This window comes from Microbacterium sp. AB (genome assembly GCF_032878875.1).
GTDB lineage: Bacteria > Actinomycetota > Actinomycetes > Actinomycetales > Microbacteriaceae > Microbacterium > Microbacterium betulae.
This window is the reverse complement of sequence record NZ_CP118157.1, coordinates 901,447-1,809,494: the sequence shown is the minus strand read 5'-3', so window position 1 is coordinate 1,809,494 and position 908,048 is coordinate 901,447. Positions and strand designations below refer to the sequence as shown.

The 908,048-nt window shown below is 71.5% G+C and carries 798 protein-coding genes, 17 tRNA genes, 3 rRNA genes, 1 other RNA gene, 12 pseudogenes and 2 riboswitches (2 of these 833 only partly in view); of the genes and pseudogenes, 351 read left to right on the top strand and 480 right to left on the bottom strand.

The genetic code is table 11. The features are described from left to right. The 15 genes from N8K70_RS08485 to lepA form a co-directional block, all read right to left on the bottom strand. On the bottom strand, positions 1-701 hold the 5' portion of the coding sequence (locus N8K70_RS08485; RefSeq protein WP_317141148.1) for an isoprenyl transferase. The gene continues 103 nt to the left of window position 1, outside the view; 701 of the gene's 804 nt are visible here — the first part of the coding sequence; the start codon lies at positions 699-701; its stop codon lies off the left edge, out of view. Between the two features lie 22 nt (positions 702-723). Continuing rightward, positions 724-1,452 carry a DNA repair protein RecO gene (gene recO / locus N8K70_RS08480; protein ID WP_317141147.1) on the bottom strand — a complete coding sequence of 243 codons (729 nt, stop codon included), beginning with the start codon at positions 1,450-1,452 and terminating at the stop codon, positions 724-726. Between the two features lie 94 nt (positions 1,453-1,546). Then, the gene (gene leuA / locus N8K70_RS08475; RefSeq protein ID WP_317141146.1) at positions 1,547-3,301 is read right to left on the bottom strand and encodes a 2-isopropylmalate synthase; all 1,755 of its coding nucleotides are present in this window, start codon (positions 3,299-3,301) and stop codon (positions 1,547-1,549) included. Between the two features lie 236 nt (positions 3,302-3,537). Continuing rightward, positions 3,538-4,407, bottom strand: a complete 870-nt coding sequence (locus tag N8K70_RS08470; RefSeq protein WP_317141145.1) for a serine hydrolase domain-containing protein — start codon at positions 4,405-4,407, stop codon at positions 3,538-3,540. A 22-nt stretch (positions 4,408-4,429) separates the two neighbouring features. Continuing rightward, a complete protein-coding gene (era, locus tag N8K70_RS08465) occupies positions 4,430-5,341 on the bottom strand; it encodes a GTPase Era (RefSeq protein ID WP_317141144.1) in 912 nt (303 codons plus the stop codon). Next, on the bottom strand, positions 5,334-6,773 hold the full coding sequence (locus N8K70_RS08460) for a hemolysin family protein (RefSeq protein WP_317141143.1): 1,440 nt from the start codon (positions 6,771-6,773) through the stop codon (positions 5,334-5,336). Before N8K70_RS08460 ends, era begins: the two co-directional genes overlap by 8 nt. Further along, positions 6,770-7,237, bottom strand: coding sequence for an rRNA maturation RNase YbeY (ybeY, locus tag N8K70_RS08455; protein ID WP_317141142.1), 468 nt, complete (start codon positions 7,235-7,237; stop codon positions 6,770-6,772). The genes N8K70_RS08460 and ybeY overlap by 4 nt, the downstream gene beginning before the upstream one ends. Further along, positions 7,234-8,256 carry a PhoH family protein gene (locus N8K70_RS08450; protein WP_317141202.1) on the bottom strand — a complete coding sequence of 341 codons (1,023 nt, stop codon included), beginning with the start codon at positions 8,254-8,256 and terminating at the stop codon, positions 7,234-7,236. The genes ybeY and N8K70_RS08450 overlap by 4 nt, the downstream gene beginning before the upstream one ends. A 73-nt stretch (positions 8,257-8,329) precedes the next feature. Continuing rightward, a complete protein-coding gene (locus N8K70_RS08445; RefSeq protein ID WP_317141141.1) occupies positions 8,330-8,680 on the bottom strand; it encodes an HIT domain-containing protein in 351 nt (116 codons plus the stop codon). Between the two features lie 23 nt (positions 8,681-8,703). Then, positions 8,704-9,435: a 16S rRNA (uracil(1498)-N(3))-methyltransferase gene (locus tag N8K70_RS08440; RefSeq protein WP_317141140.1), complete on the bottom strand. Its 732-nt coding sequence runs from the start codon at positions 9,433-9,435 to the stop codon at positions 8,704-8,706. A gap of 10 nt (positions 9,436-9,445) precedes the next feature. Further along, on the bottom strand, positions 9,446-10,558 hold the full coding sequence (dnaJ, locus tag N8K70_RS08435) for a molecular chaperone DnaJ (RefSeq protein WP_317141139.1): 1,113 nt from the start codon (positions 10,556-10,558) through the stop codon (positions 9,446-9,448). A gap of 55 nt (positions 10,559-10,613) precedes the next feature. Beyond that, a complete protein-coding gene (gene hrcA, locus N8K70_RS08430) occupies positions 10,614-11,654 on the bottom strand; it encodes a heat-inducible transcriptional repressor HrcA (RefSeq protein ID WP_317141138.1) in 1,041 nt (346 codons plus the stop codon). Between the two features lie 83 nt (positions 11,655-11,737). After that, entirely contained in the window at positions 11,738-12,955 is a 1,218-nt protein-coding gene (hemW, locus tag N8K70_RS08425) for a radical SAM family heme chaperone HemW (protein ID WP_317141137.1), read from the bottom strand. Continuing rightward, complete coding sequence (locus tag N8K70_RS08420) at positions 12,955-13,605, bottom strand: DUF1990 family protein (RefSeq protein ID WP_317141136.1); 651 nt, start codon at positions 13,603-13,605, stop codon at positions 12,955-12,957. Before N8K70_RS08420 ends, hemW begins: the two co-directional genes overlap by 1 nt. A 27-nt stretch (positions 13,606-13,632) precedes the next feature. Beyond that, complete coding sequence (gene lepA / locus N8K70_RS08415; RefSeq protein ID WP_317141135.1) at positions 13,633-15,483, bottom strand: translation elongation factor 4; 1,851 nt, start codon at positions 15,481-15,483, stop codon at positions 13,633-13,635. Between the two features lie 172 nt (positions 15,484-15,655). On the opposite strand from lepA, the gene N8K70_RS08410 reads away from it, so the two are divergent. From N8K70_RS08410 to rpsT, 4 genes are all read left to right on the top strand, one after another. Continuing rightward, entirely contained in the window at positions 15,656-18,475 is a 2,820-nt protein-coding gene (locus N8K70_RS08410) for an ExeM/NucH family extracellular endonuclease (RefSeq protein WP_317141134.1), read from the top strand. 176 nt (positions 18,476-18,651) lie between these two features. Next, positions 18,652-18,795 (top strand): hypothetical protein, encoded by a 144-nt coding sequence (locus N8K70_RS08405; RefSeq protein ID WP_317141133.1) that lies wholly within the window; start codon positions 18,652-18,654, stop codon positions 18,793-18,795. Between the two features lie 79 nt (positions 18,796-18,874). After that, positions 18,875-19,609: an alpha/beta fold hydrolase gene (locus N8K70_RS08400; protein WP_317141132.1), complete on the top strand. Its 735-nt coding sequence runs from the start codon at positions 18,875-18,877 to the stop codon at positions 19,607-19,609. A gap of 131 nt (positions 19,610-19,740) precedes the next feature. Continuing rightward, the gene (gene rpsT, locus N8K70_RS08395) at positions 19,741-20,001 is read left to right on the top strand and encodes a 30S ribosomal protein S20 (protein ID WP_317141131.1); all 261 of its coding nucleotides are present in this window, start codon (positions 19,741-19,743) and stop codon (positions 19,999-20,001) included. A gap of 48 nt (positions 20,002-20,049) precedes the next feature. Here the strand turns inward: rpsT and holA are convergent, their stop codons facing one another. The 5 genes from holA to N8K70_RS08370 form a co-directional block, all read right to left on the bottom strand. Continuing rightward, a complete protein-coding gene (gene holA / locus N8K70_RS08390; RefSeq protein WP_317141130.1) occupies positions 20,050-21,090 on the bottom strand; it encodes a DNA polymerase III subunit delta in 1,041 nt (346 codons plus the stop codon). A 61-nt stretch (positions 21,091-21,151) separates the two neighbouring features. Next, on the bottom strand, positions 21,152-21,760 hold the full coding sequence (locus N8K70_RS08385) for a hypothetical protein (RefSeq protein ID WP_317141129.1): 609 nt from the start codon (positions 21,758-21,760) through the stop codon (positions 21,152-21,154). Continuing rightward, on the bottom strand, positions 21,757-22,209 hold the full coding sequence (locus N8K70_RS08380) for a peptidase inhibitor family I36 protein (protein ID WP_317141128.1): 453 nt from the start codon (positions 22,207-22,209) through the stop codon (positions 21,757-21,759). The genes N8K70_RS08385 and N8K70_RS08380 overlap by 4 nt, the downstream gene beginning before the upstream one ends. A gap of 112 nt (positions 22,210-22,321) precedes the next feature. Continuing rightward, positions 22,322-23,317, bottom strand: a complete 996-nt coding sequence (locus tag N8K70_RS08375; RefSeq protein ID WP_317141127.1) for a hypothetical protein — start codon at positions 23,315-23,317, stop codon at positions 22,322-22,324. After that, positions 23,301-23,822, bottom strand: coding sequence for an RNA polymerase sigma factor (locus tag N8K70_RS08370; protein WP_317141126.1), 522 nt, complete (start codon positions 23,820-23,822; stop codon positions 23,301-23,303). The genes N8K70_RS08375 and N8K70_RS08370 overlap by 17 nt, the downstream gene beginning before the upstream one ends. Before the next feature lie 163 nt (positions 23,823-23,985). On the opposite strand from N8K70_RS08370, the gene N8K70_RS17165 reads away from it, so the two are divergent. Beyond that, complete coding sequence (locus N8K70_RS17165) at positions 23,986-24,672, top strand: DJ-1/PfpI family protein (RefSeq protein ID WP_449406847.1); 687 nt, start codon at positions 23,986-23,988, stop codon at positions 24,670-24,672. Positions 24,673-24,922: 250 nt separating this feature from the next. Here N8K70_RS17165 and N8K70_RS17160 read toward each other — a convergent pair. From N8K70_RS17160 to leuS, 3 genes and pseudogenes are all read right to left on the bottom strand, one after another. Further along, positions 24,923-26,437, bottom strand: a pseudogene (locus tag N8K70_RS17160) (ComEC/Rec2 family competence protein); the annotation flags it as partial. Positions 26,438-27,012: 575 nt separating this feature from the next. Continuing rightward, positions 27,013-27,636, bottom strand: a complete 624-nt coding sequence (locus N8K70_RS08355; RefSeq protein WP_317141124.1) for a ComEA family DNA-binding protein — start codon at positions 27,634-27,636, stop codon at positions 27,013-27,015. A gap of 138 nt (positions 27,637-27,774) precedes the next feature. Then, a complete protein-coding gene (leuS, locus tag N8K70_RS08350) occupies positions 27,775-30,327 on the bottom strand; it encodes a leucine--tRNA ligase (RefSeq protein WP_317141123.1) in 2,553 nt (850 codons plus the stop codon). A gap of 106 nt (positions 30,328-30,433) precedes the next feature. Between leuS and N8K70_RS08345 the strand changes: the two genes are divergently transcribed. Genes N8K70_RS08345 through N8K70_RS08325 form a run of 5 tightly spaced genes read left to right on the top strand, consistent with a single transcriptional unit; the run spans position 30,434 to position 35,151 of the window. Beyond that, a complete protein-coding gene (locus tag N8K70_RS08345) occupies positions 30,434-31,144 on the top strand; it encodes a DedA family protein (protein WP_317141122.1) in 711 nt (236 codons plus the stop codon). A gap of 5 nt (positions 31,145-31,149) precedes the next feature. Further along, a complete protein-coding gene (locus N8K70_RS08340; protein ID WP_317141121.1) occupies positions 31,150-32,181 on the top strand; it encodes an App1 family protein in 1,032 nt (343 codons plus the stop codon). 9 nt (positions 32,182-32,190) lie between these two features. Next, a complete protein-coding gene (locus N8K70_RS08335; protein WP_317141120.1) occupies positions 32,191-32,928 on the top strand; it encodes an SOS response-associated peptidase in 738 nt (245 codons plus the stop codon). 13 nt (positions 32,929-32,941) lie between these two features. Beyond that, the gene (locus N8K70_RS08330) at positions 32,942-34,222 is read left to right on the top strand and encodes a M18 family aminopeptidase (RefSeq protein ID WP_317141119.1); all 1,281 of its coding nucleotides are present in this window, start codon (positions 32,942-32,944) and stop codon (positions 34,220-34,222) included. Between the two features lie 2 nt (positions 34,223-34,224). Then, positions 34,225-35,151, top strand: a complete 927-nt coding sequence (locus N8K70_RS08325) for a 3-methyladenine DNA glycosylase (protein ID WP_317141118.1) — start codon at positions 34,225-34,227, stop codon at positions 35,149-35,151. Here the strand turns inward: N8K70_RS08325 and N8K70_RS08320 are convergent. Beyond that, entirely contained in the window at positions 35,107-36,318 is a 1,212-nt protein-coding gene (locus N8K70_RS08320; RefSeq protein ID WP_317141117.1) for a glycoside hydrolase family 3 N-terminal domain-containing protein, read from the bottom strand. The genes N8K70_RS08325 and N8K70_RS08320 overlap by 45 nt on opposite strands. Before the next feature lie 201 nt (positions 36,319-36,519). Between N8K70_RS08320 and N8K70_RS08315 the strand changes: the two genes are divergently transcribed. The 4 genes from N8K70_RS08315 (at position 36,520) to N8K70_RS08300 (ending at position 41,922) form a co-directional block, all read left to right on the top strand. Beyond that, entirely contained in the window at positions 36,520-38,154 is a 1,635-nt protein-coding gene (locus N8K70_RS08315; RefSeq protein WP_317141116.1) for an ABC transporter substrate-binding protein, read from the top strand. Between the two features lie 63 nt (positions 38,155-38,217). After that, a complete protein-coding gene (locus N8K70_RS08310; protein ID WP_317141115.1) occupies positions 38,218-39,303 on the top strand; it encodes an ABC transporter permease in 1,086 nt (361 codons plus the stop codon). A 1-nt stretch (position 39,304) separates the two neighbouring features. Beyond that, positions 39,305-40,273, top strand: a complete 969-nt coding sequence (locus N8K70_RS08305) for an ABC transporter permease (protein WP_317141114.1) — start codon at positions 39,305-39,307, stop codon at positions 40,271-40,273. Then, positions 40,270-41,922, top strand: coding sequence for an ABC transporter ATP-binding protein (locus tag N8K70_RS08300; protein ID WP_317141113.1), 1,653 nt, complete (start codon positions 40,270-40,272; stop codon positions 41,920-41,922). Before N8K70_RS08305 ends, N8K70_RS08300 begins: the two co-directional genes overlap by 4 nt. 21 nt (positions 41,923-41,943) lie before the next feature. On the opposite strand, the gene moaA is transcribed toward N8K70_RS08300, so the two are convergent. Continuing rightward, positions 41,944-42,960, bottom strand: coding sequence for a GTP 3',8-cyclase MoaA (gene moaA / locus N8K70_RS08295; protein WP_317141112.1), 1,017 nt, complete (start codon positions 42,958-42,960; stop codon positions 41,944-41,946). Between the two features lie 76 nt (positions 42,961-43,036). On the opposite strand from moaA, the gene N8K70_RS08290 reads away from it, so the two are divergent. The 4 genes from N8K70_RS08290 to N8K70_RS08275 are packed head-to-tail and all read left to right on the top strand — an operon-like array spanning position 43,037 to position 46,111. Beyond that, complete coding sequence (locus N8K70_RS08290; RefSeq protein ID WP_317141111.1) at positions 43,037-44,149, top strand: HesA/MoeB/ThiF family protein; 1,113 nt, start codon at positions 43,037-43,039, stop codon at positions 44,147-44,149. Beyond that, positions 44,146-45,387 (top strand): molybdopterin molybdotransferase MoeA, encoded by a 1,242-nt coding sequence (locus tag N8K70_RS08285; RefSeq protein ID WP_317141110.1) that lies wholly within the window; start codon positions 44,146-44,148, stop codon positions 45,385-45,387. The genes N8K70_RS08290 and N8K70_RS08285 overlap by 4 nt, the downstream gene beginning before the upstream one ends. Beyond that, positions 45,384-45,881 (top strand): cyclic pyranopterin monophosphate synthase MoaC, encoded by a 498-nt coding sequence (gene moaC / locus N8K70_RS08280; protein WP_317141109.1) that lies wholly within the window; start codon positions 45,384-45,386, stop codon positions 45,879-45,881. Before N8K70_RS08285 ends, moaC begins: the two co-directional genes overlap by 4 nt. Next, a complete protein-coding gene (locus N8K70_RS08275; protein ID WP_317141108.1) occupies positions 45,878-46,111 on the top strand; it encodes a MoaD/ThiS family protein in 234 nt (77 codons plus the stop codon). Before moaC ends, N8K70_RS08275 begins: the two co-directional genes overlap by 4 nt. A 15-nt stretch (positions 46,112-46,126) precedes the next feature. Here the strand turns inward: N8K70_RS08275 and N8K70_RS08270 are convergent, their stop codons facing one another. Next, positions 46,127-46,564 (bottom strand): molybdenum cofactor biosynthesis protein MoaE, encoded by a 438-nt coding sequence (locus N8K70_RS08270; RefSeq protein WP_317141107.1) that lies wholly within the window; start codon positions 46,562-46,564, stop codon positions 46,127-46,129. Continuing rightward, a complete protein-coding gene (locus N8K70_RS08265; RefSeq protein WP_317141106.1) occupies positions 46,561-47,043 on the bottom strand; it encodes a MogA/MoaB family molybdenum cofactor biosynthesis protein in 483 nt (160 codons plus the stop codon). Before N8K70_RS08265 ends, N8K70_RS08270 begins: the two co-directional genes overlap by 4 nt. A 55-nt stretch (positions 47,044-47,098) precedes the next feature. Between N8K70_RS08265 and N8K70_RS08260 the strand changes: the two genes are divergently transcribed. Genes N8K70_RS08260 through N8K70_RS08250 form a run of 3 tightly spaced genes read left to right on the top strand, consistent with a single transcriptional unit; the run spans position 47,099 to position 50,156 of the window. Then, complete coding sequence (locus N8K70_RS08260; protein ID WP_317141105.1) at positions 47,099-47,938, top strand: hypothetical protein; 840 nt, start codon at positions 47,099-47,101, stop codon at positions 47,936-47,938. A gap of 42 nt (positions 47,939-47,980) precedes the next feature. Next, positions 47,981-48,586, top strand: coding sequence for a DnaJ family domain-containing protein (locus N8K70_RS08255; protein WP_317141104.1), 606 nt, complete (start codon positions 47,981-47,983; stop codon positions 48,584-48,586). Positions 48,587-48,596: 10 nt separating this feature from the next. After that, entirely contained in the window at positions 48,597-50,156 is a 1,560-nt protein-coding gene (locus N8K70_RS08250; protein WP_317141103.1) for a deoxyguanosinetriphosphate triphosphohydrolase family protein, read from the top strand. A 28-nt stretch (positions 50,157-50,184) separates the two neighbouring features. On the opposite strand, the gene N8K70_RS08245 is transcribed toward N8K70_RS08250, so the two are convergent. Beyond that, positions 50,185-50,832: an NAD(P)H-binding protein gene (locus N8K70_RS08245; protein WP_317141102.1), complete on the bottom strand. Its 648-nt coding sequence runs from the start codon at positions 50,830-50,832 to the stop codon at positions 50,185-50,187. A gap of 124 nt (positions 50,833-50,956) precedes the next feature. Further along, entirely contained in the window at positions 50,957-51,400 is a 444-nt protein-coding gene (locus N8K70_RS08240; RefSeq protein ID WP_317141101.1) for a hypothetical protein, read from the bottom strand. Between the two features lie 218 nt (positions 51,401-51,618). On the opposite strand from N8K70_RS08240, the gene N8K70_RS08235 reads away from it, so the two are divergent. Beyond that, a complete protein-coding gene (locus N8K70_RS08235; RefSeq protein ID WP_317141100.1) occupies positions 51,619-51,963 on the top strand; it encodes a hypothetical protein in 345 nt (114 codons plus the stop codon). A 49-nt stretch (positions 51,964-52,012) separates the two neighbouring features. Here N8K70_RS08235 and N8K70_RS08230 read toward each other — a convergent pair whose 3' ends face one another. Next, entirely contained in the window at positions 52,013-52,432 is a 420-nt protein-coding gene (locus N8K70_RS08230; RefSeq protein WP_317141099.1) for a hypothetical protein, read from the bottom strand. 262 nt (positions 52,433-52,694) lie between these two features. On the opposite strand from N8K70_RS08230, the gene N8K70_RS08225 reads away from it, so the two are divergent. Together N8K70_RS08225 and N8K70_RS08220 are read left to right on the top strand one after the other, a co-directional pair. After that, complete coding sequence (locus N8K70_RS08225; protein ID WP_317141098.1) at positions 52,695-53,216, top strand: MarR family winged helix-turn-helix transcriptional regulator; 522 nt, start codon at positions 52,695-52,697, stop codon at positions 53,214-53,216. Positions 53,217-53,361: 145 nt separating this feature from the next. Then, on the top strand, positions 53,362-53,979 hold the full coding sequence (locus N8K70_RS08220) for a hypothetical protein (RefSeq protein WP_317141097.1): 618 nt from the start codon (positions 53,362-53,364) through the stop codon (positions 53,977-53,979). Positions 53,980-53,993: 14 nt separating this feature from the next. Here the strand turns inward: N8K70_RS08220 and N8K70_RS08215 are convergent, their stop codons facing one another. Next, complete coding sequence (locus N8K70_RS08215; RefSeq protein ID WP_317141096.1) at positions 53,994-55,085, bottom strand: fatty acid desaturase family protein; 1,092 nt, start codon at positions 55,083-55,085, stop codon at positions 53,994-53,996. Positions 55,086-55,115: 30 nt separating this feature from the next. After that, positions 55,116-55,292, bottom strand: coding sequence for a hypothetical protein (locus N8K70_RS08210; protein WP_317141095.1), 177 nt, complete (start codon positions 55,290-55,292; stop codon positions 55,116-55,118). 164 nt (positions 55,293-55,456) lie between these two features. Between N8K70_RS08210 and N8K70_RS08205 the strand changes: the two genes are divergently transcribed. Then, positions 55,457-56,302: a PhzF family phenazine biosynthesis protein gene (locus tag N8K70_RS08205; protein ID WP_317141094.1), complete on the top strand. Its 846-nt coding sequence runs from the start codon at positions 55,457-55,459 to the stop codon at positions 56,300-56,302. Between the two features lie 42 nt (positions 56,303-56,344). Here N8K70_RS08205 and N8K70_RS08200 read toward each other — a convergent pair whose 3' ends face one another. Next, a complete protein-coding gene (locus tag N8K70_RS08200) occupies positions 56,345-57,526 on the bottom strand; it encodes an MFS transporter (protein ID WP_317141093.1) in 1,182 nt (393 codons plus the stop codon). A 138-nt stretch (positions 57,527-57,664) separates the two neighbouring features. Between N8K70_RS08200 and N8K70_RS08195 the strand changes: the two genes are divergently transcribed. Further along, positions 57,665-58,315 (top strand): TetR/AcrR family transcriptional regulator, encoded by a 651-nt coding sequence (locus N8K70_RS08195; protein WP_317141092.1) that lies wholly within the window; start codon positions 57,665-57,667, stop codon positions 58,313-58,315. A 261-nt stretch (positions 58,316-58,576) separates the two neighbouring features. Here N8K70_RS08195 and N8K70_RS08190 read toward each other — a convergent pair whose 3' ends face one another. Then, the gene (locus N8K70_RS08190; RefSeq protein ID WP_317141091.1) at positions 58,577-59,497 is read right to left on the bottom strand and encodes an EamA family transporter; all 921 of its coding nucleotides are present in this window, start codon (positions 59,495-59,497) and stop codon (positions 58,577-58,579) included. Between the two features lie 78 nt (positions 59,498-59,575). Between N8K70_RS08190 and N8K70_RS08185 the strand changes: the two genes are divergently transcribed. Beyond that, on the top strand, positions 59,576-60,481 hold the full coding sequence (locus N8K70_RS08185) for a LysR family transcriptional regulator (RefSeq protein ID WP_317141090.1): 906 nt from the start codon (positions 59,576-59,578) through the stop codon (positions 60,479-60,481). Here the strand turns inward: N8K70_RS08185 and N8K70_RS08180 are convergent. The 10 genes from N8K70_RS08180 to N8K70_RS08135 form a co-directional block, all read right to left on the bottom strand. Then, positions 60,393-60,779 (bottom strand): LLM class oxidoreductase, encoded by a 387-nt coding sequence (locus N8K70_RS08180; protein WP_317141089.1) that lies wholly within the window; start codon positions 60,777-60,779, stop codon positions 60,393-60,395. The two genes, N8K70_RS08185 and N8K70_RS08180, sit on opposite strands and share 89 nt — an antisense overlap. Positions 60,780-61,896: 1,117 nt before the next feature. Continuing rightward, the gene (locus N8K70_RS08175; RefSeq protein WP_317141088.1) at positions 61,897-63,963 is read right to left on the bottom strand and encodes a S8 family serine peptidase; all 2,067 of its coding nucleotides are present in this window, start codon (positions 63,961-63,963) and stop codon (positions 61,897-61,899) included. A gap of 282 nt (positions 63,964-64,245) precedes the next feature. Continuing rightward, complete coding sequence (locus tag N8K70_RS08170) at positions 64,246-65,220, bottom strand: AAA family ATPase (protein WP_317141087.1); 975 nt, start codon at positions 65,218-65,220, stop codon at positions 64,246-64,248. Between the two features lie 170 nt (positions 65,221-65,390). Further along, complete coding sequence (locus tag N8K70_RS08165) at positions 65,391-66,392, bottom strand: C-terminal helicase domain-containing protein (RefSeq protein WP_317141086.1); 1,002 nt, start codon at positions 66,390-66,392, stop codon at positions 65,391-65,393. 173 nt (positions 66,393-66,565) lie between these two features. After that, on the bottom strand, positions 66,566-66,775 hold the full coding sequence (locus N8K70_RS08160) for a YdeI/OmpD-associated family protein (protein ID WP_317141085.1): 210 nt from the start codon (positions 66,773-66,775) through the stop codon (positions 66,566-66,568). A gap of 23 nt (positions 66,776-66,798) precedes the next feature. Further along, complete coding sequence (locus N8K70_RS08155; RefSeq protein ID WP_317141084.1) at positions 66,799-67,197, bottom strand: RidA family protein; 399 nt, start codon at positions 67,195-67,197, stop codon at positions 66,799-66,801. Next, complete coding sequence (locus tag N8K70_RS08150) at positions 67,194-67,808, bottom strand: CGNR zinc finger domain-containing protein (RefSeq protein ID WP_317141083.1); 615 nt, start codon at positions 67,806-67,808, stop codon at positions 67,194-67,196. The genes N8K70_RS08155 and N8K70_RS08150 overlap by 4 nt, the downstream gene beginning before the upstream one ends. Positions 67,809-68,052: 244 nt before the next feature. After that, positions 68,053-70,896 carry an ATP-dependent DNA helicase gene (locus tag N8K70_RS08145; RefSeq protein ID WP_317141082.1) on the bottom strand — a complete coding sequence of 948 codons (2,844 nt, stop codon included), beginning with the start codon at positions 70,894-70,896 and terminating at the stop codon, positions 68,053-68,055. Between the two features lie 18 nt (positions 70,897-70,914). Next, a complete protein-coding gene (locus N8K70_RS08140; RefSeq protein WP_317141081.1) occupies positions 70,915-71,520 on the bottom strand; it encodes a relaxase domain-containing protein in 606 nt (201 codons plus the stop codon). Positions 71,521-71,627: 107 nt separating this feature from the next. Continuing rightward, a complete protein-coding gene (locus N8K70_RS08135; RefSeq protein ID WP_317141080.1) occupies positions 71,628-72,593 on the bottom strand; it encodes a helix-turn-helix transcriptional regulator in 966 nt (321 codons plus the stop codon). Between the two features lie 88 nt (positions 72,594-72,681). Between N8K70_RS08135 and N8K70_RS08130 the strand changes: the two genes are divergently transcribed. Further along, on the top strand, positions 72,682-73,047 hold the full coding sequence (locus N8K70_RS08130; RefSeq protein ID WP_317141079.1) for a VOC family protein: 366 nt from the start codon (positions 72,682-72,684) through the stop codon (positions 73,045-73,047). Positions 73,048-73,219: 172 nt separating this feature from the next. Next, positions 73,220-73,735: a hypothetical protein gene (locus tag N8K70_RS08125; protein WP_317141078.1), complete on the top strand. Its 516-nt coding sequence runs from the start codon at positions 73,220-73,222 to the stop codon at positions 73,733-73,735. On the opposite strand, the pseudogene N8K70_RS08120 reads toward N8K70_RS08125, so the two are convergent. Further along, a pseudogene (locus N8K70_RS08120) lies at positions 73,660-74,858 on the bottom strand (IS3 family transposase). The gene N8K70_RS08125 and the pseudogene N8K70_RS08120 sit on opposite strands and share 76 nt — an antisense overlap. Here N8K70_RS08120 and N8K70_RS08115 point away from each other — a divergent pair. The 5 genes and pseudogenes from N8K70_RS08115 to N8K70_RS17140 form a co-directional block, all read left to right on the top strand. Next, positions 74,857-75,963 (top strand): type IV secretory system conjugative DNA transfer family protein, encoded by a 1,107-nt coding sequence (locus N8K70_RS08115; protein ID WP_317141077.1) that lies wholly within the window; start codon positions 74,857-74,859, stop codon positions 75,961-75,963. The pseudogene N8K70_RS08120 and the gene N8K70_RS08115 overlap by 2 nt on opposite strands. A gap of 103 nt (positions 75,964-76,066) precedes the next feature. Next, the gene (locus N8K70_RS08110) at positions 76,067-76,570 is read left to right on the top strand and encodes a single-stranded DNA-binding protein (RefSeq protein WP_317141076.1); all 504 of its coding nucleotides are present in this window, start codon (positions 76,067-76,069) and stop codon (positions 76,568-76,570) included. 154 nt (positions 76,571-76,724) lie between these two features. Further along, positions 76,725-77,372, top strand: a complete 648-nt coding sequence (locus tag N8K70_RS08105) for a hypothetical protein (RefSeq protein WP_317141075.1) — start codon at positions 76,725-76,727, stop codon at positions 77,370-77,372. After that, complete coding sequence (locus tag N8K70_RS08100) at positions 77,369-77,602, top strand: hypothetical protein (protein WP_317141074.1); 234 nt, start codon at positions 77,369-77,371, stop codon at positions 77,600-77,602. The genes N8K70_RS08105 and N8K70_RS08100 overlap by 4 nt, the downstream gene beginning before the upstream one ends. A 121-nt stretch (positions 77,603-77,723) precedes the next feature. After that, positions 77,724-78,776: pseudogene (locus tag N8K70_RS17140) on the top strand (recombinase family protein); the annotation flags it as partial. A 360-nt stretch (positions 78,777-79,136) separates the two neighbouring features. On the opposite strand, the gene N8K70_RS08090 reads toward N8K70_RS17140, so the two are convergent. The 11 genes from N8K70_RS08090 to rplU form a co-directional block, all read right to left on the bottom strand. Further along, positions 79,137-79,343 (bottom strand): hypothetical protein, encoded by a 207-nt coding sequence (locus N8K70_RS08090; RefSeq protein ID WP_317141072.1) that lies wholly within the window; start codon positions 79,341-79,343, stop codon positions 79,137-79,139. A 49-nt stretch (positions 79,344-79,392) separates the two neighbouring features. After that, positions 79,393-79,465: transfer RNA gene (locus tag N8K70_RS08085), tRNA-Ala, on the bottom strand. 70 nt (positions 79,466-79,535) lie between these two features. Then, a complete protein-coding gene (gene rsfS / locus N8K70_RS08080; RefSeq protein ID WP_394357821.1) occupies positions 79,536-79,910 on the bottom strand; it encodes a ribosome silencing factor in 375 nt (124 codons plus the stop codon). Beyond that, a complete protein-coding gene (locus N8K70_RS08075) occupies positions 79,910-81,073 on the bottom strand; it encodes an ICP22 family protein (RefSeq protein ID WP_317141071.1) in 1,164 nt (387 codons plus the stop codon). The genes rsfS and N8K70_RS08075 overlap by 1 nt, the downstream gene beginning before the upstream one ends. After that, on the bottom strand, positions 81,070-81,669 hold the full coding sequence (gene nadD / locus N8K70_RS08070) for a nicotinate-nucleotide adenylyltransferase (protein ID WP_394357820.1): 600 nt from the start codon (positions 81,667-81,669) through the stop codon (positions 81,070-81,072). The genes N8K70_RS08075 and nadD overlap by 4 nt, the downstream gene beginning before the upstream one ends. A gap of 10 nt (positions 81,670-81,679) precedes the next feature. Then, positions 81,680-81,886 carry a hypothetical protein gene (locus tag N8K70_RS08065; protein WP_317141070.1) on the bottom strand — a complete coding sequence of 69 codons (207 nt, stop codon included), beginning with the start codon at positions 81,884-81,886 and terminating at the stop codon, positions 81,680-81,682. A 47-nt stretch (positions 81,887-81,933) separates the two neighbouring features. After that, positions 81,934-83,220 carry a glutamate-5-semialdehyde dehydrogenase gene (locus N8K70_RS08060; RefSeq protein ID WP_317141069.1) on the bottom strand — a complete coding sequence of 429 codons (1,287 nt, stop codon included), beginning with the start codon at positions 83,218-83,220 and terminating at the stop codon, positions 81,934-81,936. Next, the gene (gene proB / locus N8K70_RS08055) at positions 83,217-84,041 is read right to left on the bottom strand and encodes a glutamate 5-kinase (protein ID WP_317141068.1); all 825 of its coding nucleotides are present in this window, start codon (positions 84,039-84,041) and stop codon (positions 83,217-83,219) included. Before proB ends, N8K70_RS08060 begins: the two co-directional genes overlap by 4 nt. Next, complete coding sequence (obgE, locus tag N8K70_RS08050) at positions 84,038-85,540, bottom strand: GTPase ObgE (protein ID WP_317141067.1); 1,503 nt, start codon at positions 85,538-85,540, stop codon at positions 84,038-84,040. The genes proB and obgE overlap by 4 nt, the downstream gene beginning before the upstream one ends. Before the next feature lie 107 nt (positions 85,541-85,647). Beyond that, positions 85,648-85,902, bottom strand: a complete 255-nt coding sequence (gene rpmA, locus N8K70_RS08045; RefSeq protein WP_317141066.1) for a 50S ribosomal protein L27 — start codon at positions 85,900-85,902, stop codon at positions 85,648-85,650. An 18-nt stretch (positions 85,903-85,920) separates the two neighbouring features. Beyond that, the gene (rplU, locus tag N8K70_RS08040; protein ID WP_317141199.1) at positions 85,921-86,229 is read right to left on the bottom strand and encodes a 50S ribosomal protein L21; all 309 of its coding nucleotides are present in this window, start codon (positions 86,227-86,229) and stop codon (positions 85,921-85,923) included. Positions 86,230-86,464: 235 nt separating this feature from the next. On the opposite strand from rplU, the gene N8K70_RS08035 reads away from it, so the two are divergent. Further along, a complete protein-coding gene (locus tag N8K70_RS08035; RefSeq protein WP_317141065.1) occupies positions 86,465-86,731 on the top strand; it encodes a DUF4031 domain-containing protein in 267 nt (88 codons plus the stop codon). A 21-nt stretch (positions 86,732-86,752) separates the two neighbouring features. Here N8K70_RS08035 and N8K70_RS08030 read toward each other — a convergent pair whose 3' ends face one another. Then, positions 86,753-89,089, bottom strand: a complete 2,337-nt coding sequence (locus N8K70_RS08030; RefSeq protein ID WP_317141064.1) for an Rne/Rng family ribonuclease — start codon at positions 89,087-89,089, stop codon at positions 86,753-86,755. 306 nt (positions 89,090-89,395) lie between these two features. On the opposite strand from N8K70_RS08030, the gene N8K70_RS08025 reads away from it, so the two are divergent. Continuing rightward, on the top strand, positions 89,396-89,992 hold the full coding sequence (locus N8K70_RS08025) for a vitamin K epoxide reductase family protein (RefSeq protein WP_317141063.1): 597 nt from the start codon (positions 89,396-89,398) through the stop codon (positions 89,990-89,992). A 60-nt stretch (positions 89,993-90,052) separates the two neighbouring features. Here the strand turns inward: N8K70_RS08025 and ndk are convergent, their stop codons facing one another. The 4 genes from ndk to ileS are packed head-to-tail and all read right to left on the bottom strand — an operon-like array spanning position 90,053 to position 95,652. Further along, positions 90,053-90,469, bottom strand: coding sequence for a nucleoside-diphosphate kinase (gene ndk, locus N8K70_RS08020; RefSeq protein WP_317141062.1), 417 nt, complete (start codon positions 90,467-90,469; stop codon positions 90,053-90,055). Between the two features lie 46 nt (positions 90,470-90,515). Next, positions 90,516-90,920, bottom strand: coding sequence for a DUF4233 domain-containing protein (locus N8K70_RS08015; RefSeq protein ID WP_317141061.1), 405 nt, complete (start codon positions 90,918-90,920; stop codon positions 90,516-90,518). After that, positions 90,917-92,275: a bifunctional folylpolyglutamate synthase/dihydrofolate synthase gene (locus tag N8K70_RS08010; RefSeq protein ID WP_317141060.1), complete on the bottom strand. Its 1,359-nt coding sequence runs from the start codon at positions 92,273-92,275 to the stop codon at positions 90,917-90,919. Before N8K70_RS08010 ends, N8K70_RS08015 begins: the two co-directional genes overlap by 4 nt. After that, complete coding sequence (gene ileS / locus N8K70_RS08005; RefSeq protein ID WP_317141059.1) at positions 92,272-95,652, bottom strand: isoleucine--tRNA ligase; 3,381 nt, start codon at positions 95,650-95,652, stop codon at positions 92,272-92,274. The genes N8K70_RS08010 and ileS overlap by 4 nt, the downstream gene beginning before the upstream one ends. Positions 95,653-96,037: 385 nt before the next feature. On the opposite strand from ileS, the gene N8K70_RS08000 reads away from it, so the two are divergent. Beyond that, positions 96,038-96,694: a pentapeptide repeat-containing protein gene (locus tag N8K70_RS08000; RefSeq protein ID WP_317141058.1), complete on the top strand. Its 657-nt coding sequence runs from the start codon at positions 96,038-96,040 to the stop codon at positions 96,692-96,694. A gap of 168 nt (positions 96,695-96,862) precedes the next feature. Here N8K70_RS08000 and N8K70_RS07995 read toward each other — a convergent pair whose 3' ends face one another. Continuing rightward, positions 96,863-97,621, bottom strand: a complete 759-nt coding sequence (locus N8K70_RS07995) for an endonuclease domain-containing protein (protein WP_317141057.1) — start codon at positions 97,619-97,621, stop codon at positions 96,863-96,865. Between the two features lie 424 nt (positions 97,622-98,045). Here N8K70_RS07995 and valS point away from each other — a divergent pair, with 424 nt between their 5' ends. Genes valS through N8K70_RS07980 form a run of 3 tightly spaced genes read left to right on the top strand, consistent with a single transcriptional unit; the run spans position 98,046 to position 102,939 of the window. Next, the gene (gene valS, locus N8K70_RS07990) at positions 98,046-100,616 is read left to right on the top strand and encodes a valine--tRNA ligase (protein ID WP_317141056.1); all 2,571 of its coding nucleotides are present in this window, start codon (positions 98,046-98,048) and stop codon (positions 100,614-100,616) included. Beyond that, positions 100,616-100,843 (top strand): hypothetical protein, encoded by a 228-nt coding sequence (locus N8K70_RS07985; RefSeq protein WP_317141055.1) that lies wholly within the window; start codon positions 100,616-100,618, stop codon positions 100,841-100,843. The genes valS and N8K70_RS07985 overlap by 1 nt, the downstream gene beginning before the upstream one ends. Positions 100,844-100,875: 32 nt before the next feature. Next, complete coding sequence (locus N8K70_RS07980) at positions 100,876-102,939, top strand: M3 family metallopeptidase (RefSeq protein ID WP_317141054.1); 2,064 nt, start codon at positions 100,876-100,878, stop codon at positions 102,937-102,939. A gap of 28 nt (positions 102,940-102,967) precedes the next feature. Here the strand turns inward: N8K70_RS07980 and N8K70_RS07975 are convergent, their stop codons facing one another. Both N8K70_RS07975 and N8K70_RS07970 read right to left on the bottom strand, forming a co-directional pair. Further along, a complete protein-coding gene (locus N8K70_RS07975) occupies positions 102,968-103,642 on the bottom strand; it encodes a response regulator (protein ID WP_317141053.1) in 675 nt (224 codons plus the stop codon). Beyond that, positions 103,639-104,775, bottom strand: coding sequence for a sensor histidine kinase (locus N8K70_RS07970; protein WP_317141052.1), 1,137 nt, complete (start codon positions 104,773-104,775; stop codon positions 103,639-103,641). Before N8K70_RS07970 ends, N8K70_RS07975 begins: the two co-directional genes overlap by 4 nt. A 148-nt stretch (positions 104,776-104,923) precedes the next feature. On the opposite strand from N8K70_RS07970, the gene N8K70_RS07965 reads away from it, so the two are divergent. Beyond that, the gene (locus N8K70_RS07965) at positions 104,924-106,834 is read left to right on the top strand and encodes an APC family permease (protein ID WP_394357819.1); all 1,911 of its coding nucleotides are present in this window, start codon (positions 104,924-104,926) and stop codon (positions 106,832-106,834) included. A 34-nt stretch (positions 106,835-106,868) separates the two neighbouring features. Here N8K70_RS07965 and clpX read toward each other — a convergent pair whose 3' ends face one another. The 7 genes from clpX to N8K70_RS07930 form a co-directional block, all read right to left on the bottom strand. Continuing rightward, positions 106,869-108,140 (bottom strand): ATP-dependent Clp protease ATP-binding subunit ClpX, encoded by a 1,272-nt coding sequence (gene clpX / locus N8K70_RS07960; RefSeq protein WP_317141051.1) that lies wholly within the window; start codon positions 108,138-108,140, stop codon positions 106,869-106,871. 135 nt (positions 108,141-108,275) lie between these two features. Beyond that, on the bottom strand, positions 108,276-108,941 hold the full coding sequence (locus N8K70_RS07955) for an ATP-dependent Clp protease proteolytic subunit (protein WP_317141050.1): 666 nt from the start codon (positions 108,939-108,941) through the stop codon (positions 108,276-108,278). Between the two features lie 25 nt (positions 108,942-108,966). After that, positions 108,967-109,560: an ATP-dependent Clp protease proteolytic subunit gene (locus N8K70_RS07950; RefSeq protein WP_317141049.1), complete on the bottom strand. Its 594-nt coding sequence runs from the start codon at positions 109,558-109,560 to the stop codon at positions 108,967-108,969. A gap of 152 nt (positions 109,561-109,712) precedes the next feature. After that, positions 109,713-111,110, bottom strand: coding sequence for a trigger factor (gene tig, locus N8K70_RS07945; RefSeq protein WP_317141048.1), 1,398 nt, complete (start codon positions 111,108-111,110; stop codon positions 109,713-109,715). 70 nt (positions 111,111-111,180) lie between these two features. Next, positions 111,181-111,257: transfer RNA gene (locus N8K70_RS07940), tRNA-Pro, on the bottom strand. A gap of 88 nt (positions 111,258-111,345) precedes the next feature. Beyond that, positions 111,346-111,416, bottom strand: a tRNA-Gly gene (locus N8K70_RS07935). 101 nt (positions 111,417-111,517) lie between these two features. Further along, positions 111,518-112,063, bottom strand: a complete 546-nt coding sequence (locus tag N8K70_RS07930; protein ID WP_317141047.1) for a gamma carbonic anhydrase family protein — start codon at positions 112,061-112,063, stop codon at positions 111,518-111,520. 182 nt (positions 112,064-112,245) lie between these two features. Between N8K70_RS07930 and N8K70_RS07925 the strand changes: the two genes are divergently transcribed. Then, positions 112,246-112,731 (top strand): Dps family protein, encoded by a 486-nt coding sequence (locus N8K70_RS07925; protein WP_317141046.1) that lies wholly within the window; start codon positions 112,246-112,248, stop codon positions 112,729-112,731. A gap of 60 nt (positions 112,732-112,791) precedes the next feature. Here the strand turns inward: N8K70_RS07925 and N8K70_RS07920 are convergent, their stop codons facing one another. From N8K70_RS07920 to N8K70_RS07900, 5 genes are read right to left on the bottom strand one after another with little or no spacing between them, the layout of a single operon-like run. Then, positions 112,792-114,300, bottom strand: coding sequence for an amidohydrolase (locus tag N8K70_RS07920; RefSeq protein ID WP_317141045.1), 1,509 nt, complete (start codon positions 114,298-114,300; stop codon positions 112,792-112,794). Next, positions 114,297-114,947: an FMN-binding negative transcriptional regulator gene (locus N8K70_RS07915; RefSeq protein ID WP_317141044.1), complete on the bottom strand. Its 651-nt coding sequence runs from the start codon at positions 114,945-114,947 to the stop codon at positions 114,297-114,299. The genes N8K70_RS07920 and N8K70_RS07915 overlap by 4 nt, the downstream gene beginning before the upstream one ends. Positions 114,948-114,980: 33 nt before the next feature. Continuing rightward, the gene (locus tag N8K70_RS07910; protein WP_317141043.1) at positions 114,981-116,006 is read right to left on the bottom strand and encodes an Fpg/Nei family DNA glycosylase; all 1,026 of its coding nucleotides are present in this window, start codon (positions 116,004-116,006) and stop codon (positions 114,981-114,983) included. A gap of 5 nt (positions 116,007-116,011) precedes the next feature. After that, complete coding sequence (locus N8K70_RS07905) at positions 116,012-116,509, bottom strand: ribose-5-phosphate isomerase (RefSeq protein ID WP_317141042.1); 498 nt, start codon at positions 116,507-116,509, stop codon at positions 116,012-116,014. Positions 116,510-116,550: 41 nt separating this feature from the next. After that, positions 116,551-117,747 (bottom strand): ferrochelatase, encoded by a 1,197-nt coding sequence (locus tag N8K70_RS07900; RefSeq protein ID WP_394357832.1) that lies wholly within the window; start codon positions 117,745-117,747, stop codon positions 116,551-116,553. A 187-nt stretch (positions 117,748-117,934) separates the two neighbouring features. Here N8K70_RS07900 and pepN point away from each other — a divergent pair, with 187 nt between their 5' ends. The 3 genes from pepN (at position 117,935) to N8K70_RS07885 (ending at position 122,091) form a co-directional block, all read left to right on the top strand. Beyond that, the gene (gene pepN / locus N8K70_RS07895) at positions 117,935-120,484 is read left to right on the top strand and encodes an aminopeptidase N (RefSeq protein WP_317141197.1); all 2,550 of its coding nucleotides are present in this window, start codon (positions 117,935-117,937) and stop codon (positions 120,482-120,484) included. Positions 120,485-120,556: 72 nt separating this feature from the next. Continuing rightward, positions 120,557-121,672: a mechanosensitive ion channel family protein gene (locus N8K70_RS07890; protein ID WP_317141040.1), complete on the top strand. Its 1,116-nt coding sequence runs from the start codon at positions 120,557-120,559 to the stop codon at positions 121,670-121,672. After that, on the top strand, positions 121,669-122,091 hold the full coding sequence (locus tag N8K70_RS07885; protein ID WP_317141039.1) for a globin: 423 nt from the start codon (positions 121,669-121,671) through the stop codon (positions 122,089-122,091). Before N8K70_RS07890 ends, N8K70_RS07885 begins: the two co-directional genes overlap by 4 nt. A 6-nt stretch (positions 122,092-122,097) precedes the next feature. Here N8K70_RS07885 and N8K70_RS07880 read toward each other — a convergent pair whose 3' ends face one another. Continuing rightward, positions 122,098-122,760 carry a hypothetical protein gene (locus N8K70_RS07880; RefSeq protein WP_317141038.1) on the bottom strand — a complete coding sequence of 221 codons (663 nt, stop codon included), beginning with the start codon at positions 122,758-122,760 and terminating at the stop codon, positions 122,098-122,100. A gap of 75 nt (positions 122,761-122,835) precedes the next feature. On the opposite strand from N8K70_RS07880, the gene N8K70_RS07875 reads away from it, so the two are divergent. Further along, positions 122,836-123,714 carry an acyl-CoA thioesterase gene (locus tag N8K70_RS07875; RefSeq protein ID WP_317141037.1) on the top strand — a complete coding sequence of 293 codons (879 nt, stop codon included), beginning with the start codon at positions 122,836-122,838 and terminating at the stop codon, positions 123,712-123,714. A gap of 11 nt (positions 123,715-123,725) precedes the next feature. Here N8K70_RS07875 and sufU read toward each other — a convergent pair whose 3' ends face one another. From sufU to N8K70_RS07860, 3 genes are all read right to left on the bottom strand, one after another. Next, the gene (sufU, locus tag N8K70_RS07870; RefSeq protein WP_317141036.1) at positions 123,726-124,163 is read right to left on the bottom strand and encodes a Fe-S cluster assembly sulfur transfer protein SufU; all 438 of its coding nucleotides are present in this window, start codon (positions 124,161-124,163) and stop codon (positions 123,726-123,728) included. Beyond that, positions 124,160-125,425: a SufS family cysteine desulfurase gene (locus N8K70_RS07865; protein WP_317141035.1), complete on the bottom strand. Its 1,266-nt coding sequence runs from the start codon at positions 125,423-125,425 to the stop codon at positions 124,160-124,162. The genes sufU and N8K70_RS07865 overlap by 4 nt, the downstream gene beginning before the upstream one ends. Positions 125,426-125,495: 70 nt before the next feature. Beyond that, complete coding sequence (locus tag N8K70_RS07860; RefSeq protein ID WP_317141034.1) at positions 125,496-125,984, bottom strand: acyl-CoA thioesterase; 489 nt, start codon at positions 125,982-125,984, stop codon at positions 125,496-125,498. 410 nt (positions 125,985-126,394) lie between these two features. Between N8K70_RS07860 and N8K70_RS07855 the strand changes: the two genes are divergently transcribed. The 3 genes from N8K70_RS07855 (at position 126,395) to N8K70_RS07845 (ending at position 129,666) form a co-directional block, all read left to right on the top strand. Then, positions 126,395-127,720 carry a quaternary amine ABC transporter ATP-binding protein gene (locus N8K70_RS07855; RefSeq protein WP_394357818.1) on the top strand — a complete coding sequence of 442 codons (1,326 nt, stop codon included), beginning with the start codon at positions 126,395-126,397 and terminating at the stop codon, positions 127,718-127,720. Then, the gene (locus tag N8K70_RS07850) at positions 127,720-128,670 is read left to right on the top strand and encodes an ABC transporter permease (protein WP_317141032.1); all 951 of its coding nucleotides are present in this window, start codon (positions 127,720-127,722) and stop codon (positions 128,668-128,670) included. Before N8K70_RS07855 ends, N8K70_RS07850 begins: the two co-directional genes overlap by 1 nt. A 105-nt stretch (positions 128,671-128,775) precedes the next feature. Then, positions 128,776-129,666 (top strand): glycine betaine ABC transporter substrate-binding protein, encoded by an 891-nt coding sequence (locus N8K70_RS07845; protein ID WP_317141031.1) that lies wholly within the window; start codon positions 128,776-128,778, stop codon positions 129,664-129,666. 63 nt (positions 129,667-129,729) lie between these two features. Here the strand turns inward: N8K70_RS07845 and ettA are convergent, their stop codons facing one another. Continuing rightward, entirely contained in the window at positions 129,730-131,412 is a 1,683-nt protein-coding gene (gene ettA, locus N8K70_RS07840; RefSeq protein WP_317141030.1) for an energy-dependent translational throttle protein EttA, read from the bottom strand. A 77-nt stretch (positions 131,413-131,489) separates the two neighbouring features. On the opposite strand from ettA, the gene N8K70_RS07835 reads away from it, so the two are divergent. Continuing rightward, positions 131,490-132,419, top strand: coding sequence for a hypothetical protein (locus N8K70_RS07835; RefSeq protein ID WP_317141029.1), 930 nt, complete (start codon positions 131,490-131,492; stop codon positions 132,417-132,419). 18 nt (positions 132,420-132,437) lie between these two features. Here the strand turns inward: N8K70_RS07835 and N8K70_RS07830 are convergent, their stop codons facing one another. Further along, a complete protein-coding gene (locus tag N8K70_RS07830) occupies positions 132,438-132,935 on the bottom strand; it encodes a single-stranded DNA-binding protein (RefSeq protein ID WP_317141028.1) in 498 nt (165 codons plus the stop codon). A 152-nt stretch (positions 132,936-133,087) separates the two neighbouring features. After that, positions 133,088-133,633, bottom strand: coding sequence for a peptide-methionine (S)-S-oxide reductase MsrA (msrA, locus tag N8K70_RS07825; protein ID WP_317141027.1), 546 nt, complete (start codon positions 133,631-133,633; stop codon positions 133,088-133,090). A gap of 66 nt (positions 133,634-133,699) precedes the next feature. Between msrA and N8K70_RS07820 the strand changes: the two genes are divergently transcribed. After that, complete coding sequence (locus N8K70_RS07820) at positions 133,700-133,966, top strand: hypothetical protein (RefSeq protein WP_317141026.1); 267 nt, start codon at positions 133,700-133,702, stop codon at positions 133,964-133,966. A gap of 18 nt (positions 133,967-133,984) precedes the next feature. Here the strand turns inward: N8K70_RS07820 and yczR are convergent, their stop codons facing one another. After that, entirely contained in the window at positions 133,985-135,421 is a 1,437-nt protein-coding gene (yczR, locus tag N8K70_RS07815) for a MocR-like transcription factor YczR (protein WP_317141025.1), read from the bottom strand. A gap of 232 nt (positions 135,422-135,653) precedes the next feature. On the opposite strand from yczR, the gene yczE reads away from it, so the two are divergent. Continuing rightward, entirely contained in the window at positions 135,654-136,313 is a 660-nt protein-coding gene (gene yczE / locus N8K70_RS07810) for a membrane protein YczE (protein ID WP_394357817.1), read from the top strand. 4 nt (positions 136,314-136,317) lie between these two features. Here the strand turns inward: yczE and N8K70_RS07805 are convergent, their stop codons facing one another. Then, positions 136,318-136,527 (bottom strand): methyltransferase, encoded by a 210-nt coding sequence (locus tag N8K70_RS07805; RefSeq protein WP_317141024.1) that lies wholly within the window; start codon positions 136,525-136,527, stop codon positions 136,318-136,320. A gap of 568 nt (positions 136,528-137,095) precedes the next feature. On the opposite strand from N8K70_RS07805, the gene N8K70_RS07800 reads away from it, so the two are divergent. The 6 genes from N8K70_RS07800 (at position 137,096) to N8K70_RS07775 (ending at position 139,178) form a co-directional block, all read left to right on the top strand. After that, positions 137,096-137,170: transfer RNA gene (locus N8K70_RS07800), tRNA-Arg, on the top strand. Positions 137,171-137,208: 38 nt separating this feature from the next. Further along, positions 137,209-137,835 (top strand): oligoribonuclease, encoded by a 627-nt coding sequence (gene orn, locus N8K70_RS07795; protein WP_317141023.1) that lies wholly within the window; start codon positions 137,209-137,211, stop codon positions 137,833-137,835. Positions 137,836-137,874: 39 nt separating this feature from the next. Further along, positions 137,875-137,950, top strand: a tRNA-His gene (locus N8K70_RS07790). 79 nt (positions 137,951-138,029) lie between these two features. Then, positions 138,030-138,380 (top strand): metallopeptidase family protein, encoded by a 351-nt coding sequence (locus N8K70_RS07785; protein ID WP_317141022.1) that lies wholly within the window; start codon positions 138,030-138,032, stop codon positions 138,378-138,380. Continuing rightward, positions 138,377-138,688, top strand: a complete 312-nt coding sequence (gene clpS, locus N8K70_RS07780) for an ATP-dependent Clp protease adapter ClpS (protein ID WP_317141021.1) — start codon at positions 138,377-138,379, stop codon at positions 138,686-138,688. The genes N8K70_RS07785 and clpS overlap by 4 nt, the downstream gene beginning before the upstream one ends. A gap of 13 nt (positions 138,689-138,701) precedes the next feature. After that, a complete protein-coding gene (locus N8K70_RS07775) occupies positions 138,702-139,178 on the top strand; it encodes a DUF2017 family protein (protein ID WP_317141020.1) in 477 nt (158 codons plus the stop codon). A gap of 6 nt (positions 139,179-139,184) precedes the next feature. Here N8K70_RS07775 and N8K70_RS07770 read toward each other — a convergent pair whose 3' ends face one another. The 6 genes from N8K70_RS07770 to N8K70_RS07745 form a co-directional block, all read right to left on the bottom strand. Further along, positions 139,185-139,769 carry a nucleoside/nucleotide kinase family protein gene (locus N8K70_RS07770; protein WP_317141019.1) on the bottom strand — a complete coding sequence of 195 codons (585 nt, stop codon included), beginning with the start codon at positions 139,767-139,769 and terminating at the stop codon, positions 139,185-139,187. Beyond that, the gene (locus N8K70_RS07765) at positions 139,753-140,073 is read right to left on the bottom strand and encodes a hypothetical protein (protein WP_317141018.1); all 321 of its coding nucleotides are present in this window, start codon (positions 140,071-140,073) and stop codon (positions 139,753-139,755) included. Before N8K70_RS07765 ends, N8K70_RS07770 begins: the two co-directional genes overlap by 17 nt. Positions 140,074-140,104: 31 nt before the next feature. Further along, positions 140,105-141,367 carry a DNA polymerase IV gene (locus tag N8K70_RS07760; protein WP_317141017.1) on the bottom strand — a complete coding sequence of 421 codons (1,263 nt, stop codon included), beginning with the start codon at positions 141,365-141,367 and terminating at the stop codon, positions 140,105-140,107. Positions 141,368-141,464: 97 nt separating this feature from the next. Then, positions 141,465-142,223, bottom strand: a complete 759-nt coding sequence (locus tag N8K70_RS07755) for a YebC/PmpR family DNA-binding transcriptional regulator (protein ID WP_317141016.1) — start codon at positions 142,221-142,223, stop codon at positions 141,465-141,467. Positions 142,224-142,282: 59 nt separating this feature from the next. After that, entirely contained in the window at positions 142,283-143,461 is a 1,179-nt protein-coding gene (locus N8K70_RS07750) for a pyridoxal phosphate-dependent aminotransferase (protein ID WP_317141015.1), read from the bottom strand. A gap of 22 nt (positions 143,462-143,483) precedes the next feature. Continuing rightward, on the bottom strand, positions 143,484-144,398 hold the full coding sequence (locus N8K70_RS07745) for a L,D-transpeptidase (RefSeq protein WP_317141014.1): 915 nt from the start codon (positions 144,396-144,398) through the stop codon (positions 143,484-143,486). A 61-nt stretch (positions 144,399-144,459) separates the two neighbouring features. Here N8K70_RS07745 and pdxY point away from each other — a divergent pair, with 61 nt between their 5' ends. Continuing rightward, positions 144,460-145,311 (top strand): pyridoxal kinase PdxY, encoded by an 852-nt coding sequence (pdxY, locus tag N8K70_RS07740; RefSeq protein ID WP_317141013.1) that lies wholly within the window; start codon positions 144,460-144,462, stop codon positions 145,309-145,311. 24 nt (positions 145,312-145,335) lie between these two features. On the opposite strand, the gene pdxT is transcribed toward pdxY, so the two are convergent. Continuing rightward, the gene (gene pdxT, locus N8K70_RS07735) at positions 145,336-145,929 is read right to left on the bottom strand and encodes a pyridoxal 5'-phosphate synthase glutaminase subunit PdxT (RefSeq protein WP_317141012.1); all 594 of its coding nucleotides are present in this window, start codon (positions 145,927-145,929) and stop codon (positions 145,336-145,338) included. Between the two features lie 3 nt (positions 145,930-145,932). Further along, positions 145,933-146,823 (bottom strand): pyridoxal 5'-phosphate synthase lyase subunit PdxS, encoded by an 891-nt coding sequence (pdxS, locus tag N8K70_RS07730; protein WP_317141195.1) that lies wholly within the window; start codon positions 146,821-146,823, stop codon positions 145,933-145,935. 118 nt (positions 146,824-146,941) lie between these two features. Between pdxS and N8K70_RS07725 the strand changes: the two genes are divergently transcribed. Next, on the top strand, positions 146,942-148,273 hold the full coding sequence (locus N8K70_RS07725) for an aminotransferase class I/II-fold pyridoxal phosphate-dependent enzyme (protein WP_317141194.1): 1,332 nt from the start codon (positions 146,942-146,944) through the stop codon (positions 148,271-148,273). A gap of 9 nt (positions 148,274-148,282) precedes the next feature. Here the strand turns inward: N8K70_RS07725 and N8K70_RS07720 are convergent, their stop codons facing one another. From N8K70_RS07720 to N8K70_RS07710, 3 genes are all read right to left on the bottom strand, one after another. After that, the gene (locus N8K70_RS07720; RefSeq protein WP_317141011.1) at positions 148,283-148,855 is read right to left on the bottom strand and encodes an HIT family protein; all 573 of its coding nucleotides are present in this window, start codon (positions 148,853-148,855) and stop codon (positions 148,283-148,285) included. A 1-nt stretch (position 148,856) separates the two neighbouring features. Beyond that, the gene (gene thrS, locus N8K70_RS07715; protein WP_317141010.1) at positions 148,857-150,830 is read right to left on the bottom strand and encodes a threonine--tRNA ligase; all 1,974 of its coding nucleotides are present in this window, start codon (positions 150,828-150,830) and stop codon (positions 148,857-148,859) included. A 354-nt stretch (positions 150,831-151,184) separates the two neighbouring features. Next, on the bottom strand, positions 151,185-152,855 hold the full coding sequence (locus N8K70_RS07710) for a hypothetical protein (RefSeq protein WP_317141009.1): 1,671 nt from the start codon (positions 152,853-152,855) through the stop codon (positions 151,185-151,187). Between the two features lie 229 nt (positions 152,856-153,084). Here N8K70_RS07710 and N8K70_RS07705 point away from each other — a divergent pair, with 229 nt between their 5' ends. Continuing rightward, positions 153,085-155,697, top strand: a complete 2,613-nt coding sequence (locus tag N8K70_RS07705) for a hypothetical protein (protein WP_317141008.1) — start codon at positions 153,085-153,087, stop codon at positions 155,695-155,697. A gap of 51 nt (positions 155,698-155,748) precedes the next feature. On the opposite strand, the gene N8K70_RS07700 is transcribed toward N8K70_RS07705, so the two are convergent. From N8K70_RS07700 to N8K70_RS07690, 3 genes are all read right to left on the bottom strand, one after another. Then, positions 155,749-155,823 (bottom strand) — tRNA-Val (locus N8K70_RS07700). Positions 155,824-155,848: 25 nt separating this feature from the next. Beyond that, positions 155,849-155,919, bottom strand: a tRNA-Cys gene (locus N8K70_RS07695). 54 nt (positions 155,920-155,973) lie between these two features. Beyond that, positions 155,974-156,045, bottom strand: a tRNA-Gly gene (locus N8K70_RS07690). A 212-nt stretch (positions 156,046-156,257) separates the two neighbouring features. Between N8K70_RS07690 and N8K70_RS07685 the strand changes: the two genes are divergently transcribed. Together N8K70_RS07685 and N8K70_RS07680 are read left to right on the top strand one after the other, a co-directional pair. Next, a tRNA-Val gene (locus tag N8K70_RS07685) sits at positions 156,258-156,333 on the top strand. A gap of 57 nt (positions 156,334-156,390) precedes the next feature. Continuing rightward, positions 156,391-157,437 carry an LLM class flavin-dependent oxidoreductase gene (locus N8K70_RS07680; RefSeq protein ID WP_317141007.1) on the top strand — a complete coding sequence of 349 codons (1,047 nt, stop codon included), beginning with the start codon at positions 156,391-156,393 and terminating at the stop codon, positions 157,435-157,437. A gap of 8 nt (positions 157,438-157,445) precedes the next feature. On the opposite strand, the gene N8K70_RS07675 is transcribed toward N8K70_RS07680, so the two are convergent. From N8K70_RS07675 to zapE, 3 genes are all read right to left on the bottom strand, one after another. Continuing rightward, the gene (locus tag N8K70_RS07675; RefSeq protein ID WP_317141006.1) at positions 157,446-158,039 is read right to left on the bottom strand and encodes a type II toxin-antitoxin system PemK/MazF family toxin; all 594 of its coding nucleotides are present in this window, start codon (positions 158,037-158,039) and stop codon (positions 157,446-157,448) included. Between the two features lie 120 nt (positions 158,040-158,159). Continuing rightward, positions 158,160-159,392, bottom strand: coding sequence for an ammonium transporter (locus N8K70_RS07670; RefSeq protein WP_317141005.1), 1,233 nt, complete (start codon positions 159,390-159,392; stop codon positions 158,160-158,162). A 199-nt stretch (positions 159,393-159,591) separates the two neighbouring features. Then, positions 159,592-160,614 carry a cell division protein ZapE gene (zapE, locus tag N8K70_RS07665; protein WP_317141004.1) on the bottom strand — a complete coding sequence of 341 codons (1,023 nt, stop codon included), beginning with the start codon at positions 160,612-160,614 and terminating at the stop codon, positions 159,592-159,594. A gap of 109 nt (positions 160,615-160,723) precedes the next feature. Here zapE and N8K70_RS07660 point away from each other — a divergent pair, with 109 nt between their 5' ends. Together N8K70_RS07660 and N8K70_RS07655 are read left to right on the top strand one after the other, a co-directional pair. Beyond that, positions 160,724-161,626: a sulfurtransferase gene (locus N8K70_RS07660; protein WP_317141003.1), complete on the top strand. Its 903-nt coding sequence runs from the start codon at positions 160,724-160,726 to the stop codon at positions 161,624-161,626. Positions 161,627-161,636: 10 nt separating this feature from the next. After that, positions 161,637-162,074 carry a SufE family protein gene (locus tag N8K70_RS07655; RefSeq protein ID WP_317141002.1) on the top strand — a complete coding sequence of 146 codons (438 nt, stop codon included), beginning with the start codon at positions 161,637-161,639 and terminating at the stop codon, positions 162,072-162,074. A 51-nt stretch (positions 162,075-162,125) separates the two neighbouring features. Here the strand turns inward: N8K70_RS07655 and N8K70_RS07650 are convergent, their stop codons facing one another. Beyond that, complete coding sequence (locus tag N8K70_RS07650) at positions 162,126-163,343, bottom strand: alpha/beta hydrolase family protein (RefSeq protein WP_317141001.1); 1,218 nt, start codon at positions 163,341-163,343, stop codon at positions 162,126-162,128. A gap of 25 nt (positions 163,344-163,368) precedes the next feature. Between N8K70_RS07650 and N8K70_RS07645 the strand changes: the two genes are divergently transcribed. The 4 genes from N8K70_RS07645 to N8K70_RS07630 all read left to right on the top strand — a co-directional run bounded on the left by N8K70_RS07645 (position 163,369) and on the right by N8K70_RS07630 (position 168,564). After that, positions 163,369-163,947: a DUF3000 domain-containing protein gene (locus tag N8K70_RS07645; RefSeq protein WP_317141000.1), complete on the top strand. Its 579-nt coding sequence runs from the start codon at positions 163,369-163,371 to the stop codon at positions 163,945-163,947. After that, positions 163,940-165,136 (top strand): ribonuclease D, encoded by a 1,197-nt coding sequence (locus N8K70_RS07640; RefSeq protein WP_317140999.1) that lies wholly within the window; start codon positions 163,940-163,942, stop codon positions 165,134-165,136. Before N8K70_RS07645 ends, N8K70_RS07640 begins: the two co-directional genes overlap by 8 nt. 72 nt (positions 165,137-165,208) lie before the next feature. Then, entirely contained in the window at positions 165,209-166,417 is a 1,209-nt protein-coding gene (locus N8K70_RS07635; protein ID WP_317140998.1) for a thiolase family protein, read from the top strand. Positions 166,418-166,425: 8 nt separating this feature from the next. Then, complete coding sequence (locus N8K70_RS07630; RefSeq protein WP_317140997.1) at positions 166,426-168,564, top strand: 3-hydroxyacyl-CoA dehydrogenase NAD-binding domain-containing protein; 2,139 nt, start codon at positions 166,426-166,428, stop codon at positions 168,562-168,564. 46 nt (positions 168,565-168,610) lie between these two features. Here the strand turns inward: N8K70_RS07630 and dxs are convergent, their stop codons facing one another. The 5 genes from dxs to dut all read right to left on the bottom strand — a co-directional run bounded on the left by dxs (position 168,611) and on the right by dut (position 175,495). Further along, positions 168,611-170,569, bottom strand: a complete 1,959-nt coding sequence (gene dxs / locus N8K70_RS07625; protein ID WP_317140996.1) for a 1-deoxy-D-xylulose-5-phosphate synthase — start codon at positions 170,567-170,569, stop codon at positions 168,611-168,613. Between the two features lie 104 nt (positions 170,570-170,673). Further along, the gene (gene acnA / locus N8K70_RS07620) at positions 170,674-173,502 is read right to left on the bottom strand and encodes an aconitate hydratase AcnA (protein WP_317140995.1); all 2,829 of its coding nucleotides are present in this window, start codon (positions 173,500-173,502) and stop codon (positions 170,674-170,676) included. A 189-nt stretch (positions 173,503-173,691) separates the two neighbouring features. Next, the gene (locus N8K70_RS07615; RefSeq protein ID WP_317140994.1) at positions 173,692-174,426 is read right to left on the bottom strand and encodes a DUF3159 domain-containing protein; all 735 of its coding nucleotides are present in this window, start codon (positions 174,424-174,426) and stop codon (positions 173,692-173,694) included. Next, positions 174,423-175,046 (bottom strand): DUF3710 domain-containing protein, encoded by a 624-nt coding sequence (locus N8K70_RS07610; protein WP_394357816.1) that lies wholly within the window; start codon positions 175,044-175,046, stop codon positions 174,423-174,425. The genes N8K70_RS07615 and N8K70_RS07610 overlap by 4 nt, the downstream gene beginning before the upstream one ends. Further along, positions 175,043-175,495: a dUTP diphosphatase gene (gene dut / locus N8K70_RS07605; protein ID WP_317140993.1), complete on the bottom strand. Its 453-nt coding sequence runs from the start codon at positions 175,493-175,495 to the stop codon at positions 175,043-175,045. Before dut ends, N8K70_RS07610 begins: the two co-directional genes overlap by 4 nt. A 12-nt stretch (positions 175,496-175,507) precedes the next feature. On the opposite strand from dut, the gene N8K70_RS07600 reads away from it, so the two are divergent. Next, positions 175,508-176,023 (top strand): DUF3093 domain-containing protein, encoded by a 516-nt coding sequence (locus N8K70_RS07600; RefSeq protein WP_317140992.1) that lies wholly within the window; start codon positions 175,508-175,510, stop codon positions 176,021-176,023. On the opposite strand, the gene N8K70_RS07595 is transcribed toward N8K70_RS07600, so the two are convergent. Beyond that, a complete protein-coding gene (locus N8K70_RS07595) occupies positions 175,998-176,291 on the bottom strand; it encodes a DUF4193 domain-containing protein (RefSeq protein WP_317140991.1) in 294 nt (97 codons plus the stop codon). The genes N8K70_RS07600 and N8K70_RS07595 overlap by 26 nt on opposite strands. 232 nt (positions 176,292-176,523) lie before the next feature. Between N8K70_RS07595 and sepH the strand changes: the two genes are divergently transcribed. Next, entirely contained in the window at positions 176,524-177,567 is a 1,044-nt protein-coding gene (gene sepH / locus N8K70_RS07590) for a septation protein SepH (RefSeq protein WP_317140990.1), read from the top strand. A gap of 15 nt (positions 177,568-177,582) precedes the next feature. Here the strand turns inward: sepH and N8K70_RS07585 are convergent, their stop codons facing one another. Further along, positions 177,583-178,716, bottom strand: coding sequence for an alkaline phosphatase family protein (locus N8K70_RS07585; RefSeq protein WP_317140989.1), 1,134 nt, complete (start codon positions 178,714-178,716; stop codon positions 177,583-177,585). Positions 178,717-178,820: 104 nt separating this feature from the next. Between N8K70_RS07585 and N8K70_RS07580 the strand changes: the two genes are divergently transcribed. Beyond that, a complete protein-coding gene (locus tag N8K70_RS07580) occupies positions 178,821-181,268 on the top strand; it encodes a DNA gyrase/topoisomerase IV subunit A (protein WP_317140988.1) in 2,448 nt (815 codons plus the stop codon). Between the two features lie 116 nt (positions 181,269-181,384). On the opposite strand, the gene N8K70_RS07575 is transcribed toward N8K70_RS07580, so the two are convergent. Beyond that, positions 181,385-183,466, bottom strand: a complete 2,082-nt coding sequence (locus N8K70_RS07575; protein ID WP_317140987.1) for a DNA gyrase/topoisomerase IV subunit B — start codon at positions 183,464-183,466, stop codon at positions 181,385-181,387. 190 nt (positions 183,467-183,656) lie between these two features. Between N8K70_RS07575 and N8K70_RS07570 the strand changes: the two genes are divergently transcribed. Beyond that, positions 183,657-183,872, top strand: coding sequence for a DUF7455 domain-containing protein (locus N8K70_RS07570; protein WP_317140986.1), 216 nt, complete (start codon positions 183,657-183,659; stop codon positions 183,870-183,872). Positions 183,873-183,924: 52 nt separating this feature from the next. Here N8K70_RS07570 and N8K70_RS07565 read toward each other — a convergent pair whose 3' ends face one another. Both N8K70_RS07565 and N8K70_RS07560 read right to left on the bottom strand, forming a co-directional pair. After that, positions 183,925-184,959 (bottom strand): alanine racemase, encoded by a 1,035-nt coding sequence (locus tag N8K70_RS07565; protein ID WP_317140985.1) that lies wholly within the window; start codon positions 184,957-184,959, stop codon positions 183,925-183,927. Continuing rightward, a complete protein-coding gene (locus N8K70_RS07560; RefSeq protein ID WP_317140984.1) occupies positions 184,956-185,651 on the bottom strand; it encodes an alanine racemase in 696 nt (231 codons plus the stop codon). The genes N8K70_RS07565 and N8K70_RS07560 overlap by 4 nt, the downstream gene beginning before the upstream one ends. A 49-nt stretch (positions 185,652-185,700) precedes the next feature. Between N8K70_RS07560 and N8K70_RS07555 the strand changes: the two genes are divergently transcribed. Continuing rightward, entirely contained in the window at positions 185,701-186,723 is a 1,023-nt protein-coding gene (locus N8K70_RS07555; RefSeq protein ID WP_317140983.1) for a sugar-transfer associated ATP-grasp domain-containing protein, read from the top strand. Positions 186,724-186,784: 61 nt separating this feature from the next. Here N8K70_RS07555 and N8K70_RS07550 read toward each other — a convergent pair whose 3' ends face one another. The 3 genes from N8K70_RS07550 to N8K70_RS07540 all read right to left on the bottom strand — a co-directional run bounded on the left by N8K70_RS07550 (position 186,785) and on the right by N8K70_RS07540 (position 189,916). Next, positions 186,785-187,483, bottom strand: a complete 699-nt coding sequence (locus tag N8K70_RS07550) for a coenzyme F420-0:L-glutamate ligase (protein ID WP_317140982.1) — start codon at positions 187,481-187,483, stop codon at positions 186,785-186,787. After that, complete coding sequence (locus N8K70_RS07545; protein ID WP_317140981.1) at positions 187,483-188,760, bottom strand: RNA polymerase sigma factor; 1,278 nt, start codon at positions 188,758-188,760, stop codon at positions 187,483-187,485. The genes N8K70_RS07550 and N8K70_RS07545 overlap by 1 nt, the downstream gene beginning before the upstream one ends. 211 nt (positions 188,761-188,971) lie before the next feature. Beyond that, positions 188,972-189,916 carry a proteasome assembly chaperone family protein gene (locus tag N8K70_RS07540; protein WP_317140980.1) on the bottom strand — a complete coding sequence of 315 codons (945 nt, stop codon included), beginning with the start codon at positions 189,914-189,916 and terminating at the stop codon, positions 188,972-188,974. A 76-nt stretch (positions 189,917-189,992) separates the two neighbouring features. Here N8K70_RS07540 and N8K70_RS07535 point away from each other — a divergent pair, with 76 nt between their 5' ends. The 3 genes from N8K70_RS07535 (at position 189,993) to sucB (ending at position 194,634) form a co-directional block, all read left to right on the top strand. Next, complete coding sequence (locus tag N8K70_RS07535) at positions 189,993-191,486, top strand: leucyl aminopeptidase (RefSeq protein ID WP_317140979.1); 1,494 nt, start codon at positions 189,993-189,995, stop codon at positions 191,484-191,486. After that, a complete protein-coding gene (lpdA, locus tag N8K70_RS07530) occupies positions 191,483-192,856 on the top strand; it encodes a dihydrolipoyl dehydrogenase (RefSeq protein WP_317140978.1) in 1,374 nt (457 codons plus the stop codon). Before N8K70_RS07535 ends, lpdA begins: the two co-directional genes overlap by 4 nt. Positions 192,857-192,924: 68 nt before the next feature. Then, positions 192,925-194,634 (top strand): 2-oxoglutarate dehydrogenase, E2 component, dihydrolipoamide succinyltransferase, encoded by a 1,710-nt coding sequence (gene sucB / locus N8K70_RS07525; protein WP_317140977.1) that lies wholly within the window; start codon positions 192,925-192,927, stop codon positions 194,632-194,634. Between the two features lie 45 nt (positions 194,635-194,679). Here sucB and N8K70_RS07520 read toward each other — a convergent pair whose 3' ends face one another. Further along, complete coding sequence (locus N8K70_RS07520; RefSeq protein ID WP_317140976.1) at positions 194,680-196,026, bottom strand: hypothetical protein; 1,347 nt, start codon at positions 196,024-196,026, stop codon at positions 194,680-194,682. A 143-nt stretch (positions 196,027-196,169) separates the two neighbouring features. On the opposite strand from N8K70_RS07520, the gene N8K70_RS07515 reads away from it, so the two are divergent. Further along, a complete protein-coding gene (locus N8K70_RS07515; RefSeq protein ID WP_317140975.1) occupies positions 196,170-196,877 on the top strand; it encodes a DUF4191 family protein in 708 nt (235 codons plus the stop codon). Between the two features lie 3 nt (positions 196,878-196,880). Here the strand turns inward: N8K70_RS07515 and N8K70_RS07510 are convergent, their stop codons facing one another. Continuing rightward, positions 196,881-197,315: an RDD family protein gene (locus N8K70_RS07510; RefSeq protein ID WP_317140974.1), complete on the bottom strand. Its 435-nt coding sequence runs from the start codon at positions 197,313-197,315 to the stop codon at positions 196,881-196,883. Positions 197,316-197,453: 138 nt separating this feature from the next. Between N8K70_RS07510 and glnA the strand changes: the two genes are divergently transcribed. After that, positions 197,454-198,878: a type I glutamate--ammonia ligase gene (glnA, locus tag N8K70_RS07505; RefSeq protein ID WP_317140973.1), complete on the top strand. Its 1,425-nt coding sequence runs from the start codon at positions 197,454-197,456 to the stop codon at positions 198,876-198,878. Positions 198,879-199,140: 262 nt separating this feature from the next. Here the strand turns inward: glnA and N8K70_RS07500 are convergent, their stop codons facing one another. Next, positions 199,141-199,263, bottom strand: a complete 123-nt coding sequence (locus tag N8K70_RS07500; RefSeq protein ID WP_317140972.1) for a hypothetical protein — start codon at positions 199,261-199,263, stop codon at positions 199,141-199,143. Between the two features lie 103 nt (positions 199,264-199,366). Here N8K70_RS07500 and N8K70_RS07495 point away from each other — a divergent pair, with 103 nt between their 5' ends. Continuing rightward, positions 199,367-200,110, top strand: coding sequence for a ParA family protein (locus tag N8K70_RS07495; RefSeq protein ID WP_317140971.1), 744 nt, complete (start codon positions 199,367-199,369; stop codon positions 200,108-200,110). Positions 200,111-200,117: 7 nt separating this feature from the next. On the opposite strand, the gene N8K70_RS07490 is transcribed toward N8K70_RS07495, so the two are convergent. The 12 genes from N8K70_RS07490 to N8K70_RS07435 form a co-directional block, all read right to left on the bottom strand. Further along, on the bottom strand, positions 200,118-203,114 hold the full coding sequence (locus N8K70_RS07490) for a bifunctional [glutamine synthetase] adenylyltransferase/[glutamine synthetase]-adenylyl-L-tyrosine phosphorylase (protein WP_317140970.1): 2,997 nt from the start codon (positions 203,112-203,114) through the stop codon (positions 200,118-200,120). A gap of 16 nt (positions 203,115-203,130) precedes the next feature. Continuing rightward, entirely contained in the window at positions 203,131-204,468 is a 1,338-nt protein-coding gene (locus N8K70_RS07485) for a glutamine synthetase family protein (RefSeq protein ID WP_317140969.1), read from the bottom strand. A gap of 48 nt (positions 204,469-204,516) precedes the next feature. Then, a complete protein-coding gene (locus N8K70_RS07480) occupies positions 204,517-204,744 on the bottom strand; it encodes an SPOR domain-containing protein (RefSeq protein ID WP_317140968.1) in 228 nt (75 codons plus the stop codon). A 10-nt stretch (positions 204,745-204,754) separates the two neighbouring features. After that, positions 204,755-206,326, bottom strand: coding sequence for an apolipoprotein N-acyltransferase (gene lnt, locus N8K70_RS07475; RefSeq protein ID WP_317140967.1), 1,572 nt, complete (start codon positions 206,324-206,326; stop codon positions 204,755-204,757). 35 nt (positions 206,327-206,361) lie between these two features. Next, complete coding sequence (locus N8K70_RS07470) at positions 206,362-208,803, bottom strand: DEAD/DEAH box helicase (protein ID WP_317140966.1); 2,442 nt, start codon at positions 208,801-208,803, stop codon at positions 206,362-206,364. A gap of 36 nt (positions 208,804-208,839) precedes the next feature. Further along, a complete protein-coding gene (gene tatC, locus N8K70_RS07465; protein ID WP_317140965.1) occupies positions 208,840-209,655 on the bottom strand; it encodes a twin-arginine translocase subunit TatC in 816 nt (271 codons plus the stop codon). Positions 209,656-209,661: 6 nt separating this feature from the next. Beyond that, positions 209,662-209,925: a twin-arginine translocase TatA/TatE family subunit gene (tatA, locus tag N8K70_RS07460; protein WP_317140964.1), complete on the bottom strand. Its 264-nt coding sequence runs from the start codon at positions 209,923-209,925 to the stop codon at positions 209,662-209,664. Positions 209,926-210,038: 113 nt separating this feature from the next. Continuing rightward, positions 210,039-211,007 carry a helix-turn-helix transcriptional regulator gene (locus N8K70_RS07455; RefSeq protein WP_317140963.1) on the bottom strand — a complete coding sequence of 323 codons (969 nt, stop codon included), beginning with the start codon at positions 211,005-211,007 and terminating at the stop codon, positions 210,039-210,041. Then, the gene (locus N8K70_RS07450; RefSeq protein WP_317140962.1) at positions 211,004-211,993 is read right to left on the bottom strand and encodes a helix-turn-helix transcriptional regulator; all 990 of its coding nucleotides are present in this window, start codon (positions 211,991-211,993) and stop codon (positions 211,004-211,006) included. Before N8K70_RS07450 ends, N8K70_RS07455 begins: the two co-directional genes overlap by 4 nt. A gap of 30 nt (positions 211,994-212,023) precedes the next feature. Further along, on the bottom strand, positions 212,024-213,007 hold the full coding sequence (locus N8K70_RS07445) for an FKBP-type peptidyl-prolyl cis-trans isomerase (protein WP_317140961.1): 984 nt from the start codon (positions 213,005-213,007) through the stop codon (positions 212,024-212,026). 10 nt (positions 213,008-213,017) lie between these two features. Next, the gene (locus N8K70_RS07440) at positions 213,018-214,034 is read right to left on the bottom strand and encodes a tRNA (adenine-N1)-methyltransferase (protein ID WP_317140960.1); all 1,017 of its coding nucleotides are present in this window, start codon (positions 214,032-214,034) and stop codon (positions 213,018-213,020) included. Between the two features lie 19 nt (positions 214,035-214,053). Next, a complete protein-coding gene (locus tag N8K70_RS07435; protein ID WP_317140959.1) occupies positions 214,054-214,722 on the bottom strand; it encodes an HAD family hydrolase in 669 nt (222 codons plus the stop codon). 72 nt (positions 214,723-214,794) lie between these two features. Between N8K70_RS07435 and N8K70_RS07430 the strand changes: the two genes are divergently transcribed. Further along, complete coding sequence (locus N8K70_RS07430) at positions 214,795-215,646, top strand: PAC2 family protein (RefSeq protein ID WP_317140958.1); 852 nt, start codon at positions 214,795-214,797, stop codon at positions 215,644-215,646. 12 nt (positions 215,647-215,658) lie between these two features. Here N8K70_RS07430 and N8K70_RS07425 read toward each other — a convergent pair whose 3' ends face one another. Together N8K70_RS07425 and N8K70_RS07420 are read right to left on the bottom strand one after the other, a co-directional pair. Next, the gene (locus tag N8K70_RS07425) at positions 215,659-216,495 is read right to left on the bottom strand and encodes an undecaprenyl-diphosphate phosphatase (RefSeq protein WP_317140957.1); all 837 of its coding nucleotides are present in this window, start codon (positions 216,493-216,495) and stop codon (positions 215,659-215,661) included. Between the two features lie 114 nt (positions 216,496-216,609). Beyond that, entirely contained in the window at positions 216,610-217,905 is a 1,296-nt protein-coding gene (locus N8K70_RS07420) for a M20/M25/M40 family metallo-hydrolase (protein ID WP_317140956.1), read from the bottom strand. Positions 217,906-218,013: 108 nt separating this feature from the next. Here N8K70_RS07420 and N8K70_RS07415 point away from each other — a divergent pair, with 108 nt between their 5' ends. From N8K70_RS07415 to N8K70_RS07405, 3 genes are all read left to right on the top strand, one after another. Beyond that, positions 218,014-219,831: a DUF2207 family protein gene (locus N8K70_RS07415; protein WP_317140955.1), complete on the top strand. Its 1,818-nt coding sequence runs from the start codon at positions 218,014-218,016 to the stop codon at positions 219,829-219,831. A gap of 260 nt (positions 219,832-220,091) precedes the next feature. Continuing rightward, entirely contained in the window at positions 220,092-220,820 is a 729-nt protein-coding gene (locus tag N8K70_RS07410) for a FadR/GntR family transcriptional regulator (RefSeq protein ID WP_317140954.1), read from the top strand. Positions 220,821-221,012: 192 nt separating this feature from the next. After that, positions 221,013-222,305 carry an MFS transporter gene (locus N8K70_RS07405; RefSeq protein WP_317140953.1) on the top strand — a complete coding sequence of 431 codons (1,293 nt, stop codon included), beginning with the start codon at positions 221,013-221,015 and terminating at the stop codon, positions 222,303-222,305. Positions 222,306-222,564: 259 nt separating this feature from the next. Here the strand turns inward: N8K70_RS07405 and N8K70_RS07400 are convergent, their stop codons facing one another. The 4 genes from N8K70_RS07400 to N8K70_RS07385 form a co-directional block, all read right to left on the bottom strand. Further along, the gene (locus N8K70_RS07400; RefSeq protein WP_317140952.1) at positions 222,565-223,878 is read right to left on the bottom strand and encodes a Fic family protein; all 1,314 of its coding nucleotides are present in this window, start codon (positions 223,876-223,878) and stop codon (positions 222,565-222,567) included. Positions 223,879-224,304: 426 nt separating this feature from the next. Further along, positions 224,305-224,390, bottom strand: a tRNA-Leu gene (locus N8K70_RS07395). 109 nt (positions 224,391-224,499) lie between these two features. After that, the gene (locus N8K70_RS07390; protein ID WP_317140951.1) at positions 224,500-225,603 is read right to left on the bottom strand and encodes a VIT1/CCC1 transporter family protein; all 1,104 of its coding nucleotides are present in this window, start codon (positions 225,601-225,603) and stop codon (positions 224,500-224,502) included. Between the two features lie 110 nt (positions 225,604-225,713). Beyond that, positions 225,714-227,483 carry a DEAD/DEAH box helicase gene (locus N8K70_RS07385; RefSeq protein WP_317140950.1) on the bottom strand — a complete coding sequence of 590 codons (1,770 nt, stop codon included), beginning with the start codon at positions 227,481-227,483 and terminating at the stop codon, positions 225,714-225,716. 74 nt (positions 227,484-227,557) lie between these two features. Between N8K70_RS07385 and N8K70_RS07380 the strand changes: the two genes are divergently transcribed. Next, positions 227,558-228,379: an SGNH/GDSL hydrolase family protein gene (locus tag N8K70_RS07380; protein WP_317140949.1), complete on the top strand. Its 822-nt coding sequence runs from the start codon at positions 227,558-227,560 to the stop codon at positions 228,377-228,379. Positions 228,380-228,394: 15 nt separating this feature from the next. Here the strand turns inward: N8K70_RS07380 and N8K70_RS07375 are convergent, their stop codons facing one another. Further along, positions 228,395-229,225 (bottom strand): TrmH family RNA methyltransferase, encoded by an 831-nt coding sequence (locus N8K70_RS07375; protein ID WP_317140948.1) that lies wholly within the window; start codon positions 229,223-229,225, stop codon positions 228,395-228,397. Positions 229,226-229,307: 82 nt separating this feature from the next. On the opposite strand from N8K70_RS07375, the gene N8K70_RS07370 reads away from it, so the two are divergent. From N8K70_RS07370 to N8K70_RS07360, 3 genes are all read left to right on the top strand, one after another. After that, the gene (locus N8K70_RS07370; protein ID WP_317140947.1) at positions 229,308-230,159 is read left to right on the top strand and encodes a Sir2 family NAD-dependent protein deacetylase; all 852 of its coding nucleotides are present in this window, start codon (positions 229,308-229,310) and stop codon (positions 230,157-230,159) included. Between the two features lie 55 nt (positions 230,160-230,214). Then, positions 230,215-230,799 carry a histidine phosphatase family protein gene (locus N8K70_RS07365; RefSeq protein ID WP_317140946.1) on the top strand — a complete coding sequence of 195 codons (585 nt, stop codon included), beginning with the start codon at positions 230,215-230,217 and terminating at the stop codon, positions 230,797-230,799. A 165-nt stretch (positions 230,800-230,964) separates the two neighbouring features. Continuing rightward, entirely contained in the window at positions 230,965-231,438 is a 474-nt protein-coding gene (locus tag N8K70_RS07360) for an Lrp/AsnC family transcriptional regulator (protein WP_317140945.1), read from the top strand. A gap of 10 nt (positions 231,439-231,448) precedes the next feature. Here the strand turns inward: N8K70_RS07360 and N8K70_RS07355 are convergent, their stop codons facing one another. Then, positions 231,449-232,324, bottom strand: coding sequence for an alpha/beta fold hydrolase (locus tag N8K70_RS07355; protein ID WP_317140944.1), 876 nt, complete (start codon positions 232,322-232,324; stop codon positions 231,449-231,451). Positions 232,325-232,532: 208 nt separating this feature from the next. Between N8K70_RS07355 and N8K70_RS07350 the strand changes: the two genes are divergently transcribed. Next, positions 232,533-233,273 (top strand): exonuclease domain-containing protein, encoded by a 741-nt coding sequence (locus N8K70_RS07350; protein ID WP_394357831.1) that lies wholly within the window; start codon positions 232,533-232,535, stop codon positions 233,271-233,273. 24 nt (positions 233,274-233,297) lie between these two features. Here N8K70_RS07350 and N8K70_RS07345 read toward each other — a convergent pair whose 3' ends face one another. Next, entirely contained in the window at positions 233,298-234,524 is a 1,227-nt protein-coding gene (locus N8K70_RS07345) for a CDP-glycerol glycerophosphotransferase family protein (protein ID WP_394357815.1), read from the bottom strand. 52 nt (positions 234,525-234,576) lie between these two features. On the opposite strand from N8K70_RS07345, the gene N8K70_RS07340 reads away from it, so the two are divergent. Then, a complete protein-coding gene (locus tag N8K70_RS07340) occupies positions 234,577-235,695 on the top strand; it encodes a glycosyltransferase family 2 protein (protein ID WP_394357814.1) in 1,119 nt (372 codons plus the stop codon). 6 nt (positions 235,696-235,701) lie between these two features. On the opposite strand, the gene N8K70_RS07335 is transcribed toward N8K70_RS07340, so the two are convergent. From N8K70_RS07335 to N8K70_RS07325, 3 genes are all read right to left on the bottom strand, one after another. Then, complete coding sequence (locus N8K70_RS07335) at positions 235,702-237,132, bottom strand: CDP-glycerol glycerophosphotransferase family protein (protein WP_317140941.1); 1,431 nt, start codon at positions 237,130-237,132, stop codon at positions 235,702-235,704. Further along, a complete protein-coding gene (locus N8K70_RS07330; protein WP_317140940.1) occupies positions 237,129-238,391 on the bottom strand; it encodes a CDP-glycerol glycerophosphotransferase family protein in 1,263 nt (420 codons plus the stop codon). Before N8K70_RS07330 ends, N8K70_RS07335 begins: the two co-directional genes overlap by 4 nt. 65 nt (positions 238,392-238,456) lie before the next feature. Further along, positions 238,457-240,016, bottom strand: a complete 1,560-nt coding sequence (locus N8K70_RS07325) for a trypsin-like peptidase domain-containing protein (RefSeq protein WP_317140939.1) — start codon at positions 240,014-240,016, stop codon at positions 238,457-238,459. Between the two features lie 107 nt (positions 240,017-240,123). Here N8K70_RS07325 and N8K70_RS07320 point away from each other — a divergent pair, with 107 nt between their 5' ends. Then, complete coding sequence (locus N8K70_RS07320) at positions 240,124-241,326, top strand: aminotransferase class I/II-fold pyridoxal phosphate-dependent enzyme (protein WP_317140938.1); 1,203 nt, start codon at positions 240,124-240,126, stop codon at positions 241,324-241,326. A gap of 8 nt (positions 241,327-241,334) precedes the next feature. Here N8K70_RS07320 and N8K70_RS07315 read toward each other — a convergent pair whose 3' ends face one another. Together N8K70_RS07315 and N8K70_RS07310 are read right to left on the bottom strand one after the other, a co-directional pair. After that, a complete protein-coding gene (locus tag N8K70_RS07315) occupies positions 241,335-242,141 on the bottom strand; it encodes a carbon-nitrogen hydrolase family protein (protein ID WP_317140937.1) in 807 nt (268 codons plus the stop codon). 5 nt (positions 242,142-242,146) lie between these two features. Next, positions 242,147-242,371, bottom strand: a complete 225-nt coding sequence (locus N8K70_RS07310; RefSeq protein ID WP_394357813.1) for a DUF6328 family protein — start codon at positions 242,369-242,371, stop codon at positions 242,147-242,149. 89 nt (positions 242,372-242,460) lie between these two features. On the opposite strand from N8K70_RS07310, the gene N8K70_RS07305 reads away from it, so the two are divergent. After that, positions 242,461-242,537: transfer RNA gene (locus N8K70_RS07305), tRNA-Met, on the top strand. Between the two features lie 393 nt (positions 242,538-242,930). Here the strand turns inward: N8K70_RS07305 and N8K70_RS07300 are convergent. Both N8K70_RS07300 and N8K70_RS07295 read right to left on the bottom strand, forming a co-directional pair. Continuing rightward, on the bottom strand, positions 242,931-245,870 hold the full coding sequence (locus tag N8K70_RS07300; RefSeq protein WP_317140936.1) for a UPF0182 family membrane protein: 2,940 nt from the start codon (positions 245,868-245,870) through the stop codon (positions 242,931-242,933). Positions 245,871-245,919: 49 nt separating this feature from the next. Further along, positions 245,920-247,044: a YlbL family protein gene (locus N8K70_RS07295; protein ID WP_317141191.1), complete on the bottom strand. Its 1,125-nt coding sequence runs from the start codon at positions 247,042-247,044 to the stop codon at positions 245,920-245,922. Positions 247,045-247,168: 124 nt separating this feature from the next. On the opposite strand from N8K70_RS07295, the gene N8K70_RS07290 reads away from it, so the two are divergent. Beyond that, positions 247,169-248,566, top strand: coding sequence for a zinc-dependent metalloprotease (locus tag N8K70_RS07290; protein ID WP_317140935.1), 1,398 nt, complete (start codon positions 247,169-247,171; stop codon positions 248,564-248,566). A gap of 797 nt (positions 248,567-249,363) precedes the next feature. On the opposite strand, the gene N8K70_RS07285 is transcribed toward N8K70_RS07290, so the two are convergent. Further along, positions 249,364-251,073 (bottom strand): ATP-dependent helicase, encoded by a 1,710-nt coding sequence (locus N8K70_RS07285; RefSeq protein WP_317140934.1) that lies wholly within the window; start codon positions 251,071-251,073, stop codon positions 249,364-249,366. After that, entirely contained in the window at positions 251,070-251,963 is an 894-nt protein-coding gene (nudC, locus tag N8K70_RS07280; RefSeq protein ID WP_317140933.1) for an NAD(+) diphosphatase, read from the bottom strand. The genes N8K70_RS07285 and nudC overlap by 4 nt, the downstream gene beginning before the upstream one ends. Before the next feature lie 64 nt (positions 251,964-252,027). Here nudC and N8K70_RS07275 point away from each other — a divergent pair, with 64 nt between their 5' ends. Next, positions 252,028-253,278, top strand: a complete 1,251-nt coding sequence (locus N8K70_RS07275; RefSeq protein ID WP_317140932.1) for a phosphotransferase — start codon at positions 252,028-252,030, stop codon at positions 253,276-253,278. 6 nt (positions 253,279-253,284) lie between these two features. Here N8K70_RS07275 and N8K70_RS07270 read toward each other — a convergent pair whose 3' ends face one another. After that, complete coding sequence (locus tag N8K70_RS07270; protein ID WP_317140931.1) at positions 253,285-256,755, bottom strand: ATP-dependent DNA helicase; 3,471 nt, start codon at positions 256,753-256,755, stop codon at positions 253,285-253,287. After that, positions 256,752-259,988 (bottom strand): ATP-dependent helicase, encoded by a 3,237-nt coding sequence (locus N8K70_RS07265; RefSeq protein WP_317140930.1) that lies wholly within the window; start codon positions 259,986-259,988, stop codon positions 256,752-256,754. Before N8K70_RS07265 ends, N8K70_RS07270 begins: the two co-directional genes overlap by 4 nt. A 137-nt stretch (positions 259,989-260,125) precedes the next feature. Between N8K70_RS07265 and N8K70_RS07260 the strand changes: the two genes are divergently transcribed. Continuing rightward, positions 260,126-260,350, top strand: a complete 225-nt coding sequence (locus tag N8K70_RS07260; RefSeq protein ID WP_317140929.1) for a DUF3107 domain-containing protein — start codon at positions 260,126-260,128, stop codon at positions 260,348-260,350. A 17-nt stretch (positions 260,351-260,367) separates the two neighbouring features. Then, positions 260,368-260,658, top strand: a complete 291-nt coding sequence (locus tag N8K70_RS07255) for a hypothetical protein (RefSeq protein ID WP_317140928.1) — start codon at positions 260,368-260,370, stop codon at positions 260,656-260,658. Between the two features lie 7 nt (positions 260,659-260,665). Here the strand turns inward: N8K70_RS07255 and N8K70_RS07250 are convergent, their stop codons facing one another. Then, entirely contained in the window at positions 260,666-261,400 is a 735-nt protein-coding gene (locus N8K70_RS07250) for a ferritin-like fold-containing protein (RefSeq protein WP_317140927.1), read from the bottom strand. Between the two features lie 204 nt (positions 261,401-261,604). On the opposite strand from N8K70_RS07250, the gene N8K70_RS07245 reads away from it, so the two are divergent. After that, complete coding sequence (locus N8K70_RS07245; protein WP_317140926.1) at positions 261,605-263,026, top strand: DEAD/DEAH box helicase; 1,422 nt, start codon at positions 261,605-261,607, stop codon at positions 263,024-263,026. A gap of 10 nt (positions 263,027-263,036) precedes the next feature. Here N8K70_RS07245 and N8K70_RS07240 read toward each other — a convergent pair whose 3' ends face one another. Further along, positions 263,037-263,912, bottom strand: coding sequence for a PHP domain-containing protein (locus N8K70_RS07240; protein ID WP_317140925.1), 876 nt, complete (start codon positions 263,910-263,912; stop codon positions 263,037-263,039). Positions 263,913-264,005: 93 nt separating this feature from the next. Here N8K70_RS07240 and N8K70_RS07235 point away from each other — a divergent pair, with 93 nt between their 5' ends. Both N8K70_RS07235 and N8K70_RS07230 read left to right on the top strand, forming a co-directional pair. Then, entirely contained in the window at positions 264,006-265,034 is a 1,029-nt protein-coding gene (locus N8K70_RS07235) for an endonuclease/exonuclease/phosphatase family protein (protein WP_317140924.1), read from the top strand. Positions 265,035-265,077: 43 nt separating this feature from the next. Further along, a complete protein-coding gene (locus N8K70_RS07230) occupies positions 265,078-266,484 on the top strand; it encodes an aminopeptidase P family protein (protein ID WP_317140923.1) in 1,407 nt (468 codons plus the stop codon). 36 nt (positions 266,485-266,520) lie between these two features. On the opposite strand, the gene N8K70_RS07225 is transcribed toward N8K70_RS07230, so the two are convergent. Continuing rightward, positions 266,521-267,195, bottom strand: coding sequence for a general stress protein (locus N8K70_RS07225; RefSeq protein ID WP_317140922.1), 675 nt, complete (start codon positions 267,193-267,195; stop codon positions 266,521-266,523). A 129-nt stretch (positions 267,196-267,324) separates the two neighbouring features. Between N8K70_RS07225 and N8K70_RS07220 the strand changes: the two genes are divergently transcribed. Genes N8K70_RS07220 through N8K70_RS07210 form a run of 3 tightly spaced genes read left to right on the top strand, consistent with a single transcriptional unit; the run spans position 267,325 to position 270,304 of the window. Beyond that, positions 267,325-268,614 carry a magnesium transporter MgtE N-terminal domain-containing protein gene (locus N8K70_RS07220; protein WP_317140921.1) on the top strand — a complete coding sequence of 430 codons (1,290 nt, stop codon included), beginning with the start codon at positions 267,325-267,327 and terminating at the stop codon, positions 268,612-268,614. Next, a complete protein-coding gene (locus N8K70_RS07215; protein WP_317141190.1) occupies positions 268,614-269,168 on the top strand; it encodes a DUF1003 domain-containing protein in 555 nt (184 codons plus the stop codon). Before N8K70_RS07220 ends, N8K70_RS07215 begins: the two co-directional genes overlap by 1 nt. Then, positions 269,165-270,304: an Mrp/NBP35 family ATP-binding protein gene (locus tag N8K70_RS07210; RefSeq protein WP_317140920.1), complete on the top strand. Its 1,140-nt coding sequence runs from the start codon at positions 269,165-269,167 to the stop codon at positions 270,302-270,304. The genes N8K70_RS07215 and N8K70_RS07210 overlap by 4 nt, the downstream gene beginning before the upstream one ends. Positions 270,305-270,476: 172 nt before the next feature. Here N8K70_RS07210 and N8K70_RS07205 read toward each other — a convergent pair whose 3' ends face one another. Next, a complete protein-coding gene (locus N8K70_RS07205) occupies positions 270,477-270,857 on the bottom strand; it encodes a Sec-independent protein translocase family protein (protein ID WP_317140919.1) in 381 nt (126 codons plus the stop codon). 82 nt (positions 270,858-270,939) lie between these two features. On the opposite strand from N8K70_RS07205, the gene N8K70_RS07200 reads away from it, so the two are divergent. Further along, positions 270,940-271,575 carry an O-methyltransferase gene (locus tag N8K70_RS07200; RefSeq protein ID WP_317140918.1) on the top strand — a complete coding sequence of 212 codons (636 nt, stop codon included), beginning with the start codon at positions 270,940-270,942 and terminating at the stop codon, positions 271,573-271,575. 58 nt (positions 271,576-271,633) lie between these two features. Here N8K70_RS07200 and N8K70_RS07195 read toward each other — a convergent pair whose 3' ends face one another. The 3 genes from N8K70_RS07195 to dapE form a co-directional block, all read right to left on the bottom strand. Beyond that, the gene (locus tag N8K70_RS07195; protein WP_317140917.1) at positions 271,634-271,807 is read right to left on the bottom strand and encodes a DUF3117 domain-containing protein; all 174 of its coding nucleotides are present in this window, start codon (positions 271,805-271,807) and stop codon (positions 271,634-271,636) included. A gap of 97 nt (positions 271,808-271,904) precedes the next feature. Next, positions 271,905-273,146 carry a hypothetical protein gene (locus N8K70_RS07190; protein WP_317140916.1) on the bottom strand — a complete coding sequence of 414 codons (1,242 nt, stop codon included), beginning with the start codon at positions 273,144-273,146 and terminating at the stop codon, positions 271,905-271,907. Then, positions 273,128-274,204, bottom strand: coding sequence for a succinyl-diaminopimelate desuccinylase (dapE, locus tag N8K70_RS07185; RefSeq protein ID WP_317140915.1), 1,077 nt, complete (start codon positions 274,202-274,204; stop codon positions 273,128-273,130). The genes N8K70_RS07190 and dapE overlap by 19 nt, the downstream gene beginning before the upstream one ends. Positions 274,205-274,263: 59 nt before the next feature. Between dapE and dapD the strand changes: the two genes are divergently transcribed. Then, the gene (dapD, locus tag N8K70_RS07180) at positions 274,264-275,211 is read left to right on the top strand and encodes a 2,3,4,5-tetrahydropyridine-2,6-dicarboxylate N-succinyltransferase (protein ID WP_317140914.1); all 948 of its coding nucleotides are present in this window, start codon (positions 274,264-274,266) and stop codon (positions 275,209-275,211) included. A gap of 122 nt (positions 275,212-275,333) precedes the next feature. Here the strand turns inward: dapD and N8K70_RS07175 are convergent, their stop codons facing one another. From N8K70_RS07175 to N8K70_RS07150, 6 genes are all read right to left on the bottom strand, one after another. Continuing rightward, on the bottom strand, positions 275,334-276,629 hold the full coding sequence (locus N8K70_RS07175; RefSeq protein ID WP_317140913.1) for a citrate synthase: 1,296 nt from the start codon (positions 276,627-276,629) through the stop codon (positions 275,334-275,336). 177 nt (positions 276,630-276,806) lie between these two features. Next, positions 276,807-277,919, bottom strand: coding sequence for a succinyldiaminopimelate transaminase (gene dapC, locus N8K70_RS07170; RefSeq protein WP_317140912.1), 1,113 nt, complete (start codon positions 277,917-277,919; stop codon positions 276,807-276,809). 3 nt (positions 277,920-277,922) lie between these two features. After that, complete coding sequence (fdxA, locus tag N8K70_RS07165; RefSeq protein WP_317140911.1) at positions 277,923-278,243, bottom strand: ferredoxin; 321 nt, start codon at positions 278,241-278,243, stop codon at positions 277,923-277,925. 48 nt (positions 278,244-278,291) lie between these two features. After that, a complete protein-coding gene (locus N8K70_RS07160) occupies positions 278,292-278,714 on the bottom strand; it encodes a histidinol dehydrogenase (protein ID WP_317140910.1) in 423 nt (140 codons plus the stop codon). A gap of 40 nt (positions 278,715-278,754) precedes the next feature. After that, a complete protein-coding gene (locus tag N8K70_RS07155) occupies positions 278,755-279,069 on the bottom strand; it encodes an AzlD domain-containing protein (RefSeq protein WP_317140909.1) in 315 nt (104 codons plus the stop codon). After that, positions 279,066-279,791: an AzlC family ABC transporter permease gene (locus N8K70_RS07150; RefSeq protein WP_317140908.1), complete on the bottom strand. Its 726-nt coding sequence runs from the start codon at positions 279,789-279,791 to the stop codon at positions 279,066-279,068. Before N8K70_RS07150 ends, N8K70_RS07155 begins: the two co-directional genes overlap by 4 nt. Positions 279,792-279,910: 119 nt before the next feature. Between N8K70_RS07150 and N8K70_RS07145 the strand changes: the two genes are divergently transcribed. Further along, on the top strand, positions 279,911-280,459 hold the full coding sequence (locus tag N8K70_RS07145) for a helix-turn-helix domain-containing protein (RefSeq protein ID WP_317140907.1): 549 nt from the start codon (positions 279,911-279,913) through the stop codon (positions 280,457-280,459). Between the two features lie 15 nt (positions 280,460-280,474). Here N8K70_RS07145 and typA read toward each other — a convergent pair whose 3' ends face one another. The 3 genes from typA to N8K70_RS07130 all read right to left on the bottom strand — a co-directional run bounded on the left by typA (position 280,475) and on the right by N8K70_RS07130 (position 284,794). Beyond that, positions 280,475-282,376 carry a translational GTPase TypA gene (gene typA / locus N8K70_RS07140; RefSeq protein WP_317140906.1) on the bottom strand — a complete coding sequence of 634 codons (1,902 nt, stop codon included), beginning with the start codon at positions 282,374-282,376 and terminating at the stop codon, positions 280,475-280,477. Between the two features lie 101 nt (positions 282,377-282,477). Beyond that, complete coding sequence (locus tag N8K70_RS07135) at positions 282,478-283,008, bottom strand: PH domain-containing protein (protein WP_317140905.1); 531 nt, start codon at positions 283,006-283,008, stop codon at positions 282,478-282,480. Positions 283,009-283,060: 52 nt separating this feature from the next. Continuing rightward, positions 283,061-284,794, bottom strand: a complete 1,734-nt coding sequence (locus tag N8K70_RS07130) for an ABC transporter ATP-binding protein (RefSeq protein ID WP_317140904.1) — start codon at positions 284,792-284,794, stop codon at positions 283,061-283,063. 68 nt (positions 284,795-284,862) lie between these two features. Here N8K70_RS07130 and N8K70_RS07125 point away from each other — a divergent pair, with 68 nt between their 5' ends. Beyond that, positions 284,863-285,453, top strand: coding sequence for a PH domain-containing protein (locus N8K70_RS07125; RefSeq protein ID WP_317140903.1), 591 nt, complete (start codon positions 284,863-284,865; stop codon positions 285,451-285,453). Between the two features lie 2 nt (positions 285,454-285,455). Here the strand turns inward: N8K70_RS07125 and N8K70_RS07120 are convergent, their stop codons facing one another. The 3 genes from N8K70_RS07120 to N8K70_RS07110 all read right to left on the bottom strand — a co-directional run bounded on the left by N8K70_RS07120 (position 285,456) and on the right by N8K70_RS07110 (position 290,005). Continuing rightward, a complete protein-coding gene (locus N8K70_RS07120; RefSeq protein WP_394357812.1) occupies positions 285,456-286,460 on the bottom strand; it encodes an ABC transporter permease in 1,005 nt (334 codons plus the stop codon). Positions 286,461-286,491: 31 nt separating this feature from the next. Beyond that, a complete protein-coding gene (locus N8K70_RS07115) occupies positions 286,492-288,027 on the bottom strand; it encodes an ABC transporter permease (RefSeq protein ID WP_317140901.1) in 1,536 nt (511 codons plus the stop codon). 187 nt (positions 288,028-288,214) lie between these two features. Continuing rightward, positions 288,215-290,005: an ABC transporter family substrate-binding protein gene (locus N8K70_RS07110; protein WP_317140900.1), complete on the bottom strand. Its 1,791-nt coding sequence runs from the start codon at positions 290,003-290,005 to the stop codon at positions 288,215-288,217. A 197-nt stretch (positions 290,006-290,202) separates the two neighbouring features. Between N8K70_RS07110 and N8K70_RS07105 the strand changes: the two genes are divergently transcribed. After that, entirely contained in the window at positions 290,203-291,000 is a 798-nt protein-coding gene (locus N8K70_RS07105; RefSeq protein WP_394357830.1) for a CPBP family intramembrane glutamic endopeptidase, read from the top strand. A gap of 81 nt (positions 291,001-291,081) precedes the next feature. On the opposite strand, the gene N8K70_RS07100 is transcribed toward N8K70_RS07105, so the two are convergent. The 3 genes from N8K70_RS07100 to N8K70_RS07090 form a co-directional block, all read right to left on the bottom strand. Then, positions 291,082-291,501 carry a GNAT family acetyltransferase gene (locus N8K70_RS07100; protein ID WP_317140898.1) on the bottom strand — a complete coding sequence of 140 codons (420 nt, stop codon included), beginning with the start codon at positions 291,499-291,501 and terminating at the stop codon, positions 291,082-291,084. 9 nt (positions 291,502-291,510) lie between these two features. After that, positions 291,511-291,639 carry a hypothetical protein gene (locus N8K70_RS07095; protein WP_317140897.1) on the bottom strand — a complete coding sequence of 43 codons (129 nt, stop codon included), beginning with the start codon at positions 291,637-291,639 and terminating at the stop codon, positions 291,511-291,513. 206 nt (positions 291,640-291,845) lie between these two features. Next, positions 291,846-292,448, bottom strand: coding sequence for a GNAT family N-acetyltransferase (locus tag N8K70_RS07090; protein ID WP_317140896.1), 603 nt, complete (start codon positions 292,446-292,448; stop codon positions 291,846-291,848). A gap of 224 nt (positions 292,449-292,672) precedes the next feature. On the opposite strand from N8K70_RS07090, the gene N8K70_RS07085 reads away from it, so the two are divergent. Next, positions 292,673-293,161, top strand: coding sequence for an NUDIX hydrolase (locus tag N8K70_RS07085; protein ID WP_317140895.1), 489 nt, complete (start codon positions 292,673-292,675; stop codon positions 293,159-293,161). Positions 293,162-293,292: 131 nt separating this feature from the next. Here N8K70_RS07085 and gcvP read toward each other — a convergent pair whose 3' ends face one another. From gcvP to thiM, 7 genes are all read right to left on the bottom strand, one after another. Further along, a complete protein-coding gene (gene gcvP / locus N8K70_RS07080) occupies positions 293,293-296,106 on the bottom strand; it encodes an aminomethyl-transferring glycine dehydrogenase (protein WP_394357829.1) in 2,814 nt (937 codons plus the stop codon). A 65-nt stretch (positions 296,107-296,171) separates the two neighbouring features. Next, complete coding sequence (gene gcvH, locus N8K70_RS07075) at positions 296,172-296,552, bottom strand: glycine cleavage system protein GcvH (protein ID WP_317140893.1); 381 nt, start codon at positions 296,550-296,552, stop codon at positions 296,172-296,174. Further along, on the bottom strand, positions 296,549-297,679 hold the full coding sequence (gcvT, locus tag N8K70_RS07070) for a glycine cleavage system aminomethyltransferase GcvT (RefSeq protein ID WP_317140892.1): 1,131 nt from the start codon (positions 297,677-297,679) through the stop codon (positions 296,549-296,551). Before gcvT ends, gcvH begins: the two co-directional genes overlap by 4 nt. 10 nt (positions 297,680-297,689) lie before the next feature. After that, the gene (locus tag N8K70_RS07065; protein ID WP_317140891.1) at positions 297,690-299,069 is read right to left on the bottom strand and encodes an L-serine ammonia-lyase; all 1,380 of its coding nucleotides are present in this window, start codon (positions 299,067-299,069) and stop codon (positions 297,690-297,692) included. Positions 299,070-299,176: 107 nt separating this feature from the next. Next, positions 299,177-299,267, bottom strand: a riboswitch (glycine riboswitch). Then, positions 299,268-299,357, bottom strand: a riboswitch (glycine riboswitch). It abuts the riboswitch before it with no gap. Between the two features lie 8 nt (positions 299,358-299,365). Further along, the gene (gene thiD, locus N8K70_RS07060) at positions 299,366-300,859 is read right to left on the bottom strand and encodes a bifunctional hydroxymethylpyrimidine kinase/phosphomethylpyrimidine kinase (RefSeq protein ID WP_317140890.1); all 1,494 of its coding nucleotides are present in this window, start codon (positions 300,857-300,859) and stop codon (positions 299,366-299,368) included. Then, positions 300,856-301,518, bottom strand: a complete 663-nt coding sequence (thiE, locus tag N8K70_RS07055) for a thiamine phosphate synthase (protein ID WP_317140889.1) — start codon at positions 301,516-301,518, stop codon at positions 300,856-300,858. Before thiE ends, thiD begins: the two co-directional genes overlap by 4 nt. Continuing rightward, complete coding sequence (gene thiM, locus N8K70_RS07050) at positions 301,515-302,387, bottom strand: hydroxyethylthiazole kinase (protein ID WP_317140888.1); 873 nt, start codon at positions 302,385-302,387, stop codon at positions 301,515-301,517. Before thiM ends, thiE begins: the two co-directional genes overlap by 4 nt. Before the next feature lie 250 nt (positions 302,388-302,637). Here thiM and N8K70_RS07045 point away from each other — a divergent pair, with 250 nt between their 5' ends. The 6 genes from N8K70_RS07045 (at position 302,638) to N8K70_RS07020 (ending at position 309,339) form a co-directional block, all read left to right on the top strand. Next, the gene (locus N8K70_RS07045) at positions 302,638-303,243 is read left to right on the top strand and encodes an NUDIX hydrolase (RefSeq protein WP_394357828.1); all 606 of its coding nucleotides are present in this window, start codon (positions 302,638-302,640) and stop codon (positions 303,241-303,243) included. Between the two features lie 104 nt (positions 303,244-303,347). Continuing rightward, the gene (gene nadA, locus N8K70_RS07040) at positions 303,348-304,703 is read left to right on the top strand and encodes a quinolinate synthase NadA (RefSeq protein ID WP_317140886.1); all 1,356 of its coding nucleotides are present in this window, start codon (positions 303,348-303,350) and stop codon (positions 304,701-304,703) included. Beyond that, positions 304,700-306,256: an L-aspartate oxidase gene (gene nadB, locus N8K70_RS07035; protein ID WP_317140885.1), complete on the top strand. Its 1,557-nt coding sequence runs from the start codon at positions 304,700-304,702 to the stop codon at positions 306,254-306,256. The genes nadA and nadB overlap by 4 nt, the downstream gene beginning before the upstream one ends. Positions 306,257-306,398: 142 nt before the next feature. Beyond that, on the top strand, positions 306,399-307,250 hold the full coding sequence (nadC, locus tag N8K70_RS07030; protein WP_317140884.1) for a carboxylating nicotinate-nucleotide diphosphorylase: 852 nt from the start codon (positions 306,399-306,401) through the stop codon (positions 307,248-307,250). 10 nt (positions 307,251-307,260) lie between these two features. Further along, complete coding sequence (locus tag N8K70_RS07025; RefSeq protein ID WP_317140883.1) at positions 307,261-308,391, top strand: cysteine desulfurase family protein; 1,131 nt, start codon at positions 307,261-307,263, stop codon at positions 308,389-308,391. A 45-nt stretch (positions 308,392-308,436) separates the two neighbouring features. Next, entirely contained in the window at positions 308,437-309,339 is a 903-nt protein-coding gene (locus N8K70_RS07020; RefSeq protein WP_317140882.1) for a glycosyltransferase family 2 protein, read from the top strand. 49 nt (positions 309,340-309,388) lie between these two features. Here the strand turns inward: N8K70_RS07020 and N8K70_RS07015 are convergent, their stop codons facing one another. Next, positions 309,389-311,263, bottom strand: coding sequence for an ABC transporter ATP-binding protein (locus N8K70_RS07015; RefSeq protein WP_394357811.1), 1,875 nt, complete (start codon positions 311,261-311,263; stop codon positions 309,389-309,391). Between the two features lie 142 nt (positions 311,264-311,405). On the opposite strand from N8K70_RS07015, the gene N8K70_RS07010 reads away from it, so the two are divergent. Continuing rightward, positions 311,406-312,902 (top strand): DHA2 family efflux MFS transporter permease subunit, encoded by a 1,497-nt coding sequence (locus tag N8K70_RS07010; RefSeq protein WP_317140881.1) that lies wholly within the window; start codon positions 311,406-311,408, stop codon positions 312,900-312,902. A 218-nt stretch (positions 312,903-313,120) separates the two neighbouring features. Here N8K70_RS07010 and N8K70_RS07005 read toward each other — a convergent pair whose 3' ends face one another. Beyond that, positions 313,121-313,717, bottom strand: a complete 597-nt coding sequence (locus tag N8K70_RS07005) for a YdcF family protein (RefSeq protein ID WP_317140880.1) — start codon at positions 313,715-313,717, stop codon at positions 313,121-313,123. A 151-nt stretch (positions 313,718-313,868) separates the two neighbouring features. Here N8K70_RS07005 and N8K70_RS07000 point away from each other — a divergent pair, with 151 nt between their 5' ends. From N8K70_RS07000 to N8K70_RS06965, 8 genes are all read left to right on the top strand, one after another. After that, positions 313,869-314,342 (top strand): hypothetical protein, encoded by a 474-nt coding sequence (locus tag N8K70_RS07000; protein ID WP_317140879.1) that lies wholly within the window; start codon positions 313,869-313,871, stop codon positions 314,340-314,342. Positions 314,343-314,435: 93 nt separating this feature from the next. Beyond that, complete coding sequence (locus N8K70_RS06995) at positions 314,436-315,905, top strand: anion permease (RefSeq protein ID WP_317140878.1); 1,470 nt, start codon at positions 314,436-314,438, stop codon at positions 315,903-315,905. A gap of 34 nt (positions 315,906-315,939) precedes the next feature. Beyond that, the gene (locus N8K70_RS06990; RefSeq protein WP_317140877.1) at positions 315,940-317,379 is read left to right on the top strand and encodes a class II fumarate hydratase; all 1,440 of its coding nucleotides are present in this window, start codon (positions 315,940-315,942) and stop codon (positions 317,377-317,379) included. Next, positions 317,379-319,172 carry a fumarate reductase (quinol) flavoprotein subunit gene (frdA, locus tag N8K70_RS06985; protein WP_317140876.1) on the top strand — a complete coding sequence of 598 codons (1,794 nt, stop codon included), beginning with the start codon at positions 317,379-317,381 and terminating at the stop codon, positions 319,170-319,172. Before N8K70_RS06990 ends, frdA begins: the two co-directional genes overlap by 1 nt. Further along, the gene (locus N8K70_RS06980) at positions 319,169-320,098 is read left to right on the top strand and encodes a succinate dehydrogenase/fumarate reductase iron-sulfur subunit (RefSeq protein WP_317140875.1); all 930 of its coding nucleotides are present in this window, start codon (positions 319,169-319,171) and stop codon (positions 320,096-320,098) included. The genes frdA and N8K70_RS06980 overlap by 4 nt, the downstream gene beginning before the upstream one ends. Next, positions 320,095-320,523 (top strand): hypothetical protein, encoded by a 429-nt coding sequence (locus tag N8K70_RS06975; protein ID WP_317140874.1) that lies wholly within the window; start codon positions 320,095-320,097, stop codon positions 320,521-320,523. Before N8K70_RS06980 ends, N8K70_RS06975 begins: the two co-directional genes overlap by 4 nt. After that, positions 320,520-320,882 (top strand): fumarate reductase subunit FrdD, encoded by a 363-nt coding sequence (frdD, locus tag N8K70_RS06970; protein WP_317140873.1) that lies wholly within the window; start codon positions 320,520-320,522, stop codon positions 320,880-320,882. Before N8K70_RS06975 ends, frdD begins: the two co-directional genes overlap by 4 nt. Before the next feature lie 171 nt (positions 320,883-321,053). Beyond that, a complete protein-coding gene (locus N8K70_RS06965) occupies positions 321,054-322,943 on the top strand; it encodes a penicillin-binding transpeptidase domain-containing protein (RefSeq protein WP_317140872.1) in 1,890 nt (629 codons plus the stop codon). A gap of 39 nt (positions 322,944-322,982) precedes the next feature. Here the strand turns inward: N8K70_RS06965 and N8K70_RS06960 are convergent, their stop codons facing one another. Beyond that, positions 322,983-323,759, bottom strand: coding sequence for a helix-turn-helix transcriptional regulator (locus N8K70_RS06960; RefSeq protein WP_317140871.1), 777 nt, complete (start codon positions 323,757-323,759; stop codon positions 322,983-322,985). A 49-nt stretch (positions 323,760-323,808) separates the two neighbouring features. Between N8K70_RS06960 and N8K70_RS06955 the strand changes: the two genes are divergently transcribed. Beyond that, positions 323,809-324,261, top strand: a complete 453-nt coding sequence (locus N8K70_RS06955) for a DUF2000 domain-containing protein (protein WP_317140870.1) — start codon at positions 323,809-323,811, stop codon at positions 324,259-324,261. A gap of 126 nt (positions 324,262-324,387) precedes the next feature. On the opposite strand, the pseudogene N8K70_RS06950 reads toward N8K70_RS06955, so the two are convergent. The 7 genes and pseudogenes from N8K70_RS06950 to N8K70_RS06920 form a co-directional block, all read right to left on the bottom strand. Then, a pseudogene (locus N8K70_RS06950) lies at positions 324,388-324,792 on the bottom strand (GNAT family N-acetyltransferase); the annotation flags it as partial. Positions 324,793-324,810: 18 nt separating this feature from the next. Continuing rightward, entirely contained in the window at positions 324,811-325,248 is a 438-nt protein-coding gene (locus N8K70_RS06945) for a VOC family protein (RefSeq protein ID WP_317141188.1), read from the bottom strand. Next, complete coding sequence (locus tag N8K70_RS06940; RefSeq protein WP_317140869.1) at positions 325,214-325,651, bottom strand: MerR family transcriptional regulator; 438 nt, start codon at positions 325,649-325,651, stop codon at positions 325,214-325,216. The genes N8K70_RS06945 and N8K70_RS06940 overlap by 35 nt, the downstream gene beginning before the upstream one ends. Before the next feature lie 352 nt (positions 325,652-326,003). Next, positions 326,004-327,077 (bottom strand): redox-regulated ATPase YchF, encoded by a 1,074-nt coding sequence (gene ychF, locus N8K70_RS06935; protein ID WP_317140868.1) that lies wholly within the window; start codon positions 327,075-327,077, stop codon positions 326,004-326,006. A gap of 29 nt (positions 327,078-327,106) precedes the next feature. Continuing rightward, positions 327,107-328,999 (bottom strand): YhgE/Pip domain-containing protein, encoded by a 1,893-nt coding sequence (locus tag N8K70_RS06930; RefSeq protein WP_317140867.1) that lies wholly within the window; start codon positions 328,997-328,999, stop codon positions 327,107-327,109. Next, positions 329,000-329,785, bottom strand: a complete 786-nt coding sequence (locus N8K70_RS06925) for a hypothetical protein (protein ID WP_317140866.1) — start codon at positions 329,783-329,785, stop codon at positions 329,000-329,002. Then, on the bottom strand, positions 329,782-330,420 hold the full coding sequence (locus tag N8K70_RS06920; protein WP_317140865.1) for a TetR/AcrR family transcriptional regulator: 639 nt from the start codon (positions 330,418-330,420) through the stop codon (positions 329,782-329,784). Before N8K70_RS06920 ends, N8K70_RS06925 begins: the two co-directional genes overlap by 4 nt. A gap of 104 nt (positions 330,421-330,524) precedes the next feature. Between N8K70_RS06920 and N8K70_RS06915 the strand changes: the two genes are divergently transcribed. Both N8K70_RS06915 and rmuC read left to right on the top strand, forming a co-directional pair. Then, on the top strand, positions 330,525-331,109 hold the full coding sequence (locus N8K70_RS06915) for a 3'-5' exonuclease (RefSeq protein WP_317140864.1): 585 nt from the start codon (positions 330,525-330,527) through the stop codon (positions 331,107-331,109). Positions 331,110-331,152: 43 nt separating this feature from the next. Further along, complete coding sequence (rmuC, locus tag N8K70_RS06910) at positions 331,153-332,445, top strand: DNA recombination protein RmuC (protein ID WP_317140863.1); 1,293 nt, start codon at positions 331,153-331,155, stop codon at positions 332,443-332,445. A gap of 24 nt (positions 332,446-332,469) precedes the next feature. Here rmuC and N8K70_RS06905 read toward each other — a convergent pair whose 3' ends face one another. Both N8K70_RS06905 and glpX read right to left on the bottom strand, forming a co-directional pair. Next, positions 332,470-332,670, bottom strand: coding sequence for a UDP-N-acetylmuramyl pentapeptide phosphotransferase (locus N8K70_RS06905; RefSeq protein WP_317140862.1), 201 nt, complete (start codon positions 332,668-332,670; stop codon positions 332,470-332,472). 163 nt (positions 332,671-332,833) lie between these two features. Beyond that, positions 332,834-333,838: a class II fructose-bisphosphatase gene (glpX, locus tag N8K70_RS06900; RefSeq protein ID WP_317140861.1), complete on the bottom strand. Its 1,005-nt coding sequence runs from the start codon at positions 333,836-333,838 to the stop codon at positions 332,834-332,836. A gap of 178 nt (positions 333,839-334,016) precedes the next feature. On the opposite strand from glpX, the gene fbaA reads away from it, so the two are divergent. Continuing rightward, complete coding sequence (fbaA, locus tag N8K70_RS06895; protein WP_317140860.1) at positions 334,017-335,045, top strand: class II fructose-bisphosphate aldolase; 1,029 nt, start codon at positions 334,017-334,019, stop codon at positions 335,043-335,045. Between the two features lie 63 nt (positions 335,046-335,108). Here fbaA and N8K70_RS06890 read toward each other — a convergent pair whose 3' ends face one another. Both N8K70_RS06890 and N8K70_RS06885 read right to left on the bottom strand, forming a co-directional pair. Next, positions 335,109-335,657, bottom strand: coding sequence for a DUF6264 family protein (locus N8K70_RS06890; protein WP_317140859.1), 549 nt, complete (start codon positions 335,655-335,657; stop codon positions 335,109-335,111). Continuing rightward, complete coding sequence (locus tag N8K70_RS06885; RefSeq protein ID WP_317140858.1) at positions 335,654-336,715, bottom strand: 4-hydroxy-3-methylbut-2-enyl diphosphate reductase; 1,062 nt, start codon at positions 336,713-336,715, stop codon at positions 335,654-335,656. Before N8K70_RS06885 ends, N8K70_RS06890 begins: the two co-directional genes overlap by 4 nt. Positions 336,716-336,792: 77 nt before the next feature. On the opposite strand from N8K70_RS06885, the gene xseA reads away from it, so the two are divergent. From xseA to N8K70_RS06860, 5 genes are read left to right on the top strand one after another with little or no spacing between them, the layout of a single operon-like run. Then, positions 336,793-338,085 carry an exodeoxyribonuclease VII large subunit gene (gene xseA / locus N8K70_RS06880; RefSeq protein ID WP_317140857.1) on the top strand — a complete coding sequence of 431 codons (1,293 nt, stop codon included), beginning with the start codon at positions 336,793-336,795 and terminating at the stop codon, positions 338,083-338,085. 12 nt (positions 338,086-338,097) lie between these two features. Beyond that, the gene (locus N8K70_RS06875) at positions 338,098-338,334 is read left to right on the top strand and encodes an exodeoxyribonuclease VII small subunit (protein WP_317140856.1); all 237 of its coding nucleotides are present in this window, start codon (positions 338,098-338,100) and stop codon (positions 338,332-338,334) included. Beyond that, positions 338,334-338,987, top strand: a complete 654-nt coding sequence (locus N8K70_RS06870) for a DUF4245 family protein (RefSeq protein ID WP_317140855.1) — start codon at positions 338,334-338,336, stop codon at positions 338,985-338,987. The genes N8K70_RS06875 and N8K70_RS06870 overlap by 1 nt, the downstream gene beginning before the upstream one ends. After that, a complete protein-coding gene (locus tag N8K70_RS06865; RefSeq protein ID WP_317140854.1) occupies positions 338,984-339,658 on the top strand; it encodes a carbonic anhydrase in 675 nt (224 codons plus the stop codon). Before N8K70_RS06870 ends, N8K70_RS06865 begins: the two co-directional genes overlap by 4 nt. Continuing rightward, on the top strand, positions 339,655-341,049 hold the full coding sequence (locus tag N8K70_RS06860; RefSeq protein ID WP_317140853.1) for a class II fumarate hydratase: 1,395 nt from the start codon (positions 339,655-339,657) through the stop codon (positions 341,047-341,049). Before N8K70_RS06865 ends, N8K70_RS06860 begins: the two co-directional genes overlap by 4 nt. A gap of 91 nt (positions 341,050-341,140) precedes the next feature. Here N8K70_RS06860 and N8K70_RS06855 read toward each other — a convergent pair whose 3' ends face one another. The 6 genes from N8K70_RS06855 to N8K70_RS06830 form a co-directional block, all read right to left on the bottom strand. Beyond that, complete coding sequence (locus N8K70_RS06855) at positions 341,141-342,727, bottom strand: Mur ligase family protein (protein ID WP_317140852.1); 1,587 nt, start codon at positions 342,725-342,727, stop codon at positions 341,141-341,143. Positions 342,728-342,985: 258 nt separating this feature from the next. Continuing rightward, positions 342,986-343,198 (bottom strand): YbdD/YjiX family protein, encoded by a 213-nt coding sequence (locus tag N8K70_RS06850; RefSeq protein ID WP_317140851.1) that lies wholly within the window; start codon positions 343,196-343,198, stop codon positions 342,986-342,988. Continuing rightward, on the bottom strand, positions 343,198-345,423 hold the full coding sequence (locus tag N8K70_RS06845; RefSeq protein WP_317140850.1) for a carbon starvation CstA family protein: 2,226 nt from the start codon (positions 345,421-345,423) through the stop codon (positions 343,198-343,200). The genes N8K70_RS06850 and N8K70_RS06845 overlap by 1 nt, the downstream gene beginning before the upstream one ends. A gap of 130 nt (positions 345,424-345,553) precedes the next feature. Then, positions 345,554-346,840, bottom strand: coding sequence for a PhoH family protein (locus N8K70_RS06840; RefSeq protein WP_317141187.1), 1,287 nt, complete (start codon positions 346,838-346,840; stop codon positions 345,554-345,556). A gap of 268 nt (positions 346,841-347,108) precedes the next feature. Continuing rightward, entirely contained in the window at positions 347,109-348,236 is a 1,128-nt protein-coding gene (locus tag N8K70_RS06835; RefSeq protein ID WP_317140849.1) for an aminotransferase class V-fold PLP-dependent enzyme, read from the bottom strand. Between the two features lie 37 nt (positions 348,237-348,273). Then, on the bottom strand, positions 348,274-349,059 hold the full coding sequence (locus tag N8K70_RS06830) for an isoprenyl transferase (protein WP_317140848.1): 786 nt from the start codon (positions 349,057-349,059) through the stop codon (positions 348,274-348,276). 65 nt (positions 349,060-349,124) lie between these two features. Here N8K70_RS06830 and trhA point away from each other — a divergent pair, with 65 nt between their 5' ends. Then, positions 349,125-349,862 carry a PAQR family membrane homeostasis protein TrhA gene (trhA, locus tag N8K70_RS06825; RefSeq protein ID WP_317140847.1) on the top strand — a complete coding sequence of 246 codons (738 nt, stop codon included), beginning with the start codon at positions 349,125-349,127 and terminating at the stop codon, positions 349,860-349,862. On the opposite strand, the gene N8K70_RS06820 is transcribed toward trhA, so the two are convergent. Further along, on the bottom strand, positions 349,846-350,139 hold the full coding sequence (locus tag N8K70_RS06820) for a hypothetical protein (RefSeq protein ID WP_317140846.1): 294 nt from the start codon (positions 350,137-350,139) through the stop codon (positions 349,846-349,848). The genes trhA and N8K70_RS06820 overlap by 17 nt on opposite strands. Positions 350,140-350,241: 102 nt before the next feature. On the opposite strand from N8K70_RS06820, the gene N8K70_RS06815 reads away from it, so the two are divergent. Both N8K70_RS06815 and greA read left to right on the top strand, forming a co-directional pair. Beyond that, positions 350,242-350,634 (top strand): DUF4307 domain-containing protein, encoded by a 393-nt coding sequence (locus N8K70_RS06815; RefSeq protein ID WP_317140845.1) that lies wholly within the window; start codon positions 350,242-350,244, stop codon positions 350,632-350,634. Between the two features lie 97 nt (positions 350,635-350,731). Further along, on the top strand, positions 350,732-351,220 hold the full coding sequence (gene greA / locus N8K70_RS06810; RefSeq protein ID WP_317140844.1) for a transcription elongation factor GreA: 489 nt from the start codon (positions 350,732-350,734) through the stop codon (positions 351,218-351,220). 60 nt (positions 351,221-351,280) lie between these two features. On the opposite strand, the gene ilvA is transcribed toward greA, so the two are convergent. Together ilvA and N8K70_RS06800 are read right to left on the bottom strand one after the other, a co-directional pair. Beyond that, positions 351,281-352,561 (bottom strand): threonine ammonia-lyase, encoded by a 1,281-nt coding sequence (gene ilvA, locus N8K70_RS06805; protein ID WP_317140843.1) that lies wholly within the window; start codon positions 352,559-352,561, stop codon positions 351,281-351,283. Then, positions 352,558-353,793, bottom strand: coding sequence for an AI-2E family transporter (locus N8K70_RS06800; protein WP_317140842.1), 1,236 nt, complete (start codon positions 353,791-353,793; stop codon positions 352,558-352,560). Before N8K70_RS06800 ends, ilvA begins: the two co-directional genes overlap by 4 nt. An 87-nt stretch (positions 353,794-353,880) precedes the next feature. On the opposite strand from N8K70_RS06800, the gene N8K70_RS06795 reads away from it, so the two are divergent. Next, positions 353,881-355,152, top strand: coding sequence for a winged helix-turn-helix domain-containing protein (locus tag N8K70_RS06795; RefSeq protein WP_317140841.1), 1,272 nt, complete (start codon positions 353,881-353,883; stop codon positions 355,150-355,152). Positions 355,153-355,203: 51 nt separating this feature from the next. Continuing rightward, positions 355,204-356,130 (top strand): hypothetical protein, encoded by a 927-nt coding sequence (locus N8K70_RS06790; protein ID WP_317140840.1) that lies wholly within the window; start codon positions 355,204-355,206, stop codon positions 356,128-356,130. A gap of 25 nt (positions 356,131-356,155) precedes the next feature. Here the strand turns inward: N8K70_RS06790 and N8K70_RS06785 are convergent, their stop codons facing one another. Further along, entirely contained in the window at positions 356,156-356,722 is a 567-nt protein-coding gene (locus N8K70_RS06785) for a LemA family protein (protein WP_317140839.1), read from the bottom strand. A gap of 215 nt (positions 356,723-356,937) precedes the next feature. Here N8K70_RS06785 and N8K70_RS06780 point away from each other — a divergent pair, with 215 nt between their 5' ends. The 4 genes from N8K70_RS06780 to gap all read left to right on the top strand — a co-directional run bounded on the left by N8K70_RS06780 (position 356,938) and on the right by gap (position 360,017). Further along, positions 356,938-357,708 carry an isocitrate lyase/PEP mutase family protein gene (locus N8K70_RS06780; RefSeq protein ID WP_317140838.1) on the top strand — a complete coding sequence of 257 codons (771 nt, stop codon included), beginning with the start codon at positions 356,938-356,940 and terminating at the stop codon, positions 357,706-357,708. Between the two features lie 111 nt (positions 357,709-357,819). Continuing rightward, complete coding sequence (locus N8K70_RS06775; protein WP_317140837.1) at positions 357,820-358,071, top strand: hypothetical protein; 252 nt, start codon at positions 357,820-357,822, stop codon at positions 358,069-358,071. 347 nt (positions 358,072-358,418) lie between these two features. After that, positions 358,419-358,997: a TetR/AcrR family transcriptional regulator gene (locus N8K70_RS06770; RefSeq protein ID WP_317140836.1), complete on the top strand. Its 579-nt coding sequence runs from the start codon at positions 358,419-358,421 to the stop codon at positions 358,995-358,997. A gap of 24 nt (positions 358,998-359,021) precedes the next feature. Continuing rightward, entirely contained in the window at positions 359,022-360,017 is a 996-nt protein-coding gene (gene gap, locus N8K70_RS06765; protein ID WP_317140835.1) for a type I glyceraldehyde-3-phosphate dehydrogenase, read from the top strand. 202 nt (positions 360,018-360,219) lie between these two features. On the opposite strand, the gene N8K70_RS06760 is transcribed toward gap, so the two are convergent. From N8K70_RS06760 to mfd, 14 genes are all read right to left on the bottom strand, one after another. Then, a tRNA-Leu gene (locus N8K70_RS06760) sits at positions 360,220-360,292 on the bottom strand. A gap of 74 nt (positions 360,293-360,366) precedes the next feature. Next, on the bottom strand, positions 360,367-361,758 hold the full coding sequence (locus N8K70_RS06755; RefSeq protein ID WP_317140834.1) for an NAD(P)/FAD-dependent oxidoreductase: 1,392 nt from the start codon (positions 361,756-361,758) through the stop codon (positions 360,367-360,369). Positions 361,759-361,789: 31 nt separating this feature from the next. Next, a complete protein-coding gene (locus N8K70_RS06750) occupies positions 361,790-363,172 on the bottom strand; it encodes a S8 family serine peptidase (protein ID WP_317140833.1) in 1,383 nt (460 codons plus the stop codon). After that, positions 363,169-363,684, bottom strand: a complete 516-nt coding sequence (locus tag N8K70_RS06745; RefSeq protein ID WP_317140832.1) for a DUF501 domain-containing protein — start codon at positions 363,682-363,684, stop codon at positions 363,169-363,171. Before N8K70_RS06745 ends, N8K70_RS06750 begins: the two co-directional genes overlap by 4 nt. Before the next feature lie 9 nt (positions 363,685-363,693). After that, positions 363,694-364,257: an FtsB family cell division protein gene (locus N8K70_RS06740; protein ID WP_317140831.1), complete on the bottom strand. Its 564-nt coding sequence runs from the start codon at positions 364,255-364,257 to the stop codon at positions 363,694-363,696. Between the two features lie 36 nt (positions 364,258-364,293). Beyond that, positions 364,294-365,574 (bottom strand): phosphopyruvate hydratase, encoded by a 1,281-nt coding sequence (eno, locus tag N8K70_RS06735; RefSeq protein WP_317140830.1) that lies wholly within the window; start codon positions 365,572-365,574, stop codon positions 364,294-364,296. A gap of 88 nt (positions 365,575-365,662) precedes the next feature. After that, on the bottom strand, positions 365,663-366,331 hold the full coding sequence (locus N8K70_RS06730) for an O-methyltransferase (protein WP_317140829.1): 669 nt from the start codon (positions 366,329-366,331) through the stop codon (positions 365,663-365,665). 92 nt (positions 366,332-366,423) lie between these two features. After that, positions 366,424-367,425 carry a CPBP family intramembrane glutamic endopeptidase gene (locus N8K70_RS06725; RefSeq protein ID WP_317140828.1) on the bottom strand — a complete coding sequence of 334 codons (1,002 nt, stop codon included), beginning with the start codon at positions 367,423-367,425 and terminating at the stop codon, positions 366,424-366,426. Continuing rightward, positions 367,422-368,453, bottom strand: coding sequence for a DUF1648 domain-containing protein (locus N8K70_RS06720; protein WP_317140827.1), 1,032 nt, complete (start codon positions 368,451-368,453; stop codon positions 367,422-367,424). The genes N8K70_RS06725 and N8K70_RS06720 overlap by 4 nt, the downstream gene beginning before the upstream one ends. A 26-nt stretch (positions 368,454-368,479) precedes the next feature. Continuing rightward, positions 368,480-368,830, bottom strand: a complete 351-nt coding sequence (locus tag N8K70_RS06715) for a GntR family transcriptional regulator (RefSeq protein ID WP_317140826.1) — start codon at positions 368,828-368,830, stop codon at positions 368,480-368,482. A 90-nt stretch (positions 368,831-368,920) separates the two neighbouring features. Beyond that, positions 368,921-370,216, bottom strand: coding sequence for a histidine--tRNA ligase (gene hisS, locus N8K70_RS06710; RefSeq protein ID WP_317140825.1), 1,296 nt, complete (start codon positions 370,214-370,216; stop codon positions 368,921-368,923). Between the two features lie 187 nt (positions 370,217-370,403). Beyond that, positions 370,404-371,123 (bottom strand): MazG family protein, encoded by a 720-nt coding sequence (locus N8K70_RS06705; protein WP_317140824.1) that lies wholly within the window; start codon positions 371,121-371,123, stop codon positions 370,404-370,406. Further along, positions 371,120-372,307: a Na+/H+ antiporter NhaA gene (locus N8K70_RS06700; RefSeq protein ID WP_317140823.1), complete on the bottom strand. Its 1,188-nt coding sequence runs from the start codon at positions 372,305-372,307 to the stop codon at positions 371,120-371,122. Before N8K70_RS06700 ends, N8K70_RS06705 begins: the two co-directional genes overlap by 4 nt. A 168-nt stretch (positions 372,308-372,475) precedes the next feature. After that, the gene (gene mfd, locus N8K70_RS06695; RefSeq protein ID WP_317140822.1) at positions 372,476-376,090 is read right to left on the bottom strand and encodes a transcription-repair coupling factor; all 3,615 of its coding nucleotides are present in this window, start codon (positions 376,088-376,090) and stop codon (positions 372,476-372,478) included. A gap of 90 nt (positions 376,091-376,180) precedes the next feature. Between mfd and N8K70_RS06690 the strand changes: the two genes are divergently transcribed. Beyond that, entirely contained in the window at positions 376,181-376,696 is a 516-nt protein-coding gene (locus N8K70_RS06690; protein ID WP_317140821.1) for a hypothetical protein, read from the top strand. Positions 376,697-376,722: 26 nt separating this feature from the next. Here the strand turns inward: N8K70_RS06690 and pth are convergent, their stop codons facing one another. The 3 genes from pth to N8K70_RS06675 form a co-directional block, all read right to left on the bottom strand. Next, complete coding sequence (gene pth, locus N8K70_RS06685) at positions 376,723-377,307, bottom strand: aminoacyl-tRNA hydrolase (protein WP_317140820.1); 585 nt, start codon at positions 377,305-377,307, stop codon at positions 376,723-376,725. Positions 377,308-377,376: 69 nt separating this feature from the next. Further along, positions 377,377-377,976, bottom strand: a complete 600-nt coding sequence (locus N8K70_RS06680) for a 50S ribosomal protein L25/general stress protein Ctc (protein WP_317140819.1) — start codon at positions 377,974-377,976, stop codon at positions 377,377-377,379. Between the two features lie 217 nt (positions 377,977-378,193). Next, a complete protein-coding gene (locus N8K70_RS06675) occupies positions 378,194-379,171 on the bottom strand; it encodes an alpha/beta hydrolase (RefSeq protein ID WP_317140818.1) in 978 nt (325 codons plus the stop codon). 124 nt (positions 379,172-379,295) lie between these two features. Here N8K70_RS06675 and N8K70_RS06670 point away from each other — a divergent pair, with 124 nt between their 5' ends. After that, positions 379,296-379,421 (top strand): hypothetical protein, encoded by a 126-nt coding sequence (locus tag N8K70_RS06670; protein WP_317140817.1) that lies wholly within the window; start codon positions 379,296-379,298, stop codon positions 379,419-379,421. A 103-nt stretch (positions 379,422-379,524) separates the two neighbouring features. Beyond that, a complete protein-coding gene (gene gndA, locus N8K70_RS06665; RefSeq protein ID WP_317140816.1) occupies positions 379,525-380,988 on the top strand; it encodes an NADP-dependent phosphogluconate dehydrogenase in 1,464 nt (487 codons plus the stop codon). 58 nt (positions 380,989-381,046) lie between these two features. On the opposite strand, the gene N8K70_RS06660 is transcribed toward gndA, so the two are convergent. Together N8K70_RS06660 and N8K70_RS06655 are read right to left on the bottom strand one after the other, a co-directional pair. Continuing rightward, complete coding sequence (locus N8K70_RS06660; RefSeq protein WP_317140815.1) at positions 381,047-382,546, bottom strand: sensor histidine kinase; 1,500 nt, start codon at positions 382,544-382,546, stop codon at positions 381,047-381,049. Further along, positions 382,543-383,283, bottom strand: a complete 741-nt coding sequence (locus N8K70_RS06655) for a response regulator transcription factor (protein WP_317140814.1) — start codon at positions 383,281-383,283, stop codon at positions 382,543-382,545. The genes N8K70_RS06660 and N8K70_RS06655 overlap by 4 nt, the downstream gene beginning before the upstream one ends. 183 nt (positions 383,284-383,466) lie before the next feature. Between N8K70_RS06655 and N8K70_RS06650 the strand changes: the two genes are divergently transcribed. Next, positions 383,467-384,960, top strand: a complete 1,494-nt coding sequence (locus N8K70_RS06650) for an ABC transporter permease (RefSeq protein ID WP_317140813.1) — start codon at positions 383,467-383,469, stop codon at positions 384,958-384,960. A gap of 28 nt (positions 384,961-384,988) precedes the next feature. Continuing rightward, a complete protein-coding gene (locus N8K70_RS06645) occupies positions 384,989-385,672 on the top strand; it encodes an ABC transporter ATP-binding protein (RefSeq protein WP_317140812.1) in 684 nt (227 codons plus the stop codon). 362 nt (positions 385,673-386,034) lie between these two features. On the opposite strand, the gene N8K70_RS06640 is transcribed toward N8K70_RS06645, so the two are convergent. The 6 genes from N8K70_RS06640 to N8K70_RS06615 all read right to left on the bottom strand — a co-directional run bounded on the left by N8K70_RS06640 (position 386,035) and on the right by N8K70_RS06615 (position 391,665). Continuing rightward, the gene (locus tag N8K70_RS06640; RefSeq protein WP_317140811.1) at positions 386,035-387,603 is read right to left on the bottom strand and encodes an FAD-dependent oxidoreductase; all 1,569 of its coding nucleotides are present in this window, start codon (positions 387,601-387,603) and stop codon (positions 386,035-386,037) included. Continuing rightward, positions 387,600-388,466, bottom strand: a complete 867-nt coding sequence (locus N8K70_RS06635) for an FAD:protein FMN transferase (RefSeq protein WP_317140810.1) — start codon at positions 388,464-388,466, stop codon at positions 387,600-387,602. Before N8K70_RS06635 ends, N8K70_RS06640 begins: the two co-directional genes overlap by 4 nt. A gap of 5 nt (positions 388,467-388,471) precedes the next feature. Next, positions 388,472-388,966, bottom strand: a complete 495-nt coding sequence (locus N8K70_RS06630; RefSeq protein WP_317140809.1) for an FMN-binding protein — start codon at positions 388,964-388,966, stop codon at positions 388,472-388,474. A 126-nt stretch (positions 388,967-389,092) separates the two neighbouring features. Continuing rightward, a complete protein-coding gene (locus tag N8K70_RS06625; protein WP_317140808.1) occupies positions 389,093-390,127 on the bottom strand; it encodes a ribose-phosphate diphosphokinase in 1,035 nt (344 codons plus the stop codon). Continuing rightward, positions 390,102-391,562, bottom strand: a complete 1,461-nt coding sequence (gene glmU, locus N8K70_RS06620; RefSeq protein ID WP_317140807.1) for a bifunctional UDP-N-acetylglucosamine diphosphorylase/glucosamine-1-phosphate N-acetyltransferase GlmU — start codon at positions 391,560-391,562, stop codon at positions 390,102-390,104. Before glmU ends, N8K70_RS06625 begins: the two co-directional genes overlap by 26 nt. 31 nt (positions 391,563-391,593) lie before the next feature. After that, a tRNA-Gln gene (locus tag N8K70_RS06615) sits at positions 391,594-391,665 on the bottom strand. Positions 391,666-391,741: 76 nt separating this feature from the next. Between N8K70_RS06615 and N8K70_RS06610 the strand changes: the two genes are divergently transcribed. Then, on the top strand, positions 391,742-392,245 hold the full coding sequence (locus N8K70_RS06610; protein ID WP_317140806.1) for a MarR family winged helix-turn-helix transcriptional regulator: 504 nt from the start codon (positions 391,742-391,744) through the stop codon (positions 392,243-392,245). A 63-nt stretch (positions 392,246-392,308) separates the two neighbouring features. On the opposite strand, the gene N8K70_RS06605 is transcribed toward N8K70_RS06610, so the two are convergent. After that, positions 392,309-392,875 carry a TetR/AcrR family transcriptional regulator gene (locus N8K70_RS06605; RefSeq protein WP_317140805.1) on the bottom strand — a complete coding sequence of 189 codons (567 nt, stop codon included), beginning with the start codon at positions 392,873-392,875 and terminating at the stop codon, positions 392,309-392,311. Positions 392,876-392,966: 91 nt separating this feature from the next. On the opposite strand from N8K70_RS06605, the gene N8K70_RS06600 reads away from it, so the two are divergent. After that, positions 392,967-393,809 (top strand): alpha/beta fold hydrolase, encoded by an 843-nt coding sequence (locus N8K70_RS06600; RefSeq protein WP_317140804.1) that lies wholly within the window; start codon positions 392,967-392,969, stop codon positions 393,807-393,809. Between the two features lie 161 nt (positions 393,810-393,970). Here N8K70_RS06600 and N8K70_RS06595 read toward each other — a convergent pair whose 3' ends face one another. Continuing rightward, positions 393,971-396,661: a cation-translocating P-type ATPase gene (locus N8K70_RS06595; protein WP_317140803.1), complete on the bottom strand. Its 2,691-nt coding sequence runs from the start codon at positions 396,659-396,661 to the stop codon at positions 393,971-393,973. A 150-nt stretch (positions 396,662-396,811) separates the two neighbouring features. On the opposite strand from N8K70_RS06595, the gene N8K70_RS06590 reads away from it, so the two are divergent. Next, positions 396,812-397,417, top strand: a complete 606-nt coding sequence (locus tag N8K70_RS06590; RefSeq protein ID WP_317140802.1) for a CueP family metal-binding protein — start codon at positions 396,812-396,814, stop codon at positions 397,415-397,417. A 469-nt stretch (positions 397,418-397,886) separates the two neighbouring features. Here the strand turns inward: N8K70_RS06590 and N8K70_RS06585 are convergent, their stop codons facing one another. Further along, positions 397,887-399,680 (bottom strand): ABC-F family ATP-binding cassette domain-containing protein, encoded by a 1,794-nt coding sequence (locus N8K70_RS06585; protein ID WP_317140801.1) that lies wholly within the window; start codon positions 399,678-399,680, stop codon positions 397,887-397,889. A gap of 240 nt (positions 399,681-399,920) precedes the next feature. Here N8K70_RS06585 and N8K70_RS06580 point away from each other — a divergent pair, with 240 nt between their 5' ends. Together N8K70_RS06580 and N8K70_RS06575 are read left to right on the top strand one after the other, a co-directional pair. Beyond that, positions 399,921-401,159, top strand: coding sequence for an ammonium transporter (locus N8K70_RS06580; protein ID WP_317140800.1), 1,239 nt, complete (start codon positions 399,921-399,923; stop codon positions 401,157-401,159). Positions 401,160-401,170: 11 nt separating this feature from the next. Continuing rightward, positions 401,171-401,509: a P-II family nitrogen regulator gene (locus N8K70_RS06575; protein WP_317140799.1), complete on the top strand. Its 339-nt coding sequence runs from the start codon at positions 401,171-401,173 to the stop codon at positions 401,507-401,509. Positions 401,510-401,597: 88 nt separating this feature from the next. Here N8K70_RS06575 and mmsB read toward each other — a convergent pair whose 3' ends face one another. The 8 genes from mmsB to N8K70_RS06535 form a co-directional block, all read right to left on the bottom strand. Beyond that, positions 401,598-402,815 (bottom strand): multiple monosaccharide ABC transporter permease, encoded by a 1,218-nt coding sequence (gene mmsB, locus N8K70_RS06570; protein ID WP_317140798.1) that lies wholly within the window; start codon positions 402,813-402,815, stop codon positions 401,598-401,600. Beyond that, entirely contained in the window at positions 402,802-404,328 is a 1,527-nt protein-coding gene (mmsA, locus tag N8K70_RS06565) for a multiple monosaccharide ABC transporter ATP-binding protein (protein ID WP_317141186.1), read from the bottom strand. Before mmsA ends, mmsB begins: the two co-directional genes overlap by 14 nt. Positions 404,329-404,431: 103 nt before the next feature. After that, positions 404,432-405,550, bottom strand: coding sequence for a multiple monosaccharide ABC transporter substrate-binding protein (gene chvE / locus N8K70_RS06560; protein WP_317140797.1), 1,119 nt, complete (start codon positions 405,548-405,550; stop codon positions 404,432-404,434). Positions 405,551-405,750: 200 nt separating this feature from the next. Next, positions 405,751-406,749 carry a LacI family DNA-binding transcriptional regulator gene (locus N8K70_RS06555; protein WP_394357827.1) on the bottom strand — a complete coding sequence of 333 codons (999 nt, stop codon included), beginning with the start codon at positions 406,747-406,749 and terminating at the stop codon, positions 405,751-405,753. A gap of 175 nt (positions 406,750-406,924) precedes the next feature. Continuing rightward, entirely contained in the window at positions 406,925-407,848 is a 924-nt protein-coding gene (locus N8K70_RS06550) for an ABC transporter substrate-binding protein (RefSeq protein ID WP_317140795.1), read from the bottom strand. Next, positions 407,845-408,582 carry an ABC transporter permease gene (locus N8K70_RS06545; RefSeq protein WP_317140794.1) on the bottom strand — a complete coding sequence of 246 codons (738 nt, stop codon included), beginning with the start codon at positions 408,580-408,582 and terminating at the stop codon, positions 407,845-407,847. Before N8K70_RS06545 ends, N8K70_RS06550 begins: the two co-directional genes overlap by 4 nt. Then, the gene (locus tag N8K70_RS06540) at positions 408,579-409,253 is read right to left on the bottom strand and encodes an ABC transporter permease (RefSeq protein ID WP_317140793.1); all 675 of its coding nucleotides are present in this window, start codon (positions 409,251-409,253) and stop codon (positions 408,579-408,581) included. The genes N8K70_RS06545 and N8K70_RS06540 overlap by 4 nt, the downstream gene beginning before the upstream one ends. Then, on the bottom strand, positions 409,250-410,074 hold the full coding sequence (locus N8K70_RS06535) for an ABC transporter ATP-binding protein (RefSeq protein WP_317140792.1): 825 nt from the start codon (positions 410,072-410,074) through the stop codon (positions 409,250-409,252). The genes N8K70_RS06540 and N8K70_RS06535 overlap by 4 nt, the downstream gene beginning before the upstream one ends. A gap of 107 nt (positions 410,075-410,181) precedes the next feature. Here N8K70_RS06535 and N8K70_RS06530 point away from each other — a divergent pair, with 107 nt between their 5' ends. Beyond that, positions 410,182-411,219, top strand: a complete 1,038-nt coding sequence (locus N8K70_RS06530) for an FUSC family protein (protein ID WP_317140791.1) — start codon at positions 410,182-410,184, stop codon at positions 411,217-411,219. An 8-nt stretch (positions 411,220-411,227) separates the two neighbouring features. Here the strand turns inward: N8K70_RS06530 and N8K70_RS06525 are convergent, their stop codons facing one another. From N8K70_RS06525 to N8K70_RS06505, 5 genes are all read right to left on the bottom strand, one after another. Then, positions 411,228-412,160 carry a 4-(cytidine 5'-diphospho)-2-C-methyl-D-erythritol kinase gene (locus tag N8K70_RS06525; protein WP_317140790.1) on the bottom strand — a complete coding sequence of 311 codons (933 nt, stop codon included), beginning with the start codon at positions 412,158-412,160 and terminating at the stop codon, positions 411,228-411,230. 95 nt (positions 412,161-412,255) lie between these two features. Next, positions 412,256-413,095, bottom strand: coding sequence for a 16S rRNA (adenine(1518)-N(6)/adenine(1519)-N(6))-dimethyltransferase RsmA (gene rsmA, locus N8K70_RS06520; RefSeq protein WP_317140789.1), 840 nt, complete (start codon positions 413,093-413,095; stop codon positions 412,256-412,258). 16 nt (positions 413,096-413,111) lie between these two features. Then, the gene (locus N8K70_RS06515; RefSeq protein ID WP_394357809.1) at positions 413,112-414,011 is read right to left on the bottom strand and encodes a TatD family hydrolase; all 900 of its coding nucleotides are present in this window, start codon (positions 414,009-414,011) and stop codon (positions 413,112-413,114) included. 10 nt (positions 414,012-414,021) lie between these two features. Then, a complete protein-coding gene (gene metG / locus N8K70_RS06510) occupies positions 414,022-415,599 on the bottom strand; it encodes a methionine--tRNA ligase (protein ID WP_317140787.1) in 1,578 nt (525 codons plus the stop codon). Between the two features lie 41 nt (positions 415,600-415,640). Further along, positions 415,641-416,654, bottom strand: coding sequence for a LacI family DNA-binding transcriptional regulator (locus tag N8K70_RS06505; protein ID WP_317140786.1), 1,014 nt, complete (start codon positions 416,652-416,654; stop codon positions 415,641-415,643). A 137-nt stretch (positions 416,655-416,791) separates the two neighbouring features. Here N8K70_RS06505 and N8K70_RS06500 point away from each other — a divergent pair, with 137 nt between their 5' ends. The 4 genes from N8K70_RS06500 to N8K70_RS06485 all read left to right on the top strand — a co-directional run bounded on the left by N8K70_RS06500 (position 416,792) and on the right by N8K70_RS06485 (position 422,732). Then, positions 416,792-418,825, top strand: coding sequence for a beta-galactosidase (locus N8K70_RS06500; protein WP_317140785.1), 2,034 nt, complete (start codon positions 416,792-416,794; stop codon positions 418,823-418,825). A gap of 124 nt (positions 418,826-418,949) precedes the next feature. After that, a complete protein-coding gene (locus tag N8K70_RS06495) occupies positions 418,950-420,188 on the top strand; it encodes a sugar ABC transporter substrate-binding protein (protein ID WP_317140784.1) in 1,239 nt (412 codons plus the stop codon). 52 nt (positions 420,189-420,240) lie between these two features. Beyond that, positions 420,241-421,833 carry an ABC transporter permease subunit gene (locus N8K70_RS06490; RefSeq protein WP_317140783.1) on the top strand — a complete coding sequence of 531 codons (1,593 nt, stop codon included), beginning with the start codon at positions 420,241-420,243 and terminating at the stop codon, positions 421,831-421,833. Continuing rightward, positions 421,833-422,732 (top strand): sugar ABC transporter permease, encoded by a 900-nt coding sequence (locus N8K70_RS06485; RefSeq protein WP_317140782.1) that lies wholly within the window; start codon positions 421,833-421,835, stop codon positions 422,730-422,732. The genes N8K70_RS06490 and N8K70_RS06485 overlap by 1 nt, the downstream gene beginning before the upstream one ends. Positions 422,733-422,789: 57 nt before the next feature. Here the strand turns inward: N8K70_RS06485 and rsmI are convergent, their stop codons facing one another. Continuing rightward, positions 422,790-423,608 (bottom strand): 16S rRNA (cytidine(1402)-2'-O)-methyltransferase, encoded by an 819-nt coding sequence (gene rsmI / locus N8K70_RS06480; RefSeq protein ID WP_317140781.1) that lies wholly within the window; start codon positions 423,606-423,608, stop codon positions 422,790-422,792. A gap of 124 nt (positions 423,609-423,732) precedes the next feature. Continuing rightward, a complete protein-coding gene (locus N8K70_RS06475) occupies positions 423,733-425,247 on the bottom strand; it encodes a DUF4407 domain-containing protein (RefSeq protein ID WP_317140780.1) in 1,515 nt (504 codons plus the stop codon). Between the two features lie 136 nt (positions 425,248-425,383). Here N8K70_RS06475 and N8K70_RS06470 point away from each other — a divergent pair, with 136 nt between their 5' ends. Next, positions 425,384-426,928, top strand: coding sequence for a dolichyl-phosphate-mannose--protein mannosyltransferase (locus tag N8K70_RS06470; protein WP_317140779.1), 1,545 nt, complete (start codon positions 425,384-425,386; stop codon positions 426,926-426,928). 10 nt (positions 426,929-426,938) lie between these two features. On the opposite strand, the gene N8K70_RS06465 is transcribed toward N8K70_RS06470, so the two are convergent. Together N8K70_RS06465 and N8K70_RS06460 are read right to left on the bottom strand one after the other, a co-directional pair. Continuing rightward, on the bottom strand, positions 426,939-429,590 hold the full coding sequence (locus N8K70_RS06465; protein ID WP_317140778.1) for a family 78 glycoside hydrolase catalytic domain: 2,652 nt from the start codon (positions 429,588-429,590) through the stop codon (positions 426,939-426,941). Between the two features lie 180 nt (positions 429,591-429,770). Beyond that, positions 429,771-430,529, bottom strand: coding sequence for an ABC transporter substrate-binding protein (locus N8K70_RS06460; protein ID WP_317141185.1), 759 nt, complete (start codon positions 430,527-430,529; stop codon positions 429,771-429,773). Here N8K70_RS06460 and N8K70_RS06455 point away from each other — a divergent pair. After that, a complete protein-coding gene (locus N8K70_RS06455) occupies positions 430,441-430,623 on the top strand; it encodes a hypothetical protein (RefSeq protein WP_317141246.1) in 183 nt (60 codons plus the stop codon). The two genes, N8K70_RS06460 and N8K70_RS06455, sit on opposite strands and share 89 nt — an antisense overlap. Before the next feature lie 39 nt (positions 430,624-430,662). Beyond that, on the top strand, positions 430,663-430,851 hold the full coding sequence (locus tag N8K70_RS06450; RefSeq protein WP_317141245.1) for a hypothetical protein: 189 nt from the start codon (positions 430,663-430,665) through the stop codon (positions 430,849-430,851). A gap of 127 nt (positions 430,852-430,978) precedes the next feature. Here N8K70_RS06450 and N8K70_RS06445 read toward each other — a convergent pair whose 3' ends face one another. From N8K70_RS06445 to N8K70_RS06430, 4 genes are all read right to left on the bottom strand, one after another. Continuing rightward, positions 430,979-432,076 carry a LacI family DNA-binding transcriptional regulator gene (locus N8K70_RS06445; RefSeq protein ID WP_317140777.1) on the bottom strand — a complete coding sequence of 366 codons (1,098 nt, stop codon included), beginning with the start codon at positions 432,074-432,076 and terminating at the stop codon, positions 430,979-430,981. A gap of 151 nt (positions 432,077-432,227) precedes the next feature. Next, on the bottom strand, positions 432,228-433,064 hold the full coding sequence (locus tag N8K70_RS06440) for an aldo/keto reductase (RefSeq protein ID WP_317140776.1): 837 nt from the start codon (positions 433,062-433,064) through the stop codon (positions 432,228-432,230). A 69-nt stretch (positions 433,065-433,133) separates the two neighbouring features. Next, positions 433,134-434,408 (bottom strand): glycosyltransferase, encoded by a 1,275-nt coding sequence (locus tag N8K70_RS06435; RefSeq protein WP_317140775.1) that lies wholly within the window; start codon positions 434,406-434,408, stop codon positions 433,134-433,136. 116 nt (positions 434,409-434,524) lie between these two features. Next, complete coding sequence (locus N8K70_RS06430; RefSeq protein WP_317140774.1) at positions 434,525-436,774, bottom strand: glycoside hydrolase domain-containing protein; 2,250 nt, start codon at positions 436,772-436,774, stop codon at positions 434,525-434,527. Between the two features lie 104 nt (positions 436,775-436,878). Between N8K70_RS06430 and N8K70_RS06425 the strand changes: the two genes are divergently transcribed. Continuing rightward, entirely contained in the window at positions 436,879-437,622 is a 744-nt protein-coding gene (locus N8K70_RS06425) for a ribonuclease H family protein (protein ID WP_317140773.1), read from the top strand. A 92-nt stretch (positions 437,623-437,714) separates the two neighbouring features. On the opposite strand, the gene N8K70_RS06420 is transcribed toward N8K70_RS06425, so the two are convergent. Then, positions 437,715-438,593: a DUF817 domain-containing protein gene (locus N8K70_RS06420; RefSeq protein WP_317140772.1), complete on the bottom strand. Its 879-nt coding sequence runs from the start codon at positions 438,591-438,593 to the stop codon at positions 437,715-437,717. Between the two features lie 60 nt (positions 438,594-438,653). On the opposite strand from N8K70_RS06420, the gene hrpA reads away from it, so the two are divergent. After that, a complete protein-coding gene (hrpA, locus tag N8K70_RS06415; protein ID WP_317140771.1) occupies positions 438,654-442,685 on the top strand; it encodes an ATP-dependent RNA helicase HrpA in 4,032 nt (1,343 codons plus the stop codon). 41 nt (positions 442,686-442,726) lie between these two features. On the opposite strand, the gene N8K70_RS06410 is transcribed toward hrpA, so the two are convergent. Then, the gene (locus N8K70_RS06410; protein WP_317140770.1) at positions 442,727-443,452 is read right to left on the bottom strand and encodes a DUF1361 domain-containing protein; all 726 of its coding nucleotides are present in this window, start codon (positions 443,450-443,452) and stop codon (positions 442,727-442,729) included. A 267-nt stretch (positions 443,453-443,719) separates the two neighbouring features. On the opposite strand from N8K70_RS06410, the gene N8K70_RS06405 reads away from it, so the two are divergent. The 12 genes from N8K70_RS06405 to N8K70_RS06350 all read left to right on the top strand — a co-directional run bounded on the left by N8K70_RS06405 (position 443,720) and on the right by N8K70_RS06350 (position 457,733). Beyond that, a complete protein-coding gene (locus N8K70_RS06405; protein WP_317140769.1) occupies positions 443,720-445,930 on the top strand; it encodes an NADP-dependent isocitrate dehydrogenase in 2,211 nt (736 codons plus the stop codon). A gap of 125 nt (positions 445,931-446,055) precedes the next feature. Then, on the top strand, positions 446,056-447,021 hold the full coding sequence (locus N8K70_RS06400) for an acetylxylan esterase (RefSeq protein ID WP_317140768.1): 966 nt from the start codon (positions 446,056-446,058) through the stop codon (positions 447,019-447,021). A gap of 229 nt (positions 447,022-447,250) precedes the next feature. Continuing rightward, positions 447,251-448,393, top strand: coding sequence for a Gfo/Idh/MocA family protein (locus tag N8K70_RS06395; protein WP_317140767.1), 1,143 nt, complete (start codon positions 447,251-447,253; stop codon positions 448,391-448,393). Then, positions 448,386-449,312, top strand: a complete 927-nt coding sequence (locus N8K70_RS06390; protein ID WP_317140766.1) for a DUF6807 domain-containing protein — start codon at positions 448,386-448,388, stop codon at positions 449,310-449,312. Before N8K70_RS06395 ends, N8K70_RS06390 begins: the two co-directional genes overlap by 8 nt. A gap of 103 nt (positions 449,313-449,415) precedes the next feature. Then, positions 449,416-450,717: an ABC transporter substrate-binding protein gene (locus tag N8K70_RS06385; protein WP_317140765.1), complete on the top strand. Its 1,302-nt coding sequence runs from the start codon at positions 449,416-449,418 to the stop codon at positions 450,715-450,717. A 52-nt stretch (positions 450,718-450,769) separates the two neighbouring features. Continuing rightward, positions 450,770-451,756 carry a carbohydrate ABC transporter permease gene (locus N8K70_RS06380; RefSeq protein ID WP_317140764.1) on the top strand — a complete coding sequence of 329 codons (987 nt, stop codon included), beginning with the start codon at positions 450,770-450,772 and terminating at the stop codon, positions 451,754-451,756. Next, entirely contained in the window at positions 451,753-452,643 is an 891-nt protein-coding gene (locus N8K70_RS06375) for a carbohydrate ABC transporter permease (RefSeq protein ID WP_317140763.1), read from the top strand. The genes N8K70_RS06380 and N8K70_RS06375 overlap by 4 nt, the downstream gene beginning before the upstream one ends. 1 nt (position 452,644) lies before the next feature. Further along, the gene (locus N8K70_RS06370) at positions 452,645-453,286 is read left to right on the top strand and encodes a hypothetical protein (protein ID WP_317140762.1); all 642 of its coding nucleotides are present in this window, start codon (positions 452,645-452,647) and stop codon (positions 453,284-453,286) included. A 192-nt stretch (positions 453,287-453,478) separates the two neighbouring features. Beyond that, entirely contained in the window at positions 453,479-454,585 is a 1,107-nt protein-coding gene (locus N8K70_RS06365) for a Gfo/Idh/MocA family protein (protein WP_317141184.1), read from the top strand. 5 nt (positions 454,586-454,590) lie between these two features. After that, a complete protein-coding gene (locus tag N8K70_RS06360; protein ID WP_394357808.1) occupies positions 454,591-455,796 on the top strand; it encodes a DUF993 family protein in 1,206 nt (401 codons plus the stop codon). Then, positions 455,793-456,659, top strand: coding sequence for a sugar phosphate isomerase/epimerase family protein (locus N8K70_RS06355; RefSeq protein WP_317140760.1), 867 nt, complete (start codon positions 455,793-455,795; stop codon positions 456,657-456,659). Before N8K70_RS06360 ends, N8K70_RS06355 begins: the two co-directional genes overlap by 4 nt. A gap of 45 nt (positions 456,660-456,704) precedes the next feature. Then, complete coding sequence (locus N8K70_RS06350; protein WP_317140759.1) at positions 456,705-457,733, top strand: LacI family DNA-binding transcriptional regulator; 1,029 nt, start codon at positions 456,705-456,707, stop codon at positions 457,731-457,733. Positions 457,734-457,757: 24 nt separating this feature from the next. On the opposite strand, the gene N8K70_RS06345 is transcribed toward N8K70_RS06350, so the two are convergent. Further along, positions 457,758-458,411 (bottom strand): TetR/AcrR family transcriptional regulator, encoded by a 654-nt coding sequence (locus tag N8K70_RS06345; RefSeq protein WP_317140758.1) that lies wholly within the window; start codon positions 458,409-458,411, stop codon positions 457,758-457,760. 217 nt (positions 458,412-458,628) lie between these two features. Here N8K70_RS06345 and N8K70_RS06340 point away from each other — a divergent pair, with 217 nt between their 5' ends. From N8K70_RS06340 to N8K70_RS06310, 7 genes are all read left to right on the top strand, one after another. Then, positions 458,629-460,092 carry an ABC transporter substrate-binding protein gene (locus N8K70_RS06340; protein WP_317140757.1) on the top strand — a complete coding sequence of 488 codons (1,464 nt, stop codon included), beginning with the start codon at positions 458,629-458,631 and terminating at the stop codon, positions 460,090-460,092. Between the two features lie 55 nt (positions 460,093-460,147). Further along, complete coding sequence (locus N8K70_RS06335; protein ID WP_317140756.1) at positions 460,148-461,089, top strand: ABC transporter permease; 942 nt, start codon at positions 460,148-460,150, stop codon at positions 461,087-461,089. Then, positions 461,086-462,927: a dipeptide/oligopeptide/nickel ABC transporter permease/ATP-binding protein gene (locus N8K70_RS06330; RefSeq protein ID WP_317140755.1), complete on the top strand. Its 1,842-nt coding sequence runs from the start codon at positions 461,086-461,088 to the stop codon at positions 462,925-462,927. The genes N8K70_RS06335 and N8K70_RS06330 overlap by 4 nt, the downstream gene beginning before the upstream one ends. Next, positions 462,924-463,766 (top strand): ATP-binding cassette domain-containing protein, encoded by an 843-nt coding sequence (locus N8K70_RS06325; RefSeq protein ID WP_317140754.1) that lies wholly within the window; start codon positions 462,924-462,926, stop codon positions 463,764-463,766. The genes N8K70_RS06330 and N8K70_RS06325 overlap by 4 nt, the downstream gene beginning before the upstream one ends. A 122-nt stretch (positions 463,767-463,888) precedes the next feature. Next, on the top strand, positions 463,889-466,174 hold the full coding sequence (locus N8K70_RS06320) for a glycoside hydrolase family 3 protein (protein WP_317141183.1): 2,286 nt from the start codon (positions 463,889-463,891) through the stop codon (positions 466,172-466,174). Continuing rightward, complete coding sequence (locus tag N8K70_RS06315; protein ID WP_317140753.1) at positions 466,171-467,670, top strand: glycoside hydrolase family 43 protein; 1,500 nt, start codon at positions 466,171-466,173, stop codon at positions 467,668-467,670. Before N8K70_RS06320 ends, N8K70_RS06315 begins: the two co-directional genes overlap by 4 nt. Beyond that, positions 467,670-469,415, top strand: coding sequence for a DUF5605 domain-containing protein (locus N8K70_RS06310; RefSeq protein ID WP_317140752.1), 1,746 nt, complete (start codon positions 467,670-467,672; stop codon positions 469,413-469,415). Before N8K70_RS06315 ends, N8K70_RS06310 begins: the two co-directional genes overlap by 1 nt. A gap of 36 nt (positions 469,416-469,451) precedes the next feature. On the opposite strand, the gene N8K70_RS06305 is transcribed toward N8K70_RS06310, so the two are convergent. Continuing rightward, positions 469,452-470,192 carry a FadR/GntR family transcriptional regulator gene (locus tag N8K70_RS06305; protein ID WP_317140751.1) on the bottom strand — a complete coding sequence of 247 codons (741 nt, stop codon included), beginning with the start codon at positions 470,190-470,192 and terminating at the stop codon, positions 469,452-469,454. 210 nt (positions 470,193-470,402) lie between these two features. Between N8K70_RS06305 and N8K70_RS06300 the strand changes: the two genes are divergently transcribed. Genes N8K70_RS06300 through N8K70_RS06265 form a run of 8 tightly spaced genes read left to right on the top strand, consistent with a single transcriptional unit; the run spans position 470,403 to position 478,897 of the window. After that, positions 470,403-471,674 carry an MFS transporter gene (locus N8K70_RS06300; protein ID WP_317141182.1) on the top strand — a complete coding sequence of 424 codons (1,272 nt, stop codon included), beginning with the start codon at positions 470,403-470,405 and terminating at the stop codon, positions 471,672-471,674. Further along, complete coding sequence (locus N8K70_RS06295) at positions 471,671-473,407, top strand: dihydroxyacetone kinase family protein (protein WP_317140750.1); 1,737 nt, start codon at positions 471,671-471,673, stop codon at positions 473,405-473,407. Before N8K70_RS06300 ends, N8K70_RS06295 begins: the two co-directional genes overlap by 4 nt. Position 473,408: 1 nt before the next feature. Beyond that, positions 473,409-473,879 carry a ribose-5-phosphate isomerase gene (locus tag N8K70_RS06290; protein WP_317140749.1) on the top strand — a complete coding sequence of 157 codons (471 nt, stop codon included), beginning with the start codon at positions 473,409-473,411 and terminating at the stop codon, positions 473,877-473,879. Beyond that, positions 473,879-474,646: a triose-phosphate isomerase family protein gene (locus N8K70_RS06285; RefSeq protein WP_317140748.1), complete on the top strand. Its 768-nt coding sequence runs from the start codon at positions 473,879-473,881 to the stop codon at positions 474,644-474,646. The genes N8K70_RS06290 and N8K70_RS06285 overlap by 1 nt, the downstream gene beginning before the upstream one ends. Then, positions 474,643-475,437: a sugar phosphate isomerase/epimerase family protein gene (locus N8K70_RS06280; RefSeq protein ID WP_317140747.1), complete on the top strand. Its 795-nt coding sequence runs from the start codon at positions 474,643-474,645 to the stop codon at positions 475,435-475,437. The genes N8K70_RS06285 and N8K70_RS06280 overlap by 4 nt, the downstream gene beginning before the upstream one ends. After that, positions 475,434-476,291, top strand: coding sequence for a phosphogluconate dehydrogenase C-terminal domain-containing protein (locus N8K70_RS06275; protein ID WP_317140746.1), 858 nt, complete (start codon positions 475,434-475,436; stop codon positions 476,289-476,291). The genes N8K70_RS06280 and N8K70_RS06275 overlap by 4 nt, the downstream gene beginning before the upstream one ends. Before the next feature lie 10 nt (positions 476,292-476,301). Then, a complete protein-coding gene (locus tag N8K70_RS06270; protein ID WP_317140745.1) occupies positions 476,302-477,060 on the top strand; it encodes an SDR family NAD(P)-dependent oxidoreductase in 759 nt (252 codons plus the stop codon). 4 nt (positions 477,061-477,064) lie between these two features. Next, entirely contained in the window at positions 477,065-478,897 is a 1,833-nt protein-coding gene (locus N8K70_RS06265) for a hypothetical protein (RefSeq protein ID WP_317140744.1), read from the top strand. A gap of 123 nt (positions 478,898-479,020) precedes the next feature. Here the strand turns inward: N8K70_RS06265 and N8K70_RS06260 are convergent, their stop codons facing one another. Then, complete coding sequence (locus N8K70_RS06260) at positions 479,021-480,001, bottom strand: LacI family DNA-binding transcriptional regulator (protein WP_317140743.1); 981 nt, start codon at positions 479,999-480,001, stop codon at positions 479,021-479,023. Between the two features lie 89 nt (positions 480,002-480,090). On the opposite strand from N8K70_RS06260, the gene rhaI reads away from it, so the two are divergent. Then, a complete protein-coding gene (rhaI, locus tag N8K70_RS06255) occupies positions 480,091-481,275 on the top strand; it encodes an L-rhamnose isomerase (RefSeq protein ID WP_317140742.1) in 1,185 nt (394 codons plus the stop codon). Positions 481,276-481,321: 46 nt separating this feature from the next. On the opposite strand, the gene N8K70_RS06250 is transcribed toward rhaI, so the two are convergent. From N8K70_RS06250 to N8K70_RS06225, 6 genes are all read right to left on the bottom strand, one after another. After that, positions 481,322-482,743, bottom strand: a complete 1,422-nt coding sequence (locus tag N8K70_RS06250; RefSeq protein WP_317140741.1) for a xylulokinase — start codon at positions 482,741-482,743, stop codon at positions 481,322-481,324. Further along, positions 482,740-483,792: an NAD(P)-dependent oxidoreductase gene (locus tag N8K70_RS06245; RefSeq protein ID WP_317140740.1), complete on the bottom strand. Its 1,053-nt coding sequence runs from the start codon at positions 483,790-483,792 to the stop codon at positions 482,740-482,742. The genes N8K70_RS06250 and N8K70_RS06245 overlap by 4 nt, the downstream gene beginning before the upstream one ends. A gap of 102 nt (positions 483,793-483,894) precedes the next feature. Further along, complete coding sequence (locus N8K70_RS06240) at positions 483,895-484,881, bottom strand: sugar ABC transporter substrate-binding protein (protein ID WP_317140739.1); 987 nt, start codon at positions 484,879-484,881, stop codon at positions 483,895-483,897. 98 nt (positions 484,882-484,979) lie between these two features. Further along, positions 484,980-485,984: an ABC transporter permease gene (locus tag N8K70_RS06235; RefSeq protein ID WP_317140738.1), complete on the bottom strand. Its 1,005-nt coding sequence runs from the start codon at positions 485,982-485,984 to the stop codon at positions 484,980-484,982. Continuing rightward, a complete protein-coding gene (locus tag N8K70_RS06230) occupies positions 485,981-487,480 on the bottom strand; it encodes a sugar ABC transporter ATP-binding protein (protein WP_317140737.1) in 1,500 nt (499 codons plus the stop codon). The genes N8K70_RS06235 and N8K70_RS06230 overlap by 4 nt, the downstream gene beginning before the upstream one ends. A 74-nt stretch (positions 487,481-487,554) precedes the next feature. Further along, positions 487,555-488,322, bottom strand: a complete 768-nt coding sequence (locus N8K70_RS06225; protein WP_317140736.1) for a DeoR/GlpR family DNA-binding transcription regulator — start codon at positions 488,320-488,322, stop codon at positions 487,555-487,557. Positions 488,323-488,397: 75 nt separating this feature from the next. On the opposite strand from N8K70_RS06225, the gene N8K70_RS06220 reads away from it, so the two are divergent. The 3 genes from N8K70_RS06220 (at position 488,398) to N8K70_RS06210 (ending at position 492,741) form a co-directional block, all read left to right on the top strand. Next, positions 488,398-489,156 (top strand): DeoR/GlpR family DNA-binding transcription regulator, encoded by a 759-nt coding sequence (locus N8K70_RS06220; protein ID WP_317140735.1) that lies wholly within the window; start codon positions 488,398-488,400, stop codon positions 489,154-489,156. 81 nt (positions 489,157-489,237) lie between these two features. After that, entirely contained in the window at positions 489,238-491,274 is a 2,037-nt protein-coding gene (locus N8K70_RS06215) for a bifunctional aldolase/short-chain dehydrogenase (protein WP_317140734.1), read from the top strand. Between the two features lie 45 nt (positions 491,275-491,319). Next, the gene (locus N8K70_RS06210; protein ID WP_317140733.1) at positions 491,320-492,741 is read left to right on the top strand and encodes a rhamnulokinase; all 1,422 of its coding nucleotides are present in this window, start codon (positions 491,320-491,322) and stop codon (positions 492,739-492,741) included. A 69-nt stretch (positions 492,742-492,810) separates the two neighbouring features. Here the strand turns inward: N8K70_RS06210 and N8K70_RS06205 are convergent, their stop codons facing one another. Next, entirely contained in the window at positions 492,811-493,728 is a 918-nt protein-coding gene (locus tag N8K70_RS06205) for a pseudouridine synthase (protein WP_317140732.1), read from the bottom strand. 81 nt (positions 493,729-493,809) lie between these two features. Here N8K70_RS06205 and N8K70_RS06200 point away from each other — a divergent pair, with 81 nt between their 5' ends. The 8 genes from N8K70_RS06200 (at position 493,810) to N8K70_RS06165 (ending at position 503,534) form a co-directional block, all read left to right on the top strand. Beyond that, the gene (locus N8K70_RS06200) at positions 493,810-494,544 is read left to right on the top strand and encodes a FadR/GntR family transcriptional regulator (protein WP_317140731.1); all 735 of its coding nucleotides are present in this window, start codon (positions 493,810-493,812) and stop codon (positions 494,542-494,544) included. Then, a complete protein-coding gene (locus N8K70_RS06195) occupies positions 494,513-495,787 on the top strand; it encodes an alpha-hydroxy acid oxidase (RefSeq protein ID WP_317140730.1) in 1,275 nt (424 codons plus the stop codon). The genes N8K70_RS06200 and N8K70_RS06195 overlap by 32 nt, the downstream gene beginning before the upstream one ends. An 87-nt stretch (positions 495,788-495,874) precedes the next feature. Next, positions 495,875-496,816: a quinone oxidoreductase family protein gene (locus tag N8K70_RS06190; RefSeq protein ID WP_317140729.1), complete on the top strand. Its 942-nt coding sequence runs from the start codon at positions 495,875-495,877 to the stop codon at positions 496,814-496,816. Positions 496,817-496,884: 68 nt separating this feature from the next. Further along, positions 496,885-498,192: an O-acetylhomoserine aminocarboxypropyltransferase/cysteine synthase family protein gene (locus N8K70_RS06185; RefSeq protein WP_317140728.1), complete on the top strand. Its 1,308-nt coding sequence runs from the start codon at positions 496,885-496,887 to the stop codon at positions 498,190-498,192. A gap of 63 nt (positions 498,193-498,255) precedes the next feature. After that, the gene (locus tag N8K70_RS06180; RefSeq protein WP_317140727.1) at positions 498,256-500,448 is read left to right on the top strand and encodes a heavy metal translocating P-type ATPase; all 2,193 of its coding nucleotides are present in this window, start codon (positions 498,256-498,258) and stop codon (positions 500,446-500,448) included. Continuing rightward, a complete protein-coding gene (locus tag N8K70_RS06175) occupies positions 500,445-501,431 on the top strand; it encodes a Gfo/Idh/MocA family protein (protein WP_317140726.1) in 987 nt (328 codons plus the stop codon). Before N8K70_RS06180 ends, N8K70_RS06175 begins: the two co-directional genes overlap by 4 nt. Before the next feature lie 134 nt (positions 501,432-501,565). Next, positions 501,566-502,618, top strand: coding sequence for a M24 family metallopeptidase (locus N8K70_RS06170; RefSeq protein WP_317140725.1), 1,053 nt, complete (start codon positions 501,566-501,568; stop codon positions 502,616-502,618). Between the two features lie 28 nt (positions 502,619-502,646). Then, positions 502,647-503,534, top strand: a complete 888-nt coding sequence (locus N8K70_RS06165) for a glycoside hydrolase family 43 protein (protein WP_317140724.1) — start codon at positions 502,647-502,649, stop codon at positions 503,532-503,534. Positions 503,535-503,555: 21 nt separating this feature from the next. Here the strand turns inward: N8K70_RS06165 and N8K70_RS06160 are convergent, their stop codons facing one another. From N8K70_RS06160 to N8K70_RS06150, 3 genes are all read right to left on the bottom strand, one after another. Continuing rightward, complete coding sequence (locus N8K70_RS06160) at positions 503,556-505,208, bottom strand: MGH1-like glycoside hydrolase domain-containing protein (protein WP_317140723.1); 1,653 nt, start codon at positions 505,206-505,208, stop codon at positions 503,556-503,558. After that, entirely contained in the window at positions 505,205-506,518 is a 1,314-nt protein-coding gene (locus tag N8K70_RS06155; RefSeq protein WP_317140722.1) for an ABC transporter substrate-binding protein, read from the bottom strand. Before N8K70_RS06155 ends, N8K70_RS06160 begins: the two co-directional genes overlap by 4 nt. A 253-nt stretch (positions 506,519-506,771) precedes the next feature. Continuing rightward, on the bottom strand, positions 506,772-507,773 hold the full coding sequence (locus N8K70_RS06150; protein WP_317140721.1) for a LacI family DNA-binding transcriptional regulator: 1,002 nt from the start codon (positions 507,771-507,773) through the stop codon (positions 506,772-506,774). Between the two features lie 175 nt (positions 507,774-507,948). On the opposite strand from N8K70_RS06150, the gene N8K70_RS06145 reads away from it, so the two are divergent. The 7 genes and pseudogenes from N8K70_RS06145 (at position 507,949) to N8K70_RS06115 (ending at position 515,204) form a co-directional block, all read left to right on the top strand. After that, on the top strand, positions 507,949-508,890 hold the full coding sequence (locus N8K70_RS06145) for a carbohydrate ABC transporter permease (protein ID WP_317140720.1): 942 nt from the start codon (positions 507,949-507,951) through the stop codon (positions 508,888-508,890). After that, positions 508,880-509,779 (top strand): carbohydrate ABC transporter permease, encoded by a 900-nt coding sequence (locus N8K70_RS06140; protein ID WP_317140719.1) that lies wholly within the window; start codon positions 508,880-508,882, stop codon positions 509,777-509,779. Before N8K70_RS06145 ends, N8K70_RS06140 begins: the two co-directional genes overlap by 11 nt. A 13-nt stretch (positions 509,780-509,792) precedes the next feature. After that, positions 509,793-511,142 (top strand): Gfo/Idh/MocA family protein, encoded by a 1,350-nt coding sequence (locus N8K70_RS06135; RefSeq protein ID WP_317140718.1) that lies wholly within the window; start codon positions 509,793-509,795, stop codon positions 511,140-511,142. After that, positions 511,139-512,095, top strand: coding sequence for an NAD-dependent epimerase/dehydratase family protein (locus N8K70_RS06130; RefSeq protein ID WP_317140717.1), 957 nt, complete (start codon positions 511,139-511,141; stop codon positions 512,093-512,095). Before N8K70_RS06135 ends, N8K70_RS06130 begins: the two co-directional genes overlap by 4 nt. Then, positions 512,088-512,858, top strand: coding sequence for a 5-dehydro-4-deoxyglucarate dehydratase (locus N8K70_RS06125; RefSeq protein ID WP_317140716.1), 771 nt, complete (start codon positions 512,088-512,090; stop codon positions 512,856-512,858). Before N8K70_RS06130 ends, N8K70_RS06125 begins: the two co-directional genes overlap by 8 nt. Then, positions 512,855-513,943, top strand: coding sequence for a mandelate racemase/muconate lactonizing enzyme family protein (locus N8K70_RS06120; protein WP_317140715.1), 1,089 nt, complete (start codon positions 512,855-512,857; stop codon positions 513,941-513,943). Before N8K70_RS06125 ends, N8K70_RS06120 begins: the two co-directional genes overlap by 4 nt. Positions 513,944-513,952: 9 nt before the next feature. Beyond that, a pseudogene (locus N8K70_RS06115) lies at positions 513,953-515,204 on the top strand (aldehyde dehydrogenase family protein). Positions 515,205-515,270: 66 nt separating this feature from the next. Here the strand turns inward: N8K70_RS06115 and N8K70_RS06110 are convergent. From N8K70_RS06110 to N8K70_RS06090, 5 genes are all read right to left on the bottom strand, one after another. Next, positions 515,271-516,434, bottom strand: a complete 1,164-nt coding sequence (locus tag N8K70_RS06110; protein WP_317140714.1) for an ROK family transcriptional regulator — start codon at positions 516,432-516,434, stop codon at positions 515,271-515,273. 101 nt (positions 516,435-516,535) lie between these two features. After that, on the bottom strand, positions 516,536-518,890 hold the full coding sequence (locus N8K70_RS06105) for a beta-xylosidase/alpha-l-arabinosidase (protein WP_317140713.1): 2,355 nt from the start codon (positions 518,888-518,890) through the stop codon (positions 516,536-516,538). Further along, complete coding sequence (locus tag N8K70_RS06100; RefSeq protein WP_317140712.1) at positions 518,887-519,777, bottom strand: carbohydrate ABC transporter permease; 891 nt, start codon at positions 519,775-519,777, stop codon at positions 518,887-518,889. Before N8K70_RS06100 ends, N8K70_RS06105 begins: the two co-directional genes overlap by 4 nt. Then, positions 519,774-520,790, bottom strand: coding sequence for a carbohydrate ABC transporter permease (locus N8K70_RS06095; protein ID WP_317140711.1), 1,017 nt, complete (start codon positions 520,788-520,790; stop codon positions 519,774-519,776). The genes N8K70_RS06100 and N8K70_RS06095 overlap by 4 nt, the downstream gene beginning before the upstream one ends. Positions 520,791-520,797: 7 nt before the next feature. Next, a complete protein-coding gene (locus N8K70_RS06090; RefSeq protein ID WP_317140710.1) occupies positions 520,798-522,075 on the bottom strand; it encodes an extracellular solute-binding protein in 1,278 nt (425 codons plus the stop codon). Positions 522,076-522,255: 180 nt separating this feature from the next. On the opposite strand from N8K70_RS06090, the gene N8K70_RS06085 reads away from it, so the two are divergent. Further along, entirely contained in the window at positions 522,256-523,299 is a 1,044-nt protein-coding gene (locus tag N8K70_RS06085) for a LacI family DNA-binding transcriptional regulator (protein WP_317140709.1), read from the top strand. A 145-nt stretch (positions 523,300-523,444) separates the two neighbouring features. On the opposite strand, the gene yicI is transcribed toward N8K70_RS06085, so the two are convergent. The 6 genes from yicI to N8K70_RS06055 all read right to left on the bottom strand — a co-directional run bounded on the left by yicI (position 523,445) and on the right by N8K70_RS06055 (position 532,415). Continuing rightward, positions 523,445-525,775 carry an alpha-xylosidase gene (gene yicI / locus N8K70_RS06080; RefSeq protein WP_317140708.1) on the bottom strand — a complete coding sequence of 777 codons (2,331 nt, stop codon included), beginning with the start codon at positions 525,773-525,775 and terminating at the stop codon, positions 523,445-523,447. Between the two features lie 85 nt (positions 525,776-525,860). Then, positions 525,861-527,927: a beta-galactosidase gene (locus N8K70_RS06075; RefSeq protein WP_317140707.1), complete on the bottom strand. Its 2,067-nt coding sequence runs from the start codon at positions 527,925-527,927 to the stop codon at positions 525,861-525,863. Further along, complete coding sequence (locus N8K70_RS06070) at positions 527,924-528,820, bottom strand: carbohydrate ABC transporter permease (RefSeq protein ID WP_317140706.1); 897 nt, start codon at positions 528,818-528,820, stop codon at positions 527,924-527,926. The genes N8K70_RS06075 and N8K70_RS06070 overlap by 4 nt, the downstream gene beginning before the upstream one ends. Beyond that, positions 528,817-529,758, bottom strand: a complete 942-nt coding sequence (locus N8K70_RS06065) for a carbohydrate ABC transporter permease (protein WP_317140705.1) — start codon at positions 529,756-529,758, stop codon at positions 528,817-528,819. Before N8K70_RS06065 ends, N8K70_RS06070 begins: the two co-directional genes overlap by 4 nt. 1 nt (position 529,759) lies before the next feature. Next, the gene (locus tag N8K70_RS06060; protein ID WP_317140704.1) at positions 529,760-531,067 is read right to left on the bottom strand and encodes an ABC transporter substrate-binding protein; all 1,308 of its coding nucleotides are present in this window, start codon (positions 531,065-531,067) and stop codon (positions 529,760-529,762) included. Between the two features lie 163 nt (positions 531,068-531,230). Then, positions 531,231-532,415, bottom strand: a complete 1,185-nt coding sequence (locus N8K70_RS06055; RefSeq protein ID WP_317140703.1) for an ROK family transcriptional regulator — start codon at positions 532,413-532,415, stop codon at positions 531,231-531,233. A gap of 123 nt (positions 532,416-532,538) precedes the next feature. On the opposite strand from N8K70_RS06055, the gene xylA reads away from it, so the two are divergent. From xylA to N8K70_RS06035, 4 genes are all read left to right on the top strand, one after another. Further along, positions 532,539-533,729 carry a xylose isomerase gene (gene xylA, locus N8K70_RS06050; protein WP_317140702.1) on the top strand — a complete coding sequence of 397 codons (1,191 nt, stop codon included), beginning with the start codon at positions 532,539-532,541 and terminating at the stop codon, positions 533,727-533,729. A gap of 11 nt (positions 533,730-533,740) precedes the next feature. Next, entirely contained in the window at positions 533,741-535,138 is a 1,398-nt protein-coding gene (xylB, locus tag N8K70_RS06045) for a xylulokinase (protein ID WP_317140701.1), read from the top strand. Between the two features lie 159 nt (positions 535,139-535,297). Further along, positions 535,298-536,314 carry an NYN domain-containing protein gene (locus N8K70_RS06040; RefSeq protein WP_449406849.1) on the top strand — a complete coding sequence of 339 codons (1,017 nt, stop codon included), beginning with the start codon at positions 535,298-535,300 and terminating at the stop codon, positions 536,312-536,314. After that, positions 536,314-537,063 carry a sulfite exporter TauE/SafE family protein gene (locus N8K70_RS06035; protein ID WP_394357826.1) on the top strand — a complete coding sequence of 250 codons (750 nt, stop codon included), beginning with the start codon at positions 536,314-536,316 and terminating at the stop codon, positions 537,061-537,063. Before N8K70_RS06040 ends, N8K70_RS06035 begins: the two co-directional genes overlap by 1 nt. Here the strand turns inward: N8K70_RS06035 and N8K70_RS06030 are convergent. From N8K70_RS06030 to N8K70_RS06020, 3 genes are all read right to left on the bottom strand, one after another. Further along, the gene (locus N8K70_RS06030; RefSeq protein ID WP_317140698.1) at positions 537,048-538,016 is read right to left on the bottom strand and encodes a nucleoside hydrolase; all 969 of its coding nucleotides are present in this window, start codon (positions 538,014-538,016) and stop codon (positions 537,048-537,050) included. The genes N8K70_RS06035 and N8K70_RS06030 overlap by 16 nt on opposite strands. A gap of 46 nt (positions 538,017-538,062) precedes the next feature. Then, positions 538,063-539,139, bottom strand: a complete 1,077-nt coding sequence (locus N8K70_RS06025; RefSeq protein WP_317140697.1) for a 3-deoxy-7-phosphoheptulonate synthase — start codon at positions 539,137-539,139, stop codon at positions 538,063-538,065. A gap of 166 nt (positions 539,140-539,305) precedes the next feature. Next, positions 539,306-541,825, bottom strand: a complete 2,520-nt coding sequence (locus N8K70_RS06020) for an ATP-dependent Clp protease ATP-binding subunit (RefSeq protein WP_317140696.1) — start codon at positions 541,823-541,825, stop codon at positions 539,306-539,308. Between the two features lie 122 nt (positions 541,826-541,947). Here N8K70_RS06020 and N8K70_RS06015 point away from each other — a divergent pair, with 122 nt between their 5' ends. After that, on the top strand, positions 541,948-542,688 hold the full coding sequence (locus N8K70_RS06015; RefSeq protein ID WP_317140695.1) for an EI24 domain-containing protein: 741 nt from the start codon (positions 541,948-541,950) through the stop codon (positions 542,686-542,688). A gap of 6 nt (positions 542,689-542,694) precedes the next feature. Here N8K70_RS06015 and N8K70_RS06010 read toward each other — a convergent pair whose 3' ends face one another. Then, entirely contained in the window at positions 542,695-543,090 is a 396-nt protein-coding gene (locus N8K70_RS06010) for a histidine kinase (protein ID WP_317140694.1), read from the bottom strand. A 225-nt stretch (positions 543,091-543,315) separates the two neighbouring features. Here N8K70_RS06010 and N8K70_RS06005 point away from each other — a divergent pair, with 225 nt between their 5' ends. After that, entirely contained in the window at positions 543,316-543,564 is a 249-nt protein-coding gene (locus N8K70_RS06005; protein ID WP_067025888.1) for a WhiB family transcriptional regulator, read from the top strand. A gap of 53 nt (positions 543,565-543,617) precedes the next feature. On the opposite strand, the gene N8K70_RS06000 is transcribed toward N8K70_RS06005, so the two are convergent. The 3 genes from N8K70_RS06000 to N8K70_RS05990 are packed head-to-tail and all read right to left on the bottom strand — an operon-like array spanning position 543,618 to position 547,069. Continuing rightward, positions 543,618-545,111, bottom strand: coding sequence for a sensor histidine kinase (locus tag N8K70_RS06000; protein WP_317140693.1), 1,494 nt, complete (start codon positions 545,109-545,111; stop codon positions 543,618-543,620). Between the two features lie 9 nt (positions 545,112-545,120). Beyond that, positions 545,121-546,422, bottom strand: coding sequence for an AAA family ATPase (locus N8K70_RS05995; protein WP_317140692.1), 1,302 nt, complete (start codon positions 546,420-546,422; stop codon positions 545,121-545,123). Then, entirely contained in the window at positions 546,419-547,069 is a 651-nt protein-coding gene (locus N8K70_RS05990; protein ID WP_317140691.1) for an SAF domain-containing protein, read from the bottom strand. The genes N8K70_RS05995 and N8K70_RS05990 overlap by 4 nt, the downstream gene beginning before the upstream one ends. 105 nt (positions 547,070-547,174) lie before the next feature. Between N8K70_RS05990 and N8K70_RS05985 the strand changes: the two genes are divergently transcribed. Beyond that, positions 547,175-547,441, top strand: coding sequence for a helix-turn-helix domain-containing protein (locus N8K70_RS05985; protein WP_317140690.1), 267 nt, complete (start codon positions 547,175-547,177; stop codon positions 547,439-547,441). An 8-nt stretch (positions 547,442-547,449) separates the two neighbouring features. Here the strand turns inward: N8K70_RS05985 and N8K70_RS05980 are convergent, their stop codons facing one another. Continuing rightward, positions 547,450-548,061 carry a hypothetical protein gene (locus N8K70_RS05980; protein ID WP_317140689.1) on the bottom strand — a complete coding sequence of 204 codons (612 nt, stop codon included), beginning with the start codon at positions 548,059-548,061 and terminating at the stop codon, positions 547,450-547,452. Between the two features lie 137 nt (positions 548,062-548,198). Here N8K70_RS05980 and N8K70_RS05975 point away from each other — a divergent pair, with 137 nt between their 5' ends. After that, positions 548,199-548,636 (top strand): Rv3235 family protein, encoded by a 438-nt coding sequence (locus N8K70_RS05975; protein WP_317140688.1) that lies wholly within the window; start codon positions 548,199-548,201, stop codon positions 548,634-548,636. On the opposite strand, the gene N8K70_RS05970 is transcribed toward N8K70_RS05975, so the two are convergent. Next, entirely contained in the window at positions 548,637-549,866 is a 1,230-nt protein-coding gene (locus N8K70_RS05970; RefSeq protein ID WP_317140687.1) for a pyridoxal phosphate-dependent aminotransferase, read from the bottom strand. 93 nt (positions 549,867-549,959) lie between these two features. Next, a complete protein-coding gene (gene secA, locus N8K70_RS05965; RefSeq protein ID WP_317140686.1) occupies positions 549,960-552,734 on the bottom strand; it encodes a preprotein translocase subunit SecA in 2,775 nt (924 codons plus the stop codon). 202 nt (positions 552,735-552,936) lie between these two features. On the opposite strand from secA, the gene N8K70_RS05960 reads away from it, so the two are divergent. Then, positions 552,937-553,911, top strand: coding sequence for an epimerase (locus N8K70_RS05960; protein ID WP_317140685.1), 975 nt, complete (start codon positions 552,937-552,939; stop codon positions 553,909-553,911). A gap of 177 nt (positions 553,912-554,088) precedes the next feature. Next, on the top strand, positions 554,089-555,699 hold the full coding sequence (locus N8K70_RS05955) for a stealth family protein (RefSeq protein WP_317140684.1): 1,611 nt from the start codon (positions 554,089-554,091) through the stop codon (positions 555,697-555,699). On the opposite strand, the gene N8K70_RS05950 is transcribed toward N8K70_RS05955, so the two are convergent. Then, on the bottom strand, positions 555,629-556,570 hold the full coding sequence (locus tag N8K70_RS05950; protein ID WP_317140683.1) for a phosphodiesterase: 942 nt from the start codon (positions 556,568-556,570) through the stop codon (positions 555,629-555,631). The two genes, N8K70_RS05955 and N8K70_RS05950, sit on opposite strands and share 71 nt — an antisense overlap. Positions 556,571-556,718: 148 nt before the next feature. Between N8K70_RS05950 and N8K70_RS05945 the strand changes: the two genes are divergently transcribed. Both N8K70_RS05945 and N8K70_RS05940 read left to right on the top strand, forming a co-directional pair. Continuing rightward, the gene (locus tag N8K70_RS05945) at positions 556,719-557,306 is read left to right on the top strand and encodes a PadR family transcriptional regulator (RefSeq protein ID WP_317140682.1); all 588 of its coding nucleotides are present in this window, start codon (positions 556,719-556,721) and stop codon (positions 557,304-557,306) included. A 9-nt stretch (positions 557,307-557,315) separates the two neighbouring features. Continuing rightward, positions 557,316-558,656: a coiled-coil domain-containing protein gene (locus tag N8K70_RS05940; protein ID WP_317140681.1), complete on the top strand. Its 1,341-nt coding sequence runs from the start codon at positions 557,316-557,318 to the stop codon at positions 558,654-558,656. Positions 558,657-558,739: 83 nt separating this feature from the next. Here the strand turns inward: N8K70_RS05940 and hpf are convergent, their stop codons facing one another. The 5 genes from hpf to mtrA all read right to left on the bottom strand — a co-directional run bounded on the left by hpf (position 558,740) and on the right by mtrA (position 564,379). Then, positions 558,740-559,405: a ribosome hibernation-promoting factor, HPF/YfiA family gene (gene hpf, locus N8K70_RS05935; protein WP_317140680.1), complete on the bottom strand. Its 666-nt coding sequence runs from the start codon at positions 559,403-559,405 to the stop codon at positions 558,740-558,742. Positions 559,406-559,492: 87 nt separating this feature from the next. Then, positions 559,493-560,182 (bottom strand): ComF family protein, encoded by a 690-nt coding sequence (locus N8K70_RS05930; RefSeq protein ID WP_317140679.1) that lies wholly within the window; start codon positions 560,180-560,182, stop codon positions 559,493-559,495. Positions 560,183-560,293: 111 nt separating this feature from the next. Further along, positions 560,294-562,036, bottom strand: coding sequence for a GerMN domain-containing protein (locus tag N8K70_RS05925; RefSeq protein ID WP_317140678.1), 1,743 nt, complete (start codon positions 562,034-562,036; stop codon positions 560,294-560,296). Next, positions 562,033-563,688 carry an MtrAB system histidine kinase MtrB gene (gene mtrB, locus N8K70_RS05920; protein WP_394357807.1) on the bottom strand — a complete coding sequence of 552 codons (1,656 nt, stop codon included), beginning with the start codon at positions 563,686-563,688 and terminating at the stop codon, positions 562,033-562,035. The genes N8K70_RS05925 and mtrB overlap by 4 nt, the downstream gene beginning before the upstream one ends. 10 nt (positions 563,689-563,698) lie before the next feature. Beyond that, positions 563,699-564,379 carry an MtrAB system response regulator MtrA gene (mtrA, locus tag N8K70_RS05915; protein ID WP_317140677.1) on the bottom strand — a complete coding sequence of 227 codons (681 nt, stop codon included), beginning with the start codon at positions 564,377-564,379 and terminating at the stop codon, positions 563,699-563,701. A 188-nt stretch (positions 564,380-564,567) separates the two neighbouring features. Between mtrA and N8K70_RS05910 the strand changes: the two genes are divergently transcribed. Genes N8K70_RS05910 through N8K70_RS05890 form a run of 5 tightly spaced genes read left to right on the top strand, consistent with a single transcriptional unit; the run spans position 564,568 to position 570,034 of the window. Continuing rightward, a complete protein-coding gene (locus tag N8K70_RS05910; RefSeq protein ID WP_317140676.1) occupies positions 564,568-565,899 on the top strand; it encodes a glycerophosphoryl diester phosphodiesterase membrane domain-containing protein in 1,332 nt (443 codons plus the stop codon). Continuing rightward, entirely contained in the window at positions 565,896-566,552 is a 657-nt protein-coding gene (locus N8K70_RS05905; protein ID WP_317140675.1) for a DUF4129 domain-containing protein, read from the top strand. Before N8K70_RS05910 ends, N8K70_RS05905 begins: the two co-directional genes overlap by 4 nt. Further along, on the top strand, positions 566,549-567,727 hold the full coding sequence (locus N8K70_RS05900) for a DUF4350 domain-containing protein (RefSeq protein WP_317140674.1): 1,179 nt from the start codon (positions 566,549-566,551) through the stop codon (positions 567,725-567,727). The genes N8K70_RS05905 and N8K70_RS05900 overlap by 4 nt, the downstream gene beginning before the upstream one ends. Further along, positions 567,724-568,698 (top strand): AAA family ATPase, encoded by a 975-nt coding sequence (locus N8K70_RS05895; protein WP_317140673.1) that lies wholly within the window; start codon positions 567,724-567,726, stop codon positions 568,696-568,698. The genes N8K70_RS05900 and N8K70_RS05895 overlap by 4 nt, the downstream gene beginning before the upstream one ends. Before the next feature lie 25 nt (positions 568,699-568,723). Beyond that, entirely contained in the window at positions 568,724-570,034 is a 1,311-nt protein-coding gene (locus N8K70_RS05890) for a DUF58 domain-containing protein (protein WP_317140672.1), read from the top strand. A gap of 76 nt (positions 570,035-570,110) precedes the next feature. Here N8K70_RS05890 and katG read toward each other — a convergent pair whose 3' ends face one another. Both katG and N8K70_RS05880 read right to left on the bottom strand, forming a co-directional pair. Next, positions 570,111-572,378, bottom strand: a complete 2,268-nt coding sequence (gene katG / locus N8K70_RS05885) for a catalase/peroxidase HPI (RefSeq protein WP_317140671.1) — start codon at positions 572,376-572,378, stop codon at positions 570,111-570,113. A 29-nt stretch (positions 572,379-572,407) separates the two neighbouring features. Next, positions 572,408-572,854, bottom strand: a complete 447-nt coding sequence (locus N8K70_RS05880; protein ID WP_317140670.1) for a Fur family transcriptional regulator — start codon at positions 572,852-572,854, stop codon at positions 572,408-572,410. Between the two features lie 155 nt (positions 572,855-573,009). On the opposite strand from N8K70_RS05880, the gene N8K70_RS05875 reads away from it, so the two are divergent. Next, positions 573,010-573,765 (top strand): aquaporin, encoded by a 756-nt coding sequence (locus N8K70_RS05875; protein ID WP_317140669.1) that lies wholly within the window; start codon positions 573,010-573,012, stop codon positions 573,763-573,765. 40 nt (positions 573,766-573,805) lie between these two features. Here N8K70_RS05875 and N8K70_RS05870 read toward each other — a convergent pair whose 3' ends face one another. Next, entirely contained in the window at positions 573,806-574,627 is an 822-nt protein-coding gene (locus N8K70_RS05870; protein ID WP_317140668.1) for an RDD family protein, read from the bottom strand. A 16-nt stretch (positions 574,628-574,643) separates the two neighbouring features. Between N8K70_RS05870 and N8K70_RS05865 the strand changes: the two genes are divergently transcribed. Then, entirely contained in the window at positions 574,644-575,639 is a 996-nt protein-coding gene (locus N8K70_RS05865; RefSeq protein WP_317141180.1) for a stage II sporulation protein M, read from the top strand. Positions 575,640-575,753: 114 nt separating this feature from the next. Here the strand turns inward: N8K70_RS05865 and N8K70_RS05860 are convergent, their stop codons facing one another. After that, the gene (locus N8K70_RS05860) at positions 575,754-575,963 is read right to left on the bottom strand and encodes a DUF3499 family protein (protein WP_317140667.1); all 210 of its coding nucleotides are present in this window, start codon (positions 575,961-575,963) and stop codon (positions 575,754-575,756) included. Positions 575,964-576,033: 70 nt separating this feature from the next. Here N8K70_RS05860 and N8K70_RS05855 point away from each other — a divergent pair, with 70 nt between their 5' ends. Continuing rightward, positions 576,034-576,492, top strand: a complete 459-nt coding sequence (locus N8K70_RS05855) for a hypothetical protein (protein ID WP_317140666.1) — start codon at positions 576,034-576,036, stop codon at positions 576,490-576,492. A 25-nt stretch (positions 576,493-576,517) separates the two neighbouring features. Here N8K70_RS05855 and N8K70_RS05850 read toward each other — a convergent pair whose 3' ends face one another. From N8K70_RS05850 to manA, 4 genes are all read right to left on the bottom strand, one after another. Further along, positions 576,518-577,894 (bottom strand): DUF5719 family protein, encoded by a 1,377-nt coding sequence (locus N8K70_RS05850; RefSeq protein WP_317140665.1) that lies wholly within the window; start codon positions 577,892-577,894, stop codon positions 576,518-576,520. Further along, complete coding sequence (locus N8K70_RS05845; RefSeq protein WP_317140664.1) at positions 577,891-580,689, bottom strand: glycosyltransferase; 2,799 nt, start codon at positions 580,687-580,689, stop codon at positions 577,891-577,893. Before N8K70_RS05845 ends, N8K70_RS05850 begins: the two co-directional genes overlap by 4 nt. An 86-nt stretch (positions 580,690-580,775) precedes the next feature. After that, positions 580,776-581,096 (bottom strand): WhiB family transcriptional regulator, encoded by a 321-nt coding sequence (locus tag N8K70_RS05840; RefSeq protein ID WP_317140663.1) that lies wholly within the window; start codon positions 581,094-581,096, stop codon positions 580,776-580,778. Positions 581,097-581,285: 189 nt separating this feature from the next. Continuing rightward, positions 581,286-582,443: a mannose-6-phosphate isomerase, class I gene (manA, locus tag N8K70_RS05835; RefSeq protein WP_317140662.1), complete on the bottom strand. Its 1,158-nt coding sequence runs from the start codon at positions 582,441-582,443 to the stop codon at positions 581,286-581,288. 50 nt (positions 582,444-582,493) lie between these two features. Between manA and N8K70_RS05830 the strand changes: the two genes are divergently transcribed. Genes N8K70_RS05830 through N8K70_RS05810 form a run of 5 tightly spaced genes read left to right on the top strand, consistent with a single transcriptional unit; the run spans position 582,494 to position 589,589 of the window. Continuing rightward, the gene (locus tag N8K70_RS05830) at positions 582,494-583,921 is read left to right on the top strand and encodes an O-antigen ligase family protein (RefSeq protein ID WP_317140661.1); all 1,428 of its coding nucleotides are present in this window, start codon (positions 582,494-582,496) and stop codon (positions 583,919-583,921) included. After that, a complete protein-coding gene (locus N8K70_RS05825; RefSeq protein ID WP_317140660.1) occupies positions 583,918-585,231 on the top strand; it encodes an O-antigen ligase family protein in 1,314 nt (437 codons plus the stop codon). Before N8K70_RS05830 ends, N8K70_RS05825 begins: the two co-directional genes overlap by 4 nt. Before the next feature lie 55 nt (positions 585,232-585,286). Continuing rightward, on the top strand, positions 585,287-587,197 hold the full coding sequence (locus N8K70_RS05820; protein WP_317140659.1) for a glycosyltransferase: 1,911 nt from the start codon (positions 585,287-585,289) through the stop codon (positions 587,195-587,197). Beyond that, positions 587,194-588,201 carry a glycosyltransferase gene (locus N8K70_RS05815; protein WP_317140658.1) on the top strand — a complete coding sequence of 336 codons (1,008 nt, stop codon included), beginning with the start codon at positions 587,194-587,196 and terminating at the stop codon, positions 588,199-588,201. The genes N8K70_RS05820 and N8K70_RS05815 overlap by 4 nt, the downstream gene beginning before the upstream one ends. Next, positions 588,198-589,589, top strand: a complete 1,392-nt coding sequence (locus N8K70_RS05810; protein ID WP_317140657.1) for a hypothetical protein — start codon at positions 588,198-588,200, stop codon at positions 589,587-589,589. Before N8K70_RS05815 ends, N8K70_RS05810 begins: the two co-directional genes overlap by 4 nt. A 9-nt stretch (positions 589,590-589,598) precedes the next feature. Here N8K70_RS05810 and N8K70_RS05805 read toward each other — a convergent pair whose 3' ends face one another. The 6 genes from N8K70_RS05805 to N8K70_RS05780 form a co-directional block, all read right to left on the bottom strand. After that, complete coding sequence (locus N8K70_RS05805) at positions 589,599-590,750, bottom strand: glycosyltransferase family 2 protein (protein ID WP_317140656.1); 1,152 nt, start codon at positions 590,748-590,750, stop codon at positions 589,599-589,601. Between the two features lie 72 nt (positions 590,751-590,822). Beyond that, on the bottom strand, positions 590,823-591,986 hold the full coding sequence (locus tag N8K70_RS05800) for a glycosyltransferase family 2 protein (protein WP_317140655.1): 1,164 nt from the start codon (positions 591,984-591,986) through the stop codon (positions 590,823-590,825). 3 nt (positions 591,987-591,989) lie between these two features. Then, entirely contained in the window at positions 591,990-595,445 is a 3,456-nt protein-coding gene (locus N8K70_RS05795; RefSeq protein WP_317140654.1) for a glycosyltransferase family protein, read from the bottom strand. A gap of 97 nt (positions 595,446-595,542) precedes the next feature. Next, the gene (locus tag N8K70_RS05790; RefSeq protein WP_317140653.1) at positions 595,543-596,292 is read right to left on the bottom strand and encodes an ABC transporter ATP-binding protein; all 750 of its coding nucleotides are present in this window, start codon (positions 596,290-596,292) and stop codon (positions 595,543-595,545) included. Then, positions 596,292-597,083, bottom strand: a complete 792-nt coding sequence (locus N8K70_RS05785; RefSeq protein ID WP_317140652.1) for an ABC transporter permease — start codon at positions 597,081-597,083, stop codon at positions 596,292-596,294. The genes N8K70_RS05790 and N8K70_RS05785 overlap by 1 nt, the downstream gene beginning before the upstream one ends. A 41-nt stretch (positions 597,084-597,124) precedes the next feature. Next, positions 597,125-598,180 (bottom strand): glycosyltransferase family 2 protein, encoded by a 1,056-nt coding sequence (locus N8K70_RS05780; protein ID WP_317140651.1) that lies wholly within the window; start codon positions 598,178-598,180, stop codon positions 597,125-597,127. A gap of 86 nt (positions 598,181-598,266) precedes the next feature. On the opposite strand from N8K70_RS05780, the gene N8K70_RS05775 reads away from it, so the two are divergent. Both N8K70_RS05775 and N8K70_RS05770 read left to right on the top strand, forming a co-directional pair. Further along, positions 598,267-599,367, top strand: coding sequence for a glycosyltransferase (locus N8K70_RS05775; RefSeq protein ID WP_317140650.1), 1,101 nt, complete (start codon positions 598,267-598,269; stop codon positions 599,365-599,367). After that, on the top strand, positions 599,364-600,299 hold the full coding sequence (locus tag N8K70_RS05770) for a lysylphosphatidylglycerol synthase domain-containing protein (protein WP_317140649.1): 936 nt from the start codon (positions 599,364-599,366) through the stop codon (positions 600,297-600,299). The genes N8K70_RS05775 and N8K70_RS05770 overlap by 4 nt, the downstream gene beginning before the upstream one ends. Positions 600,300-600,317: 18 nt before the next feature. On the opposite strand, the gene N8K70_RS05765 is transcribed toward N8K70_RS05770, so the two are convergent. Both N8K70_RS05765 and glf read right to left on the bottom strand, forming a co-directional pair. Next, positions 600,318-602,360, bottom strand: a complete 2,043-nt coding sequence (locus N8K70_RS05765) for a DUF6541 family protein (protein ID WP_317140648.1) — start codon at positions 602,358-602,360, stop codon at positions 600,318-600,320. 43 nt (positions 602,361-602,403) lie between these two features. Next, on the bottom strand, positions 602,404-603,543 hold the full coding sequence (gene glf, locus N8K70_RS05760) for a UDP-galactopyranose mutase (RefSeq protein WP_317140647.1): 1,140 nt from the start codon (positions 603,541-603,543) through the stop codon (positions 602,404-602,406). 111 nt (positions 603,544-603,654) lie between these two features. Between glf and N8K70_RS05755 the strand changes: the two genes are divergently transcribed. The 4 genes from N8K70_RS05755 (at position 603,655) to N8K70_RS05740 (ending at position 607,633) form a co-directional block, all read left to right on the top strand. Then, a complete protein-coding gene (locus N8K70_RS05755; RefSeq protein WP_317140646.1) occupies positions 603,655-604,143 on the top strand; it encodes a GtrA family protein in 489 nt (162 codons plus the stop codon). Next, complete coding sequence (locus tag N8K70_RS05750; RefSeq protein WP_317140645.1) at positions 604,140-604,976, top strand: glycosyltransferase family 2 protein; 837 nt, start codon at positions 604,140-604,142, stop codon at positions 604,974-604,976. Before N8K70_RS05755 ends, N8K70_RS05750 begins: the two co-directional genes overlap by 4 nt. After that, positions 604,973-605,932: a glycosyltransferase family 2 protein gene (locus tag N8K70_RS05745; protein WP_317140644.1), complete on the top strand. Its 960-nt coding sequence runs from the start codon at positions 604,973-604,975 to the stop codon at positions 605,930-605,932. Before N8K70_RS05750 ends, N8K70_RS05745 begins: the two co-directional genes overlap by 4 nt. Before the next feature lie 144 nt (positions 605,933-606,076). Continuing rightward, positions 606,077-607,633, top strand: coding sequence for a DUF2142 domain-containing protein (locus tag N8K70_RS05740; RefSeq protein WP_317140643.1), 1,557 nt, complete (start codon positions 606,077-606,079; stop codon positions 607,631-607,633). A 91-nt stretch (positions 607,634-607,724) separates the two neighbouring features. On the opposite strand, the gene N8K70_RS05735 is transcribed toward N8K70_RS05740, so the two are convergent. From N8K70_RS05735 to N8K70_RS05725, 3 genes are all read right to left on the bottom strand, one after another. Then, a complete protein-coding gene (locus tag N8K70_RS05735) occupies positions 607,725-608,822 on the bottom strand; it encodes a hypothetical protein (RefSeq protein WP_317140642.1) in 1,098 nt (365 codons plus the stop codon). A gap of 186 nt (positions 608,823-609,008) precedes the next feature. Then, positions 609,009-611,444 (bottom strand): tetratricopeptide repeat protein, encoded by a 2,436-nt coding sequence (locus N8K70_RS05730; RefSeq protein ID WP_317140641.1) that lies wholly within the window; start codon positions 611,442-611,444, stop codon positions 609,009-609,011. 37 nt (positions 611,445-611,481) lie between these two features. Beyond that, positions 611,482-613,665 (bottom strand): glycosyltransferase family 39 protein, encoded by a 2,184-nt coding sequence (locus N8K70_RS05725; RefSeq protein ID WP_317140640.1) that lies wholly within the window; start codon positions 613,663-613,665, stop codon positions 611,482-611,484. 320 nt (positions 613,666-613,985) lie between these two features. On the opposite strand from N8K70_RS05725, the gene N8K70_RS05720 reads away from it, so the two are divergent. The 4 genes from N8K70_RS05720 to N8K70_RS05705 are packed head-to-tail and all read left to right on the top strand — an operon-like array spanning position 613,986 to position 618,272. After that, entirely contained in the window at positions 613,986-614,930 is a 945-nt protein-coding gene (locus tag N8K70_RS05720) for an amidase domain-containing protein (RefSeq protein ID WP_317140639.1), read from the top strand. Between the two features lie 57 nt (positions 614,931-614,987). Beyond that, a complete protein-coding gene (gene rfbA, locus N8K70_RS05715) occupies positions 614,988-615,857 on the top strand; it encodes a glucose-1-phosphate thymidylyltransferase RfbA (RefSeq protein WP_317141179.1) in 870 nt (289 codons plus the stop codon). A gap of 2 nt (positions 615,858-615,859) precedes the next feature. Continuing rightward, positions 615,860-616,858, top strand: a complete 999-nt coding sequence (gene rfbB / locus N8K70_RS05710; RefSeq protein ID WP_317140638.1) for a dTDP-glucose 4,6-dehydratase — start codon at positions 615,860-615,862, stop codon at positions 616,856-616,858. Between the two features lie 4 nt (positions 616,859-616,862). Further along, entirely contained in the window at positions 616,863-618,272 is a 1,410-nt protein-coding gene (locus tag N8K70_RS05705) for a bifunctional dTDP-4-dehydrorhamnose 3,5-epimerase family protein/NAD(P)-dependent oxidoreductase (RefSeq protein ID WP_317140637.1), read from the top strand. Positions 618,273-618,315: 43 nt separating this feature from the next. Here the strand turns inward: N8K70_RS05705 and N8K70_RS05700 are convergent, their stop codons facing one another. Further along, entirely contained in the window at positions 618,316-620,337 is a 2,022-nt protein-coding gene (locus N8K70_RS05700; protein ID WP_317140636.1) for a hypothetical protein, read from the bottom strand. A gap of 244 nt (positions 620,338-620,581) precedes the next feature. Here N8K70_RS05700 and N8K70_RS05695 point away from each other — a divergent pair, with 244 nt between their 5' ends. Together N8K70_RS05695 and N8K70_RS05690 are read left to right on the top strand one after the other, a co-directional pair. After that, on the top strand, positions 620,582-621,883 hold the full coding sequence (locus N8K70_RS05695; protein ID WP_317141178.1) for a UDP-glucose dehydrogenase family protein: 1,302 nt from the start codon (positions 620,582-620,584) through the stop codon (positions 621,881-621,883). Between the two features lies 1 nt (position 621,884). Next, positions 621,885-622,811, top strand: a complete 927-nt coding sequence (locus N8K70_RS05690) for a glycosyltransferase family 2 protein (protein ID WP_317140635.1) — start codon at positions 621,885-621,887, stop codon at positions 622,809-622,811. An 18-nt stretch (positions 622,812-622,829) separates the two neighbouring features. On the opposite strand, the gene N8K70_RS05685 is transcribed toward N8K70_RS05690, so the two are convergent. The 5 genes from N8K70_RS05685 to purE form a co-directional block, all read right to left on the bottom strand. Then, positions 622,830-623,582 carry an ABC transporter ATP-binding protein gene (locus N8K70_RS05685; protein ID WP_317140634.1) on the bottom strand — a complete coding sequence of 251 codons (753 nt, stop codon included), beginning with the start codon at positions 623,580-623,582 and terminating at the stop codon, positions 622,830-622,832. Beyond that, the gene (locus N8K70_RS05680; RefSeq protein WP_317140633.1) at positions 623,582-624,460 is read right to left on the bottom strand and encodes an ABC transporter permease; all 879 of its coding nucleotides are present in this window, start codon (positions 624,458-624,460) and stop codon (positions 623,582-623,584) included. Before N8K70_RS05680 ends, N8K70_RS05685 begins: the two co-directional genes overlap by 1 nt. A gap of 104 nt (positions 624,461-624,564) precedes the next feature. Then, on the bottom strand, positions 624,565-625,647 hold the full coding sequence (locus tag N8K70_RS05675; protein ID WP_317140632.1) for a glycosyltransferase: 1,083 nt from the start codon (positions 625,645-625,647) through the stop codon (positions 624,565-624,567). Then, positions 625,644-627,020, bottom strand: coding sequence for an LCP family protein (locus N8K70_RS05670; protein WP_317140631.1), 1,377 nt, complete (start codon positions 627,018-627,020; stop codon positions 625,644-625,646). The genes N8K70_RS05675 and N8K70_RS05670 overlap by 4 nt, the downstream gene beginning before the upstream one ends. Before the next feature lie 65 nt (positions 627,021-627,085). Further along, on the bottom strand, positions 627,086-627,553 hold the full coding sequence (gene purE, locus N8K70_RS05665) for a 5-(carboxyamino)imidazole ribonucleotide mutase (protein ID WP_317141177.1): 468 nt from the start codon (positions 627,551-627,553) through the stop codon (positions 627,086-627,088). Between the two features lie 140 nt (positions 627,554-627,693). Here purE and N8K70_RS05660 point away from each other — a divergent pair, with 140 nt between their 5' ends. From N8K70_RS05660 to N8K70_RS05640, 5 genes are all read left to right on the top strand, one after another. Next, on the top strand, positions 627,694-628,476 hold the full coding sequence (locus tag N8K70_RS05660) for a biotin--[acetyl-CoA-carboxylase] ligase (RefSeq protein WP_317140630.1): 783 nt from the start codon (positions 627,694-627,696) through the stop codon (positions 628,474-628,476). 195 nt (positions 628,477-628,671) lie between these two features. Next, complete coding sequence (locus N8K70_RS05655; RefSeq protein WP_394357825.1) at positions 628,672-629,229, top strand: PH domain-containing protein; 558 nt, start codon at positions 628,672-628,674, stop codon at positions 629,227-629,229. A gap of 40 nt (positions 629,230-629,269) precedes the next feature. Continuing rightward, positions 629,270-630,391, top strand: coding sequence for a 5-(carboxyamino)imidazole ribonucleotide synthase (locus tag N8K70_RS05650; protein ID WP_317140628.1), 1,122 nt, complete (start codon positions 629,270-629,272; stop codon positions 630,389-630,391). A 129-nt stretch (positions 630,392-630,520) separates the two neighbouring features. Then, positions 630,521-632,137: an acyl-CoA carboxylase subunit beta gene (locus tag N8K70_RS05645; RefSeq protein ID WP_317141176.1), complete on the top strand. Its 1,617-nt coding sequence runs from the start codon at positions 630,521-630,523 to the stop codon at positions 632,135-632,137. A gap of 8 nt (positions 632,138-632,145) precedes the next feature. Next, the gene (locus N8K70_RS05640; RefSeq protein WP_317140627.1) at positions 632,146-632,361 is read left to right on the top strand and encodes an acyl-CoA carboxylase subunit epsilon; all 216 of its coding nucleotides are present in this window, start codon (positions 632,146-632,148) and stop codon (positions 632,359-632,361) included. A gap of 201 nt (positions 632,362-632,562) precedes the next feature. Here N8K70_RS05640 and N8K70_RS05635 read toward each other — a convergent pair whose 3' ends face one another. Genes N8K70_RS05635 through N8K70_RS05620 form a run of 4 tightly spaced genes read right to left on the bottom strand, consistent with a single transcriptional unit; the run spans position 632,563 to position 636,841 of the window. Beyond that, positions 632,563-633,579, bottom strand: coding sequence for a hypothetical protein (locus N8K70_RS05635; protein WP_317140626.1), 1,017 nt, complete (start codon positions 633,577-633,579; stop codon positions 632,563-632,565). Continuing rightward, the gene (locus N8K70_RS05630; protein ID WP_317140625.1) at positions 633,576-634,880 is read right to left on the bottom strand and encodes a sensor histidine kinase; all 1,305 of its coding nucleotides are present in this window, start codon (positions 634,878-634,880) and stop codon (positions 633,576-633,578) included. Before N8K70_RS05630 ends, N8K70_RS05635 begins: the two co-directional genes overlap by 4 nt. Positions 634,881-634,884: 4 nt before the next feature. Further along, the gene (locus N8K70_RS05625; protein ID WP_317140624.1) at positions 634,885-635,532 is read right to left on the bottom strand and encodes a response regulator transcription factor; all 648 of its coding nucleotides are present in this window, start codon (positions 635,530-635,532) and stop codon (positions 634,885-634,887) included. Between the two features lie 31 nt (positions 635,533-635,563). After that, the gene (locus N8K70_RS05620) at positions 635,564-636,841 is read right to left on the bottom strand and encodes a class I SAM-dependent RNA methyltransferase (protein WP_317140623.1); all 1,278 of its coding nucleotides are present in this window, start codon (positions 636,839-636,841) and stop codon (positions 635,564-635,566) included. Between the two features lie 47 nt (positions 636,842-636,888). On the opposite strand from N8K70_RS05620, the gene N8K70_RS05615 reads away from it, so the two are divergent. Beyond that, positions 636,889-637,542: a Maf family protein gene (locus N8K70_RS05615; RefSeq protein ID WP_317140622.1), complete on the top strand. Its 654-nt coding sequence runs from the start codon at positions 636,889-636,891 to the stop codon at positions 637,540-637,542. 112 nt (positions 637,543-637,654) lie between these two features. Continuing rightward, entirely contained in the window at positions 637,655-639,424 is a 1,770-nt protein-coding gene (locus tag N8K70_RS05610; protein WP_317140621.1) for an acetyl/propionyl/methylcrotonyl-CoA carboxylase subunit alpha, read from the top strand. Between the two features lie 12 nt (positions 639,425-639,436). Here the strand turns inward: N8K70_RS05610 and N8K70_RS05605 are convergent, their stop codons facing one another. Further along, complete coding sequence (locus N8K70_RS05605; protein ID WP_317140620.1) at positions 639,437-640,876, bottom strand: NAD(P)H-quinone dehydrogenase; 1,440 nt, start codon at positions 640,874-640,876, stop codon at positions 639,437-639,439. 62 nt (positions 640,877-640,938) lie between these two features. Here N8K70_RS05605 and N8K70_RS05600 point away from each other — a divergent pair, with 62 nt between their 5' ends. Genes N8K70_RS05600 through N8K70_RS05590 form a run of 3 tightly spaced genes read left to right on the top strand, consistent with a single transcriptional unit; the run spans position 640,939 to position 643,672 of the window. Beyond that, positions 640,939-641,769 (top strand): purine-nucleoside phosphorylase, encoded by an 831-nt coding sequence (locus N8K70_RS05600; protein ID WP_317140619.1) that lies wholly within the window; start codon positions 640,939-640,941, stop codon positions 641,767-641,769. Further along, positions 641,769-643,424: a phospho-sugar mutase gene (locus N8K70_RS05595; protein ID WP_317140618.1), complete on the top strand. Its 1,656-nt coding sequence runs from the start codon at positions 641,769-641,771 to the stop codon at positions 643,422-643,424. Before N8K70_RS05600 ends, N8K70_RS05595 begins: the two co-directional genes overlap by 1 nt. Then, on the top strand, positions 643,421-643,672 hold the full coding sequence (locus N8K70_RS05590) for an HPr family phosphocarrier protein (RefSeq protein ID WP_317140617.1): 252 nt from the start codon (positions 643,421-643,423) through the stop codon (positions 643,670-643,672). Before N8K70_RS05595 ends, N8K70_RS05590 begins: the two co-directional genes overlap by 4 nt. Before the next feature lie 91 nt (positions 643,673-643,763). Here N8K70_RS05590 and N8K70_RS05585 read toward each other — a convergent pair whose 3' ends face one another. From N8K70_RS05585 to N8K70_RS05555, 7 genes are all read right to left on the bottom strand, one after another. Beyond that, positions 643,764-644,978 carry an aminotransferase-like domain-containing protein gene (locus N8K70_RS05585; protein ID WP_317140616.1) on the bottom strand — a complete coding sequence of 405 codons (1,215 nt, stop codon included), beginning with the start codon at positions 644,976-644,978 and terminating at the stop codon, positions 643,764-643,766. 35 nt (positions 644,979-645,013) lie between these two features. Then, entirely contained in the window at positions 645,014-646,642 is a 1,629-nt protein-coding gene (locus N8K70_RS05580; RefSeq protein WP_317140615.1) for an ABC transporter ATP-binding protein, read from the bottom strand. Positions 646,643-646,683: 41 nt separating this feature from the next. Continuing rightward, entirely contained in the window at positions 646,684-647,559 is an 876-nt protein-coding gene (locus N8K70_RS05575; protein ID WP_317140614.1) for an ABC transporter permease, read from the bottom strand. After that, the gene (locus tag N8K70_RS05570; protein ID WP_317140613.1) at positions 647,556-648,593 is read right to left on the bottom strand and encodes an ABC transporter permease; all 1,038 of its coding nucleotides are present in this window, start codon (positions 648,591-648,593) and stop codon (positions 647,556-647,558) included. Before N8K70_RS05570 ends, N8K70_RS05575 begins: the two co-directional genes overlap by 4 nt. A 52-nt stretch (positions 648,594-648,645) precedes the next feature. Further along, the gene (locus tag N8K70_RS05565) at positions 648,646-650,292 is read right to left on the bottom strand and encodes an ABC transporter substrate-binding protein (RefSeq protein WP_317140612.1); all 1,647 of its coding nucleotides are present in this window, start codon (positions 650,290-650,292) and stop codon (positions 648,646-648,648) included. Positions 650,293-650,332: 40 nt separating this feature from the next. After that, positions 650,333-651,739 (bottom strand): FAD-binding oxidoreductase, encoded by a 1,407-nt coding sequence (locus tag N8K70_RS05560; protein WP_317140611.1) that lies wholly within the window; start codon positions 651,737-651,739, stop codon positions 650,333-650,335. Positions 651,740-651,883: 144 nt separating this feature from the next. Beyond that, a complete protein-coding gene (locus tag N8K70_RS05555; protein ID WP_317140610.1) occupies positions 651,884-653,806 on the bottom strand; it encodes a BglG family transcription antiterminator in 1,923 nt (640 codons plus the stop codon). 144 nt (positions 653,807-653,950) lie between these two features. On the opposite strand from N8K70_RS05555, the gene N8K70_RS05550 reads away from it, so the two are divergent. The 6 genes from N8K70_RS05550 (at position 653,951) to N8K70_RS05525 (ending at position 661,391) form a co-directional block, all read left to right on the top strand. After that, positions 653,951-654,274, top strand: coding sequence for a PTS sugar transporter subunit IIB (locus N8K70_RS05550; protein ID WP_317140609.1), 324 nt, complete (start codon positions 653,951-653,953; stop codon positions 654,272-654,274). A 16-nt stretch (positions 654,275-654,290) separates the two neighbouring features. Next, on the top strand, positions 654,291-654,566 hold the full coding sequence (locus tag N8K70_RS05545) for an HPr family phosphocarrier protein (protein WP_317140608.1): 276 nt from the start codon (positions 654,291-654,293) through the stop codon (positions 654,564-654,566). Between the two features lie 5 nt (positions 654,567-654,571). Continuing rightward, positions 654,572-656,227 carry a phosphoenolpyruvate--protein phosphotransferase gene (gene ptsP / locus N8K70_RS05540; RefSeq protein WP_317140607.1) on the top strand — a complete coding sequence of 552 codons (1,656 nt, stop codon included), beginning with the start codon at positions 654,572-654,574 and terminating at the stop codon, positions 656,225-656,227. 36 nt (positions 656,228-656,263) lie between these two features. Then, positions 656,264-658,291, top strand: coding sequence for a PTS mannitol transporter subunit IICBA (locus N8K70_RS05535; protein WP_317140606.1), 2,028 nt, complete (start codon positions 656,264-656,266; stop codon positions 658,289-658,291). Continuing rightward, complete coding sequence (locus N8K70_RS05530; RefSeq protein WP_317140605.1) at positions 658,288-659,442, top strand: mannitol-1-phosphate 5-dehydrogenase; 1,155 nt, start codon at positions 658,288-658,290, stop codon at positions 659,440-659,442. Before N8K70_RS05535 ends, N8K70_RS05530 begins: the two co-directional genes overlap by 4 nt. An 89-nt stretch (positions 659,443-659,531) precedes the next feature. Next, on the top strand, positions 659,532-661,391 hold the full coding sequence (locus tag N8K70_RS05525) for a thioredoxin domain-containing protein (RefSeq protein WP_317140604.1): 1,860 nt from the start codon (positions 659,532-659,534) through the stop codon (positions 661,389-661,391). 12 nt (positions 661,392-661,403) lie between these two features. Here N8K70_RS05525 and N8K70_RS05520 read toward each other — a convergent pair whose 3' ends face one another. From N8K70_RS05520 to sdhC, 11 genes are all read right to left on the bottom strand, one after another. Then, positions 661,404-662,519 carry an adenosine deaminase gene (locus N8K70_RS05520; RefSeq protein WP_317140603.1) on the bottom strand — a complete coding sequence of 372 codons (1,116 nt, stop codon included), beginning with the start codon at positions 662,517-662,519 and terminating at the stop codon, positions 661,404-661,406. Positions 662,520-662,611: 92 nt separating this feature from the next. Continuing rightward, positions 662,612-663,904, bottom strand: coding sequence for a thymidine phosphorylase (locus tag N8K70_RS05515; RefSeq protein ID WP_317140602.1), 1,293 nt, complete (start codon positions 663,902-663,904; stop codon positions 662,612-662,614). Continuing rightward, the gene (locus tag N8K70_RS05510) at positions 663,901-664,296 is read right to left on the bottom strand and encodes a cytidine deaminase (RefSeq protein ID WP_317140601.1); all 396 of its coding nucleotides are present in this window, start codon (positions 664,294-664,296) and stop codon (positions 663,901-663,903) included. The genes N8K70_RS05515 and N8K70_RS05510 overlap by 4 nt, the downstream gene beginning before the upstream one ends. A gap of 1 nt (position 664,297) precedes the next feature. Continuing rightward, positions 664,298-665,581 carry an ABC transporter permease gene (locus N8K70_RS05505; RefSeq protein ID WP_317140600.1) on the bottom strand — a complete coding sequence of 428 codons (1,284 nt, stop codon included), beginning with the start codon at positions 665,579-665,581 and terminating at the stop codon, positions 664,298-664,300. Further along, positions 665,581-666,855 (bottom strand): ABC transporter permease, encoded by a 1,275-nt coding sequence (locus N8K70_RS05500; RefSeq protein ID WP_317140599.1) that lies wholly within the window; start codon positions 666,853-666,855, stop codon positions 665,581-665,583. The genes N8K70_RS05505 and N8K70_RS05500 overlap by 1 nt, the downstream gene beginning before the upstream one ends. Then, positions 666,852-668,360, bottom strand: a complete 1,509-nt coding sequence (locus tag N8K70_RS05495; protein ID WP_317140598.1) for an ABC transporter ATP-binding protein — start codon at positions 668,358-668,360, stop codon at positions 666,852-666,854. The genes N8K70_RS05500 and N8K70_RS05495 overlap by 4 nt, the downstream gene beginning before the upstream one ends. Positions 668,361-668,463: 103 nt before the next feature. After that, positions 668,464-669,567 carry a BMP family lipoprotein gene (locus tag N8K70_RS05490; protein ID WP_317140597.1) on the bottom strand — a complete coding sequence of 368 codons (1,104 nt, stop codon included), beginning with the start codon at positions 669,565-669,567 and terminating at the stop codon, positions 668,464-668,466. A 324-nt stretch (positions 669,568-669,891) separates the two neighbouring features. After that, a complete protein-coding gene (locus N8K70_RS05485; RefSeq protein ID WP_317140596.1) occupies positions 669,892-670,650 on the bottom strand; it encodes a succinate dehydrogenase iron-sulfur subunit in 759 nt (252 codons plus the stop codon). Then, positions 670,650-672,476 (bottom strand): succinate dehydrogenase flavoprotein subunit, encoded by a 1,827-nt coding sequence (gene sdhA, locus N8K70_RS05480; RefSeq protein WP_317140595.1) that lies wholly within the window; start codon positions 672,474-672,476, stop codon positions 670,650-670,652. Before sdhA ends, N8K70_RS05485 begins: the two co-directional genes overlap by 1 nt. 20 nt (positions 672,477-672,496) lie before the next feature. Next, positions 672,497-672,973, bottom strand: a complete 477-nt coding sequence (gene sdhD, locus N8K70_RS05475; RefSeq protein WP_317140594.1) for a succinate dehydrogenase, hydrophobic membrane anchor protein — start codon at positions 672,971-672,973, stop codon at positions 672,497-672,499. Then, positions 672,973-673,407, bottom strand: a complete 435-nt coding sequence (gene sdhC, locus N8K70_RS05470; protein ID WP_317140593.1) for a succinate dehydrogenase, cytochrome b556 subunit — start codon at positions 673,405-673,407, stop codon at positions 672,973-672,975. The genes sdhD and sdhC overlap by 1 nt, the downstream gene beginning before the upstream one ends. 186 nt (positions 673,408-673,593) lie before the next feature. Between sdhC and N8K70_RS05465 the strand changes: the two genes are divergently transcribed. Continuing rightward, positions 673,594-674,709, top strand: coding sequence for a mannose-1-phosphate guanylyltransferase (locus N8K70_RS05465; protein ID WP_317140592.1), 1,116 nt, complete (start codon positions 673,594-673,596; stop codon positions 674,707-674,709). A gap of 35 nt (positions 674,710-674,744) precedes the next feature. After that, complete coding sequence (locus tag N8K70_RS05460; RefSeq protein ID WP_317140591.1) at positions 674,745-675,587, top strand: exodeoxyribonuclease III; 843 nt, start codon at positions 674,745-674,747, stop codon at positions 675,585-675,587. Between the two features lie 79 nt (positions 675,588-675,666). On the opposite strand, the gene N8K70_RS05455 is transcribed toward N8K70_RS05460, so the two are convergent. Beyond that, a complete protein-coding gene (locus tag N8K70_RS05455) occupies positions 675,667-676,251 on the bottom strand; it encodes a hypothetical protein (RefSeq protein ID WP_317140590.1) in 585 nt (194 codons plus the stop codon). A gap of 186 nt (positions 676,252-676,437) precedes the next feature. Here N8K70_RS05455 and N8K70_RS05450 point away from each other — a divergent pair, with 186 nt between their 5' ends. From N8K70_RS05450 to pstB, 4 genes are all read left to right on the top strand, one after another. Then, on the top strand, positions 676,438-677,538 hold the full coding sequence (locus N8K70_RS05450; RefSeq protein ID WP_317140589.1) for a phosphate ABC transporter substrate-binding protein PstS: 1,101 nt from the start codon (positions 676,438-676,440) through the stop codon (positions 677,536-677,538). A 166-nt stretch (positions 677,539-677,704) separates the two neighbouring features. Continuing rightward, positions 677,705-678,694 carry a phosphate ABC transporter permease subunit PstC gene (gene pstC / locus N8K70_RS05445; protein WP_317140588.1) on the top strand — a complete coding sequence of 330 codons (990 nt, stop codon included), beginning with the start codon at positions 677,705-677,707 and terminating at the stop codon, positions 678,692-678,694. 1 nt (position 678,695) lies between these two features. Further along, entirely contained in the window at positions 678,696-679,778 is a 1,083-nt protein-coding gene (gene pstA / locus N8K70_RS05440; RefSeq protein WP_317140587.1) for a phosphate ABC transporter permease PstA, read from the top strand. Positions 679,779-679,813: 35 nt separating this feature from the next. Then, positions 679,814-680,593: a phosphate ABC transporter ATP-binding protein PstB gene (gene pstB / locus N8K70_RS05435; RefSeq protein ID WP_317140586.1), complete on the top strand. Its 780-nt coding sequence runs from the start codon at positions 679,814-679,816 to the stop codon at positions 680,591-680,593. Between the two features lie 335 nt (positions 680,594-680,928). Here pstB and N8K70_RS05430 read toward each other — a convergent pair whose 3' ends face one another. Beyond that, a complete protein-coding gene (locus N8K70_RS05430; RefSeq protein WP_317140585.1) occupies positions 680,929-681,558 on the bottom strand; it encodes a DNA-directed RNA polymerase subunit beta in 630 nt (209 codons plus the stop codon). Between the two features lie 219 nt (positions 681,559-681,777). Between N8K70_RS05430 and N8K70_RS05425 the strand changes: the two genes are divergently transcribed. From N8K70_RS05425 to N8K70_RS05410, 4 genes are all read left to right on the top strand, one after another. Continuing rightward, entirely contained in the window at positions 681,778-682,440 is a 663-nt protein-coding gene (locus N8K70_RS05425; RefSeq protein ID WP_317140584.1) for a fasciclin domain-containing protein, read from the top strand. 96 nt (positions 682,441-682,536) lie between these two features. Continuing rightward, positions 682,537-682,609, top strand: a tRNA-Lys gene (locus N8K70_RS05420). A gap of 4 nt (positions 682,610-682,613) precedes the next feature. Beyond that, positions 682,614-682,982: a hypothetical protein gene (locus N8K70_RS05415; protein WP_317140583.1), complete on the top strand. Its 369-nt coding sequence runs from the start codon at positions 682,614-682,616 to the stop codon at positions 682,980-682,982. A 21-nt stretch (positions 682,983-683,003) separates the two neighbouring features. Continuing rightward, positions 683,004-683,330, top strand: a complete 327-nt coding sequence (locus tag N8K70_RS05410; protein ID WP_317140582.1) for a hypothetical protein — start codon at positions 683,004-683,006, stop codon at positions 683,328-683,330. A 122-nt stretch (positions 683,331-683,452) separates the two neighbouring features. Here N8K70_RS05410 and N8K70_RS17135 read toward each other — a convergent pair. The 8 genes and pseudogenes from N8K70_RS17135 to N8K70_RS05375 all read right to left on the bottom strand — a co-directional run. Beyond that, a pseudogene (locus N8K70_RS17135) lies at positions 683,453-683,506 on the bottom strand (hypothetical protein); the annotation flags it as partial. Between the two features lie 90 nt (positions 683,507-683,596). After that, positions 683,597-684,795 (bottom strand): annotated as a pseudogene (locus N8K70_RS05405) (IS3 family transposase). Positions 684,796-684,876: 81 nt separating this feature from the next. Then, positions 684,877-685,719, bottom strand: a complete 843-nt coding sequence (locus N8K70_RS05400) for an ABC transporter ATP-binding protein (protein WP_317140581.1) — start codon at positions 685,717-685,719, stop codon at positions 684,877-684,879. Then, positions 685,716-686,786, bottom strand: coding sequence for a FecCD family ABC transporter permease (locus tag N8K70_RS05395; protein ID WP_317140580.1), 1,071 nt, complete (start codon positions 686,784-686,786; stop codon positions 685,716-685,718). Before N8K70_RS05395 ends, N8K70_RS05400 begins: the two co-directional genes overlap by 4 nt. Then, positions 686,783-687,850 (bottom strand): FecCD family ABC transporter permease, encoded by a 1,068-nt coding sequence (locus tag N8K70_RS05390; RefSeq protein WP_317140579.1) that lies wholly within the window; start codon positions 687,848-687,850, stop codon positions 686,783-686,785. Before N8K70_RS05390 ends, N8K70_RS05395 begins: the two co-directional genes overlap by 4 nt. Next, positions 687,847-688,773: a siderophore-interacting protein gene (locus N8K70_RS05385; protein WP_317140578.1), complete on the bottom strand. Its 927-nt coding sequence runs from the start codon at positions 688,771-688,773 to the stop codon at positions 687,847-687,849. The genes N8K70_RS05390 and N8K70_RS05385 overlap by 4 nt, the downstream gene beginning before the upstream one ends. Then, positions 688,770-689,816 (bottom strand): ABC transporter substrate-binding protein, encoded by a 1,047-nt coding sequence (locus tag N8K70_RS05380; RefSeq protein WP_317140577.1) that lies wholly within the window; start codon positions 689,814-689,816, stop codon positions 688,770-688,772. Before N8K70_RS05380 ends, N8K70_RS05385 begins: the two co-directional genes overlap by 4 nt. 145 nt (positions 689,817-689,961) lie before the next feature. Continuing rightward, positions 689,962-690,795 carry a helix-turn-helix domain-containing protein gene (locus tag N8K70_RS05375; RefSeq protein WP_317140576.1) on the bottom strand — a complete coding sequence of 278 codons (834 nt, stop codon included), beginning with the start codon at positions 690,793-690,795 and terminating at the stop codon, positions 689,962-689,964. A gap of 131 nt (positions 690,796-690,926) precedes the next feature. Between N8K70_RS05375 and N8K70_RS05370 the strand changes: the two genes are divergently transcribed. From N8K70_RS05370 to N8K70_RS05345, 6 genes and pseudogenes are all read left to right on the top strand, one after another. Further along, positions 690,927-692,603 carry an ABC transporter ATP-binding protein gene (locus N8K70_RS05370; protein ID WP_317140575.1) on the top strand — a complete coding sequence of 559 codons (1,677 nt, stop codon included), beginning with the start codon at positions 690,927-690,929 and terminating at the stop codon, positions 692,601-692,603. Beyond that, on the top strand, positions 692,600-694,495 hold the full coding sequence (locus N8K70_RS05365) for an ABC transporter ATP-binding protein (protein ID WP_317140574.1): 1,896 nt from the start codon (positions 692,600-692,602) through the stop codon (positions 694,493-694,495). The genes N8K70_RS05370 and N8K70_RS05365 overlap by 4 nt, the downstream gene beginning before the upstream one ends. Positions 694,496-694,625: 130 nt before the next feature. Then, positions 694,626-695,772, top strand: a pseudogene (locus N8K70_RS05360) (IS256 family transposase); the annotation flags it as partial. Between the two features lie 60 nt (positions 695,773-695,832). Next, positions 695,833-696,150 carry a transposase gene (locus tag N8K70_RS05355; RefSeq protein ID WP_317138159.1) on the top strand — a complete coding sequence of 106 codons (318 nt, stop codon included), beginning with the start codon at positions 695,833-695,835 and terminating at the stop codon, positions 696,148-696,150. A gap of 17 nt (positions 696,151-696,167) precedes the next feature. Next, the gene (locus N8K70_RS05350; RefSeq protein ID WP_317138160.1) at positions 696,168-697,097 is read left to right on the top strand and encodes an integrase core domain-containing protein; all 930 of its coding nucleotides are present in this window, start codon (positions 696,168-696,170) and stop codon (positions 697,095-697,097) included. 167 nt (positions 697,098-697,264) lie between these two features. Next, complete coding sequence (locus N8K70_RS05345; RefSeq protein ID WP_317140573.1) at positions 697,265-697,399, top strand: hypothetical protein; 135 nt, start codon at positions 697,265-697,267, stop codon at positions 697,397-697,399. A 16-nt stretch (positions 697,400-697,415) separates the two neighbouring features. Here the strand turns inward: N8K70_RS05345 and N8K70_RS05340 are convergent, their stop codons facing one another. Together N8K70_RS05340 and N8K70_RS05335 are read right to left on the bottom strand one after the other, a co-directional pair. Further along, positions 697,416-698,621 (bottom strand): NAD(P)-binding domain-containing protein, encoded by a 1,206-nt coding sequence (locus tag N8K70_RS05340; protein ID WP_317140572.1) that lies wholly within the window; start codon positions 698,619-698,621, stop codon positions 697,416-697,418. A 156-nt stretch (positions 698,622-698,777) separates the two neighbouring features. Further along, a complete protein-coding gene (locus N8K70_RS05335) occupies positions 698,778-699,083 on the bottom strand; it encodes an antibiotic biosynthesis monooxygenase family protein (RefSeq protein WP_317140571.1) in 306 nt (101 codons plus the stop codon). A 327-nt stretch (positions 699,084-699,410) separates the two neighbouring features. Here N8K70_RS05335 and N8K70_RS05330 point away from each other — a divergent pair, with 327 nt between their 5' ends. Then, positions 699,411-699,917 (top strand): sigma factor, encoded by a 507-nt coding sequence (locus N8K70_RS05330; protein WP_317140570.1) that lies wholly within the window; start codon positions 699,411-699,413, stop codon positions 699,915-699,917. Here N8K70_RS05330 and N8K70_RS05325 read toward each other — a convergent pair. The 3 genes from N8K70_RS05325 to N8K70_RS05315 all read right to left on the bottom strand — a co-directional run bounded on the left by N8K70_RS05325 (position 699,874) and on the right by N8K70_RS05315 (position 702,140). Continuing rightward, a complete protein-coding gene (locus N8K70_RS05325) occupies positions 699,874-700,710 on the bottom strand; it encodes an SDR family oxidoreductase (protein ID WP_317140569.1) in 837 nt (278 codons plus the stop codon). The genes N8K70_RS05330 and N8K70_RS05325 overlap by 44 nt on opposite strands. A gap of 379 nt (positions 700,711-701,089) precedes the next feature. Beyond that, on the bottom strand, positions 701,090-701,671 hold the full coding sequence (locus N8K70_RS05320; RefSeq protein WP_317140568.1) for an isochorismatase family protein: 582 nt from the start codon (positions 701,669-701,671) through the stop codon (positions 701,090-701,092). Between the two features lie 31 nt (positions 701,672-701,702). Continuing rightward, a complete protein-coding gene (locus N8K70_RS05315; RefSeq protein ID WP_317140567.1) occupies positions 701,703-702,140 on the bottom strand; it encodes a MarR family winged helix-turn-helix transcriptional regulator in 438 nt (145 codons plus the stop codon). A 43-nt stretch (positions 702,141-702,183) separates the two neighbouring features. On the opposite strand from N8K70_RS05315, the gene N8K70_RS05310 reads away from it, so the two are divergent. Together N8K70_RS05310 and N8K70_RS05305 are read left to right on the top strand one after the other, a co-directional pair. Beyond that, positions 702,184-702,390, top strand: a complete 207-nt coding sequence (locus N8K70_RS05310) for a hypothetical protein (protein ID WP_317140566.1) — start codon at positions 702,184-702,186, stop codon at positions 702,388-702,390. Positions 702,391-702,516: 126 nt separating this feature from the next. Further along, complete coding sequence (locus tag N8K70_RS05305) at positions 702,517-703,683, top strand: PAS domain-containing sensor histidine kinase (protein WP_317140565.1); 1,167 nt, start codon at positions 702,517-702,519, stop codon at positions 703,681-703,683. A 44-nt stretch (positions 703,684-703,727) separates the two neighbouring features. Here the strand turns inward: N8K70_RS05305 and N8K70_RS05300 are convergent, their stop codons facing one another. The 11 genes from N8K70_RS05300 to N8K70_RS05250 form a co-directional block, all read right to left on the bottom strand. After that, positions 703,728-704,126: a hypothetical protein gene (locus tag N8K70_RS05300; protein ID WP_317140564.1), complete on the bottom strand. Its 399-nt coding sequence runs from the start codon at positions 704,124-704,126 to the stop codon at positions 703,728-703,730. A gap of 54 nt (positions 704,127-704,180) precedes the next feature. After that, positions 704,181-704,256, bottom strand: a tRNA-Thr gene (locus N8K70_RS05295). Between the two features lie 105 nt (positions 704,257-704,361). Further along, positions 704,362-705,939, bottom strand: coding sequence for an alpha/beta hydrolase (locus N8K70_RS05290; protein WP_317140563.1), 1,578 nt, complete (start codon positions 705,937-705,939; stop codon positions 704,362-704,364). Continuing rightward, the gene (locus N8K70_RS05285; RefSeq protein WP_317140562.1) at positions 705,936-707,093 is read right to left on the bottom strand and encodes a DNA polymerase III subunit delta'; all 1,158 of its coding nucleotides are present in this window, start codon (positions 707,091-707,093) and stop codon (positions 705,936-705,938) included. The genes N8K70_RS05290 and N8K70_RS05285 overlap by 4 nt, the downstream gene beginning before the upstream one ends. Positions 707,094-707,133: 40 nt before the next feature. Continuing rightward, entirely contained in the window at positions 707,134-707,754 is a 621-nt protein-coding gene (gene tmk, locus N8K70_RS05280; RefSeq protein WP_317141175.1) for a dTMP kinase, read from the bottom strand. Between the two features lie 8 nt (positions 707,755-707,762). Continuing rightward, positions 707,763-710,510 (bottom strand): type I DNA topoisomerase, encoded by a 2,748-nt coding sequence (topA, locus tag N8K70_RS05275; protein ID WP_317140561.1) that lies wholly within the window; start codon positions 710,508-710,510, stop codon positions 707,763-707,765. A 71-nt stretch (positions 710,511-710,581) separates the two neighbouring features. Beyond that, positions 710,582-710,902, bottom strand: coding sequence for a helicase (locus tag N8K70_RS05270; RefSeq protein WP_317140560.1), 321 nt, complete (start codon positions 710,900-710,902; stop codon positions 710,582-710,584). Further along, positions 710,902-711,276, bottom strand: coding sequence for a TadE family type IV pilus minor pilin (locus N8K70_RS05265; protein WP_317140559.1), 375 nt, complete (start codon positions 711,274-711,276; stop codon positions 710,902-710,904). Before N8K70_RS05265 ends, N8K70_RS05270 begins: the two co-directional genes overlap by 1 nt. Further along, positions 711,276-711,470 carry a DUF4244 domain-containing protein gene (locus N8K70_RS05260; RefSeq protein WP_317140558.1) on the bottom strand — a complete coding sequence of 65 codons (195 nt, stop codon included), beginning with the start codon at positions 711,468-711,470 and terminating at the stop codon, positions 711,276-711,278. The genes N8K70_RS05265 and N8K70_RS05260 overlap by 1 nt, the downstream gene beginning before the upstream one ends. 56 nt (positions 711,471-711,526) lie before the next feature. Beyond that, complete coding sequence (locus N8K70_RS05255) at positions 711,527-712,465, bottom strand: type II secretion system F family protein (protein ID WP_317141174.1); 939 nt, start codon at positions 712,463-712,465, stop codon at positions 711,527-711,529. Then, complete coding sequence (locus N8K70_RS05250; protein WP_317140557.1) at positions 712,462-713,484, bottom strand: TadA family conjugal transfer-associated ATPase; 1,023 nt, start codon at positions 713,482-713,484, stop codon at positions 712,462-712,464. The genes N8K70_RS05255 and N8K70_RS05250 overlap by 4 nt, the downstream gene beginning before the upstream one ends. Positions 713,485-713,696: 212 nt before the next feature. On the opposite strand from N8K70_RS05250, the gene acs reads away from it, so the two are divergent. Continuing rightward, on the top strand, positions 713,697-715,664 hold the full coding sequence (gene acs, locus N8K70_RS05245) for an acetate--CoA ligase (RefSeq protein ID WP_317140556.1): 1,968 nt from the start codon (positions 713,697-713,699) through the stop codon (positions 715,662-715,664). A 130-nt stretch (positions 715,665-715,794) separates the two neighbouring features. Here the strand turns inward: acs and N8K70_RS05240 are convergent, their stop codons facing one another. Next, a complete protein-coding gene (locus N8K70_RS05240; RefSeq protein ID WP_317140555.1) occupies positions 715,795-716,262 on the bottom strand; it encodes a RidA family protein in 468 nt (155 codons plus the stop codon). Next, positions 716,259-716,483, bottom strand: a complete 225-nt coding sequence (locus N8K70_RS05235) for a DUF4177 domain-containing protein (protein WP_317140554.1) — start codon at positions 716,481-716,483, stop codon at positions 716,259-716,261. The genes N8K70_RS05240 and N8K70_RS05235 overlap by 4 nt, the downstream gene beginning before the upstream one ends. A gap of 98 nt (positions 716,484-716,581) precedes the next feature. Here N8K70_RS05235 and N8K70_RS05230 point away from each other — a divergent pair, with 98 nt between their 5' ends. The 4 genes from N8K70_RS05230 (at position 716,582) to N8K70_RS05215 (ending at position 720,859) form a co-directional block, all read left to right on the top strand. Further along, positions 716,582-719,176 (top strand): transglycosylase domain-containing protein, encoded by a 2,595-nt coding sequence (locus N8K70_RS05230; protein WP_317140553.1) that lies wholly within the window; start codon positions 716,582-716,584, stop codon positions 719,174-719,176. Next, entirely contained in the window at positions 719,176-720,093 is a 918-nt protein-coding gene (locus N8K70_RS05225) for a metallophosphoesterase (protein ID WP_317140552.1), read from the top strand. Before N8K70_RS05230 ends, N8K70_RS05225 begins: the two co-directional genes overlap by 1 nt. 2 nt (positions 720,094-720,095) lie before the next feature. Beyond that, complete coding sequence (locus N8K70_RS05220; protein ID WP_317140551.1) at positions 720,096-720,713, top strand: Pr6Pr family membrane protein; 618 nt, start codon at positions 720,096-720,098, stop codon at positions 720,711-720,713. 69 nt (positions 720,714-720,782) lie between these two features. Further along, positions 720,783-720,859, top strand: a tRNA-Pro gene (locus N8K70_RS05215). Between the two features lie 255 nt (positions 720,860-721,114). Here the strand turns inward: N8K70_RS05215 and N8K70_RS05210 are convergent. The 11 genes and pseudogenes from N8K70_RS05210 to N8K70_RS05160 all read right to left on the bottom strand — a co-directional run bounded on the left by N8K70_RS05210 (position 721,115) and on the right by N8K70_RS05160 (position 731,554). Further along, positions 721,115-722,350 (bottom strand): annotated as a pseudogene (locus N8K70_RS05210) (IS256 family transposase). Positions 722,351-722,532: 182 nt separating this feature from the next. Further along, complete coding sequence (locus tag N8K70_RS05205; protein ID WP_317140550.1) at positions 722,533-723,816, bottom strand: IS256 family transposase; 1,284 nt, start codon at positions 723,814-723,816, stop codon at positions 722,533-722,535. Positions 723,817-724,149: 333 nt separating this feature from the next. Further along, complete coding sequence (locus N8K70_RS05200; RefSeq protein ID WP_317140549.1) at positions 724,150-725,121, bottom strand: trypsin-like serine peptidase; 972 nt, start codon at positions 725,119-725,121, stop codon at positions 724,150-724,152. Positions 725,122-725,311: 190 nt separating this feature from the next. After that, entirely contained in the window at positions 725,312-725,881 is a 570-nt protein-coding gene (locus N8K70_RS05195; protein ID WP_317140548.1) for an NAD(P)H-dependent oxidoreductase, read from the bottom strand. Further along, positions 725,878-726,942 carry an LLM class flavin-dependent oxidoreductase gene (locus N8K70_RS05190; RefSeq protein WP_317140547.1) on the bottom strand — a complete coding sequence of 355 codons (1,065 nt, stop codon included), beginning with the start codon at positions 726,940-726,942 and terminating at the stop codon, positions 725,878-725,880. The genes N8K70_RS05195 and N8K70_RS05190 overlap by 4 nt, the downstream gene beginning before the upstream one ends. After that, entirely contained in the window at positions 726,939-727,328 is a 390-nt protein-coding gene (locus tag N8K70_RS05185) for a winged helix-turn-helix transcriptional regulator (RefSeq protein WP_317140546.1), read from the bottom strand. The genes N8K70_RS05190 and N8K70_RS05185 overlap by 4 nt, the downstream gene beginning before the upstream one ends. A gap of 68 nt (positions 727,329-727,396) precedes the next feature. Further along, positions 727,397-727,561 carry a hypothetical protein gene (locus N8K70_RS05180; RefSeq protein WP_317140545.1) on the bottom strand — a complete coding sequence of 55 codons (165 nt, stop codon included), beginning with the start codon at positions 727,559-727,561 and terminating at the stop codon, positions 727,397-727,399. Positions 727,562-727,653: 92 nt separating this feature from the next. Next, complete coding sequence (locus N8K70_RS05175) at positions 727,654-728,682, bottom strand: FecCD family ABC transporter permease (RefSeq protein WP_317140544.1); 1,029 nt, start codon at positions 728,680-728,682, stop codon at positions 727,654-727,656. Between the two features lie 11 nt (positions 728,683-728,693). Further along, entirely contained in the window at positions 728,694-729,644 is a 951-nt protein-coding gene (locus tag N8K70_RS05170; protein WP_317140543.1) for a FecCD family ABC transporter permease, read from the bottom strand. 73 nt (positions 729,645-729,717) lie between these two features. Continuing rightward, the gene (locus tag N8K70_RS05165) at positions 729,718-730,644 is read right to left on the bottom strand and encodes an ABC transporter substrate-binding protein (protein ID WP_317140542.1); all 927 of its coding nucleotides are present in this window, start codon (positions 730,642-730,644) and stop codon (positions 729,718-729,720) included. Positions 730,645-730,702: 58 nt separating this feature from the next. After that, a complete protein-coding gene (locus N8K70_RS05160) occupies positions 730,703-731,554 on the bottom strand; it encodes a siderophore-interacting protein (RefSeq protein ID WP_317140541.1) in 852 nt (283 codons plus the stop codon). 103 nt (positions 731,555-731,657) lie between these two features. On the opposite strand from N8K70_RS05160, the gene N8K70_RS05155 reads away from it, so the two are divergent. After that, entirely contained in the window at positions 731,658-732,425 is a 768-nt protein-coding gene (locus tag N8K70_RS05155; protein ID WP_317140540.1) for an HAD-IIB family hydrolase, read from the top strand. A gap of 196 nt (positions 732,426-732,621) precedes the next feature. Here N8K70_RS05155 and galE read toward each other — a convergent pair whose 3' ends face one another. The 14 genes from galE to N8K70_RS05085 form a co-directional block, all read right to left on the bottom strand. Next, on the bottom strand, positions 732,622-733,641 hold the full coding sequence (gene galE, locus N8K70_RS05150) for a UDP-glucose 4-epimerase GalE (protein WP_317140539.1): 1,020 nt from the start codon (positions 733,639-733,641) through the stop codon (positions 732,622-732,624). A 71-nt stretch (positions 733,642-733,712) separates the two neighbouring features. Continuing rightward, positions 733,713-734,375 (bottom strand): thymidine kinase, encoded by a 663-nt coding sequence (locus tag N8K70_RS05145; protein WP_317140538.1) that lies wholly within the window; start codon positions 734,373-734,375, stop codon positions 733,713-733,715. Between the two features lie 22 nt (positions 734,376-734,397). Beyond that, on the bottom strand, positions 734,398-734,805 hold the full coding sequence (locus tag N8K70_RS05140; protein ID WP_317140537.1) for an NUDIX hydrolase: 408 nt from the start codon (positions 734,803-734,805) through the stop codon (positions 734,398-734,400). Then, a complete protein-coding gene (gene mqo / locus N8K70_RS05135) occupies positions 734,802-736,250 on the bottom strand; it encodes a malate dehydrogenase (quinone) (RefSeq protein WP_317140536.1) in 1,449 nt (482 codons plus the stop codon). The genes N8K70_RS05140 and mqo overlap by 4 nt, the downstream gene beginning before the upstream one ends. 71 nt (positions 736,251-736,321) lie before the next feature. Continuing rightward, entirely contained in the window at positions 736,322-737,395 is a 1,074-nt protein-coding gene (locus N8K70_RS05130) for an aspartate-semialdehyde dehydrogenase (RefSeq protein ID WP_317140535.1), read from the bottom strand. A gap of 54 nt (positions 737,396-737,449) precedes the next feature. Continuing rightward, positions 737,450-738,757, bottom strand: coding sequence for an aspartate kinase (locus tag N8K70_RS05125; RefSeq protein ID WP_317140534.1), 1,308 nt, complete (start codon positions 738,755-738,757; stop codon positions 737,450-737,452). 96 nt (positions 738,758-738,853) lie between these two features. Next, positions 738,854-739,447: a recombination mediator RecR gene (recR, locus tag N8K70_RS05120; protein ID WP_317140533.1), complete on the bottom strand. Its 594-nt coding sequence runs from the start codon at positions 739,445-739,447 to the stop codon at positions 738,854-738,856. Between the two features lie 19 nt (positions 739,448-739,466). Continuing rightward, a complete protein-coding gene (locus N8K70_RS05115; protein ID WP_317140532.1) occupies positions 739,467-741,893 on the bottom strand; it encodes a DNA polymerase III subunit gamma and tau in 2,427 nt (808 codons plus the stop codon). 67 nt (positions 741,894-741,960) lie between these two features. Beyond that, positions 741,961-744,471, bottom strand: a complete 2,511-nt coding sequence (locus N8K70_RS05110; protein ID WP_317140531.1) for a glycoside hydrolase family 65 protein — start codon at positions 744,469-744,471, stop codon at positions 741,961-741,963. A gap of 58 nt (positions 744,472-744,529) precedes the next feature. Then, positions 744,530-745,273, bottom strand: coding sequence for an HAD family hydrolase (locus N8K70_RS05105; protein ID WP_317141173.1), 744 nt, complete (start codon positions 745,271-745,273; stop codon positions 744,530-744,532). 87 nt (positions 745,274-745,360) lie between these two features. Then, complete coding sequence (locus N8K70_RS05100; RefSeq protein WP_317140530.1) at positions 745,361-746,599, bottom strand: acetate kinase; 1,239 nt, start codon at positions 746,597-746,599, stop codon at positions 745,361-745,363. Between the two features lie 2 nt (positions 746,600-746,601). Continuing rightward, positions 746,602-748,707, bottom strand: a complete 2,106-nt coding sequence (gene pta, locus N8K70_RS05095; protein ID WP_317140529.1) for a phosphate acetyltransferase — start codon at positions 748,705-748,707, stop codon at positions 746,602-746,604. 76 nt (positions 748,708-748,783) lie between these two features. Then, positions 748,784-749,983 (bottom strand): M20 family metallopeptidase, encoded by a 1,200-nt coding sequence (locus N8K70_RS05090; RefSeq protein ID WP_317140528.1) that lies wholly within the window; start codon positions 749,981-749,983, stop codon positions 748,784-748,786. Between the two features lie 40 nt (positions 749,984-750,023). Then, positions 750,024-751,571: an AbgT family transporter gene (locus N8K70_RS05085; RefSeq protein WP_317140527.1), complete on the bottom strand. Its 1,548-nt coding sequence runs from the start codon at positions 751,569-751,571 to the stop codon at positions 750,024-750,026. A 107-nt stretch (positions 751,572-751,678) separates the two neighbouring features. On the opposite strand from N8K70_RS05085, the gene N8K70_RS05080 reads away from it, so the two are divergent. Further along, positions 751,679-752,683 (top strand): Lrp/AsnC family transcriptional regulator, encoded by a 1,005-nt coding sequence (locus tag N8K70_RS05080; RefSeq protein ID WP_317140526.1) that lies wholly within the window; start codon positions 751,679-751,681, stop codon positions 752,681-752,683. 3 nt (positions 752,684-752,686) lie between these two features. On the opposite strand, the gene ffs is transcribed toward N8K70_RS05080, so the two are convergent. After that, an RNA gene (gene ffs / locus N8K70_RS05075) (signal recognition particle sRNA small type) lies at positions 752,687-752,783 on the bottom strand. Positions 752,784-752,825: 42 nt separating this feature from the next. Between ffs and N8K70_RS05070 the strand changes: the two genes are divergently transcribed. Genes N8K70_RS05070 through N8K70_RS05060 form a run of 3 tightly spaced genes read left to right on the top strand, consistent with a single transcriptional unit; the run spans position 752,826 to position 757,274 of the window. Then, positions 752,826-753,788 (top strand): AAA family ATPase, encoded by a 963-nt coding sequence (locus N8K70_RS05070; RefSeq protein WP_317141172.1) that lies wholly within the window; start codon positions 752,826-752,828, stop codon positions 753,786-753,788. A 5-nt stretch (positions 753,789-753,793) separates the two neighbouring features. Then, complete coding sequence (locus N8K70_RS05065; RefSeq protein ID WP_317140525.1) at positions 753,794-755,032, top strand: DUF58 domain-containing protein; 1,239 nt, start codon at positions 753,794-753,796, stop codon at positions 755,030-755,032. Continuing rightward, the gene (locus tag N8K70_RS05060; RefSeq protein ID WP_317140524.1) at positions 755,019-757,274 is read left to right on the top strand and encodes a transglutaminase family protein; all 2,256 of its coding nucleotides are present in this window, start codon (positions 755,019-755,021) and stop codon (positions 757,272-757,274) included. The genes N8K70_RS05065 and N8K70_RS05060 overlap by 14 nt, the downstream gene beginning before the upstream one ends. A 16-nt stretch (positions 757,275-757,290) precedes the next feature. Here N8K70_RS05060 and glgC read toward each other — a convergent pair whose 3' ends face one another. After that, a complete protein-coding gene (glgC, locus tag N8K70_RS05055; RefSeq protein ID WP_317140523.1) occupies positions 757,291-758,529 on the bottom strand; it encodes a glucose-1-phosphate adenylyltransferase in 1,239 nt (412 codons plus the stop codon). Between the two features lie 110 nt (positions 758,530-758,639). On the opposite strand from glgC, the gene glgA reads away from it, so the two are divergent. The 4 genes from glgA (at position 758,640) to N8K70_RS05035 (ending at position 761,182) form a co-directional block, all read left to right on the top strand. Then, positions 758,640-759,824, top strand: a complete 1,185-nt coding sequence (glgA, locus tag N8K70_RS05050; RefSeq protein WP_317140522.1) for a glycogen synthase — start codon at positions 758,640-758,642, stop codon at positions 759,822-759,824. Between the two features lie 63 nt (positions 759,825-759,887). Further along, positions 759,888-759,975, top strand: a tRNA-Ser gene (locus tag N8K70_RS05045). Between the two features lie 86 nt (positions 759,976-760,061). Next, positions 760,062-760,856, top strand: a complete 795-nt coding sequence (locus N8K70_RS05040) for a hypothetical protein (protein WP_317140521.1) — start codon at positions 760,062-760,064, stop codon at positions 760,854-760,856. Continuing rightward, positions 760,853-761,182, top strand: coding sequence for a hypothetical protein (locus tag N8K70_RS05035; protein WP_317140520.1), 330 nt, complete (start codon positions 760,853-760,855; stop codon positions 761,180-761,182). Before N8K70_RS05040 ends, N8K70_RS05035 begins: the two co-directional genes overlap by 4 nt. 136 nt (positions 761,183-761,318) lie before the next feature. Here N8K70_RS05035 and N8K70_RS05030 read toward each other — a convergent pair whose 3' ends face one another. From N8K70_RS05030 to N8K70_RS04995, 8 genes are all read right to left on the bottom strand, one after another. After that, complete coding sequence (locus N8K70_RS05030) at positions 761,319-761,897, bottom strand: beta-class carbonic anhydrase (RefSeq protein ID WP_317140519.1); 579 nt, start codon at positions 761,895-761,897, stop codon at positions 761,319-761,321. A gap of 124 nt (positions 761,898-762,021) precedes the next feature. Further along, positions 762,022-762,618 carry a TetR/AcrR family transcriptional regulator gene (locus tag N8K70_RS05025; protein WP_317140518.1) on the bottom strand — a complete coding sequence of 199 codons (597 nt, stop codon included), beginning with the start codon at positions 762,616-762,618 and terminating at the stop codon, positions 762,022-762,024. Further along, positions 762,615-764,612 (bottom strand): CocE/NonD family hydrolase, encoded by a 1,998-nt coding sequence (locus N8K70_RS05020; protein ID WP_317140517.1) that lies wholly within the window; start codon positions 764,610-764,612, stop codon positions 762,615-762,617. Before N8K70_RS05020 ends, N8K70_RS05025 begins: the two co-directional genes overlap by 4 nt. Further along, positions 764,609-766,330, bottom strand: coding sequence for an ABC transporter ATP-binding protein (locus N8K70_RS05015; protein WP_317140516.1), 1,722 nt, complete (start codon positions 766,328-766,330; stop codon positions 764,609-764,611). Before N8K70_RS05015 ends, N8K70_RS05020 begins: the two co-directional genes overlap by 4 nt. Then, entirely contained in the window at positions 766,330-767,175 is an 846-nt protein-coding gene (locus tag N8K70_RS05010) for an ABC transporter permease (RefSeq protein WP_317140515.1), read from the bottom strand. The genes N8K70_RS05015 and N8K70_RS05010 overlap by 1 nt, the downstream gene beginning before the upstream one ends. Then, complete coding sequence (locus N8K70_RS05005) at positions 767,172-768,170, bottom strand: ABC transporter permease (RefSeq protein WP_317140514.1); 999 nt, start codon at positions 768,168-768,170, stop codon at positions 767,172-767,174. The genes N8K70_RS05010 and N8K70_RS05005 overlap by 4 nt, the downstream gene beginning before the upstream one ends. 12 nt (positions 768,171-768,182) lie before the next feature. Next, a complete protein-coding gene (locus tag N8K70_RS05000; RefSeq protein WP_317140513.1) occupies positions 768,183-769,730 on the bottom strand; it encodes an ABC transporter substrate-binding protein in 1,548 nt (515 codons plus the stop codon). 94 nt (positions 769,731-769,824) lie between these two features. Further along, positions 769,825-770,745, bottom strand: coding sequence for a LysR family transcriptional regulator (locus tag N8K70_RS04995; RefSeq protein ID WP_317140512.1), 921 nt, complete (start codon positions 770,743-770,745; stop codon positions 769,825-769,827). Between the two features lie 108 nt (positions 770,746-770,853). On the opposite strand from N8K70_RS04995, the gene N8K70_RS04990 reads away from it, so the two are divergent. Further along, a complete protein-coding gene (locus tag N8K70_RS04990; protein ID WP_317140511.1) occupies positions 770,854-771,306 on the top strand; it encodes a hypothetical protein in 453 nt (150 codons plus the stop codon). Positions 771,307-771,327: 21 nt separating this feature from the next. Here N8K70_RS04990 and fdhA read toward each other — a convergent pair whose 3' ends face one another. From fdhA to N8K70_RS04940, 10 genes are all read right to left on the bottom strand, one after another. Then, on the bottom strand, positions 771,328-772,551 hold the full coding sequence (gene fdhA, locus N8K70_RS04985; RefSeq protein WP_317140510.1) for a formaldehyde dehydrogenase, glutathione-independent: 1,224 nt from the start codon (positions 772,549-772,551) through the stop codon (positions 771,328-771,330). Positions 772,552-772,624: 73 nt separating this feature from the next. After that, the gene (locus N8K70_RS04980; protein WP_317140509.1) at positions 772,625-773,815 is read right to left on the bottom strand and encodes an NAD-dependent formate dehydrogenase; all 1,191 of its coding nucleotides are present in this window, start codon (positions 773,813-773,815) and stop codon (positions 772,625-772,627) included. Positions 773,816-773,892: 77 nt separating this feature from the next. Next, a complete protein-coding gene (locus N8K70_RS04975; protein WP_317140508.1) occupies positions 773,893-775,470 on the bottom strand; it encodes a GMC family oxidoreductase in 1,578 nt (525 codons plus the stop codon). Beyond that, on the bottom strand, positions 775,467-777,011 hold the full coding sequence (locus tag N8K70_RS04970; RefSeq protein WP_317140507.1) for a GMC family oxidoreductase: 1,545 nt from the start codon (positions 777,009-777,011) through the stop codon (positions 775,467-775,469). The genes N8K70_RS04975 and N8K70_RS04970 overlap by 4 nt, the downstream gene beginning before the upstream one ends. 2 nt (positions 777,012-777,013) lie before the next feature. Continuing rightward, positions 777,014-778,522 carry an aldehyde dehydrogenase gene (locus N8K70_RS04965; RefSeq protein ID WP_317140506.1) on the bottom strand — a complete coding sequence of 503 codons (1,509 nt, stop codon included), beginning with the start codon at positions 778,520-778,522 and terminating at the stop codon, positions 777,014-777,016. Position 778,523: 1 nt separating this feature from the next. Further along, on the bottom strand, positions 778,524-779,684 hold the full coding sequence (locus tag N8K70_RS04960) for an amidohydrolase (RefSeq protein ID WP_317140505.1): 1,161 nt from the start codon (positions 779,682-779,684) through the stop codon (positions 778,524-778,526). Further along, positions 779,684-780,358: a DUF1028 domain-containing protein gene (locus tag N8K70_RS04955; protein WP_317140504.1), complete on the bottom strand. Its 675-nt coding sequence runs from the start codon at positions 780,356-780,358 to the stop codon at positions 779,684-779,686. The genes N8K70_RS04960 and N8K70_RS04955 overlap by 1 nt, the downstream gene beginning before the upstream one ends. Continuing rightward, positions 780,355-780,783 carry a RidA family protein gene (locus N8K70_RS04950; RefSeq protein WP_317140503.1) on the bottom strand — a complete coding sequence of 143 codons (429 nt, stop codon included), beginning with the start codon at positions 780,781-780,783 and terminating at the stop codon, positions 780,355-780,357. The genes N8K70_RS04955 and N8K70_RS04950 overlap by 4 nt, the downstream gene beginning before the upstream one ends. Beyond that, a complete protein-coding gene (locus tag N8K70_RS04945; protein ID WP_317140502.1) occupies positions 780,780-782,063 on the bottom strand; it encodes a flavin-containing monooxygenase in 1,284 nt (427 codons plus the stop codon). The genes N8K70_RS04950 and N8K70_RS04945 overlap by 4 nt, the downstream gene beginning before the upstream one ends. Positions 782,064-782,232: 169 nt before the next feature. Then, a complete protein-coding gene (locus tag N8K70_RS04940; protein WP_317140501.1) occupies positions 782,233-783,183 on the bottom strand; it encodes a LysR family transcriptional regulator in 951 nt (316 codons plus the stop codon). 297 nt (positions 783,184-783,480) lie between these two features. Here N8K70_RS04940 and N8K70_RS04935 point away from each other — a divergent pair, with 297 nt between their 5' ends. The 3 genes from N8K70_RS04935 (at position 783,481) to N8K70_RS04925 (ending at position 786,785) form a co-directional block, all read left to right on the top strand. Further along, positions 783,481-784,869: an ABC transporter substrate-binding protein gene (locus tag N8K70_RS04935; protein WP_317140500.1), complete on the top strand. Its 1,389-nt coding sequence runs from the start codon at positions 783,481-783,483 to the stop codon at positions 784,867-784,869. Between the two features lie 90 nt (positions 784,870-784,959). Beyond that, a complete protein-coding gene (locus tag N8K70_RS04930) occupies positions 784,960-785,922 on the top strand; it encodes a carbohydrate ABC transporter permease (protein WP_317140499.1) in 963 nt (320 codons plus the stop codon). A 2-nt stretch (positions 785,923-785,924) separates the two neighbouring features. Next, complete coding sequence (locus tag N8K70_RS04925) at positions 785,925-786,785, top strand: carbohydrate ABC transporter permease (RefSeq protein WP_317140498.1); 861 nt, start codon at positions 785,925-785,927, stop codon at positions 786,783-786,785. Here the strand turns inward: N8K70_RS04925 and N8K70_RS04920 are convergent. Further along, positions 786,775-787,446: a GntR family transcriptional regulator gene (locus N8K70_RS04920; RefSeq protein ID WP_317140497.1), complete on the bottom strand. Its 672-nt coding sequence runs from the start codon at positions 787,444-787,446 to the stop codon at positions 786,775-786,777. The two genes, N8K70_RS04925 and N8K70_RS04920, sit on opposite strands and share 11 nt — an antisense overlap. Positions 787,447-787,676: 230 nt before the next feature. On the opposite strand from N8K70_RS04920, the gene adhP reads away from it, so the two are divergent. After that, on the top strand, positions 787,677-788,717 hold the full coding sequence (gene adhP, locus N8K70_RS04915; protein WP_317140496.1) for an alcohol dehydrogenase AdhP: 1,041 nt from the start codon (positions 787,677-787,679) through the stop codon (positions 788,715-788,717). A gap of 43 nt (positions 788,718-788,760) precedes the next feature. Here adhP and N8K70_RS04910 read toward each other — a convergent pair whose 3' ends face one another. The 6 genes from N8K70_RS04910 to N8K70_RS04885 are packed head-to-tail and all read right to left on the bottom strand — an operon-like array spanning position 788,761 to position 794,434. Next, positions 788,761-789,516 (bottom strand): ABC transporter ATP-binding protein, encoded by a 756-nt coding sequence (locus N8K70_RS04910; protein ID WP_317140495.1) that lies wholly within the window; start codon positions 789,514-789,516, stop codon positions 788,761-788,763. Next, the gene (locus N8K70_RS04905; protein WP_317140494.1) at positions 789,513-790,334 is read right to left on the bottom strand and encodes an ABC transporter ATP-binding protein; all 822 of its coding nucleotides are present in this window, start codon (positions 790,332-790,334) and stop codon (positions 789,513-789,515) included. Before N8K70_RS04905 ends, N8K70_RS04910 begins: the two co-directional genes overlap by 4 nt. Next, positions 790,331-791,194 carry an ABC transporter permease gene (locus N8K70_RS04900; protein ID WP_317140493.1) on the bottom strand — a complete coding sequence of 288 codons (864 nt, stop codon included), beginning with the start codon at positions 791,192-791,194 and terminating at the stop codon, positions 790,331-790,333. The genes N8K70_RS04905 and N8K70_RS04900 overlap by 4 nt, the downstream gene beginning before the upstream one ends. Further along, positions 791,191-792,153 carry an ABC transporter permease gene (locus tag N8K70_RS04895; protein WP_317140492.1) on the bottom strand — a complete coding sequence of 321 codons (963 nt, stop codon included), beginning with the start codon at positions 792,151-792,153 and terminating at the stop codon, positions 791,191-791,193. The genes N8K70_RS04900 and N8K70_RS04895 overlap by 4 nt, the downstream gene beginning before the upstream one ends. Before the next feature lie 31 nt (positions 792,154-792,184). Beyond that, positions 792,185-793,684 (bottom strand): ABC transporter substrate-binding protein, encoded by a 1,500-nt coding sequence (locus N8K70_RS04890; protein WP_317140491.1) that lies wholly within the window; start codon positions 793,682-793,684, stop codon positions 792,185-792,187. Between the two features lie 33 nt (positions 793,685-793,717). Continuing rightward, the gene (locus tag N8K70_RS04885; RefSeq protein WP_317140490.1) at positions 793,718-794,434 is read right to left on the bottom strand and encodes a DUF1684 domain-containing protein; all 717 of its coding nucleotides are present in this window, start codon (positions 794,432-794,434) and stop codon (positions 793,718-793,720) included. 64 nt (positions 794,435-794,498) lie between these two features. Between N8K70_RS04885 and N8K70_RS04880 the strand changes: the two genes are divergently transcribed. From N8K70_RS04880 to N8K70_RS04870, 3 genes are all read left to right on the top strand, one after another. After that, positions 794,499-795,329, top strand: coding sequence for an alpha/beta fold hydrolase (locus N8K70_RS04880; protein ID WP_317140489.1), 831 nt, complete (start codon positions 794,499-794,501; stop codon positions 795,327-795,329). A gap of 216 nt (positions 795,330-795,545) precedes the next feature. Beyond that, on the top strand, positions 795,546-795,887 hold the full coding sequence (locus N8K70_RS04875) for a DUF1801 domain-containing protein (protein ID WP_317140488.1): 342 nt from the start codon (positions 795,546-795,548) through the stop codon (positions 795,885-795,887). 153 nt (positions 795,888-796,040) lie between these two features. Beyond that, a complete protein-coding gene (locus N8K70_RS04870) occupies positions 796,041-797,153 on the top strand; it encodes a fatty acid desaturase family protein (RefSeq protein ID WP_317141171.1) in 1,113 nt (370 codons plus the stop codon). Between the two features lie 11 nt (positions 797,154-797,164). Here N8K70_RS04870 and N8K70_RS04865 read toward each other — a convergent pair whose 3' ends face one another. Further along, positions 797,165-798,643 (bottom strand): SPFH domain-containing protein, encoded by a 1,479-nt coding sequence (locus tag N8K70_RS04865; protein WP_317140487.1) that lies wholly within the window; start codon positions 798,641-798,643, stop codon positions 797,165-797,167. Positions 798,644-798,846: 203 nt separating this feature from the next. Between N8K70_RS04865 and N8K70_RS04860 the strand changes: the two genes are divergently transcribed. From N8K70_RS04860 to N8K70_RS04850, 3 genes are read left to right on the top strand one after another with little or no spacing between them, the layout of a single operon-like run. Then, the gene (locus N8K70_RS04860; RefSeq protein ID WP_317140486.1) at positions 798,847-799,104 is read left to right on the top strand and encodes a hypothetical protein; all 258 of its coding nucleotides are present in this window, start codon (positions 798,847-798,849) and stop codon (positions 799,102-799,104) included. A 26-nt stretch (positions 799,105-799,130) separates the two neighbouring features. Next, entirely contained in the window at positions 799,131-799,655 is a 525-nt protein-coding gene (locus N8K70_RS04855) for a hypothetical protein (protein ID WP_317140485.1), read from the top strand. 24 nt (positions 799,656-799,679) lie between these two features. Further along, on the top strand, positions 799,680-800,060 hold the full coding sequence (locus N8K70_RS04850) for a YrdB family protein (protein WP_317140484.1): 381 nt from the start codon (positions 799,680-799,682) through the stop codon (positions 800,058-800,060). 10 nt (positions 800,061-800,070) lie between these two features. Here the strand turns inward: N8K70_RS04850 and N8K70_RS04845 are convergent, their stop codons facing one another. From N8K70_RS04845 to N8K70_RS04835, 3 genes are read right to left on the bottom strand one after another with little or no spacing between them, the layout of a single operon-like run. After that, entirely contained in the window at positions 800,071-800,850 is a 780-nt protein-coding gene (locus tag N8K70_RS04845; RefSeq protein WP_317140483.1) for a glucosamine-6-phosphate deaminase, read from the bottom strand. A gap of 27 nt (positions 800,851-800,877) precedes the next feature. Further along, positions 800,878-801,867 (bottom strand): ROK family protein, encoded by a 990-nt coding sequence (locus N8K70_RS04840; protein WP_317140482.1) that lies wholly within the window; start codon positions 801,865-801,867, stop codon positions 800,878-800,880. After that, positions 801,864-802,994, bottom strand: a complete 1,131-nt coding sequence (locus N8K70_RS04835; RefSeq protein ID WP_317140481.1) for an ROK family transcriptional regulator — start codon at positions 802,992-802,994, stop codon at positions 801,864-801,866. The genes N8K70_RS04840 and N8K70_RS04835 overlap by 4 nt, the downstream gene beginning before the upstream one ends. A gap of 199 nt (positions 802,995-803,193) precedes the next feature. Between N8K70_RS04835 and N8K70_RS04830 the strand changes: the two genes are divergently transcribed. From N8K70_RS04830 to N8K70_RS04805, 6 genes are all read left to right on the top strand, one after another. Beyond that, on the top strand, positions 803,194-804,471 hold the full coding sequence (locus N8K70_RS04830; protein ID WP_317140480.1) for an extracellular solute-binding protein: 1,278 nt from the start codon (positions 803,194-803,196) through the stop codon (positions 804,469-804,471). 51 nt (positions 804,472-804,522) lie between these two features. After that, on the top strand, positions 804,523-805,503 hold the full coding sequence (locus N8K70_RS04825; RefSeq protein WP_317140479.1) for a carbohydrate ABC transporter permease: 981 nt from the start codon (positions 804,523-804,525) through the stop codon (positions 805,501-805,503). Continuing rightward, positions 805,500-806,369 (top strand): carbohydrate ABC transporter permease, encoded by an 870-nt coding sequence (locus N8K70_RS04820; protein WP_317140478.1) that lies wholly within the window; start codon positions 805,500-805,502, stop codon positions 806,367-806,369. The genes N8K70_RS04825 and N8K70_RS04820 overlap by 4 nt, the downstream gene beginning before the upstream one ends. A 35-nt stretch (positions 806,370-806,404) precedes the next feature. Then, a complete protein-coding gene (locus N8K70_RS04815; protein ID WP_317140477.1) occupies positions 806,405-808,219 on the top strand; it encodes a family 20 glycosylhydrolase in 1,815 nt (604 codons plus the stop codon). 160 nt (positions 808,220-808,379) lie between these two features. Continuing rightward, a complete protein-coding gene (locus N8K70_RS04810; RefSeq protein WP_317140476.1) occupies positions 808,380-809,846 on the top strand; it encodes a L,D-transpeptidase family protein in 1,467 nt (488 codons plus the stop codon). 20 nt (positions 809,847-809,866) lie between these two features. After that, entirely contained in the window at positions 809,867-810,319 is a 453-nt protein-coding gene (locus tag N8K70_RS04805) for a GNAT family N-acetyltransferase (protein WP_317140475.1), read from the top strand. A 142-nt stretch (positions 810,320-810,461) separates the two neighbouring features. Here the strand turns inward: N8K70_RS04805 and N8K70_RS04800 are convergent, their stop codons facing one another. The 10 genes from N8K70_RS04800 to N8K70_RS04755 form a co-directional block, all read right to left on the bottom strand. Then, positions 810,462-812,276 carry an ABC transporter ATP-binding protein gene (locus N8K70_RS04800; RefSeq protein ID WP_317140474.1) on the bottom strand — a complete coding sequence of 605 codons (1,815 nt, stop codon included), beginning with the start codon at positions 812,274-812,276 and terminating at the stop codon, positions 810,462-810,464. Then, positions 812,273-814,195, bottom strand: coding sequence for an ABC transporter ATP-binding protein (locus N8K70_RS04795; RefSeq protein WP_317140473.1), 1,923 nt, complete (start codon positions 814,193-814,195; stop codon positions 812,273-812,275). The genes N8K70_RS04800 and N8K70_RS04795 overlap by 4 nt, the downstream gene beginning before the upstream one ends. A gap of 92 nt (positions 814,196-814,287) precedes the next feature. Further along, on the bottom strand, positions 814,288-815,154 hold the full coding sequence (locus N8K70_RS04790; protein WP_317140472.1) for a sulfurtransferase: 867 nt from the start codon (positions 815,152-815,154) through the stop codon (positions 814,288-814,290). A 122-nt stretch (positions 815,155-815,276) separates the two neighbouring features. Beyond that, entirely contained in the window at positions 815,277-815,624 is a 348-nt protein-coding gene (locus tag N8K70_RS04785; protein WP_317140471.1) for a carboxymuconolactone decarboxylase family protein, read from the bottom strand. Positions 815,625-815,666: 42 nt separating this feature from the next. Further along, positions 815,667-816,200 carry a methylated-DNA--[protein]-cysteine S-methyltransferase gene (locus tag N8K70_RS04780; RefSeq protein ID WP_317140470.1) on the bottom strand — a complete coding sequence of 178 codons (534 nt, stop codon included), beginning with the start codon at positions 816,198-816,200 and terminating at the stop codon, positions 815,667-815,669. Beyond that, complete coding sequence (locus N8K70_RS04775; RefSeq protein ID WP_317140469.1) at positions 816,197-817,672, bottom strand: AlkA N-terminal domain-containing protein; 1,476 nt, start codon at positions 817,670-817,672, stop codon at positions 816,197-816,199. Before N8K70_RS04775 ends, N8K70_RS04780 begins: the two co-directional genes overlap by 4 nt. 76 nt (positions 817,673-817,748) lie before the next feature. Next, positions 817,749-819,356, bottom strand: a complete 1,608-nt coding sequence (gene purH / locus N8K70_RS04770; RefSeq protein ID WP_317140468.1) for a bifunctional phosphoribosylaminoimidazolecarboxamide formyltransferase/IMP cyclohydrolase — start codon at positions 819,354-819,356, stop codon at positions 817,749-817,751. 62 nt (positions 819,357-819,418) lie between these two features. Next, on the bottom strand, positions 819,419-820,015 hold the full coding sequence (gene purN / locus N8K70_RS04765; RefSeq protein ID WP_317140467.1) for a phosphoribosylglycinamide formyltransferase: 597 nt from the start codon (positions 820,013-820,015) through the stop codon (positions 819,419-819,421). Between the two features lie 4 nt (positions 820,016-820,019). Further along, positions 820,020-821,342: a cell division protein PerM gene (locus tag N8K70_RS04760; RefSeq protein ID WP_317140466.1), complete on the bottom strand. Its 1,323-nt coding sequence runs from the start codon at positions 821,340-821,342 to the stop codon at positions 820,020-820,022. A 54-nt stretch (positions 821,343-821,396) separates the two neighbouring features. Then, positions 821,397-821,849: a nitroreductase family deazaflavin-dependent oxidoreductase gene (locus N8K70_RS04755; RefSeq protein ID WP_317140465.1), complete on the bottom strand. Its 453-nt coding sequence runs from the start codon at positions 821,847-821,849 to the stop codon at positions 821,397-821,399. A 150-nt stretch (positions 821,850-821,999) separates the two neighbouring features. On the opposite strand from N8K70_RS04755, the gene dhaK reads away from it, so the two are divergent. The 4 genes from dhaK to ligD are packed head-to-tail and all read left to right on the top strand — an operon-like array spanning position 822,000 to position 825,387. Continuing rightward, entirely contained in the window at positions 822,000-822,995 is a 996-nt protein-coding gene (gene dhaK, locus N8K70_RS04750; protein WP_317140464.1) for a dihydroxyacetone kinase subunit DhaK, read from the top strand. Positions 822,996-822,999: 4 nt separating this feature from the next. Beyond that, positions 823,000-823,626, top strand: a complete 627-nt coding sequence (gene dhaL / locus N8K70_RS04745) for a dihydroxyacetone kinase subunit DhaL (RefSeq protein WP_317140463.1) — start codon at positions 823,000-823,002, stop codon at positions 823,624-823,626. Then, positions 823,623-824,321, top strand: a complete 699-nt coding sequence (dhaM, locus tag N8K70_RS04740) for a dihydroxyacetone kinase phosphoryl donor subunit DhaM (protein ID WP_317140462.1) — start codon at positions 823,623-823,625, stop codon at positions 824,319-824,321. The genes dhaL and dhaM overlap by 4 nt, the downstream gene beginning before the upstream one ends. A gap of 46 nt (positions 824,322-824,367) precedes the next feature. Beyond that, the gene (ligD, locus tag N8K70_RS04735; RefSeq protein ID WP_317140461.1) at positions 824,368-825,387 is read left to right on the top strand and encodes a non-homologous end-joining DNA ligase; all 1,020 of its coding nucleotides are present in this window, start codon (positions 824,368-824,370) and stop codon (positions 825,385-825,387) included. A 49-nt stretch (positions 825,388-825,436) separates the two neighbouring features. On the opposite strand, the gene sucD is transcribed toward ligD, so the two are convergent. The 3 genes from sucD to N8K70_RS04720 form a co-directional block, all read right to left on the bottom strand. Next, positions 825,437-826,339 carry a succinate--CoA ligase subunit alpha gene (sucD, locus tag N8K70_RS04730; protein WP_317140460.1) on the bottom strand — a complete coding sequence of 301 codons (903 nt, stop codon included), beginning with the start codon at positions 826,337-826,339 and terminating at the stop codon, positions 825,437-825,439. A gap of 21 nt (positions 826,340-826,360) precedes the next feature. Beyond that, complete coding sequence (sucC, locus tag N8K70_RS04725) at positions 826,361-827,527, bottom strand: ADP-forming succinate--CoA ligase subunit beta (RefSeq protein ID WP_317140459.1); 1,167 nt, start codon at positions 827,525-827,527, stop codon at positions 826,361-826,363. Positions 827,528-827,699: 172 nt separating this feature from the next. Continuing rightward, the gene (locus N8K70_RS04720; RefSeq protein ID WP_317140458.1) at positions 827,700-827,852 is read right to left on the bottom strand and encodes a hypothetical protein; all 153 of its coding nucleotides are present in this window, start codon (positions 827,850-827,852) and stop codon (positions 827,700-827,702) included. Between the two features lie 69 nt (positions 827,853-827,921). Here N8K70_RS04720 and N8K70_RS04715 point away from each other — a divergent pair, with 69 nt between their 5' ends. The 3 genes from N8K70_RS04715 (at position 827,922) to N8K70_RS04705 (ending at position 831,532) form a co-directional block, all read left to right on the top strand. Further along, positions 827,922-829,151 carry an acyl-CoA dehydrogenase family protein gene (locus N8K70_RS04715; protein WP_317140457.1) on the top strand — a complete coding sequence of 410 codons (1,230 nt, stop codon included), beginning with the start codon at positions 827,922-827,924 and terminating at the stop codon, positions 829,149-829,151. A gap of 114 nt (positions 829,152-829,265) precedes the next feature. Beyond that, a complete protein-coding gene (locus tag N8K70_RS04710) occupies positions 829,266-830,012 on the top strand; it encodes an SDR family oxidoreductase (RefSeq protein ID WP_317140456.1) in 747 nt (248 codons plus the stop codon). Between the two features lie 59 nt (positions 830,013-830,071). Next, positions 830,072-831,532, top strand: coding sequence for a phytoene desaturase family protein (locus N8K70_RS04705; RefSeq protein WP_317140455.1), 1,461 nt, complete (start codon positions 830,072-830,074; stop codon positions 831,530-831,532). A 9-nt stretch (positions 831,533-831,541) separates the two neighbouring features. Here N8K70_RS04705 and N8K70_RS04700 read toward each other — a convergent pair whose 3' ends face one another. The 9 genes from N8K70_RS04700 to N8K70_RS04660 form a co-directional block, all read right to left on the bottom strand. After that, positions 831,542-832,966 carry an AMP-binding protein gene (locus N8K70_RS04700; RefSeq protein WP_317140454.1) on the bottom strand — a complete coding sequence of 475 codons (1,425 nt, stop codon included), beginning with the start codon at positions 832,964-832,966 and terminating at the stop codon, positions 831,542-831,544. After that, on the bottom strand, positions 832,935-834,074 hold the full coding sequence (locus tag N8K70_RS04695; protein WP_317140453.1) for an MSMEG_0565 family glycosyltransferase: 1,140 nt from the start codon (positions 834,072-834,074) through the stop codon (positions 832,935-832,937). Before N8K70_RS04695 ends, N8K70_RS04700 begins: the two co-directional genes overlap by 32 nt. Positions 834,075-834,124: 50 nt before the next feature. Beyond that, positions 834,125-834,982 (bottom strand): carbon-nitrogen hydrolase family protein, encoded by an 858-nt coding sequence (locus N8K70_RS04690; RefSeq protein ID WP_317140452.1) that lies wholly within the window; start codon positions 834,980-834,982, stop codon positions 834,125-834,127. A gap of 28 nt (positions 834,983-835,010) precedes the next feature. Further along, the gene (locus N8K70_RS04685) at positions 835,011-836,270 is read right to left on the bottom strand and encodes an MSMEG_0569 family flavin-dependent oxidoreductase (protein WP_317140451.1); all 1,260 of its coding nucleotides are present in this window, start codon (positions 836,268-836,270) and stop codon (positions 835,011-835,013) included. After that, positions 836,267-836,566 carry an MSMEG_0570 family nitrogen starvation response protein gene (locus N8K70_RS04680; RefSeq protein ID WP_317140450.1) on the bottom strand — a complete coding sequence of 100 codons (300 nt, stop codon included), beginning with the start codon at positions 836,564-836,566 and terminating at the stop codon, positions 836,267-836,269. Before N8K70_RS04680 ends, N8K70_RS04685 begins: the two co-directional genes overlap by 4 nt. Further along, positions 836,559-837,461 (bottom strand): carbon-nitrogen hydrolase family protein, encoded by a 903-nt coding sequence (locus tag N8K70_RS04675; protein WP_317140449.1) that lies wholly within the window; start codon positions 837,459-837,461, stop codon positions 836,559-836,561. Before N8K70_RS04675 ends, N8K70_RS04680 begins: the two co-directional genes overlap by 8 nt. Positions 837,462-837,469: 8 nt before the next feature. Further along, a complete protein-coding gene (locus tag N8K70_RS04670; RefSeq protein ID WP_317140448.1) occupies positions 837,470-837,997 on the bottom strand; it encodes an MSMEG_0572/Sll0783 family nitrogen starvation response protein in 528 nt (175 codons plus the stop codon). Positions 837,998-838,100: 103 nt separating this feature from the next. Then, positions 838,101-839,504, bottom strand: a complete 1,404-nt coding sequence (locus tag N8K70_RS04665; RefSeq protein WP_317140447.1) for an MSMEG_0567/sll0787 family protein — start codon at positions 839,502-839,504, stop codon at positions 838,101-838,103. 1 nt (position 839,505) lies between these two features. Beyond that, the gene (locus N8K70_RS04660; protein WP_317140446.1) at positions 839,506-840,600 is read right to left on the bottom strand and encodes an MSMEG_0568 family radical SAM protein; all 1,095 of its coding nucleotides are present in this window, start codon (positions 840,598-840,600) and stop codon (positions 839,506-839,508) included. Between the two features lie 264 nt (positions 840,601-840,864). Here N8K70_RS04660 and bcp point away from each other — a divergent pair, with 264 nt between their 5' ends. Then, the gene (gene bcp / locus N8K70_RS04655) at positions 840,865-841,338 is read left to right on the top strand and encodes a thioredoxin-dependent thiol peroxidase (RefSeq protein ID WP_317140445.1); all 474 of its coding nucleotides are present in this window, start codon (positions 840,865-840,867) and stop codon (positions 841,336-841,338) included. A 23-nt stretch (positions 841,339-841,361) separates the two neighbouring features. On the opposite strand, the gene N8K70_RS04650 is transcribed toward bcp, so the two are convergent. Beyond that, complete coding sequence (locus tag N8K70_RS04650; RefSeq protein WP_317140444.1) at positions 841,362-841,775, bottom strand: bleomycin resistance protein; 414 nt, start codon at positions 841,773-841,775, stop codon at positions 841,362-841,364. A gap of 353 nt (positions 841,776-842,128) precedes the next feature. Between N8K70_RS04650 and N8K70_RS04645 the strand changes: the two are divergent. The 3 genes and pseudogenes from N8K70_RS04645 to N8K70_RS04635 all read left to right on the top strand — a co-directional run. Continuing rightward, positions 842,129-842,314: pseudogene (locus tag N8K70_RS04645) on the top strand (DDE-type integrase/transposase/recombinase); the annotation flags it as partial. 140 nt (positions 842,315-842,454) lie between these two features. Next, on the top strand, positions 842,455-843,804 hold the full coding sequence (locus N8K70_RS04640; RefSeq protein WP_449406848.1) for an IS30 family transposase: 1,350 nt from the start codon (positions 842,455-842,457) through the stop codon (positions 843,802-843,804). A gap of 4 nt (positions 843,805-843,808) precedes the next feature. Beyond that, positions 843,809-844,156, top strand: a pseudogene (locus tag N8K70_RS04635) (integrase core domain-containing protein); the annotation flags it as partial. Between the two features lie 132 nt (positions 844,157-844,288). Here N8K70_RS04635 and N8K70_RS04630 read toward each other — a convergent pair. Next, on the bottom strand, positions 844,289-844,933 hold the full coding sequence (locus N8K70_RS04630) for a response regulator (protein ID WP_317140443.1): 645 nt from the start codon (positions 844,931-844,933) through the stop codon (positions 844,289-844,291). Beyond that, the gene (locus tag N8K70_RS04625; protein WP_317140442.1) at positions 844,930-846,603 is read right to left on the bottom strand and encodes a sensor histidine kinase; all 1,674 of its coding nucleotides are present in this window, start codon (positions 846,601-846,603) and stop codon (positions 844,930-844,932) included. Before N8K70_RS04625 ends, N8K70_RS04630 begins: the two co-directional genes overlap by 4 nt. A gap of 173 nt (positions 846,604-846,776) precedes the next feature. Here N8K70_RS04625 and N8K70_RS04620 point away from each other — a divergent pair, with 173 nt between their 5' ends. Next, on the top strand, positions 846,777-848,261 hold the full coding sequence (locus N8K70_RS04620) for a CitMHS family transporter (protein ID WP_317140441.1): 1,485 nt from the start codon (positions 846,777-846,779) through the stop codon (positions 848,259-848,261). Here N8K70_RS04620 and N8K70_RS04615 read toward each other — a convergent pair. The 5 genes from N8K70_RS04615 to N8K70_RS04595 all read right to left on the bottom strand — a co-directional run bounded on the left by N8K70_RS04615 (position 848,208) and on the right by N8K70_RS04595 (position 853,885). After that, complete coding sequence (locus N8K70_RS04615) at positions 848,208-849,767, bottom strand: aldehyde dehydrogenase (NADP(+)) (protein ID WP_317140440.1); 1,560 nt, start codon at positions 849,765-849,767, stop codon at positions 848,208-848,210. The two genes, N8K70_RS04620 and N8K70_RS04615, sit on opposite strands and share 54 nt — an antisense overlap. Next, positions 849,758-850,894: a mandelate racemase/muconate lactonizing enzyme family protein gene (locus N8K70_RS04610; protein ID WP_317140439.1), complete on the bottom strand. Its 1,137-nt coding sequence runs from the start codon at positions 850,892-850,894 to the stop codon at positions 849,758-849,760. The genes N8K70_RS04615 and N8K70_RS04610 overlap by 10 nt, the downstream gene beginning before the upstream one ends. Then, entirely contained in the window at positions 850,891-851,799 is a 909-nt protein-coding gene (locus N8K70_RS04605) for a dihydrodipicolinate synthase family protein (RefSeq protein ID WP_317140438.1), read from the bottom strand. The genes N8K70_RS04610 and N8K70_RS04605 overlap by 4 nt, the downstream gene beginning before the upstream one ends. Further along, positions 851,796-853,139, bottom strand: coding sequence for an MFS transporter (locus N8K70_RS04600; protein ID WP_317140437.1), 1,344 nt, complete (start codon positions 853,137-853,139; stop codon positions 851,796-851,798). Before N8K70_RS04600 ends, N8K70_RS04605 begins: the two co-directional genes overlap by 4 nt. Positions 853,140-853,231: 92 nt before the next feature. Then, a complete protein-coding gene (locus N8K70_RS04595; protein WP_317140436.1) occupies positions 853,232-853,885 on the bottom strand; it encodes a GntR family transcriptional regulator in 654 nt (217 codons plus the stop codon). Between the two features lie 235 nt (positions 853,886-854,120). Between N8K70_RS04595 and N8K70_RS04590 the strand changes: the two genes are divergently transcribed. Continuing rightward, positions 854,121-854,687, top strand: coding sequence for a manganese efflux pump MntP (locus N8K70_RS04590; protein WP_317140435.1), 567 nt, complete (start codon positions 854,121-854,123; stop codon positions 854,685-854,687). Between the two features lie 15 nt (positions 854,688-854,702). On the opposite strand, the gene N8K70_RS04585 is transcribed toward N8K70_RS04590, so the two are convergent. Beyond that, positions 854,703-854,975 carry a hypothetical protein gene (locus tag N8K70_RS04585; RefSeq protein ID WP_317140434.1) on the bottom strand — a complete coding sequence of 91 codons (273 nt, stop codon included), beginning with the start codon at positions 854,973-854,975 and terminating at the stop codon, positions 854,703-854,705. A 102-nt stretch (positions 854,976-855,077) separates the two neighbouring features. Between N8K70_RS04585 and N8K70_RS04580 the strand changes: the two genes are divergently transcribed. The 9 genes and pseudogenes from N8K70_RS04580 to N8K70_RS04540 all read left to right on the top strand — a co-directional run bounded on the left by N8K70_RS04580 (position 855,078) and on the right by N8K70_RS04540 (position 863,003). After that, entirely contained in the window at positions 855,078-855,392 is a 315-nt protein-coding gene (locus N8K70_RS04580) for a hypothetical protein (protein WP_317140433.1), read from the top strand. Positions 855,393-855,531: 139 nt separating this feature from the next. Continuing rightward, a pseudogene (locus N8K70_RS04575) lies at positions 855,532-855,625 on the top strand (IS481 family transposase); the annotation flags it as partial. 198 nt (positions 855,626-855,823) lie between these two features. Continuing rightward, a complete protein-coding gene (locus N8K70_RS04570) occupies positions 855,824-856,810 on the top strand; it encodes a transporter substrate-binding domain-containing protein (RefSeq protein ID WP_317140432.1) in 987 nt (328 codons plus the stop codon). Continuing rightward, positions 856,807-857,724: an amino acid ABC transporter permease gene (locus N8K70_RS04565; RefSeq protein ID WP_317140431.1), complete on the top strand. Its 918-nt coding sequence runs from the start codon at positions 856,807-856,809 to the stop codon at positions 857,722-857,724. Before N8K70_RS04570 ends, N8K70_RS04565 begins: the two co-directional genes overlap by 4 nt. Next, the gene (locus tag N8K70_RS04560) at positions 857,721-858,482 is read left to right on the top strand and encodes an amino acid ABC transporter ATP-binding protein (protein ID WP_317140430.1); all 762 of its coding nucleotides are present in this window, start codon (positions 857,721-857,723) and stop codon (positions 858,480-858,482) included. The genes N8K70_RS04565 and N8K70_RS04560 overlap by 4 nt, the downstream gene beginning before the upstream one ends. 58 nt (positions 858,483-858,540) lie before the next feature. Then, positions 858,541-859,707 carry an aminotransferase class V-fold PLP-dependent enzyme gene (locus tag N8K70_RS04555; RefSeq protein WP_317140429.1) on the top strand — a complete coding sequence of 389 codons (1,167 nt, stop codon included), beginning with the start codon at positions 858,541-858,543 and terminating at the stop codon, positions 859,705-859,707. Beyond that, the gene (locus N8K70_RS04550; protein ID WP_317140428.1) at positions 859,704-860,495 is read left to right on the top strand and encodes an IclR family transcriptional regulator; all 792 of its coding nucleotides are present in this window, start codon (positions 859,704-859,706) and stop codon (positions 860,493-860,495) included. The genes N8K70_RS04555 and N8K70_RS04550 overlap by 4 nt, the downstream gene beginning before the upstream one ends. Before the next feature lie 59 nt (positions 860,496-860,554). Further along, positions 860,555-861,733, top strand: coding sequence for a MalY/PatB family protein (locus tag N8K70_RS04545; protein WP_317140427.1), 1,179 nt, complete (start codon positions 860,555-860,557; stop codon positions 861,731-861,733). A 55-nt stretch (positions 861,734-861,788) separates the two neighbouring features. Then, positions 861,789-863,003: an MFS transporter gene (locus N8K70_RS04540; protein ID WP_317140426.1), complete on the top strand. Its 1,215-nt coding sequence runs from the start codon at positions 861,789-861,791 to the stop codon at positions 863,001-863,003. 132 nt (positions 863,004-863,135) lie between these two features. On the opposite strand, the gene nrdF is transcribed toward N8K70_RS04540, so the two are convergent. From nrdF to N8K70_RS04515, 5 genes are all read right to left on the bottom strand, one after another. After that, positions 863,136-864,110 (bottom strand): class 1b ribonucleoside-diphosphate reductase subunit beta, encoded by a 975-nt coding sequence (gene nrdF, locus N8K70_RS04535; RefSeq protein WP_317140425.1) that lies wholly within the window; start codon positions 864,108-864,110, stop codon positions 863,136-863,138. A 28-nt stretch (positions 864,111-864,138) separates the two neighbouring features. After that, positions 864,139-866,298 carry a class 1b ribonucleoside-diphosphate reductase subunit alpha gene (gene nrdE, locus N8K70_RS04530; protein ID WP_317140424.1) on the bottom strand — a complete coding sequence of 720 codons (2,160 nt, stop codon included), beginning with the start codon at positions 866,296-866,298 and terminating at the stop codon, positions 864,139-864,141. Beyond that, entirely contained in the window at positions 866,277-866,732 is a 456-nt protein-coding gene (gene nrdI / locus N8K70_RS04525; protein ID WP_317140423.1) for a class Ib ribonucleoside-diphosphate reductase assembly flavoprotein NrdI, read from the bottom strand. The genes nrdE and nrdI overlap by 22 nt, the downstream gene beginning before the upstream one ends. A 26-nt stretch (positions 866,733-866,758) precedes the next feature. Beyond that, positions 866,759-866,992: a glutaredoxin-like protein NrdH gene (nrdH, locus tag N8K70_RS04520; RefSeq protein WP_317140422.1), complete on the bottom strand. Its 234-nt coding sequence runs from the start codon at positions 866,990-866,992 to the stop codon at positions 866,759-866,761. A 352-nt stretch (positions 866,993-867,344) separates the two neighbouring features. Continuing rightward, on the bottom strand, positions 867,345-867,920 hold the full coding sequence (locus N8K70_RS04515; protein ID WP_317140421.1) for a GNAT family N-acetyltransferase: 576 nt from the start codon (positions 867,918-867,920) through the stop codon (positions 867,345-867,347). Positions 867,921-868,169: 249 nt separating this feature from the next. Between N8K70_RS04515 and N8K70_RS04510 the strand changes: the two genes are divergently transcribed. Next, positions 868,170-869,336 (top strand): acyl-CoA dehydrogenase family protein, encoded by a 1,167-nt coding sequence (locus tag N8K70_RS04510; protein WP_317140420.1) that lies wholly within the window; start codon positions 868,170-868,172, stop codon positions 869,334-869,336. A gap of 12 nt (positions 869,337-869,348) precedes the next feature. Here the strand turns inward: N8K70_RS04510 and N8K70_RS04505 are convergent, their stop codons facing one another. Further along, entirely contained in the window at positions 869,349-869,624 is a 276-nt protein-coding gene (locus tag N8K70_RS04505) for a metal-sensitive transcriptional regulator (RefSeq protein ID WP_317140419.1), read from the bottom strand. Between the two features lie 86 nt (positions 869,625-869,710). Between N8K70_RS04505 and N8K70_RS04500 the strand changes: the two genes are divergently transcribed. Beyond that, entirely contained in the window at positions 869,711-870,982 is a 1,272-nt protein-coding gene (locus N8K70_RS04500; RefSeq protein WP_317140418.1) for a DUF445 domain-containing protein, read from the top strand. An 80-nt stretch (positions 870,983-871,062) separates the two neighbouring features. Here the strand turns inward: N8K70_RS04500 and rrf are convergent. From rrf to N8K70_RS04485, 3 genes are all read right to left on the bottom strand, one after another. Further along, a 5S ribosomal RNA gene (gene rrf, locus N8K70_RS04495) occupies positions 871,063-871,179 on the bottom strand. A 120-nt stretch (positions 871,180-871,299) separates the two neighbouring features. Continuing rightward, positions 871,300-874,423, bottom strand: a 23S ribosomal RNA gene (locus N8K70_RS04490). A gap of 412 nt (positions 874,424-874,835) precedes the next feature. Then, positions 874,836-876,362 (bottom strand): 16S ribosomal RNA (locus tag N8K70_RS04485). The 16S, 23S and 5S rRNA genes sit together here, the layout of an rRNA operon. Positions 876,363-876,929: 567 nt before the next feature. Here N8K70_RS04485 and N8K70_RS04480 point away from each other — a divergent pair. The 5 genes from N8K70_RS04480 to N8K70_RS04460 all read left to right on the top strand — a co-directional run bounded on the left by N8K70_RS04480 (position 876,930) and on the right by N8K70_RS04460 (position 882,444). Further along, on the top strand, positions 876,930-878,000 hold the full coding sequence (locus tag N8K70_RS04480) for an acyl-CoA dehydrogenase (protein ID WP_317140417.1): 1,071 nt from the start codon (positions 876,930-876,932) through the stop codon (positions 877,998-878,000). After that, positions 877,997-879,364, top strand: a complete 1,368-nt coding sequence (locus N8K70_RS04475) for a bifunctional PIG-L family deacetylase/class I SAM-dependent methyltransferase (protein ID WP_317140416.1) — start codon at positions 877,997-877,999, stop codon at positions 879,362-879,364. Before N8K70_RS04480 ends, N8K70_RS04475 begins: the two co-directional genes overlap by 4 nt. After that, complete coding sequence (locus tag N8K70_RS04470) at positions 879,364-880,083, top strand: glycosyltransferase (RefSeq protein ID WP_317140415.1); 720 nt, start codon at positions 879,364-879,366, stop codon at positions 880,081-880,083. The genes N8K70_RS04475 and N8K70_RS04470 overlap by 1 nt, the downstream gene beginning before the upstream one ends. Positions 880,084-880,210: 127 nt before the next feature. Beyond that, complete coding sequence (locus tag N8K70_RS04465) at positions 880,211-881,380, top strand: MarP family serine protease (protein ID WP_317140414.1); 1,170 nt, start codon at positions 880,211-880,213, stop codon at positions 881,378-881,380. 116 nt (positions 881,381-881,496) lie between these two features. Beyond that, positions 881,497-882,444, top strand: coding sequence for an AraC-like ligand-binding domain-containing protein (locus tag N8K70_RS04460; RefSeq protein ID WP_317140413.1), 948 nt, complete (start codon positions 881,497-881,499; stop codon positions 882,442-882,444). A gap of 2 nt (positions 882,445-882,446) precedes the next feature. Here the strand turns inward: N8K70_RS04460 and N8K70_RS04455 are convergent, their stop codons facing one another. The 5 genes from N8K70_RS04455 to N8K70_RS04435 form a co-directional block, all read right to left on the bottom strand. Beyond that, on the bottom strand, positions 882,447-884,006 hold the full coding sequence (locus tag N8K70_RS04455; RefSeq protein WP_317140412.1) for a GMC family oxidoreductase: 1,560 nt from the start codon (positions 884,004-884,006) through the stop codon (positions 882,447-882,449). Positions 884,007-884,027: 21 nt separating this feature from the next. Next, positions 884,028-885,455: an aldehyde dehydrogenase family protein gene (locus N8K70_RS04450; RefSeq protein WP_317140411.1), complete on the bottom strand. Its 1,428-nt coding sequence runs from the start codon at positions 885,453-885,455 to the stop codon at positions 884,028-884,030. Between the two features lie 138 nt (positions 885,456-885,593). Then, on the bottom strand, positions 885,594-887,219 hold the full coding sequence (locus N8K70_RS04445) for a flavin-containing monooxygenase (RefSeq protein ID WP_317140410.1): 1,626 nt from the start codon (positions 887,217-887,219) through the stop codon (positions 885,594-885,596). After that, on the bottom strand, positions 887,216-888,115 hold the full coding sequence (locus tag N8K70_RS04440) for an alpha/beta hydrolase (RefSeq protein ID WP_317140409.1): 900 nt from the start codon (positions 888,113-888,115) through the stop codon (positions 887,216-887,218). The genes N8K70_RS04445 and N8K70_RS04440 overlap by 4 nt, the downstream gene beginning before the upstream one ends. 129 nt (positions 888,116-888,244) lie before the next feature. Beyond that, on the bottom strand, positions 888,245-889,207 hold the full coding sequence (locus N8K70_RS04435; protein ID WP_317140408.1) for an AraC-like ligand-binding domain-containing protein: 963 nt from the start codon (positions 889,205-889,207) through the stop codon (positions 888,245-888,247). A gap of 229 nt (positions 889,208-889,436) precedes the next feature. Between N8K70_RS04435 and N8K70_RS04430 the strand changes: the two genes are divergently transcribed. Continuing rightward, on the top strand, positions 889,437-890,147 hold the full coding sequence (locus N8K70_RS04430; protein ID WP_317140407.1) for an IclR family transcriptional regulator: 711 nt from the start codon (positions 889,437-889,439) through the stop codon (positions 890,145-890,147). Positions 890,148-890,177: 30 nt separating this feature from the next. Here the strand turns inward: N8K70_RS04430 and N8K70_RS04425 are convergent, their stop codons facing one another. Beyond that, positions 890,178-892,076 (bottom strand): FAD-binding monooxygenase, encoded by a 1,899-nt coding sequence (locus N8K70_RS04425; RefSeq protein WP_317140406.1) that lies wholly within the window; start codon positions 892,074-892,076, stop codon positions 890,178-890,180. Between the two features lie 76 nt (positions 892,077-892,152). Next, entirely contained in the window at positions 892,153-893,535 is a 1,383-nt protein-coding gene (locus N8K70_RS04420) for an MFS transporter (RefSeq protein ID WP_317140405.1), read from the bottom strand. Positions 893,536-893,745: 210 nt separating this feature from the next. Between N8K70_RS04420 and N8K70_RS04415 the strand changes: the two genes are divergently transcribed. The 7 genes from N8K70_RS04415 (at position 893,746) to N8K70_RS04385 (ending at position 901,210) form a co-directional block, all read left to right on the top strand. Continuing rightward, on the top strand, positions 893,746-895,242 hold the full coding sequence (locus N8K70_RS04415) for a fumarylacetoacetate hydrolase family protein (protein WP_317140404.1): 1,497 nt from the start codon (positions 893,746-893,748) through the stop codon (positions 895,240-895,242). Between the two features lie 5 nt (positions 895,243-895,247). Then, positions 895,248-895,970: a GntR family transcriptional regulator gene (locus N8K70_RS04410; protein WP_317141169.1), complete on the top strand. Its 723-nt coding sequence runs from the start codon at positions 895,248-895,250 to the stop codon at positions 895,968-895,970. Then, positions 895,967-897,478 (top strand): 5-carboxymethyl-2-hydroxymuconate semialdehyde dehydrogenase, encoded by a 1,512-nt coding sequence (hpaE, locus tag N8K70_RS04405; protein ID WP_317140403.1) that lies wholly within the window; start codon positions 895,967-895,969, stop codon positions 897,476-897,478. The genes N8K70_RS04410 and hpaE overlap by 4 nt, the downstream gene beginning before the upstream one ends. A gap of 29 nt (positions 897,479-897,507) precedes the next feature. Then, positions 897,508-898,665: a 3,4-dihydroxyphenylacetate 2,3-dioxygenase gene (gene hpaD, locus N8K70_RS04400; protein WP_317140402.1), complete on the top strand. Its 1,158-nt coding sequence runs from the start codon at positions 897,508-897,510 to the stop codon at positions 898,663-898,665. Positions 898,666-898,774: 109 nt separating this feature from the next. Beyond that, positions 898,775-899,560 (top strand): 2-oxo-hept-4-ene-1,7-dioate hydratase, encoded by a 786-nt coding sequence (hpaH, locus tag N8K70_RS04395; RefSeq protein ID WP_317140401.1) that lies wholly within the window; start codon positions 898,775-898,777, stop codon positions 899,558-899,560. After that, positions 899,545-900,348 (top strand): aldolase/citrate lyase family protein, encoded by an 804-nt coding sequence (locus N8K70_RS04390; RefSeq protein WP_317140400.1) that lies wholly within the window; start codon positions 899,545-899,547, stop codon positions 900,346-900,348. Before hpaH ends, N8K70_RS04390 begins: the two co-directional genes overlap by 16 nt. Positions 900,349-900,394: 46 nt before the next feature. Further along, a complete protein-coding gene (locus N8K70_RS04385; RefSeq protein WP_317140399.1) occupies positions 900,395-901,210 on the top strand; it encodes a transglutaminase-like domain-containing protein in 816 nt (271 codons plus the stop codon). 119 nt (positions 901,211-901,329) lie between these two features. Here the strand turns inward: N8K70_RS04385 and N8K70_RS04380 are convergent, their stop codons facing one another. The 3 genes from N8K70_RS04380 to N8K70_RS04370 all read right to left on the bottom strand — a co-directional run bounded on the left by N8K70_RS04380 (position 901,330) and on the right by N8K70_RS04370 (position 903,361). Next, entirely contained in the window at positions 901,330-902,010 is a 681-nt protein-coding gene (locus N8K70_RS04380; protein ID WP_317140398.1) for a type 1 glutamine amidotransferase domain-containing protein, read from the bottom strand. 83 nt (positions 902,011-902,093) lie between these two features. Further along, positions 902,094-902,681: a TetR/AcrR family transcriptional regulator gene (locus N8K70_RS04375; RefSeq protein ID WP_317140397.1), complete on the bottom strand. Its 588-nt coding sequence runs from the start codon at positions 902,679-902,681 to the stop codon at positions 902,094-902,096. Between the two features lie 65 nt (positions 902,682-902,746). After that, a complete protein-coding gene (locus tag N8K70_RS04370) occupies positions 902,747-903,361 on the bottom strand; it encodes a TetR/AcrR family transcriptional regulator (protein ID WP_317140396.1) in 615 nt (204 codons plus the stop codon). Positions 903,362-903,477: 116 nt separating this feature from the next. On the opposite strand from N8K70_RS04370, the gene N8K70_RS04365 reads away from it, so the two are divergent. Beyond that, a complete protein-coding gene (locus tag N8K70_RS04365; protein WP_317140395.1) occupies positions 903,478-904,500 on the top strand; it encodes an aldo/keto reductase in 1,023 nt (340 codons plus the stop codon). A 681-nt stretch (positions 904,501-905,181) separates the two neighbouring features. On the opposite strand, the gene N8K70_RS04360 is transcribed toward N8K70_RS04365, so the two are convergent. Beyond that, the gene (locus tag N8K70_RS04360; protein WP_317140394.1) at positions 905,182-905,907 is read right to left on the bottom strand and encodes a TetR/AcrR family transcriptional regulator; all 726 of its coding nucleotides are present in this window, start codon (positions 905,905-905,907) and stop codon (positions 905,182-905,184) included. Between the two features lie 113 nt (positions 905,908-906,020). Here N8K70_RS04360 and N8K70_RS04355 point away from each other — a divergent pair, with 113 nt between their 5' ends. Further along, positions 906,021-906,860: an SDR family oxidoreductase gene (locus N8K70_RS04355; protein ID WP_317140393.1), complete on the top strand. Its 840-nt coding sequence runs from the start codon at positions 906,021-906,023 to the stop codon at positions 906,858-906,860. Further along, positions 906,857-907,186, top strand: coding sequence for a nuclear transport factor 2 family protein (locus N8K70_RS04350; protein ID WP_317140392.1), 330 nt, complete (start codon positions 906,857-906,859; stop codon positions 907,184-907,186). The genes N8K70_RS04355 and N8K70_RS04350 overlap by 4 nt, the downstream gene beginning before the upstream one ends. Positions 907,187-907,648: 462 nt before the next feature. Here the strand turns inward: N8K70_RS04350 and N8K70_RS04345 are convergent, their stop codons facing one another. Both N8K70_RS04345 and N8K70_RS04340 read right to left on the bottom strand, forming a co-directional pair. Then, a complete protein-coding gene (locus N8K70_RS04345) occupies positions 907,649-908,047 on the bottom strand; it encodes a type II toxin-antitoxin system VapC family toxin (protein ID WP_317140391.1) in 399 nt (132 codons plus the stop codon). Continuing rightward, on the bottom strand, positions 908,032-908,048 hold the 3' portion of the coding sequence (locus N8K70_RS04340) for a type II toxin-antitoxin system Phd/YefM family antitoxin (RefSeq protein ID WP_317140390.1). The gene runs 241 nt beyond the window's last position; the window shows 17 of its 258 coding nt (coding positions 242-258); its start codon lies beyond the right edge, outside the window; the stop codon is at positions 908,032-908,034. The genes N8K70_RS04345 and N8K70_RS04340 overlap by 16 nt, the downstream gene beginning before the upstream one ends.

Below are 908,048 nucleotides of genomic sequence, written 5' to 3'. Positions count from 1 at the left end.
AGCACGTCGAGGAAGACCATCTCGGCGTACGCCGCCTCCCAGAGCATGAAGTTCGACGTCCGCTGCTCGCCGCTGGAGCGGATGAAGAGATCGACGTCGGGCATGTCGGGAACGTAGAGCCGCTTCGCGATCGTCTTCTCGGTGACGGCGGACGGTTTGAGCCGCCCCGCCTTCACCTCGTCGGCGAGCTCTCTGACGGCATCGACGATCTCGAGGCGTCCGCCGTAGTTCACGCACATCGTCAGCGTCATGGTGCGGTTGGCCGCCGTGAGCCTCTCCGCCTCCTGGAGATCCTTGATGACCGATCCCCACAGCCGCGGCTTCCGGCCGGCCCAGCGCATCCTGACGTCCCACTCGTTGAGCTGGTCCCGGTGGCGGTGCAGGACCTCGCGGTTGAAGTTCATGAGGAAGCGGACCTCGTCGGGCGAGCGCTTCCAGTTCTCCGTCGAGAACGCGTACACGGACAGGTACCGCACGCCCGCCTGGACCGCCCCCGCCACGACGTCGAGCAGGGTCTCCTCCCCCACCCGGTGCCCCTCGATCCGCGGAAGCCCGCGCGCGTTCGCCCACCGCCCGTTCCCGTCCATGACGATCGCGACGTGGTTCGGCACCGGCCCCGCGAACCGCGGCGGCGTGAGCCCCGTCCAGTCGAGCGGCTTGTAGGGCACGGCATCGGGGTGGGTGTAGGGCTTCGGGCTCATCGGCGCCTCTCGGGACGGTCGGTCATCGGTGCTTCTCGAGGTGGGTGAACGAGCGGATGGCCCGCTCGAGATGGAACTGCGCGTAGGCCGCGACGAGGCCCGACGCGGCGGACAGCTCGCGCGGCGGCGCCGCGTCCACCCGCTTCCAGTCGCCCTCCAGGAGGGCGACGAGCAGCGACAGGGCGTCGCCGCCGATGCGCGGGCTTCCCGCCGGCGCGCACTCGACGCACACGACCCCGCCGAGCTGGGCGACGAAGCGGTCGTGCGGACCCGGTGCGCCGCACCGTGCGCAGTCGGAGAAGGACGGCGCCCATCCCGAGAGTGCCATCGTGCGGAGCAGGTAGGAGTCCATGACCGCCTGCGGCGCGTGCTCGCCGCGCGACAGCGATCGGAGCGCGCCGACGAGGAGGAAGAACTGGTCGGGCGTCGACTCCGCCTCGTTCACCCTGTCGGCGGTCTCGACGATCGCGTTCGCCGCCGTGTAGCGGTCGTAGTCGGCGGCGATGTCGGCGCCGTAGGCGCCCAGCGAGTCGGCCTGCTGCACGATGTCGAGGTTGCGGCCGATGTAGAACTGCGCGTCGACGACCATGAACGGCTCGAGCCGGGCGCCGAACTTCGACGACGTGCGGCGCACGCCCTTCGCGACGGCGCGCACGCGCCCGTGCTGCCGGGTCAGCAGCGTGACGATCCGGTCGGCCTCGCCCAGCTTCTGGGTGCGGAGCACGACGGCTTCGTCTCGATAGGTGGGCACCTCTCGATTATCGATCCTGTGCGGGAGGAAGGAGGCGTGACGGAGCCGCTGTTCTCCATCCCGCCTCCGGGAGACCTCCTCGGAGACCGGCGCGTCAGGCGGTGACGAGCTCGTTCTGTCGGGCGCGGATCGAGCGGTTCACGGCGGAGACGATCGCCTTGAGCGAGGCCGTCGCGATGTCGCCGTCGATCCCGACGCCCCACAGCCGCTGGTCGTCGACCTGCAGCTCGATGTATGCGGCCGCCTGCGCCTCCGCCGATGCGCTGAGCGTGTGCTCGACGTAGTCGTAGAGGGTGACGTCCACTCCCTGGGATCGGACGATCTCGAGGAACGCGGCGATCGGTCCGTTGCCGGAGGCCGCCGCCTCCACGGTCTCCTCGCCGTCGCGCAGCGTCACCGACAGGGTGCCGTCGCCGGAGGCGTCACGGTTCGATCTCGTGCCGAGCAGCTCGAACCGCCCCCAGCGGTGCTCCGCGGCGGACGCCGGCAGGTACTCGTCCTGGAAGACCGACCAGATCTGCTCGCTCGTCACCTCGCCGCCCTCGGCGTCGGTCTTGGCCTGGACGACGCCGGAGAACTCGATCTGGAGCTTGCGCGGCAGATCGAGCGAATGATCGGCCTTGAGCAGGTAGGCGACGCCGCCCTTGCCCGACTGCGAGTTCACGCGGATGACCGCCTCGTACGAGCGGCCGAGATCCTTCGGGTCCACGGGCAGATAGGGGACGGCCCACTCGACGTCGTCGACCGGGACGCCCTGCTCCTTCGCCTGGGCCTCCATCGCCTCGAAGCCCTTCTTGATGGCGTCCTGGTGCGACCCGCTGAACGCGGTGAAGACGAGGTCTCCCGCCCACGGGCTGCGCTCGGGCACGGGCAGCTGGTTGCAGTACTCGACGGTGCGCTTGACCTGGTCGATGTCGCTGAAGTCGATCTGCGGGTCGATGCCCTGCGTGAACAGGTTGACGCCCAGCGCGACGAGGTCGACGTTGCCCGTGCGCTCGCCGTTGCCGAACAGGCATCCCTCGATGCGGTCGGCGCCCGCGAGGTAGCCCAGCTCGGCGGCGGCGATGGCGGTTCCGCGGTCGTTGTGGGGGTGCAGTGAGAGGATGACGTTCTCACGGTTGTCGAGATGGCGACCCATCCACTCGATCGAGTCGGCGTAGACGTTCGGCGTCGCCATCTCCACGGTCGCGGGAAGGTTCAGGATGATCTTCCGCTCGGGCGTCGGCACGAGCACGGTCATGACCTCGTTGCAGATCCGGGCGGCGAACTCCAGCTCGGTGCCCGTGTACGACTCCGGCGAGTACTCGTAGTACACGGTCGTCTCGGGCACGGTCGCCTCGTACTGCTTGCACCAGCGCGCACCGGCGAGCGCGATGTCGATCACGCCCTGCTCGTCGGTGCGGAAGACGACCTCGCGCTGGAGCGCGCTCGTGGAGTTGTACAGGTGCACGATCGCCTGCTTGGCGCCCTTGATCGCCTCGTAGGTGCGGGCGATGAGGTGCTCGCGCGCCTGGGTCAGAACCTGGATCGTGACGTCGTCGGGGATGAGATCCTCCTCGACGAGCTGGCGCACGAAGTCGAAGTCGGTCTGGCTCGCCGAGGGGAAGCCCACCTCGATCTCCTTGTAGCCGAGGCTCACGAGGAGATCGAACATGACGCGCTTGCGCTCGGGGCTCATGGGATCGATGAGGGCCTGATTGCCGTCGCGCAGGTCGACGGCGCACCAGCGCGGAGCCTTCTCGATGCGCTTGGCGGGCCAGGTGCGGTCCGGCAGGTCGACGGTGAACTGCTCGTGGAACGGACGATAGCGGTGGAACGGCATGCCGCTGGGCTTCTGGGTGTTCTTCATGACGAGGCTTCTTCCGGGTTCTGGTCGAATCGGGCCGACAGGAAGCTCCGCGACGAGGGGCCCTAGAACGAGATCTCGTCGCGGCGGCTAAGAAGAAGCTGGCCACCGGAGCGCATGGATCCACGTTAGCACGCAGAATGCACTGCGCACGCCCGACGTCACGCCGCTGAAGCGAGCAGTGTGCGTGACGGAGAAAGGAGCCGTTGCGCACGCTGCGCAGTCTCAGCCGCCCCGTCTCAGCCGCGCAGTGCCGCGTGCGCGAGCTCGGCCATCCTGTCGCCGCGCGTCTCCTCGTGCGCCGTGATCGTGATGACCGCGTCGTGCGCCTGGTCGACGATCACGAACTGCCCGTACGCTCCGTGGAGCCGCCACGCATCGCCCGGGCCGCTCCACGTCGACATCCCGTAGCGCGCGTAGATGCCCTGGCCTCCCGCGTCGACCCCGCCTCGGTGCATCCCGTCGACCCACGACGCGGAGACGAGCTGCTCGCCCTCCCACGCGCCGCGATCCCGCAGCAGCCGGCCGATGCGGGCGAGCTCTCGTGTGCGCAGCTCGAGTCCGTCGCCGCCGGCGATCCATCCGCGAGGGCACCGCCGCCACCGCACGTCGCGGATGCCGAGCGGCGCGAAGAGGCGCGGCGTCAGCCAGTCGCACACGTCGCCGACCAGCGCCCCGAGCGCCCGCATCGCGGTGTAGGTGCTGGCGTTGGCGTACTGGAAGACGCGTCCGCGCGAGGGGCGGCGGAGCATCTCCGCCGCGAGGTCGGTCCACGCGTCGAGCTCGTCCGGCGTCCACGGGAGGTCGATGCCGCTCGTCATCGTGAGCAGGTGCCGCAGGGTGACCTCGGCCACGCCGTCGCCGAGGGCGAATCCGGGGAGGTACGTCGCGACGGGCTCGTCGATCGAGACGAGCCCCTCGTCCACGGCCATTCCGACGGCGAGCGCGCACACGCCCTTCGCGGCGGAGTGGATGTCCTCTCGGTCGTCGGCGCGCCACCGGTGCTCCGCCGCGTCGTCGCCGACGAGCACGTGCACGCCGTGCGCTCCGAGCGCCTCGCCGTCGACGCCGTGGACGAATCGGTCGAGCGCCTTCCGGGCGGCGGTCACGGCCTCGTCCTCTCCGCAGGCTCTAGAAGCCGAGCCGGCGCAGCTGCTTCGGGTCGCGCTGCCACTCCTTCGCGACGCGCACGTGCAGCGAGAGGAACACCCGCGTGCCGAGCAGCGGCTCGAGCGCCGTTCGGGCGCGGGATCCGACGTCCTTCAGGCGCGTGCCCCGGTGACCGATGATGATCGCCTTCTGGCTGTCGCGCTCGACGACGAGGTCGGCGTAGACGTCGGTGAGCGCGGGATTGCCCTCGCGCGGCGCGATGTCGGCCACCGTCACCGCGATGGAGTGCGGCAGCTCGTCGCGCACGCCCTCGAGCGCGGCCTCCCGGATGATCTCCGCGACGCGGTCCTCGACCGACTCGTCCGTGACGATGTCGTCGGGGTAGAGCGGCGGGCCGGCGGGCATGAGCGCGAGGAGCTCGTCCGAGAGCACCTCCAGCCGCTCGCCCGTGACCGACGACAGCGGGATGACGGCGGCCCAGTCCTCTCGGAGGGCATCCACCTCCAGCAGCCGCTCCATGATCTCCTCATGGGAGGCCGCATCCGTCTTGGTGACGATCGCGACCTTCCTCGCACCCGGGTACCCGTCGAGCGACGCCGCGATCCGCCGGTCGCCCGGCCCGACCTTCTCGACCGCGGGCACGCAGAAGGCGATCGCGTCGACGTCGCCCAGCACCGACTCGACGAGGTCGTTCAGCCGTTGCCCGAGCAGCGTGCGCGGCTTGTGGATGCCGGGCGTGTCGACGACGATGAGCTGTCCGCCGGGGCGGTTGAGGATGCCGCGGATCGCGCGGCGGGTCGTCTGCGGCTTCTCGCTCGTGATGGCCACCTTCTCCCCGACGAGCGCGTTCATGAGCGTCGACTTGCCCACGTTCGGGCGTCCGACGAAGGTGACGAAGCCGCTGCGCGACTCCGCCTGGCTCTGGTCAGGCATCGTGTCCGTCCCTTCCTGCGACGCTCTTGTGCACGCGCGCGCCGTTCGCGGCGGCGGCAGGCTTCCCGCCGCCGTTCTTCCTCCCCGGCTCGACGGCGTCGCCGGCGTCCGTCCGCGACGGGACGGCGATGTCGCCCGTGCGCGGATGTCGGCCTCGGACGTCGTCCACGGCCTTCAGCGCCTCGCTGCGATCGACGAACACCGTCGCGATGCCCCGGCCCCGCCCGCGCGAGGTGCCTCCGGTGAGGACGAGGCCGTCGGCCTCCGCCGCGTCTCCCGGCTGGGGCACACGGCCCAGCCGCTTGCCGAGCAGACCGCCGATCGAGTCGACGTCCTCGTCGTCGAGCTCGAGCCCGAACAGGTCCCCGACCTCGTCCAGGCCGAGGCTCGCGCTGACGCGGAAGCTCCCGTCGGCGAGCTCGACGATCTCCTTGGAGGGCGTGTCGTATTCGTCCGAGATCTCGCCGACGAGCTCCTCGATGAGGTCCTCGAGCGTGACGAGCCCCGCGACGCCTCCGTACTCGTCGACGACGAGGCACACGTGCACGGCGTCCCGCTTCATCTGCTGCAGCAGGGTCTCGGCGCGCATCTGCTCGGGCACGAACACCGCCGGTCTTCCGAGGGCCCGGACGATGGTCGCGTCCTGCCACGCGTCGCCCTCTCGGAACGCGTGCTGCACGAGGTCCTTGAGGTACAGCACGCCGACGACGTCGTCGACCTCCCCGTCGACGACGGGGAGACGCGACATGCCCTGCTCGAAGAAGATCCGCATCGCCTCGCGGACGGAGGCGTCGGTGTCGACCGTGACCATCTCGGTGCGCGGCACCATGACCACGCGCACCACCTGGTCGGTGAAGTCGAACACCGAGTGGATGAGATCGCGGTCGTCGGCCTCGATGAGGTCGTTCGACGCGGCCTCGTCGACCATGCTCAGCAGCTGGTCCTCGGACTCGAAGCTGCCGCGCCCGGCGCCCGGCGTGACGCGGTTGCCGACGAGCACGAGGGCGACCGTGAGGGGGCCCAGCACCATGCGCACGATGCGGACGAACGGAGCGAACCACGACAGGAGAGCCTCGGAGTGACGTCGCCCCACCGAACGGGGGCTCGACGCCACGGCGACGAAGGAGAGCCCCGTCATGACGGCGATCGTCGCGAGGATCGCCCACCAGACGTTGTCGAAGAGGAGGACGAAGGCCACCGTCGCGAAGACCGCCGCGGCGGTCTCGGCGAGCACGCGGAGAAAGCCGATGGCGCTCGCGTGCGTGTCGGGGTCGTCGGCGATGTGGGCCAGGGCCCGCGGGCTGCGGCCCGCCGTCGCGAGGTCGATGAGATCGGAGCGCGAGCTCACCGACAGCGCCGCGTCGAGCGCCGATGTGAGCCCGCCGATCGAGAGGAGGAGGACGGCTCCGATGAGGAGAAGGGGCTCGGTCATGCGCGCGGTCGTCTGCGTTCCTCGTCCGCGAAGCTCTGGATGAGCCGGTCCTGCAGACCGAACATCACCCGGTGCTCCTCGGGCTCGGCGTGGTCGTAGCCGAGGAGGTGGAGCAGCCCGTGCGTCGTGAGGAGGATGAGCTCGTCCATGAGCGAGTGGCCGGCCGTCGCGGCCTGCCCCTCGGCGACCTGCGGGCACAGCACGATGTCGCCGAGGAGACCCGCCGGGGTCGGCATGTCGTCCGTGCCCGGCCTCAGCTCGTCCATCGGGAAGCTCAGGACGTCCGTCGGGCCCGGCTCGTCCATCCACTGCACGTGCAGGGCCTCCATGGCGCCCTCGTCGACGAGGACGATCGCGACCTCGGAGTCGGGGCTCACGTGGAGCTGGGCGAGGTCGTGCTGGGCGAGACGCAGCAGGACGCTCTCGTCGACGCCGATCCCGGACTCGTTGTTGACGTCGATCATCGGATGCCTCGCTTCGGCTTGCGGTCGCGCGGACCGGGGCGCGCGGCACCACGGCGCTCCGCGCGATTGGCGAACTCATGGGCCTCGTCGAGCTCGGCGCGACGCGCCGTGCGCTTCTCGTCGTACGCGCTGTAGGCGTCGACGATGCGGCCGACGAGCGTGTGGCGCACGACGTCCTCGCTCGTCAGCCGCGCGAAGTGGATGTCGTCGACCCCGTCGAGGATGCGCGTCACGAGCCGCAGCCCCGACGTGCCGCCGGGGAGGTCGACCTGCGTGATGTCGCCCGTGACGACCATCCGCGTGCCGAAGCCGAGACGGGTGAGGAACATCTTCATCTGCTCGGGCGTGGTGTTCTGCGCCTCGTCGAGCACGACGAAGGAGTCGTTCAGGGTACGGCCGCGCATGTAGGCGAGGGGGGCGACCTCGATCGTGCCGCTCGCCATGAGCTTGGGCACCGCCTCGGGGTCCATCATCTCGTTGAGGGCGTCGTACAGCGGGCGCAGGTACGGGTCGATCTTGTCCGTGAGCGTCCCGGGCAGGAACCCCAGCCGCTCCCCCGCCTCGACGGCCGGACGCGTGAGGATGATGCGGTTGACCTCGCGTCGCTGCAGCGCCTGGACGGCCTTCGCCATCGCGAGATAGGTCTTCCCCGTACCGGCGGGACCGATGCCGAACACGATGGTGCTCTCGTCGATGGCGTCGACGTACTGCTTCTGGCCGAGCGTCTTGGGGCGGATGATCCTGCCGCGCGTGGAGAGGATCGCCTCGCCCAGCACCTCGCTCGGGCGCGGTCCGCCCTGCTCGAGGATCCGGTTCGACGTCGCGATGTCGGAGGGGCCGAGGTCGTGGCCGTCGCGCGTCAGCTGCAGGAGCTCGTCGACGAGGGCGCGAGCCGCACGGACCGACGCGGCGACGCCCGTGAGGGTGATCTCGTTCCCGCGAACGTGCACGTCGACCGCGGGATGCTCCTTCTCGACCATCCGCAGCAGACGATCCTGCGGTCCGAGCAGGCGCACCATCGCGACGCCGTCGGCGAGGACCGTCTGCGTGACGACGTCGTCCGCCGACGCGGGGCCCGTGGGGCTTGTGGGGTCAGTTGCCAACGAGGCTCTTCTCCTGGAGGTCTCCGGCGAGCACGTGCGCATGCACGTGGAACACGGTCTGGCCCGCGTCTGCGCCGGTGTTGAAGATCAGTCGGAACTGCCCGCCCGCGCGCTCGTCGGCGAGCCCCTGGGCCACCGCGACCACCTCGGCGAGCAGATCGGGGTCGCCGGCTGCGAGCTCGGCGACGTCGCGGTAATCCTCCGTCTTGGGGATGACGAGCAGGTGCAGCGGCGCCCGCGGGCTGATGTCGGTGATCGCGAAGACCCTGTCGGTCTCCGCGACGATGTCGCCCGGGATGTCGCCCCGCAGGATGCGCGTGAAGATCGACGGCTCGCTCATGGGTTCGAGTCTAACGACCAGGGCTACCAGCGCCCCAGCCCGGCGTTGACGACGGCGAGCGCCGCGGGGCCCGCGGTGGACGTGCGGAGGATCGTCGCCCCCAGGCGCACCCGCTCGGCTCCCGCCTGCGCGAGACGGTCGAGCTCCTCGGGGGCGATGCCGCCCTCCGGCCCCACCACGAGGACGACGTCGCGCGCGTCCGTGAAGGAGACCTCGGTGAGCGCGGTGTCCGCGGTCGGGTCCAGCACGAGCATCCGCGCCTGCGCCGCACGCTGCGCGAGCGCAGCGATCGCCTCGACGGGAGCGACCTCGGCGATCCACGCCCGATGGGCCTGCTTGGCCGCCTCGCGCACGATCGCGGCCCAGCGCGCACGGCCCTTCTCGGCCTTGGCGCCCTCCCAGCGTGAGACGCTCCGCGCGGCCTGCCAGGGAACGACGCCGTCGACGCCGAGCTCCGTGGCCGCCTGCACCGCGAGCTCGTCCCTGTCGCCCTTCGCGAGCGCCTGGACGAGGACGAGACGGGGACGCGGTGCCGGGACGTCCTCCCGCGCCGTGATCCGCACGACCACGCGGTCCCGTTCGACCGACTCGCACGTGCCCGTGATCCACGCGCCCCGCCCGTCCGTCACCGTCACGCCCTCGCCGGCGCGCACGCGGCGCACCGCTGCGGCGTGGTGCGCCTCGGATCCGCCGAGCTCGATCGCGTCGCCGACGGCCGCCTCTGCGGCGGAGGGGTCGTGGAAGTGCAGCGCCATGGCCCGCCCCTCAGCCGCGGAACCTGTCGCGGAGCTTCGAGAACAGTCCCTGCTGGAACTCCGCCAGTCGCGGCGACGGGGCCTTCGTGCGCCTGGCCAGCTCCTCGAGGAGCTCGCGGGTCTTGTGATCGACCTTCGTCGGCGTGACCACCTGCACTCCGACACGCAGATCGCCGCGACGCGAGGAGCGGAGGCCGGTGATGCCGCGATCCCTGACCGTGAGGATCTCGCCCGACTGGATCCCGGCGCGCACCTCCACCTCCACGGCGCCGTCGAGGCCGTCGATCGACGTGGTCGTCCCGAGGATCGCGTCGGTCATCGACACCTCGAGCGTCGCCAGCAGGTCGTCGCCGTCGCGGCTGAAGACGGGGTGCGGGGCGACGGTGACCTCGACGTACAGGTCGCCGTTGGGGCCGCCCGCCTGCCCCACCTCGCCGGAGCCGGGCAGCTGCAGCCGCAGACCGGTCTCGACGCCGGCGGGGATGTCGAGGGAGACCGTGCGGCGCGATCGCACCCTGCCCTGCCCGTGGCACGTCGTGCAGGGCTGCGGGATGACCGTGCCGTAGCCCTGGCACGTGCCGCAGGGCTGGCTCGTCACCATGTTGCCGAGAAGGCTCCGCACCTGACGCTGGACGTGGCCCGTGCCGCGGCAGATGTCGCACGTCTGCGGGCTCGTCCCGGGCTGACAGCACGAGCCCTGGCACGTCTCGCACAGCACGGCGGTGTCGACCTCGATGTCGCGGTGGGTCCCGAAGACGACGTCGCCCAGGTCGAGCGTGACGCGGACGAGAGCGTCCTGGCCGCGCTCCCGGCGGGACCGCGGCCTGCCGCTGCGCCCGCCTCCGCCTCCGGCCGCGCCGAAGAAGGTCTCGAAGATGTCGCCGAAGCCGCCGAAGCCCGCTCCTCCGAACGGGGACTCGTCCCCGCCCATGTCGTATCGGCGCCGCTGCTCGGGATCGCTCAGCACGTCGTACGCGTGCGTGACCGACTTGAACTCCTCCGCCGCCTCCGGCGCGGGGTTCACGTCGGGGTGCAGCCGGCGCGCCAATCGGCGGTACGCCTTCTTGATGTCCTCCTGCGAAGCGTCCTTCGACACACCGAGGGTCTCGTAGTGATCAGCCACGTCAGCCTTCCTGCGGACGCCGTGCGTCCGTGCCGTGATCCGTCCGGACGGTGCCTCAGCGCCGTCCCTCGTCTTCGTCCAGCAGCCTCGTGAGGTACCGGGCGACCGCCCGTACCGCCGCGAGGTTGCGCGGATAGTCCATACGGGTGGGGCCCATGAGCCCGATGCGCGCGGCCCCGACCGCCGAGTCGTACTCGCTCGCCACGATCGACGCCTCCGCGAGCCCGAACGCGGCGTTCTCCCGTCCGATGCTCGCCGACAGGCCCTGGCCGTCCGCGACCATCTCGCTCATCAGCCGCAGCAGCGTGACCTGCTCCTCGATCGCCTCGAGGAGCGGGTGGATGCTCCCGCGGAAGTCCTGCTCCCGCTTCGCGAGCGTCGCCGACCCCGCCATCATGAGCCGATTCTGGCGGAACTCGTCGAGCTCCTCCGACGCGGCGACGGCCACCGCGTGCAGCGCCGCCTCCGCGGGGGTGAGGTGCACGCTCGCCGCGGTGCGCGCGAGGGACAGCTGCTCGGCGGCCTCGGCCACCGAACGCCCTGTGAGGCGCGGGATCAGGCGTGCGCCGACCGCCGCCACGCCGGCCTCGTCGAGGGGCTGGGGCAGGATCGTGATGCGCTGCGAGACGCGACCGGTGTCGGTGACGATGATGACGAGCAGCCGGTGCGGATCGAGCGGCACGAGCTGGACATGGGTGACGTTCGCCCGGGAGAACGAGGGGTACTGCACGAGCGCGACCTGGCCGGTGAGCTGGGTCAGCAGCCGCACGGTGCGGGCGAGCAGCTCGTCGAGGTCGGCGGGGTCGCCGAGGAACGCGGTGATCGCGGCGCGCTGAGCCGAGGAGAGCGGGCGCAGCTCCGCGAGATGGTCGACGAACACCCGGTACCCCTTGTCGGTCGGGACGCGGCCCGACGAGGTGTGCGGCTGGGCGATGAGCTCCTCGTCCTCGAGGAGCGCCATGTCGTTGCGGATGGTCGCCGCGGAGACGCCGAAGGAGTGCCGGTCGACGATCGAGCGGCTGCCGACGGGCTCATGGGTGTCGACGTAGTCCTGCACGATCGCGCGGAGGACCTGAAGGCCGCGCTCGCTGACCATGTGCGCTCCTCTCCCCTGGCACTCGACGACTCCGAGTGCCAGTCTACCGATCCGCGGCCGTCGCCGGGGCGCGCCGCGACGCGTCAGGCGGTGAGCGCGCGGACCACCGCGTCGGCGAGCAGCCTCCCCCGCAGCGTCAGCACGATCCGCCCCTTCAGCGCCGCGGCGGGCACGACGAGACCGTCCGCGATGAGGCCGGCGACCGCGCTGCGCGCCCCCGCGTCGAGGTCGTCGATCGCGAGCCCCTCGCGGATGCGGCTCCGCAGCAGCACCCGCTCCAGCGTCCGCGACTCCTCGTCCGGCCGCTCGCGGCCCGCCGCGGGAGACTCCTGCGCCGCGAGGCGCTGCGCGTAGGCGGCGGGATGCTTGACGTTCCACCAGCGCAGTCCTGCGACGTGGCTGTGGGCCCCCGGGCCGAAGCCCCACCAGTCGGCCCCCGTCCAGTAGGCGAGGTTGTGCCGCGACCGGTGGGCCTCTCCGCGCGACCAGTTGGAGACCTCGTACCAGTCGTAGCCGGCGTCGCCGAGCGCCGCATCCGCGAGCGCGTACATGTCGGCCTGCAGGTCGTCGTCGGGCGCGGGCGCCTCGCCGCGCCTGATCTGGCGGGCGAGCTTCGTGCCGTCCTCGACGATGAGCGCGTATGCGGACAGATGATCGGGATCGAGCTCGAGGGCCGCATCGAGCGAGGCCCGCCAGTCGTCGAGGGTCTCGCCCGGCGCTCCGTAGATGAGGTCCACGCTCACGTCGAGGCCGGCCGCTCGGCCCGCCTCCACGGCCGTGCGGACGTTCGACGGGGTGTGGGTGCGGTCGAGCGCGGCGAGCACGCGGGGCACGGCCGACTGCATGCCCACGGACATCCGCGTCACGCCCGCGTCGGCGAGCTCGTCGGCGACCTCCTGCGTGACCGTGTCCGGGTTCGCCTCGACCGTCACCTCCGCGCCGGGCGCGATGCCGAACGCGTCGCGGACGCCCGTCAGCATCCGTGCGAGGTCCCCGGCGGGCAGGAGGGTCGGGGTCCCGCCGCCGAAGAAGACCGTGCTGGCCGGGCGGCTCCCCGCCGCCTCCCCGAGGACCTCCCTGGCCAGCCCGACCTCCTGCAGCAGGACGTCCGCGTACTCGTCCTGGCGGGCGCCGCGCAGCTCGCCCGAGGTGTACGTGTTGAAGTCGCAGTAGCCGCAGCGGACCCGGCAGAACGGCACGTGCAGGTACACGCCGAAGTCCGTCGACGGGTCGAGCGGGAGGTCATGCGGCAGCCGCCCGTCGGCGGGAGCGGGATCGCCGACGGGAAGCGGGCCGGCCATCACGTCCCCGTGCTGAACAGCGGCGAGATCGCGCGCAGGTACGCCGCGAACAGCGCCTTGCGGCGGCGCCTCACGAGGCCGCGGAAGATCCGGTTCCCGAGCGAGACGGGGCGATCGAAGGCGCGGACGTCGAACCAGACCTCGTCGTTGTCGCGCCATTCGATCAGGAAGGACTCCTCGCCGCTCACGACCGACTCGCCCACCGTGCCGAGGGCGAAGCCGACGCGGCGCGCCTCCTCGATCACGAAGATGACGCGGAGCTCGGCGTCGGCCCGGGAGCCCCCCACCTTGCCGTGGACCGTGACGGTCGTCCCGGCTCCCACGAACGGCGTGCCGTCCGCGTCGAAGCGCTGGTCCTGGTCGGACCGGCTCGGCGCGACCGCGTTCCCCTCGTCGTCGAAGCTCACGCCCGTGTACGTCGGGCCGGGGGCAGGGCGCACATCCGTGAGCACGAGTCCGGCGCCCTTGAGCGCCCCCCACGAGAGGAGGGAGTCGACCGCCGTGCGGAACCGCTCCTCTCCGCTGCCGATCCGCCACGCGGCGGCGGCGGGGATGCTGCCCTCCGGCGGATACTGCAGCAGATCGGGCGCCTGCGTGGCCCCGACCGCTGCATAGTCGACCGTCTCGTCTCGGAAGGTCGCCCGGCGCATGGTGTCCACCCTAACCGCAGCCCCTGGCTACTTCGCGGACTTCGACTCGACGTCCCCGGACAGGGCGGCGATGAACGCCTCCTGGGGGACCTCGACGCGGCCGACCATCTTCATCCGCTTCTTGCCTTCCTTCTGCTTCTCGAGGAGCTTGCGCTTGCGGGTGATGTCGCCGCCGTAGCACTTGGCGAGCACGTCCTTGCGCATGGCGCGGATGTTCTCGCGCGCGATGACGCGCGCCCCGATCGCCGCCTGGATGGGCACCTCGAACTGCTGACGCGGGATGAGCTTGCGCAGACGCTCGGTCATCGTCGTGCCGTAGGAGTAGGCCTTCTCACGGTGCACGATGGCGCTGAAGGCGTCGACGCGGTCTCCCTGCAGCAGGATGTCGACCTTCACGAGGTCGGCCTCCTGCTGCCCCTCGGGCTCGTAGTCGAAGCTCGCATAGCCCTGGGTGCGGCTCTTGAGCTGGTCGAAGAAGTCGAACACGATCTCGGCGAGCGGCATCGTGTACTTCAGCTCGACGCGCTCCGCCGAGAGGTAGTCCATCCCCAGCATCGTCCCGCGACGGTTCTGGCACAGCTCCATGACGGTGCCGACGAACTCCTTCGGCGTGAGGATCGACGCGCGCACGATGGGCTCCGAGACCGACCCGATCTTGCCCTCGGGATACTCGCTCGGGTTCGTCACGACGATCTTCTCGCCCGTCTCCGTCGTCACCTCGTAGACGACGCTCGGAGCGGTCGTGATGAGATCGAGGCCGAACTCCCGCGAGAGCCGTTCCGTGATGATCTCCAGGTGCAGCAGGCCGAGGAACCCGCACCGGAACCCGAAGCCGAGCGCGACGGAGGTCTCCGGCTCATAGGCGAGCGAGGCGTCGGAGAGCTTGAGCTTGTCGAGCGCCTCGCGGAGGTCCGGGTAGTCGCTGGCGTCGATCGGGTACAGGCCGGAGAACACCATGGGCTTCGGGTCCGTGTATCCCGGCAGCGCGTCCGAGGCCGGCGTCCGCTGGTTCGTGACCGTGTCGCCGACCTTGGACTGCCGGACGTCCTTCACCCCCGTGATGAGATAGCCCACCTCGCCCGCCGCGAGGCCGTTCGACGGCGTGGGCTCGGGGCTCGACACGCCGATCTCGAGCAGCTCGTGCGTCGCGCGCGTCGACATCATCTGGATGCGCTCGCGCGGGGTGAGCCGGCCGTCCACCATCCTCACGTACGTGACGACCCCGCGGTACGCGTCGTAGACCGAGTCGAAGATCATGGCGCGCGCGGGCGCGTCGACGTCGCCCCTCGGGGCGGGGACCTCGCCGACGAGACGGTCGAGCAGCTCCTCGACGCCCTGGCCCGTCTTGCCCGACACGCGCAGGACGTCGTCGGGGTCGCCGCCGATGAGGTCGGCGAGCTCCTTCGCGAAGCGGTCGGGATCGGCCGCGGGCAGGTCGATCTTGTTCAGGACGGGGATGATCGCGAGATCGTTCTCGAGCGCGAGGTAGAGGTTGGCGAGCGTCTGCGCCTCGATGCCCTGGGCCGCGTCGACGAGGAGGACGGCGCCCTCGCACGCGGCGAGCGATCGCGAGACCTCGTACGTGAAGTCGACGTGACCGGGCGTGTCGATCATGTTGAGCGCGAAGGTCTCGCCGTCGAGCTGCCAGGGCAGGCGCACCGCCTGGCTCTTGACCGTGATGCCGCGCTCGCGCTCGATGTCCATCCGATCGAGGTACTGGGCGCGCATGTCGCGGTCGGACACCACCCCCGTCAGCTGCAGCATCCGGTCGGCCAGGGTCGACTTGCCGTGGTCGATGTGCGCGATGATGCAGAAGTTGCGGATGCGCTCGGGCGGCGTCGCGGCTGGCGGGAGCGGAGTCGTGGCACGGGGGGACATATCCGTCCGATTCTACGGGGCACGGCCCGGTTCCCGTGTGCGCACCGTCGAGCACGGGAGACGGCGACGATCCGTGACATCCCGGTAACCGCGTGTTCATCGTCAGCCGATGACATGGTGGGAGGGATCCGCCGCCGGCGACGCCCCTCTTCCCTCTCCGAAGGAGACCACCGTGCATCACCTCCCGCTCGCGCGTCGCGGCCGACGCGCGGTCGCCGCCGCCGCGGTGGCCGGCATCGCCGCCGCCCTCCTCGCCCCGGTCGCGGCACAGGCCGCGGTCGCGCCGGGCGCCGGCGTCCTCATCAACGAGGTGTACGGAGGCGGCGGCAACAACGGCGCCGCCTTCAGCCGCGACTTCGTCGAGATCGTCAACACCACGTCCGACGACGCGAGCCTGGACGGCTGGAGCGTGCAGTACGCATCGGCGACGGGGTCCGCCTGGCAGGTCACGCCGCTGGGCGACATCGCGCTCCCGGCCGGGGAGACGCTCGTCGTCGGCCAGGCGTACGGCGCGGACACGACGCTTCCCGACGTCGGAGCCGACGTGAGCGGCTCGATCGCGCTCAGCGCCACGCAGGGCAAGGTCGCGCTCGTGTCGAGCGCGACCGCGCTGTCGGGCGCGAGCGGGATGGCGTCCGCCGCGACCGTCGTCGACTACGTCGGGTGGGGCGCCGCGAGCGACTTCGCAGGCACGGCGGCGGCGCCCACGACGTCGAACGCGGTGTCCGTCGCCCGCGACGCGGACGGGACGAACACCGCCGACAACGGCGCGGACTTCACGACCGGCGCGCCGACGCCCGAGCCCCTCGGCGGCTCGACTCCCCCGCCCACCCCGGAGCCGACCCCCACTCCCACCGACACGCCCGTCGCATCCGCGACGATCGCCGAGATCCAGGGCACGGGCGCCACCTCCCCGCTCGTCGATCAGACGGTCACGACCACGGGCGTCGTCACGGCGCGCTATCCCACGGGCGGGCTCGACGGATACGTCATCCAGACCCCCGGGACGGGCGGCGCCGTCGACGTCTCCGCGGATCGGGCATCCGACGCGATCTTCGTCTACTCCACGGCGACCGTGTCGGAGGTCGCGCTCGGCGACACCGTGCAGGTCACCGGCCGGGTCACCGAGTTCTACGGGCTCACGGAGATCACCGTGGGCGCCGGCGGAGCGCAGGTCGTCGCCGACGCGGAGCCGGTGACGCCGGCCGTCGTGGGATGGCCGGCGACCGACGCGGAGCGCGAGTCGCTCGAATCCATGCTCGTGGCGCCCGACGGCGACTTCACGGTGGCCGACACCTACGACACGAACGTCTACGGGGAGGTCGTCCTCGCCTCGGGCACGACGCCGCTCCGCCAGCCCACCGACGTCGCCCTCCCGGGCAGCGCCGAGGCCGAGGCGGTCGCCGCGGACAACGCCGCGCGTCGTGTCACCCTCGACGACGGCACGACGGCGAACTTCTCGACCGCCAAGAGCCTGACGCCCGCCTACGTCTCGCTCGTCGAGCCGATCCGCGTGGGAGCGGCGGTCTCGTTCGCCGAGCCCCACATCGTCGACTTCCGAAACGACGCCTGGAAGCTCAATCCCACGACGCCCCTGGTCGGCGACGGCTCGGGCGTCGACGGCGTGCTGTTCGAGAACACGCGGACGGCGGCGCCCGAGGACGTCGGCGGCGACGTGAGCGTCGCGTCGTTCAACGTGCTGAACTACTTCACGACCCTCGGCGTCGACGACGCGAGCTGCACGGCGTACACGGATCGCGACGGCGACGGCGTGACCGTCCGCGGCGGATGCGACCAGCGCGGGGCGTGGGACGCCGAGGACTTCCAGCGTCAGGAGGCGCGCATCGTCGCCGCGATCGAGGGGCTGGACGCGAGCGTGGTCGGCCTCATGGAGATCGAGAGCTCGGCACGCCTGGGCGAGGAGGCGGACGAAGCCGTCGCGACGCTCGTCGACGCGCTCAACGCGTCCGCCGGAACGGAGAGATGGGCGTACGTCGCCTCTCCCGCGAACCTGCCGGACGCCTCCGAGCTGGATGTGATCAGCTCTGCCCTCATCTACCAGCCCGCGGTGGTCGCGCCCGAAGGGGCGTCGGCGGCGCTCGACACCACGGATGCCGAGATCGACGCCTTCCAGAACGCGCGCGAGCCGATCGCGCAGACCTTCGTCCCCGCCGGTGGCGGCGAGGCGTTCACGGTCGTCGTCAACCACTTCAAGTCGAAGGGCTCGGCGGGTCCGTGGCCCGGCGACGAGGACTCCGGCGACGGCCAGGGCGCGTCGACGCAGTCGCGCGTCCACCAGGCCGAGGCGCTCGCCGAATGGGTCGAGACCGACCCGACCGGCACAGGGGCCGAGGCCGTGCTGCTCGTGGGGGACTTCAACTCCTACACGCAGGAGGATCCGATGCAGGTCCTCTACGAGGCCGGGTACGTCGGTGTGGAGAGCGAGCTGGGAGTCTCGGAGAGCAGCTACGTGTACGACGGCCTCTCGGGTTCGCTGGACCACGTGCTGCTCAACGCCGCCGCCGCGGAGCTCGCCACCGGTGCCGACATCTGGCCCATCAACAGCGGAGAGGCGATCGCCCTCGAATACAGCCGCTACAACTCCCACGGCACGCTCTTCTACGAGCCGAACGCCTACCGGTCGAGCGATCACGACCCGGTGATCGTCGGCCTCGACGCGGCGTCCGACGCCGTGCCCGTGGAGACCGAGACGAAGCTGGGGGTCGAGTACTCGTGGTCGCTGCGACACGGTCTCACCCGTTCGCTGACGGCGACCGTCACGGCGGATTCGGCCGAGGCGCCGTCCGGCACGGTCGAGTTCGTCGTCCGGGGCGAGGTGGTCGGGACGGCGGAGGTGGACGACGGGCGGGCGACGCTGAGACTCCCGACGTCCGTCGGTCGAGGCCTGCACCGCCTCACCGCGAGCTTCGTCCCTGACACGATGGCGTTCCTGCCTTCCTCGAGCCGAGCGCGCACGGTGTTCTTCTGGTGATCTGGGTGACGTCCGAACGCCATCTCCACACGTGCCCGGTTTGGCAATCTGCGCGTAGGAACCCCTCAGACGGATGATTTCCGCATGGCTCGGCACGGATAGACAACGCTTTTCGACACCAAGGAGGAGCACAACGAGGCGGGCATGGTGCTCGAATCGGAGATCATGGCCGAGACGTGGGGCATTCTGCCGCTCTACAGCGGCCCTGGATCGACGCGGCGACGGAGGGGCTCGCGAATCTCTCGCCCGAGGGATACACCGGACTCGACCTCTACGGCGTGCAGCCTGTCGAGAACACGGGCTGGATGGCGACGGAGTAGTCCGTCCGTTCCTTCCTCGAAGGGGCCGGCGCCTTCCCAGGCTGCCGGCCCCTTCTGCGCCCGTCGCTAGCATGTCCCCATGCCCGACGTGCAGGTCGTCCTCGTCCATGGCATCCGCACGTCCGCCACGATGTGGCGGGCTCAGGTCGGCCATCTGCAGCGGCGCGGGATCACGGTGCATGCGATCGATCTGCCCGGCCACGGCTCGCGGATGGACGAGGGATGGTCGCTCGACGCGGCTCTCACGACCGTCGACGACGCCGTGAGGACAGCGGCGGCGAGCGGCCCCGTCCTCCTCGTGGGGCACTCCATGGGCGGGCTCCTCGCGACGGCCTATCTCGGGGTGGAGGCCCCGCCGCCCGTCGCGGGATTCGTCTCGGTCGGGTCGACGGCCCTGCCCCGAGGCGCGGGTCTACGGATCTACCGGCTCATCCTCCGCGGCATGCGCACGATGCCCGGCAACGGCATGTGGCTCGTGCGCCGCGTCCTCGCGGCCACCCTTCCCGACGAGACGCGTGTGGACTTCGGCGCGGGCGGGTACGCGCTCGCCTCCGAGGACGCGGCGCTCGTGAGCCTGTCCGGTCTCGACGTCGAAGCGGCGCTCCGGCGCATCGCGGTCCCGACGTGGTTCGTCAACGGCGAGTGGGATCAGCTCCGCGTCAACGAGAGGCTCTTCACCCGGCTCGTCCCCCACGCGGAGCTCCTCGTCGTCCCGCGGTCGACGCATCTCGTCACGGCCATGCGTCCACGCGTGTTCAACACCGTGCTCGACGTCGCCATCGCGACGGTGGCGGAGGCGGGCGCAGGAGCCTGACCTGATAGCATGGGCACTTGGCTTGCGTGTGGGGCCACCCACACAGCCGCACGACGCCCCTCTTCCGTCGCGCGGCACCTCCGAAGCACATTCGGACCATCCGAAACTCACTGAACGAAAGTCAATTCGACGTGGCAAACATCAAGTCGCAGATCAAGCGCATCAAGACCAACGAGAAGGCGCGCGAGCGCAACAAGGCCGTGAAGAGCGAGCTGAAGTCGCTCGTCCGCAAGACGCGGGAAGCCGTCGCCACCGGCGACAAGACCGCCGCCGAGGCCGCGTTCGCGAAGGCGTCGAAGAAGCTCGACAAGGCCGTGAGCAAGGGCGTCATCCACAAGAACCAGGCCGCGAACCGGAAGTCCGGTCTCGCGAAGCAGGTCATCTCGCTCTGAGCGCACCTCTTCGAAGCCCGTCCCGGTCCCGGGGCGGGCTTCTTCGTGTCAGCGGGTCGCGGCGCCGAACGGCGCGCGCGTCGCGATGACCGTCACCATCCGCTCGAGGGCGAACACCGGGTCGCGGGAGGCCCCCTTCACCTCGGCGTCGGCTCGCGCGATCGCCTGGATCGCCAGTGCGAGCGCCCGCTCGTTCCACCCCGACTGCAGGTCGCGGCGCGCACGGTCGACCTGCCAGTCCTTCATCCCGAGCCTCGTCGCGAGCGCCCGCGCCGGCTCGCGCGACCCCGCCACACGGGCCATCGTCCGCAGTTTCATCGCGAACGCCGCGACGAGCGGAACAGGATCGGCGCCCGAGTCGAGGGCATGACGGAGCGCGACGAGCGCCTCGCCGTAGCGGCCGGCGATCGCCGTGTCGGCGACCGTGAACGCGTTCGTCTCGACACGCCCGCCGTAGTAGCGCGTCACGACGTCCTCTCCGATGTCGCCCTCGACATCGGAGATCAGCTGCTGGCAGGCGGACGCCAGCTCCGCGAGCTCTCCCGTGAACGCCTGTGTGAGGGCCTGCAGCGCCTTGGGCGCGACGCGCCGTCCGGCCGCCCGGAACTCCCCCGCGGCGAAGTCGAAGCGGTCGCCGTCGCGCTTGACGGCGGGGCACGGGACCTCCACGCCCCCGCCGACGCCCGAGCGGATCGCGTCGAGCAGCTTCTTGCCCCGCACGGTCGCGCCGTTGTGCCGGAGCACGACGGTCGCCCCCTCCTGCGGGGCCTCGATGTACGCGAGCGCCTCCGCGAGGAAGGCGTCGCTGCACTTCTCGACGTTCGAGACGCGGACGAGCCGCGGCTCCCCGAACAGCGATGGCGAGGTCACGGCCAGCAGCGTCCCGGAGGTGTAGTCGGAGGCGGCGATGTCGGTGATCTCGAGCGACGGGTCCTCCGCCTTGAGGTAGTCGCGCACCCCCGCGATCGCGCGCTCGGCGCAGATCTCCTCGGGCCCCGAGACGAGCACGATCGGCGCCGGCTCGGGCTTGCGCCACGGAAGCTGCGGGATGGCCGACTTCGCGGGCGACTTGCGGGGTGCGGCGGCCATGCGTCCAGCCTATCGGCGCGCGCGGACATCCCCACGCAGCCCCTCCGCCGTCGTGACCTGCTCAGCCCTTCCCGGCGTCGGACGGCGTGCCGCCGGGGGCGGACAGCTCGAGGACGCCGCCCGCGTCGCGCAGGACGAGGTTCGGGAACTCCCCCATGACGACGGCGGCGAACTCCACGCTCGGCACGATCATGCGTGCGGCGACGGCCGTCGTCCCGACCGCCGCGGAGAGCATCTCGCGCAGCGCACGCCCTTCGCCCGCGCCGCGATCGAGCGCCACGTGATGGGAGAAGACCAGCAGGTCCTCCGCGGGACGACGGATGTCCACGGAGGCATCGCGCCGCGACGACAGCACGATGTCCCGGTTGCGCGACACCAGCCGCCGCGCGACATCGCCTGCGACGAGGAGAACGACCGCGGCGATGACCGACGACGTCGTCGCGACGGCCCAGAGCGCCGCGAGCCCCGCCGCCGGCGCGCCGAGCGCGCCCGCGAGGACGCCGACCGCCGCCACGGCGGCGACGCCGAGGAGGAACGGACGACGCACGCCGGGATGCCTGCGCAACGCGTCCTGCAGCGTGAGCCGGACGAGCAGCGGAAGGTCGGGCCACGTCGCGCGCCGCAGAGCGCTCGCTTCCGGCGGCCGGCGAGAGGCGTCGATCGCCGTCACGGCACGCACCGGACGTTGTCCACCGAGCCGGACACGTTCACGCGCGTGCCGGCCGAGGCGGTCGCGAGGATCGTGGAGCCGCTCCGCGCATGGAACTGTCCGCTCGTGCGCGCGTTCGCGATCGAGCGCACTTGCCCGAGTGCGGCGGTCGAATAGTTGCTGCATCCCGTCCACGACAGCATCGTCCCGGCGCCGGAGCCCTGCGCGAACGCGCACACCCTCCCCGACGCGCAACGCCCGACGGCCGCGCGTGCGGCCACGTCCGCCGGCACGGTCAGCTCCATCCCCAGCTCCGGCCACATCGCGTTCCGGCTGTCCAGTGCGACGCCGCCCGGCACGGCCGCCAGCGCATAGGCGACGTCGGGATGGAGGGGCTCCTCCGCCGTTGCCGGCTGAGCGAAGGCGATCGGGGAGATCGCCATCGCGATGATCGTCATGAGTCGTCTCATGCCATCCGTCCTCGGTGTCGTCGGCGCCCTGTGCTCCGGGTGCACGACGCCTCTCACTGAGGTTGTGTGTGCTGGCGGCAGATCCTGACACGTCGATTCCCTCGATGCCTCGTCAGGCCGTCGCGTCCCACATCACGTAGCTGATGACGGAGCCCGCGTCGAGGACCTCGTACGGCTCTGTGAGCGCGGTCTCGAGCCCCGTGATCCGTCCCGTCTCCGCGGACACGAGGAGCGTGAGCTCGTGGATGCCGTCCGTCCGCGCGCTGATCCCGACGATCGGACGACCCGCGCGGTCCTCGGCGCTCCCCTGCACGGCCAGGCCGTCCGCCTCCCGCAGCAGGTCGAGGAGGACGGAATGCTGGCGATCTGTCAGCGTCCACGAGAAGAACAGCGCATCGACCGCCTGCATGAGGTCCGCAGCCGAATACTCGTCGGGGAGCCCCACGCCGCGGAGCGCCTCGAGCATCTCTTCCCGGTCGTCGCCCGGAGGCGTCACGACCGACACCGGAGCCTGCCCCGCCGCGAATCGTTCGTCCCGGATCACGGTGCCGGGCGCCGGTGCGTCGTCGACGGGAGATTCCGAGCCGTCGCTCCCGTACGTCGCCGCCGCCGTGACCGTGAGCCTCCCGGCGAGCTCCTCATCCCAGGCGAGGTCGGTGATCTCCGGGGCGATCGCGACGACCTCGACGTCTGTGGCCGAGTGCGCGATGTCCAGATACCAGCCGAGTGACGTCCCCTTCCGCTGGGGCGCGTCGGAACCCGCGGACGCGAGAAGAGTCGCGTCCGCCGTCTCCACGACGTCGTCGACCGTCTCGTCCGTCGGCGCATACGGGAGGGGCGGCGGTGTGAGGGCGACGGCCGTCTGCCCGCCGAACGGCGCGACGAAGACCACGGCGAGGACCAGCGCCGACGCGGCCGCCGCCGCGAGGAGGGCCCGCCTCCAGAGGACGACCGGTCGCCGCGCGGCACGACGGCGCGCGTCGGCCGCCGGCGCGGAGGCCATGATGCGGTCTCGGACCGCCAGCGCGGATCCGCCCGCCGACCGCGGCGTCCGGGCCGGGTCCGCGGCGCGGATGAGACGGTCGAGCTCGTCACCGCTCAAGGGCATGCTCGGACCTCCCCTCGGATGCGTCGGCGTCCTCCGAGAGCGCCGTCCTCAGCCTCGCCCTCGCGCGGCTGAGGAGCTTCCAGACCGCCGCGACGCTGCAGTCGAGGACCTCCGCCACCTCGAGAGCCGAGAGCCCCTCCCAGTAGGTGAGCGCGATCGCCTCCCGCTCGCGGTCCGGCAGGTCCCCGATCGCGCGCCGCATGTCCATCCGCGAGCCGTCGTCGCCGGGATCCGCCGCCTCCGCCGCCTCGCGCTGCAGCGCGGCGTCCGCCCGGAGCCGGTGCTCCTCCCGTGCGCGGTGGTTCGAGATCTTGAAGGCCGCCGTCCGGTACAGCCAGGGAAGCCCCGGCGGATCCTCCGGATCGAGCTTCTGCCACACCACTTCGAAGGTCTCGGAGGCGATCTCCTCCGCTATCGCTCTGTTCCATACACGACGCTCCACATATCGGACGATCAAGGCGTAGTAGGACGCGAAGAGGTCGCTGAACACCTGGCGACGGCGCATGCTCTCCACCTCCGGTGCGTGCCCCTTCACCCCGTCTATGTGCGGTGCGGAGGAATCCTGACAGCCCGATCCGGCGTCCAGGCCAGTTTCCCATGTCGGCACGACGCCGGCCAATCGCCGCCGATCCGGAGCGGCGCTGCGGCACGGCTGGGATACTGGTCCCATGTCGACGCCCGTGCGCTTCGTGGCTCTCCTCTTCCCGCAGGTCACACAGCTGGATCTCACCGGGCCCGTCCAGCTCTTCTCACGGCTGCCGGACGCGGCCGTCGACCTCGTGTGGCATCGGATCGAGCCCGTCGGAACCGACTCCGGGTTCTCCATCCTCCCGACGACGACGTTCGCGGATGCGCCTCAGGCGGACGTGCTCATGGTCCCCGGCGGCCAGGGCGCGTTCGACCTCATGGACGACGCGGAGGCCATCGATTTCGTCCGCTCCCAGGCAGCCGGGGCCCGCTACGTGACGAGCGTGTGCACCGGCTCCTTCGTGCTCGGCGCCGCGGGCCTCCTCCGCGGCAGGCGCGCGACGACGCACTGGGGGTCGCACGCGCTGCTCGAGCTCCTCGGCGCCGTGCCCGAGCATGCCCGGGTCGTCCGGGACGGCGACCTCATCACGGGCGGCGGGGTCACGAGCGGCATCGACTTCGCGCTCTCCGTCGCCGCCGAGGTGTACGGCCCGCAGGTCGCCCGGCGCGTGCAGCTGGCGATGGAGTACGACCCGCAGCCCCCGTTCGACGCCGGCTCCCCGTCGCGTCCGGAGGCGGATCAGGACCAGGTCGCGCAGACGATCGCCGATGCACGACGGACCCGCGAGCCCCTCGTCGCCCGCGCCGCGGCCCGGCTGCAGCCGTAGAGGCCGGTTCCTCCTCTCGGGGCTCGTCCGCGGCCTCGTGCGCACGCCACACCCAGAGCTCCCCGTCCGAGTCCCCCGCGAGCACGAGACCGTCGGCGTCGGTGCGTGCGACCGTCGCGCCGAGGGAGCCGAGCTCGGCGAGGATGCTGTCGGCCGGGTGGCCGTAGCCGTTGTCGGCGCCCACGCCGATGAGGGCGAGGGCGGGACGGGCCGATCGGTAGAGCGCCGGCTGCTGGTCGGCGCTGCCGTGATGCGAGACCTTGACCACGTCGTACCGCCCCGCGACGGCGCCCGTCGCGAGGAGCGCGGACTGGGCCGACGCGGACAGGTCGCCGAGCAGAAGCGTCCTCGGCAGATCGCCGCCGGAGACCTCGACGACCACGCTCGCATCGTTCCCCTCCGGGAACGCCCTGCTGTCGGCGCGGGGCCACAGCACGCGCCACTCCGCATCGCCGAGCGTGCCGGTCAGGCCGAGCGCCGCGTCGATCCGGCGCGCATCGCCCGCCCGTTCGAGCCATCCGACGTCATCCGTCCCGAGCGGTCCGTGCAGCACCGTGCCCACGCGTCCTGCCACCGCCTGGATGCCGCCGACGTGGTCGAGGTCGAAGTGCGTGACGACGAGGAGATCGATCCCGCCCACGCCCAGACGCGAGAGGCACGCGTCGAGCCGGTCGGGATCCGGACCCGTGTCGACGAGCGCCGTCGCCTCCCCGGATCGCAGGACCACGGCGTCGCCCTGTCCGACGTCGCACATCGCGACCGTCCATCCGCTCGGGACGGTGAGCGGGCCCGCGATGCCGCCGAGCGCCGCCGAGCCGGCCGCGGCGCCGACCGTCGCGGCCAGGACGGCCGCGGATGCGCGTCGCAGACGGCGGGCCGCCCCACCGGGGCGGGGACGGACGACGACGACGGCGGCGCACGCCCCGACGACGGTCAGCGCCGTGACCCCGGGGAGTCCACCCCACCACGGCAGCGACGCCGCAGGCAGCCCGGCGAAGAGGAACGCGGTCTGGGCGATCCACGCCGAGGGCGCCCAGGCGACGCCGGCGAGGCCGGCCGCGAGGAAGGGGATGCCCTGCACGACGCACGCGAGCATCCCGATCACCGTCGCGACGGGCGCCGCGGGCGCGGCGATCATGTTCGCCACCACGCCGTAGACCGAGACCTCCGGGCTGAGCAGCACGATGATCGGCGCGCACGCGATCTGGGCGGCCAGCGGCACCGAGACCGCGAGCGCGATGGCCCGGGGCATCCACCGCGACAGCCCCGCCGCGAGCGGCCCGGCGAGGAGCAGCAGCGCGCCCGTCGCCACGACCGAGAGGACGAACCCGTACGACGTCGCCAGCCACGGGTCCATCGCGAGGAGCACGATGCACGCTCCGCTCAGCACGGCGACTCCTGCGCCGGTGCGTCCCCGCAGCAGCGCCAGCATCGCGATCACCGCCATGGTCGCCGCCCGGACGACGCTCGGCTCCGGTGTCACGAGCAGGACGAAGCCTCCGAGGGCGAGCAGCGCGAGGGCCGCACGCCCTGCACGGGGCACCCTCAGCAGCGCGGCCAGCCCGAAGACGAGGCCCACGACGATCGCGCAGTTCGCGCCAGAGACCGCCGTGAGGTGCGTGAGGGAAGACGCCTTCATCGCATGGTCCAGCTCGTCCGACACCGCGCGGGTGTCTCCGACCGCGAGTCCGGGCAGCAGCCCTGCGCCCGGCTCCGGGAGCCCCGCGACGACCTCGGTGACGAAACCGTCGCGCAGTGCGCTCATCGTGCCGAGCACGTGCGGCGGCGGACGGACGACCTCGCCGCCGTCCGCGAAGACGACGATCACCGGCCGGTCCCCCGCGTCGGCGGCACGCGCCGTCCCCCTGACCTCCACGTGGGCGCCGAGGTCGACGGCGTCCCGGCCTCCGAGGTCGGCCGGCTCGATCGCGATCGTCACCGGCACCCGCGATTCCGTGCTCCTCCCGCCGGCACGCAGCGAGACGACGTCCGCCTCGAACCAGAGGCGGTCTCCCACCTGACGGACCTTCGTCGACAGCGACGCCGTCATCTCGACGTGCCGTCCCTCGCCGACCGACGCCTCGCGGACCGCGTCGCGCTCGGGATGGACGAACGCCGCATGGGTCGCCGTCACCGCCGACGCCGCGGCCGCGACGGCGAGGAGGGCGACGCCGCCCGTCGATCGGCGCACACGCATCCATCCGAGGGAGGCGAGGAGCACGGACCAGAGCGCGATCGCGACGCCCGACGCCGCGACGGGCAGCATCACGGAGACGAACGCCGCCCCCCACGCGCCGACGGCCCCCGGGAGAAGCCGCAGGTCGCGCCGCGTCGCGCCCGTCACACCGTCACCAGCGGGCGGAGCGTCTCGAGCATCTTGTCGCCGATGCCCGACACCGCCAGCAGATCGTCGACGGTCGTGAAAGGACCGTTCTCCTCGCGCCACGCCACGATGCGCCCGGCGAGAGTCGGCCCGATGCGCGGAAGCGTCTCGAGCGCGGCGGCATCCGCGGTGTTGACGTCGACGACCCCGCCGGACGCGTCTCCCGGCACGGCGCCGGAGCCGCCCGCGCCCTCGACGACGGGGGACTCTCCCACCGCGGGCACGGCCAGCTGCTCGCCGTCGGCCACGGGACGGGCGAGGTTCACGCCCGCCTGGTCCGCGTCGTCCGCGAGGCCGCCCGCGGCGGAGATCGCGTCGACGACGCGCGCGCCCGCATCGAGGACGTACAGGCCGGGCTCGCGGACGGCGCCGAACACGTGGACGAACAGCTCGCCGCTCTCGACGGCCACCTCTGTCGGCCCCGGGGCGGATGACGACGTCACGACGTCCTCGACGGGCGAGGCGACGCCGCGCCACACGCCGATCCCGACGGTCACCGCCAGGGCGCCGAGCGCGAGCAGGACGACCCCGCCCACGCCCAGGCGTGCGCGCGATGATCGGAAGCCTGTCTCAGCGGTCACCCCGCCACGCTACGAGCGGACCTCCGAGGCCCGGCGCCGTCCGTGGGCGCTGTGGACAGGACACGCCGCATCGCAGCCCCTGTGCACGCGACGAGAAGGAGAATCGGCCCGATCCTCGGGCGAGGACGACCCGCGCGCCTACTTCGTGGAGAAGCTGACGACCTTGGGGGCGCGGACGATGGCGCGGGTGATCTCGCGGTCGCCGAGGGCGCGCGCGACGCGCTCGTCGTCCCGGGCCAGCCGCTCGAGCGACGGACCGTCGATCTTCGCGGAGACCTCCAGCGTCGCCCGCACCTTGCCGTCGATCTGGACGACCGCCGTGACCTTCTCCTCGACGAGCAGCGTCGGGTCGGCCGCGCGCCACGTGACGAGCCCCACGGAGGGCTGGTACCCGAGCGCCTCCCACATCTCCTCGGCGGTGTGCGGGGCGAACAGGTCGAGGACCATCGCCGTGACCTCCGCCGCCTCGCGGACGGCCGGGTCGTCGGCGCCCGCGCCGGTGTCGATCGTCTTGCGGATCGCGTTCACGAGCTCCATGAGCCGTGCGACGACGACGTTGAACTTCGTCTGCTCGACGAGCGTGGGGGCATCCGCCAGGAGCCGGTGGGTCACGCGGCGCAGCGCCACGTCGCCGTCGGCCCAGAGGACGTCCGTCGGGCTCGAGACCTCGCCGGCGATGCGGAGGGCGCGCGCGAGGAACTTCTGCGCGCCGGTCGTCGAGACGTCCTTCCAGTCCTTGTCGTCCTCGACGGGCCCCGCGAAGGCGAGGGCGACGCGCAGCGCGTCCGCGCCGTGCGACGCGAGCTCGTCGCTGAACAGCACGAGGTTGCCCTTGGACTTCGACATCTTCGCGCCGTCGAGGATGACCATCCCCTGGTTGATGAGGCTCGAGAACGGCTCGGTGAAGTCGACCTTGCCGAGGTCGAACAGCACCTTCGTGATGAAGCGCGCGTAGAGCAGGTGCAGGATGGCGTGCTCGACGCCGCCGATGTAGGCGTCCACGGGAGCCCAGCGGTCGGCGTCCCGTCCGTCGAACGCGACGTCCGCGTTGCCGGGCGAGAGGAACCGCAGGAAGTACCACGAGCTGTCGACGAACGTGTCCATCGTGTCGGGGTCGCGCAGCGCCGCCGCACCCGTCTCGGGGTCGGTCGTGGTGACCCACTCCGTGGCCGCGCCCAGGGGCGACGTGCCCTTCGGCTTGAGGTCGAGGCCCTCCGCCGCCGGCAGACGCACCGGCAGCTGCTCCGCAGGCACCGGCACGACGCGGCCGTCCTCGGTGTGGACCATCGGGATGGGCGTGCCCCAGAACCGCTGCCGGGAGATCAGCCAGTCGCGCAGGCGGTACTGCTTGGCGGCACGGCCCGACCCCGCGGCCTCCAGCGACTCGACGACCCGTGCGATCGCGTGCCGCTTGGAGAGGCCGTCGAGCGCACCGGAGTTGACGAGGCGTCCGTCGCCCGCGAGGGCGACGCCGGTCGTCTTCGGGTCGTCTGCGGGTGCGGGGTCGATCGGCACGCCGTCGTCGTCCACGTCGATCACGGGGATCGCCCCCGTGACCGAGGCGGACGTGTCGACGACCACCCGCACGGGCAGGTCGAAGCGGATGGCGAAGTCCAGGTCGCGCTGGTCGTGGGCGGGCACCGCCATCACGGCGCCGTGGCCGTAGTCGGCGAGCACGTAGTCCGCCGCCCAGATCGGCAGGCGCTCGCCGTTGACAGGATTGATCGCGAAGCGGTCGAGGAACACTCCCGTCTTCGGACGGTCGGTGGCCTGTCGCTCGATGTCGGTCTGCGCGCGCACCTGCTCCAGGTAGTCCTGGAACGCCGTCCGCACCTCGGGCGACGCCCCCGCCGCCAGCTCGGCCGCGAGGTCGCTGTCGGGGGCGACGACCATGAAGGTCGCGCCGTGCAGCGTGTCCGGGCGCGTGGAGAAGACCGTGACCTTCTCGGCCCGCCCCTCGATCTCGAAGTCGATGTCGGCCCCGACGGAGCGGCCGATCCAGTTGCGCTGCATCTGCAGCACCTTGTGCGGCCAGAAGCCCTCGAGCTGGTTCAGGTCGTCGAGCAGGCGATCGGCGTAGTCGGTGATCCTGAAGTACCACTGCGTGAGCTTCTTCTTGACGACGACGGCGCCGCAGCGCTCGCACCGGCCGTCGACGACCTGCTCGTTGGCGAGCACCGTCTGGTCGTTCGGGCACCAGTTGACCGGGCTCTCCTTGCGGTACGCGAGCCCGCGCTCGTGCAGCTGCAGGAAGAGCCACTGGTTCCAGCGGTAGTAGTCGTCGTCGCTCGTGTGGAGCACGCGGCTCCAGTCGAACGAGACGCCGTACCTCTTCAGGCTCTCCCGCTGCTGCGCGATGTTCGCATACGTCCACTCCCGAGGGTCGGTGCCCCGCTGGATCGCCGCGTTCTCGGCGGGAAGGCCGAACGAGTCCCAGCCGATGGGATGCAGCACGTTGTAGCCCCGGTGACGCCAGAACCGCGCGACGATGTCGCTGTACAGGTAGTTCTCCGCGTGCCCCATGTGCAGATCCCCCGAGGGGTACGGGAACATCGCGAGGACGTACTTCCGCGGACGCGTGTCCTCGGCGCCTCCCGCGAGGAACGTGCCGTGCTCGCTCCAGTACGCCTGCCACTTCGCCTCGGCGGCGTGGACGTCGTTCTCGGGGGTCTCTGGGGGGTTCTGCGACACGGTGCTATGGGGCCAATCGGGATCGAGCTCGCCGCGCGGGGTGCCGGGCGGCGGAAAGTCGGGAGCCTCCAGGTTAGCGCCCACGGTCGCCCCGTATGCTCGGGGCGTGTTCAACGACGTCCTCCTCTGGATCCTGGATCTCGTGGAGTCGGTCGACCCCGTGCTTCGGACGGTGCTCGCCGCCGTCGCGATCGCCCTCGAGACGAGCGTGCTCGTCGGGCTGATCGTCCCGGGCGACACGATCGTCATCGTCGCCGCGACGGGGGTGACCACGCTCGGGGAGGGTATCGCCCTCGGCGGCGCCGTGACGGTCGGCGCGCTCGTCGGGGAGAGCGTCGGCTTCGCGCTCGGCCGCTGGCTCGGCCCGAGGATCCGGCACTCGCGCCTGGGCCGGAGGATCGGCGAGCACAACTGGGAGCGCTCCGAGCGCTACCTGCGCCGTCGTGGGGGCATCGCGATCTTCCTCTCGCGCTTCCTGCCCGTCCTCCACTCGCTCGTGCCGCTCACGGTCGGGATGAGCGGGTACCCCTACCGTCGTTTCATCGCGTGGACCCTGCCCGCCTGTCTCCTCTGGTCGGGGGCCTACGTCTCGATCGCCGCGGGGGCCGCCACCGGCTTCCGCGAGATCGCCGACCAGGCGCACTATGCCGGATACGTGTTCGTCGGCGTCATCGCCGTCTTCCTCCTGATCGTCCTCCTCGGGAAGAAGGTGCTCGAGCGCATCGAACGCCGTCACCTCCACGTTCCCGCGGAGGACGAGACGGCGAGCCGCCCCGGGCCGGCCGACGAAGAACCCCTTCGCCGCATGGAAGACTGAGGGCGATGTCCCCGAAGACGCCCGCCCAGGACAAGGTCCGCTGGATCGCCCGTGCCGAGTACCGCTTCCACGCGTGGCGCGAGCGCGTCGCACGCCGAGGCGGGCGCGTGCCGACCGCCGTGCCGTTCCCCGGCTACGGCGGCGACGGGTGGATCCGCGTCGTCGGCCGGGTGCTGATCGTCCCCGCGGACAGGCACGAGTCGGAGGGCGATTCGGCGAGCGTGCGCGGATGGCGGTCCTTCGCGGGGATCCCGATCGCGTACGCGCCGGTGACGGTGACGGTGGGCGACACGGCGCACGAGGTCGTCGCGGACCGCGGCGGCGTCGTCGACACCGTCATCCCGGCCGATCTGGAGCCGGGCTGGCAGACGTTCCAGATGTCCGTCGAGGGCGGGGCGCCGACGGCCGGCCGGGTCTTCGTCGTCGACCCGGCCGTGCGGTTCGGCATCGTCTCCGACGTCGACGACACCGTCATGGTGACGGCGCTCCCCCGTCCGCTGCTCGCGGCCTGGAACTCGTTCGTGCTCCACACCCATGCGCGCCAGCCCGTCCCCGGCATGGCCGTGCTCCTCGAGCGCATCGTGCGGGAACGGCCCGGCGCGCCGATGGTCTACCTCTCGACGGGCGCGTGGAACATCGCCCCGGCCCTCACCCGCTTCCTCTCCCGGCACCTCTTCCCCCTCGGATCGATCCTGCTCACCGACTGGGGTCCGACGCACGACCGCTGGTTCCGCAGCGGCTCTGAGCACAAGCGCACGAATCTGCGGCGGCTCGCCGAGGAGTTCCCGGACGTCGAATGGCTCCTGATCGGCGACGACGGGCAGCACGACGACGAGATCTACACCGGCTTCACGCGGGAGTTCCCGTCCTCGGTGGCGGCCGTCGCCATCCGCCGTCTCTCCCCGGCCCAGGCCGTCCTCGCGGGCGGGCGGACGGCCGTGGACGACCACAGCGCGTCGGGCATCCCCTGGGTGACGGCCGACGACGGCGCGGGCCTCGCGGAGCGCCTCGAGGCCGTCGGGCTCCTCCGGGCGTAGCCTGCCAGCGTGTGCGGACGCTTCGTCGTGGCCCGGGTCGGGTCTGAGCTCGTCAGTCGCCTGCGCGTCGATCTCGTCTCGGACGACCTGCCCGCTCCGTCGTTCAACGTCGCCCCGACGGACTCGGCGGCCGTCGTGCTCGACTCGGCGAAGACCGACCCCCCGACCAGGCGCCTGGAGCCCGCGCGCTGGGGACTCGTGCCCTCGTGGGCGAAGGACCCCTCGATCGGCTCCCGGGCCTTCAACGCCCGCGCCGAGGAGCTCGAGGAGAAGCGCATGTTCGCCCCGGCGCTCGAGAAGCGGCGTGCGGTCGTCCCCGTCACGGGCTACTACGAGTGGCAGGAGACCGACGGCGGCAAGACGCCGCTGTTCATCCATCCCTCCGACGGCGAGGCGCTCTTCCTGGCCGGCCTCTACGAGTGGTGGCGGGATCCGTCGAAGGGCCGGGACGACCCGTCGCGGTGGCTGCTGAGCTTCACGGTCCTCACGCGCGAGGCGGTCGGGCCCCTCGGCGCGGTCCATCGGCGCATGCCCGTGTTCCTCGACGAGGACCACGCCGACGCCTGGCTCGACACGGACGTCGACTACCCCCTCGACATCCTCGACGCGGCGCTCGACGACGCCCCGCGCGTCGCGGAGCGCCTGACGTTCCGCCGCGTGTCACCGGCGGTCGGGAACGTCCGCAACGACTCCCCCGAGCTCATCGCGCCCGTGGACGACGACCTCGCCGGCGAGCTCCGCGGCTGACTACGCTGGAGCGATGACCGTTCCCGACGCCGCGCGCGCCCACGTCGACGACCTCGCCGCCTTCATCACGGCGTCCCCGTCGTCCTACCACGCCGCAGCGGAGGCCTCCCGCCGTCTCGTGGACGGCGGCTTCGTCCGCCTCCACGAGACGGACGCGTGGACGCTCGAGCCGGGCGGCCGCTACGTCGTCGTCCGCGACGGCTCGGTCATCGCCTTCGCCCTCCCCGATGCCGCGCACGCCACGACGCCGTTCGCGATCGTCGGCGCCCACACCGACTCCCCCGGCTTCAAGCTGAAGCCCAAGCCGACCTCCTCCGGCCCGGGCGGATGGCTGCAGGCCGGGGTGGAGGTGTACGGCGGCCCGCTCCTCAACTCGTGGCTCGATCGCGAGCTCGAGCTCGCGGGACGCATCGTCGACGTCGACGGCGCCGAGCATCTCGTCCGGACCGGGCCCCTGCTGCGCATCCCGCAGCTGGCGGTGCATCTCGACCGCTCCGTCAACGAGGGCCTCGCCCTGGACAAGCAGCGTCATACGCAGCCGGTGTGGGGCGTCGGAGAGGACGACGACGCGGACGTCCTCGCCGACGTCGCGGCCCTCGCCTGCGTCCCCGCAGAGCGCGTCGGCGGCTACGACCTCGTCGTCGCCGACACCCAGCCGCCGCGCGCCTTCGGCGCCGGCGAGGCCCTCTTCGCCGCGGGCCGTCTCGACAACCTCCTCTCGACGCACGCGGCGCTCCTCGCCGTGCGGGATGCGCGGCCGTCCGGCGCGATCGCGATGTTCGCGGCGTTCGACCACGAGGAGATCGGCAGCGCGTCGCGCTCGGGCGCGGCGGGGCCGTTCCACGAGGAGGTGCTCGTACGCATCTCCGCGGCGCTCGGCGCCGGCCCCGAGGAGCGCGCCCGTGCGTACGCCGCCTCGTTCCACGTCTCGAGCGACGTCGGCCACGCCGTGCACCCCAACTACGCGGACCGGCACGATCCCGCCAACCGCCCCGTGGCCGGAGGCGGTCCGATCCTCAAGATCAACGCGAACCAGCGCTATGCGACGGACGCCCATGGCGCGGCCGTCTGGAGCGCGGCCTGCGCCGCGGCCGACGTCCCGTCGCAGGAGTTCGTCTCGAACAACGCCATCCCGTGCGGCTCGACCATCGGCCCGATCGCCGCCACGCGCCTCGGCATCCGCACGGTCGACGTGGGCGTCCCGATCCTCTCCATGCACTCGGCGCGCGAGCTCGCATCCGTCGTCGATCCCTGGTACCTCACGCGCGCCATGAGCGCGGTCCTCGCCCGGTGACCATGGCTCCCGACGTCGCGACACGGCCGTTCGCCCGTCTCCCGCGCGCGCAGTGGAAGGCACGGGAAGAGGCCCACGTCGCGCGCGCGGACGCCCTGACGGCCTCCCACCGGACGCGGGCGGCACGAGGCGAGAAGCACCCCGTGTGGGACTTCCTCTTCACCTACTACTCGTACAAGCCCGCCGTCCTCCGCCGTTGGCATCCGGGCCCCGGCGTCGAGCTCGGCGACGCCGGGGAGGAACGCGCCGGATGGCGCTGGTACGTCGCCGGCCCCACGCACGGGAGCGTGACGGTCGACCGCGCCGCCTTCGAGGCCGCCCGGCCCCAGCTCGTCCGGCTCGTCGAGACGATCCTCCGGCGCACGGCGTCCCGCCCCGGCCAGTTCGGGTGCTTCGGCCTGCACGAGTGGGCGATGGTCTACCGTCAGGACGAGCGCCGGCATCCCCAGCCGCTGCGGCTCGGGAGCGAAGGGACGGACGCCGTCGTCGAGGGGCACGACCTCCGGTGCACGCACGTCGACGCGTTCCGCTTCTTCACGCCGGAGGCCGCGCCGCGCAATCGCGAGCGGCTGTCACGCCTCGATCAGCCCGACCGCGAGCAGCCCGGGTGCCTCCACGCCGGGATGGACGTCTACAAGTGGGCGGTGAAGCTCGGCCCGCTCGTGCCCGGCGAGCTCCTGCTCGACGCCTTCGAGCTCGCGCGCGACATCCGCCGACTCGACATGGAGGCGTCCCCGTACGATCTCGCCGACTGGGGATTCTCCCCGGTCGCGATCGAGACGCCGGAGGGCAAGGCCGAGTACGTGCGCAGACAACGGGCGTTCGCCGAGCGCGCGAACGCGCTTCGCGCGCAGATCCTGGTGGCCTGGCGGGGCGCGCCGGCGTCAGCTCTCGGGGGCGAGGCACTCTCCGGTGCACGGCAGGAGTGAACGGCCGTCGCCGGCGAGGCGGAGCCGGAGCTCGACGACCCGCGTCGCCGCCTCGGTCAGCCTCGCCTCGTCGAGGGCTCCCGCCGACACCGCGGCGGCGATGCCCGCCGCCATGTCGGGGGCCGTCTGCGAGGTGGAGCTGGCGACGGTGAGAACGAGGTCGGCGCCCGCCGCGATGGCGGACACGGCGTTCCGGACCGGATCGGCGTACTCCGGCAGCCCGCTCTGGACGAGCATGCCGAGGTCGTCGGTCACCGCGACGCCGTCGAAGCCGAGGTCCTCGCGCAGGATCCGGTACCACTCCGGAGACAGCGATGCAGGGCGCTCGTCGACGGCCGTGTACGCCAGGTGACCCGTCATCACGATCGGCGCCTCGGCGGAGATGCCGGCCGAGAACGGCCGAGCCGCCTGTGACTGCCACTGGGTGAGCGACATGTCGGTCGTCGGCACCGTGTAGTGCGAGTCCTCCCGAACAGCGCCGTGGCCGGGGAAGTGCTTGAGCGCAGACAGCACGTACGGAGCCTCGCCCGTGACCGCCGCCGCGACGCGCGAGGTGGCGCCGCTCGCGGTCTCGCCCAGCACCCGACGCCAGATGAAGGATCCCGTGTCGTCCGTCACATCGGCGACGATGCCGAAGTTCACGCCGATTCCCGCACGGGCCACGAGGGCGCCGCGCGCGGCGAACGCGTCCTCGGTCACGCCCGGGGACTCGTCGCGGAGCGTGCGGGCGGACTCGGCACGGTCCCAGTACAGGCGCGAGACCGACCCGCCCTCCTGGTCGACGGCGATGAGCGGGGGCAGGGCGGGGTCGACCACCATGGCGTCCGTGAGCGATCGCACCTGCTCCTCCCAGCCGACGTTCGCGCCCATCAGCAGGAACCCGCCGAGATCGCCGTCCGCGAGGTATGCGCGCACGGTCTCCGCGTCCCGAGAGGGGATGTGGCCCATGACGACGGCGCCCGCGCGCTGCTCGGGGGTCATCCCGGCGACGATCTGCGCCGCCCGCGCGGCGTAGACGTCGCCCGTCGCCGGCTCTACGCGCACCGTCGCGTCGCCCGCGGGCGAGGAGGGCTCCGGTGCCGCGGACTCCGCCGTCGCGGGCGGAGCGACCAGCATCGCCGTCGTCGCGACGAGCACGGCGGTGGCCGGCCAGAGCCGTCTTCTCACACTCCGCCGTCGCCCCCACGCTCTCCCCATGAGGCCATGCTAAGTCGACGTTCCCGTGTGACGGTCGTGTAAACACCCCGCGCCCACGGACTTCGCCGGGCTTCGCCTGGAAGCGGCCTGTGAAAGTATGCAGAGGTCAGCGCCGACGACCGTTCGGCGCCCCGCTTCGATGCGTCCTGCATCAAGAAAGAGGAAAGCTCCATGACGACTGTCCGACACGGCGCCCGTCGCCGATACCCGGTCGCGGCCCTGTCCGCGATCGCCGTCCTCGCCCTCTCCGGCTGCGCCGGCGGCTCGGGCGACGACGACGCCTCCGCCCCCGAGGGCGACAACGTGATCCTCCTCGGCACGACCGACAAGGTGACGACGCTCGACCCCGCGGGCTCGTACGACAACGGCTCCCTCGCGGTGCAGACCCAGGTCTTCCCGTACCTCGTCAACACCGCGCCCGAGAGCACCGAGGTCGTGCCCGACCTCGCCGAGACGGCGGAGTTCACGTCGCCGACCGAGTACACGGTCACCCTGCCGGAGGGCCTGACCTTCGCGAACGGCAATCCGCTCACCTCGAGCGACGTGAAGTTCTCGTTCGACCGGCAGATCGCGATCGCGGACCCCAACGGCGCCTCCTCGCTGCTCTACAACCTCGACTCGATCGAGACGCCCGACGAGACGACGGTGGTCTTCACGCTGAAGACCGAGAACGACCAGGTGTTCCCGTTCATCCTGACGAGCTTCCCGGGAGCGATCGTCGACGAGGACGTCTTCGCCGCCGACGCGCTCACCCCGGACGACGAGATCGTCGAGGCCGAGGCGTTCGCCGGTCCGTACTCGATCACGTCATACACCTTCAACGAGATCGTCGAGTTCACGCCCAACGAGTCGTACGCGGGCCTCCTCGAGGCGCCCGCCAACGACGGGATCATCCTCAACTACTACGCCGAGTCCTCGAACCTGAAGCTCGCCGTGCAGCAGGGCGACGTCGACGTGGCGTACCGCAGCCTGTCCCCCGCCGACGTCTCCGACCTGTCCGGCGACGACGCGCTCACCGTGCACGAGGGCCCCGGCGGCGAGATCCGCTACATCGTGTTCAACTTCGACACGCAGCCCTTCGGGGCCACGACCGAGGAGCCCGACGAGGCCAAGGCGCTCGCCGTGCGCCAGGCCGTCGCGTCGCTCATCGACCGCGAGGCGCTCAGCGACCAGATCTACAACGGCACCTACACGCCGCTGTACTCCTACGTGCCCGAGGGCTTCGCGGGCGCGACCGAGGTGCTCGCGGACCTCTACGGCGACGGCGAGGGCGGCCCCGACGCCGCATCTGCCGCGGAGATCCTGTCGGCCGCCGGCGTCGAGACGCCCGTGTCGCTCAGCCTGCAGTACAGCCCGGATCACTACGGCCCCAACTCGGGTGACGAGTACGCGCTCATCGAGCAGCAGCTGGAGGCCGACGGGCTCTTCGACGTCTCGCTGAACTCCACCGAGTGGACCCAGTACTCCGAGGACCGCGTCGCCGACGTCTACCCGTCGTACCAGCTGGGATGGTTCCCCGACTACTCCGACGCCGACAACTACCTCACCCCGTTCTTCCTCACGGAGAACTTCCTCGGCAACCACTACGAGAACCCCGAGGTGAACGACCTCATCCTCCAGCAGGCCGTGACGCCCGACGTGGACGAGCGCACGGAGCTCATCGAGCAGATCCAGGCGCTCGTCGCCGAGGACCTCTCGACGGTCCCCTACCTCCAGGGCGCGCAGACCCTCGTCAGCGCGTCCGACATCGACGGCGTCGTGCTCGACGCCTCGTTCAAGCTGCGCTTCGCACCCCTGACGCGCTGACTCCCGCGAGGGGCGGCCCGGACGACCTCCGGGCCGCCCCTCCGGCATGAGGAGACCCCTTCCGTGACAGACACCACACTCACGTCGGCGGAGACGCCGACGGCCTCGCTCGTCCGGCGGGCGGCGGGCGGCGGCGGCCTCTGGCGCTACGTCGTCGTCCGCTTCCTGCTCATCTTCCCGACCGTGTTCATCCTCGTGACGACGGTCTTCGTGCTCATGCGCGCCACGGGCGACCCGATCACAGCGGCCCTCGGCGGCCAGCTCACTCCCGCGCAGCTGCAGGAGCGCATCGCGGCCGCGGGCTACGACCGCCCCCTCTACGTCCAGTACGCCGAGTACCTCGGGCGGATCGTCGTCGGCGACTTCGGCACGACGCTCGACAACCAGCGCGTCGTCGACGTGCTGCTGCGCTACGGCGGGGCGACGCTCGAGCTCGCGATCTACGCGCTCATCGTCGCCTTCGTCGTCGGGATCCCGCTCGGCATGATCGCCGCCGCCGTCCGCGATCGCTGGGGCGACGCCGTGCTGCGCGTGTTCGCCATCCTCTGCTACGCGACTCCCGTGTTCTTCGCGGGCATCCTGCTCAAGCTCGTCTTCTCCGTCTGGCTCGGCGTCCTCCCGACGTCGGGACGCGCGTCGCCGCGCGTCGAGATCGCGCTGAACCGTCTCGACGGCGCGACGGGCATCTACACGATCGACGCCATCCGCACGGGCAACCCGGCGTACATCGCCGACGTGCTCTCCCATGCGGTGCTCCCCGGCCTCGCGCTCGGGCTGCTCACGGCGGGGGTCTTCCTCCGTCTCGTGCGGACCAACGTCATCGGCACGCTGTCCATGCCCTACATCGACGCGGCACGATCGCGCGGCGTCCGCGAGACGCGCCTCGTCGCGACGCACGCCTACCGCCCGGCGCTCATCCCGATCGTCACGGTCATCGGGCTGCAGATCGCGATGCTGCTCGGCGGCGCCGTGCTCACCGAGACGACCTTCGAGTGGACGGGGCTCGGCTTCCAGCTCTCGGAGTTCCTCAAGGCGCGCGACTTCGTCGCCGTGCAGGGCATCGTCGCTCTCCTGGCCGTGATCGTGGCTCTGTCCAACTTCGTCGTCGACATCATCGCGGCCTTCATCGACCCGAGGGTGAGGTACTGACATGACCCGTGACAGCATCCTCACCCGACTGCCCGTCGTCCGGTCCTACCGCCAGGCCGTCGGCCTGCAGCGCGGCATGCTCACGGCCGGGCTCGTCATCTGCGCGGTGTTCGTCCTCGCGGCCGTCCTCGCGCCCGTCATCGCGCCGTACGGGTTCGCCCAGCTGTCGGACGACGACGGCACGTTCGGCGCACGTCAGGCCCCGAGCGCGGAACACCTCCTCGGCACGACCGCCGGGGGCTTCGACGTGCTGTCGCGCGTCGTCTGGGGCAGCCAGACGGCCCTCATCGCCATCGTCGTCTCCGTGGCGATGTCGATCTTCGTCGGCATCCTGCTCGGCGTCGTCTCCGGCTATCTCGGCGGCTGGCTCGACCGCGTGCTCGTCGTCGTCTGCGACGCGATCTACGCCTTCCCCACCCTGCTGCTCGCGATCGTCGCGGCCATCGTCATCTCGGGCGGCCAGTCGAGCCTCGTCGGCGGGGTGCTCGCCGCGGCCATCTCGATCACGGTCGTGTTCATCCCGCAGTACTTCCGCGTCGTGCGCGCCGAGACGGTGCGCATCAAGACGGAGGCGTTCGTGGAGTCGGCGAAGGTCGTCGGCGCCTCGACGTGGCGGATCATGATGCGCCACGTCCTGCGCAACGCGACCCGCACCCTGCCGCTCATCTTCACGTTGAACGCCTCGGAGGCGATCCTCACCCTGGCCGGTCTCGGCTTCCTCGGCTTCGGCATCGAGCCGACGGCCGCGGCCGAGTGGGGCTACGACCTCAACCGGTCGATCGAGGACGTCACGAGCGGGATCTGGTGGACGTCGGTCTTCCCCGGGACCGCCATCGTCCTCGTCGTGCTGGGGATCACGCTCGTCGGGGAGAGCCTCAACGACCTCGCCGACCCGCGCCTGCGCACGCGGCGCGCCGCGCGCACGAGGGCGGCGGCCCCTGCCGCCGCCGAGGAAGGAGCGTCCGCATGAGCGACGACGACCTGGCGGTCCGCATCCGCGACCTCGACGTCACGTTCGCCACCGACGGGGGCGACGTGCATGCCGTCAACGGCATCGACCTCGACGTGCGCGTCGGCGAGGTGCTCGCCGTCGTGGGCGAGTCGGGCTCCGGCAAGACCGTCACGGCGCGATCGGTCCTGGGGCTCCTCCCCGAGACGGCGCAGGTCGACGGGGCCATCGTGCTGTCGGGCACGGATGTGGTGGAGATCTCCCGGGAACGGCTGCGGAAGGTGCGCGGCACCGAGGCGGCGATGATCTTCCAGGAGCCGATGACGGCGCTCAACCCCGTGTTCCCGATCGGCTGGCAGATCGCCGAGGGGCTCCGCGCCCACACGAGGATCGGCCGTTGGGAGGCGCGCTCGCGTGCCGTCGACATCCTGCGCCGCGTCGGCATCCCCGACCCCGAGCGGCGCGTGGACGACTACCCGCATCAGTTCTCGGGCGGGCAGAAGCAGCGCATCGTCATCGCTCAGGCGCTCGTGCTCGGCCCGAAGGTGATCATCGCCGACGAGCCCACGACGGCGCTCGACGTCACGGTGCAGGCCGAGATCCTCGATCTGCTGCGCCGCGCCCGCGACGAGTTCGGCACGGCCGTCCTGCTCATCACGCACAACATGGGCGTCGTCGCCGATCTCGCCGACCGCGTCGCGGTCATGTACCGCGGCGACATCGTCGAGACGGCCGGCACGGTCGAGCTCTTCGCCGCGCCCCGGCACCCGTACACGCAGAGCCTCCTCGCCGCCGTGCCCCGGCTCGAGATCGCCGATCGCGCCTACGCCGGCGATCCGGGCGGCGCGCCCGTCGTCCGCGCGGACGGCCTCGAGATCGAGTACCCCGGACGCTTCGGCTCACGCGGCTTCCGCGCGGTCGACGGCGTCTCGTTCGAGATCCGCCCGGGCGAGGTGCTCGGGCTCGTCGGCGAGTCGGGCTCGGGGAAGACGACGATCGGCCGGGCGATGGCCGGGCTGGCACCCGTGACGGGCGGCTCGCTGCGGGTGCTGGGAGCCGAGCTGAACGGGATCCGCGAGCGGGACTTCCGCGCGAGGCGCCGCGACATCGGGTTCGTGTTCCAGGACCCGGCGTCGAGCTTCAACCCGCTGCTCACCGTCGGCGCGTGCGTCGCCGAGCCGCTCCTCGTGCACGGCGTCGCCCAGGGCGAGGCCGACGATCGCGTCGCGGACCTGCTCGAGGCCGTGCGCCTGCCGCGGGACTTCGCCAGGCGGTACCCGCACGAGCTCTCGGGAGGGCAGCGGCAGCGGGCGAGCCTCGCCCGGGCGCTCGTGCTCGAGCCCAAGCTCGTCATCGCGGACGAGCCGACGAGCGCGCTCGACGTGTCCGTCCAGGCGCGTGTGCTCGAGCTGTTCAGCGAGCTGCAGGAGCGCTTCGGGTTCGCCGCCCTGTTCATCACGCACGACCTCGCGGTCGTCGATCTGCTCGCCCACCGGGTCGCTGTGCTGCATCGCGGGAGGATCGCCGAGCAGGGCCGCACGGCGGATGTGCTGGGGGCCCCGCGCGACGCGTACACGCGGCGCCTGATCGCCTCGCTGCCCGTGCCCGACCCCGTCGTCCAGGCGCAGCGCCGAGCCGAGTGGGAGCGCATCGCGCGGCCGGCGTCGTAGCCCGACGGGATCGCCGCCCCCTCAGCCGCCGATCGCGTTCATGCCGCGCGCGGGCTGGAGGAAGGAGGGGTCGTCGATCGCGTGGCCGGGGAGCTTGCGCAGGATGCAGCCGCGGAGCATCGCGTCGAGACGCTCGCTCTCGTCGTCGGGCCGCTGCCCCGCGCGCAGGATGGGCAGGAGGTCGAACTCCGTCGTCGAGAACAGGCAGTTGCGCAGCTGTCCGTCGGCGGTCAGGCGCAGGCGGTCGCACGCGCCGCAGAACGGCGCCGTCACGGAGGCGATGACGCCGACCGAGTGAGGGCCGCCGTCGAGCAGCCAGGTCTCCGCCGGCGCCCCGCCGCGGCCGGGGACGGGCGTGAGGTCCCAGCGCGCCGACAGCGCGTCCAGGATCTCCTCGCGCGTCACCATGCGCTCCCGCGACCAGGTGTGCCCGGCGTCGAGCGGCATCTGCTCGATGAAACGCAGCTGCGCGTCGTGCGAGACGGCGAACGCCGCGAGGTCGGCGAGCTCGTCGGCGTTCACGTCGCGCATCGCGACGGCGTTGAGCTTGAGCGGACGCAGCCCGGATGCGGACGCCGCGGCGATCCCCGCGAGCACGTCGTCGAGCCGGTCGCGACGGGTGAGCTCGCGGAAGCGCTCCCGGTCGAGCGTGTCGATGGAGATGTTGAGGCGGTGGAGCCCCGCCTCGACGAGGCCGGGGAGCAGCTCCGGCAGCCGGATGCCGTTCGTCGTCATCGCCACCTGCACGGGACCGGCGGGGCCGCGCAGCCGCGCGAGACGCCCGACGACCTCGACGATGTCGGCGCGCAGCAGCGGCTCCCCGCCCGTGAGCCGGAGCGTCGTGATGCCCGCCGCGACGGCGACGCGCCCCACGCGCTCGATCTCATCGAGGGTCAGGATGCTCGTGCGAGCGAGCCATTCGTTGCCCTGCTCGGGCATGCAGTACGTGCACCGGAGCGAGCACCGGTCGGTCAGCGAGATGCGCAGGTCGCGATGGACGCGGCCGTGCGTGTCCAGGAGCGGCGGAGCGGTGCGCATGCGACAAGCGTATGCCGCGCCGTCCGCGTCGGCTCCGGCCGGGCCCCGGGGCGTCCGTTCCGTCTAGCCTGGTCTCATGCCGTTCCCCCCTCTCGTCGCGCCGGTCGACGCGCTCGGCGAGCATGAGCGCAGCCGCACCGCGCGCCATCGTGCCCTCGCCGCCCTGGGCGACGAGGGCCAGCGGCGCCTCGCGGCCGCCCACGTGGCGATCGTGGGGGCCGGAGGGCTCGGATCCCCCGCCGTGCTGGCTCTCGCCGCCGCCGGCGTCGGAACGCTCACGGTCGTCGACGACGACGTCGTCGAGCTGTCGAACCTCCAGCGCCAGGTCATCCACCGTGTCGCCGACGTCGGCGCGCCCAAGACCGGCAGCGCGGTCCGTGTCGCCGCGGAGCTGGCCCCCGACGTCCGCGTGTGCGCCGTGCGGGAGCGGCTGACCCCCGTCAACGCGGCCCGGCTGCTCGCGGGAGCCGACGTCGTCCTCGACGGCTCGGATCTCTTCGACACGCGCGGCGTCGTCGCCGCCGCTTGCGAGGCGTCCGGCGTCCCGCTCGTGTGGGGGACGGTGCAGGAGACCGACGCCCAGGTCACGGTGTTCTGGTCGCGGCCTCCCGGAGGCGTCGAGCCGGTCGTCCTCGACGACCTCTTCCCGTCCGCCTCCGTCGGGGAGCCGCCGTCGTGCGCCGACGTCGGCGTGCTCGGCGCACTCTGCCTGCAGGTCGGATCGATCATGGCCGCCCAGGCGATCGCGCTCGTCGCGGGGATCGGCGAGCCCCTTTTCGGCCGCCTGCTGCTCATCGACGCGCTCCGCGGCCGGCACCGGGAGATCCCGCTGCGCCCGCGGGCGCATACCGGCCCGCCGCCGGCCGCCGCCGCGCCGCGGCTCGTCTCGGTGGACGAGGCGGTCGCCGCGCTCGCCGGATCGACGCCGCCTGCGGTGCTCGACGTGCGGGAGACGCACGAGATCGCCGGCGGCACGCTGCCGCATGCGCACCACGTCCCGCTCGCGGAGGTGCTCGCCGCCCCCGGCGCGGTCGCGCGCGCGCTGGCGGCGGAGGACGTCCTCGTCGTGTGCCAGGCCGGCGGCCGGGCGCGCGCGGCGGCGGCGGCGCTCGCTCCGCACGCTCGCGCCGCCGTGCTCGACGGCGGCTATGCGGCCTGGGACGCGGCGGCGAAGGCGACCGCCGGATGAGCGCGGCCACAGGCCTCAGAACGGTCGAGGAGCATCTCGACCTCATCCTCGCCGAGGTGCGGAGGCTGCCGGCTCTCGACGTCCCGCTCGCCGAGGCCGCCGGGCTCACGCTCGCGCGGCCCGTCGCCGCGCGGATCGACATCCCGCCGTTCGACAACTCGGCGATGGACGGCTTCGCGGTGCGATACGACGACGTCGCCGCCGCCGACGCGGCGCCGCCGACCCTGCGCGTGATCGCCGACCTCCCCGCGGGCACGGCGGAGGACCCGGCGCTCCGTCCCGGCGAGGCCGCGCGGATCATGACCGGCGCTCCCGTCCCGGCGCACGCCGACGCGATCGTCCCCTTCGAGGACACCCGCGATGGGCTCGCCGGCCGGCTCGCGCCCGTCGTCGTCGAACGCGCTCCCGCAGCGCGCGGCGCGTTCATCCGTCGCCGGGGCGACGATCTCCGCGCCGGGGACGAGGTCCTCCCGGCGGGCGAGCCGCTCGGCGCCCTCTCCCTCGCCGCGGCGGCCGCCGCGGGAGTGGCCGGCACGGTCTCCGTCGTCCGGCGCCCCCGTGCCGTCATCGTCTCGACGGGGGCCGAGCTGGCCGAGCCCGGAGCGGCGCTGTCCCGGGGCCGCATCCCGGATTCGAACGCGACGCTCCTCGCCGCGCTCGTCCGCGGCGCGGGCGGCGAGGTGGTCCGCATCGCCCGCGTGGGCGACGACACGGCGGGCCTCCGGGCCGTCATCGCCGACGCGGCGTCCGCGGACGTCGTCATCACGTCGGGCGGCGTGAGCGAGGGAGCGTACGAGGTCGTCAAGACCGTCCTGTCGGGACGCGTCGAGTTCGCGAAGGTCGCGATGCAGCCGGGAAAGCCCCAGGCCTTCGGCCGCCTCGGCGGAGGGCCGCTCGTCTTCGGCCTGCCGGGCAACCCCGTGAGCGTGGCGGTGTCGTTCGAGGTGTTCGTCCGCCCCGCGCTGCTCGCCATGCAGGGCCGGAACACCGTCCTCCGTCCGGTGATCAGACTCGCCGCGTCCGCCGGCTGGCGCACCCCGCCCGGCCGACGCCAGTACCTCCCGGCCGCGGTCGACCGCGACGATCCCGCACGGTGGACCGTGCGCCCCGCGACGGCCGGCGGATCGGGCTCGCATCTCGCGGGCGGGCTCGCGCGAGCGGAGGCGTATGCGGTCGTCCCCGCGGACGTGGCCTTGGTCGCGACCGGCGACCCGGTCGATGTCATGCTGTTGTCATGAGCTCCGCCGCATTCGCCCACCTCGACGAGGCCGGTCACGCACGCATGGTCGACGTCACCGCGAAGCAGCCGACCGTGCGGTCGGCGACCGCGCGCGGCTTCGTCCGCTGCGCCGCGGAGACGGTCTCGGCCCTGCGCGACGGCACCGTGCCGAAGGGCGACGTGCTCGCCGTGGCGCGCATCGCCGGGATCCAGGGAGCGAAGCGCTGCGCCGAGCTCCTCCCTCTCGCCCACGTCATCGGCGTGCACGGTGCGTCCGTCGACCTCGCGATCGAGGACGACGGGGTCGCCGTGGAGGCGACGGTCCGCACGGCCGATCGCACGGGCGTGGAGATGGAGGCCCTCACCGCCGTCACGGTGGCCGCCCTCGCCGTCATCGACATGGTCAAGGGCGCCGACCGCTCCGCGCTCCTCGAGAACGCGCGCATCGTCGCGAAAGCGGGAGGCCGGTCCGGCTCGTGGACCCGAGAGGGAGAGGACGGCGCCGCCGGATGATCACGGTCCGGTACTTCGCCGCGGCCGAGGAGGCCGCCGGCACCGCGGAGGAACGGCGCGAGGAGACGACGCTCGACGTGCTGCGCCTCGCCGTCGTGGCGGAGCATCCCGCACTCGGCTCGATCCTCCCCCGCTGCGCCGTGCTCGTCGACGGCGCGCGTCACGACGCCGACGCGCCGCTGGGAGACGCGACCTTCGTCGACGTCCTCCCGCCGTTCGCGGGCGGCTGAGCCCCCGCGGGGCCGTCAGCCGCCGAGTCCCTTCCACGCGGTGGTGCCGTCGGCCTCCACCTGCCGCTTCCACACGGGGAGCTCCCGCTTGACGTCCTCGATGAGCTGGCGGCACGCGGCGAAGGCGTCTGCCCTGTGGGATGACGACACGGCGACGACGACCGCGACGTCGCCGACCGCCAGCCGCCCGATCCGATGGCTCACCGCGACCGTCGCACCGTGCTCGTCGGCGGCGCGCGCCGCGAGCGCGGCGAGCGTCGCCTCGGCGTCGGGATGGGCCGTGTACTCCAGGGCGACGACCGGGCCCTCGGCATCCGGATCGTGATCGCGCACGCGCCCGACGAAGGAGGCCTCGGCGCCCGCTCTCGGGTCGTCCACCGCCGTGAGATGCGCGGCGACGTCCAACGGCGCCGCACCGACCCGCGCGAGCGCCACGCGCGATGGGGACGTCACCGGTGATCCCCGCCGTCGAGCTGGGACACGACGTGCGCGGCGACGGAGAGGATGACCGGCATGCCGCTCTCGACCGCCCGTGGGGCCCCGGGCAGGTTCACGATGAGCACCCGCCCCGTCACTCCCGCGACGCCCCGGGACAGCATGCCCGCGGGCTTCTCCGTCGTCCCGAGTCGGCGCAGCTCCTCCGCGATGCCGGGGACCTCCCGCTCGACGACGCGACGGGTCCCCTCGGGCGTGCGGTCGCGCGGTCCGACGCCCGTGCCGCCGGTCGTCACGACGAGCCGCGCCCCGCCCTCGATCGCCGCGCGGAGCGCGTCCGCGACCGAGTCCTCGCCGTCCGGCACGATCCTCGCGTCCTCGCAGCCCCACCCCGCCTCGCGCAGCGCCGCGACCGCGACGGGCCCGGCGGAATCCGCCCGGCCGCCGTGCGCCGAGCGATCGCTCACCGTCACCACGGCCGCCCTCTCGTGTCTCACGGTGTCAGCTTACGGCCCGTGCGGACGCGCCTCCGGGATCCGCGAGGATGGGACGGTGACCTCTCCCCTCGGACTCCTCCTCGACGTCGACGGCCCCCTCGCGAGCACCGTGACCCGCACGCTGCGCGTCCCGTCCATCGCCCCGGATCTCGTGGCGCTGGCGCACGCCGGCGCCCCTGTCGTGTTCAACACCGGCCGCTCGCACGCGTTCCTCGTCGACCGGGTGATCCCCGTGCTGGCCGACGCCGGGCTGCGCCCCGACGCGCCGGTGTGGGGCGTGGGCGAGAAGGGCGCCACCTGGTTCTCGCTCGTGCCGGACGCGCCACGGCCGGAGGCGGGCGAGGTCGGCGCCGCGACCGAGCTGAGCCCGCCTCGCGCGCTCCTCGAACGCGTCCGCGCCCTCGCCGCGCGCGAGGACCGGCTGATGTTCTGGGACGAGACGAAGGAGACGATGATCTCGGTCGAGCAGAACGTCGACGTGGCGAACGAGGACTATCTCGCCGCGCAGCCGGAGCTCGTCGCCGCGTGCCAGGACGTCATCGACGATCTCGGGCTCGGCGACGAGTTCCACATCGTGCCGACGATCATCTCCGTCGACATCGAGCACGTCACGGCGGGCAAGGCGCTCGGCGCCGCACGCGCCCTCGAGCTCGTCGCGGCGCGGATGACCCCGCCGGCACGGTGGTTCACGGCCGGGGACTCCCCCGGGGACTACGACATGGCCACGTGGCTCCACGATCGCGGCGACGAGGTCACGCATCTCGACGTGCGCCCGACGGGCGCCGCCCACGACGTGCCCTACCCCGTCATCCGGGAGCTTCCGACCGCGGACCGCGCCGAGGACGACGTGACAGCCGCCCACCTCGCGCGCCTGCGCGCCGAGATCGGCGCCTGAGCCGGTCGTCCGCCTTAGTCTGGAACGGCGGAGGTGATCCCGATGGGGCGACAGGAGCCGGGCCCGGCCGAGGACCCGCGCGTCGCCGCCTCGCGGTACCGCATCGACCGCATCCGCGAGGACGTCGACGACGGCGCGCCCGACGAGCCCACCGGAGACGCGGGCTCGTCCACGGCGACCGATCGCACGGCCTACGTCGAGACGGTCATCCAGCAGGCCATCCGCCGAGGCGAGTTCGACGACCTGCCCGGCGCGGGCCGGCCCATCCCCGGCCTCGGCACGACGCACGATCCGGACTGGTGGATCCGGCGGAAGATCCAGCGCGAGGGGCTCACGGGCATCGGCCCGCCCGCGCTGCAGCTGCGCGTCGAGCACGCCGGGCTCCAGGAGAGGCTCGACGCCCTCACGCGCGAGTCGGACGTGCGCGAGTACCTCGAGGACTTCAACGGCCGCGTGCGGCACGCACGCCTGCAGCTCCTGGGCGGACCGCCCGTCGTGACGCCGACGTGCGACGTCGACGCCGAGACGGCCGGATGGGCCGCGCGCCGCGCGGAGCGGCTCGCCCGCATGGCGGCCCAGGTGGAGCGGCCCGCGCCGCGCAGACGCTCCCGGCTCCGGCGTTCACGGGGCGGACGCGGCCTCCCGTAGCATCGTCCCGATGACGGAAGACGCCAGCGGAGCCTCCCCCGCACACGACCCCCGCACGGCACGCCGCGTGCCCGAGACGCTCGACGAGCATCAGCTCCGCGAGCGCCATCCGGAGTATCGCGTCGACGTCGAGCGCATCCGCTTCTCGCCGTACTACTCGCGACTCTCCGCCGTGACGCAGGTGATCGCGCAGACGGGCGCCGGCCTGGCGGTCCACAACCGGCTCACGCACTCGGTCAAGGTCGCCGCCGTCGCCCGGGGCATCGCGGTGCAGCTGTCGAACGACACCGGGGACGCGGGCCGTCTCGTCGCCGGGCTCGGCGGATGCGACCCCGTCGTCGTCCAGGCCGCCTCCGCCGCCCACGACCTGGGCCATCCGCCGTTCGGCCATCTGGGGGAGCAGTCGCTCGATCGTCTCGCGAAGGACCGCTTCGGGCTCCGCGACGGGTTCGAGGGGAACGCGCAGACCTTCCGGATCATCACGCGCCTCGACGAGTACGACCGCGCCGGAGCGGGCCTGAACCTCACCGCCGCCGTCCGCGCCGCCGTGCTGAAATATCCCTGGCTGCGCGCCGAGGGCGACCGCTGGGACGGACGGGACGTCATGCCCCGGGGGATGGCGCCCGCCGCGCCCGGCTCCGGCGCCTACAAGTTCTCGGCGTTCACGCTCGACGCGCACGAGATGCGCGACGCCCGCGCCTCGTACCCGGCCATCGCCCCCCTGCAGCAGACCGTCGAGTGCTCCGTCATGGACATCGCGGACGACATCGCGTACTCGCTGCACGACCTCGATGACTTCTACCGGGCGGGCCTGCTCAACCAGTCGACGATCTCCGCCGAGTTCCGCGCGTGGCGACGGGACCGCGACGCGCTCCACGCCGCCGCCCACGGCGACCTCGTGCTGTCGGAGCGCACGCCGGGCCGTTCGCTCGAGCTGCTGTGGCGGCGCCTCGCCGCGAAGGATCCGTGGATCGCCGACGAGGACGCGTTCGCCGACGCCGTCGCCCGCGTCAACGACGAGGTGATCGACGGGCTCCTGGCCGTGCCCTTCGACGGATCGATGCTCACCGAGCGCACGCTCTCGCAGTTCACCGCCGTGTGGATCTCCCGCCTGCAGCACTCCGTCACAGTCAGCGCGGACCCGTCCATCCGCTCGGGGCACGTGAGCCTCGACCGCACCGCGTGGCACGACGTCGCCGTGCTGAAGTTCCTGCACCAGCGCTTCATCCTCGACCGCCCCGATCTCGCCGTGTACCAGCGCGGCCAGGCCAATGTGCTCGAGCGCCTCGTCGACGGGTTCGCCGCCTGGCTCGATGATCCGCTCGACGTGCGCCGCGCCCCGCGGCGCCTGCTCGACCTCGTCGATCTCGCCGCAGAGGACTACGCGCGCCTGCGCAGAGAGTCGCCGGAGCTCGTCGACGCCGCCGACGGGGAGGATCTGCGGCGCCGCGCGACGGGACGCGGCATCATCGACTACGTCGCGTCGCTCACGGACGCGCAGGCGATGCACATCGACGCGCTCATCAACGGCTCTCCGGAGCGGCTGTGGGACGCCGGGCAGGGGCTCTGACCGCGGACGCGAGCGGACCCGCCGCCCCTCACGCGCCGCGGACGGCGTCCGCGATCGGCGTCGCGCCGCTGCCGAAGGCGATCGTCCGTCGCCCGGTCGACGGGTCGGCGAGCACCGCCGCCGCCACGGCGGCGACGTCCGCCCGCGCGACACGTCCGTCGCCGGGGTCCGCCACGTCGATCAGGCCCGTCGGGTCGTCGAGGGTGAGGGGACCCGGGGCGAGGATCGTGTAGTCGAGGCCGCTCCCCCGCAGACGCTCGTCGGCCGCGGCCTTCGACTCCGCGTAGGCGAAGAAGGAGTCGTCCTCTGGCACGCCGTGGTCCGGGCCCGCGCCCAGGTACGACACCATCACGTAGCGCGGGACTCCCGCCTCCTGCGCCGCGTCGATCGAGCGGATGGCCGCGTCCCGGTCGACCGCGTAGGTGCGCTCCGGGACGCCGCCGCCCGCCCCCGCGGACCACACGACGGCGTCGTGTCCGCGGACGAGCTCTGCGAGCCCGTGGACGTCGAGCGACTCGAGGTCGGCGACCACCGACGTCGCCCCGGCGGCCGCGACGTCGTCGGCGTGGTCGGGGTTCCGGATGACGCCGGTCACCTCGTCCCCGCGGGCGGCGAGCAGGGGCGCGAGGAGGAGCGCGATCTTTCCGTGCCCTCCGAGGATCAGGATGCGAGACATCGTCTTCCTTCCGATAGCGGTCCTGCCCAGCCTAGGCACGTGCCGATCCCACGGGGCCGCCTCGGGAGGGGGCGAGGGTCCGCCCCGCCCCGAGGCGGAAGACGGACCCTCGGCCGTCGCGGCGTCAGAACCCGCAGGTGTCCGTGAGGTCGGCCTGCGCGTTCTGGAGGTCCGTCGACGAGGCCGTCATCGCCTCGGTCGCCTCGGTGACGGCATCGGTGTCGGTCACGTCGATGTCGGCCATGCCCTGCAGCTGGCTCGTGAGGTCGCTGAAGGCGGCGGCGAAGGCGTCGTAGCTCGTCTTGACCTCCTCGTTGGTGATCTCGTCGCCGATCGCCGAGATCTCGGAGTCGACGGCGGCGACCTGCTCCGTGAGAGCGTCGCTGTCCCCGCCCGTCACCGAGCTGCTGATGTCGGTCAGGCTCGAGTTGAGCTCGGCGGTGCCGTCCTCGACGATCGAGCAGGCGTCGGCGACCGACTGGCCGCCGGCGCATGCGGAGAGCGCCGGCAGCAGCGCGAGCGCCGTCGCAGCGAGGAGGGCGGTCTTGGTTGTGCGGCGGATGGCCATGGGATGCTCCTGTCGTCGGTTGCGGTGCGGGCCACGCAGACGACACCGCACCGTGCACGACGCCGGAGACCCCCTTCCCCGACCCTATCGAACAGCTGTGTCCGACGCCGCGTTTCGCTCCGTTACGGCTCGCGTGACACGGATGACTCCCCTGTCTAGCGTGGAGTGCACGCCGTACGGCGTCCTCTCCGTCCGAACGTCTGTCAGGAGCCCATGCCATGACCAGCCCGATCCGCGTCTCCGTCGAGCACACCGATGTGTGCCTCCACGAGGCCGGCGCCCTCTGCGCCGAGGTCGGACCGGGTCACGACATGCACATGCTCCAGCGTCGGGTGGTGGCGGCGACCCCGAGCCGATGGGTCGACGCGATCGCGGGAGCGACCTCCGAGGACGGCTGGCTCGACCTGCACGGCCTCGACGGCCGCGTGGTCACGCGCGTCTGGCACCACGAGTCCCTCCGGCGCACCGTGCTTCCCGGTGAGCCGGTCGCGCTGCACGCCGGCTATCACGTGCTGTCGGTCGGCGACACGTGGCTCAACGTGCGCGACGAGTGCGACTCCTGACGTCGGCGCCCGTCGCGGATCCGGGTGCGACGCCCGGTGGGGGGTCAGCTCACATCGCGGCCGGCATCATGCTCTTCATCATCGCGTCGCAGGCGTTCGCGCAGTCCATGCACGCCTGAGCGCACATCTTCATCGGCTCGCTCATCTCGGCGTGCTTCATGCACTCGTCGTGGCACGCCATCGCCATGGTCTTCATCGCGTCGAGCATGGCCATCATCGGGGCCATCTGCATGCCCATGGGGCGCATCATCATGCGCATCATGGTGTGGCTCATGTCGGCGCAGTTCATGCACATCCCGCGCGACATCGCCATGTCGCCGCCCATGTCCATGTCTGCGCACATCGTGCACGCCTGCTCGCACGCCATGCACGCCTCCATACAGGCCTGCATGAGCTCCTGATCCATCGGCATCATCGTGTCCGACTGTGAGTCGGCCATCATGTCGCTCATCATCATCTTCATGTCCATCGTCAGCCCGCTCTCCTCGCTCCGCGCGAGCCGACGCTCGACCCGATCGACGCGAAGCGTGTGTCTGTGACGAAATGTTACAGGCCGCTCTTCCCGGATGTCGATGCTCGAATCGATGGGCTCGGCATCGATCGGATGAACATGGACGGACCCGGTGCCATGACGGCCGTCGGCTCGACGACGTCGCTCACGGCGCCGAGGACGAGCAGGGGCGTCTCGACGGACGCGTCGCGCGGGCCTGCCCGCCGTATGCTGGGTGGCGGTGACCGGCGCGGAGATCTCACATTCCGGCGATGACGAGGTGGACCTCATCATCGACGCGTGGTCGACGATCCTCCCCGGCGTCGATCTCTCCCCGCTCGACGTCATGTCCCGCCTGCGTCGCGTCGCCCGCGATCTCCAGCGGGTCCGCGAGACGGCCTTCGCGTCGTCGGGCCTGCGAGCGTGGGAGTTCGACATCCTCTCGCTCCTGCGCCGTTCTCCCGGCGAGCAGTCCATGACGCCTTCCCAGCTCGCGACGTGGACGACTGCGACGAGCGGGACGATCACCTACCGCATCGAACGTCTGGAGGAGCGCGGGTACGTCGTCAGGACCGGCAACCCGGTCGACCAGCGGAGCCGAATCGTGACGCTGCTCCCCGACGGACGCGAACGCGTCGAGTCCGCCATGCGCGCGCTCGTCGCGGAAGAGGCCCGGCTCCTCGACGGCCTGAGCTGGACGCAGGTCGCCGCGCTCATCGACTCGCTGCGCACGATCGGCGGGTCGACCGGACGCGGCCGCTGAGCCCGCGGCGCCCGGCGCTCCCTGCGGATCCCCGTGATCTTCGCGACGGCGATGTCGTTCCGCCTCTCGGAAAAGTAAGCTGGCAGTCACCGCGAACCCGCGAGGAAGGTGAGGTGCAGACATGTCGGCCTCTTCCCCACGGAGCGTGACCGGCGTTCCCGACCCGCGCCGCGCCGTGTTCGCCTTCGATCAGGCCGTCGACCGGCTCGCCGAGGAGGCCGCCTTCGTCGGCGCAGGGGAGGACAGGCAGGCCGCGCGGTATCTCGCCGACGCCTGTTCCGCGCTCTCCGAGAGCCGCACCGCGATGCACGAGCTGGAGGCGCTCGCGTCCGACCCCGGGCTCAAGAAGCGCGCCCGGCGCCGCCTGCACGCGCTGGCCGTCGATGTGGCGCAGACGGGGCTCCGCGACGCGGAGCGCGTGGCCGGCACGGCTCGGCGACTCAGCGCCCGACTCGCCCCGATCGCGCAGATCGGATGGGGCGACGCGCTGCGCACGCAGACGGCGCGGGCCACCGCGTGGGGCGTGGAGAAGTGGACCGGCTCGCCCCTCGCCCGCGCGGAGCTGCGCAGCACGAGGACGGCGTCGGAGGCGCTCGCGACGCGCGACGTCATCGTCGAGCGCGGCCGGGTGCCGGCCGCGCATTCGCGACGGAGGCGGCTCTATGCCACGGGATCGGCGATCGCCGTCACAGCGGTCGGCACGGCGTCACTGGCCGTCTACGGCGCATGGAGCCTCATCGGGGTGCTTTTCGGTCTCGGCTGACGTCGTCCGCCGTCTCAGGCGGGCGTCAGGTGATCGCGCTGCTCGACGAGCGGGCAGCTGAAGACGTCGCGCTCCCCCAGCCCCACCCGGTTGATGTAGCGGACCACGATCGCGTACGACGCGAACAGGCCCGTCTGCGTGTAGGGGACGCCGTGCTGTCGGCAGTAGGCGGCGACGATCGGCGCGGCACGGCGCAGGTGCGGTCTCGGCATGGACGGGAAGAGGTGATGCTCGATCTGGTAGTTCAGCCCGCCCATGGCGGTGTCGACGAAGAGGCTGCCGCGGATGTCGCGGCTCATCATCGCCTGTCGGCGCAGGAAGTCGAACGTGAGGTCCCGCGGGACGACCGGCATGCCCTTGTGGTTGGGGGCGAACGACACGCCCATGTAGAACCCGAAGAGACCGAGCTGCACGGCGAGGAAGACGAACGCGATGCCGGGCGACAGCACGAGGAACACGAGCGCGCCCATCCCGCAGAGCCGGACGAGGAGCATGACGATCTCGACCCATCGGCGCGCGATGTGCTCACGCGAGAGGACCCGTCGGACGCCCGACGCATGCAGCGACACCCCTTCGAGCAGGAGGATCGGGAAGAAGAGCAGCCCCTGGTGTCCGCGCAGCCACGCCGACACGCGGCTTCGCGACGCCTCCCTCTGCTCGGACGTCAACGCGATGACCGGGAGTTCGATGTCGGGGTCCGCGCCCTCCTTGTTCGGATTCGCATGATGACGCGTGTGCTTGTGCTGCCACCATCCGTAGCTCATCCCGACCAGCAGGTCGCCGAGGATCAGGCTGATCCAGTCGTTCCACCGCCCCGAGACGAAGATCTGCCGATGGGCCGCGTCGTGCCCGAGGAACGCGATCTGGGTGAGGACGACGGCGAGGGCGGCGGCCGTGAACAGCTGCCACCACGTGTCGCCGATGAGGACGAAGGCGACGAGGCAGGCCGCGAGCACGGCGGGCAGGAGGACGAGCCTCGTCCAGTAGTAGCCGTATCGGCGGCGGAGCAGCCCCCGTGCGCGGATGTCGTTGGCCAGGGCGGTGAACTCGCTCTGCCCGCGACGGGGAGCCCCGTTCCGGGGAGTGGTCGAGCGGATGGCGGACACGAGGTCCTCCGCACAGGCAGACGGAGCGCGCTACCGCGTTCCGCCGCCTCCCTTACGGCTGACACGGCTTCTGATGACGCCGAAGACGACGGTGCCCACGAAGAGCACGATTCCGATGATCGCCAGCCAGAGCAGGCCTTTGAACGCGAAGCCGACGATCGACAGCACGAGCCAGGCAACGAGCAGGATCACGATGACTGTCCACATGCTCTCACCGTACGCGCGATCCGCGGCGCTGTGGGGTGGATGTCTCACGAGGTACGCGGCGGCGCGGGGGTCCGCGCGTTCCGCCGCGGGCCAATCGCGGGCCCGTGGCCTGATCGCGGCTCCCGGGGGTCGAGACGCACCTGCGGCGACGTATCGTCGAGGTCATGCACCGACCATTCCGTCAGATCGACGTGTTCGGCGAGGAGGCGTTCACGGGGAACCCGGTTGCCGTGATCGGCTCGGCCGAGGGGCTCTCCACCGAGGAGATGAGAGCCGTATCCCGTTGGACGAACCTCTCCGAATGCACGTTCCTCCTCCCTCCCACGCGGCCCGGCGCGGACTATCGGGTGCGGATCTTCAGCCTCGACGCCGAGCTTCCGTTCGCGGGCCATCCGACCCTCGGCACGGCACGGACGTGGATCGACCTGGGAGGGCGGCCTGCCCGCGATGGCGAGGTCGTCCAGGAGTGCGGGGCCGGGCTGGTGCCCGTGCGCTTCGACGACGACCGCTACGCGTTCCGCGCGCCGCCGTTGGTGCGCTCCGGGCCCGTCGACGAACGGACGGCGCGAGACGCCCTCGCGCTCATCGGCGTGGACCACGCCGTCGACATGGCCTGGGTCGACAACGGCCCGGGCTGGCTCGGCATCCTCCTCGAGGATGCGGACGACGTGCTCCGCATCGTCCCCGATATCGCGCGCAGGACCGCGACCGGGCTGGCGAGCATCGGCGTCGTCGGCCCGTATCCGGAGGGCTCGGAGGCCGCCTTCGAGCTGCGGGCGTTCTTCACCGACGAGGAGGGCGCGGACCTGCGCGAGGATCCCGTCACCGGCAGCCTGAACGCATCCGTCGCCCAGTGGCTGACGGGCACCGGCCGCGCGCGCACGCCCTATCTCGCCCGTCAGGGAACGCGCCTCGGGCGGCGGGGCCGGATCACGGTCGAGGGCGACGGGGACGACCTGTGGATCGGCGGGCGCACGGACGTGTGCGTGTCGGGCACGATCGACGCCTGACGCCCGACGCCCGACCCTGGCGAATCCGGGCGAGGCGGCGGCTCATGACGTCGAGGCCGGCGGTCGCTCGCGGCGTTTCGGCCGGATGAAGGCTCCGGCGACGGCCGCAAGGGCCGCTGCCGTGAACGCCGCCCGGGAGTCCATGCCCTCGGAGAGACCTCCGACGATCGGGGCGGCCGCGGCCTGGCCGAGGGACATGACGAGGAACGCGAGCCCGACCCCGGCCGCAGGGGCGATCGGGTACGCCTCGGTCCCCCAGATCAGCAGGAGTCCGGTCAGGGTCATGTAGACGGCGCCGAAGGCCGCCGCGGTGATCCATGCGACGACGGGGAGGTCCGGGAACGCGGCCAGGAGGGCTGTCGCGATGCCCATCGTCATCATGGCTGCCGCCCATCCCGTCGCGATCCCGAGACGTCGCGCGAGGTCGCCGGCGGCGGCGCCGAGCACGCCGGACGCGCCGAGAAGAATCCACGCCGTCGTGGAGGCCGCCTCGTCCATCCCTCCGACGCTGACGAGGACATCGCGTCCGAACGTCCACACCGCCGAGCTGGCGGCTCCCATCAGCGCGGCGGCCGCCATCAGCCGCCCGCTCCCGGCAGGAAAGAGCGGCCGGGGAAGCAGCGCGGTCCTCGGCGAGCGGCCCGCGGGCGGCGGCGAGCCGGAGGGAACGGCGAACGCGACGTACACGGTGACCGCGGCGCAGGCGATCGCGAAGGAGATCCAGGCGGACCGCCACTGCTCGTGGGTGAGCAGCGCGACCGGGCCGGCGACGGCGACGCCGACGCCGGCCCCCGCGTTGATCACGGTCTGCATCCGGTCGCGCACGCTCGTCCTCACCGTACGGGCGACGGCGTCGGCAAGCGGCGGCGACGCCACGCCCGTGCTCGACCCGGCCACGAGCACGCCGACGGCGAGCACCGTGGCGTTCGGGGCGAGGGCGACCAGGAGGATGCCTCCGGTCGCGATGCCCCCGGCGGCGACGGCCAGGGAACGCGCGCCGACGCGCGGGATCAGGATCGTGGTGAGGACGATCGCGACGCAGTAGGCCGCGTAGGAGCCGGAGGCGATCGCTCCCACGGTCGCGGCGTCGAGGCCGAACGCGGTGCGGAAGACCGGCACGAAGAAGCCGTATGCGTACCGGGCCAGGCCGTAGCACGCCGCGATCAGCATCACCCCGGCCCCGAGCAGCCGCAGCTCGCGACGCCCGACGGGCGAGGCCGCCACTCGGATCCCCGGCGCCCGACCACGATCACGCATACCCGCTCCAATCTCACAGATCTGTAAACCATTTTCAGCGTAGGTATACTGATCTGTGAAGTCAACGGGTGAGCCGTGGAGTCGACCACAGGAGGGAGCACGACGATGACGCCGGATCGAGAGCCTGACGAGGTGCTGCTGGCGCCCGCGCTCACCGCCGGGGCGCGGCGCATCCTGGAGGTCGCCTCCGATCTGTTCTACCGTCGCGGCATCCATGCGGTGGGGGTCGACACCATCGCCGCCGAGTCGGGGGTCACCAAGCGCACGCTGTACGACCGGTTCGGCTCGAAGGACGGCCTGGTCGAGGCGTATCTGCAAGCCCGGCATCAGCGGTGGTGGGAGCGCATGGAACGACGCCTGGCGGAGCACCCGGCATCGCGGGTGCTCGCCGTCTGGGACTCCTACACCCAGGACGCCGAGTCCTCCGATCGCGGCTGCGCGTTCATCAACGCCGCCGGGGAACTGCCCGTGGACCATCGCGGCCACCGGGTGATCCGAGCGCACAAGCAGGCCGTGCGACGTCGTCTCGCGGACCTCATCCGCACCGACCACCCCGAGGCGGGCGATGCGGACACGGCGGCGGACCTGGTGTTCCTTCTTCTCGAAGGCGCGATCGCCCACCGCGGCATCGACGGCGACGACGAGATGCTCCGAAGCGGGCGGGACATGACCGAACGTCTCCTCCGCGGCGGTCGCGCGGACTCCCCCGTGGAGGCCCGGCGTGCCGCAGCTCGACCCACCGGCAGGCCAGGATGATCGACGTGCGGAGACGGCTCTCGCCACGACGCGGGCGAAGGCGCACCACGAGCCTCCGATGAACGCGGGGGGCGCAACAGTGTCGCTGTCCGCCAGCACCGGATTCAGTGCGTCGGCGTCGGCGACGTCGACGTCGATGGCTCAGATGGTGAGCCGTTCATCGGGGCGTCGGGGAGAGCGCGACGATGTGGTGGCCGCGATCGTGGGCTTCGGTGACGATCGCGCCCCCGGCCATGCCGGTCGTGCCGAAGACGGCGATTCTCATGCCGGTGTTTCTGCGTTCTTTCTCGGCGGGGTGAGTTGACCGGCGACCATCGCGGTGAGCGCGACGGCGAAGCCGGTGAGCTGGACAAGGGTGAGGGCTTCGCCTGCGATGGCGGCGCCGAGGATCGCGGCCACGAGCGGGGACAGCAGCCCGAGCAGCGCGGTCGCGGTCACGGGAAGGCGGCGGACGCCGGAGAACCAGAGACTGTATGTGACCAGTGCTCCGATCAGGCCGAGCCAGAGATATCCGGCCACGGCGGGGCCGTCGATGCCGGCGGGGATGCCGTCGATCACCAGGGCCGGGAGGATCAGGACGAGCCCGGCGGCGGTGAGTTGCCATCCGGCCAGGCCGATCGCCGAGAGCCCCTCGGGGCGTCCCCACCGCTTGGTCAGGACCACCCCGGTGCCCATCGACACAGCCCCGCCGAGTCCGGCGAGGATTCCGATCGGGCTGAGGGCCGCGTCGGGGCCGAGCACCACGAGAGCGACGCCGATCATTCCGATCACTCCCCAGGCGACCCGCCAGGTGGAGAGTCGTTCGTAGAGGATCGCGACCGCCAGGAACGCGACCAGGATCGGTTGCGCCGCGCCGAGAGTCGCGGCGACGCCGCCTGGCAGGTGCTGCGCAGCGAGGAAGAGCAGCGGGAAGAACGCGCCCATGTTCAAAGCGCCCAGCACCAGGCTCTTCCACCACCACGACCCGTGGGGCAGGCGCCGCGCGATCAGAACGGCGATCACCCCGGCAGGCAGGGAACGCATCAGCGCCGCGAACAAGGGATGTCCTTCGGGCAGCAGATGCGTCGTGACGATATAGGTGGTGCCCCACGCCGCGGGGGCGATCGCCGTCAGCGCCGTCCACGACACTCGACCAGAGGGCGTGACCTGCAAGGCCGGGATCAGGGGTGTTGTGGTGCTCACCCCTCCATCGTGGGTGCCGCGCTTTTATGAGTCCAACACATTCTTGTCATGCCAGTGATGCACCTGCATCATCGGCATATGGAGCTTCAGCAGATGCGCTACGTCGTCGCGGTGGCCGAGGAGCGCAACTTCACTCGCGCGGCGGAGCGCTGTCATGTGGTGCAGTCCGCGCTCAGTCACCAGATCAAGGCACTGGAACGTGAGCTCGGCGTCACCCTGTTCGCTCGCACCAGTCGCCGCGTGGAGCTGACCGCAGCGGGTGAGGCGTTCCTGAGCGCAGCCAAGGCGAGCCTGGATGCGGCTGAGCGCGCCGTCGCAGACGCTGCCGCCTCCACGGGCCAGGTTCGTGGCACCCTGACCATCGGTGTCATCCCCACGGCGACCGCGATCGACATCCCCGCCGCACTCGGAGAGTTCCACCGCGCCCATCCGGCCGTGCGGATCAGTCTCCGCGGCGGCGGCAGCGACGAGTTCATCACCGCGATCACGGAAGGGAGCATGGACGTCGCCGTGCTCGGACTGCCCGACACCACGCCGCCCAAGGGCCTGAACACGCGTGTGCTGGCCCGTGAACGGCTCGTCGCCGTGGTGTCCGCCCGCCATGCGCTCGCCGGGCGACGCCGACTGCGGCTGGACGACCTGGTCGGTGAGACCTTCGTGGACTTCCCCGCGGGAACCCCCGGCCGCGCACCGTCCGATCTCGCGTTCCAGGCAGCGGGCATCCGACGCGAGGTCGCCTTCGAGGCGATGAGCACCGACCTCATCCTGGGCCTCGTCACGCACGACCTCGTGATCGCGCTGCTCTCACCGGCCGTCGTGCCCGACAGCGACGACCTCCGCGTCATCACGGTCGCAGACGGACCGACACGCATCGAGTACCTCGCCTGGAGCACGTTCAACCCCTCACCCGCCGCCCGAGCGTTCCTCGACGGTCTGCACGCAACACACTCCGAGAACGATCCTTACCGGGCCCCCATCTCGTGAACTGTTCGACCAGCAGCCGGTACGAGGCGAGCCGGTCGGCGGGGTCGCTGGCGAGGGCGGTGAGCATGATCTCGCAGGCCCCGTGCGTCTCGGCCAGGTCGGTCAGCTCGGCGTGCACCCGATCGGGGGTTCCGGCGAGGACCGCGGTGGCGCGGGCCTTCGCGCGGGTGCGCTCGGCGTCGTTCCACTCGCGCCGCACGGTGGTCTCGGCCGACGGGATCGGTCGGTCGTGGCCGAGATCCTTGCACGTCCGCCACAAGATGACGATCACCACCACATGCGGGATGCCGGAGAGCATCACACTCGCCCCCGGCGTGCCGTTCACGGTCACGAACCGCACGGCGTGACGGGCCTCGTGCAGAGCCGCCGCTCCGATGGCGAACCGCGCGACGGCCCGGAGAGCGCTTCCATGTCACCGTCCTCGCTGCGCGCAGAAACGCCTGCAGCAGCCTCGTCGTCTCGCGCTCGAGCACCTCGCCACGGGCGCCGTGTCCCCCGGCGGACGGGAGAAGGCTCGGGTCGTGCTCGACCGCACGGCCGTCGTCCGCGCCCATGCGCCGCCACCTCCGACGCCCCGCGTTCGACGAACGCCTCGCCTCCCACCCCCAGGAAACCGGCCGAGCTGACCGAACCGCAGACGGCTCCGGAATGAGAGCGACAAGCTCCCTGGCTGCGCACTTCGCCGATGCACTCAGCGTGCTGGTCGGCTGCGCGGCCCTCTACGCCCTCACCAACGGCATCGCGATCAGGGAAGACGAAAGGGCGACGATCCGACTCGCTGAGCCGCTCGCCACCCTGACACCCGAACCGGCATCAACTGATGCCGGGTGTTCTCGTACGTCTTCTATGGTGGAGGTGGGGCGAAGAAGTTCAAACACCGGAGCAACGCCAGAACGCCTGGCCAGAGAGGTTCGGCGCATCCGAAAGGGACTCTTGAGCTCGGTTCCAAGGCGACAGTCGGAGGATCAACGTGGCCCTGTGGCTGGGCATCGAACTCGCCGCGAGCTAGATCCCGAAGACTTGGAGATTGTAGTTTCGCGGTTTCGCGCCGGAGATCCAATGAAGCTGATCGCTGCCGACCTGGAGATCGACCGGCGAAAGGTCCGTCAGGTCCTGTACGAAGCTCGCGCGGCGCGGCCAAGAACACGTCTCACGCGTGCACAGATCTCCCAAGCTGCCTACATGTATGAGAGTGGCGCATCCTTGGCGAGCGTCGGGGAAAAGTTCGGTGTTTCCGCTGGCACAATGCGCACGAGGCTTCTGGACGCGGGTGTTGAGATCCGCGCAGGCGTGGGTGGCCCCGCACGCAGAAGCACGGCGCAATCATGACGGCAGTGCATGCCACGAGGGAACCTGCTCATCTCGGCTGCTCTGCAGCTCCGCTCCCCTGCCACAGTTTATGCGCTGGTCTGCAATCAGGCCCGAAGTCGAACTCGCGCCGGCACCTGAACTTGTTGGGTCAGAAGTTGGTAAAGGTCAGCCTGCACCAAGTGCTGGTCCTCGAGCGTCACCGCTAGCGCATACCGTTGCTGTTTGTACTGGGGATCATCGCGAGCCCACGTCTGCGCCTTGTGTGTAACAACGACGAAGAAGGTCTCGTCGTCATTGACAAAGGAGTTCTTTGCACTCCAACGCCGGACATGCAACGTGCTGTTTGTGAATGAGTTGCTCCCGGGCTCCAGGTTTAGTCGTTGCCGCCCCTTGATCGGTTCGTTCGGATCGTCGGGATCTTGCTTCTTGAGAATCTCAGCAAGCTCGTCCGGGTCGATGTCGCGATACACGTCAATCTTCATAGCACCTGCAAGGTACTCGCGGCGTTGCCGGCGTACAGGAGGATCAAAGGCGAGAGCGACAGTGATCGCCCGCTCACCGCCACTCCCGCGACGGAACAGTTCCGGGACAGGAAATGGATGAATCTGAACGGTGTCGGTTGACATCGTTCCCTCATACGTCATCGTGACTCGGTTCTGATCACTTGCGATCGCCCGTTCCCGGCGGGGCTTTCCGTAGCCATAGATCTTGGACCGGTTGTGCAGTTCGGGCAGCACGGCCGCCGGAACAGGGTGCGCTGCACTCGACGCCAGCAGTGCGCGGATGAGATTGGCTGACGCGTCGGGATACTCGTATGAAATATCGGCCGCGACCCTAGCTACAGCAGGCGCAGCGAAACTCGTTCCATTCACGACGGCAAACAAGCGGCCGTCTCCCGCACGATAAGAGGTACTTACAAGACTCGCTCCAAGGTCATTTCGAACAGCGTGCCCGGAGTCGTTGACAACAATGTTTCCGCCGTAGTGCGTCAATTCTGGTTTGTTCAGCCGTTTCTGTGCGGTGCCAAGTCCTGGGCCTGAACGACTGAAGGGAGAAGCCTCTTCTGCTTCGGCAACCGCCCGCGATCCGATGCGGCCGAGTTCGGCGGCCGCTCCGCTTAGGGCTATCGACCCGACTGTGACAGCGAGAGCTGCTGGTGCTGGCTCCGCGATTCGGTGCTCTGGGGTGAAGAAGTAGTCGGGCTTGTCGTCGATGATGTGATGGCCGCTCACAGTGCGAGCATCCAGCGTGATCCCGGCATTGCCGGTGGGTACGACGATGACGATGTCTAGTTCACGAATGAGATCGTCAAGAGTCTCGGTAAGCGGTCCGACATGCAGATCGCTATACGGTTCGGAATATCCGACCGACATGTTGAAAATCTTGACGCCGTAGGTGTCGTGAAGGTGGCGGATACCCTGGGCAACCACCTCGTGAGGCAGCGCATACGTCGGGAAGCGAGTCGCATCGCCGCCACGCTGAGGGTCAGGCTCAAGGACTCTAACGACGCGAACAGCGCCCACGGCCGTCAAAGCCGTCAAGTCACGAAGTTCCTCGTGCAGACGCGGGTACAGGACGCGACCAATCACCTCGGACCCGTGGCTTCCGCGTTGTTGCCATTGATAGTCCGGCGGCGCTAGAGAGTCGTCTGAAAGCACGAGACCATTGAGAAGCGGGTGTGCGGACTCAGGCGAGTCATCTAGTACTCCGACGACGGCACCTGACGTCTCGGCACGGCGGATATCTCCCACCCCAAGGTCTCGCCAGTCGCGGAAGTCCAGATACGGCACGGGTGGCGTGCGCACCGTCTCGACCACACTAGTCTCCAGTAGATCTCGCATGCCGTCAGACGTCACCGAGACCCGGAGATAGCTGCGCCGTGAACTCACCGATCGCAGCAGTATTCGTCCACTCGTAGCGGCGAGCACAGCTTCGATTATCTGGACTCGTGCTCGCGCTTCATCGAGTGTTCCTGCGGCCCATACGCTGACATCGAGAACCTGCTCTCCCGCAAAGCCATCGCCGATGTCGGCGAGTCCCGGACCTCGTCGATCTTCAGAACCGTAAGGCTCAATGTCATCTATCAGGTCGAAGAATGAGCGAAGTTCACCCGTCCGAACATACCGATCGATCGCCTGAGAGAGCGCTGATCCAGAATCATCGGCGAGCACAAAGTATGTGTAGTCCACGCTCTCGCCAAGCACGTGCAGACCGCGCCCCTCGAACGAAGTTTCCGTCGGACGAGAACGAGCATTGATCTTGAATACGAGCCGCGGATCGACACCCTGGTCAAGACGTCGCGGCAGACGCGTTGTCTGTAGCAGTTGCTCCTGCAGGTGCCGGCCATGCTCTCCGCGTTGGCGCTGCGGCCCACCTCCTCCCGCACCACTTGCGCGACGGGAGGGAAGCGGTCGTGGGTTTGGTAGAAGAAGGTGCTGGGGCATGTTTGGCACTCACCAAGGCCGACCAGTAACACCCAACAACACCGCGTTGATGTCCACTGCCTCTACCGTGTGCGATCCGCGCAGAATCGCCTGACGCCTGGCGTCTACGACCAGCTTCTCCGCCGCCGCGTGAGGAAGTCCCTTGAGTTTGCTCGCGATGAGGTCGATGTTGAGCCCATGATGTGAAACATGACGCAACCTAAGCCGCAACAGCCTGCGCAACTCGTGCACGTTCGGCTTTCGAAAGGTCAAGACCTCATCGAAGCGTCGCCATAGAGCCTGGTCAAGCAACTCAGAGTGGTTGGTCGCGGCCAGTAGCAAGCTGGGACCGCGGTACCGGTCCGTCATCTGGAGGAACGCTGTGACAACTCGCTTCATCTCACCGTGCTCCGCTTGGTCGTCTCGCGAGCGGCCGAGGGCGTCGAATTCGTCGAAGAGCACAACGAACGGTGCCTGGTCGGCGTAATCGAGGATCCGGCGGAGGTTGCTGGCTGTCTCGCCCAAGTAGGAGGACACGACAGCATCGAGGCGGACAAGTAGGAACGGCCGACCTAGTTCGGTGGCAAGCGCTTCGGCTGCGGTCGTCTTCCCGCAGCCTGGAGGACCTTCCAAGAGCAGCCTTTGCCGCCGAGGTATGCCAGCTGCGTCAAGTGTCGACCACTGACGGACTTCTTCGACGAGGCTATCAAGGGTCCCGACGAGTCGAGGGTCAAGAATAAGATCGTCGAGCAGGCGGGTCGGCTCCGTGACCTCGCCGAGGTCCCAGTCACCTTCGCGATCTTTCGGCGGTGCCGGAACGATGATGGTGGAGCCGGTGTCGAGTGGCGCTCCTCCAGCCACCAGAAGTCTCTTGAGATCCCGGGCCAGGGCGTTGTGATGCTTGGCTTCCTCTTCGTCGATGATCTCCATGGCCACACGACGGAAGGTCAACTCATCGCGCGTCTGGAACGCTTTGAAGATCTCCTTCAAGTGTCTGCCCGCCATGCTCCCATCGTAGGGGCCACCGCCCCCACGCGACGGAAGGCACCCCGGGTCCCTGCCGCAGAAGCGCGTGCGTCGTGAAGTGTGCCCCGCTCCGTCGCGAACCCAATCACCGTGAGCCGATCCAAACCGCGGACTCGCCTGCGCGGCGATGCAGGGCGACCACTGCTCGGCTACAGATCGATGACGTCGCGGCTGGCGGTTGATGCACTCGTTGTGTAGGCGCTAGACGAGTTCTGGAGGTCGCGGAGAGCGACGACCGCTCGTTCACGGTCGAGGCGTTGAAGATGAGCAACTGGCATGTTCCCGAGAGGATGTGGTCCTGTGACGCCATAGCGGTCTCGGTATGCCGCGATCATCGCGGCCACGGCTCGCCACGCCTCTTGCCTCCTAGACGCGGGCGGTTGAGACCCGAGTGCGCGGGTCCAAGGCTGGTCTTCTGCAATTGCCGTGGCCACGAGAGCGCGAGCTCGGGCTTCGATCGCTTCCTTCAACTCTGTCAGCGCGCGCCCCATGTCGGCGGGCATGGGACCGGTGGCTTCAGGAATCAGTCCGGCGACAAGGCGCTTTCGTCCCCGACGTCGGGTTCCTCCGGAGCGCGCATCGGCCAAGCGGCTGACGCGGTTTCGGAGCGCAGTCGCCAATTCTGGCTCCTGATCGAGGCCACCTGCCACGACCGCGCGCGAGATGAGCTGATCTGAAGGATGACCGTTGGCCTCAGCTCGGCGTAGTTCTGCAATGAGTGATCCGAAGCTCTCTGAGGCAATCACCTCGTCGAGTTGCGCGCGGTCCAGGCCGGCACGGGTCAGGAGATCGGTGACACGCTCAGCTTGGGCTTCTTGGGCGATCGTCTCGTACTGATCGGCCAGATGCCGGATCGAGGTCCAGGCGTGCTGCTCTGCGCTGATGGTCTCGTGGGTGGACTTCTCCGCTCCCTCGTGCTGGAGCACGCCATAGAGGACCGTTCTGGCGGTGACCTCTGTCTCGGTCTGCTGGTGGCGTTCGAGGTGCGCTTCGTCGGTGGCGACGTAGGCGATGTTCGATTCACGACCTCGGGTCATCGAGACGTAGAAGGTCTCTCGTGTCATCGAGGAGGAGTGGACGATCGCGTGCGCGGTGTCGACGGTGGAGCCCTGCGCGCGATGTGCGGTGACCGCGTAGCCGAGGTTCCCCAAACGCACTCACCTGTGATCGTGCGCGTGTGCGCGGTTCCACAATCTACCGGTGGCTCGGGCTGTATGACCCCGACCGCGGGTGATGTCGTTTGTCGTGCATCATTGTGATCGTGCGGCGTGCGGCGAGCGGCGAGCGGGTTGAGCTCTGGCCGTCCTGTACAGGTACCGCGTGTTCATCGTTCGGATGGCCGGTGTCGCATCCTCATGTAGACGCCGCCTTCTTCGAGTTCGCTCAGCATCTGATTGATCCGTTTGCTGCGTGTCTCGGGTCGCTTCGCGCGGTCGATCCATGCGAGGTAGTCGTTGCGTTGGTAGGCAGGACGCTCGTCGTACGCGCTGCGCACCCCGTGCTGGGCAACGAGTTCCGCAACGTCGTCCGGCATCTGCTGAGTCGGTCGTCGCGGCGTCATGATGCGTTCTCCGGCACTGCGGCCAGCGCTTCGATTTCCACGAGAACGCCGGGACGCGCAAACGAGGGGACGGTCAGCACCGTCACGGCGGCGGGATTCGCGCCCCACACCTCGAACGCCGAGGTGTATCCAGCTCCGGCGTCGGCCCCGGCTGCGAGATAGACCCCGAGCCGCGCGACGTGGCTCGCGTCGGCCCCCACTTCGGCGAGCACCGTGAGGACGTTCCGTAGTGCTTGCTTGGTCTGTTCACCGAGGTCGGCGGAGACGAGTTCGCCCTTCTCGTCGGTGCCGTGCTGGCCGCCGACGACGAGCAGCGCACCGCCCGTCACCAGGACGCCTTGAGAGAAGGCGGGGTTCTTGTGCAGAGCCGCGGGGTTGATGTGCGTGAGAGTCATGAGTCGTTCTCCTGTTCTGAACGGTGTGCTGGATCGTTGGTTCTGCCGGATGTCGCGCGGCGTGCGCGCAGCGCTCGCACTTTGTGTCGGTTGCCGCACCGCTGCATTGAGCACCAGGCACGATTGCCCGAACGTGATGTGTCCAGGTACATGACCGCGCAGTCGCTGGCACCGCAGATGCGCACGCGGTCGGTCTGGCTCAGCGCGGCGACAGCGGCTCGTCCGATGGCGGCCAGTAGGCGTTCGACGGTGACCGGTGGCTCCGCCATCAACTGAGGGGGCACATCGGGAAGCGCTGCCCACGCATCGATGACGGTAGCCGCCGCGACCGGAAGCTGTTGACCGTGGGATACCGCGATCACGGACTGTGCGATCCGTTGGCGTAGCTCGCGTGCCCGCGCGTAGTCAGCCGCGCTCACCGGAACATCGACTCCGAACCGTTCACGCCACCAGCTGGCGGCGTCCTCCGGCCCATGCCAGAACTCCCACTCAGGCGGGCCGGGGAAGCCGCCGGTGTAGGCGAAGTCGAACGCGATCGAGCCCGAATCGAACCACCAGCGTTGCCCGTCGTGGGCGATGAACCACTGTCCGGTTGGTGGATCGAAACGCATGTAACCATGATACTCAGTTACATGCAGCTTGCACCAGAGCGACTGACTGAACCCCGACACCAGCGCTGCCGCCTGGTGCACCAGTGACCGCCGCATCTCGGACGGCAGCGCCTCGCTTACTCACCGAGTCAACAAGCCCGAGACCGCGTTCAGACAGTGGCCAGGTTTCGAAATCGTGGTGTCGCCGATGCGCGTATAAGGCACATGCTCCTGCGTGATCTGGGGTCAACCACCGTGGCCCGTGTCACAGGCCGCGTCCTGGCCCGTCGCGGCCCAGATCATGGCGGCGCGGACCGCGGTCGAGCGGGTCGAGTTGCCGTGCCCGCTGCGCTGCCCGCTGTCGTATCTGTTCCTGCTCGGCGCGCTTGGCCTCGATGCGCCGTGCGGCATCGTTGGCAGGGAGACTGCGGAGTTCGTCGGCTTCGGCACGGGCCACGGCTGCTCTCGCGCGGGCATCCTGGGCGGTGCGGTTCGGGTTGATGGTGCGCATCCCGAACTGGTCGCGACGCGCCTCGTCGGCTCCGAGCTCGCTGACCAGCAATGCCAGGCGTTCCCGGTTGTGCCGCCGCTGCGTCGCTTCTTGTCCGGCGTGCGCAGTTTCGACGGCATGGTCGGCCTCGGTCACGCGGGGGTCGCTCTCGGCTCGGCGTGCCGCTGCCTGCGCCGCCCATGCAGAGAGCGATTCAGGGGTGCAGGGCAGCTCACCCCATGTTGCGCGCAAGCTCGCCCGAGCCGCGCCAGCCTGTGCGGTCGCGGCCTGGTGCTCGGCCCGCGCTCTACGCCTGCCGAACCTCCCTGCCGTGGCGAGCCGGGCACTTGCGTCCGCCTCGGTCTGCATGGTCGCGAGGTAGGCCGCGCCGTCGGTCTTGGCCTGCACGGTGAGCGGCCCCGCGACCTCGGCACGCACCCGCCCGGCCTCGTGCTCGACCTTGCGGAGTACGGTCGCGGTTTCGTCGTCCTCGGTTCGGTGCGCAGCGCGTTGGGTATCGAGGCGTGTGGCGATCTGCTCCCACCGTTCCGTCTGCCGCTGGGCGCGTTCGGCCTCCTGGTCAAGCCGAGCGAGTTCGCCGGTGACGAGCCTGACAGGACCTTCCCTGACAATGCCGCGAACGGCCTCGACTGCCTGAGCGGTGGCGTGATCGAGGCCCCGGTCTGCGGGGTCGCGTTGCATCGCCTCGATGAACTGCGCTCGCGCGTCCGCCATGCTCTCAGCGACGACATGCAGCCGGTTGGTCTCCCGGCCTCTCGTCATCCCGACGTAAACACCTGCCGCGCTCGTCGCCTCGGTCAGCGCCGTGTGCGAGGCGTCGACGGTTGCGCCTTGGACGCCGTACGCGGTCGCCGCATAGGACAGGTGCGCATGCTCTGCCACGTACTCGGCGGGCAGGGTGACGGTGCGGCGGTTCTTGCAACCACTGGCGGCTTCGCGCGCGTAGACGGTGCCGTCATCGATGACATGCTGCACGATCCACTGCTGCCGGTTCGCGACCCCGAGCGTGGTGTCGTTTCGCCGGGTCTGGATCACATCACCCCGACCGATGGGCAAGCCGTCGCTGCCAGTCGCCGTCACCGCGTCATCGACCTCACCTCGCTCGATCCGGCCGGTGCGGACGCGCTCGTTCAACGCCGCCGCCTCTTCGTTGGTGGCGACGGTGATCGCCTCACCATTGCGCGGATGCGCAGCGATGTGCTCGCGGACCTGCTCATCGTCGGCGTGCACGGTGACGAGCCCCAGCGCGCCGAGCCGGTCAAAGACCTCCCCGGGGCCCTCCCGGTCGCGCATCGTCAGCGTGAGCGCCGCGTACTCAGCATCACGGAAGCGGTGAAGTTCGGTCATGTCGTAGGTGCGTCCGCGAATCTGCGCGGCCATGTCGAGCACCCCGCCACGGCCGATTGCGGGGAGCTGGGCGCGGTCGCCGACCAGCGCGACGCTCGCCCCAGCCTCGGCAGTGATGGTGAGGAGTGCGTGGGCGGTGTCTTGGTCGAGCATCCCGGTCTCGTCCACGATCACGCGCATGCCTCTCGCGAGCCGCGCTCCCTCGGCTGGGTCGGTGTAGGTGCGCCCATTCTCGGGGTCGATGTCACCAGGGCTGAGGCGCGTCCATACGCCGTCGCTGTTCCACCGCCAGCCGTGTGCGTGGACGAGCGCCGCAACGCTCGTCGCTGGCACCCCAAGTTCTTTGTGCGAGACTTGCGCGGCTCGCAATGTCGGTGCTACCACTCGCGACGGCCTGCCGTGTTCGGCGGCGATGGTGATCGCGGTGCGTAACATCGTGGTCTTGCCGCTGCCCGCCGCGCCTTCGACGATCACGAGCGGATCGGTCGAGGCAACCGCCGCAGCCGCGACCGTCTGCCCCGCGTCCAGCCGGGCGGCTTGTGCAACTTTGGTCACGTCGGGGTGCTCCGGCTCCCGCTCCGGTGTCGCGGCGGTGAGCTGGTCGCGTAGCGCGGTCTCGGCAGCGACCACGCTGAGGCTGGTCAGGTGCGCGACGTGCTCCGGTGTCGCCGCGTCTGGCGGCAGGACGGAGAAGCAATCCGAGGCGGCAAGCTCGGTCGCCAAGTTGATGAACTCCCGCAACTCGCCGGGCGTCGCCTGCACGCCTTCCTCGGTGGTGATCCGGGTGACGTGCTCCTGGATGGTGTGCCGTGTCCACGTCGATGCGCTCGCTGCGCTGCGGTCCAGCGCCCGCGATGCAACCTCCTGCACGGCCAGGTCATCCAGGCTGACCGCCGGTTGTACGGCGCGGTGCTCAGAGGTTGCAGGGTCGTATCCGGCCTCGCGGAGTTCCTGCACCCACCATTGATCGTTCTTGAGGTCGGCGGGCTTCTTCTCGGGTCGCTGATGAGTCCAGGCGATTCCCTGTAACCGTGCCGTCATCACCGGGCCAAGCTCCTCACCCGGATGCGCCTGCTCCCACTCGGCTTCGAGACGTTCCAGGTTCTTCTTGATCTGCGCTGACCGCTTCGACATGACCCCGTTGAACGGCTCCAACTCGGTCACCTCGCCGCTGGCCGGATCGAGGGTGAGACCGTGCTTGGCGAGGGTCTGTGCGAGCTGCGGGTGCGCGGCGATCACCGCCGTACCCATCGCACGGATCGCACCCTGCTACTTGAACAGCGCCGCCGTATCCAGCGCCCGCCACTTCCCAGCCGCCCACACCCTCGTGCCGATCTGCATGTGAATATGCCGGTGCGGATCACCCGCCCGCGAGGTCTTATGCCGGATACCGACGACCTGCATGTGCTCGATAGGCACGACCTCCCGCGCGTCACGCGGCCCCACCCTGGTCACCGAGTGCTGACCGAGCCACCGCCGAATCTCCGCCAGCGCGTCGTGTTGAGCGGCGTCGAGTGCTTCGGAAACCTCGGGGTGCAGGGCAGCAGCGACCGACAGGGACTTGGGTGCGTTGATCGTCATGTCCGCGAACAACGGCGACCCCTTCGTACCTTCGGCGGCCGCGCGCGGGGTGCCCATCGACTCGCCCGTTTCTGGGTTGATCCAGTCCACCCATCCCTCGTACTCGACAGCCGACAGGAAACGGACGGCAGTGACCTCGCCTCTGCCGTTGAGTACCGCGTACTCGGCTACGGCGTCGTCAGCGCCCAGGTAGTACTCGTCGGCGCGAGAGCGGTCGGCCTCGACGTACCGGCGTGCGGCGGCCCCGCTGCCGTGAAACAGGATCACCCCGCCCTTCATCTGGGCCTCCCTCATGAGTCGTCTCATGAGGGAGGTGCGCACCACGGCCCCGCCGTGGCATACGTGCATGGTCTGTCGTCATGGTCTGTCGTCTGGTTAGCTTCGTGGGTCAGAGTCTCGGATTACTCGTCGTGATGTCGGCGGGCGATGGTGCGCGCGAGGTTGGTGATGAGCTTCCGTGCTTCTGGTGGGTCTGTGACTTCGATGTGATCGGTGAACTGCAGAAGCTGGCGCACGGCGTCGAGTTGGTCATAGCCGACGGTGATCAGCACCCGATCCGGATCATCCATCGGCTCGACGGACAGGAGCCGACTGCCGAGGATGCGCCGGGCCATGTCCTCTGTCTTCGTCTCAAGCGTTGCGGTGACGCGGATGGTGTGGCGTGTCTCCAGCCCGCTTACGAGGCTGGCAGCGATCTCGCTGAGTGCGAGGTCGCAGCGTGTCTGTCGTTCTTCGTCGAGCACCGTCCAGGACCGTAGGCGAGTGAGCGCGAACATGCGTGGCTCCTCGAACGCATCCGCGATGAGGTACCAGCGGCCACCACGGGAGAACAGGCCGTACGGATCGATGTCGCGTTCATGCCAGGTCGGTTGCCCGCTGGCGCGGTAGTCGATGCGCAGTCGCTTGCCGAGACGTACGTCACGAATGAGCGCTGCCACATCTGCGGGTTCGTCCGGGGTGAACCACCCGCTGTTGTCGATCGCGACGACCTGGTTCAGCGGGAGCAGCCCCGTGGAATCTGGTCTCCGCCAGGGCCTGCGAGAGGCTAGCTTCTGCGCTGCGCTGCGCGCGGCAGCCTCGATCCCGAGCTGTCTCGCGCGGTCGAGGTCGACTCCGATCAGTTCCAGCACCTCTGTCTCGCCTGTCGTGAGACGTCCGACGTCGATCTCCGCTCCGGGCAGCAGGCTGACGCCGCCGTAGCGGCCGCGTTCGGCGAGGACGGGGATATCGGCGTCGGCAAGTGCCTCGATGTCGCGCAGGACCGTGCGCTTGGACACGCCGAACTGCTCAGCGAGTTCCGCGGACGTCATCTGACGGTTCGCCTGCAACGCGACAAGAAGGGCGAGCAGCCGCTGCGGACGCTGCATCGAATACTCCTCCTAAAGATGACATGGAGTGTCTTCTATTGTTGCCAGTCTAGGAGACGAAGTGATCCGACCCAAAGGAGTAGCCGCCATGAGCGCACCCAACCTGTTCCTGATATACGTCTCCGACGTCGAACGCGCCGCCGCTTTCTATAGCGATCTGTTCCAGATCGAGCCTGTCGTCCGGACACCCCGATACGTACCTTTCGAGGTTGCGCCGGGTGTCCTGTTCGCGTTGTGGAGCGGGCGAGGAGAGAACGCGACGGCCGGAACACCGCGCACCTCAGAGGTCGGGCTCATGGTTCCTGGTACTGCTGCCGCCGTTGATGAGATCTACGCCGATTGGACGGCCAAGGATGTCACCGTGGTCGAGGACCCGCACGACGACGTGTTCGGGCGGACGTTCGTCATCGCTGATCCCGATGGCAACCTCATCCGGGTCAGCCCTGTCGATTGACAGGAGGACCAGCCGCAGCAGGGTGAGTTCCGACTCCGAATCGGTCGCCGACAGCACCGGCCACTGCGCGGACGAGCGGCACCTCTGCTGACGAGCGGCGGGTGTAAGGACGTGCTGGCGCGCGTCCTGGTTTGGGCGCTGGTGGCGCACCTCCCTCACGGGAGGCGCCACCGTGACCAAACACACCTCACCCGCCGAGAGCGACGATGCTGCGGCCCCGGCTGGCTCGGCCAGCCACGGATTCGAGAGCCCGGAAGGGCTGCGTGCGCTGCTGACCCGGCTCCATGAATCCGACTCCGGAGCCTGGCATCGTGATCGTGAAGCGGCCGAGCTGATGCGATACACCGCGGCCCGATACCGGCCGCTGGCCCGCAAGCACGGGCTGGACTCCTGGGAGATCGCCTCGGCAGCATTCGAGGTCATGCTCGCCCCCTCAACACGGAAGGCTGATGATCCGTGGGCGGTGGTGACTCGCGCCGTGCAGATCACCTGTGGCGTCGAGGTTCGGGCGGCGGGGATGCTGGTCTCGTCCGGCAAGGTCCGCCACATGTCCAGGATCGCCGGGTTCCACGACGCCATCGGGAATGCTGATGGTTTGGTTGACTCGTTTCCTTATGCCGCCAGGTCGGCGGTGGTGTTCATGATTGCTTCGTATTCGATGGGGGTCAACTTCCCGAGTTGGCGTTGACGGCGGCGTCGGTGGTAGCGGGCTTCGATCCAGTGCACGATCGCGAGGCGCAGTTCGTCGCGGGTGGCCCAGTGCTGCTGGTTGAGGACGTTCTTCTGCAGCAGGCTGAACCAGTTCTCCATCGCGGCATTGTCGGCACAGGCCCCGACACGGCCCATCGAACCTCGCAGATGATGTCGACGCAGTGCTCGCCGGAAGCGTCGGCTACGAAACTGACTGCCCCTGTCCGAGTGCACGATCACTCCGGTCGGGTTTTCGCGCCGGTTGATCGCGTCCTCGAGCGCGTTCACGGCCAGCCAGGCCTTCATCCTCGAGTCGATGGAATACCCGACGATCCGGTTGCTGAACACGTCTTTGACCGCGCAGAGATACAGCTTCCCCTCGGCAGTTCGGTGTTCAGTGATGTCCGTGAGCCAGAGCTGGTTCGGAGACTGGGCAGTGAAGTCCCGTCTCACGTGATCGTCGTGGACGGCCGGACCCGGCCGACGGTGTTTGCGTTTGCCCTTGCGTCGATGCGCGGCCGAGAACATGCCCTCTTGCGAACACACCCGCCACACTCGCCGCTCCGACACCTGCCACCCGTCATCGACGAGCTCGTCGCAGATGAGCCGATACCCCTGGCACCGGTCCTCGTCCCACACATCCCGGGCCGCGTTGATCAAATGCGCCTCGTCCCAATCGCGGTCACTGACGGGCTTCGCGAGCCATTGGTAGTACGCCTGCTTGGAGAAGCCGAGGACCCTGCACGCCCCCGCGACCGACACCCGGGAAGGAGCGTCGGTCGCGGCCAGTTCACGGACGAGCGGGAACACTATTTTGGGCTAGCAGACCCGATCTTCAGGTTCGCCTGCGACAGATACGCCGCCGCCCGCCGGAGCACCTCGTTCTCCATCTCCAACTCGCGGATCCGTTTCAGCATCTTCGCCTGCTCACGCTGCATGTCCACGTTCCCGGTTGGGGCGGGCTCGATCCCGCGATCCCGCAGCTGCGCGCCGCGGACCCATGCCTGCAGCGCGGATTTCGAGATCCCCAGATCCGCACACACTTGCTTCTGCGACATCCCCTGGGTCACCACGAGCGCGACCGCGTCCCGCTTGAACTCATCCGAATATTTGACCGGCATGACTGCCATCCTTTCCCGCCCAAGCCCGCAAGCTCAAGCAGTCCTGGAGTCAACCAAATCATCAGCATTCCCGGGCTGCGAGGACCCGCTGACGGCGATGATCCGCACTGCCGGCCTGTCCAGCTCGACGAACTTCGGGTCCGTGTCCGGAGGGGACTTCTGGCAGGGCAAGACCACTTCCGCCGTTCAAGGGCTCCTGCACGCCGCCGCGCTCGATCACCGGGACGCGGCACAGGTGTATCAGTGGGCGCTGAACCCGACCGCCGCCGGCGACGCCGTCCGCATCCTCCAGTCGAACCCGAACGCAGCCGAAGGGTGGGCCGAATCGCTGGAGTCGATGCTGCAATCCGACCCGCGCACCCGCGACTCGATCTGGCAGGGCGTGTCCTTGTCGTTCTCCGCCCTCGCCGACCCGCGCGTGCTGGACGCCGTCTCGCCACGGCCGGGTGAGGAGTTCGACCCCGAGACGTTCCTGACCCAGCACGGCACCCTGTATCTGCTCGCCACCGGCGCCGGGGCCGGTGCGTCCGCGTCGCTGGTGGCCGCGTTCATCGAAGACCTCATCGAGGTCGCCCGCAAGATCGCCGCCCGCTCACCTGGCGCGCGTCTCGAGCCGCCGTTGCTGCTCGCGTTGGATGAGATCGGAAACCTCGCCCCACTGCCGTCCCTGCCGACGCTCATGGCCGAGGGCGGCGGCACCGGCATCACGACCCTGCCTGTGTTGCAGTCACTGGCACAGGCGCGCGAGAAGTGGGGAGAGAACGCGGCGGCGGCGATCTGGGACTCCTCGATCGTGAAGATCGTCCTCGGCGGGGCCTCGAACTCCCGCGATCTGCAAGACCTCTCCACACTCATCGGGGACCGCGACGAGACCACCGACTCGGTGACCTACGGGGACCAAGGCTCCCGCTCCGCGCAGCGCTCCATCCGCCGGGTGCCGATCCTGCCCCCGGACGTGCTGCGCACGATGCCGTTCGGCGTCGGCGTCATCCTGCTGCGCACCGCCCGCCCGATCATCACCGACCTTCGCCCGTGGACGAAACGCACTGACGCGAAGGCACTCACCGATGGACGGCGCGAGGTGGAAGCCCAGCTCCGCGCCTGAGCGTCAGGTGGCATGGCCCTGGCGGCCGGGGTGCATGGCCCGCACCTGTTGTCGTGGAGGCAGCCAGAGGTGGCGCCTCCACGACAGTTGAAGGAGGTAGCCCGTGGCTATCAAGACATCATCGGCGATGAACGGCTTCATCTCTGACGACCCGCGCCTGACCTACGGCCAGGACGGAACGCCGCGCTTCTACGCGCGGGTCGGGGTGAAGCACTTCGAGCGCCTCGGCGACGGGAAGTTCAAACGGCTCTCGAACAGCTACCACGACCTGATCCAGTTCGGCAGCGCAGCGGAGCTGTCCTACGAGCGGTTCAGCAAGGGCGACGAGTTCGTCGCGCAGGGTCAGGTCCGCGACTACACCCGCGACGTGGACGGGCAGGAGCGCACCGACGAGCAGTTCGTCGCAACCCGCATCTCGCACGACCCGAACACCACCACCTACACCGTCGAACGCCGCGCACCGGACGCCGAGCGCGACGCCCCGCAGCGCGAGAGCGTCGACCGTGACGGCGCTGATCGTGACGGCGCCGACCGGCAGGCACGCCTCGGGTCGGCCGAGCCGGTCGCGCAGGACACGGCCGCGACGGCAGAGGCCGTCGCCCGGTAACCGGGCGACACCCACCGCTGACGGTGGCCGGGTCACCAGCCGGCCCGTTTCGCCCGCCCCGACTCCGCGGGCCAGACGAACCGGCCACCGTCAGCACCCCTCATCCCTGTTCTCCCCGTCGCCTCCGGCGACACGCATCACGAGGAACCCGCTCATGGCGAACAACGACATGCCCACTCCCGACGAGGGATCGAGCGACGGGACGATCGCGCGGCCCGAGGACGAACTGCTTCGCGACGTACCCGAGGCCGACGAGCCGGAGGAGGTCACCGTCGAACCGGGCGCCGACCTCGACGAGGACGGATACGGCGAAGATGGGTATCCCGAACCCCCGCGACCGGTGAACTGGCGCACCCTGACCGCCGAGGACGCCGAGCACGAATGGCTCGCCCTCAACGAGTGGGTCAACTGGCTGCGCACCGAGTTCGGGCTCCCCGCCGCGATCATCCCGCCGTACTGGCACCGCAACCCCGAACTGGTCTGGGAGCTGTCCGCGCTGCACCTGCGGTGGCTCGGCGCCTACGACCCTCAGCAGGACGCCGCGGGTCCGCTCGCGTTCATGACCGACTTCCACAACGCCCAGCAGCGGCTCCGCGAGTGGGTCACCATCTCGGGCACCCGGCTGGACCGCGACCGCCCGACCCGGCAGACGACCTGGCCCGGCGAGGACGCCGCACCCGAGACGAGCGAGACGCCGATCACCGACCGGGACGCGGACTTCGTCCAGCACGTCCTGGACGACACCGCCCGCCGCGCCGAAGCCGAAGCCGCATTCCTGCGCGGCGAGATCGCTGACCTGTGAGCGGCGCAGACAGCAGCCCCGCGGCTCCGCGCCAGAGCGGCGGCGGGAGCCTCGGCGTCCGCACCGTCGACAACAAGCCGCCCGAGGTGCGCGCACTCGCGAAGGCGTTCATCGGCGTCGTCCTCGCAGGCCGGCACGACGACCGCGACAAGGCCAACACGCAGATGGCGTCGTACCCGACACGGCACACCCCGGCTCCGAGACGGCGCGGCACCGGCCCGGTAGAATAGACCCAGAACACACCACACAACGTGTGTCGCCGACTCATCAGTTCATGCCCTCGGGCATCGCCCCGGCCGATCCGGCCGTGCCTTTCGTTCTCACCAGGAAACCGCGCGGCACGCGGCGACCATGAGGACGAAACTGATGATGAACCTGCTGATGCCCAGCGCTCTGCTCGGGCCGAACGACTTGCCGTGCGCGGTCACGTATCTGCGCGTCTCCACCAAGGAGCAAGCCCACCGAGGCGGCCGTGAAGAGGGCTACTCCCTGCCCGACCAGCGCAAGGCCGTGAACCGAAAAGGGGAGGCACTCGGCGCGGTCATCGTCGCGGAGTTCATCGAACCCGGCGAGTCCGGCAAGTCGCTCAAAAACCGCAAGGCGCTGCAGGAACTGCTCGCCTTTGTCGCCGAGAACCACATCACCTACTGCATCGTGCCGAAGGTCGACCGGCTCGCCCGGAACCGGCTCGACGATGCGCTGATCCACGCCGAGCTCGTCGCTCACGGCGTCACGCTCGTCTCCGCCGCCGAGCACATCGACGACACCCCGGCCGGGACGCTGAACCACGGCATCATGGCCGCGATCGCCGAGTTCTACTCCGCGAATCTCGCCACCGAAGTCACCAAGGGGCTGCGCACCAAGGCGACCACCGGCGGCACGATCGGCAGGGCACCTATCGGCTACCGCAACATCCGTGTGCTGACCGAGGCCGGCCACGAGCTGCGCACCGTCGAACTCGACCCCGACCGGGCACCGCTGATCAAGCTCGCGTTCGAGTCGTACGCCACCGGCGACTGGACGCTGAACACGCTCCTGGACGAGCTGACCGCGCGGGGGCTCACGTCGGCACCGACCCCGAAGCGACCGGCGAAACCGATCCACGTCTCCACGCTGCATCGGACGTTGCAGAACCCCTACTACAAGGGCGTCATCGTCTACGACGGACTCGAATACGACGCCACGCACGAACCCCTCGTCCCCGTGGACGTGTGGGACCAGGTCCAGTCCGTGCTCCGCGCGAACAACCTCGCCGGGGACAAGACCCAGACGCACGACCACTACCTCAAGGGATCGCTTTACTGCGACAACTGCGGATCGCGGCTGCTGCTGACTCATGCCAAGAACAAGCACGGCGTCGTCTACCCCTACTTCATCTGCGCCGGGCGGCACGCCAAGCTCACCGACTGCCGGCGCAAGGCCATGCACGTCGACCGGATCGAACAACTCGTCATCGACCACTACGCCCACGTCCAACTGGACCCCGCCACGCTCGGCGCGCTCCAGGCCACGATCAACGAAGAGTTCGCGATCATCAACGCACAGGCCAAGTACGAGGCCGAAGACCTCACCCGTCAACAGCGCGACCTACGCAACCAGCGCGACAAGCTCATGCAGGCCCACTACGCCGGGGCGGTGCCACTCGATCAGCTCAAGACCGAACAAGAGCGCATCACCGGACAGCTCGACTACATCACCACAAGGCTCGACGACGCGACCGCGAACTACGCCACGGCGCAGGCCGAACTCGACGACTGTCTCGACCTACTCACCGACTGCCACACGGTCTACCAGCAGGCGCCCGATGCCGTCCGACGCCTGTTCAACCAGGCGCTCTTCGCCAGGATCTACATCACCAACACCGACGACGTCCGAACCGAGAAAGCCGGACCCTTCGCGATCCTCCTCGACGAGGAGAACCAACGAAGCGCCCGGCTTCAACAGCGTGACAACGACCAGCCTCGCGTTCAAACACCCGCCCACCTTGAAGCGGACGGGTGTTTGAACATGAAGCGTTGGGTGGACCTGAGGGGACTCGAACCCCTGACCCCCTGCATGCCATGCAGGTGCGCTACCAGCTGCGCCACAGGCCCAGATGTCGCCCGGCAGAAGCCCGGGCAACTCGTCCAGCGTACAGCACCGTCTCCGGCGGATGAAATCGAATCAGTCCGCCGGGCGCGTCGCCGGGAGGTGGATGGGGACCACGGGGCAGTCCTTCCACAGACGCTCCAGCGAGTAGAACTCGCGCTCCTCCTGATGGAAGACATGCGCGACGATATCGCCGAAATCGAGGAGGATCCAGCGCGCCTCGGCACGACCCTCACGGCGCAGGCGCTTGTGCCCGGCCTCGACGAGCTTCTCCTCGATCTTGTCCGCGATCGCCGCGACGTTCCGCTCGCTGCGTCCCGTCACGAGAAGGAAGACGTCCACGAGCGGAAGCGGCTCCGACACGTCGAGCGCGACGAGGTCCTCGCCGCCGATCGAGTCGGCCGCGGCGGCGGCGATCTGCAGCATGTCGATGGAGGACTGTGTTGCCATCAGCCGAACACTCCTGACGCATAGGCGATGACGACGGCTCCCACAACGGCGATGCCCAGGGCGCCGGCGGTGATCCCGAGCGTCAGCACGAGCTTGTGGTTCTTCTCGGGAGCGGGCGGGCGGATGACCTCGCCCGGGCTCTTGGACGTCGACACGGCGTCGCTCGCGGCGATGGGCGTCGGCGACGACGCGAGAGGGATCTCGCCGTCGATGAGGACGGCGTCGATCTCGCGGCCGTCCGTCGTGCCCTTCGCCGCACCGCTCGACCCGAACCCGTCCGGCAGCTTGTGGGAGCTCGTGACGATCAGCTCGCCGGTGGCGGTGATCGGGGCATTGAGCGCCGCCGACGGGATCTCGTCGAGGATGAGGGCGCTGGGCGCCGATCCTGAGCCGCTCGACTCGCGCGGGTGCGTGAGCAGCTCGTCGAACGAGGCGGGCGCCGGAGGAACCGGCTTGACCGCGACGTTCTCGCCGAAACCGGGCCGCAGCCTCGGCGGCGCCGCATCCGCCGTGCGCATGCCGGAGGGGGCATCGACGGCCTGGTCCACGGGTTCCTCGTCCTGTGAGGCGTTCTCCGGCCCCGTCGCCGGCGCGTCCGGCACGACCTCGGCCTCGACCGTCTCCGGGACGGGGGCGGCGTGCGGGACCTCGTCGGTGACGATCGTCGCCTCGACGGCATCCGCGACGCCGTCATCGGACCGGCCGTCGGAAGGCGGGGGGACGATCACGGGCGCGACGCCGGTCCTCTGCCGCTCCTGCTCGCGCAGCTGACGACGGGTGAGCGGCGGATGGTGCTCCGACGGAGACGACGGCGGCTCGTCCTCCCGCGTCTCGGGCTCGTCCACGGCCTCCAACGTCACGACATCGTCCGGGATCGGCTCGTCGCCGCCGGGCAGTCCACCCTCGTCGCCCGTCGCCTCCTCCGCGTCGGATGACTCGTGTTCGGGCGCATCCTCCTCGGGCTCGCCCGCATCGGATTCCGGCGACTCCGCGACGCCGTCGGCCTCGGCGGGCGCGTCGGAGAGGTCGGCCGGCGTGTGCTCGTCCGCGGCGCCCTCCTCCGGAGTCCCGTTCTCGTCGTCCGCGATGATCGCGTTCTGCCCCGTCTGGCGCAGCTCACGCAGCTGACGTCGTGTGAGGGGACGACCGTCGGGTGTGCTCATGGCTTGCTCCGATACAGATGATGCTTCGCGATGTACTGCACCACGCCATCCGGCACGAGGTACCAGACGGGGAGGTCGCGACTGACGCGATCTCGGCAATCGGTGGATGAGATGGCCAGCGCGGGGATCTCGAGCCGGCTCACCACGCCTCCGGGCAGTCCGTCCGTGCTCAGCACGTGACCAGGACGCGAGACGGCGACGAAGTGGGCGAGCTCCCACAGTTCATGATGATCCCGCCAGCTGAGAATCTGCGCCACGGCGTCGGCCCCCGAGATGAAGAACAGCTCGGCATCGGGACGCTCGCGCTTCAGATCGCGCAGCGTGTCGACGGTGTAGGTCAGCCCTCCGCGTTCGATGTCGACGCGGCTCACCGTGAACCGCGGATTCGACGCCGTGGCGATCACCGTCATCTCATAACGGGCCTGGGCCGGCGAGACACGCTCCTTCTGCCACGGCTGCCCCGTCGGCACGAAGACGACCTCGTCGAGGTCGAACGACGTCGCGACCTCGCTCGCGGCCACGAGGTGACCGTGGTGGATGGGATCGAACGTGCCGCCCATCACCCCGATCCGTGGAGCCCGCGTCGTGGTCGTCACCGTCAGAGGCCTAGTGGCCGTGCTCCACCTCGCCGTGCCCGTACGCGGATTCGCTCGCGTCCGCCTGACGGTTGCTGACGTTGCGGTACGACGCGGCGACGAGAGCGAGCGCCCCGAACGCGGCGAGGGCGACCAGACCGAAGGGAAGGGTCTGGAGCGCGACGTTCTCCTGCTCGGCTTCGGCGACGACGGTCGCGATCGCGGTGGCGAGATGCATGTCAGGGCTTCCGTTCATAAGGTCGATCGAACCGTTCCAGCTTACCGTCAGCGCCGTACCTGACCGGAGCCACGCCCGACCCACTTCGTGCTCGTGAGCTCCGGCAGGCCCATCGGTCCGCGCGCGTGCAGCTTCTGGGTCGAGATCCCCACCTCGGCGCCGAAGCCGAACTCCGATCCGTCCGTGAACCGGGTGGAGGCGTTCGCGAAGACCGCTGCGGAATCGACCTCGTCCAGGAAGCGCTCCGCGTTGCGGACGTCCGCGGTCACGATCGACTCCGTGTGCCCTGTGCTGTATCGACGGATGTGCGAGATCGCGTCGTCGAGGGTGTCCACGACGCGCATCGCGATGTCGAGGCTGAGGTACTCGGTCTCCCAGTCCTCGTCGGTCGCCGGCACGACGTCCGCGGCCAGCGAGGCGACCGTCGCGTCGCCGTGCACCGTGACGCCCTCGCGCTGCAGCGCCGCGACGACCGGCCCCACGAGACGCTCGGCGCCCGCACGCACCACGAGCACCGTCTCCACGGCGTTGCAGACGCTCGGCCGCTGCACCTTGGCGTTGACCACGATGTCGCGTGCCCAGTCGTCCGGAGCCGACACGTCGAGAACGATGTGCACGTTGCCCGCCCCGGTCTCGATCACCGGCACCGTCGACTCGGTGACGACCGTCTCGATGAGGCTCGCGCTGCCGCGCGGCACGAGGACGTCGACGAAGCCGCGGCCGTGCATGAGGGCGCGTGCCCCGTCGCGGCCGAACGCGTCGACCGACTGCACCGCGTCGGCCGGAACCCCGTGCGCGGAGAGAGCTTCGCGCATGACCGACACCAGCACGGTGTTCGACGAGCGGGCGGCGCTCCCGCCCCGCAGCACCACGGCGTTGCCCGACTGCAGGGCGAGCGCCGCGATGTCGACGGTGACGTTCGGACGCGCCTCGTAGATGGCTCCGACGACCCCGAACGGAACGCGGCGCTCCTCGAGCATGACGCCGTTGTACATCCGCTGTCCGCGCACGAGCTCGCCCACGGGGTCGGGCAGCGCCGCGACCTGGCGCACGGCGTCCGCGAGCCCCGCGATGCGCGCGTCGTCGAGACGAAGGCGATCCCGCAGCGACGCCCCGATCCCGTCGTGCTCGCCGCGGACGAGGTCCTCGCCGTTCGCCTCGACGATCTCGGCGCGACGGGCGACGAGGGCATCCGCGATCGCGTGCAGCACGGCGCGCTTCTCGTCGCTCGTCAGCCGCGCCACGCTCCGCGCCGCGTCCTTGGCGCGCCGGAGGCGGTCCTGTGGCGTGTCGACCGGGGTCGGCGGCGACGTGAGGAGGGCGTCGGAGGTCATCCGCCCAGTGTAGCGACGGCCCCGGTGGCAGGAGGCCGCTCGTCCGACGGCACGAACCACGTGCCGATGGGCGCTCCCGCGAGGGCGTCGGCGACCCTGTCCGCGCTCGTCACGAGGACGCCGATGCCCGCGCTCGACGCGAGGCGCGCCGCGGACGCCTTGGTCGCCGCTCCCCCGGTGCCCACGCTGTTGACGACCTTCGAGCCGAACGCGTATCCGGAGAGGTCGTCGTCCGCCGCGATGACGTCGATGGGCTCGGCGCCCGGCTCGTCCGGCGGACGCGTGTAGAGGGCGACGATGTCGCTCAGCAGGACGAGGGCGTCCGCGCCGACGAGACGCGCGACGAGCGCGGCGAGGCGATCGTTGTCGCCGAAGCGGATCTCGTGCGTCGCCACCGTGTCGTTCTCGTTGATGATGGGGAGGATCCGCAGGCCCAGCAGACGCTCGATCGCCCGCCGCGCGTTGCTGCGGTGCGTGGGGTCCTCCATGTCGCTCGCGGTGAGGAGCACCTGGCCCGCGACGATCTCGAACGGCCGGAGCGCCTCCTGGTAGCGGTAGACGAGCACGTTCTGCCCCACGGCCGCCGCCGCCTGCTGCGTCGCGAGGTCGTTCGGCCGCGCGTCCAGCTGCAGATACGGCATCCCCGTCGCGATCGCGCCCGATGAGACCAGGAGCACCTCGGCACCGCGTGCGTGGGCGGCCGCCAGAGCCTCGACGATCACGGGGATCCGCCAGGCCGCCTCGCCGCTGATCGATGACGAGCCGACCTTCACGACGACGCGCGTCGCCGAGGCGAGCGCCGCACGGTCGTGCGCGGTCATCCGACCTCGTCCTCGTCGTCGAGGCGCGCGAGACGATGCTCGTCCTCGATCGCCCGCTCCGCCGTCCGGGCGTCCTGGCGCGCGTAATACTTCTCACGGCGCTCCGAGGTCGTGCGGCGGCGATTCGGGTCCAGACGGGCGTCGAGACCGCGCGGAGCCTGCACGAGCTCGGCGGCGGACGAGATCGACGGCTCCCAGTCGAAGACGATGCCGTCCTCGCCGATGACGACCGTCGAGCCCGGCACCGCGCCGACGCGGAAGAGCTCGTTCTCGACGCCGAGCTTCTCGAGGCGGTCGGCGAGGAACCCGACGGCCTCCTCGTTCTGGAAGTCCGTCTGCTGCACCCAGCGCAGCGGCTTCTCCCCCAGGACGTGGTAGACGTTGCCGTACGTGCCGCCGTCGACGCGCACCGTGAACTCCTTCTCGGAGCCCTTCGGGCGGATGACGACGCGCTCGCGGGGCGGCTCGACGGGAGCGGCCTTGCGGTAGGCGTCGATGACCTCGCCGAGGGCGAAGGTCAGCTCGCGCAGGCCGCGTCGTGCGACGGTCGAGATCTCGAACACGCGGTAGCCGAGGGCCTCGAGATCGGGGCGGACGAACTCCGCCAGCTCTTGCGCCTCCGGCACGTCGACCTTGTTCAGGACGACGATCTGGGGCCGGTCGAGGAGAGGCACCTGCCCCTCCGCGACGGGATAGCTCCCGAGCTCCTGCCGGATGATCTCCAGGTCGCTGAGCGGGTCGCGACCGGGTTCGAGCGTCGCGCAGTCGAGCACGTGGACGAGCGCCGTGCAGCGCTCGACGTGCCGCAGGAACTCCAGCCCGAGACCGCGCCCCTCGCTCGCGCCCTCGATGAGGCCGGGCACGTCGGCCACGGTGAAGCGGATGTCACCCGCCTGCACGACACCGAGGTTCGGGTGCAGCGTCGTGAACGGGTAGTCGGCGATCTTCGGACGCGCGGCGGACACCGCCGCGATGAGGCTGGACTTGCCCGCCGAGGGGAACCCCACGAGAGCCACGTCGGCCACCGTCTTGAGCTCGAGGACGACGTCGCCCTCCCAGCCGGGCGTGCCGAGCAGCGCGAATCCCGGCGCTTTGCGCTTAGGCGACGCGAGGGCCGCATTGCCGAGCCCGCCCCGCCCGCCGGGCGCCGCGATGAAACGCATGCCCGGCTCGATGAGATCGACGAGGGGCTCGCCGTCGGACGACTTGACGAGCGTGCCGACCGGCACGGGCAGCTCGAGCGGCTCCCCCGTCGCACCGGACCTGTGGTCGCCCATCCCGAAGCCGCCGTTGCCCGCGCTGCGGTGCGGCGAGTGGTGGTAGCTCAGGAGCGTGGTCGTCTGCGGATCCGCGACGAGCACGACGTCGCCGCCGTCGCCGCCGTTGCCCCCGTCGGGGCCGCCGAGCGGCTTGAACTTCTCCCGATGGACCGAGACGCAGCCGTTGCCGCCCTTGCCGGCGCGCAGATGGAGCGTCACCTCGTCGACGAACGTGACCATGTCTGATCCTGCCTCTCGCGGGCGGCGTCCGGGAACCCCGCCCGCATCAAAGAGAACGGGGCGGGCCGAAGCCCGCCCCGTTCAGATGCTGAAAGCGTCTGCGGTGATCACTCGCCCGCGACGATGTTGACGACCTTGCGGCCGCCCTTGGTGCCGAACTCCACGGCGCCGGCCGCGAGGGCGAAGAGCGTGTCGTCGCCGCCACGGCCCACGTTGGCGCCGGGGTGGAAGTGCGTGCCGCGCTGGCGGACGAGAATCTCGCCGGCGCTGACGGCCTGGCCGCCGAAGCGCTTCACGCCGAGGCGCTGAGCGTTCGAGTCGCGACCGTTGCGGGTGGAGCTTGCGCCCTTTTTGTGTGCCATTACGAGAGCCTCTTCCGCTTACTTGATGCCGGTGACCTTGACGCGCGTCAGGTCCTGACGGTGTCCCTGGCGCTTCTTGTAGCCGGTCTTGTTCTTGAACTTCTGGATGACGATCTTGGGACCGCGCAGGTTGCCCAGGACCTCGGCGGTGACGGTGACCTTCGCGAGCTTGTCGGCGTCGGTCGTCACGGCGTCGCCGTCGACGAAGAGGACGGCGGGCAGCTCGATCGTCTCACCCTCGGCAGCCTTGAGGCGGTCGAGCGTCACGATGGTCCCGACCTCGACCTTCTCCTGCCGGCCACCGGCGCGAACAACTGCGTAAACCACGTTCATACCTGTTTCATTGGGGAAGCGCATGGGCTTCCGAATCTCACGGGAAGACTTCGCTTGCTCTTCGCACGGGATGTGCGAGGTGCGTCTCGGGCAAGACTTTCGTCGCGCCGCCAGTGGGAGAGCGCGCGACAGGGGACGCACCAAGGATCGAGTTTACCCGATGGACGGCGTTTCGGGCAAAAGCGCCGGATCGGCGCGTCGCGGCGGTTTCTCCGTAGGGTGGATCTCCGTGACCGTTCTCGTCGACCAGGCCTTCTGGCCCGCCCATGGGCGGCTGTGGGCGCACCTCGTGAGCGATGCGAGCCTCGACGAGCTGCACGCCTTCGCGGCGGCCAACGCCCTGCCGGCCCGCGCCTTCGACCTGGACCACTACGACGTCGCGGAAGAGGCGCTCCCCCGGCTCATCGCGGCCGGTGCGCGCCCCGTGTCCGCGCACGAGCTCACGAGGGCGCTCATCGCCTCCGGGCTGCGCGTGCGCGCCCGGGACCGACGCTGACGGTCCCGGGCGCCGCTCGCCTCAGTCCCCTTCGGGCGCGCCGGGCGTCACGGCGACCGCCGTGCCCGTCAGCGCCGCCGTGGTCACGCGTCGGCGTCCGCGCCCCTGGCCCGGGGCCTTGGGCTCGGGCAGCGCCTCCAGCACGGAGTCGAGGAGCTGGGCCGCCTCCGAGGCCGGCGCCACCGACGCCGGCTTCTCGACGGTGCGCTTCTTGCGCGGACGCCGAGCACGCTCGCGGTCCTCGCTCTGCGCCTGGGGGGCGCTGCGCGGTCCCTCCGGCAGCGCGATCCCGAGCGACGTCACCGTCTGCGGCTCCTCGGCGGGGGCGGCCTCCTCGCTCTCGACCTCCTGCTTCGGGATCGTGGACGCCGCGATCTGCGCCAGCGCCGACTTCACGCCGTCGGTGATGACGTGGGCCGAGGCGGACGAGGGCGGGGCGGAGGCCGGGCCCTGCGAGCCCTGGGACGCGCGCGGACGCCGTCCGCCGCCGTTGCCTGCGCCGCCGGAGGAGCGATGCTTCGTCACGGGGTCGTGGTGCACGACCACGCCCCGGCCCGCGCACACCTCGCACGCCTCGCTGAAGGTCTCGAGCAGTCCGAGCCCGAGCTTCTTCCGGGTCATCTGCACGAGGCCGAGGGACGTGACCTCGGCGACCTGGTGCTTCGTCCGGTCCCGGCTGAGGCACTCCACGAGACGGCGCAGCACGAGATCGCGATTCGACTCGAGCACCATGTCGATGAAGTCCACGACGATGATGCCGCCGATGTCGCGCAGCCGCAGCTGACGGACGATCTCCTCGGCCGCCTCGATGTTGTTCTTCGTGACGGTCTCCTCGAGGTTGCCGCCGGTGCCGACGAACTTGCCCGTGTTGACGTCGACGACCGTCATCGCCTCCGTGCGGTCGATGACGAGAGAGCCGCCCGAGGGCAGCCAGACCTTCCGGTCCAGCGCCTTCTCGATCTGCTCCGTGACGCGGAACTCGTCGAACGGATCGCGATCGCCCTCGTAGTTCTCGACGCGGTCCAGGAGATCCGGCGCGACGCCCGTGAGGTAGCTCACGATCGTCTGCTGCGCCTCCTCGCCCTGGATGAGGAGCTTCGTGAAGTCCTCGTTGAAGACGTCCCGGATGATCTTGACGAGCAGGTCCGGCTCGCTGTGCAGCAGCGTCGGGGCGTTCCCCTTCTGCACGAGTTCGTTGATGTGCTCCCACTGCGCCGTGAGGCGGTTGACGTCGCGCGTGAGCTGATCCTCGGTCGCGCCCTCGGCCGCCGTGCGCACGATGACGCCCGAGGACTCCGGGAGCACCTCCTTGAGGATCTTCTTCAGGCGCGCGCGCTCCGTGTCGGGCAGCTTGCGCGAGATGCCGTTCATCGATCCGTTCGGCACGTACACGAGGTACCGGCCGGGCAGCGAGATCTGGCTGGTCAGGCGCGCGCCCTTGTGCCCGACGGGGTCCTTCGTGACCTGGACGAGCACGCGGTCGCCCTGCTTCAGCGCGAGCTCGATGCGGCGCGGCTGGTTGCCGGTCTCGACGGCGTCCCAGTCCACCTCGCCCGAGTACAGCACGGCGTTGCGGCCGCGGCCGATGTCGACGAAGGCGGCCTCCATGCTCGGGAGCACGTTCTGGACGCGGCCGAGGTAGACGTTGCCGATGAGCGAGGCGTCCTGGTTGCGCGCGACGTAGTGCTCGACGAGGACGTCGTCCTCGAGCACCGCGATCTGGATGCGCCCGCTCTTCGAGCGCACGATCATCTGGCGATCGACCGACTCGCGACGTGCGAGGAACTCCGCCTCGGTGACGACGGGGCGACGGCGTCCGGCCTCGCGTCCGTCCCGGCGACGCTGCTTCTTGGCCTCGAGGCGCGTGGAGCCCTTGATGCGCTGCGGCTCGGTGATGACCTCGACCACCCGCTGGCGACGACGCGGATCCTCCTGCGGAGCCTCCTCCGCCCCGTCCGAGCCGCCGCGACGCCGCCGGCGCCGCGCGGGGCGGCCGTTCGACGACGCCTCCTCCTCGGGCTCGGGCTCGGGCTCCGGCTCGGGAAGCGCGGGCAGCGACGCGGGCGCATAGAAGTGCAGCTCCGTCGACACGCGCGAGACGAACTCCGCGGGCAGGAGACCGAGGCTCACCGCCGTCGCGGGCTCGGACGCGGCGTCCGGGACCTCCTGCTCCTCGCCCGCGGGCCCCTGCTCTTCGCCCGCGGGCCCCTGGGCCGTCTCCCCCTCGTCCGGCGGGACGATCGCCGCATCGGCCGTGCCCTCGCCCTGCGTCACCCGCTCGTCGGGCGCCGCGGTGTCCGCGCCGCCGTTCGCCTCGGCGTCGAAGGTTCCATCTGTGTCGTTGTTCGATTCAGCCATCGCTGGCGTACTCCCTGGGGCGGATCTCCACCCGTGATTCTCGTGCGGCCCCGCATGATGGGGCCGCGAACTCCATCGGCATGCGACCGGCAAATCGCTCTGATCGCGCGGGGCAGCCATTGCCCCGAAGTCTTGTCCACCGACGACGTGCCGGCGTGGCCGGCACGCGCGTCGACGTCCATTATCTCACCACTCGCCGTCCACCCGCATCCACTCCGGCGCGCGGAGTCCTCGTGGCTCTCCGCCGGACGTCCGCGTTCGGCCCGCCCGCGGCTCTCCTGCAGGCGCCGATGCGATAATCCGGGAATGCCCGACACCCGCACGCGACCCACCGCCCTGGCGGTCTGGCTCGTCCTCGCCGGCATCGTCGGCTGGTGGGCGGCCTTCTCGCTCACGCAGGAGAAGTTCCATCTGCTGGAGAACCCGGGGGCGTCGCTCGGATGCGACTTCAACCCGCTCGTGCAGTGCGGCAAGAACCTCGACTCCTGGCAGGGCGCGGTCTTCGGGTTCCCGAACCCGATCATCGGCCTGGGCGGGTGGATCGCCCCCATCGTGGTGGGCGTCGCCGTCCTCGCGGGGGCCCGGTTCGCGAGATGGTTCTGGGCGCTCTTCGCCCTGGGGATGACGTTCGCGTTCGCGTTCGTCTGCTGGCTCGTCTCGCAGAGCATCTTCGTCATCGGCACGCTCTGCCCGTGGTGCATGGTCACGTGGGCCGTGACCATCCCGTCGTTCTACGCGGTGGCGCTCCATGTCGTCCGCATCGGCGCCGTGCCCCTGCCGCGCGCTGCACGCAAGAGCGCCGACGCCCTCATGGGCTGGCTGCCGCTCCTGACCGTGCTCAGCTACGTCGCCATTGCGGTGATGGCGCAGCTGCGGCTCGGCGTGCTCCAGATGCTCTTCTGACGCCCCGGCCGTCCTCGGGAGGGCGGGACGAGCCGGGGATCCGCCCGTCCCGCCGACGGCCTAGGAGAACCAGATGCCGAGCTCGCGGGCGGCCGACTCCGTGCTGTCGGAGCCGTGCACGAGGTTCTGCTGCACCGCGACGCCCCAGTCGCGCCCGAGGTCGCCGCGGATGGTGCCGGGGGCGGCCGTGGTCGGATCGGTCGTGCCGGCGAGGGAGCGGAAGCCCTCGATCACGCGATCGCCCGCGACGCGGACCGCCACGACGGGGCCCGAGAGCATGAACTCCAGCAGCGGCTCGTAGAACGGCTTGCCCTCGTGCTCGGCGTAGTGACGGGCGAGGACGTCGCGGCTCGGCTCGACGAGCTTGAGGTCGACGAGCGTGTAGCCCTTCGCCTCGATGCGCGAGAGGATCGCCCCGGTGAGGCCGCGGGCGACGCCGTCGGGCTTGACGAGGACGAGGGTCTCTTCGATGGCCATGGAACTGCCTTTCTGTGGGAGGGCGGGGGTCTGCGCGATCGTGGGGTCAATCGGACGCGGCGCCCGCGGCGCGCTGCGCCGAGACGCGCCGCTCGATCCGCGCCCCTCCGATCGTCGCATACGCCCACATGCCGCCGAACACGAGGGTCACGACGAGGATCGCCGGGACGAAGACGGCGCCCAGCGCCGTCACGGCCTGCAGCGCCCATCCCACCGCGAACGCCCAGCGATAGCGCAGCAGTCCGCTCGTGACGATCATGAGCACGGCGACGATGGCGCCGGCGACGACGCCCCACCACGGCGCGACCTGCTCGGGCAGCGCGCGCAGACCGAAGACGGACAGCCCCGCGAGGAAGACGACGATCGACTCGAAGCCGAGGACCACGGAGCCGATCTTCTCCGGCAGCGTCCGGTACCGGGGCCGGCCCGGCGAGGGCGCAGCGTCGCTCATCGCTCGCCCACCGGCTTCCACTCCTCCTCCTCGGCGAGCACGACGGCCTCGCCCGCGAGCACGACCGATCCGGCGACGACGACGGCCCGTCGCTCGCCCGACCGCGCCCAGTCGCGTGCGGCATCGGCCGCGTCGTCGATGCCGGGATGCACCGTCACGCGCAGTCCCGCCGCCTCCACCAGGTCGGCGAGCCGGTCGGGGTCTCCCCCGCGGTCCGACGCCGGCGCGGTGGCGAAGACGTGCGTCGCCACCGGTGACAGCTCCGCGACGATCCCCGCGGCGTCCTTGTCGCTCAGCACCCCGAGCACCACGCCCCACTCGTCGAAGTCGAACGCCTCCCGAAGCGCCGCGGCCAGGGCGCGCGCGCCGTGCGGGTTGTGCGCGGCGTCGACGAGCACGGTCGGCTCGACCCCCACCAGCTGCAGACGCCCGGGCGAGGTCACCTGCTGCAGCCCGTCGGTGAGGACGGAGCCGGCGATCCGCTGGGCGCCCGCCCCGATGAGCGCCTCGACGGCGGCGATCGCGAGCGCGGCGTTCTCGCCCTGATGACGCCCGTAGAGCGGCAGGTACTCCTCGTCGTACGCGCCGGCGAGCCCCCTCACCGAGATCAGCTGGCCGCCGACCGCGAGGCGATCGTCCGTGAGCGCGAAGTCCTGCCCCTCGAACACGGCCGTGGCGTTCCGCTCGGCCGCGACCCGGCGGATGATCGCCTCGACCTCGGGACGCTGGGCCGCCGAGACGACGGCCGCGCCCTGCTTGATGATCCCCGCCTTTACCTCGGCGATCTCCGGCACGGTCGCGCCGAGACGATTCACGTGATCGACGTCGATGGGGGCGAACACCGCGACGTCGCCGTCCGCGGTGTTCGTCGAGTCCCAGCTGCCGCCCATCCCGACCTCGAGGACGAGCACGTCGACCGGGGCGTCCGCGCACGCGACGAAGGCGAGCACCGTCAGCAGCTCGAAGAACGTCAGCGACGCGTCGCCCTCCGCCGCGAGCTCCGCGTCGACGAGCGTGACGAACGGAGCGATCTCGTCCCAGGCGTCGGCGACGGCGGCGTCGGAGATCGGCTCGCCGTCGATGAGGATGCGCTCGGTGAACCTCGTCAGATGCGGGCTCGTGAACAGGCCCGTGCGCAGACCGTGCGCCCGCACGAGGCTCTCGACGATGCGCGCCGTCGAGGTCTTCCCGTTCGTCCCCGTGATGTGCACGACGCGGTACGTGCGCTGCGGATCGGCGAGGAGCTCGAGGATGCGCCGCGTGCGCTCCACGCGCGGCTGCACCCACTGCTCCCCCGCCCGCCCCAGCAGCGCATCGTAGACGGCGTCCGCGCGTTCCCTGTCGCGTGCGCTCATGCGGCGCCTCCCACCCGTGAGACGGCGATCACGAGATCGCCGGCGTTCGCATATGTCCCGGCCGGCACCGTAACGGTGCGCTCGGCCGGCTCCGTCCCGGTCCCGTCGAGGACGACGTGCTCGACGGCGAGGGTCTCCCCCGCGACGTCCGCGACATCCCACGCCGTCCGGACGGACGCCGCATCCGAGGCGTCCGCGAAGGCGAGCTGCAGGCGGATGCGGTCGCTCACCTCGAAGCCCGCGGCCTTGCGCGTGTCCTGCACGGCGCGGATGACGTCGCGTGCCAGCCCCTCGGCCTCGAGCTCGGGCGTCGTCGTGGTGTCGAGCAGCAGGAACCCGCCCGACGGGAGGGTGGCGATCGCCTCGCCCTCGGAACGACCCGACGTGTCGAGGGCGAGGTCGAACTCGCCCGGCTCGAGCACGATGCCCCCGGCCGTGACGACGCCGTCGACCTCCGACCAGTCGCCCGACCTCGCCGCCCCGATGACCTGCTGCACCTGCTTGCCGAGGCGGGGGCCCGCCGCGCGGGCGTTCACCGTGAGACGGTGCGAGATGCCGTACACCTCCGCCGTGCCTTCCGAGAGCTCCACGAGCTCGACGGCCTTGACGTTCAGCTCGTCCCGCAGGATGTCATCGAACCGCGCGAGGCCGTCCGCACCCTCCGTGACGACCGTGAGCCTCGCGAGCGGAAGCCGGACGCGCAGACCCTCCTTCTTGCGGAGCGCGTTCGCGACGCTCGACGTCTCGCGGACGGCGTCCATGGCGGCACGGATGTCCGCGGCGTCCGCGAACTCCGCAGCGTCCGGCCAGTCCTCCAGATGCACGCTGCGGCCGCCCGTGAGCCCCTGCCACACGCGCTCGGCCACGAGCGGGATGAGGGGGGCCGCGACGCGCGTGAGCGTCTCGAGCACCGTGTAGAGCGTGTCGAACGCCTCGCGGCTCCTCGGATCCTCCGAGACCCCCTGCCAGAAGCGGTCACGCGACCGGCGGATGTACCAGTTCGTGAGCACCTCGGCGAAGTCGCGCAGCCGCGCCGATGCCGTCGTGGAGTCCAGCTGCTCGAGGTCGGAGGCGACGTCGCGCACGAGATCCCCCGTGAGCGCGAGGATGTACCGGTCGAGCACATCCGTCGACGTCGTCGACCGGCGGGCCTCGTAGCCCGCGCCGTCCGCACCGCCCGGGCCCGCGGCGCGCGCCGCGTTCGCATACGTCGCGAAGAAGTACCACGAGTTCCACAGCGGCAGCAGGAACTCGCGCACGCCCGCGCGGATGCCCTCCTCGGTCACGACGAGGTTCCCGCCGCGCAGCACGCTCGACGCCATGAGGAACCAGCGCATCGCGTCCGATCCGTCGCGCTCAAGCACCTCCGACACGTCGGGGTAGTTGCGCAGCGACTTCGACATCTTCTGCCCGTCGCTGCCGAGCACGATGCCGTGGCACGAGACGCCCGTGAACGCCGGGCGGTCGAAGAGCGCGCCCGACAGCACGTGCATGACGTAGAACCATCCGCGCGTCTGCCCGATGTACTCGACGATGAAGTCGGCCGGCGCGTGCGACTCGAACCAGTCCTTGTTCTCGAACGGGTAGTGCACCTGCGCGAACGGCATCGAGCCGGAGTCGAACCAGACGTCGAAGACGTCCTCGATGCGGCGCATCGTGCTCCGCCCCGTCGGGTCGTCCGGGTTGGGACGCGTGAGCTCGTCGATGTACGGGCGGTGCAGGTCGACATCCCCCCGCTCGTTGCGCGGCAACCGCCCGAAGTCGCGCTCGATCTCGGCGAGAGAGCCGTACACGTCCACGCGCGGGTGCTCCGGATCGTCCGACTTCCACACCGGGATCGGCGAGCCCCAGAAGCGGTTGCGGCTGACCGACCAGTCGCGAGCACCCTCGACCCATTTGCCGAACTGTCCGTGCTTGACGTTCTCGGGCGCCCACGTGATCTGCTCGTTGAGCTCGACGAGGCGGTCCTTGATGTCGGTGACACGGACGAACCAGCTCGACACCGCCTTGTAGATGAGGGGGTTCCGGCACCGCCAGCAGTGCGGGTAGGAGTGCTCGTAGCTCGCCTCGCGCAGCAGCCGGCCGGCCTGGCGCAGCGACCGGATGAGCGGACGGTTCGCGTCGAGCCACAGCTCGCCCGCGACGTCCGACACCTGCGGCAGGAAGCGGCCGTCGTCTCCGAGGCTCACGATGGTCGGGATGCCCGCCGCGTCGGCGAGGCGCTTGTCGTCCTCGCCGTACGCCGGAGCCTGGTGCACGATGCCGGTGCCGTCGGTCGTGGTGACGTAGTCGTCGACGAGGATGCGCCACGCGTCCTGCGTGCCCCACGCCTCGGCGTCGGCGTAGTAGTCGAAGAGCCGGTCGTACGCCACGTCCGCGAGCTCGGCGCCGCGCACGGTGCGCTCGATCGCCGCATGCGCCGCCTCGGCCGAGGCGTAGCCGAGGTCCTTGGCGTGGCCGGCCACGAGATCGGCGGCGAGCAGGTAGCTGTGCGACGACGCCTCGAGGAGGTCGTCGGCGGCGCCGTCGGGCGCCCGGTGGACGTCGGCCGCCCCCGCCGGGCCCGCCGGCAGCACCGCGTACTCGATCGCGGGCCCGACGGCGAGGGCGAGGTTGGTCGGCAGCGTCCAGGGCGTCGTCGTCCACGCGAGCGCGCGGACGCCCGTGAGGCCCAGAGCCTCCGCCTTCGCGCCCACGAGCGGGAACGTCACCGTGACGGACGGGTCCTGGCGCAGCTTGTAGACGTCGTCGTCCATCCGCAGCTCGTGGTTCGACAGCGGCGTCTGGTCCCGCCAGCAGTACGGCAGCACGCGGTACCCCTCGTACGCGAGCCCCTTGTCGTAGAGCGACGAGAACGCCCACAGCACGCTCTCCATGAAGGTCGGGTCGAGCGTCTTGTATCCGCGCTCGAAGTCGACCCAGCGCGCCTGGCGCGTGACGTAGTCCTCCCACTCGCGCGTGTAGGCGAGCACCGACTCGCGCGCCTTGGCGTTGAAGGCGTCGATCCCCATCTCGAGGATCTCGTCCTTCTCCGTGATCCCGAGCTGCTTCATGGCCTCGAGCTCGGCGGGAAGCCCGTGCGTGTCCCATCCGAAGACGCGGTCGACCTTCTTCCCGCGCATGGTCTGGAACCGCGGGAAGAGGTCCTTCGCGTAGCCCGTGAGGAGGTGGCCGTAGTGGGGCAGGCCGTTGGCGAACGGCGGGCCGTCGTAGAACACCCACTCGTCGGCCCCCTCGCGCTGCGCGATCGACGCGCGGAAGGTGTCGTCCGCCGCCCAGAAGTCGAGGATCTCCCGCTCGATCTGCGGGAAGCGGGGGCTCGGCACGACGGGGGTCGTCTCGGCCGCGGGGCCGAACGAGGACTTCGGGTAGGTCATCTCACTCCAGCAGTTCCATAGGGACTGCGAGGACGACGCCCTGCCGTTCGTACGACAGGGGCCGCGGTACCACCCCGCGTTGCGTCGTCGACGACGCCACTCTCACAGCGGCTGTGACGGGCCTGCCCCGCGCGGTTCTAATGGGGTCCTTGCGTTCCCGTTCTTCCGCGGGCTCCCCGGTGATGGCCGGATCGATGCCGATGCGTCCATGCTATCGCGATGCCGCGCCGCGCGCGTGCGGAGCGCCGGGCGTTCGGGCAACTGCAGCGCCGAGGACCGGAGATCCCGCCGACGCCGGAGGGGTTCCGCGGCGTCGATCCGGCGTTCGAGGGATCTCCGGCGCTCGGGACGCGGGGGCGTCCGACCGCGACCGTACAGTCGGAGCATGGCCAGACAGCAGACGCATCCCATCGCGCCGCGGATCGGCGCGCCCGATCTGCCGTCGGAGCTCGAGGACGCGTCCGCGCGCCGCTCGGCGGATCTGCGGCGGGCGCGGGTCGTCGGCCTGGCGGGCGACGTCGACCTCGAGCACGCTTCTCTCGAGGAGTGCCGCATCCCGTCGCCGTCGGTGCACGCGCTCGCGCTGCGGGGCGCGACCCTCGTCGACGTCGAGATCACGGACATCCGCGCGGTCTCGATCTCCGCTCGCGACACGACCATCCGCCGCCTCCGCATCGCCGGCGGGCGGATCGGCACGCTCGACCTCACGGGCGCCCGGGTCTCCGAGCTCGAGCTGCGAGACCTCCGCATCGACTACCTGACGCTCGCGGGCGCCCGTGCGGAGGACGTCCTCATCGGCGGCAGCGCCATCCGCGCGCTCGACCTGCCGCAGGCGCAGCTCACGCGCGTCGCGTTCGACGGCTCCCGCGCCGACGAGGTCGATCCGCGCGGCATGCGGGCGTCCGACGTCGACCTCCGCGGTCTCGATGCGCTCGCCTATCTCGACGTGCTCGCCCTCCGCGGCACGACGCTCTCCGAGGAGCAGGTGCGGATGCTCGCCCCCGCCTTCGCGACGGCCACCGGCATCCAGGTGCGGGATTAGCCTCCGTGCGCCGTGGCTGGTTCCACGACACCCGAACGCATCCATCGACGCCGACCCAGAACCGGAGATCCCGCGGAAACCGGACGAGATACGGGGAACCGCTCCGGCGTTCGCGGAATGTCCGGCGTTCGCGGCCGGACGCCGCTCGACGCGGGAGGCGCGGTTCCCTCACGGCCGTGCGCGGTGAAGCCCCTGCGCCACGGCGCGGACGATGAGCTCCTGCACCGTGGCCCAGTCGAATCGCACCTGCCGGTAGCTCACGCGGATGACGTGGTAGCCCATGAGCCGCAGGCGCGCGTCGTGCTCGTTGTCGGAGTCCCGCTGTTCGCCGATATGGTGGCCGCCGTCGATCTGGAGCACGAGCCGGTCGCCGATCAGGAGGTCGACGGCGTGGCCCGCGATCCAGAACTGCCGACGCAGGGGCAGCCGCATCCAGCGGAGACGTGGCACGACGAGCGTCTCGACACCGGAATCGGCGAAGGGCATCGCATCCGCCACGAGCCTGCGCGCCGCGGGAGGCAGTTCCAGGCCGGCGAGGACCTCCATGTCGACCTTCCCCTTGCGCCACGCCGACTCCCAGATCGCGAGGGCGTTCTCATACGGCTGGCACACCGCCGCCAGCACGAGGACGTTCTCGACCGGATCGACCACATCGTCCGGATGGCGCGGAACGACCGGCGTGCCCCAGTGCACGTGCGCCGACGTCTCCCGCAGCAGTTTGCCGTTGGAGCGGATGCCGACGTGCCAGAGGCCGTCGTCGATCGTCCAGAGTCCGAGCCGGGCGGCTTCAGAGATGCAGGTGACGACGACCCCGACCTCCGCCGCCGCGATGAGAGCGGCGTCGGCGTCGGCGCGCGCGACCCATCCGCGACGCGGACGGACGACGTCGCCGGTCCGAGCGGCGCGTCTGATCTGTTGATCGCTCACCCCGCCGGCCCGCAGGGTCCGCACGCGCGCAACGCCGTCGCGGGTCGCCAGAGCCGAGAACAGGTCCATTCCTCCACGATCGCCGCCCGTTCGGGGCTGCGGGGACCTCACGTCGCAGATGTGGAGATCCGCGGCCGCGATCGCCGGCTGTGCACGAGACGTCGGGGGATCGCACCCGCGTTTTCCGCCGCCGGCCCGAAGCCCTCCGGTCCTGGGGACCGGAGATCCCGCGAACGCCGGACGAGATACGGGGAACCGCTCCGGCGTTCGCGGGATCTCCGGCGGTCGGTGCCGGAGCGCCCTGCCGAGCGCCCTGCCGAGTGCCGCTCCGCTCGACCCTCGGGACCTCCCGGCTACACTGGAACCCGCCACCACACTCAGGCACGCAGACACCGTGCCGCACATACCGCGCAAGGAGATCCCCATGGCCGCGATTCCCGACAAGCCCGCCCTCGAGGGTCTCGAGGCGAAGTGGGGCGAGACCTGGGAGCAGCAGGGCACGTACCTCTTCGACCGCGATGCGGCGAAGGCCTCCGGCCGCGGCGGCGTCTTCTCCGTCGACACCCCCCCGCCCACGGCGAGCGGAAGCCTCCACATCGGCCACGTGTTCTCGTACACGCACACCGATGTGAAGACGCGCTTCGAGCGCATGCGCGGCAAGACGGTCTTCTACCCGATCGGCTGGGACGACAACGGCCTGCCGACCGAGCGACGCGTGCAGAACTACTACGGCGTCCGCTGCGACCCCTCGCTCCCCTACGACCCCGGCTTCACGCCGCCGTTCGAGGGCACGACGAAGACGATCAGGGCGGCCGACCAGGTGCCGATCAGCCGCCGCAACTTCATCGAGCTCTGCGAGAGGCTCACGGTCGAGGACGAGAAGACCTTCGAGGATCTCTGGCGGACGCTCGGCCTGAGCGTCGACTGGACACAGACCTACCGCACGATCTCCGACGACACGATCCGCACGAGCCAGCTCGCCTTCCTGAACAACCTCGAGCGCGGCGAGGCCTACCAGAGCCTCGCGCCGACGCTGTGGGACGTCGACTTCCGCTCGGCGATCGCGCAGGCCGAGCTCGAGGACCGCGACCAGCAGGCCGCCTACCACCGGCTCGCCTTCCACAAGACGGACGGCTCCGGCGACATCCGGATCGAGACGACGCGCCCCGAGCTGCTCGCCGCGTGCGTCGCGCTCGTCGCGCACCCGGACGACGAGCGCTACCAGCCGCACTTCCACTCGACCGTGACGACGCCGGTGTTCGGCGTCGAGGTGCCGGTGCTGCCCCATCCGCTCGCGCAGCCCGACAAGGGCTCCGGCATCGCCATGATCTGCACCTTCGGCGATGTGACCGACGTCGTCTGGTGGCGCGAGCTCGACCTGCCGAACCGCACGATCATCGGCAAGGACGGACGCGTCGTGGCCGAAGCGCCCGAGGCGATCGCATCGGATGCCGGCAAGGCCGCCTTCGCCGAGCTCGCGGGCAAGACCGTGTTCAGTGCGAAGAAGCGGATGGTCGAGCTGCTGGAGGAGTCGGGAGAGCTGGAGAGCGTCTCGGCCCCCTTCACGCACCCCGTGAAGTTCTTCGAGAAGGGCGACCGCCCGCTCGAGATCGTCTCGACGCGCCAGTGGTACATCCGCAACGGCGCCCGCGACGCCGAGCTGCGCACGACGCTCGTCGAGCTCGGACAGCGGATCGACTGGCACCCCGAGTTCATGCGCGTCCGCTACGAGAACTGGGTGAACGGCCTCACGGGCGACTGGCTCGTGTCGCGCCAGCGCTTCTTCGGCGTGCCGATCCCGGTCTGGTACGGGCTCGACGAGGACGGCGAGCGGGACTACGCGCGCGTGATCGTCCCGGACGCCGCGAGCCTCCCCGTCGACCCCTCGAGCGACGTCCCCCCGGGATACACGGCCGAGCAGCGGGGCGTCCCGGGCGGCTTCGAGGCCGAGACGGACGTCTTCGACACCTGGGCCACGTCGTCGCTCACCCCGCAGCTCGCGGGCGGATGGCGGCGCGACGCCGAGCTCTGGGATCTCGTGGCGCCGTTCGACATGCGGCCGCAGGGCCAGGACATCATCCGCACGTGGCTCTTCTCGACGCTCCTGCGCAGCGCCCTCGAGGACGACCGCGCGCCCTGGGCGCACGCGGCGATCTCGGGCTTCATCGTCGACCCCGACCGCAAGAAGATGTCGAAGTCGAAGGGCAACGTCGTCACGCCCGCCGACATCCTGGAGAAGCACGGGTCGGACGCCGTCCGATACTGGGCGGCCTCCAGCCGCCTCGGCACCGACGCCGCGTTCGACCCGCAGAACCCCACGCAGATCAAGATCGGCCGGCGCCTGGCGATCAAGGTGCTCAACGCGGCGAAGTTCGTGCTGGGCTTCGAGGCGCCCGAGGGCGCGACCGTGACCGAGGCGCTCGACCTGTCGATGCTCGCGACGCTCGACGACGTCGTGGCCCAGGCGACGAAGGCGCTCGACGCCTACGACCATGCGCGGGCCCTGGAGGTGTCGGAGGCGTTCTTCTGGACGTTCTGCGACGACTACCTCGAGCTCGTCAAGGAGCGCGCCTACGCCGGCGGCCCCGCCGGGGACTCGGCGGCCGTCGCGCTGCGCACCGCGCTGACGACGCTCCTGCGCCTCCTCGCGCCGGTGGTCGTGTATGCGACAGAAGAGGCGTGGTCCTGGTTCCAGGAGGGCTCGGTCCACCGCGCCGGATGGCCGGAGGCGAGCGGACTGGGGGGCGACCCCGCGGTCCTCGTCGCCGCCAGCGAGGCGCTCATCGGCATCCGTCGCGCCAAGACCGAGGCCAAGGCGTCCCAGAAGACGCCGGTCGACCACGCGGCGATCACCGCTCCGGCCGCACAGGCGACCGCGCTCCGCCTCGCCGCCGACGATCTCCGGGCCGTGGGGCGCATCGCCGAGCTCGACATCGCGGACGGCGACGCGTTCGCCGTCACCCGGATCGCCCTCGCCGAGGCGGAGGCCCTCTGATGCGGATGGGCACGCGCTGGCCGGCGGGCTCCACTCCTCCGGCCGGCGTGCCCGCCGGGCTGCGCGACGAGATCGCACGCGTGGAGGCCGATCTGGCTCCGGAGGCGCCGCACCCCTCCTGGACGCTGACGTGGCTCGAGGACCGCCCCATCGCCGAGCTCGACTCGGGCATCGAGGTCGTGCTCCAGGCCGACGGCACCGCGATCTCGCGACCGATCCGCGACTGATCGCGCGCTCACGCGGTCGATAGGCTGTCAGGATGTCAGCCGTGCCCGCGTTCAACCCCCTTCTCGCGCCGTCTCCCCTCGCGTACGGGATCCCCGACTACGCCGCCGTCGAGCCCGGCCACTACCTGCCCGCGTTCGAGCGCGCCTTCGCCGAGCACAGGACGGAGGTCGCCGCGATCACCGCGAATCCCGATGCCCCCACCTTCGAGAACACGCTCGAACCCCTCGAACGAGCGGGCGAACTGCTCGACCGCGTCGCCCGTGCGTTCTACACCGTCAACTCGGCCGACGCGACCGACGCCATTCAGGAGGTCGACGAGCAGCTGGCCCCGCTCATCTCCGCGCACTCCGACTCGATCTCTCTCGACGGGGTGCTGTACGCGCGCATCGCCGCCGTGCACGAGCAGCTCGACTCCCTCGCGCTCACGCCGGAGCAGCGTCGGCTCGTCGAACGCCGCTACGTGGGGATGACGCACTCCGGCGCCGCGCTCGGCGCCGCCGCGAAAGCGCGGCTCACCGCGATCAACACCCGCCTGTCGACGCTGACGACGCAGTTCGAGAAGAACCTGCTCGCCGACGCCAACGACCTCGCCGTCGTCTTCGACTCGGCCGACGAGCTCGAGGGGCTCACGGACGGCGAGCTCTCCGCCGCCGCCGAGGCGGCGCGCGACCGCGGCCTCGACGGCAAGCACGTCGTCACGCTCACGCTCTTCACAGGCCATCCGTATCTCGCGTCGCTCGTGCGCCGCGACGCCCGCCGGCGCATCCTCGAGGCCTCCCGTTCCCGTGCGGCGCGCGGCAACGCCCACGACAACGCCGACGTGGTCCGGGAGATCGTCCGCCTGCGCGCCGAACGCGCCGAGCTTCTCGGATACGCGTCGCACGCGGCCTACGTGACGTCGGACGAGACCGCGGGGACGCCGGAGGCCGTCCGCGACCTCCTCCGTCGGCTCGCGGCCCCGGCGTCCGCGAACGCCCGGCGCGAGAAGGAGGCGCTGCAGCGCATCGTCGACGAGACGGAGCCGGAGCCGTTCCCGTTGGAGGCGCACGACTGGGCCTTCTACACGGAGAAGGTGCGCCAGGCCGAGTACGACATCGACGCGGCGGCGCTGCGCCCGTGGTTCGAGGCCGAGCGCGTGCTGCAGGACGGCGTGTTCCATGCGGCGCACGAGCTCTACGGGCTCTCGTTCCGCGAGCGCGCCGATCTCCCCGGCTATCACCCCGACGTGCGCACGTTCGAGGTCTTCGACGCGGACGGCTCCGCCCTGGGGCTCTACCTGCTGGACCTCTACACGCGGGACAGCAAGCGGGGCGGAGCATGGATGAACTCGCTCGTCGTGCAGTCCGAGCTGCGGGGCACGAAGCCGGTCGTCGTCAACAACCTCAACGTCGTGCGGCCCGGCCCCGGTGAGCCGACCCTCCTCACGCTCGACAACGTCACGACCCTCTTCCACGAGTTCGGCCATGCCCTCCACGGGCTCTTCGCGCACGTGACCTATCCGCATTTCGGCGGCACCGCCGTGCATCGCGACGTCGTCGAGTTCCCGAGCCAGGTGAACGAGATGTGGATCCTCTGGCCCGAGATCCTCGCGAACTACGCCGTGCACCACGTCACGGGCGAGCCGCTGCCCGCCGACGTCGTGGCGCGGCTGAGGGCGAGCGAGACGTTCGATCAGGGCTACGCGACGAGCGAGTACCTCGCCGCCGCGTGGCTCGACCAGGCCTGGCACGCGCTCTCGGCGGAGGACGCCGCCCGGGTCACGGACGTCGCGGCCTTCGAGGCGGCAGCGCTGTCGGACATCGGCCTCGACGAGCCGGCCGTGCCCTCCCGGTACTCGTCGACCTACTTCCAGCACATCTTCGCGGGCGGGTACAGCGCGGGCTATTACTCCTACATCTGGGCCGAGGTGCTCGATGCGGACACGGTCGAGTGGTTCCGCGAGAACGGCGGCCTCACGCGCGCGGGCGGCGATCGGTTCCGCGAGCGCCTCCTCGGCGTCGGAGGGGCGAAGGATCCCCTCGACGCGTACCGTGACTTCCGCGGTCGCGACGCCGAGATCGCGCCGCTGCTGAAGCGGCGCGGCCTCGCCGCATGAGCCCGCTCGACGGAGCGGAGGATCCCGGCTAGGGCCGGTAGCGGTAGCCGAGACCCGGCTCCGTGAGCAGGTGTCGCGGTCGTGCCGGATCGAGCTCCAGCTTCCGGCGCAGCTGACTCATGTAGAGCCGGAGGTAGGCGTCCTCCCCCGTGTACGCGGGGCCCCACACCGTGGTGAGGAGCTCCCGCTTGCCGACGAGCCGCCCCACGTTGCGCAGGAGCACCTCGAGCATCGCCCACTCCGTCGCGGTCAGATGCACCGACCGGCCGTCCCGCGTGGCGGTGTGTGCGACGAGGTCGACGAGGGTGTCGCCGATGCGATGCCCGTCGACGTCCTCGGGCGTCGCGGGCGCGGTCCGCAGCAGGGCGCGGATCCGGGCGAGGAGCTCGTCGATCGCGAAGGGCTTCGTCACGTAGTCGTTCGCCCCCGCGTCGAGCGCCGCGACCTTCTCGGCGGTCTGCGACCGTCCGCTGAGGACGAGGATCGGCATCCGGTGCGCGCCGCGCACGGTCGTGATCACCTCGATCCCGTCCAGCGCGGGAAGACCGAGGTCGAGGACGACGAGGGCGGGCTCGTTCGTCGCGATCGCCTTCACGGCGGCGTCCCCGTCCGCCGCTTCGGCGACCGCGTAGCCGCGCGCCTCGAGGTTGAGTGCCAGCGTGCGCCGGATGGCGGGGTCGTCCTCGACGATGAGGATGCTCATCCCTCCCCCTCCCCGGCGAGCCTCGTCACGGCGTCCGACACCGGAAGGGCCAGTACGCAGGTGAGCCCGCCTCCCGGCGTCGGGCCGATCGAGAGGGCTCCCCCCATCGCCTCCGCGAAGCCCCGGGACAGCGCGAGGCCGAGTCCGACCCCCGTGCCGCGGTCGTCCAGACGACGGAACGGGCGAAAGGCGTCCTCGAGGGACTCGGGCGGGATGCCCGGCCCGTGATCGACGACGGCGAGCTCGACCGCGGGCCGCGGCGATGCGCCCTCCGACCCGGCGCCCTGAACCGGACCCGCGACCCCGATGCGCATCTCGACCGCTCCCCCGGCATGCCGCAGGGAGTTGCCGACGACGTTGACGACGACGCGCTGCACGAGCACGGGATCCGCACGGGCATCCGGCAGCTCCGGCGCGATGCTCACGCTCACGGCGTCGCCCGCATCGCCGAACTCGTCGAGCGCGAGCGCGACGGCGTCCTCCACGCGCATCGCCTCGAGCGAGACCGGCAGGACCCCCGCGTCGAGCCGTGACGTGTCGAGCAGATCGTCGATCAGGCGCTCGAGACGTTCGAGCGCGCCGATCGTCGACGCCAGCAGCTCCGCACGCTGCTCCGTCGTCCAGACGACGTCCTCGCTGGCGAGGCTCGTCGCGGCCGCCGACGCCGCGGCCAGCGGGGTGCGCAGATCGTGCCCCACCGCGGCGAGGAGCGCCGTCTTCATCCGATCCGCGTCCTGCGCCGCGACCGCGCGGCTCTCGGCGGCGGTCGTCTGCTGCGCGAGCGCGAGACGCGCCTCCGACTGCCCGACCACGAGGCTGACGATGGCTCCGACGGCGAGGAACACCACGATCGCCACCGCGTGCGCGCCGTCGGTCACCTGCACCGTATGCACCGGATCGGCGAAGAAGTAGTTCAGCAGCAGCCCCGCCGCCGTCGCCGCGGCCAGCGCGACCACGAGCCCGCCGAACACAGCGGCCGCCACGACGACGAGCTGATAGAGCAGCGCGGCGACGAGGAACCCCTCCCCTTCCTCTGACGGCGCCACGGCGACGGTGACCAGCGCGAGCATCACGACGCCGGCGATCGCGGCTGCCAGCTGGCGCCGGACGGGGAGCATCGCGAATCGCTGCACGAGAGAAGTCTGACGCCCCCGGGCGCCTCCCGGCGACGCCGCGCGCAGCAGCCCGAAACCCTAACGGAATCCTGACGCCCGCGCCCGTCCGGCGGCCGGGCGCGGGGCTACCGTTGACTGGTTTGACCCCCGGAGAGGCGGAGAAGAGATGCTCATCGAGAGCGCGGAGACCATGTCGGCACCCGGACGTTCCCGGCACGCGAACACGCCGGACGGGCGCGGAGGGGCGTCCTGGTGGCGGGTCATGTGCCTCACGGGCGTCGACTACTTCTCGACGCTCGGCTATCAGCCGGCGATCGCCGCGCTGGCCGCAGGCGTGCTCTCCCCGATCGCCACGCTCGTCCTCGTCCTCGTCACGCTGTTCGGCGCTCTCCCCGTCTACCGGCAGGTCGCGAAGGAGAGCCCGCACGGCGAGGGGTCGATCGCGATGCTCGAACGGCTGCTGCCCTGGTGGGGCGGGAAGCTGCTCGTGCTGGTGCTGCTCGGCTTCGCCGCCACCGACTTCATGATCACGATCACGCTGTCGGCGGCCGACGCCACGGCCCACATCGTCGAGAACCCCTTCGTCCCCGCCTGGCTCGACGGGATGGAGGTGCCCCTCACGCTGTTCCTCGTCGCCCTCCTCGGGGCGGTGTTCCTGAAGGGGTTCCGCGGTGCCATCTCGATCGCCGTCGTCCTCGTGGGCGCGTTCCTCGCCCTCAACGCCGTGGTGCTCGTGGCGGCCTTCGCCGACGTCGTCGCGCACCCCGTCGTCGTCGACGACTGGCTCGGCGCCCTCACGGCCGCCCACGGAGACCCGGTCGCCGCGATCGCGATCGCTCTCCTGGTCTTCCCCCGGCTCGCGCTGGGGCTCTCGGGGTTCGAGACGGGCGTGGCGGTCATGCCCCAGATCCGCGGGGCCGCCGGAGACACCGAGGAGCGTCCCACCGGGCGGATCAGGGGCGCCCGGAGACTCCTCACCGCCGCAGCGCTGACGATGAGCGTCTTCCTCCTCGGTTCGGGCCTCGTGACGACGCTGCTCATCCCGCAGGAGGAGTTCCTCCCCGGGGGCGCGGCGAACGGGCGCGCACTCGCGTACCTCGCCCACGCGCTGCTCGGCGAGGGGTTCGGCACGCTGTACGACACCGCGACCGTCCTGATCCTCTGGTTCGCGGGCGCCTCGGCGATGGCCGGCCTGCTCAACCTCGTCCCCCGCTATCTCCCCCGTTACGGCATGGCGCCGCGCTGGGCGTCCGCGACGCGGCCTCTCGTGATCGTCTTCACCGCGATCGCGTTCCTCATCACGATCGTGTTCGAGGCCGACGTCGACGCGCAGAGCGGGGCGTATGCGACCGGTGTGCTCGTGCTCATCACCTCGGCGTCGATCGCGGTCGCCCTCTCCGCGCGCCGCCGGCACCGCCCGGGCGCGGCCATCGGCTTCGCCGTCATCGCGGCCGTCTTCCTCGCCACGACGATCGTGAACGTCGTCGAGCGCCCCGACGGCGTGCGGATCGCCGGGCTCTTCATCCTCGGCATCGTGACCGTCTCGCTCCTGTCCCGGGTGCCTCGCTCGTTCCAGCTGCGCGCGAGGTCGGTGACCTTCGACGAGCGCGCCCTCTCCTTCATCCGACACGACGCCGAGCGGCACCGCGCGGTGCGTGTCGTGGCCAAGGAGCCGGGCTCGGGCACGGCGACGGAGTTCGCCGAGAAGCTCCGCAACGAACGCCGTTTCAACGGCATCCCGAGCACCGCGCACGTCATCTTCCTGCAGGTGCACATCGGCGACTCCTCCGACTTCGAGGAGGATCTCGTCGTCGTGGGGGAAGAGCACGACGGGTACCGGATCGTCCACGTGCGCGGAGGATCCGTGCCGAACGCGATCGCCGCCGTCCTGCTCGCGATCCGCGACGAGACGGGTGTCGTCCCCGACGTCTACTTCGAGTGGAACGAGGGCAACCCCGCGTCGAACATGCTGAGGTTCCTCGTCTTCGGGACGGGCGAGATCGCGCCCGTCACGCGCGAGGTGCTGCGCCGCGCCGAGCCTCGCCGCGGGCTGCGTCCCGACGTGCACGTCGGCTGACGCAGGCGCGGTCCCGCGGCAGGAGGGGCCGGGGCTACGCGCTCTTCTTGCGCTGACGCAGCACGACGGTCGGCGCCGCGCCCTCTTCCACGGCGGCGCGCGTGACGACGACCTTCGCGACGTCGTCGGAGGAGGGGATCTCGAACATGATCGGCCCGAGCACCTCCTCGAGGATGGCGCGGAGCCCGCGGGCGCCCGTCTTCCGGCCGACGGCGAGGTCGGCGATGGCGCGGAGCGCGTCCTCCTCGAAGTCGAGGTCGACGCCGTCGAGCTCGAACATGCGCTGGTACTGCTTCACGAGCGCGTTGCGCGGCACCGTGAGGATCTCCATGAGCGCGTCCTGATCGAGCGGGCCGACGGAGGCGATGACGGGAAGACGACCGATGAACTCGGGGATGAGGCCGAACTTGTGCAGGTCCTCCGGGAGCACCTCCGAGAAGAGCCAGCCGTCGTCGCGCTTGTCCTGCAGCGGCGCGCCGAAGCCGACGCCGTGCCGCCCCACGCGCGAGGAGATGATGTCCTCGAGACCGGCGAACGCGCCGGCGACGATGAACAGCACGTTCGTCGTGTCGATCTGGATGAACTCCTGATGCGGATGCTTCCGCCCGCCCTGCGGGGGGACGGATGCGACGGTGCCCTCGAGGATCTTCAGCAACGCCTGCTGGACGCCCTCGCCCGACACGTCGCGCGTGATCGAGGGGTTCTCCGCCTTGCGGGCGATCTTGTCGACCTCGTCGATGTAGATGATGCCGGTCTCGGCGCGCTTCACGTCGAAGTCGGCGGCCTGGAGCAGCTTCAGCAGGATGTTCTCGACGTCCTCGCCCACATAGCCGGCCTCCGTGAGCGCGGTCGCGTCCGCCACCGCGAACGGGACGTTGAGCCGCTTGGCCAGCGTCTGGGCGAGATACGTCTTGCCCGAGCCGGTCGGGCCGAGCATGAGGATGTTGCTCTTCGCGATCTCGATGTCCTCGGCCTTCTGCTCGGCCGACTTGATCTCGCCGCGGGCGCGGACGCGCTTGTAGTGGTTGTAGACCGCCACGGCGAGGGCGCGCTTCGCGGGCTCCTGCCCGACCACGTACTCCTCGAGGAAGCCGAAGATCTCGCGCGGCTTCGGCAGATCGAACTCGGCGACCCCGCCCTCCGCATTGGACTCGGCCATCCGCTCTTCGATGATCTCGTTGCAGAGCTCGACGCACTCGTCGCAGATGTACACGCCGGGTCCGGCGATCAGCTGCTGCACCTGCTTCTGGCTCTTGCCGCAGAAGGAGCATTTGAACAGGTCGGCGCTCTCACCGATGCGAGCCATGATCCATCTCCTCCTGGGTTCCCGTGCGGGTCGTACTCGAGCCTAACCGCTGCCGCCGACACCGACGCGGATCGACGCGGCATCGACGAGGACGCCCCGGACCGCGCAGGCGGGTCCGGGGCGTCCTCGACGGTCCTACTTCGCCAGCGGCGTGCGCTTGCGGGTGGTCAGCACCTGGTCGACGAGGCCGTATTCGACGGCCTCGGACCCGCCCAGGATCTTGTCCCGATCGATGTCCTTGTGCACCTCGGCCTGCGACCTGTTCGAGTGCTTCGCGAGCGTCTCCTCGAGCCAGGTGCGCATCCGGAGGATCTCCGCGGCCTGGATCTCGATGTCCGACGCCTGCCCGTGTCCGGACTCCCCGACGGCGGGCTGGTGGATGAGGATGCGCGCGTTCGGCAGGGCCAGGCGCTTGCCCGGCGCGCCGGCGGCGAGCAGCACCGCCGCAGCGGACGCGGCCTGACCGAGCACCACGGTCTGGATCTCCGGCGAGATGTACTGCATCGTGTCGTAGATCGCCGTCATCGCGGTGAACGAGCCGCCGGGGGAGTTGATGTACATGATGATGTCGCGGTCGGGATCCTGGCTCTCGAGCACGAGGAGCTGCGCCATCACGTCGTCGGCCGACGCGTCGTCGACCTGGACGCCGAGGAAGATCACGCGGTCCTCGAAGAGCTTGTTGTAGGGGTCCTGGCGCTTGTAGCCGTAGGCCGTGCGCTCCTCGAACTGGGGCAGGATGTAGCGGCTGCTCGGGAGCTGGAGGCCCTGCGGCGATGTGCCGCCGGTATAGGGGGTGTTCATGCGTGTTGCGTCCTTGTCTCTCGCCTCAGTTCGCTTCGCGGTCGGTGCCGCCGGCGCCCGCCACGTCCTGCGCGTGCTCGCGGATGTAGTCGACGAAGCCGTAGGCGAGCGCCTCCTCGGCCGTGAACCACCGGTCGCGGTCGCCGTCCTCGTTGATCTGCTCGACGGACTTGCCCGTCTGCGCCGCGGTGATCTCGGCGAGACGGTTCTTCATCGAGACGATGAGCTCCGCCTGCGTCTGGATGTCGCTCGCGGTGCCGCCGAAGCCGCCGTGCGGCTGATGCAGCAGCACGCGGGCGTTCGGCGTGATGTAGCGCTTGCCCTTCGTGCCGCTCGTCAGCAGCAGCTGGCCCATCGAGGCCGCCATGCCGATGCCCACGGTGACGATGTCGTTCGGCACGAACTGCATCGTGTCGTAGATCGCCATGCCGGCCGTGATCGAGCCGCCGGGCGAGTTGATGTAGAGGTAGATGTCCTTCTCGGAGTCCTCCGCGGCGAGGAGCAGGATCTTCGCGCAGATCTCGTTCGCGTTCTCGTCGCGCACCTCCGAGCCCAGCCAGATGATGCGATCCTTCAGAAGCCTGTCGAAAGCACTCTGTGCCATCAGCGGTTCGGCCATTAACTCACTCCATTCGGTGATGCGTCGAGATCGACATTACCGGCGTGATTTCGCCGCTCCGTCCGTGTTCGCCCTGGGCATAGCCCGTGTCGCCGGACGCGAAGAGGGGGACGGATGCCACGGCATCCGTCCCCCTCCCCACGCGGGCGGGACTACTCGCCCTTCTCGGCCTCCTGGGCCTTCTTCGCCTTGCGCGTCGCGGGCTTCTCGGCCTCCGCCGCGGGCTCCTCGGCGTCGCCGTCGGTGTCGGCGTCCGACTCGTCGACCTCGTCGTCCACCGCGGCGAAGTCGGTCACGTCGACCGGATTGCCGTCGGTGTCGACCACGGAGACCTTGCCGAGCACGATCGCGATCGCCTTGTTGCGCGACACGTCCCCCATGAGCGCCGGGAGCTGGTTGCCCTCCTGCAGCGCCTGGATGAAGTCCTGAGGCGACATGCCGTACTGCCCGGACGCCTGGACGAGGTACTGCGTGAACTCGTCCTGCGAGACCTGCACGTCGAGCTGCTCGGCGATGGCGTCGAAGAGGATCTGCGTGCGGAACTGCTTCTCGCTCGCCTCCGTGACCTCTGCGCGGTGCTCGTCGTCCTCCAGGCGGCTCTCCTGCTCGAGGTGACGGTGGACCTCGTCCTCGATGACGCTCGCCGGCACGGGGATGTCGACGGCCTCGAGGAGCGTGTCGACCAGCTTGTCGCGTGCGGCGGACCCCTGGGAGAACGCCCCGCGCGACTGCGCCGTCTCCTTGAGCGACTCGCGCAGCTCCTCGATGGTGTCGAACTCGCTCGCGATCTGCGCGAAGTCGTCGTCCGCCTCCGGCAGCTCGCGCTCCTTGACGGCCTTCACGGTGACGGAGACCTCGGCCTCCTCGCCCGCGTGGTCGCCGCCGACCAGCTTCGAGCGGAACGTGGTGTCCTCCCCCGCGGTGAGCGAGTCGATGGCCTCGTCGATGCCCTCGAGCAGCTCGCCGGAGCCGAGCTCGTACGACACGCCCTCGGCGCGGTCGATCTCGGCGTCGTCGATCCGGGCGACGAGGTCCAGCTCGACGAAGTCGCCCTGGGCGGCGGGACGCTCGACGGGGACGAGCGTCCCGAACCGTGCGCGGAGGCTGTCGAGCTCCTCGTCGATCTTGGCGTCGTCCACCTCGACGGCGTCGACGGTGACGGTGAGTCCCTCGTAGGCGGGGATCTCGAAGTCGGGGCGCACGTCGACCTCGACGTCGACGACGAGATCTCCCGAGAAGTCCTTCTCGTTCGGCCACTCGACGATGTCGGCCTGCGGGCGTCCGAGGACCTTCACGTCGTTCTCCGCGACCGCCGCGCGGAAGAACCCGTCGAGGCCGTCGTTGACGGCGTGCTCGATGACGGCGCCGCGGCCGATGCGCTGGTCGATGATCGGAGCGGGAACCTTGCCCTTGCGGAAGCCGGGCACCTGCACGTCGCGGGCGATGTGCTCATACGCGTGCTCGAGGCTGGGCTTGAGGTCCTCGGGGCTGACCGTGATGTGAAGCTTCACCCGAGTCGGGCTGAGCTTCTCGACGGTGCTGTTCACCATGCTGGTTCGTTTCTCCTTGTGACGGACCCGCGCACGGTACGCGACGCGGGCTGAGGTCTGGACGGGCCGTTGGTCGGGGCGACAGGATTTGAACCTGCGGCCTCCCGCTCCCAAAGCGGGCGCTCTACCAAGCTGAGCTACGCCCCGCGGGATCCCCGCGATCGGGAACACGAAACGGCCCCCGAAAGTCTAGCCGACGATGGGCGATGACCTTGCCAGGAAGGAGGTGAGGGAGAGGGGCCGACGGGAATCGAACCCGCGTGACCAGTTTGGAAGACTGGGGCTCTACCATTGAGCTACGGCCCCGGACTGCGTCCGGCAGCGGGATCGATACTATCCCACGCGCGGGCTCGATCCGAACGCACGGGTCGCACGCGCGCCCCCGGCGCGTCGGCGCGGGCCCCGCGTCATGCCCCTTTCGCGGAGAGGGCCGCCTCGTGCCGCCGGGCATGGTCGAGATAGCTCGCCGCGTTCCGCGCGAGCGCGGCCGCCTCGTCGTCGGAGAGCGCACGACGCACCTTCGCCGGGACCCCCGCGACGAGACTCCGCGGAGGCACCACCGTGCCCTCGAGCACCACGGCGCCGCCGGCGACGAGGCACGACTCGCCGATCTCCGCTCCCTGCAGCACGACCGCCCCCATCCCGACGAGCGTGCCGTCGCCGATCCGACAGCCGTGGACGACGGCGTTGTGGCCGACGGACACGTCCTCGCCGATGATCGTGTCGAATCCGCCGCCGACGTGGACCGAGACGTTGTCCTGGAGGTTGCTGCGGGCTCCGACCCGGATCGCCCCGGTGTCGCCCCGCAGCACCGCGTTGTACCAGACGCTCGATCCGGGGCCGAGGACGACGTCGCCGACCACGCGCGCCCCGTCGGCGACGAACGCGTCGCGAGCGATCGCCGGGACCAGGTCGTCGAGGCCGAGGACGGTCGCATGAGGAGAGACGGTCATGCACGCGACCCTAGGGGGCGCACGATCCCGCCGCCATCGCCACTCGGGTACGGTAAGCCTTGCTTTCACACCTTGACCTGCGATTTAGCCGAGCCTCAACTTGGTTGCGGAATGTCCTGCCCCGAGTACCGTTGTAGTCAACGAGGGGCGTGGACCGCGCCCCGCTGACGAAGGAGAACACCATGACCGAAGTGCAGACCGTCTCCGCCACCGCCGCCGACCCGACCGTCGCCGCCGGCTCGGCACAGTTCCTCTCCCCCGTCGTCCTCGGCCTCCAGGCGCTCGGCGTCAACGGCAAGCAGGCGCACTGGCACGTGCGCGGCGCCAACTTCATCGGCGTGCACGAGTTCCTCGACACGCTCGTCGACCACGCCCACGGCTGGGCCGACCTCGCCGCGGAGCGCATCGTCGCCCTCGGCCTCCCCATCGACGCGCGTCTGGGCGCGGTCGCCGGCAAGGTCCCCGCCACCGGCGCCCCCGCGGGCTTCGCGCAGTCCGACGCCGTCATCCGCGGCGTCGTGTCCGACATCGACACCGTGATCGCCGACCTGCAGGCCGCGATCGACGGTCTCGACGAGGTCGATCTCACGAGCCAGGACGTCGCGATCGAGATCAAGGCGGGCCTGGAGAAGGACCGCTGGTTCCTCGCGGCCCACGTCGCCGAGTAGTCCCGGTCCCCTCTCCTCGTCGGAAGGCCCCGGTCCGCACGGACCGGGGCCTTCGGCGTGTCACGCCAGGTGGGTGATCCGGCCGCCGAGCAGGGTCGCGTGGACGGGCATGGCCCGCAGCCGCTCCGCGGATGCCGCCAGCGGGTCGTGCGCGACGAGCACGAGGTCGGCCCTGCCGCCCGGGAGGATGCGGGCTCCCCCGGTCGAGCCGCCGTCCGTCGACGCCGCCAGCGCCGTGCGGGCGTCCAGCGCCTGATGCGGACGCCAAGCCTCGCCACCGTCGCGCGCGCGGAAGACGGCGGCCGCCATCGAGATCCAGGGGTCCAGCGGCGCCACCGGCGCGTCGGAGCCGAGGAGGACGGTGGCGTCCGCCTCGGCCAGCTCTCGCAGCGGGTAGGCCACGGCCGTCTGGGCGTCCCAGCTGCGCTCGACGAGATCGCGGTCGTCGAGCGCGTGCTCGGGCTGGACGCTCGCCGAGACCCCGAGCCGCGCGAACCGCGGGAGATCCGAGCGCGCGACGAGCTGCGCGTGCTCGATGCGCCCCGGCACGTCCGCCGCCGCGAAGGCGTCGAGCGCGTGGCGGTTGGCGACGTCGCCGATCGCGTGGACGGTCGTGGCGATGCCGGCGCCCGCGGCCCGCGTCACGAGCTCGACGAGCTCCTCCGGCCCGACCGCGACGACGCCGTGGTCGTGACCGCCGGGGTACGGCTGCGACGTCGCGGCCGTGCGCGTGCCGAGGGAGCCGTCGGAGATGACCTTGAGCATGCCCGCCTGCACGAGCCCGCCGCCGTCGAGCGCCTGTCCGGTGACGAGGCCCTCCGCGATGGCGCGACCCAGGTCATGGGGGTAGACGTCGAAACGGACGCGCAGCGCGTCGTGTCCCCGCGCGACGCGGTGCCGCCACCGGTCGGCGTTCCAGGCGATCTCGAGGTCCTGGATCCCGACGACCCCGCGCGCCGCCGCCTGCCGCACCACGCGGTCGAGCGCCGCGTCCTCGTCCGGCTGCGGCACGGCGTTGAGGATCGCCTGGACCGCGAACGCCGGCTCCTCGCGCAGGATCCCCGTCGCGTCGGGCGGGACGACGCCCTCGCGCCGGAACGCCGCGGAGTTGAGCCACACGCTGTGGAGGTCGGAGTTCACGAGGTACGTCGGCACCTCGCCCGTCGCCTCGTCGAGCACGGCGAGGCTCGGCGGCTCCGTCCAGAGGCCGTCTCGCACCCGCACGCCGACACGGCGGCCGTCGCTGCGGACATCCGCTGCGCGCACCGCCCACGCGGCCTCACCGGGCGACGCCGCGTGCTCGACGGAGAGCCGCGTCTGCGCGAGCGCCCACTGCAGGGAGTGGACGTGATGGTCCCACAGCCCCGGCACGAGCCAGGCGCCCTGCGCGTCGAGGACCCCGCCCCTGCGCCGGAGAGCCCCGGCGGGAGCGATGTCGGAGATCCGGCCGTCGCCGACCCAGACGTCGTACACCCCGTCCGTCTCGACGTCGGGATGGGCCAGCAGCTCGCGACCCTCGCCGGCGATGCGCGTGTTCGCGACGACGTCGACGCGGTCGCCGCCGTTCATCCTCTGTCGCCCTTCGCCGCCGTGCGGGCGTCCTGCGCCCGGCGCATCTCCGCCGCGAGCCCGGGATTCCGGTAGGGGCCGTCGCCGTCGAGCCCGTGGATGATCGTCTCGATCACCTCGTCGGGACGATTCTGGCTGAGCTTGCGCTTGGCCACGAGCCTCGTCGGCGTGAGGCGGAAGCCCGTCGTCCCCTTCTCGAGCCGCTCGACGAAGTCCGCGTCGTTCGGCCTCTCCCACAGGAGGCGCGGATCCTCGGCCGTGTTCTCGAAGCGCGCGACGAGGCGGTCGAGCACGACGAGGTTCTCCTCCGTCGAGAGGATCTCGGGCACGCCGGAGAGGTGCGCCGTGACGAAGTTCCACGTCGGCACGGCCTTCCCCTCGCCGTACCAGCGCGGCGTGATGTAGCCGTGCGGGCCCTGGAACACGATGAGCAGCTCGCGCTCGCCCAGACCGTGGATGAGGTCGTCGGGCTTGCCGACGTGCCCGACGACGGTCAGGTCGTCGCGGTCGTCGTCGAGCAGCACGGCGTAGTGCGAGGCGACGAGTCCCTCGTCCGTCGCGCTGACGAGCGTCGCCCACGGGTTGCGGTCGACGAGCCGCCGGATCTCGGCGAGGTCGGTCATGGCGTAGGACGGGTTCTGCCTCATGGATCGATGCTATTGCCGCTCAGCGCGTCGGCGTCACCGCTGGCAGGTGGGGCACCAGTAGAGCTTGCGCGCCTGCATCTCCTCGAGCACGATCTCCGTGCCGCAGACACGGCATGGGAGGCCCGCGCGGTGATAGACCCAGTGCCGGTCGTCGCGACGGGCCATGGCACGTCGCCACGCCTCCCCGTCGAGCCCGTCCATCGTCATCATCTGCCCGGTCTCGACGCCGATCCGCAGGAGCGACACCCAGTCGCGCCAGAGCCCGCGCACGATCTCCTCCGGGACGACGTCGCCGGGCGTGTGCGGGTCGAGCCGCGCACGGAAGAGCATCTCGGCACGGTAGACGTTCCCGATGCCGCTCACGACGGACTGGTCCATGAGGAGCTGGCCGATCGCGACCCCGCGGCGGCGCACGGCCGACAGGAAGCGCTCCTCGCCCTCCGCCACGTCGCCGACGAGCGGGTCGGGTCCGAGCCTCGCGATGACCGCCGCGATCTCATCGGGCGTCTGGACCGCGCACGCCGTGGGTCCGCGCAGGTCGGCGCACGTCGCCTCCGTGAGCAGCCGCAGCCGCACCTGGCCCACGACGGGAGGCGGCCACGGCGCATCCTCGGGCGCGAGACCGTCCGCCTCGTCGATGCCCTTCGTCTGCTCCGACATCCGCACGTGCACCCGTGCCCTGCGCGGGGCGCCGATCGAGGACAGGGAGTTCTCCCCCGCGTCGTCGTGGATCGCCACGCCGCCGCCGGGCAGATCGGTGCCCCGCTGGTTCGTCTGCCCCATGCGCCCGTTCGCCGAGGCGATCGTGGGGTCGACGAGGATCTCGCCCGCGAAGTCCCAGGCGCCGTAGAGGCCCAGGTGCACGCGGAGCCACAGCTCCTCGTCGAACTCGAGGAACATCTGCTTTCCGACCGCCTGGGCCCTCGTCGGGACCCGGCCGTCGAGGAGCTTCGCGCCCTGCGCGAAGCGCCCCTGGGGGCTTTCGGCGTGCACCGCGCGCCCGACGAAGTTGCGGCCGAACTGCCGTGCGATCCGATGGACGGAGTGACCCTCTGGCATGCGCTCTAGGAGACCTTCCGCGGGCCCGGGCCGTCGACGAGCACCCCGTCGCGCTCGTAGGCGCCCACCTGCGCGATGCGCCGCACGTGACGCTCGTCGTGCGAGAACGGCGTGGCGACGAACCTGTCGATGAAGCTCGTCACGTCCTCGAACGTGTGCTGGCGCGCGCCGATGGCGATGACGTTCGCGTCGTTGTGCTCGCGCGCGAGCTCTGCCGTGGAGAGGCTCCACACGAGGGCCGCTCGGACGCCCTGGACCTTGTTCGCGGCGATCTGCTCGCCGTTGCCGGAGCCGCCGAAGACCACGCCGAGCGCCTCGGCCCCCGTCCGCTGGTCGTCGACGACCGCCTGGGCGGCGCGGATGCAGAACGCGGGGTAGTCGTCGACCGGGTCGTAGTCGACGGGCCCGTGGTCGACGACCTCATGGCCCTGCGCGGCGAGATGGTGCTGGAGCCGGGTCGAGAACTCGAGACCGGCGTGATCGGTCGCGATGTGAATGCGCATGAACTCGATTCTCCCTCACCGCGGCGGGAGCGCGCGCACGATCACGGCGCCAGGCCGGCGGCGGCGGGCCGGAAGCCCAGCCGCGCGTTCTCGCAGTCGCCCGGCCGCGAGACGTCGTACCAGGGGCCCAGCTCCGTGAGGTGCGGACGCTCGCCCGCGGGCGTGCCGTGCAGACGCTCCTCGACGAGGTCGACGAGACCCGCGACGAACGCCGGGTGGACGCCCGGCGTCCGGGTCCTCACCGAGCGGATCCCGGCCGCGGCGGCCGAGGCCGTGGCCTCGTTGTCGAGGTCCCACAGCACCTCCATGTGGTCGCTGACGAAGCCGAGAGGCACGATCGCGACGGCCTCCGCCCCCTCGCCCGGCAGCTCCGCGATGACGTCGTTCACGTCGGGCTCGAGCCACGGCTGGGAGGCGGGCCCCGATCGCGACTGGTAGACGAGCCTCCACCCCGCGCCGCGCGCGGCCGGGAGCTCCTCGCCCAGCCGTCGCATGATGTGCGCGGCCACCGCGCGATGCTGTGCCGCGTACGCTCCGCCCTCCGGCCATTCGCGGTCGCGCGGACCCGAGCGGTCGGCGTCGGCGGTGGGGATCGAATGCGTGGAGAAGAGCACGCGGATGCTCTCCGCGGCGGTCCCGTCCTCCAGGAAGCCGGCGAACGCGTCCCGCACGCCCTCGTAGAACGGCTCCACGAAGCCCGGGTGATCGAAGAAGAGGCGTACCTTGTCGATCGTCACGGGGTCCTCGCCCTCCCCCAGACCGGTCTCGGCGAGCACCCGGGCGTAGTCCTCGCGGTACTGCCGGTCGCCCGAGTAGGAGCTGTACGCGCTCGTGGCGATGGCGAGCAGCGTGCGGTGCCCGTCCGCGTGGGCCTCGCGGACCGCGTCGTCCAGGAACGGCGCCCAGTTGCGGTTGCCCCAGTAGACGGGGAGGTCGAGGCCCCGTCGGGCCAGCTCGGCCTCGAGCGCCGCCTTCAGCGCGCGGTTCTGCGCGCCGATCGGGCTCACGCCCCCGAAGTGCCGGTAGTGGACGGCGACCTCCTCGAGACGCTCGTCGGGGATGCCCCGCCCGTTCGTGACGTTCCGCAGGAAGGGGATGACGTCGTCCTGCCCCTCGGGTCCGCCGAAGCTGCTGAGCAGGACGGCGTCGTACGCCACGGGCGTCTCGACGAACGGATCGCCCGGCGCCGCCGCTTCGGATGCGAAGGGGACCACGGCCGGTGCAAGGGCGTCGCTGATGCTCACCCCCTCATTTTCGCACCTTCGTAGAAATGCGCGTGACCAGGGAACGTCCAGGCTCGACGGCCTCGTCCCCGTGGCGGTTTCCGTCAGCCGTCCGTGCTGAGCACGTAGGCTGTTCGGGTTGCCGCAGGCGTCACCCGAACGCCCGGAGATCTCGGTCCCCTATCCCATGGGAGTGAAACCAGTGCCAGGAGAGAACCTCACACGCGACGAGGCGCAGGAACGTCGCGCGATCGTCGACACGCGGACGTACGAGGTCGCGCTCGACCTGACCAAGGGCGGCGAGGTGTTCGGCTCGCGCAGCGTCGTGCGGTTCGGCGCCACGCCCGGTGCGCGCACGTTCGTCGATCTCATCGCACACGATGTGCGCGAGATCACGCTCAACGGCCGGGAGATCGACCCCGCCGACGCCTACGCGGACGCCCGCATCCGGCTCGACGGCCTCGAGGCCGAGAACGAGCTCGTCGTGGACGCCGACTGCCTCTACACGAACACGGGCGAGGGGCTGCACCGATTCGTCGACCCCGTCGACGACGAGGTCTATCTGTACTCGCAGTTCGAGGTGCCCGACTCCCGCCGCGTGTTCGCCGTGTTCGAGCAGCCCGACCTCAAGGCGACGTTCCAGTTCACGATCACCGCGCCCGCCGCATGGAAGGTGGTGTCGAACCAGCCCACGCCCGAGCCCATCCCGCACGACGACGGCGTGAACGCGACGTGGGGCTTCGAGCCGACGCCGCCCATCTCCTCGTACATCACGGCCGTCATCGCGGGTCCGTACGAGGAGGCGCGCTCCGAGCTGACCTCCGCGTCGGGCAGGGTGGTCCCGCTCGGCGTCTTCGCGCGCAAGAGCCTCTGGCAGGACCTCGACGCGGACTACGTCTTCGAGAAGACGCGCCAGGGCTTCGCGTACTACGAGGAGAAGTTCGGCTATCCCTACCCCTTCGCGAAGTACGACCAGCTCTTCGTGCCGGAGTTCAACGCCGGCGCCATGGAGAACGCCGGAGCGGTGACGTTCACGGAGACCTACGTCTTCCGCAGCAAGGTCACCGACGCCGTCAAGGAGCGTCGCGTCGTCACGATCCTGCACGAGCTCGCCCACATGTGGTTCGGCGACCTCGTCACGATGAAGTGGTGGAACGACCTCTGGCTCAACGAGTCGTTCGCCGAATGGGCGTCGACCATCGCCACGGCCGAGGCCACGGAGTGGACCGAGGCCTGGACCACGTTCAACGCCATGGAGAAGACCTGGGCGTACCGTCAGGACCAGCTGCCGTCGACGCACCCGGTGGTCGCCGAGATCTCCGATCTCGAGGACGTGCAGGTCAACTTCGACGGGATCACCTACGCCAAGGGCGGGTCGGTCCTGAAGCAGCTCGCGGCCTGGGTCGGCATCGACGCGTTCTTCCAGGGCGTCGGGGCCTACTTCCGCACGCACGCGTATTCCAGCACGACCCTGTCGGATCTGCTCGTCGAGCTCGAGCGGACGAGCGGGCGCGACCTGTCGCAGTGGTCCCGGAAGTGGCTGGAGACCGCCGGCGTCAACACGCTCTCGCCCGTCATCGACGACGATCACGACGGCCGCATCACGCGCTTCGCGATCACGCAGACGGCGCCCGCCGACTATCCGACGATCCGGCCCCATCGACTGGGCATCGGCTTCTACGACCTCGCGGACGGCGTCCTCGCGCGCACGCACGGCATCGAGATCGACGTCGACGGCGACCTCACCGAGGTGCCGCAGCTCAAGGGACTGCGCCGCCCCGCCCTCGTGCTGCTCAACGACGGCGACCTCGCCTACGCGAAGATCCGCCTCGACGACAGGAGCCTCGCAACCGCGGTGGACCACCTCGCCGACATCGCCGACCCGCTGGCGCGCTCCCTCGTGTGGGGCGCCGCATGGGACCAGACCCGCGACGCCGAGACCCCGGCGAGCGAGTACATCGATCTCGTCCTGCGCAACGTCGGCCGCGAGAGCGAGTCCACCACCGTCCGCACCACCCTCGGGCAGCTGCAGCTCGCCGCGAACAGCTATGTCGCCCCCGCCTCCCGCGAGGAGTCGCGCGCCAAGGTCGCCGACGGCCTGTGGTCGCTGCTGCAGCAGGCCGCTCCCGGAGGAGACCTGCAGCTCCAGCTCGCGACCGCCTTCGCCTCCGCGGCGTCGACGCCCGCGCACTGGGACGACGTGCGCCGTCTCCGCGACGGCGAGACCGTCCTCGACGGCCTGACGATCGACACCGACCTCTCGTGGCAGCTGCTCGTGTCGCTCGCGGCGGGCGGGGTCGTGGACGACGACGCGATCGACGCGGCGCTGGCAGCGGACAACACCGCCAAGGGCGCCGAGTCCGCCGCGCAGGCGCGTGCGGCGCTCCCCACCGTCGACGGGAAGGCCGCCGCGTGGGCCTCACTGATCGACAGCGACGCCCTGCCGAACACGATCGTCCGCGCGGCGGCGCTGGGCTTCGTGCACCCGGCGTCGCGCGAGCAGCTCGCGCCGTACGTGGAGAGGTACTTCGCGATGCTCCTCCCCGTGTGGGAGACGCGCACCTTCCAGATCGCGTCGTACCTCGTCGAGCGGCTCTACCCGGCGCCCCTCGCGAGCGAGGAGCTGCGCGCGGCGACCCGTGCCTGGCTCGCGGAGAACCCGGACGCGCCCGCCGCGCTGCGGCGCATCGTCGCCGAGAACCTCGCGGGGGTCGAGCGCGCGATCGCCGCGCAGGAGCGCGACGCCGAGTAGCGACACGCGTTTTCAGCGAGCCCCAGTGAGATCCAGAGGATCCGCCGGGGCTCGCGCCGTACGATCGAGGGGATGATGCTGCGCACGGACACGACCGACACGACACCCGATGTGACAGACCCGACCTTCTGGGAGGACCTCCTCACGGGCTTGGGCAACTTCGGGTTGCAGCTTCTCAGCGCCGTCATCGCGGTGCTCGCGTGCATCCTCATCGCCTGGGTGCTCCGCATCCTGATCCGCCGCGTCGTCAAGCGCATCGTCGACGGCGCGAAGAGCCGCGCGAAGGTCGACGACACGCGCGCCCTCGACCGGTCGCCGCTCGCGTCCGTGCGCCTCGTGCAGCGGACCCGCACGCTCGGCTCCATCCTCACCAACGTCGTCAACATCGCGATGGTCATCATCGCGCTCGTGCTCGTCGTGAGCTACCTCGCCCCCGACGTCCTCGCCTCCCTCTCGCTCCTCACGGCCGCCGTGGGCGCGGGGCTCGGCTTCGGCGCGCAGAACATCGTCAAGGACGTGCTCAACGGCATCTTCGTCGTCGCGGAGGACCAGATCGGCATCGGCGACGTCGTCGATCTGGGACTGGCGACGGGCGTGGTGGAGTTCGTCAGCGTGCGCATCACGCACGTCCGCGACGTCAACGGCGTGCTCTGGTACGTCCGCAACGGCGAGATCCTGCGCATCGGCAACATGACACAGGGCTGGTCGCGCGTCGTCCTCGACCTCACGCTGCCGAAGGACGTCGACATCGACGACGTCGAGGCGCTCCTCGGCACGACCGCCACCGATCTCGCGGCCGATCCGCGCTGGCGCTCGCGCGTGATCGGCGAGCCGGAGGTGTGGGGCCTGGAGTCGCTCGAGGGGGACACGCTCGTGATCCGCATCGTCATCAAGGCCAAGCCCACGGCGAAGGACGACGTCGCCCGCGAGCTGCGCCACCGCCTGCGCGACGCGATCGCGGCGGAGGGGCTGGAGCTCACCGGCATCGCCACCGCGCAGCTCGAGGGCGCGGAGGGGGCCCTGCGCGTGCGCGGCGCGAACCCGCCGACGCTCTCCAGCAGCCTGCCGGAGCGACCGTCGTGGCGGCCTCGCGCGGCGCCCGCGCCCTCCCGGCCCGCCGCAGAGACGCCCAGCTCGGAGACGACCCGTGCAGAGACGCCCGAGGACGGACAGGACCCGGAGAAGTGAGCGAATCGCACGGCCTCCGTCCGCCCGGAGTCGGGACCTTCTACGAGCAGGTCGGCGGGCGTCCCGCCTTCGAGAGGCTCGCCGCGGCGTTCTACCGGGGCGTGGCGCACGACGAGGTGCTCCGACCGATGTACCCGGAGGAGGACCTCGCCGCGGCGGAGGAACGCCTCCTCCTCTTCCTCGTGCAGTACTGGGGCGGCCCGACGACGTACAGCGAGACCCGGGGCCATCCCCGGCTGCGGATGCGCCACGCGCCGTTCCACATCGACCCCGACGCGCGCGACCGATGGCTGACGCACATGCGCGCCGCCGTCGAGGAGCTCCAGCTCTCGCCCGTCCACGAGGCGACGCTGTGGGACTACCTGGAGCGGGCGGCGCACGCCATGGTGAACACCTTCGAGCCGTCTCCGAAGGCGTGAGGCGCGTCAGCGCGGTCCCGTCTCCCTCACGGCCGTGAGGCCGACGACCGCCGGTCCCCGCGTGAGGACGTGGCCGCGCGCGAGGGTGAGGCGCGTCCACCGCCCGGACGTGGAGACGGACGCCTCCTCCTCCCCTCCGATGAACCCGAAGGAGAACGCCGCGAAGGCGACGCCCCGCGGGAGGCCGAGCAGCTCGTCGTCGGGCTCGCCCCAGACGTTCCCCCGCACGGACCGCACGACCTCCTCGCCGGGACTCTCCGGCATCGCGTGCGCGACGGCCGCGATGCCCCACTGCGCGCGGCTCGCGAGGGTCGCGGCCGCGATCGACCCGGCCCGGGACCACCCGCCCCGTGGAGGCGAGACCCCCGCCCACGCGGGGGCGAGCGCCGTGTCGGGCAGCGCGAGGGCGTTCGGATCCGCCGTCGCCGTCAGCGTCGAGACGGTGAGGTCGCACTCCAGCTCGGGGTCGGCGCCGACGACGCGCAGCGCGATGACCGTCGGCGTGCGGTCGAGCAGTCCCTGGGGCGCCAGGGCCGCCGCCGTCATGACGAGCACGCCGTTCGCGGCCTGCAGCCGTACGCCGCCGTCCCCGATCCGCGAGGCCCGCCCCGCGAAGGTCAGCGCGTCGCGCGCGGTCCGATCGTCGGCGAGCAGGAGGCGAGCGGTCACCCGATCTAAACTAGCAAGGCCCCCGGGGCCGCGGACCGTCGCGATCCCCCGGCCGGGTCCGCGAACGGAGAGCCAGTGACCATCGATCCCCGCACGGACGACCCGGTCCAGACGCTGCTCGACGTCATCGCCCTGGAGGAGACCGAGGCGCGCACGCGCGAGGACATCTTCCTCGGCCGCTCGCACTTCATGCCGACGGGGCGGGTCTTCGGCGGCCAGGTGCTCTCGCAGGCCGTGTCCGCCGCGGCGCGGACGATCCCGGAGGGACGGTTCGCCCACTCCCTCCACGGGTACTTCCTGCGTCCGGGCGACGTCACGAAGGACATCACGTTCGGCGTGGACCGCATCCACGACGGCCGCTCGTTCGCGCGCCGACGGGTCCAGGGCTACCAGGACGGCGTCCCCATCTTCTCCGGCATCCTCTCGTTCCAGGACGACGAGGAGGGCTTCGAGCACCACCTGCCGATGCCCGACGTGCCCGCTCCGGAGGATCTCCCGGAGAACGCCGCCGGGCAGGACCGCCATCCGCTCTCCCGCCGCCTGCTCGCCGCGAACCCGATCGAGGTGCGCCGCGTCGACGGCGACCTCGTCCTCGACGCACAGGGCGACCCGAAGCCCGCACAGGCGGTGTGGACGCGCGTGCGCCGTCCCATCGGCGACAGCCGGCTGCTGCACCAGGCGGCGCTCGCCTACCTCAGCGACTACACCATCCAGGAGCCGTCGATGCGGGGCGCCGGGCTCTCATGGTCATCGCCGGGGATCAACGTCGCCAGTCTCGATCACGCCATGTGGTGGCACCGTCCCGGGCGGGCGGACGAGTGGATCCTCTACGTGCAGGAGTCGCCCGGCGCCCAGGGGGGCCGGGGCCTGGCCTTCGGCCGTCTCTACACGCGAGACGGCGTGCTCATCGCCTCCGTGGCCCAGGAGATCATGGCGCGCCTGCCGCGGGGCTGATCGGCCGACGCTCAGCCCGCCTTCCTCAGGCCCGCCTCGAGGGCGACCCAGCCGAGCATCGCGCACTTGATGCGCATGACGTACTTCGACACGCCCTGCAGCGCGGCGGCGTCGCCGAGCGCCTCGGAGGGCTCGATCGTCCCGCGCGAGCGCAGCATGGTGCGGAACTCCTCGACGCGTTCGAGCGCCTCGTCGCGGGCGGCGTGCTCCAGGAGCCCCGTCATGATCGACGCGGACGCCATCGAGATGGAGCAGCCGTGCCCGTCCCACACGATCTCGCCGATCGCGCCGTCGGCGTCGAGCGCGACGCCGACGGTGATCTCGTCGCCGCACGACGGGTTCAGCTCGTGATGCGTGAAGGGGAGCCCGCTCGGGTCGCCCCTGCCCTCCGGATCGCGCGAGTGATCGAGGATGAGCTCCTGGTACAGGGTCTGCAGGTCGCCGCTCATCGATCCGCTCCGAAGAACGCGCGGACCTCGCCGAGCGCCGATCCCAGCGCGTCGACGTCATCCGGCGCCGTGTAGACGTATGCGCTCGCCCGCGTCGTGGCCGCCGTCCCGAGCCGGCGGTGGAGCGGCTGGGCGCAGTGATGGCCCGTGCGGACGGTGATGCCCCTGTCGTCCAGGAACTGGCCGACGTCGTGCGCGTGGACGCCGTCCACGACGAAGCTCGCCAGCGCCGCACGGTCCTCCCCCGGACGCGGTCCGACGAGCCGCACGCCCGGGACGGCCGAGACCGCGTCGACGAGCCGTCCGGCGAGCTCGGCGCCGTGCGCGCGCACGTCCCTCATGTCGAGACGGGTCAGATAGTCGACGGCGGCCCCGAAGCCGACCGCCTGCGTGACGGGCTGCGTGCCGGCCTCGAAACGATGCGGCGACGGCAGGAACTCCGCGTCCTCCATCGTCACCGTGGTGATCGCGGAGCCGCCCGTGCGGGCCGGCGGCAGCTCGTCGAGGAGCTCCGCCCGCCCGTACAGCACGCCGATCCCGGTGGGGCCGAGCATCTTGTGCGCGGAGAAGGCCGCGAAGTCGACGCCGAGAGCGCCGAGGTCGAGAGGCAGGTGCGGAGCCGACTGGCATGCGTCGAGGACGGTGAGGGCTCCGACGTCGCGTGCGGCGGCGGCGATGTCGGCCACGGGGGCGATGAGGCCCGTCACGTTCGAGACGTGGGAGAACGCCACGAGCGCCGTGCGCGGGGAGAGCCGCGCACGGAGGTCGTCCACCGTCCACAGGCCTCGATCGTCGACGGGGACCCAGCGGAGCGTCGCGCCCGTGCGACGCGCGAGCCGCTGCCAGGGGATGAGGTTCGCGTGGTGCTCCGCCTCGGTGACGAGGATCTCGTCGCCCTCCCCGATGGCGAGCCGCTCTCCCCCCAGGCCGCGCGAGGCGTCCGAGAGGCCACCCGCCACGAGGTTCAACGCGTCGGTGGCGTTCTCGGCCCAGACGATCTCGCGCTCGCCCGCCCCGACGAACGCGGCGACCTTCTCCCTGGCCGTCTCGAAGGCGAAGGTGGCCTCACCCGTCGCCATGCTCGATCCCCGGTGCACGGCGGCGTAGTCGCTCCGGGTGAAGCCCGCCTCCGCGGCGATGACCGCCTCGGGCCGCTGCGCGGTCGCAGCCGAGTCGAGATACACGCGATCACCGCGGCCGGCGACGCCGGGGAAGTCGGCGCGGACGTCGACGAGGGGATGCGGCGGCGTGACGTCGGACATCGATCAGCTCCCTGCGGGGTGAGAAGGGCATCTCCCAGTCTCTCATCCGTGAGAGCGCGCGGCGTCGCCGTCAGCGGCGGCTGAACGCGACAGGCTCCTCGACATACGGCTCCCACGCCGCGCGCATCTCGGGGGCGAGGCGCACGGGGCGACCGGATGACACGTCCACGAGCACGACGACGGCGTCGGCACGGGCATAGACCTCCTCCGCCTCGGCGCCGTTCCCGGCCGCGCCGCGGACCTCGTAGCAGACGTCGATGCTGGAGCCGCCCAGCCGCCCGATCCACAGCTGCACGTCGAGCGGTCGATGGCGATAGGGAACGGGCCGGAGGTACTCGATGCTCTGGCGCGCGATGAGCGTCGCCACGCCCGCCTGCGATCCCAGCACCTCCGAGCCGAAGACGGCCGTCGGCGGAGCGTCCTCGCCGGAGTCCTCGGCCCGGAAGAACGCACGGCACCGCGCCTCCTCGAGCAGGCGGAGCATCGAGGCGTTGTTGACGTGGCCGAAGGCGTCCAGATCTCCCCATCGCAGCTGGATCGGCACGTGCACACGGGTCATAGGTCTCCTCCTGCGGTGCTGTCCACCGGCTTGCGGTAACGATCGGATAACGGACTGGCGCCTCGCCCCTCGCCCGACGATACCCGCTTCTGCCCCGTCCTCATGCGGATCGACGCGGTGCCTGGCGCTCCACGCGCGCCGCGGCCGGACGGAGGAGCGTTGCTAGAGTGGGCGGGTTCGTCCCTCGACCGCAACACGAGGGCGAGCCTTGCACCGGCGGTGGAACAATCGCCCGGTGATCCGCCCAGGACCGCGGATGCCGCTCTCAGCGGCGTGCGTATGGCCGACGATCAGCCGCCGACCCGACGGCTGCGAGACCGGCGCCCTTTGGCCCGGCCGATCGCCTGCCCGGACCGCGACCGACGACCGAACGCGGATGTTGCGAGACACGACGCAGCCGCGCCCGGCACATGGAGAACGTGACCGAGAACGACGCATCCATCGCCCTGCGCGCCGAAGGCCTCTACAAGGTCTTCGGCCGACGCCCGCACGACGCCGTGGAACGCCTTCGATCAGGGACGCCGCGCGACCGGCTCGACGGCGCGACGGCCGCCGTGATCGACGCGTCCTTCGAGGTGAGACGCGGCGAGATCTTCGTCGTCATGGGGCTCTCGGGCTCCGGCAAGTCGACGCTCATCCGCATGCTCAACGGCCTGCACGACATCACCGCGGGCAGCGTGACGGTGGACGGGGAGCCCATCACGGGCATCCCCGCCGCACGGCTCCGCGAGATCCGCCGAGACCACGTCTCGATGGTGTTCCAGCACTTCGCGCTGCTTCCGCACCGCACGGTGTCCGCGAACGTCGCCTACCCGCTCGAGCTCCAGGGCGTCGGGCGCGCCGAGCGCGCCGCGAAGGCAGCCGAGATCCTCCAGCTCGTCGGTCTCGGCGGCTGGGGAGACAAGTACCCCTCGGAGCTCTCCGGGGGGATGCAGCAGCGTGTGGGAATCGCCCGCGCGCTCGCCGCGGACACGGACATCCTCCTCATGGACGAGGCGTTCAGCGCCCTCGACCCGCTCATCCGGCGCGAGATGCAGGACCAGCTCCTGGAGCTGCAGCAGAGGCTGGGCAAGACGATCGTCTTCATCACGCACGACCTCAACGAGGCGATGCTGCTCGGCGACCGCATCGCCGTGATGCGGGACGGCCGCATCGTCCAGATCGGGACGCCGGAGGACATCCTCACCGACCCCGCCAACGACTACGTCGAGCAGTTCGTGCAGGACGTCGATCGAGCGCGCGTGCTCACGGCAGGCAACGTCATGGAGCGCCCGCGCCCGGTCATCGCCGAGAACGCGGGACCGCGCACGGCGCTGCGCACCATGCGCGACGCCTACACGTCCGCGGCGTACGTCGTCGGGCGTGACCGCCGGCTCGCCGGCATGATCACCGACCGCGATGCGATGAAGCTCGTCCGCGCCGGCGAGAGCTCGCTCACATCGGTCCTGAAGCCCGTGCCGCAGGCCGTGAGCGAGAACGACGTCCTCATGGACCTCTTCATCCCCGCCGTCGAGTCCCCGCTCCCGCTGGCGGTGACCGACGACGGCGGCCGCCTCGTCGGCGTCATCCCCCGCGTGACCCTGCTCGCCGCGCTGGGCCCCGGCCCCGGATCCACGGAGGAGATCACCCTGCCTCAGCAGCCCATCCCCACGACGGTCATCGACCAGATCCTCGCCGAGACCGCCCCCGACGGCGCCCTCGAAGGCGATGCGCTCGACCCCGAGGAGGTGCGCTGATGGACGGGTTCATCCGGATCCCCCTCGGCGACAGGGTCGCGGACGGCATCCAGTGGATCGTCGACAACCTGGGAGGGCTGTTCGATGTGATCCGCGCGATCTTCGTCGGCATGTACGACGCGCTCTTCTTCGTGTTCAGCGAGCCGTCGTTCTGGGTCGTCGCGCTCGTCGCGGCGGCGATCGGCCTCCTCGCACGCGGCTGGGTCTTCGGGATCGGCACGGGCGTGGGACTGCTGCTCATCGCCTCGATGGACCAGTGGCAGAACGCGATGAGCTCGCTCGCGCTCATCATCGTCGCCACCGTGTGGGCGCTCGTCATCAGCATCCCGCTCGGCATCGCGGCCGCCAAGAGCGACCTCGTCTCGAAGATCGTCCGCCCCGTGCTCGACTTCCTGCAGACGATGCCCGCGTTCGTCTACCTGATCCCCGCCCTCCTGCTGTTCCGCGTGGGCGTCGCGCCCGGCATCTTCGCGACGATCATCTTCGCGATGGCGCCGGGGGTCCGCCTCACCGAGCTCGGCATCCGCGGCGTCGACCGCGAGGTGGTCGAGGCGGGCCACGCCTTCGGCTCGCCCGGCGGGCGCATCCTGCGGCAGATCCAGCTTCCGCTGGCCCTGCCCACGATCATGGCCGGTGTCAACCAGGTGATCATGCTCGCGCTGTCGATGGTCGTCATCGCGGGGATGGTCGGCGCAGGCGGGCTCGGCGGCGACGTCGTGGCGTCGCTCAACCGCCTCGACACGGCGCTGGGCGTGGAGGCGGGGCTCTCGGTCGTCGTCCTCGCGATCATCCTCGACCGCCTCACGGGGTCGTTCGGGAAGCGCGCGGGGCTCTTCGCGAAGCTGCAGTCGGCCGGTGCGGGGCGCCGGACGGCGCGGCCGGAGCCTGCCGAGGAGCAGGAGGTCGAGACGGCCTCCCCGCGTCGGGCGCCCGTCACCGCCGGACGCTGACAGCGCTCAGGACCTGCGGGCGCCGCACCGGCGCCCGTCGCATCGGAACCTACGCCGATGCAGACGGCGCGGAGAGACACTCCCGCCGAGGAAGGAAGACACAGCATGAAGAAGCGCATTCTCGCGTTCACCGCTCTCGCGTCGGCGACGGGGCTCGCCCTCGCCGGCTGCGCGTCCGGAGACGACGCCGACGCCGGCGGAGACGGCTCGCAGGGCACGATCACGCTCGCCGTGTTCAACGGCTGGGACGAGGGCGTCGCCACGTCCGAGCTGTGGAAGGCGATCCTGGAGGACAAGGGGTACGACGTCGAGCTCGAGTACGCCGACGTCGCTCCGCTCTTCACGGGGCTCTCCACGGGCGACTACGACTTCACGACCGATGTGTGGCTCCCGGTCACCCACGCGTCGTACATCGAGTCGTTCGGCGACTCGATCGAGGAGCTCGGCGCGTGGAACACGGAGTCGCGCCTCACCGTCGCCGTGAACGAGGACGCACCCATCGACTCGCTCGCCGACCTCGCGGCGAACGCCGACGAGTTCGGCGATCAGATCGTCGGGATCGAGCCGGGAGCCGGCCTCACCATCGCGATGGAGGACGCGGTGATCCCGGACTACGGGCTGGAGGACATGGAGTTCACGACGTCCTCGACCGCCGCGATGCTCACGGAGCTCGAGGCCGCCGAGCAGTCCGGCGAGAACATCGTCGTCACGCTGTGGGAGCCGCACTGGGCGTACGGCGCGTATGCGATCAAGAACCTCGAGGATCCGGAAGGCGCGCTCGGCGGGACCGAAAGCCTCTACTCCTACGGGCGCGAGGGCTTCAGCGAGGACTACCCCGAGGTCGCCGAGTGGCTGTCGGGCTTCGAGATGAGCCTCGACCAGCTGTACGACCTCGAGAACGTCCTGTTCGTCGAGAACGACACCGACGACTACGGCCCGCTCGTCGAGCAGTGGATCGAGGACAACCAGGAGTACGTCGACTCGCTCACGAGCTGAGCGCGGAGGAGACACGGAGAAGGCCGCCCCGGACCGGGGCGGCCTTCTCTCGTGTGCGGGCGGTCAGTCGCGCGTGAGCTTGCGGTACGCCGTGCGGTGGGGCCGCGCGGCGTCGGGGCCCAGCCTCTCGACCTTGTTCGCCTCGTACGCCTCGAAGTTGCCCTCGAACCAGTGCCAGTTCGCCGGCTTCGCGTCGGTGCCCTCGTAGGCGAGGATGTGCGTCGCGATCCGGTCGAGGAACCACCGGTCGTGCGTGATGACCACGGCGCAGCCCGGGAACTCCAGCAGGGCGTTCTCCAGCGACTGCAGGGTCTCGACGTCGAGGTCGTTCGTCGGCTCGTCGAGGAGCAGCAGGTTGCCGCCCTCCTTGAGCGTGAGCGCGAGGTTCAGGCGATTGCGCTCACCGCCCGACAGCACACCCGCCTTCTTCTGCTGATCCGGCCCCTTGAACCCGAACTTCGACACGTAGGCGCGCGACGGGATCTCGGTCTTGCCGACCGTGATGATGTCGAGTCCGTCGGACACGACCTCCCACAGCGACTTCTGCGGGTCGATGTTCGATCGGGTCTGATCGACGTAGCTGATCTTCACCGTCTCGCCGATCTTCAGCTCGCCGCCGTCGAGCGGCTCGAGGCCGACGATCGTCTTGAACAGCGTGGTCTTGCCGACGCCGTTGGGGCCGATGACCCCCACGATGCCGTTCGGCGGGAGGTTGAAGCTCAGGCCGTCGATCAGCTGGCGGCCGTCGAAGCCCTTCTGCAGGTCCTTCGCGTTGATGACGATGCTGCCCAGGCGCGGCCCCGCGGGGATCTGGATCTCCTCGAAGTCGAGCTTGCGCGTCCGCTCCGCCTCCGTGGCCATCTCCTCGTACCGGGCCAGGCGCGCCTTCGACTTCGCCTGGCGGCCCTTGGTGTTGGAGCGCACCCAGTCGAGCTCCTCCTTGAGGCGCTTCTGGAGCTTGGCGTCCTTCTTCCCCTGGACCTCCAGGCGCTCGGCCTTCTTCTCCAGGTAGGTCGAGTAGTTGCCCTCGTACGGGTAGAGCCGGCCGCGGTCGACCTCGGCGATCCACTCCGCGACGTTGTCGAGGAAGTACCGGTCGTGCGTGATGGCGATGACGGCGCCCGCGTACTTCTGCAGGTGCTGCTCGAGCCAGAGGACGCTCTCCGCGTCGAGGTGGTTGGTGGGCTCGTCGAGGAGCAGCAGGTCGGGCTTCTGCAGCAGGAGCTTGCAGAGGGCGACGCGACGCTTCTCGCCGCCGGAGAGGTTCTCGATGCGCGCGTCGCCCGGCGGCGTCCGCAGCGCGTCCATCGCCTGCTCGAGCTGCGCGTCGAGGTCCCACGCGTCGGCGGCGTCGATGGCCTCCTGCAGTGTCCCCATCTCGGCGAGCAGCGCGTCGAAGTCGGCGTCGGGCTCCGCCATCAGGGCGGAGATCTCGTTGAAGCGGTCGACCTTGCCCTTGATCTCGCCGACGCCGTCCTGCACGTTCTCGAGCACCGTCTTCGACTCGTCGAGCTCGGGCTCCTGCAGAAGGATGCCGACCGAGAAGCCGGGGGCCAGCGTCGCGTCGCCGTTCGAGGGCTGGTCCAGCCCCGCCATGATCTTGAGGATGGTCGACTTGCCGGCGCCGTTCGGACCGACCATGCCGATCTTGGCGCCCGGCAGGAACGCCATCGTCACGTCGTCGAGGATCAGCTTGTCGCCCACGGACTTGCGGGCACGCACCATTTGGTAGATGTATTCAGCCATTTGAGGTCCAGTCTAGGGGCCGCGCACGCACGGCGAACGGAGAGTCCGCCGGACGATGCGAGACGATCGCCGTCGTCGTGACACCTTCTGATGAGAGGCCCATCGCCGACGACCCTCCGGAGGACATCATGCGCAGCACCGAGCAGGACACCACGCCCGCGAGCAGGCCGGCCGCCGGGCCACGACGCGCGACCCTCGTCGCCGGCCTCCTCGCGATCGGCGGGCTGCTCCTGAGCGCCTGCGCGACGGGGGCATCCGCCCCGGGCTCCTCCTCGCCGTCGCCGGACGCGAGCCCGAGCGCGACGCCCGCGACGTTCGACGTCGTGCCGGGCGAGACGCTGGCGTGCGGCCCCGTGGAGTTCCCGTCGGACGCCCTGGTGAAGCCCGTGACGCTCGCACAGGCGGACGACGAGGTGCTCTCCGCCGCCGAGACGGCGCAGGACGACGGCTCGGCGGCCCGTCGGCTCGAGGGCGCCGAGGACGAGTGGATCGTCCTCAGCGCGGACGACCGCCAGATCGCCCTGCTGCACGCCGTCGAGTCGGACGACGGCAGGCCGGGCGAGTCCTTCGACCAGCTCACCCTCGTCTGGCGCGCGGCCGGCGCCGAGCAGCCCGCGGAGTGGGTCGTGTCGTCGTCGGGAGCGTGCACGCTGCGCGCGGACACCGGAGACCTCAACGACGCCGCCCTCGCTCTCGATCCCGAGACGCCCGCATCGCCGGAAGACACGACCGTGAGCCTGCTCGCGGTCGAGCAGGCGTGCCACGGGGGCATGGACGCGGCGGGACGGGTCGAGGTCGTCTCGCTCGTCGAGACCGAGGCCGCCGTCGAGGTCGTGATCGGCGTGCGGCCCGACGAGTCCGCCGACGCGTGGACCTGCCAGAGCAACCCGGCGACGCCCTTCACGATCGAGCTGTCCCAGCCGCTCGGCGACCGCGAGATCGTCGACGTCGGGGTGATCCCCGCCAAGGTGCTGGACGCCTCCGGCCCCGCGGCCGACGACGAGTAGCGACCTCGCGACCCACGATCAGAACGGCGTGGGCTCCGTCTCACCGAGCTTCGCGGGGTGCCAGGAGAGCGCCTCGTCCTCGGCGGTCTTCTGCTCCTCGTCGTCGTCGCCCGCCGGCTCCGCCTCGTCATCGCGCCGCGGCTCGTAGGCCGCTCCCGCGGCCGTGCGCGAGTACGTCGTGGTGCCGAAGAGCAGGTCGATGCCGAGGGCGTCGGCGGCGATCTCGACCTCGGTCCCGCGCGCCCCGCTGTCGCTCTGCCAGGGACGCACGCGGAGCCTTCCGCTGACCACCACCCGCTGCCCCTTCGAGAGCGAGGCCGCGCCGTTCGTCGCGAGCGAGCGGAAGGCGGCGACGGAATACCAGTTCGGCGCCTCCTCCACCCACTGCTCCTTCTCCCTGTCGAAACGCCGCCGGTTGCTCGCGAGACGGAACCGCAGCACGGCCGTGCCGTTCGGAAGCGTCGTCGGCGTGGGGTCGTTGGCGATGTTGCCGACGACGGTGATGTGATCTGTCATGGTCTTCCCTCCGGCCGGAGACCGTCCCCGGCGCCTCGTCTCTCCAGCACAGCGTCCGACGAGCGCACATGGGACGGGGCGACCACATCTGTGGAGACGACGAACCCCTCCGCACCGCTGTGCACGCGGCGTCGGAGGGGTTCGGCGGAGGATCAGGCCGCGTACTCAGCGAAGCGGGCGCGCACCTTGTTCACCTTCGGCGCGGCGACGGCGAGGCAGTACCCCTGGGTGGGGTTCTTCGCGAAGAAGTCCTGGTGGTAGTCCTCCGCGTCGTAGAACTCGCCGAGCGGCTCGAGCGTCGTGACGACGGCGCCCTCCGTCGTGCCGACCGGCGCATCCCAGATCTCGCTCGCGCGCTCGCGGGCCGCCGTGAACAGCGCCTTCTGCTCCTCGTCCTCGTAGAACATCGCGCTGCGGTACTGCGTCCCGCGATCCGCGCCCTGATGGTTCAGCTGGCGCGGGTCGTGCATGGTGAAGAAGGCGTCGAGGATGATCTCCGGCGCGATCGTCTCCGGGTCGAACGTCACCTTCACGGCCTCCGCATGGCCGGTCGCCCCCGTGCAGACCTGCTCGTACGTCGGGTGAGGACGCGCGCCGCCGGTGTATCCGGAGACCACCGACGACACTCCTCGCAACGCGCGGTACGCCGCATCGAGACACCAGAAGCAGCCCCCTGCGATCACGAACGTCTGGCTCATCTGAACTCCTCTGAACGAATGTCGGCGCCCCCGCCTATCGTCGCAGACGCACGGGAAGGAGCTCTCATGACCAACACCGCCGCCGTCCTCGGCATTCCCCTGGCGACGCCGCCGCTGACCGGTGCTCCCGAACGGCTCGTCCGCGCGGGAGCGGCGCTCTGGCGCGTCGTGGGCGCGGACGAACGCGTGATCGGCCACCTCCGCATCGTGGAGTCCGATCTCGGCGTCCGCTATCGCGCCGAGCGCTTCCACGCGGCCTCCGGCGCGCTGCGCACCGTGGGCGAGTTCTGGAGCGCCGACGAGGCCGTGCGGACCCTGCGCTCCTCGCGCTGAGGCTCCGAGGCCGCCGGATCAGACGAGCGCGTCCGCGCCGCGCTCCTCCAGGACGCTCCCCGGGCCGTCCACCACGTCTTCCCACGAGGCGGCGAGCACCTCCACCGCGTGCTCGAGCCTGTCGGCCGAGGCGGTGAAGGGGATGCGCAGATGCCGTTCGTGTCCTCCGCCCACGGAGAACCTCGGTCCCGCCGACAGCAGCACGCCGCGGCGACGCGCGGCCATCACGAGCGCCGAGCTGCGGGCGACGCCGAGGCCCACCCAGAGCGCCACTCCCCCGGAGGCCGTGTGAACGCTCCACTGCGGCAGCCGCCGGTCCAAGGCGGCCACGAGGGCGTCCCGGCCGGCCCGCAGCATCTCGCCGCGCTGGGCGACGATCTCCGGCATGAGCGGGACGAGGCGCTCCACGACGGCCTGTTCGAACTCGGGCGTGCCCAGGTCGAAGACCGGGCGCAGCGCGAGCAGGCGTCGGATGACCTCCTCGTCCGCCCGGATCCACCCGACGCGGAGCCCTCCCCAGACAGTCTTGCTCACGGAGCCCAGCGTGATCACCTCGGCGCCCGCGGGAGCGGCCGCCGCGAACGGCTCCGCGGGCGTGCCGCCGTCGACGTCGAGCTCGGCCGTGGTCTCGTCCACGATCACGACCGTGCCCGAGGCCCTCGCCGCCGTCGCCATCTGCACCGCGACGTCGTGCGGCATCGTCTCGCCCGTCGGGTTGTGGAAGGCCGGCATGAGGTAGGCCGCGACCGGCGCGGCGCGGCGGAACGCATCGTCCGCGCGATCGAGGTCCCAGCCGGACCCGGGGGTCACGGGCACGCCGACGAGCCGCGCTCCCGCCGCCGCGAACGACTCGGCGGCGTGGGGATAGGTGGGGGTCTCGATGAGGACCCGATCGCCCCGCGACAGCAGGAGCCGCGCGGTGAGGGCGATGGCGCTCTGCGCGCCGGTCGTCACCATCACCTGCGCCGCCGTCGTCGGGAGGCCCCGCTCGGAGTAGCGCTGCGCGATCGCCTCGCGGAGCCCGAGGCGGCCGAGCGTCTCATAGCCGGAGCGTGCGACGATCGTCGACGCGGTCGCGGCGACCTCGGCGTACACGGACGCCAGCCCCGGCCACGCGGGCGGACTGGCCTGCTGCAGATCGATCGCGCCCTCCACGTCCGACGCGCGTCCGAGGTCACGCTGCCCCAGCGGGAGCGTCACGCTGCCCGAGCCGCGCACGCTCTCGATGTGCGCGCTCTCCCGCAGGCTGCGGTACGCCGCCGCCACCGTCGTCCTGCTCATCCGGAGGCGCGCGGCGAGCTCGCGCTCCGCCGGGAGCGCCGTGCGCGGCGCGATGCGGTTGTCGAGGCAGAGGAGCCGGATCGCGTCGGCGAGCGCCTCGTACGCCGGTTCGCGTGTGCGCCACGCCCCGAGATGCTCGACGAGCGCGCGGGCGGAGAGCCGGGAATCCATCATGCAGACCACGGTAACAGGATTGGCATCTTGAGCCATATCCAATTTACCTGTGCGATGGGCTCATGCTCCCTCCGTCCCTCGTTCTGACCGCCCTGGCCGCTCTCGCCGCCGTCGCCGCCGTCTCCGCGATCATCTGCACGTTCAGAGATGGCTACCGGCCGCTGGCGACCGACCGCTCGCGCATCCCCGACCGGAGCCCGACGAGTTCCGTCGGGGACGATTGGACTGCTCCGTGAGCGCCTTCGACGGCCGCTCCGTGGGATTCCGCGTGGCGCGGCTCCTCATCGGCCTGCCGCTCTACGGCGCCGGCTGCGCGCTCGCCGTCGCCGCCGGGCTGGGCGTCGACCCCTGGACCGTCCTCGCCGAGGGCGCGTCGCTCCGGACCGGCGTGGCGACCGGATGGGTCACGAACATCATCGGCGCCCTCGTCCTGCTCGCGTGGATCCCGCTGCGGCAGCGCCCCGGCGCCGGCACGGTGCTGAACGTCCTGCTCGTGGGCACGAGCATGCAGCTCGTTCTCGATCTGCTGCCGTCGGTCGAGCATCCGAGCCTGCGCATCCTCGCGCTCGTCGGCGGGATCCTCCTCGTCGCCGTGGGATCCGGCGTCTACATCGGCGCGGAGCTCGGGCCCGGTCCGCGCGACGGGCTCATGACCGGACTGCACCGGCGGCTCGGATGGCCCATGTGGCGCGCCCGCGCGACGGTCGAGACCGCCGTGCTCGCGCTCGGGTGGCTGCTCGGCGGAACCGTCGGCGTCGGGACCGTCGTCTTCGCCGTCGGCATCGGGCCGTGCGTGGACATCACCCTGCGCCTCCTCGCACCGCGGCGACGGCGCTCCACGAAGCCCGCCGCCGGCCGCATGCCGTCGTCGGGCCCCCGCGTGTCGCCGTGACGCCTCAGTGGCGCCGGAACTCCGGCCGTTCCGCTCCCGGCTTCAGATGCGCCTGCAGTGCCCGTTTCGCGATCTCCAGCTCGGGATAGCGGCCGACCGGCGCATCCGCTCCGACCATCCGCACCTCGAACTCGCCGTCGTGCTCCCTGATCGACCCGACTGCGCCGACCGCGCCGTGCGCGACCCAGAGCCTGCGTGCCTGCGTCGTCGTCATCTTCGACTCCTTCCGCTTCGCTCCCCCGATGGAGACGCTACGTCCAGACGCGCGCGGCCGCCACCCCTTGACCACACGCTCGGCGGATCGGCGCCGGGCGCGGATGTCGGGGGCCGGCCGTCGCGTCGAGTCATGTACACCGTGCCGACCCTCCTGACCTCGGAGACCACGCGTCGCAGGAGGCCCTGATCATGTCTGTCAGCCCCGAGCGCGCCCGGGAGCTCCAGGCCCGCCATCGTCACAGGAATTTCGAGCGCGTGCTGGCCCGTCTCCGCGAACACCCCTGCGTCGACTGCGACGAGAACGACAACCGCCATCGGCGTCGAGGCGCCGAGCGAGGCGGGTTCCGGAAGCATCTCGCGGGGCGCGGCGATCAGGTCCCCGCACCCGCCGTCAGCACGCCTACGGACCGGACGGTGCCGCCCGGAGGAGGCAGCAAGGGGAGGAGAGGCTGCACCTGCGAGCCGTGCAGAAACCGTCGCAACGCCTGTGCGCGAGAACGCCGAGCAGCACGGAAGGACATCGCCGAGCCGAGCGGCGGCGGCGCACGCGCTACCCTTGAATGCGACCCTCAGTAGCTCAGCGGAAGAGCAACGAACTTCTAATTCGCAGGTCGCACGTTCGAATCGTGCCTGGGGGACCATGCAGCGCACTGTCCCCGCCCGTCGATAGGCTGGCGGGATGGTGAACGCCTCTGAGAACGACCGACTCGTCTGGATCGACTGCGAGATGACCGGCCTCGACGTCGCGGTCGACGAGCTCGTCGAGATCGCGATCGTCGTGACCGACTTCGACCTCCGCGTCCTCGATCCCGGCCTCCAGCTCGTGATCAAGCCGTCGCAGAAGGCCCTCGACCACATGGGCGAGTTCGTGACGTCGATGCATCGCGCATCCGGACTCCTCGACGAGATCCCCGAGGGGGTGAGCCTCGAGGAGGCCGAGCGCCGGTCGCTCGAGTACATCCGCCGCTTCGTTCCGCAGGAGCGCAAGGCTCCCCTGGCGGGCAACACGATCGGCACCGACCGCATGTTCCTCGCGACGTACATGCCTCGCGTGGACGGACATCTGCACTACCGCAACGTCGACGTGTCGAGCGTGAAGGAGCTCTCCCGCCGCTGGTATCCCCGCGCCTACTTCCAGGCTCCCGGCAAGGACGGCGGACACCGCGCGCTCGCCGACATCCTCGAATCGATCCGCGAGCTCGCCTACTATCGTCGCGCCGTCTTCGTCCCCGAGCCCGGCCCGGCCTCGGAGGAGGCACGCGACATCGCGACCTCGGTCGTTTCGTCATTCGGGCAGAACGTGTGACAGAATAGTGAAGTTGCCCCGAGCGTTCGGGACACCATGGTGGCTATAGCTCAGTCGGTAGAGCGCCTGGTTGTGGTCCAGGAGGTCGCCGGTTCAAGCCCGGTTAGCCACCCCATGGGAAGAAGCTCCTCATCCCCGCGGGTGAGGAGCTTCCTCCGTCTTCCGAGCCGAGCCGCCGATAGGATCGGAGGCCGATGATGCACATGGATGCCGAGGTCTTCGAGGCGCTCGTCGTGGACGAGCTCGATCAGCTCCCCGACGAGATGGTCGAGGGCCTCGACAACGTCGTCTTCGTCGTGGAGGGCCGCCCGGAGGACGGCACCCTCGGCCTTCTGGGTCTGTACGACGGGCTCGCGCTCACCGAACGCGAGCGCTACGGGATGGGCGAGCTCCCGGACCGGATCGTCGTCTACCGCGAGCCCCATCTCGCGCGGTGCGCGGACGAGGCCCAGCTGCGCGACGAGGTGCACACGACCCTCGTCCACGAGATCGCTCACTTCTACGGCATCGACGACGACCGACTCCACGAGCTGGGCTGGGCATGAGCGCCGCGCTGACGGCCTTCGCGTCGCCCGAGGTCGCCGAGGAGGTCGACGAGATCGTGGCCCCGGCCGCGGACGTCCCCTGGCAGACCGTCGTGTGGGACGACCCCGTGAACCTCATGAGCTACGTCGTCCGCGTCTTCCGCACGTACTTCGGCTATGACGAGGACCGCGCGACGCGGCTGATGCTGTCGGTCCATCACGACGGACACGCCGTGGTCGCGGAGGGCGCACGCGAGCAGATGGAGCTGCATGCCCAGGCGATGCACGACTACGGCCTGTGGGCCACCGTGAGAAAGGCCCCGATGTGAGGATCGCAGCGACATGACCGGACGGCTCGTGATCCTCACGCTGACGCGCATCGAGGCCGCGCACCTGCGCGCCCTCGTCCAGCAGTTCTCGTCGCTCGTCGAAGCGACGCAGAGCGAGCCCGACCCCGCGCTCGACCGGCTCGCGCCGGACGCGTATCCCGACGATGCCGATGCGGCGCGCGAGTTCCGCGATCTCACGCGCGGCGATCTGCTCGGACGCCGGTGGCACGACGCGGCGACCGTGCTGCGGGATCTCGACACCGTCGAGGAGGCCCGACTCGAGGAGGCGCTGTCGCCCGTCGACGTCCCGATCGAGGGAGACGCGCTCGACGCATGGCTGCGGACGCTCGCCGCGGTGCGCCTCGTCCTCGCCAGCAGGCTCGGCATCGAGACGGCGGAGGACCATGACGAGGAGGATCCGCGCTTCGCGCTCTACGACTGGCTCGGCTACCGCCTCGACGGGCTCGTCCAGGCCGCCGACGAGGGATGAGCGCCCTCAGATCACGCTGAGGGCGAGCTGCGCGAGACGGTCGGGGCGCTCTCGCGCGATGTGCGCGTCCTCCTGATCGGCCCACATCGACCAGTGGCGCTCGAATCCGCCGCCGTCCCTGACGAGGGCGCGGCGGCGGCGCTGCGCCTCGGGACCGTCCATCCACAGCGAGGCGTCGGCCAGCTCCGCGACGGTCTCGGCAAGAGCCCCGCACCCCTCCACGACGAGAGGGAGGGAGGGGTCGACCACCACGAGCGGTCCGGCGAAGGTGCCCCGCGCCCAGTCGAAACGGCGGTACGCCCCGGCCTCACCGCGATGGTGGGGCTCCAGGACCAGAGCGCGGGCGAGCGCCCCGCCCTCCCGCAGGCCGCCCCAGCCGGGGTAGAGCTCATCGAGCGACACGACCTGCGGCGCACCCGTCGACGGCCACTCCGCCGCGACCCGGCGCGCGAGCGTCGTCTTCCCCGCCCCGCTGCGCCCGTCGATGACGAGACGATCCGCCGCGCGCTCCGCGACCAGGGCGACGACGTCGCGGACGGCGGCCTCGAACGAGACCGTCCTCGAAGCGGACGTGCTACTTCTTGAGGGCACGGACGAGCTTGGTCAGCGCACGGCCGGCCACGCACACGAACGGCACGCCGACCGCGAGGAGCGCGATCACGTTCGGCTCGAAGCGCAGCTGGCCGTCGCGACGCACATAGGCGCCGATGGGGGCTGAGAAGCCACCGCCGCCGCCACCGCCGTTGCCCGCGTCATCCGATCCCCCGCCGAAGCCGGTCCAGGTGGCGGCGACGGGCACGAACTGCTCGCCGCCGACCTCCTGCGGCTCGCCGTACGCCGTGGTGACGCCGAGGCTTGCGGAGACCTTGCCGAGTTCGACTGCGATGTTGGGCATGACCCCACGCTACCGCGGCGGGGCCGTCCTGTCAGTCCGAATCCTCGGGCGGGCGGGGCGCCGCGGGCACCTGCGGGAAGCGCTCGGCCCTGCCGAGGAACGCCGCCCGCGTCACGACGCCGTCGCCGAAGCGCGCGGTGGCGTCGTCGAGAGTCCCCTCCAGGCGCTTCCAGTCCTCGTCCTCGTCCCACAGCGCGAGCGCCGACGAGCCCGCCGGACGCAGCCGCTCGGCCCTGACCCCGATGAGACGCACGGGCTGGCGCAGGTCGACGGCGGCCAGAAGCTCCCGCGCACCCTCCCCGATGCGCTGTCCTGACGCCGTCGGCTCGGAGAGCGCCTGAGAGCGCGTGATCGTCGCGAAGTCCGCGAAACGCACCTTGATCGCGACGCCTCCCGCCTCCAGTCCTCCGCGCCGCAGGCGCACCGCGACGCGATCGCCGAGCCGCAGCAGCTCGGCACGCAGCACGTCGAGGTCGTCGACGTCGGTGTGGAAGGTCTCCTCGTGCGAGATGCTCTTCTCCGCGCGAGAGGTCTCGACCTCCCTGGCGTCCTCGCCGCGGGAGAGGGCGCTGAGACGCGCAGCCCCCGCAGGCCCGACGGCGCGGGCGAGCACGTGCTCGGGAGTCTCCCGCAGATCGCCGATCGTCCGGATCCCGCGTCCCTCCAGCACCTCCGCGGCCTTCGGTCCGACGCCCCACATCGCCCGGACGGGACGCGCCGCGAGGAAGTCGAGCGTCTGCGCACCCGGCACGACGAGCAGTCCGTCGGGCTTCGAGATCGTCGACGCCATCTTCGCCACGTGCTTGGTCGCCGCCACGCCGACGCTGCAGGTGATCCCGGTCTCCGCCGCCACCCGTCGCCGGATCAGGCGGGCGATCTCCGCCGGGCTGCCCCAGAGGCGGCGCGACCCCCGCACATCGAGGAACGCCTCGTCGATCGACAGCTGCTCGACGAGGGGGGTGATGCTGCGGAAGATCTCCATCACCTGCCGCGACACGGTGCGATAGCGGTCGGAATGCGGCGGGACGATGAGCGCATGGGGACAGAGGCGGATCGCCTGGCTCACGGGCATCGCCGACCGGACCCCGTAGCGGCGCGCCTCGTAGGACGCGCTCGACACCACCGAGCGGCCGTCCGGAGCGCCGATGATGAGCGGCTTGCCCTTCAGGGTCGGGTCGTCGAGAACCTCCACCGCGGCGTAGAACGCGTCCATGTCGACATGGAGGATCCCCGTGCCGGCGTCGTCCGCGCCCTCGGCGGAGACGAGCCGACCCGTCCCATCCGCGCGCCCCATCCCTCCATTGTCCCCCGCATCGCCGACATCCGTCGCATGACGCAGCGAGGGCGGGGACTCCTCGTCCCCGCCCTCCCGCCGTTCTCCCGGGTCCGGCCTACTCGTCGTCCTCGAGCTCGGCCAGCACCTCCGGGGCGAGATCGATGTTCGTGAAGACGTTCTGCACGTCGTCGCTGTCCTCCAGCGCGTCGATGAGGCGGAAGACCTTGCGCGCGGTCTCGGCGTCCACCTCGACCCTGAGGTTCGGCACGAACTCCGCGTCGGCCGACTCGTACTCGATGCCCGCCTCCTGGAGCGCCGTGCGGACGGCGACCATGTCGCTCGCCTCGGTCACGATCTCGAACCCCGAGGGATGCGGCTCGACCTCCTGCGCGCCCGCCTCGAGCGCGGCCAGCATCACGTCGTCCTCCGTCGTGCCCTCCGCCGAGGCGACGATGACGCCCTTGCGCTCGAAGTTGTACGCGACGCTGCCGGGGTCCGCCATGTTGCCGCCGTTGCGCGTCATCGCGGTGCGCACCTCTGCGGCCGCACGGTTCTTGTTGTCGGTGAGGCACTCGATGAGCACCGCGATGCCGCCGGGGGCGTATCCCTCGTACATGATCGACGAGTACTCGACCGACTCCCCGCCGATCCCGGCGCCGCGCTTGATCGCGCGGTCGATGTTGTCCTTCGGGACGGATGTCTTCTTCGCCTTCAGGACGGCGTCGAAGAGAGTCGGGTTGCCCTGGAGGTCGGGACCGCCCAGCTTCGCCGCGACCTCGATGTTCTTGATGAGCTTGGCCCACGACTTCGCGCGCTTGGCGTCGATGGCCGCCTTCTTGTGCTTCGTCGTGGCCCACTTGGAATGCCCGGACATAAAACTCCCGCTCGTCTGACTGCGAGACCGCGCGCTCGACGCGCAGGCCTCCTCCGATTCTATTCTCTCGCGCCCGCCGGCTCGTGCCGGGGAGACGGGAGACGCTCGATGGCCGTGCGGACGACCTCGGGCGCGGCGGCGAGACAGATCCGGATCCATCCTTCCCCGGCCCGTCCGAAGGCGGTGCCGGGAGCCACGGCGACGCGCGCTTCGAGCAGGAACCGCTGCGCCCATCCCGCGACGTCGCCCTCCGACGCGTGCGAGACGTCGATCCACAGATAGAACGCCCCCTCCGGACGGTGATAGCGGAAGCCCCGGGCGTCCAGCAGCGCGGCGGCGAGCTCGATGTGCGCGCGATAGCGGTCGCGGGCGGCACGGATGTGCGCGTCACCGCCCGTCAGCGCCGCGACGGCCGCGTGCTGGTCGGGCGTGGCGACGCAGGCGATCGTCGCCTCCTGCAGCGCGCGCATCGTGCCGCCGAAGCCCGGCGGCGTGACGAGCCAGCCGACCCGCGCGCCGGTCATGGCATGGCTCTTCGACGTCGAGAAGACGCTGAGCACGCGCTCCTGGTCGCCCGTCCTGGCCGCCACGGCGGCGACCGAGACGTGGGGGCCGGACCAGGTGAAGTGCTCGTACACCTCGTCGCTGACGATCCAGAGATCGTGACGGGCGGCGAACGCGACGAGCTCCTCCAGCGTCGCCTCGTCGAACACGACGCCGAGCGGATTCGACGGCGAGTTCACGATGATCGCCCTCGTGCGCTCGGTGACGAGCCGTTCGAGCTGCGGGAGCCGGGGGACGAAGCCGTCCTCCGCGCGCAGCGGATACGGGACGGGGACGGCCCCGATCGACCGCGGATACATCGTGAACGTCGTGTAGCCGGGGTCGGGGACGAGCACCTCGTCGCCGGCCCCGAGCGCGATCGTCAGCGCCTGGGCGATGGCCTGCGTCCCGCCGACCGTCACCCACACCTGGTCGACGTCGGCCTCGAACCCGTTCTCGCGCGCGAGCTTCTCGACGATCGCGCGACGGAGCGCCGGGATGCCCCCGTTGGGGGCGTAGTCCGTGTCGTCCCGGCTCCACGCCGCCCGCGCGGCCTCCCGGACGTGCTCCGGGACGGCGTCGTCGGGCTCCCCCACGACGAGCATGAGCGGATCGTCCAGCGTGAGCGCGAGCTCGTAGATGCGGCGGGTGCCCGATTCGGGGACGGCGGGGATGTGAGCGGCGGGCTGAGGCACCCGTCCACGCTACTCGCGTCGATCAGTCGCGGATGTAGACGGGCGTGCCCGCCGGGAGCTCGGCCAGCCGTGAGATCGCCGCCTCGTCCAGCCGGATGCAGCCGTTCGAGATCGCACCCGAGCGCACGTCGTGGTAGTGGAACGCGGTGACGGCGACGGACTGCCCGTCGAACCCGTCGAGGGTCGGCGACTGCACCGACAGGTACACGAGAGGGTGACCGCGCGTGTACGCGAGGGACGCCGTCCTCGTCATCATGATGAACGACCGGCCGAGGGGCGTCGGCGTCGCGGCGGCCCCGAACGCGAAGTCCTCGGCGACGCGCTCCGTCCCCTCGTCGGTCGCGACGTCGATCGTCCGCTCCGACAGGCTGACCTCCACGCGGTACGGATTCTCGGTCAGCTCGACGTCGGAGGTCCGCAGCCAGCCGGTGACCTGGCCGGAGTCCCCCGCAGACGGCACGCTCTGCCGGCCGACGAGCAGCACGCGCACCCAGTGCTCCTGCTGCTCGACCACGGGGACGATCGTCCCCTCGAAGTGCTGCGCGCGCGGCAGGTACGCCACGGGCTCGCCCTCGGGATCGGCGAAGACGGGAGCGCCCGCCTCGATCGGCTGGGCCGAGACCCCCGCCGTCTCCCCATAGGGGTCGTCGTCCACCGGGAGCGCGCCGTTGACCTCGAAGACCTCCACGACCTGGAGGGAAGCCGGATCGTACGACGCCGTGTTCTCCGGGAACCCCGTCGGCGTCGGGGTCGGCTCGGGGGTGGGAGCGCGCGTCGGCGTCGCTGACACCGTCGGCGACGGCGTCTCCTCCGCCACGGTGGCGTCCTCCCGTCCGAGACCGACGACGATGGCGATCGCCGCGATCGCCGCGACGAGCGCGACGATGCCGGCCGCGAACGCGAGCGCGCGGCGCGACGACCTCCCCCGAGCTGCCATGCCCCCATTCCACCACGGTCGGGGTTCGGACGACACCCGCGGAGGATGGGATGATCGCAGGATGAAGATCCTCTCGATCCAGTCGGCTGTGGCATACGGCCACGCGGGCAACTCGGCGGCCGTTTTCCCCATGCAGCGCATCGGAGTCGAGGTGCTGCCTGTCTACACGGTGAACTTCTCGAACCACACCGGCTACGGCGCCTGGCGAGGCCCCCTCATCCCGCCCGCCGACGTCGCAGAGGTGATCACGGGCGTCGAGGAGCGAGGCGCGTTCCCCTCCCTCGACGCCGTCCTGTCGGGCTACCAGGGCAGCGAGGGCATCGCCGATGTGATCATCGACGCGGTCGCCCGCGTCAAGGCCGCGAACCCGGCGGCCGTGTACGCGTGCGATCCCGTCATGGGCAACGCGAAGTCCGGCTGCTTCGTGGCGCCCGCCATCCCCGGGCTGCTGCGCGAACGGGTCGTGCCGGTCGCCGACGTCATCACGCCCAACCAGTTCGAGCTGGGCTTCCTCACGGAGACGAGCCCCGACACGATCGAGTCGACGCTCGCCTCCGCCGACCTCGCGCGGGAGCTCGGGCCGCGCACGGTGCTCGTCACCTCCGTCGAGCGCCCGGACCGGCCGGAGGGCACGATCGAGATGATGGTCGTCGACGACTCCGGCGCCTGGATCGTGCAGACGCCGTTCCTGGACATGAAGGCCAACGGCTCCGGCGACGTCACCGCGGCCCTCTTCACCTCGCACTACGTCGCGACGGGCTCTGCGCCCGAGGCGCTGGCGCGCACCTCGTCGAGCGTGTTCGGCCTGCTCGAGCAGACGTACGCCGTGGGCGACAAGGAGCTCCAGCTGGTGCAGGCGCAGGAGCACTTCGCGCACCCCCGCATGGAGTTCGCCGTCCGCCAGCTGCGCTGACCCCCGGCTGAGTGCCGCGCGGACTCAGACGGCCTCGCGGACACGATCGAGGAACCTCCGGTGGAAGCGCTCCTCCCCCGACACCTCGGGATGGAAGGCGGTGCCCAGGATCGGCCCCTGCTCGACCGCCACGATCCGGCCGTCCGGCAGCGTCGCGAGCGGCGTCGCCGCCGGTCCGACGGACTCCACGACCGGTGCGCGGATGAACGTCGCGCGGACCGCCGATGATCCGACGGCCGGCACGTCGAGTTCCGTCTCGAACGACTCGGCCTGGCCTCCGAACGCGTTCCGGCGGACGGTCGCGTCCAGCCCGCCGAAGGTCCGCTGCCCCGCGATGCCGTCGCTCAGGCGGTCGGCGAGCAGGATGAGCCCCGCGCACGTGCCGTACACGGGCATCCCGTCGGCGATCGCCGCGACGACCGGATCACGCAGGCCGAAGGCGCGCGCGAGCGTGTCGATGACGCTCGACTCCCCTCCCGGGAGCACGAGCCCGTCGATGCCCTCGAGCTGCTCAGGACGCCGCACGCGGACGACGTCGGCGCCGAGATGCGTCAGCAGGACGACGTGCTCCCGGACATCGCCCTGGAGCGCGAGCACGCCGACGCGGACATCGGCCATCCGTCACCAGCCGCGATCGGCGAGCCGGTGGGGAGCGGGCAGATCGGCCACGCTGATGCCGACCATGGCCTCGCCCAGACCGCGCGACGCCTCGGCGATCACGCGGGGGTCGTCGAAGAACGTCGTCGCCTTCACGATGGCGGCCGCCCGCCGGGCGGGATCGCCGGACGTGAAGATCCCGGAGCCGACGAAGACGCCGTCCGCGCCCAGCTGCATCATGAGCGCGGCGTCCGCCGGGGTCGCGACGCCTCCCGCGGTGAAGAGCACGACGGGGAGCCTCCCGGTCGCGGCGACCTCGGCGACGAGCTCGTAGGGGGCCTGCAGCTCCTTGGCGGCGACGTAGAGCTCGTCCTTGGTCTTCGAGCGGAGCACGTTGATGTCGCCCGTGATGCGGCGGATGTGCTTGGTCGCCTCCGAGACGTCTCCCGTGCCGGCCTCCCCCTTCGAGCGGATCATCGCGGCCCCCTCCGAGATGCGCCGCAGCGCCTCCCCGAGGTTCGTCGCACCGCACACGAACGGGACCGTGAACCCCCACTTGTCGATGTGGTTGACGTAGTCGGCGGGCGAGAGCACCTCCGACTCGTCGATGTAGTCGACGCCGAGCTCCTGGAGGACCTGCGCCTCGACGATGTGGCCGATGCGCGCCTTCGCCATGACCGGGATGGACACCGACGCGACGATCTCGTCGATGAGGTCGGGGGCGCTCATGCGCGCCACACCGCCCTGGGCGCGGATGTCCGCGGGCACGCGCTCGAGAGCCATGACGGCGACGGCGCCGGCGTCCTCTGCGATGCGCGCCTGCTCCGCCGTGACGACGTCCATGATGACGCCGCCCTTGAGCATCTCGGCGAGACCGCGCTTGACGCGCGCCGTTCCGGTGGCAGTGGACACGATGGGGTTCCTCTCACGTCGCCGTCCCGCGAGGACGGCAGGGGATCGATCGGAATATTGACCTAGGCCAAAAGCTAGCATGAGCACGCCCCCTACACTCGATGAGGCGAAGGGCGAGGACATGAACGGCGCGATCAGCGGGCGGACGGCGGCGGAGGTCGCCGACAGCGTGCGTGCGCTGCTGGAGCGAGGCGCGCTGGCCCCGGGAGACACGCTGCCCCCGGTGCGCGCCCTCGCCGAGCGGCTCGGGATCAACCGCAACACGGCGATCGCCGCGTACCGGCAGCTGGCACAGGCCGGCCTCGTCGTGGCTCTCGGTCGTGGCGGCACCCGCGTCGTGGGGAGGCCTGGCATCGCCCAGGAAGGATACGGCGGCGACGGCGCCCTCCGCGACGTCGGAAGCGGCAATCCCGACCCCCGGCTCATCCCCGACCCGTCCGCCGCGCTCGCCGGGGTCGCCGGACGCCCCGTCCTCTACGGCGAGCCGGTCATCGATCCCGGCCTGGAGGCGTGGGCGACCGGATGGATGGCCCCGGACCTCGCTCCCGCCGATCGCATGGCGCTCACGGTGACCAGCGGCGCGGTCGACGCCGTCGAGCGCCTGCTCGCCCAGGCCCTCGTGCGGGACGACGCCGTGGCGCTCGAGGACCCGTGCTTCCTCGCGAGCATCCACACGGCGCGCCTGGGCGGATACCGTGCGGTGCCGGTCCCGGTGGACGCGGAGGGGATGACCGTGGACGGGCTCCGCGCCGCCCTCGCGGACGGCGTGCGTGCCGTCGTGTGCACGCCGCGCGGCCAGAACCCCACCGGCGCCGCCCTGACCGGACGTCGCGCCGCCGAGCTGCGCGCCGTGCTCCGCGACCATCCGTATGTCCTCGTCGTCGAGGACGATCACTTCTCGATGCTGTCGCAGCGGCCCTTCCACTCGCTCATCGGCCCGGACCACCGGCGCTGGGCGCTCGTCCGCTCGGTGTCGAAGTTCCTCGGCCCGGACATGTGCCTGGCCGTGGCCGCCTCCGATCCCGAGACCGCAGAGCGCCTGGCGATGCGGCTGAGCCCCGGGACGACCTGGGTGAGCCACCTGCTGCAGCGTCTTGTGCACGCGCTCGTGACGGACGAGGAGGTCGTGTCGGCGATCTCCCGCGCGGGCGCGCACTACGCCGAGCGGAACAGCGCCTTCGTCGCACGCCTCGCACGGCACGGCATCGCGGCCTCGCCCGGCGACGGGCTCAGCCTCTGGGCGGAGCTGCCGGTCGCCGCCCGCCCGGTGTCGGAGCATCTCGCGCGCCGCGGCTGGCTCGCGCGCACCGGCGACGAGTTCCGGCTCGCCGACACCGGCGCGCCGTCGCCCCACCTGCGCGTCACCGTGCACGACCTCGACGACGACGGGGCAGAGTCCCTCGCCGCCGATCTCGAGGCGGCCGTCGCCGCCGTCCGGGCGGGCGACCGCTGAGAGGGGCCCTCAGCTCTCGTCCGGCCAGGCGTCCGCGACGGCCTCCCTCACCTCGCCGAGGAGCTGCGGCAACGCCTTCGTCTTGGCGATGACCGGGAGGAAGTTCGCGTCGCTCGTCCATCGCGGCACGATGTGCTGGTGCAGGTGCTCCTCCACGCCCGCGCCCGCCACCGCCCCCTGGTTCATCCCGACGTTGAAGCCGTCGCACCGCGAGACCCGCCGCAGCACGCGCATCGCCGTCTGGGTGAGATAGGCGATCTCGGCTGTCTCGTGGGGGTCGGCCTCGTCGTAGAGCCCGATGTGACGATACGGGCAGACGAGCAGATGCCCGGAGTTGTACGGGAAGAGGTTCAGCAGGACGAACGCGTGCTCGCCGCGATGGACGATCAGGCCGTCCTCGTCGGACTTGCCCGGGGCCGCGCAGAACGGGCACGACGACCCGCGGTTCGCATCCGCGCCCGCGGTGATGTACGCCATGCGATGCGGCGTCCACAGGCGCTGGAACGCGTCGGACGACGAGGCGAAGTCCGATGACGGCTCGAGACGTGCGAACTCCTCCCGGGCCTCGTCCTCGGTCGTCATGTCAGAGGTCCTCGTCGGTCAGCACGAGCTTCTTCCCGTCGATCGCCGCCTGCACGAGCGCGACGGCCTCGTCGATCGGCACGCCGTTGCGCTGCGAGCCGTCGCGGAAGCGGAACGACACCGTGCCCGCCGAGCGGTCCTGCTCCCCCGCGATGAGGATGAGCGGGACCTTGCCCGTCGTATGCGTGCGGATCTTCTTCTGCATGCGGTCGTCGGAGCGGTCGACCTCCGCACGCACGCCTGCGCGGACGAGCTTCTCCGTCACCTCGTCCAGATACGGGCCGAACTCGTCGGCGACGGGCACGCCCACGACCTGCGACGGCGCGAGCCAGAGCGGGAAGTCGCCCGCGTAGTGCTCGAGGAGGATCGCGAAGAACCGCTCGACCGAGCCGAACAGCGCGCGGTGGATCATGATCGGGCGCTGCTTCGACCCGTCGGCGGCCGTGTACTCGAGCTCGAAGCGCTCCGGGAGGTTGAAGTCGAGCTGCACGGTCGAGAGCTGCCAGGACCGGCCCAGCGCGTCGGTGACCTTGAGGTCGATCTTCGGACCGTAGAACGCCGCCTCGCCCGGCTCCTCCACGAGGCTCAGACCTGTGGACCGCGCCACGCGCCGCAGCGCGTCCGTCGCGGTCTCCCAGACCGCCTCGTCGCCGATCCACTTCGACTTCTCGTCGTCGCGCATGGAGAGCTCGAGGCGGAAGTCTTCGAGACCGAAGTCCTTCAGGAGGGACAGGACGAACTCGAGCACCTTCGTCGTCTCGGCCTCCAGCTGGTCGGGGGTCACGAACAGGTGCGCGTCGTCCTGCGTGAAGCCCCGCACGCGGGTGAGGCCGTGCAGCGCGCCGGAGAGCTCGTTGCGGTACACCGTGCCGTTCTCCGCCAGCCGCAGCGGGAGGTCGCGGTAGCTGCGCGCCCGCTCCTTGTAGATGAGGATGTGCATGGGGCAGTTCATCGGCTTGAGGTAGTAGTCGACGCCCTGCTTCGTGACGTTGCCGTCCTCGTCGCGCTCCTCGTCCATCCGGATCGGCGGCCAGATGCCGTCGGCGTAGGTGACGAGGTGGTTGGAGGTCACGAAGAGGTCCTTCTTCGTGATGTGCGGCGTGTAGACGTAGCTGTAGCCCTCCGCGATGTGGCGGCGGCGTGCGTGCTGCTCCATCTCGCCGCGCGCGATCGCGCCCTTCGGATGCCACACGGAGAGCCCCGAGCCGATCTCGTCCGGGAACGAGAACAGGTCGAGCTCGCGCCCGAGCTTCCGGTGGTCGCGGCGCGCGGCCTCGGCGAGGCGGTCCTGGTACGCCTTCAGGTCGTCCTTCGTCGGCCACGCGGTGCCGTAGATGCGCTGGAGCTGGGGGTTCTTCTCGCTCCCCCGCCAGTAGGCTCCGGCGATCCGCACGATGTCCCAGCCGTTGCCGAGCACGCGTGTCGAGGGCACGTGGGGCCCGCGGCACAGGTCCTTCCACTGCGTCTCGCCCGTCTTCGGGTCGACGTTGTCGTAGATCGTCAGCTCGCCGGCGCCGACCTCGACGTTCGCGCCCTCGGCCGCCTCCTTCGTGCCGCCCTTGAGCCCGATGAGCTCGAGCTTGAACGGCTCGTCGGCGAGCTCGGCGCGTGCCTCGTCGTCGGTGACGACCCGGCGCACGAAGCGCTGGCCGTCCTTGACGATGCGCTGCATCTCCTTCTTGACGGCCTTGAGGTCGTCGGGAGTGAACGGCTCGTCCACGCCGAAGTCGTAATAGAAGCCGTCGGCGATGAAGGGGCCGATGCCGAGCCTCGCCTTCGGATTGATCCTCTGCACCGCCTGGGCGAGGACGTGGGCCGTCGAGTGCCGCAGGACGGCCAGCCCGTCCGGGCTGTCGATCGTGACCGGCTCCGTCGCCTCCGTCTCGCCGATCTCCGTGGCGAGGTCCTTGAGCTCGCCGTCGACGCGGATGGCGACGACGTTCCTGTCGGGGTACAGATCGAATCCGGTGGTCACCCGACCATCCTAGTTCCGGGGCCCGCCCACCCGAGGGCACGTGCACGCCGGCACGGATGGGGCATGTCGCATCGGCTCCGCAGGCGTCGTCCACCGACGGGCGGGACGGCAGCGAGGAGGCAGCGTCGTCGGGACCTCCCCCGAGCGCTGAGCCCGCGCCACGAGGCCGCAGGAGACCGGTCGTCGGGGCGCTCGCCGGAGCGGTCGCGGTCATCCTGGCAGGCGCCTCCGTCGTCTGGCGGCCGCGCCCGCTGTCGGCGCCGAGCGCCACGCGAGCGGCGACGACCTCTGCGACGCGCGGATGGGCCGGAGCGTGCTCGCGCTCCGGCCCATCTCCTGCGTGGACGTCTCCGATCAGACGCGAGCGCTCCGCGAACGGCTCCGCCGGAGCGACCCGATGACGACGGCGGACGATCCCACGACCAGGGCGCCCGCGAGCGCGAGCACCGCCGGAAGAGGACTCTCACCCGTCGGGGCGAGCTCGCCGTCCGGGTCGACGCCCGCCGGGACGATCGAGATCGTCGTCCAGCCGATCGGCGAGCCGTCGGCGGCGTACGCCGCGATCACGTGCTCACCCGTCGTCCCTCCGGGAAGCGTCACCCGCGCCGTGCCATCCGCCGCGGGCGTGTGCGCGCCCAGGTACGCCGGGTCGGAGAAGAGCCAGACTCCCATGCGCTGACCCGCGATCTCCGCTCCGACGCCCACGCGGATCGTCGCGCCCTCCTGCGCAGTCGCAGGAGCGACGATCGCACCCTGGAGGTCGTCGGGAAGGGCGTCACGGCTCGGGGTCTCCTGAGGGATCTGACCGTTCGGGTCTCCCGGCTCCCCCGTGGGCTCCGGCTCGGGCGCCTGGGTGGGCTCGGGGTCCGGGGTCGGCGCCTGAGTAGGCTCCGGGTCCGGAGTGGGCGTGGGCTCGGGGTCCGGGGTCGGCGCCTGAGTAGGCTCCGGGTCCGGCGCGGGCCCGACCTCGGTGCTCGCCGTCCACGCGAACTCGTGCACTCCGCATGCACCGTGGTCTGCCTGCCCATAGCCCGACGCCTCTCCGTCCGCCCCGATCACGCCGAACAGCGTGTAGTCGAAGCCTGCGTCCCCCCAGCGGATCTCGAACGGCTGTCCGACCGTCGGAGCTCCCGCGTCGGGGAGCACGAAGTCGGAGGTGCCCGTCAGGGCGTTCTCGCGACACGCCCACCAGAACTGCGTCGAGAACCGGCTCAGCTCCCCGTCCTCTCCGATCTCGAGCTCGACCGGGAATCGCCAGGGATCGGGCGAGATGTCCGCGTAGTCTCTGCCGCCGACCCGTGTGGTCCACGACTCGCCCTCGTAGACGCCGGCGGGAGCGGGATCGCCCTGCGCGTCTGAGACGACGTCGAGAAGGACCGAGACGCTCGCGGCGGGATGCACGAAGGACACGGCGTGCTCGCCGATCGCCAGCGGCGCGGACAGCAGTCCGTCGACGCGTCCGATGGAGTTCGACGTGAGAACGTCGACCGTCTCGTCGTCGACCCGCAGCTCGACGGACGAACCCGCCGGCAGTTCGCGCCCGATCAGCTCGACGGGTGCTTCTGCGAGCTCGCTCTCGGTCACCACGCGGCGAGACGCCCACGCATAAGCGTCCTCATAGGCGCCGATCTCGTCGGCGTAGAACTCCTCGTCCGGCACGATCTCGAACAAGGCCGAGGCACTCTGATCCCCGGAGACGAGCGCGACCGTGTGCGTTCCCGAACTGAGCTCGACGGTGAGCGTGAGACTCACGCGTCCTTGTTCATCCGCGGTGAACTGGCCGCCGTCGACCCCGTCGATGGACGCCGTCACCGCCGCGCCCGGTCCGAATCCCGTGCCCTCGACCTGGATGCCGCTGCGTGCGACCTCCCATGCCGACACGGCGTCCGCGCCGAGCGAGACCGACGGCGTCTCCGCCGTCGTCCCACCGAGCGCATCCGTGGAGACCCTCGACACCGCATGCGCCGCGGGCGCGACTCCCGCCAGGACGAGCCCCGCTGCGACCGAGAGGGCTCCCCAGCTCATGAGACGACCCCGTCGCGTCCCTTCGTCGTATCGCCGTCTGGCGCGGCGCTTCTGTCCCGTGGTCATAATCCTGCTCTCTTGGTCGATACCGACTCGTCCTGTCGGCGGTGCCGCCGACGCGCATGTCGCGAGCCTCGGGTGGCTCGCCGCGACGTCATTCTGGCGCGTGGGCGCCGCCCGATCGGAAACCCGGACAGTTCCGGACAAGGGCGCCGTCGCATGCCGACGTATGGCGTCGGACGGATGCGGAACGACGCTAAAATCGCCTCCGTCCTCAGCCCCCATCGCTCACAGGGACCACATGACTCCTCGCACGCCCACCGGCCGCGCGGCGGACGGCCCGCCTCTGGCACTCTCCGAGATCGCAGACCGGCTACGTGCCCGTCGCCTGCGCGCCCGCCAGCCGTCGTACGCCGAGATCGCCCGGCGCATCCAGGCGCTCCGCACCGAGCGCGGGAGCCCCGGATCGGTGGCGGCGGTCTCGCGCTCGACCGTCTACGACTGCTTCCGCGACGATCGCAAGCGTTTCGACATGGAGCTGGTGCTCGATGTCGTGCGCGCCCTCGGAGCGGACGACGACGAGGTCGAGCTCTGGGCGTCCTCGCTCGAGTCCATCCAACAGCGCCTCACCGCATCCTCCATCGTCGCGGTCACCGATCGACTTCCTGCCGACGAGTCCGCCTTCGTCGGACGCCAGGAGGAGATCCGCGCCCTGTCGTCCCCGGGTCTCGCCTCATGGATCTCCGGCATGCCCGGAGCGGGGAAGACGCGACTCGCGCACCGCGTCGCACACGGTCTCGTCGCCTCCGGTGCGGCGCAGGGCGTCCTGCTCGCCGACCTGCGCGGTCACAGCGACGCTGGGCCGCCGGTGCAGGGGCGTGCGATCGTCCTCGCCCTCCTCCGCTTCCTGGGCCATCGCAGCGGGCCGGGGAGCCCCGAGGCGAGTCCCGACCTCCTGCGTAAGCTCCTGATCGAGCAGGCTCGCGTCGTCGTGCTCGACGATGCGGCAGACGACGCACAGCTGAGAGCGGTCTTCCCCGATCCCTCGGGCCTCTCCGTGATCGTGACGAGCCGCGTGATCCCGGACGACGCGCCGGATGGCCTGCTGCGCATTCCGCTCGGTCCGCTCGCCCCCGGAGAGTCGATCCGGCTCCTGCGGTCCGTCGCAGAGGACCCACGGGTCGATGCCGACCCCGACACGGCGGCGGCGCTCGCCGATGCCGCGGCGCATCTGCCGCTGGCGGTGGAGCTCACGGCCGCACGGATACGCGCACGGCCGGAGTGGGAGCTCGCCGACCACCTCCAGCTCGCGTCAGCGCGTCAGCGCGTCCTCCGTCTCGACGACGCGCTGTCCCACGCGTTCACGCTCTCCTACCAGGCGCTGCCCGACCATGCGCGGACGCTGCTGAGGCTTCTCGCGACGCATCCTGCCGGCGCACTCGATCAGGAGAGCATCGCGGCACTCGCCCGCGATGTCGTCGACGACGTCCTTCCCGCGCTCGAGCTCCTCCTCCGCAGAAGCGTGCTGATGCGCTCCGGCCGCGACCGGTACGAGCTGCACGCCCTGCTGCGGGTCCGGCTCGCACAGATCAGCTGGGAGGAGGACCCGCCGTCGTGGCGGACAGCAGCCCGACTGCGGCTCGCGGACAGCATCGTCGCGCGCGGATGGTCCGCGCACGGAGCGGTCGTGCGTGCGCGCGGCGACGAGCCGCGCCAGCCCCGGACGCCCGTCGAGGTGAGCGACTGGACGCCGGATCGCGCGACGTCCTTCCTGACGGGCGCGCTCGATCTCATCCTCCTCGTCGCTCACGAACTGGCCGAGGAGGAGGACTCACCCCGCCTCACGGCGATGTCCGAGGCGATCACCCGATGGCTGCAGCACGCCGGCAGGCTCGAGGAGGCTCTCGCCCTCAACCGCGAGGCGCTGCGGCTCGCGTCTCATGCGGGTGACGCCGACGGCGAGGGCAGGGCCCATGTGGACTTGGGGACGACGCTGGCGTACCTGGGGCGGCACGAGGAGGCCGCGGCGGAGCTGCTCGCCGCACAGCCCTTCGTCGTCGCCGACGCCCGCGAGGATCTCACCGTGCAGAATGCGCTCGGCGCCCTCCTCGATCTCCAGGGCGATCCGAGGAGCGCGGAGGAGCGGTACCACGCAGCGCTCGACCGTGCGGAACTCCTCGGAGACATCGCGCGGCAAGGCGTCGTCTGGAGCAATCTCGGTCGCCTCTTCGGGCAGTCGAGCCGCTTCGACGACAGTCGTCGGGCGCTCGAGCGGTCAATCGACCTCGGGCATCGGGCAGGTGACCGCCTCGGGGCGGCCACGGGGCGGGTCAATCTCGCAAAGCTCCTCCTGATGCTTCGGGATCCTCTCGCGGGGGAGCAGGAGGCGATGCGGGCCTTGGCAGAGTTCGAAGAGCTCGGAATGACTCAGGGCGTGATCGTGGCGTGCTCCAACATCGGCTGGTCGTTCAGCATGCGGGATCGCCACGAGGAGGCACTGCCGTGGCTGGCCCGCGGGCTGGCGGCCGCTCGATCGACCGGCATGAGGCAGCACGAGACGGAGATTCTGCTGTCCTTGGTGTCGTGCCGACTCGCTCTGGGCGACGTCGCCCAAGCCGAGGAGGCCGCGCACGCGGCGATGGAGATCTCCGAGGAGACGAGCAATCCTCACGCGCGCGCCTCCGCGCTCGTTGCGGAGGGCGATTGCGCCGCCGCCCGCGGCTCGACAGCGCGAGCCAGGGAGAACTGGACGTCCGCGTTGGCGCGGTTCGAACGCCTCGGCGCACCCGATGCCGAGGGGGTCCGTGCCCGACTCGCCGGGACATCGACGGAAAGCCTCTGAGGCTCTCGCTCCGAGACGAGAGAACCCCCGGCTCTCGCCGGGGGTTCTTCCTGGTGCGCGATACTGGGATCGAACCAGTGACCTCTTCCGTGTCAGGGAAGCGCGCTACCGCTGCGCCAATCGCGCTCGTACGAGCTGTTCAGTTATGACGAGGTGGCGACGGGATTCGAACCCGTGTAAACGGCTTTGCAGGCCGGTGCCTCGCCTCTCGGCCACGCCACCGCGGGGGCTTCGAACCCGCATGCCGAGATCCCCTACGAGGGATCCCTGCACTCGAGCGGATGACGAGATTCGAACTCGCGACCCTCACCTTGGCAAGGTGATGCGCTACCACTGCGCTACATCCGCATTTCGTTCCCAGGAGCAGGCCCCGAGCACGTGGACTACATTAGCCCACGTTCGGCGACCGGCCAAACCACGTCCACGATCCGGGCGTGTCTGCCCACAGGCGGGGCGAGCCGCCGGATGACACGCGAGCCGGAGCGCGATCGTTCGTCGTCGCCGTCCGTCATCGGGTATGCTCGTGTCTCGTGCCGCTGGTCGGCACAGGCCCAGACCCTGGGCGATTGGCGCAGTTGGTAGCGCGCTTCCTTCACACGGAAGAGGTCGTCGGTTCGAGTCCGGCATCGCCCACCACAGGAAGGCCCCGCGAAACCGCGGGGCCTTTTCTCTTCCACGAACGAGGAGCCGGCGATGGCAGTGAGATTCGGCTATTGGACACCCGTCTTCGGCGGATGGCTGCGCAACGTGGAGGACGAGCAGACGCCCGTCACCTTCGAGCACGTCAAGCGGATCGCTCGGACCGCGGAGGCCGTGGGATTCGACCTCACGCTCATCGCGGAGCTCAACCTCAACGACATCAAGGGCGTCGACGCGCCGAGCCTCGACGCCTGGGAGCTCGCGGCGGCGATCGGCGCGGTCACCGAGCGGCTGGAGATCCTCACCGCCGTGCGCCCCGGGTATCACCTGCCCGCGGTCGCCGCGAAGCGCGCCGCCACGATCGACGAGATCACGGGCGGACGGTTCACCCTCAACGTCGTCTCGGCGTGGTGGGCGGAGGAGGCCAGGCAGTACGGCGGCATCTTCTCCGCGCACGACGACCGGTACCTGCGCAGCACGGAGTTCGTCGAGATCCTCCGCGGGCTGTGGAACGAGACGCCGTTCAGCTTCCACGGCGAGTACTACGACCTCGAAGGAACCCGCCTCTCCCCCAAGCCCCAGGTGCAGCCGCTCATCTACGCCGGCGGCGAGAGCAAGGCCGGGCGGGACGCGATCGCCCGTTTCGCCGACGCGTATCTCACCCACGGCGGAACCGTCGAGGAGCTGCGCACGAAGATCGCCGACCTCGCATCCCGCCGCGCCGCGCTCGGCGGGGAGCCCTTCGAGACCTTCGGCATGGCCGCGTACGCCATCGTGCGCGACACCGAGGAGGAGGCGGTCGCCGAGCTCGAGCGCATCACGGACGTCCGCAGCGGTCCGGCGTACGAGTCGTATCAGGACTTCGTCAGCAAGTCGCAACTGGACACCGCCGTCGACCTCCGCGACTACTCCGTCTCGAACCGCGGCCTTCGTCCGAACCTCGTCGGCACACCCCGGCAGGTCGCCGAGCGCGTCGTCGAGTTCTCCCGCGCGGGCGTCGAGGTCTTCCTGCTGCAGTTCTCCCCGCACCTGCCCGAGATGGAGCGGTTCGCCCGCGACGTCATCCCGCTCGTGCGGGCGATCGAGGCGTCGGAGGGCTGAGCGCGCCGCTACGCGGTCATCCGCCACCCGTGGCGTCGCGCCAGCTCGCGTGCCACGGCCGAGAAACGGTCGGGAGCGAGCTCCGCCGCCTCCCGTCGCATGCCGCTCGCGTGCACGCTGTAGAGCTGGTCGAGGTCGGCCCATGACTCGCGGCCCTGCGCGTCCCACGAACCCGTCCCGATCGAGACGAAGTCCTCCTCGCCGTCGCGCGGCCGGCTCGTGAGCTTCACGGCGTACACGCGCTCGGCCGACTGCCGGGCGATCACGAGCACCGGACGGTCCTTGCCCCGCCCGTCGCCCTCGGCGTACGGGACCCACGTCCACACGATCTCCCCCGCATCCGGGTCGCCGTCTCGGTCAGGTCCGTAGGCGAGGCGCAGGTCCCGCACATCCCCCGGCGCCGCCTCGACCGTCTGCGTCCCCGGAACGCCCCCGGGCGAGCCGGGAGAGGCGTCGTCGCGCCCGCTCGCGCCCGCTTCTGCTTGCGGCCGGCCGGTCGCGGGAGGACGCGTCCTCCCCGGACCGCCGTGCCGCCGTGTCGCCTTCGTGATCGCGTCGGCCGCGAGACCGGCCAGCGCTCTGAAGATCCCCTGCTCTGCCACGACGCCACCATATCTCGGCGACGCCTCGGCGACGTGAATCCGCTTCGCACCCGTCCCGCGCATGCGAGGGCGCCCCGGTCACGGTGACCGGGGCGCCCTCGAGAGGAAGTGCGAGAGGACTCAGCGGGCCTCGAGGGCGTAGCCCTCTTCGCCGTGCACGACGGTGTCGACACCGGCGAGCTCGTCCTCGTTCTTGACGCGGAAGCCGATCGTCTTCTCGATCGCGAACCCGAGCACCCAGGCCACGACGAAGGAGTACACGAGAACGGCGAGGGCCGAGATCACCTGCAGCACGAGCTGCTCGAAGCCGCCGCCGAGGAACAGCCCCGTGTCGGTCGCGAAGAACCCGAGGTAGACGGTTCCGATGACGCCGCCGACGAGGTGGATGCCCACGACGTCGAGCGAGTCGTCGTAGCCGATCTTCCACTTCAGCTCGACCGCGAGCGCGCAGACCGCACCCGCGACGATGCCGAGGAGGAGCGCCCATCCCGGTGCGAGGTTGGCGCACGACGGGGTGATGGCGACGAGTCCCGTCACCGCGCCCGATGCCGCGCCGACGGAGGTCGCCTTGCCGTCCTTCACCTTCTCGATGATGAGCCAGCCGATCACGGCCGCCGCGGTGGCGCCGAGCGTGTTGATGACGATGAGGCCCACCACGGTGTCCTCCGTGCCCAGCGCGCCCGTGCCCTCTGCGCCGGCGTTGAAGCCGAACCAGCCGAACCACAGGATCGCGGCGCCGAGCATGACGAGCGGCACGTTGTGCGGCTTCTGGATGCCCTTCTGGAAGCCGATGCGCTTGCCGAGCACGAGGGCCAGGGCGAGGGCGGCGGCGCCGGCGTTGATGTGGACGGCCGTGCCGCCCGCGTAGTCGATGACCTCCACGCCCGCGTCCGGGAACAGCGTGGAGCCGAGGTTGAAGATCCAGCCGCCGCCCCACACCCATGCGGCGACGGGGAAGTACACCAGCGTCGCCCAGATGCCGGCGAACACGAGCCACGCGCCGAACTTCGCGCGGTCGGCGATGGCGCCCGAGATGAGGGCGACCGTGATGATGGCGAACGTCGCGCTGAACGCGGTCGCCAGCAGGCTGTCGCTGTCCTCCGCGATGCTCACGAGTCCGAAGTCCGAGAACGGGTTGCCGGCGAATGCCCACGTGCTCTCGACGGCGCTCATGTTCGCGCCGTAGAGGATCCACAGCACCGCGACGAGACCGAGGGCGCCGAAGCTCATCATCATCATGCTGACGACGGACTTCGCCTTGACGAGACCGCCGTAGAAGAACGCGACGCCGGGCGTCATGAAGAGGACGAGGGCCGTGGCGGCGATGAGCCACGCAGTGTTTCCGCTATCCATGTGTTTCTCCAGATCGGGTAACAGGACACCGGTGAGCTTTCGGGTCGACATGGTGCGCTCGACCGGATTGCCTCAGTCTCCCGATCCCGCGTTACCCCGCAGGTGCGGACCTCGTTTCGGCCGTGTTACACACGACCCTCTCCGGTAAACATCATGTTTCGGGAACCCCTCCGTCGCCTCCGAAGGGGGTGGGGATGCGTCAGGAGTGGGTTGACGCGACCAGACGCGAGATGGCGCGGAGATACTTCTTGCGATACCCCCCGGAGAGCATCTCGGCCCCGAAGACGTCGTCGAGGGGGATGCCCGTCGCGCGGATGGGCAGCTGGGCGTCGTACACCCGGTCGACGAAGGCGACGAAGCGCAGCGCCTCCGACTGGTCCGTGAGCTGACGCACGCCGCGGAGGCCGACGACGTCGACGCCTTCGATGAGGCGGATGTACCGGGAGGGGTGCACGCGGGCGAGGTGCGCGACGAGATCGTCGAAGCCGTCGTCCGACACCGAGCCGGCGACCGAGGACAGGGCCTCGCCGTACGCCGGCTCGGTGAGCACCGCCGCATGCCCGTCGAGCGAGCGCTGACGGAAGTCCACGCCGTCGATGCGGATGGTCCGGAAGCTGTCGGACATCGCGTGGATCTCGCGCAGGAAGTCCTGCGCCGCGAAGCGCCCCTCCCCCAGCGCGTTCGGCGGGGTGTTGCTCGTGGCCGCCAGGCGGGTGCCGGACGCGACGAGCTCGCCGAGCAGTCGCGTCATGACCATCGTGTCGCCCGGATCGTCGAGCTCGAACTCGTCGATGCACAGCAGCGCGGACCCGCGCAGCAGCTCGACGGTGTTCTTGTAGCCCAGCGCGCCCACCAGCGCGGTGTACTCGATGAAGGACCCGAAGTACTTCCGGCGGGCCGGGACGGCGTGGTAGATCGATGCGAGCAGGTGCGTCTTACCCACGCCGAACCCGCCGTCGAGGTAGACCCCGGGCTTGATCTCGGGGAGCTTCGGCCTGCGCGAGAAGAGGCCGCCGCGCTTGGCCGGCTGCGCGCCGGAGGCGAAGAGCTCGAGCTCCTCCTTCGCCTCCTGCTGCGACGGATACGCGTCGTCCACGCGATACGACGCGAAGGTCGCATCGAGGAACTGCGGCGGCGGGACGAGGCTCGCGAGCATCTCCTCCCCCGTCAGCTGCGGATGGCGGTCGACGAGGTGGACGATCTCGGTCGCTGTGGAGGTCATGTGTCCTCAGATGTCAGTCGGTTACGCGCCGCACGGACGAGCCGTGCCGACGCGGCCCGCGGCGCTTAGGCTCGGGGCAGGATCGACTCAACGATAACGAGGAGCAGTCATGGCCGTCGCACAGGACTCGTCCCAGCAGAAGTTCTCGGAGTACGCCGAGCCGGTGCGGCTCGTGTCGACGGAGTGGCTCTCGGAGCATCTCGGCGAGCCGGGTCTCGTCGTCGTGGAGTCCGACGAGGACGTCCTGCTCTACGAGACCGGGCACATCCCCGGCGCCGTGAAGGTCGACTGGCACACGGAGCTCAACGATCCCGTCGTGCGCGACTACGTCGACGGCGAGGGCTTCGCGCGGCTCGTCGGAGGCAAGGGGATCGCCCGCGACGACACGGTGGTCATCTACGGGGACAAGAACAACTGGTGGGCGGCCTACGCCCTGTGGGTGTTCTCGCTCTTCGGGCACGACGACGTCCGCCTCCTCGACGGCGGCCGCGACAAGTGGATCGCGGAAGGCCGCGAGCTCACGACGGAGCCGACGTCGCGCGAGCCGGTCGAGTATCCCGCCGTCGAGCGCGACGACGCGACGCTGCGGGCGTTCAAGGAGGACGTGCTCGCGCACCTGGGGAACCCGCTCATCGACGTGCGCTCCCCGGAGGAGTTCTCCGGGGAGCGCACCACGGCTCCCGCCTACCCCGAGGAGGGCGCCCTGCGCGCGGGCCACATCCCGACGGCGCGCAACGTCCCGTGGGCGCGGGCGGTCGCGGAGGACGGCGGCTTCAAGCCGCGCGCGGAGCTCGAGGCGATCTATCGCGAGGAGGTCGGGCTGTCCGACGGCGACGACATCGTCGCGTACTGCCGCATCGGCGAGCGGTCGAGCCACACCTGGTTCGTGCTCAAGCACCTCCTGGGCTTCGAGAGCGTCCGCAACTACGACGGGTCGTGGACCGAGTGGGGCAGCGCGGTGCGCGTCCCGATCGTGGCGGGCGCGGAGCCGGGCACGGCGCCCGCGAAGTAGTCTGGGCGGGATGGCCGACACCGCCCTTCCCACCGCGCTTGCGGAGATCCGCGACGAGTTCCTCGAGATCGACGAGCCCGATCGCCTCCAGCTGCTGCTCGAGTTCGCGAACGAGCTGCCCGCGTTCCCCGATCGCTACGCCGATCATCCGGAGCTGACGGAGCGCGTGTCCGAATGCCAGTCGCCCGTGTACATCGTCCTCGAGGTCGACGAGGAGGGGGCGGTCGCGATGCATGCGACGGCCCCGCCCGCTGCGCCGACCACGCGCGGCTTCGCAAGCATCCTCGTGCAGGGGATCACGGGCCTCTCCGCGGAGCAGGCCCTCGCCATCCCCGATGACTTCCCGCAGACGATCGGTCTCACGCGGGCGGTCTCGCCGCTGCGCATCTCGGGGATGACGGGCATGCTCCTGCGCGCCAAGCGCCAGATCCGGGCACGGCTGGCCTGAGCCCCGCGGGCGCCTCCTCGTGCCGGCATCGGGCGAGCCCGATGCGCGCGGCTAAGCCTCCGCGCCGCCCCGGGCCGTCTCGGACACGACCCCCCGGGCGGCCAGCCACCCGCGGATGGCACCGTTCCACCGCCGCTCGTCGAAGTTCCACAGCTTCGTGTGCCGGGCCGTGCGGAACGACTCCATCGTCACGAGGTCAGGGCGCTCGGCGGCGAGCCGGTGCGACGCCTCGGCGGGCACGAAGCCGTCGTCGTCGCTGTGGAGGAGCAGGATGGGATGGGTCAGCTCGCGTGCCCGGGCCACGATGTCGAGATCGTCGAGGGAGATCGGGTCCCCTCGGCGGACGACACGGGAGGACCAGCCCCCTCTCAGGGCGCCCATGGCGATGCGCGTGAGCGGCGAGGGGACGCGCAGCTCCCTCGCCTGATAGCCGAGCACGAGTCGCCAGTCGACGACGGGCGACTCCAGGACGATCCCCGCGATCTCGGCGGAGTGCGGAGAGTTCAGCGCCTCCTGAAGAACGATGGCTCCGCCCATGGACCATCCCATGAGCACGATGCGAAGCGCGCCGTGCTCCAGAGCCCACGCCACCGCGGCGTCCACGTCCCGCCATTCCGTCGCGCCGAGCCCGTATCGTCCTGACCTGCTGGCCGGAGCCTCTCCGTCGTTCCGATAGGAGACGCACAGCACGGGCATCCCCGCCTCATGCAGCACCGGCACGGCCCTCAGCACCTCGGCGCGGGTCGTCCCGCGACCGTGCACGGCCACGACCCAGGTGTCTGCGGAAGGGTCCTCCGCCGGGAACAGCCACGCGGGGCACGGGCCGACGGGGGCGTCGATGAACTCCGTCGTGAAGGGGAGGTGCAGCTCCTCCGCGCGCTCGTAGTACCAGCCGCTGAAGACCGCGTACGGGCCGATCTGCGTGCTCGAGCCGACCTGGGTGAGCAGCTTCCGACGCACCCGGTCCCCGTCCTCCGCGAGCACGGCGCCGAGCTTGAGATAGTGCTCCGACCCCGCGGTGAACAGTCCGTAGCGGCCGGGGAGGACCGTGTCGGGCGTGCGCGAGAGGGTGATGGTCTGCGCGCCCGTGTCGAACCCGTGCACCGCCACGTCGGCCACCCGGGGGCCGGGGGTCACGGCCCGTCGCGCGATGCGGAGCGACAGGAAGGCGACGGCGCCGACGACACCCGCGAACGCCGCCGCCAGCACGGTCGCGGCGGCGCGGACGCCGGCAAGGACCGGGGATGCGGCGCGCCTGGGGGTGTTCATGGCCCCTTCACTCTAATCTGTCGACGTGAACGGAGACCGGGCGAGCTCACGAGCCTTCGCCGACGCGGAGGCCGAGGTGCGGGCGGCGGCGTTCCGCGACGACCTCACTGTGCGGGAGATCCCCTCCCCGCAGGGGCTCGCGCCGTTCAGCCTGGCCCTCGCCGGCGACGTGCGCCCCGACGATCACGGCGACTCGCCCTATGGGACCGGCCGGCTGGTCCTCCTCCACGACCCCGACGAGCCCGCTGCCTGGGGCGGCGCCTGGCGCATCGTCAGCTTCGCCCAGGCGCCGCTCGAACCCGAGATCGGCACCGACCCCTTCCTCGCCGATGTCACGTGGTCGTGGCTCGTCGACGCGCTCGCGACGCGCGGGGCGCCCTACTCCTCCGCGTCCGGCACGGCGACGAAGATCCTCTCGAAGGGCTTCGGCAGCCTTGCGGACGAGGGAGACGGCGCGCAGATCGAGCTGCGTGCGTCATGGTCTCCCTCCGGGGCCTTCCGGGCCCATGTGGAGGCCTGGGCGGAGCTCGTCTGCATGCTGGCCGGCCTGCCGCCCGGGTCGGAGGACATCGCCGTGCTCGGAGCCCGGAGGACCCGTGACTGAATTCGCCGTCGTCGACACCGCCGAGTCCTTCGCGGCCGCCGTCGACCGTCTCGCCGCGGGCACCGGCCCCGTCGCCGTGGACGTCGAACGCGCCTCCGGCTTCCGCTACTCGCAGCGCGCGTACCTCGTGCAGCTCTACCGGCGCGAGGGGGGCGTGCTCCTCGTCGACCCGATCGCCGTCCCCGACGTCACGGCCGTCCAGCGCCTGCTCGGCGACGAGGAGTGGGTCTTCCACGCGGCCAGCCAGGATCTCCCCTCCCTGCGCGAGCTCGGCCTCGACCCGGCGCGCATCTTCGACACGGAGCTCGCAGCGCGACTCCTCGGATGGGAGCGCGTGGGGCTCGGCGCGGTCGTGGAGGCCGCGCTCGGCATCAGCCTCGCGAAAGCCCATTCCGCGGCCGACTGGTCAACGCGTCCGCTGCCCCAGGGGTGGCTCGAGTACGCGGCGCTCGACGTGCTCCACCTGGTCGACGTGCGCGACCGGCTCGAGGCGGAGCTCGCCGGCGCCGGGAAGACGGAGATCGCACGGCAGGAGTTCGAGGCCACGCTCGCGCGCGCCCCCCGCCCGCCTCGTTCCGACCCCTGGCGGCGGCTGAGCGGGCTGCACGCGGTGCGCGGCCGGCGCAATCTCGCCGTCGCCCGGGAGCTGTGGCGCGCACGCGAGGAGTATGCGCAGCAGCAGGACGTCTCCCCCGGCAGGCTCGTGCCCGACCGCGCGCTCGTGGCCGCCGTCCTCGCGACGCCGCAGACCAAGCAGGCGCTCGCCTCGCTCAAGGACTTCACCGGGCGCGCGAGCCGTTCGCAGCTCGATCGCTGGTGGGACGCCATCGTCGCCGGACGGGAGAGCGCCGATCTCCCGCTCGAGCGCATGCCGAGCGACGCCCTGCCGCCCCCACGCGCCTGGCACGAGCGTCGTCCCGAGGCCGACGCGCGGCTCAAGCAGGCCCGCCCGGACGTCGAGGCGAGGGCGGCCGAGCTCGCGATCCCCACGGAGAACCTGCTCACCCCCGAGACGCTGCGACGCATCGCGTGGGAGCCGCCTCACCCCGTCACCGCCGAGACCGTCGGCGACGCCCTGCGTGCGCACGGCGCACGGCAGTGGCAGATCGACGTGACGGCCGGTCTCATCGCGGACGCGTTTGTACGTGCGCCGCAAAGCGCCGGAGAGCAGGCGGAGACGGCTTCGTAGGTTCGTCCCAATCGATGCGGGGCGATCAGGCGCCCCGCCTAGGGTGGTCGTCAACTGACATAGGGAGGCAGAGTGGCCGAGCTCTCGGACGTCTACTTCGTCGACGGTGTGCGGACCCCTTTCGGGCGCGCCGGCGAGAAGGGCATGTACTGGAACACCCGAGCGGACGACCTCATCGTCAAGGCGATGATCGGACTGCTGGAGCGGAACGGCGGCGTTCCCGGGGAGAGGATCGACGACGTCGCCATCGCCGCGACCGCGCAGACCGGGGATCAGGGGCTCACCCTGGGGCGCAGCGCCGCCCTCCTCGCCGGTCTCCCCCACACGGTCCCCGGCCTCGCGATCGAGCGGATGTGCGCGGGCGCGATGACGGCGGTGACGACCATGGGCGCCTCGATCGGCGTCGGCATGTACGACCTGGCCATCGCGGGCGGCGTCGAGCACATGGGACATCACCCCATCGGCGGGAACGCGGACCCGAACCCGCGCTTCGTCGCGGAACGGCTCGTCGACCCCGGCGCGCTCAACATGGGCGTCACCGCGGAGCGCATCCACGACCGGTTCCCGCACCTGACCAAGGACCGGGCCGACCGGTTCGGCATGCTCAGCCAGCAGAAGGTGCAGGTCGCGTACGACGCGGGGCTCATCCAGCCCGACCTCGTCCCCGTCGCCGTGACGGGCGCGGACGGCGCCTGGGCGCTCGCGACCGAGGACGAGGGACGGCGCCCGGAGACGACCCTGGAGCAGCTCGCGACGCTCAAGACGCCTTTCCGTCCCCATGGCCGCGTCACCGCCGGCACGTCGTCGCCCCTCACGGACGGCGCCACGGTGAGCCTCCTCGCCGGATCCGCCGCCGTGAAGGAGCTGGGGCTCGCGCCCAAGATGCGACTGGTCTCCTTCGCCTTCGCAGGCGTGCAGCCGGAGATCATGGGGATCGGCCCGATCCCCTCCACCGAGAAGGCCCTCGCCAAGGCGGGGCTCACGATCGACGACATCGGCCTGTTCGAGCTGAACGAGGCGTTCGCGGTCCAGGTGCTGTCGTTCCTCGACCACTTCGGGATCGCCGACGACGATCCGCGCGTGAACCCGTGGGGCGGGGCGATCGCCGTCGGCCACCCGCTGGCCGCGTCCGGGGTGCGGCTCATGATCCAGCTCGCCGCGCAGTTCGCCGCGCATCCGGAGGTCCGGTACGGGCTCACCGCGATGTGCGTCGGCCTCGGCCAGGGCGGCAGCGTGGTGTGGGAGAACCCGCACTACACCGGCAAGAAGAAGCGGAAGTGAGGCGAGGGATGACCGACTACAGCTCCATCGACTTCTCGGACCTGGACGCGATCGGCGCCGACGAGGTCGTGACGCACTCCATCGTGAAGGATGTGCGTCTCGCCAGCGGCCGCACCATCGCGCTCATCACGCTCCACAACGGCCGCGATCACAAGCGGCCGAACACGATCGGGCCGGCGACGCTCGCCGAGCTCGACGGCGTGCTCGAGACGCTCCGGAAGCGTGCGGGGGCCGGGGAGATCGACGCGGTCGCGATCACCGGCAAGCCGTACATCTTCGCGGCGGGCGCCGACCTGTCGCAGATCGGCGCACTGCGTTCGCGGGAGAACGCCGTCCTCATCGCCCAGCGCGGGCACCAGGTGCTCGGCAAGCTCTCGGAGCTCGGCGTGCCCTCGTTCGCCTTCGTCAACGGGCTCGCGCTCGGCGGCGGCACGGAGATCGCGCTCAACTCGACGTACCGCACGGTCGACTCGTCGGCCGCGGCGATCGCCCTGCCCGAGGTGTTCCTGGGCCTCATCCCCGGCTGGGGCGGGGCCTACCTGCTGCCGAACCTCATCGGCATCGAGAACGCTCTCGAGGTCATCGTCTCGAACCCGCTCAAGCAGAACCGGACGCTCAAGCCGCAGCAGGCGTTCGAGCTCGGGATCTTCGACGCGATCTTCTCTCCGGCGAACTACCTCGAGGACTCGCTGGCCTGGGCGGACGGCGTCCTCGGCGGCGGCGTCACGGTCGAGCGGAAGAACGTGCCGGGGAAGATCGAGCGCCTCACGAAGTGGCCCGTCGCGATCAAGGTCGCCCGCGCCACCCTCGAGAGCCGCATCGGCACCGTGCCGCGCTCGCCCTATCTCGCGCTCGAGCTCCTCGACAAGGCGAGGTCGGGAACCCGCGAGGAGGCGTTCGCCCGCGAGGACGAGGCCCTCTCCACGCTCATCGCAGGCGACCAGTTCGCCGCGTCCATGTACGCCTTCGACCTCGTCCAGAAGCGGGCGAAACGTCCCGTGGCCGCACCGGACAAGGATCTCGCGCGCACCGTCACGAAGGTGGGCGTCATCGGCGCGGGCCTCATGGCGAGTCAGTTCGCGCTGCTCTTCCTGCGACGTCTGCAGGTGCCGGTCCTCATCACCGACGTCGACCAGGCCCGCGTCGACAAGGGCCTCGCCTCCATCCACGAGGAGATCGAGAAGCTCGAGGGCAAGGGGCGCATCGACTCCGACACCGCCCACAGGCTGCGCGCGCTCGTCCACGGCACGACCGACAAGGGCGAGTACGCCGACTGCGACCTCGTGATCGAGGCCGTGTTCGAGGAGACCGCCGTCAAGCAGCAGGTGTTCGCCGAGATCGAGAGGATCGTCTCGCGCGACACCGTCCTCGCGACCAACACCTCCTCGCTCTCGGTGGAGGAGATCGGGTCCGTGCTCGAGCACCCCGACCGCCTCGTCGGCTTCCACTTCTTCAACCCCGTGGCCGTGATGCCGCTCGTCGAGGTCGTGCGTACGCCGCAGGCGAGCGAGGAGGCGCTCGCGACGGCGTTCGTCGTGGCGAAGGACCTCCGCAAGAACGCCATCGGCTCCGCGGACGCGCCCGGATTCATCGTGAACCGGCTGCTCGCGAAGGTCATGGGCGAGGCGGCGCGCGCCCTCGACGAGGGCACGCCGCTCGCGACCGTCGAGAGGGCGTTCGCTCCGCTCGGACTGCCGATGACGCCGTTCCAGCTCATCGATCTCGTCGGATGGAAGGTGGCGGCGCACGTGCAGGACACCATGGCCTCGCACTTCCCCGACCGCTTCCACGCGTCGGAGAACCTGCACGCCCTCGCCGAGCTCGACCAGGCGCTCGAGAAGGACAAGGGCGGCCGTGTCACGGGATGGACCAAGCAGGCGCAGAAGGCCCTCCGGGTCGGCGACGCCCCGGTCTCGGAATCCGACATCCTGCGGCGCGTCGAGGACGAGCTCGCCCGCGAGATCAGGATCATGCTCGACGAGGGCGTCGTCCCGGAGGTGCAGGACATCGACCTGGGGCTCATCCTGGGCGCAGGATGGCCGTTCATCGACGGCGGCGCCTCGGTCTACCTCGACCGGGTCGGGGCGTCCGAGCGCGTCTTCGGCGGCACGTTCCACACGCCGGTCATCCGCGGCGTCGACGCCTGACCGCGGTGCGGGGGGCGGGGCGCCGTGTGCGGCCCGCCCCTCGCCGTCAGCGGTTCGCGATGCTCTCGATCTGCCCGGTCCTCGGCGGCACGCCGCCCGGATCGTTCTCGGGCCGCGCCACGGGCACGCGTGTCCCGAGGACCTGCGCCACGACGTCCTGGGCGATCTTCGCCGCGCCGAGGCCGGCGTCCTCCAGCACCTGCTCGCGCGAGGCGTGATCGATGAACGCGTCCGGAAGGCCCAGCTCGTCGACCGCGGTGTCGATCCCCGCTTCGCGCAGCATCTGGCGCACGCGCGTCCCGATCCCGCCCACGCGGACGCCGTCCTCGAGCGTGATGACGAGACGGTGTCGGGCCGCGAGGTCGACGAGGGACTCCGGGACGGGGACGACCCAGCGCGGGTCGACGACGGTCGCGCCGATCCCCTGGGCCCGCAGACGCCGCGCGACGTCGACGGCCGTGGTCGCGAACGTCCCGATCGCGACCACGAGGACGTCCTCCGCGTCTCCGCGCTCCAGCACGTCCACGCCGTCCTCGAGGCGCTCCACGGCGGGGATCTCGGCGCCGACGGCGCCCTTCGGGAAGCGCACGACGGTCGGGGCGTCCGAGACGGCGACGGCCTCGCGCAGCTCCTCCCGAAGCCGCACGGCGTCGCGCGGGGCGGCGATGCGGATGTGCGGCACGATGTGCAGCAGGGCGAGGTCCCACATGCCGTGGTGACTCGGACCGTCCGGGCCCGTGACGCCTGAGCGGTCGAGCACGAACGTCACGCCCGCGCGGTGCAGAGCCACGTCCATCAGGACCTGGTCGAACGCCCTGTTCACGAACGTCGAGTACAGGGCGACGACGGGATGCAGCCCGCCGTAGGCGAGCCCAGCGGCCGACGCGACGGCGTGCTGCTCGGCGATGCCGACGTCGTACACCCGTTCGGGGAACCTCTCGGCGAAGGGCGCGAGTCCCGTCGGCCGCAGCATCGCCGCCGTCATGGCGATGACGTCCGGACGCTCCTCGCCGACGCGCACGAGCTCTTCGGCGAACACCTCGGTCCACGCCTCGCCCGAGGAGGAGCCGATGGGACCGCCGGTGAGCGGGTCGATCCGCCCGACGGCGTGGAACTGGTCCGCGACGTCGTCGCGGGCCGGCTGATATCCGCGCCCCTTCTCCGTGATGGCGTGCACGATGACCGGCGCGCCGTACGCCTTCGCGAGCTGCAGCGTCTCGACGAGAGCGGTCAGATCGTGTCCGTCGACGGGGCCGAGGTACTTGATGTCGAGCTGCGAGTAGAGCTGGCTGTTGTTCGTCAGACGCGAGAGGAAGCCGTGCGTCCCGCCGCGCACGCCGCGGTAGAGGGCGCGTCCGACGGCGCCGAAGCGCCCCGCGAGCCGGCCCGACTTCGCGTCGAGATCGCGATAGACCTCACCGGTCCGCACGCGGTTGAGGTAGCGCGCCATGCCGCCGATCGTCGGCGCGTACGAGCGTCCGTTGTCGTTCACGACGATGACGAGGTTGCGCTCGTTGTCGTCCGTGATGTTGTTGAGCGCCTCCCACGTCATGCCTCCCGTGAGCGCCCCGTCGCCGACCACGGCGACCACGTGACGGTCGCTGCGGCCCGTGCGCTGGAACGCCCGGGAGATGCCGTCGGCCCAGCTGAGGGAGCTCGACGCGTGAGAGGACTCCACGACGTCGTGCTCGCTCTCGGAGCGCTGCGGGTAGCCTGCGAGGCCGCCGCGGGAGCGCAGCCGCGAGAAGTCCTGCCGCCCCGTGAGGAGCTTGTGGACGTACGACTGGTGTCCCGTGTCCCAGATGATCGGGTCCTCCGGCGAGCGGAACACCCGGTGCAGCGCGATCGTCAGCTCGACGACGCCGAGGTTCGGGCCGAGATGCCCGCCCGTCTGCGAGACGTTCTCGACGAGGAACGCGCGGACCTCCTCCGCGAGGACCCCCAGTTCGCTGTGCGAGAGCGCATCGAGGTCGCGCGGCCCCCGGATCCGATCGAGCAGAGTCATGGGGCGAGCCTACGCCCGGCGGCTGGGAGAGGACGGATGACGCGGCTGTCCGAGGGCGTCGAACGGGCCCCGGGAACGTCCCGGGGCCCGTTCGGGGGCGGCTCTCAGACGAGGCTGCGCAGCACGTACTGGAGGATGCCGCCGTTGCGGTAGTAGTCCGCCTCGCCGGGGGTGTCGATCCGGACGACCGCGTCGAACTCGATCGTCTCCTTGCCCGCGGCCGAGTGCTCGCTCGGAGCGGCCGTCACGTGCACCGTCTTGGGCGTCACGCCGGAGTTCAGCTGCTCGAGACCCGAGATCGAGACGATCTCCGTGCCGTCCAGCCCCAGCGACGTCCAGCTCTCCCCGGCGGGGAACTGCAGCGGGACGACGCCCATGCCGATGAGGTTCGAGCGGTGGATCCGCTCGAAGCTCTCCGTGATGACGGCCTTCACCCCGAGGAGGCTCGTGCCCTTGGCCGCCCAGTCCCGCGACGAGCCGGATCCGTACTCCTTGCCGCCGAAGATGACGAGGGGCGTGCTCTCCGCCTGGTAGTTCTCGCTGGCGTCGTAGATGAACGACTGCGGTCCGCCCGGCTGCGTGAAGTCGCGGGTGAACCCGCCCTCGACCTCCGACCCGCCGTTGACGCTGCGGACGAGCTGGTTCTTCAGGCGGATGTTCGCGAAGGTTCCGCGGATCATCACCTCGTGGTTGCCGCGACGGGAGCCGTAGGAGTTGAAGTCCTTCCGGTCCACGCCGTGCTCGGCGAGGTAGCGGCCGGCGGGGCTGTCGACCTTGATGTTGCCGGCGGGGCTGATGTGGTCGGTCGTGACCGAGTCCCCGAGGGTGGCGAGGACGCGCGCGCCGGAGATGTCGCTCACGGGCGTCAGCTCCATCGTCATCCCCTCGAAGTACGGGGGCTTGCGCACGTAGGTCGACTCGGCGTTCCACTCGAACACATCGCCGGTCGGCGTCGGCAGCGTGCGCCACCGCTCGTCGCCCGCGAACACGCTCGCGTACTGATGGGTGAACATGCCGGTGTCGATCGACGAGTCGATCGTCGCCTGCACCTCGGCGGCGTCCGGCCAGATGTCCTTGAGGAACACGTCGTTGCCGTCGCGGTCCGTGCCGAGCGCATCCGCCTCGAAGTCGAAGTTCATCGACCCCGCGAGCGAGTACGCGATGACGAGCGGGGGGCTCGCCAGGTAGTTCATCTTCACGTCGGGGTTGATGCGCCCCTCGAAGTTCCTGTTGCCGGACAGCACGGCGGTGACGGCCAGGTCGTTCTCCTGCACGGCCGACGAGACCTCTTCGATGAGGGGTCCGGAGTTGCCGATGCACGTCGTGCAGCCGTAGCCGACGGTGTAGAAGCCGAGATCCTCGAGATCCTGCGTGAGACCCGCCTTCTCGTAGTAGTCCGTGACGACCTTCGAGCCCGGCGCGAGCGTCGTCTTCACCCACGGCTTGGCCTTGAGGCCCTTCTTGACCGCGTTGCGCGCGAGCAGCCCGGCCGCGAGCATGACCGAGGGGTTGGACGTGTTCGTGCAGGAGGTGATCGCGGCGATGGTGACGGCGCCGTGGTCGAGCACGAACTCCTCGCCGCCCTCCAGGACGACCGGGGTGGGCTTGGAGATCGTCACCGGCGCATGGCTGCGGTGACGGTGCACGTGGTCGCTGTGCTCGTTCTCGGGCGTGTTCCCCGGCGGGTCGGACGCGGGGAAGGACTCCGACCCCTCGAGGTCGACGAGATCGTGCTCGACCTGCGCGTAGTTCGTCAGGTCGGACTCGAACCGGGTCTTCGCCTCGGTGAGCACGATGCGGTCCTGCGGGCGCTTCGGGCCGGCGATGCTCGGCACGACCGTCGCGAGATCCAGCTCGAGGTACTCGCTGAAGACGGGCTCGCGCGTCGCGTCGTGCCACAGCGTCTGCTCCTTCGAGTACGCCTCGACGAGAGCGACCTGCTCGTCGCTGCGACCGGTGAGACGCAGGTAGTCCAGCGTGACGTCGTCGATCGGGAAGATCGCGGCCGTCGAGCCGAACTCCGGGCTCATGTTGCCGATCGTGGCGCGGTTCGCGAGCGGCACCGACGCCACGCCCTCGCCGTAGAACTCGACGAACTTGCCGACCACGCCGTGCCGGCGCAGCATGTCGGTGATGGTCAGGACGACGTCCGTGGCCGTCACGCCGGTCGGGATCTCGCCGGTCAGCTTGAAGCCGACGACCTTCGGAATGAGCATCGACACCGGCTGGCCGAGCATGGCCGCCTCGGCCTCGATGCCTCCGACGCCCCAGCCGAGGACGCCCAGCCCGTTGACCATGGTCGTGTGCGAGTCGGTGCCGACGCACGTGTCGGGGTAGGCCCGGAGCACGCCGTCCGCCGTGCGGGTGTAGGTCACCTTCGCCAGATGCTCGATGTTCACCTGGTGGACGATGCCCGTGCCGGGCGGGACGACCTTGAAGTCCTCGAACGCCGTCTGGCCCCACCGGAGGAACTGGTACCGCTCGCCGTTGCGCTGGTACTCGATCTCGACGTTGCGCTCCAGCGCGTTCTCGCTGCCGAACAGGTCGGCGATGACCGAGTGGTCGATGACGAGCTCCGCGGGAGAGAGCGGGTTGATCTTCGTCGGGTCGCCCCCGAGGTCGACGACCGCCTCGCGCATCGTCGCCAGGTCGACGATGCAGGGCACGCCCGTGAAGTCCTGCATGACCACGCGCGCAGGGCTGAACTGGATCTCGGTGTCGGGCTCCGCGGCGGGGTCCCAGGATCCGAGCGCCTCGATCTGCGCCTTCGTGACGTTCGCGCCGTCCTCCGTGCGCAGCAGGTTCTCGAGCAGCACCTTGAGGCTGAACGGAAGCTTCTCGTAGCCGGCGACGGCGTCGACGCGGTAGATCTCGTAGTCGGTGCTGCCGACCGTCAGGGTGCTCTGGGCACCGAAGCTGTTCACCGTTGACACGGGCTGTCTCCTCCTGGTCGACCGCGCACTTACGCCCCCATCTTGCTCGCCTCATCAGGCGTCCTGCTAGGAAGGCGTGCCTTACCCTCCGTCATCGGAGAGCAGACCCTCACAGTGCGTTATTTATCTCGATGTCGAGATAAATCTACCACGGACGGACGGCCAGGCGCGCTCGGCCGGGTGCGCCCCTCAGGGGTCGCCGCGAGCGTATACGGCCCTGACCGCGAGCCACGTCACGGCGACGAGGGGCGCGAACAGCGGCAGGCCCATGATGAGCTTCAGCGTCCCGAGCGCCGTGACGTCCCCCGCGAAATAGAGCGGGAGCTGGACGGCCAGACGCGCGTAGAAGAGGATCGCCCACGCGATGCCGAGCCAGAAGAAGACGCGGCGCTTGCGCCGGTCGGCCCGCCACGCCGTGCCGTCCCCCATGAGGAACCCGACGGCGAGGCCGATGAGCGACCATCCGACGAGAGCGGAGACGAGCAGCGCCGTCCCGTACACGCCGTTCGTGAGGAAGCCGGGCACGAAGTTGTCCTCCCCCCGGCCGGTCCACAGCGCGAGCGCCGCAGCGGCCGCCGCCGCGACGAGACCGCCCAGCGCCGCCGCAGGCGGAGACTTCTGCGCGAAGCGGACGAGCGTGAACACCGCCGCGAGCCCGACCGACACGCCGAGCGCGAGCGCGAGGACGTCGGGGCGGATCGTGAAGAGCACGACGAAGGCGAGGCTCGGCAGCACGGACTCGAGCACGCCGCGCCAGCCGCCCATCGCCTTCCAGACGACCTGACCGGTGCTCGCCTCCCCTGCCGGGTCGAGGCCCAGGCGCTGCGCGGCGCCGCCGAGCGCCGCGCCGAGCGCATCGGACGCGCGAGGCGCCGGCGGCTCGAGAGGAGTCCCCTCCTCCGCGCGGCCGGACGGATCCGTCACGCCGCCCCCGGCGACTGCGGCATCTTCAGCGGGATGAGGTCGCGCGGGGGCATCGGCGTGCCGCCGCGCACCACGACGATCGAGCGGAAGAGATCCTCGATCCTCTCCGCCGCGCCGAGGTCGCTCGTCGCGAGCCCCCCGACCACGCCGCGCAGGAACCAGCGAGGGCCGTCGACGCCGATGAAGCGCGCGAGGCGCTTCTCGGAGCCGCCCCCGCCCGCCACGACGGGCACCTCGGCGAGAAGCTCGGGGCCCAGCGGCCCTTCCCGCTCCTCGACGCGCCCGCCCTGCTGACGGACCTGGTCGCGGATCTGGTCGCGCGTCTCCTCCCACAGCCCCGTCGAGCGGGGAGCCGCGAAGGGCTGCACCTGCAGCGTCGACTCGGCGTAGTCGAGCCCGACCGCCACGATCCGTTTCGACTGCTCCTCGACCTCCAGGCGCAGGTTGAGCCCCTCGCGCGGGAGGATCTTGATGCCGCCGAGATCGATGTACGGCCGCACCGGGTTCGCCTCGCTCTCGTCGAACGGGCCGTCCTCCGCGCGACTGCGCGCAGCCGGTGCCGCGCCGCCCATCCCCGCGGCGGCGAGCTCGTCGCCCTGCTCTTCGCTCTCGTCGGTCATGCCACTCCTCGTGTCGTCTCGTATCCCGTCGAGCCGAAGCCGCCTTCTCCGCGCGCGGACTCCGGCAGCTCGTCGACGGGGATGAACCGCGCGCGGGGCACGGGCATCAGGATGAGCTGAGCGATCCGGTCGCCCTCGGCGACCCGGTAGGCCTCGCGCGCGTCGGTGTTCAGCAGCGCGACGCGGATCTCCCCGCGGTAGCCCGCGTCGATCGTGCCCGGCGCGTTCACGATCGTGATGCCGTGCTTCGCGGCGAGCCCGCTGCGTGGGACCACGAACGCCGCGTATCCGTCGGGCAACGCGATGCGCACGCCGGTTCCGACCAGCGCGCGCTCGCCGGGGGCGATCAGCACGGACTCGGCCGCCACCAGATCCGCGCCCGCGTCGCCCGGGTGCGCGTAGACGGGGACGCCGGGTGCCACAATGGGAACGTCAACGATATCGGTCACGCAATGAGGGTAATGCAGAACACAGTGTCCTCCCCGAACAGCACGTCCTCCCAGGACGGCCACGCGGTCGCGGACTTCCGCGAGCGCCTCTCGCCCTCGCTCTGGACGCTCGCCTCCGCCGCGATCGTCGCACCCATGGTCACGCTGGTCTTCGTGCGCATCGAGCCCGCCGTCTCGCTCGGCCTGGGCGCGATCGCGGCGATCGTCGTCATCGCGCTCCTCATCGCCGGCTCCCCGGTCGTCGAGGTGCGCGACGGCGTGCTGCGCGCCGGGAAGGCGCGCATCGAGGTCGAGCACCTCGGAGACCCCGTCGCCCTCGCGGGCGAGGAGGCGAAGGCCGCCAGAGGGGTGGACCTCGATCCTCGCGGCTGGTATCTCGTCCGCGGTGGGATCGACGGGGTGGTGCTCGTCCCGAACACCGATCCCGACGATCCCGTCACGTCGTGGACGATCTCGATACGCACGCCCGACCGCCTCGCGGCGGCCGTGCTCCGCGCGCAGGCTATGCCGCGCAGTCGCGGCAGATAGGCCCGTCGGCGCCGTCGTGGTCGAGCTGCGAACGGTGCTTCACGAGGAAGCAGCTCATGCACGTGAACTCGTCGTCCTGCGGCGGCAGCACGACGACGTCGAGCTCCACGTTGGACAGGTCGGCGCCCGGGAGGTCGAAGCTCGACGGGTTGTCGGCGTCCTCGGAGTCGATGGATCCCGCGTTGTCGGGGCGGCGCGCCTTGAGCGCCTCGATCGACTCGTTGTTGTCGTCGTCGCTCTTACGGGGGGCGTCGTAGTCGGTTGCCATCTGAGGGCGTCACTTCTTTCGTCGTCGGGTGCTGCTCGTCCCGCGGTGCGGCGGGGCGGCGATAGTTTGCACGACGCCCGCGTCTTTCGCAAATGCGCGGCGCGCCCGCGTACGACGCGTCGGGTCGTGCCAGCGATGAAACTCGCGGCGCGCCCGCGGTATTCCCGCCCGTGGGCCGAGACGCGTGGAACCATGACGGGACACCGATTGTCATCGTGTGAGGAGCAAGGGCATGGATCAGCTCACGATCGTAGGGACCGAGGACGGCAAGCTCGTCCTGGCGAGCGAGTCGGGGCAGCGCTACACGCTCCCCGTCGACGACCTGCTGCGCTCGGAGATCCGGCGGATCGACCGCGCAGCCCATCGCGAGGAATCGCGCACGCCGGCGCCGAGGCCGAAGGAGATCCAGGAGCACATCCGCGCCGGGCTGTCGTCGGAGGAGGTCGCCGAGCTCCTCTCCGCCCGGGTCGAGGACGTGCGGCGCTTCGAGGGGCCCGTGCTCGCCGAGCGCGAGCACATCGTCGGCCGGGCGCTCGCCGTTCCGGTCCTCATGGGAGTGGATCTGACCGGCGAGCAGAACCCGACGTTCGGCGAGGCCATCCGCTCGAAGCTCGCGGACATCGACGCGACGCGCGAGCGCTGGACGAGCTGGAAGGACGAGACGGGCTGGATCGTCAAGGTCGAGTTCACCGCCGCCGAGGTCGATCACGACGCCCGCTGGAGCTTCGACCCCCGGCGCAGCGCGCTCGCCCCCCTCAACGCCGACGCCACGCAGCTGTCCCGCCAGGGGCCCATGCCGGACGGCCTCATCCCCCGCCTGCGTGCGCTCGACGTCGCCCCCGCGGAGGACGACGAGCGGTTCGACTCCGGCGCCTTCGGACCGCGTCGGGCCCCCGACGCCGATGACGCCGCCGACGGCTTCACACGCTCCATCCCGTCCGTGCGCGAGGCGGCGACGAAGCGCGCGCCGAGCACGGAAGCGCCGAACCCCGACACCGCGGATCTCCTCGAGGCGCTGCGCCGTCGACGCGGACAGCGCGAGACGGCCCCCGTGCTGGAGCCGGAGGCCGAGACCGGGGAACCGGAGGAGCCCGCCCCCGCGCCCGTGGCGCTGTTCGACGCTCTCGAGCCCGGATACGCGACGGGGCAGGAGGAGGGCTCCGACGAGACGCGCCCTCCGCAGCAGCAGGAGGAGAGCGACTCGCCGCGCAGGCGCGGACGCGCGTCGATGCCCTCCTGGGACGAGATCGTCTTCGGCGCGCGGGCCGACGACTGAGCGAGCGGGCCGGCGTCAGCGCGCCGCGCCGGCGAACGCACCCAGGCGGATGAGCGGGACCGTCGTCTCCTCCGGCGTGGTCGATCCGTGCTGGCCGACCATGTCCTGCGGCCGCTTGTCCGTCTCACGGTCGTCGTAGAACGCCCACGTGCCGCGGGCGGCGACGAGCACGTCGCCGATCCGCGGACGGACCTCCGCGTCCGCGTCCCCGAAGAGGCCGGATGCGATCGCCTCGTCGCGGGTGGACACGTCGGCCTGCCCCTCTGACCGCCGCCGCCACTCGCCGGCCACCTCTGCCGCGCCCGCCCCGGGGTCGAGGTAGAGATGAAGCAGACGGGGCTCGCCGCCGACGAGCGCCACGCCGTCCAGACGCGGGTCGCCGTGACCGAGCAGGACGTGACGGCGCCGCGGCACGTCGACCATGCCGTGATCGGCCGTGACGAGCACGCCCACGCGCCGCGGCACGGCGTCCGCGAACGCGGCGTCGATCTCCTCCAGCGCTCCGACCCACGCGTCCGAGGCGATGCCGTGCCTGTGCCCCGCCTTGTCGGCCTCGGGCAGGTAGCAGTAGACGATCGCCCCGGCGTGCGCGGCCGCGAGCGCATAGGCCGCACGCAGGCGTTCGCGGACGTCGTCCTCCCCGACGTACTGCGCGCCGCGGAGCACGGCCGAGGTGAAGCCGCTCCGCGCATACTCCGCCCTGCCGACGGCGAAGGCTGGTCGGCCCTCCGCAGAGGCGCGTTCGAACACCGTCGGCGCACGCTGCCACGTGAGCGGGTCGAGCCCCTCCCGCCCGTAGCCGTTCAGCTGATTGCACAGCACGCCGCGGGTCGGATCGAGCACGCGATAGCCCACGAGCCCGTGCTCCCCCGGCCAGGCCCCCGTGAGCGTGCTCGTGAGCGCGGCCGCCGTGGTCGAGGGGAAGACGCTGCGCGCCACGTCCCTCTTCGTCATCGCACCCGACAGCCGCCGCGCGTGGCCCGCGTGACCCCGCAGCTGGATGGCGCCGAGCCCGTCGACGACGACGAGGACGACGGACGACGCCGGAGCGAGCCAGCTGCCCTCCCCCGCGAGCGAGCGCAGCGACTCGGCTGCGACCTCGGTGAGGCTCCGGGCGTTCTGTGGACCCGCCGGTACGATGAAGGACATCCGGGCAAGTCTTCCACAGCGGAGGACGCGGTCCGTCGCGCACCCTCTGCCCACGGGTGCGCGGCACGGCATCCGGACTCCACCCCACCCGAGGAGAGGGCTGAATGGCGCGCAAGCAGGCATCCGACGCCACGCCGGTCGACGAGCGCATCGAGGACATCGACCTCGAATCGGAGATGCAGGGGTCGTACCTCGAGTACGCGTACTCCGTGATCTACTCGCGCGCGCTCCCCGACGCGCGCGACGGGCTCAAGCCCGTCCAGCGCCGCATCCTCTTCCAGATGGCCGAGATGGGCCTGCGCCCCGACCGCGGGCACGTGAAGAGCGCGCGCGTGGTCGGCGAGGTGATGGGGAAGCTGCACCCGCACGGCGACTCGGCGATCTACGACGCGCTCGTGCGCCTGGCGCAGGACTTCGCCCTGCGCGTCCCCCTCGTCGACGGGCACGGCAACTTCGGCTCGCTCGACGACGGTCCCGCCGCCGCCCGCTACACCGAGGCACGTCTGGCCGCCGCCGCGATGGCCATGACGGAGAACCTCGACGAGGACGTCGTCGACTTCATCCCCAACTACGACGGCCAGTTCCAGCAGCCGGACGTGCTGCCCGCCGCGTACCCGAACCTGCTCGTCAACGGCACGACGGGCATCGCCGTGGGGATGGCGACGAACATGGCCCCCCACAACCTCACCGAGGTCGTCGCCGCGGCGAACTTCCTCATCGAGAACCCCGAGGCGACGCTGGAGCAGCTCATGGAGTTCGTCCCCGGCCCCGACTTCCCGTCGGGAGGCATCGTCGTGGGGCTCGACGGCATCCGCGACGCGTACGAGACGGGCCGCGGCGCCATCAAGGTGCGCGGCAAGGCGTCCATCGAGCAGGTCGGCCCGCGCCGGACGGGCATCGTCGTGACGGAGCTGCCGTACATGGTCGGCCCCGAGCGCGTCATCGAGAAGCTCAAGGACGCCGTCCAGTCGAAGAAGCTGCAGGGCGTCAGCGATGTCACCGACCTCACGGACCGCAACCACGGACTGCGTCTCGTCATCGGCGTCAAGACCGGCTTCGACCCGCAGGCCGTGCTGGAGCGCCTCTACCGACTCACCCCCCTCGAGGACTCGTTCAACTTCAACAACGTCGCCCTCGTCGGCGGGCGCCCCCACACCCTCGGCCTCGTCGAGCTCCTGCGCGTCTACGTCGACCACCGGCTGCAGGTCGTCACGCGCCGCAGCCGCTACCGTCTTGCGCGGAGACAGGAGCGCCTGCACCTCGTGCGCGGCCTGCTCGTGGCCATCCTCGACATCGACGAGGTCATCCAGGTCATCCGCACGTCCGACGACTCCGAGCAGGCCCGCTCGCGCCTGTGCCAGGTGTTCGACCTCGACGAGGTGCAGGCGGAGTACATCCTCGAGCTGCGCCTGCGGCGCCTGACGAGGTTCTCGCGCATCGAGCTCGAGAAGGAGCGCGACGAGCTGCTCGCCGAGATCGCCCGCCTCGAGGAGCTGCTCGGCTCCGACGCCCTGCTGCGCAAGCAGGTGGCGAGCGAGCTCGACGCCGTCGTGGACAAGTACGGCACGCCTCGCCGGACGCTGCTCATGAACGCCAAGCCCGCGGCCACGCGCTCGCGCCAGACGGCGGACGCCGATCTCCAGATCGCCGACGGGCCGACGCTCGTCGCCCTGTCGACGACGGGACGCGCCATCCGCGTCGAGGTCCCGGAGGGCCAGGAGCCGACGGCCCCGGCTCGACGGAGCAAGCACGACGCCATCCTCTCGACGGTGCGGACGACCGTCCGCGGCGAGGCCGGTGCGATCACGAGCCGCGGACGCCTCGTGCGCTTCCACCCGATCGATCTGCCCTCCGTCCCGGCGAACGCGCTGCAGCTGGGCGCGGGCGTGAAGCTGCGCGACTACATCGGCCTCGCCGACCGGAACGAGCGCATCCTCGCCCTCGTCGCGCTCGGCGACGAGACGCCGATCGCCCTCGGCACGGCGCAGGGCGTCGTCAAGCGCGTCGTTCCGTCAGCGCTGCCCCCGAAGCCGGAGATCGAGGTGATCGGGCTCAAGCCGGGCGACGAGCTCGTCGGCGCGGCTCCGGCGCCCGACGACTCCGCGCTCGTCTTCGTGACGACGGATGCGCAGCTGCTGCGGTTCCCGGCGTCCTCCGTGCGTCCGCAGGGCGCGAGCGCCGCGGGGATGGCCGGCGTCAAGCTCAGCCCGCAGGGCAGAGCGCTCTTCTTCGGCTCGGCCTCGGGCGACGACACCGTCGTCGTCACGGTGTCGGGCTCTGAGGGGATGCTCGCCGGCGCCGACACCGGGCGGGCGAAGATCTCGGACTTCTCCGAGTTCCCGGCGAAGGGACGCGCGACCGGCGGCGTCCGCGCGCATGCGTTCCTGCGCGGCGAGGACAGGCTCACGCTCGCCTGGGTCGGACCCGACCCGGCGCTCGCCGTCGACGCGAACGGCACGGTGCGGAAGCTCCCGCAGACGCTCGCGAAGCGCGATGCGTCGGGGCAGCCCCTCGACGCCGTCGTCGGCTCGATCGGCCGCACGCTCGTCTGAGCGCCGCGGACCCCTTTCCTTCTGTCCCGCGAGAGTCCCTCCGGTCAGCGACAACCCTCCGGGCCGCGATGGCGAGTGCGGTCCGAGCGGGGCGGGGCCCGCCGCACGCGCGCCGGCTATGCGTCGATCGCCTCGCGGTCGAGGCGGTCGGCGGAGTCGATGATGAACTCGCGCCGCGGCGCCACCTCGTTGCCCATGAGCATCTCGAAGACGCGTCCGGCCGCCTCGGCGTCCTCCATGCGCACGCGACGGAGCAGGCGTCCGTCGCGCTGCATCGTCGTCTCCGCGAGCTGATCGGCGTCCATCTCTCCGAGTCCCTTGTAGCGCTGGATGGGCTCCTGCCAGCGCTTGCCCTGCTTCTGCAGCTTGGTCAGCAGGCGCTGCAGCTCGGCGTCCGTGTACGTGTAGATCGTCTCGTTGGGCTTCGACCCGGGGTTCACGACGATCACGCGATGGAGCGGCGGCACGGCGGCGTAGACCCGCCCGTGCTCGATGAGCGGGCGCAGGTACCGGTAGAACAGCGTGAGCAGGAGCGTGCGGATGTGCGCGCCGTCGACGTCGGCGTCGCTCATCATGATGATCTTCCCGTAGCGGGCCGCGTCGATGTCGAACGAGCGCCCCGAGCCCGCGCCGACGACCTGGATGATCGACGCGCACTCGGCGTTCGAGAGCATGTCGCCGATCGACGCCTTCTGCGTGTTGAGGATCTTGCCGCGGATCGGCAGCAGCGCCTGGAACTCGCTGTCGCGCGCGCGGCGCGCCGTGCCGAGCGCCGAGTCCCCCTCGACGATGAACAGCTCGGAGTTCTGCACGTCGTTGGAGCGGCAGTCGATGAGCTTCGCCGGCAGGGACGAGCTCTCCAGCGCGTTCTTGCGCCGCTGCGTCTCCTTGTGGGCGCGCGCCGAGACACGCGCCTTCATCTCGGCGACAACCTTGTCGAGGAGCATCGAGGTCTGGTTCTTGTCGTCGCGCTTGCTGGACGTGAAGCGCTCCTTGAGCCCCTCCCGGACGACCTTCGCGACGATCGCCCGCGCGGCCGGGGTCCCGAGGATCTCCTTCGTCTGCCCCTCGAACTGCGGCTCGGGCAGCGTGACCGTGAGCACCGCCGTGAGACCGGCGAGCACGTCGTCCTTCTCGAGCTTCTCGTTCTGCCCGACCTTGAGCCGCCGGGCGTTCTTCTCCACCTCCGAGCGCAGCTGCTTGAGGAGCTCCTGCTCGAAGCCCTGCTGGTGCGTGCCGCCCTTGGGCGTGGAGATGATGTTCACGAACGAGCGCACGATCGTGTCGTAGCCCGTGCCCCAGCGCAGGGCGATGTCGACGCTGCACTCCCGCTCGACCTCCGTCGAGCGCATGGAGCCGTCCGGCTGCAGCATCGGCACGGTCTCGGTGAACGTGCCGCTCCCCTGGAGCCGCCAGTCGTCCGTCACGGGCGCATCGGTCGCGAGGAAGTGCACGAACTCCGAGATGCCGCCGTCGAAGCGGTAGGAGGTCGAGGTCGGCTCCTCGCCGCGCTCGTCGCGGATGACGATCTCGAGGCCCGGGACGAGGAACGCCGTCTGCCGCGCGCGCGTCACGAGCTCGTCGAGCTGGAACGCCGCGTCCTTCGTGAAGATCTGCCGGTCCGCCCAGTAGCGCACGCGCGTGCCGGTGACCCCGCGGGCGACCTTGCCGACGACGCTCAGCTCGCTGCCGTCCTGGAAGGGCGAGAACGGCGCGTCCGGACGAGCCTCGCCGCTGTCGGCGAACCGGCCCGGCTCGCCCCGGTGGAACGACATGGCCCAGGTCTTGCCGCCCCGGTCGACCTCGACGTCCAGGCGCTCGGACAGCGCGTTCACGACCGACGCGCCCACGCCGTGCAGGCCGCCGGACGCCGCGTACGAGCCGCCGCCGAACTTCCCCCCGGCGTGCAGCTTCGTGTAGACGACCTCGACGCCCGTGAGCCCCGTGCGCGGCTCGACGTCCACGGGCACCCCGCGTCCGCGGTCCTGGACCTCGACGCTGCCGTCCGTGCGGAGGATGACGTCGATGCGCGTGCCGTTGCCGGCGACGGCCTCGTCGACCGCGTTGTCGATGATCTCCCAGAGGCAGTGCATGAGGCCGGGCGACCCGTTCGACCCGATGTACATGCCGGGTCGCTTGCGGACGGCCTCCAGGCCTTCCAGGACCTGCAGGTGATGGGCGGAGTACTCGGCAGTCACGATCTTCGATCATACTTTCGATGTCGCCCACGGCCCCGCCGACACACCCGGCGGGGCGCCGTGATCCCCCGTTCCGCCTCGCATCCGTACGCGCTGAGCGAAACAGCGCGGCTCCTGGGCATCTTTCGGATGCCGGCGTGGTTTCATACTGAGAACTCGACTCGCGAGGTTCGAACAGGGAGGCAGACACATGACCGCGACCACCACGACCGAAGCACCTGTCTCCTACCGTCTCAGCGCGGCGGATCGCTGCGACACGTGCGGCGCTCAGGCATACATCGCCGCCGAGGTGAAGGGCAGCCAGCTGCTGTACTGCGCCCACCATGGGCGCAAGTACGAGGAGAAGCTCCGCGCGATCGCCGACTCCTGGCTCGACGAGACCGCCAGGCTCCACGAGACCGACTGAGCACAGGCCTCCGAAGCGCCCGTCCCGCGAAGGGGCGGGCGCTTCGTTGTCGTCAGACGACGACTCGTGGGACGAGCGGGGAGACCCTCAGCAGCACTTCCTCGCCCACCGTGCCGACGCGCTCGGCGAGCGTCGTGGCCGAGGCCTCGCCCGAGCTGCCGGGCCCGAACACGACGACCTCGTCGCCGACCGATGCGGACGTCCATCCGTCGACCGTCGAGGCCGTCTCGTGCACCTCGACGAGAGCGCGCGCGCCGGCCGGCGTGCCCACCGCGATCCGGCCGGCGAGCGTCGAGAAGAGCCCGTCGAGCGATCCGACGCCGATCTCGACGAGGTCTCCCATGACCCGCGTCACGTGCGTCACGAGCGTCGCCGCCGGGGCGATGCCGGGGATGTCGGGGCCGTCCGCCGAGCGGATCCCGTAGCAGAAGGCGCCGACGCGGACGAGGTCCGCCCGGAACTCCCCTCGGTGCCAGGCCGCGGCGCTGGCGGCCAGATGCCGCACTTCCGGCGTCAGCCCCGCCGCGCGCGCCGCGTCGACGGCGTGGAGGAATGCCGCACGGGCGTCATCGTCGTCTTCGTCGCTCGCCTCGGAGATGTGACTCCACACGCCCGCGACGCGGAGCACGCCGTCGCGCTCGAGCCGTGCCGCACGCGCGACGAAGCCGGGCCACTCCTCCGGGCGGACGCCGTTGCGGTGGAGACCGGTGTCGATCTTCAGGTGCACGACCGCCGTCGTCCCCGCATCCGCCGCGCACGCCGCCACGCGCTCCAGGTAGCCCGCGTCGCCCACGCCGAGCTCGAGCCCCGCCCAGAGCGCCTCCGCGACCTCGTCGTGACCGACCGTGAGCCAGGCGAACACCCGTGCCCGCGCTCGGGCCACCGTCTTCGCCCGCACACCCGTCGCGACGTCGAACGCGCCGATCCATCCGACGCCCTCCTCCAGCGCGGCGGAGACGACCGGCTCGACGCCGTGCCCGTACGCGTCGTCCTTGACCACGAGCATCAGCGCGGCCGGCGCCATGCGCTCCGCCACGACCCGCACGTTCCGACGCAGTCGCCCGAGATCGATCCGCAGCTCGGTCATTCCGCCACCTCCCGCGCGACGCCGAGTCCCACCCGTGCGACCAGCTCGGCCGCGTCGAGCCCCGTGATCCGGCTCCATTCCGCGATCTCGTCGCGAACGGCGCCGGAGCCGAAGAACACCGCCTCGTCCCCCGGTGCGGCGTCCTCCTGGGGGCCGACGTCCACGACGCAGACGTCCATCGCGACGCGCCCCACGATCGCCCGGCGCGCGCCGCCGATGTCGACATGCGCGCGACTCCCCAGAGCACGGACCACGCCCTGCGCGTAGCCGCCCGGGACGAGGGCGACACGCGTGTCGGCGGGGGCGCGATAGAGGTACCCGTACGACACTCCCTCCCCCGCGAGGAGCGGCTTCGTCGACAGCACGCGCGAGACGAGCGACAGCACGGGCGCGCCGCCGCCGCCCGGCAGGCCGAACACGAGCGCCGCCGGCAGCGTCGGCTCCGTTTCGGAGAGCACGAGCCCGAGCTCCTCGACGATCGCCGCGTCGACGGCGTCGGCACGCGCCGCCCGCACGCCGCTCTCGGCCAGTGCGCGTCCGACCGTCAGGATGCCGTGCCCCCACGCGTCGCGTCGCAGGTCGGCGACGGCGTCGGATCCGGCCCGACGCCGCGCGAGGAGGATGTTCGCCGCGAGGGCCGAGAGCGACACACGCGCACGCGGCGCGCTCGTCCGGGTGCTCGGTGAAGTCACCCGATCTAGACTAGCCAGGCCCATCGACCCCGACCTGGAGGACGCCCGCATGCCCTCGACCGGCCTGAGCCTCGGCCCCAAGCTCCGCTATCTCGTGGAGCGCGCGCGCCGCATCGACGTGGGGTCGGTGATCGAGCGCGCGAAGGAGGTGCGCGATCAGCACGGGAAGGCCGTGCCGCTCGTGGTCGCCGACATGCTGTGGTCCGCGGCGCGGCGCGACGTCGCCTTCCAGGACTACGTCGACTACGACTTCGCGACGCTCAGCAGGGCCGAGCGCGCGACGTTCATGACGCATCCGGTCTCGATGCAGCTCGCCGCGCGATACGCCGATCCGGGCCACCGCGTGACGTTCGAGGACAAGATCGCGTTCAACCGCCGCTTCGACCGGTTCCTCCGGCGGGAGTGGCTCGTCGTGGAGGCCGGCAACGTCGGAGCCGTGCGGGACTTCGTCGAGCGCCACGGCACGATCGTCGCGAAGGTGCCCGTCAGCCACATGGGCCTCGGCGTGCACCGGTACCACGCCGCCGACGTCGACGACTGGGAGTCGTTCCACCGCGGACTCCTCGAACGGGGCGAGCTCCTCCTCGAGGAGCTCATCGTGCAGCACCCCGACATCGCGGCGGTCTGCCCCGGCACCGTCAACACCACCCGCATCACGGCGTTCAACGACGGCAGCGAGGTGCACATCCTCGCGATCGCGCAGAAGTTCGGGCGCGGCGCCGTCAGCGATCAGATGTCGTTCGGCGGCTTCTACACGATGCTCGACGACGCCGGCCACGCCATCGGCGCCGGCTACGACTCGCACGGCCACGTGCACGAGACGCATCCCGACACCGGCTTCCCGATCGCCGACTTCCGGCTGCCCTTCATGCCGGAGGTGCGCGCGTTCGTCCAGCAGGCGGCGCGCATCGTCCCGCAGGTGCAGTACGTCGGCTGGGACGTGGTCGTCGCCCCCGACGGCCCCGTGCTCGTCGAGGGCAACTGGGGCGCGGGCGTCTACGAGAACAAGCCGTCCGTGACGGGCATCCGCACCGGCCACAAGCCCCGTTATCGCCAGGCCATCGGCTTCTGACGAGAGAACGGGAGAAGGGCTCCTCGCCGTCCGCGAGGAGCCCTTCTGCGCCGGTGCCGCGTCAGACCTTGCGGATGATCCCGAGCGGGGTGGACTGATGGCCCTGGCCGAGCGGGTTGTCGCCGAGGATGCGCACGAGGCGCCTCTCCCCCGCCTTGTCGAGCGTGGAGCCGAGGATGTTGCCGCCGATGTCGTTGATGTCGACCACGGCGACGTGCGCGTCCCCGCCGAGGAGCGAGCGCACGTGAGCGGCCACCTCCCGCGGCCGCTCCGGCCCGAGCACGACCGCCTGGTTGTACGGCGGGATGGTGTTGTGCGTCGGCCCGTCGATCGCGCGGGCCTTGTCTCCCGCGATGCGATAGAAGTCGCCGCGTCGCCCGAAGAGCTTCGTGACCGCCGAGACGGCGGCCGCGAACAGGATCCGCGTCGTGCCGACCTCGCGCAGCGCCATCTCCATGGTCTCGGGGATGCCGAGTCCGATGCCGTAGGCGGTCTTCGTGACGTGCTTCGACAGGAACACCGCGAGCCGCCGGGGCTCGATCTCGTCCAACCTGTACGAGCGCCCCTGCGTGATCGCGACGATCTTCTCCGTCACGAAGAGCACGTCGCCGGGCTGGACGGCGTCCTTCGCGTACTCCGCGATGACGGCGTCGAGCTCGTCGTCGGGCATCACGACCCTGGTCCGCAGCGGGATGCGCGCGTAACGGCCGCCGTCGATCTCGACCTCGAGGAGCTTGCCCTCGTTCGCCTCGCCCGCCATCACTCGAGGTAGTCCCGCAGCGACTGCGAGCGGCTCGGGTGACGCAGCTTCGCCATGGTCTTGGACTCGATCTGACGGATGCGCTCACGCGTCACGCCGAACGTGTCGCCGATCTGGTCGAGCGTCTTCGGCTGGCCGTCACCGAGGCCGAAGCGCATGCGGATGACGCCCGCCTCGCGCTCCGACAGCGAGTCGAGCAGGCTCTCGAGCTGACGCTGGAGCATCGTGAACCCCACGGCGTCCGCGGGCACGACGGCCTCGGTGTCCTCGATGAGGTCGCCGAACTCGCTGTCGCCGTCCTCGCCGAGGGGCGTGTGCAGCGAGATCGGCTCCCGGCCGTACTTCTGCACCTCGACGACCTTCTCGGGCGTCATGTCGAGCTCGCGGGAGAGCTCCTCGGGCGTGGGCTCGCGGCCGAGGTCCTGCAGCATCTGACGCTGCACGCGCGCGAGCTTGTTGATGACCTCGACCATGTGCACCGGGATGCGGATGGTCCGGGCCTGGTCGGCCATGGCGCGCGTGATGGCCTGACGGATCCACCACGTCGCGTAGGTCGAGAACTTGAAGCCCTTGGTGTAGTCGAACTTCTCGACGGCGCGGATGAGACCGAGGTTGCCCTCCTGGATGAGATCCAGGAACTGCATGCCGCGGCCCGTGTAGCGCTTCGCGAGCGAGACGACCAGACGCAGGTTGGCGCCGAGCAGGTGGCTCTTCGCGCGCTGTCCGTCACGGGACACCCACTGAAGGTCGAGGCCGAGCTGGCTCGACCTCTCGGCGGCCGACATGTTCGACAGCTTCTCCTCGGCGAACAGGCCCGCCTCGATCCGCATGGCGAGGTCGACCTCCTCCGCCGCGTTCAGCAGCGGGACCTTGCCGATCTGCTTCAGGTAGTCCTTGACGGGGTCGGCCGTCGCTCCGGTGATCTGCGTGGAGTAGACCGGGACGTCTTCCTCGTCGCTGGCGCTGATGACGATCGCCCCGGTGGGAAGCGGCTCGACGGCCGGCTTCTTCTCGTCGTCCGCCTTGGACTCGTCCTTCGCGTCGTCACCCGTGCCGTCCTCGGCCTCCGTGTCGTCGGGGAGGTCCTCGTCCTCTGCGGGCGCGCTCTCGTCGGCCTTGCCCCTCGTCGTCTTCTTCGTCGACGCGGCCTTCGTCGTGGTCTTCTTGGTCGTCTTCTTCGCCGTGGAGCCCTCGGTCGCCGTCTCCTCGACGACCTCTTCCTCGGCGGCTTCGTCCTTCTTCGCGGTGCGTCGCGAAGCCTTCGTGGCAGTGGTCACGTTCTCGCCTTTCACCGACGGCGCTACGCGCGTCGCCCCCGGGTGTCTTCGGGCACTAGTAAGACCCTTGTCAAGTCCTGCGGCTTGACACGCAGGCCCGACAACGGGTCGTCCCGCTATTGTCTCACACCTGCGACGCGTCGACTGACGTGACGCACGGCGCGCTCGAAGACGTCAACGCGCCGCCTCCGCGGGGCATTCCCGCCCGGCCCTACACGCCCCCGAGCGGCTTGTCGTCGTCGCCCGACGGACGCGATGCCAGATAGCGCTCGAGCTCGGCGGCGAGCTCGTCGGCGCTCGGCAGGTCGCTCTCGTGGATGAGGCCGCTCGTGCTGGGCGATCCCCCGCCGGACAGGCCCGCCATGTAGGAGTCGTAGCGCTCCTCCAGCCCGGAGACCATGCGTCCGAGCTCGTCGTTGCCCGCGATCTGCTCCTCGACCTTCCCGAGGTACTCGCGGTTGTCCTCGCGCAGCCCGTCCAGATCGAAGACGCGTCCCGTGGCGGAGGCGATCCGGTCGAAGACCGCGATGGTCGCCGCGGGGTAGTCGGTCTCCGCGAGGTAGTGCGGGATGAGCAGCACGAAGCCCGCGACGAGCATCCCGGCCTCCGCGCTGCGGTACTCCAGCAGGTGGCCCGCCGTCGCGGGGACCTGCGTGCGCGGCTTCCAGATGGACTGCGCCTCCACGAGGTCGGGACGGTTGCCGCTGACGGTCACGCCCAGGTCTCGCGTATGCGGAACCGGCATCGAGATCGCGTGGACCCAGGTGAGGCCGGAGGCCTCGAACTCCACGGCGAAGTCGAAGACCGCCTCGGCGAAGCCCTCCCAGAGGAAGTCCGGCTCGTACCCCGACAGCAGGAGGAAGGGCTGTCCGAGCGCGTCGTGGGCGAGCGAGAGCTCGAGCCGGGGCGGCTGGAAGTCGGACAGGTGGTCCTTGTCGAACGTCACGATCGGACGACGCGCGCGGTAGTCCAGCAGCACGTCGTTCGAGAACACCGCGATGGCGCGCGGACGGAGATCATCGCGGATGTGATCGATCGCGCCCGACACCGCTCCGCCCGCATCCGTGAACCCCGTGAGGAGGACGACGAGCGGGAGACCGGCCGGGACGACCGGTGCGTCGGCGACGCGTTCGAAGATCTCTCGAGGGTCGGGCATCCCTCCATGCTACGAGCCGACGACCTCCCGCGGGCCGCGGCGTCCTCCGCCGCGCCGCGAACCTAGGATGGACAGCATGCCGCATCCCGAAATCGCGCTGTCCGCAGCCGTCTTCCCCGACGACGGCGCCGACGCCCTGGTGATCGCCGTGACCGATCTGGCGGAGGGACGGGATGCGCTGGGCGACCACGCGGATCTGCTCCCGGCTCTCGAGGCCATCGGCTTCACCGGCGCCAAGAACGCCTTCGCCCGCGTCTACGCACCGGAGACGGCCTCTCTTCCCGTGGCCGTGGTCGGCCTGGGCAAGCGCCCCGACGCCCGCGCCGTGCGCGACGCGGTCGGCACCGCCGTCCGCTCGCTCACCGGGTTCGACACCGTCGCCGTCACGGTCCTCGCCGACGTCGACGACGCCTGGCGCGCCGCGGCCGAGGGCGCCGCGCTCGGAGGCTACGCGTTCTCCTCGTACAAGACCGACGCGCAGGAGAAGGCCGCGAAGAGACGGCGGGCGTCGCGCGTCGTCGTGCACGCCCCCTCGTCCGTCGACGACGCCGAGCTCGCGGCCGTACGAGCCGGCGCCGAGGCGGTCGCGCTCGTGAAGGACCTCGTCTCCACGCCCGCGGAGTGGCAGAGCCCCGCCCAGCTCGCCGAGACGGCGCTCGAGCGGACGCGAGACCTGCCGATCGAGGCGCGCGTGTGGGACGAGAAGGCGCTCGAGGAGGAGGGCTTCGGCGGGATCGTCGGCGTCGGCAAGGGCTCGGACCGCCCGCCCCGCCTCGTGCGCCTCGACTACGTCCCGGAGGGGGCGCAGCGCCATGTCGCCCTCGTCGGCAAGGGCATCACGTTCGACACGGGCGGCCTGTCGCTCAAGCCGGCCGCGTCCATGGTCGGCATGCAGGAGGACATGACGGGGGCCGCGGAGGTGCTCGCCGTCGTGCGCGCGGCCGCGCAGCTCGCGCTCCCCGTGCGCGTGACCGGCTGGCTGTGCATCGCCGACAACATGCCGTCGGGCCGGGCGACGCGTCCGGGCGACGTGCTCGTGATGGCGGACGGCACGACGGTCGAGGTGACGAACACGGACGCCGAGGGACGGCTCGTCCTCGCCGACGGGCTCGTCGCGGCGAGCCGCGACCGGCCCGACGTCATCGTCGACGTCGCCACGCTCACGGGCGCGATCGTCGTCGCGCTGGGCACGCGCTACACCGGCGTGATGGGCGACGACGAGGCCGTCGGCGCCTTCCTGCGGGCCGCCGACCGCACGGGCGAGCTCGCGTGGTCCCTCCCGCTCCCCGAGTACATCGCGGAAGAGCTCGACTCGCGCGTCGCCGACCTGCGCAACGCGAACGTCGGAAGTCGCGCTGCGGGCTCGCTCTTCGCGGGGCTCTTCCTGCAGCGCTTCGTGGGACGACGGGGAGACGGCGAGGACGCACCGCGCATCCCCTGGGTGCACCTGGACATCGCGGGCTCCGCGATGAGCTCCGGCAGCGCATACGGATACACCGACAAGGGGCCCACCGGCGCGACGGTGCGCGCGCTCATCGACTTCGTCGCGGCGGGCGGTGAGACGAGGTGACGGACCACGCGTTCGACGTCGTCGTCCTCGGGGGCGGCAGCGGCGGCTACGCCGCCGCGCTTCGCGCCGCCGAGCTCGGCAAGACGGTCGCCGTGATCGAGAAGGACAAGGTCGGCGGCACCTGCCTGCACCGCGGATGCGTGCCGACGAAGGCGCTCCTCCACGCCGCGGAGGTCGCCGACACCGTGCGCGAGGCGTCGCAGTACGGCGTCGACGCCGCTCTCACGGGGATCGACGCCACGCGCGTCGCGGCCTACCGCGACGGCATCGTGGCCAAGAAGCACAAGGGGCTGGAGGGGCTGCTCGCGGCGCGGGGCATCGCCGTCGTCGCGGGCGAGGGCCGTCTCGAGGCCGATCGCACGGTCCGCGTCGGAGACGACCTGTACCGAGGCGCCGACGTCGTCCTCGCGACGGGGTCGTACAGCCGGACCCTCCCCGGGGTCGAGCTGGGCGGCCGCATCGTCGACAGCGAGGGTGCGCTCGCCCTCGCCGAGGTCCCCTCCCGCGCGATCATCCTCGGCGGCGGCGTCATCGGCGTCGAGTTCGCGAGCGTATGGCGCTCCTTCGGCGCGGAGGTCACGATCGTCGAGGCGTTGGACCACCTCGCCCCGCAGGAGGACGTCGCTCTCAGCAAGGCGCTCGAACGCGCGTACCGGAAGCGCGGCATCCTCTCATCGCTGGGCGTCCGCCTCGCCTCGGCGACGCAGACCGCCGCCGACGTCACCGTGACGCTCGAGAACGGCGAGTCGTACACCGCGGACCTGCTTCTCGTGGCCGTCGGACGCGGTCCCGCCACGGACGGTCTCGGGCTCGACGAGGCGGGCGTGCGGCGCGACCGCGGGTTCGTCGCCGTCGACGAGCATCTGCGCACGACGGCACGGGGCGTGTGGGCCGTCGGGGACATCGTGCCGGGACCGCAGCTGGCCCACAGGGGCTTCCAGCAGGGCATCGCGGTGGCCGAGCGCATCGCGGGCATCCCGTCCGCTCCCGTCCCCGACGAGCAGATCCCGCGCGTGACGTACTCGCACCCCGAGCTCGCCTCCGTCGGCGTGACCGAGGCCGCAGCCGTGGCCGCGCACGGGGCCGACCAGGTCGAGACCGTCGAGTACAGCCTCGCGGGCAACGCCAAGAGCGAGATCATCGGGACGGGCGGGCTCGTGAAGGTCGTGCGCAGGAAGAACGGAGCCGTCCTCGGCGTCCATCTCGTGGGCGATCGCGTCGGCGAGCTCATCACGGAAGGGCAGCTCGCCGTGGCCTGGGAGGCGCATCCCGAGGACATCGCGCCGCTCGTCCACGCCCATCCCACGCAGAGCGAGGCGCTCGGCGAGGCCTTCCTCGCACTCGCCGGCAAGCCGCTCCACGCGCTCTGACGCCTGCGGGCACTCCGCGGCGACACTAAGCTAGACAAGAATTCGACATTCCGAAGGAGACTCCTGACATGAGCACTTCCGTCGTCCTCCCCGCGCTCGGAGAGAGCGTCACCGAGGGTACGGTCACCCGCTGGCTGAAGCAGGTCGGCGACACCGTCGAAGTGGACGAGCCGCTTCTCGAGGTCTCGACCGACAAGGTCGACACCGAGATCCCCTCGCCCGTGAGCGGTGTCGTGGAGGCGATCCTCGTTCAGGAGGACGAGACCGTCGAGGTCGGCGCCGAGCTCGCCCGTGTGGGCGACGGCTCGGGCGCCCCCGAGGCGCCCGCCGCTCCCGCCGCCGAGGAGCCCGCGTCCGAGGCCGCACCGGCACCCGCCGAGGCCGAGCCGGCCGCTCCCGCTGCGGAAGCAGCGTCGGCTCCCGCAGCGGAGTCGGCGCCCGCGTCGTCGGACGCGTCGGACGTCGTGCTCCCCGAGCTCGGCGAGAGCGTCACCGAGGGGACCGTGACGCGCTGGCTGAAGCAGGTCGGCGACAGCGTCGAGGTCGACGAGCCGCTGCTCGAGATCTCGACCGACAAGGTCGACACGGAGATCCCCTCGCCCGTCGCGGGGACCGTGCAGGAGATCCTCGTCCAGGAGGACGAGACCGTCGAGGTCGGCGCCGTGCTCGCACGCGTCGGCAGCGGCGCACCGGCCGCTCCCGCGGAGCCGGAGACCCCCGCTCCCGCCGAGGCGTCGGCTCCGGCCGAGACCCCTGCCCCCGCGGAGCCGGAGACCCCCGCCGAAGCCGCGACGCCCGCCGAGCCCGCACCGTCGCCCACCGCCGCTCCGGCCGCGGCGCCTGCTCCGGTCGCAGACGGCGAGAAGCTCTACGTCACGCCTCTCGTGCGCCGCCTGGCCGCGCAGAACGGCGTCGACCTCGCCACGGTGAAGGGCTCCGGCGTGGGAGGACGCATCCGCAAGGAGGACGTCCTCAAGGCCGCCGAGGCGGCTTCCGCGCCGGCGGCGGACGCTGCGGCTCCCGCCGCCGCACCGGCGGCCGTGAAGCCCGAGCCGTCGCCGTTGCGCGGCACGACGGCGCCGATGTCGCGTCTGCGCAAGGTCCTCGCCTCGCGGGCCGTCGAGTCGATGCAGCAGACGGCCCAGCTCACGACCGTCGTCGAGGTCGACGTGACGAAGCTCTCCGGCTATCGCGACCAGGTCAAGACGACGTTCCACGAGAAGACGGGCGACAAGCTCTCGTTCCTGCCCTTCTTCGCCCTCGCCGCCGCCGAGGCGCTGCAGGCGTACCCGATCGTGAACTCGACGGTCGACGCGGACAACAACATCGTCTACCCCGCGAGCGAGAACCTCTCGATCGCGGTGGACACCGAGCGCGGTCTCCTCACGCCGGTCGTCCGCGACGCCGGCTCGAAGAACCTCGCCCAGATCGCGCACGAGATCGCCGACCTCGCGGCGCGGACGCGCGACAACAAGCTGAAGCCCGACGAGCTCGCCGGCGGGACGTTCACGCTGACGAACACCGGTTCGCGCGGCGCGCTGTTCGACACGCCCGTCGTGTTCCTGCCGCAGTCGGCGATCCTCGGGACGGGCGTCGTCTTCAAGCGCCCCGGCGTGGTGAAGGTCGACGGCGTCGAGGCGATCGGCATCCGCTCGTACGTGTACCTGGCGCTGTCGTACGACCACCGTACGATCGACGGCGCGGACGCGGCTCGCTTCCTCTCCGCCGTCAAGGCGCGGCTGGAGGCGGCGGACTTCGCGGGCGACCTCGGCATCTGAGTCGAGCGCTCCCCGAGGGGAAGGGGGCCGGACGGGCGGGGACGCTCATCCGGCCCCTTTCGCCGTGTCGTAGACCTGCCGCACCCGCCACACGCCGTCGACACGCTCGAGGACGACGTGCTGCGTCGAGTCGCCCACCTCCACCCGCGTGACGGCGACATCACCGAAGTCGTCGACGAGCGCCGTGCTCGACGGCTCCGCGCCCTCGACGAGGCGCAGAGCGGCCTCCTCGGGCGTCTCCTCCTCGGACGGGCTGCGCGCGTCGGCGTGCGGAGCCTCTCCAGCCGCGCTCTCCTCGACCGAGGTCTCTCTGTGCACTGATCCGTCGCCCGCCGCGACGCCCTGCGTCTCCGACGGATCGGGACGAGCCGCGGTCTCGGCCCCGCGCACCGACGCGGCGGCTCCTCCGGAGTCCTCGCCGTCGTCTCCCTCCGGCCACAGCGCGCCGGCCACGAGCACCGCGCCGGCGGCCGCCAGGCCCACGAGCAGCGGCGCCCGGCGCCCGTTCGCGCGAGGAGAGGGCGATCCTCTGCCGCGCGCACGCCGGGCGCGCAGCTCGTCCCATGATCCGCGCAGGCCGTCCCACGCGTCCGCGACGAGCTCGCCCACGCCCGCGTCGAGGTGGCGTTCGACGAGCTCGCCCAGCGCCCGGCCGCGCCGCCGTCCGCCCGCCGCCACGAGGCCGCCCGCCGTCTCGTCGTCGTCCGAGAGGGGCGACGTCGCCCCGGACCCGCCGTCCGGCCCCTCGAGCACGAGCGCCCGGGGCGCGCACGCCTCGAACAGCTTCTCCTCCAGCTCCGGCGCCGTGCGATGCAGCCCTCTGGGGCGGGCGAGGACGGCGGGGATCTCGTCCAGCACCCGGCGCAGCACGCGATCGGCGCAGGATCCGGCGACCGTCGCGATCGCGCGCGACGCCGCGGTCTCGACGGGCTCGCCGTCGCCGTGGGCGAAGAGCGGACGCGCGTCGGACGAGATCCACCACGTCCCCACGGGACCCGGCTCGTCTCCCCCGCGGCCCGTCCACGCCTCCTGGGTCCCGCGGATCAGGCTCACCGCGAGCGTCACGATCTCGCCGCCGCCCAGCGCGGGCCCTCGCGCCGCCCGTCGGGCGATCCATCCGTCGAGCCGGACGTCGCACAGCGGCAGCACGACCGCGTGCCCGTCGACGAGGCGCACCAGGTCGACGGGCGCGAGGACGTGCTGCGCTCCCGCGTGACGCCATCCCTCCCAGTCGTCGAGCCGCGCCGCATGCGCGAGCACCAGGAGATCGTCGCCGCATGCCGTGAGCGCACCGGCGACGGGCCCCTCTGCCGCATGCCTGATGTGGCGATAGGCGCCCGTCGGCTCGGTCCCGACCGGCGCCGTTCCCGCGAGGACGTCTTCCCAGCTCATCCCTCCACCCTGCTCGGCATGCCGCTCCACGGACGCTCGATCGCGGCGCCGTGGAGACGACGCGCCGACGACGGCGCCCTGTGCACACGACGTCGCATCGTGGCCGCGTTCGGCGACGCCCCACCGCCGGTACTCTTGTAGACATGGCAGCACGCAGCACCGAGAAGGAGAAGCGACCCGGCTTCTTCTCACAGATCAAGTCACTGTTCACCTTCACGCGCGAGGCGTTCCCGTGGCTCGGCTGGCTGCTCATCGCCATCATCGTCGTGGGGATCGGTCTCGGCGTCGTCGCGGGGATCCTCCTCCAGCCGTCCTGGTGGGGCATCCTGCTGTGGAGCATCACGGGCCTCATGGTGGGCGCACTCGCGGCCATGATGACGATGACCCGTCTCTCCACGCGCGCGATGTACCGGAAGCTCGACGGGATGCCCGGCGCGAGCGGCCACGTGCTGGCCAACATGCTCGGGCGCCGCTGGCGCGCCGACGACATGCCCGTCGGCATCAACCCGAAGACGCAGGAGGCCGTCTACCGCGCCGTGGGACGCGGCGGCATCGTCGTCGTCGGCGAGGGCTCACGGGGCCGCCTGACGAAGCTCATGCGCGATGAGCGGATGAAGGCGCAGCGCGTGGCGCACGGCGTTCCGGTCCACGAGTTCTACGTCGGACACGGCGACGACGAGATCCCGATCGACCGTCTCGTGAAGACCGTCAAGTCGCTGCCCAAGGCTCTCGACCGGGCCACGATGGGCGCCGTCGTGCAGCGCATCGAGTCGGTGTCGCAGTCGGTCACGTCGCTGCCGATCCCGAAGGGCGTCGACCCCACGAGGGTGCGCGCGCAGCGTCCGCGCTGATCGTCAGGCCCGCACCAGGACGGTTCCTGCGACCTTGTCGTGCAGGCCGCGGTGGTCGGCGTCCCACACGACGGCGGGGATGACGACCACGAGCAGCAGCGTGCGCACGACGGGGCGCCAGAGCCCCGTCCAGGCTCCGTCGGCGCGGAGGAGCCGCATGCCGACGAGACGATGCCCCGGGCTGCCGCCGATCGTCGGGATGAACACGATCTGCAGGACGGCGAAGACGATCAGGGGCGCGAACAGGCTGAACCCCGCCTCGGCGGGGAGCGCGAACTGGTCGTACCCGAAGAAGGCCGTCGCGATGAGCGTCGCCGCGGCGTAGTCGATCAGGAGGCCGGCGACGCGCCTGCCCGGTCGGGCGATGCTGCCGGGCCCCGACTCCGGACGACCCAGCGAAGCGCCCGGATGGTCGGCTGCAGATGAGGGGGAAGTCACCCGACGAGCCTAGAGTAGAGGGGCCACGTAACATTCCCGAAACATGAGGGACACCCCCGGGCAACGCCGAGACCGTAGGTTTGCGGCGACGTCCGTTCCCCGGATTGCCCCACCCGAGATCCCACAACTGGAGCCTCAATGTTCAAAGATTCCTCCGAGGTGCTGAAATTCATCAAGGACGAGGACGTCAAGTTCCTCGACATCCGCTTCACCGACCTCCCCGGTGTGCAGCAGCACTTCAACATCCCGGCCTCCACGGTGGATGAGGAGTTCTTCACCGTCGGACAGCTCTTCGACGGCTCCTCGATCCGCGGGTTCGCGAACATCCACGAGTCCGACATGCAGCTCATCCCCGACGTGTCGACGGCGTACGTCGACCCGTTCCGCGAGGCGAAGACGCTCGTCGTCATCTTCGACATCTACAACCCCCGCAACGGCGAGATCTACTCGAAGGACCCGCGCCAGGTCGCCAAGAAGGCGGAGAAGTACCTCGCGTCGACCGGCATCGCCGACACCGCGTTCTTCGCTCCCGAGGCCGAGTTCTACATCTTCGACGACGTGCGCTACGAGGTGAAGCAGAACTCCAGCTTCTACTCCGTCGACTCCGAGGAGGGCGCCTGGAACACCGGTCGCGCCGAAGAGGGTGGCAACCTCGCCAACAAGACCGCGTACAAGGGCGGCTACTTCCCCGTCACCCCGGTCGACAAGACGGCCGACCTGCGTGACAACATCAGCCTCAACCTCATCGAGGCGGGCCTCGAGCTCGAGCGCGCCCACCACGAGGTCGGCACGGGCGGCCAGCAGGAGATCAACTACCGCTTCGACACGCTCGTCCACGCGGCTGACGACATCCTCAAGTTCAAGTACATCGTCAAGAACACGGCCGAGGAATGGGGCAAGACGGCGACGTTCATGCCGAAGCCGCTCTTCGGCGACAACGGGTCCGGCATGCACACGCACCAGTCGCTGTGGTCGGACGGCAAGCCGCTCTTCTACGACGAGACCGGCTACGGCGGGCTCAGCGACATCGCACGCTGGTACATCGGCGGCATCCTCGCCCATGCCCCCGCGGTGCTCGCGTTCACCAACCCGACGCTCAACAGCTACCACCGTCTGGTGAAGGGCTTCGAGGCCCCCGTCAACCTCGTCTACTCGGCCGGCAACCGCTCGGCGGCCATCCGCATCCCGATCACGGGCTCGAACCCGAAGGCCAAGCGCATCGAGTTCCGCGCGCCGGACGCCTCGGGCAACCCCTACCTCGCGTTCGCGGCGCAGCTCATGGCGGGTCTCGACGGCATCAAGAACCGCATCGAGCCGCACGAGCCCGTCGACAAGGACCTCTACGAGCTCCCCGCCGAAGAGGCCAAGAACATCCCGCAGGTTCCGAACTCGCTGCAGGACTCGCTCGACGCGCTCCGCGCCGACCACCAGTTCCTCCTCGAGGGCGGCGTGTTCACGCAGGAGCTCATCGACACCTGGATCGAGTACAAGGAGGAGAACGAGATCAAGCCGCTCGCGCAGCGTCCTCACCCCTTCGAGTACGAGCTCTACTTCGGCGTCTGAGCTCTCGCCAGGCTCTCAAACGGCCCAGCTCCCGCGAGAAATCGAGGGAGCTGGGCCGTTTGCTGTACCTCAGCTGTCCGTCTAGCCCGATACGGGTGTCCGACAAGTCGGCGTAGACAGCCGATACGACGGGCGCGAGCTCAAGCGCCTGCGCTGCGCACGCGTTGCCCCGCATAACGGCGCTGGCTCCGTCTCGTCAGCGCAGGAGGCTTCCCCCGCCACGTCAACCCACGTCGCGATCTGGCCCCTCGGAGGCTGTCGGCTACCGCCGTGGCGGAAGATGGTCCAGCGGCTCGTCGTCCTGCACCGCTCCGTTCTCGTCGGCGACGCTCGTCACGGTGTAGGGGTTCAGGTCGAGGGCGTCGACCCGACAGAGATGGAGCATGTGCGCTGGCGGCGACAGCGCGCGTCCGTCATCCTCCGTCATACGCGGACAGGCCCCGGAAGATCCCCTCCGGGCATGTCGCCTCTCGTGGAAGGATGAGCCCGTGAGCATCTCGCGCGTGATCGCCGTCTTCAGCACGAAGGGCGGCGTCGGAAAGACCACCACGGCGGTGAACCTCGCCTGGCAGGCGGCCGCCGACGGCAGCCGCGTGCTGCTGTGGGACCTCGACCCGCAGGCCGCGGCGACATGGCTGCTGTCCGTGCGCCAGAAGCTGCGAGGCGGCGCGAGCGCCGTTCTCTCGGGCGATCGCTCGATCGCGAAGGCCGTGAGGGAGTCCTCGATCGACGGCGTCGACGTCGTCCCCGCCGACGCCACCTACCGGGGGCTCGACATCGTGCTCGACGGCGCGAAGAGGTCCTCCACGCGCCTCGCCCGAGCTCTGAAGCCGCTGCGAGGCGACTACGACGTGATCGTCCTGGACTGCCCGCCCGGCGCGTCCCTCGTCGCCGAGAACGCCATCGACGCGGCCGACGTCGTCGTCGCTCCCCTGTCGCCGTCGCTCATCTCGCTGCGGTCCTTCGACCAGGTCAGAGCGCTCATCGCGGATCAGGGCGGCGGCGCCTCCCTCGTCGCCTTCCTCACCATGGTCGACCGCCGCAAGAAGAGCCACCGGGAGGCCGTCGCCGAGCTCCCCTCGCGCGTGCCCGAGATCACCGACATCGTCGTCCCGTTCTCGGTCCTCGCCGAGCGGATGGGCGAGCGTCACGCCGCGATCGGGGCGTTCGCGCCGCGCTCCGGGGCCGCTCGCGCGTACGCCGCGCTCTGGCATCGGGTCGCGCACGCCTGAGCCACGGCTAGCCGTAGAACAGCTTCTCGAAGTCCCGGCGCGCCCGCCGCGACGCGCGCAGCCAGTCCTCCTGGACCCGCGTGGCCGAATGCGGGGGGTACTCCAGCATCCGCCCGAGGCCGTCGAGCGCCCGCCGGTCGACGGGCAGGACGTCGCTCGTGTCGCCCGAGTACAGCGTGTTCGCCGATCTCAGACGCGCGGCGAGCCGCCACGCCTCCGCCAGGCGTCGCGCGGCGACCTCCGGGACGAGCCCGGCGGCCGACGCCGCGCTCAGCGCGCCCAGCGTCGACGTCGTCCGCAGCCCCGGCACCGCGTGCGCATGCTGCAGCTGCAGCAGCTGCACGAGCCACTCCACGTCGCTCAGGCCCCCCGGCCCCAGCTTCAGGTGCAGTGTGGGATCGACCTGCCGCGGCATCCGCTCCTTCTCGACGCGCGCCTTGATGCGCTTGATCTCGCGGAGCGCCGAGACGTCGATCTGCGCCGGGTAGCGGATCTCGTCGGCCAGCGCGGTGAAGTCGTCGACGAGGTCGGCCGATCCGGCGATCCCTCGCGCGCGCAGCAGCGCCTGCGCCTCCCATGACACGGACCAGCGGCGGTAGTACTCCGCATAGGCGTCGAGCGACCGCACGATCGGACCGCTGCGCCCCTCGGGACGCAGGTCGGCATCGAGGTCGAGCGGGAGGCGGAGGTCCTCCGACACGCGCCGCACCTCCGAGACGATCCGCGTCGCGAGCTCGTTCGCGCGCGTGGGGTCGACCCCCTGCGCCCGGTACACGTACAGCACGTCGGCATCCGACCCGAATCCGAGCTCGGCCCCGCCGAAGCGTCCCATGCCGATGACGGCGAACTCGAGCGACGCGTCGTCGGGCGGCACGATCTCGCGGCGCACGGCGCGCAGCGTCGCCTGGATGGTCACCTCGGCGATGGTCGTCAGCGCGAGGCTCAGCTCCTCGATCGTGATCGCCCCCAGCACCGCGCCCATCGCCGTGCGGAGCATCTCACGGCGGCGGAGCGCCCGCACGGCCGCCATCGCGTCCTCGAGACCGGCATGACGGTCCTGGATGGCGCGCGCCTCCGCCCTCAGGACCGTGCCGGAGCGCGGGCGCAGCTGCTCCGGCGCTCCGAGCCAGGCCACGGACTCGGGGATCCACTCCATGAGGTCGCCGATGTACCGCGAACCGGACAGCATCTTCGTGAGCCCCTCGGCGGCACCCGACGAGTCGCGCAGCATGCGCAGGAACCAGGGGGTGTCGCCGAGGCGCTCGCTGATGCGCCGGTACGAGAGCAGCCCGCGGTCCGGATCCACGCCGTCGGCGAACCACAGCAGCATGACCGGCATGAGATGACGCTGGATCGATGCCTTGCGGCTGAGTCCCGACGTCAGGGCCCGGATGTGCCGGAGCGCGCCGTTCGGGTCGTGGAACCCGATCGCCGCGAGCCGGGCGTGCGCCTCGTCGGTCGTGAGGCTGCGCTCCTCCTCCGGAAGCGCGGCGACCGCCGTGAGCAGCGGGCGGTAGAACAGCCGCACGTGGATCTCGCGCACCTCGCGCTTGATCTCCTCCCACAGCCCCTGCACGCGGGCGGCCGTGTCGGCGAGGCCGCTCGATCGGGCCAGCGCCCGCAGGCCTTCCTCGCTGCGCGGCATGAGGTGCGTGCGCGAGAGGCCCTCCAGCTGCAGGCGGTGCTCGAGAAGGCGCAGAACCCGGTAGTCGCGCGCGAAGGTGGCACCGTCCCGGCGGCCCACGTATCCCTCGGCGACCAGCGCATCGATCGCGTCGAGCGTCCCTCGGCGCCGGATGGAGGCGTCGGAGACGCCGTGCACGAGCTGGATGAGCTGGACCGTGAACTCCACGTCGCGGATGCCGCCCGGCCCGAGCTTGAGCTGATAGGGGACGTCGGCGGCGGGGATGTTGTCGGTGACGCGCTCGCGCATCCGCTGCACGCTGTCGACGAAGCCCTCGCGGCCCGCGCTCTCCCAGACCAGGGGCTGCGTGCCGGCGACGTAGGCCTCGCCGAGCTCCCGATCTCCCGCGAGCGGACGCGCCTTGAGCAGGGCCTGGAACTCCCACGTGTGCGCCCACCGGTCGTAGTACGCCAGGTGGGATCCGAGGCTGCGGACGAGCGCGCCCTGCTTGCCCTCGGGACGCAGGTTCGGGTCGACCTCCCACAGCGGGGGCTCGACCTCCATCTCGCAGATGCCGTGCATGGTCTGCACCGCGAGCCGGTGCGCGATGTCGAGGGCGCGGGACTCCGTCAGCTCCGCTCCCTCGGCCGCTCCGCCGACGAATATCACGTCCACGTCCGAGACATAGTTGAGCTCGCGGGCTCCCGCCTTTCCCATGCCGATGATCGCCAGCCGGGTCCGCTCGACCTCGTCGCGCGGGAACGCGCCGGCGCCGGCGGCGCCCGTCGACACGCGCGACCGCGCGACCGCGAGCGATGCCTCCAGCGCGGCGCCCGCGGCGTCCGCGAGCGCCTCGGAGACCGGCTTCACGGCCTCGACGGCGTCGGGCGCCAGCAGGTCGAAGGCGGCGATCCGGGCGAGCTGCTCGCGATAGGCGACGCGCAGGGCGACCCAGGCCGACTCATCGGCCGTCGCGGCGAAGCCCTCCTGCGCGCCCACGGCCGCGAGCAGGGCCCTCCTCATGCCGTCGCCGTCCGGAAGCCGCCATCCGATGCGGGCGAGCTCGCCGAAGGACGCCGGGCGGCGCAGATAGAAGCCGGCGAAGCCGCGCGAGGCCCCGAGCAGCCGCCACGCGACCGTGCGACCGTGCGCATCGCGCAGCACGGCGCCGACGATGTCCGCGTCGCGCCGGGCGACCTTGACGAGCCCGTCGAGCGCCTCGTCGGGATCGGCTGCCCGCTCCGCTCCGCGCAGCGCCTCGTCGCGCTCCAGTCCGACGAGGCCCGCGAGCTCCGAGAGCTGCTCGTCCGCGCGCTGGAGCGCGCCGAAGCCGAATCGGGCGAGCTCTGTCAGACCAGAGGCACGGCTCTCCCTCGTCATGACCCCGTCGCCGCGATCAGATGACGTCGAGCGTCGACTTCAGCTCGTACTGCGTGACGTGCGAGCGGTACGCCTCGTACTCCCGGCGCTTGTTCGCCAGCACGTAGCTGAAGACCTGCTCGCCGAGGGTCTCGGCGACGAGCTCGCTGTCCTCCATCTGCTTGATGGCGTCGTAGAGGCTCGACGGCAGGGGCTGGTAGCCCAGGGCGCGGCGCTCGGCGCTCGAGAGCGCGCCGACGTTCTCCTCGGCCTCGGTCGCGAGCTCGTACTCCTCCTCGATGCCCTTCAGCCCCGCGGCGAGGATGAGCGCATAGGCGAGGTAGGGGTTGGCCGCCGAGTCGATGGCGCGGTACTCGACACGTGCCGAGCCGCCCTTGCCGGGCTTGTACAGGGGCACGCGGATCAGCGCGGAGCGGTTGTTGTGCCCCCAGGTCACGTAGCTCGGAGCCTCGTCACCGCCCCACAGGCGCTTGTACGAGTTGACGAACTGGTTCGTCACGAGCGCGATCTCGCCCGCATGGCGCATGAGACCCGCGATGAACTGACGTCCGATGTGGGAGAGCTGGTACTGAGCGCCCTCCTGGAAGAAGGCGTTCACGTCGCCCTCGAAGAGCGAGAGGTGCGTGTGCATGCCGCTTCCCGGCTCGCCGGAGAGGGGCTTGGGCATGAAGGTCGCGTGGACGCCCTGCTCGATCGCGACCTCCTTCACCACCGTGCGGAACGTCATGATGTTGTCCGCCATCGTCAGGGCGTCGGCGTAGCGCAGATCGATCTCGTTCTGGCCGGGCCCGACCTCGTGATGGCTGTACTCGACCGAGATCCCGAGGTCCTCGAGCATCCGCACGGCGCGACGGCGGAAGTCGTGGGCCGTGCCGCCGGGGACGTTGTCGAAGTACCCCGCACGGTCCACGGGCTCGGGGCCCTCGGCGCCGAAGCCGCTCGACTTGAGCAGGTAGAACTCGATCTCGGGATGCGTGTAGAAGGTGAAACCCGCGTCGGCGGCCTTCGCGAGCGTGCGCTTGAGCACGTTGCGCGGCTCCGCGGACGCCGGCTCGCCGTCGGGCGTCGTGATGTCGCAGAACATGCGCGCCGTCGGGTCGATCTCGCCCCGCCACGGAAGGATCTGGAACGTCGAGGGATCGGGGAACGCGAGCAGGTCCGACTCGTACGAGCGGGTCAGACCCTCGATGGCCGAGCCGTCGAAGCCGATCCCCTCGCTGAACGCGCCCTCGACCTCCGCCGGCGCGATGGCGACCGACTTGAGCGTGCCGAGCACGTCGGTGAACCACAGGCGCACGAACTTGACGCCGCGCTCCTCGATCGTGCGGAGCACGAAGTCCCTCTGCTTGTCCATCGGATCCTCTCTGAGGCGTCGCCGCCGGGGCGGCATGCTCCTCTCAGACTACTGGTCCGAGGGGGTCTGTCGCGTCTGCGGCCAGTCGCCGTCGCGCGCCTCCTCGTCCTCCCAGGCGCGCGTTCGCGCCTTCAGCACCTCCGGCGCCTTCGCCGCCTCCTCGGCGGTGTCGAAGGGGCCTGCGCGCTCGGACGACGGTGAGACGAGGCCGAACTCCACCTCCCCGCTCTTGAGGTTGTACCAGTACTTCTTCTCGGGGTCGACGTCGAAGCTCATGGCAACGATCCTAGGCACGTCGGCGACGACGGGCCAGGACCCCCGCTCCCGCGAGCGCGAGGAGGCTCAGCGGCATCGCCGCCGTGATCCACGGGCCGACGACCACTCCGGCCGTCGTCCCGTCCCGGAGCTCGACGTCCGCGACGATCGCGCCGGCCTCGTCGATCGGCAGCTGCTCGGTCGTCGTGCCATCGGGCGCGATGATCTGGCTCGTCCCCGTCGTCGACAGGTTCACGACGCTCCGGCCCGTCTCGATGGCCCTCATCCGCGCGAACGCGAGCTGCTGGAGGTTCTCGTCGGTGCCGCGGAAGTCGGCGTTGTTCGTCTGGAACATGAAGACCTGGGCGCCGCCGTCCACGCCCTCGCGGATGAGGTCGTCGTCGATGACGTCGAAGCAGATCGCGAGGCCCACGCCGACTCCGCCCACGTCGAAGACGGGAGAGTCCGTCCCCGGCGTGTACTCCCGCTGGATGAGGCCGATGAGGCCGGGCGCGAGGGCCTCGAAGAACGGCCGGTCCGGCACGTACTCGCCGAAGGGCACGGGATTGCGCTTGGAATGGAGCTGCACGGCCCCGTCCTCCGTCCAGAGCATGGAGGTGTTGTAGATCGGGTCGTCCCCCGAGGTGGGGTCTCCCCCGCGGGCCGAGGCGGCGTTCATGAGCAAGGGCGCGTCGAAGGCGCGGACCACCGCGTCGAGAGAGAGCGCCGTCGTCTCGTTGTAGAGCGGATCGCTGTCGACGCCTCCCTCGGGCCAGAGCACGACGTCGAGGTCCGTCTCGGACTCCCGCAACGGCTCCGTGGCCGCGATCTGCGAGTTCAGCACGTCGTACGGGTCACGCGCGTCCATGTACGCCGCCGGCCCGTTGCCCTGGACCGCGCCGACCGTGATCGTGCCGGCGTCCGTCGTCGGGAACTGCGGCGTGACGAGCAGGAGCACCAGCAGGGCCGCCGGACCGGCGGCGAGCGCCCGGCGGCGTCTCGCCGGCGCGTCGGCGCGCACCCCGAGGCGCACGGCCTCGATCGTCATGGCGCACAGGAGGATCACGAGGAACGTCAGGCCGCCGACGCCGACCCACGAGGAGAGCGTCGCGAGCGGGCTCTCCGACTGGGTCATCCCGATCCGCCCCCACGCGAACCCGCCGTACGGCCACGACCCCAGGACGTCCTCCCGGAGCGTCCAGACGCCGGCGACCACGAGCGGCAGCACGACGACGCGGACCGCGGGCGTGTCGCGCACGCGGGGGATCCAGCGGTACGCGAGCGCGAGCGGGATCGCCGCGACGCCCGACAGGACGGCCTCCACCGTCGCGAGCGCCGCCCACGGCGCCCAGTTGAACGCGGTGTCGCCGAGGAACCGAGCCGCCCACGACACGTGCGGGAAGTAGAACGCCGCGCCGAACACGACGCCGACGAGCACGGCGCCTCCGATCCGCCGCCCGACGAGGCTCAGCAGGGAGAGGACGACCGCGACGAAGGCGAGGGGCCACACCCCGAGCGACGGGAACGACATGTCGAGTGCGAACCCGCCTGCGGCCGCGGCGATCACCGCCGCCCACAGGGGCAGCACGGGGCGTTCGGGCATACCGACAAGCCTAAGCGCCGTCCTCCTCGGCGGCGTCACACCGAGCTGTACGCGACAATGCCGCGCCGCACGGCGTCGAGCGCCGACCGCGCGGTGCGCGCGAGATCGCCGTCGGCGACGAGCGACAGCTGGTCGAGGAGGTCGATCGTCTGCTTCGCCCAGCGCACGAAGTCGCCCGCCGCCATGTCGGCCGAGGTCAGCACCCGGTCGAGCGCCTGACCGCGCGCCCACATGTGCATGGCCTGCGACAGCCCGGCGGCGACGGGGCTCGTGCCGGGCAGACCTCGGTCCTGCTCCAGATCGTCGAGCCGGCTCCACAGGTCCTCCGTCACCGACAGCGCCTCGCGGAAGGCCCCGCGCGGCAGGCCGTAGGGGTCCGCGACCTCCTCGCGCCGCGGCTCGTACACGAGAGCGCAGGCGAGGGCGGCGAGCGACGGCGCATCGAGCCGGGACCAGAGCCCCTGGCGCAGCGACTCCGCCACGAGCAGGTCCCGCTCGCCGTAGATGCGGCGCATCCGGCGTCCGGCCGCCGTCAGCGCCGTGCCGTCCTCCGAGACCTCGATGTAGTCGAGCTCCGCGAGCACGTCCATGATCCTGTCGAACTGACGGGCCACGCTCCCCGTCCTGGTCTCGATCTGGCGGCGCAGCTTGCCCGTCTCGCGGCGCAGCTTCCAATACCGCTCGCCCCAGCGCGCGTGCTGCTCCCGGTCGGGGCACCGATGGCAGGGATGGCGCTGCATCCGCTTGCGGAGGCTCTGGATCCGCTCCTGCCGCTGCTGCCTCCGGGCCCGGGAGGCGTTCGCGTCCTTGCGATCGGTCTTCTCCAGGTCGCTCAGCTCGCGCCGGAGGCCCGCGTACTCCGCGAAGTCGCCCTTGTCGCACGACATCGCCTTCTCGTAGCCGGCGAGGGACTCCTCGGCCTCCTTGACGCGACGGGCGATCCCGACGACCGCCCTGTCGGCCTGGAACTGCGCGAAGGACGACTCGAGGATCTCGCGCGAACGCTCCTTCCCGAACTGATCGAGGAGGTTGACGGCCATGTTGTACGTGGGCCGGAAGCTCGAGTTGAGGGGATAGGTCCGCCGCGAGGCGAGCGAGGCGACGGCCTGCGGGTCGAGGCCGTCCGTCCACTGCACGACGGCGTGGCCCTCGACGTCGATGCCGCGCCGCCCGGCCCGGCCCGTCAGCTGCGTGTACTCCCCCGACGTGATCGGCGCACGGGACTCGCCGTTGAACTTCTCCAGCTTCTCGAGCACGACTGTCCGGGCGGGCATGTTGATGCCGAGGGCGAGCGTCTCGGTGGCGAAGACCACCTTCACGAGCTTGCGCTGATAGAGCTCCTCCACGACCTCCTTGAACGCCGGCAGCAGGCCGGCGTGGTGCGACGCGACGCCGCGCTCGAGGTTGTCCTTCCACTCCCAGTAGCCGAGCACGCCGAGGTCCTCGTCGGGCAGCGCGGCGATGCGCTGCTCGACGATCCGCCGGATCTCGGCGCGCTCCTCGGCCGTGGTGAGCCTCACGCCCGAGCGACGCACCTGCTGCACCGCCTGGTCGCATCCCACCCGGCTGAAGACGAAGAAGATCGCGGGCAGCAGGTTCTGCCGCCCGAGGAGCCGGATGACCTCCGCCCTGTCGATCCGCTCCATGCGCCGCACGGGCGTCGGGCGCCCCTCCGGCGGCCGGCGCCCCCTCCGGTGGCCGTCGAAGCGGTGCTCGCCCGACCGCGGCGCCTGCCCGAACGAGGCCCGGACGCGCAGGAGCTCCCGGTTGACCTGGGCGGCCGCGGGGCCCGCGGCCTCGTCGAACAACGGCAGGAGGTCGCCGCGCACGAGCATGTGCTGCTCCAACGGGACGGGGCGCGTCTCGGAGACGATGACCTCGGTGTCTCCGCGCACCGTGTCGAGCCAGTCGCCGAACTCCTCGGCGTTCGAGACCGTCGCGCTGAGCGACACGATCCGGACGCTCGGGGGGAGGTGGATGATGACCTCCTCCCACACCGCTCCGCGGAAGCGATCGGCGAGGTAGTGGACCTCGTCCATGACGACGTAGCGCAGGCCCTGCAGCGCGGACGAGCCGGCGTAGATCATGTTTCGCAGCACCTCCGTCGTCATGACGACGATGCGCGCGTGGCCGTTGATGTTCGTGTCTCCCGTGAGGAGACCCACCTCGTCCTCGCCGTAGACGGCCTGCAGCTCGCGGAACTTCTGGTTCGACAACGCCTTCATGGGCGTGGTGTAGAAGGCCTTCTCGCCGGGCGTGCGCACCGCCAGGTGCACGGCGAACTCGCCCACGATCGTCTTGCCCGCCCCCGTGGGCGCGGCCACGAGCACGCTGCGGCCCTCCTCGAGGGCATGGCAGCCTTCGAGCTGGAACGGGTCGAGGTCGAACCTCTGGTCTTCCGCGAACGCGGCGGTGAGCGGATGGCGACGGCTCTCGCGGGCGGCGGCATAGCTTTCGGATGGGCTGGAGCCGCTCATGCTCGGAACCCTATCGCGCCCGGGCGGGCGAAGCCCTCACTCCGCCGGTTCGGCGAACAGCTCGGGGTTCCGCTTGCGCTTTCGGCGGTCGAAGAGCATCGACAGGAGCCCCGCGAGCATGTACAGCAGGATGAGGATGCCGGCGAGCAGGAGCATCGAGGTCACGTCGGCGGCCGGCGTCGAGATCGCGGCGAAGGCCGTCGCGACGACGACGGCGACGCGCCACCCCTTCAGGATCGCCTTGCCCGTGATGATGCCCGCGAGGTTGAGCGCGACGAGGAAGACGGGGCTCACGAACGCGACGCCCAGCACGAGGAGGAGCTTGAAGACGAAGTCGTAGTAGTAGTCGTACTTGTAGAACTGCGCGCCGGAGTCGGGAACGAACGACGCCATGAGCTCGATGATGTGCGGCATGATCAGCAGGCCGACGTAGCAGCCCGCGAAGAACAGCGGGACGGCGGCGGCCATGAACCCGACGGAGTACTTGACCTCCTTGCGGGTCAGTCCAGGCATGACGAACGCCCAGATCTGCCACATCCACACGGGCGCCGAGAGGAGGAGGCCGATCGCGAACGCGATGCGCATGCGCATGTCGAACCCGGCGGTCACCGAGTCGAAGTTCAGCTGCGCGAAGTCGTCGCCGCGCTCGCCGGCGATCACCTGGATCGGCCGCGTGAGCAGCTCGATCACCGGGTCCGTGATGAGGAAGGCGACCACCATGCCGACGACGAGCGCCGCCGCTGCGATCATGAGGCGCTTGCGCAGCTCGACGAGGTGAGCCGCGAGCGTCATCCTCCGGTCGCGGTACGGCAGGTCGTCCGGCACGGTCGCGTCCGTGTCGGTCGAGGCCATGCGGCGCTACGCCTGCGGCGAGGAGCCCGTCGAGCCGTCGGCCTTGGGCTTGTCGATCGTCTCGCCGTTGAGCGTGTAGCCGGTGTCCGCGGCGGGCTTCTTCGCCTCGTCCTCGGAGCTCTCCTCCTGCATCTGCTTCATCTCGCCCCGGAAGACGCGGGCCGACTGGCCGACGCTCTTCGCGAGGGCGGGGAGACGCGCGGCGCCGAAGAGGAGGAGGATGACGGCGAGCAGGATGAGCAGGTGCCAGCCGTTGAGATTGCCGAGCATGAGGAGTCTCCGTCGATCGGAAGTCGGGGGTTCATGGCGATTGTAGCCCGCCCGCCTTCTCCGTGGCCGGACGCGACGCCGCGATCCCGCCCGGGATCGCCCGTGCGCGGCTGTCAGTCTGTGCCGTAGAGGGCGAGCGCGGCCTCCGCCCACTCCGCCGCAGCGCGTCGCGCGGGCGGCGGCGAGACGATCTCCGCCCGTCCGCCCAGTCGCGTGGCGATCCGCTTGAGGGACTGCGCGTCCGCGAGCCGGATGCGCGCGGTCGCGACGCCGTCGCCCTCCTCGATCTCGGCGTGGTGCAGGTAGTCGCCCAGGAGCGGTGCGATCTCCGCGGGGAAGCGGACGACGGCGACCTGCTCGCCGTCGTTCTGGCCGAAGGCGGTCTCGGTCGAGCCGTCCCTGTGCGTGCTCGGGATGTCGGTGAGACGGGCCTCTCCGACGCGGTCGAGATGGAACGTGCGCATCGCGCGCCTCAGGTGGCACCATCCCTGCAGGTACCACTGACCGCCCGTGATGAGGATCTTCACGGGGTCCACGGTGCGGGTGGTCGGCCCCGCGTCGGGGGCGCGATAGGTGAACGAGACCGCGACGCCGGCCTTCAGGGCGCGCGCGACGATCGAGCGGACCTCGTCGACCGGGCCCGACGCCACGACGAGCTCGGCGGGCGCGGCCGACGCGCCCCGCGCGAGCTTGTCGACGAGCCCGCCGAACACGTCCGACCCGGCGACGCCGGGGATGCCGCTGGCGAGCTGCAGGCCGGCCAGGAGCGCAGCGGCCTCACGCGCCGTCAGCCGCGGCGCACGGTCCAGCGCGATCTTCTCGTTGATGAGGATGACGTCCTGCTCCTCGAGAAGGTCCCAGTCGATCTCGAACATCTCGTTCGGCATCTGGTAGTAGCCGTCCGCACCCGGCAGGCCGATGAGCGGCAGGCGCTGCACGATGCGCCGCATCTGGGCGGGCGTCACCTCGAACTCCGCCGCCGCGTCCTCGACCGTCACCTCGCCGCGTTCGAAGAGGAACGGGACGAGCGTGAGGAGGATGCGCACCTGATCGCTCGCCAGCAGCGGGGTCCGCGCCGTCACGACGTGCTCCCGTCGTGGACCGCCAGGGCGCCCCTCAGGCGCGCCACGACGGCATCGCGCAGATCGGCGGGCTCGACGACGCGCACCTCCGGTCCGTACGAGGCGAGCTCGTCGGCGAAGATGTGCCGGTCGACGTAGGACACGAGGTAGCCCTGGGCGGCGGGCGCCGCACGCCGCAGGAGGCGCAGGGCGCCCTCGCTCCCCGGCGTCACCTCGACGAGCGCGCGCTGCCGGGCGGCGACGTCGACGAGACCGGCCAGGGCGCGGTCCCCCGCCCCCTCCTTGGCGGCCGCGTCGAAGACGGCCCCCGTCTCGACGACCTCGCCGACGATCCGGCTGAGCAGGAACGTCCTGTCGCCGTCCGCCCCGGCGTCGCGGCCGTACACGTGCCACCGGCCCTCGTACTCGACGAGGGCGAGGGGCTCGACGACGCGGCGCCGTGCGGACTCCTCGCCGGGCTTCAGATAGTCGAAGGCCACCACGCGGGTCGACTCGATGGCCGCCTGCAGGGGCGCGAAGGCCGCCTCGCGCGCCGTCAGCCTCGGGGCGAACCCGAGGATGGGCTCGTCGACGTCGATCCCGAGGGCCCGGATCTTCCGCAGGCCGGAACGCGCGTCCTCCGAGAGCGAGCCCGAGCTCCACACCTCCCCCGCCAGGCTCAGCACCGCGAGCTCGGCCGGCGTGAACGAGATGTCCTCCGGCAGGTGGTACTCCGACTTCGGGATGCGGTAGCGCGCGTCCCGCAGGTCCTTCGGGTCCGACGCGGAAGGGATGGTCTCGAGCGGGACGCCGAGCGCTCGCAGCTCGTCCTTGTCGCGTTCGAACATCTTCTCCAGCGCGTCCTGCCGCGCGCCGGCGCGCTGCCGGTAGCCCGAGACGTTGTCGAGGATCTGCTGCTTCGTCAGACCGATCTCGGTCGCCATGAGGGCGACGACGAGATTCATCAGACGCTCTTCCGCCGGGATCCTCTGGGCCACGACAGCCATCCTAAGAGGCGCGGGGCGCCCCGGCGCCCCCTACTGCGCGGGCGCGTCCTGCACGCCGAGGATGTCGACGACGAACACGAGCGTCGCCCCCGCGGGCACGGACCCCTGCCCCTCGTCCCCGTAGCCGAGCTCCGGGGGGACGACGATCATGACCTGCGATCCGATGGTCTGGCCGACCAGTCCCTCCGTGAAGCCCTCGATGACGCCGCCGTCGAGGGTGAAGGGGACGGGGCTGCCGCTCTCCCACGACGAGTCGAAGACGGTCTTCTCGTCCCAGAGCACGCCCGTGTACTGCACGAGGGGCGTGTCGTCGATCGTGAGCTCCGCGCCGTCGCCCTTGATGAGGGTCTGCACGACGAGCTCGTCCGGCGCCGGCGCGTCCGGGACGACGACGCCCGGGCGGCCGTCGGTGTCCCGCACGACACTCGGCAGCCCGAAGCCGTCGTTGTACTGCAGCGTGCCGGAGGCCGCCGCCGGGTAGACCTTGCGCACGTCGACGACCGCGACGATCGACCCCTCCTGGGGGAAGCCCGCCTGGGCGTAGTACTCGCGCGCCTCCGCCGAGACGCCGTCGTCGTCGAGGGCCGCGATGACGCGTGAGCCCTCCGTCGCGCACCGCAGCGCGTCGTCGAGACCCGGGAACTGCGTCGACCACTGCGACAGCACCCCGACGGCCGAGAGGTCGCCGCTGTACGAGGTGCCGATGACGACCTCGCCCGTGTTCCCGTCGTAGAGGGTCATGTCGAGCACACCGGACTGGTCCAGGCTCGTGATGACCGGCCCGTCGCCGACCTCGACGTCGGCGTAGGCGTTCTCGTCCACGTGGAACGGGGCGAACATGTCGACCGTCGGGGCCGCGTCGAGGGAGCCGGTGACGTCGATGAGGTCGGTCAGCGACGCGTCGGCGCCCGCAGCGCGATCGCACGAGGCCTCGCCGCCGGCGACGGGACTGCAGCCGGCGAGGGCGAGCATCGTCAGGGCGGCCGCAGAGAGGATTGCCGGGGTCTTTCGCACGCGCTTCAGTCTAGGCACCCGCCGGCTCCTCCCCGGACACGCCGGCATCGCCCGCCGCACGTCGTGCGCCCTCCGCCGCGCGCTGCGCGTCGCGGACGCGCTTGCGCAGGTTCTTGTCCGTGATGTCGCGGTCGCCCACGGCGCCGGGCGTCCAGACCTCCAGGTCGTCGTCGGTGTAGCTCCGCTTCGACGCGCGGCGTCTCACCTCGGGCGGGACGGCGCCCGGAGCGAGCCTGCGTGCCGTGATGAGGAAGCCCGTGTGGGCGACCATCCTGTGGTCGGGTCGCACGGCGAGACCGTCGACGTGCCATCCGCGCACCATCGTCTCGCTCGCCTCCGGCTCGGTGAAGCAGCCCAGCCCGCGGAGGAACTCCGCGACCCGCGAGAGCTGCGTCGCCGTGGCGACGTAGCAGATCACCACGCCGCCGGGTGCGAGCGCGTCGGCGACGGGCTCGAGCACCTCCCACGGGGCGAGCATGTCGAGGACGACGCGATCCACGCTTCCCGCCCCGACCGTGCGGGGCAGCGCCTCGGCGAGGTCGCCCTCGACGACCGACCACTGCGACGGGGTCTCGCCGAAGAACGTCTCCACGTTCGCCACGGCGACCTCGGCGAACTCGAGACGGCGCTCGAACGAGATCAGCCGTCCCTCCGCGCCCACGGCGCGCAGCAGCGAGAGCGACAGGGCTCCGGAGCCGACGCCCGCCTCGACGACGACCGCGCCCGGGAAGACGTCCGCCTGCGCGACGATCGCCGCGGCGTCCTTGGGATACACGATCGCCGCGCCGCGGGGCATCGACATGACGAAGTCGCGCAGCAGCGGTCTCAGCGCGAGGTACTCGTTGCCGGAGCTGTTCTCGACGACCGACCCGTCGGGCAGCCCGACCAGCTGGTCGTGACGGAGCACGCCGTGATGGGTGTGGAGCTCGCCGCGCTCGCGGAGCGTGACGGTGTGCAGCTTCCCCTTCGGACCGGTGAGCTGCACGCGGTCGCCGAAGCGGAAGGGGCCGCGAGGGGCGGCGGTCATGGTTCCTCCGGGGGATGGGTCAGGGGCGGTGGGCGCGGTACAGCGCCGAGACGTCGTCGGCGCCGCGCCCCTCGAGGCTCGGCCAGAGGGCGTCCGCCCCGACGCCGTCGAGCGCGACGAAGTGCGGGACGCCCAGCGACACCGCGCCCGACGCGACGGCGGCGCGCAGGCCGTTGGGCGAGTCCTCGATCGCGACGGTGCGGGCGATGTCGACGCCGAGCGCGTCGGCGGCCTGGAGATACGGGTCGGGGTGGGGCTTCGGGCGGGCGACGTCGTCCCCGCCGAGCACGAGGTCGAACGCCTCGAAGTCGATGAGCTCCACGATCGACGCGGCCATCCGGTGCATCGACATCGTCACGAGCGCGGTCTTGATGCCCGCGTCGCGCAGACTGCGCAGCAGCTCCTGCGCGCCGGGGCGGAACGGCAGGCCGAGCTCGCCCATCTGACGCAGGACCTCGTCCGTCAGGTGGTCGACGATCTCGTCCACGCCGAGCGCCACGCCGGCGCTCTGCAGGACGCGCGCCGCATCGGGGAGGCCGAGGCCGACGAGCTGCAGCGCCTGCTCGTGCCCCCAGACGCCCCCGTACCTCTCGACCAGCGGCGTCTCCGCGGCCATCCAGTACGGTTCGGAGTCCACGAGCGTGCCGTCCATGTCCCACAGCACGGCGAGAGGCTGGTTCGCTGTCACCGAACCAGCCTAGTCGGCCCGCATCCGGGACTACCCTGGACGGACACCCGCGCTGCGGGGGAAGGGAGACCGGTGCAGACACTCGGACGCAGGATCATCGTCGCCGCCTTCGACGGCTGGAACGACGCCGGAGAGGCCGCGACGGGAGCGGTGCGACTGCTGCGCGAGGAGCGCGATCCGAGACCGGCGTTCGCCGTCGACCCCGAGCTGTACTTCGACTACCAGTACACCCGGCCCTCCGTCGAGGCGGACGGCGAGGGACGCAGGGTGCTGCGGTGGCCGGACGCGACGCTGCACCGGCCCGGGCAGGGAACCGGCGACGTGTGGTTCTGGACGGTCACGGGGAGCGAGCCCGCACGCGCCTGGCGGTCGTTCGCCGGGGAGTTCGTCGACCGCGCGCTCGCGGAGGACATCACGGGTCTCGTCACGCTCGGCTCGATGATGTCGGACGTGCCGCACACGCGTCCCATCTCGGTGTTCGCCAGCAGCGAGAACGCGCAGGTGCGCGAAGAGCTCAGCCTGGAACGCTCGACCTACGAGGGGCCCGTCGGCATCCTCAGCGTGCTCGGCGACGCGGCCGAGAGCGCCGGGATCCCCACGGCCTCGCTGTGGGCGAGCGTCCCCCACTACGTCGCCGGCCACACGCCGTCGCCCAAGGCGACGCTCGCGCTCCTGACCCGCCTGGAGGAGCTCACCGGCGCCGCCATCCCGAAGGGGGCGCTGCCGACGGAGGCAGCGGCCTGGGAGGCGACGATCGACGCGGCCGCCGCGGACGACGAGGAGATGACCGACTACATCCGCCAGCTCGAGCAGACGCGCGACACGTGGGACTCCCCCGAGGCGTCCGGCGACGCCATCGCCCGCGCCTTCGAGCGGTATCTGGATCGCGACGACCCGCGCGACGGTCGCGGCGACCGGCGCTGACGCGGGAGGACATCAGAACGCGCTGAGGACCCCGGTCGCGAGCAGGACGAGCAGCACGGCGCCCAGCGCCACGCGATAGATCACGAACGGCAGGAAGCTGCCGGTCTTGAGGTAGCGCATGAGGTAGGCGATGACGATCCAGCCGACGACGAACGCCACGACCGTCGCGACGGCGGTCTCGGCGAGACCGTACGCGGGGTTCGCGTCCGGCTCGCGGATCGCGTGCAGCAGCTCGTAGAGGCCGCTGCCGAACACGGCCGGCACCGCGAGCAGGAACGCGAACTCCGCCGCGGCCGTGCGGCTGTAGCCGAGCGCGCGCGCCGCCGTGGTCGTCGCGCCCGAGCGCGACACGCCGGGGACGAGGGCGAGCGCCTGCGCGACGCCCATCCCCAGCCCGTGCGGGTAGGTGATGTCGTCGAGCTCGCGCGTGCGCTTGCCGTAGTGGTCGGCGACGCCGAGGACGACGCCGAAGACGATGAGCACGATCGCCACGAGCCAGAGGTTGCGGAAGACGTCGCGGATGACGTCCTGGAACGCGAACCCGAGCACGCCGATCGGGATCGTGCCGAGGATCACGAGCCATCCCATCCGTGCGTCGGGATCGTTGCGGGGCACGCGGCCCGCGAGGGACAGCGCCCACCGCTTCACGACGCGCACGATCTTCGACCAGAAGTAGACGAGGACGGCGAGCTCGGTTCCGATCTGGGTGATCGCGGTGAAGGTCGCTCCCGGATCCTCGGCCGACGGCAGGAACTCCCCGATGATGCGGATGTGCGCGCTCGACGAGATCGGCAGGAACTCGGTCAGGCCCTGCACGAGCCCGAGGACGATGGCTTCGATGAACGACATGGGGTCTTTCTCTCGCGGTGCCGCGACGGAGCGCGCGACCTGACGACTTTAGGCGACCGATGCTGGAGTTCGCGTCAGACTCCCGGATGATCCCGCGAGCCGGTGCGTGCGGGATCAGTAGGTGCGGATGAGGTCGGTCAGCACTCGCTGGCCGAAGACGAGCGCCTCCACCGGGACGCGCTCGTCGACGCCGTGGAACATCCCGGTGAAGTCGAGGTCGGCGGGCAGCTTGAGCGGCGCGAAGCCGTAACCGGCGATGCCGATCGTCGACAGCGCCTTGTTGTCGGTGCCGGCGCCGAGCAGGTACGGCAGGACGGGCACGCCGGGGTCGTGGCGCCCGAGGGCGCCGACCATCGCCTCGACGAGGGCGCCCTCGAAGGGGATCTCCAGGCCGATGTCACGCAGGAACATCCGGATCTCGACGTCCTCCCCCACGATGCGCTGCACCTCGGCGAGCACGGCGTCCTCGGTGCCGGGCAGGACGCGGATGTCGACGGTCGCCGAGGCGGCGTCGGGGATGACGTTGTGCTTGTATCCCGCCGTGAGCCCCGTCGGGTTCGTGACGGTGCGGAACGTCGACCTCACGAACGCCTCCGCCGGGCCCGTGTGCGCCGCGAGCTCATCCGGATCGCGCGAGTCGTCGCCCGCGATCTCGGCGATGCCGTCGAGCAGGCGACGGGTCGTCTCGGTGAGCTCGACGGGCCAGGCGACGCGCCCGATGCGCGCCACGGCCTCCGCGAGGCGCGTGACGGCGTTGTCCGTGTGGAACCGGCTCCCGTGCCCGGCGCGTCCGCGCGCGACGAGCGTGACCCACAGGAGCGCCTTCTCCCCGACCTGCAGGAGGTACGCGCTCTTGTCGCCGACGGGGATCGAGTACCCGCCCACCTCGCTGATCGCCTCCGTGGCGCCGGCGAACCACTCCGGTCGGTCGCGCACGACGAGCTGGGAGCCCTCCTGTCCGCCGTTCTCCTCGTCGGCGAAGAACGCCAGGACGAGGTCGCGCTCGGGCTGCTCGCCCGCCCGCAGCAGGTCGGCGACGGAGGTGAGGATCATGGCGTCCATGTCCTTCATGTCGACGGCGCCGCGCCCCCACAGGAGGCCGTCTCGGATCTCGCCCGCGAACGGGTCCACGGACCAGTCGTCGGCGATGGCCGGCACGACGTCGAGGTGCCCGTGGAGCACGAGGGCAGGCTTGTCGGGGTTTCGGCCCTTCACCCGGGCGGTGACGTTGGTGCGACGCGGGATGGGCTCGTAGTACTCCGGCTCGAGACCCAGCGACTCGAGGTAGGCGCCGACGTACTCCGCCGCCTCCCGCTCGCCCCTCGCGTCGCCGCCGCCGAAGTTCGTCGTGTCGAACCGGATGAGATCGGAGGCGATGCGGGCGACTTCGGGGATCTCGGCGTCAGGCATGCCCACCACGCTACCGCGTCGGACGAGACGGGCCGGTGGCCCCCGACCTTCCGCGTCATCATCCGGATCCTGCTCCCGGCGAGGCGCCGTGATTGGATGAAGGGCATCATGCATCCGCACCGACGCGCACGCTCGTCGCGCCGCACGCTGCTCGCCGTCTGCTCCGCAGCGCCCCTGGCGCTGTTGTCGCTCGGCGTCGCGATGCCGGCGAGCGCCGACACCGAGGACTTCTCCTACGACAGCTGGCACGGGCGATACGAGATCGGCGTCGACGACGAGGGCCGAGCGGTGGTCGAGGTCACCGAGACGCTCGTCGCGCGCTTTCCCGACATCGACCAGAACCGAGGCGTCGTCCGTGCCCTGCCGCTCCGATACGAGGGCGCGCCCGCGGCGCCCGAGAGCATCTCTGTCGTCGACGACCGGGGCGAGCCCGTCGCCTTCGACGTGGACGACGAGGACGGTTTCCGCGCCGTGCTGACGGGCGACGACGCCTACGTGCACGGCGTGCAGACCTACGTCGTCAGCTACACGCTGCACGACGTCGTGGCGACGGTCGACGACGGCTCGGTGGACGAGTTCTCCTGGGATCTCGTCCCGCTCGAACGCGCGCAGGACATCGAGCGGTTCAGCGCCGAGCTCGTCTTCGCAGACGACGCGCTGGAGAACGCGCTGACGGGATCCGCCGCCTGCTACACCGGGCCCGCGGAGTCGACCGAGCGGTGCGACCTGCAGACCCGCACGGATGACGAGGGCACGGTCTTCGCCGTCGGCCCCCTGCCGATGCCCGCCCTCAGCGGGGTGACCGTCGCCGTCGGCATCGAGACGGGAACAGTCGTCCAGCCTCCCGAGCGCCTGCCCAGCTTCGCATTGGACGGACTCCCGATCATCCTGTCGGGCCTGGCCGCCACGGCGGGAGGCATCGGCGGATCGCTGGCGATCGCGATGCGGCGCCGGCGCCGGCGCGCGACGGGCGTGGTCGTGGCGCAATACGACGTTCCCGCGGACCTCCCGCCCCTCGTCGCGGGGCCGATCGCCGGCGCCCCGGGGCCCGCGCTCCCCGCCGAGTTCGTCCATCTGGCCGTGACCGGGGTGATGCGCATCGAGGAGGAACGGGCGGACGCCGATGCGTCGTCTCCGTCGTTCCGGCTCGTCGACCCCGCGCTCGTCGGCGATCCCCTCGACGCGCGGACGGTCTCCGAGCTCTTCGGCGATGCCTCCCCCGGCGCGCTCTTCACTCCCCCCGACGAGGACGAGGGCTTCGCCGCACGGATGACGAAGCTGACGTCGGAGGGTGTCGCGCAGGCCGGCGAGCGCGGCTATCTGGAGAAGGTCCGCAGCCGAGCGGGGACGATCCTCGGCATCGCCGCCCTCGCTCTCGTCGTGACCGTCGTCGTGCTGCTCATGGCGGGAGCAGGGCGTGACAACCCTGCGACGCTGTCCATCGGGATCACCGGGGTCGTCCTGGCCGTGGTCGCAGCGGTGACCGGACTCGTGAGGCACCGCGTGCACACCCGCTCCGGTGCGGAAGCCCGGGAGCATCTGGCCGGGGTCCGCGAGTTCATCCGCGTCGCCGAGGCCGATCGCCTGCGCGTGCTGCAGTCCTATGAGGGGGCGGAGCGCACCCCGGACGGTGCCGTGGATGTCGTGCGGCTCTACGAACGGCTCCTCCCCTACGCCATGCTGTTCGGCTTCGAGAAGCAGTGGGCCGATGTGCTCGCCACGCGGTATCGCGAGTCGGACGTCGCCGCGCCGCTGTGGTACCCGGCCCTCCTGGCGCACGGCGCAGGCGGCCTGGGCAGCACGCTCTCGCAGTTCACCGGCTCGCTGTCGTCCTCCGTCTCCTACACCTCGAGCAGCGCCGGCGGCTCGACAGGCGGCGGCTTCTCGGGCAGCGGCGGAGGCGGAGGCTTCTCCGGCGGGCGCTGAGCGATCTCCGGACAGCCTCGGCGCAGGCGGGGACGGGACGGATCCGGTCTGAGCGATGCGCAGTCGCGCTCGTGGCCGTGTGGCTCGACCCGCCGGTCATCCTCCGCGACCTCTCGTGGGGGCTCGACCATGCGGCACGACGCCGGTGGGCCTGTCGAGAACCGCGTCGAGCTGCACGCCTCTCGACGTCTCCCGGCATCCGAGTTAACGCTTTCCGAGTCCTGAGCGCATGTCGCGCCCACGGTGCGATACTTGTCGCGATGAGGGTGCATGAGACGGTGATGCAGTGGGTGACCGAGGAGTTGGCGAGCGGTCGACTGCACATCGGCGATCATCTGCCGGGCGAGCGGACCCTGGCGGAGACCCTGAAGGTCTCGCGCAACTCCCTGCGGGAGGCGCTGCGCGTGCTGGAGGCGTTGGGCGCGCTTCACACGTCGACCGGAACGGGTCCGAGGTCGGGGACGATCGTGACGGCGGCGCCGGAGCAGGCGCTGAGCCTCGCGTTGAGCCTGCAGCTGGCGACGCGGCAAGTGGAGCCGCACGACGTTCTCCAGGTCCGGTTGCTGCTGGAGGCGTGGGCCGCCGGCCACTCCGATCCGGCGCGCGGGGACTGGGCCCCGCTCGAGCGCATCCTGGATCGGATGGATGACGGGGCGATCGAGGTGGAGGAGTTCCTCCGGCTCGACGCGGAGTTCCATGTGCGGGCATCCCGTGCCGCCGACAACCCGTTGATCAGCACGCTGATGGATGCGCTGCGGATCGCGATCTTCGACCACACCCTCGCGCGTGCGCAACGCCTGCCCGACTGGGGAGCGACCTCGGCCCGACTGCGTCACGAGCACCGCGAGATCCTCGACGCGTTGCGGCACGGGCGCGGCGCGGAGGCGGCCGGTCTCCTCGAAGCCCACATCCGCGGGTATTACCTGGAGACCTCGGAGCGCTCCCCCGCTGACGGGCATCCGGTCGGAGCGCCTGAGCCCGGCGCCTGAGCCCGAGGGCGGGACCGTCGACCTCGCTCGCGGGTGTTGATCTCCGCGCGGGCGTGCGATAGCTTCTACTGGTCCAACCACACGGTAGGACCAGTCGAGGGTTCGGGTATCGACCGGTGCCTGCACGGACGCGGAGCAAAGGGAGCTCGCCTTCCGAGCAGCGAGCCGGAGTGTCTCAAAGGAGAGAACGCGATGACAACGACGACGAAGCCGTCGACGGGCCGACTAAACTATCGGGTGCTGATCGGGAGCCTGAGCGGAAGCACGATCGAGTGGTTCGACTTCCTGGTGTACGGCACGGTGGCGGCGCTGGTGTTCAACCGGACCTTCTTCGTGACCGACAGCGAGTTCCTGTCGATGATGTTCGCGATGGCGTCGTTCGCGCTGACCTTCTTCTTCCGCCCGGTCGGCGGCGTCATCTTCGCCCACATCGGCGACCGGATCGGCCGCAAGAAGACGCTGTTCATCACGCTGATGCTCATGGGCGGCGGCACGGTCGCGATCGGCCTGACACCGGACTACGCCACGATCGGCGTGGCCGCCCCCATCCTGCTGATCCTGTTCCGCATCCTGCAGGGCATCGGCATCGGCGGTGAATGGGGCGGCGCGCTGCTGCTCGCCTACGAGTACGCGCCGAAGGAGCGGCGAGGACTGTACGGCGCCGTCCCGCAGATGGGCATCAGCCTGGGCATGCTCCTGGCGGCCGGAGCAGTCGCCCTGTTGACGCTGATGCCCGAGGAGCAGTTCCTCTCGTGGGGCTGGCGGATCCCGTTCGTGGCCAGCGTCGTCCTCGTGCTGATCGGCCTGTGGATCCGCGCCCGGCTGGATGAGACCCCGGACTTCAAGAAGGTCAAGGAATCCGGCGCCGTCGTGCGACTGCCGATCGCCGAGGTGTTCACGAAGCACTGGCGTGCCGTGCTCGTCTCGATCGGCGCCAAAGCGGCCGAGACCGGACCGTTCTACATCTTCGGCACCTACATCATCGCCTACGCGACGAACCTCCTCGACGCGCGCGACAACATCGTCCTGACCGCTGTGGCGGTCGCGGCCCTGGTTGCGACGGTGTGGATGCCGATCTTCGGCCGCATCTCCGATTCCATCCCGCGCGCCGTGCTGTACCGGACGGTCACGATCATCACGATCCTGTACGCGTTCCCCTACTACCTGCTGCTCCACACCGGATCGACGCCGGCGCTCTTCCTCGCGACCGCGATCGGGTTCGGCCTGCTCTGGGGGAGCGTCAACGCCATCCTCGGCACCCTCATCGCCGAGAGCTTCAGCCCCGAGATCCGCTACTCCGGCGCAACGCTCGGATACCAGCTCGGCGCGGCCGTCTTCGGCGGCACGGCCCCCTTGATCGCCACCGCGCTCAACGAAGTCAGCGGCGGACAGTGGTGGCCGATCTCCGTCTACATCATCGTCTGTGCGGCGCTCGGTCTGATCGCCTCGTTCTTCGTCAAGCACGTCGCCCACCGCGAGTCGTGACAGGGCGTCGGTCGTGCGAGGCGACCCGGACGGTGGCGAGACGACGGCTCCCGCCCCGACGCGGCGTTCGGGCTGATGCGATTCACGCCCCGACGCCGCACCTGACGAGGCGCCGTCCGGAGGCCGGGCCGGCGATCGGGGGCCTCCGACGCACCGCGACGCGACGGGGACGTGAACTGCGCTCGACCCCCTCGCGCAGGATCACAGATCGGCGTTCCGGCCCGGAAGATCGACGATCTGGGGTGGGAGCGCACAGAGTTCAGAGGCCTGGTACGTCGCGTCGCGAGGTTGGCGATGTGCCGCGCCGTGCACCGAACTGACCCGCGTCTGACAGCGCCGACCCCCGTAGCGGTTTGCGGTTGCGGGTGTCCTCGCCGCCGACGCGGTTGCTGCGCTCGGTGAGCGCGACCATCGCAAGGTGGCGGTCGGCCGTCCAGCACACCAGCCGTCCGCGCTGGTCCTTCGTGCGGCCGAGGATGCCCGCCTCGGCCAGTTCAGTCAGGGCCCGGTGCGCCGCCGCCGATGAGACGGTCAGGCTCGTGCTGACGGATTCGGCGGTGAGCACCGGGTCGGAGGCCAGAGTGTCGAGGATGCGCAGCACGACGGCATCCCGCCGCGGCACCGCGGGATTCCGGCCGCGGTCGCGGCGGAAGGCGACCAGACGGTCGTAGACCTCGCGATCGAGCGCGGCGATGTCCTCTGCCAGCCTCACCGCGTTCCCCGCAGCCTTCTCCGCGGCCTGCGCGAAGCCGATCACCCACTCATCGAGCGCAGGCGGATCGGCGCGGTACCCGGTGAGCCCGGCGATGTAGGCATCCGTGTCTCCCGCGAAGACGGTGCTGATCGGGATGAGCGCATTCCGCAGCGCGTCGGCGCGGCGCAGGATCGTGTGAATGAGGGCGCGCCCGGTGCGGCCATTGCCGTCGATGAACGGGTGGATCGTCTCGAACTGCGCATGCACGATCGCCGCCCGCACGACCGGACTCCCGGCGGTCTCGGTGACGAAACGAGCGAGGTCGGCCACGAGGCGCGGCACCTCGGTCTCCGGCGGAGGCACGAACGCCGCCCGCAGCGGCGACCAGCCCGGCCCGCCGACCCAGTTCTGCTCCTGCCGCAGCCCACGCTCCAGACGAGGCTCGATCACGTGCTGGAGGTCCACGATGTCGTCAGCCGTGATGACGCGCGCAGGATCGGCCAGCTCAGCGATAGCCGCCTCCGTCGCCCGAACGTTCGCCACGACGTCCAGCGCCTGACGCGGCCCCTGATGCAGCAGCTCCGCGATCGCCAGCTGCTTCGGCGTGACCCGGTTGCCCTCGATCCACGACGACGAGATGGACTCCGACCGGATCAGCAGATGGTTCAGATACGTTCCGCGTGCCCCGATCCGCTCGTCCGCGCGGGCGAGCACCGCCAGCGCGTCCTCCGCCGCGCTCTGAGCCTCGGCACCGAGCGTCGGGAGCCTCTCGCCCAGCTCGTCGGGCACGTAGGCGAGGTAGCGGCCGAGCGCACGATCCTTGCGACTCAGACCGCTCGCATCCTCAGGACGCCACAGACGCTCGACGTACTCACCCATCACGGCCTGCCTTCCACCATCGATATTTCTACTTTAGATGATCTAACCGAGAAATAGGGATGAGGGGATCATGGTTAGTCAGTGGTGGGATGACGATGCGTCGGCCGATCGCGCCTGCCGAGCCGCAGGGAGATAAGAAGAAGCCCGGCTCGATCCAGGAGCGCGGCACACGCGAGGGCAAGCGGTGGTGGTTCCCGATCCACGTCCCGAAAGACCCCGAGTATCCGAGTCGGGGATGCGCCGGCTCACCCGTGCCGGGTTCACCAGCACCGAGAAGGCGAACGACGCTCCTGCTGGAGACGGACGTGCATCCCGAGGTGGTGCAGGAACGCCTCGGGCACGCTCAGCACTTTTTCTCGCACTGCGACAGCAAACGACCCCCAACCCGGAGTACAAAACTCCTGGTCAGGGGCCATTTTCACACTGTGCGCGAGGGGGGACTTGAACCCCCACGCCCTAATACGGGCACTAGCACCTCAAGCTAGCGCGTCTACCTATTCCGCCACCCGCGCATTGGGTGTCGGCCCGCTTCCCCGAGACCGTCGTCTCCGTTCGGCGAACCGAGAGTAAACACTACCATCCCCCGACAGCCCCGGCGAACCGAGGCGCGCACCGGGCGCGTCATGCCGCGGAGACGCCGAACAGGAGACCCAGCAGGTACGTCACGGCCGCTGCCGCGAAGCCGATGCCCACTTGGCGGAGCCCTCGCCGCAGCGGCGACGCCCCCGACAGGAGACCTACGGTCGCGCCCGTGAGCATGAGGGCGATGCCGACGAGCACGAGCGCGACGACGATCGCCGACAGTCCGCCGAGGCCGAACAGCCACGGGACGACGGGGATGATCGCCCCCGAGGCGAAGAAGAGGAAGCTGGACAGTGCGGCGCGCCACGCCCCGCCGACGACCTCGTTCTCGTCGCCGCGAGGGGTGAGGGAGGGAAGACGCCCTCGCTTCGCCTCCTCGATCACGCCGCGGGCGCGTTCGAGCGCCTCCCCCGCGCTCAGCCCCCGCGCGCGGTAGACGAGGGCGAGCTCATTCGCCTCGAGGTCGAGATCGGGGAGGCCTTCGTCGGCGAAGCCGCTCGGCTCCGTCGACTCCAGGAGCTCCCGCTGCGATCGGACGGACACGAACTCCCCCGCCCCCATCGACAACGCGCCGGCGAGCAGGCCGGCGATGCCGCTCAGAAGAACGAACTGCGGGCTCACCCCGGCCGCGCCGATGCCCAGGACGAGGGCGAAGTTGCTCACGAGCCCGTCGTTCGCGCCGAACACGGCGGCACGGAACGTTCCCGACAGTCGCCTGCGCCCCTTCGCCGCCAGACCGCGGACGACCTCGTGATGGATCTTCTCGTCTGCGCGCATCGCGGCCGGGGCGGAGGGCTCGGCGTCGTACGGCGAGCGGGCCTCGGCGTTCTGCACGAGGGCGAGGACGAAGACCGACCCGAACCTCCCGGCCATCCACCCGAGCAGCCGCGTGCGCACGCTCGGCGACGGCAGGCGCGTCGGCTCGCCGCCGAGCAGCTCGAGCCAGTGCGCCTCATGGCGCCCCTCGGCGTCGGCGAGGCTCTGGAGGATCTCGCGCTCCTCCCCCGTTCTGCTCCGGGCCAGCCGCTCGTAGACGACCGCCTCCGCGCGCTCGTCGACGAGGTACTGCGCCCAGCGCCGGCGGTCGGCGCTCGTGGGTTCGAGCGGGGTCTCAGCGGACGCCGGCACGGTCTGCTCCTTCATGGCGGGATCGGGGGAACGCCTCAACGCTAGCCACGCCCGACCGCCCGGGCGGTGCCGGGGAAGCGATTGACAGCATTTCGGACCCCCGAACCCGGCCACGGGCACGCGGATCAGGTGTGCACGCGCTTGCGGAGCGCGTCGATGCGCGCCTGCAGCTGGGCCACGGTCGCCTGCGCGACGGAGGGCCCCCCACAGGTGCGTCGGAGCCACGCATGCACCGCGCCGTGCGGCTCGCCCGACTGCCGCGCATAGACGCCGACGAGGCTGTTGAGCAGCTGCCGCTGCTCCTTCAGCGTGCGATGCAGCGGTGCGGGAAGCGCCGGCTCCTCGCCGGTCTCCTTCTCACGGGACTCCCTCACCTGGCGATGCCGCGACTGTCGCGTCTGCCGCTGCATGAGCAGCTCGTGCACGTGCTCCGGCTCGAGAAGGCCGGGCAGTCCGATGAACTCCAGTTCCTCCTCCGTTCCCGGGACGGCGAGCTGGCCGAACTGCCTCCCCTCGAACACGACGCTGTCGAAGTGCGCGACGGATCCGAGCGATTGGAAGGCGAACTCCTCGGTCAGCGCGTCGGAGGCCTTCTCCCCCCGCTCGGCGGCCTCCAGCAGCGCGTCGTCGAGGCCGTCCTCGTCCTTCTCGCCGCGGTCGAGCACGTGGTCGCGCTGGCGCTCCATCTCTCCGGCGAGCGCCATGAGGATGGGGATGTTCGGAAGGAACACGCTCGCGGCCTCGCCCCGGCGCCGAGCACGCACGAAGCGCCCGATCGCCTGGGCGAAGAAGAGGGGCGTCGACGACGAGGTCGCGTACACCCCGACCGCGAGCCGCGGCACGTCGACGCCCTCGGAGACCATCCGCACGGCGACCATCCAGCGCGACGTGTTCGCGGCGAACTGCTCGATGCGCGCCGACGCCTCCGCCTCATCGGAGAGCACGACGGTGGGCCGCTGGCCGGTGATCTCGCGGAGGATCTCGGCGTAGGCGCGCGCATTGGTCTGATCGGTCGCGATGACGAGCCCGCCGGCATCGGGGACGTGGTGACGGATCTCGGTGAGCCGCTGGTCGGCCGAGCGCAGCACGGCGGGCATCCAGTCGCCGTGCGGGTCGAGGGCCGTCCGCCAGGCCTGCGAGGTGATGTCCTTGGTGTTGTCCTGGCCGAGGTGCGCCTCGAGCTCGTCTCCGGCCTTCGTGCGCCACGTCATATGGCCCGAGTACACGTGGAAGAGCACGGGGCGGACGACGCCATCGGCGAGCGCCCGGCCGTAGCCGTAGCTGTAGTCCGTGATCGAGGTGCGCAGTCCCTGCGCGTCGGGCGCGTACTCGACGAACGGGATGGGCGCGTCGTCGCTCCGGAAGGGCGTCCCGCTCAGCCCGAGCCGCCGGACCGCGGGACCGTAGGCCTCCCGGATGGCGTCGCCCCAGCTCAGGGCGTCGCCACCGTGGTGCACCTCGTCGAGGATGACGAGGGTCCGCGCGCTGCGGGTGAGCTCACGATGCACCTCGGGCTTCATCGAGACCTGCGCGTAGGTGACGACGACGCCGTGGTACTGGCGGGACGGCTGCCAGTGGCTGTTGCGGAAGTCGGGATCGAGGCGGATGCTCAGGCGCGCCGCGGCGTCGGCCCACTGCGTCTTGAGGTGCTCGGTCGGGCACACGACGATGACGCGATCGACGTCGCCCCGATGACGCAGCTCGTTCGCCAGCGTGAGGGCGAAGGTCGTCTTGCCGGCTCCGGGCGTCGCCGCCACGAGGAAGTCGCGCCGGCCGGGCTGGGAGAAGTAGACGTCGAGAGCCTCCTGCTGCCACGCGCGCAGCTTGCCCGCGGTCCCCCACGGCGCTCTCTGCGGATAGGACGGGCTCAGCACGGAGATCCACGATAGACCCACCGTGCGACATCCGTTCGGAGGGGTTTCGAGGCTAGTCTCGGTAGCGGCAGCTCAACCCCGGAAGGCGAGGATCGATGTCCGCGGAAGACACCAGTCGCACCCCGTACGTCGCGAACGCGGAGGCGCACCCCTGGCGCCGCTACGTGGCGCTCGGCGACTCCTTCACGGAGGGGATCGGCGACCCCGAGCCGGCGACCTCCGGCGGGCACCGCGGATGGGCCGACCGGGTGGCCGAGGTGCTCGCCCAGCAGGTCGACGACTTCGCGTACGCCAACCTCGCGGTGCGTGGCAGGCTCATCGGCCAGATCGTCGCCGAGCAGGTCGAGCCCGCCCTCGCACTCAAGCCCGACCTCGTCACCATCTGCGCCGGCGGCAACGACGTCATCCGCCCCGGCACCGACCCGGACGACATCGCCGCGCAGTTCGACGACGCCGTGGCGCGGCTGGGATCGGACGGCGCCGCGATCGTGGTCTTCACGGGGATCGACGTGGCGTGGTCGCCCGTCTTCCGCCGGTTCCGGGGCAAGATCGCGATCTACAACGAGAACCTCCGCGCGATCGCCGAGCGGCACGACTGCATCGTCGCCGATCAATGGGCGCTCAAGGAGATCCAGGACGCACGGTTCTTCACGGACGACCGTCTGCACATGAACCCGCTCGGCCACCACGAGGTCGCGCGGATGGTCCTGCGCGCGCTCAACGTCGACAACGACCTGCGCCCCATGGAGCCCGACCCGCTGCCGGCGAGGACGTGGCGCGAGGCGCGTGCGAGCGACCTCGTCTGGGCGCGGACGCACTTCGTGCCGTGGGTGCTCCGGCGCCTGCGTCATCAGTCCTCCGGCGACCTGCTCACGGCCAAGCGTCCCGAGCCGGGCCCCGTGGGCCCCCGCCTCTGAACGGGCGGGCGCGCGTCACGCCGCCGGCGGGTGCCGTAGCGCCCAGAGCGCGACGGCTGCCGCGGAGGCGACGTTGAGGGAGTCGACCCCGCCCGCCATGGGGATGGTCACGACCGTGTCGGCCGCGGCGAGGGCGCGCCGACCGAGCCCGTCCCCCTCCGCCCCCAGCGCGAACGCGACGCGCTCCGGCCGGCGTGCGGCGAAGGCGTCGAGCGCGACGGCGTCGTCGGAGAGCGCCATCGCCGCCAGGTGGAAACCGGCTTCGCGGAGCAGGTCGCTCGCGCCCTCGTGCTCCCCCGACGTCCACTCCGGGAGCCTCGTCCACGGGACCTGGAACACCGTCCCCATGCTCACGCGCACGCTGCGCCGGTAGAGCGGGTCGGCGCAGCGCGGCGTCACGAGGACGGCATCGGCTCCCAGCCCCGCCGCCGCGCGGAACGCCGCTCCCACGTTGGTGTGGTCGACGATGTCCTCGAGCACCAGGACGGTGCGCGCGTCGCGCAGCACCGCGGAGACGGCCGGCAGCGCGGGGCGGTGCATGGCCGCGAGCATGCCCCTGTGCACCGCGTAGCCCGTGACCGCCTCGGCGACGTCGTCCGCGACGAGGTAGACCGGGACGTCGCCCCGTCCGGCGAGCAGCCGCTCGACGTCGGGAAGCCATCTCCGCGCCGTCAGGACCGAACGGGGCTCGTGCCCCGCGGCGAGAGCCCGGCCCAGCACCTTCGCCGACTCCGCCATGTACAGTCCCGCGGCCGGCTCGCTCGCGCGGCGGAGCGCGACATCGGTCAGGTCGCGGTAGTCCGCGAGGCGCGCGTCGGCGGGGTCGTCGATGCTCTCGATGGTCATCCGGCCATTCTCCCGCGCGCCGTCGGCGCCGATGTCACCTGCGCGACACACGGCGCGCCTAGACTCGCCGGGAGGAGGCTCCATGGTTCTCAGCGCTCAGCTCGACGCGGGCGACACCGCGCTCGTCGGGCGCGCGATCGCCGCCCTCGCAGGACGCCGCGTGGCCGTGCTCACGGGCGCCGGGGTCTCGACGGACTCGGGAATCCCCGACTACCGCGGCGCCGGGGCGCCTCGCCGCACCCCGATGACGGCGCAGACGTTCCTCTCCGACGAGGCCGCACGCCGCCGGTACTGGGTCGGCTCGCATCTCGGCTGGCGCGCCTTCACGGCCGCCGCGCCCAACACGGGGCACGCGGCCCTCGCCGCCCTCGAGCGCAGCGGGGTCGCCTCGGGGATCGTCACGCAGAACGTCGACGGTCTCCATCTCCGCGCCGGCTCCCGGAGGGTCGTCGAGCTGCACGGCACCATGCGGCGCGTCTTCTGCACGCACTGCGGTCAGGTGTTCGACCGTCGTGACATCGGCGAGCGCGTCGAGCGCGACAACCCGTGGATCACCGTGCCGGAGAACGTCGAGCTCGGGCCGGACGGCGATGTGCTGCCCGGCAGCTCCGACGGGTTCGTCGTGCCGGAGTGCAGCGTCTGCGGAGGCATGCTCAAGCCCGACGTCGTGTTCTTCGGCGAGTTCATCCCCGCCGAGAAGTTCCGCGAGGCCGAGCAGCTCGTGAGCTCGAGCGAGGCCCTCCTCGTGGCAGGCTCCTCGCTCGTGGTGAACTCGGGCATCCGCCTCGTCGAACGAGCGCGGCGGAAGCGGCTCCCGGTCGTCATCGTGAATCGCGGCGAGACGCGGGCCGACCACCGCGCCGCGGTGAAGATCGACGCCGGAACGAGCGAGGTGCTCCCGGCGCTGGCGGACGCCCTCGCCGCCGCCCGCTGACCCCGTCCGCACTCCGGGACGGCGCCCTCCCGGCTTCACCGCCTAGGCTCGGAGGGTGACCGTCATCACCCTCGTCCGCCACGGACAGACCGACTGGAACCTGCTCGGCCGCGTGCAGGGCCGCACCGACATCCCGCTCAACGACACGGGCCGCGAGCAGGCGCGCGCCGCGGCGGAGGCGCTGCGCGACGGCGGCTACACCGCGATCGTCGCCAGCCCCCTGACGCGGGCGAAGGAGACGGCCGAGATCATCGCCAACGCCCTCGGCCTCGCGCATCCCGTCCTCTTCGACGGCCTCGTCGAGCGGGACTACGCGTCGGCGGAGGGGCTCACCGCCGAGGACCTCTCCGCGCTCCGCCGCCGAGCCATGGGGGCGGACGCCGAGACGGACGAGGACGTCGCCGCGCGCGCGGTGGACGCGCTGCGCAGCGCGGCGACGGCGCACGCCGACGCGGGAAGCGCCGGACCGCTCATCGCGGTCGCGCACGGCGGGCTCATCCGCGTGCTCATCGCCGTGGCGTCGGGAGGCGAGCTGCCGCGAGAGGGCGACCGCGTCGAGAACGGGTCGCAGCACGCGTTCCGCTTCGACGCCGACGGCTTCGCGCTGCTCTCGTCGTCCGCCATCGCGACGGAGGCATGACGCCGCAGGTCCGGGCGGAGGGCTGCGCATGACCCCGTGAGGACAGCGGTCCGCGCAGTCGTCGACGTCGTTTCACGGGTTCTCCGCCACGTCGCCCAATCGATCCGATAACGTCTGAGCAGGATGCGCAATCCTCCGCACCGCCGCGTGTTAGCGTCTCACTCTATGGCCTCCCTCGATCACGTCGACCTCGAGCTGCTCGCCGCGCTCTCCGAGGATCCGCGCGCGACCGTCGTCGCGCTCGCCGAGCGCCTGCGCCTCTCGCGCAACACCGTGCAGGCGCGGATGTCCCGGCTCGAGCAGGCGGGGGTGTTCCACTCCTTCGAGCGCGCGATCTCGACCGAGGGACTGGGCTTCCCGCTGCAGGCGTTCCTCTCGATCGGCGTGCGCCAGCCCGACCTCCCCGTCATCACGGAGGAGCTGCGCCGCATCCCCGAGATCATCCAGGTCTACGGCGTCAGCGGACAGGTCGACCTGCTCGCGCTCGTCGCGTGCCGCGACGCGCGCCACCTGTTCGACGTCGACGCCCGCATCCTCGCCATCGCGGGCGTGGAGCGCACGGAGACCTCGCTCGTCATGCGGGAGGCCATCCCCTATCGCGTGAGCGGCCTCATGGAGCTCGCGCGGCGCGAGCGCTGAGCCGACGCGCTCAGAGGAACGAGCGGATGGCCTCGGCGGCCTCGGCCGGCTTCTCATAGTGGATGAGGTGGCCGACGCCCTCCAGCTCGACGAGCCGCGCGTCGGGGAACATCCCGCGCAGCGCGCGCTCGTCCTCGATCGACGTGATGTCGTCGCGGTCGGCCGCGACGAGGAGGGTCGGCTGCGAGATCACGGGGGCGAACTCCCGCACGTCGTGCGAGACGCTCGTCACGAACGCCTCGCGCAGCGCCTCACGGTCGGAGAAGCCCGAGAAGAAGCGGTCGTGCTGATCGTGGATCCACCGCCGCAGCCGCCGGTCGCGCGTCTTCGCCATCGCGATGCTCATGACGCGCACGACGACACGGCTGCGCAGCAGCCACGTGCCGATGCGCGACGGGAGCCTGGCCCCCGCCCAGTAGTAGAGCACGGCGAGACGGGTGAGCAGCCCGCGAGGCCCTTCGAGGGCCGGCGCGCCGATCGGGTTCACGAGGATCAGCCGCGGCGTGGGGAGTCCTCGCGCCACCGCCGACGAGGCGACGATCGACCCGAAGGAGTGCCCGAGCACGACGGCGCCCGGTGCGACGGCGTCCGCGAACGCGGTGAGCCAGTCCGAGAAGGCCTCGAGGTCGAGACCGCGTCCGGGCAGCGGCGGGGTCTCGCCGAAGCTCGGCAGGTCCGGCATGACGATGCGCGCCTCCGGGAGGTGCGCCACCACGGGCTCGAGCCCGTGGTGGTCGCCGCGGAAGCCGTGGACGGCGAGGACGGTCGTCTCCGCGTCGGCGGGCCCGTACGTCCAGTACGCCGTCGTCGCTCCGAGGACGTCCGCCTCGCGGCGCTCCACGGGGATGCGAGCGAGCCGGGATGCGTAGGGAGAGGCGACGGGCACCGCACGAGTCTACGTTCGCCGGGGTGGCATGCGCGGGTTTGTCGCCGATGGGCCCTACATTCTGAGTATGGCGACATCATGGCCGGATCCGCCGCCCCTGTTCGACATCGACGACGGGGGCGAGCGGCCCACGTGGTTCAGCCGCTCCGCTCGCACCAGGGGCGGAGTCCCCCGGCGCGCCGCCCACGCCTCCCAGGAGGAGATCACGATGGTCTTCGACGTGCCGTCCACCGTCGCCGCGTCGCCCGCGGGCGTCTCGCGCCCAGGACTCGACCGGGTCGGCGTTTTCGATCTCGAGACGACGGGCGTGGACGTCGAGAACGACCGCATCGTCACCGCGTACGTCGGCCTTCTCGACCGCGATGGATCGGTGATCCACGACGAGCGCTGGATGGCCGACCCCGGCGTCGAGATCCCCGAGGGCGCGACGGCCGTGCACGGCATCACGACGGAGCGGGCGCGCGCCGAGGGGCGTCCGGCGGCGGAGGTCGCGGCCGAGATCGTGGCGGCGCTGCGCACGATCTTCGCCGGCGGCATCCCGATCGTCGCGTACAACGCCCCCTTCGACTTCTCGCTGCTCAAGCACGAGGCGCTGCGGCACGGCGTCGAGCCGATCGCGCAGCCGACGCCGGTGGTCGATCCGCTCGTGATCGACAAGAGCTTCGACCGCTTCCGGCGCGGCAAGCGGACGCTGGAGACCGTCGCCGCGCACTACGACGTCGACCTCGACGCCGCGCACGAGGCCTCTGCCGACGCCGTGGCCGCGGGTCGCGTCGCGCTCGCCATCGCCGACCGGTACGCCGACCGTCTCCCGGCCGATCCCGACGAGCTGCACACGCGTCAGATCGGATGGGCGCGCGAGCAGGCGGAGAGCCTGACGGAGTACTTCGTCAAGATCGGCCGGCTCGACCCCGAGGAAGCGCTCGACGGCAGCTGGCCCATCCGCTGAGCGGCGGAGACGGGAACGGCTGCCTCACGCGCCCGCGCGTGCGTTCCAGTCGTCCCACTTCGCCATGAGCTGCTCGACGGCCGCGTGGAACTTCGCCGTCGCCGCCCCCGGGGTCGTGTCGCCGAAGTAGTGCTCGACCCAGTGGGCGAGCCGCTCGGTCGCCTCGGGATCGGCGCGCACGCGATCGATCTCGGCGACGATGTCCAGCGCCCCCTCCGGCTCGAGCCACTCGCACGCGGACAGGTAGCCGCCCTCGTCGATCTCGGCGGCGGGATCGGCGGGAAGGGTGATGAGAAGAGGCTTTCCGACCGCCAGCCGGTCGTACACCATCGCCGAGATGTCGACGATCGCCACATCCGCCGCCGCCAGCTGCCAGCCGAGGTCCGGCCCGTCGTCGTACACGTGCTGGGCGGAGGGGTCCTTCTCGTTCGCGGTGCGGATGGCCTGGATGATGCGCGCGTTCGCCTCGCCGAACGCGCGGTCGACGACGCCGCTGCGCGGGTGCGGACGGTAGACGACGCGGTGCCTGCCGGTCGCGAGCAGCGCGTCGACGAGCTCGACGCCGTGCGTGACCACCGATCCGTACCGGGCCGCCGGACGGTCGCCCTCCCACGTCGGCGCGTAGAGCACCACCGTCCGATCGTCGGGAGCGTACGGCACGTCCGCGGAGTAGTGGTCGGCCTGCGGGCGGCCGATCTCGATCGTCCGGCGGTCGATGTCGTAGTCCCACAGCACCCGGCTCAGGCGGTTGCGCGCCGCCTGGCCCGCCACGAACGCGAAGTCGTACGCCTTGTACTGGTTCGTCGTCATGTACATCTTGTCGGACTCGCCGTGGTTGATGAACACGTGCCAGCACCCGCCGTAGCGGAACATCTGGAAGTTCCGGGTGTTCTGGTTCACGTACAGCACGATCCGGATGTCCTGGGCGTCGAGGAAGCGCTCCACGCTCGTCACGCTGGGCACGAACGCGATCGGCAGCGCGCCGTCGTCGAGCAGGGCCTTGGCCCCCATCGCGTTGCGCGCCATGACGACGACGGGCCAGCGCTCCGCCAGCTTCCGCAGGGGCCCGTACCACTGACGCATCTGGTACATGTTCACCTCGCTGTCCGCGAAGTAGACCGCGATCCGGAAGCGGTGCGGCGTCAGCGGCCTCGACGCGAAGGTGCGGCTCACGGCGCGGTGAGCGCGGCGGGAGGTGAAGGCCTTCCGCAGGAAGTCGGTCGTTCTCTTCACATCGCCCACGAGACCCACCGCTCCAGGCTACCCGGGGGCTTCCCGGCGACCGACATGGGATGATCGACGAATGCGTAACGATCCCGCCGTCGGCCCCCGTCAGCCGCGCCGGGACGCGACGCAGGTGGCGGCCGACGCCGGCGTGTCGTTCGTGATGCCCGTCCTCAACGAGATCGGCTACCTCCGGCGCGCCGTCGAGACGACGCTCGCGCAGGAGGTCCCCGGCCCCATCGAGCTCGTGCTCGCACTGGGGCCCTCGACGGACGGCACCACGGCGCTCGCGCACGAGCTCGCGGCGGCGGACGATCGCATCGTCCTCGTCGAGAACCCCGCAGCCGACATCCCCGTGGGCCTCAACGCGGCCATCCGCGCCAGCTCCCATCCCACCATCGTGCGCGTCGACGCGCACTCCGAGCTGACGCCGGGCTACGCGACGCGCGCCCTCGACACGCTCGCCCGCACGCGCGCAGGCAACGTGGGCGGCGTGATGCGCGCAGACGGGCGGACGCCGTTCCAGCGAGCCGTCGCCTGGGCGTACAACTCCCCCATCGGGCTCGGCGGCGCGGCGTACCACGGCGGCTCGCTCGAGGGCGAGGCGGAGTCGGCCTACCTCGGCGTCATCCGGCGCGCCGTGCTCGACGACGTCGGCCTCTTCGACGAGACGATCCGGCGCGGCGAGGACTGGGAGCTCAATCTGCGCATCCGCTCCGCGGGCTACCGCGTCTGGTTCGACCCCGCGCTCTCGGTGACGTACTGGCCGCGCTCGAGCTGGACGCGGCTCGCGAAGCAGTTCCTCGCGACCGGCCGGTGGCGCGGCGAGCTGTTTCGCCGCTACGGCCGCCGCAATGCGCTGAAGTACTTCGCCCCGCCCGCGCTCGTGATCCTCATCGCGCTCGCGCTCGTCGTCGGGGCGCTCCTCGCGTCCGGGGCGGCAGCAGCCCTTCCGTGGCTCGCCGTCGTGGCGCCCGCCGTCCTCCTGCCGGTCGCTGCCTACGTCCTCCTCGTGGTCGCGTTCTCCGCCGTGGCCCGCGGCCCGGGCTTCGGGCTCCGCGAACGCGGATGGCTGCTGGCCGTGCTCCCCACGATGCACCTGGCCTGGGGAACGGGCTTCCTCACCGGCGCGGTCCGCGGAGCCCACGACACGGTCGACACCTCGCGGCTGTCGGGCCGCAACACCCCGCTGCCCTGACGGAGCTCAGCCGCGCGAGACGAAGCCCTGGTCGAGGATCCGGGCGACGACGCGCTCGGCGGCGTGCCCGTCCTCGCGCGCGTTGAACCGGCGACGCCAGGCTTCGTACCTCCCGGCGTACTCCGACGAGTCGCCGTCCAGCGCGTCCAGGAGCTCGTCCACGTCGCGCACGAGCGGCCCCGGCGCGTGCGCGGCGAGGTCGAAGTAGAAGCCGCGCAGCTCGCCGCGATAGTGCTCGAGGTCGGGCACGAGGAAGTACATGGGCTTGCCGGTGACGCTGAAGTCGAACATCACGGACGAGTAGTCGGTGATGAGCGCGTCCGCCGCGAGGAGCAGCTCGGCGGTGTCGGGATACGCCGTCACGTCGACGACACGAGGGCCCGTGACGTCGCGCCCGGGGATGAGGGTCCGGGAATGGCCGCGGACGAGCACCACCGCGTCGGCGCCGACCGCGAGCCCGCTCGGGTCGAGGAAGTCGACGATCTCCTCGCGGTCGTCGCGCCATGTCGGCGCGTAGAGGAGCACGCGCTCGTCCGGGCCGATCCCCAGCCGCTCGCGCGCGGCACGCGGATCTCCCGTCACGAGCCGGTCGTTGCGGGGATAGCCCTCGACCCAGACCGGCTTGCGGAGGAACGCGTAGGCCCTGCCGAGGATTCCCGCGGCGTAGGGGTTCTGAGCGAGGAGCACGTCCCAGCGGCGGGACTCCTTGAGGGTGGCGCCCCAGCGCCGCGGGGCGAAGCCGCGCCGATGCAGGGCGAGGCGCTTGAGGGGCGTGCCGTGCCAGGTCTGCAGCACGCGCTGCCCCGGACGCCGGGCGAACGCGCGACGCAGCCAGTCGTTCACGACGAGCAGCCGCGAGACGCTCCGCGCCCGCCACCACTCCGGGCTTCCCTCGACGACCGGCACCGCGCCCTCCGGAACGGCGACCGAGAGGTCGACCACGCTCCAGTAGCGCGTCACGTGCGGCGCACGACGGGCGAGCTCGCGGTCGATCGCGAGCGGGTTGCAGCTCGCGTGACGGCCGTAGAAGCTCTCGAAGAACACGGCGTCCTCGAGCGGGATCGCCCGTGAGAGGTAGCGCCGCTCGAGCGCCCCCTGTGCGTCGGCCGTGTCGTAGACGGGGTCCGTGGGCGGGCCGACGACGAGCACGTCGCCCTCGATCGTCGCGCGCAGCCCGCCGACGAGCTGCGACGGCAGCGGCTCGGGAGGTTCCTCTCCCTCGACGACGATGCGGTAGCGGCCGGACGGCAGCGGCAGCTCCTCCCCGCCCCAGCGCGCGGCGGTGAGCGGGAAGCGGGCCTTCCAGGTCTTCCCCCGTCCCGTCAGCCTCCCCTCGACGCGGAGCCGCGCGCCCTCCAGGAACGCCGAAGGCGGTCGCGGGCCCTCGCCCTCGACGACGAGAAGCGTGCCGTCCGGTTCGAGCCGGGCAGTGGTCATCGGCGTCCTCTCCTCGGGCTGCGGCCCGCTCCGCGACGCGCGATGATCGCGTCGTACACGCGTCGAGCATTGCCGCCGTCGCGGAATGCGTGCATGCGTCCGCTCAGTCTGGCAGACCGCGCCGTGCGGTCCTCGCGGATTGCGGCATCCTCGCGGAGAGCCACGAGCTGAGCGATCAGCTCCGTCCATCCGGTGGCGTGGTCGTCGCCCGCGACGTCGCGATAGGAGCCGTAGAACCCCCGGCGGGAGCGATACGCGTCCACGTCGGGAGCGAGGTAGAGCACCGGCAGCGGGACGAGCCCCGCGTCGTACGCGAGCGACGAGTAGTCGGTGACGAGGGCGTCCAGTCCCGGCAGCGCCGCGGTGACGTCGCGAAGCCGGTGCGCTCCCAGGTCGCGCACCCTCTCCGTCGCGAACGGGGGCGTGTAGGAGCCCTCGCCCAGCCGATGGGAGCGCACGAGCAGCACCGCGTTCACGCGATCGAGCGCGTCGACGATCTCACGCCACCCGGCGGCGTCCGGGACGGCCGGATCGACGTCGCCGTCTCGCCAGGTGGGCGCGTAGAGCACGAGCGCCGCGCCGTCGGGCGCATCCCCCACGACGGACCGGACGATCTCCCTCCCGCGCGTACGCCGGTCGTCCTCGCCGCCTCTGCTCAGCACGTCGACGCGCGGCTCCCCCGTCACGACGACACGGCCGTCGGGCAGGCCGAACGCCGATTCGAGACGACCGCGCACGAGGTGCGATGCGGCGGGGATCAGGCTGATGCGCCGCTGGGCGCCGCGGTAGAGCCACGCCAGGAGTCGGGAGACGGCGGCGGAGTCCGGGAGGAGCGCGCTGCGGACGGTCTCGGCGGAGTCGAGGCCGATGCGCTTGAGCGGGATCCCGTGCCACAGCTGCGCGAGGAATCCTCCCGACACGGCGTACGGGTTGACGTCGCCCGCCCCGTAGGAGACGACGAGGACGCCGCCGCGCGCGGTCGCCCAGAAGCCGCGCCACGAGAACTTGGGGAGAGCGGGGATGCCGAGCGCCTCCGCCTCGCGCGCCTCCGCCTCGTCGGCGGCGAGCCACACCGTGTCGCGCCCCTCGGACGAGGCGATGCGCCAGATCTCCAGCGGTCCGTCGCCGACGCCCGCGCCGCAGCCGAACACCCATCGGTCCGTGCGCGGCACGATCAGGGTCACGAGGCGTCCGAGGCCGTAGAGCGGGAGGCGCAGGAGCTTTGCCGCGTTGCCCGCGCCGAACGAGAAGGACGCCACCCCACGAGCGTACTGGTGGGGCGGCGTCCTTCTCGTCGGCTCGCCCGGACGGGGCGAGCGTCGTGTCACTCGAGCGTGCCGAGCGTGACGTCCGCCGTGTACTCCTCGCCGTCGCGCACGTACGTGATGGTCGCGTCGCTGCCGGCCGCGGCGGCCCGCACCTGCGCCGTGAGATCGACCGCGTCGGAGACGGGCGCTCCGTCGAAGGCCGTGACGATGTCGCCCTCCTGTAGGCCGGCCTCCGCGGCGGCTCCGCCGCCGACGACCTCGGCGATGTAGGCGCCCGTGATGGTGGCTCCCTCGATCTGGCTCGACGGCTGCACGCTCGCGCCGAGCAGACCGTGCGTGGCAGAGCCCGTCTCGACGATCTCGTTCGCGACGCGCTCGACGATGTTCGACGGGATCGCGAACCCGACGCCGATGGAGCCCGACTCCTCCGACGTGCTGTCCGCGGTCGCGATGGCGACGTTGAGCCCGATGAGCTTGCCCTCGCTGTCGACGAGCGCACCGCCCGAGTTGCCGGGGTTGATGGCCGCGTCCGTCTGGATGACCGAGATCGCGATGGACTCGGTCGCCTGGGACTGCTGCTCCTCCTGGCCCGGGATGTCGAAGTACCAGGGGCTCGAGCTGTCGCCCTGGTCGTCGTCCTCGGTGCTGTCACCCTCGGGCGCGGCGGACGAGGCGATCTCGATGCTGCGGTTGAGGGCGCTGACGATGCCCGTCGTCACCGTGTTGGCGAGTCCCAGCGGCGCGCCGACGGCGACGGTCGTCGCTCCGACGTTGAGCTGCGAGGAGTCGGCGAAGTCGATGGGCGTGAGGTCGGACGCGCCCTCGAGCTTGATCACGGCGAGGTCGTAGGTCGGGTCGGTTCCCACGACGGTGGCGTCGTAGATGTGCCCGTCGCTCGTCGTGACCCGGATCGTGGCGTCGCTCTCCGTGCCGCCGAGCGTGACGACGTGGGTGTTGGTGACGACGTACCCGTCGTCGCTCAGGACCACGCCCGATCCGCTGCCCGACGACGACGCGCCGGCGACGTCGATCGTGACCACGCTGGGCAGCACCTCGGTGGCGATGGCGGTCGCCTCGTTCACCGAGCCGGGGTTGTTCACCGTGATGTTGCTCGGCGACGTCCCCGACGACGAGGCGATGCTCGTCCCGCCCGAGAGGGAGCTCCAGGCCCAGCTGCCGCCGAACCCGGCGGCGCCGCCGACGAGGGCGGCCACGAGCACGGCCGCGGCGACCTTGCCCGCGCCCGTCCTCTTCTTCTCCGCGACAGGCGCGGGCGCCCATCCGGGCTGCTCTCCGTCGCGGGGCAGAGGCTGGGTCGGCTGCGTCGCGCCGAAGGCCGCGCCCGCATGGTGGCCGTTCTCGGCAGTGGGCTGTCCGCCGGCGTGCGCCTGGTAGGCGTTCTGCGCGCCGAAGGCCGCGCTCGGCGGCGTCTGCGACGGGGCGGCCGGGTTCACGCCATAGCCCGTCGGCGGCGCAGGCCGCGGCGGGATGTTGAGCTGCTGCGCTCGCCCGGGGTCGGCCGTCGGCTGGCCCGACGCGGCCGCTTCGCCGCCGGCTGCAACGGCAGGGTCCTCGTTCTGCTCCGGGGTCTCGTCGGAACGCTGGTTGTCGTCCATGGGTGCTCCTTCTTCCACGTCCCCCTCAGAGTGATCGCGCACTCTGTGTGGTTCCTATGCGAAGGATATGCCGGATCCGTGACTTTGCGTGCGGGTAGCCTGAGCGGGTGACGCACATCGACGGAGCATGGAGGCGCGCCGCCCGGGGCGCGGGTCTCCTCGGAGAGGACGGATCGGTCGCGCCCACGATCTTCGCGGAGATGTCCGCGCTCGCGGCCGCGACGGGGGCGCTCAACCTGGGGCAGGGGTTCCCCGACGAGGACGGCCCCGAGGCGGTTCTCGAGGCGGCGCGCACGGCGATCTCGCACGGCGCCAACCAGTACCCGCCGGGCCGCGGCACCACGGACCTGCTCGAGGCCATCGCGGAGCATCAGCAGCGCTTCTACGGTCTGCGGCTCGATCCGACGAGCGAGATCGTCGTCACGGCGGGAGCGACGGAGGCCCTCGCGGCGACGCTCCTCGCCCTCGTCGACGGGCCGGACGACGAGGTGGTCGTCTTCGAGCCCTACTACGACTCGTACGCGGCGTGTGTTGCCCTCTCCGGCGCGACCCTCCGCACGGTGCCGCTGCGGTGGCCCGGGTTCCAGCCCGACCTCGACGAGCTCGCCGCGGCCGTGAGCGACCGCACCCGGATCATCCTCGTCAACGATCCCCACAACCCGACGGGGGCCGTCTTCGAGCGCGCCGTGCTCGAGGAGATCGTGCGTCTCGCACACCGCCACGACGCGGTCATCGTCACGGACGAGGTCTACGAGCACCTCGTGTTCGACGTCGCGCACACGCCGATCGCGACGCTGCCCGGTGCGGCGGAGCGCACCCTCGCCATCTCATCCGGCGGCAAGACGTTCCGCACGACCGGATGGAAGATCGGCTGGGTCTCGGGGCCTGCCGACCTGCTCACCGCCGTGCTGACCGTCAAGCAGTTCCTCACCTACGTGAACGGATCCCCCTTCCAGCCGGCGATCGCCACCGGCCTGCGGCTGCCGGATGGGTTCTTCCACGACCTCGCGTCGGATATGAAGGGCAAACGGGACATCCTCGGCGCAGGTCTCGAGGCCGCGGGCTTCGACGTCTCCCCGCCGCAGGGCTCCTATTTCACCGTCGCCGACGCCGCGCCCCTCGGCGCCGAGGACGCCGGCGACTTCTGCCGCACGCTTCCCGAGCGCGCGGGCGTCGTGGCCATCCCGCTCACCGCGTTCGTGACCGCACGGCGACGCGCCGAGTACGCCACGCTCGTGCGCTTCGCCGCCTGCAAGCGCGTCGACGTGCTCGAGGAGGCGGCGTCGAGGCTGCGGGCGCTCTCCGCGTAGCCCCGGGGTCAGCGAGGGACGACGCGGTAGCGACGCAGCTCGAGCGCGGGGTTCACACGACGGACGTTGTCGACGGCGGCACGCTCCAGGAACGCCACGGCGACGTCCGTCGTCGTCCCGACGCTCGCGACGGCCGTCCCCTGGGGGTCGACGATCAGGGAGTTGCCGACGGCGAGCGGCGGGGTGTGGTCGGCCGCCGCGACGTAGATCGTGTTCTCGATCGCCCGCGCCAGCAGCAGGGTGCGCCAGTGGTGCTCCTTGAGCGGTCCCCGCACCCACTGCGCGGGGACGACGGCGACGTCGACCCCGGCGTCGGCGAGGAGACGGGCCGACTCCGGGAACCGCAGGTCGTAGCAGGTCATGAGCCCGAAGACGAGGCCGCCGACCACGAAGGTCTCGGGCTCCGCGGTGTCACCCGGCTCGACCCAGTCGGACTCGCGCTGCCCGAAGGCGTCGTACAGGTGGGCCTTGCGGTACACGGCGCGCACTCCCCCGGCGTCGGCCGCGACCACCGTGTTCCGCACCCGCTCGCCATCCGCCGACTTCTCGAGCAGCCCCGCCACGATCGTGACGTCGTGCGCGGCGGCGAGCCCCCGCAGGAACGACACGAAGGCGCCGTCGAGGGCCTCGGCGTTCGCGAGGACGGATGCGTCGAAGGGATCGACGAAGTAGCTCGAGTACTCGGGGAGCACGACGACGCGGGCGCCGCGCGCCGCGGCGCGGACGACGAGGGACGCGATCTCCTCCCGGTTCGCGTGCGGGTCGGCACGGGGCGAGAACTGGGCGACGGCGACTCCGAGGGCGTTCTCCGGCATGCGGCTCAGCCTATTGCGCGCGACGCTCCCTCCGCATCGAGATGACGGCGGGTGCCGCGGAACGCGATCGGCAGCACTGCCCAGAGGGCGAGCAGGAACCCCGTGATGCTCTGCGTGCCGGTCGGGAGCACGCGCAGCTCCTGGAGCACTCCGCTCCCGTTGCGGTCGTGGCGCTCGGCGGTGCTCTCCCCCGGACGGAGCTCCGAGGGCCCTTCGGCGTCGTCGGTCACGGCCCCATCCTCGCGCCACGCCCGGGCGGCGCCAAGGAGGCCACTCGATTCGACGCGTCTCCGACGCCGTGTTAGGCTATGAGACGTGCCGCGGGGTGGAGCAGTTCGGTAGCTCGCTGGGCTCATAACCCAGAGGTCGTAGGTTCAAATCCTGCCCCCGCAACCAAGTCCGAAGGCCCGGTTCCCTCCTCGGAGGGAACCGGGCCTTCGTCGTGAAAGGCGACGGGCTGACGCTCCTCGCGAGACGAGGCGACGGCCCCGGCGGCTCGGCCGGCCCAAGACCTTCACGCGGCGCTTCCGCCTGTCCGGCCGATCGGGCGAGTGGCTCGGATTCGTCGAGCCGGGCGTCGTGCGGCCGGGCGACGCACTCGTGCTGCGGGGCGGCGGCGAGGGCGCGCGCCCGTCGCCGAGCTGTCGGTGCTGTGCGACTCGGGGACGCGGATCGCTCCCGGGCAACGGGCCACGATCGATCGCGCGCCTCGCCGCGCCGCCATCCCGGACGGACGAAGCCCCGCGGATCCGTCGGGATCCGCGGGGCTTCTCGCGGGACGAGCGCGCCCTACTCGGCCGGCGTCTCCTCGGTCGAGTCCGTATCGCTCTCATCCGTGAAGGAGAGCAGACGCTCCACGGCGTCGGTGAGCGCCTCATCGGCCTCCGCGTAGGCGACCAGGTCGTCGTCCGCGAGCGCCTGCTGCTTCGCCTCGATCGCCGCCTGCGCGTCCTCCAGGGCCTGTGCGTACGTGTCGGTGGACGGCGTCGTCGGCTGATCCGTCTCCGGCTCGGCCGGCTCCGTCGGCTCCTCCGCGTCGGGGTCGACGGGCGTCACGTCGTCGTCTCCGGTCTCCGCCCCGGAATCGCCGCCGAACAGTGCGTCGAGCGACTCGGCGAGCGTGTCCTCGAACGCCAGCTGATCGCCGAACGCCACGAGCACCTTGCGCAGCAGCGGATACGACGTGCCGCTCGTCGACTGCACGTACACGGGCTGCACGTACAGCAGACCGCCTCCGACGGGGAGCGTCAGCAGGTTCCCGAGGCTCACGTTCGACGCCCCGATCGTGAGGAGGTTCATCTCCTGCGCGATCGCCGAATCGGAGTTGAACGAGTTCTGCACCTGACCGGGCCCGGGGACCGTGGTGTCGGCGGAGATCTCGAGCATCGTGAGCTTGCCGTAGTCCTCCCTCACGGTGCCGGCCTCCGAGCCGGCGTCGGAGTCGACCGCGAGATACCCCATGAGCACGTTTCGCGTGCCGCCGTCCGGGATGAACGTCGTGAACATCGAGAAGGTCGGGTCCTCCTCCCCCGGCATGCGCATGGAGAGGTAGTACGGGGGCTGCAGGGCCTGGTCGTTCGTCGGGTCGTTCGGCGTCGTCCAGGCGTTGTCGCGCTGGTAGAACGCCCGGGCGTTGTCGACGTGGTACGTGCCGAGCATCGCGCGCTGCACCTTGAACAGGTCCGTCGGATACCGCACGTGGCTGATGAGGTCGGCGGACATGTCGTCGATCGACTTGATCGTCGTCGGATAGACCTTCTGCCAGGTCTCCAGCACCGGGTCCTCCTCATCCCACGCGTACAGCGTCACGCTGCCGTCGTAGGCGTCGACCGTGGCCTTGACCGAGTTGCGGATGTAGTTGATCTCGTCGATCAGCAGGTTCGGCGTCGGGTTGGTCGAGTCGCTGATGGCCTGCGACAGGCTCACCTGCGAGGAGTACGGGTATGTCGCGCTCGTCGTGTAGCCGTCGACGATCCACACGATGCGTCCGTCCACGACGGTCGGGTACGGATCGCTGTCGAGGGTGAGGTACGGCGCGACCTTCTGGACGCGCTCACGCGGGTCGCGGTCGTAGAGGATCTGCGACTCCTCGTTCACGTAGTCCGAGAAGAGGATCTGCTCCGACTGGAACTTCAGCGCGTAGAGGATCCGGTTGAAGAAGCCGCCCACGCTGGGGCCGCCCTCGCCGGAGAACGTCGTGTTCGTCTGGGACTCGCCCTCCTCGCCGGCCGGGTAGTCGAGCTCGACGGGATCGGTGCCCTCGGGGGCGCCGACGATCGAGTACGGGGGCGAGTTCTCGCCGAAGTACACGCGCGGCTCGTAGTCGAGGTCGGTCAGGACGCCGGTGGACGGGATGTCGCTCTCGATGAAGACGGGCTCACCCTCGTTCGTGCGCTCGTTGCCCTTCGCGGCGACCATGCCGTAGCCGTGCGTGTACACGAGCGTCGTGTTGTTCCAGGTCTGCGCGTCGGAGTCGAGCTCGTTCAGGTCGAGCTCGCGGACGGCGACGACGGTGTCCTGCATCTCGCCGTCGACCTCGTAGCGGTCGACGTCGAGCGTCTCGCCGAAGCCGTAGTAGGCGCGGTACTGCTGCAGCTGCTGCACCGTGGGCCCGATGATCCCCGGATCCATGAGCCGGATGGACGCCGTCGTGTCCGCGTCGTCTCGCAGCTGGCCCGCCGCCGCATCGGTGGCGGCCGCGAAGGGCACCGTCTCGATGCCGTCGAGCGCGTACGCCGCGCGCGTCGCGTCGACGTTGTTCTGGTAGTAGGGCAGTTCGAGGGACTGCTCGTTCGGGCGCACCTGGAACGTCGTCACGGCCCACGGGTATCCGACGCCGACCACGAGCGAGGTGACGATGAGCAGCGCGGTCGCCACGAGCGGATAGCGCCAGCGGCCGATCACGGCGGTGACGAAGAAGAGCACCGCGACGATCGCCGCGACGATCGCGAGGATGGTCTGGCCGGGGATGACCGCGGTGTCGCCCGCGTAGCCGGGACCGGTGATGCGCTCGCCCTGGTCGACCATCGTGAAGTAGCGGTTGAGCCACAGGTTCGCTCCCTGCACGAGCAGGTAGAGGCCCGCGAGGATCGCCAGCTGGATGCGGGCCGGCTTCGAGATCCGCAGCTCCCCCTGACCGATGCGCACGGAGCCGTACAGGTACGACACGAGCGCCGTCAGCAGGAGGGAGATGAGCACCACGGCGGAGAGGAAGCCCACGACCGCTCCGTAGAACGGCAGCGCGAACATGTAGAAGCCCGTGTCGAGCCCGAACTGCGGATCGGCGTCCGCCGTGGCGGTGCCGTTCGCCCAGACCCAGACGGTCTCCCACTGCGACGACGCGGCGAAGCCGGCGAAGAACCCGAAGAAGACCGGGATGCCCCACATCGCCAGCCGGCGCAGGGGCTCGACGACCTCCTGGTAGCGATCGAGCTGCGAGCTCAGACGCGCGTAGACGGGGCGCAGCCGGTACGCGAGGAAGATCGCGAGCCATACGGGCACGGCCATCCCGGCGAACCCGATGACGAACATCACGACCCGGCCCGTCCACTGGGTCACGAGCACGGACTCGAACCCGAGCTGGTCGAACCAGAGGAAGTCCGTGTACAGCGACGCGAAGACGAAGAACGCGACCACCAGCGCGGCGATGACCGCCAGCGAGATCGTGACGATTCGTCGGAACGGGGACGGAGTCGTGGCCGGAGTCGGCGCTGAGGTCGAGGTCACCATTCCATCCTAGGCATGCATACGGTGTGCATCGCCCGGACAGGGGGAATGCTCAGCCAGCGGCGCACGTCGGCAGCTCCGACGTGTCGCCCTCCGCGATGGCCTCCACCGTCGTGAGCGCGTCGTCGAGGGTGCCGATCGAGAACACCCGCAGGCCGTCGGGGACGTGGCCGACGGCCTCGTCGCAGTTCGACGCCGGCGCGAGGAACCAGTCGGCCCCGGCGTCCCTGGCGCCGTAGAGCTTCTGGCGGATGCCGCCGATCGCCCCCACCGTGCCCTCCGCGTCGATGGTGCCCGTCCCGGCGATCTGCTCGCCGCCGGTGAGCTCGCCGGGCGTGAGCGTGTCGATGATCCCGAGCGCGAACATCGTCCCCGCGCTCGGGCCCCCCACGTCGTCGAGCTGGATCGTGACGTCGATCGGGAAGTCGAACGCCGTCGTGAGATAGACGCCGATGAGCCAGGTCGTCGTGCCGTCCACGTCCGACTCCTCCGGCGTGATCTCGACGTCCTGGTCCTCGCCGTCGCGCTCGATCGTCAGGGTCACGGGGTCCCCCGCGCCCTCGTTGACGATCGCCTTGAGCCTGTCGATGTCGGTGACGGCCTCGCCGTCGGCGGCCAGGATGAGATCGCCCTCCTGCACGATCCCCTCGGCCGGGGACTCGTCGTCCGTCGGCCCCACCACCTGCAGCTGCGCGCCCACGTCGTATCCGAGCTGCGTCAGGGCCGCCGCCGTCGCCTCGCCCTGCGAGTCGACCATGAGCGCCGTGTTCTGCTCCTCGCGCTGCTCGGTCGTCTGGCCCTCGGGGAAGACCGCGTCGATCGGCACGACGGCGCGCGAGGCGTCGAGCCACGCGAGCGCGAGCTCGAACCAGGAGGGCGTGCGATCGCGATTGCCGACGACCTGCACGGTCGTCAGGTCGAGCGCGCCGCCCGTCTCGTAGGTCTCCGCCCCGTCGACGGAGATGAGGGGCACGTCCTCGCCGTCGCCGTCCACGGCGCTGCCGATCGTGTTGTAGACGGGACCCGGCTGCTGGATGACGTACCCCGTCGGGAGGAAGGTGAGCGCCGCGAGCGCCACGAGCGCCACGACGAGCGCCCAGACCCCCGCGACCGTGCGGCGCGGGGCGAGGGGCCTGCCGGTCCTGGCGCGCAGAGGCGCTGACTCGTCGGGGATCATCACGGGGTTCCTTCCGCCGTCGTTCGCGGGTGGCGTAAGCGCATCCGCCTCGCTGCGGGAGGAGCACGGACCGGCGCGATTAGCCTAGATCGGACAGACCGACACCGGCTGAAAGGCGGCTGACGTGGCAGACGACGACAGGACTCCCGAGGAGGAGTTCCAGGAGCTCATGCGCCGGCTCATGAGCGGCGGGGCGATCGATCCCGAGCAGCTCTCTCGCATGGCGGGCATGGAGATCGATCCTGCGATGCTCTCGCAGCTGATGCAGCAGTTCCAGGGCGCGTTCGCCGGGTCCGCGGACGGGTCCATCTCGTGGGAGGCGACGAGGAAGCAGGCGCTCCACATCGCGAACCAGGACGGTCTGGGCGTGACGTCGGGCCAGCGCACGGACCTCGACCAGGCCTACGCGCTCGCGGGGCTGTGGCTCGGAGAGGCGACGACGCTCTCGCCGACCGCGGAGTCCCCGCGGATCGTGACGCGCGGGGAGTGGGTCGAGGAGACGCTCCCGGTGTGGCAGGAGGTCGCCGAGCCCGTCGCCACGAGCATCGCCGACGCCCTCACCGACGCGCTGCGCACACAGGTCCCCGACGAGATGCAGGACCTCGTCCAGAGCGCCGGGCGCCTCATGCGCGGGGTCGGCGGCACGCTCTTCGCGACGCAGCTCGGGCAGGTCGTCGGCAAGCTCTCGCTCGAGGTCGTGAGCGGCGCAGACGCCGGCATCCCCGTGCTGCCGGCGGGAGCCGCCGTGATCCTGCCGCAGAACTTCGCCGAGCTCGGAGCCGGCCTCGAGATCCCGGACGACCAGCTCGCGCTCTACATCGCCGCCCGCGAGCTCGCGTCCGCACGCCTGTTCCGCCACGCGAAGTGGCTGCGTCTCCACGTCCTCTCGCAGATCGGCGACTACGCGCGCGGCATCCACGTCGACACTGACGCGCTCGAGGAGATGGCATCGCGTCTCGACCCGTCGCAGCCCGAAGAGCTGCGCGCGGCGCTGGAGAGCGGAGCCCTCCTCCCCCAGCAGTCCGAGGAGCAGCGCCTCGCCCTGACCCGCCTCGAGAACCTGCTCGCCCTCGTCGAGGGATGGGTCGACGTCGTGACGGCGGATGCGACGTCGCGCGTGCCCCACCTCGATCGCATCGCGGAGGCGATCCGGCGTCGCCGCGCCGAGGGCGGGCCCGCGGAGGACGCGCTGGGCGCGCTCGTCGGACTGCGCCTGCGCCCGCGCCGCCTCCGGGAGGCGTCCGCGATGTGGCGCTCCGTCACCGAGGCCGTCGGCATCGCCGCGCGGGACAGCCTGTGGGACTACCCGGACCTCATGCCGACCTCGGAGGACATCGACGACCCGGCTGCGCTCGTCGCGCGTCTCGAGTCCCAGGCGCGCGGCGAGACGCCGGCGTCGGACGACCTCGACGACGCCCTCGCCCGCCTGTTCGCCGAAGAGGCGGAGAGGTCCGGCGACGCGTCGCCGGACGAGGACACGGACCCGTCCGACCGGCGTCCCGAGGGCGATCGGCCCGTCTGATCGCCTCGTCCACAGGCCATCCGGCACGCGGGTCGTGTCGTGCAGCCTGTGGACAGCACGCACGCGGCGACGCGCTTCGCGCCAGAATCGCGCTATGGCGCATTTCGTCCTCGATCCCTCGCATCACCCGTTGTGGCGCGACGAGTCGACGCTCCAGCTCGGCGTCGACGGCGCCGTCCGCATCGCCGACCCGGAGCGCTGGCAGGAGCGCCTGATCGATCGTCTCGTTGACGGCGTCGACGACGACGAGTTCGACGCGCTCGCGGCGGTGCTGCGGGTCGAGACGTCTTCCCTGCGCGCCTTCCTCGACGCCATCGCCCCCGCGCTGCGGCGCGTGGGAGCGCCACGCCCCCTGCACGTCGTGACCGCCGACGGCGTGCCGCCACGGACGGTCATGGTCGTCTGCGACGCCCTCGCGGCGTGCGGATGGGCGCCGGAGTGGGTCACGATCGCGGCGACGAGCCGCCGGGTGCCCGTCGTCCTCATCGCGCACCACCTCGTCCCGCCGAGCGCGTGGGCGCCGCTCGTCCGCGACGACGTCCCGCACGTGCCCGTGGTCTTCGCCGCCGAGCAGGCGCAGATCGGCCCCGTCGTCGTCCCGGGAGAGAGCGCGTGCCTCGCGTGTCTGGCCGCGCACGAGCGAGACAGGGACGACGCCTGGCCGGTGCTCGCCCTGCAGCTGCTCGCGCGCACGCCTCCCGAGGTGCCGTCGCCCCTCGGCGTGGCCGCGGGCACGCTCGCCGCGGAGCTGCTGGCAGCGCGCGGGCGCTCGGGCGAGCCGAGCAGGTCGGCGATCGTCAGCGCCGCCGGCCGCCGGCACTGGCGGACCCACCGGCCGCACGCAGAGTGCCTGTGCCGATCTCCGCGAGATACCGGGACGGCTCCCGCTGCCCTCGCCCGGACGCCGACCCGCGCGACCACGACAGCGAGAGCGACCGCTCTGCCCGCGTGATGCCCACATACGCCAGCCGGCGCTCCTCGTCGACGCCCTCGAGCGAGGTCGCGTACGAGATCGGCAGCAGCCCCTCGGCCATGCCGATGAGGTGCACGTGGGGCCATTCCAGCCCCTTGGCGGCGTGCAGCGTCGAGAGGGTGACCGTCTCCAGCGTCGGCTCGTGCTGATCCTTCGCCCGCGCGAGGAGGTCCTCGGTGAACGCGCGCAGCGTGGTCCCGGCGGCCGCCTCCTGCGCCAGACGGAGGAGAGACGCCCTGGCCTCCCACGCGTCGCGCAGCGCACCCCCCGCCGCGGGCGGATCGTCCGTGTGCCCGAGACTGCGCAGCACGTCGCGGACGATCTCCACGAAGCCCTGGTCGCTCGGGGCCACGGCCGCGCCGCGCAGCGTGAGAACGGCCTGACGCACCTCCGGGACGTCGAAGAAGCGCCGTCCGCCGAGCACGGTCGTGGGGACGCCGCGCCGCGCGAGCGCCTCCTGGATCTCGGCCGACTGCGCGTGCGAGCGGTAGAGCACGGCGATCTGCGACGGCGAGGAAGACTCCAGCCTGCGGGCGATCGCGTCGGCCACGCCCTCCGCCTCGGCCCGCTCGTCCGGGTATCCCGCCACGACGGGCGTCTCCCCCCGGCCGTCCGTGTCGGGGGCCTCGAGCCTCAGCGCCCCCGGCCTGCCGCGCATGAGGGCGTTGGCGACGTCGACGATCGCCGGCGTCGAGCGGTAGTTCCGCTCGAGCCGCACCACGGTGGCATCGGGATAGCGCTTCTCGAACTCCAGGAGGAACCGCGACTCGGCGCCCGTGAACGAGTAGATCGTCTGGCTCGCGTCGCCCACGACGCACAGATCCCGCCGGTCTCCGAGCCACAGCTCCAGGAGGCGGTTCTGCAACGGCGACACGTCCTGATACTCGTCGACGGTGAAGTGGCGGTACTGCTCGCGCACCGACCGCGTCACCTGCGGTTCGGCCTCGAGCATCCCCGCGCAGGCGAGGAGCACGTCCTCGAAGTCGAGCTGGCGCCGTTCGTCCTTCAGCCCCTCGTACGCGCGCATGAGGTCGACGAGGGCGGACGGCCCGATGCGCCCGACCGTCCGCTGGAGCCTCCCGTACTGCTCGAGGGTCCGCATCGTGACCTTGCGCCACTCGATCTGCGCCGCGACGTCGCGCAGGGTCGCGGTGTCCGGGCGCAGGCGCAGGCCTTCCGCCGCCTGGGCGAGCAGACGCACCTTGTTGTCCACGATCTTCGGCGCGACGTCGCCGGCCACGGTCGGCCAGAAGTAGTTGAGCTGCGCGAGAGCCGCGGCGTGGAAGGTCTTCGCCTGCACCCCCTCGACGCCGAGCATGCGCAGACGGCCCCGCAGCTCGCCCGCCGCCTTCGCCGTGAACGTCAGAGCCATGACGCGATGGGGGGTGTAGGCGCCCGTGTCGACGCCGTGCGCGATGCGATGCGTGATGACCCTCGTCTTGCCCGCTCCTGCGCCGGCGAGCACGGCGACGGGTCCGCGGAGCATCGAGGCCGCGCGGCGCTGCTGGTCGTCGAGGGCGTCGAGCGCGCTCACTCGCCCTCGTACCAGGCGCGGATGAGGCGGTGCGCGATCGAGACGGGTCCGGGCAGCCCCACGCCGCCGCGGCCCTCCAGTCCCTCGCCGATCTCCTCGCGGGTGAACCAGCGGACGTCGACGATCTCCGTGCCGTCCGGACGAGCCTCCTCGTCGACGACGGCCGCGGCGTGGAAGCCGAGCATGAGGGAGCGCGGGTACGGCCACGGCTGCGAGCCGAGGTAGCGGATCCGGTCGACGCGCACTCCCGCCTCCTCGCGCAGCTCGCGGTGGACGGTCGTCTCGAGCGACTCCCCCGCCTCGACGAACCCGGCGAAGCACGAGTACATCCGGCCCTGCCACGCGGCGTTCGCACCCAGGAGCAGCCGCTCCCCGTCCGCGCTCGTGATCGCGACGATGACGGCGGGATCGGTGCGGGGGAAGTGCTCCCGACCGCATCCGTCGCACAGCCGAGACCATCCCGCCTGCCTCGTCGTCGTCGGGGAGCCGCACGCGGAGCAGAACGGCGCGTCGACGAGCCAGCGGCCGAGGCCCACCGCCGCGACGAGCGTGTCCAGCTCCTCCGATGGCAGCAGCGCGCCGACGTCGCGCACGGCGCCCCATGCGCGCGGGGGCTCGAACAGCTCGGCGCCCTGCGCCGGGAACGCCGCGAGCAGCACGGCCTCGCCGGAGGGCCCTCGCCCGAGGAACGCCCAGCGGGCGTCCTCCGGCACGCTCGCGACGTCGACCAGGTCGAGCGCGGGCCCGCCCGCCTCGCGCAGCAGCGCCCGGTCGCCGCGGACGACGAGCACCCGCGTGGCGACGTCGGCGATGGCGTCGTCGAGCAGCCCGGGAGCGTCGCGCTCCCCCGCGCTCCTGTCGACCTTCAGGGGGGCGGAGTGGACGGGCATCCGGTACCTCTCTCGCGGGCGTGGCGCGGTGGGACGAGCGCGGCGGCGACCTAACCTGGTACCCATGGCACGCTCACTCCTCACTCTAGCCGCGGCCGCGACGGCCGCCGTGCCCGGTGCGGAGGTCACGGGCGTACGGACCCTGACGGCAGGAGGCGGCGGCCGCCACGACTCCGCCGTCGCCACGCTCGCCGACGGGCGCGAGCTCGTCGTGCGCGTGCCGGCGGACGAGAACGCGGAGCGCGAGATCGCGGCCGAGGTCGTGGCGCTGCGCGCGCTGACGTCGGGAGTGCGCGAGCTGCTCGGCTTCGAGGCCCCCGTCTTCCACGGCTCCGTCCCGTACGACGGGACGAACGCGATCGTCACGAGCTTCGTGCGCGGGTATCAGGTCGAAGCCGGCGAGATCCCTCAGGGGCCCGGCGTCGCGACGTCGATCGGGCGGGCCATGGCCGTCGTCCACGGCCTCCCGGGGTCGGTCGTCCGGTCGGCGGGCCTGCCCGTCCGCTCTCCCGAGCAGTCGCGGGCGGAGGTCGAGCGCATCCTCGACGCGGCGGGCGCGAGCGGACGGGTGCCCGTGCGGCTCATGGTCCGATGGCGGGAGGCCGTCGAGGACGACCGGCTCTGGTCGTTCGAGTCGGCGGTCTGCCTCGGGGGCACGCAGCCGACCTCGTTCGTGATCGTCGACGACGTCGCGGGCGTCCCGCGCGTCTCGGGCGTGCTCGAGTGGCAGGGCCTGTCGATCGACGATCCCGCCGTCGATCTGCGCTGGGTGTCGTCCGCGCCCTCGGCGACCGATGACGTCTTCGAGGCGTACGGCGCGGCGGCCCACCGCGCTCCCGACGCCGCTCTGCGGGTCCGCGCGCGCCTGCACGCCGAGCTGGAGTTCGCGCGCTGGCTCGTCCACGGTCTGGAGACCCATCGCCCGGAGGTCGTGGACGACGCCGCGGCGCTCCTCGAATCGCTCTCCGAGGGCGTGCGCGACGATCGCCTGCGCGCGGGCCTCGGCGCGGCGTCCTCCGACGTCGACGACGCGCTCGCGGCGATCGGCCGGGTGCCGGAGACGGCGTCCGCGACCGTCGACACGTCGATGCAGACCGACGCCTACGATCCCGCGCAGCTCGGCCTCGACCCGGACGCCGGCTGGGGGGACGCCGCCCCGGCGGAGGAGCGCCCCCTCACCACCGAGACGGTGCCGGACGTGCGTCTCCCCTCGGCCCAGCCCGCCGACGACGCCGAGGCGACCGCTCCGCTCGACATGGACGCCTACATCGCGCTCGAACGCGAGACGGACGGCTCCGAGCGCCGCGACCGCTGAGCCCGTTCACGCGTCTCGGCGCGCGGCATCCCGGCGCGCGGCGTTCCAGCGCCGCGAGAGCTCGTCGGCCGTGTACACGCGCTCGCCTCGCAGCACGAGGTCGTCCGCGACGTAGAACAGCGCGACGTCGATCTCCTCCAGCGGGACGCCGTGTCGCTCGTGATAGGCGAGGCGATACAGCGCCAGCTGGAGCATGCGGTCCTCGCGCTCGGCCGGCGTGCGCGGCGCCCGCCCCGTCTTCCAGTCGACGATCTCGATGCGGCCGCCGCGGTCGGCGCGGCGGTAGACCGCGTCGAGCTTGCAGATGACGATGTGCGGCGCCTCGCCGTCCGCGCCGGGGAGCACGAAGTCGATCTCCGTCTCGACGTCGAGGGGCTGCAGGGCGGCCCACTCGCTGCGCTCGAAGATCTCCTGGAGACGTTCCATCTCCGCCGCGTCGGCCGCCGAGACGTCCGTGGACGCCGTGCCCGACGCCCGCTCGGCACCCGCCTCGTCGTCGCCGTCCCACAGCGCGTCGTCGAGCTGCGGCCCCGCGCCCACGAGACCGGAGCGCTGCTCGACCCACTGGTGGAACAGGGTCCCGATCCGCGTCTGCCGGTACGGACGCTCGGGCAGCGGTCGCGCGAGCTGTCCCGTGGTCCCGGCGAAGTCCGTGACGTAGTCCTTGAAGCGCGAGGCCTGCACGCGCGTCGGGACGACGGGCGCAGACCCCTCGTCGCGCTGCCTGCGCTCCGCGAGGAGTCGCGCCAGCTCCGCGGTCGGCTGCGGCGTCGACCCCACCGCGCTGCGGACGACGGCGGCCGCGTCCTCGACGCGCGCACGCCGGGAGCCGAGGGCGTCGAGCGGCCACTGCAGCGTGCCCCCCTCGCCGTCATACGGGTTCGCGTCGTCGTCGAGGGGCGCGATCGGGTCGAGGCCGAGCTCCTCGGCGATCTCCTCGAGGAACGCGCTCGGCCCCCGGGGGCGGCTCTGCCCCGCCCAGTGCGATCCCGTCAGCAGCAGCTCGGAGCGCGCTCGCGTCACGGCGACGTATGCGAGCCGTCGTTCCTCCGCGAGCTGATGCTGCCGGCCCCCTTCCTTGAACGCGCGCAGAGCGTTCTCGAGGTCCTTGGCGTCCGTCTCGGGGCCGGGCGTCCAGTCCACGCGCGGCAGCGCCGCGCGGTCGCCGCGGAACGGGTAGGGCAGCACGCCGAAGCCGAGCCATCCCGCCGTCCCCGTAGGCGTCTTCGGCAGCTCCCCCGCCGTCAGCCGCACGACGGCCACCGAATCCCACTCGAGACCCTTCGATCCGTGGATCGTCAGCAGCTGCACCACCCCCGGCTCGGGCGGCTCCGTGCGCGGCATGAGCTCGTCGGTCTGCTCGGCGTGGTCGAGCCAGGCCAGAAGGCTCCCGATCGTGCCGCGGTCGTCGGCGTCGAGGAAGGCGCGCACCTCGTCGACGAACGCGCGCAGCTGCGTCGACGCCACGCGAGCCGGGCCGCGGGTCTCGTTCGCCGCGAGCTCGATGTCGAGCCTCAGCTCCGCCTCGACCAGGCGGATGAGATCGGGGATGGGCTGGCCCGCGGCGCGCCGGAGGCGATCGAGGAGCGCGCCGGCCTCCCGCAGCCGCGCGCGTCCCTCCGGGCTGATGGCGGAGAGCAGCCGGTAGTCGTCCGGCACGGTCCGGACGAAGTCGACGGCGTCCACGATCGACACCTGCTCGTCCGCCCCCGCGGACGCCCGGATCCGCGCGAGCACCTCGTCGGAGAGCGGAGCGAGGGCGCCGTCGCGACGGGACAGCGTCGTCGCGAGATCGTGGAGGGCGCCCATGTCGGCGATCCCGATGCCGAACCGCGGTCCCACGAGGAGCCGGATGAGCGCGGATCCCTGCGTCGGGTCGTGGACGACGCGGAGCGCGGCCACGACGTCCGTGACCTCGGGCGTGGACAGCAGGCCGCCGAGCCCGAGGATGCGGTGGGGCACGCCGTGCGCGTCGAGCGCGCCGGCGAACGTCTGCATGTGCCTCTTCGCACGGAAGAGGATGGCGCCCGTGTGCGCCCGGGCGCCCGGTGCGGCACCGCGGCCATGCGCCTCGCGCACGCGAGCGAACCACTCGGCCACGGCGTCCGCCTCCTCCTCGACGGTGCGCTCGTATCGGCGCTCGACCGTCCCGGGCCCCGCTCCCGGACGTTCGCGGAGCGGCTCGAGGGGGAGCGTCCCCTCCCCTCCCAGCGGGGAGAGCAGACGATTCGCCGCGACGAGGATGGCGCGGTCGTTGCGCCAGCTGATCATGAGGTCGTGGCGTCCGGCCGCGACCTCCCGCGAGAACGCGCCGGAGAACGCGTGCAGGTTGTCCGCGCCGGCTCCGCGCCAGCCGTAGATCGACTGGTTCGGGTCGCCCACGGCCATGACGGACATGTCGCGGAACACCGTCGCCAGCAGGCGGGTCTGGACGACGGAGGTGTCCTGGTACTCGTCGAGCAGCACGACGCGGTACTGGGAGCGGAGCTCGTCCGCCACCTGCGGCGACGACTCGACGATCTCGAGCGCACCGGTCACCTGGTCGGCGAAGTCGAGGACTCCCCTCCTGCGCTTCTCCTCGCCGTAGGCCCGGACCAGCGCGAGCAGCCGGGGCAGGGCCGTCAGGTTGTCCCATGCCTTGTCGATCTCGCGCTTGGTCGCCCGGCTCGGATCGGCGAAGCGGCCCAGCTCCCCCGCGAACTGCGCGGCGAACGCCTCGACCGCATCGAGGTCCGCCCGGTGGTCGAGCGCATCGCCGGCGAGCCGCTGCACCGCCTCGACGATCGTGGAGAGCGCGTTGTCGAGCTCGTCGAGCCCGATGTCCGCGGCATTCATGACGACCTGGCGCGCGAGCAGCCAGGACGCCGACTGCGACAGGAGCGCCGCCTCGGGGTCCCGCCCGATGCGGGCGGCGTGCTCGCGGACGACGGCGTCCGCGAAGGCGTTGTAGGTCGCGACGCGCGGCCGGTCGAGCAGGTCGGACACGCCGGCCCGCCGCCGGGGATCCCACCCGGTCCGGAACTCGGAGGCGAGCTCGTCGAGAACCTGGCGGCGCACCGTCTCCCGCGCGGCGGGGCTCCGCTCCTCCGCGCGCTCGACCCGCTCGAGGCGCCCCTCGGCGACGATGCGCGGCAGGTGCGGGAGCAGCCCCCTGTCGCCGAGCTCGCCGATGCGGGCGAGGCGCGCTCCGATCCGATCCGCCAGCTCGCCCGCCGCCTTGCGGGTGAAGGTGAGCCCGAGGATCTCCTCCGCGGCGACGTGGCCGTTGGCGACGAGCCACACGACGCGCGCGGCCATCGTCTCGGTCTTCCCGCTGCCCGCGCCCGCCACCACGAGAGCGGGAGCGGGCGACGCCTCGATCACCTCGCGCTGCGCGTCGGTCGGGCGGGGCTGCCCGAGGGCCGCGGCGATGACGTCCGCCGACAGCGCCCGCGCGCCCGTCCACGCGCGCCTCGCGGGAGTGCCCAGGACCGTCATGAGGCGCTGACCGGCTTGACGGTGTGCGGACGGCACAGGGTCGGGCGGTGGGAGCCCTGGCAGTGCGTGTCGACGTGCGCCGTGAAGACGCTCGCCGACATGCCGCGCGCCGCCTCCCTCACGCGTCGGAGGAACTCCTCGCGCGACCCGGCGTCGAGCGCCGGCTGATGGGCGACGCGATACGCGCTCCTGCTCGTCGTCTGCGAGACGACGACGAGGCGGGCGCCCGCGAGGGATCGCGCATCGGCGCCGGGGACGAGTCCCTCCTCGACCGCCAGCTGGTACGCCGCCAGCTGCGCGTCGCCCGACACCTTCGCGTCCGACAGGCGTGCCTCGCCCTTCCCCGTCTTGAGATCGACGACCACGGTGTGGTCGGCCGCGCCCGGATGCTCGGAGGACATCGGGCGCCACCCCCGTCCGCGCGCGTCCGCGTGATCCCCCTCCCCCGCGGGATACCTCTCGACGCGGTCGATCACGCCGCTCACGAGCGCATGCGGGCCGATCTCGGGCACGTGGCCCCCCTCGGGGACGCCGATCGCCCGCAGCTCGCCCTCCAGCGGGATCGCGACGCGGAAGGTCGCCTCCGATGCGAGCGGGACGCCGTTCTCGCCGCGCACGCGCCGCAGATAGGCGTGGAGTCGCCCGAGATACTCCTCGGCCCGACGGCGCTCCTTGCGCTCGATCCACGGCGCCTCGAAGTCCAGCTCGCCCCAGCGGTCGTCGAGCACGGCGCGCATGACGTCGAGCTCTCCGTCCGGCGAGGCCTCGAGCGCCGCGTGCAGGATGGTCCCGATCCCCGCCGACGGCGCGGCCTGCGTGTCGCCGCCGAGCGCGCGCACCGCCCAGTCGAGGCCGCACGTCTCGAACGTCTCCATCCGCGAGGGCGAGACGCGCACGGGCCGCTCGGCGGCGTCGACGAGCGGAGCCGTCGTGCTCGGCCCCTCGACGCCGTACCACTGCGCGGGATCGGCGCCCGGCACGCCCTCCGACGCGAGGACGGCCAGCTGCTCCGCGGCCTCGCGGCGCGCGTCGGGCGAGGCCTCGGAGGTGAGCACCCGCCGGTGCCGGGCGACGAGGCCGCGCAGCGTCAGGGGATGCTCGGTGCGTCCGCCGTGCTCCGGCGGGGCCGGGAGGAGCGACAGGAGGGCGCTCGGCGTCGCATCGTCGTCGTCGACCGCGGTCACGAGCAGACGCGCCCGTGCCCGCGACACGGCGCGCACGAACAGCCGGAGCTCGTCGTGCAGCGCGGCGCGGCGCCGGTCGAGCGCACCCGCCGCGTCGGGGGTCTCGCGTCCCGCCCGGGCGGCGGACACGACGTCCGGCAGCTGCCAGGTGTCGAGCAGCCCGCCGCGCAGCCGCACGTTCGGCCACACGCCGTCCTGCACGCCCGCGATGACGACGGCGTCGAACTCGGTGCCGAGCGCGGAGGCGGGCGTCAGCAGCGTCACGTGCCCCGGGCGCTCGGGAGACGAGAGGGTGTCCTCCGGCACGTCGCTGTCGAGGATCTCGCGGATGAACGGAAGGGGGCCCTCCTGCGGACTGCGCTCCACGAAGCGCTTGGCCGCGTCGAACAGCGCGACGAGCCCGTCGAGGGCCCGCCCGGTCTCCGCCGCGAGCGCCTGCGTGGACGTCGCGACGTCGCGCCAGGCGACCTGCAGCCGGCGGCCGTCGGCCGCGCGCGAACGGTCCCACGCCTCCCACAGGAGCTCGTGGACGGTCGCGCCGCCGCGGCCGAGCTCGTGCAGACGCGCCAGCGTGACGGCGAAGCGCTCGGCCGTGCGCGCCTCGGGGGTGTCGAGCAGCACCAGGATCGCGGGCTCGGCGAGCGCCTCGCGCAGCAGCTCGCGCGCCGGCCGGTTCCCGCCTTCCGCCAGCTCGGCATGGCGCAGACGCGCACGCAGACGCCGCACGCCCACGCCGTCGAGGCCGCCGAACGGCGACATCAGCGCGTCGAGGAGCGCCGAGGGATCCCGTTCGGCGGCCGGCTGCAGGCCGAGACGGACGATCTCGACGATCTCGCGCACGGCCTGCTGCTCGCCGAGGGGCCGCTGCACGCCCGCCGCTCGCGTGGGCACCTCGCGCGCGGCGAGCTCGGCCTCGAGCCTCGTCAGCTGACGGGTGTCGTGGGCGATGACCGCCATCGCGTCCCACGGCACCCCCTCGTCGAGGTGCCACGCCCGCAGTCCCCAGGCGATGCGGTCGGCCTCCTCGTACGGGGAGCCGGCGCGGAACGTCTCCACCGCTCCCCGGAGGTCGACCTCCGGCCCCGGGGCCCGGCGATGGTCCACCCGCCCTCCCGCGCCGATGGCCTGCGTCACGCTGCGCGCGAGACGGGAGATGCCCGGATGCGACCTGTGGTCGCCGTCGAGGACGCGCACGGCGCCCAGCGACGCCGCGAGGCGGGCGAACAGCTCGGGCGTCGCGCCGCGGAAGGCGCCGGAGCCGATGTCGGGGTCGCCGAAGGCGACGACCGCGACGCCGCGGCCGCGGAGCGCCTCGACGAGCGCGACGCCGCCCCGGGTGAGCTCCTGCGCGTCGTCGACGAGGACGGTCTTCAGCCGCTCGAGGCCGGGGATCGAGGCGCCCTCCCGCAGCACGGCGCCCGCGAGGCGGTACAGCTCGGCGGTGTCGTAGTGGGTCGCGCGCATCCCGGCGAGCACGTTGAGGTAGTCGTCGACGAGATCGGCCACGGCCGTCCACGTCTCCCTCCCCAGCGCGCGCAGCTCGCGCGCCGGGACGTCCAGCTCGACGAGCTCGGTGAGGAAGGCGCGCAGCTCCGACCGGAACCCCTTCGACGCGCGCACGGGCGCCGCCAGGTGCGCCGGCCAGCGATCGACGCCTGCGGCCTCGTCCTCCTCGTGGCCGGCGAGGATCTCCGCGAGGATCCTGTCCTGATCGGCGCCGGTCAGGAGCCGGGGGGCGTCCGCCCTCCTCCGCACGGCGTCGGCGCGCACGATCTGGAACGCGAGCGACCCGATCGAGCGCGCGAGCGGGCCGGGGCTCGCCACCGCGACGCGGAGTCCGAGCTCGTCGCGCAGCCGGGTCGCCGAGGCCCGCGAGGGCGTCACGACGAGGACCTCCTCGGCGCTCGTTCCCGAGCCGACGAGCGCGGCGACGCGTTCGACGAGCACGGACGTCTTCCCCGTGCCCGGCGCCCCGATCACGGTCGCGGACGCGTCCTGCGGCATCCCGACGACGGCGCGCTGCGCGGCGTCCCATTCCCAGCTCGGCATGTGCTCCACGGTAGCGACCGCGTCCGACATCGACGCGCTCCCGGCGCCGCGTTCGCCCTGAGCGTTCGCGCGTCCGCTCCCCGATCGCGTGCCGTAGGCTTTCGATGCACGAACACCGCAGACGAAAGGCAGTCACCGTGGAGATCCGAATCGGCATCACGAACTCCGGCCGCGAGCTGACCTTCGAGACGTCCGACAGCGCGGCCGAGGTGAAGGCCGCCGTCGCCGCCGCCCTCGACGAGGGGGCGAGCCACCTGTCGTTCACCGACGTCAAGGGCAACGCCTACTTCGTCCCCTCCGCCAACCTCGCCTTCGTCGAGATCGGCACCGAGGAGACGCGCCGCGTCGGCTTCGTCGCCTGAGCAGAGCGGGTCCTGCCGTGTACATCCTGCTCGCGCTCATCGCGTCGGCGGTGTGCGGGGTCGCGATCCACTACGCGCTGCCCCACCGCGATCTGCGCGGTGTGGCGGTGGTCCCGGCGACCTCGACGGCGGCGGCAGCCGTGCTCTACGCGGGTCTGACGTGGGCCGGGCTCGGCGAGGCGAACGTCTGGCAGTGGGTCCTCACGATCGTCGCGAGCGCCGTGGTCGGCCTTGCGATCGGCGCCGTCCTCGGGCGCACGCGCGCCGCACGCGACGCGGCGGAGCGCGCGGCGGCCGGTCTCGTCTGAGCGGGCCTCATGCGGCCAGGCCGAGCGCGTCCATGCGGCGCGCGTGGGCGGCCATGAGCGCGGTGAACACCGGCTCGACGACCTTCTCCACGTCGTCGCCGGTCCGGGCGCCCTCGTCGGCCGCGTCCATCCGCAGCGCGGCGCGCGCGACGAGCAGGGTGTCGCCCACCAGGCGCCGGGCCCACATCGACAGCAGCGATCGCCATTCCTCGTCGCTGCCGATCGTCTCGACCAGCAGCTGGGCGATCTGCTGGCGATCGTGGTCGAACCGCAGCACCCTCGCCACGCGTCGCCCGGTCTCGCCGTATCCCGACGCGAGCGCGAGATAGAAGTCGTCGAGCATGCCGGCCGTGATGTGGACGGTGAGCATCGTCTCGCGGGGACGCGCGCCGATCGTCTCGCGCCGGAACGCGTCCAGCTGCTCCTGGAACGGGAGCATGAGCTCCGTCGGGTCGTCGCCCCCGTCTCGGATCACGTCGATGATCCCCCTGTGCTTGCGCAGGGCCGCTCCCGCCGCGAGCGAGAGTGCCTCCTTCTCGGCCAGGTCGGGCGTGGCGCGGATGAGCCGCGTGAGGGTCTCGAAATAGCCCAGCTGCAGGTAGGCCGCCTGACCGAGGAACGTGCGCACGTCCGGCGCCAGCTCCTGGAACTCGACGCGCACCGCGCCGGTGAGCTCGCCGCGCGGACGCAGACGCAGGATGCGCGCGGGCGTCGGCCGCCGCCAGAACTGCCAGTTGACCACGGGGGAAAGCCTACGTCCTGCGTCACCCGGCATCGGCACCGGGTCGTCGGGGCCGCGGGAGCCGGACCCCTCCGGTAGGGTGGACTCGGCCCCGGCGACGGATCGGGGCACCGCGCCTGTGGCTGAGAGGGCGTGGACGCATCCAGCGGCGCGGCCCGTACCGCCCTTCGCGAACCGGCCCGCCGAGACAGGCACGAGAACTCCATGACGTCATTCGCCGAGCTGGGCATCGACCAGGACATCGTCGACGCACTGGCCGCCAAGGGCATCGTCGACACCTTCCCCATCCAGGAGCAGACCATCCCCCTGTCCCTCCCCGGACAGGATGTGATCGGCCAGGCCAAGACCGGGACGGGCAAGACCTTCGGCTTCGGGATCCCCGTGGTCCAGCGCATCGGCGCGAACCCCGAGCCCGGCGTGAAGGCCCTCATCGTCGTGCCCACGCGGGAGCTCGCCGTGCAGGTCTACGAGGACATCGACCTGCTCACCACGGGCCGCTCCACGAGCGTCGTGGCGATCTACGGCGGCAAGGCCTACGAGGGCCAGATCGAGCAGCTCAAGGCCGGCGCCCAGATCGTCGTCGGCACGCCGGGGCGCCTCATCGACCTCGCCGGCCAGCGCCTGCTCGACCTGTCGAACGCGGCCGAGGTCGTGCTCGACGAGGCCGACAAGATGCTCGACCTGGGCTTCCTCGCGGACATCGAGAAGATCTTCCAGAAGGTTCCCGCGAAGCGCCACACCCAGCTGTTCAGCGCGACCATGCCCGGCCCGATCATCGCGCTCGCGCGGCGGTTCATGGTGAACCCCATCCACATCCGCGCGACGGACCCCGACGAGGGCCTCACGCAGGCCAACATCCGCCACATCGTCTACCGGGCGCACGCGCTCGACAAGATCGAGATCATCGCGCGCGTGCTGCAGGCGGAGGGCCGCGGGAAGACCGTCATCTTCACGCGCACCAAGCGCGCGGCGCAGAAGCTCGTCGACGAGCTCAACGACCGCGGCTTCAACGCCGCTGCGGTGCACGGGGACATGGGCCAGGAGCAGCGCGAGCGCTCCATGGCCTCGTTCAAGGCGGGCAAGAAGGACGTCCTCATCGCCACGGACGTCGCCGCGCGCGGGATCGACGTGGACGACGTGAGCCACGTCGTCAACCACACGATCCCGGACGACGAGAAGGCCTATCTGCACCGCGTGGGACGCACGGGGCGCGCCGGACGCACGGGCATCGCCGTGACGTTCGTCGACTGGGAGGATCTGCACAAGTGGGCGCTCATCAACAGGGCCCTCGACTTCGGACAGCCCGAGCCGACCGAGACGTACTCGTCGAGCCCGCACCTCTACGCCGACCTCGCCATCCCCGCGGGCACCAAGGGGCGGCTCACGAAGGCCCCGGCGACCGCGGCGGTCAAGACCGTGTCCGGCGAGACGGGCGGCGGGGAGTCGAAGCCGCGCCGGCACCGGCGCCGCCCGGACGGGCAGGCGACCGACGGCCGTGATGCCGCGGCCCCGGAGGGCCAGGGCACACACGACGGCGAAGGCAGGGAGCACCACGACGGCAAGCCGTCGCCCGCACGTCGCCGGCGCCGTCGCCGCGTCTCGGGACAGGCGTCGCAGGGCGCCTGACGCGGCGCCGTCAGGCGCGCACGGGAGGCGTTCCCGATCCGCCCGCGATGATCCGCTCGACCATCGCGGCCGGCGTCGTGTTCTCCCCCGGCAGGTTCGGCTTGCCGAGTCCGTGATAGTCGCTCGACCCCGTCGCGATGAGGTCGCGGTCGGCGACGAGCCGCTGCAGCACGGCGCGCCCGTCGGGGTGGTTCTCGCGGTGGTCGACCTCGAAGCCCGCGAGTCCCGCGTCGACGAGGTCGTTCAGGGTGTCCAGCGGGATCATGCCCGAGCGCGCCGTCGTCGCGGGGTGGGCGATGACCGGCACGCCGCCGGCCGCGCGCACGAGCGCGATCGCCGCGAAGGTGTCGGGCGCGTCGTGCGGCACGTAGTAGCCCTCGCGGGGATGCAGGATGCCGCCGAAGGCCTCTGAGCGGTCGGCGACGATCCCGCGCGCGACGAGCGCATCCGCGATGTGCGGCCGCCCCACGGTCGCCCCGGTCTGCGTCTGCGCGACGACGTCGTCCCAGACCAGGTCGTAGTCGCGGGAGATGCTCGCGACGATCCGCTCCGCACGCCCCAGGCGGTCGCCGCGCACCTCGTCCATCTGCGCGCGCAGGGCGCGGTCCTCCGGGTCGAAGAGATAGGCGAGCAGGTGGACGCTGCGCCAGCCCAGCCGCGTCGACAGCTCGGCGCCGGGGAGGAAGGTCATCCCCAGCGAGACCGCCGCATCCGCCGCCTCGGCCCATCCCGACGTGGTGTCGTGGTCCGTCAGCGCGATCGTGCGCACGCCGTGCGCGTGCGCGGAGCCCACGACCTCCGCGGGGGGCTGCGTGCCGTCGGATCTGCGCGAGTGGAGGTGGAGGTCGGCGGGCTCCTCGACGCGCGGCGCGCTCTCCCCGTCCATCCCCCCATCGTAGGGCGTACGCGGAGGCCGTTCCCGGCGTGCGCGGCGAACGCTCGCGACGGTTTCACAGCGGGCGTGCCTAGGGTCGAAGGCGTGCTGCGCTTGCTCGGGATCCTCGTGACGGTGGCCTTCGCCATCGCGACGGCGATCCTCACGTGGCCGGGCTTCTTCCGGCTCGAGCAGGTCTTCCCGGTCGCGCAGGTGGCGGCTCTGCGCGGCGTCGTCGTCGTCGCGTTCGCGATCGTCACGGTCGTGTTCCTGCTCTTCGCGGTCATCCGGCCGCTCCGCGGATTCGCCCTCTCGATGGCGCTCGTGTCCGCCATCGGGGCGATCTCCGGCGGCGTGATCCTCGGCGCGCGCGGGTACGGCACGGGGTCCCTGCCCGACTCGACCGAGACGAGCGTCCGCGTCATGACGTGGAACACCGCGGGCAATGCGATGGGCGCCGACGAGATCGCGCAGACGGCCGTCGCCATGGACGTCGACATCGTCGCGCTGCCGGAGACGGCCGCGTCTGTCGGCGAGGACGTCGCCGTCGCGATGCGCGACCTCGACCGACCCATGTGGGTCCATCACGTCGCGCTCCAGCCCGAGCTGCAGGACGGGCCGCAGGCGTGGCAGACGACGCTCCTCATCTCCCCCGACCTCGGGGACTACTCCGTGATCGAGGCGTCGTCCGACCTCACGAGCAACACGGAGGTCGTGCCGAGCGTCGTGGCGATGCCCGTGGACGGCGAGGGGCCGATCGTCGTGGCCGTCCACGCGGTGGCGCCGCAGCCCGAGTACATGAGCGAGTGGGTCGACGACCTCCGGTGGGTCGCGGACCAGTGCGTCGACGGCAACGTGATCCTCGCCGGCGACTTCAACGCGACGCTGGACCACATGACCTCCCTCGGGGCCGACGGATTCGACCTCGGATACTGCGACGACGCGGCGGCGGCGACGGGGAACGGCGCCGTCGGCACCTGGCCCACCGATCTGCCGGCCCTGCTCTCGACGCCCATCGACCACGTGATGCACTCCGCGGCGTGGCGGGCGACCGGATCGATCGTGCTGACCAACCTCGACGGCGCCGGAAGCGACCACCGGCCGCTCGTCGTCCAGCTCGAGCCCGCGGGCTGATCCGCCCGGACGCACTCGTCGCGGGCGGTGAGAGACTGGGGTCATGAGCACCGGCGAGACGAACACCCAGGGCGCCCCCGAGAAGACCGCGAACACGAACCGCCGCCAGCCGTACCCGCAGGGATTCCTCGACACCATCTCCGCCGGCTGGGCCGAACGGGCGGAGACCCTGCCCGCTGCACGGGCCCAGGCGCCGTACGCGGCCGCGCGCCGCGACGCGGTGTCGGCGGCGTTCCCCGGCGAGCGCCTCGTCGTGCCGGCCGGCGGATACAAGCAGCGCAGCAACGACACGGACTACCCCTTCCGCGCGCACTCCGCCTTCTCCCACCTCACCGGCTGGGGCGCGGACGCCGTGCCCGACTCGCTGCTCGTGTTCGAGCCGGCGGGCGACGGCCACGAGGTCACGCTCTTCCTGCGCGACCGGGCCACGCGCGAGACGCCCGAGTTCTATCGCGACGCCTCGATCGGGGAGTTCTGGGTCGGCCCCCGGCCCTCCCTGGCGCAGGTGGCGGCCGACCTCGGCATCGCCACCGCTCACGTGGACGCGTTCTCCGCCGCCGACGGCGACCTCGTGCTCGACGAGGACGAGCGGCTGACGGGCTTCCTCTCCGAGCTGCGTCTCGTCAAGGACGCCTACGAGATCGAGCAGATGTCGCTCGCCGTCGACGTGACGGCGCGCGGGTTCGACGACATCGTGCGCGAGCTCCCGCGCATCGTCGCGCATCCCCGCGGCGAGCGGGTCGTCGAGGGGGTCTTCCACCAGCGCGCGCGCAGCGACGGGAACGGGGAGGGCTACGACACGATCGCCGCGTCCGGCCCGCACGCGTGCTACCTGCACTGGACGCGCAACGACGGCGCGGTCGTCCCCGGCGATCTCATCCTCGTCGACGCCGGCACCGAGGTCGACAGCCTCTACACCGCCGACATCACCCGCACGCTCCCCGTGAGCGGCGTGTTCACGGACATCCAGCGGAGGATCTACGAGACCGTGCGCGAGGCGGCGGACGCCGCCTTCGCCGCCGCGCGGCCGGGCGTGAGGTTCCGCACCCTGCACGAGACGGCCATGGAGGTCATCGCGAGGCGCACCGCCGAATGGGGGCTCCTGCCCGTCACGGCCGAGGAGGCGCTCGACGCCGACCGCGGCGGCCAGCAGCGCCGCTACATGGTGCACGGGACGAGCCATCACCTCGGTCTCGACGTGCACGACTGCGCACAGGCGCGCCGCGAGATGTACTACGACGGCGAGCTCGCCCCCGGCATGGTCTTCACGATCGAGCCCGGGCTCTACTTCCAGGTCGACGACCTCACGGTGCCCGCGGAGTACCGCGGCATCGGCGTGCGCATCGAGGACGACGTCCTCATGACCGAGGACGGCCCCGTGAACCTCTCCGCCGGCATCCCGCGGATGGCGGACGGCGTCGAGGCGTGGATCGCGCGGCTGCGCTCCTGACCCCGTCCGGGAGGCCCGCTCCCGGCCGAGCCGGGCTCAGTCCCTCGCGTCGGGATCCGTCGCGCGAGGCTCCCCGGGCTCGGGGGATCCGTCCCCCGCGGCCGCACCGGGGTCCGAGCCGGCGTCGGCGCCCGGCGTCTCCGCGACGGGGCGGGACCCGAGCGGCTCGCCCGTCTGCGGATCGACCCGGACGCCGTAGCGCGGAGGCTCGCTCAGCGTACGAGGATCGACGGGAGCGGGCGCCTCGGGCGCCGCGCCCAGGATCTGCCGGGCCTTGCCCACGCTCGACGGCTGCACCGCCACCTCGTAGTGGTCGGCCGTGACCTGCATGACGCTCGCGAAGTCTCGCCGGCGCCGCACGATCATGTAGCTCGTGAGACGGAACACCATCCCCATCGCCACGCCGAGCAGGAGCATCCCGACGAACGCGCCCATCGGCAGCGAGGGCGTCCAGATGAGAACCATCGAGCCGAACAGCAGGCCCAGCAGCACTCCGTTGAGGGCGCCGGACCAGGCGGCCTGCGCCCATCCCAGACGTCCCGTGACCTTCTCGACGGAACGCAGCGCGCTGCCCACGATCGCGATCTCCCGCGCCGGGACGTCCGCCTCGATGAGCTTCGAGACGGCTTTCAGGGCTCCGTCGTAGTCACGGAAGCTCGCGATCTTCTCGCCGATCTCGGGGGCCTTGCCCAGTCCGCTCGTCATGCTCATGGCGTCATTGTCCCACGGGCGGCGCGCCCCCTCCTTTGCGTCTCCTATGCGGAGTCTGTGAACGTGGCCGGACGCCCCGGCGACGGCGGCCGGCCGGTCGCCGGATAGGGGCGCATTACGCTGGGTCCCGTGAGTACACAGAGGGTTTTCGTGGCACGCCTCGCGGGCTGTCCCGTCTTCGACCCCACCGGCGATCGCCTCGGCCGCGTCCGCGACGTCGTCGTCGTGTACCGAAGTACGGCGGCTCCCCGCGTCATCGGCCTCGTGTGCGAGATCCCCGGTCGCCGGCACGTGTTCGTCGCGATCGGGCGCATCACGTCGATCGCCCAGGGCCAGGTCATCACCACCGGCCTCATCAACGTGCGCCGGTTCCAGCCGCGCGCCGACGAGGTGCGCGTCATGGCCGAGCTCGTCGGCCGCCGCGTCCACTTCGCCGACGGCAGCGGATCGGCCGTGATCGAGGATCTCGCGATCGAGCCGAACCGCATCGGGGAATGGGCCGTCAGCCAGCTCTTCCTCCGGAGGCCGAAGACGAGCGCGTCGCCGTTCGCGAAGGGGCCGACGACGTTCGCCGCGTGGAGCGAGGTCCGCGAGCGGCTCGCTCCCGGAGAGGCGCAGTCGGCGGAGCATCTCGCGGCGAGCTACGCCGAGCTGCGCGCGGCGGACCTGGCCAACACCCTGCTCGACCTGCCCGAGAGGCGGATGATCGAGGTCGCCGCCGAGCTCTCGGACGAGCGCCTCGCCGACGCCCTCGAGGAGATGCCCGAGGACGACCAGGTGCAGATCCTCGAGCGGCTCGGAGACGAGCGCGCCGCCGACGTGCTCGACGCCATGGACCCCGACGACGCCGCCGATCTGCTCGCCGAGCTCGCCCCCCAGCGCAGCGAGGAGCTCCTCGACCTCATGGAGCCCGAGGAGGCCGAGGACGTGCGCATGCTGCTGCGCTACGGGCCCGACACCGCCGGCGGCCTCATGACGACGGAGCCGATCATCCTCCCCGCCGACGCGACGATCGCGGAGGCGCTGGCGCTCATCCGACGCCACGAGCTGCACCCCGCGCTGGCCGCGAGCGTCTACGTGACGCTGCCGCCCTACGAGACGCCGACAGGACGCTTCCTCGGCGCCGTCCACTTCCAGCGCATGCTCCGCTACCCCCCGCACGAGCGGATCGGCGCGATCGTCGACGAGACGATCGAGCCCGTGCTCGTGACGGGATCGGCGTCGGAGGTCGCGCGGCGCCTCGCCAGCTACGACCTCGTCGCGGTGCCGGTCGTCGACGCCGCCCACCGGCTCGTCGGCGCCGTGACCGTGGACGACGTGCTCGACTACCTCCTCCCGGAGGACTGGCGGTCGCAGGATCCCGACGAGGAGATCCCCCGCGCCCCCGCGACCGGCGCGATCGGGACGGTGGGCGGATGATGGCCCGCACCGACCCCCGCCCGTTCGCCCTCCGCGGGCGCCGCCCGCGGATCGACGCCGACTTCCGCGCCCGCGACAGGGATCGCTTCGGGCGCGCGACGGAGTGGATCGCCCGCGCGATGGGCACGCCGTGGTTCCTCATCGGGCTCACTCTCTTCTGCATGCTGTGGATGGCGTGGAACTCCCTCGTGCCCGTCGAGTGGCGCTTCGACTCCGCGGCGCTCGGCTTCACGGCGCTCACCCTCGTGCTCTCGCTCCAGGCGTCGTACGCGGCCCCGCTGATCCTGCTCGCCCAGAACCGGCAGGACGACCGCGATCGCGTCGCGATGGAGCAGGACCGGCAGCGCGCCGAGCGCAACCTCGCCGACACGGAGTACCTCGCCCGCGAGATCGTGGCGCTGCGGATGGCGCTGACCGATCTCGAGGACCGGACGATCTCGCGGGACGTGCTGCGCGAGGAGCTCAGGACGCTGCTCGAGCACATCGAGCGCGAGCAGCGGCCGCCCGCGCCCGGTGACGCCTCGTCTCCCGGAGAGGAGCACCGGCCCTCATGAGCGACGCATCCGGCACTCTGCTCGATCGCATCCGCGACGCCGTCGGCCGTGTGACGGACCCCGAGCTGCGGCGCCCCCTCTCCGAGCTCGACATGGTCCGCGGCGTGCGCGGCGGCGGCGACGGCGTCGAGGTCGAGATCGCGCTCACGATCGTCGGCTGCCCGGCTGCGGACCGGATCGAGAGGGACGTGCGCCGCGCGGCCGAGCAGGCGGCGGACGGCACGCCCGTCTCCGTCGCGGTCGGCGTCATGACGCCGGCACAGCGCAAGGCGCTCACCGAGCGCCTTCGGGGCGCACAGCGCGTCATGCCGTTCGGCGAGGACTCGCTCACCCGTGTCATCGCGGTCACGAGCGGCAAGGGAGGGGTCGGGAAGTCGACCGTGACCGCCAACCTCGCCGTCGCGCTCGCCGGGCGGGGCCTGAAGGTCGGGCTCGTCGACGCCGACGTGCACGGCTTCTCGATCCCCGCCCTCCTCGGGCTCACCGTCGACGGCGTCGCGCCGTCCCCGACCCAGGTCGGAGACCTCATCCTGCCGCCCGTGGCGTACGGGGTGAAGGCGATCTCGATCGGGATGTTCCTCCAGAACGGCAACGAGGTCGTGGCCTGGCGGGGGCCGATGCTCCACCGCACGGTACAGCAGTTCCTCACCGACGTCTATTTCGGCGATCTCGACCTCCTCCTCATCGACATGCCTCCCGGAACCGGCGACATCGCGATCTCCGTGGGGCAGCTGCTGCCCCACGCCGACGTGCTCGTCGTCACGACACCGCAGACGGCCGCCTCCGACGTCGCCGTGCGGAGCGGACTCGTCGCCCGGCAGACCGGTCAGCGGGTCGTCGGGGTCGTGGAGAACATGTCGGCGTTCACGCTGCCCGATGGGAGCACGCTCGATCTGTTCGGCTCGGGAGGCGGCGACGCCGTGGCCTCGGCGCTGTCCACCGCGGAGGTCACGGTGCCGCTGCTGGCGTCCGTGCCGCTGAGTCCCGCCCTGCGCGCGGGAGGGGACAGCGGCGAGCCCGTCGTCCTCGCGCATCCCGAAGACGCCGCGGCGCAGGCGATCGCCGCGGTGGCCGCCGCCCTCGCCGCCGAACCTCGCCGCCTCCTCGGCCGCAAGCTCCCGCTCTCCCCGTCCTGAGCCGGCGGGGACGCCCGAGGCTCACCGCGAGAATCGATCCGCGCCGCGAGAATGCGGCCGGCGCCCGGATTCTCGCGGCCCATGTGGACTCTCGGCGAGACGAGCACCGCGTCGAACGCCGCGCCCGGGCCGCAGGGCGCACCGAGCGGTCGGCCGCAGGAGCACAGCGGGGTCAGGTCGCCTCGGAGTCGAACGGCGGCGGCGCCTCGGCGGTGAAGGTCTCTCGCGTGAGCGGGGTCGTCCGCGGCTGGCGCACCGCCGCCTTCGGCGCGCTTCCCGCGGCGGCGGCGGCCGGCGCGTCGTCCAGGAGCGCCTCGCGGATGATGCGTCGAGGATCGTACTGACGCGGATCGAGCTTCTGCCAGTCGACGTCGTCGAAGTCCTCGCCCATCTCGTCCTTGACGCGCGTGCGCGCCCCCTGCAGCCAGTCCCGCGCCCGGCGGATGAGCACGGCGAGGTTCTCCGCATACCGCGGGAGCCGCTCGGGGCCGACGATGAGGGCTGCGATGAAGCCGATCAGCGCAATCTTCTCGATCGTCAGCCCGGAGAACATGATCTCAGGGTACCGGGCCGCGCCGCCCGGTCAGGGCGCCGACGGCACCGTAGGCTGAGGAGATCGTCAGGAGGATTGCCCTATGAGCGAACTGGATGCGGTCGCCCGCTTCGCCCGCGAGACGGTCGTCGAGCCCGACCACATCGCTCGCGCCCGTCAGAACGCGCTCGAGCTCGGCGCCGCGCCGATCAGCCCCGGGATCGGCGCGCAGTGCGCCGTCGTGACGGCGGCCACGGCGGCGCGCACGATCATCGAGATCGGCACCGGCGCCGGCGTCTCGGGGCTCTGGCTCCTGCACGGCGCGCCTCAGGCGGTGCTCACGACGATCGACAGCGAGCCGGAGCATCTCTCGGCGGCCCGCTCGGCGTTCCAGGCGGCGGGGGTCCCCCTTGCGCGCGCCCGCTACATCACGGGCCGCGCGGCCGAGGTCCTCCCGCGCATGAACGAGGGCGCATACGACATCGTGCTCATCGATGCGGATGCCGCGAACGTCATCGACTACGTCGAGCACGGGCTGCGTCTGGCGCGCCCCGGCGGCACGGTCCTCGTGCCGCGCGTGCTGCACGGCGGACGCGTCGCCGACCCGGTGCAGCGCGACGCGACGACCCGCAACTACCGCACGCTTTTGCAGGAGACGCAGGCCTCCGCCGCCGTCATCGCCGCGCTGTCGACGGTGAACGAGGGTCTCCTCCAGCTGACGGTCGTCCCCACGGCATGAGAAAGCGGATGGCCGGATCCCGAGGGTCCGGCCATCCGCCACGAGACGAACGCGAATGCTACGCGGCGCTCACGACGTTGCCCAGCACGCCGTGCAGCTCCCGGGCCTCTTCGTCATTGACGGATACGACGAGTCGCCCGCCACCTTCGAGCGGGACGCGCACGATGATGAGGCGCCCCTCCTTCACGGCCTCCATAGGTCCGTCTCCGGTTCTCGGCTTCATCGCTGCCATCGCGGCATCCTTTCCGTTGCGGTCAGAGCTCTAGTTTATCGGTCGCGTTGTCATCCGCTGTTGCACGGGCGTGTCAGATTTCCCCTCGTGACCGGATTCAGGGGATGAGCCAGAACGTGTTCCCGTGCCCGTACATGCCGAAGATCCACGCCCACTGCGCGACGAGGCAGGCCAGGAGGACGCAGGCGCGGTAACCGGGCCGGCGCGTCACCGCCAGTGCTCCCGCGAGCGGGGCGAGCGGAACGAGGAGGCGGAAGGTGCTCGACTGCGGGAAGAACACCGCCAGCAGGTAGACGAGGTAGCTCGCCGACCAGAGCCGGACCTCTCCGCCCAGTCGTCTCACGGAGGAGGCGAAGAGGAGCGCCGCGAACGTGCCGGCCACCCCCACGCCCAGAAGGGCGTAGCAGAGCCAGGCCGGGATCCCCCACACGCCGGCCCACACCCCCGCTGCCTGGATCCATCCCTCGAAGGGGACGAAGCCGCCGCCGTCGCCCGTCCACGAGCGGCGCCAGGCGAGCTCCGTCTCGAGGTACGCCTCGGGATCCCCCGTCACCGCGCCCGTGATCGCCTGCCACGCGAAGCCCACGGCCGTGGCGAGGGCGGCGACGGCCACGATGTGCACGATCTCGATGCGCGGAAGCGGAACGGTCCGCCGCCGCGTCAGGCGCCAGATCCCGTAGAGGCCGAGGAAGAGCGCGAAGGCGAGCACTCCGGGCCGGGTGAAGCCCATGAGCGGCACGAGCAGGTACAGGGCGCGCCACCGTCTGCGCATGACGCACAGCAGCGCCGTGAGGAGGAAGAGGAGGAACAGCGACTCCGCGTACCCCACCTGGAACAGCGCGGCGAGGGGCCCGCTCGCGAAGATCACGACGCCCCACTGCGCCCGGTCCTCGTCGAGGCGCTCGCGCAGCAGGCGGTGCAGGACGACGCACGCGGCCCAGCCGGCGACCAGCGAGACGAGGAGAGCGCCGATCCACCACGTCCCCGCGCCGAGCACGTTTCCGACGAGCTGCGAGAGGTATGCGTACACCGGCATGAATGCCCAGGCGTTCTGCTCGACGTCGCCGCCCTCCGACAGCGGCAGGTCGGCCGGATAGCCGTCGACGGCGACCGTCCAGTACCACTGGGCGTCCCATCCGAGGATGTAGTCGACGAGGCCGGGATCCGGCCCGAACCGGGACGACGCCGGCGACAGCTGGGCGCTCAGCAGCATGAGCGCCGTCGTCACGAGGCGCGCGGCGACGTAGATCGACGTGATGCGGACGACAGGGGGGAGCGCATCCCACCGGGCGCGCCAGCCCGTCGTCGCGGACGAAGCCGTCAGCCGGCCGTCAGCCATGCCCGCAGACCCCGCTCGACGTCCTCGATCTGCGCGACGGACACGCGCTCCTCGTCGTGGTGCGCGAGGCTCGGATCGCCGGGGCCGTAGTTCACGGCCGGCACGCCGAGCGCCGAGAAGCGCGCGACGTCCGTCCACCCGTACTTCGGCCGGGGCGTCGCGCCCACCGCGCGGACGAAGTCCTGCGCGATCGGCGCATCGAGCCCGGGCCGGGCGCCCTCGGCGAGGTCGGTCACCTCGACGTCGAAGCCCTCGAGCACCTCGCGGACGTGCGCGACCGCCTGCTCCCCCGACCTGCTGGGCGCGAAGCGGAAGTTCACCTCGACCTCGCACAGGTCGGGGATGACGTTCCCCGCGACGCCGCCCGAGATCCTCACGGCGTTCAGCCCTTCGCGGTAGGCGAGACCGTCGACGACGATCTCCCGCGGCTCGTACGCGGCGAGCCGCGCGAGGATCGGCGCCGCGGCGTGGATCGCGTTCTCGCCCATCCACGCCCGTGCCGAGTGGGACCGACGGCCCCGGGTGCGTGCCACGACGCGGAGCGTGCCGTTGCAGCCGCCCTCGACCTCTCCGTTCGAGGGCTCTCCCAGGATGGCGAGATCGCCGGCGAACAGATCGGGACGCGTCGCGGCGAGCCTCGTGAGGCCGCTCTTCGAGGCCTCGACCTCCTCGTGGTCGTACCAGATCCACGTGATGTCGACGACGGGGTCGGCGAGCTCGGCCGCGAGCCGGAGCTGCACGGCCGTGCCGCCCTTCATGTCGACGGTGCCGCGCCCCCAGATGAAGGGCTCGCCGTCGATCTCGACGTCGCGGGTCGGCACGTTGCCGTTGACGGGCACCGTGTCGATGTGACCGGCGATGACGACCCGCTGCGCACGCCCGAGCTGCGTGCGCGCGACGATCGTGTCGCCGTCGCGATGCACCTCGAGGTGCGCGAGCGCGCGGACGGCCTCGTCGATCGCGTCCGCGAGGACGCGCTCGTCGTCGGAGACGCTCGGGATGTCGCAGATCGCCCGGGTCAGATCGGCGGCGGACAGGGTGAGGTCGAGCGTCGGCATGGCCTCGAGTCTATCGAGCGCGGAGGAGACGCCCCGCGCTCCCGGATACCCTGGGAGGCATGAGCGATGAACGAACGGTCTGGGGCGTCGGCCTCGCGACGATCGCCGGCGACGGCACGGTACTGGACACCTGGTACGGAAGGCTCGGCACGGGCTCGCCCGCCGTTGCGGAGGCATCGGCGGCGGAGCTCGAGCGCGCCGCGGGCCCGGACGAGCGCCGCAACGTCACGGTCGAGGCCGTGCAGGTCGAGATCGACCTCGATGCGGCGCCCGCGTCGACCTCGGACGCCTATCTGCGTCTGCACGCGCTCTCGCACCGCCTCGTGAAGCCCAACGACCTCAACCTCGACGGCGTCTTCGCCCATCTGCCCAACGTCGCCTGGACGAACGCGGGGCCGGTCCATCCGGACGACCTCACCCGGCTGCGCCCCGTGCTCCAGCGTGCCGGGATCCAGGTGCAGTCCCTCGACAAGTTCCCGCGCCTCACGGACTACGTCCTCCCCCCCGGCGTGCGCGTCGCCGACGCGTCGCGCGTGCGGCTGGGCGCGTACCTGTCCCCCGGGACGACCGTCATGCACGAGGGCTTCGTCAACTTCAACGCGGGCACGCTCGGCGCGTCGATGGTCGAAGGCCGCGTCTCGCAGGGCGTCGTCGTCGGAGACGGCAGCGACATCGGCGGCGGCGCGTCGATCATGGGGACGCTCTCCGGAGGCGGCACCCACCGGGTGTCGATCGGCGAGAGGACGCTGCTCGGCGCCAACGCCGGCATCGGGATCTCCCTCGGCGACGACTGCGTCGTGGAGGCCGGTCTCTACATCACCGCCGGCACGAAGGTCGTCCTCCCCGACGAGCCCCCGACGGCGGACGGAACGCCGCAGATCGTGAAGGCCGCGTCGCTCCACGGCGCGAGCGGTCTGCTGTTCATCCGCAACTCCGTGACGGGCGCCATCCAGGCCCGGCGCCGCAGGGGCGTCGGCGTGACGCTCAACGCTGCGCTCCACGCCTGAGCCGCGCCTCGTCGATCGATGCGGCGAGAATCCATCCGCACCGCGACAATGCGCGTGGCGGATGGATTCTCGCCGGCCGGATGGATCCTCGCCGATTGCGCGGGCGGCGGGCGCGAGGCGACTCAGGCCGTCGGGTACTCCCGCTCCGGCGAGCCGGTGAAGAGCTGCTGCGGACGCCCGATCTTGGTCTGGGGATCGAGGTTGAGCTCGCGCCAGTGCGCCAGCCATCCGGGCAGGCGCCCGATCGCGAAGAGCACCGTGAACATCCGCGACGGGAAGCCCATCGCCTTGTAGATGACGCCGGTGTAGAAGTCGACGTTCGGATAGAGACGACGTTCCTTGAAGTAGTCGTCGCTCAGGGCGATCTCCTCGAGCTCCTTGGCGAGGTCGAGGAGCGGATCGGTGACGCCGAGCTCGCGGAGCACCTCGTCGGCCGACTCCTTGACGAGCTTGGCACGCGGATCGTAGTTCTTGTACACCCGGTGCCCGAAGCCCATGAGCTTCACGCCCTCCTCCTTGTTCTTCACCCGCTCGACGAAGCGCTGCACGCTCTGGCCGGAGTCGCGGATCTGGGCGAGCATCTTGAGGACGGCCTCGTTCGCGCCGCCGTGCAGCGGGCCCGAGAGGGCGTGGATGCCGGCGGAGACCGAGGCGAACTGGTCGGCTCCCGTCGAGCCGACCAGGCGCACCGTGGAGGTCGACGCATTCTGCTCGTGGTCCTCGTGCAGGATGAGGAGGCGCTCGAGGGCGCGCGACATGACCGGGTCGACGTCGTACGGCTCGCTCATCACGCCGAAGTTCAGGCGCAGGAAGTTGTCGACGAAGCTCAGGGAGTTGTCGGGGTAGAGGAACGCCTGGCCGATCGACTTCTTGTGGGCGTACGCCGCGATGACGGGCAGCTTCGCGAGGAGCCGGATGATGTTGAGCTCGACGTGCTCGGGGTTCGCCGGGTCGGACTGGTGCTCGTAGTACGTCGACAGCGCCGAGACGGCCGACGAGAGCACGGCCATCGGATGGGCGCCGTCGGGAAGGGCCGTGAAGAACTGCTTGAGGTCCTCGTGCAGGAGCGTGTGACGGCGGATGCGGTCGTCGAACCCGGCGAGCTCGTCCGCCGTCGGCAGCTCCCCGTAGATGAGCAGCCACGCCGTCTCGAGGAAGCTCGAGTTCTTCGCGAGCTGCTCGATCGGGTAGCCGCGGTAGCGCAGGATCCCCTGGTCGCCGTCGATGTAGGTGATCGCCGACGTCGTCGACGCCGTGTTCACGAAGCCGTAGTCGAGGGTGGTGTGCCCCGTCTCGCGCATGAGCGTCGAGATGTCGATGCTCGGGACGCCGCTGCTGCTCTGCAGAACGGGGAACTCCGCCGTCTTGTCACCGATCGTGAGGGTGGCCTTGTCGGCCGGGTTTCCCGCGTCGCTCACAGCGCCTCCTGGAGGATCGTCTTCGCGACGTCTTGGTCGCATGGAACTCTTGTGGCCGCCGATCGGCGGCCCGGCACACGATCGGATGAGTATGCGAACGCTGTGCCTCTACAGCCTAACGGTCGTGTCGCCTACCTGTGAAAACTCCCAAAGGCCGGGAGGAGTCGTGGAGGAAACCTACGAGCCCTGTCCGTTCAGGCGTTCGGCCGCGGCGGCGATGCGCTCGTCGCTCGCCGTGAGCGACAGCCGCACGTGCTGCGGGAAGCACGGACCGTAGAAGACGCCGGGACCGGCGAGGATGCCGAGATCGGCGAGCCTGCCCATCGACTCCCAGGCGTCGCGTCCCTCCGTCGCCCACAGGTACAGGCCCGCCTCGCTCCTGTCGATGCGGAATCCGGCGGCCTCCACCGCGGGGCGCAGCCGGTCGCGTCGTGCGCGGTAGAGCGCCTTCTGCGCCTCGACGTGCGCGTCGTCGCCGAGGGCCACGGCCATCGCATGCTGCACGGGCGCCGGGGGCATGAGACCGAGGTGCTTGCGGGCGGCGAGGAGGTCGCCCACGATGCGAGGGCATCCGGCCACGAAGGCCGCGCGATAGCCGGCGAGGTTGGACTGCTTGCTCAGCGAGTAGACGCTCAGGAGCCCGTCGCGGCTGCCGCCCGTGACGCGGGGATCGAGCACGGAGGGCACCGGCTCCTCCGCCCACGGGCCGTCCCACCCGAGCTCCGCATAGCACTCGTCGCTCGCGAGCACGGCGCCGAGCTCCCGCGCACGGCTCACCGCGACGGCGAGCTCGTCGACGGTCCAGGTGCGTCCGTCGGGGTTGCCGGGGGTGTTGATCCAGATGAGCCTGGCACCCTCGGGCCACTCGGACGGGTCGTCGGACGCCACGGGCGTCGCGTTCACGACCCGGGCCCCCACCTCGTAGGTCGGATACGCGGCACGGGGGTGCACGACGACGTCGCCCTCGCCGAGCCCGAGGAGGGTCGGGAGCAGCGCGACGAGCTCCTTGGACCCGATCGTCGGGAGGACCTCGTCGACGCTCAGGCCGGCGACGCCCCGGCGACGCGCGTACCAGTCCACGATCGCCTCGCGCAGCGCGGGCGTGCCGACGGTCTGCGGATAGGCGTGCGCGTCCGTCGACTCCGCGAGAGCCCGTCGCACGATCTCCGGGGTCGGGTCGACGGGCGAGCCGATAGACAGGTCGACGAGGCCCCCCGCGTGCGCCGCGGCGCGCTCCCGGTAAGGGGTGACGGTGTCCCAGGGGTAGTCGGCGAGGTCGCGGACGCTCATCGCCTACTCGCCCTGGGGTGGGAGGGCGGTGATGAGGGGGTGGTCCTTGGGGATGACGCCGGTCTTGGAGGCTCCCCCCGGGGAGCCGATGTCGTCGAAGAACTCCACGTTGGCCTTGTAGTAGTCCGCCCACTCCTCGGGCAGGTCGTCCTCGTAGTAGATCGCCTCGACCGGGCACACCGGCTCGCACGCCCCGCAGTCCACGCACTCGTCCGGGTGGATGTACAGGCTGCGCTCGCCCTCGTAGATGCAGTCGACAGGACACTCATCGATGCACGCGCGGTCCTTGACGTCCACGCAGGGAAGGGCGATCACATAAGTCACATCCGCAATCCTACGTGGGCTGAACCGCCCGCGCCCCGAAGGCGAGCCTTAGCGGGCGTCCTCCCAGGACGCGCCCCGGCCGGACTCGGACAGACGGCGCGACGTCGAGACGTCGGGCCACGCGACGGCGACGAGCACGAGCCCCGCGAGCAGATACGTCCAGACGTAGCCGAACGGGAAATCCCCTTCGGCGGGCACCGGCACCACGACGGAGCCGCCGGGCCCGCGACCGGAGTAGACGAGGAGGGCGGCGAGCATCCCGAGGCCCGCCGCGAGCGCCGACCACCGGTCGTCCGTCAGGAGGCGGAGGGACACGAGCAGGCCCGCGCACCCCGCCGTCGCGAGGACCAGGCCGACGGGGAGCACTCCCCACGTGAACGCGTGGGCGATGGTCCCCGCGACGCCGAAGACCCCGCCCGCGACGAAGGCGACGAGCCACGTGAGCAGGGGCGCGAGCCAGGCGTTCCTCATCCCCGCAGGCTATCGCCGTCGGCTGGGAGCGCACGCGGCGTCATGCGGCCCCGCCGAGGAGGCGGAGCAGCGCCGCGACGGCTGCCGCCGCGACGACGACCGCGAGGAACGACGCGCGGAACCGGAGCAGGACGACGGCGACCGCCACGGCGGGCATACGCGCGTCGATCAGGACGGCCTGCCCCGACGCCGCCGTCTGCGTCGCGACGAGCGCGCCGAGCAGCGCGACGGTCAACAGGTCGGCGATGCGCGCGGCGCGCGGCGGCTCGAACCACCGCGCCGGGATGAGGTACCCGACGGTCTTGAGGAGGACGCACAGGACGGCGGCGAGCAGGATCGGGGTCCACAGCGTCATCTCCGTCCGCCTCCGTCGTGCTCCCGCCGCCCGAGCCAGTCGGTCCACCCCACGGCGACCGCGACGAGCGCGGCGACGAGCACGGGGAGCCCCGGCGGCAGGGCGGGCGTGAGCGCCACCGCGATGACGGCCGCCGCGACGCCGACCGCGACGGCCTGCCGGCTGCGCAGTCGCGGCCAGAGGAGCGCGAGCATGGCTGCGGCCGCCGCCGCGTCAAGCCCGTACGCACGGACGTCCCCCATGACGTCTCCGAGCAGTGCGCCCACGAGCGTCGTGAGGTTCCACGTGACGTAGATCCCCACGCCCGTCACCCAGAAGCCGACCCGTCGCGACCGTTCGTCGTCCTGGGCGAGAGCGACCGCCGTCGACTCGTCGATCGTGAACGGCGCCGCGAGCATCCGCCGCCACCACGGCCCGCCGACGATCGGGCTCATCCGCACGGCGTAGGCGGCGTTGCGCAGCCCCAGCAGCGCGGCCAAGGCGATCGCCGACGGAGCCGCCGCCGGCCCGCCCGACGCGATCACGCCCACGAAGGCGAACTGCGATCCGCCCGTGAACATGAGGAGGCTCATGACGCAGGCCTGCCACACGTCCAGCCCGGCCGCGACGGCGAGGGCACCGAACGAGACGCCGTAGAGGCCCGTGGCCGACGCCACCGCGACGCCCTGCCGCCACGCGCGGCGGACCTCGGCGGATGCACCGCTTGCGGAGTGCGCGGTCACCCGGGCGTCCCCGTGGATTCGCCGACATCGCACGTTCGCTCAGGTGAACACATGCACATTATTCTGAACGCATGACAAAGGGTTCGTCAAGGCGAACAGTCGTTTGCCATACTGAACACATGGAAGACCTGCGCACCCGCATCGCACGAACCCTGCGCCGGGAACGAGAGACGGCGGGGATGAGCGTCTCCGAGCTCGCCCGACGGGCCGGCATCTCGAAGGCCACCGTGTCGCAGCTCGAGGGAGGCTCCGGCAACCCGAGCGTCGAGACGCTGTGGGCGCTCGGCGACGCGTTGGGCGTCCCCTTCGCCGTGCTGGTCGACCAGCGGGCGGCCCCGCCGCACCTCGTCAGAGCGAGCGGGATCCCGGGCGTCCCGTCGGAATCCGCCCCCTACGTCGCGACGCTGCTGGCGGCGAGCCCGCCCCACGCGCGACGCGACATCTACCTCATCCAGGCCGAGCCCGGGCGGCCGCGCGACTCCGAGCCGCACCTCCGGGGCACGACGGAGCACGTGGTCCTCATCAGCGGCGAGGCGCTCGTCGGCCCCGCCGACGCGCCGGTCAGGCTCACACCCGGCGACTACCTGTCCTACCCGGGAGACGAGGCCCACGTGTTCGAGGCGGCGCTCCCGGGGACCTCGGCCGTCCTCGTGTCCGAGCTGAGGTGAGCGCGCTCCGGCGTCTCAGCCCTGGCGCTTGAGACGCGAGGCGGCGCGGCCGCGCTCGGTGGCGTCGAGGACGACCTTGCGGATGCGCACCTTCTCGGGCGTCACCTCCACGCACTCGTCCTCGCGCGCGAACTCGAGCGACTCCTCGAGGGAGAGCTGACGCGGCGGCGTCATGGACTCGAACGTGTCGGCCGTGGAGGAGCGCATGTTCGTGAGCTTCTTCTCCTTGGTGATGTTCACGTCCATGTCGTCGCTGCGCGAGTTCTCGCCGATGACCATGCCCTCGTAGACCTCTTCGGTCGGCTGCACGAAGAACGTCATCCGCTCCTGCAGGGCGATGATCGCGAACGGCGTCACCACGCCGGAGCGGTCCGCGACGATCGAGCCGTTCTGGCGCGTCACGATCTGGCCTGCCCAGGGCTCGTAGCCGTGGGAGATGGCGTTGGCGATGCCCGTGCCGCGCGTCGTCGTGAGGAACTCCGTGCGGAACCCGATGAGGCCGCGGGAGGGGACGATGAACTCCATCCGAACCCATCCGGTGCCGTGGTTCGTCATGTTCTCCATGCGTCCCTTGCGGGCGGCGAGGAGCTGCGTGATCGCGCCGAGGTGCTCCTCGGGGGCGTCGATCGTGAGGTGCTCGAACGGCTCGTACGTCTTGCCGTCGACCTTCTTCGTGACCACCTGGGGCTTGCCGACGGTCAGCTCGAAGCCCTCGCGGCGCATGTTCTCGACGAGGATGGCGAGGGCGAGCTCACCGCGGCCCTGCACCTCCCACGCGTCGGGCTTTCCGATGTCGACGACCTTGAGCGAGACGTTGCCGATGAGCTCGCGATCGAGGCGGTCCTTCACCATGCGCGCCGTGAGCTTGTGTCCCTTGACCTTGCCCACGAGCGGCGAGGTGTTCGTGCCGATCGTCATGGAGATCGCCGGGTCGTCGACCGTGATGGCCGGCAGCGGGCGCACGTCCTCGGGGTCGGCGATCGTCTCGCCGATCGTGATGTCCTCGAAGCCCGCGATCGCGACGATGTCGCCGGGGCCGGCCGACTCCGCAGGGTAGCGCTCGAGCGCGCGGGTCTTCAGCAGCTCCGTGATGCGGGCGTTGCTCGTCGAGCCGTCGGCTCGCACCCAGGCGACCGTCTGGCCCTTCTTGAGCGTTCCGTTGAAGACGCGCAGCAGGGCGAGGCGCCCGAGGAACGGCGACGAGTCGAGGTTCGTGACCCACGCCTGCAGGGGGGCCTCATCGTCGTAGGACGGAGCGGGGACGTGCTGGAGGATGGCCTCGAAGAGCGGCTCGAGGTCGTCGTTGTCGGGGAGCGATCCGTCGGCCGGGCGGGTGCGCGAGGCGGCGCCGGCACGACCCGAGGCGTAGACGACGGGGACGTCGAGCAGCGCGTCGACGTCGAGGTCGGGCACGTCGTCCTGCAGGTCGCTCGCGAGGCCGAGCAGCAGGTCCTGGCTCTCCTCCTCGACCTCCGCGATGCGGGCGTCGGGGCGGTCGGTCTTGTTCACGAGGAGGATGACCGGCAGCTTGGCCTCGAGCGCCTTGCGCAGCACGAAGCGCGTCTGGGGCAACGGGCCCTCCGACGCGTCGACGAGGAGCACGACGCCGTCCACCATCGACAGGCCGCGCTCGACCTCGCCGCCGAAGTCGGCGTGGCCCGGGGTGTCGATCACGTTGATCGTGACGGGCACGTCCGTGTGCGCGCCGTTGTAGGTGATCGCCGTGTTCTTGGCGAGGATCGTGATGCCCTTCTCGCGCTCGAGGTCGTTCGAGTCCATCGCGCGCTCCTCGACGTGCGCGTGCTCGCCGAACGAGCCCGTCTGGCGCAGCATGGCGTCCACGAGGGTGGTCTTCCCGTGGTCGACGTGCGCGACGATCGCGACGTTGCGGAGGTCGGAACGATGGGCGAGCGCCATGAAGGGATCCTTCTGAGATGGGGGGCCGCCCCGGAACCGGGGCAGTCCATTCTACAGGACGAGGCCGCGCACGCCCTTCAGGGGCCGTTTCGCCCGCATTGTCAGCCGGCGAGCGCGACGGCGGCGGCAGCCCACGCCAGGAGGGCGAGGAGCGAGGCGAGGGCCGGGACATCCCAGCTCTGCCGCGCCTCTCCCCCGACGGACGGCAGCGCGTTCTCCCGGAGCTCCCGCAGGATCTCTGTCTCCCGCTCGGCCGGCTGGTCGTGCGAGCGGCGGTTCGGGCGCTTCGCGGCGACCGCCCACGCCTGGATCTCGCGACCGTCGGCGAGACGGAACGCCACCTGCCACCGCAGCGTGATCTCCCTCACGGCGTCCCAGGGGATCTCCGTCGTCCTCAGCGGGTTCCGCACCCGCACGCCCTGGCGATCCGCCGTGACATGGGGGGCGTACAGGAAGACCCATACGAACCACACCGGCAGGAGCAGCCACGGCGCGATGAGCAGCGCCTGGTACGCGCCGCCCCGGACCACGACGTCGCCGAGGAGGAACAGCACGACCGCCGCTGTGAGGACGAGCCAGACGATCCCCGCGTTCCCGCGGATCGTCCGGCTCGTCGCATCCGGGCGACTCATCAGTCGGCGAGCTCGACCGTCTGGCCGGGGATGGCGTCGCCCGGGCATCGTGTCATGAGGCGTCCTCCTGCACGGCGCGGCGAAGCTCACGGCGCTTCCGCTGCTCCTCCGGGTCCGGCACGGGGATGGCGGCGATGAGGCGCTGGGTGTAGGGATCCTGCGGAGCGCGAAGGATCCGGTCGCGGGTTCCCTGCTCGGCGATGACACCGTGGTTGAGCACCGCGATGCGGTCCGCCATGATGTCGACGACGGCGAGGTCGTGGCTGATGAAGAGGCAGGCGAAGCCGTGCTCTGCCTGCAACGCCTTCAGCAGCTCCAGCACGGTCGCCTGCACCGACACGTCGAGCGCGCTCGTCGGCTCGTCCGCCACGAGCAGCTGGGGCTTCAGCGAGAGGGCACGGGCGATGCCGATCCGCTGCTTCTGCCCGCCCGAGAGCTCGTGCGGGTAACGGTTCCGGTACGACCGCGGAAGGCGGACGGAGTCGAGCAGCTCCTCGACCCTGCGGTCGAGCGCGGCGCCCTTCGCCTCGCCCGCCAGCAGAAGCGGCTCGCCGATGCTCTCGCCGATCGGCAGACGCGGGTTGAGCGAGGACGACGGGTCCTGGAAGACGATGCCCACCTTGCGGCGGAGCGAGCGGATCGAGGCGCGGTCGTACGCGCTGATGTCCGTTCCCGCGACGACGAGCCGGCCGGAAGCGATCTGCTGGAGCCCGATCGCCGCGCGCCCGATCGTCGACTTCCCCGAGCCCGATTCGCCCACCAGGCCCAGAACCTCGCCGTCGCCGATCTGCAGGGACACGCCGTCGACGGCGCGGAACGCCCCGAGCTTCCCTCGCCGGCCGTACTCGATCACGACGTCCTCCAGCAGGAGGACGGGATCGCGCACCTCCTCGACCTCGGCGGCGTCCGGCGCGGGCTCCGTTCCCACCGTCTCCGCCAGACCGGCGACGACGTCGATGTGCTCCGCATCGGTTCCCGCACCCTCGCCGAGCCGGGGGACGGCATCGAGCAGCACCTTCGTGTACGGGTGCTGCGGCTCGTTCAGCACCTGCGAGACCGGTCCCTGCTCGACGATCTCACCGAGCTTCATGACGACGATCCAGTCGGCGAGGTCGGCGACGACGCCCATGTCGTGGGTGATGAGGAGGATGGCCGAGTCGAAGCGGTCCTTGAGGTCGCGGATGAGCTCGAGGATCTCCGCCTGAACCGTCACGTCGAGAGCTGTCGTCGGCTCGTCCGCGATGAGGAGAGCGGGATCGTTGCAGAGCGCCTGCGCGATCATCGCGCGCTGACGCTGACCGCCCGAGAGCTGGTGCGGATAGGAGTCGAAGGCCTTCTGCGGATCGGGGAGGCCGACGAGCCCGAGAAGCTCGAGAGCACGATCCCGGGCGTCGGACGGTGCGATGGTGCGGTGCACCCGGATGGCCTCGATGATCTGCGAGCCGACCGTGAAGACGGGGTTGAGCGCCGTCATCGGCTCCTGGAAGATCGCCGCGGCTTCCTTTCCGCGCACGGAGCGGAGCTCCCGCGGGGAGAGGCCGTTGATCTCGCGCCCCTGGAGCTTGATGCTCCCCGTGACGCGGCTGTTCTTCGGGAGAAGGTCGAGGACGGCCATCGAGCTGACGCTCTTGCCCGAGCCCGACTCCCCCACCACGGCCACGACCTGGCCGGGGAGGATCCGGTAGCTGAGCTTCTTCGCGGCCGGGACCCAGTAGCCGTCGACGGCGAAGTCGACGCTGAGATCGGTCAGCTCCAGCGTCGGCACGGCTGCGGTGGTGTCGGTCATCGTTGCTGTCCTCCGGCCGGGATGGCCCGGCTTTGTCCGTGCGGGCGATGTGCTGGGATCATGGGCTCATGCCCGTCGTGTTCCGTCCCCGCCTGAACCGTGTCATGAGCGTGCTGATCTGGGCGGTGTCGGGCGCCGTCATGGTGGTCGGCGTGGTCCGGGGCGGACCGCAGACGCTGCCCGTTCTCCTGCCCTGGGCCGCTCTCGCGGCGGTGACGTGGGCCGTTCTGTGGCAGCCCCATGTGCGCCTCGACGACGAGGAGGTGCGTCTCGTGAACGTCTTGCGCACCGTGGACGTTCCGTGGCCCGCGCTCGTGCACGTCGACACGAAGTACGCCCTCACCCTGCACGTGCCCGGTCGCGCGTTCTCGGCCACCGCCGCTCCGGCGCCGGGCCGCATGGGCGCCGCATCGGCCCGGCGCGCCGAGCGCCGCAGCAGCGGATACGACGGCCGCGGGCTGCGCCCCGGCGACCTGCTGGGAACGGACTCGGGCCAGGCGGCGACCCTCGTGCGCGAGCGGTGGCAGCGTCTCTTGGACGCGGGCGCGATCGAGACCGGGACCGCCGAGACGTACGACGTGCGTCCGCGCTGGAATGTGCCGGCGGTCGTGGCGATCGCCGCGGCGGTCGTCCTTCTGCTGCTCGGCTGGACGGGCTGACCTCACGAGTCGCGTTCCTTCGTCCGGCGCACCGAGAAGCGCTTCTGACGGGGATCGAACGCGTCGCGCAGCCCGTCGCCGACGAAATTGACGAGCAGGGCCAGCAGCACGATGAAGGTCGCCGGGTACCAGAAGAGCCACGGCCGTGTCGCGAACGCCGACTGGTTGTCGGAGATGAGCCGTCCGAGAGAGACCTCGGGGGGTCGGATGCCGTATCCCAGGTAGCTCAGGGCGGTCTCCAGCAGGATGGCGCTGGCGGCGAGAAGCGTCGCGCTCACGATCACGACGCCGACGGCGTTGGGCAGGATGTGCTTGAAGATGATGCGCGCATCGCTCGCACCGGCCACCCGCGCCGCCTCGACGAACTCGCGCTCGCGCAGGCTGAGGAACTCCGCCCGCACGAGTCGCGCGATGGTCATCCAGGAGAAGAACGCGAGGGTCACCGAGAGCACCCACACGCCCAGTCCTCCCGCGCTCCGCCCGACGACCGCGCCGATCACGAGCGCGGGGATCACGATGAAGACGTCCGTGACACGCATGAGGACGGCGTCGACCCAGCCGCGGAAGTAGCCGGCGATCGCGCCGATCACCGTCCCCACGATGGTGCCGAGTCCGCCGATCACGATCATCACGACCACGGAGTTCTGGATGCCGCGCATCGTCATCGCGAAGTAGTCCACCCCGATGCGGCTCTGTCCGAAGGGATGCTCACCGAGACGGATGCCCTCCCCGCCGAGCCACTGGGGGATGAGCGAGAGCGTGGACGCTCCCCCGTCGACGAGCGTCGACGTGGAGGAGTAGTTGCGGTGCCACCAGCCGGGGATCGGCCCGAGGCCGATCGCGGAGATGGAGAAGAGCAGCACAGCCACGTAGAGCACGAGCGAGACGACGGCGAGCCTGTTGCCGAGAAAGCGCTTGAGGATCAGGCGCCCCTGGCTCAGCCCCACGGTCTCCTCCGGCGCCTTCGGCGCCGCGGATCCGCTGGGATCGATCATCATCTGGGTCATCGTTGCATTCCCTCCATGGGATGAACCCGGCTCATGCGCGCACCCGGACGCGGGGGTCGAGGGTGGCGTAGGCCAGGTCGGCGAGGATGTTGAAGACGATCGCCATGATCGCGATCACGAGGAAGTAGCCCATGATCGGGTTGAGGTCGACGCGCTTCAGCGACTGGTTGAACAGCGCTCCCATGCCGCTGATCGCGAAGACGTTCTCGGTGATGACGGCTCCGCCGAGCAGCGCTCCGAGGTCGGTGGCCACGAGCGTCGCGATGGGGATGAGCATGTTGCGGAACGCGTGGCGTACCACCACCGTCCGCTCCGAGAGGCCCTTCGCCCGCGCCGTGCGGATGTAGTCCTGGCCGAGCACCTCGAGAAGGCCCGCTCGCGCGTACCTCGTGTACGACGCGAACGAGATGAGCAGGAGCGCGATCGTCGGCAGGAGCAGGTGCGTGAAGCTGTCGATGCCGAGGATCCACATGTCGCCGTTCAGGTTGGGCGTCGAGGCGCCCACCGTCGCGATCGGACGTCCGTTGATGCGCCCGAGGGCCATGTAGTCCGACCAGGACTGCATGAACCGGTCGAGCACGACGAGTCCGCCGCCGACGAAGGCGACGATCCCGCCGACGCGCATCGACTGCGCCCGGTCGGGACCCCCCGCGAGGAAGCCGCTGAGAACACCCACCGCGATCGCGATGACGGCGAGGATGAGGATCGTGCCGATCGTCGAGACGTCGAAGAGCCCCTGCAGGGCGAAAGAGCACGCGTACGCGATGAGAGCGTTGACCCCGGCCGTGATGAGGGCGCGACGGTTCTCGAGACCCGACACGATGAACGTGGTCAGCAGCGCGGTCGCCACGAGGAGCAGGAGCAGGCCCACCGGCCCGAGCCCCGGTTCACGGAACCAGTCGGTCGCGTCGATGTACGTCAGCACCGCCCCCGTCGCGACGGCCGACACGGCGAAGGTCAGAAGCCTGCGACGGGCCGGTCCTCCGACGAGGACCTGCCACACGAGGCCCGCCACCAGGGAGATGACGACGATCGCCACGACGCCGATGGATTCGCCTCCCTGCAGGAAGTCGTTGAAGCCGATCGCGAGGAACTCCTTCAAGAGCACCGCCACGAGGAACGAGGGAAGCGAGTAGAGGAAGAAGCTGAGGAACGTGATCGAGAGATCGAAACCGCTGTACTGACGCAGCGCGGTCACGATGCCCACGGTGACGCCGAGGAGAAGCGCGAGGACGAACGCGACGCTGACCAGCTGCACCGTGGAGAGCATCGCCGACGGCAACAGGTCGGTCACCGGCGCGTTGTTGAGGTTGAGGCCCAGATCGCATCGGCCGACGACGCAGCCGGCGACGCCCCCGAGCCAGAGGAACCACCGCAGCGGAGGCGGGACGTTGAGGTCGAGCGCCTCGACCCGGGCGGCGATGAGCTGGTCCTTGTTCGCGGTGTTGAGCCCGCGGAGGTCCTGCAGCGGATCGCCGGAGTTCGCCGCGAGGACGTACATGAGGAAGGAAGCGGCGAGGAGCACGAGGATCGACGCCGCTATCCTCCGGAGGATGAACCCTGCCATCTGGGTCCCCTAACTGATCGAGTTGTCGTGGAGCACGCTGGTTCGCGACACGTCCGCGGTCCCGGCGGCCGGAGCCGTCGCACGGTGCAGGGCACCGGAGCGATGTGCTCCGGTGCCCTGCACGTCCCTCAGAGGTTCTCTCCTCCGGGGGATCCGATGTGCGCCGAGGATGTCCGCGGACTCCGCGTCAGTCGGCGAGGGTCCAGTCTTGGGCGTTCCAGACGATACCCGTCTGGCCGCCGAAGTGCTCGATCCCCGTCACCGTGCCGTTGTCGGCGAACAGCCCGGGCAGCTGGAACAGCGGCAGCCCGTAGCGGTCCTCGGCGGTCTTGGCGTCGATCTGGATCTTGATGTCTTCGAGCGCGTCGGCGTCGAGGGTGACCTGCGACTCCGCCACAAGCTCGTCGACCTCGGCGTTGCTGTAGCCGTTGTAGTTGCCACCGCCGCCGGTCGCGAAGATCTGCGGGAGCGCCGCGTTGCCCGCACCGGGAGAGATCCATCCGAAGATCGAGGCGTCGTACTCGCCGCCGGCGAGAAGCGACGACCAGTCGGGCGAGCCGAGGTCCTCGATGATGAAGCCCGCCTGCTCGGCGTACTCCTTCACGAGGGCGAAGGCGTCGACGCGGTTCGGGTTGTCGGTGTTGTAGAGGATGCCCACGGTCGGCGTCTGGCCGTTCAGGAGCTGCTGGGCTCCCTCGATGTCGGGCTCGGCGAACTCGTCGTACCCGTTCTCCGCGATCGCATCCGCGTACTCGGCCTGGCTGCCGACATAGATCTGCGAGTTCAGCACCTCGGCCGAGGGGTTCACGGGCGTGATGATCGACTCGAGGATCTGCTGACGCGGGATCGTCTTGAGGAAGGCCTCGCGCACGTCGGGGTCGCTGAAGACCTCGGAGCCGAAGTTCAGGTCGAGGTGGTCGTACGACACTTGGTCGCCCTCGTGGATGTTCGCGTTGGCCGACTCCAGAGCCGTCAGCGTGTCGGCGGACGCCTGCGGGTAGATCGCGTTGACCTCGCCGTTCTGGAGCGCGGTGACCTGAGCGTTCGCGTCGCCGATGAAGCGGATGATGAGCTGGTCGTAGGCCGGCTCGTTCTCGCCCGCGTACTCCGGGTTCTTCTCGAGGGTGACCGAGGAGTCCGGGACGAAGTCGGTGACGATGAAGGGCCCGCTCGACACGAGCAGCGACTCGTCGCTCGGGAACTCCGTGACGTCGTAGCCGGTGTTCCAGAAGTCGGCCACCGCCTGCAGCGTCTCGTTCGGCTCCGCCGGGCTGGCGGGGTCGCCCTCGGGCAGCTCCTCGAGGGTGCTGACGAGCTCGTCGACGGTCACGCCCGCCTTGTCGGCGAGCACGTGCGCGGGCTTGCCGAGCAGGTTCACGAGCTCCCAGTCCACGAAGGGCGTCTCATAGGTGATCGTGAGGCTCCGCTCGTCCTCGTCGATCTCCGGGAACGCCGTCGTGTCGAGGCCCGCGGTGCTGCCGGCGAGCTGGAAGTACTGCGTTCCGGAGGTGACCTCACCGGTCGCCTCGTCGTAGCTCGCGTCGTCGTAGTACCCGGAGTTGATCGCCCACGTCGTCAGGAGGTCATCGGTGGTGATCTCGGTCCCGTCCGACCAGGTGACACCCTCGTTGAGCGTGTACTTGACCGTCAGCGGGTCCTCGCTGACCGCCTCGTACGTGCCCAGGCTCTCGTCGTGGACGATGTTGAACTCGTTGTCGAGGTAGAGGAAACCACCGAGCCCCAGGCCGCCGCTCACGCCCGTGAGGTAGCCGATCATGCCGTTCGTGTCGAGGTTCGACTGCGGCGTGTCGCCGTTGAACGAGGTGAGGGCGTTGGTCGTGGCGATCGTGATCGTGCCACCGTCGCTGGTCGTGTCGCCGTCTGTCTCTTCTTCAGCGGCCGTCGTGCAGCCGGAGAGCGCGAGCCCTCCGACGCCGAGCAGCGCGAGGCCCGAGAGGGCGATCCTGTTGCGCTTCACTGTGGTGTTCCTCCGATGGAAGGTGATGGGGGTGCTCGCAGGAGGCTCAGAGTCTCCTGAAAGCGATAGCTGAAATCTAAGCTCCTCGGCGGACTGTGACAAATCTTCCGCGCAACCGTTACAGACCCTTTACGACGCGACGTCCCCGTGTGGCAATCTGCACGGCCGCCCGCGGCGCCTCGACGGGCCGTTCCCGCATGGTCGCCCGCAGCTTGTGGCACGCTCGTCCCGTGACCTCTGCGACCGCATCCGCCACCGTCGACCGCCGCCGGCTGTGGTGGGAGATCGGCATCGTCCTGGCGCTCTCGCTCGGGCAGTCGGCGCTCTACTCGGTTCTCTCCCTCCTGCGGGCCCTCCTGCGCACCGAGGCGTTGTCGGACCAGTCCACGGCGCTCAACCCCGCACAGGCCGAGGAGGCCGTGTGGGATGCCGTCTACCGCGTGCTCGACGTCTTCTTCGACCTCTGTCTCGTCGCCCTCGTCGTGTATCTGCTGTGGGAGCCGGGACGCAACGCGCTCCGGCGCATCGGCCTGGACTTCCGGCGCCTTCCGCGCGACCTCGGAGGCGCCGGCCTCCTCCTCGTCGTCATCGGCGTCCCCGGGCTCGCGCTCTATGCCGCCGGGCGCCTGCTCGGCGTCACGGTCGAGGTCGAGGCGTCCTCCCTCGACGCCGCGTGGTGGACCGTCCCGCTCCTCGTGCTGTCGGCCATCCGCGCGGGGCTGCTGGAGGAGGTCATCCTCAACGGCTACCTCTTCGACCGGCTCGCGCGCGCCGGGTGGGGCGCGTGGGCGATCATCCTCTCGACGGCGGCGCTCCGTGCGACCTATCACGCGTATCAGGGCTTCGGGCCCCTCATCGGCAACTTCGCCATGGGCATCGTCTTCGGATGGTGCTACCGCCGGTGGGGACGCGTCATGCCTCTCGTGCTCGCGCACGCCTTCATCGACGTCATCGCCTTCGTCGGCTACCCGCTCGCGGCGCCGTACCTGCCGTAGCGCGAGGATCCAGCTCCGCGGCGACGATCCATGTCTGCCGCGAGAATCCAGCCGTCGCCCACCTCCTCGCGGGAGGCCGCCTCACCCGTCCGGGATGAGGCGCTTGCCCGTCACGGCCGTGCCTTCACGCACATAGCCGATGGCGTCGTAGTAGCCGAGCACCGCGGCGTTGTCGGGGCGCACCATGAGCATCGCCTTCGGGCATCCGAGCGCGACGAGCCTCGCCTCGGCCTCCGCGACGAGCGACCGGCCGATCCCCTCGCCGGATCGCGAGGACGCGAGGTAGTACAGCCATCCGCGGTGCCCGTCGTACCCCGCCATGACGGAGCCGACGACCTCGTCCCCGTCCGCGGCGACCAGCAGCAGCTCGGGCCAGACGGCCCGCGCCCGGCGGATGTCCTCATGCGGATCGTTCCACGGCCGCGTGAGCCCGGCGTCGCGCCACAGGGCGACCACCGCATCGGCGTCGGAGTCGGCGAGGGGGCGGATGACGATGCTCACGACGCCAGGCTATCGAGCGGACGGACCGTCGCCGTCGCGCCGCAGCCAGAGGCGGACGGACGGCTCGACGAGTCCGCTCGTCGTCAGATCGACGAGCCGGAGAAACGCCCCCACCGCGACGACATCGTCGGCGGTCATCCTCGACCATCCGCCGCCCGGCTCATCCGCCGTCAGGCGCTCGCGCCGCAGAATACGCAGACCTCCGTCGGTGTCGATGTGCCGTCATCTCGATTCAGGACGATGCCTCCGCTCCGACGTGCGAGGCGCGCCCTTTCCCATCGACGCGGATGCGCCGTCGTCGGCGCTCAGGACAACGCTCCGCCCCGATGAGCCGCAGCAGAGGCTCAGCGCACGCTCGTCCGGTGCCGGGCGAGCCGCGCCTCGAGGCCGAGCCGCACGGCCTCCCACTCGTGCGCGACGATCGAGAACACCACCGTGTCGCGGACGTGCCCGTCGGGGAGGATCGTGTGGCTGCGCAGCACGCCGTCCTGCTTCGCGCCGAGCCGCTCGATCGCCGCGCGCGACTGATGGTTGTGCCAGTGCGTACGGAGCTCCACCGCGATGCAGCCCAGCTCGTCGAAGGCGCGCGCGAGCAGAAGCAGCTTGGCCGCGGGGTTGATGCCGCTCCCCTGCGCGCCGCGACCGATCCACGTCGACCCGATCTCGAGACGGCGGTTGGGCGCGTCGATGGCCATGAACGTCGTCATGCCGACCGCACGCCCCGCCGCCGCCGCGTCGATCACGGCCCACGGCGCCATCCGTCCGCCGGCCTGTTCGGAGAGCCGCCGCGCGATCTCGTCCGCCATGCGCTCGGTCGACGGGATGCGCGTGTACCAGGTGCGCCAGAGGTCGCCGACCTCGACGGCGGCGGCGAGGTCGTCGTGATGCGCAGCGCTCAGCGGCTCGAGCCGGACGATGTCGTTCTGCAGGATCGGTGTCGCGGCCATGTCCACGCGTCCACGCTACCGGCCGCCCGTCCGGAGATGCACGATGCAGGATGAACGGCCCCGGCCGCGACGGACGCCCGCGACCTCGCGCGGTCCGGCAGGCCGAGCGGCGCGGATGCTCCTGCGTCGTGTCGATGCCGTCGTGTCGATGCCGTCGTGTCGATGCCGGGGCCCGTATGCGCCGCGTCCCGGGCCGACCGGAGGAGACAGCCTAGGATCGCCCCATGGCGACTCCGGACTTCATCCTGCGACTGCGCGAGAAGATCGGGACGGATCCTCTCTGGCTCACGGGCGTCACCGCCGTCGTCCTCCGGGGCGAGGGCGCGACGCAGGAGGTGCTGCTGTGCCGTCGCGCCGACAACGCCAAGGTCACACCGGTCACCGGGATCGTGGATCCGGGCGAGCAGCCCGCCGTCGCGGCCGTCCGCGAGGTTCTCGAGGAGGCGGACGTCGTCGCGGAGGCCGAGACGCTCGTGTGGGTGAACGCCCTGCCGCCGATGGTCTACGGCAACGGCGACCAGGCGCAGTACCTCGATCTGACGTTCCGGTGCCGCTACGTCTCGGGGGAGCCCCGACCTGCCGACGGCGAGAACGTCGAGGTGTTCTGGCGCCGCGTCGACGAGCTCGGCGCGCAGGACGACCTCGGCGCGGACATGCGCGAGCGGATCCGGACGGCCGTCACCGGAGAGGCTCGCGCGCGCTTCGAGGTCTGAGCGGAGGCACCGTGCTCGTCCGCGTCGCGCCGGCCACGGCCGTCCTCTCGACAATCCGGCGCGACAGCGAGAATGCGTGCGGCAGCGGAATTCTCACGGCGCAGATGGATTCTCGCGGATCCGTGGGATTCTCACGACGCGAAGGCGTCCACGGGCGGGCAGGCGCACACGAGGTTGCGGTCTCCGTAGGCCTGGTCGACGCGGCGCACGGGCGGCCAGTACTTCGCCGCCCCCACGCCCGCCGGGTAGACGGCGAGCTCGCGCGAGTACGGATGGCTCCACTCGCCCACGACGACGGACGCCGCGGTGTGGGGCGCGTTCACGAGCGGATTGTCGTCGAGCGCCCACTCCCCCGCGCCCACCCGCTGCGCCTCCGCCCTGATCGCGATCATGGCGTCCACGAAGCGGTCGAGCTCGGCGAGGTCCTCCGACTCGGTGGGCTCGACCATGAGCGTGCCCGCCACGGGGAACGACATCGTCGGCGCGTGGAAGCCGTAGTCGATGAGGCGCTTCGCGACGTCGTCGACGCTGATCCCGGTCTCCGCCTTCAGCGGGCGCAGGTCGAGGATGCACTCGTGCGCGACGCGACCGCCCTCGCCCGCGTAGAGCACCGGGTAGTGCTCCTCCAGGCGCGACGCGACATAGTTCGCCGCGACCACCGCGGCGTCGGTCGCCTGCGTGAGCCCCTCCAGCCCCATCATCCGCACGTACGCCCACGAGATCGGCAGGATGCCAGCCGACCCGTAGGGGGCCGCGGACACGGGGCCGATGCCGTCTCGCTCGTCCTGCGCGAAGGGGTGCGAGGGCAGGAACCGCGCCAGATGCGCCTTGGCCGCGACGGGTCCGACGCCCGGACCGCCGCCGCCGTGCGGGATGGCGAACGTCTTGTGGAGGTTGAGGTGCGACACGTCGCCGCCGAGGTCGCCGAAGCGCGCGTGACCGACGAGCGCGTTGAGGTTCGCGCCGTCGATGTAGACCTGCCCGCCCGCGTCGTGCACGGCGGCGGCGATGTCGAGGATGTCGTGCTCGTACACGCCGTGCGTCGACGGGTACGTGATCATGAGCGCGGCGAGCGCGTCCGCATGGGCCGCGATCTTCGCGCGCAGGTCGCCGAGGTCGACGTTTCCGCGTTCGTCGCAGGCCACGACGACGACGCGGAGGCCCGCGAGGACCGCGGACGCCGCGTTCGTCCCGTGGGCGGACGACGGGATGAGGCACACGTCGCGCCCGGCGTCGCCGCGCGAGCGGTGGTAGCCGCGGATGGCGAGGAGGCCCGCCAGCTCTCCCTGCGACCCCGCGTTCGGCTGCAGCGACACCGCGTCGTAGCCCGTGAGGTCGGCGAGCCACGTCTCGAGCTGGTCGATGAGCGCGAGGTAGCCGGCCGCGTCCTCCCGGGGGGCGAAGGGATGGATGCGGCCGAACTCCGGCCAGCTGATCGCGGCCATCGCGGTCGCCGCGTTGAGCTTCATCGTGCACGAGCCGAGGGGGATCATGCCGCGGTCGAGCGCGTAGTCCTTGTCGGCGAGGCGCTTCAGGTAGCGCATCATCGACGTCTCCGAACGGTGCGCGTGGAAGACCGGATGGGTGAGGTAGTCGTCGCGACGAACGAGCTCTCGCGGGAGGCGGAGATCCGCGAGACTCATGGCGCGGAACCCGCCCACGTCCGGGAGACCGAACGCCGCCCGGACGATGCCGAGGTCGTCTCCCGTCGTGGCCTCGCCGACGGAGATGCCCACCGTGTCGTCGTCCACGAGCCGCAGCAGCACGCCGCCCCCGTGCGCACGCGCCACGACATCCGCGGCCTCCCCCGGCACGCGCACCTGCAGCGTGTCGAACACGGCGTCGTTCACCACCTCGGCACCGCCCTCCGCGAGCTGGTCGCGCAGGAGCGCCGTGCGCAGGCCGATGCCCGACGCGATCGCCCGGAGCCCGTCGGGCCCGTGGTAGACCGCGTACATGGCCGCCATGACGGCGAGGAGCACCTGCGCCGTGCAGATGTTGCTCGTCGCCTTCTCCCGGCGGATGTGCTGCTCGCGCGTCTGCAGCGCGAGGCGGTGGGCGAGCTGCCCGTCGGCGTCCTTCGAGACGCCCACGAGGCGGCCGGGCAGCTGCCGTTCGAGGCCCGGGCGCACGACCATGTACCCCGCGTGCGGACCGCCGAAGCCGAGCGGCACGCCGAAACGCTGCGTCGAGCCGACGACGACGTCCGCGCCGAGCGAGCCGGGCGAGGCGATGAGCGTGAGGGCGAGCAGGTCGGCGGCGACCACCGCCTGGCCGCCCGCGACGTGCACGGCGTCGATGACGCCCTGCGGGTTCCACACGCGGCCGGACGCTCCGGGGTACTGGACGAGCGCCCCGAACAGCGATTCGGGCAGCGCGTCGCCGCCCGCGAGGTCGAGCTCCACGAGCTCGATCCCGACGGCCTCGGCACGCACGCGCAGCACGGCCTTCGTCTGCGGCAGCGCGTCGGCGTCGACGACGAACACGTCGGATCCTCCGCGCACGGCCCGCCGGGCGACGAGCATCCCCTCGACGGCGGCCGTCGCCTCGTCGAGCATCGACGCGTTCGCGACGGGGAGCCCGGCGAGATCGGCGACCATCGTCTGGAAGTTCAGCAGCGCCTCGAGCCTGCCCTGGGAGATCTCGGGCTGGTACGGCGTGTAGGCGGTGTACCAGGAAGGGTTCTCGAGCACGTTCCGCTGGATGACCGACGGGGTCAGCGTGTCGCTGTAGCCGAGACCGATCATGGGCGAGAGCACCCGGTTCCGGCTCGCGAGCGCGCGCAGCTCGGCGAGCGCCTCGGCCTCCGAGACGCCGTCCTCCGGGACGCGCGCTCCGGCGTCGCCCCGGCCGCGGATGACGCCGGGCACCGCCGCGTCCATCAGCACGCCGGCCGCGTCGCGCTCGTCGTCGTCCTCGCGCACGAGGCCGGTCGCCGCGAGCATCCGCTCCCGGTCGTCGGGTGTCGTGCCGATGTGGCGCGCGGCATACGCTCCGTGTCCGAACGCGCTCACGCCTCGCCGCCCGTGAGCTCGGCGTAGGCCGCACGGTCGAGAAGCGCGGGGACGTCGCCCGAGAGGCGCACCCTCACGAGCCAGGCGCGCGCGAACGGCGACTCGTTCACGAGGCCGGGATTGACGTCGACCTCGCCGTTGACCTCGACGACGACGCCGTCCACGGGCGCGTAGAGCTCGGAGACGGACTTGGTCGACTCGATCTCCCCCATCACCTGCCCCGACGTCACCGTGCCGCCCTGGGCGGGCAGGTCGACGTAGACGATGTCGCCGAGCTGGTCGGCCGCGTAGTCGGTGATGCCGATCGTCGCGATGTCGTCGTCGATGCGGATCCACTCGTGCTCGTTCGTGTAGAGCAGCGCGTTGAGGTCGGTCATGTGTTCCTCCGGTAGAAGGGCAGGGCGGTGAGCCGGGCGGCGATGCGCGTGCCGCGCACATCGATGGACAGGTCTTCGGCGGCCGCGGCATCGCGGTCCACGTACGCGAGGGCGATGGGATGACCGAGCGTCGGGCTCAGCGCCCCGCTCGTGATCTCTCCGACGAGCTCGTCGCCGCGGTACACGCCGTAGCCGGGGCGGCCCGCGCGTCGTCCCTCCGTCACGAGGCCGACGAGCACGCGCGTCTCGGGGCGCTCGTCGAGCGCCCCGCGGCCGATGAAGTCGCCCTTGTCGGCCGCGACGACGCGACCGAGCCCGGCCTGAGAGGGGAAGATGTCGCGGGCGAGCTCGTGCCCGTAGAGCGGCATGCCCGCCTCGAGACGCAGCGTGTCCCGTGCCGCGAGCCCGGCGGGGACGAGACCGTGCGGCGTTCCCGACTCCAGAAGCGCCCGCCACAGGCCCGCCGCGCGGTCCGCGGCGATGCAGAGCTCGAAGCCGTCCTCCCCCGTGTAGCCCGTCCGGGCCACGAGCACCGGGGCGCCGTCGAAGAGCGCGTCGGTCCACGCATAGTTGCGCAACGCCTCCAGCGAGGCGCCCAGGTCGGTCACACCCGCCGTCGCGCCGAGAACGGTCGCAGCCTCGGGACCCTGCAGGGCGATCAGCGCGTAGCGGTCGGATGCGTCCTCGAACGTGGCGTCGAATCCCGCGATCCGGGCCGAGAGCTCGGACGCGACGGTGTCGCGGTTGCCGGCGTTCGCGATGACGAGGAACTCCTCGTCTCCGAGCCGGTAGACGACGAGGTCGTCGACGATGCCGCCGTCCTCGGCGAGGATCATCGTGTACTTCGCGCGCCCGACCGCGACCGCCGAGAGACGTCCGGCCAGCGCGTAGTCGAGGAACGTCCCGGCGCCGCTGCCCCGCACGAACAGCTCGCCCATGTGCGAGATGTCGAACAGCCCCGCCGCCGTGCGCACGGCGTGGTGCTCGGCGAGGTCCGACGTGTAGCGCACCGGCATCCACCAGCCGCCGAAGTCCGTGAAGGAGGCGCCGAGCGCCTCGTGCTCCGCCCGCAACGGCGTCTGGCGCAGCTCCTCCGATGACGTCGACGTCGATTCTTCTGTGCTCACGCGGATCTCCTCAGCATTCGACCACGTTGACGGCGAGTCCGCCCATCGCGGTCTCCTTGTACTTGTGGCTCATATCGCGGCCGGTCTGCCGCATGGTCTCGATGACGGTGTCGAGCGAGACCCGATGCGCGCCGTCGCCCCACATGGCCATCTTGGCCGCATTGACGGCCTTTCCGGCGGCGATCGCGTTCCGCTCGATGCACGGGATCTGCACGAGCCCTCCCACCGGGTCGCACGTGAGCCCGAGATTGTGCTCCATGGCGATCTCCGCCGCGTTCTCGACCTGGGCCGGCGTTCCCCCGAGCACGGCGGCGAGCGCCGCCGCGGCCATCGACGACGCGGAGCCGACCTCGCCCTGGCATCCCACCTCCGCGCCGGAGATCGACGCGCGCGTCTTGTAGATCGCTCCGATGGTCGCCGCGGTCAGGAGGAACTCGACGACGATGTCGTCGTCCGTCGTCCCCGACAGCGCGGCAGGCGAGTAACGCCGGGCGTGGTGGAGCACGGCGGGGACGATCCCCGCGGCGCCGTTCGTGGGCGCGGTGACGACGCGGCCGCCCGCGGCGTTCTCCTCGTTCACGGCGAGCGCGACGAGGTTCGCCCACTCCTGCGCGAACGCGGGGCTGCGGTCGGGGTCGTCGTGCCGGAGTCGCTCGTGCCACTGCGGCGCGCGCCGCCGCACGCCGAGACCGCCCGGCAGCTCGCCCCCGGTCCTCGTCCCCGCCGCGACGCACTCGTCCATGGCGTCTCGGATGCGCAGCACGCCCGCACGGACGTCGGCCGGCGGCCGGAGCGCCGTCTCGTTGCGCCACGCGATCTCCGCGATGCCCACGCGCTCCGCCGCGCAGATCGCGAGCAGTTCGGCGGCGGTCGTGAACGGGTGGGGGACGGCTGCGTCCTCCGCGGACGGCTGCTCCTCGCCCTCGCGGACGATGAACCCGCCGCCCACAGAGAAGTACACGGCCCGGTCGACGACGGTCCCGTCGTCCCGGCGCGCCGTGAGCCGCAGGGCGTTCGTGTGGCGGGACAGCACCGTGAGTGGGGCGAGGCGGACGTCGCGCGTGCTGAGGGGGACGTCGAGCGCGCCTCCGAGACGCACCGTGCGCTCCCGGTCGATCCGAGCCGCGCGCGCCTCGACCTCGTCCGCCCGGATCGTGTCGGGAAGACATCCCTCGAGCCCCAGCAGCACCGCGGACGGCGTTCCGTGTCCCGCCCCCGTCGCGGCGAGCGAGCCGAAGAGCTCCACGTCGAGGGCCGCGACCCCGGAGAGCCCGCCGCCCAGCCGCGACACGAAGTCGGCGGCCGCGCGCATGGGCCCGACCGTGTGCGAGCTCGACGGCCCGATCCCGATCGTGAAGAGGTCGAAGACGCCGATGTACGGTCCGCTCACGAGGGACGCCGCCCGTCCACGACCCGGCCCACTGTCGTCTGCCGCCGTGTCTGACATCGAGGAACTCCCGTCGTCTGCGCCCTCGCCGTGAGGGAGCGATGAGTTCCTCCCGCTCTGTCATCGGCCTGAGAGTTTCCGCGGCGCCGCAACGCCGCTTGCCCCGTCGGCGGGCGCTCGGAGCGCCGCTTTCCAGAGTGACCTGCCGCCACGGTACGTGGGCCTGAGAGATTCCGGGAGGATTTGCTCCTACGGCAGCCGCGCGGGGCGGCGTTCTCCCGTGACGGGTGGATGGTCGTTCAGTTGTGGTCTCGATGATAGCCGGGATGGCCTGTCGCCGATGCGCCATTCTGCGCGAAGAAGGCCAGCTCGTGGCGTGCGGACGCTTCGAAGGCGGCGCGCATGCGCCGCAGCTCGTCGTCTCCCGCTGCGCGCGCGGCCCGCTGCGCCCACCGGATCGCCTCGCGCACGGAGAGCTCGAACGCGTCGGACGAGTACGTCGCGAGCCAGTCGTCGTAGGGATGGCCGGGACGGCTCGCCGCGGCGAGCCGTGCGCCGATGTCCTGGTACAGCCAGAAGCAGGGAAGCACCGCGGCGACGAGCGTCCGGTACTCGCCCGAGCCCGCCGCGGAGCGCAGATGGTCCAGGTACGCCGTCGTCTCCCGGGAGGGGGTCGGCTCGTCGCCGGCGAGCCGCGACCGGTGCAGCGAGAGCTCGGTCGCAAGACACGTGTGGGCCGACCGCGTCCAGAACACCTGCTCGTCGAGCGTCGGGGCGAGCTCGCCCGCCCCGTTCAGCACGCGGGAGTAGGCGCGCAGGTACAGGGAGTCCTGGGCGAGATAGTGCGCGAAGTCCTCCTGCGAGAGCGTGCCGTCGGCGAGCGCCCGGACGAACCACACGTCGTCGATGCTCTCGCGGAGGTCGGAGATGTCCTCCCACCAGGCGTCGAGCTCCGCCTCGCGACGCGGAACGCCGGCCCCCGCCCAGAGCGCAGAGCCGTGATGCAGCGGGCCGTGCCCGCCCGGCTGCCCCACGTCGAGGGACGCCGCGGCGTCGATCGCGCCGCGCACCCAGTCGCGGGCGAGACGCGTCGCCCAGCCCCAGTCGTCCGTGCGCGCACGCAGCGTCGCGAGAGCGGCCGAGAGCGAGCATCCCGTGCCGTGCGTGTCCGCGGTGTCGATGCGCCGGCCCCCGAACTCCGCGACGACGCCCGACACGCCCACGAGGGCGTCGGGGCACTCCGGACCGTCGAGGTGACCGCCCTTCGCGAGCACGAGCACGCCCTGAGCCGCGGCGAGCGCCCGTGCCCGGTCGAGCACGTCCGGCCAGGTGTGCGCGACGGGCTCCCCTCCCAGCGCCGCCAGCTCGGGCACGTTGGGCGTCACGACGTCGACGAGAGGGAGGAGGCCGAGGAGCGCGCGTCCCGCCCCCGCCTCGAGGAGACTGTCGCCGCTCGTGGCGGCCATGACGGGATCGAGCACGACGACCGGACGGGTCCCGAGCGATCGCAGCCACGCCGTCACCGTCTCGACGACCTCGGCCGTGCCGAGCATCCCGATCTTGACCGCGTCGATGCGCACGTCGGCGGCCACGGCATCGAGCTGCTCGCGCAGGAACGCCGCGGGAGGCACGTGCACCCCGGACACGCCGTGCGTGTTCTGTGCCGTGAGCGACGTGATCGCCGCCATCCCGTAGCCGCCGCAGGCCATGATCGATTTGAGGTCGGCCTGGATGCCGGCGCCTCCCGACGGGTCGGATCCGGCGATCGAGAGCACGTTCGGCACGTGCGTCATCGCGCGTGCTCCCATTCGGCGCGCAGTGCCGCCGCCGCAGCCGCCGGGTCATCGGCGGAGCAGATGGCGCGGACCACGGCGATCCCCGCGGCGCCCGCGCGGCGCGCAGGGACGGCGTCTCCCGGGCCGACGCCGCCGATCGCCACGCACGGGATCCCGTCCGCCCGCCTCGCGAAGGCGGAGAACCCCTCCCAGCCGAGCGGAGCCGGATGGTCCCTCTTCGTCGGCGTCGGCCGGACGGCTCCGACGCCCAGATAGTCGACCGCGCCCGACGGGCCGGCGCGCAGTGCTTCGAGGTGCTCCGGAAGGCTCGCGCTGAGCCCGATGATCGCCTCGTCCCCGACGGCGTCCCGTGCCTCGTCGGCGGGGACGTCGTCCTGGCCGATGTGCACGCCGTCGACCGGCGTCCCCGCGGCGCGCGCGGCGAGGTAGACGTCCACCCGGTCGTTGACGAGCAGCGCGGCGCGCCCCGCGGTGTGCGCCGAACAGGCCTCGACGACGGCGAGCAGCTCGGACGCGGAGAGGTCCTTGCCGCGCACCTGCACGGCCGAGGCGCCGCCGTCCACCGCCGCGGCGACGACGTCGGCCACCGATCGGCCGGAGATCGTCGCGGCGTCCGCGACGAGGTAGACGGACAGGTCGACGGGAGGCCGGGTCATGCGCCGCCGCCCCTCGCCTCGTCGCCGGGAGGGGCGGCGGCGATGCGCGGCGCGTGAGCGGACAGGTCGTCCGGGGTCGCCGCGGCGAGCGCGTCGAGGAACGCGACGGCGAAGCTCCCCGGGCCCTCGGCGCGGGCCGCCGCACGCTCGGAGGCGACGGCGTAGAGCGCGTGGGCGGTGACGGACCCCGCCCGCCCGGAGCCCGCGGCGGCGACAGCGGCCGCGACGACGGCGCCGAGGGAGCATCCGCCCCCGGTGACCCTCGTGAGGAGCGCGCTGCCCCCGGCCACCCGCACGACGCGGTCCCCGTCGACGACGGCGTCGACCTCTCCCGAGACCGCGACGACCGATCCGGTGCGGGCCGAGAGCGCGACGGCGGCGTCGATGGCGGCGTCGACCGTGTCGGCGGCGTCGACGCCTCGCCCTCCGGCGCCCGATCCCGTCAGCGCGAGGATCTCCGATGCGTTGCCGCGGACGACGGTCGGCCGCAGCGCGATGAGCCGCTGCGCGAACGCCGTCCGCAGCCCGAGCGCGCCGACGCCGACGGGGTCGAGCACCCAGGGCGTGCCGGATGCGTCGGCCGCCTCCGCGGCCTCGAGCATCGCCTCCCGCTGCTCGCCGGACGGCGTGCCGAGGTTCACGAGCAGTGCCGATGCGGCCCCCACGCACTCGCCCGCCTCGCCGGGGACGTCCGCCATCACCGGCGAGGCCCCGACGGCGAGCAGGGCGTTCGCCGTGAAGTTGACCACCACCGCATTGGTCACGCATTGCACGAGCGGCGCGGTCTCGCGCAGCAGCTCGATCACGGCTCCCGGCTCGGAGTCGGTGCCCTCCGGCGGGCCGGACTCCGACAGGCGTGCGTCATCCATCAGCGACATCCCTCCGCTCGTCCTAACGAGATCAGGTCGTTACGGGTGTGCTCTCAGTCCCGGATGGGACACCCCGTGCCACTGGGAAGCGAGCATAGCGTGTCGCAGCCGCTCCGGTCACGTGTCCGACGCGGCATCCGCCTACCCTCGAAGGGTGACGTCCGTCCCGCCATCCGACAGCTCCGCCATCCGTGTCGCCGTCTCGACCGTGATCTTCTCGCTGCGGTCGCGGCCCGGCGCCGACGCGCTCATGATCCCCCTCGTCCGGCGCACACGCGATCCGTTCGACGGGTCGTGGGCGCTCCCGGGCGGATGGCTCGACGAGGCGGAGGGGCTCGACGACGCCGCGGCGCGCACGCTCGCGGAGACGACCGCGCTGAGCCCCAGCTATCTCGAGCAGCTCTACGCGTTCGGGGACGTCGACCGCTCCCCGGCCCGCGTCGTGTCGGTCGTGTACTGGGCACTTCTGCGCTCCGATCTCGTCGACGCGCAGCGCGCGGCCGACGACGCCCCCGAGAACGTCGAGTGGTTCGACGTCGACGACCTGCCCGCGCTCGCCTTCGACCACAACCGCATCGTCGACTACGCGGTGTGGCGGCTGCGGAACAAGGTCGGCTACAGCCGCATCGCGCACGGCCTGCTGCCGGACGAGTTCACCCTCTCGGAACTGCGGGAGGTGTACGAGGCCGTGCTCGGGCGACGCCTCGATCCGTCGAACTTCCGCCGCCTGCTCGAGGGGTCGGAGGCGCTCATCCCCACGGAGTCGTTCCGGACGGGAAAGCATCGCCCCGCGCGCCTCTTCCGGTACAACTCCGAGGTCGAGCTCGCCGACCGCGGCCCCGGCTTCCCCGGCTGACGTCGTCCGCCCCGCGAAGCGCCCCTTTGTTTTAAGGTCGATTAGACCTAAAGTAGTGCTCGAAGCGACTCGAGAGTCGAATCGACATGAACAGGGGTCCCGCCTTGACCGCGACAGCGCTCGTCCTCCGTCCCCACCCCGTCGACCCCAGCGTCGATCACGAGATCCAGGCGATCGCCGCCGGCGCCGCGAGCGGCTCGACATGCTCGACCGAGCTCGCCGCGGGCCCGTGGAGCTTCGACGACGCCCCCGGCTACGGCCCCGGCGCCTCGATGGGCGACGTCATCCCGGCCGGCGCGCCGCGTCAGGGAGACCTCCCCCGCGCGTATCGCGAGGCGCCGGAGGCGGAGCTGCACGACCGCATCCGCGCGGCGAAGAGCGCGCTCGGCGACCGCGTCGTCGTGCTCGGCCACTTCTACCAGCGAGACGAGGTCGTCCAGCACGCCGACCATGTGGGCGACTCCTTCCAGCTCGCGAACGCCGCGAAGGCGCATCCCGAGGCCGAGGCGATCGTCTTCTGCGGCGTGCACTTCATGGCTGAGACCGCCGACCTGCTCTCCGGGCCGGAACAGGCCGTGATCCTCCCGAACCTCGCCGCGGGCTGCTCCATGGCCGACATGGCGGACATCGATCAGGTCGAGGAGTGCTGGGAGCAGCTGGAGGACGTCCTCGGGCCGCTCGACGACGCCGACGCCGACGGACGGGTCCCGGTCGTGCCCGTGACCTACATGAACTCCTCCGCGGCGATCAAGGGCTTCGTCGGCCGGCACGGCGGCATCGTGTGCACGTCGTCGAACGCCCGCACGGTCCTGGAGCGGGCGTTCGCCCGCGGCCGGCGCGTGCTGTTCTTCCCCGACCAGCACCTCGGGCGCAACACGGCGAAGGCCATGGGCGTGCCGCTCGACCGGATGCCGATGTGGAACCCCCGCAAGGCGCTGGGCGGTTCGACCGCCGACGACCTGCGCGATGCACAGGTCGTCCTGTGGCACGGGTTCTGCTCCGTGCACCGGCGGTTCACGGTCGGCCAGATCGACCGGGCCCGCGCCGAGCACCCGGGCGTCCGCGTGGTCGTGCATCCCGAATGCCCGACGGAGGTCGTCGACGCGGCCGACGAGGCGGGCTCGACCGACCACATCCGCAGGGCGATCGAGGCCGCGACGGAGCCGACGACGTTCGCGATCGGCACCGAGGTCAACCTCGTCCGACGCCTCGCCGCCCTGCACCCGCAGCACACGATCTTCTGCCTCGACCCGGTCGTGTGCCCGTGCTCGACGATGTACCGGATCCACCCCGGCTATCTCGCCTGGGTGCTCGAGGAGCTCGTCGCGGGCCGGGTCGTGAACCGCATCGCCGTCGACGCCGACGTGGCCGCCCCTGCGCGCATCGCCCTCGAGCGGATGCTCGCGGCGAAGCCGGGCGGCACCGTGCGGGAGGACGTGCGCGAGGACGTGCGGGCATGACGACCGCGATCGTCGCGGGCAGCGGCGTCGCGGGCCTCACGACCGCCCTGCACGCCGCCCGCGCGGGGGTCGACGTCGCGCTCGTCACGAAGGGCGCCGTCTCCGACTCCACCACACGCTGCGCGCAGGGCGGGATCGCCGCCGCGCTCTTCGACGACGACCGCGTCGAGGACCACCTCGCCGACACCCTGTCGGCGGGAGCGGGACTGGGCGACGGCCCGGCCGCGGAGGTGCTCGTCACGGAGGGGCCGCAGAGGGTGCGCGACCTCATCGCGCTCGGCGTCGCCTTCGACCGGGACGGCGACGGCCGGCTGCGCCGCGGCCTCGAGGCAGCGCACTCGTCGCCGCGCATCCTGCACGCGGGAGGGGATGCGACGGGCCGCGCGATCGAGGACGCGCTCGTCTCGGCCGTGCGGGCGGCGGGGGTCCGGATCGTCGAGCACGCGTTCCTCGTCGACCTCGTGGGCGAGGACGACGGGATCGGAGGCGCTCGCGTGCTCGTCGACGGCGGGGTCCGGACGCTCAGCGCGGATGCCGTGGTGCTGGCCACGGGCGGCGCGGGCCAGCTCTACGCGCGGACGACGAACCCCCTCGTCGCCACCGCCGATGGCATCGCGGCGGCGCTGCGGGCGGGCGCCGCGGTGTCCGACCTCGAGTTCGTGCAGTTCCATCCGACCGTGCTCGCGGCCGGCGCGCCGTTCCTCGTGTCGGAGGCCGTCCGCGGAGAGGGCGCGGTCCTCATCGACGACGACGGCCGCCGGTTCGCCTTCGACGAGCATCCCGACGGCGAGCTCGCTCCGCGCGACGTCGTCGCGCGGAGCATCGCGCGGCGGATGGCGTCGCAGGGAGGACGTCCCGTGCACCTCGACGCCACCGCGCTCGGGAGAGACCTGCTCGAGGAGCGCTTCCCGACCGTCTCCGCGGCGATGCGCGAGCGCGGCATCGACTGGGCGCGGGACCCCGTCCCCGTCGCGCCGGCCGCGCACTACCTCATGGGCGGGGTCGCGACCGACGTCGACGGACGCACGACCCTCCCCGGTCTGTACGCGGTCGGCGAGTGCGCGCGCACGGGGGTGCACGGCGCCAACCGCCTCGCCTCGAACTCCCTGCTCGAAGGCGCCGTGTTCGGCGCGCGCGCCGCCGCCGCGATCGCCTCGGGGGTGCGCGGAGCATCGCGCACCGCAGCGCGGGGCGGGAGGACCGGCGCAGCAGCGGCCGGATCCGGGCCCGCCACGCGCATCGGCGGGACGTCCGCATCGGCCGGGCCGAGGTTCTCCCGCCAGGCGCTGCAGCGGCTCATGTGGGAGCACGTCGGGCTCGTGCGCGACGACGCGGGCCTCGCGCACGCCGCGTCCGTGATCGCAGGATGGCTGTCCCGGGCTCCCGCTCCCCGGAGCGTCCGCGCGCACGAGGACGTGAGCCTCCTCACGGTGGCGCACGAGACGACACGGGCCGCACTCGCCCGCACGACGTCCGTCGGCGCGCACTTCCGCGCCGACGCCCGCCCTCTTCGCGCGGCGGCCGCCGAGCTCGCCGCGGCCGGGACACGATGACGCCCCGGTCTCGGCGGCGTCGCCGCCGCACAACGCAGGAGACGTCCGCGCCCGGATCGATGCCGCGCGCGGAATCCCGCGCCGTGATCCGACGCCGGGCGGCGGAGCTCCTGCGTCGTGCCGATCCCCCGCGGGCGGCGTCGTGCTGACCCGGGCCGTCGTCGACGCCGCGGTGCGCGCCGCCCTCGCCGAGGACGCGCCCTGGGGCGACGTCACGAGCGCCGCGCTCATCCCCGCGGACGCGACCGCGACGGCGTCTCTGGTCGCCCGCGAGCCCGGGGTGTTCAGCGGCGGCGACGTGTTCGCGGCGGCGTTCCGGCTGACCGATCCGCGCATCTCGGTCGACGCGCTCGTCGACGACGGCACGCGGTTCGCCACCGGATCCGTCCTCGCGACGGTCGCGGGGCCTGCCATCGGCATCCTCACCGCCGAGCGGATCGGGCTGAACTTCGCGCAGCGGATGAGCGGCGTCGCGACGCTCACCGCCCGGTTCGTCGCGGAGACGGCCGGCACCCATGCGCGCATCGTCGACACGAGGAAGACGACGCCGGGCCTGCGCGCGTTCGAGCGTCACGCCGTGCGATCCGGCGGCGGCTTCAATCACCGCCACTCGCTGTCGGACGCGGTCATGGCCAAGGACAACCACCTCGCCGTGCTCACCGCAGGAGGCCGCGACCTGACGACGGCGCTGCGCGAGGCCATCGCGCGGCTGCCGCACACGACGCACGTCGAGGTCGAGGTCGACGGCCTCGACCAGATCGAGCCCGTGATCGCGGCCGGCGTCCACACGATCATGCTCGACAACTTCGCCCTCGGCGACCTGCGGCGCGGCGTCGCCGTCGTCGCGGGCCGAGCCGTGGTGGAGGCGTCGGGCGGCGTCGACCTCGAGACCGTGCGCGCCGTCGCCGGGACCGGCGTCGACGTCGTCTCCGTGGGCGCGCTCACCCACTCGGCGCCCGCGATCGACCTCGGCCTCGACGTCCGCGTCGGCTGAGCCGCGCACGATGCTCTACCTGGACAACGCCGCCACGACGCCCGTCCGCGCCGAGGTGCTCGAGGCGATGACGCCGTACCTCACGGACGAGTTCGGGAACCCGTCGAGCCGTCACACGGTCGGCGAGCGTGCGGCGACGGCGCTTGAAGACGCACGGGGGCGCGTGGCGGCCGTGCTGGGGATGCGTCGCGGCGACGTCGTCTTCACCTCGGGCGGCACCGAGGCGAACAACCTGGCCGTCAAGGGCGTCTCGCTCGCCGCCCTGGAGTCCCGCGGCGCCCGGCACGTCGTCGCGACGCCGATCGAGCACGAGTCGATCCTCGCGTCCGCCGCGTATCTGGAGCGGTTCCACGGGTTCGACGTCACGCTCGTCCCCGTCGACGGGACGGGCCGGGTCGATCCCGGCGGCCTCGCGGAAGCCGTCCGCGACGACACGGCGGTCGTCTCCGTCGGCCTGGCCAACAACGAGATCGGAACGGTGCAGGACGCCCCGGCCCTCGCAGCCGTCGCGCACGAGCGTCGCGTGCCGTTCCACCTCGACGCGGTGCAGGCGGCGGGATGGCTGCCGCTGCGCGACACGGGCGCCGACGCCATCGCGCTCGCCGGGCACAAGCTGGGCGCGCCGAAGGGGACGGGCGTGCTCGCGGTGCGCGGGCGCATCCCGCTCGAGCCTCTGCTGCACGGCGGCGGGCAGCAGCGCGGCCGGCGCAGCGGCACGGAGCCCGTCGCCGACGCCGTGGGCTTCGCCGTCGCGCTCGAGCTGGCCGAGTCCGAGCGCGCCGGGCGCGCGGAGCACGTGGCCGCCGTCCGCGACGGGTTCGTCGACCGCGTCCTGGCCCGCGTGCCCTCCGCGCGCCTCACCGGCCATCCGACCGCGCGCCTCCCGGGCACCGCGAGCTTCACGTTCGCCGGGACGAGCGGCGAGGCCGTGCTGCTGGAGCTGGAACGCCGGGGCGTCGTGTCGTCCAGCGGCTCGGCGTGCGCCGCCGGGAGCGACGAGCCGTCGCATGTGCTCGTCGCGCTCGGCATCCCTCCGGAGCTCGCCCAGACGTCGGTGCGCTTCACGCTCCCCCACACGCACCGAGGCTCCCTCGACGCGGTCGCCGACGCCGTGGCCGACGCGGTCGCAGCCGTCCGATGACGCCACGAGGGGCCCTGTGCTCCCGTCGGGCGCTAGCCTCGACCCGTGATCCGTCCGCCGCTCGTGACCGTCATCGTCCCGGGGTGGAACATCGCCGAGTTCGCGCCGGCGGCCCTGGACTCGCTGCGGGCGCAGACCCTCGTCGCCTGGCGCGCCCTCCTCGTCGACGACGGGTCCGGGGACGGCACGGGCGCGGTCTTCGCCCGCTACGCCGACCTCGACGATCGCTTCCGCCTCGTGCCGCACGGACGCCGGCGCGGGCTCGGAGCCGCCCGCAACACGGCGCTCGATCTCGTCGAGACCCCGTACCTGGGGTTCCTCGACGCCGACGACGTCATGACCCCTCGCGCCCTCGAGCTGCTCGTGGGCTCGCTCGAGGAGAGCGGCAGCGACCTCGCCGTCGGCGCGTACGTGCGCCTGCGTCCCGACGGGGACGGCTACCTTCCCGGCCCCGTGCAGCCCTGGGTCGCCGAGGCGACGAGCCCCCGCCGCACGGGCGTGACGCTCGACGGGCATCCCGAGGCGACCGGCAACGTCGTCGCCTGGTCGAAGGTCTCGCGCACGGCGTTCTGGCGCGCGCACGGTCTGCGCTTCCCGGAGGGCGTGCTGTACGAGGATCAGGCCGTCGCCCAGCGGATGTACACGCTGGCCCGGGCCTTCGACGTGCTCCCCGACGTCGTCGTGCAGTGGCGCGTCCGGGCGGACGGCACGTCGATCACGCAACGCGAGGCGGACGGCGACGTGTTCCTCGCGTGCCTCGAGGCCATGCGCGACGGCCTCGCCGTCCTCGCCGCGCACGATCCCGCGCGACGGGCGCGAGCGGGACAGATCCTCCGCATGGACGTCCCGCGGCTGCAGACGATCGCAGACGCCCATCCCGACGCGTCCCTGCGATCGCGCCTGGCCGCGTTCGCGCACGAGGTCCAGGCGCTCGCCTCCCCCGTCTGACCGGCCGAGCGACGACCTTCGCCGGAAGCCGGCGGGACGCCTCTCGCGCTCAGTCCTCGAGGTCGCGGCTCGCCGCGAGCTGCTCGGCGGCGAGCGCCGCGTACAGGCCGCCCGACGCGAGGAGGGCGGCGTGCGTGCCCGACTCGACGATGCGGCCGGCGTCGACGACGTGGATGACGTCCGCGTCGACGACCGTGGAGAGCCGGTGCGCGATCGAGATGGTCGTCCGCCCGCGGGCCGCGTTCTCGATGGCCTCCTGCACGATGCGCTCCGAGACGGTGTCGAGCGCGCTCGTGGCCTCGTCGAGCAGCAGCACGGGCGGGTCCTTCAGCAGCACCCGCGCGATGGCGATGCGCTGCTTCTCGCCGCCCGACAGACGGTATCCGCGCTCGCCGACCACGGTGTCGTACCCGTCCGCGAACCCCTCGACGATGTGGTGGATGTTCGCCTGACGGCATGCCTCCTCGAGCTCCTCGTCCGAGGCGTCGGGCTTGGCGTAGCGGAGGTTGTCGCGCACGGTCGCGTGGAAGAGGTAGGTCTCCTGCGACACGATGCCGATGTGGTCGACGATCGACTCCTGCGTGAGACGGCGCACGTCCTCCCCGCCGAACAGCACCTCGCCGTCCGACGCCTCGTACAGGCGCGGGGCCAGGTACAGCATGGTCGTCTTTCCGGCTCCGGACGGCCCGACGATCGCGACGTGCGCTCCCGGCTCGGCCACGAACGACACGCCCCGCAGGATGGGCACGGCGTCCGACGCCGCATCCGGGTAGCGGAAGACCACGTCGCGGAACTCCACGCGCCCGATCGGTCCGGGGGCGTCCTCCACGTCGATCGCGTCGGGGGCGTCGGCGATCGCCGGCCTCATGTCGAGGTACTCGAAGATGCGCGCGAACAGCGCCGACGAGGTCTGGACGTCGAGCGCGACGCGCATCAGGCTCGTGAGCGGCTGCAGCAGCCGTGCCTGCACCGTCGTGAACGCGACGATCGTCCCCGCCGTGAGCTGGCCCGCGTCGCCGGCGAGGAGGAGGCCGGCGACGAGGTAGATGACGGCGGGGACGGACGCCATGAGCACCTGCACGACGGCGAAGAAGCCCTGGCCGCTCATCGCCTGCCTCACCTGGAGGCTGATCTGGTTCGCGTTCTCCTCCGCGTAGCGCGCCGACTCCGCCCGCTGCCGGTTGAACGACTTCGACAGGAGGATCCCCGACACGCTCAGCGTCTCCTGCGTGATGGCGGTCAGCTCCGAGAGCGACTGCTGCGTCTGCGCGGCGATGCGCGCACGCACCTGCCCGACCCGCCGCTGCACGACGACGAGGAACGGCATGATGACGAGGGCGATGAGGGTGAGCCGCCCGTCGATGAGGATCATCGCGACGAGCGACGCGACGACGGTCACCGTGTTGCCGAGGATGCTCGTGACGGTGTTCGTCAGCACCCCGGAGACGCCGCCGACGTCGTTCTGCAGCCGGGACTGGATGACGCCCGTCCTCGTGCGCGTGAAGAAGCCGAGCTCCATCCGCTGCAGGTGATCGAACATCCGAACGCGCAGATCCCCCGTCACGCGATTGCCGATGCGGGAGGTGTACCAGGTCTGCAGCACGCCGACCAGCGCGCCGGCGAGGTACAGGGCGATCATGAGAACGACGAGGCGGACGAGCAGGGGGATGTCGACCGCGCCGCCGTCGACCGGGAAGAGCGCGTCGTCGAACACGCGCTGGACGACGAGCGGCGGCACCACCCCGAGCGACGCGCCCGCGATCACGAGCACGGCGGTGACGGCGATCCGCCCGCGGTAGGGCCGGAACAGTGCGGCGACGCGGCGTCCGAGCCGGGGCACCACGGGCGCCTCGGCGTTGATCCGCCGCTGCGCCGTCTCGTCGACCGGACGACGACGACCGCCCATCCCCTGACCCATACTCATGTCAAAGAGCATACGTATTCGCGCATCCCCGATCGGGAATGCCTCCGGGGGCGCGGCGGTTAGGCTGGAACGTCTGCCCTGAGCACTCTCCTCCCGCCGTCACTCACGGAGCGACGCCCTCTCCCCTCTCTCCAGGAGCCTCATGACGTCCACCGACACCGGCGCCGTCGGCGCGCATCAGCAGCAGGAGATCGATCCGAAGGGCATGCGGGTCATCTGGCTCCTGCTCGTCGCCGCCTTCGTCGCCATCCTGAACGAGACGACGATGGGGATCGCGATCCCGCACCTCAACGCCGACCTCGGGCTCGCCCCCGAGCTCGGCCAGTGGCTCACGAGCGCCTTCATGCTCACGATGGCCGTCGTCATCCCGACCACCGGGTTCCTCCTCCAGCGCTTCACGACGCGCCAGATCTTCCTCGCGGCGATGACGGCGTTCTCGCTCGGCACGCTCGTGTGCCTCCTCGCCCCCGGATTCGTGACCCTCCTGGCGGGCCGCGTCATCCAGGCGGCCGGCACGGGCGTCATGATGCCGCTGCTCATGACGACCATGATGAACGTGGTCCCGCCGCACTCGCGCGGCCGCATGATGGGCCGCGTCGGCCTCGTCATCTCCCTCGCACCCGCGATCGGCCCCACGCTGTCGGGCGCCATCCTGGACACGCTCGGATGGCGGTGGATCTTCGGCATCGTCCTCCCCATCGCCCTCATCGCGCTCGTGATCGGCGCGAAGTGGATGACGAACCTCGGCGTGACGACGAAGGCGCCCATCGACGTGCCGTCGATCATCCTCTCCGCTCTCGCGTTCGGCGGGATCGTCTACGGACTGAGCCAGTTCGGCGGCGGCCACGGAACCGAGACGACGGACGACCCGGGCGTCGATCCCGCCGTGACGGGGTCGATCGCGCTCGGCGTCGGCCTCGTGGTCCTCGTGCTCTTCGTCTGGCGCCAGCTCCTCCTGCAGCGGAAGGACGACGCTCTGCTCGACCTGCGCGTCTTCCGGTCGGGGAACTTCACGGTCGCTGTCGTCATCATGTCGATCGTGGCGCTGTCGATGTTCGGCACGCTGACGCTGCTGCCGCAGTACCTGCAGAACGTCGTGCTGCTCGACCCGCTGCAGTCGGGGCTCCTCCTCCTCCCGGGGTCCGTCCTCATGGGCGTCCTCGGTCCCGTCATGGGGCGCGTCTACGACGCGAAGGGACCGAGGACGCTGCTCGTGCCCGGGACGATCATCGTGGCGGCCGCCCTGTTCTTCTACGCGACCGTGACCGAGCACACGCCGTGGTGGGTCCTCATGACCGTGCAGACGGTCATGTCCGTGGGCATGGCGATGTCGTTCACGCCGCTCTTCTCCGCCTCGCTCGGCTCGCTCGAACGTCACCTGTACTCGCACGGCTCCGCCGTGCTCAACACGCTGCAGCAGGTGGCGGGCGCCGCGGGCGTCGCGATCCTCATCGCGCTCTACTCGTCCATCCTGCGCGACGGGGAGAGCGCCGGCCTCAGCGCCGCCACCGCGGGAGCGCCGGGGGCGCGCATGGCCTTCCTCGTCGCCGCGATCATCTCGGTGGCGGCCGTCGCCCTGTCGTTCTTCATCCGGAAGCCCGCGGACCAGGAGGACGCGCCCGTCGGGCACGGTCACTAGGCCGGGTCAGGACGCCGTCTCGTCCGGGGACGCCGGCTCCTCCTGCCAGACGCATACGCCGTCTGCGCACGTGGGGGCGTCGGTCGTTCCGATCGGGAGCAGCCCCGGCGGCGGCGTCAGGGGCCTCGCCTGCGGGCGTGCGGAACTCTCGGCGGAGGTCGACATGCGGACCATGCTACGCCCGTGATCGACCCGTCGGGAGGGTTCTCTCCCGCTTCTCAGCCGCGCGGTCGCGATGCGCGCAGCCAGAGCCGGACGGCGAGCTCGTACAGGGCCGCAAGAGGGAGCAGCACGATCCAGGCGCCCGGCCGCGCGTCGACGGCGGGCGCGAGACGCGCGGCGAGATCCGGCCGCCGGTCCCGCAGGTCTCGGCGCGCTCGCTGCGCGTGAGGAGGATTCGAGACGAGCACGATCCGCGTGGCGCCCTCGAGGTGAGGAAGCGAGAACGCGATGTTCTCCTGCGTCGTCCGCGACGCGCGCTCGCGGACGACCGCGCCCCGGTAGCCGAGCACGTGCGCATGGTCGGCCATGAGATCGGCCTCGCACCGGCCGGCGGGACTGCCTCCTGAGAAGACGATCGCCTCGGCGTCCAGCCGACGCGCCGTCGCGATCCCCGCGCGGACGCGCCAGCGGTTCACGCCGTTGATGACCCGGCCGGGGTTCCGGAAGCCGAGGACGACGACGACCGTGCGCCCCGCCGCGGCCTCGTCGCCGAGGTCGCGGCGCGCGGCGAGACGGTTGACGCCCTCGCCCCACGCGACGAGGGCCGCCGCCACGGCGACGCCGCCCAACGCCGCCCGCCGGATCGCCCTCACGCGTGCGCGATCCCGGAGCAGGCGCGAGGCCGGGCGTCGGGTCGGACGAGCGCGGGCATGGCCACAGATTACCCGGCGGCCTGTGGAGAGATCTCTCCACAGTTCCGAACTCGCCGGCGATCGGCGCCGTTCCGGCACGAGCATCGTCCGTATGGGAATCCGCTACTACGCCTATCCGCTCGCACCGGAGTTCGTCGAACGCGCCTACGAGGAGCCCCTCGCGTTCCTCGCCGCCGACCCTCTCGCCGACGCCTGGTTCCTCTCCGACGACGAACGTCCCGAGATGCTCTACCTCGACACGTGCTGGCACGAGCTCCAGAGCCTCACCTGGCCGGATCGCACGCGTCGGCCACGGCCCGCCTATCGGCTCTTCGAGGGGCGCGTCACTCACACGCCGACCGGATGGATCCCGTGGACGCGCGTCCTCGACCCGGACGAGGTCGACGACATCGCCCGCGACCTCGTCCTGATCGACGAGGACGACGTCGACGACGCGTGGGACGTCATCGCCGGGCAGCCCTTCTCCGGGGACAAGGCGTACGTCATGCACCACCTCGCCGCTGCGCGGGCGTTCCTCATCCGTCAGCAGCGCGCCGGATGGGGCCTCGTGTATCTGATCGGATGACCGATCTCGTCGAAGGACCTTCGGCCCTGCATCCTGCGTGCCGGGCGGTGTTCCATCGGAGAAGCCCCGCCCCTCCGAAGGAATGAGACGGCATTGCCCTCAGCGCAGTCACCTGCCCTCCGCGCCGACGTCGGCACCCGATCTCCGCATACGCCCCTCCGTCCCGTCAAGCCCCTGCGGCTCGCGATCCCGCTCGTCGTCGGTGCCGCCATCTGGCTCGTGCCCGCGCCTGCCGGCGTGTCGCCCGACGCGTGGCATCTCTTCGCGATCTTCGCCGCCACCATCGTCGGTGTCATCGCCAAGCCGCTCCCCATGGGCGCCGTCACCATCCTCGGCCTCGTCGCCACGCTCGCGACGGGCGTGCTCGAGCCGGAGGAGGCGCTGTCGGGCTTCTCCAACACGACCATCTGGCTCATCGTCGTCGCCTTCTTCATCTCGCGCGGCGTCATCAAGACCGGCCTCGGAAGCCGCCTCGCGCTCTTCTTCGTCGCCAAGCTCGGACGCAGCCCGCTGGGCGTCGCGTACGGCCTCGCCGCCACCGATCTCGTGCTCGCCCCGGCCACCCCCTCGAACACCGCCCGGGCCGGCGGCATCATCCAGCCCATCGTCCGCTCGATCTCGTCCGCCTACGGCAGCGAGCCCGGGCCCAGCTCGCGACGGGTCGGGGCGTTCCTCACCACGAGCGCCTTCCACGTGAACGCGGTGACCTCGGCGATGTTCCTCACCGCGATGGCGGGGAACCCCCTCGCCGCGCAGCTCGCCGGCGACCAGGGCGTCGAGCTCACCTGGGGGCTCTGGGCGCTCGCCGCGCTGGTGCCCGGCCTCGTCTCCCTCATCGTCGTGCCGCTGGCCGTCCGCCTCGTCTACCCGCCCGAGCTCACGCGCACGCCGGAGGCGGCCGCCTCCGCCCGACGCGACCTCGGGAGCCTCGGCCGGCTCTCGCCGGGCGAGATCGTGATGACCGGCACCATCGTCGGCCTCCTGGCGCTCTGGACCCTCGGCGACGCGTTCCTCGGCATCACCGCGACCACGACCGCGCTCATCGGGCTCGTGGTGCTGCTCGTCACCGGCGTGCTCACGTGGGACGACATCAAGGCCGAGACCCAGGCCTGGGACACCCTGGTGTGGTTCGCCGTGCTCGTGATGATGGCGACCCAGCTCAACGCCCTCGGACTCATCCCGTGGCTGAGCGGCCAGATGTCGGTCATCGTCGGCGGGATGGGCTGGACCACGGCGTTCATCCTGCTCTCGCTCGTCTACTTCTTCAGCCACTACCTCTTCGCCTCGAACACCGCCCACATCTCCGCGATGTACGCCGCGTTCCTGGCGACCGCCATCCTCGCCGGCGCCCCGCCCGTGCTCGCCGCCCTCGTGCTCGGCTTCATCTCGAGCCTGTTCGCGTCCGTGACGCACTACTCCTCGGGACCGGCCCCCGTGCTCTTCGGCGCCGGCTACGTGCCCGTCGGAGCGTGGTGGCGCACCGGCTTCCTCATCTCGCTCGTCAACATCGCCATCTGGATGGGAATCGGCGGCGTGTGGACGCGCATCCTCGGTCTCTGGTGATGCGGAGCATCGCCCCTCGGAAAGGACGGACATCATGACCATCGCACCCGCCACGGACGGCGCTCCCGCCGGCTACCGCGTCGAGCACGACACCATGGGGGACGTGCTGGTCCCGGAGGACGCGCTCTACCGGGCGCAGACCCAGCGCGCTGTGGAGAACTTCGCCATCTCCGGCTCCGGGCTCTCACGCCATCACATCGCGGCGCTCGCGGAGGTCAAGCGCGCGGCCGCCATCGCGAACCGGGAGCTCGGCATCGTCGATCCCGCCCTCGCCGAGGCCGTTGTCTCCGCCGCCGACGAGGTGATCGAGGGACGCTGGGACGACCACTTCCCCGTCGACGCCTTCCAGACGGGCTCGGGGACCTCCTCGAACATGAACGCCAACGAGGTCCTCGCCACGCTCGCCTCGAAGCGGGCGGGCGCGCCCGTGCACCCGAACGACCACGTCAACGCCTCGCAGTCGTCGAACGACGTCTTCCCCGCCTCCATCCACATCGCCGCCACACGCGCGGTCGTGGAGGAGCTGGTTCCCGCACTCGATCATCTCGCCACCGCGCTCGAGGCCAAGGCCGAGGAGTTCGCCGACGTCGTGAAGTCCGGCCGGACGCACCTCATGGACGCGACGCCCGTGACGCTCGGGCAGGAGTTCGGCGGATACGCGGCCCAGATCCGGCTCGGCGTCGAACGCGTGCAGGCCGCGCTGCCCCGGCTCGTCGAGCTCCCCCTCGGGGGGACGGCGGTCGGGACGGGCGTCAACACCCCCGCCGGCTTCCCACAGCGCGTCATCGCCCTCATCGCGGAGCACACCGGGCTGCCCCTCGTCGAAGCCCGCAACCACTTCGAGGCGCAGGGCGCGCAGGACGCGCTCGTGGAGACCTCTGCGGCGCTGCGCACGGTCGCCGTCTCGCTCGTCAAGATCTGCAACGACCTGCGGTGGATGGGCTCGGGCCCTCGCACCGGACTCGGCGAGATCGCCCTGCCGGATCTCCAGCCCGGCTCCTCGATCATGCCCGGCAAGGTCAACCCCGTCATCCCCGAGGCGACGCTGATGGTCGCGGCGCAGATCATCGGCAACGACACGACCGTCGCCTTCGCGGGCGCCTCCGGGGCCTTCGAGCTCAACGTGATGCTCCCGGTGATGGCGCGCAACCTCCTCGAGTCCATCGCGCTTCTGTCCAACGCCTCGCGCCACCTGGCCGACAAGTGCGTGACCGGCATCGTCGCCCATCGCGACCGCTGCCGCCAGCTCGCGGAGTCGTCGCCCTCGGTCGTCACGCCGCTCAACCGGCTGATCGGCTACGAGGCCGCGGCCGCCGTCGTGAAGCACGCCGTCGCGCACGACCTCACCATCCGCGATGCGGTGCGGGCCCTCGGCCACCTCGACAGCGGCGCCCTCACCCAGGAGCAGCTCGACGACGCGCTCGACGTGCTCGCGATGACCGTGGCGCCCGCCCCTGCGGGCACGGTGCGCTGATGCACACGATCCGAACGGATGTGGCGATCGTCGGCGGCGGCGGCGCCGGTCTGCGCGCCGCGATCGCCGCCGCGAGCTCGGACCCCGACCTGCGGGTGAGCCTCCTGTCGAAGGTCTACCCGATGCGCTCGCACACGGTCGCCGCCGAGGGCGGCGCCGCGGGGGTCATCGGCGACGACGACTCGCTCGACCTCCACTTCGGCGACACCGTCTCCGGCGGCGACTGGCTCTGCGACCAGGACGTCGTGCAGTACTTCGTCGAGCACGCCGCCGAGGAGATGCAGCAGCTCGAACGATGGGGCTGCCCCTGGAGCCGCACCGACGACGGCCGCGTGAACGTGCGCCGCTTCGGCGGGATGAGCCGGCCGCGCACCTGGTTCGCCGCCGACAAGACCGGCTTCCACATGCTGCACACCCTCTTCCAGACCTCGCTGCAGCACACCGGCGTGACCCGTCTCGACGAGTGCCTCGCGCTCGAGCTCCTCGTGCGCGACGGCCAGGTCGCGGGCGTCCTCGCCTACGACCAGCGCAACGGCTACCCCGTGCTCGTCGAGGCGGCCGCCGTCATCGTCGCCACCGGCGGTGCCGGCCGCGTCTACGCGCAGAACACCAACGGCGCGATCGTCACGGGCGACGGCATGGCGATGGCCTATCGCGCCGGGGCCGGGCTTCGCGACATGGAGTTCGTGCAGTACCATCCGACGGGGCTGCCGGGATCCGGCATCCTCATCACCGAGGGCTGCCGCGGCGAGGGCGGCGTGCTGCTGAACGCCGACGGGCGCCGTTACCTGCAGGACTACGGCCTCGGCCCGGAGACGCCGATCGGGCAGCCGAAGAACAAGTACATGGAGCTCGGCCCACGCGACCGTCTCTCCCAGGCCTTCTGGCACGAGCAGCAGGCGGGGCGCACGATCCCGACCCCGCGCGGCGACGCGGTGCACCTCGACCTGCGCCACCTGGGCCGGGCCTATATGCACGAGCGCCTGCCGCTCATCTGCGAGCTCGCCGAGCAGTACCTCGGCATCGACCCCGCCGCGGAGCCGATCCCGGTCCGGCCGACCGCGCACTACACGATGGGCGGCATCGAGACGAGCGACCTCGTCGAGTCCTCCATCGGCGGGCTGTACGCGGTCGGCGAGTGCGCCTCCTCCGGCCTGCACGGCGCCAATCGGCTCGGCTCCAACTCGCTCGCCGAGCTCGTCGTGCTCGGCCGGGTCGCCGGCGAGCGCGCTGCGGCCTTCGCGCGGCGGCATCCCGTCGCCATCCAGCCGGCCGTGCGCCGCGAGGCGGCCGACGCGGCATCGCGCCACCTCGATCTCATGGGCCGCGGCAGCGAGAGCCAGGCCGAGATCCGGGCCGAGCTCGGCCGGACGATGGAGGACGGCGTGGGCATCTTCCGCACCGCCCAGGGCATGGCGGAGACCGCGGCGACGATCGCCCGGCTCAAGGAGCGCTACGCCGACGTGCGCGTCGTGGACACCTGCCCGGTCTACAACACGGACTGGGCCTCGGCGATCGAGCTCGGCGCGATGCTCGACGTGGCCGAGACGATGGTGCACTCCGCGCTGCGCCGCGAGGAGTCCCGGGGATCGCACCAGCGCCTGGACGGCTTCGGCGAGCGCGACGACGAGGCCTTCCTCGCCCACAGCGTCGCCCGCTTCACGCCGGGCGGCCCGCCGAGCATCGACTACACGCCCGTGACGATCACCACCTCGCCTCCCGGACGGCGCGCCTACGGCGACGCCGGAGCCGCGGAGAAGGCCCCCGCAAGCGCGAAAGGAGCGGTGCGATGAGCATCCAGCACACCCCCGGCTCACCGGAGGCCCGCGACGAGAAGCCGGGCTGCGACGGACACGGCGGCTGCGGCTCCGGCAGCTGCGACGGCGCTGGCGAGAGCGGATGCGGCGGCGAGGGCGGATGCGCCTGCGGCGGCCACGGGGCGTCGCCGAGCCGGCAGGACGCGAGCACCGTGCTCGGCACCATCCGCGTCCAGGTGCAGCGCTACCGCCCCGACACCGACGAGGAGCCGCACCTGGTCGAGTACGAGGTGCCCTGGGGTGCGGACACCTCCGTGCTCGACGCCCTGCAGTGGATCAAGGACAACGCGGACCCCTCGCTCGCGTTCCGCTGGTCGTGCCGGATGGCGATCTGCGGCTCCTGCGGGTTCATGCTCAACGGCGTGCCCCGGCTCGGCTGCGAGCAGTTCGTGCGCGACTACGCGCCCGGACCGCTCCGCGTGGAGCCTCTCGAGAACATGGCCGTCGAGCGCGACCTCGTCGTCGACCTCGAGCCCTTCATGTCGGCGCTCACGGAGGTGCGGCCCTGGCTCGTGGAGGACCCCGAGAAGCCGCTCGAGGAGCCGGCCAACCGACAGACCCCGAAGCAGATGCTCGCGTACCACGACTATGCGATGTGCATCAACTGCATGCTCTGCTACGCCGCCTGCCCGCAGGTGTCGCTCGCCTCCGCGTTCCTGGGTCCCGCGGCCGTGACCGCCGCCGTGCGCTACAACAAGGACTCTCGCGACCACGGCGCCGCGCAGCGGCTTCCGGTGCTCGACCGGGAGGAGGGCCTCTGGTCGTGCACCTTCGTCGGAGCCTGCTCCACGGCGTGCCCCAAGGGCGTTGACCCCGCGGCCGCGATCCAGCAGGCCAAGATCGCCGCAGCGGCCTCGTGGGCGGCGGAGTTCGTGCTGCCGCGGCGCGGAGGCGTCCGGTGAGCGCCGCGCAGGCGCCCGGCGCCCGGACGCCGTCCAGCGCACGACGTCCGTATCGCAAGCCCGTGCCGCGCACGTGGTTCCTCCGAACCGGCGAGTACCGCGTGTACGCCCTGCGCGAGATCTCGAGCGTCGTCGTCGCGCTCGCGGTCGTCGACCTCCTCGTCGGCCTCATCGCGCTGCAGCACGGTCGCGAGGCGTTCGCGTGGTGGTCGGGGCTGCACGCACATCCGCTCGGGCTGGTCCTCACCGTCGTGGCCTTGGCGATGAGCCTCGTGCAGACGGCGACGTGGTTCCAGGCCATGCCGAAGTTCGTCCGGATCCGCCGGGGACGCCGCTACATCGCCGATCGCTGGGTGGTCCTGGCCGAGTACGTCGTGCTGGCGGTCGTGACGGCGGCGGCCGTGCTCTGGCTGGCGGTGGCATGATGCGCCAGTGGAAGGGGCGCACGGCGGAGCCGGTGCGCTGGGCGCTGTTCGGCGCGGGCGGCATGGTGTCGGTGTTCGCGATGCCGGTCCTGCTGCTCGTGCTGGGCATCCTCATGCCGCTCGGCGCGTTCGGAGGCAGCGACGGCGTGCTCGCGAAGGTCGGCGGGCTCCTCACGCATCCGTTCGTCGTCCTGGTCGTGTGCGCGGGGCTGGCGGTCGTGCTCTGGCACTGCTGCCACCGCATCGTGCACGGCCTGCACGACCTCAAGGTGCATCCGCCCAAGATCGTCGAGGCGGCGATCTACGCGTTCGCGGTCGCGGTCCCGGTCGTCGCCCTCGCGCTCTGCCTCATCGCCTGAGCGCTCTCGCCCCCGCGTCCTCCCCCTCTCCGCGGTTCGGACGGTGAACCGGAGGCTCCGTCTGCGTTCCGCGAGATCACCCGGCCGTCGACGTCCCGAATCCACCCGACGCGACGTCGTCCTGGCAGGATAAGCGGAGCACCCACGGCCCCCGGAAGGACATCCGCTCACATGCCCGTCTCCTCACCGCGCCGTGCCGGCGCCGTCAGCCTGGTGCTCCTCCTTCTCCCGCTGGCCGCATGCACGAACGCCGACGACGACGCCGCCCGCGAGACCGCTGACGACCTGACCGCAGCACTGTCGCAGCACACGCTCGACGGCGCCGCCCTCACAGAGCCCACGGCCGCTGCCGCGTTCGAGGAGCAGATCGCGCCGTTGACCGGCTATGACGTCGAGGTCGCCGCGGACGACGTCGAGCGGGACGGCGACACGGGAACCGTCGTCCTGCACTGGACCTGGACGGTGGAGGGCGACGAGTGGACGTACGACACGACCGCGCACCTCGTCGAGGGCGAGGAGCGGTGGGAGGTGGAGTGGGGGCCGTCGACGTTCGTCCCCGAGCTGACGGCGGATGACCGGATCGAGGTGCAGAGGGAGTTCGGCCCTCGCGCGGACGTCGTCGGGACGGACGGGGAGCCCATCGTGACCGAGCGCTCGGTCGGGCGATACGGCCTGGACAAGGCCGTCATCGATCCTGACGAGGTCGGCGCGTCCGCCGAGCGCATCGCGACAGCCGTCGGACTCGACCCTGAGGCGTTCCGCACGACGGCGGAGAACGCCGGCCCGCAGGCGTTCGTCGAGGCGATCGTGATCCGCGAGGGCGAGGAGGAGCAGCACGTGAGCGCCGACTTCGCGGGCATCCCCGGTGCGCTCGTCGTCGAGGACGAGCTGCCGCTCGCGCCCACGCGCGACTTCGCCCGCGAACTGCTCGGCTACGTCGGCGAGGCGACCTCCGAGGCCGTGGAGGCGTCCGACGGCGCTGTGCGCCCGGGCGACCAGGTCGGGCTCGCCGGGCTCCTCGCGACGTACGACAGCACGCTCCGCGGGACGCCGGGCATCGCGATCGAGGCGGTCGACGCCGCCGACGCGCGGCGGACCCTCGCCGAGTGGGACGGCGTCGAGGGGCAGCCCCTCGTGCTCACTCTCGACCAGGGCATCCAGAGCAGCGCGGAGGAGATCCTCGCCGGCCTCGGCGGCGAGGAGGCCCCGGGCAGCGCGATCGTCGCCGTCCGGCCCTCGACGGGCGAGGTCCTCGCCGCGGCGAACGGCGAGGGCAACGCGGGCCACAACGTCGCGACCACCGGGGCGTATGCGCCGGGGTCGACCTTCAAGCTGGTGACCGCGCTCGCGCTGCTGCGCGCCGGCGTCGCCCTCGACGACATCGTGAGCTGTCCGCCGTCGCTCGAGGTGGACGGCTTCACCTTCCAGAACGACGACGACTACCCGGACTCCGCCGTCGGCGACATCACGTTCGAGACCGCGATCGCGCACTCCTGCAACACGGCGCTGATCGGACTGCGCGATCGGATCGACGAGGGGGCGCTGGAGACGGCGGCGGAGTCGCTCGGCCTGGGCGCCGAGGTCGACCTCGGCTATCCCGCCTCGCTCGGACAGGTTCCGGAGCCGGAGGGCGAGACGGAGAAGGCCGCGGACCTCATCGGCCAGGGTCGCGTCCTCGCCACTCCGCTGGCGATGGCGACCGTGGCCGCGTCCATCCAGGCGGGCCAGACCGTCGTGCCGCACCTCCTCGCCGACCGGGTCGGCGAGGCCGATCCCGCTCAGCCGCTCACCGAGGACGAGGCCGCGGCGCTCCAGTCCCTCATGCGCAGCGTCGTCACCGAGGGATCCGCCACGTTCCTCGGCGCCATCCCCGGCGTACCCGTCGGGGCCAAGACCGGGACGGCCGAGTACGGCGAGCCCGACGACAACGGCGACTACGCGACGCACAGCTGGATGGTCGGAACCCACGGCGACCTCGCGGTCGCGGTGTTCGTCGAGGACGGCGTCTCGGGCGCGGAGACCGCAGGACCCCTGCTCGCGTCGCTGTTCGAGCGGTGGTGAGGAGTTCGCCACCGCGATCGGATCCGGCGGCGCGGAGCCTCAGCCGGAGGTGAACGCCGAGGGCGTCACACCGAGGATGCGCCGGAAGTGCCGCGTGAGATGGGCCTGGTCATGGAATCCCGCCATCGCCGCTGCGGCGGCGGGCCGATGCCCTCCGACGAGCAGACGGCGGGCGAGGTCGACTCGCCGCGCGACGAGATACCGGTGCGGGGCGATGCCGTACGCCTGCGAGAAGACGCGGACCAGATGGCTCGGGTGCACCCGGAGCTCATCGGCGGCGGCCGCGATCGTCAGCGGCTCGACCAGACGATCGTCGATCAGCGCGCGGAGCCGTCGGGCCAGCGGAGCGTCTCGCAAGGCCGGCGTCGGACTGCCGAGGTGCGCGAGCACATGATCGCGGAGGACGAGCAGCCAGTGCTCGGCCGCCATCGCGTCGCCAGGCTTCTGCAGCGCGGCGTGCACGCGGCGAGCCGCCACGAGGGACGAGTCCTCGTGAAGCGTCGGCCGCCGCACGGCGAGCGACTGCGCGCTGCCTGACAGCCAGTCTCTCTCGAGGTAGAGCACACGTTTGCGATATCCCCTCCCCTCGATCGCAGAACGGCCGTCGTGCGGCACAGCGGGCGGCAGAAGGGTCACAGCGGCGGGCGTCGCGCGATGCTCGCCGCCGTCGAGGCCGTACACCACCTCTCCGTCGTCGACGAGCATGACGGCCCAGTCGTCGTGCGTGTGCAGAGGGTAGGCGTGGTCGAATCCTGCGTGATAGACCTCACGCAAAGACGGCACAGCGGGGTGCCAGGCGCGCACGCGAACGACCATGCAAGAAACGTACAAGACCTCCGTCGGGGTCGCCGCCGAGACTCGGGAGATGACCGTTCCTCAGACGCCCGATGAGCACGCAGCCCGACCCCGGTTCGACACGAAAGTCGTCGTCGTCCTCGACGAGAGCCTCGCGGCATGGCAGGAGCTCAACGTGACCGCGTTCGTGATGTCCGGCATCGCGACCAGCGGCCCCGGCCTCGTCGGCGAGCCCTATCGGGACGCGGACGGTACGGAGTATCTGCCCATGCTGCGTGAGCCGGTGATGGTCATGTCCAGTGACGCCGGGGGGCTGCGGAGGGCACGTGCCAAGGCCGCCGACCGCGACGACGTGTCACGTGCGATCTACACCCGCGACCTCTTCGCCACCGGGCATGACGAGGCCAACCGCGCCGCCGTGCTGGCGGTCGGATCCGCCGATCTCGACCTCGTCGGCATCGCCCTGCGCGGACCGCGGAACGTCGTGGATCGCATCGTGAAGGGGGCGCGTTTTCACGACTGAGCGGAACCCGATCGGGACGAAGCCGGGAGCCGGGTCAGAGCGCAGCCTGCCGTAGGTGTCGACGTCGACGCGTTCGCCGTCGATGAGGAACTTGGCCCTCTCCGTCCCCTCGTGCACGAACCCCGCTGCCCGAGCCACGGCACCCGAGGCGGGGTTGTTCACACGGTGCCCGAGCTCGAGGCGTTCGAGTCCCCCATCGGTGAGCGCCCAGTCCGCGACAGTCGCCGCAGCACGCGTCATCCATCCGCGACCACGCGCGTCTGCGTGCATCCAGTACCAGAACCAGCCGTTGCGGTTCTTCTCGTCCACGCTCACGCACACGAGACCCACGAGGCGTCCGTCGTCCGCTATCGCCCACGGGCGGTGCGACGAGCCCGTGGCGAGGAGGTTCGCGACGTATCGTTCCGCGTCGCTGAGCGCCAAGACGCTGCCCTGACGGGCCATGTCGGCGTGAGACGAGAACGCGGCCAGCACGTCGCCGGCGTCGCTCGATCGCAACGGCCGCAGGAGGACGCTTCCTTCACTGTTCATCCGGGCTCCCCTCGTGCGCTACCGCGGACGATCGTCATCGGTCGTGAAGCCGTCCCGTGTCGCGCGTTCCTCCAGTGTCTCGAGCTCCTGGAAGAAGGTGATCTGCCATCCGGCGGGGCCTTGCACGCGGGCGTTGACGGTCCGGAACGGAGTGCGCGTGGCCGGCGCCAACGTCTCCGCGCCGTATTCGCCGGCGGATGCGACGGCGGCTTCCGTGTCGTCGACCTCCAGTGCGATGCGCAGGGTCGGCCCTTCCGCCGTCGGAGCGTTCTCGAGCGCGTCGATGTTGCGCACGTGCGTCGCGGTGGCGAGCTCGATGGTGGCCATGCCTGCGTTCAGGATCGCGACACGGTCGTCGCCCTCCGTCGCGAACGCGGGTTGCTCGGGCATGCCGAGCACGTCGCGATAGAACCGCAGGGCCTCATCGAAGTCGTCGGTCTCGATGATCAAACGCATTTGCTGGGGCGGGTTCGAGTGAGTCATGTGAACCATCGTGCAGGATGACACCCGTGTCAGGTGCAAGTCCGAGCCGAGTTCGCAGTCGGTTCAGGCCCGCCAGCTCCGTCTCGATCGAGTGCTTCTCGCTCTCGAGCCGTGCCTCCGCCGCCGCGAGCGCATCGCGCAGGAACGTCGCCGCCTCCTCGGGATCCCTCAGCGCCGGGAGCAGCTCCTGGATGACGGAGCTGCAGAAGCCCGCTCCGAAGAGCTCCTGGACCTGAAGGACGAGCGCTTCGTGGTCCGCGGTGTACACACGATGGCCCGCCGAGGTGCGCTGGGGCTCGATCAGCCCCTGCTTCTCGTAGTACCGGAGCGACCGCACGCTCGCTCCGGTCCGTGCCGCGAGCTCGCCGACTCTCATGACACCATCATCGCCGAGACGGGGTCGGCGCTCGAGCGATCCGAGCGCACTCAGCAGCGACGGCCCAGCGTGCTTCCTGCTCGCGCTCGAGTTGCGAGGAGTGTTGCGGTGAGGACGATGGGCAAGGAACACCGGATTCGCCGTGGTCCCAACGCGTCGAGCCACGGTTCCACGAATGCCGCTGCGGGTGCAGTGATCCACATCAGGGTGAAGGTGGCCCGCGACATGCGCGCGCCATCTCAGCGATCAGGGTCGACTTCCCCGCCCCGACATTCCCGTGCCGAGGGTCCGAGGCCCGGCGCTCCGCCTCCGGAAGCGGACCTCCGCTTATCTCCGACCAGCGGCCGACAGCTCACACGTTGAACCGGAACTCCACGACGTCGCCGTCCTGCATGACGTAGTCCTTGCCCTCGATGCGGACGCGGCCCTTGGCCTTGGCGTCGTTCATGGACCCGGCCTCGTCGAGGTCGGCGAACGAGACGACCTCCGCCTTGATGAAGCCGCGCTCGAAGTCGGTGTGGATGACGCCGGCCGCCTGCGGCGCGGTCGATCCCTTGCGGATCGTCCACGCGCGGGACTCCTTGGGGCCTGCCGTGAGGTACGTCTGGAGTCCCAGCGTCTCGAATCCCACACGCGCGAGCTGGTCGAGGCCCGACTCCTCCTGGCCGAGCGACTGGAGCAGCTCGAGAGCCTCGTCCGGTTCGAGGTCGACCAGCTCCGACTCGACCTTCGCGTCGAGGAAGACCGCCTTCGCGGGGGCCACGAGACCGGCGAGCTCCGCCATCCGGTCCGCGTCGGTGAGCACGCCCTCGTCGACGTTGAACACGTAGAGCGTGGGCTTGGCAGTGAGCAGCCCCAGCTCGCGGATGGGCGCGACGTCGAAGTGCGCCTGGAACAGCGTCTTCCCGGAGTCCAGGACGGCCTTGGCCTCCTGCGCGGCCGTGAGGACCGAGGAGTCGGTCTTCTTGCCCTTGACCTCCTTCTCGAGGCGCGGCAGTGCCTTCTCGAGCGTCTGGAGGTCGGCGAGGATGAGCTCGGTGTTGATCGTCTCCATGTCGCCGGCCGGATCGACCTTGCCGTCGACGTGCACGACGTCGGCGTCGGCGAAGCCGCGCACGACCTGCGCGATCGCGTCGGCCTCGCGGATGTTCGCGAGGAACTGGTTGCCGAGCCCCTCCCCCTCGCTCGCTCCGCGGACGATGCCCGCGATGTCGACGAACGAGACCGGAGCGGGCAGGATGCGCTGCGATCCGAAGATCTCAGCGAGGCGGTCGAGGCGACGGTCCGGCAGCTCCACGACGCCGACGTTCGGCTCGATCGTCGCGAACGGGTAGTTCGCGGCGAGGACCGTGTTCTTGGTCAGGGCGTTGAAGAGGGTGGACTTGCCGACGTTGGGCAGGCCGACGATACCGATAGTGAGAGCCACGGGCATCCATCCTACGGGGCCGCTGCTTCTCAGCCGATGAGCGAGGGCCTCAGATCGCGCAGCGTGCGGCTGCGCGTCATCCGGAAGGTGACGAGGTACGCCACGAGCAGAGCCGCCGCGAGCCAGAGCCCGAGGAAGCCCGCGTCCGCCCACGCCCGCGCCAGATCGCCGCCGTACATCACCTGCCGGATGCCTTCGACGGCATGGCTCATGGGGAGGGCCTCGTGCAGCGCCCGCAGCGGCGTCGGCAGCGTCTGATACGGGAACGTCCCGCCGGCCGTCACGAGCTGCAGGACCATGAGCACGAGGCCGAGGAACTGCCCGACGCTCCCCAGCATCACGTTGAGCGTCAGGATGACGGCCGCGAACGTCGCGGACGTCAGCGCCATGAAGCCGAGCATGCCCCACGGATGCGCGACCGAGTATCCCAGGCCGAGGGCGACGACGCCGAACACGACGACCATCTGGAGGACTCCGAGCGCGGCGGGGGCCGCCCATGCGGCGAGCGTGATCGGCAACGGGCGCCGCAGCGCCGTCACGGCGCGCTTCGAGTACGGCTTGACGATGAGGAACAGGGCGTAGATGCCGATCCACGCCGCGAGGCTGATGAAGAACGGGGCCATGCCGGCTCCGTACGAGGACGCCTCGGTGATGGCGTCGGACGAGACCTGCACGGGGTCCGCGATCATCCGGGCCGCGGTCTCCCTCTCGTCCTCGGACTGGTCGGGGATCCGGCCCACCGCGTCCTGGAGCCCGTCGCGCAGCTGCACCGCGCCGTCGTCGATGTCGCCCAGTCCGTCGTCGAGGGTCGCGCTCCCCTCGGCGAGCTGCTGGACGCCGTCCGAGAGCTCGGTCGCACCCGACTGCGCGCCGGACACGCCGTCGGCGAGCGCCGGCATCCCGTCGGCGAGCTGCTGCGTGCCCGCCGCGACCTGCGCGCTGCCGTCCGCGAGCTGCTGGATGCTGCCGGCAGCCGTCTGCACCTGGTCGTTCGCGCTCTCGAGATCGGTGCGCACGGGCGAGACGATGTCGAGCACCGCCTGGATCTGGGTCTCGTCGAGCCCCGTGCCCTCGAGGCGGGCGCGGACCTCGTCCTCCGTCGGCAGGTTCGCGACGGCGTCGGCGATCTGCTGGGCGACCGGCTGGACCGTGCCGGAGAGCTGCGCGTTGCCGTCGGCAACCTGCTGCGCCCCGTCGTTCAGCCGGGCCGTCTGAGAGGGGAGGCCGGCCGTGGCGTCGCGCAGGGTCGTCAGGCCCTCCGCGAGATCCGACGCCCCGTCCGCCGCGGACGCCGACCCCTCGGCCAGGGCGTCGGCACCGTCCCTGGCCGATGCCGTGCCGTCCGCGAGCGTCGCCGCCCCGTCCGCGGCGTCGACGAGTCCGGCGCGCACGGTGGCGAGTCCGTCGAGCAGGGTGCGCGCGGCCTCCTCTCCGACCTCCTGCGTGAGGCTCGCGCGCACCTTCTCGGTGACCTGGTCCGCGATCGTCCCCGCGAGATAGCTGTTGGAGTCGTTCGTGGTGAGCTCGACGACCGCCCGCTCGGGGTCGTCGCCCGCCACGGAGGTGAGCGCGCGGGAGAAGTCGGGGCCGAACGTCACGATGAAGTCGTACTCCCCCGACCGGATGCCGTCCTCGGCCTCCTCCTGGCTCGTCACGGTCCAGTCGAGCGAGCCGTCCGCGACGAGCTCGTCGCGGACCTGGTCGCCGTAGTCGACGTCCTCGCCGTTCTGCGTCGCGCCCTCGTCCTGCACGACGAGCGCGACGGGGACCTCGTCGAGATTCCCGTAGGGATCGTCGTTCCCCCACAGGTAGAGGCCCGCGTAGAGCACCGGCACGAGCATGAGCGCGACGAGGGCGAGCCTCGCCATGGGCGTCGCGACGAGCCGCTTCAGCTCCGTGCGCGCGAGTGTGAGGAAGGCCATCTATCTCTCTGTCTCCTCGGCGTCGTCCGCCGATGTCTCGTATGCCGCTCCGGCCTCCGCCGCGTCGCGGCCCCCGCTTCTCTCTCCGACGCGGGCGATCGACACGGGAGGAGCCGTCGGGAGCGGCGGGGTCGGATCCGCCGCGACGGGCGCGGGGGGTCGAACGTCCTCGTGCACCTGGCCGTGACCGTCGAGGCCGTCGGGCACGAGGGCGCCCAGAGCCTCGACCGCCGCACCCCCGGCGAGCACCACGACCGCCAGGCCGCGATCGGCCCCGTCCCGGGCGACGGCGTACCAGTCCCGAGGGTCGCCGCCGTGCCGGTCGGGTGAGACGATGACGAGGGCCTCGACGCCCTCGCGCCGCACCGCCGTCTCGGCGAGCACCCGCACCCTCACGTCGGCGGGCAGCTCGCCCATCGGCGTGGAACGGTGGCCGACGAGCCCCTCGTCGGCGAGCATGCGCCTCACCGCGCCGCGCGTGCCGCGCACCCCTGCGAACATCAGCTCCTCGCGGAGGACGACGGGAAGGGCGAGATCGTCGGCCGGCGCGCTGACATCGGGCGCGTCGACGAGCGCCACCGACCTCCGCAGCGCCCGCGCGTCCGGCTCGCCGTCGCGCGTCACCTCACCCGTGTCCGGGGTCATCCGGCCGCTGAGGACGAGGCCCAGGACGGTCGGTCGCCGGCCTCCCTCGACGGGGACGACCGTGACGGCGCCGCTGCGCGCGTGCACCGTCGTCTCCGGCAGCACCCGTCCCTTCGAGACGCCCCGCGCCGAGAGCCTCACTCCGCCCCGCCCGGCGCGCCGGACACGGCATCCGCCACGGCGCTCGCGTCGCGCCAGGAGAGCCCGGCGACCCCGAGCGCCGTGACGACGACGAGGCGCCGGGCGTCCTCGTCGGCCATCCGCCTCCGCACGACCTCGTCGAGCACCGCGAGCGCCGACTCCTCGATGAGGCGGGCGACGATGCCGTGATCGACGTCGTCGCGGAAGACGCCCGCGGCCGCACCGCGCGCCACGGCGTCCCGCAGCGACGCCCGGATGGGCTCCAGCCCGCGGGCGACGGCGCCTTCGAGCGGCCCGCGCACGACCACCTGCGCCACGAGCCGGACGTGGGAGATCTGCCCCCACAGCACGTCGCCGATGCGCGCCACGTGGGCGGCCGGGTCGTCGTCGTGCACATCGGAGAGGGCGGCGGCGATCTGCGCCGTGCCCCGTCCGATGAGCTCCGAGAGGAGCTCCTCCCGCGAGGAGAAGTGCCCGTAGACGGCTCGACGGCTGAGCCCCGCCTCTGCGGCGACCGCGTCGACGGCCGCCTCCGGATCGCGCCGCAGCACCCGCGCGGCGGCCACGAGGATGGCCTCGCGGTTGGCACGCGCATCGCGTCGCCGGGGCCGGGGCGTCTGGTTCGTCGCGTTCACCCCGACGACATTAATAACTTACACATCTCTGTGCAACTTCATCGGGTGAGCTCACAGGAGCGAGGCGCGAGGAACTCTCAGCGAAGGTGCGGGAGACTGGTCGCGTGCCTCTCGATTTCACCGCGATCGACTTCGAGACGGCCAACTCCCGACCGGAGTCCGCCTGCCAGGTCGGGCTCGCGAGGGTCCGCGACGGCGAGGTCGTCGACACCGCGGCGTGGCTCATCCGCCCGCCCGCCGGGTTCGACGAGTTCTTCGCGTTCAACTCCACGATCCACGGGATCTACGAGGACGACGTCGCCGCCGCGCCGGGATGGGCCGAGCAGTTCGACGCGCTCGCCTCCTTCGTCGGGTCGGATCCGCTCGTGGCGCACAGCGCCGTCTTCGACATGGGCGTCCTGCGCCGCTCCGCCGCCGCGTCCGGCGTGCCCTGCCCGCCGTGGCGCTATCTCTGCAGCCTGCAGGTGGCCCGCAAGACCTATCGGCTGCCCTCCTACCGGCTTCCGGCCGCCGCCGCGGCGGCGGGGTTCTCAGACTTCGCGCATCACGATGCCGGAGCGGACGCCCTCGCGTGCGCGCACATCGTCATCGACGCCGCCCGCAGATCGGGTGCGGACGACGTCGACGCGCTCGCCGCGGCCGTGGGCGTGAGGATGGGCGCGATCGACCCGGTCGAGGCCTCGGTCTGAGGCGTCCGCCTCGAATGTCGCAGGCAGCCCGCAGACTGGTGCCATGGACACCCTGACCACGCTCATCGCGCTCATCGCGCTCGGCGTCGGCGCCGTGATCGGCTGGCTGATCGGCGCACGCGGCGCCTCGAGCCGCGACAGCGCGAACGTCGCCCGCCTCGCCGCGCAGGAGGCGGAGATCGCCGCGCTCCGCGAGAGCGTCGAACGGCAGGAGGATCTTCGCCGCGATGCGGTCGAGCACGCGAGGAGCGAGCGGGAGGCCGCCGAGGAACGGGCGCGTCGCGAGAGCGCCGTGCTGCAGGCGCTGTCCCCCGTGCGCGAGACCCTCCATCGCATGCAGCAGCGGGTGGACGAGCTCGAACGCGAGCGGCAGTCGCAGTTCGGCTCCATCTCCGAGCAGCTGCGGCGGTCGCAGCAGGCCGACGAGGCCCTGCGCGCGACGACCGAGTCGCTCGCCGGCGCGCTGCGGTCGAACACCGCCCGCGGCGTCTGGGGCGAGACGCAGCTGCGCCGCGTCGTGGAGGCCGCGGGCCTCCTGCACCACGTCGACTTCGACACGCAGGCGTCGATCACGTCGGACAGCGGCGCGGGTCGTCCCGACATGATCGTGCGCCTGCCCGGGGGCAAGGCGATCGCGGTCGACGCGAAGGCCCCGCTCGGCGCGTTCCTCGACGCCATGGCGATCTCCGACACGGCGGACGGCCAGGACGGCGCACAACGGACGGCGCTCCTCCAGAGGCACGTCAAGGCCGTGCGTGCGCACATCGACGCGCTCGCCGGGAAGGCCTACTGGGCGGGTCTCGACGCGAGCCCCGAGTTCGTCGTCTGCTTCATCCCCAGCGAGTCCGTGCTGAGCACGGCGCTCGAGCACGATCCGTCGCTGCTCGACTACGCGTTCGGCCGCCGGGTCGCCCTCGCCTCCCCCGTCAACCTGTGGGCCGTGCTGAAGACGGTCGCGTACACGTGGACGCAGCAGGAGGTGTCCGCCGAGGCCCGAGCCCTGTTCGACCTGGGCAACCAGCTCTACGACCGGCTCGGGATGCTCGCGAAGCACGCCGACTCGCTGCGACGCGCGATCGACCGCACGGTCGACGCGTACAACCAGTTCGCCGGGTCTCTCGAGTCGCGCGTCCTCGTCACCGCGCGGCGGTTCCCGGGCATCGACGCCACGAAGCTCGACGCCGTCGACGCGCCCGGTCCGGTCGAGCAGGCGACACGGCGCCTGGCGGCGCCCGAGCTGCTCACGGCTCTCGACGCGGACGACGCCCTCGGGAGACCGGAGGACTCCGCGCACGACGCGTCCCTCGACGACGTCAGAGCCCGTCTGGACGACTGATCACGACCGCGCGGCGGCGTCCGTTCAGCCGGGGATGAAGCTGAGGAGGGCGACGACGGCCGCGGAGGTGACGACGAACGCTCCGATGTGCCACCACGCGCTGACCTCGTGGTCGGGTGCGCGACGCACGCGGAAGAGCACGTCGGGACGACGCGCCGGATCCTTCGCCGAGGCCACGACGGCGTGCGCCCCCGTCTTCGGGTGCGCGGTGTGCTGAACGGCCATATTCTCGCTCCGCCTCTTCTCTCCGGCGTCTCGTTCGTCGATCCGCGCCGTACTCCATTGTCCCCGATGAACCGGGCGCGGCGGTCACGGACACGTCACGAAGAGGGCGTCGCCCGCCCGCGGGCCGGCGACTCGTCGCTCTCCCTCGCGTCTCCGGACGCGGTCAGAGCCACTTCGACTCGAGGTGCTCCGAGGAGATCCGGCGGAGGGTCCCCGAGTGGCCGCGCAGCACGACGCTCTCGGTGTAGACGAATCCGTCCTTGCGGCGCACGCCGTCGACGAGCGCGCCGTCGGTCACGCCGGTGGCGACGAAGATCGTGTTGCTGCCCGCGACGAGGTCGTCGGCCTCGTACACGTGGTCCATCTTGAGTCCCTCGTCGATGCCGCGCTGGGCCTCGTCGTCGTCGCGCGGCCAGAGACGGCCCTGGATGTGGCCGCCGAGCGCCTTGATCGCGCAGGCCGTGACGATCCCCTCCGGGCTGCCTCCGACGCCCACGCACATGTCCGTGCGCGCGCCGTGGCGTGCCGCGTTGATGCCGCCCGCGACGTCGCCGTCGCTCATGAGGCGAGTCCCGGCGCCGGCCGCGCGGATCTCCTCGACGAGCCGGTCGTGCCGCGGACGGTTGAGCACGGAGATCACCATCTCCTCGACGGGCTTGTCGAGGGCCTTGGCCAGCAGGCGGATGTTCTCGCCGATCGGGAGGCGGATGTCGACGACGCCGACGCCCGCCGGACCGGTCACGAGCTTGTCCATGTAGAACACGCTCGACGCGTCGAGCATCGTGCCGCGGTCGGACAGCGCGATCACCGACAGCGCGTTGTTGCGGCCGGCGGCCGTCAGCGACGTGCCGTCGATGGGGTCCACGGCGATGTCGTACCCGCGACCGCGGCCGGTGCCGACGTGCTCCCCGTTGAAGAGCATGGGCGCGTTGTCCTTCTCCCCCTCGCCGATGACGATGACGCCGTCGAACTCGACCGTCGCGAGGAAGGCGCGCATCGCGTCGACGGCGGCGCCGTCCGCCTCCTCCTTCGCGCCGCGGCCGATGAACGGCACCGAGCGGATGGCGGCGGCCTCCGTCGCCCGCACCAGCTCGAGCGCGATGTTGCGATCCGGGTGGAGCGGGATCAGGTCGTCGGCGCGGGCGATCTCATGCGTTTCGAGGGTCATGGTCCGAGGCTAGCCCCATACCGTCGAGGACACGGCTTCCTTCCTCGCATGGATGCCGAAGGAACGACGTTTCTTTCCGGCTCGCGAGAAACCCCCGGGAATACGGGCGGGGTCGTGTGGGATCCGGCCGCGGGTAGGCTGAGACTGCACCCACGTCGCCATTCGAAGGAGCACCGCAATGCCCGTCGCCACCCCCGATCAGTATGCAGAGATGTTCGACCGCGCGAAGGCGGGCGGCTTCGCCTACCCCGCGTTCAACGTCTCGAGCTCGCAGACGATCAACGCCGTGCTCCAGGGCCTCACGGAGGCCGGCTCGGACGGCATCCTCCAGGTCACCACGGGAGGCGCGGACTATTTCGCCGGCCACACCGTCAAGGGCCGCGCGACCGGCGCCCTCGCCATGGCGCGGTACGTCCACGAGGTCGCCAAGAACTATCCCGTGACGGTCGGCGTGCACACCGACCACTGCCCGAAGGACGCCCTCCCCGGGTTCGTCCTGCCGCTGCTCGAGGCCTCCGAGGAGCGCGTGAAGGCCGGTGGCGACCCCATCTTCAACTCCCACATGTGGGACGGCTCGGCCGTGCCGCTCGACGAGAACATCGAGATCGCCTCGTCCCTCCTGCCCCGCATGAAGAACATCAACGCCATCCTCGAGATCGAGGTCGGCGTCGTCGGCGGCGAGGAGGACGGCGTCCAGCACGAGGGATCGAACGAGGCGCTCTACACGACGGTCGCGGACGTGACGAAGGCCGTCGAGGCGCTCGGGCTCGGGGAGCAGGGCCGCTACATCGCCGCCCTCACCTTCGGCAACGTCCACGGCGTCTACAAGCCCGGCGGCGTGAAGCTCCGCCCCGAGCTGCTCGGCGAGATCCAGAAGGGCATCGCGGCGGCGTTCGGCACGGGCGAGAAGCCCCTCGACCTCGTCTTCCACGGCGGCAGCGGCTCCTCCGACGACGAGATCGCGCTGGCCGTCGCGAACGGCGTCGTCAAGATGAACATCGACACCGACACCCAGTACGCCTTCACGCGTGCCGTCGCCGGCTACATGCTGTCGAACTACGACGGCGTGCTGAAGATCGACGGCGAGGTCGGCAACAAGAAGCAGTACGACCCGCGCGCGTGGGGCAAGGTCGCCGAGACGGCGATGGCGGCGCGGGTCGTGGAGTCGACCAAGCAGCTCGGCTCGTTCGGGACGTCGCAGAGCTGACAGCGCCCGTCCGGAACGACGGATGCCCGGTGCCGCTCGGCACCGGGCATCCGTCGTTCCGGCTCAGGAGCCGAGCGAGTCCTGCAGCTGCAGGATCCCCTCGACGACGGCCGGGTCGCCCAGGAGCGGGATCACGACGACGACGCTCGCGAGCAGGTTGAAGACGATTCCGCCGACGACGGGCACCCAGAACGACAGCCTCCCCCGACGCAGCGACCGCCACGCGAGCAGCGCGGTCGCGACCCAGCCCAGGGCGAGCAGGACGACCGCCGCGACGCCCCAGGCGCGGGAGGCGGCGGGATCGCTCAGCTCGACGTCGACGCCCATCAGCTGCAGCATCCGCGTCGCGTCCAGGAGGATCGGGATCGACTGGACGACGTTGAAGAGGCCGTAGACGAGCAGGGCGACGGTCGCCGCCCTGTCGAACAGCCGCCCCCGCGACGGTCCCGCGACGAGCGGGGCGGTCTCGGCGGGGCCGGGGGACGCGGTCGGCGCCACGGGGGGCTGGGCGTCCTGCCGCTCGGGCACGCCCATCCGCTCCCGCTGCTCCTCGGGCGACGCGTACTGGCCGTACCTCGGCAGCGGACGGGCGTCGTCGGTGCGGTCGCTCACGAACGGCCCCGCCCGCCGACGGCGCGCTCGTCGCGCCGTCCGGAGGCGTCCTGACGCAGCTCCTTCGGCAAGGAGAACATGAGGTCCTCCTCCGCCGTCCGCACCTCTTCGACGTCGCGGTAGCCCGCTCCCGAGAGCGCCTCCAGCACCTCCTGCACGAGCACCTCCGGCACGGACGCTCCGCTCGTCACCCCCACGGTCTCGACGTCGTCGAGCCACTCCTGGCGGACCTCGTGCGCGTAGTCGACGCGGTAGGCGGCCTTCGCGCCGTACTGGAGCGCGACCTCGACGAGACGCACGCTGTTCGACGAGTTCGCCGATCCGACGACGATCACGAGATCCGCTCCCGTGGCGACCTTCTTGATGGCGACCTGACGGTTCTGCGTCGCGTAGCAGATGTCGTCCGACGGCGGGTCGTGCAGCTCGGGGAAGCGCGCGCGCAGCCGGTCGACGGTCTCCATGGTCTCGTCGACCGACAGCGTGGTCTGCGAGAGCCACACGAGCTTCGACGGATCGTCGACCTCGACCGTGTCCGCCTCGTCCGGCGAGTTCACGATCGTGACGTTGTCCGGGGCCTCGCCCGCCGTGCCCTCGACCTCTTCGTGGCCCTCATGGCCGACGAGGAGGATCTGGTAGTCGTCGCGGGCGAACCGCACGGCCTCGCGATGGACCTTCGTCACGAGCGGGCAGGTGGCGTCGATCGCCCGGAGCCCCCGGTCGGAGGCGGCGTTCACGACGGCCGGCGAGACCCCGTGGGCGCTGAAGACGACGTGCGCGCCCTCGGGCACCTCGTCGACCTCGTCGACGAAGACGGCGCCCTTGGCCTCGAGCTCGCGCACGACGTGGATGTTGTGCACGATCTGCTTGCGCACGTAGACGGGGGCGCCGTAGCGGCCGAGCGCCTTCTCCACCGTGATCACGGCGCGGTCCACCCCGGCGCAGTACCCGCGGGGGGCCGCCAGCAGCACGCGCTTGCGTCCGGTGACCGGGTTATCCTGAAGGCGCACGCTCCGGCCCGGCACGCGCGGCACGGGCAGGTGGATGGCGGTCGAGCTCATGCCTCGATCCTACGTGCGCCCCCTGGGGACGGGCAGGGTGCCCCGCCCGAGAAGAGCCCGCTCACGCGAAGGAGACCATGACGTCCTTCCAGCCGGAGACCGCGGCGGGCGAGTCGCCGCCGGCCGATGCCGTCCCTCCCCGCGACTCGACCGCGGAGGCCCCGACCTCGATCGCCCGTCTCAACCAGACGATCAAGGGCTTCATCGAGCGGTGGGGGTCGATCTGGGTCGAGGGCGAGATCACGTCGTGGAACGTGCGGGGCGGCGCCGTCTTCGGGCGTCTGAAGGATCTGGGCTCGGACGCGCAGATCTCCGTGCGCCTGTGGTCGAGCGTCCGCGCGCGCGTCCCCGACGACCTCAAGGTCGGCGACCATGTCGTCGCCTGCGTGAAGGCGGACTACTACCCCCGCGGCGGAGACCTCTCCTTCCAGGTGTCCGCCATGCGCCATGTCGGGCTCGGCGAGCAGCTGGAGCGCCTCGAGCGCCTGCGCCGGCGACTCAGGTCCGAGGGGCTCTTCGACCCGGCGCGGAAGAAGCGACTCCCCTTCCTGCCCCACGGCATCGGCCTCATCACGGGCGAGCGCTCCGACGCCGAGAAGGATGTCCTGCGCAACGCGGAGCTGCGATGGCCGCAGGTGCGCATCCGCCGCGTCCATGCCGCCGTCCAGGGCGACCGCAGCGTGCCCGAGATCCTCCAGGCGCTCGCCGCGCTCGACGCGGACCCCGAGATCGACGTCATCGTCATCGCGCGCGGCGGCGGCGACCCGCAGACCCTGCTGGGCTTCAGCGACGAACGGCTCGTCCGCGCCGTCGCGGCGGCCTCGACCCCTGTCGTGAGCGCCATCGGGCATGAGAACGACCATCCGCTGCTCGACGACGTCGCCGATCTGCGCGCCTCGACGCCGACGGATGCCGCCAAGCGCGTCGTGCCCGACGTCGGAGAGCAGCGCGCGCTCGTGCAGCAGCTGCGATCCCGGCTCACGACACGCCTCCAGCAGCGGGTCCAGCACGACGTCGTCCAGCTCGAGAACCTGCGTTCGCGCCCCGTGCTGCGCTCCCCCGAGCGCCTCGTCGAGTCGCGCGAGCAGGATCTGTTCCTCCTCGTCTCGCGCGGTCGCGACCTCGCCGCTCGGCCCGTCGACGCCGGTGCACGCCGCGCCGCCGAGCTGCGCGCCTCGCTCAGGGCGCTCTCGCCGTACGCGACCCTCGCGCGCGGCTACGCGATCGCCCAGACGGAGGACGGCGGAGTGCTGCGCGATCCGGGGCACGCTCCGGCGGGGACGCGGATCGTCCTCGCGCTCGAGCACGGTGCGGTCGCGACGACGTCGGACGGCCCCCTCGACGAGGGCGCCGTGCCGGCCGCCTCGTAGGATGGAACGGATATGACCGAACAGGCTCCCCCCGCCGACATCGCCTCCCTGTCGTTCGAGCAGGCGCGAGACGAGCTCGTCCGCGTCGTCTCGGAGCTCGAGCAGGGCGCCCCCACCCTCGAGGACTCCCTCGCGCTGTGGGAACGCGGGGAGGCTCTCGCCGCACGCTGCGAACAGTGGCTGCTCGGCGCCAAGCGCCGTCTCGACGCGGCCCGCGAGGCCGCGGGGCCCGCCGAGGGCGACGTCTGATGGCGCACGAGCCCCGCGTCGTCGCCCACCTCGGCCGGCCGGAGACGCCCGAGGAGGCCGCGGCGCGCAAGGCCGAGAGCTCGCGGAACTACCGGGGCAGCCAGACGTTCCGCAACCTCCTCACGGCGCTCTTCGTCTCGCTCGTGGTGGTCGTCGTCATCGTCTGGGGCGTTCCGCGCGGCGAGACCCCCGAACGACCCGAGATCGACGTGGCGGGCGTCGCGGCGAACGCCGAGGAGTCCATCGGCCGGGACGTCGTGGTCCCGGATGCGCCGGAGAGCTGGCGTGTCAACGACGCCCGGATCGAGGCGGGCGCACCCGAGAGCTGGAAGATCACCTATGCGCCGGAGGACGCCGGCTTCATCGTCCTCTCGCAGGCGTTCGACGCGGACGGGACATGGGCGGCCCGGTCCCTCGGCGGTGCGGCGCCGACCGGCTCCGTCACGATCGACGGCATCGTCTGGGACGTCTACGAGTTCTCGGACCCGGCGGCGAACGCCAACATCTCGTACGCATTGGGCACCCAGGCCGGAGCGGACCACGTGCTCGTGTACGGCTCAACGACGCCGGAGCTGGCGGCGGACGCGGCGTCGCTCGTCTCGGATCAGCTGCGGGCGCTGGACGCGGACGCATCGGAAGGGACATCAGAGTGAGCGAGACCATCACCCCGGCGCAGGCCTGGGCACAGATGCAGGAGGGCAACGCGCGCTTCGTCGCCGGGACGCCGCAGCACCCGCATCAGGACGTGCAGCGGCGCCACGACATCGCGGTCGCGCAGACGCCGATCGCCGCGCTGTTCGGCTGCTCCGACTCGCGCCTGTCGGCCGAGATCATCTTCGACCTCGGGCTCGGCGACCTCTTCGCCGTGCGCAATGCCGGCCAGGTCCCCGGCGAGTCGATCATCGGCTCGCTCGAATACGCCGTCGAGGTGCTCCGCGTCCCCCTGCTCGTCGTGCTCGGCCACGACGCCTGCGGCGCCGTGCGCGCCGCCATCGACAGCACCCGGCAGGACGCGCCCATCCTGCCGCCGCACATCTGGCGGCAGATCTCGCCCATCGTCCCGTCCGTGAGGGCCGCCCTGCGCGACGGCCACGGCGCGACGCCCGAGACGGTCGACGCCGAGCTCGTCGGCCGCCTGCACCTGCGCGAGACGATCACGGCCATCCTGCAGTCGTCCGAGCTCATCTCGAGCGCCGTCGCCGAGGGCCGGCTGGGGATCGTCGGAGCCAACTACCGTCTGTCGGAGGGCACGGCCGTGCCCGACGTCATCCTGGGCACCGCGTCCGACGCGGCCGTCTCACACACGGAGGGAACGAGGAAGTGACCGAGATCGAGTACCGCATCGAGCACGACACGATGGGAGAGGTGCGCGTCCCCGCGACGGCGCTGTACCGCGCGCAGACCCAGCGCGCGGTGGAGAACTTCCCCATCTCCGGCAAGGGTCTCGAGCCGCGCCAGATCGCCGCGCTCGCCCGCGTCAAGAAGGCGGCGGCGCTCGCCAACAAGGAGCTCGGGACGCTGGACGGCGCGGTCGCCGACGCGATCGCCGCGGCCGCCGACGACGTCGTGTCGGGGCGGTTCGACGACCAGTTCCCGATCGACACCTACCAGACCGGCTCCGGCACCTCGTCGAACATGAACGTCAACGAGGTCCTCTCCACCCTCGCGACCGAGAGGCTCGGCGCTCCCGTCCACCCCAACGACCACGTCAACGCGTCGCAGTCGTCCAACGACGTCTTCCCGACGTCGGTGCACGTGGCGGTGACCGAGGCGCTCATCGTCGACCTGGTGCCCGCGCTCGATCACCTCGCGAAGGCGTTCGAGGAGAAGGCGGAGGCCTGGAAGTCGGTCGTGAAGTCGGGCCGCACGCACCTCATGGACGCCACGCCCGTGACGCTCGGCCAGGAGTTCGGCGGCTATGCGCGCCAGATCCGCCTCGGCATCGAGCGCGTCGAGGCCGCGCTCCCCCGCGTCGCCGAGGTCCCGCTGGGAGGGACCGCCGTGGGGACGGGCATCAACACCCCGCTCGGCTTCCCGCAGAAGGTCATCGCGCTGCTCGCGGAGGAGACCGGCCTGCCGATCACGGAGGCGCTGGACCACTTCGAGGCCCAGGCCAACCGGGACGGGCTCGTCGAGGCCTCCGGCGCCCTGCGCACGATCGCGGTGTCGCTCACCAAGATCAACAACGACCTGCGCTGGATGGGGTCCGGCCCGAACACGGGACTGGCCGAGATCCACATCCCCGACCTGCAGCCGGGCTCGTCGATCATGCCCGGGAAGGTGAACCCCGTCATCCCCGAGGCCGTGCTCCAGGTCGCCGCCCGCGTCATCGGCAACGACGCGACGATCGCCTGGGCCGGAGCGTCGGGCAGCTTCGAGCTGAACGTCGCGATCCCGGTCATCGGCACCGCCCTGCTCGAGTCGATCCGTCTCCTGTCCAACGCCTCGCGGGTCCTCGCCGACAAGGCCGTCTCGGGTCTGAAGGCGAACGTCGAACGCGCCGCGGAGCTCGCGGGCAAGTCGCCGTCGATCGTGACGCCGCTCAACAAGCTCATCGGCTACGAGGCCGCGGCGAAGATCGCCAAGCACGCCGTCGCGAGGGGCGTGACCGTCCGCGAGGCGGTCATCGACCTCGGCTACGTCGAGCGCGGGGAGATCACCGAGGAGCAGCTCGACGAGAAGCTCGACCTGCTCTCGATGACCCGCCCCGGCTGACGGGCCGCACGCGCCGGCACGGCGCCGCTCCGCACGGGGCGGCGCCGCGGACGATTCCGCAGCCGTCCGGTCGATCGCGGTCGCGATGCCGCTACTCCGCGGGGGACGCCGCCCAACCCGCCTCTTCCAACGCGGCGAGGAACAGGCCGCGCGGATCGTACGGCGTGCGCACTCCCCGGATCTCCCGGAAGTCCTGGTGCCCCGGCCCGAACCACAGGATGGCGTCGCCGTCGCCGACGAGCGAGACGGACTTCGCGATCGCATCCTCCGGAGGGGTGATCTCGTACAGCCCTCCCGCGGGAGGCTCCTGGCGCGCCCCCTCCATGAGCCCGCGTCGGATCTCCGCCGCGTCCTCCCAGCGCGGGTGATGGTCCGTGACGATCGCGATGTCGCTGTGGCGGGCGGCGGCGAGTCCCATCGCGGGGCGCTTGCCGGCGTCGCGCGACCCGTCCGCGCCGAACAGGATGAGCAGCCTGCCCGGCGTCGACCGCCGCACGGCCTTCGCGGTCATCTCGAAGCCGGCCGGCGTGTGCCCGAAGTCCAGGTACACCTGGGGGCCGCGCCCGGTCGTCACCAGCTCCGTACGGCCGGGCAACGCCGTCCGGATGCCTCCGTCGCGCTCCAGCACCGCGACGATGCGCTCCCACGGGATCCCGGCCTCCGCGATCATCACGATCGCCATGGCGGCGTTGGCGACCATGTGGGGCCCCGTCGCCGGGATCCTCGTCACGAGGCGCCGGCCGGAGCCGGGCGGGCCGACCAGCTCCAGCTGCGAGGCGTTGATGGCCTCGGAGGGCATCCGGGCCTGCCATTGTGCCGTGTCCGCGAGCGCGGCGTCCTCGCTGATCTCCGGGGTGCTCACGGTCACCACGGGGATGTCGGCGTGCGTCAGCACGGTCCGAGCCGCCGTCGTGTCGAGCGAGACGACGGCGCGCCGCGAGCGCGCCGACGTGAACAGCGGCAGCTTGCTCGCGAGGTAGTCGTCCATGTCGACGAAGTCGTCCATGTGGTCGTGCTGCAGGTTCGTGAAGCCCGTGACGTCGAAGACGATGCCGTCGACGCGGTGACGCACGATGCCCTGCGCGCTCACCTCGTGCGCCATCACCTCGACCCCGCTCTCGCGCATCCGGGCGAGCAGCGCGTGCAGCTCGCTCGACTCCGGCGTGGTCAGGCGGGCGGTGTGCACCTCGTCGTCGATGTGGCGGCGGGCGGACGAGGACATCCCGGCGCGGATGCCCAGCTGCCGCAGCAGCGCGTGCTGCAGGTGCACGGTCGAGGTCTTGCCGTTCGTTCCCGTCACCCCCAGCATGACCGGCATGGCCAGGTCGTTGCCGTACACCCAGGAGGACATCTCGGCGAGCCGGGCACGCGGTTCCTCGACGACGAGGAGCGGCAGCCCGGAGCCCTCGGCGATCTCGGCGCCCGCAGCGTCCGTCACCAGCGCGACGGCGCCCCTCTCGCGCGCCTCGGCGGCGAGCTCAGCACCGTGGCGCCGCGCACCGGGGATGCCCACGAACACATCGCCCGATCGGACGTCGAGGGTCGGCAGCGTGATGCCCGTGATCCGCACGCCGTCCAGGCGACCGCGGGCTCTCAAGCGGAAGCGCTCGGCGAACTCGAGCGCGGCCCGCTGCTGCGGATCGCGGGGCCTCAAGACGGGCGGCATCGCCTGTGACATCCGGGGTCCTCCCATGTCGCCCGATATGCTCTCGGCTCTCGGGGCAGCGGATCGATGGCCCGCGCCACCCCCCTCCAGTCCTCGCGGGAGATCCACGCCTGCATGGGCCGGCGCCGTCGCGCTCGCCCCGATCGGGGCCTCCCGTCCGGGGCTCACACGACGGTCGCCTTCTTCGAAGACCATTGAACACCGCGGACGGCGCCCCGCCAAGGGTCGCCCTGCAGGGGGTCGGCCCCCGGCCCCCGGGCACAGGCGGGGTCAGCAGCACCGCGAGCCGGGGTCCCGCTCCTGCTCCCGGTACACGCTGCGCCAGAACTCCCGCTCGTCCAGGGGCTCGCGGTCGGGATGCGCGGCCCGCTCGTGGGCGACGTACGCCGCGTAGCGCGATTGCCCCGTCATCCCGTAGAGGAAGCTCCGGACGACGCCTCCGGCCACGACCAGGGGCCCGAGAAGGCGGACGACGACCGACATCAGTGCCCCCGCGCCGGCTTCTCGTCCTCGGGCAGGGCGTCCCACCGCTTCTGCAGCTCCCGCTCCGCCTTCGAGGGGAGCAGTCCCGCGGGCGCGAAGCGTCGCGACGGCACGGCGGCGTCCTCGTGGTCGATGACCTCCGACGACCGGAACGCCTGCACCACCCGGACGACCGCGGCGGCCAGCACGATGAGGGTGAGCACGAGGAAGAGGACCGACAGCGTGCCCTGCACCGCGGTGTTGCGGACGACGGCCTCCATCGCCTCCGTCGTCGGCGCCGTCCCGAAAGACGTCTCCCCGGCGGCCAGCGCGTCGCGGAACGCGATGTGCTGGGCCCAGTAGCCGACGGCCGGCACGGTGGAGAAGATCTTGTACAGCGACGCGACGGTGGTGACCACCGTGACGAACACGAGCGGCAGCGCGACGACCCAGAGCGCGCCGAACGTGCGGCGCCGGGCGACGATGGTGAGCACGATCGCGAGCGCGATCGCGGCCAGCAGCTGGTTCGCGATCCCGAAGAGCGGATACAGGGTGTTGATGCCGCCGAGCGGGTCCGTCACGCCCATGATCAGGACGGCGCCCCATCCGGCCACCATGATCGCCGTGCAGATCCAGGCCCCCGCCCGCCACGAGGTGTCGCGGAACCGCGGCACGATGTTCCCGATCGAGTCCTGCAGCATGAAGCGGGCGACGCGGGTGCCGGCGTCGACGGCGGTGAGGATGAAGAGCGCCTCGAACATGATGGCGAAGTGGTACCAGAACGACATCATCCCCGCTCCGCCGATCCACTGCCCCATGATGAGGGCGAGCCCGACCGCGAGGGTGGGCGCACCGCCCGTGCGCGAGACGATCGACTCCTCGCCGACGAGCTCGGCCATCGTCGTGAGCGCGTCCGGCGTGAGGTGGACGCCCGCGAGACCGAGCCCGTTCACCCAGGCGACGGCGCCCTCGACCGTGCCCAGCGTGTTCGCGGCGGAGGAGTTCATCGCGAAGTAGATGCCCCTGTCGATCGACACGGCGGCCACGAGCGCCATGATCGCGACGAACGACTCCATGAGCATGCCGCCGTAGCCGATGAAGCGGGTCTGCCTCTCCTTCTCGATCATCTTGGGCGTGGTCCCCGAGGAGATGAGCGCGTGGAACCCGGAGAGCGCCCCGCACGCGATCGTGACGAAGAGGAACGGGAAGAGCGGGCCACTCCACACCGGGCCCGTCTCGCCGCCCGCGAACTCGCTGAAGGCCGGCACCTCGATCTCGGGGCGGACGAAGACGATCGCGACGGCGAGCGCGGCGATGACGCCAATCTTCATGAACGTGGACAGGTAGTCGCGCGGCGCGAGGAGCATCCACACCGGCAGGACCGCGGCGACGAACCCGTAGACGATGATCGCCCACGCGACCGTCACGCGGTCGAGCTGGAACACCGCCTGGCCCCAGCCGGTGTCCGCGATCGCCCCGCCGCCGATGATCGCGGCCAGGAGGAGCACGAAGCCGATGATCGACACCTCGAGGACGCGGCCGGGCCGGATCCAGCGCAGGTAGGCGCCCATGAAGAGCGCGATCGGGATGGTCATCGCGACCGAGAACACGCCCCACGGGCTCTCGGCGAGGGCGTTGACGACGATGAGCGCGAGGATCGCCGTGATGATGATCATGATGAGGAGGGTGGCCAGGATCGCGGCCGCTCCCCCGAAGCGCCCGAGCTCGTCCTTCGCCATCTGGCCGAGCGAGCGCCCGCCGCGCCGCATGGAGAAGAACATCACGAGGTAGTCCTGCACGGCCCCCGCCAGCACGACGCCGACGATGATCCAGATCGTGCCGGGCAGGTAGCCCATCTGCGCCGCGAGCACGGGCCCGACGAGCGGACCGGCGCCGGCGATGGCCGCGAAGTGGTGCCCGAAGAGCACGACGCGGTCCGTCGGCACATAGTCCTTGCCGTCGGCCCGGTACTCCGCGGGGGTCGCGCGCCGGTCGTCGGGGCGGACGATCTTGCGCTCGATGTACTTCGAGTAGAACCGGTAGAACACGAGGTAGGTGCAGACGGCCGCGAACACGAACCAGATCGCATTCACCGTCTCGCCGCGCACGATGGCGAGCATCGTCCACGCGACGCCGCCGAGCAGGGCGACCGCCGCCCACACGACGATCTTCAGCGGGGTCCAGCGCGGACGGTCGTCCACCGCGACGGCGGGCATGGAGGGAGGGACGGCATCGGTCGTCGTCATGGATCGGCTCCTTTGTCGATGTCAGCGGCGGAACCGCGTCCCGCCGCCCTCAGGCCGCCCTCATCGTACCGGGCGGCCGCCCGTCCTCCCCCGCCCCGTCTCGATTGCGTTCATAGTGTTCGACGCGAGGTCAGGAGAGCTCGCCGACCTCCAGCAGGTCCGTGACGAGCGCCGCGATCGCCGAGCGCTCGCTGCGCGTGAGGGTCACGTGCCCGAACAGGTCGTGGTCCTTGAGCGACTCGATGACGCTCGCGACGCCGTCGTGCCGCCCGACCCGGAGGTTGTCGCGCTGCCCGACGTCGTGGGTGAGCACGACGCGGGAGTTCTGCCCCATGCGGCTGAGAACCGTGAGCAGCACGTTGCGCTCGAGCGACTGCGCCTCGTCGACGATCACGAACGCATCGTGGAGCGACCGACCGCGGATATGCGTGAGCGGCAGCACCTCCAGCATCCCGCGCTCCACGACCTCGTCGAGGACGTTCTGCGAGACGACGGATCCGAGCGTGTCGTAGACCGCCTGCCCCCACGGGTTCATCTTCTCCGACTGGTCGCCCGGGAGGTAGCCGAGCTCCTGCCCGCCGACCGCGAACAGCGGGCGGAAGACGATGATCCTCTTCTGCTGCTGGCGCTCGAGCACCGACTCGAGGCCCGCGCACAGCGCGAGCGCCGACTTCCCGGTCCCCGCGCGTCCGCCGAGCGAGACGATGCCGACGCTCGGGTCGAGCAGGAGGTCGATCGCGATGCGCTGCTCGGCCGAACGGCCGTGCAGGCCGAAGACGTCGCGGTCGCCGCGGACGAGCCTCAGCTCGCCGTCGCCCGTCACGCGTCCGAGAGCGGAGCCGCGCTCGGACTGGATGACGAGCCCCGTGTTGATCGGGAGCCCACGCGCGTCCTCGTGCACGGCGACCTCGCTCTCGTACAGGTCGGCCATGTCGTCGCCCGACACCTGGAGCGTCGCGATGCCGGTCCATCCGGAGTCGACCGCCTGCTCGGCGAGGTACTCCTCGGCCGGGATGCCGAGGGAGGCCGCCTTCACGCGCATGGGCAGGTCCTTCGAGACGACCGTCACGGCCTGACCGTCCTGCGCGAGGTGCGCGGCGACGGCGAGGATGCGGCTGTCGTTGTCGGCGAGGCGGATGCCGCTGGGCAGCACGCCGGGATCGGTGTTGTTGAGCTCGACGCGCAGCGTGCCGCCGGTGCCCACGGGCACCGGGAAGTCGAGACGCCCGTGCTCGATGCGCAGCTCGTCGAGATGACGGAGCGCAGCGCGCGCGAAGTACCCGATCTCCGGGTCGTTGCGCTTGCCCTCGAGCTCCGTGATCACCACGACCGGGATCACGACGCCGTGCTCGGCGAAACGGAACAGCGCCCGCGGATCGCTGAGCAGCACGGAGGTATCGAGCACATACGTCCGCAGCTCCTGCGCCTCGTGCGCCGTCGATCGGCGTCCGGCGTTCCTGACGGTGCTGGCGCTCGCGCCTGTGGTGGTAGCCACGTCACACTCCCGACCCCGGGCATCTCGCCCGGTATCCACGAGTCGACCTGGGGCCACGAGTCGCAGTCCTGACGGCCGACCCGACCGGGCGCCTTACCCGGTGATCCGAAAGTACGTCGGCACGACCCCCGGACGTGACACGACACACGGGCGGCGGATGACGAGCCGGTTAACTTCCGCTGGGAGCGCGTCAGCGCACGCGCATCTGGACGAAGGTCGCGCACGCCTCGTCGAGCATCCGCAACGTCTCGTCGTCGGTGCCGGCGTGCGCGGAGATGCGGACGAGGTCGGAGCGCGTGGTGGCCGCGACGCCCGCGTTGGCGAGCGCGGCGCCCAGGACGCCGACGTTGGGCGCGTCGGGGGCGAGGGCGACGATCCCCGCGCGACGCTCGGGATCGTGCGGGGTGAGCACGTCGATCCCGTGGGCGTCGGCGATCTCGATGACCCGGGACGCGCGCTCGGCGACGGCCCTCTCGATCTCGCCGACGCCGACCGAGACGACCTCGCCGAGGGCGGACGCCAGACGCGCCGCTGCGAGCGGGTCGGGACGCGACACGGTGAAAGCGCGGGCGGCGGGCGCGGGCGGCGGGACCACGTCGAAGGGGAGGTCGTCGGTGTCGGCGCCCGTGATGCCGGAGAGCACGGGATCCAGCGCGATGCGCGCGCGGTTGCCGTACCAGGCGAATCCGGTGCCGCGTCCGGCCCGCAGCCACTTGTAGGCGTGGCCCACGACGACATCCGCGCGCGAGTAGTCCTCGGCGATCACGCCGACCGCCTGCGTCGCGTCGACGATGAGCAGCCGATCGTCGCCGATCGCCTCGCGGATCCCCGCGAGGTCGGCACGGTACCCGGTGCGGAAGTCCACGAGGCTGACGGCGACCGCGCTCGTCGTCTCGTCGATCGTCTCGGCGACCGCCTCGGGCGTCACGAACCGGTGCTCGGGAGCGATCCACTGCGGGACGATGCGTCCGAGGGCCGCGGCGGCCCTCGTGACCGTGACGGGGATGCCGGGGAACTCCGCGGCCGATGCGACGACGCCGCCGACGACGCCGTAGATCGCCTGCGCCAGGCCGTGGGTCGCGGTGGGCTGCAGCACGACCTCGGAGGGCTCGACGTCGAAGACCCTCCCGAGCAGCGAGCGCGCCTCGCGCACCCGCCCCGCGACGAGCCCGATGCCGCTCTCCCGGCCGGAGCCGAGGAGCTCCAGGTCGGCCCTCGCCTCCGCTCGGACGACGGGCGACAGCGGCCCGAACGCGGCCCAGTCGAGATAGCCCGGTTCGACGGCGAACGAGGCCGTGAAGTCGTCGAGAGTGGTCACGCCCCCATTCTCGCAGAGGCGCGGCGACCCTCGGCTGTCAGCGGCCGAACCGTCGATCGCGGGAGCCGAAGTCGCGGATGGCGCGCAGGAAGTCGACCTCGCGCAGATCCGGGCCGAGCGCCTCGACGAAGTAGAACTCGCTGTGCGCGCTCTGCCAGAGCAGGAAGTCACTCAGCCGCTGCTCGCCGCTCGTGCGGATGACGAGGTCGGGGTCCTTCTGACCGCCCGTGTAGAGGTGCTCCGCGATCTGCTGGGGCGTGAGCTGCGCCGCGAGGTCCTCGAGCGTTCCTCCCGTCTGCCCGTGCTCGCGGATGATGCTGCGCACCGCGTCGACGATCTCGTGACGTCCGCCGTAGCCCACGGCCAGGTTCACGTGCAGGCCGCCGTTCTCGCGCGTCCGCTCGCCGGCGTCGCGCAGCGCGGAGACGAGGAAGCCGGGCAGCCCGTCGAGGCGTCCGACGTGCTGGACCCGCCAGTCCCGGCGCCGGGAGAGCTGACCGGCGAGGCCGGCGATGATCTCGATGAGGTCCTGCAGCTCCCGGCTGTCGCGCTTGCTGAGGTTGTCGTGCGACAGCAGATACAGCGACACGACCTTCACGCCGATGGTGTCGCACCACTCCAGGAACTCGCGCATCTTGGCCGCTCCCGCCCGGTGCCCGTGCACCGGGGTCTCGAAGCCGAGCTGACGTGCCCACCGGCGGTTCCCGTCGATCATCATCGCGACGTGGTGGGGAACCTTCGCCGGGTCGATCTGACGACGCAGCCGTGAGATGTAGAGCCGGTAGAGGGGACCACGCCCCGCCGCCGACCGCTCGCTGATCACCCTCAGAGCGTACTCCGCCGACCCTGCGTGGTGCTGGAGGCGGGCGCGAAGCGTACGCTGAGGTGATGACGCCAGCCGATCCTGCGCCCGCCCAGACGCCGGATGGAGTGCCTCAGCTCCCCCTCATGGATGCGGCGAGGGCCGACGCGCAGGTCGAGGTCAAGCCGACGTGGCGCGGCTGGATCCACGCCGGCACGTTCCCGGTCGCGATCGTCGCGGGCATCGTGCTCATCGCCCTCGCCCAGGGCGCGCCCGCGAAGTGGGCGTCCGCCGTCTTCATGGCCTCGTCGCTGCTGCTCTTCGGGAACTCCGCGCTCTACCACCGGTTCGACTGGAAGCCGCGGACGAGGCTCATCCTGAAGCGCATCGACCACGCGAACATCCTGCTGCTCATCGCCGGGACGTACACGCCCATCGCGGTCCTCGCGCTCCCCCCGGAGAAGGGCGTGCTGCTCCTGTCGCTCGTGTGGACGTGCGCCCTCCTCGGCATCCTCTTCCGCGTCTTCTGGATCGGTGCGCCGCGCTGGCTCTACGTCGCGCTGTACCTCGCGCTGGGCTGGGTCGCCGTCATGTACATGGGCGACCTGTTCCGCGCGGACCCCGCCATGACGGTCCTCGTGATCGTCGGCGGCCTGCTGTACTCGGCGGGCGCCGTCGTCTATGCGCTCAAGAAGCCCAACCCGTGGCCCGGCCGATTCGGCTTCCACGAGATCTTCCACGTGTGCACCGTGCTGGCGTTCCTCTGCCACTGGACGGGGTCGCTCCTCATCGCGCTGAGCCCCGCCTTCAACGCTCCGGCGTAGGGTCCTCGGCTCGGCCACCGGCGTCTTCCGCCGTTCCGCTCCGCTCCTGCGCGTCGCGTTCGGCGCGCTCCGCCTCCTCGGCGTCGATCGCGGCGTTCGCCTCCGCCCGATAGCGCGTGAGGCGCACACGGCGCAGCATGTCGAAGACGAGCAGGAAGACCGCCACCGCCACGAGCGCGATGGCGGTGAAGCCCAGCGGCCCGGGCGTGACGAGGTCCGGATCGACCGTCGGCCGCGGACTGGGCGTGACAGCGGCGAGCACGGCGAGTGCGGACATCGAGGACTCCTCATGGTCGACGCGGCGCTCGCGCGGAGCGCCGGGAAAGGCGATTAGCCTGGAACCTCCAGCCTAGTTCGCAGTATCTGAGAGGACGACGACGTGACGATCCAGGAGCGACTCGACGAGCGCTACGGGCGCACACCCCGACGGGTCAGGCGCACGGCCTGGGTCGTCGGCGGACTCCTCGCGGCGGCGGTCGTCGGCTGGTTCTCCTGGTCGACGGCGACGGAGGCCGCCGGCACGGTCGACTTCGACGACCGCGGGTTCACCGTCCTGGGCGACCACGAGGTGAGCGTGTCGTTCCAGGTGACGTCGACCGTCGACCGTCCCATCGCGTGCGCGCTCGAGGCGCTCGACGTGGAGTTCGGCGTGGTCGGCTGGCGGATCGTGGAGTATCCGGTCTCCGAGACCGTCACGACGGTGTACACGGAGTCGGTCGCGACCGTGGCCGAGGCGACCACCGGAATTGTGAAGTCCTGCTGGGTTCCGTAAGCTCATCGGTCAAGTCCACCCGACGCCCCGGCAGCACGCCGGGGCGTCGTCACATCTGTCGGCCGCACCGGCCGCGCATCCACGAAGGAGAAAGACCGTGTCCGATGACACCCAGGTCCCGTTCCTGACGCAGGAAGCCTACGACCGGCTCGCAGCCGAGCTCGAGACCCTCTCCACCACGGGCCGCGAGGAGATCGCCAAGCGCATCGAGGCGGCCCGCGAGGAGGGCGACCTCAAGGAGAACGGCGGCTACCACGCCGCGAAGGACGAGCAGGGCAAGCAGGAGGCCCGCATCCGGCAGCTGCAGGCGCTGCTGAAGGACGCGAAGGTCGGCGTGGCCCCCGAGTCGAACGGCGTCGTCGAACCGGGCACGGTCGTGACGGCGCTCGTCTTCGGCGACGAGGAGCGCTTCCTGCTCGGCAGCCGCGAGATCGCCGGCGGCACCGACCTCGACGTGTACAGCGAGAGGAGCCCGCTGGGCGCGGCCATCATCGGCCTCCGCGAGGGCGACAGGACGAGCTATCAGGCTCCCACCGGCAAGGATGTCCCGGTCGAGGTCGTCAAGGTCGAGACCTTCACGGGCTGACCGCCCGGGACGCGGACGAGGGCGGCTGCCGGACGGCGGCCGCCCTCGTCGCGTCTGCGCTCAGTCGAGGATGATCTCGGGCCGGAAGCCCGCGTCGCGCAGGACCTGCAGGGTGAGCTGGCGGTGCTCCTCGCCGCGCGTCTCGACCGAGACCTGCAGGATGACCTCGCTGATCTGCATGCCCTGCCCGTGGCGGGTGTGCATCACCTCGATCACGTTCGCGCCCGCCTCCGCCAGGAGCTCGGACACGCGGGCGAGCTGCCCGGGACGGTCCGGCAACGGGATGCGGATGGTCATGTATCGCCCGGATGCCGCCAGGCCGTGCGACACGACGCGCTGCAGCAGGAGGGGATCGATGTTGCCGCCGGAGAGGACGGCGACGGTCGTCCCCTGCGCCCTCACCTTGCCCGCGAGGATCGCGGCGACGCCCACGGCGCCCGCGGGCTCGACGACCACCTTCGCGCGCTCGAGGAGGACCAGGAGCGCCCGCGCGATGTCGTCGTCCGAGACCGTGACGACCTCGTCGACGAGGTCGCGGATGATCGCGAAGGGGATGTCCCCCGGCCGTGCGACGAGGATCCCGTCGGCGATCGTGGGAGCCGTGGTGACCGTGACGGGCTCCCCCGCCTCGAGGGACAGCGGCACGGGCGCGGCGTTCTCGGCCTGCACGCCGATGATGCGCAGGACGCGCCCCTCGGCGGCCGCCTTCGCCTTGGCCGCGGCCGCGACGCCGGCGATGAGCCCGCCGCCGCCGATGCCGGTCACGATGGTCTCGACGTCGGCGACGTCGTCCACGATCTCGAGCCCGAGCGTTCCCTGCCCGACGATGATGTCGCGGTGGTCGAACGGATGGATGAGGATCGCGCCCGTGCGCTCGGCGTGCTCGGCCGCGCGGCGCAGCCCGACGTCCACCGTGGCGCCGTCCAGCACGATCTCGGCGCCGTATCCCTTCGTGGCGAGGAGCTTCGGCACGGGCACTCCGAAGGGCATGTAGATCGTGGCGGGGATGCCGAGCTGCTGAGCCGCGAGGGCGACCCCCTGCGCATGGTTGCCGGCCGAGGCCGCCACGACGCCGCGACGCCGCTCGTCGTCCGTGAGGCGAGAGAGCCGGTACGTCGCCCCGCGCACCTTGAACGAGCCCGTGCGCTGCAGGTTCTCGAGCTTGAGGTGCACGGTGGCGCCGAGCACCTCGCTGAGGTGCTGAGAGTACTCCGTGGGGGTGTGCTCGATGACGCTCTCGAGACTCCGCGCGGCCGCCTCGAACTCGGCGAGCGACGGGATGGGCGCGTGCTCGCCGGACGTTCCGGGGGCCCGCCGTGCGTCCGCGTCCGTCCGCGTCATCTGCCGGCCTTCCTGTCGTTCTGCTCGTCTCCGCGTCCGAGGGTCCTCGGCACGGTGCTCCAGATGAGATCGCCGCGGACGTCGTCGCCCGTGCGCCACGACCCGGAGCTGAGGGTCACCGCCACGACGTTGAGGAACGCCGCGACGGGCACGGCGAACAGGGCGCCCGCGATGCCGCCGACCATCGAGCCGCCCGCGACGACGAGCACCACGGCGACGGGATGGACCTTGACAGCGGAGCCCATCAGCAGCGGCTGCAGGATGTGGCTCTCGACCTGTTGGACGAGCAGCACGACCGCGAGCATGGCGATGCCGAACCAGAGGCCGTTGTACACGAGGGCGATCACGACGGCGATCGCGCCCGTGACGATCGCGCCGACGAACGGCACGAAGGCGCCGAGGAACACGAGGACGGCGATCGGTATGGCCAGGGGCACGCCGAGCAGGAAGGCGCCGAGGCCGATGCCGACGGCGTCGATCGTCGCCACCATGATCTGCGTGCGCGCGTAGTTGATGAGCGTCGCCCAGCCGTTCTTCGCCGCGGCGTCCACGGCCGGTCGCGCCGCGCGCGGGAAGAGCCGCAGCGTCCACCGCCAGATGGTGGCGCCGTCGTAGAGGAAGCACAGGAGGACGAAGAGCGACAGCAGGATGCCGGCCGCGAGATGCCCGACGGTGGATCCGACCGCGAGCGCTCCGTTGAGCAGCAGGTCGGCCTGCTCCTGCACGAGCTGGAAGGCGCCGGAGAAGAGGTCGTCGAGCTGCTGCGCGGTGACCACGCCCGAGTCGATGAGGAAGGAGCGCAGCGTCTGGACCGACTCGCCCATCCGCGCCCGCACGCCGCCCGCCTGCTGCGAGACCTGCCAGACGACGAGCCAGACGAGGCCGACCACGATGGCGATCGTGCCGAGGACGCTCAGGATGACCGCGACGATCCGCGGCACCCGGTGCCGGAGCATCCACGAGACGAGGGGGTAGACGAGCGCCGAGAGCAGCGTCGCGACGAAGATCGGGATGACGAGCAGCTTGAACTCGATGACGAGCCAGACGACCACGCCGGCGACGCCCGCGAGGACGAGAAGCCGCCAGCCGTAGGCGGCGGCGATGCGCAGCGCGGGGGGCACGTCCGCCGACGACGCGGGCGGCTCCGGCGAGGCGGGCGTCGCGGGGGCCGACGCCGGAGCGCGCTTGCGGAAGAGGCCTCTGCGACCGTTTCGGGGCGTGGCGTCGCTCATCCTCGTCATCATAATCCCCGACATGTTCCCCTTCGCGTCCGCGTTCGCCGCGGCGCCGTGTCGGAGGCCGCCGGTAGCGTGAGGGACGTGAAGGATGTGCTCTCCGCTTCCGAGGCCCGGCGCGTCGCCCTCGCGGCCCAGGGATTCGCCCGCCCGAGGCCCGCCGCCCCCGGCCCCCGGCATCTGCGCGGCGAGCTCGCGCGGATGGGCGTGCTGCAGATCGACTCGGTCAACGTGTTCTCGCGCTCGCACTATCTCCCGCTCTTCTCCCGCCTGGGCGCGTACGAACGCGATCGGCTGGACCGTCTCGTGCTGCGCCCGCGCACCCGGAGGAGCACGCCGGAGTACGTCGAGTACCTCGCACACGAGGCGACGTTCCTCCCGCTCTCCGACTGGCCGCTCTGGCGCTTCCGGATGGATGCCATGCGGGCGAGGCACGGCGGCGCGGGCTCGTGGTTCGCCGCGAACGCCGGCACCGTCGCGTGGGTGCGGTCCGAGCTCGCCTCCCGAGGCCCGCTCCGTCCCGCCGAGATCGAGCGCGACGCGGAGACCGCCCGCCGGGGTCCGTGGTGGGGCTGGGACGACGTCAAGCGCGCCCTCGAGCTGCTCTGGCGGTTCGGCGAGGTGGCGATCGCCGGCCGGAGCGGCTTCGAGCGGAGGTACGCGCTCGCCGATCAGGTGGTCCCCGCCGAGCACCGGGAACGCGAGGTCGGCGCCGACGAGGCCGTCCGCGAGCTCGTACGCCGGGCGGCGCGCGCATACGGCGTCGCCACGGCCGCCGACCTGGCCGACTACCACCGCCTTCGCGACCGCAGGGCGGTGCTCGCCGCCGTCGCGGATCTCGTCGACGACGGCGAGATCGTCCCCGTGACCGTCCGCGGCTGGGAGCGTGCCGGCAGGCCGATCCCCGCGTGGCGGCATCGCGACGCCGCCCTCCCCCGCCGCATCGACCGCGCCACCGTGCTGACGCCCTTCGACCCCGTCGTCTGGTTCCGGGACCGGGCGGAGCGGATGTTCGGCTTCGACTACCGCATCGAGATCTACACGCCGGCCGCGCAGCGCCGTTTCGGCTATTACTCCCTTCCCCTGCTCGTCGGCGAGCGCATCGTGGGCCGGTTCGATCTGAAGGCCGACCGCGCCGCGTCCTCGCTGCTCGTGCAGTCCGCGTGGTGGGAGCGCGGCGCCGCCGCGGGAGACGTGGCGGAGCGCGCGGCCGGGGCCCTCCTCGAGGCGGCGTCCTGGCAGGGACTGGAGACCATCTCCGTCTCACGATGGGGCGACGCCGCCGACGACGTCGCGCACGTCCTCGGCGCGTCGCGCCATGCGCATCCCCGTGTTCTCGGAGGGGCTCCCCATTAGGGTGGCGATGACGAAGGCCGCCGTGCGGATCGCGGCAGGAAGCGAGGGACCGTGAAGAAGCCGGCAATGATCGCGCTCGCCGGCGCCGGCGTGATCGCGGCAGGCGCGCTCGTGGTCGGGTTCTGGCTCTTCGGCCGTGAGCCCACGGCCGAGGACGTCGCGGAGAGGTATCTCGATGCGCTCGTCACGGGCGACGCGGACGGCGTCCGTGCCGTGCTCGCGGATACCGACGCCGTCCCCGAGCAGACGTGGAGCGCCTTCGAGGGGGCGTCCGCCCATCTGGGAGAAGCCTCGCTCACCGGCGTGGAGACGACGGAGGACACCGCGCGGGCCCGGGCCGCCGTCACCCTCGACGGCGAGGCGTACGATCTCGCCTTCGACCTCACGCGGACGGACGCCGGCGGGTGGCGGCTCGATGAGGCCCCCCTGACCGAGGTCGCCGTCTCGTCGTCGCGGGGCACGTGGATCGGGCTCGACGGCGAGCCCGTCGCCCTGGACGACGGCACGACCACCCTGTCGCTGCTTCCCGGGTCGTACACGGTCGCGGGCTGGCCCTCGACGTATCTCGAGGGCGAGGCGCTCGTGCTCGCCGGCGTCGACGCCGCCGCCGCGTCGGTCGAGATCGATCCGTCGTTCACGGAGCAGGCGCAGGCCGACGCCGAGGCGCAGCTGACGGCGTATCTCGAGGGATGTCTGGAGCCCGCAGACGACGTGGACCCCGGTTGCGGGATGGTCGTCCCGTGGCCGGTCGACCTCGCGGAGGCGACGGAGGTCGTCTACCGGGCGGATGCGATGCCGGACGTCGCGGTCGACCTCGACGCGGGCACGTTCGATGCGACGGGCGGGTCGGTCGTCGCGACCGTGAGGGGCGTGCTCTCGGACGGCACCGAGGGCGAGTTCTCCTACCGGACGGACGACTGGTCCGTGTACGGCGCGATCTCCGCCGACGGTGAGGGGCTCCTGCTCAGCGTCTACTGACGGGCACGCCCGCCGCGTGTCGTGCTCAGAACTGCACGCGCGGCGGCTCCGAGATCGCCGCACCGCCGTCGATCTCGAAGAAATCGCGCTCCGCGAAGCCGAGATTGCGCGCGAACAGGTTGTTCGGGAACACCTTGATCTTCGTGTTCAGCTCGCGCACGCCGCCGTTGTAGAACCGGCGCGACGCCTGGATCTTGTCCTCCGTGTCGACGAGATCCTGCTGCAGCTGCAGGTAGTTCTGGGTCGCCTGGAGCTGAGGGTACGACTCCGCGACCGCGAACAGACTCTTCAGGGCCTGCTGGATGTGCCTCTCCGCGACGCCGGCCTCGACCGGTCCGGCGGCGCCGAGCGTCTCGGCGCGCGCCCGGGTGACGTTCTCGAAGACGGCGCGCTCGTGCGCGGCGTATCCCTTCACCGCCTCGATGAGGTTCGGCACGAGATCGGCTCTCCGCTTGAGCTGCACGGTGATGCCGCTCCAGGCCTCGTCGACGCGCACATTGAGCTGGACGAGCGAGTTGTACGTCGCCCAGAGATAGATGGCCGCGATGACGGCGATCGCCACCACCACGAGAACGGGAATCAACCATTCCACAACGGAACCCCCTCGGTGTCTGGGACCATCCTAGACAGCCGTCGATGTGCGCCGGCCGGAGACCGCCGCACGCCGCTGGACGACGGCGTCTCATCCGATCGCCGATCGGCGCATGGATGCCGGGGCGACGGGCGCGGGTGATCGCACCTCGACATCTCGGGAAACACTCCGGAGCATCCGGCACGTCCGGATCCGCGCGCCGGTAACGTCGAGGCATGAGCATCCAGGACAAGGCCGCACGACTCAAGTCCCTCCACGAAGCCCCCGAGATCCTCCGCGTCGTCAACGTGTGGGACGCCGTCAGCGCCCGCACGGTGGCCGATCTGCCGGGAACCCGGGCGATCGCGACGGCCGGGCACTCCATCGCCGCGAGCCACGGATACGCCGACGGCGAGCTGCCCCTCGAGGTCAACCTCGACGCGGTCGCGCGCATCGTGGACGCCGTCGACCTGCCCGTGACGGCCGACCTCGACGCCGGATACGGCGATCCCGGCGACGCCGTGCGCCGTGCGATCGGCGTCGGCGTCGTCGGCGCGAACGTCGAGGACCGCCTCGCGCCCTTCTCCGATTCGGTGGCCGCCGTCGAGTCGATCGTCCGGGCCGCCGAGGCCGAGGGCGTCGCCTTCCAGCTCAACGCGCGCACCGATGCGATCGTCCGGGGCGGAGACCGCGCGCTGTCGGAGAGCATCGACGATGCGATCGCTCGCGGCCGCGCCTTCCTCGACGCGGGCGCGAGCCTCGTCTTCGTGCCCGGAGCCGTCGATCGGGACACGGTGTCCAAGCTCGTCGCCGGCATCGGCGAGCGCAAGGTGAGCGTCATCGGACTCCCCGGCGCGCTCACGGCGGCCGAGTACGAGGCGCTCGGCGTCGCGCGGATCTCGTACGGTCCGCTCACCCAGCGCGTCGCCCTCCGCGCGCTGCGCGACCTCGCGACCGACCTCTACGGCAGCGGCGTGATCCCGCAGGACACGCCCGAGCTCAACTGACCCCGAGCTCAGCTGACAGCGTCGCCGCGGTTAGTCAACCCCTTGCCCGCCCGTCGCGCCTCCCCGAGGCTGAGAGCCACTCGACGCACATGAGGTGAAAGGGGAGATGCGATGAGCACGAAGCGCGACCTGGAGAAGGCAGCGGGATGGAACCCGCTGAGCGTTCTCAGCAAGTGGGGTGTCCGGAGCAATCACGCCTATGCCGCGGGCTTCGCCGCCGTCGGCCTGTCGCTCCTGTCCTGGCTGCTGTCTCGCGGGAAGAACGACTCGAAGCCGCAGTCGGATCGCTGGGGCCTGTTCGTCGGCGAGTGGGCGCCGACCTTCTTCGCCCTCGGAGTCGGGCTGAAGCTCGAAGAGGACTGATCGCGCGGAGGGCGCCGGGCAGGAGGGTCACGACCCTCCTGCCCGGCGCCTCGTGATGCCGGCGGTCGTGGCCACGCCGAGGCCGTGCCCTGAGCCGAGAGCTCCCGAGGTGCCGAAGAGCGTCGGGGAGACCGAACCCGCTCCGCGTCCCGACGACGTCGCCGTCATCGGCTCCGACGACACCGAGATCGCTCAACTGGCAGGGCTCGTCTCCATCGCGCAGCCCCTCAAGGAGAGCGGTCGACGGGGACTGCTCCTCGTCCTCGAGCGCATGAGGGCCGACGTATCGGTCGACTCGGCATGTTTGCTCCTTCCCTCTCGTACATACTAGTTGTTACACTGGTGGCATGAGCTCGCGGGATCAGTTGACAGGGGCGATGGCGGAGCTGCTGTGGGAGCGCGGCTATGCCGCGACGAGCCCACGCGACGTGATGGCGCGCGCCGGGGTCGGCCAGGGCAGCATGTACCACCACTTCAGTGGCAAGCACGAGCTCGCGGTCGAGGCGCTGTCGGCGGTCACCGGGGACCTGACGGACGAGTCCTCGCTGCTCGACGGAGATGGCTCGCCGCTGGAGCGGATGAAGCGCTACCTCACATTGCCGCGACCGGGGACGCGGGGATGCCGGGTGGGCCGGATGACCCAGGACCCGCAGGTCGTCGCGGACGCCGAGCTCATCACGATCGTCGCGGGGGCCTTCGAGACGATGCTGGGCCGTTGGGAGCGGGCGATTGCCGAGGCGATCGCGTGCGGGGAGCTGCCGGCGAGCATCGTCCCGGCCGACCTCGCCCGGACACTGGCCGCGATCATCCAGGGCGGCTACGTGCTCGCCCGCGCGAAGGGCGAGCAGAGCCCGATGGACGCCGCGATCCGCGGAGCCGTCAGTCTGCTCGACGCCGCTCACACCACCGTCGACACCGACTGCTGACCAACCCCAGAAGGAGACGCCCTCATGACCGTTCGGATCGGAATCAACGGCTTCGGCCGCATCGGCCGCAGCTACCTCCGCGCCGCCCTGCGCAGCGATGCGGATGTCGAGGTCGTCGCGGTCAACGACATCGCCGATGCCGCGACCCTCGCCGCGCTCCTGGAATGGGACTCGATCGCCGGGCACCTGGACGGGATACAGGTCGACGACGACGCCATCCTCGTCGGCGAGGCGCGTATCCGCGTCACCGCGGAACGCGAGCCGGCCCACATCCCGTGGGGCGAAGAGCGGGTGGATGTCGTGATCGAGTCCACCGGCCGATTCACCGGCACCGCCAGCGCCCGCCAGCACTTGACCGCGGGAGCACGGAAGGTCATCATCTCTGCCCCCGCCGACCGCGACGTGCCCGCGCTGGTCCTCGGGGTCAACGACGATGCGATCGACCTGTCGGGCGAGGTGTTCTCGAACGGGTCGTGCACCACCAACTGCCTCGCCCCGATGGTCAAGGTGCTGCACGACGCGTTCGGTATCGAGTCCGGGCTCATGACGACGATCCACGCTTACACCAGCGACCAGCGACTTCACGACGCCCCGCACAGCGACTTGCGCCGCGCACGCGCGGCCGCGCTGTCCACGATTCCGACGTCCTCGGGCGCGGCCCGCACCATCGGGCGGATCATCCCCGAGCTCGACGGCAGGCTCGATGCCGTCTCTTTGCGCGTGCCCGTTCCGGTCGGGTCGATCACCGACCTCACCGCGAGGCTTTCCCGACCGGCCAGCGTCGAAGAGGTCAACGCCGCCTTCCGCACCGCGGCCGCTACCCCTGAGCTGTCGCCCTATCTCGCCTACTCGGAAGCGCCGCTCGTTTCCGCCGACATCGTTGGCAACCCGCATTCGGCGATCTTCGATGCGCCCCTCACACAGGTCGTCGGCGATCAGGTCAAGGTCTTCGCCTGGTACGACAACGAGTGGGGATTCTCCAACCGGCTCGTGGAACTGTCCCAGCGCATCGCCGGCTGAGGAGCCCTACGCGGTGGCGCACGACTGTGTGAAAGTCGAGGTCATCAGGGACGGTTCTGCGGTTCTCACGACGGGAGTTGCGTGAGCTGGCCCGCGACGCGGTCGGGGGCCGGCCCGCACGTGCGTCGATGGCTCGGCACATCGGGGATTGCTGCGCCGGATCGAACCGGGAATGTCGCTGGTTTGAGCAACGACGTTCGGGTGCCCCCACTGGGACTCGAACCCAGACTGAAGCGATTTTAAGTCGCCTGCCTCTGCCGTTGGGCTATGGGGGCGTGCGAGAACGACGCTACGGCATGAGAGGGGCCGTCACCGATCACGGTGACGGCCCCTCTCTCACGACGACCGGCTACTTGACCGCCGCGTCCTTCTCGATCACCGGTGCGGCGGCCTCGGGAGCGGGCTCCTCGGCCTTCGGCTTCGGGCGCGAGGCGTAGGTCTCGAAGAACACGCGCGGCGCCTGGGTCGTGGCGAGCTGCACGGTGTCGCGGCCCAGGAAGAAGTTGTGGACCCAGCCCCACACGACGCGCCACTTGCGCTCCCACGAGGGCATCGCGAGACCGTGGTAGCCGCGGTGCGCGACCCAGGCGACGAAGCCCTTGAGCGCGATCCTGCCCGACTGGAAGGCGCCGTTGTACAGGCCGAGACCGGCGACGGCGCCCAGGTTCTTGTGGACGTAGTCGACGGGCTGCTCGCCGCGGAGGACGGCGACGAGGTTCTTCGCGAGGCGCTTGGCCTGACGCACGGCGTGCTGTGCGTTCGGGACGCACATGCCGCCCACGCCGCCGCCCGTGAGGTCGGGAACCGCAGCCACGTCGCCGGCCGCCCAGGCGCCCTCCACAACGTTGCCCTCGGCGTCGACGACGCGCAGGTCGGCCTGCGTGCTGATGCGGCCGCGACCCTCCTTCGGCAGATCCCCGCCGTTCACGACGACGGGGTTGGCCATGACGCCCGCGGTCCAGATGATGAGGTCGGACGAGTAGGTCTCGCCCGTGGACACCTCGACGTCGCCGCCGACCGCCGACGTGACCTGCGACTCGAGGTGCACATGCGCGCCGCGCTTGGCGAGGTCCTTGAGCACCCATTCCGAGGTCTCGAGCGAGACCTCGGGCATGATGCGGCCCATCGCCTCGATGAGGTGGAACCGGGTCTCGTCGAACGAGATCTCGGGGAACTTCTCCAGGAGGGCGTTCGCGAGCGAGCGCAGCTCGGCGAACGTCTCGATGCCCGCGAATCCGCCGCCGACGACGACCGTCGTCAGCAGACGGGCGCGCAGCGGGTGGTCTTTGGGGAGGGCCGCGGCCTTCTCGAAGTTGCCGATCAGCGTGTCGCGGACCGCGACGGCCTCCTCGATCGACTTGAGGCCGATGGCGTTGTCGGCGATGCCCGGGATGGGGAACGTGCGCGACACGGAGCCGGCGGTGACGACGATGTGGTCGTACGCGAGCTCCCACGCGTCCCCGCCCTCGGGCGAGATCGTCGCCGTCTTGTTCGCGTGGTCGATCTTCGTGACCTTCGCGGTGATGAGCTTGGTGCGCTTGAGGTGGCGCCGGTGCGAGACGACGGCGTGACGCGGCTCGATCGAGCCGGCTGCGACCTCGGGGAGGAACGGCAGATACGTCATGTAGGGAAGCGGGTCGACGACGACGACCTCGGCCTCACCCTGACGAAGGTGCTTCTCCAGCTTCCATGCGGTGTAGAACCCCGCGTATCCACCACCGACGATGAGAATCTTGGGCACGTGAAACAGACTCCTTGAGTTGGTTTGCTGGCTATCGCTGCGCGCGCGTCGAACGAACGCGCCTGACCGCAGAAACGACGCCGAGCACCACCAGGATACCAGCGGCGGACAGCGCGAAGAGCGGCAGCGTCACCTCTCGCATGCTATCGGCCGACGGAAGATAGGGAGAGCTCGCCTCGCCGGGCGCATCGGCGGGCGGGATGGCCGGGATCTCGACGGCTCCCGCCGTGGGCGTGGGCTCCGGGCCGGCCGCCGCGCGCCGATGCAGCGCGATCCAGTCCTCCAGGCTCCCCAGGGGGTTCGAGGTGACGGACGGCGCGTCGTCCTCGACCGCGCCGGCGGCGTCGACGAGGCCGTAGCCGTACAGCGCGTCGGGGACGTCGTCGACGCCGGCCGGCCGGTGCGCGCTCCGGATGATCCGGTTGATGACGTTCGCCGCGTCGAGCTCGGGGTGGGCGGACCGGACGAGCGCCGCGATGCCCGCGACGATGGGCGCCGCCCCGCTCGTCCCGTTCCACTCGACGACATCGCCGCTCGCCGAGATCCCCAGGAGCTGCTCGCTGGGGGCGGACACGCCGATCGTGATGCCCTGCGTCGACGCGCCGACGCTCGCGACGCCGTTCGTGTCGACGCCCGCCACGGCGAGCACGCCGGGGATCGTCGCCGGCGCGCCGACGACCGTCGTGCCGCTGGCCCGGTTGCCGGCCGCGACCACCACGACGACCTCGTGCTCGAAGGCGTACAGGAAGGCGTCGTCCCAGCTCTCGTCCCAGTCGAGCGTGTTCGTCGTGAACGACAGGTTGATGACGTCCGCGCCGTTGTCGACCGCCCACACCATCGCATCGGCCACCTGCTCGTCGAACGGCACGGCGGCCGAGGAACCGAAGCCGATGGAGATCGACAGGAGCTGCGCCTCGGGCGCGACGCCGATCATCCCGGTGTCCTCCCCCGTCCCGCGCGCCGCCGCGAGGGAGGCCACGTAGGACCCGTGGTTCTGGTCCTGCACGCCCACGGGGGTGCGGCCGTCCTCGCCGCCGACGCCCGACACGTCAGTGCCGCCCGCGACCGCTCCCTCGAACTCCTCCGGCCCCTTCACGATGCCGGTGTCGATGACGGCGATCGTCGTCCCCGCGCCGCGCGTCGTCTCCCAGGCGTCGGTGACGCCGTACTCGTCGAGCCAGTACTCGGCCGTGCGGACGGGATCCTCGGGCTCCGGGGTCTCGGACGGGGTCACCGTGGGCGTGGGCGTGGGCGACTCGAGGTCGTCCTGCGGCACCTCATCGGCGTCGAGGCCGGCGGCCGCGGGCCTCCCCGACAGTGGTTCGTCGTCCGCGCTCGCGAACGCGGACGACGGAGCCGCCGCGCCGGTGAGAGCGACGAGCGAGACGAGGAGCAGCGCGATCGGCCGCCTCACGCGGCGGCCCCGGGGGAGACGCAGGCGCAGCGCTCGGGCGACCACGCCGAACGCGCCAGCGCGAGGTCCCCGAGGGGGTTCACGCCGGGACCGGCCGCGAGCGCATGCCCCGCGAGCGCGTGCAGGCACTTCACGCGCGTCGGCATGCCGCCGGCCGAGACGCCGGCGATCTCCGGCACATCGCCGAACCCCGCGCGGTCGGCGAGATACGCCTCGTGCGCCCGGGCGTACCGCGCGCGGACGTCCTCGTCGTGGAGGAGAGCCGTGAGCTCCGGCATCAGCTGGTTCGCCTCGAGCCGCGACATCTCCGCCGTGGCGGCGGGATGCGTCAGGTAGTAGAACGTCGGGAAGGGCGTCCCGTCCGGAAGCCGGGGCGACGTGGCGACGACCGTCGGATTGCCGCATGCGCAGCGTGCCGCGATGCCCACGACGCCGCGGGCCTCACGCTGCAGCTGACCCGAGACGACGTCCAGGTCGGCGGGGCGCACGGGCTCGAAGGGCGGAGTCGTCACCCCGCCAGGCTACTGGTCGGTGCTGGAGTCGGGCTGGAAGACGCCGTCGCCGTCCGGCACCTGCTCGGGCACGGCCGTCTCGGCGAGACCGGACGCCACGACCGACCGCAGCAGCTGCCCCATCCAGTCGCTCTCCGCCTCCTCGACCTCCGAGCTCACGGGCTCCGGTTCGCGCGGCAGCTCCGTCTCCTCGAGGTCGTTGTCGACGAGGTAGACGACCTCGCCCGGCTTCACGTAGTAGAGGCGCTCGCGCGCCTGCGTGGCGATGTAGGCGGGATCCTGCCACCGTGTGCGCTCGCGCTCGAGAGCGGCCACCTCCTCCTGACCGAGCTGCACCGCGTCCTGCAGGGCGGCGATGCGCTGGCGCTGGTCGAGGTAGGTGCTCGCGGTCGGAACGAGCACGAAGGCCCCCAGCACCACGAGGCACAGGACGATGACGGTGAAGCCCGACAGGCGGATGCCGCCGAGCCAGTCGCGCACGTCGACGCGGGGGACGTCTTCCCGGCGCCCTCCGCCGTCGGAGCTCCGCCGGCCACGGACGGCGGAGGGGGGAGCCGTCGGTCTCTTCGCCACGACTCCCCCCTCCGTCACGCGGGGCTGTTGTGCCCGCTAGGCCGTGAAGCGCGGGAAGGCGCCGCGGCCGGCGAACGTCGCGCCGTCGCCCAGCTCCTCCTCGATGCGCAGAAGCTGATTGTACTTGGCCACACGGTCGCTGCGCGCGGGCGCGCCGGACTTGATCTGTCCCGCGTTCGTCGCGACGGCGAGGTCGGCGATCGTCGTGTCCTCGGTCTCCCCCGAACGGTGCGAGAGCATCGCCGTGTAGCCCGAGCGCTGCGCGAGGGCGACGGCGTCGAGCGTCTCGGTGAGGGTGCCGATCTGGTTGACCTTCACGAGCAGCGAGTTCGCGACGCCCTTGGCGATGCCGTCCGCGAGACGCTGCGGGTTGGTGACGAAGAGGTCGTCGCCCACGAGCTGCACGCGGGATCCGATGCGCTCGGTGAGCGCCTTCCACCCCTCCCAGTCGTCCTCGGCGAGGGGGTCCTCGATCGTGACGAGCGGGTAGTTCGCGAGCAGCTCCTCGTAGTACGAGGTGAACTCCTCGCTCGTGAGGTCCTTGCCCTCGAAGCGGTAGACGCCGTTCGAGAAGAACTCCGTCGACGCGACGTCGAGCCCGACAGCGATGTCCTTGCCCGGCGTGAAGCCGGCCTTCTCGATCGCGCCGATGAGGAAGTCGAGGGCTCCGCGGTTGCTGGGGAGGTCGGGCGCGAAGCCGCCCTCGTCGCCCAGGCCCGTGGCGTAGCCGCCCGCCTTCAGCTCGCTCTTGAGCACGTGGTACGTCTCCGTGCCCCAGCGCAGCGACTCGCCGAAGCTCTCGGCGCCGAGCGGCACGAGGAAGAACTCCTGGATGTCGACGCCCGTGTCGGCGTGCGCGCCGCCGTTGATCACGTTGAGCGCCGGGACGGGGAGCACGTGCGCGTTCGGGCCGCCGATGTAGCGGAACAGCGGCAGGTCGGCGCTGTCGGCGGCGGCCTTGGCGACCGCGAGGCTCACGCCGAGGATGGCGTTCGCGCCCACGCGCTTCTTGTTCTCCGTGCCGTCGACCTCGATGAGCGCCTGGTCGATGATGCGCTGCTCGCTCGCGTCGATGCCCTCGATGGCGGGGCCGAGCTCGTCGATGACGGCGTCGACGGCCTTCTGCACGCCCTTTCCGCCGTACCGGCCCTTGTCGCCGTCACGCAGCTCGTATGCCTCGAAGGCGCCGGTCGACGCGCCGGAGGGGACGGCCGCGCGCTGCACGATCCCGTCGTCCAGCAGCACCTCCACCTCGACGGTCGGGTTGCCTCGCGAGTCGAGAATCTCGCGAGCGCCTACAGCCTCAATCAGTGCCACGGAAGTACTCCTTGTCGGTGGGTGATGCGGGGAGCGTCGTCGATCCGCTCGCCAGTCTATTCCGGACGGAGGGGATGTCGACGCCGCCTCACACGAGGACGGCGAGCGCGAAGCCGTCCCAGCCCTTCACGCCGACGGTCTGCAGCGCCGTCGCGTCGAAGCGCGGATCGTCGCGCAGGGCCTCCAGCCCCGCCCGGACGCCGAGGATCTGCTCGTCCTCCGATCGCGCGTTCGCGACCTCGCCGCTGCGCCCGACGTTGTCGACGACGACGACCGATCCCCGTCGTCCGAGCCTCGCCGCCCAGTCGAGGTAGACCGTGTTCGACTCCTTGTCGGCGTCGATGAAGATCAGGTCGAACGGCTCGCCCCCCTCGAGGGAGGGCAGGACGTCCGCCGCCCGCCCGAGGCGGATGTCGACGGCGTCCCCGACGCCGGCGGCGTCGAGGTTCGCGCGCGCGACGGCGGCGTTCGCGGGCTCCGCCTCGATCGTGACGAGCGCGCCTCCCTCGGGCAGCGCGCGGGCCATCCAGATCGCCGAGTATCCCGCGAGCGTGCCGATCTCGAGGACGCGCCGGGCGCACGCGATCCGCACGAGCAGGTGCAGCAGCTTGCCCGCCACGGGGGCGACCTCGATGGGTTGGAGGTTCGCCCTGCTCTGCGCGGCGAGCGTCGCCTCGAGCGCGGGATCGTGCCCGACGAGCGTGTCGGCGAGGTAGCGGTCGACGGCCGCCCAGGTATCCGGATTCGACTCGGCCATGCCCTCAGCCTGTCGTACGCGCGCCGCGCACGCCAACCCCGGGTGGGCGACCGGCTCCGGCTCGGCGCGCGATCCGCGGGCGGGAGCGGCTCTCAGGACAGCACGCGGCGCCGGAACTGGCCGCACGCGGCGAGCACGGCCACGACCACGGCGAGGACGATCCAGGACGCGACGCCCAGGGGGCCGGCGAGCGCCGCGTCCGGGGACGCCCCGAGCGGCAGGAAGAAGACGATGAACTGTCCGAGTCCGTTGAGCGAGGCGTGCCCGATGACGGCGGGCCACACCGATCCCGTGCGCAGCCGGAGCCATCCGAACAGCACGCCCCAGGCCACGCAGCCCGCGACCATCAGCAGCACGCCCACGACGTCGGCGCGCCCGAAGTTGTAGCCGAGCAGGATGATCGGGGCGTGCCACAGCCCCCAGATCGCTCCCGACACGAGCAGCGACGGCCACACCCCGAGCGGCCGCAGCGACGGCAGCAGCCATCCGCGCCAGCCGACCTCCTCGCCGAGAGCGAGGAGCGCGTTGCCCGTGAGCACCCCGACGGGGAGCAGGAGGATCTGCAGGGCGAAGACGACCTGCGCCGGCGGCAGCAACGCGGCATCGATGCCCGACGCCGCGGCCTGCTGTCGGTTCAACGCGTCGAAGCCCGCCATCGTGAGGTCGAGCTGTGCGAAGCCCAGGGCGCCGGCGAGGAAGGTCGTCGCGGCGATGACGACGAGGGGCAGGTACATCGCTGCGACGGTGAGCCAGATCGTCCGCGCGAACGGCCGCAGCGGCCAGATGCCCAGCGACCGCAGGCGCTCGCCGCGCGCGGGCGTCTTCAGAACGAACGTCACGACGAGCACGGCGAGCATGGGCGTGAGCATCATCGCCGGGAGGATCAGCGTCGCGAGCGGGTTCGCGAGACCGTCGGCGAGCCACAGCGGCAGCACGACGAGCCACGCGGCCGCGAACGACACGATGACGAACACCGCCACGGCGGCCCACGGCACGCGCTCGAGCGGCGGCGCGGGCAACGACCTCTTCGGGCTCTGCGGGGTCACGATCCCCTGCGGGTCAGGCGACGGGACGGCCGAGGCGGGGACGGTCATGCGCTCTCCCTCCTCTGCGTGAGGCCGCCCAGCAGCGCGGCGCCCGTCTCGGCGTCCTCGACCGTGACGGTGAAGACCCTGCCGTTCGTTCGCGTGACGCGCAACGCCTCGCCGGCGCGCATCACGACGCCCCAGCCGTTGCCGGCCGCGTAGCGCCATCCCCATCCGCCGTACTCGCCCATGGGGTTCACGGAGACGACCTCGGCGGTCCGGATCTCCTCACGCGGGACGTGGATGCGCGGCCATCCGATCGGCGCGCGCACGGTGAGGCCCGAGTCGTCGACACGGACGCGGAAGACGACGCCGAGGAGGACGAGGACCGCGACGAGGACGAAGGATCCGATCACGATCCACGTGCCTCCGGAGAGACGACCGGAGGTCGCGAGGTCGAGGCTCGCCGTCACCGCGGCGAGGACGAGGACCAGGACGACGGCGGCGCCGAGCACGAGCCGGCCGGATCGTGCCATCGTGACGGTCTTCAGCCACACGGCCTGCTCGGAGGACGACAGCGCGACAGGAGCGGGGACGTGGCTCTCGTCGTCCTCGACGGGAGGCTCGATCGAGAGCTTCCAGGCGGCGACGCCGAGCGCGATGCCGACGAGGAGACCCGCGATCAGCATGCCCGTCGCGGACGGCGCGTCCTGGGCGTCGTCGAGACCGACCTGGACGAGCACGGTGCCGAGGAAGGAGACGCCGAGCATGCCGACCTCCCACCAGATCACCGCCGCCATGAGACGGTATGCGACCCGCCTTCCCGGCCTGCCGATCTCGGCCAGGGCGATCCCCGCGATCAGGGCGCTGATCCCGGCACCGATGAACACCGTCATGAGCGGATGGATCCACGCCGGCGCGAAGCCGTCCGGGCCGCCCGACAAGCCCCAGTGCGTCGCGGCGGGATCGGGCATGAGCGGCAGCAGGGCCAGCTGCACGACGGCGATCGCGCCGAACACCGCGAGCGGCAGGTACAGCCCGAGCCAGCGGAAGCGGCGGATGGCGCGCGCCCTCTCGGACGTCTGGTCGTCGGACATCTCTCCTCCTCGGATCGGATCGGGCGTCAGTCGTGTGCGGCGCGGACGAGCCCGGCGAGCGCCTGACGCGAGACGCCGATCTCGTCGGCGCGCTGCACGAGCGCGCGGATCTCGTCGTCCAGCGCGGCGATCGCCACGGCGGCGTCGGTGACGACGGCGCCGCGCCCCCGCCGCATGTCGATGAGCCCCTCGTCACGCAGCTCCTGATAGGCGTGCAGGACCGTGTGCAGGTTCACGCCCAGAGAGCCTGCGACCTCCTTCGCGGACGGCAGCCGGTCCCCCGGCTTGACCCGTCCCGCGACGGCGTCCGCGCGGATCGACGCCGCGAGCTGCGCGAACACCGGTTCCTCGCGCGTGGGGTCGATCCGGATGAGCATGTACTTATTCTAGTTTAAATAGAATAAATTGTCGACACCCCTCCCTCGTCGAGACGTCGCTCGGCCCTCGATCGAGGACGACGGGCCTGCTCAGCCCAGGGGCTTCGGCTCCACGTCGTCGCGCGCCGCACCGGCGGTGACGGTCGCGAACGCCGTGTACCCGTCGGCCGTCGCGCGCTCGAGCAGGCCCTTGAGGTTCTTCGTGCGCCGTTCGAGACGCACCCGCGACCCCTCGGCGACGAACGCCGCCTTCAGCGCGAGGAGCTCCGCGACCGGCACGTCCCTGTCGTGCACGAGGACGACCGCCTCCGCGGCATCCGCCTCGCCGAGCGTCACGAGGTCCACGATGCGCTCGAAGCCGATCGAGAAGCCCACGGCCGGCACGTCCTGGCCGAGGAAACGGCCGATCATCCCGTCGTAGCGCCCTCCGCCGCCGAGCGAGTACGACACGGACGGGTGCGCGATCTCGAAGATCGTGCCCGTGTAGTAGCCCATGCCGCGCACGAGGAACGGGTCGAACTGCAGTGGCACCTCGAAGCCGGCGGCGTCGGCGCCGCGGGCGGCGGAGACGGCCTCGCCGACGCCGACGAGGTGGGCGACGATCGCGTCGTCGACGCCGTCCGGGAGCGCCGCGCGGATCTGCGCGTCGCCGAACGGCAGGCGGTCGCCTCCCTGCGGACGGACGAGGAAGGCCTCGAACGCGTCCACGGCGCCCGCCGCGGCGCCCCGCACGCGCAGTTCGGCGGCGACGCCGTCGGGGCCGATCTTGTCGAGCTTGTCGATCGTGATGAGCACGCCGGGGCGCTCGTCGGCCGGGAACCCGAAGACCTCGAGCATCGCGTCGAGCGCTCGGCGGTCGTTGATGCGCACGTCGGCGCCGTCAAGGCCGAGGGCGTCGAGGGTGTCGAGCGTCGCGACGATGAGCTCGGCCTCCGCCCGCGAGGACGCGTCTCCGATGACGTCGATGTCGCACTGCACGAACTGGCGGTAACGGCCCTTCTGGGGGCGCTCGGCACGCCAGACGGGCGCGATCTGGATGGAACGGAACACCGAGGGGAGCTCTCCGCGGTGGCTCGCGTAGAAACGGGCGAGCGGGACGGTGAGGTCGTAGCGCAGGCCGAGGTCGCTCAGCAGCGCCTGGTCGTCGGCGGCCGCGCGCACCGCGTCGGCGTCGAGTCCGCGACGCAGGATGTTGAAGGCGAGCTTCTCGTTGTCGCCGCCGACGCCCGCGTGCAGGCGGTCGTGCTCCTCCAGGACGGGCGTCTCGATCTCGTCGAAGCCGTGGGCGCGGTAGCGCTCGCGGATGACGGCGAGCACGCGCTCGCGACGGGCCTTGTCAGCGGGGAGGAAGTCGCGCATGCCGCGCGGCGGGTTCACGGAAGCCATAGCGCGTCCCATTGTCCCATCCGCGGGACATCCGCCCGTGCCGCCCGCGAGAATCCATCCGCACCGCGAGAATAATCCACCCGCGCGCCGACGATCCCGACGCCGGCGGCATTCTCACCGTGCGGTCGGATTCTCGCGGGGTCACGCGGTCGACCACGGCCCCGCGCGACGAGACCGGCCCGCGTCCTCAGCCCGCCTCGGCGGAGCGGATGTCGGCCTCGATCGCGCGGACGGCCGTCCGGAGGGCTCGCTCGGCATCCCATCCGCGGGAGCGCGCGACCGCCACGAGGCCGACGAGCGTGTCGCCGAGCTCCTCCTCCGAGATCGGCAGCACGCCCTCCATCCCGTCCTCGTCGGCGATCGCCTCGGCGGCCGCGATCGCCTCGACGTACTCCAGCCCGACGCCGATCTTCTCGCCCTTGGCCAGCACTTTCTGCGCGAGAGCGAGCGCGGGCATCGCGTGGGAGACGCCGTCCAGCACGGACGTGCGCGCACTCTTCTCCGTCGCCTTCGCGGCGTTCCACAGCTCGAGCACGCGCTCGGGCGTCTCGGCGACCTCGTCCGCGAAGACGTGCGGATGACGGCGGACCATCTTCTCCGACAGCGCACCCGCGACGTCGTCGATGTCGAACGGGTCGTCCGGGTCGTGCGCGGCGATCTCCGCGTGGAACAGCACCTGCCACAGCAGGTCGCCGAGCTCCTCCCGCAGGCCGGCACGATCGCCGGCCTCCACGGCGTCGATGACCTCCGCCGACTCCTCCACGAGATACGGCACGAGCTCACGATGCGTCATCGCCTGCGTCCAGACGCAGCGCTCGCGCACCTGCCGCATGATCGAGGCCGCGCGCTGCAGCCCATCGGCACCTCCGGACGCCGCAGACGCGGTGTCATCCCCTCGCATGCTCATCCCGCCATCCTGCCGCACCCCCGCGCCCCGCGCTCCCGCGCCGCGCTGCGGCGATGGTGCCGGGCACGCCACGTCACGACGACGGAGGAGATCACGACGGCGACGGCGGAGCCGCCGAGCACGCCCAGCGTCGCCTCGTCGCGCAGCGTCTCATCGTCGGCGAACGCGAGGCTCGCCAGCAGCAGCGAGACGGTGAACCCGATGCCGCCGAGCGCGCCCGCCGCGAGGAGATCGGGCACCCGGATCTCCGGTTCGGCCCCTCGGGGGCGGACGAGCATGGCGAGCCATCCGAACAGGACGATGCCGACGAGCTTGCCGACCGGCAGGGCGACGAGGGTCGCCCACAGGGCGGGAGACAGCTCGTGGAGAGCGACCTGCGGGACGACGACGAGCGCCGCGAAGAACGCGAAGAGCGGCAGGATCGCGCCGTTGATCCACGGCTCGAGGACGTGCCGCGCCCGCATGCCCTCGCCCTGACGCACGGCGAGCCCCAGCAGGACGCCCGCGATGGTCGCGTGCACGCCCGACAGGTACACGAGAGCCCACGCGCCGAGCGCGACGACGATCATGACGGGCACGACCACGGGCGCTCTTTGCCGCGACACGACACGGCTGAGGAGGGCGAAGGCGGCGGCGAGCGCGACCCCCGCCAGGAGCACGACGAGGTCGACGTCGGTCGCGAACAGCACGGCGATGAAGACGATGCCGGCGATGTCGTCGATGATCGCGAGAGCGAGGAGGAACACGCGCACCCTGGAGGGCAGTCCTCGTCCGAACACCGCGAGCACGCCGAGCGCGAAGGCGATGTCGGTGGCGGTCGGGATGGGCCAGCCCGACGCCGTCTCGGGAGCGCCCGCGATCGCGAGATAGACGACGATCGGCACGAGCACGCCGCCCGCCGCCGCGATCGCCGGCCTGACGGCGCGCCCGACGGTGTTCAGGTGCCCGTTCGTGAGCTCGTACTGGAGCTCGACCGCGACGCCGAAGAAGAAGATCGCGAGCAGAAAGTCGGCAACCCAGTGGGCGATCGACAGGTCGAGAGGGGTGCCCGGAACGCCGATGCGCGCCTCGCCGAACGCGATGACGGATGGTCCGACGGCGCTGTTCGCGACGACGAGGCCCAGCGCCGCGGCGCCGAGCAGGAGGAAGGCGGGGAAGCGCTCGGAGCGCAGCAGACGGAGCACAGGGTCCTCTCGACATCACGAGACCGGATGCATCCGCATCCGCCGCCGACCAGACTTCCCGGCACACCTGCCGTCAGCCTACCCTCCCTCGCGCGCGATCCTTCCGTCGGCGGTCCGCCGGCACACGGCCGCTCACCGCGAGCCCGACGGCGCCCGTCCTGATCCGGCTCACTCCGCCGCGGGATCGTCCTTCTTCGGCGGCGGGAACACGGCGTCGAGCAGCTGCGCGACCCAGGCGACGAGCTCGGCGTCGGCGAGAGGCTCGCCGTCCGCGACCGGCAGCGGCACGACCATCGCCTCGCCCCCGCTGAGGATCTTCGCGCCGGGGTACAGGCGCTGCAGGCGCACGCGGAGGGATTCGGGCAGCTGCGCCGGCGCGACGCGGAGGTTCCGCCCCATCGCCACGACGTCGGCCAGCCCCGCCTGCGCGGCCCGGCGACGCAGCCGGGCGATCGCGACGAGCCCGTCGACCTCCCGCGGCGGCGTGCCGTAGCGGTCGACGAGCTCCTCCACGACGAGGTCGATGGCGTCGTCCTTCGCGCTCGCCGTCGCGGCCGCGGAGAGCTTCTGGTACGCCTCGAGCCGCAGCCGCTCGCTGTCGATGTACGACTCCGGCAGGCGGGCCTCGACGGGCAGCTCGAGCCGCAGCTCCGTGGGCCCCTCCGTCTCCTCGCCGCGGAACGTCGCGACGGCCTCGCCGATCATCCGCAGGTAGAGGTCGAAGCCGACGCCCGCGATGTGCCCCGCCTGCTCCGCGCCCAGCAGGTTCCCCGCGCCGCGCAGCTCGAGGTCCTTCATGGCGACCTGGATGCCGCTTCCGAGGTCGTTGTGCACGGCGATCGTCTCGAGACGGTCCGCCGCCGTCTCGGAGAGGGGCTTGTTCTCGTCGTAGACGAAGTAGGCGTAGGCGCGTTCGCGCCCGCGGCCCACCCGTCCGCGCAGCTGATGCAGCTGGGCCAGGCCGTACTTGTCGGCTCGGTCGATGATGATGGTGTTCGCGTTGGCGATGTCGATGCCGGTCTCGATGATCGTCGTGCACACGAGCACGTCGAACTTGCGCTCCCAGAAGTCGTCCACGACCTGTTCGAGCTGGTGCTCCCCCATCTTCCCGTGCGCCACCGCGATGCGCGCGTCCGGCACGAGCTCGGCGAGGTGGGAGGCGACCCGCTGGATCGACGTCACCCGGTTGTGCACGAAGAAGATCTGCCCCTCGCGCAGCATCTCGCGCCGGATGGCCGCGGCGATCTGCTTGTCGTTGTGCGGACCGACGTACGACAGGATCGGATGCCTGTCCTCCGGAGGGGTGGCGAGCGTCGACATCTCGCGGATGCCCGTGACGGCCATCTCGAGGGTGCGCGGGATGGGCGTGGCGCTCATCGCGAGGATGTCGACGTTGGTCTTGAGCTTCTTCAGCGCGTCCTTGTGCTCGACGCCGAAGCGCTGCTCCTCGTCGACGACGAGGAGCCCGAGGTCCTTGAACCGGATCTGCTCGGTGAGGATGCGGTGGGTCCCGATGACCATGTCGACGGAGCCGTCCGCGAGCCCCTGGACGACCTCGCGCGCCTGCCTGTCGCTCTGGAAGCGCGACAGCGCGCGCACTTGCACGGGGAACCCGGCGAAGCGGTCCTGGAACGTCTCGAGGTGCTGCTTGACGAGCAGCGTCGTCGGGACGAGCATCGCGACCTGCTTGCCGTCCTGGATGGCCTTGAACGCCGCGCGCACGGCGACCTCGGTCTTGCCGAACCCGACGTCCCCCGAGAGCAGCCGGTCCATGGGGATCGGGCGCTCCATGTCGCGCTTGACCTCGTCGATCGTCTGCAGCTGGTCGGGCGTCTCCGCGAACGGGAACGCCTCCTCGAGCTCCCGCTGCCACGGCGTGTCGGGGCCGAAGGCGTGGCCCTTGGCGGCCATCCGCGCGGAGTACAGCTTCACGAGCTCGACGGCGATGTCGCGGACGGCCTTGCGGGCCCGGCCCTTCGCCTGCGCCCAGTCGCCTCCGCCCATCTTCGAGAGCGTGGGGGCCTCGCCGCCGACGTACTTCGACAGGAGGTCGAGCTGGTCCGTGGGCACGAACAGCTTGTCGCCCGGGTACCCGCGCTTGGACGGCGCGTACTCGATCACGAGGTAGTCGCGCTTCGTCTTGACCGGGTTGCGTCCGCCGCTGGACACCTCGCGCTGCGTCATCTCGACGAAGCGGCCGATGCCGTGCGTCGCGTGCACGACGACCTCGCCGGGCTTCAGCTGCAGCGGGTCCACGACGTTCCTGCGCCGCGACGCGAGCTTCTTGACGGCGCGCGTCTCGCCGCCGATCGCGCGGCCGTAGAACTCGTTCTCGGTGAAGACCGCGAGCTTCGCGCCCGCCACGACGAAGCCCCGCTCGACGGCCCCCTGCACGAGCGTCGCGACGCCGGGCTCCGGCTCGTCGTCGAGCGCCGGGACGATGCGCGCGGCGAGGCCGCGCTCGGACAGGACGTCGCGCGCGCGCTCGACGAGCCCCGCGCCGGGAGCGGCCACGACGACGCGCCATCCGTCCTTCACGAGGCTCCCGATGTGCTCGGAGGCGCCCTCCGCCGTGCCCTGGAACGTCGGCGCCGCGGTTCCGCGGATGCGGATCGCATCGCGGGCGTCGACCGCGAAGTCCTCGTCGTTCTCCTCCGCCAGCTCCGCGGCGGTGTCGGCCGCGCCCGAGTCGAACGGGCTCAGCGTCCACCAGACGCCCGATGCCTCGCGCACGTCGTCGCGCAGCGCGGCCAGGGTGAGGAAGTCGCCGGAGTCGAGGTTGATGGGCGCCACGCCGCCGCCCGTGGCCGCGCTCCACGCCGCCTCGAGGAACTCGCGGTTCGTCTCGCCCAGCGTGATCGACCGCGATGCGGCGCGCTCCGGGTCGACGAGCGCGACGGCGGCCTCCCGGGGCAGGTAGGAGACGAGGGAGACGAGCGGGCCGGCGAGCACGGGGGTGAGCGACTCCATCCCCTCGACGGGGATCCCCTCCCCCATCCGCTCGAGCATCTGCGCGATGCCGGGGTACTCGTGCTGCAGCTCGCGCGCCCGCTGACGCACGTCGGGCGTCAGGAGGAGCTCACGGCTGGGGACGAGCGACGCCTCGGCGATCTCGCCGGGCAGGGACCGCTGGTCGGCGACGGAGAAGGCCCGGATCTGCTCGACCTCGTCGCCGAAGAACTCGATGCGGTGGGGATGGTCCGCCACGGGCGGGAAGACGTCCAGGATGCCGCCGCGCACGGCGAACTCGCCGCGACGCGACACCATGTCGACGCGGTGATAGGCGAGCTCGACGAGACGCTCGACGACGTCCTCGAGCTCGTGGTCCCTGCCGCCCGCGCGCAGGACGACGGGGGCGACCTCCCCCAGCCCGCGCGCGATGGGCTGGATCGCCGCACGGACGGACGCCGTCACGACGAGCGGCCCGTCGTCCGTCGCGGACGCGATCCGCCGCAGCGTCTCGAGCCGGCGGCCGACGGTCTCGGGGCTCGGGCTCAGCCGCTCGTGGGGCAGCGTCTCCCACGCGGGGAAGTCGAGCACCTCGGCCTCCGGCAGCACGGCCGTCAGCGCCGCGCGGAGCGACTCGGCACGGCGTCCCGTGGGCGCCACGACGAGGAGGACGGGCGGATGGCCGTTCTCGCGCCGGCGGCGCAGCAGTGCCGCGAGGGCCGGCGCATCGAGGCCGTCGACGAGCGAGAGATCCGCATCGCCGGCCGCGACGGCGAGTGCGTCGCCGAACGACTCGTCCCGTTCCAGAGCGCGGACGATCCCCTGCACAGTCACCGGAAGAGTCTATGCGCGACCGGCTGGGCGCATTCACGGACGGCGTCCGGCCGGCCGCGACGCGCCGTCCGGACTTCCTAGGATGGAGCCATGAGCGCCGACCAGAACCCGCCGTCGTACCCGCCCGCTCCCGGCGCCTATCCCGCCCCTCCGGCCGCGCCGTACCCGCAGCCGCAGGATCCGCGCTTCGCCGCGACGATCGACCCGCGCGCCCCTCGGCCCCCGCGATCCTCGCAGGCGCTCGGGCGCGTCGCCCTCGTCCTCGCGCTGGCCGCCCTCGTCGGCGGCGCGTCCGTGCTCACCGTCGTGGGCCTGCCGATCGGCGCGCAGCTGGCGCACGCGCAGCTCACCGGCTCACCGGAGTTCGACCTCTCCCAGCTGTCGCCCGTCCGGGACGCGGTGCTCACGGGGGAGATCACCGCGTGGGTCGCGTCCGCGTTCGGGGTCTGGGCGCTCGTGCAGGGCATCGTCGCGATCGCGAGACGCCGCGGCCGCGGAGCGGGGATCGCCGCCGTCGTCGTCGCGGCGGCCGCGCCCGTCATCGTCGCGGCCGGGTTCCTCCTCGGATTCCTGCTCGGCGTGGGCATCGGCCTCGGCGGCGCCTGACGGCGGGGCCTGCGGGGCCGTGCCCGTCACGGGCGCGGCGCGTGGAACCTCTGCTGCGCCGCGACGAGACCCTCGTCGACGATCTGCTCGACGGCGTCCGCCGCATCGGCGACGAGGATCGGGAGCGCCGTGCGCTCGGCGGAGCCGAACGGGTCGAGCACCCAGTCGGCGGGGTCCTGGCGCCCGGGAGGACGGCCGATCCCGACGCGCACCCGGACGAAGTCCGGGGTTCCGAGCGCCTTCGCGACGTCGCGGACGCCGTTGTGCCCTCCGTGACCGCCGCCGGACTTGAGCTTGACGGTGTCGAAGGGGATGTCCAGCTCGTCGTGCACGACGACGATCCGGTCCGCGTCGATCCCGTAGAATCTCGCGAGCCCCGCCGCAGGTCCGCCCGAGACGTTCATGAAGGTGTTGGGCTTCGCCACGACGAGCTTCGCGGCCCCCGGCCGGAGCCACGTCTCCGCGACGCGCGCGTTGGCCTTGTGCTGCCGGAACGCGGCGCTCCGGCGGCCGGCGAGCTCGTCGGCCACCAGCTGCCCGACGTTGTGCCTGGTCTGCGCATAGCGCGGGCCGGGGTTGCCCAGCCCGACGATCAGCCACGTGTCGGCCATCTTATGCCCTCCTGGAGACGACGCGAGGGGGTGCGATCCCGTCGCACCCCCTCGCGTGAAGAACCGGTCCTACTCGGCGGCGGACTCTTCGCCCTGCGCGGCCTCGGCGGCCTCGTCGTCGGTCTCCTCGGCGGCGGGAACCGAGATCGCGACGATGAGGACCTCGGGGTCGCCCGCGAGCGAGGCGCCCGCGGGGAGCGTGGCGTCGGAGGCGATGATGTGAGCGCCCTCCTCGAGTCCCTCGACGGAGACCTCGATGTGCTCCGGGATGTGCGTGGCCTCGACCTCGAGCGACAGGGTCGTCGTGTCGAGGTTGACGATCGTGCCGGGCGCGGACTCGCCCAGCACGACGATCGGCACGTCGACCGTGATCTTCTCGCCCTGCTTCACGACGAGGAGGTCCACGTGCTCGATGATCTGGCGCACCGGGTCGCGCTGGACATCCTTGACGAGCGCCAGCTCGGAGGTGCCCTCGATGTCGAGCGCGAGGAGCGCGTTCGCCTGCCGGATGATGAGGCTCGTCTCGTGACCCGGCAGCGCGACGTGCACGGGGTCGGTCCCGTGGCCGTAGATGACGGCGGGGATCTTGCCTGCGGCGCGGAGACGGCGGGCGAAGCCCTTGCCGAACTCGGTGCGGATCTCTGCCGCGAGCTTGTTCTGGTCAGCCATGGTGTTGCTCCTCGTGGGACACGCGGCTGAGCGGAGCCGCATGAAGGTCGTTTCGGATTCTCGACTCGAACGCATCGCGTGAGGAGAGCGCGGGGCCCGCTTCGCCGCGTCGATCACGGACGTCCTGACAGCGCGCACGCACGGACATCCCTCGCCGAGGATGACTCCATCGTACCCGACGACGGACGCCCGCAGAACCGCGGCGCGGCGGAGGACGTCAGCGGGCGAGGAAGCCCCGCGTCCAGCGGTCCATCCGGGCGTAGGCCTCGTCCCGCGCCGCGCGCCGCGAGAGGAACACGTCGTGCAGGGCGCCGTCGATGCGCTCGACCGTCACCGACGGGCCGAGCCGGAGCGCCGCCCGCGCGACGTCGTCGACGACGAGCACGGAGTCCGCGCGTGTGAGGTCGTCCGACCAGCGGTTCGGCGTCGCGCTGCGCGCCGAGAGCAGGACGCACACCGGGACCGGGATCGCGAGCCCGGCGGCGACCTGCGCGTGGCCGTCGAGGACGGCGTTGAGCCATGCCGCATGGACGGTCCTGGCGGACGTCGGACGCCATGCCGGGTCGACCTCCATCGGATCGTCGGGGTCCGCCGTCTCCGCCTGGGCGCGCGCGTAGTAGCCCAGGTCGACGCGGGGAACCGCGTCCATCGGCCGCCAGCGCGCCTGGATGCCGACGACGGGGGCGATCGCGGGACGTATGGCGCTCAGCTGGAACTCGAGCCACGGGCTGTTGAGGACGACGGCCGCCGCGACCTCGGGATGGCGCGACGCCCACAGGCTCAGCGTGAGGCCGCCGGTCGAGTGCCCCAGCAGCACGAGCCTCCGGCCCGGCGGCGGATCCATCGCCGCGAGGGCGGCGGCGATGTCCTCGTCGTAGGTCGCGAGATCGGCGACGAAGCCGGGCGTCTGCCCCGGCAGCAGGCTCCGGCCGTACTTGCGGAGGTCGAGCGCGAAGAAGCGGGCTCCCCTCTCGGACCAGAAACGCGCGAGCCGCCTCTGGAAGAAGTAGTCCGACCACCCGTGGACGTACAGCACGTCGACGTCCTCGAACGGCGGGCGCGGCGTCCAGGGGCGGCGAGCAGGCGGGAGATGCCGCACGAGCGTGGCGACGACCTCGCCCTCCACGTCGGGGACGAGCGGGAGCGTGCGGCGTGAGAACCCGTCGCCGAGCACGTCCGGCACCCACTGATCCATCCCCCGAGGCTATCGCCGGTCGCTCGGAGCGACGCCGATTACGATGGGAGGCAGATCCGCCACGTCTCCCCGGTCCGGCGCCCTCGCGCCGCGACGCGGACCGTCAAACGAAGGAGTCCCCGTCATGCTCGACGGCGCATTCGTCTCGCACATCCTCCTCTGGGTCATCGGCGGGGTGTCCGCCGTCACCGCGGTGCTCGTCGCCGGCGCCCTGTTCACGCTCGGACGCCAGAGCTCCTACAAGAAGTGAGCCCCGGCCCGCCGCTGTCCGGCGGGCCGGGGCTCGACGCGGAGACGGTGCGAGGCGACTAGCCTGGACACGTCCGATTTTCCTCGTGTTCAAGGAGATGCGCGTGACCGACGCCTCACCGACCCCCGCCAGCGCCAATATCGGGGTCGTCGGCCTCGCCGTGATGGGCTCGAACCTCGCCCGCAACCTCGCCAGCCGCGAGGGCAACACGGTGGCCGTGTACAACCGCAGTCGTGAGAAGACCGACCACCTCCTCTCCGAGCATCCGGAGGCCGGCTTCATCCCCGCGTTCTCGTACGAGGAGTTCGCCGCCTCGCTCTCGAAGCCGCGCACCGCGATCGTCATGGTCAAGGCGGGCCGTCCGACGGACGCCGTCATCGACGCGCTCGTGGAGGTCTTCGAGCCCGGCGACATCATCGTCGACGGCGGCAACGCGTACTTCCCCGACACCATCCGCCGGGAGAAGGCCGTCCGCGAGACGGGCATCAACTTCGTCGGCGCCGGCATCTCGGGCGGCGAGGAGGGCGCTCTCACGGGCCCCTCGATCATGCCCGGGGGGTCGGACGAGTCGTGGGTCACGCTCGGCCCGATCCTGAGGTCCATCGCCGCGGTCGCCGAGGGCGAGCCCTGCGTCACGCACGTCGGCCACGACGGCGCCGGCCACTTCGTGAAGATGGTGCACAACGGCATCGAGTACGCCGACATGCAGCTCATCGCCGAGGCCTACGACCTCATCCGCCGCGGGACGGGCAAGACGCCCGCCGAGATCGCGGACGTGTTCTCGGAGTGGAACACCGGCGAGCTCGAGTCCTACCTCATCGAGATCACCGCCGAGGTGCTGCGCCAGGTCGACGCCGAGACGGGAGAGCCGCTCGTCGACGTCATCCTCGACCAGGCCGGCGCCAAGGGCACGGGCGCCTGGACCGTGCAGACCGCCCTGTCGCTGGGCGTGCCCGTGTCGGGCATCGCCGAGGCGACCTTCGCGCGCTCGCTGTCGTCGCACCCCGAGCAGCGCGCCGCCGCCGCCGGGCTCCCGGGCCCGGCGGAGGACTTCCACGTCGACGACGCGGACGCGTTCATCGAGGACGTGCGCCTGGCGCTGTTCGCCTCGAAGATCATCGCCTACTCGCAGGGCTTCGACGAGATCCGGGCGGGAGCGGCGGAGTACGGCTGGAGCATCGACCTGGGCGCGATCTCGAAGATCTGGCGCGGCGGCTGCATCATCCGCGCGCAGTTCCTCAACCGCATCGCCGACGCCTACGCCGAGCAGGCCGACCTCCCCGTGCTCGCGGCGGCGCCGTACTTCGCCGACGCGCTCACCCGCGGCCAGGACGCCTGGCGCCGCGTCGTCGTCGCCGCGACGCAGGCGGGCATCCCCTCGCCGGCGTTCTCGTCGTCGCTCGCCTACTACGACGGCATCCGCGCCGAGCGGCTGCCCGCCGCGCTCATCCAGGGCCAGCGCGACTTCTTCGGCGCGCACACCTACAAGCGCATCGACAAGGAGGGCACGTTCCACACGCAGTGGAGCGGCGACCGCACCGAGATCGAGGCCGAGGACACGCACTAGCCCTCGACGACGAAGGGCCGGATCCCGTGGGATCCGGCCCTTCGTCGTTCCCGCTCGCTCAGGCCGCGGGCTCGGCGGGACGCGCCGGCAGACGCACCTCGAAGGTCGTGTCGCCGGGCACGCTGCGCACGGAGATGTCACCGTGGTGCCCGTCCACGATCGCCTTCACGATCGAGAGGCCCAGACCCGTCCCTCCCGTCCGGCGGGCACGGGACTTGTCGCCGCGGGTGAAGCGCGTGAAGAGCTCGCGCTGCAGGTCCTCGTCGATCCCCGGGCCGTCGTCGTGCACCGTGAGCACCGCCCGCGTCGCGCTTCCCCCGCCCTCGAGCCGGAGCGCGAGGGCGACGTGCGTCCCCGCCGGCGTGTGGGTGCGCGCGTTGGCGAGCAGGTTGACGACGACCTGCGTGAGGCGGCCCCTGTCGCCGGCGATGACGACGGGCTCCGCCGGGACGTCCACGGTCCACTCATGCCCGAGCCCGGCGGCCTGCTGATCGGCGATCGCCTCGACGGCGAGCTGGGTCAGGTCGACGGCGCTGAGGACGATCTCCTGCCCCTCGTCGAGCCGGGCGAGCAGCAGCAGGTCCTCGACGAGTGAGGTCATGCGGATGGACTGGGCCTGGATGCGCTCGAGGGACTGCTCCGCGTTCTCGCTCAGCGAGGGGTCGCGCAGCGACAGCTCGGAGTAGCCGCGAATGGAGGCGAGCGGCGTGCGCAGCTCGTGGCTCGCGTCGGCGACGAACCGGCGCATGAGCTCCTCGTTGCGCTGGCGCGCGTGCAGCGAGGACTCGACGTGATCGAGGAGCGTGTTGAGCGCGGCCCCCACCTGGCCGATCTCGTTGCGCGGGTCCGCCTGCTCGGCCGGCACGCGCTCGTCGATCGACACGGCGCCCTGGTCGAGCGGCTGCTCGGCCACGCGCGTCGCCGTCTCGGCGACCGCGCGGAGGGGCCGGAGCCCCGCGCGGATCACGAGCGTCGTCGCGAGCGCGAGGAGGATCATCCCGCCGACCGTGGCGAACAGGATCGTGGTCCACAGGCGGCCGATCGTCGCCTGGACCTCGGCGGTCGGGAGGCCGACGATGATCGTCTGCCCGGTCTCGCGGATCGTGGCGGAGGCGATGCGGTAGGCGCCGAGGTCGGAGATCACGACCGTCTCCGTGTGGGAGTCCCTCCCCGCCGAGCCGAGCACGTCGTCCAGCTGCTCGGCGTCGAGCTCGATCACGCTGTCGGAGCCGACGACGGCTCCCGTGTACCCGCCTCCCGACTCCGCGACCAGCAGAAGGCCCCGTTCCACGGGCGGCCCGGTGAGCGACTCCGCGGCCGTACGCCCCGTGACGATCCCCGTCGTGACCTGCTGGTCGAGCGTCTGCGCCGCCGACCGCACGTTCTCGCTGAGCTGCGCGTCCAGCACGCTGCTCATGATCACGCTCGTGAGGGTCGTGATGATCACCAGGATGACCGACACGATCGACACGATCGTGATCATGAGGCGCGCCTCGAACGACAGGCGCTTCCGCTTGGGCGGGCGGGCGGGCGTCCCGACGACGGGGTCGTCGGTCACTGAGGCGCCTTGATCATGTACCCGGCGCCGCGGACGGTGTGGATGAGCGGATCGCGGCCCGCGTCGATCTTCTTGCGGAGGTACGAGATGTAGAGCTCCACGACGCTCGACTTGCCGCCGAAGTCGTAGTGCCACACGCGGTCGAGGATCTGCGCCTTGGAGAGCACACGGCGCTGGTTTCGCATGAGGTAGCGGAGCAGCTCGAACTCGGTGGCGGTGAGCTCGATCGACTCGCCCGCGCGCTCGACCTCGTGGCTGTCCTCGTTGAGCGTCAGGTCGGACACGCGCAGGATGGGCTCGGCGTCGGCGGCCAGGGCGGTGCCCGACCGGCGCATGAGCGCACGCAGCCGCGCGACGACCTCCTCCAGGCTGAACGGCTTCGTCACGTAGTCGTCGCCGCCGGCGGTGAGCCCCGCGACGCGGTCGTTCACGGAGTCCTTCGCGGTGAGGAAGAGCACGGGCACGTCGTTCTCGTTCTGACGGAGACGCTGCAGCACCCCCAGGCCGTCGAGGTCGGGCATCATGACGTCGAGCACGAGCGCGTCGGGAGCGAAGTCGCGCACCGCCTGCAGCGCCTCGAAGCCGCTTCCCGCCGCGCGCACCTCCCATCCCTCCATGCGCAGCGCCATCGACAGCAGGTCGGTGAGCATCTGCTCGTCGTCGACGACGAGCACGCGCACGGGCGTGCCGTCGGGACGCGTGAGAGCGGGCGAGGGGGTGCGGGCGGTCGTTGTCATGGCTCCCATTCTGCCCCGGTTCCTATGCGTCTGCTATGGCGTCGGTTATGGGTCGGCTGTGAGTCGTGGCGACATCCCGCCCCGCGTTCACAACCCGCTCATAAGTCACGCATATCCCGTCCATCTGCGCGATCCGTACGGTCGTGATCGGCCGCTCGCCCGAAGCGGCGAAAGAGGAGACCCATGTTCGGAACGTACCTGCGGCGAGAACTCGCAGGCCGCAAGAAGCAGACGATCATCGTCGCAGCGGGCCTCGCGGTCGCGATCGCGCTCGTCATCGTCGTCAACGCGCTGTCGGCCGGCGTGCGGGACGCGCAGAACCAGGCGCTCGAGTCGGTGTACGGCGTCGGCACCGACCTCACCGTCACCGGCGCGGCGGCCGAGCCCGGCGAAGGCGGCGGCGGTCAGCGCTTCGAGTTCGACAGCGAGGACGGCGCGACGGGCGAGGACGGCTCGACCGAGGTGAGCCAGTCCCGGCTGACGACGGAGATGGGCCGTTCGACGCTCGAGTCGTCGGCCGTCGACACGGCTGCGGGAACGGACGGCGTCACCGCCGCGTCCGGGGCGCTGAGCCTCACCAACGTGACCTTCGACGGCGAGCTCCCCGGATCCGCCGAGGACGGGACGACGACGGACGACGGCGCCACGATGACCGCGCCCGACGAGGGCGGCGAGGGAGGGACTCCTCCCGAGGGCGGCGGCGGATTCGGAGGCGGCGCGTTCGACCTGGACTCGATCAGCGTGCTCGGCGTCGACGACGCCGCCACGACGGTCGGCCCCCTCTCGTCCGTCGAGGTGTCCGATGGACGCTCCCTCGAGACGTCGGACGACGGGACGGACGTCGCGGTCGTCGACGCGACGTACGCGAGCACCAACGAGCTCGCCGTCGGCGACACCGTGGAGCTCGGCGGGACGGAGTTCGAGATCGTCGGCGTCGTCGCCTCCGCCTCGGACTCGGCCGACACCGCGGCCGACGTGTTCATCCCGCTCGACGTGGCACAGGACCTGTCGGAGGCCGGCGACGTCGTGTCCACCGTCTACGTCCAGGCCGAGTCGGCGGGTTCGATCTCGGCTGTCCAGGCATCCCTCGAGGAGGAGCTGCCCGATGCGACCGTGAGCTCGCAGTCGGACCTCGCCTCCACCGTGTCCGGATCCCTGTCGAGCGCATCGGGCCTCATCACGAGCCTCGGCACGTGGCTCTCGGTCATCGTGCTCGCCGTGGCCGTGCTCCTCGCCGTCCTGTTCACGATCTCGGGCGTCTCGCGGCGCACACGGGAGTTCGGCACGCTCAAGGCGATCGGCTGGACGAACGGCCGCGTCGTACGCCAGGTCGCCGGCGAGTCGGTCGTCCAGGGCCTCATCGGAGGCGCCGCGGGCGTCGTGCTGGGCCTCATCGGCACGACCGTCATCAACCTCGTCCAGCCGACGATCTCGGCCTCCTCGACCGCCACGGCCACGGGCCCCGGTGGAGAGGGCGGCGGGATGCCCGGCGGCGGCATGGGCGGTCTCGACATGTCGCAGGCCGCGAGCGACATCACGCTGCAGGCGCCGCTCGACATCGGCATCGTCCTCGTCGCGGTCGTGCTCGCCGTCGCGGCGGGTCTCGTCGCGGGGGCGATCGGCGGATGGCGCGCCGCGCGCCTGAGCCCCGCCGAGGCGCTGCGGTCGGTCGGCTGAGCCCGTGGGATCCGGACAAGGAGAGAACATGACGACGTTGTATGCCCTCGAGGGCGTTCAGAAGACCTATCGGACCAAGGGAAGGGAGGTGCGCGCGCTGAAGAACGTCGACCTCGAGATCGAGGAGGGCGACTTCGTCACCATCCAGGGTCCGACCGGCGGCGGGAAGTCGACGCTGCTGCAGCTGCTCGGCGCCCTCGACACCCCGACCCGGGGCTCGATCTCGATCGCCGGCTCGCAGCTGGCCCAGGCCTCGCCGAAGGAGCTCGGCCGGCTGCGCGCGGGAGACATCGGCTTCGTCTTCCAGGGCTTCAACCTCATCCCCACGCTCAGCGCGAAGGAGAACGTCGCGATGGGGCTCGAGCCGCTCGGGCTCACGCGGGAGGAGCGCGACGCCCGCGTCGTCGAGGCTCTCGGCCAGGTCGGCCTCGTCGAGCGGGCGGACCATCTGCCGAACGAGCTGTCAGGAGGCCAGCAGCAGCGTGTCGCGATCGCGCGGGCGATCGCGAAGCGGCCGAAGGTGCTGCTCGCCGACGAGCCGACGGGCAACCTCGACGAGCGGACGCGCGACGAGATCATGGAGCTCCTCGAGGGGCTGAACGCCACGGGCCTCACCCTGATCCTCGTCACGCACGACTCGGCCGTCGCCAGGCGCGCCCGCCGGCGCCTCCGCCTCGACCACGGCACGGTGACCGACATCACGCGACGCTGACCGACGCATCCCGCCGCCCGGCGACGCGCACGACCTCCCCCGGCGCGCGTCGCCGGGTCTTCCGCGTCCGGGCTCGACGCCTGCGGGGCCTCGTTCACGGGCTTGCGCCTCCGGGAGGAATCGGGAGGGCGGCCCCCGTGAGGAGCGCGGCCCGGATGCGAAGACGGCCCCAGGCGGATCGCGGTGCCCCGGAGTCCGACGACTTCTCACGTCCGGGAAGGCGCGTCCTCCGGGGCATGCGCGGGCGTCGCGCGGGCACGAACCCCGTCCCCACGAGCGCGCCCACGGTCAGACGCCGTCCCCCAGACCCCGCGACGCCGGATGCCAGGCCCCCGGGGCGGCAGGCCCCGAGGGCATCCAGCTCAGTAGCCGGCGAACGCGTCGGTGGTGAGCGAGCGGGCCCTGCCGAGGGCAGGCGCGAGATCCGCGATGAGTCCCGGAGGCCCGGAGACGTAGGCGTGACGTCGCGCGAGGTCGGGGACCGCACGCCCGAGCCCCTCCGCGCCGAGCCGCTCTCCCCCGGCCCACGTCCAGTGGGCGGGGAGACCCTGCGGCTCGTCGCGCGTGTAGACGATCACCGGCGTCCCCGTCTCGGCGATCTCCGAGCGGTAGGCCAGATCGGCGGCCGTCGAGGCGACGTACACGAGGACGACGTCGCGCCGCGAACCGGTCAGCCGAAGATGGCGGAGCTGCGACACGAACGGCGTGACGCCGATTCCCGCCGCGACCATGAGGATCGGCGCATCGGCGTCGCGGGGGAGCACGAAGTCTCCCCAGACGCCCGTGACGGCGACGCGCGCATCCGCGCCTGCATCCGAGAGGGCGCGCTTGAACGAGCTGCGGGGCCCTCCCCCGTCACGGTAGGCGATGCGCACCGTGGGCAGGTCCTCCGGAGCGGACACGATGCTGAACTCGCGGCGCGTCCCCCGTCCGTCGGGGCGTCGGTGCGGGACGTGCAGCTCAAGATACTGTCCCGCTCGGAACGCGAAGGGCCGACGCGCTCGGAGGACGAGCTCGCGCACCGACGGCGTCGGCCGGCTCGACCGCACGGTGTCGACGCGGACACCCGCCCGGAGGGCCAGGAGGAAGGCGAGGAGGTTGCCGACGAGGAGCGCGCGTTCGTAGCCGAGGCTCACGCCGCCGGCGACGATCGGCGCCCACCCGGTCAGCACGCCGACGACGAGGGCGACGAGGTACTGCTGCCACCGGCGCGGCGGCAGCGTGAGCGGCTCCGAGAGCATGAACGCGCCGAGGAACAGGAACGGCGACGACCACAGCGCGTACGAGAGGGTGGCGGCGACGTCGACCGCGAAGCCCGCCGACACCGACTGCAGCACCGTGCGGAGCGTGTAGACGCCCACCGCCACGACGAGGAAGACGCCGACCACGCGCACCTTCTCGGTGCGCACCAGGACCGCGAGGCCGAGGAGGATCACGGGAGCCGCGAGCGCGGGCGAGCCGACCCACCAGGCGGACGGCAGGATCCCGGCCGTGGGGGCGATCGCGTACACGATCGTGACGACCGTGGCGCCGACGGCGGCGGGGTTGAAGATGTGACGTCCGCGCCAGACGAGGAGGTACTTCGACGCCGCGGCGGCCGCCGCCGCGATGACCAGTCCCGCGAGAGCCGCGGGATCCGTCGACGGCCGCACGACGAAGAGCAGGATGAGCGCCGTGATGAGCGACGACTCGACGCGCACCGGCGCGCGCACGATGCGCTGCGCCGCCTGATCGACGACGATGACGGCGGCGGCGAGCACCACCGCCGTGAGCAGGATCTCGCCTGTCGTCGGGACGACGATCTGGAAGAACGACAGGACGACGGCGACGACCGCGAGCGTCGACAGCGAGAGCAGGACGACGCGGTACATCGAGAACCGGCCGATCACGGCGAGCAGCCGGTTCAGGCCGGACGTGAGGGATGCGATCACGTGAACAAGCCTGCCTTACTGCCGGGTGACCATTCCACCCTGCCGTCCGTCGTCATCCGCACCCAGTCCGCTCCCCACGCGTGCGCCAGCTCGGGCCCGCCGTCGAAGAAGAGGGCCGTGGCGACGGCATCGGCCGCCATCGCCGTCGGGGCCGTCGCCCAGGTCGCCGCGTACGCCCGCACGGGAATCCCGGTGCGGGCGTCGAGGACGTGGTGGAGGCCATCGCCCCAGGCGCGGCGGTTGATCGCCGAGGCGCACAGGGCGCCGTCGACCACGTCGATGGTGCCGATCGCGCGGCGGGAATCGTACGGATGCTCCAGCGCGACGCGCACGGGGGCTCCGTGCACGCGCATGTCGCCGCTCGCGTCGACGACGAACCGGCCTCCCGCCTCCGCTCGCACGACATCCGCGACGAGGTCGACGAGCCGTCCCTTGCCGAGGGCCCCGACGTCGATCGTCGCGGGCTCGGACAGGGAGAGCGCGTCGTCGTCCCAGGTGAGCAGCTCGGCCCAGCGCTCGGGCGCGGGCTGCGCGCCGAGATCCCGCATCGAGTAGCGGGAGTCGTAGCCGCGCCGCGCGAGGGCGTCGCCGACGAGCGGGTTGACGGCTCCCTCCGTCGCCTCCGACAGCTCCGCATACGCGCCGAGCATCGCCGCCGCGTCGGGAGGCGTGCGGACGCGTCCCCCCGACGCGGCGAGACCGGAGACGACGGAGTCGTCGCGGAAACGCGACCACTGTCGATCGAAGTCGTCGATCACCCGGGCGACATCCTCTCGGACGCGCTCGTCCAGCGGCTCGTCCGTCTCGATCTCCCATGCCGTCCCGATCGCGTCGAAACGCCACGGAGAGGCCTGTCGCGGCATGATCGTCAGACCGCGGCCTCGGTCTTGATCTCCTCGATCGCGGCGTTGAAGCCCGTGCTCGTCAACGACGAGCCGGCGACGCGGCTGACGGACAGCTCGTCGATGTCGAGGCCCACGACCTCATCGGCGATGCCGCCGATGAACTGCGACTGATACTGCTGCGACTCGCTCGCCTGCGGCTGACCCGTCACCTCGACGGCCGTGACGACGTCGTCCTCGAGTGTGACGGTGACGCTGATCTCCTCGACGGACTGGGGCGTCTGGTAGCTGCCCTCGGCCGTGTAGGTGCCGTCGGCGTAGTCGCTGCCGCTCGCGGCCTCGGTGGTCGCCTCGGTCGTGGGAGCGCTCGAGGACGTCGGGCTCTCGGTCGTCGTGCTCGAGTCCGTCGTGCTCGACGTGTCGTCTGCGCTGTCGTCCGCGGTCGTGGCCCCGCAGCCTGCGAGAGCGAGCACTCCGGCGACCCCTGCGAGCGCGGCGCCGGTGCGAATGGATCGGTTCATAGCGGTCCCCTGTTCATCGGTGCCGCGTCGTCCGCGGCGATACGACGAACCTAAGGTCCATGCGTTCGAAAGGGTTCGGATTACGCTATGAGTCCGCTGTGACGGAGGGGGGCCTCTCCCCTCCGCTCACGCCGCGCCGTCGAACATGCTCGTCACGGAGCCGTCGTCGAAGACCTCGCGGATGGCTCGCGCGAGCAGCGGCGCTGTGGAGAGGACCGTGAGCTTCTCGAACCGGCGTTCGGCGGGGATCGGCACGGTGTCGGTCACGACGACGCGGTCGATCGAGTCGTCCTGCAGGCGCTCCACCGCGGGGTCGCTGAGGATCGCGTGCGTGGCGCCGACGATGACCTTCTCGGCCCCGTTGTCCTTGAGCGCCTGGGCCGCCTTCACGATCGTGCCGGCGGTGTCGATCATGTCGTCGACGAGCAGGCAGGTGCGCCCCGCGACCTGACCGACGATCTCGTGCACCGACACCTGGTTGGCGACCTTCGGGTCGCGACGCTTGTGGATGATCGCGAGCGGCGCGTTGAGGCTGTCCGACCAGGTGTCGGCGACGCGGACCCGGCCCATGTCGGGCGAGACGACGGTGAGCGTCTCGCGCTCCTCCGGCGACAGGGTCTCCTGGAAGTGGCCGAGCAGGACCGGCTTCGCGAACAGGTGGTCGACGGGCCCGTTGAAGAAGCCCTGGATCTGCGACGCGTGCAGGTCGACGCTCATGATGCGGTCGGCGCCGGCCGTCGCGATCAGGTCGGTGACGAGGCGGGCCGAGATCGGCTCGCGTCCGCGCCCCTTCTTGTCCTGACGAGAGTAGGGATAGTACGGGAGCACGACCGTCACGCGCTTGGCGGATGCGCGCTTGAGCGCATCCAGCATGATCAGCAGCTCCATGAGGTTCTCGTTGACGTCCTGGCCGAACGACTGGATGAGGAACACGTCCGTTCCCCGCATGGAGACCTCGAAGCGCGTGTAGATCTCGCCCGAGGCGAAGGTCCTGTGCTCCGTCGGGGCCAGCCGGATGCTCAGCTGCTCGGCGACGGCTCCGGCGAGCTCCGGGTGCGAACGACCGGCCGCCACCACCAGGCGCTTCTTCGTCTTCGTGACGACTCCCGGGGCGATGCCCCGTTCGAGGTCGAGGTCAATGGTCTTCTTCGTGCGCGCCATCGGCTGCTTTCTCCACCGATCGGGACTTCGCCGCCGCTTCTGCCGCCGCGGTTCCCGCCCTGTTCGTCTCGACCCACCCCGGGATGTTCCGCTGGGGTGCCACGCTCAACGCGAGAGCGCCGGCCGGGACATCCTTCCGGATGACCGCGCCCGCTCCCGTCTTCGCGCCGTCGCCCAGTCTAACCGGGGCGACGAACACGTTGTGCGAGCCGGTGTGGACATCGTCGCCGATCTCCGTGCGATGCTTGGCGACGTCGTCGTAGTTCGCCGTGATGGCGCCGGCGCCGAGGTTCACGCCGCGACCGATCGTCGTGTCGCCCACGTACGAGAGATGCGGGACCTTGCTGCCTTCGCCGACGCGCGAGTTCTTGACCTCGACGAAGGTCCCGACCTTCGCATCGCGCGCCAGCTCCGCCCCGGGACGGAGGAACGCGAACGGCCCCACGGTCGCGCCCGCTCCGATGACGGCGAGCGTGGCGTCGGTGCGGCGGACGATCGCGCCCTCCCCCACCTCGCAGTCGACGAGGGACGTCTCGGGCCCGATCGTCGCTCCCTCCGCGACGCTCGTGGCGCCGAGGACGAAGGTGTTCGGCAGCACGGTCACGTCGGGGGCGAGAGACGCCGTGTCGTCGATCCACGTCGTGGAGGGGTCGAGGACGGTCGCCCCCTCGAGCTGCCACCGGCGCACGATGCGGGCGTTCAGGATCGCCGCCGCGTCCGAGAGCTGCACCCTGTCGTTGACGCCCAGGGCGATGCGCGCGTCCGGGGCGACGCTCGCCGCGACGCTCGAGCCCGCTTCGCGCAGCAGCCGGACGACGTCGGTCAGATACATCTCGCCCTGCGCGTTGTCCGTTCCGATGCGCGCCAGCTGGGCGCGGAGCGACGGGGCGCGGAAGACGTAGACGCCGGCGTTGATCTCGGACACGGCGGCCTCGTCGGGCGTGGCGTCCTTCTGCTCCACGATCCGCGCCACGGCCCCGTCCGGATCGCGGACGACGCGCCCGTAGCCGGTGGGGTCGTCGAGCGTCGCGCTCAGCAGGGTCGCCTCCGCGCCCGAGGTCCGGTGCGCCTCGATGAGCGATGCGAGGGTGCCGGCGTCGAGGAGCGGGACGTCGCCGCTCAGCACGAGCACGTCGCCCGCGAAGCCGTCGGGGAGCGACTCGACGGCGACCTGCACGGCACGACCCGTGCCCGGGACGTCGTCCTGGTCGACGGGTTCGACGCCGGGGAAGTCGGCGATCGCCTCGACGACCCGATCACGCTCGTGGCGCACCACGACGCGTGTGACGAGCGCGTCGAGCTGCTGCGCCGTGTGAAGCACATGGCCGACGAGCGGACGCCCGCCGATCCGGTGCAGCACCTTGGGGACCTTCGACTTCATCCGCGTGCCCTGGCCCGCGGCCAGGATCACGATCGCCAAGTCGCTCTGTGTCACAGGGTTCTCCGTCACGTCGCTCTCCGTCACGCTCCGCCACCAGGATTCGAACCTGGTCCTCACAGCTCCAAAGGCTGTCGTGCTGCCGTTACACCATGGCGGACCACGGCCCGCGGCCGTCCGTCAAGTCTGCCACGAGGCGATGACGCGACGTGAAGCGCATACGGGATACTGGACCGATGACCGCGGATACCGACGAAGTCGACCGGATCGTCGGCGCCTGGACGACGCAGCGTCCCGATCTCGAGTTCTCGCCGATGGAGGTGCTCTCGCGCGTCGACCGCCTCTCGCGGCGTCTCGATCGCGCACGGCGCGAGGCGTTCAGCCGCACCGACATCGAGCCGTGGGAGTGGGACGTGCTCTCGGCGCTGCGCCGAGCGGGCGCGCCGTATCAGCTCAGCCCCAAGCAGCTGCTGCTGCAGACCCTCGTGTCCAGCGGCACGATGACCAACCGCATCGACCGTCTCGTCTCTCGCGGGTTCGTGCGCCGGGAGTCGGATCCGGGCGACGGGCGCAGCGTCCTCGTGACCCTCACGGAGGACGGCCGGGTGCGCGTCGACGCCGCCATCACGCGGCTCATGGACGCCGAGGTGAAGCTGCTGGGACGCCTCTCCCCGGCCGAGCGGTCGCGCCTGGCCACCCTGCTGCGCCGTCTCAGCCTGAGCTTCGACGACGCGAGCTGAGCCGACGACGACGGGCAGCACCCGGTCGGCGCGGACGACCGCACGACGAGTCGGCGCTCGTCCTCAGGCGTTCGTCAGGGCGTGCTCGATGAGCACCTCGGCGGCCGCCCTCGCCTGCCGCGCGACGGCCGGATCCGCGCTGATGGCGGCTGTGCTCTGCGCTCCTTCGGCGAGGATGGAGAGCTGGGCGGCGAGCGCGGCGTCGGCTCCGATCTCCCCGACGAGCATCGCCATGTACTGCTGGAAGGACGCCTTGTGCGCGCGCACGATCCGCGCGACCTCCGGGTGCGTGCCGCCGAGCTCGCCGAAGGCGTTGATGAACGCGCAGCCGCGGAAGCCGTCGTCGCAGAACCACTCCTCGAGGTAGGAGTACACGGCCAGCAGACGTTCGCGCGCCCCGGACCCCACGGCCTCCACGCGCCCGGTCAACGTCCGCTCCCACTCGTCGTGCTTGCGCGCGAGCACCGCCGCGACGATGTCGTCCTTCGAGGGGAACACGCCGTAGAGCCGGCGAAGCGACACGCCCGCGAGCGAGCGGAGCTCGTCCATCCCCACGGCCGCGAACCCCTTGCGATAGTAGAGCTCCTCGGCGGCCGCGAGGATCCGCTCCCGCGCGTCTTCTTCCGTCATGCCCCCATCGTACTTGACGAAAGAACGATCGTTCTCTAGTGTGGCGAACAAGCGAGAACGATCGTTCTCGCACTGCGGAAGGGAACACATCATGGGCTACATCGCCGTCGGCACCACGAACAGCACCCGGGACGAGCTGTACTACGAGGACCAGGGCACGGGACAGCCGGTCGTGCTCATCCACGGCTATCCGCTGAACGGACACAGCTGGGAGCGCCAGACGCGGGAGCTGCTCTCCGCCGGGTACCGCGTCATCACCTACGACCGCCGCGGATTCGGGCAGTCCTCCAAGGTGGGGTCGGGCTACGACTACGACACGTTCGCCGCCGACCTGAACACCGTGCTGGAGACACTCGACCTGCGCGACGTCGTCCTCGTGGGCTTCTCGATGGGCACGGGCGAGCTCGCCCGGTACGTCTCCCGATACGGCCACGAGCGCATCGCGAAGCTCGCCTTCCTCGCCTCGCTGGAGCCCTTCCTCGTCGCCCGCGACGACAACCCGGACGGCGTGCCGCAGGAGGTCTTCGACGGGATCGCGGCCCAGGCGAAGGGCGACCGCTACGCCTGGTACGCGCAGTTCTTCTCCGACTTCTACAACCTCGACGAGAACCTCGGCAGCCGCATCAGCCAGGAGGCGGTCACCGGCAGCTGGAACGTGGCGATCTCGAGCGCCCCCGTCGCCGCCTACGCCGTCGTCCCGTCGTGGATCGAGGACTTCCGCGACGATGTGGAGGCGGTGCGCGCGAGCGGCACGCCGGCGTTGATCCTGCACGGCACCGCCGACAACATCCTTCCGATCGACGCCACGGCACGACGGTTCCGCGTCGCGCTGCCCGAGGCCGAGTACGTCGAGATCGAGGGCGCCCCGCACGGACTGATCTGGACCCACGCCGACGAGGTCAACGCCGCTCTGACCGCTTTCCTCGGCAGGTGAGCGGCACGAGACCCGCTGGCCTCGTGCGAGACTGACGCCGGTGCGCGCGGCGGGTCGTCCCGCCGCGCGCTCGGCGCCGGACGCCGTCCGCGCGCATCGCCCGGACCCCCGACATCCGAGCGCCCGGACGGCACGCAGGAGGTCGCGTCCCGACGAGGCCGTCAGAAGGGCAAGCGGCCTCGGAGCGCCTTGAGCCCCTCGACAACGATGAACACGACGAGGGCCAGTGCCACGGGGACCAGCCACCACGCGAACGAGATCGGGGTCGAGCCGAAGAGGCCGTTGAAGGCCGGCACATACGTGTAGATCAGCTGCAGGACGATGAGCGCCGCGGCGGCCCACCACACCGCCCGGTTGCCGCGAAGCGCATCGAGGGTGAGGCTCGAACGGCTGAGCAGCCGGCAGTTGAAGAGGAAGGCGAGCTGCCCGAGCGCGAGCGTCGTCACGGCGATCGTACGCGCCTGATCCATCCCCGTGCTCGCCCCGAGCGCGATGAAGAAGGCGGCCAGCGTGGCGCCCCCGATGAGGAGCGACACCATCAGCACGAATCCGAGCTCGCGTCCCGAGATGATCGATCCGCCCGGCGCCCGCGGCGGACGCTGCATGATCCCGCGCTCGGCGGGCTCATAGGCGAGGGCGAGCGAGAGCGTCACGGCGGTGACCATGTTGACCCACAGCACCTGCACGGGAGTCAGCGGGAGAGAGAAGCCGAAGACCACCGCGAACAGGATCACGAGGGACTGCGCGCCGTTGGTGGGCAGCAGGAAGACGACGGACTTCCGGAGGTTGTCGTAGATGCGACGGCCCTCGCGGATCGCGCCGCGGATCGTCGCGAAGTTGTCGTCGGCGAGGACGATCTCCGCGGCCTCCTTCGTCGCCTCCGTGCCCTTCACCCCCATCGCGATGCCCACGTCCGCGCGCGTGAGCGCGGGGGCGTCGTTGACGCCGTCGCCCGTCATCGCCACGACCTCGTCGTGCGCCTGCAGGGCGCGGACGATGCGGATCTTGTGCTCGGGACTCGTGCGCGCGTAGACGTCGACGTCGCGCACGACGTCCTTCAGCTGCTCCTGGCTGAGCGCCTCCAGCTCGGCCCCGGTGAGGACGCGCGTCCGGGAGTCGTCCACGATGCCCATCTCGCGCGCGATCGCGAAGGCCGTGCCCGCGTGATCGCCCGTGATCATCTTCACGCGCACGCCCGCCGTGTGGCAGTCGGCGATGGCCTCGATCGCCTCCGGACGCGGCGGGTCGACGATGCCCCAGACGCCGAGGAACTCGAGATCGACGAGATCGTCGAGATCGACGCCGTCGCCGTCGCCCGCCTCCCGCCGTGCCGCGGCGAGGACGCGCAGCCCCTGTCCGCTCAGCTCGTCGATCGCGGCGTCCCACCGCGCACGGTCGAGCGGGGCACGCCCCTGATCGGAACGCTGCGAGGTGGAACGGTCGAGCAGCCGATCGGGCGCCCCCTTGACGAGCAGCGCGCGCGAGCCGTCGGGCGCCCGGTGCACCGTCGCCATGAGCTTGTGCTCCGAGTCGAAGGGGAGCACGCCCACGCGCGTGCTCCGCGAGCCGTCCGAGCCGCCCTTCGAGGCCACCACCTTGAGCGCGCCCTCCGTGGGCTCTCCGACGAGGCTCCAGCGCTCGCCGTCCTGCACGATGTGCGCGTCGTTGCAGAGGTCCCCGACCGACAGGATCGCCGCGAGGTCGGGGCCGGCGACGGCGCCTCCGACGGGGACGATGTCGCCGGCCGGGTCATAGCCCAGCCCCGTCACGTCGTACTCGGCGGCCGGCGTCACGATCCGGCGCACCGTCATCTCGTTCTTCGTCAGCGTCCCGGTCTTGTCGGAGCAGACGGTGGTGACCGATCCGAGGGTCTCCACCGCGGTGAGCTTGCGCGTGATCGCCTGACGGCGCGCCATCTGCTGGACGCCGATGGCGAGCGTGATCGTCACGAGGGCGGGAAGGCCCTCCGGCACCGCCGCCACGGCGAACCCGATGGCCGCCGAGACGAGCTCTCCGAACGGCATCCCGTGCAGATACCGCCCGATCGCGAGCATGACGGCGGCCATCCCCAGGATGACGAGCGTGAGCACCTTCGCGAAGCCGTCGAGCTGCTTCGTGAGCGGCGTGTCGAGCGCCTCCGCGTCGCCCACGAGCGCCTGGATGCGACCGATCTCGGTGGCGGCCCCCGTGCCCGTCACGATCCCGCGCCCCTGCCCGCCCGACACGATCGTGCCCGAGAACGCCATGGACGAGCGGTCGCCGACGCCCGCGTCGGCGGGGACGGGATCCACGCTCTTCGACGCCGGGACCGACTCCCCCGTCAACGCGGACTCGTCGACCCGCAGCCGGTCCGCCTGGACCAGGCGCATGTCCGCGGGGACCTTGTCGCCCGGCGCGAGACGGACCACGTCGCCGGGCACGAGCTCCTCGGCGGGCACCGTCGCCCAGGCGCCGTCCCGCCGAGCGCTGGCCTCGGCGGAGAGCATGCCCCGGATGCCGGCGAGAGCCTTCTCCGCACGCCCCTCCTGGATGAAGCCGATCACGGCGTTGACGAGCGCGACCGCGGCGATCACCCAGAACTCGAGCCAGTCGCCCATGACGGCCTTGATCACGGCCGAGCCCAGGAGGATGTAGATGAGCGTGTCGTTGAAGTGGGAGAGGAACCGCAGCACCGGATGCGTGCGCCTCGGCTCCGGAAGCCTGTTCGGCCCCGCGGACGACAGGCGATCCGCGGCGTCCTCCGAGGAGAGGCCGCCGGCGGAGACGTCCAGCGCCTCCTCGACCTCCGATGCCGTGCGCGCGTGCGGCAGGGCGACGGACAGAGTGGCGTTCGCGGACGTCGGCGAGGTCATGGGCTCGGGCTCCTCCTCTTCCCCCGGTGCTTCCAACCTACCCGCGAATATCGGAGGACGCCCCAGCGGCGTCGGCGGCGCGAGCCCCGTACGCGGGGTGGGACCTTGTACCCTGGCCGGCCTCGCCGACGCATGCCTACCGTGAAGCCCATGACCTCGACACGACGCGCTGCTCTGCTCTCGGCAGCGGCCATCGCGCTGACTCTGACCATCTCCTCCTGCACGGCGTCGGACCCCGCGCCGAGCCCGGCCGCCTCCTCGCCGGAGGGCTCGTCGGCCGTGGACGACGAGAGCCTGGAGGAGCTGGCGGGCCTCGGGGCGGAGGAGATCATCGCGGCGCTCGAGGCCGTGCCCGTGTCGGAGCGTCGCGACGATCTGCGGGCGTCGGTCGAGTCGAACCAGGTCCTGCTGTCGTCGGACGGCGAGGAGATCAGCGTCCCCGTTCCCGAGGGACAGCACCATCTCTCCGTCGCGCCGTACGTGTCGAGCACCCACGACTGCTACTACCACTCCCTCACGACCTGCACCGGCGAGCTCGGCGGCGAGGAGGTCACGGTCCGGATCGTCGACGACGAGTCCGGCGAGGTCTACGTCGACGAGTCGACCGCCCTGCACGACAGCGGATACATCGGGTTCTGGCTCCCGCAGGACCGCACCGTCACGGTCACCGTCACCTCGGACGCGGGCGAGGGGACGGTGACCACGTCCACGGGCGAGGACGATCTCACCTGCCTGACGAGCCTGCAGCTGACCTAGGTGTGCTGCCCAGGGACGTTGGTTGAGGTGTGACGCGCCGAGGGTCTGCGAGTGCGCCGCAGAACGTCCACAGGACACGGCACCGTCGGCGCACCGTGGAGAACGGCATGGTGGCGGTGTCGTCCCAGCTCCTCGCGGCCAGGTGTTCGCGCGACGCCAGAGACGGCTCCGCCGGAACCACGGAGCGATCGACGCTCGTCTCGGCGGCACGGAGAAAACCGGCCAGATCGGCGGATGACCTCTCCAGCTGCTGTGCCGAGTCGCCGAGCGCGCGCTCGTCGTGAGGTTCGCGCGATCGCGGTCTCGGTCGCAGGCGTCGCCGCCTCGGCGCGCCGTTCGTCACCGCGCATGACGGCTGTCGGGCGGAAGGCGTCCGACATCGGCCCGGGGATCATGGCCTCGACCCCGCGAGAGCGGAGATGCGTGCGGATCGCGCGGGACGCGTACGCCCTGCCGGCGCCGGACGAGCTCAGCCGATCTCCTCGGAGAGCTCCAGCCAGCGCTCCTCGAGATCCGAGGTCTGCTGCTCCAGCGCCCGGATCTCCGCGGAGAGGGCTCCCAGCCCCTCGTAGTCGCTCTGGTCGTGGACCGCCATGCGAGCGTGCACCTTCGCGATGTCGGAGCCCAGCCTCTCGAGCTTCCGCTCGGCGGCCGCGAGCTCCTTCTGGGCGGCACGAAGATCGGCTCCGGAGAGTCCCGACGACCCCGTCGGGACGGACGCCGGAGCGCTCTTCGCGCGCTGCGCGTCCTGCGCGGCCCGCAGCCGCAGGTACTCGTCGACCCCGCCCGGCAGGTGCCGCAGGCGCCCGTCGAGGATCGCGTACTGCTGGTCCGTCACCCGCTCCAGGAAGTACCGGTCGTGCGAGACGACGAGGAGCGTCCCCGACCACGAGTCGAGCAGATCCTCGATGGCGGCGAGCATGTCCGTGTCGAGGTCGTTGGTCGGCTCGTCGAGGATGAGCACGTTCGGCTGATCGAGGAGGATGAGCAGGAGCTGCAGGCGTCGCTTCTGCCCGCCCGAGAGGTCCTTCACCGGGGTCGACAGCTGAGCGGAGGAGAACCCCATCCTCTCCAGGAGCTGGCCGGGGGTGAGCTCCTGCGCCTTGGAGCCGGAGCCGATCGTGTAGCTCGTCCGCAGGCCGGAGACGACCACGCGCACGGGGTCGTCGAGATGCTCGTCGAGCTCGTCCATCCGCTGCGTGAGCGTGGCGGTCTTGACCGTCTTGCCTCGCTTGACGCGGCCGCTCGTCGGCTCGGTCGTGCCGGAGATCAGTCCGAGGAGCGTCGACTTGCCCGCTCCGTTCACGCCGAGGATCCCCGTGCGCTCGCCGGGCGCGATGCGCCACTCGACCTTCTTCAGGACCTCCCTGTCGCCGAACGAGACGGAGACGTCGAGCAGGTCGACGACGTCCTTGCCGAGGCGGCTCACGGCGAGGGACTGCAGGGCGACCGCATCGCGGATCTCGGGGACGTCCGCGATGAGGTCGTTGGCCGCATCGATGCGGAACTTCGGCTTCGACGTCCGGGCCGGGGCGCCGCGGCGCAGCCAGGCGAGCTCCTTCCGCGCGATGTTCTGCCGCCTCTGCTCGATGGCGGCCACCTGACGATCCCGCTCGACGCGCTGCAGGACATAGGCCGCGTAGCCGCCTTCGAAGGACTCGACGATGCGGTCGTGCACCTCCCACGTGACCGTGCACACCTCGTCGAGGAACCACCGATCGTGCGTGACGACGAGGAGACCGCCGGCGCTCGCGGGCCAACGGCGCTTGAGATGGGCCGCCAGCCACGAGATGGCCTCGACGTCGAGATGGTTCGTCGGCTCGTCGAGCGCGAGGACGTCCCAGTCCCCCGCGAGCAGGCGCGCGAGGGCCACGCGTCGTCGCTGTCCGCCCGACAGGCTGTCGAGCCGGGCGTCCCAGGGCAGGTCGCCCAGCAGCCCGGAGATGACGTCGCGCACCCGTGCGTCGCCCGCCCATTCGTGCTCGGCCGCATCGCCCACCACCGCGTGGCCGATCGTGTCGTCGTCGTCGAGCGTGTCGGCCTGGTCGAGGACCCCGATCGTCACGCCTCCGCGCACCGTCACCCGACCGGAGCCGGGCTCGCGCAGACCGGCGAGCATCCCGAGCAGGCTCGACTTCCCGTCGCCGTTGCGGCCGACGATACCGATCCGGTCGCCCTCGTTCACGCCGATCGTGACGGAGTCGAAGACGATGCGGGCGGGGTACTCGAGATGCAGGGCCTCGGCCCCGAGAAGATGCGCCATGTCCTCTCCAGCGTAGGCGAAGGCGCGACAAAGCGGAGCGCGGGCCGGGACGGCCACGGCTGTACGTCGCGGGCCGGTCGGGCCGGCTCGCGACGGCGTTACACGCATTTCACGACGACGAAACGAGCGATCGTCACCCGGCCGTGACGATGGTTGCGCAGAAGGAACCGACCGTCCCTCCGGGCACGACAGACGCGTGCCCGACGCCCGTCCCCCTCACCTCACCTCACCGGAGACCTGATGCCCCCAGCCGATCTCGCGTGGATGCTCGCCGCCTTCGCGCTCGTCCTCCTGATGTTCCCCGGCCTCGCCCTCTTCTACGGCGGCATGCTCGACGGCCGCAACGCGCTCAACATGTTCATGATGGTCATGGGCTCCCTCGCCGTCACCTCCGTCGTCTACGTCCTGTTCGTGCACGGCCTCGTCGTGGGCGACTCCGTCGGCGGGCTCGGGCTGATCGGCGACCCGCTCCCCTTCCTCGACGGGAGCGTCTACACCGCCGACGACGGATCCGACTCCGCGTACTGGGCGGCGTTCTACACGCTGTTCGCCGCCATCAGCATCGGGATCGTCGCCTCGGGAGCCGCGGGACGCATGAGGTTCGGCGCCTGGCTGCTCTTCGCCGTGCTCTGGGTCGTGCTCGTCTACGCGCCCCTCGCTCACTGGGTCTTCACGTTCAGCGACGAGGAGAGCGGATACGTCGGCGGCTGGATCCGCAACGTCCTGGAGCTGCACGACTACGCCGGCGGCACCGCCGTCCACATGAACGCCGGCGCCGCCGCACTCGCGCTCGCCCTCGTCCTCGGCCCGCGACGCGCGCCCGCCGGCCGCCCGCACAACCTCAGCCTCGTGCTGCTGGGGGCCGGGTTCCTCTTCTTCGGATGGATCGGCTTCAACGGCGGCACCGCCGCCGGGGCGAACTTCCTCGCGGGCTATGTGACGTTCACCACCCTGCTCGCCGCGCTCGCCGGCAGCCTCGGCTTCATGCTCGTCGAGCGGATCCGGGACGGCCAGGCGACGACCCTCGGGTTCGCCACCGGGCTCATCGCCGGCCTCGTCGGGATCACCCCCGCAGCCGACGCCGTCACCCCGGTCGGATCGGTCGTCCTGGGCTTCGTCACCGCCATCGTGGTCGCCTGGGCGATCACCTGGAAACGTCGGCACAAGATCGACGACTCCTTCGACGCCTTCGCCGTCCACGGCATCGGCGGCATCGTCGGGGCGTACTTCGTGGTGCTCTTCGGCGCCGCCTCGGCTCCCGCCGGGATCGCCGGCGTCCTCTTCGGAGGCGACCCCCTGCTCGTCGTCCGGGAGACCGTCGCGATCGTCGTCACCTGCGTGTACTCGTTCGGCGTCACCTACGCGATCGCCTGGGTGATGGACCGGGTCCGTCCGATCCGGGTCTCCGAGCGTGTCGAGGCCGACGGCCTCGACAGGGGCCTGCACGCCGAGACCGCCTACGAGTTCGACCGCGTCTAGGAGGAAACGCCATGAAGCTCATCACCGCCGTCATCCAGCCCGGCCGGCTCGACGACGTCCGCTCCGCCCTCGTCGACGCGGGCGCGACGGGGCTCACCGTCGCCCGGGTCAAGGGCCACGGCGCCCAGCAGGGGCGCACCGAGTACTACCGCGGGGAGGCGCACGCCGTGGAGTTCCGCGACAAGCTCCGCCTCGAGCTGCTCACCGCCGACGAGGAGGCCGAGCGCATCGTCGACGTCATCGTCGCCGCCGCCCGCACGGGCGCGATCGGGGACGGCAAGGTCTGGGTGACCGACGTCTCCCACGTCGTCCGGGTGCGGACGGGCGAGCGCGGGCCGGAGGCGGTCTGACAACCGTCCGGGAGTCGCGGTGCCGGCCACCGGGCCGCGGGCCGGCTGCCCGGCGGCGAGCGCCCCGGACAGCCGGCCCTCCCCCGGCTCAGCTCGCGCGGGTGCGGCGCTTGTTCCAGACGTCGAACGCGACGGCGAGCAGCAGCACGAGGCCCTTGATGAACTGCTGGTAGTCGGTGCCGATGCCGAGCAGCGACATGCCGTTGTTCAGCACGCCCATGATGAGACCACCCGTGATGGCGCCGATCACCGTTCCGACGCCGCCCTGCACCGCCGCGCCGCCGATGAACGCCGCCGCGATGGCGTCGAGCTCGAACAGGTTGCCCGCGCCGGGTCCGGCGGAGTTGAGCCGCCCGGTGAACACGAGGCCCGCGAGCGCCGCCAGGACGCCCATGTTGACGAAGAGGAAGAAGTCGACCTTCTTCGACTTGATGCCCGAGAGGTCTGCCGCGTGACGGTTGCCGCCGATCGCATAGACGTGCCGGCCGAACACCGAGCGGTTCATGACGAGCGAGTACGCCAGGATGAGCGCCGCGAGGACGATGAGCACGATGGGCGTGCCCCGCGATCCCGGGGCGACGCCGAGCAGGTACGTGAGGTAGGCGATGAGCGCGGAGATGAAGACGAGCTTCACCCAGAACCACGACGCCGGCTCGCTCTCGAGACCGAGCCCCACGCGCTTGCCGCGCTCGCGCAGGGAGGAGGAGACGTACAGCACGAGCGCGAGGACGCCGAGCCCGACCGTGATCCACTCCGCCGGGGAGCTCGACGCGGGGAAGAGCTGCGGGAACAGATAGCCGCCGCCGAGCTGCCGGTACTCCGCCGGGAAGGGCGTGATCTGCGTGTTGCCGAGCACGATCTGGGTGAGACCGCGGAAGAGGAGCATGCCCGCGAGCGTCACGATGAACGCGGGTATCCCCACGAACGCCACCCAGAACCCCTGCCAGGCGCCGACGATCGCGCCGATGAGCAGTGACGCCACGATGCCCGCCCACCACGGCCATCCCCAGTGCACGATCAGGACACCCGACACGGCGCCGACGAACGCCGCGACCGAGCCGACCGACAGGTCGATGTGGCCGGCGATGATGATCATCACCATCCCGATCGCGAGGATGAGGATGTAGCTGTTCTGGACGATGATGTTCGAGACGTTGCCGGCCGTGAGGAGGCGGCCGCTGGTCACGATCTGGAAGAAGAGCACGATCGCGATGAGCGCGATGAAGATGCCGATCTGGCGCAGGCGTGAGGTCAGGAACGCGATCGCACCGCGGATGGGCGATGCGGGGGCGTCAGCTGAGGACATGGTCGGATTCCTTCTCCTTCGTCATGAGGTGCATGAGCGACTCGGGCGTCGCGTCGGCGATCGGCAGCTCGCCCGTGATGTGCCCTTCCGAGATCGCGTAGATCCGGTCGGAGATGCCGAGGAGCTCCGGCAGCTCGGAGGAGATCACGACGATCGCCTTGCCCTGGGCCGCGAGCTCGTTGATGAGCGTGTAGATCTCGTACTTCGCGCCGACGTCGATGCCGCGCGTCGGCTCGTCGAGGATGAGCACCTCGGGGTCCGAGAAGAGCCACTTCGAGAGGACGACCTTCTGCTGGTTCCCTCCCGAGAGCTTGCCGACCACCGACGCCACGGACGGCGCCTTGATGTTCATGCTCTTGCGGTAGCGCTCGGCGACGACGTACTCCTGCTGTGCGTCGACCCAGCCGCCCTTCGCGAGCTTGCGGAGCGACGCGAGCGAGATGTTCCGCTTGATGTCCTCGAGGAGGTTGAGCCCATAGACCTTGCGGTCCTCGGTGGCGTAGGCGATGCCGTTCGCGATCGCATCCGAGACGGTCCGCGTGTTCACCTCCTTGCCGCGCACGAAGACGCGGCCGGAGATGTTCGACCCGTACGTCCGCCCGAACACGCTCATCCCGAGCTCCGTGCGTCCCGCCCCCATGAGGCCGGCGATGCCGACGACCTCCCCGGCGCGGACGCTGAGGTTGGCCCCGTGGATGACGACCCGGCCCGGCTCGGTGGGATGGTGGACCCACCAGTCCTCGATCCGGAAGACCTCCTCGCCGATCTCGACCGTGCGGTCGGGGTAGCGGTTCTCCAGGTCGCGACCGACCATCCCCTTGATGATGCGGTTCTCCGACACCTCGTGGGCGGAGAGCTCGAGCGTCTCGATCGTGCGCCCGTCGCGGATGATCGTGACGCGGTCGGCGACGGATCTGATCTCGTTGAGCTTGTGGCTGATGATGATCGACGTGATGCCCTGCCCCTTGAGGTGGCGGATCAGGTCGAGGAGGTGTGCGGAGTCCTCGTCGTTGAGCGCGGCGGTCGGCTCGTCGAGGATGAGGAGCTTGACGCGCTTCGACAGGGCCTTCGCGATCTCGACGAGCTGCTGCTTGCCGACGCCGATCTCGCGCACGGGGGTCGCGGGGTTGTCGCCGAGGCCGACGCGCGCGAGCAGCTTCTGCGCCTCGACGTTCGTCTCGTCCCAGTCGATGAAGCCGTTCCTCTGGCGCTCGTTGCCGAGGAAGATGTTCTCCGCGATGGAGAGGTAGGGGCTCAGCGCCAGCTCCTGATGGATGATGACGACGCCGGCGCGCTCGGAGTCGCGGATGTCGCGGAACTCCGCCGTGGAGTTCTCCAGGACGATCTCGCCGTCGTAGGTGCCGTGCGGGTAGACGCCCGACAGCACCTTCATGAGGGTCGACTTGCCGGCGCCGTTCTCGCCGCAGATGGCGTGGACGGATCCGCGCTCGACCTCGAGCGTCACGTCTTGCAGTGCCTTGACGCCCGGGAACTCCTTGGTGATGTCGCGCATCTCGAGGATGGTGTTCACGCGTTCGCTTTCTCGCTGTGCGGGTGGGGTCGGTTGTGCCGGGCCCGCCGCGCCGGAGGGGCGGGGCGGGCCCGGACGCCGTCTGCTACTTCAGGTCGTCGGCGGTGTAGTAGCCGCCGTCGACGAGGATCTCCTCGTAGTTGTCGGCGGTCACGATGACCGACTCGTGCAGGTACGACGGGACGATCTTCACGCCGTTGTCGTACGTCTCGGTGTCGTTGACCTCGGGCTCCTCGCCGTGCATGAGCGCGTCGACCATGTCGGCCGCGGTCTCGCCGAGGAGGCGCGTGTCCTTGAAGATCGTCGAATACTGTTCGCCCGCGAGGATCGACTTCACGCTGCCGACCTCGGCGTCCTGCCCCGTCACGATGGGGAGGTCGCTCGCGGAGTACCCGCCGCTCGTGAGCGCGGAGATGATGCCGATCGACAGGCCGTCGTACGGCGAGAGCACGCCGTCGATCCTCGTGTCGCCGATGATCGTGAGGATGTTCTCCATGCGCTCCTGCGCCGTCTCGGGCAGCCAGCGGAGGATCGCGGCCTGCTCGAAGTCGGTCTGGCCCGACGGGACGTCGAGCACGCCCGAGTCGAGGTAGGGCTGGAGCGTGTCGATCGCGCCGTCCCAGAAGAACGTCGCGTTGTTGTCGTCGGGGCTCCCCGCGAACAGCTCGATGTTGAGCGGGCCCTCGACGCCGGTCTCCTCGCCGTTCTCGTCGAGCACGCCGAGGCCGGTCAGGAGGCTCGTGGCCTGCTGCACGCCGACCTGGTAGTTGTCGAACGTCGTGTAGTAGTCGACGTTCTCCGTGCCGTTGATGAGGCGGTCGTAGGCGATCACGGGGATGTCCTGATCGGCGGCGGTCTGGAGCACGTCGGTGAGCGTCGTGCCGTCGATCGAGGCGACGATGAGGGCGTCCGCGCCGCTCGAGATCATGTTCTCGATCTGCGACACCTGCGTCGGGATGTCGTCGTTGGCGTACTGGAGGTCGACCTGATAGCCGAGGTCCTCCAGGGTGGCCTTGACGTTGTCGCCGTCCGCGATCCAGCGCTCGGACTGCTGGGTGGGCATCGCGACGCCGATCGTGAGCTCGCTCACGTCGACGTCTTCGCCGCTCCCCGCGTCGCTGCCTCCGGTGCGGTCTCCGCTGCAGCCGGCGAGAGCCAGTCCGCCGACGGCGACGATGCCGACGAGCAGAAGGTGCTTCTTCACGGTGTTCTCCTCTGGGATTCCAGGACTCAGTCCTCCCCCGCCGAGTGCGGGGGAGCTGCGCCGACGTGAAGTCGAGATACCGCGGTGCTCTATCGGGACTTCGTCGTCGGGGCCACACGTCTGTCGTGTGACCGTTCACATTGCGATAATCGTGCACCCGTGACACGACGGCTGTCAAGCCGGCCCTCTGCGACCCGCTCTCAGCCGGGGGACGACGTCGAATCGCGCACGATGAGCGCCGGGGCCGGACGCTCGGCGTCGACGACGTCCGCGGCGTCGACCCCGCGGAGCGCCGCGAGCAGCCGCGCGATCGCCCGGCGACCGAGCTCCGCGAAGTCGACGTGCACCGTCGTGAGGGGCGGCCAGACATGTGCCGCCACGGGAATATCGTCGAAGCCGACCACGCTGACGTCCCCCGGGACGTCGAGCCCGGCGTCGCGGAAGCCGTGCACGAGCCCGATCGCCATGAGGTCGTTGGCGGCGAACACCGCCGTGAAGTCCTGTCGACGGGCGAGCTCTCGCCCCGCATAGTGCCCGAAGTCCGCCGTCCAGTCCCCGCGGATGGGCGGGATCGTGGGGAGGTCGGCCTCGCGCAGCGCCTGGAGATAGCCGCGCATGCGCGAGTCGGCCTCGATCCAGTCCTGCGGGCCGGCGAGGTGGAGGATGTCCTCGTGACCCAGCGCGACGAGATGCCGCGTCGCCATCCGCGCCCCCTCGAGCTGATCGGGCGAGACGCTGTCCGCCCCGGCGCCCGACGCCGTCTGCAGGCTGACGAAGGGCACGTCGATGGCCATGCCGCGGAGGACGTGGAAGACCCGCACCTGCGGCGCCAGGACGATGATGCCGTCCACCTGCTCGCGCAGCAGCTGCCGTACGGCGGCCCCGATCGCCTCGGGTGTCGTGTCGGGCAAGTTCAGCGTCGTGACGGAGTAGTCCTCCGCCCGTGCCGCCTCCTCGATCGCCGCGACGGAGGCCGTCGGCCCGAACTCCCCGACGGTCGCCGACAGCACGCCGATGAGGTTCAGCCTGCTCGTGACGAGCGCGCGCGCCGCGGCGTTGGGCCGGTAGTCGAGCTGCCGGATGGCGTCGAGCACCCGCTGCTTCGTCTCGTCGCGGATGCTCGGATGATCGTTGAGGACGCGCGAGACCGTCTGGTGCGAGACGCCCGCGAGGCGCGCGACGTCGCGGATGCTCGGCATCCGGGGCCGCTCCGTCGCGTTCGGCACGCTGTGTCGTCCTCACCTGGGCTCACGATGCGCACGGTCACATCGCACCACACAGTATGACGCACGGGAGACGGCAGAGCCATCCCGCCAACGCGTGCGCCCCGTCCGGAGGGACGGGGCGCAGGCGTTCTCCCTCCCGCGGAAGCGGTCAGTCCAGCTCGTTCTCCTCGAGCCAGGCGGAGGCGATGTCGGCAGGCGACTCCTGGTCGACCGTGCTCTGAACGTTGAGCGCGACAAGGCCCTCGGGTGTCAGGGCCTCGCTCACGGGGTCGATCACCTCGGCGATCTCGTCGGCGATGTCGCTCGACGCGATCGGCACGACGTTCGACGCGAGGAACAGCCCGTCGGGGTCGGCGAGCGGGACGAGGTCGTCCGTCTCGATGCGCGGATCGGCCGTGAAGACGTTCGCGACGTTGATGGTGCCGGCCAGCAGCTCCTCCACGGTGGTGTCGCCCGTGGCCGAGAACCCGACGTCGACGCCGTAGACGCTCGCGACGCCGTCCGGCCCGTACGGCCGCTCCTCGAGCTCGGCCGGCCCGCCGAGCGTGAGCGGCACGTCGACGTCCGCGAGGTCGCCGATCTCCTCGAGACCGTACTCCTCCGCGAACGCCGCCGTGACGGTGTAGGAGTCCTGGTCGCTCGCCGTCGACTGCTCGAGGGCCGTCAGCCCGTCGGGGAGCGCCGCCACGAGCGCCGCGTACACGTCGTCCGGCGTGCGCGCCTCGGTCTCGGGATCGTACGCCTGCTGCAGCAGGCTGCCGCTGTACTCGGGGAAGAGGTCGATCTCGCCGTCCTCGAGCGACGGGAGGTACGCGTCGCGCTGACCGATGTTGAGCTGGCGGTCGACGGCGTACCCGGCGCCCTCGAGCGCCTGCGCGTAGATCTCGGCGATGATCTCGTTCGAGTAGTAGGCCTGCGACCCGACGACGATCGCGTCGCTCGCGCCCGTCGTCTCCTCGCCGGCGCCCTCCTCCTCGAGCGGATCGGACGAGCCGCATCCGGCGAGCGCGAGCGTCGCGACGGAGACGAGCGCCCCTGCGAGGGCGAGACGGTTCCTGCTGTGTGTGTTCATGTCGTGAGAGCTTCCTTCTCCCGGGCGCGTCGCGGGCGCGGCGCGCGGTCGTTCCCCCGCGGGGTGGTGGCGACGATACCCGCGGGCACGGACGCCCGCTGCAGCACCGCGAAGATCGCGTCGAGGGCGAGGGCGAGGGCGGCCACCACGATCGCGCCGCCGAGCACCTGGTCGAACCGGCGCAGCTGGATCCCCTGGATGATGTCGAACCCGAGGCCGCCGAGGTTGACGTAGGCCGCGAGCGTGACGGTCGCGACGACCTGCAGCACGGCGGCGCGCAGTCCGCCCACGAGGAGCGGCAGGCCGAGAGGCGCCTCGACACGCCACAGGATCTGCCATTCGCTCATGCCCGTCGCACGCGCCGCGTCGATCGTGCGGCGATCGATCGCGTCGATCCCCGTGTACGCGCCCGCGAGCACGGACGGGATGGCGAGCAGCACGAAGGCGATGACGGCGGCCTCCGTCTTGTGGAGCACGCCGAGCAGCAGCACGAGGAGGAGGATGAGGCCGAACGACGGGACGGCGCGGGCGGCTCCGGCGAGCGAGACGGCGAGTCCCCTGCCGCGCCCCGTGTGCCCGATGAGCCACCCCGCGGGGATCGCGACGACAGCCGCGATCGCGACGGACCCGAACGTGAAGGCGAGGTGCACGAGCAGCGCCCGCGGGAGGGGGCTGCTCCCCTCCAGGCGCTCGGGAGAGAGGAGCCAGGCGAACGCGTCGAGGAGGAGGTTCACGCCTCGGCCCCCTGACGCACGGCTGCGCGGCGCGGCGCGATCGTCCTCGTCCACGGCATGAGGAGGCGCCCCGCGAGCTGCAGCAGGAGGTCGACGACGAGCGCGACGACGGCGACCGCGACGACGCCCGCGAGGATCTCGGGCACGATGCGGCGCTGGAAGCCGTTCGTGAAGAGGTATCCGAGGTTCGTGACGCCGATGAGGACGCCCACGGTCGCGAGCGAGATCGTGCTCACGGCGGTCACGCGCAGACCCGCGAGGATGACGGGGCCCGCGAGCGGGAGCTCGACGGCGAGGAACCTCCGCACGGGACCGTAGCCGAGCGCCACGGCCGAGCGGCGCGTGTCGGCGTCGACCGAGTCCAGCCCGTCGGCGACCGAGCGCACGAGGATGGCCACGGCGTAGATCGTGAGCGCCACGACGAGGTTGATCTCGCTCAGGGCGCTGAACCCGAACACGACGGGCAGGATGGGCAGGAGCGCGAGCGAGGGCAGCGTGTACAGCAGGCCGGTCGCGACGATGACGGGGCCGCGCAGCACGCGGCTGCGGTGCGCGAGCCATCCCAGCGGGAGCGCGATGAGCAGCCCCCAGAGGATGGGCGGGGCGCTCTGCCGCAGGTGCTCGCCCGTGAGGCCGACGATGAGCCCGACGTTGTCGACGACCCAGCTCATCCGCCCGGCTCCCGCAGCACGCCCTGGACGCGGCCGGACGCGTCGACGACGACCGTGCGGCCCTCCGTCTCGCGCAGCGTCAGCTCGCGACGGCCCGACGTGAGGCCGACGAAGGCGCGGACGAAGTCGTCGGCGGGCTCGGCGATGATCTCGTCCGGCGTGCCCTGCTGCACGATGCGGGCGCCGTGATCGAGGATCACGACGCGGTCGCCGAGCAGGAACGCCTCGTCGATGTCGTGCGTCACGAACACGATCGTCTTCCCGAGCTCCTGCTGGAGGCGCAGCAGCTCGCGCTGGAGCTCCGCGCGCACGATCGGGTCGACCGCGCCGAACGGCTCGTCCATGAGGAGGACGTTCGGATCGGCGGCGAGGCCGCGCGCCACGCCGACGCGCTGCTGCTGACCGCCGGAGAGCTGAGCGGGGTAACGGTCCGCGAGCACCGGGTCGAGTCCCACGATCTCCATGAGCTCGCGGGCGCGCTCCCGCGCCTGCCTCCGCGGGGTGCCGCTGAGGACGGGGACGGTGGCGATGTTGTCGACGACGGTCACGTGCGGCAGCAGGCCGCCGTTCTGCATGACGTAGCCGATGCTCCGCCTCAGCTCCACGGTCCCGCGCCCGCGCACGTCCTCGTCGTCGATGAGCACGGTTCCGCTCGTCGGCTCGACCATCCGGTTCACCATGCGCAGCAGAGTCGTCTTGCCGCACCCCGACGACCCCACGAAGACCGTCGTGCTGCGCGACGGCAGCACGAGCGAGAAGTCGTCCACGGCGCGCGTGCCGCCGGGATAGCTCTTGCTCACCGACCGGAATTCGATGCCCACCGTCCCACCCAACTGCATCGCGGCGCGCATCACCAGCCCCGCCGCCATCTCGGGCGCGCCTTGACATGGCGCCCGTCCTCATGCTTCAGGAGGAATACGGTGGACGCATGCGACTGACAGCAGCCATCCGCGCGACCCAGCGCACGCCGTTGATGCAGGTGCTGAAGTCCGCCATCGCCACGAGCGCCGCGTGGCTGCTCGCCGGCGCCGTGGTCCCCGACGGCCCGGCACCGGTGTTCGCGGCGATCGCCGCCCTCCTCGTGGTCCAGCCGAGCCTCAACCAGTCGCTCTCCAAGGCCGTCGAGCGGAGCGTCGGCGTCGTGGCGGGTGTCGTCGTCGCCTCGCTCGTCGGCATCGTCCTGGGCGACGCGGCGTGGGTCGTCCTCGTCGCGATCGCCGCGGCGCTCATCCTCGCGTGGGCGCTGCGGATGACGCCGGGCACGGCGAACCAGGTCGGCATCAGCGCGCTGCTCGTGATCGCCCTCGGGCCGTCCTCGCCCGACTACGCGCTCGACCGCGTCATCGAGACCGTGATCGGAGCCGTCATCGGCGTCATCGTCAACGTCGTCCTCGTGCCTCCCGTCGCGCTCGCCCCCGCCCGTCGCGCCGTCGACGCCCTCGGCGAGGAGCTCGCGGCGACCCTCGAGCGTCTCGCGGACGCGCTGAGCGCCCCGCGCGCCCGCACCGAGCTCGAGGAGCTGCTCCTGACGGCGAGGCTCCTCCGGCCCATGCACGATGCCGCGGTGGCCGCCATCGAGGTCGCGTCGGAGTCGCTCACCCTCAATCCCCGCGGAAAGGGCTACCGCGACGAGCTCGCCCGTCTGAGCGGGCTGGTCGACCGCTTCGGGCCGATCGTCACACAGGTCGTCGGGATGACGCGCGCCTTCTACGACCACTACGACGACGAGGTCAGCGCCGAGCCCGCCGTGCAGGGCATCTCGGAGCAGCTGCGGAGGGCGGCCCACGACGTCCGGCGTCTGCTCCGCCGCGCGCTCGCCGAGCCGGCCGCGCCGCCGACGGAGTCGGTGCCCGCGCTCACGGCGCCCCTCTCGGTCGCGGCGCCGTCGGGCGGGAGATGGATCCTCGTGGGCTCGCTGCTCGAGGATCTGCGCCGGATCCACGAGGCGCTCCGCGAGGAGGGCTGACCGGCGCGTCAGCCGACGACGCGCGCCCCGGGGACCGGTCCGTGCGCCAGCAGGGCGTCCAGACCCTGACCGACGAGGACGGTCTGCAGGTCGACGGCCGCCTCGGGTGACTCGGCGAGGAAGGCCACCGTCGGGCCGGAGCCGGACACGATTCCCGCGAGGGCCCCCGACGACTCCCCGAGCTCGAGGGTCTCGGCGAGATCGGGGCGCAGCCCCAGGGCAGCGGCCTGGAGGTCGTTGCGCAGCAGCTCGGCGAGCGTCGCCGGGTCCCCCGCCCGGAGCGCGTGCAGCACCGCGGAGTCGACGGCGGGCACGGCCCTCGCCGGCGCGATGTCGAGCCGATGACGATCGCGGTGACGGTCGAGCGCGCCGTAGACCTCCGGCGTCGAGAGCCCCTCCTCGCTGACCACGAGCACCCAGTCGAAGCGCCCGCGCGCGAGGGCGGGGCTCAGCTCGTCGCCACGTCCCGTCCCGATCGCCGTGCCGCCCTTGAGCGCGAACGGCACGTCGGCGCCGAGCCGCGCGGCGAGCCCGTGCAGCCGGGCGGAGCCGACGGCGGTGCCCCAGAGCGCGTCGCACGCGACGAGCGCCGCGGCCGCGTCCGCCGAGCCGCCTCCCATCCCGCCCGCGACGGGGACGTGCTTGAGCACCTCGAGGCGCACGCCTCCCGCGTAGCCCGTCTCGGCCGCGAGCAGTCGCGCGGCGCGCAGCGCGAGGTTCCTGTCGTCGACGGGGACCCCGGAGACGTCGACGGACCCCGACACGGCGAGCCCGAAGTCGTCGGCGTGCGTGGCGACGACGTCCTCGTACAGCGACACCGCCTGGAAGGCCGTCGCGAGCTGGTGATAGCCGTCGGGCTGCGTCTCCCCGATCTCGAGGAAGACGTTGATCTTCCCGGGTGCGCGCACCCGCACCTGAGGCTGCTCGTACGCCATCGTCATAGGCGGGAGGGGGATCGGCGGTCGCTCACATCGTCCAGGCTACCCACGCGCGGCGCTCGTCACGGACACGCGCCGGAAGCGCGTGACACGCCATGTCAGAGTGCGCGGGCGATGCGCAGGAAGTCGTCGATGCCGAGCGACTCGCCGCGTGCCGTCGGCGCCACGCCGGCGCTCTCGAGCAGGTCACTCGCCGCCGCCGATCCGCCGAGCTCCGCCGACAGCGCCTGCCGCAGCATCTTCCGGCGCTGCTGGAACGCGGCGTCGACGATGCGGAAGGTCCGGCGGCGCTCGTCCTCCGTGCCGCGCGGCTCGGCGTCGCGCCGGAAGCCGACGAGCACGCTGTCGACGTTCGGCACGGGCCAGAACACCTGCCGCGAGACGGTGCCCGCCAGGCGCCACGGGCCGTACCATGCGGCCTTCGCGCTCGGGGCGCCGTACACCTTGCCGCCCGGCGTCGCCGCGAGCCGCTCCCCGACCTCGGACTGCACCATCACGACGCCGCGGTCGATGTGCGGGAAGGTCTCGAGGAGATGCAGCAGCACGGGGACGGAGACGTTGTACGGGAGGTTCGCGACGAGCACCGTCGGATCGCCCGGGAGGTCGGTCACCCTCATCGCGTCGGCGTCGACGACGGTGAGGGCCCCGTCGGGCACGCCGCGCTCGGACGCCGTCCGCGGCAGGCGCTCCGCGAGCCGGTGATCGATCTCGACGGCGGTCACCGCGGCGCCCGTCTCGAGGATCGCGAGGGTGAGCGATCCGAGCCCAGGCCCGACCTCCACGACGCGCTCCCCGGCCTCGACGCGGGCGGCCTGCACGATCTTCCGCACCGTGTTGGCGTCGACGACGAAGTTCTGCCCGAGCCTCTTGGTGGGCGTGACGTCCAGCTCGGCCGCGAGCGACCTGATGTCGCCCGCCCCCAGCAGCCTCACGCTCACGTCCGCGTCCCCGGCATCAGAACTCCCCGTAGACCGCGAGGGTGTTCGCGGCGAGCTGAGCGCACAGAGCGTCGACGTCCTCGCCGAGCTCGGCGGCCATGAAGCGCACCGTCACCGGCACGAGGTACGGCGCGTTCGGACGTCCACGGTGCGGGGCCGGCGTGAGGAACGGCGCGTCGGTCTCGACGAGGATGCGGTCGCGTGGCGTCACCCGCAGGGCGTCGCGCAGGTTCTGCGCGTTCTTGAACGTGACGTTGCCTGCGAACGACAGCCAGTAACCGGCGTCGGCCGCCTCCCGCGCCATCCGCTCGTCGCCCGAGAAGCAGTGGAAGACCGTCCGCTCGGGAGCGCCCGCCCGTCGAAGCGCGTCGAGCACCTCCCGGTGCGCGTCGCGGTCGTGGATCTGCATCGCGATGCCGTGCCGCTTCGCGATCGCGATGTGCGCCTCGAACGACGCCAGCTGCGCGGGACGGCCGTCCTCGCCCGTCCGGAAGAAGTCGAGCCCCGTCTCGCCGACGGCGCGGACGCGCGGATGGGCGGCGAGCCCGTCGACGACGGCGATCGCCTCGTCGAGACGCCCCTGCAGGGCGTATGTCGGCGCATCGTTCGGATGGATCGCCACGGCGGCGAGCACGCGGGGGTCCGCCTCCGCGGCGCGCACGGCCCAGCGCGAGGAGTCGATGTCGCCGGAGGCCTGCACGACCCCTCGGATGCCGACGGCGCTCGCGCGGTCGAGCTGCTCGGCGAGCGAGAGCGGCTCGTCGCCGTCCTCGATCTCGAGATGGCAGTGGTTGTCGTAGACGGGGACGGCCAGCGGCTCGGGCGCGGTCGGGTAGCGCAGATCCCTGCGCCCCTCCTTGCCGCGTTCGCGCACGTACACGCCGGGGTCGGCCCCGTTCTCGGTCACGCCGTCCATCCGCGCGACGTCACTCCGGCTGCACGACGCGCGGGAAGAGCGGGTCGAGCGCCGTGGTCGTCGTCCCCGCCGGGACACCGCCCCAGACTCCGGCCTCGCGCAGCGGCTGCGCGGTGAGCGCGCCGAGGCCCTCTTCGACGCCGAGCGCGCGCCACAGCCTGGCCGTCGCGACGGGCATGACGGGCGAGAGGAGCACGGCGAGCGCGCGCAGCCCCTCGACGCACGTGTACAGCACGGTCGCGAGACGCTCGCGCAGCGCGTCGTCCTTGGCGAGGACCCACGGCTCGTTCTCGGTGATGTAGCCGTTGAGCTCGTCGACGATCGTCCACACCGCCTTGATCGCCTCGTCGATGCGGAATCGCTCGATGGCCTCGTCCGCCGCGACGACGGCCGTCGCGACGGCCCGCTGGATCGCCAGATCGCCCTCGGAGTACGGTCCCGGCGCCGGCACGACGCCGTCGAAGTACTTGCCGATCATCGCGATGGCGCGCGAGGCGAGGTTTCCGAAGCCGTTCGCGAGCTCGGACTGGTAGCGCGCCGAGAGGTCCTCCCACGAGAACGACCCGTCCTGCCCGAAGGAGATCGCCGAGAGGAAGTAGTAGCGGTAGGCGTCCGAGCCGAAGACGTCCGTGATCTCCGTCGGCGCGATTCCGGTGAGCTTCGACTTCGACATCTTCTCGCCGCCGACGAGGAGCCAGCCGTGGGCGAAGACGCCCTTGGGGACGTCGAGGCCCGCCGCCATGAGCATCGCGGGCCAGATCACGGCGTGGAACCGCAGGATGTCCTTCCCCACGACGTGGTAGCCGGGCCAGCGGCGCGCGAACAGGTCCTCGTCGGCGCCGTACCCGACGGCGGTGGCGTAGTTCAGGAGGGCGTCCACCCACACGTAGATGACGTGCGACTCGTCCCAGGGGACGGTGATCCCCCAGTCGAAGGTCGAGCGGGAGATGGAGAGGTCCTTCAGCCCCTGCGAGACGAAGGAGACGACCTCGTTGCGCGCCGACTCCGGGCGGACGAAGTCGGGCTCGGCCCTGTACAGCTCCAGCAGCCGGTCCTGGAACTCGCTGAGCTTGAAGAAGTAGTTCTTCTCGTGCAGCAGCTCGAGGGGCTTGGAGTGGATCGCACAGACCTTGAGCCCCTCGAACGGCCCGGCGCCGTCGACGATCTCGGACTCCGGCTTGAACTCCTCGCATCCCACGCAGTAGAGCGCCTCGTACTCGCCCGCGTAGATGTAGCCGCGGTCGTACAGCCGCTGGAAGAACACCTGCACGTTGCGCTCGTGCCGCTCCTGCGTCGTGCGGATGAAGTCGTCGTTGGCGACGTCGAGCGTCTCCAGCAGCGGGAACCACGACTCGCTGACGAGCTTGTCGACCCACTCCTGCGGCGTCACGCCGTTCGCCGCGGCGGCGCGCAGCATCTTCTGGCCGTGCTCGTCGGTGCCCGTGAGCATCCAGGTGTCGTCCCCCGCCTGGCGGTGCCAGCGCGCGAGCGTGTCCACCGCCACGGACGTGTACCCGTGCCCGATGTGCGGGACATCGCTCGGATAGTAGATCGGCGTGGTGATGTAGAAGGAACGGCCGGAAGTCACCATGAGAGTCTATGGCCGCACGCCCGAGGCTCGTGCCCGCGTTACGCGCTCTCCCGCACGACGAGCTCCGTGGGCAGCGTCACCTCGCGCCCGGCTCCCCCGCCGATCACGTCGACGACCATCGCCACCATCTCCTCGCTGATGCGCGCCCACGGCTGCCGGATGGTCGTGAGGGCCGGCTCGTGCGTCTCCGCGAGGCCCGAGTCGTCGAAGCCGGCCACGGCGACGTCCTCCGGCACCCTCAGCCCCTCGCGCCGCAGCGTCGCGATCGCACCGGCGGCCATGCTGTCGGAGGCGGCGAAGACGGCGTCGATGTCGCGGGTGCGCGCGAGCAGGCGGCTCATCGCGGCCGCCCCCGACGCCCTGCCGTAGTCGCCGGACTCCACGAGCTCCGGCGCGAACGCCTCCCCCATCTGCTCGCGGAAGCCCTCGAGCCGGAACCGCCCGCCGGGTGTGTCGTCGGGGCCTGCGATATGGGCGATACGGCGGTGGCCGCGTTCGCGCAGATAGCGGGTCATCTCCCGCGCCCCGGCCCGCTCGTCGATCGCCACGGAGGGCACCTGGCCGGCGAGGGCGAGCGGCAGGCCCGAGCACACGATCGGGACCCCGGCCTCGCGCATCCTCCCGAGGAAGGGATCGGACTCGTGGCTGGAGATGAGCAGCACGCCGTCGACGTGCCCGGCCCGCACGTACTCGAGCACGTTCGCCTTCTCGTCCTCGGTTCCCGCGACGAGGAGCACGAGCGTCATCGAGCGCTTCGAGAGCGCCTCGGCGGCTCCGCGCAGCAGCAGGGCGTACGTCGGGTCCTCGAACAGCAGGTGGTGCGGCTCGGTCAGGAGGAAGGCGAGCGAGCCCGCCCGCCCGGTGGCGAGACTGCGGGCGTGGTGGTTCGCGGTGTAGCCCGTGCGGCGGATGGCGTCCTCGACGGCGGCGCGCGCGTCCGGCGAGACCCAGTGCCCGCCGTTGATGACGCGCGAGACCGTGCCGCGCGAGACCCCCGCGGCCGCGGCGACGTCGCGGATGGTCGGCTTGCGACCCGCCGTGCTCTGCCCCATGACCACCGACTTTAGCGTCCGGGCCCGCGACTGGGACCGGTCACAGTTGGATAACGGAACGGAGGACGGGTTGAGCCGACGGCTCTGCCCGACGGAGACTGGGACCGGTCACAGTATCTCGACACGATGGAGCGTCAATGTCCCACCCGACCGCCTGGCCCGCGCTGACGGGGATCGCCTACGGCGGCGACTACAACCCGGAGCAGTGGCCCCGCGACGTCTGGCGCGAGGACGTCCGCCGGATGCGCGAGGCGGGGGTGAGCCTCGTGAGCATCGGCATCTTCTCGTGGGCGCTCATCGAGAGGAGCGAGGGCGAGTTCGACTTCGGCTGGCTCGACGAGGTCATCGGCCTGCTGCACGAGAACGGCGTCTCCGTGGACCTCGGCACGCCCACCGCCTCTCCGCCCGCCTGGTTCTTCGCCGCCCACCCCGAGGCGCGCGTGATCGCCCGCGACGGGACCGTCATGGGGTTCGGATCGCGCGGCATGGCCTCTCACTCCTCCCCCGCCTATCGCGAGGCGATCGTGCGGATCGCCACGGCTCTCGCCGAGCGCTACGGCGACCATCCGGCCGTCGTCCTGTGGCACGTGCACAACGAGTACGGCGTCCCCGTCGGGGAGGACTACTCCCCCGCCTCCGTCGGCGCGTTCCGCGAATGGCTGAAGGACCGCTACGGCTCCCTCGATGCGCTCAACGCCGCCTGGGGCACGGCGTTCTGGGGGCAGCGCTACGCCGAATGGGCGCACATCGGCGCGCCCGCCGCCGCGCCGTCCGTCGTGAACCCGGCACAGCGGCTCGACTTCCACCGGTTCACCGACCATCAGCTGCGCGCCTGCTTCGTCGCCGAGCGCGACGCCATCCGCGCCCATGCCGCGCAGCCGATCACGACGAACTTCATGGCGAACCAGAGCTGGACGACCGACCTGTGGGCCTGGGGCCGCGAGGTCGACGTCGTCTCGGACGACCACTACCTCTGGGCGGCCGACGAGGACGCGCACATCGGCCTCGCGATCGCCGCCGACCTCTCGCGCTCGGTGGGCGGGGGCAGGCCGTGGATCCTCATGGAGCACTCGACGTCGGCCGTGAACTGGCAGCCGCGCAACATCGCCAAGCGGCCGGGCGAGATGGCCCGCAACTCGCTCTCCCACGTCGCGCGCGGTGCCGACGCCGTGCTCTTCTTCCAGTGGCGCGCCGCGCGCTCGGGAGCGGAGAAGTTCCACTCCGCGATGCTCCCCCACGCGGGGACGGACTCGCGCGTCTGGCGCGAGGTCGTCGGGCTCGGCGACGCGCTCGGGCGCCTGGGAGACCTGCGGGGCACCGAGGTCGAGGCCGACGTCGCGATCCTGTGGGACTTCGAGTCCTTCTGGGCGCAGGACCTCGAGTGGCGACCGACCGACGACCTCTCGCATCAGGAACGCGTGCGCGCCTTCTACGAGCGTCTGTGGCGGGACGGCATCACGGCCGACTTCGCGCTGCCGGGGCACGACCTGTCGCGCTACCGTCTCGTGATCGCCCCCGCACAGTACCTGCTGACGGCGGCGGACGCCGAGAGCCTCACGCGCTACGTCGCCGGCGGCGGCACGCTCGTGGTGTCGTACTTCTCCGCCGTCGTCGACGAGAACGACGCCGTCCACCCCGGCGGCTTCCTCTCCCCGCTGCGTGAGGCGCTCGGAGTCGACGTCGAGGAGCACCTGCCGCTGCGGGCGGGCGCAGCCGCTTCCGTCACGTGGCGCGACGGCGCGTCGCTCCGCGCCGGTCACTGGCAGGAGGCGCTGCGCCTGCACGGCGCCGAGGTCGTCGGCTCCTACGCCGACGGCCCGGGCGTGGAGACCGCGCACCGAGCCGCGATCACGCGGAGCCGTCTCGGCGCCGGCACCGGCTGGTACGTCTCGACGCGACTCGACGCCGACGGCCTGCGCACGGTCATGGCCGACGTGTACGCCGACGCGGGGCTCACGCCCGCCGCGACGCCCGAGGGCCTCGAGGTCGTCCGACGGCGTTCGGCGGAGAGGTCGTTCGTCATCGCCGTCAACCACCGCGACGAGGATGCGGAGCTCGCCGCCACCGGCCATGAGCTCCTCACCGGCGTCGACGCCGACGGCACGTTCTCCGTGCCCGCCGGCGGCGTCGCCGTCATCGAGATCGGCACCACCTCAGGCGGTGATCGCTGACCTCCGCACCCGCCCGGGAGGGCACCCGCCTCCGGCCATCCGGCTCGGAGGCACGACACCACAGGTCGTGAGGACGCGACCGCCTCGGCGGCGCGACCCACGTTCATCCGAAAGAGGAGACATCATGCGCACGCAGATGGGATTCGCCGGCCTCGTGGCCGCGTCAGCACTGGTGCTGGCCGGCTGCGGCGGCAGCGGCGACACGACATCGGGCGAGGAGCCCGCGGAAGGCGGAGCCTCGAGCGACGCCGAGCTCGTCGTCTGGACCGACGAGGAGCGCGAGGAGGCGATCGCCGCGGCGGCCGAGCAGTTCGAGACCGACACGGGAGCGACCGTGACCCTCGTGCAGAAGAACTTCGAGGACCTCCGCAACGACTTCATCGCACAGGTCCCCACCGGCGAAGGCCCCGACATCACGGTCGGCGCGCACGACTGGCTCGGGGCCCTCGTCACGGCGGGCGTCGTCGACACGATCGACCTCGGCGACGCGGGCTCCGACTTCGAGCCCGTCGCGCTGGAGGCGATGACCTACGACGGTCAGCTCTACGCCCTCCCCTACTCGCTCGAGACGGTCGCGCTCATCCAGAACGTCGACCTCGTGGGCGACGAGACCCCCGCCACGTGGGACGACCTCGTCCAGAGCGCGGCGGACGCGGGCGCCGAGCGCCCGATCGCGGTCAACACGGCGGGCGAGACGGGCGACGCGTACACGATGTACGGGCTGCAGACCTCCTTCGGCGCCCCCGTCTTCGTGCAGGACGACACCGGGTCGTACACGACCGAGGTCGGCATGGGCGGAGCGAACGGCGAGGCGTTCGCGCAGTGGCTGCACGACAACGGAACGGCCGGCACGGGGTACATCTCCACGACGGTCGACTACGACATCAACAACGAGCTGTTCGACAGCGGCCAGACGCCCTACACGATCCAGGGGCCGTGGGCGATGAGCGCGTTCGCCGACGTCCCGAACATCGCCGTGGGGCCCATCCCCTCTGCGGGCGGCGAGCCCGCGGCTCCCTTCGTGGGCGTGCAGGGCTTCTACCTGAGCTCGCAGAGCGAGAACGCCCTGCTCGCCCAGGAGTTCCTCGTGAACTACCTCGGCACCGAGGACGCCCAGCGCGCGCTCTACGAGGCCGATCCGCGCATCCCCGCCTTCTCGTCGCTCGCCGAGGAGGTCTCGTCCGACCCGATCATCGCCGGATTCGTCGCATCGTCGCAGAACGGCGTCCCCATGCCGAGCATCCCCGAGATGGGATCGGTCTGGGACCTGTGGAACGCGGCGGAGGTGCAGATCATCGGCGGCGCCGACCCGGCGTCGACGTGGAGCCAGATGGTCTCCGACCTCGAGGCGGAACTGGGCTGATCGGCTTCCCGGGGCGGCTCGTCCGCCCCGGGACCCGGCAGGAGGAACACGCATGGCACAGGGAACGCTCGTCGCATCGCGCGAGTCGCACGCGCGCGGATGGCGCGGAATCGGATGGGGCTTCGTCGTCAAGCTCGTCCTCATGGCGGTCGTCAACGCCCTCGGCGTCGCGGCGATCCTCGCCGCATGGCAGGCCGAGTCGTGGGTCGTGCTCGGCGCCATGGCGGCGCTCCTCGCGGTCGCGGACGGGGTGTACTTCTCCCGGCGAGCCCTGCCGCTGAAGTATCTGCTGCCGGGTCTGGCCTTCCTCGCGGTCTTCCAGGTCTTCGTTCTCGGCTACACGGCGTACGTCGCGTTCACCAACTACGGCACGGGTCACGCCGGATCCATGGGCCAGGCCGTCGAGGCGGCCCTCATCCAGGACGAGCGGCGGGACCCCGACTCGCCGACGTATCCCCTGGCGATCGTGGAGCGCGACGGCGAGCTCGGCCTCGCGATCGTCGACGCGGACGGCGACGTGCGCGCCGGCACGGCGACGTCACCGCTCGAGACCGTCGGCGGGGCGTCCCTCGGATCCTCCGGGGCGCCGGAGACCGTCCCCGGGTGGACGGTCGTCCCCCGTGCCGACGTCCTGACCGACAGCGCGCTGCAGGAGGAGATCGCGGCCCTCCGGGTGGCGGTGTCCGTCGATCCGGAGGACGGCTCCGTCCGCACCCGCGAGGGATCCACGGGAGCCGTCTACACGTCCTCGCTCGCCTGGGACGAGCAGTCGCAGACCTTCACGGACGCCGAGACCGGCACGGTGTACGAGCCGTCCGACGACGGCCGGTTCGTCGCGGCCGACGGCTCCGCGCTCCCGACGGGATGGTACGTCGGCGTGGGCTTCGACAACTTCGTGCGCGCCGTGACGGACGCCCGCCTGGCCGGTCCGCTCCTCCAGGTGACCCTGTGGACGTTCGCCTTCGCCATCCTCACGGTGCTCACGAGCTTCGGGCTCGGCCTGCTCTTCGCGATCATCTACAACGACCCGCGCGTGCGGGGCCGCAAGGTGCTGCGCACGCTCATGATCCTCCCCTACGCGTTCCCCGCGTTCATGTCGGCGCTCCTCTGGCGCGGCATGCTGAACTCCGAGTTCGGGGTGGTCAACGACCTCTTCTTCTTCGGCGCCGAGATCAACTGGCTCGGCGACCCCGTGCTGGCCAAGCTCGCCGTGCTCTGGGTCAACCTCTGGCTGAGCTATCCCTACTGGTTCCTCGTGTGCACGGGCGCGCTGCAGGCCCTGCCCGCCGACACGCTGGAGGCGGCGACGATCGACGGGGCAGGCCGGTGGCGACGCTTCCGCTCCATCGTCCTGCCGCTGCTGCTCGTGTCGACCGCGCCGCTGGCGATCTCGTCGTTCGCGTTCAACTTCAACAACTTCACGATCATCTACATGCTCTCCGGCGGCGGACCGGCGTTCGTCGGCAACTCCGGCCTCGGCGCCACCGACATCCTCATCTCCGCGATCTACCAGATCTCCGGCGTCTCGGGCGGGGCCGCCGACTACGGCCTCGCGAGCGCCCTGTCGATCGTCGTCTTCGTCGTCATCGGCGTCATCTCCGCGCTGGCGTTCCGCCAGACCCGCAAGCTCGAGGAGTTCCAGTGATGAGCACCGTGACCTCGCCGTCCACGTCCTCCGCTCCCGGACGCCGTCCGGCGCGCCGCAGCCGCTGGTGGGCCGAGGTCGGATGGAAGTACCCCGTCGCGGTCGTCGTCCTCGTGTACGCGACGTTCCCGCTGCTGTACATCGTGTCGGCGTCGCTCAACCCGCGCGGGAGCCTCGCCGGATCGAGCGCGCTGTTCTCCGCCGTGAGCGCCGACAACTACGCCGCGCTCGGCGACACCCGGTTCTGGACGTGGATGGGCAACACCGTCTACGTCGGAGGAGCCGCCGCGATCGGGGCCGTGCTCATGGGGGCCGCGGCCGCCTACGCGTTCTCGCGCTTCCGGTTCCGCGGGCGGCGCGTGGGCCTCACGAGCCTCCTCGTCATCCAGATGTTCCCGCAGACCGTGGCGTTCGTGGCGGTGTTCCTCCTGCTGCTCGCGCTCGGCGAGGTCGTGCCCGCGCTCGGCATCAACTCGCGCATCGCGCTCATCTGCGTCTACCTCGGCGGGGCGCTGGGGGCGAACACGTTCCTCATGTACGGGTTCTTCAACTCCATCCCCGTCGAGCTCGACGAGTCGGCGAAGATCGACGGCGCCTCGCACGCGCAGATCTTCTGGCGCATCGTCATGCCGCTCGTGACGCCGGTGCTCGCCGTCGTCGCGCTCCTGGCGTTCATCTCGGCGTTCGGCGACTTCATCCTCGCGAGGATCGTCCTGACGAGCGAGGAGAACTGGACCCTCGCGGTCGGCATGTACCAGTGGGTGTCGAACCAGCTCACCTCCCGCTGGGGGATCTTCGCGGCGGGCTCCGTGCTGGCCTCCATCCCCGTCCTCGCGCTGTTCCTGTCGCTGCAGCGCTACATCGTCGGCGGCCTCACGGCCGGATCCGTGAAGGGCTGACCGGCGCCACGATCCATCCCGTTCGGCGGACGACGAGCGGCGGACGGCGGACGGGCGTCAGACGCGCGCGGCGAGCGCGGCCTGGTACAGGTCGCGCGACGAACGGCCCGTCTGCTCGGCCACCTCGGCCGCGGCGGCCTTGAGCCGCACGCCGTCGGCGACGAGCGCGAGCACCTGGCCGACGGCGTCCTCGAGCGCGGTCTCGCGCCGTTCGGCGCCCGCGACGACGATCACGAGCTCCCCGCGCACGCCGCCGGCCGCCCAGGCCGCGAGCTCCGTCAGCGTCCCGCGGGCGACCTCCTCGTGCAGCTTCGTGAGCTCGCGCGCGACGACCGCGCGACGCTCGCCGCCGAAGGCGAGCGCCATGTCGAGGAGCGTCTGCGCCACGCGGGTGGGCGCCTCGAAGAAGACCATCGTCCGGCTCTCGTCGGCCAGCGCCCGCAGCTCCCTGGCCCGCTCCCCCGGCTTCCGGGCCGTGAATCCCTCGAACGTGAAGCGGTCGGTCGGGAGCCCCGACACGGCGAGCGCCGTGAGCACGGCCGACGGACCGGGGATGACCGTCACGTCGACGCCCGCCTCCGCGGCCGCGGCGACGAGACCGTAGCCGGGGTCGCTCACGGTGGGCATCCCGGCGTCGCTCAGCACGACGAGGTCGACGCCGCGGGCGAGCTCGACGAGCTCCGCGGCCCGCTGCTTCTCGTTGTGGTCGTGCAGCGCGATGAGCCTCGGCCGGTTCTCGATGCCGAGGCCCGCGAGCAGCCGCTGTGTCGTGCGGGTGTCCTCCGCGGCCACGACCGAGGCCTCTCCCAGAACCTCCACGAGGCGCCGCGAGGCGTCGCCGAGGTTGCCGATGGGCGTCGCCGCGAGGATGATCACCCCGCCAGCCTAGGTGTCGAGGATGTGCCTTCCGGGAGGAGACGGGCATCCGGGAGGGCGGATCCGACGGATTCGGCCCTCCCTCCTGCGCATGCCCTGCGGGCAAGCGCGCCGCCCCGCGTCGCTACGCGGGCTGCGCGGCGCGCGGCGGTGAGCCGGACTCGGCCGCGAGGATGTCCGCGCGGTCGCGGAACCCCTCGGAGTTCACGCGGTCGAGGGCCACCTGTCTCCGGACGGCCGCGGCCTTCTCGTACAGCGACGGGTCGCCGAAGCTCGTCAGCACCTTCACGATCACGGGGAGCAGCTCGATCATGAGGAACAGCCCCGCGATGAGCAGATGCGCCCACAGGATCGTCGGCTCCCGCTCCGAGAGCCGGTTCAGTCCGCTGATCTGGCTGAGCAGCCCGATCGCGCCGGCGTTCGTCTCCGCCACGGATGCGGCGCGCGCGTCGTAGGCGGCGAGCGCGGCGTCGTACGCCGTCTGCGCCGCGGGCAGCTGGTCCTCGGCGGCCTGCCGGTTCGTGGCCTCCGAGGCCGACGTCTGCTCGGCCGCGGCGCTCTCGGTCTCGGCGAGCGCCTCGTTCGCGTCGCGCAGCTGGGCGGCGAGGTCGTCGTAGGTCGCCTGCGCCGCGGCGAGCTGGGCCTCGGCCGCGTCGGAGCTCGCGCCCTCGCCCTCGACGCCCGTGCATCCCGCGACCTCGCCCGCGCCCGTGCCTTCGAGCTCGCACTGGTACAGGGCGCGGGCCTCGTCGATGACGGTCTGCTGGGCGGCGAGCTTCTCGGTGAGGTCGTCGACCGTCGCCTGCGCCGCGGCCTGCGACGCGGATGCCGAGTCGGTGCCGGAGACGACTCCGGTCGCGGCCTGGTTCTGCAGGTCGGCGAGCCTGGCCGTCGCCTCGTCGAGCGCCTGCTTCTCGGGGCCGGAGTCGAGGGCGGCCTGGTCCTCCTGCGCCTGGACGATGTTCGTGGAGGCGACCTCCTGGGCGATGTCGTTGCGGAACGCCTGCAGCACGACGGGCTCGGCGACGACGACCCCGATGAGGAGCGCCATGATCAGGCGGGGGAACGCCAGGCCGATGAGCCGCCAGACGCTGCGCGTCGCGGTCATCGTGGAGGTGAGGAACCGGTCGAGGTTGAAGATGATCCCGGCCCAGACGATCGCGAGCGGCACCGCCACCCAGACGACCACCTGCACGCCCGTGGTCAGCGCGAACAGCATCGACAGGGCCGACACGAGCGCCGTCCCGAGCAGCACGAAGAACATCTGCACGAAGCGCGGGGTCTCGGTGGGCACGGTGTCGAGCACGTGCCCGTCGGCGCCGCCGAGGATCGCGAGGCGCCGCAGCGTCGACCCCGGCGTGCGCGGTGCGCGCCGCCGCGGGCGCCGGGGCCTCGGCACGCGCTCCTCCGCGGTCACCGGATCGAGCCGGTCGGTCTCGGCCGACGCGGTCCCGATCGGCTCCGTCTCGGCCTCCGCGCCGGTCGCGTCGGAGACGCCCTCCGCGCCCGCGGGGACGAACCCGCGCTCGTGGTACTGCGGCTCGTCGACGCCGAGGGCGGGGTCTGCGGGGTCGTCGTCGGGGAGGACGATCCGCCCCTGCGAGTCGAAGCGCCCAGGGCGATGCGCGGAATAGGACATCCCTCCAACATACGAAGGCCGCCTGGGCGAGCAATGTCAGCGGCTTCAGAGCACGCCGCGAGCAGGCCCGGCCGGACCATCGCCCGCGCGCCCCGGCCGGCGGGGCTCGGCCGCGGCCGCGCACTACGCTGGAGCGGTGGCGCACGCACGGCTCGAGGTCTCCGGTCGAGACACCCTTCTGCGTACGGCGCGGCGTCATGCGCCGTGGCTCGTGCCGACGCTCCTCACCGTGCTGGCCGGCCTCCTGCGCATCGTGGGCCTCGGCCATCCGCACGAGCTCGTCTTCGACGAGACGTACTACGTCAAGGACGCCTGGACGCTCCTGCACCTCGGGTACGAGAGCCAGTGGCCCGACGGCGCGAACGAGAGCTTCCTGGCGGGCGACACGGGCGTCTACTCGACCGATGCGTCGTTCGTCGTCCATCCCCCGCTCGGGAAGTGGATCATCGCGCTGGGGCTCGCGGTCTTCGGCGCCGACTCGGGCTGGGGATGGCGGATCGGCACGGCCCTGGTCGGCACCGCGCTCGTGCCTCTCCTGTACGTCGTCGCAAAGCGGCTGTCGGGATCGATCGCCGTCGGCGGGGTCGCCGGCCTCCTCCTCGCGATCGACTCGCTCGCGATCGCGATGAGCCGCGTCGCGCTGCTCGACGGGATCCTGGCGTTCTTCCTCCTGCTGGGCTTCTGGTTCGTCCTCCTCGACGTGCGGGACGCGCGTGCGCGCGTGCTGCGCGACCGGACGTCGTGGGGCCCCGTCGTGTGGGCGCGTCCGTGGCTCGTCGCCGCGGGGGCCGCCTTCGGCGCCGCGAGCGCCGTGAAGTGGTCGGGCCTGTACGCGCTCGCGGGCGTGGGCATCGGGCTCGTCGTCGTCGACGCGCTGTGGCGCCGCCGCGCCGGAGTCCGGGAATGGTACTTCTCCGCCATCCTGCGCCAGGGGCCCGTCACCTTCCTGCTCCTCGTGCCCGCCGCGTTCGTCGTGTACCTCGTCAGCTGGACCGGCTGGCTGGTGACGACGGGGGGCTACGACCGCCTGTCCGACGCGAACCCGCTCCTGGCGCTCTGGAACTACCACGAGGGCGTCTACGGGTTCCACGTCGGCCTCAGCACGAGCCATCCGTACGCGAGCCCTGCCTGGCAGTGGCCCCTGCTGCTGCGGCCCACGGCGATGTGGCTGTCGCGTCCCGAGGCCGGGACCACGACCTGCGGATGGTCGGACGACTGCATCGGGGTGATCTCGAGCATCCCGAACCCCGTCGTCTGGTACGCGGGGGTCGCCGCCGCGATCCTCCTCGTCTGGGTGCTCGTGCGCACGCGCCGAGCACGCTACGCGTTCCCCCTCGCGGGGCTCGGGGTGACCTACGTGCCGTGGCTGCTCTACCCCGAGCGCACGGTGTTCCAGTTCTACACGATCGCGATGCTGCCCTTCCTCGTGCTCGCGCTCGTCCTGGCGCTGCAGCATCTCGTGCGCGAGCGCGAGCCGCAGCTCCTGCCGGACCCGACGGACGAGGAGATCGCCTCCGCGACGGGCGTCGCACAGCGCACGCGCCGGGCCTGGCGCGTCGTCGTGGGCGTCTTCCTCGTCGTCGCGACCCTCTGCGCGCTCTTCTACCTGCCTCTCGCGCTGGGCATCATGGAGCCCTACCCGCTGTGGCAGCTGCACAACTGGATGACGAGCTGGGTCTGAGCCGCCCGCCTCAGGGGGCGAAGCGGTGCGTGCCGGAGCCGACCTCGACGGGCTCGCGGCCGGGGAGGTCGACCACGGCCGTGGTGTTGGGCGGGACGACGACGGTCGCCTCGAGGGGGCTGTGCTCCCCCAGGGCGGGGTCGGCGGCCGTCCACTCGACGCGGATGGGGCCGAACACCGAGTCGTGGCGCGCCTCGGCCCGTGAGACGAGACCCGCTCGCGGGCGCACGAGGATGCGCCGGTATCCGGGCTCGAGAGGCGCGATGCCGCCGACGTCTCGGTGCAGCCAGTCCGCCACGGCGCCCAGGGCGTAGTGGTTGAACGACGTCATCTCGCCCGGGTTGATCGTGCCGTCGGGCAGCATCGAGTCCCAGCGCTCCCAGATCGTCGTGGCGCCCATCGAGACGGGGTAGAGCCAGCTGGGGAGCTCGTCCGTCTGCAGCATCCGCTGCGCGGTCGCACGGTGGCCCGAGATCGTCAGCGCGTCGCTCACGATCGGGGTGCCGACGAAGCCCGTGCCGATGCGGTGCCCGCCGCGCTCGACGATGGCCGCGAGGCGTGCGCCGGCCGGGGCGACGAGCTCGTCCGGCAGCAGGCCGAACACGATCGCGACGGCGTACGCGGTCTGGCTGTCCGACATCATGCGGCCCGCGGGCGTCACGTACGCGCGGTTGAACGCGGCACGCACCCCGGCGGCCACCGCGGCGTACTCCGCGGCGTCTTCGTCCTTCCCCAGCAGCGCGGCCGCCTCGGCGACGAGCGTCGCGGAGCGGAAAGAGTACGCCGTCGCCACGAGATAGGGATCGGTCCTCGCCTCGGCGGGCCGATCCGGCGGCGCCGTGGGGTCGAGCCAGTCGGCCAGCTGCATCCCCTTCTCCCACAGCCCGTCGACGGACTCGCCGCGAACGACGTCCACCCACGCCTTCATGCTGGGGTACTGGCGCTCGATCACGCCCCGGTCGGCGAACTGGCGGCGCAGCACGCTCGGCACGACCGTGGTCACGTCGCTCCAGGCGGCCATCGGCGCGGGGGCGAAGAGCCTCTGATCGATGAGCGGGGAGTAGAGCGGGCCGATGCCGCCGATGCGCGCCTGGTCGGCCGCGACGTCCTCGAGCCACGACGACAGGAACGCCTGCGTGTCGAAGAGGTATCCCGCGGTCGGGGCGAAGACCTGGAGGTCGCCCGTCCAGCCGAGACGCTCGTCGCGCTGCGGGCAGTCGGTGGGGATCGACACGAAGTTGCCGCGCGCGCCCCAGACGACGTTGGCGTGGAGCCGGTCGATCTCCGGGACATCCGTCGAGAGCCAGCCCGTCCGCACGAGGTCGGTGTGGAGGACCTCTGCCACGACCTCGACCGCGCCCGGCTCGACGCCCGTGATCTGCGCGTACCTGAACCCGTGGAAGGTGAACCGGGGCGCCCACTCCTCGACGCCGGCGCCCGCCAGCGTGTACGTGTCGGCGGCGGCGGCGAACCGAAGCGGGCGGATGCCGAGCTCGTCGTGCTCCAAGACCTCCGCATGCCGAAGCGAGATCGTCGTGCCCGCAGCGCCCTTCACGCGGACGCGGAGACGCCCGACCAGGTTCTGGCCGACGTCGAGGATGGTCTCCCCCGTCGCGCTCTCGACGACGTCCACGACGGCGCGCGTCTCGGTGACCCGCACGGGCGGCAGCGCCGCCGGGCGCAGGCGGCCGGGGTCGGCCTCGAGCACGACGACGGGCGCCGACCCGGTCAGCGTGCCTCCGACGGCGAGGCCGTCGTCCTCGAGCCGCGCGTCGTATCGCTCGCCCTGGTAGACGCTCGCGAAGCGGATCGGGCCGTCGATCGTCGCCGACCACTCCGCGTCAGTGACGATCGTCTCGACGCCGCCGTCGGCGTACTCGATGCGCAGCTGCGCGGACAGCGCACGCGGCCCCGTCCAGGTGCGGAAGAAGTCGCCGTCGAAGCCGAAGTACTCGGCGTACCAGCCGGGTCCGACCCAGGCGCCGAGCATGTGCTCCCCTGGGGAGAGCGCCGCCGTGACGTCGACCGTGCTGAAGAGCAGACGGTCGCGGTAGGCGGTCCATCCGGGCGCGAGGAGCTCGTCCGACACGGGCTCGTCGTCGATGCGGAACTCCACCACCCCGTGCGCGGTGTACGACAGCAGCGCTCGGGCGACCCGACGGCTGACGGGCAGCTCTCTGCGGAAACGACTCACGAGACGGTCCGGACCGCCCGCCGTGAGCGCGTCGCGAACCCGCTCCTCGGTCGCCCCGTCGCGCGCGCTCGGCGGCGCAGGAGCCCCGGCGGAGTCGTCCGCGGCGGCCGCGACGAAGGCCGCCGTCCAGTCCTCGGGGCGGAGGGGCCCCGCCTCGACGGCGGTCCAGGCTCCGGGTTCGAGCTCGACGCCGTCCGCTCCCGTCACGACGACGCGCACCTCGGCGGTCTCGTACGCGCGCAGCGGGGCGAAGGGCCAGCCGACCGACGCGCTCTGCGCGCCCTGCACGACATGCCTCTCGAGGATCCCGCCGCGGCGCGCCTCGATCGTCGCCGAGCCCTGCGACCATCCCTCGGCCTCGCTCTCGACGCGCCACGTGAGCGCGGGCTCCGCGCTTCCGGCGAAGCGCGGTGCTCCCCGGCCTCCTGTGCGGAGCTCGACGACGTGGGAGCGGGCGGGGTGCGACATCGGCGTCCTCCTGCGGTGGCATGTCTGCGGCGCCGCCGCGGCGGCATCGCCTCCGAGCTCGACGCCGATCGTCCGCGTCCGCTCGGCCCTCGAAGATGAAACGATTCAACCACACCGGCGACAAAGGGGAGCTCCTCGGCTCCCGCTCCCCCGCCGCGCGGATCAGGCCGTACGGACGTGTCAGGCGTCGAGGCCGCCTCGGCGCGCGACCTCGCCGAGCCACGCGAGGCTCGGCTTCGGCGCGCGCGAAGGTCTCGCGATCGAAGGAGATGAGCCCGAACGTCGGCCGGTACCCGCTCGCCCACTCGTCGTTGTCGAGCGCGCCTCGTGCAGGCGATCCGCCGTGCGTCGTCCGCGGTGGCGATGCCGTTCTCCGTCACGAGCACCGGCGTCCCGCCGCTGAGCTCCCACGCGCTGCGCACGCCGAGCTCGAGCGCCTCGGGGAAGAACTCCCATCCCGTGAGCGTCGTCTCGACGTCCGACCGCACGGGGACCGGGCCGTCCGGGCCGATGAACGTCCGCGTGTACGCCTGCACGCCCACGAAGTCGTCGCCCGCCGAGTTCTCGAGGTACCAGAAGTCGCGGGGATGCCCGTATTCCCGCAGTCTCTCGTCGGCGCCGGGCTCGCCCGTCGAGTGGAACGCCTGCGTCGCGATCGTCCAGCCCGCCTGCGCGCCCGGGACCGTGTGCAGGATCTCGGAGGACCGGCGGTGGGCGCGCAGCAGCGTCTCGGCGACGCCGAGGTCGGGGTTGGGGAGGCCGTAGGCGACGAGGTTCGCCGCATCCTCGCCGCCGGCCAGCATCGCGGCGATGTTCGGCTCGCCAGGCCCCGTAGACGTCGTTCCCCGGGGTGTCCTTCAGCATCTGGAACGTGAAGGCGACGTCGTCCGCGGTGAGCGGCTCGCCGTCGCTCCACTCGACGCCGTCGCGGATCGTCATGACGATCGTCGACGAGTCCGGCTGCTCCCACTCCGACGCCAGCCACGGGCTCTCCGTCCCGTCGAGGGGATTGACGAGGATGAGCGGCTCGTAGATCCAGCGCGCGGCCGTGCGGGTGTTGGTGAGGAAGGGGTTGAACGTCCGGGTGAACAGCGGATTGCCGTGGTCGGCCTTGATGAGCATCGTGTCCTCGCCGATCGAGGGATCGGGCTGCGACGTGATCTGGATGCTGCATCCGCCGACGGCCAGCGCGACGACGACGAGCGCCGCGACCGCCGCCGTCCGCCCGCGGCGGAGGGCGTGCGTCTTTGACACGGTGTGACCTCATGTCGTCTCTGTCATAAGGAGCCGCCTCGGGGAGGAGCGCTCACGGCGATGTCGCCGCCCTGCGCGTGTAGGCGCCTACATCATGCGGATGCAAGAGCACCTCCGCGCCCGGGCGGCTCTTCTCAGGAGGAGCGCAGCGAGCTGCGACGGAGCACGATCTCCACGGGAAGGCTCACGGAGACGGGGTCGGCGTCGGGCGCCGACAGCCGATGCGCGAGCACCTGGATGGCCGCGCGCCCCAGCTGGATCATCGGCTGCCGCACGGTCGTCAGCGGCGGCGCCGACACGGCGCCGACGTCGATGCCGTCGAACCCGGTCACGACGACGTCCACCGGCACGCGCACGCCGCCGTCGCGGAAGGCGTCGAGCGCGCCGAGGGCCATCCGGTCGTTGGACGACATGAGGGCCGCCGGCAGCCCGCGCGCGACGAGCTCCTCGCCGATCCGCCTGCCGGAGGACCGCGTGAAGTCGCCCCGGAGGACGGGCACGGACGCGATCGGGACGCCGGCCGCCTCGATCGCCTCCGAGAACCCCTGCCAGCGCTGCGCGCCGTCCGGCGAGTCCGCGGGGCCGGCGAGATACGCCGGAGCGCGTCCGCCGGTCTGCGCGAGCACGTGACGTGTGAGCTCGCCCATCGCCTCGGCGTCGCTGACGGTCACGTGGTCGTAGCGGTCGCCCCGGCGCGGACCCGCGAGGATGACGACGGGCACGCGCGCGGACAGCTGCACGAGCACGTCGTCGGGGATGCTCCGCGCGAGCACCACGAGACCGTCCACCCGGCCGGCCATGTCGCGCACCGTGGAGGTGCGGGGATCGCCGCGTCCGATGCCGACCATGAGCACGAACCCGCGTCGCCACGCCTCCAGCTCGGCGCCGCGGAGCACGTCGTCCTGGAACAGCATCGAGCCGCGGTCGTCGCGCGGCTCGGCGTCCTGCACGATCGTGAACGGCCCGACGCGGTCCCCCGACAGCACGTCGAGCGCCGCGACCTCGTCCATCGCGTCGAAGCGCGGGAAGTAGAGGCCGAGAACCCCCGTGCGCCGCTCCGCGAGACCGCGCGCGCTGCCGCTGGGGACGTATCCGAGCTCGGCCACGGCGTCGAGCACGCGCTCCCGGGTCGCGGGTCGCACGGTGTCGGGGGTGCGCAGCACGCGCGACACCGTCGCGATCGAGACGCCGGCGCGATCGGCGACGTCGTAGACGGTCGGCGTCTTCCTCACAGCCCGTTCCTCCCGCATCCGCTCCCGAGCGGCCCCCGGCGACCTCCAAATGTATCCGTTCGCCGCCGGACGCCCCGTGCGGCCCGTCGGCGGCGCACACGCGACGGCGCCGCCGCCCCGAGGGACGACGGCGCCGTGTGCGGGACGAGCGTCAGTTGAACTGCAGCGGGTGCGACCCCACGCGTCCCGAGCCGTCGAGCGGGTCGAGCCCGTCGATCCGTGCGATCTCGTCGGCCGTGAGCGCGAACCCGAAGACGTCGAAGTTCTCGGCGATGCGCTCCTTCCGCGACGACTTGGGGAAGACGACGAAGCCCTTCTCCAGGTGCCAGCGGATGACGGCCTGGGCGGGGGTGACGCCGTGCGCGGCGGCCGCCTCGGTCACGGCCGGCTCCTCGAGCAGCGGGTACTTCCCCTGGCCGAGCGGACCCCACGACTCGATCCTCGTGCCGTTCGCCTCCGCCCAGGCGACGACGTCGCGCTGCTGGTAGGCGGGGTGCAGCTCGACCTGGTCGACGGCGGGCACGACGCCCGTGTCCTTCACGATGCGGTCGAGGTGCTCGGGCAGGTGGTTCGAGACGCCGATCGAGCGGGACAGCCCCGCGTCGCGGATCTCGATGAGCTTCGCCCACGCGTTCGAGTACGTGTCCTTCTCGGGTGTCGGCCAGTGCGTGAGGTAGAGATCGACGTAGTCCAGGCCCAGCTTGTCGAGGCTCTCGCGGATGGCGTCGTGCGGCGCGTCGCCCGCCTGGCGGTCGTTCCAGAGCTTCGTGGTGACGAAGAGCTCCTCGCGCGGGATGCCGCTCTTCGCGATCGCCGCGCCCACGCCCTCCTCGTTGCGGTAGATCGCGGCGGTGTCGATATGGCGGTAGCCGACCTCGAGGGCATCGCTCACCGCCCGCTCCGCCTCGTCCGGCGGCACGAGGAAGACGCCGAAGCCGAGCTGGGGGATGTCGTGGCCGGAGTTGAGTGCGACGGTGGGAACGGTCATGCTCCCACCCTATTGACCGCGAGCCCCGCGTCTCGGTGTGCGCGAAACACGCAGACATCGCTCCCGCCGTCAGACGCGCTCGGTCTCCACCGCGCGGACGCGGGCGAAGAGGGCGTCGAACACGCTCATCCGATCGAAGCGGAGCGCGTGCGCCCGCGCCCGCTCCTCCCATCCGGCCCGCTCCGCCGCGTCCATCGCGACGGCGCGGTCGACGGCCGCCGCGATCTGCTCCGGCGCCTCCACGTCGATGATCATGGCGGTGTCGCCCACCGCCTCGCCGACGCCGCCCGTGAGCGTCGTGATCGCCGGCCCGCCGCCGGCGAGCGCCTTCTCGGCGAGGGCGATGCCGAACGTCTCCACGAACTCCGGGCGCGGCTTGGTCGGGAGCACGTAGGCCGCCGCCCCGGCGAAGAGGAACGGCTTCTCGGCGTCGTCGACGTCCGTGAGGAAGGCGATCCGGTCCGCCGCGGGCGACGCGGCGGCGATCGCGCGCAGCTCCCGCTCCTCCGGGCCACGGCCGGCGATGACGAGGCGCTTCGTCGCGGCGGCGCCCGACTGCGCGAAGCCCGCGATGAGATCCTCGACGCCCTTCGCGCGGGCGAGGCGCGAGAGGTAGAACACGTAGCCGTCTCGATCGAGGCCGCGCGCGGCGAGGTGCCGCGCGATGTCGGCGTCGTCGAGGCCGAGGAAGAGCGACGCGTCGATCGCCGGGTAGGAGATCGAGATGCGCTCCTCGCAGCGCACGCCGTAGGTCGTCCCGTGACGCGCGTCGAGCACGCGCGCCTCCTCGACGATGAGGTCCTTCGTGTACTGGGAGACGGCGACGCAGACGTCGCTCGCCAGGTACGACTCGAGCACGTGCGCGGCGGCGCCGAAGCGGCCCTCGTTCACGCACTGGCGCACGACGTTGGTGACGTCGGACCCGACGGCCTCGGCGATCGTCACGACATCGACGGGCAGCCCCGTCCTGCGGGCGACCTCCACGGCATCCGTGACGGCCGTCGTGTGCGGGCTGAGATAGAGCGACATCGCGACCGTGGGGACGCCGTCGGTGAACAGCTCGACGAGCCGTCCGACGAGGCCCCCGAGGTAACGGCCGTCGATGACCTTGTAGTCGCCCACGGGCTCGGGCCGCTCGACGACGATGCCGTCGCTGTACGGCAGGACCGTCTCGAGCGGCTTGAGCGGGAGCCCCGCGGACTCCAGGCGCTCGATCGGCCAGGTGACGATGCGCACCTCGTGGAATCCGCGCAGGAGCGCGGCCTCGGCCAGGTTCCTGGCCTCTCCGGAGTGCCCGCAGATGACGGGGTCGGCGCGGACGACGATGACGAGGCGACGGGTCATTCAGGCTCCTGTTCGAGAGATCCCGGCATGCGCCCGATCCCTGGCTCGGGATGCGAGTGCGCGCGATGATACGCGATCGATGTGTCGCCCCCGTGCCCGGTCGGTGACGCCCGGCCTCACTCGAGCGAGCGGGAGCTCGGGACGGCCTCGTGCGGATGGGAGGGCGGACGCTGGTCGCGCGCCCAGTCGCCGGGCTCGTCGGCCAGCTCGACCTCCAGGACGCCGCCCTCGCGCAGCTGAGCGCCCGACAGCCAGGCGGCGTCGCGCTGCGCGCCGTTCCACCGCATCGACCGGACGTACTGCGGAGCGGTGTCGCGCCCGACACGGCGGAACCCGCTCGTCTGCACGACGATCTCGCGGTCGCCGCCCGTCGCGACGCGCGCCTCGGGCCACGCGGGGGCGTTCAGCAGGACGAGATCCTGCCCCGCCACGGGGAACATCCCCAGCGACGCCCACACGACCCACGACGAGAGCCCGCCGGAGTCGTCGTTGCCCGGCAGCCCGCCGGGCCCCGTGCCGAACATCTGGTGGAGCACGGCGTGCACGACCTCGGCCGTGCGGTCGGGCCTCCCCGCGTACGTGTACGCCCAGGGCGCGTCCATGTCGGGCTCGTTGTTGAGCCCCTCGAAGCGGCCGAGGGCGTAGCCGCCCTCCATCTCGACGTCGCCGGGCCGCACGCCCGGCTGCCGGACCGGCGCGGCGCCGAAGCCGAAGAAGCCGTCGAGCAGACCCGCGAAGGCGTCGTCTCCCCCGGCGAGCGCGATCCGGCCCGCCATGTCGTGCAGGAGCCGGTAGGAGTAGTTGTGCTTCGTCCCCTCGTAGAAGGTGGAGTCGCGCAGCAGGCCCGTCTCGCGGTCGAAGGCGCCCGGCCACCGCCCGGCGAGGGCGAGGCACTCGTCGCGCACCTTGCCGTCCCCCACGGACGCGGCCACCTGCGCCGTGCACCAGTATCCGAACGCGATGTCGAGCGTGTGCGTCACCGGCTCGGTCCGGCCGTGGGCGAGGAAGTCCTCGCCGTAGGTGCGCCGCAGGTCGGAGAGCATGTGCACGAGCGCCCACTCCCAGTCGATGCCGTCGAACCCGGCCTGGCAGAGGTCGGCCAGGAAGGTGTGCGCGAGCGCGCTCGCCTGACGGGAGAAGCGATCCGACCCCTTCGCCATCCGGTAGCCGATGGGGAAGTTCCCCTCCTCCTCGCAGATGGTGATGAGGGCGTTGCCGAGCTCGACCGCGCGATCGGGCCGCAGGAGGGTGAGGAGCGGCAGCTGGGTGCGGTAGATGTCCCACATCGTGCACAGGTCGAAGACGAAGGGGCCCTTCGACGGCCAGAACGGGCTCTCGTCGACCGCGAGCGACGGCTTGACGAGCGAGTGGTAGAGGGCGGTGCCGAACACCGTGCGCCGCCCGTCGGCCTCCGCCGGCGTCGGCTCCTCCGGCCCGTCCCCGAGACGGACGGCGCCGAGATGCTCGGCCCAGGCCAGCTCGCTCGCCGCGCGCCGCCCGTCGAAGCCCGTGCCCGCCGGGCAGTCGGCCCGCAGATTGCGCGCCGCCTGCTCGACGCCGCGCAGCGAGAAGCCGATCCTCAGCTCGATCGTCTGCCCCTCCGTCGTCGGCCCCGCCCACATGAGCCCGAACGGGCGGAGGGTCGTCGGGCGGATGGCGTCGAAGTCGAGGCGCTTCCCGCCCGGCATGAGGCGCCTGTCGTACCAGAGGAGCTGACGCCAGCCCGCGGCGTCCGTCTCGATGTGCATCGCCAGGGGCGTCCCCTCCACGACGATCTCGCCCTCCGCCTCCCCCGGGCCCGTGGACTCCAGGTGGGCGCGCAACGGGATCGTCGCGCCGTAGGGGATGTCGAGGCCGCCGAGCGACAGGTCGATGACGAGGCGGGCGTCGCGGTGCTTCGGGAACGTGTACCGGTGCACGGCGCTCTTGGGCCCGACCGTCACCTCGCAGCGGACGCCGCCGTCGAGCGTGAAGGCGTAGGAGCCGGGAGAGGCGACCTCGTCGGCGATGTCCCACCGCTCGCCCAGCGCGTCGAGCGAGCCGAGCATCGGCGTCACGCGCACATAGTTGTAGTACTTGCGGATGGCGCCCGTGCCGCTCTGCTGGAAGTGCGTGACGCCGCTGGCGACGGGACGCTCCCGCATCCGCGGCGGAACGCCCTCCGTCGTCAGGCCGTACTCGCCGTAGCCCGTGGGGTACGCGCCCGAGTAGGAGCACGCGGAGACCATCCCGAGGGGGAACGTCGCGCCCGGATGGGTGTTGCCGATCTGCGGCTTGGGCCACCACCACGTGGCGGCGAGCCCGTGCGGCTCCGGCAGGGCGGTCGGCTGGGTCCCGATGAACGGATCGACGTCTTCGAGCTTCACGCGCCCGACGCTACCGCCGTCGTGAGTCGGGCGTGTGACGGCGCGGCGACGGCCGGGAGGGCGGCGCGCCCGGGGGCTCCGGCGACTCCCCGTACGCTGGCGGGATGACGATCACCGCCGCGGCAGACGGCTCCGCCCTCGGCAACCCCGGGCCCATGGGCTGGGCCTGGTACATCGATGACGACCGCTGGGCGGCGGGCGGGTCGCCGCACGGCACGAACAACCAGGGCGAGCTGCAGGCCGTGCTGGAGCTGCTGCGCGCGACGGCGGGGATCGACGATGACCTCGTCGTCGAATGCGACAGCCGCTACGTCATCGACGCGGTCACGAAGTGGATGCCGGGGTGGAAGCGAAAAGGATGGCGGAAGGCCGACGGCAAGCCTGTGATGAACCGCGAGCTGCTGCAGGGCATCGACGACGCCCTGCACGGGCGGACCGTCTCCTTCTCGTGGATCAAGGGCCACTCCGGGCACCCCCTCAACGAGGCCGCCGACCGGCGCGCGAACGGCGCCGCGCAGGCCTTCCAGCGCGGCGACGAGCCGCAACGCGGGCCCGGGCTCGGCGGGGCGGGACTCGATGAGGCCGATCCGGCCGGCGGGCCCACCGACGCGCCCGTACGGGGCACGTCCGCGCCGACCCAGGAGACGTCGGAGAACACCGCACGGGCCGCATCGCGGTCCGCCGCGATCGCGTTGTGGGAGGCCGGCGAGGAGCTCGCGCTCTTCGCCGAGCCGGAGGTCCCCGTCGAGCTGCGGCTTTCGCTCACTCCCGACGAGCACGCCCGGCTGCGCGCGCGGGCCGCGGCGGAGGGCGTGAGCGCCGAAGAGGCGCTGCGCCGGCTCATCTGACGTCCCGCCGCACATCCCGTTCCCGCGAGAATCCCGCTGCCGCCCGCATTCTCACGGCGCACGTGGATTCTCGCGGCCTGACCGGGGAATGCTCACGCGAGGGCGGGACGCTCGGGCGGCTGCGGGCGGTAGACGAACGTCACGAGCACGACCGAGATGATCATGAGCAGCAGCCAGGAGACGAGCTTCGACAGCGACACGAGCTGCCATCCGTCGGCCTGGTCCGGGTAGATCCACGCGCCGGCGGCCGTGCCGACGTTCTCCGCGATCCAGATGAAGAACGCCACCCCGACGAAGGCGACGAGCACGGGCATCCGCCGCCACGGCCGCGTCCTGTGGTTCCGGAAGTGCATCGTGCAGCGCGCGTAGAGCACGACCACGAGCGCGAGGAGCACCCATCGTGCGTCGGGCAGGAAGTGGTGCGCGAAGAAGTTCGCATAGATCGCCGCGGCCACGACCGCCGTCGCCCACAGCGGCGGGTACCGGTCGAAGCGCAGCTCGAACAGCCGGAACACCCGCACCATGTACGAGCCGACCGCGGCGTACATGAAGCCCGTGTAGAGCGGCACGGCCGCGATGCGCAGCACGCCGTCGCCCTCGTAGCTCCAGGATCCGACGTCGGTCTTGAAGATCTCCATCGCCGTCCCCACCACGTGGAACAGCACGATGACCCACAGCTCCCGCCCGCTCTCCAGGCGGAACACGAGCATGAGCGCCTGGATGACGACGGCCGCGACGACGAGCGCGTCGGTGCGGGCGACGACCGCGTCGTCGGGATACCACAGGCGTGCCGCGACGATCGCCGCGAGCATCGCGGCGCCGAAGATGCACGCCCACGCCTGCTTGAGCGCGAAGACCGCGAACTCCACGAGCGCCCGGCGGAGGGGGCCGCCGCCGGACAGCGCGTCGAGACGACGATGCGCCCAGGCGTCGATCCGCTGCTCGACCGGGGTGAAGGCGCGACGCGACATGGGGCGATCCTAGGCCGACGCAGATCGGCGGCTGTCAGCGCGCGTCTAGAGTGGAGGGCTATGCCCGAACCCGTCATCTCCTACCCGCCCGAGCTGCCGGTCAGCGCGGCGCGCGACGAGATCGCCGCGGCCGTCCGCGACCACCAGGTCGTCATCGTCGCGGGGGCGACGGGCTCCGGGAAGACGACGCAGCTGCCGAAAATCGCCCTCGAGCTCGGGCGGACGTCGATCGCGCACACCCAGCCGCGCCGGCTCGCCGCCCGGACGATCGCCGAGCGCGTGGCCGAGGAGCTGCGGGTCGAGCTCGGCGGGCTCGTCGGCTACAAGGTGCGCTTCACCGACCAGGTGTCGGCGTCCACGCGCATCGCACTCATGACCGACGGCATCCTCCTGAACGAGATCCATCGCGACCGGAAGCTGTCGCGCTACGACACGATCATCGTCGACGAGGCCCACGAGCGCTCCCTCAACGTCGACTTCCTGCTCGGCTACCTCAAGCGACTGCTGCCCGAGCGGCCGGACCTCAGGGTCGTCATCACCTCGGCGACGATCGACCCCGCCTCGTTCGCGCGGCACTTCGCCGAGGCAGACGGCACGCCGGCCCCCGTGATCGAGGTGTCGGGACGCACGTTCCCCGTCGAGGTCCGGTACCGTCCTCGCCTCGCGGAGACCCAGGCCGCGGGCGACGGCGACACGACGCAGGAGAGACGCGGCCGCCTCGCCGGAAGAGACGCGGGATCACGCGGGTCCTCGCCCGACGGCGACGCGGATCTCCTGCATTCGGCCGCCGACGGCGAGGAGGCCCCCGCCGCCGACATCGACGAGCGCCCCTACGACGCCGAGGACGACGTGGCGTCGATCGTGCAGGCGCTGCGGGAGCTCGAGCGCGAGGCGCCGGGCGACGTGCTCGTCTTCCTGCCGGGCGAGGCCGAGATCCGCGACGCGGCCGACGCCGTGCGCGGGGCGTTCCGCAGCCGGACGGCTCCCACGGAGGTGCTCCCCCTCTACGGCCGGCTGAGCTCCGCCGAGCAGCATCGCGTCTTCGAGCGCTCATCCGTCGCGGGGCTGAGACGTCGCGTCGTCCTCGCGACGAACGTCGCCGAGACGTCGCTCACGGTCCCCGGCATCAAGTACGTCATCGACACCGGAACGGCGCGCATCTCCCGCTACAGCAACCGCGCCAAGGTGCAGCGGCTGCCCGTCGAGGCGGTGTCGCAGGCCTCCGCCCAGCAGCGCTCCGGGCGCGCGGGGCGCACGAGCGCGGGCATCGCCATCCGCCTCTATGCTCACGACGACTTCGAGAGGCGCCCCGCGTTCACCGAGCCGGAGATCCTCCGCACGAGCCTCGCGTCGGTCATCCTGCAGATGCTCTCGCTCGGCTTCGGCGACATCTCCGAGTTCCCCTTCCTCACGCCTCCCGACGCGCGAGGCGTCCGCGCGGCGCTCGACCTGCTCGTCGAGCTCGGGGCCGTGCACCCCACGCGCGACGGCGGGCGGCCGCAGCTCACGCGCATCGGCCGCGACATCGCCCGGCTCCCGATCGACCCGCGGTTCGCCCGGATGCTCGTGGAGGCCCGGCGCAACGGCGCGCAACGCGAGGTGCTCGCGATCGTCGCGGGGCTGTCGATCCAGGACGTCCGCGAGCGCCCGGAGGAACAGCGCGAGCAGGCCGACGGGGCGCACGCGCGCTTCGCCGATCCGACGAGCGACTTCCTCACGCTCCTGAACCTCTGGGACCACCTGCAGGAGCAGCAGCGAGAGCTCGGGTCGAGCGCCTTCCGCCGGCTGTGCCGCTCCGAGTTCCTCAACTACGTCCGCGTGCGGGAGTGGTTCGACGTCCACCGGCAGCTGCAGGGGCTCACGCGCGACCTCGGCAGGCGGGAGGACGCAGGCCGGGACGGCGGGGGCGCGGCCGGTCCGGACGCCGTGCACCGCTCGCTGCTGGCCGGCCTGCTGTCGCAGATCGGCGTCCTCGACGAGCGCGAGAGGCAGAAGGACCCCAGGGCGCGCGGCGCGGAGTACCGCGGCGCCCGCGGCGTCCGGTTCTCGGTGTTCCCCGGATCGGTGCTCCGCAAGCGGCGCCCGCAGGCGGTCATGGCCGCCGAGCTCCTCGAGACGTCGCGCCTCTTCGCGCGCACCGCGGCGGCCATCGACCCGGCGTGGGCGGAGGCGCTCGCGGGAGACCTCGCCAAGAGGCAGGTGTCGGAGCCGCACTGGTCGAAGGACTCAGGGTCCGCGGTCGCGTACGAGAAGGTCACCCTCTACGGCGTGGAGATCGTGCCGCGGCGGCGCATCCTCTTCTCCCGGGTCGACCCCGCTGCGGCGCGGGAGCTGTTCCTGCAGCACGCGCTCGTCGAGGGAGAGTGGGATCCGTCGGTCCTCCCGCAGCAGGTCACGGCGTTCCTGCGTCAGAACGCCGAGCTCCGCCGCCGGCTCGAGCGGCTGGAGGACCGCGAGCGCCGGCGCGACATCCTCGCCGGCGACGAGGCGGTCTACGCGTTCTACGACGCGCGCATCCCGGCCGACGTCGCCGACGTTCGCTCGTTCGAGGCATGGTGGCGGGACGCCCGCGAGCGCTCTCCGAAGCTCCTCACGATGCGCGAGGAGGACCTCGTCGACGGCGCCGCCACCACCGACGCGCGCGACTTCCCGACGCGCTGGACGCAGGGCGACCAGACGCTGAACCTCGCATACCGCTTCGAGCCCGGAGCTCCGGACGACGGCGTGACGGTCGTCGTGCCGCTGCCGCTCCTCGCGTCGCTGCGCCCCGACGGCTTCGACTGGCAGGTGCCCGGCTTCCGCGACGAGCTCGTGACCGCGCTCCTCAAGGCACTCCCCAAGGCCATCCGCCGCCACGTCGTGCCCGCGGCCGACTGGGCCGCGAGGCTCTCCGAGGAGCTCGCGGACGGCGGTCCGGAGTCCCATGACGGGCTCCCCGCGTCGCCGCTCCTCGACGCGCTCGCGCGCCTCGTGCAGCGCGCCGCGAGCCAGCCGGTGACCGCAGCGGACTTCGACCTCGATCGCGTGCCGTCGCACCTGCGGATGTCGTTCCGCGCGGTGGACGGCCGTGGCCGGGAGGTCGGATCCGATCGCGATCTCGGAGCACTGCAACGGCGGCTCGCGGAGCGCACACGGGACAGCGTCGCCCGGCAGCTCGCGAAGGGCGAGTCGCGCGGCCGCGGGAAGGACGCCGTGACGGATGTCGCGGCGGCCACGGGCGTCGCGGCTCCCGCGCTCGAGCAGTCGGGTCTCACGGACTGGACGTTCGGCGCGCTGCCCGAGGTCGTCGACACGCGCGTCGCGGGCGGCGTCGTGCGCGGCCATCCCGCGCTCGTCGACGAGGGGCAGACGGTCGCGCTGCGCGTCGAGGCGACGGCGGAGACGGCCGTGCGCGTCACCCGGAAGGGCCTGCGCAGGCTCGTGCTGCTGCAGGTGCCGTCGCCCGTGTCGTACGTCCAGGAGCATCTCACGGCCAACGAGAAGCTCGCTCTGGCCGCCTCGCCCTATGCGTCGGCGAAGGCGCTCATCGAGGACTGCCGCGCGGCCGTCGCCGACGCCGTGCTCGCCCGTCACGGGATCGTCCGAGACCGCGCCGCGTTCGAGCGGCTGCGCGAGGAGGTCTCGCGCGGCTCGGTCGACGACGTGTTCTCGTGCGTCTCGCTCGTGGCGCGCATCCTCACGAGCGCGCGCGAGGTCGAGCGGGCGATGAAGGGAGCGACCTCGATGGCGCTCCTCGGCGCGCTGAACGACGTGCGGGGCCAGCTGGCCGGGCTCGTCCACCGCGGGTTCGTGGCCGAGACGGGCCTCGATCGCCTCGCGCACCTGCCCCGCTACCTGGAGGGGGCGCGCATCCGGCTCGGGGCGCTGCCCGACAACCCCGGCAGGGACAGGGCGTGGATGACCGAGTACGAGCGCGCCCGCGCCGCGTTCGACGAGGCCGGCGGCGCCGTCCCCCTGCCCGAGGACGCCCCCGAGAGCCTCGTGCGCGCCCGCTGGCTGCTGGAGGAGCTCCGCGTGAGCCTCTTCGCGCAGCGCCTCGGGACCGCGGAGCCCGTCTCGCTGCAGCGCGTGACGAAGGCGCTGAAAGGCTAGGGCTCTGCGCGCGGCGGGGTCGGGACAGGCCGCCGCGCCCCTCAGCCGGCGACGAGCGCCCGGTAGCCGAGCCCGTAGACGGGCGCGTAGACGAGGCCGATGAGCACGGCGTGGGTGAGCACGAAGCCGCCCGCCTCGAGCGCCTTCCCCCGCTGACGCAGGTGCGAGCCGAGCTTGCGGAGGAGGGATGCGGGGTGGCGGGCGTCCCAGCTGTTGAAGCGGAGGTACCGGCCGAGGTAGACGCCGACCGCCCCGAGGACGATGATGACGCCCGCGAAGGCCCAGCTCGACGCGGGGACGGCGTCCGAGCTGTCGGGGTCGATGAGCAGGACGAAGGCCGTCTGGACGACGGCGAGGCTCAGCACGGCGTTCGCGATGCCGGAGAGGGTGAGCGTCAGCGTCTGCACGATGTCGTACCAGAGCGGCACGGGATCGTCGTCGCGTCGATGGCTGAAGTTCAGCTCGGTGATGAGGTAGATGGCGTTCGGGAAGAACAGCACCCACACGCACGTGCCGGCGATGAGGTAGACCCAGATGGCGGCGGATGCGATGCCCGGCCGCACGGACGTGAGCGAGAGCAGGGCCGGGAGCCCGAAGAGCCCCGCGACGGCCACGATGGCGCCGAGGACCGGCACGAACGACAGCGCGATGTTCAGCAGCATCGGCCGGTACAGCCGGACGCCGTACACCCAGGAGCGCAGCAGGACGAGGACGCCCGCGTAGACGTTCAGGAGGACGACGGAGACGCACGCGACGAAGACGGCCACCGTCCGACACTAGCGGCTCCGCGGGTGCGCCCTCGGCCCCCGATCGGCCGCGAGAATCCACCGCCGCCGCGAGAATCCGTCCGCCGTGCGCCTTGTCGCGGCGCACGTGGATCGTCGCGGCGGAGAAGGGTGCGGATGCGCGCGGGGAGGGATGCCCGCTTTCGTGCGGCAGGGGCCCACCGGGTATCTTGATGTCGAGACAGAACCGCGCCGTCGCGCATCCGTCGGACCACCGGCAACACCCCACCGTCTGGAGTCGCCTCACCCATGTCAAAGATCATCTACACCCACACCGACGAGGCGCCGCTGCTGGCGACGTACTCGCTGCTGCCGATCATCGCGGGCTTCGCGTCGAAGGCCGGTGTGGAGTTCGAGACCCGCGACATCTCGCTCGCCGGTCGCATCATCGCCCAGTTCCCCGAGCGCCTCACCGACGAGCAGCGTGTCGGCGACGCCCTGGCCGAGCTCGGCGAGCTCGCGAACGAGCCGAGCGCGAACATCATCAAGCTCCCCAACGTCTCGGCATCGGTGCCGCAGCTGAAGGCGGCCATCGCCGAGCTCCAGGCGCTCGGCTACGACGTGCCCGACCTGCCGGAGGACCCGCGCACCGACGACGAGAAGGAGGTCGCCGCGCGCTACGACAGGGTCAAGGGCTCCGCGGTCAACCCCGTGCTCCGCCAGGGCAACTCCGACCGCCGCGCCCCCGGCGCCGTGAAGGCGTACGCGAAGGCGCACCCGCACCGCATGGGGGTCTGGTCGGCCGACTCGAAGACGAACGTCGCCACGATGGGCCACGACGACTTCTTCGCGAACGAGAAGTCGTTCGTCTCCCCCGCCGACGACGTGCTGCGCATCGAGCACATCGCCGAGGACGGCGCCGTCACGGTGCTCAAGGCGAAGCTCCCCGTCCTCGCCGGAGAGATCGTTGACGCGACGTTCCTGAGCGCCAGGGCGCTCGACGCGTTCCTCGCCGACGCCATCGACCGCGCCAAGGCCGAGGGCGTGCTCTTCTCGGCCCACCTCAAGGCGACGATGATGAAGGTGTCCGACCCGATCATCTTCGGCCACATCGTCAAGACATACTTCGCGCCCGTGTTCGCTCGGTACGGGGCCGACCTCGAGGCCGCGGGCCTCTCGGCGAACGACGGCCTCGGGGCGATCCTGGCGGGACTGGACGCGCTCGAGAACGGCGCGGAGATCAGGGCGGCCTTCGACGAGGGGCTCGCCGAGGGGCCGGCCCTCGCGATGGTCAACAGCGACAAGGGCATCACGAACCTGCACGTGCCCAGCGACGTCATCGTCGACGCCTCGATGCCCGCCATGATCCGCGGCGGGGGGCACATGTGGGGTCCCGACGGCCAGGAGCACGACACGCTCGCCGTCATCCCCGACTCGTCCTACGCGGGCGTGTACCAGGCCGCGATCGACGACTGCCGTGCCCACGGCGCGCTCGACCCGACCACGATGGGGAGCGTCCCCAACGTCGGCCTCATGGCGCAGAAGGCCGAGGAGTACGGCTCCCACGACAAGACGTTCGAGATCGCCGCGGCGGGCACCGTCAACGTCGTGAACGGCGCGGGCGACGTCGTGCTCTCGCACGAGGTCGAGCAGGGCGACGTGTGGCGCGCGTGCCAGACGAAGGACGCCCCCGTCCGCGACTGGGTGAAGCTCGCCGTCACGCGCGCCCGCCTCTCGGGCACGCCTGCCGTGTTCTGGCTCGACGAGACCCGAGCCCACGACGCCAACGTCATCGCCAAGGTGAACGCGTACCTGCCCGACCACGACACGACCGGCCTCGACATCCGCATCCTGCCGCCGGCCGAGGCGACGGCCTTCTCGCTCGAGCGCATCCGGCAGGGGCTCGACACGATCTCGGTCACCGGCAACGTGCTCCGCGACTACAACACCGACCTCTTCCCCATCCTCGAGGTGGGGACGTCGGCGAAGATGCTCTCGATCGTCCCGCTCATGGCGGGCGGAGGCCTGTTCGAGACGGGCGCGGGAGGGTCCGCTCCCAAGCACGTCCAGCAGCTCGTCGAGGAGGACTACCTCCGCTGGGACTCGCTGGGCGAGTTCTTCGCGCTCGCGGCGTCCCTCGAGCACCTCGCCCAGACGACCGGCAACGCCCAGGCCCAGGTGCTCGCCGACACGCTCGACGCGGCCACGGGGACCTTCCTCGACGAGGACCGCTCCCCCGGCCGGAAGCTCGGCACGATCGACAACCGCGGCTCGCACTTCTACCTCGCCCTCTACTGGGCGCGGGAGCTCGCGACGCAGACCGAGGACGCCGCTCTCGCCGCGGCCTTCGCGCCGCTCGCGGAGAGGCTCGCGGCGGACGAGCGGACCATCGTCGACGAGCTGGTCGCCGTGCAGGGCAAGCCCGCCGACATCGGCGGCTACTACCGCCCCGATGCGGCCAAGGCGACCGCCGTCATGCGCCCCTCCGCGACGCTCAACGCGGCGATCGACGCGCTCTAGCCGTCCTCGTCCCCTCCGCGGGGCCGGGCGTCCCGCTCTCGTCCGTCCCGGCGGCGACGCCCGCCGGATCGCGCTAGGCTCGCCTCGGCCCGACGCACGTCACGACCCCAGGAGGAACGCCGGAGATGGCGCACTTCGATCTGCCCCTCGATCAGCTCCGCGCCTACCGATCGTCCGCGACGGCGCCCGCCGACTTCGACGACTTCTGGGCGCGCACGCTCGCGGAGTCGCGCGCGGCGGGATGGGAGCCCCGGCTCGAGCGGGTCGACGCGGGCCTCGAGCTCGTCGACGTGCACGACGTGACGTTCGCCGGCTTCGGGGGCGACGCCATCCGGGCCTGGTGGCAGGCTCCGGCCGACCGCGCGCCGAAGGCGGTCGTCGTCGAGCTCGTGGGGTACTCCGGCGGGCGCGGCTTCGCGCACGACACCGGCCCCTACCCCCTCGCGGGGTACGCGCGCCTCGTCGTCGACACCCGCGGACAGGGATGGAGCCACGGCAGCGCGGGAGGGGCGACGGCGGATCCCCACGGCACGGGCTCGCAGGCGCCCGGCGTCATGACGCGCGGCATCGGCAGCCGCGAGACGTACTACTACCGCCGCGCCTACACCGACTCCGCCCTCGCCGTCGACGTCGCCCGGAAGCTCGCCCCGGGCGTCGCGGTCTTCGTCGCGGGGACGAGCCAGGGCGGCGGTCTCGCGATCGCGGCGGCCGCGCTCGCGGACGATGTCGCCGGCGCCCTGCCCGACGTGCCGTTCCTGTGCGACTTCCCCCGTGCGACGACCCTCGTCGACACGATGCCGTACGGCGAGATCCGCATGTACCTCGCGGCGCACCGCGACGAGGTCGAGAGCGTCTACCGCACGCTGTCGTACTTCGACGGCGTCGGCCTCGCCGCGCGCGCGACGGCTCCGGCGGTCTTCTCCACGGCGCTCATGGACGCGACCTGCCCGCCGTCGACCGTGTTCGGCGCGTTCAACGCGTGGGCGGGAGAGGACAAGTCCATCGAGGTGTATCCGTTCAACGGGCACGAGGGCGGCACGGGCTACCAGCGTGAGGCGCAGCTGCGCTGGCTGCGGGAGCGCGTCGGCTGACGACGACGAGACCCGTCGCGCGCGGCTCTCGGGCGGGCCGTGGCAGCGCATCGCGATCGTCGAGCAGGGCGCGCTGGACGAGCTCCCCGCCCGCGGCGGACGCCACGCCGGGCCCCGCCCGTCCCACGCCGGGCAGCCCCCGACATCGGAGGGCCGAGGGAGAGATGGCCCCGAGGAGTCGCGTGGGGTAGCGTGAACGGGAAGCGTTTTCCCACTGCGAAGGAGCATCATGCCGATCCGTGTCGCCGTCGTCGGGACGGGAGCCGTCGCCCGAGGACAGCACCTGCCGAGCCTCGCCGCCCTCGGCGACCGGGTCGAGATCGTCGCCGTGGCGGACGTCGATCCCGCGTCGGCGGAGTCCGCCGCCGCGCGTTTCGGCGTCCGCGCCCGGTACACCGGCCTCGACGAGCTTCTCGCGACGGAGAAGCCCGATCTCGTGACGCTCGCGACCCCGCCGATCGCCCACAAGGACGCCGCGATCGCCGCCCTCGACGCGGGAGCATGGGTGCTCTCGGAGAAGCCCCCGACGCTCTCGCTCGCCGACTACGACGAGATCGCCTCGCACGAGCGGGAGAACGGCCCCTACGCCGCCTACGTCTTCCAGCATCGGTTCGGCTCCGCCGCCGAGCGCCTGCGCGAGCACGTCGAGCGGGGCGCGCTGGGCCGCCCCCTCGTCGCACGGTGCGACACGCTCTGGTATCGCGACCCGTCGTACTTCGCCGTGCCGTGGCGCGCGAGATGGGCCACGGAGGGCGGGGGCCCCACGATGGGCCACGGCATCCACCAGATGGATCTGCTCCTCTCGATCCTCGGGGAGTGGACCGACGTGACGGCGGTCATGTCGACCCTCGCGCGCGAGACCGAGACCGAGGACGTCTCGTTCGCCGTCGTGCGCTTCGCCTCCGGCGCGCTGTGCTCCGTCTCCAACAGCCTGCTCTCGCCCCGGGAGACGAGCCAGGTCCGCATCGACTTCGAGCTCGCCACCGTCGAGGTCGAGCACCTCTACGGCTACGACAACGCGCACTGGACCTGGACTCCGGCGCCGCAGGTCGATGCGGCCACGGCCGCCGCCTGGCCGCCGACGGAGAACGTCCCGAGCACGACGCACGCCCCCCAGCTGGCGCACATGGTCGCCGCGATGGAGGCGGGGGTCCGCCCGCGCGTGAGCGGAGACGACGGGCGCCGCGTCATGGAGCTCGCCGCCGGCATGTACAAGTCGGCGCTCACGGGGCGGCCGGTGTCGCGCGACGAGCTCGTGCCCGGCGATCCGTTCTACGCCTCGATGGCGGGGACGGACCCCCGGGAGGCGACGGCGCGCATCCACGCCGGCACCATCCGAGCGTCCCACGGGGAGGCCGCCGCCCGTGGGTGACTTCGCGCTGTCCGCCGAGGCCTCGGCGCTCGTCGTGCGCGCCGCCGGGATCGACGTCGCCCGTTACGTCTTCGCCGATGACGCCCCCGCCTTCGAGGGGCCGAAGCCGTACCTGCACCCCGTCCGATCCCTCTCCGGCGCACCGCTCACCGGCTTCCGCCCGTGGGACCACCGCTGGCACAGGGGACTGCAGGTGACGCTCACGGACGTCTCCGGGCAGAACTTCTGGGGCGGCGACACCTACGTGCACGGGCGGGGCTACCTGCCGCTCGACAACGTCGGGCGCATCCGCCACGACCGGTTCACGACGACCTCGGACGGCGAGGAGGCGGTCGTCGAGGAGGAGCTCACGTGGATCACCCGGGCGGGTGAGGCGTGGCTCGGCGAACGCCGCGCACTCCGCTTCCACACGCTCGACGAGGAGCGGGGGCTCTGGGCGCTCGACGTCGTCACGACGCTGCGCGGCACGGGCGACCGCGAGCTCGTGCTCGGCAGCCCGACGACGAACGGCCGCGAGGACGCCGGGTACTCCGGGGTCTTCCTGCGGCTCCCCCGGTCGTTCTCGGGAGGGACCGTCACGGTGCCGGAGGCCGCGGGGGCCGTCGCGCGCACGGGCGCCGCAGCGGACGCCGTCATGGGCGCGGAGGCGCCCTGGCTCGCCTTCGCCGGGCTCCACGACGAGGTGGACGGCGGCGGCACGGTGCTGGCCTTCGCCGGCCGGTCGAGCGGGCACCCGGCCGTGCGCTGGTTCGTGCGCTCCGAGCCGATCCCCGTGCTGGCCCCGTCGCCGACCTTCGCGGAGACCATCGCGCTGCGCCCGGGCGACGAGCTGTCGCTCGCGCACCGCTTCGTGTTCCTCGACCGCGTCCGGGAGACCGACGAGCTCGTCGCGCTCGCCGACGAGCTCGCGCCGTGTTGAAAACGACGACTCCGCGCAGTAGAGTTCCGGCAAGCGCTTTCCCTGGCGCAGGCCCGGCACACCGAGGTTCGGGCTCGAACGACGCCGTTCTGAGAGGACAACGATGTTCCGCACCACGAGACCGGCCCTGCCGGCCGCGCTCCTGACGATCGGCGCGCTGGCGCTGACGGGCTGCTCCGGCTCGTCCGCACCGGGCGAGACCTACGATCCCGACGAGGAGGTGACGCTGACGTTCGCGTTCTGGGGGAACGAGGTCCGCGCGGGGCTCTACGAGCAGGCCTTCGAGGCCTTCAACGAGGAATACCCCCGCATCACCGTCCAGAACTCCTTCCTCGACTTCCCCGCCTTCTGGGAGAAGCGGCAGACGGAGGCGGCAGGAGGCGGGCTGCCCGACGTGATGCAGTTCGACTACTCCTACCTCCGGCAGTACGCCGAGAGCGGCCTCCTCCTCGATCTGGCGCCGTATCTCGGCGGCGTCATCGACGACGAGCCCTTCTCGGACGAGATCCTGGAGATCGGAGAGGTCGCCGACGGGAACTTCGCCATCGCGACGTCGACCAACGCCTTCGGCCTCTACACCAACCCCGCGCTCCTCGAAGCGGTCGGCGTCGAGGAGTTCGCCGGCGGCACCTGGGACGACTACGACGACTGGATGGAGGAGGTCAGCGACGCCGCCTCCGCCCAGGGCGTCGAGCTCTGGGGCGGCGTCGACTGGACCGGCCGCATCCAGAACTTCGAGCTCCAGATGCGCGCCGGCGGGGAGGACCTGTTCACGGAGGACGGCGAGCCGAACTTCACCCAGGACGATCTCGAGGCGTTCTGGGAGCAGGGCGATTCGATCCGCGAGGACGGGACCGCCGCGGGCTCGCAGAAGGTCGAGGAGGCGTATCCCCTCTCCGTGTTCGACTCCGCGCTCACCGCGAGCGAGCTGAACTGGGACAACTTCGGAACGGGCTACCTCGGCAATCTCGGCGACTCCTACACGGAGCTGGGGCTCGTCGCTCCCCCGCTCGACGTCGAGGGAGCGCAGGACCTGTTCCTCAAGCCGGCGATGCTGCACGCGATCGCCGCGACCACGGATCATCCCGAAGCCGCGGCGACCCTCGTGGACTTCCTCGTGAACAGCCCCGAGGTCGGCGCCGTCTTCGGCACCAACCGGGGGCTCCCCGCATCCGAGACGCAGCTCGAGGGCGCGGCGCTCGAGGGCCTCGACGCGCAGATCCGCGACTACGAGGAGTCGATCGCCGACCGCCTCGGCGACGCGCCGCCCGTTCCGATCGTCGGGTACGGCACCCTCGAGGAGAAGTTCCGCCAGCTCGGCCTGGAGCTCGGCTTCGGCACGATCACGCCCGGGGAGGCGGCGAGCCAGTTCTTCTCCGAGATGGACATCGTCCTCAACCAGTGAGACCGCGGAGGCCCGGGCACGCGTCCGGGCCTCCCGACCCGATCGGGAGATCATGACCACCACCTCGACGAGAACGGTCGTCACCGCCGCCGCCCGCGGCCGCCGGCGATCGCGCGCCGCCGCCCCGCCCGCGCGGCCGGGCCTGAAGAGGAAGACGCTGCGGGAGACGCTCGCCGGATACGCCTTCCTGCTGCCATGGCTCGTGGGGTTCCTGGGCCTCACCGTCGGCCCGATGGCGTACTCGCTCTACCTGTCGTTCACGTCGTACAACCTCTTCACCGACCCGAGGTGGATCGGGCTGGGCAACTACGTGCGGATGTTCACGGACGACCCGCAGTTCGTCCAGTCCGCGACGATCACCCTCGTGTACGTCATCGTGGGCACCCCGGTCAAGCTCGCCGCGGCGCTCGCGGTGGCGATGCTGCTGAACTACCGCGACGGGGGCGCGACGTTCTTCCGGTCGGCGTTCTACGCCCCCTCGCTCATCGGCGCGTCGGTGTCGGTCGCGATCGTGTGGCGCGCGATGTTCAACACCGACGGCCCCGTCGACACCACGCTGAGCCTGTTCGGGATCGAGCTCGGCGGGTGGGTCGGCAACGTCGACCTCGTGGTCCCGATGATGATCCTCCTCGCGGTGTGGCAGTTCGGCGGCACGATGGTGATCTTCCTCGCGGGGCTCAAGCAGGTCCCCAAGGAGCTGTACGAGGCGGCAGAGGTCGACGGCGCCGGCCCGTTCCGCCGCTTCCGCGCCGTGACGGTCCCGATGCTCTCCCCCGTGATCTTCTTCAACCTGCTGCTCGAGCTCATCGGCGCCTTCCAGGTGTTCGCCTCGGCGTACATCATCTCCAACGGCTCCGGGGGCCCGGCGGGCATGACGAACTTCATCACCCTGTACCTCTACAAGCGGGGCTTCTCGGACGGCCAGTTCGGCTACGCCGCCGCGATCGCGTGGATCGTCCTCGTCGCCGTCGGCGTCCTCGCCTTCGTTCTGTTCCGCACCCAGAGGTCGTGGGTGCACTACGCGGGAGAGGACCGATGACCGCCACCGCCCTCATCACCACCGGTCAGCAGCCGCCCCGACGGCGGCTCACGCGCCGCACGTCGCAGACGATCGTCTGGTTCGTGGCGCTCACCGCGATCACGCTCGTCGTGATCTATCCGCTCGTCTGGCTGCTCCTGTCCACCTTCAAGCCGAACGCGGAGTTCGGGCAGAACCCGGGCCTGCTGCCGTGGGCCCCCACGATCGACAACTACCTCAAGGTCGTCGAGGGCATCGCCGGCGTGCCGCTGTGGCGGTTCTACGCGAACTCGCTCATCCTCGCCGTCTCCGCCGTGATCGGAACCGTGCTGTCCTCCGCACTGGCCGCGTACGCCTTCGCGCGCGTGAGGTTCCGGGGTCTCGGCGTCCTCTTCACCGCGATGATCGGCACGCTGCTGCTGCCGTTCCACGTCGTGATCATCCCGCAGTACATCTGGTTCCAGAAGCTCGGCCTCGTCGACACGTTCGTCCCGCTGATCCTGCCGAAGTTCCTCGCCACCGAGGCGTTCTTCGTGTTCCTCATCGTCCAGTTCATCCGCAACATCCCGCGGGACATGGACGAGGCGGCGCGCATCGACGGGGCGGGGCACGCGCGCATCTTCTGGTCGATCATCCTCCCGCTCGTCAAGCCCGCGCTCATCACGTGCGCGATCTTCACCTTCATCTGGACGTGGAACGACTTCCTGGGGCCGCTGCTCTACCTCAACAGCCCGGAGAACTACCCCCTGCCGATCGCACTGCGGCTCTACAACGACCAGACGTCCACGAGCGACTACGGGGCCACCGTCACGGCGTCGTTCGTCGCCCTCGTGCCCGTGCTGCTGTTCTTCATCGTCTTCCAGCGGTTCCTCGTCGACGGCGTGGCCACCCAGGGGCTGAAGGGCTGACATGGGCCGCAGCGAGCGCACCGCCCGCCGCGCCGCGGCATCGGGCTCCGGCCCAACGCACGATGCGCCGGGGCGCAATCCGGGCGCGTCCGGCGGGTTCGCCCTGTTCGGCGAGGTGCTGCTCACGGGCGTCCTCGTCACCGCCGCGGGCCTGCCCGTCGTGACCCTCCCCGCCGCCCTCGCGGCGGGGAGCCGCCATCTCCGCCGGTTCGCGCGCGCCGAGGGCTCGTCGCTGCGCGCGTTCGGCGCCGACCTGCGCGCGGCGCTCCCCGGCGGCCTGCCCGTGGGCGCCGTCGCCGCCGCGATCGTCGCGGTCCTCGCGCTCGACGTCGTCCTCGCCGTCTCGGGCGCCCTCCCGGGCGGCGGGATCGTCGGGGCGATCGGATGGGCCCTCCTGGCGGCGCTCGGCGGCGCGGTCCTCGCGGTCTCGGGGGCGTGGACGCCCGAGACCGGCTGGCGGCCCGCCGTCCGCGCGCTCCCCGCGTCCGTCGCGCGCGACGTCCCCGGGGCGCTCTACCTCGTCGCCGCCGCGTGCTTCGTGGGGCTCGCGGCGTGGATGCTCGTCCCGCTCGTCGTGCCCGCGCTGGGCTGCGCCGCGCTCGCGTCCGTGGCCGTGCCCGAGCGACCGCGCCGCTCGGGCTGAGCCGACCGGGCGGGGCGCCGGCGCCCCGCCCGCGGTTGCGACCGCCGGGCCGGATGTGACACACTGACGGAAAGCGTTTACCCACGCGATGGCCCGCCGTCGCCGACGACAGCAAGGAAGCAGATCGTGACCTCCCCCGCCATCCCCGCCGCCCGCGAGATCGGCATCATCCTGAACGGCGTCTCCGGCCGGATGGGCTACCGCCAGCACCTCGTGCGATCCATCCTCGCGATCCGGGATGCGGGCGGCGTCGGGCTGCCCGACGGCACGAGGGCGACCGTCCGCCCGCTCCTCGTGGGACGCAGCGAGGCGAAGCTCGCCGAGATCGCCGCACGCCACGGCATCGAGGACTACACGACCGACCTCGACGCCGCGCTCGCCGACCCGGCCTGGGAGATCTACGCCGACTTCCTCGTCACGAAGGCCCGCGCGACGGCGCTGCGCAAGGCCATCACGGCGGGCAAGGCCGTCTACACCGAGAAGCCGACCGCGGAGTCCGTGGACGAGGCGCTCGAGCTCGCCCGCCTCGCGAAGGAGGCGGGCGTCAAGAGCGGCGTCGTGCACGACAAGCTCTACCTCCCGGGCCTGCGGAAGCTGCGGCGCCTCGTCGACTCCGGCTTCTTCGGCCGTGTCCTCTCCGTGCGCGGGGAGTTCGGCTACTGGGTGTTCGAGGGCGACTGGCAGCCGGCTCAGCGCCCCAGCTGGAACTACCGGGCGGAGGACGGCGGAGGCATCATCGTCGACATGTTCCCGCACTGGAACTACGTCCTCGAGAACCTGTTCGGCGAGGTGAGGAGCGTGTACGCGCACGCCTCCGTCCACGTCCCCGACCGCTGGGACGAGAAGGGCGAGCGATACGACACGACGGCCGAGGACGCGGCGTACGGCGTCTTCGAGCTCGACGGCGGCGTCGTCGCCCAGATCAACTCCAGCTGGACGACGCGCGTGAACCGCGACGAGCTCGTCGAGTTCCACGTCGACGGCACGCACGGCTCCGCCGTCGTGGGCCTCTTCGGCGCGAAGATCCAGCCGCGCGACGCCACCCCGAAGCCCGTGTGGGACCCGGACGTCGAGGACGCGCACGACTACGACGCGGACTGGCAGAAGGTCCCCGCGAACGACGTCTTCCTCAACGGCTTCCGCCAGCAGTGGGAGGAGTACCTCGTCTCGTACGTCCTCGGCACCGGCTACGCGTTCGATCTGCTCGCCGGCGCACGCGGCGTGCAGCTCGCCGCGGCCGGCCTCGAGTCGAGCAGGACGGGCGCGAAGGTCGTCCTCCCCGCCCTCACGCTGGAGTGACGGACGTGTCCGAGAAGATCACCCTCGTCGACGCCGACGGCGCCCTCCGCCGCGTCGCGCTGAACGACGCGGGCGGGTACGCCAGGCCGACCCGGCCCCTGCGCAGCCGCGTCGCCTATGCCGCCGCGCACGTGGTGCCCGTCGCGTGGGGCGACAACACACCGGGCCGGCCCGCGCAGATCGACTGGGACGCGACGCTCGGCTTCCGCCGCGCCGTCTACTCCTGGGGGCTCGGCGTCGCCGACGCGATGGACACCGCGCAGCGCAACATGGGCCTCGACGCCGCCGCCGTCCGCGAGCTCATCGCCCGCAGCGCCGCGGTCGCCCGCGAGGAGGGCGGCTCGGTCGTGGTCGGCGTCAACACCGACCACGTCGAGGAGCACGCGATCGCGCTCGACGAGGTGGTCGACGCCTACACCGAGCAGCTGCACTTCGCGGAGGAGCAGGGCGCGGAGCCCGTGCTCATGGCGTCGCGCCATCTCGCGCGGGCGGCCGACGGAGCGGCCGACTACCTCCGCGTCTACGGCGCCGTGCTCCAGGCGGCCGGCGCCCCCGTCGTGCTGCACTGGCTCGGGACGGCGTTCGATCCCGAGCTCGCGGGCTACTTCGGCGCCGACGACCGGCAGAGCGCGTCCGACACGCTCCTCCGCATCATCGAGGAGAACCCCGGCACCGTCTCGGGGCTCAAGATGAGCCTGCTCGACGCGGAGTCGGAGGTGGCCGTGCGCGAGCGCCTCCCCGAGGGCGTCCGCATGTACACGGGCGACGACTTCAACTACGTCGGCCTCATCGGCGGGGCGGACGTGCCGGCCGCGACCCAGCCGGCGCCGTCGGACGGCGCGGCGCGCACGCACTCCGACGCGCTGCTGGGCGCCTTCGCGGCGATCGCCCCCGTGGCCTCGGCGGCGATCCAGGCGCTCGACGCGGGCGACGCCGACGGCTACCTGCGCATCCTCGGCCCGACCGAGGAGCTCAGCCGCCAGGTGTTCGCGGCGCCGACCTACTACTACAAGACGGGCGTCGCGTTCCTCGCCTGGCTCAACGGGCATCAGCCGGGCCACCAGATGGTCGGCGGGCTCCACTCCGCGCGCGGCGTCCCGCACCTGTCGCGCGTCGTCGAGCTCGCGAACGCCGCGAACGCGCTCGAGGATCCCCCGCTCGCCGCCGCGCGCTGGAGCGACTACCTGCGTCTGAACGGGGTCGAGGCATGATCGTCCCGCACCCGCGCCTGTCGATCAACCAGGCGACGATCACGCGCACGACGGTCGCCGAGGCCGTGCGGGTCACGAAGGACGCCGGCGTCGGCGCCATCGGCCTGTGGCGCGAGCAGGTGCAGGAGGCGGGACTCGCGGAGTCGGCGAGGATCGTCGCCGGCTCGGGGCTCCGCTACTCCACGCACTGCCGCGGCGGCTGGTTCACGGCGGAGGAGGGGCCCGTGCGCCGCGCCGCGCTCGACGACAACCGCGTCGCGATCGAGGAGACCGCGACGCTGGCCGCCGCGGGAGCCCCCGGCTCGCGTGCCGTGCTCGTGCTCGTCGTGGGCGGCCTCCCCGAGGGCTCGCGCGACCTCGCGGGAGCCCGCGCGCGCGTCCGCGACGCCGTCGCGGAGCTCGCGCCCGATGCGGAGGCGGCGGGGGTGACGCTCGCCCTCGAGCCTCTCCACCCCATGTACGCGTCCGACCGGTCCGTGCTCTCCACGCTGCCCCAGGCGCTCGACATCGCCGCCGGCTTCGACCCGGCCGTCGTCGGCGTCGCGGTCGACACGTTCCATCTGTGGTGGGACCCGGACGTGCTCGCGCACATCGGGCGCGCGGGCCGCGAGGGACGGATCGCCGCCTACCAGGTGTGCGACTGGAGGACGCCGCTCGAGGCGGACAACCTGCTCTCCCGCCACTACCCCGGCGACGGCGTGATCGACTTCGGCCCGCTCACCCGCGCGGTCGAGGCGGCCGGGTACGACGGCGACGTCGAGGTCGAGCTCCTCAACCAGGCGATCTGGGACGCCCCTCCCGCCGAGGCCGTGCGCCGCACCGTGGCCGGCTTCGGACGTGCGGTGGCACCCCACCTCGGCTGAGCGCCTCGGCCCCGCCGTCCACCCCTTGCGCGATAGGCTCAGGTGATGACCGATACCCCGGCACGGATCGGCACGGCGCCGACGCTGCACGACGTCGCCCGCGAGGCCGGCGTCTCGCTCGCCACCGCCTCCCGCGTGCTCAACGGCTCGACGCGCAAGGTCGCGGAGGCCTATCGCGAACGGGTCCAGACGGCGGCGGACCGTCTCGGATACACCGCGAACGTCTCGGCGCAGGCGATCGCCCGCGGCACCTCGGCGACCGTCGCCCTGATCGTCGCCGACATCGCCGATCCCTACTTCGGGCAGATCGCCTCCGGCGTCGCCCACGCCGCCGAGGAGGCGGGCCTCATCGTGACCGTCGCGATGACCGAGCGGGATCCGCGGCGGGAGGTCGCCCTCGTGCGGGCGCTGCGCGGACAGCGTCCTCGAGGCATCGTGCTCGCGGCCTCGCGCGACGCCTCGGGCGACGCGGACGCCCTCACCGCCGAGATCGCAGCCGTGCAGTCGACGGGCGGGCGCGTGGTCACCCTCGGCTCCGCGCTCCCGGGGACACGCGTCATCGCGTACGGGAACGAGGCCGGGGCGCATGAGCTCGGCGAGCGGCTCGCGGGCCTGGGCTACCGCTCGTCCGTCGTGCTCGCCGGGCCCGAGGGCCTGCGCACCTCGGACGACCGCCTCGCGGGCTTCACGGCGGGCTTCGCGGCGGGCGGCGGCTCGGCGCCGCGCGTCGAGCGCGGTCAGATCTCGCGAGACGACGGCTTCGCGTCCATGACGCGCCTGCTGCAGGAGGGCGTCGATCCGGGCACGCTCGTGTTCGGCATCAGCGACGTCGTCGCGATCGGCGCGCTGTCGGCCCTCCGCGACGCCGGGCGGCAGCCGGGCCGGGACATCGCGGTGGCGGGCTTCGACGACATCGCCACGGGCCGCGACATCACCCCGGGGCTCACGACCGTGCGCCTGCCCCTCGAGGAGCTGGGCGCGCAGGCGCTGCACGCGGCGGTGGACCCCGACTGGACGGCCCCGGCGCCCGTGGACCTCGATGTGCTCATCCGCGAGAGCACGCCAGGGCTCTGAGCCCGGCCCGGCGGCCCGGAGCGGCTACGCCCCGCCCCGGGCGGGGTCGCCGAGGTCGATGTCGACGAAGGACTCGAGGAACCGGCGCAGCTGGGCCCCCATGTCGAGCAGTCCCGGTTCGAGCAGCCACTGCACCTGCAGGCCGTCCATCATCGCGATCGTCGCGATCGCCGCCCGCTCGGGCGTGACGCCCTCCCGGACGCGCCCCTGGGCCATGAGGGACGAGAAGGCCGCCCGGAGGTACGAACGCGTCGTCTCGTAACGCGTGACGAAGTAGGCGTGCGCGGGGTGGTCCGAGGAGGTCGCCTCCGTGGACAGCACGGCGAACAGCTTGACGATGCCCGGGACGGTGGCGTTGTAGTCCGCGAGGCGCACGAGCCCGCGCAGGGTCGCCTCGCCGTCGGAGCCCTCCTTGGGCACGATCGCGTACGAGCGCAGGTCGCGGCGGTCGAGGACGTCGGCGAGCAGCGCGTTCTTGTTCGGGAAGTGGTGGAGGACGCCCGCCTCGCTCATCCCCACGCGGTCGGCCACCTCGCGCAGCGAGCCCGAGCGGTAGCCCGACTCCCCGAACACGTCGAGGGCCGCATCGAGGATGGCCGTGCGGACGGCGGCCGTCTTCGCATAGGGGCCGCGGCGGCGCGGACCCGTCCTCGCTTCGTCCCCGGTCTTCGTCGTCATCGTCGCCCCCGCGGCTTCCCGTCTCGTCCTCGAATCGGGAGATCCTCTGAATTTGGTCAACCGGTGAACTGCTCCGGCCCAAAACCTAGCGATCCCTCGTGTTTCACGCTATCGTATCCGGTAGAGACGATCCGAAGGAGGCTCGTCCAGACCCGAAGGACCAAGGATGATCCATTGGAAGGCTGCAGCAGCCACCCTGGCAATCTCCGCACTCGCCTTGACCGCCTGCTCGGGCGGCGGCGCGGGCGAGGCGGAAGACACCTCCCTGACGCTCGGCGCGATCACCGCGCCCACGACGCTCGACCCCGCGGGATCCGAATGGGGCAACCGCGCGCCCTTCTACCAGGCCGTGTACGACACGCTCCTCTACGCCGACTCCGACGGCGAGATCCAGCCGTGGCTCGCGACGGAGTGGTCGTACAACGACGACGGCACCGTGCTCACGCTCACGCTGCGCGATGACGTGTCGTTCACCGACGGCAGCGCCCTCACCGCCGAGGTCGTCGCCGAGAACCTGCAGCGCTTCCAGGACGGCACCTCCCCCGACGCGGGGTACTTCGCCGACGTGGCGTCGTTCGAGGCGCCCGACGAGACGACGGTGGTCGTCACCCTGAACGCGCCCGACCCCGCCTTCCTCGACTACCTCACACGCGACCCGGGACTCGTCGCGAGCAGCGAGGCGATCGACAGCGGCGACCTCACGACCACGCCCGTCGGCTCCGGCGCATACGTCCTCGACACCGCGGCGACGGTGACGGGCACGAGCTACGTGTACACGGCCAACCCCGACTACTGGAACCCCGACGTCCAGCACTACGAGTCGCTCACGATCAACGTGCTGCAGGACCCGACGTCGGCCCTCAACGCGATCAAGGCGGGAGAGGCCGACGCCGTGCGGATCTCGACCAACGACAACCTCGACGAGGTCGAGGCGGCCGGATGGACGATCAACTCCAACGAGCTCGACTTCCAGGGGCTGCTCCTGCTCGACCGCGCCGGCACCGTCAGCGAGCCGCTCGGCGACGTGCGCGTGCGCCAGGCGATCAACTACGCGATCGACCGCGACGCCATGCTCGCCGCTCTCCAGCAGGGGCACGGGACCGTGACGACGCAGGTGTTCCCCACGGGCTCCGGCGCCTACGACGAGGCGCTCGACGACGCGTATCCGTACGACCCCGACCAGGCGCGCGAGCTCCTGGAGGAGGCAGGGTACGCCGACGGGTTCACGATCTCGATGCCGAACTCGGCCGTGCTCGGCGCGACGGTCTACTCGCTCGTCGAGCAGCAGCTGGCCGACATCGGCATCACGGTGCAGTACACGGACCCGGGCAACAACTTCATCGCCGACCTGCTGGCGCCGAAGTATCCGGCATCGTTCATGGCCCTCGAGCAGAACCCCGACTGGCAGCTCATCCAGTTCATGCTCGCCCCGACGGCGATCTTCAACCCGTACCACTACGAGGACGAGACGGCGAACGCGCTGTTCGAGCGCATCCAGTACGGCGACGAGACGGAGCAGGTGGCCGCGGCCTCCGAGCTCAACGCCTACATCGTCGACCAGGCGTGGTTCGCCCCGTTCTACCGCGTCGAGGGCGTGATGGCGTCGGCGCCGGGCACCTCCGTGGAGATGCTCCCGACGAACGCCTACCCGTCGATCTTCGACATCGCACCGGCCGAGTAACGACTGCCCGGGCCGTCCGACGAGGGCGGCCCGGGCGATTCCCACAGGAGCGAAGATGCCCGTGTTCATCGCCCGACGGCTGCTCTCCGGCGCCGTCATGCTCGTCGTCATCTCCGTGGTGGCGTTCACCCTCCTCTACCTGGGCGGCGGCGACATCGCCCGCCGGATCCTGGGGCAGAGCGCGACGGCCGAGACGGTCGCGGCCAAGACCGCCGAGCTCGGTCTCGACCGTCCCCTCGTCGTGCAGTTCGGGGACTGGTTCGCGAACGCCCTCACGGGGGACCTGGGGCGGTCGTGGTTCAGCAGCCAGTTCGTCGCCGTGAGCATGGAGACCCGGCTGCCCGTGACGCTCTCGCTCGTCATCGGCAGCACCGTCATCGCCGCGATCCTCTCGGTGCTGCTGGGGGTCCTCGCCGCGCGCCGCGGCGGGTGGATCGACGGCCTCGTGCAGTTCCTGGCGGTGGTCGGCTTCGCCGTGCCCGGCTTCCTCATCGCCCTCGGCCTCGTGCTCCTCTTCGCGATCAACCTCGGCTGGTTCCGCGCGACGGGCTACACCCCCATAGGCTCGTCGTTCACGGGGTGGCTCGCGTCCATCGCACTCCCCGTCGTCGCCCTCGCGACCGGCGCCATCGCGACGATCGCCCAGCAGATCCGCGGATCGGTGCTGGACGCGCTCGACCGGGACTACGTCCGGACCCTCCGCAGCCGCGGCCTCAGCTCGAACCGCGTCGTGTACCGCCACGTGCTGCGCAACGCCGCAGGACCCGCGCTCGCGGTGCTCGCCGTGCAGTTCATCGGCATGCTCGGCGGCGCCGTCATCGTCGAGCAGGTCTTCGCCCTCCCCGGCATCGGGCAGCTCGCCGTGCAGGCGACGACGCAGGGCGACATCCCGGTCGTCATGGGCATCGTCATCGTCACCGCCATCATCGTCGTCATCGTCAACCTCGCGATCGACCTCGCGCAGGCGGCCCTCAACCCGAAGGTGCGACTGTCATGACCACCCGCTCCCAGACCTCCCTGCTGCGCCGGCTGCTGCGCCGGCCGCTCGCCGTCGCCTCCGTCGCCGTGCTCGCGGTCGTCGCGTTCGTCGCGGTCCTCGGCCCGGTCCTGGCGCCCCTCGACCCCAACTACGCGAACATCGGCTCGATCCTGCAGGGCCCCGGCGCCCTGCATCCGCTCGGCACCGACTCCGCCGGTCGCGACGTGCTCTCCCGCCTGCTCGCCGCGACCCAGATCAGCGTCGCCTCGGCGCTCGTCGCGCTCGTCACGGCGCTCGTCATCGGCGTGACCGCCGGTCTCATCGCGGGCTACTACCGGGGATGGTTCGACGCGGTGTCGTCGTGGGTCACCTCGCTCGTGATGGCGCTGCCCGGCATCGTCGTGCTGCTCGCGGCGCGCTCGGTCCTCGGGCCGAGCGTGTGGATCGCGATGCTCGTCTTCGGCGTCCTCATGTCGCCGTCGTTCTTCCGGCTCGTGTACGCGAGCGTCAGCGCGGTGCGCGGCGAGCTGTACGTCGACGCCGCGCGCGTCTCCGGGCTCGGCGACGCGCGCATCATCGCCCGCCATGTGCTGGGGGTCGTCCGCGCGCCCATCCTCATCCAGTCGGCGATCATCGCCGGCATCGCCATCGCCATCCAGTCCGGCCTGGAGTTCCTCGGCCTCGGCGACCTCTCGGTGCCGACGTGGGGCTCGATGCTGAACGACGCCTTCACGAGGATCTACAACCAGCCGCTGCTCATGCTGTGGCCCTCGCTCGCGATCGCGCTCACCTGCATCGCCCTCACGCTGCTCGCCAACGCCATGCGCGACGAGCTCGAGCGCACCGTCACCGTCCGGCGGCGGCGCCGACGGGCCGTCTCCGGCGCGACGGGGTCGGTGGCGGCGGTCACGACGTCGTTCTCCACGAGCGGCGCCGACGCCCCCGTCGACCTCGACGAGGTCCCGGTCTTCGACACGGCTCCCGTGATCGTGCACGAGGACGACGAGCGCGCGAGCCTGCGCTCGCAGCCGACGCTGCTGTCGATCCGCGACCTGCGCGTGGGCTACGGGCAGTCGGACGGGCCGGGGGTCGAGGTGGTCCACGGCGTCTCGCTCGACGTCCGCAAGGGCGAGGTCCACGGGCTCATCGGCGAGTCGGGCTCCGGCAAGACGCAGACGGCCTTCTCCGTCCTGGGGCTCCTGCCCCGCGGCGGACGCGTCACCGCCGGCACGATCTCCTTCGACGGCGTGGAGCTCGCCGACGCCGACGAGCGCGCCTATGCGGGGATCCGCGGCGCCCGGATCGGCTACATCCCGCAGGAGCCGATGTCGAACCTCGACCCGTCCTTCACGATCGGGTCGCAGCTCGTCGAGCCGCTCCGCTCCGGCCTCGGGATGAGCACGAAGGACGCGACGGACAAGGCACTCGCGCTGCTCGACCGCGTCGGCATCCCCGAGCCGAGGCGCACGTTCGACGCGTACCCGTTCCAGGTGTCGGGCGGGATGGCGCAGCGCGTGCTCATCGCGGGCGCCGTCTCGACGGACCCCGACCTCATGATCGCCGACGAGCCCACCACGGCGCTCGACGTGACGGTCCAGGCGGAGGTGCTCGATCTGCTGCGCGATCTGCAGGCCGAGCGTCACATGGCGATGCTCCTCGTGACGCACAACTTCGGCGTCGTCGCCGACCTCTGCGACCGCGTGTCCGTCATGCAGGACGGCCGCTTCGTCGAGCAGGGGCCCGTCCGCGCCATCTTCCGCAGAGCGGAGCACCCCTACACCCAGGCGCTGCTGGACGCGATCCTCGACGAGGGTCCCGCCCGCGGCCCGCTCCAGACCACAGGAGGTGCGCGATGAGCGCTCCGCTGCTCGAGGTCAAGGACCTCGTCGTCGAGTACCCCGGACGGGGCCTCCGGGCCCAGCCGTTCCGCGCCCTCAAGGGGGTCTCGCTCGACATCCGTCCGGGCGAGTGCGTCGGCCTCGTGGGCGAGTCGGGATCGGGGAAGACGACGCTCGGACGCGCCGTGCTCGGGCTCGCGCCCGTCACGGAGGGGACGATCGCGTACGACGGCGCCGACATCTCGCATCTGCGCCGGCGCGAGCGACGCGCGCTGAGCAGCGAGATCCAGGTCGTCTTCCAGGACCCCTACTCGTCGCTCAACCCCTCGATGACGATCGAGCAGATCCTCGCGGAGCCGCTCACGGTGCAGGGCTCGAGCCAGGCCGATGCGAAGACGCGCGTGCGGGACCTCCTCGACCAGGTCGGCCTGCCGTCGGACGCCCGCGACCGGCTGCCTCGGGAGTTCTCGGGCGGCCAGCGCCAGCGCATCGCCATCGCGAGGGCGCTCGCGCTCTCGCCGCGGCTCATCGTGTGCGACGAGCCCGTCTCCGCGCTCGACCTGTCCACGCAGGCGCGCGTGCTCGACCTGTTCATCGAGATCCAGGAGCGCACGGGGGTCGCCTACCTGTTCATCACGCACGACCTCGCCGTCGTCCGTCACATCAGCCATCGCGTCGCGGTCATGTACCGGGGCGAGATCGTCGAGGACGGCGACGGCGACCAGGTGACCTCCGCGCCCGTCCACCCCTACACGCAGCGTCTCTTCATGGCGGCGCCCGTGCCCGACCCCGATCGCCAGGAGGAGCGCCGCGCACGGCGCCGCGCCCTCATCGCCGCCGAAGGAGCGCACCGTTGACCGCGTCGACCGACCATCTCCTCCCCCTGCTCGCCCGGCTCTCGCTCGAGGAGAAGGCCGCCCTCGTGCAGGGCGCCGACTTCTGGACGACGGTTCCCCTCCCGCGCATCGGGCTGCGGGCGATGACCTTCTCGGACGGTCCCGCCGGCGTGCGAGGGCCGCGCTGGGACGAGCGCGAGCCGTCGCTCAACCTGCCGTCGGGCTCGGCGCTGGCCGCTTCGTGGGACGCCGATCTCGCGCACCGCTACGGTGCGGCCGCGGCCTCCGAGGCACGGCGGAAGGACGTCGACGTGGTCCTCGGACCGACGATCAACCTCCACCGCTCGCCCCTCGGCGGCCGCCACTTCGAGTGCCTGAGCGAGGATCCCGAGCTGACCGGCGCGCTCGCCGAGGCGTACGTCCGCGGCCTGCAGGACAACGGCGTGGCGGCCACGCCCAAGCACTACGTCGCGAACGACTCGGAGACCGACCGGTTCACGGTCGACGTGCACGTCGACGAGCGCGCGCTGCGGGAGCTCTACCTCGCTCCGTTCGAGCGGGCCGTCGCGGCGGGGGCCTGGGCGATCATGAGCTCGTACAACTCCGTCGACGGCGTGACGATGACCGAGAACGCGCTCCTCGAGACGCCCCTCAACTCGGAGTGGGGCTTCGACGGCGTCGTCGTGAGCGACTGGACGGCCGTGCGCGGGCTCGACGCGGTCGCCGCGTCGCAGGACCTCGCGATGCCCGGCCCCGCGCCGGCCTGGGCGGGCCTCGCCGACGCCGTGCGGGAGGGGGCGGTGTCGGAGAGCGACATCGACCGCAAGGTGCTGCGCCTCCTGCTGCTCGCGGAGCGCGTGGGCGCCCTGGAGGGGACGGCGCCGCGCGCGACGACCGGCCTCGACGGCCGCGCGTTCGCACGAGAGGCGGCGATCGCGGGCTCCGTCCTGCTGCGCAACGACGGCGTCCTGCCCCTCGACCCCGCCGCCGTCTCGTCGATCGCCGTGATCGGCCAGAACGCCCGCGACGCGCGCACGCAGGGCGGCGGGAGCGCGACCGTGCTCCCGGAGCAGATCGTCGTCCCGCTCGACGGGATCCGCGCCGCCTTCCCCCGGGCGGACGTGAGCTTTTCGCTCGGCGCCGTCGTGCAGGAGGGCGTCTCGGAGCTCCCGCTCGCGCAGATCACGAACCCCGCGACGGGGAGCCCGGGCGTCCGCGTCGCCTTCCGCGACGCGGACGGCGAGGAGATCTTCGCCGAGGACCGCCGGTCGACGGCGCTCGTGTGGTTCGGCGGCGACGCACCGGTCGCCACGGCGTCGACCCTCGAGCTGCACACGACGTACGTCGCCCCGGAGAGCGGGACCGTCCTCCTCGGGTTCGCCGGGGCGAACCCGGGCCGCGTCTTCGTCGACGGGTCGCTCGTCCTCGAGGACACCCCCGTCATCACCGGCACCGACCTCGGCGCGGCCTTCCTCAGCCCGCCGTCGGCGACGACCCCCGTCGCGGTCGAGGCCGGCGTCGCCTACGACCTGCGCGCGGAGATCGAGATCGCGCAGGCGGGTCGCGCCCCGCTCGGCGCCCTCAGCGCGACCGTCGGCATCGCCCCCGACGACGGCGACCCCGACGGGCTCATCGCCGCGGCCGTCGACGCCGCCTCCTCCTCCGACGTCGCCGTGGTCGTCGTCGGCACGAACGCGAAGGTCGAGTCGGAGGGCTACGACCGCACGAGCCTCGCGCTCCCCGGACGTCAGGACGACCTCGTGCGCGCCGTGCTCGCGGCGAACCCGCGCACGGTCGTCGTCGTCAACGCGGGCTCCCCGGTCGAGCTGCCGTGGGCCGACGACGCCGCGGCCGTGCTGCTGGGATACTTCGGCGGCCAGGAGTTCGGCTCGGCCGTCGGCGACGTCCTCACGGGGGCCGCCGAGCCCGGGGGCCGGCTCCCCACGACCTGGCCGCGTGCGCTCGCGGACGTCCCCGTCACCGAGGTGGTCCCCGTCGACGGCGCGCTCCGTTACGCCGAGGGCGTCCACATCGGCTACCGGGCGTGGCTGCGCTCCGGCGCCGAGCCGCATTTCCCGTTCGGCCACGGCCTCGGCTACACGTCGTGGGCGTGGGGCGTCGCGTCGCGCGACGGCGACACCGTCGAGGTGACGCTGGCGAACACGGGCGACCGCGCGGGCAAGCAGGTCGTGCAGGTCTATGCGGAACGGCCCGGCTCCGCGGTCGAGCGTCCCGCGCGCTGGCTCGTGGGCTTCGCCGTCGTGCACGCCGCTCCGGGCGAGACCGTGACGGCCCGCGTCGACGTCCCCGCCCGGCGCCTCGCGCACTGGGACGGCGGATGGCGCGTCGAGCCCGGCGTGTACGCGTTGAAGGCGGGGGGCTCCGTCGCCGCCCTCCCCCTCGCTCTCGAATGGAAGGTGCCGGCATGACGTTCCCCAACCCTCAGCTCAACGGGTTCCACCCCGATCCCAGCGTGGTGAAGGCGGGCGACGAGTACTACCTCGCGACGTCGTCGTTCGAGTACCTCCCCGGCATCCCCGTCCACCGTTCGCACGACTTCGTCGACTGGGAGCTCGTCGGCCACGTCGCGACGAGCCCCGAGCGGCTCGGCGTGTCGGACGTCGCGACGGGCGGGGGCGCGTGGGCGCCGACGATCCGCTTCCACGACGGCGTCTTCCATCTCGTCGTCACGGTCGCGATGGGCCGCGGCATGCTGCACTTCACGGCATCCGACCCCGCGGGGCCCTGGAGCGACGGAGACGTGGTCCTCGACGTGTCGGGCTCGGGCAGCGTGAACGGCATCGACCCCGACATCGCGTGGGACGACGACGGCGCCTGCTACATCACCTACTCCGGGCTCGTCCTCTCGGGCGACGGGATCGGCGAGCACCTGGGCATCCAGCAGGTGAGGGTCGATCTCGAACGGCACGTCGCCCTCGAGGAGCCCCGCTCGCTCTGGTCGGGATCGGGCTTCATGTTCCCCGAGGCGCCGCACCTCTACCGGCACGGCGAGCACTGGTACCTCATGATCGCCGAGGGCGGCACGGAGCGCGGACACAGCATCAGCATCGCGCGCGGCCCCTCGCCGGAGGGACCGTTCGCCCCCGCCCCGGCGAATCCGCTCGTGTCGGCGCGCTCGACGGCGAGACCCGTCCAGAACACGGGACACGGCGATCTCGTCGAAGGCCCGGACGGCGGATGGCTGTGCGTGCTGCTGGGCGTCCGCCCGCGCAGCGCGACACGGGCGTTCTCGGCGCTCGGCCGCGAGACGTTCGTCACGCCCGCGCGCTGGCGCGCGGACGGATGGCTCGAGATCGACCCCGTCGAGCTCGCGCCGCGCGCCGGCGACCGCGTCGAGATCGACTTCGCCGACGACCTCGACGGCGAGTGGATCGCCGTGCGTCGGGCGCCCGCCGACGTCGCCGCGCGCGCCGCGGGAGGTCTCGTCGTCCGCGGGGACGGCCAGACCCTCGACGACCCGCGCCCGGCCTTCCTCGGGCGGCGTCAGGAGCACCTGGCGAACAGCGTGACGGTCGACCTCGCCCCGGTCGCGGGCGTCGGGGGACTCGCGGTGCGGTACGACGAGGAGTTCCACGTCGAGCTGGAGGTCGGCGGCGGTCTCGTCACCGCCCGAGCCGTGGTGCCGACGCTCCGTCAGGAGTGGACCCTGCCCTACGACGGCGGCGCCGTCTCGCTGCGGATCTCGTCCCGGCAGGGTGCCGGCGGCGGCTTCGGCACGCCCCGGGACGAGCTCGTCCTCGCCGCGTCCGTGGGAGGAGCGGAGTTCGCCGAGCTCGCTCGCGTCGACGGGCGCTTCCTCTCGAGCGAGACCGCGGAGTCTTTCACGGGGAGGGTCATCGGCCTGTACGCGGTCGACGGAGAGGTCACCGCCACCCGCTGGGTCGCGGAGGGGGATGACGACTGATGCCGTTCCATCGCTCGTCGACCTTCGGGGACGCCCTCGACAGCCCCGCGGCTCGGGCCGTGCTGGAGACGTTCCTGCCCGGCGTCGCCGCCTCTCCCATGGCCCTCCAGTACCGCGGCGTGCGCCTCGGCCAGCTCGTGGGACTCGTCCCCCAGCTCGAGGAGCCGGAGGCGCGCGAGCGCCTGTGGACGGCGCTCGCGGACGTCGAGGACGGAGACGAGGCCCCTCGCGCCCATCCGCCCGCCGTGGATCCCGATCCCGCGTACGAGGGCGAGGACGTGCGGCACGCGTCGGCGCCGGCCTCGGTCTCCTCTCCCGTCCCGCGCTGGGGCGTGGTCGAGGTGCGCCTGGACGGCCCGAGCCACGGGAATCCGTTCGTCGACGTCGAGCTCGACGCGGTCTTCCGGCGCGGCGGACGCGAGCTGCGCGCGGGAGGCTTCTACGACGGCGACGGCGCCTGGATCGTCCGGCTGCTCGCCGACGAGGAGGGCGAGTGGACGTTCGAGACGCGCTCGACGGCGCGATCCCTCGACGGCGTGACGGGCGCCTTCTCCGTCACCGCGGCGGAGGAGGGGGCGCACGGTCCCGTCCGCGTGGACGGCTTCCACTTCCGGCACGCCGACGGCACGCGCTACCGCCCCGTCGGGACGACGGCGTACGCGTGGACGCACCAGCCCGAGGCGCTGCAGGAGCAGACGCTCGCGACGCTCGAGGGATCGCCGTTCACGAAGGTGCGGATGTGCCTCTTCCCGAAGTCGTACCTGTACAACGGCAACGAGCCGGAGGACTTCCCCTTCCCGGGCTCGGCGGCGTCCGGCTTCGACCTGGAGCGCTTCGATCCCTCGCACTTCCGCCGGCTCGAGAAGCGGATCCGCCAGCTCGGCGAGCGGGGCGTCGAGGCCGACCTCATCCTCTTCCATGCGTACGACCGCTGGGGCTTCGCGGATCTCGGCCCGGCCGTCGACGACCGGGTGCTGCGCTACGTCGTCCGCCGCCTCTCCGCCTTCGCGAACGTGTGGTGGGCGCTGGCGAACGAGTACGACCTGCTGTGGGCGAAGACCGAGGAGGACTGGGAGCGCTTCGCGCGCATCGTCGTCGAGGAGGATCCGCACGGGCACCTGCGGAGCATCCACAACTGCCGGCCCTTCTACGATCAGACGCGCCCGTGGGTCACGCACGCGAGCGTGCAGCGCCAGGACGTCTACCGCACGGCGGAGTTCACCGACGAGTGGCGCGCCCGGTGGGGCAAGCCCGTCGTGATCGACGAGGTCGGCTACGAGGGCGACATCGATCAGGGATGGGGCAGCCTCACGGCCGAGGAGCTCGTGCGCCGCTCGTGGGAGGGCGCCGTCCGCGGCGGGTACGTCGCCCACGGCGAGACGTACCTCGCCGACGACGAGGTGCTGTGGTGGTCGAAGGGCGGGGTCCTCAAGGGCTCGTCGCCCGAGCGGCTGGCGTTCCTCGACGGCATCCTCGCGGAGGCTCCGGAGGGCGCCATCGACCCGCTGCCGAGCGACTGGGACGTGCCATGGGGCGGCGTCGCGGAGCGATACCTGATCGGGTACTTCGGCTTCAACCGCCCGCGGTTCCGGAACCTCGTGCTTCCGGGCGACGGCGAGTGGCACGTCGACGTCATCGACACGTGGAACATGACGGTCGAACGCCGCCCGGGCCTCCACCGCGGCACGTACCGGGTCGAGCTGCCCGGCCGGCAGTACATCGCGGTGCGGCTCGTCGCGGCGTGAGGACCGGGGCGTCGCGGGATCGCCACGCCCCGGCTCTCAGCCCTCCGCGAGCTCGGCCTGCAGGCGCTCGCCCGCGGTCGCCATGTGCACCGCCATCGTCGACGCGGCGGCGTCCTCGTCGGCCCGCTGCACGGCGGCGAGCACGGACTCGTGCTCCTGCAGCGCGACGAGCGCCGCATCGCGATCGTGCACGGCGCGATCGGCGTACACCTGCAGGAGCGAGCGCACGACGTGCAGCAGATCGACGAGCACGGCGTTGTCCGCCGCCTCGGCGAGCGTGTGGTGGAACTCCCGATCGGCGCGGGCGAACGACGTCAGGTCGTCGACGCTCTCCCGCATGCGCCCGACGTGGCCCGCCAAGCGTTCGCGCCCGGCATCGTCCATCCGTCCCGCGGCGAGACGTGCGACGTAGATCTCGAGCCCCGCGCGGAGCTCGAGAAGCTCCTCCGTGCTGCGCTGCCCGATCAGCAGGCCCCAGCGCAGGGTCTGCGGGAGGAGCTCGCTCGCCTCGCCCCGCAGATAGGTTCCGGATCCGGGACGCACGTCGACGATCCCGAGGATCTCGAGCGCCGCCAGCGCCTCGCGGACCGCGGACCGCCCGACTCCGAGCGAGGCCGCGAGCTGCCGTTCGGGCGGGAGCCTGGTCCCCGGCGCCACGGAGCCGCCTGTGAACAGGTCGAGCAGTCTTCGCGCGACCTCCGACACGGGGGTGCCGGAGGGCAGCGAGCCGAGTGCGGACACGATCTCGTCGGAGCGGTCGGCGGGATATGCGGGCATAGAGGACAACTTACTGGGCGCGAAGCCCCCGCGCATTTGCCATTGGTCAACCGGTTTGTCACACTGTTGAGGCAGACCTCACGAAATCATCGTCGATCGACAGTCGGAGTCACCGTGGACCCAGTACAGGCGCCCCAGGCGCAGGAGAGGGACGTCGCACGCTCGGCGATCCGCAAGATCTCCTGGCGGCTGGTCCCCTTCGTCGCCCTCATGTTCTTCATCAACTATCTCGACCGCACCGCGATCGGCTTCGCGGCGCCCAACGGCATGAACGAGGACCTGGCGCTCAGCGCCGCGCAGTTCGGCTTCGCCTCCGGCGTCTTCTTCGTCGGCTACATCATCCTCGAGGTGCCGTCGAACCTCGCCCTCCACAGGTTCGGCGCGCGCCGGTGGCTCTCACGGATCATGGTGAGCTGGGGCATCGTCGCGCTGCTGTTCACCTGGGTGCAGAACGTCGAGCAGCTCGTCGCGCTGCGGTTCCTCCTCGGCGTCGCCGAGGCGGGCTTCTTCCCCGGGGCGATCCTCTTCCTCAGCCTGTGGGTCCCCGCGGCGCACCGTGGCCGCATCCTCATGCTCTTCTACCTCGCCCAGCCGCTCACGACCGTGATCGGCGCACCCCTCGCAGGCGCGCTCATCCAGCAGCACGGGCTGTTCTTCGGCCTCGAGGGCTGGCGCTTCATGTTCCTCGGCGTCTCGATCCCCGCGATCATCGTGGGCGTCGTCGCCTGGTTCTACCTGAAGGACCGCCCCGCCGACGCGTCGTGGCTCACAGACGCGGAGAAGAGGTGGCTGACGGACGCGCTCGAGAGCGAGCGCTCGACCACGGGCACGCAGGAGCACGTCTCCGCCCGCTTCGCGTTCCGCAGCGGCCGCGTCTGGGCGCTGTCGTTCATCTACTTCGGCTTCATCTACGGCCTCTACGCGCTCGCCTTCTTCCTGCCGACGATCATCAACGGCTTCCAGGAGCAGACGGGCGTGACCTTCGACGTCTTCCAGCAGGGCCTCATCACGGCCGTCCCCTACCTGCCCGCTGCCGTCGTCATGTACCTGTGGTCGCGCGACGCGTCCCAGCGCGGGCTCAAGACCTGGCACATCGCGATCCCCGCGGTCGCGGGGGCCGTCTCGATCCCGCTCGCCCTGTTCGCCGGCTCGCCCGCGCTGACGATCGCCGTGATCACGATCACGGCCTGCGCGATCTTCGCGGCGCTGCCGAACTTTTGGACGCTGCCCACGCGCTTCCTCACGGGTGCGGCCGCAGCGGCCGGCGTCGCGCTCATCAACACCGTCGGAAACCTCGCCGGCTTCAGCGCGCCCTACGTCACGGGCGCCCTGCACGACTGGACCGGCGGCTACGAGGTCCCCCTGTTCGCGGTGGGCTTCTTCATGCTGCTGTCCGCCGTCCTCATGGTGCTGCTCGCGCGGCGCGGAGGCGATTCCCCGCAGGAGGCCACGGACCCGACCCCCGCCGAGGAGAAGCGATGACCCGTCTCTGGAACGCACCGGCCGATTTCGCCGACGAGATGATCGACGGCTTCGTCGCCGCGAACGGCCGCTACGTCCGGCGCGTCACAGGAGGGGTCGTGCGCAGCGCCGGCGCCCCCGAAGGCCAGGTGGCGCTCGTCGTCGGAGGCGGCTCAGGCCACTACCCCGCCTTCGGAGGGCTCGTCGGGCGCGGCCTCGCGCACGGCGCGGCGATGGGGAACCTCTTCGCCTCGCCGTCCGCACAGCAGGTGACATCCGTCGCGACGACCGCCCAGCGCGGCGGCGGCGTCCTGCTGAGCTACGGCAACTACGCCGGCGACGTGCTCAACTTCGACGCCGCGCAGGAACGGCTGCGCGCAGCGGGCATCCCGTGCGAGAGCGTGCCGGTGACCGACGACGTCTCGAGCGCCCCCGCCGACGAGCGACACAAGCGCCGGGGCATCGCGGGGGATCTGACGGTCTTCCGCACCGCCGGCGCCGCCGCCGAGGCCGGATATCCGCTCGCGGAGGTGGCCCGCGTGGCGCGTCTGGCGAACGAGCGCACGCGTTCGTTCGGCGTCGCGTTCACCGGCTGCACGCTGCCCGGCGCGGACGAGCCGCTGTTCGAGGTGGCGGAGGGGCGGATGGCCGTGGGCCTCGGGATCCACGGCGAGCCCGGGATCGGGGAGGAGGACGTCCCGACCGCGGACGAGCTGGCGGAGACGCTCGTGGCGCGCCTCCTCGACGAGCTGCCCGACGGGGTCGCCGCCGCGGAAGACGCCCGTGCGATCCCCATCCTCAACGGCCTCGGATCGCTGAAGTACGAGGAGATGTTCGTCGTCTACCGGCGCATCGCCCAGCTCCTCGAGGCAGCGGGCGTCGAGATCGTCGACCCCCACGTGGGCGAGTACTGCACGAGCTTCGACATGGCCGGGACGTCGCTCACGCTGTTCTGGCTCGACGACGAGCTCGCCGAGCTCTGGGAGACGCCCGTCGACGCGCCGGCCTATCGCCGCGGCTCCGACGTCCCTGCCGCGACGACCGCCGATGCGGCCGAGGCCGCCGCCGAGGACGAGGCGATCGCACCGTCCGACGACGCGTCGCGGGAGACGGCGCGCATCGTCGTCGATGCGGTCGCCGTGATCGCGGCGACCGTGGACGCCCATGTGGACGAGCTCGGCCGGATGGACGCGATCGCGGGCGACGGCGACCACGGCATCGGGATGCAGCGCGGCTCGCACGCCGCAGCCGAGGCGGCGAGGGCGGCCGCAGAGGCCGGAGCGGGAGCCGCGACGACCCTCCTCCGCGCCGCCGACGCGTGGTCCGATCGAGCGGGCGGCACATCGGGCGCCCTGTGGGGCGTCATCCTGTCTTCCGTCGCCGACCGCATAGGAGACTCCGGTCGTCCGGACGCCCCCGCCGTCGCCCGCGGCACGGCCGACGCCGCGGCGGGGGTCATGGCGTACGGCAAGGCCGAGCCGGGCGACAAGACCCTCGTCGACGCACTCGTCCCGTTCGCGGAGGAGCTCGGACGGGCCGTCGCCGCCGGCGCGTCTCTGGCCGACGCATGGCGGACGGCGTCCGGTGCGGCGACGGAGGCCGCTGCCGCGACAGCCGACCTCCTGCCCCGCATGGGCCGTGCCCGCCCGCACGCCGAGAAGTCGCTCGGCACCCCCGACCCCGGCGCGCACTCGCTCGCCCTGATCACCGCAGGCGTGGCCGACGTGCTCGCCGCAGCAACCGAAGGGAACTGACATGCCCGAACCCCTCCGCATCGTCATCGGCTCCGACGACGCCGGCTACGACTACAAGGAGATCCTCAAGCGCGACCTGGAGCAGGACCCCGGCGTCGCGGAGGTCGTCGACGTGGGCGTGGACGCCGATGGCCACACGCCGTATCCGAAGGTCGCGATCGAGGCGGCCCAGCGCGTGGCGGCAGGCGACGCAGACCGCGCCCTGCTCGTCTGCGGCACGGGCCTCGGCGTGGCGATCGCCGCCAACAAGGTGCCGGGCATCCGCGCCGTCACCGCGCACGACAGCTACTCGGTCGAGCGCGGCGTGCTGTCGAACGACGCGCAGGTGCTCACGCTCGGTCAGCGCGTCGTCGGCATCGAGCTCGCCCGCCGGCTCGTGCGCGAGTGGGTCACCTATCGCTTCGACACGTCGTCCGCCTCGGCGGAGAAGGTCGCCGTCATCGGCGAGTACGAGGCCACGGGAGCCTGCTGATGACGGTGACGGTGGGCGTGAGCCTGAAGATGTACTTCGGGCACCGGCAGGCGACGGAGTGGTTCCGCACCGTCGCCGAGCGGGTGCGCGCGCACGCGGCCGTGGCCGCGGGCGACGTGGAGCTCTTCGTGGTCCCCACGTATCTGCAGGTCCTGCCCGCCGTCGCCGCCTTCTCCGGCACCCCCGTCCGCGTCGGGGCGCAGGACGTCGCGGCCGCCGACGCCGGCGCCTTCACGGGCGAGGTGAGCGCCGCCGAGCTCGCGGAGGTCGGCGTCGCCCTCGCCGAGGTCGGGCACGCCGAACGACGCGCCCTGTTCGCAGAGACGGACGAGATCACGGCGGCGAAGGCCGCCGCGGCGCTCCGCAACGGCCTCACCCCCGTCCTCTGCCTCGGAGAGGACCGACGGGTCCACGCGGAGGCGGCCGCCGAGGCCACCGTCGCACAGCTCCGCGCCGACCTCGACGGCGCCCCCGGCGGACGCGTCGTCCTCGCGTACGAGCCCGTCTGGGCGATCGGGGCGGCCGACCCCGCCCCCGCCCACCACATCCGCACGGTCGCCGGCGCCCTCAGAGCCGCGCTCGACGACCTCCCCGGCCGCGAGGGCAGCTCCGTCGTCTACGGCGGCTCCGCGGGCCCGGGCCTCCTCGGCTCGCTCGGGGACGACGTCGACGGCCTCTTCCTCGGCCGCTTCGCCCACGATCCCGACGACCTCGTCGCGGTGCTCGACGAGGCCGCCGCGCTCGCCAGGACGAGGAGGGCGGCATGATCGGCCTCGGCACATACGCCTTCTTCTGGCAGCACTCCGATCGCGTTCCCGAGCCGCTCTCTCTCGTCGGGGCGTTCGAGGCGACGCGGGCGCTCGACGTCGACCTCTTCCAGATCTGCGACTACGCACCGCTCGAGGCGATGGGCGACGACCGCCTCCGCGACGCGGCGTCCGCGGCGCGCGATCTCGGCCTGACCGTCCAGCTCGGCACGAAGGGCATCGAGCCCGAGAGGCTCGCCCGCTTCCTCGCGATCGCCGAGATCTTCGACGCGCGGCTCGTGCGCAGCATGGTCCACGGTCCGGACAGCCGCCCCACCCTCGAGCAGGCCGGTGCGTGGCTGCGCGGCGCGATCGGCGCATACGAGTCCGCGGGCGTCACGCTCGCGCTCGAGACGTACGAGCAGGTGGCCACAGCCGACCTCGTGTCGCTCGTGGAGGCCGTCGGCAGCCCGCGGCTCGGCATCTGCCTCGATCCCGCGAACGTCGTCGCCCGGCTCGAGCTCCCCCGAGACTGCGTCGAGCTGACCGCGCCCCACACGGCGAACGTCCATGTGAAGGACTTCGCGTTCGCCCGGCAGCCCGGATGGGTGGGGTTCATTTACTCCGGGGCGCCCATGGGCGAGGGGCTGCACGACTACGACCACCTGCTGGCCGCCGTCCGCCCGCGCGAGCGAGGCGTCGACGAGATCGTCGAGCACTGGCTGCCCTGGCAGGGCGCCCCGGAGACCACCGTCCGCACAGAGCGGGAATGGACCCGCAGAACCCTGGAACACCTGAGGAGAACATCATGACCGAGACCACATACAAGATCGCCGTGTTCGGCGCCGGCGGCAAGATGGGCACGCGCGTCTCGAACAACCTCGTGAAGACGGGCCACCGCGTCTGGTACGTCGAGAACTCCCCCGCCGGTCAGGAGCGCGTCGTCGCGGCGGGCCGTGAGCTCTCCGACGCCGCCGCCGCGGTCGCCGACGCCGAGATCGTGGTCCTCGCCGTGCCGGACCTGGCGCTCGCACCGGTGACCGCGGAGCTCGTCCCGCAGCTGCGCCCGGGGACGATCGTCCTCACGCTCGACCCGGCCGCCGCCTACGCGGGGCTCCTCACGACCCGCGACGACGTCATCCAGGCCGTCGCCCACCCCTGCCATCCGTCGATCTTCCTGCAGCGGGAGACCCCCGAGCAGTGGGCCGACACCTTCGGCGGCATCGCGGCCCCGCAGGACGCCATCGCCGCGATCGAGTCCGACGACCCTGCGAAGAAGGCCGTCGTCGAGGCCACCGTGCGCGCCATCTACGCGCCCGTGATCGACGTGCACTGGGTGACGATCAAGCAGCTCGCCCAGCTCGAGCCGACGCTCGTGGAGACCGTCGCCTGCATGATCGGCGACCTCCTCAACGAGGCCCTGCAGGAGGCCGTGCACACGATGGGCGTCCCCGAGGCCGCCGCGCGCAGCATCCTCTACGGTCACACGCAGGTGGCGCTCGCGAACGGACTGCGCGGCGACAACCCGTTCAGCGACGCGTGCCTCATCGCGATGGACTACGGTCGCGAGAGCATCGTCAAGGAGGACTGGAAGAAGATCTTCCGCGACGACGAGCTCGACAGGAACCTCGCGCGCATGCTGCACCTCGACGAGATCACACGATAGGACGGATGCGATGAGCAGGCTCGCAGGGAAGACGGCGCTCGTCACGGGATCGGCGACGGGCATCGGCCACGCCGTGGCCGCGCGATTCGCCGCGGAGGGCGCCCGCGTGGTCATCGCCGACCGCGACGGGGAGGCCGCAGAGGCCGCCGCCGCCGGGATCGGGGCCGACCGGGCGCGGGCGGCCGTCCTCGACATCTCGCAGGAGGACTCCGTCGCCTCGGCGTTCGCCGAGCTGGAGGGCGCAGGCTGGGCGCCCGACGTCGTGGTGGCGAACGCGGGCGTGCAGCTGTTCGGGCAGGACGCGAAGGCGGCCGAGCTCGACCTCGACGTGTGGCGGCGCACGGTCGACGTCAACCTGACCGGCACCTTCCTCACGATCAAGCACGCCGTCCGCTCGATGCTGCCCCGCGGCGGCGGCTCGATCGTCCTCACGGGCAGCCCGACCGGCTTGAACGGCGAGGGGGCGGACTTCACGGCGTACAGCGCGACGAAGGCGGGCATCCACGGACTCGCCCGGACGGTCGCGGCCGCCTACGCGAAGGAGAACATCCGCGTCAACACGGTCGTCCCCGCCTACACCGAGACGTCGCTCGTGACGACCATCACGAGCGACCCCGAGGCGCGCGCCGCGATCATCGGGCGCATCCCGCTCGGCCGCGCCGGGGCGCCGCGCGACGTCGAGGGCATCATGGTGTTCCTCGCGAGCGACGACGGCGCCTTCGCGACGGGTTCGCTGTTCGCCGTCGACGGCGGCATGACGACGCTCTGACGACATGGCCGGCATCTCCCCCGCCGGGGCGACCCGCCCCGCGACCTGGACGAGCGGGGCGTGGTCGGTCGAGCGACGAGACGACGAGCTCGCCGACCTCCGCTTCCGCGGGCGTCTTGTGCTCCGGAGCGTCCGGGCCGTCGTGCGCGATCACGACTGGTCCACGCCGGCGCTCGTCGTCGAGGAGGTGCGCGACACCGGAGACGAGCTGACGATCGCCGTCCGGAGCGAGGGCTTCGGATCGGCGATCGCCGGCTCCGTGTCGGTGCGCGCGGACGGCGATCGCCTCTCGGTCTCCTGGCGCGGCTCCTCGGCGGTCGACTACCTGACCAACCGGACCGGTCTCGTCGTCCTGCATCCGCCCCACCTCGCCGGCGCCGCCCTCGACGTCCTGCACCCCGACGGCTCGCGCGAGCGCACGGCGTTCCCGCGCGACATCAGCCCGCATCAGCCCGTCCTCGACATCGCGCGGCTCGGATGGCAGGACGGAGGGGTCGATGTCGAGGTCGCGTTCGAGGGCGACGTGTTCGAGATGGAGGACCAGCGCAACTGGACGGACGCCTCCTACAAGACGTACAGCCGACCGCTCGGTCTCCCCTTCCCCTACGCGATCGCAGCCGGCGAGCAGCTGCGGCAGACGGTGGAGGTCCGCGCCTCGGGCGTCCCCGTCCCGGGACGGGAGGACGGCGCGGCGCACATCTCGCTGACGCCGTCCGGCCCCTTCCCCGCCGTCCTGACCTCGGCGTCGTCCGCCCCCGACCCGGCGCCCGCGGTCCCGCCGATCGGCGACGCCCTGCTCGTCGAGCTGGATCTCGCGACGCCCTCCTGGCGCGCCGCGCTCGACCGCGCGGCGGCGTCGGGGCTCCCCCTCGACGTGCGCCTCGTCCTCCCGCAGGACGAGGCGGAGGACCTCACCCCCGCGTCGCTCGCCGCCCTCGACGACGCCGTGACGGCGCTCGCGCCGCACACGGTCGTGCGCATCGCGGCGTTCTCCCGTCTCGTGCACACGAGCCGGGCGGCGCACGTCGAGGCCCTGCGGGATGCGCTCGACCGCGCCGGGTCGTCCGCGCAGGTCCTCGGCGGCGCCCGCTCGCACTTCACGGAGCTCAACCGCGAACAGGCGCACATCCCCGCGGGCGTCGACGGCGTCGTCTTCAGCGTCACCCCCCTCTTCCACGCCCTCGGGACGGAGCAGCTCGTCGAGTCGGTGCCGATGCAGCGCCTCGTCGCCGAGCAGGGCGTCGCCATCGCCGCGGGACGCCCCGTGCACATCGGCCCCGTCACGCTGCGGCCGCGGTTCAACGACGTCGCGACGGCTCCGCAGCCCGCGCCCGCGCGGACCGACCTCGCGGAGGGATACGGCGCGCAGTTCACGGGCGCCGACGACGCACGCCAGTCCGCCCCCGAGCTCGCCGCCTGGACGATCGCGAGCGCCGCAGCGCTCGCCGTCCCCGGCGTGGCGAGCCTGGTCCACTTCGAGGAATGGGGGCCACGGGGCCTGCGGGACGCACGCGGCGCAGCGCGTCCCGTCGCCGCCGCGGTCGAGGCGCTCGCGGCGCTGTCGGGCGCCGAGCTGCTCACGGGGCCGAGCCCCGACGGCCTGGTCTGGGCGATCGGCGGGCGCCGGGCGGGCGAGGAGGTCGTGCTCGCGGCGAACCTGTCGGCACAGGCCCGCGAGATCGAGATCGAGATCGGGATCGGCGAGCGGACGATCCGGGCGACGCTGCCCGCAGGGACATGGGCACGGCTCGCCCCGGAGGGCGGACATGCTCGAAGGCCTGGCCCGACGACGCGCACCTCGCCGCCCTGGCGACCCGGCACCGCGCAGCCGTCGTGACGTTCGACGCGGACGTCGGCCGGTCCCCCGACGTCGCAGGGGAGAGACCCGCCCTCGTCGTCGGCGCGGCCGCTCCTCGGCCCTCGGCAGCGGCGCCTGGCCCATCGCCGTCCCGCTCGGACGCTACGCCGTCCCGCGCACGACGACCTCCGGCTCGAAGCGCACGTGCTCGCCCGGCGGACGCGACAGCAGCTCGACGGCGGTGGCGCCCAGCTCCTGCGCGGGCTGACGCACGGAGGTGAGCGGCACGACGGCGGAGGCGGCGAAGTCGATGTCGTCGTAGCCGACGATGGCGATGTCGCCGGGGACGCGCACGTCGCCCGTCATGGCGAGCGCCTGCAGCAGCCCGACGGCCACGAGGTCGTTCGCCGCGAAGACCGCGTCGGGCCGGGCGGCGGCGGGGCGCGCGAGCAGCGCCTCCCCCGCCGCACGGCCGTGCGCGACGGTGAGGTCGTCGACGTCGATGCGCTCGAGGGTCGCGCCCCCCACGGCGTCGACGGCGCGACGGGCGCCCTCGTAGCGATCGCGCACCTGGCGCAGGTCGCGCGGGCCGCCGATGAAGGCGATGCGACGGCGGCCGATGCCGAGCAGGCGGTCGGTCGCGAGACGCCCGCCCTTCCGGTCGTCGGCCGAGACGATCGACAGCCCGTCGGAGACCCCGTCGTGGTCGATGAGGACGACGGGGACTCCGCGCGCCGCGAGGCGCTCGAACGGCTCGAGGTCGGGAGTGAGCGGCGTGGCGATGACGCCGCTCGCCCGCTGCTCCGCGAAGAGGTCCACGAGTCGTCGCTCCCGCGCGCGGTCGCGTGCGCTGTCGGACACGAGCACGGAGAGCCCGTCCCGCTCGGCGCGGCCGTCCGCCCCGCGCGCGACATCCGCGTAGAAGGGGTTGCGCATGTCGAGCACGATGAGCCCGATGCTGCGGCTGCTGCCCGCCCGCAGCTGGCGGGCGGCGTCGTTGCGCACGTATCCGAGGTCGCGGATGGCCCGGCGCACGCGCCCGACGGTCTCCTCCGCCACGCGTTCGGGATGGTTGAGAGCGTTCGACACCGTCCCGGCCGACACCCCCGCCGCGGCGGCGACGTCCTTGACGCTCACCGTCATCGCACCTCCCGGTTGACCTTCCGGCTCATCGTACATACGATGAGCCGGACGATTGATTAAATCGTTTCAAATACGAAAGGCCACCGTCGATGACGACCTCCACCTCCTCCGTCGTGCTGGACGACGAGCTCCTCCGTCGGCTCGAGAAGCAGGCGATCGAGCTTCCCTCCTGGGCGTTCGGCAACTCCGGCACCCGTTTCAAGGTGTTCTCGACGCCCGGCACGCCGCGCGACCCCTTCGAGAAGATCGCCGACGCGGCCCAGGTGAACCGGCTCACGGGGCTCGCCCCCTCCGTGGCCCTCCACATCCCCTGGGATCTCGTCGACGACTTCGACGGCCTGCGCGCCCACGCGGAGGACCTGGGCGTCTCGCTCGGAACCGTCAACTCCAACACCTTCCAGGACGACGACTACAGGTTCGGCGCGCTCACGCACGAGGACCCGAAGATCCGGCAGAAGGCCGTCGACCACCACTTCGCGTGCATCGACGTGATGGATGCCACGGGCTCGCGCGACCTGAAGATCTGGCTCGCCGACGGATCGAACTATCCCGGCCAGGCCGACCTCCGCGGGCGTCAGGACCGCCTGAACGAGTCGCTGCAGAAGATCTACGCCCGGCTCTCGGACGACCAGCGCCTCGTGCTCGAGTACAAGTTCTTCGAGCCGGCGTTCTACCACACCGACGTCCCCGACTGGGGCACGTCCTACGCACAGGTGGCGACGCTCGGCGACCGCGCGCTGGTGTGCCTCGACACCGGCCACCACGCCCCGGGCACCAACATCGAGTTCATCGTCATGCAGCTGCTGCGCCTCGGCCGGCTCGGCTCGTTCGACTTCAACTCGCGCTTCTACGCCGACGACGACCTCATCGTGGGCGCGGCCGACCCGTTCCAGCTGTTCCGCATCCTCTTCGAGGTCGTCCGCGGCGGCGGCTACGCGAACCCCGACGTGGCGTTCATGCTCGACCAGTGCCACAACGTCGAGAACAAGATCCTCGGCCAGATCCGCTCCGTCCTGAACGTGCAGGAGATGACGGCGCGCGCGCTGCTCGTCGATCAGGGGTCCCTGCGCGCCGCGCAGGTCTCGGGCGACGTGCTCGCCGCGAACGCCGTCTTCATGGACGCGTTCTACACCGACGTCCGTCCCGCCCTCGCGCAGTGGCGCGAGACGCGCGGCCTTCCCGCGGATCCCACGGCCGCCTACCTCTCCTCGGGCTACCAGGCGAGGATCGAGGCCGAGCGCGTCGGCGGGGCCCCGGCGGGCTGGGGCGCCTGACCGGCGCCGTCGACCGGAGGGGGACGGCCGAGCCGTCCCCCTCCGGTCATCTCTCGGCGTTCAGCCGGGCGATGCGATCCGCCCACGCGAGCTTCGCGCGGTAGGCGGCGTGACGGTCGGGATCGGGATGGAACGTCGTCTCGATCCCGCCTCCCGCCACGACCTCGTCGAGCCGGTACTCCCCCGCCGCGGCACCCGCGAGATAGGAGGCGCCCTGCGCCGCCCCGTGGCCGCGCTCCGCACGGTGCACCGGCACCCCGAGCGCATCCGCCTTGATCTGCAGCCAGAGGTCCGACCGCGCGCCGCCGCCCGTGGCGAGGACCTCGGCCACGGGATACCCGTGCGCGCCGAGCGCGACGACGTCGCCGGCCAGGGCGAGGGCGTTGCCCTCGAGCGCCGCGAGGAGCAGCTCGACGCCGTCGGTCCCGAGGTCGATCCCGTCGAGGATGCCGCGGGCGCGCGGATTCCACGTCGGTGTGCGCTCGCCGGCGAGCGGGGTCGCGAAGGTGAGCCGAGACGGGCGGGAGCGCGTCGCGAGCGCGGGATCGTCGCGCAGATCGTGCGCGGGATCGAGTGCGTTCACCCAGTCCACCGTCGCCCCCGCCGTCACCTGCGCGGCGATGAGGAGGTCGGTCCCCGGCACGCAGTGCCGGGCGTGGATGAAGCCGGGCACGGCGGTGCCGGAGGGGACCGCGAGCATCGACACGCTGGAGAACCCGGTCATCTCGATGAGCGGGCCGCCCGGCGCGAGCACGCCCGCCTCGAGCGCCGAGCCCACCGCGTCGATCGCGCCCGCGATCACCCGCGCGCCGAGCGTGATGCCGGTCGCGGCCGCCGAGGACGCGGAGACCGCGCCGACGACGGTCGACGACGCGACGGTCTCCGGGAGCAGGTCGAGGCCCGCCACCGCCTCGCGCAGCGCGGCGGGGAACGACGAGGACTCCTCGTCGAACCCCTGCATGAGCGAGGCGGAGGTGTCGTCGAGCACGACGGCTCCGCCCAGCCGGGCGACGATGTAGCCGTTCGCGGACACGACCCGGTGCGCCGCGTCGGCGATCGCCGGACGCTCGCGCGCCAGCCAGGGGAGCTTCGCCGTCCCGAAGAACGCGTCGGCGCCGTTGCGTCCCGGCGCGACGGCCGCGACGCGGGCGGCATCGGCCTGCGCACGCCGGTCGAGCCAGGTGAACGCCGGGCCGACGGCGGCGCCGTCGGCGTCGACGGGCACGAGCGTCGGGGCCTGCGAGGTGACCGCGACCGCCACGACCTCGTCGCCCGCCACCACGCGCGGGGCGATCTCGCACAGGGCGCGCCACCAGACGTCCGCGTCCTGCTCGGCACCGCCGTCGGCGTCCGTCGCCGTCGGATAGCGCACGGCGCCCTCGCGGACGAGCCGGCCGTCGCCGTCGGTCGCGACCGCCTTCAGCGACGTCGTGCCGACGTCGACGCCGAGGAGGATCCGCACGGTCACCGGCTCCGCGCCGAGACGCCGGTCAGCGCGTGCCGCACGGGCTCGCCGCGGAGGACGCGTCCGAGCTCCTCCGCGACGCCGGCGGCGGCGCGCTCCGCCGTCTGCCTGCTCGCGCCGGCGATGTGCGGCGTCATGACGACATTGTGTCCCGCCGCCGACGCCGCGAAGATCGGATGGGAGAAGTCGACGGGCTCGCTCGGGAAGACGTCGAACGCGGCGCCCGCGAGCTGGCCGGAGGCGAGCGCCGCGGCCACCGCCGCGTAGTCCACGAGCCCGCCGCGCGCGGCGTTGACGATGTGCGCTCCGCGCGGCATGAGCGCGATGCGCTCCGCCGACACGACTCCGGCCGTGTCGGCGTTGAGCCGCGCGTGCACCGTGAGGATGTCGGAGCGTCGGAAGAGATCGTCGACGTCGTCGACGATCTCGGCGTCGGGCAGCGCTCCGCTCGGCAGGTAGGGGTCGTACACGAGCACGCGCCCGCCCATCGCCGCGACGACCGACGCGACGCGGCGGCCCACGGCGCCCGCGCCCAGGACGCCGACGACGGCGCCGTCGATCTCGAGGCCGACCTGGTCGTCGCGGTAGAAGCGCCCCTCCCAGCGCCCGCTCTCGAGCGTGCGCTGCGTGAGGGGGATCCGGCGGAGGACGGCGAGCATGAGCCCGAGGCTCATCTCCGCGGTCGCGACGCCGTTGCGACCGGGGACGTTGCAGACCAGGACCCCGCGCCGCTCGGCGGCCGAGAGGTCGATGTTCGTCGGCCCGCCGCGCGAGACGCCGATGAATCGCAGCGACGGGGTCGCGGCGAGCACCCTGTCCGTGACGGGGGCCAGCTGCGTGACGAGGGCGTCGGCGCCGTCGAGCGCCGCGATGATCGTCTCCTCGTCGCTCGACGCCTCGTCGACGTCGCCCACGCGGCCGAACGGCACATCGGGCCACGGCAGCTCGAGATCGCGCACCTCGTCGACGAGATCGCCCGCCTGCGCGAGCACGTGGTCGCGGAAGAGGCGGGGCCTGATGAAGCGGTCGCCGGCGGCGAGCACGATGGTCATGGGGTCTCCTTCCGCACCGCGGCACGTGTCCGCGATGCACACTCCGGCGGACCGGCGGCCCGCCCGGGCGTCCCGGCGCGCACGCCGGGACGCCCGTCGGCGTCAGTCGCCGAACACCTCGTCGTAGTACTCCTGCGCGTTGGACGCGTCGATGACCTCGATCGGCATGAACTGGTCCTTCTCGACGGCCTCGCCCGCGAGGAGGTCGACCGTGATGTCGATGAGGGTTCGGCCGTGAGCCCGGCCTCCGCCCAGGCTGATCGTCGACTTCTCCGGATCGCCGTCGATGATGTTCTGCACCTCGTTCTCCGTGGCGTCGATGCCGAACAGGCCGAACGACTCGTCGTCGGTCACGCCCGCGGACTTGACGCCCTCGTTGCCGCCGACGGCCCCGCCGCCGCCGATCGTCGCGATGACCTTGAGGTCGGGGTTCGCCTGGAGGAAGTTCTCGGCGTTGGCGACGCCGTCCTCCGCCGTGAGGGCCGGCGCGGTGGCCACGAGCTCGGCGTTGGGCGCGAGCTCGGCGATGGCGTCCTTGATGCCGTTCGCGCGGTCGATGATCTCGGGGAACCGTGGCAGGTCCATGAGCGCCCATTCGACCGTCTCGTCGGCGTCGAAGTTCTCGTCGATCCACGCCGCGGCCGCCTCGCCGTTGGCATAGCCGGTGTTGTAGGCGTCCACGAGATACTGCGCGTCGTAGTTCTCCAGGACCTGCGTGTACCCGACGACCTCGATGCCGGCCTCCTGCGCGCGCTTCGTGACGCCGGCGAGAGCGTTGGCGTCGACGGCGCACACGATGATCGTGGATACGCCCTGCTGGATGAAGTTCTCGATCTGCGTGACCTGCGTGGCGGCGTCGTTCTTCGCGTCCACATAGGTGACCGAGAGTCCCTGCTCGGCGCCGTAGGACTGCGCCTCCTGCACGAGCTCGGCCCAGACCGGATTGCTGAGGTCGGAGAAGGTGATGCCGACGGCGTCGTCGCCGCCTGCGCTCCCTCCGGCGGGAGCGGTGTCGTGGACGGTGGTGCACCCGGAGAGCGCGAGCGCTGCGACCGCCGTGGTCGCGGCGAACATGCCGATCTTCTTCACAAGGGGCTTCCTTTCGTGTGCGGACGCGCGGGTCCCGCCTTCGTCGGCGAGCACGTCCAGGGGATGGCCGGAGACGGGCGGTCTCCGGAGCGGGATGGTCAGGCGGCGACGGGCGTCGCGGGGACGGAGAGCGGCACGCCGCCGATCTGCTTGCGGCGACCTCGGGAGTTCTTGGACATCGCGTCGTACACGACGGCGGCGAGCAGGATGCATCCCTTGATGACGAGCTGGACGTACTCGCTCACGTTCATGAGCACGAGCCCGTTGTCGAGCACGCCGACGATGAGGACTCCGACGAAGGCGCCGAAGAGCCTGCCTCGGCCGCCCATGACGCTGATCCCGCCGAGCACGCACGCGGTCAGCACGGTGAACTCGAAGCCCGCGCCGGTCGCGGACTGCGCGGAGTTGAGACGCGAGAGCAGGAGCACGGCGCCGATGGCCGTGAAGAAGCCGCACAGGGCGTAGACGAAGACGATCGTGCGGCGCGTGTTGACGCCGGACAGGCGCGCGGCCTCCGCGTTGTTGCCGATGGCGTAGAAGTAGCGGCCGACGTACGTCTTGTCGAGGATGAACAGTCCGATCGCCCACACCGCGACGAGGAAGAGCAGCGACACCGGGATGACGCCGGCGATCGCGCCCTGCCCCAGCACCGAGAACTCGGCCGGGAACCCGAAGATCGGCAGGCCCCCGGAGAGCAGGTAGCTCACGCCGTTGAGGATCATCATCATCGACAGCGTCACGATGAGCGGCGCGACGCCGGTCAGCGTGATGATGAGCCCGTTCACGACGCCGATCAGGGCCCCGAGCACGAGCGCCGCGAGGCACGCCGCGTACCAGGGCACCTCGAACCGGGCCATGAGCATCCCCGTCACGACGACGTTGAGGGAGATCTGGTACCCGATCGACAGGTCGATGCCGCCCGTGATCAGCACGAACGAGAACCCGACCGCGCAGATGCCGAGAGTCGCCACCTGCCGCGCGATGTTGAAGATGTTCGCGGGATCGAGGAAGTTGGGCGTCGCCAGGCTGAACCCGATGACGAGCACGATGAGCACGAGGAGGATGCCGAGCTCCTTGAGCCGGGGCATGAGTACGGACTTCATTCGGTGTCTCCTTGCGCAGCCAGGGCCATCACGGTCTCCTGGGTGATCTCTTGCCTGGGCAGCGTCCCCTGCTGGACGCCTTCGCGGAGGACGACGATCCGATCGGACATGCCGATCAGCTCCTCCATGTCGGACGAGATCATGAGCACGGTCTTGCCGGCCGCCGCGAGGCGGTTCATGATCGCGTAGATCTCGGCGCGCGCCCCGACGTCGATGCCGCGCGTGGGCTCGTCGAAGATGAGGACCTCGGGCTCGGTCGCGAGCCATTTCGCGAGGACGACCTTCTGCTGATTGCCCCCGGAGAGGTTGCCGACGATCTCGGCGCCCGAAGGCGCCTTGATGCGCAGGTCGCGCATGTACGTCTCCGCGAGACGGCGCTCCTCACGGCGCGACACGACCGTCGCGCGCGACAGCGTGGGGAGCAGCGGGAGCGAGATGTTGCGGAGGATCGAGAACTCCAGGACGAGCCCGTGCCGCTTCCGATCCTCCGGCACGAGCGCGATACGGTTGCCGATCGCCTGGATCGGAGAGCGCGACACCACGGAACGGCCGTGGAGCGTCACCTCTCCCCCGTCGATCGGCGCCGCCCCGAACAGCACCTCCATGAGCTCGGTGCGCCCGGCGCCGATGAGGCCGGCGAACCCGAGGATCTCGCCGGCGCGCGCTTCGAAGGAGATGTCGCGCACGCCGTTGCCCGTGAGGCCCGCCACGCGCAGCGTCACGTCACCGGGAGCGCCCTCGCGCAGGGGGTACGCCTCCGTGAGCTCGCGGCCCACCATGAGGCTGATGAGCTGCGCACGGCTCGTCTCGCTCGTCCGCTGCGTCGCGATGCGGCGGCCGTCGCGGAGCGTCGTCACGCGGTCGGCGAGGCGGAAGATCTCGTCCATCCGGTGGGAGATGTAGACGATGGTCATCCCCTGCGCCTTGAGGGCGTCGACGACGCGGTGCATGGCCTCCACCTCGGCGGTCGTCAGCGGAGCCGAGGGCTCGTCCATGATGAGCAGGCGGGCGTCCCGCGAGAGCGCCTTGGCGATCTCCACGATCTGCTGGTATCCCGTCGTGAGCTCGGACACCGGCGTGCGGGGGTCGATGTCGACGCCGAGTCGGGCGAAGAGCTCCGCGGTGCGCGCGTGCATGCGCCGACGGTCGAGCACGGGTCCGCGTCGGAGGTAGTGCCCGAGGAAGACGTTCTCGGCGGCGTCGAGGGTCGGGACGAGCGTGAACTCCTGGTAGATGACGGCGATGCCGAGCTCCTGCGCGAGGGCGGGCGTGAGCCGTCCGTGTGCGACGCCGTCGACGACGATCGACCCCCCGGTCGGCTCCACGGCGCCTGCGAGCACCTTGATCAGAGTCGATTTGCCGGCGCCGTTCTCGCCGACGACCGCGTGCACCTCCCCGGGAGCGAGCGCGAGGCTGACGCCGTCGAGCGCCACGACGCCGGGGTAGTGCTTCGTGATCCCCTCCAGGGAGACCGCGATGCCGCCCGATGATGCCATCCGAACCCACTCCTTCGTGTCGGCTGTGATGGGACCATGGTGTTAGCAGCTGTGAACTTTTGTCAAATCCTGTTCTAGAGGAGGGTCTCGACGATGCGCGCGTAGGGTGCGAGGTCCGTCGCGTCCGGCGCCAGCTCGGTCGCCAGCACCCCCACGCGATCGAGCGTGACGGCCGCCGCCGTGGCATTGCCGGAGAGCTTCTCGGAGTGGGCGCCGATGACCACCTGCGCCGAGGAGCGCGCGAAGGCGCGCTTGATCTCCGCCTCCTCGAGCGTGTCCTCGTAGCAGGCGCGTTCGTCGATCGCCGCGGCGGACGAGAAGAAGGCCGCGAAGCGCATGCCGTCCAGGAACGCCGTCGCGACGGGGCCCACGAGCGAGCCCGATCTCCGGTCGGCGGCCCCGCCCGTGAGGATCGCCGTGACCCCGGGCCGCTCCTGGAGCGCCTGGAAGGTCGTCAGCCCGTTGGTGACGACGGTGAGGTCGTCGCTCGGGGCGATGAGCTGCGCGAGGCGGTGGATGGTGGTGGACGAGTCCATCGCGATGACCCCGGACGACGGCACGAAGGGCAGGAGCTTCTCGGCGACGACGGTCTTCTCCTCCGCATGCGATCGCTCCCGCCCCTCGAAGCTCACGGGCCCGCTGTACACGGCGCCTCCGCGCACGCGCCGTGCGATGCCCTGCGACGCCATCCCGCTGAGATCGCGGCGCACGGTCATCTCGCTGACGCCCAGGACCTCGGCCGCCTCTGCGAGCGACACCGCCTTCGATTCCTTCAGACGGGTCAGCAGCCAGTTCCAGCGCTCTTCTGCGGCCAGGGAGTTCACGAGCACGAGTCTAGGCAAGCCCGCTCCTCCTCGTGACAGAAGTTGACAACTTCTCACATCCGGTCGGGCACACCCTCCTCCTAGGATGCCCCCATGGCCATCTCGAATCTCGACGCCGAGCGTCGCCGCGAGCGCCTCGTCGCGCTCGCCCACGAAGCCGATGGCGTGCTCATCGACGCCGCCGCCGAGCTCTTCGCGGTGTCGACCATGACCATCCGGCGCGATCTGCTGGATCTCGAGGCGGAAGGGCGCGTCCGCCGGGTACGCGGCGGGGCGGTCGCGGCCGAGACCGCACGCGCCTTCGACGCCCGCTCCGCCGTGCGCGCGACCGCGAAGCGCGCCGTCGCCGCGAAGGCCCTCTCACTCGTCCCCCGCCGCGGCGTCGTCGCCCTGGACGCCTCGACGACCGTGCACGCGCTGGCCGCCTCGCTCGGATCGCGAGACCGGCTGATGGTGTGCACGAACGCGTTCGAGACGTTTCAGGCGGCGAACCGGCTGGAGGGCGTGACGGCCGTCCTCTCGGGAGGCGCCGCGGAGCCCACGACGGGCAGCCTCGTCGGCCCGATCGCACGCCGCTCGCTGAGCTCGGTGTACTTCGACGTCTTCTTCGCGTCGGCCGACGCGGTCGACCCCTCGGACGGCACGTCGGAGGTCTCCGTCGAGGAGGCCGAGGTCAAGCGCATGCTGGCGGCCGGCGCGAGCCGCACCGTCCTCTGCGTCGATGCGAGCAAACTCGGGCGACGCTCCGTCGCGCGGGCGCTGGAGAGCGACGAGATCTCGGCGATCGTCACCGAGCTGGAGCCCTCCGATCCGCGGCTCGACCCCTACCGCTCACTCGCCGAGATCATCTGAGCCCTTTCGCCATACGTTCACGTGTGTTATCTTTCACATGAGATAACAGCACCGTTCGGTGCTCCCGTTCGAAGGAACCCCATGACGAATCCCACCGTCGCTGACCTCATCGCCCGGTCGAACCGGCTGGGCTCCGACCCCCGGAACACCAACTACGCCGGCGGCAACACGTCGGCGAAGGGCGCGGACATCGACCCCGTCACCGGCGAGCCCGTCGAGCTCCTCTGGGTCAAGGGATCCGGCGGCGACCTCGGCACGCTCACCGAGAAGGGCCTCGCGGCGCTGCGCGTCGACCGCATGCGCGCGCTCGTGGACGTCTATCCCGGCCTCGACCGCGAGGACGAGATGGTGGCCGCCTTCGACTACTGCCTGCACGGCAAGGGAGGAGCGGCGCCCTCGATCGACACCGCCATGCACGGCCTCGTCGACGCCGCGCACGTCGACCACCTCCACCCCGACAGCGGCATCGCGATCGCCACGTCGGCGGACGGCGAGGAGCTGACGAGGAAGATCTTCGGCGACAGGGTCGTCTGGGTGCCGTGGCGGCGCCCCGGCTTCCAGCTCGGCCTCGACATCGCGGAGATCAAGAAGGCCAACCCGCAGGCCGTCGGCACGATCCTCGGCGGCCACGGCATCACGGCCTGGGGCGACACGAGCGAGGAGAGCGAGCGCAACTCGCTCTGGATCATCGAGACGGCCGCGGCCTACATCGCGGAGAACGGCGCGGCGGAGCCCTTCGGCCGCGTGCGGCCCGGCTTCGAGGCGCTGCCCGAGGCCGAGCGCCGGGCCAAGGCCGCCGCTCTCGCCGCGACGATCCGCGGCCTCGCCAGTCACGACAGGCCGCAGGTCGGGCACTTCACCGACGCGGACGTCGTCCTGGACTTCCTCGCGCGCGAGAAGGCTCCCGCCCTCGCGGAGCTCGGGACGAGCTGCCCCGACCACTTCCTGCGCACGAAGGTCAAGCCGCTCCTCCTCGATCTCCCGGCGACGGCGAGCGTGGAGGAGTCGATCGCGCGGCTGAAGGAGCTGCACGAGCAGTACCGGGCCGACTACACCGCCTACTACGAGCGCTACGCGACGGAGGACAGCCCCGCCATCCGCGGCGCCGATCCGCTCATCGTCCTCGTCCCGGGCGTCGGGCAGTTCAGCTACGGCGCGAACAAGCAGACCGCGCGGGTCGCCGGGGAGTTCTACGTCAACGCGATCAACGTCATGCGCGGCGCGGAGGCGCTCTCCACGTACCGGCCCATCCCCGAGTCGGAGAAGTTCCGCATCGAGTACTGGGCTCTCGAGGAGGCGAAGCTCCGGCGGCTGCCGAAGCCGAAGACCCACCAGGGACGCATCGCGTTCGTGACGGGTGCCGCATCCGGCATCGGCAAGGCGATCGCGACGCGCCTGGCGGCCGAGGGCGCGTGCGTCGTCGTCGCCGACCTCGACCTCGAGAAGGCGCAGGCCGCGGCGGCCGAGCTCGGCGACGCGGATGTCGCGATCGGCGTCGCGGCGAACGTGGCGGACGCGGACGGCGTCCAGGCGGCCGTCGACGCCACGCTCCTGGCGTTCGGGGGCATCGACCTCGTCGTCAACAACGCCGGCCTGTCGCTGTCGAAGCCGCTGCTGGAGACGACGGAGAAGGACTGGGACCTGCAGCACGACGTCATGGCGAAGGGCTCCTTCCTCGTGTCGAAGGCCGCGGCGAAGGCGCTCGTCGAGCAGGGGCTGGGCGGCGACGTGGTCTACATCTCGTCGAAGAACTCCGTCTTCGCCGGCCCGAACAACGTCGCCTACTCGGCGACGAAGGCCGACCAGGCGCACCAGGTGCGCCTCCTCGCCGTCGAGCTCGGCGAGCACGGGGTGCGCGTCAACGGCATCAACCCCGACGGCGTCGTGCGCGGATCCGGCATCTTCGCCTCCGGCTGGGGCGCGAACCGCGCCGCCACGTACGGGGTGAAGGAGGAGGACCTCGGGCAGTTCTACGCGAACCGCACGATCCTCAAGCGCGAGGTCGTCCCCGAGAACGTCGCCGATGCGGTGTACGTCCTCACGGGACCCGAGCTCAGCCGCACGACCGGTCTGCACATCCCGGTCGACTCCGGGGTCGCCGCGGCCTTCCTGCGCTGATCCCCGGATCCCCGCCCCGCCCCGCCCCTACAGGAGTCCACGCCCATGAGCGTCACCGTCGCCGCCGTCGATCTGGGAGCCACGAGCGGCCGCGTCATGCTCGGCCGCGTCGGACGCGACGAACTGCGGCTCGAGGCCGTCGCACGGTTCCCCAACACCCCCGTCGAGACGATCGACGGCCTCCACTGGAACATCCTCGAGCTGTACCGCTCGGTCCTCGAGGGCCTCCGCGCCGCGTCCGCCGGCGACGTCGCGTCGATCGGCGTCGACTCGTGGGCCGTCGACTACGCGCTGCTGCGCGGAGGGCGCATGCTCGGCACGCCCTACCACTATCGAGACGCGCGCACGCGGGCCGGCGTCGACGCCGTGCACGCGGTCGCGCCGTTCGACGAGCTGTACGCCGAGAACGGCCTGCAGTTCCTGAGCTTCAACACGCTCTACCAGTACGCCGCCGACGCGGCGGCGGGCACGCTCGAGCTCACGGACGAGGCGCTGCTCATCCCCGATCTCATCGCGTACTGGCTGACGGGAGAGCGCGTCGCGGAGACGACCAACGCATCGACCACGGGCCTGCTGCGCGTCGACGGCTCGGCGTGGAACCTCCCGCTCGCCGAGAGGCTCGGCATCCCCTCGCGCATCCTGCCGCGCCTCGTCCGGCCGGGCGAGACGATCGGCGCGCTCCGCGACGCCGTGCGCACGACGACGGGGATCGACGCGCCCGTCGTCGCCGTCGGATCCCATGACACGGCATCCGCCGTCGTGGCCATCCCCATGACCGACCCCGACGCCGCGTACATCAGCTGCGGCACCTGGGGCCTCGTCGGCGTCGAGCTGGACGCTCCCGTCCTCACCGAGGCGAGCCGCGCGGCGAACTTCACGAACGAGGGCGGCGTCGACGGCCGCGTCCGGTTCCTGCACAACGTCATGGGCCTGTGGCTGCTGTCGGAGTCCGTGCGCGCGTGGGAGCGCGAGTCCGGCGAGACGATCGACCTCCGCTCCCTCCTCGCGCAAGCCGCGGACGTCACCGCGCCGCAGCCGGTCTTCGACGCGAACGACGCCGCCTTCACCGCGCCGGGAGGAATGCCCGAGCGCATCACGACCTGGCTGAGGGAGCGTGGGCTCCCCGTCCCGCGGACGCGCGCCGAGTACGTCCGCTGCATCGTGGAGAGTCTCGCGGACGCCTTCGCGGAGGCGGTGCACACGGCGTCGGACCTGTCGGGGAAGCGCGTCGGCGCCGTCCACCTCGTCGGCGGCGGCTCCCTCAACGAGCTCCTCTGCCAGCTGACCGCCGACCGTGCGGGGCTTCCCGTGCTCGCCGGCCCCGTCGAGGCGACGGCGCTCGGCAACGTCCTCGTCCAGGCGCGCGCCCTCGGCGCCGTCGACGGCTCGCTCGAGGACCTGCGCCGTCTCGTCGCCCGCACGACGTCCCCGAGGCGCTACGCGCCGCGCGGGACGGCCGGTGCCTGATCGGTGCCGAAGCACGGTCGTCGGCCGCCGGAACGGCGCCTCCGCGCCGAGGGACGAGACGGGGATCGGTCATCGATCCGACGGCGGAAACGCCTCCAGCGCCCGCGGGCTCGTGAACTCCCGCTCCGCGCCGTCGACGGGGTCGACGAACCGCAGCGTGCGGGCGAGCAGCTGCAGCGGCGCGGAGAAGTCGTCGACGTCGACGTCATCGACGAGCGGGTAGAGCGGGTCGCCGACGATGGGGCGGCCGAGGCGGTTCATGTGCAGCCTGATCTGGTGCGTCTTGCCCGTGAACGGCGTCGCCCGGTAGCGGGCGAGGCCTCCGCGCTCCTCGATGAGCTCGACGAGGGTGTGCGCGTTGGGCGCGCGGTCGTCGTGCTCGAACGCCTGCATCACGCCGTGCTGCTTCGTGATGTGGCTGCGCACGTGCGCGGGGAGCTCCAGATCGCCGGGAGCCGCGGCGACGGCCTCGTACTCCTTCCGCGGCACGCGCTCCTCGAACATCGTCTGGTACGCGCGACGCCATCGCCGTTCGGTCGTGAGCAGCAGCACGCCCGCCGTCACGCGGTCGAGGCGGTGCGCCGGGGACAGCTCCGGCAGCCCGAGCATGTTCCGCGCGCGCACGACGACGCTCTGCCGCACGTGCCGGCCGCGTGGGATGGTCGCGAGGAAGTGCGGCTTGTCGACGACGACGACGCGCTCGTCCTGGTGCAGGACGTCGAGGGGGAAGGGGACCTCGGCCTCGTCGCGCAGATCGCGGTGGAACCAGACGATGGCGTGCGGCCGGTAGGACTCGTCCGCGGCGAGCGGACGGCCGGAGTCGTCGACGAAGGCGCCGTCGCCGAGCATCTCGTCGATGCGCGCGGGAGTCAGGCGCGGGAGCCGCTCGACGAGGTGCTCGCGCATCGTCGCCCACGTCGTCTCCCGGGGCGTCCGCACCCACGCCGCGTCGAGGCCGTGGCGCTGGGGCAGAGGGGAACGGGGCACGCCTCGACGCTACCCGCTCCGGGGCACGACCGCCGTGGTAACGTGTGGTCGGACCACAGCGGTCCGAGCACAGGAGGCATCGTGGCCGACGAGCAGCGGGCGTGGGAGATCGTGCTCTCGCATCTCGAGCGCGCCCTCGTCGACGGGGAGCTCTCCCCCGGCGACCGCCTCCCCGGGGAGCGGGCGCTGGCCGGGGAGCTCGGCGTGGGGCGGTCGAGCGTGCGCGAGGCGATCCGCGTGCTCGAGGTGCTCGGCCTCGTGCGCACCGCGACCGGCTCCGGCCCCTCGTCGGGCGCGATCATCATCGCCCTCCCCGGCGGCGGCATGTCCGCCCTCATGCGCCTGCAGCTGGCCGCGACCGGCTTCCCCGTCGGCGACGTGGTCGACACGCGCCTCGTGCTCGAGACGCACGTCGCCGAGGACCTCGCGGCCTCCGCCCCCGATCTCGCCGGACCGTCCGCCCTGCTCGACGCCATGGACGACCCCGCCCTCGCCGAGGCGGGGTTCCTCGCGCTCGACCAGCGGTTCCATCTCGCCCTCGCCGAGGCGTCGGGCAACCAGGTCATCACGGCCACGATGGCGGGGCTTCGATCCGCCATCGAGGCGTACGCGACGGCGGGCGCCCTCTCGGTCGACGACTGGGAGACGACGTGCACACGCCTGCGTCGTGAGCACCGGGGCATCCTCGCCGCGATCTCGGCGGGAGACCCGGACGCCGCGGCGGACGCCGTCCGCGCGCACATCACCGGCTACTACGACCAGATCACCATCGGAAAGGACCAGCATGGTCACGCGACAGCTGCCGAAGCCCGCTGAGCTCTTGGAGCTCATGCAGTTCAAGAAGCCGGAGCTCGACGGCAGGAAGCGCCGCCTCGACGCCGCGCTCACGACCTACGACCTGCGCCGGATCGCGAAGCGCCGCACCCCCGCAGCGGCGTTCGACTACACCGACGGCGCCGCGGAGGGCGAGCTGTCGATGCACCGCGCGCGCCAGGCGTTCGAGGACATCGAGTTCCATCCCGACATCCTCAGGCCCGCGGAGGACGTCGACACCTCGACGACGATCCTGGACGGTCCGAGCGCCCTGCCGTTCGGCATCGCGCCGACGGGGTTCACGCGCCTCATGCAGACCGAGGGCGAGACGGCCGGCGCGGGGGCCGCCGCCGCCGCGGGCATCCCGTTCACCCTCTCGACGCTCGGCACGACCTCCATCGAGGACGTCAAGGCGGCGAACCCGCAGGGCCGCAACTGGTTCCAGCTGTACGTCATGCGGCAGCGAGAGATCTCGTACGGGCTCGTGGAGCGCGCGGCGAGGGCCGGCTTCGACACCCTCATGTTCACGGTCGACACGCCCATCGCGGGCGCACGGCTGCGCGACAAGCGCAACGGGTTCGCCATCCCGCCGCAGCTGACGCTCGGCACCATCCTCAACGCCATCCCGCGGCCGTGGTGGTGGATCGACTTCCTCACCACGCCCAAGCTCGAGTTCGCCTCGCTCTCGACGACGGGCGGGACGGTGGGCGACCTCCTCGACGCCGCCATGGATCCGACCATCTCCTACGACGATCTCGAGATCATCCGCGGGATGTGGCCGGGCAAGCTCGTCGTGAAGGGCGTGCAGAACGTCCCCGACGCCGTCAGGCTCATCGACCGCGGCGTCGACGGGATCATCCTCTCGAACCACGGCGGTCGTCAGCTCGACCGCGCTCCCGTGCCGTTCCACCTGCTGCCGCAGGTCGTGCGCGAGGTCGGCAAGGACGCGACCGTCATGGTCGACACGGGCATCATGAACGGCGCCGACATCGTCGCCTCCGTGGCGCTCGGGGCGACGTTCACGCTCGTCGGCCGCGCGTACCTGTACGGCCTCATGGCGGGCGGGCGCGAGGGCGTCGACCGCACGATCGCCATCCTCCGCAGCGAGATCGAGCGGACGATGAAGCTCCTCGGCGTCTCCTCGCTCGACGAGCTCGAGCCGCGCCACGTGACGCAGCTCAGCCGCCTCGTGCCGGTGGAGCCGACGGTGTCCGCGGCCGCGGAGGCCGTCGTCGCGCAGAGCTGACGCGCCCGCCGTCACACACCGTCACAGGGGGTCCCGATCGGCCGCGAGGCCCGTCGGGATCCCCCGCTTCGCGGTACCGTGAGACACATGGCGAAGGCGATCCAGTACTCCCAGCTCGGCGGCCCCGACGTCCTCGCGGTGACAGACGTCCCCGATCCCGTCGCCGGAGAGGGACAGGTCGTGATCCGCGTGGAGGCGGCCGGCGTCAACCCGGTCGACGCGAAGCTGCGGTCGGGCGTGCGAGCCTCCGGGCCGTTCACCGCGCCGCGCGGCGTCGGCACCGACGGAGCCGGCTTCGTCGTCTCCGTGGGCGAGGGCGTCGACGGCCTCCGGACGGGCGATCCCGTGGTGTTCTTCGAGACGCCGGGCGCGTACGCGACCGACGTCGTCGCCTCGGCGTCGAAGGCGTTCCTGCGACCCCCCGGAGTCACGGCGGCGCAGGGCGCCGCGCTCGGCATCCCCGTCGGCACCGCGTACCAGTCGCTGCGATCGCTCGGCGTGCGCGGAGACGACACGCTGCTCGTGCACGGCGGCTCCGGCTCGGTCGGGCAGGCGGTCGTCCAGTTCGCCGCGCTGTTCGGCGCCCGCGTGATCGCCACGACGAGCGACGCCCGCGCCGACCGCGTGCGCGGCCTCGGCGCCGAGACCGTCCCCTACGGCGAAGGGCTCGCCGATCGGGTGCGCGAGATCGCCCCGGAGGGCCCCACCGTGGTCCTCGACGCCGTCGGCACGGACGAGGCGCTCGCGGCCTCTCTCGAGCTGCTCCACGACCGGCGGCGCATCGCGACCCTCGTCCAGGGGGCGAAGGCCGCGGATCTCGGCATCCGCGCCTTCGCCGGCGGCTCGCCCGTTCCCCTCACGGCACAGCAGCTGGCCTGGCGCCACGAGGCGGTCGCCGTCGCGATCACACTGCTGGCCGCCGGGCGGTTCAGCGTCGAGCTCGGAGAGGCGCTCCCCCTCGCCGAGGCCGCACGGGCGCACCGCATCGTCGAGTCCGGCGCGCGCGGCAAGGTCGTGCTCGTCCCCTGACGAGCCCGGCCGAAACAGGACGTCACACGGATTCCCGACACGCCGGAGCAGGTCGGGAGAATGGCCGGATGACACAGGCCGACCGACCGTCCGGATTCGCGACGACGCAGCTCCACGCCGGATACGTCCCGGGGACGCCCGAGTACACCGTCGTCCCGCCGGTCTACCAGTCGTCGGCCTACGCCTTCTCGTCCCTCACGGAGGCACGCGAGAAGTTCGCGCTCCGCGAGCAGGGCTACATCTACAGCCGCAACAGCAACCCCACCCAGGCCGTCCTCGAGCAGCGGCTCGCCGTGCTCGAGGGCGGCGTGGCCGCGGCGGCCGTCTCATCCGGTCAGGCGGCGGTCGCCCTCACGACCTTCGCGCTGCTCGGCCGCGGGGGTCACGTCGTCGCATCGAGCCAGCTGTACGGCGGCACCGTCGACCTCTTCGGCGACACGTTCGGCGACTTCGGGCTCGAGGTGACGTTCGTCGACCAGGACGATTTCGACGCCTGGCGCGACGCCGTGCGCCCGAACACCCGGGCGTTCTTCGCGGAATCGGTGGCGAACCCCATCGCCCAGGTGCTCGACGTCGCATCGGTCGCCGAGATCGCCCATGAGGCCGGCGTGCCGCTCGTCATCGACAACACGGTGGCGACGCCGTACCTGCTGCGCCCCCGCGACTTCGGCGCCGACTTCGTCGTGCACTCCGCGACGAAGTTCATCGGCGGGCACGGGTCGTCGCTCGGAGGCGTCGTCGTGGATCTCGGGACGTTCGACTTCTCGGCGGAGCCGGAGAAGTGGCCGGGCCTCTTCGTGCCGCACTGGCGCTACGGCGACGTGTCGCTGTGGGAGGCCTTCGGCCCCGAGAGGGCGTTCATCACGCTCGTGAAGTCGAAGTTCGTGGGCGACCTCGGCACCGCGCTCTCGCCCTTCAACGCCTTCCAGCTGATCACGGGGCTCGAGACGCTCGATCTGCGCATCGCGCGCCACGTCGACAACGCCAAGACCGTGGCGTCGTTCCTCGACCGGCACCCGGCGGTCGGCGTCGTCTTCCACCCGTCGATCGGCACGAACCCCTGGAAGGGCGTCGCGAGGACCTACCTGCCGAAGGGCTCCCCGAGCGTGTTCGCGTTCGAGCTCGTGCCGAGCGAGGAGGACGCCTTCGCCCGGGTCGAGCGCGTGGTCGACGCGCTGCGGACCATCCGGCTCGTCGCCAACATCGGCGACGCCCGGACCATCGTCGCCCACCCCGCGTCGATGACGCACAACCACATGACGCCGGGCCAGCTCGCCGCTGCCGGCATCTCGCAGGCGACCATCCGCATCTCGGTCGGTCTCGAGGAGGCGGACGACATCGTCGCCGACCTCGAACAGGCGCTCGCGCGGGCATGACGGCGGGGCCGCGCTGATCCGGAATCCGGAGCCGGATACCCCCCAGGGGTATATCGTGGACGCATGAGCACGACTCACGACCACGAGGGACACGACGCGCACGGCGACCGCACCGGGCACGACCACGACGCGCATACGGAGCACGACGCGCACGACGCGCACGGGGACCGCACCGGACACGACGACACCCCGCACACGGACCACGCCGGCCACACCGGCCACGCCGGGCACACCGGCCACGTGGCGAGGTTCCGGCGCCTGTTCTGGGCGATGCTGGTGCTGGCGATCCCCGTCGTGGGATTCAACGGGATGTTCGCGCACCTGATCGGCTACCACCTGCCCGAGGCGGCCTGGGCGGGATGGGTCTCGCCCGTCCTGGGCACGGTCGTCTACCTCTGGGGCGGATGGCCCTTCCTGACCGGCGCGGTCTCGGAGGCACGGTCCCGCAAGCCTGGGATGATGCTCCTCATCGGCCTGGCCATCAGCGTCGCCTTCGTCGCGTCGTGGGGCGCGAGCCTGGGCCTCCTCGACGAGGAGCTGGACTTCTGGTGGGAGCTCGCGCTGCTCGTCGTCATCATGCTGCTGGGCCACTGGATCGAGATGCGCTCCCTCGCGCAGACCACCTCCGCCCTCGACTCGCTCGCGGCCCTGCTGCCGGACGAGGCGTGGCGGGTCGACGGCGACGACGTCGTGAAGGTCGTCCCGTCCGAACTCGCGGTCGGCGACGTGCTCGTCGTGCGTCCCGGTGCGTCCGTTCCCGCCGACGGCAGGATCGTGGACGGCTCCGCGAGCATCGACGAGTCCATGGTCACCGGGGAGTCGAAGCCGGTGCGCCGCGGCGTCGGCGACCAGGTCGTGGCGGGGACGGTCGCCACGGACTCGGGTCTCCGCGTGCAGGTGACGGCCGTCGGCGACGACACCGCGCTGGCCGGCATCCAGCGCCTCGTCGCCGACGCCCAGGCGTCCTCGTCCCGCGCCCAGCGGATCGCCGACACCGCGGCGGCCTGGCTGTTCTGGTTCGCGCTCGGCGCCGCGGCGATCACCGCCGTGGTGTGGACGGCGGTCGGCGCACCGGACACCGCGGTCGTGCGCACCATCACGGTGCTCGTGATCGCGTGCCCCCACGCCCTCGGGCTGGCCATCCCGCTCGTGGTGTCCATCGCCACGGAACGCGCCGCCCGCGGCGGCGTGCTCGTCAAGGACCGCCTCGCGCTCGAGTCCATGCGCACGGTCGACACGGTGCTGTTCGACAAGACGGGGACGCTGACCAGGGGCGAGCCGACGGTCACGGCCGTCGCCCCCGTGGCCGGACGCGACGCCGACGAGGTGCTCGCGCTCGCCGCCGCGGCCGAGGCCGACAGCGAGCATCCGCTGGCCAGGGCCGTCGTGGGCGCCGCACGCGCCCGGGGGCTGCGCGTCCCTGGAGCGGCCGAGTTCGCCTCGTCCCCCGCCGTCGGCGTGCGCGCCTCGGTCGAGGGCACGACGGTCGAGGTCGGCGGTCCCCGCCTTCTGGAGGGGCACGGTCTCGCCGAGCTCGCCGTCGCGGACGACTGGCGCGCCGAAGGGGCGATCATCCTGCACGTGGTGTCGGGCGGAGAGGTCGTCGGCGCCCTGAGGCTGGCCGACGAGATCCGCCCGGAGTCCCGGACCGCCGTCGACGCGCTGCACGCGTCCGGCATCCAGGTGGTGATGATCACCGGCGACGCCCGGGCGGTCGCCGAGACCGTCGCGGCCGATCTCGGCATCGACCGGGTCTTCGCCGGCGTCCGGCCGGAGGACAAGGCCGCGAAGGTCGCCGAGCTGCAGCGGGAGGGCCGCAAGGTCGCCATGGTGGGCGACGGCGTCAACGACGCCCCCGCCCTGGCGCAGTCGGACGTGGGCATCGCGATCGGCGCGGGGACGGATGTCGCCATCGGCTCGGCCGGCGTCATCCTGGCCTCGTCGGACCCGCGCTCCGTGCTCTCCGTGATCGCGCTGTCGCGCGCCGCCTACCGCAAGATGACGCAGAACCTGTGGTGGGCCGCCGGCTACAACCTGATCTCCGTGCCCCTCGCGGCCGGCGTCCTCGCGCCGCTCGGCTTCGTCCTCCCCATGAGCGTCGGCGCCATCCTCATGTCGGCCTCCACGGTCGTCGTGGCGGCGAACGCCCAGCTGCTGCGCCGCCTCGACCTGCGACCCGAGACGAGCGCAGGCGCGCTCCTCCGCCAGGACGAGCGCGTAGCGGAGGACGACGCCCCGCTACGCTCGAACCCATGACCGGACTTCGCTGGGGAATCCTCGCCACGGGCGGCATCGCCCGCTCCTTCGCAGACGACCTGCGCACCGCAGGGCTCGACATCGCCGCCGTGGGCTCGCGGTCGCCGGGCTCGGCCGCCCGCTTCGCGGCGGAGTTCGGCATCGCGCACGCGCACGGCTCGTACGAGGAGCTCGCGGCCGATCCCGGCGTCGACATCGTCTATGTCGCCACGCCGCACCCCGCGCACGTCGAGAACGCGCGCCTCGCCCTGGAGAGCGGCAAGCACGTGCTCGTGGAGAAGCCGTTCACCCTGACGGGGGCCGAGGCCGCGGAGCTGCGCGACCTCGGCGCACGGCAGGGCCTTCTCGTGATGGAGGCCATGTGGACGCGCTACCTGCCGCACATGGCCCGCATCCGCGAGATCGTCGCGGCGGGGGCCCTCGGCGAGATCCGCGTCGTGACGGCGGACCACACGCAGCGCATCACGAGCGACCCCGGCCATCGCCTGAACGCCCTCGAGCTCGGCGGCGGGGCGCTGCTCGATCTCGGCGTCTACCCGATCTCGTTCGCATGGGACGTCCTGGGCCGGCCGACGACCGTCCGTGCCACCGCCCGTCTCGCCGAGACCGGCGCCGACTCCGAGGTCGCCACGATCATGACGCATGAGGGCGGCGCGATCTCGACGACCGTGTCGTCGTCGCGCGCAGCCGGTCCGAACACCGCCCACATCGTCGGCACGGAGGCGCGCATCGACGTCGACCGCGTCTGGTACACGCCCACCACGTTCCGCGTGACGACGCCCGACGGGACGGTGCGGGAGGAGTTCGCCGCTGAGCCGTTCGAAGGTCGGGGGATGTTCTTCCAGGCGCTGGCCGCGGAGCGCCTCGTCGCCGAGGGACGCACCTCCAGCGACATCCTGCCGATCGACGAGACGGTCGAGATCATGGGCGCGCTCGACGAGATCCGACGCCAGATCGGCGTCCGGTACCCCCAGGAGGCGTGAGAACCTCGCCCCTCGAGCACCTCGGGCCGCCGCGCCGTGTGAAGCGCCGTCCGCGTGAAAGCGGTTTCTCCGCTAGGCTGTGACGGTTCCGCCTCGTCGGGACACCGCACCGACGACGCGATGGAGCCCGCACCATGCCCCCGTCCCCCACGGCCGACCGCCCGCACAAGCGCGCGCGGCTCGCGGCGATCCTCGACGCGCGCGATGCGGAGGCGATCCTGCTGACCGCGCCCGAGAACCTCGCGTGGTTCTTCGACGGGGCGCGCACGAGCGTCCCCTACGGCGGCGCCGCCGTCTTCTCCGCGATCGTCCGCCGGGACGGCTCCGCCGTCGTCACCGCCCCGGCGAACGAGGCCGCACGGCTGGCGGAGGAGGAGGTCGGCGGCGCCGAGATCCGCGCGGTGGACTGGTACGCCGACCTCGCCGGTGCGGAACCCGGCGTCCTGCACGACACGGATGCCGTCGAGGAGCTCCGCGCCGCACGGGCCGCGCTGCTGCCCGTCGAGAGGGAGCGGTACCGCGCGCTGGGCCGGGAGACGGCCCGCGCGATGACCGCGGTGCTGCGGGACGCGCGTCCTCGGACCTCCGAGCGCGATCTCGCGGGCGAGCTGGCGCGCGCCGTCGTGGCGGCCGGCGCCGATCCCGTCACGATCCTCGTGGCGGGGGAAGGCCGCACGCAGGTGCAGCACCCCCTCCCCACCCGCACGCCGCTCGGCCGGCGTGCGATGGCCGTCGTCTCCGCCAGACGCCACGGCCTGCACGTCAGCCTCACCCGGTGGGTGCGCTTCGGCGGCGGCGCGCCGGACACGGAGCGCGCCATCCGGGAGGTCGAGGCCGACGCGTTCGCCGCGACCCGTCCGGGCCGCGAGCTGCGCGCGATCCTCTCGGACATCGCGGCATCCTACGAGCGCCACGGTCTCGGGTCGCCGTCGCGCCCGGCATGGCTCGCGCACCACCAGGGCGGTCCGACCGGGTATCTCGGCCGCGATCCGAAGGCCGGCCCCGCGAGCACGGCGCGCGTCGCCACGGGCCAGGCGTTCGCGTGGAACCCCTGGGCGCCGCACGTCAAGATCGAGGACACCGTCGTCGTCGACGACTCCGGCCTCGAGGTGCTCACGGTCGACCCCGCGTGGCCAACGGTCGGCGTGCGGGGCGTCGCACGCCCCGTCGAGCTCGATCTCTCCTGACAGGCCCCTACCGCGGAAGGACACCTCCATGCGACTCGACGACATCCAGATCCGCGATCCGTTCGTTCTCCGGGCGCCGGAGGACGGCCGCTTCTGGCTGTTCGGCAGCACCGACGCGGACATCTGGAGCGGTCCCGCGACGGGCTTCGACACGTACTGGAGCACCGACCTGGAGGAATGGCACGGTCCCCTCCCGGCGTTCCGTCCGGAGCCGGGCTTCTGGTCGCACACGCAGTACTGGGCGCCGGAGGTGCACGTGCACGACGGCGCCTTCTTCATGTTCGCGACGTTCACGGCGGAGGGGCGGCGGCGCGGCACGCAGGTCCTCCGCGCCGAACGGCCGGAGGGCCCGTACGCGCCGTGGTCTCCCGGACCCGTGACCCCGCACGACTGGGAGTGCCTCGACGGCACGCTGCACGTCGAGGACGGCCCGGACGGCGTCGTGCCCTACCTGGTGTTCTGCCGCGAGTGGAAGGACGTCGGCGACGGGGAGGTGCACGCGGTGCGGCTCTCGGACGACCTGCGCGAGGCGATCGGCGAGCCGTTCCTGCTCTTCCGCGCATCGGAGGCCGCCTGGGCGCGACCCCTCCCCCGGCCCGGGTTCCCCGAGGTGCACGTGACGGACGGCCCCTGGATGCACCGGACCCGCGACGGACGCCTCACGATGCTCTGGTCGAGCTTCGGCGACTCCGGGTACGCGATGGGGGTGGCGACATCGGGTTCCGGCGACGTGCGCGGACCGTGGACGCAGTCGGACACACCGCTCTGGCCGGCCGACGGCGGGCACGGGATGATCTTCGCCGACGGCGCGGGGCGCCTCCTCCTGACGCTGCACGCTCCCAACGGCACACCCGACGAGCGCGCCCGCCTCTTCCCGCTCGAGGAGACCCCGGACGGCCTGCGCCTGACGGCCTGACGCGCCGCAGAGGACCGCGCATCACAGGACGGGGGCGACGAACTCCACCCGAGAGCGCGCGCCCGCCGCTGCGCCGTCGAGCTCGACGCGCTCGTTCGGCGCGACCTCGAGGGACACGGATCCGCCGGGGAGCGTCAGCTCCCCGGCGACCGTGCGCGCGCCGATGCCGACGACCGCCCGCGCGCCGCCCACGGTGTCGGTGACGACCCGCCAGCCCCGCGGGAACGCGAACGCCGCCTCGCCGTCGCGCACGGCCTCGACGCGCTCGTCGTCGGCGACGAGCTCCCATGCGCTCCCACCCACGGTGCGCGCGTAGGCGACGGCCTCCGCCGCCGTGCCGTGATCGAGCCGGGTCGGCGGGAGCCCCGTGAACCAGACCTCGCCATCGGGGCGTGGGAGGATGCCCGCGTAGCGCTCGATCGCGTCGAGGAACCACAGGATCGCGGGCGAGTACGCCTCCGCGAAGCCCGCGTCCCCCGACCACGGGTCGAGGCACTGCGGGAAGCGGTCGGCCCTGCCGAGCGCCGCGAGGACCGGCGCCGACGCGAGAGCCAGCTCGGCGACGTGTCCGTGGTGCTCGAAGGCATGCGGCGCCCGCAGCAGGGCGAGGAAGTTGACCGGGCCGCCCCACGAGTTGCGCGACGCGTCGTGATCGAACCGGGGATCGTCGAGAGCGAGCGAGGTGAAGCCGTGGTGCGCCAGGAGCTTGCGCGTGTTCATGAGGTACCGGCGGAGGCTCTCGGCGAAGAAGGCCTCGTCGCCGACCTCGTTCGCCAGGACCCGCGGCAGCACGTCGCCCTGCACGCGCACATGGTCCCCGTTGCGATCCCGGTCGTAGAAGAAGCCGTCGGCCTCGTCGAAGCACTGCGCGTAGAGGGCGTCGAGCGACGCCCGCGCCCGCTCGCGCCACCGCGCCCCCTCCGCCGCGCCCGCACCGCCGTCGAGCTCGTCGGCGATGCGGGCGAGATACGCGCGCTGGCACGCGACGTTCGACGTCAGGTCGGGCGCGACGTACGGCACGAGCGGCGCCGCGGGATCGACCTGCCGCGCGTCGCCGCGGAACGCGCGATCGGGGGCGAACCAGAAGCGCGGCGACAGATCGTGCCCCGTGTCGAAGGCGCAGAACGCCTCGACGCCGCCGGTCCCGCGCGTGTCGCGGTACTCCTCGAGCCAGGCGTCGTATCGCGTCATCGCACGGCGCATCGTGTCGAGGAAGGGCCGGTCGCGCCCCGTCAGCAGGTAGTGGTTCCAGACGGTGCGCGCGAGAGGCGTGACGATCTGGATCTGGCCGAACCCGGGTCCGTCGGCCGTCACCTTGTACGGGATCATCCCGTCGCGACGCTGACGGGCGGCGAACAGCAGCAGCGTGTCGCGGGCGATGCGCGGGGCGAACCGGGTGAGCACCTCGGCGCTGATCGTGCCGGTGCTCTCGAGCCACGCCCCGTGGTACACGCCGCCCTCGTGCAGCACGGGGGCGGCGCCGCCGAGCGGGCGCACGCACATCGCCAGCTCGGCCAGCGCCGTGTGCCACCGTTCCTCGAGCGGTCCTCCCACCGCGGCGAAACGCACGCCCGCCGCCGCGAGCCCGCGTCCGAGCGGCGACGCGCCGGTCCCGGACCGGCCGGTCGCGTCGCCCCCGCGCAGGCGCCGCAGCGCCTCCTCCCTCGCCGTCACTGCAGAGCCGCGCCGAGCTCCGAGACCCATCCCTCGCCGGCCTGCTGCGGGGTCGCGCGTCCGAAGAGCAGGTCGGACTCCATGCGCTGCGAGAGCTCGTTCATGATCCCGCCGCCCGCAGGCTGCGGCGGCGCCACGACGCCCTCCTCCAGGATGACGTCGACGTAGTCGGCGGCCGTCTGGCTCGGACCGCTCAGCAGCGGGCGCACGACCGCGAGGGTGTCGGGGTTGAACGGCACGCCGCGCGTGTCGAGGATCAGCTCGGCCGCGGAGGGCTCGTGCAGGAACCAGTCCACCAGCATGGCCGCCGCCTCGGGGTGAGCCGACGCCGCGTTGATCGACCAGAAGGCCGAGGGGAGCAGCGCGACGCCCGTCACGCCCGTCGACGTCGGCGGCAGCTGCATGCGGACGTCGCCGGCGTCGGAGTACGCCTCCATCAGGTTGCTGTAGCCGAACGTGATGGCGGCCTGGCCGAGGGTGAACGGCTGCTGGTCGGGCGGCAGCTGCCAGTTGGCCGTCACGACCGACGGGTCGGGCAGTCCCCCGCCCTCGGCCAGCTGCTGCTCGATCTCGTACCAGCCGGCCATGTCGTCGGCGGTGACGCCGAGCTGTCCGTCCCAGTCGTACATGCCGAGCTCGCTCACCTGCCCCGCGTACGTGCCGATGATGTCCTGGATGCGCAGGTCGATGCCGTAGACGGGCTGACCGGCGTCGTTCACGAGTCCCGCGCTGCCGATGTCGTTCGCCGCCTCGACGAGGTCCTCCCACGTCCATCCGGCGTCGGGCACGGGCACCCCTGCCTGCGCGAAGACATCGGCGTTGACGAACGCGGCCGTCGCGTTGCCGCCCGTGGGGAGTCCGTAGAGCGTGCCGTCGACGATCCCGTTCGTGAGCGAGAACTCGGGATAGTCCGACGCGTCGAGCACGTCGCCCACCGTCGACAGGTCGAGCAGCGCCCCGAGCGAGCCGTACTCCTGCGGCTTCGCGCCGCCGAGCGCGAAGACGTCGGGCGCCGTGTCTCCTCCTGCCGCGAAGTCGGTCGCCAGCCGGTTGAAGAGGTCGTCCGGCGATCCGACGGGCGTCTCGTCCACGGTGATGTTCGGATGCTCGGCCTCGAACTGGTCGATGACCTCTCCGAAGAGCGCGGAGCGCGTGTCGTCGCCCCACCAGGAGATCTCGAGGGTGATCTCCTCGTCGGGGTCGTACTCGCCGCCGCCGGCGGCTCCGCCGGAGCAGCCGCCGAGGATCAGGGTCGCGGCGACGGAGCCGAGCGCCGTGACCACCGCGCGTGATCGTGTGATACGCCTCATTGCGCCTCGTTTCGAGTCGGAGCGGCCCTCTCGGCCGCCGTGGTGCCGTGTGCAGGGCGGAAGGGTGTGCCGCCCGGAGCGGCTCGCCGAGCACTCTCGGAGAAACCGCTTTCACGCAAGCTAGCACCAGCCTCGAAAGCGTGTCAACGGTCCCGGCCGTCGTCTCGGCCGTCCGGACGACGAGAGCGACCCGCCATCGGCCGCGAAACGGGTCGATCTCGTCGGACGAGGGCGCCGCGCCGGCCGCGGGGGTCTACGCGGGCGGCGCGACGGAGTCGCGCAGCTCGAGGCGCGGCTGGAAGACGACGTTGTGCCCCGGCTCCTCGCCGCGGATGAGCGCGCGCATTCGCTGCCAGGCGACCACGCCGAGCTCGGCGTGCGGCACCGAGGCCGTCGTGAGCGCCGGCGCGACGTACTGCGCCAGCGGGATGTCGTCGAAGCCGGTGACCGAGACGTCCTCCGGCACGCGCAGCCCAAGCTCGCGCAGCCCGCCGATGAGACCGATGGCGACGAGGTCGTTGAACGCCAGCGCCGCCGTCGCGCCGGAGTCCCTCACCGTCGGCGCTGCGGCGCGGCCGTCGTCCGAGCCCGCCCCCGCGGGCACCCGGTCGACGCGCACGTCCGGATGCTCCTCGGCGAAGTCCCGCAGCCCGCTCTCGCGATACGCGTTCGAGGCGCTGCGCTCCGGCCCGTAGAGGTAGACGAGGTGCCGATGGCCGAGGTCGTGCAGATGACGCGCGAGGGCGTAGATGCCGGTGCGGTAGTCGATCGAGAGCGAGGGCGCGGCGATCTGCGTGGCCACACGGTTGATGAGCACCAGCGGCTGCAGCTGCGAGGCGATCGCCCGCAGGTCGTCCTCGGGCATGCGCGGCGCGCAGAGCACGATCGCGTCGGTGCGGCGGCGGATCTCCGTCGACAGAGCGGCCTCGTCCGCGGGCGACTCGCCCGAGTCGGCGACGAGGACGCGGTATCCGTCTCCCGCGGCCGTCTTGCTGAGCCCCGCGAGCACCGACTGGAAGGCCGGGTTGGCGAGGTCGGGCACGACGAAGGCGATCGCGTTGGTCTGCCCGAGGGCGAGGCTGCGGGCGAGCGGGCTCGGCACGTAGGAGAGCTCCAGCGCGGCGACCCGCACGCGCTCGGCGATCTCCGGATCCCCCGCGAAACGCCCGTTCATGACGCGGGACACCGTCGCAGGCGACACGCCGGCGTGACGCGCGACGTCCGTGATCGTCGCCGATCCGCGATTCGTCGCCATCCTCGCCCTCCCCGCCCCGCCGCCGTCTGCGGACCCCACAACCCTACCGGCGCGCATTTGACGAATCGCGCGAGACGTGCTGATAATCGTCGGGAGGTGAGAAACCGCTTTCACCGGCCGCGATCCCACACGGGCCGTTCCTCGTGACAGCGGCTCCGATGACGAGGAGGTCAACGTGAGCAGTATCGGCGAGCTCCGCTCCATCGCGCTGACACGGCGCAAGGGCGGGCCACGCGTCAGGGAGAAGCACCCCGACGACAAGGCGGCCCTGCTCTTCCTGCTGCCCTGGCTCGTCGGCGTGCTCGGCCTGACGGTCGGCCCCATCGTCGCCTCGCTGTACCTGTCGTTCACCGACTACAACCTGCTCCAGCCGCCCGTGTGGTCGGGACTGGACAACTTCGTCCAGATGTTCGGCGACGCGCGGTTCTGGAACTCGTTCCGCGTCACGGTGACCTACGTCGTCGTCGGCGTCCCCCTGCAGCTCGCGCTGGCCCTGGGCCTCGCGGTCCTGCTCGACAGGGGCATGCGCGGGCTGTCGTTCTACCGGTCGGTCTTCTACCTGCCGTCGCTGCTGGGCGGATCGGTCGCGATCGCGATCCTGTGGCGTCAGGTGTTCGGCAAGGAAGGCCTCGTCAACGGCTTCCTCGCGTGGTTCGGCGTCGAGGGCCCCGGGTGGATCGGCCACCCCGACTACGCGCTGGGCACGCTCATCGTGCTGCACGTGTGGACGTTCGGCTCCCCCATGGTCATCTTCCTGGCGGGCCTGCGCCAGATCCCCGAGATGTACTACGAGGCCGCCTCGATGGACGGCGCCGGCAGGATCCGTCGGTTCTTCTCGATCACGTTCCCGCTGCTCACGCCGGTGATCTTCTTCAACCTCGTGCTGCAGATCATCTTCGCGTTCCAGTCGTTCACACAGGCCTACGTGGTCTCGGGCGGCACGGGCGGGCCCGGCGACGCGACGATGTTCTTCACGCTGCTCCTCTACAAGGAGGCGTTCACCGAGCTCGACATGGGCTACGCGTCCGCGATGGCCTGGTTCCTCGTGGTCGTGATCGCCGCCTTCACCGCGTTCAACTTCTGGCTCTCGAAGTACTGGGTGTTCTATGACGACTGAGACCGAGACCCTCCTCCGCCCCGACGCCGCGAGACGGCCCCGGAGGCGCGCAGCCGCCGGGACGAGCACGCTCAGATCGGTCGGGAAGCACATCCTGCTGGGCGCCGTGTCGCTCGTCATGGTGTACCCGCTCGTCTGGCTCGTCGTGTCGAGCTTCAAGCCCAACGGCGAGATCTTCCGCGACCTGTCGATCTTCACGACCGACCTCACGACGGAGAACTACGCCAACGGATGGAACGATCTGCAGCATCCCTTCGGGCTGTTCCTGCTGAACTCGTCGATCATCGCGCTCGGCGCCATCGTCGGGAACCTGCTGTCGTGCTCGATGGCGGCCTACGCGTTCGCCCGGCTGCGGTTCCGCGGCAGGAACCTCGCGTTCGCCGTGATGCTCGGCTCCATCATGCTGCCGTTCCAGGTGCTCCTCGTGCCGCAGTTCCTCATCTTCAAGGAGCTCGGATGGCTGAACACCTTCCTCCCCCTCATCGCACCGAAGTTCCTCGCGACCGAGGCGTTCTTCGTGTTCCTCATGGTGCAGTTCATCCGCGGGCTGCCGAAGGAGCTGTTCGAGGCGGCTCGCATCGACGGCGCCGGCCACGCCCGCAGCTACTTCCAGATCACGCTGCCGCTGATCGTCCCCTCGCTCGCGACGACCGCGATCTTCACGTTCATCTGGACGTGGGGCGACTTCTTCGGCCCGCTCATCTACCTCCGTCTGCCCGAGCTGTTCCCCGCCTCGTTGGCGCTGAAGGGGTTCCTCGACGCGCAGTCGAGCTCGGACTACGGCTCGATGTTCGCCATGAGCGTCGTGTCGCTGCTGCCCCTGTTCCTGGTCTTCCTGTTCGGCCAGCGGTTCCTCATCCGCGGATCCGCGACGTCCGGCATCAAGTGAGGAGAAGATCCGCATGACCCGCCTCCGCTACGCCCTCGTGGGCTCGGGCTCCCGGGCCCAGATGTACCTCCAGGCGATCGCCGAGACGCACGCCGACGCGGCCGAGCTCGTCGCCTGGACGGACACGAACGCCGGCCGTCAGGAGTGGTCGCTCGGACGACACCCCGGCCTCGGCTCGCCCGCGCGGTTCGAGCCGGACGGGCTCGCGCGCGCCGTGCGCGAGCACCGCGTCGACCGCGTGATCGTCACGTCGCCCGACGTCACGCACGCCGACTACATCGTCGCGTCGCTCGAGGCCGGCGCCGACGTCGTGGTCGAGAAGCCGCTCACCACGAGCGAGGACGGCGTGCGGCGGATCGCCGAGGCGGCCGACCGCACGGGACGCGACGTCACCATCACGTTCAACTACCGGTACTCGCCGCGCAACAGCGCGCTCAAGCGCGTGATCGACTCGGGCGAGATCGGCGAGGTGACGAGCGTGCACTTCGAGTGGGTGCTCGACACGGCGCACGGCGCCGACTACTTCCGTCGCTGGCACCGGATCAAGGAGATGTCGGGCGGCCTCCTGATCCACAAGGCGAGCCATCACTTCGATCTCGTGAACTGGTGGACATCGGATGTCCCGACACGGGTGTTCGCGTCGGGCGGCCTGCGCTTCTACGGCGCCGAGAACGCCGCGCGGCGCGGGCTCGGTCCGCGCCCCGCGCGCGGCACCACCGACTCGCCGCTGCGCGACCGGTTCAGCCTCGACCTCCGCACCGATCCGACGTGGAAGGGCCTGTACCTCGATCAGGAACGGCACGACGGATACCTGCGCGACCGCGACGTGTTCGACGACGGCATCACGATCGAGGACAACCTGTCGCTCGTGGTCGACTTCGCCCGCGGCAGCACGATGTCGTACTCGCTCAACGCGCACTCGCCGTGGGAGGGGTACACGGTGGCCGTGAACGGCACCCTCGGCCGCGCCGAGCTGACGGTCGTCGAGCGCGGCACGGTGCTCGTCGACGAGGAGGGCCGCACGGTCGTCGACCCCAGCGCGCGGCCCGACCTCGTCGTCGATGCGACCGAGCGCCCCGTCGGCGAACGGCTCGTGGTCCAGCGCCACTTCTCCCCCGCACGCGACGTGCCGATCCCCGCGGGGACCGGGGGCCACGGCGGCGGCGACGCCGTGCTGCTGCGCGACGTGTTCGAGGGCCCGCGGGCCGACCCGCTCGGCCGCACGGCGGACTGGTCGGACGGCGTCCGCAGCGTCGTGGTGGGGCTGGCCGGGAACCGCTCGCTCGCCACGGGCCAGGCCGTGCGGATCGCCGACCTCGATCTCGGCACCGCCGGCGCCGTCCTCGCCGGCGCCCAGCCGTGAGTCACGCGCGCCCGCTCCGCGTCGTCGTCACCGGCGGAGCGGGGCGCCTCGGACGCAGCGTCGTCCGCGCCCTCGCCGCGGCCGGTCACGACATCGTCTCGATCGACCGAGAGCCCGCCGCCGGCCTGCCGGCGAGGCAGCTCACGGCCGACCTGCTCGACGCCGACGCCGCACGCGGCGTGTTCGCCGACGCCCGCCCCGACGCGGTCGTCCATCTCGCCGCCATCGCCGTGCCCGGGTCGCGCCCGGACGCCGAGATCTTCGACGTCAACACCCGCCTCGTGTGGAACGTGCTCGAGGCGTCGCTCGCCGCCGGAGCGCGCGCGCTCATGGTCGCCTCGAGCCCGACCGTCATCGGCTACGGCGCCCCGTCCGGCTGGACGCCGTCGTATCTGCCGCTCGACGAGGACCACCCGGTCGCACCCTGGAACGGCTACGCGGCATCGAAGGTCGCCGTGGAGGAGATCATGCGGATGGCCGTGCGGCGCGACGGCCATCGGATGCGCTTCGCGGCGTTCCGCCCCGGCTATGTGATCGCCCCCGAGGAGTGGGCGGGCGCGCCGACCCAGCAGGGGCACACGATCGCGGAGCGTCTCGCCGACCCGGCGCTGTCGGCCGTCGCGCTCTTCAACTACCTCGACGCCCGCGACGCGGGCGACTTCGTGACGGCGTGGATCGACGGGGCGCACGACGTCCCGAACGGAGAGGTGTTCTTCGTCGCGGCCCCCGACTCGCTCGTGGACGCGCCGATCGCGAGCTCCCTCGCCGCGCACGTCCCGCTGATCGCCGAGGCCGCCGCCGGGCTCCGGGGCGACGCCGCGGTGTTCTCCAGCGCCCGCGCCGAACGCCTGCTCGGCTGGCGGGCGCGGCGCACCTGGCGCGACGAGCTGACCGAGCGCGCCGCGTCGACCGTCGCACCCGCCCCTCATCCGCCGGAGGACGACCTTGTCTGAGCTGACCATCCCCGACCGCGTCCTCTTCTTCCCCGTGACGGCTTTCGACGCGGCCGTGCTCAGGCCGGCCGGCCGCGTGCCGGTGGTCGCCGGGGCGGGAGGACCCCTCGGCCACGCCCTCGACTGCGCACGGGCGACGCAGAAGCTCGGCGCCGACGGACTCCTCGTCCTGCCGCCCCACCTCGTCGGGGCGCCGCAGGCGGGGCTCGTCGCCTATGTCGAGCGCGTCGCCGCCGCGAGCGATCTCCCCGTGATCGTCTACCACCGCGGCAACGCCCGGTTCACACCGGCGTCCGTCGCGGGCCTGTTGCAGAACCCGAGGGTCGCGGGCCTCAAGGACGGCGCGGGCGATGTGGCCGTCGCGCAGCAGTTCGTGCTCGAGGCCGGGCGCAGCGGGCGCGACGTGCTGCTCTTCAACGGGCTCCTCACCGCCGAGCTCTCGCAGGCGGCCTACACCGCGATCGGCGTGCCGCTGTACTCCTCGGCCGCGTTCGCGATGCTGCCGGAGATGGCCGTGGCGTTCTTCGCGGCGCATCGCGCGGGCGACGTCGTCCGTCAGCGGGCGCTGCTCGACGGCTTCTCCTCCCCACTCATCGCCCTCCGCGACGAGACGCCGGGCTTCGCGGTCTCGCTCGTCAAGGCGGGGGTGCGCCTGCAGGGAATGCCCGTGGGCCCGGTGCACGCTCCGCTCACGGACCCGTCGCCCGAGCAGGTCCAGCGCCTCGCGCGCATCGTCGAGCGCGGCAGAGAGCTCGTCGCGTGACGGCCATCCGCTCGCTGTCGGCGCGCCTGGAGCGCGTGCCCCTGTCGCGCCCGTGGGGCGCGGAGGTGACCTCCGTCGGCGTCATCGCGACGCACGTCGCGCTCACGGACGGGAGCGAGGGATGGGGCTTCTCGTGGACGCCACAGATCGGCGCGGAGGCGGTGCTCGCCCTCGTCGAGCACGACATCGCCCCCGCCGCCGTCGGGCGCGACGCCGACCCGCGGGAGACGTGGGAGCCGCTCTGGCGGCACCTGCACGAGGCGGGAGGCGGCGGCGTGACGACGATCGCGCTCGCCGGCCTCGACCTCGCGCTGTGGGATGCGGAGGCGCGCGCCGCCGGCGTGTCGATATCGGCTCGGCTCGGGCGCCGGCGCCCGTCCGTCCGGGCCTACGGCTCCGGGGTCAACCTCCACTACCCGCTCGACGAGCTCGTCGCGCAGGCTCGGCGCTGGGTCGATGCGGGGTTCGACGCCGTGAAGGTCAAGGTCGGCCGCCCCGACATCGCCGAGGATGCCGATCGCGTCGCCGCGGTACGCGACGTGCTCGGGCCCGGCCGCGCCCTCATGATCGACGCCAACCAGCGGTGGGATCTGGACACGGCGACGGCGGCCATCGCCCGGCTGGAGCCCTTCGCGCCGGCGTGGATCGAGGAGCCGCTGCGCGCCGACGACCTCGCGGCGCACGTCGAGCTCTCCCGGCGCATCACGACGCCCATCGCGGCGGGCGAGAACGTGCACACCGTCCACCGGTTCTCCGAGTACCTCGACAGCGGTGCCGCGGGCGTCGTCCAGCCGAACATCGTGCGCGTCGGCGGCATCACGCCCTTCCTCCGCATCGTCGGGCTCGCCCGCGCGCACGGCGTCCCGGTGCACCCGCATCTGCTGCCGGAGCTCTCCGGCCAGCTCGCGCTGACCCTGCCGGGAGACCCGTTCGTCGAGGACGTCGAGGACGCGGGCTTCGGCGCGCTCGGGGCGCTCGCCGATCCGAGCCCGGTGCGCATCGCGGACGGCCTCCTGACCGAGCTCCCGCACACGGGCCTCGGGCTGCGCTTCCGCCACCACCCGACCGACGCGATCCCGCGCTGAGGAGACACCATGGCCGCCACCGCAGAAGGTCTCGACGCGATCGTCGCCCGGGCGGATGCCGCGGCTCCCGTCTGGCGCGACGCCGACGCCCCGACGCGGGCGGGCTGGCTGCGCTCGCCGACGCCCTCGACGGCGCCGCCGACGAGCTCGTCCCGCTCGGCGTCGTGGCGGTGTTCTCCGCCTCGAACTTCCCGTTCGCCTTCTCCGTCTGCGGCGGCGACACGGCGTCGGCCCTCGCGGCGGGCAATCCCGTCGTCGTGAAGGCGCACTCGGGCCATCCCGAGCTGTCTCGTCGCACGGCGGCGGTCGCGGCGTCCGCGCTCGAGGCGGCGGGGGCGCCCGCGGGGTCGATCGCGCTCGTGGAGGGACGCGAGGCGGGGAACGCCCTCGTGCGGCATCCCGCGGTCAGAGCGGCGGGGTTCACGGGATCGGTCGCGGGAGGCCGCGCGCTGTTCGACATCGCGAGCCGGCGCCCCGATCCCATCCCGTTCTACGGCGAGCTCGGCAGCGTCAACCCCGTCGTCGTCACGCCCGCCGCGGCCTCGGCACGCGGAGGCGAGCTCGCGCAAGGCCTCGTCGGCTCGTTCACGCTGGGCGTCGGCCAGTTCTGCACGAAGCCCGGCGTCGTGTTCGTCCCGCGCGGGGCGGGCTTCGAGGACGAGGTCGCCTCACGCGTCGCGGACGCGGCCGGCGGCCCGCTCCTCACGGACCGCATCGCGGACGCCTTCCCCGGCGGGGTCGCCCGTCTCGCCGACGACCCGTCGGCGACGATCATCGGGCAGGGGGCCGGATCGCACGACGTGCGGCCCGTGGTGATCGCGACGGACGCCTCCGCGGTCGCCGAGCGACCCGACGTGCTCCTCGAGGAGGTGTTCGGCCCCGCGACGCTCCTCGTCGCGTACGACGACGAGGCCGAGCTGCTGCACGCCCTCCGCGCCGTGCCGGGGAGCCTCACGGCGACGCTGCACGCCGAGGCGTCGGACGACGTGCGCGCCGTCCTCGGCGCGCTCGCCGCCGTGGCGGGACGCGTGCTCTTCGCGGGATGGCCGACGGGCGTCGCGTCACCTGGTCGCAGCACCACGGCGGCCCGTGGCCGGCGACGACGTCGCTCCACACGTCGGTCGGCGCCACAGCCATCCGCCGCTTCCTGCGACCCGTCGCGTTCCAGGACGCGCCGGAGGGGCTGTTGCCCCCGCCGTTGCGCGACGCGTCGCTCGCGCGACTGCCCCACCGCAGGAACGGCCGGCTCGTCGTCCCCTAGGGTCGTCGTCCCGCGTCCGCGGCCGGACGCGACCGGCGCGACGGAGCTGCGCGCACGACGCCGCCCTCAGGCCAGCGGGTCCGCGAGCAGCGCGCCCAACGCCGCCTCGGCCGCGCCGATGAGCAGCCGGTCCTCCGCGAGCGCGGCGGGGCGGATGTCGAGGCCCTCGGCGGGGGCGGCGAGCGCGTGCTCGCGCACGGCCGCGTCAAACCCCGCCTCGTCGGCTGCGACGAGCATGCCGAGGAATCCGCCGAGGACGATGACAGACGGGTTGAGCACGTTGACGGCGTTGGCGAGCGCCGTCGCGAGGATGCGGCGCTGCCGGCCGACCTCGTCGGCGACGGCGGCCGTGTCCGCCTCCGCGAGAGACCGCGCGAGGGTCGGGTCGTCGGCGGAGGCGAGTCCGAGCACCTCCAGCAGGCGCCAGCGGCTCACCTCGTCCTCCAGCACGCCCGCCGCCGTGCGGCGATCGGCGTCGTCGAGGATGCCGGGCCGGTTCTGCCCCCACTCCCCCGCATAGCCGCCGGCGCCGCCGATGGTCCGGCCGCCGAGGATGAGGCCGCCGCCGATGCCGCTCGCGCCGCCGTTCAGGTAGACGACGTCGTCGTATCCCTTCGCGGCCCCGAACAGGTGCTCGGCGCGGGCGCCGAGGCTCGCGTCGTTGCCCACGACGACGGGCAGCGCCGTCGCCTCCCGCAGCGGCTCGCCGACGGCCGCGTCGCGCCATCCGAGGTGCGGGGCGAGCCGGACGACGCCGTCGCGCGCGCGCACGAGCGCCGGCACGGCCACGCCGACGCCGACGACCCGGGCGCCGGCGAGCTCGTGCGTCCGCCATCCGTCGAGGACGCGCGCGACGATCCGCGCGGTCTCGTCCGGCGTGAGCAGATGGTCGACGTCCTCGCGCACGCGGACGCGGACGGCGCCGCCGAGCGCGACGGCGCCGACCTCGATCGCGTCCACCTCGGGGTTGACGGCGATCGCCACGACGTCCTCGCTCGGCGCGACGATGGGCGAGGGCCGCCCGACGCGGCGGGTCTGGCCGGGCTCCCGCTCCTCGACGAGACCCGCCTCGGCGAGAGAGGCCACCAGGTCCGCGACCGTCGAGCGGTTGAGGCCGGTCGCCGCCGTGATGCGCGCGCGCGACTGCGCGCCCTCCCGGTGCACGAGCCGCAGCACCTCGCCGAGGTTGCGCCTGCGCACCCCCTCGACGCTCATCCCGCGCTCGGCCATGGTCGTCCCCCGTCATGCCGTTCGTGACCCGACCGGCGTCTTTCGCTGACCCCACGATATCGACCGCGTCGTGCAACGCCCTCGCGGCGGGCGGGCGGGCGTCAGACGAGCGTCTCGGCGTCCGCGACGCTCACGCCGACGATCCGCGGGTCCGCCGGCGTCACCTCGTGCACGCCGCCCGTGAGCGAGACGACGGCGCGCGGGGTCGCGTCGCCGGGAAGCGCCCGCCCCGCGCGGGCCGACGCGCCGCGGGCCGGCCCGTCCGCCGCGTCCACGGCCTCGGCGTGCGCGCCGACCCACACCTCGACGTCGCCCGGCTCGACGACCCGCACCATCCGCCGGTCGCTGAACGCGAAGCGCTGGACGGGCACGTCGAACCCGACGCGTCGCGACTCTCCGGGCTCGAGCGCCGCCCGCGCGTAGCCGAGCAGCTGCGCGACCGGCCGCGTGACGGAGCCGACGACGTCGCGCCCGTAGAGCTGCACGACGTCGACGCCCTCGCGCTCCCCGGTGTTCGTCACCGTGACGGCGGCCCGCAGGCGTCCGTCCGTCGGCGCCGAGCGGTCGACCTCGAGGTCGGAGTACGCGAACGACGTGTACGAGAGCCCGAACCCGAACGGGCGCGACGGCGTCGGGTCCGCGGACGTCACGTCCGACGGCCCGCCGAGGCGCGGATGCAGGTACGTGTACGGCTGGGCGCCCGTGGACCGCGGCAACGACACCGGCAGCCGGCCCGAGGGCGAGACGGCTCCCGTGAGCACGTCCGCCAGCGCGAGCCCCCCGCCCTCCCCCGGGAAGAACGCCTGCAGCACGGCGCCCGGCGCCCCGTCGCCGTCGAGCGCCCATCCGACCGCATAGGGCCTGCCGGTGAGGAGCACGAGCACGACGGGCGTGCCGGTCGCGACGACCGCCTCCACGAGCTCGCGCTGCACGCCCGGCAGCTCGAGCGACTCCGCGTCGTTGCCCTCGCCGACCGTGCCTCGGCCGAAGAGCCCCGCCTGGTCGCCCACGACGACGACCGCCACATCGGCCTCGCTCACGGCGCTGAGAGCCTCGCCGAACCCGGCGCGATCGGCGCCTTCGACCTCGCATCCGGCTGCGTGGACGATCTCCGCCCCGGGCAGCGCTCCCGCGAGCGCCTCGCGCACGGTCGGGATGGCGAACCCGAGCGGATGCCCCGGGAAGTGGGCGAGCACGTGATTCGCGAACGAGTAGCAGCCCTGCAGCGCCTCGGCGCGATCCGCGTTGGGCCCGACGACCGCGATGCGCCGCGCCGACGCCGCGAGCGGCAGCACCCCGTCGTCGCGCAGCAGCACGACCGACTCCGCCGCCAGCCTGCGGGCGATGTCGCGGTGGCGAGGCGAGTCGACGTCGACCGCCGACGACGGCTCGTCCTCGAACGCGGCGGGGTCGAGCAGGCCGAGCTCCTCCTTCTGCGCGAGCACGCGCAGCACGGCCCGGTCGACGACGCCCACGTCGACGCGGCCCGAGCGCACCTCCTCGGCGAGCGGCCCGAGGAACGCGTCGCCCGACGGCAGCTCCACGTCGATCCCCGCCTCGATCGCCTGCGCCGCCGCGTCTCCGCGTCCGGCGGCCACGCCGTGCATGACCTCGAGGAACGCCACGGCGAAGTAGTCGGAGACGACGACCCCGTCGAAGCCGAGCTCGTCGCGCAGGGTCGTCGTCAGCAGCCCCCGGTCGGCGGCCACGGGCACCCCGTCGACGTCGGCGTAGCTGTTCATGACGCTGCGGACGCCCCCGTCGCGGATCGCCATCTCGAACGGCGGCAGGTAGACGTCCGCGAGCGCGCGCCGCCCCGCGGACACCGGCGCATGATTGCGGGCCGCCGTCGATGCCGAGTACCCCACGAAGTGCTTGAGCGTGGCGTGCACCCCCGCGCCCTGCAGGCCGCGCACGTACGCGGTGCCGACCGTTCCCACGAGGTAGGGGTCCTCCCCGATGCACTCGTCCACCCGCCCCCACCGCGGGTCCGCGACGACGTCGAGGACGGGGGCGAGCCCCTGATGGATGCCGAGGGAGCGCATCGTGCCGCCGATCGCACGGGCCATCTCCTCGACGAGCTCCGGGTCGAACGACGCGCCCCACGCGAGCGGCGTCGGGAACGTCGCGGCCTTCCACGCCGCGAGCCCCGTGAGGCACTCCTCGTGGACGAGCGCGGGGATGCCGAGCCGCGTCTCGGCCTTCAGCCGCCGCTGCTCCGCCCACAGCCACGCCGCGCGCTCGGCCGGGTCGACCGGCCGCGTCCCGTACACGCGCGTGTAGTGCCCGATGCCGTGGCGCGTGATCTCGGCGAGCCCCGCCGCGCCGTCCGACGCCATCTCGCCCTGCAGCGGCGCGACGACGTTCCCGCCCTGGTCGAGCCAGTAGCCGACGAGCTGCGCGAGCTTCTCCTCGAGCGTCATGCGGGCGTGCAGGGCCTCCGTGCGCCGGCTCATCCCTTCACCGCTCCTGTCAGCCCGCCGACGATGCGCCGTTCGAACAGGCTGAAGAAGAGGAGCGCGGGCAGCATCGACAGCGATGTGAACGCGAGCACCCGAGCCGTGTCGACGGAGTACTGCGAGGCGAAGTTCTGCACGCCCAGCGGCAGGGTGAAGAGGTTCGGGTCGCTCAGGATGAACAGCGGCAGGATGTACCCGTTCCACGATCCGATGAAGGCCAGGATGCCCGTCGTGACGACGCCGGGAAGGCTCAGCGGCAGGACCATCCGGAAGAAGAAGCCGAGACGCCCCGCCCCGTCGATCGACGCGGCCTCCTCGATCTCCGCCGGGATCGCCCGCAGGAACGGCACGAGGATGATGATCGTCGTCGGCAGCGCGAACGCGATCTGCGGCAGGATGACCCCGAGCAGGCTGTTCGTCAGGCCGAGGTTGCGCACGAGCAGGTACAGCGGGGTGATCGCGACGGTCACGGGGAACATGAGCCCGGCCGCGAAGAGCGCGTACAGGGCGCCCTTCCCCGCGAAGTCGTAGCGCGCGATGACGTAGCTCGCCATGAGCCCGAGGGCCACGACGCCGGCCGTCGTCGCGACGGCCGTCACGGTGGAGCTCGCCAGCGCCTGCCAGAAGGAGCCGCTCGCGAGGACCTCGGTGTAGTTGGCGACGACCCAGGGCGCCGGGAGACCCGAGGGGTCGGCGGTGATCTGCGAGTTCGTGCGGAAGCCGCCGAGCACGATGTAGAGCACGGGCCCCATGCAGATCGCGATGAGCACGACCGCCGCGAGGTAGGTGAGGGGGCTCCCCCAGCGGAGCCCTTCCGGCGTGCGTCCGGCCGCGCGGCGGCGACGGCGCGCGTCGGGGACGACGAGGAGGGTCGTGGAGGTCATGGCTTCTTCTCCCTGCCGCCCGTGAGCGCGCCGGCCGTGTCGCGGCGCAGCACGAACCGCTGGTACACGAGCGCGACGACGAGCGAGATGAGGAACAGCACCACCGCGACGGCATTGCCGTAGCCGTAGTTGCCCGCCATGTGCCCGTTGAGGTACATGTACGTCGCCATGGTCGACGTGCCGGCGGTCGCGGAGACGTACTGGCCCCAGATGATGTTGACGAGGTCGAACAGCTGGAGCGATCCGATGATCGACAGGAACGCCCAGATGCGGATGGTCGGCGCCAGGAGCGGCAGCGTGATGAGGCGCTGGATCTGCCAGAAGGACGCGCCGTCGATGGCGGCGGCCTCGGAGAGCTCCTCGGGGATGCCCTGCAGTCCCGCGAGCATGAGGATGACGGCGAAGCCGATGTACTTCCACGTGATGATGCCCATGAGCGTCCACATCGCGATCGAGGGATCGGCGATCCACGAGCTCTGCCAGCCCTCGAGGCCGATCCTCTCGAGGAGGCCGTTGACCGCGCCGGCGTCCTGGAGCATGAGGCTCCATCCCGTGCCCACGACGACCTCCGAGATGACGTACGGCACGAAGATGAGCACGCGGATGATCGAGCGTCCGCGGATGCGCTGGTTGAGGAGCAGCGCGAAGAGGATGGCGAGCGGGCCCTGCAGCACGAGCGAGGCGACGACGATGAGGAAGTTGTGCGCGACGGCGTCGCGGAAGGTGGGGTCCTCCAGGATCGTGACGTAGTTCTGCAGCCCGGCGAAGTCCTCCGGAGGGCCGAAGCCCCGCCATCGGAAGAAGCCGTAGTACGCAGCCATCAGCACGGGGAGGATGACGAAGACGACGAAGACGACGAGCGCGGGGCCGGCGAGGAGCACGATCTCCGCGCGCCTGCGCCGGTCGTCGCGGAGACCGGCCCCGCGCCGACGAGGGACGGTCGGCGGCGCCGGGGCCGACGCCGCGACGTCGGCCTCCGGGGCCGCCTCGATGGTGGGCGAGGTGCGCGTCATGGCCCGCTCAGCCTCGCGCCGCGGCGCCCGTGACGGCCTCGACGATGCCCTCCGGCGAGCCGTTGCCCGACAGGAGCTCCACGACGGACGTGTTGAGCGCGTTCCCGACGCTCTGGCCCAGCAGCGTGTCGAGCCAGACGACGACGTACGAGGCGTCGTTGTACGAGGCGATGAGCGGCTCCAGCGCCGGGTCGGTCACGGCGCCCTGCGCCGCCTTCGACGCGGGGATGGTCTGGTACGCCTCGGCGTACCTCTCCTGCCACTCCTGCGAGGCGATGAAGTTCAGGAAGTCCTCGCAGGCCGGCGGCGAGTCGGCCGAGCACGAGTACCCGTCGACGCCGCCCATCATGGCCGTCGGGTCGCCGTCCCCGTCCTCGACGGCGGGGAACGGGAACCAGCCCAGGTCGGCGAGGGGCTGCTGATCGGGCGTGAGCGACGCGATCACGCCGACGTCCCATCCGCCCATGAGCTCCATGGCCGCCTGATGGTTCGCGAGGAGCCCGGCGGACGATCCGGCGCCCTGCTGCGCGGAGGTCGTGAGGTATCCCTCGTTGAACGGCTCGGTCGCCGCGAAGTCGGCCAGATCCTCGCCCGCGGCGAGCCAGCAGTCGTCGCTGAAGTCGCGCGTCGTGGCGATGTCGGAGATGACGTCCTGCCCGCACTCGCGGAGGGCGAAGAAGTAGTACCAGTGGGCGGCGGGCCACGCGTCCATCGCGCCGAGGGCGATGGGGGCGACGCCCGTGTCCTTGATGGCCTCCGTCGCCGTCACGAGGTCGTCGATCGTCGCCGGGGCCTCGGCGACCCCCGCGTCGGCGAAGAGGTCCTCGCTGTAGAAGATGCCGCCGGGCAGCACCGCGACGGGGAGGCCGTAGGTCGCGCCGTCGACCGTGAACGCGCTGAAGACCGCCTCGCCGTAGTCGGCGCGCACGTCGTCGGACACGAGATCGCTGAGGTCCTTGACCGCGCCCGCCGCGACGACGTCCGCGAGCTTGCCCCCTCCGCGCGCCATGAAGACGTCGGGCATGTCGCCGGAGTTGACCGCTGTCTGCAGCCGTCCGTCCATGTCCTCATTCTGGATCGACTGGATGTCGATCGTGACGCCCTCGTTCTCGTCCTCGAAGGCCGCGGCCGCGTCCTCCCAGTACTGCTTGCCATCGCCCGTCGTGGAGTTGTGCCAGAGCGTCAGGGAGACGTCGCCGCCGTCGTCCCCGCCCCCTCCCGCGCATCCCGTCAGGGCGAGCGCCGCGATCGCCGCCGCGACCGTCGGGATCCTGTGTGCTCTCATCGTGTCTCTCCTCGTCATCGAGTGGGAACAGGCGAGGCCGGAGTCGGACGCGCCCTCACGCAGACGACACTGACACCGCCGATCCCGAGTGTCAATCGTTATCGATAACGTTTTCGATAACGATTGTGCGACCTCGCGTCACGCAGCGGATCCGCGGGCTCCGGGCGCTACCGTTGACGCGTGACCACCTCGGAGACGCGAACCGCCCCGATCGTCGGGCGCGCGACGATCCATGACGTCGCCCTCGCCGCCGGCGTCTCCGTGTCGACCGTCTCCAAGGTCGTCAACGGCCGCTACGGCGTCTCGGCGAAGACCTCGGCTCGCGTCCTGGGCGTCGTCTCGGAGCTCGGATACGAGACCTCGCTCATCGCGTCCTCGCTGCGCCGCGGGCGCACGAACGTCGTCGGCGTGCTCGTGGCGGAGTTCGAGCCCTTCGCGCTCGCGCTGCTGCAGGGGATCTCCGAGGCGCTCCAGGACAGCGGCTACGACCTCCTCGCCTACGCGGGCAGCCTGTCGGGGACGGACGACGCGCGTCACGAGGGCTGGGAGCGCCGTTCGCTCTCGCGGCTCGGCGGCACCCTCATCGACGGGGCCGTCATCGTGACCCCCACCGTCGACTCCGCCACGGCCTCGGTGCCCGTCGTCGCGATCGATCCCCACACCGGGGCATCGGGCCCCGCCGCCATCGACGTCGACAGCCTCGACGGCGCCCTGCAGGCGACGCGGCACCTGATCGAGCTCGGGCACCGGCGGATCGGCCATGTCCGCGGACGCACCGACCTCGAGTCGGCGAGACTCCGAGAGGAGGGCTATCGACGCGCGCTCGGCGAGGCGGGCATCGTCGTCGACCCCGCGCTCGTCCGCGACGGCGGCTACCGCGCCGCCGAGGCGACGGATGCGGCGGGCTCCCTGCTCGACCTGGAGGACCGCCCCACGGCGATCTTCGCCGCGAACGACCTCTCCGCGATCCGCACGATCGAGGTGGCGGCCGGCCGCGGGCTCCGCGTGCCCCACGATCTCTCGGTCGTGGGGTTCGACGACATCCCCGGCGCGGCGTCCCACGAGCCGCCCCTCACGACCATCCGCCAGCCCCTCCACGAGATGGGCGCCACGGCCGTCCGCCTGCTCCTGCGGAAGCTCGACGACGAGGACGACGCGCCCGCGGAGCACGTGCGGCTGCCGGCCTCGCTCGTCGTGCGCGGCTCGACCGCCCGCCGCGGCTGAGGCCCCGCACCCGGTCGCCCTTGCCCCTGCCCCCGCCCCTGAGGACCGGAGATCCCGCGAACACCGGACCCGATCGGCCGTTTCGATCCGGCGTTCGCGGGATCTCCGGCGTTCGCGACGTCTCCGACCTCCGGACTCCCCGCGGTCAGACCTCGAGCTCCACCACGCCGCCGGCCGCCGCCGTCGTCTCGCCGCCGATCCGTCCCGCCGAGAACTCCGCGACGTCCGCCGACGAGATGCGCACGGACCCGCCCGCACGCTCGACGCGGAACCGCGCCGTGCGGCCGCCCGCCGTCGTGACGTCGAGATCGCGCTCGCCGTCGCCGCCGCCCGGCGCCACGCGCAGGGTGAGGCCGTCGAGGTCGTCGTACTCCGTGCCGTCGTCACGGGCGCGGACGGGGATGACCGCGCCAGGGCGCGCATAGAGCGGGACGCTGTCGAACGCATGCCTCTCGCGCCGCCAGCCGCCGCCGACCGTCTCGCCCGTCAGAAGGCTCGTCCACTCCCCCTCCGGAAGATAGAGCTCGACCTCGCCCTCGGCGGAGAACACCGGCGCCACGAGGAGGTCGGGACCGAGCAGGTACTGGCGGTCCAGATACGCCGCCGCCGGGTCGTCGGGGAACGCGAGCGGCATGGGCCGCATGACCGGGATGCCCGTCCGGTGCGCCTCGAGCCCGGCGGCGAGCAGGTACGGCAGCAGCGAGAGCTTGAGGCGCGTGAACCGCCGCGTCACCGACACGGCGCTCTGCGGGTCGGACTCGTCGCGGCCCTCCGCCTCGTCGAACAACCACGGCACGCGGTAGCTCGTCGATCCGTGCAGGCGGCTGTGGCTCGACAGCAGGCCGAACGCGACCCAGCGCTTGAAGACGGCGGGATCGGGCATCCCCTCGAAGCCGCCGATGTCGTGGCTCCAGAAGCCGAAGCCGCTGAGCGAGAGGGACAGCCCTCCCCGCAGGCTCTCGGCCATCGACGCGAACGACGAGGTGTTGTCGCCTCCCCAGTGCACCGGCATCCGCTGGCCGCCCGCCGTCGCCGAGCGGGCGAACAGCACGGCCTCGCCCTCGCCGCGTTCCTCCTGGAGCACCTCGAAGACGGCCTCGTTGTAGCGCTGCGTGTAGAGGTTGTGCATGCGCTCGGGGCTGGAGCCGTCGAAGTAGTCGACCTCCAGGGGGATGCGCTCGCCGAAGTCGGTCTTGAAGCAGTCGACGCCCTGGCCGACGAGACGCCGCAGATGCCCCTGGTACCAAGCGGTCGCCTCGGGGTTCGTGAAGTCGACGAGCGCCATCCCGGCCTGCCACATGTCCCACTGCCACACCGATCCGTCGGGACGCGTGACGAAGTAGCCGTGCTCCTTGCCCTCCGCGAACAACGGCGAGCGCTGGCCGATGTAGGGGTTGATCCAGACGCACACCCGCAGCCCCCGGTCGTGGAGACGCGCGAGCAGCCCCTCGGGGTCGGGGAAGACCCGCGGATCCCACGTGAAGTCGCACCAGGCGAACTCCCGCATCCAGAAGCAGTCGAAGTGGAAGGTGCCGAGCGGGATGTCGCGTTCCGCCATCCCCTCGATGAAGCGCATGACCGTCTCCTCGTCGTAGTCGGTCGTGAAGCTCGTCGAGAGCCACAGTCCGTACGACCAGGCGGGCAGTCGCGCCGGACGCCCCGTGAGCGCCGTGTACCGCTCGAGCACCCCCGCCGGGCTCCCGCCCGCGACGACGTGGTACTCCAGCGACTCCCCCGCGACGGAGAACTGCACGCGTTCGACGTTCTCCGACGCCACCTCGTACGAGACGAGCCCCGGGTGGTCGACGAGCACGCCGTAGCCGCGGTCGGAGAGGTAGAAGGGGACGTTCTTGTAGGCCTGCTCGCTCGACGTGCCGCCGTCGGCGTTCCAGACGTCGATGCTCTGGCCGTTCTTGACGAGGGGCCCGAAGCGCTCGCCGAGGCCGTAGATCAGCTCCCCCACGCCGAGCGAGAGCTGCTCGTGGACGTACGCCCCGCCGCGCGCCCCGCTTCCGACGGGGCCCGGCTCGATCCGCGCGTCGCCGGCGACGCGGAGGTAGCCGAGCGACTTCTCCCCGCTGGACGTCAGCACCCGGCCGGTCTCGAGGTCGGTGAAGACGAGGCTCCACGGCGCGCCCCGCGTGATCGTCGCCCGCAGCCGGCCGCTCGTGAGCGTGGCCCGTTCGTCGTCGATCACGACGTCGCCGTGTCCGCCCTCCGCGCCGACGAGGTCGAACGACACCTCTCGACGTCCCCCCTGGTGGTGCTCGACGCGCACGCCGACGATCCCGGGCAGCGGCGAATGCAGCGTGACCGTGAGGGTCGGGCGGTTGAGGGTGTCGCCACGGCGCTCGACGGCCTTCGTCGGCACGATCGCCTTCAGCTCGCGCCCCTCCGCCCAGACGTCGTACGCCTCGCGGCCGTAGAGCGCCTCGACGCCCGGACGCAGCTGCCAGAACCCGTCGGTGAACTTCATCGCTTGACTGCTCCTGACTCGCGCGCGCATGGGCGTGCTGTGATGGACGGGACCTCGAGGCGGGTCGGGCGGCGGACGGGAGCACTCATGCCGAAGACACCTCGACCGGCGCGTCCCGCTCGACGCGCACGACCGCCGCCTCGCCCGCCGCGAGCGAGAGCCCGCGCGCGGCGTCGACGCCGCTGAGAAGGTCGGCGCCGGACGCCACGACGCGCACGTCGACGTCGCCGTGATGCAGCAGGAACACGAAGTCATGCCGGGCGCCGCGGCGACGGACGGCCTCGACGCCCCGTTCCCGCGCCCCGCGCGCCGTCTGCGAGACGCCGGCCGCCTCCGCCTGCCCGGCGAGCAGCCGATCGCGCGACTCCTGGACGAGCCTCGCCGACGCGTAGACGACCGTTCCCGCTCCCCGCCGTGCGACGGTGATCGCCGGCATCCCGGCGAGCGGCCCATCGGCGTAGGAGGCGAGCGCCGTCGCCTCGTCGAGGACGACGCGCTCCGTCCACTCCTCGACCCACGAGCCGTCGTCGAGGGCGACCTTCTCGCCCGGGGCGAGAGGGAGGATCTCCTCGGAGCCCGCGCCGAGGAGATCGCGGAGCATGGCGGGATAGGGACCGTCGCCGATGCGCTGGTGTTCGTCGGCGACGCCCGTCAGGAACGTCACGACGAGCCGCCCGCCCTCCTCGACGTAGCGGCGCAGCCATTCGGCGGTCTCCTCCGGCAGGGAGGCGAGCGCGGGCACCACGAGCAGGCGGTACCTCGACGCGTCGGCGCCCGGGCGCACGAAGTCCGTCGCGATGCCCGCTCGCCAGAACGAGCGGTGGGTGGCCCGCACCTCGTCGGGGTACGCGATCGCGTCGTTCGGCAGATGAGGCGTCTCGAGCGCCCACCATCCGTCCGCGTGCCACACGATGCCGACGTCGGCGTCGAGCACGCGGCCGTCCGCGGGCGGCTCGACGACCTCGGAGAGCGCCTCGAGCATCCCGCCGAGCTCCTCGACCGCCGCGAACGCGGCCGACTCCCCGCCGGAGTGCGGCACGAGGGCCCCGTGCCACTGCTCCGCGCCGCCGGCGCCCGCCCGCCACTGGAAGAACAGCGAGCTCTGCGAGCCCCGCGCGATGTAGGCGAGGGAGTTGCGGATCATCCGTCCGGGCGACTTCGCGAACGTGCGGTCGCCCACCCGGATGCCGCGCGCGTTCTGCTCCATCAGCACCCAGGGACCGCCGGCCCACGAGCGGGTGAGGTCGGAGCCGTAGGCGACGTGGGCTTCGGCGTCCGGCCCCGTCGTGTCGAGGTAGTGGTCGATCGAGACGACGTCCTGCGCGTCCGCCCACGACCACTGCTCGAGGTGGTTCCAGGTCGGGAGCATGAAGTTCGTCGTGACCGGCGCCCGCGAGCCCGCCGCCGCGATCTCGGCCTTCTGCTCGGCGAACGCCGCGAGCATCTCGTCGGACGAGAAGCGCCGGAAGTCCACCGCGAGCGCGGGGTTGTGAAGGTACTGCGTCGCGCGCGACGGCAGGATCTCCTCCCAGGAGCCGTAGCGCTGCGACCAGAAGGCGGTGCACCAGGCGGCGTTGAGGGCGTCGATCGTGCCGTAGCGCGCACGGAGCCACCGACGGAACGCCGTCGCCGCGTGCGGCCCGTGGTCGATCGTGCCGTACTCGTTGTGGACGTGCCAGCCGCGCAGCCGGGGATGACGACCGTACCGCTCGCCCAGCAGGCGGGCGATCCGGCGAGCGGCGGCGCGGTATGCGGGCGCGCTGATCGCGTACGTGTCGCGCGAGCCGTGCGACAGCACCACGCCGTCGGCGCGCACCGGCATCGCGTCGGGATGGGCCAGCGTGAACCACGGCGGCGGAGACGCGGTCGGCGTGGCGAGGAAGAACCCGATGCCCGCCTCGTCGAGGAGACCGACGATCTCGTCGAGCCAGCCCGTGTCGTACTCCCCCTCGCGCGGCTCGAGAAGCGCCCAGGAGAACACCCCCAGCGTCACGGTGTTGACCTTCGCCCGGCGCATGAGCGCGATGTCCTCGCGCCACGTCTCGCGCGGCCACTGCTCCGGGTTGTAGTCGCCGCCGAAGAGGAGCCCCTCCGGAGCGTAGGGCGTCGTCGCCACGGGGGCTCCCGTCGTGTCGCGGATCGAGGCGTTCATCCCTTGAGCCCGCCGCTCACGAGATCGAGGCGCCAGTAGCGCTGGAGCACGAGCATCATGATGATGAGGGGGATGATCGACACCGCGGCGCCGATGACGGCGAGGCTGTACAGCGACGGCGTCCCCGACCCCTTCGAGAGCAGGGTGTAGAGCCCGACGGTGAGCGGGTACATCCGCTCGTCGGAGAGCATGATGAACGGCAGCAGGAAGTTGTTCCAGATGCCGACGAACTGCAGCAGGAAGATCGTCACCATGCCGGGCACCATCATCGGCAGCGCCACCGACGCGAACACGCGCAGGTCACCGGCGCCGTCGATGCGCGCGGCCTCCATCATCTCCGACGGGATGGCGCTCGCCGCGTACACGCGGGCGAGGAAGATCCCGAAGGGCGAGATGAGCGACGGCAGGAGCACCGACCAGTACGAGCCGGCGAGACCGATCCTCGACATCAGCAGGTACTGCGGGATGGCGAGCGTGATGCCCGGAAGGAGCACCCCGGCGAGGATCGCGTAGAACCACGCCTGTCGGCCCGGGAAGTCGTACTTCGCGAGGGCATAGCCCGCCATCGTGGAGACGAGGGTGGACAGCAGCGCGCCGCCCCCCGCGTAGACGACGCTGTTGAGCGCCCAGATGCCGAACTGCCCGTCGCCGTAGCGGAAGAGGTCCGCGAGGTTGTCGAAGAGGCCCGTGCCCGGCGCGAAGGTGAACGTCGTGAACAGCTCGGTGTTCGACTTCGTCGACGCGACGACGACCCACAGGACGGGGACGAGGCAGTAGATCGCTCCGAGGACGAGCACGATGCTCGCGATGACGGGACGCCGCTCGCGTCGTCGCGGCGCGATGCTCGACTCCGGCGTCGTCCGCGCGGCGCGTGCTGCGGTGAGCGCGCTCATCCGTCGCCTCCGAACGAGCTGCGCTGCGTCGCGCGGAGCACGACGATCGAGACCACGAGCGTGCCGAGCGCGAGGACGACGGACGACGACGCGGCCAGCGACAGATCGTCGCGCGCGAACGCGTCGCGATAGATCTGCATGAGAGGGACCCAGGTCTGGGAGATCTCGTTCGTCATGGGCCGGAGGGTCGTCGGCTCCCCGTAGACCTGGAGCGTCCCGATGAGCGAGAACAGGCCGGTGAGCACGAGCGCGGGCGCCACGAGCGGGATCTTGATGCGCCATGCGATCGCCCGTTCGGTGGCGCCGTCGATGCGTGCGGCCTCGTAGATCTCGCTCGGTATCCCGCGCAACGAGGTGTAGATGATGATCATGTTGAAGCCGACGCCGCCCCAGACGGCGATGTTCGCGATCGCCGGATACAGACCGCCGCCGGAGAGGACGACGACGTCGGGGAGGCCGAGCTGGTTCAGGATCCAGTTGAGCGGGCTCGTCGAGGGGAGATAGAGGAACCCCCACAGGAGCGAGGCGATGACGCCGGGGACCGCGTAGGGGATGAAGATCGCCACGCGGGAGAACCTCGCGGCGCGGATGCGCGGCAGATCGAGGAAGAGCGCGAAGAGCAGCGCCAGTCCGAGCGTGAGCGGCACGGCGATGAGACCGTAGATCGCGAGCCGCCCGAAGCCGGCGAGGAACTCCGCATCCGTGAAGGTGCGGACATAGTTCTCGAATCCGACCCAGGTCTCCTCGCGCACGCCGAACGGCCCGCCGCCTCCCACGCGCATGCCCCGGAAGCTGAGGGAGACGGCGTACGCCATCGGCACCGCCAGGAACGCGATGAAGAGGACGCCCGCAGGAAGCAGGAAGAGATAGGGAGCGGCCCAGCGGCGGTGCGCGGGTCGTGAGGGGGCGCGCGACGGCGCGTCTGCGACGGCGCTCATGTCACTCGACGTGGACGGTGAAGCCGGAGGTCTCCATGTCGGCCGCGACGGCCCTCTCCGTCTCCGCGAGCGCGTCGGAGAGGGGAGCACCGTTCGTGACGGCTGCCGACATGGCGTCCTGGAAGGCGGTGGAGGCGACGTTCACGTTGGGCCCCCAGCTGATCTCGGGGATCGTGTCCGCGGCGATGTCGGCCGCGATCCGCCAGTAGTCGTCCTGCCCCTCCATGAGGATCGGAGGCTCGCTGCCGACCGTCAGCTCCTGACCCGCGAGCGACGCGGGATAGGTGCCCTGCTCGATCTGGATCGCGGCTCCCTCCTCGGACGTGGCCATCCACGCGGCGAACTCGGCCGCCGCCTCCGCATGCTCGGAGGAGGTGGTCACGATCGCGGCGGACCCGCCCTGGAACGCGACGGCGGAGTCGCCTTCGGTCCACTGCGGCAGCGGCGCGAGCGCCCACTGGCCGGCCATGTCGGCCGCGACGCCGTTGATGACTCCCGCGGCCCACAGCCCGGCGGGCCAGGCGAGCACGTCGCCGGCGTTGAGCCGGGCGTTCCACTCCGGCGTGAGCAGCGGCTCCGCGAGCACGAGGTCGCGATCGATGAGATCCTGCCAGTAGTCGGCGACGGCGACCGAGGCCTCGTCGTCGAAGTCGACGGTCCAGGCGTCCCCGTCGACCGACCACCATTCGGCGCCCGCCTGCTGCGCGAACCCGGCGAAGCCGCCGAACTCGGCGGGAGCGAAGGTCGTGATGTACGCATCGGGGTCGGCCGCCCGGACCTTCTCCGCCGCGTCGGCGAACTCGGCCCATGTCGTCGGCACCTCGATGCCGAGCTCGTCGAAGCGCGCCCGGTTGTAGGTGAGCGCCTGGGGGCCGGCGTCCTGGGGCACGCCGTAGCTGGCGCCGTCGAACGTCGCCTGACTCCACACGCCGGGCGCGTACTCCGCTTCGAGGTCCGCGGTGTACGCGCTGATGTCGGAGGCGACGCCCGCGACGATCATCGCCGGCAGGGTGTTGTACTCGACGAGGGCGACGTCGGGGGCGTTGTCGGCTCGCGTCGCCGTGACGAGCTTCGCCGACGAGTCGGATCCGCCTCCCGCGTCCGTGTGCGCGACCTGGATGTCGGGATGGGTCGCGTTCCACGCGTCCACGAGCGGCTTCTGGGTGGTGCCCCACGCCCAGTACTCGAGCGTGATGGGGCCGTCCTCGCCGGCGCCGTCGCGTGTGCCGTCATCGCCGGAGCATCCCGCGATGACGACGCCGGCGAGCGAGAGCCCGACCAGTGCGACGGTCAGTCTGCTGCGTTGCATTTCACATCTCCTTCGACGTGGACGTCGAAGCGAGGAAGGGGAGGGACGGTGCTTCGACGTCACCGCCGCCATTATGTCGCGGGACGAAACAAAATGTCAACGGCCATGCCGACGAGCGGCGGCGGGCGCGCCGTCCGCCCCGGGGCGAGCCGGTCCGATCGAATCAGACGAGCTCGCTGATGGCCGTGATCGCGGCGCCCCACGCGTAGTCCGCGAACTGGAACGGCTGCAGGATCACGGTCGGCGGCTCGGCGGCGGGGTCGAGCCGCTCGCGCACCGCCGTCGCCAGATGCTCGGGAGCGTACTCGGCCACGGCGAGCCCCTCCCCCGTGACGATGATCCGCTCGGGGTCGACGAGGTTGGCGAGGGAGGCGACGACCGCCCCCAGCGCCTCCGCGGCGGCGAGGAAGGCGGTGTGGGCGCGCGCCTGGCCGGCGCGTGCCGCGGCATGGCTCTCCCGAAAGGCGCTGCCGCCGGCGTTCCGGAGGATGGCCGGGATGGTGACGTACGCGGAGACGCAGCCGACGTGCCCGACATCGCAGCTCGGCCCGTCCGGCGTGACGGGCAGGTGCCCGACCTTGCCGGGGTGCCCCCTCGCCCCCCGGACGGGCTGATCCCCGACGACGATGCCGCATCCGATGCCTGCGCCGAGCCCGATGACGGCGAGAGAGGAGCTCCCCACGCCCGCGCCGAACCAGTGGTGAGCGGTCGTGAGCGCCTGGACGTCGTTGCCGACCGACACGGGCAGCTCCACGGACTCCTCGATGAGCGCCTGCAGCGGCACCTCGTCCCAGCCGAGGAAGGCCGAGCCCACCACGACGTCGCCCCCGCCGGACGGGTCGACGCGCACGTCGCCGGCGAGGCACACCCCGATCGCGGCGATCCTCGGAAACCGCTCGCGCAGACGCGCAGCGGTCCGGACGATGAGCGCCACCACGTCGGCGACGTCACGGGTCACGAGCGGCTCCCCCTCGGAATGCCGGATCTTCGCGCTCAGATCGGTGACGACCGTGTAGAGCGAGTCTCCCGTGAGCTTGAAGCCGATGAAGTGCGCCGCGTCCGGGACGATCGCGATCATCTCCGACGGCCGGCCGCGGCCCTCCGCCGGCGAAGCGCTCGTCTCGCGGACGAGACCGGCGTCGCCGAGCTCCCGCGTGAGACGGCTGAGGCTGGCACGGGACAGGCCCGAACGCCGCGTGAGGTCCGCACGCGATCGCGTGCCGTGCACGAGGACGTCGAGCAGCACGGTGCGCTGCGCGTCGCGCAGCTCCGGCCACCGCCAGCGCCCGGACGGCGCAGAGGAGCGCTCGGGGCGGCCGGGCGAGCCGATGACACCTGCGTCGGTCATCCCGTCCTCTCTCGTCGACGACGTCTTGCCCTGCAACGATAGAACGGACTGGCTCGCGGCCCGCGATCAGTGATAAGTTCAGAGTAACAACATTTCACCGACGATGCTGAAGGCGGTTCATCCATGTCTCTCATCCCCACCAAGGCCGACAGGTTCTCGTTCGGTCTCTGGACCATCGGCTACAACGGCACCGACCCGTTCGGCGGCCCGACCCGCCCGCCGCTCGACGTGGTGCACGCGGTCGAGAAGCTCGACGAGCTCGGCGCCTACGGCCTGACCTTCCACGACGACGACCTCTTCGCGTTCGGCTCGACCGACGCCGAGCGCCAGAAGCAGATCGACCGCCTCAAGGACGTGCTGGCCGCCACGGGCGTGGTCGTGCCGATGGTCACCACGAACCTCTTCAGCGCACCCGTCTTCAAGGACGGCGGCTTCACGTCGAACGACCGCCAGGTGCGCCGGTTCGCCCTCCGCAAGGTGCTCCGCAACCTCGACCTCGCCGCGGAGCTCGGTGCGAAGACCTTCGTCATGTGGGGCGGACGCGAGGGCGCCGAGTACGACTCGGCCAAGGACATCCGCTCCGCCCTCGAGCGCTACCGCGAGGCCGTGAACCTCCTCGGCGACTACGTGACCGACAAGGGCTACGACATCCGCTTCGCCATCGAGCCCAAGCCGAACGAGCCCCGCGGCGACATCCTGCTGCCCACGCTCGGGCACGCGCTCGCCTTCATCGACTCGCTCGAGCGTCCCGAGCTCGTGGGCCTCAACCCCGAGGTCGGCCACGAGCAGATGGCCGGCCTGAACTTCGCCGCGGGGATCGCCCAGGCGCTGTACCACGGCAAGCTGTTCCACATCGACCTCAACGGCCAGCGCGGCATCAAGTACGACCAGGACCTCGTCTTCGGCCACGGCGACCTGCACAACGCCTTCGCCCTCGTCGACCTCCTCGAGAACGGCGGCCCCGGCGGCGCCCCCGCCTACGACGGCCCCCGGCACTTCGACTACAAGCCGAGCCGCACGGAGGACGAGACCGGCGTGTGGGACTCCGCGTCGGCGAACATGCGGACCTATCTCCTCCTCAAGGAGCGCGCGGCCGCGTTCCGCGCCGACCCCGAGGTGCAGGAGGCGCTCGAGGCGGCCAAGGTGCCCGAGCTCGCGCAGCCGACGCTGAACGAGGGCGAGTCGTACGACGACCTCCTCGCCGACCGCTCGGCGTACGAGGACTTCGACACCGACCCCTACCTCGGCGGCAAGGGGTTCGGATTCGTGCGCCTGCAGCAGCTCGCGACCGAGCACCTGCTCGGCGCGCGCTGAGGGAGGCGGGGGTGACTCTCGTCGCGGGGGTGGATTCGTCCACGCAGAGCTGCAAGGTCGTCATCCGCGACCTCGCCACCGGCGACATCGTCCGCACCGGCCGCGCCACGCACCCCGACGGCACCGAGATCGACCCCCGACACTGGTGGGACGCCCTCCAAGCCGCCCTGACGGACGCCGGCGGACTCGACGACGTCACCGCGATCTCCATCGCCGGCCAACAGCACGGCCTCGTCGCCCTCGACACCCACGGCGAGGTCATCCGCCCCGCACTCCTGTGGAACGACACCCGCTCCGCCGACGCCGCGACCGCCCTCACCGCCGAGATCGGCGCGGCCGCATACGCACAACGCACCGGCCTCGTCCCCGTGGCCTCCTTCACCGCCACGAAACTCCGCTGGCTCGCCGACACCGAACCCGACAACACCGCACGCATCGCCGCCATCGCCCTCCCCCACGACTGGCTCACCTGGCGACTGCGCGGCTACGGACCCGCCCGAGAGTCGACACACGGCCCCGTCCTCGACGAACTCATCACCGACCGCTCCGACGCCAGCGGCACCGCCTACTTCGACCCCACCGCCCACGCCTACGACCACGACCTCCTCACCCGAGCCCTCCGACACGACACCACCCACATCGTCCTCCCCCGCGTCCTCCACCCCGCCGACCACGTCACCGGCCCCGGGCTCCTCATCGCCCCCGGCGCCGGCGACAACGCCGCCGCCGCCCTCGGCCTCGACGCCCACACCGGCGACATCGGCATCTCCCTCGGCACCAGCGGCACCGTCTTCGCCGTCACCGACATCGCCATCCACGACCCCACCGGCACCATCGCCGGCTTCGCCGACGCCACCGGCGGCTACCTCCCCCTCGTCACCACCCTCAACGCCGCACGCGTCCTCGACACCACCGCCACCCTCCTCGGCGTCGACCACACCACCCTCGCCGACCTCGCCCTCACCGCCGAACCCGGCTCCGCAGGACTCGTCCTCCAACCCTGGTTCCAAGGCGAACGCACTCCCAACCGCCCCGACGCCACCGCCACCCTCTACGGCATGACCCTCGCCTCCACGACACGCGAGAACCTCGCCCGCGCCGCCATCGAAGGCATCCTGACCGGCCTCGCCGAAGGACTCGACGCCATCCGCGCCCACGACGTCACCGCAGACCGCATCCTCCTCATCGGCGGCGCCGCACAAAACCCCGCCGTACAGACCATCGCCGCACAGGTGTTCGACGCACCCGTCACCATCCCCGAACCCGCCGAATACGTCGCCCTCGGCGCCACCGTCCAAGCCGCCTGGGCACTCACCGGCACCCGACCCGAATGGCCACTGCACACCGCGACGACCCTCCCCCTCGACACCCGACCCATCATCCGAGAGCAGTACGCCGCGCGTCGGTGATGATCCTCGCACCCGGCTCCCGCGCATCCGCCGCGACGCGACTACGCTCGAAAGAGCATGCCCGCACATCCGCGCGTGCGAACGCCCCGAGGAGACACCGTGCCCGACACCCATGACGACGGCCGCGTGGCCGTCTACCTCGACTTCGACAACATCGTGATGTCGTGGTACGACCGGGTGCACGGGCGCAACTCGTACAGCCGCGACCGCGCGCGCATCGCCGAGAACTCCCAGGACCCGGAGATCGTCGAGCGGCTCGCCCGCGCGACCGTCGACGTCGGGGCGATCATCGACTACTCGGCCTCGTACGGCACGCTCGTCCTCACGCGCGCGTACGCCGACTGGTCCTCGCCGGTCAACGCCGTCTACCGCCAGCAGCTCGTCGCCCGTGCGGTCGATCTCGTGCAGCTCTTCCCCGCGGCCGCGTACGCGAAGAACGGCGCCGACATCCGTCTCGCCGTCGACGCCGTCGAGGACATGTTCCGGCTGCCCGACCTCACCCATGTCGTGATCGTCGCGGGCGACTCCGACTACGTCCCCCTCGCGCAGCGCTGCCGCCGGCTGGGACGCTACGTGATCGGCGTGGGCGTCGCCGGGTCCACGGCGAAGTCGCTCGCCGCGGCATGCGACGAGTTCGAGCCCTACGACACGCTCCCGGGCGTGCAGGTGCCCTCGCCGCCCCCGCGCAGGGCCAAGGCCGACGAGAAGGAGAAGCCGGCGCCCGCCAAGGACGCCGCGAAGGGCGCCGCCAAGGTCGAGGCGAAGGACGCCGCGGAGCCCGACGTGAAGGAGGCAGCCGACGAGCACCCGTCCTCCTCCGGCGAGTCCGAGGCGAAGACGAAGCCGCGCACGCGCCGCGGGACGAAGGCGAAGGTGCAGGAGAGCCCGCCCGAGACGCCCGAGACCTACCCGGCCTTCGGCGAGACGCCCCCCGAGGACCTCCACGCGGCGGCCTCGCGCCTGCTCGAACGCGCCCTCCGGATGGGCCAGGGCAAGGGGGACGACGCCGGCTGGCTCCACAGCTCCGCCGTGAAGCAGCACATCCGCCGGATGGATCCCTCGTTCAGCGAGAAGGCGCTCGGATATCGCTCCTTCTCCGATTTCCTGAAGTCCCGCGAGGACCTCGCCGAGCTCGAGGAGACCGGCCACGAGCGCCTCGTCAGGCTGAGGGCGTGATCGCGGGGCTCACCCCGCTCGTCTGGACCGTCCTCGCCATCGGCGCCCTCGTCGTCGGGCTCTCGAAGACCGCGGTGCCCGGTGGCGGCACCGTCGCCGTCGCCCTGTTCGCGGCGGTCCTCCCCGCCAGGGAGTCCACGGGCGCGCTGCTGGTCCTGCTCATCGTGGGCGACATGTTCGCGCTGCTCTCGTACCGACGCCACGCCGACTGGAGTGTCATCGCGCGGATGGCGCCGGCCGTCGTCGTCGGGCTGGCGGCCGGATGGGCGTTCCTGGCGATCGCGGACGACGCCTGGGTCCGTCGGCTCATCGCCGTCCTCCTGCTGCTCGTCGTCGCGGTCACGCTGTGGCGCCGCCGGCAGCAGGCCCGTTCCGGCGCGGAGCCCGCCGTCGGGTCCGGAGCGGTCGCCGCCTGGTCGTACGGGTCGCTCGGCGGCTTCACGACCATGGTCGCGAACGCCGCCGGGCCGGTGATGTCGATGTACTTCCTCGCGGCGAGGTTCCCCGTGAAGGCGTTCCTCGGCACCTCGGCGTGGTTCTTCGCCCTCGTCAACGTCGCCAAGCTGCCCTTCTCGATCGGCCTGGGCATCGTCACGCCCTCGTCGCTCCTGATGGACCTCCTGCTCGTTCCCGCCGTCGTCGTGGGCGCGCTCGTCGGGCGTCGCCTCGCGGGCCGCATGGACCAGGTCCTCTTCGACCGGCTCGTGATCGCCCTCACGATCGCCGGCGCGCTCTACCTGCTGCTCTGATCCGGCCCGCCGGCGATGAGGTCGACCATCCGCTCCTCGAATCCCGGCCGCACCTCGAGCACGACCCGGTGACGCGCGCCCTCGACAGCGGGCCATCCGCGCCACATGCCGCGCAGATCCGCGACCGTCCGTCCGCGATCGGGACCGTGCGTCGTGTCGATCTCGACGCCGACGACCGGCGCGACGAGGGTCTCGACGAGCCCGCAGGCCACCCCGAGCGCGAGGGCGTCGTGGTTCGCCGACGCCCGCTCCCCCGTGACCCCCTCGTAGAAGCCGAGATAGAAGTCGAGGATGTCGGCGGCGTAGCGGCTCGCGCGGCCCCCCGCCGCGAGCCGCGCCCGGTGATCGTCGGTGACGCGCGATCGCATCGTCACGTCGAGTCCGACCATCGTGACCGGCCAGGACGCCTCGAACACGCGCTGGGCGGCCTCCGGATCGTGCCAGATGTTCGCCTCGGCGGCCGGAGTGACGTTGCCGGGGACGAACGATGTCCCGCCCATGATCGTCACACCGCGGACGCGCGAGGGCAGCCCGGGGTCGGCGTCGAGCGCGTGCGCGAGGTTCGTGAGGGGGCCGACGGCGACGATCTCCAGCTCGCCCGCGTGCTCGCGGCCGAGGCGCAGCAGCAGCTCCACGGCGCTCTCCGGCGCGAGCGCGGGGACGTACCGTGGATCGGCGCATCCGCCCTGTCCGTCGTCCCCGTGCACGTGCGTCGCGAAGTCGACGACCTCGCCGCCGAGGTAGGGCCCTTCCGCGCCCCGCGCGACGGGGACGTCGGCGCGTCCGGCGAGATCGAGCACGTACGCCGTGTTGCGCGCGGCCTGCGAGACGTCGATGTTGCCCCAGGTCGTCGTGCAGGCCAGCAGCTCGACCTCGGGAGCACGGCATGCGGTGAGGATGGCCAGGGTGTCGTCGATGCCGGTATCGACATCCAGCACGATCTTCGTCGTCACCGCTTCAGGGTATTCGGCGCGCATTGCGGGGAGATGACGGGCCGGCTCAGCCGCGGCGCCTCCGCACGCCGTGCGCCAGCCGCGCGAGCACGCCCTCCGTCGCCTCCCAGGACATGCACGCGTCCGTCACGCTCTGCCCGTACACGAGCCCCTCCGGTCCCGCCGCGACGTCGAGGCGCTGCGCTCCGCCGACGATGTTGCTCTCGAGCATGACCCCCGCGACGGCCCCGCCCGCGGCCACCTGCTCCGCGAGCCCGGCGGCGACCTCCGCCTGACGCACGTGGTCCTTGCCGCTGTTGCCGTGGCTCGCGTCCACGATCAGCCGCGGCGACAGGCCCGCCGCGGCGAGCCGCTCGCTCGCCCGCCGCACGTGCTCGGGCCCGTGGTTCGGCCCGTCGGCGCCGCCGCGCAGGATCACCGATGTGTCGGGGTTGCCGGTCGTCGTGACGAGGCCGGCGCGTCCGTCGCCGCCGATTCCGAGGAACGCCTGGGGGCCCGACGCCGAGACGGCGGCGTCGACGGCGACCTGCAGGCCGCCGTCCGTGCCGTTCTTGAAGCCGATCGGCATCGACAGGCCCGAGGCGAGCTGGCGATGGATCTGGCTCTCCGTCGTGCGCGCCCCGATCGCGCCCCATGCGACGAGATCGGCGATGTACTGCGGGCTCAGGGGCTCGAGGAACTCCGTCGCGGTCGGAAGCCCCAAGGCGGCGACGTCGAGCAGGAAGCGCCGGGCGGCCCGCAGGCCGGCCTCGACGTCGTGGCTCCCGTCGAGGTGCGGGTCGTTGATGAGGCCCTTCCACCCCACCGTGGTGCGCGGCTTCTCGAAGTATGCGCGCATCACGACGAGGAGGTCGTTGCGATGCCGCTCGGCCTGTGCGGCGAGCCGCCGGGCGTAGTCGAGCCCCGCGACGGGATCGTGGATGGAGCAGGGGCCGGCGACGACGAGCAGCCGGTCGTCGTCGCCCGCCATGACCGCGCGCACCGCTTCCCGGCTCCGCCGGACGAGCGAGGCCTCATCGGGCCCGGCGGGCAGCTCCGCCGCGATCTCGGCGGGGCTCGGGATGGCCGTGAACGCGGCGACGTGCAGATCGGAGACGGCCGGTGCGGCCTCGAGAGTGGTCATCGTGCGGGGTCCTGTCCGTGATCGGCGGCGGACCCTGCGCAGAGCCCGCCGTGACGGCGAAGGGCAGAGCTTTCGCTCTGCCCTGTCGGCTCTTGAGGGTGCGGGTAGCGCTACATCGCCGCCGGCCCCTCCAGAGCCGACTCGAGATACGCATACCAGCGCTTGGTCATGAGGAAACCCTAGCGTACGCGCGCACCACGATCTCGCCGTCGACGACGTCGAGCGCGGCGTCGCCGCCGTCGGCGAGCTCGCCGCTCACGAAGAGGTCGGCGATGCGGTCGTCGACCTCCCGCTGGATGAGCCGACGCAGCGGACGCGCGCCGGACTCGGGCTCGTAGCCGCGCTCGGCCAGCCACGCGACGGCGGCCTCGGTCACCTCCAGCGTGACCTCGCGCCGGGCGAGCCGTTCGCGGGTCGCGCCGAGGAGGAGGCCGACGATGCGGCCGAGCTGCTCCTCGTCGAGCCGGCGGAACAGCACGATCTCGTCGATCCGGTTGAGGAACTCCGGCCGCATCGACTCGCGCAGGCGCCCCATCACCCGATCGCGCAGATCCTTCTCGTCGAACTCGCGCCCCGTCGCCGAGAAGCCGATCGCACCGGAGCGCGATGTGAGGAACTCGCTTCCGAGGTTCGACGTCATGACGACGACCGTGTTGCGGAAGTCGACCGTGCGCCCCTGCCCGTCGGTCAGCCGGCCGTCGTCGAGCACCTGCAGCAGCAGGTTGAACACGTCGGGATGGGCCTTCTCGATCTCGTCGAACAGCACGATCGAGTACGGGTTGCGCCGCACGCGCTCCGTGAGCTGCCCGGCCTCGTCGTATCCGACGTATCCCGGAGGGGATCCGACGAGCCGCGACACGGTGTGCCGCTCGCCGAACTCGCTCATGTCGAAGCGCACGACGGCGCTCTCGTCGTCGAACAGGCTCGTCGCGAGCGCCTTGGCCAGCTCCGTCTTGCCCACGCCCGTCGGGCCGAGGAACAGGAAGGATCCGACGGGACGATGCGCGTCGCCCATGCCGGTGCGACTGCGCCGGACGGCCTTCGCGACGGCCGCGACGGCGTCGTCCTGCCCGACCACGCGCGCGTGCAGCTCGTCCTCCAGCGTCGCGAGGCGCTCGCGCTCGCTCTCGGTGAGCCGGTTCACGGGGATGCCCGTCGTCCGGCTGATGACCGCCGCGATCTCGGGCTCGCCGACGACCGCGCCGACGCCGTCGCCGGGTGTCGTGGCCTCGGCCAGACGCGCCTGCAGGGCGACGATCTCGTCGCGGACGCGCGACGCCTCCTCGTAGTGCTCGGCCGACACCGCGGCGTTCTTCTCCCCCTCGAGCTCGGCCAGGCGCGCGACGAGCTCCTGCGTGTCCACGGGGGCGCCGAGACGGAGCCTCAGGCGCGCGCCGGCCTGATCGATGAGGTCGATCGCCTTGTCCGGGAGCACGCGCTCGGTGAGGTAGCGGTCGCTCAGCTCGACCGCCGCGCGCAGGGCGTCGTCGGTGTAGCTCACGCGGTGATGCTCTTCGTACGCGGGGCGCAGGCCCTGGAGGATCGCGACCGCGTCGCCGATCGAGGGCTCGCCCACGCGCACCGGCTGGAAGCGGCGCTCCAGCGCCGAGTCCTTCTCGATGACGCGGTACTCCCTGAGGGTCGTCGCGCCGACGAGGTGCAGCTCGCCGCGCGCGAGACGGGGCTTCAGGATGTTGCCCGCGTCCATCGCCCCGTCGTTGCCGCCGCCTGCGCCCACGAGCATGTGGATCTCGTCGACGAACAGGATCAGCTCGTCCTTGCGGGCCGCGACCTCGTCCATCGTCTTGGTGAGGCGCTCCTCGAAGTCCCCGCGGTACCGCGTGCCGGCGAGCATGGCCGGCAGGTCGAGTGAGACGACCCGCTTGTCGCGGAGCTGGTCCGGGACGGCGCCCGCGACGATGGCGGATGCGAGCCCCTCCACGACCGCCGTCTTCCCCACGCCCGCCTCGCCGACGAGCACCGGGTTGTTCTTCGTCCGGCGCGAGAGGATCTCGATCGTCTGCTCGATCTCGTCGGCGCGTCCGATCACGGGGTCGAGCTCTCCGGCGAGCGCCCGTGCCGTGAGGTCGGTGCCGTACTTCTCGAGCATCGAGCCGCCGCTCGCGCCCTGCTCGGGCGTCGCGGGCGCGGCGCCGGGCGCCGTCGCCTCGCGGACGCCCTGGGTGAGCGCCTCCGCCGTCACGCCGGAGCCGGCGAGGATCTGGCCGGCGGGCGTGTCCTGCGCGAGCACGAGGGCGAAGAAGAGGTGCTCGGGATCGATGTAGGTCGACCCGGACGAGCGCGCGACCTGGAAGGCGTGGAACAGCGCTCGCTGGACGGCCTGCGTCACCGCGGCCGTGTCGACCTCCGCCGCCTCGCCGGGCCGCGGGAGCCTCTCCTCGGCGGCGCGGCCGATGGCGGCGACGTCGCCTCCGACCCGGCCGACCGCATCGGCGACGGCGGGGTCCTCGACGAGCACGCGCAGCACGTGCAGGGCGTCGAGCTCGCGCTGGCCGCGTTCGAGGGCGAAGCGCCCCGCCCGCTGCAGAAGCTCCTGCGTACGTGCGCCCAGGAAGCGGCTCAGATCGATGGAGCGTGTCACGCGAGCACGCTCGCCCTGCAGGTAGCGGGCGAGGAACTCGTCGAACGAGCTCGGGCCGTCCTGGGGGAAGTTGTTCTCGGGCATATCCCGTCGTCTCCTCGAAGTTGCGTCGATCCGTGTCAAGTATGAGAACTTGAGTCGGACTATATCAAGTCAAACGGATGAGCCCGTCCGGTATTCCCGCCGCCGTTTGGTTACATGGAGGGATGAGCGAGTTCTGGCAGGGCGTGCGCACCCTCTTCGCGGGGTTCGGATGGTGGCGCCGACGCCCGCGGACGATGGCGGCGGCGCTCGTCCCCGGCGCCGTCGTCGGCGCGCTCATGACGGCGGGGATCATCGCCCTGGTCGCCTTCCTCCCCGCGCTCGTCGACGCGCTCACGCCGTTCGCCGACGACGGGGGCGCCTTCTGGGCGATCGCCGTGCGGATCCTCATCGGCATCGCCGTCCTCGCCGGCGGGATCGTCCTCGCCGTGACGACCTTCACGGCGCTCACCCTGCTCGTCGGCGAGCCGTTCTACGACCGGGTCTGGCGCTCGGTCGAGGAGGAGGCCGTCGGCGGGGTGCCCGAGGCGCGCTACGGGCTCTGGCGTTCCGCACGGGATGCGTTCTCGCTCGTCCTCCGGGGTCTCGGCGTGGCCGCCCTCTCCGTCGCCATCGGCTTCGCGCCCCTCGTCGGCGCGCCGCTCGCCGCCACGACCGGCGTCGCCCTGAGCGGCTGGATGCTCGCCGACGAGCTCACCGCGCGCGCCCTCTCCGCCCGCGGGCTCGGGCCCCGGCGGCGGCGTGCGCTGCGGCGCGCCCGCCGCGCACGCGTGTGGGGCTTCGGCGTCGCCACGCACCTGTGCCTCATGGTGCCGCTCGCCGCGATCGTCGCGATGCCGGCGGCGGTCGCCGGCAGCACGCTGCTCGCGCAGGCGCTCCTCGACGACGAGGCCGCGCGTCGCTGATCCCCGTCAGCCGGCGTTCCCGTGGGCCTCGGCGCGACCGGCGTCGCGCGTCGCGAGCAGGACGACCACGAGCACCGTCACGGCCGGCAGCCCGAGGGCCGCCCCGATCCCCCACTGGGCGTACGCGCCCGTCACGGACCCCACCGCGATCGCGATGACGAGCAGCTGCACGACGATCGCGCCGGAGCGTCCCCACGACCGCCCCGCCCCGATGCCGAGGGCGAAGGCCCCCACGGCCACGGCGCCGACGACCGTCAGGACGACGAGCGCGATCGCGCTCGGAAGCGACGTGACCTCGGCGGTGCCGAGCGTCACGGCCTGCCATCCGGCGAGCGCGAGCATGCCCACCGCCTCCAGCGCGACGAGGACCGTCGCGATCCGCACGATCGGAGGCACCGGCATCCGCTCTCCCGCTCTTCGTCTCTCACACCGTTCACGGCGTGCCATCAGGGAACGGAGAGAAAAAACTCTTGCCCGAAATCGACGCGTGTATGACAATTGTTAACGGTGTGTTTCCCACAGCGTGGTGGGTCGGAGCCGAGACGGCCCGACGCACATCCAGCGTAACCCACCCGATTCGTCACGCTGTGCTTTCTCTGAGAAACCCACCCCGCAAGGAGCACCCCTATGGACTGGCGCGACAAGGCCGCCTGCCTCACCGTCGACCCCGAGCTGTTCTTCCCCGTCGGGAACACCGGTCCGGCGATCGACCAGATCGAGAAGGCGAAGTCGGTCTGCGCCCGCTGCACGGTCACCGAGGTCTGCCTGCAGTACGCCCTCGAGACCGGCCAGGACTCGGGAGTCTGGGGCGGCCTCAGCGAGGACGAGCGCCGTGCCCTCAAGCGTCGCGCCGCCCGCGCGCGCCGCGCGTCCTGACGCGTTGACAGGAGAGAGGCCCCGCTGCGGCGGGGCCTCTCTCCTGTCCGGACTCAGCTGCGGATCCAGCGCAGCGGGACGGCGATCGTCACCTGCGTGCCGCCGTCGAAGGCGATTCCCGGCTCGTCGATCGTCGACCATTCGATCGTGCCGCTGAGCTCGCCCTGGATGAGCGTCCGCACGATCTGCGTGCCGAGGCCCCGCCCCACCTGACCGTCGGGAAGGCCGCTGCCGGTGTCCCGCACGCGCACCTCGAGCCGGTCGTCGTCCCGGTCGGCGACGATCTCCACATCGCCCTCCCTCCCCGCGAGACCGTGCTCGACGGCGTTCGTGACGATCTCCGTGAGGGCCAGCGCGAGGGGTGTCGCGTATTCGCTGGGGAGCGTCCCGAAGCGCCCCGTCGTTCGCGTGTGCGCGACGGTATTCTGCGCGGCCGCGACCTCCGCGACGAGCCGCAGCACGCGGGCGAACACCTCGTCGAAGTCGACGTTCTGCGCGAGTCCCTCCGAGAGCGTGTCGTGCACGACGGCGATGGCCGCGACCCGCTGCATCGCCTGCAGCAGCGACTCGCGGGCCTCCTCCGAGGACGTGCGCCGCGCCTGGATGCGCAGGAGCGACGCGACCGTCTGCAGGTTGTTCTTCACCCGGTGGTGGATCTCGCGGATGGTCGCGTCCTTCGTGATGAGCTCCTGCTCCTGGTTGCGCAGCTCGCTCACATCCCGGCAGAGCACGATGGCGCCCGTGCGATGGCCGTGATCCTTCAGCGGGATGGCGCGCAGCGAGACGGTCACCCCGCCCGACTCGATGTCGCTGCGCCACGGCGCACGCCCCGACACGAGGATCGGCAGACGCTCGTCGACGTCGCGCGAGACGGGAAGGATCTGGCTCGTGACGTCGGCGAGCTCCTCGCCCTCGAGCTCCTCGGCGAAGCCGATCCGGTTGAACGCCGAGAGCGCGTTCGGGCTCGCGAACGTGACGATGCCGTCGACGTCGAGACGGATGAGCCCGTCCGCGGCACGCGGCGCCCCGCGCCGCGGACCCGTCGGCGCGGAGAGGTCGGGGAAGTCGCCCGTGGCGATCATGCCGAACAGATCGTCGGCGCAGTCGTTGAAGGTGATCTGCTGACGCGACGGCGTGCGCACGTCGCCGAGGTTCGTATGCCGCGTGAGCACGCCGATCGCGCGCAGTCCCTCGTCCTCGCGGATGGCGATCGGCACCGCGCGCACGCGCGTCGGGGTCTCCTCGAACCACTCCGGAGACGAGGAGTCGACGATCCGCACGCTCTGGAACGCCTCGCGCACCTGGGCCTGCCACTGGGGGCGCACCCGCCCGCCCACGATGTCGCGGTAGAACAGCGTCGCCGCTCCCCCGGGCCGTGTGTGCGCGACGGCGATGAAGGAGTCGTCGGCCGTGGGCACCCACACGACGATGTCGGCCGACGAGAGGTCCGCGAGCAGCTGTCCGTCTCCGGCGAGACGGTGAAGCCATTCGATGTCGGATTCGCTCGAACGGCCCTGGGCGGAGACGAGATCGCTGAGGGTCGACACGGAACGAGTTTATGCCGACGTCCAGGAGCGCTCCCGCTCCTCGCGTCCGCGGCTCCCCGTTCTCGTCCGCGTGCGCCGGCCGCCGGGCGACGGCGTCACGGCCTCGCCGGTCCGCAGCCCGTGCACGTCGACGATCCGTGCGGCGATCCGCCTGATCGCCTGCGACAGCGCCGAGCGCGCCGCCACCTCTCCGACGGGGCGCGCCTGCAGGAGCGCCGCGTCGGCGGCACGGACGTCGAAGGGGACGAAGCCGATGTCGGCGATGCCCGCGAAGCGCTCGAGCGTGCGGCGGATCTGACCGCGTGCGTCCACGCCGAGAGGGCCGGGGCGCAGGCGGTTCACGACCACCGTCACCGGCGTCGCGCCCGTCACGCCCCGCAGCTCCGCGTAGCCGCGCAGGAATCGCGCGATCGCCACCGGATCCGCTCCGGCGACCGCCACGACGGCGTCCGCCTCGCGCAGCGCCGCCAGCGCGGCGGCGTTGCGGCGCGGGCCGTCGAGGTCGCTCACGATCTCCTCGTCCGCCTCGATCGACGCGGCGACGTCCACGACCGTGACGTCGGCCCATGCGCGGCAGGCGTCGAGCGCGGACGCGACGCGACGCTCGGACAGCTCGGGCCATCGGCCGGCCCGGTTGAGGCCGGGCAGCACGTCGACGACGCCGTCGGCGCCGCCGACCGGCACGCTCAGCCGCGTGAGCTCGGCGGCGTCCAGCCCGCCGAGCTCCGCCTGGCGGCACGCCGCCGCGAAGCCCGGTCCCTCGTCCGCGACCCCGAGCGCCACGGCGACGGCCGGGGCGTGCGTGTCCGCGTCCACGAGCGCGACATGGTCGCACATCCGTGCGAGCTCCACCGCGAGCTCGACGGACACCGTCGTGCGCCCCGGCGCCCCGTGCGGTCCCCACACCGCCACGACCGCTCCCCGGCGACGCTCGTCGCGGCCGGGCCCGGCGAGCGCGTCGCTCCGCACCGCCGCCGCGATCCGCCATCCTCCCGCCGCCGCCGGCAGCGGATCGGCGAGCCCGAAGGAACGCGCCGTGCGCAGCTCTCCGCCGCGATCGCCGAGCGCGACGATGCGCACGCCGTGCCGGTCGCAGGCTCCGACGACGCCCGCCGTCAGCACGCCGCGCGAGGCCGGCACGACGAGGGCGTCCGCCTGGCGCAGCGCCTCCCAGACGGGAGAGGCCGCGTCCCCCGGGAACCCCCCGATCTCCCGGGGCGCGAACGTCGCGACCACGCGCAGTCCCTCGTCCTCCAGCTCCTCGGCGAGCTGCGGCCCGCGCGGCTCGCCGAGCGCGACGACGACGTTCACGATCCCGCGCCCGACCGCGGCACGGCCGAGAGAGCCGATCCCGACGAGACGGCGGCGAGCACGTCGGCGACGTCCGACCGGTCGATGACGAGCTCGATCGACGTTCCCGCCGCCCCCATCACGGCGTCGTCGCGCAGGACGGCCGCGACCGTCGCGTCGGCGACGAGGACCCGAGGGGCGTCGTGGACGCCGGGCTCGAGCAGCGGCGCGACCCACAGCTCGACGGGCGTCCCCGCCGCCACGGACGCCGGCGTCTCCACCGCGCTCTCCACGACGACCGTCGTGACGGCGACCTCCGCCGCCGTGCCGACGGCGGCTTCGGGGACGAGCTCGCCGGCGGCGATCGTCCGCGTCGCGACGAGCCCCTCGTCGAGCTCGTGCGGCGCGAGATACGCCTCCTCCGCCCCGCCGAGCGCCGCGTCGACGACGACGAGGTCGGATGCCGTGACGGCCTGGCCGGGGACGAGCGTCGCGGCGGCCGACAGCACGGGATTCGTCTGACGGGCCGTGGCGACCACCCACCACACGCCCGCGACGGAGACGGCGATGAGGGTGATCCCGATGAAGAAGCGCGCGTCGGACCAGAACGCCCGGCGAGGTCGGCGCCCGGGCGCGGTCGACGGGGCCGGACGGTTCGGTGAGGTCATCGTCATGATGTTCATGGTGGCGGATCCGCGCGACATCCTGAGAAAGTTATCCACAGCCCCTCGCGCCGCTGTCGCCGTCGCGCCCCGGCGTTTCATAATGGGCCCATGTCCGAGACGAGTGACGTGCGCTACCTCGCGCCGGCGCAAGTCGCCGAGCTGCTGGCCATCGAGCCGGACGAGGTCGTCGAGCTCATCCGGGCGCGCAGGCTCCGCGGCGCCCGCCTCGGCTCGCCTCCGCGCTGGCGCGTCGAGCAGGCGAGCGTCGGCGAGTACCTCGAGGACCAGCACGAGGAGAGCCGCCGGATGGCGCTGTGGCGCGAGTCGAACGAGGCGAGCTTCCCGGAGCTGTGGGGCTCCCCCTCCGACTCCTGAGGAACGGCTCAGGGAGTCATGACCCCCGCGGCCGCGTCGACCCGGACCCACGCGACGGCGTCGAACGCGACGATCCGGTAGCCCCTCACCTCCGCCGCGCGGCGGGGCGAGCCGGCGTCGTGCAGGGCGATGTCCAGATGATCCGCCCCGACCCTGTCGATCGTGCCGGGCAGGACACGTCCCGGGACCATGCCGACCATCACGGGGACGCGCCTGCGCGCGAGGTCGCGCAGCGCGAAGCCGAACGTCACGCGCTGCGCGAGGCGGCTCTCCGGCCCCGCCGTCCGCGCGCTGCGCAGGACCTCGCCGTGGGCCGCGCCGATGGCACGCACGGCGCGCAGCGGGACGAGCGCGATCGACTCGCGAGCGGGCGCCCGCGACACGCGCAGTGCCATCCAGTCGGCTCCCACCGATGACGGCGCGCCGTCGAGCGTCGACCCGTCCGAGAGCGCGATCGACACGCTCGACGGCTCCCCCTGCACGAGCGCGACGAGCCGGGCGCGCAGCTCCAGCCGGGACACGCGCACGCGCTCGGCCTCGGAGTCGAGGGCGGCGCGCTCGGCCTCCCACTCCGCGGCGAGCTGATCCTCCAGGTCCTCGAAGAAGCGTTCCCAGCGCATCTGGGTGAGCGTAGAGGAAACGGCGGCCTCCCGTCCGGGACTCTCCACAGGCATGTATGCGGTGTTCCGATCCGTCGCGGCCACCTGGTTTGCTCGGGCCACTCCCTCGCGCCACCGCCGACCAGAAAGGGCCGACGATGCCACCCCGATCCGCAGCGCACCCCTCGAGGAGGCCGTTCCGCCGCACCGACGACGTCGAGGCGCTGTTCGCGCCGCAGCGCACCCCGTCGGAGGAGCTTCCCGATCCCGCTCCCCTCGTCGCCGCCCTCACACGCGGCATCCTCGAGGTGCTCGCGGGCACGCGGGAGGTGGACCAGCTCGCCCGGTGGCTCGCCGAGGAGCCCTATCTCAAGCTCATGACGCGCGCGAACCTCTCGCGCCGAGCGCGCAGCGCGCGCCGCATCCCGGCGCAGCGCCCCGTCTTCTCGGTCAGGACGATGCGCCGCATGACCCCGGCGGACGGCGTCGCGGAGGTCGTCGTCATCGTGTCGATGCCCGACCGCACGCGCGCGCTCGCCATGCGGCTCGAGGGGCTCGACGGACGCTGGCGGGCGACGGACCTCCGGATCCTGTGACTATCCCTGCCGATACGAGGACAGGAAGTTGCCCAGGCGCTCGATCGCCTCGCTGAGCACGCGCGCCTCCGGCAGCGTCACGATGCGCAGGTGGTCCGGCGTCGGCCAGTTGAAGCCCGTCCCCTCGACGAGGAGGATGTGCTCCGCGACGAGCAGGTCGTAGACGAGCTGCTTGTCGTCGCGGATCTCGTGCACCTCGGGGTCGAGCCGGGGGAACGCGTAGAGCGACCCCGCCGCACGGACGCACGAGACGCCGGGGATGGCCGAGAGCCCCTCCCACGCGACATCGCGCTGCTCGTGGAGCCGTCCCGACGGCGCGATGAGGGCATCGATCGACTGGACCCCGGTGAGCGCGGCGAGCACGGCGTGCTGGGCCGGCACGTTCGCGCACAGGCGCGTCGAGGCGATCAGCTGGATCCCCTCCAGGAAGCCCTTCGCGTGCTTCTTCGGCCCCGTGATGACCAGCCATCCCGAGCGGTAGCCCGCGACGCGGTAGGTCTTCGACAGGCCGTTGAACGTGAGCACGAGCAGGTCGGGGGCGAGCGTGGCCGTCGGGACGTGCACGGCGTCGTCGAAGAGGATGCGGTCGTAGATCTCGTCCGAGAGGACGAGCAGCGAGTGCTCGCGCGCGATCTGCGTCAGCCCCTCGAGCAGCTCCCGGCTGTAGACGGCCCCCGTGGGGTTGTTCGGGTTGATGATCACGATCGCCTTGGTGCGGGGGGTGATCTTCGAGCGGATGTCCTCGAGGTCGGGCTGCCACCCGTTCGCCTCGTCGCACAGGTAGTGGACGGGAGTGCCGCCCGACAGACTCGTCATCGCGGTCCAGAGCGGGTAGTCGGGGGCGGGGATGAGCACCTCGTCGCCCTCGTCGAGGAGCGCCTGCATGGTCATGGTGATGAGCTCGGAGACGCCGTTTCCGAGGTACACGTCATCGGGGTCGACGTGCGGGAACCCCGGCGTCTCCTCGTAGCGGCTGACGATCGCGCGGCGTGCCGGAAGGATGCCCCGGCTGTCGCTGTACCCGTGCGCGTAGGGGACGGCCTCGATCATGTCGCGGACGATCTGATACGGCGCCTCGAAGCCGAAGATCGCCGGGTTCCCCGTGTTGAGCTTGAGGATGGAGTGCCCGTCCGCCTCCAGCCGCGTCGCCTCCGCCAGTGCCGCCCCGCGGATCTCGTAGAGGACGTTCTGGAGCTTCGCGGACTGGCCGAGCGGACGGAGGGAGTTCATCGGAACAGGATATGCCTGCGCGCCCCGCGACGACGACGCCGCAGGGCGGTCCACAGCCGAGGCCGTGGACCGCCCTGCGGGGACGCGGGAGCGCTACTTCTTCTTCGCGGCGCGCCGCTGCTCGCGGTTCTGGGGCACGGGCGCCGCCCCCTGATCGCCGCCGGTCCTCTGGCCGAAGGCGCCGCGCGGGGCCTCCTTCTGGCGCACGCGGTCGGTCTGGGTCTTCTGCACCTGGCCCCGGTCGTTGCGCACCTCGACGTCGCCGTCCTCGCTGGGGGCGGAGTACTCGAGCTTCTGCTCGCCCGGCGCGGGCTCGAGCCCCTTCGCCTCGACCTGGGGCTGGGCCTGGGCGCCGCCGTCGACCCCCCGCACCTCGACCTCGAGGTTGAAGAGGTATCCGACGACCTCCTCCTTGATCTGGCCCATCATCGCCTGGAACATCGAATAGCCCTCGCGCTGGTACTCGATGAGCGGGTCGCGCTGCGCCATCGCGCGCAGGCCGATGCCGTCCTTCAGGTAGTCCATCTCGTAGAGGTGATCGCGCCAGCGGCGGTCGAGCACCTGCAGCACGACACGGCGCTCGAGCTCGCGCACGGCCTTCTCGCCGAGCTGCTCCTCGCGCTTGGCGTAGGCGATCTTCGCATCGCTCAGCAGCTCGCGCTTGAGGCCCTCCGCGGTGATGCCGCCCTTGCTCGCCCCCGCCTCCGCGACGACCTCGTCGATCGTCACCCCGACGGGGTAGAGCGTCTTCAGCTCGGTCCAGAGGGCGTCGAAGTCCCAGCTCTCGTTGTGGCCGCCGGCCGTGTGATCGTCGACCACGGTCGTGACGGCGTCCTCGATGAAGTGCTGCACGCGACCCTCGATGTCGTCGCCGTGGAGGATCGTGCGACGGTCGGCGTAGATCGCCTCGCGCTGCCGGTTGAGGACGTCGTCGTACTTGAGGACGTTCTTGCGCGCCTCCGCGTTGCGCGACTCGACGGCGGCCTGCGCGTTCTTGATGAGGCGCGAGACGAGCTTCGACTCGATCGCGACGTCGTCGGGGAAGTCCGAGCGCGAGAGCAGGGCATCGGCGGGGCCGGACTGGAACCGGCGCATGAGGTCGTCGGTGAGGCTGAGATAGAAGCGGCTCTCGCCGGGGTCGCCCTGACGGCCCGCGCGGCCGCGCAGCTGGTTGTCGATGCGACGCGACTCGTGGCGCTCGGTGCCGAGGACGTAGAGGCCGCCCGCATCGCGGACCTTGGCGGCCTCCTCCTCCACGCGCTCCTTGACCGCCTCGAACACGGCCGGCCACTCCGCCTCGTACTCCTCCGGCGTCTCCTCGGGAGAGAGGCTCTTGGCCTTCATCTCCTGCACCGCGATGAACTCGGCGTTGCCGCCGAGCATGATGTCGGTGCCTCGTCCCGCCATGTTCGTCGCGACCGTCACGGCGCCGAGCTGACCGGCGCGCGCGATGACCTCCGCCTCGCGTGCGTGGTTCTTCGCGTTGAGGACCTCGTGCTTGATGCCCTTCTTCGACAGCAGGCGCGACAGGTACTCGCTCTTCTCGACGCTCACGGTGCCCACGAGCACGGGCTGGCCGTTCGCGTTGCGCTCGACGATGTCGTCGACGACCTGCGAGAACTTGCCCTGCTCGTTCTTGTAGACGAGGTCGGTCTGGTCCTTGCGCACCATCGGTCGGTTCGTCGGGATGGCGATGACGCCGAGCTTGTACGTCGACATGAACTCCGCTGCCTCGGTCTCGGCGGTTCCCGTCATGCCCGAGAGCTTGTCGTACAGGCGGAAGTAGTTCTGCAGCGTGACGGTGGCGAGGGTCTGGTTCTCCGCCTTGACCGGCACGCCCTCCTTCGCCTCGATCGCCTGGTGCATGCCCTCGTTGTAGCGGCGGCCCACGAGGATGCGGCCCGTGTGCTCGTCGACGATCATGACCTCGTCGTTCATGACGACGTAGTCGGTGTCGCGCTTGAAGAGCGCGTTCGCCTTGATCGAGTTGTTGAGGAACGAGATGAGCGGCGTGTTGGCGGACTCGTAGAGGTTGTCGATGCCGAGATAGTCCTCGACCTTCTCGATCCCCGCCTCGAGCACGCCCACCGTGCGCTTCTTGATGTCGACCTCGTAGTCGACGCCCTCCTCGAGGGTGCGGGCGATCTTCGCGAACTCGGCGAACCAGCGATTGGCCTCGCCCGAGGACGGGCCGGAGATGATGAGCGGCGTGCGCGCCTCGTCGATGAGGATCGAGTCGACCTCGTCGACCACGGCGAAGAAGTGCCCCCGCTGGACGAGGTCCTCCCTGCGCCACGCCATGTTGTCGCGCAGGTAGTCGAAGCCGAACTCGTTGTTCGTGCCGTACGTGATGTCGGCCTCGTACTGCTCCCGGCGCACGGCAGGGGTCTGACCGGACACGACGATGCCCGTGGTCATCCCCAGCGCGCGGAACACGCGTCCCATGAGCTCGGCCTGATACGACGCGAGGTAGTCGTTGACCGTGACGACGTGGACGCCCTTCCCGGCGATGGCGTTGAGGTACGAGGGGAACGTCGCGACGAGCGTCTTGCCCTCGCCCGTCTTCATCTCGGCGATGTTGCCGAGGTGGAGGGCCGCCCCTCCCATGATCTGGACGTCGTACGCGCGCATTCCGAGGGTGCGCCCCGCGGCCTCGCGCACGGCCGCGAACGCCTCGGGCATGAGCTGGTCGAGCGTCTCGCCCTTCTCGTGGCGTGCGCGCAGCTCGGCCGTCTCGCCGCGCAGCTCGTCGTCCGTGAGCTGCGCGTAGTCCTCTTCGAGGGCGTTCACGGCGGTGACGACCCGCTGCAGCTGCCGGCGGATGCGTCCCTCCCCGGCATGGAGCAGCTTCTCGAACGGATTTGCCACGTGTCACTCCTCGATCGGTGCCGCGTCGCTGTCGGACGGGCAGAGTCGCCGCCTCGCGGCGACGGGCATACCTGCCCATGTTATCTGCCCGTGACAATCCCCGGTCAGCAGACTCCCAGTCGGCTTCCGGGAGGACGCGGGGTGCTGGCAGGATGGCCGGCGAGGGTCCGCCGGACGGGAGCGGCGACGGAGGCGGGGGGCGATGACGGACGACAGGATCGCGGTCGTGGCGGGAGCGAGCGGGTTCGTCGGCCGCGCGCTCACGCGCGCGCTGGCCGAGGACGGGTACGCCGTCCGGACGATCGGGCGAAGCGGCGACGTGCGCTGGGGGGACGCCGCCGCGATCGCTGCCGCCGTGGACGGCTCCGACCTCGTCGTGAACCTCGCGGGGAGATCGGTGAACTGCCGCTACACGGACGCGAACCGCGACGAGGTCCTGCGCTCGCGCGTGGACACGACCCGTGCGCTGCGCGCGGCGATCGCGGGCGCGGCGAGCCCGCCGCGCGTCTGGCTCAACGCCAGCACCGCGACGATCTACCGCCATGCGACGGACCGGGCGCAGACGGAACGCGACGGCGAGCTCGGCTCGGGGTTCTCGGTCGACGTCGCGCGGACCTGGGAGGAGGAGCTCTTCTCGGGCGATCTCCCCGCTACGCGGCGCGTGGCGCTCCGGATGGCGATCGTCCTCGGCGACGGCCCGGCGACGAGGACGCTCTTCGCGCTCGCGCGCCTGGGCCTCGGCGGTCCGCAGATCGACGGGCCGTGGTTCCCGCACCGGCGCTACCGGGGCATCGGCCCCCATCCCACCGGCGACGGGCGCGCACCGCATCGTCCGACCCGCGGCGGGCAGCGGTTCAGCTGGATCCACATCGACGACGTCGTCTCGGCCATCCGGTTCCTCGGCGACCGGGACGACGTCTCGGGGCCGGTGAACCTCTCCTCCCCCCACCCGAGCGACAACCGCACGCTCATGGCCACGCTGCGCCGCGTGGTCGGGATGCCCGTCGGGCTCCCCGCCTGGCGCTTCATGCTCGAGCCGGCGATGTGGCTCCTGCGCACGGAGCCGGAGCTGGTCCTCAAGAGCAGGTGGGTGGTGCCCGAACGGCTGCTCGCGGAGGGCTTCCGCTTCTCGCATCCGTCGCTCGCGGAGGCGCTGCGGGACGTCGCGGAGCGCTGAGCGCGGAGGCGGCGGCCCACGGGTGTCGCCGGCGGTCCCCGCGGAGGCCGCGACTGCTCTAGGATTCGTTCATACGCCGTTCATCCGGTGACGCACGTCCCCTCGCGACACACCGTCGGATCCCGGCGTCTCCTTCCATCACGACGGCTTCGGCCGATAGCAGATCTGAGGTGGTCGATGACCCTTCTGGGCAGTTCTCCCGCTCCCCACGCACGCGACGCATGGCCCGGCGCCCCCGACCCTGCGCACACCCGCCTGCACGACGGGATCCCGCATCTCGTCGAGGAGACCACTCCGGAGCACGCCCAGACCGCCGACCTCCTCGCGCTCGCCCGCATCTTCGAGGACGCGGCGCTCCGGCCCCTCCTCGTGCGACGCACGAGCGGAGGCCCGGCCCTCGCGCTGGACGTCCGGGAGAAGGACGCCGCCCTGCGCGCCCTCACCGCGGACGGCGGGCTCTGGGCCGCCGCGCGGACGGCGGGGCGTCCCGCGCATCTTCTGGTCACGGGCGCGGAGGACGCGTTCGAGAAGGACGCCGCCATCGTCTTCCGGCCCCGCATCACCCCCTCCGGCACCCTGCGCCACGGCGCGGAGACGGGCGTCCGCGTGGAGTTCTGGCGCCATGAGGACGGCCTCGTCCGCGCGCCGCGGCGCAATGCGCTCACCCGCCGCACGATCATGGCGGAGGACCTGTCGTTCGCGACCGTCCGTCGGCACGGCCGGTCGTGGCGCACGCTCGACGGGATGTTCGCGCCGGGTCCGCACGAGGTGGCCTTCGACGTCGACATCGTCTTCTCCTGGGTCGACGGCTCCTCCGACGACTTCCAGCGCGAGCGCGCCAAGCGGCTGAACGCGTACGTCGTCGGCGACGGGGACGCGCACGCCGCGCGCTTCCGCCAGGTCGACGAGCTGCGGTACGCCCTCAGGAGCGTCCACCTGTTCGCACCGTGGATCCGCCGGATCTACATCGCGACGGACAGTCCCGCACCGCGCTGGCTCGTCGATCACCCGAAGGTCCGGATCGTCCGCAGCGAGGAGTTCTTCGCGGACCCGTCCGTGCTCCCCACCCACAACTCGCACGCCGTCGAAGCGCAGCTGCACCGCATCCCCGGGATCGCCGAGCACTTCCTCTACTCCAACGACGACATGTTCTTCGGCCGCCCGGTGCGTCCCGAGCTCTTCTTCACCCCGGCCGGGCTGACGAAGTTCGTCGAGTGCGGCGTCCGCATCGGCGTCGGGCCGGCACGGGCGAGCAGGAGCGGCCACGACAACGCCGCGCGCGTGAACCGGGACCTCCTCCGCGAGCGCTTCGGGCGCATCATCACCCGCGATCTCCAGCACTGCGCGACCCCCCACAGCCGCGAGGTGATGGGCGAGCTCGAACGCGAGTTCCCCGACGAGTTCGCGCGGACGACCGCTGCGCGCTTCCGCAGCGCGACGGACGTCTCCGTGACGAACTCGCTGTACCACTACTACGCGGCCATGACGGGGCGCGCGCTGCCGACGAGGGAGCCGCGCACCAGGTACATCCAGACGACGCTGCGGAACGCGCCGGCGCGCCTGGGCCGGCTGCTCGAACGGCGCGACGCGGACATGTTCTGCCTCAATGACGGCAGCGTCCCGGAGATACCCGAGGAGCTGCGCGAGCACGTCGTGCGGGAGACCCTCGAGGCCTACTTCCCGGTGCGGGCGCCCTGGGAGCGCGACGAGAGCGCGCTCAGCCGACGATGGCCAGAGGCGCCGTCGGCGGGGGAAGGGCATCCGAGCGCCCCATCGAAGGCGGGATGACGACTCCCGCCTCCTGCAGGCGGCGGGCCGTCTCGTCGGCCGTGGTCGTCTCCAGCGCCGGGGCGTCCGAGAACGGGACGACCGAGTGCACCACGGTCTCCTCGTAGACGTGCACGAGGTTGTACGACTGGGCGCCGTCCCGCGGCCGCATGCTCCCGTCCGTGAGGGTGAGGTCCTGCGTGTAGCACGACGACGAGGCCACCGACACCGGGATGCCCGCGAACGTGGCGGTCGACGAGAAGTGCACGTGCCCTGCGAGGATCGTGCGCACGTCGCTCCCGCGGAGCACGTCGGCCAGGGCCTTCTGGTCGCGGAGCTCCACGAGCGTCGCGAGGTCGAGCACGCACGGCATCGGCGGGTGATGCATCGCCAGGACGGTGCCGTGCGGTGCGGGGATCGCCAGCTCGAGCGCGAGCCACTCGAGCTGCTCCGGCGACACCTCCCCGTGATGCGCTCCCGGCACCGACGTGTCGAGGACGATCACGCGCAGGCCGTCGATCTCGTGGACGGCGTCGACCGGTGCGTCTCCCGCCTCCCCGAGCAGGCCGCGGCGGAAGCGATCGCGGTCGTCGTGATTGCCCATCACCCAGATGACGCGTGACCCGAGGCGCTCCGCCGCGGGGGCGACGACCTCGCGCAGGTGCGCGTAGGCGTCGGCCTCGCCGAGGTCGGCGAGGTCTCCCGTGAAGACCAGCGCGTCGGGCCGTGCCCCGGAGGACTCCAGCTCCGCGAGCACGCGACGCAGATGGCGTGCGGCGTCGATCCCGAACACCCCGCCCTCGGCTCTGAGATGCGTGTCGCTCAGGTGCACGAGCAGATGACTGGGCCTCGCGTACTCGGCGGCCCGTGGCGTCGGTGAAGATCCGGCCATGCGGAAGATGCTAACAACGCGAGGTGAACGGCAGGTGCGACACGGCGGTCTTCGCCGATCGCGTCCTCATCCGGAGGTTTCCGGGTATGCATATACTCGGAATGCACCTATGCGGCGGTCCTCCGCCGCGACGAACGCGGAGGTCGGGATGTCGGTGAGACGGAGCCTGCTGGCGATCCTGGACCAGGGGCCCTGCTACGGGTACCAGCTGCGGACGGAGTTCGAGCGGCGCACCGGTGCGACGTGGCCGCTCAACGTCGGACAGATCTACAGCACGCTGGAACGGCTCGAGCGCGACGGGCTCGTCGTCCGGGGCGCGCCCGACGACCAGGGACACGTCTACTGGGAGATCACCGCAGCCGGGCGCGACGACGTGCGCGCGTGGCTCGGCTCCCCCGTCGAGCGCGGGCAGCCGCCGCGCGACGAGCTCGCGATCAAGCTCGCGCTCGCCGCGACGCTTCCGGGCGTCGACGCCGGCGCCCTCATCCGCATCCAGCGCGCGGCCGCGCACGCGCGGCTCGAGTCGCTGCGGCGGACCGCGCCCGCCGGGGCCCCGGACGGACCCGAGGAGCTCGCGTCGTCCCTCGTGGTGGACTCGATGATCTTCGCCGCGGAGGCGGAGCTGCGCTGGCTCGACCACAGCGAGCGGCGCCTCGCCGACCGCCCGCGGCACAGGACCGCGCTCGGGCTCGCGAGCGAGCGCCCCCGACGCGGCCGCCCGGTCAGGACGCCGTAAGATCGGTCCATGGCAGGATTCTGGGGTCGTCGCAGGCGGGAAGAGCGAGAGCAGCAGCAGGCGGCGGACGCAGATCTCGCCCGCAGGGCCCGCACCGCGCTCGTCACCGCCGACGAACGCATCCGCGCGACGGGCGACGAGCTCGTCTTCGCCGCGGCCGAGCTCGGCGAGGGACCGACGAAGGAGCTGCGCGAAGGCGTCGACGCGGTCAAGAAGCACATGGCCGAGGCCTTCCAGCTCCATCAGCTCAACCACGACGACATCCCCGACACCGAGGAGGAGCTGCGCACGCGCAACGCGCGCATCATCCAGCTCTGCGACTGGGCCGAGGACGTCCTCGACGAGCGCACGGGGGCGCTGCAGGAGCGCATCGCGCTCGTGCGGCAGGCCCCGCAGATCCTCCAGCAGGTGCGCGCCGACGTCGAGCGGCTGCGCGAGCGGCTGCCGCAGACGCGGGCGACCGTCGAGCGGCTCGCGCGTCTCTACAGCGCCGAGGCGCTCCAGCGGGTGAGGGTGAACGCCGACGAGGCGGATCAGCTCCTCGACTTCGCGCTGCACTCCGCCGACGTCTCGGAGCGCAGACGTGCGTCCCGCCGCACCGAGGAGGCGAACCTCGCGCTCGAGACGGCGACCGAGGCCGTCCGGCGCGCCACGTCGATCCTCGACGGCGTCGACGACTTCGAGATCGAGGCCATGCGCGCGCAGTCGACGCTCGCCGACGTCGTCGCCGACTCGCGCGGCGACCTCGTCGAGGCGCGCACGGCGCCGCAGACGCCGGAGGTGACGAAGGCGATCGCGTCGCTCGAGTCGGCGCTGGCCGCACTGCCCGCCCCCGGCACGCAGTCGGACCCGTTCACGGTGCTCGCGGAGGTCTCCGAGGCGAACGCCGCCCTCGACGCCGCCGTCGCGAAGGCGCGCGAGCGCGCGGCGCGGCCGCTGCCGTCGATCGAGCACGTGCAGCACGACGTCGCCGCCGCCGATCGCGCGATCTCCGTCGCCGGCAGCCTCATCAACGGCCACAGCGGCTGGATCGGCGCCGACGCCCGCACGCGCTTCGCGGAGGCTCAGCGCCTGCGCATCGACATCGATCCGCTCGTCGTGTCGGAGGACACCCGCGAGCAGGCCCAGCAGCTGGCGCGCCGCACGGCGCAGCTCGCCCACGAGGCGCTGCAGCTCGCGCAGCGCGACATCGACTCGTCCCGCCCCGACAACGACGACTGGGGGTCGTGGGGAGGCGGCCGGCGCGGCCCGCGCGGCGGCGGCTTCGGCGGCGGGGGCGGCGGGGACTTCCTCGGCCCCGTGCTCGGCGGCGTCCTCCTCGGCGGCCTCATCGGCGACATCTTCGACTGACCGCCGCCGGGGCGCCACAGCACGGAGCCCGGACAGCCGGATGGCCCGGGTCCTCGCGACCCGGGCCATCCGCCGTCATGCGGTCAGGATGCGAGCGCGTCCTCGACCGGCGAAGCCTGCGTGGTGAGCGAGATGACGCCGTAGTCCCACCCGCGACGCCGGTAGACGACGCTCGGATGATCCGTGCGCGCGTCGATGAAGAGGAAGAAGTCGTGGCCGACGAGCTCCATCCTGTCGACCGCGTCCTCGACCGTCATCCACTCCGGCTCGAAGGACTTGGTGCGGATGACGACGGGCGTGTAGGCCTCGTCCTCCTCCCGCTCCGCCACGACGGCCACCTCGCCCGTCGCGACCGCCTGCAGCGTCTCGGCGGCGGCGGGCTGCACGTCGAGCCCCTCCAGCTCGCCCGTCTCCTTCGCGAACCGCGCGGCGCGCGGGCGCAGGCGGCCGCTCACCTTCTTGTCCTTCGCCCGCCGGAGCTGCTCGCCGAGCTTCTCGAGCGCGATGTCGAAGGCCGTGAACTTGTCGGCGTCGTGCGCCTCGGCGCGGATCACGGGGCCGTTCCAGAAGACCGTGAGCTCGACCGTCTCCTCCTCGAGGCGTCCTGCCCTGTGGGACTGATGGGTGACCTTCACCTCAAGACGCTCGGCACGTGGGGCGAGGGTCGATATCCGCTCGCTCTTCTCCTCGACCACGGTGCGGAATCGGTCGGAAACGCTGACCCCCACGCCGACGATGTTCGTGTCCATCTCTGCCTCCCTGTCCGGTCCGACCGGTGTGAGCGGCGGACCACTGGTCGCCTTGTGCCCCCAACGTATCCCCGGGAGGAACGCGTGTCACGAAGTATTTCCCGGCGATTCGCCATGTCGTGTTCGCGGAGGGAGAACGCGCGGCGTCGCGGCCAGGGCGACCGCTCCGACCACGTGCGCGCCGGCCTCCGAGAGCGCCCTGCGGGCCTCGCGCAGGGTCGCGCCCGTCGTCACGACGTCGTCCACCACGATCACGTCCCGGCCGTCGAGGCGGCGCCGCGCGCAGAGCGATCCGGTCATGTTCGCGTCGCGCTGCTCCCGCCCCAGGGCACGCTGATCGGCCGCCCGCCGCGCCCATCGCAGCTCACGGGAGGGCGCGACCCCGCCGTGGTGCATCAGCAGCTCCACCGGCCGGTAGCCGCGACGCCGGGACGAGGCGGCCGACGCCGGGACGGGCACGGCGTCGACGAGCGTCCCGGCACGACGGGCGCACGCGACGAGGGCCGCCCGCATGGCGGGGGCGAACGCGCGGGCGAGCGCCGTCCTCCCGCCCTCTTTGAACGTGCGCAGCACGGCGGCCGCCTCGCCCGCGAAGACGAGCCCGGCGACGACGTCGAGGTCCTCCCCGATGCACCGCACGCGGACGGCGGGCGCGATCGCGGCACGGCACCCGTCGCACAGCGCGACGCCCGCGTCGCCGCAGCCCGCGCAGGAGACGGGGAGCAGCAGGCCCGAGGCCTCGGACAGCGCGGTGCGGAGATCTGCGGCGAGCGACATGAGGGAACTCTGCCCGCGCCAGGTGCCGTCGCGGATCCGGGATCGCCGGCTGTGGAGACGACGCGCCGACCCGCCCGCCCTGTGCACGAGGCGAGCGGCCCGATCCCGCGCTCAGCCGGGCAGCCCGAGCTGGGTCGCCAGCACCTTCACGTCGCTCGCGCTCGTCGTCCAGCCGCTGCCGCGCCTCACCTGCAGCTCGCCGCCTCCCGTGAGCAGGCGGACGGCCGAGTCCTGGTTCCCCGCGCCGATCGCGACGACGTCGAGCGGCGAGGCCGCGCTGGTGTCGGTGCCGGGGCCTCCGATCGGCTGCTGGATCATGATGGCGTTGTCCGTGCCGCCGGCGGCGATGCCGATCGTGCCGTCGTCGAGCCATGCGAGGCCCACGCCCGCCAGACGGAGCTGCACGACCCTCATCGGCGTCCCGACGGCGACGGGGGTGCCGTCGAGCTCGCGTTCGACGGCCGAGACGATCACCCACTCCTCGTCCCCGCTCGACACGATGGCGGCGATCCGGGAGCCGTCGCGCGAGACGTCGATCGCCGAGACGCTCGCGAGATCCGACCAGCCGCCCGCCAGCGACGCGGTCGAGACGAGATCGGCGTCCCACGCCGTGAGCGACTGCGGCTCGTCCGCCCGCACGGTCCAGATGCGGCCGAAGCGGTCCATGGCCGGATCGATCACGGGGCCGCCCGTGTCGATCTCGTCCGGCCCCTCGCTCGTGACGCGCATGGCCTCGCCGTCGTCGAGCCCCACGGCGGCGGTCTCCTGGTCTGGCGACAGCGTGATCGAGGAGATGGCGTGGTCCTCGGGGAAGCCGAGGAGGACGTCCGACAGGCCGTCGACGGCGCTCAGGTCGCCGCCGGAGAGGTAGCCGAACCCGTCCTCCCGGAGGACGAGCGGGCGCGGGTCGATCTTCGTCGATCCGACGGGGGCCGCCTCCACGTCGCTCTCCTGTCCGTCCACGGTGAGGCTCACGGACCTCACCGTCACCGCGGAGAGGCTCTGCTCGAGCTGGGCCGTCATGCGGCTGATGGTCTCGTCGTCCGCGCCCGCGGCGCCGGTCACGGCGATGTGCGCGACGCGGTCGGAGTCGATGGAGACCGTGCCGCGCGAGAGCTCGAGGTCGGAGCCGAACGCCGTCTCCACTCCGGACGCCAGCCACTCGCTGGGGCTGCCGTCGACGAGCTCCTGCACGATGCGCGTGGCCGCGTTCGCGTTCTGCCGGTTGAGGAACCAGCGACGATCGGGGACGAGATGGCTCCACGTGGCGTCGAAGTAGTAGAGGTCGTACGCCGTGTAGAGCTCGGCGAAGAAGAGCCGGTCCAGGACGATGCCGTCGGGCGCCGACACGATGCGCCACTCGCCGTCCGCGTTCTGCGCGAGCTCGAACGCGAGCGACGTGCTGCCGCCGCCGGCCACCTGGTACCGGCCGTCCTCGTCCACGGTCGCCTCCGCCGTGACGTCCGCGGCGAGCGTGGCCGTGGCGCCGTCGACGGTCGCATGGGTGGTGTCGCGCCGATCCGTGAGGTCGATGAGGGTGCTCGCGCTCGGGTTCCACGTGCTGACGAGGTCGCCGTCGAGGTACTCCCGCGCCGTCGCCCAGTTCTGGGCCGGCTCGATCGACGCCTGCAGGAAGCCGTCGACGATCTCCCCCGGCGTCGCCCCCGGCTCCGGGGCGTCGGCGATGTAGCTTCCGCCCGTGACGCCGCTCGGCGAGTCCGCCGGCGAGTTCCCGGCCGTGACCGGACCGCTCGTCGGCAGGCCGGCGCAGCCCGTCAGCGCGAGCGCCGCGACGAGCGACGCGACGAGGACGCGCCGTCGCCTGAGGGCCGCGGTTCCGCCGGTTCCCGTCATGGCCGGGCCTCCCCGTCTTCGGTGCGGATGGGCTGTGTCACGCCGAGGTCGTCCGCCACGCGCTCGTGCGGCTCGGCGGGGATCGGCGACCGGTCGGAGACCTCCCCCGGCACGCGCGGCAGCGTCAGCACGAAGTGCGAGCCTCGCCCGGGCTCGGACCACACCGCGAGGGCGCCGCCGTGCAGCTTCGCGTCGCCCAGCGCGATCGAGAGCCCGAGCCCCGTGCCTCCCAGCGTGCGCTTGCGCGAGGGGTCCGCCCGCCAGAACCGGTCGAAGACGCGCTCGGCGTCCTCCGGCGTCATGCCGAGACCGTGGTCGCGCACGCCGATCGCGACGGCCCGCGCGTCGCTGTCGACCGTGATGACGATGGGGCGGCCCTCGCCGTGCTCGATGGCGTTGCCGATGAGGTTCCGCAGGATGCGGCGCACGCGGCGCGGGTCGACCTCGACGGGAGAGTACCCGCCGGGGGCGACGATCCGCAGCTCGCTGCCGTGCTGGGCGGCGACCTGCTCCATCGACCCGGCGACGTCCTCGGCCAGCTGGGCGAGGCTCGTGGGCTCCCGCTCGAGCTGCACCGAGCCGGCGTCGTACCGGCTGATCTCCAGCAGGTCGGTCAGCAGCTGCTCGAACCGCGCCACCTGGGCGTGCAGCAGCTCCGCGGCGCGCGCCGTCGACTCGTCGAACTCCGCCCGCCTGTCGTTGAGCATCTCGGAGGCGAGCCGGATGGTCGTCAGCGGCGTGCGCAGCTCGTGCGACACGTCCGCCACGAACCGCTGCTGCACCTGCGAGAGCTCGGCGAGCTCGGTGATCTGCGACTCGATGCTGTCGGCCATCGCGTTGAACGACCGCCCCAGCGTGGCGAGCTCGTCCCTGCCGCGCACGGGCAGCCGCACGTCGAGATCGCCGGCGGCGAGGCGCGCGCTCGTCTGGCTCGCCTCGATGAGCGGCTGCGCCACCGTGCGCAGGACGAACCACGAGATCGTGGCCACGATCAGGACGAGGACGACGCCCGTGATCCACAGGGTGCCCTGCACGAACCGCAGCGTCCGATCGGCGTCCTCCAGACTGTAGGCGAGGTACACCTCGTAGGCGTTCGCGTTCTGCACCTGGAGCTGCTGCCCGACCACGATCGCCGGGACCGGGGTCGAGCCGTCCGAGAGCTGCATCGGCACCGACTGCCACCACTGCGTGTCCGCCGAGGTGCGCACGCGCTCGCGGAGCCCCACGGTGAGCGCGCCGTCCTCGATGAGCGCGAAGTCGGGAGGGGCGATGGCCGACGTCGCGTCGTCGATGCGGTAGTAGGCGATGTAGCTCGTGCCCGCCTGGGCCGTGAGGGTGTCACGCGCATCGAACAGCAGCTGCTGCAGGGCGGCGCTGTCCGTGGCGACCTCGGCGGTGTCGAGCACGTCCTGCGCCTGTTCGATCCCACGCTGCGCCTGGTCGAGCACCTGGTCCTTGCGCGACGTGAAGAGCTCGTTGTGGATCGCGAGGGCCGTCCAGACGCACGCGACGGCGATCGCCAGCCCGGTGGCGGCCACCGTGATGAAGGTCGTGCGGAAGCGCAGCGAGCTGGTCCACTGCGCGCGGATGGCGGGAAGCCAGGTCGACGGCCTCCGGACGGCCATCCGCGCGGTCCGCGCCGTCACGGGCATGCGGGCCTGCTCAGAGCGCGGCGCCGGCGCGATAGCCGACTCCCCGCACCGTCATGACGATCTTGGGGTTGTCGGGGTCGATCTCGATCTTCGCGCGGAGCCGCTGCACGTGGACGTTCACGAGGCGCGTGTCGGCCTTGTAGTGGTAGCCCCAGACCTGCTCGAGCAGCGCCTCGCGGGAGAACACCTGCTGCGGCTTCGAGGCGAGCGCCACGAGGAGCTCGAACTCGAGGGGCGTGAGGGAGATCGGCGTCTGCCCGCGTCGCACCTCGTGCGCGGCGACGTCGATCGTGAGGTCGCCGGCGCGCAGCGCGTCGCCGGAGACCTCCTGCGCCGGGCGGAGCCTCGTGCGGATGCGGGCGACGAGCTCCTTCGGGTTGAAGGGCTTGACGATGTAGTCGTCCGCGCCCGCCTCCAGCCCCGAGACAACGTCGGCCGTGTCGGAGCGCGCGGTGAGCATGATGACGGGGACCCCGGACTCGGCGCGGATCTCCGTGCAGATCTCGATGCCGTCCTTGCCCGGCAGCATGAGATCGAGCAGCACGAGGTCGGGACGCTCCTGCCGCCAGCTGTCGAGGGCGAGCGCGCCGTCCGCGCAGAACGCGGTCTCGAAGCCCTCCGTGCGCAGCACGATGCCGATCATCTCGGCCAGAGCCGTGTCGTCATCGACCACGAGGATGCGCGCGCTCATGAGGGGGTGGTCCTTTGCTTCGTCTCCGCGCCGACGCGCATCGTTCGCGCGGGCGACCGTCCCCGACAGCCTAGACGACGCCTCGACGGCGACGGCCGCGACACGGAGGACGCGGGCCCGGGGTGTGACACGATGAGAGGGACGCGACGGGACCGGCCGCTTCGCCGGCGGGTCGAGGGAGGATCGACGTGACCGCTGAACCGAGATGGACGCCGGCCCCGCGCGGCGGTCTCATCCCCCTGTACCCCCTCGGCTTCGGCACGATCCTCGGGAAGTCGTTCGGCGCCCTGCGCGGCAACCCGAGAGTGCTGCTGGGCTTCGCGATGGCGGTCCAGATCGTCTCGACCCTCATCGGGACGGCCGCGATCGGCGCCGTCGCCTTCGCGACGTTCTCGCGGCTCGACACCGTGGCGGAGTTCTCCGAGGAGTACGAGCTCATCGCCGCGGGCTCGGCGCTCGTCACCGCCCTCGTCACGATCGCCGTCCTGCTCGTGACGGGCGTGCTGGGCATCATCGTGCAGGCCGTCGTGGTCGGCGAGGTCGCCCACGCGTCGCTCGGCGAGCGGGCGACCCTCGCGAGGATCTGGGCCCGCGTGCGTCCCGTCGTCTGGCGCCTCATCGGGTACTACGCGCTCCTGGTCGCGGCCGTCGCCGCGGCCGTCGCGGTGCTCGTCGGGATCGTGGCCGGGCTCGCGATCGTCGAGACGTGGGCGGGCGTGCTGGCCGGCGTCCTCGCGCTCGTCGGCGGGATCGTGCTCTACGCCTGGCTCGGCACGAAGCTCTTCGTCGTCCCGAGCGCGATCATCCTGGAGCACGCGACGATCCGCGGCGGCATCGCGCGGTCGTGGCGGCTGATCGGCGGGCGGTTCTGGCAGACGTTCGGCGTGATCGTCCTCATCGGCCTCATCATGAACACGGCCGCCTATGCCGTGGGGATGCCGTTCTCCTTCCTCGGCGGCGCGTTCACGAGCGTCTTCGCGCCGACGGGCGACCCCGATGCGTCCGCGGTCATCGCGATGGTCCTCACCGTGGCGGCGAGCCAGATCGTCACGCTCGTCGTCTCGTCCATCGGGGTCGTCGTGCAGGCGACGTCGTCGGCGCTCGTCTACATCGACGCGCGCATGCGGCGCGAGGGCATCGATCTGCGGATGCAGTCCTACGTGGAGCGACGGGACGCCGGCGCGGCGGACGCCGGGGATCCCTACGCCTTCGATCCCGGTGCGGTCGCTCCCCCGCGCGCGCCGGAGCCGTGGCAGGTGGCGCCTCCCGCGCCGCCGTACGGACAGGCGCCGCCTCAATACCCCCAGGCCCCGCCGTACGGACAGGCGCCGCCGTACCCCCACGCGCCGTCCCCCTTCGGACAGGCCGTCCCCCCGGCACCCGACCCCGGCCGCCCCGCGCCCCGGTGGGGCCAGTACGCTCCGACCACGCCGCCCCCTCCCGCCCCGGCCGAGCCGGTCGGCCCGGCCGCCCCGTCCTCGCCGCCTGCTCCCGACGAGCGCGCCTCGGGCGGATCGTGATCGGCGGAGTCGCCCTCTCCTCTCTCCTCCCCGACGGCGACGAGGCGCGCGACTGGGCGGAGCAGGAGCTCTCCGACCCCGCCTACGACGCGGCGGAGCCGAACCTCCTCGACCGCGTCGCGGGAGCGATCGGCGAGTTCCTCTCCATGATCCTGAACCCGCAGATCGGCTCCGAGTGGAGCCCGCTGCTCGCCGTCGTCGTGATCGGCGTGATCGCGGCCGTCGTCGTCGCCGCGTTCCTCGTCTGGGGCCGGCCGCGGGCGATCCATCGCGCGGAGGAGCGGTCCGCGCTCCTCTTCGGCGACGACGAGCGCCGGTCGGCCGCCGAGCTGCGCGCGTCGGCCGACCGGCGCGCCGCCGAGGGGGACTGGGACGGCGCGGTCGTCGACCGGTTCCGGGCGATCGCGCGCGCCCTCGAGGAGCGCGACCTGCTCGACGCCCTCCCGGGGACGACCGCGCAGCAGCTCGCGCGGACGGCCGCATCGCCCTTCCCGTCGCATGCCGGGGTGCTCGCCTCCGCGGCCCGCGTCTTCGACGACGTGCGCTATCTGCGTCGCAGCGGGACGGCCGAGACGCACGCGCTCGTCGCGCGCCTCGACGGCGATCTCGCCCGGTCGCGTCCCGTCCGCCTCCGCGAAGGGGCGCCGCTGTGACGTCGCCCTCCCCCGAGACGACACGGCTGAGCGAGGCGCCGCGCGGCAGGCGCACGGTCCTCGGGTGGATCGCGCTCGTCGTCGCGTTCGCCGTGTTCGGCACCGGCATCGCCCTCGTCGGCGCCCGGGAGTGGTCCGAGCGCCCGGCGCTCGACCCGGAGGGCGCGGGAGCCGACGGCGCGCGGGCGATCGCACGCCTGCTGGAGGAGCACGGCGGCATCGCGGTGACGATCGCGACGAGCCTCGACGAGGCGCTCGCCGCCGCCGGCCCGGACACCACGCTCGCGGTGGGGTCGACGGCGCCCCTCGACGACGCGGCCGTCGAGGATCTCGTCGCGGCCGCCGGGGACGCCGTCCTTCTCGCCCCCACGTCGCGCGACCTGCGGATCCTCTTCTCCGGCGCCGGCTTCGCCGGCCACGGCGACGGGACGGCGGTCGATCCGGCATGCGACCTCGACGCCGCCGCGCGCGCCGGCGGCGTCGCCCCCGGCGAGGCGTACACGCGCGGCGGGGCCGACATCGCGTGCTACCCCGTCGGCGACGGCTTCGGGCTGCTGCGGACCGAGACCGCCGACGGCGCCGTGACCGCCGTCGACGCGGGCGCCCTGCTCGCGAACGCGCATCTCGCCGAGCACGGCCACGCCGCCCTCGGCCTCGGCGTCCTCGGCGGGCACGGCGACGTCGTCTGGTATCTGCCGGGCCTGGACGACGCCGCAGGCACCGCGCCCGCGACGATCGGCGAGCTCACCCCGGGATGGGTGACCCCCGCCATCGTCCTCGCCGTGCTCGCCGTCGTGGCCGCAGGCGTCTGGCGCGGACGGCGCTTCGGACCGCTCGTCGCCGAGGACCTGCCGGTCACCGTGCGTGCGAGCGAGACGCTCGAGGGGCGCGCCCGCCTCTACGCGCGCGCGGCCGACCCCCGGCACGCCGCCGCGCGCCTCCGCGAGGGCGCGTGCGCCCGCATCGCCGGCCGCCTCGGCCTCCCCCGCACGGCGGCCCCCGTCGAGGTGGCCGACGCCGCGGCCGCACGCCTGGGCGCGGGACGCGACGCCGTGCGCGAGATCGTCCTGACCGAGCCGGCCGACGACGCCGCCTTCTCCGCGTTCGGCGAGCGCCTCCGCGACCTCGAGGCGGCCGTCGACGCGGCCGTCCGAACCGAAAGGAAGAGACCGTGACCGATACGCCGCTTCGCCCCAGCGACCCCGCCGCGCTCCACGAGGCGGTCGGGCGCGTGCGCGAGGAGATCGGCAAGGCCGTCGTGGCGCAGGACGGCGCCGTGAGCGGCCTGCTCATCGCGCTCCTCGCGCGCGGCCATGTGCTCCTCGAGGGGGTGCCCGGCGTCGCGAAGACGCTTCTCGTGCGCGCCTTCAGCCGCGCCCTCGGGCTCGGCACCAAGCGCGTGCAGTTCACCCCCGACCTCATGCCGGGGGACGTCTCCGGGTCGCTCGTCTACGACGCCCGGTCCGGCGAGTTCGAGTTCCGCGAGGGCCCGGTGTTCACCCACATCCTCCTCGCCGACGAGATCAATCGCACCCCGCCCAAGACGCAGGCCGCGCTGCTGGAGGCCATGGAGGAGCGTCAGGTGTCGGCAGACGGGGTCACCCGGGCACTCCCGGACCCGTTCCTCGTGTGCGCGACGCAGAACCCGATCGAGCACGAGGGCACCTACACGCTCCCCGAGGCGCAGCTCGACCGCTTCCTCCTGAAGCTCGTCGTCGACGTCCCGCCACGCGACGCCGAGGTGGCGGTGCTGCGCCGTCACGCCGACGGGTTCTCGCCGCGCGCGCTCGACGACGTGCGCGCGGTCGTGACCCCGTCCGACATCCAGGCGGCCCAGCGCGCCGTCGCCGCCGTCACGGCGACGGACGACGTCCTCGCCTACATCGTCGATCTCGCGCGCGCGACGCGGGAGAGCCCGTCGGTGCAGCTCGGGGCGAGCCCGCGTGCCGCGACGGCGCTGCTCGCGGCCGCGAAGGCGTGGGCGTGGCTCGGCGGGTACCCCGCCATCACGCCCGACCACGTGCAGGCCATGATCGTCCCGGTGTGGCGGCACCGCATCCGGCTGCGCGCCGACGCCGAGATCGAGGGCGTCTCGGTCGACGCCGTCCTCACGTCGGTGCTGCAGCAGACCCCCGTTCCCCTCTGACCCCGCTCCCCCTCACGGAGACCCGATGTACCTGACCGGCCGCCTCGCCCTCCTCACGGGGCTCGGAGCCGTCCCCGTCGTGCTGCTGAACGCGGCCGGCGCGAACGCCTGGCTCCTCGCCCTCTCGTGGGTCGTCGTGTGCGCCGCCGCGGTCGCGACGGACGTGGCCGCGGCGCCCGACCCCCGCCTCCTGCGCGTGACGCGCGAGCTGCCGCGGCGAGCGCGGCTGGGCGAGCCGGTGGCCGTGCGCCTCCGGCTGATCAACACGGGAGGCCGGCGCCTCCGCGGGCTCGCCCGAGACGGATGGCAGCCGACGGCGGGGGCGCCGGCGGAGCGCATCGCGATCGACGTGCCGCCCGGCGAGTCGCGTGCGTACCGGATCGGGCTCGTGCCGCGGCGCCGGGGGGAGCTGCGCACCGAGTTCGCCGCCGTCCGCTCGGCGGGCCCTCTCGGCATGGCGGGACGCCAGGCGGTGATCGGCGCCCCGGCGGCGATCAGGGTGCTGCCGCCTTTCCACAGCCGGCGGCACCTCGCCAGCCGCGTCGCGCGGCTGCGCGAGCTCGACGGGAACACGAGCGTCCAGGTGCGCGGTCAGGGGACGGAGTTCGACTCGCTGCGCGAGTACGTGCGCGGCGACGACGTGCGCTCGATCGACTGGCGCGCCACGGCGCGCTCCGGCACCACGATGCTGCGCACCTGGCGCCCCGAGCGCGACCGTCACGTCGTCATCGTCGTCGACACGGGGCGCACGGCGGCCGCGCGCGTGGGCGACGGGACACGGCTCGAGGCGGCATTCGAGGCCGCGCTGCTGCTCGGGGCCCTCGCACAGCGAGCCGGGGACCACGTCCACCTCGTCGCGTTCGACCGCGTGGTCCGCGCGCGCGTCACGGGCGTCGAGGGCTCCGCGCTCCTGCCCGCCATGGTCGACGCGCTCGCGCCCGTGGACGCCCAGCTCATCGACACCGACTGGGACGCCGCGCTGGGCCAGGCCCGCCGCCTCGCCGCGCACCCCTCGCTGCTCGTGCTGCTCACCGCCCAGGAGTCCGTCGACGCGTCACGCGGCTTCCTCGGCGTCCTGCCCGCCGCCGTGCGCCCCGGGACGACCGTCCTGGTCGGCACGGCGACCGACTCGGCTCTCGCCGACACGGCCCGGCTCCGCGGCTCGGCCGACGACCTCTACCGTGCCGCCGCGGCGGAGGCGGCCCTGTCCGCATCGACGCGCGTGACCCGCGCGATCGAGCGCGCCGGCGCCGACGCGATCGCCGGCGCCCCGGAGGACCTGCCCCCGCGCATCGCCGACCGCTATCTGGCGCTGAAGCGCGCGGGAAGGCTCTGACCGCCCGTCTCCGACCGCGCCGCCGCGGACGACGCGACGGCCCGCCTCCGAGGAGGCGGGCCGTCGCGCGAGGGGATCAGGCCAGGTCGAAGCGGTCGAGCTCCGTGACCTTCGTCCACGCCCTCACGAAGTCCCTCACGAACTTCTCGTGGGCGTCGTCGCTCGCATACACCTCTGCGACGGCCCGCAGCTCCGCGTTCGAGCCGAAGACGAGGTCGACCCGCGTCCCGCGGCCGAACACCGCGCCCGTCTCGTCGATCGTCGCCTCGAACGCGTGCTTGCCGGGGTCGAGCGACCGCCACGTCTTCCCCAGGTCGAGCAGGTTGACGAAGAAGTCGTTCGTCAGGGTGCCGGGGGCGTCGGTGAACACGCCGTAGTCCGACCCGTCCCAGTTCGCGCCGAGCACGCGCAGACCGCCCACGAGGACGGTCGTCTCGGGCGCGCTGAGGGTCAGCAGGTTCGCCTTGTCGACGAGCAGGTACTCCGCCGGCAGCGTCGCGTCGGGACCGGCGTAGTTCCGGAAGCCGTCCGCGATCGGCTCGAGGTACGCGAACGAGTCGACGTCGGTCTGCTCCTGCGTCGCGTCGACGCGCCCGGGGCGGAACGGCACCTCGACCTCGACGCCCGCGTCCCGCGCGGCCTTCTCGACGCCCGCGTTGCCGGCGAGCACGATCACGTCGGCCAGGGAGACCCGCTTGCCGCCTGCCTGCTCGGCGTTGAACGCGCTCTGGACGCCCTCGAGCGTCGCCAGGACGAGCGACAGCCGCTCGGGGTCGTTGACCTCCCAGTCCTTCTGCGGGGCGAGGCGGATGCGCGCGCCGTTGACGCCGCCGCGCTTGTCGCTGCCGCGGAACGTCGACGCGGCGGCCCATGTCGTCGAGACGAGCTGGGGCACCGTCAGGCCCGACGCGAGGATCCGCTCCTTGAGCGCTGCGGCGTCCGCGTCGTCGATGAGCGCGTGGTCGACGGAGGGCAGCGGGTCCTGCCAGATGAGGTCCTCCTCCGGGACCTCCGGGCCGAGGTAGCGCGCCTTCGGACCCATGTCGCGGTGGGTCAGCTTGAACCATGCGCGTGCGAAGGCGTCGCTGAGCGCGTCCTGGTCCTCCGCGAAGCGACGGGAGACCTTCTCGTACTCGGGGTCGAAGCGCAGGGCCAGATCGGTCGTGAGCATGCGTGGCTCGCGACGGCCGTCGGAGTGGGCGAGCGGCACCAGGTCGCTTCCGGCGCCGTTCTTCGGACGCCACTGCTTCGCGCCCGCCGGGCTCTCCATGAGCTCCCACTCGTACGCGAAGAGGATGTGGAAGAACTCGTTGTCCCAGCGCGTCGGGTGATAGGTCCACGTCACCTCGAGGCCCGAGGTGATCTGGTCGTCGCCGCGGCCCGAGCGGAACTGGTTCCGCCATCCGAGCCCCTGCTCCTCGAGTCCCGCGGACTCCGGGTCGTCTCCGACGTTCGTGTCGGGTGCGGCGCCGTGGGTCTTGCCGAAGGTGTGCCCGCCGGCGATGAGCGCGACGGTCTCCTCGTCGTTCATGCCCATGCGGCCGAACGTCGCCCGGATGTCGTGCGCGGCGGCCACGGGGTCGGGCACGGCCTCCGGGCCCTCCGGGTTGACGTAGATGAGGCCCATGTGGGTCGCGGCCAGCGGCTTGTCGAGCTCGCGGTCGCCCGAGAAGCGCTTGTCGCTGCCCATCCAGACCTTCTCGGCGCCCCAGTAGACGTCGTCGTCCGGCTCCCAGGCGTCCGGCCGCCCGCCGGCGAACCCGAACGTCTTGAAGCCCATCGACTCCAGCGCGACGTTGCCCGCGAGGATGATGAGGTCGGCCCACGAGAGGCTCTTGCCGTACTTCTTCTTGACCGGCCACAGCAGACGGCGCGCCTTGTCGAGGCCGACGTTGTCGGGCCAGCTGTTGAGCGGCGCGAAGCGCTGCTGCCCCGTCCCGCCTCCTCCGCGGCCGTCGGTCGCGCGATACGTGCCGGCGCTGTGCCATGCCATCCGGATGATGAGGGGGCCGTAGTGCCCGAAGTCGGCCGGCCACCACGGCTGGGAGGTCGTGAGCACCTCGTCGATGTCGGCCTTCACCGCGGCGAGGTCGAGCGAGCGGAACGCCGCGACGTAGTCGAAGTCCTCGTCGCCGAACGGATCGGCCACGGCCGGGTTCTTCGCGAGGAGCTTCAGGTTGAGCCGCTCCGGCCACCACTGCGTGTTGGCGGAGCCCTGCGTGGGGTGCGGGAGGCTGCCGCCCGGCTCGGTGACGGGCAGATCGGCGGCGGGGAGGTTGGTCTCGTCGTCCGCTGCTCCGTCTCCGTGGATGACGGGGCAGCCCGACGTCGTGTCGCTGCTCATAAGGGTCCTTTCGGTCGCGGAAGGAGGGTTTATCCGGGAAGGACCGCGGGCGCCGCGCAGTCGGGGCACAGGCCCCAGAACGTCACCTCGGCGGTCTGGATCTGGAAGCCGTTCGCGTGCTCGGGGTGGAGACAGGGCGCCTCTCCCCTCACGCAGTCGACATCGTCGACGCGGCCGCACGCCGTGCACACGACGTGGTGATGGTTGTCGCCCACGCGCAGCTCGAAGAGGCCCGGCTGCCCGCTCGGCTCGATGCGCCGGGCGATGCCCGCCTCGACGAAGTCGCCGAGGACGTTGTAGACGGCCTGCAGGCTGGTCCCCGGCACGGTCGCGCGCACGCGCTCGAACACCTCGTCGGCGCGCGCGTGCGGCATGTCGGTCAGGGCACGGTAGGCGGCCCTCCGCGGGGCGGTCACGCGGAGACCCGCACGCCGGATGAGCGCATCCGCGTCGGGGGCCGCATGCGTCTCGGTCATGCTGCCATGCTATCCGATATTTTGAACAATTCAATTCTGGGAGTGCGTCGTCGACACGTGACGACATCCCCGCGCGACATGCGCGACGGACGGCCCCCGCTGTGCCACGATTCAGGCGTGGGGGCATCGTCCGCCGCGCACGTGAAAGGAAAGACATGACCGAGAGACCCGTTCAGACCGCGCCGTCCCTGGCGTCCCGATTGACCGCCGAAGCGATCGGCACCTTCCTCCTCGTCTTCGGCGGGGTGGGAACAGCGCTGTTCGCATCGCACCTCGCCGACGAGGCGGGGGCGTTCGCTCCCGGCGTCGTATACCTCGCCGCGGCCACGGCCTTCGGCCTCACCGTCGTGGTGGGGGCGTCCGCCTTCGCGGGCGTGTCCGGCGCCCACTTCAACCCCGCGGTGACCATCGGCCTCGCCGCCGCCGGTCGCTTCGCCTGGGCCGACACCTGGAAGTACATCGTCGTCCAGGTCGTCGGCGGCGTCATCGCCTCCACCTTCCTCGTCCTCATCGGCCTCTTCGGCCCCGCCGGATGGCTCGAGGCGGCGCAGAACGGCGGCTTCGCGAGCAACGGCTGGGACTCGCTCTCGCCCGGCGGCTTCGGCCTGCCCGCCGCGATCATCGTCGAGGTGGTGCTGACGGCGGTCTTCGTGATCGTCATCCTCGGCGTCACGCATCCCGAACGCGGGACGACGCTCGCCCCGCTCGCGATCGGGCTCACGCTCACGCTCATCCACCTCATCAGCATCGCCGTCGACAACACGTCGGTGAACCCCGCCCGCTCGATCGCGACGGCGCTCTACGGAGGCGGGACGGCCCTGGCACAGCTGTGGGTCTTCATCGTCTTCCCCATCGTCGGCGCCCTCCTCGCCGGCTTCTCCTACCGGGCGCTGTTCGAGACGACGGGCTGAGCCCCGAGGCACGCCCGAGCGCGCTGCGTGCGTCCGCCGCTCACCGGGAGAGACGCGCGACGCGCTCGTTCTGCAGCAGCAGGGCGCGCAGCTCGCGATCGCGGCGCACGGCGACGACGGCACGCAGAAGCGTCTCGGGCGCGACCTGCGGCACGGGCGCGACGAACGACGAGACCTCTCCGGCGAGCTCCTCCGCCACGCGCAGGCGCGCCGCGGGGAACATCCGCTCGGCGCCGGACGCGAACTGCGACACGCGCCTGCCGAGGGCGTCCGGCAGGCGCGCGACATCCGCGATCGCGGCCCACTGCTCCATCCCGGGCGGCACGCCGGCGTCGGCCGGGGGCAGCCTCGGCGTACGCGTGCGCTCGCCGTACGTCCCGGCGACGAGGTCGCCGAGCCGCTGCGCCCGCGGCGTGAAGATCCCGACGAGCAGGGCGACGCCGCCCGCCGTCATGTAGATCTCGAAAACTCCCACGAGCGCGCGGATGACGGCGTGCCGGAAGCCGATCGCTCCCCCGTCGGCGCGCACGACGCGGCCGCCGACGGCGAGCTTTCCCAGGCTGCGTCCTCTCGTGACCGTCTCCACGGCCGTCGGCACGATCACGAGCAGCAGCACGAGCATCGCGACGAGCGCGATCTGCATCGTCGCGTCGTCGAGGACACCGGCCTCCGCGAGCAGTCCCATCGCGAGCGCGAAGAGCACATAGAGGACGACCGAGACCGCCACGTCGATGAGCGCGCCGGTCGCCCGCAGGAGCATTCCCACCGGCTGGACGTCGAGCGCGACGGCCTCTCCCGTGAGCACCTCGTCGTCGCGCACCGTCTGCACCGTGGCGCGCGCCGGAGCGGATGGCGTCGACATGCGTACAGTTAACCAGGTGGACCTCGACGCGCTCTCGGCAGCACGCGCCCGGGAGTGGGCGCGGCTGGAGGAGCTGTCCCGGCGGCGCCGGCTGGGCGGCGGCGAGGTGGACGAGCTCGTCGCCCGGTACCAGGCGGCCTCGGCCGATCTCGCCGACATCAAGACGAGCGCGGGGCGCACACCGCAGGGCGACCACGTCTCGACGATGCTCGCCCGAGCGCGGCTGCGGCTGACGGGCGCCCCGGAGAACGTGCTGCGGACGATCCCGCGCTTCTTCGCGCTGCAGCTGCCGGCGGCGCTCTATCGCGTCCGCTGGACGACGCTCGGCATCGCGCTCGTCTTCGTCGGCGTCGTCGTGCTCGTCGGCTCATGGGCGGCGGGAGACCCGGCGCTCATCGCCTCGCTCGGCCCCGAGGCGCAGCTCGAGCAGTACGCCGAGCAGGAGTTCGCCCGGTACTACACCGAGAACCCCGCGGCGGTGTTCGCGGGGATGGTGTGGACGAACAACGCGTGGATCGCGGCGCAGTGCATCCTGTTCGGCGTCACGGGCGTCTTCCCCGCATACGTGCTCATGCAGAACGCCGTGGGGCTCGGGACGTCGGCGGCGGTGATGTTCGCCTTCGACCGGGGCGACGTGTTCGTGCTGTACATCCTCCCCCACGGCCTCCTCGAGATGACGTCCGTCTTCGTCGCCGGGGCGGCCGGCTTCCACATCTTCTGGGCGCTCGTCGCCCCCGGCGCGCGCACCCGCCTGGCCGCCCTCGCCGATGCCGGCGTCTCGCTCGTGACCGTCGCGATCGGACTCGTGTTCGTCCTCGCCGTCGCCGGGCTCGTCGAGGGCTTCGTCACGGGGCAGCCGTGGCCGTGGTGGCTGAAGATCGGCATCGGCGCCGTCGCGCTGGCCGGGTTCCTCTTCTACATGCTCTTCGTCGGGAGACGGGCCTTCCGCGCCGGCGAGACCGGCGGCCTCACCGAGTACGAGGCCGGCACGCCCCGCCTCGTCGCCGGCTGAGGGCCCGAGCGCTTCGGCAGCGAGGATCCACATGCGCCGCGAGAATGCCAGCGCCCGCCGCATGCTCGCCGCGTAGATGGATTCTCGCGGGCCGCGCCGCGCCGCGCCGGAGGCTCAGGAGGCGCGGAGCGTCTCGTGCCGGACGACGGTCCATCCCTGCGGGACGGAGAGCCGGTCGGTGTGGAACGTGCAGAGGTCGTGCGCGTGCGGGTCGTCGCCCGCCCCGAGCGGACCCACCGCGGCCATCTGGTCGCCGTAGTCGTAGGTCATCGTCGTCACGGCCTCGCGGGCGCAGCCCACCTTCGAGCAGAGTCTCTCGCGCATCGCCTCCACCCTAGCCATCCGTCCGCCCGCCGGCGGGACGACGCGCTGCGCACGACCGTAAGCTGGTCCCATGAAGTGGTGGAACCGCGTGCCCCGGCCGGCCGCGAAGCGTTCGACGGCCCGTCACGGGCGTCACGGACGCACGGGGCGCAGCTCGATCGTGCGCCCTCCGCTGCCTCCCGTCGACACCCGGTACGAGCGCTTCGACATCGCCGTGGGGTCCGCGGCGGAGTACCTGCGCAGCGCATGGCCGGAGCTCCGGGACGTGAGCTTCGAGATCGCGGGGCTGCCCGCCGACTCCTCGGAGGACGGCATCCCCCGCTGGCACATCGATCGCACGGCCCAGCGCATCGTGCTCTTCCGGATCCCCGTCGAGCGGCTCAGCCGCATCCACGGCTCCATCGGCATCGCGCACGCGGACGACTTCCACCGTCGGCTCGTGATCGAGGGCACCGTCTTCCGTGCCGCCGCGGACTACCTCGACCGCGATCCCTGGGACCTCGCGCCCGACCGCTACCGCTGGTTCTGAGCGGTCGCGCACCCGCCTCCGTCGCTCACGGGTAGACGGTGATCGCGCGCGGCGCCGCCGCGTCCCGGTCGACGGGGATGGCGGCGATCGCCGTGTCGCTCAGGTATCCCACGGAGGCGTGCACCGCCGCCCCGCCCGGGTCGAGCGTGTAGACGCCCGTCCCGTCCAGCCCGACCGAGACGTAGCCGTCCGCGGGGACGACGACGGACTGCTCCTCGCCGTCCCGCGCGAGGACGACCGTCGCGTCGGCGTCGGAGTCGTTCACGAGGCCCAGCTCCCCGCCCGGCCCGTCGGGCACGGCGAAGATCGTCTGCTCGTCGAGCGCGGGAGCGGCGGGGTACCAGGCGTAGTCGGACCCCGGGCCGAAGCCCGTCGCCTGCCAGGCCGCGGCGACGACCGGATCCTCCGCCTCGACCACGACGCTGTACCGCCCCTCCGGCAGGGAGCCGAGATCGAGGGAGAGCGGCTGGTCCGCCGTGAGCGTCACCTGCTCGGGCTCCCTCGCCGGCCCCGACTCCCCCTCGGCGGTCACGGTCACGATGGCGGAGGTGTCCGATGTCGACAGCAGGCGCAGGATGCTCGCGGAGTTCTCGCTGCCGCTCGCCTCCTCCGTCACGCCGATCCCGGGGATGATCTGGACCTCGCCGGGCGTGACGGGCGCCTGCAGGTCCACGCCGCCCGGGTCGAGCGTGCGCACGAGGCTGGACTGCAGCGTCACCCGCACGGGCGCCCCGGTCGCCGTCACCCGCACGGCGGGCGCGGCCTCGGAGCCCGCGAGCCCGGCGAGCGGGATGGGCACCTGCGTCCCGGCAGGGATCGCGATCGCGTCGGCTCCCGCCGGGGTGGTGACCCCGTCGACGCCGTAGACGCTGATCGAGACGACCGCGTTCACGTCGGTCGGGTTCGCGACGAGCAGGATGCCCGTGCTCCCCGTCGAGGTGTCGCCTCCGACGATCCACGACTCCATGGCCGCACTGCGGCACTCCGAGGCCGCGAAGCCGCCCAGGTCGGTCGCGTCGACCGTCGCCGACGCCGCCGCGGCCGCCGACACCGGATCGCGGCCGTCCGGCAGCTGCCGCACGAGGGGCGCCGTCGCGTCGTCGACGTCCGCGATGACGAGCTCCGTCTGCTCCGGCGCCTCGCCGAGCGCGTTGCCCGAGACGGTCTGCATGTCGGCGGCCGTGCTCAGGCCGGCCGCGTCCTCCGCCGTCCGGCCGAGCGCCAGGAGGGGGCCGTCGCACGCGAGGAGGGTCTCGGCGGCGGCCGGGGTCACGTCGACGGCCGGCGCCGAGCCGCCGATGGCGGGCCAGGGGACGGCGTCCGCCGCGACGACGCCGACGACGGCCGCCGCGGAGAGCAGCGCGCCGAGCACGACGCGCGTGGACACGGTCGCACGGCTCATGCGGCCTCCTCGTATCCGGCGCCGACGACGCGGGGCTTTCGCCGCGCCGCCCGGCGCGACTCGGGCGTGGGCACGGCCAGCAGCAGGGCGACGGCGAGCGCGACGAGCTGCGCGAGCGCGACGCCCCTCGCGGTGGCCGCGTCGTCCGCCGACAGGCCCTCGCGCGGGGTCAGCTCCGTGTCGATGCGCCACAGCACGCCGCGCGGCGTCTCGCCGACGCGGACGAGGCCCGCCCGCTGGTCGATCGAGGTCGCGGCGGACAGCCGCAGCACGCGCTGGGCGTCGGTGTCCTCGTCGCCGGCCGCGAGGAGGACGAACCCGATCCCCTGCGCCGAGAGCTCGGCGGGCACGTCGGTCGACGCGGCCGCGATGAGATCGCTCGTGATCTCGGCGAGACGCTCGTCGGACGCGCTCGGCTCCGGGTCGGTCGCCTGCAGCGTCGACTGGCCGCCGAGCGTCTCGCTCGCCCCCCAGACGACGAGGGAGGAGATCCCGCCGTCGCCCTGCGGGGAGAGCACGAGGGTGCCGGACTGCTCGTCGCTCGCCGCCTGGGCGGAGATGTAGGCCGGAAGCGTCGAGTCGCCGGCGCTCTGCAGCGCGGCCTGGCCGCGGTGCACGGAGGTGAGGGCCGGCACGGCCACGAGCGCGACGCACACGGTCGCGAGCACGGCGCCGAGCGACTTGACGCCGCGCGGGGCGAGGCCGACGTCGAAGGTGACGGCCGCCGCGGCGATCACCCCGAGCCAGGCGAGGCTCAGCGCGCTCCCCGGCCAGACGCCCACGGCGCTCGACTGCGCGGAGGCGACCTGGATGCCGAGCACGGCATACGCCGTGGCGAGGCCGGCGAGGGCGACGACGAGCATGGCGACGCCGATCCGCCACCGGCGCGTGAGCGGTGCGAGCAGCGCGGGCAGCACGACGGGAACGAGGAGGAACGGCACCCACCACGTCTCCGCGGGCAGGCCCATCCCGGCGAGGAAGGCACCCCATCCGCCGGGGTCGGACGTCGGGAAGCCGAGGGCGAGGCGCCAGCGCTCCGCCACGCCGAGCACCGGGCCCGCCCAGACGAGGCCGGGGTCGGAGAGAAGCGCCCACGGCGTGCCGCGGTCGAGCTGTGCGGCCACGAGGGGGAGGAACGCCGCGATCGTCGGCACGACGGTCCACACGACGCGGGCGATGCCGCGCGGACGCAGCACGATGACGAGCACGAGCGCGAGCGCCCACATCACGGCGAACGCCGGGGCCAGGGACGGCGCGCATGCGAGGACGGCCGCGAGCAGCAGGGAGGCGCTTCCCGCCGCTCCCCACGACCGATGAGCCGCCGCGGCCGCGAAGAACAGCCACGGCAGCAGCAGATGCAGGACGACGGACGCGGGACGCGGGTCGACGAGCGCGGACAGGAAGCTCGGCGCCAGGGCCCAGAGCACGGCCATCACCACGCGCAGGCCCGAGCGGGTCGTCACGCGCGTCGCGGCGAACCACGCGCCGAGGACGGCCAGGGGCAGGGCGAGGAGCCACAGCGCGAGCAGCGCGAACGATGGGCTGCCGGGCCACAGCGAGCCGAGCAGCGCCGTCACGGCGGAGAAGGGGTCGGCGGCCGAGACGACGTCGACGCCCACGGAGCGCAGGCCGTACGCCGCCTCGGCCCAGAGGCCCGAGACGGTCCGGCGCAGCGGCAGGAGCCCTCCGCCGCCGACGCCCGGCCATGACAGGAGCGCGAGGAAGGCGAGCACGTTCACGACGAGGGCGGCGAGCACCGCCCAGGCGCCGCCGCCGCTGAAGAACCGCAGCTCGCGCCGCACCAGCGGGCCGCCGTGGGGCTCGTGGCGTTCGCGCAGGTCGCCGGCGGTGACCCGCAGGGGCTCGACGTCCGCCCACGATGCGGTGCGAACGCGGCGTATGCGGCGGCGCGACCGCGCGACGGCGCCCACGCGGGTCATCGCGACCGCGGCGGCCGCCCACTCGGCGGGGACGAACGCGGGGTTCTTCGCGATGAGCTGCACGGCGGTCTTCCACAGCGCGAGCGGCAGATACGAGAGCCAGTGCAGCGCCACCGCCCAGGCGGGCGCGTAGGCGAGACGGCGGTGCAGCTGCGCCGTGCGCCGCAGGTAGGCGGCGCCCAGGGTGCGGCGCCGCGGGGGCGGGGGCACGGCGAGGCGCGCGCGCGGCACGAGCGCGACGCGGCGCCCGGCGAGGTGAGCCCTCACGCCCATGTCGAGTCCCTCGTCGACGCCGAGGAGCGCGCGGTCGGGCACGAGGTCCGCCGCGATGTCGCCGCGGACGAGGACGCCGCGCACATCGGCGCCGAGAACGTCGTCGAGGGAGTCGAACTGCCCCTGGTCGAACTCGCCGTCCGCGAGCTCGACGGTCCGTCCGAAGCGGGTCATGCTCTGCCCGAGGGACACGATCCGGTCCGCGTCGTGCTCGTCGACGAGCTTGGGAGCGGCGATCGCGATGGAGGGCCCGCGCTCGAGCGCCGCCGTGAGCGCGGCGAGCGCGCCGGGGTCGGGGGTCGAGTCGTGCGCGAGCAGCCAGACCGAGGCGCCGGGGGTCACCCTGCGGTAGGCGAACTCGACCGCGGCCGCGAACGTCGTGGTGGCGGAGGCCTCCACGACCCCCTCCGCGCCGGAGGCCGAGACGAGCTCGCGCACGGGGCCCGTCGGCCCGCAGACGACGATCGTGAGCGCGTCGACGGGACGGCTCTGGGACCGGACGGCCTCGAGGGTGCGCTCGAGCGCCTTCGCGGCTTCGGGAGCGGTGCGCGCGACGAGGAGGGCGTGGACTGCGGCGGGCATGACCCGGCAAGCCTAAGCCGGTGGCGTGTCACGCTCCGCGTCGCGCGCGGCGCGGCGGCGTTTTCCCAGCCGCCTCATCGGTCCCGTCAGCCGGCGCGGCGCTTGAGCTTGCGACGCTCACGCTCGCTGAGGCCGCCCCAGATGCCGAAGCGCTCGTCGTTCTGCAGCGCGTAGTCGAGGCACTGGGCGCGCACGTCGCACGATCCGCAGATGCGCTTGGCGTCGCGGGTCGATCCGCCCTTCTCGGGGAAGAACGCCTCGGGGTCGGTCTGCGCGCAGAGGGCGTCGCTCTGCCAGGAGAGCGCCGTCTCCTCGTCCGTCGCCGGACGCACACCGGGCACGCCCAGATCGACCGGGTCCACGAACCAGTTGTCGGGAACTCCGGATCGGTACTGTGAAGTCGCCATCGTCGCTCTCCCACCCCTCGTTCTTGCCCCCCACGCGGGCAGCGTGTGCACCTAATTACAACCGTGTGATTCCCCGAGGTCAAGTCGCAGATCGTAAACCCTGAAGGGGAGATTGAAGGTTCACTCGGCGTGTCGGCGTGTCGGGCGACGAGAACCGCGCCGCGAGGCGACGGCGTGTCGGGCGGAAAGTCAGGAGGCCCGGCCGGGCTCGGCCGCGAAAACCTCACCGATGCCTGTGAATCTCAGCTCCGACGTGTCGGGCGACGCGAACACGCCCTTGCCCGGCCTGAGCTCGACCGCGTCGTCGCCTGAGCCGACCGTCACCGCGCCCGCCGTCGCGACGACGATCGCCGCCCCCGTGGGGCGCAGCACCGTCTCGCCGCCCTCTCCCACGCGTACGCGCAGCAGCCGGAAGTCGTCGACCGGCACGGGGAAGGTCTCGACCCCGCTGCTGCCGTGGTCGACGGCGACGGGCAGCACGACGGGCACGGGCCCGGGCGAGGGGTCCACGACGGCGAGCAGCTCGTCGACGTCGATGCGCTTGGGCGTGAGCCCGCCGCGCAGCACGTTGTCGCTCGCGGCCATGAGCTCGACGCCGAGCCCCTCCACATAGGCGTGCAGCTTGCCGGCTCCCAGGAAGAGCCCCTCGCCGCGCTGCAGCGAGACGTAGTTCATGAGCAGCGCGACGACGACGCCGGCGTCGTCGGGGTAGATCGCCGCGATCCGCCGGGCGTTGGCGAGCTCCGCGGCGAACTCCGTGGACCGGGCGTCCCCGAGCGCGCCGATGATCGCACGCACCGTCTCGGCGCCCTCCCCGCCGAGCAGCCAGCCGAGCGCCGAGCGCAGCCCCTCGGCATCCGTCAGCCGCTCCTTCAGAGGCGCGGCGGCCCCCCCGATCGCGTCCAGCAGCCGACGGGTCGCATCGAGCTCGCGCAGGCCGCTGAGCGCCTCGAAGCTCTCGCTGAGCGCGACGACGATCTCGGGCTTGTGGTTGTCGTCGACGTAGTTGCGCGGGCCGGAGCCGTCGAGCGCGGCCTCGCGGGCGTGCCCCTCCCTGGCCTGATCCCGGGTCGGGTGGACCTGGATCGAGAGCGGGGAGCCGGCGGCGAGCAGCTTCAGGAGATACGGAAGACGCCCGCTCTCCGACACGCGCACGCCCTCGTCCGCCAGCCAGGCGTCGAGGGTGCGTCCGGAGCCGTCGCCGACGTCCGACGGATCGGAGGGATGGTCGCCGAACCACACCTCGGCCTCGGGGCCCTCGGTCGTCGGGCGCCCCTCGAGGGCGGCGAGCAGCGATCGCGATCCCCACGCGTAGTCGCGCGGGACGTTCGTCAGCGGTACGAGCACGCTCTCCACCATAGGGCGTGCCCGCGCGCGTGAAGGTAGCCTGGTGCGCGATGGCGCAGCTGAGCCGCTATCCGGTCGCGGAACCGCCCACCGCGCCGGAGCGCGAGAAGACCGGGCACCTCCTCCTGCGCGCCTACGCCGTGCTCGTGGTGTTCTCCGCGCTCGCGCACTCGTTCTGGTACAACCTGATCGGCCTCGCCGGCGCCGCCGTCCTCCTCGGCGTCATCACGCTCGCGACGCTCGCGATCTGGATCCCCCGACTGGCCTCCTCGCGGCGGGCCGAGCGGTTCCCCTGGCGACGGCTGCCGTGGGTGACGCTCGGCTACGTCGCGTTCGCGGCGCTGTCGATCGCATGGTCGGCCTGGCCGGCCGTCAGCGTCGTCACGTGGCTGCTCCTCGCCTCGGTGACGCTGCAGGGCCTGTTCCTCGCGGACGTCCTCACCTGGCGCGAGCTGGTGCGCTGTCTCGAGATCGCGCTGCGCTGGGTCGTGGGGCTCTCGGTCGCCCTGGAGCTCTGGGTGTCGGCCGTGCTCCGCCATCCGCTGCTGCCGAACTTCTCCGAGGCGCCGGAGGACCCCGACCCGCACTGGTACTGGGTGCGCGGCAATCTCCTCGACGGGCTGCTCGGAGGCGGGCGCCTGCAGGGCGCCGTGGGCAACTCCAACCTGCTCGGCATCCTCTGCCTGCTCGCGCTCGTCGTCTTCGCGCTCCGCCTCGCCGATCGCGCCCCCTCCCCCGCGATGCGCTGGATCTGGACCGTCGTCGCGGCGTACCTGTTCGTCCGGGCCGGCTCCGCCACGGCCCTCGTCGCCGTCGTCGCCGTCGTCGGCGTGCTCGCGGCGGCCGTCCTCATGCGGCGCGCCGAGCGGCCCGACGAGCGGTCCCGCCTGTACGCGCTGTTCACGGCGATCGCGGCCGCGGGCATCGTCCTGGTGCTCGTGGCGCGCGACCGTCTGCTCGAGCTCGTCGGCCGCGAGGGCGACCTCACGGGGCGCGAGGGCATCTGGGGAGCGGTGTTCGAGCGCGCGATCGAGCGGCCCGTCGCGGGCAACGGCTTCGCGAGCCCCTGGCTGCCGTGGGATCCGGCGTTCGACCGGTGGATCGTCGACCACGGCATCACGGTCTTCCACGCCCACAACATGTGGCTCGACGTGTTCCTCCAGCTCGGAGGCGTGGGGGTCGTCCTCGTCGCGGGGGCGTTCGCCGCGCTCGTGTGGCGCTCCTGGTTCTTCGCCGTCGACCGCCCGCGATGGGACATCCGCGCCGACAGGCCGTACCAGGCCGTCGCCCTCCTCCCCACGCTCGTCGTCACGATGCTGCTCGTGCAGGGGCTGACCGAGTCGGGACCCATCATGCTGTGGGGCTGGCTGCTCGTGACGATGCTCGCCTTCAAGATCAAGTCCGCCCCGCTCGTCGACGTCGGGGCCGCCGAGGCGTCCGCACCCGAGCGCCGGGCTCCGCGGTCGCGGCGGCGATGAACGAGCACTCACCCGCCCGCATCGCGGCGCGCTTCCTGCGCTCGGCCGAGCTCGCGCGCGCCTACACGGTCACGGCGTTCGTCGCGACCTTCGGCGCGCACGCGATCACGGCCACGGCCGGCGCCGTCACGCTCGGGACGATCGTCGTCGCGCTCGCCCTCCTGGGCGCGGCGATCCTCGCGGCGCGCCGTCGCGAGCTGCGCCTCCTGGGCTTCGCGCCCACGACGGTCGTCGTGTTCCTCGCGTGGGCCCTCGCCTCGACGATCTGGTCGTACGACGCCGCCGCGACGCTCGGCGGATGGCTGTCGCTCGCGGGCTACGGCTTCCTCGCGATCGTCGTCGCGCACGTCCGCGACACGCTGCAGACCGTGCGCGCGCTCGGCGACGTGCTGCGCGGCATGCTCGCGGCGTCGCTCGCGACGGAGATCCTCGCCGGGATCCTGCTCGACATGCCCTTCCCGTTCCTCGACATCGCCGGCGAGATCGCGAACGGCGGCCCGGTCCAGGGGCTCTTCGGCACCCGCAACATGCTCGGCTTCGTCGCGGTGATCGCGCTCGTCACCTTCATCGTCGAATGGCGCACCCAGTCGGTCCCCGCGCAGACGGCGGTGTTCTCCATGGCCCTCGCGGGCGTGCTGGCCGTACTGTCCGCCTCGCCCACGGCCGTCGTCCTCGCCCTGGCGGTCACGATCGCGCTCGTCGCGCTCAGGCTCGTGCGCCGCACCACGCCCACGGGACGGCGCACCCTGCAATGGGGCCTCGCCGTCACCGTGCTCCTGGGTCTCGCGGTCGCCTACGCCCTGCGTCATCCGATCCTGCGCTGGCTCGACGCCACGGCGGGCTTCTCCCTGCGCGCCGACCTGTGGAACAGCATCCTCTCGTGGGTGCAGAACCGCCCCGTCCAGGGCTTCGGGTGGCACGGCGCGTGGGCAGAGGAGACGTATCCGATGAACACGATCAACTTCCTCCTCGGGCAATCGCACCGCTCGGCGCTCAACGCGTTCTTCGACGTCCTGCTGCAGCTCGGATGGGCCGGGCTGGCGCTGTTCATCGCCCTGTGCGCCGTGGCGTTCGTGCGCTCCTGGCTCGTGGCGAGCGAGCGTCGCTCGGTGGTCTACGCGTGGACGCCGTTCGTGCTCGTCGCGCTCATCGTCGACTCGATGTTCGAGAGCTTCACCCTGCAGGGCGTCGGATGGATGCTGCTCGTGCTCTGCGCCGTGCGCGCTGGCCAGGCGAGATCCTGGCGAGAACGCCTCGATCTCGCGGCGAGCGGAGGCGAATCCCAGGATCCCCTGGGCACCAGGCGATAGGCTCGACGACGGCCCGATCCTGGCGCCGATCCCGTCTTGCATCCGAGGTTCCGCCGTGGCACACGTCCTTCAGAGCGTGGTCTTTCCGCTCGACAGAGACCCCGACCTTCTTCCGCTCTACGTCGACCCGGAGGTCTGGTCGACGATCGACGAGGAGCCCGTGCGGGTCTCGGACGTCTCCCACCTCGCCGACGTGCTCGGGCGCACGCGCGCACGCATCCCGGCGGGCACGCGCGTCTCGTTCGCGACCTACTTCAACGCGTTCCCCGCCTCCTACTGGCAGCACTGGACGAGCGTGCGCTCCGTGCGGCTGACCGTCCGCACGGAGGGAGAGGCGACCGTCCTCGTCTACCGCTCGACGGGCGAGGGCGCCCAGCAGCGCGTCGACACGAAGGACGCCGACGGCGACGCGGCGACGACCTTCGACATCCCCCTCACGCAGTTCAGCGACGGCGGATGGATCTGGTTCGACATCGTCGCCGGCGCCGGGGACGTCGTCCTCGCGGGCGGCGAGTGGACGACGGAGCGGGAGCCCGCCCGCACCGGCAAGGCCTCGCTCGGGATCACGACCTACAACAAGCCCGGCTACTGCGTCGACACGCTCACGGCGCTGTCCGAGGCGCCCGAGGCCCTCGAGCTCGTCGATCGCGTCCTCATCGTCGACCAGGGCACGCAGAAGGTCTCCGATCAGGACGGCTACGCCGAGGCCGCAGCCGTCCTGGGCGAGCAGCTGCAGGTCATCGAGCAGCCCAACCTGGGAGGCTCCGGCGGCTTCGCCCGCGCGATGCACGAGACGCTGCAGCGTCCGGAGAGCGACTTCATCCAGCTCCTCGACGACGACGTGCGCATCGAGCCCGAGTCGATCCGCCGCTCCATCACGTTCGGCCGCTACGCGACGAAGCCCGTGCTCGTGGGCGCGCACATGTTCGACCTGCTCAACCGGCCCCGCCTCCACGCCTGGGCCGAGGTCGTCGACGAGGCGCCCTTCATGTGGCGGAACCTCTTCCAGGAGGAGCTGCCGCACGACTTCCGCCGGGCGAACATCCGGCAGACCCCGCTGCTGCACATGCGGATGGACGCCGACTACAACGGCTGGTGGATGTGCCTCATCCCGACCGAGGTGATCCGGGAGATCGGTCTCGCGCTCCCCGCCTTCATCAAGTGGGACGACGCCGAGTTCTGCCTGCGCGCCCGCGAGGCCGGGTATCCCACGGTGTCGCTCCCCGGAGCCGCGCTGTGGCACGTGTCGTGGATCGGCAAGGACGACTCGATCGACTGGCAGGCGTACTTCCACGCCCGCAACCGGATCGTGGCCGGCCTCCTCCACTCGAACGCCCCGCGCGGAGGCACGCTCATCCGGCACTCGCGCCGGGTCGACCTCAAGCACCTCATGATGATGCAGTACTACCCCGTGGCCCTGCGCAACCGCGCGCTGCGCGACGTGCTGCGCGGGCCGTCGCACATGGCGGAGAACATCGCCACCGCGATGCCCGAGGCCCGGTCGCTGGCCGCGCGCTTCCCGGAGACCGTCGTGCACCGCGATCCCGACGTCCTCGTGCGCTCCCGACGCGGCAGGCAGGTCTTCCAGCGCCTCAAGGAGCACGTGTTCGACAGCCCGGCGGGCTGGAGGCTGCGTCTCTTCACGGTGCAGGCGCTCGTGTCGCACTGGTTCCGCGTGCCCGATCCGGCGAACGTCGAGACCCCCGAGGTCGAGTTCGGCAAGGCGGACGCGCACTGGTGGCGCGTCCCCCTGTTCGACTCCGCCGTCGTGAGCGCGGCGGACGGCTCCGGCAAGAACGTGTACACGCGGGACCGGCTGCTGTTCCGGCGCATGCTCGTCGACTCCGTGCGGCTGCACGCGCGCCTCAGGCGGGAATGGCCCCAGCTGCGGAAGCAGTACCGCGACGCCCTGCCCGGCCTCGTCTCCGAGGACTCGTGGCGCCAGATCTTCGGGAGCAAGGCATGAGCGAGAAGTCGTCCGTCGTCGAGCCCGCATACGATCCGAAGGCCTTCGACCCCGCGAGCGCCACGATCGTGGTCGTGACCTACAACCGCTCCCACCTGCTGGCGAAGCTGCTCGTGTCGATCACCGCGATGGACCCGAAGCCGGGGCACGTCGTGATCGTCGACAACGCGTCGGGCGACGACACGACCGAGGTCGTGGAGTCGTTCCGGGAGTCGATCGGGACGAGGATCGTCTACCGGCGGCTGGAGGAGAACACGGGCGGATCGGGCGGCTTCAGCGAGGGCATGCGCGCGGCGTACGAGCTCGGCTCGACGTGGATCTGGCTCATGGACGACGACGTCGAGGTCCTGCCGGACGGGCTCGCCCGCATGGGCGTCTGGGCGCCGCGCTTCAAGAGCATCCAGGGGCGCCGCTACGACTACGACGGCAGCGAGTTCTACTGGCAGTACCGGCTGTCGATCCCCCTCGGCATCCCCATCCCCTTCGCCCCTGCGGGGTTCGACGCGACGGGCTACCGCGAGATGAACTCCGGCTGCTTCGAGGGCATGTTCATCCACCGCGACATCGTGCAGAAGGTCGGCCTCCCCGACCCGCGCTTCTTCATCTACTGGGACGACTCGGTGTACGGCTGGCTCGCGTCGCTGCACACCACGAGCGCCATCGTGGACGAGTTCGTGCTGCGCCGGACGCGGGAGATCAGGCAGTGGGACATGGGCGTGCGCCACCTCAACGCCTCGAGCAACGCCTACCGGTACTACATCATGCGCAACCGCGGCATCATGAAGCACTACTTCGCGGAGCACGGCGCCTACCGTCCGGCGCGGTTCGCCGTCGGCACGGCTCTGACCTTCGTCAAGGAGCTCATCCGCCTCGTCGCCGTCGAGCGCACCGTCCGCGGCACGAGCAACCTCTTCCGGGGCATCCGCGACGGCGCGAGGATCGCGAACGACCGCTCGTGGCGCACGATGCCGCCGCTGAGCGAGGTCGCCGCCGACAGGGCGTGAGCGTCCCCGACGCCGAGACAGCCGGGCCGACGGCCCGGCGCGGACGACGTGCCGCGATCGGGGAGGCCGTCTTCCCCGTCGCGGCTCCCTCGCGGGCGAGGCCCCTCCCCCGGGCGGCGGCGTACCTCGCCGCGTTCCTCGCGGGGATCGCGTACCTCGTCCTCATCCCCGCCGGGCGCTCCCACCTCTTCCGGGTGTGGGCGGAGGACGGGAAGGAGTGGCTGAGCGACGCGGCGCGCGACGTCCCGTTGTCGCACCTGTTCGATCCGCTCGGCGGATACTTCCACGCCGTGCCCCGCGTCCTCGCTCAGGCGGTCGTGACGGTCCTCCCCGTCGACCTCTGGGCCGTGGGCATGGCCGTGGGCGCGGCGGCGGTGCGCGTCGGCTGCGCGCTGCTCGTGTTCCACGTCGCGCGCGGGCACGTGCCGTCGTCCGTCGCGCGCTTCGCGATCGCCGCGAGCGTCGTGCTCCTCCCGACCGGCAACAGCGACACCGTCAACAACGCCGCCAACCTGCACTGGTTCCTGTTCTTCGCGCTCTGCTGGACGATGCTGTGGCGCCCCCGCACCCGGGCGGGGAGCGCGGGCGCGATCCTGTTCACCGCGGCCGCGGGGCTCAGCGTGCCGCTGGGCCTCGTCCTCTCCCCTCTCGCGATCGCGCGGATCGTCCTCCTGCCGCGGTGGCGCGACAAGACGTCCGGCCTCGTCCTCCTCGTCACGGCGGGTGCGGTGCTCGCCGTCGCGATCGGCGCCGACCGCCCGCGCGCCGAGGTCGACGCGGGGGCGCTGGCCCTCTCCGCCGCGACGCGCAGCACGCTCGTCATGCTCATCGGGCCGCAGGCGGCAGGAGACCTCATCGTCGCCTCCGGCGGCAGGCTCTGGCCGATCGTCGCCGCCACGGCGGCCGCCATGCTCGTCGTCCTGGGGCTCGCCGGCGCGGCGTTCGCGCTCGGCCGTCCTCCGGAGCGCGTGCTTCTGGCGGGGCTCGTCCTGCTCGGCGCGCTCTGCGGCGTCGCCTCGCTCGCCGTGAACTGGCAGGACTTCCTCGCCGTCCACGACGAGCTGCGCACGCCCCGCTACTCCACGCTCCCCGCTCTGCTGCTCTTCGCGGCTCTCGTGGTGTCGCTCGTCGTGATCGCCCGGCGGCGACGTCCCGTCGCGATCGCGGCAGGCGCCCTCGTGGGCATCCTCGTCGTGGGCGGCGCGGCCTGGCAGCTCGCCGACGACCCGCAGGCGCCCGGCTCGCCCGTCGTCGACGGGATCACGTGGGAGGACGCCCTCGACGACGCACGCACCGACTGCCGGGAGATCGGCCACGAGAACGTGAAGGTCGCCATCCTGCCGCACGACGGCTGGACGGCCGTCCTCCCGTGCGACCTCCTCGACTGAGGCTCCTGCTCAGAGCTCCCCGGGCGCCGTGGCCTGCTCGTCGACCTTCTGGAGGACGCGCTCGCGGCGCGCGAACCGCGGCTTCCGCGGCGCGTACACGACGAGCGCATGGAACGCGTAGCGCGCGATGAACGCGATCACGAGCGTGATGGCGGTGGCGAGGACGCTGCTGATGTGCCACGACTCCACCATGAGCCCCATCATCGGGATGCGGATCACGGCCTCGGCGTTGTTGAAGGCGAACGACTTGGCGAATCGCGACCAGCGCCCCGTCGCCTCGTCCAGCATCTCCCGGAAGACGAAGCGCTCCTGCAGGAGGAAGTTCCCGACGATCGTGACCTCGGAGGCGATCACGGCCGCCCAGAGGTAGAACAGGCCGGCCTCCGTCAGCGTCCAGAGGATGAGGAGGTTCAGCAGCGCGCCGAACAGCCCGATGGCGGCGAACCCCGACATCTTCCCGAACCGGAGCGCGGCGAGCTGCGCGATGAAGTGGAAGCCCTGCCGCACCGACGCCTTCGAGCCCCCCGCGATCCGCTCGGCGAACTGGAACGGCACCTCGGCGATCCGGAGCTGCTGCCGCGCGAGGACCTCGAGCAGGATCTTGAAGCCGCGCGGACGGAGCGTCTCGAGGTCGATGCGACGGCGGTCCACGAGGAAGAAGCCCGTCATCGGATCGGTGCAGCTCCGCAGTCGCAGGGGGAACATCGCCTTCGTGAGCGCCGTCGTCGTGCGGGAGACGAGATTGCGCGACAGCCCCGCGAGCCCCTCGGACGACCCGTCGTCGACGTACCGCGAGGCGACGACGACGTCGGCGTCGCCCGCGGAGAAGCGATCGACGAGATCGCGCACGACCTCGGGCGGATGCTGCAGGTCGCCGTCCATGACGACGCACACGTCGGAGCCCGCGGCCCGCAGCCCCTCGATCACGGCCCCGCTCAGCCCGCCGGTCGCCTCGTCCCGGTGCAGCACGCGCACGGCCATCGTCGAGCCGGCCGCGACGCGCACGACCTCGGCGGGGGTGTCGTCGGAGGAGTCGTCGACGAAGAGGACCTCGCAGCGGAAGCCCGTCGTCGCCCGTTCGAGGCGCCGGACCAGGGGTGCCACGTTCGGAGACTCGTTGAAGGTGGGCACGATGATCGTCAGGTCGGGCTGGGCGGTCATCGAGCGTGCTCTCGTCTTGATCTCTCGGGTCTCGTCGCCGTGCCGGATGGACGCGGCCGGATCACGTGAACACTATCCCAGCAGCGCCCCGAGGCGCTGCCTCACCCCGCGGACCAGCCTGCCGGCGGCGCGGCGCACGCGGGCCTCGGGGTTGCGGGCGAGCCGGTCCCGCTCGGCCACCGCGGCATCGCGCTCCTGCTCGGCGCGACGGCGTACCGCTGCCTCGCCGCGGTACAGGTCGCGCCACCTCGTGCTCGCCTCGATGTGCTCGATCTCGAGCGGGATGACGATCCTCGCGAGCTCCGCGGCCCGCGTGCGCTCGTCGTCCGAGTAGCCGTCCCACGTCGCCTCGAGCAGCGGGGCGAGACGCTCCGGACGGAGCGCCGTGCCGCCGTCGAGCAGGCCGCGCAGCGACGCGAGCACCCGCTCGTCCTTCGTGAAGCCGTCGCCCGGCTCGGCGGCCGGATGGCGCACGAGGTAGAGCGGCTCGAGCACCCCGGCCTTCCAGAAGCGGTAGTCGCGCATCCCGTGGTGGCGCGGGCTGGGGTTGAGCGTCGGGTTGGCGTCGTACGAACGCCCCGTGTTGACGATCTTCGTCGAGTACTGCTCGTAGGTGCGCCACGGGAAGTGCAGCACCTCGATCGCGAACCGGTCGTCGGGGGCGCCCATGCTGGGGATGTCGACGCCGTGGTTCCCCTGCTGCACCGTGACGTCGGCCTTCCCCACGTGCACCGCGTCGGCGGAGGGGTGCGCGTGCAGGGCGACGGTCTCCATGAGGGTCGACTCCTCGCGCTCGTCGCGCCACACGAGACGCCCGAAGGCCGCGCCGCGCCGCGCGGGCTCACCCGTCATGTTCACGACGGGGGCGTGGAACGAGCCGATCCCCGTGGGGATCCCCGTGAAGGCGTCCTTGAGCGTGAGCCCCGGCGTCCGCGCGAGGAAGAACTCGTCGGCGTCGGCGTTCAGCACCCAGGTCGCGCCGTGCACGGTCGCCGCGCGCGAGGCCATCCCCGAGACGACGGCGGTCTGGTTCTTGTCGTGCGCGAGGTAGTCGTGGACCTCCAGTCGGCCCGTCCCCGCGTAGTCCTCGAGGATCTCGCGGGTCCCGTCCACGGAGCCGTTGTCCGTGACGATGACGAGGTCCACGCCCTGGGCGAGGTGGTGCTCGATCATCGCCGCGACGATGTCGGCCTCGTCGCGCACCATGAGCGTCATGACGATCTTGGGGTCGCGCATGGGTCAGCGCCTCTCCTTCCGCGCGGCGAGCGCGTCGTCCAGCAGCGTACGGGCACGGGCGTCGAACGAGTGCTCCGCGACGGCCCTCTCGGCGAGTGCGGCGAGCTCGTCGGCCGTCGGCCACGCATCCGACTCCGGGTCGAGCAGCCGCCTGAGATCGGCGACGGTGCGGTACATCTGCACCTGCGGGCCGAAGACGTCCTCCATCCCCGGGACGACGTCGCTCACGATCCGCGTGCCCGTCGCGGCGGCGTCGAAGAGCCGGTTCGAGAAGAACCCGTTCTCGGCCATGTCCGACCAGTGGTCGTTGAGCACGAAGGCCGCCGATCCGTACGCCGCCGGCACGTCGTCGTTGTGGATGCCGGCGCCCTTCACGAAGCGCGGGTCGATGAACTGCTCCCAGCCGTCGTCGCCGTAGACCTCCGGGGTCGCCCCCGCCGCGATCGTGTCGAGCACGATCGGCCGCGCGACGCCGCGCGTGCGGCCGACGAAGAGCACGCCGTCGCGCTCGGCGCCCTCCCCCGCGGCCGGATGGAACTTCGTCGTGTCGGTCGCCTGCAGGAGCGTCCGGACGTCGACGCCCCAGTGCTCGCTCGTGCGCTCGGCCCAGGGGCGGCCCGCGGCGTAGATGCGCTGGAACCCGCTCTCGAGCTCGTACCGCGTCACGAGGTCGGGATGGCTGATGACCCACAGGAGGTTGATCGCACCCGGCTGCGGCAGGTACCGCTCGAGGCCGCGCAGGGTCAGCGTCACGTCGTCCCAGGACGTCGACGACGGCCGGTCGTGCGCCGTGCGCCTGTCGATGACCGCCTCCTGGCCGAGCCGCCGGAGCGCGCCCGCGAGGGATTCGGCGAAGTACGTGTCGCCCCAGGAGTCGCCCGAGATGTCGCCGGTCGCCGAGGTCTTGATCGCCCAGCGCAGGCGCGGGGCCTTCTCGTCCACCACGGCGGCGGGAGTGCGCGCGTAGATGATCGCAGGCTCCCACAGCGGGCTTCCCGCCGGCACGCGCCAGCGCACGTCCTCGATCTGCACGGCGTTGCCGGCGAGCACGTCGCGGTCGTCGAGATCTCCCACGAGCTCCTGCCGCCACCGGCGGGCGAACCGGCGGCGGTTGTCGAAGTGATGGTTGTGACGGCCGGGTGTGCGGCTCTCGTAGTGCACCACGCGCGACGCGGTCCGCACGTGCAGCCCGCCCTTCGCGCGCAGCTGCATGCAGAGGTCGACGTCCTCCATGCCGTTGACGTAGTGCGGGTCGAACCCGCCCGCCTCGCGCAGGTCGTCGTAGCGGACGGCGAGGCACGCGCCGGTGAGCGCGGAGAACGCGTAGTCGTCGAGGGAGGCCTCCACGTCGAGCGGATGCACGTCGGCGAGAAGATGGCGCGGCATCGACATCCCTCCCAGGAAGATCGTGCCCGCCGTCTGGACCGTGCGGTCGCCGTAGAGGAGGAGCGGCTGCACGGCGGCCGTCCCCGGGTCCTCGAGCGCCTCCACGAGCGGCTCGAGCCAGCCGGGCTGGACGGCCGTGTCGTTGTTGAGGAAGACCGTGAGGCGCCGGGCCGCGTCGGACGCGGCGACGTCGGAGCCCAGGGCGAAGTCGGTGTTGCGCGCCATGCGGCGGACGACGACGCGGTCGACGCCGGCGAAGGCGGTGTCGAGGACGCTCGTGACGGGACGACGCGAGCCGTTGTCGACGATGTGCACGACCGTGTCGTCACCCGTCGTGGCGAGCACGTGGCGCACCGCCGTCAGCGTCATCCGCCAGTCCTCGAACGTCGGGATGGCAACGGCGACGCCGTCCGACGGCGTGCGGTCGAAGGGGGCGAGGAAACGGCTGCGCGCGGTGTTCGCCCCCGCCCGCGCGTCGAGCGCGCCGACCTCCTCCGAGGCGATCATCCGGATGAGCGGCTCCTCGATCGCGACGCACGCGGTCTCGGAGGCGGCGAGCGCGATGAGCTCTCTCCAGGCCACGCCGAGGTCGAGCGAGGCGTCGGGGAGGACCGCCCGCTCCCCCGAGCCGGCGAAGACGACACCGGCCCCGTCGCCCGCGGTGACCCAGAGCGCGTCGTCGGTCCGCAGCCACGGCTGCGCCGCCGTCTCGGAGACGGCCGCCGCCGCGGGGGCGCCGGGGTGCTCGGCGAGCGCCCGCAGCGCGGAGGACAGCAGGTCGTCCTCCCACTTCTGCGCGGGGGTCCAGAGCGTCCAGCCGTCGGGCCGGGTCGTCTCGACGAACCGGCGCACGACCGCGCCGAACGTCTCGTCCACGTCGGCGCGCGCGACGCCGTCGAGCGCGGCCGTCTCGTCGATGAGCGCCTCGGTCTCGGGAAGACGGGGGATGTCGTCCTGCTCGATGATGACAACGCGCAGGCCCGTGATCCGCTGACGGAAGACCGCGCGCAGGGCGTCCACCGAGGCCGGCGTCGTCAGATGGCGCTCGTCGACGAAGACGAGGCACGTCCCGTCGACCGTCTCCGCGCCCGTCCGGCCCGCGCGGCGGTGCCGGGCGAGCACGGGGTCCGTCGCCCACTTCATCGACTCCTGCCGGTGGTACTCGGCCGTGCGGGCGCGCACGATCCGCTCGGCCGTCTCGCGGGCGACGGGGTCCACGCCCTCGCTCGAGGGCGTCGAGGAGGTCGCGGGCGCATGCTCGAGGAAGTGCGCGAGCAACGACGCGGGCGCGGCCTCGCCGCCGATCCGCTGGGCGTACCGATGCCCCCAGAAGTGCGGGGACGCCTGCGCCTTCTCGCCGCCCTCGACGAAGTCGAGGAAGAGGTTCACGGGGCGGCCTCGGCGCACGAGCGACCGCTCGAAGACGTGGTACCACTCCGCCTCGAAGAACGGGTTCGGGAGCCGCCCGTCCAGCTCGCCGTTGGCGATGTAGTCGTCGAGGGCGGCGTGCAGCGTGATCGGCTGCGCGCCGCCGACCTGGCTGGCGTAGAAGGGGATGTCCATGAGCCGGTGCGCGATGATGCGCTGCGCGGCGGGGGCGAGCTCGGCGCAGCGCTGCAGGTACGCGAGCCACGACATCGTGGCCGGCCCGACCCGGACCATGACGCTCTCGGGCGCACGGCGCGCGCGCCTCGTCAGCTCGACGACGCCGGCCTCGTTGTCCTCGGGCGCATAGCGGCTCACGCGGAACGGGAAGGGCGCGTGCGCGTTGAGGGCGAGACCCGCCAGCGCGTTGCGGAGCACGACGGCCGCCGCGAGGGTGAAGCGCGTGCCCGGCGCGTCGACGAACGGGTTGGGCACGACGCCGAGGCGCCATCCCTCCCGGAAGTAATGCCTGGCCGCCTCGTCGTCGTCGGAGAACGACCGTCCGATGGTCATGCCGTAGTGCTCGGCGACGACGAGATTGATCCCGGCGGCGGTGGGGGCGTAGGGCACCGTGAGGCGCTGCAGCACCGGCCCCACCCGCGGACTGTCGGCGATCCGGCGGACAATGCCCTTCACACGATTGCTCATCCCGCGCCGTGCTCCTTCCGATCACAGGCCACTGCGGCCCGAGTCATCGTACCGACACCCGGCTGACGAACCGCCGGGACGCGGGAGGCGGACGCCGTCACACGGGATTGTCGCCGTTGTACGCCTCGACGACGTCCGTGATCGGGCCGTCGAGCACGAGCCGGTGATCGCGGATGTAGAGCCCGCGCGTGCAGAAGCGCCGCAGGTCCTTCTCGCTGTGGCTGACGAAGAAGAGCGTGCGGCCCTCGGCGAGGAGCTCGTCGATCCGGGCGTAGCACTTGGCCCGGAACGCCTTGTCCCCGACCGCGAGCACCTCGTCGACGAGCAGGATGGGGTCGTCGAGCTGCGAGACCACGGAGAAGGCGAGCCGCACCTTCATGCCGTTCGAGAGGTGCTTGTAGGGGGTGTCCTGGAACTCCTCCAGCTCGGAGAAGGCGATGATCCCGTCGTAGCGGCGAGCCACCTCGGCCCTGGTCATGCCGTGCAGCCCCGACGTGAGGCGCACGTTCTCGCGGACCGTGAGGTCGCCGACGAAACCGCCCGTGATCTCGATGAGCGGCGCCACGCCGCCGTTGACCGTCACGACGCCCTCATCGGGCAGCAGCACGCCCGCGACGAGCTTGAGCAGCGTCGACTTCCCCTGGCCGTTGCGGCCGATGACGCCGATCGCCTCGCCGGGGCGCACCTGGAAGGACACGTCGCGCAGCGCCCAGAACTCGTCCTTCGGCGCCCGGCGCGCCGAGCTCGCGAACATCGACTTGATGCTCTGCCGGCCCCGGCGGTTGCGCCGGAAGCGCACGCCGAGGCCCGTGACCTCGATCGCGTGCGCGTCCCCCGTCGTCGTCATCACAGCTCCTTCAGCAGCGGGCGCTCGAGGCGCCGGAAGACGAACACGCCGAGGCCCAGGAACGCGAAGCACATGATCGCGCCGACGACGACGGCGAACGTGTCCCACTGCTCGGGGAAGAAGCCGGCGCGGTAGAGCGTGAAGATGCCGGCGAGCGGGTTGAAGGCGCCGACGTCGCGGAACACGCCGGGCAGGTCGTCGATGCTGTAGATGATGGGCGTCGCGTAGAACAGCGCGCGCAGGATGAGGCGCGTCGTCCGCTCCAGGTCGGTGAACAGCACGCACAGCGGTGCGACGAGCAGCCCGAGACCCACGAGGAGCACCGTCTGCAGCAGCACGCCGAGCGGGAACAGCAGCAGCTGCCATCCCACCGTCGCTCCCCCGAACACGGCGAACAGCGCGAGCACCGGCAGCGAGCAGAGGAACTCCACGCCCTTGCTGAGCACGATGCGGTTCACCCAGATCGACCGGGGGATGGCGGTGGACCGCACGAGCTTGGCGTCCTTGTTGAAGGCGCGCGTGAAATCGGCGACGGAGGAGTTGAACCAGACCCACGGGAGAAGCGCGGACATGAGGAAGACGATGTACGGCTCGGCGCCGACGGTGCGGTGGAAGACCTGCGTGAAGACGAACCAGTAGATGAGGCTCATGACGAGCGGGTCGAGGACCGACCACAGGTAGCCGAGCCAGCTCGTCGCGTAGCGCACCCGGAGGTCGCGGGCCGAGAGCAGCCAGAGCGAATGCAGGTAGCGCCGCGGCGTTCCGGGGGCTCCTACGGCGCGGTCGGTCACGATGTCGATCTTACGGTCGTCCCGGCGGCGCCCCTCCCAGGCTACGAGCCTCCGTCGAGCGGCCGACCGTCGCGCAGCGCGGCCGGCGGCGCGATCGGCATCGACGGGTGCGTCGTCGCGTCGTCGGCGCTCGGCCGACGGGGGTCGACGGTCCGCTCCGGCGCGTACTGCACGGACTTGAGCCGTTCCAGGGTGTCCTCGAGCAGGGTGCGGTTGGTCCGCAGCATGTCGCTGATGACGAGCAGCGCCACGCTCAGCAGGCTCCCCACGAGCATGGCCGTGCCGAAGATGAGCGACTGGATGTGCTGACCGGCCTCCCCCATCAGGGTCAGGATCAGGAAGCGGGCGAACGGCACGGCCGCCAGCACGAAGAACAGCGCGGCCAGGCTGAGGAAGAGCGCATGCGGCTTGAACATGATGTAGCTGCGGAGGATGGCCTGGCCCGACCGCCCCATGTGCTCGAAGATGTTCGAGAAGAGACGCGACTCGCGGGTCTTCGGGTTCGTCGTGATCGGCAGGCTCTCGATGCGCAGGCGCTTGTTGCCCGCCTGGATGATCGTCTCCATGCAGTAGCTGAACTCGGTGACGACGTTCAGGCGGTACAGCGCCTCCCGGGAGTATGCGCGGAAGCCGCTGGCGGCATCGGGCAGGTCCGTGCCCGCGGCGAAGTTGACCACCCGGCTGCCCATGGACTGCATGAGCTTCTTGAACGGCGAGAAGTGCGCGATCGTCTTCGTCTGCCGGTCGCCGATGACGATGTCGGCCTCCGCGCGCACGATGGGCTGGACGAGGTCCGCGATGCGCTCCTGCGGGTACTGGTTGTCGCCGTCGGTGTTGACGACGATGTCCGCGCCGTGCTGGAGGGCGTAGTCCACGCCGTCGCGGAACGACCTCGCGAGCCCCATGTTCCGCGTGTGGAACACGAAGTGCTCGACGCCGAGGGAGCGCGCGACCTCGATCGTGCGGTCCTGCGACCCGTCGTCGATCACGAGGACGTGGATCTCGTCGATCCCCGGGATCTCCCGGGGGATCCCCGCGAGGACGAGGGGGAGCGTCTGCTCCTCGTTCAGGCACGGGATCTGCACGAAAAGTCGCATGGCCTCCATCGTAGATCCCGGGATGCCCTCACCCGCGCATGCGAGGATGGGGGCGCTTCCCGCGCAGAGAGGACCCCAGGACGCCCGTGACCATCGTCGCCTTCGGCACCTACGACGCCGCAAAGCATCCTCGTGCCGGGATCGTCATCGACGGCCTCCGTGAGCACGGCCACGAGGTGCTCGAGATCAACCGCCCCCTCGGCTTCAGCACCGCGGAGCGCGTCCGCATGCTGCAGCAGCCCTGGCGGCTGCCCGCGCTCGCCTGGCGGCTGCTGCGGTGCTGGCTCGCGCTGTGGCGGGAGGCGAGGGCGCTGCGCCGACGCGCGGGCGAGCCCGACGCCGTGCTCGTCGGCTATCTCGGGCACTTCGACGTCCTGCTCGCCCGGCGGGCGTTCCCGCGCTCGACGATCGTCCTCGACCACCTCGTCTTCGCCGGGGACACCGCCCGCGACCGGGGGGCGGAGGGATGGCGGGTGAGGCTCCTCCGCGGCCTCGACGCGCGCGCTCTCGCCGCGGCGGACATCGTCCTCGTCGACACCGCCGAGCACGGGGCGCTGCTGCCGGAGGGCGTCGAGGGGATCCACGTGCCCGTCGGCGCGCGCGCGGAGTGGTTCGACGCCCGCGAGAGCCGGGACGACGCCGCGGGGTCCGCGCTCTCCCTCGTCTTCTTCGGCCTCTTCACCCCCCTCCAGGGCGCGCCCGTGATCGCCCGCGCGCTGCGCCTCGCGCAGGAGGCCGGCGCGCGCTTCATCGCGACGATCGTCGGGACGGGACAGGACCACGCGCAGGCGCGCGCCGAGGCCGGCGACATCGACGGCGTGACGTGGATCGACTGGGTCGAGCCGGGCGCGCTGCCGGCGCTCGTCGCCCGTCACGACGTGTGCCTGGGCGTCTTCGGCACCTCCGACAAGGCCCGCCGCGTCGTGCCGAACAAGGTGTACGAGGGCGCGGCGGCCGGATGCGCCGTGCTCACGAGCGACACCCCGCCGCAGCGCGCCGCGTTCGACGGCGGCGCGCTGTTCACGGCCGCCGGGGACCCGGAGGAGCTCGCGGCGGCGATCGTCGCGCTCGCGGAGGACCCCGGACGGCGCGCGGAGCTCCGCGCGCTCGCGACCTCGGCCTCCGAGCGCTTCCGCGCGCGCTCCGTCGTGACGCCGCTGGCGCTCCGGCTGCACGAGGCGCGATGAGACGCGTCGTCGGCGCACTCCGCTCACCCGCCGTCAAATGGGCGTTCCTCGCGATCGCGCTCGCCTTCGCGGTCTGGTTCGTCGCCCGCAACTGGACCGGCATCTCCACGGCGCTGCGGGACATGCCGGCGTGGACGCTCGGCGCGTCGCTCGGCGCGAGCGTCGTCTACGTCGCCCTCACCCTCGTCGCATGGCGCACCATCCTGAAGGATCTGGGCCATCCGCTCGGGCTCGGTCCCTCCACGGCGCTGTTCGGCCTCAGCCAGCTCGGCAAGTACATCCCCGGCGGCGTCTGGAACATCGCCGCGGCCGCCGACCTGGGGCTCGCTCACCGCATCCCCGCTCGACGATCGGTGGCGGCGATGTCGGTCGCCGTGCTCATCTCGATGGTGTCGGGCGTCGCGGTCGGCGCGGTCGGGTTCCTCGTCGCGCCGACCCCGGCGCTGGCGGAATGGGCCTGGGTGATGTGGTTCGGCGTGCCCCTGCTCGTCCTGCTGCTGCCGCCCGTCATGAACCGGCTGCTCGCGCTCGTGTGGCGGGCGATGCGGCTCGCCCCCCTGGACACGTCGTTCTCCACGGCGGGGATCGGGGCGGCGACCCTGTGGTCGGTGCTCGCGTGGATCGCCGCGGGGCTCTCGGTCGGCTTCCTCGCCGTCGGGCTGGGCGCGCCGCTCACGGCGGCCACCTGGGTCCAGTCGACGGGCGGCTACGCCCTGGCGTGGGTCGCGGGGTTCGTCGTCGTGTTCGCCCCCGCCGGGGCCGGCGTCCGCGAGGTGGTGCTCGCCGCCGCGCTGGCCGGGGCGCTCCCGGCCGCCGCGGCCGTCGCGCTCGTCCTGGTCAGCCGTGTGCTGCTGACGGTCGTGGACCTCTGCCTCGCCGGCGCCGGCGTCCTCGTCGCGCGCGCCGAGCGCCGTCGCCTCGGCGCGCCGTGAGGTCCGTCCCGCTCCTCGTCACTCCGGCAGCGGGCCGCACTGGTCGATGCGGTACAGCGTCGACTCGCCGTCCGTCGCGACCTCGGTGAAGAGCCCCTTCTCGACCGCCGCGTGCGGTCCGGGGAAGTGGTTCCCCGCCGGGTCTCCGCCGCCGAACTCGTGCGGGTTGTAGAGCACGTACCGCACGTCCAGCGCGTCGAGGGCACGGCAGACCGCGGGGTCGGTCTCGATGTCCTCCAGGTCCCATGCGAGCGTGCGGCGGAACGGGTCCCACTGCCCGTTGACGTGCGGGAAGACGGGCTCGCGTCCGGCGAAGAGCTGGGTGAGGGCGGAGCCGTCCCAGGGATCGCCCAGGACCCGCTGTCCCCCCGGCACGACGCCCGCGACGCGGTCGTCCATGAAGTCGATCTGCTTCTGCGACACGATCTGCCACTCCGCGCCCTCCGCGGGCTGCTCGAAGACGCCGGCGACGGCGGAGGTCGTCCCGGTGAGCGCGAGACCGCCAGCCGATGCGAGCGCGACGGCGACCGCGGCGGGCACGGCGAGCTGCGGCAGCCCGAGACGGCGGGCGGTCAGCTGCCGTTCCGCACGGAGCACGCGGCGCGCCACCGCCAGCACGCCCAGCGTCGCGAGCGGGACGGCGAGCACCGGCAGCGCGGCGGCCAGACGGAAGCGGTCCTTGTACCAGATGCCCGTGAGGAGCTTGGCGACGACGCCGTCCGACCCCGCCGCGAGCACGAAGAGGACGGCCACCAGCGCGAACGACACGACGATCCAGCGCGTGCGGCGGGTGCGCAGCGCGGCCGCCGCGCCGACGATCACGGCGATGGAGAGGAATGGCGCGATGGTCGTGACGGCGCCCCCGGCGCCCGTCATCGCCTGGAAGGTGAGCACCTGGACGACGCCGTCCCAGATGCCCTGCACGGCCTGCGCCTGCGGACCCGACAGCCGGTCCTCCAGCGGCTCGTCGAAGAGGCCGAGCCGGAGCACGGCGTAGGCGAACGCCGCCGCCGCCGCGAGGAGGGCGACGGTCGCCGCGACGACGAGCGACACGACGGCGCGACGGCGCGCCCGCGCCCCGCCCCGCAGGGCGCGCGCGAACGCGCCGCCCAGGACGCCGAGGGCGAAGGGGAGCACGATGAGCGCCCAGGTCGGCAGCACGCGCGGGTGCGAGACGCCGAGGGACGCGACGGCCACGATCACGCCGAGCACGCCGAGGAGCGCTGCGGGGGCCCGCCTGCCCGGACGCGCGGCGCGGACGCCGCGGATCGCCAGCACCGTGACGGCCACGGCGGCCGGCAGCAGGGCGTGCGCGAGGCCCGTGGGGTAGATCGTGCCCCACGACAGCAGCGCGTAGGGGAACGATCCGAACGCCGTGCCGAGCGGCAGCGCGACGAGCGCCACGACGCCGGCCGGCCGGCCGGGCAGCGCGACCTGGGCGAGCCAGGCCACGCCGGGGAGCCACACGAGCGCCTGCACGGCGATCCACGTCGCGTTGACCGCGACGGGGACCGAGGAGCCGCTCCCCTGCGCCGTCATCGCCACGAGCTGATGCCAGGCGGCCGGGTAGTAGGCGATCCCCGTCGCCTCGGTCTCGATGAGCGAACGGAGCGTGAGCGGCGACGCGGGGAAGCCGTCGAGGATCGCCGAGACCGCCGAGAGGTGGAACACGTTGTCGTAGGTCTGGGAGATGCGGCTGGGATCGGGCACCCCCGCGAACGCCACGACGACGATGACGATCGCGGAGAGCGCCCACACGACGGCGAGCGCACGGCGGTCGGTCCGCGCGCCGGTGACGACGAGGGCCGGGCGCCGGCGGCGGACGGCCGCCGACACGAGGAGCCCTGCGAGGGCGACGGCGAGCACCTGCGTCAGATGGAAGGGCAGCCCGGCCGCGCCGAAGACGACGCCCGCGAGCCCCGCGCAGCACACTCCGACGAGCCCCGACACCGCGACGCGCGCGACCGCGCCCATCCGCAGCGGCGCCGTCGCGAGGAGACCGGGGACCACGACCGCGAGGCACGCCGAGAGGATCGCCGGCAGCGCGGCGAGCCAGCTCACGGTCGCCTCCCCACTCGGCTCATGGCGGCGTGGACGGCGAGCCTCAGCCGTTCAGCTCGTTCTGCCACATCGTCAGCGCCGAGCCGATCGCCATGTGCATGTCGAGGTACTTGTAGGTTCCCAGGCGGCCTCCGAAGAAGACGTCCTTCTCGCCCTTCGCGAGCTCGCGGTAGGCCAGCAGGCCGGCGCGGTCGTCCTCGGTGTTGACGGGGTAGTACGGCTCGTCGCTGCGCTCGGCGAAGCGCGAGAACTCCCGCATGACGACGGTCTTGTCGTCGGGGTAGACCTCGGCCCGCTCGGGGTGGAAGTGCTTGAACTCGTGGATGCGCGTGTACGGGACGTCGGCGTCGGGGTAGTTCATGACGCTCGTGCCCTGGAAGTCGCCCACGTCGAGCACCTCCTCCTCGAAGTCGAGCGTGCGCCAGCCGAGCGCGCCCTCGGCGTAGTCGAAGTACCGGTCGACGGGGCCCGTGTAGACGATCGGGAGCTGTCCGACGAGCGCCTTCCTGTTGAGGGGCTGCGACGCGTCGAAGAAGTCGACGCTCAGCTTCACGTCGATGTTCGGATGGTCGGCCATGCGCTCGAGCCACGCCGTGTACCCGTCGGTGGGCAGCCCCTCGTGGGTGTCGTTGAAGTAGCGGTTGTCGTAGGTGTAGCGGACGGGGAGTCGGCTGACGATGTCGCCCGAGAGCTTGTGCGGGTCGGTCTGCCACTGCTTCGCGGTGTAGTCGCGGAAGAACGCCTCGAAGAGCGGACGCCCCACGAGGGCGATGCCCTTCTCCTCGAAGTTCTGCGCCGTCCTCACGTCGAACTCGCCCGCCTGCTCCCGGATGAGCGCGCGCGCCTGGTCGGGCGAGTACGCGGCCTGGAAGAACTGGTTGATCGTGCCGAGGTTCACCGGCAGCGGGTACACGACGCCGCTGTGGTTCGTGTAGACGCGGTGCACGTAGCTCGTGAACGTCGTGAAGCGGTTGACGTACTCCCACACCTTCTCGTTCGAGGTGTGGAAGAGGTGGGCCCCGTAGCGGTGCACCTCGATGCCCGTCGTCGGCTCGTTCTCGCTGTAGGCGTTGCCGCCGATGTGGTGCCGGCGGTCGATGACGGTGACCTTCCGCCCGGCGGCGGCTGCCCGCTCAGCGATCGTGAGTCCGAAGAAGCCGGAGCCGACGACGAGAAGATCCATGCGGAGGTGCTCTTTCTGTAGACGAAACGCCACGGCCGAGCGCTCCGGAGGACGGGGCGGCGGCCGGGGAAGAGTCTACGTGCACGCTCCTGCCGTATCCTGTTGCGGCACATGAGCAACGAAGAATCCCCCGCCGAGGCCGAGTCCATCGCCGGGATGAGCGGGCCGGACGGCCCGCTGCTGCGCCTCATCAAGGACCGCCGGGTGGCGTTCCTCCTCGTGGGCGCCGTCAACACCGCGATCGGCTTCGCGTGGTTCATCCTCTTCTCGGCGCTGTTCCGCACCTGGTGGCCGGGCGTCGACTGGACGGTGTTCGCCGTCATCGTGTGCGCGCAGATCACCAGCACGCTGAGCGCCTTCGTCTTCTACCGCAAGCTCGTGTTCCGCGTGAAGGGACACGTCTGGCTCGACTTCTTCCGCTTCCAGCTCGTCTACCTCGGCACGTTCGTCCTGAACCTCGTCGTGGTGCCGCCGCTGAAGATCTGGCTCGGCTGGGATGAGATCTTCGCGCAGTTCCTCTTCACCTTCGTCATCGCCGTCGCCAGCTGGTTCGGGCACAGCCGCTTCTCGTTCCGCCGCAGCAAGGAGGACGCGTCATGACCGCGTCGCCTCCGCGCGTCAGCGTCGTCGTTCCCGCCTACAACAACGCGCGCACGCTGCACGAGACGCTCCGATCGGTGCTCGACCAGGACGCGGACGGTCTCGAGCTCGTCGTCGCCGACCATTCGTCGTCCGACGACACGTGGGACGTGATGCAGGAGTTCGCCGGCGACGGACGCGTCACGCTGCTGCGGACGGAGGCCGGCGGGGGCGCGGCGCGCAACTGGAACCGCGTGACGGACGCCGCCACGGGCACCTACGTCAAGCTCGTCTGCGGAGACGACGTGCTGCGCCCGGGCGTGCTCGCGCGCCAGGCCCGCCTCCTCGAGCGCTCGGGCGCCGTGCTCACCGCGTGCCGCCGCGACGTCGTCGACGCGCAGGGCAAGGTGCTCATGGCGGGCTGGGGGCTCAGCGGGCTCAGCGAGCCCATGTCGGGCGCCGAGGCGCTGCGGCGCACGGTCCGCGCCGGCCGCAACCTGCTCGGCGAGCCCGCGTCCGTCATGATGCGCCGCGACGCCCTCGTGGCGGCGGGGGGCTGGGACGACCGGTTCTCGTACCTCATCGATCTCGCGAGCTACGCGCGGGTGCTCGTCGGGGGCGGCTTCACCCCGGACGCGCAGGTCGGCGCGACCTTCCGCATGAGCGACACGCAGTGGTCCGTCGCGCTCGTGGACGAGCAGACGTCCGAGGCCCGCGCGTTCCACGCCGGGCTGCGCGCAGAGCATCCCGAGGTGCTGTCGGAGGCGGATCGCCGGATGGGCGATCTGCGGGCGGGGCTCATGGCCCGGGCGCGGAGGATCTCCTACCGTGTCCTGGGAAGGAGGATGGGATGACCGAGGGCCGAAGGCGCATCGCCTACGTGCTGCCGATCTACGACGAGGAGGGGAACATCCCCCTCCTCTACGAGCGTCTGCGCTCGGCGACGGACGGGCTGCGCGACCGCTACGACCTCGAGTTCGTCTTCGTCGACGACGGGAGCCGCGACCGGTCGCTCGAGCTGCTGCGCGGCCTGCGGGCGCAGGACCCGCGCGTCTCGGTCTACGCACTCGCCCGGAACTACGGCCACCAGATCGCCGTCACGGCGGGGCTCGACGTCGCCGACGCCGACGCCGTCATCGTGATGGACAGCGATCTGCAGGACCCGCCGGAGGTGAGCCTGGAGCTCATCGCCCGGTGGGAGGACGGCGTCGACGTCGCGTACGCGCAGCGCCGCACGCGCGACGACGGGCTGTTCAAGCGCACGACCGCGCACGGCTTCTACTGGCTCCTGAGCAGGCTCTCGAACGTCGACATCCCCCGCGACACCGGCGACTTCCGCCTCATGGACCGCCGCGTCGTCGACGAGCTGCGCCGGCATCCCGAGCGCAACCGGTTCATCCGCGGTCTCGTCGCCTCCATCGGCTTCCGGCAGGAGGCCGTGCTCTTCGACCGCGACGCGCGCCACGCCGGGGAGACGGGCTACCCGCTGCGGAAGATGCTGAAGCTCGCCGGCGACGGCATCTTCGGGTTCTCGACCGCGCCGCTCAAGCTCATCAGCCGCGTCGGCGGGGCGATGGCGGCGCTGGCGTTCCTGTGGACCATCTACCTCGTCGTCGCACGCCTCGTGAACCCCGAGTCCGTCATCGAGGGCTGGACCTACCTCGCCGCGGGGATGTTCCTGCTGGGCGGCATCCAGATGCTCATGCTGGGCGTCGTCGGCAGCTACCTCGGGCGCATCTACGTCGAGGTGCAGAGGCGCCCGCTCTACGCGTTCTCCGTGGCCGATGCCGGCCCGCCGCGCGGCGCATGAGCACGCGAACACGGCCACGTTAGGATTGACCGTCGCTTCACGCCGGAGCGAAGCCGCGTGCGCGCCGACCAGCGCACCGCGTCGTCGGCCGTCTCTACGAGAGCCCTCCTTCCTATCGTGTCTGCCCCCTCGGATCCTCCGGTGATGTCCACGTCGCGAGCCGGCCTGCGCCGCAGCGCCCCGCGGGACGCCGGCTCCCTCCCCGTCACCCGCAGGGAGCGGTGGACGGTCGGCGCCGTCACGGCGGCCTTCGTCGCCGTGGTGGCGTTCTGGGCCCTCTTCACGCCCGTGTTCGACGCTCCGGACGAGACGCTGCACGTCAACAGCGCCGCGCGTCTCGCCGAGGGGGGCGGATGGCCCGACCCCGGCGAGGCGCGGTTCCAGGCGATGGTCGCCGACGCGCGCGGCGAGGCCGCATGGCCCGCCGCGGAGCGGGCGACGTTCGCCGAGCTGCGCGCCGAGGACCCCGGAGACGTCGGCCTCGACCAGATGACGCAGCATCCGCCGACGTACTACCTCTACGTGAGCGTCTTCCTGCGGGCCGTCGACTTCGTCGACCTCCGCGTCGACGTCGCGCTGCTCATCGCCCGGCTGAGCGGCCTCCTCTTCGCCGCGCCCTTGCCGTTGCTCGTCTGGGACAGCGTGCGACGGGTCACCCGCAGCCGCCGCGCCGGCATCGTCGGCGCGGCGTCGCTCCTCGCCGTGCCGCAGCTCGCGCACATCCTCGGGTCCGTCTCCAACGACGTCATGATGATCGCGTTCGGATCGGCCGTCGTCTGGCTCACGGTGCGGCTCATGACCGGCGACGCGCGCCGACGGGTCGTGGTGGGCCTCGGCGTGGCGCTCGCGCTCGCGCTGCTGACGAAGTCGACGGCGCTCCCCCTCGTCCCGTTCGCCGGGCTCGCGCTCCTGCTCTGGCCGTCCGCCCTGCCGCTCGCCCGGCGCATCCGGCGCACGGCGCTGGCGGCGGTCATCGCGCTCGCGGGGGGATGGTGGTGGGTGCGCAACCTCGTCGTCCACGGAACGCTGCAGCCCGCGGGGATCGTGTACGAGCCGACGCCGTGGGCGGACGGCACGGGGCCCGACCCGCTGTTCTTCGCCGAGCAGCTCTGGCAGCGCGTGTCGAGCAGCTTCTGGGGCAAGTTCGGGTGGCTCGACTACCCCATCCCGACGTTCCTCAGCGACATCCTCACGGTCGTGTGCCTCGCCGTCGTCATCGGCTTCGCCATCCGCCGCGGTCCGCTGCGGTGGCAGACGGTCGTGCTCGCCGCCCTCCCCGTCGTCACCTTCGCGGCGATGCTCACCCAGACCTGGCCGAGCTATGTGCGCACGCAGCTTCCCGCCGGCATGCAGGGACGCTACTTCTTCGTCATCATCGTGCCGCTCATCGTCCTGAGCGCCGTCGCCTGGCGACGCCTCGTCGCCCCCGCGTACCGCCGCCGAGCGGGCGTCGCGATCGTCCTCGCCTCGGCGGCCATGGCCGTCGTCGGCTATACGACGGAGTTCGCCCTCGCGTACGGCGGCGATGCGCGCCGGACTCTCGACCTGCTGCCCGGCAGCGACGCGGCGAACATCGCCGCGGTCGTCCTCACCGCCCTCGTCGGCCTGACCGCCGTCGTCGCCGCGGTGCTCTTCGTGGGGCGTGGGTCATCCGTGCCCGTGCTCGCGCACGATGCCGACCACCGGGAAGCGCACGTCTGACCGACGCCGCTCGTGATGCGGCCGAGCGGGCCGAACGTCACAGCGGCGCCCGCCGGCCCGAAGGCCGGCGGGCGCCTCGTGCCGTTCCGGCTCAGCCTCGGCGGCGCCGTGCCGCACCGGCTCCGACGGCGCCCGCCGCCAGCAGGATCATGGCGCAGGCCGTGACCACGCCGACGACCGCGCCGTCCCCGCCGGTGGGCACCAGCGGTGCGTCCTCATCCGCATCCTCGTCGGGAGCGGGGATGCTCGGCTCGGGCGATGGCTCGGGATCCGCGCTCGGCTCGGGCTGCGGCGCCGGCTCGGATGTCGGCTGAGGCTCCGGCTCCGGCTCCGGCTCCGGCTCCGGAGCGGACTCCGCCACGATCTCGATGCCGTCCCAGCCGATCAGCCCGTTCTGCGGATCGGAGACGACCACGCCGCGCGGTCCCGGCACGAGGTCTGCCGGCAGCGTCACGAGGACCGTGCCCCCCGTATCCAGCTCGACCGTCGCCAGCAGCGACGGCTCGGGCGAGTGCAGCCAGACGTGCACGGTCTCCCCGGCACGCTCCGCGCCGGCCGCGACCGGGATCTGAGCGCCCGCCTGGGCGAGCTCGGGCACGTCGATCGATCCGCGGTTCTCCTCCGTCAGCTGCTCCGGAGCGATCGGCGCCGGCTCCGGATTCGGCTCCGGCTCCGGCTCCGGCTCCGGCTCCGGTTCCGGCTCCGGGAGGGGCCCGCCCTCCACCGTCGCGGCCCACTCGAAGTCGAACCCGCCGCAGGCGATGTCATAGTCGCCACGAGGGTTGGCCTCCACGATGTCGGCCGTCCCCGTGCCCGACGCCGTCCCGTCGGCGTCGACCGCACCGGAGAACCGCCAGGTGATCCACCGGTCGTACTCCTCGACGTACCCGGACTCCCACTCGATCACGAACGGCTCGCCCGCCGTCAACGGCGTGGCGGGGATGTCACCCGGCCAGTGGATCGGCGTGGGCGCCGGCTGGATGGGGTATCCGCCGCCGCAGTAGCTCGTCATCTCGACGCCGCTGAGCACGCCGTTCTCGTCGATGCGGAAGGTGAGATCCGAGTCGTAGTTCTCCGAGCTGCTCGCCCCGTCGTACGTCCCTTCCGGCGGAGCCTCCGCCGCAGACGCGGGAGCGACGCAGATCATCGTCAGCGCCGCGGCGCCGACGGCGCCTGCTCCGGCCCGCAAGGACCATCTCTGTCGACTGGCCACCACGCGGGGCGCACGTTTCGAGTTCACGGACTCTCCTCATTCTCGGGGACACACAGGCCGTCCCCGCACCGGGGCGGGGAGCCGCGTTCATCCTGTCCCGACCTCCGAGGTCGTCGCCGGTGTCCGACGACAAGTCCGCACAACCCCGGACAGCTCCCGCGCCTACGCGCCCCGCGCCTCCTCGGGTCGTGGCCCGCCGTCGTCGTGCGCATCGACGCGCTGGAGGACGGCGCCCGCCCGCCGGGCCTCCGGCCCGCCCGCCTCGACGAACGACAACGCCTGCTGAGCGCGCGAGGCGGCGGCCTCGTACGCCCCCGCCTCCGCATCGCGCTCCGCGAGGCCGATGAGCGCCTTCGCCTGCTCGAACACGACACCGCCCTCGACGGCGACGTCGTGGGCGGCGGCGAAGCTCCTGCGCGCGGCCTCGACGTCGCCCGACTCGGCGTATGTCGCGCCCAGGTCGTTGTGCACTCCCGCGATCAGCGCCGGCGCTCCCGTCGTCGTCGCGAGATCGAGCGCCTCCCGCTGGCGGTCGACGGCGACGGCGTGCTGCCCCGACGCGCTCAACGCGCGCCCGAGTCCGTTCAGCGCGTTCGCCTGCCAGAAGTCGCCCGCCGCGGCGCCGCCCTCGACGGCCCTCGACGCCGTGTCCAGAGCCGCAGCGGTGTCGCCCATGAGGAGGAGGAGCTCGCTGAGGTTCCCCAGCACCGTGAAAGCGAACGCGTCGTCGCCGAGCTCCTCCGCGATCGCGAGGGCCTGTTCGTGGTGCCGACGCGCCTCCGCGAGCTCGCCCCGCCGCCGCAGCAGGATCGCGATGTTGTCGTGCAGACGCCCCTGGAAGTCCCGCCGGTCGGCACGCTCGGCCCACACGAGCGACACGCGGAACCGCCGCAGCGCATCGTCCAGATCGCCCCGCATCGATGCGCTGACGGCGAGGCTGTTCGCCGCGGAGCTGGCCTCGGCCGCCGCGCCCGTGCGCTCGGCCCAGAGCAGGGCCTCGGACAGGATCGCGTCGGCATGCGGCCTGCCGCGACGCACGAGGGTGCGGCCCAGGGCGAGAGCGGCCTTCGTCTTCGCCTCGTCGGTCGCATCGCGCAGCGTGGACTCGTACGCTCGCCGCTGCAGCGCCTCGGCGGACCGGAACATCCCCTGCGCATCGAGATGGTCCGAGACCAGCGCCGTCGCCTCCAGCAGCGCGTTCGGTCGACGGGCGGCGACCGCCGCGGTGACTTCGACGAGGTGGCCGATCTCGTGCGTGAGCCAGGCCGCGTCGGCGTCGCGAGCCGATGCCAGATAGGCGTCGACGAGGCGGTCGACGGCGGCGTCCCGCACGCTGCTCGGCTCCTCCTCCCAGGACTGGGCGAGCACGAACACCCGCACGAGACGGTGCATCCACACGCGGTCGCCGACGTCGACGAGGTGAGCGATCCGGAGATCCCGCAGAAGCCCGTCGCACGCCGGTTCCGAGCGATCGAACAGCTCGGCGGCATACGAGACGGGGAGGTGGGCGCACGGCTGCGCGGCCAGCAGCCGGAGCGCTCGACGCTGCTCGCGTCCGAGCGCCTCGTACGCCTGCGAGAAGACGGCGTGGACGACGTCGTCGACATGGAGGCGCGCCAGCCTGGCCTGGATGCGCTCGCAATGGTCGGCGAGCGACCAGTCGTCGGCACGCGCGACGCGCGCCGCCACGATGCTCGTCGCCAGCGGCAGGCCTCCCGTGAGGGCGGCGAGACGACGAGCCGCCTCGGCGTCCTGCGCGATCCGGTCCTCGCCGAGGTACGCGCGCAGGAGCGCGATCGTGTCGTCCTCGGCCCACGGCGCAAGCTCGACCACGGTCGTCCACGGCGTGCGCACCGCCGCAGATCTCGTCGTGACGACCACGCGCGTGGTCGCGAAGCGCGCAAGCGGCTCGAACTGCTCGCGGCTCGCCGCGTCGTCCAAGAGGATCGCCGTCGCGGTCCGCCGGAGCTCGTCCGCGATCCGCTCCGCCCACGCCTCGTCGGGGATCGGGTCCTCCGCGCCGATCCCCAGCTGCCGTGCCACGGCGTCCAGCACGGCGCGGGCGTCCGCTCGCATCGCCCTCGTGTCACTGCCCCGGACGTCGATCGTGATCGCGCTGCGCTCGCGCCCCTCGGCGATCACGGCAGCGGCCAGCTGCGTCTTCCCCGCGCCGGGCATCCCGGTGATCACGACGGCGGAGCTGCCCCGACGGGCCCGCGCCAGCGCGCGCTCCGGGACGACGAAGGGCTCGGCGCGTGCCGGCACGCCCGCGAAGCCGGTCAGGACGGCCGCACCTCGCCGCGTGCCGTCCTGCAGAGAGGCGCACCACGTCCGCCAGACGGCCAGCTCCGCTGCATCGGCCCCGAGAGCGGCGACGATGTCGAGCACGAGCGGGACGTCGACCCGGCGCCGACCGTCACGGAAGCAGTCGTAGACCGTCGACCGGGCAGGGGGCTGAGCGCCATCCGATCCGCCGCGCCGTCGTCGCTCGCCGACGCGTCGCGAGATCTCGGCGAACGACGGCGACCCGGCCTCGGCACGTCGTTCGCGCAGCCGCGAGGCGAGGTCGTCGAAGCTCTCCGGGCCGGGCGATCGCATGGCACCCATTGTGGCGTGTCCGGCCGGCGAGCGCTCCTCAGCGCAACGCCTCCCGTGCCGCCGCACGCCGCCGCCGCAGGATCGCGCCGCCGACGAGCCAGCCGGCTCCCACGGCGAGCGCGAGCACGTACGAGCCCACGAGCAGCGGCCAGGCCGGAGGCCGGAACGACACCGTGACGCTGTCGCCCGGAGCCGCGTCCGACACGTCGACCGTCAGGAGCCATCCGCGCACGGCGTCGACCTGCACGGCTCCGTCGACGGAGTAGCCCGGGTAGGGCAGGCGGCTCAGCACGACGCGGCCGTCCTCCCCTGCCGCGTCCACGGTGAATGTCACCTCCGTGTCGCTCTGCGCCGTGACGGAGACGGCCGTGCCGTCCGCCGTCCAGACGACGCCGCCCGCCGCGGGCAGCGCCTCGTCGCGCTCGAACAGCCAGGTGTACTCGCCCTCCTCCGCGAGCGTCCACCCCTCCGGCGCCTCGGGCTCGTCGGGGTAGGTGTCCTTCATCGCGACGATCGTGCTCACGCCCATGAGGTCGGAGACGCGCAGCCCCGTCTCGTCGTCGACCGACCACAGGGTGTCGAGCGCGGCCTCGCACGTCTTGCCGCGCAGGTCGATGCAGAGGTCGTCGCCGAAGGTCTCGAACGGCAGCACGGTGTACATGCTGCTGACGTCGGTCGGGCTGAAGTACCAGAGGTTCGCGATGAGCCGCTCGTCCCAGCTCGCGTCGTCCTGCCATCCGTCCTCGGCGTCGCCGACCACGATCCCGTCCCCGTGGGCGTCTGGCAGCACCGACTCGAGGGCCGAGGCGCTGTCGGGGGCGTCACGGCTCGGCAGCGGCGACGTCGGCAGGAAGTAGAGCTGACCGGCCACGAACACGGCCGTCACCGCCATGGAGGCGACCGCGGCCCAGGCCGCGCGCCGCCGGACGCGCGGCGCGCGGGCGATCCATCGCAGGACGACGAGGGCCGCGAACGCGACGGCGGCAGCCGCGAGGATCGCCTTCCACGCATAGGGACCGTTGCCCCAGGTCAGGAGCGACGTCGCGCCGATCACGACGCCCGAGAGCCAGAAGGCCCTGCGCGTCGCGCCCTGCGGATACCTCCGCGAGATCCCCACGGCGAACACGACGACGAGCACGATCGCGAGATAGGGGATGAGGCGCAGCGGCCACCGGATGGGCCCCATGTGGCTCGGGCCGAGCACGAGCACGAGGGCGACGCCGCCCAGCACGAACAGGGGGATGCCGCGCCTCACCGCCGAGCGTGCGAGGGGAAGCGCCAGAGGCAGGAGCAGGAGCGCCCACGCGATGTGGACGAGCGGACCCTCCGTCGCCTCCGTCCCCCATGACCGGATGGTCGCCGACACCCACGGGTTGCCCGCCGAGGCCAGATCCGTCAGGTCGGCGTTGAGGAACCGCAGATTCTCGAACGGCGCATCCCCCCGCTCGGTGACCGGCGCGGTGAGGACGGCGGGGAGGTACACGACGATCGTGAGGAGCGCGCCCCACGCCGAGGCGAGCAGCGTCCGGACGACACGCGCCCCGTCGCGACGCACGGCGTGGCGGACGAGCGTCTCCACGAGGATGACGACGAGCATCATCACGCCGAATACGTACCCGATCGTGATGAGGAGGTAGCTCACGAGGAGATACGGGAACGGGGAGCGCCGGTGTTCCACCGCGCGACGCAGCGCCCACCATGCCCAGGGGAAGAGCGCCACGTTGAACAGGTCGGTCGACCACGACGCCGCGTCCATGTAGACGACGAAGCCCGACACCGGCACGAGGACGCCCGCGAGCGCGGCCCACGGGCGATGCGCGCCGAACTGCCGCGCGAGCAGGTAGACCCCGAGCGACAGGATGACGAGGAACACGAGCTTGACGACCGTCGCGTGCAGCACAGGGCTCTCGCTGAGCCGCGCCGCGATCGCGATGAGCCACGTGACGGGGTTGAGGAGGCCCCACTGCCCCTCGGCCCAGTAGTTGCCGGCCTGCCACGCCGACGGGTCGAGCATGGGCAGCCTGCCCTGGAGCAGCTGGTCGCCCAGCTGCCACCACTGCCCGGCCGAGCCGCGCTCCGTGTCGTCGGAGAAGTAGAAGCGCGGCGTGACGACGAGCCGGGACGCCGCCAGGACGAGCGTGAGAGCCGCTGTCAGCACGGGCCATGCCCAGCGCCCGGTCGTCGACGCGCTCTTCTGCACCGTCTTCTCCCGCGCGGCCATCTGCCCTCCGTTCGCGTCCGCCGGGCTCGGCGGACCAGAGTCGATGCTATCCGCCATCGCCGCGCGAGCCGGGGCGCGGGGTGGCCATCCCGTCCGTGAGCGACCTCCAGGATCCACGAAGGCCGGATCGGTACGCTCGCGGGGATGCGCCGACCCGACCCCCTCCCTCCGCGTCCGCGCGCTCACAGGCGCGACGCCCGCCGGTCGAGCCGTCCGAGCGCGCCGACGTCGGGACGCCTCGCTCGCGGGCACGAGCGCAGCGACGACGCCGCGCCCGCATCCGCGGCGTCGTCGTCCTGGCGGCCTCGAGTGCCGCGGCGGTGATCGCGGCGGTCGGGTTCGGCGTCCTCTCCGGCCCGTCCGCCGAAGACCCGGTCGCCACCGCTTCGCCCACGGCCTCCTCCGCCCCCGCGTCGCCGTCGGTCTCGATCCGGGCCGGAGAGCCGGACGACGGCGCGGCCGACGCGGAGCCCGAGACGCGCGCCGCTCCCGCAGAGGCCGCCGTCTCCCCCGCGCTCACCGGGCTCAGCTCCACGTCCGGGTCGCTCGTGGCCGGCGAGACGCTGGCCCTCTCCGGAACGGGGCTCTCGGGGGTCGACGACGTGCGGTTCGGGGAGACCTCGGCGTCGATCGTCTCCGTCGAGGACGAGTCCGTCGAGATCGTCGTGCCCCATGCCCCCGACTACACCGCGGGCGAGGTCGCGGTCACGGCGCTCGTCGGGGACGCCGCAGTCGACACGCCCGAGCCGCTCGCCTACCTCTACGAGGCGCGCACCGGCGTCGACCGCCAGCTCGAGTACGCCCTCGCGCACTGGGACGACTACAACGTCGACGGATACGGCGACTACAACCCGCTCGGCGGCGACTGCATGAACTTCGCGAGCCAGACCCTCGTCGCCCGCGGATGGCAGCAGAGCGCGGACTGGTACAACGACGGCTCGTCGGCGACGACGACCTGGACCTACGTGCCCGCCTTCGAGACGTGGATCCAGGGCAACGCCGAGGCGCTCGGCGTCACCCGCCTCGAGCTCGATCAGCGCGACGAGGTGAAGGTCGGAGACCTGGTCATGTTCGACTGGGACGCCAGCGGGGCGCTCGACCACGTCCAGGTCGTCTCGGAGGTCGTCCGCGAAGACGACGGCTCCGTGTCGATCCGCATGGTGGGACACAACGAGGACTCGGACTACCGCGACCTCGACGAGGCCCTCACGGTCGACCATCCCGGCGGCACGGCGTACTTCTGGAGCATTCCGGACGACTCCTGACCCCGGCCCGACCCCGCCGTCAGGATGGGCGCGAACGAGTATGTAACGATGGGTGCTGTGAAGGGCATCATTCTTGCGGGCGGTTCGGGGACGCGGTTGCACCCGATCACATTGGGGACGTCGAAACAGCTGGTCCCGGTGTACGACAAGCCGATGGTCTACTACCCGCTGTCGACGCTGCTGCTGGCGGGCATCCGCGACATCCTCGTGATCACGACCCCCCACGATGCGGCGTCGTTCGAGCGGCTGCTGGGCGACGGGTCCCAGTTCGGGGTGTCGATCACGTTCGCGGTGCAGCCGTCGCCGGACGGGCTGGCGCAGGCGTTCACGATCGGGGCGGACTTCATCGGCGACGACAAGGTCGCCCTCGTCCTCGGCGACAACCTCCTGTACGGGCCGGGGCTGGGCACGCAGCTGAAGCGGTATGCGGACGTGGACGGCGGCGCGGTGTTCGCGTACTGGGTCGCGGAGCCCCGCGCATACGGCGTCGTCGAGTTCGACGAGACCGGCAGGGCGGTGTCGCTGGAGGAGAAGCCGGCGCGTCCGAAGAGCAACTACGCGATCCCGGGGCTGTACTTCTACGACAACGACGTCGTCGAGATCGCCCGGAACCTGAAGCCCTCGCCCCGCGGCGAGCTCGAGATCACCGACGTCAACGCCGCGTATCTGGAGCGCGGGAAGCTGCAGGTGGAGGTCCTCCCCCGCGGGACCGCCTGGCTCGACACGGGCACGTTCGACCAGATGACCGACGCGGCCGACTACGTCCGCACCATCGAGCGGCGCACGGGCCTGAAGATCGGCTCGCCGGAGGAGATCGCCTGGCGGCAGGGGTTCCTCGCGGACGACGAGCTGCGCGAGCGGGCGCAGAAGCTGGTGAAGTCGGGGTACGGGTCGTACCTCCTCGAGGTCCTGGAACGGGGAAAGTGAACATGGCGACGCTTCTGGTCACCGGCGGCGCCGGCTTCATCGGCTCGAACTTCGTCCACCACGTCGTCGCGCACACCGACCACCGGGTGGTCGTGCTCGACAAGCTGACCTACGCGGGGAACCGCGCCTCGCTCGACGGGCTCCCCGCCGACCGCGTGGAGCTCGTCGTCGGCGACATCGCCGACGCGGACCTCGTGGACGCGCTCTTCGCCCGCGTGGATGCCGTGGTGCACTACGCGGCGGAGTCGCACAACGACAACTCCCTCCACGACCCGCGCCCGTTCCTCGACACGAACATCATCGGCACCTACACGCTCCTGGAGGCGGCGCGCCGGCACGACAGGAGACTGCACCACATCTCCACCGACGAGGTCTACGGCGACCTGGAGCTCGACGACCCGCGGCGGTTCACGGAGAGCACCCCCTACAACCCCTCCTCGCCGTACTCCTCGACGAAGGCCGGGTCGGATCTGCTCGTGCGGGCCTGGGTGCGCTCGTTCGGGGTCAGGGCGACGATCTCGAACTGCTCCAACAACTACGGCCCCTACCAGCACGTGGAGAAGTTCATCCCCCGACAGATCACCAACGTGATCCGCGGCATCCGCCCCAAGCTCTACGGCGCGGGCGAGAACGTGCGCGACTGGATCCATGCGGACGACCACTCCTCCGCCGTCCTGACCATCCTCGACAAGGGCGAGATCGGGCAGACCTACCTCATCGGGGCGGACGGCGAGAAGGACAACAAGGAGGTCGTGGAACTCATCCTCTCGCTCTTCGGGCAGTCTCCCGACGCGTACGACCACGTCACCGACCGCCCGGGGCACGACCTCCGCTACGCCATCGACTCCACGAAGCTGCGCACCGAGCTCGGATGGACGCCGGCCTACCAGGACTTCGAGACCGGCCTGAAGGCCACGATCGACTGGTACCGCGACAACGAGGCCTGGTGGGCGCCCGCGAAGGACGGCGTCGAGGCGTTCTACGCGTCGAAGGGACAGTGACGCGGTGACGGCGTTCGGCAAGGGGCTCCAGGCGACCGAGACCTCGATCCCCGGGCTGGTGGTCTTCGACCTTCCCGTGCACGGCGACGGGCGCGGATGGTTCAAGGAGAACTGGCAGCGCGAGAAGATGACGGCGCTGGGGCTCCCCGACTTCGGGCCCGTGCAGAACAACGTCTCCTTCAACGACAAGCCGGGGACGACGCGCGGCATCCACGCCGAGCCGTGGGACAAGTGGGTCTCCGTTGCGACGGGACGCATCTTCGGCGCCTGGGTGGACCTGCGCGAGGGCCCCACGTTCGGCGCCGTCCACACCGCGGAGCTCGACCCGTCGAAGGCGATCTTCGTGCCCCGCGGCGTCGGCAACAGCTACCAGACCCTCGAGCCCGACACCGCCTACACCTATCTCGTCAACGACCACTGGTCGCCCGACGCGTCGTACTCGTTCCTCAACCTCGCCGACGAGACGGTCGCGATCGACTGGCCCATCCCGCTCGCCGACGTCGAGATCTCCGAGAAGGACAAGGCCCATCCGCGCCTCGCGGACGTCGCCGCCGTCCCCCCGCGCAAGACGCTCGTCCTCGGTGCGAACGGGCAGCTCGGCCGTGCCCTCCGCGACGTCCTCGGCGACCGGCCGCACGTCGAGTACACCACCCGCGCCGACCTCGACCTCGCGGACGCCGGTCTCGACCGTGCCCGCCGCTGGCGCGACTACGACACGATCGTCAACGCCGCCGCCCACACCGCCGTCGACCGGGCCGAAACGCCTGACGGCCGCCGCGAGGCATGGGCCGCGAACGTCACGGGCGTCGCGGCGCTCTCGCGCATCGCCGCGGCCCACGGCCTGACGCTCGTCCACGTCTCGAGCGACTACGTGTTCGACGGCACGAGCGAGACCCCGTACGCGGAGGACGCGCCGCTCAGCCCGCTCGGCGTCTACGGGCAGACCAAGGCCGCGGGCGACGCGCTCGTCGCCACCGTCCCCCGCCACTACGTCGTCCGCACCAGCTGGGTCATCGGCGACGGCAAGAACTTCGTCACGACGATGGCGTCGCTCGCCGATCGCGGCGTCGACCCGGCCGTCGTCGACGACCAGACCGGCCGCCTGACGTTCACCGCCGACATCGCCGACGCCATCCGCCACCTCCTCGCCGTCCGACCCGCCTACGGGACCTACAACCTCACCGGCGCGGGCGCGCCGATCACCTGGGCCGGCGTCGCGAGGCGGGTCTTCGAGCTCACCGGCCACGACCCCGCGCGGGTCACCCCCGTGAGCACGGCGGACTACTTCGCGAACGCCACGGGGCCGATCGCTCCCCGTCCGCGCAACAGCGTGCTCGACCTCTCGAAGCTCGCGAGCACCGGCTACGCCCCCGCCGACGCGGACGAACGGCTCGCGGCGTACCTCGCACGCTGACCGGCCGCGCGACGCCGAGCGGCGGGCGCGCGGTCCGCCGATCTCAGCGGACCGCCGCGCCCTTCGGCAGGAAGTCGACCGTCTGCGCCGACAGGGACAGCACGAGGGGCCTCTTGCCCCCGCCCAGCCGGTTCAGGACGGCCGGGGTCGTGACGTGGCGGAGCTTCCCGCCCTGCAGCAGGTAGACCTCGTCGCGCCCCTTGCCCTGGACGTAGAGCGCGCCGAGACGCGAGGCGTTCGAGCGGTCGAGCTGGGCGCAGGTCGCGGCGTCGAGGTTCGACACGTGGAACCCGTACGACGACGTGATCGGCCGCAGCGTCCCGCCCGCCGCGATGTAGGGCGTGCCGCCGCACCGGGCGAACAGGCCGAGCGTCCCGGTCTTCTTGTACAGCGCCAGCGTCGAGGCGGGCACCCTGGCGCTCGCCCCCCTTGCGAGCCCGTACTCGTCGGCGATGCCCCAGCTCGGCAGGTAGACGAGGCGACGGTCGGATGTGGGCAGGTACGCGCGGACGGAGCCGTTCTGCTCGAGGAAGGTACCGGGTGCGAAGCGCACCTCCCCCGAGCCGTGCCTCTTCAGCCCCGCGGCGGGCATGACGGCGGCGTACGGCCATTTCCCGCCGTTGAGGGTCGTCGCCGCCGCGCGGTTGTACAGCGGATCGAGCCGCGACCCGTCGATGAGGTACAGGGCGCCGCCGGCCCGCTTGCGCACGAAGTTCGTGAGCCTCTCCCCCGCGGGGACGGCGGCATACGTCGCCGACGTGAGCGCTGTCTCCGTGCCGCACCTCCCGCCCCACTGCGCGACCTGGGCGCAGGTGGAGAAGTAGTGACGCGTGCCGCCCTGCAGCAGCGACACGTCTCCCGTGCTCGCGTTGCGGAGGAAGAGCGTGGCCTTCCCCTTCGTGGGGAACTGCGCCGCGTACTGCGCGCTCACCTGGGTCCATCCCCCGAACGCCGCCTGGTACTCGCCGATCGTGGCCTGCGTGATGTGGACCTTCGTCGTGCCGTTGAGGAGGAAGATGTCCGTGCCGGCGCGGATCAGCGCGGGCTCGGGCGTCCGCGTCGAGCCGAACCAGTCGGTGAAGTAGTTGTAGAAGTTCCGGTTGCCGTATGCCGAGCAGGCGTCGCCCTCGCCGTACCCGGCGCGCAGCGCGGCCGCGTTGGGCTGATAGGGCGTGTAGTAGTAGAGGCTCGCCGTCGCCTTGTTCTTCATCGTCACCGCGCCCGATCCGCACGACGCGTTCGGGTGGTACTGGACCTGCGAGCTCTTGCCGACGGGGAACCAGTTGAAGTAGCTGGACTTCGCGTAGATCTGGTACTGCCGCGCGGCGCCGTACACCTGGTTCTGGAAGCCGTAGTAGCGCGTGTCGCACGCGGACGTGTCGGGACACGCCATCCCCATCGCGATCGTGTAGCGCCAGCTGCTCGGCCATGTGTGCGTGACGAGGCCCTGCTCCTTCTGCAGCATGACGAGAAGCACCTGCGGGTTGATGCCGCAGGCCTGGGCCACCTTCGCGATGATCCTCGCGGCCGTCTCGTTCTTCGCGCCCTGGTAGGGCTTCGCGCAGTACGCGTCGGCGGCGCGGGTCGTCGTCGTCGTCGTGAAGTCCTTGAGACAGGTGTACCCCGACCGGCACGTCGGCACCTTGCTCTTCAGGAACGCCTGGATCTGCGTGGAGCTCATCGCCGTGCCGTTGTAGAAGACGGCGTCGCTGACGATGTTCCCGGCGTCGAACCCCACGAGGCTCGCCGCGCTCGCGCGTCCCAGCGCGCCCTCCTCGACGACCGCCGCGTCGAGCGTGGTGTCCTGGGCGATCCGGTCCATCTCCTCGTCGGAGATCTCCCCCGGCGTGGCCGTGGGAGTCGGCGTCGCGGAGGGCTCCGGCGTCGCGGTCGGGATCGGCTCCGGGGTCGCGGACGGCGTGGCCAGGGGGGTCGGGATGGTGTTCGGGCCGGTGCTCGCGGTGATCCTCGGCTCCGGCGTCGGGTCCGTCTCCGAGGTCGCCGCCGCCGCGCTCGTGGCGGTGAGGACACCCGCGACGAGCGAGGCGACCGCCAGCGCCGACACGAGAAGCCGGCTTCGCCCTCGCGCGGGCGTACGAGGAGGTTTTCCGAGACGCATGTGAACAGTGTGACAGATGCGACTACCAGAGAGAATCGCGGATTTCACGCGGGCGCGCCGTGGTCCAGCGACCGCTCATGTCGTTCCGAGGAGCGCGCCGCGCGCGCATGGGAGGATTGTGGGGATGCGCCGCGGAGCACGAGTCCCCGTCGCGGCACGGATCGAGCAGGCCGGAGAGGTGTCGTACGTCATGAAGTTGAGTGTGATCGGTTGTGGGTATCTGGGTGCGGTGCACGCGGCGGCGATGGCGTCGCTGGGGCACGAGGTCGTCGGGATCGACGTGGACGAGGCGAAGATCGCGTTGCTCGCATCCGGTCAGACCCCGTTCTTCGAGCCCGGGCTGCCCGAGATCCTGACCACCGCGCTGGCCTCGGGGAGGTTGTCGTTCACCACCGACATCGCCGCCGCCGCCGACGCGGAGGTCCACTTCATCGCCGTGGGCACCCCGCAGCGCAAGGACGCCGCCGGCGCGGACCTCACCTACGTCGACGCGTCCGTGACGAGCCTCCTGCCCCACCTGGCCCCCGGGTCCCTCGTCGTGGGGAAGTCGACCGTCCCCGTCGGCACCGCCCAGCGCCTGGCGGACCTCATCGCCCCCACCGGGGCCCGCCTGGCGTGGAACCCCGAGTTCCTCCGCGAGGGGTTCGCGGTGAAAGACACCGTCGAGCCCGACCGGCTCGTGTACGGTGTGGACCCCCGCACCGACACCGAGGACACCGCCGTCCTCGACGCCGTGTACGCCACCGCGATCGCCGCGGGCACCCCCCGCATCGTCACCGGATACGCCACCGCCGAGCTCGTCAAGGTCGCCGCCAACAGCTTCCTGGCCACGAAGATCAGCTTCATCAACGCCATGGCCGAGATCGCCGAGACCACGGGCGCCGACGTCACCCAGCTCGCCGACGCCATCGGATACGACAACCGCATCGGACGCCGCTTCCTCAACGCCGGCGTCGGCTTCGGCGGCGGGTGCCTGCCCAAGGACATCCGCGCGTTCACCGCGAGAGCCGAGGAGCTCGGCCGCGGCGAGTCCGTCGCGTTCCTCAAACACGTCGACGAGATCAACCTCCGCCGCCGCCAGCACGTCGTCGACCTCGCCGTGAACAGCTTCGACGACCACATCCACGACCACCGCATCGCCGTCCTCGGCCTCGCGTTCAAACCCGACAGCGACGACACCCGCGACTCCCCCGCCCTCGACGTCGCCGTCCGCCTCACCGGCCTCGGCGCCGACGTCATCGCCTACGACCCCGAAGCCATCCCCAACGCCCGCAGAGCCCACCCCCAACTCCACTACGCCGACACCCTCGACGACGCCCTCACCGGCGCCGAGACCGTCGTCATCCTCACCGAATGGGCACAATTCCGGAACCTCGACCCCACCGAGACCGCCACCCGCGTCGCCCGCCCCGTCATCATCGACGGACGCAACACCCTCGACCCCACCGCCTGGCACAACGCCGGCTGGACCTACCACGGCATGGGACGCTGACATGGCCGACGCCGCCCCCCGCGTGTCCGTCGTCGTCCGCACGAAGGACCGCCCGGACTTCCTCCGGCGCGCGCTCCGGAGCATCACCGGCCAGACGTCCGATGCGTGGGAGGCGGTCGTCGTCAACGACGGCGGCGACGCCGCCACGGTGGACGCGCTCATCGCGGACCTGCCGGATCGGCACAGGGCGCGTGTGCGCGCCGTCCACTCGGAGACGTCGCGCGGACGCTGGGTGAGCGCGAACGCGGGCGTCCTCGCGACCTCCGCGCCGCTCCTCGTGCTGCACGACGACGACGACACCTGGCATCCGGAGTTCCTCGAGCGCGCCGCCGCGTATCTCGACGAGCACCCCGACCGCGGCGGCATCGTCTCGCGCATCGAGATCGTCTGGGAGGAGGAGCGGGGAGGCCGGCTCCTCCCCGTGCGCCGCGAGGTCTTCCAGGAGCATCTCGCCGCGCCCACGCTCGGCGACACGCTGCTGTTCAACCGGTACGTGCCGATCGGCTTCGTCTACCGCCGCAGCCTGCACGAGGAGCTCGGCCTCTACGACGAGAGCCTTCCCGTCGTGGGCGACTGGAGCTTCAACCTGAAGGTGCTCTCCCGCGGCCCGCTCGAGTACCTGGGCGACGAGCCCTACGCCTCCTGGCACCAGCGCACGGGGGCCGCGGGCTCCGCGGGCAACAGCGTGATCTCCTCGCGCGGCGACCACGAGAAGCACGACGCCCTCATCCGCGACGAGGCGCTGCGCGAGTACGTGGGCGAGCACGGCCTCGGGCTCGTCCTCTACCTGACGAAGTTCATCGACCGCCGGTTCGTCGAGGTCGAGAGCGGCATCCGCGCGGAGATCGCCGAGACCCGCCGCGAGGTCGGCCGTCTCAACGTCGTCGCCCGCGGCTACGACAAGCTCCGCCGCCGGCTCGGCCGCTGACCGTCCCGGCGCGGCGTCTCAGCCCTTCAGCGCCTCGACGGCCTCGTCGATCGGGCCGTCGAAGACCTTCTTGCCCTTCCGGATGACGATGCCGCGCTCGCACAGGCGCTTGACGGTGCCCGTGTCGTGGCTCACGACGAGCATGGTCACGCCCTGCGCCGTGAGCTCCTCGATCTTCGCGTAGCACTTCTGGCGGAAGGGGGCGTCCCCCACCGACAGCACCTCGTCCACGAGCAGGACGTCGAGGTCGACGTGGATCGCCACGGCGAACGCCAGGCGCATGAACATGCCCGACGAGTAGTGCTTGACCTCCTGGTCGATGAAGTCGCCGATCTCGCTGAACGCGACGATGTCGTCGAAGCGCTCGTCGATCTGCTCCTTCTGCATCCCGAGGATCGCCGCGTTCAGGTAGACGTTCTCGCGCCCCGACAGATCGGGATGGAACCCGGCTCCGACCTCGATGAGGCCCGCCACGCGTCCACGGGTGAACACCCTGCCCTCGTCCGGCTCGAGCACGCCCGAGACGAGCTTGAGCGTCGTCGACTTGCCCGACCCGTTCATCCCGAGCACCGCGACGGACTCGCCCTCGCCGACCTGGAAGCTGATGTCGTCGAGCGCCGTGAAGACGTCGCTGCGCACCTTCTTCCGCTGGATCCAGCTGATGAACGCCTCCTTGAAGGAGTGCGTGTTGCGCTTCAGGAAGTTCTTCGACACGCGGTCGACGATGATCGACGGCGTCGTGGCGGAGGTCATGGCGAGGGTGTCGGGCATCACAGGTCCTGGGCGAAGGTGCGCTCGAAGCGGCGGAAGACGAACTGGCCGATGGTGAGCGCGAGGGCGCAGACCACGAGCGCGGCGATGAGATAGACCTCGAAGTGCGGGGGGAAGCCCGGCGAGGCGTTCTCGGCGTCGGAGGAGACCGTCGACTCCCAGAAGGCGAAGTGGAAGAGCTCGACGGCCACCGTCAGCGGGTTCATCATGTAGACGTAGAGCACCCAGCCGTGCATCCGCTCGGCCACGAGCGTCCAGGTGTAGAGCACGGGCGACGCCCACGTCGACACCATGCGGATGACCTCGACGAAGTTCTGCGCGTCCCGGTACCGCACGTTGATGCCCGCGAAGAACAGCCCCAGGCCCAGCGCCATGCTGCCGACGATGAAGACGCCCACCAGCGCGGCGCCGATCCCGACGAACGACGGGACCCAGCCGTAGATGAAGACGGCGACGATCAGGAGGATGGCCACCTGCGGCAGGAAGTGGATGAACGCGACGATGATGGCCGAGATCGGGAAGAGCTCGCGCGGCAGGTAGATCTTCTGCACGAGCGACCGGTTGTCGACGATGGCGTTCGTGGCGTTGCCGAAGCCCTCGTTGAAGAAGTTCACGACGACGATGCCCGCGAAGAGGTAGAGCGGGAAGTTCTCGGTGCGCCCGCCCATCCCGAGGATGATGCCCATCACGAGGAAGTACACGAGGTACTGGATGCCGGGCTTGACGTAGGACCACGTCCAGCCGAGCACCGAGTTGCGGTAGCGCGTGGCCGTGCCCTTGCGCACGAGCAGCCGGAGGAGATAGCTCCAGTGGAAGACGTCGAGGATGCCGCGACCGCGGCCCGGGACGTCGTACTGCGACAGGTCGATCGATGTCACTGCGGAGCGTCCTGCCTCGTCATCCCGGGAAATGCCACTTCCAGATCCTATCGCCGCGCCGCGTGCGCGCCTGGACGCGCGCTCGATGCGCGCTCGCGACGTCCTCACAGCTCCGCGTGGAGCTGCCAGACCATCTCCGCGGCGCCGTGCCAGGAGAACGCCCGCGCCCGGTCGAGTGCGAGGACGCGCATCCGCTCCTCCTCGCCGTCCAGGGCCGCGACGAGCGCATCGCCCATATCGTCCGCCCCGACGACCGCGCCGCCGTCGAACACGACCTCCCGGTGGCCGTCCGAGTCGACCGCGACGACCGGCGTGCCGAGGCTCATCGCCTCGACCGCCCGCCAGGGCCACGCGGCGCGCGCGGATCCCGCCACGAACGCGCCGGCGTGCCCCATGACCGCCGCCCGATCTCCGCGGTCGAGCGCGCCGCGGACGTGCACGCGATCGGCCGCGAGCCCCGTCGACGCCGCGATCTCGCGGACGGCACGCCCCTGGCCGTCCGGTGCGTCGAGGACGACGACGTCGCGGTCCGCCGCCCGCGCGGCGGCGAAGGCCGTCGCGAGGCCGTCCGACGGCGCCGCGCCCCCGGACGTCGCGACGAAGCGCTCGGGCAGCGCGAGATCGCGCCGACGCGCCTCCGCGTCCGTCGGCAGGGAGAAGCCCTCCGGCGGAGCCCCGGGGATCACCCTCACCCGCGCACCCAGGTCCGCACGCTCGGCGAGCCGGACAGCGATCGCATGCGAGGGGACGACGAGCGCGTCCGCGTGACGCTGCGCGCGCTTCAGCAGCGCGTGCTGCAGCCCGGCGGCCCCCTTCGGCAGCTCGCCCTGCGCCTCCCAGGCGCGCAGATCCCACAGCGTCACGACGGTCTGGGCGGCGTCGTTCGCCCTGTCGTGGCGCACGAGCGGCGCGAGCAGGGTCGGCGAGTGGACGAGCCCGCCGTCCGCCCCCGCGGCGACGCCCATCCGCCAGGCCGCGACGAGCTCGCGACGTCCGATCGAGAGCCGCTTCTCGCTGCGGATGCCCGGTACCGCCAGCGGCTCTCCCGCGGGCGCGATGGCGTCGACGACGCATCCGCCGGGTGCCGACTCGACGAGCATCCGCGCGAGGTCTCGCGATGCCGCCTGCAGATCGGGGTCGGTCGGTGCCGCGAGCTGATCGAGGACGACCCGCAGCCGCACGGTCACTGCGCGGACTCCTCGGGGTGGAGCACGCCCTGCAGGTACGCGTGGATGGCGTCGTAGTCGGGGTCCTCCTGGTTCACCGCGAGCTCGCTCTCGGGCGTGAGCTCCACCGACGTCATGGGCTGGTCCTTCGCGAGGACCGCGAGGTCGAGGAACGTCGGCAGCAGCGACTGCGGGATGTCGGTCTCCACGATCGCGGTGCCGGCCTTGGCGACCTCCTGGAAGCGGGTGAGCACGTTCTCCGGCGTGAACTGCGCGAGGATGGCCTCCTGCAGCTCGCGCTGGCGGCGCATCCGGTCCCAGTCGCTCGTCGTGTAGCGGGAGCGGGCGTACCACTGCGCGGTCTCGCCGTCCATGTGCTGCTGTCCGACCTCGATCCATCCGGTCGCCCAGTCCTCGGCCGGCTGCCCCTCGTACTGCGGGCCCCCGCCCTCGGGGAGCCGCTCGACGACGTCGATGTCGACGCCGCCGAGCGCGTCGATGAGCGACGCGAAGCCGTTCATGTCGATGAAGGCGTAGTACGGGATCTCGAGCCCGGTCACGCCCTCGGCCGCGTCCTTCGTCGCCTCGACGCCGGGCGACGAGCCCTGCGACTCGGCGTCGGGGTAGAGCGAGACGCCCTGGTCGTCGCGGCAGACCTCCGCCGCCTGGCGGATGTGGTTCATCCAGTCGTCCCAGCCGCAGGACGCGTCGGCGTGCCCCTCGAAGCCGTCCGGGTAGAGCGACAGCATGGGGCTGCCCTCGCTGAACGGCGCGCCGCCGAGCTCGCGGGGGATCCCCGTGATCGTCACCGCGCCGGTCTCGGCGTTGACCGAGACGACCGAGATGCTGTCGAACCGCATCGAGTCGCGGCCGTCTCCCGAGTCCGCCCCGAGGAGGAGGATGTTGTAGTACCCGTCGCTCGGCGGCACGACGGGGGCGCTCGCGCCGAAGATCGAGCCGAGGGCGTTGGAGGCGGCGACGACGCGCGGGACGGCGTACGCCACCCCTCCTCCGGTCACGACCATGAGGACGATCGCGAGCGCGGCGATCCCGAAGCGCGCCGGGCTCTTCGTCTTCACCAGGCGCACGAGCCGCAGCGTGTCGATCGACAGGACGATCCAGAGCACGCCGTAGCCGAGGAGCAGCGCGGCGAGCACGATGAGCACGAACGGGTTGAGCAGGACGTTCATCGTGCCGTCGCGCCAGAGCAGGAGCCCGAGCGCCCCCACGGCGACGAGCGTCCACGCCGCGAGCGTCGTCCCGAGGGCGAAGCGCCCGAGCCTGCGGCCCCCCGCGAGCACCTGCGCGGAGCCCGGGATGAGCCAGCCCAGGATCACGAGCCACCATCCGCGCCGCGTCATGAGCGCCGCGTCCGCCGCATCGGGGTGCCGCATCGGACGCGTCTCGACGAGAGCGCCGGAAGACGTCCGCGTCCGAGGACGCTCCGCGGCGATCGCCGTCACAGAGAGCCCTTCAGCCGTGCGTTCTTCTCCTCGACCTGACGCTCCAGGTCGCGGGCGTACTGCTCGACGCGGTCGGCGATGTCGCCGTCCGCCGTGCCGAGGATGCGCGCCGCCAGGAGGCCGGCGTTCCTCGCGCCGTCGATCGACACCGTCGCGACGGGGATGCCGGCGGGCATCTGCACGATCGAGAGCAGCGAGTCGAGGCCGTCGAGGGACTTCAGCCGCACGGGGACGCCGATGACGGGAAGCGCCGTGACGGATGCGAGCATGCCGGGCAGGTGCGCCGCGCCGCCGGCTCCGGCGACGATCGCCTTCAGCCCTCGGCCGCGCGCCTCGCGCCCGTAGCGGACGAGCTTGTCGACCGTGCGGTGCGCCGAGACGACCTCGACCTCGTGCGGGACGCCCAGCTCGGTGAGGGCGTCGGAGGCGTCGACCATGATGCGCCAGTCGGAGTCGGACCCCATGACGACGCCGACGAGGGGCGCTTCGGACGAGTGCAGCACCCGACAAGGGTAGGCCGTGAGCCTGGAGATCGCCGGGAGCGACATCTGAACACGTCGGCGCCGGCCCGGGCTCGGGGCGGATGGCGGGCTAGGGTCGGTGCGTGGACTGGGAGCGGACGCGCGCGGCGTCGGGCAGGGTGATCGAGCTCGCTCGGACGGGATCGACCAACGCCGACCTCGTGCGGGCGATCGGCGCGGGCGAGGAGTGGCCGCACCTCGGCGTGCTGCTCACGCGCGATCAGACGGCCGGGCGGGGGCGCCTGGACAGGCGATGGGTCGCCCCTCCGGGCTCGGCGCTGGCGGTGTCGGTCGTCGTGCAGGTGCCGCGGCTGCCGGCCGCCGCGCGGGGATGGATCCCGCTGGTCGCCGGGGTCGCGATGCGCCAGGCGATCGCCGCGCAGGCGGACGGCCACGAGGCCGGGCTGAAATGGCCCAACGACGTGCTGGTGCGCGATGACGAGGGGACGGCTCGGAAGATCTGCGGCGTCCTCGCGGAGGCGACGGCCGCGCCCGACGCCGTCGTGATCGGCACGGGCGTCAACACGCGGCTCGAGCCCGGCGATCTGCCGGTGCCCACCGCGACCTCGTTCCCGGCGCTGGGGATCGTGTGCGACGAGGACGCCCTCGTCGCGACGTACCTCTCCGAGCTCGACCGGCTGCTCGTGGCCCTCGCGTCGGCGGACGGCGACGCCGTCGCGTCCGGCGTGCACCGCGAGGCGTCGGCGATGTGCCTCACGCTCGGCCGCGAGGTGAGCGTCTCCCTCCCCGACGGGTCGGCGCTCCGCGGGCGCGCGGCGTCGCTCGCGCCGGACGGCCGCCTCGTCGTCGAGTCCGCGGACGGCCCCGTCGCCGTGTCCGCGGGCGACGTCGTGCACGTGCGCTGAGCATCCACGCCACGGCGGCCCCCTGCACGACGCAGGAATCCTCGCGCCGCTCGGCCGCGCCACACGGCGTGTCGACCCTCGCGGGCGCCGTTCTTCCTGCGTCGTGTCCGACGACCCGCGCCGCCTGCCGGCGCGCCGCCTGCCGGCGCGGCGGCGCCCGCGCGGCGGCCGCGGGCCGACAATGGAGGGGTGAGCATGCCCTCCTATCCCGCGGGTCGCCCCGCCACGCCGCCGGCGGCACCCTCGCCGGAGCTGCTCGTGGCGCGCGTGCGCGGACACGCGAGGCGGCTGGTGTGGTCCGCCGTGCTGCTGATCGCGGTCGCCGGCGCCACGGGGTACCTCTACGGCGGTCTCCCGGCCCCGTTCGAGGACTGGATGCTCCTCGCGGCGGCGGGCGCGATCGTGCTCGTCGGCTCGGTCGTCCCGTTCGTCGTGTGGCTCACCCGCACCTACACGATCACGACGCGGCGCGTCATCGCGAAGCGGGGTCTCCTCGCGCGCAGTCACACGGAGCTCTCGCACACGCGCGGCTACGGCATCCGGCTGCGGCGCGGCGTCCTGCAGCGGCTCTGGGGGGCCGGGACCCTCACCCTCTCGGACGGCGTCTCGGCGCCCCTCGTGCTGCGGAACGTGCCCGACGCGCGTCTCGTCCACGAGGTGCTCGCCGACCAGGTGGAGATGAGCCAGATCCAGGCGCATCGGGATTCCCAGGGCTTCTCCTTCGGGCACCAGCTCCCCGCGACGCAGGCCTGATCCGCGGCGGCGCGTCCCTCGATGCGTCAGACTGTGAGACATGACGTTGCGCGTGGGTGTGATCGGCGGCGGCCAGCTGGCCCGGATGATGATCGCTCCCGCGGTCGAGCTCGGCGTCGAGCTGAGCGTGCTCGCCGAGGGCGAGGGGATGTCCGCGGCCCTCGCGGCGACGGCCGTCGGCGACTACCGGGACGCCGGGACGGTGCTCGCCTTCGCCGAGCGCGTCGACGTCGTCACGTTCGACCACGAGCACGTCCCGCAGCCGGTGCTCCGGGCGCTCGTCGAGGCCGGCGTCGCCGTCCATCCCGGCCCCGACGCCCTGCGCTTCGCCCAGGACAAGCTCGTCATGCGACGCCGGCTGGCCGAGCTCGGCGCACCGCAGCCCGACTGGGCCGCGGTGTCGGACACGTCCGAGCTGCGGGCGTTCCTCGACGACCACGGCGGCCGCGCGGTCGTCAAGACCCCCCGCGGCGGCTACGACGGCAAGGGCGTGAAGGTCGTCTCGCGCCCCGAGGAGGTCGCCGACTGGTTCGCGGACTTCGGCGGCGAGGCGCTCCTCGCCGAGGAGCTCGTCGTCTTCCGCAGGGAGCTCGCCCAGCAGGTCGCGCGGCGTCCGAGCGGCGGGATGGCCGCCTATCCCGTCGTCGAGACGGTGCAGCGCGACGGCGTGTGCGCCGAGGTGCTCGCGCCCGCGCCGGGCGCCTCGGAGAAGCTCGTCGAGGTCGCTGCCCGTCTCGGCATGTCGATCGCGGACGGCCTGGGCGTCACCGGGATGCTCGCCGTCGAGCTGTTCGAGACGGAGGACGACCGCATCCTCGTCAACGAGCTCGCGATGCGCCCCCACAACAGCGGCCACTGGACCCAGGACGGCGCCGTCACGAGCCAGTTCGAGCAGCATCTGCGCGCCGTCCTCGACCTCCCGTTGGGTGCGACGGACCCCACCGCCGACGCCGCCGTCATGGTCAACATCCTGGGCGGACCGCAGGGCGAGGAGATCACCGGCCGCTTCGCGGCCGCCATGGACGCCCATCCGCTCGCCAGGATCCACACCTACGGCAAGGCGCCGCGGCCGGGCCGCAAGGTCGGGCACGTCAACGTCACGGGCGACGACATCGACGAGGCGGTCTACGAGGCGCGCGCGGCCGCCGCCTTCTTCGACTGACGCTCCTCGCCTCCCCGGAGACCGGCGAGCGGATGCGTCCAGCGGGCGTGCGGAGCCTCGAGGGAGGGCGAGACCTCGTCGGCCGCGCACACAGGTTCGCGCACGGCGTTGTGTGTGCCCGCCAAGGCGATGACCGTGCCCGCGGCTAGGGTGGAACGCGTGACCGAACCCGACATGTCCACGACCCAGGGCAAGATCGCCGACCTGCGCGCCCGCTACGACGAGGCCGTCCTCCAGGCCGAGGCGAGGGCGCAGGAGAAGCAGCACGCCAAGGACAAGCTCACCGCGCGGGAGCGCATCGGCCTCCTCGTCGATCAGGGCTCGTTCGTCGAGTTCGACGAGTACGTGCGCCACCGCACGACGGCGTTCGGGATGGAGAGGGCGCGCCCCTACGGCGACTCGGTCGTCACGGGCACCGGCACCATCCACGGCCGCACGGTCGCCGTGTATGCGCAGGACTTCTCCACCTTCGGCGGCTCGCTCGGCGAGGTCGCGGGCGAGAAGATCGTCAAGATCATGGAGTTCGCCCTGCGCGGGGGCATGCCGATCATCGGCATCCTCGACTCGGGCGGGGCGCGCATCCAGGAGGGCGTCGTCGCCCTCGGCAAGTACGGCGAGATCTTCCGCCTGAACACCGCGGCCTCCGGCGTCATCCCGCAGATCTCCCTCATCATGGGGCCGGCAGCGGGCGGCGCGGTCTACTCCCCCGCGCTCACCGACTTCGTCATCATGGTCGACAAGACGAGCCAGATGTTCGTCACGGGCCCCGACGTCATCAAGACCGTCACGGGCGAGGACGTCGGCATGGAGGAGCTGGGCGGCGCGCGCACGCACAACACCCGCTCGGGGGTGGCGCACTACCTCGCGGAGGACGAGGACGACGCGCTCGACTACGCCCGCACGCTCCTGAGCTTCCTGCCCGACAACAACATGGCCGACGCGCCGGCCTACGAGTCGGCGTTCGAGTTCGAGACGACCGACTCCGACCGGCAGCTCAACGCCCTCGTCCCCGACTCCGCGAACCAGCCGTACGACGTCCACGAGGTCATCGCGCGCACGGTCGACGACGGCGACTTCCTCGAGGTCCAGCCCCTGTTCGCGCCGAACATCGTCGTCGGCTTCGGGCGGGTCGAGGGCCGCACGGTCGGCATCATCGCCAACCAGCCCTCGCAGATGGCCGGCACGCTCAACATCGAGGCGGGAGAGAAGGCCTCGCGCTTCGTCCGCTTCTGCGACGCGTTCTCGATCCCGATCGTCACCCTCGTCGACGTGCCCGGCTACCTCCCGGGAACAGACCAGGAGTGGACGGGCGTCATCCGCCGCGGCGCGAAGCTCCTCTACGCCTACGCCGAGGCCACGGTCCCGCTCGTCACCGTGATCCTCCGCAAGGCGTACGGCGGCGCGTACATCGTCATGGGGTCGAAGCAGCTCGGCGCCGACGTCAACCTCGCCTGGCCGACCGCCGAGATCGCGGTGATGGGCGGGCAGGGCGCCGTGAACATCCTCTACCGCGGCGAGCTCCGCAAGGCCGAGGAGGCGGGCGAGGACGTCGCCGCCGTGCGCACCCGCCTCGCCAACGAGTACACCTACAACGTCGCGAGCCCCTTCCTCGCCGCGGAGCGCGGGGAGCTCGACGGGGTCATCGAGCCCGCCGCGACACGCGTGGCGATCGCGAAGGCGCTGCGGTCGCTGCGCGGCAAGCGGGCCGAGCTGCCGCCGAAGAAGCACGGCAACATCCCGCTCTAGGGGGCCTCATGACCGACCAGAACGACATCCCCCGCGTCGACGTCGTGCGCGGAACGCCCACGGCGGAGGAGCTCGCCGCGCTCATCGCCGTCGTCTCGGAGGCGTACTCCGTCGAGACGGCCACCGCCGTCGTCGAGGACCCTCCGGCCACGGCGGACTGGGCGCGCTCGCGACGGCTGCGGCGCCCGCTCGCGCGCGGCGCGTGGGGGCGCTTCCGCGGGTGACACGCCCGAGGTCCTTGTCCCCCGAAATACCTACAGACACGGAGGGCGCGGTCTTTCTACACTCGATATGGAAACGCTTGTGCGTTGGCCGCACATCCACTCCAGGGTAGGTGGATGGTCTGGCGGCTCACGTGGACGGTTTTCGGGTAACCGTCCACACCGGCCGGGGGTGAGACATCACCCCCGGCCCTTTCCTCGCCCTCACGCCGTCGGCCGCGGGATCTCGTGCCAGAGCGCGACCGCGTCCTCGTCGGGCAGCCCCGTGCCGGCCGCCGAACGGCCCACGACCGTCACCGCGACGCCGGGCTGGGCCGCGGTGCGGACGATGAGCCGCGGCGCGGCGGTCGAGCGCAGCGTCGTCGCGAGCTCGGCGCGGACGATCGCGAGGGCGTCCTCGTCGAGATCGTCCACGCCGCCCTCGTCGAGCACGGTCACGCTCGCACCGCCCTCGCGGAGCGCCGCGATCGCCCTCCGCACGTCGTCGTCGAGGAGCCGTGCTCCCCGCAGCTCGTCGCGCAGCGTGCCCTCGGCGCGCCGGGCCCGCGCGCGGTCCGCCTCCGTGAGCGCACCGTGCGAGGCGATCACCTGGGTCAGCACGGGCGCGGCGACCTGCAACGCGTACTGCACGCGCTCGCGGCGTTCGCGGCGCCGGACGGTCTGCGTCGACTGCCACGCGGCCGACGCCTGCTGGAGGCTCGCGAGCTTCACCGTGTCGTCGTACGCCCTGTCGGTGAAGAGCTGCATGAGCTGGCCGACGCCCACCCAGACCGTGGAGCCGACCAGGCCCAGCGCCAGCGCGCCGGGCACGCCGAGGAGGACGGACGAGCAGACGGCGAGGACGACGATCCCCGTCCACGCCCACGCGGCGCGGCGGCGCACCGCGACGATCGTCATGAGCGAGCCCACGGCCCCGATGTACCAGGTGACGTGGGGCGCGCCGTCCTCGGCCGGGCTCGTCGACGCCGAGACGATCCACGGCAGCGCCGCGGACACCGCCACGGCGACGATCGCGGCCCAGGCCGGCAGGGGCGCACCGCGACGCCCGTCGGCCGCCGGAGGGGGAACGGCGAGGACGAGCGCGGTGGCCGCGAGGGAGAGCGCCACCCCGAGGGCGAGCACGAGCGGCCGCTCGACCGGCTCCGCGGGGAACGCGCCCCGCGCGGCGAGGTAGCAGGAGAACGCCACCGCGACGAGGGTCAGGACCGCACGGACCTTCATCCCCGGCCCTCTCCGCCGGGGAAGGCGCGGAGAGCCTCCTCGCCGGAGGCCGGCCAGGTCAGCGTCACGACGGTGCCGGACCCGTCGGCGTCGACGTGCGCGCTGCCGCCGACGGCGGCGACACGGGCGAAGATCGATGCGCGGATGCCGAGCCGGTCGGGCGGGATCGCCGCGAGGTCGACCCCGTCGCCCTCGTCGGAGATCACGACCTCGACGCCGGGACCGCTCGCGGCGACGCGCACGGCGAGCCCGGCTCCGCCGGCGTGCTGGATCGCGTTGGCGACGGCCTGCGTGGCGGCGAGGACGAGAGCGCGTGCGGCCCGGCCCGGGATGTCCTGCACGACGGGGCCGCGCCCGTCGACGGCGAGCGCCGTGCCGAGCGCGCGGGCCTGCGCCCGCACCTCCGAGCGGATCCACTCCGATGTGACGGGCTCGTCGCTTCCCCACGGCTCGTCGGTCTCCGCGTTGGCGAGCCGGGTGAGCGCCTCGCGTGCCATCGAGACGGCGAGCTGCCGTTCCCGCTCGGAGTGCGCTCGCCCCGCCGCGAGGAGGGCGGCGAGCACGCTGTCGTGCATGAGGGCGGCGACCTCGACGCGCTCCTGCTCGGACGCCTCCGCCGAGGCGGCCCGCGAGTACTCGGAGATCGCCGCGTCGCGCGCGGCGTCCACGCCCGCGGCGAGGCTGCGGAACGTCCAGATGAGCACGATCACGATGACGCCCAGGATGAGCGCGAGCGAGATGTCGTACAGCGAGGCGAGCAGATCCGACGCCGTGTGGCCGTCGCGGGTGAGCCTGACGAGCCCGAAGATCAGCGGGACGCCGATCGCCCAGACGATCTGCCACGCCAGCGGGAAGACCATCGTCGCCGCGGCGGGCGCGACGTTGATGAGGGTGAGCGTCCACGGACCGCCCGTCGGCACGTGCCGCGGCTCCGGCAGCGGCCACAGGAGCAGGAGCGCGACCGGGAACGTCACCGCGAACACGGCGCATCCGACGCGCACGGCCCGTCCGAGCGTGCAGAGCACGATCATCGCCGCCAGCGAGGCGAAGACGACCATCGTCAGCACGGCCCGCACGGGCGGCTGGAGGTCCGACGCCGTCGCCGTCAGGAACGACTGGACTCCCACGAGCAGCGACGCCAGCGCGAGGGCGACCTGGAGGATCCGCTCCACGCGCGCCGCGGCGAACCCGCGTCCGAGGGCCGCCGGCACCCCCGACCGTGGGAGGACGTGCCTCCACGCCTCCGCGACGGCCTCCTGTCCGGCGAGGAACGGGGCGGAGTCGCGCGCTGCGGCCGGCATGCGCCTATCCGTCCGATGGCGACTCGACGATGCCGTCCTCGATCGCGCGGCGCAGCAGGTCGATCTTGGTCGGCGCGGGGCGCCCGACGTCGGTGTACTTGACGCGGATGCGCGTGATGTTCTCCTTGGCGGTGGAGTAGGCGATCCCGAGCCGCTCGGCCACGGCCTTCAACGGCAGCCCGGCGGCGTAGAGCCGCAGCACCTCTCGCTCGCGCACCGCGAGCTGCGCGTCCGCGAACTCCCTGTCGCTCTCCACGGCGCTCGCCCACTCGACGTTGTTGAGCGGCTCCCCGTCGGCGACGGTGCGGACCGCCGCGAGCACCTCCTCGAGCGGCGACGACTTGCTCACCACTCCCGCCGCGCCGGCGGCCAGGGCCTCCCGGACGGCCGCCGGCCGGTCGGCGACGGAGTGGATGATCACGGACGACTCGTACGTGAGGCGGATGACGTTCTCGGCGACGGTCGAGCCGTCGCCGAGCGTGAGGTCGAGCAGCACGACGTCGACGGGGGCCGGGCCGTGCGCGGCGCGCCAGCTCAGGTAGGCCGACACGGATGCTCCGCTGAACGCGGTGTCGTATCCCTCGCGCTCGAGCACCGCCTCCAGGCCGAGCCTGACCGACTCGTGATCGTCGATCAGCGCCACGCGTGTCATGCCGAGAAGCCTAACGGGACGCGGCACGGCGTCACGCGCGCCGGAGCACCGCGATCGCCTCGGAGTGATGCGAGTTCGGGAAGAGGTCGAACGCCCTGACGCGGTCGGTCGTGTAGCCGTGGGCGCGGAAGAGCCCCACGTCGCGCGCGAGGGCGACCGGGTCGCACGCGACGTAGACGACGGCCTCCGGGCCGAGCTCGGCGACCCCGTCGACGACCTCGCGTCCCGCTCCCGCCCGAGGCGGATCGAGCAGCGTGACGCCGCGGCGGATGGCGGCCCTGTCGGCCGCGTCGGCGTGCGCGGCGACGCCGGCGAGCCATCGTTCCGCGCGAGCCGTCACCGCCTCCGCACGGGGATGGCGCTCGAGGTTCTCCTGCGCGTGGCGGGTCGCCCGCGCCGACGACTCGACCGTGGTGACGCGGACGTCGCCGTCCGCCGACGAGGCGATGGCGTCGGCGAAGAGCCCCACCCCGCCGTAGAGGTCGAGGTGCCAGGCGTCTGCGGCGACTCCCCCCGGCGCGATGTCGCGAAGGCGCTCGCGCACGGCCCGGTGCAGCACGCCCGCGGCGAGCCGGTGCACCTGCCAGAAGCCCTCGGCGTCCACGCGGAAGGCGCGGTCGCCGACCCTCTCGATCACCGGCTCGGGCTCGGGCCGCGCCGGCGGGCGGAGACGACCGCGGCGCAGGCGCTCGGGCCGCCTGATGACGCGGACCTCTCCGTCGGAGGGCTGCACGAGATCGATGCGCCCCTCCCGCTCACGGCCCAGCGCCAGAGCAGCGGCCTCGATGGACGCCGTGGCGAGCGGATGCGAGCCGACGTCGACGACCCGGTGACTGCGCGCGGCGAACGGGCCGACGCGTCCCTCGTCGTCGACGTGTAGGCCCACGCGCGTGCGCCAGCGGGTGCCGTCGCCGGTCTCGAGCTCGCCGTCGAGCGCCGGGGCCTCGATCGATGCCTCGACCCCGCCGCCGGCGAAGCGCTCGAACGCCTCCTCCAGCACCCGGAGCTTGAGCGCGCGCTGATGGGAGAGCTCGATGTGCCCCAGGTCGGCGCCTCCGACGCGGTCCGCGGGCGCGCGCTCGATGTCCGCCTCGCGCCAGACGTGCGCCCGCCGGTGCGGCGACGCGTCGAGGACGTCGAGCGCCTCGGCGCGCGCGAAGCTCTTCTTCACCTCCACGACCCTGGCGCGGATGCGTTCGCCGGGGACCGCGTCGGGGACGAAGACGACCCGCCCCTCGTGCCGCGCCACGAACACGCCGCCGTGCGCGATCCCTGTCACCTCGAGCTCGAGGACGTCTTCGCTCTGCATCCCTCCATCGTCCCATCCCATCCCGTCGGATCGCCTAGCGTGGAGTCATGCAGGTCTGCCTCGCCTCGACGTCCCCCGCACGCCTCATGCTTCTCCGGCAGGCGGGGGTCGAGCCGCACGTCCTCGCGCCCGAGGTCGACGAGGACGCCGTGATCGCCGAGGAGGAGCGGCGCGAGGGGCGCGTCCTCCCGCCGCATGAGCACGTGCGTCTCCTCGCCCGGCGCAAGGCGTCGGACGTCGCGGAGCGGGTGGGCGCCGAGCATCCCGGCTTCGACGGCGTCGTCGTCGGCGGCGACTCGATGTTCGCGCTCGACGGCGAGATCTTCGGCAAGCCGCACACCGCGGAGGCCGCGACCGCCCGCTGGCGGGACATGCGCGGACGGACGGGCGTGCTCCACTCGGGCCACAGCGTCTTCCGCGTGCGCGAGGGATGGCCGCCCGTCGAGGCGCACGCCACGGCCGAGGCCTCGGTCTCCTTCGCCGCCGACGTCTCCGAGGCGGAGATCGCCGCGTACGTCGCGACCGGCGAGCCGCTGCTGGTGGCGGGCGCGTTCACCGTCGACAGCCTGGGAGGCGCGTTCATCGAGCGCATCGAGGGCGACCCGTCGACGGTCGTCGGCATGTCGCTCTCGACGCTGCGACGCCTCGTGCGCGAGCTCGGCGTGCCCTGGCCCTCGCTGTGGAACCGCATCCCGGACTGAATCGTGCGCCGCAGGCGCAGCGGACGACTCGTAGACATCAGTGCATGTTCCTCGACGCAGTTTGTGAGGGTCACGCAAAAGCCAGCCCGCCCTCCTGACTAGTCTGGAAGCCATGCCTGCCATCGCCAAGGTGCTCATCGCGAACCGCGGCGAGATCGCCGTCCGCATCGCCCGCGCAGCCCGCGACTCCGGGATCGCCTCCGTCGCCGTCTACGCGGACCAGGATCGAGACGCCCTCCACACCCGCCTCGCCGACGAGGCGTACGCGCTCGAAGGGTCCACGAGCGCCGAGACCTACCTGCACATCGAGAAGATCCTCTCCGTCGCCCGCCGCGCCGGAGCCGACGCCGTCCATCCCGGCTACGGGTTCCTCGCCGAGAACGCCGGCTTCGCCCGCGCCGTCCAGGAGGCGGGACTCGTCTGGATCGGGCCGTCGCCCGAGGCGATCGAGGCACTCGGCGACAAGGTCACGGCGCGCCACGTCGCCGAGAAGGTCGGCGCTCCCCTCGCGCCCGGCACCCCCGGCCCCGTCGACACGGCGGAGGAGGTCGTCGCGTTCGCCGAGACGGCCGGGCTCCCCATCGCGATCAAGGCCGCCTACGGCGGAGGAGGACGCGGGCTGAAGGTGGCCCGCACCGTCGACGAGATCCCCGAGATGTTCGACTCGGCCACGCGCGAGGCGATCGCGGCGTTCGGCCGCGGCGAGTGCTTCGTCGAGAAGTACCTCGACAGGCCCCGGCACGTCGAGACCCAGTGCCTCGCCGATGCGGAGGGCAACGTCGTCGTCGTGTCCACGCGCGACTGCTCGCTCCAGCGTCGCCACCAGAAGCTCGTCGAGGAGGCCCCGGCGCCGTTCCTCACCGACGCGCAGAACGCCGTCCTGTACAGCGCGTCGAAGGCCATCCTGCGCGAGGTCGGCTACACGGGCGCCGGAACCTGCGAGTTCCTCATCGGCGCGGACGGCACGATCTCGTTCCTCGAGGTGAACACGCGCCTGCAGGTCGAGCACCCCGTCTCCGAGGAGGTGACGGGCATCGACCTCGTGCGCGAGCAGTTCCGCATCGCCGCGGGCGGCACGCTGGGGTACGACGACCCGCAGCCGCAGGGGCACTCGTTCGAGTTCCGCATCAACGGCGAGGACCCCGGCCGCGGATTCCTGCCCCAGCCCGGCCCGATCAACGTCTTCAAGACCTTCGGCGGCCCCGGCATCCGCCTCGACTCCGGCGTGACCGCCGGCGACGAGGTGTCCGGCGCCTTCGACTCGCTGCTGGCGAAGATCGTCGTCACGGGCCGCACGCGCGAGGAGGCGCTGGAGCGGTCGCGCCGCGCGCTCGACGAGTTCGAGGTCGCCGGCATGCCCACCGTGCTGCCGTTCCATCGCAAGGTCGTCCGCGACCCGGCGTTCACGGCCGGAGACGGCGTGTTCGGCGTGTACACCCGCTGGATCGAGACGGAGTTCGACAACGACATCCCGCCGTGGGACGGCGAGCTGGCGGCCCCCCGCCCCGAGCAGCCGCGCCACACGGTCGTCGTCGAGGTGAACGGCAAGCGGCTCGAGGTGAGCATCCCCGACCGCGTCACCGCGCCCGAGGGCGCGGCCGGCCGTCCGGCGGCCGTGCCGCCGTCGCGCCGCAGCCACGCGCCCGGCGCCGCCACCGCGGGAGCCTCGGGCGATGCGCTGACCTCTCCCATGCAGGCGACCGTCGTGAAGGTGGCCGTCGAGGAGGGTCAGCAGGTCGTCAAGGGCGACCTCGTCGTCGTGCTCGAGGCGATGAAGATGGAGCAGCCGCTGCACGCGCACAAGGACGGGCGCATCGGCGGGATCGACGCGTCACCCGGCGCCACCGTGGGCGCAGGCCACCGGCTCCTGCTGATCGCCTGACCGCCTCCCGCGTCAGCCGCGGGGGTCGACGTGGTGCAACGCGCGGGCCGCGTCCGTGATCGAGCCCGCGAGCGAGGGGTAGGCCGCGAACACGCGCGCGACCTGGTCGACCGTGAGCCGGCGCTCGACGGCGATCGAGATCGGGTAGATGAGCTCCGACGCCTTGGGGGCGACGATCACGCCGCCGACGATCGTCCCCGAGCCCTCGTGGGCGAACAGCTTGACGAAGCCGTCCCTGATCCCCATCATCTTGGCGCGCGCGTTCGAGGCCAGGGGGAGCTTGTAGACCTCGGCGTGCACCGATCCGTCGTCGACCGAGGGCTGCGTCCATCCGACGGTCGCGATCTCGGGGCTCGTGAAGATGTTCGAGGCGATCTTGTGGGGGTCGAACGGGATGGCGACGTCGCCCATCGCATGGAACACCGCGGTGCGGCCGAGCATGGAGGCGACGGAGGCGAGCGGCATCATCGTCGTGCAGTCGCCGACCGCGTAGACGTTCGGCACGGAGGTGCGGCCCACCTTGTTGACGCGGATGTTCCCGGCGTCGGTCATCTGCACGCCCGCCGCCTCGAGGCCGATGCCCGACGTGTTGGCGACGGATCCGACCGCCATCAGGCAATGGGAGCCCTCCACGACGCGCCCGTCCGACAGCGTGACCGTCACGCGGTCTCCCGTGTTCTCGACCTTCGCGGCCCGCGCCTTCGCGAGCACGGTCATCCCGCCGCGGGTGAAGACGTTCTCGAGCACCTCGGCGGCGTCCTGGTCCTCGCCGGGGAGCACCTGGTCGCGGCTCGAGACGAGCGTCACCTTCGCGCCGAGGTTCATGTACGCCGACGCGAACTCCGCTCCCGTGACGCCCGAGCCGACGACGACCAGGTGCTCGGGGACCGCGTCGATGTCGTAGAGCTGCTTCCACGTGAGGATGCGCTTCCCGTCGGGCTTCGCCGCCGGGAGCTCACGGGGCGACGCGCCGACCGAGACGACGATCGTGTCCGCCTCGACGCGGTCGAACTCCGTGCCGCCGGGGCCCGTCGAGACGACGATGGCCTCGTCGCCCTCGAGACGGCCGTGACCGGAGATGATCTTGACGCCGGCCTCGATGAGCTGCGCGCGCATGTCCTCCGACTGCTGTCCGGCCAGGGCCAGCAGCCGCTTGTTGATCGCCAGGAGGTTGATCGCCACCTCCGGCTTGAGCGGCTTGCCGTCGCCGCCCTTGGCGTAGAACTGCACGCCCAGCTCCCCGGCGTCGGCGATCGACTGCGCCGCGTCCGCGGTCGCGATGAGGGTCTTCGAGGGGACCACGTCGGTGAGGACGGCGGAGCCCCCGACGCCCGTGCTCTCCACGAGGGTCACGTCGGCGCCGAGCTGGGCGCCTGCGAACGCCGCCTCGTAGCCGCCGGGGCCGCCTCCCAGAATGGCGATGCGCTGGGTCCGCTCGAAGTCAAAGGCCATGCGCCCATTCTCCCCCAGCGGCGCACGACCGTCTGACAGGGGCCGGTCGTTATGCTCGTGCCATGACTCTGGAAGGCGCCCACCCGCTCGATCCGCCCGCCGATCCCTTCGAGGTCGCCGCCCGCGCCGCCGCGGACATCGCGCGGCTCACCGGCGTCGAGCGGCACGACGTCGCCGTCACCCTCGGCAGCGGCTGGGGCAAGGCGGCCGAGCTCATCGGCGAGACGATCGCGTCCGTCCCCGCCACCGAGGTCACGGGCTTCTCGAGGCCGGCGCTCGAGGGCCACGTCGGGACCCTGCGCAGCGTCCGCACGCCGGCGGGCGCGCACGTGCTCGTCATCGGCGCGCGCACCCACTACTACGAGGGGCACGGCGTCCGCCGCGTCGTGCACAGCGTGCGCACGGCCGCCGCGGCCGGGGCGGAGGTCATGGTCCTCACCAACGGCGCCGGCGGGATCAGGGACACCTGGCGCGCCGGGCAGCCCGTGCTCATCAGCGACCACATCAACCTCACGGCCGACTCGCCGCTCGAGGGCGCGACCTTCGTCGACCTCACCGATCTGTACTCCCGGCGCCTGCGCGATGTCGCGCTGTCGGTCGACGCCTCGCTCGACAGCGGCGTGTACTGCCAGTTCCGCGGACCCCACTACGAGACGCCGGCCGAGGTGCGGATGGCCCGCGCCATCGGCGGCGACATCGTGGGGATGTCGACGGCCCTCGAGGCCATCGCCGCCCGCGAGGCGGGGATGGAGGTGCTCGGCTTCTCCCTCATCACGAACCTCGCCGCCGGCATCTCGCCCGACCCGCTCAGCCACGCCGAGGTCATCGAGGCGGGGCGTGCCGCGGAGGGCCGCATCTCGGCCCTCCTCGCCGAGGTCGTCGGGAGGCTCTGATGGACGTCATCGCGCAGGCGAGGGACTGGATCGCCCAGGACCCGGATCCGGTGACGCGGGAGGAGCTCTCGACGATCGTCGACGCGGCCGCAGGGGGCGACGCGCGGGCCGCAGCCGACCTCGCCGCCCGCTTCGCCGGCCGGCTCGCGTTCGGCACGGCCGGTCTCCGCGGCGAGCTCGGCGCCGGGCCGCTGCGCATGAACCGCGTGCTCGTCGCGCAGGCGGCGGCGGGCTTCGCGGCGTACCTCTCCGCGAGAGCGGCGGACGGCGTGCGGCCCACGGTCGTCGTCGGGTACGACGGACGCCGCAACTCCGAGGCGTTCGCCCGCGACTCCGCCGAGCTCTTCGCCGGCGCCGGGCTGCGCGCCGTGCTGCTCCCCCGCCTCCTGCCGACGCCCGTGCTGGCGTTCGCGGTGCGCCATCTCGGCGCCGACGCGGGGGTCATGGTCACGGCGAGCCACAACCCGCCGAACGACAACGGCTACAAGGTCTACCTCGGCGGGGCCGACGAGGGGGCGCAGATCGTCTCGCCTGCCGACGGGGAGATCGCCGCGCACATCCGGCGGGTGGCCGACGCGCGGCGCGTTCCCGACCTGCCGCGGTCGGACGCCTACGAGATCGGCGACGAGGGGATCGTCGACGCCTACCTCGCCGCGACGACGGTCGTGGCCCCCGCCCCCGCGTCCGCGGAGGGACTGCGGTGGGTCTACACGGCCATGCACGGCGTGGGCTGGGAGACGTTCTCGCGCATCGTCGAGCGGGCGGGCTATCCCGCGCCGACCCCCGTGATCGAGCAGATCGACCCCGATCCGGCGTTCCCCACGGTCGCCTTCCCGAACCCCGAGGAGCCCGGGGCGATGGACCTGTCCTTCGCGACGGCGCGCGCGTCCGGCGCGGAGCTCGTCCTCGCGAACGACCCCGACGCCGACCGTCTCGCGGTGGGCGTGCCGGCGCCGGACGGATGGCGCCGCCTGACGGGGAACGAGATCGGGCTGCTCCTCGGCTGGCGCGCCGCGCAGGCGGCTCGGGGCGTCCCCGGCGCCGCGCTCGCCTGCTCCCTCGTCTCCTCGCCGGGTCTCGGCGTCATCGCCGAGCGGCACGGCCTGGAGCTGCGCACCACGCTCACGGGCTTCAAGTGGATCGCGCGCGCCCCGGGCATCGTCTACGGCTTCGAGGAGGCCCTCGGGTACCTCGTGAACCCGGACACCGTGCGCGACAAGGATGGCATCTCCGCCGCGGTGGCCGTGCTCGGCCTCGCCGCCGAGGCGCGAGGGCGCGGCACGACGCTCCTCGGACTGCTGGAGGAGCTCGCGGCCGAGATCGGCCACTTCGCGAGCGGGCAGGTCTCCATCCGCGTGGACGACCTCTCGGTCATCGGCCGGATCACGGGCGCCCTGCGCGCACAGCCTCCGGAGAGGTTCGGCGGGCGAGCCGTGGACCGCGCGGAGGATCTGCTGCGCCCCGCGGACCGCGGCCCGTCGGGCGACATCCTGCGCTACACGCTCGACGACGGCTCGCGCGTCATCGTGCGCCCGAGCGGCACCGAGCCGAAGCTGAAGACGTACCTCGACGTGCGCGGCGAGTCGGCGGAGGACGCGGCGGCGCGGCTGTCGGCGCTCGACGCCGCCGTCCGCGACCTCGTCGACCGGCTGTGACGGCGGGACGCCGCGTCGTCGTCGCCGCGCCGCTCGGTCTCCACGCGCGTCCCGCCGCCGACATCGCGAAGCGCGTGCGGGACTCCTCCTCGCGCCTGACGATCGTGTCGGAGGACGGGCGGCGGGCCGACGCCGCCAGCGTGATCGCGCTCATGACCCTCGACGTGCGCCGAGGAGACACCGTCCGCCTGGAGCCCCCGGACGATCCGCTGCTCGACGCCGTCGAGCGCATCCTCACCGGCGGCTGAGCGCGCCTCCTCCCGTTTGTGGGGGGAAAGTGTCGTTTTCCCGGTCGGGAAAGCGGCGTTTCCCCCCACGGACGGGCGGCGAGCCGGCCGCTCAGCCCCCCGTCTGCCGGCGCAGCGCGCGGCCGATGCGCACGGCCGCCTCGCGCAGGACGTCCTCGTCCTTGTCCCCGAAGGCGAACCGCAGTCGCCGGCCGGCGTCCGTGCCCGGTCCCGAGGGGAAGAACGAGCCGCGCTGGTACTCGATCCCCTCGGCGCTCGCGTCGGTCGCGAGCCGGTCGGCGTCGACGGCGTCGTCGCGCAGGCGCGGCCAGAGGAACAGGCCTCCCTCGGGCGCATCGATCTCGAACGCCCCCGGCGCCTCCTGCTCGAGGGCCGCGGCGAAGACGTCGGACCGGCTGCGGTACAACGCCCTGGCGCGGTCGAGCGTCGTGTCGAAGAGACCGGGATCGGAGGTCAGCAGCTCGGCGACGACGGCCTGCACGAGCGTCGAGCTGTGGGAGTCCTGCCGCGTGCGCAGGGCGAGGACGTCGGGGGCGAGCTCCTCCGGCAGCACGAGCCATCCGAGCCGCAGTCCCGGGCCCAGCGTCTTGGTGAACGTGTTCACGTGCAGGACGTGGCTCGAGGTGTTGAAGGGCTCCGCGCTCACCGGCTCGCCGCGGAAGCGCAGCTCGCGGTAGGGGTTGTCGGCGAGGACGACGAACCCGTAGCGCTCGGCGAGGCGGACCAGCTCGACGCGGGCGTCGAGGGGCAGCGTCCCCTGCGAGGGGTTGTGGAAGTCGGGGACGGTGTAGAGGGCCGCCGGGCGCTCGCCCGCGCGCAGCAGGTCGCCGAGGTGCTCGACGTCGAGGCCGTGCCGTCCGACCGGGACGGGGAGGATCCGCGCGTCCGCGAGCTCCGCTCCGCGGAGGAGGAGCGGGAAGACGGGGTTGTCGACGGCGATGAGCGCGCCGCGCTCCACGAACGCCTGGATGCCGAGCGAGAGGCCGTGGAACCCGCCGTTCGTGACGAGGACCCGGGAGGAGGGGACGCCCTCGCGCGCCGCGATCCACTCGCGCAGCGCGGGGATCCCCGGCGTGCGCGAGTACTGCAGCGCGGGGACGCCGGGCTCGGAGAGCACGCGCACGGTCGCCGCGGCGATCTCCTCGGCGGGGAGCACAGCGGGGTCGGGGATGCCCCCGAGCAGCTCGATCGCGTCGGGACGCCTGTCGCGCAGCGTCTGGTCGCCGAACCCCTTCGGCTCGGAGAGCGCCTCGACGAGGGCGGGCCGCGTGCGCGGGCGGTCGACGAGCGTCTGGTCGTTGGTCATGATGCTCCTTCTTCTGTCGTGCGGACCGATGCGGATCAGCCGGCGTCGATCAGGGTGCGGGCGTGGGCCGCGGGGTCGGGGATGGCCTCGATGAGGGCGCGCGTGTACGGCTGCTCCGGAGACGTGAGCACACGGTCCACCGGGCCGTGCTCGACGATCCGGCCGCGTTGCAGCACCGACACCGTGTCGGCGACCTGCCGGACGAGCGCGAGGTCGTGCGAGACGAAGAGGTACGTCAGGCCGCGCTCGACCTGCAGCCGGACGAGCACGTCGAGGATCTCGGCCTGCACGCTGACGTCGAGCGCCGAGGTCGGCTCGTCGAGCACGATGACGTCGGGCCGCAGCACGAGAGCGCGCGCGATCGCGACGCGCTGACGCTGGCCGCCCGAGAGGTCGGACGGCCGACGGCGCAGCAGACGGTCGGCCAGCCCGACGGAGGCGAGCGCCTCGCGCACCGCCCTCTCGCGCTCCCTCCGGTCGCCGACGCGGTAGCGGTCGAGGGGCTCGCCCACGATCCGGTCGACGCGCCAGGTGGGGTCGAGCGACGTGAACGGGTTCTGGTACACGAGCTGCAGGTGGCGTCGAGGCGTCCGCAGCTCGGACCCGCTTCGGGCGTCGACGCGCTCCCCCGCCACGACGATCTCCCCCGCGTCCGGCTGGTCGAGTCCGAGCAGCAGCCGCACGGTCGTCGTCTTCCCCGAGCCCGACTCCCCGACGAGAGCGTGCGTCGTGCCGGCGGCGACCGAGAACGAGACGTCGTCGACGGCGGTGAAGGGAGCGCCGTCGACGACGAACGTCTTCGTCGCCCCGCGCACCGCGATGCGCTCGACGTCCTCGCCGCGACGCCGAGCGCGCGCCTCGCGGTAGCGGTCGGGGTTGAGCGCGGGCACATCGGCCTGCAGCGCGCGGGCGTAGTCCGAGCTCGGCGCGGCGAAGACCTCCGAGGCGCGTCCCGCCTCCTGCACGACGCCGTCCTTGAGCACGACGAGCGCGTCCGCCCGCTCCGCCGCGATCGCGAGATCGTGCGTGATGAGCAGCAGACCGATGCCGAGGGACGACTGCAGCTCGGACAGCAGGTCGAGGATGCGCTTCTGGATGGTCACGTCGAGCGCGCTCGTCGGCTCGTCGGCCACGATGAGGGCCGGCTCCGGGAGCACGGCCAGCCCGATGAGGACGCGCTGCAGCATGCCGCCGGAGAGCTGGTGCGGATAGGAGCGGAGGACGCGCTCGGGGTCGTCGAGCCCCACCCGCTCGAAGGTGTCGAGGATGCGCCGGCGCCGTTCGGACGCATCGAGCCCCCCGGCGAGCGACGCCGCCTCGTTCGCCTGCGATCCGATGGTGCGGACGGCGTTCAGCGCGTTGGCCGGGTCCTGGGGCACGAAGCCGAGCGATCGGCCGCGCAGCGGCCGGAACCGCCGTTCGGGGAGCGCGAGGACGTCCCGTCCCTCGAACTCGACGCGTCCCCTCGCACGGCCCGTGGCCGCCGGCAGAAGCCGCAGCACGGATCTCGCGATGGTCGACTTGCCGGAGCCGGACTCGCCGATGAGCGCGAGGCTCTCGCCGCGCTCGAGGGAGAACCCGACGTCGGAGACGACCTCCGTCCGGCCGTACGACACGGACAGCCCGTCGACGCGCAGCAGCGGCGCGGATGCCGTTCCCGTCATGAGCGGATTCCCGTCCTCTCGGTTGTGGCGTGCATGACCGTTCAGCCCGTCTTCCTCAGCCAGCGGCTGACGCGGTTCACCGACAGCACCGTCGCGACGATCACGAGCGCCGGGGCGTAGACGAGCCACGGGCTGGAGACCAGATAGTCCTTGCCCGAGGCGACGAGGAGTCCCCAGTCCGAGGCGGGAGGCGGATCTCCGTAGCCGAGGAAGGCCAGGCCCGCGATGACGAGGATCGACGTGCCGAACTGGAGCACGCCCAGGGCCAGCACCGACCGCGACGCGTTCGGCAGGACGTGCCGGGCGAGGATGTGCCACGAGGATCCGCCCTGCAGGGCGGAGGCCTCCACGAACACCGCGCGGCGGACCTTGAGCACCTCCGCGCGCATCACCCTCGCGAAGACGGCGACGGCCGACACCCCCGTGGCGATCGCGGCGTTGATGGTCTGGAAGCCGAGGGAGCTGACGATCACGACGGCGAGGAGGAAGCCGGGTATCGCCAGGAGCACGTCGACGATGCGGGCCAGCACGACGTCGACCCAGCCGCCGAGGAAGCCCGCGAGCAGCCCGATCAGGCCGCCGACGACGACGCCGATCGTCACGGCGACGAGCGCGCTGGTGACCGAGGAGGAGGTTCCGTACACGATGCGGGCGAAGACGTCGCGTCCGAGGTGGTCCGTGCCGAGCCAGTGCGCGCCGCCGGGAGCGAGGAACTTCTCCGAGGTGTCGCCGTTGACGGGGTCGTAGGAGGTGAAGAGCGCCGGCGCGAAGGACCAGGCGACGACGACCAGCAGGACGAGAAGCGACAGGGCGACGGTGGGCGGGAGGCCGCGGATCCGGCTCAGCTCGAAACGGCGCCGCGCGCGAGGGCCGGCCGCGGGGAGGCCGTCGGGCAGTGCGGCGATCGTGGCGGTCATGACGCGCTCACCTGCTCCTTCGCGAGGGGGCCGGATGCCTGCGGGGGCCCGTCCGCGGTGCGGCGTCGGCGACGTGCGACGTGCGGGGACGAGGGCACGATGCTCACGCGGGGGTCGAGCAGCGGATAGACGAGGTCGGCGATGAGGTTGACGACGACGAAGACGGCTGCGGCGAGCGAGACGACGGCCTGCAGGACGGGGAGGTCCTGCGAGGCCACCGCGCTCTGGACGACGCTGCCGACACCGGCCCGGCCGAACACCGCCTCGGTGATGAGCGCACCGCCCAGCAGCTCTCCGACGGTGAGGGCGACGACCGTGACGACGGGCAGCGAGGAGGGCTTGAGCAGGTGGGCGAAGAACAGCCTCGTCCGCCCGAGCCCCCGCGAGCGCGCGACGGAGGCGTACTCCTGCTCCGCCTCGTGGTCGAGACCTGTGATGAGCACCTCGGCGATCTGGGCCGAGACGGGGATGCCCAGTGCCACGGCGGCGAAGAAGGTCGCCCACCCGCTGTTGGGGTCGATCACCGAGAACAGGCCGAGCTGGAACGCGAAGACGTTCAGCAGGAGCAGGCCGATGACGAAGTTCGGGACCGACAGGAAGAGCGCGGGGAAGGAGCGCAGCAGTCCCTGCCCGTAGCGGACCGGGACCCGCTGCGTGCCGTACGCGACGGCGAAGGCGAGCACGATCGCGACGACGAGCGCGGTGCCGGCGAGCGCAAGGGTCGATGGCAGCGCATCGGCGATCGTCCCTGACACGGGAAGGCTCGAGCGCAGCGAGATGCCGAAGTCGCCGACGACGAACCTGCTGAGCGACTCCCACAGCTGCACGTAGACGGGCCGGTCGAGACCGTAGTAGGCCACGATCTGCGCGATCTGCTCCTCCGTGAAGCCGTTCTCGGGATTGCGGAGCGTGCTGGAGACGGGGTCTCCCGGCAGCACGCTGATCACGACGAACGTGAACACGTAGGCGAGAAGGACGACGACGACGGCCTGCGCCAGGCGCCGTAGGGCGTATATCGGGTACGTCGGGTTCATGTCGTCCGTTCCGCCTCCGTGCCCGGCGGCCTGCCGCCGGGCACGGAGCGCGTCAGTCTTCGAGGTAGGCCGTGTAGTAGTTCGCGTAGGCGACGCCGTTGTACGTGACGCCCTGCAGATCGGGGCTCTGCACGTAGATGCGCTGCACGATCTGGGTGACCGGGATGAACAGGCCCTGCTCGAGCACGTATGTCTGCAGCTCGTCGACCGCCTCGGCGCGGAGGTCGGTGTCCGTGGCCTGGGCGATGCGGTCGCGCAGGTCGTTCAGCGTCTCGTCGCTCTCGCCGAGCCCGAACCAGTCCTCTCCGTTGTTCGCGCTGGTCAGGATGCTCGCGACGGTGCCGACGTCGATGAACGAGCGGGTCGTCTCGTACAGCGGGGTGTTCTCGTCGTTCGAGACCTTCTCGGCGTACGTGGAGACGTCGTACTCCTGGACGGAGACGTCCCAGCCGAGCGCGGCGAGCTGCTGCGACACGAGCTCGTCGATCGCGCTCGACGTCGTCAGGTACGGGTTCGGGTAGAGCGTGACCGAGAGCGTCTCGCCGTCCTTCGTGCGTACGCCGTCCGGTCCGAGCTCCCAGCCGGCCTCGTCGAGCAGCTCGGCGGCCTGCTCCGCGTCGTAGGCGAACTCGTCCGAGTGATCGGACGCCTCCGGGACGTTGCTCTGGACGATGCCCTCGGCGGCCTGCCAGTCCTCCGTGTAGACGGTGTCGAGGATCTCCTGGCGGTCGATCGCGTGCTGGAACGACTGCCGCACGAGTGCGTCGTCGAACGGCTCGGCGTTGACGTTCACCCGGTACCCGTTGGTGAACCCGAGGTACCGCGGGATGCCGATCGTGTAGCCCTGGTCGGCGAGGCCGTCGAGCTCGCTCGGCTGGATGTTGTAGATGACCTGCGCCTGTCCAGAGGTCAGCGCACCGATGCGCGTGCTCGCCTCCGACACGAGCTTGTAGGTGATCGAGTCGAGATAGGCGGCATCGGTCCGCCCGAGCGCCTCGGGCCCCCACGCGTAGTCGTCGCGCTTGCTCAGCACGACGTTGTCGCCGTCCGCCCACGACTCGACGACGAAGGGCCCCGAGCCGGAGAAGTTCGACAGATCGGCCTGCTCCTCCTTGGACAGCGCGAGCGTCTCCGGCGAGACGAGGATCGAGCCGTGGTAGCCGAGCGTGGGGATGAACCCGAGCGTGGAGGCGTCGAACGACACCTTCACCGTGGTGTCGTCGACGGCTTCGGCGCCGACGTACGTCTTGGGGAACAGCCCGATCGGGATGATCCCCTTCTCCTCGTCGCCGAACGCCCAGTAGTCGAGGTTCGCCACGACCGCCTCGGCGTCGAGGGCCGTGCCGTCGGAGAAGGTGACGCCCTCCTTCAGATGCAACGTGAACTCGGTCGCATCGTCGTTCTGCTCCCAGCTCTCGGCGACCCAGGGGCTGACGGCGCCCTCTTCGTCGACGTAGACGAGCTTGTCGGTGATCTGGCCCCAGATGTTTCCCTCGTAGCTCGACACCGAGCTCTCGTTGGGCACCCAGCTCGTCCCGAGCGAGTTGATGAGGAAGACGATGTCACCGCCCTCCCTCGAGTCCTCGCCCGAGGCCGACGACGCCTCGTCGGCCTGGCCGGCGCAGCCGGCGACGAGGGCGATGCTCGCCGCGATGCCGAGGGCTGCGGCGAGTGCGCGGCGGGTGCGTCGGTGAGTCATGTGAGGTCTCCTCCGGGGTGGGGGGTGGTGCGGGAACGGTTCAGTAGGCCTTGCCGGGGTTGAGCAGACCCTGGGGGTCCAGGGCGTCCTTCACCGCGCGGTGCGCGTCGATCACCCGATCGGACAGCTCGAGGGCGGCCAGCTCGCGCTTGACGCTGCCGATGCCGTGCTCCCCGGTGACCGTGCCGCCGAGGGAGAGCGCGAGACGGGCGATGTCCTCGAGGGCCTCGTGCAGCGCGGGGTCGGGGTGGGCGGGGTCGCCGCCCTCGGGGATCGTCCGCGTCACGGAGGGATGGAGGTTCCCGTCGCCGGCATGGGCGACGGCGGCGATGCGCACGTCGTGCCGGCGCGCGATCCCGGCGAACGCGGCGTAGACCTCCGGCAGGCGCGACTTCGGCACCGCGACGTCTCCGCCGAGGAACCACTCCCCCTCGTCGATCCCGCGACCGCTGCGGCGCAGCTCCCAGAGGACGGCGCCGTCGGCGTCGCTCTCCGTCCGCACCGCGCCTCCCGCGGCGATCAGCGCCTCCGAGAGCTCCGCGGTCTGCTCGTCGATCCCGAAGCCGTCGAGCTCGACGAGGACGAGCGAGGCCCCCCGCGCGCGCAGGCTCGTCCCGCTGTGACGGTCGATGGAGTCGAGACTGGGCTCGTCGAGGAACTCGACCACGGACGGCCGCACGCGCGTGCGCGTGATGGCGCCGAGAGCCTCCGCGCCCTCCGCGGTGCTCGGGAAGAACGCGGTGACGGTGCGCCGCGCGACGGGGAGCGGGCGCACGCGCACGGTCGCCGCCACGACGATGCCCAGCGTCCCCTCCGAGCCCACGAGGAGCGAGACGAGGTCGTACCCCGTGACGCCCTTGATGGATCGGTGCCCGACCGACACGAGACTGCCGTCGGCGAGCACGACGTCGAGCGCGAGGACGGACTCGCGCGTCACGCCGTACTTCGCGCAGCGCAGGCCGCCGGCGTTCGTGGCGATGTTGCCGCCGATCGAGGAGATCGCGTAGCTCGCCGGATCCGGAGCGTAGAAGAGGCCGTGAGGCGCGAGCACGGCGTTGAGGTCCGCGTTGACGACGCCCGGCTCCACGACGGCGACCTCGTCGCCGGGCGAGACCTCGATGACGCGCGTGAGGCGCTCGGTCGAGAGCACCAGCTGGGCCGCGTCGGCACGCGCGCCGCCCGACAGCCCCGAGCCCGCGCCGCGGGGGACGACGGCGACGCCCGCCGCCGCGGCCGCGCGGACGACCCGCTGCACCTGCTGCGCATCGGCCGGGAAGGCGACGGCCGGACCGGCGCCGACGATCTCGCGGCGGGTGCCCGCGTCGAGCGCGTACGCGGCCGTCTCGGCGCCGGGACGGCGCACCTCGATCTCGGGATGCGAGCCGGCGAGCGCGTCGACGAGCGCGTCGATGCGGGGGGCGGCGTCGACGAGGGGCGAGGCGGGCATACGGGGACCTCCATGCGAGCGGGCCGGGCGGTGCGGGTCGTCGCAACGATGCCGGTCGTGCTCGCCGCGAGTCGAATCGCGCTTAACACGGGCTTCTCATGGAGAAACACGGCGTAATCCCGCCGGGCGGCGGGGCGCGTCGGTTCAGCTGCCGATGATGGCGACGAGCTCGTCGAGGAAGCCGGCGAAGTCTGTGCCCCGGCGGATGATGCGCTGCGCGTTCTCGCGCTCCCCGAACACCTCCACGAACTGCTCGAACACGGTCTGGAACGCCTCGCGGTCGCTCTCGCTGAAGGCCGCCAGCGCGACGACCTGCACGCGGGAGTCGCCCCACGGCACCGGCGAATCGGCGATGCCGATCGCGATCGCGGTGCGCGTGGCCGTCATCCGCAGCGCATGCGGGACGGCGAGCGCGTCGGTGAACGCCGTCGACGACATCCGCTCCCGCTCGATCGCGCCCTCGACGTACGCGTCGTCGATCACGCCGCGCTCGACGAGCATCCCGCCGAGCCGGCGGATGACGCCCTCCTCGCCGTCCGCGCCGTCCAGCCCGCGCGCGAACGCGCCGGCGTCGAAGTAGCGCTCGAGCTCGGCCCGCAGTCGCGAGAGGCGCCTCGCGCGGCGGATGCGCGCGGCCTCCTGGGTGACGCGTTCGACGTCGCCGTCCGTGAGGAAGGGGCGGATGCGCACGATGCGGTCGGAGGGCGTGGGCGGCTCGATCGTGGTGAGCACGAGGTCGGTGGCGATCGCCTTCCAGTCGGGGTCGATGCGGGTGACCACCTCCGTCACCTCCACGGCCTGTCCCAGCGATCGCGTGATGCTCGAGCGCAGCAGCTCGTGCAGCTCGTAGTAGCCCGGGCAGACGATGGTCGCCGTGAGGCGGGTCTCCTCCCGTCTGCCGCGTTCGAGCTCGCCGCCGACGTGCATGGCGATGTAGGCGATCTCGTCGTCGCGGATCGACATGCCCAGCCGCTCGGACAGCTCCCCCGCGATCGACACGGCGACCTCGAAGATCATCGGATACGTCGCCTTGAGGGAGCGCGTGAGCGGATTGCGCGACCATGCCTGCTCCCGAGCCCGGTGCGCGAGGTTCTGCACGTGCAGCGACAGCCGCTCGACGAACTCCTCGCGCTCGAGCGCCACGAGGTACGCGTGCGAGACCCGTGTGACGGCGGCGCGCACGGCCGCGTCGATCACGGGATCGACGCGGCTCGTGCCGAGCGTGCCCGCGCCGGGCACGACGACGCGGGTGAGGAGGAGGGAGGCCAGGTGCATGCGATCGCCCCGGCCCAGGGCGACGCCGAGATCGCTCTCCGCCAGACGGCCGACGACCTCGGCGAACCGCTCCTGCTCGGCGGACGGCTCGTCGTGCACGGTCTCCAACGCCCGACCCTGCCGCGCCCTGTCGACCGCGATCGACACGTGCAGCGTGACGTCCGCGGCGGCGAACTCGTTGACGAAGTACCCGAGACCGCCGAGCTCCGCCGCGAGGTCGGCCTTGAAGCGGCCGAAGGCGTCGCCCGAGACCGACGTCGACCCCGCGACCCGGCGCAGCACCTCGACGTCGAAGGAGCCGTCCTCCATCTCGTCGTGCGCGAGCGAGCTGAGCAGGCGCCGGCGCGCGAGCTCCGATCCGGCGAGCGCGACGCGCGGCCCATGACGCTCGAGGGCGAGCTCGCCCCCCTCGCGCACGAGCGCGCGCACGCGCGCGAGGTCGGACTCGAGGGTCGCATCGCTGACGTGGAGCGCGTCGGCCGTCTCGTGCACGTCGACCCCGTCGTCCGCGTCGATGAGGGCGTGGATGAGACGGTGCAGCCGATCGCGCGGCGACGCCGTCTGCGGCTCGCCGCTCTCCTTCAGGAGCGCGGCTCCGGTCGGATGGACGCGATAGCCTGCGGGCCCCGAGGCGATGACCGGGCGATCGGGGAGGCGCGCGTTGACCGCGGTGACGTACGAGCGGATGCTGCGCGTCGTGACGCCCAAGAGGTCCGACAGGGCGGCCGCCGTCATCCATCCGCCGTCGCGGAGGAGGACCGCGACGAGACGATCCTGGCGCTGACGCGACATCCGCACCTCCTCCGCACGCGCTCACGACAGTCAATCACGGCTGCGATCGCCGGGTTCCCAGCCGCTTTCCGCCCGGGCGGAAGAAAGAGTGGTTGTGAGCGCTCGCCGAGGTCGGAAGGATGAGTAACCAGGAGGCGTCGGTCGATGAGGATCTTGGTGGTGTGCGGTGCGGGTGCATCGAGCACGTTCGTGGCGCATCGCGTCAACCGTGCCGCCGGTGCCGCCGGCCTCGCCTACACGGCCTTCGCGGGCACGCAGCTCTCGCTGCCGATCGATCTCGACTCGGCGGACATCGTGCTCGTGGGGCCGCACCTCACGACATCGCTCGACGCGATCCGCGCTGCGGCGACGCCGCGCGGCGTCGCCGTCGTGCCGTTGCCGGACGACGTCTTCACCGACACGGACGGCACGCGCGTGCTCGCGCTCGTGCGCGCCGTCCCCACCCCGGGTGCGCCCGCATCCGAATGATCCACAAGGAGTCCCCATGCCCGCTGTCACCCGTACCGTGAAGATCGCGTCGTCGCACGGCCTGCACGCACGCCCCGCCAAGCTCTTCGCCGAGGCCGCGAAGAACTCGGGTCTCCCGGTCACGATCGCCAAGGGCGACGGCAAGCCGGTCAACGCCGCGAGCATCCTCGGCGTCATCTCGCTCGGGGCCAACTCCGGCGACGAGGTCACGCTCTCGGTCGAAGGAGACGGCGCGGAGGGCGTGCTCGACGCTCTCGTGACGCAGCTCGAGACCGACACGGACGCCGCGTGATCCTGATGAGCGAGCTCCGCGGCGTCGGCATCGGACAGGGCGTCGCGCACGGCCCGATCGCGCGCATGGCGGCGCGGCTCGAGCCCCCGCGCGACGAGAAGAGCACGAAGACCCCCGATGACGAGAAGGCCGCCGTGGCCGAGGCGGTCGCCGCCGTCGCCGCGGAGCTCAACGCACGCGGCGAGCGCGCCGGCGGCGCCGCTCGCGACGTGCTCGAGGCGCAGGCCATGATGGCCGAGGACCCCACGCTGGAAGAGGGCGTCCACGCCCGCATCGACGCCGGCAGCACGGGAGAGTGGGCCGTGCACGCGGCCTTCGCCGAGTTCGCCGAGACGCTGCAGGCCATGGGCGGCTACCTGGGCGAGCGCGCGGCCGACCTCGCGGACGTCGCGCAGCGCGTCATCGCGCATCTGCGCGGCGTCTCGGCACCCGGCGTCCCCGACCCGGGGCATCCGTTCGTGCTCGTCGCGCCCGACCTCGCCCCCGCCGACACCGTGCTCCTGGACCTCGACAAGGTGCTCGCGGTCGTCACGACCGAGGGCGGCCCGACGTCGCACACGGCGATCCTCGCCGGCGACAAGGGCATCGTCGCGGTCGTGGGAACGGGCGAGACGGACGAGCTCGTCGACGGCGCGACGGTCATCGTCGACGCGGCGTCGGGAGTCGTCACGGTCGACCCGTCGGACGAGCAGCTCGCCGAGGCGGCGGAGCGCGCCGCCGCCCGTGAGGCCGCGGCCTCCGCCCCCGTCACGCCGGGTGCGCTCGCCGACGGCACGCCGGTGCCGCTCCTCGCCAACCTCGGCAATCCCGACGGCGCCGCGGAGGCCGTGGCGCTCGGAGCGGAGGGCGTGGGCCTGTTCCGCACGGAGTTCCTCTTCCTCAGCTCGGAGGAGGCGCCCACGGTGGAGTCGCAGACCGCGTCGTACACGAGGCTGCTCGAGGCGTTCCCGGGGAAGAAGGTCGTCGTGCGCGCCCTCGACGCGGGCGCCGACAAGCCCCTGAAGTTCCTCACCGACGCGGGCGAGGAGAACCCGGCGCTCGGCCGCCGGGGTCTGCGCGCGCTGCGTCACCACGAGGAGGTGCTGCGCGACCAGCTGACGGCGCTCGCGAACGCGGAGGCCGCGACCGACGCGGACCTGTGGGTCATGGCGCCGATGGTCGCGACGGTCGAGGAGGCCGACTACTTCACGCGCATCGCGCGCGAGCACGGCATCAAGACGGCGGGCGTCATGATCGAGGTGCCGTCCGTGGCGCTGCTCGCCGACGCCGTGTTCGAGGTCACCGACTTCGGCTCCGTCGGGACGAACGACCTCGTGCAGTACACGATGGCCGCCGATCGCATGCTCGGCTCCGTCTCGTCGTACCAGGACCCGTGGCACCCGGCCGTGCTCCGCCTCATCGCGGAGATCGGACGCGCGGGGACCCGCCGGGGCAAGCCCGTCGGCATCTGCGGTCAGGCCGCCGCCGATCCGCTGCTGGCGGTCGTGCTCGTCGGGCTCGGCGCGACGACGCTCTCGATGTCGCCGCCCGCTCTCGTCGACGTGCGCGCCGAGCTCAAGAAGCACACCCTCGACGATGCCCGGCGCATCGCCGAGGCGGCCGTCGCGGCCAGCGACGCCGCATCCGCCCGGGCCGCGGCCCAGGCCGCGGCATCCGCCTGATCCCACCGCTCCTTCACAGCAGAAAGAGTCATCACCATGACCGACGCAGCAGCCGGGACGAAGTCGCCCGGCACCCTCCGCGTGGGCGTGCAGAAGTTCGGCACGTTCCTCTCTGGCATGATCATGCCCAACATCTCCGCCTTCATCGCCTGGGGGCTCCTGACGGCGCTCTTCATCGACACCGGCTGGCTCGGGCAGGACGGGCCGATCGTCGCCTGGCAGTGGGCCGACTCCCGCATCCTCGGCGGAGGGATCACTCCTGACGGACAGGAGTGGCTGGGCCTCGTCTCGCCCATCATCACCTATCTCCTGCCGCTGCTGATCGCATTCACGGGCGGACGCATGGTCTACGAGCACCGAGGAGGCGTCGTCGGCGCCGTCGCGGCGTTCGGCGTCATCGTCGGCGCCTCGGGCACCGTCATGTTCCTCGGCGCGATGATCGCGGGTCCCCTCGCCGCGTACATCCTGAAGGTCGTCGAGAAGCCGTGGCAAGGAAGGATCAAAGCCGGCTTCGAGATGCTCGTCGACAACTTCTCGGCGGGCTTCGTGGCCTTCTTCACCGCCCTGGCGGCGTTCTTCTGGCTGGCACCCGTCATGCGCTGGGTCACCGACATCCTCGGCGCGGTCGTGGGCTGGCTCGTCGAGACGGGCCTCCTCCCGCTCGCGAGCATCATCGTCGAGCCGGCGAAGGTACTCTTCCTCAACAACGCCATCAACCACGGCGTCTTCACCCCGATCGGGAGTGAGCAGGCGACCGAGACCGGCCGAAGCCTGCTCTTCCTCGTGGAGGCGAACCCCGGCCCCGGCGCCGGCATGCTGCTCGCGCTGCTCCTCTTCGGCGTCGGCGCCGCGAGGGCCACGGCGCCCGGCGCGCTGGTCATCCAGTTCCTCGGCGGCATCCACGAGGTGTACTTCCCCTACGTGCTCGCGAAGCCCATCCTCATCGTCGGCCTCATCGCCGGCGGCGCGACGGGCGTGCTCACGAACATGATCTTCCAGTCGGGCCTCGTGGCGCCGGCCTCCCCCGGCTCGATCTTCGCGGTGCTCATCCAGACCGCGCCGGGAAGCCACATCGGCGTGATCCTCTCCGTCCTCCTCTCGGCGGCGGTGAGCTTCACGGTGTGCGCGCTGCTGCTGCTCGCCAGCCGCAAGCGCGACCTCGCCGCCGAGGCGGCGGGCACGGACGGCTTCTCGGCCGCGGTCGCGCAGACCGAGGCGAACAAGGGCCGGAAGTCGAGCGTGCTCGGCGGCCTCGCCGGCACCACGGCGGTCGCCACCCGTCCGATCGAGAAGGTCGTCTTCGCATGCGACGCCGGCATGGGATCGTCCGCCATGGGCGCGAGCGTGCTGCGCAACAAGATCAAGCAGGCGGGCATCCAGGGCGTGACGGTCACCAACAAGGCGATCGCGGCGCTCGACGGGTCGGCCGACCTCGTCATCACGCAGGCGCAGCTCACCGACCGCGCGAAGCAGAGGGAGGGCGACGCGGTGCACGTGTCGGTCGACAACTTCATGAACTCGCCGCGGTACGACGAGGTCGTGCAGCTGCTCCTCGAGCAGTCCTCCCCCGCCGAGGACGCCCCGGCCGCCGCTCCTTCCGAGGAGCCCGCCGGCTCGTCCGACGACGGCGTGCTCACCGTCGGGAACGTGCGCATCCACGCCGGGTCCGCGACACGCGAGGAGGCGGTCAAGGAGGCCGCCGACATCCTCGAGAGCGCCGGCGCGGTGACGGGCGCGTACTTCGACGCCATGCTCGCCCGCGAGCAGACCGTGTCGACGTACATGGGCAACGAGCTGGCCATCCCCCACGGCACGAACGAGGCGAAGGACGCCATCCGCGGCTCGGCGCTCTCGGTCGTCCGCTACGACGGCGGCGTCGACTGGGACGGCGACGCGGTGACGTTCGTCGTCGGGATCGCCGGGCAGGGCGACGCCCATCTGACGATCCTGTCGAACGTGGCGGCGCTCTTCTCCGACGACGACCAGGTCGCGAGGCTGAAGGCGGCCTCGACGCCCGAGGAGCTCTTCTCGCTCTTCCAGACCGTCAACGAGGAGCAGGCATGAAGGCCGTCCACTTCGGCGCCGGCAACATCGGGCGCGGCTTCGTCGGGCTCCTGCTGCACGAGGGCGGGTACGAGGTCGTCTTCTCGGACGTCGCCGCTCCCCTCGTCGACGCGCTGAACGACGCCGACGAGTACACGGTGCGCGAGGTCGGGGAAGGCGGGGTCGACCACGTGGTCTCGGGCTTCCGAGCCGTGAACAGCGCGGAGGACCCGCAGGCCGTTGCGGACGAGGTCGCGACGGCGAACGTCGTGACGACCGCCGTCGGGCCGACCGTGCTGCGCTTCATCGCGCCGCACATCCTCTCGGGCCTCGCCCTGCGGGAGCCCGATGCGCCGCCGCTGCAGATCATGGCGTGCGAGAACGCGATCGGCGCGACCGATCAGCTGCGCGCGGAGATCCAGGAGCTCGCGGGCACGAGCTGGGACGCGCTCGTCGGCCGCGCCGTGTTCGCGAACACGGCCGTCGACCGCATCGTCCCCGGTCAGCCGGAGGACGGCGGGATCGACGTCACGGTCGAGCCGTTCTTCGAGTGGGCGATCGAGCGGACGCCGTTCGAGGGAGAGCTGCCGAGCGTCCCCGGCGCGCACTTCGTCGACGATCTCGCGCCGTACATCGAGCGCAAGCTCTTCACGGTGAACACGGGGCACGCGGCGACCGCGTACCACGGCGCCCGCGCGGGGATCGAGAAGATCGCCGACGCCCTCGCCGACGCCTCGGTCGCGGCGTCCGTCGAGGCCGCGCTCGAGGAGACGTCGGCGCTGCTCGCGGCGAAGCACGGCTTCCCCGCCGAGGAGCTCGCCGCCTACCGCGCGACCATCCTCGCCCGGTTCCGGAACCCGGCGCTGCCCGACACCGTGCACCGCGTCGGCCGGCAGCCGCTGCGGAAGCTCTCACGCCACGAGCGCTTCGTCGGGCCCGCCGCAGAGGCGCTCGAGCACGGCCTCGGCGCCTCGGCGCTCGTGTCGGCGATCGCCGCGGCGCTGTGGTTCGACGACGCCGGCGACGAGCAGGCGATCGAGCTGCAGCAGATGCTCGCGGCCCTCGACGCCGAGACGTTCACGGAGCGGGTCACGGGACTGGATGCCGCGCACCCGCTGTTCGCGGCCGTCCGCACGGCCGTCGCCGACCGTCAGGCAGCCGTCGCCGCCTGACCCGCTCGCCGAGAACGCCCCGCCTCCGTCCGCACAGCGCGGGAGGCGGGGCGTTCTCGCGTCCGGACCCGCCCCCTAGGCTGGGCGGCATGGCAGAGCGACTGCGCGACGCCGTGAGCCCGTACCTCGCGGCACACGCCGACAATCCCGTGGACTGGTGGCCGTGGGGGGAGGAGGCGTTCGCCGAGGCCGCGCGCCGCGACGTGCCGGTCCTCGTGTCGATCGGATACGCCACGTGCCACTGGTGCCACGTCATGGCGCGCGAGTCGTTCTCGGATCCCGCCCTCGCCCGCGAGCTGAACGCGCGCTTCGTCCCGATCAAGGTCGATCGGGAGGAGCATCCCGACGTCGACGACGCCTTCATCGCGGCGGCGAGCGCGTTCACGCAGCAGCTCGGCTGGCCGCTGACGGCCTTCGCGACGGCGGGGGCACGGGTGTTCTACGCGGGGACGTACTATCCGCCGCAGCCCGTCCGCGACGTTCCGTCGTTCCGGCAGATCCTCGATGCGGTGACCGAGGCGTGGACGCGGCGCCGGGACGAGGTGGAGGCGACCGGGGCGGCGATCGCGCAGGCCCTCGCCGCACGTCCGGAGCCCGACGCCCGCGCGCTGCCGTCGGAGACGGACCTCGCCGAGGCGGTCGCGGCGATCGCGGCGCTCGAGGACGCTCGGCACGGCGGGCTCGGCACGGGGCCCAAGTTCCCGAACGCCCCCGTCATCGCGTTCCTCGCCGAGCGGGGCCGCCACGGCGACGCGGCCGCCGACGCTCTGGGGCGTCGGCTCCATGCGGCCGCGCAGGCGCTGCGGGATCCTGTCGAGGGCGGCTTCTTCCGTTACGCCGTGCGCCGCGACTGGACCGAGCCGCACTACGAGCGGATGCTGTCGGACAACGCCCAGATGCTGGATCTCGCGGTCGGCTTCGGCGACGTCGACGCCGCCGACGCCGTCGCGGGCTTCCTGCTCGACGTGCTGCGGCGTCCCGACGGCTCGTTCGCCTCGGCCCAGGACTCGGAGAGCCTCGTCGACGGCCGGCGCAGCGAGGGGGGCTACTACGCCCTCGACGCCGCGGGGCGTGCCCGGCAGCCGCGCCCCGCGGTCGACGCGAAGGTGCTGACGGGCCTCAACGGCATCGCCGTCGGCGCTCTGTCCGACGCGGGCCTGCGGTTCGGCCGGGCGGACTGGGTCCGCGCCGCCCGGGAGGCGGCCGGCACGGTGATCGAGACGCTCGTCGACCGCGCGCCGGAGGGCCTGCGCCTGCGGCGGGCGCGACGGGACGGACGGACGTCCGACGCCGTCGCGACCCTGGAGGACTACGGCGGGCTGGCCGGCGGGCTGCTGCGGCTCGCCCTCGCCTCGGGCGACGCGGAGTACGCGGTCCTGGCGCGCGAGCTCGTCATGGCGTGCGCGGCGGGCGACGACGTGCTGCCGCCCGGGCGCGCCGATCCCGTGCTCGCGCGGAGCGGCATCCGGCGCGCCGAGGGCGGAAGCGACGGGGCATCGCCCTCCGGCACCGTGCTCGTCGCCGACGCCGCGGCACTGCTCGCCGCCCTCACCGGCGACGCGGGTCACGAGAGGATCGCCGAGAGCGCTCTGCGCCCCGTCCTGCCTGCGGCGCTGCCCGCGCCGATCGCGTACGGCGCGGCGCTCGCCGTCGCCTCGCGGGTCGCGGCAGGGCCCGCGGAACAGCTTGTGATCGTCGTCCCGGACGGGCAGGACGCCAGCGTCTCACCGCTCGCGGCCCGAGCCCGGGAACGGGCCGCTCCGGGGCGCACGCTCTCGATCCTCGCCGAGACGCAGGCGCGACGGTTCGCGGACGCGGGGTTCGCCCTCTTCGCCGAGCGCACGCCGATCGGCGGCGACCCCGCCGCCTACCTGTGCGAGGGCTTCGCGTGCCGCCTGCCGACGACGGACCCGGGCGTGCTGGACGCGCTGCTCCGCGGACGCCGCTGACGCCCGCCCCGGCTACCGGGCGAATCCCTCGGCGATGAGGTCGATGAGCTCCTCGCGCTGCTCGACGGGGAGGAACGCCGCCGCGGCCGCGTTGAGCTGGAACCGCTCGATGTCGTCGAGGTCGTAGCCGAACGCCGTCACCAGGACGGCCAGCTCGCGGGTGAGCGAGGTGCGGCTCATGAGCCGGTTGTCGGTGTTGACCGTGACGCAGAAGCCCAGCTGGTAGAGCAGGTCGAACGGATGGTCCTCGATCTGCGAGCCCCAGTGCGCGATCGCGCCGGTCTGCAGGTTCGACGTGGGCGACAGCTCGAGCGGGATCTCACGGTCGCGCACCCACCGCGCCAGATCGCCGAACTGCACGAGGACCTCCTCGCCCTCCCGGGAGACGACGTCGACGTCGCGCGCGATCGCGACGCCGTGGCCCAGGCGGAGCGCCCGGCCGTCGAGCAGCGCCGACCGGATCGACGAGACGCCCGCCGCCTCACCCGCGTGCACCGTCACGGGGAAGAACTCCCCCGCGAGGTAGTCGAACGCGGCCCGGTGCCGCGACGGCGGGAAGCCGTCCTCCGGGCCCGCGATGTCGAAGCCGGCCACGCCGTCCTGGCGGAACGCGACGGCGAGCTCGGCGATCTCCCGGACGCGATCGCCCTGGCGCATCGCCGAGAGGATCTGCCCGACGCGGATGCTCCTGCCGGCGTCCTCGGCGACGTCCTCCCCCTGCTCGATGCCCTCCTGCACCGCCTCCACGGCCTCTTCCAGGGACAGTCCGCCGTCGAGGTGCTGCTCGGGCGCCCACCGGACCTCGCCGTACACGACGCCGTCGTCCGCGAGGTCCTCGACGAACTCGCGCGCCACGCGTGTGAGCGCCTCGCGCGTCTGCATGACGCCGGTCGTGATCTCGAAGGTCGTGAGGTACTCCACGAGCGACCCCGACTCGCTCTGATCGGCGAACCACGCGCCGAGTGCCGCCGGGTCCGAGGCGGGGAGCGCCACCTCCGTCCCCTCGGCGAGCTCGACGATCGTCTCGGGGCGCAGCCCGCCGTCGAGGTGGTCGTGCAGCGACACCTTCGGCAGGTCGCGCAGCTTCACGCCCTGCACGCGGGGTTCGGCGGTCGGTTCGGGCGCCATGTCGGCCTCCAGGATGGTCGTGCGCGGGTGGATGGTCCGATGTCGAGCGTAGGCCCCGAAGCCGCGTGCTCGACGGGACGAAGGGCGGCCGCTCAGGCCGTGATGCGCTCGCGCACGATCGGCGGCCGCTCGGGAGCGGTGTCCCCGATCTCGTACGCCCCGTCGAGCGCGGCGAGCGCGCGGTCGAACCGTGCGGCGTCGTCCGCGCTGAGCGTGAAGAGCGGCTGCCCCTCGGAGACGATGTCTCCGGGCTTCGCGAGGAGGTCGATGCCCGCGGCGTGCACGACGGGATCCTGCGCGCGCGCCCGGCCCGCTCCCAGGCGCCACGCCGCGACGCCGAAGTCGAACGCGTCCATGCGCGTCACGACGCCCGAACGGCTCGCCGCGACCGTGTGCGTCTCCCGCGGCGTCGGGAGGGGCGCGTCGGGGTCGCCGTCCTGCGCGCGGATCATCCGCCGCCACGTGTCCATGGCGCGGCCGTCGGCGAGCGCGCCCTCGACATCGGCGTCGGGTCGCCCGGCGAGAGCGAGCATCTCGCGCGCGAGGGCGACGGTGAGCTCGACGACGTCGGCGGGGCCGGCGCCGGCGAGCACCTCCACCGACTCGCGCACCTCGTTGGCGTTGCCGATGGCGCGGCCGAGCGGCGCGTTCATGTCGGTCAGGAGGGCGGAGGTCTTCACGCCGGAGTCGGAGCCGAGCGCGACCATCGTCTCCGCGAGCTCGCGCGCGCGGGCATGGTCCTTCATGAACGCGCCCGAGCCGAACTTCACGTCGAGCACGAGCGCGTCCGTGCCCTCCGCGATCTTCTTCGACATGATGCTCGACGCGATGAGCGGGATGGCCTCGACCGTCCCGGTCACGTCGCGCAGCGCGTACAGCTTCTTGTCGGCGGGCGCGAGCCCTGCCCCGGCGGCGCAGATCACCGCGCCGACGTCGCCGAGCTGCGCGAACAGCTCCTCGTTCGACAGGGCGGCGCGCCACCCGGGGATCGACTCGAGCTTGTCGAGGGTCCCGCCCGTGTGCCCGAGCCCGCGGCCCGACAGCTGCGGCACGGCCACGCCGAACGTCGCCACGAGCGGCGCGAGCGGCAGCGTGATCTTGTCGCCCACGCCGCCGGTGGAGTGCTTGTCCGCCGTCGGCCTGCCGAGCGAGGCGAACGACATCCGCTCGCCCGACGCGATCATGGCGTCCGTCATCACGCGGATCTCGTCGCGCTCCATCCCGTTGAGGAGGATCGCCATCGTGAACGCCGACATCTGCGCGTCCGCGACGTATCCGCGCGTATAGGCGTCGATCATCCAGCGCAGCGCGTCCTCGGGGACGCGCCCGCCGTCGCGCTTGGCGCGGATGACGTCGACGGCGTCGAAGGGCTCGGGCGCGGTCATCGCTCCTCCAGGTCTCGGGGTCCGAACGCGTCGGGCAGCACCTCTTCGATGCTCCGGATGCCCGACACCGTCTCGAGCAGCATCCCGGGGAGGGCGTGCTCGAACAGCAGCTGGCGGCAGCGCCCGCAGGGCATGAGGGTGCGGCCCTCGCGATCGACGCACACGAACGCGACGAGCCTGCCGCCGCCCGTCATGGCGAGGTTCGAGACGAGCCCGCACTCCGCGCACAGGCCCACGCCGTAGGAGGCGTTCTCGGTGTTGCAGCCGGCGACGACGCGGCCGTCGGTCACGAGCGCGGCCGCCCCGACGGGGAACCCGGAGTACGGCGCGTACGCCTTCGTCATGGCGTCGGTCGCGACGACGCGCAGCGCGTCCCAGTCGATGTCGGTCATCTCAGCCCTTGATGTACGGCTTGCCGGAGGCCGCGGGCCCGCGCGACTGGCCGACGAAGCCGGCCACCGCGAGGATCGTCACGACGTACGGCAGCATGAGCATGAACTGGCTCGGGATGGGGGTGCCCAGCACCGAGAGCAGGTTCTGCAGGTTGGTCGCGAAGCCGAACAGCAGCGCGGCGAGCGTCGCGCGGACGGGGTCCCACCGGCCGAAGATCACCGCGGCGAGCGCGATGTACCCGAGTCCGCCCGTCATCTCCTCGTTGAACTGCGGCACCGACACGAGCGTGAAGTAGGCCCCGCCCGCGCCCGCGAGGGCCCCGGCGAGGTTCACGTTCCAGAAGCGCGTGGGGTTGACCCTGATGCCGACGGTGTCGGCGGCCTGCGGGTGCTCTCCGACCGCCCGCACGCGCAGGCCCCAGCGCGTGCGATAGAGGCCCCAGGCGACGATCGCGACCGCGACGTACATGAAGTAGACGAGGAAGGTCTGGTTGAACAGCACCGGCCCGATGACGGGGATCTCCACGAGGCCCGGGATCGGCAGCCGGTCGAACGTCGCCGGCCGGTTGAGCTCCAGCTCGTTCGGGACGAGCAGGATGCCGAAGAGGAAGCCCGTGAGACCCGTCACGAGGACGTTGAGGACGACGCTCACGATGACCTGCTCGACGAGGTACTTGATCGAGAAGACCGCCAGGACGAGCGAGACGAGGACGCCGCCGACCATGGCGCCGAGGAGACCCACGAACGGGCTCCCGGTGATGCTCGACAGCAGGGCGGCGCTGAACGCGCCCAGGAGCAGCTGCCCCTCGATCGCGACGTTCACGACGCCGACGCGCTCGCCGATGACGCCGCCGAGCGCCCCGAAGACGATGGGGACGGAGATCGACAGCGCGCCGGAGAGCAGGCTCACGACGGGCACGAGGCCGCCCGATCCGGCCCACGTGAGGAAGCCGAAGAGCGCGAGGACGCCGTATGCGATCGAGAGCCAGGCGCTCGTCCGCCGGTAGGCCCAGGCGTCGGCGATCGCCCAGGCGGTGAGGGCCGCGAGCACCGCGAGGACGCCCCAGGTGAACGGAGCGGTCGGGATGCTCACCTCGCCGATCGGGATGAGCGCGTCGGCGGTGCTCAGACGATAGGTCGTCCAGCCGTCGCGCGGGGCGAGGAGGAACAGCGCGCCCAGCAGCACGGTGACGATCCCGAGCGTGACGGAGGCCTTCAGGTGCCGCACGCGGACGACGACGGGGGCGAGCGCCTCTCCCGCCGCAGGAGCTGCGATCCCGCTCATCACGCCACCGCCTTCCGTGCGGCCCTGGCTCGCGCCCTGGCGCTCTTCTCGGACTCGTCCTTCGGCAGGAAGAACATCGTGCGGATGAGCGGGGGCGCCGCGACGAACAGCACGACGAGCGCCTGCACGACGAGCACGATGTCGACGGGGATGCCCTCGGACGCCTGCATGGTGTAGCTGCCCGCCTTGAGCGCGCCGAACAGGATGCCCGCGACGAACGTGCCCCAGGCACGGCTGCGGCCGAGGAGCGCTACGGTGATCGCGTCGAAGCCGAACCCGGCGTCGATGTGGCTGTCGAAGCCGCTCGTGACGGCGCCCTGGACCTGGTTCATGGCCGCGAGCCCTGCGAGACCGCCGGCGAAGAGCATCGCGTAGACGTAGATGCGCGGGACGGAGATGCCGGCCGCGCGTGCCGCGTGGGGGTTCTCCCCGACCGCGCGCATCCGCAGGCCGAGGCTCGAGCGCTCCATGAGCCACCACACGAACACGGTCGCCACGATGACGACGAGGAAGCCGACGTCCAGATTGGGGAACTGCGGGCCGAAGAGATCGGGGAACCGGCCGGAGACGGGGGTCGCCTCGGAGATCGGCTGGTTCGATCCCGCCTTCTGCAGCACGCCCGCGGTGCTCACCATCCAGTCCACGAGGTAGACCGCGATGTAGTTGAGCATGATCGTGAGGATGACCTCGTGCGCGCCCGTCCGCGCCTTGAGGAGCCCCGCGATGCCGGCCCAGATGGCGCCGCCGACGATTCCCGCCACGAGCGTGAGGGGAAGCTGCAGCCCGATCGGCAGGTCGAGGCGGAAGGTCAGCAGTGCGGAGAACGCGGCGCCGAAGAGGATCTGGCCCTGCGCGCCGATGTTGAACATGCCGACACGGAAGGCGAGGGCGACGCCGAGCCCGGCCGCGATGAGCGGCGCGGCGTTGCCGAGCGTGTTCGTCAGGGGCCGGAGGCCCGTGAGGAGGTCGTCGGCGCGCGAGTTGTAGATCGCGCCGCGGAAGAGGGCCTCGTAGCCGCCGTAGACGGCGTTCCCGATCGCCGCGACCGTGTCGCCCGGCCGAGCGAAGAGGTATCCGGCCGCCGCGCGCACCTCCTCGTCCGTGACCGCGATGAGGACGCCGCCGATGAGGAGCGCGACCACGAGCGCGAGGAACGATGTGACGACGCTGCCGCGCAGGATCTCGCGGAGCACCCGGTTCGAGCGCGGCGCATCCGTCTCGGGGGCGACGGTGCGGGGCTGGGGCGTCTGAGGCGCGGGGACGGTCTCGCTCATGCGGCCGCCTCCTGGGCGCCGGCCATCATGAGGCCGAGGACGTCGCGCGGGGTGTCGTTCGGCACGATCCCGACGACCCTGCCGCGGTACATCACCGCGATGCGGTCGGCGAGCGCGACCACCTCGTCGAGCTCGGTGGAGACGACGACGACGGCCACGCCCGCGTCGCGCGCCTCGACGATGCGGTTGTGGATGAACTCGACGGAGCCGACGTCGACGCCGCGGGTGGGCTGCGCCGCGAGGAGCAGCTTGAGGTCGCGGCTCATCTCCCGCGCGACGACGACCTTCTGCTGGTTGCCGCCGGAGAGGGTGCCCGCCGGTGTGAGCGGCCCCTGTGCGCGGATGTCGAACTCCTCGATGCGGTCACGGGCGAAGTCGTCGAGCGCACCGCGGCGCAGCGTGCCGGCGCGGACGAACTCCGGCGCGTCCGAGCGGTCGAGCACGAGGTTCTCCGCGATCGACATGCCCGCGACGAGGCCGTCCACCTTCCGGTCCTCCGGGACGAAGCCGACGCCCGCGTCGAGGATCCGGCGGACGGACGCGCCCAGGAGCTCCGTGCCGTCGAGCGTGATCGATCCCGTCACGTGGCCCTCGAGCCCCACGAGCGCCTCGGCGAGCTCCGTCTGGCCGTTGCCCTGCACGCCCGCGATCGCGAGGATCTCCCCCGGTCGGACCTCGAAGCTCACGTCGTCGACGACGACGACGCCCTCGTCGGTGCGCACGCGCAGGTTCTCGACGACGAGCCCGCCGTCCCGGGGCACGGCCGGCGTCTTCTGCACCGTCAGCTCGACGGCGCGCCCGACCATGAGCGAGGCGAGCTCGGCGTTGGTGGAGGTGGGCGAGGCCTCGCCGACGACGCGGCCCCGGCGGATGACGGTGATGCGGTCGGCCACCTCGCGCACCTCCCGCAGCTTGTGGGTGATGAAGACGATGCCCGTCCCCTCGTCGCGCAGCTGCCGCATCATGGACATCAGCTCGTCGGTCTCCTGCGGGGTGAGGACGGCGGTCGGCTCGTCGAAGACGAGCACGCGGGCGTCCCGGGCGAGCGCCTTGATGATCTCGACGCGCTGCTGCACGCCGACCGGCAGCTCCTCGACGATCGCGTCGGGATCGACGTGGAAGCCGAACCGGTCGGCGACGGCGCGCACCTGCGCGCGCGCTGCGCCGAGGTCGAGGGCGCCGGAGCGGCGCACCTTCTCGTGACCGAGGGCGACGTTCTCGGCGACCGTGAACACGGGGACGAGCATGAAGTGCTGGTGCACCATCCCGATGCCCGCCGCCATCGCGTCGCCCGGGCCCCGGAAGCGCTGCGGCACGTCGTCGAGCAGGATCTCGCCCTCGTCGGCCTGGTACAGGCCGTAGAGGACGTTCATGAGGGTCGACTTCCCCGCGCCGTTCTCGCCGAGGAGCGCGTGGATCTCGCCGGGCCGGACGGCGAGGTCGATGTGGTCGTTGGCGACGAGGCTGCCGAATCGCTTGGTGATTCCGCGGAGCTCGAGCTTCATGTGGGCACCCTACCGTGCACGGATGGTCGAGGACAGACGAGGCGGGAGCGCGCATCGGGGCGACCGGGCCCGGGCCCGGTCGCCCCGATGCGCACGTCTCGCGCTACGGCGAGTTGGGGGACTCGACGACGATGTCGCCGGCGACGATCTGCTCCTGCAGCGCCGCGATCTCGTCCACGAGCCCCTCGGGCAGCTGCGACTCGAAGTCGTGGAAGCTCGAGAGCCCGACGCCGTCGTTCTCCAGCGTGCCGATGTACGGCGTCACGTCGTAGTCCCCCGCCGCGGCGGTGGTCGTGGCGTCGTAGACGGCCTGGTCGATCGCCTTCAGCACCGACACGTAGGTGATGCCGGCGAGGTCGGGGTCCTTCACCGCGAGGTCGCTGTCGACGCCGAGCAGCAGGACGTCGTCGCCGCCGTCCTGGATGGCCGCCGCGGCGCTCGTGTAGATGGGGCCGCCCACGGGCAGGATCACGTCGACGCCCTGGTCGAGCACGCCCTGCGCGGTCTGGCGCGCGACGTCGTTCGCCTCGAAGCCGCCCGTGAACGAGCCGGTCTGCGACTCGATGTCCCAGCCGACGAGCTCCACCGAGGCGCCCTTGTCCTCGTTGTACTTCTCGACGCCGAGCTGGTAGCCGTCCATGAACACCGCCACCGACGGGATCTGCATGCCGCCGAAGGTCCCGACCTTGTTCACGCCCGACTCGGCGGACCACGCCGCTGCCGCGTAGCCGCCGAGGTAGGCGGCCTGCGCCGCGTCGAAGACGAGCGGCTTGATGTTCGGCGCGTCCGTCTCGCCGTCGAAGTCGTTGTCGGCCCAGTCGTCGATGATGGCGTAGTCGATGTCGGGGTTCGCCAGCGCGGACTCGACGGTGGCCGCCGAGAGGTTGAAGCCGACCGAGATGATGAGCGAGCAGCCTTCCGAGACGAGCGTCTCGAGGTTCGGGGCGTAGTCGTTCGCGCTCGTCGACTCCATCTCGGTGGGCTCGATGCCGAGCTCCTCGGCGGCGCGGTCCATGCCCTCCTTGGCCGACTGGTTGAACGACCGGTCGTTCCACCCGCCCTCGTCGGAGATGAGGCAGGGCAGGAAGTCGTCCTCGACGACGTCGCTCCCGGTGGTCTCCTCCGGGGCCGAGCCGCAGGCGGCCAGCAGGACGGCCGATGCGGTGAGCGCGAGTCCGCTGAGCGCAGCCTTCTTGGTGTTCTTCACACTGTCCTCCAGAGTGTGCGGGCCCCGAACCGGCGCGGAGCCAATGTGCTCACGCTAGTCGGCGCGCACAGCGCGAAACGACGATTCCCGGCTCCCGAAACGGGATAGTTACAAAACGTCACACGGTGCATCCCGCTGGCCGTCGTCCTCGTCGTCGCCGCGTCGGTCTTCCCGCGCCGCGTGGTCGACACCGGCTGGGAGCCCGGCCGCCGGCGCGGGGAGTACCTCGCCGCGCGGAAGGAGACCGCGACGACGGAGCGCCGCGCACGCGAGAGGGCCCCGGGAGGTCTCCCGGGGCCCTCTCGCGTCGGACCGGGCCCGAGCTCAGCGACCGCCCCGGAGGACGGCCTGCTTGACCTCGGCGATGGCCTTGGTGACCTCGATGCCGCGCGGGCACGCCTCGGTGCAGTTGAAGGTCGTGCGGCACCGCCACACGCCCTCCTTGTCGTTGAGGATGTCGAGGCGCACCTGGGCCTCGTCGTCGCGCGAGTCGAAGATGAATCGGTGCGCGTTGACGATCGCGGCGGGGCCGAAGTACTGCCCGTCCGTCCAGAACACGGGGCACGACGAGGTGCACGCGGCGCAGAGGATGCACTTCGTGGTGTCGTCGAAGCGCTCGCGGTCGGCGATCGTCTGCAGGCGCTCCTTCCCGGGCGTCGGCGCGCTCGACGACTGCAGGAAGGGCTGCACGTCGCGGTAGGCCGCGAAGAACGGGTCCATGTCGACGACGAGGTCCTTCTCGAGCGGCAGGCCCTTGATCGCCTCGACGTAGATCGGCTTCGAGATGTCGAGGTCCTTGATGAGCGTCTTGCAGGCGAGCCGGTTGCGCCCGTTGATGCGCATGGCGTCGGAGCCGCAGATCCCGTGGGCGCACGAGCGACGGAACGTCAACGAGCCGTCCACCTCCCACTTGATCTTGTGGAGCGCGTCGAGCACGCGGTCGGTGGGGTACATCTCCACGTCGTAGTCCACCCAGCGCGGCTCGTCGTCGACCTCGGGATCGAAGCGACGCAGGATGAAGGTGACGAGATACGACTGGATGGCGGCCTCGGGAGCCTGGGGAGCATCGGCGACGATCGACATCAGTACTTCCTCTCCAACGGCGGATAGGTGAGCTCGCCCTGCGCGTTCTTCGTGAACACGACGGGCTTCCAGTCCAGCTTGATGTGGTCCTCGGGATCGGGCGAGTGGGGGTCGCCCGTGAGGTAGGCCATCGTGTGCTGCATGTAGTTCTCGTCGTCGCGGTCCGGGTAGTCCTCGCGCATGTGGCCGCCGCGGCTCTCCTTGCGGTTGCGTGCCGCGTACGCGACGATCTCCGCGAGGTCGAGCAGGAACCCGAGCTCGACGGCCTCGAGCAGGTCGGTGTTGAACCGCTTGCCCTTGTCGTCGACGTAGATGTTCTTGTAGCGCTCGCGCAGGTCGTGGATGGTGCCCATGACGTTCGTCAGGGTCTCCTCCGTGCGGAACACCTGCGCGTTGGCGTCCATCTCCTCCTGCAGCGTGCGCCGGATGTCGGCGATGCGCTCGGTGCCCTGGGCGGTGCGGATGCCCTCGAGGAGCTCCCGCACCTCCTTCGCCGGGTCCTCGGGGAGCGGCACGAAGTCCGCCGTCTTGACGTACTCGACCGCGTTGCGGCCGCTTCTCTTGCCGAACACGTTGATGTCGAGCAGCGAGTTCGTGCCGAGGCGGTTCGCGCCGTGCACGGAGACGCACGCGCACTCGCCCGCGGCGTACAGGCCGGGCACCACCGTGGTGTTGTCGGCCAGCACCTCGCCGTCGTTGTTCGTCGGGATGCCGCCCATCGCGTAGTGCGCGGTCGGCATGACCGGCACCGGCTCGACCACGGGGTCGACGCCGAGGTAGGTGCGCGCGAACTCGGTGATGTCGGGGAGCTTGGTCTCGAGCACCTCGGCGCCCAGGTGGGTGCAGTCGAGGTAGACGTAGTCCTTGTTCGGGCCGGCTCCTCTGCCCTCCAGGACCTCCTTGACCATGCAGCGGGCGACGATGTCGCGCGGCGCGAGGTCCTTGATGGTCGGCGCGTAGCGCTCCATGAAGCGCTCGCCCGACGCGTTGCGCAGGATGGCGCCCTCGCCTCGTGCGCCCTCGGTGAGGAGGATGCCGAGCCCCGCGAGGCCCGTCGGATGGAACTGGAAGAACTCGATGTCCTCGAGCGGCAGCCCCTTGCGCCAGATGATGCCGACGCCGTCCCCCGTGAGGGTGTGGGCGTTGGAGGTGGTCTTGAAGACCTTCCCGAAGCCGCCCGTGGCGAAGACGACGGCCTTCGAGTGGAAGACGTGCAGATCGCCCGTGGCGAGCTCGTACGCGACGACGCCCGCGATCTTCGTCGTGCCGTCGTCGTCCTTCACCGTGATGAGGTCGAGCGCGTAGTACTCGTTGAAGAAGTTGATGCCCAGCTTGACGCAGTTCTGGAACAGCGTCTGCAGGATCATGTGGCCGGTGCGGTCTGCCGCGTAGCAGGCGCGGCGGACCGGCGTCTTGCCGTGCTCGGCGGTGTGACCGCCGAACCGGCGCTGGTCGATCTTGCCCTCCGGCGTGCGGTTGAACGGAAGGCCCATGTTCTCGAGGTCGATGACGGCCTCGATCGCCTCCTTGGCGAGGATCTCCGCCGCGTCCTGGTCGACGAGGTAGTCCCCGCCCTTGACGGTGTCGAAGGTGTGCCACTCCCACGAGTCCTCTTCGACGTTCGCGAGCGCCGCGGCCATCCCGCCCTGCGCCGCGCCCGTGTGCGAGCGCGTCGGGTACAGCTTGGTGATGACGGCGGTCCTCGCGCCGGGGCCCGCCTCGATCGCCGCGCGCATTCCGGCGCCGCCGGCGCCCACGATGACGACGTCGAACTCGTGGTAGTAGACGCCGTCCTTGAGAACGGCCTCGGGGTGCTGTGTGCTCACGTCTCTTCCGTCATTCCCTCTCACTCGGCTGCGGCCCGGCAGACCTCGTACAGCACGCTGTCGGGGTTCTCGAACGCGCCGAACACGCCGGCGCACGGGTCGAAGGTGAAGACCACCAGCGTGCCGAGCACGATCATGAGCGCCGCGACGACGCCGATGACCCACACGAGCGCGGTGCGCACGGTCTTGCCCTGCACGTAGTCGTTGACGATCGTCCGCATGCCGTTGGCGCCGTGGATGAACGCGAGCCAGAGCATGAGCACGTCCCACCACTGCCAGAACGGCGAGGCGAACTTGCCCGCGACGAACGCGAAGTCGATCGCGTGCACGCCGCCCTCGGGCAGCATGAGGTTCACGAAGAGGTGGCCGAAGATGAGCACGATCAGCAGCACGCCCGAGACGCGCATGTAGAGCCAGCCCCACTTCTCGAGGTTCAGCCCCTTGTTCCGCGACGGCCGCTGCGGCGAGCGCGGCGCGGCGAGATCTGCGGTGGTCATCAGTGGCCTCCTGCCATCTCGCCGAACACGTTCATGAGGTGGCGCGGGGCGAAGCCGGCCATGGTCACGGCCCACAGCCCGAGCACGCCCCAGAAGAGCTGGCGCTGGTACTTCGCGCCCTTCGCCCAGAAGTCGACGAGGATGATGCGCAGGCCGTTGAAGGCGTGGAACACGATCGCGCCGACGAGAGCCACCTCGCCGAGGCCCATGATGGGCGTCTGGTAGGTGCCGATGACCGCGTCGTACGCCTCCGGCGAGACGCGGATGAGGGCCGTGTCGAGCACGTGCACCAGGAGGAAGAAGAAGATGGCGATGCCGGTGATGCGGTGGAGCACCCACGACCACATGCCCTCGCGGCCTCGATACAGCGTGCCCCTCGGCACTCTCGACGTCGTCTCCGACACCTGAGGTGTCGGTCGCGCTGTAGCAGACAAGATCGTCCTCCTGCTCTTCGGGCTGCGAGGCGGGCACACGGAACCGCCGCCGATCGTCTCTCACGGTACTCCCAGGGACGCGTCCCCCTCCAATGAGGGGAGCCTAAGTGTCTCGATGTCGAGAGACCCGCCTCGCCGGATCGGCCGCCGACGGCGCGGCCTGCCGGGCCTTGTAGCCTGGTGCGCATGGCTGAACCGATCCAGGACTTCTTCGCCGTCATCCCCGCCGGGGGCGTCGGCTCGCGGCTGTGGCCTCTCTCCCGGGCGGAGACGCCGAAGTTCCTCCACGACCTCACGGGTTCCGGCCGCTCGCTGCTGCAGGAGACGTGGGATCGCCTGCTCCCCCTCGCCGGACGCGAGCACATCGCGGTCGTCACCGGGCGCGCGCACGGGCCGAAAGTCGAGAACACGCTCCCCGACATCCCGGAGCGGAACGTCTTCGTCGAGGCCGATCCCCGCGAGTCGGCCGCGGCGATCGGCCTCGCGGCGGCCATCCTGCACCGCCGCTCGCCCGACGTGGTCATCGGGTCCTTCGCGGCCGACCACGTCATCAAGCGGCAGAGGGTGTTCGAGTTCACCGTGCGCCAGGCCGTCGCGGTCGCGCGCGAGGGCTACATCTGCACGATCGGCATCCAGCCCTCGGAGCCCGCCGTCGGCTTCGGGTACATCAAGACGGGCGCCGAGCTCGTCGTCGAGGGCGCCCCGCTGGCGGCGATGGTCGACGCCTTCGTCGAGAAGCCCGATCTCGAGACCGCGCGCCGGTACTACGCGGACCGGTCGTTCCTCTGGAACGCGGGCATGTTCATCTCCCGCGCCGATGTGCTGCTCGACGAGCTGAAGGCGAACGAGCCCGAGCTGCACGCCGGGCTCCTCGAGATCGCGGAGGCGTGGGACGACCCGGCACGCAGGGACGAGGCGGTCGCCCGCGTGTGGCCCGGGCTGAAGAAGATCGCGATCGACTACGCCGTCGCGGAGCCGGCGGCGGCCACGGGCCGGCTCGCCGTCGTGCCCGGCCAGTTCGACTGGGACGACGTGGGGGACTTCGCGAGCCTGTCGAACCTCATCTCGGACGGCGACACCGACCGGATGAGCGTGCTCGGCGCGAACGACAAGGTCATCGTCGACGAGTCGACGGGCCTCATCGTGTCGCAGACGAACCGCGTGATCGCGGTGATCGGCGTCGAGGACCTCATCGTCGTGGACACCGACGACGCACTGCTCGTCACGACCAACCAGCACGCGCAGCGCGTGAAGGGCGTCGTCGGAAGGCTGCACGAGGGCGGGCGCGACAGCGTGCTCTGACGTCGATGTCGGAGGCCGCCAGTAGGTTGGTGGGCATGTCTCGTACCCTCCGCATCGCCACCGTCAACGTCAACGGCATCCGCGCCGCGACCCGCAAGGGGCTCAATGCCTGGCTCGACGCCGCCGACGTCGACATCCTCACCCTCCAGGAGGTGCGCGGGGAGCGGGAGCACCTCGACGCCGCCCTCCCCGGCTGGCACATCCTCGAGGACAGGGCGCTGCAGAAGGGCCGCGCGGGCGTGGCCGTCGCGAGCCGGCTCGAGCCGACGGCCTGGCGTCTCGAGCTCGGCGACGACTCCGTCGAGTCGAACGGACGCTGGCTCGAGGCCGACTTCGAGATCGACGGCTCGACGCTCACGGTCGTCAGCGCCTACGTCTTCACGGGCGAGGCGGACACGCCCAAGCAGGAGCAGAAGTGGGCGTTCCTCGACGCGATGAGCGTGCGCCTGCCGGAGCTCGCCGCCGACGGGGCGCTCGCCGTCGTGACGGGCGACCTCAACGTCGGCCACCGCGAGCTCGACATCAAGAACTGGAAGGGCAACGTCAAGAAGGCGGGCTTCCTGCCGCGCGAACGGGCGTACTTCGACCGGTGGCTCACGCCGTCGGGGGAGCCGGTGGACTGCGCGGACGGCACGACGGGCTCCGGGCTCGGATGGGTCGACGTCGGGCGGCGTTTCCACGGCGACGTCCCGGGTCCCTACACCTGGTGGTCGCAGCGCGGGCAGGCGTTCGACAACGACACGGGATGGCGCATCGACTATCAGCTCGCCACTCCCCCGCTCGCCGAGCGCGTCAGCGCGTACCGCGTCGACCGTCACGCCTCGTACGCCGAGCGCTGGACCGACCACGCGCCCGTCGTCGTCGACTACGCGTTCTGAGCTCCGAGCACGACCGGAGGCGCCGGGGCTCCGTCCCGGCGCCTCCGGCGGGGCGACGGCACCCGCCCTGCGGGGAGGGTCAGCCGCGGAGCAGGCCGATGAGATCGGCCTTGTTCAGCCGCGAGTAGCCCGACTTGCCCGCCTGGCGGGCGCGGATGCGCAGCTGTGCGACGGTGAGCGTCGCGAGATCGTCGGCCCGCGCGCGGGACGGACGCGTCGCACGTCGCCGAGGCGCCGGCTTCGGCGCGGCGGCGATCTCCTCGACGACCTTCTCGATCGGTTCCGCGGCCTTTCGCTTCGCGTTCTCGGCCTTCTCCGCGGCCTTCTTCTCCGCCTTGCGCGCCGCCTTCTTCTCGGCCGCGGCCTTCTCCGCCTTCTCCTCGGCCTTGCGCGCCGCCTTGTCCGCCTTGCTCTTCGCCGCCGCCGCGGCCTCCAGAAGCACGTCCGTCGCCTTCTCGGCACGCCGCGTGACCTTCTTGGGCGACTTCGCGATCTTCTTCCTGGGCGTCTCCGCGACCTTCGCCGCCTCGGCGGCGAGGGCCTTGACCTCCTTGGCGGCCTTCTTCGGGAGTCTCTTCGCGGTCTTCTTGGCCGCCTTCGCGGCGGCCGCCGCCGCATCGAGCGATTCCTGCGCTGCGCGCTCTGCCTTCGTCGTCTTCGCCATGACTGCATGCTAAAGGCAGGCCGCGCCCCGGCGCAGCCCCGTTGCGCTCGGTGCGCATTCGTTCCGGCGCGTTCACCCCCCGTTCACCTCGGCAGCGCAGTCTCTTCACCACACGCTCCTAGCGTCCTCACGTGCCCCGCGACCCGGCGGGGCCGTCCCTGACACTGAACCGAATGAGGATCCACAGTGAAGATCACTCGTCTTTCGAGCCTGGCAGCCGTGAGTGCCGTCGCCGCCCTGACTCTCGCAGGCTGCGCCGCGAACGAGGGCGGAGACGCCGGCGCCGACGGAGACGCCGGCAGCGAGCTCAGCGGCACGATCGATGCGACCGGCGCCTCCTCGCAGGCGGCCGCGCAGGAGGCATGGGTCGCCGCGTTCCAGACCGCGAACGCCGATGTGACCGTCAACTACGAGCCGACCGGCTCCGGCGTCGGCCGCGACAACTTCCTCGAGGGCGCGAGCGCGTTCATCGGGTCCGATCGTGCGTTCGACGACGACGAGGTGGCGGCCGGCGGCTTCGGCGCATGCGCGTCCGACGCCATCGTCGAGGTGCCGCTGTACATCTCCCCCGTCGCCGTGGCGTTCAACCTCGACGGCATCGAGACCCTGAACCTCGACGCCGCGACGATCGCGGGCATCTTCGCGGGCACCATCACGACGTGGAACGACGAGGCGATCGCCGCCACGAACGAGGGCGTCGAGCTCCCCGACCTCGCCATCACGCCCGTGCACCGCTCCGACCCCTCCGGGACGCAGGAGACCTTCACGACCTACCTCTCCGCGACCGCCTCGGACGTCTGGACCTACGAGCCGTCGGACGAGTGGCCGATCAGCGGCGGCGAGGCCGCGCAGGGCACGTCGGGCGTCGTGCAGGCCATCTCCGGCGGCAACGGGACGATCGGCTTCGCCGACGCGTCGCAGGTCGGCGACCTCGGCCAGACGCACGTGGAGGTCGACGGGGAGTTCGTCCCGTACTCGTCGGAGGCCGCTTCGCTCCTCGTCGAGAACTCGCCGCTGGTGGAGGGCCGGGGCGAGGGCGACCTCGTCTTCGACGTCGATCCCGCCGCCGCGACGGGAGGCGCCTACCCCATCGCCCTCGTGAGCTACCTCATCGCCTGCGAGGAGTACGAGGACGGGAACACGGCAGCGCTCGTGAAGGCGTACCTGGAGTACGTCGCGAGCGCCGAGGCCCAGGACGCCGCTGCGGAGAACGCCGGCAGCGCTCCGATCTCCGACGGCCTGCGCGATCAGGTCCTCACGGCGATCGACCAGATCCAGGTCGGCTGAGAACGCCGAACAGCCCTCATGCCGGCTGATCGCTGAGCGACGGTGCCCTCGCGCCCTTGTCCCCGGAGGACTTCCCGGGAAAGGATGGCGCGAGGGCATCGTCGCGGTCGCGGACCGACCGGCCTCGCCTTGCAAGACCCCACGTTGACCCGAGGACTGGGAGCACATGAGCACCTCTGAGAAGACGGCGACCCCGCCGTCCGCCCCGCCGGAGACGCCGCCGCGCGGCGCACGCGTCAAGGCCAAACAGCGGCTCGGGGACCGGATCTTCTCCGGCACGGCGCTCGGCGCCGGCACGATCATCCTCGTGGTCCTCGCCGCGGTCGCGGTGTTCCTGGTCGTGCAGAGCCTCCCGGCGTTCCAGGCGGACACGAGCGGCAACCACATCCTGCGCGGTCAGTCGTTCTGGACGTACGTCGGGCCCCTCGTGTTCGGCACGGTCTGGTCCTCGCTCATCGCCCTGGTCGTGGCGGCGCCGATCGCCATCGGCATCGCCCTCTTCATCTCGCACTACGCGCCGCGCCGGCTGGCGGCCGTCCTCGGATACGTCATCGACCTTCTCGCCGCCGTCCCGTCGGTGGTCTTCGGCCTCTGGGGAGGCCTCGTCTTCGCCCCCCTCCTGGTTCCCCTCTTCGAGTGGCTCAACGCGAACCTCGGGTGGGTGCCCTTCTTCGCCGGGCAGGTCTCCCCCACCGGCCGCACCATCCTCACCGCGTCGCTCGTGCTCGCCGTCATGATCATCCCGATCATGACGGCGATCTGCCGCGAGGTCTTCCTGCAGACGCCGACGCTGCACGAGGAGGCGGCGCTCGCGCTCGGCGCCACGCGCTGGGAGATGGTGAGGATGGCGGTGCTCCCCTTCGCCCGCGGCGGGATGGTGTCCGCGGCGATGCTCGCCCTGGGCCGCGCGCTCGGCGAGACGATGGCCGTCACGATGGTGCTCTCGACGTCGGGCGCCGTGACGTTCGAGCTGCTCACCTCGACCAACCCCACGCCCATCCCCGCGAACATCGCGCTGCGCTTCCCCGAGGCCCACGGCGAGGGCGTCAACACGCTCATCGCGACCGGCCTCATCCTCTTCATCGTGACCTTCGCGGTCAACGCGTTCGCGCGCTGGATCGTCTCGCGCCGCGCCGAGTTCTCGGGGGCGAACTGACATGGCCACCATCACCGCTCCCGCTCGGCCCGCGCGCCTCACGTCCGGCCGGCTGCCGCGCTGGACCCCCTGGGCGCTCCTCGGCGCCGCACTCGTGGCGTCCTTCGTCGTCTTCGGGGTCGTCGCGGCCGGAGACGACCTCGCCGACGTCAACGTCGCGGGCGCCCTCGTCGTCGGGATGATCGTCTACATGGCGCTCATCTTCGTCGTCTCCTCGATCGTCGAGAGCCGCCGCAAGGCCGTCGACCGGCTCATGACCGCGCTCGTCTCGACGGCGTTCATCCTCGCGCTGCTCCCCCTCGTGTCGCTGCTCTGGACCGTCGTCGCCAACGGCGTGCAGCGCTTCGACGCGGAGTTCTTCACGTACTCGATGCGCAACGTCGTCGGCGACGGCGGAGGCATCGTCCACGCCATCTGGGGCACCGTGCTCGTCACCCTCATGGCCGCCGTCATCGCCGTCCCGATCGGCCTCATGACGTCGATCTACCTCGTGGAGTACGGCCGCGGGAAGCTCGCACGCGCCATCACGTTCCTCGTCGACGTCATGACGGGCATCCCGTCGATCGTCGCGGGCCTGTTCATCTACTCGGTGTTCGCCCTGCTCGTCCGGCCCGGGATCTCGATGGGCTTCATGGGATCGCTCGCGCTCGCCGTGCTCATGATCCCGGTCGTGGTGCGCGGCAGCGAGGAGCTGCTGCGCATCGTCCCGAACGAGCTGCGCGAGGCGTCGTATGCGCTCGGCGTGCCGAAGTGGCTCACGATCATGAAGGTGGTCCTCCCGACCTCGATCGCGGGCATCACGACGAGCATCATGCTCGCGATCGCCCGCGTCATCGGAGAGACCGCTCCCCTCCTGCTGACGGCCGGCTACACGCTCAGCCTCAACACGAACCTCTTCGACGGCCAGATGATGACGCTTCCCGTGTTCGCGTACAACCAGTACATGAACCAGGGCACGAACCCCGACGCCGCCATCGCGCGCGCCTGGGCGGCCGCGCTCACGCTCATCCTCATCGTCATGCTGCTGAACCTGCTTGCCCGACTCATCGCGAAGGTCTTCGCCCCGAAGATCTCGGGCCGGTAAGCCGCAGCACCTCTCCGACCAGACAAGGAACCGCAGTGTCCAAGAGCATCGAAGTCAACGACCTCAACGTCTATTACGGCGATTTCCTCGCCGTCGAGGGCGTCTCGATCGACATCCAGCCCCGCACCGTGACGGCGTTCATCGGCCCCTCCGGCTGCGGCAAGTCCACCTTCCTCCGGACGCTCAACCGCATGCACGAGGTCATCCCCGGCGCGCGCGTCGAGGGCCATGTCCTCGTCGACGGCCAGGACCTCTACAGCCCGGGCGTCGACCCCGTCCTCGTCCGCCGCCAGATCGGCATGGTGTTCCAGCGGCCCAACCCGTTCCCGACCATGTCGATCCGGGAGAACGTGCTGGCGGGCGTGAAGCTCAACAACAAGCGCATCTCGAAGAGCGATGCCGACGCCCTCGTCGAGGAGTCCCTCACGGGCGCGAACCTGTGGAACGAGGTGAAGGACCGTCTCGACAAGCCGGGATCCGGCCTCTCCGGCGGTCAGCAGCAGCGTCTGTGCATCGCGCGCGCGATCGCGGTCTCCCCCGACATCATCCTCATGGACGAGCCGTGCTCCGCCCTCGACCCGATCTCGACCTTCGCGATCGAGGAGCTCATCAGCGAGCTGAAGAACGAGTACACGGTCGTCATCGTGACGCACAACATGCAGCAGGCATCGCGCGTGAGCGACAGGACGGCGTTCTTCAACATCGCCGGCACCGGCAAGCCCGGCAAGCTGATCGAGTACGACGACACGACGAAGATCTTCACGACCCCGCAGATCAAGGCGACGGAGGACTACGTCTCGGGCCGCTTCGGCTGATCCGCGCCGGCCCGCGCCGCGCGTCTCCTCCCGCGGTCGTCCCATCGACCGTCCCCACCCGCGTCGACGCCCGGACGCCCGGGTGGATGGCGCATCCCCCGGACACCGCACGCCTTCGCTCCGGGAGGCCGCCATCCTCCCGGCGATGCGTCCACGGCGCGCCCGAGGGCGCCCCGCCTCCCGAGAACGTTCGGGAATACCCGGTGGAGGATGCCCGTTAGACTGTCATGGCCGGGCCGCAGTAACCCCGGGCTCCAAATTCTGCCGCTGCGAGCGGCCTTCCGCCGAGAGGCGTTTTCTGCGGTCCGGCTTCTCTCTGCCCGGCGATGCCCGCGCTACTCGAGCGCCTCGCGGCGCCAGAGCCGAGCCGCCGCGGCGAGGTCGGACGCGTACGTCGCGAGGCGCAGCGCCCTCGTCGTGAGCTCGGATGACCGATGCGGCTCCGTGGGCTCGTAGTCGTCCGCGACGTGCGTCGCGCCGGCCGCCTGCACGCGGCAGAAGGCGGCTGCGCGGTCGAGGGCGACGGCGAAGTCGCCCGTGAACGCGCCCCGCATGATCGTGTCGATGAGGGTGACGAGCTCCTGCGGTCCGGCCGGGATGGGAGCCCCCGCGACGATGGGATCGGCCGAGCGCAGCTCGGCCCGACCCCGCTCGTAGATCAGCGCGGCGGTGTGCGCGTCGTCGTGGATCGACAGCTGCACGAGGTAGAGCCGCCACAGGGAGCCCGGGAGCGAGCGCGCGGGCGACCGCGACCACAGCTCCGCGATGTCGTCGATCCCGTGGCGGTCCGTGAAGGTGATCAGCCGGTCGACGGCGTCGTCGTCCGCCTCGTCCCGCACGCGCGCGAGCAGCGCCGTCGCCGTCGCGTGGGCCGCGCGGGAGACCTCGGCCGGGTCGCTTCCCGCGAACAGCCGGTCGAACGTCTCCGAGGGCCGGCGCACCGGCTTGCTGAACTCCGCACTCATCCGCTCAAGGCTACGCCGCTTCGCCCGCAGGCGGACGAGAAGACCCCGCCCGCCGCGGCGACGGCCCGCGCTCCGCGGACGGCGTCCCGCGTCGGGTGGAGGGGTCTGAGGACGCCGGATCCGGCACGCGGACGATCTCGATCCCATCCGGTATCCGCCGGGCTCCGAACATGATTCGACGCCGCGGGAGAGTCGCGGCTCGAGAACACGGAGGTTGAGATGCTCAGCACCAAGAAGAAGATGACCGCAGCACTGACGCTCACGCTGGCGAGCGCGTTCGCACTGTCGGCATGCTCGATGGGAGGCACCACGACGGAGGAGGAGTCGGAGGCGCCGGAGACCTCGTCGGAGGCGACGCCCGAGGCGATGGAGACCATGGACCCCGCCGCGAACCTCGTCGGCGCGGGCTGCGGGGCGTACGCAGAGGAGGTCCCCGACGGAGCCGGATCGGTCGAGGGGATGTCGCTCGACCCCGTCGCCGTGGCCGCGTCCAACAACCCCCTCCTGACGATGCTCACCTCGGCGGTCAGCGGCGAGCTGAACCCCGACGTCGACCTCGTCGACACACTGAACGGCGGCGAGTTCACGGTGTTCGCGCCGGTCGACGACGCGTTCGCGAAGATCGACGCGGCGACCATCGACACGCTGAGCACCGACGCCGACATGCTGACGTCGATCCTCACGTACCACGTGGTCGAGGGCCAGATCGAGCCCGAGGACATCGCCGGGACCCACACGACCCTGCAGGGATCCGACCTCGAGGTGACCGGGAGCGGAGACGACCTGATGGTCAACGACGCCACGGTCATCTGCGGCGGCGTGCAGACCGCCAACGCGGTGGTCTACCTCGTGGACACGGTGCTGATGCCCCCGACCGAGTGACGCCGCGCCGAGCATGCCGCTCGGCGCCCGGATCGACCAGGCCGCCGGCGACCCCGTGTCGTCGGCGGCCTCGCCGTGCGCCGTAGACTTGTCGACGGGCCTATAGCTCAGTTGGCAGAGCATCGGACTTTTAATCCGCGGGTCGTGGGTTCGAGCCCCACTGGGCCCACCCAATGTTGGATGTTCAAACCCGCGACATCAGCGGGTTTAGCGTCCACGCCCTGCTGTACCACCGCCTCGTAGGTCAGTGCGTCGGCGTGCAGCGCCGGGTCGAACAGCATGTCGAACGGCTCGCCGTGGTCGGCGGCCACGGCGTCGATGTCCTCGACCTCGTAGACGTTGATGCGGTCGAAGAACGCTTGGTTGCAGATGCGGCGCAGCGAGTCGTCCAGGCTTATGTAGATGGCGTGGGCGTTGCCGGCCAGAGCCAGGCAATCCTCCAGGTGGGCCTTGGCCTGGTCGTACTCGACCTGGCCGGCGTCGATCCGCGAGTCGAGGAACGCGAGGCGCCGGGAGATGCGGTCCTGTTCCTCTTTCAGTAGATCGAGCGGCACGGCGCCCGCGTGGTGCGCGTGCAGGAGGCTGCGTCGTTCGTCACGGAGCTTGTCTCGCTCCGCGACCAGGGCGCGCCGTTCGCCTTTGCTCGCTGCATGGAGGTCATCGAACTGACGGGTGAGCATGTGCCGCAGCGCGGTCACGATGTGCTCGGGGATCTGCACCTGCCGGTAGTAGTCCTCGATCCTCTGCTCGATGTCGGCCACGGGCATCGCCTGTCGCTGGCAGCTCGTGCGCTTGGAGTGCCGACCTGCGCAGATGAAGTATGGGACACGATGCCCTTGCTGTTCTTCGCGTGCGTGACCATCAGTCGTGAACCGCAGTCGCCGCAGTAGATCGAGCCTTTCAGGTAGTGCTCGTGCGTCTGGGTCTTCTCTGCCGAGACCTGGTGTGCGGTGAGGACGTTCTGTACCCGGTACCACAGTTCGGGACTGACCAGCGGTTCGTGGAGGCCGTTATAGGAGGCGCCGCGGAAGATCACGTCGCCCTTGTAGTACGGGTTCGACAGCATTCGCTGGATCGTGGACAGGCCGGGGGCCTTCGCGGGTCGTTTCGGCGTGGGCACGGTGGGGAATGCTGATGGTTTGGTTGACTCGTTTCCTTATGCCGCCAGGTCGGCGGTGGTGTTCATGATTGCTTCGTATTCGATGGGGGTCAACTTCCCGAGTTGGCGTTGACGGCGGCGTCGGTGGTAGCGGGCTTCGATCCAGTGCACGATCGCGAGGCGCAGTTCGTCGCGGGTGGCCCAGTGCTGCTGGTTGAGGACGTTCTTCTGCAGCAGGCTGAACCAGTTCTCCATCGCGGCATTGTCGGCACAGGCCCCGACACGGCCCATCGAACCTCGCAGATGATGTCGACGCAGTGCTCGCCGGAAGCGTCGGCTACGAAACTGACTGCCCCTGTCCGAGTGCACGATCACTCCGGTCGGGTTTTCGCGCCGGTTGATCGCGTCCTCGAGCGCGTTCACGGCCAGCCAGGCCTTCATCCTCGAGTCGATGGAATACCCGACGATCCGGTTGCTGAACACGTCTTTGACCGCGCAGAGATACAGCTTCCCCTCGGCAGTTCGGTGTTCAGTGATGTCCGTGAGCCAGAGCTGGTTCGGAGACTGGGCAGTGAAGTCCCGTCTCACGTGATCGTCGTGGACGGCCGGACCCGGCCGACGGTGTTTGCGTTTGCCCTTGCGTCGATGCGCGGCCGAGAACATGCCCTCTTGCGAACACACCCGCCACACTCGCCGCTCCGACACCTGCCACCCGTCATCGACGAGCTCGTCGCAGATGAGCCGATACCCCTGGCACCGGTCCTCGTCCCACACATCCCGGGCCGCGTTGATCAAATGCGCCTCGTCCCAATCGCGGTCACTGACGGGCTTCGCGAGCCATTGGTAGTACGCCTGCTTGGAGAAGCCGAGGACCCTGCACGCCCCCGCGACCGACACCCGGGAAGGAGCGTCGGTCGCGGCCAGTTCACGGACGAGCGGGAACACTATTTTGGGCTAGCAGACCCGATCTTCAGGTTCGCCTGCGACAGATACGCCGCCGCCCGCCGGAGCACCTCGTTCTCCATCTCCAACTCGCGGATCCGTTTCAGCATCTTCGCCTGCTCACGCTGCATGTCCACGTTCCCGGTTGGGGCGGGCTCGATCCCGCGATCCCGCAGCTGCGCGCCGCGGACCCATGCCTGCAGCGCGGATTTCGAGATCCCCAGATCCGCACACACTTGCTTCTGCGACATCCCCTGGGTCACCACGAGCGCGACCGCGTCCCGCTTGAACTCATCCGAATATTTGACCGGCATGACTGCCATCCTTTCCCGCCCAAGCCCGCAAGCTCAAGCAGTCCTGGAGTCAACCAAATCATCAGCATTCCCAACAGGCACCTACCTGAGCACGGCTTTCGGGATGACCATCGGCGCTCCCGTCTCGGGATCGGGCACGATGCGGCACGGCAGCTCGTAGACCTCGTCGATCAGCTCGGCGGTGATGATCTCGGAGGGCGGGCCGGCGGTGACGATGTCACCGTCTTTCATCACGATCAGGTGGGAGGCGTAGCGGGCGGCCTGGTTCAGGTCGTGCAGCACGACCACGATCGTGCGTTCCAGCTCGCGTCGCAGGGTCTCGAACAGCTCCAGTAACCCGTACTGATGGGTGATGTCGAGGAACGTCGTGGGTTCATCCAGCAACAGCGTCGGGGTCTGCTGGGCCAGGACCATCGCCACCCAGACCCGCTGCCGCTGCCCGCCCGACAACTCATCGACCGGGCGCCCAGACAAGTCACTGATCCCTGTCGCGGCCATCGCTTCCACCACGATCTGCTCATCGGTCTTCGACCAGCGATCGAACATCCCCTGGTGGGGGTAACGGCCTCGGGCGACGAGATCGGCGACTCGGATACCCTCGGGCGACAGCGACGACTGCGGCAGAAGGCCAAGGCGGGTAGCGAGCTTCTTGGTCGGGATGCTGGAGATGTCCTGCCCGTCGAGCAGGATGCTGCCCACGGCGTGCGGCAGGATGCGAGCGACCGCGCGCAGCAGGGTCGACTTGCCGCAGGCGTTCGGGCCGATGATCGCCGTGTAACCACCAGCAGGGATGGTCAGGCTGACGTCCTCGCAGATGACGCGACGGTCGTAGCCGACACGCACACCCGCGACCTCGATCGCGTTCTGAGTGATCCTGTCCTGGGCGTCGACAGCAGCGGACGTGCGGGGGGCAGTGGTGGTCATGTTCTCCTCCGGTACTCGGCGGCCAGCAGCCAGGACAGGTAGCCACCACCGACGATGACGGTCAGCACACCCACCGGGAATCCGACCCGTTGGGCGATCACATCTGATGCCAGCAGCACGAACGCCCCCACCAACGCTGAGGGCACGAGTGCGAGTCCAGTGCCTCCGACGAGGCGTCGGGCGATCTGCGGGGCCGCGAGGGCGATGAACGAGATAGGACCGGCGGCAGCGGTCACCAGTGCGGTCAGTGACACAGCAGCAACGACCGCGACTGCTCGCACTCGGTTGGCGCGTACTCCGAGTGCGCGGGCGGCGTCGTCACCGAGTTCGAGCTGACGCACGCCCGGCGCAACGGTGGTCACGAGTACGAGCAGCACGGCAAGCATCGTGACCATCGGCCAAAGCTGCTCGTGGCCGAGCCCGTTGAGCGAGCCCGCGGCCCAGACGGCCGCGAGCAGGGCCGAGTCCACGTCGGTGGAGATCATCAGTGCGGAGTTGAGTGAGTTGAGCAGCGCGCCGACACCGATGCCCATGATGATCAGCCGGAAGCTTCCCACCGTGCCGCGGCGGATCGCCAGCAGATACACCACGGTGGCGGTGACCGCGCCGCCGATGAGTGCGCCAGCAGCGACATCGAGGTAGCGGCTGGAACCGATCCACAGCATCACGACAATCGCACCTGTGTAGGAACCTGCAGAGAAGCCGATGATGTCAGGGGAGCCCAACGGATTGCGGGTCAGAGACTGGAAGATGGCACCGGAGAGGGCGAGGGCGATGCCGCAGGCGATCGCGAACAGCACCCGCGGGAGCCGCCACTCGAACACCAGCAAGCGCGCCCGCGGATCGGCATCGAGGTAGATGAGTGCTTCGAGCACTTCACCCGGTGACAGCTCGTAGGTGCCCATGCCGAGCGAGACGATCCCGAGCGCCAGCGTCGCGAGCGCCAGAATCAGCCCGACGATGATGCCTCGAACGCCGAGAAGGTCAGAAACGCGGCCGGCGCGCGCCCTGACCGCTAGGTAGCCGTGATCAATAGCCGCCGGGGACGAACGCTGGATGGTGCTCACAGCTCGCTCACCGACTTACGGCGAGCGAGCAGGATCAGCACCGGCGCCCCGACGATCGCGGTGACGAGTCCGACACGAAGCTCCCCGCTGGGCAGGATGATCCGGCCAACGATGTCGGCGCTCAGCAGCAGGATGGGAGCCACGATGACGGTGAACGCGATGATCCACCGCTGATCCGGTCCGACGAACCAGCGCACCACGTGGGGCACCATCAGGCCCACGAACCCGATCGGACCTGCTAGAGCGGTCGCGGTGCCGGCCAGGAGCGTGACGGCCACGATCACCGCGATACGGATATGACCGATTCTCACCCCGAGCGAGGTCGCCAGCTCATCGCCGAGGGCCAGGGCGTTGAGGGGGCGGGCAACGAGAACGGCGATCAGGACACCGAGAGCGATGAGCGGTGCGAACATGAGCGCGACGCTGAGGTCGCGTCCGCCGATGGAGCCGACGCCCCAGAACCGCATCCGGTCGAGCGTCCCGATGTCGGAGAGCACGATCGCGCTGGTCAAGCCGCCGAGGACGGCGCTGAGCGCGACACCGGCGAGGGTGAGCTTCGCCGGTGTCGCGCGTGATCCGCCGATGGACCCGAGGAGGTAGACCAGGACGGTAACGCCTCCGGCACCGAGGAGCGCGAACCACACGTAACCCAGTGGCGCGGTGACGCCGAGCACTCCGACAGCCAAAGTGACGGCAAAGGCCGCTCCGGCATTGACGCCGAGGATGCCAGGGTCGGCCAGCGGGTTGCGTGTGAAGGCCTGGATGAGCGCGCCGCACAACCCGAGCGCCGGGGCGACGATCAGGCCGATAACCGTGCGAGGAACGCGCAACTCATGGATCGCCAAGTGCTCACTGTTGGCAACGTCATAGGACAACAGCGCGTCCCAGATCGTCGACGGTGCGATCGCGCGAGACCCTACCGCGATACTCAGCGCCGCGACCGCGACCAGAACAACCACAGCGACGGCGAGCGTCCACAGACGCACAGCGTTCGTGCGCGCGAGCCCCCGGCTCTCCTTCTCGGCCTCGTCTGCGGCCGCAGCGAGAGTCACCGTGGTCGTCACAAGCCGGCTGCCTCGTAGAGCTTCTGAACCTCATCAAGGACCTCATCGCCGTTACGATCGCTCGCGTGCAGCGCCTGGATACGAGCGCGGACGTTTTCGCCGAGCGCGTCGTAGCGGGCGCGCCATTCCTCCGCCTTGTCGGTCCAGTACCCGCGCCACGTGTACGACTCGTTGGAACGCCCAAGCTCCTGACGCAAATACGTGCGGATGTGGCGGGTCGCCTTCGTCTCGGCGGCAACCCACACGAAGGTCTCCTCATCCACGCCCCGCCGTCGTAGCATCCTGGCCAGCTCGCTGGGAGCACGACCGTTACCTGTGCCGCACAGCCAGGTGTACACAGCATCCGGCGCATCCGCGAACAACCGGTACTTCTCGCCGCGCACCTCCAACAGCAGATGCGTCTCCACATCCGCCGCTGTCAGCTCTGCTATCCGCAGAGCAGCCGGGAGTGCGGGCTCGTCCGCGATCAGCAGTTGCCGGCGCATATGTTCAGGCCTGTTGTAGATCGCTTTCGGTGGATTGAGAGCGACCTGCTGGCCCGGTCGAGCTTGCATCGCCCAGGCTGCAGCGACGCCCCCCTCGTGCTCCACAAAATCGATGTCAACCTCGCCCGGTCGGTGGCCGCGGATCGTATAGATGCGCGCCGGGGAAGGCTCTGCTCCGGGAGGATAGTCCCATCCACGATCAGTGAGGAACGGCGAAGGCGCCTCATAATCAGGGTGCTCGGGAAAGAACAACCGCACGAACTCATCCCCGATCCCGGTCGTGGGATAGTCGTCCATGTCCGCACCGCCGAGAACCACACGGATCATGCCGGGTCCGATTCGATGCACCGCCACCACCTCAGCGCGATGGATGCGCGGCGCGTACTCCTCGGGAAGATGAGGATACGCCTGTCTCGCACTCGTCAGGGGCATCGTCATCCCTCCGCGTTCTCAATGACCTCAGCGACAGCGTCCGCAAGCTGGGAAGCGCCCCATTCGATCGAGAGTGGCGTGGAGAAGGACATCGCCTGCGTCAACTGACGATCGGTGATCGCGAAGTAGTTTCCTGTGGCGAACGGCTCCCACGCGCCGAGAAGAGCATTGTCGAGGGTGAGGTCCAACGACTCCTCCCGATAGATGAACCCGATCCACAGATCCGCGTCCACCGTGTCGAGTTCTTCCAGGCTCACCTCGCCGGTGTATCCGCTCTCATTCTCCGCAAGCTCATCCGCTATTGACGCGTTCTCCAGTCCGAGCTGAGCCGCGTATTCGGTAAGGCGCGAAGCCGAGGTGTAGACGAGCATGCTCGTGTCGCCGTCCAGCAGACCTCGGCTCATGACAAATGTGTGGCCTTCGAGCTCAGGATGCGCGTCACGAACATCAGCGACGACAGCTTCAGTGGTTGCTACGATCTCCTCCGCCGCGGCCAGCTCGCCGACAGCCGCGCCGGTGTCGAGCATCTGCTCGCGCCATCCGTCTCGCCCGGAATCCACTGCGGGCGCCATGATCGTCGGTGCGATTTCGCTCAACCGCTCGTACACCGTCTCGTCATAGATCACCTCTGTCGCGAAGATGAGATCTGGCGCATAGGAAAGAACTTCCTCGTAGTCGATCTCGGCGGCGTTGAACGGGAATGTTGGGGGTATCTCGGCACCCAGTTCCTCGATTGCCTCGCGGGTCCAGGGGTTGTATCCGTCCTCATCTCCGGCCCAGGTGTCGGGCATTGTCACATCGGGAAGGACGCCCAGCGAGATGAGGTTGTCCGCCGACAGGGCGCTAAGGGCCACGATGGTTTCGGGCTTCTCGGTGATGATCGTCTCACCGAACTTGTGATCAATGGTCACGGGAAATACATCGGACGAGTTGCCGGAGTTACCAGTCGAATTGTCCTCGGCGTTGTTACTGGCACCGGTGCAACCGGTAGTGACGAGCGCGAGCGCTAGGACGGCGGCGGCGAGGAGCCGACGGCGGATGAGGGGCATATGCGGGCTTTCTGTAGGCTTGGATCCTGGTGAGGTAAGGCTCACCTATCCACTGTAGGGCGCTCTGCGCACTATAGGCTGCCAACCGTTTTCGTCAAACAGACAGGGGCCCGGTCGCGTCACAAGATGGCCGCAGCGGGTTCGCTCAGTTATCGACGGGGTGGAACTCGTGGGGAGGGCGGCCGAGTACGCGGTGGAAGGCAGTGCTGAAGGCGGCGATGGTCGAGTAGCCGACCCTGCGGGCGACCGTGCCGACGGGCATTCCCTCGCCGAGGTGTTCGATGGCTTGGGCCATGCGGGCGCAGGTGCGCCATTGGCTGAAGGTCATGCCGGTGGTGGAGCGGAATGCTCGGGCTAGAGTGCGGCTGCTGGTGGAGTGTTGCTGTGCCCACTCGTCAATGGATCGGTCGTCGGTCGGGTCGGCGAGGAGCCGACGGCAGATATCGGCGATCCGGGGGTCGTGTGGGATGGGAAGGTCGATCATGGGGCCTGGCTCGTCGGAGATGAGGTCCAGACAGACGTGTTGCGCCCGGACGCGCTGCTCTTTCGTGATTCCGGCGTACGCGATGTGAGTCAGAAGCTCGCGTAGCGCGGGGATCATGGTCATCGCTCTTACAGTGGCGCTTGTCTTCCCGGTCCAAGCGTTCGGCGTGATGTGCAGCGCCGCGAGGGTGGTGTCGTCTCGTGAGGCGCGGTGCGGGATGCCGGCGGGTACCCAGAGGCCGTGTCCGAGAGTGATACTGCGGCGTATGCCGTCAACTTCGAGGGTGGCGGAGCCACGCTCGGGCCAGAAGACCACATGCTCAGGGTGGGCATGAACTTGCGGTGAGCAGGCATTCTCCTCGTCGTGGTACTCGTAGCGCAGGAAGCGGGTGCGCAGGAGGTATCCGTCGGGCACAGCACCGCCGGTCAGCGGTGGAGCAGAGCTGTCGACCTGGGCGACCACCTCGTCAAGAGAGCTGCGGGACGCCTCAGTCATCGCAGGCCTCCTCTCGGCGGATCGTTCACGTCTCCTGGCTAAGCCTAGCCTTGACGCCTGTGTGCGGCTTGTCCGATCAGCGAAAGCAGTAGGCGACCCTGAACGTGCTCCGTCTCATAGCGTTGAGGATCATGACCTCCTCCTTCGCCGAACCTGTCGATACGACCGTGGGTTCGATGCTGCGCATCGCGCTGCTGCGTGCCCGACGGGGGTGGCGGCTGGCGGCGGCCACCCTGGGCCTGATGCTGCATCAGGCCGGTGAGGCGGCGGTGCCGGTGTTGATCGGGGTGGTGATCGATCAGGCGGTGGTGCGTCGAGACCCGATGGCTCTGGTTGTGTGGTTGGGGGTGCTGGCTGCCGTGTTCGTGGTGCTGTCGGTGAGCTACCAGCGAGCGATGCTCGGGATGGTGCGGGTGTACGGGCATGGGGAGCATGATCTGCGTCAGCTCGCCGCAGGCCGGGTGCTGCATCCGCGTGGCCGATCCGCCCACCGGGGTGTGGGCGAGGTGCTGTCGGTGACGACGAGCGACACCTTCCGTGTGGCGGGGGTGGCGTGGAGCATCTCCGAGCAGGCCGCGACGATGGCCGCACTGTTGGCGGCGAGCATCGCACTGGTGGTGATCTCGGTGCCACTGGGTCTCGGGGTGCTGGTCGGAGCGGTCCTGGTGCTGTGGGGGATGCAGGCGCTGGCGCGGCCGCTGGAGAAGCTGGGGATGATCGAGCAGTCCTCGGTCGCCGGCGCGAGTCAGGTGGCGACGGACACGATGGCGGGGTTGCGGATCGTACGAGGCCTGGGCGCGGAGGACGAGGTGGTGCGCCGGTACCGGATCGCGTCGGCTGCGTCATTGCGCGGGGCCGTGGCCACGGCGAGGAAGCTCATCACCTACGACACGGTCAGCCGTGCCGTCTCCGTCGTGTATCTGGGCGCGTTGGCGTTCGTGGCGGCGTGGATGGCCACTCGGGGCGAGATCACCGTGGGGCAGCTGGTCACGGTGGTGGCGCTGGCGCAGTTCTTGCAGGGCTCGCTCGCGCACATCGGGACGTTCGGGGCGAACTGGGCGCACAAGCGCGCTTCGGCCCGTCGTCTGCACGCCCTGGTCGCCGACCCGTTTGCCCTGCCCGCCGGCGAGCAGTCCGTGCACGGCGGCGGCCCGGCCCTGCTGACCTGGGTCACCGACGGTGGCGTGGTCGAGGCGAGACCTGGGCAGCTCATCGGTATCCGGGTCGAGGACGCCTCGACCGCTCGCGCCGTGGCCGCCCGCCTCGGCCTGCGAACACCGCCCACCCCCGGGGAGCTGTTCGTGCACGGGATCGACGTGCGGGATGCTGGACCCGAAGAGTACCGGGCCGTGGTGACCGCGCCGCCGCACGATGCGGCGGTGTTCACCGGCACGCTGCGAGAGAACGTCACCGGACAGGGTGCCGCGGCTACCCGGTGGGATGAACACGTGGTGCGGGCGGTGGCCTTGGATGACGTGATCGAGCACCTCGGCTCGGCGGATGCCCACATCGGTGAGAGCGGGCGCAGGCTCTCGGGTGGACAGCGTCAGCGGGTGCTGCTCGCACGGGCTCTGCACACCCCGGGCGAGGTGATCGTGCTGGACGAGCCGACCACCGCGCTGGACCCGCTCACCGAGCAGCACGTCGCCCACGGTTTGCGCGGCCTGGGCCGGACGATCATCGTCATCACCTCCAGCCCGCTGCTGCTGGATGCGTGCCACCAGGTCGTCGACCTCAGAACTGCACCACAACACGACACCGGGTCGCGCGAGGTCGCACCCGAGTACGTGACGGAGGCGCCACGATGAGCGCCACCAACGCCACAGACACCACGGACACGAGGCCCACGGGAAAGAGCAACACCGATGTTGGGACAGCAAGCGGTGATGCCGCCGACCAGGCTCGCCCCGGTGTTCCGGAGGATCGGAGGCTGCCAGTGGCCGATGCCCGGCAGAGCTGGCGGCACGCGGCCGGGCTGCTGCGGGCACGACGGTGGGCGCTGGGGGCGACCACGGCATTGCTGCTGGCGGGGTCGGCGGCGGCGCTGCTGATTCCGCCGGCGCTGGGTTGGATCGTCGATGCGGTCATCGATGGCGCCACCCTGGGCCGCCTCGCCGTGTACGCCGGTGTGGTGGTCGCTGCCGGGATCGTGTCAGCGCTGCTGCTGCGCACCGGCGGCCGAATGCTGGTCTCGACGCTGCAAGGTGCGCTCGCGGAGCTGCGCGAGGAGGTGTTCTCCGCTGCCGTGCGGCTCGATCAGGACGCCGTCGAGGACGCCGGCAGCTCCGATGTCGTCTCCCGTGTCACCGGAGATGTCGAGGCGATCACCGGGGCGGTCTCCGAGGTGCTGCCGCGGTTCGTGCAGGCCGGGTTCACGATCGTGCTCACCCTCGTCGGGCTGACTCTGCTCGATCCCTGGTTGGCCTTGGCGGCGTTGGCCGCGGTCCCCGTGCAGGTGTTTTCGACGGTGAGGTTCCTGCGCCGTTCGCGTCTGTTGTACCGGCGGTTGCGGCGTGAGGAGTCCGACCGCGGGCAGGCGATCATCGAGACCGTCCGCGGTGCCGACACCGTCATCGCCCACCGCGCCCAGCAGCACCATCTGGAACAGATCGCCGAGCGGAGCCTGACCGCGGTCGAGACCGCACGAGAAGCCACCCGAGCCCGCAACCGATTCAACGCCGGACTCAACACCGCGGAGTTCCTGGGGCTCGCCGCGATCCTTGCGGTCGGATACTGGCAGGCCACCACCGCCGGGCTCTCGGTCGGGGCGGTGACGGCGGCGGCGTTGTTCTTCCACCGCCTGTTCGGCCCCATCGGCGCGCTGCTGTCCAGCATCGACGACCTCCAAAGGGCTGCCGCGGGCCTCGGGCGCCTCGTGGGAGTGCTGCAGGCGCATCCGGCCCTCGTCCCGCGCCGCCAGATCGGCGACGCCTCGGTCAGCATCCGCTCTCTGTCCTACCGGTACGCCCCCGACACCCCCGACGCGCTCACGCACATCGACCTCGACATCCCCGAAGGAACCACCACCGTCCTCGTCGGCATCTCCGGGTCGGGGAAGTCCACCCTCGCCCAGCTCGTGGCCGGGGTGTTCGCGCCCACGACAGGCGAGGTGCTCATCGGCGGGGTGCCGGCGACCGAGGCCGGCCGCGACGGGCGACGCGCGGTGCTGCTGGTCACCCAGGACACCCACCTGTTCACCGGCACCCTGGCCGACAACCTCCGCCTGGCCGACCCGGATGCATCGGACACCGCGCTGCGGGGCGCGCTGGACGCCGTCGCGGCCGGCTGGGTCCACGACCTGCCCGACGGGCTGGACACGGTGCTGGAGCACGACCTCGACGACGCCCGCATCCAGCAGCTCGCCCTCGCCCGTGTGCTGCTGGCCGATCCGCCCGTGGTCGTGCTGGACGAGGCCACCGCCCACGGCGGCGCCGACGGCACCCTGGATGCGGCCGTTGCCGCCGCGGTGCAGGGACGCACGGCGATCATCGTCGCCCACAGGTTCGCCCAGGCGGCCACCGCCAACCGGATCGTGGTCCTGCAACGCGGCCGCATCCTCGAACAGGGCACCCACACCGAACTCCTGGCTCGCCCCGGCAGCGTCTACGCCCGACTGCGCGCCGCCGCAGACCAGACCGAGCACGTGCATACCGGGAGCACGGACTCGCTCCCGGGAAGGCACGACCGCGGTGCCCGATGATCCGCCGCAACCGCGCCCTCGGCTCCATGTGAGCACCAGGGACTGTCAGAAAAACGGTGTGTGAGGGTCCGGCCTTATCCGTAAGGAGATGGCCGTGGTTGACACGACCGATGTCGTCGTTGACGACGAGATGATTGATCCCGTGACCGGGGAGATCATCGATCAGAAGGAACTCGCAGAACGCTTGCTCGCGCAGGCGAAGGAGCAGGGCGTGAGCCTGACCGGGCCGGGTGGGCTGCTCGGCCAGCTCACGAAGAACGTGCTCGAGACCGCGCTGGAAGCGGAACTGACCGAGCACCTCGGTCACGAGCACGACGGAACCCCGATCGCGGAGAACATCCGCAACGGGACCCGGGTCAAGACGGTGCTCACCGAGATCGGGCCGGTGAAGATCGAGGTTCCTCGGGACCGTGACGGATCGTTCGAGCCCGTCATCGTGCCGAAGCGGAAACGGCGCTTGGACGGGGTCGACCAGATCGTGCTGTCGCTGACGGCGCGGGGGTTGACGACCGGGGAGATCGCCGCGCACTTCGACGAGGTCTACGGCGCGAAAGTCTCCAAAGACACGATCAGCCGGATCACGGAGAAGGTCACCGGGGAGCTCGCGGAATGGTCGTCTCGTCCGTTGGATCCGCTCTATCCGGTGATCTTCGTCGACGCGATCGTTGTGAAGGTCCGGGACGGGCAGGTGCGCAACACCCCGTTCTATGTCGTCATGGGCGTGACCGTGAACGGTGAGCGGGACATCCTGGGCATCTGGTCCGGCGATGGTGCGGAAGGAGCGAGGTTCTGGCTGCAGGTGTTCACCGAGCTGAAGAACCGTGGCGTCGAAGACGTGTTCATCGCTGTCTGCGACGGGCTCAAGGGTCTCCCGGAGGCGATCAACACGACGTGGGAGCAGACGGTGGTGCAGCAGTGCATCGTGCACCTGATCCGCAACTCGTTCCGTTACGCGGGTCGGCAGCATCGGGATGCGATCGTGAGAGTCTCTCAAGCCGGTCTATACGGCCCCGTCCGAGCAGGCGGCGAAGGACAGGTTCGAGGAGTTCGCGGCCGAGTGGGGTGAGAAATATCCGGCGATCGTGCAGCTCTGGCGCACCTCCTGGGCGGAGTTCGTGCCGTTCCTCGAGTACGACGTCGAGATCCGGCGGGTGATCTGCACAACCAACGCGATCGAGTCGATCAACGCCCGCTACCGAAGAGCGGTTCGCGCGCGTGGGCACTTCCCGAACGAGCAAGCCGCGATCAAGTGCTTGTACTTGGTGACGCGGTCGCTTTGTCGCGCGTCAGACTTGTTGGCAGGACTGTTGGTTGAGTTCTGAAGGAGCAGTTCTGACATGGGAAGACCACCTGTGATCCCGGTGGAGCAGAAGACGAGGATCGTGCTGAGCGTCCTCGCTGGCGAGGTCACGATCGCCGAGGCCGCGAGGCGTGAGAAGGTGTCCGAGCAGTCGATCGGCCGCTGGAAGTCTGACTTCCTCGAGGCGGGGAAGACGGGCCTGGCGGCGGGCAGGTCCGGTCCGTCGACGCGGGAGCAGCAGCTCGAAGCCGAGGTCGCGGAGCTGACCCAGGCGCTCGGGGAAGCGCATCTCGAAGTCCGCGTCTGGAAGAAGTCCGCCGAGGGCCGCTTGGGCCCTTCGAGGACCTCGAGGTGATCCGCGTCGAGGCGGGCATGCCGACTTCGAGGTGGTGCGAGAGGTTCGGCGTGCCCGAGCGGACCTGGCGGCGCTGGCAGGCCAAAGCGCGGCAGGACCGCCCGCCGAAGGGCCCGTGGCCGCAGCCCGCGCGGGACGCCGCCCGGCCGCTGGTGACGAAGCATGCGCTGGCGAAGCCGGAGTGGGGGCACCGGAAGATCTGGGCGATGACCCGTCACGACGGGCACCGGGTCTCGCAGGCGACCGTGCTGCGGCTCCTCCGCGACGACGGGCTGATCCTCCCGTCGGAGTACCAGAAGCAGCGCCGCGACCTCGCCCGGGCGCGCAAGGACGCGTTCGCGAGGACCCCGACGGGCCCGAACCAGGTGTGGCAGCTGGACTTCAGCGAGTTCGAGACCACCAGCGGCGGCACCTGGCGGCTGGCCGGATGCCGAGACTGGTATTCGAAGTACGAGCACCGGTTTCACACGTCGCCGACGGCGAATCAGTACGACGCGATCGCCGCCGTCGAACTCGCCCTCGAAGACTACGAGGCGATGTTCGGGCATCCGCTCATCGATGCCTGCGAGGTCGACCCCGACACCGGCGAGGTGACACCCGCGGTGACGATCGTGACGGACAACGGCGGCCCGTTCCGGTCGCTGAACTTCGAGCTGTTCATCACCCGCCACCCCGAGCTCACGCACGTCCGCACCCGAGTGAAGTCGCCGGGGCAGAACGGGTCACGCGAACGCGGGTTCGGGACGCTGAAGTATGAGCGGCTGTTCCTCGACGAGATCCCCGACGCCCTCACTCTCGTCGAGCGCGCCGAGGACTACCGGATCGAGTACAACACGATCCGCCCTCACGAGGCGATCGCCTGGAACCGGCCAGCCGAGGTCCACCTCGGCCACGCCGACCCCACCATCCCCAACTTCGAAAGAGAAGAAACCCTGCCAACTACTTGACGCGGGACAGCTTGACCCCACCGGCGGCGGGAGGGCACGTTGGGTGATGAGGTGGAAGCCCGCGCTCAACGCGTTCGCGATCACCTTCGCCGGACGGTTCGAGAAAACCACCCACTCATGAAAACCGCCGGACCCCACACACCATTCATCGGACAGACCCGGCCACGGTGATCGCTCGCGCCGAAGAGCTCGAGAAGGGCGAATGGGGCGCGGGCGCCGCCGCGGAGGCCGCCGCCCGCACGGTCACCGCGACCATGGTCGGCAGCGTCGTCGTCACGGCGGCCATCCTCCCCCGCGGCTGATCGCACCGCGACGTGTTCAGGGGGCGGCGGAGGCAGAGGTCGCGAAGACGGAGGCAGAGGTCGCGAAGACGGAGGCGGAAGGTGCGTCGAGCTCCCTCGCGATGGCGATGACGGCGGCACGGCCGGCGCGGTTGGCGCCGATGGTCGACTGGGAGGGGCCGAAGCCGATGAGGTGGAGGCGCGGCTCCCTGACCGCTCGCGTGCCCGAGACGGGGACGCCGCCGAGCTCGCCGCGCAGCTCAAGCGGTTCCAGGTGCGCGATCGCCGGCCGGAATCCGGTGGCCCACAGGATCACGTCGACCGGGGTGAAGCTTCCATCGGCCTCGCGGAGCCCTTCGGCCTCGATGGCGGTGAACATCGGGCGGTGCGCGAGCACACCGCGCGCCTTCGCCTTCAGCGCATACGACGTCCAGGCGAGCCCCGTGTACGAGACGACGCTGCGTCCGGGACGCCCAGCCTCCGCGTCCGCGGTGACCTTGGCGATGACGGCGCGGCCGGTGGTCTCCGGCATGAACTCGTCCTCGAGGAACACCGGGTCGCGGCGGGTGTACCAGAGGGTGGTGGCGTCGCGGGAGATCTCCTCGAGCAGTTGCAACGCGGAGATGCCGCCGCCGACGATGGCCACCCGCAGCCCCGCGAACTCGGCGGCGTCGCGGTAGTCGCGCGTATGCAGCTGCCGGCCGCGGAACAGTTCCTGGCCCGGGTAGTGCGGCGAGAGGGGGTTGTCCCAGGTGCCGGTGGCGTTGATGACGTGGCGTGCGACCCAGGTGCCGCGGTCGCTCTCGACGAGCAGCGGACCGTGCGGGTCCGCATCGGCACGGCGCACGGCCGTCACGCGTACGGGCCGGTGGACGGGGAGGGCGAAGTCGCGCTCGTACCCCGCGAAAGAGCGCGACACCGCCGTTCGGCTCGCCTCGGCGGGGTCGACCGGCGGCTGCGTCTGCCCGGGCAGGTCGAAGATGCCGTTCACGGTCGCCATCGTGAGCGTCTTCCATCGGTGCTGCCATGCCCCGCCGGGAGCAGAGTTCGCGTCGAGCACGACGAAGGTCCCGGGCATCGACGCCGGCTGCTCCGGCGCATCCGCGGCCGGAGAGACTCCCGCGGGCGTCCCGGCTCCTCGCACGCCTGTGAAGCCGCGGCGCTGCAGATGATACGCCGCCGACAGTCCCGCCTGCCCCGCGCCGATCACGACCACCGTCACCGTACGCAGCGCTTCGCCCATGCCGGACGAAACCTCGCGCCCCGTCCCGCTATTCCGCCCGTCCACGGATGACCGCGGGCTCATGACGGATGCCCGGTCGACCGGCCCAGCGACGCGAGTGAGCCCACGTGCCGGGCCGGTGGCCCCTGGGTGCCGCTTGCCGGCTCCGTCACGGCCTCATGATGCCGTGAACTCCGAGACGATCGCATAGATGCCAGGTCCCGGAGAGGCGATCGCGGCGGTGCGCGTGGCGTATTCGGCGGCGACCGGGTCGGCCTGGGTCGCTCTGACATCGTCCGCGCTGGCCCAGCGGGCGATGTTGACGACGCGCCTCTTGTCGGCGCTGGCGAGGATCGTCACCGAGATGAAGCCAGGGCGCGTGGAGATGACCCTCTCGGTGCCCTCGTTCAAGATGTCGATCACCTCCTGCTGCCTCGGCGGGTCGACGTCGATGACGTTGATGAACGTGACGGGATCGGACATGGCCGCTCTCCTTCTCTGACGGTTCTGCTCTTCATGTCAGCCGAGGCGGATCGCGGCGACGGCATCCGCCCTGCGGCGGGACAGGCGGGACGCCCGTCCAGAGAGGGAGACGTGAGAGCCCCTCGAAGTGTGATCGGCTTCGCGGGATCCCCGGCACGTCGCCCCGCGTCTTCCTCCCGGGCCTCACGCTTTCGCCGGCTGTCTCGTCTCATGGACGGGCATGTGATGCGATGAAGGCGGACAGCGGGATCTCCGACGAGGGAAGGAGGAGCGGTGGCGGACGACACGGCACGAACGCAGGAGGAACGGTCCGCGACAGGCGGCGCGATGCGTGATCGCGGTGTGCTGCTCGGGCTCTCATACCGGCTGCTGGGATCCCTGGTGGACGCCGAGGACGTGGTGCAGGAGACCTATCTCCGCTGGTACCGGTTGAGCGAAGACGAACGCAGCCGGATCTCCGCACCACGGGCATGGCTCATCACGACGGCGAGTCGGATCGGGCTCGATGTGCTCCGATCCGCGCGAGCACGCCGTGAGCACTATGTCGGCGAATGGCTGCCCGAGCCCATGCCTGCTCCCGGTCGGTGGGCCAGTCACCGGAACGAGCTCGGGCTGGTCGCCGGCGGATGCGGTCAGACGCTCGCCGTCATCGCCTTCGCCCACCTCGATGGCAGGGTCGCGCACGTCTGGGCGGTGCGCAACCCGGAGAAGCTCCACGCGTGGCGCCGAGCCCGACGGGCGAGGTTCGAGCAGACCGGAACGGCGCTCCGACAGCGAGCGTCCGCGGAGGCTATCCGAGGAACTCTCGAAGGGACATCGGCTTCGTCCCCGTGATCCACTCGACGGAGTCCGTGACGGCGGCGAGGTCGCCCCGCGCGATCGCCAGATAGGTGCCCACCCAGCCGGCGACGACGTGGTCGGGAGCGCCGAAGGACGCGCGTGAGGCGTACGCCTCCTCGATCGTCTCGTCATGGAAGCGCACGTCGGCGCCTCTCGCCTCGCCGATGGCGGAGGCGATCTCCGTCATCGTGAGCGCCTCGGGGCCGGTGACGTCGTAGGTGACGGATCGATGCCCCTCCGGCGCGATCAGCACCCCCGCCGCCGAGCGGGCCACGTCGGCGCGGGCGACGATCGACACCCTTCCCTCGCCGGCCGGCCCCCGGATCACGCCGTCCTCGCCGACGAAGTCCTCCATGATGTCGATGTAGAAGTTGTCGCGCAGGAAGGTCCACGAGAGCCCCGATGCCCTGATGTGCTCCTCGGTCGCGTGATGGTCGCGAGCGAAGGTGAACACCGCGTCCGGAGCCGCCGACATGAACGAGGTGTAGACGATGTGCCCCACCCCCGCCGAGGCCGCGGCGTCGATGAAGGCGACGTGCTTGGGCAGACGCTCGTGGTCGTTTCCGGAGACCATGAAGACCGTCTCGATGCCCTCGAGGGCTTCGATCGTCGCGATCGGGTCCGTGTAGTCGAAGCCTCTCGCCTCGCTGCCGGGCAGCTTCGGCGCCTTCGCCGGATCGCGGGCCAGGAGGCGCTGCGGCACGCCGTGCTCGGCGATGGCGCGCGCGACCATCCCTCCTACCGCTCCGGTCGCCCCGGTCACGGCGATGGTCGGTCTGATCGGCATGAGGTTCCTCCGATGCTCGGTGCGAGGGACTCGCCTCCCCGCGGCTGCTCGGCGTGCCGTCCCGCCCGCCGCCCGTCTGTTCACCTTGGGCCTCGGAGCGCGGTGAGCGCAAGCGCCTTCGGCGACGACCCGGTCAGCCAGCGGATCGGCGCACATGCGCCTCGATGCCGTCATACGTGGCAATCTGCGTGTCACGCGCGAAGGACGGCGACGATCGTGAGGACGTCGGCCGTCCCCGGTCGGCCATGTGCGCTGAACGAGACCCTCGATCAGCTGATCGCGTGGACGCGCGCGCTGGAGGGGGTACGCGCGTCCTGACGCGCGAGCCGATCGAGGCTCGAGCCTCCCGGAGCGGATGGCCCTCGCCGGGTCGGGCCCCTCAGGCGCCCGACGTCGCGAGCTCCGCGCCCGCGTGGGCGAGCTCCGCGAGCGCCGCCTCGGACGGCACGGCGGCGACCCCGGCGACGAGATCCGTGAGGATGCGCACGTGCTGGCCGTGTCCCACGGCGTCGAGAGCGGATGCCCGCACGCAGTGGTCGGTCGCGATGCCGACCACGTCGACCGAATCGATGCCGTGCTCCGCGAGCAGCTCGGCGACGGTGCCGCCGTCATCCGTCACGCCCTCGAAGAGAGAGTAGGCGGGCCTCCCCTGTCCCTTCTTCACGTGGTGCGTGACGGATGCCGTGTCGAACGCGGGATCGTATCCGGCGCCGGAGGTCTCCGCGACGCAGTGCACGGGCCAGGTGTCCACGAAGTCCGGCTCGCCCGCCGCGAAGTGCCCGCCGTTGTCGCCGTCCGCGTTGTGCCAGTCGCGCGACGCCACGACGAGCGCGTACTCCCCCGCATGAGCGGCGAGGTGCCGGGTGACGCCGGCCGCGACGGCGTGGCCGCCGGCCACTCCGAGCGCACCGCCCTCGGTGAAGTCGTTCTGCACGTCGACGATGAGAAGCGCCCTGCTCATGCTTCGAGCGTACGCCGCGTCACGCGGAACGTCAGCCCCCGAACGCCCCGGAGAACGGGGCGAGGGAGTCTCGGATGGCCGCGAGCCGATCGGCGTCGAGACCGACGCGCGCCATGATCTGCTCGGGGACGTCGAGCGCGCGCTCGCGCAGCGCGGCTCCCTCCTCGGTCAGGTCGATCGCGAGCCGCCTCTCGTCGTCGGATCGGCGCTCGCGGCGGACGAGCCCCTGTGCCTCCAGCCGCTTCACGAGCGGCGACGCCGTCGCCGGCTCCCACGCGAGCGCGGCGGCGAGGTCGCCGAGCGCCCGCGGCGACTCCTCCCACAGCGCGAGCATGACGAGGTACTGCGGATGGGTGAGACCGAGCGGCTCCAGCACCGGACGGTAGATCGAGACGACGTTGCGGGCAGCGGTGACGATCGCGAAGCAGAGCTGGTTGTCGAGGCGGAGCAGGTCGTCGCGGTTCGTCACCCGACGATCGTATCGCCCTCGAATCATTAGTACACTAATGAATATGACGGCATCAGGCGGGCGGAAGACATCGCTTCGCGCCCGGATCCGCGAGGCGGGTGGCTTCTACCAGTGGTTCAACACCACTCTCATCCGGCTCGCAGGACCTGCTCAGCTCGGAGAGGGCAGGGGCACGCCGTGCCATCGCTGCGGCGCCGACAAGGCAGACCACGTCCTCGTCGACGGGGAGCTGCACTGCCCCTCCGCGTGAGGGGGACGCGCGCACGCACTCCGGCGCCTCGTCGTCAACCCTCGGCGCGTGATGCCCGGGCACGGCATAATTGAGGCGACACGCCGTCCGACCCGAGGGCGCCGTGCGTCGAGAGACGGGATCCGGATGACCCTTGGCACCGACGCGAAGATCGCCGACGACACGAGCTCGCACGTGCTGCCCGACGGGTGGAGCGAGCAGGTGTCCTCGTTCGCGATCGTCGAGCTCGACGCCTCGGGACGCATCCGCTCCTGGAATCGCGGCGCGGAGATCATCAAGGGCTACACCGCCGAGGAGATCCTCGGACGCCACTTCTCGGTGTTCTACCGGCCCGAGGACATCGCCAGGCGGATCCCGGACCGACTCCTCTCGTCGGCCGCTCAGCGCGGATGGGCGGAGGACGTCGGATGGAGACTGCGCTCCGACGGAACCCTCTTCTGGGCCCATGTCACCGTCACTGCACTGCGTGAGGAGGACGGGAGCCCGGCGGGGTTCATCAAGATCGTGCGCGATCTCACGGCCATGAAGACGGCAATCGACGAGCGGGATGCGTGGCTGCGTTCGGTCGTGCATGATCTCCTCTCCCCCGCGACGGCTCTTCGAGGCTTCCTCGACCTGCTCGAGGACAGGCTGGGCGATCAGGACGATCTGCTGCAGAGCGCGTCGACGGCGAGCGACCACCTGGTCTCGATGATCGCGGACCTGAAGGCGGGCCTCAGCCGCCAGGTCGCTCACGCCGCCGAACGGCCTCCCGTCGCGGTCGACCTCGCATCCGTGGTCGAAGAGGCCGCGTCCATGGTCCTGCCGGGCGATCTGAACACGCGCCTGCGCCTGTCGCTCGAGAGACCCCTGCTGTTCCACGGAGACTCGGCCGCCATGCGCCGGGCGCTCGTGAACGTGATCGAGAACGCGGCCAAGTACTCCGACGGGACCATCCACGTCGAGCTGGCGCGATCGGAGTCGACGATCACCGTGCGGGTGAACGACGAAGGACGCGGCATCCACGCCGACGACCTGGCGACGATCTTCGACCTGGGGGAACGCGGACGACTCGCCGACCCGGCGGACGGCGGGAGCGGCATCGGCCTCGCGAGCGTCCGGCGCCTCATGGAGACCCTCGGGGGAACCGTCTCGATCGACAGCACGGCCGGAGGGGGCACGACGGTCGTGCTGGAGCTGCCCGCTCACGAAAGCCTCGGGAGCGCTCCGGCCGTCAGAGGCGCCTATCCCCTCTCGGAGGGGGACATCTTCTCCCTCACGGCAGGAGGCCCGTTCGGCACCGTGCGCCCGTGACGCACAGCTTCTCGGCGCCCGCCTCGTGAGCTCACGCGACGCCGTCAGCGCAGGGCTGCCAGCACGAGCTGCACGATGGTCGAGACGACTCCCAGCGACCCGAACGCGACGGCGCTCCAGCCCAGGAGGCGCGGAAGCGGAGAACGCTCGTGCAGGCGCGCGCTGCCGGGCCGCCCGGGTCTCGTGAAGAGGTCGAGCTCGTCCGCATCGTCGGCGGCCCGCCTGATCTCGGCTGTGAGGGGCGCCTCGCCGACGGCGTGACCGGCGCCGAACCAGCGCACGACCGGAGGGTCGGCGTCCTCGAGGAGGAAGCCGTGCACGGCGACCCACGTGCCGTCCGCCAGACGCGCGACGACGGCGGCGAGCCCGAACACGATCGCCCCGCCGAACCCGATCCACGAGAAGATCTCGGTGATCGCGCCGACCACGCGGCTCATGTCCATGGGACTCCGTCAGGTATCGCAGAAGGCGCGCCCCGCCGGAGCGCGCCTTCCCTCTGGAGCCACCTGTCGGAATCGAACCGACGACCTATTCATTACGAGTGAATCGCTCTGCCGACTGAGCTAAGGTGGCGATCTCGTACCGCGCGAGCGGCACGAGAATCAAGCATACCCGGTCGGACGGGGTGCCGCGAAACCGGCGTCGGCATCCGGGCGTTTCCTCGCGAGGCGCCTCGCGTCAGGAGCAGACGAGCCCGTCCTCGGGCACGATCTCGTCGGTGAAGAACGCCTCCACGGCCTCGTCGACGCACGTGCTCGCGCCGTTGTAGGCCGTGTGCCCCTCGCCCTCGTACGTCAGGAGGACGCCCGACGCGAGCTGATCCGCGAGCGCTTCGGCCCACTCGTACGGGGTGGCCGGGTCTCCCGTCGTCCCGATGACGAGGATGGGCGGAGCCCCCTCGGCGGCGATCTCCTCGCGGACGCCCGTGGGCTCGTACGGCCAGTACTCGCACACCGACGCGCCCGTCCAGTACGGTGCGATCGTGGGCGCCTCCTCGGCGATGCGCTGCTCGGTCTCCTCGATCGCCTGCTCGGACTCCGCCGGGTAGTCCATGCAGTTGTACGCGTTGAACGCCTCGGTCGAGTTGTCGACGTACTCGCCGCCCTCGCGTCCGTTGTAGGAGTCGGCCAGGAGGAACGCGATGGAGGAGTCACCCTCCAGCGCGCCGGCGAGCGCCTCCGTGAGATACGGCCAGTTCGCCTCGTTGTAGAGCGCCGCGATGACGCCCGTCATGAGGCTGTCCGCGCCGAGCAGACGGTCGTCCTGGCTCGACCGCAGCGGGTTGGCGTCGACCGCCGCGAGCAGCGCCGCGAGATCGCCCATGGCGTCGTCGACGGTGCCCGTGAACGGGCATCCTTCGCCCGTCCCGCCGTCGAGGCAGGCCTGCATGTACGTGCGCAGGGCGGCTTCGAAGCCGACGGCCTGCGTCACGCCCACGTCCTCGCCCGAGGTGGACGGATCGATCGCGCCGTCGAGCACGAGACGCCCCACGCGGCCGGGGAAGTTCTTCGCGTAGGTCGCGCCGAGGAACGTGCCGTACGAATAGCCCAGGTAGTCGAGCTCCGTCTCGCCGAGCACGCCGCGCAGCAGGTCGAGGTCGCGGGAGGACTGCTCCGTGGTGATGAACTCCAGGATGCCGTCGCTGTTCGCCTCGCACGCATCGGCGAAGCCCTCGGCCCGTGCCTCGAGCTCGGCCTCCCACTCCTCGGTGCCGCGCTCCGCCTCCGGGATGTCGTAGAGGAACGCGTCCATCTCCGCGGCGTCGAAGCACCGCACGGCGGTGGACTCGCCCACTCCCCGGGGGTCCCAGCCGACCACGTCGAAGGACTCCTGCAGCGCCTGGCCGACGGCGTAGTCGACGGAGTCCAGGATGAACGACACGCCGCTGCCGCCGGGGCCGCCGGGGTTGGTCAGCAGCGATCCCTGAGCCTGGCCCGACAGCGCCGGCTGGCGCACGACGGCGAGGTCGATCTCCCCCGCCTCCGGGTTCTCCCAGTCGAGCGGAGCCGTGACGGTGGTGCACTGGAACCCGTCGCCGCACGACCCCCATTCGAGCTGCTGGTCGTAGAACGGCAGCAGCTCCTCAGGCACCCCGTCGGTCGCGGGTTCGGCGCCCGTCGTCGGGGCCGCGCTCTCCGAGCCGGAGTCCTCCGCCGGGATCTGCGCGTACAGACATCCCGAGAGGGCGACGGAGACCGCCGCCGCGCCGGCGACGACCGCCGTGAGGCGTCGGAGGGTGCAGGATGCGATGGTCATGGCTTCCTTCCACTCACGACCGTGACGAGCAGGCTCTCGAGCGCGAGCGTGGGCTGCACGTTCTTCTCGAGGGCGTCGCGCGTCTCGGCGATGTGATCGAGCACGGTCAGGGTGCGCTGCGGCTTCCAGGCGGACGCGAGCGAGCGCAGGTCGTCGAGGAGCTCGAGGTTGATGAGCCCGTCCTCGCGTCCGAGCTGCAGCAGCACGACGTCGCGGTACAGCGACTGCAGGTCGGTGAGCACCCGGTCGATGCCGTCGCGCAGGCTCCGGGTCGCGCGCTTCTTCTGCTCGTCCTCCAGCGCGGAGATCTGCGAGCGCACGGCGGGCGGGATCCTCGCGCCGTCCGCGAACCCGATCGTCCGCAGGAGCGACGCGCGCTCGGCCTCGTCGCGCTCGGCAGTCAGCGCCTTGGCATCGTCGGTCGCGGCCTGCACGATGGAGCCGGCGACCTCGACGACGTCGCCGATGCCGCGCACACGCAGCACCGCGCGCAGGGTCTCGTCGCGGCGGGTGCGCGACGCCGCGTCGGTGGCGAGCCGCTGCGCCATCCCGATGTGCCGCTGGGCGTGACGCGCGGCCTGCTCGGCGACCGCCTCGTCGACGCCCGTCCGCGCGCGGATGAGGCTCGCGACATCCGCCACCTCCGGCTCGCGCAGCCGCAGCAGGCGCACGCGCGAGCGGATGGTCGGGAGCAGATCGGCGTCGCTCGGCGCGCACAGCACCCAGATCGTCTCGGGCGGCGGCTCCTCGAGCGCCTTCAGCAGGACATTCGACGTGCGCTCGGTCATCCGGTCGGCGTCCTCGACGACGATGACGCGATACCGGCCCGTCGACGGCGAGAAGTACGACCGCTCCACGAGCGAGCGCGCCTGCGCGATCGTGATGATGACGCCCTCGGTGCGCAGCGCCGAGAGGTCGGGATGGGTGCCGGCGAGCACCTGCCTCATCGCCTGGACGTCGTCGGGCCCGGATGAGATGAGCGCGGCCGCGAACGCGTATGCCAGCGTCGAGCGGCCGGAGCCGGGGGGGCCCGTGACGAGCCACGCGTGGGCGAGGGCTCCCGGATCGGATGCCGCGGAGCGCAGCGTGTCGACGGCCTCGTCCTGTCCCCACACGTCGCCCCACGGCAGCGCGGGAGCGGCCACCGAAGTCATACCGCCAGCCTAACCAGAGGCGCCGACATCGCCGCCGCGCTCAGAGCGTCGAGCCGACGCGAGCGCGGACGGCCTCGGCGAGCGCGGCGGGAGGGAGCGACGCGTCGAGGACGAGGAAGCGATCGGGATCCGCGTCCGCGAGGTCGAGGAAGGCCCCCCTCACGCGGCGGTGGAAGTCCTCCCTCTCGGCCTCGAGCCTGTCGAACGGCTTGTCGTCGGCGTCGAGCCGGGCTCGTGCGACGGCCGGGTCGAGATCGAGCAGCACCGTGACGTCGGGCAGCGCGTCCTCGGCGGCCCACAGCGACAGCGCGCGCACCTCGTGCGCGTCGAGCACCCGTCCGGCGCCCTGATAGGCGACCGACGAGTCGAGGTAGCGGTCCTGGATCACGACGTCCCCGCGCACGAGCGCCGGGCGGACGACGGTGCTGATGTGCTGAGCCCGGTCGGCGGCGTACAGCAGGGCCTCGGCGCGCGGGACGATGTCGCCGCGGTGGTGCAGCACGATGTCGCGGACGAGTCGCCCCACCTCGCTGCCGCCCGGCTCGCGCGTGCGCACGACCGTGCGCCCTTCGGCCTCGAGCCACTCCTGCAGCAGTCGCGCCTGCGTCGTCTTGCCGACGCCGTCCCCGCCCTCGAAGGTGATCCAGATGCCGTTCGCCACGGCCGCCGTCACTTCTTCTTCGCCGCGGGCTTACGGGCGGTCGTCGTCTTCCGGGTCGTCGTGCGCTTCTTCACGGGGCCCTTCGCGCGCTTGTCGGCGAGCAGCTGCTTGGCGCGCTCGAAGTCGACCTCCTCGACCGTCTCGCCGCGCGGGATGGTCGCGTTCGTCTCGCCGTCGGTGACGTACGGGCCGAACCGGCCGTCGCGCACGCGGATCGGCTTGCCGCTCACGGGGTCCGCGTCGAACTCCTTGAGCGCGCTCGACGCGCGCCGTGCACCGTACTTCGGCTGCGTGTACAGCTCCAGCGCCTGCTCGAGCGTCACGTCGAAGATCTGGCTCTCGCTCTCGAGCGACCGCGAGTCGGCTCCCTTCTTGAGGTAGGGGCCGAAGCGGCCGTTCTGCGCCGTGATCTGCTCGCCCGACTCGGGGTCCTCGCCGACGACGCGCGGGAGCGACAGGAGCTTGAGCGCCGTGTCGATGTCGACGGTCTCCGGCGACATGCTCTTGAACAGCGACGCCGTGCGCGGCTTGGGCGCCGTCTCCTTCTTGGCGCCGCGCTTCTTCGGAGCCGGAGCCTCGACGACCTCGCCCGTCGCGGCGTCGGCGTCGTCCGCGGCGGGGGCGTCCTGCTCCTGCACGTAGGGACCGAAGCGACCGTCCTTGACGACGACGATCTTGCCGTTCTCGGGGTTCTCGCCGAGGACGCGGTCGCCCGCGACGGGAGCGTCGATGAGCTCCTGGGCGCGCTCCCTCGTGAGCTCGTCGGGCGCGAGGTCCTCGGGCACGTTGACGATGCGCGGCTTCTCGTCCGGCTTCTCGGGGTCGGTGACCTCGAGGTAGGGGCCGTACTTGCCGACGCGCAGCGTGGCGGTGTCGGTGATCGGCGTGGAGTTGATCGCCCGCGCGTCGATCTCGCCGAGGTTGTCGACGATGTTCCGGAGGCCGGGATGCCCCTCGCCGCCGAAGTAGAACGACTTCAGCCAGTCGACGCGCCGCTGCTCTCCACGCGCGATGGCGTCGAGGTCGTCCTCCAGCTCGGCGGTGAAGTCGTAGTCGACGAGCTCCGCGAAGTGCTCCTCGAGCAGGCGGATGACGCTGAAGGCGATCCAGGTGGGGACGAGGGCCTGCCCGCGTTTGACGACGTAGCCGCGATCGAGGATGACGCCGATGATGGCCGCGAAGGTCGAGGGGCGGCCGATGCCGCGCTCCTCGAGCGCCTTGACGAGGCTCGCCTCCGTGTAGCGCGGCTTCGGGGTCGTCTCGTGCCCCTTCGCGACCGCGTCGGAGAGGACGAGCTCGTCGCCTTCGGCGACCTGCGGGAGCGACTGGTCCTTCGCCTCGTCGGCATCGCGGCGCTTCTCGTCGCGGCCCTCCTCATACGCCTCGAGGAAGCCCTTGAACGTGTAGACGGTGCCGGACGCCGTGAACTCGACGGTCTTGCCGTCGGCCTGCGTCTCGATCGTGACGGTCGTCGTCTCGAACTTCGCGTCGGACATCTGGCTCGCGACCGTGCGCTTCCAGATGAGGTCGTACATCCGCTGCTCGTCGCGGCCCAGCTGGCCGGCGACCTCCTTGGGCGTGCGGAAGCGGTCGCCCGAGGGCCGGATGGCCTCGTGCGCCTCCTGTGCGTTCTTGCTCTTGGACGCGTAGGAGCGGGGCTTGAGCGGCACCGCGTCCTTCCCGTAGAGCGCGACGGCCTGCTCGCGCGCGGCGCTGATCGCCTGCGCGCTGAGGTTGGTGGAGTCGGTGCGCATATAGGTGATGTACCCGCGCTCGTAGAGGCTCTGCGCGACCGACATCGTGATCTTGGCCGTCATGCCGAGCTTGCGGCCGGCCTCCTGCTGCAGCGTCGACGTCGTGAACGGCGCGTAGGGACGGCGGGTCCCCGGCTTCGCCTCGACCCTGGTGACGCGGCCGGTGCCGGCCGCCTCGATCGCGGCCGCGAGCGCGTTCGCGGCCTTCTCGTCGAGGACCACGACGGCGCGCTTGAGCTCGCCCTTGTCGTCGAAGTCGCGACCGACCGCGAGCGGCGCCCCGTCGACGCGCGCCACGCGCACGGAGAAGCCCGTCGCATCGCGCGCCGCGGTCGCCTCGATGCCCCAGTACGAGGCCGAGACGAAGGCCATCCGCTCGCGCTCGCGGTCGACGACCATCCGGGTCGCCGCGGACTGCACACGGCCCGCGCTCAGCGCGCTGCCCGAGCTGCCGCTGCCGATCTTGCGCCACAGCACGGGCGAGACGTCCCACCCGTAGAGGCGGTCGAGGATCCGACGGGTCTCCTGCGCGTCGACGAGCGCGATGTCGAGCTCGCGGGTCTTGTCGATGGCCGCGCGGATGGCGTCCTCGGTGATCTCGTGGAACACCATGCGCTTGACGGGGATCTTCGGCTTCAGCGTCTCGAGGAGGTGCCACGCGATGGCCTCGCCCTCGCGGTCCTCATCCGTGGCGAGCAGGAGCTGGTCGGCGTCCTTCAGGGCGCGCTTGAGCTCGGAGACGGTCTTCGTCTTCCGGTCGCTCACGACGTAGTACGGGTCGAAGTCGTGCTCGATGTCGATCGAGTACTTGCCGTACGCGGGACGATCCTTCTCGGGGATGTCGCGCTTGTCCGCGAGATCGCGGATGTGTCCGACCGAGCTGAGCACCTCGTAGCCGTCGCCGAGGTAGTTCTGGATCGAGCGCATCTTCGTCGGCGACTCGACGATGACCAGGGTCTTCCCCGTCGCCGTCTTTCCTGATGCCGTCTTGCCTGATGCCAAGGGGCGTCCTTTCCTCGAAGCACACCATACACATCGCGCACCGACCGGTCCCCGGGAACGGGGCATCGGGTTCAGCGCGGGGGCGGGCCCGCTCGGGCAGCGGCCGCCACCGGGAGACCGCCGTATTCGGAATGCACCGAGACGGTTGCGATGAGTCCCTCGACGATACAGGACTCCACTGACACCCCGCCCGCGGCGGCCACCTCATCGGCGAGGACGCACGGGTCGCCGACGACCGCACCGCTCACGGCATCGGCCGCGGCCAGCGCCGCCGCGTCGGCCACGCTCGCGACCCGCTGGCTCTCCGCAGCCGCTCCCCCGGCCGCGGCGAGCCCCACGACGAGCACGGCGGCGGCCGCCACGACTCCCGCCGCGATCGCCGATCCCGCCATCAGAGCCCTCCCGCGAGCGCGCAGCTCACGGCCTCCAGCGGCATCGAGATCGAGCCGATCGCGGCCTCGCCCGACGCCGTCGCGCACACGAGGTCGCCCCGGTGCGCGATGGCGAGCCGTCCGCCCGCGTCCGCCACCACGGCGGCCGCGCGTCCCTCGTCCTCGCCACGGGCGACGAGCCGGGCCGCATCGGCCGCGGCGTCCTGGAGCTGCACCTGCCGGGACGCGGCGCCGAGACCCGCGATCCCGAGAGCCGCGACGAGGACGACAGCGGGCAGCGCGACGGCGAGCTCCGCGGCGACGGAGCCGCGTTCGTCGCGGACGTCGTCAGGACGCCGTCGCGGCGATCCCGGCCGTCGCGCCGCCCCGGCCATCACGGCACCGTCAGCGCGCGGCGCACGAGATCGGTGAGGATCTGCTGCACCTCACCCGAACGCATGATCATGACCAGCAGCCCGGCGAACGCGACCGCTGCCATCGTGACGATCGCATACTCGGCGGTGGACGCGCCCGTGTCGTCCTCGAGCAGCTCGGCGAGCCGCGCGGAGGGGCGTGGGGATGGGGACATGTGCTCCTTCTTTCTCTCGGTGTTCTCGGTTCTCCCGGGGTCGGACGGTCGGCGCCTCACTCGGCGAGGACCGGCAGCGGCGTGGCCGTGATGACGCTGAGCATCATGGGCGCCACGCCGAGGCAGAGGAACGCGGGCAGCGTGCAGACGCCGAGCGGCAGCAGGATCCGCGCGCCCAGGCGTGCGGCCCGCATGCGCCCGCTCGTGCGGGCGTCGTGACGCTCGTGCGCGGCGGAGGCGCGCAGCAGCTCGACGGCGGGGACGCCCGCGGCCCGGGACAGCGCCAGCACCTGATCGACGTCCTCGGTGTCGCGCGGTCCGCCGGGCGCCTCGTGCACGAGGCCCAGCGCGCGATCGATCGAGACGCCGCCCGCGAGCGCGATCGCCATGAGCTCCGCCGTCATCCCGGGGGTGCTCGGCGGCGGCTGCGCAGCGCGCACGAGCCGTCCCGTCCACACGCGGGCGGTGACGAGGAGCGCGACCCCCGCGCCGAGACAGGCGAGCCCGAAGGGATCGGCGAAGAGGACCGAGACCGTGTCGAAGCCCAGCGCCCCGCCGATGAGGAGCCCGAACAGGGGAAGCCATCCCATCAGCCGAGCCGTCCCCGTCGGCTCGGCGAGCGCGACCCGGACGTCGTCTCCGCTCTCGTGCGCGTCGCGCAGCGCGTGCGACATCCCGCGCAGGCTGTCGGCGAGCGGCGCGCCCACGGCGGTCGACACCTCCCAGGCCGCGGCGACGTCGCGCCAGGCGCTCGCGAGCCGGGCCGCCTCGGGGTCGTTCCGGCGCCGGGCGCTCGCGCCCTGGGCCTCGATCGCCTCGACGAGCGGCGCGCCCTCCGCCGAACGCGCGAAGACCGCAGCGGCGTCCGCATCGCCCGACTCGCCCAGATGCCGCCACGCCGCCGCAGGCGCGGCGCCCGCCTGCAGCAGCACCGCGAGCCGCAGGACCGTCTCGGCGACGGCCGCCGCCCGCCCCTGGCGCCCCGAAGACCTCATTCCCACGGCGTCGCCTCCGTGATGCCGAGGCGACCCCCGGCATCCGTGAAGCGCCCCACGCGCGCCAGCCTGCGGCGCCCCGTCCTGTCGCGCTCGAGGTGCAGCACGAAGCCGATCGCGCTCGTGACCTGACGGGCGACGGCGTGATCGTCCATCCCCGCGAGCGCGCCGAGCGCCTCGAGACGGGCGGGCACGTCGTCGAGGCCCGAGGCGTGCAGGGTTCCCGCACCGCCGTCGTGGCCCGTGTTGAGAGCCGTGAGCAGCTCGCGCACCTCCTCGCCCCGGCACTCCCCCACCACGATGCGGTCGGGTCGCATGCGCAGCGACTCGCGGACGAGGCGCGCGAGGCCGATCGCGCCCGCGCCCTCCAGGTTCGGCTGACGCGCCTCGAGCGACACGTGATGCGGATGGGCGATGCGCAGCTCGGCGACGTCCTCGATCGTGACGATCCGCTCGTTCTCCGGCGTGTGCGCGAGCATCGCGGCGAGCAGAGTCGTCTTCCCCGTGCCCGCGGCGCCGGTCACCAGCACGTTCTCGCGTGCCAGCACGACGCGCGTGAGCCAGGCGCGCACGCCCTCGTCGAACGCGCCGCCGCGGCAGAGGTCGTCGAGGTTCGCACGCGCGAGGCGCGGAACGCGGATGGAGAGAGACGTCCCGCTCGTGGCAACGGGCGGCAGCACCGCGTGGATGCGCACGCCGCCGGCCAGCCGCACGTCGACGCACGGGGTCGCGTCGTCGATGTGCCGCCCGCCGCGGGCGATGAGCGCCGTGGCGATGTCGCGCACCTCCCGCTCCGACGCACGCCACGTCGGATCGTGCTCGGGTCCGGAGCCGCGGTCGACGAAGAGCCCCGACGTGCCGTTCACGAACACGTCGGTCACCGCGTCGTCGGAGAGGTACGGCGCGAGCGGCCCCAGGTCCGCCCGCGCCGTCATGGCCTCCCCGCGCTCCGCGCGCGTATCGCCCTCGCCCGCGCGGCGGGGGTTTCCGCGCGGCTGGACGATGAAGGGGACAGCCATGCTTCGACGCTACGAAGCGCGCGCTCCTCAGGGGGCGCGCGGAGGCCATCCGTGGAGAACAAGACGCCGACACGCCGCCTGGGGACGCGACGTGACGCTCCGTGACACCCCCGACTTTCGGCGGTATCCGCTTCTCCTCGCGCGGGCGTAGCGTCGTCTCACGTCGCCGCAACGCCGCGGCGGCCAGGACCCGCACGCGAAGGAGCGATCGAATGTCCAGTCAGATCGATCACCTGCTCAACGAGACACGTCGTTTCGCCCCCTCGGAGGAGTTCGCCGCCTCCGCCGTCGCCACGGCCGAGCTGTACGAGCAGGCCGAAGCCGATCGCGAGGGCTTCTGGGCCGAGCAGTCGCGAACCCTGCTGCACTGGGAGAAGCCGTTCACCGAGGTGCTCGACTGGTCGACGCCGCCGTTCGCGAAGTGGTTCGCCGACGGCGAGCTCAACGTCGCCTACAACTGCCTCGACCGTCACGTCGAGGCGGGCAACGGCGACCGCGTCGCGCTCCTGTGGGAGGGCGAGCCGGGAGACAGCCGCCGGGTCACGTATGCCGAGCTCACGGAGGAGGTCAAGCGCCTCGCCAACGTGCTCACGGGCCTCGGCATCGAGGCAGGGGACCGCGTCGCCGTCTACCTGCCGATGATCCCCGAGGCGATCGCCTCGATGCTCGCCGTCGCGCGCATCGGCGCCATCCACTCCGTCGTCTTCGGCGGGTTCAGCGCCGACAGCCTGCGCTCGCGCATCGACGACGCCGGCGCGAAGCTCGTCATCACCGCCGACGGCGGCTATCGCAAGGGCAAGGTCTCGCCGCTCAAGCCGGCCGTCGACCAGGCGCTCGCCGACCGGGGCGACGGCGAGCAGCTCACGGTCGAGCACGTGCTCGTCGTCCGCCGCGGCGAGAACGAGGTCGCCTGGACGGAGGGCCGCGACCTGTGGTGGCACGACGTCGTGCCCGCGGCGTCCGCGGAGCACACCGCGCAGGCGTTCCCCGCCGAGAACCCGCTGTTCATCCTCTACACGTCGGGGACGACGGGAAAGCCGAAGGGCATCCTCCACACCTCCGGCGGATATCTCACGCAGGCCGCGTTCACGCACCGCAACGTCTTCGACCTGCACCCCGAGAGCGACGTGTACTGGTGCACGGCCGACATCGGCTGGATAACCGGCCACACCTACGTCGCCTACGCACCGCTCGCGAACGGCGCCACGCAGGTGCTCTACGAGGGAACGCCCGAGTTCCCCCAGCCGGGACGCTGGTGGGAGGTCATCGAGAAGTACGGCGTGACGATCTTCTACACCGCACCCACCGCCATCCGCGGGTTCATGAAGCAGGGCCGCCAGATCCCCCAGCGGCGCGATCTGTCGAGCCTGCGCGTGCTCGGGTCGGTGGGCGAGCCCATCAACCCCGAGGCCTGGATCTGGTACCGCGAGATCATCGGCGCCGGCCGCACCCCGATCGTCGACACGTGGTGGCAGACCGAGACGGGCGCGATCATGGTCTCCGCGCTCCCGGGCGTCACGGAGACCAAGCCGGGATCGGCGCAGGTGGCGCTGCCGGGGATCTCGCTCGACGTCGTCGACGAGAAGGCCCGGCACGTCGGGCACGGCAACGGAGGGCTGCTCGTCGTCACCGAGCCGTGGCCGAGCATGCTGCGCGGCATCTGGGGCGATCCCGAGCGGTACAGGGAGACGTACTGGGACAGGTTCGCCGATCAGGGCCACTACTTCGCGGGGGATGGCGCACGCCTCGACGAGGACGGCGACATCTGGCTGCTCGGCCGGGTCGACGACGTCATGAACATCTCGGGCCACCGGCTGTCGACGGCCGAGATCGAGTCGGCGCTCGTCGCGCACGAGGCGACGGCCGAGGCCGCCGTCGTCGGGGCGTCGGACGAGACGACCGGCCAGGCGGTGGTCGCCTTCGTCATCCTCAAGGAGAGCTACCTGAAGCTGCACGGGCCGGACGGCCTCGCCCAGCAGCTGCGCGCGTGGGTGAGCGAGCAGATCGGGCCCATCGCCCGCCCGCGCGACGTGTACATCGTCGGCGAGCTGCCGAAGACCCGGTCGGGCAAGATCATGCGCCGCCTGCTGCGCGACGTCGCCGAGGGCCGCGAGGTCGGCGACACGACGACTCTCGCCGACACGGCGGTGATGAGCGTCATCTCGGCGCAGGTGCGGTGACGGGAACGATCAGCCCACGCTTGTGGGTGGAAAACGCCGTTTACCGAGAGGGGAAAGCGGCGTTTTCCGTCCACAAACGCGTCGGGACGAACCCGTGGAAGGGTTCGGCCCGACGCGCGTGCTCGACGCGCTACGCGAAGAGGAACGCGACCTCGACCTCGACGGGTGCATCCAGGGGCAGCTCGGCGACGCCCACGGCTGAGCGGGAATGACGGCCGGCCTCGCCGAAGATCTCGCCGAGCACCTCGCTCGTGCCGTTGATGACGCCGGGCTGGCCGGTGAAGCCGGGCGCGGATGCGACGAAGCCGGTCACCTTCAGGACGCCCGTGATCCGGTCGACGCCGCCGACGGCGTCCGCCGCCGCGGCGAGGGCGTTGAGCGCGCTCGTGCGGGCGAGCTCCTTCGCGTCCTCCGCCGGGACGAGTCCGTGCCCGTCGCCGACCTTGCCGGTCTGCGGCAGGGCACCTGCGACGAAGGGAAGCTGACCGGAGGTCTGCACGACGTCTCCATGGGCCTTGGCGGGGATGTACGCCGCGACGGGCGCCGCCACGGCGGGGAGCTCGATGCCGAGCTCGGCGAGACGTGCGGAGACGGTCACTGCGCTTCTCCCTCGAACTGCTTCGCGGCCTGGGCCGCGGCTCCGAGGCCCGCGTTCGCCGGGGCGGCATCGGCCACGGGCCGCTTCAGATAGGCGACGAGGCCGCCCTCCGGCCCCTGCACGATCTGCACGAGCTCCCATCCCTGCTTGCCCCAGTTGTTGAGGATGGCCGCGGTGTTGTGGATGAGAAGCGGCGTGGTGAGGTACTCCCACGTGGTCATGGAACTCCTGTCGTTCGTACGGGGGACGGCGCTGAGAATGCGGTCCGACTCGGCCGTCGAGGGCGGGATGTTCAGGGAACTCCCTTACCATCAAGCCTATGCCCGGAGCGAAAAGGACTGCGAGCGGTGTCCTCGGCGGTGTCCTCGGCCTTGCTGGCCTGAGCGCCATCGCCGGCGTGCTCGTCACCGCCACCGTCACCCCCACGGTCGCCGTCGCAGGAGCGGCCGCGTCCAGCGCGATCAAGATGTTCGACGAGCTGCCGTCGTACCTCGAGGTCGACACCCCCATGCAGCCGACGACGATCTACGCGCTCGACGAGAACGGCGACGACTTCGAGCTGACCTCGTTCTACGACCAGAACCGCATCCCGGTGTCTTACGACGATGTCTCGCAGACGCTGTACGACGCGCTCCTGTCGAGTGAGGACCCGCGGTACTACAGCCATGGCGGCATCGACATCATCGGCACGACGCGCGCTCTGCTCAACAACTTCCAGGGTGGCAGCACGCAGGGCGGATCGTCGATCAGCCAGCAGTATGTGAAGAACGTCCTCATCCAGAAGTGCGAGCAGGAGGCCGAGTACGGCTCCGACGAGCAGAAGGCCTGCTACTACGACGCCATCGAAGCGGAGGGCGTCGAGGGATACGAGCGCAAGCTGCAGGAGATGCGCTATGCCATCTCGGTCGAGCAGGAGTACTCGAAGGACGAAATCCTCATCGGCTACCTGAACATCGCGAACTTCGGCGGGTCGACCTACGGCATCGAGGCCGCGTCCGAGTACTACTTCAACACGACCGCCGCTGATCTGACCCTGAGCCAGGCGGCAACGCTCGCGGGCATGGTACAGAACCCGAACCGCTACCGCATCGATCTGCCCGACGGCACCTATACCAACGCGGATGGCGCCCTCGTCAACGGCGAGGCAGATGGGTACTCGGCGACCAAGACGCGTCGCGACTACGTTCTCGACCGGATGCTCGACGACGGCAAGATCACGCAGGAACAGCACGATTCGGCGAAGGCCGAGGAGATCGCGCCGAACATCAACCCCCGCGAGACCGGGTGCGGTGCCGCGGGCGGCTCTGCCTACTTCTGCAAGTACGTGCAGCAGACGATCCTCACCGACCCCGCGTTCGGCGAGACGGCCGAGGATCGCGCACTCACGTTGCGGCGCGGCGGTCTGAAGATCTACACGACGCTGGACTTCAACATCCAGATGCCCGCCGAGGCGACGATGACGGCGAACACTCCGTCGTACATCGACGGGATGGACTTCGGCGCGGCGGCCGTGACCGTCGAACCCAGCACCGGCCGCATCCTGGCGTTGGCGCAGAACACGCAGTTCAGCGAGGACCCGAGCGTCACAGATACGCAACCGGGGTATACCTCCCTGGTGTACGCGGCTGACAGTGCCCACGGTTCTGCGAACGGGTTCGAAGTGGGTTCGACGTACAAGCTCTTCACGCTCATCGACTGGCTGGAGAACGGCCGATCGGTGAACGAGGTCGTCAATGGGGTGAACCGGGTCTTCCAGGGGACTTGTGACGGTGTCACGATCCCGAACACACAGAAGATCGGCAACTACGGAAACGCCGGCGGGTATACAGGGACGGTTGCGAACTTCACCCGGGACTCGCTCAACTCCGGGTACCTTGCGATGGCGACCCAACTCGATGTCTGCGAGATCAATCGCGTCGCGGAACGGTTCGGCGTCACGTTGGGAAGCGGCGGGTCGGTGACGGAGAGCAATTTCCTCTACAACGTCCTCGGCGACAAGAACATCGCCCCGCTCTCCATGGCCTCTGCCTACGCGACGATCGCGAACAACGGCATCCGCTGCGAACCGCATGCGATCGACCGCTACATCGACGCGAACGGCAACGAGACGACTTTCGAGCCACAGTGCGAGACGGTCGTCGATTCCAACGTCGCCGCAACGGCTGCATACGCCCTCAAGACAGTCATGGCGTCAGGGGGGACGGGTGTCAACGCGAACCCGAACGACGGCACGGATCTCATCGGCAAGACCGGTACCCACCAGAGCAAGCAGACGATGATGATCGAGTCGTCGACGGCGGCGACGACGGCCGTCTGGGTCGGCAACTCCGACAGAGAAGTCGCACTGGAGCGCACGTACTACAACGGCACGACGCTCAACCAGCTGCGCTATCCGATCGCGCGGGACATCCAGGCGGCCGCGAACATCCATTACCCCGGTGCGGCGTTCCCTGAACCGGATGGAAACCTCATCCGCCGGGTCCTCGTCGACCTGCCCGATGTCACGGGGATGTCGGTCGACGAGGCGACGAGCACGCTGCAGAGCGCAGGCTTCAGCGTCACGGTCGGAGACTCCGTCGTCGGCGACCAGCCGGAGGGAATCATCCAGCGACAGGATCCCGGCGCCGGACAGGCCGCCGGCGGCTCGGTCGTCACGATCTACCCGAGCAACGGCGAGGGGTCGGAGGTCCCGGATGTGACAGGGCTCTCGGTGCAGGCTGCTTTCTCCGCGATCACCGGCGCCGGATTCTCGAACGTCGAGCGCGGCGACTGCTCGCAGAAGTCCAACGCGGGCAGCGGGAAGGCCACGGGCACGGATCCCGAGGCGGGCACCGTCGCCGACGCCGACACCGTCGTCCGTGTGAACTACGAGGCGAGGAGCTGCGGCAGCAGCAACAGCGGAGACGACGACTAGTGGGTTCCCGCCCGGGCCTCGCGGCCCTCGGCGCCCTCGCGGGCGCCGGGGCCGCGGCCGCCGTCTGGGGGATCGGCATCGAGCGCCACCTCTTCACCGTGCGCCACCACACGGTTCGCGTGCTCGACCCGGACGCCCTCCCCATCCGCATCCTGCACCTCTCCGACGCGCACATGGCGCCCTGGCAGCACCGCAAGCAGGAGTGGATCGCGAAGCTCGCCTCCCTCCGGCCCGATCTCATCGTCAACACGGGCGACAACCTCGGGCATCGCGAGGGGCTGGAAGGCATCCGCCGGGCGTTCGCGCCGTTCCGCGGCGTGCCGGGCATCTTCGTCCACGGGTCGAACGACCTGTGGGAGCCGGCTCCGCGCAACCCTCTCCGCTACCTGCTCGGCCCGTCGGATGGCACTCCGAGAGTCGAGCGCCTCGACACCGACGCACTGGACGGGTATCTCACCGACGAGCTCGGATGGTCGGGCCTGAACAACACCGCGACGACGCTCGACATCCGCGGCACGAGGGTGAACCTCTTCGGCGTGAACGACCCGCATCACCGGCTGGACGAGCTCGACGCCCTGCCGCCGCTGATCTCCGAGCTGCCGACGCCCGCCCTGACGCTCGGCGTGACTCACGCCCCCTATCGTCGCGTGCTGGACACGTTCACCGATCTCGGCGCCGATGCGATCTTCGCCGGCCACACGCACGGCGGCCAGGTGCGCGTCCCGTTCTACGGCGCGCTGCTGTCGAACTGCGATCTGCCCCCGAAGCAGGCCCGCGGCCTCTCGGCCTGGACGCACGACGGCCGCACCGTGCCGCTCAACGTGAGCGCCGGTCTCGGCCACTCGATCTACTCCCCCGTCCGCTTCGCGTGCCCGCCCGAGGTCTCGCTCCTGACGCTCGCGCCGCGGCACGGCTGATCATGACCGAGAGGTCCGCGGCGTCGCTGCGGATCGCTGTGGGCGCGACGGTGATCGCCGTCGTCGGATACGCCTACGGGCTCCGCGTCGCGGTCGGAGACGCGAACCCGTTCGACTACTTCGGATACTTCACCAACCTGACCTGCCTGCTCGCCTGCGTCGTCCTCATCGTCACGGGAGCGCTGGCGCTGGGACAGGAGCGCATCCCGGACGGCGTCGTCTTGTTCCGCGCGGTGGCGACGGCATGCCTGCTGGTCGTGGGCGTCGTCTACAACGTGCTGGTCCCGGGCACAGGCTCGGCGCCGTCCTGGGTGAGTGTCGTCCTGCACGTCGTGTTCCCGGTGCTCGCCCTCGTCGACTGGGCACTGCTGGGCGACCGTCCGCCGCTCGCGTGGCGGAAGCTCTGGCTCGTCCTCCCCTATCCGGCCACGTGGATCGTCGTGGTGCTGATCCGAGGCGTCACCGACGGCTGGGTGCCGTACGGCTTCCTGCTGCCCGAACGCGGAACGGCGTCGCTCATCGTGCATGTCATCCTGCTGTTCATCGCCCTGATGGCGGCAGGAGCCCTCGTGTGGACGCTCAGCAGACGGCCGGGTGCTGCCCTCCGGCGCAGCATCTGACGACGGGCCCGCCCGGGACACGCCGATTCGTCGCGCCGCCCCGCATCGGGTAGAGTTGAAGGGTTGCCACGGGGTGTGGCGCAGCTTGGTAGCGCGCGTCGTTCGGGACGACGAGGCCGCAGGTTCAAATCCTGTCACCCCGACCAGTACAGGCTTATTCAAACCTTTGGACTGAATGAGCATGTTCGGTACCGATGAGGAGCCCTCCGCGGAGACGCGGGGGGCTCCCTTCGTTTTCATCGTGGTGTGTGCGGTTCCGAGCCTGTGGTCAGCGTGCCAGTCATGCAGGGTTTCGTTGACCTCGGTGCGCTCGGGCGTGAGACAGAGGTCTTCCTCGGTGACGGCCGCGTCCGTTTGAGTGGTGGTCTTTCGCTTTGTTGCGATGATCAGCTGTTGTCAGTTTAGGCGGCGGTGATCTCGGGCAGTATCACCGCCTCGTCGATGGTGGCGATAGTCGCGGTCAGCTCGGTCATCGAGGCTTCCGAGAAGTAGCGGCGGTCGCCGGCTTCCCATTCATCGTGTTGCTCGACGAGGACGGCACCGGCCAGGCGCAGCAGGGCGGCGTTGTTCGGGAACACGCCGACGACATCGGTGCGACGTTTGATCTCACGGTTGAGGCGTTCCAGCGGGTTTGTGGACCAGATCTGTCGCCAGTGCCGGGCAGGGAACGCCTTGAACGCGAGGATGTCCTCACGAGCGTCGGCGAGCAGTTCGGCGGTCTTCGGATGGACGCGCTCGATCATGCGCACGACTTCGTCGAACTGGGTATCGATGTGCTCGGCGTCGGGTTGGGCGAAGATCGTGCGGATCACGCTGGCGACCATCTCCTGCCGACCCTTCGGCAGGGCGGTGAGGACGTTGCGCATGAAGTGGACGCGGCAGCGTTGTCAGGCTGCGCCCTGCAACACCGTCGCCGAAGCCTTCTTCAGCCCTGCGTGGGCGTCGGAGATCACCAGCTTCACCCCATCCAGGCCCCGCGTCCTCAACGAGCGCAGGAACTGCTTCCAGAACTGTTCGGTCTCGCTGTCGCCGACATCGAAGCCGAGCACGACACGTCGGCCGTCCGCGGCGACGCCGATCGCGACGACGATCGCCTGGGACACGACGCGGTGGTCGATGCGGACCTTGCAGTAGGTCGCGTCGAGGAACACGTAGGGGTAGGCGATATCTGCCAGCGAGCGGTCTCGGAACGATGCGACCTCGGCATCCAAGCCAGCGCAGATGCGGGACACCTCGGACTTCGAGATGCCCGTGTCAGCACCGAGCGCTTTGACGAGGTCATCGACCTTCCTGGTGCTGACGCCGTGCAGGTAGGCCTCCATCACGACCGCGAACAGGGCCTGGTCGACGCGGCGACGCCGCTCCAACAGCGACGGGAAGAACGACCCGGCCCGCAGCTTCGGGATCCGCAGTTCCAGATCCCCAGCCGTGGTCGACAAGGTCCGGGGTCGGGACCCGTTACGGGTGGTCGTGCGCTCCGCGGTGCGCTCGTAGGGGGCGGCGCCGATGAACGCGGCCGTCTCCGCGTCGATCAACTCCTGATAGAGCCGCTCGGTCGCAGCTCGGATGCGGTCGGTCGTGTCGGTGAGCTTCAGTTCCCCGAGCAGCTCGAGGAGGGCAGACTGGTCAAGAGCCATCGTGCGGTGTCGTCTTTCTGTGTGAGTTCTTGGTCGTTCTCACTGACCATCGCACGATGGCTCACCCCGTCGCGGTCACGACGCCGCGGGCCCGAAAGCCCACCACTCCCCGGGACTCCGGCTCGGTGGGTCAAGTCCCTTGGCGTGGTGTCATTCGGTTGCTTCCTGATGGTGGGTGATGGTCAGGCGGTGAGGTAGAGCTCGGGGCGTGCGGGCTCGGGGTGCTCGTGGAGCGTGTAGACGAGTTTGCGCATCGAGATGTCGGAGAAGTAGCGGCGTTCGCCGTAGCCCCATTCCTCGTGCTGCTCTTGAAGAACGGCGCCGATCAGGCGGGTGACGCTGCTCTGGTCGGGGAAGATCTGGACGACGTCGGCGCGGCGCTTGATCTCGCGGTTGAGGCGCTCGATGGGATTGTTCGACCAGACCTTCTGCCAGTGCTCACGGGGCAACGGCGCGAACCCGGTCAGGTCCGCCTCGGCCGCCTCGAGCATCGTCGCGATCTCGGGGAACGAGCCGCGGAGGCTGTCGGTGACAGCCTTGTATTGCGCGATCACGGCCTCGGTCGTGGTCTGCGCGAAGATCGTCGAGATCAACGCGTTGACTGGCTTCGAACGCGCCGAGCCGAGCTTCTGGGTGACGTTGCGGGCGAAGTGGACGCGGCATCTTTGCCATCCGGCCCCGGGTAGGATCGCCTTGACCGCGGTCTTCAGGCCGGCGTGCGCGTCGCTGGTGACGAGGGTCACGCCCAGCGGGTCGGCGTCGGTGGCGACCTTCAGTCCGCGGTCGCGGAGGCCGCGGAGAAACTCGGTCCAGAAGTCGGTGGTCTCCGCGTCGCCCAGCGCCATCCCGAGGATCTCCCGGCGACCTTCGCCGGAGACTCCGGTGGCGACGACGAGGGCTTGGGAGACGACCCGGCCGCGGTGGCGGACGTCGAGGTAGGTGGCGTCGAGGAACAGGTACGGGAACCAGGTGTGATCGATCCTGCGGTGCAGGAACTCGTGCACCGCCTCGTCGATCTCGGAGCAGATCCGCGACACCGTCGACCGGGAGATGCCGGTGTCGTTCCCCAGCGCCCGCACCAGCTGGTCGACCTTGCGAGTGGAGACTCCGTCGATCCAGGCCTGGCAGATCACCGAGTGGAGGGCCTTGTCGACCCGGCGGCGCGGGTGCAACAGCGACGGGAAGAACGACCCCTCCCGCAGCTTCGGGATCTGCAGATCTACTTCCCCGGCCGGGGTCGCGAGCGTCTTCGGCCGGGTGCCGTTGCGGCGGGTCGTCCGCTCCGCGGTCCGCTCGTAACGGCCGGCGCCGATCTTCACCGTCGCTTCCGCGTCGACAAGATCTTGCAGGCCGGCCTGCAGCATCCGACGGAACACATCGGAGTGGGCGAGGTCGGGATCGGCGAGGTCGGGATCGGCGAGGACTTCGCCGATCAGGGTCGTCAAGGCAGACTGGTTCTGGGTCATCGTGGGATCTCTGCTTTGCTTCTTGCCGGAAACAATGGTCATCCCACGGTGGCCCTTCATCGTCCACGACGACGAGAACCCCGCAGGAATTGACACCACGCTATGGGACTCACCCCGTTCGAATGACGAAATCGACCCATCCGAGCAAGCAGAGTGGGTCGATTTCGTCATATGGACGGCGAGAGGGCTCCGCGTACGACGATCTCCGTCGCCGCGACGAGCGCAGGCGTCCCGGGACGGCGGACCTGACACGCCCCGGACGCCGATCGCCCGGACCTCCGACTCGTCGCTGCGGGCTCCCGGAGCATCCGGGAGCCCGCAGCGACGTCGGGCTCAGCTCGCCGCGGTGTCGTACGCGCTCTGCACGACCGAGCCCCAGAAGGGGCCGAACATGACGCCGGGCAGCACGTTGTAGCCGAAGCTGTTCACCGAGTTCTGGACGCCGCCGGCACCGTCGCCGATGAACCAGGGGCCGCCCGACGACCCGCCGGTCATGTCGCACGGGATGCCCTGCGAGTCCGTTCCGCCGAGGGTGTCGCTCGTCGCGGCGCCGCTGCACACGTGCAGGCTCTCGCCGTCGAACGGCGAGGCGGCCGGGTACCCGTATGCCGTGTACTCGAGTCCGCGCGGCTGGTTGAACGCGACGCCGGATGCGCCGACCGTGTCAGACAGGGTGGCCCCCGAGCCGCTGCTCACGACCGCGAAGCCCGTGTCGTAGTTGATGTCGCCCTGCTGCACCCAGGCGGTCGGCGCCACGAGCTCGGTGGCGCTCCACACGCCGTACGGCGTCGCCCCCTCGTCGTAGGCCGGCGCGAAGACGAAGTTCGTCGCGTACGCCCCCGGCCCCTCGTTGAGGCAGTGGCCCGCCGTGGCGACCGTGCTCTCGTTCGCCGAGACGACGGAGTTGCCCGAGCAGACGTAGTCCTGTCCGGCGAGGGTGAAGAACACCTTGCCGATGTGCGAGACGGGAGCGGCCTCCACGAGCAGCTCAGGAGAGACTCCCGACGCCGCGGCGACGCCGTCGATCGTCACCGGATCGGCGGCGGCGACGGGAGAGGACGACGTCTGGGGGTCCGCGAGCTCCCGATCGGCGGGCGTGGCGGCCTCCATCCGCTCGGGGGTCCAGTACGCCTCCGCGCTCTCCCCGGCCGAGCTCGATATGCGGTGGGTCTCGATGTCCTCGTCCGGCGCCGGCGCGGCGTTCGCGACGCCCGCGCCTCCGAGGACGAACGCGCTCGCCGCTGCCGCGGACAGGATGGCTCGCGCGATGACGCGTCGGACTGATCTCGTGTTCTTGTTCTGCACTCTGCCCCCTGGGTCTCGATATCTGCACGCCGTCCGCACGTCGCGGCGGCGAGTGCACACATCGTATTCACAGAGAGACCAATTCATGGACGGCGATCAACAACTCACCGTGCTGCCCCTGGACGAATCCCCACGAACATGGGCAGAACACCCTGGTCAGACGCTCGGCGCGCGCTTCGGGCGACGTCCGTCAGACCGCCTCGCGCTCCCGGGCTCCCCGCGCGACGAGCAGGCCGTCCACGTCGTCGATCGCAATCTGCACCCGCGTGTGGACGCCCGGGTCGAGGATGAGCGAGCCGTCGAACACCGCCGAGCTGGCGTACACCGCACTCGGCGCGACGTACGCCTGGAAGAACGCGAACAGCGGACGCAGCACGTGGTCGATCACGAGGGCATGACGGTCGCTGCCGCCCGTGGCGAGCAGAACGACGGGCTTGCGGACGAGCGCGTACTGGTCGACGAGATCCATGAAGTGCTTGAACATGCCGGGGTAGGCGCCGCGGAAGACGGGCACCGCGACGATCAGCAGATCCGCCTGCTCGACGCCGCGCAGGGCGCGCTCGGTCGCCTCGTCCACGTCCTCCCGCGTGATCGCCGACGTCAGACCCGGGCCGCACCGATACACGTCGACCCAGGTCGCCTCCGACGCGTACCTGCTCGAGACCTCGTCGACCGCGAGCCGAGCGAGCGCCGCCGTCTTCGACGACTCGCTCGGGCTGCCGTTGACGACGACGACCCGGAGCCCCTCCCCCGCGCTCACGCGGCGTCCTCCCGCCCGGCCGCCGCTCCGAGCTCGCGCCGGAGAACGGGCGCGACCTCCGTGCCCAGAAGCTCGATGGCCTCCAGGTGATCGCGCTGCGACACCCCGCCGAAGCCCATCTGCAGCATGATCCTGTCGATCCCGTAGACCTGCCGGTACGTGAGGATCTTGTCGACGACCTCCTGCGGGCTCCCGACCACGGGCATGCCCCCGGGGGAGGCCTGCGCGTCGAAGCCCCGGCGGGGGATGTCGAAGCCGACGCCGCGCTGGTGGTTGTTCTCGCGCATGCCGCGCGAGAAGGCCGGGAACATCGTGTCGCGCGCGGACTGGCTCGTCTTCCCGACGTACCCGTGCACGCTCGCCCCGACGCGCTGCCGCTCCTCCGGGACACCCGCCTGGGCTGCGGCCGCCCGGTAGTACTGCACGGCCTGCCGGTGTGCCGGGATGGGCCCCACGAGGAACGCGACCATCATCGGCAGCCCCGCGCGACCCGCGCGGACGGCGGACGCCGGTGTCCCGCCGACCGCCTGCCACACGGGAAGCGGCGACTGCAGCGCCCGCGGAGCGACGTCGGCGTGGTCGAGGGGCGCCCGGGTGCGCCCGCTCCAGCTCACGGGGTTCTCGTCGCGGATCCTCAGCAGCAGGTCGAGCTTCTCCGCGAACAGGTCGTCGTAGTCCGCGAGCGAGTAGCCGAAGAGGGGGAACGACTCGGTGTAGGAGCCGCGGCCCGCCATGATCTCCGCCCGGCCCTCGGAGAGCAGATCGAGCGTCGCGTACTGTTCGTAGACGCGCACCGGGTCGTCGCTCGAGAGCACCGTCACCGTGCTGGCGAGGCGGATGCGCTCGGTCGCCGTGGCCGCGCCGGCCAGCAGGACGGCGGGTGCGCTCGCGATGAAGTCGCCGCGATGGTGCTCGCCGATGCCGAACACGTCGAGACCGGCCTGGTCTGCGACGCGCGCCTGCTCGATCGTGTCGCGCACGCGCTGGAGGGCCGTCGGCGTCTCCCCCGTCACGGGATCCGTCGTGATCTCTCCGAAGGTGAGGGCCCCGATCTCGATCATGCTTCCTGCTCCGTTCCGCCGTGCGCCCGCACGTCCTGCGGGTCGTCTTCGGGTGGGGTGAAGCGCTCGCCCCACTCCGTGAGGCTGTCGAGGATGGGCGCCAGAGCGGCGCCGGCGCCGGTCAGCGTGTACCGCACGGCAGGCGGCCGGGCGTCGACGATCGTCCTCTCGACGAGCCCGTCGTCCTCCAGCTCCCGGAGACGCCGCGCGAGCACCGCGTCGCTCAGGCGCTCCGCGTATCGCGCGATCTCCGAGAACGACGTGCACCCCTCGGCGAGGGCCTGGACGATCAACCCGTTCCAGCGGCGCCCGACGATGTCCATCGCGGCGACGAACGACGGACAGGCGCTGAGCGCCGAAGGCCGCGTCCGCACTGTCTCACTCACAAAAAGTGAGCTTATCACTGCATGCGAGTGGATGGACTCCGGGATACGCGGCGAGGACGAGGCGCCGCTCACTCGTGCCGGCGTGGCGGCATCCTGTCGGCGGAACGGATCTCCACGGTCTTCCGACGACGCCACCCCGCGACGAGGGCGCTGATGACGACGAGAACCCCGCCGGCGATGGACGCGAGGATCGCGATCACCGATGCCACGTGCACCATGTCGTCGACGCTCATGCGGAATCCTCTCTTCTCCCCCCGGCTGCACAGTCCCCCTCGATGAGACGCGGATCGCGGCGAGTCATTACGCGAGTCGGGGGACTTTCCCGTCAGGACGCCCGACGCATCTCTCGCGCCAGCAGCCACACGAGGTATCCGCCGCCCACGACGACGGTCACGACGCCCACGGGCACCGTGAGAGGGATGACATGCTGCGCGACGATGTCGGCACCGAGGAGGAGCATCCCTCCCGTCAGCGCCGACGCGACGAGAGGGATCCCCGCCGAGCCGACGAGGCGACGCGCGATCTGCGGAGCCGAGAGCGCGATGAAGGCGACCGGTCCCGCGATCGCCGTCACGACGCTCACGAGGGCGACGGCGATCCCGATGAGAACGATCCTGACGCGCCCCACCGACACTCCCGTCGACCGTGCGACGTCGTCCCCGAGCTCCAGCTGTCGCATCGACCGGGAGACGACGGGAACGGCGAGCAGGAGCACGGCGATGCACACGATGGCCGGCCACGCCGTGTCGGCGCTGACGGTGTTGAGGCTGCCCGCGCCCCAGGCGGCGGCGAAGAGCGCCGTCTCAAGCTCGGCACGCAGGAGGAGCCAGGAGTTCACCGCCGCGAGCATCGCCGACACGCCGATCCCGATGACGATGAACCGGAAGCTCTGGAACCCGTCGCGCGCGGTGAGCACGGCGACGGCGAGCGCGGTCACGACGCCGCCGAGAAGCGACCCGCCGATGAGCAGCGGCCAGGAGCCGCCGAGGAACAGCAACGCCACGATCATCCCCGTGAAGGATCCGTGCGCGAGGCCGATGACGTCCGGGCTCGCGAGCGGATTGCGCGCGACCGTCTGGAAGATCGCCCCCGCGACGCCGAGCGCGGCACCGAACGCCACGGCCGCCGCCGCACGGGGAAGCCGCCAGTCCAGGACGACCGTGGGGGCGAGCCCGTCCGTCGTGCCCATGAGGGCGCCGAGAACGTCGAGGACGGTGAGGGGATACTCGCCCACAGCGAGCGCGACGACGAGCAGTGCGGCGATGACGACGGGAAGGACGGCCGTCACGGCCGCGCTCCGGACGTCGAAGGCGCGCCTGCGCGCGCCCGGGACGAGGACCGGGCTCTCGTTCACGGCGCTCCTGCTCACAGCGCGGTCGCTTTCCGCCTGCGCACGAGCGCAATGAGAACGGGCGCTCCGACGAACGCCGTCACGATGCCGGCCGGCATCTCGCTCGGTACGATCGCCACGCGGCCCACGACGTCCGCGAGGAGCACCAGCACAGGCCCGAGCACGAGACTGCCCGCGAGGATGCGCCGCTGATCGACCCCGAGGAGCCAGCGCGCGATGTGCGGGATCATGAGGCCGACGAAGCCGATCGGCCCCGCGATCGCTGTGGCGCCGCCGGCGAGAAGCGTCATGGACAGCACGACGAGCGCATTCGTCCGGGCGACGTTCACGCCCTGCGACCGCGCGACGTCCGCGCCGAGCGCCACCGAGTTGAGCGAGGGAGCCACCGCCGCCGCGAGCACGAGGCCGATTCCGATGATCGGCAGGACCGGCAGGCTCACGTCGAATCCGCGTTCGAGCAGGCTCCCCGCGTTCCAGCCGCGCATCCTGTCGAACGCGTCGGGATTCGTGAGGGAGATGCCCGTCGTCAGCCCCGACAGCACCGCGCCGATCGCCACGCCCGAGAGCGTGAGCCGCAGCGGGTCGGCCGCGCCGCGCGCGGGAGCGGCCAGGGCGTAGACCACGACGGTGACGACGAGCGCTCCGGCGCACGCCAGCCAGACGTAGCCGGTCGAGGTGGTGATGCCGAGGAAGGCGACGCCGATGGCGACGAAGAGCGCCGCCCCCGCGTTCACTCCGAGGATGCCGGGGTCGGCGAGCGGATTCCGCGTGTACGCCTGCACGAGGGCGCCGGAGACCGCGAGGGCGATCCCGACGACGACGGCCGCGAAGGTGCGCGGAAGCCGTTGCGACCACACGATGTACCGCGCCTCGTCCGAGCCGCCGCCCGCGATCGCCTGCCAGAGCTGCCCAGGCGGGACCGGATTCGAGCCGATGAGCACCGACAGCATGAGAGCGAGTGCCACGGCCGCGATCGCCGAGGCCCACAGGAGGGCGCGATGAGGCGCGTGTCGCACCGCCGCGTCCGCCGGGATCACCTCAGCGTTCGGAGAGGATGCGCTCGAGGTCGTCGAGCACCGTCATGCCTCCGAGCGGACCGACGCCGGTGATCCAGAACGACTGGTCGACGAGGTGCACGTCGGGGAACGAGGCCGCGTTGTCGACGATCGCCGCGGGCATCGTCGTCTCGTCGTCCACGTCGGTCGTCGTCACGAGCACGAGGTCGGCCTGCGCGTCGAGCACGTTCTCGGGCGAGACGTCGAGCGAGATGTCCTCCCAGTCGTGCTCCGGCGTCGAGAAGCCCGCGCACTCCAGAGTGCTTCCGGCGAACGACGCAGGCCCGTAGAGGGTGAGCACGCCGTCTCGGGGGCGGATGAGCTGGGCCGTGCTCCCCGCGGTGGCGTACTCGGCGGCGATCTCGTCGCACCGCTCCCGATAGGCGTCGAGCAGCTCGGTCGCGCCGTCGGGGTCGCCGAGCGCCTCCGCGACGAGCGCGACGTTGTCCTGCCACGGGTCTGTCTGCGTGGCCATGAAGACGGTCGGTGCGATGTCGCTCAGCTGGTCGTAGAGACCGGAGTGACGGGACTCGGTGCCGATGATGACGTCCGGCTGCAGCGCCGCGATGCGCTCCACGCTCGGCTCGGCCACCGTGCCCACCGTCTCGATGTCGGCGGCGGCATCGCCGAGATAGGCGGGGACGCCCGCAGTCTCGTTCAGGACCGCGGCGCCGACCGGGATCACGTCGAGCGCGACGGCGGTGTCGAGCTGCACGGGCTCGAGGACGACGACGCGCTGCGGGTCGTCCGGCACCTCCGTCTCGCCGCGCGCGTGGACGACGGAGTGCGTCGAAGCGCCGGAGGGCGTCTCCGCCGGATCCGCGGCGGGCGAGGCGCAGCCGGCGAGGCCGAGCGCGACGGCGATCGTCGACGCCGAGACGGACATGCGGATGGAGATGGAACGAGGCATCGGGCTCCCACGGTCGACGACGCGTCGCAGGGCGCGCGACGACACAGGAGAGCCTATCCTAACGAGCGGGCCTCCGATCGCGGTCGTTCCAGTACCCCTGTGCGTGGATCCGATCCGCCGCGATGCCCGAGGCCACCAGCACGTCGCGCATCGCCGCCACGTGCGCGCTCTCCGTGGCGCACCATGCGTAGAAGCCTCCGCCTTCTGCCGCGGCGCTCTCGCCCTCGTGTCCCGCCCATCCGGCGACCCCCTCCACGAGCGCCGCGCCCCCACGGTCCCGCTCCCCGCGCACGCAGACCACGCCCTGTCCGTCCGGCAGCTCGTCGGCCATCCATGAGGCGTCCGCAGGATCGCCCGCCTCGACGACGACCGACGCGGTCACCTCGCGGCCGAGCGAGCGGAGGATTCCCCTGACCGCCGGATAGGCGGTCTCGTCCCCCGCGAGGAGGACCCGATGAGCCCGCCCGGGGTTCCATTGCACGCCGTGCCGTCCGTGCTCGCGACGCCGGTCGGGGGCCGAGAGCATGAGCACGTCCCCGGGCTGCGTTCGCAGGGCCCAGGCGCTGCCGGGTCCGGGACGGGCGTGCACGAAGAAGTCGATGTCGAGCTCCCCCGCCTCCGGCCTCGCCTCGCCGACGGTGTAGCTGCGCAGAAGCGGACGCCGCTCCGCTGGAAGCGCCCGCCAGCGGCGCCTCCACTCCGCCTCGGGGAGGAACGACTCGTCCAGCCCTCCCGGCATCGCGCCGGGAGGAAGGAGGATCTTCATCCGCTGATCGAGCCCGCGCGGGACGAGGCGCTCGAGGTCAGGGCCCTCGAGCCCCACGCGGACGAACCCGGGGGAGATGCGGCGCACCCCGCGCACGTGCGCCGCGAAGAGCACGTTGGGGGAGCGCGCGAAGGCCGGGTCCATAGACGTCCGAGGGTACCGGCTCGAGCGGTCGCCTGCGCTCGGTGCCCTCCCGCTCGGTCGCGTAGGCTTGTCCGGTTCGCGCCCATCCGCCATCCGGAGAGACATGACCGCCACGCCCCGCCTCGTCGCCTTCGATCTCGACGACACCCTCGCCCCGTCGAAGTCGCCCATCGAGCCGCGCATCGGCGACCTGCTCATCGCGCTCGCCGAGCGCGTCGAGGTCGCGATCATCTCGGGCGGGCAGATCCAGCAGTTCCGCTCGCAGGTGGTCGACCGGCTCCCCGACGCCCCCGCGGCGCTCTCCCACATCCACCTGCTGCCGACGTGCGGCACGCAGTACTTCCGCCACACGGGCGAGGACTTCGCGCCCGTGTACGCGCGGGAGCTGACAGAGGACGAGAGGCGGCGGGCGCTGACGGCCGTCGAGGAGGAGGCGAGGCGCCTCGGATACTGGGAGGCCGAGACCTGGGGCCCCATCCTCGAGGACCGCGGCTCGCAGATCACCTTCTCGGCCCTCGGCCAGCAGGCCCCCGTCGACGCGAAGAAGGCCTGGGACCCGACGAGCGAGAAGAAGTCGGCGCTGCGCGACGCCGTCGCCGCGCGCGTCCCCGACCTCGAGGTGCGCTCGGGCGGATCGACGTCGGTCGACATCACCCGGAAGGGCATCGACAAGGCGTACGGGATGCGCCAGCTCGCCGAGGAGACCGGCATCCCCCTCGACGACATGCTCTTCTACGGCGACCGCCTCGACGCCGACGGCAACGACTACCCCGTCCTCGCCCTGGGCGTCCCCTGCGTCTCGGTCACGAGCTGGCAGGACACCGCCGACACGCTCGACGAGCTCATCCCGACGCTTCCTGCCCGGGTCTGAGCGAAGGCCGGCACCGGCTTCACCCGGCCGGCATGCACAACGCAGGAATCTCGTGACGTCGCGCCCGCGCCAAGCGCGGGGATCCGCGGTTCGCAGCGAGGCGACGCCTCGGGTCTCCTGCGTTGTGCTCGGCGTCCCACGACGCGGAACGGCCTCCGGTTCGCACCGGAGGCCGTTCTCGTCTGGCGTCGTGCCCTCAGCTGTCGTAGCCCCGCGGGTTCCGCTGCTGCCAGGTCCAGACACTCGACGTCATGTCGTCGATGCCGAGACGAGCCTTCCATCCGAGCTCGGCGTCCGCCTTCGCGGGGTCGCAGTACGTGGCGGCCAGATCGCCCGCACGACGCGGCGCGACGACCTTGGGCAGTTCGCGGCCGACGGCCTTCTCGAACGAGGCGATGAGCTCCCGCACGCTCACGGGCCGGCCGGTGCCGAGGTTGTAGCTCACCAGACCCGGCTGCGCCTTCTCGAGCGCCGCGACGTGACCCTCCGCGAGGTCGACGACGTGGATGTAGTCGCGCAGGCCCGTGCCGTCCGGGGTGTCGTAGTCGTCGCCGAAGACGTTGATCTCGGGGAGCGACCCGACGGCCACGCGCGCCACAAACGGCATGAGGTTGTTGGGGATGCCCCGGGGGTCCTCTCCGATGAGGCCCGACTCGTGGGCGCCGACCGGGTTGAAGTAGCGCAGCAGCGTGACGTTGAGGTCGGGGGTGACCCGCTGCACGTCGGCGAGGACGACCTCGTTGATGAGCTTCGACTTCGAGTACGGGTTCGACAGCTCGACGAGGTCGCGTGTGCCCGCCTCGGTGAAGGGGAGATCGGCCGGGTTCGAGTAGACGGTGCCGGTGCTGGAGAAGACGAACGAGCGGATGCCGTGGGCGAGCCCGACGCGCAGCAGGGCGAACGTCGAGTCGAGGTTGTTCGCGTAGTAGTCCAGCGGCTTCTGCGTCGACTCCCCCACCGCCTTGTGCGCCGCGAAGTGGACGATCGCATCGAACGGACCGTGCGCCGAGAACGTCCGCTCGACGACCGCGTCGTCCGTGGCGTCGCCGACGACGAGCGTCACGGGCGTGCCGGTGATCTGCTCGAGCCGGTCGGCGACGACCGCGCTCGTGTTGTCGAGGTTGTCGAGGAGGATGACCTCGTGGCCCGCTTCGAGCAGGGCGACCGCGGTGTGCGCGCCGATGTATCCGGCGCCGCCGGCAAGGAGAACTCGCATGCACTCAGGCTACGTGCCGGGCGTGTTGACGTCAACATCCCAGCACGGGAGCGGATGGCGCGCCGTCCGCGTCACGCCGGCGCGAGCACTCCGCCCGACTCCTCGAGGTAGCAGACGCCGCACAGCGACTCGTAGGTGACGAAGTGCTCGTCGCGCACGGACGCGCCCTCGGCGTCGATGGCGACCTGATCGCCGTCGAAGACGAAGCGCCCCGCGATCTTGCGGCCGTTGAAGAGCGCCTTGCGTCCGCACCGGCAGATCGTCTTGAGCTCCTCGAGGGAGTGCGCGATCTCCAGCAGGCGACGCGACCCGGGGAACGCCAGGGTGCGGAAGTCGGTGCGGATGCCGTATGCCATCACGGGCACGGCGCCCTCGACCGCGATGCGGAACACCTGATCGACCTGGGCGGGCGTGAGGAACTGCGCCTCGTCGATCAGCAGGCACGCGACGTCCGGCGCGCTCTCGCCGGGGATGAGCGCATCCGATCCGCTCTCGCGCACCCGGTCGCGGTGACGGCGGAAGAGCTCGCCCGCGTCGTCCTCCGCGCCGATGAGGAAGTCGACGGTGCGCGTCACGCCGAGACGCGAGGCGATCTGGTCGGCGCCCTTCGTGTCCATCTCGGGCTTGGCGAGGAGGACGGCCTGCCCGCGCTCCTCGTAGTTGTAGGCGGCCTGCAGCAGCGCGGTGGACTTCCCCGAGTTCATCGCGCCGTAGCGGAAATAGAGTTTGGCCACCGGTCGAGTGTAGTCGGCGCGATCAGAGCCCGGCGAGCAGGGGGAAGACGTGCTCGCGATTGAGGGGCGCCTCGGATCCGTCGTCGATCGCGGCCGCGGGCACGACCCAGCGCGCCTCGTCGATCTCGGCCTGCACGACCGGGGCGACGTCGGCGCGCGTGGTGAAGACGGTCGCGTGGAGCGCGTGGCCCGCCTCGTTGGCCGCACGCGTCGCAAACGAGCCGAGCAGGCGCAGGGCGGCGGCCGCCACGACGACGCCGAGCTCCTCGTGCACCTCGCGGATGGCCGTCTCCACCGCGGACTCCCCCGCGTCGGGCTTGCCGCCGGGCAGCATGAACGCCGAGGTCCCGCGCTTCCGCACGGTCAGCACGGTGCCGTCGGGGCGCAGGAACGCGATCGCGGCGACCGTGATCGTCGGTCCCGCCGTCACGCCAGGATGCCCAGGGCCTCGGCCGTGCGCTTCGTCGTCGCCTCGGCCTTGGCCCTGTCTCCGTTGAGCGTCTCGCCGTAGGTCGGGATGAGCTCCCTGAGCTGCGGCTCCCAGCCCGCGATGCGATCGGGGAAGCAGGAGCTCAGCAGATTGAGCATGATCGTCGCGGCCGTCGACGCTCCGGGCGACGCTCCCAGGAGACCCGCGATGGAGCCGTCCGCCGCCGACACGACCTCCGTGCCGAACTGCAGCTTGCCGTCCTTCATGACCTGTGCGCGCTGACCGGCCTGGATGAGCTCCCAGTCCGCGCCGTCGGCCGTCGGCATGAAGGCACGCAGGCTCTCGATCTTCTTCGCGTGGGTCTTCAGCAGCTCCCCCACGAGGTACTTCACGAGGTCGAGGTTCGTGACGGCGACCTTGAGCATCGAGCCGATGTTGTGTGGGCGCACCTGCGAGACGATGTCGAGCCACGAGCCCTTCTTGAGGAACTTCGGGCTGAACGTCGCGAACGGGCCGAACAGCAGCGAGCCCTCGCCATCGACGACGCGGGCGTCGAGGTGGGGCACCGACATGGGCGGCGCACCCACCGCGGCCTGCGAGTAGACCTTTGCGCGGTGCCGCGCGACGAGGGCGGGATCGCTCGTCTTGAGGAACTGGCCGCCGATCGGGAAGACGCCGTAGCCCTTGATCTCGGGGATGCCCGATCCCTGCAGCAGCTTGATGGCCCATCCGCCCGCGCCGACGAAGACGAACCGCGCGTTCAGGTATCCGGGCGTCCTCCCGACCTTGTTGCGGGAGCGGACGAGCCACGTGCCGTCCTTCTGCCTCGAGAGCTTCTTCACCTCGTGGTTGAGGAGGACGTCCACGCCGCCGTCCTTGAGATGGTCGAAGAGCCGGCGCGTGAGCGAGCCGAAGTCGACGTCCGTCCCGGCGGGCACGCGCGTCGCGGCGAACGGCTCGTCCGTCTTGCGGCGCTTCTCCATGAGCAGCGGCGCCCACTGGTGGATGACGCGAGAGTCCTCCGAGTACTCGATGCCCTCGAAGAGCGGCTGCTCCTTGAGCGTCTCGTAGCGCGCCTTGAGGTACGCCACGTCCTTCTCGCCCGTGACGAACGTCATGTGGGGGGCGGAGTTGATGAACGTCGACGGCTCGTCGAGGACGCCCTTGGCGACGAGGGACGTCCACAGCTGACGGCTCTGCTGGAACTGCTCGTTGATGCCGACGGCCTTCGACGGATCGGCGGCGTCGGGCATGTAGTTCAGCTCGCAGAGGGCGGAGTGCCCGGTCCCGGCGTTGTTCCAGGCGTTCGAGCTCTCCTGGGCGACCTCGCCGTCGCGTTCGAGCGCGACGATCTTCCAGTCGGGCTGCAGTTCCTTCAGGAGGGTGCCGAGCGTGGCGGACATGATCCCGCCGCCGATCAGCACGACATCGACGGTTTCACTCACGATGATCCATCATATTCCGCGTGACTCCACGACCCCGACCGTCCGGCCCGAAAGAACGGCGGAACTTGCGCTCAGGCAACGACGGCCGCGTGCCGTGCGGCGACGATCTCCGCGATCTGCACGGCGTTGAGCGCCGCACCCTTGCGGAGGTTGTCGTTCGAGATGAAGAGCACGAGGCCCCGGCCCTCGGGCGCCGACTGATCGGCGCGGATGCGTCCGACGAAGCTCGGGTCCTTGCCCGCGGCCTGCAGCGGGGTGGGGATCTCGTCGAGGACGACGCCGGGAGCCTCGGCGAGCACCTCGCGCGCACGCTCCGGCGTGATCTCGCGGGCGAACTCGACGTTGACGCTCAGCGAGTGCCCCGTGAAGACGGGCACGCGCACGCATGTCCCCGCGACGCGCAGGTCGGGCAGCTCGAGGATCTTGCGGCTCTCGTTGCGGAGCTTCTTCTCCTCGTCGGTCTCGTTCTGCCCGTCGTCGACGAGGTTTCCCGCGAACGGCAGCACGTCGAAGGCGATGGGGGCGACGTACTTGTCGGGCTCGGGGAAGTCGATCGCCGAGCCGTCGTGGACCAGGCGCAGCGTGTCGCCCTGCGCGAGGACGCCCTCGACCTGGCCGAGCAGCTCCTGCGCTCCGGCGAGGCCGGATCCCGAGACGGCCTGGTAGGTCGAGACGATGAGGCGCTCGAGACCGGCCTCGGCGTCGAGCGCCTTGAGGACGGGCATCGCGGCCATCGTCGTGCAGTTGGGGTTCGCGACGATGCCCTTCACGGCCTCGTCGATGGCGTGCGGATTGACCTCGCTCACGACGAGCGGGACGTCGGGGTCCATGCGCCAGGCGCTGGAGTTGTCGATCACGACGGCGCCGGCCGCCGCGAAGCGGGGCGCGTGCTCCTTCGAGGCCGCCCCTCCCGCGGAGAAGAGCGCGATGTCGATGCCCGACAGGTCGTCGGTCGCGATGTCCTCGACGACGACGGTCTCGCCGCCGAACGCGATCGCCTTGCCCGCCGAACGCGACGAGGCGAACAGGCGCAGCTCGCGGATCGGGAACGCGCGCTCCGCGAGGATCTCGCGCATCACCGTGCCGACCTGGCCGGTGGCGCCGACGACGGCGACGGAGAGTCCTGATTCGGCGATGCGGGTCATGGCGGTTCCTCTGAGAAGCGTGAAGGGTGGCTCGATCTTACCGGCCGGCTGGGCTCAGCGCCCCGTGCCGGCGTAGACGGTGGCCTCGATCTCGCCGTCCAGTCCGTAGGCGGTGTGCACGACGCGGGCGGCCTCGTCGAGCTCCGTGTCGCGCAGGATGACCGAGATGCGGATCTCGCTCGTCGAGATCATCTCGATGTTGATGGCCGAGGCGCTCAACGCCTGGAAGAGCGTGAGAGAGACCCCCGAGTGCGTGCGCATGCCGGCGCCCACGACCGAGAGCTTGCCGACCTGGTCGTCGTAGACGAGGTTCTCGAACCCCATCTCGTCCTGCGCGCCCGTGAGGGCCTTCGCGACCTCGGCGGCCGACTGCTTCGGCAGGGTGAACGAGATGTCGGTGCGGCCCGCCTTCGCGGACTGCACGTTCTGCACGATCATGTCGATGTTCGCGCCCGTCTTCGCCACGAGCGTGAAGATGGCCGCGGCCGAGCCCGGCACGTCCGGCACGCCGAGCACCGTGATCTTCGCCTGGCTGCGGTCGATCGCGACGCCGGCCACGACCGGCTCTTCCATTCCGATGGCGTCGTCCGACATGGTCTCTCCCTTGGCATCGCGGGGGGTCTTCATCCCCTCGCCCAGAACATACGTGCCCTCGTTCGACGTGAAGGTCGAGCGGGCGTGGATGAGCACGCCGTGACGGCGTGCGTACTCGACGGCGCGGATGTAGAGCACCTTGGCGCCGTTGGCCGCGAGCTCCAGCATCTCCTCCGCGGTGATGCGGTCGAGCTTGCGCGCGAGCGGCACGACGCGCGGGTCTGCGGTGAAGATGCCGTCCACGTCGCTGTAGATCTCGCACACGTCGGCGTCGAGGGCCGCGGCGAGGGCCACCGCCGTGGTGTCGGAGCCGCCGCGTCCGAGCGTCGTGATGTCCTTGGTGTCGCGGTTGAAGCCCTGGAAGCCCGCCACGATGACGATCGCGCCGTCGTCCAGGGCTGCGCGCAGCCGCACCGGCGTGACGTCGACGATGCGCGCCGAGCCGTGATCGGCCGTCGTGATCATGCCGGCCTGGCTGCCCGTGAACGAGCGCGCCTCGTAGCCCATCGACGAGATGGCCATCGCCAGCAGCGCCATGGAGATGCGCTCGCCGCTCGAGAGCAGCATGTCGAGCTCGCGCGGAGCGGGGACCGGCGCGACCTGCGAGGCGAGGTCGAGCAGCTCGTCGGTGGTGTCGCCCATGGCGCTCACGGCGACGACGACGTCGTTGCCGGCGCGGCGGGTGTCGACGATGCGCTTGGCGACGCGTTTGATGCTCTCGGCGTCGGCGACGGACGATCCGCCGAACTTCTGGACGATCAACGCCAAGGTGGGGCTCCTCGATGCGTACGCGGGATGGCGGGACGCAGAACGCGCCCACCGGTCAATCTTAGGCAAGCCTCGGGAGTGCCGACGACGGCCGGGCTACAGCCTTCGCCGGCCCTCGAACGCCCGCCCCAGCGTCACCTCGTCGGCGTACTCGAGGTCGCCGCCGACCGGGAGGCCGGACGCGAGGCGCGAGACGGCGATGTCGAGCGTCGTGAGCAGGCGGCTGAGGTAGGCGGCCGTGGCCTCGCCCTCGAGGTTCGGGTTCGTGGCGAGGATGACCTCCTGCACCGTGCCGTCGGCGAGACGCGTCATGAGCTGCTGGATGCGCAGGTCGTCGGGGCCGATGCCCGCGATGGGGCTGATCGCGCCGCCCAGCACGTGGTAGCGGCCCCGGAACTCCCGCGTACGCTCGATCGCCGCGACGTCCTTGGCGTCCTCGACGACGCAGATGAGCTCCGCGTTGCGGCGCGGGTCGCGGCAGATCGAGCAGATCTCGCTCTCGGAGACGTTGCCGCAGATCTCGCAGAAGCTCACGCGCTCGCGCACCTCGCGCAGCAGCTCCGACAGGCGCGACACGTCGAACGTGGGCGTCTGCAGGATGTGGAAGGCGATGCGCTGAGCCGACTTCGGGCCGATGCCGGGAAGGCGGCCGAGCTCGTCGATCAGCTCCTGGACGATGCCGTCGTACATGGGGTGGGGTGTCCTTACGTCACGGGAAGCGCGTGGGGGGCTCGTACGGCTCCTCGTGGAGGAACCTCGCGCCGAGCACCTGCCGCACGACCGCCTCGCCGTATCGCTGGATGCCCTCCGGGCCGACGCTGCGCGCCTGCACGACGGGAGCGGGAGGCGCGGGAGGCGGAGCCGGGGCGATGACGTCGGCGGGCTCCGGCGGGATGTCGCCGGGGTCGACGTCGTCGTCCTCCGGCACGGCGGCCGGGACGACGACCTCTCCGTCGCGCACGGGAGCCGCCACGCGTGCGGCGGGAGGCACCACCGCCTCCTCGGGGTCGTCGTCGACCGCGAGCGCGCTGCCCGGGATGGTGGCGACGGCCCACTCCGTGACGGGTGCGGCGGCGTACGACGCGGCGGCGCGCGGCGCGGGAGACGGCGAGGACGCACGCCCCGGGGAGACGGGAGGGGCATCGCCGCGGGGGGACTCCGGCGGGGACTGTGGCTGGGGCGCCGACGGTGCGGCGGCCGGACCGTCCGTCGGGCCGTCCGAGCGCCCGTGCCCGCCGTCCGGCCCGCTCTGACCGCCGTCGTAGCGTGCGAGGTACTTCACGCGGATGCCGAGAACGTCGAGGATGGCCGTCCGGAGATCCTCGCTGACGCCGCCGCCCTGCGGGGTGCGCTGCTTGAACGTCGCCAGATCGCCCTGGTTGGTGAAGACGAGGGTGAGGATGTCTTCCGCGGCCTCGACCGGACGCGCGCTCTGCAGCACCAGCCACGACGACCGGCTCGTCGACTCGACGCGGGACAGGATGCCGTTCCACGCGGACCGGACGGCGGGCAGGGTCAGCCCGGCGCTCTCGGAGGCAGGCGGCGTCTCGGGAGCCGACTCGGAGGCCCGTCGTGCCGGCGGGGTCTCGTCGGCGGGCTCGTACGGCGGCTCGTCGTCGAGGTCGGGCGGCGGCACGTCGTCGACGGGCGACGGGGCCTGGGGTTCCGCCGGACGGGAGCTCGGTGAGCGGTCGTCGCCGGTGCCGGTTCGCGGCGGCTCGGACGGCGTCCGGGTGTCCGTCCCCGGAGGGATGGCCGCCCAGCCGGCAGCGGGCACGGTGTCGCCCTCGGGGCCGGACGGCGGCGAAACCGCGGGCGCCGCCGTCGGAGGCGCCGCTGCCGCGGGCTCAGCGGCTGGAGGCGCCGCAGGAGCGGCGGTCGGAGGGGCAGCAGGAGCGGCACCGGGCGCCGCGGCCGGGGAGGCGGGCGATGCCGTCGCAGGCGCGGGGCGTTCGGACGGGCTCCCCCCGGACGGCGATGCGGGCGCGCCGGTCGCGGACGCTCCTCCGGACGGCACGGCCTGCCCCGCAGGGGCGGCGCCGTGGGTGAGCACGCGCGCGATCATGAGCTCGAGCTGCAGGCGCGGCGATGTCGCACCCGTCATCCCGTCCAGGGCGGCGCTGACGATGTCGGCGGTGCGCGAGAGACGGTCGGCGCCGAGACGCTGGGCCTGCTGGCCCATCCGCTCCAGCTCGTCGGCGGGGACGCCGCGCAGCACCGCCGAGGCCCCGGCGCCGGTCGCGGCGATGACGATGAGGTCGCGCAGGCGCTCGAGCAGGTCGTCGACGAAGCGGCGCGGGTCCTGCCCCGTCTGCACGACGCGGTCGACGGCCCCGAAGGCGGCCGCGGCGTCGGCGGCCGCGAACGCGTCGACGACCTCGTCGAGCAGCTCGCCGTGCGTGTAGCCGAGCAGGGCGACCGCCCGCGCGTACGAGACGCTGTCCTGCTCGGAGCCGGCGATGAGCTGATCGAGGATCGACAGCGTGTCACGCGGCGATCCGCCGCCGGCGCGGACGACGAGCGGCAGCACGCCCTGGGCGACCGCCACGCCCTCCTCCGCGCACAGCCGCTCGACGTACTGGAGCATCGCCGCGGGCGGCACAAGGCGGAACGGATAGTGGTGCGTGCGCGAGCGGATGGTGCCGATCACCTTGTCGGGCTCGGTGGTCGCGAAGATGAACTTCACGTGCTCGGGAGGCTCCTCGACGAGCTTCAGCAGCGCGTTGAACCCCTGCGGCGTGACCATGTGGGCCTCGTCGAGGATGAAGATCTTGAACCGGTCGCGCGCGGGGGCGAAGATCGCCCGCTCGCGCAGATCGCGCGCGTCGTCGACGCCGTTGTGGCTGGCCGCGTCGATCTCGACGACGTCGAGCGACCCGCCGCCCGCGCGAGAGAGCTCCACGCAGCTGTCGCACGTGCCGCACGGCGTGTCCGTCGGGCCCTCGGCGCAGTTGAGGCAGCGCGCCAGGATGCGCGCCGACGTCGTCTTGCCGCAGCCGCGCGGACCGGAGAAGAGGTAGGCGTGGCCGATGCGGTCGCCCCGCAGCGCGGTCATGAGCGGATCCGTGACCTGCGCCTGGCCGATCATCTCGCCGAAGGTCTCCGGCCGGTAGCGGCGATACAAGGCGGTGGTCACGGATCCAGCCTACGGCTCCCCGCCGACATTGTTCCCGGCGTCTCCCAGCCGGGTGTGCCGTCCGCCCTCAGTCCCTCGTCCCCTCGAAGAGATCGTCCAGCACGATCGGGATGGCCGTCGTCACGGGCGGCAGCGTCGGCTCGAGCGGCGTGCCGTCCTCGCGGCGCATCGACGAGTACTTCCGCATCGTCGGGCGGCCGTGCAGGACGGGACCCTGGTCGTCGAGCGGCACGACGGCCTCCGCGTCCCGGCTCGCGACGTGGGTCTCGCCGCGTACGCCGAACGTCACCGGCTCCCCCGAGCGCACCGACAGGCGGAGCACGTCGCGGCGGATCGTGACGTCGAGCTCCGTCCCCTGCCACGTGAGCGGGAAGCTCAGCTCCGGCCAGTCCTGCGGAAGACGCGGATCGAAGGTCAGCACGCCGTCGTGGTCGCGCATGCCGCCGAACCCGAACACGAGCGCCGTCCACACTCCTCCCGCCGACGCGACGTGCACGCCGTCCGACGCGTTGCGGTGCAGGTCGGCGATGTCGACGAACAGCGCGCGCTCGAAGTACTCCCGCGCCAGATCGCGGTAGCCGACCTCCGCCGCGAGGATCGACTGCACCACCGCCGAGAGCGTCGAGTCGCCCGTCGTCAGCGGGTCGTAGTAGTCGAAGTCGGCCCTCTTCTCCTCCTCCGAGAACTGGTTGCCCTGCAGGAACAGCGCGAGCACGACATCCGCCTGCTTGAGCACCTGGAAGCGGTAGATGACGAGCGGATGGAAGTGCAGCAGGAGCGGGCGCTGATCGTCGGGGGTGTGCTCGAGGTCCCACACCTCGCGCTCGAGGAACAGCGAGTCCTGCGGGTTGATGCCGAGCTGCTCGTTGTAGGGGATGAACATCGCGTCCGCCGCGCGCTCCCACACCTCCGGCTCGCCCGGGTCGAGCTGCACACGGTCGACGAGGTCGCGGTAGGAGCGTCCGGCCCGCTCGGCCATCTCGCGGACGGTGTGGGCCGCCGCGCGCAGGTTGAACCGTGCCATGACGTTCGTGAAGAGGTTGTCGTTCACGACCGTCGTGTACTCGTCCGGCCCCGTGACGCCGTGGATGTGGAAGCTCTCCTCGCCCTCGTTCTGCCGCCAGAACCCGAGCGACGTCCACATGCGCGCCGTCTCGACGAGCACGTCGACGCCCTCGCGCGCCATGAAGTCGACGTCGCCCGTCGCCCGTACGTACCGCACGAGCGCGAAGGCGATGTCCGCGTTGATGTGGTACTGCGCGGTGCCGGCCGCGTAGTATGCCGACGCCTCCTCGCCGTTGATCGTGCGCCAGGGGTAGAGCGCCCCCGCCTCGCTCATCTGCGCCGCCCGGCGGCGCGCCGCCGGCAGCATCTTCGTGCGCATGCGCATGGCGTTGCGCGCCCACAGCGGCGTCGTGTACGCGAGGAACGGGAGGATGTAGATCTCGGTGTCCCAGAAGTAGTGCCCGCTGTACCCCGACCCCGTGACGCCCTTCGCCGGCACGCCCCATCCGTCCGCCCGCGCCGCCGCCATCGCGAGCTGGAGCAGGGCCCAGCGCGTCGCCTGCTGCACGTCGTCGTGCCCGGCGATGCGCACGTCCGAGCGCTCCCAGAAGTCCGACACCCAGGCGCGCTGCGCCTCGTAGAACGACGGCGCCCCCGCGGCGAGCGCGCGGTCGAGCGTGCGCCGGCAGCGGTCGACGAGCTCCGGAGCCGGCACGCTGCGCGACGTGTGGTAGCTCACGATCTTCGTGACGGTGGTGCGCACCCCCGCCTTCGCGTCGACGCGGAACACGTTCTTCGCGATGTCGGGCTCGATAAGCGCGCGGTGCATGTAGTCGTTGCCGGTCTCGATGACGTGGTCGGCGACGACGGCGAGCGTCATCCCGGAGGAGGCCGTGCGATACGACAGCGCCGAGCGCGTTCCGTCCTGCCAGTACTCCTGGGGCACCAGGACGCGTTCCGCATCGATCTTCTCCGCCTTGCGCGGGTCGAACCCGGGCGACGTGCGCACGCCCGGGGGGCGCCCGCCGTAGACGTCCTGGCCGTCCTGGCGGTTGATGAGCTGGCTGTTGACCACCACGGGCGCGTCGGCGTTCAGCACCGTCACGGACATCCGCTCGATCGAGAGGTGGCGGTCCTCGAACGACACGAGGCGGTCCGACTCGAGCAGGACCTCCTTGCCCGACGGCGTCACCCAGAGGACGCGGCGTCGCAGCACGCCGTCGCGGAAGTCGAGCGACCGCTCGTACTCGCGCACGTCGGCGAGGTCGAGCGAGAGCGGCTCGTCGTCGACGTACACACGGAGGACCTTCGGGTCCGGCACGTTGACGATCGTCTGCCCGACCTCGGCGAAGCCGTAGGCGCTCTCGGCGTGGCGGATGGGCCACGTCTCGTGGAACCCGTTGATGAACGTGCCGTGCTCGTGCGCGTTCCTCCCCTCGGGGAAGTTGCCGCGCAGGCCGAGGAAGCCGTTGCCCACGGCGAAGAGCGTCTCGGTGACGCCGGCGTCCTCCTCGGAGTGACGCGTCTCGACGAGACGCCAGGGGTCGACGGGAAAGCGGTCGCGATCGATCATGCGTTGCTCCGGAGGATGTGGGGGCCGGACGGGTGTCGGGTGAGGGCGGGGCCGACCGTCAGCGCGTCGCGGATGCGACGAGCTCGGCGAGATCGGTGACGACGATGTGCGCGCCGGCGGCCGTGAGGGCGGCGGCGCCGGCGCCGCGGTCGACGCCGACGACGAGCCCGAAGCGTCCCGCCGCGGCCGAGGCGACGCCGCTGACGGCGTCCTCGACGGCCGCCGAGCGTCCGGCCGAGACGCCGAGCTGCGCGGCCCCGGCGAGGAACACGTCGGGCGCGGGCTTGGACGGGAGGTCGTCGCGCTCGGCGAGGAGGCCGTCGACGATCACGGGGAAGCGGTCGAGGATGCCGGCCGCGGCGAGCACGTCCTGCGCGTTCTTGGAGCTCGACACGACGGCGACGGGGGTCCCGACCCGATCGAGCGCGTCGAGCAGCGCGATCGATCCGGGATAGGGGGCGATGCCCTCTTCGGCCAGCACGCGGGAGAAGACGACGTTCTTGCGGTTGCCGATGCCGCACACCGTGTCGGCGGACGGGTCGTCGCCGGGCTCGCCCCACGGGATCTCGACGTCGCGGCTGCGCAGGAGCGCGGCGACCCCGTCGTAGCGCCTCTTGCCGTCGAGATGGTCGAAGTAGTCCTGGTCGGTGTACGGCGGCTCGATGTCCCACTGGGCGAAGAGCTGCTCGAACATCGCGCGCCAGGCGTGCATGTGCACCTCGGCGGTGGGCGTGAGCACGCCGTCGAGGTCGAAGAGCACCGCGTCGTACGTCGTGAGGTCGGGAAGGGTCGTGTCGGGCAGGGACGTCACAGATCCTCCGTCACACAGGGTGTCCGCTGATGCCCCCAGCGTAGTGGTGCTCCGCCGCGGATGGCGAGCCGGCGCGGGTCAGGCGCGCGCGGCGGCGAGGGACTGACGGGCGATCTCCAGCTCCTCGTCCGTGGGGACGATGAGCACCGTGACGGGAGATGCATCCGTCGAGATCACGGAGAGCTCGCCGCGCGGCGCGTTCGCGTTGCGCTCGGCGTCGAGCTCGATCCCGGCGAAGCCGAGCGTCGAGAGCGCGCCCGCGCGGGCGGCGGGGGTGTTCTCGCCCACGCCGGCCGTGAACGAGATGACGTCCACGCCACCGAGCTGGGCGAGGTAGCTCCCCGCGTAGGCGCGCAGGCGGTGGACGTAGACGTCGAGCGCGAGGATGGCGTCCTCGTCCCCCTCCGCGACGCGCGTCTCGATGTCGCGCATGTCGGAGACGCCGGCGAGCCCGAGCAGGCCGCTGCGCTTGTTCAGCAGCGTGTCGAGCTCGCCCGTGGTCATGTCGGCCCGGCGTGCGAGATGGAACAGCACGGCCGGGTCGACGTCGCCCGAGCGCGTGCCCATGACGAGGCCCTCGAGCGGCGTCATCCCCATCGACGTCTCGACCGAGCGGCCGCCGTCGATGGCCGTGACGGAGGCGCCGTTGCCGAGGTGGAAAACGATCTGCCTCAGCTCGGAGAGCGGGCGGCCGACGAAGCGGGCGGCCGCCTCGGAGACGTACTTGTGGCTCGTCCCGTGGAAGCCGTAGCGGCGGATGCGGTGCGCCTCGGCGACCTCGCGATCGATCGCGTACGTGTAGGCGGCTCGCGGCAGCGTCTGGTGGAACGCCGTGTCGAAGACCGCGACGTGCGGCACGTCGGGGAACGCCGCCCGCGCCGCCCTGATGCCCTGCAGCGCGCCCGGGTTGTGGAGGGGCGCGAGCACCGACAGCTCGTCGATGTTGATCTCGACGAGGTCGTTCACGACGGTCGGCTCGAAGAACCGCGCGCCGCCGTGCACGACGCGGTGTCCGACCGCGGCGAGCGCATCCGCGTCGAGCGCGGGCCCGTGTGCGGCGAAGGCGTCGAGCATCACCCGGAACCCCGCCGTGTGGTCGGGGATGTCCGTCTCGAGCCTGTGCTTCTCGTCGGCGATCGCCGGCGCGGGCTCGCCGGGGGCGGCCGTGAAGCGGACGGTGTGGGTCGCGGCGCCGACCTCCTCGCCGATCCGCTCGACGAGGCCCGACGCGAGGACCCGCTCCGACTCCATGTCGATGAGCTGGTACTTGAACGACGACGAGCCGCTGTTGACGACGAGGACCGTCTGACCGGCCATGCTCACTCTCCCTGTGCCTGGATGGCCGTGATCGCCACGGTGTTGACGATGTCGTCGACGAGCGCGCCGCGCGACAGATCGTTGATGGGCTTGTTGAGACCCTGCAGCACGGGTCCGATCGCGACGGCTCCGGCCGACCGCTGCACGGCCTTGTAGGTGTTGTTGCCGGTGTTGAGGTCGGGGAAGACGAACACGGTGGCCCTGCCCGCGACCTCGGATCCCGGCAGCTTCGCCTTCGCGACCGCGGCGTCCGCGGCGGCGTCGTACTGGATCGGGCCCTCGATCGGCAGCTCCGGCGCGCGCTCCTTCGCGAGCCGCGTCGCCTCCCGCACCTTGTCGACGTCGGCGCCCGAGCCGGACTCCCCCGTCGAGTACGACAGCATCGCGACGCGCGGGTCGACGCCGAACTGCCGGGCCGTCCGCGCCGAGGAGATCGCGATGTCGGCGAGCTGCTCGCTCGTCGGGTCGGGGATCACGGCGCAGTCGCCGTAGACGAGGACGCGGTCGGCGAGCGCCATGAGGAACACGCTGGAGACGACGGAGACCCCCGGCTTGGTCTTGATGACCTCGAACGAGGGGCGGATGGTGTGAGCGGTCGTGTGGGAGGCGCCGGAGACCATCCCGTCCGCGAGGCCCAGGTGCACCATCATCGTGCCGAAGTAGCTGACGTCCGTCACGGTGTCGGCGGCGCGCTCGTACGTGACGCCCTTGTGGGCGCGCATCGCCGCGTACTCCGTCGCGAACCGGTGGACGTGAGCGGGATCGAAGGGGCTCAGCACGTGCGCGTCGCGCAGGTCGACGCCGAGCTCGATGGCCCGCGCCCGCACGTCGAACGGCTCCCCGAGGATGGTCAGCTCGGCCACGCCGCGCTGCAGCAGGATGCCCGCCGCGCGCAGCACGCGGTCGTCGTCGCCCTCGGGCAGCACGATGTGGCGGCGGTCGGAGCGCGCGCGCTCGAGCAGCGTGTACTCGAACATGAGCGGCGTGACGACGGTGGACCGCGCGACGCCCAGCACGCGCAGGAGCTCCGCGGTGTCGACGTGCTGCTCGAACAGCGAGAGGGCGAGGTTGTACCGCTGCGGGGAGGTGGCGGCGAGGCGGCCGCGCGCGTTCATCACGCGCACGGCGGTGGCGTAGGTGTCGCCGTCGGCGCGGATGATCGGGAGGTGGGAGTCGAGGCCGTCGAGCAGCCGGGACACGGACTCCGGGACCTCGAAGGGCCCGTTGAGGATGATCCCCGCGAGGGACGGGAAGGTGCCGGAGGCGTTCGCGAGGAGCGCGGCGAGCAGCACCTCGCTGCGGTCGCCGGGGACGATGAGGCACGCGCCGTCGGCGAGTCGCGGCAGCACGTTCTCCATCGACATGCCCGCGACCACGACGCCGAGGGCCTCGCGCGTGAGCAGCTGCTCGTCGCCCTTCACGAGACGCCCGTCCACCGCGTGCAGCACGTCGCCCATCGACGGGGCCACGAGCATCCGGTCCTCCGGGATCGCCCAGACGGGCGACGAGGGGGTGACGGCGGCCACCGCCGAGATGACGTCGGCGCGACGGTCGTCGGCGGCGCGGTTCACGACGATCGCGAGCAGCTCGGCGCGCTCGCGGGCGAGCTCGGGCGCCGCGAGCGCCGCGATCTGGGCGACCTCGGCCGGCGTGCGCGCCTCCGTCGTCCCGAGCTGCTCGTTCCGCCCCTGCTGGGCGCGTCCGCCGAGGACGAGGAGCACGGGCGTTCCGAGGTTCGCGGCGATCCGGGCGTTGTAGGCCAGCTCGGCGGGACTGCCGACGTCGGTGTAGTCGCTGCCGAGCACGACGACCGCGTCGCACTTCGCCTCGACGGCCTTGTAGCGCGCGACGATCGCGGCGAGAGCGGCGTCGGGGTCGGAGCGGACGTCGTCGTAGGTCACCGCGACGCACTCCTCGTACGCGAGGTCGACGCCGTCGTGGTCGAGGAGCATCTCGAGCACGTAGTCCCGCTCGTCCGCCGAGCGCGCGATGGGTCGGAACACCCCCACCCGGGGCGTCGCCCTGCTCAGCGCGTCGAGGACGCCGAGCGCGATCGTGGACTTCCCGGAGTGGCCTTCGGCCGACGTGATGTAGATGCTTCTCGCCACGACTTCTACCCTATGTCGAAGACGGGGACGACGGCGACGCGACGGGCGCACGGGGCGGACGCCCGTCGCGTCGCCGTCACCGTGCGTCGAACGCGGTCCTCGCGGACACGGCGAGGCCGGGATCGCGGAACACCGCGAGCGCGGTCGCCGCGAGCAGCACCGCGCCGTCGGCGATCGCCGGCTCGGCCTCGGGGCCTCCCGCGGCCGCTGCGAACTCGCGCGTGTGCGGCACGCCGTCGGGGATGAGCCGGATCATCGGATGGATCGACGGGACCACGTGGCTCACGTTCCCCATGTCGGTGGACCCGGTGATGGGCGCCTGCGCCACCTCGCGTCCGAGCGCGGCGTACGCGGCGCGTGCGACGTCCGCGAGCACGGGGTTCGAGACGAGCGCGTCGTACGCCGGGGTCCGCTCCTCGACGAGCACGGAGCATCCCGTCGCGATCGCCGCCCCCTCGAAGCAGGCGCGCACGCGCGGCACGACGTCCTCGAGCAGGTGCGCGCGCTCGCTCGCGCGGACGAAGACGCGCAGGGCCGCGTGCTCCGGGATGATGTTGGGCGCCTGCCCGCCGTCCGTGACGATCGCGTGGACGCGCACGTCGTCGGCGAGCTGCTGCCGCAGCAGCCCGATCGCGTTGAGCGACAGCGTCGCGGCGTCGAGCGCGTTGACCCCGAGCTCGGGGCTCGCGGCGGCGTGGCTGGCGCGCCCGCCGAACTCCACGTCGAGCGCGACGCGCGAGAGCGTCGTGCCGTCGACGGAGTCGTGCGCCGACGGATGCACCATGACCGCGAGGTCGATCCCCTCGAGCACGCCCGCTTCGATCATGGGCACCTTCCCCGCCGCTCCCTCCTCCCCCGGGCTGCCGATGACGACGAGGTGCGCCGGAGCCGCCCGGGTGCGCTCGAGGACCTCCTTCACGAGGAGCCCGGCGCCCAGCCCGCACGCGGCGATGACGTTGTGGCCGCACGCGTGGCCGATTCCCTCGAGCGCGTCGTACTCGCAGAAGACGGCGATCGTCGGCGTGCCGGGCGGGGCGTCGGGGGTGGACCAGCGCGCGACGAAGGCGGTCTCCAGCCCCGCGAAGCCGCGCGTCACGGCGAATCCCGCCCGCTCCAGCTCGGCGGTCAGGCGGGCGGCGGCGTGCACCTCCGTGAAGCGGATCTCGGGGTGCGCGTGCAGATCGGCCGCCACGTCGACGAGCAGGGGCAGCGCGTCGGGCAGACGGTCGCGCAGGCCGTCGACGATCTCGGGCATGGTGTCGGTGGGAACGGTCATGGTGATTCCTCCACTGTCGATCTCGAGGGGGTCCGGTGCGTCAGCCGGCGATCATGAGCCCGTGCCCCGGCCCGACGGGAAGGCCCAGGAGGCCCCAGACGAGCAGCTGGAGCAGCCACACGGCCCAGATGACGATCGTGAACGGCATGACGAGGCTGAAGAGGGTGCCGAGCCCGCCCTTCGGCGCCCACTTCTGCATGAGGCCCAGGATGACGGGGAGCATGGGGTTCATGGGCACGAGCGTGTTGGAGGCCGAGTCGGTGATGCGGAACGCCGCCTGCACGTAGGCGGGGTCGACGCCGTTGAGCATGAACATCGGCACGAAGATGGGCGCGAGCAGCGTCCACAGCGCCGAGCCGCTCGCGAGGAGCAGTGCGGGGAGGAGGACGAAGACGCTGAAGAGCATCAGGCCGCCGATGCCGCCGAGCCCCGCGGCCTCCAGGCCCTCGGCGCCGCTCGTGGCGATGAGGAGCCCGAGCTGCGACCACGAGAACCAGGCGATGGCCTGCGCGGCGGTGAAGATCACCACGATGAAGGGCACGAGCTCCTTCACGGTCTCCGCCATCATCTCGGGGACCTGCGCCCAGGTGCGCAGCGTGCCCGCCGCGACCCCGTACGCCACCCCTCCGATGAGGAAGAGCAGCATGATGAGGACGGGGATGCTCGACATGAACGGCGACTGCAGGATCCCGCCGTCCTCGCCCCGCAGCGCCGACCCCGGCCAGAGCACGGCGGTCGCGAGCAGCGCGAGGGAGAGCACGAGAGCGACCGACGCCACGACGAGCCCGCGGCGCTGGGCGGCGTCGACCGGCTCGACGTCGGCGTCAACCGCCTCGCCCCGGTACGGCCCGAGCTTCGGCTCGAGGAAACGCTGGCACACGAACGTGATGACGACGGCGAGGATGATCGTCGAGGTCGCGAAGAAGTAGTAGTTCGCCACCACGGAGACCTCGGCGCCCGGATCCACGATCTGCGCGGCCGAGGTCGTGATGCCCGACATCAGCACGTCCGTGCCCGCGGGGACCACGTTGGCGCTGAAGCCCGCGACCACGGCGGCGTAGGAGACGATGAATCCCGCGAGCGGATGGCGGCCCGCCGCGAGGAAGGCGGCGGCCGCGAGCGGCGGCAGGATGACCATCGCCGAATCGGACGCGAGATTGCCCATGAGGCTCACGAAGACCACGACGAACGTCACGGCCCATCCGGGCGCCGACAGCACGGCGGCGCGCATGAACGCGCCCAGGAGCCCCGTGCGCTCGGCCACGCCGATCCCGAGCATGACCGTGATGATGAGCCCGAAGGGCGGGAACGAGACGAAGTTGTCGATCGCGCTCGTCACGGCGTAGACGAGGCCCTCGGGAGAGAGGACGCTCCGGATCGGCGTCCTCTCTCCCGTCGCGGGGTCGAGCGTCGTCGCCCCGAGCGCCGCGGCGACGGCGGATGCGACGGCGACGACCCCCGCGAGGATGAGGAACAGGAAGAACGGGTGCGGCAGACGGTTGCCGACGCGCTCGATCCCCCTGAGGAGCTTTCCGCTGACGCCGCCGGCGTCGGCGAGGGCGAGGTCGGAGGTCTGGATTCGGGCCACGGGCGCTCCGTTCGTCGGAAGGTTCGGTCGCCACAGTGTTGCGATCCGAACGCATCGTTCTGTTACGGGGATCGAAACTCGCCCGATCGACCCGCAGAATGTCCGATATGGATCTCGCACCGGGCGCCGCATCGTCGTCCCTGTCCGATTCGGACCTCGCCCTCGTCGACGCCGTGCAGGACGATCCGCGGGCGCCGTGGGCCCGGCTCGGGGCGCAGCTCGGCATCAGCGCTCCGACCGCGAGGCGGCGCTGGGAGCGCCTGCGCGGGTCGGACTCCGCCTGGATCACGACGCACGCGGGGTGGCGGTCGGGCGTCGTGACGGCGCTCATCGCCGTGCAGTGCCGTCCGGGCACGTCCGACGCGATCGCCCGCACGCTCGTCGGTCATCCGCGCGTCATGACCATCGCGCACACGACGGGCGACCACGACCTGCTCCTCACCGTCATGGTGCCCGACATCCTCGAGCTCCGACGCCTCATGCAGTCGGGCCTCACGTCGCACGACGGCGTCGTGCGGATGCGGTCCATGCTCGTCACGCGCATGTTCCGCGACGGCTCGCACTGGCGCTCGGGATCGCTCGGCTCCACGACGTGCTCGGCGACGAGCACGGACGGCCCGCTCCGCTTCCCGACGCCCGCGCTGCGCGCGGCGATCGGCGTCCTCGAACGCGACGGCCGCGCCCCGAGCTCGGCGCTCGCCGCGACGCTCGGCGTCTCGGAGCCCCACGCGCGCCGCTTCGTCCGTCGAGCGATCCGTTCGGGGCACATCGTGCAGCGCGTCGACGTGCGCCTCGACCAGCCGCACTGGCCCCACTCCCTCGTGCTCTGGATGGTCGTGCCCGCCGCGCGCCTGCACGAGACGGCGGATCGCATCAGCCAGCTGCCGCTCGCCAGGGCGTGCGCCTCGCTCGCCGGCGGCGGCGCGAACCTCTACACCGTGGTCTGGCTGCGCTCCCTCGCGGAGGCGCCGGACGTGGAGGCGCGCATCGTCCGCGGGCTCGACGTGCGCGTGACCGAGCGGAGCATCCTGCTGCACTACGGCAAGCGCATGGGCCATGTCTTCGACGATCGCCACCGCCGGACGGGGCACGTGCCCTGGGCGTCCCCGTGAAAAGAGAAAGACTCTCCGCGTACCCGGCAGAGCCCGGTTACCCTTGCTACGTTTCCGTCCTGGGGGAGTTGGCCTGGATGCCGCCACGCGGAGAGCTGCATCCAGTCTAACCCGGAATGCGAGGTGGCCAGTGCCAGAGACGATGACGGCGGAGCGGTTCCGGGAGGCCGCCGACGGCATCGCGCGCGCCATCGGCGGCGTGATCGACGGGAAGCCGCAGGCGGTGGACAGCGCGCTGATCACGCTGCTGGCCGAGGGGCATCTGCTGATCGAGGACGTGCCGGGCGTCGGCAAGACGCAGCTGGCGCGGTCCCTCGCGGCGTCGGTCGCCGCGAGCGTCCGCCGGATCCAGTTCACGCCCGATCTCCTGCCCAGCGACGTCACGGGCGTGTCGGTGTTCGATCCGGTCACACGCGAGTTCGAGTTCAAGCCGGGCGCCGTGTTCGCCAACATCGTCATCGCCGACGAGATCAACCGCTCGTCCCCCAAGACCCAGTCGGCGCTCCTCGAGGCGATGGAGGAGGGACAGGTCACCGCCGACGGCCGCACGCATCCGCTCCCGGCGCCGTTCCTCGTCGTCGCGACGCAGAACCCGCTCGAGATGGAGGGGACCTACGCCCTGCCCGAGGCGCAGCGGGACCGCTTCATGATGCGGATCTCGATGGGCTATCCGGACACCGACGCCGAGGTGCTCATGCTGCGCCAGCGCGACGGGGCGAACCCGCTCGACGCGGTACGTCCCGTCGTGGACGTCGAGACCGTGGCGGCCCTCATCGCCTGGGCGCGAGCCGTGCACGTCGCGCCCGTCGTCGAGCGGTACGCGGTCGCGATCGCGCAGGCGACGAGGCGCCATCCCGACCTGCGCCTCGGGGCGAGCCCGCGCGCGACGATCCAGCTCGTCCGCGCCGCGAAGGTCCGCGCGGCCCTCGACGGGCGCGAGTACGTCATCCCCGACGACATCGCCGCGCTGCTCGTGCCCGTGTTCGCGCATCGCGTCATCCCCACGCGGGAGGCCGCCCGGCATCGCGGCGAGGAGGATGCCGCCTCCGGCATCCTCGAGCGCGTCGTGCGGTCCATCCGGGTGCCGCTGACGGCGACGCCCTGACCGCCATGCGACGCTGGCCGCTCACGCTGCGCGGGACGGGCGCGCTCGTGCTGGGCGCCGGGCTGTGGACCGCTGCGCACGTCGTCGGCTCGAGCGAGGCCCTCGCCTTCGGCGTGCTCATGATCGCGCTCGTCGCCGCCAGCCTGCTGTCGGTGTACCTGCGCCGCCGCCCGGGGCGGCTCACGCGCGTCGTGCGCCCGGAGACCGTCGCGATCGACGAGGAGAGCGCCGTGGTCGTGCGCGTGTCGGGACGCTCGGCGCTCCCGACGGCCGGAGGGAGCTGGTCGGACGATCTGCCCGCGGGCCTGTCGGGCGAGGCCTCGGGGACGTTCTCCGCGCGCCTCCTGCCCGGCATCGGGGCGAACGACGCCCTCGAGCTCTCATATACGGTCACCGGCATACGACGCGGCGTGTGGGAGATCGGCCCGCTCACGGTCGTCGAGCACGACCCCTTCGGCATCGCCAGGCGGGCGCGACGGCTCGGCCGCGGCACCTCCGCCGCCGTCACGCCGCGTCTCGCGCCGCTCGCGCCGCTGCCGCGGGTCGCGGGCGACTCCGGCCTCGCGCTGACGACCGCAGAGCGCCGCGGGCAGGGGAGCGACAACCTCATCCCCCGTCCGTACGCGCCCGGGGACTCGATGCGCCGCATCCACTGGCGCGCGTCGGCACGGCTGGGCGACTTCATGGTGCGCGAGGAGGAGCACGAGGCGTCGCCCCGGGCCGTCGTCGTGCTCGACCGCAGCGCCGCCCGTTGGTCGCCCGACGCGGCCTCGCCGGGCGCGGACGAGGCGTTCGAGACCGCGGTGACCCTGTGCGTGTCGGCCGCGTGGCGGCTCGCACGCGACGGATACCTCGTCAGCGTGGTCGACGGCGAAGGCGCTCCCCTCGCCTCCCTCGGCGTCCAGGGCGCCGCGCAGTCCGACGAGCGCCACGAGCTGCTCAGCGCGTTCGCCGCCGTCGGCACGCGTTCCCCCGATGCCCTGCCGCGGCTGGCGGAGGTGCTCGCCGGGGTCGCCGCGGGGCCGCTGGTGCTGATCACGGGCCGGCTCGACGCCGCCGACGCTCCCCTGCTCGCGCGTGTCGTGCGCCAGGCGTCGCTGCCCCTGCTCTTCGCCGCCGCTCCGCACGGCGACGCCCTCGACGCGGCGACGCGCGCCGGATGGCGCTCGGTCCTGCTCGAGGACGATGCCGCGACCGCGTGGGCCCGTTCCCTGGATCCGGGGGCGTCCCATGGCCGCGGCTGATCGTCCGGACGGCACGAGGACGACGCGGGCCCGACCGGGCGGGGCCGCACGGGCTCCGCGCCGGGGCGACCCGCTCCTCGCGCTGTGGACCGGCGTCGCGGTCATCGCCTCCGCCCTGCCCCTCGCGCGCGTCATCGTGCCCGCCTGGCTGCCGTCGGCTCTCCTCGTCGTCGCGGTCGTCCTCGCCGCGGGCTCCCTCGTGCGGCGCTCCGCGCGACCGGGATGGGCGGTCGCCGCGGAGATCGCCGCATGGGCCCTGTGCGTCGCGCTGCTGCTGCCGCCCACCGTGCCGCGGCTCGTGGTGCTGCCCGTCCGGGACACGTTCCCCGCGCTCGAAGCCCTGTTCGCGGGGGCGTCCGAGGAGATCATGGACGGGGTGGCGCCCGTGGCCCCCTCGGCGGGGCTGTCGTGGGTGCTGGCGGCGGCCTTCGGCGTCTTCGCGATCGCGATGGCGCACGTCATCCTGACCGCTCGTCTCCCGCTGCTCGCGTCGGTCGGCCTCATCGCCGTCTCGCTCGTCCCGTCGCTCGTCGTCCCGCAACGGGTCGACGCGGTGTTCTTCGTGCCGTCCGCGGTGTCGATCCTGCTCCTTCTCCACGCGGATGCGCGCGCACGGGGACCGCGACGCGACGCCCGGCACACGGCATCCGTCTCCGCCGTCGCGGCGATCGTCGGCGCCGTCACGGTGGTCGCGGCCCTGGTCGTCCCGCCCCTCCTGCCCGAGCCCGTCGCCCGCCCGGGCTCGGGCTTCGGTCCTACCACGACCATCGACGCCGACCTCGATCTCGGAGCCAGCCTGCGCCAGCCCGCCGAGACCGAGGTGCTGAGGATCACGACCGACGCCGGCTCCGCGCCCTATCTGCGCGTCGCGACCCTGTCGTCTTTCGACGGCGATGTCTGGGAGCCCGACACGGGCCGGCTGTCCGCGGTCGGCGCGCTCCCCGGCGTCGAGGAGGGCACCGCGCCGAGCGTCGAGAGCTCGGCCCTCGTCGAGATCACGCAGCTGAGGGGCGAGTACCTGCCCGTCCCCTACGCCGCGACGGAGCTCGAGGGCGTGGACGAGTCGTGGTCGATGCTCGTGGCGAACCGCACGGTCGTGTCGAGCTCGAGCACGTCTCTCGGCGCGGAGTACACGGTGGGATGGCAGCATGCGGCTCCCACGCGGGAGCAGGCCCGAGCGGCGTCCGCGGACGGCGCATCCGTGCCCGAGCAGACCCTGGAGCTGCCGGAGCTGCCGGACGTCATCCCCGAGCTCGCGGCCGAGTTGACCTCCGGCGCGGAGAACCCCTACGACGAGCTGCGCGCGCTGCAGAGCTGGTTCCGCGGCGGGGAGTTCGCCTACTCGCTCGACGCGCCCGTCGAGGAGGGCTTCGACGGCTCGGGGGTCGACGCGATCGCGGAGTTCCTCGACGTGCGCGCCGGCTACTGCGTGCACTTCGCCTCGTCGTTCGCCGTCATGGCGCGCACGCTCGGCATCCCCTCGCGCGTCGTCGTCGGCTACCTCCCCGGAACGTCCACGGGGGAGACCGACGACGACGGCCGTGTGACGTACTCGGTGACGAGCAGGCAGCTGCACGCGTGGCCCGAGGCGTATCTCGAGGGCATCGGCTGGGTCCCGTTCGAGCCGACGGCCTCGCTCGGCGTGGCGACGAACTTCCTGCCGCAGACGCTCGGGGCGTCCGAGAGCCCCGAGGAGGAGCCCGAGAGCCCGGATGCCGCGCCGTCTCCGACGCCGACGACGGGCGAGACCGTCCCCGTCGAGGACCAGCCCCCCGCCTCGGAGTCGGACGCGGACGCCTCGGACGCGTCCCGGTCGCGCGGCATCGCGATCGGCGCGCTGGTCGCCGCGCTCGTCCTCGCGCTGCCCCTGGCCGTGCGCCGCCTCCGCCGGGCGCGACGCGTCCGCGCGCGCGGCACCGCCCTCGCGGAGGCGGCGTGGCTCGAGCTCGTCGACACCGCGATCGACGCGGGAGCGGAGGTGAGCGCGAGCGAGTCGCCGCGGACACTCGGCGCACGGCTCGTCGCGGACCGGGGCGCGCCCGCTGCCGACGTCGCCCTCCTCGTCGGCGCGGTCGAGCGGGCGGCGTTCGCCCGCGACGCCGAGGCCCTCCCCCGTCGCGCCGCGGAGGCCGCGCTCCGCCGCATCCGCCACGCGCTCCTCCCGAGCACCGCGGTGCGCATCCGCGCAGCCGTCCTGCCCCGCTCCCTCGTCGTGCGACCCGGCCTCGCCGACGACGCCTGAGACGGCGAGCGGCGTCTCAGGCGACGGGGACCGTCTCTCCCTTGCCCACGAGCGTGATGCCGCTCGGCGTGACCGCGAAGCCGCGCGCGGCGTCCGCCTCGCGGGACAGCCCGATCGTGGCGCCCGCCTCGACGACGACGTTCTTGTCGAGGATCGCGCGGCGCACGGTCGCGCCCGGCTTGATGCGGGCGTTCTCGAAGACGATGGAGTCGCTCACGTGCGCCCCCGACTCGACGATCCCGCCGGAGCCGAGAACGCTGCGCTCGACGTGGGCGCCGGAGACGACGGACCCGCTCGCGACGATCGAGTCGATCACCGTGCTCAGCGTGCCGCGGGCGTCCCTCGTGAACTTCGCCGGAGGCAGATTGACCTGCTGGCTGAAGATCGGCCAGTCCTGGTTGTACAGGTTGAAGACGGGCAGCACCGAGATGAGGTCCTGGTGCGCCTCGAAGTAGGAGTCGATGGTCCCCACGTCGCGCCAGTAGTAGCGATCGCGCGCCGAGGCGCCCGGGACGACGTTCTCCTTCATGTCGTACACGCCCGCGGTGCCGCGCTCGACGAAGGCCGGGATGATGTCGCCGCCCATGTCATGGCCGGAGTCGGTGCGGTCGCCGTCGCGCAGCACCTCGTCGATGAGCGCCTGCGCGGTGAAGACGTAGTTGCCCATCGACGCGAGCACCTCGCCCGGCGAGTCGGGCAGGCCCTCGGGATCGGACGGCTTCTCGAGGAACGCGCGGATGCGCGCGGGCTCGTCGGGATCGATGTCGATGACGCCGAACTGGTCGGCGAGCGCGATGGGCTGGCGGATGGCCGCGACGGTGGCGTCGGCGCCCGAGGCGATGTGCGCGTCGAGCATCTGCGAGAAGTCCATCCGGTACACGTGGTCGGCGCCGACGACGACGATGTAGTCGGGGTTCTCGTCGTACACGAGGTTGAGGCTCTGCAAGATGGCGTCGCCCGATCCCTGGTACCAGCGCTTCCCGAGGCGCTGCTGCGCGGGCACGGAGGCGATGTAGGAGCCGAGGAGGCCGTTCATGCGCCACAGCTGGGAGATGTGCCGGTCGAGGCTGTGCGACTTGTACTGCGTCAGGACGACGATCTGCCGGAGCCCCGAGTTGATGAGGTTCGACAGCGCGAAGTCGATGAGCCGGTACTGGCCGCCGAACGGCACCGCCGGCTTCGCTCGATCCGCCGTCAGCGGCAGGAGCCGCTTTCCTTCGCCGCCGGCGAGGACGATGCCGAAGTACTTGGCCATGGCCTCACCCTAGTGACGCGCGAGGCGGAACGGCAGGGGTGGCGCGCGGAAAGAGACGCGGATCGTGCGATCGTCTCCCCTGCGTCCCGGCGGGCGGCTAGGTTGACTGCATGCGCGTCGATCTGCTCTCCCGTGAATACCCGCCGGAGGTGTACGGCGGCGCCGGCGTGCACGTCGCGGAGCTCGTCAGGGCGCTGCGCCGGGACATCGAGGTGGTCGTGCGCGCGTTCGGGGCTCCGCGGGACGAGCCCGGAGTGTTCTCCTATGCGACGCCCGCCGGCCTGGAGGACGCCAACGGCGCGCTGCAGACGATGGGCGCCGACCTCGCGATCGCCCGCGACGTCGCGGGCGCGGACCTCGTCCACTCGCACACCTGGTACGCGAACCTCGCGGGACGCGTCGCCCAGCTGCTGCACGGCATCCCGCACGTCGCCACCGCCCACAGTCTCGAGCCGCTGCGTCCGTGGAAGGCCGAGCAGCTGGGCGGCGGGTACCGCCTGTCGAGCTGGATCGAGCGCGACGCGCTGGCCTCCGCCGACGCCGTCGTGGCCGTGAGCGAGGGCATGCGGCGCGACCTGCTGCGCGTGTATCCCGAGCTGGAGCCCGATCGCGTCAGGGTCGTCTACAACGGCATCGACCTCGACGGCTGGCGGCGCGTGGACGACGGCGACGCCGTGCGGGCGCTGGGCGTCGACCCCGATCGCCCGTCGATCGTCTTCGTCGGGCGGATCACCCGGCAGAAGGGCCTGCCCTACCTGCTGCGCGCCGCGCGATCCCTGCCCGGTGACGTGCAGCTCGTGCTGTGCGCGGGCGCGCCCGACACCCCCGAGATCATGGCGGAGGTGGAGGGCCTCGTCGCCGAGCTGCGCGTGGAGCGCGACGGCGTCGTCTGGATCGACCGGCATCTCCCCCGCCCGGAGCTCACGGCCCTGCTGAGCGCCGCCACGACGTTCGTGTGCCCTTCCGTCTACGAGCCGCTCGGCATCGTGAACCTCGAGGCGATGGCCTGCGGCGCACCCGTCGTCGGCACCGGCACGGGCGGCATCCCCGAGGTCGTCGCCGACGGCGTGACGGGCGCGATCGTGCCGCTCGATCAGGCCGACGACGGCACGGGAACCCCCCTCGATCCTGTGCGGTTCGTGGCGGACCTCGCCGACGCTCTCGCCGAGATGGTGTCGGACCCCGCCCGGGCCCGGGCACTCGGCGAAGCAGGTCGCGAGCGCGCAGAGCGCGAGTTCTCGTGGGATGCGATCGCCGACCGCACGCGCGCGCTGTACGCCGACGTGCTCGTCTGACGCGCCCGTGTCGAGACGCGCCTCGCACGCCCTGTAGGATGGTCTGCGGCCCGCAAGGGCCCTGGAGGATTCGCCTAGTGGCCTATGGCGCACGCTTGGAAAGCGTGTTGGGTGCAAGCCCTCAGGGGTTCGAATCCCCTATCCTCCGCCAAAACGATTCAACGCCTGATCAGGTTCTTCTTGGTCAGGGGGTTCTCGTCCTCCCGCTCTGGCCCGCTGCAACCATATGGTGGTGCCGTGCCCGCGATGACGAAGACCCGTCCCTCGTTGCCTCCTTTCGCCGTCGTTCCGGCCATCGCCCTCCTGAGCCTGGCCACGGGATGCGCGACCACGATGGACGACGCATCCGTCAGCGCGACGACCTCCATCCCGAGCATCGTCGACGAGACGGAAGCACGCGGAGACGAGGCGCTCCTCACGGCTTTGAGCACCGAAGCGGTCCTTCAAGCCGTCTACCTCGACTCGACGGGGCTCGGCGTCGTGTCCGACCTCGTCGCCGAGGGCACGATCGTGGAATGGATGCCCGGGGTCATCACCCGCACGACGACGGGCATGGACGTCGGCTCGACCATCGTGATGCAGCTGGAGATCACGCGCGTGATCGACCAGAGCGACGGCCAGTCGGTGCGGGAGGGCGACGTCATCCACGTGTCGCGCATCGCGCCGACGATGGATCCCGCGGCGCTCACGGCAGACCTTCCGACCGGCAGAGATGCTCTCGTCTATCTGTCCGAGCCGCTGAGCGCCGAGGAGCGTGCGGCCGATCCCGCCTACGACGTCGAGCGGGTGGACGAGCGGACGGCCAACGTGCCCCTGTGGCAGTATCCCAACCCTCAGGGATTGGTCGTGGAGCTGGCCGGATCTGAGGAGCTCGTGTGGCCGTACCTCGGAAGCTCCGCAGACGGTTCCCTCCGTGAGGCCGAGCCCGGGGGGACGCTCGACGGGCTGAACGCCGCGCAGCGGAAGGCGCGCGACGAGACGATCCGCAGCCTGCAGGAGTCGGGCACCAGGCTCGAAGAGGTCTTCGAGTGAGCACCCGCGCGGGCTCGGACGACGACATCGGCCGAGAGGAACCGGCGGGCACGCTCGCCGCCCTCACCTGGATTCTCGGCATCGTGCTGTCGGCCGCGCTGCCCGTCGTCTTGGCCTTCAGGGCGTTCCAGACCGGCGGCGCAGACGGCGCGGCATACGACACCGCGATATCGCTCGCGTTCTTCGGAGGGATCGCGAACGTCATCCTGTACGCAGGCGCCGCGCTCGTCCTGCGGAGTCGGAACAGGTCTCTCCGCGGCTCCGCATGGGCCGTGCTCGCGCGCACGCTGGTGCTCGCCGTCGTCTGCTCCGTCATCGTCGGGTGACGGACGCCGTTCGACGCGCCGGCCGCCAGCCGCCCGTCCGGCGTTCATATCGCGATAAGTGCCCTTGCAAAGCCGCGGAAGAGCACTTACTGCGATATGAACCCTGCGGCCGGCAAAGGAGAGCGACGAGACGCGCCTATCGCGCCGCGCCGACCTCCGTGGCCTCGGGCACCTCGATCAGGCGACCCGTCGACACGGCGTAGATGTAGCCGTGGATGGGGATGCGGCCCGGGACGAGGGGGTGCTCTCGGATCCGCCGCACGTCTTCCGTGACGCTCTCGACCTGGTCGGAGATCGTCAGCCAGTCGATATAGTCCCCTTCACGCGCGCCCGGACCCTCGCCGACGTCGGTGAAGCCGTCGGAGCCCAGCGCGGCGGTCTCGAGGCTGCTCGCGAGCAGTCCGCGGATCACGTCGTCCGTGAAGAACTCCATGCCGCAGTCGCTGTGGTGGATGACGAACCACTCCTTCGTGCCGAGGAGCTTGTACGAGATGACGAGCGAGCGGATGGCGTCGTCCGACGCACGCCCTCCGGCGTTGCGGATGACGTGGGCGTCGCCTTCCGAGAGACCCGCGTACTTCGCGGGATCGAGGCGCGCATCCATGCAGGTCAGGATGGCGAAGCCGCGGGCGGGCGGCAGGGCGAGGGCGGCCTTGTCGCCGAACGACTCGGCGTAGGCCTCGTTGGCGGACAGGACTTCGGTGAGAACGGACATCGGTCACACGCTCCAGACGGATGGGCGGACACGGCTCGGAACTGCGGTACGGGCACCCTAGCCCGCGCACATGATGCGCGACGTCACACGGCGTCATGCGGCGCGGAGCGGCCACGACGCCCCCTCAGCGCGCGAGCAGCAGGCCCGTGAACTCCCCCATCCACGCCCGCGCCGTCTCGGCGGTGAGGCCGGATGTGCCCTGGGCGCGCTGCGTGCCGAGCCCGTCGGAGTACGCCGCGAGCTTGAGCGCCGCCTCCTCCGGGTCGACCGCGGCGAAGACGCCCGCGTCGACGCCACGACGGATGACCCGCGCGCAGCAGGCCTCCCAGGAGCGGATCCGCGTCGCGTAGGCGTCGGCGATCTCCGGGCGCCGGGCGACGGCCGCCCAGTAGTCCGACCAGATCCGCCAGTGCGCCTCGACGTCCGCATCGTCCGAGAAGAGCGGATCGACGAGCATCGTGAGCGCGCGCCGCGGCTCGGGCTCGGCGTCGGCCGCCTTCACGACCTCTCCGTAGAACCGCTCCGACTCGGCGACGACGACCGCGCTGAGGATCTCGTCGATGCTCGAGAAGTGGTAGGTGACCGTGCCGAGCGAGACGCCGGACGCCGCGGCGATGTCGCGCAGCGACGTCGCCGCGAGCCCTCGCTGCACGATGACGGAGCGCGCGGCCTCGACGATCAGCCGACGCCGTTCCGCAGGCGCGAAGCGGCGCTGCGTCATGCCGACGTCCTCGGGACGACGTCCTCGAGCGAGCGGTCCGCCACGACCTCGCGCACGCCGCCGCGGACCGCCTCCGCGCGCACGCGGCTCGCGATCCGGAACTCCCGCTCGTCCGCGGTGATCGTCGTCGTCGTCTCGACGTCCGCCTCCCAGCCCTCGCCCGCCATCCGGATCCGCCAGCGGCTCCGCGCCTCGGGCGAGCAGGGGTCTCCTTCCCGGACGACGTAGACCTCCTCGGCGGACTCCCAGAAGCTCAGGCCGTCGGGGTAGCGACGCGTGCCGCCGTACCCCGGATCCACGCGCAGCGTCGTCTCGCCGCGCGCCACGTCGTGCGTGACGAGCCGCTCGGGGTGAGGCTCCTCCGCCGAGAGCGGGGTCTCGATCGCGATCGGCCGTGCGTGCTCGGGCGGCGCGAAGGCCGGCGTCTCCACGCCCTCGACGGGGACGAGGGGAAGGGTGACGGACGACGCCGAGAGGTCGACCTCGAGCGCGTCGTCGACGCCGTGCGGCCAGACCCAGGGCCAGTAGCGGTTGCTCAGCGCGACGCGGATGCGGTGGCCGGGCGCGAAGCGGTACCCCGCGGCGACGAGCGGCACCTCGACGTCGACGTCCTCTCCCGGCGTCAGCGGCGCCACGGCGTCCATCCCGTCCCGCTTGAGCAGGTTGAGCACCCCGCGCGTCACGAGGGTCGACGCCCCGTCGGGCGCGACGTCGCAGAGCCGCACGATCACGTGGCCTCGATCGTGGGTCGAACGCAGGCGGAGACGTGCCGTGGCGTTGCCGAGGAGGTCGAGCGGCTCCTCTCCCACGTCGAGATCCACACACACCGACCGCCCGTCCTCCGCACGCTGGTCCGGAGGCAGGTCGGCGGCGTTCCCGAACGGGAAGAACCGCCCCGCGTCCTGCCCCGTCGCCCACGGCGACCTGACGACGACGCGGCCGTCGCCGAGCGGCAGCCGTCGGCGCTCGCCCGCGCCCGGCCATCCGAGGCCCGCCCAGCGGCCCTCGCGCTCCTCCACGTACGTCGACGGACGCTCCGGGTCGTTGACCCACGCGCGCAGGTCGGGGTCGTCCTCCACGCCGGTGGCGACGCCCTTCAGCCACCTGTCCCACCAGCGGAGGGTCTCCTGCAGGAACCCGATGCCCGGCCCCGGAGCCAACCCGCGGTCGGGGTACTGATGCGACCACGGGCCGATGATGCCCTTGACCGGCGCGTCGAGGTGGGTCAGCAGGCGCAGCACCGTGTCTCGATAGGGGTCGGCCCATCCGCCCACGGCGAGCACGGCGGCCCGGATGGCGCCGTAGTCCTCGTTGACGCTGCCCCGCCTCCAATAGGCGTCGCGCTCCTGATGCCCGAGCCAGACGGGGGCGAGCGGCGTCTGGTGCGCGAGGCGCTCGCGCCACTGCTCCACCCATCCGGAGCCCACGACCTCGGGCCGCGGCGGACGGGACGCGAAGGCCAGCATCGTCCCCGCCCACGCCGACATGTCCACGCCGAGGACCGCGCCGCCGACGTAGTGGACGTCGTTGTCGTAGCGGTCGTCCGTCGAGCAGACCGTCACGATCGCCTTCAGCGCCTCGGGCGCGCGCTGCGCGATCTGGAGCGCGTTGAACCCGCCCCACGAGATGCCGAACATCCCGACCGCCCCCGTGCACCACGGCTGCGCCGCGAGCCACTCGACGACCGCGACGCCGTCGCCGAGCTCGGCCGGGGAGTACTCGTCGTCGAAGAGTCCGTCCGAGCTGCCCGTGCCGCGGATGTCGACGCGCACCGACGCGTAGCCGTGTGCGGCGTAGTACGGATGGCGCTCGCTGTCGCGCGGCGACGTCCAGTCGTCCAGCCGGTAGGGCAGGTACTCCAGCAGGGCGGGAACCGGGTGCTCGTCCGCGTCGGCCGGCAGCCACGCGCGCGCGTGCAGCCGCACCCCGTCGCGCATCGGGATCCACAGGTCGCGCACGTCGAGAGTCGCGGGGTCGATGTCGACGATCCTCATGGGGTGGTGCGTGCTCCTCTGTCGGCGCGTACTCGATGACCGTCGCCGACGTCGACGAGGGCGGCGGCGGGGTCCAGGTCGAGGACGCGGCTGTCCGCGTCGCTCGAAGGCAGATCGGTGTGACCGGGCTCGACGACCGCGTCGAGGAGCATCCGCGTGTACGGGTGGCGGGGGCTCGCGAACAGCGACGCCGTGGGCGCGGTCTCGACGACCCGCCCCTCGTTCATGACGACGATCCGGTCGGCCACGCTGCGCACGACGGCGAGGTCGTGGCTGATGAACAGGCAGGACAGCCCGCGCGCACGCCGCAGGTCGTCGAGCAGCGCGAGCACCTCCGCCTGGACCGACACGTCCAGCGCCGTCGTGATCTCGTCGGCGATGAGGACGGACGGCTCGGCGGCGAGGGCTCGGGCGATCCCGACGCGCTGCCGCTGCCCGCCGGAGAGCTGAGCGGGGAGCCGCAGCGCCACGTCGGGGCTGAGCCCGACCTCGGTGAGCAGCCGGGAGACGACGTCGCGCTGCGCCGCCCTGCCCCGGGCGCGGCGGAACACGCTGAGCGGCCGGGCGATCGCGTCGCCGACCGTGCGGCGCGGGTTGAGCGCGAGATCGGCGTTCTGGAAGACGAGCTGCACGGACCGCCGGACGTCGAGCGGGCGTCTTCCCGCGACGCCGAGCAGATCGTGGCGCGCCCCGTCCGCCGTCCACAGGTGCGCGTCGCCGCGCTCGACGGGGACGAGGCCGGCGAGCGCGGCCGCGACGGTGGACTTCCCGCTGCCGGACTCGCCGACGATCGCCACCGTCTCTCCGCGCCGCAGCTCCAGATCGACGCCGTGGACGGCGAGCGTCGCGGCGCGCGGGTAGCGGACGTCGACATCGCGGCAGCGCACCACGACATCCGCCTCGGCGAGGTCCCGCACGGCGGGCATGTCGACGCCGTGGATGCGCGGGGCGGCCTGGATGAGCGTGCGCGTCTCGTCGGCGCGGGGCGTGTGGAGCACCTCCGTCGTGGGTCCGTGCTCGACGACCCGCCCGTGATCGAGGACGAGCATCTCGTCCGCCACCGCCGAGACCACGCCCAGGTCATGGCTCACGATGAGGACCGCCATGCCGAGGGTCGCGCGGAGGTCGTCGACGAGGGCGAGCACGGCGGCCTGCGTCACGACGTCGAGCGCCGTGGTCGGCTCGTCCAGCACGAGGATCTTCGGGTTCGTCGCGACCGCCATCGCGATCGCCACGCGCTGCTGCTGTCCGCCCGAGAGCTCGTGCGCGTGACGCCGGGCGAGCGAGGCCGGCGACGGGAGGCGGACGAGGGTCAGCAGCTCGACGATCCGCGCGTCGTCGCACGGCAGGCCGTGGACGGCGAGCGCCTCCCGGATCTGGGCTCCCACGCGCATCGACGGCGTGAGGGCGTGCCCGGCGTTCTGCGAGACGAGCGAGACCTCTGCGCCCCGGAGCCGGCGCAGCCGTTCCGAGGGCAGCGCGAAGACGTCCTCGCCGAGGACCGTCACCGAGCCGGCGTCGACGAACGAGCCGGCGCGCAGGTGCCCGAGCAGCGTGCGCGCGACCGTCGACTTCCCGCTCCCCGACTCGCCGACGAGACCGAGCGTCCGGCCCGGCTCCAGGCGGAAGGACACGTCGTCGGCCACGACGACGCGGCGCGCGCCCGCCCGGTACGAGATGCGGAGGCCGGTGACCTCGGCGACGGCGGTCTCGGACATCACACCACCCCCCGGCGCGCACGGTCGATGCCGAAGTGCTTGCCCAGTCCGTCGGCGGCGAGGTTCAGCCCGACGACGAGGAGCGACAGGGCGACGATGGGCGCGATCGTCCCCGCCGGGGCCACCGTCACGGCGGTGCGGTTTTCCTGGATCATCAGTCCCCAGTCGGGTGTGGGCGGATTGACCCCGAAGCCGAGGAACGACAGCGTCGAGATGAGCAGGATCACCCATGACGCGCGCATCGCGAACTCGACGAGCACCGTGTCGAGGATGTTCGGGAGCACCTCGCGGCGGATGATCGCGAGCATGCCCTCGCCGCGGGCGCGGGCGGCCGTGACGTACGCGGACGAGAGGACGGGGCGCGCGGCTCCGCGGACGACCCTCGCCACGGCGGGCACGTAGATCACGGAGACGGCGAGCACGAGCACCGGGAGGCTGTTGCCGAACACGGAGACGATGACGAGCAGCGCGAGCACGGACGGCACCGCCAGCACGGCGTCGAGGACGCGCGTGATCGATCCGTCGACCCATCTGCCGGAGGAGGCGGCGACGGTCCCGGCGAGCGTGCCGACGCCGACGGCGACCGTGGTGGCCAGCAGCGAGACGAGCAGCGCGAAGCGTCCTCCCTCGAGCGTCCGGGAGAGGACGTCCCTGCCGTACTGGTCGGTGCCGAGCCAGTGGCTCCCGCTGGCGCCGGCGAGCGCGTTCCCGGAGTCGGTCGCGATCGGGTCGTACGGCGAGAGCCACGGGGCGAGCAGCGCGACGAGCACGGTCACGGCGACGAGCCCGATGCCGACGAGGGTTCCGGGAGTGAGGCCGTCGCGGCGGCGTCCGTCGGCGCTCATCGCTTCTCCTCCGTCGTGGCGGTCGTGGCGGCGGTCCGGCGCCGCGCCCGCTGGAGCGTGCGCTGGCGCGGATCCGCGACGAGCGCGAGCACGTCGGCGAGCAGGTTCACGGTGACGTACACCGCGGCGCTCAGGAGCGCGATCGCCTGCAGCACCGGCAGGTCGCGCGTCGAGACGGACTCGAGCATGAGCGTGCCGAGCCCGGGGTAGTTGAACACCGACTCGACGACGACCACGCCGCCGAGGAGCCATGCGACGTTGATGGAGATGACCGGGAGCACCGGCAGTACGGCCGTGGGCACGACGTGCCGCCAGAGCACCCGGCGATGCGGCACGCCCTTGAGCTCGGCCGTCGTGGCGTACTCGGTGGCGAGGCCGTCGATCGTGGACGTGCGCATCGCGCGGATGATGTAGGCGGCCATGGCGATCACGAGCGTCACGGCGGGGAGGACGGCCGCCGGCAGCAGATCGGCGAGGGTCGCATCCGTCCCCCTGAGCACCGTGGCGGGGAAGACCGGCACCGCGATCGCGAGCGCGAGGACCAGGACCGTCGCGACGACGAACTCGGGGACGCTCATCGCGATGAGCGCGACGAGCGAGATGGAGGTGTCCGTGCCGCGCCCGCGTCGGGCTCCCGCCCAGACTCCCAGGAGGAGCGACAGCGCGACGCCGACGAGGATGGCCGGCACCGCGATGAGCAGCGAGTTCGAGAACGCCGACCAGATCGTCGCCGACACCGGCTCGCCGGAGACGAGGGAGACGCCGAAGTCGCCCGTGACGGCGGCTCCCGCCCACTGCGCGAACCGGACCCAGACGTTGACGTCGAGGCCGAGCTGCGCGCGCAGCGTCGCCACGGCCTCCGGAGTGGCGTTCTGCCCGAGGAGCTGCTCGGCGACGTCGCCCGGCAGCGCCTGCACGGCGAAGAACACGAAGAACGCGGCGAGCGCCAGCGTGACGATCATCGTCGCCAGCCGCTCCCCGATCATCCGCAGCATCGTCTCAGCCCCTCACGCCTTCAGCCCGAGGCCGAGGTAGTCGAACTCGAACCCGTGCTCGTCGTAGCCCACGACCTCGTCCGACAGGCCCACGAGCCGGTCGCCGAAGACCGGGGTCATCGCGGCGCCGTCGTCGATGACGAGGCGCTGCGCGTCCTCGTACTTCTGCCGCCGCGACGCCTCGTTCGTGTCGGCGCGCGCCTCGTCGAGCAGCCGGTCGAACCGCGGGTTCGACCACGCCGACTCGTTGTAGCTCGAGCCGGAGCGGAAGATCTGGTTGAGCAGCTGGTCCATCGGGCGCCCCGTGAACCAGTAGCTCACCATGAGCGGCCGGTTCATCCAGATCTCGGTGTAGTAGGAGTCCGCCGACGCGTTCGCGATGTTCAGCGTGATGCCCGCCTGTGCGACCTGGTCGGCGTACGCCGTCGCGATCGCGGTGAGGTTCGGCTCGTAGGCCGACGTGTGGATCGTGAAGACGGGGTCCTCCCGCCCGATCCTGCGCAGGATGGCGCGGGCCTTCTCGGGGTCGTGCTCCCGCTCGTACTCCAGCCGCCCCACGACGCCGCTCGGCACGGGGTTGTCCCATCCGCCGGTGCCCGTCCCCTGGAGCGCGGTCGCGAGGATCGCCTCGGGGTCGTAGGCGAGCTTCATCGCCTGGCGCATGAGCGGATCGGCGAACTCGTCGCTCGTCGCGAGCATGGGGATCGTGTACCACTGCGCGTCGGCGACGCGGGCGATGGTCGTCCCCGCTGCGGCGGACACGACGCGCGCCGTCGGGTTGTCGAGGTTGGTCTGCGACAGCAGATCGACCTGGCGCGAGAGCAGCGCGTTGACGCGTGCCGAGGCGTCCTGGATCGAGAAGAACTCGATGCGGTCCAGGTTCGCGCGACCGTCGAAGTAGTCGTCGTTCGCGCGCACGACGCCGCTTCCCGCCGGCGTGAAGCTCTCGAGGACGAAGGGTCCCGTTCCGACGCCCGTCCGCCCGATCTCGGGCGCGGAGTCCTCGGGGACGATGTAGCACTGGTACGCGGTCAGGAGCGAGGGGAACTCGGCGTTCGGCGTGCCGAGCCGGAACCGCACGCGCGTCGCGTCGACGGCGTCGATCGCCGAGACGAGCGAGAGAGGCCCCGCCTGGGGCGATGCGGTGTCGGGGTCGAGGATGTGATCGAACGTGTAGCGGACGTCGCGGGAGGTCAGCAGGCGCCCGTCGTGGAACCGGACGCCGTCGCGGAGCCGGAAGTCCCAGATCGTGGCGCTGGCGTTGGACGACCAGTCCGTCGCGAGGTCGGGCACGGTCTCGCCTGCGGGGCTCAGGCGCACCAGCCGGTTGTAGAGCGCGCCGAGGTACTCGTAAGCCGACAGCGAGCTCGCCGGGTCCAGCGTCTCCGCGGCGCTCGCGGCGGGGCGGGCGATGCGCATGGTCGCTCCGCGCCGTGCTGCGCCCCTCGCCGCCTGCTCGGGCACGCTCAGGGGCGGGGCGCCGCATGCGGCGAGCGCCAGCGTGGACGCGCCGACGAGCGCTCCCGCGAGGAAGCGGCGGCGGTCGATCGGCAGGTTCACAGTGGCTCCGGTCGCTAATAGGTCACTTGAACGATAAGGGATCGACGGGCGGACCGGCGCCTCGTAACACGCCTTTTACCTGGTGCGGACGCTCTCAGCTCCCCTGGGACGCCTGGAACGCCGCGGAGACGTCGCGCAGGAATCCGACGGCGGCCCGCACGGCGGGGCCCGGCTCCCGACGGTTCGAGCGATGCCGCACGGCGAGGCGGCGCGCCCCCAGCCCGGGGACGTCGACGACGTCCACGCCGTCCGGGAGCGGGCCCTGCAGCGCGAGGCTCGGGAGGAGCGTCACCCCCTCCCCCGCCGCGACGAGGGCGAGCGCCGTGGCGTACTCCCCGTATGTGTGCGCCGAGGTCGAGCCCCGCAACGACGTCCGCACGCGACGCACGGCATCGAGCGTCGCGGCCGACGACTCGACGCCGAGCCACGGCGCGCGCAGCCGCTCCAGCTCGACGACCTCGCCGGCGGCGACCGTCCCGGCCGGGACGACGAGCTTCCACGGGTCGTCCATCAGCGGGACCTCGTGCACGCCCGACCCCAGCGCGGGGACCGGCTCGGAGGCGTCGTACTCGACGACGACGACGTCGAGCTCCGCCGCGCGCAGGCTCCGCAGCAGCTGGGCTCGCGTCCCCTCGCGCAGATCGACCTCGACGTGGAAGAGCTCGTTCCGCCACCGCGGCAGGGCCGGCACCAGAACCGCGCAGAAGAACGACTGGAACCCGCCGATCCGGACGCGTCCTCGCGGATCGGCGTCGCCCGCGACGAGGCGCTGCTCCGCCTCGTTGACCTCGCGCTCGACGTTCTCGGCGAGCTCCACGAGCTCGCGCCCGGCGCCGGTCATCGTCGTCCCGCGCGGCGTGCGCTCGACGAGGGGGCGGCCCACCTCGTCCTCCAGGCGGGCCAGCTGCTGCGACACCGCGGACGGCGTGACGTGCAGCGCCTCCGCCGCGGCGAGGACGCCGCCGTGGCGGGCGATCGCGAGGAGGAACGGGAGGCGGGACGGGTTGATGCTCACATTCAGCAAACCTAAACCCTCGGTTGCGAAAAGTTCACTTGTTCTGCATGTCGTCGCCGGCCTAGGGTTGCGGTGTTCGGCGACGTGCGAAAGGAACGACGAGCTCTCGTGGACGACATCTCGGCCGGGGTCATCGGCTGGCTCGGGACCCTGGGCACCTTCGGCGCGTATGCCCTCCTCTGGCGGGGCCGAGTCGGACCCGCCTCGCGGATCTACGCGGTCCTGAACACGCTCGGGGGCCTGCTCGGCGCGATCGCGGGAGTCCTCTACGGAGCCTGGCCGAGCGTGGCGTCGAACGTCGTCTGGGCCGCCGTGGGCCTCCACACGCTCGTCGCCATCGCACGCCGGAGCGTCGAGGACTCCTCGGGCCTCGCCGCTTCCGCGCAGATCGCGGCCTCCCCGACGGGAGAGGACGCGACCGGCGCGATCGGCCTGCCGGGCAGGGAGCCGTCCCCCGAGCTGCCCCTGCCCGTGCCGGCCGCCGCCGTCATCGGCCTGTTGCCTCCGCTGACGCTGCCGCTGCCCACCTCGAGCATCCCCGTCGTCCGCATCGCGGGGTAGGCGCCCCTCCGCTGCGACGCGTCATGCCGCGTCCGCGATGTAGCCGTTCGGGTCGAGCACGAACTTCCGCGCCGCGCCCTGGTCGAAGTCCGCGTACCCCTGCGGCGCGTCGTCGAGGGAGATCGGCGTCGCGTTCACGGCCTTCGCGATCTGGACCCTGTCGTGGAGGATCGCCTGCATCAGCTGCCGGTTGTACCTCATGACGGGGCACTGCCCGGTCGTGAAGGACAGCGACTTCGCCCAGCCGAGACCGAGCCGCAGCGACAGCGATCCGACCTTGGCCGCGTCGTCGACGCCGCCCGGGTCTCCCGTCACGTAGAGACCGGGGATGCCGACCGCGCCGCCGGCCGCGGTCACGTCGAACAGCGAGTTGAGCACCGTCGCCGGGGCCTCGTGCGCGGCTTCGGCTCCGTGCCCGCGCGCTTCGAAGCCCACCGCGTCGACGGCGGAGTCGACCTCGGGGACGCCCAGGAGCTGCTCGATCTGGTCGCGGGGGTCGCCCTCGGCGACGTTCACCGTCTCGGCGCCGAACGAGCGCGCCTGAGCCAGGCGGTCCTCGTTGAGGTCGGCCACGATGACGACGGCGGCTCCCAGCAGCTGGGCGCCGACGGCGGCGGCGAGGCCCACCGGCCCGGCTCCGGCGATGTAGACGGTCGATCCCGGGCCCACGCCCGCGGTGACGGCGCCGTGGAAGCCCGTGGGGAAGATGTCCGACAGCATCGTCAGGTCGAGGATCTTCTCGAGCGCCTGGTCGCGGTCGGGGAATCTCAGCAGGTTCCAGTCCGCGTACGGGACGAGCACGTACTCCGCCTGACCGCCGACCCATCCGCCCATGTCGACGTAGCCGTATGCGCTGCCGGGGCGGTCGGGGTTGACGTTCAGACAGATGCCGGTCTTGCCCTCCTTGCAGTTGCGGCAGCGGCCGCAGGCGATGTTGAACGGCACCGAGACGATGTCCCCGACCTGGACGAACTCGACGTCCGGTCCGACCTCGATCACCTCGCCGGTGATCTCGTGGCCGAGCACGAGCCCCGCGGGAGCCGTCGTGCGCCCACGCACCATGTGCTGGTCGGAGCCGCAGATGTTCGTGCTGACGGTGCGCAGGATCGCGCCATGCGGCACCTTGCGCCCGATGTTGGCGGGATTCACTCCCGGACCGTCCTTGAGCTCGAACTCCGGGTACGGGGTATCGACGACCTCGACCTTTCCGGGTCCCTTGTACGCGACCGCTCGGTTGGTTGTCATGGTGTCCTCTCCTTCGCGTATCCGGTCGCGATCGCGCCCGGATGGCCTGTGCGATCGGCAGCGGCCCGCCTTCTCAGCGCCCCGTGCTTCCGGGGCTCGCCTGGCCGGCGGCCGCGGTGTACGCGTGCGCGCCGGCACCGACGAGAGCGCCGCCCGCGGCGATGAGGTACTCCTCGCGGATCGGCGTGCCGTCGAAGAACGCCTCGAGGATCTCGCGCGTCCCCGCCGCGTACCGGGCCTGGGCGGACAGCGACGAACCCGACATGTGCGGCGTCATCGCCTCGTGCGGCATCGACCGCCACGGATGGTCGGCCGGCGGCGGCTGCGGGTACCACACGTCGCCGGCGTAGCCCGCGAGCCTTCCCGACTCCAGTGCGCGCACGACGGCGTCCCGGTCGACGATCGCCGCCCGGGCCGTGTTCACGATGTACGACCCACGCCGCATCGTCCCGATCAGCTCGTCGTCGAACAGGCGGTAGGTCTCCGGCTGCAGCGGAGCATGGATCGACAGCACGTCGACGGCGGCGGTGAGCGCTCTGACGTCGTCGTGGTAGGTCGTGCCGAGCTCCTTCTCCACATCGGCCGGGAGCCGGTGCTTGTCGAAGTAGGCCAGGCGCACCCCGAACGGCTTCAGGCGCTCGAGCACCGCCCGTCCGATGCGCCCGGCGGCCACGACCCCGACCTCCATGCCCTCGATGTCGTAGCTGCGCTTCACGGCGTCGGCGATGTTCCATCCGCCCGCCCGGACGATGTCGTGCGCCGGCAGGTAGTCGCGGACCAGCGCGAGGATCTGCATCACCGCGTGCTCGGCGACGCTGAGAGAGTTCGAGTACGTGACCTCGGCGACGGTGATCCCCCGCTCGATGGCGGCTCCGAGATCGACGTGGTCCGATCCGACGCCCGCCGTGACGGCGAGCCGGAGACGTCGTGCCTTCGCGAGGCGATCGGCGTCCAGGTACGCGGGCCAGAACGGCTGCGAGATCACCACGTCGGCCTCGGGGAGGAGCCGCTCGAACTCGCTGTCGGGGCCCTCCTTGTCGCTGGTCACGACGAACCGGTGCCCCGCCTTCTCGAGGTACGGACGGAGCCCGAGGCCGCCGGAGACGCTGCCGACCAGCTGTCCGGGCACGAAGTCGATCCCGCGCGGGCTCGGCGTCGTCTCCCCGCCCGGATAGCGGGCGATCTCCGGGATCGAGTCCCTTGCGTAGGTCGGCGGATGACCGTCGGTCGGATCGGGGTACAGGACGCACAGCACGGTCGCCATCTCGCGAAGCTCCTCGTCGAACCCGCGCCCGGTGTCTCCGGGCCGTACCCGCAGTCAAACCCCGGCGAAACGCCGTGTCAAGGACTCGTGCCGCCCGGACCGGCGGCGCGCCCCCGCGCGGGGAGCCCGTCGGAGGCCTCCGCCGCGCTCGCCACGGCCCGCGCCGCCCGGACGACCGTGACCATCCCCGTGAGCGTCGTGTTGGCGGTCATCGGCGTGGGGATGACGCCGTTGCCGGCGACGTACACGTTGTCGGTGCCCCAGACGCGGCCGTCCGGGTCGCACACGCTCGTCTCCGGGTCGAGGCCCATCCGCACCGTGCCCGTGTAGTGCAGCGACGAGCCCGGTGCCAGCACCTCCGAGTCGCGCCCCGGGACGAAGTCTCCGAGCGCCTCCCCCGCCCGGCGCTGCGCCGCCCGGGCCTCGGCGATCATCCGCCGGTCGGCGTCGGAGTACGAGAAGCGCACGCGCATGCGCGGCAGCCCGGCGACGTCCGTCTCCGTCTCCGAGAACTCCACCCGGTTCTCCTCCCGCGTCTCCGTCGGGACGTACCAGGACAGCTGGACGAAGTAGCCGAGCGGCGTGCGCAGGTCCTCGTCGAGCACGAGCGCGCTCATGATCTGCCCCTGGAAGGGCTGACGCGCTCCGCTGTGCGGCAGCCAGTGGGACGCCACGTGCCACTCGCCCGCGAGCGTCGGGCGCAGCGCGGCCAGGTCGAGCGGCACCTCGGCGGCGTCCACGAGCACGCGCCCGGAGACGAAGACGTGCTCGTTGAGACGCCGGCCGAGGGCGGGCGGCCGGATGCCCGAGGCGAACAGCAGCTGGGGCGTGCGCATCGCGTCGGCGCACACGGCGACCCGCGCGGCCGTGACCTCCCGCTCCCCGCCGGTCGGCAGGTGCCGGACGCGCGCGCCCGTCGCCGTCGAGCCGTCCATGACGAGACCGAGGCACAGCGAGTCGGAGAGCATCGTGAACGCCGGGTCGGAGCCGTCGGCGATCGGCGGGAAGATCACGCGGGGACTCGTGCGGCGCAGCGGCCCGTGCGGTCCGGCGTCGCCCACCGGCTGCACGGCCATCGGCATGGCCTGCACGCCGCGGCCGGGGGCGCTGACCGGATCGAACAGCTCGCGCAGGCGGGCGATCACGGGCTCTGCGGCCGGATCCTGCCCGTAGGGGTCGGGATGCACCTGCAGCAGCTCCCGGGCGCGCGCCAGATCGGCGTCCCACTCGTCCCGGCCGCCGAAGGCGAACACCTCGGCGCCGTACGGCGTCGGGGTGGCGGCGGTCCAGTGGGCTCCCATGCCGCCGGAGTTCCACGCGATCGCGGCTCCGGGGAGCTCGTCGGCGTCCTCGCCGAAGGAGCCGAGGCGGTAGACGCCCGGCTCCGCGTGGGCCGCGGTCGAGCCGGGATCGGATGCCGCGGCCGCGCCGACGTAGTGCGCCTGCGTGCCCGCCCGAAGGCCGCGGTTGTAGCGGCGCCACAGCTCGGGGTCGTCGATCTCGTGCAGGTGCTGCCCTCGGGTCCCGCCGATCGCGGGTCCGGCCTCGACGATCGCGATGCGCGCGTCGGGATCGGCGTCGCGCACGGCTCGTGCGAGACCGGCGCCCATCAGGCCTCCGCCGACGATGAGCACGTCGAACTCGGGGGAGGTCATCGGGCGGCCTCCGCGGCGTCCTCGCGGATGAGGTCGACGGCGCGCTCGGCGACGGACATGATGAGGCCGACGGGGTTGAGCGCCGAGAGCGTGGGGAACGAGGACGCGTCCACGACGCGCAGCCCGTCGACTCCTCGCACGCGCAGCCGGGCGTCGAGCACGGCCGCCGGGTCGTCGTCCGCGCCCATCCGGCAGGTGCACGACACGTGGTAGACGGTCTGATGGGTGGCGCGCAGTGCCGCCGACAGCTCCTCGTCGCTCTGCGCCTCGGGCCCCGGGAACACCTCGCGCACGAGATGGGAGGCGAACGGCTCCCGCTGGGCGACCCTGCGCGCCAGGCGCGCACCGGCCACGAGCATCCGCTCGTCGCGGCCGTCGGGATCGGTGAAGGAGCGGTAGTCGATCGAGGGGGCGTCGTCGGCCGAGGGCGAAGTGATCCACACGCGACCGCGGCTGCGGGGCTTGGCGACGTTGGGCACGAGCGACACGGTGTTCGCGGGCAGCGCCGTGCCCTCGCGCTCGGCGTGCACGCCCCAGGTCTCCAGCGGGATGTGCGTGGAGACGTCGGGGACGGACGCGTCGTCGTCGACCGTCACGACGTAGCCGGCGTCCCAGCCTGTGGCGCTGATCGCGGAGCGCTCGGAACGCGCCTCCCAGACGAGGAGGCCCTCGGCGTGGTCCTGCAGGTTCTCGCCGACGCCGGGAAGGTCGACGAGCGCGTCGACGCCCGCGGCCGCCAGCACGGCGCGCGGGCCGATCCCCGACCGCATGAGCAGCGCGGGGCTGTCGATCGCGCCGCAGCTGACGACCACCTCGCGCCGCGCACGCAGCTGCCGCACGCCCTCCGCGGTGCGCACCGCCGCGCCGACCGCTCGGCCGTCCTCCACGATCAGCCGCTCCACGAGCCCGCCGAGGGTGATGTGGAGGTTCGGGCGCCGATCGGCGCCGCTGCGGATGTACGCGTACGACGCCGACGAGCGCTGGTTGGTCAGGGGGTCGTAGCCGATCTCGAAGTACCCGGCGCCGTTGCGGACCTCGGCGTCGTTCCACGTCTCGCGCACCGGCACGCCCAGCGCCGCTGTCGCGGAGTCGATGACGTCCTGCAGGTAGGGGTTGCGGTCCTCGGGCGGGATCGGCGTGACGGGCGCCAGGATGCGGTCGTAGCAGGAGCTCACGGTGTCGTAGTCCCAGCCGTCGGCCCCGAGCGCGACCCATTGGTCCATGTCCCCGCGGAGGGGACGCCACGCGATCATCGTGTTCGCCGTGGAGCAGCCGCCCATGATGCGCATGCGTGCCTGGCGGATGGAGGAGTTGCCGCGCTCGTTGGGGACGCTGCGGTAGTCGAGGTCGTACTCCCCCTCCAGCATCTCGGCCCAGCGGCGGATGGAGTTCGCGCGGGGCTCGTCGGCGTCGGTGGGCCCGGCCTCCACGAGGCCGACGCTCGCGTCGGGGTCCTCGCTCAGGCGCGCCGCGACGATGCAGCCGGCGGTGCCGCCGCCGAGCACGAGGTAGTCGACGATGTCGGGGGTGTCGTAGGCCATGCTCATCCTTCCTGAGGGGCGGCCGTCGGGTCTGCGAACCACGTGGTCTTCAGCGACGTGAACTTGTCGAGCGCGTGCAACGAGAGGTCGCGTCCGAACCCGGACTGCTTCACGCCGCCGAAGGGGGTCGTGACGTCGAGCGCGTCGACGGTGTTGACCGAGACGGTGCCCGCGTGCAGGGCACGGGCCACGCGCCGGGCGCGATGGATGCTGTCGGTGAACACGGACGCCGCCAGCCCGTACTCGCTCGCGTTGGCGCGGCCGATCGCCTCCTCCTCGGCGCGGAAGGTCGAGACCGCCAGCACCGGCCCGAACACCTCCTCGCGAGAGATCGCGGCCTCGGACGGCACGTCGCGGAAGGCCGTGGGCTCGACGTAGAACCCGCCGCTGTCCTCATGGACGCGGCCGCCGCCGAACGCGAGGGTCGCCTCGGAGCGGCCGGACTCGATGCGGCCGAGGACGCGATCGAGCTGGCGGCGGCTGATGAGCGGCCCCATCGTGGATCCGGGGTCGAGCGGGTCGCCGACCCGCAGCGCCGCGGCGCGCACCGCGATGCGCTCCAGCAGGTCGTCGGCGATCGACTCCTCGACGAGCAGCCGCGAGTTGGCCGAGCACACCTGCCCCGCGCATCCGAAGATGCCCGTCACGGCCCTGTCCGCCACGAGGTCCAGGTCGCCGGCGTCGGCGAACACGAGGTTGGCGCTCTTGCCGCCGCACTCCAGCCAGACCTGCTTCATGTTCGACTCGCCCGCGTAGCGCAGGAACAGCTTGCCGACGGAGGTCGATCCCGTGAACGCGATCACGTCGACGTCGGGATGACGGCCGAGGGCCTGACCGGCCTCCTCGCCGTATCCGGGCACGACGTTCAGCACGCCGTCGGGCAGGCCCGCCTCCGCCGCCAGCTCGGCCAGGCGCAGCGCCGAGAGCGGCGACTCCTCGGCGGGCTTGAGGACGACGCTGTTGCCGGCGGCGAGCGCGGGGGCGAGCTTCCAGATCGCCATCTCGAGCGGGTAGTTCCACGGCACGACGGCGCCGACGACCCCCACGGGCTCGCGGGTGACGATGGCCAGGTCGGCGGGGGCGGTCGGGGCGACCTCCCCGTACTGCTTGTCGACCGACTCCGCGTACCACTGCAGGATGGCCGCGGAGCCGGGGACGTCCACGGCGGAGGTGTCGGCGATGAGCTTGCCGCCGTCGAGCGTGTCGAGCACGGCGAGCTCGTCGGCGTGCGCCCGGACGGCCTCGGCGAGCGCCAGCAGGACGGCCTTGCGGTGCGCGGGCGCCGCCCGCGACCAGGCTCCGGCGTCGAAGGCGCGGCGCGCCGCCGCCACGGCCCTGTCGACGTCGGCCGACCGGCCTCGTGCGACGCGCGCGAGGACGGTTCCCGTGGCGGGGTTGACGGTCTCGAACTCGTCGCCGTCCGCGGCGTCGGCGAAGGCGCCGTCGATGAACGCCCGTCGGCGCGGCTGGACGGTGCGGGCGAGCTGCTCCCATTCGGCTCGGGTGGGCATGTCAGTCCTCCTGCGTGGATGGTCGGGTGAGCACGGCGTCGATCGCCGTCTGCGCCAGCAGCACCGCGCCGTCCCGTACGGCACGGTCGGCGGCGGGGCCGGCGGCCGCGTCGGCGAAGGCGGGCTGGTGGTTGACGGCGGGCGTCGAGTCGATCCCCAGGTACGGGTGGATGGCCCGTACCCGCTGCGAGACGTTGCCCATGTCGGTGGAGGCGGTCGCCATGCCCCGCGGCCCGTCCTCCGCGAGGTCCATGTCGCGGCCGAGAGCGGCGGCGTTGGCGGCGAAGAGCCCGGCCAGCTGCTCGTCGTTGCGGAACTCCGCGTACCGGGGGCTGGTCTCGATGAGCTCCCCCTCGCAGCCGGTGGCGAGGGCTCCCGCCTCGAAGCACGCCCGCACCCGCTCGAAGACGCCGGCCAGCTCCCCGAGCGTGTCGGCGCGGACGTACCAGGAGCCCTTCGCGACGTCCGGGATGGCGTTGGGCGCGGTGCCGGCCTCCGTGACGATCCCGTGCACGCGCACGGAGGGCGGCAGCTGCTGCCGGAGCAGGCCGATGGCGACCTGGGCCACGGCGAAGGCGTCGGCCGCGTTCCGGCCGAGGTGGGGGTAGGCGCCCGCGTGGGACGTGACGCCGCGATAGGACACGTCGACGTGGGCGACGGCGCGCGGCCGGGCGTAGACGGCGTCGGCGGGGCCCGGGTGGACCATCATCGCGAGCGCGAGATCGTCGAAGCGTCCCTCGTCGAGCAGCGGGATCTTGCCTCCGCCGCCCTCCTCGGCGGGGCTGCCGATCACCCGCACGCGGATGCCCAGCTCGCCCGCCACCGCGGCGAGGGCGCCGGCGGCTCCGACGGCGGCCGCGGCGATGACGTTGTGCCCGCAGGCGTGCCCGAGCCCCGGGAGCGCGTCGTACTCGGCGACGAGGCCGACCGCGACGGGACCCGTCCCCGCCTCGGCGACGAAGGCCGTCGGCAGGCCGGCGGCGCCGCGCTCGACGGCGAAGCCGCGGGCCTCCAGCTCCCCCGCGAGCAGGGCCGCCGACGCATGCTCCCGCCACGCCGTCTCGGGGTGGGCGTGCAGCCGGCGGCTGATGCCGAGCAGCGCCGCGAGCCCGTCGTCGACGTGCCCCGCGACGCGGGCCTTCAACGCGACCGCCCGCGGCATCAGAGGTCTCCGGGCACGCCGTAGGAGGGCGCCGCCTCGGGATCGAGGGCTCTCACGAGATAGTCGTGCTTCCGCGGCAGCCAGAGCGCCACGAGGCGGGCGAGCTCGCCCGCTGGGTCGTCGGCGTCGTCCACGCGGAGGTCGGTCACGCGCCACGAGGCGTCCGCGACGACGGCGAGGCCCGCCGAGCGGACGGGTCCCGCCTCGCCGCCCGCCGCGACGGCGCCGAGGAAGCCGTCGAGCAGCCGTTCCTCGAACGTCGCGGCGGTGCTGGCCTCGTAGGCGTCGATCATGGCGCGCGGCACGTGGGCTCCCGCGAGCAGATTGCCGGCGGCGGCCGCCTGACGACCGGTCGCGGTGGCCGGGGTGCCGAGCGCGCGCTCGCCCGAGAACACCGCCGTGCGGCCCGCGGCGTCGACCACCGTGAGCTGGCGGTGCTGCGGGAACGGCTCGTCCGCCACGGCACGCGCGAGCGCCTCCTCCGCCGTCGCACCCCGTTCCAGCAGGTCGAGCAGCAGCGGGCCCAGCGCCGGGTCGGTGACGTTCTGGGAGGCGACGGCGCCCACGCGGGGGCGCAGGTGGAGGCAGCGCGCGGCCACCGCCGGGCTCGACGAGCTGAGCACCATCCCGAAGGCGCCGCTGTCCGGATCGCGCGCGGCGAGCGAGAAGGTCACGACGCCTCCCCGCTCACGACGGCGGTCGCGTCGATCTCGACGAGCCACTCCGGACGGGCGAGCGCGTCGACGACGAGTCCGGTCGAGACCGGGTGGACGCCCTTCAGCCAGCGGCCCATCACCCGGTACACGGGCTCGCGGTAGCGGATGTCGGTGAGGTAGACGACGACCTTCACGATGTCGCGCAGGCCGCTGCCCGCCTCGCGCAGCAGCAGGTCGACGTTGGCCATCGCCTTCTCGGCCTGCGCCTCGACGTCGCCGACGCCGACGCTCTCACGGGTGTCGAGGTCCTGGCCGATCTGCCCGCGCAGGTAGACGACCCCGTTCGCGACGACGGCCTGGCACAGGTCGTTGTCGAGGTTCTGCTCGGGGTAGGTGTCCATCGTGTTGAAGGGGCGGATGCGCGTGTGCGTCGGCGTGCTCATCGGGCGTTCTCCCTTCCGGGGACGAGAGCGTCCACGGGCTCGTGGGCGAGGTAGCCCCGCTGGATCATGATGTGGTCGGCGAGGTGCTTGGCGTCGTGCCAGACCCCCCAGATGAAGCTCGATCCCCGTCGCGACTGCCAGGGCAGGCCCAGGAAGTAGACGCCGGGCTCGGACGAGACGCCGCGCTGATGCCTCGGCCTGCCGTGCTCGTCGAAGGCGTCGACCTGCAGCCAGCCGTAGTCGGCCGCGAAGCCGGTCGCCCAGACGATCGCGCCGACGCCCGCGCCCTCGAGGTCGAGCTCGACGACGGGGTCGGTCACGCCGTCCGGGTCCGGCCCGAGGACGCGGGCCCCGGGCTCCTCCGGGAGGTCGAGGCCGTTGCGCCCGACGTACGCGTCGGCCTCGTCGAGCAGGGACAGGTAGTTCGCGTCGCCCCTCGCGATGTTGTCGCGGAGGTCCGGCGCGAAGCGCACGGCGCCCTCGTCGAACGAGACGGTCCTCCCGACGAGCCGGACGCCGCCGGCGGCGAGCGCGCGGAAGTCCACGGTGTGGCCGCCGTCCGCGCCGGTCACCGCGATCGTGACGTGCTCCGCGCCGGGGGAGGGCGCAGCGGCGTCCCACTTTCCCAGGACGCCGAGCCACCAGACGAAGTCGCGTCCGCGGTACCTCCGCGGGGGCCGGTCGTGCGGGCCGACGGAGAGGTACGCCTGCCGGCCGGACCTCTGGATCTCGTCGGCGATCTGCACGCCCGACGATCCCGCCCCGACGACGAGGACGGCGCCGTCCGGCAGCTGCCGCGGGTTGCGGTACGCGCTGGAGTGGATCTGGCGGACCCCGGCGCCGTCCGGCACGACCGGGGGGATGACGGGACGCTGGAACGCGCCCGTCGCCGCGACGACGTAGCGCGCGTCGACGACGCCGTCCGACGTCTCCACGCGGAAGCCCGGCCGGCCTGCGTTCCTGCGCACGGAGGTCACCTCGACGCCGCACCGGACCGGCGCGCCGATCTTCTCCGCGTAGGCGGCGAAGTAGTCCGCGACCCGCTCCTTCGACGCGAAGCCGTCGGGGCGGACGTCGCCGAACTCCAGGCCGGGGAACCGATCGTGCCAGGCGGGACCGTTCGCGACGAGCGAGTCCCACCGCGCGGAGCGCCAGCTCTCGGCGATGCGATGGCGCTCCAGGACGACGTGCGGCACGCCGTGGCCGCTCAGGTGCTCGCTCATCGCCACCCCGGCCTGTCCCGCCCCGACGACGACGACTTCGATCTCTTGGCTCGACATCCCACTCCACTCGGATACGCACGCTCTTCCCCCACCGGCGTTCTCTCCGGAACGGCGGGATGGTCCGAGTCTCGAATCGTGACGAAGCGAACGGCAAATAGATGCTGCTGTGAAGACGCATCAGAAATCGAGATGCAGGGGATCCTGTCATCTCGCGGAAACAGACCCGTCATCCGGGCGTTCCCGTCCCCCGCGCGCGTTTTCCGTCGAACAGTTCCCGTGCGACCTCCCGGATGATCCCGGCGACGGCCCGGGCGCGGGCGCTCTGCCGCACGTCGCGCAGGGACGCGAGCACGACCTGCAGCGCCGGGGCGTCGTCGGCGATCGGGATCGCCGACACCTCGAAGCCGTCGTAGGTCAGCGCATGGGCCGGGCGCTGGTTGAGCACGGAGAAGCCGTGGCCGTGCGCGACGAGCGAGCGCACGGTCTCGTAGCTCCGCGAGCGGTGCCGCACGTCGGGCTCGAGCCCGGCCGAGTGCAGGATGCGCAGGAAGTAGTCCCGGCTGTACGGCAGGTCGAGCAGGATCAGCTTCTCGCGCGAGAGCTCGCGCAGGAAGATCCGGTCATGTCCGGCGAGCGGATGGCCCACGGGCAGGATGATGTGAGGCGGCGCCTCGACGATCGTCTCGCGACGGATGTCCTCCCCGAGGGCGAAGTCGTATCCGACCAGGAGTTCTATCCGGCCCGCACGCACCAGGTCGCGCCCCTCCTCCGCGTCGACCTCGTCGACGGCGATGTCGAGATAGGGGTGCCTCGATCGCGCACGGGAGATCACCTCGGGGAGCAGGAACGGCGCGAGCGTGATGAAGCACGCGATGCGGACCGTCCCTCGCACCTGGTTGTCGATGCCTCGCGCGGCGTCGAGCGCGCCGTCGAGGCTCAGCAGCAGCGCCCTCACGTCGCCGAGGAACTGCAGGCCGGCCGGCGTGAGCACGATGCCCTTGGCCCGCTGCCGGATGAAGAGCTGGGCGCCGAGGAGCTGCTCGAGCTGGGCGATGGCCGCCGACACGGCCGACTGCGCGACGAAGAAGTCGCGCGCGGCCTCCGTCATGCTCAGGTGCTCCGCGGCCGCGACGAAGTAGTGCAGCTGCGTCAGCGTGATCTCAGGCCGCCTGCTCACGTCCCCTCCTCACCGCCGGACGCGGTTTTCGTCTGTGTTACATGCTCGAATCGAGGTCATTTCCACGCCCTTGCATATGAATAACCGATGCAGTGCTTCACCTTGGCTTGCTTGCCTTGTGAATTCGTTTTGCCGGAGCATACTCCACAGGCGATGCGCGGCCCCCCGCGGACGTCCCCGCCCCGGACGAGGACATCCGCTCCGCGATCGCCCACCCGACCCGTGCCGCGCGCACGCCGACGACCCCTTCGCGCCACCGCGCCGTCCCCGTCACCCGCCCATCCCCAAGGAGAACCCATGCACAGCACCACAGCACGCCGGACCGTGTGGCCGGCGCTCGCCGCGACGAGCGCGCTGGCGCTCGTCCTCGCCGGCTGCGCCGACACCGCCCCGCCCGAAGGCGAGGCCGACTCGGTCTCATCGGGCATCTTCCCCGCGGAGCTGGTCGAGGCGGCCACCGCCCGCGCGACCGAGATCGCCGACGGCGCCGAGCTCGACGGGACGACCGTCACGATGATCGGCACCTGGGGAGGCAGCGAGCGCGAGCGCTTCCTCGCCACCCTCGAGCCCTTCGAGGAGGCGACGGGAGTCACCGTCGAGTTCACGGGCACGGAGGACTACCAGAGCGTCATCCAGTCGGGCGTGGACTCGGGGAACCCGATCGACGTCGCCGCCGCGAGCAGCCTCGGGATCGTCCACAGCTACGCCGAGAGCGGCGACCTCGTGGATCTCAACGAGCTGATCGGCGAGGAGGCACTCGCCTCCGGGTACGGCGACGGGTTCCTCTCGTCGACCTCCGTCGACGGCGGCAACTACGGCCTGTGGAGCATGGTCGACAACTACATGGTCTGGTACGACCCCGGCAGCTACGAGGGCCCGACCGGGACGGACGTCACGTGGGACGAGGTCTCCGCCTACGCGGACGAGCTGTCGGGCTCCGGGACCGCGCCGTGGTGCATGGGGCTCAGCGCCGGCGCGAACACCGGATGGCCGGGCGCGTACTTCGTCCTCGACCTGCTGCTGAAGGACGCAGGACCGGACTTCGTCGAGGCGCTCGGCACCGGCGACGCCGCGTGGGACTCCCCCGAGGTGCGCACGGCGTTCGACCGCTTCTCCGCCGTCGTCGCCGACGCGAGCACCGTGAGCGGCGGCCCCGACGGCGCGTTGAGCACGGACCCCGGAGCGGCGGGCGCCGGCATGTACACGGACCCCGCGCAGTGCGAGCTCATGCACTGGGGCACGTTCACCGCCGCGATCGTCCTCGCCTCGGACGAGTCGCTGGAGCCGGTCGACGACCTCGACTTCCTCCTGATGCCCACGATCGACCCGGCCTACGCCGACGCCCAGGGGTACGCGGGCACGATCCTGTCCGCGTTCTCGGACCGCCCGGAGGTCGCCGCCCTGATGACCTACCTGGCGTCGTCCGAGCACGCGAACCTCATCGCGGCGACCGGCAACTGGACGTCTCCGAACACGGGGACGGACGCCGCGTCGTACCCGAACGAGATCCTCGCGAAGGTGGCGACCGAGATCCTCTCCTCCGAGGACCTCGTGCCCTTCCCCACCGTGGTGAGCCAGTCGGACGTCACGGCCGCGATCTATCGCACCACGGCCGAGTTCGTGCAGGACCCGTCGACGCTCGACGACAATCTCGCGACGCTCGACGAGCTCGTCGCCGGGAGCTGAGCATCGTCCTGCTCCCCGCGTGCGGGGGCGGCCTCGACCGCCCCCGCATGCGCCGCGACCGGACCAGGACACGACCGTGAGGGAGGGAAGATGGGCAGCTCCGACATCGTGACCGCGGTGACGGGCGTCGTCGCGGTGCCCGCGGCGGTGGTCCTCTGGCTCGTGATCGCCGAGCGCATCGTGACGGCGGTGCCGCATCGTCGTCAGGAGAGCGTGCGGGCCTGGCTGTGGCTGGCCCTGCCGGTCGTCCTCGCCGGGGGCATCCTCCTGTATCCGCTGATCCAGACCTTCGCGATGTCCTTCCAGGGTCCGGACGGCACCGGGTTCGTCGGCCTGCAGAACTACGCGTGGGTGTTCAGCGAGGGCGTCCTTCCGGTGCTGCTGAACAACCTCGCCTGGCTCGTCCTCCTGCCGGCGACGACGCTCCTGCTCGGGCTGGCCCTCGCGGCGCTCGCCGACGGGGTCCGGTACGAATGGCTCATCCGGACGGTCATGCTGCTGCCGATGGCGATCTCGTTCGCCGCGGCCGCCGTCATCTGGCGTCTGATGTACGCCTACCAGCCGAGCGGAGCGGACCAGCTGGGAACGCTGAACGCCGTCCTCGATCTGCTCGGCGCCGACACCGTCGCCTTCCTGTCCGATCCGACGATCGCCACGTTCTCCCTGATCGCGGTCGGCATCTGGATGTCGACGGGGCTCGCGATGGTCATGCTCTCGTCGGCCATCAAGAACGTCGACTCCTCGACGCTCGAGGCCGCGCAGCTCGACGGGACCGGGCCGTTCGGGGCGTTCTGGCACGTCACCCTTCCACAGATCGCCCCGACCGTCAGCGTCGTGTACACCACCCAGGTGATCTTCTCGCTGAAGGTGTTCGACATCGTCTACACGATGACGAACGGCGCGTTCAACACCGACGTCATCGCCAACCGGATGTACTCCGAGCTCTTCCGGGCACGCGAGTACGGTCATGCGGCGGCGATCGCGATCGTCCTCCTCCTCGCGGCCGTCCCCGTCATCGTCGCGAACGTCCGACAGTTCCGAGCGGAGCGCTAGTCATGCTCACCACCTCCCGTCGACGCCGGGCGTTCTCGCCGCGGCGAGCGCTGGTCCACGTCGTCCTCGTCGCGGTCGCGATCATGTGGGTCGTCCCGATCGCCGGCCTCCTGGTGTACTCCTTCCGCACGGGGAACGACTCGGCGGTGACCGGGTGGTGGACGGCCTTCGTCGATCCGCTGTTCACCCTGCGCAACTACGCCGACGCGATCGACGTCGGCGGCCTGGGCCGGAGCCTCGTCAACAGCCTGCTCATCACCGTGCCGACCACGGTCATCACCGTCCTGGTCAGCGCGATCGGGGCCTATGCGCTCGCGCGGATGCGCTTTCGCGGCCGCGTGACGCTCCTGCTCTTCGCGGTCGCGCTGATCGTCGTGCCTCCGCAGCTCACGCTCGTCCCGCTGCTGCGCGTGTTCCGCGAGCTCGGACTGATCGGCCAGATACCGGGCGTCTGGATCTACCAGGTGGGCTTCGTCGTGCCGTTCGGGATCTACCTGCTCTACGGCTTCTTCCGCGCCTTCCCGGAGGAGATCATCGAGGCGGCCTCCCTCGACGGGGCGGGCACGGTCCGCACGTTCTTCCAGATGGTGATCCCCACCTCCGTGCCCGTTCTCGCCGCACTGGCGATCATGCAGTTCATGTGGTCGTGGAACGACCTGCTCATCCCCCTGCTGTTCCTGGGCGGGAGCGCCTCGGTCGCGCCGGCGACCGTGCAGGTCGCCGGGCTCGTGCAGTCGACCGGCGGCGGCCTCGGCATCGTGACGGCGGGAGCCGTGCTCGCGATGGCGGTCCCCGTCGTGGTCGCGCTCGCGCTCCAGCGCTCCTTCATCAGGGGCATCCTCGGCGGCGCCGTCAAGGGATGACGGACCCGCGTCGGGACGTCGCGCTCTCCCGATACGCGTCGACCGTGCGCAGCCGGTGCGCGCGCGCGAGCGCCTCGACCTCCGCGGCGCTCGCCCCCGCCTCGATGAGGTCCAGCAGGGCGTCGTGCTCCGCGACGACCCGCTCCGCACGTGCGGGTGTCGTGACCACGACGGCGGCGCGCAGCGCCGTCCCGTCCTGCTCCATCATGTCGAGCAGGTGGGCGTTGGGACACGCCGCCACCAGTGCCCGGTGGAACGCGATGCTCTCCGCGGCGAACGCGTCGTGGCTCTCCGCGGCGGCGACTCTCGCGTTGAGCCTCCGCAGCCGGGCGATGTCGGCCGGCCGAAGCCGCGGCGCGGCGAGTGCGACGGCCGCGGCCTCGACGACGCCGTGCGCCTCCAGCGCGTGGATCAGGTCGTCGGCGTCGAGGCGGCGGATGCGGAAGCCGTTCTGGTGCGTGTACTCCACGATCCGGTCCGCCTCGAGCCGTCGAAGCGCCTCGCGGACGGGCACGGGGCTCACGCCGACCTCCTCCGCGATCCGCGAGATGACGAGGCGACGACCCGCCGGGTAGTCGCCGCGCGCGTGCCTCGCGACGATGTGCTCGTAGACCCGCTCGGTCTTGCTGTCCGAGGGGTCGACGCGAGCGGGACGGGGCATGACGACATCCTCGCAGGCATCGCGCATGCGAGGGGTGGGGAGGAGATGTCACCGCGGGCGGGCAGGTCGTCGAATCATCTCGACGTCGAGAGAAAACTATCTCGATGCCGAGCTAAATAAATACGATTTGTGTACGCTCGCTCCGTGGCCGCGTCGCCGCTGACCCGAATCCGGAGCGAGGGGCGACGACGTGCCCGATCACTCGAACCACAAGGAAGAAGGACCACTCCATGTCCGACACCATGCTCGCCGCGGTCGTCCACGAGTTCGGCGCGCCGCTGACGCTCGACGAGGTGCGCATCCCCGAGCCGGGTCCGCACGAGGCGCTCGTCAAGGTCGACTACACGGGCGTCTGCCACACCGATCTCCACGCCATCGAGGGCGACTGGCCGGTGAAGCCGAATCCTCCGTTCATCCCGGGCCACGAAGGGCACGGCACGGTCGTCGCGATCGGCGACCAGGTCACCAACGTCGAGGTCGGCGACCACATCGGGAACGCCTGGCTGTGGAGCGCGTGCGGCGAGTGCGTCTTCTGCCTCACGGGCCGCGAGACCCTCTGCGAGAAGCAGAAGAACGGCGGCTACAGCGTCGACGGCTCGTTCGGCGAGTACATGCTGGTCGACGCGCGTTACGCCGGCATCATCCCGGAGGGCGTGGACCCCGTCACGATCGCGCCGATCCTGTGCGCGGGCGTCACCGTCTACAAGGGGCTGAAGGTCACCGAGGCGCGGCCCGGCGAGTGGGTGACCGTCTCCGGCGTCGGCGGACTCGGTCACCTCGCCGTGCAGTACGCCGTCGCCATGGGCCTCAACGTCGCCGCCGTGGATGTCGGCGACGACAAGCTCGAGCTGGCCCGGAAGCTCGGCGCGACGATCACGATCAACGCCCGTGAGCAGAACCCGGCGGAGTACCTCCAGCGCGAGCTCGGCGGCACGCACGGCGTGCTCGTCACCGCGCCCAGCCCCATCGCCTTCGCGCAGGCGATGGACATGGTGCGCCGCGGCGGCACCGTCGCGATCAACGGCCTGCCCTCCGGCGACTTCCCCGTGAACATCTTCAACACGGTGCTCAAGGGGATCACGCTGCGCGGCTCGATCGTCGGCACGCGCGCCGATCTGGCGGAGGCGCTCGACTTCGCGGCCCGCGGCAAGGTCCACACGATCGCCACGGAGCACGCGTTCGGCGAGATCAACGAGGTGTTCGACGACATGCGCGGCGGCCGCATCACCGGCCGCGCGGTCATCAACGTCAAGGACCTCGCCTCCGCGTGATCCTCGGGCCCGCCCCGCCGGGGCATCGCCCCGGCGGGGCGGCTCAGCGCGGCAGCCGCGGCACGGCCGAGACGAGAGCCCGGGCGTAGTCCGTGCGGGGGGCGTCGAGGACGTCTCGCGTCGACCCCGCCTCGACGATGCGGCCCCCTCTCAGCACGATCGTCCGCTCGCACACGGCGGCGACGGCGCTGAGATCGTGCGAGACCATCACGAGCGCGAGCCCCGATGCCCGCCGCAGTTCGTCCAGCAGCGCGATCACCTGGATCCGCGTGGTGACGTCGAGCGCGCTCACCGGCTCGTCCGCGAGCAGCACCCGCGGCTTCGACACGATCGCGCGCGCGATGGCGATGCGCTGGCGCTGCCCGCCCGAGAACTCGTGCGGATAGCGCCCGAGCGCGTCGTCGTCCAGCCCGACGGAGGCGAGGGCGTCCGCCGCCGCACGACGCGCCTCGTCGCCCCGCGCGACGCCCAGCGATCGCAGCGGCTCTCCCACGATGCGGTCGACGCGCTGCCGAGGATCGAGCGACGAGTACGGGTCCTGGAAGACCGTCTGCACGCTCGCCCGGAAGCGCCGCATGGCATGCCTGTCGCGGACGTCCAGAGGCACGCCGTCGAAGAGGACCGTGCCGGCGCGGGGAGCGGCGAGGCCCAGCAGCATCGACAGGATCGTCGACTTCCCCGCGCCCGATTCGCCGACGAGCCCGACGGTCTCCCCTTCCGAGACGCCGAGGGACACGTCGTCGACGACCGTGCGCGAGCCGTAGGAGAAGCTCGCGTCGCGGAGCTCGAGGATGCTCATCGTCCGTCCCCCTCCTTCGGCCGCCCGCCGAGGGAGACCCCGTCGAGGGCGGAGTCGAGCGCACGGGCGCTCGCGACGAGCGACGCGGTGTACGGGTGCTCCGGCGCCGAGACGATCCGCTCCACCGCGCCCTGCTCGACCGCTCTCCCGCGCTGCATGACGACGACCCGGTCCGTCATCCGCGCGACGACCGCGAGATCGTGGCTGACGAAGAGCAGACCCATCCCGCGCTCTGCGACGACCCGGTCGAGAAGCGTGAGGATCTCGTCCTGCACGGTGACGTCGAGGGCCGTCGTCGGCTCGTCGGCGACGAGCAGCTCCGGCCGCGCGGCGAGCGCGACCGCGATCGCCACGCGCTGGCGTTGTCCGCCCGAGAGCTCATGCGGGAACGCCCGGGCGATCCGCGGCTCGGAGAGCGCGACCTCCGCGAGCGATCCGCGCACGGCGTCCTTCAGCGCCTGGCCGCGCAGACCGAGGTGACGCCGCATCGGCTCGGCGATCTGCCGTCCGACGCGCATGAGCGGGTCGAGCGCGGTCCGGGGCTCCTGGAAGACGATCCCGGCGATCCGGCCGCGGAGGGGGCGCAGGGCGCGATCGGGCGCTCCGATCACCTGCGTGCCCTCGAGGAGTACGGATCCGGATGCCGTGAGCGAGTCGGCGAGAAGCCCCATGACGGCGAGAGAGGTCACCGACTTCCCCGACCCCGACTCGCCGATCACGCCGAGACGATCCCCCGCCGACAGGGCGAACGTGACGTCGTCGACGAGCCGCTTGCCGGACGCCGCGACGGTGAGGCCGGAGATCTCGAGCAGGCTCATCGTGCCCTCCTCCGCGTCGGATCGCCCACGTCGCGGAGACCGTCGGCGATGAAGTTGACGCCCAGGACGAGGACGACCAGGGCGATCCCCGGCGCGATCGCCCCGGCGGGGGCGGTGAGCACGGTGCCCTGCGCCTCCTGCAGCAGGCGGCCCCAGGACGCGTTGGGCGGCGGCGCGCCGAGTCCGAGGTACGACAGGCTCGACTCCGCGAGGACGGCGGCGCCGAACTGGAGGGCGAGGTTGACGCCCAGCGTCGGGGCGATGTGGGGGAGCACGTGGAAGACGACGATGCCCGGCCAGCGCGTCCCGCTCGTGCGCGCCGCCGTGACGAACTGCTCCTGCAGCACCCGACGGGCGAGGATGCGCGTCAGCCGCGCGACGACGGCCGACATCGCGAGCCCGATCGCGAGGATCGCCGACCACAGCGACGCTCCCTGCACGGCCACGACGAGCATGGCCAGGAGCAGCACGGGGAACGCGATGACGACGTCCAGCGCAGCCGACAGCGTGTCGTCGATCCACGGGCGCGCGAACGCCGCGACGAGGCCCAGGATGACCCCGAGGAGCGCGGCGATCGCGACGGAGCCGAGCCCGACGAGGAGGGCGATGCGGGCGCCGATCATGAGCTGCGTGAGCAGGTCGCGCCCGAGCTTGTCCGTGCCGAGCGGATGCGCTCCCGTGGGCCCTTCGAGCCGCCCGCCGGACGTGTCCGACTGATCGTAGGGAAGCCACAGGAGCGAGACGACAGCGAGGGCGACGACGGCGCCCGTGAACACGAGGCCGAGCACGAGAGTCGTCCGGCGACCGCGGCGACGCGCCGGAGCGGTCTCCGCGATCGTCTGCGCGACGACGGCGCTCATCGGTTGCCCGAGACGCTCGTGCGCAGCCGCGGGTCGACGATGCGCTGGACGACGTCGGCGAGGAACCCGACGAGGAGCACGAACAGCGTGCTCACCACGAGCACGCCCTGGATGTTCGCGAAGTCGTGCTGCTCGATCGCCGTGAGGAGCATGCTGCCCAGGCCCGGGAGCGTGAACACGCTCTCGACCACGACGGCGCCGAGGAGGGTCGTCGACAGCTCGATGCCGAGCACGGCGACGACGGGCACCGCCCCGTTGCGGAGGCCGTGCCGCAGGAGCGCCTCCCCGAGCCCCGATCCGCCGGCGCGCGCGGTGCGCAGATAGTCGCTGCCGAGCACGTCGAGCGTCGCCGTGCGGACGTAACGGGCGAGGGAGGCGCTCATCACCAGCGCGATCGTGACCACGGGAAGGGTCAGCGAGCGCAGCGCGTCGGCCGGCTCGGCCCAGTCCGCCCGCGGGAAGCCGCCCGACGGAAGGACGCCGAGCCCGAGCGCGAAGACCCACACGAGGATGATGCCCACCCAGAACACCGGCACGGCGATCCCGAGCTGCGAGAAGCCGGAGAGCAGGCTGCCGTACCACCGGTCGGCCCTGACGGCCGCCGTGATCCCCGCGAGCAGCGCGAGCACGAGCGCCAGTGCGAACGACAGGAGCGTCAGGGGGATCGTGACGACGAGCCGCGACGCGATCTCCGGCGCGACCGGGAGCGTGCTGATGTACGACTCCCCGAGGTCGAATCGCGCCACCTGCCCCGCCCAGGTGAGGAACTGCTGCGCGAGCGGCTGGTCCGACCCCGCCTGGGCCCGGGCCGCGGCGATCTGCTCGGGGGTGGCGTCCACGGACAGCAGGGCGTTGGCGGGGTCCCCCGGCAGGAGACGCAGCAGCACGAAGATCACCGACATGGCGACGACGAGCGACACCAGGAGGAACCCGAGGCGGCGGAGGAGGTAGACGAGCATGCGATCGCGGCGGAGGCGAGCCCCCGGCAGGTCAGGACTTGACGATGTCGTAGGCGAAGAACTGCGAGTTCAGGCCGTTGACGGGGTAGCCCGTGAGCCCGCTCGACGCCACCACGATCTGCGGATAGAGGTAGAGCCACACGCTCGCGGCGTCCTCCGCGATCTGCTCGTTGACCTTCTTCAGCAGCTCCGTCTGCTCGTCGGTCGTCTGCGCCTGCTCCGCCTCGGAGACCCACTGCTGGACGTCGGCGTTGTCGTAGCCCCAGTAGAAGTCGGGGTTGCCGTACCAGACGACGTCGCGGTCGTTGACGTGCTCCTGCAGGGTCGCCTCGAAGTCGCGGTCCTGGAACACCTTCGTGTACCACTCGTCCGCGCTGATCGTGTTGATCTCCACCGTGATGCCGACGGCGGCGAGCTGCGACTGGAGGAGCTCGGCCACGGCCGGGTGCGGGTCGTAGCTCGGGGTGTCGAGGGTGAACGTGAAGCCGTCGGGGTAGCCGGCCTCGGCGAGCTGCTCCCTCGCGAGGTCGACGTCGTACGGGTTGACGTCGGTGAGGTCCTCGTACCACGGGTCGGTCGGCGGCACCATCGAGCCGATGAGCGTGCCGTAGTCGCCCCAGATGGAGCTCAGGAGCTTCTCGGTGTCGATGGCGGAGGAGATCGCCTTCCGGACGAGGGGATCGTCGAACGGCGCGACGCGGTCGTTGAAGGCGAGCAGCTCCTTGGTCGTCGACGTTCCCTCGCTGACGGTGTAGGCGTCGTCGCCTTCGAACTGCGCGAGCGCGTCGGGGCTCTGAACGCTCGTGATGACGTCGATCTCGCCCGTGAGCAGGGCGTTGTTCTGCGCCGTGGCGTCCGTGAAGTACGTGAACACGACCTCGGCGTTGGCCGCGGGGTCGCCCCAGTAGTCGTCCCACCGGTCGAGGGTGAGCGTGCTGCCCTGCTTCCACTCGCCGAGCGTGTACGGCCCCGTGCCGTCCTCGCTCGTCGTCAGCTCCTCCGCCTCGCCGTTCACGATCCAGACGTAGCTGAGGTTGTAGAGGAAGGAGATCGACGGCTCCGACAGCGTGAAGACGACGGTCTGGTCATCCGGCGTCTCGATGCCGGAGATCACCTCGAACGCCGACTTGCGGGCCGACTGGGAGTCCTCCGCGGTCACGGCCTCGATGCTCGACGCGACGTCGGACGAGGTCAGCTGCTTGCCGGAGTGGAAGGTCACGTCGTCGCGCAGCGCGATCGTGTAGGTGAGCCCGTCGTCGCTCGTCTCCGCGCTGTCGGCGAGGAGGGGCTCGACCTCGCCGTCGTCGGTCAGCTTGTACAGGCCCTCGTAGACGTTGCCGTTGAAGGCCTCCGTGACGCCCTGACCGCCGCCCTGGGTGTTGCTGAGGTTCTGCGGCTCGTAGAGCGACCCGATGGAGACGGTCGCGTCGGCGCTGTCGCCGCCGTCGGCCGTCGTGCCCGCGGACGAGCAGCCGGCGAGGACGAGAGCCGAGGCGAGGACGGTCGCGGCGAGGGCGAGGGGACTTCTCACGGGTGCTCCTGAGGCGCTGTGCGGTGCCGCGGCTCAGGCCGCGGCGTAGATGTCGAAGCCGTCGTGGAACAGGACGTTCCTCTCACCGGCACGGACGGGCACGGTGAAACGGTTCTGCGCAGGCGGCAACGGACAATTGTATTGCGCCGAGAACCCGCACGGAGGCACGAAGGCCCTGTTGAAGTCGAGGATGACCGTTCCCGGCTCCCCGAAGCCGGCGCCGTCGCGGCGTCGCACGAAGAGGAACCGGCCGGAGCCGTACGTCTCCTCGCCGTTCGTGGGATCGCCGAACACGAGGATCAGCGCCCCGCCGTCGTCGAACGCCGCGAAGCGGTGGTCGACGCCCTCGCGGCGGAACGCGATGTCGCCCGGGACGACGAGGTCGCGCGTCCCGCCGTTGTCGCGGATGTGCTCGAACGGCACCGTGCGGTCGCTCCCGACGGGCGTGAACTGCGCGTCGATCGCCCAGGCGGGGTCGTACTCGTACACGTCGATGCCCTGGAACGCGCGGATCGCCGGCGATTCGGCGTCCCAGACGCGCAGACCGTGTTCGGGCTCGCCCGTGACGATGTCCTTGCGCTCGATCGGCGTCACGGTCACGGATGCGGGCGCCGCCTCCTGCTCGGCCGCGATGTCCGGGCGCGTGCTCCCCGTCCAGCGCGTCTCGACGAGGGCGAGGTTGCCCGTGGGCGCCGTCACGGCGGCCCGGCGCTCCGCGCGCCAGCGTGCATGGTCTTCGGATGCAGTCATGGTGCCTCCATTCTCCGCCACGGCACGGGCCCCGGCCGCCGCCCTGCGCCGCTACTGTGTGGGGATGCCTCCTCACGCCCTCGGCCAGACGCTCGTGTGGCGGAACCGCACCGTCGCGTGGGAGCGGTTCGGGGAGGGCCCTCCCCTGGTGTTCCTGCACGGCACTCCGTGGTCGTCCGCGCTCTGGCGGCCGATCGCCGACGCGCTGGCACGCCGCTTCACCGTCCACCTGTGGGACATGCCGGGCTACGGCGCGTCCTCGAAGCACGCCGAGCACGCGGTGGACCTCGGCGCCCAGGGCGAGCTGTTCGCCCACCTGCTCGCCGAATGGCGCCTCGACCGGCCCCATGTCGTCGCCCACGACATCGGCGGCGCCGTGGCCCTTCGCGCCCGGCTGCTGCACGGCGTCCGCTACGCGTCGCTGTGTCTCGTCGACGTGGTCGCGCTCCGCCCTTGGGGGTCGCCGTTCTTCCGGCTCGTGAAACAGCACTCCGACGTCTTCGCCCAGCTGCCCGAGGCGGTCCACCGCGGAGCCGTCGAGGCGTACGTCCGGGGGGCGAGTCACCACGGGATCGGAGCCGACGACCTGGACATGCTCGTCGGGCCCTGGAACGAAGGCCCCGGGCAGGCGGCGTTCTACCGCCAGATCGCGCAGGCCGACGAGGGGTTCACCGACGAGGTCGAAGCCCTCTACGGGGACGTCGACGAGCCGACGCACATCGTCTGGGGCGCCGAGGACGCCTGGATCCCCGCCGACAGGGCGCACCGTCTGCGTGAGCTCATCCCCCACGCCACGCTCGCGATCGTCCCCGAAGCCGGTCATCTCATCCAGCTCGACGCGCCCGCCGCGCTGTCGTCGGAGCTCACCCGCTGGCTCGAGGCCCGACGGGGCTGAGCCGGCGGGCCGATGGGGCGAAGAGCCCGCGCCGGCCGGCGTCAGCTCCCGCCGTCTCCGGCCAGCGGCGTCACGCGGAGCGTCGCGGTGTGCGAGACGTCGGTCACGATGGGCGCGACGTACTGGGGATAGGCGGCGTACTTGCGGGCGAGCTCGGCGTCGATCGCATCGTGGAGGTCGCCGCGCCGCCCCGCGCGAGTGCGTATCGTGTCGCCTATGAGCGCTGACTGGCGGTGGAGCAGGGTCGAGACGGTGCGATCCCTGATCCGTCGGGCCGAGCCCGACGTGGTCGAGGAGACGAAGTGGCGGAAGCCGTCGAACCCCGACGGGGTGCCGACGTTCTCGTCGTCCGGGCTGATCTGCACCGTCGAGACCTACCGCGACAAGATCAAGCTGACCTTCGCGAGGGGCGCCTCGCTGGACGACCCCGCCGGGCTCTTCAACGCGAGCCTCGACTCCGGCACGCGACGCGCGATCGACGTCCGCGAGCACGACGCCCTCGACGAGGAGGCGTTCGTCTCGCTCGTGCGGGAGGCCGTCGCCCGCAACCGGGCGTAGCGCGCGGCGAAGATGTCATCCGCGTAGCCATCTCCTGGCAACCCCCTCCGCATACCCCACGCCGCATACGGCAGCGGCTAGCCTGAGGGCAGCGATCGGCATCCGCCTTTGGCTCCCCCGGCCTCACCGGCTGTCGATCGACAGGAGAAGCTCATCTCCCCTACCCAGACAGAAGCCGTCGGACAGCGGCTCGGAGCGGTCCGTCAGACGTACGCGGGCACCGACACCTTCCCTCCCATCGCTCGGGCGTACACCCAGGTCGCGCAGGTCGTCCGGGAGATGGGCCTCCTGCATCGCGCCCACCTCTTCTACGCCCTCGTCGGCGCGGGCATCCTCGTCGCGCTGGGAGGAGCCGTGACAGGATTCATCCTGCTCGGCGACAGCTGGTTCCAGCTGCTCATCGCCGGCGCGCTCGGCATCGTCTTCACGCAGATCGCCTTCCTCGCGCACGAGGCGGCGCACCGGCAGATCCTCACGACCGGCCCCGCGAACGACCGGCTCGCGCGGATCCTCGCCGGCAGCATCGGCATGAGCTATTCCTGGTGGGACTCGAAGCACAGCCGTCATCACGCCAACCCGAACCGCGTCGGGAAGGATCCCGACATCGCGGTCGACACGATCTCGTTCGTCGAGGAGGACGCCGCTCAGGCTCGCGGGATCCGCCGGCTCATCACGCGCAGGCAGGGATGGCTGTTCTTCCCCCTCCTCACGATGGAGGGCCTCAATCTCCACTACCTCAGCCTGAAGCACCTGCTCTCGCGCGGCCCCGTGAAGGGACGCTGGATCGAGCTCGGCATCATCGCCCTGCGCTTCGCGCTGTTCCTCACGCCCCTCTTCCTGATGCTCCCGCTCGGGATGGCGTTCGCCTTCCTCGGCGTGCAGCTCGCCGTCTTCGGCGTGTACATGGGGGCCTCGTTCGCCCCCAACCACAAGGGGATGCCCGTCATCGCCCCGGGAGCGAAGCTCGACTTCTTCTCGAAGCAGGTGCGGACCTCGCGCAACATCGCCGGCGGCTGGTGGGCCACCTGGCTCATGGGCGGGCTGAACTACCAGGTCGAGCACCACCTGTTCCCGAGCATGCCCCGCCCCCACCTCGCGAAGGCGCGCGACATCGTCCGCGACTACTGCGCCTCGAACGACGTGCCGTACACCGAGACGAGCCTCCTGCGCTCATACGGGATCGTCATCGCGTACCTGAACCGCGTCGGGCTCGCCGCACGCGACCCCTTCGACTGCCCGATGGCATCGCAGTACCGACGCGCCTGAGACGCCGCCCGCTACGCGGAGGCCGGGTCGACGTCCCCTGCGGCCTCGGGCGGTGCGGCGTCCGCGGTCGCCTCGCCCGCGGCGGGCGCCTTCGGCTCGCGCGTCGGCGTCGTCGGCTCGTCCGCCGCTGACCGCTGGCCCGCCGCGACCCCGCGGCCGATCGCATGGCCCTGGATGACGGCCGCGAGATCGACGCCCGTCGCGGCCTGCACGCTGTCGAACATCGTGCGGAGCCCCACGGCGGTCTCGCCCGCGAGATGGCCGCTGGCCCCCTCCGACCCCGAGCCGGACAGCACCGTGACGCTGCCGACGTTCGCATAGCCCTTGGCGAACTCCGTCATCATGGGCACGAGAGCGTCGAGGGCGCGCTGGGCGAGGAACGCGTCCTGGTTCTTCGCCAGGGCCGCCGCCTCCGCCTCGATCGCCGCCGCCTTCGCGTCTCCCTCGAGCCTCACGGCCTCGGCGTCGGCCTCCGCCTTCACGCGGATCGCGCGCGCCTCCTGGTCGGCGATGAGCGCCTGCGCCTCCGCGTCCTTGACGCGCGCGTAGGCGTCGGCGTCTGCGCGCTTCTGCCGCTCGTAGAGGGCCGCGTCGGCGACGCGCTTGACGTCGGCGTCGAGCTCGGCCTGCTTGTTCTCGGCCTCCTGCATGAGGACGCCCTGCTGCGCCTTCGCGCGGGCGAGCGCCTCGGCCTGCTCGGCCTCCGCCCGCGCCTGCCCGACGTCGGCCGCGGCCTCGGCGGAGTTGCGGTCGAACGCGGTCTGCTCGATGAGCGTCTCTTCGCTCGTCGCGATCTCCCGGGCCTTGATCTGACGCTCGGCGTCGATGCGGGCGATCTCCGCCTGCCGCTTGACCTTCGAGACCTCCTCGGCGCCGAGGGCGTCGATGTAACCGTTCTGGTCGGTGATCCCCTGGATCTGGAAGCTGTCGAGCACGAGTCCCTGGTCCTCCAGATCGCTCTTGATGAGGGCGGCGATCTGGTCCGAGAGCTCCTGCCTGTCGCGCATGAGCTGCTCGACGGTGAGCGTCGCGACGACGCCGCGCAGCGCGCCCTCGAGCTGCTCGGTCGTGAAGACCTCGATGGCGTCGTCCTGCGAGACGAAGCGCTCGGCCGCGCTCGCGATGGACTCCGGCGTCGAGCCGATCTTCACGAGCGCGACGCCCGTGACGTCCACCGTCACGCCCTGGATCGACTGCGCCGTCGGCTTCACCATGATCTGACGCGCGCGCAGCGACAGCGTCTCGGCGCGCTGCGTGATCGGATTGACGATCGCGCCGCCGCCGCGGATCACGGCGACGTTCGACGACGTGCCGTCCTTGGCCTTCTGCTTCTTGCCGACGATGATGAGCGCCTCGTCCGCACGCGCGACCTTGTACCACGCGCGCATCAGAAGCGTCACGACGAGCGCGACGACCACGACGACGACCACGACGATCACGATCGCGACGACGACTCCGACGCCTCCGGCTGTGGCAAGGAACCCGTCCATGCACTACCCCCTTCGCTGCGACGGTCCGCGGCGCGCCGCGATGCCGGCCCGTCGGGCGCGGACGGTCTCGCTGCCACCCTATCGACCACCGCGGGACATCGACCACCGCGGGACATCGAGCACCGCGCGGCGCGGTGTCAACCCCGTGGAGATCGGGAGCGCACCGGCGCACAGTGGACCCCACATCGAACGAGGAGGACGCCATGTCGAACGCCGAGGGCACCGACCCCGACATCCAGACCCGACCCATCCAGCCGCCGGAGCGCCGCGAGGTGCCCGACGACGCGGAGCTCGACGCGCTGGAGGACGACCGCGATCCCGAAGAGCTCGCGGACGACCGCGGCCCTCTCCCCGACGCGGCGCTCGACCACGCCGTCCTGCCGGACGACCGGCGCGACGCCGACGAGGGGTATGCGGACGCACCCGAGGCGGACGCCGACGTCGACGACGACGAGCGCTGAGACCGCCGGACGACAGGAGGAGCACGATGAGCACTCACCAGGAACCCGCCGGCGACGACCTCGCACCCGAGACGCAGGGCGACGACCCCCTCGCCGCGGATCTCGGAGAGGACGGCCAGGGAGACATCACACCGGACGGGAGCGTCCCCGCGGGCCGGGGCGGAGCCGACAGCGGAGCGACCGACCTCGTGGACGTCGAGGGCGAGGTGGACGGATCACCCGATTCCGGCGAGCAGAACGACATCGCGGGCGTCGGCCCCGCCCTGCCCGAGGACCCCGCCCTCGGGCGGGAGGACGCGCAGACCGAGCCGCGCGAGGACGTCCCCGCGGCATCGGCGGACGAACGGATCCGCGGCATCCTCGTGCAGGTGCAGGCCGACCTCTCGACGGACCGGCTCACGGAGTCGGGGGTGTCGCGGATGCTCGCGCAGCGCCTCCACGATGCGCAGATCGCCGCCACGGACGAGGACCTCGAGGCGCTCGCCCGCGAAGCGGTCTCGGGCGGGCCTCCCACCACGATCGAGGAGTCGCAGCCGGGATCCGAGGCCTGAGCGTGCGGTTCTAGACTGGAGTCCATGCCCGACTCCGCCGCTCTCGCCGCAGGAACGCCCGGTGTGAGATCCCGCCGCATCACGCTCCTCGACGTGCTGCGGCTCCTCTCCGAAGTGCTCGCGTTCGCGAGCATCGCGGCCTGGGGCTTCCTCGCGTGGGCCTTTCCGTGGAACGTCGTCGCGGGGATCGGAGCACCCGTGCTCGCGATCCTCGCCTGGGCCCTGTTCGTCTCGCCGAAGGCGGTCCTTCCCGTTCATCCCTTCCTGCGGGCGCTCGTCGAGCTCGCGGTCTTCCTCACCGCGACCATCGCCCTCTGGGGACTCGATCTGCCCTGGCTCGGGGTCGGGGTCGGCGCGTTCGCGGTCGTGATCGGGGTGCTGCACAACCTCCGGGCGGTGGGATGACCTCGCCGCGTCAGATCGTCTGCCAGGCGGGTTTGTTGTTCCACGTGTACCGGTAGTAGTCGGCGTCGCGCAGGCCGGAGGCGGCGTCCTCGTCGACGAGGACGGTGACGTGCGGGTGGAGCTGGATGGCCGAGCCCGGCAGCGACGCGGTCACGGGGCCCTCGACGGCGCCGGCGACGGCCTCGGCCTTGCCCGCCCCGAACGCGAGGAGCACGAGGTGTCGTGCGCGCAGGATCGTGCCCAGACCCTGGGTGATGCAGTGCATCGGCACGTCGTCGATGCGGTCGAAGAAGCGCGCGTTGTCCTCCCGCGTCTGCCGGGTCAGCGTCTTCACCCGGGTGAGGGACGCGAACGACGATCCCGGCTCGTTGAAGCCGATGTGGCCGTCCGTCCCGATGCCCAGGATCTGCAGGTCCACGCCCCCGGCCGCCTCGATGGCCGCCTCGTAGTCCTCGCCGGCGTGCGCGATGCCCTCGAGGGACCCGTCGGGCGTGCGGATGCGCGCGGGGTCCAGGCCGAGCGGCTCGACGACCTCCCGGGCGATGACCGACCGGTACGACTGCGGATGCGAGGGGTCCAGGCCCACGTACTCGTCGAGCGCGAACCCGCGCATCCGGGACACGTCCACACCCCCCAGGCGCGGACGCAACGCCTCGTACACCGGCAACGGCGTGGACCCCGTGGCGAGCCCCAGCACGGCATCGGGACGCGACCGGACCACGCGCACGATCTCGTCCGCGACGACACCCCCCGCGACGGACGCATCGGAGACGATCACGACTTCAGCCATAGGACCACCCTGTCAGACGGGGAGCGTTCACGTGCGGAGCGTCGGCGACGAGGCGACGGGCTCGCCGCGGCCGACGAGGGACGCCCCCACGGCTGCCGCGGCCGAGGCCGGCGGCAGCAGCTCGATGCGCTCGGCGAGCCGGAGCGAGCGGATGAACGGCGACGCCGCACCGGAGGGGATCAGCTCCGCGTTCACGACGGCGAGCAGCCGGTCCCCGAGGGCTGCGAGACCGCCGCCGATCACGATGGTCCGCGCGTCGACGGCGAGGACCAGCAGCCGGACGGCCGCCGCCACGCCGCGCGCGAGGCCGTCGCGCAGCGCGACGGCGTGCGGGTCGGCCGCGTCGGCCGCGTCGAAGACGTCGCGCACCGGCAGCTCCCCGCCGCGTCCCCAGCGACGGGCGATCGCCGCGCCGCCCGTGTAGGTCTCGATGCACCCCCGCTGCCCGCACACGCACACGGGGCCGGCGGGATCGATCGACAGATGCCCGATCTCCCCCGCCGCGCCTCCTGCGCCGCGCCACAGCCGTCCCGCGGCGACGATGCCGGCCGCCGTCCCCGTGCCGAGGTTGAGGTACGCGATCACGTCGGCGTCCGCCGCGCGGCTCGCGCCTTCGCTCAGCGCGTCCGCACGCGCGCCGCGACGCAGCGCGGACGCGCCGAGGGCCGCGGCCTTGACGTCGTTCTCGACCCGGACGGGGATCCCCGTCGCGCGCTCGACCTCTCCGCCGAGGTCGAGATCCGTCACCCGCAGGTTCACCGCGTGCCTCACCCGGCCGCCGTCGATCTGCCCGGGAACCCCGATGCCGATGGACGCCGGACGCCGCGCCGCGCCGCCGCGGTCCAGCGCCTCGAGCGCGCGCAGGGCGGTCGCCACGGCTCCGTCGGCACCGTGCTCGGTCGCGATGCGGGCCCGCGCGGCGATGCGGCCGTCGCGGTCCAGGGCGACGGCGTCGGTCTTCGTGCCGCCCATGTCGAGACCGATGCGCACCGCGCCTCCCGCGAGGATCTCGCTCACGAGACCCCGAGCGCCGTCGACAGGACCATGACGAGAGCGCCGCGCAGCACGATGTCGTCGTTGTGCTCGGAGATGCGCATCCGCACACGCGAGCGGAAGCGTCCGAGCGTGCGCTCGCGCAGCATGTCCCGCGCGGCGTCGAGCAGCACGCCGTCGTACAGCTCCGGCGGCGCGGCCACGACGACGTCCGACACGTCGAGCGCCCCCACGACGGGCGCCAGCGCCATCCCGAGGCGTCCTCCCGCATCGCGGAGGACCGCGTCGGGCTCCGGCGCCCCGTCGAGCTGCTCCAGGAGACGCGGCATCGCGATCCACGCCTCGAGACAGCCCCGGTTGCCGCACGCGCATTCCGGCCCCCCGGAGCCGACGGGCACGTGCCCGATCTCGCCCGCGGCCTCGTGGCGTCCGGCGACCAGCTCCCCGCGCAGGAGGAGACCCGCGCCGACGCCGCGTGCGATGCGCACGAGGATGAGATCGGGCTCGCCGCCGCCGAGCGTGTACTCCGCGAGAGCGGCCGCGTTCGCGTCGTTGCCGACGCTCACCACGACGCCGAGCTCGCGTTCGAGCAGCTCCCGCAGCGGCACGCCGTTCCATCCGATGTTGGGCGCCTCCAGCACGACGCCGTCGGCGGAGACGACGCCGGGCGAGGCGACGCCCACGCCGAGCAGGCGGCCGCCCGGCGCCTCGACGAGCCGCCGGGCGAGGGAGACGACGGTCGCCTGCGCCTCCTCGCTCGTCTCCCCCGTCGCCCGCGGCGACGAGATCCGCGTGCGGACCGCCCCGGTGAGGTCCATCACGGCGCCGACGTACTCGTCCGCGCCGGAGAGGTCGATCCCGGCCACGAGCAGGCCCGTGCGATCGAGGTCGACGAGGAGGGCCGGCTTGCCCGGCCCCGAGGGCGCGCGCAGCCCCAGCTCGAGGACGAGACCGTCGCGCACCAGCTCGGCGACGAGGTCCGACGTCGTCACCCGTGTCAGCCCCGTCTCACGCGCGAGGTCCGCGCGGCTCATCGCCCCCTCGTGGAAGAGCGTCGTGAGGACGAGGGCCCTGTTGTGCACGCGCGCGTGCTCGGGCAGCTGGCGGGTGCCGGTCCTGGCACGACGCGAGAGAGCGGACGAGGCGCCCATGACGGTCCTTTCGACGGTTCGACGACCTTCGCCGGGAGACGGACGTTTCACGGAGGAAAACTCTCCGAGCAACTTCATGCCTACTCTTCCATTTTGTTAGTTAGGTGTCCATACTTTCCTCCAAGGTGTCGGGCGCTTCGACGACGAAGGCCCCGCGTGATACCCCGCACCAGGAAGATCACCCACGAGAGGACACACCATGAAGAAGACGCTCCCCCTCCTCGCCCTCGCCTCGGCGAGCGCTCTCGCCCTGACCGCGTGCGGCTCCGGAGACACCGCGGACGGCGGCGGAGACGACGCGACGGCCGACCTCACGGTCTGGTTCATGGAGAGCTCCATCCCCGACACCGCCGTCGAATGGCTGCAGACCGAGTTCGCCGCGCAGAACGAGGGCTCGACGCTCAGCGTCGAGATCCAGACCTGGCCGGGGATCGTCGAGAAGCTCCAGACGGCGCTGCCGAGCGCAAGCGAGACCCCCGACCTCGTGGAGGTCGGCAACACGCAGGCCTCGACGTTCACCTCGGTCGGCGCGTTCACCCCGCTGGACGACCTCCTCGGCGACCTCGGCGGCGACAGCCTCGTCGCCAGCGGCATCGAGGCGGGCTCCTGGGACGACGTCGTCTACGCGACGCCGCTGTACCAGGGCGCCCGCGTCATCTTCTACCGCACCGACCTGCTCGAGGCCGCGGGCATCGCGGTGCCGACCACGATCGACGAGCTCGCCGACGCGGCGATCGCCCTCAACGAGGCCAACCCGGAGGGCACGGACGACTTCACCGGGATGTACCTCGCCGCAGCCGACCCGCACACGCTCGAGGGGCTGCTCTTCACCTACGGCGGCGACTACGCCGTGCAGGGCTCCGACGGCACCTGGGAGGGCGCGCTGTCCACCCCCGAGTCGCAGGAGGCGCTCACGGCCATCCAGCGCATCTTCCTGGAGGGCTCGGAGTACGACCTCGACTCCAACGACGCCGTCCAGGCAGCGCCCGAGCTGTTCAACGAGGGCCGCATCGGCTTCCTCTCCTACCTGAACTACGCGGAGGCCCGCATCGACCAGTCGCTCTGGGACGAGGGCAAGGTCGGCGTGATGGCGCTTCCCGGGCTCGAGGCGGGCGAGCCGGGAGTGACCTTCGCGGGCGGCTCGAACATGGCGATCTCGGCCGCCTCTCCGAACCAGGGCCTCGCCCAGGAGGCCATGAGCCTCATCTACAGCGAGGAGTTCCAGTCGATGCTCGCCTCGGACGGGGGCTGGGTGCCGGGGAACCTCGACTACGCGGGAGCCCTCGAGGGCGTCACCGCGGAGTTCGCCACGACGGCCGTCGAGGCCTCGAAGCTCACGCCCAACACCCCGGCCTGGGGCGTCGCCGACAGCGCGCAGGTGCCCGCGAGCATCTTCACCCGGATCGCGAACGGCGAGGACGTCCAGACCGTGGGAGCGGACGTCGACGCGCAGCTCGAGGACATGCTCAACGACTGAAGCCGGTCGGGGCGCCCGCCGCGGGCGGGCGCCCCGTGAAGGGATCGAACGATGACGATGCAGCTCGAGGACAGGGAGAGCGCCCAGGCGCCTCCGGCCCAGACCGTCCACGTCCCCGCCGCGGGACGCCGGGGACGGCGCGCCCAGAAGGCCGCCCCCTATCTTCTGATCGCCCTGCCCGTGACCCTTGTCGTGCTCGCACTCGGGTACCCACTCGTGCAGCAGCTGATCATGTCCTTCCAGCAGTTCGGCCTCGCCCAGCAGTTCGGCCAGCCGGCCGACTGGGTCGGCCTCGACAACTACGCGGAGATCGCGACCGATCCGTACTTCTGGCTCGTCCTGCTGCGATCCCTCCTCTTCTGCTTCCTCTGCGCGGGCCTCACGATGCTCGTCGGCGTCGCGCTGGCGGTGCTCATGCAGCACATCTGGCCCGCCGCGCGCCTCGCGCTCCAGATCGGCCTCGTCCTCGCCTGGGCCACGCCCACGGTCGCGGCGCTGACCGTCTGGCAGCTGCTGGTGGACCAGAGGAACGGCCTCGTCAACGAGGTGCTCACCGGCCTCGGCCTGTCGGGGTTCCAGAGCTTCAACTGGCTGCACGCGAGCCCCTTCACGTTCTGGGCCGTCGCGGGCAGCGTCATCGTCTGGGCGAGCGTTCCGCTCGTCACGCTCTCCACGTTCGCGGCGCTGACGCAGGTGGACCCGTCGCTCGTCGAGGCCGCGCAGCTCGACGGCGCGGGCCTGCGACGCCAGCTCGCGAGCGTCGTGCTGCCGCTCGTCAGACCCGTCATCCTGCTGCTGGGCATCCTGCAGATCATCTGGGATCTGCGCGTCTTCACCCAGATCCACGTGCTGCAGCGGGCAGGCGGCGACGCCACGCAGACGCACCTGCTCGGCACCTACGTCTACAACACCGGCATCGCGGGCGGCGACTACGGCATGGCGTCGGCTCTCGCCATGGTCATGCTCGCGGTCCTCCTCGTCATCACGTGGCGCTACGTGCGCCAGCTCGGCAAGCAGGGAGACCTCGCATGACCTCGCTCGTCCTGTCCGCCTCGCGCCCGAGACGCCGTCGCCGCTCCACGACGAGGAGCGTCGCGAGCATCGTCGCGATCGTCCTGGCGCTCGTCTGGGTGTTCCCCATCTACTGGATGGTCAACGCCTCGCTGCAGGACCCGAACCTGCTGCGCATCAGCGAGCCGCGGCTGTTCCCCGTCGACCCCACCCTGTCGTCCTACGCCGGAGTGCTCGCCGACGCGACGTTCTGGTCGTCGCTCTGGACGAGCGCCAGGGTGAGCCTCCTCGCGGTCGCCGTCTCGCTGCTGTCGGCCGTGCTCGCGGCGGTCGCGCTCAGCCGGTTCCGCTTCCGGGGACGGGCGGGGATGATCGTGGCGGTCCTCGTCGTGCAGATGATCCCCGCCGAGGCGCTCTTCATCTCCCAGTACCGCATGCTCGACTCGTGGGGGCTGCTGAACTCCGTCCTCGGGCTCAGCCTGCTGTACGTGGGGACGGTCCTGCCGTTCATCACCTGGATGCTCAAGGGGTTCGTCGACGGGGTGCCGATCGAGCTCGAGGAGGCCGCCATGGTCGACGGGTGCGGCAAGGTGAGCGCCTTCTTCCGCGTCACGCTGCCGCTGCTCGGCCCCGGCCTCGTCTCGACCGGCGTCTTCGGCTTCCTCGTCGCGTGGAACGAGTACACGCTCGCCCTCGTCATGCTCTCCTCGGGCGGCTCGACGACGCTTCCCGTGTGGCTGCAGACCTTCCAGCAGGGGATGCAGGGCACCGACTGGGGCGGCGTCATGGCCGGGTCCGTCCTCGTCGCCGTCCCCGTCATCGTCCTTTTCGTGTTCGTCCAGCGGACGATGGCGCGCGGCATGGTCGCCGGCGCCGTCAAGGGCTGACCATCCGCATCCCAGAAGAAAGCAGGCATCTCGTCTTGTCCACACCGTCGCTGTTCCCCGCCCCCCGATCCCTCACGCCGATCGACGCCGCCCCGCCCGCCGCCGACGAGGCCGTGCGCGTCCGCCACGACCCCGAGCTGCCCCCGCAGGGCTACCGGCTGCGATACGCCGCGGGCGCGGTCGCCCTCGACTACGCGGACGCCGCCGGGCTCCGCTATGCCCAGCAGACGCTCGATCAGCTGCGGGGCCTGCCCGCCGCGGAGCAGACGGCCGCCGAGATCGAGGACTGGCCCGACTTCGGGCGACGCGGCTTCATGCTCGACGTCAGCCGCGACCGCGTGCCGACCCGTGCGAGCCTGGCGCGGCTCGTCGAGGTCCTCTCGCTCGCCCGCATCAACCAGTTCGAGCTCTACCTCGAGCACGCCTTCGCCTACAGCGGGCACGAGGCCGTCTGGCGCGACGCCTCCCCCCTCACGCCGGAGGACGTGCGCTGGCTCGACGATCTGTGCGCGTCGAGGGGCATCGAGCTCGTCGCGAACCAGAACACCTTCGGCCACTGGGAGCGCTGGCTCGCGCACGACGCCTATCGCGACCGCGGCGAGATCGCCGAGCCCGTCGAGATCGGGGATCAGCTGCGTCCGCCGTCGACCCTCGCGCCGACGGCGGACAACGCGGCCTTCGTGACGGGTCTCGTGGAGGAGCTGACGTCGCACCTGCGCTCGCGGCGCGTCAACGTCGGCGCCGACGAGACCTGGGAGCTGGGGCTCGGGGCCAGTCGCGAGCGGGCGGAGCGCGAGGGGCTCGGCACGGTCTACGTCGAGTACCTCGCCCAGGTCATCTCCCCCTGGCTGGATCGGGGCTACTCGGTGGAGTTCTGGGCGGACATCCTCGCCAATCACCCCGAGGTCGCGTCGCGCGTGCCCGCAGGCGCCATCCCCATCGTGTGGCAGTACGACTCGCCGTCGCTCATGCGCGCCTCGGTGGAGCGCATGCCGGAGGCGGAGCGCCGGCGGCTGCTCGCGCACGGCGTGGACGTCGCCGCGCTCACGGCCGGCTTCGTCGACCGGGCCCGTCCGCTCATCGACAGCGGGACGTCCTTCTGGGTGGCGCCGGGGACGAGCACATGGCTGTCCCTCGTGGGACGGCTCGACAACGCCGTCGAGAACCTGGAGGACGCCGCGGCCGTGGGCCTGGAGCACGGCTCCGGCGGCTATCTCATCACGGCATGGGGCGACCACGGCATGTACGACCCGCCCGTGATGTCGTACGGGCCCATCGTCTACGGGGCCGCCGTCAGCTGGGGCCTGGAGGCCAACCGCGGCCTCGACCTCTCCGAGGTCCTCAACACGAGGGTCTTCGCCGACGAGACCGGCCTGATCGGCGAGGTGCTCACCGCCGTCGGCGGCGTGGCGGCGCAGCTCGACGTGCCGATGTTCAACGCGAGCCCGCTCTTCCGCGTGCTGCTGGACGCGGAGGGGTTCCCCGCCGAGCAGCACCCCGCCCCGGACGCGCTGCAGGCGGCGCGGACGACGCTGCGGGAGGCGCTGGACGACCTGCATGCGGCGCGGCCCGCCTCCCCCGACGCCGCCGCCGTCCGCACCGAGATCCGGCAGGCCGTGCACCTCGCCCTCTTCGCCGTCGATCTGCTCGCGGACGGGATCCTCGCCCGCGAGCCCGCGGCGTCCGACCGCGTCGCCGCGGGCCTCCTGCTCGACCGGCTCGACGCCCTGCTCGACGCCCAGCGCGAGGCCTGGCTGCTCTCGTCGCGGCACGGCGGGCTCGACGACAGCATCGCGCGGCTCGCCCCGCTGCGCCGGTCGCTCGCGGAGCGGGCGGCGCACACCGGGTGACGCGAGGAGGAGCGCGACCCGGCCCGCCGGGCACAGCGGTAGCACAGACTCGGCGATCGTGCTCACATCGTGATCGTCGGGCGCGCCCGATCCCGGCACGCCCGCGTAGCATGGAGCGACGGACCACGCCTCTTCCGGCGCGCCTCTGGGGGTATTGAAGATGACGGATCTCGTGACAAAGCCCGAGCCCGCCGCGGGCGGGGACGACGGCGCGCTCGGCGCCGGCGCCCCCGTCGAGTGGGCCCCCGCTGAGCCCGAGAGGAAGAGACGGCACCTCGGCCTGTGGCTGGGGATCCCCGGCGGCCTCATCGTCGCGGGTGCCGCCGTGTGCTCGGCGATCCTCATCGCCCCGGGCGTCGTCGCCGCCGGTGCCGACGTCGGCTGGCAGACCGCGGGCGGTGCCACGCAGACGATCGACGACAGCCTGGCCACGACGGAGATCACCGTCGCGGCCCCGTCCGGGGACGTCACCCTGACCGGCGCCGAGCTCGGGGTCTCGGCGGATGCGCAGGCCGTGGCCGAGCAGGCCTTCGGCGACCATCCGCTGTGGAACGTCGGGGCGTGGAACCCCGGTTCCATCCCGGTCGACGTGACCGTCGACGCCGAGACCGCGCGAGCGGCGCTCGCCGAGGCCGCCCCCGAGCTGTTCACCGATCCCGTGAACGCCGAGGTCGCCTACGACGAGGGCGCCGGCGCGTACACCGCCGTCGACGCGCAGGCCGGTTCCGGCGTGGACGTCGACGCGCTCGCGGCGAGCATCTCCACGGCCCTCAGCGAGACCACGGGCGATGTGACGGTCGAGGCGCAGACGAGCGAGGTCGCCCCCGCCGTCACGACGGCCGACGCGCAGGCCGAGGTCGAGACGCTCAACCAGCTCGTCGCCGACGCCGGCTTCTACGTCGACGGCGAGGAGGTCATCGACCTCGAGCCCTCCCAGGTGGCCTCGTGGATCACCGTCACGACGGAGGACGACGGATTCCAGGTGTCCGTCGACGAGGCCGCCGTGCAGCAGGTCGTCGACGGCCTGCCGGAGCAGGTCAACCGAGACGTCGTGAACGAGGAGGTCGTGACGAACTCCTCGGGCGAGCACCTCCGGGTCATCCAGGAGGGCCAGGACGGCTGGGGGCTCCCCTCCACCGACGGCGTCGCCGCGGCGTTCTCGGAGCAGCTCGCCTCCGGCGACGGGGCGTACGAGGTGCCGGTCGAGGCCGTCCCGTTCGAGACGACGGAGCTCTACCGCTGGATCGAGGTCGACAAGAGCGCGGGGACGACGATCCTCTACGAGAACGACCAGGTGGTCGACACCTACTCGATCGCGCTCGGCAGGCCCGGCTACGACACCCAGGAGGGCCGTTTCACGGTCTACGGGCAGCTCACGATCCAGGACATGGGATCGTGCGACGCGGACGGGGACTACGTCCCGGGAGGACGCTTCGACTACTGCACGGCGGACGTGCCCTGGGTCACCTACTTCAACGGCGACCAGGGCTTCCACGGCACCTACTGGCACGACAACTTCGGCGCGGGCGCGCTGATGAGCCACGGCTGCGTCAACATGACCGTCGCGGCCGCCGAGCGCGTGTACTACTTCGCGCAGACGGGAACCGAGGTCTGGGTCCACGCCTGATTCGACGCTAGCCTGAGGGTATGACCGAACTGCGCCTCGTCGAGCTCTCGGCCGACACGATCGTCCAGGTGAACACCCTGTCGCTCAAGCCAGGCCAGGAGCAGTTCCTCGCGCCCGTCTCCTACGGCATCGCCGCCTCCGTCGTGAACCCGAAGACGACGTGGCAGCGCGTCGTGCTCGACGGCTCCGAGGTCGTGGGGTTCGTCAGCGCGAACTTCGACCCCGAGGCCGCTCCCGACTACTTCCGGTCGGTCCTGTGGCGCATCAACGTCGACGCGGACGAGCAGAGGCGCGGCGTGGGACGATTCGCGGTCGAGGCGCTGCTCTCCGAGGCGCAGCGACGCGATTTCGACCATCTCGACGTCATCTACGAGGCGGGCGAGGGCGGTCCGGAGGCGTTCTTCCACCGTGTCGGTTTCTCCCCCGTGGGCGAGACCGAGTACGGTGAGATCATTGCCGAGATCCGCTTCTAGGCGAGACGACGGCGATATGATCGCCCCGATGAAACGATTTCAGCACGGCCGCCAGGACACGTGCTGACCCATGGCCGGCGGCGGGGCCTCGAATACCCCTCCCCCATCGAGACCCCGTCGCCCTCCTTCTCCGTTCCGGACGTCAGACGAGCGATTCCTTCCACGCCGCGTGCAGCTGGGCGAACCTGCCCGTGCCGGCGATGAGGGCGTCCGGGGCGTCGTCCTCGATGACCTTCCCGTGCTCCATGACGAGCACGCGGTCGGCGATCGCGACCGTCGAGAGGCGGTGCGCGATGATGATGGCCGTGCGATCGGCGAGCAGCGTCTGCAGCGCGTCCTGGATCATCCGCTCGGACGGGATGTCGAGCGAGGCGGTCGCCTCGTCGAGGATGAGCACGGCGGGATCGGCGAGGAAGGCCCTCGCGAACGAGACGAGCTGCCGTTGGCCGGCCGAGACGCGGCCTCCGCGCTTGTTCACATCGGTGTCGTAGCCGTCCGGCAGCGACTCGATGAAGGCCTCGGCCCCCACGGCGCGTGCGGCCGCCTTGATCTCCTCGAGCGAGGCGTCAGGCCGTCCCAGCGCGATGTTGTCGGCGACCGTCCCGCTGAAGAGGTACGCCTCCTGGGTGACCATGACGATCGCGCGGCGCAGGTCGCGTCCGTCGAGATCGCGCAGGTCGACGTCGTCGAGCGTGATCCTCCCCCCGGTCGGATCGTAGAACCGAGAGAGCAGCTTCGCCAGCGTCGACTTCCCCGCGCCCGTGGTGCCCACGAGGGCGACCGTCTGACCCGCGGGGATGTCGAGGTCGAAGGCGGGGAGGATCGTGCGCCCGCCCGCGTAGCCGAAGGCGACGTCGTCGAAGCGGACGTGCCCCTGCGCGGACGGCAGCGCGACGGGCGACACCGGATCGGGCACCGTGAGGTCCTCCTCCAGCACGCCGGAGACCTTCTCGAGGGCGGCCGCGGCGGCCTGGAAGGAGTTGAGGAACATCGCGACCTCCTGCAGCGGGCTGAAGAAGTTCCGCACGTAGAGCACGGCGCTCAGCAGCAGCCCCGCCGTGAACTCGCCCGTCGTGACGCGCACGCCGCCCCACAGCACGACGGCGCCGATCGCGGCCGCCGAGATCGCCATGAGTCCCGGCTCGAAGGTCCCGAAGAGACGGAGCGAGCGCATGTTGACCTCGCGGTACTCCTGGGACAGCCCGCCGAACTCCTCCTCGTTGCGCGGCTCGGTGCGGAACGCCTTGCCCGCGCGGATCCCCGTCATCGTCTCGACGAACTTGACGATGAGCTTCGCGCTCACCACGCGCGAGACGCGGTACGTGCGCTGGGAGTTGACGTAGAACCAGCGCATGAGGATCGCCAGCGGCACGCACGCGACGACGAGCACGAGGGACGAGCGCCAGTCGACGAGGGCGAGCGCGATGAACGTGAACACGCCGTAGAGCACACCGTGGACGAGCTGGTTGAGCCCGCCGTTCAGGAGCTCGCGGATCGTGTCGAGGTCGCTCGTCTGACGGGAGATGATGCGCCCCGACGTATAGGTCTCGTGGAACTCCAGGCTCAGCCGCTGCGTGTGGCGGAAGACGCGCGTGCGCAGATCGAGCAGGACGTTCTGGGTGACCCGTGCCGCCAGCAGGTCGTACCAGGCGAGCAGCAGGCCGCCGCCCACGGCCGTGACGACGTAGACGGATCCGACGATCCACGCCGGTCCCCAGTCGGCGTGGTCGAGCACCGACGGCAGCGCCTGGTCGATGCCGATGCCGATGAGGGCGGGGCCGAGCACGCGTATCGCCGTCTGCAGCACGACCACGACGGCCACGAGGGCGACCTGGCCCTTCAGCGGACGCAGCAGCGACAGCAGCAGCAGCCACGACCGGCGCCGGATGGCGCGGTTCTCCTCCCGCGTGTAGTCGGACCGGTCCTCGCCTGCGGTTCCGTGGACCGTGTCGCTCATCGGGCCGTCTCCTCGTCGGTCTCGTGCATCGTGTCGCCGCCGTCCGCCGCCGGGATCGGGATGGCCCCCGTGACCACATCGAACTCGCGCTCCGGGTCCATGCGCCGGGCCCTGTCCTCCGAGTCCTCGCGCTCGAAGCTCGAGATGACGCTGCGGTAGTGCGCGGAGGCCGCCATGAGCTCCGAGTGCGTGCCGACGGCCGTGATGCGGCCGCCCTCGAGGAGCGCGACGCGGTCGGCGAGCGCGACCGTCGAGGGCCGATGCGCGACGATGAGGGCCGTCGTGCCGTCGAGGACACGACGCAGCCCGATCTGCACCCGCTCCTCCGTGTCGACGTCCAGCGCCGAGAGCGGGTCGTCCATGACGATGACGGTCGGATGCGCCGCCACGGCGCGTGCGAGCGCGAGGCGCTGGCGCTGGCCGCCGGAGAGGCTCATCCCCTCCTCGCCGATCATCGTCTCGGCGCCCTCGGGGAGGTCGGCGACGAAGTCCGCCTGCGCGACGGCGAGCGCCTCCCGCAGCACCCGCTCACCCTCCGGGGAGCGGATGTCGAGGTCGTCGCGGCCGAGGAGCACGTTCTCGCGCACGGATGCGGAGAACAGCGTCGCGTCCTCGAAGGCGGTCGCGATGTGCGTGCGCAGCTCGACGATCGACAGGTCGCGCACGTCGACGCCGTCGAGCGAGACGCGGCCGCCCGTGACGTCGTAGAGACGCGTGGGAAGCGTCGTGAGCGTCGTCTTGCCCGAGCCGGTGAGCCCGACGAGGGCCATCGTCTCGCCGGGACGGAGGGCGAGGTCGATGCCGTCGAGCAGGTCGGGCTCCGACGCCCTGGCGTCCTGGTAGCGGAAGTGGACGTCCTCGAACGCGAGCGCGCCCCGGGGCGCGGACAGCGTGCGCGGCTCCTCCGGATCGGCGATCGTGTCGATCTCGTCGAACACCTCGAAGACGCGGTCGGTGGCCGTGCGCGCGTCGAGGAGGAAGGAGAAGAGGAAGCCGATCGACTCCATGGGCCAGCGCAGGATCGTCGCCATCGCGAAGTACGCGAAGAGCTGCGACACCGTGATCTCCTGGACGGAGGAGAGCCAGATGCCGAGCAGGAGGCAGGCGGCGAACGCGAGCTCCGGCATCGCGACGAGCCACAGGTCGATGCGGGCGACGGCCCCGGCCTTGCTCATCTCCGTGGCGCGCAGGGTCTCCGCCTGCCGGGTGAAGCGGCGCAGGGCGTGCGGCCCGCGCCCGAAGGCCTTGAGCACGCGGATGCCGTGGACGCTCTCCTCGACGCTCGTGGCGAGGTCCCCCTGCTGGTCCTGGCTCTGACGGCTCAGCAGGCCGTACGTCTGCTCGAAGCGGAACCCCTGGTACCAGATCGGGACGCCGCCGGCGATGAACACGAGTGCGAGCGCCCAGTGCCATTGGAACAGCAGCGCGGCGCCGATCACGATCGTGAGGATGTTGACGACGAGCATGATGAGCCCGAAGGCCATCCAGCGCCGGATGAGGCTGATGTCCTGCATCATGCGGCTCAGCAGCTGCCCGCCCTGCCAGCGGTCGTGGAACTCCACGGGCAGACGCTGCAGGCGATCGTAGAACCCCGTGCGGAGGTCGTACTCGACGCTCGTCGCCGGACCCAGCACGAGCCAGCGCCGGAGCCAGACCATCCCGGCCTCGGCGAGTCCGAGGAGGAGCACGACCCCGGCGCCCCAGACGATCGCGGGGACCGCGCCGGAGGCGATCGGTCCGCCGACGACCCATTCCAGGGCGATCGGGATGAGCAGGGCGAGCACGGCGGCGGCGAGCGCGCTGACGCCGCCGAGCACGAGGCGCGACAGCACCGGCCGGGCGAACGGGACGAGCCGGAGCAGGGAGCGGAGAGTCGACGAGGGAGGGGAAGAGGTGGTGGGGCGCGACATGATCCTCATTGCGGTGCGCGCGCAATGCGGCAGACCGGGCTGGCGGGGGTGTCCGACCGTCCGAGCGGCGGTCAGCCTCTCAGCCTATCGCCATCCCGCGCTCAGGCCAAGGGTCCGGCGTGCGCCTCCCCGAATCTGCTCGCGCCCGTCGCGACCGGCCGCTCGGTGTTGCTCCAGGCGCTCCACGATCCCGGGTACAGCCGCGGCGAGAAGCCCGCGAGCGTCAGTGCGACCACGGCGTGCGACGCCGTGACGCCGGAGCCGCAGTAGACGCCCACCGGCCGGTCGACCCGCGCGCCGACCTCCTCGAACCGCGCCCGGAGCTCGTCGGGCGGGAGGAAGCGTCCGCGCGCGTCGACGCTCTCCCCCGTGAAGAGGTTGCGCGCGCCGGGGACGTGCCCCGCTCGCGGGTCGATCGGCTCGACGTCGCCCCGGTACCGTTCCGGTGCGCGCACGTCGATGAGCACGCCCTCCTGCGCGACGGCCGCCGCCGCGTCGATCGTCAGCTGCGGGAGCCTTCCCGCCGAGAGGACGATCGATCCGGGCGCCGGCACGACGTCGCCCTGCTCGAGGGCGTGCCCGGCCGCGACCCATCCGCGCAGCGCGCCGTCGAGGACGCGCACGTCCTCGACCCCGGCGTCCTTCAGCAGCCACCACGCGCGCGAGGCCGAGAACGACTTCAGGTCGTCGTACACGACGACGGTGTCGCCGTCGTCGAGACCCCAGCGGCGCGCTGCGCGTTCCAGCGACGGGGTGTCCGGCAGCGGATGGCGGCCCTCCGCCGGCGCCCCGCGACCGGCGAGCTCGGCCTCGAGGTCGACGTAGACGGCGCCCGGGATGTGCCCGTCGAGATACTCCGGCCGCCCGTCCGGACGGTCGAGACGCCAGCGCACGTCGAGGATGCGGACGCGCTCGTCGCGTGCGGACAGGTCCACGAGCTCGTCGGGCGTGATGAGGATGTCGCTCATACCGCCACGCTACGCGGCGACGTCGTCCTCGGCGGATGCGCGGTAACGCTTCGTCGCCGTGTTGCGCCGCGTGAGCGCTCATGACGCCCGATGTCGGCGACGGGAGCCGCCCGCCTGCGCGGTCAGTGCTGGTGCGCGGCCTCCTCGCCGAGCTTGAACGCGAGGCGCCCGTGGGCGAAGCCTCCTCCGGCGCGCAGGGCGGTGGCGACCCATGCGGTCTCGGCGAGCTCCGCCTCCGTCGCCCCGGCGCGCACGGCGGCCTGCGAGTGGGCGTCGATGCAGTAGACGCACTGCGTCGTGATGGCGACGGCGACGGCGAGGAGCTCGCGGTACTTGAGGGGGATCTCGCGCCCCTCCTTCGCGAAGACCGCGGTGTTGAAGTCGTTCCACGTCTTCAGGATGTCGGGGGTCTGCTCCTTGTACACGCGCGTGTACGCCTTGTCGTGCTGCCGGTCGAAGTAATCGCTCATGCTCGCAACCCTAATCGCGCGGGAGGGCGCGGGACGCGCGGGTTACGCGTCGTGGCGCGACGCCGCCTCTCTCGCCAGGAGCGAGCGCTTGACCTCGATCCCCCAGGCGAAGCCGCCCATCGTGCCGTCGCCGCGGAGGACGCGGTGGCACGGCACGAACAGCGCCGGCGCGTTGCGCGCGCAGATCGACGCGGCGGCGCGGACGGCGCGGGGCGAGCCGAGCTCCGCCGCGAAGCCCGTGTAGGCGAGGGGGGCTCCCGGCGCGATCCGCCGCAGCGCCCGCCATCCGGCGATCTGCAGCGCGGTGCCGTGCTGCCGGACCCGGACGCCGTCGATCGCCGCGAGGTCGCCCGCGTAGTACGCCGCCACGGCGTCGGCGGCGGTCGTCTCCCCGTCCTCGACGGCCAGGGGGCGAAGACGCGGGTGCACGCGGTCGACGACCGTCGGCACATCGCTCGACCATCCCGAGGCGAGCACGGCGCCGTCCGCGCCGGCGACGATCGTGAACGGGCCGTCCGCCGTGTCGACGGTCTGCACGACCGCGGTGCGGGCGGCGGCGGGGATCGGATCGGTCATGGTGCGGTCTCCTTCGGACGGCGGACGGACGGCGCCGAGAGGGCGGCCCGCCACAGGTGCATGGACAGGTACGAGCGCCACGGCGCGGCACGAGCGGCCCACGCGACGAGCGGCCGCGGCTCGGCGGGAAGGCCCGCGGCCGCGGCGCCCGCGCGGAGGGCGACGTCGCCGGGGAGCAGGACGTCGGGGTCGCCCAGCACGCGCATGCGCACGTAGTCGGCCGTCCACTCCCCGACGCCGCGGAGGGCGAGCAGGTCCGTGCGCTGCGCGACGGCGTCGTCGCCGGGTCCGAGGGAGAGCGCGCCCGAGGCGAGCGCCGACGCCGCCTCCGCGACGGCGCGGATGCGCGCGGCGGGGCCGCGCAGGAGCTCGGGCCCGTGCTCGGCGATCGTCTCCATCGCGGGGAAGAGCAGGCGCGAGGCCCCTCCGAGCTCGACCGGGTCTCCCCGCGCCTCGACGAGGCGCGTGAGGTGCGTGCGGGCGGCCGGGACGGAGATCTGCTGGCCGATCATGGCGCGGATGAGCATCTCGTGCGGATCGGCCGTTCCCGGCAGGCGCATCCCGGGCACGGCGACGACGAGGGGGGCGAGCGCGGGATGCGCGGCGAGCGCGGCGTCGACCGCGAGCGGATCGGCGTCGAGGTCGAAGAGGCGCCGCACCCGCGCGACGAGCGTCGCGAGGTCTCCGAGGCTCTCCAGGTGCGCGTCGAGACGCAGCCGGCCGTCGAATCGCAGCCGGAACCATCCGGCGCCGGACGGAAGCCGCAGGGTCCGCGCGAACGACGCCCCGTCGCCCTCCTCCATCCCCGCGATGGTGCGGGCCGACATCCAGGAGAACAGGCCCGCGTGGTCGAACGGCTCGCGATAGGGCAGCACAAGCGTGAGGCCCGCGGGCGCCGCCGCCGCGCGTCGCGTCGACCTGAGCTGCGTGGGTGTGAGGGAGAACACCTCGCGCACGGTGTCGTTGAACTGCCGGACGCTCGCGAACCCGGCCGAGAACGCGACGTCGGCGGCGGGCAGGTCGGTGCCGACGAGGAGCATCCGCGCCGTGTGCGCGCGCTGCGCCCGGGCGAGGGCGAGGGGTCCTGCGCCGAGCTCCGCCGCGAGCAGCCGGGAGAGATGCCGCGAGGAGTACCCGAGCCGGGCCGCGAGCCCCGCGACGCCCTCCCGCTCGACGACACCGTCGGAGACGAGCCGCATGGCGCGGGCCACGACGTCGCCGCGGAGATTCCATTCGGGGGAGCCGGGAGCCGCCTCGGGGAGGCAGCGCTTGCACGCGCGGTAGCCCGCCTCGTGCGCCGCCGCGCTCGTCGGATAGAAGGTCACGTTGGCGGCCTTCGGCGTGCGCGCGGGACAGCTGGGACGGCAGTAGATGCCGGTCGATCGCACCGCCGTGACGAACTGCCCGTCGAAGCGGGTGTCGCGCGCGGAGATCGCGCGATACCGCTCGTCGAAGGTCATGCCCGGGCTCATGCGTCCAGCCTGTCACGCCCGCAGGCGACCGGCTGGCGGGTTTCGGACATCGCTGTGACGCGCCCCGAGCGGGGCGTCAGTGGAAGAAGTGGCGCTCCCCCGTGAAGAACATCGTCACGCCGCGCTCCCTCGCCAAGGCGATCGTCTCCTCGTCGCGCACCGAGCCGCCCGGCTGGATGATGGCGCGGACGCCGGCGCCGATGAGGACCTCGGGGCCGTCCGAGAACGGGAAGAACGCGTCCGACGCGGCGATGGAGCCCGCCGCGCGGTCTCCCGCCCGCTCGACGGCGAGCTTGCACGAGTCCACCCGGTTGACCTGGCCCATGCCGACGCCGACCGTGGCCGAGTCCTTCGCGAGGACGATCGCGTTCGACTTGACCGCCCGGCAGGTCTTCCACGCGAACACGAAGTCGTGCATCTCGTCGTCGGAGGGTCGCTCGCCCGAGACGAGCTCCCATCCCTTCGCGACGGCGTCGATGTCGTCGGGGAACCGGTCGGCGTCCTGCAGCAGCAGACCGCCCGAGACGAGGCGCACGTCCATCTGCTCCTGCCGCCAGTCGGCGGGGAGCCTCAGCACGCGCAGGTTCTTCTTCGCCTTGAACACCTCCAGCGCGGCCGGCTCGAAGTCGGGCGCCACGATGACCTCGGTGAAGATGTCGCGGAGGTTCTCGGCCATCTTCAGCGTGACGGGCCGGTTCGCCGCGATCACCCCGCCGAACGCCGACAGCGGGTCGCACTCGTGGGCGCGCAGGTGCGCGCTCGCGATGGGGTCGAGGGCGTTGGGGGCCGAGACGGCGATGCCGCACGGGTTCGCGTGCTTGATGATCGCGACGGCCGGCTTGACGTAGTCGTAGGCGGCGCGCAGCGCGGCGTCGGCGTCGACGTAGTTGTTGTAGGACATCTCCTTGCCCTGCAGCTGCGTCGCCTGCGCGATGCCGTGTCCGCCGACGCGGGAGTAGATGGCGGCGCGCTGGTGCGCGTTCTCGCCGTAGCGGAGGTCGCCGAGCTTCTCGGCCTTGATGGTGAGGTGCTCGGGGAGCCCGCTCTCGGAGCCGAGCGTGCCCTCCGCGAACCAGGCCGCCACCGCCGTGTCGTACGCCGCGGTGTGCACGAACGCCCGCGCGGCGAGCTCCTTGCGATGGCCGAGGGAGGTGCCGCCGGATGCGACCGCGTCGATGATCGCCGGGTACGACTCGGGCGAGACGACGACCGCGACGTTGGCGAAGTTCTTCGCCGACGCGCGCACCATGGCGGGTCCGCCGATGTCGATCTGCTCCACGACGTCGTCGCCCTCCGCCCCGGAGCGCACCGTGTCGACGAACGGGTACAGGTTCACCACGACGAGCTCGAACGGGGCGATGCCGAGGTCTCCGAGCTGCTGTTCGTGGTGCTCGAGCCTGAGATCGGCGAGCAGGCCGGCGTGGACGCCCGGGTGCAGGGTCTTCACGCGCCCGTCGAGCGACTCGGGGAAGCCCGTGACGCTCGAGACGTCGGTCACGGAGAACCCCGCGTCGCGGATCGTCGACGCCGTCGATCCGGTCGAGACGATCTCGACGCCGGCGCCCGCGAGCGCCTCGGCGAGCTGCGGGAGGTTGGTCTTGTCGCTCACCGACACGAGGGCGCGCCGGATCGGCACGACGTCTCGGTCGCGGTAGAGCGAGTGATCGTGGCGAGGGCCGGCCATGAGGGCTCCTTCTCGAGGAATCGGTGGCGGATGGTCTGAGGTACGGACGGCGCGTCGTCGCGTCACGGCGCGGGCGCGGGATGCTCCAGGTCGATCTCGCCGTCGGCGATGCGGCGGACGACGTCGATGAGGAGCCGTCGCTCGACGGGCTTGATGCGCTCGTGGAGCGTCGTCTCGTCGTCGCCCGGGAGCACGGCGACGCGCTCCTGCGCGAGGACGGGTCCGGAGTCGACGCCGTTGTCGACGACGATCACGCTCGCGCCGCTCTGGTCCGCGCCCGCGGCGAGCGCGTCGCGCACGCCGTGGGCCCCCGGGAACTCCGGCAGATAGGCCGGATGGGTGTTGACGATGCGCGGGCCGAACTCGTCGACGACCGATGCCGGCAGAAGGCGCATGAGACCGCTCAGCACGATGAGATCGGCGCCGACGGCCCGAAGGCGTCGCGCGAGCTCCTCCCCCCACGCCTCGCGCGAGGGGTGGTCGCGGAAGGCGACCGTGAAGGCCGGCACGCCGAACGCCTCCGCGTGAGCGAGGCCGGCCGCGGCGCGGTCGGCTCCGACGGCGACGACCCGCGCGGGATACGCCGGGTCGCTCGCGGCTTCGAGAAGGGCACGGAGGTTCGAACCGGTGCCGGAGATGAGGACGGCGACCGTGAGCACGCGGCTAGTCTACCGGCGCGCGCACATCGCCCCCGTCCGCCGTGGCCGCGCGGCCATCCGCGTCGTCCGAGGCGAGGCCGCCCGCGCGCCCGCGCGGCGAGAGCAGCAGGATCGCCGCCCCCAGCAGGACCTCGAGCCCCACGGCGAGGGCGACCGGGCCCGGCTCCGCTCCCACGGTCTCCAGGCGCCCCGGGCCGATCGCCCCCGAGGAGACCGCCGCGACGATCGCCGCGCCCGCGCCCGCGAGCACGGCGATCGCGACGGCGAGCACGATGCGCGGCGAGACCGGCTCCCGCGGTGACGCGTCCGCGGACTCCGGCGTCTCCGGCGGGTCCGCCTCCCACTCGGCGACGAGGGCCGAGCGCACGGCCCACCCCGCGGCGGCGCCGGCGGCGACCGGCAGCAGCAGCACGAGCAGCAGCCACGGAGACCCCTGCTCCGGCAGCAGTCCGAGCACGGGGATGCCGGGCACGACCCCGAGCTGGGTGCCGGCGGGAGACACGGCCGTGGCCGCCCCGACGGCGAACCCGGGACCGGCGGTCCACGCCACGGCCCATCCGATGAGCGTCGGGAGGTAGGCCAGCTGCGCGAGCGCGATCGCCGTGGCCCCGAGCCCGTCGACCTGCGCGCGCTCGAACAGCGCGATGACCTCGTCGGCGCGCAGGAGCACGGCGACGACGACCGCGATCGCCCCGACGCCGACGACGCCGGCGAGGGCGAGGGCAGCACCCCGGACGGCGAGCGACGGCAGCTCCCGCCACTTCGACGGCCACGCGTCGATCCGCTCCCGCAGGGCGTCGATCGCGCCGCCGTCGCCCTCGGCCCACGCCTCGGTCCACGCCCCGGCGAACGCTCCGGCGCCGTAGACGAGGGCGGGGAAGACGACGGCCTGCCACGGCTCGACCGTCGCGAGCGCGTTGCCGGAGCTGACGAGCACGACCGCGGCGATCGCCGCGGTCGCGGCGATGCCGGCGACCACGCCCGTCGCCGCGCCGCCGCTGCGGACCGCGCGACGAGCCGACCGCGCGGCGAAGACCACGGCGAAGACCGTCAGCGCGAGCGGCGCGAGCGACAGCGCGAACGACGCGCCGTCCGCCGGGAGGCCGAGCGCCACGACGGCGGCGTCGTCGAACGCGAACGACACCGGCACGAGCGCCCCGAGCTGCCAGATGCGCGCCGTCGCCGGCCACAGCGCCGCCCAGTCCGCGTCCACGCCGAAGGCGAAGACCCACAGCAGCGTCAGGGGGGCGAGGACGACGACGAGGCCGACCGCCGCGGCCACGAGAGCGTCGAACGCGGCGAGCAGGGCGATGAGGATCCGGTGCATGGCGAGACGACCCTACCGGCCACGGCCCGGAGAAGCCCGGACCCGCGCCGGGCGCTACGCCTCGAGCGGTTCGAGGACGAAGACCTCGATGCGGCGAGTCGTGCGCTCCTGATACTCGGCGTACGGCGGGTAGGCCGCGACGGCACGCTCCCACCACCGCGCGTACTCCTCGGACGCCGTGTCGAGCTCCCGGGCCAGATAGTCGCGCGTGACGGCGCCGTCCTGCAGCTCGACGTGGGGGTTGGCCTTCAGGTTCCAGAACCACGTCGGCGGTTTCGGCGCACCGCCCTTCGACGCGACGACGGCATAGCGCCCATCGTGCTCGACGCGCATGAGCGCGGTCTTGCGGAGCTTGCCGGTCTTCGCCCCGACGCTCGTCAGCACGATGATGGGCCATTCGGTCCCCGGCAGCACGGACGCGTCGGCGCCCTTCGACGTCTCGAAGGCCTCGGCCTGCCTGCGCGCCTGCTCCGACGTGCCCGGTGCGTACTCTCCCTGAAGCGGCATGGACCGAGCCTACGACACGTCTGCGGTGCACATCCGCTCGGCGCTCTTGACACCTCGCCCGGGCCTGCGAATAGTGAGGCGTGACGACGCAGGCGTCGAGCACGAGGGAGCACGGATGTCCACGATCACCACGGCCGCCGGGACCGGAACATGAAGAAGCTGGTCGGCGAGGTCGCCCGCGTCGTGTCCGACGCGCTGACCGGCATGGAGGCGGCGCTGCCGGAGATCCGCGTCGACCACGACAGCCGCGTCGTGCTGCGCGCGACGGCGAAGGACCCCGGCAAGGTCGCGGTCGTCTCGGGCGGCGGCTCGGGGCACGAGCCGTTGCACGGCGGGTTCGTCGGGTACGGGATGCTGGACGCCGCGTGCGCGGGCGAGGTGTTCACGTCGCCGACCCCCGACCAGGTGCTCGCGGCGACGACCGCCGTCGACGGCGGGGCCGGCGTGCTGCACGTCGTGAAGAACTACACCGGCGACGTGATGAACTTCGAGATGGCCGCCGAGCTGGCCGACGCCGCGGGCACGGAGGTCGCGACCGTCCTCGTCCACGACGACGTCGCCGTCGAGGACTCCACCTACACCGCGGGCCGGCGCGGCGTGGGCCTCACCGTGCTCCTCGAGAAGATCGCCGGAGCCGCGGCCGAGGAGGGACGTCCGCTCGACGACGTCGTCCGCGTGGCCGAGACCGTGTCGGCGCAGGGGAGGTCCATGGGCATGGCGCTCACGAGCGGCACCGTCCCGGCGGCGGGGAGGCCGACGTTCGAGCTGGCGGACGACGAGATGGAGATCGGCGTCGGCATCCACGGCGAGCCGGGGCGCCGCAGGGTCCCGCTCGCGCCCGCGGCGCAGATCGCCGAGATGCTCGTCGAGCCGATCCTCGCGGACGCCGACTTCACCGGGGCGCCCGTCGTCGCGATGCTGAACGGGATGGGCGGGTCGCCCCTCCTCGAGCTGTACCTCATGTACGGCGAGGTGGCGAAGCTGCTCGACAGGGCGGGCGTGCGGGTCGAGCGCCGCCTCGTCGGCGACTACATCACGTCCCTCGACATGGCGGGATGCTCGCTCACCCTGCTGCGCGCGGACGACGAGCTGCTCCGACTGTGGGACGCGCCCGTCGTGACGCCCGGCCTGCGATGGGGGCGGTGAGCGGATGGGCACGGAGATCTCGCTCCCGACTCTCGTCTCCTGGGTGACGCTGTTCCGCGATCGCATCGCCGCCGAGCAGGGCCGGCTCACCGAGCTCGACTCGGCTATCGGCGACGCCGACCACGGCGCGAACATGGCGCGTGGGACGGCCGCGGCGGCCGCCAAGCTCGACGAGACGCCGCCTGCCACCGTCGACGCCCTCGGGAAGACGGTCGGCATGGCCCTCGTCTCCACCGTCGGAGGGGCGAGCGGGCCGCTCTACGGCACGTTCTTCCTCCGGTTCGGCACGCAGGCCGCGGGCGCCGCCGCGCTCGACGGCGCGGCGCTCGCCGCCGCGCTGCGTGCGGGGGCCGAGGGGGTGGTCGCTCGCGGAAAGGCCTCGGCGGGGGACAAGACCATGCTCGACGCGATGCTCCCCGCCGTGGAGGCGTTCGAGGCGGACCCCTCCGATCCGGCGGCCGCCGCCTCCGCCGCCGCGGGCGCCGCGCGCGCGGGGAGCGACGCGACGGAGCCCCTCGTCGCCCGCAAGGGACGGGCGAGCTACCTGGGCGAGCGCAGCGCAGGGCATCTGGACCCCGGCTCCGTGTCGACGGCGCTGCTGTTCGAGGCCCTGGCCGAGGCGCTGGCATGATCGCGTTCGTCGTCGTCTCGCACAGCACCGCGCTCGCCGAGGCCCTCGTCCTGCTCGCGGGCGAGATGGCCCGCCCCGAGCCGCCGCCCATCGCCGTCGCCGCGGGAACGGCCGACGGGGGCGTCGGCACCGACGCCGCGCTCATCGCCGAGGCGATCGAGTCCGTGGCCTCCCCCGAGGGGACGCTCGTCTTCACCGACCTCGGCTCGGCCGTGATGAGCGCCGAGCTGGCCGTCGACCTCGCGGCGACAGGAGGCGAGGTGCGGCTCGCCGCGGCCCCGCTCGTCGAGGGCTTCGTCGCGGCCGTGGCGCGCGCGGCCGCCGGCGGCGACATCGACGAGGTCGAGCGCGAGGCGCGCCGCGCCCTCACCGCGAAGCTCCAGCACCTCGGAGCGGACGACGGCGAGCCCGCGCCGCCGCCGCCCTCCGGCCGCTCGGAGTCGTTCCTCCTCACCAACGAGATCGGCCTGCATGCGCGGCCCGCGGCATCCGTCGCCGGTGCGCTGCGCGGACTCGACGCGGTCGTGCGCATCGGCACCGCGACCAGGCCCGCCGTCGACGGCCGGAGCCTCGTGGGCCTCATGGCGCTCGGCGCCCGCCGCGGCGACACGATCGACGTCACGGCCGACGGCCCGGACGCCGACCGCGCGATCGACGCGATCCGCGCGCTCGTCGAGTCGGGCTTCGGCGAGTGAGCGCAACCCCCTGACGGGCGTGCCCGCACCGCCCTAGAGTCGGCCCATGCCCTCCGAGCGCCTCACCCTGACCGTGCCGGGCCCCCTCGGCGAGCGTGAGGTCAGCCTGTCGAGTCCCGACCGGCTCGTCTGGCCCGCGGCCGGCGTCACCAAGCGAGAGCTCGCGGAGTACCTCATCGCGGTGTCCGGGCCCTTCCTCGCGCACAGCGGCGGCCGGCCGATCTCGCTCGAGCGCTACCCCGGCTCCGTCGACGGCGAGAGCTTCTTCTCCAAGAACCCGCCGCGGGGCGCTCCGGGCTTCGTCGAGTCGGTGCCCGTCACCTACAACAGCGGCAGACGCCATCCGCAGCTCGTGCTCACCGAGCCCGCGGCCGCCGTGTGGGCCGCGCAGATGAACGCCGTCGTGTTCCATCCGTGGGCCTCGCTCGCCTCCGACACGGACCATCCCGTCGAGCTGCGCATCGACCTCGACCCGCAGCCCGGAACGGACTTCGCCGACGTCGTCGCCGCGGCGCACGCCATGCGCGAGGTGCTCGGCGAGGCGGGCCTGACGTCGTGGGTCAAGACGAGCGGGAGCCGCGGCATCCACCTCTTCGTGCCCATAGAGCCGCGCTGGGAGTTCCTCGAGGTGCGCCATGCGGTGATCGCGGCGAGCCGCGAGCTGGAACGGCGGATGCCCGACCGCGTCACGACGAGCTGGTGGAAGGAGGAGCGCGGGGAGCGCGTCTTCGTCGACTTCAACCAGGCGAACCGCGACAGGACGATGGCCGGCGCCTACAGCCCGCGCGCGCTGCCGCAGGCCACCGTGTCGACGCCCGTGACGTGGGACGAGCTCGACGGCGTCGACCCGCACGCGTTCACGGTGCGGACCGTTCCGCAGCGCCTCTCCGGGGCCGGCGATCCCTGGGCCGGCTTCGCGGACGCCCCGGGATCGATCGACGTCCTGCTCGGATGGTGGGAGCGGGACGTCGCGGACGGCCTCGGCGAGCTGCCGTTCCCGCCGGACTTCCCGAAGATGCCGGGCGAGCCGCCCCGCGTCCAGCCCTCACGGGCCAGGAAGGGCTGAGGCGCAGAAGGGCCCCGCCGTCCGGCGGGGCCCTTCTCGTGAAGACCGTCTACAGCGTCTCGATGATCTCGCGCATGAGGGCGGCGGTCTCGCTCGGCGTCTTGCCGACCTTGACCCCGGCGGCCTCGAGCGCCTCCTTCTTCGCCTGCGCGGTGCCGGCGGAGCCCGACACGATCGCGCCGGCGTGGCCCATCGTCTTGCCCTCGGGGGCCGTGAAGCCCGCGACGTAGCCGACGACGGGCTTCGTGACGTGCGCCTTGACGTACTCGGCCGCCCGCTCCTCGGCGTCGCCGCCGATCTCGCCGATCATGACGATGGCCTTCGTCTCGGGGTCGGCCTCGAACGCGGCGAGCGCGTCGATGTGCGTCGTCCCGATGACGGGGTCGCCGCCGATGCCGATGGCGGTCGAGAAGCCGAGGTCGCGCAGCTCGAACATCATCTGGTAGGTGAGCGTGCCCGACTTCGAGACGAGCCCGATGGGGCCCTTGCCCGTGATGTTCGCGGGCGTGATGCCCACGAGCGACTCGCCCGGCGTGATGATGCCGGGGCAGTTCGGGCCGATGATGCGGGTACTGTTGCCCTTCGACTGCGCGTACGCCCACGCCTCGGCGGTGTCGCCGACGGGCACGCCCTCGGTGATGACGACGAGCAGCGGGATCTCCGAGTCGATGGCCTCGACCATCGCGTCCTTCGTGAAGGCGGGGGGCACGAACGCGATCGACACGTCGGCGCCCGTCTTCTCGATGGCCTCGGCGACCGAGCCGAAGACGGGGAGCTCGACGGCGGCGCCGTCCTTGTCGGTGTGCGAGACCGTGGTGCCGGCCTTGCGGGCGTTCACGCCGCCGACGACGTTCGTCCCGGCCTTGAGCATGAGGGCGGTGTGCTTGGTGCCCTCGCCGCCCGTGATGCCCTGGACGATGACCTTGGAGTCCTTGTTGAGGTAGATCGACATTTCCCTGTGTCCTCTTCCGTCTCAGGCGTTCGCCAGCTCGGCGGCCTTGTCGGCGCCCTCGTCCATGCCCGCCGCGAGCGTGACGAGCGGATGTCCCGCTCCCGCGAGGATGGCGCGGCCCTCCTCGACCTGGTTGCCGTCGAGGCGCACGACGAGCGGCTTCGTGGCCGTGTCGCCGAGGATCTCGAGGGCCTTCACGATGCCCTCCGCGACGGCGACGCACGACGTGATGCCGCCGAAGACGTTCACGAAGACGCTCTTGACCTGCTCGTCGCCGAGGATGACGTCGAGACCGGCCGCCATGACCGTCGCCGAGGCGCCGCCTCCGATGTCGAGGAAGTTCGCCGGCTTCACTCCGCCGTGGGCCTCGCCCGCGTAGGCGACGACGTCGAGCGTCGACATGACGAGGCCCGCGCCGTTGCCGATGATGCCGACCTCGCCGTCGAGCTTGACGTAGTTGAGGCCGCTCGCCTTGGCCTTGGCCTCGAGCGGGTCTGCGGCGCCCTTGTCCTCGAGCTCCTCGTGCTCGGGGTGGCGCACCTCGCTGGCGTTGTCGTCGAGCGACACCTTGCCGTCGAGCGCGACGATGTCGCCTGCGCCCGTGAGCACGAGCGGGTTGACCTCGACGAGGGTCGCCCCCTCGCCCGTGTAGACGTCGTAGAGCTTGACGAAGACGTCGGCGACCTTCGGGGCGAGCTCCTCGTCCCATCCGCCGGCGCGGGCGATCTCGATGGCCTTGGCCTCGTCGATCCCCGTGAGGGGGTTCACCTCGACGCGGGCGAGCGCCTCGGGCTTCTCGACGGCGAGCTGCTCGATCTCCATGCCGCCCTCGACGCTGGCGAGCGACAGGTAGGAGCGGTTCGAGCGGTCCAGCAGCACCGAGAAGTAGAACTCGCGGGCGATGTCGGCGCCCTGGGCGACCATGACGCGCTTGACGACGTGGCCCTTGATGTCGAGGCCGAGGATCGCCTTCGCCGCCTCGTACGCCTCGTCGGGGGTCTTGGCGACCTTCACGCCGCCGGCCTTGCCGCGTCCGCCCGTCTTCACCTGGGCCTTGACGACGACCACGCCGCCGATCTTCTCGGCTGCCGCTCTCACCTCCTCGGGGGTGTCCGCGACGATGCCGGCGAGCACCGGCACCTCGTACTTCTCAAAAAGGTCTCGAGCCTGGTACTCGTACAGATCCACGTTGCATTCCTTCGATGGGGCCACGGGACAAGACGCGTGGAAACGTCTCGGCGTCGAGAGATCTCGACCAGTCCCCCACCCTACTACCGCGCGGATGCCGCTTCCTTCGGGCTCCCGGCGCGGGCATGCGAAACGGCCCCGGTCTCCCGGGGCCGTTTCCAAGGGGGCGCGCCTACTTGGCCTTGATGTGCATCGGCAGCGCCATCGCGAGGCAGATGAGGAGGATGCCCGCCACGAAGACGAGGGCCTGGAACGCCGGCACCATGAAGGCCACGCCGAACAGCGCCATCCCGGCGAGGAAGAGAACCAAAGCGACGATGAACATCCCTGCTCCTTTTGAAGACTTCCTCCAGCTTAGATGATCGCGCCGGAGGCCTCTGCCTAATCTGGCGTCATGGCATCGCAGCTCCTCCCCGGCGAGCGGGTCTCGTCCTACGACGTCACGAAGGCTCTCGGCACCGACTACTACGCCGTGTTCGAGGATGTGGGAGGAGCGGATCGCGACGCCTGGTCGCGTGCCCGCGACGTCGGCGCACGGCTCGCGCCGCTGATGCTCGAGGCCTGGGAGCGCGCGGAGTACCCGCGGGAGGCGCTCTCCGAGCTCGGCGCAGCCGGGCTGTTCGCGGACGGCATCGACCATCCGGACGTCCCGGCGCTGTCTCCGCTGGCCGCCGGCCTCGTGAACATGGAGGTGTCGAGGCACGACGGCTCGCTCGGCACCGTGATCGCCGTCCAGGGCGGTCTCGCGCTGCGCACCCTGGCGCTCTTCGGCAGCGAGGCGCAGCAGGCGGCCTGGCTGAAGCCGCTGCTGTCGGGCGAGGTTCCCGGAGCGTTCGCCCTCACCGAGCCCGACCACGGGTCGGACTCGACGTCGCTCGAGACCTCTGCCCGGCGCGACGGGGACGGATGGGTCCTCCGCGGTGCGAAGAAGTGGATCGGCAACGGCGCATCGGGCGGCGTCACCTTCGTGTGGGCGCGCGTCGACGACGAGGGCGCCCCGGACCACGGCGCCGTGCGGTGCTTCCTCGTCGAGCAGGACGCCCCCGGATACACGGGGACCGTCATCACGGGCAAGGTCGCCCTCCGCGGCATCCACCAGGCGCACATCGCGCTCGACGACGTGCGGGTGCCGTCGGACGCGCTGCTCCCGGGAGCGCACACGTTCAAGGACGCCTCCCGCGTGCTCTTCGCGACCCGCTCGGGCGTCGCGTGGTCGGCGCTCGGTCACGCCACGGCGTGCTTCGAGGCGGCTCTGGCCTATGCGACGGAGCGGGTCCAGTTCGGCAAGCCCCTCGCGCGGTTCCAGATGGTGCAGGAGCGGCTGTCGCGGATGCTCGCCGAGCTCACGTCGATGCAGCTGTACTGCCGGCGGCTGGCCGACCTCGAGGCGGCGGGCGCGCTGCGTCCGACGCAGGCGTCGCTGGCCAAGTACCACGGCACGCGCACCGCGCGTGACATCGCCCGCACCGCCCGGGATGTGCTCGGGGGCAACGGCATCCTCCTGGAGAACCGCGTCGTCCAGCATCTGGCCGACATCGAGGCGATCCACACCTACGAGGGCACCGAGAGCGTGCAGGCCCTCCTGATCGGCCGCGACCTCACGGGCGTCAGCGCCTTCGCGTGAGGTGAGCGCCCACCCGGTCCAGGCTCTGCACAGCGGGCAGGACCATCATGGGCGGCGACCCTATTCGGCACGTCGAATGAGATGTGCCCCGGACTGAACTCGCTGAGGAGAATCATGGTGGACAGGCTCGACGGCAAGGTCGCGATCGTGAGCGGAGCCGCTCAGGGCATGGGCGAGAGCCACGCCCGCGCGATCGTGAGCGAAGGCGGCAAGGTCGTCATCGGCGACATCAACGACGAGAAGGGCGATGCTCTCGCGGCCGAGCTCGGCGACGCGGCGGCATACGTGCACCTGGACGTGACGAGCAGCGAGGACTGGGACAGGGCGGTCGCCCTGGCCGTCGACCGGTTCGGCAAGCTGAACGTCCTGGTCAACAATGCGGGGATCGTGAACTTCGGCTTCCTCGACAACTACACGCAGGCCCAGTGGGACCTGATCCTGAAGATCAACCTCACCGGCCCGTTCCTCGGCATCAAGGCGGCCGCGGCCGAGCTGAAGCGGTCGGCGCCGTCGTCCATCGTGAACATCTCGTCGACCGCGGGCCTGACCGGCAGCGCGGGGCAGCACGGCTACGCGGCGTCGAAGTTCGGCGTCCGGGGTCTGACGAAGAGCGTCGCCGCGGAGCTCGCGGCCTTCGGCGTCCGCGCGAACTCGATCCACCCGGGGACCGTGCGCACCCCCATGACCGAGGGCATCGACCTGTCGTCGCTGGCCGCCCCCATTCCCCGTGTCGCCGAGCCGCAGGAGGTCTCCAACCTCGTCGTGTTCCTGGCGTCGGACGAGTCGTCGTACTCCACCGCGTCGGAGTTCCTCGTCGACGGCGGGCTCGTCAACGTCGCCGGCTCCGTCACCGACAGCTGACCGCCGAGAACGCGCTCCGGGTTCGCCGACACGGGCGCCGACCCTGGCAGGATGTCGGTATGACGACGCGACGGGCGACGGTGGTGGGGAGCGGGCCCAACGGGCTCTCCGCCGCCGTCGCGCTCGCGCGGGCCGGGTTCGACGTCACGGTCGTGGAGGCGCACGACGCGATCGGCGGCGGCACGCGGACGGCGGAGCTCACCCTGCCGGGGTTCCGGCACGACGTGTGCTCCGCCGTGCATCCCGCCGCGTTCACGTCACCGTTCTTCCGCGCCTTCGGGATGCGCGAGAAGGTCGGATGGCTCATCCCCGACGCCTCTTACGCGCACCCGCTCGACGGCGGACGCGCCGCCGTCGCCTGGCGCGACCTCGGACGGACGGCGGACGCCCTCGGCACGGACGCACGCGCGTGGAAGGCGATGCTCCGGCCGCTGTCGCGGCGCATCGGCGGCGTCGTCGACTTCACCGGCAACCAGATGGTGCGCGTGCCGCGGCATCCCGTCACCGCCGTCCGGTACGGGCTGCGCGCCCTCGAGCTCGGGTCCGAGCTCGGACGCCGCTCGTTCCGCACGGAGGAGGCTCACGCGCTCATCACGGGCGTCGTCGCGCACGCGAACACCGCGCTGCCGTCGATCGGCGCCGCGGCTGCGGGGCTGCTGCTGGCCGCGCAGGCGCATGCCGACGGATGGGGCTTCCCCGTCGGCGGGGCGCAGGCGATCCCGGATGCGCTCGCCGAGGACCTCGCCGCGCACGGAGGACGCATCCGCACGGGTGAGCGCGTCGACGACCTCGCGACGCTCGACTGGGGCGACCCGCGGCGCGGCGACGTGCTCGTGCTGGACGCCTCCCCGCGTCTCGCCCTGACGCTCCCGGACGTGCCCGATCGGTGGGCGCGGGCGATCCGGCGCTTCCGCTACGGCCCCGGCGCGGCCAAGGTCGACTTCGCGCTCGACGGCCCCGTGCCGTGGGAGAACGCCGACGTCCACCGCTCGCCGACCGTGCATGTCGGCGGCACGCGCGCGGAGGTCGAGGCGAGCGAGAACGCCGTCGCGCGCGGACGGGTGTCGGAGCGCCCCTACGTGCTCGCCGCACAGCCGTCGGTGCTCGATCCCACGCGCGCGCCCGCGGGCAAGAGCGTGCTGTGGTCGTACATCCACGTCCCCGCAGGCTCCACGCTCGATCCGACCGAGCTCGTCACGCGTCAGATCGAGCGGTTCGCCCCCGGCTTCCGCGACCGCGTCCTCGCCTCGCACGCGACGACGGCGACCGATCTCGCCGCCTACAACCCGTCGGCCGTCGGCGGCGACTTCTCCGGCGGGGCGGTGACCTTCGCGCAGCTCCTCGCGCGTCCCGTGCTCACGCCCGCGCCGTGGCGGACGCCCGTCCGCGGCGTCTACCTCGCCTCGGGATCCACCTCCCCCGGCCCCGGCGTGCACGGGACGGCGGGGTGGCTCGCGGCCCGGCTCGCGATCGCCGACACGACCGGGGAGAGGGTCGGCCTGGACGATCTGTTCGGCTGACGAGGCCGATCAGAGGCGCGAACGCCATCGGGCGCGGGACGTCTTGCCCGCGTCGTCGCGCACGGGCTCGTGGACGACGCGAACGCTCTCGGGCGCACGCGCACCGAGACGCTCCCGCATCCAGGCCTCGAGCTCGCCGGGGCCGACGGCAGCGTCGGCGACATCCACGACCGTGGCGATGCGCTCGCCCCATTCGGCGTCGGGCACGCCGAACGCCACCGCGCCGCGCACGAGGGGATGACGCTCGATCGCGCTCTCGATCTCGACGGGATAGACCTTCTCCCCTCCGCGGTTGATGACGTCGTCGACGCGGTCCAGGAGATGCAGATAGCCCTCTTCGTCGAGGAGACCCACGTCTCCCAGCGTGTCCCATCCGTCGTCGTCGCGCCGCGACGGCGCCCCGAGATAGCGGTAGGCCGGCTCCGCGCCCCGACGCATCCACACCTCCCCCTCCTCCCCGGGCCGCGCGCGCGTTCCGTCCGCGCGGCGGATCTGGAGCTCCGTGCCCCCGACGGGCCGGCCGACGCTCCCGGGATGCCCGATCCACTCGTCGCCGCGGATCATGGTCAGCCCGTTCGACTCGCTGCCCGCGTACACCTCCACGACCCGCTCCGGGCCGAGCCAGTCGAGGAACGCGCGCTTGAGGCCGGGGGCGCACGGCGCCCCCATGTGCAGCACCGACTCGATCGTCCGCACGCGCTCCGGCGCGCGTTCGCCCGAGGGCAGCCGGAGCAGACGGTGCATCATGGTCGGCACGACGAGCGCCCACGTCACGCCGTGCCGCTCGACCGCGTCGATCCAGCGGTGCTCGTCGAAGGCGGGCAGCACGACGAGGCGGTGCCCCGTGAGCAGACCGCGGAACGCGTACGTGAAGGTCGCCGAGTGCGTCAGGGGGCCGGCGACGAGCTGCACGGCGCGCACGGGCAGGAACGCGGCGACGGGCCTCGTCGGGTCGAGCAGTGCGGGGCCCGACGCCATCACGATCTTCGGACGTCCGGTCGAGCCGGAGGTGGCGGGCGCCTTCCACGACGACGCGGCGAGATCGGGGAGGGCGCCCGCCGCCGGCGGTGCGGCGACGCCCGGGAACCACGCGATCCCCGGCGTCTCCGGCCGTCGTCCGATCGCCGCGGCGGGGCGGGCGGTCGCCTCCAGCGCGGCCCTCTCCTCGGCGCTCAGGGCGCGCGAGGCCGGCTGAGGCGTCGCGCCCGCGCGCCAGATCGCGGCGCATGCCACGACGAAGTCCCGCCCGTTGGGGAGCGTCACGGTCACGAGGTCGTCGCGTCGCACCCCTTCCCGGACGAGCGCGTGGGCCAGCCGCGTGGCCGCCTCGTCCAGCTGCGCCGCCGTGAGCGCGCCGTCGTCGTCCGCGACGACGACCTCGTCGGGCGCCTCGGCGGCACGGTCAGCGAGGATCCGCGAGATCGATCGCCGCACCGCCGTCGCCTCCCCCGTCGCGAACCGCGTCGTAGAACCTCTCGTGCTTCTCGGCCGCAGCCTCCCAGGTGTGTCTCGCGGCCAGCGCCCTGCCCGCGGCCGGATCCGGCGCACGCCCCCGGAGGACCTCGCCGATGCGCTCCGCGATGTCCCCGGGATCGGTCGCGTAGGCGACGGCGCCGCCGAAGACCTCCTGCACCACGGGCAGCGATCGCGCGACGACGGGGACGCCCGCGGCGAGCGCCTCCATCGCCGCGAGCCCGAAGCCCTCCTTCGTCGAGACGAACCCCAGCACGCGCGCCGCCGCGACGAGCGACGGCACGTCGTCGTCGCGCAGCGTCCCGAGGACGATCGGCTCGACGCCGAGCTCCCCGGCGCGCTCCTCGAACCGCTCACGGTAGGGCCGGTAGTCGAACAGCGTCTCCCCTCCGCCGAACACGAGCCGGAGACCGGGATGCCGCTCGCGGACGAGGGCGTATCCCTCCAGCAGGTCGATCGATCCCTTGCGCGGCTCGATGCCGCCGAGTGCGAGCGCGTAGTCGCCGAGGTCGCCGAGCCAGCGCTCGCGCGCGGCCGCGCCGTCGGGGCCCGCCGCCGCCGCGAAGCGCGACGCGTCGACGCCGTTGGGGATCACCGACGGCGAGAGCCCGTACGCGGCGTCGACCTCGGCGGCGACCGCGCGGGAGACGCACAGGCGGGCGACCGGCTCGGTGATCGCCCTCTCGTGGCACTCCACAAGCCTCGGCGTCGTGAACGCGTCCAGGTGGTGGATCGTCCGGACGCACGACGCGCCGCTGTCGACCACGGCGTTGGCCGAGATGCAGTCCTGCGCGTGGACGATGTCGGCCGTCGTCTCGAACGCTCCGGCCATCACCGCTATGGACCGCTCGATGCGATCACCCACGTCCTCCCCGTCCCGGTGCGCGAAAGGCACCACGCGCACGTCGACAAGAGGGTCCACGTCACGGAAGAACGCCGTGTCGTCGCCGCGGCCGAGCGTCCACACCTCGACCTCGTGCCCTCGTCGTGCGAGCGTCTCGGCGAGGGCGAGGGTGTGGACGACGCCGCCCCGGGGCTTCGTCGAGTACGTGACCTGCGCGATGCGCATGCGCGCTCCTTGTCGTGGGAGGCGGCGCCGATCGCGAGCGGACGGTCGGATCAGGCGGTCGCCGTGAAGCGGTAGGCGTGCTCGGCACGCTGATGGATGTGGTCGAGCGAGCGGCGCGCTCGTGCGATGGTGGCCGACACGTCGGCCTCGACCACGGCGAGACCGCCCTTGGCCCACGTCTTGGCGATGATCTCGCCTGCGGGATCGACGACCTTCGCCTGCCCGAGGAAGCGCAGCCCGCCGAGCACGCCGGTCTGGTTCGCCGAGACGACGTAGACCTGGTTCTCGGCCGCGCGGGCGCAGTCGTAGAGGTCGAACAGGTGCGCCTGACGGTCGTTGCGGATGCGGTCGGAGCGATCGGTGACGCTCGCGGGCCAGGCGCTCAGGCAGGCGATGACCTCCGCGCCGTCGAGGGCAAGGGAGCGCGCGGACTCCGGGAAGGTCTTGTCGAAGTCGATGAGCATCCCGATCCGCCCGACGGGGGTGTCGAACGCGCGGAACTCGTCTCCCGCCCGGTAGACCTCGGACTCCCCGAGCGGGAGATGCACCTTGCGATGCGTCCCCAGGATGCCGTCGCCCGTCACGCAGACGGCCGTGTTGTAGCGGACCTCGACGCCGTCGACGACGGCGCGCTCGGCGATGCCGAAGCACACCGTCATGTCGCCCGCGAGCTCCACGACCGCCCTCACCTCGGGGCCGTCCAGATCGACGGAGTGCGGGAAGCCGTCGCCCTCCTCGACCGGGTGGTGCAGGTCGAGGAGGTAGCCGCCGATCGTCGCATCGGGGAGCACGAGCAGGTCGACGCCGCGCTCGCGCGCCTGGCCGACGACGCCGGGGAGCTTCGCGAGCGTGCGATTCACATCGCGTCCGAAGTGGGCGGCGACGGCGGCCAGCGTCACGGAGACCATTCCCCCAGGGTAGAGGCAGGGCGCACGCTCACGCGGCCCCCGCCCTCTCTCGCACGCGACCGGCGACGAGCCCCGCCACGTGCTCGGCGTCCTCGGCGATCGCGTGGAAGCGGCCCGATCCCCAGGTGTGCAGCCACGGCAGGCCGACGAGCTGGAAGCCCGGGACGCTCGTCCGCCCCCTCTCGTGCGCGGGATGGCCCTCGGCGTCGAGGACGTCGAGGTCCCCCAGCCACGACCAGTCGGCCCGGAACCCGATCGCCCACACGATGCTCCCGACACGGTCGAGGTCGAGCGACCGCGGGACGTCGGCCGGCGTCCACACCGGCGTGTACCGCTCCTCCGCGGGGGCGTCGATCCCGGAGCGCGCGATGTACGCGTCGATGTCGTCCTTGATCGACTCCGCCACGGAGTCCGCGTGGTCGAGGTCCGCCGCGAGGGAGTCGTCGAAGCGCACCGTCCCGCCGTCGAGCCCCACGGCGCGGCCGTAGAGGGCCATGCCGCGCAGCGCGAAGCTCCGCAGGTCGATGTCGCGCCCGCCGTCGCGGCCCGTGACGTAGTGGTTCGTCGACTCGCGTTTGGCCAGTCCCCTCGTCGAGACGGGCACGTCGTACACGCCCATCTCCGCGAGCCAGGTCATGCAGTCCTTCCCGCGGTAGAAGCGTGCCACGCGCGGCGCCCTGCCGAGCGCGAGGTGCACCTCGCGGCCCGCGAGGAGGAGGTCCTCCGCGATCTGCGTCCCCGACTGCCCGGAGCCGACGACGAGCACGGGGCCGTCGGGCAGCTCCCCCGCGTTGCGGTAGCGGTGCGAGTGCACCTGGCGGACGCGCTCCGGGATCCGCGCCGCCCAGCCGGGCACGACGGGCACGTGGTATCCGCCCGTCGCCGAGGTGACGGTGTCCGCCGTGATCGTCCCCGCGCTCGTCTCCACGACGAAGCCCCCGCCGACCCGCTGCGAGACCCGCTGCACGGAGACGCCCTCCGCGACGGACGCGTCGAACGTGTCGGCGTACCGGCGCACCCACGCGTAGACCTCGTCGCGCGTCATGAAGCCGTCCGGGTCGTCGCCGTCGTAGGCGTATCCCGGAAGGCGGCAGTGCCAGTTCGGCGTGACGAGGGTGAAGGCGTCCCACCGCCCGTCCCGCCATTCGTGCGCCACCGAGTCCCGCTCGATGACGACGTGCGACACGCCGTGCTCCAGGAGGTGACGGCTGACGGAGAGGCCCGCCTGCCCGCCGCCGACGACGACGGCCTCGAAATGGGCGTTCTCGTCGAGCGTGACGGGGATCATGATGCTCCTTGCGGCAGGGCGGGCTCCATCCGGAGCACCTCGACGTCGCCGTCGTCGTACGCCGCGGCCGCGGCGGCGATGGTCTCCTCGGAATGCGCGGCGGAGGTGCACGCGAAGCCGAAGGTCGCCCGCACCCGCTCGCTCGCGACGCGGAGCGCCTCGCTCGACCGCGAGACGAAGTCGGAGACCGGGTAGCGGCCGCCGGTCTCGAGGTAGTCGTGCACGACGAGGCTCGGAGAGTAGTGCGACGTCTCCCGGCCGTCCGGCCACCGCACGGCGAACGTCATCTCAGGCATGGGCGAGCTCCCGCCATCCGTTGACGTGCCGGGCATCGGCCTCGGCGATCGCCCCGTAGACGTCGGGACGGCGATCGCGCAGGTGGAACATGCCGCCGCGCATGGCCCGGAACGTCTCGTCGACGTCGATCTCCGCCACCGCGAGCCCCGCGCCGAGCAGCGTCGTCGCGAGGACGTTCCCGCCCGGGTCGACGACCTTCGCGTTGCCGACGTAGCGCAGGGAGCCGAACGTCCCCGACTGGTTCGAGGCGATCCAGAACACCTGGTTGTCGAGGGCGCGGGCGATGTCGAACTGGTTGAACCGGTACGTCCAGCGGTCGTCCTGCAGATCCTCGGCCGTCGCGGTGCGCGCCGCGGGCCAGGCCGACATGCTCACGACGATCTCCGCGCCGTCGAGGGCGAGCATCCGCGCCGCCTCGGGGAAGGCCTTGTCGTAGCAGATCTGCATGCCGAGGCGGCCGACGGGGGTGTCGAACGCGCGGTACTCGGAGCCCGCCGAGTACGACATGTTCTCGCCGAGGGGCTGGTGCACCTTCCGGTACGAGCCGTAGACGGTCCCGCCGTCGAGGCACACCGCGGCGTTGTAGCGCGTCTCGCCGTCGTCGTCGAGCTCGCAGAACCCGATCGTGACGACGGTGTCGCCCGCGAGCTCCTGGACCCGGGCGATCTCCGGGCCGTCGAGCCGGATGGCGGGAGGGAGCGACCGCCGGGTGCTCTTGACGGTGTCGCCGTGGTTGCCGAGCGACGACAGGTAGCCGCCGATAGCGGCCTCGGGGAAGGCGACGAGCTCCGTGCCCCGATCGCGCGCGTCGTCGAGAAGCTGTGCGATGAGCGCGTAGTTCTGCTCCAGGTCCCGGGTGAAGTTGGCCGAGACGGATGCGACGGTGACGGACATCGGGAGCCTCAGAGGTTGTAGGTGGAGTTGATGATCGCGCCCTTGCGCGCGTAGTAGATGAGGGCGTCCTGGACGTCGAGGGGATGGGCGGGGATGACGCCCGCGATGAGGTCCTCCTCGCGGATGCCGTGGAGCGCCAGCCCGAAGCGGCAGGCGTAGACCGTCCCGCCCTCCTTGATGAAGGTCTCGAGCGACGCGTTCGTGTTGAGCTCGCCGGGGAAGCCCGAGTCGCCCGTCGTCGGGAACCCGCGGTTCGCGCTGACGGCGAGCGTGCCGGGGCCGTAGAAATAGATCGCCGACTCGAACCCCTTCCGCAGCGCGCGCGTGGCCTGCAGGATCGCGACGAAGCTCACGGACGACTCGTGCGGGATGCCGTGGACGAGCGTGAAGTACGTCTCGCCGTCCTCCGCCTGGAAGTCGGGGAAGAGCTTGGTCGAGCCGTAGATGTTGCTGCCCTGCGGGAGGGACGGGTGGGGGATCTCGCCGAGGGACGTGGCGATGTTCTCGGCGATCTGGGCGTCGATGTCGTCGGTCATGACCGTTCCTTCTGTCGGTGGGGCCTGGGTCGGAGGAGGTGGAGCGTGTCTCCAGCGTCACCGCCGGATGTTTCGTGATGGTTTCGTTCGGAAAGAGACTGCGTTACGTCACCGCCCCGAGACCGGTCGCCTGCCCGGCGGCGTCCGTCTCGACGCCATCGGGCCATCGCAGCGTCACGCCGGAGCCCGGCGTGAGCGCACCGATCGCGGCGGTCTCGGCGTGGGGGCCCGACATGCGCGATCGGCCCGGCGCATCGGCGGTGAGCATCCCGAAGCCCGGGAAGCATGTGAGCCAGTCGCCGAAGGACGCCTCGGCGGGCGCGGGGATCGCGCCGACCTCGACGACGGCGCCCGTCCCGGACGACTCGGCGAGCATCGCGGCGGTGCCGACGATCCCCGCCATGCTGACGTCCTTCGCGGCGGCGGGCCGGGCTTCGCGCACGAGCGCGCCGAGATGCCGCAGCTCCGCGCCGGTGCGCGCGGAGGTGCTGTCCCACTGGCGCCCCTCGAACCCTCGCCGCCATCGACCGGTCACGTCGACGGTCAGGCTCAGCGCGTCTCCGGGCCTGCCGCCCCCGCCGGGCACGGGATGGCGCGTCCGGCCGAGGGCCGTCACGGCGAGCGCCGAGGGGGAGCCGAGCTGGGTGTGCCCGCCGAGGACGGGGACGCCCCAGGCCTGCGCCGCGCTGCGCACGCCCGCCAGGATGCGGCGCACCAGGGAGGCGGTGGGAGCGGCGACCGCGTCGAGCAGGCCCGTGGGATCCGCCCCCATCGCCGCGAGGTCGTTGACGTTCACGAGGACCCCGCACCATCCGGCCCATTCCGGATCGCGCTCAATGAGCGCCGGGAGGATGGCGTCGCACGCCGCGACCAGGTCGCTGCCCGGCACCGGGGCGCCGTCGTCGCCGACGTAGCCGTGTCCGCCGAGGGCGGATGGCGAATCGCCCCTGAGGCCGAGGAGAAGGTCGCCGAGGGGCTGCTTCGTCGCCGTGACGAGCGAGCCGATGCGGTCGATGGGCCATCGCATGCGCACGTGCGGCACGCCCTCGATGTCGGCGCTCCCCCACGGGACCCAGCCGAGGTGACGGAAGAGCGGCGCGTTGCGCTCCTGCACGTTCGCCTCGAAGCGCAGCACGCCGCGATCGAGCGCCTCGGCGCATGCGCGGCGCACGAGGGCCGATCCGATCCCGCCCGCGTGCCGCGCCCCGCGCCGCACGACGAGCCGGCTGCCCGTCCACCAGCCGATGTCGCGTCCTTCCACGGCGGGAGACAGCCGGACACCGCCCAGGACGTCGCCGTCGTCGCCGACCGCGACGAGCACGATCGTCCGCGGGTCGTCGTCGATGCGGTCGCGGTCGTCGGACGCGAAGATCCCCTGCTCGGCGACGAACACCTCGCGCCGGATCGCGCGGTAGGCGTCCGCCTGCGCACGATCGGCCCGTACGACGCTCCAGACGGCGACGCGCGCCCGCCGCGGAGGCCCGGTCAGCGCCGGGACCTCGAACACGTCACGCCCCCGCCGTCTTCAAGACGCTGCACGCGCCGCAGGCGGCGCAACCCGCGCTCTGGTCCTCGCCGCGCATGCCCGCCGCCTGGAGCAGCGCGGCGACGCGACCGGTGACGCGGTTCAGGACCGCCCGGTGCGGTGCGGGCACGTGATCGACATCCGTGGCGAGGGTGCCCTTGAGCGGGCGGAACGGGACGACGAACGGGTACACGCCCATCTCGATGAGCTCGCGCGCGCCCTCCACGAGCTCGTCCGGGTCCTCCCCCATCCCGACGATGAGATAGGTCGACACCTGGTTCCAGCCGAAGACGCGCACCGCCTCGCGCCACGCCGACCGGTAGTCGTCCATGCTCACGCGCGACTTGCCGGGCATCCAGCGCCGGCGGACCTCGTCGTCCATCGACTCGACGTGGATGCCGATCGAGCGCGCTCCGGCCTCGTACAGATCTGCGATCGCCCGCAGGTCGGCCGGCGGCTCGCACTGCACCTGGACGCCGAGCCCCGGCGCCGCGGCCTTGACCGCCTTCACGCAGCGCGCGAGGTGCTTGGCGCCTCGGTCCCATCCGTTCGAGGTGCCCGTCGTCATGACCATCTGCGTCACGCCGTCCAGCCGCACCGCGGCCTCTGCGACCTCGGCGAGCATCGCGGGGGTCTTCACGGCGACCGTCGTCCCCGCGTCGAGCGAGGCCTCGATCGCGCAGAAGCGGCAGCGCTCGCTCTCGTCGTAGCGCACGCAGGTCTGCACCACGGTGGTGGCCAGCACGTCCTTGCCGTGCAGCTTCGCGATCTTGTCGTACGAGACCCCGTCGGCCGTGACGAGGTCGTAGAAGCGTGGGCGGATCACGGGAGACACGTCGAGCCCGAGGTCTGCGCCGTCGAGGGTCAGACGCCCGCGACTGGTGACGACGTAGGGGCTGTCGGGATTGAGCGGGATGGCCGCCCCGTCGCCGTCCACGACGAAGTGGCCGTCGTCGCTCGGGCCGGCACCGCCCGTGCGGCGGACGGGAGCGTCGCTGCGGACGCCGAGAAGAGCGATGTTCACCCGGGTGGAGACGCGTTCCGGGCTGTCGGCTGCGAGGGGGATGGCGGGTGTCATGCCTCCAGTAGACGGAGATCGTGTTTCGGATTGGCTACGACCAGACTTCCTTTCTGTTTCGCGGAGAGAAGATCCTGTTTCGTGCGGCCCGCGCGTCTCGGCGATGACAGGAGTCGACGTCATGCAGAAAGATTATTGAGCCCTAATTATTAGTGCGCTAACAGCATGTTTCGGGTCTGTTGCCGGCGCACCCGGGGGGCGATGTCGGGGCGGGCTCAGATCCAGCCCCTTCAGACACGAGGCGATCGGTAGGCTGGGACGGCTATGACTTCACGCCTCGAACCCGGTTCCGTCGCTCCCGACTTCACGCTCCTCGACCAGGACGGCGAGAGCGTCTCGCTCTCCGACCTGCGCGGCGGGAAGGTCGTCCTGTACTTCTACCCTGCGGCGATGACGCCCGGCTGCACGACGCAGGCCTGCGACTTCCGCGACAGCATCTCCTCGCTCGCCGCCGCCGGCTACACCGTGCTCGGCGTCTCGCGGGACGAGCCCGCGAAGCTCGCGACGTTCCGCGAGCGCGACGGCCTGACGTTCACGCTGCTGAGCGACCCGGACACCGCCGTGCACCGCGCCTACGGCGTGTGGGGCGAGAAGAAGAACTACGGCAAGGTGATCGAGGGCGTCATCCGCTCGACGCTCGTGCTCGACGAGGAGGGCGTCGTCGTGAAGGCGCTCTACAACGTCAAGGCCACGGGCCATGTGGCTCGTCTCCGGCGCGAACTCGGCATCGACGCCTGACGCAGGCCGGCGCCCGCACGGGATCAGCCGAGCGCGGCTTGAAACCTGATGAGGTACCCGTCGGGATCGGCGACGAGGAACTGTCGTACGCCGACATCGCCACGATCGGTGCGGTAGAGCTTCGTCTCCGGCTCCAGGAAGAGCGGATAGCCGACTTCGCGCAATGACGACAGGATCGGCGCCACGTCCGGGACGGTGATCTGCAGGTTGATCCCACGGCCCAACGGGCGCTCCAGAGAGGCCGTGATCCAGTTTCGTCCAACGCCCTGCTGCTCGAGCATCACATGCGCCGAGCCGGACGAGATGGAGGCGAACCCTTCCTCCTCGCGCCGATAGTCGATCGCGAAGCCGCAGAGGCCACACCAGAAATCGACGCTCTTCTCGACGTCTGCGACGAGCAGCTCGGGGACGAGAGCCGGGCCTTCGGCGGAACTCACCCGCCCATGCTCTCACGCACGTCGCGCCGCACGGCGCACGAGAGCGAGCACGACGACCGTCGACCAGGTGCCATCCGCACGACAACCGTCGAGGACGACGGGCCGGTCCTCGCCTGCGCCGCGAGCTCGGCATCGACGCCTGCCGCCGGCCGGCGCCCGCCCGAGCACCCCTGGTAGGCGGCTCTCATCGGAGTCGCGTCCGAGAGGTGGGAGCGCCCCTGGAGACGCGTCGGCGGTCGACCCATCCCGGTGCGGCGACGTAGGGCGTGCCATGACGCATCGTGATGTCCCAGCCGCAGCGTTCGAGGTGGTGTAGATGCCACCAGCACAACAGACCTGACTTACATCCGCACCACGCCGGCTGGGTCTACGCCGCGTTCGTGATCGACGTGTTCTCTCGTCGCGTGGTGGGCTGGCAGACCTCCACGAACATGCGCACCGACCTTGCCCTGGACGCCCTCGATATGGGCCTCTGGCAGCGGCAACGCACCGGGCAAGACGTCACCGGTCTGATCCACCACTCGGACCGCGGAGTCCAGGGCTGATTCAACTGGTTGTCGCAACACCTCGATCGTGGAGGTGTTCAGCGGTGGCGACGAAGTACTGGTCTGCGAAGACGAGCGAGGTTCCTGAGGGGGCTCGGCGACAGTGGCGTGCGGACAGGGCGTTGCGTCCGCCGATGTGCTCGCCTGGGCGGCCTGAGCCCTCGCGGGCGGTGCAGCGGCAGTTCTGGCGTCTGGTTGCGACGGGCATCAACTCGGCCGAGGCGGCGCTGAAGGTGGGCGTGTCCGTCCCGGTCGGAGCCCGCTGGTTTCGCCACGCTGGGGGCATGCCACCGATCTCGCTTGCCGAGCCCACCGGCCGCTACCTGTCATTCGAGGAGCGTGAGGAGATCGCGATACTGCGCGCCAAGCAGGTCGGGGTGCGTGAGATCGCTCGCAGCATCGGCCGCGACCCGGGGACGGTCTCCCGCGAACTGCGTCGCAACGCGGCCACCCGGGGCGGGAAGCCGGAGTATCGGGCGTTGGTGGCGCAGTGGAAGGCGCAGCAGGCGGCGAAGCGCCCAAAGATGGTGAGGCTCGCGACCAACGACAAGCTGCGCGAGTACGTTCAGGAGCGCCTCGCTGGCAACGTCCGCCGACCCGATGGCAGCATCGTCGTCGGGCCTGAGCCGCCTGCGTGGAAGGGGTTGAACAAGCCGCATCGGCAAGATCGGCGGTGGGCGACTGCGTGGAGTCCGGAGCAGATCTCGCACCGGCTGAAGGTCGACTTCCCGGATGATGAGTCCATGCGCATCAGCCACGAGGCGATCTACCAGTCGTTGTTCATCCAGGGCCGTGGAGCACTGGGGCGCGAGCTCGTCACCTGCCTGCGAACTGGCCGCGCGCTACGACGGCCACGGGCTCGAGCGCAGAACCGCCCGCAAGGGCATGTCACTGCGGATGTCGTGTTCTCCGAACGTCCTGCGGAGGCCGCGGACCGCGCCGTCCCGGGGCATTGGGAGGGCGATCTGATCATCGGCACGGGCCGGTCCGCGATCGGCACGATCGTCGAGCGCAAGAGCCGCTCGACTCTGTTGGTGCATCTGCCGCGCCTTGAAGGCTATGGCGAGACGCCGCCCGTGAAGAACGGGCCCGCGCTGGGCGGCTATGGCGCCGTCGCGATGAACGCCGCTCTCATCGCGTCGATGACGAAGCTTCCCGAACAGCTCCGCAAGACCCTCACTTGGGATCGAGGCAAGGAACTCTCCGCGCATGCCCAGTTCGCGCTCGAGACGGGCACGAAGCTGTTCTTCGCCGACCCCCACTCGCCCTGGCAGCGGCCGACGAACGAGAACACCAACGGGCTGCTGCGTCAGTACTTCCCGAAGGGCACGGACCTCTCACGATGGTCCGCCGAGGACCTCGAAGCAGTCGCCCTCGCGCTGAACAACAGGCCCCGCAAGAGCCTCGACTGGCGCACCCCCGCCGAAGTGTTCGAGGAGCAGCTACGCTCACTTCAACAACCCGGTGTTGCAACGACCGGTTGAACCCGCCCAGTATCGAGCGATCCGCTACACCGAACGCCTCGCCGCAGCAGAAGCCGTCGCCTCCGCGGGTTCCAAAGGCGACAGCTACGACAATGCCCTCGCTGAGGCGTTCAACTCGCTGTTCAAGGCCGAGTGCATCCGCAACCCCGTCATGCGACCCAAGGGCGGCTGGGCGTCTATCCGCGACGTCGAGATCGCCGTCGCGGAATACGTCGACTGGTTCAATCACCGTCGCCTCCACGGCGAGATCGAGCTCGTCCCACCCGCCGAAGCCGAGGCCACCTACTGGGCACCTCAGCCCGCGGTCGAATACGCTCGAAAACACGTCCCCGCCGGGGCCGAAACCAACTAACCGAGCCTCCACAAAACCCGGGGCGCTTCAACATCGTTTCGATGGGAGTCCAGGGACAGTGGGATCTTCGTTACCCGCGTCTCAGGAGACCTCGCCGCGGTGCGCGACCGCGACGAGCCTCCCGAGAACCTCTCACCCGACGCGGTAACGGTGCTCCGGGCGCCCGGCCGTGCCGTACCGCAGGGCGACCTCGACCGCGCCACGGGCGGCGAGCTCCGCCAGATGCCTCTGTGCGGTCGCGCGGGAGACCCCGATGCGCTCGGCGAGCTCGACGCTCGACGCCTCCCCCTCGGCGAGCGCGTCGAGGATGAGCTGCTGCGTGCCCGCACGCGCCGGAGGCGGCGCCGCTCCCCCGTGCAGCAGCCCGACAGCGCGATCGATGGTCGCCTGCGTCGCGCTTCCCGCCGCCAGCAGGTTGCGGAACCGCGCGTAGCGGTCGAGCCGGTCCCGCAGGTCCCGCGCGGCGAAGGGCTTGACGAGGTAGTGCAGCGCTCCCGAGGCGATCGCCCGGCGGATGGTCGCGACGTCGTCGGCCGCACTCAGCACGAAGCGGTCGATCCCGGCCTCCCGTCCGACCTCGATGCCGTCACCGTCCGGCAGGTACACGTCGAGCAGCAGCAGGTCGGGCTGCATCTCGCGGATGGCGGTGCGCGCGGATGCGGCGTCCCGCACGGGAGGAAGCGGCTCGAACCCGGGGCGGGAGGCCACGAGGTCGCGATGGATGCCGCTCACACGGAAGTCGTCGTCGACGATGAGCACCCTGATGTCGTCCGTCATGTCGCATCCCCCTCCCCTCGGCGCGCTGTCCCATCCTCGTCGACCGGCGCTCCTCGGACCTTCATCACGCCGGGGAGCCGCGCCGCGAACACCGCGCCGTGTCCTTCGCCGTTCGCCTCGGCGAGCCAGAGCTCGCCTCCGCGGCGCCGGGTGAACCTCCGCGCGAGCGGCAGGCCGATTCCCCGCCCGTGCACGCGGGCCGATTCGTCCTCCTCGGCGGCGCGCGCCCGCTCGAAGACGTGCTCGGGGTCGTCGACGCCGGCGCCGGAGTCGGTCACCGTGAGCGCGAGCTCGTCCCCGTCGTCGAGCAGCGACACCTCCGCCCAGCGGGGCTCTCCGCCCGCGGCGGCCGCGGTCACGGCGTTGTCGACGAGATTGCCGAGGACGGCCGCGACGTCCTCGGGCTCCGCGACGACGCCCACGAGGAACGTGTCGTCTCCGACCCGCAGGTCGACGCCGCGCTCGCGCGCCTCGATGCGCTTGGCCACGAGGAAGGAGCGCAGGAACGGCTCGTCCACGACCACGTCCGCCTCCTCGGGCAACGCGCCCCGGACGGCGAGCCCCGCCAGCAGGTCCTGCACCTCGGGCACACGTCCCGCAGCGATCATGCCGCTCACGGCATGCATCCGGTTCGCGAACTCGTGTCGCTGCGCGCGCAGGGCGTTGGTCGCCGCACGGACGGCGTCGAGCCGCTCCACCATCGCCACGACGTCCGTCCGGTCGCGGAGCACGGCGACCACGCCGAGCACGTCGTCGCCGTGCCGGACGCGCCGCACCTCGACGTACACGACTCGATCGCTCAGGACGAGCTCCCCCTCCGCGAACGGCGCACCCTGCAGCGAACGCGCGATCACCGCCCGCAGTCTCGGCGGAAGCGAGAGCTCGTCGAGCGAGCGACCGGCCGCGCCGTCGATCCCGACCGCAGCGGCCGCGGCGCGGTTGACGGCGCGCACGACGCCGTCGAGCGACACCGCGATGACGCCGTCGTGCACGCCCTCGAGCACCGCGGCGTGGCTCTGCAGGAGCGTGCCGAGCTCCTCCGGCTGCACGCCGCGCGTCAGCCGTTCGAGCCGACGTCGGATGAGGGACGACACGAGGGCGGCGAGCACCAGAGCCACGAGAGCGACCCCGGCGAGGAGCGCGGACATCAACGGCACATCCGCGAACACCCGGGCCGGGGCGAGGCCGACGCTCACCTCGCCGACGACCGTCTGCGCACCGGCCGCCCGCACAGGGACCTTCGCGCGCACCGAGTCGCCCAGCGTGCCCTCCTCCCAGGCGACGACCTCCTCGCCCGCGAGAACGGCGGCATACTCCGTGCTGACCTCGGCGCCCAGGAGAGACGCGTCCGGATGCGCCAGCCGCAGGCCGTGGTCGTTCGCCACGACGACGAAGAGCGCCCCCGTGCGGTCGACGATGCCCGTGGCGTACTCCTGCAGGGGCTGCCCCGCGAGCGTGCCCGGATCCAGATCGGTGCGACCCGAGTACGCCGCGACCTGCTCGCGGACCTGCGGGTCGCTCGCGACCGTCCGCGCGATCGCGAGGGCCGTCGACTCCGCCTCGTCGCGCAGCTGACGAAGACCCAGGACGGCGAAGGCCGCCACGCAGACGGCGACGACGACCGCCGCGGCGATCAGCTGCATCGCGAAGACGCGCGTGGTGAAGCGCATACGAAGAGTATGACCGCGGGGACACATGAGCAGAATGCGCAGAATCAGGCCAACGCGCAGATCCTCCCCCAATGCGCGCATCCCCTTCCGCGAAGGGCGACGACCGTATCGTCGCCGGGTACGGCCCGTCTCCCCGGGCCATCCGTCTCCACGGCACAAGACAAGGACGTCACATGCTCGTCATCCTCGGATTCACCATGATCCTCGCGTTCATGGTGCTCATCATGACCAAGCGGCTCACGCCCATGGTCGCGCTCATCCTCGTCCCGACGATCTTCGGCCTCTTCGCGGGCGCCGGGCTCGGCATCGGCGACATGGTCATCTCGGCGATCGGCGACATGGCGCCCACGGCCGCGCTCCTCATGTTCGCGATCATGTACTTCGGCATCATGATCGACGTCGGGCTGTTCGACCCGCTCATCCGCTTCATCACACGCGCCCTCGGCGACGACCCCGCCAAGGTCGTGCTCGGCACGGCGCTGCTCGCGGGCGCCGTCTCGCTCGACGGCGACGGCTCGACGACCTTCATCATCACGACGTCGGCGATGCTCCCGCTCTACCTCCGCCTCGGGATGAGCCCCGTGGTGCTGACCTGCGTGGCCGGGCTGATGAACGGCACGCTCAACATCGTGCCGTGGGGCGGGCCGACGGTGCGCGCGGCGACGGCCCTCGGCCTGCAGCCGACCGACGTGTTCGTCCCCATGATCCCCTCGCTCATCGTCGGCATCGGGATCGCCCTCGGCCTGTCCTGGCTTCTCGGGCTCTCGGAACGCCGACGCCTCGGCCGCCTCAGCCTGACGGGAGCGGACGAGCTGTGGACGGATGGCGGCACCACGCGGCCCGGTCGTCTCGGGATGCGCGTGCGCCGGCTCGCCGAGCCCCGCTCGGGCACGGGGACGCCCGGCGCCCGCGCCGTGCTCGGCACGACGAACGTGGTCACCGTCAAGGGCTCGGGGATGCCCGCCCCCACGCTGATCTCCGAGGACGAGCGCGACACGGCGATGGCCGACACGATGCTGAGCCCCGAGCGCGCCACGCTGCGTCCGCGGCTCATCTGGGTCAACCTCGTGCTGACGATCGCGGTGATGGTGCTGCTCGTCCTCGACGTGCTGCCCCTCGCCTTCGTCTTCATGATCGGCACGGGCATCGCGCTCGTCCTGAACTTCCCGAGGCTCAAGGACCAGAGCGCGGAGATCGTCGCGCATGCGCCGAGCATCGTCGGCGTCGTCTCCATGGTGCTCGCCGCCGGCGTCCTCGTGGGCGTGCTCGACGGAACGGGCATGGTCACGGCGATGGCCGACTGGGTCGTCGACATCGTCCCGCCGTCGCTCGGTCCGTTCTTCGCCGTCATCACCGGGCTCCTGTCGATCCCCATGACGTTCTTCATGTCGAACGACGCCTTCTACTACGGCATCCTGCCGATCCTCGCCGAGAGCGCTGCGACCTACGGGATCACGCCGGCCGAGATGGCGCGGGCGTCGGTCATCGGCCAGCCCGTGCACCTGCAGAGCCCGCTCGTGCCGGCGATCCTGCTCCTCGTCTCGCTCGCGAACGTCAACCTCGGCGACCACCACAAGAAGGTGCTGTGGCGCGCCCTCGTCGTCTCACTCGCGATGCTCGCCGTGGGCGTCGTCGTGGGGTCGGTCCCGATCGGCTGACGGCAGGACGAGCACGCCGTCGACGCGCGTCGGAACCTGCACCGGTCCCTCGCGCAGCTCCGGAGGCAACGCGTGCTGTGGGGCCTGCTGCCACGCGACCGGACGCAGAAACCGCCTGATGGCCGTCGCGCCGACCGAGGTGTGCAGCGTGTTCGTCGCGGGCCACGGGCCGCCGTGGTGCTGCGCGGGGCTGACGGCGACGCCGGTCGGGTAGCCGTCGAACAGGATGCGACCGGCGCGCGCCGTGAGCGAGGCCCTCGTCGCGGGGAGGCCCCGATCCGTCTCGCCCGCGGTCAGCACCGTGGCCGTGAGGGATCCCGGGACGCGCGCGAGGGCGGCGAGCGCGTCCGCTTCGTCCTCATACCTGGCCACGACGGCGACCGGGCCGAAGCACTCCTCCGCGAGCAGGTCGGTCAGGGATTCGGCTGCGACCTCGAACAGGACGGGACGCGTGGTGTGCGGCCCGCCGGCCGCCCCCGATGCGCGCCGGCGCGCATCGTGCGTCCGCGCCTCCACGCCGCGGTCGTACGCCTCCGCCATCGACGCCGTGAGCGCGGGCGCGGCCGTTGCCGCCGAAACCGCCTGCGCCATCGCCGCGACGACCCGGTCGCCGTCCTCGCCCTGCGGGATCAGGACGAGCCCGGGCTTCGTGCAGAACTGCCCCCCGCCCTGCAGCACGGATCCCGCGATGCCCTGGCCGTACTCCTCCGCCCGTTCGCGAGCCGCGCGCGGGGTCACCAGGAGCGGGTTGACGCTGCCCAGCTCGCCGTAGAACGGGATCGGGTCCGGCCGCCCCGCGGCGGCATCCGCGAGCGCCCGGCCGCCGGCGAGCGAGCCGGTGAACGCCGCCGCGCGCACGGAGGGATGCGTCACCAGACGTACGCCCGCGTCGAACCCGTGCACGAGCGCGAGCAGCCCTGCGGGCGCTCCCGCAGAGGCGACGGCCTCCCGGGCGATCGCGGCCACGCGTTCCGACGCGGCCGGATGGCCCGGGTGAGCCTTGACGACGACGGCGTTGCCCGCGGCCAGCGCCGACGCGGTGTCACCGCCCAGCACGGAGAAGGCGAACGGGAAGTTGCTCGCGGCGTACACCGCGACGGGGCCGAGCGGCACGAGCATCCGCCGAAGGTCGGGACGCGGTCCCATGGGCGTCTCGGCCGCGTGGTCGACGGCGGCTTCGAGGTGGCTCCCGTCGCGCACGACGCGGGAGAACTCCCTGAGCTGGTACGTCGTCCGTGTGAGCTCGGCGCCCAGGCGCGTCGCCCCCAGGGCCGTCTCGCGGTCCGCGTCCGCCACGAGGGCGTGGCGTTCCCCCTCCAGCCCGTCGGCGAGCGCCTCGAGCAGTCCGGCGCGTCGTGCGCGGGACCACGTCGCGAAGCCGTCGGCCGCTTCCCGCGCGCGCGACACGACGTGGTCGACACCCGCGGCGTCGGTCTCGCCGACGTCGAGGGCACGCACGTCACCCGTCCGGGCGTCCCTGCTCTCCACGCGGTTCGTCACATCCATGCCGTCGATCCGTCCTTCCGCACGGGAACCCGTCGTTCCCAGTGCACCCAGTCGTCGCGCTCGAGAGCGCTCTCGTCGATCTCGATCCCCCATCCGGGTCTGTCCTCGCGCAGCTCGAGGTGCCCGTCGGTCGGGAGGTACGGGTCGTGGCACCACGAGACCTCGTCCGGCTTGTACTCCAGGATCGAGAAGTTCCAGGTCGCCGCGGCGAAATGCACGTTGGCGGCCGTCGCCAGCGGGCCGAGCGGGTTGTGGGGGGCGACGGGGACGTCGTGTGCCTCCGCGAGCACGGCGATCTTCCGCATCTGGGTGAGGCCGCCGACGACGCAGATGTCGGGCTGGATGATGTCGGCGCCCTGCACCGACAGCAGTCCGAGGAACTCGCTGGGCGAGTAGAGCGACTCCCCCGTCGCGAGGGGGACGGCCATCTCCGATCGGATGCGGCCCCACGCGGGAAGGTACTCCGGGCGGATGGGCTCCTCCAGGAAGAGCGGGTCATGCGGCGCGAGGGCCGCGGCGAGGGCCACCGCCTGGCGCGGCTCCCACAGGCATCCGTGGGCGTCGAAGGCGAACTCCCACTCCTCCGGATGGGCCTGGCGGATCTCGCCGAACCACTCCCCGAGCTCTCGCGCGACCAGGCCGAACCGCGAACGATGCACATCGCGCCGGTAGGGGCTCAGCTTGAACGCGTCGATCCCCTGCTCCTCGTGGAGCTGCGCCGTCCGGTCGACGAGGTCCCGCACATCCGGTGCGGAATAGAGGCCGGCGTACACGCGTACCCGATCGCGCACGCGTCCGCCCAGCAGCTGGTAGACGGGCACTCCCGCCGCCTTCGCCGCGACGTCCCACAGGGCGTGGTCGACGGCGGCGATCGCAGCGAGCCCCAGCGCGCCCTGCGGGAACCGCGCCGACTGGTGGAGCAGCTGGTTGACGAAGCCGACCCTCGTCGCGTCGATCCCGGAGATCTGGTCCGCGAGGTATTCCAGGATCGCCGGATAGGCGAGGTCGGGGCCGTGGTTGTAGACCTCCGCCCACCCGTCGATCCCGTCGTCCGTCGTGAGGCGGAGGAGGACTCGCGGCCGATCGCCGACGCGCTGGAGGTACGTGGTGAGACGTTCGATCCTCATGATGCCGCTCCCCATCCCGCGAGGATCTCGGAGATCTCCGCCCTGACGCTCTCGCCGACGACGGTGCTCGGCGGCCTCACCGAACGGTCGCACAGGCCGAGCTGGTGCATCGCCTCCTTGACGACCGACACGTTGTCGGCGTTGCGATCGCGCGCGCGGAGCTGCTCGAAGCGCCGGATCCGGCGCCATGTCGACGACGCCGCGTCCCGGTCTCCGGCCCGCAGCGCATCGAGCATCGCGAAGGAGACCTCCGGAGCGACGTTCACGAGCCCCGAGGTGAACGCGCGCGCACCCGCCTGCCATGCCGCGGGAGCATGCGACTCGGCGAGCCCTGCGATCCAGAGGAGGTCGCCGCCGACGTCCTGGACGGTCTCGGCGAAGAGCACGGGGTCGGGCACGGAGTACTTGAGCGCGATGACGTTGGGCGCCCGTCGCACGAGCTCGGAGACATCGGCGCCGCTGATCGCCGTGGAGCTCACGTACGGGACCACGGCGGTCTCCGGCACGGCCGCGGCGACCGCGGCGACGTAGTCGACCCATCCGCCACCCGACATGTACGGCAGGACGGGCTGGTGCACCATGACGGCCTGAGCCCCGAGCTCGGCCGCGAGCCCCGCCTCCGCGGTCGCGGTCGACAGATCGAGTCCGACGCCCGCGATCACCACGGCTCGGCCGCCGACCGCATCGGTCACGGTGCGCAGCACGTCGATGCGCTCCCGGGGGGACAGCGCGTAGAACTCCCCCGTGTTGCCGTTGGGCGTGAGGGCGCCGAGCCCCCTGGACACCAGCCGGTCGGCGAGCTCCGCCGCCTGAGCAAGGTCGATCGAGCCGTCGGACGCGTACGGCACGACGGGGATGCCGACAACCGTGTGCAGGGCGTTCAGCGTTCGGTCGAAGGTGGTCATGGGGCTCCGATCTCATGTGGTGCGGACACGACGTCCGCGAGGGGTTCGACAGGCTTGATCCGGACCCAGAATCCGTAGACGGCCGCACTGACGAGACAGCTGAGCGCTGCGAACACCAGGGGGCCGAGGTACGACCCGCCGGAGAAGGTGAGGAAGAGCCCGATGGCGATGGGGCTGATGAGGTTGCCGAGCTGAGAGCCGAAGTTCTGGAATCCGGCGAGCGATCCGACCTGCTCGGATGACGGCGCGACCTCAGCGGGGAGGCTCAGGATGGCCGCGCCCGCGAACGAATGCGCGGCGCTCGACACGGTGAGGACGACCATGAGGATCGCGTTGCTGTCGATGAACGGGCTGAATCCGATGCACGCGCTGAGCACGAGACCCGAGATGATCGGCACCTTGCGCGCGACGTTGGCCGACAGGCCCGAGGCGAGCATCCGATCCGACACGACGCCGCCGAGCACGGTCGAACCGATTGCGATGAGGGCGGGGAGGGCTCCGACCATGCCGAACTCGGCCTCGGTGAAGCCTCGCGCGTCGAGGAGATAGCTCGGGTACCAGGTCAGGAAGAAGGCGCCGGCGAGCGAACGGAAGACGTACCCGAGTGTCAGCGCCCACACCTGGTTGTCGGTGAGGAGATCGCGCCAGCGAGGCGCCTGCCCCGCGGGCTTCACCATCTCCGCCTGATCGGAGCGGATGTGCTCCAGCTCGGCGGCGTTGACCCGGGGATGCCTCTCGGGGACGCGGTAGATCGCGAGCCAGCCGACGATCCAGAGCAGGCCCACGGCTCCGATCAGCACGAAGGCCCAGCGCCAGCCGGCGGAGACGGCGATCACGGTGACGATCGGGATCGACAGCGCCGAGCCGATCTGCTGCCCCATGTCGAACAGGCTGGAGGCGAAGGCGCGTTCACGGCGCGGGAACCATGTCGAGACGACCTTGATGTTGGCGGGCTGGACGGGGGCCTCCCCCACTCCGAGGCCGAGCCGGAAGACGATGATGCTCGAGACGCCCGTGGCGAAGGCCGTGAGCGTCGTCCAGATCGACCACCATCCGACCGCGATCGGGTAGATGACACGCGGGCCGAACCGGTCGAGCAGCCATCCGGACGGGACCTGGAACAGCGCGTACGTCCAGAAGAAGGAAGACAGCAGCACGCCCTGCACGGCAGGGCTGATGGCGAACTCGTCCGACATGAACGGCACGGCGACGCTCAGCGCCGCCCTGTCGAGGTAGGCGATCGTCAGTCCGAGGGCCGAGAGGCCCACGATCGTCCAGCGGGTCTGACTGCGGTGGGGGCGCGCTGCACTGCGCTGCCCCGTGCTTGTACGATGAAGCATCGTCGCTCCTTGGGTGGCGTGTGCTCCTTGGCGGAGCACGGTTCCTGAGGTGCGGCCCGGGATCTTGGCGGTGAACGGGTCGCACCTCGCTGTCAGCGGGCGGCTCCTCCCTGACGAAGACGGTCGAGGAAGCCGGCGATGTGCCGGCTGGTCAGTTCTGCGGCTCGGTCGGCCTCGCCCGCCTCCGCCGCGTCGAGGATGCGGGCATGCTCCTCGGCCTCGTCGCGCCAGCTCGGCTCGCGGGCCCACGTCGACACCGCAGCGAGCGCGGTCTGGTCCCGCAGGCCGTCGAGGACCCCGATGAGGATCGGATTCTGCGCCCCCGCCCAGAGCCCCGCATGGAACGCACGGTTCGCAAGGCTGCGAGACGGCGCGTCGACCGCGGCGTCCGCCCGCACGAGCGCTGCGCGCGCGGGCGAGGTGTCCGCGCCGTTCGCGACGCTCCGACGCACGGCTTCCGGCTCCAGGAGGAGACGCGTGTCGTAGATCGCCACCGCGTCCTCCTGGGAGAGCTCCCGCACGCGCACGCCGATGTAGGGGCGCACGACGACGAGTCCGCTCATCTCGAGCGTCTTCAGCGCCTCGCGCACCGGTGTCTTCGACATGGCGAGCTCCTGGGCGAGCTCCGTCTCGACGAGCGACTGCCCCGGCGCGAATCGCCCGCTGAGGATCCCCTGCTTGATGACCGACAGGGCGTGCTCCGTCCGCGAGGGCAGCACGATCGGCGCGGGTGGCAGGGTCGACATGTCGTACATCATATATGACGTTATTGACGACAAACAAGTCCGGTCCGGCCTTCGGCTCCCCGAAATGCTGCCAAATCCGCCCTCCGCGTGGCCCGGCCGCGAGTGCTACGGCAGGGTGGAAGGGCTGAGGGACGCGCGTCCTGCGGCGGGCTCACCGCCTGCGGCGCGGCGAGACCCTCGGCACGCGCAACGATGTGCCGGGACCTGCACACCGGCCGACGAGGAGAGCCCCGGAATGTCACCCTGGACCCTGATCCCGCTCGCCATCGGCGTCTCGGCGGACGCGTTCGCCGTCGCACTCGGGAAGGGTCTGCATCTGCGGTCGCGCGTGGTGCTCGGAGCCCTCGCCATCGCGGCGGCGTTCGGGGTCGCCCAGGCGATCATGCCCCTCATCGGCTGGCTTCTCGGGAGCGCGTTCGCCGAGGCGATCGCACCCTTCGACCACTGGATCGCCTTCGGGCTGCTCGCGCTCGTCGGCGGGAAGATGCTGTGGGAGGCGCTGAACCCCGACCAGGAGACGGAGGCGGAGAAGACCGGTCGCCTCTCGGCACGCGAGATCCTCATCCTGTCCGTCGCCACGAGCATCGACGCGCTCGCCGTCGGCGTCTCGTTCGCGTTCCTCGACGTCGTCGTCTGGATGGCGGTGCTCGCGATCGGCGTGACCACCTTCGCGCTGTCCTTCGTGGCGGTGCTCGTCGGGCACCGCATCGGCACGCGGTTCCGCCGGCCGGCGGAGGTCCTCGGCGGCCTCGTGCTCATCGCGATCGGCGTGCAGATCCTCCTCGATCACCTGACCGCCTGAGCAGGGGGTCCGGCGTCAGACGAGGCGGACGGACATGAGCGACCAGCCCTCCGGCACCTTCGCGTCGAGGGCGGCGCGGTCGTCGGCCTCGATCTCGGCGGTCTCGGTGTGGCGGTGCTTTCCGACGGCACGGATCCTCGTGGACCGCTTGATCATCGACACCGTCGCATCGGTGAGGACGTGCCCCGCGGGCACCTGCTCCTCGAGCGCCGCACGCACCTCCGCCTGGGTCTCCGCCTCGGCCTCGATCTCACCGCTGTCGTTCCGCCTGATCACACCTACGAGCACGGAGTCCAGCCTACGAGGCTCCACCGACATGACGGACGCATCCGCTCCCGATATCCGTCTCCGGGCTCGTCATCGGAGCGCAGAGAGAGATGGAACGGCAGAATGGCCTGGCATGTGGTCACGTGGGCCGTGATCCTCAACCCCGTGGCCATCAGCGTCACTGCCGGGATCGGCGTCGGCTTGTGGAACCTCGCCCCGCCCCGCATCGCGCAGGCCAGCATCTGGGCGCTGCCGACGGCGCTCGACGACACCTGGACGACTGCGCTGATCCTCATGGCGGCCATGCCGACGGCGGCGACGGCGTTCATCTTGTCTCACGAGCCCGACCAGGACGGACGGCTCGTCGCCGCCGTCATCGTCGTCACGAGCGTCGTCGCCGTCGTCATGGTCCCCCTGGCCCGCGTTCTCGCGACCTGAGGGCCGGGTCTCGTCGGACAGCGCTCAGAGCGCAAGCGCATCTCGTCGGCTCGACGAGCGTCTGGGCCCGGTGCACGTCGCCGGGCAGTCGACATGCCCGCTTCGACGGTGCACGCGGCTTTCGGACGCTGCCACCTCAATCCACGTCGACGTAGAAAAGCTCGGCGGCTTCCCCGACGGCGGCGGTTGGCGCTTCGTCGGCCGTGCAGGGCGAAAGGAACCGCGAGGCGACCGCTCGACGCCTCACACGTGGCTGCGCACCCCGGCCTTCGTCGCGTCGCCAGGATTCATCGCCAATCGGCGATTGGACATTGACACGGTCGCGCGCGCTTCACTATCGTTTCTTTCAGCGAATCATCGGTTCGCTGAGTGCACCACCCTCCTGTTCTTCCATCACTCCCGAATGTGAGACTTCGATGAACCGAATCAAAGTGGGCAGCATCGCACTGAGCCTGGGTGTCGCCCTGGCCATCGGAATGGCCGGATGCACCGGCACCCCTGAGGACGCGCCGAGCGAGTCGCCGGCTGGCTCCGCGCCCGCCACGGACGAGGGCGGCATCGACATCCAGAAGGTGACGACCTTCGACGAGATCGAGCCCTATCCGGACGTTCAGGCACTCGTGCCCGACCGGATCAAGAACGAGAGGATCACGGTAGCCCTCAGCGCTGCGGCGCCGCCGACGACGTTCGTGGGAGCCGACGGCAAGACGAGCCTCGGCCTCAACGCTGACATCGCCCGCGCTCTGGTGCGGATCATGGGGATCGATGCAGAGCTGACTTCGGTCCCGTTCGACGCGATCATCCCCGGCATGGCGTCGGGCAAGTACCAGTGGTCGATGGCCTCGATGTCCCCGACCGCGGAGCGGCTCGAGGTGATGGACATGGTGCCGTTCACCAAGGGCGGCACCAGCATCGCCGTTCCGGACGGCAACCCCGAAGGACTGGCCCTCGACACCTCGCTCTGCGGGGTGCGGATGGCCGTGGGCGTGGGCACCATCCAGGCCACCCGACAGCTCCCGGACTTCAGCGAGGACCTCTGCGAGTCACAGGGCGAGGAGGCCATCGTCCCCGTCGAGGTGCCGAACCCCAACCAGGCGCTGCTGGCTCTCTCGAGTGGACGGGTGGATGCGTTCATGGGCGACGGTGTGCCGCTCGCCTACGCGGACCGGGTGAACAGCGGCCAGTTCGACATCCTCGAGCACGATTCTCTGAACGAAGGCTCCTCCCGAGACTCCGCGCTGGAGGTGGCCCTCGGGGCGATGGCGGTGCCGAAGGGCTCGGACTTCACGCCGGCGCTCGTCGAGGCGATGAAGGTGCTGCAGTCCCTCCCGCAGTACCAGGCCATCTACGACCGGTGGGGCATGGGCGACTACGCGCTCGAGGCCGACGAAGTGATGCAGATCGAGACTGCCAAATGACGACCAGCGAACTGCGCGCCTTTCCTGCCCCCGTCCGGGGCAAGCTGATCGCCAAACGCCCCGGCCCATGGAGCTACGTCGCCGCGATTGTCGTCCTGTTCTTCGCAGCCGCGCTCCTGGACGCCGCCGTCACGAACAAGAACTTCGGGTGGCCGGTCGTCGCGGAGTACCTGTTCGATCCATCGATCATCAACGGGCTTTTGCTCTCGCTGTGGTTGATGGCGCTCGTCATGGTCATCGGGTCGGTCCTCGGGCTGATCCTCGCGATCATGCGGCTGTCCAGTAACCGCATCCTCTCGACGGCGTCCGCGCTGTACGTGTGGTTCTTCCGTGGCACCCCGCTGCTGATCCAGGTGATCTTCTGGTTCAACATCGCGGCGCTGTTCCCGACGATCGGACTCGAGATCCCCTTTGGCCCGACGCTGTTCGGCGTGGACGCGAACCGGCTCATCACTCCCCTGACCGCCGCACTGCTCGCCCTCTCCCTGAACGAGGCTGCGCTGATGGCGGAGGTCATCCGCGGCGGCCTGCTGGGGGTGAACCGCGGTCAGGCGGAGGCGGCGCGTGCCCTGGGGATGAAGCCTGCGCAGGTATACCGGATCATCATCCCGCAGGCGGTCCGCATGATCATTCCGCCGACCGGGAACAACCTCGTCGGGGCGTTCAAGAACACCTCGCTGGTCAGCATCATCGGACTCACGGACCTGCTGCACAGCGCCCAGATCATCTACTCGCTCAACTATCAGACGATCCCGCTGCTGATCGTCGTGGGCCTCTGGTATCTCTTCGTGACCTCTGTGCTCGGCTATGTGCAGCAGTTGCTGGAGGCGCGCTACTCCCGAGGCTTCGTGCCCCGGAGGGTCCGCGGGAAAAAAGCCGAGACGAGCAAGCGCGGAGAGGATGTGCACGCGTGACCGAGACATTCATCGACTTGAGGGGCATCCGCAAGAGCTTCGGCAGGGTCGAGGTCCTGAAGGGCGTGGACTACACGGTGCGGCAAGGCAGCGTCAGCTGCCTGATCGGCCCGTCGGGATCCGGCAAGTCGACGCTGCTGCGCTGCATCAACAGCCTCGAGCAGCCGGAGGAAGGCGAGATCTGGGTCGACGGTGCCCTCATCGGTAAGCGCACGGAGAAGGACGACTATCGCGCGCTCGATGAGCGGGAGATCGCCGGTCAACGCGCCTCGATCGGGATGGTCTTCCAGCAGTTCAATCTCTTCCCGCACATGACGGCCCTGGAGAACGTGATGGTCGGCCCGCAGTGGGTCAAGGGCGAAGACCGCACGCGAGCGAAGCGACGGGCACTCGAGCTTCTCGAACGAGTGAGCCTGGGTGAGCGGGCTCACCACTATCCCGCCGAACTGTCCGGAGGCCAGCAGCAGCGGGTCGCGATCGCACGGGCGCTCTCGATGCAGCCGAAGGCGATGCTCTTCGACGAGCCGACATCCGCGCTGGACCCGGAGCTCGTCGGAGAGGTGCTCACGGTCATGAAGGATCTCGCGAACGGCGGCATGACGATGATCGTCGTGACGCACGAGATGAGCTTCGCCCGCGAGGTCGCCGACCACGTCGCATTCATGGACGCAGGAGTGATCGTCGAGGAAGGGCATCCGCGCACCGTGCTCTCCTCGCCGCGCTCGGAGCGCGCCAGGGACTTCCTCAGCCGTGTTTGAGGCGATGGACGTCGCGTCGCGCGTCGATCTCGCCTCCGTACGGGACGACACACGGGGGGTGCACGACGTCGCCCACTTCAACAACGCGGGATGCTCGCTTCCGCCGAAGACGGTGACAGACACGGTGAAGGGCTACATCGACTTCGAGGAGCGCTTCGGCGGCTACGAGGCACGGGAGGCGTTCGAACCGCAGATCTCGGCCGTGTACTCATCGCTGGCCCAGCTGATCGGCGCGTCCGCCGATGAGATCGCCCTCGCCGACAGCGCGACCCGCGCCTGGGACATGGTCTTCTACGGCCTGGCCCTCGCCCCAGGCGACCGCATCATCACCTGCATGTCCGAGTACGGCGGCAACGCGATCGCCTACCTCCACCGCGCGAAGCAGACAGGCGGCGAGATCGTCGTCGTCGAGAACGATCCCGACGGCCAGATCGACCTCCGTCGACTCGAGGAAGAGCTCGGCAAGCCGCGAACTCGCCTCATGACGATGAACCACATCCCCACCCAGGGCGGGCTCGTCAATCCCGCGGAGCGGATCGGCGAGCTGTGCCGCGAGGCCGGCGTCCTGTTCCTCCTCGATGCGTGCCAGTCCGTCGGACAGCTCGACCTCTCGGTCGCGCGACTCCACTGCGACGTGCTCACGGGCACCGGACGGAAGTACCTACGTGGCCCGCGCGGCACAGGATTCGCGTACGTCAGATCGGAGGCGATGGCGCTCTTCGAGCCGGCGTTCCTCGATGGGCGCTCCGCCACCTGGCTGAGCCCTGGCGAGTACGAGTTGGCGAGCACTGCCATCCGATACGAGACGTGGGAGAAGAACTACGCGAACCTGCTCGGTCTGGGCGCCGCCGCCGACTACGCGCTCGGCCTGGGAATGAGCGCGATCGAAGCGAGCGTCCTGCGGCGCGGCACAGAGCTGCGGGACGCACTGCGCGAAGTCCCCGGCGTCACCATCGCCGACCAGGGCGCTCGCCACTGCGGGATCGTCTCCTTCACGCTCACAGGGGTGTCACCTGACAGAATCATGTCCTCGCTGAGACAGAGACGCATCAACGTGAGCGTCTCACGCGCGAGATCCTCACGCTGGGACCTTCCCCGGCGCGGGCTCGAGAGCGTGGTCAGAGCATCGGCGCACTACTTCAACTCCTCGGACGAGGTCGCAGCGCTGGTCTCTGAACTGACGACACTCGGCGACGAGGCGAAAGAGGACACAGAGGAACCATGACGGATTCGAAGAACAACACCCTGCTCGGGATCGAGCGTGCGCTCTCGGTCCTCGAGGCGTTCATCCACCGTTCGAGCTGGGGGCTGAGCGACCTCGCCCGCCACCTCGACCTGAACAAGGCGGTCGTCTATCGCATCGTCCGATCGCTGGAGCAGCGCGGCTTCCTCGAACAGCCGGAGGAACGAGGACCCTACCTCCTGGGACCGGCCGCGGTCGCGCTCGGCCGGTCCGTGAAGAGCAAGTCTCTGGTCGCCGTCGCGCGGAGGCACCTGGTGCGCGCAGCGGAGAGCACCGGCGAAGTGGCGCTGTTGTACTCGATGCGCGGACATCGCTACCTCTGCGTCGACCGCCTGGACGTGAACAGCGACACCGAGGTGACCGTGGAGATCGGCGACACGATCGGCCTCCACGCGGGCGCCGGGAAGTCGATCCTCGCGTTCCAGGACGACCCGTTCGTGGACGAGGTGCTCGCCGCGCCCCTGAGCCGCTACACGGAGGCGACGCCCGTCGAGCCCGACCGGATCCGCGAGATGCTCACGCAGATCCAGGGAACGCACCACTGGGTGAGCACCGGGGAGATCACACCGAACACGGTGGGGATCTCGGCACCCATCCGCGACCCGAAGGGGCGCGTGAAGTATGCGTTCTGCATCAGCGTCGACGCTCCCGGAGGGCAGCTCGACCCGACGCGCCTCGACTATCTGGTGAGCGCTGTCGTCGACACCGCCGCATCGATCTCGCAGAGCCTCGGATACCTCGAGGGCCGACCCCTCGAAGAACGGCTCTGACCCCCGCCGCTCGACGGCGACTGGATACACCACCCGCACGGACACGGAAGGCACTGCTGATGACGCTTGCGACGGATCTGATCACCCGCCTGGAGACCTGGAACGTCGAGGACTCACGGGCACGAGGGACGAAGCGCTGGGGACGCTACCCCGAGGGCGTCCTCGATCTGTCCGTCGCCGAGATGGACTTCCCGACCGCCGAGCCTGTCCTGCGGTCCCTGCAGGACAGCGTGACCCGCGAACGCTTCGGATACCCGCTCTCCGAGGAGCACACGACGTTCCAGAGCGCGTGCGGTTCGTGGCTGCGAGCCGGCGGACTTCCGGTGGGGGACGGCAACGTGTTCATGCTCGCCCACGTCGCGCAGGGCATCTCTCTCGCGGTGCGACACTTCACCCGCCCCGGGGCGCCTGTGGCCGTGATCACGCCCACGTACAGCTCGTTCTTCTCGGCGATCGAGGTGGCCGGACGCGAGGTGGTCCAGGTGCCGATGAACGCACACGCGACGGGGCGCTACACGCTCGATCTGAACGGGATCGAAGAGGCTCTGGCGGCAGGGGCCGGATCGGTGCTGCTGTGCAATCCCAGCAATCCCACCGGTACCGTCTACACGCAGGAGGAGCTGCAGAGCCTTGCGGAGCTCGCCGACCGACACGGGGTGCGCGTGATCAGCGACGAGGTCCATGCCCCACTGACATACTCGGACGCAGAACACGTCCCGTTCGCGAGCGTGAGCCCGGAGGCGGCCGACGTGGCGATCACCGTGACCAGCGCGAGCAAGGCCTGGAACATCCCCGGCCTCAGATGCGCGATCATCGCGTTCACGCGGGACACGGACGTGCAGACCTGGCGGTCTCTGTCCGGAGGCGCGAAGGGCGGCATCTCTCCGCTTGGGATCTTCGCGACGATCGCGGCCGTGTCCGAAGGACAGCCCTGGCTGAACGCGGCGATCACGGTGCTCGAGAAGAAGCGCAACCATCTCGTGGAGGCTCTCAACGCCCTCGGACATGGGCACGTCATCACCTCGCCCGGCGCGACCTACCTCGGATGGCTGGATCTCCGCGCGTTCGGGCGCGGAGAGCTCGCGGAGCGATTCCTTCGCGACGTGGGCGTCTTCCTCACCGACGGGAGCGCGCATGGCCTCGCCGGCGCTGGCCATGTGCGGGTGAACTTCGCAACGCACGATTCGGTGATCGACGAGTTCGTGGACCGCGCGGATGCGCTGCTGCGCGCCTGGTGAGGTCGGCACACGGAGCTCTGCAATGCTGATCCTGGCCGTATAGGGCGCCAGCAGCATGCTCGCAGTGCTCCGAAACACGACTTACCGGTGCCTGTTCATCGCGCACTGTGTCGCGCTGATCGGCACGGGCATCCTCACCGTCGCCCTGGGGCTCCTCGCATACGACATCGGCGGCGGCGACGCAGGGGTGATTCTCGGCATCGCGATGATGGTGAAGATGATCGCGTACGTCTTCCTGACGCCGTTCCTCTCGGCGCTGAGCGCGCGATTCCAGAGCAAGAACGTCCTCGTCTTCTCGGACGTGCTGCGCGCGGGAGCGGCACTCCTGCTGCCGCTTGTCACGGATGCGTGGCAGATCTACGTGCTCATCTTCGTGCTGCAGTGCGCGTCCGCGCTCTTCACACCCGCATTCCAAGCGCTGATCCCCGACATCGTGGAGGACGATGAGCAGTACACGCACGCGCTGACGCTGTCCCGGATCAGCTACGACACGGAATCACTGGCAAGCCCGCTGATCGCCGCCGCTCTGCTGACGGTCATGGACGTCAATCTGCTGTTCCTCGGGACCGCCTTCGGGTTCCTGCTCTCCGCTGGCATCATCCTCCGAACCCGCCTGCCGCGCCACGAGGGCAAGACCGATCGATCGTTCGGCCGGAGACTCGTGGAGGGGCTACACGCCTTCCTGAGCCGTCGCGAGCTCCGCGGCCTGTTGGGGCTCAACCTGGCATTGTCCGCATCGACCTCCGTGGTCGTCGTCACGACGGTCATCGTCGTGAAGGAGGACCTCGAGGGGGACTCGACGGACGTCGCGCTCCTGCTCGCCTGTTTCGGAGTGGGGTCGCTCATCACCGCGCTCCAAGCGCCGAGGCTGGTTCGCAGATGGGCGGATCACGATGTGATGTTCACGACCGTCCTGCCCATGCCCGTCGTGCTGCTGACGCTGGGGCTGTCTCTGACCTGGTTGCCGGTGGGCGTCCTGCGTGGGGTCGCACCCGTCATCTGGTTCCTGTTCGGACTGCTCACGTCATCGGTGCTGACGCTGTCGGGGAGGCTTCTGCGCCGGTTCTCGACAACGAGGTCCAGGAACGCCGTATTCAGTGCCTACTTCTCCCTGTCGCACGGATTCCTGCTGGTCATGTACCCAACAGCCGGCACACTGGGCGCGCAGCTCGGCGTCGGGACAGCGGCAACGATCCTCTCTGTCGTGAGTCTGACCGGGCTGATCGTGTGCTTCGCGGTCTGGAGGGGAAGGCTGCTATGCACTCGTTAGCGCTCACAAGCTTCCTCCTCGGTGCTGCCGCGTGGGTCGTGCCGTCCGGCACGAGAAGAGACCCGGATCTGCTGACACCTGCAGATCCGGGCCTCCCATCAGCCCTTCAGAAGAGCCGGGCTGAGATCACTCTCAGAACGCCCAGTCGTCGTCCTCGGTCGCGACGGCCTTGCCGATGACGTACGACGAGCCGCTCCCGGAGAAGAAGTCGTGGTTCTCGTCGGCGTTCGGCGACAGGGCCGACAGGATCGCCGGGTTCACGTTCGTCGCCTCGGCCGGGAACATGGCCTCGTAGCCGAGGTTCATGAGCGCCTTGTTCGCGTTGTAGTGCAGGAACTTCTTGACGTCCTCCGTGAGGCCGACGCCGTCGTAGAGGTCCTGCGTGTACTGCACCTCGTTGTCGTAGAGCTCGTACAGCAGCGAGAACGTGTAGTCCTTGATGTCGTTGCGTCCCGCCTCGTCGAGCTTCTCGAGTCCCTTCTGGAACTTGTAGCCGATGTAGTACCCGTGCACGGCCTCGTCGCGGATGATGAGGCGGATGAGGTCGGCCGTGTTCGTGAGCTTCGCCCGACTCGACCAGTGCATCGGCAGGTAGAAGCCCGAGTAGAAGAGGAAGCTCTCCAGCAGGGTCGAGGCGACCTTGCGCTTGAGCGGCTCGTCGCCACGGTAGTACTCCATGACGATCTGCGCCTTCTTCTGCAGGTTCGGGTTCTCCACCGACCAGCGGAAGGCCTCGTCGATCTCCTGCGTCGACGCGAGCGTCGAGAAGATCGACGAGTAGCTCTTCGCGTGCACCGACTCCATGAACGCGATGTTCGTGTAGACGGCCTCCTCGTGCGGCGTCAGCGCATCGGGGATGAGCGAGACCGCGCCGACGGTCCCCTGGATCGTGTCAAGCAGGGTCAGCCCCGTGAACACGCGCATCGTGAGCAGCTGCTCGTCCGGCGTGAGCGTGTTCCACGACTGGATGTCGTTGGAGAGCGGCACCTTCTCGGGCAGCCAGAAGTTGCCCGTGAGGCGGTTCCACACCTCCACGTCCTTGTCGTCCTCGATGCGATTCCAGTTGATCGCCTGGACGTGGTCCAGAAGCGGGAGCTTCTCGGTCATCCTCGTTCTTTCCTCTTGTTCGTGACGATCACAGCGTGCAGCTGACGCACATCTCGAGCTCCGTGCCCTCGAGCGCCATCTGGCGGAGCCGGATGTAGTAGATCGTCTTGATGCCCTTGCGCCACGCGTAGATCTGCGCCTTGTTGATGTCTCGCGTCGACGCGGTGTCCTTGAAGAACAGCGTGAGCGACAGGCCCTGGTCGACGTGCTGCGTCGCCGCGGCGTACGTGTCGATGACCTTCTCATAGCCGATCTCGTACGCGTCCTGGTAGTAGTCCAGGTTGTCGTTCGTCATGAACGGCGCCGGGTAGTAGACGCGACCGAGCTTCCCCTCCTTGCGGATCTCGATCTTCGACGCGATCGGGTGGATCGACGACGTCGAGTTGTTGATGTACGAGATCGAGCCGGTCGGCGGGACCGCCTGCAGGTTCTGGTTGTAGATGCCGTGCTTCTGGATGGACGCCTTGAGCCCGGCCCAGTCGGCCTGCGTCGGGATGTGGTGCCCCGCGAAGAGCTCCTTCACCTTCTCCGTCTGCGGCGTCCACGCCTGCTCGAGGTACTTGTCGAAGAACTCGCCCGACGCGTACGCGGAGTCCGCGAACCCGTCGAACGCCTGGCCCCGCTCGATGGCGAGGTTGTTCGAGGCGCGCAGGGCGTGGAAGAGCACCGTGTAGAAGTAGATGTTCGTGAAGTCGATGCCCTCCTCCGAACCGTAGTAGACGCGCTCGCGGGCGAGGTAGCCGTGCAGGTTCATCTGGCCGAGGCCGATGGCGTGCGAGCGGTCGTTGCCGTCCTCGATCGAGCGGACCGAGCGGATGTGGCTCTGGTCGCTGACCGCGGTGAGCGCGCGGATCGACGTCTCGACGGTCTGCCCGAAGTCGGGCGAGTCCATCGCGAGGGCGATGTTGAGCGAGCCCAGGTTGCAGGAGATGTCCTTGCCGATCTGGTCGTACGAGAGGTCCTCGTTGAGCGTCGTCGGCGTGTTCACCTGCAGGATCTCGCTGCAGAGGTTCGACATGTTGATCCGGCCCTTGATGGGGTTCGCCCGGTTCACCGTGTCCTCGAACATGATGTAGGGGTAGCCCGACTCGAACTGGATCTCGGCGAGGGTCTGGAAGAACTTCCGCGCGTTGATCTTCGTCTTCTTGATGCGCGGGTCGTCGACCATCTCGCGGTACTTCTCGGTGACCGAGATGTCGCCGAACGGCACGCCGTAGACGCGCTCGACGTCGTAGGGCGAGAAGAGGTACATGTCCTCGTCGTTGCGGGCGAGCTCGAAGGTGATGTCGGGCACGACGACGCCCAGCGAGAGCGTCTTGATGCGGATCTTCTCGTCCGCGTTCTCGCGCTTGGTGTCGAGGAAGCGCATGATGTCGGGGTGGTGCGCCGAGAGGTACACGGCTCCCGCGCCCTGGCGTGCGCCGAGCTGATTCGCGTAGCTGAAGCTGTCTTCGAGCAGCTTCATGACGGGGATGATGCCGCTGGACTGGTTCTCGATCTGCTTGATCGGCGCGCCGGCCTCGCGGATGTTCGAGAGGAGGAGCGCCACGCCGCCGCCGCGCTTGGAGAGCTGCAGGGAGGAGTTGATGCCGCGCGAGATCGACTCCATGTTGTCCTCGATGCGCAGCAGGAAGCAGCTGACGAGCTCGCCGCGCTGCGCCTTGCCGGCGTTGAGGAAGGTCGGCGTCGCCGGCTGGAATCGGCCCGAGATGATCTCGTCGACGAGCTTCCACGCGAGGTCCTGGTCGCCGTCGGCGAGCGCGAGGGCCGTCATCACGACGCGGTCCTCGAAGCGCTCGAGGTAGCGCTTGCCGTCGAAGGTCTTGAGCGTGTAGCTCGTGTAGTACTTGAAGGCGCCGAGGAAGGTCTCGAAGCGGAACTTCTTGCCGTAGGCGAAGTCGTTCAGCCGCTCGACGAACTCGAACGGGTACCTCTCGAGGACGGCGCCCTCGTAGTACTCCTTCTCGACGAGGTAGTCGAGCCGCTCCCGGAGGGAGTGGAAGAACACCGTGTTCTGGTTCACGTGCTGCAGGAAGTACTCCCGCGCCGCGCGCTTGTCGGCGCCGAACTGGATCTTCCCGTCCGCGTCGTAGAGGTTCAGCATCGCGTTGAGGGCGTGATAGTCCATGCCCTCGAAGGCGACGTTGTGCTTGAAGTCGGCCTCGGTCAGTGCTGCTGCTTCCACCATCGTTCCAATCCGTCGCTCACGCGATCGACGTCTTCCGGCGTGCCGAACAGTTCGAGCTTGTACAAATGCGGCACGTTGCACTTGCGGCTGATGACGTCTCCGGCGAGGCAGAACGCCTCGCCGAAGTTGGTGTTCCCCGCGGCGATGACACCGCGGATGGAGCGCCTGTTCCGCTCGTCGTTGAGGAAGCGGATGACCTGCTTGGGGACGGCCCCCTTCTCCTCCCCGCGACCCTGACCCCCGCCATAGGTGGGAGTCACGAGCACGTAGGGCTCTTCGACGACGAGGGGGGCGCCTCCCCCGTGAACGGGGATGCGCAGGGAGCGTGCCGACGAACGCTGCTCGAGCTTCTCGACGAAACGCGCCGTGTTGCCGGACACGCTCGAGAAGTAGACGAGCAGAGGTGCGCTCGTGGCCGTGAGCGTCGCGGTCATGTTCTCGTCACTCCCGCGTCCGTCGCTCAGGCCAGGCGCGCCGCGAGCTCGGCGATCTTGTCGGGGCGGAAGCCCGACCAGTGCCCCTCGTCGGTCACGACGACAGGAGCCTGCAGGTAGCCGAGCGCCTTGACCTGCTCGAGCGCGTCGGCGTCCTGCGAGAGGTCGGTGACCTGGTACTCGATGCCCTTCGCGTCGAGCGCGCGGTAGGTTGCGTTGCACTGCACGCACGACGGCTTGGTGTAGACCGTGATCGCCATGTCCTGTTCCCCTCAGATCCGTGTTGTCCCGGCAGACCCCCACCGGACTCTCAATACTACATATGGGTGCCGACGTTCGGGGGCACCACAAGGGCTAGTAGTTACATCCGTGTGATTTTCCACCGTTCTCCACCGCCTCCCACAGGTCCGTCCACCGAAGCATCCACAGGGGTGCAACGCTCGGAAGGCCCTCCGAATGCCCGATCGACGGGGATCGGCACCGCCGATCACGACGTTCTCCACAGCTCGCACGATAGGTCGGGCCACCGACATCGACGTCCCGCCGAGATCGCCTCTTCGGCGTGTCCCGGCGTGTCGCGCACGCGCCGGCTCCGGGCTCGGCCGCGCCCTATCACTGGGGCGGGTCGGCCGGCGTCGGGGTCCGGGGCGGCAGCAGGGGCTTTCGGTAGACCCGGAGAAGACACGGTATGGCGAGCAGGGCGCCGAGCGCGGCGTGGTGCGCGGCGAGATCGTCGTCGCGGACGTGCTCGTAGCCGAGTCGCCGATACCACCGGTCGAGTTCGCCCTTCGACCGATTGCTTCCGTCGAGAGGGGTGAGCACCTCGATCTGCATGACGGTCGCCGCGGCGTCCCGGGCCAGGTCCTCGGCGGCGTCGACCAGCCTCCGCCCGATCCCGCCGCCTCGGACATCCGAGCGGACGGCGAGCATGCCGAGCCAGCCGGTCCCGTCGGCGACCGCCGTGCGCACGACACCGACGAGTCGCTCGCGCGCGTACGCGGCGAGGATCTCGCCCGCACCGATGGCTGCAGCGATCTCATCGCGATCGGTGCGCGGCGTGCCCGGCTGCCACATCCCCTCTTCTGCCGCTGCGTAGACGTCGTTGGCCAATGCGGCGACGTCGTGCACCAGGTCGCCGTCGGCGGCGCCCGCCGTCGGCAGGAGGCGAATCGCGCCTGCGGAAGTCACAGCGAGCCCTCCGAGGCGATGTCCGGACCGAACAGGATCTCATCGGTCGTGGTGTTCTTCTTCATCGTGTCTCCCCTCGGAAGAGATGTCGACTCGGGCGCGAGGATCCGAACTCGCTCGTCGCCATGCCGCTCGTCGCGCCTGCGGTTCGGTGAGAACCCTACCCAAACCTCTGGAGCATCTGCCCTGTCGTCGAGATGGTCGTCGCCTCAGGGCGGAGACGGCGATCTCGTCTCTAGGCTGGGAGGCATGAGCCGGCCCGCATCCTTCGATCCCGAGACGTTCCTTCCCGACGCGCTCGTCGAGAGCATCCGATCGCGCGCCGCGAGGGTCGACGCCGAGAACGCCTTCCCCGAGGAGGACCTCGACGCGCTGCGCGAGGCCGGATATCTGCGCCTCCTCGTCCCGAAGGACCGCGGCGGCGCCGGGCTCGGGTTCGCGCAGGCGTCGGTGCTGCAGCAGCGCCTCGCCCAGGCCTCGCCCGCCACGGCCCTCGCGATCAACATGCATCTCGTGTGGACGGGCGTGGCGAAGACGCTGCGCGATCGCGGCATCGACGATCTCGCCTTCGTCGAGGAGGAGGCCGCGGATGGCGAGGTCTTCGCCTTCGGCATCAGCGAGGCCGGCAACGACCTCGTGCTCTTCGGCAGCGACACGGACGCCGCACCGGGGCCGGACGGCTCGTACGCGTTCACGGGCACGAAGGTCTTCACCTCGCTGGCCCCCGTGTGGACGAGGCTGGGTCTCCACGGGCTCGACACGACGTCGCCGGACGCACCGAAGCTCGTCTTCGCCTTCGTCGGGCGGGACGAGCGGGTCGTCACCCGCGACGACTGGGACACGCTCGGGATGCGCGGCACGCAGAGCCGCACGACCGAGCTGCACGGTGTGGTCGCGCCCGCCGAGCGCGTCGTGCGGCGCATCGACCCCGGGCCGAGCGCCGACCCCCTGGTCTTCGGGATCTTCGCCTCCTTCGAGCTGCTCCTCGCCTCGGTCTACACGGGCGTCGCGCGTCGCGCCCTCGACCTCGCCGTCGAGTCGGCGCATGCCCGGCGGTCGAAGCGGACCGGCCTCGCCTACAGCCAGGATCCCGACATCCGCTGGCGGATCGCCGAGATGGCGCTCGCCTACGACGCCCTTCCCCCGCAGCTCGAGTGGGTGGGTCACGGCCTCGACGCGCTCGAGGACCACGGCCCGCGCTGGTTCTCGTACCTCTCGGGCGTCAAGCACCGCGCCACGGCCACGGCGAAGCGCGTGGTGGACGACGCGATGCTCGTCGCGGGCGGCTCGTCGTACTTCTCGCGCAACGAGCTCTCGCGCCTCTCTCGCGACGTGCTCGCCGGCGCCTTCCACCCCTCGGATCCCGAGTCCGCCCACAGCACCGTCGCGTCGGCCTGGCTCGGCCCGCTCGGCTGAATCGCCGGTCGGTCAGGAACGCCCGTCGAAGTCGAACGCCCGCAGCAGTTCGGCGACGGCCTGGTCGCGGTCGTCGCCGCCGTTCTCGAACATGTGCGTCACATGCGTGCGCAGATGATTTTCCAGGAGCAGCCGGTTGAGCGACTCGAGCGAGCGCTGGATGGCACGGGACTGCGTGATGATGTCCATGCAGTACTCCTCGTTCTCGATCATCCGGGCGACGCCGCGCAGCTGGCCTTCGAGGATGCGGGTACGGTGCAGCGCGCGCTTCTGGATGTCTTCGATCACGGCGCCAGCGTACCCCGCTCGCCGGCCAGGCGGGCGCCGGCAGCGAGGCCGCGTCTCGTCCGGCACTCGCGTGCGAGGATCATGTCATGCCGCGCACCCCTACCGAGCTCCTCTCCCCCGCCGACCGCGTGCGAAGGAGCTCCCTGCGGCGGATGAAGGCGGTCGCGGCAGGTGCGCTCGTCTTCATGGCGGTCCTGTTCGTCTTCGGCTTCGCGCTGCAGGGCAGCGTGCCGTGGATGGCGTACGTGCGCGCAGCCGCGGAGGGCGGCATGGTGGGCGCGCTGGCCGACTGGTTCGCCGTGACGGCGCTCTTCCGTCGACCCCTCGGGCTGCCCATCCCGCACACGGCCATCATCCCCAGCCGCAAGGACGAGATCGGGCGCACGCTCGGCGACTTCGTGGAGACCAACTTCCTCTCCTCCCCGGTCGTGCGGGACAAGCTCGCGGGGGCGCGCATCGCGGAGCGACTGGGCGGATGGCTCACCGAGCCGGACCACGCGGAGCGGATCGCCGCCGAGGGCGCCACGATGGCGCAGGGCGTGCTGCGCGCGCTGAGCGACGACGACGTGCAGGACCTCGTCGCATCGCTCGCTCGCGAGCATCTCCTCGAGCCCGAGTGGGGGACGGCCGCCGGGGCGTGGCTCGAGCGGATCGTCGAGGCCGACGCCCATCACTCCGCCGTCGATCTCGCCGCGGACAGCATCTCGGGATGGCTGGCCGGGAACAAGGACGCGTTCGCAGGGCTCGTGTCGAAGCGCCTTCCGTCATGGGTTCCGTCGCTCGCGCACCGCGTGATCGACGGCGCGCTCTACAACGAGGCGGTCTCCTTCGTCGACGCCGTGCGCGCGGACCCGCACCACCCCGCCCGCCGGGCCATCGACAGGTACCTCGCGCTTCTCGCGAACAACCTGCAGCACGACGCCGAGACCCGCGCGAAGCTCGAGGGCGCGAAGAGCGCGGTCTTCGACAGCCCGCGCGTGCGCGACCTCGCCGCTCGCGCATGGGACACCGCGAAGAACGGGCTCATCCTCTCTCTGGGCGATCCCGACAGCGCCCTGCGCACGCGCATGCGCGAGGCCCTGATCGACATCGGCGCACGGCTCGGGACGGAGCCCGCGTTGCAGCACCGCGTCGACGGCTGGGTCGTGGATGCGGCCGGCTTCCTCGTCGAGCGGTACCGGCACGACATCGCCTCGATCATCACCGACACGGTCGATCGATGGGACGCCGACGAGACCACGGAGAAGATCGAGCTGCTCGTCGGCCGCGACCTGCAGTACATCCGCCTCAACGGAACCGTCGTGGGGGCCCTCGCCGGGCTCTCGATCTTCACCGTCGCCCACGCCGTCTTCGGATGACGGAGGTGAGGTGTGTGGGTGGTCGTGATGGGGTGCAGAAAAGGGCCGCCCGGCGTTGGGCGGCCCTTTTCTCACGTGAAGTCCGGCGGTGTCCTACTCTCCCACAAGGTCTCCCTTGCAGTACCATCGGCGCTGAGAGGCTTAGCTTCCGGGTTCGGAATGTGACCGGGCGTTTCCCTCTCGCTATGACCACCGAAACACTCTGCGATGCTTCGGAACATCAAGCTTCTCTATGAAACTATACGGGTGCCCATACATCGGGAACCACAAAGTGGACGCGAACACGCACTCTCGAAAAAACGACGATGAGTCATGTTGTTTTCAAGTCGTCGGCTTATTAGTACCAGTCAGCTCCACACGTTGCCGTGCTTCCACATCTGGCCTATCAACCCAGTAGTCTGCTGGGAGCCTCACACCCTCAAAGGGGCAGGGAAGTCTCATCTTGAGGCCGGCTTCCCGCTTAGATGCTTTCAGCGGTTATCCATCCCGAACGTAGCCAACCAGCCATGCACCTGGCGGTACAACTGGCACACCAGAGGTTCGTCCAACCCGGTCCTCTCGTACTAGGGTCAGATCCTCTCAAACTTCCAACGCGCGCAGCGGATAGGGACCGAACTGTCTCACGACGTTCTAAACCCAGCTCGCGTACCGCTTTAATGGGCGAACAGCCCAACCCTTGGGACCTACTCCAGCCCCAGGATGCGACGAGCCGACATCGAGGTGCCAAACCATGCCGTCGATATGGACTCTTGGGCAAGATCAGCCTGTTATCCCCGAGGTACCTTTTATCCGTTGAGCGACAGCGCTTCCACAAGCCACTGCCGGATCACTAGTCCCGACTTTCGTCCCTGCTCGACCTGTCAGTCTCACAGTCAAGCTCCCTTGTGCACTTACACTCGCCACCTGATTGCCAACCAGGTTGAGGGAACCTTTGGGCGCCTCCGTTACTCTTTAGGAGGCAACCGCCCCAGTTAAACTACCCACCAGGCACTGTCCCTGAACCGGATCACGGTCCGAAGTTAGATATCCAGAATGACCAGAGTGGTATTTCAACAACGACTCCACAACCACTGGCGTGGCCGCTTCACAGTCTCCCACCTATCCTACACAAGCCACACCGAACACCAATACCAAGCTATAGTAAAGGTCACGGGGTCTTTCCGTCCTGCTGCGCGTAACGAGCATCTTTACTCGTAATGCAATTTCGCCGAGTTCGTGGTTGAGACAGCTGGGAAGTCGTTACGCCATTCGTGCAGGTCGGAACTTACCCGACAAGGAATTTCGCTACCTTAGGATGGTTATAGTTACCACCGCCGTTTACCGGGGCTTAAATTCTCAGCTTCGCCCCAAAGGGCTAACCGGTCCTCTTAACCTTCCGGCACCGGGCAGGCGTCAGTCCGTATACATCGTCTTGCGACTTCGCACGGACCTGTGTTTTTAATAAACAGTCGCTACCCACTGGTCTCTGCGGCCACCACACCCTTTCCCAGGAAAACTGGTATAAGCGGGTGGCCCCCCTTCTCCCGAAGTTACGGGGGCATTTTGCCGAGTTCCTTAACCACGATTATCTCGATCTCCTTAGTATTCTCTACCTGACCACCTGAGTCGGTTTGGGGTACGGGCAGCTCGAACCTCGCGTCGATGCTTTTCTTGGCAGCAGAGGATCACCCACTTTTCATCCCCATCACATCTCACCCTGTAAGACTCCCGGATTTACCTAGAAGTCGGGCTACATGCTTGGACCAGGACAACCATCGCCTGGCTTGGGCTACCTTCCTGCGTCACACCTGTTAACACGCTAACCGCACCAGCATGGGGTCACGCGCTCCCCACCACGATGAGTCCCGAAGGACCCGGTGTGATGGCTCGGGCGCTTAGCACCACTGGATCAGCTTGGGCGGTTCTTCGCCGGTACGGGAATATCAACCCGTTGTCCATCGACTACGCCTGTCGGCCTCGCCTTAGGTCCCGACTTACCCAGGGAAGATTAGCTTGACCCTGGAACCCTTGGTCTTCCGGAGGACGTGTTTCTCACACGTCATTCGCTACTCATGCCTGCATTCTCACTCGTGTGCCGTCCACGGCTGGATCACTCCGCCGCTTCACCCCGCACACGACGCTCTCCTACCCATCCACACAACTGGACCCGCCCCCCGAAAGGAACAGGCCGGTCAAAAATATGAATGCCACAACTTCGGTGGCGTGCTTGAGCCCCGTTACATTGTCGGCGCGGAATCACTTGACCAGTGAGCTATTACGCACTCTTTCAAGGGTGGCTGCTTCTAAGCCAACCTCCTGGTTGTCACAGCAACTCCACATCCTTTCCCACTTAGCACGCGCTTAGGGACCTTAGATGGTGGTCTGGGTTGTTTCCCTCTCGACGATGAAGCTTATCCCCCACCGTCTCACTGCTGCGCTCTCACTTACCGGCATTCGGAGTTTGGCTGACGTCAGTAACCTTGTCGGGCCCATCGGCCATCCAGTAGCTCTACCTCCAGCAAGAAACACGCAACGCTGCACCTAAATGCATTTCGGAGAGAACCAGCTATCACGAAGTTTGATTGGCCTTTCACCCCTATCCACAGCTCATCCCCTCAGTTTTCAACCTAAGTGGGTTCGGCCCTCCACGACGTCTTACCGACGCTTCAGCCTGGCCATGGATAGATCACTTCGCTTCGGGTCTAGGACACGCGACTCCAAACGCCCTGTTCAGACTCGCTTTCGCTACGGCTCCCCCACACGGGTTAACCTCGCCACGTATCACTAACTCGCAGGCTCATTCTTCAAAAGGCACGCCGTCACCCCAACAAGGAGGCTCCGACGGGTTGTAAGCAAACGGTTTCAGGTACTCTTTCACTCCCCTCCCGGGGTACTTTTCACCTTTCCCTCACGGTACTAGTCCGCTATCGGTCATCTGGGAGTATTTAGGCTTACCAGGTGGTCCTGGCAGATTCACACGGGATTTCACGGGCCCCGTGCTACTTGGGATACCACTCATGGAAGAACACGCATGTCGGCTACGGGGCTACCACCCACTCCGGCCGGCCATTCAAAGCCGTTCGCCTATACGCTTCTATACCATCGAGACCACGGCAGCAGTCTCAAAACGGTCCCACAACCCCGAACGTGCAACACCTGCCGGCTATCACACACGCCCGGTTTAGCCTCCTCCGCTTTCGCTCGCCACTACTCACGGAATCACAATTGTTTTCTCTTCCTGCGGGTACTGAGATGTTTCACTTCCCCGCGTTCCCTCTACCCGCCCTATATATTCAGACAGGAGTCACCAGGACGACTCACACCGCCTGGCGGGGTTTCCCCATTCGGACACCCTCGGATCACAGCCCGCTTATCGGCTCCCCAAGGCTTATCGCAGATTGCTACGTCCTTCTTCGGCTCCAGATGCCAAGGCATCCACCGTTTGCTCTTAAAGACTTGACAAAACATGAGCCACACACCCCACCACACCCCCAAAAGGGCACAGCAAAAATGTGTGTTCGCATTCTTTCTAAAAGATGCTCGCGTCCACTGTGTAGTTCTCAAAGTACGGGCGGAACCCCACCCACCCCGGCACACACCGGTTCAGACGAGGCCCAACGAAGACCAACCACCCCCCACAACAGGGGACGCCTGAGCCCTCAGGACCCAACAACGTGCACACGCCCCACCCGAACCAGACCCCCCGTTCCCACCACACCGAAGCATGACGTACTGAGAAGACCTAGCCGACTGAGGCGCCTTGTCAAATGTTCCACCCATGAGCGACCAGCACCACACATCCGGTGATGACCTGGCCCCCTGCACACCCCCACCCCCACACACGTGAGAACAGAGATGCCCAGATGCTCCTTAGAAAGGAGGTGATCCAGCCGCACCTTCCGGTACGGCTACCTTGTTACGACTTAGTCCTAATTACCGATCCCACCTTCGACAGCTCCCTCCCAAAAGGGTTAGGCCACCGGCTTCAGGTGTTACCGACTTTCATGACTTGACGGGCGGTGTGTACAAGACCCGGGAACGTATTCACCGCAGCGTTGCTGATCTGCGATTACTAGCGACTCCGACTTCACGTAGTCGAGTTGCAGACTACGATCCGAACTGGGACCGGCTTTTTGGGATTCGCTCCACCTCACGGTATCGCAGCCCATTGTACCGGCCATTGTAGCATGCGTGAAGCCCAAGACATAAGGGGCATGATGATTTGACGTCATCCCCACCTTCCTCCGAGTTGACCCCGGCAGTATCCCATGAGTTCCCACCATAACGTGCTGGCAACATAGAACGAGGGTTGCGCTCGTTGCGGGACTTAACCCAACATCTCACGACACGAGCTGACGACAACCATGCACCACCTGTACACCGACCAAAAAGGGGCGACTGTTTCCAGCCGTTACCGGTGTATGTCAAGCCTTGGTAAGGTTCTTCGCGTTGCATCGAATTAATCCGCATGCTCCGCCGCTTGTGCGGGTCCCCGTCAATTCCTTTGAGTTTTAGCCTTGCGGCCGTACTCCCCAGGCGGGGAACTTAATGCGTTAGCTGCGTCACGGAGACCGTGGAAAGGCCCCCACAACTAGTTCCCAACGTTTACGGGGTGGACTACCAGGGTATCTAAGCCTGTTTGCTCCCCACCCTTTCGCTCCTCAGCGTCAGTCACGGCCCAGAGATCTGCCTTCGCCATCGGTGTTCCTCCTGATATCTGCGCATTCCACCGCTACACCAGGAATTCCAATCTCCCCTACCGCACTCTAGTCTGCCCGTACCCACTGCAGACCCGAGGTTGAGCCTCGGGATTTCACAGCAGACGCGACAAACCGCCTACGAGCTCTTTACGCCCAATAATTCCGGATAACGCTTGCGCCCTACGTATTACCGCGGCTGCTGGCACGTAGTTAGCCGGCGCTTTTTCTGCACCTACCGTCACCCCGAAGGGCTTCTTCGATACTAAAAGAGGTTTACAACCCGAAGGCCGTCGTCCCCCACGCGGCGTTGCTGCATCAGGCTTCCGCCCATTGTGCAATATTCCCCACTGCTGCCTCCCGTAGGAGTCTGGGCCGTGTCTCAGTCCCAGTGTGGCCGGTCACCCTCTCAGGCCGGCTACCCGTCGACGCCTTGGTAGGCCACTACCCCACCAACAAGCTGATAGGCCGCGAGCCCATCCCCAACCGAAAAAACTTTCCCACCACAGACCATGCGGCCATGATGCATATCCAGTATTAGCAACCGTTTCCGGCTGTTATCCCAGAGTCAGGGGCAGGTTACTCACGTGTTACTCACCCGTTCGCCACTCATCCACCCCGCAAGCGGGGCTTCAGCGTTCGACTTGCATGTGTTAAGCACGCCGCCAGCGTTCATCCTGAGCCAGGATCAAACTCTCCAAAAAAACCAAAACCCACCCCAGCCCAAAGACCAGGACAAGCGAGCTTGAAACTGACCAAAAAAAGAAACCACCAAAAAGATGATCCCCCATTGATCCAAAGGAATTCTCACCCCGGAAAAAACCGAGACGAGGATAAAATTTGGCACTTGACAAGTGCACGCTGTTGAGTTCTCAAAGATCAGACACACCCAGCCCCCGACCACACAGCCGAGCCCTCCGGGGCACCCACACCCCCCACCCGACGATCCGATCGATACGTCGTATCGATCCTCTCCGGTTCAGGAGTGAGGAAGACCCCCATCCTTCAGGATCCTCATGGAGGATCTCCGTCGAGATGGAGTTGATGTCACAGTCCTGGGATCAAGGAGCCTGTCGGCTCTACCTCATCGCTTGGCTGCAACAGAGATAACACTACGCCGCGCACTCTTCGGCTGCAATCCGGGACCCCGTCGGGCGTGTCGCGGCGGCGAGCCGCGGGACGGGCCGGGAGGGCCGGACCGGTCCGCTCCGCCGGGACGCGCGCCTGTCAAGCCCGAGCCGCCACGCACGCATCCTTCGTAGAGTCCCGTCATGAGCAGATCCGTTCCCGATCGTCCTCCCTTGCGTGCGCTGCCCCCGGCTCTCGACGAGGCGTTGGCGGACGTGGACGACCTCGCGGGCTTCGGCGTCGACCTGGAGTCCACGCTCGCGTGGGTCTCCCGGGTCGGCAGGATCGCCCCCTCGCCCGGTGAGGACACGGCCGCCCTCTGGGAACTCCTGGCATCGACGAGCGAGCGGGACGTCGGCGCTGCGCGGATCCTCGAGCCTCATCTCGATGCGCTGGCGATCCTCGATCAGGCGCGCGACGACGTCGCGGACGTCGACGCCGTGCTCGCATCGGTCGACGCGACGGACGACGCGACCTGGGGCGTCTTCGCCGCGGAAGGACCGGCGGCGCGGGTCACGGCGCGTCCCGCGGCCGGCGGCGGATGGACGCTCACGGGGACGAAGCCGTGGTGCTCGCTCGCCGGTCGCCTGAGTCATGCGCTCCTCACGGCGTGGGTCGACGACGGCCGGCGCGGCCTCTTCGCCGTCGACCTCCGTGCGCCCGAGGTGAGCGCCAGACCGGGGCCGTGGGCGGCTCGCGGGTTGTCCCAGGTCGTCAGCGCCCCCGTCGACCTGGAGGGCGCTCACGCCGCTCCCGTCGGCGAGCCGGGCTGGTACCTGCGCCGGGCGGGCTTCACGTGGGGCGGGATGGGCGTCGCGGCGGTGTGGTGGGGCGGGACCCTGCCGATCGTCGCGGCCCTCGCCGCCGCCGGCGCGCGAACCGACGCGGACCAGCTGTCCGCGCTGTACGCGGGACGGGCGGATGCGGCGAGCTGGGCGGCATCCCGCACGCTGGCGCACGCCGCCGCGGAGATCGACGAGCGCGTCTCGGGTGCGGACGCCGCTCTCCTCGCGGCGCGCGTCCGCGCGGTCGTCTCGCGATCCGTCCGCGTCGTGCTCGACGACGAGGCGGCGGCTCTCGGCCCCGGGCCCGTCGCCGCCGACGAGAGCCACTCCCGACGCGTCGCCGACCTCTCCGTGTACATCCGCCAGGACCATGCGGACCGCGATCTCGCGCGTCTCGGGCGCCTCGCCGTCGCGGAGGGCCGACGGTGAGCGTCCCGTTCGACCACCGCGATCCCGGGACGTCCGAGGACGCGTGGCAGCGTGCGGCGCCGTGGCGGGGCCTCCCCGCGCTCGACCTCACGGGCGTGGAGCGTCTCGTCGTGCTGTCGGCGCACCCGGACGACGAGACCCTCGGCGCCGGCGGTCTCATCTTCCGCGCCGCGCGGGACGGCGTCGCCGTGTCGGTGATCGTCGTCACCGACGGCGACGCCGCCCATCCCGACGTGCCGAACCCGGCGGACCTCGGGCGTGTGCGACGTGAAGAGCTCATCAGGGCGCTCCACGAGCTGGCTCCGGGCGCGCCCGTCGACTTCCTGGGCGTCGCCGACGGCGGCATCCGCGAGGCTCGGGCGGACGTCGCCGCGGCCCTGTCCGCACGGGTGCGCGGGCGGGGCTCGGGCCGGACGCTGATCGCGGCCCCCTGGTGGGACGACGGCCACCGCGACCACCGCGTGCTGGGCGAGATCGCCCTGTCCCTCCGCACGAGCGGCGCCACCGTCGTCGGCTACCCGATCTGGCTCTGGCACTGGGGCGATCCCGCGTCGATCGACACGGTGGGCTGGAGGGCGTTCTCGCTCGACGAGGAGTCCGTTGCCGCCAAGAGCCGTGCGATCGCCGCGCACAGGAGCCAGCTGCATCCCGATCCGGACGCGCCCGCCGACGGAGCCATCCTCCACGCCGACACGAAGGCTCATTTCGCGCGTGACGTCGAGGTGCTCATCGCCCCGTCGCCGACGCGGGACGATCGGGAGACGCCGGAGCCGAGCGTCGCCGACTTCGACGCGTTCCATGAGCGCCACGACGATCCGTGGGGGCTCGAGTCGCGCTGGTACGAACGACGCAAACGGGATCTGCTGCTCGCGTCGCTCCCGCGGGAACGCTTCGCACGGGCGCTGGAGCTCGGCTGCGCCGGCGGAGCGACGTCGCGGGAGCTGGCCTCACGCGCCTCGTCGCTCGTCGCGGTCGACGCGTCCGAGGTGGCGCTCTCGCGCGCACGGCGGAACGGAGCCCCGTCGAACGTCCGGTTCGAGCAATGGACGCTCCCCGACGAGTGGCCCGCCGGCGACTTCGATCTGATCGTGCTGTCCGAGCTCGGCTACTACTGGTCGGCCGAGCGCCTCGCCCGGGCTCTCGACCGGATCGACGCGTCCGCCGCCGGCGACGCGGTCCTCGTCGCATGCCATTGGCGGCATCCGATCGACACGGCGCCGCTGGGCGGCGACGACGTCCACGCCGCCATCGCCGCGCGCCGCGAGTGGACCCGTGCGGCCCGGCACATCGAGGACGACTTCGTCTTGGACGTGCTCGCGCGAGGAGGCGCGGCGTCGGTCGCCCGCGAGACGGGGGTGCTGTGATGTCGTCTCGGCGAATCGCCGCCGTCGCCGTCGTGGTCCCCGTCCACGACGAGGAGGAGCTGCTGGCCGGATGCCTCGAATCGCTCCAGGCCGCGCGCGTGCATCTGCGTCGGGCTCACCCCGCGATCGACGCGCGGATCTGGGCGGTGCTCGACGCCTGCACCGACGCATCCGCCCCCATCGCCGAGGGCTCGGACGTCGAGGCGGTACAGGTCGCCCACCGCCGCGTCGGAGCCGCTCGCGCTTCGGGCGTCGGGCTCGCCCTCGACCGATTCCGGGCGCTGCCGCTCGCACAGGTGTGGACGGCGCACACCGACGCGGACTCCGCCGTCCCGCCCCACTGGCTGACGCATCAGGTCGAGCAGGCCGATGCCGGCGCCGACGTCGTCGTCGGCACGGTGCATCCGGATTTCCGTGATCTCTCCGAGCAGCAGGTCGCCGCATGGCTCCGTCGCTACACCCCCGGCGTGGCGAACGGCCACGTGCACGGAGCGAACCTGGGCATCCGCGCGTCCACGCTCGTCGACGCCGGCGGATTCTCGTCCGCCGAGGAGCACGAGGACGTCCGGCTCGTGTCGCTGGCACGCTCGCGCGGGGCCCGGATCGTGGCCTCGGACGACGCCTGGGTGCTCACGAGCGGACGCCAGCACGGACGCACACCGGGCGGGTACGCCCGCTACCTGCGCGAGGACCTGGTCGCCGTCCCCGACGCTCCCTAGCGTCGACGACGGAGGCGGTCGAGGCGCGCACCGCGGACGAGGAGGACCGATCCGGGCGGTCTCCCGGCTTCGCCCGAGGAGAGGCACGTAGCGTGAGTCCTCCCGCCGGAGAACAGGAGCCGCTGCGATGACCCTCGCCGATGTCGTGATCCTCGTCGTCCTGGTCGCGGCGCTCGTCGCCGGACTTCGAGCAGGGCTGTTCGCAGGCCTCGGATGGCTGTGCGGTCTCATCGCCGGTGGCGCCGCCGCGCCGTGGGTGACGCCGCTCGTCAACGACGCGATCCCCGACCCGGGCTGGCGCGGGCTCGCCGTCGTCGGCACGACGATCGGCCTGCTCGCGCTCGGCGCCGCCGTCGGCGGCGCGATCGGCTCGGTCGTCCGCCGCGGTGCCGACCGGATGAGGCTCCGCGTCGTCGAACGTCTCCTCGGCGGCGCGCTCGGCGCCGTGGCCGCCGCGCTCGCGCTCTCGCTCGCCGGATCGGGGATCGCCGCGGCGGGCATCCCGGGAGTCTCCGCCTCTGTGGCCTCCTCCGCGGTGCTGCGCACGATCGATCGCCTCACCCCGGCTCCCGTGGCTGAGGCGCTGGCTCGGCTGCACTCGACGGTCCTCGAGGACACGCTGCCCACGATCGGCGGGCTGTTCGAGGCGGGGACGACTCCCGACACCGCGGAGATCGACACCGACGATCCCGACCTCGCCGCATCGGCCGCGTCGGTGGCGCGCATCACCGGCGTCGCCTATGCGTGCGGGACGAGCTCGAGCGGCTCGGGCTTCGTCGCCGCCGACGACCTCGTGATCACGAACGCACATGTCGTCGCGGGAGTCGACGTGCCCGTCGTCGAGCTGCCGGGCGAGCCGGCGCGCGAGGGGCGCGTGGTGTACTTCGATCCCGTGGACGATCTGGCGGCGATCGCCGTGGACGTCGACGCCGCTCCGCTGGCCATCGTGGAGACCCTCTCCGCGGGCAGCGCCGCAGCCGTGCAGGGATATCCGTACGGAGGGCCGTTCCGCACGGTCCCCGCCGGCGTGCTCGCGGTCGGCTCGGCGCGGGTCGCCGACATCTACGAGAGCGCACGCGCCCCGCGCGAGGTCTACACGCTGTCCGCGGAGGTCGTCCCGGGCAACTCCGGCGGCCCCCTCCTGACGGAGTCGGGCGAGGTCGCCGGCGTCGTCTTCGCGCGCGACGAGGCACGTGCCGACGTCGGCTATGCGATGACCGCGAACGAGCTGATGCCGGTCTTCGCGGTCATCGGCGACGCGCCCGAACCCGTGTCGACCGGCACGTGCATCGGCTGACCGAGCGGTCGTCGCCGCGGTCGAGGCCGGGGGCCCATGGCGTTGCGGGGGCCACCCCGCCACGGGCGACGGCTATAATCAGATCTCCCTGAGCCCACGATGACGTGAGGTGCGCCATGCCCGACAACACACCGCTGTCCGTGCGAGAGTCCACCTCCGCCGTCTCGCAGTGGCAGCGCACCGTCTCGAGCTCGTTCGTCCCGCTCGACGTGCACGCGGCACCGGGAGGCGCGTTCCACGCGCAGCTCGACGGCCGGATCAGCGACGGCGTGCTCTTCTCCACGGTCACGGCCAGCGCGCACACCGTCGAGAGGACGGCAGCCGACATCCGGACCTCGTCCGAGCACTACGTCAAGCTCACCCTCCTCCTGACCGGCAGCGGCATGCTGGTGCAGGACGATCGCACCGGGCTGCTCACCCCGGGCGACATCGTCCTCTACGACACGAGCAGGCCGTACACGCTCGAGTTCGGCGAGGACACGGCCTCCGTCATCGTGATGTTCCCGCACCGGATGATCGACGCCGACCCCGAGTCGCTCAAGGCTCTCACCGCGATCAGGATCGGCGGAGACGAGGGCTTCGCGCGCGCCGTCAGCCGCTTCCTCGCCGGGATCGCCTCCGCGCTGCCCGCCCTCGACGGGCCGACCGGTCTGCGGATCACGCACAACACGATGGACCTCATCGCCACGATGGTCGGGAACGAACTGCGCGGTGCGACGTGGGGCGACGCGTCATCGGAGCTTCTGTTCCACATCGACACCTACATCAACGGGCATCTGGGCGATCCCGCGCTCAGCCCCGAGACCGTCGCCGCGGCGAACTACATCTCGACCCGCCACCTGCACGCCCTCTTCCAGCGGCGCGGGGTCTCCGTGTCGCAGTGGATTCGGCAACGGCGCCTCGAGCATGTGCGCCGTGACCTCCGCGACCCGCGCCGTGCGTCCGACAGCGTGGCCTCGATCGCGTCCTCCTGGGGTTTCGCCGATCCCTCCCACTTCAGCAAAGTCTTCCGGGAGCACGTCGGAGTGCCGCCGACGGTGTACCGCGCAGCGACCGACGGATGAGCTCAGGCCTCGACCGGTTCCGCCAGCGCCCCGGCCGGTACGGGCACGCCGGCGTCCTCGAGCAGGAACCGCGAGCCCAGCTCTCCGATGAGGGCCGCGGGGGCGTTGGTGTTGCCCGTCGTCACGCGCGGCATGATCGACGCGTCGATCACCCGGAGACCCGCGACGCCGACGACGCGCAGGCGCGGATCGACGACCGCCTCCTCGTCCACGCCCATCCGGCACGTGCCGACCTGGTGGTGGTAGGTGATGGCGGTGCGGCGGACGTAGTCCTCGAGCTCGTCGTCGCCGACGTCGGGACCGGGGTAGAGCTCGACCGCACCCCACTCCTCCACGAGCGCGGGGCGACGGCCGACCGAGCGGCACTGGCGCACCGAGGCGACGAGCGAACGCACGTCGTCGGGGTGCTCGAGCGCCGCGAGATCGATCTCGAGGGGGTCCTCTAGCGAGGCCCCCGTGATCCGGATGCGACCGCGGCTGCGGGGCGTGACGATCCCCGCCATGAGCGAGAAGCCGTCGTCCGCGGTGGGATCGAGGTCCTCGCCGTACATCGGCACCGAGAAGTTGAGCGGCTGCGTGTCGGGGACCTCGAGGGACGGATCGCTCTTCCAGAACCAGTGCGACTGCGTCGCGGAGGACCCCGAGGCCGGCGGCCCCACCCGCTTGCGCGTCGTGGTGAAGACGACCGGCGAGAGGAGGTGGTCATGGAGGTTCTCCCCCACCCCGGGCGCGTCGCGAACGACGTCGATGCCGAGCTCCTCCAGCAGCGTCCTCGGCCCCACGCCGGACCGCAGCAGGATCGCCGGGCTGTCGAGCGCGCCGGCGCTCAGCACGACCTCGTCGGCGCGGAGCTCCCGGTCCACGCCCCCCTGGCGGTATCGCACGCCCACCGCGCGGCCTTCCTCCACGATCACGGAGTGCACGTGGCATCCGGTCTCGATCGCGACCTGATCCTGTACGGGCTTGAGATAGACCATCCACGTGTTCACGCGCCGCCCGTCGGCGATCGTCACCTGCTGCGGCGCGACGCCGTCGAGGTGGTCGCCGTTGTAGTCGGGATTGCGCTCGAGCCCCTCCTGCACGGCGGCCTCGATGATCGACGCCTGGATCGGCGCGAGCGCGTAGTCGCCGTCGACCGGAAGAGGGCCTCCCGCCCCGCGCAGCTCGGAGGGGCCACCGGAGTAGTCCTCGATCGCCTTGTACACGGGGAGCACGTCATCCCACGACCAGCCCTCGTTGCCGAGAGCCGCCCAGTGGTCATAGTCGGCCGCGGCACCGCGCACCCAGATCATGGCGTTGAGCGCGTGACTGCCGCCGAGCACCTTCCCGCGCGGCAGGTGCAGCCGGCGCCCGCCCGCGTGCTCCTGCGGCACGGTGTGGTGGTCCCAGTCGTTCTCGGTGTGCCACAGCTCCACGAGGCGGGAGGGATCATGGATGGCGGGGCTGGTGTCCTGCCCGCCCGCCTCGAGCAGCGTGACCTCGAGCCCGGCGTCGACGAGCCGGCGGGCGACGATCGACCCGGCGGTGCCGGCGCCGACGACGATGGCTGACCTCTTCGTCATGTGATGTTCCTCTTCCTGTTCTCAGCCGCTGATGACCTGCGGCACGGCGACGGACTTCAGACCCTCGACGCCGAACTCGAGGCCGTAGCCCGACCCCTTCACGCCGCCGAAGGGCACCTTGGGGTGCAGGCCCCCGTGACCGTTGATCCACACGGTGCCGGCCTGCAGCCGGGCGGCGACCTCCCGGGCCGCGGCGCGGTCGGTCGACCACACGGATGCGCCGAGCCCCGCCTCCAGCCGGTTCGCGCTCGCGATGGCGTCCTCGACGTCGGTGTAGCGGATGACGGGCAGGGCCGGGCCGAACTGCTCCTCGTCGACGAGCGGCACGCCGTCCTCGACGTCGGCGACGATCGTGACGGGGAAGAACAGCTCGCCGAGCTCGGTGGCCGGCGTGCCGCCGGTGACGATCCGGGCGCCGCGCGAGGCGGCGTCGTCGACGAGGCGCTTCACGATGTCGAACTGCTGCCGGTTCTGCAGCGGTCCGAGCACGTTCCCCTCGTCGAGGCCGACGCCCATCGGCGTCGCGCGGGCCAGGTCCGCGAGCGCGGCGACGACCTCGTCGTAGAGGGAGTCGTGCACGTAGAGGCGCTTGAGCGCGGCGCAGGTCTGGCCGGTGTTGATGAACGCACCCCAGAACAGGCCCTCCGCGATCGCCGCGGGATCGGCGTCGGGGAGCACGATCCCCGCGTCGTTGCCGCCGAGCTCGAGCGTGAGCCTGGCGAGGTTGCCCGCCGAGCCCTCGATGATCCTGCGACCCGTCGCGGTGGACCCGGTGAACATCACCTTGTCGATGTCGGGGTGCGACGCGAGCCGGGCGCCGACGTCCCGACCGCCCGAGACGGCGATGAGCACGTCGGGCGGCAGCACCTCGTTGAGGATGTCGACGAGCGCGAGCACGCTCAAGGGCGTGTACTCGCTCGGCTTCGCGACGACGGTGTCGCCCATCCGCAGCGCCGGGGCGATCTGCCAGATCGAGATCATGAGCGGCCAGTTCCACGGCCCGATGGCGCCGACGACGCCCACGGCGCGATAGCTGAGCTCCGCATACCCGCTCTCGTCGTCGACGAGCACCTGCGGCTCCAGCGGTGTGGTCGCCGCATCCCGCAGCCAGGTGGCGCACGCGCCCACCTCGAACCGGGCGTTCGGCCCGCTGAGGGGCTTGCCCTGCTCACGGGAGAGCAGGCGCGCGAGCGGCTCGGCGTTCGCCTCGATCGCGTCGGCGGCGGCGAGCAGCAGCTCGGCGCGCTTCCCATGGCCGAGCCCCTCCCACGCCGGCTGGGCGGCCTTCGCCCGGGCGATCGCGTCGTCGAGGTCGGCGACGGTATGCACGGGCGCCTGCCCGATGACCGCGCCGGTGGCGGCGTCGTGGATGTCGCGGCCCTCGCCGTCGGCGGCCTGCACACGCGCCACGAGCGCGGTCTCGTCGCGTGTCCGGGTGATGTCAGACATCGATGTCTCCTTCTTCGTCCCTGGGGGACGGCGGCCGTCGCCGATCCCCCGTCCTCCGATTCTCGCCAGGCCGGCGGCCGCGGCGGTTGTCGTACAGCGCACATTCCGTGTGCCGCCGCGCGCATGCCGCCGAGGCGTTCACGCGAGCTCCCGCACGCGACGCGCGAATCCGCGATACCCGTCGGCGGCGACCTCCTCGCACCGCTCCCGGAAGCCGCCGACCCCGCCCACGTAGGGGAGCACGACCCGGGGCTTGCCGGCGACGTTGGCGCCGACGTACCACGACGAGGCGTCACGGTAGACGGTGCTCTCGGCGACCGCGCGCGTATGGTCGACCCATTCCTGCTCCGCGTCGCGGGTCGCCTCCATGCGCACCACACCGTCGCGGCGCGCATCGGCGAGCGCCCGCGTGATCCACTCGACGTGCTGCTCGATCGAGACGATCACGTTGCTGAGCACCGAGGGGCTCTGCGGCCCCGTGACGAGGAAGAGGTTGGGAAAGCCCGCCACCATGAGCCCGAGATAGCTGCGCGCCCCGTCCGCCCACGTCTCGGCGAGGGTGGCGCCCTCCGCGCCGACGATGTCGATCGCGGTGGGGGTGCCGGTGAAGGCGTCGTACCCCGTGGCGTAGACGATCGCGTCGACCGTGAGCGACTCCCTGGTCGTGTCGATGCCGCGCGGGGTGATCGACACGATGGGGCTCTCGCGCAGCGCGACGAGCGTCACGTTGCGCTGGTTGAAGATCTCGTAGTAGCCGCTGTCGAGGCAGGACCTGCGGGTGCCGAAGGGGGCGCCGGAGGGGATGAGCTTCTCGGCCAGCGCCGGGTCGTCCACGCGCTCGCGGATCTTCTCCGCCAGGAACTCCTCCACCGAGCGGTTGGCGTCGTCGTCGACGAGGACGTCGTCGAAGACGCCGAAGAAGGCGAACGGCAGGCCGGCCCGGTAGATCTCCTCGTAGCGGGCGCGGCGCTCGTGCTCGTCGACCTCGAACGCGTTCTTGCCCGTCATCGGAGACGCAAGGCCGTCGAGCGAGTGCCGCCCGGCCTCGCGGATGTCCGGATAGCGGGCCTTCCACCGCGCCACCTCGTCGGGGGTGAGCGGCCGGTTGCGGGCCGGCATGCTGTAGCTCGGGGTCCGCTGCAGCACGTACAGATGCTCGGCGTCCTTGGCGATCTCGGTCGCCACCTGGATGCCGGAGGACCCGGTGCCGATCACCGCCACGCGCTTCCCGGCGAACGACACCGGCTCGTGCGGCCATTCGGCGGTGTGGAGGACCTCGCCGCGGAACTCCTCCGCGCCGGGGATGTCGATCGGCTTGGGCGTCGAGAGAGCTCCCGTGGCGAGTACGACCCACTGCGCGTCGACGGTCGAGCCGTCCGACAGCGTCGCCGCCCAGCGGTCGTGCACGGGGTCGAAGCGCAGCGCCGTCACCGCGGTGTCGAAGCGGATGTCGCGGCGCAGGTCGAAGCGGTCGACCACGTGACGCGCATACGAGAGGATCTCGGGCTGCGACGCGTACCGTTCGCTCCACGTCCACTCCTGCTGGAGGTCGTCGTCCCACGAGTACGAGTAGTGCATGCTCTCGACGTCGCATCGCAGCCCCGGGTAGCGGTTGACGTACCAGGTGCCGCCCACCTCGTGCTCGCGTTCGACGCCGACGACGTCGAACCCCTCGCGGTGCAGCATCGCCAGGGCCGCGAGCCCCGCGAAGCCCGCGCCGACCACCAGCACATCGGTCCTCGTGCCCTCCCGAGCCGCGCTCATCGCGCCTGCACCTCCTGGCTCACGCGGGTGCGGACGAACCCGCCGACCTCGGCGATCAGCTCGCGGCCCTCGCCGAGCATGAACGCGAAGACCGCCCAGTCGTGCACCATGCCGGGCCAGACGTGCAGGCGCACGTCGACGCCGGCCTCCCCCGCCGCGGCGGCGAGACGCGTGGCGTCGGACAGGAGGATCTCGGCCTCGCCGACCTCGATCAGCAGCGGCGGAAGTCCGGTCAGATCGGCGAACAGCGGCGACGCCGTCGGCGTCTCCGGGTCCGCGCCGGCGAGGTAGTGGCGCGCCGCGTTCGACAGCCCCTTCTCGTCGAGGCTCGGGTCGGCGGCGGCCTTGGAGGCGACCGTCGGGCCGGAAAGGCTCAGGTCGACCCATGGCGAGAGCACGACGGCGGCGGCCGGGGCGTCCAGCCCGGCATCGCGGATGGCGACGAGCAGCGCGATCGTCAGGCCCCCGCCGGCGGAGTCGCCCGCCACGACGACGTCCGACGCCCGGACTCCCGAGTCGAGCACGCCGCGGTATGCGGCGAGAGCGTCCTCGAGGGCCGCCGGGTGCGGATGCTCGGGAGCGAGGCGGTAGTCGGCCGAGAAGAGGGCGACGCCTGCGGCGCGGGCGAGGGATGCCGCGAGCTGCCCGTATCCGCCGGCGGAGCCCAGGGTGTACCCGCCGCCGTGCAGGTAGAGCAGCACTCCCGGTCCCTCGCCGTCTGCCCAGAGGCCGCTGACGCCGCCGACGGAGCGGCGGGTGGTGACGAGGCTCTCGTCCTGGGGGAACGAGGCCAGCAGGCCGTCGAAGTTGACGCGTTCCACCGTGGGCTCTGCCGTGAAGTCCACGCCGCCCTGTGCCAGTACGCCGCGCAGCTGTGCGAGCTCCTGTGCGCTCATGTCTCGGTCCTTCCCGAATCGGGCCGCCACGTCGTCGTGGCAGAACGCGCCCGTCCCGACAGCATCCTCGACCGCGGCGTCCGTGTGACCGGAGTTCCGCGCAGAGCAGTGCGAATCCCGTGCAGCGCCTCAGCGCGCCTCGGCCCGCCAGCGTCCCGGGGTCGTGCCGTACGTCTCCCGGAACACGCGCCCGAAGTACGCGCTGTCGGCGAAGCCCCAGCGGCGGGCGATCTCGGTGACGGTGGCGTCCCGCTGCGACGGCTGGACGAGGTCGTCGCGCGCACCGGCGAGCCGCCGGCGGCGGATCCACTGCGCGACGGTCTCGCCCGTCGGTGCGAACACGTTGTAGAGCTGCCGCGTGGAGATGAAGTGGGCGGCGGCGATACCCGTGGGGTCGAGGTCCGGGTCGGAGATGTGGTCGTCGATGTGACGCAGGATGCGCATCAGCAGCGCCGTCCGCCCGGCGTCGTCACCGGCGAGGCCAGCGGAGAGCTGCTCGCCGAGGAACACCGCCGCCAGGTCGAGGAATATCTGTGCCGTCCGCCGCCCCGCCGCTCCGGCCAGCAGGGCCAGGTTGTCGTTCATGCTCCGCGCATACGCGGCGAAGACGTCACCCACGCCCTCCGTCTCCTGCAGCGGGACGGCGGCCAGCTCGTTCGCGACCCCGGCGGGCAGGGCGAGTGCCGACCGGGGGAACATCGCCACCAGGAGACGGCAGTCCGTGTCGAACGACAGCTCGTAGGACCGTGCCGTGTCGTACATCGCGATCGATCCGGGTCGCAGCGCGAGTTCGCGACCCCCTTGCCGCATCCTGCCCTCACCCGCGAGCTGCAGGCTCAGCTTGTAGAAGCCGTCGGGGCCCGCGCTCCGACCGTCGCAGTCGCGCACCACAACGTGCGGACTCGCCGAGATGTCGGTCAGCTGCAGACCGGGCGCTCCCGCCGACCGGATGGCGCCGCCGAAATCCCGCGCCTCCGTCACGACGCGCAGGGGCGGGAAGAGGTCGTCGACGGCGGAGCGCCACCGCGACAGGGCGCTCCGGCGGCCGGGGGCGACCACGACCGAGATCGGGTCCGGGGGCACGATGATCATCGTCGACCTCCTCGTCGAGGCTGTGCCGTCAGGGTGTGCACGACTCTGCCACCGCAGGGGACGCGGCGCCGGCCCCGTGCACGCAGCGACGAGGATCGTGCGCGGTCCCACCATCGCCGCGCGGGTGCGGGCACGGAGGGGCGGGGCGTCATACTATCGAGCAGGCGGGCCGTGCGACGAGGCGACGACGACACGGACACCGCCCACTCCTGGAGGAACACGGTTGACGATGCCAGCTGAACGGAGCGCACCGGCGCCGTCCCAGACCCTGAGCCGCGGCATCCGGCTGCTCGAGATCCTCGCCGCGGCCGAGCGCCGCCTCTCGATCGACGAGCTCGCGACCGCACTGGGGGTGCACCGGTCGATCGCCTACCGGATGCTCCGCACGCTCGAGGGCCACGGGCTCGTCTCCCGCGACGACGCCGGACGCCTCGGCCTCGGCGCCGGACTCGCGGCGCTCGCGGCGGGAGTGGCGCGCGATCTGCAGCAGGCGGCGCGTCCCGAGCTCGACGCGGTCGCGAACGAGCTGGGGATGACGTGCCTCCTCGCCGTGCTGCTCGACGACGAGGCGGTCACCCTGGCCAGCGCCGCACCGCGCCGCACCGCGGCCGTCGTCTCCTACCGTCCCGGCCACCGTCATCCCGTCACCCAGGGCGCCCCCGGCAAGGCGATCCTGCTCGCCCTGCCGGGCGAGGCCTGGCCGGCGGGGATGCCCGGCGCGATGCGCGAGGAGCTCGCCGCGAGCCGGGCGCGCGGCTACGCCGTCAGCCACGACGAGGTCGTGGCGTCCCTGAGATCGGTCGCCGTACCGCTGACGCTGCCGAACCAGCCTCCCGCGTCCATCGCCGTCATCCACGTCTCCCTTCCCCTCCCCGAGGAGGAGATCGCGGCGCGGCTCACGCGTGCCGTCGGCGACGTGAGCCGCGCGTACGGCGCCTGAGCACGGCATCGGCTGTCGCGGTGGCGGGCCTCACACCCCGGCGGGGTCCCGAACACCCGCCACCGCGCGGAAGAACTCCGCGAGCTCCTCGGTCGCCGACAGCGGCAGCACATGCGCGACGTACTGGTCGGGACGGACCACCACGAGGGCACCGCCCCGGTCGATGCCGCGCAGCGCGAAGATGTCGTGCTCGGGGTCGACCCCGTACACCTTGTTCAGGTCGAGCACGCCGAAAGGCCCCACCCGTGGCGTGAACACCCGGGGCACCCGGGGCAGGTCGACATCCAGATGCGGCTGCTGGTAGACGACCTTGACGTCGAACCACGCGTCGTCGTCGGCGCCCCCCGGCGTGCGGGCGAGCGGCGACTCCGGCGACGACGCCAGCCACGCCGCGACGTGCGACAGCGCCGAGGCCTCACCGGCGCGCGCCGCGTCGGCGAACGCGTAGATGCGCCACCTGCCGTCGGCGGCCGCCTGGTGGCCCAGGTGGACCGGGTTGCCGTCGCTGACGCGCTCGACGGGAGCAGACCGGAAGCGCTTGCCGACGGGGAACCCCTCGGCGAGCGCCTGGTGGGTCGTCTCGCCGACGAGCACGGAGGGGGCGTACCGGGTCATGAAGCCGGCGGGGAACTCCGCCGTTCGCACGTAGAAGTCCTCGAGCGCCGAGGGGCTGTCGAAGTCCTCGGGGCGCTTCGCCATCATCGTCGACCATTCGCGGTCGAAGTCGATGAGGTCCTGCGCGATCACCTGGCGTTCGGCCGAGTAGGTCGCCAGCAGGCTCTCGGGGCTGCGGCCCTCCAGCACGTGACCGAGCTTCCAGGCGAGGTTCCAGCCGTCCTGCATCGACACGTTCATGCCCTGTCCCGCCTTGGCGCTGTGGGTGTGGCACGCGTCTCCCGCGATGAACACGCGCGGGGTGCGGGTGCCGGCCTGGGCGAGCGGGACGTCGTCGAAGCGGTCGGTCACACGGTGCCCGACCTCGTACACGCTGTGCCAGGCGACGTGCCGCACGTCCAGCGTGTACGGATGCAGGATGTCGTTGGCCCGTGCGATGATCCGCTCCACCGTGGTGCGTCGCACCGCGCCGTCGTCGCCCGGGGCCACCTCGCCCAGGTCGACGTACATACGGAAGAGGTGGCCGCCCTCGCGGGGGATGAGCAGGATGTTGCCGGCCTCGGACTGGATCGAGCACTTCGTGCGGATGTCGGGGAAATCGGTCACGGCGAGGGCGTCGATGACGCCCCACGCGTGATTGGCCCGGTCGCCGACGGGTGTGCAGCCGATCGCGTCGCGCACCCGGCTGTGGGCGCCGTCCGCGCCGAGGACGTACTTCGCGCGGACGGTGCGCTCCTGTCCCTCTCGGGGGCCCGCGGTGTGCCGGAGCGTGACGGTCACGGGACGCTCGTCGCTGTCCGAGACCGTCAGCCCGACGAACTCCAGGCCGTAGTCGGGGCGCACCCTGGCCGGCCCGTTCGCCGCCGTCTCGGCGAAGTAGTCGAGCACGCGCGCCTGGTTCACGATGAGGTGCGGGAACTCGCTGACCCCGGTGGCGTCGTCCGGTGCGACGGCGGAGCGGACGATCCGCGCCGGTTCCGCGGGGTCGGGCTTCCAGAACGCCATCTCCGTGATGCGATACGCCTCGGCGACGATCCGCTCGGCGAAGCCGAAGGCCTGGAAGGTCTCCACGCTGCGGGCCTGGATGCCGTCGGCCTGGCCGATCACGAGCCTGCCGTCCCGGCGTTCGACGATGCGGGTCGTGATCCCGGGGAACTGCGCTAGCTGAGCCGCCGCGATCATCCCCGCGGGGCCCGACCCGACGATGAGCACGTCGACCTCGTCGGGGAGCTCGTCGGGGCGGTCGAGCCCGACACCCGCCGCGGGCTGGAGGCGTGGGTCGCCGGACACATAGCCGTGGTGGTGGAATTGCATTGGAGGTCCTCGTTTCTCTGTGCTGATGTCCGTGCGACATCTCGGCGTCGACTCCTGCGCGTCGTGATCGACGGGGTCAGGCCTTCGACACTCCCCGGATCGGGCTCACCGCCTGCTCGGTCTCGTGGTCGGGGCCGAGCGGGATGCCGCTGCGGTCGCGCAGCAGCAGCGTCGCGACGAGGCCGATGGCCGTCATCCCGGCGAGGTACCACGTGACGGCCCAGGTGGTGCCTGTGGCCTGCACGAGCGCCGCGGCGATGGTCGGAGCGAACGCGCCGCCGAGGATCGCGCCGATGGCGTATGAGATGGACACGCCCGAGAAGCGCACCGAGGCCGGGAACAGCTCGGAGTAGAGCGCCGCCTGCGGGCCGTAGGTGAAGCCGAGACCGACGGTGAGCACGGCGACGCCGGCGAACACGCCCCCGACTCCGCCGGTGTTCACGAGCGGGAACAGGGCGAGGACCCCGCCCAACTGCACGACCCAGCCCACGAGATAGGTCGCGCGTCGGCCGATCTTGTCGGAGACCCACCCTGCGACGAAGGTCGACGCGAGCCAGGTGAACCCGCTTCCGGTCACCGCCCAGAGCACGGGCCCGGCTTCGAGGCCCACGGGGCCGGAGGGGTCTGTGGCGTAGTTCTGGATGTAGCCGCCGGTCGTCATGTACCCGGCCGCGCCGTTGCCGGCGAAGACGAGCGCGGCGATGACGACGAGCGGGGTGTGCCTGCGGAACAGCTGCACGATCGGCAGGCGGGTCTGCTCCTTGCGCTCGGCGATCTCGGCGAACACCGGGCTCTCCTCCACGCGACGGCGCACCCAGTAGCCGATGACGATCAGGACGATGCTGAGCAGGAACGGCACGCGCCATCCCCACTCGAGGAAGGCGTCTCCCGGGGCGATGACCGCCATGACGGCCATCACGCCCGAGGCGAGGAGGAGACCGAGCGGCACGCCGATCTGCGGCGCGGCGCCGAAGAGACCGCGCTTCTTCCTGGGCGCGTGCTCCACGGCCATCAGCACGGCGCCGCCCCATTCGCCGCCGGCCGAGATGCCCTGCAGGATCCGCAGGACGATCAGCAGGATCGGCGCCCCGAGGCCGATCTGCGCATAGGTGGGCAGCACGCCGATGAGGGTGGTCGCCCCGCCCATCACGATCAATGTGAGCACAAGCACCACGCGGCGGCCGTACTTGTCTCCGAAGTGACCGGCGAGGAACGCGCCGAGCGGGCGGAACAGGAAGCTCACGCCCACCGTCGCGAAGGAGAGGAGGATCGCCGCCTGCTCCCCCGCGGGCTGGAAGAACAGCCGGCTGAACACGAGGCCGGCCGCCGAGGCGTAGACGAAGAAGTCGTACCACTCCACGGTGGTGCCGATGACGGTGGCGAACACGACCCGACGTCGGTCGCCGTGGCTGGCGATCGTTCCGGTGGGCGTGAACCCGGGGGAGGCGGATCCGCTCATAAAGACTCCTTCGTCCTCTTCTCGAACATCGTTCACTATCAGAACGCATTGTTCGACTATCGCTCGCTGAGTATAGGGGCGAGTTCGCTCGCATTCAACCGGTGCGCGGAGCGGCATACGACTGCGGTCACAGAGAGACCGACGACCCGATGTGGAACGATCGCCCTCGATCGTATATAATCTGGGGACGATGCGAGAGCGAGGGAGCTCATGACCCACGGATCCGCCGGCGAAGCCGCCGACACACGCCGACCGGCGATCGCGCCCCGGCCCGGCAAGGTCGTCGCGGTGCACATCAGTTACGCCTCGCGTGCCGACCAGCGCGGGCGGCGGCCCACCGCTCCGTCCTACTTCCTCAAGCCGAGCAGCTCCGTGACCGGCTCGGGCGGCACCCTGGAGCGCCCCGCAGGCACCGAGCTGCTCTCCTTCGAGGGCGAGATCGCGCTCGTCATCGGCGAGCCCGCGTACCGCGTGCCGCTCGAGCGGGCCTGGGAGCACGTCGGCTGGGTCACCGCGTCGAACGACGTGGGCGTCTACGACCTGCGCTGGGCCGACAAGGGCTCGAACGTCCGCTCCAAGGGACGCGACGGCTACACCCCGCTCGGCCCCGGGCTCATCGACGCCCGCACCGTCGACCCCGGCGCGCTCCGGCTGCGCACCTGGGTCAACGACGAGCTCGTGCAGGACGACACCACCGCGGGCCTGATCTTTCCGCTCGCGCAGTTCGTCGCCGATCTGTCGCAGCACGTCACCCTGGAGACCGGCGACGTCATCCTCACCGGCACGCCGGCGGGGGCCTCGGTGATCGTCCCCGGCGACGTCGTCGAGGTCGAGGTCGATGCGCCGACCGCCGGCGGCGCGCCGAGCTCCGGGCGCCTGCGCAGCACAGTGACCCAGGGGGACACGCCCTTCTCCGACGTCGGCTCGGGGCCGAAGGTCGACGACGCGCAGCGCGTCGACGCCTGGGGCTCGCGCGAGGCCGCGGGTCTGGATCCCGAGCCCGAGTCGTTCCGGCTCACCGACGAGCTCCGCGACAAGCTGCGGCGCGCCCCCGTGGCGGGCCTGTCGGCGCAGCTGCGCAAGCGCGGCCTGAACAACGTCGCGATCGACGGGCTGCGGCCGAACCTCCCCGACGCGAAGCTGGTGGGCACCGCCCGGACGCTGCGGTTCGTGCCGAACCGCGAGGACCTCTTCGCCAGCCACGGCGGCGGCTACAACGCCCAGAAGCGGGCGTTCGACGCCGTCGGCGAGGGCGAGGTGATCGTCATCGAGGCTCGCGGCGAGACCGGCTCCGGCACGCTCGGCGACATCCTCGCGCTCCGCGCCCGCAGCCGCGGCGCGGCCGGCGTCGTCACCGACGGCGGCGTGCGCGACTTCGATGCGGTGGCCGGGATCGGCCTCCCGGTGTTCTCGAAGGGCGCCCACCCCGCCGTGCTCGGGCGCAAGCACGTGCCGTGGGACGCCGACGTCGCCGTCGCCTGCGGCGGGGCCACGGTGCTCCCCGGCGACGTGATCGTCGGCGACGCCGACGGCGTGATCGTCATCCCGCCCGCCCTCGTCGAGGAGGTCGCCGACGCCGCGCTCGCGCAGGAGGACGAGGACGCCTGGGTCGCCGAGCAGGTCGCGGCCGGGAACCCCGTCGACGGGCTGTTCCCCCCGAACGCCGAGTGGCGCGCCCGGTACGACCGGTGGCGGGAATCGCGGTGACCGACATGGCGACGCGGCAGCGGGGCGGCGCGCCGGCGCCCGCGCCGGCCGACCCGTCGACGTCGAGCAAGTCGCAGCGCGCCTACTCGTGGCTGCACGAGCGAATCGCGAGCCACGAGTTCGGCCCCGGCCACCGGCTCGTGCTCGGCCCCATCGCCGACACGCTCGAGATGAGCGTCGTGCCCGTCCGCGAGGCGGTGCGCCAGCTGGAGGCGCAGGGCCTGGTCACCTTCGAGCGCAACGTCGGCGCGCGCGTCGCGGTCGTCGACGCGCGCGAGTACGTCTTCACGATGCAGACTCTCGGCCTCGTCGAGGGTGCGGCGACCTCGCTGTCCGCCCCGCTGCTGACCGACGAGGCCCTCCAACGCGCCGAGGCCGTCAACGAGCGGCTGCAACGACTGCTCGACGACTTCGACCCGCTCGCCTTCACCCAGCTGAACCAGCAGTTCCACTCGGTGCTGTACGAGCCGTGCCCCAACCCGCATATCCTCGACCTCGTGCACCGCGGCTGGACGCGCCTGTCGGGCCTGCGCGACTCGACGTTCGCGTTCGTCCCGGGCCGTGCGCACCACTCCGTCGAGGAGCACGCCGAGATCCTCGACCTGATCCGTTCCGGAGCCGACCCGCTCAGCATCGAGCTGGCCGCCCGCGACCACCGCTGGCGCACGATGGACGCGTTCCTCGCCGCCCGCACCCCCGACCCCGCCACTGAACCGGAGGCATCATGACCGACACCGCCCTGACCCAGCGGCACGTCCCCGCCGACCTGCCCACGACGATCCGGCACTACATCGACGGCGAGTTCGTCGATTCCGCCGACGGCGACACCTTCGACGTGCTCGACCCGGTGACCAACGAGACCTACGCCACCGGCGCCGCCGGCAAGAAGGCCGACATCGACCGCGCCGTCGCGGCCGCCCGCCGCGCGTTCGTCGAGGGACCGTGGCCGCGGCTGCTCCCCCGCGAGCGCTCCCGCGTCCTGCACAAGATCGCCGACATCGTCGAGTCGCGCGACCAGCGCCTCGCCGAGCTGGAGAGCTTCGACTCGGGCCTGCCGATCACCCAGGCGCTCGGACAGGCGCGCCGCGCCGCCGAGAACTTCCGATTCTTCGCCGACCTCATCGTCGCCCAGGCCGACGACACCTTCAAGGTGCCCGGCCGCCAGATCAACTACGTCAACCGCAAGCCGATCGGCGTCGCCGGGCTCATCACGCCCTGGAACACCCCCTTCATGCTGGAGTCGTGGAAGCTCGGCCCGGCGCTGGCGACCGGCAACACCGTCGTGCTCAAGCCGGCCGAGTTCACGCCGCTGTCGGCGTCGCTGTGGGCGGGCATCTTCGAGGAGGCGGGGCTGCCGAGGGGCGTGTTCAACCTCGTCAACGGCCTCGGCGAGGACGCCGGAGACGCGCTCGTGAAGCACCCCGACGTGCCGCTGATCTCGTTCACCGGCGAGAGCCGCACCGGCCAGATCATCTTCGGCAACGCCGCGCCGTACCTGAAAGGCCTGTCGATGGAGCTCGGCGGCAAGAGCCCAGCGATCGTGTTCGCCGACGCCGACCTGGATGCCGCCATCGACGCGACGATCTTCGGCGTCTTCTCGCTCAACGGCGAGCGCTGCACCGCCGGCAGCCGCATCCTCGTCGAGCGCTCGGTGTACGACGAGTTCGTCGCGCGCTACGCCGCGCAGGCGAAGCGGGTCAGGGTCGGCTACCCGCACGACCCGAAGACCGAGGTCGGGGCACTGGTGCATCCCGAGCACTACGACAAGGTGGTCTCCTACATCGAGATCGGCAAGACCGAGGGGCGCCTCGTCGCCGGGGGCGGCCGGCCGGCCGGCTTCCCCGAGGGAAACTTCGTCGAGCCGACCGTGTTCGCCGACGTGCCCGCCGACGCCCGCATCTTCCAGGAGGAGATCTTCGGCCCGGTCGTGGCGATCACCCCGTTCGACGACGACGCCGAGGCGCTGACGCTGGCGAACGACACCAAGTACGGCCTGGCCGCCTACGTGTGGACGAACGACCTCAAGCGCGCCCACAACGTCGCCCAGAGCGTGGAGGCCGGCATGGTGTGGCTGAACTCCAACAACGTCCGCGACCTCCGCACCCCGTTCGGCGGCGTCAAGGCCTCCGGCCTCGGCCACGAGGGCGGCTACCGGTCGATCGACTTCTACACCGACCAGCAGGCCGTGCACATCACGCTCGGGAAGGTCCACAACCCCACCTTCGGCAAGAACTGACCGCCGCCGCTCACGCAAGGACGCATGACATGACCCGCATCGACGACCGCACGCCCGCCTCGTCCGGCTTCTTCGTGAGCCAGGAGGCGCCGATCCGCTCCGACGACCCCGTCGCCACCCCCTCCTCTCCCCCGCCCGACATCCTCCGCTGCGCGTACCTGGAGCTCGTCGTCACGGACCTCGCCGCATCGCGCGCGTTCTACGTCGACGTCCTCGGCCTGCACGTGACGGAGGAGGACGACGAGGCGATCTACCTGCGCTCGACGGAGGAGTTCATCCACCACAACCTCGTGCTGCGGAAGGGGCCCGTCGCCGCCGCGGCCGCGTTCTCCTATCGGGTGCGGGCCGCGGAGGACCTCGACAGGGCGGTGGCCTTCTACACCGAGCTCGGATGCCGCGTCGAGCGCCGCCGGGACGGCTTCGTCAGGGGGATCGGGGACTCCGTGCGGGTGGAGGACCCGCTCGGCTTCCCCTACGAGTTCTTCCACCAGACCGATCACGTCGAGCGCCTGTCCTGGCGGTACGACCTGCACGGCCCCGGGGAGCTCGTCCGCCTCGACCACTTCAACCAGGTGACGCCCGACGTGCCCCGCGCCGTGCGCCACTACCAGGATCTCGGCTTCCGCGTCACGGAGGACATCCAGGACTCCGACGGCGTCGTCTACGCCGCGTGGATGCGCCGCAAGCCGACCGTGCACGACACCGCGACCACGGGCGGCGACGGACCGCGCCTTCACCACATCGCGTTCTCGACGCACGAGAAGCACAACATCCTCGCCATCTGCGACAAGCTCGGCGCCCTGCGGCTGTCGGACCGGATCGAGCGCGGCCCGGGCCGCCACGGCGTATCGAACGCGTTCTACCTGTACCTGCGCGACCCCGACGGGCACCGCATCGAGATCTACACGCAGGACTACTACACCGGCGACCCCGACAACCCGGTGGTCACCTGGGACGTGCACGACAACCAGCGCCGCGACTGGTGGGGCAACCCCGTCGTGCCGACGTGGTACACCGAGGCGTCGCTCGTGCTCGACCTGGACGGCAACCCGCAGCCGGTCGTCGCCCGCACCGACTCCAGCGAGCTGGCCGTCACCATCGGCGCCGACGGCTTCTCCTACACCCGCGAGGGCGAGGAGCTGCCGGACTGGAAGAAGGGCGAGTACAAGCTGGGCCACCAGCTCTAGCCCGCCGGTCCACCGCCCCACCCGCGTGTCTCACCTGTTCAGGTTCGCCGGCCCGGATCCCTGAACAGGTGAGACATGCACCGTCACGAGATCGAACAGGAGACACCGGATGCTGGACCCCGATGTGATCGCCGCCATCGCCGAGGAGCTCGCCGAGGCCGACCGCAGCCACAGCGTGATCCCCCGGATCACCGCACGGTACCCCGACGCCACGATCGAGGACTCCTACGCCATCCAAGGAGTGTGGCGCGACAAGAACATCGCGGCGGGGCGCCGCCTGATCGGCCGCAAGATCGGCCTGACCTCCAAGGCCATGCAGGCCGCGACCGGCATCACCGAGCCCGACTACGGTGTGATGTTCGACGACACCGTGTGGGAGAACGGCGCGACGATCCCCTACGACGCGTTCTCGAACGTGCGGATCGAGGTCGAGCTCGCCTTCCTGCTCAAGGAGCCCCTGGAGGGCCCGAACGCCACACTGTTCGACGTGCTGCGCGCCGCCGAGTACGTCACTCCGGCGCTGGAGGTGCTGAACTCCCACATCGAGCTGGAGGGACGCACCATCGTCGACACCATCAGCGACAACGCCGCCTACGGCGGCCTGGTGGTCGGCGGCAACCCGGTGCGCCCCGACCAGGTCGACCTGCGCTGGGTCTCGGCGCTGCTCTACCGCAACGAGACCATCGAGGAGACCGGCGTCGCCGCCGGCGTCCTCAACCATCCGGCCACCGGCGTCGCGTGGCTGGCGAACAAGTTCCACCAGCACGGCGCGCGCCTGGAGGCGGGCGAGCTCATCCTGGCAGGGTCGTTCACCCGGCCGGCGTGGATCTCCCGCGGCGACAGCGTGCTCTGCGACTACGGACCGTTGGGAACCATCTCATGTCGTTTCGTCTGACCCCCACCTTCCGCGACCGGCTCGCCGAGGCGCCCCGCCCCCTCGCCGGCATCTGGGTGTGCTCGGCGAGCCCCCTGGTCGCCGAGATCGTGGCCGGTTCCGGCACCGACTGGGTGCTGATCGACCAGGAGCACTCCCCCAACGGCCTGGAGTCGACCCTCGCGCAGCTGCAGGCGATCGCCGCGTACCCGGCGACCCCGGTCGTGCGTGTGCCCGTCGGCGACGTCGTGGCGATCAAGCAGGTGCTCGACCTCGGCGCACAGAACCTGCTCGTGCCGATGGTCTCCTCGGCGGCACAGGCCGAAGAGCTCGTGCGCGCCGTGCGCTACCCGCCGCGCGGGGTGCGGGGCGTCGGATCGGCACTGGCACGCTCGGCGCGGTGGAACCGCGTCGACGACTACCTCCTCGACGCGGACCGGCACGTTTCGCTGTTCGTGCAGATCGAGAACGCCGCCGGCGTCGCCGCGGCCGCCGAGATCGCCGCGGTCGACGGCGTCGACGGCGTGTTCGTCGGGCCGAGCGACCTGGCCGCCTCTCTCGGCGTGCTCGGGCAGCAGACCCATCCCGACGTCACCGCCGCAGTGCTCCGCGCCTTCGAGGCCGTCCGCGCCGCCGGCAAGCCCGTCGGGGTGAACGCCTTCGACCCCGACGTGGCCCGGTCGTACCTCGACGCGGGCGCGTCGTTCGTGCTGGTCGGCGCCGACGTGGCGCTCCTGGCGCGTGGCGCGGAGGCGCTGGCCGCGCGATTCGGCGCGGGTCCCGGCGAGGGCGAGCGCGTGAGCTACTGATCCCTCGTTCACACGGATGTCACGGGGTCGTGGGATCCTGGTCGACATGAACGACGCCGGAAGGACGAGGAGCGTCTCTGCGCGCGTCGAGCTGCAGGTCACGGAAACCGCCGAGCTGATCTTCGCTGTGGCGGTCGCAGCCGAATACGCCACGGCCTCCGAGCGGCTCGCCGTCGCGATCGACGGCGAGCCGCAGCACGTCGTCGAGCTCTCCGACGCGCACGGAACGAGGCTGCACCGCGTCGCCGCCGCCCGGCCGGGGCGGCTGACGTTCGACTACGCCGCGACGGTCGACGGCCCCGCCGAGCCCGGCGGCACGTCAGCGGTCGACGTCATCCGCTACACCCGCCCGAGCCGGTACGCCGAGTCTGATGCGCTCGGCCCCACCGCGCTCGCGGAGTTCGGCGGCATCGACGACCCCGCGGAGCTCCTCGCCGCCGTGTCGTCGTGGGTCGGCACGCACCTCGCCTACGTGTCGGGATCCTCGCTTCCGACCGACGGCGCCGTGCGCACGCTCCTGTCCCGCCAGGGCGTGTGTCGCGACTACGCGCACCTCACCGTCGCGTTGCTGCGCGCGAGCGGCCTGCCGGCACGGCTCGCCGCCGTGTACGCTCCCGGACTCGAGCCGATGGACTTCCACGCCGTCGCCGAGGCGTGGGTCGACGGATCGTGGCGCACCGTCGACGCCACCACGCTCGCCCCGCGTGCCGCCCTCGTGCGCATCGCGACAGGACGGGACGCCGCCGACACCGCGTTCCTCAGCGTTCTGTCCGGCAGGGCCGACCTCGTCGCCGTCGAGGTCACCGCCGTCGCCGACCGGCTGCCCGACGATGATGTCACGCGGCTCGTCTCGATCGTCTGAGAACGAGCGGAGGCACTCCGCGCCGGCCACGAAGCCAGGAGGAGACGACCGGCGTCACGAGCGGTTTCCCCCGCACCCGCCGACGAGGGGGAGCTCCGGATCCCGGAGACGGACGGCGCTCATGTGGTGAGCTTGGCGATCAGGGCATCGGCGGTCGCGGCCGACGAGGTCGGGTTCTGGCCGGTGATGAGCAGCCCGTCCTCGACGACGTAGGAGGCCCAGTCGTCGGCCTTCGAGAAGTCGGCGCCGAGCCGGATCAGCTCGTCCTCGACGAGGAACGGCACGATCTTGTCGAGCTCGACCCCGATCTCCTCCGTGTTGGTGAACCCGGTGACCTTCCTGCCCCGCACGAGCGGGGCACCGTCCTCGTCGGTCGCGTGACGCAGCACGCCGGGCGCGTGGCACACCAGGGCCACCGGCCTGCCCGCGCGCAGCGTGGTCTCGATCAGGCGGACGGAGTCCCGGTCCTCGGCGAGGTCCCACAGCGGTCCGTGGCCGCCCGGGTAGAAGACCGTGTCGAAGTCGGCCGCGGAGACGGAGTCGAGGCGCACGGTGTGCGCGAGCGCCTCGACCGCCTCGGGGTCCGCCTCGAAGCGGCGTGTGTCGTCGGTCTGGAACTCGGGCAGGCTGCTCTTCGGGTCCAGCGGCGGCTGCCCGCCCCTCGGGGAGGCCAGGGTGATGTCGTAGCCGGCCTCCCGGAAACGGTAGTAGGGCGCGGCGAGCTCCTCGAGCCAGAAGCCGGTCTTCGTGCCGGTGTCGCCGAGCTCGTCATGCGAGGTGAGGACGATGAGGATCTTCATGATGATGACCTTTCGAGTAGACCGGTCGTCTCCACTGATGGAGTGGTAACCCGCACCGCCGGTCGTCGATGCGGGAGAGGGCCTCAGGCCAGCCGGAGAAGCTGGAGGGTGTGGGCGAGCGCGTCGTCCATCGGCGTCACGTCGCGGTGGATCTTGGCCAGCACGCTCGCCCCGACCCACAGGCCGTAGAGCGACCGCGCGACCGCGCGCACGTCCGCGAACGCGGGCAACGACCCGTCGACGGCTCCCGCATCGAGCATGGCCGCGAGCCGGTCGATGATCGCGCCGGTGCCCTCCTCGAGCGCATGGCGCATCGGCTCGGAGAGGTCGGCGACCTCGGCGCCGAGCTTGACGGCGAGACACCTGCCTTCGCAGTCGTTCACGCTCTGCGTCTCACGCCACCCGCGCCAATACTCCACCAGCCGCGTCGCCACGGTCCGATCAGTGCGCGCGAAGATGTCGTCCATGTCGGCGAGGTAGCCCGTGAAATACGACTGCAGCATGGCCACACCGAAGGCGTCCTTCGAGCCGAACCAGTGATAGAACGACCCCTTGGGCACCCCGGCGACACCGAGGACCTCATTGAGGCCGACAGCCGCCCACCCCTTATGGGCGACGGTACGCTGCGCGGCATCGAGAATGCTCCGGCGAGTGTCGACTGCGGCAGGCATGGACCGACCGTACCAGACGATTAGACCAGTCGTCTATACAATCGGGCCCCGAGCGTCCTGGACGGTCACGCCTCACCCCGCGAGACCGTCAGGCCGTCGAGATAGACGCCGATCATGCGGCGGTTGAACTCGGGCGGTTCGCCGGCGACCGACTGGGAGAGCAGCGCGATGCTCACCATGATCTCCCGCGGTCCGACCCCGGCTCGTGCGCGCCGTTCTCGGACCGCCCGCGACAGGAGCGCATCGAGTGCCGGCTCGAGCCGGTCCAGGAGCTGCTCGGGCAGGCCGTCATAGGCAGGATCGTCCGAGTGCAACGCCGCGGCGAGGCCCTGCTTGGTGGCGACGAAGTCGGCGAACCGCTCGATCCACAGCACGAGAGCCTCCCACGCCTCGTGGCTTCGTCCGAGCTCTCCGGCGGCGGCGATGCACGCGTCGATCTCCTGCCGCAGCACGGCGATGATGAGATCGGAGCGACGAGGGAAGTGCCGGTAGAGAGTGCCGACCCCCACCCCCGCGGAGTCCGTGATCTGCTTCGCCGGAACGTCAACGCCGTCGCTCGCGAACACGACCTTCGCCGCGTCCAGCAGCGCCGCGACGTTTCGCTGAGCGTCCGCGCGCAGTCGGCGGCCCGGACCCGCGGCGCCTGCGCGGCTCGCGCTCCCCACGCGATCGACTTCCATCTCCACCCCTTGATAAACGGAACGCTATTCCGTATAGTTCCGGAATGAGCCTCCGGTTATGGCCATCGTACGTCACGGGGGTCCCCACGCAGCCACATCCCAGGTTCGGAGGAGCCATGCACTACCGCACGCTCGGGCGCACCGGCATCAAGGTCAGCCCCTACGGGCTCGGCACGCTCATGTTCGCCACCCAGGTCGGCAACCCCGACCCCGCCGACTCCGCCCGCATCATCCACAAGGCCATCGACGCCGGCATCAACCTCATCGACACCGCGGACGCCTACGGCGACTCCGAGGACGTCGTCGGCCAGGCGCTCACCGGCCGCCGCGAGAACGTGGTCCTCACCACCAAGGTCGGGAACCCCCGCGGCACCGATCCGAACCGGCAGGGCGCCTCCCGCCGCTGGATCACGACCGCGGTCGAGGACTCGCTGCGCCGCCTCCGGACGGACTACATCGACGTCTACCAGCTCCACCGCCCCGACCCCGACACGGACATCGAGGAGACCCTGTCCGCGATGACCGACCTCGTCCGGGCCGGCAAGATCCGCGCCTTCGGCACCTCCACCGTCCCCGCCTCGGACCTCGTCGAAGCGCACTGGGTCGCCGAGCGCCGCGGCCTGGAACGTCCCCGCACGGAACAGCCGCCCTACTCCATCCTGAACCGCGGCATCGAACGCGACGTGCTCCCCGTCGCCCAGAAGCACGGCATGGGCGTGCTCGTCTGGGGGCCGCTCGGGCAGGGCATGCTCACCGGACGCGTCCGTCGCGGCCAGGAGAACCCCCTCGCACGGGCGAAGTTCTTCACCGCCTACGGCGACGAGCGCCGCCTCGACGCCGTCGAGCAGCTCGTCCCCCTCGCCGAGGAGGCGGGCATCTCCATGCCGCACCTCGCCATGGCCTTCGCCGTCACCCATCCGGGAGTCACGAGCGCGCTCCTCGGAGCACGCACCATGGAGCATCTCGACGGACTCCTCGCCGGCCTCGACGTGAGCCTCGGCGACGACGTCCTCGACCGCATCGACGAGATCGTCCCGCCCGGAACCGACATCGGCACCCTCGACCAGGCATACGTGCCGCCGGCCATCCGGACGACCGGACTGCGACGACGTCCCGTGGCGGACCGGGCCATCGTGTGACGTCGTGAGCGCCCGCCTCGGAACGGACGGCACGGGAAGGGCCGTCCCTCTCGCCCGAGCCGGGGTCGCCAGCACCACGAACGTTCCGGGCGGGAGCCACGTCGGACCCGACGGCATCGCGAGCATCACGGGGCACCCCACGATCCGCAAGCCCTCACGGGCCGTTCGGAACCCCGGCTCGACCGCCGGCCTCTGGCGCAAGACCGGCGAGATCCTCGGATCGAGGTTCCTCTTCGAGCCGGAGGCGACATCGCCACCGTGCCGGCGGAGACCGTGAGAAGAACGGCGTGCGGGGTCCGGCCCGACGGTCGTGATCGGAGATCGCTCGTCGGCGAGCGCGCCGGTGATGTTGCGCAGGGCTGCTCGCTGGCCGGCGTCGAGCCGGCTGGTGAAGTGTCGCTGCACGGCATCGACGAGCGGCTCGCGCGTCGCGGCGAACGCCTCCCGGCCGGGTTCGAGCACGGTGATCTCGACCTCCGGATCAATGCCCACGCGCCCTTCGGGCGCAGGGCGGGGTTGCGGATGCGCTCCTCGCCCGGCTCAGGCGCGACAGGCAGCGCCTCGCAAACAACCACGGATAGCGGGACAGCCGGAGAAGATCGGCGCATTCGTGGCCGGCATCGGGTCGGAGGCCACCGCCCTCGTGGACCGGACCGGCTGACCCGACGAGGTTGCGCGGGTTCAGGCTCGTCGCGAGGTGCTGATCTTGGTGAGGAGTTCATCGAGCAGGAGCGATTCTCCGGGGGTCAGCGGGCTGGAGGCCCGGATGAGGACGGCCCGCAAGGCCGATGCGGGAATCGCGGGGTTGTCCTGGGCGGCCGTGGCGTCCTCCCTTGCGGAGCTCGGTGCGACGATGGCGTCCAGGATCGCCTCTCGCACACTCTTCGACAGATCGGAAGCTCCCGGATCGCCTTCGGGTGATCCGATGAGCGAGATGACCACGCCGACGCCGGTCGAGTGGATCATCGCCACGGCGGTCTCGATGTCGATGCGCAGCCGGCCCGCACGGGCGAGCGTCTCGACGAGTCCTCGGAGGATCGCGGTGCTCTCGGACACGACGAAGGATTCGCGGGACTGGTCGGGGGCGCCATACATCAGCAGGTAGAGCGCGGGATGCTGCACGCCGAACTCGATGTGCAGATCCCACCCGTCGCGGAGGTCGTCGACCGGGTCCGTTCGCCGGGGGCGGGAGGACTTCGAGGACAGATACCGGCGGAACCCCTCGTGCGCCGCTTCGGCGAGCAGGCCGTCCATGTCGCCGAACTGCCGGTAGATCGTCTGCGGCTGGATGCCCGCGGCGGCGCTGACCGCACGTGTCGACACGCCTCGTCGCCCCTCGCGGGCCAGCAACTCCATCGTGGCCCGCAGAATCCGCGCCCTGGTCCCGTCCACCGTGTCGCTGCCCATGGATCGATGATAACGCGAACATCACACCAGTGATGTGTTACCGTTGATCCGCAATAGACGTGATCGACGATCCACCGGACCGCTCTGCGGCCCGACCCGAGAGAGGAATCACCATGAGACTGCTCGTCACCGGAGCCACCGGAACCGTCGGCGGGAGCGTCGCTCGCGCACTCGCCGGCGCCGACCATCAAGTCGTCGCACTCGTGCGCGACCCTGCGAAGTACGACGCCCCCGCGGGCGTCGAGGTCATTCAGGGCGACCTGACCTCCGCGAACGACGTGCGTCATGCGCTGCAAGGCGTCGACCGGGCGTTCTTGAACATGGCCGACGATAACGGCGCGACCTTCGCCGAAGTCGCGGGCTCGGTCGGGCTCGGCCATGTCGTGCTGCTGTCCTCGTTCACGGCGATCACGCAGCTCCCGCTCGGAGACGACAACATCGTCACCGCCAGGCACCGTGCCGGCGAGGCTGCACTGACTGCCGCAGGCGTCCCCTCGACGTTCCTGCGCGCGAGCGGCTTCGACGACAACTTCCTGATGTGGACGAGCGGGATCGGCGAAGGCGTCGTGCGCGCACCCTGGCTGGACGTGAGGCTCCCTGTCGTCGATCCCGATGACATCGCCGCGTCCGCAGCAGCGGTCCTGCGCACCGAGATTCCGACAGGCGGTGCGTACTCGATCACCGGCCCTGCGGCACTGTCAGTCACCGACCAGGCCGCTATCGCCGGTGAAGTGCTCGACCGTAACCTGCGCGTGGAGCAACTCGCCCTGCAGGTCGCCAAAGCCGCGGCGTTCCCCGAGGGAACCCCCGACTTCGTGATCGACTCGGTCTTCGGCACCTTCGGCCCCGAAGCAGCCGTGCTGCCGGTCTCGAATGACGTGGAGGCCCTCACCGGACGCCCCGCACACACCTTCGCGCAGTGGATCGAGCGCAACCGGACGGCCCTCGCGTGAGCGCCCACGAGCTCCCCGCCGCCGCGCAGCGTTTCATCGGCGCGACCAACGCAGAGGACTGCGTCGGGTTACTGGCCGCATTCGCCGATCACGGGGTGGTGGACGACTTCGGACGCCTTTTCACCGGGCACGAGCAGATCGGCGAATGGAGCGACCGGGAGAACATCGGCACCCACAACCGCATCACCGTCCAACGAGTCACCCGCACCCCAGGCGGGACGCTCGCGAACATCACGGTCACCGGCGACGGATACAACGGCGGCGGCACCTTCGCGTTCGGCCTCGACACGGACGGGCTGATCAACATCCTCACCATCCGCGGCTGACCGGCGGCCGCTCGCGGTCCGAAACCCGGTTCGACATGTCCTTCGACTTCTCCGATGTCCGATCCGGCAGAGAATGAGTGAACGAGGGGACTGCTGAAGATTTGGTCGACTCGTTACCTCGGCCTCGGAACCGCACACCACGGCAAACACGTCATGCTCCTCGCCGACGACACCACCGTCACCGTCATCCACCTCAGCACCGAAGAAGTCCTCGCGACCGACACCATCTCCCCCGACGAGACCTCCTGGCGCAACGACGAAGAGGGAGCCCGGCCGATGGCCGGGCTCCCTCTCGTAACTCGTCAACGATGTCGCGACTCAGATGTCAGCTATGTCCCGAGACATCACAACTGTGGGCCTAACGGGAGCATTGCCGAAACTTGCCCCGCCCTTGGTTCGCATGGCCGTGATGCACTGGCAGATCAGGCTGCGCGACAGTTGACTCATGGTCGCCAAAGCCGGTCACGGTCGTTCTGCAGTCACGCCAGGCAGGTCGGAGAAGCGAGCGAGCACATCGCCACTGAGCAGAACGCGTTCCGTTTGCGCGGCATGCGCGGCGACGATCAGGTCATGAGCACCGCGGGCCCTGCCTGACCTTCGAGCATGGGCGATCAGCCGGGCGTGATGGACGGCGGTAGCATCGGTGTACTCCAGCACCTCGACCGCGCCGACGATCGCGGCCAGGGCACGGGAGCGGGCGGCGGCACGCTCCGCTGTGTCTGCCAGCTCGATGCCCGTTCGATACTCGGCCACAGTGATGGCGGCGATGGCCAACTCGTCGTCGTCGAGAGCAGCGCGATCGAAGGCGCCGCGCTCGTAGTCGATCAAGACGTTCGTATCGAGGATCACGCGCCTGCCCACG

What these genes read in the sequence shown, in the direction of transcription:
- N8K70_RS07755 (WP_317141016.1), bottom strand. Translation starts at nt 142,223, where the DNA reads ATGTCCGGGCATTCCAAGTGGGCCACGACGAAGCACAAGAAGGCGGCC.
- N8K70_RS07515 (WP_317140975.1), top strand. Translation starts at nt 196,170, where the DNA reads ATGGCAGCACGCAGCACCGAGAAGGAGAAGCGACCCGGCTTCTTCTCA.
- N8K70_RS07360 (WP_317140945.1), top strand. Translation starts at nt 230,965, where the DNA reads ATGGCCTCCCTCGATCACGTCGACCTCGAGCTGCTCGCCGCGCTCTCC.
- N8K70_RS06290 (WP_317140749.1), top strand. Translation starts at nt 473,409, where the DNA reads ATGCCCGAACCCCTCCGCATCGTCATCGGCTCCGACGACGCCGGCTAC.
- N8K70_RS05925 (WP_317140678.1), bottom strand. Translation starts at nt 562,036, where the DNA reads ATGACGGGAACCGGCGGAACCGCGGCCCTCAGGCGACGGCGCGTCCTC.
- N8K70_RS06670 (WP_317140817.1), top strand. Translation starts at nt 379,296, where the DNA reads ATGCTCGACGGCGCATTCGTCTCGCACATCCTCCTCTGGGTCATCGGC.
- N8K70_RS05605 (WP_317140620.1), bottom strand. Translation starts at nt 640,876, where the DNA reads ATGGCCTTTGACTTCGAGCGGACCCAGCGCATCGCCATTCTGGGAGGC.
- N8K70_RS05620 (WP_317140623.1), bottom strand. Translation starts at nt 636,841, where the DNA reads ATGCAGAGCGAAGACGTCCTCGAGCTCGAGGTGACAGGGATCGCGCAC.
- N8K70_RS04620 (WP_317140441.1), top strand. Translation starts at nt 846,777, where the DNA reads ATGCTCGTCATCCTCGGATTCACCATGATCCTCGCGTTCATGGTGCTC.
- N8K70_RS07920 (WP_317141045.1), bottom strand. Translation starts at nt 114,300, where the DNA reads ATGAACGGCGGCGACCGCGTCGACGTCGTCGCGAACACGCGCATCGCC.
- N8K70_RS06420 (WP_317140772.1), bottom strand. Translation starts at nt 438,593, where the DNA reads ATGTCGCGTCGCGCCTTCACCCCGGTCGAGCAGCGGATCGACGCCTGG.
- N8K70_RS05595 (WP_317140618.1), top strand. Translation starts at nt 641,769, where the DNA reads ATGGACGTCATCGCGCAGGCGAGGGACTGGATCGCCCAGGACCCGGAT.
- N8K70_RS08340 (WP_317141121.1), top strand. Translation starts at nt 31,150, where the DNA reads ATGTCCCCGAAGACGCCCGCCCAGGACAAGGTCCGCTGGATCGCCCGT.
- N8K70_RS07630 (WP_317140997.1), top strand. Translation starts at nt 166,426, where the DNA reads ATGACCGACTACAGCTCCATCGACTTCTCGGACCTGGACGCGATCGGC.
- N8K70_RS07890 (WP_317141040.1), top strand. Translation starts at nt 120,557, where the DNA reads ATGATGCTGCGCACGGACACGACCGACACGACACCCGATGTGACAGAC.
- N8K70_RS04425 (WP_317140406.1), bottom strand. Translation starts at nt 892,076, where the DNA reads ATGCAATTCCACCACCACGGCTATGTGTCCGGCGACCCACGCCTCCAG.
- moaC (WP_317141109.1), top strand. Translation starts at nt 45,384, where the DNA reads ATGAGCTCCGCCGCATTCGCCCACCTCGACGAGGCCGGTCACGCACGC.
- mmsB (WP_317140798.1), bottom strand. Translation starts at nt 402,815, where the DNA reads ATGTCCTCAGCTGACGCCCCCGCATCGCCCATCCGCGGTGCGATCGCG.
- N8K70_RS05485 (WP_317140596.1), bottom strand. Translation starts at nt 670,650, where the DNA reads ATGTCGATCGTCGCCGATGCTCCCCAGGCTCCCGAGGCCGCCATCCAG.
- N8K70_RS06725 (WP_317140828.1), bottom strand. Translation starts at nt 367,425, where the DNA reads ATGACCGTCCCCGCCTCGGCCGTCCCGTCGCCTGACCCGCAGGGGATC.
- N8K70_RS05770 (WP_317140649.1), top strand. Translation starts at nt 599,364, where the DNA reads ATGAGACGCGTCGTCGGCGCACTCCGCTCACCCGCCGTCAAATGGGCG.
- N8K70_RS07725 (WP_317141194.1), top strand. Translation starts at nt 146,942, where the DNA reads ATGAACGGCGCGATCAGCGGGCGGACGGCGGCGGAGGTCGCCGACAGC.
- N8K70_RS07805 (WP_317141024.1), bottom strand. Translation starts at nt 136,527, where the DNA reads ATGACGACGACGCAGGCACGCAGGCTCTGGGTCGCGCACGGCGCGGTC.
- N8K70_RS06090 (WP_317140710.1), bottom strand. Translation starts at nt 522,075, where the DNA reads ATGAGAGCACACAGGATCCCGACGGTCGCGGCGGCGATCGCGGCGCTC.
- N8K70_RS04415 (WP_317140404.1), top strand. Translation starts at nt 893,746, where the DNA reads ATGACCCACGGATCCGCCGGCGAAGCCGCCGACACACGCCGACCGGCG.
- N8K70_RS07585 (WP_317140989.1), bottom strand. Translation starts at nt 178,716, where the DNA reads ATGTCCTTCATCGTACCGGCGGGTCCACAGAACGCCCGGAGCCTCACC.
- N8K70_RS06590 (WP_317140802.1), top strand. Translation starts at nt 396,812, where the DNA reads ATGACCTCGACACGACGCGCTGCTCTGCTCTCGGCAGCGGCCATCGCG.
- N8K70_RS04450 (WP_317140411.1), bottom strand. Translation starts at nt 885,455, where the DNA reads ATGTCTGACATCACCCGGACACGCGACGAGACCGCGCTCGTGGCGCGT.
- N8K70_RS07555 (WP_317140983.1), top strand. Translation starts at nt 185,701, where the DNA reads ATGCCCTCGACCGGCCTGAGCCTCGGCCCCAAGCTCCGCTATCTCGTG.
- N8K70_RS06705 (WP_317140824.1), bottom strand. Translation starts at nt 371,123, where the DNA reads ATGAGCATGCGAGGGGATGACACCGCGTCTGCGGCGTCCGGAGGTGCC.
- N8K70_RS08010 (WP_317141060.1), bottom strand. Translation starts at nt 92,275, where the DNA reads ATGAGCGCACGCGACAGGGAACGCGCGGACGCCGTCTACGATGCGCTG.
- N8K70_RS04965 (WP_317140506.1), bottom strand. Translation starts at nt 778,522, where the DNA reads ATGCCCACCCGAGCCGAATGGGAGCAGCTCGCCCGCACCGTCCAGCCG.
- N8K70_RS06965 (WP_317140872.1), top strand. Translation starts at nt 321,054, where the DNA reads ATGCCCGTCTCCTCACCGCGCCGTGCCGGCGCCGTCAGCCTGGTGCTC.
- N8K70_RS06800 (WP_317140842.1), bottom strand. Translation starts at nt 353,793, where the DNA reads ATGAGCGACGCCACGCCCCGAAACGGTCGCAGAGGCCTCTTCCGCAAG.
- N8K70_RS05890 (WP_317140672.1), top strand. Translation starts at nt 568,724, where the DNA reads ATGTACCTGACCGGCCGCCTCGCCCTCCTCACGGGGCTCGGAGCCGTC.
- N8K70_RS06875 (WP_317140856.1), top strand. Translation starts at nt 338,098, where the DNA reads ATGACCGAACAGGCTCCCCCCGCCGACATCGCCTCCCTGTCGTTCGAG.
- N8K70_RS05670 (WP_317140631.1), bottom strand. Translation starts at nt 627,020, where the DNA reads ATGCGGCACCCCGATGCGGCGGACGCGGCGCTCATGACGCGGCGCGGA.
- N8K70_RS07820 (WP_317141026.1), top strand. Translation starts at nt 133,700, where the DNA reads ATGACCAACACCGCCGCCGTCCTCGGCATTCCCCTGGCGACGCCGCCG.
- N8K70_RS04615 (WP_317140440.1), bottom strand. Translation starts at nt 849,767, where the DNA reads ATGGATGTGACGAACCGCGTGGAGAGCAGGGACGCCCGGACGGGTGAC.
- N8K70_RS07830 (WP_317141028.1), bottom strand. Translation starts at nt 132,935, where the DNA reads ATGACAGATCACATCACCGTCGTCGGCAACATCGCCAACGACCCCACG.
- N8K70_RS04580 (WP_317140433.1), top strand. Translation starts at nt 855,078, where the DNA reads ATGGCCTGGCATGTGGTCACGTGGGCCGTGATCCTCAACCCCGTGGCC.
- hpaE (WP_317140403.1), top strand. Translation starts at nt 895,967, where the DNA reads ATGACCGACACCGCCCTGACCCAGCGGCACGTCCCCGCCGACCTGCCC.
- mmsA (WP_317141186.1), bottom strand. Translation starts at nt 404,328, where the DNA reads ATGCGCGACATCACCAAGGAGTTCCCGGGCGTCAAGGCACTGCAAGAC.
- N8K70_RS06495 (WP_317140784.1), top strand. Translation starts at nt 418,950, where the DNA reads ATGCGCACGCAGATGGGATTCGCCGGCCTCGTGGCCGCGTCAGCACTG.
- N8K70_RS07955 (WP_317141050.1), bottom strand. Translation starts at nt 108,941, where the DNA reads ATGAACACCCCCTATACCGGCGGCACATCGCCGCAGGGCCTCCAGCTC.
- N8K70_RS05385 (WP_317140578.1), bottom strand. Translation starts at nt 688,773, where the DNA reads ATGACGATGCCCCTGACGAGTGCGAGACAGGCGTATCCTCATCTTCCC.
- N8K70_RS06680 (WP_317140819.1), bottom strand. Translation starts at nt 377,976, where the DNA reads ATGGCTGACCAGAACAAGCTCGCGGCAGAGATCCGCACCGAGTTCGGC.
- N8K70_RS08290 (WP_317141111.1), top strand. Translation starts at nt 43,037, where the DNA reads ATGCCGTTCCCCCCTCTCGTCGCGCCGGTCGACGCGCTCGGCGAGCAT.
- N8K70_RS05875 (WP_317140669.1), top strand. Translation starts at nt 573,010, where the DNA reads ATGACCGAGAGACCCGTTCAGACCGCGCCGTCCCTGGCGTCCCGATTG.
- N8K70_RS04980 (WP_317140509.1), bottom strand. Translation starts at nt 773,815, where the DNA reads ATGGCGACCGTGCTGTGCGTCCTGTACCCCGATCCGACCGACGGTCAT.
- N8K70_RS07325 (WP_317140939.1), bottom strand. Translation starts at nt 240,016, where the DNA reads ATGGACGACAACCAGCGTTCCGACGAGACCCCGGAGCAGAACGAGGAC.
- N8K70_RS04375 (WP_317140397.1), bottom strand. Translation starts at nt 902,681, where the DNA reads ATGCCTGCCGCAGTCGACACTCGCCGGAGCATTCTCGATGCCGCGCAG.
- N8K70_RS04595 (WP_317140436.1), bottom strand. Translation starts at nt 853,885, where the DNA reads ATGTCGACCCTGCCACCCGCGCCGATCGTGCTGCCCTCGCGGACGGAG.
- N8K70_RS06335 (WP_317140756.1), top strand. Translation starts at nt 460,148, where the DNA reads ATGCCCGTGTTCATCGCCCGACGGCTGCTCTCCGGCGCCGTCATGCTC.
- N8K70_RS04440 (WP_317140409.1), bottom strand. Translation starts at nt 888,115, where the DNA reads ATGAGCGCACAGGAGCTCGCACAGCTGCGCGGCGTACTGGCACAGGGC.
- N8K70_RS07570 (WP_317140986.1), top strand. Translation starts at nt 183,657, where the DNA reads ATGACCGCGACCACCACGACCGAAGCACCTGTCTCCTACCGTCTCAGC.
- tig (WP_317141048.1), bottom strand. Translation starts at nt 111,110, where the DNA reads ATGGTGAACAGCACCGTCGAGAAGCTCAGCCCGACTCGGGTGAAGCTT.
- N8K70_RS05750 (WP_317140645.1), top strand. Translation starts at nt 604,140, where the DNA reads ATGACCGCGTCGCCTCCGCGCGTCAGCGTCGTCGTTCCCGCCTACAAC.
- lnt (WP_317140967.1), bottom strand. Translation starts at nt 206,326, where the DNA reads ATGCCCGAACGCCCCGTGCTGCCCCTGTGGGCGGCGGTGATCGCCGCG.
- N8K70_RS07295 (WP_317141191.1), bottom strand. Translation starts at nt 247,044, where the DNA reads ATGATCCCCGACGAGTCAGCGCCTCTGCGCGCCAGGACCGGCAGGCCC.
- N8K70_RS06475 (WP_317140780.1), bottom strand. Translation starts at nt 425,247, where the DNA reads ATGTCCTATTCCGCGCATCGCCCTGGGCGCTTCGACTCGCAGGGGCGG.
- N8K70_RS04880 (WP_317140489.1), top strand. Translation starts at nt 794,499, where the DNA reads ATGCCTCCTCACGCCCTCGGCCAGACGCTCGTGTGGCGGAACCGCACC.
- N8K70_RS05580 (WP_317140615.1), bottom strand. Translation starts at nt 646,642, where the DNA reads ATGACGGGAACGGCATCCGCGCCGCTGCTGCGCGTCGACGGGCTGTCC.
- N8K70_RS06110 (WP_317140714.1), bottom strand. Translation starts at nt 516,434, where the DNA reads ATGGCCGAGCGCGGGATGAGCGTCGAGGGGGTGCGCAGGCGCAACCTC.
- N8K70_RS04925 (WP_317140498.1), top strand. Translation starts at nt 785,925, where the DNA reads ATGCTCACCACCTCCCGTCGACGCCGGGCGTTCTCGCCGCGGCGAGCG.
- nrdF (WP_317140425.1), bottom strand. Translation starts at nt 864,110, where the DNA reads ATGACCGAGAAGCTCCCGCTTCTGGACCACGTCCAGGCGATCAACTGG.
- N8K70_RS06010 (WP_317140694.1), bottom strand. Translation starts at nt 543,090, where the DNA reads ATGCCGGTGCCTCCGATCGTGCGGATCGCGACGGTCCTCGTCGCGCTG.
- N8K70_RS06175 (WP_317140726.1), top strand. Translation starts at nt 500,445, where the DNA reads ATGACCGGACTTCGCTGGGGAATCCTCGCCACGGGCGGCATCGCCCGC.
- N8K70_RS06490 (WP_317140783.1), top strand. Translation starts at nt 420,241, where the DNA reads ATGGCACAGGGAACGCTCGTCGCATCGCGCGAGTCGCACGCGCGCGGA.
- N8K70_RS05300 (WP_317140564.1), bottom strand. Translation starts at nt 704,126, where the DNA reads ATGGACATGAGCCGCGTGGTCGGCGCGATCACCGAGATCTTCTCGTGG.
- N8K70_RS04795 (WP_317140473.1), bottom strand. Translation starts at nt 814,195, where the DNA reads ATGAGGATCATGTCGCGCCCCACCACCTCTTCCCCTCCCTCGTCGACT.
- N8K70_RS08440 (WP_317141140.1), bottom strand. Translation starts at nt 9,435, where the DNA reads ATGGCGCTGCACTTCCACGACCCCTCCGCCGCAGAGGCGGCCGTCGGC.
- N8K70_RS07095 (WP_317140897.1), bottom strand. Translation starts at nt 291,639, where the DNA reads ATGACCGCCGACGATGTCGTCGCGGTGGGGGCGTTTCTCCGGCTCGTC.
- N8K70_RS05260 (WP_317140558.1), bottom strand. Translation starts at nt 711,470, where the DNA reads ATGTCCCCATCCCCACGCCCCTCCGCGCGGCTCGCCGAGCTGCTCGAG.
- ileS (WP_317141059.1), bottom strand. Translation starts at nt 95,652, where the DNA reads ATGACCTACCCGAAGTCCTCGTTCGGCCCCGCGGCCGAGACGACCCCC.
- N8K70_RS04865 (WP_317140487.1), bottom strand. Translation starts at nt 798,643, where the DNA reads ATGGACGGGTTCCTTGCCACAGCCGGAGGCGTCGGAGTCGTCGTCGCG.
- N8K70_RS05600 (WP_317140619.1), top strand. Translation starts at nt 640,939, where the DNA reads ATGACTCTGGAAGGCGCCCACCCGCTCGATCCGCCCGCCGATCCCTTC.
- N8K70_RS08325 (WP_317141118.1), top strand. Translation starts at nt 34,225, where the DNA reads ATGGCTCCCGACGTCGCGACACGGCCGTTCGCCCGTCTCCCGCGCGCG.
- ptsP (WP_317140607.1), top strand. Translation starts at nt 654,572, where the DNA reads ATGAGCGAGCTCCGCGGCGTCGGCATCGGACAGGGCGTCGCGCACGGC.
- N8K70_RS06140 (WP_317140719.1), top strand. Translation starts at nt 508,880, where the DNA reads ATGACGACTGAGACCGAGACCCTCCTCCGCCCCGACGCCGCGAGACGG.
- N8K70_RS04565 (WP_317140431.1), top strand. Translation starts at nt 856,807, where the DNA reads ATGACGACCAGCGAACTGCGCGCCTTTCCTGCCCCCGTCCGGGGCAAG.
- N8K70_RS05205 (WP_317140550.1), bottom strand. Translation starts at nt 723,816, where the DNA reads ATGACCCAGAACCAGTCTGCCTTGACGACCCTGATCGGCGAAGTCCTC.
- N8K70_RS05370 (WP_317140575.1), top strand. Translation starts at nt 690,927, where the DNA reads ATGACCTCCTCCTTCGCCGAACCTGTCGATACGACCGTGGGTTCGATG.
- N8K70_RS07420 (WP_317140956.1), bottom strand. Translation starts at nt 217,905, where the DNA reads ATGCCTGACGCCGAGATCCCCGAAGTCGCCCGCATCGCCTCCGATCTC.
- N8K70_RS06270 (WP_317140745.1), top strand. Translation starts at nt 476,302, where the DNA reads ATGAGCAGGCTCGCAGGGAAGACGGCGCTCGTCACGGGATCGGCGACG.
- N8K70_RS06465 (WP_317140778.1), bottom strand. Translation starts at nt 429,590, where the DNA reads ATGTCGCACCCCGCCCGCTCCCACGTCGTCGAGCTCCGCACAGGAGGC.
- N8K70_RS06505 (WP_317140786.1), bottom strand. Translation starts at nt 416,654, where the DNA reads ATGGGGCAGAGCACGGCGGGTCGCAAGCCGACCATCCGCGACGTCGCC.
- ettA (WP_317141030.1), bottom strand. Translation starts at nt 131,412, where the DNA reads ATGGCTGAATACATCTACCAAATGGTGCGTGCCCGCAAGTCCGTGGGC.
- N8K70_RS07600 (WP_317140992.1), top strand. Translation starts at nt 175,508, where the DNA reads ATGCAGAACACAGTGTCCTCCCCGAACAGCACGTCCTCCCAGGACGGC.
- N8K70_RS04705 (WP_317140455.1), top strand. Translation starts at nt 830,072, where the DNA reads ATGACGACGCGACGGGCGACGGTGGTGGGGAGCGGGCCCAACGGGCTC.
- proB (WP_317141068.1), bottom strand. Translation starts at nt 84,041, where the DNA reads ATGACCGCGCACGACCGTGCGGCGCTCGCCTCGGCGACGCGCGTCGTC.
- orn (WP_317141023.1), top strand. Translation starts at nt 137,209, where the DNA reads ATGGTGAACGCCTCTGAGAACGACCGACTCGTCTGGATCGACTGCGAG.
- N8K70_RS07380 (WP_317140949.1), top strand. Translation starts at nt 227,558, where the DNA reads ATGTCCGCGGAAGACACCAGTCGCACCCCGTACGTCGCGAACGCGGAG.
- N8K70_RS06850 (WP_317140851.1), bottom strand. Translation starts at nt 343,198, where the DNA reads ATGTCGGTCGTCGTCCGCCTTCTCGGGCCCCTGGTCGTGGCCGGAGGC.
- N8K70_RS06100 (WP_317140712.1), bottom strand. Translation starts at nt 519,777, where the DNA reads ATGACCTCCACGACCCTCCTCGTCGTCCCCGACGCGCGCCGTCGCCGC.
- N8K70_RS05955 (WP_317140684.1), top strand. Translation starts at nt 554,089, where the DNA reads ATGACCCTTCTGGGCAGTTCTCCCGCTCCCCACGCACGCGACGCATGG.
- ybeY (WP_317141142.1), bottom strand. Translation starts at nt 7,237, where the DNA reads ATGATCGACGTCAACAACGAGTCCGGGATCGGCGTCGACGAGAGCGTC.
- N8K70_RS05365 (WP_317140574.1), top strand. Translation starts at nt 692,600, where the DNA reads ATGAGCGCCACCAACGCCACAGACACCACGGACACGAGGCCCACGGGA.
- N8K70_RS08250 (WP_317141103.1), top strand. Translation starts at nt 48,597, where the DNA reads ATGACGGAAGACGCCAGCGGAGCCTCCCCCGCACACGACCCCCGCACG.
- N8K70_RS06630 (WP_317140809.1), bottom strand. Translation starts at nt 388,966, where the DNA reads ATGAACCGATCCATTCGCACCGGCGCCGCGCTCGCAGGGGTCGCCGGA.
- N8K70_RS06295 (WP_317140750.1), top strand. Translation starts at nt 471,671, where the DNA reads ATGACCCGTCTCTGGAACGCACCGGCCGATTTCGCCGACGAGATGATC.
- N8K70_RS05880 (WP_317140670.1), bottom strand. Translation starts at nt 572,854, where the DNA reads ATGACCGAGACGCATGCGGCCCCCGACGCGGATGCGCTCATCCGGCGT.
- N8K70_RS04805 (WP_317140475.1), top strand. Translation starts at nt 809,867, where the DNA reads ATGACCGAACTGCGCCTCGTCGAGCTCTCGGCCGACACGATCGTCCAG.
- thiD (WP_317140890.1), bottom strand. Translation starts at nt 300,859, where the DNA reads ATGACGCACGTGCCGAACGTGCTCTCGATCGCCGGATCCGACCCGTCG.
- N8K70_RS05615 (WP_317140622.1), top strand. Translation starts at nt 636,889, where the DNA reads ATGCAGGTCTGCCTCGCCTCGACGTCCCCCGCACGCCTCATGCTTCTC.
- N8K70_RS06380 (WP_317140764.1), top strand. Translation starts at nt 450,770, where the DNA reads ATGACCACCACCTCGACGAGAACGGTCGTCACCGCCGCCGCCCGCGGC.
- N8K70_RS06350 (WP_317140759.1), top strand. Translation starts at nt 456,705, where the DNA reads ATGACCGATACCCCGGCACGGATCGGCACGGCGCCGACGCTGCACGAC.
- N8K70_RS06580 (WP_317140800.1), top strand. Translation starts at nt 399,921, where the DNA reads ATGCCCCCAGCCGATCTCGCGTGGATGCTCGCCGCCTTCGCGCTCGTC.
- N8K70_RS07270 (WP_317140931.1), bottom strand. Translation starts at nt 256,755, where the DNA reads ATGACGGTCCTGGGCACTCCCGCGAGGCGCGCGTGGACGGGCGCGCGG.
- N8K70_RS05380 (WP_317140577.1), bottom strand. Translation starts at nt 689,816, where the DNA reads ATGCCCCTCATCCGCCGTCGGCTCCTCGCCGCCGCCGTCCTAGCGCTC.
- hpaH (WP_317140401.1), top strand. Translation starts at nt 898,775, where the DNA reads ATGCTGGACCCCGATGTGATCGCCGCCATCGCCGAGGAGCTCGCCGAG.
- N8K70_RS05610 (WP_317140621.1), top strand. Translation starts at nt 637,655, where the DNA reads ATGCCTGCCATCGCCAAGGTGCTCATCGCGAACCGCGGCGAGATCGCC.
- N8K70_RS07340 (WP_394357814.1), top strand. Translation starts at nt 234,577, where the DNA reads ATGCGTAACGATCCCGCCGTCGGCCCCCGTCAGCCGCGCCGGGACGCG.
- N8K70_RS07930 (WP_317141047.1), bottom strand. Translation starts at nt 112,063, where the DNA reads ATGACCGTCTCTCCTCATGCGACCGTCCTCGGCCTCGACGACCTGGTC.
- N8K70_RS07975 (WP_317141053.1), bottom strand. Translation starts at nt 103,642, where the DNA reads ATGAGCATCCTCATCGTCGAGGACGACCCCGCCATCCGGCGCACGCTG.
- N8K70_RS06230 (WP_317140737.1), bottom strand. Translation starts at nt 487,480, where the DNA reads ATGGCATCATCGGGCGGCATCGCGGTCTCCCTGGAGGGGATCACGAAG.
- N8K70_RS06195 (WP_317140730.1), top strand. Translation starts at nt 494,513, where the DNA reads ATGGTCACGCGACAGCTGCCGAAGCCCGCTGAGCTCTTGGAGCTCATG.
- N8K70_RS07350 (WP_394357831.1), top strand. Translation starts at nt 232,533, where the DNA reads ATGGTCTTCGACGTGCCGTCCACCGTCGCCGCGTCGCCCGCGGGCGTC.
- N8K70_RS05320 (WP_317140568.1), bottom strand. Translation starts at nt 701,671, where the DNA reads ATGAGCAGGGCGCTTCTCATCGTCGACGTGCAGAACGACTTCACCGAG.
- N8K70_RS07595 (WP_317140991.1), bottom strand. Translation starts at nt 176,291, where the DNA reads ATGGCAACCGACTACGACGCCCCCCGTAAGAGCGACGACGACAACAAC.
- N8K70_RS05020 (WP_317140517.1), bottom strand. Translation starts at nt 764,612, where the DNA reads ATGAGGATCGTCGACATCGACCCCGCGACTCTCGACGTGCGCGACCTG.
- N8K70_RS08000 (WP_317141058.1), top strand. Translation starts at nt 96,038, where the DNA reads ATGGCCAGACAGCAGACGCATCCCATCGCGCCGCGGATCGGCGCGCCC.
- rfbB (WP_317140638.1), top strand. Translation starts at nt 615,860, where the DNA reads ATGGCGACGCTTCTGGTCACCGGCGGCGCCGGCTTCATCGGCTCGAAC.
- N8K70_RS07090 (WP_317140896.1), bottom strand. Translation starts at nt 292,448, where the DNA reads ATGGCCGCGACACCGATCCTGCAGAACGACATCGTCCGGCTCGAGCCG.
- N8K70_RS07010 (WP_317140881.1), top strand. Translation starts at nt 311,406, where the DNA reads ATGACGTCCACCGACACCGGCGCCGTCGGCGCGCATCAGCAGCAGGAG.
- frdA (WP_317140876.1), top strand. Translation starts at nt 317,379, where the DNA reads ATGCACACGATCCGAACGGATGTGGCGATCGTCGGCGGCGGCGGCGCC.
- N8K70_RS07915 (WP_317141044.1), bottom strand. Translation starts at nt 114,947, where the DNA reads ATGAGGCAGAACCCGTCCTACGCCATGACCGACCTCGCCGAGATCCGG.
- N8K70_RS06960 (WP_317140871.1), bottom strand. Translation starts at nt 323,759, where the DNA reads ATGGTCGTTCGCGTGCGCGCCTGGCACCCCGCTGTGCCGTCTTTGCGT.
- N8K70_RS08135 (WP_317141080.1), bottom strand. Translation starts at nt 72,593, where the DNA reads ATGCAGCGTCCGCAGCGGCTGCTCGCCCTTCTTGTCGCGTTGCAGGCG.
- N8K70_RS05305 (WP_317140565.1), top strand. Translation starts at nt 702,517, where the DNA reads ATGACCCTTGGCACCGACGCGAAGATCGCCGACGACACGAGCTCGCAC.
- N8K70_RS08170 (WP_317141087.1), bottom strand. Translation starts at nt 65,220, where the DNA reads ATGGCGGGCAGACACTTGAAGGAGATCTTCAAAGCGTTCCAGACGCGC.
- N8K70_RS06260 (WP_317140743.1), bottom strand. Translation starts at nt 480,001, where the DNA reads ATGACGGTGAGCGTCAAGGACGTCGCCGCCGCGGCGGGGGTGTCGGCC.
- adhP (WP_317140496.1), top strand. Translation starts at nt 787,677, where the DNA reads ATGTCCGACACCATGCTCGCCGCGGTCGTCCACGAGTTCGGCGCGCCG.
- N8K70_RS08300 (WP_317141113.1), top strand. Translation starts at nt 40,270, where the DNA reads ATGAGCGACGACGACCTGGCGGTCCGCATCCGCGACCTCGACGTCACG.
- N8K70_RS05565 (WP_317140612.1), bottom strand. Translation starts at nt 650,292, where the DNA reads ATGACTCACCGACGCACCCGCCGCGCACTCGCCGCAGCCCTCGGCATC.
- N8K70_RS05560 (WP_317140611.1), bottom strand. Translation starts at nt 651,739, where the DNA reads ATGCCCGCCTCGCCCCTCGTCGACGCCGCCCCCCGCATCGACGCGCTC.
- nrdI (WP_317140423.1), bottom strand. Translation starts at nt 866,732, where the DNA reads ATGACCGCGACGCTCACGGCCACGAGCGCACCTCTGCTCGTCTACTTC.
- N8K70_RS06025 (WP_317140697.1), bottom strand. Translation starts at nt 539,139, where the DNA reads ATGACCACTCTCGAGGCCGCACCGGCCGTCTCCGATCTGCACGTCGCC.
- N8K70_RS07400 (WP_317140952.1), bottom strand. Translation starts at nt 223,878, where the DNA reads ATGGGTGAGTACGTCGAGCGTCTGTGGCGTCCTGAGGATGCGAGCGGT.
- N8K70_RS07850 (WP_317141032.1), top strand. Translation starts at nt 127,720, where the DNA reads ATGGACGGGTTCATCCGGATCCCCCTCGGCGACAGGGTCGCGGACGGC.
- N8K70_RS04850 (WP_317140484.1), top strand. Translation starts at nt 799,680, where the DNA reads ATGCCCGACTCCGCCGCTCTCGCCGCAGGAACGCCCGGTGTGAGATCC.
- N8K70_RS07405 (WP_317140953.1), top strand. Translation starts at nt 221,013, where the DNA reads ATGACAACGACGACGAAGCCGTCGACGGGCCGACTAAACTATCGGGTG.
- N8K70_RS07025 (WP_317140883.1), top strand. Translation starts at nt 307,261, where the DNA reads ATGCTCTACCTGGACAACGCCGCCACGACGCCCGTCCGCGCCGAGGTG.
- tatC (WP_317140965.1), bottom strand. Translation starts at nt 209,655, where the DNA reads ATGGCCTCGACCGACACGGACGCGACCGTGCCGGACGACCTGCCGTAC.
- katG (WP_317140671.1), bottom strand. Translation starts at nt 572,378, where the DNA reads ATGAGCAGCGACACGACGTCGGGCTGCCCCGTCATCCACGGAGACGGA.
- hemW (WP_317141137.1), bottom strand. Translation starts at nt 12,955, where the DNA reads ATGGCCGGCCCGCTTCCCGTCGGCGATCCCGCTCCCGCCGACGGGCGG.
- N8K70_RS05255 (WP_317141174.1), bottom strand. Translation starts at nt 712,465, where the DNA reads ATGAGGTCTTCGGGGCGCCAGGGGCGGGCGGCGGCCGTCGCCGAGACG.
- N8K70_RS08180 (WP_317141089.1), bottom strand. Translation starts at nt 60,779, where the DNA reads ATGCTCTCCGGCATCCCGCATGTGGTGGTGATCGTCATCTTGTGGCGG.
- N8K70_RS07195 (WP_317140917.1), bottom strand. Translation starts at nt 271,807, where the DNA reads ATGGCAGCGATGAAGCCGAGAACCGGAGACGGACCTATGGAGGCCGTG.
- ndk (WP_317141062.1), bottom strand. Translation starts at nt 90,469, where the DNA reads ATGGCCATCGAAGAGACCCTCGTCCTCGTCAAGCCCGACGGCGTCGCC.
- pdxY (WP_317141013.1), top strand. Translation starts at nt 144,460, where the DNA reads ATGAAGATCCTCTCGATCCAGTCGGCTGTGGCATACGGCCACGCGGGC.
- N8K70_RS04855 (WP_317140485.1), top strand. Translation starts at nt 799,131, where the DNA reads ATGAGCACTCACCAGGAACCCGCCGGCGACGACCTCGCACCCGAGACG.
- N8K70_RS06980 (WP_317140875.1), top strand. Translation starts at nt 319,169, where the DNA reads ATGAGCATCCAGCACACCCCCGGCTCACCGGAGGCCCGCGACGAGAAG.
- N8K70_RS05970 (WP_317140687.1), bottom strand. Translation starts at nt 549,866, where the DNA reads ATGAACTCCCTCCGTCCGCTCGGCCAGTCCGCGAAGCTCCAGAACGTC.
- N8K70_RS07980 (WP_317141054.1), top strand. Translation starts at nt 100,876, where the DNA reads ATGTCAGCCGTGCCCGCGTTCAACCCCCTTCTCGCGCCGTCTCCCCTC.
- N8K70_RS05415 (WP_317140583.1), top strand. Translation starts at nt 682,614, where the DNA reads ATGTTGGATGTTCAAACCCGCGACATCAGCGGGTTTAGCGTCCACGCC.
- N8K70_RS07765 (WP_317141018.1), bottom strand. Translation starts at nt 140,073, where the DNA reads ATGCCCAACATCGCAGTCGAACTCGGCAAGGTCTCCGCAAGCCTCGGC.
- N8K70_RS04970 (WP_317140507.1), bottom strand. Translation starts at nt 777,011, where the DNA reads ATGGCCTACGACACCCCCGACATCGTCGACTACCTCGTGCTCGGCGGC.
- N8K70_RS06395 (WP_317140767.1), top strand. Translation starts at nt 447,251, where the DNA reads ATGCCGATCCGTGTCGCCGTCGTCGGGACGGGAGCCGTCGCCCGAGGA.
- N8K70_RS07500 (WP_317140972.1), bottom strand. Translation starts at nt 199,263, where the DNA reads ATGCTCCATCTCTGTCGGGTCGACGCCCTCGACCTGAACCCCTACACC.
- N8K70_RS04480 (WP_317140417.1), top strand. Translation starts at nt 876,930, where the DNA reads ATGAGCAGATCCGTTCCCGATCGTCCTCCCTTGCGTGCGCTGCCCCCG.
- nudC (WP_317140933.1), bottom strand. Translation starts at nt 251,963, where the DNA reads ATGCCCGTCCACTCCGCCCCCCTGAAGGTCGACAGGAGCGCGGGGGAG.
- N8K70_RS07085 (WP_317140895.1), top strand. Translation starts at nt 292,673, where the DNA reads ATGGCGACTCCGGACTTCATCCTGCGACTGCGCGAGAAGATCGGGACG.
- N8K70_RS06515 (WP_394357809.1), bottom strand. Translation starts at nt 414,011, where the DNA reads ATGGACGGCGTGACCGAGAACGGGGCCGACCCCGGCGTGTACGTGCGC.
- N8K70_RS05455 (WP_317140590.1), bottom strand. Translation starts at nt 676,251, where the DNA reads ATGGCGAAGACGACGAAGGCAGAGCGCGCAGCGCAGGAATCGCTCGAT.
- N8K70_RS05755 (WP_317140646.1), top strand. Translation starts at nt 603,655, where the DNA reads ATGAGCAACGAAGAATCCCCCGCCGAGGCCGAGTCCATCGCCGGGATG.
- bcp (WP_317140445.1), top strand. Translation starts at nt 840,865, where the DNA reads ATGACTTCACGCCTCGAACCCGGTTCCGTCGCTCCCGACTTCACGCTC.
- N8K70_RS08380 (WP_317141128.1), bottom strand. Translation starts at nt 22,209, where the DNA reads ATGAGACGACTCATGACGATCATCGCGATGGCGATCTCCCCGATCGCC.
- era (WP_317141144.1), bottom strand. Translation starts at nt 5,341, where the DNA reads ATGCCTGACCAGAGCCAGGCGGAGTCGCGCAGCGGCTTCGTCACCTTC.
- zapE (WP_317141004.1), bottom strand. Translation starts at nt 160,614, where the DNA reads ATGACCTCCACAGCGACCGAGATCGTCCACCTCGTCGACCGCCATCCG.
- N8K70_RS04780 (WP_317140470.1), bottom strand. Translation starts at nt 816,200, where the DNA reads ATGACCGATCCGATCCCCGCCGCCGCCCGCACCGCGGTCGTGCAGACC.
- N8K70_RS08450 (WP_317141202.1), bottom strand. Translation starts at nt 8,256, where the DNA reads ATGGTGCGCCTGCTCGGACCGCAGGATCGTCTGCTGCGGATGGTCGAG.
- N8K70_RS07860 (WP_317141034.1), bottom strand. Translation starts at nt 125,984, where the DNA reads ATGACCCGTGTGCACGTGCCGATCCAGCTGCGATGGGGAGATCTGGAC.
- typA (WP_317140906.1), bottom strand. Translation starts at nt 282,376, where the DNA reads ATGGCGCTCGCCCATCGTTCCGACCTCCGCAACGTCGCGATCGTCGCG.
- N8K70_RS07490 (WP_317140970.1), bottom strand. Translation starts at nt 203,114, where the DNA reads ATGACGAGGGAGAGCCGTGCCTCTGGTCTGACAGAGCTCGCCCGATTC.
- N8K70_RS04695 (WP_317140453.1), bottom strand. Translation starts at nt 834,074, where the DNA reads ATGCGCATCGCGCAGGTCACGTACTCGACGAAGCCCCGGGGCGGCGTC.
- N8K70_RS08145 (WP_317141082.1), bottom strand. Translation starts at nt 70,896, where the DNA reads ATGGGTACGGCGGTGATCGCCGCGCACCCGCAGCTCGCACAGACCCTC.
- rmuC (WP_317140863.1), top strand. Translation starts at nt 331,153, where the DNA reads ATGGACACCCTGACCACGCTCATCGCGCTCATCGCGCTCGGCGTCGGC.
- N8K70_RS06055 (WP_317140703.1), bottom strand. Translation starts at nt 532,415, where the DNA reads ATGACCGACGCAGGTGTCATCGGCTCGCCCGGCCGCCCCGAGCGCTCC.
- N8K70_RS07775 (WP_317141020.1), top strand. Translation starts at nt 138,702, where the DNA reads ATGACCGGACGGCTCGTGATCCTCACGCTGACGCGCATCGAGGCCGCG.
- N8K70_RS06990 (WP_317140877.1), top strand. Translation starts at nt 315,940, where the DNA reads ATGACCATCGCACCCGCCACGGACGGCGCTCCCGCCGGCTACCGCGTC.
- N8K70_RS06185 (WP_317140728.1), top strand. Translation starts at nt 496,885, where the DNA reads ATGACACAGGCCGACCGACCGTCCGGATTCGCGACGACGCAGCTCCAC.
- N8K70_RS07540 (WP_317140980.1), bottom strand. Translation starts at nt 189,916, where the DNA reads ATGCCCGACCCTCGAGAGATCTTCGAACGCGTCGCCGACGCACCGGTC.
- N8K70_RS07015 (WP_394357811.1), bottom strand. Translation starts at nt 311,263, where the DNA reads ATGAGTATGGGTCAGGGGATGGGCGGTCGTCGTCGTCCGGTCGACGAG.
- N8K70_RS06155 (WP_317140722.1), bottom strand. Translation starts at nt 506,518, where the DNA reads ATGAGGCGTATCACACGATCACGCGCGGTGGTCACGGCGCTCGGCTCC.
- N8K70_RS05500 (WP_317140599.1), bottom strand. Translation starts at nt 666,855, where the DNA reads ATGAGCGAGACCGTCCCCGCGCCTCAGACGCCCCAGCCCCGCACCGTC.
- N8K70_RS06095 (WP_317140711.1), bottom strand. Translation starts at nt 520,790, where the DNA reads ATGACGCGCACCTCGCCCACCATCGAGGCGGCCCCGGAGGCCGACGTC.
- N8K70_RS05080 (WP_317140526.1), top strand. Translation starts at nt 751,679, where the DNA reads ATGGATCTCGCACCGGGCGCCGCATCGTCGTCCCTGTCCGATTCGGAC.
- N8K70_RS05945 (WP_317140682.1), top strand. Translation starts at nt 556,719, where the DNA reads ATGTCGGTGAGACGGAGCCTGCTGGCGATCCTGGACCAGGGGCCCTGC.
- N8K70_RS06845 (WP_317140850.1), bottom strand. Translation starts at nt 345,423, where the DNA reads ATGACGACGACCGATGCCGTCCCTCCCTCCATGCCCGCCGTCGCGGTG.
- N8K70_RS07650 (WP_317141001.1), bottom strand. Translation starts at nt 163,343, where the DNA reads ATGAACACCCCCAGGCGCGCCGCATCCCCGGTCCTTGCCGGCGTCCGC.
- N8K70_RS04545 (WP_317140427.1), top strand. Translation starts at nt 860,555, where the DNA reads ATGACGCTTGCGACGGATCTGATCACCCGCCTGGAGACCTGGAACGTC.
- N8K70_RS06485 (WP_317140782.1), top strand. Translation starts at nt 421,833, where the DNA reads ATGAGCACCGTGACCTCGCCGTCCACGTCCTCCGCTCCCGGACGCCGT.
- glgA (WP_317140522.1), top strand. Translation starts at nt 758,640, where the DNA reads ATGCGCGTCGATCTGCTCTCCCGTGAATACCCGCCGGAGGTGTACGGC.
- N8K70_RS05570 (WP_317140613.1), bottom strand. Translation starts at nt 648,593, where the DNA reads ATGAACCCGACGTACCCGATATACGCCCTACGGCGCCTGGCGCAGGCC.
- N8K70_RS08255 (WP_317141104.1), top strand. Translation starts at nt 47,981, where the DNA reads ATGGGGCGACAGGAGCCGGGCCCGGCCGAGGACCCGCGCGTCGCCGCC.
- N8K70_RS05010 (WP_317140515.1), bottom strand. Translation starts at nt 767,175, where the DNA reads ATGAGCGCCGACGGACGCCGCCGCGACGGCCTCACTCCCGGAACCCTC.
- N8K70_RS08075 (WP_317141071.1), bottom strand. Translation starts at nt 81,073, where the DNA reads ATGAGCACACCCGACGGTCGTCCCCTCACACGACGTCAGCTGCGTGAG.
- purE (WP_317141177.1), bottom strand. Translation starts at nt 627,553, where the DNA reads ATGGGGTCCGACTCCGACTGGCGCATCATGGTCGACGCCTCCGACGCC.
- N8K70_RS06610 (WP_317140806.1), top strand. Translation starts at nt 391,742, where the DNA reads ATGACCGCGGATACCGACGAAGTCGACCGGATCGTCGGCGCCTGGACG.
- ligD (WP_317140461.1), top strand. Translation starts at nt 824,368, where the DNA reads ATGCCCTCCGAGCGCCTCACCCTGACCGTGCCGGGCCCCCTCGGCGAG.
- N8K70_RS05530 (WP_317140605.1), top strand. Translation starts at nt 658,288, where the DNA reads ATGAAGGCCGTCCACTTCGGCGCCGGCAACATCGGGCGCGGCTTCGTC.
- N8K70_RS06720 (WP_317140827.1), bottom strand. Translation starts at nt 368,453, where the DNA reads ATGTCCGACGACCAGACGTCCGAGAGGGCGCGCGCCATCCGCCGCTTC.
- N8K70_RS05495 (WP_317140598.1), bottom strand. Translation starts at nt 668,360, where the DNA reads ATGAAGCTCGAGCTCCGCGGAATCACCAAGCGATTCGGCAGCCTCGTC.
- N8K70_RS04630 (WP_317140443.1), bottom strand. Translation starts at nt 844,933, where the DNA reads ATGACGGACGACATCAGGGTGCTCATCGTCGACGACGACTTCCGTGTG.
- N8K70_RS17165 (WP_449406847.1), top strand. Translation starts at nt 23,986, where the DNA reads ATGTCGACGCCCGTGCGCTTCGTGGCTCTCCTCTTCCCGCAGGTCACA.
- clpX (WP_317141051.1), bottom strand. Translation starts at nt 108,140, where the DNA reads ATGGCTCGCATCGGTGAGAGCGCCGACCTGTTCAAATGCTCCTTCTGC.
- N8K70_RS05745 (WP_317140644.1), top strand. Translation starts at nt 604,973, where the DNA reads ATGACCGAGGGCCGAAGGCGCATCGCCTACGTGCTGCCGATCTACGAC.
- N8K70_RS06540 (WP_317140793.1), bottom strand. Translation starts at nt 409,253, where the DNA reads ATGAGCTGGGTCGTCGACAACGTCGGGCTCATCGTCGGCCTCACGGGC.
- N8K70_RS06655 (WP_317140814.1), bottom strand. Translation starts at nt 383,283, where the DNA reads ATGACAACGACCGCCCGCACCCCCTCGCCCGCTCTCACGCGTCCCGAC.
- N8K70_RS06635 (WP_317140810.1), bottom strand. Translation starts at nt 388,466, where the DNA reads ATGCCGCGACAGGCCTCTCCGTGGCGTTTCGACGCGATCGGGACGGCA.
- N8K70_RS05375 (WP_317140576.1), bottom strand. Translation starts at nt 690,795, where the DNA reads ATGACTGAGGCGTCCCGCAGCTCTCTTGACGAGGTGGTCGCCCAGGTC.
- N8K70_RS05130 (WP_317140535.1), bottom strand. Translation starts at nt 737,395, where the DNA reads ATGACCCGCATCGCCGAATCAGGACTCTCCGTCGCCGTCGTCGGCGCC.
- N8K70_RS07115 (WP_317140901.1), bottom strand. Translation starts at nt 288,027, where the DNA reads ATGGCAGGGTTCATCCTCCGGAGGATAGCGGCGTCGATCCTCGTGCTC.
- N8K70_RS06585 (WP_317140801.1), bottom strand. Translation starts at nt 399,680, where the DNA reads ATGGCGCATCTTCTCGGGGCCGAGGCCCTGCATCTCGAGTACCCCGCC.
- N8K70_RS05220 (WP_317140551.1), top strand. Translation starts at nt 720,096, where the DNA reads ATGACCGAGAGGTCCGCGGCGTCGCTGCGGATCGCTGTGGGCGCGACG.
- glnA (WP_317140973.1), top strand. Translation starts at nt 197,454, where the DNA reads ATGTTCAAAGATTCCTCCGAGGTGCTGAAATTCATCAAGGACGAGGAC.
- N8K70_RS04810 (WP_317140476.1), top strand. Translation starts at nt 808,380, where the DNA reads ATGACGGATCTCGTGACAAAGCCCGAGCCCGCCGCGGGCGGGGACGAC.
- N8K70_RS07265 (WP_317140930.1), bottom strand. Translation starts at nt 259,988, where the DNA reads ATGCCGAGCTGGGAATGGGACGCCGCGCAGCGCGCCGTCGTCGGGATG.
- N8K70_RS05800 (WP_317140655.1), bottom strand. Translation starts at nt 591,986, where the DNA reads ATGCGCGACCCCAAGATCGTCATGACGCTCATGGTGCGCGACGAGGCC.
- N8K70_RS04930 (WP_317140499.1), top strand. Translation starts at nt 784,960, where the DNA reads ATGGGCAGCTCCGACATCGTGACCGCGGTGACGGGCGTCGTCGCGGTG.
- rhaI (WP_317140742.1), top strand. Translation starts at nt 480,091, where the DNA reads ATGACGACCTCCACCTCCTCCGTCGTGCTGGACGACGAGCTCCTCCGT.
- N8K70_RS06020 (WP_317140696.1), bottom strand. Translation starts at nt 541,825, where the DNA reads ATGCCCGAGAACAACTTCCCCCAGGACGGCCCGAGCTCGTTCGACGAG.
- dhaK (WP_317140464.1), top strand. Translation starts at nt 822,000, where the DNA reads ATGAAGAAGCTGGTCGGCGAGGTCGCCCGCGTCGTGTCCGACGCGCTG.
- N8K70_RS04640 (WP_449406848.1), top strand. Translation starts at nt 842,455, where the DNA reads ATGTGCTCGCCTGGGCGGCCTGAGCCCTCGCGGGCGGTGCAGCGGCAG.
- N8K70_RS07535 (WP_317140979.1), top strand. Translation starts at nt 189,993, where the DNA reads ATGCCGCATCCCGAAATCGCGCTGTCCGCAGCCGTCTTCCCCGACGAC.
- N8K70_RS06300 (WP_317141182.1), top strand. Translation starts at nt 470,403, where the DNA reads ATGTTCTTCATCAACTATCTCGACCGCACCGCGATCGGCTTCGCGGCG.
- N8K70_RS06715 (WP_317140826.1), bottom strand. Translation starts at nt 368,830, where the DNA reads ATGCTCATCCGGATCGACCCCACGCGCGAGGAACCGGTGTTCGCGCAG.
- N8K70_RS06215 (WP_317140734.1), top strand. Translation starts at nt 489,238, where the DNA reads ATGACGAATCCCACCGTCGCTGACCTCATCGCCCGGTCGAACCGGCTG.
- N8K70_RS04540 (WP_317140426.1), top strand. Translation starts at nt 861,789, where the DNA reads ATGCTCGCAGTGCTCCGAAACACGACTTACCGGTGCCTGTTCATCGCG.
- N8K70_RS08105 (WP_317141075.1), top strand. Translation starts at nt 76,725, where the DNA reads ATGGCGAACAACGACATGCCCACTCCCGACGAGGGATCGAGCGACGGG.
- N8K70_RS07135 (WP_317140905.1), bottom strand. Translation starts at nt 283,008, where the DNA reads ATGAGTCGCCCGGATGCGACGAGCCGGACGATCCGCGGGAACGCGGGG.
- N8K70_RS06400 (WP_317140768.1), top strand. Translation starts at nt 446,056, where the DNA reads ATGGCGCACTTCGATCTGCCCCTCGATCAGCTCCGCGCCTACCGATCG.
- N8K70_RS06150 (WP_317140721.1), bottom strand. Translation starts at nt 507,773, where the DNA reads ATGGCGACGAATCGCGGATCGGCGACGATCACGGACGTCGCGCGTCAC.
- N8K70_RS08210 (WP_317141095.1), bottom strand. Translation starts at nt 55,292, where the DNA reads ATGTGGACAGTCATCGTGATCCTGCTCGTTGCCTGGCTCGTGCTGTCG.
- xylA (WP_317140702.1), top strand. Translation starts at nt 532,539, where the DNA reads ATGTCTCTCATCCCCACCAAGGCCGACAGGTTCTCGTTCGGTCTCTGG.
- thiE (WP_317140889.1), bottom strand. Translation starts at nt 301,518, where the DNA reads ATGACCCGGCCTCCCGTCGACCTGTCCGTCTACCTCGTCGCGGACGCC.
- N8K70_RS06425 (WP_317140773.1), top strand. Translation starts at nt 436,879, where the DNA reads ATGACGATCACCGCCGCGGCAGACGGCTCCGCCCTCGGCAACCCCGGG.
- lepA (WP_317141135.1), bottom strand. Translation starts at nt 15,483, where the DNA reads ATGTCCCCCCGTGCCACGACTCCGCTCCCGCCAGCCGCGACGCCGCCC.
- N8K70_RS06370 (WP_317140762.1), top strand. Translation starts at nt 452,645, where the DNA reads ATGGGCCGCAGCGAGCGCACCGCCCGCCGCGCCGCGGCATCGGGCTCC.
- N8K70_RS05025 (WP_317140518.1), bottom strand. Translation starts at nt 762,618, where the DNA reads ATGACGCAGCGCCGCTTCGCGCCTGCGGAACGGCGTCGGCTGATCGTC.
- N8K70_RS05060 (WP_317140524.1), top strand. Translation starts at nt 755,019, where the DNA reads ATGGCCGCGGCTGATCGTCCGGACGGCACGAGGACGACGCGGGCCCGA.
- N8K70_RS04600 (WP_317140437.1), bottom strand. Translation starts at nt 853,139, where the DNA reads ATGCTTCATCGTACAAGCACGGGGCAGCGCAGTGCAGCGCGCCCCCAC.
- N8K70_RS05325 (WP_317140569.1), bottom strand. Translation starts at nt 700,710, where the DNA reads ATGCCGATCAGACCGACCATCGCCGTGACCGGGGCGACCGGAGCGGTA.
- N8K70_RS05860 (WP_317140667.1), bottom strand. Translation starts at nt 575,963, where the DNA reads ATGCGCGAGAGACTCTGCTCGAAGGTGGGCTGCGCCCGCGAGGCCGTG.
- N8K70_RS04365 (WP_317140395.1), top strand. Translation starts at nt 903,478, where the DNA reads ATGCACTACCGCACGCTCGGGCGCACCGGCATCAAGGTCAGCCCCTAC.
- N8K70_RS06690 (WP_317140821.1), top strand. Translation starts at nt 376,181, where the DNA reads ATGAGCGCCGACCAGAACCCGCCGTCGTACCCGCCCGCTCCCGGCGCC.
- N8K70_RS06595 (WP_317140803.1), bottom strand. Translation starts at nt 396,661, where the DNA reads ATGACCTCGCCGACGTCCGCGAACGCCACTCTGTCCGTCGCCCTGCCG.
- N8K70_RS05805 (WP_317140656.1), bottom strand. Translation starts at nt 590,750, where the DNA reads ATGACCGCCCAGCCCGACCTGACGATCATCGTGCCCACCTTCAACGAG.
- thiM (WP_317140888.1), bottom strand. Translation starts at nt 302,387, where the DNA reads ATGGATGACGCACGCCTGTCGGAGTCCGGCCCGCCGGAGGGCACCGAC.
- recR (WP_317140533.1), bottom strand. Translation starts at nt 739,447, where the DNA reads ATGTACGACGGCATCGTCCAGGAGCTGATCGACGAGCTCGGCCGCCTT.
- dapC (WP_317140912.1), bottom strand. Translation starts at nt 277,919, where the DNA reads ATGAGCGTCCGCGACCTCGCCGACTACCCCTGGGACACCGTCACCCCT.
- N8K70_RS04605 (WP_317140438.1), bottom strand. Translation starts at nt 851,799, where the DNA reads ATGACCACCTTCGACCGAACGCTGAACGCCCTGCACACGGTTGTCGGC.
- N8K70_RS07865 (WP_317141035.1), bottom strand. Translation starts at nt 125,425, where the DNA reads ATGTCCGACGTCACGCCGCCGCATCCCCTCGTCGACGTCCGCGCCGAC.
- valS (WP_317141056.1), top strand. Translation starts at nt 98,046, where the DNA reads ATGGCCGCGATTCCCGACAAGCCCGCCCTCGAGGGTCTCGAGGCGAAG.
- N8K70_RS05110 (WP_317140531.1), bottom strand. Translation starts at nt 744,471, where the DNA reads ATGATCGATCGCGACCGCTTTCCCGTCGACCCCTGGCGTCTCGTCGAG.
- N8K70_RS05825 (WP_317140660.1), top strand. Translation starts at nt 583,918, where the DNA reads ATGAACGAGCACTCACCCGCCCGCATCGCGGCGCGCTTCCTGCGCTCG.
- N8K70_RS06105 (WP_317140713.1), bottom strand. Translation starts at nt 518,890, where the DNA reads ATGAGCCGGCGCACGGAGGCCCTGCACGCCCGCATGACGCTCGAGGAG.
- N8K70_RS08370 (WP_317141126.1), bottom strand. Translation starts at nt 23,822, where the DNA reads ATGCGCCGTCGCCAGGTGTTCAGCGACCTCTTCGCGTCCTACTACGCC.
- acs (WP_317140556.1), top strand. Translation starts at nt 713,697, where the DNA reads ATGTCCAGTCAGATCGATCACCTGCTCAACGAGACACGTCGTTTCGCC.
- pth (WP_317140820.1), bottom strand. Translation starts at nt 377,307, where the DNA reads ATGGCCGACACGTGGCTGATCGTCGGGCTGGGCAACCCCGGCCCGCGC.
- N8K70_RS05975 (WP_317140688.1), top strand. Translation starts at nt 548,199, where the DNA reads ATGCCACCCCGATCCGCAGCGCACCCCTCGAGGAGGCCGTTCCGCCGC.
- N8K70_RS05425 (WP_317140584.1), top strand. Translation starts at nt 681,778, where the DNA reads ATGCTCAGCACCAAGAAGAAGATGACCGCAGCACTGACGCTCACGCTG.
- N8K70_RS05235 (WP_317140554.1), bottom strand. Translation starts at nt 716,483, where the DNA reads ATGACCACGTGGGAGTACCTCACCACGCCGCTTCTCATCCACAACACC.
- N8K70_RS06645 (WP_317140812.1), top strand. Translation starts at nt 384,989, where the DNA reads ATGACGACGTTGTATGCCCTCGAGGGCGTTCAGAAGACCTATCGGACC.
- N8K70_RS07565 (WP_317140985.1), bottom strand. Translation starts at nt 184,959, where the DNA reads ATGACCGAGCTGCGGATCGATCTCGGGCGACTGCGTCGGAACGTGCGG.
- N8K70_RS04625 (WP_317140442.1), bottom strand. Translation starts at nt 846,603, where the DNA reads ATGCGCTTCACCACGCGCGTCTTCGCGATGCAGCTGATCGCCGCGGCG.
- N8K70_RS07855 (WP_394357818.1), top strand. Translation starts at nt 126,395, where the DNA reads ATGGAGAACGTGACCGAGAACGACGCATCCATCGCCCTGCGCGCCGAA.
- N8K70_RS06675 (WP_317140818.1), bottom strand. Translation starts at nt 379,171, where the DNA reads ATGGATCAGTGGGTGCCGGACGTGCTCGGCGACGGGTTCTCACGCCGC.
- N8K70_RS08240 (WP_317141101.1), bottom strand. Translation starts at nt 51,400, where the DNA reads ATGGCCATCCGCCGCACAACCAAGACCGCCCTCCTCGCTGCGACGGCG.
- N8K70_RS05190 (WP_317140547.1), bottom strand. Translation starts at nt 726,942, where the DNA reads ATGATCGAGATCGGGGCCCTCACCTTCGGAGAGATCACGACGGATCCC.
- N8K70_RS06530 (WP_317140791.1), top strand. Translation starts at nt 410,182, where the DNA reads ATGCGACTGACAGCAGCCATCCGCGCGACCCAGCGCACGCCGTTGATG.
- N8K70_RS08185 (WP_317141090.1), top strand. Translation starts at nt 59,576, where the DNA reads ATGGAGCTTCAGCAGATGCGCTACGTCGTCGCGGTGGCCGAGGAGCGC.
- tatA (WP_317140964.1), bottom strand. Translation starts at nt 209,925, where the DNA reads ATGCTCGGCAATCTCAACGGCTGGCACCTGCTCATCCTGCTCGCCGTC.
- N8K70_RS08150 (WP_317141083.1), bottom strand. Translation starts at nt 67,808, where the DNA reads ATGCGTTTCGATCCACCAACCGGACAGTGGTTCATCGCCCACGACGGG.
- N8K70_RS07370 (WP_317140947.1), top strand. Translation starts at nt 229,308, where the DNA reads ATGGTTCTCAGCGCTCAGCTCGACGCGGGCGACACCGCGCTCGTCGGG.
- N8K70_RS07580 (WP_317140988.1), top strand. Translation starts at nt 178,821, where the DNA reads ATGGCGCGCAAGCAGGCATCCGACGCCACGCCGGTCGACGAGCGCATC.
- obgE (WP_317141067.1), bottom strand. Translation starts at nt 85,540, where the DNA reads ATGGTCACGTTCGTCGACGAGGTGACGCTCCATCTGCGCGCCGGCAAG.
- N8K70_RS06220 (WP_317140735.1), top strand. Translation starts at nt 488,398, where the DNA reads ATGGCCATCTCGAATCTCGACGCCGAGCGTCGCCGCGAGCGCCTCGTC.
- N8K70_RS06345 (WP_317140758.1), bottom strand. Translation starts at nt 458,411, where the DNA reads ATGACGACGAAGACCGGGGACGAAGCGAGGACGGGTCCGCGCCGCCGC.
- N8K70_RS05625 (WP_317140624.1), bottom strand. Translation starts at nt 635,532, where the DNA reads ATGACACGCGTGGCGCTGATCGACGATCACGAGTCGGTCAGGCTCGGC.
- N8K70_RS05640 (WP_317140627.1), top strand. Translation starts at nt 632,146, where the DNA reads ATGACCGACCAGAACGACATCCCCCGCGTCGACGTCGTGCGCGGAACG.
- N8K70_RS04460 (WP_317140413.1), top strand. Translation starts at nt 881,497, where the DNA reads ATGCCCGACAACACACCGCTGTCCGTGCGAGAGTCCACCTCCGCCGTC.
- glf (WP_317140647.1), bottom strand. Translation starts at nt 603,543, where the DNA reads ATGGATCTTCTCGTCGTCGGCTCCGGCTTCTTCGGACTCACGATCGCT.
- N8K70_RS08230 (WP_317141099.1), bottom strand. Translation starts at nt 52,432, where the DNA reads ATGGACATGAAGATGATGATGAGCGACATGATGGCCGACTCACAGTCG.
- N8K70_RS07655 (WP_317141002.1), top strand. Translation starts at nt 161,637, where the DNA reads ATGGCCGACACCGCCCTTCCCACCGCGCTTGCGGAGATCCGCGACGAG.
- N8K70_RS06235 (WP_317140738.1), bottom strand. Translation starts at nt 485,984, where the DNA reads ATGAAGTCCGTACTCATGCCCCGGCTCAAGGAGCTCGGCATCCTCCTC.
- N8K70_RS07845 (WP_317141031.1), top strand. Translation starts at nt 128,776, where the DNA reads ATGAAGAAGCGCATTCTCGCGTTCACCGCTCTCGCGTCGGCGACGGGG.
- N8K70_RS05985 (WP_317140690.1), top strand. Translation starts at nt 547,175, where the DNA reads ATGTCCGAGACGAGTGACGTGCGCTACCTCGCGCCGGCGCAAGTCGCC.
- N8K70_RS05005 (WP_317140514.1), bottom strand. Translation starts at nt 768,170, where the DNA reads ATGCTGCGGATGATCGGGGAGCGGCTGGCGACGATGATCGTCACGCTG.
- N8K70_RS07410 (WP_317140954.1), top strand. Translation starts at nt 220,092, where the DNA reads ATGAGGGTGCATGAGACGGTGATGCAGTGGGTGACCGAGGAGTTGGCG.
- N8K70_RS07550 (WP_317140982.1), bottom strand. Translation starts at nt 187,483, where the DNA reads ATGGCGGGCGAGGCGAACGAGGGCAAGCTCCTCGAGGTCGAGATCGAC.
- N8K70_RS08160 (WP_317141085.1), bottom strand. Translation starts at nt 66,775, where the DNA reads ATGCCGGACGACGTTGCGGAACTCGTTGCCCAGCACGGGGTGCGCAGC.
- frdD (WP_317140873.1), top strand. Translation starts at nt 320,520, where the DNA reads ATGATGCGCCAGTGGAAGGGGCGCACGGCGGAGCCGGTGCGCTGGGCG.
- N8K70_RS05855 (WP_317140666.1), top strand. Translation starts at nt 576,034, where the DNA reads ATGAAGTGGTGGAACCGCGTGCCCCGGCCGGCCGCGAAGCGTTCGACG.
- dapD (WP_317140914.1), top strand. Translation starts at nt 274,264, where the DNA reads ATGAGCGATGAACGAACGGTCTGGGGCGTCGGCCTCGCGACGATCGCC.
- N8K70_RS04820 (WP_317140478.1), top strand. Translation starts at nt 805,500, where the DNA reads ATGACCTCGCTCGTCCTGTCCGCCTCGCGCCCGAGACGCCGTCGCCGC.
- rpmA (WP_317141066.1), bottom strand. Translation starts at nt 85,902, where the DNA reads ATGGCACACAAAAAGGGCGCAAGCTCCACCCGCAACGGTCGCGACTCG.
- N8K70_RS06245 (WP_317140740.1), bottom strand. Translation starts at nt 483,792, where the DNA reads ATGACCATCGTGCTCGCCGCCGGCGACCGCTTCATCAGGCCCCGCCTC.
- N8K70_RS07240 (WP_317140925.1), bottom strand. Translation starts at nt 263,912, where the DNA reads ATGGACGGGGAGAGCGCGCCGCGCGTCGAGGAGCCCGCCGACCTCCAC.
- nadB (WP_317140885.1), top strand. Translation starts at nt 304,700, where the DNA reads ATGACGACCGCGATCGTCGCGGGCAGCGGCGTCGCGGGCCTCACGACC.
- N8K70_RS04800 (WP_317140474.1), bottom strand. Translation starts at nt 812,276, where the DNA reads ATGAGCGACACGGTCCACGGAACCGCAGGCGAGGACCGGTCCGACTAC.
- trhA (WP_317140847.1), top strand. Translation starts at nt 349,125, where the DNA reads ATGACGCCAGCCGATCCTGCGCCCGCCCAGACGCCGGATGGAGTGCCT.
- N8K70_RS05780 (WP_317140651.1), bottom strand. Translation starts at nt 598,180, where the DNA reads ATGCGACTTTTCGTGCAGATCCCGTGCCTGAACGAGGAGCAGACGCTC.
- yicI (WP_317140708.1), bottom strand. Translation starts at nt 525,775, where the DNA reads ATGAAGTTCACCGACGGGTTCTGGCAGCTGCGTCCGGGCGTCGAGGCG.
- N8K70_RS07315 (WP_317140937.1), bottom strand. Translation starts at nt 242,141, where the DNA reads ATGCCGGAGAACGCCCTCGGAGTCGCCGTCGCCCAGTTCTCGCCCCGT.
- N8K70_RS06940 (WP_317140869.1), bottom strand. Translation starts at nt 325,651, where the DNA reads ATGAGAGTCGGCGAGCTCGCGGCACGGACCGGAGCGAGCGTGCGGTCG.
- N8K70_RS07610 (WP_394357816.1), bottom strand. Translation starts at nt 175,046, where the DNA reads ATGACCGACGAGAGCGAAGAGCAGGGCGACGAGCTCGCCGCCGCGGGG.
- purH (WP_317140468.1), bottom strand. Translation starts at nt 819,356, where the DNA reads ATGGCCGGCCCTCGCCACGATCACTCGCTCTACCGCGACCGAGACGTC.
- N8K70_RS06065 (WP_317140705.1), bottom strand. Translation starts at nt 529,758, where the DNA reads ATGAGCGCCGTCGCAGACGCGCCGTCGCGCGCCCCCTCACGACCCGCG.
- glpX (WP_317140861.1), bottom strand. Translation starts at nt 333,838, where the DNA reads ATGACCCTCGAAACGCATGAGATCGCCCGCGCCGACGACCTGATCCCG.
- N8K70_RS07470 (WP_317140966.1), bottom strand. Translation starts at nt 208,803, where the DNA reads ATGAGCGGCTCCAGCCCATCCGAAAGCTATGCCGCCGCCCGCGAGAGC.
- N8K70_RS08130 (WP_317141079.1), top strand. Translation starts at nt 72,682, where the DNA reads ATGAGCGCACCCAACCTGTTCCTGATATACGTCTCCGACGTCGAACGC.
- N8K70_RS05685 (WP_317140634.1), bottom strand. Translation starts at nt 623,582, where the DNA reads ATGCCCGACACCCTCGCCATGACCTCCGCCACGACGCCGTCGATCATC.
- N8K70_RS05790 (WP_317140653.1), bottom strand. Translation starts at nt 596,292, where the DNA reads ATGACGACGACGGGGGACGCGCACGCGATCGAGGTCACGGGCCTCGGC.
- N8K70_RS08375 (WP_317141127.1), bottom strand. Translation starts at nt 23,317, where the DNA reads ATGCCCTTGAGCGGTGACGAGCTCGACCGTCTCATCCGCGCCGCGGAC.
- nrdE (WP_317140424.1), bottom strand. Translation starts at nt 866,298, where the DNA reads ATGGTGGAAGCAGCAGCACTGACCGAGGCCGACTTCAAGCACAACGTC.
- holA (WP_317141130.1), bottom strand. Translation starts at nt 21,090, where the DNA reads ATGGCCGCCGCACCCCGCAAGTCGCCCGCGAAGTCGGCCATCCCGCAG.
- N8K70_RS04960 (WP_317140505.1), bottom strand. Translation starts at nt 779,684, where the DNA reads ATGCCGCGGGCGGTCGCGTTGAAGGCCCGCGTCGCGGGGCACGTCGAC.
- dxs (WP_317140996.1), bottom strand. Translation starts at nt 170,569, where the DNA reads ATGACTCTGCTCGATCGGATCCGGGGGCCGCGCGACCTCGATGCGCTC.
- N8K70_RS08315 (WP_317141116.1), top strand. Translation starts at nt 36,520, where the DNA reads ATGACGACTGTCCGACACGGCGCCCGTCGCCGATACCCGGTCGCGGCC.
- N8K70_RS06550 (WP_317140795.1), bottom strand. Translation starts at nt 407,848, where the DNA reads ATGAACACACACAGCAGGAACCGTCTCGCCCTCGCAGGGGCGCTCGTC.
- N8K70_RS05270 (WP_317140560.1), bottom strand. Translation starts at nt 710,902, where the DNA reads ATGGCGGGATCGGCGATCGCGGCGGGAGTCGTGGCGGCCGCCGCCGTG.
- N8K70_RS06015 (WP_317140695.1), top strand. Translation starts at nt 541,948, where the DNA reads ATGAGCGAGTTCTGGCAGGGCGTGCGCACCCTCTTCGCGGGGTTCGGA.
- N8K70_RS04670 (WP_317140448.1), bottom strand. Translation starts at nt 837,997, where the DNA reads ATGACCGACGACATCGACGCCCAGATCGCCGAGAACATCGCCACGTCC.
- N8K70_RS05730 (WP_317140641.1), bottom strand. Translation starts at nt 611,444, where the DNA reads ATGCGATCGCCCGGCCCGGAGAGCTTCGACGACCTCGCCTCGCGGCTG.
- sucB (WP_317140977.1), top strand. Translation starts at nt 192,925, where the DNA reads ATGAGCACTTCCGTCGTCCTCCCCGCGCTCGGAGAGAGCGTCACCGAG.
- N8K70_RS04950 (WP_317140503.1), bottom strand. Translation starts at nt 780,783, where the DNA reads ATGAGCACGCCGACGCACACGCGCATCCGCCCCTTCAACACGATGGAC.
- N8K70_RS05585 (WP_317140616.1), bottom strand. Translation starts at nt 644,978, where the DNA reads ATGACCAACGACCAGACGCTCGTCGACCGCCCGCGCACGCGGCCCGCC.
- N8K70_RS07200 (WP_317140918.1), top strand. Translation starts at nt 270,940, where the DNA reads ATGAGCGAACTGGATGCGGTCGCCCGCTTCGCCCGCGAGACGGTCGTC.
- N8K70_RS05635 (WP_317140626.1), bottom strand. Translation starts at nt 633,579, where the DNA reads ATGAAGGTCCGTGCGGTCCTGACCCTCGTCGCGGTGGCGTTCTCCTGC.
- N8K70_RS05230 (WP_317140553.1), top strand. Translation starts at nt 716,582, where the DNA reads ATGCCCGGAGCGAAAAGGACTGCGAGCGGTGTCCTCGGCGGTGTCCTC.
- N8K70_RS04470 (WP_317140415.1), top strand. Translation starts at nt 879,364, where the DNA reads ATGTCGTCTCGGCGAATCGCCGCCGTCGCCGTCGTGGTCCCCGTCCAC.
- N8K70_RS05460 (WP_317140591.1), top strand. Translation starts at nt 674,745, where the DNA reads ATGTCTCGTACCCTCCGCATCGCCACCGTCAACGTCAACGGCATCCGC.
- N8K70_RS06280 (WP_317140747.1), top strand. Translation starts at nt 474,643, where the DNA reads ATGATCGGCCTCGGCACATACGCCTTCTTCTGGCAGCACTCCGATCGC.
- N8K70_RS04790 (WP_317140472.1), bottom strand. Translation starts at nt 815,154, where the DNA reads ATGAGCGACATCCTCATCACGCCCGACGAGCTCGTGGACCTGTCCGCA.
- N8K70_RS08015 (WP_317141061.1), bottom strand. Translation starts at nt 90,920, where the DNA reads ATGAGCGACGCTGCGCCCTCGCCGGGCCGGCCCCGGTACCGGACGCTG.
- N8K70_RS06650 (WP_317140813.1), top strand. Translation starts at nt 383,467, where the DNA reads ATGTTCGGAACGTACCTGCGGCGAGAACTCGCAGGCCGCAAGAAGCAG.
- N8K70_RS05330 (WP_317140570.1), top strand. Translation starts at nt 699,411, where the DNA reads ATGCGTGATCGCGGTGTGCTGCTCGGGCTCTCATACCGGCTGCTGGGA.
- N8K70_RS04590 (WP_317140435.1), top strand. Translation starts at nt 854,121, where the DNA reads ATGTCACCCTGGACCCTGATCCCGCTCGCCATCGGCGTCTCGGCGGAC.
- N8K70_RS06625 (WP_317140808.1), bottom strand. Translation starts at nt 390,127, where the DNA reads ATGGCGCGCACGAAGAAGACCATTGACCTCGACCTCGAACGGGGCATC.
- N8K70_RS05400 (WP_317140581.1), bottom strand. Translation starts at nt 685,719, where the DNA reads ATGACCACCACTGCCCCCCGCACGTCCGCTGCTGTCGACGCCCAGGAC.
- hpaD (WP_317140402.1), top strand. Translation starts at nt 897,508, where the DNA reads ATGACCCGCATCGACGACCGCACGCCCGCCTCGTCCGGCTTCTTCGTG.
- N8K70_RS05630 (WP_317140625.1), bottom strand. Translation starts at nt 634,880, where the DNA reads ATGCCGGCCGCAGCGCGCGACTCCGCCCCGTTCCTCGCCGGACAGGAG.
- dhaM (WP_317140462.1), top strand. Translation starts at nt 823,623, where the DNA reads ATGATCGCGTTCGTCGTCGTCTCGCACAGCACCGCGCTCGCCGAGGCC.
- N8K70_RS05845 (WP_317140664.1), bottom strand. Translation starts at nt 580,689, where the DNA reads ATGCCCGCCGCAGTCCACGCCCTCCTCGTCGCGCGCACCGCTCCCGAA.
- N8K70_RS06060 (WP_317140704.1), bottom strand. Translation starts at nt 531,067, where the DNA reads ATGCAACGCAGCAGACTGACCGTCGCACTGGTCGGGCTCTCGCTCGCC.
- N8K70_RS06375 (WP_317140763.1), top strand. Translation starts at nt 451,753, where the DNA reads ATGACCGCCACCGCCCTCATCACCACCGGTCAGCAGCCGCCCCGACGG.
- N8K70_RS06040 (WP_449406849.1), top strand. Translation starts at nt 535,298, where the DNA reads ATGTCGTGGTACGACCGGGTGCACGGGCGCAACTCGTACAGCCGCGAC.
- N8K70_RS04380 (WP_317140398.1), bottom strand. Translation starts at nt 902,010, where the DNA reads ATGAAGATCCTCATCGTCCTCACCTCGCATGACGAGCTCGGCGACACC.
- N8K70_RS05870 (WP_317140668.1), bottom strand. Translation starts at nt 574,627, where the DNA reads ATGTCGACGCCATCCGCTCCGGCGCGCGCCACGGTGCAGACGGTGCGC.
- N8K70_RS08285 (WP_317141110.1), top strand. Translation starts at nt 44,146, where the DNA reads ATGAGCGCGGCCACAGGCCTCAGAACGGTCGAGGAGCATCTCGACCTC.
- N8K70_RS08420 (WP_317141136.1), bottom strand. Translation starts at nt 13,605, where the DNA reads ATGCGCCGGGCGACCTTCCGAGACGAGACGGTCGACTATGCAGCGGTC.
- N8K70_RS07245 (WP_317140926.1), top strand. Translation starts at nt 261,605, where the DNA reads ATGACGTCATTCGCCGAGCTGGGCATCGACCAGGACATCGTCGACGCA.
- N8K70_RS06330 (WP_317140755.1), top strand. Translation starts at nt 461,086, where the DNA reads ATGACCACCCGCTCCCAGACCTCCCTGCTGCGCCGGCTGCTGCGCCGG.
- N8K70_RS04775 (WP_317140469.1), bottom strand. Translation starts at nt 817,672, where the DNA reads ATGAGCCCGGGCATGACCTTCGACGAGCGGTATCGCGCGATCTCCGCG.
- N8K70_RS07905 (WP_317141042.1), bottom strand. Translation starts at nt 116,509, where the DNA reads ATGCGCATTCACATCGCGACCGATCACGCCGGTCTCGAGTTCTCGACC.
- N8K70_RS06780 (WP_317140838.1), top strand. Translation starts at nt 356,938, where the DNA reads ATGAGCATCCAGGACAAGGCCGCACGACTCAAGTCCCTCCACGAAGCC.
- N8K70_RS06320 (WP_317141183.1), top strand. Translation starts at nt 463,889, where the DNA reads ATGACCTTCTCGGACGGTCCCGCCGGCGTGCGAGGGCCGCGCTGGGAC.
- N8K70_RS06325 (WP_317140754.1), top strand. Translation starts at nt 462,924, where the DNA reads ATGAGCGCTCCGCTGCTCGAGGTCAAGGACCTCGTCGTCGAGTACCCC.
- N8K70_RS05575 (WP_317140614.1), bottom strand. Translation starts at nt 647,559, where the DNA reads ATGACCGCCACGATCGCCGCACTGCCCGACGGCCTCCCCGCGGCCGGC.
- sdhD (WP_317140594.1), bottom strand. Translation starts at nt 672,973, where the DNA reads ATGACCACCGCAGATCTCGCCGCGCCGCGCTCGCCGCAGCGGCCGTCG.
- N8K70_RS05980 (WP_317140689.1), bottom strand. Translation starts at nt 548,061, where the DNA reads ATGCGCTGGGAACGCTTCTTCGAGGACCTGGAGGATCAGCTCGCCGCG.
- N8K70_RS05655 (WP_394357825.1), top strand. Translation starts at nt 628,672, where the DNA reads ATGCCCTCCTATCCCGCGGGTCGCCCCGCCACGCCGCCGGCGGCACCC.
- fdhA (WP_317140510.1), bottom strand. Translation starts at nt 772,551, where the DNA reads ATGACAACCAACCGAGCGGTCGCGTACAAGGGACCCGGAAAGGTCGAG.
- N8K70_RS04390 (WP_317140400.1), top strand. Translation starts at nt 899,545, where the DNA reads ATGTCGTTTCGTCTGACCCCCACCTTCCGCGACCGGCTCGCCGAGGCG.
- N8K70_RS05285 (WP_317140562.1), bottom strand. Translation starts at nt 707,093, where the DNA reads ATGACTTCGGTGGCCGCTCCCGCGCTGCCGTGGGGCGACGTGTGGGGA.
- N8K70_RS04680 (WP_317140450.1), bottom strand. Translation starts at nt 836,566, where the DNA reads ATGCCTGAGATGACGTTCGCCGTGCGGTGGCCGGACGGCCGGGAGACG.
- N8K70_RS07485 (WP_317140969.1), bottom strand. Translation starts at nt 204,468, where the DNA reads ATGGACAAGCAGAGGGACTTCGTGCTCCGCACGATCGAGGAGCGCGGC.
- N8K70_RS07745 (WP_317141014.1), bottom strand. Translation starts at nt 144,398, where the DNA reads ATGGCAGCTCGGGGGAGGTCGTCGCGCCGCGCGCTCGCGTTCGCGGCC.
- N8K70_RS05830 (WP_317140661.1), top strand. Translation starts at nt 582,494, where the DNA reads ATGGCGCAGCTGAGCCGCTATCCGGTCGCGGAACCGCCCACCGCGCCG.
- N8K70_RS05940 (WP_317140681.1), top strand. Translation starts at nt 557,316, where the DNA reads ATGGCAGGATTCTGGGGTCGTCGCAGGCGGGAAGAGCGAGAGCAGCAG.
- N8K70_RS08195 (WP_317141092.1), top strand. Translation starts at nt 57,665, where the DNA reads ATGACGCCGGATCGAGAGCCTGACGAGGTGCTGCTGGCGCCCGCGCTC.
- N8K70_RS07440 (WP_317140960.1), bottom strand. Translation starts at nt 214,034, where the DNA reads ATGACCGCCGCCCCTCGCGGCCCCTTCCGCTTCGGCGACCGCGTGCAG.
- N8K70_RS07375 (WP_317140948.1), bottom strand. Translation starts at nt 229,225, where the DNA reads ATGACCATCGAGAGCATCGACGACCCCGCCGACGCGCGCCTCGCGGAC.
- N8K70_RS04385 (WP_317140399.1), top strand. Translation starts at nt 900,395, where the DNA reads ATGAACGACGCCGGAAGGACGAGGAGCGTCTCTGCGCGCGTCGAGCTG.
- N8K70_RS04355 (WP_317140393.1), top strand. Translation starts at nt 906,021, where the DNA reads ATGAGACTGCTCGTCACCGGAGCCACCGGAACCGTCGGCGGGAGCGTC.
- gcvP (WP_394357829.1), bottom strand. Translation starts at nt 296,106, where the DNA reads ATGCTCGCGGCGACCGGCCTCGTGCGCGAGGACGACGACGAGCGCGAC.
- N8K70_RS05505 (WP_317140600.1), bottom strand. Translation starts at nt 665,581, where the DNA reads ATGAGCGGGATCGCAGCTCCTGCGGCGGGAGAGGCGCTCGCCCCCGTC.
- msrA (WP_317141027.1), bottom strand. Translation starts at nt 133,633, where the DNA reads ATGAGCCAGACGTTCGTGATCGCAGGGGGCTGCTTCTGGTGTCTCGAT.
- N8K70_RS04715 (WP_317140457.1), top strand. Translation starts at nt 827,922, where the DNA reads ATGGCATCGCAGCTCCTCCCCGGCGAGCGGGTCTCGTCCTACGACGTC.
- N8K70_RS07950 (WP_317141049.1), bottom strand. Translation starts at nt 109,560, where the DNA reads ATGGCCGAACCGCTGATGGCACAGAGTGCTTTCGACAGGCTTCTGAAG.
- N8K70_RS05550 (WP_317140609.1), top strand. Translation starts at nt 653,951, where the DNA reads ATGAGGATCTTGGTGGTGTGCGGTGCGGGTGCATCGAGCACGTTCGTG.
- N8K70_RS06190 (WP_317140729.1), top strand. Translation starts at nt 495,875, where the DNA reads ATGGCGAAGGCGATCCAGTACTCCCAGCTCGGCGGCCCCGACGTCCTC.
- N8K70_RS06955 (WP_317140870.1), top strand. Translation starts at nt 323,809, where the DNA reads ATGACCGTTCCTCAGACGCCCGATGAGCACGCAGCCCGACCCCGGTTC.
- N8K70_RS05725 (WP_317140640.1), bottom strand. Translation starts at nt 613,665, where the DNA reads ATGGCCGCGCGGGAGAAGACGGTGCAGAAGAGCGCGTCGACGACCGGG.
- N8K70_RS06435 (WP_317140775.1), bottom strand. Translation starts at nt 434,408, where the DNA reads ATGACCCGTCGCCTCGTCATCGTCGTCCGCGCCGACCCCGTCATCTGC.
- N8K70_RS05815 (WP_317140658.1), top strand. Translation starts at nt 587,194, where the DNA reads ATGAGCGAGAAGTCGTCCGTCGTCGAGCCCGCATACGATCCGAAGGCC.
- N8K70_RS07130 (WP_317140904.1), bottom strand. Translation starts at nt 284,794, where the DNA reads ATGACCGACACCACCGCAGCCGTGCCGACGCTGGAGCTGACCGATCTC.
- sufU (WP_317141036.1), bottom strand. Translation starts at nt 124,163, where the DNA reads ATGAGCGGCGACCTGCAGACCCTGTACCAGGAGCTCATCCTCGATCAC.
- N8K70_RS05030 (WP_317140519.1), bottom strand. Translation starts at nt 761,897, where the DNA reads ATGTCCGTTCTCACCGAAGTCCTGTCCGCCAACGAGGCCTACGCCGAG.
- N8K70_RS07160 (WP_317140910.1), bottom strand. Translation starts at nt 278,714, where the DNA reads ATGAGGAACGCCTGGCTCGCGCCCCTGCTCACGTGGCTCGTCGCCTTC.
- N8K70_RS05430 (WP_317140585.1), bottom strand. Translation starts at nt 681,558, where the DNA reads ATGAGTGCGGAGTTCAGCAAGCCGGTGCGCCGGCCCTCGGAGACGTTC.
- N8K70_RS08445 (WP_317141141.1), bottom strand. Translation starts at nt 8,680, where the DNA reads ATGAGCGAGCCGTCGATCTTCACGCGCATCCTGCGGGGCGACATCCCG.
- N8K70_RS05065 (WP_317140525.1), top strand. Translation starts at nt 753,794, where the DNA reads ATGCGACGCTGGCCGCTCACGCTGCGCGGGACGGGCGCGCTCGTGCTG.
- N8K70_RS06355 (WP_317140760.1), top strand. Translation starts at nt 455,793, where the DNA reads ATGATCGTCCCGCACCCGCGCCTGTCGATCAACCAGGCGACGATCACG.
- N8K70_RS07300 (WP_317140936.1), bottom strand. Translation starts at nt 245,870, where the DNA reads ATGGTGACCTCGACCTCAGCGCCGACTCCGGCCACGACTCCGTCCCCG.
- N8K70_RS07710 (WP_317141009.1), bottom strand. Translation starts at nt 152,855, where the DNA reads ATGAGCTGGGGAGCCCTCTCGGTCGCAGCGGGGCTCGTCCTGGCGGGA.
- N8K70_RS06555 (WP_394357827.1), bottom strand. Translation starts at nt 406,749, where the DNA reads ATGCCGAGCATCCGCGACGTCGCGCGCCTCGCGGGCGTCTCGCACCAG.
- galE (WP_317140539.1), bottom strand. Translation starts at nt 733,641, where the DNA reads ATGCGAGTTCTCCTTGCCGGCGGCGCCGGATACATCGGCGCGCACACC.
- N8K70_RS06210 (WP_317140733.1), top strand. Translation starts at nt 491,320, where the DNA reads ATGAGCGTCACCGTCGCCGCCGTCGATCTGGGAGCCACGAGCGGCCGC.
- N8K70_RS07720 (WP_317141011.1), bottom strand. Translation starts at nt 148,855, where the DNA reads ATGACGACCGAGGACGAGGCCCGGGAGGAGTTCGCACGTCTCGAGCCG.
- N8K70_RS06870 (WP_317140855.1), top strand. Translation starts at nt 338,334, where the DNA reads ATGGCGCACGAGCCCCGCGTCGTCGCCCACCTCGGCCGGCCGGAGACG.
- N8K70_RS04690 (WP_317140452.1), bottom strand. Translation starts at nt 834,982, where the DNA reads ATGGTCTCCGTGACGCTGGCCGCCGTCGCCGCCCACTTCGGACGCGAT.
- N8K70_RS04685 (WP_317140451.1), bottom strand. Translation starts at nt 836,270, where the DNA reads ATGATCCCCGTCACGCTCGACGAGAACGCCCATTTCGAGGCCGTCGTC.
- N8K70_RS07155 (WP_317140909.1), bottom strand. Translation starts at nt 279,069, where the DNA reads ATGACGCTGTGGACCCCGATCCTGCTCGCCGCCGTCCTGTGCGTCCTC.
- N8K70_RS06365 (WP_317141184.1), top strand. Translation starts at nt 453,479, where the DNA reads ATGGGCTACCGCCAGCACCTCGTGCGATCCATCCTCGCGATCCGGGAT.
- N8K70_RS05160 (WP_317140541.1), bottom strand. Translation starts at nt 731,554, where the DNA reads ATGGACCCGGCCTTCGCGCGCTCCCCCAACGTGCTCTTCGCGGCGCAC.
- N8K70_RS07190 (WP_317140916.1), bottom strand. Translation starts at nt 273,146, where the DNA reads ATGGCTGACGGCCGGCTGACGGCTTCGTCCGCGACGACGGGCTGGCGC.
- N8K70_RS06600 (WP_317140804.1), top strand. Translation starts at nt 392,967, where the DNA reads ATGGGCTACATCGCCGTCGGCACCACGAACAGCACCCGGGACGAGCTG.
- gcvH (WP_317140893.1), bottom strand. Translation starts at nt 296,552, where the DNA reads ATGACCGACCTCAACGCGCTGCTCTACACGAACGAGCACGAGTGGATC.
- N8K70_RS04675 (WP_317140449.1), bottom strand. Translation starts at nt 837,461, where the DNA reads ATGTCCGTCACCGTCGCATCCGTCTCGGCCAACTTCACCCGGGACCTG.
- N8K70_RS04885 (WP_317140490.1), bottom strand. Translation starts at nt 794,434, where the DNA reads ATGACTGCATCCGAAGACCATGCACGCTGGCGCGCGGAGCGCCGGGCC.
- N8K70_RS07520 (WP_317140976.1), bottom strand. Translation starts at nt 196,026, where the DNA reads ATGAGCTGGGAAGACGTCCTCGCGGGAACGGCGCCGGTCGGGACCGAG.
- N8K70_RS04445 (WP_317140410.1), bottom strand. Translation starts at nt 887,219, where the DNA reads ATGAGCGCGGCTCGGGAGGGCACGAGGACCGATGTGCTGGTGGTCGGC.
- N8K70_RS07925 (WP_317141046.1), top strand. Translation starts at nt 112,246, where the DNA reads ATGACCGAAGTGCAGACCGTCTCCGCCACCGCCGCCGACCCGACCGTC.
- N8K70_RS07450 (WP_317140962.1), bottom strand. Translation starts at nt 211,993, where the DNA reads ATGGCTGTCGTGGCCCAGAGGATCCCGGCGGAAGAGCGTCTGATGAAT.
- hrcA (WP_317141138.1), bottom strand. Translation starts at nt 11,654, where the DNA reads ATGGTCAGCGAGCGCGGCCTTCAGGTCCTCCGCGCGATCGTGCAGGAC.
- N8K70_RS04935 (WP_317140500.1), top strand. Translation starts at nt 783,481, where the DNA reads ATGCACAGCACCACAGCACGCCGGACCGTGTGGCCGGCGCTCGCCGCG.
- N8K70_RS07425 (WP_317140957.1), bottom strand. Translation starts at nt 216,495, where the DNA reads ATGTCGTTCATCGAAGCCATCGTCCTCGGGCTCGTGCAGGGCCTGACC.
- moaA (WP_317141112.1), bottom strand. Translation starts at nt 42,960, where the DNA reads ATGCGCACCGCTCCGCCGCTCCTGGACACGCACGGCCGCGTCCATCGC.
- N8K70_RS08155 (WP_317141084.1), bottom strand. Translation starts at nt 67,197, where the DNA reads ATGACTCTCACGCACATCAACCCCGCGGCTCTGCACAAGAACCCCGCC.
- N8K70_RS07760 (WP_317141017.1), bottom strand. Translation starts at nt 141,367, where the DNA reads ATGGGGCGCGCGGATGGGACGGGTCGGCTCGTCTCCGCCGAGGGCGCG.
- N8K70_RS05155 (WP_317140540.1), top strand. Translation starts at nt 731,658, where the DNA reads ATGACCGCCACGCCCCGCCTCGTCGCCTTCGATCTCGACGACACCCTC.
- N8K70_RS05840 (WP_317140663.1), bottom strand. Translation starts at nt 581,096, where the DNA reads ATGGCGACTTCACAGTACCGATCCGGAGTTCCCGACAACTGGTTCGTG.
- N8K70_RS05520 (WP_317140603.1), bottom strand. Translation starts at nt 662,519, where the DNA reads ATGGCGCCCGAACCGACCGCCGAACCCCGCGTGCAGGGCGTGAAGCTG.
- N8K70_RS07660 (WP_317141003.1), top strand. Translation starts at nt 160,724, where the DNA reads ATGGCCGTCGCACAGGACTCGTCCCAGCAGAAGTTCTCGGAGTACGCC.
- N8K70_RS07215 (WP_317141190.1), top strand. Translation starts at nt 268,614, where the DNA reads ATGGCCCGCACCGACCCCCGCCCGTTCGCCCTCCGCGGGCGCCGCCCG.
- N8K70_RS07335 (WP_317140941.1), bottom strand. Translation starts at nt 237,132, where the DNA reads ATGACCACTGCCCGGCTCGAACCGGACGGCACGCTTCTCGTCGTCGAG.
- mtrB (WP_394357807.1), bottom strand. Translation starts at nt 563,688, where the DNA reads ATGCCCGTGACGGCGCGGACCGCGCGGATGGCCGTCCGGAGGCCGTCG.
- N8K70_RS05930 (WP_317140679.1), bottom strand. Translation starts at nt 560,182, where the DNA reads ATGTCGCTCGCCGCAGATCTCCGCACCGCGCTGTCCGAGGCCTCGGGC.
- gap (WP_317140835.1), top strand. Translation starts at nt 359,022, where the DNA reads ATGACCGTTCGGATCGGAATCAACGGCTTCGGCCGCATCGGCCGCAGC.
- N8K70_RS05355 (WP_317138159.1), top strand. Translation starts at nt 695,833, where the DNA reads ATGGGAAGACCACCTGTGATCCCGGTGGAGCAGAAGACGAGGATCGTG.
- N8K70_RS04760 (WP_317140466.1), bottom strand. Translation starts at nt 821,342, where the DNA reads ATGCACCGGATCCTCATCGCCCTGCTCGCCGCGTTCGACGCTCTCGTG.
- N8K70_RS08065 (WP_317141070.1), bottom strand. Translation starts at nt 81,886, where the DNA reads ATGCATCTCGCCACCGCGATCGCGACCGTCGTCGCCGAAGCCGAGCAG.
- N8K70_RS05090 (WP_317140528.1), bottom strand. Translation starts at nt 749,983, where the DNA reads ATGACCGTTCCCACCGACACCATGCCCGAGATCGTCGACGGCCTGCGC.
- N8K70_RS07275 (WP_317140932.1), top strand. Translation starts at nt 252,028, where the DNA reads ATGGCACGCTCACTCCTCACTCTAGCCGCGGCCGCGACGGCCGCCGTG.
- N8K70_RS08400 (WP_317141132.1), top strand. Translation starts at nt 18,875, where the DNA reads ATGCCCGACGTGCAGGTCGTCCTCGTCCATGGCATCCGCACGTCCGCC.
- dapE (WP_317140915.1), bottom strand. Translation starts at nt 274,204, where the DNA reads ATGCCGACGCTCGACCTCACCCTGTCCGCCGCCGATCTGACCCGGGCG.
- N8K70_RS04660 (WP_317140446.1), bottom strand. Translation starts at nt 840,600, where the DNA reads ATGACACCCGCCATCCCCCTCGCAGCCGACAGCCCGGAACGCGTCTCC.
- N8K70_RS05265 (WP_317140559.1), bottom strand. Translation starts at nt 711,276, where the DNA reads ATGGCCGGGGCGGCGCGACGGCCGGGATCGCCGCGACGGCGTCCTGAC.
- sucD (WP_317140460.1), bottom strand. Translation starts at nt 826,339, where the DNA reads ATGTCGATCTACCTCAACAAGGACTCCAAGGTCATCGTCCAGGGCATC.
- N8K70_RS04900 (WP_317140493.1), bottom strand. Translation starts at nt 791,194, where the DNA reads ATGAGCGCCGTCGTCGCGCAGACGATCGCGGAGACCGCTCCGGCGCGT.
- rsfS (WP_394357821.1), bottom strand. Translation starts at nt 79,910, where the DNA reads ATGGCAACACAGTCCTCCATCGACATGCTGCAGATCGCCGCCGCCGCG.
- N8K70_RS05350 (WP_317138160.1), top strand. Translation starts at nt 696,168, where the DNA reads ATGCCGACTTCGAGGTGGTGCGAGAGGTTCGGCGTGCCCGAGCGGACC.
- N8K70_RS05960 (WP_317140685.1), top strand. Translation starts at nt 552,937, where the DNA reads ATGACGGACGACAGGATCGCGGTCGTGGCGGGAGCGAGCGGGTTCGTC.
- N8K70_RS07390 (WP_317140951.1), bottom strand. Translation starts at nt 225,603, where the DNA reads ATGAAGGAGCAGACCGTGCCGGCGTCCGCTGAGACCCCGCTCGAACCC.
- N8K70_RS07230 (WP_317140923.1), top strand. Translation starts at nt 265,078, where the DNA reads ATGAGCACCGGCGAGACGAACACCCAGGGCGCCCCCGAGAAGACCGCG.
- hpf (WP_317140680.1), bottom strand. Translation starts at nt 559,405, where the DNA reads ATGGACACGAACATCGTCGGCGTGGGGGTCAGCGTTTCCGACCGATTC.
- N8K70_RS04720 (WP_317140458.1), bottom strand. Translation starts at nt 827,852, where the DNA reads ATGTTCATCGTCGCTTTGGTTCTCTTCCTCGCCGGGATGGCGCTGTTC.
- N8K70_RS05340 (WP_317140572.1), bottom strand. Translation starts at nt 698,621, where the DNA reads ATGGGCGAAGCGCTGCGTACGGTGACGGTGGTCGTGATCGGCGCGGGG.
- N8K70_RS05310 (WP_317140566.1), top strand. Translation starts at nt 702,184, where the DNA reads ATGACGGCATCAGGCGGGCGGAAGACATCGCTTCGCGCCCGGATCCGC.
- N8K70_RS06525 (WP_317140790.1), bottom strand. Translation starts at nt 412,160, where the DNA reads ATGACGATGGCGTACGAGCAGCCTCAGGTGCGGGTGCGCGCACCCGGG.
- N8K70_RS04825 (WP_317140479.1), top strand. Translation starts at nt 804,523, where the DNA reads ATGACGATGCAGCTCGAGGACAGGGAGAGCGCCCAGGCGCCTCCGGCC.
- N8K70_RS06385 (WP_317140765.1), top strand. Translation starts at nt 449,416, where the DNA reads ATGTTCCGCACCACGAGACCGGCCCTGCCGGCCGCGCTCCTGACGATC.
- pstA (WP_317140587.1), top strand. Translation starts at nt 678,696, where the DNA reads ATGGCCACCATCACCGCTCCCGCTCGGCCCGCGCGCCTCACGTCCGGC.
- N8K70_RS06005 (WP_067025888.1), top strand. Translation starts at nt 543,316, where the DNA reads ATGGACTGGCGCGACAAGGCCGCCTGCCTCACCGTCGACCCCGAGCTG.
- xseA (WP_317140857.1), top strand. Translation starts at nt 336,793, where the DNA reads ATGACGTCCTTCCAGCCGGAGACCGCGGCGGGCGAGTCGCCGCCGGCC.
- pstC (WP_317140588.1), top strand. Translation starts at nt 677,705, where the DNA reads ATGAGCACCTCTGAGAAGACGGCGACCCCGCCGTCCGCCCCGCCGGAG.
- N8K70_RS05290 (WP_317140563.1), bottom strand. Translation starts at nt 705,939, where the DNA reads ATGACCATCGCATCCTGCACCCTCCGACGCCTCACGGCGGTCGTCGCC.
- N8K70_RS05335 (WP_317140571.1), bottom strand. Translation starts at nt 699,083, where the DNA reads ATGTCCGATCCCGTCACGTTCATCAACGTCATCGACGTCGACCCGCCG.
- N8K70_RS08330 (WP_317141119.1), top strand. Translation starts at nt 32,942, where the DNA reads ATGACCGTTCCCGACGCCGCGCGCGCCCACGTCGACGACCTCGCCGCC.
- N8K70_RS04430 (WP_317140407.1), top strand. Translation starts at nt 889,437, where the DNA reads ATGCCAGCTGAACGGAGCGCACCGGCGCCGTCCCAGACCCTGAGCCGC.
- N8K70_RS07670 (WP_317141005.1), bottom strand. Translation starts at nt 159,392, where the DNA reads ATGGATAGCGGAAACACTGCGTGGCTCATCGCCGCCACGGCCCTCGTC.
- N8K70_RS06605 (WP_317140805.1), bottom strand. Translation starts at nt 392,875, where the DNA reads ATGACGGAAGAAGACGCGCGGGAGCGGATCCTCGCGGCCGCCGAGGAG.
- N8K70_RS04455 (WP_317140412.1), bottom strand. Translation starts at nt 884,006, where the DNA reads ATGACGAAGAGGTCAGCCATCGTCGTCGGCGCCGGCACCGCCGGGTCG.
- N8K70_RS07225 (WP_317140922.1), bottom strand. Translation starts at nt 267,195, where the DNA reads ATGAGCATGACGAGCGGACTGGGCAAGGCCCCCGAGATCGGCGAGAAG.
- fbaA (WP_317140860.1), top strand. Translation starts at nt 334,017, where the DNA reads ATGCCCGTCGCCACCCCCGATCAGTATGCAGAGATGTTCGACCGCGCG.
- N8K70_RS05645 (WP_317141176.1), top strand. Translation starts at nt 630,521, where the DNA reads ATGACCGTGCCCGCGGCTAGGGTGGAACGCGTGACCGAACCCGACATG.
- N8K70_RS05250 (WP_317140557.1), bottom strand. Translation starts at nt 713,484, where the DNA reads ATGGCTGTCCCCTTCATCGTCCAGCCGCGCGGAAACCCCCGCCGCGCG.
- N8K70_RS05525 (WP_317140604.1), top strand. Translation starts at nt 659,532, where the DNA reads ATGGCAGAGCGACTGCGCGACGCCGTGAGCCCGTACCTCGCGGCACAC.
- N8K70_RS04835 (WP_317140481.1), bottom strand. Translation starts at nt 802,994, where the DNA reads ATGGGCGCCTCGTCCGCTCTCTCGCGTCGTGCCAGGACCGGCACCCGC.
- N8K70_RS05695 (WP_317141178.1), top strand. Translation starts at nt 620,582, where the DNA reads ATGAAGTTGAGTGTGATCGGTTGTGGGTATCTGGGTGCGGTGCACGCG.
- yczR (WP_317141025.1), bottom strand. Translation starts at nt 135,421, where the DNA reads ATGATGGATTCCCGGCTCTCCGCCCGCGCGCTCGTCGAGCATCTCGGG.
- N8K70_RS04710 (WP_317140456.1), top strand. Translation starts at nt 829,266, where the DNA reads ATGGTGGACAGGCTCGACGGCAAGGTCGCGATCGTGAGCGGAGCCGCT.
- N8K70_RS07680 (WP_317141007.1), top strand. Translation starts at nt 156,391, where the DNA reads ATGGCAGTGAGATTCGGCTATTGGACACCCGTCTTCGGCGGATGGCTG.
- N8K70_RS04410 (WP_317141169.1), top strand. Translation starts at nt 895,248, where the DNA reads ATGGCGACGCGGCAGCGGGGCGGCGCGCCGGCGCCCGCGCCGGCCGAC.
- N8K70_RS06075 (WP_317140707.1), bottom strand. Translation starts at nt 527,927, where the DNA reads ATGAACGCCTCGATCCGCGACACGACGGGAGCCCCCGTGGCGACGACG.
- N8K70_RS07045 (WP_394357828.1), top strand. Translation starts at nt 302,638, where the DNA reads ATGATCCCCCTCGTCCGGCGCACACGCGATCCGTTCGACGGGTCGTGG.
- N8K70_RS04435 (WP_317140408.1), bottom strand. Translation starts at nt 889,207, where the DNA reads ATGATCATCGTGCCCCCGGACCCGATCTCGGTCGTGGTCGCCCCCGGC.
- N8K70_RS05545 (WP_317140608.1), top strand. Translation starts at nt 654,291, where the DNA reads ATGCCCGCTGTCACCCGTACCGTGAAGATCGCGTCGTCGCACGGCCTG.
- N8K70_RS06770 (WP_317140836.1), top strand. Translation starts at nt 358,419, where the DNA reads ATGAGCTCGCGGGATCAGTTGACAGGGGCGATGGCGGAGCTGCTGTGG.
- N8K70_RS04910 (WP_317140495.1), bottom strand. Translation starts at nt 789,516, where the DNA reads ATGAGCATCCTCGAGCTCCGCGACGCGAGCTTCTCCTACGGCTCGCGC.
- N8K70_RS05690 (WP_317140635.1), top strand. Translation starts at nt 621,885, where the DNA reads ATGGCCGACGCCGCCCCCCGCGTGTCCGTCGTCGTCCGCACGAAGGAC.
- N8K70_RS06275 (WP_317140746.1), top strand. Translation starts at nt 475,434, where the DNA reads ATGACCGAGACCACATACAAGATCGCCGTGTTCGGCGCCGGCGGCAAG.
- N8K70_RS07145 (WP_317140907.1), top strand. Translation starts at nt 279,911, where the DNA reads ATGGAAGACCTGCGCACCCGCATCGCACGAACCCTGCGCCGGGAACGA.
- pdxT (WP_317141012.1), bottom strand. Translation starts at nt 145,929, where the DNA reads ATGGCCGATGTCCGCGTCGGCGTGCTCGCGCTCCAGGGCGATGTCCGG.
- N8K70_RS06905 (WP_317140862.1), bottom strand. Translation starts at nt 332,670, where the DNA reads ATGGCCGTTCAGCACACCGCGCACCCGAAGACGGGGGCGCACGCCGTC.
- N8K70_RS04755 (WP_317140465.1), bottom strand. Translation starts at nt 821,849, where the DNA reads ATGCCGCTTCAGGGAGAGTACGCACCGGGCACGTCGGAGCAGGCGCGC.
- N8K70_RS06775 (WP_317140837.1), top strand. Translation starts at nt 357,820, where the DNA reads ATGAGCACGAAGCGCGACCTGGAGAAGGCAGCGGGATGGAACCCGCTG.
- N8K70_RS06820 (WP_317140846.1), bottom strand. Translation starts at nt 350,139, where the DNA reads ATGTCCGCACTCGCCGTGCTCGCCGCTGTCACGCCCAGTCCGCGGCCG.
- N8K70_RS04550 (WP_317140428.1), top strand. Translation starts at nt 859,704, where the DNA reads ATGACGGATTCGAAGAACAACACCCTGCTCGGGATCGAGCGTGCGCTC.
- N8K70_RS04785 (WP_317140471.1), bottom strand. Translation starts at nt 815,624, where the DNA reads ATGAGCGATTACTTCGACCGGCAGCACGACAAGGCGTACACGCGCGTG.
- N8K70_RS06265 (WP_317140744.1), top strand. Translation starts at nt 477,065, where the DNA reads ATGGCCGGCATCTCCCCCGCCGGGGCGACCCGCCCCGCGACCTGGACG.
- mtrA (WP_317140677.1), bottom strand. Translation starts at nt 564,379, where the DNA reads ATGAGCGCGCGCATCCTCGTGGTCGATGACGACACGGCTCTGGCCGAG.
- N8K70_RS08235 (WP_317141100.1), top strand. Translation starts at nt 51,619, where the DNA reads ATGACCAGCCCGATCCGCGTCTCCGTCGAGCACACCGATGTGTGCCTC.
- N8K70_RS04500 (WP_317140418.1), top strand. Translation starts at nt 869,711, where the DNA reads ATGCCGCGCACCCCTACCGAGCTCCTCTCCCCCGCCGACCGCGTGCGA.
- N8K70_RS05180 (WP_317140545.1), bottom strand. Translation starts at nt 727,561, where the DNA reads ATGAGCGTCGACGACATGGTGCACGTGGCATCGGTGATCGCGATCCTC.
- N8K70_RS07125 (WP_317140903.1), top strand. Translation starts at nt 284,863, where the DNA reads ATGCCCGTCGTGTTCCGTCCCCGCCTGAACCGTGTCATGAGCGTGCTG.
- N8K70_RS05100 (WP_317140530.1), bottom strand. Translation starts at nt 746,599, where the DNA reads ATGGCCGGTCAGACGGTCCTCGTCGTCAACAGCGGCTCGTCGTCGTTC.
- N8K70_RS08060 (WP_317141069.1), bottom strand. Translation starts at nt 83,220, where the DNA reads ATGACCTCCGACGCCCTCCTCACGTCGCCGCCGACCCCGGTCGACACG.
- N8K70_RS06930 (WP_317140867.1), bottom strand. Translation starts at nt 328,999, where the DNA reads ATGGCCTTCCTCACACTCGCGCGCACGGAGCTGAAGCGGCTCGTCGCG.
- N8K70_RS05070 (WP_317141172.1), top strand. Translation starts at nt 752,826, where the DNA reads ATGACGGCGGAGCGGTTCCGGGAGGCCGCCGACGGCATCGCGCGCGCC.
- N8K70_RS05555 (WP_317140610.1), bottom strand. Translation starts at nt 653,806, where the DNA reads ATGTCGCGTCAGCGCCAGGATCGTCTCGTCGCGGTCCTCCTCCGCGAC.
- clpS (WP_317141021.1), top strand. Translation starts at nt 138,377, where the DNA reads ATGAGCGCCGCGCTGACGGCCTTCGCGTCGCCCGAGGTCGCCGAGGAG.
- N8K70_RS04845 (WP_317140483.1), bottom strand. Translation starts at nt 800,850, where the DNA reads ATGGCTGAAGTCGTGATCGTCTCCGATGCGTCCGTCGCGGGGGGTGTC.
- N8K70_RS07480 (WP_317140968.1), bottom strand. Translation starts at nt 204,744, where the DNA reads ATGAGCTTCGACGTCGACCCCGAGAAGAAGTACTGGTACAACCTCAAG.
- N8K70_RS06405 (WP_317140769.1), top strand. Translation starts at nt 443,720, where the DNA reads ATGTCAAAGATCATCTACACCCACACCGACGAGGCGCCGCTGCTGGCG.
- N8K70_RS07985 (WP_317141055.1), top strand. Translation starts at nt 100,616, where the DNA reads ATGCGGATGGGCACGCGCTGGCCGGCGGGCTCCACTCCTCCGGCCGGC.
- N8K70_RS04860 (WP_317140486.1), top strand. Translation starts at nt 798,847, where the DNA reads ATGTCGAACGCCGAGGGCACCGACCCCGACATCCAGACCCGACCCATC.
- N8K70_RS06315 (WP_317140753.1), top strand. Translation starts at nt 466,171, where the DNA reads ATGACGTTCCCCAACCCTCAGCTCAACGGGTTCCACCCCGATCCCAGC.
- N8K70_RS04945 (WP_317140502.1), bottom strand. Translation starts at nt 782,063, where the DNA reads ATGTCGAGCCAAGAGATCGAAGTCGTCGTCGTCGGGGCGGGACAGGCC.
- leuA (WP_317141146.1), bottom strand. Translation starts at nt 3,301, where the DNA reads ATGAAGAACACCCAGAAGCCCAGCGGCATGCCGTTCCACCGCTATCGT.
- N8K70_RS07105 (WP_394357830.1), top strand. Translation starts at nt 290,203, where the DNA reads ATGGTCGCCCGCAGCTTGTGGCACGCTCGTCCCGTGACCTCTGCGACC.
- N8K70_RS04830 (WP_317140480.1), top strand. Translation starts at nt 803,194, where the DNA reads ATGAAGAAGACGCTCCCCCTCCTCGCCCTCGCCTCGGCGAGCGCTCTC.
- N8K70_RS08305 (WP_317141114.1), top strand. Translation starts at nt 39,305, where the DNA reads ATGACCCGTGACAGCATCCTCACCCGACTGCCCGTCGTCCGGTCCTAC.
- N8K70_RS05990 (WP_317140691.1), bottom strand. Translation starts at nt 547,069, where the DNA reads ATGACCTCACCGAACCGTCCGGCCCCGTCGACCGCGCCCGGGCGCCGA.
- N8K70_RS04420 (WP_317140405.1), bottom strand. Translation starts at nt 893,535, where the DNA reads ATGAGCGGATCCGCCTCCCCCGGGTTCACGCCCACCGGAACGATCGCC.
- N8K70_RS08030 (WP_317141064.1), bottom strand. Translation starts at nt 89,089, where the DNA reads ATGGCTGAATCGAACAACGACACAGATGGAACCTTCGACGCCGAGGCG.
- N8K70_RS06305 (WP_317140751.1), bottom strand. Translation starts at nt 470,192, where the DNA reads ATGCCCGCATATCCCGCCGACCGCTCCGACGAGATCGTGTCCGCACTC.
- N8K70_RS04610 (WP_317140439.1), bottom strand. Translation starts at nt 850,894, where the DNA reads ATGAGGATCGAACGTCTCACCACGTACCTCCAGCGCGTCGGCGATCGG.
- N8K70_RS07415 (WP_317140955.1), top strand. Translation starts at nt 218,014, where the DNA reads ATGCATCCGCACCGACGCGCACGCTCGTCGCGCCGCACGCTGCTCGCC.
- N8K70_RS06885 (WP_317140858.1), bottom strand. Translation starts at nt 336,715, where the DNA reads ATGAGCTCGACCGCCATCCACCTGCCCGTGCCGCGCGTGCCGGGCCGG.
- N8K70_RS07210 (WP_317140920.1), top strand. Translation starts at nt 269,165, where the DNA reads ATGAGCGACGCATCCGGCACTCTGCTCGATCGCATCCGCGACGCCGTC.
- N8K70_RS05515 (WP_317140602.1), bottom strand. Translation starts at nt 663,904, where the DNA reads ATGACCGCGCCCGAGCCCTTCGACGCCGTCGACGTCATCCGCGCCAAG.
- dhaL (WP_317140463.1), top strand. Translation starts at nt 823,000, where the DNA reads ATGGGCACGGAGATCTCGCTCCCGACTCTCGTCTCCTGGGTGACGCTG.
- N8K70_RS05510 (WP_317140601.1), bottom strand. Translation starts at nt 664,296, where the DNA reads ATGACCGACATCGACTGGGACGCGCTGCGCGTCGTCGCGACCGACGCC.
- N8K70_RS07205 (WP_317140919.1), bottom strand. Translation starts at nt 270,857, where the DNA reads ATGTTCTCCGGGCTGACGATCGAGAAGATTGCGCTGATCGGCTTCATC.
- N8K70_RS04920 (WP_317140497.1), bottom strand. Translation starts at nt 787,446, where the DNA reads ATGCCCCGTCCCGCTCGCGTCGACCCCTCGGACAGCAAGACCGAGCGG.
- N8K70_RS08025 (WP_317141063.1), top strand. Translation starts at nt 89,396, where the DNA reads ATGCCCGACACCCGCACGCGACCCACCGCCCTGGCGGTCTGGCTCGTC.
- N8K70_RS07000 (WP_317140879.1), top strand. Translation starts at nt 313,869, where the DNA reads ATGGGAATCCGCTACTACGCCTATCCGCTCGCACCGGAGTTCGTCGAA.
- N8K70_RS07965 (WP_394357819.1), top strand. Translation starts at nt 104,924, where the DNA reads ATGCTCATCGAGAGCGCGGAGACCATGTCGGCACCCGGACGTTCCCGG.
- N8K70_RS07910 (WP_317141043.1), bottom strand. Translation starts at nt 116,006, where the DNA reads ATGCCAGAGGGTCACTCCGTCCATCGGATCGCACGGCAGTTCGGCCGC.
- N8K70_RS06460 (WP_317141185.1), bottom strand. Translation starts at nt 430,529, where the DNA reads ATGACGATCCGCGACGGCGTCGAGTGGAGCGACGGCGAGCCGCTCACC.
- N8K70_RS06440 (WP_317140776.1), bottom strand. Translation starts at nt 433,064, where the DNA reads ATGACCGTTCCCACCGTCGCACTCAACTCCGGCCACGACATCCCCCAG.
- N8K70_RS06070 (WP_317140706.1), bottom strand. Translation starts at nt 528,820, where the DNA reads ATGAGCGCGCTCACCGCAGCACGCGCCGCGCGGACGACGCCGGAGTCG.
- N8K70_RS04360 (WP_317140394.1), bottom strand. Translation starts at nt 905,907, where the DNA reads ATGGGCAGCGACACGGTGGACGGGACCAGGGCGCGGATTCTGCGGGCC.
- N8K70_RS05015 (WP_317140516.1), bottom strand. Translation starts at nt 766,330, where the DNA reads ATGTCCGAGACCGCCGTCGCCGAGGTCACCGGCCTCCGCATCTCGTAC.
- N8K70_RS06945 (WP_317141188.1), bottom strand. Translation starts at nt 325,248, where the DNA reads ATGCGTTTGATCATCGAGACCGACGACTTCGATGAGGCCCTGCGGTTC.
- hisS (WP_317140825.1), bottom strand. Translation starts at nt 370,216, where the DNA reads ATGGCTTCCGTGAACCCGCCGCGCGGCATGCGCGACTTCCTCCCCGCT.
- N8K70_RS04895 (WP_317140492.1), bottom strand. Translation starts at nt 792,153, where the DNA reads ATGCTCGTCTACCTCCTCCGCCGCCTCGGGTTCCTCCTGGTGTCGCTC.
- N8K70_RS04510 (WP_317140420.1), top strand. Translation starts at nt 868,170, where the DNA reads ATGAGCCGGCCCGCATCCTTCGATCCCGAGACGTTCCTTCCCGACGCG.
- N8K70_RS05650 (WP_317140628.1), top strand. Translation starts at nt 629,270, where the DNA reads ATGACGTTGCGCGTGGGTGTGATCGGCGGCGGCCAGCTGGCCCGGATG.
- N8K70_RS05850 (WP_317140665.1), bottom strand. Translation starts at nt 577,894, where the DNA reads ATGAGCCGTGCGACCGTGTCCACGCGCGTCGTGCTCGGCGCGCTGCTC.
- N8K70_RS06310 (WP_317140752.1), top strand. Translation starts at nt 467,670, where the DNA reads ATGCCGTTCCATCGCTCGTCGACCTTCGGGGACGCCCTCGACAGCCCC.
- N8K70_RS04905 (WP_317140494.1), bottom strand. Translation starts at nt 790,334, where the DNA reads ATGAGCCTGCTCGAGATCTCCGGCCTCACCGTCGCGGCGTCCGGCAAG.
- N8K70_RS05535 (WP_317140606.1), top strand. Translation starts at nt 656,264, where the DNA reads ATGACCGACGCAGCAGCCGGGACGAAGTCGCCCGGCACCCTCCGCGTG.
- N8K70_RS07705 (WP_317141008.1), top strand. Translation starts at nt 153,085, where the DNA reads ATGGCGTCGGACGGATGCGGAACGACGCTAAAATCGCCTCCGTCCTCA.
- N8K70_RS07120 (WP_394357812.1), bottom strand. Translation starts at nt 286,460, where the DNA reads ATGACCCAGATGATGATCGATCCCAGCGGATCCGCGGCGCCGAAGGCG.
- N8K70_RS05465 (WP_317140592.1), top strand. Translation starts at nt 673,594, where the DNA reads ATGGCTGAACCGATCCAGGACTTCTTCGCCGTCATCCCCGCCGGGGGC.
- N8K70_RS05795 (WP_317140654.1), bottom strand. Translation starts at nt 595,445, where the DNA reads ATGAGCAATCGTGTGAAGGGCATTGTCCGCCGGATCGCCGACAGTCCG.
- nrdH (WP_317140422.1), bottom strand. Translation starts at nt 866,992, where the DNA reads ATGGCGATCACGGTCTACACCAAGCCGTCGTGCGTGCAGTGCAACGCA.
- N8K70_RS07785 (WP_317141022.1), top strand. Translation starts at nt 138,030, where the DNA reads ATGATGCACATGGATGCCGAGGTCTTCGAGGCGCTCGTCGTGGACGAG.
- N8K70_RS04875 (WP_317140488.1), top strand. Translation starts at nt 795,546, where the DNA reads ATGAGCGCTGACTGGCGGTGGAGCAGGGTCGAGACGGTGCGATCCCTG.
- N8K70_RS04370 (WP_317140396.1), bottom strand. Translation starts at nt 903,361, where the DNA reads ATGGAAGTCGATCGCGTGGGGAGCGCGAGCCGCGCAGGCGCCGCGGGT.
- N8K70_RS04465 (WP_317140414.1), top strand. Translation starts at nt 880,211, where the DNA reads ATGACCCTCGCCGATGTCGTGATCCTCGTCGTCCTGGTCGCGGCGCTC.
- N8K70_RS06135 (WP_317140718.1), top strand. Translation starts at nt 509,793, where the DNA reads ATGACCCGCCTCCGCTACGCCCTCGTGGGCTCGGGCTCCCGGGCCCAG.
- N8K70_RS06180 (WP_317140727.1), top strand. Translation starts at nt 498,256, where the DNA reads ATGAGCACGACTCACGACCACGAGGGACACGACGCGCACGGCGACCGC.
- N8K70_RS08275 (WP_317141108.1), top strand. Translation starts at nt 45,878, where the DNA reads ATGATCACGGTCCGGTACTTCGCCGCGGCCGAGGAGGCCGCCGGCACC.
- N8K70_RS04975 (WP_317140508.1), bottom strand. Translation starts at nt 775,470, where the DNA reads ATGACCTCCCCCGAGTTCGACGTGCTCATCGTCGGCGGAGGCCTGATG.
- N8K70_RS08245 (WP_317141102.1), bottom strand. Translation starts at nt 50,832, where the DNA reads ATGTCTCGCATCCTGATCCTCGGAGGGCACGGAAAGATCGCGCTCCTC.
- hrpA (WP_317140771.1), top strand. Translation starts at nt 438,654, where the DNA reads ATGCCCGAACCCGTCATCTCCTACCCGCCCGAGCTGCCGGTCAGCGCG.
- N8K70_RS08140 (WP_317141081.1), bottom strand. Translation starts at nt 71,520, where the DNA reads ATGAGGGAGGCCCAGATGAAGGGCGGGGTGATCCTGTTTCACGGCAGC.
- N8K70_RS05950 (WP_317140683.1), bottom strand. Translation starts at nt 556,570, where the DNA reads ATGGCCGGATCTTCACCGACGCCACGGGCCGCCGAGTACGCGAGGCCC.
- ilvA (WP_317140843.1), bottom strand. Translation starts at nt 352,561, where the DNA reads ATGACGCGGACGGACGCGGACGCACGGCGGGCCCCCGGAACGTCCGGC.
- N8K70_RS06575 (WP_317140799.1), top strand. Translation starts at nt 401,171, where the DNA reads ATGAAGCTCATCACCGCCGTCATCCAGCCCGGCCGGCTCGACGACGTC.
- glgC (WP_317140523.1), bottom strand. Translation starts at nt 758,529, where the DNA reads ATGGCCAAGTACTTCGGCATCGTCCTCGCCGGCGGCGAAGGAAAGCGG.
- N8K70_RS06500 (WP_317140785.1), top strand. Translation starts at nt 416,792, where the DNA reads ATGTCCCACCCGACCGCCTGGCCCGCGCTGACGGGGATCGCCTACGGC.
- N8K70_RS05165 (WP_317140542.1), bottom strand. Translation starts at nt 730,644, where the DNA reads ATGCCTCGTTCCATCTCCATCCGCATGTCCGTCTCGGCGTCGACGATC.
- N8K70_RS06285 (WP_317140748.1), top strand. Translation starts at nt 473,879, where the DNA reads ATGACGGTGACGGTGGGCGTGAGCCTGAAGATGTACTTCGGGCACCGG.
- N8K70_RS05740 (WP_317140643.1), top strand. Translation starts at nt 606,077, where the DNA reads ATGTCCACGTCGCGAGCCGGCCTGCGCCGCAGCGCCCCGCGGGACGCC.
- N8K70_RS08115 (WP_317141077.1), top strand. Translation starts at nt 74,857, where the DNA reads ATGACTGCCATCCTTTCCCGCCCAAGCCCGCAAGCTCAAGCAGTCCTG.
- N8K70_RS06170 (WP_317140725.1), top strand. Translation starts at nt 501,566, where the DNA reads ATGCCCCCGTCCCCCACGGCCGACCGCCCGCACAAGCGCGCGCGGCTC.
- sepH (WP_317140990.1), top strand. Translation starts at nt 176,524, where the DNA reads ATGGATCAGCTCACGATCGTAGGGACCGAGGACGGCAAGCTCGTCCTG.
- N8K70_RS06165 (WP_317140724.1), top strand. Translation starts at nt 502,647, where the DNA reads ATGCGACTCGACGACATCCAGATCCGCGATCCGTTCGTTCTCCGGGCG.
- N8K70_RS08460 (WP_317141143.1), bottom strand. Translation starts at nt 6,773, where the DNA reads ATGACCGAGCCCCTTCTCCTCATCGGAGCCGTCCTCCTCCTCTCGATC.
- N8K70_RS06855 (WP_317140852.1), bottom strand. Translation starts at nt 342,727, where the DNA reads ATGTCACAGGCGATGCCGCCCGTCTTGAGGCCCCGCGATCCGCAGCAG.
- N8K70_RS08205 (WP_317141094.1), top strand. Translation starts at nt 55,457, where the DNA reads ATGCACCGACCATTCCGTCAGATCGACGTGTTCGGCGAGGAGGCGTTC.
- N8K70_RS06730 (WP_317140829.1), bottom strand. Translation starts at nt 366,331, where the DNA reads ATGGCCGAGTCGAATCCGGATACCTGGGCGGCCGTCGACCGCTACCTC.